Consider the following 914,244-nt stretch of genomic DNA (forward strand, 5'->3'; position numbering starts at 1 on the left):
AGAACGGCTGCGCCTCCTCTTCACTCGAGGCGGTGCCCTTGGTCGCGTAGCGCACGTGCCCCAGTCCGAGGTTGCCGAGGAGGGCGCGCATGTCGCGCGTGCGGAACGCCTCGCGCACCTGCCCCTTCTCTTTGTGCACGTGGAAGACGCCGTTGGTCTCGGCGGTCGCGATGCCCGTCGAATCCTGACCGCGATGCTGCAGCAGGAGGAGTGAGTCGTAGATCTCCTGGTTCACCGCTCCGCGGCCGACCATCCCGACGATTCCGCACATGGGGTGTTACTTCGCTCCGTTGTTCTCGCTGTAGGCGCCGACGAGGCGCACTGCGCCGCCGTCGACCCCCTTCGCACCCTGCTCGAACTCGCCCGCCGGGCGCTCTCCGGTGCGGACGACTCCGACCTGCCAGGTCGCGATGCCTTCGGCGGTGAGGGCGGATGCCGCTGCCCCCGCCTTGTCCGCGGCCACGACCGCCAGGAACCCGATGCCGAGATTCCACGTGCCCTCCGTCGCCTGGAGCTCCAGGTCGCCGAGGTCGGCGAGGACGCGGAACACCGGAGGCGGCGACCACGTCGCGCGGTCGACCTCCACCCAGGTTCCCTGGGGCAGCACGCGGGCGAGGTTCGCCGCGATGCCGCCGCCGGTGACGTGGCTGAGAGCGTGGACCGCGTCGTCGGTCTCGGCGATGAGACGCAGGAGCGGCCGGGTGTACAGGCGCGTCGGCTCGAGCAGCGCCTCGCCCCAGGTGGTGCCGTGCGCGCCGAGGTCCGGTGCACGGTCGCCGTACTGGATGCCGGCACCGGCGACGATGTGTCGGACGAGCGAGTAGCCGTTCGAGTGCAGCCCCGAGCTCGCGAGCGCGAGGACGACGTCCCCGTCGCGCACGCGGTCGGCCCCGAGGAGCCGGTCCGCCTCGACGACGCCGGTGGCGGCGCCCGCGACGTCGTAGTCGTTGATGCCGAGCAGGCCGGGGTGCTCGGCGGTCTCGCCGCCGACGAGGGCGGTTCCGGTCTCGGCCGCGCCCTGCGCGATGCCCCGCACGATATCGGCGATGCGCTCCGGGAAGACCTTGCCGCACGCGATGTAGTCGGTCATGAAGAGCGGCTTCGCGCCGACCACCACGATGTCGTCGACGACCATGCCGACCAGGTCGAGGCCGATCGTGTCGTGCTTGTCGATGGCCTGCGCGATCGCGACCTTGGTGCCCACCCCGTCGGTGCTCGACGCGAGGAGGGGCTTCGCGTAGGCGCGAAGCGCGCTCGCGTCGAAGAGCCCCGCGAACCCGCCGACTCCGCCCAGGACCTCGGGTCCGTGGGTGCGGCGCACGGCCGACTTCATCAGCTCGACGGCGAGATCACCGGCGGCCGTGTCGACGCCCGCTGCGGTGTACGGGTTGACGGCATCGGGGGAAGTGGAGGCCACGACTCCAGCCTACCGGCGGCGCGCCCGCACGGATGCCGCGTGACGGGTGCCGAGCACCCGGCATCCGTCGCCCTTGACTGCTCCCGGTCTCTGCCGCGCTCGTCATCTCAACCGCGATCGTCCCTCCCCGCCGCGATCGCCCGTCACGAGCGGAGGAGATGTGACGAAAGGAGGACGGATGCCGCGCCCGCCGTCCTCCTTTGGTCACATCTCCTCTCTTGATCACCGGCGCGCGAACCGGCCGGCGAACCGGACCGGCGCGCCCGTACGGATGCCGCGTGACGGGTGCGCGGCCCGGCGGGGCGGGGCGGGGCGAGGCGGACCTACAATGTCGGCATGGGCGGCACCGGGGCTCCGGAGTGGCTGATCCGCGAGGACGCGGGTCAGCCGGTTCTGCTCGCCCTCTACCTGCGGCAGGTGCTCGGGATCCGCTCCCCGGAGGAGCTCCCGCAGCTGCGCGGCATCCCTCCGCGGGTCAACGACCGCGACGACGAGACCCAGGCGCTGCTCGAGCGGCAGTGGCGCGAGTACTGGGCCATGACGGTCGAGCCGCAGGCCCATCCGTCACCCGTGCCGCTCGACCTCGTCGAGGGGTTCGACACCATGCTCGCGCTGGCGTCCGAGGGCGCCGAGGTGCTGCGGGCCGCCGCCACGCCGCATGCCGCCGAAGCGCTCGCGTTCGCGCAGTCCGCGCACGCGCGGTACCGGCGTGACGCCAGCCCGGGGACCGGTACGGCCTATCGCGCGTATGCGAGCGCGATCGCGGAGCACGAGCGCCAGGTGGGTCGCCGTGCGCACTCGTTCGAGCTGAACGTGCAGGTGCTGCCGCTCGCGCAGCGGGGCGTGTGGTGGATCGGATCGCTCACGATCGCCGTCACCGACGGATTGCGGGGGGATGTCGCGGCCTTCGACGCCGCGATCCATCCGATCATCGCCGAACTGGCGTAGCGCTAAGGGGTCTCGTCGACCTGGACCGATTCGCGGTCGACCGTCACGCTGTGCGTGTGGCTGCGCGAACGGCGGTCGAGCAGCAGCGCGACGACGGCGGCGAGCGCCAGGCCCACCGGCACGCACACGAGGGCGAGGAACCCGAACACCTGACCCTGCGAGTACACGAGCCCGGTGTTGGGGCTGACGTCCTCGGTGCCGTCGAACGCGAAGGTCAGGATCATCGCGACGAGGATCCCCAGCGCGGCGCCGACCAGCAGGAAGACCGAGAACTTCGGGGCGCGGCGCACGCGCACGGTCTCGATGTGGTCCTCGACGTGCTCGGTCATGCTTCCATTGTCCCACTCCCCGCGGCATCCGTCCCCGCAGGCGCGAGTCGCCAAGACGCGCCGACCCTGCGCACGCGAGAGCGGCGTGTTCTGGCGACTCGGCGCTCCGAGCGGGCACCGGGAAGGGGACGGCGCCCCGCGAAGCCGAGCGGGGCGCCGTCCGAGAACGCCGGGGGTCAGTCGGCGTCGGTGCCTCCGCTGTCGCCGGCCGTCGCACGGCGGCGGGAGGTCACGATCCAGACCGCGACGCCGATCCCGAGCGCCAGGGCGAGACCGCCCACGGCCCAGGGCCACACCGGCGCCGCGTCTTCACCCGACGCGGCTTCGGTGTCGTCGGCGCCGGCCTCGGCGACCGGCACCTCGTCCACGGGCGCGGCGACCGGGGCCGCTCCGCAGTCCGCCGGGACCGGCAGCACGGCCGAGATCGGGTCGAGCGCTTCGCCCGCGGCGTACGTGCCGAACGCTGCCGCGCCGGCGTCGGTGAGCGTTGCCGGGAGCGCGTCGAGCACGAGGCCCTCGTCGGTCAGCTCCAGGTCGGGCAGAGCGAACTCCGCCAGACGGACCCCGGCCTGCTCGACCGCGGCGCCCTCCTGGGTCGTGCCCGACACGTCGAACACGAGGTATCCCACGTCGCCGGCGAGTTCGATCCGCGCGTTCGCGAGAGTCGTGTCGAGCGCGCCGCCGTGACCGGTGAAGCGGATGCTGCCGCCGAACGTCACGAGCCCGGTGCGGGACGCGGCATCCGTCGTGCCGGTACCCGAGCTCCACACGAACTCCGGGTACTCGTACACCACGTCGACGAGCTCCCAGCCACCCGCGGCGATGCCCTCGATGTACGTGCGGAAGCTCTTCTTGAACCCCCAGCGCAGCGTCGCGTCCGCGACGACGCAGCCGTCGGTCTCGGCCGCGGCGCGCGCGAGGGTGAAGCGGATGCCTCGGTCCACGGACCCCTGGAAGGTGAGCGTGTGCTCCCCGTCGGGCAGCGTCGCAGGGAGGGCGCCCGTCCAGGTGGCCGTGCCCGAGGCATCCGCGGTCACTTCGCCCAGCAGCGTGGGCGTCGAATAGACCACGACCGAGATGCCGGACTCGTTCGGCGCGAAGCCCGGCACCGAGACCGTGGCGGTCCTGCCCGATGCGAGCGCGGCGAGAGTGTCGTCGTCGAGCTCGATCCCGGACGTCGCCGGGGGCGTCGACGGGATGCTCGCGACGGGCGCCTTCGGTGCGGCGGTCGCGACGGTGCCGGTGCTGCCCGCGGGAGCGGGCGCGGCGACGCCGATCGTGAAGGTCACCGGGTCGAGGGTCGTGGTGAAGCCCTGGAACACCCGGCTGCGGCCTTCCGCGGTCAATGTCGCGGGGACGCTGCGGTAGGTGACGGCCCCGCTCGCCGTGATGCGGGTCGCCGAGGCGAGGTCGAGGGTCGCGAATGCGACCTGCGATCCGCCGCTGGTCACGGACAGCGTCGCGGACGACGCCGAGGTGATGCGCACCTGCGGGTTCGCGACGGTCACGTCGAGCACGCCACCGTGGCCCGTGAACCGCACCGCGCCCGCGTACGACACGGTGCCGGTGCCGGTCGCGGCACTGTAGGTGGAGGCGGCCGACTGACCGAACTGGAAGAGCCCGTTGGCGCGGGTGGCGCCGCCGGACACCGCGATCGCGCCGTGCGCGATGTCGCCGGTGACGTATGAGGCGAAGCTCGACGAGATCGCCCACTTCAGCGAGCCCGCACCGGCGGGCGCGGTCGGCGGCGCGACCGGCGGCTTCGGGTCGACCGGCGGCTCGGGGTCGACGGGCGGCGTCGTGCCGGGGAAGAGCACCTTCCAGTGATCGGCCGTGAGCGGCACGTCGGCGCGCGCATAGATCGTCGAGGCGCCGGGGGCGGTGTGCCCCTGCCACACGATGACCTCGTACGTCTTGGCCGGGTCGAGGTGGGCGGTCGGCGCGACGAGGGTCTTGGCGAAGCCGCCGCCGACGATGGCTCCTGGCGTCATCCAGTAGCCGAACGCGACGTAACCGCCGCCGGCGTCGACGTGCGCCTCGGTCCCCTTCTCGATGATGGCCGCGTAGGCGCCCGTGACCGATCCGAAGCCCGACCCGACGATGTCGACCGTCGCGCCGGCGGTCTGGGAGACGTCCGACACCGACAGCGTCAGCGCGGGAACGGCCGGCGGGAACACGGCGTTCCACTGCGCGTCGCTGATCGTGACATCGGCACGCGCGTGGATCGTGACGGCGGTCGGGAGCGTGTGCTGCTGCCACGCGATCACCTCGTACTGGGTGGTGCGGTCGAGCTTCGCGGCGGGGGCGACGAGGTCGACGGCGAAGGCGCCGCCCGCGATGCCGCGCACGTACTGCATGGCCGCGTACCCGCCGCCGGCCGTGACGGCTGCCTCGGTGCCCTTCTCGATCAGCGCGACGTACTCGCCCGTGGCGGTGCCGAACTGGCTGCCTGCGACGCGCACGGTGAGACCGGCGTCGGTCGCGGTGACGGCGGTCGCCGAGACCTTCGCGGCCGGCGTGTAGGCGAGGGCGACGCTCTTCTCCTGCGCGGCGTTGCTCACACCGCCGGCGCCGTACGTGTAGATGCCGTACGTGCCGCCCGCGGGCGGGGTCGCGGCATCCTTCAGCGTCAGCCGTGCGGTGAACGTGCCATCGGTCTCGAGCTCGACCCACTGTGCCCGGATCGCGCCCTGGTACTGCGAGGGCACCTGCGCGAGGACGGATGCTGCGAGCGCCCACTGCTGCGCGCCGACCGCCCGCTGCGACGAGGCCGCGCCGGCGGAGGGCTGCCATGCGGCGCCGAAGGATCCGAAGACGACGTACGTGCCCTGGGGCAGGGTGTTCGGGATCGGCACTCCGCGTCCGCCGACGTTGGCTGCCGGGTCGTAGCCCGAGCCCTCGACGACGACGACGTCGCCCGCCTTCACCGCGGTCTGACCGATCGGCGTCACGCCGTCTGCGGCGAACACCTCGAGCGTCGGCGTGAAGGTCGGCTCGGGTTCGGGCTCCGGCTCAGGCTCCGGCTCGGGTTCGGGCTGCGGCTCGGGTTCGGGCTGCGGCTCGGGTTCCGGCTCGGCGGGCGGGAAGACGGCATCCCACTGCGCGGAGCTCACGGTGACGGCGGCCCGGGCGTAGATCGTGGCGGCCGTCGGCAGCGTGTGCTGCTGCCACGCGATGACCTCGTACGACAGGGTGCGGTCGAGGGATGCCGCGGGCGCGGTGAGGTCGACGGAGAACGCCCCGTCGGTCAGCGACCGCACGTACTGCATCGCCGCGAAGCCGCTGCTGGCCGTGACGGTGCCTTCCGCTCCCGCGGGGATGACCGCGACGTAGGCGCCGGGCACCGCGCCGAGCTCGGACGCGCTCGCGCGCACCGTGAGGCCGGGGGCCGCGGCCGCCGTCACCTCTGCGGTGATGGCCGGCCCCGCGGCGAGCGCCGGCGGGGCGGTGACGGCTCCGGCGACGATGAGGAGCAGGGCGAGAACGGTCGCGACGGCGGCTCTGCCACGGTCGAGGACGGGCTGCGTGAACACGTGTGGGTCTCCGGGTGCCCGGGCGCGCGCCGAGGCGCACGGTTCCGGTGCGTCAGTGCGATCGGGTGGGATTTGAGAGGTGAGGTTAGCCTCACCTAAGCTCGTTCGAGACCGTACGGCACATTCTCAGCCGGCGTCAAGTCTAAGGTAAGGCTTACCTATGAAACCCCTTCCTTTCGGCGCTCTGCTCGTCGCGGCTGCCCTCGCTCTGTCGGGCTGCGCCGCGGCATCCGCCGATGCTCCCGAGACATGCGTCGAAGCATCCGTCCCTCTCGCGGAACTCTCCCTCGCCGCCGACGCGCGCACCGCGGAGGGTCCGTCGACCGCGTGCCTGTCGTCCGACGCGATCGAGCCGGTGACGACGGATGCCGCGCCCGCCCTCCCCGTCACGGTGGTCGATGCCGAGGGCCACGAGGTCGAGGTGGCCGATGCGAGTCGCATCCTCCCGGTCGACATCTCGGGCACGATCGCCGCCACCGTGTTCGGACTCGGCCTCGGCGACGACGTCGTCGGCCGCGACTCCTCCACGAGCTTCGCCGGGACCGAAGACCTGCCGGTCGTCACGAAGTCCGGTCACACGCTCAACGCCGAGGCGATCCTCGAGCTCGCCCCCACCGTCATGCTGACCGACACCACGATCGGTCCCAAGGAGGTGCGCCAGCAGCTGCGCGACGCCGGCATCGCCGTGGTGGTGATCTCCAGCGAGCGGCGTGCCGACACCGTCGCCGACCTCGTCACCGAGATCGCAGCGGCGCTCGGCGTGCCCGAGCGCGGCGACGAACTCGCGGATCGGCTGACCGCCGACATCGCCGCGGCCGCCGGCGAGGTCGCCGCGATCGCGCCGAGCGCGGCATCCGATCGTCCGCGCATGCTCTTCCTGTACGTGCGGGGCAGCGCGAACGTCTACTACATCTTCGGACGCGACTCCGGCGCGGATTCGCTGATCGAGGCCGTCGGCGGCGTCGACGTCGCCGGCGAGATCGGCTGGGAGGGCATGAAGCCGATGACGGCGGAGGCGCTGGTCGCGGCTCAGCCCGACGTTCTGGTCATGATGACCGACGGTCTGGCATCGGTCGGAGGCGTCGACGGCCTGATCGAGCGCGTGCCTGCTCTCGCGCAGACCCCCGCCGGCGAGCGCCGCCGCGTGATCGACATGGCCGACGCCGAGATCCTGAGCTTCGGGCCCCGCACGGCGGACGTGATCCGGGCGCTCGCCCGCGCCCTCTACGCCCCGCCGCCCGCACCGACTCCCACCCCTGCGACGTGACCTCCGAGGTCGTCACCCGGGTACCCGCGGCGCACCGGGTCTCGCGGTACGCGGCGATGATCGTGGCGCTGTCGCTCGGTCTGATCGTGGTGGTCGTCGTCTCCCTCGGCCTGGGTCAGTACGCGCTGTCTCCCGCCGACGTCGTCGGCGTGCTGCTGCAATCCGTCGGGATCCCCTCGGCCTGGGCACCGGATGCCACCGCAGCGGCGGGCGTGATCCTCGACATCCGGCTGCCGCGCATCGTGCTCGGCCTGCTCGTCGGAGCCGCGCTCGCCGTGTCGGGTGTGCTCATGCAGGCGATTTTCGGCAACCCGCTCGCCGATGCGGCGGTCGTCGGCGTCTCGTCCGGTGCGGCTCTCGGCGCCGCCGCGAGCCTCACGTTCGGCCTCAGCGTGCTCGGGCTGTGGACGACGCCGGCGTTCGCGTTCGTGGGAGGGCTCGCCGCCGTCTTCGCCGTGTACGGCATCAGCCGTTCCGGCGGACGCACCGAGGTCGTGACGCTGCTGCTCACGGGCATCGCGGTGAACGCGATCGCGGGGGCGGGCCTGGCGTTCCTCGCGTTCGCCGGCACCACGTCGACACGCGAGCAGATCGTGTTCTGGCAGCTCGGCAGTCTCAACGGCGCCCTCTGGCAGAACATCGCGCTCGTCGCACCGCTCGTGATGGTCGGCGTGCTCGCCGCGCTGTTCGTCGCCGGCCGGCTCGATCTCTTCGCCCTCGGCGAGCGCACGGCGCGGCACCTCGGCGTCCGCGTCGAGCTGCTGCGCGTGACCGTGATCGTGATGGTCGCGCTTCTCGTCTGCGCGGCGGTCGCGTTCGCGGGCATCATCGGCTTTGTGGGGCTCGTCGTTCCGCACCTCATGCGGATGGCGATCGGCCCGGCCCACCTGCCGCTCGTCGTGACCAGCGCCCTCGGCGGCGCGCTCCTCATCGCGATCGCCGACCTCGTCGCCCGCACGGCGGTGCCACTGGCGGACCTGCCGATCGGCATGATCACCGCGCTCGTGGGCGGGCCGTTCTTCCTGTGGCTCCTCGTGCGCGCCCGCCGCCAGGCAGGAGGCTGGGGATGACCGCCCGCCTCGTCGCCGAGACGGTGACCGTGACCCCCGACGGCGCGCCCTCGCCGGTGCTGACGGATGCCTCGATCGAGATCCGCGCCGGGGAGCTCCACGCCCTCGTCGGACCGAACGGCGCCGGCAAGTCCACGCTGTTCGCGGTGCTCGCCGGCGACGTCGTGCCGAGCGGGGGCTCGGTGAGCCTCGACGGAAGGCCGCTGGGCGGCATCCCCCCGCGCGAGCTCGCGCGCCTGCGCGCGGTGCTGCTGCAGCAGAACGCCGTCTCGTTCTCCTTCACGGTGGAGCAGGTCGTGCGGATGGGCCGCGCGCCGTGGGCGCGCACTCCGGCCGAGGAGGACGACGATGCCGCCGTCGCGCGCGCGCTGACGCTGACCGACATGACCGGACTCGCGCGTCGTAGGGTGACCTCGTTGTCGGGCGGAGAGCGGGCCCGGGCGGCGCTGGCGCGCGTGCTGGCGCAGGATGCCGGCATCCTGCTGCTCGACGAACCCACGGCAGCCCTCGACCTGAAGCATCAGGAGGACGTGCTGCGCATCGCCCGCGATCAGGCGCGCGAAGGATCCGCCGTCGCGGTGGTGCTGCACGACCTCAACGCCGCGCTCGGCGTCGCCGATCGGGTCACGCTCCTCTCGCGCGGCCGGGTCGTCGCCACCGGCGCCCCGGCCGATGTGCTCACCGCCGCGGCGATCGAGGAGGTGTACGGGCAGCCCGTCGACGTCTTCCCGCACCCTGTCTCCGGCACTCCCGTGGTGACGCCTCGCCGCTGAACCCACCCCGCGCCCCGTCCGTTTGTGCGGGAGAATGCCCGCTCCGCCGGGGCGTCGTGCGCACTTTCGCCCGCACAAACGGAGGAGCCGGAGGGGTCAGGGGCGGAGGGGGAGCAGGTCGGAGATATCGGCGCGAATGCCGGATGCCGCGATGCGGCCCTGTGCGGCGGCATCCGCCCACGTCTCCGTGCCCGTCGCGAGGGCGACCCAAGTCGCCGCGTCGGTCTCGACCACGTTCGGGGGCGTGCCCCGCGTGTGCCGGGGGCCTTCGATCACCTGCACCGCGCCGAACGGCGGAATCCGCACCTCGACGGAGTTGCCGGGCGCCTTCTCGACGAGGAGCTGGAGCAGGTAGCGCACCGCCGTCGCGAGATCGGTACGCGAGGGAAGGGACGCGTCGCCCGCGGCCCGCACCGCTTCGAGGGCCGCGCGGCCTTCGTCGGTGCTGATTCTCCGGGGCATGCTCTCACGCTACGCCGCGCCGGGTGGCCCGGCTCCGTGCGCCCCGGCGCGGCGGCATTCGCCCGGCCCGCCCCCGGCGCAGCCCGCGGCGGCATTCGCCCGGCCCGGCGGCGGGTGCGGCGGCATTCGCCCGGCCCGCCCCCGGCGCAGCCCGCGGCGGGTGCGGCGGCATTCGCCCCGCCCGCCCCCGGCGCAGCCCGCGGCGGGCGCAGCGCGGGGCCGGCGGGGCACGTGCCAACGGCGCCCGGCGCATAACTCCTGCAACTTCGCGCAGACCTGCGTCCTCAGGCCCGAATGCGTCGGCGCATCCCGCAAGGTGCAGGAGTTATGCGCCGGGGATGGGCGCCCACCACCGCGCCCACCACCCGGGACGAGCGCCGAAATGCGCCGGATCACCCTCGGTAGGCTGGTCGGGTGAAGATCCTCGTTCTCGGCTCCGGCGCGCGCGAGCACGCCATCATCCTCGCGCTGCGGTCGGAGGATGCCGCCCACGAGGTCTTCGCGGCACCCGGCAACGCCGGCATCGGGCAGGACGCGACCCTCGTCGACCTCGACGCGAACGACCCCTCTGCGGTCACCGTCTTCGCGAACGAGAACGCGATCGACCTCGTCGTGATCGGCCCCGAGGCCCCGCTCGTCGCGGGCGTCGCCGACGCGCTGCGCGAACGCGGCATCCCGGTGTTCGGACCCGGCAAGGCGGCCGCCCAGCTCGAAGGTTCGAAGGCCTTCGCGAAGCGGATAATGGATGCCGCGGGGGTGCCCACCGGGCGGGCCGTGCGCGCTTCCACCCTCGCCGAGCTCGAGGCCGCGCTCGACGATCTCGGCTCCCCCTACGTCGTCAAGGCCGACGGACTCGCCGCGGGCAAGGGCGTCATCGTCACCGAGGACCGCGCCGACGCGATCGCCCACGCGGCGACGTACCTGCCGTCCGGACCCGTGCTCGTCGAGGAGTTCCTCGCCGGCCCCGAGGTGTCGCTCTTCTTCCTCAGCGACGGCGATCACGTCGTCCCCCTCAGCCCTGCGCAGGATTTCAAGCGCCTCCTCGACGGCGATGCCGGTCCGAACACCGGCGGCATGGGCGCCTACTCGCCGCTGCCCTGGCTGGCCGAGCGCTTCGGCGGCGAGGACGAGTTCGTCGACCTCGTCACCCGCGAGGTCGCCGAGCCGGTGATCCGCCGCCTCGACGCCGAGGGCACGCCCTTCATCGGGCTGCTCTATGCCGGCCTCATCCTCACCGACGCGGGGGTCAAGGTGATCGAGTTCAACGCGCGCTTCGGCGACCCCGAGACGCAGGTGGTGCTGCCCCGGCTCGTGGACCCGCTCTCCGAGCTGCTGCTGGCCGCGGCATCCGGCAATCTCGAATCGCACCCGCGCCCGGCGTTCGCCGACGCGGTCGCCGTCACCGTCGTCATCGCCAGCGAGGGATACCCGCAGGCTCCGGTGACCGGGCGCGCGCTCTCGGGGACGGATGCCGCAGCCGCCGTCGACGGCGTGCACCTCGCCCACGCGGCCACGGCCGAATCCGCCGACGGCCTCGTCGCCACGGGCGGCCGTGTGCTCAGCGTGGTCGGGCTCGGCTCGACCTTCGCCGAGGCCCGGGACCGCGTGTACCGCGCCGTCTCCGAGATCGGCCTCGAGGGCAGCCAGCACCGCACCGACATCGCCGCACGCGTCGTCGAGGCCTGACCACCCTCCCGCCCGCTCGCGCCCCGTCGAGCGATCGAGTCGCCAAAACACGCCGGCCGCCGAGGCGCGGAACCGGCGTGTCTTGGCGACTCGGTGAATCCGGGCTAGACCGCGTCCTCGGCGGCCTGCCACTCGGCGGTCGGCGTGGGAACGGGACGGCGGAGGAACAGCACCGCCACGACGCCGACGAGCATGACGGCTGCGGGCAGCAGGATCGCCTGCGACATCGCCACCGAGAACGGCTCGGCGATCTGCGGCGGCAGTGTGCCGCCCGCGAACCCGCCGGACGCCTCGGACGCGCCGGGGATGTTCGCCTCGAGTCGTGACTGCATGAACACGGCGATCGCGGCCGAGCCCAGCACCGAGCCGATGGTGCGAGTCGTGTTGTAGATGCCGGCACCGGCACCCGCCTGACGCGGCGCCAGGTTGCGCGTCGCCGTCGTGGCGAGCGGGCCCCACATGCCGGCGTTGCCGACGCCCATGATGAACGACGGGATCAGGAACATCCAGATCGGGGTGTCGAGGTTCATGAGGAACGAGTAGAGCACCAGCGAGATCGTCACGAGCAGCAGGCCGGGAACGAGCAGCACCCGGGGGTCGGTGCGGTCGAGCCACCGGCCGGCGAGCGGCGAGAGGACGCCGGCGGCGATCGCCATCGGCACGAGCAGCAGCGCCGACTCGGTCGGGGTCAGTCCGCGACCCAGCTGGATGAAGAACATCAGCGGCAGCGACATGCTCGTGACGGTGAAGCCGACGGTCGCGATGCCGAGGTTCGCGATCGAGAAGTTTCGGTCGCGGAACAGCTCGAGCGGCACGAGCGCCTCGCTCTTCGTCTTCGCCTGCTGCCAGATGAACAGGCCCAGCACGACGACGCCCGTGATGATCAGTCCCCACACGGTGATGGGGCCCCAGATGACGCCCCAGTCGTACGTCTCGCCCTCCTGCAGGCCGAACACGATGAGGAAGAGGGCGATCGCGCTGAGGAACACCCCGACGAGGTCGAACTTGTGCGGGTGCGTCTCGAGCTTGGGGACGAGGATCCACGCGAGCACGAAGCCGACGACTCCGACGGGGAGGTTGATGAAGAAGATCCATTCCCACCCGAAGCCGTCGACGAGCAGACCGCCGAGCAGCGGGCCGACGAGCATCGCGACGCCCGAGGTCGCGCCCCACAGGCCCATGGCCGCTCCGCGCTGGTTCGGCGGGAACGTGCGCGTGATGACGGCCATCGTCTGCGGCGTCATCAGCGCGGCACCGAGGCCCTGCACCGCGCGGAAGGCGATGAGCGCCCCGAGCGTGGGCGACAGGCCGCACGCGAGGGAGGCGAGGGTGAAGACCGCGAGGCCGATCAGGTAGATGTTCTTCGGCCCGAAACGGTCGCCCAGGCGGCCCGTGATGAGCAGCGGCACCGCGTACGCCAGCAGGTAGGCCGAGGTGACCCACACGACGTTGTCGAGGTTGTTCGTCTCGGGGTCGAGCGCGGCCTTGATGGCCGGGTTCGCCACCGAGACGATCGTCGTGTCGACCAGGATCATGAAGAACCCGATCACCAGCGCCCACAGGGCGGGCCACGGGCTGCGGGGCTTGTGTCCGACGGCATAGGCGCCGGTGATGGGGTGCGCGGATGCGCGGGCGGCGGGTCCGGATGCCTCCGCCTGCGTCTTCGGTTCGGTCATAGCCGTGCGGCCTTCCTCTGTGCGAGATAGCGTTCCGAGGGCTCGGGATCGAGCCCCCACGAGAATTCGGGGTCGGCGAGACGGGCGAGCAGCCCGTCGAGCCAGGCGAGGTCTGCGGCGAGCATCGCCTCGTCGCGGTCGACCTCGAGCAGATACTGCTCGGGGACGCCCTTGTGCTGCGCGAAGCGATGCCCGTCCGCGAGCGCCGCCTGCGCCGTCTCGAGCGCGTCGCGCCGCGTCATGAGCAGGGCGACGACCTCGTCGCGCTCGAGGTTGTGCGCCTCGGCGAGAGCCACGCGGAACTCGGCCGGGCGATCGATGCGGGGAAGCTCGCGGCGGACCCATTCGCCGACAGTGCGGGCTCCGGCATCCGTCACCGTGTAGGTGGTGCGCTCGGGGCGGTTGCCCTCGCGGTCGACGCCGACCTCGGCGACGAGACCGGCCCGTTCGAGCCGGCCGACCGTGTGGTAGACCGTGCCGTTGGTGATCGCGACCAGGCGATCGTCGCGGCGCATGCGCATCAGGCGGATCATCTCGTACGGGTGCATGTCGCCTTCGCCGAGCAGCGCGATCACCATCAGCCCGAGGGGCGTGAGGCGGTCGATGGCGTCCTTCATGATCCTCCGTGTCGATTAGTCCACATGGACTATACCTCGCCGGATGACGTATCGGGTTCGTCTGTGCGAAATCGACCTTCGCGGGCATCGCGAACGTCGGTTTCATACAGACGAACCCAGGGGCGGACGCCGGGGGTAGCGTGGGCGCATGACGGATGCCGCGGCCGCCCACGCGATCTTCGACCCGATCGCCGCGGCTTACCTCGAGCGCGACGGCGTCGACATCGGGCCGATGTTCGGAAGCGAGGGCCTGCGCATCCGCGGCAAGGTCTTCGGCTTCGTCGGCTACCGCGGCGCGCTGGTCGTGAAGCTCCCGGCCGAGCGCGTCGACGCCCTCGACGGCACCGACGGCATGGAGCGCATGGTGATGCGCGAGCGGGCGATGAGGGAGTGGATGCTGGTCCCGGCGTCCGCCGGCGACCGCTGGGATCCCCTCCTCGCCGAGGCGTTCGCCTTCGTCGACTCGATCACACCCTGAGCGGCCGGGATAATGGGCGGGTGACGACCCCCCTCGAACTCCCCGGCTGGCGCCATGTCTACTCCGGCAAGGTGCGCGACCTCTACGTGCCCGCCGACACTCCCGAGGGGGGGAGGCCGGCGCGCATGCTGGTCGTCGCCAGCGACAGGGTCAGCGCGTTCGACCATGTGCTCGAGCCCGGCATCACCGACAAGGGCGTGCTGCTGACGACCCTCAGCCTGTGGTGGTTCGACCGGCTCGCCGGCGCGGACGGGGGGCGCAGCATCCCGAACCACCTGGCCGCGTCCCACGTGCTCACCGTCGGCGACGACGGCGAGGCGAACACCGCGGACGACCTGCGGTCGTTGATTCCGGATGCCGTCACCGGCCGGGCGATGGTCGTGAAAAGCCTCGACATGCAGCCGATCGAGTGCGTCGTGCGCGGCTACCTCACCGGGTCGGGCTGGGCCGAGTACCGCGAGAGCGGGACGGTGTGCGCAATCCCGCTCCCCTCCGGTCTGTCCAACGGCGACCGGCTTCCCGAGCCGCTCTACACGCCCGCGTGGAAAGCGCCGATGGGCGAGCACGACGAGAACATCTCGTACGAGCGCACGGTCGAGCTGGTGGGAGCGGAACGCGCGGCCGAGCTGCGCGACCTGTCCCTCGAGATCTACGCGCGCGCGGCGCGCACGGCCGAGAAGCACGGCGTGATCCTCGCCGACACGAAGTTCGAGTTCGGCCTCGACGACGAGGGCGTCATGACGCTGGCCGACGAGGTGCTCACGAGCGACTCGTCGAGGTACTGGGATGCCGCGGCGTGGGCGGCGGGCACCACCCCCGAGGAGCGCATGGCCAGCTTCGACAAGCAGATCGTGCGCGACTGGCTGGCCGCGAACTGGGACAAGCAGGGCGAGCCGCCCGCTCTTCCCGCCGAGATCGTCGAGCGCACCGCCGCGCGCTACCGCGAGCTGCTCGAGCGCCTCTCCGCCGCCTGACCCTCTCCGCCGCCGGACCCCTTCCCCGCGAGGCCCGGCCGGTTCAGGCGTTCTTCATCGCGCGCAGGCGCGCGAGGAGAACCGGCCCGGTGCGGTCGAGCGTGCGGCCGCCCACCGCGATTCCGGCGACGAGGACCGCGGCGCCCATCACGATGCCGATGAGCCCTCCGACCGCGCCGAGCGCGGCATCCTCGGTCACGATCGCGATCGACCCGACGACGATCGCCGGCGACGCCAGCACGAGGGCGCACAGCGAGACGCCGAGGAAGACGAGTCCCTGCACGAACGTCGTGCCGGGAACGCGCTTGAACGGATTGTCGTCGGAGCCCGGGACCGGCACGACGAGCACCGCCGAGGTGACGGCGCAGACGCCGTAGCAGGTCAGCAGGATCCCCACCGACATCCCGAGGATTCCCGGCACCTGGGCGCCGTCACCGGACAGCGCGAGGGGGAGCGCCGCGCCGATGAGGAGCGCCGGGAGCGCGACCGCCCCGGCGGCCAGCGCGCGGCCCGCGCGGTCCGCCCGGCCCGGAGCGCCCGCGGCGAGCTGCAGGCCGAACGCCGTGCCGTCGTACGAGATGTCGGCATACGAGACCATGCCGAGGACGAGGGCGATCAGCGGTGCCGCGAAGCCCAGCGCGACGACGACGTCGCCGTCCCGCGCGTACAGCCACAGCATCACCGCGACCAGGGGCACGACGACGAGCTGGCGCAGATAGCGCGGATCGCGCGTCCAGTACGTGAGCGCCCGCGCGAAGATCGCCCCGGTGGCGTTCGCCGGCACCCGTCCGAACCAGCCGATGCGCCCCGCCGCGAGGCTGCCACCGGTGCGCTGCTTCGGGCGCACGAGCGCTCGACCCAGCGACCACCGCCACAGCGCCCACAGCGCCGCCAGCGTCCCGACGGCGATCGCGAGCTTTCCGAGAGCGCTGAGCCAATCGCCCGCCGCCGCATCTGCGGGCACCGCCCAGGCCGCCCCCAGCGGCGTCCAGCCCAGTGCGCTGACGACGCTGCGCAGCGAGTCCACGTTCAGCGCGAACCCGGCCGTGATCCCGGCGAGGATGGGTCCGGCCAGGATCAGCGGGATGAAGACGAGGATTCCGGATGCTTCGCGCAGCCGCCGCCCGCTGCTCATCCTCGCGGCGAGCGCAGCCATCGCCCGCGATGCGACGACAGCGGTGACCGCGGCCAGCGGCGCGCAGATCAGCCATGCCGGAAGCGCGGCGGGCCAGTGCACCCACGTGGCTACCGTGGCGAGCGCCGTGAGGGAGGTGATGATGCCGGGGACGCCGGTGACTCCCGCGAGGCCGAGCGCGATCATCATGCGCCGCAGCGTCATGGGGAAGACGACGAGCCGCTCCGGGTCCAGCGTGGCGTCCACCCCGAACGCCAGGAGAGGTCCTACGACCCACCCGATGGTGATCAGGCAGCCGATGCCCGTGATCACGACGGCCGCTGTCGGCAGGTCGCCGAACCCGAGCGCCACGAGGCCGATGACCGCGCCGATCAGCAGGGCGACGCCGTACGCCGCGCCCGCGACGAAGCCGACGAGCTGCGCGGGGTGGCGGGCCAGCTGGTTGCCGAGGACGCGGAAGCGCAGCCTCAGGAGGATCGCAACCATGCCGGACCCTCCGAGCGGTGGCGGCCGCCGACGAGGTCGACGAAGCGGTCCTGCAGCGACTGCCCGGCGCGCACGTCGTCGACCGAGCCCGCCACGAGCAGCCTGCCCCCCGACACGATCGCGACGTGGTCGCACATGCGCTGCACGAGGTCCATGGAGTGGCTCGACACGATGACGGTCCCGCCGCCGTCCACGTAGCCCGCGAGGATGTCCTGGATGTTCGCCGACGACACCGGGTCGACGGACTCGAACGGCTCGTCGAGGATGAGCAGTTCCGGAGCGTGGACCAGCGCGCACGCGAGCGCGATCTTCTTGGTCATGCCGGCCGAGTAGTCGATGACCAGCGTGCCCGCGGCATCCGTCATGTCCATCATCGCGAGCAGATCGGCCGTGCGGTGGGCGATCTCGTCGTGGCGCAGACCGAACAGCAGCCCCGTGTAGGTGACGAGCTGCTCGCCCGTCAGCCGGTCGAAGAGCTTGACACCGTCGGCGAGGTTGCCCACTTTCGCCTTCGCGGCGACCGGGTCACGCCACACGTCCGTGCCGTGCACGAAGGCACTCCCCGCGTCGGGCATCAGCAGACCCGTCGCCATCGAGAGCGTCGTCGTCTTGCCCGCGCCGTTGGGTCCGACGAGCCCGTAGAACGATCCGGTCGGAACGGTCAGGCTGATCCCGTCGACGGCGACCTTGTCGCCGAAGCGCTTGTGCAGCTGCCGCAGCTCGAGTGCCGCGGGTGGCGGCTCCGCGGCGGGGGGTCCCACGGGAGGGAGTGGTTCGGTCACACGGGCTCCGTCTGCTCGATCACGTCGATCGCCCGTCGAGACCGAGAGCGCGGGTCCAGCCTCTCCGACAGGGGGCCTCGAGGGCAATCACCGCGCCCAGGCGCGCCGCGGGAATCAAAGGCGGATGCCTCGGGTTGTCTATTCGCATGAATGAGAAACTCGCGGCCGACACGGGCATGGGGCCGGTGACGCTGCTCGTCGGCGATCTGGACGCCATGACGGCGTACTACCGCGACGTCGTCACCCTGCAGGTGCTCGCGGCCGACGGCGACACCGTCACGCTCGGCCGCGCGAACCGGCCGATCGTCGTGCTCCGGCACGAGCCCGCGCTGCGCCATGCGACGCCGGGCTCAGCGGGACTCTTCCACACCGCGATCCTCTTCGAGACGCAGGCCGCCCTCGCCGCCGCCCTCTACAGCGTCGCCCGGAACGCCCCGGGCACGTTCACCGGGTCGGCCGACCACCTCGTCAGTCAGGCGTTCTACTTCACCGATCCCGAGGGCAACGGCATCGAGCTGTACTGGGACCGCGCGCGCACCGAGTGGTCGTGGACGCACGGCAGCATCGAGATGGGAACGCTGTACCTGGACCCGAACGGATTCCTCGGCGAGCACCTCACCGAGGAGGCGGCGCTCGGCGCGACCGCCGGGGAGGCGGCATCCGTCGGTCACGTCCACCTGTCGGTGGGGGATGTCGCGACCGCTCGCGCGTTCTACGTCGACGCCCTCGGATTCGACGAGACGGCGGCGCTCGGCAACCAGGCCGTGTTCGTGAGCGCCGGCGGCTACCACCACCACATGGCGATGAACGTCTGGAACTCACGAGGGGCCGGACCCCGGATGCCGGCACTCGGCCTCGGCCGCGTCGACCTCGCCCTGCCCGACGAGGACGCCCTCGGCTCGCTCACCGAGCGCCTCCGCCATCGCGGCGTCGAGGTGCGCGACGACGGACGCGCCCTGCGATTCGACGACCCCTGGGCGAACGTCCTCCAGGCGACGGCGCCCGGCCGGGCCTGACGCGCGTCAGACCGATTCGCGGACGACGAGCTCGGTCTCGAGGATCGTCACGTGACGCGGATGCCGCCCTGCGAGCAGGTCGAGGAGCACGGTCGCCATGCGCTCACCCTGGGCGAACGACGGCTGCCGCATCGTGGTGAGCAGCGGCTCGACCGACGTCGCGACCGGTGAGTCGTCGAAGCCCATGATCGCGATGTCCTCGGGCACGCGAAGACCGGCGGCGGCGATGACGGTCAGCGCGCCGCGTGCCATGAGGTCGCTCGCGACGAAGACCGCGTCGGGCCGCTCGCCGGCTTCGAGGATGCGGCGCATCGCGTCCGCGCCGCCGTCGGCGGTGAAGTTGCCGTCGGCGATCACGCCCTCGTGCAGGTCCCACGCGCGCAGGGCATCGCGGTAGCCCTGCAGGCGGTCGACGCCGGCGGGCATCGTGAGCGGGCCGGTGATGCTGGCGATGTTCCGGTGCCCGCGCTCGATCAGGTACGTGGTCGCGTCGTGGCCGCCGCGCACGTTGTCGACGTCGACGTAGTAGTCCCGCTCGCGCTCGCGCACCGGGCGGCCGCCGTAGACCACCGGCACGGCGTTCGCGATGCGGTCGATGAAGAGGTCGCTGGTGTGGTGCGACACGATGATCGCGCCGTCGACGGCGCCGCTGCGCACGTAGCTGGTGGTCTTGTCGCCCGGGTCGTCGTTCGCGATGAAGAGGTTGAGCACGTAGTCCGAGCGGCTCAGTCGCGCGTTGATGCCCGACACGATCGCGGCGAAGAAGGGGTCGCCGAAGAATCGGGTGGTGTCCTCGGGCACGACGAGGGCGATCGCGTGCGTCTGCCGGCTTGCGAGCGAGCGCGCCGCCCGGTTCGGCACGTAGTTGAGGTCTGCGATCGCCTTCGTGACCGCTTCGAGCGCCTCGGGGCTGACCGCAGTGGAGCCGTTCACGACACGCGAGACCGTCGACCGCGAGACCCCCGCGGCAGCGGCGACCTCCTCGATCGTGACCGTCCCGCGCAGCGCGTCCGTCGTCATCTCCCCTGCTTCCCTTCCGGATGCTCCGGCACCCTGTGGATGCTACGACCGAACGGCCGCCGTATCCCGCTCGAGCGCCCGCGCGGCGATGATCCGGCTGTACTCGCGGCCACTGTCCTTCACGGTCCGCAACTGCGTGTCGTAGTCGACCCGCACGATCCCGAACCGCTTCTCGTAGCCCCACGCCCACTCGAAGTTGTCGAGCAGCGACCAATAGAAGTATCCCCGCACATCGGCGCCGGCATCCACCGCATCGAGGATCGCGCCGAGATGCGCGGACACGAAGTCCGCACGCTCGGCGTCGTGCACGCGCACCTCGCCGTCCTCGACGACGCGCTCGTCGTCGTAGGCGGCGCCGTTCTCGGTGACGAAGAGCGTCGTGCCGGCGGGCTGGGCGTACTCGTCCCACACCCGGGTCAGCAGGCGGGTGAGCCCCTCGGGCTGCACTTCCCAGTGCATCGGGGTGCGGGGCAGCCCGCGCTCGTGCCAGTGGATGCCCTCGTGCGAGGGGAAGGGCGAGTGGCCGGGTCGGTCGGTGGGGGCGTCGCCGCCGGCCGGGGGGACCGCCGGTGCATGGCCTCCGACGAACTCGCCGTGGTAGTAGTTCACACCGAGGGTGTCGATCGGGGTCGAGATGACCTCGAGGTCGCCCGGTCGCACTGCCGCCTCGAACGCGTCGATCGCGCCGGCGTCGACGGCGCGGATGTCTTCGACCACGTCCGCCGGGTATCCGCCGCGGAAGATCGGGTCGAGGAACCAGCGGTTGAACTGGCCGTCGATGCGGCGGGCCGCGTCGAGGTCGGCGGGATCGTTCTCGTCCACCGGGTCGGCGACCGTGAGGTTCAGCGTGATCCCGAGGTTGAGCGAAGCATCCCGCGCCCGCAGCTCGCGGACCGCCTGACCGTGGCCGAGCATCAGGTGGTGCGCGGCGAGCACGCCTTCGGTCACGCTGTAGTGGCCGGGGGCGTGGAGTCCGGCGGTGTAGCTGAGGAACGACGAGCACCACGGCTCGTTGAGGGTCGTCCACACGTTCACGCGATCGCCGAGGGCGTCGTGCATGTCGAGCGCATACTCGGTGAACAGGTCGGCCGTGTCGCGGTTCGCCCAGCCGCCCTTGTCCTGCAGCGCCTGCGGCAGATCCCAGTGGTACAGCGTGAGCCACGGCAGGATGCCGGCATCCAGCAGCTCGTCCACGAGACGCTTGTAGAAGTCCACGCCCTGGAGGTTGAGCGCACCGCCGTCGGGGCGAACGCGCGACCACGAGGTCGAGAAGCGGTAGGTCTGCAGACCCATCGACTTCATCAGCGCGACGTCATCGCCGTACCGGTGGTAGTGATCGCACGCCACATCGCCGTTGTCGGCGTTGATGACGGCCCCCGGAACCCGGCAGAACGCATCCCAGATCGAGTCGCGGCGTCCGCCTTCGTGTGCGGCGCCCTCGATCTGGAAGGCGGCGGTGGCCGCGCCGAACAGGAAGTTCGACGGGAAGGCGCGCGCGGTGGTCGCGGTCATGCGGACAGCGTCCTCTCTGGGATGGTGGTGTTCGAAAAGCGGTCGGATGCCGCGCTCAGCCCTTGACCGCGCCGGCCATGATCCCGCTCACGAGCTGCTTGCCGGCGAAGGCGAAGAGGATGAGGAGCGGGATCGTCGACAGGAGCACGCCCGCCAGCACGATCGAGTAGTCGACGAAGTAGTTCGACTGCAGCAGCGAGAGCGCGACCGGGAGGGTGGGGCTCTGACGGTCGAGCACGATGAACGGCCAGAAGAAGTTGTTCCACGCGCCGACGAACGTGAACAGGAACAGCATCGCGGCAGCGGGGCGGGCGGCGGTCACGCCGACCACCCAGAACGTGCGCATCATCGACGCGCCGTCGACGCGGGCGGCCTCGATGAGCTCGTCGGGAACGGACTGCTGCAGGTACTGCGTCATCCAGAACACGCCGAACGCGCTGGTGAGCGCCGGGATGATGATGGCGCCGATCTGACCCGTCCAGCCGAGGTCGGCGAACAGGATGTACAGCGGCACGACGCCGAGCTGCATCGGCACGGCCATCGTCGCGACGACGAAGATGAGCAGCGCCTTGCTGCCGCGGAAGCGGAGCTTCGCGAACGCCCACCCGGCCAGGGTCGATGTGACGACGACGGCGGCGGCGATGAGCGTGGAGCTGTAGATCGAGTTCCACAGCGCCGGCCAGAAGTTCACGGCCGGGTCGTTCACGACCGAGAGTGCGTTGGCGATGAAGTTGCCGCCGGGGATCCACGACATGTTCGGGTCGTTGATCGTCGTCGAGTCGCCCGAGCCGATCAGGAACGACCAGTAATAGGGGAACACGGCCGACACGATGACGACGCCGAGTCCGATGTAGACCCAGAAGCCGGCGCGGTGACCGCGGATCTTCGTCGTGCGGTTGCGGCCACGGCCTTCGGCGATGCCTGCGGTGGCGACGGTCTGCTCGACCATCGCGATGGGAGGAGTCGTGCTCATCGGCGGAACCCCTTTCTGCGCGGTGCGGTGACCCCTCTGCCACCCTCGTCCCGGACGAGCCGGCGGGTGACGGCGAGGCTGATCAGGCCGATGACGAGGATGATGAGGAAGAGGATCCAGGCCAGTGCGGCGGCGCGGCCGAAGTTCCACTCGCGCCAGCCGATGTTGTAGAGGAAGAGCGTGATCGTCAGCCACTGCTGCGCGGCCCCGCCCTCACCGGTGTTGTCGTACATGCGCGGCTCGTCGAAGATCTGCAGGCCGCCGATGGTCGACGTGATGATCACGAAGATGAGGGTCGGCCGCAGCGACGGCACGGTGATCGCGGTGAACTGGCGGAACGCGCCGGCGCCGTCGACGGTCGCGGCTTCGTAGTAGTCCCGCGGGATCGCCTGCATCGCGGCGAGGAGGATCAGCGCGTTGTAGCCCGTCCAGCGGAAGTTCACCATGGTCGCGATGGCGACGTGGCTCCAGAACGGGTCCTTGTGCCAGGGGATGGGCTGCAGACCGATGTCGGTGAGGATGTTGTTCACCAGACCGTGGTTGTCGCCGAACATGTTGCTGAAGATCAGCGCGACGGCGACGGGCGCCATCACGTAGGGCAGCAGCACGCCCATTCGCCAGAAGGTCTTGGAGCGGATGTTGCGGTCGAGCATCGCGGCGATGAAGACCGCGAGGATCAGCTGCGGCACCGTCGAGAGCAGGAAGATGCTGAACGTGTTGCGCAGGGCGGTCCAGAACTGCGGGTTCTGGAGGATCCAGATGTACTGGTCGAATCCGACGAATTCGCCGGAGTTGCGCACGAGGTCCCAGTTCTGGAACGAGATCACCGCGGTGTAGGCGATGGGGAAGAGACCCACGATCGCGAAGACGATGAAGAACGGCGAGATGTAGAGGTAGGGCGAGAACTTCAGATCCCACTTGCTCACCCGGTGGGAGAAGGAGATCACGCGCGGCTGGCGTTCGGGAGATGGCCGGTCGGCCGGCCCGGATGCCGCGGGGCGGGTTGCGGTCGAGGTCACCGGTGGCTCCGATTCGGTGTCGAGGTTCGAGGGGGGTGGAGGAGTGTGCGCGGGCGGAAGACCCGCACACACTCCTCCTCTCAGGCCTCGACCGGGCGAGCGGTCGAAGCTGTCACTGCTGGCCTATCAGAAGGCCTGGACCTCCGCGACCCAGGTGTCCCACGAGGTCTGCTCGTCCTCGACACCGTCGAAGACGCGCGTGACCGCGTTCTGGAGCGCGTCGTGGTACTTGAAGTAGCTCGCGTCCTTGTAGGGAGCGACCGTCACGGCCTCAGCGCGCTCGCTGAGGATCTCGCCGGTCGGAGCGTCGTTGAAGTACTCGTTGGTGGCGTCGGTGAGCGTCGGGTCCTCGTACGCCTTCAGCTGGCTCGGGAACGTGCCGGCGTTGGTGAAGGCCTTGACCTGCTGCTCCGGAGCGGTGAGCCAGTCGGCGAGCGCGAGCGCCGCGTCGACGTTGGCGCCGTTCTTGGGGACGGTCAGGTACGACCCGCCCCAGTTGCCGCCGCCGTTCGGGAAGACGTTCGCGATGTCCCAGCCGGTGACGTCGGGCGCGTTGCCCGAGATCACGCCGAGCATCCAGCCCGGGCACAGCATGGTGGCGAACTCGCCGTTGGCCATCGAGGCGAACCAGTCGTCCGACCACTGGCCGGCGTAAGCCGAGTTCGGGACGGCGCGCTCGGTGACGAGCTCGTACGCTGCCTGGATCTCGGGGTTGTCGGTCGCGATGACGGTGCCGTCGGGCTCGGTGTAGGTGTACTCGATCTGGTTCACGATGCCCTGGAGCACCGAGTTGGCCGAGTCGATCATCGGCTTGCCGGTTGCTTCCTTGTACTGGTCCGCGACATCCAGGAAGTTCTCCCAGTCGCCGTTGAACAGATCGGCGACGCCTTCGCGGTCGCTGGGCAGACCCGCGGCCTCGAACAGGTCGGCGCGGTAGCAGATGCCCTGCGGGCCGATGTCGGTTCCGAAGCCGACCAGACGGCCGTCGCCGTCGGTGGCGGCGGCTTCCTTCCAGTCGAGCCAGCGACCCTTGACGCTGTCGGGCGCCTCGGCGAGGAGGTCGGAGTACTGCATCGCCTCGGCGAACCAGTCGATCTCGACTGCTTCGATGTCGGCGAGACCCTCCTTGCCCAGCTTCTGGAAGTAGTTGGCACGCGCGTCGCCGGACTCGGCGGCGCGGTTGTGGACGATGGTCACGTTCGGGTGCTCGTCCATGTACTCCTGAAGGAGCTCGTCGGTGTAGCCGAAGTCGTTGAACGTGGCGATGGTGAGCGTGATGGGCTCGTCGGGGTCGGCCGAAGGCTGACCGCCGCCTCCACCGGCGCAGCCGGCGAGGACGATGGCGGAAGCCGAGAATGCGGCGACCGCTACGGCGCTTCGGCGGAAGGCACGTGAGTTCACTGTCACTCCTTTGTGTTGTCAGATCGATGTGTGTTGCAGGGGGTGTGCGTCCCGGGACGGGTTCCGGGCTGCGGCGCCCGTGGGAGCGTTCCCATCGGACGGAACCCGACGCTATGGGATCGCTCCCACGAAGTCAAGGGAGCGCTCCCATGAGCGGGTCACGGTTTCGTCACGACTGCTGGATGCCGCGTCATGGACACGCGACTTCGCCCAGCGCGCGCGGCCCGTAGACTGGAGGAGACCCCCGCCCGCGGTCGCCTGGAGGACCACACATGCCCACCATCGTCGTCGACGTCATGCCCAAGGCCGAGCTGCTCGACCCGCAGGGGAAGGCCGTGTCCGGCGCACTCGCGCGCCTGGGCCAGGAGGCCTTCACCTCCGTGCGCATCGGAAAGCGCTTCGAGCTCACCGTCGAGGGCCAGGTCACCGACGAGGTGCTCGCCACCGCGCGTCAGGTCGCGGACGAGATCCTCTCCAACTCCGTGATCGAGGACGTCGTCGCCGTCGAGGTGGTGCAGTGACCACCCGCATCGGGGTCATCACGTTCCCCGGCTCGCTGGACGACCGCGACGCGCAGCGCGCCATCGCCGTCGCGGGCGCCGAGCCCGTCGCGCTGTGGCACGGATCGCACGACCTCGAGGGCGTGGACGCCCTCGTGCTGCCCGGAGGGTTCAGCTACGGCGATTACCTGCGCGCCGGCGCGATCGCCGCTCTCGCGCCGATCATGGCGGAGGTGAAGGATGCCGCAGCCCAGGGCATGCCGATCCTCGGCATCTGCAACGGCTTCCAGATGCTCGTCGAGGCGCACCTGCTCCCGGGGGGCCTGATCCGCAACGCCCACCAGCAGTTCATCCGCCGCGACCAGCGCCTGCGCGTGGAGAACAACGACACCGCCTGGACGAGCGACTTCGCCTCCGGCCAGGAGATCGTCATCCCCCTCAAGAACGCGGACGGCGGGTACGTCGCCTCGGAGTCCGAGCTCGACCGTCTCGAGGGCGAGGGCCTCGTGGCGTTCCGCTACCTCGGTGTGAACCCGAACGGGTCGCTGCGCGACATCGCCGGCCTCACCAACGAGCGCGGCAACGTCGTCGGCCTCATGCCGCACCCCGAGCACGCCGTCGAGGCCGGCTTCGGTCCCGACACCTCCGCCGCCATGCGGTCGGGCGTGGACGGTCTGCCGTTCTTCACCTCGGCGATCGCCGCCGTGGTCGCCGCCGCGGCCTGAGACGCGGTATCCGGGCACCGCTCAGACGGTGCCGATGGGGGGCCACACCCCGATGATGATCGCCATGATCACGATCGTCACCAGCTCGTGCGCGATGTTGAGCACCGTCAGCGACGACGGCCGGCCCTCGAAGGCGTCGTGGGTGATGAAGCGCGCCGCGGTGAATCCGGCCCACAGGATCACGCCGGTGCCGACCGCGGCGAGCAGATAGCCGCCGCCGTAGAAATCCCACGCGAGATACGTCGAACCGGCCAGCACCCACGCGGTGATGAAGCTCACCAGCAGTGTGACCAGGATCGGCACCACGGCGCTGCCGCCACGGTCCATGTCGACCCGCGCGAGCTTCGCCCAGCGCTTGCCGAACACCTTCATCGAGTACCAGATCGCGCCGACGGCCATGCTCGACAGGGTCGCGAGCAGCACCGCCCAGTAGTTGATCTCGGGAACCATCCCGCACCTCCTCGTCGGGGCGGCACGGGCACATCGCCGCTCGTCGCGAGCGTATCGCCGGGGTCCGACGCCCGACCGGCACCGCGCCGATAGCGTAGAAGGGTGAGCCGAGGCATCCGGAATCTGATCGTGAGCGTGCCGACCGAGGATCTCGCCGCCGATGTGGGGACTCTCCCCGACGGCGTCGAGCTGGTCGTCTGGCCGATGGACGGACCCGCGCCCCGCGAGCGATTCGACATCGTCGTGCCGCCGTACATGTCGATGGCGCGCGTGCTCGCGCGGCTCGAGGGGGTGGAGGTCGGGCTCGTGCAGGGGCAGTCGATCGGGTACGACGGCGTCGCCGACATCCTTCCCGACGGCCTGGTCTTCGCGAACGCCGCGAGCGTGCACGAGACCTCGACCGCCGAGCTCGCCGTCGGCCTCGCGATCGCGGCACAACGTCGCATCGACGTGTTCGCACGCGACACCGCCGACGGCCGATGGGCTGCGCAGTTCACGCAGAGCCTCGCCGACCGCCGCGTGCTGCTTCTCGGCTACGGAGGCGTCGGCAAGGCCGTGGCGGCGCGGCTGGCCCCGTTCGAGGTGCAGCTGACCGCCGTCGCCCGGCGCCCGCGCGTCGAGGAAGGGATGCCGGTGCACGGCGTCGACGAGCTCCCCGAGCTCCTGGGCGAGGCCGAGATCGTCATCGTGACCCTTCCCGGCGGCGCCGAGACCCGGCACATCGTGGACGACGCGTTCCTGTCGGCCCTTCCCGACGGCGCGCTGCTGGTGAACGTGGGCCGCGGATCGCTCGTCGACACGGACGCGCTCGTCGCGCACGTGCGGCGCGGACGCATCCGCGCGGCGCTCGACGTGACGGAGCCCGAGCCGCTCCCGGCCGGCCACCCGCTGTGGGCGCTCCCCGGCGTGCTCGTGACGCCGCACGTGGGCGGCGACTCGAGCGCGATGGCCCCGCGCATCGCGAAGCTGGTGCGCACGCAGATCGAGCGCATGGCGCGCGGCGAGGCGCCGGTCAACGTCGTGCTCGGCGGCTCCTCGGACTGAGTCGCCAGAACACGCCGAACGCCGCTCACCGCCGCCGGCGTGTCTTGGCGACTGGTGGGTTCAGGCCGTGAAGACCGTGTGCACGTCGCCGACGACGGCGCGGCCGCCGAGGGCCTCGAGCTCCATCAGCACGGCCGTGCCGACCACGGTTCCGCCGAGGGTCTCCACCAGACTGCGGGCGGCCGCGAGCGTGCCTCCGGTGGCGAGCACGTCGTCCACGAGCAGCACGCGGGTGCCGTCCGTGATGTCGTCGTGGGCCTCGATCGTCGCCGTCCCGTACTCGAGGGCGTAGTCGACGGATGCCGCGGGCCGGGGCAGCTTGCCCGCCTTGCGGATCGGCACCAGCCCGGTGCCGGACTCCATCGCGGCCGCCCCCGCCAGCAGGAAGCCGCGCGCCTCGACACCGGCCACGACGTCGAAGTCGCCCTCGAACGGGGCGATCATGGCGTGGATCACCGTGCGGAGGGCCGAAGCATCCGCCAGCAGCGGCGTGATGTCGCGGAACATCACCCCCGCTTCGGGGTAGTCCGGGATGGTGCGGATGAGGGACTCGGCGCGGATCAGGGCTTCGGACGGCACGCGCCCACGATAGTCCGCCGCACCGGCGCCCACGCGCGGAGACGCCGCCGAACCCCCATCGGCGGCGTCTCCCTGCGCAGCGCTCAGGTGATCCCGAGCTGGAACCATCCGGCCCAGCCGCCGGCCGCGTTCCACCACGTGCTGTAGGCGAGATCGTCGGTGCCGGTCACGAAGACGTCGATCTGCTCGGCGACGCGACTGATGGCCGCCACCTGTCCGCCGGGCTTCCCGACGCCGCCCGACACGTTGAACCAGCCCGCCCAGTTGCCGCCCTCGTGCCACCACGTCGAGTACACGCGGTTGTCGGTGCCGATGACGAACAGGTCGAGGTGACCCGAGTACCGCGCGATCGCCGTGACGTCCGAGCCCGGCGAGGCGACGCCGCCCGACACCTGGAACCAGCCCTGAGCCCAGCCTCCGGTCGAGTTCCACCAGGTCGACATGATGCGCCCGCTGCTGTCGGTGGTGAACAGATCCAGCTGATCCGGATGCCGCGCCACGACGGTCACCGTGGAGTCCGGCCGGCACGTGATGCCGTTGATCGGGAACCATCCCGACCACCCCGACCGCTGGTCCCACCACGCCGAGTAGACCCGGTTGTCGGTGCCGACGGTGAAGATGTCGAGGTGGTGCGGACGACGGGCTACGGCCGTCACGGGCGCCCCGTTCGCCGCGACGCCGCCGCCGATGTGCACCCAGTCGTTCGCCCAGCCTCCTCCGCCGTTCCACCAGATCGTCATCGTGCGGCCGTTCTGGTCGGTCGTGAAGAGGTCGATCTGATCGGTGTAGCGGGCGAGGGCGGTGACGACCGACCCGGGGCGGCACCGGATGCTGCCCAGCGGGAACCAGTTCGACCAGCCGGCGGAGGCATCCCACCACGCCGAGTAGACGCGGTTGTCGGTGCCGACCGTGAACAGGTCGAGGTGGCGGTCGTATCGCGAGATCGCCGTGATCGGCGAGCCCGCACCGCCGGGAGCGGCGACGCCGCCCATGAGCGAGAACCATCCCGCCCAGCCGGATCCGGCATCCCACCAGTCCGACACGCAGCGGCCGTCCGGCGCCACCGCGAACACGTCGAGGTGCTCGGGGTAGCGTGCCACGACCGACATGACCGCGCTCGCTCGGACCGGCTGTGTCATGAGCGGTCGGAACCGGTTCCAGATCACGGCCTTGCAGATGGCGCAGAACTCGACGCCGAGGTTGCGCATCTTGCAGTTCCACTCGGGCCGGTATGCGCCGGCGTGGTAGTAGTGCGCGCCCTCGAACGTCCCGACCGTCCCGGCCGGAACCGGGCTCGCCGAATAGTCCTCGACGGCCGGATTCGGGTTGGTCTGCGTGGGGATGGGCGTGTTCGCCGCCACCGCCCAGCGCCACTTGAGCGTGTTGCGGTCGGTGTTGATCGTCACGTTCGGCTCGCCGGGCTCGACGGCGGGATGCTGCTGACGGTCCGCCTCGTTGCCGCCCGCCCAGTAGGGGTACTCGTCCGCCAGTCCGAACGCCGTGTGGACGGCCTCGTGGATCGCGATCTCGGTTGCGCCTCCCGCGAGCGAGTAGGTGCCGATCGCGCCGCCCGCGCCGCCGTAGACGGTCGAGTTCACCACCAGGAGCGCGAGCGTGAACTCGGGGACCTGCGCGGCCGCGGTCGTCAGCACCGTCGTGGTGTCGGCGAGAAGGAGACGACGGATGCCGCCACCGCCGAAGGTCGCATCGAAGAACGTGCGGGCTGTGGCCCCGGTTCCTCCAGGCCCGACCGGATCGTCGGCACCGCTGTCGGTGGAGCGGACGTTCACCCGGAAGACGTTGATGACCGACCGGAGCTGCCCGAACGGGTCCGTCGCGAGCAGCGCGGTGACGAAGTCCGTCGCCGCCGTGTCGAACGCCCCCTGCTGCGCCGCGGTGAACCCGTCGCCGAGCAGGACGATGTTGAACGCCTTGTTCCGCGGGGCGTTCCCGTGGATCTGCGTCGTGCCGATGACGGCACCGTCTGCGGTGGTCATGACTCCACCTCGTCGATCGCGTCATCCGAGAGGACGATCGGACCGGGTGCACGGAACGCCCGCTCGCCGGGCGGGGGTGCGGCATCCGGCGAGAGCGGACGCTGGAGCACCACGCGCGCGGCCGTGCGCGGTGCGGGCACCACGACGGTGAACGCGCCGCGGCGCATCGGATCGGGGACGCGCGAGATCGCCTCGCCCGGTTCGCCGAAGACCTCGACGGAGTCGGGGAGCGCATCCCGCACGCGGACGCGTGAGAGGGCGACGCCTTCGGCATCCCGCACCTCGACGTGGTCGACGCTCGGCGCTTCGTCGAGGTCGAACCCCGGCACCGCGACGTCGACGCGCTGCTGACTGACGAGGCGCACCTCGCCGTCTTCGTACTCGTAGATGAGACGGAGGGCGGCGCCCCGCGTCTCGTCGTCGTCGCCGGGCGAACCCGGCAGGTCGGGAGAGCTCATGGCTGCACCTCGGATCGATGGATGAGTGGCGGATCGGCGGATGAGCGTTCCCGCGGATCGATGCTCCGCGTGACGCCCGCCGATCCGGCGGGACGACAGACCCCGATGCAGGAAGAGAGGCGTGCGGGGTCACCGCTGATACCCGCCCGGCGGCATCCGGTGATCTGCCGGTGTGCGGGCATGGGCCGATGTAAGCGCTTGCAGTACACTGGCCCGATGACTTCCCCGCAGACCGCCGAGCGCGTCGATGCGCCGTCCACCGCAGCCGGCCGCGAGTGGTGGCGCACCGCCGTCATCTACCAGATCTACCCCCGGTCGTTCTCCGACAGCACGGGCGACGGCGTCGGCGACCTGCCCGGCATCACGTCGCGGCTCGACGATCTGCGCGACCTCGGCGTCGACGCACTGTGGCTGAGCCCGTTCCAGCGCTCCCCGCAGAAGGACGCCGGCTACGACGTCGCCGATTACTGCGACGTCGACCCGCTCTTCGGCACGCTCGCCGACTTCGACGAGATGCTCGCGCAGGCGCACGCGCGCAGCATCCGCCTCATCGTCGACCTGGTTCCGAACCACTCGTCCGACCAGCACGTGTGGTTCCAGCAGGCGCTGGCCGCGGCGCCCGGAAGCGTCGAGCGCGCGCGCTACATGTTCCGCGACGGCCGAGGCGTCGAGGGCGAGCTCCCGCCGAACAACTGGGAGTCCGTGTTCGGCGGCCCCGCGTGGACCCGGGTGGTCGAGCCCGACGGCACCGCGGGCCAGTGGTACCTGCACCTGTTCGACTCGTCGCAGCCCGACTTCGACTGGTCCAACGAAGAGGTGCGCGAGGAGTTCCGCCGCATCCTGCGGTTCTGGCTCGACCGCGGTGTCGACGGCTTCCGCGTCGATGTCGCACACGGCCTGGTGAAGGCTGCGGGCCTCCCCGACTACACGCCCGACCCCGAGTCCGGCTCGATGGGCGGCGAAGAGGCGAACGTGCCCTACTGGGGCCAGGACGGCGTGCACGAGGTGTACCGCGACTGGCACAACCTGCTCGCCGAGTACGACGGCGACCGCGCCCTGTGCGCCGAGGCGTGGCTGCCCACGCCTGAGAAGACCGCGCTGTGGGTGCGCCCCGACGAGATGCACCAGGCGTTCAACTTCGCCTACCTCGAGACGACGTGGGAGGCCCCCGCCCTCCGTGCCGTGATCGCCGAGTCGATCGCCGCCTACGCGGCCGTCGGCGCGCCGAGCACGTGGGTGCTCTCGAACCACGACGTCGTGCGCCACGCCTCCCGCCTCGCCCTCACCGCCGAGAACCCGCAGGGTCACGGCATCGGCCCCGACTCCCCCGGCAAGCCGATCCCCGAGGTCGGTCTGCGCCGCGCCCGCGCCGCGACGACGCTCATGCTCGCGCTGCCCGGCTCCGCCTACCTCTACCAGGGCGAGGAGCTCGGCCTTCCCGAGGTCATCGACATCCCCGGCGACGCCCGTCAGGACCCGACCTGGTTCCGCACGAACGGCGAGCGCTACGGCCGTGACGGCTGCCGCGTGCCGATCCCGTGGTCGGCCGACGCGCCCGCGTACGGCTTCAGCCCGAACGGCGCGGCGTGGCTTCCCCAGCCCGCTGAGTGGGCGACGCTCGCCCGCGACGCCCAGGCGGGCGACCCCGGATCGACGCTGTCGCTGTACCGTTCGCTCATCGCAGCGCGCCGCGCGCGCGGTCTCGGTGACGGCACGCTCGAGTGGCTGAAGGGCTTCGGAACGGATGCTGTCGCCTTCCGCAACGGGAACGTGACCGTCGTCGGCAACACCGGTGCCACGCCGATCCCCCTGCCGGACGGTATCGTGATCGCGGCGAGCGGCCCGATCGACGGCGGTGAACTGCCGGCCGACACGACGGTCTGGCTCGCGAACGACTGACAGGCGACCGGCTGCGGGCCGGAGCGAGAGGTGAGGGCGACGTGGTCAGCATCGACGAGGTGGCGCGGCATGCCGGCGTCTCGACGGCGACCGTCTCGCGCGCCCTGAGCGGTCGCGGCCACGTCTCCGATGCGACCAAGGCGCGCGTGGAGGCGGCGGCCAAGAGTCTCGGCTACGTCGTCTCGGCATCCGCATCGAGTCTCGCCTCCGGCCGCACCCGCAACATCGGGGTGCTCGTGCCCTTCCTCGATCGCTGGTTCTTCTCGACCGTGCTCTCGGGCATCGCGTCCGCTCTCATGCGTCGCGGGTACGACATCACCCTGTATGCGCTCACCGCCGACCGCGGCGAGCGCCGAGACGTGTTCGACACGTTCCTGCGCCGTCAGCGGGTGGACGGCGTGATCGCGATCTCGATCGAGCTCGGCGAGGAGGAGACCCGCCAGCTGATCGAGCTCGACCTCCCCGTGATCGCGATCGGCGGACCCAACCCGAGGCTCACGACCCTGACGGTCGACGACGTCGCCGTCGCACGGCTGGCCACCGAGCACCTGCTCGCGCTCGGTCACCGCGAGATCGCGCACATCGGCGCCAGCCCCGAGTTCGACATCGACTTCCACATCCCCACGCATCGCCGGCAGGGCTTCGAGCTCGCACTGGCGGATGCCGGCATCCCGGTGAAGCCGTCGCTGTTCGAGCCCGCCGACTTCACGATCGAGGGCGGGTTCCGCGCCGCGAAGCAGCTCCTCGGCCAGCCGGGCGGACGGCCGACGGCGATCTTCGCGGCATCCGACGAGATGGCCATCGGCGCGCTGCTGGCCGCACGCGAGCTGGGGTACCGCGTGCCCGAGGACCTCTCGGTCGTCGGCATCGACGGTCACGAGCTCGGCGAGTTCTTCCGTCTGACGACGGTCGACCAGTTCCCGCTCGGCCAGGGCGAGCGGGCCGCCGACGCGATCCTCGCCGAGCTGGAGTCGAAGGGTGCCGCGGCCCCGGTGCACCAGCCCGGCGAGCTTCCGTACGAACTGATCGTGCGCGGCTCGACCGCCCGCCTGTCCGGCTGACCGACCGAGTCCGCGGATCCCACGCCCGCGCCGAGACCCGCGCGTACCGAACTCCGCGCGTACCGAACTCCGCGCGTACCGAACTCCGCGCGTACCGAACTCAGGACGAATGGCGCCCCGACGGAGCTGGGCGGCGATGTGCGTGGTCACCGGCCGCCGCCATCCTGAGTTGGGTACATCGGCCCGACTCGCCGGCCGACAGGCCCCGGTTAGGCTCGGACACATGACGATCGACCTCGAGGCCCTGTACATCGACCTGCACCGGCATCCGGAGCTCTCGTTCCAGGAGACCCGCACGGCGGGGGTCGTCGCGAAGCACCTCGAGGAACTCGGCCTCGAGTTCGAGGAGGGAATCGGCAAGACCGGCGTGGCCGCGGTGCTGCGAAACGGCGACGGCCCGGTCGTGTGGCTGCGAGCCGACATGGACGCGCTCCCCGTGCCGGAGCAGACCGGTCTCGAATACGCGAGCACCGCGCGCGGCACGGACCCCGCGGGCACCGACGTCCCCGTCATGCACGCGTGCGGCCACGACATGCACGTCTCGGCGCTGCTCGGCGCCCTCGAGCAGCTCGTCGCGACGAAGGACGAATGGAGCGGCACGATCGTGGCCGTCTTCCAGCCCGCCGAGGAGTACGGCGCCGGGTCTCAGGCGATGATCGCCGACGGCGTGCTCGACCGGTTCCCGAAGCCCGACATCGTGCTCGGGCAGCACGTCACCCCGCTCCCCGCCGGCACGATCGGCGTGCGCAGCGGAACCCAGATGGCGGCATCCGACGGACTCACCGTGACCCTGCTCGGTCGCGGCGGACACGGGTCGCGCCCCCACTCGACCATCGACCCGGTGGTGATGGCGGCCGCGACGGTCATGCGCCTGCAGACCGTCGTGTCGCGCGAGGTCGATCCGCGGGACGTGGCCGTGGTCACGGTCGGCTCGATCCACGCGGGCCTCAAGAACAACATCATCCCGGCGGAGGCGAGGCTCGAGCTGAGCCTGCGCTATCCCGACGACGAGGCGCGAGCCCGCATCCTCGAGAAGGTGGAGCGCGTCGTGCGCGCCGAAGCGCAGGCATCCGGTGCCGAGGAGCCGCCCGTGATCGAGATCGACCACTCCCTGCCGCCGACGATCAACGACGTCGACGCCACCGCGCGCCTGCGCCTCGCGTTCGACAGGGCCTTCGGCGAGGGCACCGTGATCGACCCCGGCATGTTCACGGGCAGCGAGGACGTGTCGTGGTTCGCGCGCGAGTCCGGGGTGCCTCTCGTCTTTTGGTTCTGGGGCGGCGTCGACCCGGCCGCCTACGCGGCGGCGACGGCGGCCGGCACGGTCGAGCGCGACATCCCCACCAATCACTCGCCGTTCTTCGCGCCGGTTCTCCAGCCGACGCTCGACAACGGCGTGCGCAACCTCGTGGTCGCCGCGCGCGAGTTCCTGGGATCTGCCGCCGGCGAGTGAGATCCCGGATGCTTCGGCACGAGGCATCCGCTCGTCATCGCGAGCGCCGCGTCGCGACGACAGTGCGGGGTTCGGACCCCGCACCCCTTCGGAAGCCAGACGAGGTACCGAGACTGGAGCCGCCTCCGGTGCCTCAATCAGCACGGCGCTTGAAGCCCGGTGAGACGGTCCGGATCACTTGACAGACCATCCCACCGATCTCTGTTAGTGGCGGCCTCCTATTCGTCGATGATCATGTCGCTCGCTGGCTGCGTGATCGTCGATCCGTATCCCGCCGTGTAGCCGGTCGATGTGGCCGTGGACTGGGAGCTTCGTGCTGCGGCCGAGCCGGGAGGGCGATTCCCATTTGCGAAGGCGGTGTCAACCCACCACGGGCATGCGTCAGCCTTGTTGGCATTGACACAGTAGGTCGTGAGCACTCCTGGCGACGCGTTGAGGCGGACGTTGTAGTACAGCGACTTCGTAGCGGTTTCGACGACCGTTCTCACCTCGACTTCGGCGGTGATTGTCCACCGCCCGTTGATGACCTGCCATTTTTGCGCCCACGCCTTGTAGAGACGTTGTGTTCCCTGAGCCGTTCCGCCGTCGGGATTGAGAGTGGGAAACTTCACGGTGTTGTACTTCGTAATCGCGTGCTTGCCCTTGATCTTCGCCCAGCCAAAGCCCGCCTTCGTCGAAGTGTTGTATGTCCCCTGGTACAAGACGACGTTTCGACCCTTGGAGTCCTTCCACGCTGACGCCACGGTGTTTCCTGCCGCCACGGCGGCTCCTGCCGGAATCAAAACCACCAAGAGCGTGGCGAGCATCATGGTGAGCAGGCTCTTGCGCGCGAAGGGACGAACTCGTGTCGTCGTGTCCATCTGTGTCATCCAATCTCCCATCGGTCGATGGGGAGTGGTCCATGCCAACCGATTGGCTCATCGGTTCCAGCGAGTTCTTGCGCCCAAGGCCAGGAGTGTCGGCTGCCCGGCCCGGATGGGTCAGTAAGGTCGCCTGCGACGGCGGTGTCGGCGATATCTTCTGGCGAAGAGGGAAAGAACGACCGAATCTGATCCGCAGCTTCATAAACGCGACCAACTAGTGGCGCGCTGGGCCCCTCTTCCCGGTAGATCACCACCGCGTGCGTTCCATCGAACACCGCGCCCGCGACCCAGACGAACGGCAGGACGGTACTCGTCGAGCGGCTCTGCACCTGAGCGAGAAACCGCTTACACCAATCCTCCGTCGCAACTGACCCATCATCCATCCGATTCATCAGCAACCTCGTCCTCCTAGCCGACGACCGTCAAACCTAGCCTCCACGTAAGCAAAACCCTCGAACCACGCCTCCACACAAAGAGACGGCGAGACACCCTCGTTCATGACGTCGTGCTCGTGTCCCATCTTCGGTGGACACGAGCGATCCATCCATGAGTGGGTCGGATGAGCCAGCCTGTCCTCGGGTCCGCCGCCGCCGAGTGAGATTCCGGATGCGTCGGCACGAGGCATCCGCTCGTCATCGCCAGTGCGCAGCCGGGCGGCGCGGCGGCGTGTCGGGGTCGATCGGCTCGCGTGCGTCGACGACGCGCTGCCCCGACACCAGCCCGGGCAGGCCGCGGGCATCGCGGGTCGTGAAGACCAGCACGATCGAGGCCACGGCGTAGAGCCAGCCGATGAGATCCCATGCGCCGGGCAGGGCGAACAGCACCAGGAAGCCGCCGATGCCACCGGCGAAGCGGAGCGTGCGCGCCAGACCCTCGGGGAGGACGCCTCCCTCGTACCGCAGCTGGACGGCGAGATCGCCGACGGTGCGTCCGGTGACGAGGACCACCACGAACCACACCGCGATGCCCGCCGTCGACGCGACCGTCGTGGCGGCGCTGCCGTCACGGACCTCGACGTCGGCGCCGAGCGCCGCCAGAGCGATCTGGAAAGCGACCCCGACCGCGAGCGAGACGAGCCACGCGCCGACGGCGTCGCACACCATCACCAGCAGCCGGCGCGACCGGGTCACGGGACGCGGCAGGTACGCGTCGGGAGACCGGACCATGCCTCGGTGACGACGCGGCACGGCCAGGCCGAGGAGAGAGCCGACCACGGCGCCGATCGTGTTGGTGAGGAGGTCGTCGACGTCGAACACGCGATAGGCGCACGGGTACAGCCCCCACACCCCGGTCAGCTGCGTGAACTCGACGAACCCCGAGACACCGAGGCCGGTGAGGGTGGCGACCACCACGCCACGGCCACCGAGGACCCGGACAAAGAAGCCGAGCGGGACGAACAGCAGCACGTTGAGCAGAAGCTGCAGAGCGGCCGGGTCGGTGAGTGCGGTCGTGGGTCGCGACGCGACACCGCGCAGATCGTCGACGAAGGCGAACAGTTCCGTGTTCGTCCCCGCACACACCATCGCCTGGGGATCGGGGAGGGGGAGGAGCGTGTGCGTCCAGATCGCCATGAAGTACACGAGGGCCGCGGCCCACAGGGTGAACCGGCCGAAGGTGAGACCGCCGCGCCGGCGATAGCTGACGGCGACGAAGGGGACGAAGAGGATCACGCCCGCCGCGAAGCCGAGCGCGATCGCGAACCCTCCCAGCAGGAGCCGATCGTCCACGGTCAGATCCTCCCAAAATTCCGCCCGCATGGATTCCGTGAGGATGGCCGTCTCGATGGATCCTCACGGAATCCATGCGAGTAACATCGCCCGCCGTGACGATCGAAAACCGCGAGCCGACGGAAGAGCCGCCGCGCGCGAAACGCCTGATCCTCGGCGACCCCCTCACCTCCGAGAAGCTCGACGACCAGCTGCTGCCCAAGCGCCGCGCGCTGCCGATCTTCGCATCCGACGCGCTGAGCTCCGTGGCCTACGCCCCGCAGGAGCTGCTCATGATCCTGCTCATCGGCGGGACCGCGTTCCTCGCGTTCGCACCGTGGGTCGCGACGGCGGTCGTCGTGCTCCTCATCGTCGTCGTGCTCAGCTATCGCCAGCTCATCAAGGCGTATCCGTCGGGCGGTGGCGACTACGAGGTCGCCCGCAAGAACCTCGGCGAGAAGTCGGGTGTGGTCGTCGCCGCCGCGCTGCTCGTGGACTACGTGCTCACCGTCGCCGTGTCGGTGGCATCCGGCGTCGACAACATCATCTCAGCGATCCCCGAACTCGATCCGGGGCGCATCGAACTCGCCGTCGGATTCGTCATCCTCATCGTCATCGTGAACCTCCGTGGGGTGCGCGAGGCCTCGTTCGCGTTCGCGATCCCCACATACGTGTTCATCGGCTCCGTCGCGGTGATGATCGTCGTCGGACTCGCCCGCACGGCGCTCGGCGACCCGCCCGTGGCATCCAGCGCGGAGTTCGCCGTCCACGGCGAGGAGCTGACGCAGGCGGCGATGATCCTGCTGGTGCTTCGTGCGTTCTCTTCGGGATGCTCCGCCCTCACCGGCGTCGAGGCGGTGTCGAACGGCGTGCCCGCGTTCCGCCGCCCCAAGGTGGGCAACGCGCAGATGACGCTCGTGCTCATGGGCAGCATCGCGATCGTGCTCTTCGCGGGCCTCACGGCTCTGGGTCTCATCTCGGGCGTGCACTACGCGGAGAATCCCTGTCACCTCATCGGGTTCGACTGCGCGACGCAGGTGCAGCCCAGCCTCATGGCGCAGATCGCCGCCGGAACGTTCGGCATGGGCTCGATCCCGTTCTACGTCATCCAGGCGGCCACGGCGTGCGTGCTGCTTCTCGCCGCGAACACCGCCTTCAACGGGTTCCCGCTGCTCGGGTCGGTGCTCGCCCGCGACGGCTACGCGCCCAAGGCGCTCAACACCCGCGGCGACCGGCTCGTGTACTCGAACGGCATGATCATCCTCGGCATCGCGGCGATCGCGGTGCTCGTGATCTATCAGGCCAACCTGACCACTCTCATCCAGCTGTACATCATCGGCGTCTTCGTGTCGTTCTCGCTCGGACAGATCGGCATGGTGCGGCACTGGCGCAGGTCGCTGCGCGAGCTTGCGGCGCTGCCGCCGGATGCTGCGTCCCAGGAGTCCGCGGCGGCCACGCGCCGTGCCGCGTACACCGGGCTCGTCATCAACGGCATCGGGGCGGCGATGACCATCTCGGTGCTGCTGATCGTGACCATCACCAAGTTCACGCACGGCGCCTGGCTGGTGTTCATCGCGATCCCGATCCTCGCGATCCTCATGGTCGGCGTGAACCGGTACTACCGCGACGTCGAGCACGAGATCGAGGTCGACGACAGCACGCACTTCGGCGCGGAGGGCGACGTCGCGCTCGTCCTCGTGAACAGGCTGCAGAAGCCGGTGATCAAGGCGATCGACTACGCCCTGGCCGCCAAGCACGAGAACACCTTCGCGGTTCACGTGGCCGTGAGCGCCGAGGAGTCGGCCGCGCTGCAGCGGCAGTGGGACGAGCACCGCATCCCGATGAAGCTGGTCATCATCGAGTCGCCGTACCGCTCGTACGCGGCGCCGATCGCGAAGTTCATCAAGAAGTACCGGGAGTCGCACGGCTCGTCGGTGGTCACCGTCTACCTGCCGCAGTACATCGTCGGCCACTGGTGGGAGTCGCTGCTGCACAACCGCCGCTCCCGCCGCATCGCGCAGCAGCTGATGCTGGTGCACGGCGTGAGCATCACGCTCGTGCCGTGGCTGCTCGACTCGTCCGAGCTCATCTACGGCCGCCGCTCGCGCCCGCTGCCCGGCGAGGATCGCGCGGGACGCCCGTCGACACCCGAGATCCATCGTGCCGGCCGGCGGGCGACTCGGCCCGCGGGTCCCCCGCTCCCAGAGAAGGAGCCCGTCTCCGGGGCATGACCGAGGACTGCGGCAGCCCGCGGGCGGGCGGCACGGCGTAGCCTGGAAGGGTGACATCTCCCGCGCCCGTGCTCGACCTCGCGGCCATCCGCGCCGACTTCCCGCTCCTCGGCGAGCGCGTCGGCGACGGCCCCCTCGTGTACCTCGACTCCGCGGCCACGAGCCAGAAGCCGCAGGCCGTCATCGACGCGGAGGTGTCGTTCCTGACCCGCTCCAACGCCGCGGTGCACCGCGGGGCGCACACCCTCGCGGCGGAGGCCACCGAGCTGTTCGAGGACGCCCGGGCGACCGTCGCCGGCTTCGTCGGAGCGCAGCCCGAGCAGCTGGTCTGGACGAGCGGCGCCACGGCCGGACTGAACCTCGTCGCATACGCGATCGGCAATGCGACGCTCGGCCGGGGAGCACCCGCGAGCAGGCGGTTCGCCCTGCGTCCCGGCGACGAGCTCGTCGTCACCGAGAGCGAGCACCACGCCAACCTCATCCCGTGGCAGGAGCTCGCCGCGCGCACCGGCGCGGTGCTTCGTCATATCCCGGTCCGCGACGACGGGACGATCGATACGGATGCCGCGGCATCCGTCATCTCGGACCGCACCCGACTCGTCGCCTTTCCGCACGTCTCGAACGTGCTGGGCATCGTCAACCCGGTGGAGCAGCTCGTCGCGCTCGCCCGCGAGGCCGACGCCCTCACCGTGCTCGACGCGTGCCAGTCGGCCCCGCACCTGCCTCTCGACCTGCCCGCGCTCGGCGTGGATCTCGCGGTGTTCTCGGGTCACAAGATGCTCGGCCCCTACGCGATCGGCGGCCTGTACGGACGCACCGAGGTGCTCGAGGCGCTTCCGCCGTTCCTCACCGGCGGCTCGATGATCACCACCGTGACGCTCGACGAGGCGTCCTACCTGCCGCCGCCGCAGCGGTTCGAGGCCGGCACGCAGCCGGTGTCGCAGGCGATCGGCCTCGCCGCGGCGGTCCGCTACCTCGACGGCGTCGACATGGCGGCCGTCCATGCGCACGAGCGCGCACTCGAAGAGCGCATGGGCGAGGGCCTGCGCGGCATCCCGGGCATCCGCCTGCTCGGCGACGCCGAGGGTGTGGAGCGGGTGGGGCTGTGGGCGTTCGACGTCGACGGCGTGCACGCGCACGACGTGGGCCAGTTCCTCGACTCGCGCGGGATCGCCGTGCGCGTCGGGCACCACTGCGCCCAGCCGCTGCACCGCCGCTTCGGCCTGACCGCCTCGGTGCGCGCGTCGGCGGCGCTGTACAACACCCCCGACGAGGTCGACGTGTTCCTCGACGCCGTCGCGGGCGTGCGCTCGTTCTTCGGAGCGGGCGCATGAGCGGGCTCGAGTCGCTGTACCAGGAGCTCATCCTCGACCACTCGAAGCGCCGCGTCGGCTTCGGACTGGCCGACGAGGAGGGGCGCTCCGCGACCTCGCACCAGCACAACCCGCTGTGCGGCGACGAGATCACGCTCCGGCTGAGGCTCTCCGACGACGGGGAGACGGTGCGCGACGTCACGTGGGAGGGCAACGGCTGCTCGATCTCGCAGGCATCCGCCTCGATGATGACGGAGCTGGTCGAGGGGATGCCGCGGGGCGAGGCATCCGCTCTCATCGACGGCTTCCGCGAGGCCCTGCGCTCCCGCGGCACGATGGAGCTCGACGAGGACGTGTACCTCGACGCCGCCGCGCTGTCGGGCGTCTCGAAGTACGTCGCGCGCGTGAAGTGCGCGATGCTCGCGTGGGTCGCGCTCGAGGACGACCTCGCCCGCGCCTGATCCCCTGAACCGCCGCGGCGCGTGCCGCGAGGATCATCCTTCCGATGGACCCGCATGCGTCCGGGGACGGATGCCGCCGCCCGCGCGACTTCGTAGCGTCGAAGCATGATGCACTCGACCGCGACCACGGCCCTCTCACGCGGTCGGGCGCCGCGGGCGTCCGCAGTAGGCGCGGCACTCCTCGCGATCGCCGGGAATGTGCTGGTCGTCGCGATCCTCGGCCTCGCCGCGCTCGTCACGCTCGCCGCTGCGGTGCTCGTGTTCGGCGGAGGTCTCGCCGACCTGGTCTGACCCCGTTCGCGCGGTCGATTCCGGCATCCGCGTATGTTGCGCGGACACGCGGATGCAGGAACCGTGCGCGCGAGGCGCGAGCGGCGGGCCGAGGCCTCCGCTCGAGACGCGGGATGTCGTAGGCACGGCGTGAGGGCGGCGTGAGCGTCCCGTGAGGGCGGCCTCGACGGCCGCATGGATCCCGTGAGTGCGCACCGGGCGGCATCGGCCCCGGTGTTGCATCGGAGACGTGTCCGCGCCACCGCGGACGACCGTGCGGCCACTGCCGCGCGGGCCGCGTCCCCCTGGAGTCCTCCGTGCTCGATGTCATCTACCTCGTCGCGACGTTCGTGCTCTTCGCACTCGTCGGCCTGATCGCGAAGGGCGCCGAACGGCTCGTCGCCGACGACGGCGCACCCGCGTCGAGATCGGAGGATCGCCCGTGATCGTCTTCTCGCTCGCCGGCGCCGCACTCGGCGTCGCGGCGATCGTCTATCTCGTGATCGCTCTCGTGAAGCCGGAGAAGTTCTGATGGATGCCGCGACAGTGTGGACCGGCATCCTTCAGATCGCCACCGTCCTGCTCGTCCTCGCCCTGATCTATCGCCCGCTCGGCGACTGGATCGCCCGCACCTTCAGCGGCGGCGCGGACTGGCGCGTCGAGCGGGGCATGTACCGCCTCGTCGGCGTGGACTCGGGCTCCGAGCAGACGTGGCAGGCCTACACGCGCGGCGTGCTGGCCTTCTCAGTCGTGGGGGTGCTCTTCGTCTACGCCCTGCAGCGGCTGCAGAGCGTGCTCCCGTACTCGATGGGGCTGCCGGCCGTGCCCGAGGGGCTCGCCTTCAACACCGCGGTGTCGTTCGTCACCAACACGAACTGGCAGTCGTACTCGCCCGAACTCACGCTGGGCTACACCGTCCAGCTCGCCGGCCTCGCGGTGCAGAACTTCGTCTCGGCCGCGGTCGGCATCGCCGTGGCCGTCGCCCTGGTGCGGGCCTTCGCGCGGCGCGGCGCACCGACGATCGGGAACTTCTGGGTCGATCTCACACGCGGACTCACCCGGGTGCTGATCCCCCTCGCCATCGTCTCGGCGGTGGCCCTGATGGTCGCCGGCGTCGTGCAGAACGTCAACGGCTTCGTCGGCGTCGACACGATCAGCGGCGGGACGCAGACGATCCCCGGCGGTCCGATGGCGTCGCAGGAGGCCATCAAGCTGCTCGGCACCAACGGCGGCGGGTTCGCGAACGCGAACTCGGCCCACCCCTTCGAGAACCCCACGCCATGGTCGAACGTCCTCGAGATCCTGCTGCTGCTCGCGATTCCCGTCGCCCTTCCGCGCGCCTTCGGCCGGATGGTCGGCGACAACCGCCAGGGCTACGCGATCCTGGCGGCGATGGCCTCGATCGCGATCGTCTCGATCGCCGCCGTGACGTGGCTCGAGTCGCTCGGGCTCGGCACCGCGCCGCAGCTGGCAGGCTCCGCGATGGAGGGCAAGGAGGTCCGCTACGGCATCTTCGGCTCCACCCTGTTCGCGGGGGCGACCACGCTCACCTCGACCGGTGCGGTCAACTCGATGCACGACTCCTACACCGCGCTCGGCGGCATGATCCCGATGGTCGACATGATGCTCGGCGAGATCGCTCCGGGCGGTGTGGGCTCGGGCCTGTACGGAATGCTCGTGCTCGCCGTCATCGCGGTCTTCGTCGGCGGTCTGCTCGTGGGACGCACGCCCGAGTACCTGGGCAAGAAGATCGGACCCACGCAGATCAAGCTCGCGAGCCTGTACATCCTGGTGACGCCGGCGCTCGTTCTGGCGGGAACTGCGCTGAGCTTCGCGATCCCGGCGATCCGCGCCGACGTCGAATCGACGTCGATCTGGAACCCCGGCGTGCACGGACTCGGCGAGGTGCTCTACGCCTTCACCTCCGCGGCGAACAACAACGGGTCGGCGTTCGCCGGTCTCACCGCGAACACCCCGTGGTTCAACACGGCGCTCGGTGCCGCGATGCTGCTCGGCCGGTTCATCCCGATCGTGCTCGTGCTCGCCCTCGCGGGATCGCTCGCCGCGCAGCAGTCCGTGCCGTCGACCTCGGGCACGCTTCCCACCTATCGCCCGCAGTTCGTCGGCCTGCTCGCCGTCGTCGCAGTCGTCATCACCGCACTCACCTACTTCCCCGTTCTCACGCTGGGTCCCCTGGCGGAAGGGCTCGTCTGACACATGTCCACCTTCACTCTCGTACCGACCGATGGGCCCGTCTCGGGCTCGGCGACGGTCACTCCTGCCCGGTCCTCGTCGCGCGCGTTCAGCGCTGCCCAGCTGTGGGCCGCGCTCCCGGGGGCGCTGCGCAAGCTGAACCCGGCTGCGCTGTGGCGCAATCCCGTGATGTTCCTCGTCTGGGTCGGCGCCGCGCTGACCACCGTCATCGCGATCGCCGAGCCCTTCGTCGGCGGCCCCGAGTCCTCGGGCGGCACCGAGGTGCCGTTCGGATTCACCTGGGGGATAGCGATCTGGCTCTGGCTGACCGTGCTCTTCGCGAACCTCGCGGAGTCGGTGGCCGAGGGCCGCGGCAAGGCGCAGGCGGCGACGCTCCGGGCGACGCGGACCTCCACGATGGCGCGACGGCTCGCCGGATACGACGCGACGGCGGATCCCTCCGCCGAGCTCGCCGAGTCCGTCGACGTCCCCTCGTCCGAGCTCAGGCTCGGGGACGTCGTCGTCGTCACGGCCGGCGAGCTCATCCCCGGCGACGGTGACATCGTCGACGGCATCGCGACCGTCGACGAGTCGGCGATCACGGGTGAGTCCGCGCCGGTGGTGCGCGAATCCGGCGGAGACCGCTCGGCCGTCACCGGCGGGACGCGAGTGCTGTCCGACCGCATCGTCGTCCGCATCACCTCGAAGCCCGGCGAGACGTTCGTCGACCGCATGATCGCGCTCGTCGAGGGGGCGAGCCGGCAGAAGACGCCGAACGAGATCGCGCTGAACATCCTGCTGGCCAGCCTGTCGATCGTGTTCGTGATCGTCGTCCTCACCCTCAACCCCATCGCGTCGTACGCGGCGTCGCCGGTGAGCGTTCCCGTGCTCGTCGCGCTGCTGATCTGCCTCATCCCGACCACGATCGGGGCCCTGCTGTCCGCCATCGGGATCGCGGGAATGGACCGCCTCGTGCAGCGCAACGTGCTGGCGATGTCGGGCCGCGCCGTCGAGGCCGCGGGCGATGTCACCACGCTGCTGCTCGACAAGACCGGGACGATCACCTACGGCAACCGCCGCGCATCGGACTTCGTCACGCTCCCGGGCGCGACCGACGGCGAGCTCGCAACGGCCGCCGCCCTCTCGTCTCTCGCCGACCCGACGCCCGAGGGTGTCTCCGTGGTCGAGCTGGCGGCGATCCGCGGCATCCGTGTGACGGCTCCCGATGGCGCGACGAGCGTGCCCTTCACCGCGCAGACGCGCATGAGCGGCGTCGACCTCGCCGACGGCACGCAGGTGCGCAAGGGCGCCGGATCGGCCGTGCTCGCCTGGCTCGAGGCATCCGGTTCCCCCGTCTCGCCGTCCGCGCGCTCCCTGCTCGTCAGCGAGACGGATGCCATCGCTCAATCCGGCGGCACGCCGCTCGTCGTCGCGACGATCGACGCCACCGGAACCGGACGCCCCCTCGGCGTCGTGCACCTCAAGGACATCGTCAAGGACGGTCTGCGCACGCGGTTCGCGGAGCTGCGTGAGATGGGCATCCGCACGGTCATGATCACCGGCGACAACCCGCTGACGGCCGCCGCGATCGCGAAGGAGGCCGGTGTCGACGACTACCTCGCCGAAGCGACCCCCGAAGACAAGCTGGCGCTCATCCGGCGGGAGCAGGCGGGCGGAAACCTCGTCGCGATGACCGGTGACGGCACGAACGACGCCCCGGCACTCGCGCAGGCGGATGTCGGAGTGGCGATGAACACCGGCACCTCGGCTGCGAAAGAGGCCGGGAACATGGTCGACCTCGACAGCGACCCGACCAAGCTCATCGACATCGTGCGGATCGGGAAGCAGCTGCTCATCACGCGCGGCGCCCTCACGACGTTCTCCCTCGCGAACGACATCGCGAAGTACTTCGCGATCATCCCGGCGATGTTCATGGGGATCTTCCCGGGACTCGCGGCGCTCAACATCATGCAGCTGAGCTCGCCCGCATCGGCGGTGACGAGCGCGATCATCTTCAACGCGGTCGTCATCGTCGCACTCATCCCGCTGGCGCTCCGGGGTGTGAAGTACCGCGCGGCGAGTGCGTCGAGCACGCTCAGCCGCAACCTGCTGATCTACGGACTCGGCGGGATCATCGCCCCCTTCGTCGGCATCAAGCTCATCGACCTCGTCGTGAGCCTCATCCCCGGCTTCTGAGCCCGGATCGGAGACGCACATGTCCACCACCACCCGCACCACCGTCCGCACCGCCGGCGTCGCCGTCCGCGCGATGCTCGTCTTCACCGTCGTGCTCGGCCTCGGCTACGCGCTCCTGATCACGGGCATCGGCCAGTTCGCCCTCCCGTGGCAGGCGAACGGGTCGCTCGTGCGCGACGCCGACGGCGAGACGGTCGGGTCGGCCCTCATCGGCCAGTCCTTCACGGATGCCGACGGGGCTCCGCTCCCCGAGTACTTCCAGTCCCGCCCGTCCGCGGCCGGCGACGGCTACGACGGCGGCGCCTCGAGCGGCTCGAACCTGGGTCCGGAGAACAGCGACCTCGTCACCGCCATCGAGGACCGCCTGGCCGCGATCGCCGAGCTCGAGCGGGTCGACGTGTCGGAGATCCCGGCCGACGCGGTCACGGCCTCGGGCTCCGGCCTCGACCCGCACATCAGCCCCGCGTACGCGCAGCTGCAGGTCCCGCGCATCGCGGCGGAGCGCGGCCTCGATGAGTCCGCCGTGCGCGACCTGGTGGCGCAGCACACCGCGGGCCGCGACCTCGGGTTCCTCGGCGAGCCCCGGGTGAACGTGCTCGCACTGAACCTCGCCCTCGACGGGCTCGTCCGGTGACGCTCGAGCGGGTCGTAGGGTGATCACGTGAAGCGCGGGAAGCTCAGGGTCCTGCTCGGCGCCGCCCCCGGCGTCGGCAAGACCTTCGAGATGCTCGAGGAGGGTCGCAGGCTCTCGGCCGAAGGTCGCGATGTCGTCATCGGCTTCGTCGAGACCCACGGGCGCGCGGCCACCGCCGAGCAGGCCGACGGGCTCGAGCTCGTGCCGCGGGCGCTCGTGTCGCACCGCGGGGTGGAGCTGCCCGAGCTCGACGTCGACGCAGTGGTGACGAGGCATCCGGATGTCGCTCTCGTCGACGAGCTCGCCCACAGCAACGCCCCCGGTTCAGCCCACGCCAAGCGATGGCAGGACGTCGATCGGATCCTCGACGCCGGCATCGACGTGATCACGACCGTCAACGTCCAGCACATCGAGTCCCTGAACGGTGTCGTCGAGCAGATCACCGGCGTCACGCAGCGCGAGACGATACCGGATGCCGTGGTGCGCGGCGCCGATCAGATCGAACTCGTCGACCTCGCCCCTCAGTCGCTGCGCGACCGCCTCTCCGGCGGGCTCGTCTACCCGGCGGAGCGCATCGACGCAGCACTGTCGAACTACTTCCGCCTCGGCAACCTCACCGCTCTGCGCGAACTGGCGCTGCTCTGGCTCGCCGACGAGGTCGACAGCGCCTTGCGGTCCTATCGCGCCGAGCACGGGATCGACGGGACCTGGCAGGCTCGCGAACGGGTCGTCGTCGCCCTCACCGGCGGAGACGAGGGTGAGACCCTCCTCCGGCGCGGGGCACGCATCGCCGCGCGCTCGGCCGGCGGGCAGCTGCTGGCGGTGCACGTGTCGGGGCAGGACGGTCTGCGCCGCGGCGACCCGGGTGCGCTCGCCGAGCAGCGGGCACTCGTCGAGTCGCTCGGCGGCAGCTACCACCAGGTGGTCGGTGACGACATCCCGCGCACGCTCGTGGAGTTCGCCCGCTCGGTCGACGCGACGCAGCTCGTGATGGGAGCCAGCCGCCGCGGCCGGGTCGCCGCCGCCCTCACCGGACCCGGAATCGGCGCGACGGTGATCCGCGAATCGGGCGACATCGACGTGCACATGGTGACCCACGCGGCTGCGGCGCGCAGGTACCTGCTGCCGCGCCTCAGCGGCGGCGCGCTGAGCGTGAAGCGACGCGTGCTCGGCTTCACGGTCGCCCTCGTCGGCGGACCGCTGCTGACCTGGCTCCTCGTGGCGACGCGCACCGAGGAGACGATCACCAGCGACGTCCTCGCCTACCAGCTGCTCGTCGTGATCGTCGCCCTCGTCGGCGGGATCTGGCCGGCGGTGTTCGCCGCCGTCATGTCGGGACTCACGCTCAACTACTTCTTCGTCGAGCCGTTCCACACCGTCTCGATCGCCGATCCGCGCAACGCGTGGGCCCTCGCGCTGTACGTCGTCATCGCCGTGCTCGTGAGCTTCATCGTCGACCGCGCCGCTCGCGCGGCGCGCGCCGCTCGTCGCTCGGCTGCAGAGTCCGAGCTCCTCGCCACCGTCGCGGGCAGCGTGCTGCGCGGCCAGAGCGCCGTGCCGGCGATGGTCAGCCGCACGCGCGAGTCCCTCGGCCTCGCCGGGGTGCGACTCATCGCCGCCGACGGGCGCGTGCTCGCCACCGACGGCGAACCCGTGCGCGACGGGCGCTACGAGGCGGTGCCCGTCGGCTGGCTGAGCGGCGGCGGTCCGCGCGCGACCCTCGAGCTCCACGGAAACACGCTGGACTCGTCGGAGCGGCGACTCGTCGACGCGATCGTCGCGCAGCTCTCCGCGGCGCTCGAGCACTCCGACCTCGCCGAGACGGCCCGCGAAGCGAGCATCCTCGCCGAGACCGATCAGGTGCGCTCGGCCCTCCTCTCCGCGGTCAGTCACGACCTGCGTCGCCCGCTCGCTGCCGCGGTCGCCGCGATCGGCGGCATCCGTGCAGCCGGTCCGGGATTGTCCGTCGCCGACCGGGAAGAGCTGCTGGCGACCGCCGACGAGTCGCTCGGCACGCTGTCGGCCCTCGTGACCGACCTCCTCGACGTGAGCAGGGTGCAGGCGGGAGTGCTCGCGGTGTCCCTCGCCTCGGTCGATACGGCCGAAGTCGTCATGGCCGCGCTGGACGAGCTGGGCGCCGGGCCTGCCAGCGTCGAGCTCGCCCTCGACCCCGCGCTCCCGCCCGTCGACGCCGACCCGGTGCTCCTGCAGCGGGTGTTCGTGAATGTGCTCGCGAACGCGCTCCGCCACTCGCCCCAGGGCGCGCGCGTGCGCGTCGCGACGAGCCAGCTGGGCGGTACCGCCGAGGTTCGCATCGTCGATCACGGTCCGGGCATCGCGGCCGAGCGCCGTGAGGACATGTTCGCTCCGTTCCAGCGCCTCGGCGACGTGGACAACACCACGGGTCTGGGCCTCGGTCTCGCCCTGTCGAGGGGTTTCACCGAAGGCATGGGCGGAGCCCTGACCCCCGAGGACACCCCCGGCGGGGGCCTCACCATGGTGATCGCGCTCCCGGTCGCGGTCGCCGATCGCGAAGGAGTGTCGTGAAGGTCCTGATCGCCGACGACGACCCGCAGCTCGTGCGCGCGCTGCGCATCACGCTCGCCGCCCACGCGTACGACGTCGTCGCCGCCCCGGATGGCCAGGCCGCCATCGCCCTCGCGGCGAAGGAGCACCCCGACATCGTGATGGTGGACCTCGGGATGCCGCGCCTCGACGGGGTGCGCGTGATCGAGGCCCTGCGCGGGTGGACCTCGGTGCCGATCATCGTCGTGTCCGGCCGCACGGGCTCGGCCGACAAGGTGGAGGCTCTGGACGCCGGCGCAGACGACTACGTCACCAAGCCGTTCCAGATCGATGAGCTGCTGGCCCGCCTGCGGGCGCTCTCCCGGCGCACCGCGGCGAGCGCCAACGAGCCCGTGGTGTCGTTCGGCGACGTCCGCGTCGACCTCGCGGCGAAGCTCGTCACCCGCGGCGGGTCGCCCGTGCATCTGACGCCGACCGAGTGGCGCATCCTCGAGTTCCTCGCCCGCAACGCCGGCGCCCTGGTGACGCGCCAGGCTCTGCTGAAGGACATCTGGGGCACCGAGCAGGTCACCGACACGGGTTACCTGCGGCTGTACCTGTCCCAGCTGCGGAAGAAGCTCGAGACCGACCCCGGCCGCCCCCGCCACCTCTTGACGGAGTCGGGCATGGGCTACCGCCTGGTGCTCGACCCCGCCTGATCCCTGCGCAGCGCGGAGCGTCCCGCGCGCGGGTCAGCCGAAGGCGGAGATGCCGGCGGCGAGGCTGACTCCCGCGAGCACCAGCAGGATCGGGGCCGCGAGGATGCCCGACCAGAAGCTCGGCGCGGCGATGCGCTGCGGCAGGAACGCCGCGGCTACGCCGCCCGCCGTCAGCAGGACAGCGGCGATCAGCAGGATCCACTGCGCGAAGACGAATGCGAGCGGCACGAAGTGGAGCCCGACGACGGTGAGCACGAGCGGTGCGATCAGGGCACCTCGCCCGGTCTTCACGAAGTAGATCGAGAAGCCGACGATCGCGACCACCTCGAGCCAGAACACAACGATGTACCAGACGAGGGCGGCGCTGGCGGTGGCCAGGGCGGTGGGGGTCTCCCAGTTCTGCACGGCGATCGGGATGCCGAAGGCCAGGATCGCGAGGCCGATGAGCTGCAGCAGCACGAGGACGATCCGCCACAGGACGCCCTTCGGCGGCCGCTCCTGCGCCCATCCGGCCCACACGAACGCGGCACCACTGAAGATGACGGCGATCATCACGAGATCGCGGCCGTACTCGAGGTTCACGATGGGGACCACCTCCTGACGGTCAGGGTAGCGGCCTGCGTCAGCCCAGGCCCTGGCGCTCCTCGTCGACGGCGGATGCGGCATCCCCCGCCACGGGCTTGCTCGACAGGCCCACCGATCCGCCCGACGCTCCGCCCGAGAGCGCGGCGGAAACCGCGACCGACTCGTCGACGTCGGGGTACTGCGGGCGCAGCTGCACGGCGTGGTGGCGCTTCTGCTCGCGCTTGGCCTTGCGGGCCGAGGCGGCGAGGTTGAGCGCCTCGACGAAGATCGCGAACGCCATCGGCCCGTAGATGAACGCCTTGTCGATCTTGATCTCGAAGCCCTCGGCGACGAGGAAGACACCGATGAGCAGGAGGAACGACAGCGCCAGCATCTTCACCGTGGGGTGCTTGTTCACGAACGCGAAGATGTAGCGCGACGCGAAGAGCATGATGCCGAACGACAGCACGACGACGGTGATGATGACCACGAGGCTCTCGGTCATGCCGACCGCCGTGATGACCGAGTCGAGCGAGAACACCAGGTCGAGCAGCAGGATCTGGATGAGCACCGATCCGAACGTGACCGTCTTGCGCCCGACGCCGCCGTGCTCGTCCTCGGCACCCTCGAGCTTGTGGTGGATCTCGGTGACGGCCTTGTAGACGAGGAACAGACCGCCCGCGATGAGGATCAGGTCCTTCCACGAGAAGCCCATCTCGCCGATGAAGAAGACGTCCTCCTTCAGCGTGATGATCCAACCGGCGAACAGCACCAGGATCACGCGCATCACCATCGCGAGGGTCAGGCCCAGGTTGCGGGCCCTGGCCTGCTGCTCCTTGGGGAGCTTCGACGCGAGGATCGAGATGAAGATCACGTTGTCGACGCCGAGCACCACCTCGAGCACGAAGAGCGTGAGGAAGACGGCGACCAGGTCCGGGGTGAATTCGAGGGAGAAGTCCACGGAGCCATCGTACGGGGACGGATGCCGCACCCCAGCGGAGTCGCATTGTCAAGGGCCTCCGCCTGGGGGTGCGCCCGGAGCATGCTGACGATCACCACCGCATGCCGGTCCGGCCATACTCACCCGCGTAGTGTGAGCCTCAGCGATCGGCATCCGCCTGTGGCTCCGCGTCGACCAGATGTCGGCATCCGAACCAGAGCAGGTGCATCATCGCCACCATCACCGCAGTCGCACCGACCGAAGCCCGTCTCGGCGCCGTGCGCCAGACGTATGCCGGAGCGGAGACGTTCCCGCCCGTCGCCCGTGCGTACACCGAGGTCTCGCAGGTCGTGCGCGAGACGGGGCTGCTGCAGCGGGCCCGCTGGTTCTACGCGCTCGTGGGCGTCGCGCTCATCCTCGCCTTCGGCGGCGCGGTCACCGGATTCATCCTGCTCGGCGACACCTGGTACCAGCTGCTCATTGCCGGCGCCCTCGGCCTGATCTTCACGCAGGTCGCGTTCCTCGCGCACGAGGCCGCGCACCGGCAGATCCTCGTGTCGGGACCCGCGAACGACCGGCTGGGCCGGATCCTCGCCGCCGGCGTCGTCGGCATCAGCCTCTCCTGGTGGAACAACAAGCACAACCGCCACCACGCCAACCCCAACCGGGTGGGCAAGGACCCCGACATCGAGGTCGACACGATCCGATTCCTCGAGGAGGATGCCGCGAAGGTGAGCCGCCTCGGCGCGCTGATCACCCGCAAGCAGGGATGGCTGTTCTTCCCGCTCCTCACGCTCGAGGGTGCGAACCTGCACGCGCTCGGCCTCAAGCACCTCTTCTCCCGCGGCGAGGTGAAGGGCCGCTGGATCGAGCTCGGCCTCATCGCGATGCGGTTCTCGCTCTACCTCACGCCCATCTTCCTGTTCCTGCCCGTCGGCATGGCGTTCGCCTTCCTGGGCGTGCAGCTGGCCGTGTTCGGCGTCTACATGGGGGCGTCGTTCGCGCCGAACCACAAGGGCATGCCGATCATCGCCCCCGACGCCAAGCTCGACTTCTTCTCGAAGCAGGTGCGGACCTCGCGCAACATCCGTGGCGGCTGGTGGGCCACCACGCTCATGGGCGGCCTCAACTACCAGGTCGAGCACCACCTCTTCCCGAGCATGGCGCGCCCGTACCTCGCCAAGACGCGCGAGATCGTGATGGAGCAGTGCCGCACCCGTGGCGTGCCCTACACCGAGACGAGCCTGATCCAGTCGTACGGGATCGTCATCGCCTACCTGAACCGCGTCGGCCTGGCCGCGCGCGACCCGTTCGACTGCCCGATGGTGAACCGCTTCCGCCAGGCCTGACCTCGCAGGCCTCGGCGATCAGCCGAGGACGTCGCGGAGGCGGGCGGCGAAGCCCACCGGATCGCTCGGGTACCCGGGCTGCTCCGTGAAGCCGCCGTGATGGCTCGGGAAGTCGGTCACCCGGACGCCCAGATGCGCGGCGACGGCGCGGGCGCCGCGCGCCGCGAACGTGTCACCCGACTCGACTCCCGCGGCGACGACGAGTCGATCCCCGAGACTGCGCAGGGACTCGACATCGATGGCGTACTCGATGATCGCGGGCATGTTGCGCAGCAGCGGATTCGTCCGCGTGCCGTCGTCGGCAGCCGACATCCCGAACATGGCCGGGTCGGGCGCGGGCTGCTCGAGGTAGTCGTCGGGCACGAGCCCGTCGAGCATCACGAACGGGATGAACTTCGCCATCGCGGCACCATCGCCCTGCTCCGCGTACGTGCGCTTCATGTCGGTGACCACGGCGAGCACCGCGTCGCGATCGGGGAGGCCGGCGGCGAGCGGCGGCTCGTGCACCACCGCGATCCGCACGTCGTCCGGATGGGCCGCGAGCAGGCCGAGCAGGTTGACCGCCCCGCCGCTCGACCCGAAGGCGTCCACCGGCCCGGCGCCGACCGCCTGGATCACCCGGTGCAGATCGTCGGCATGCTGCTCGACGGTGATGTCGCTCGTCCCGAGGGGGTTGCGACCGGCTCCGCGCGGGTCGTAGGTCACGACGGGACGGTCGTCGATCAAGCCGGCCAGCGTCGCGAGCCCCGTCGCATCCATGGGCGCGGCGAACAGGAACAGCGCCGGCCTCTCGGCGGTCGCCGTGGCGGGGTCGCCGTAGACGTCGTAGGTGATCGCGTCGTCGCCTTGGCCCACGACGTGGGTGGTCCGCGTGCGCTCGGCGGTGCTCCCGGTCATGCCGACACCAGCGTCCGCTCGAGCCGCGCGTAGCTGGCTTCCATGCCGTCCGTCATGCCGGTTGCGAGCACCATGTCGCGCGTCTCCTTGTCGGGGTACTCGATGAGAAGCGTGATGAGGGTGGCGCCGTCCTCCTCCTCGAGGTTGAGGTCGTTGAGCGTGGACGGGAAGTCGGTGCCCGTCATGTGCTCGGTCGTCACGGCCCGGCGGGGCGCCTCCGACAGCAGGGTCTCGCCGTCGAATCCGAAGGCCTGGCCCTCCGTGCCGCCGACCGGCTCCCACCGGTAGCGGTAGCGACCGCCCACAGCAGGGTCGACCTCGGCGACGGCGAGACGCCAGCCGTCGGGTCCGAGCAGCCACTTCTTGAGCAGCTCGGGCTCCTGGTGGGCACGCCACACGAGCTCGATCGGTCCCTCCACGAGCCGCGTGATGCGCACGTGCGTGTCGTCGAGGATCTCGGTCTCGGTGCCCTTGCCGGCGGAGTACTCGCGAAGGCCGGCGAGCACGCGGTCGAGCTGGTTGATCGCCATGGTCGAGCCCTCGACCATGCCCATCGCCACGACCTTCTCGAGAGCCTCGGCCGTCTCGAAGTAGGTCGTGTTGACCAGACGCGACCCGGTGGGGGTCTCGTCGAAGGCGAACACCATGCGCGAGGTGGGAAGGTCGGCGACCACTTCGCCGTCCTGGTCGGCGAACGAGTCGAGCGCGCTGAAGCTGCGCGGGCCGTCGATCTCGAGGAACTCCCACACCCCGTGGAACTCCTCGCCCTTCGGGCCGGTCATGTGGTACCTCGCCCGGCCGCCGGCCGTCAGGTCGAACTCGGTGAAGGTCGCGGGGTACCCGGGAGGGCCCCAAAATCGCTCGAGCTGCCGCGGCTCGGTGAAGGCCTGCCACAGGCGCTCCACCGGAGCGGCGAACTCCGCCGTCAGCGTGAAGGTGAGGGCTTCGGGGTCGGTGGCGACGTCGGTGACGGGCATCGTCATTCTCCTTCGTTCGTGGTGCGATCGTTCTTCGGTTCTTCGGTGGTCGGGATGTCGGTGGTTCCGGCGGGCTCGGCGAGGAGCGCGTCGAGGCGGTCGATGCGGGAGCGCCACAGCTCCTCGTAGCGTGCGAGCAGCGCGCGGGCCCGGGCGATCATCGCCGGGTCCGCTCGGACGAGGCGCTCGCGCCCCTCGGCGCGCTTGATGATGAGCCCCGCGGCCTCGAGCACGGCGACGTGCTTCTGCACCGCGGCGAAGGACATCTCGTAGTCGCGGGCCAGTGTCGAGACCGAGTGCTCGTCCTCGATGGCACGGCGCAGGATGTCTCGCCGCGTGGCCGCCGCGAGGGCGTGGAACACGCGATCGATCTGCTCATCGCTCAACTCATTTCGTACAACCATTTGGTTGTACGTTACGCCCGGTCGCGGCATCCGTCAACCCCTTCATTCGAGTCGCGATAGCGGATGCCGCGGCCCAACTAGACTGGGCAGGTCCGGCGTCCCTCGAAATCCTGGAGCTGAGCCGCGTGACCACCCCCTCCCCGAAGGCCCTGGCCGACACCGTCTCGAACGCCGAGGCCACGCCTGAGAAGGAGCAGCCGTACGCGGCGCTCGGACTCAAGCCCGACGAGTACGACCGGATCCGCGAGATCCTCGGCCGCCGCCCCACCTCGGGCGAGCTGGCGATGTACTCCGTCATGTGGTCGGAGCACTGCTCGTACAAGTCGTCGAAGATCTACCTCCGCAAGTTCGGCGAGAAGGTCTCCGACGAGATGAAGGAACGGCTCATGGTCGGCATGGGCCAGAACGCCGGCGTCGTCGACATCGGCGAGGGCTGGGCCGTCACGTTCAAGGTCGAATCCCACAACCACCCCAGCTACATCGAGCCGTTCCAGGGCGCCGCGACCGGCGTCGGCGGCATCGTGCGCGACATCATCTCGATGGGCGCGCGTCCGGTCGCGGTCATGGACCAGCTGCGCTTCGGCGCCATCGACAACCCCGACACCGCCCGCGTCGTGCACGGCGTCGTGAGCGGCATCTCGTTCTACGGCAACTGCCTCGGCCTTCCGAACATCGGCGGCGAGACCGTGTTCGACGCGGTCTACCAGGGCAATCCGCTCGTCAACGCCCTCGCGGTCGGCGTGCTGCGCCACGAGGACCTCAAGCTCGCCAACGCCACCGGCGCCGGCAACAAGGTCGTGCTGTTCGGCGCCCGCACGGGCGGCGACGGCATCGGCGGAGCATCCATCCTCGCGTCCGACACGTTCGCCGACGGCGGCCCGACCAAGCGCCCCGCCGTGCAGGTCGGCGACCCGTTCGCCGAGAAGGTGCTCATCGAGTGCTGCCTCGAGCTCTACCGGGACGAGCTCGTCGAGGCGATCCAGGACCTCGGCGCCGCCGGAATCTCGTGCGCGACCAGCGAGCTCGCCGCGAACGGCGGATCGGGCATGCGCGTCGACCTCGAGAACGTGCTGCTGCGCGACCCCACGCTCACGCCTGAGGAGATCCTCATGAGCGAGAGCCAGGAGCGCATGATGGCGATCGTGGCTCCCGAGAAGCTCGACGCGTTCCTCGCTGTCGTCGGCAAGTGGGATGTCGAGACCAGCGTCCTCGGCGAGGTGACCGGCGACGGCCGCCTGCAGATCTTCTGGCACGGCGAGGAGATCGTGAACGTCGACCCTTCGACGGTCGCCGTCGACGGCCCGGTGTACGAGCGGCCCGTCGCCTACCCGACCTGGATCGACGCGCTCCGCGACGACTCGGCCTCGGCGCTCCCGCGCGAGACCGACCCCGACACGCTGCGCCGCCAGTTCACGCAGCTCGTCGCGAGCCCGAACCTGGCCGACACGTCATGGGTCACGAACCAGTACGACTACTACGTCATGGGCAACACCGCCCTGTCGTTCCCCGACGACGCCGGCATGATCCGCGTCGACGAGCAGTCGGGACTCGGTTTCGCGATCGCCACCGACTGCAACGGCCGCTACTGCCAGCTCGACCCCTACCAGGGCGCCAAGCTCGCCCTCGCCGAGGCCTACCGCAACGTCGCCGTCACCGGCGCGGTGCCGACCGCGGTCACCGACTGCCTCAACTTCGGCTCGCCCGAGAACCCCGAGGTCATGTGGCAGTTCTCGCAGACCGTGGACGGCCTGTCGGACGGATGCCTCGAACTCGGCGTCCCCGTCACCGGCGGCAACGTCTCGTTCTACAACCAGACCGGCGACCAGCCGATCTTCCCGACGCCGGTGGTCGGCGTGCTCGGGATCATCGACGACGTCGCGCGCCGCATCCCTTCCGGGTGGCAGGACGCGGGCGAGAACATCTACCTCCTCGGCGTGACATCGACGGAGCTCAGCGGCTCGCAGTGGGCGGGCACGATCCACGGCCACCTCGGCGGACGCCCGCCGGCGGTCGACCTCGGTCAGGAGCGCAAGCTCGCCGAGCTCATCCATGCCGGTTCGCAGCAGTCGCTCATCTCGTCCGCGCACGATCTCTCCTCGGGCGGCCTCGCGCAGGCCCTCGCCGAGAGCGTCATGCGCTTCGGCGTGGGTGCGCGCGTGTGGCTGAACGAGATCCAGGAGCGTGACGGAGTGGATGCCGCCACGGCCCTGTTCTCGGAGTCCACGGGCCGCGTCATCGTCTCGGTCCCCCGTGAGGACGACGTGAAGTTCCGGGGCCTCTGCGAAGGCCGCGGGTACCCCGTGCTGCGCATCGGTGTGACGGATGTCGCCACCGAGGGCGCCGCGCTCGAGGTGCAGGGCCTGTTCACCCTGCCGCTCACCGAGCTGCGCGACCTGTCGACCTCGACGCTGCCCGCCGCCTTCGGCCCCGTCATCGCCGAGCACACGGCCTAGGATCGAAGCATGGCGGCCGAGGACGACGAGTACAGCGGGATGAACGAGACGCGTCAGAAGCGCATCAAGGTGGTCGCCTGGGTGACCATCGTCGCGCTGATCCTCGTCGGCGGCGGCGCCACCGTCTTCGCCCTCATCTTCGGCTAGGCGTTCGTTGCACGGCGGCGGGCTCCGCTCGTCGTCGCACTCGATCCGGCGGATCTCGATACACGGCGGCGGGCTTCGCTCGTCGTCGCACTCGATCCGGCTGAGCGTTCACCCCGACCTCGTGCCGGCGCCGCGCGCCGCGGCTACCATGACAGGGTGGAGCCGATTCTCCTGATCATCGGGGGCTGGTGGTGGGTCGCTCCGGCCACCGTCGCGGCCGGGGCGGGCGCGTACGGCGCACTGACCACCGGCCGTCGCCGCGCGCGACGACTCGAGCTCGACGCCGCGCGCCACGAGGAGAGTCAGGCGTACCGCGCCCTCGTCACCGCGAAAGCGCAGGTGCGTGCGGCACAGGCGGACGTGCTCGCCGCGCGCGCACGGTCGGGTGTCTCGGCCTCGCCGATCCAGACCAAGCGCGCACTGCACGCGGCCCGCGAGGCCGAGAAGTCGGCGTCGTTCGCACTCCGCGCGAGCCGAGCGCGCGTGAAGGCGTCGTACTCCCAGTACCGCGCGCAGTCGACGGCCGAGCCGCTGCCGATCGAGCGCCTGTACGCGGCGCACGACGCCGTGAACGCCCGGTGGCTGTCGTACGAGACCGACATCGACAAGGCGCTGGCCTATCCCGAAGTGACCGATCCGCGGCATCCGGCGACCGTCGCGTTCCTGCGCGCGCAGCGCGAGGCGCAGTTCGTACGACCCACCGCAGGACGCCGCGTGGCCCCCGCGCAGTTCGTCGCGTACCGCACGGCGGTGGCCGACCTCGACGCGGCGCTGGCCGAGGCCGAACGGCAGGCCGGAGTGCCGGGCGCCCCGCGTACGCCGCAGGGCGGGGTCGCCGGCGTGCTGGGCTCGGTGGCCGACGCGATCGACGCGGCGATCCCGGTGATCGAGGGTCTGCGCACCGCCATCGTCCTGCCGCGCCGGTTCACACCGAAGCCCCCGGATTCCGCCACCCGCTGAGCAGCCCACGCTGACAGCCCGCCGCGAGCCCGACATCGGCTCCCGCGCGACGGTTAGCATGACAGGGTGGAACCGATCTTCACGTTCCTGGGCCAGTACTGGTGGCTGATCTTCCCCCTCCTCGGGGTGATGGGCGCCGCCGGTCGGGCGTGGGAGCAGGGCGCGCGCCGACGTCACAAGCGTCGGCTCGAAGTGCTGCACGCCAAGGCGGAGCTCAAGGCCGCTGCCCGCGGCACGGCGCCGGTGCCGATCGCAGGCAGTGCGACCGGTCAGCAGCCCGCCGTGGCACCGAAGACGGCGCCGGTTCCCACCGGGACGCAGCTCGAGCGCCTGTTCGCCGCGCACGATGCCGTCACCGCGCGCTGGCTCGACTACGAACTCGACGTCGCGAAGATCATCGCGTTCCCCGCGATGAGCGACGGCCGTCAGCCGCTCACCGCCGCGTTCCTGCGGGCGAAGCGCATCGCCGACGGGCTGCGGCCCGCATCGGCGAAGGCCCGTCTGTCGAAGGACCAGCTCGCCGAGTACCGCAACGCGGTCGCCGACTACGAGGTCGCCTTCGACGTCGCCGAGCGCGATGCGCGCCGCATCAAGGACTCGTCGTTCTCCGAGATCGAGCGAAAGCGCCTCGACACCGCGAAGCAGCTGCTGTCCGTCGCGATCGACCAGGCGGCGACGCCCGCTGAGCGCCAGCTCGCCTACCGCCGCGTGCGCCAGGAGCTCGACGGTCTCATCTCGCTCTCCGATGAGGCGATCGAGGTGCTCGAGACGAAGGTCGCCCTCGAGCTCCCGTCGAGCGCTCCCGCTCCCGCTCCTGCCGTGAAGACTCCGGATGCCGCGCCCCCGCGCATCTCCACGACGCCGCCGGCCGCGCCCGCGGCGTCGGGGGCCGATCCCGCCCATCCCGCGCCCGCGCCGTGGCCGATCCCCGCGCGTCCGCAGGCCGACCCCGCGCCGGGCCGCGTCATCCGCCCGAAGTCGCACCCCTGACCGGTAGCCACCTCACAAACCCGACTCGCCAAAACCCGCCGGTGTGACGCGCACGAGAGCGGCGTGTCTTGGCGACTCAGGGCTGAGAGTGCTCGCCGATCCAGGCGTCGATGCGCTCGAACCACGAGAACAGCCAGTCGGCCTGTGCGTCCCGATCCCGGGGGATGCCGTCAGCCGGCACCCGCCAGGCGCGCATGGTGATGCGCTTGTCCATCGGCAGCTCGCGCCAGATGTCGCCGATCGTGATGAGCTGATCGAGCCCGGTGTGCCCGATGAAGACGATGTCGGCGTCAGCGGCCGTCTCCAGCGCCGCGTGCACGCCTCCGGGCTGAGGCGGCATGACGTGCCGCAGCCCCTCGGCGCGCTCGGCGAGGTCCTCACGGCCGACGGCGCGGAAGCGCTCGATGCGCGACTGGCGTCGCCGGGCCGACACCTGTCCGCCCTCCGGGAAGATCACCAGCGCGTCGTCGGAGTCGAGCCCCTCGGCGAGCGCCGCGATGGTCTGCTCGACGCGCGAGCCGCCACCCGCGGCCTTCTTGCCGAACCCGGTCGGGGTGATGAACCTCGTCGGGATGCGGTGCAGGAGCACGTCGATCGCGGGGTCCCACTGCAGGGTGTCCTTGAGCACGATCCGAGGTTCGCGGTGGGTGCTGTTGAGCAGGGTGTGGATGAGGATGAACGAGTCCCCGGGGCCGCCGTGCCGCGACGCCACGACAAGAGGGATGCCGGGGGCCAGCATCCGCTCGAACGATTCGCCCTCGCCGGCGGTCGTGACGATCTCGAGCCGCAGCACCGCGCCGAACACCCAGAACAGGAGGCGCAGCGCATGCGCCCCGACCCGGTAGTGCGCGCGCACGAACGACGGCGTGCGCAGCGCCCACCCGAAGCCCGACGCGAGCCACATCGCGAACAGCACGATGACGAGCGCGGCATCCCACAGCAGGTACACCGTGATCAGCCACAGCACGCGCGGCAGGCGGAACCGGCCGGGCACGAGCGACGTGAGCGCGAGGGCGACCAGCAGCCACAGGGGTGCGAGAGCGAGCATGGCCAGCGCGGCCACGATGACCAGCGGCGCGAGCAGGACCCGGCGCACCCAGGTCGGCGGAAGTCTCACGCGTCGCCTCCGATCCCCCGGTCGCCGAGGAAGGCGGCACTCGCGTCATGCGCCTGCGCGATGCGCGTGCGGACGGTGTCCAGGCGGCGGTACGACCGCAGCGAGTCGTCCCCGGCGAGCGCGCCCCCGCTGGGCAGCACGTGCAGCGCAACGCCCTCGGGAAGAGTCTCGACGTCGCGCGCGAAGCGATGGCGCCGGGCGACCTCGAAGGCGACGCGCGCGGTCTCGACCGCCGTGCGCGGTGCGACGAGCGGCGACTCGATGCGCCCGACCTGCAGCACGAACACCGTGCGGGCACCGGCGGCGATCGCCTGCTCGATCGGGATCGAGTTCACGATGCCGCCGTCGATGTAGTGCTCCCCGTCGATGCGGGTCGGCGGCAGCAGTCCGGGCACCGAGGCCGACGCGAGGATCGCCGGGATGAGCGGACCGGAGTCGAACACCCGCTCAGCGGCGCGCTCGATGCTCGCCGCCACCACGCGCAGCGGCACCGCGAGGTCTTCGAAGCGGGTGTCGGCGCCGAGCGCGCGCTCCAGCACCCGGCGCAGCGGCGCCGGGGAGTTGAGGTGCGTCTTCGTCTTCGCCAGGCGCGTCAGCTGCGCGGCGATCGAGTCGCCGTAGACCTCGTTCGCCTCCGGTGACATCCACGCGTCTTCGAGCGCGGCGATCACACGAGTCGTCGGGTCGTGGGCGACGAGGGCGCCGTTGATGGCGCCGATCGACGTGCCGACGACGAGGTCGGGACGGATGCCGCGCTCCAGCAGCGCCTGCAGCATGCCGATCTCCACGGCACCGCGCACGCCGCCGCCGCCGAGCACGAAGGCGATCGGATGCTCCACCCGCACCTCCTCTCGTCGACTCATCTTCGCGGGGTCGGCGCGCCGCGCACCAGTCTGTTCCGAATCGGGTCTTGCGCGGCATCCGGTTCTATGGTTACTTAGTCAAGTAAGTAACCAAGGAAGCGGGCCGATGTGATCGAAGAAGGCAGGGCGCTGTTCCTCCAGATCGCCGAGAGCGTGGAGGACTCGATCGTCGACGGCAGTCTGGCCGAGGAGAGCCAGGCGCCGTCCACCAATGAGCTCGCCGCCTTCTACCGCATCAACCCCGCCACCGCTGCGAAGGGGGTCGCCATGCTCGTCGACAAGGACGTGCTCTACAAGCGGCGCGGCATCGGCATGTTCGTCGCACCGGGTGCACGCCAGCGGCTGCTCACCGAGCGCCGCGCCGCCTTCGCCGATCGATACATCGACCCCCTCCTGGCCGAGGCGCGCACGCTCGGCCTCGGCGCGGAGGACCTGTCCGAACTCATCCGCGACCGGGCATCGGCCCCCGTCGCGCCCACCACCGAAGGAGACGCCCGATGACCGCCGTGATCGAGGTCCAGGGGCTCACCAAGCGCTACCGCGAGACCGTCGCCGTGGACGATGTGAGCTTCACCATCGAGAAGGACACCATCTACGGACTGCTCGGCCGCAACGGTGCCGGAAAGACGACCGTGATGTCCATCCTCACCGCCCAGAACTTCGCCACCCGCGGCGACGTCCGCGTGTTCGGCGAGCACCCGTACGAGAACGCCAAGGTGCTCGGGCGCATGTGCTTCGTGCGCGAGAGCCAGAAGTACCCCGACGACGCCAAGCCCGGTCACGCCTTCAAGATCGCGCGGCTCTTCTTCCCCCGCTGGGACCAGACGATCGCCGAGCGGCTCATCGCGGACTTCCAGCTGCCGATGAACCGGCGCATCAAGAAGCTCTCGCGCGGCCAGCTCTCGGCGGTCGGCGTGATCATCGGGCTCGCGTCCCGAGCCGAGATCACGTTCTTCGACGAGCCGTACCTCGGCCTGGATGCCGTCGCGCGGCAGATCTTCTACGACCGGCTCCTCGAGGACTACACCGAGCATCCGCGCACGATCATCCTCTCGAGCCACCTGATCGACGAGGTCTCGAACCTCATCGAGCGCGTCCTCGTGATCGACCGCGGCCGCATCATCATGGACGAGGACACCGATGTCGTGCGCGACCGCGCCGCGAACATCGTCGGCGACACCGCCGCTGTCGAGGCCTTCACGGCCGGCCGCGACGTGATCCATCGCGAGAGCCTCGGGCGCGTCTCCTCCGTCACGATCGTCGGGGCCCTCACGCCCGCAGACCGCGAGCAGCTGCGGGAGGCCGGCCTCGAGGCCGGGCCGGTGTCGCTGCAACAGCTCATCGTCCGCACCACCCAGCACGCCGGAGGGGCCTCCGATGCGTCCCCGCTCGAGGAAGGAGCCCTGCGATGAGCCGCACGCTCAACGTCGTCCGCATGCAGCTGGTGAACCGGCAGACCTTCATCTGGATCCCGCTCATCATCCTGGGCGGCGCGTTCCTCGTCACACTGCTGATCTGGGCGATGCTGCCGCCGGGTGCGATCAAGTACAGCGGCGGCTCGCAGGGGCCGCTGTGGTACTTCGTCGCCGTCGGCGTCATGGCCTTCGCCTACACGTTCCCGTTCTCGCAGGCGATGAGCGTCACCCGGCGCGAGTACTTCCTCGGCACACTGCTCACCGCGGCGCTGACGAGCGGCATCCTGGCGGCGATCTTCGTCGTCGGCGGGCTGATCGAACTCGCCACCGACGGGTGGGGGATCAACGGGATGTTCTTCTATCTCCCATGGGTGTGGGATCAGGGCGCGGCCGTCGCCGGACTGAGCTACTTCGTGCTCGCGATGCTGCTGTTCATCCTCGGCATGTGGTGCGCGATCCTGTACAAGCGGTTCGGCACGGTCTGGCTCGTCACCATCCTGGTCGGCCTCGGCGTCCTGCTCGTCGGCGCGATGTGGCTCGTCGGGCGCCTCGACGCATGGGGCGCGGTCGGGGAGTGGATCGACACCAACGGCACCCTCGGGCTCACCCTGTGGGGGGCCGTGGTGGCTGCCGTGCTCGCCGGGATCTCGTACCTCACCCTGCGGCGCACCACGCCCTGAGAAGGCAGGACGGATGCCTCGTCCGGCGCCTCGGCGCGGGGCCGGGGCATTCGGCGTTCCGGTCAGCGGCTGTCGGCGGCCTCGGTGTGATGCCGGATGACCTCGGCGACGACGAAGTTGAACCACTTCTCGGCGAACGCGGGGTCGAGGTCGGCTTCTTCCGCGAGGCGGCGCAGCCGCGCGACCTGCTGCTCCTCGCGAGCGGGGTCGGAGGCCGGCATCCCGTGCTCTGCTTTGAGGTGACCGACCTGCTTGGTGGCCTTGAAGCGCTCCGCGAGGAGGTACACGAGCGACGCGTCGATGTTGTCGATGCTGCTGCGCAGACGGGTCAGCGTCGTGGTCGGGTCCTCGGTCATGGCAACCTCCTCGGCCTCCGACGATACCCGAGCGCCCGCAGGACGCCGCTCGCCCGGGTTATCGCCCGCAACGGGTGAATTCGGCCGCGCGCCCTCGTCGCCGCCGCGGGCGCGGTTCTAGAGTGTGACGCATGACCGACGCCACCACTCCGCAGGGCCCCACCGACTCCGAGGCGGTCGCCTCGCTGGCGGTCGACCCGGTCGCCGGAACGGATGCTGCGCCCGCCCCGCGAGGCGCCGTGCCCGACGAGGTCGCCGCCCTCTCGGGGGAGGCGCCGGCGTCGAAGACCTTCTGGACGAACCTCAATCATCCGTTCACCGTCGGCCTGCTGCTCACGCTCGGCGGATTGGTCGCGCTGCTCCTCGGGATCGCGCTGACCAACATCGCGACGATCCTCGTCTACATCGGACTCGCGGCCTTCGCGGCACTGGGACTCGACCCCGTGATCAAGTGGCTCGGAAAGCACGGCGTCAAGCGCGGCTGGGCGATCGCCATCATCTTCCTCACGGGCGCCATCATCGCCGTCGGCGTCCTGTGGCTGGTCGTCCCGACACTGATCGAGCAGATCGGGCAGTTCGTCAGCGGCATCCCCTCCACGATCGCGAACTTCGAGAAGTCGGACTTCTACCACTGGCTGGAGGGGATCTTCGGAACCGGGCTCACGACGCTGGTCGACGAGATCGAGAAGTTCATCACCAACCCGTCGAACATCGCGGCCATCTCCGGCGGTCTGCTGAAGGTCGGCGCCGGCATCGCCGCCGCCATCTCGGGCGGACTGATCATCGTCGTGCTCACCCTGTACTTCGTGGCGTCGCTGCCCGCCATCAAGGACTCGCTGATGCAGTTCGCACCGGCTCGCAAGCGCCCCAGCGTGCGGGCGATGACCGACCAGATCACCGACTCGGTCGGCGGCTACCTCATGGGGATGGTCGTCCTGGCGTTCTTCAACTCCGTCGTCGCGACGCTCCTGCACGCGGTGCTGCAGCTGCCGTATCCGCTGCTCATGGGCGTGCTCGCGTTCCTCATCACGATCATCCCGCTCGTCGGACCCGTCCTGTACTGGATCACGGCCACCGTGATCGCCCTGTTCACGAGTCCGATCTCGGCGCTGATCTTCGCGATCTGCTACCTGATCTACATCCAGATCGAGGCCTACGTGCTCACCCCGAAGGTGATGAACCGGGCGATCGAGATCCCCGGCTCCCTCGTGGTGATCGGCGCCCTCATCGGCGGCACGCTGCTCGGCTTCATCGGAGCGCTCGTCGCCATCCCGGTGACGGCCTCGATCCTGCTGATCATCAAACAGGTCTTCTTCAAGAAGCAGGACGCGAAGGTCTAGCCGCCCGCTCCCAGCCCCCGGGGGTCCGTTTGTGCGGGCGAATGTGCGCCTGCGCGCCCTCCGTGGCGGCAATTCGCCCGCACAAACGGAAGGGGCGAGGGTCAGCCGGAAGGGGCGAGGGTCAGCTGAGCGGCATGAGGCAGGTCGGTGACGGCGCCGCGGTGCGGTGCCGCACGCGACCGGGCACACCGGTGCGCAGGTCGAGCGTGAGCGAGACGACCTCGTCGGAGCGCTGTCCGGCGACGAGCAGGGTGTCGCGCACCACCACGTGGTGCCGCGGCCAGTCCACGCCGGCGTCGGCGAGGGCGGCGAGGGCGAGGGACTCGCCGGCGCCGCGCACGCGCACGGTGGCGACGGTGTTGCTTCCCCGCACCCCGGCGTAGAGGAACTCGCCGTCCCGCGACGGAGCGAGCTCGGCTGCCGAGTCGCCGGGAAGCGCGCCGAGCGTCGTTCCTCCGACGACCCGCCACGTGCCGTCGGCCGACGCCGCGAGCGCGAAGACCTCGCACGAGTACTCCGTCACGACGTACAGGTGACCGCTCGGGTGCCACACCATGTGACGTGGCCCGCTGCCCTCGGGCAGCGGCACCTGCTGCAGTGCGCGCAGCCCTCCCGGCGCGGCGCGCCAGAACCGCACGACGTCGTGCCCGAGGTCGGTGGTGGCCACGACACCGCCCGGCAGGAACTGCGTCTGATGTGCGCGCGACGGACGGGCGGATGCTTCGCCCGGCCCCTCGTCGACCGGGTCGTGATCGGGCACGAGGTGCGCGTACTCCTCGCCCGCGGCGGCGCGCAGTGCCCGAGCGGCGGCGGCGAGGTCGAGATCGCCGGCGACGGATGCCGCGGCATCCGGTCCGTACGGGTCGGCCGAGGCCGGAGCGATCACCGGCGCAGACGGGCGGCCCGCGGGATCGAGCGACATCCGCACCACTCGGCCATCGCCCCAGCACGCGGCGATGAGCGACCCGCCGTCGGGCGCGACCGCCGCGTGGCAGACCGCCTCACCGGCTTCGACGGCATCGCCGAGCGGGACGAAGGAGGCATCTCCCGTCCGGCCGAACGCCTGCACGGCGCCGCGCTGCTCCAGCGTCGCGTAGACGACGTCGAGGGTCGGATGCCGCGCGATCCACGACGGCGAAGGTGCAGCGGCGACCGTCCCGGCGAACCCGAGCGCGCCTCCTGCCGAACCGTCGTCGGCGGGGCCGGCGTGCAGCATCCCGATCCCGCTCGCGGAGCCCTCCATGTCGGCGGTGTACCCGCCCAGCAGGAAGCGCACGTCAGTCGACGAGGTCGTGCCGCGCGATCACGGCGTCGCGGGATGCGCCCACGCCGATGACCGAGATGCGCGTGCCGCTGATCGCCTCGAGCGCCAGGACGTAGTCCTGGGCCTCGATCGGGAGCTCGTCGAAGGTGCGCGCCGTCGAGATGTCCTGCTTCCAGCCGGGGAAGTACTCGAGGATCGGCTTGGCGTGGTGGAAGTCCGACTGGTTCACCGGCACCTCGTCGAACCGCTCGCCGTCGACGTCGTACGCGACGCACACCGGGATCTGGTCCAGGCCGGTGAGGATGTCGAGCTTGGTCAGCACGAGGTCGGTGATGCCGTTGATGCGCGTGGCGTAGCGCGTGATCGGCGCGTCGTACCAGCCGACGCGACGCGGCCGTCCGGTCGTCGTGCCGAACTCGAAGCCGCGGGAGCGCAGGAACTCGCCATTCTCGTCGAAGAGCTCGGTCGGGAACGGGCCGGATCCGACGCGCGTCGTGTAGGCCTTCACGATGCCGACGATGCGGTCGAGGCGGTTCGGTCCGACGCCGGCGCCGGTCGCGGCGCCGCCGGCCGTCGCCGACGACGACGTCACGAACGGGTAGGTGCCGTGATCGACGTCGAGCATCGTCGCCTGGCCGCCCTCGAAGACGACGACCTCCCCGGCGTCGAGCGCGTTGTTGAGGAGCAGTCCGGTGTCGGCGACCATCGGGCGCAGCCGGTCGGCGTATGAGAGGAGATCCTCGACGATCTCGTCGCACGTGATCGCACGGCGGTTGAACACCTTCACGAGGAGGTGGTTCTTCTGGTCGAGGGCGCCTTCGACCTTCTGACGCAGGATGTTCTCGTCGAAGATGTCCTGCACGCGGATGCCGACGCGGTTGATCTTGTCGGCGTAGGCCGGGCCGATGCCGCGACCGGTGGTGCCGATCATGCGCTTGCCGAGGAAGCGCTCGGTGACCTTGTCGAGCGTGCGGTGGTATTGCGTGATGATGTGCGCGTTGGCGCTGATCTTGAGGCGCGAGGTGTCGACGCCGCGGGCGTGGAGGGCCTCGAGCTCGTAGAAGAGCACCTCGAGATCGACGACCACGCCGTTGCCGATGACCGCGTTGACGCCGGGCGACAGGATGCCGGAGGGCAGCAGGTGCAGCGCGTACTTCTCGTCGCCGATCACGACGGTGTGGCCCGCGTTGTTGCCGCCGTTGAACTTGACGACCCAGTCGGTGCGCTCACCCAGAAGATCGGTGGCCTTGCCCTTGCCCTCGTCTCCCCACTGGACTCCGACGATCACGATGCCTGGCATGGGCTACTCCCCCGTTATCGGCCATGCTCGTACGATTCACACAGCTACGCCCCATTCTATCGACGCGGCGCCCCACACCGCCGATATGGTGGGCCCCATGCAGACGAAGGCATGGGCACGCACCTGGTCGATCATGCGCCTCGCGATGGCGGCGCTCATCGTCGCCGCGATCGTGGCGCAACTGACGGCATCCCTCACTACCGCGGCCGACCTCGGCCGCGACGTGGGAACCACGTTCGTCAACTTCTTCAGCTTCTTCACGATCCTCTCCAACGCGCTGACGGCCGTCGTGCTGGCGTGGGCCGCGCTGTGGTTCTTCACCCGTGGCCGCCACGCCGCTGCCGAACCGCCGGCGCTCGCGCTGTCGCTGGCGTGCGTGACGACCTACATGGTCATCACGGGCATCGTCTACAACGCGCTGCTGCGCGGCATCGAGCTCCCGCAGGGGAGCGAGCCAATCCCGTGGTCGAACGAGACGCTGCACCTCATCGGGCCGCTCTTCCTGCTCGCCGACCTCTTCGTGGGTCCGCTCCGACGGGCGCTCCCGTGGCGCGCGGTGTGGGCGGTCATCGCCTTCCCGATCCTCTGGGTCCTCTACACGATGCTGCGCGGGCCCTTCGTCACGAACCCGATCTCAGGCGACCTGTTCTGGTACCCGTACCCGTTCCTCAACCCGAACAATCCCGGCGGCTGGGGCGCGGTGATCTTCTGGATCGTCGTCATCGCGGTCACGTTCCTCGTGGTCGCCGCGCTCGTCGTGTGGTGGGGCCGCCGGGTCGGTGCCGAGCGCGAGCTCGATCACATCACCGGCGACCACGTCGAGGACGAGTGGGAAGAGGCGCGCGAGGCCGAGGCCGACGAGCGCTGAGACTCAGGCCGGGCGATCGGTCGCCGCCGGCGGCGCCCACGGGGACGGATCGGATGCCTCGGCGCCGGCGTCCTCGGATTCCGGCTCGTCGGCCTGAGCGGCGTCGTCCTCACCCTGAGCAGGCTCGTCGGTCACAGCATCCGTCGCGGGCTCGTCGACCGCAGGGGCATCAGTCTGCGCGGACTCGTCGGGTGCAGCATCCGGAGTCGCCTCCGCCGGCGCGGCGACGTGGTTCTCGGCGCGCAGATCGGTGCGCCGGATGAGGTCGGGCACCTGCCACGAGCCGTCGAGGAACTCGGGGCGCGGACGGTAGAGGCGCACGAGGTAGTTCCAGCCCTCGGGCACGGGGATGCTGTTGGGCAGCGTCGCCTCACCCGCCGGCGTGAAGTGGACCGTGATCGAGCCGTCCTCGTCGCGCACGCCGGTGACGCTGTTGACGGTGTAGCGGTTCTCTGCGTTGGGCTCGAAGTACCCCGCGGCGTTGTACACCGAGACGGACCAGAAGGCGTCGACCGGGACGTCCTTCATGGTGAGGTCGTAGAAGCCGACGGGCTGCTGCGGGTCGACGCCGACGTACGACGCCTCGGTCATCGGCAGTCCTCCCCATCCGGCGGCGGTGCCGATGAGGTGGCGCACCTCGTCGACCTCGTCCGGAGCGCCGAAGGTGCGATCGAAGCCGCGAAGTCCGGCGGCGAGGCCGAGCAGTGCCGTGCGGGTGGCGTCGAGCGACGCGATGTCGTAGTCGGGCATCTCGTACGGGCGAGCGGATGCCGCGTCCAGCGCGAGCAGATCCTGCAGGCGCGCGACCTCGGCGATGTCGTCCGGGTCGGTCGGGTCCACGAGCGTGCGAGCGGCGACCAGGAGGTACCCGGCGCCGGGCGCCAGCGCCGCGAGATCATGGCTTCCGCCGCCGTGGAGCACCGCGCGGACGAAATGCCCCTGGTCGAGGAGCATGACGGAGAGGTAGCGCTCCCCGGCATCGGGAACGACGAGGGTCGCGCCCTCCGAGACGTCCACCACCGCGAAGCTGTAGAGGGTGTCGCGGTTGAGCCGGATCACCGTCTGCGCCTCGATCGCCGCGGGCTCGCGATTGTGGCGGAAGGTGTTCACGCCGCCCGCGTCGCGCTGGATGTCCGCGAACATGCGATCCGTCTCCGCGCGCACGAAGTTGTCGGCGTTCACGTGAATGCTCATGCGTACACTCTGGCCCACGCGCCGCCTCGCGCGCCATTCGGACACGTCACACCCGAACGCGCGGTGGGAGCGCTGAATAGACTGGGAGCATGTCGAAGGTCCTTCAGTCCCTGCCCATCGGCGAGCGCGTCGGCATCGCCTTCTCCGGAGGACTCGACACATCGGTCGCCGTGGCGTGGATGCGCGACAAGGGCGCGGTCCCCTGCACGTACACGGGCGACCTCGGCCAGCCCGACGAAGACGACATCGACGCGATCCCCGACCGCGCCCTGCGGTACGGCGCCGAGATCGCGCGCATCGTCGACTGCAAGCCCGCCCTCGTCGAGGAGGGGTTCGGCGCCCTCGCGTGCGGCGCCTTCCACATCCGCTCGGGCGGCCGCACCTACTTCAACACGACGCCGCTCGGACGTGCGGTCACCGGAACGCTCCTCGTGCGCGCCATGAAGGAGGACGGCGTCGACATCTGGGGCGACGGCTCCACCTACAAGGGCAACGACATCGAGCGGTTCTATCGCTACGGCCTGCTGGCCAACCCCGCCCTGCGCATCTACAAGCCGTGGCTCGACGCCGACTTCGTGACCGAGCTCGGCGGCCGCAAGGAGATGAGCGAGTGGCTCGTCGAGCACGGGTTCCCCTACCGCGACTCGGCCGAGAAGGCGTACTCGACCGACGCGAACATCTGGGGCGCCACGCACGAGGCCAAGACCCTCGAGCACCTGAACGTCTCGCTCGAGACCGTCGAGCCGATCATGGGTGTGCGCTTCTGGGACCCGACGGTCGAGATCGAGGCCGAAGACGTCACCGTCACGTTCGAGGCCGGTCGCCCGGTGGCGCTCAACGGCGTCGAGTTCTCCGACCCGGTCGAGCTGGTCTTCGAGGCGAACCGCATCAGCGGTCGCCACGGCCTGGGCATGAGCGACCAGATCGAGAACCGCATCATCGAGGCCAAGTCGCGCGGCATCTACGAGGCGCCCGGCATGGCGCTCCTCTTCACCGCCTACGAGCGCCTGGTCAACGGCATCCTCAACGAAGACACCCTCGCCACGTACCACGAGCAGGGCCGCCGCCTCGGGCGTCTCATGTACGAGGGCCGCTGGCTCGAGCCGCAGTCGCTCATGCTGCGCGAGTCGATCCAGAAGTGGGTGGGTTCGACGATCACCGGCTCGGTCACCCTGCGCCTGCGTCGCGGCGAGGACTACACGATCCTCGACACGAGCGGCCCCAGCCTGTCGTACCACCCCGAGAAGCTGTCGATGGAGCGCGTCGGCGACGCCGCGTTCGGACCCACCGACCGCATCGGGCAGCTCACGATGCGCAACCTCGACATCGCCGACTCGCGCGCCCGCCTCGAGCACTACGCCGCCGCCGGCATCATCGGCGGGGCCGCCGGCGAGCTCGTCGGCCGGGTGACCGCGGGCGAGTCCGACGAGATCACCGAACGTGCCGTGACACCGGATGCCGCGACCGAGGCCCTCGACGAGGCCATCGAAGCAGCATCCGAATCCGCGATGTACGACGCCGGCACCGACTGAGCCGCACGGGCCCGGCTAGCGAATCCTGCCCGTTCGGGCCCAGACCTCGATGAGGTAGAGCGCGATCGCGCACCCCGCGAAAAGTCCGAGGATCACTGTCGGCTGCGATGGGTTGCCCTGCAGCAGGAAGGCGGAGGCGATCGTCCCGCCGACGAGGAGGAGAAGTATGACTCGGGTCGCGCGTTGTCGAATCGTGTCCCGCCTCCCAGCGGGCTGGCTCATGCTCTGATCGTCTGACATGCCGCCTCCTCCAATCACGGTCCCGTGCACCAGACCTGCCCGGCCCAGGTCCAGTACACCCAGATGCCCCGACCGGCCTGATTGCAAAGCGCGATTGCAGAGCCCACGATGAGTGCCGCGCCCGGCATCCCCAAGTATCCGGCAACCGCGGTTGCGATAAGCGAAACGTTGACACGGCTGGCGGGCCACCATTCTTTCCCGCCCCACCAATACGTGAACTTGGGGTCTGCGACGATCGGGTAAGAGAATTCCCCTGCGTCATGATCCACCACCTGGATCAGGGTGGTTCCGGCCACCTCGTAGTGCGTCGGGACGGCGACACCCCGAGCGTCGACCGCCCACGGAGCGCCCGTCGTAACCAGGGGGTCACCGGCCGCATCGGTGACGATCGCCGACCCGTCGGCTGCGAGCGCGATCGATCCGCCGATCGGCATCTCGATCGGATAGGAGAATGACGTCGACGCGTCGGGTGAGGCGACCGTGGTCAGCATCTGTACGCCATCCGAGAGCGGGACAACTGTGTTCGCTACGCCATTCCGCGACGGGTAGGTGATCGCACCCGAGTCGAGCGTCACCGCCGTGGCGGTGCCATCGAGCGCCGGTAGTCCGATTGAAAGCGACGATCCGTCGAAGTTGAGGTCTACCCCGTCGGCCGGGTCGCGAGGGACACTCGCTGCCGTCTCGCCGGTCACCACCACCGCGGCCGCATCCGCCGTCGCAGACGCGCTGGCCGCCTCCTCGAGAAGATGTGGGCTGACGTCCGCAAGCGCGTTCTCGACTTCGGCCGCGGAGACGTTATCGGTGTCGTCCGCCGCGTAAGCCGGTGCGATTGATGCGACCGACATCAGCATCGCGAGCCCCGAGGCCCCGAGCATGTATCTCGATCTGCTTCTCATTTTCGCTCCCTGATCTCCAGCGCCGTCCGTGGTCATCGCACCCGACACGGGGCGTGGTGAGAAATCAGGCTAGGAATCGGATCACATGAATGACATCCACCTATAGGTGACCAATCGTTAGCCGTTCGGCGAGGTCTCTCGATGCACGGCAGCGCCATCGTGACGGCCCCGACGGATCGAGCGACTGCGCTCAAATCGAATCGTCTTGATGCGCAAAGTCCGTACTGAGCGCTCGGATGACGAGTTGCACGCGATCACGCACACCCCACTTCGACATGGCCCGGCTCAGATGCACTTTCACAGTCGCCGCGGAGACGAACATCTGCCGCGCAATCTCCTGGTTCGACATGCCTTGTACGAGAAGGCCGACGGCATCGCGTTCGCGCTCCGAGAGCTGCTCGTGATCGAGCAGGCGGCGACGCGGCGCCCATGCGTCGGGAAGGACAAGGTGCTCCAGCACGAGCCGCATAGCGGTCCGTGAGGCGAACAGGTTTCCAGCGGAGACTTCACGGACGGCGGTCAAGAGTTCGGCGGGCGCGGCGTCCCGCGCGACGACACCGCGTACACCGGAAGCGAAGAGGTGCACGATCATTTCGGCCGAGCCCGATCCTGCGACGGCAACAACACCGCGCGCGCGTGCCTCCGACCGCAGGACACTGATGGCCGCCTGAGTTGCCGTTGCGTCAGCCCCCACGTCGATGATCACCACCCGTGCGCGGCTGTCTCGGCAGGCGCGAGCGATCCCTGCATCGCTCGCTGGGCAGTGCTCGATGACGTCCAACCCTGGTTCCTCGCTCACAAGCCTCGCCAGCGCAGAACTCACGAGCGCATCGGCGGATACTACAAGGACGACCGGGCCTTGATCCGCGACCGGGTCCGCTGTACGAGGCGTCTCCACGCGCGCTCCCTCATCTGTTTACGTCCCACCACGTCGGACACATTGTTCGACGTCGGACTTCTGCGACGATAGCAGAATGTTAGGAAATATCTGCGCGCTCTTTCCTTTCTGGGAAGAGTGGCGCTCTGGAGGGCTGGTTGAGCTCACCGGGATCGGCTCACGATGCGCAACCTCGACATCGCCGACTCGCGCGCCCGCCTCGAGCACTACGCCGCCGCCGGCATCATCGGCGGGGCCGCCGGCGAGCTCGTCGGCCGGGTGACCGCGGGCGAGTCCGACGAGATCACCGAACGTGCCGTGACACCGGATGCCGCGACCGAGGCCCTCGACGACGCCATCGAAGCAGCATCCGAATCCGCGATGTACGACGCCGGCACCGACTGAGCCGCACGGGCCCGGCTAGCGAATCCTACCCGTTCGGGCCCACACCTCGATGAGGTAGAGCGCGATCGCGCACCCCGCGAAAAGTCCGAGGATCACTGTCGGCTGCGATGGGTTGCTTACCGGATCGAGAGCGGGTGCGGAGCCTGTTGGGAGTCAGACCCCGCACCCTTGCACGGTGACCTCGAGTCACGCGCATAGGCGGCGCCAGCGGATTGGGGATCCGGCGCCACCAATACAAGACGCTCAATCGTCCGGATCGTGACGCATGCGACCCTTTCGAGGGTTCCACCGACGCATCCGGACCCTGTCAGGGCTGGATGCCACCACCTTCGGATCCCGATGACCAGACGATCGCGCCGTAGGTCGCTGCCGGGCCGGGGATGCCGGTCTCCGCGTCGACGTACCGCAGTGTGATCTCGCGCCAGCCGAGCGGGCAGTCCGTGATGTAGTCGTCGGCGCCGGTCCCGTCGAGCGTGATGAGGTGATCGCGGACGACCCCGTCGACGGCGACCTGGACGAGTCCGCCGCTCACGCCTTCGAGCACGGGGAACGTATCGTCCGTCTCCGCGTCGCCGTCCGCGTCGACCTGCTCCAGCCAGATCAGGAGGTGGTCGGTGGTGATGATCGGAACGGGGAAAGTGAGCGGCCCGATCGGGTCGCTCGACTCGACTGCTCCTCCGGAATCTGTGTGCTGTGCGGTGATGCGCATGCCCTGGTGCAGCTGGTCGCCCAGGACCGCGAGCGCGAACGTTCCGTCCTCACCCACCGTCGCCTCCCCCAGGACAGTGCCGAGCTCGTCGAACAGAGTGACGGTGCCGCCGGGGTCTCCCGTGCCAGCGAGGGCCATCCGCGCAGGGTTGCTCGTGTCGGGCGTTCCGACGTCGAACACGAACTCCGGCTCCGGCTCCGGCTCGGGCTGGGGGTCGGGGTCAGCGGGCGGACGCTCCGAGCGCGGCGAGCCCGCCGGTGGCGCGGGGACGGAGGGAGTCGGCTCCTGCACCTCGGGCATCGGCGCGGGCACGACCTCGGGCAGCGGAACCGGGGCTGCCCGCTCCTCTTCCACATCGCGTACGGGATCCACCGACGCGGGCGTCTCGGCTGCGGGGGGCCGAACGGCCTCGACGACGGCACCGGGTGCCGCGATCGGCGCCGCCTCCCAGGGAGCGCTCACCGCGATGATCGCCCCCAAGACCAAGGACAGCCCGCCCACTGTCGCCAGACCGATCCCGACGGCGCTCGGCGGCGCCTTGGCCGAGAGCAACGCGGCGCTGGCACCGGTGCCGCCGTCGAGCGTCGTGAATGCGGCGGCGCCCGCACCGCCGAGCACCAGCGGAAGAAGCACCGCGCGCAGCTTCGATGAGGCGTGGTCGACCTCGCGCGCGACGATCGCGCAGCCGGGACAGCGGCGCAGGTGCTCGTCGAAGCGCGGCCTGTCCGGCCGGCTCACGGGGCGGCGCTTCCGGCGCACGAGCTTCTCGCACACCCAGCGGCAGTCCGCGGGACGACCAGGGTCGGCGATGTGCGCGTCGAGCCACGCGTGCCGGAAGCCGTCGCGCGCGCGCACGGCGAGCGCGGACACGCCGTTCGCGCTCAGGCCCAGCAGCGGGGCGATCTCGCGCGGCTTCATCCCCTCGACCTCGAGGTACCACAGCACCGTCCGGTGGCTATCAGGCAGGGCGCGGAACGCGCTGATGAGCAGCGTCCGGTCCGACAGCTGCTCCTCGTGGTCCGGCCCTTCGTTGGGCAGGTCCTCGATGAAGTCGATCGGGATGTCCTTCTGCCTGCCGCCCCATGTCGCCGCGGCATTGCGGACCGCGGCATACAGGTACGGACGGAACCCGTCGCGGGGTCCGGCACCGTTCCTGATCGCGCTGTACGTGTTCGTGAACGCCTCGCTGACGAGATCGTCAGGGTCGATCGAGCCGGTGATCGCCCGGGCGGCCCGGCGGGCTGCGCCGGAATGGCGCGCCCAGAGCTCGGCATAGGCGCTGTTGTCGCCGGCTCGCGTCGCGTCGACGAGCGCGGCATCCGACAGGTCCGATGCGTGCCCGACTGTGACTGTGGTCATGGTGCTCTCCACGGGCGCCCCCCATGGAACCCCCAGTCCCATCCGCGCCCGGAAAGAGGCTAGACCTGTCCGCTGAACGAAACCAGGGAGCGCATTGCGTCAATGCCTGCCGATGCGTGCCCGTTCGTTACCGCGTCCTCCCCCGCCGACAGCGGTGAGAGCGTTTCCACAGAAGACCGCACGGGGAGTCGCCGCCCGGGCCGGCCCGGGATACGATTCCACTCGGTTGCGCGCGACCCGAAATCGCGGAACCGGGGTCCGTGGTGCACGACACCGCGTTTCACCCCTCGCAGATCCTGAAAGACCTTCGATGCTGAAGACATCCACCGCGCCCGTCGAGACCATCGAGGCGCCCCCGCGCCGCCGATCGGTGGGCAGGAGGATCGGCATCATCCTTTTCAGCGTCGTCGCCGGCGTCGTCGCCCTCGCGCTCGTCGCTGTCGCCCTCGTCGCCTACACGGTGCAGCGCTCGTTCCCCCAGCTCGACGGCGAAGTCGCCGTCGCCGGACTGAGCGAGAAGGTCACCGTGCAGCGCGACGCGCTGGGCATCCCGACGATCACCGCGGCCACGACCGACGACCTCTTCTTCGCGCAGGGATACGTCCACGCGCAGGACCGCTTCTGGGAGATGGACTTCCGCCGGCACGTGACCAGCGGCCGCCTGTCCGAGCTCTTCGGCGAGTCACAGCTGCCGACCGACCGGTTCCTGCGCACGCTCGGCTGGCGTGAGATCGCCGAGCAGGAGGTCGAGGCGCTCGACGACGCCACCCGCTCGTACTACGAGGCGTACGCGGACGGCGTCAACGCGTATCTGGCCGACCACCAGGGCGCCGACGCATCCTTCGAGTACGCGGTGCTCGGGCTTCAGAACAGCGACTACGAGATCGAGCCGTGGAGCCCCGCCGATTCGGTCGCCTGGCTCAAGGCGATGGCCTGGGACCTCCGGTCCAACATCGAGGAGGAGACCGAGCGCGCGGTGATCGCGTCCGACTTCACGCAAGAGCAGATGGACGAGCTCTATCCCGAGTATCCCTACGACCGCAATCCGGTCATCGTGCCGTCGATCTCGACCGTGCCCGCTGTCGGAACGGCAGCCGACCTCATCGGCGACGGTGCGGCGGATGCCGCGACGGCGTCGATCGAGTGGTCCGAGGTCGACGGTGTCGTCGAGGCGGTCAGCGCACTCGTGGGCGGCATCGGCGAGGGCATCGGATCGAATTCCTGGGTCGTGTCGGGACACCTGACCGACACCGGGATGCCGCTGCTTGCCAACGATCCTCACCTCGGCGCCTCGCTGCCCAGCGTGTGGCACCAGGTCGGCCTGAAGTGCCGGGCCGTCACCGAGGCGTGCGCCTTCGACGTCGCGGGCTTCGGCTTCTCGGGTGTTCCCGGCGTCATCATCGGGCACAACGACCGCGTCGCGTGGGGCTTCACGAACCTGACGACGGACGTGACCGATCTGTACCTCGAGAAGATCGAGGGCGACGACTTCTGGCGCGACGGTGAACTCTTCCCGCTCGACATCCGCACCGAGACGTTGAAGGTCGCGGGCGGCGACGACGAGAAGCTCGTGATCCGCTCCACCGTCCACGGCCCGATCATCTCCGGACTGACCGACGACTACACCGCGATCGCGGAAGACCCGTGGACCGGTTCGGGCGGCAGCGTCGAGGAGCCCGCCGATGTCCCCGAGGGCGAGTACGCCGTCAGCCTGAAGTGGACGGCGCTCGCCCCGGCGACGACGGCGACAGCGATCTTCACCCTCAATCTCGCTCGCGACTTCGACGACTTCCGGGAGGCCGCCCAGCAGTTCGCGGTGCCCGCCCAGAACCTCATCTACGCCGACGTGGACGGCAACATCGGGTATCAGACCCCGGGATCGCTGCCCATCCGCGGCGACGGCGACGGATCGATGCCGCAGCCGGGATGGGACTCCGCCTACGACTGGAAGGGATTCATCCCCTTCGAGGAGCTCCCCGTCGTCTACAACCCCGACGAGGGCTACATCGTCACGGCGAACAACGCCATCGTCGGCGAGGACTACCCCTACTTCCTCACGCGGGACTGGGACTACGGCTGGCGCGCCGCGCGCATCGTCGACCTCATCGAGCGCAAGTCCGCGAACGCTCCGCTGACGGCCGCCGACATGCTCGCGATCCAGGCGGACGACGAGTTCTTCCTGGGCATGCGCCTGTCCGCCGCGTACATGGAGCTGCAGACAGGGCATGAGGGGACGGATGCCGCGCTCGACCTGCTGCGCACGTGGGACGCCCAGAGCACCGCCAGCTCATCCGCGGCGGCGTACGCGAACGTGCTGTGGGACGAACTCGCCGACAACCTCTTCGTCGACGGGCGGGAGCATCCGGTGCCGCTGACGGATCAGGCGCGTCTCTTCCTGGTGGTCGACGAGCTGCTGGGCGACCCCGGCTCGGAGTGGTGGACCAACGAGTCGCTCGGGGTGTCGGGGCAGCAGGAGATGCTGGAGCGCTCCGCGACCGACGCCTATGCACGGCTCGCGAAGCTGCAGGGCGAGAACCCCGCCAAGTGGAACTGGGGATCCCTGCACGCTCTTCCGCTCACGAGCGACACGTTCGGCGCGTCGGGCATCGCCCCGATCGAGTGGATGTTCAACCGCGGGCCGTTCGCGACCGGCGGCGGCTCATCCGTGGTGAACGCGACCGGATGGGTGATGGGCGAAGGCTTCTCGACCGTGACCGTGCCGTCGATGCGCATGGTCGTGGACCTCTCCGACTTCGACGCGAGTGGCTGGAATCACCTGACCGGCACCAGCGGCCACGCGTTCCACCCGAACTACATCGACCAGACCGCGACGTGGCAGGCCGTCCGCCTGACGCCGTGGGCATACTCGCGCGGCGCCGTCGACGACGCGACGACCAACACCCTGACCCTCGTCCCCGCGTCCTGACTCCGGGGCGGTTCCTGCGGCTTCAGCGACCCTTCTTCGACCAGGCCGGCGCGAACCGCGACTCGTCGCGTCATAACCGCGGCGGTGGGCGCGTCATGAGAGTGCACGTAAGTGCCGGACGCGGCCCAGAGGAGAGCAATGAGAATCACGCGGAACAAGCTCGTGCGCGGATACCACGCATAGTCAGAAACGGCGATCGATAGCCACGAGCGGGATGGCGTCCATTCGAAGCATCCGGCGTCGGCGCCGCCCGCGCCCCCGGTCCGTGAGAAGACGGGCCATCTGATGCTGCGCGGCTGGTGCATCTTCGTGATGTTCATGGCACTGTCGGGCACGGCCTGGGTGCACGCATTCGGCGAGCTGACGGCCGCCGTGGTCACGATCGCCGGCGGCATCCTGTCGGTGATCCTCTGGATCCTGATCCGCCCGCCGGTGGCGTGGCGGCGTCTGCCGTGGTTCGTCGTCGCGTTCGTCGCGTTGGCGACGCTGTCGCTGCTGTGGTCGGCGTGGCCGCAGACGACGGCCCTGACGCTGCTGCTGCTGTGGATCACCACGACGCAGGCGCTGTTCGTCGGCAGCGTGCTGACCTGGCGCGAACTGGTGCGGGCGGCGGCATCCGCTCTGAAGTGGGTGATCGCGCTGTCGATCCTGTTCGAACTGTGGGTGTCGGTGTTCGTGCAGGCGCCGATCCTCCCCGGGTTCGAGGTCGCACCCGCCGACGATCCGATCGAGTACTGGTCCCGCAACAATCTGTTCGACGGGGGCCGGCTGCAGGGGATCATCATCTTCACCGCGCTCGGACGCAGCGCCGACCTCACCGGACGTGAGGCGATCTGGAAGGCCGTCCTCACCCGCGCCGCCGAGCGCCCGTGGTTCGGCTGGGGCTACGCCACCCCTTGGGTGCCCTGGGACCCGGCCTTCGACGGCTGGATCCCCGACCACGGTCAGACCGTGCTGCAGGCGCACAACATGTGGGTCGACATCCGCATGCAACTCGGCATCGTCGGCGTCGTCATCACCGCACTGGTCTACCTCGCGTTCGTGTGGCGGTCCTGGTTCTTCGCCGTCGACCGCCCCCGGTGGGACCTCCGCGACGACCGCCCCTACTCCGCGATCACCCTGCTCCCCACGCTCGTCGGCGCGATCGTCCTCGTGCAGGGACTGGCCGAATCCACCCCGCTCCTGCTGTGGGGATGGATGTTCGTGGTCATGCTCGGCGCCAAGATCACGCAGTCCCCGCATGTCGGCGAAGGACCCGCCGAACACAGCATCGTCCCCGGCTCCTAGCCGCCGGACGCGGGCGGGGTCCGACGCGACTCGGCGAGGTCGTCGACGAACAGGCCGGTCTCGTCGATGGTGCCGTTTCGGTACGCCTGCCGCCCCACGATGTGCGCGGAGAGCGGCGCCGTCGCCAGCTGCATCAGCACGATCGGCACGAGGAACGCGACGACCGGCCACGACCGCAGCGACAGCGCCACCGCCAGGCAGATCAGGATCACGCCGAGCACCTGGGGCTTGGTCGCGGCGTGGAGGCGCGAGGGCACGTCACGGAAGCGCAGCAGGCCGATCGCCGCCGTGAGGCACAGCAGAGCGCCGATCAGGATCAGGATCAGCACCGCGAGGTCGAGCCACTCGTCGAGGGTCATTGCTCCGTGTTGTCCCTTCGTGCGACGAACCGGGCGATCGAGATCGAGCCGAACACTCCGACGGCGGCGATGATCAGCAGCACCGGCAGCGACCGGGTGTGGTGATTGATCGCCATCTCGGCACCCAGCACGCACATCACCTCGGTGAGGAGCACATCGGATGCCACGGCACGGTCGAGGATCGATGGTCCTCTGATGATGCGGAACACCGTGATGAGCGCCGCAACGCCGAAGACGGCGTAGATCGCGATGAGCAGCGCGTTCACGAGCCACCTCCCGGACGGCGGGCCGCGGCATCCACTCGTACCGCCGCCACCTGCGCGCGCGAGCCGACCGCCATCACGATGCGCCGCTCCCACCGCTGCACGCTCTCGCGCTGACGAACGACGTCGGCCTCCGACCGCACGCCGATGACGTGCAGGTAGAGGATCCGGCGGTCGCGGTCGGTGTCGACGATGAGAGAACCCGGGATGAGGGATGCCGTCACCGCCGTGTGCGTCATGATCAGGTCGTCGTCGGTGACGAGGGGGACCGCGATGATCGCCGTTCCGGGCTGTCGGCGGAAGTCCAGCACCTGCGCCGCGACCGTGAGCGATCCCCACACCAGCGCGGCGAGGAACTCGATCACGAACCCGGCGCCGAACCAGACGTTCACGCGGCCCGAGAGCTCCACGGGCGGCAGCCGGAAGACGCGCGTCACGAACAGCGCGACGACGAGGCCCGTGAGGAACGACATCCAGGTGAACTGGCCCCACAGCATCATCCACAGCGCGATCAGCCACACGAAGAACGGCAGCTGACGCCAGAGCAGCGTGAGGAGCGCCTTCTTCTCACCGCGCGCGGTCCCACCCGATGCGCTGTCGTGGACGGCGGTCACGGCTGCACCTCCTCTTCGAGGTCCGCGGAGTCCGGCTCGCCCTTGACGACGTCCGAACCCAGATCCTCCTGGAGCTGGACGAGCGTCACCGGTTCGAGCAGGGACGCGCCGATGCGCGCGCACACGTCGTAGAGCGGGCCGGCGAAGATCGTCAGCGCGACCGTCACCGCGACCATCCCGGCGGTCGAGGCGGTCATGATCTTCGGGATGACGCGGCGCTCGGTGTCGACCCCGCCCGGCGCGGCGCCGAGGTACGAGATGCGCGCCTCGGTCTCGGCCGAGTCGTCCTCCTCGCGCCAGAACGCGAGGTTCCATGCGCGCATGAGCGCGTACAGGGTGAGGAGGCTCGTCACGATGCCGCCGACGATGAGCACCATCATGATCGGCGTGCCGACCTCGGCGGCAGCGTCGAACAGCGCGAACTTGCCGATGAACCCCGAGAACGGGGGGAGTCCGCCCAGGTTCACGGCCGGGATGAAGTAGAGCACCGCGATCACCGGTGCGGCGCGCATGAGTCCCTTGACCCGCAGGATCGAGGTGCTGCCGGCGCGGCGCTCGACGAGTCCGACGGCGAGGAACAGGGTCGTCTGCACCACGATGTGGTGGACCATGTAATAGATCGTCGCGCCGATCGCCGCCGGAGTCGCGATCGCGAGGCCGAAGATCATGTAGCCGATATGGCTCACCAGCGTGAACGACAGGATGCGTTTGAGCTCCGCCTGCGCGACCGCACCGAGCACGCCGACGATCATCGTCGCCAACGCGACGAGCATCAGGAGGAAGTTGACGTCGTTGTCGATGAACAGCTGCGTCTCGGTGCGGATGATCGCGTACACGCCGACCTTCGTCAGCAGGCCGGCGAACACCGCGGTGACCGGGGCCGGTGCGGTCGGATAGGAGTCGGGCAGCCAGAACGAGAGCGGGAAGACCGCCGCCTTGATGCTGAAGGCGAGCAGCAGCATCAGGTGCAGGACGAGCTGGGTCTCCTGCGGCAGCTCGCCCATGCGCTGCGAGATCTGCACCATGTTGACGGTGCCCAGTGCGCCGTAGATCATCGCGATCGCGGCCAGGAAGAGAATCGACGACACCAACGAGACGACGATGTAGACGACACCGGTGCGGATGCGGGACTCGGTCGAGCCGAGGGTGATGAGCACGTACGACGCGACGAGCAGGATCTCGAAGCCGACGTAGAGGTTGAACAGATCGCCCGCGATGAAGGCGTTGAAGATCCCCGCCGCGAGGATCAGGTACGAGGGGTGGAAGATCGTGACCGGGGTCTCGTCATCGCCGTCGGCAGCACCCTGACCGACCGAGAACAGCAGGACCGCGAGCAGCACGAGGCTCGACACCAGCACGAGCAGGGCCGCCAGCCGGTCGACGTACAGCACGATGCCGAACGGGATCGGCCACCCGCCGACGGACACCGCGATCGCCTGGTCGCCCGTGTCGACCACGTACAGGAGGATCGCCGAGATCACGAGCACGACCGACAGCGTGCTCACCGATACGACCACCTGGGTGCGGCGGTGGCGGCCGGCGATGAGGGCGATCGCGGCGCCGAGCAAGGGGAGCGTCACGAGCAGCGGCACGAGGGCCGGAGCGAACTCGATCATTCGTCGTCACCGCCCTTCCCCGGTCGTTCGGCGGGCGAGTCCGTCGGGGCGTCGTCACGCAGCCGCGCGAAGTCGGCGTTGCGCAGCACGGTGATGGGCGAGGTGTCGAGGCCGACGAAGTCGGTGGTCGCGTCGTCGTCCTCGTCTTCGATCTGGATCTCGTCGTCCATCGTCTCGTCGATGTCGGCGGTGCCCTCGCGGATGGCGCGGTCGGCCTCGTCGTCCTCAACGGTGTCGGCCTGGCCCAGCTGCCACGACCGGTAGATGAGCGCGAGCAGGAACGCCGATACCGCGAAGGTGATGACGATGGCAGTGAGCGTCAGTGCCTGAGGCAGCGGGTCGGACATCTCGTCCGGCGACGCCGCCGCTCCGAAGAACGGCGCGACGCCCGGCTGACCCATCACGATGAGCAGCAGGAGATTGGTCGCGTTGCCCAGCAGCAGGAACCCGATCAGCACCCGGGTGAGGCTGCGCTCGAGCATCGCGTAGACGCCGCACGCGAAGAGCACGGCCATGACGACGATGAGCACGGTCGAAACGGTCACGACACGCTCACCCCCTGCGGGTGGCCCTCTCGGGCCTCCTGTGCCTGCCGGTCGACCTCGGCGCCGAGGCTGCGCAGCACATCGAGCACGAGGCCGATCACCACGAGGTACACGCCGACGTCGAAGAGGGTCGAGGTGACGAACTCGATGTGCCCGATCACGGGCAGCTCCGCCTCGAACCACGTGCTGGTGAGCGGCGGTGCGCCGAAGAAGAGGGGCACGATGGCGCAGGCGACCGCGATCGACATGCCGACGCCGAGCAGTCGTCCCGCGTCGGTCGGCGCGGCGGCGCCGAGCTCGTAGCGACCCCCGGCGACGTAGCGCATGACCAGTGCCATGCCGGCGACCAGTCCGCCCGCGAACCCGCCACCCGGCAGGTTGTGGCCGGCGAACAGCAGGTACAGCGACACGATGATGATCGTGTGGAAGAGGATCCGCACGATCACCTCCAGCATGATCGAGCGGTTCTCGGGCCGCACGCGCTGCCCCCCGACCAGCCAGGCCATGCGCCCCGCGGCCTCGCCGCGCGGCCGCACGCCCTCCGAGGTCTCGACGAGGGGGCGGCGGGTGCGCGCCGCTTCGGCGGGAAGGGGGGCGATGAAGCGCGAGAGCGTGTCGGCGCGATGCGTGACGAACACGAGCGATGCCACGCCCGTCGCCGCGAGGACGAGCACCGACAGCTCGCCCATCGTGTCCCAGCCGCGCAGGTCGACCAGCGCCACATTGACCACGTTCTTGCCGTGTCCGAGGTGATAGGCGAGGTCGAGGAAGCGGTCCGAGATCGGCTGGGTGCTTCGCGCCGACGTGGCGACGAGCGCGACCGCCGCCATCGTCGCGCCGACCGCCGCGCCGAGCACGGCGCGCGCGACCGGCCACACCGACTCGTTGTGCTCGCCCATGCGCGACGGGATGCGCCGCAGCACGAGCGCGAACGCGACGAGGGTCACCGTCTCGACCAGGATCTGGGTGAGGGCGAGATCGGGAGCACCGCTCGTCGCGAACAGCACCACCATGCCGAGACCGGTGACCGACACGAGCACGACGCCGGTGTAGCGCTTGCGGGCGCGGACCGCGATGAGCCCGGCCACGATCATGATCGGCGCGACCACGAGCTGCATCGGCGTCTGGAAGGCGGCGAGCTGGGCCTGCCACTCCGGGGAGGCCAGCAGCGCCGTGCCCTCGGCGGCGACGAAGACCACGAAGATCGTCCCGACGTACACGGGCAGGGAACCGCGCTGGGTGAAGCCCGTCGTGACGACAGACAGCCGCGCGATCACGCGCAGCGTGCCGTTGTATGCGCCGGCGGCCGTGAACGGCAGCAGCCGCTTCGACCAGCCGGCGCGGGCGGTGAGCCAGAAGACCGCGGCGCCGACGACGATCGTCGCGAGCGAGATCCACAGCGCGGGCTCGAGCCCGTGCCACAGCGCGAGGTGCGCCGGATGCTCGGATGCCCCGGGCGGGGCTTCGTCGGCGTATCCGGCGAGCGCGACATCCAACGCCGGCGCCGCGAGACCCGCGACGACGGTGAGCCCAGACAGCAGGACGGGCGCCGCGAGGAACCCGATGGGAGGGTCCGGCCACTCGGTCGCGGGAAGCGGCCGGCGCGCGGCATCCTTCTTCGTCCAGAAGGCACCCCACAGGAACCGGATGCCGTAAGCCGCCGTGAGCACGGACCCCAGCACCACTCCGCCGAACGCGACGAGACCCCACGGGGAACCCGCCGCCGCTTCGTCGAGGAGTGCGGTCAGCGCTCCTTCTTTCGCGACGAAGCCGATCGTCGGGAAGACACCCACCATCGAGGCGACGGCGATGAACGAGAACGTCGCCATGACGGGTGCCTGGCGACCGACCCCGCTGAGCTCGGCGATGTCGCGCGTGGACAGCTGGCGGTCGATGACGCCCACCACGAGGAACAGGGCGGACTTGAACAGCGCATGGCTCAACAGCAGCGCCGCGCCGGCGAGCGCGGCATCGCGCGTGCCGTAGCCGAGCACGACCGCGAGCAGTCCGAGCTGGCTCACCGTGCCGAACGCGAGGATGCGCTTGAGGTCGGTCTCACGAAGAGCCTGGTAGCCGCCGAGCAGCATCGTGAAGACGCCGAGGATCACGATGATCGGACGCCAGGTCGGCGCCGCCGCGAACACGGGCGCGAGGAGGGCGATGAGGTAGATGCCCGCCTTCACCATCGCCGCGGCGTGCAGGTACGCGCTCACCGGGGTGGGCGCCGCCATCGCCCCCGGCAGCCAGAAGTGGAACGGGAAGATGGCGGACTTGCTCAGCGCACCGACGAGCAACAGCACGAGCGCGGCGTCGACGATCGGCCCGGTGGGTGCCGCGGCGAGGATCGTCGAGATGCTCGACGTGCCGGCGTCGACGACGAGCAGCACCACGCCGATGAGCATGACGAGCCCGCCGAGGGTCGTGACGAGCAGCGCCTGGAGCGCCGCGCGCCGGCTCGCAGCACGGCGGTTGTAGTACCCGATCAGCAGGTACGACAGCACGCTCGTGATCTCCCAGAACATCACGAGCACGACGAGGTCGTCGGTGAGCACGAGGCCGTACATCGCTCCGGCGAAGGCGAGCAGCACGGCGGAGAACTGGCCGAGCCCCTCGTTCTTGCCGCGGAAGTACCAGCGGCAGTAGATCATGACGAGCGCGCCGACCCCGGTCACGATCAGCGTCATGAGCCACGACAGCGTGTTCATGCGCATCGAGAGCTCGATGCCGAGCGACGGGATCCAGTCGTAGGACTCGAAGGGGTCATCGCCGGCGAGCACCGCGGGGGTGGCCGCGGCCGCCTGCGCGAACGCGATGATCGGCAGCAGAGCGGCGAGGTAGAACGCGCGCGCGCCGATGCGCCTGACGAGCCACGGCAGCACCAGCGGAACGATTGCGAACGCGCCGAGGAGGACCAGCATTGGCGGCCTCCTCGTGGTCGTCGGCCGGGGGCTCACGCGCGCGGCTCGGGCGATCAGGGTGTCGCGTCCAGTCTACCGGGACGCCCGGCCGCCCGGCCGCGCGCATGCCAGAGTGGAGCCCGTGGCCGCCGATCCCGCCGATCTCCGCACGCCGAGCTGGGCGCGCGAGGTGCTGGGTGCCGTGGCCGCGCTGGCGGTGTCGATCGCGACGCTCGCGGTCGTCGCCTCCACGCCCCGCGCCGAGCTCCTGCTCCGTGACGGCGACTCGCTCGTCACGACCCTCGTCGTGCAGTCGCTCGCCGCCGGGCAGCCGCAGGACTGGGCGATGTCATCGGTGCTGTTCCTGCCGGAGACGGCGGCGCTCGGCATCCTCTCGCTCGGGGGACTCGGCGTCGAGGGCACCCTCCTTCTCGCCGGCGTCGTCAACCTCGTCGCGCTCTACGGCGCGCTGCGCGTCGCAGCGGGAGCACGTCGGCCGGACAGCGCGCCGGTCGCGGCATCCCTGCTCGCCCTCATCGCCTTCGCCCTGCTCGCCGTCACCGAGGCGTCGGCCGATCGCGACGCGCTCGAGCCCGCCTCACTCCTGCTCACGACGACGTACTACAGCGCCACCGTGCTCGCGGCGGTCGTCGCCTTCGGCCTCGCCCGTCGCGGTCTGGATGCGCCGGAGCGGCGCGTGCACGCGTGGGTGCTCGGGGGTGTGGCTGCGGCATCCGTGCTCACCAATCCGCTGTTCGCGGCCTGGGTCACGGTGCCGCTCGCGGTCGTGCTGACCGTCATCGGCCTGCGCGCACGACGAACGACCTTCGCGCCGGCCGGACCGGCGGCGTGGAGCCTCCTGCTCGCCGTGGTGGCCGGCTCGGCCGTGGGGTTCCTCGCGCGCCTTCCGCTCGCGCACCTCATCGCGAACACCGGTGCCGGGTACGCCGCCCCCTCCCGGTGGGCGGAGTCGCTGGCGTACTACGCCGGCCTCGCGGCCGACCGGCTCGCCGAGCCCGGGGGCGCGGTCGCCGGGCTCCTCATCGCCGCGCTGTGGACGTGGTGCGTGGTCGCGATGGTCCTGCTGGCCCGGCGCGCACGCGTCGGCGCCGCCGTCATCGCCGCGTGCGGATGGCTCGTCCCCGTGCTCGTCGTGGTCGGCGCGATCGCGCTGGGCACGCACGCCGCACGGTACGTGCAGCCGCTGGCGTTCGCTCCGATCCTCGGTCTGGTGGTGGTTCCCGATCTCGCGCCGCAGCGCCTGCACCTCGGCCGGCTGGTGCTCGCCGCCGCGTCGGTCGTCGCGCTCGTGCTTGCGGCGGGGTTCGGCATCCCGCGGCTCGTCGCCGCGGCGAGCGCGCCCGATCCCGATCTCGCGTGCGTCGTCGCGTGGACGGACGCGTCGGGACGCACCGGTGCAGGGCAGTTCTGGACGGTGCGGCTGCCCAAGGCGCATGCGGCCGACCAGCGCTCGCTCGTGCAGGTCGACCATGAGCTGCACGGCTATGCGTGGCTCGTGAATCGCGACGACTTCGCGGTGGGGGAGGTGACGTTCCTCGTGCGCGACGACGAGAGCGTGCCTTTCGCGCTCCCGGGCGGAGTGACCGAGGCGGATGCCGCGGCGCTCATCGACTGCGGTCGGTACACGATCGTCGATTTCGGCGATCGCCCCCTGCGGCTGGGTCCGCAGCGGTCCTAGTCGGCGGGGGGCGGGGCGGACGTGTTGCCCTCGCGGAACTCGCACGTGAAGCGGATCGATGCGGCCTCGCCGCCGTCGAGCATCGCCGCGACGGCGTGGCCGGCAGCGCGGCCCTTGTCGGTCGCCGGCTGCACGAGGGTCGTGAGCTCGTAGGGCGCGAGGCCGTCGACGACGATCCCGTCGAAGCCGGTCACGCTGACGTCTTCGGGAACCCGCAGGCCGGCCTCTTCGACCGCGCGGATCACGCCCGCCGCGAGGAGGTCGCTCTGCGCGATGACCGCGGTCGGCCGGGTCGCCGGATCGGCGAGGATGACGCGGCCGGCGGCGAGCCCTTCGTCGATGAAGCTCCCGGCGGCGGCGTAGGCAGGGGCATCCGGATACACCTCGAGCGCACCCGCGAGACGCTCGCGCGTGACGTCGATCGTGATCGCGGTGCCGTCGAGGAGCCAGCCGGCCTCCCACCCGCCGCGCGCGGGAAGGGTGACGACGGCCACGCGACGATGGCCGAGCGCACGCAGGTGGCTCGCGGCCTGACGCTGCGCCTCGCGGTTGTCGAGGCCGATGCGGGGCACGTCCTCGCCCGCGTCGCCCTCGATGACGACCACCGGGATGCCGCGCGCCTTGACGGCGTCGAGCGACTCGCGCAGGTGCCCGCTGCAGCCGACGAGGACGGCGGCGTCCAGCGGCGCGGTCATGAGCGACGCGGCGGTCCCGCTCTCGGTGGGATCGTGGTCGCGCAGCAGGAGGAGACCGGCGCCGAGCGGGGCGACCCCGTCGGTGAGACCGTCCATCATGAGGGTCTTTACCGGGTCGAGGAACGCGGTGCCGAGATGCTCCTCGAAGACGACGCCGACGATTCCCGACCGGCCGCGGCGCAGCGAGGCCGCGCGCGGGTCGGGGCCGGTGTAGCCGAGCGCCGAGGCGGCGTCGAGCACGCGTCGGCGCGTGGCGTCCGAGACCGGGGTCTTGCCGCTGAACACGACGGAAGCCGTCGACGGCGAGACTCCTGCCTCGCGCGCGACGTCGGCGATGGTGGCCCTGCGCGTGCTCATGGGCACGATGCTACCCCGCGGCATCCTCGCCGTCGAATCGATTCGACAGCTCGCGCCCGAAGGGCTACCGTGGTCGGGTGGATACGCCCCTCACCCGCTCTCAGCTCGTCAATTGGCGCACCGCGGTCTTCACGATCTTCTTCGTCACGGGCCTCGGCTTCGCGTCGTGGGCGGCGCGCCTCCCCGCGGTCAAGCGGGACCTCGGGATCAACGACCTGCAGATCGGCATCCTGCTGTTCCTCTCGGGAGCGGCCGCCATCGTCGGCCTCTCGATCGCGAACGTGCTCGTCGTGCGGTGGGGTGCACGCCGGGGCATGCTCGCCACGATCATCACGTTCTCGATCGGCGTGGCCATCGTCGGCCTGGGGGTGCAGTTCCTCGAGTCATACGCCGTGACGGCGATCGGCCTCGCCTTGATGGGCATGGGCATGAGCGCGACGGACGTCATGATGAACGTCGAGGCCGCCGCGGTCGAGCAGGCGTTCGAGAAGACCCTCATGCCTCTGTTCCACGCCTTCTTCAGCCTCGGCACGGTCGGCGGTGCGGGGCTCGGCGTGCTGATGGCGGCCTGGAACGTGGGCGTCGCCTGGCACCTGTGGGCGGTCGCGCTGATCGTCCTCGCCGCCGGGCTCTTCGCACTGCGCGCCGTGCCTGTGCGCGAGACCATGCACGACGATCCGGCGACCCCCTCGAACCGCCGCGAGCGCTTCGCCGAAACCCTTGCGGTGTGGCGCGATCCGCGCACCTACGCGATCGGCGCGATCATGCTCGGCATGGCGTTCGCCGAAGGCAGCGCGAACGACTGGCTCACGATCGCGATGGTCGACGGGCACGACCAGACCGAGGCGGTCGGCGCGATCGCGCTCACCGTGTTCTCGGTGTCGATGACGGTGTTCCGCGTCCTCGGCGGCCCGATCGTCGACCGCATCGGCCGCGTGTGGACCCTCCGCGTGCTCGCGATCGCCGCGGGCGTCGGGCTCATCATGTTCATCCTCGCGCCGAACCTGCCGATCGCCTTCATCGGCATCGCGCTGTGGGGCGCCGGCGCATCGCTCGGCTTCCCGTTGGGAATGTCGGCCGCGGCCGACGACCCGGCGAAAGCCGCGGCATCCGTCTCCGCCGCCGCGACCATCGGGTACCTGGCGTTCCTGTGCGGACCGCCGATCCTGGGCTGGATCAGCCATGAGATCGGCATCCTCCCGACGCTGTGGATCATCGTCGGCCTCATCGCGCTGTCGGGCCTCGCGTCGGGTGCGGCGAAGCCCATCGCCGGCTCGAAGGTCGGCGCCGGACACGCCCACCACTGATGCAGGGCTAGGCTTCTCGGGTGCGTCTCGTCATCGCCCGCTGCTCCGTCGATTACACCGGACGGCTCACCGCGCACCTCCCGCTGGCCACGCGCCTCCTCGTCCACAAGGGCGACGGCAGCCTGCTCGTGCACTCCGACGGCGGCTCTTACAAGCCGCTGAACTGGATGAGCCCGCCGTGCCGCCTGGACGTGGAGGAGCCGGATGCCGAGTCCGCCGCCGCCGGCGCGCTCGAGTACTGGCGGGTGACGCACGCGAAGACGGGCGATGCCCTTCTCGTGCGCATCTATAAGGTGCTCCACGATTCGTCCCACGAGCTCGGGATCGATCCGGGGCTGCAGAAGGACGGCGTGGAGGCCGACCTGCAGCGCCTCCTCGCGGAGCAGGTCGACGTCATCGGCGACGGACTGACCCTTGTGCGGCGCGAGTTCCCCACCGCGATCGGGCCGGTGGACCTGCTGCTGCGCGACCCCGCCGGCGGCACCATCGCGGTCGAGGTCAAGCGGCGCGGAGACATCGACGGCGTCGAGCAGCTGACCCGCTACCTCGAGCTGCTCGGGCGCGACCCGCACCTCGCGCCGGTCACGGGAGTCTTCGCCGCCCAGGAGATCAAGCCGCAGGCGAAGGTGCTGGCCGCCGATCGCGGCATCCGGTGCGTGACGCTCGACTACGAGGGCATGAAGGGCATCGAGTCCGGCGCACCCCGTCTGTTCTGACATCGGGGCGACGCGGTCGCGGCGGCGGCGCCGGCTTGCGGCCGCGGCGTCGGCCGCGTCGGCCCCGTCGGCCCCGTCGGCCCCGTCGGCTGCGTCGGCTGCGTCGGCTGCGTCGGGGCTGTCGTACCTCCCGATCGCGTATGTGAGTTCGTGCTCACGCGCCCGCCGGCACCGCACGGACCCTGTGTGAACCCGAACTCACATGGCCCGAATGCCCCGGCGAACCCGAACGCGTACCCCCGATCGCGTATGTGAGTTCGTGCTCACGCACCCGCCGGCACCGCACGAACCCTGTGTGAACCCGAACTCACATGCCGAATCGAAGACGTACGCTCGCCAGCTCGCCCGCCCGCTCTCTCGCCCGCGCGCCCGCTCGCCCGCCGGCCCGCCCGCTCTCTCGCCCGCTCGCTCGCCAGCCCGCCCGCCCGCGCGTGACGCGATACACCGCAGGAGAGGCCCCCACCATCCCCTCCCCGTAGGCTGGATCCCATGCCGAGACGATCGCCCTGGACCTGCGTGCTGTGGGACGTCGACGGCACCATCGTCGACGCGTCCGACGGCATCCTGCGACGGCTCACGATCACGCTCGACCACTTCGGCAGGCGCCCGCCGACCCGCGCCGAGCTCGTGCACTGGATCGGTCCGCCGATGTACGACTCGTTCCAGGTCAACGTCGGCATGTCGCCGGACGAGGCATCAGAAGCGGTCGCGTTCTACCGCGTGCTCGGCAAGCAGGACGGCTACACGACCGGGGCGCGGCTGTTCGACGGCGTCGGCGAACTGATCCGGGATGTCGCCGCCTCCGGGATCCCGGAGGCGACAGCGAGCTCGAAGCCCGAGATCCAGGTCGCTGCGCTCATGGACCACTTCGACCTCTCGTCGTCGCTCACCGCCATCGTCGGCGCGACGCCCGACGAGAAGACTCTCAGCGCCAAGGCCGACATCGTCGCCGAAGCGCTGCGCCGCCTGCAGGCCGCGGGCGTCGACACGAGCAGACCCGTCCTCGTCGGCGACCGCCACCACGATGTCGAAGGCGGCGCCGCGCACGGCGTGCCGGTGATCTTCGTGCGCTGGGGGTTCAGCTGGCCGCACGAGGCGGACGGCGCGCAGGCCGCGGTCGACGACGTCGACCAGCTCCGCAGGCTCCTGCTGTTCGAGGACACCGATGCCTGAGATCGTCGGCTCGATCCTCGCGTGGCTCGTCCCCGCGGTGATCGTGTTCGGCGTGGCGGCGATCGCGCTCGCCCTCATCGCGTGGGCCGTGCGGCGCGCACGGCGCTCCCCTCGGGCACGCGCTGCGGCAAACCAGGATCGCGTCCGCGCGGGCGCAGCGCTCGTTCGTCTCGACGACGAGGTGGGCGAGCTCGACCTCGAGGTCGGACTGTCCGGCGCCCTCTACGGCGGCGGCGCCCCCACGTCGCTGCGGCGAGCGCGGTTGACCGCTCAGCACGTGCGCGACGAATCGTTCGACGAGTATCGCCGCATCAGCGCGCCCGACGTGCTGCCCGACGACATCCGGCGCTCGGCGACGCGCATCGAGCGCCGCGCGAACGAGGCGCTCCGAGCGATCGCCTCGGCCAGATCGGAGCACTCGGCCTGGGTGCTCGCGAACGTCTCGGCCGCGAGCCAGGTCTCCGCCGCGCAACGCCGTCTCGACCAACTGCGGGAAGGAATGGGCGACCCCGCCGCCCTCGTCGCCGAACTGTCCGCGAGGTTCGCCGAGGACGAGTGGGCGGATGCGTCCCGCGCCGCGCACGACGCCCTCGCCGAGGCGGCGGAAGCGCAGCGCCACCTCGACGCCGCGCAGGCGCTCGCGACGGATCCGTCGCGCAGCGCGCTGGCCGAGCTGGGCGCCGCCGAGCGTGCGCTCCGTCAGGCAGAAGCCGACGCGCGCATCCTCGAAGAGACGCACCGCCTCGTGCTGCAGGCCGCGCAGGCCGTGCCCGGGGAGATCGACGCCGCCCGCACCGCGCTGCGGCAGGCCGGCGTGACCCGGGAGCATCTCGACGCACCCGACGCTGCGCGCCTCGGCGCGGAGCTCCACGCCCTCCACGCGGAGCTCGAGAGCATCGAAGCGGATGCCGCCCGCCGGCCCTCCCGCACGGTCGACCGGATCGCGCGACTGCGCGATCGCCTCGACCTCGCACTCGGCGACGCGCGCACCGCGCAGCAGCGCCTTCGCGGCGCCCGCACCGCACTCCCGGGAACGCTCGCGGCCGCCCGAGCCGCGATCGCGCAGGCCGAGGCATCCGTCGTCCACGCGCGCGCCGGCGCAGACGCGCGGGCGCGCCTCATCTCCTCACAGCGCGAACTCGCCGCCGCGCGGCAGGCGCCCGACCCGGTCGCTGCGCTCGACGCCGCGCGACGCGCGCTGCGCGACGCCGAGGACGCGAAGGCTCTCGCCGACTACGCCCGCACCGGCGGGACGTGACGGGCGGGGCGTCGGTAGGGTGAGCCCATGACCGACGCCGTGCAGCGCTCGCGCCATCCCCTCGTCTCCGTCGTGACGCGGATACCCGCGACGCTCGCGCTCATCGCCGCCCTGCTGGCGATCGGCGTGATCTGGGGCGGGCTGTGGAGTCCGTTCGCCAAGAACCCGCTCTTCGAGTCCGTCGCGTACGGGCTTCCGGCTCTCGTCGAGGGCCGCTGGTGGACGCCGGTGACGGGCACGTTCTTCGTCGACCACCCGATCGTCTACCCGTTCGTGATCGCGAGCTTCGCCGGACTCGCGTACCTCGAGCATCGCCGCGGATCCGTCGTCGCGCTGGCGTATTTCGGCATCGGCCAGCTGTTCGCGATCTTCGCGAGCGCCCTGTTCCTGTGGCTCGCGACGATGCTGCCGTGGCCGTGGGCGCAGGTCGAGGCGACGGTGCTCGACGTCGGACCCTCCGGTGGCACGATGGCCGGCATCGCCGCCGCCGTCGGGCTCCTCGCGTCCCCGTGGCGCGTGCGGGCGTGGCTCATCGTGCTGGGCTTCGCGTTCGTGACGCTCTTCTTCTGGGGCTCGCTCGCCGACCTCGAGCACGCGTTCGCGGTGCTGCTCGTGCTGTTCGTGGACCGGTCGCTGCGCGTACAGCGCACGACCGTGCGCGAGCAGCGGCTGATCGCCTTCATCGCCGCCATCGTGATCCTGGCGGTCGAGCTGCTGACGCTCCTCGTGGCGACCGACGGCCCCTTCGGCCAGACCGAGGCCACGGGCGGCTCCTTCCTCGACGTCGCGGTCGACGTGGTCGTGATCGCGGCTCTCGCGACCGGGCTCCGCCGCGGGCGGCGCTGGGCCTGGATCTGGACCATCGTCCTCGCGACGGTGAACGTGCTCACGGGCGTGCTCCTCGTGGTCCTCGTGGTGATCGTCGGGCCGAGCGCCGTCGACGACCGGATCGGCGACTTCACCGTGCAGCTCGCGCAGGCCGGGATGTGGATGCTGCTGCTCATCTACCTCGTGTGGGTTCGTCGCGCGTTCCGCGCACGTCGGAAGTCGCTCATCGGAGTGGCACCCGTCCCCACCGTGGCCGACGTCAAGGCCGCGCTCCACGCACACGGCGGCGGGACGCTCTCGTGGATGACGACGTGGGACGGCAACGACTACGCCCGCACCGCAGCGGGTGGCATCGTCGCCTACCAGCGCCGCGCGGGCGTGGCCATCGCGCTCGCGGATCCTCTCGGGCCCGAGGCATCCCGTGCCGCCTCCGTCGCCGAGTTCATCGCCTCGGCCGAGCACGCCGGCCTGATCCCGTGCTTCTTCAGCTCGAGCGACGAGACGCGGGCCGCCGTGCCCTCCGGATGGCGCAGCATCGTCGTCGCCGACGACACCATCGTCGACCTGCCCGGTCTGGAGTTCACCGGCAAGCGGTGGAACGCCGTGCGCACGTCGATGAACCGTGCGGGGCGCGAGGAGATGACGTTCCGCATGACGCGGCTCGCCGACGAGCCGTGGGGCGTCAAGCAGCAGCTCCGCGCGATCTCCGAGATGTGGGTCGGCGACAAGGGTCTCCCCGAGATGGGGTTCACCCTCGGCACCCTCGATCAGGCCGAGGATCCCGAGGTGCGGATGGCGTTGGCCGTCTCGCCGTCCGGTGACGTCGACGGCTTCCTGTCGTGGCTGCCCGTCTTCGGCGACGACGGGAAGGTGCGCGGCTGGACCCTCGACCTGATGCGCCGCCGCGACGGCGGGTTCGGACCGGTGATGGAGTTCCTGATCGGATCGTCGGCGCGGCACTTCTCCGACGAGGGCGCCGAGATCCTGTCGCTGTCGGGTGCGCCGCTCGCCCACGAGTATCCGCCGGATGCCGGAGCCATCGCTGCGCTGTCGGATTGGCTCGCCGGCATGCTCGAGCCGGTCTACGGCTTCCAGTCGCTGCATCGCTTCAAGGAGAAGTTCCACCCGCGCTACGAGACGATGTACCTGCTCTTCCGCGACGAGAGCGACCTCACCCGCATCGGCGCGGGGCTCACGCGCGCGTTCCTTCCCGACGCGACGCTGCGGCAGTTCGCCGGCGCCGGACTCGAGCTCGTGCGAGGATCCGGCGACTGAACGGAAAAGCGCCCGGTGCGAGGCACCGGGCGCGACTGGGCCGCGGCGTTCGCTTCCGACTTTGTCGGCGGAAGCGGGTCAGCCGCGGCGCAGCTTTCGCTTGATGGGGCCCGAAGGCCCTCATGGCTTAGATGGGGCGGATGTTCTCCGCCTGCAGGCCCTTGGGGCCCTGGGCGATCTCGAACTCGACCCGCTGGTTCTCCTCGAGGGAGCGGTATCCGCTTGCGGTGATCGCGGTGTAGTGCGCGAAGACGTCTGCGCCGCCCTCATCGGGAGCGATGAAGCCGAAGCCCTTCTCCGAGTTGAACCACTTGACGGTGCCCTGCGTGCTCATTACTTGCCGTTCTTTCTGGGTGCCCGCGCTCATGCCACGAGTCCAGTACAACGTAACGGTTGGAAGGCGATACGGCGAGGGTGGTTTCGGATGGTGACGGAAATGTTGCATTCCGAGCGGATGCCGCGCCCCGGAAACCATCGGACGCCCGGGCTGAGCGAGGCTCGAAGCCCGGGCGTCGACGGATCCCCCCGGATAGGCCACGCGTAAGCGTGACACGCTCATGCTACCGATATATCAGCGGTGCGGCGAGAAGGAGGATCCCCCGTTTCGCGTCGCGGGCGCGCGGCATCCGGACACGAATGTCCGACGAAGATGAGAAAGGTGTATGCGGCTGAATCGGCCGACGTACACTGGTCGCACTCATGACGACCCCCCTCGCTCCCCTCGTCCCCAGCGGTGCGGTGCTCGGCGACGAGGTCTACGCCCGACTGGGCGAGGCGATCCTCGACGGCACCCTCGCCCCGGGCGAACGACTGCGCGATCACGAGCTCGCCGAATGGCTCGGCGTATCGCGCACCCCCGTGCGCGAAGCGCTGCAGCGCCTGGAACGCGTGGGCCTCGTCGAAGTGTCGCCGCATCGCTACACGCGCGTGTCGACGCCGAACGACAAGGCCCAGGCCGACACCCTCGAGTTCGTCGCCTATCTCATGGGCAACGCCGCGCGCATGGCGAGCACGAACGCCACCGATGAGGTGCTCGAGGACGCGATCCGCGAGCTCGACGCGGTGATCGCGGCATCCCGCTTCGACGACTACGCCGAGATGCTGCGCACGAGCCACATCTTCTTCGCGAAGCTCACCCGGGCGACGGGGAACGTGGCGATCCTGCGTTTCATGCGAGAGGCCGAGCTCGCGATCCGCCGCAACATCTCGACGTGGCGTCCGATCATCGAGTGCCCCGTCGGGCGCACCACCGCCTATGAGGGCTTCCGCGAGGCGATGCGCGAGCGCGACGGGGTGCGCGCCGAGGCGCTCCTGCGGCAGCTCCACGGGCTCACCTGACGGGGACCCCTCGTTCGGTGGCGCACGCGCTCGCTACGGTGTTCGTGTGAACCACATCGAGCTGCGCGATCTGGACGACGACGACCTCGACGCGATCTTCGAGATGATGCGCGACCCCGAGGGCGTCGCGATGGCTGCTTTCACCGCCGAGGACCCGGACGACCGTCACGCGTTCGACGCGTGGATCACACGGCAGCGCGGCGACGACGACGTGCTCTACCAGGTGGTGACGGAGAACGGGGGCTTCGCCGGCACGGCCGCCGTCTTCACGATCGACGGGGACCGCGAGGTCAGCTTCTGGATCGCCCGCCACGCCTGGAACCGCGGCGTCGCCACCGCCGCGCTGCGTCTGCTCGTGTCGCGCGAGGCGGTGCGCCCGCTGTTCGCGCGGGCCGCCGAGCACAACCTCGCATCGGTGGCGGTGCTGCGGCACTCCGGGTTCACCGAGGTCTCCCGCAACGTCGCGTACGCCCCGGGCCTCGGCCGCGAGGTCGAAGAAGGAGTCTTCGTGCTGCTTCCCGCGCTCGACGGGGCGTGAAAAGAAGAAGGCCCCCTTCCGGGGGCCTTCTTCCGCGCTGTGCGCGAGGGGGGAGTTGAACCCCCACGCCCTTTCGGGCACTGGCACCTGAAGCCAGCGCGTCTGCCTATTCCGCCACTCGCGCGAGCCGCGGCATCCGAAAACACCGCGAAACTCAACTTGCCGAGGATATCACGCGCCGCGCGAGCACCCGAACGCAGGAGATATCCGGTGCGCAGGACGGATGCCGGCCGAAACCTCCTGCGCACCGGAGATCTCCTGCCGAGCGGACTGTGCCCTCGCGCCGCGCCGCCGTCCGAACCCAGGAGATCGCGGCTTCCACAGGACGAGACCGTGCCGAATTCTCCTGCACAACCCCGGAACTCCTGTGCAACGGGGATGCCGGGCGGCCGACTTCGGAAAGCGGTCCACCGGCATTACAGACTGTGCAATTAGCATGTACCAACCGGCACCCCCCGTCCGAGGAGCCCAGTGGGACTACTTGACAGCTTCGAGAAAGGTCTCGAGCGCGCAGTGAACAGCGCGTTCGCGAAGACCTTCCGCAGCGGCATCCAACCCGTCGAGATCGCCTCCGCCCTGCGCAGCGAGCTCGACAAGAAGGCTGCCGTGGTGAGCCGCGACCGCATCCTCACGCCGAATACGTTCGTCGTGCGCCTGTCGCCTGCCGACGACGAGAAGATGGCCGCGATCGGCGATGCGCTGATCGACGAGCTCGACACGCTGGTGCACAAGCACGCCAAGAAGCAGGGCTACTCGTTCGCCGGGCCGGTCACGATCGCGCTGCAGCGGGACGAGCAGGTTTCGACCGGCACCCTCCGGGTGGACTCCTCGACCGCGCAGGGCGGCCGGGTGTCGTGGCGGGGCGTCGTCGACATCGAGGGCAAGCGGCATCCGCTGGTCAAGGGCCGCACGGTCATCGGCCGCGGCAGCGATGCGGACATCACGATCTCGGATGCCGGCACCAGCCGCCGGCACGTCGAGATCCTGTGGGACGGCGAGCGCGCGATGGTCCGCGACCTGAAGTCGACGAACGGCACGATGCTCGACGGCCGCAAGGTGGGAGAGGCGGTGCTTCCGCCCGACTCCACGGTGACCATCGGCCGCACCGACATCGTGTTCCACGTGGTCGCGCAGGCTGCGACGCCGCCGCGCCCGACGATGTCGGCCCAGGACGCCACGCGAGCCTACGACCTGCGCGACGGAGGTCCTCTGGCATGAGCGAACTCACCCTGCTCCTCCTGCGCATCGGCTTCCTCGTCCTGATGTGGGCGTTCGTGTTCGCCGTCGTCTACTCGTTGCGGGCGGACCTGTTCGGCGTGAAGGTGCGCCGGATGCCGGAGGCCGCACCCGCGGCGGCCGCACCCGCGGCATCCGCGGCGGCCTCACGCGCCGGCGCCACCGCACCCGTCGCACCCGCGGCGGCCCCCGCCCCGGCGGCAGGACCGAAGGGCGGACCGGCCACCGCCGACGCGGTCTCGCGCATCGTGATCACGAGCGGACCGAAGGCCGGCATCGAGCTGCCGCTCGGCACCGAGCCCCTCACGATCGGCCGCTCGAGCGAGTCCGCGCTCGTCATCCGCGACGACTACACCTCGAGCCACCATGCCCGCCTCGTGCTGTGGGGCGACCAGTGGATGATCCAGGACCTCGACTCCACCAACGGCACCTGGCACGACGGCTCCCGTGTGACCGCTCCGGCCCCCGTGACGATCGGTGCCCCGATCAAGGTCGGCGCCACGACCTTCGAGCTGCGGAAGTAGCGGGCGGACCCACCACCTATGGTCTTCCAGGGCTCGAGCGTCGCCATCTCGCACACCGGCAAGGTGCGCTCCAACAACCAGGACTCCGGTTACGCCGGATCGAACCTGTTCGTCGTGGCCGACGGCATGGGCGGCCACGCCGGCGGCGACGTCGCGTCGAGTCTGGCGATCGCCCGACTGCAGAGTCTCGACCGACCGTACGAGTCGACGGCGGCGGCCGAGCGGGAGCTTCGCGACGCGATAGCGGATGCCGCCACCCAACTGATCGACACGGTCGACGACCGCCCGGAGCTGGCGGGCATGGGCACGACCGTGAGCGCGCTGATCATGGTCGACGACTACGCGGTGATCGCCCACATCGGCGACTCGCGCATCTACCTCTTCCGCGACGGCGCCCTCACCCAGATCACGACCGACCACACGTTCGTGCAGCGCCTGGTCGACTCCGGCCGCATCACGCCCGAGGAAGCCAGGTACCACCCGCGCCGGTCCGTGCTGATGCGCGTGCTCGGCGACATGGACCCCGATCCCGAGCTCGACACGTTCATCATGCCGACGCAGCCGGGCGACCGGTGGCTGCTCTGCTCGGACGGGCTCTCCGGGGTCGTCGACGACCCGCACACGGCCAAGGCGCTCGCGCTCGGCCTGGCACCCGGCCGCACCGCCGACATCCTGCTCAAGCAGGCGCTGGACGGCGGCGCCCCCGACAACGTCACGATCGTCCTGGTCGACGTCGGAGGACAGCATCCGATCTTCTCGGGCACGCCCACCGTGGTCGGCTCGGCCTCCAACCCGATCGGAATCGAGGTCCCGGCCGCGCGCCCGGGGCGCACGAGCTGGCTCCACCCCAACCGTCAGGCCGCGAACGAGCCGACGCATTTCGAGCCGGCCGCCGAGTTCCTCGAGGAGCTCATCGAGGAGGACCGCCGCCGTGTGCGTCGCCGCCGCATCGGCTGGATCGCGGGTGTCGTGCTGGTGCTCGCGATCCTCGCCGGTGCGCTGTGGGTCGGGTACCAGTGGACCCAGACCCGCTACTACGTGGGCGCCGACGAAGACACGGTGGTGATCTTCCAGGGCGTGCAGCAGAACATCGGCCCGATCTCGCTCTCGACCCCGTACGAGGACACCGAGATCCCCCTCGACTCGCTGCCCGAGTTCGCGCGGGCGACCGTCGAGGGCACCATCTCTGCAAGCTCCCTCTCAGACGCCCGCCGTATCGTCGCGACCATCGTCGAGACCTCGGGAGGAGGCGGATGAGCGGCCCCACGAGCACGGCGACCGAGCCCGTCTCCACCGACACCGCAGTGCTGCGTGCGCTGCGGCGCATCCGCGTGCCGCAGACGCAGCGCAACCGCGAACTCGGGCTGCTGGTCTTCGCCTTCGCGATCAACGGGTCGGCGGTGGCGCTCGTCCAGCTCGGGGCGCTCGGCGCGATCGACTGGACGTTCCTCGTCTACTGCGGCGGGCTGACCGCCCTGGTGGTCGCCCTTCACATCGTTCTGCGCCTGCGAGCGCGCGACGCCGACCCCTTCGTCGTGCCGATCGCCACGCTGCTGACCGGTCTGGGCCTCGCGATGATCTACCGCATCGACATCGCCCGCGAGCGGCACGGCTGGGAGGCCTTCTCCACCCGGCAGCTCGCCTGGGCGGCGATCGCGCTGGTCCTCGCGATCGCGGTCGTCCTGCTGCTGCGCAACTACCGGGTGCTGTTCCGCTACACGTACATCTTCGGGTTCATCGGCATCGCGCTCCTGGTCCTCCCGATCGTCCCCGGACTGGGGACCGACGCGAATGCCGACGTGTGGGTGTCGCTCGGCTTCTTCAGCTTCCAGCCCGGCGAGCTCGCCAAGATCTCACTCGCGATCTTCTTCGCCGGCTATCTGGTGCGCACGCGGGAGAGCCTCAGCTCCGTCGGCACCCGGTTCCTCGGGGTCACGTGGCCGCGCGCGCGCGAGCTCGGCCCGCTGCTCGTGCTCTGGCTCATCTCGCTCGGCATCATCGTGATGCAACGCGATCTCGGCACCGGCCTGCTCATCTTCGGCATGTTCGTCGCGATGCTCTACGTCGCCACCGGCAAGACGAGCTGGGTGCTCATCGGCGTGACTCTCGCGGCCGCCGGAGCCCTCATCGCGTCGCAGGTGCTGTCGTACGTCAACGGACGGTTCACGAACTGGCTGGATGCCTTCAATCCGGCCGTCATCGACGCCAACGGCGGCAGCTATCAACTCGTGCAGGGCATCTTCGGCCTCGCGCAGGGCGGGCTGATCGGCACCGGCCTCGGCCAAGGCCGTCCGTACCTGACGCCCGTCTCGGAGAGCGACTACATCCTGCCCGCGCTCGGCGAGGAGCTCGGCTTGATCGGCGTCTTCGCGATCCTGTGCCTCTACATGGTCTTCACGAGCCGCGGCATCCGCATCGGCCTCGCCGGCCAGGACGACTTCGGCAAGCTGCTCGCCACCGGCCTCTCGTTCACGATCGCCCTGCAGGTGTTCATCATGGTCGGCGGCGTCACGCGCATCATCCCCCTCACGGGCCTCACGACACCGTTCCTCGCTGCCGGCGGATCGTCGCTGGTCGCGAACTGGATCATCGTCGCTCTGCTGCTGCGGATCTCGGATGCCGTACGCAGCCGCCCCCGGGTGGTGATCGGCTGACATGACGAAGGCCCTCCGATACCGCCGCTGCGCCGCCTGCTCAGGAACCGCCTCACCCGACGCCGTGGGGAGGTGCGCGTCATGACGAAAGAACTCAGGCGCCTCAGCATCCTGATGCTGGTGATGTTCCTCGCGCTGTTCGGCTCGACGAGCTGGATCCAGGTGGTCAACGCCGAGGAGCTCGCGGAGAACCCCCGCAATACGCGAGCGCTCTACGACTCGTTCGAGGTTCAGCGCGGCTCGATCATCGCGAGCGGCACGGCCATCGCCTCATCCGTGCCGTCGAACGACGTCTACAGCTGGCAGCGGGTCTACACCGAGCCCGACATGTGGGCACCCGTGACCGGCTACATCAATCCGGCCCTCGGCCGTGAAGCGGGAACCGGCATCGAGCAGGCGATGAACTCGTACCTCAGCGGCTTCGCCGGGTCGCAGTTCCTGTCGCGCATCGAGCGCATCTTCACGGGCCAGCCTCCGCGAGGCTCCAACGTCGTGCTGACCCTGGATGCCACGGTGCAGCGCGCCGCGTACGAGGCTCTCGGCGACCTGCAGGGCGGGGTGATCGCGATCGAGCCGTCGACCGGCCGCGTGCTCGCGATGGTGACGAGTCCGAGCTACGACACGAACCTGCTCGCCTCGCACAACACCGAAGAGGTGAACGCCGCCTACGACACGCTCGTGGCCGACCCGGGCAAGCCGCTGTCGAACCGCGCCATCGCGGGCGATCTGAACCCGCCCGGCTCGACCTTCAAGCTCGTCGTCGCCTCGGCCGCTCTCGCGTCGGGCGACTACACGCCCGAGTCGACGATCCCGAACCCGGCGAGTTACACGCTCCCCGGCTCCAGCGCGGTCATCTACAACGACACCCGCGGCACGTGCGGCCCCGGTGCGACCGTCACGATCGCCGACGCACTGCGACTGAGCTGCAACATCCCGATGGCTCAGCTCGCCGTGGAGCTGGGCGACACCGCGATCCGCGAGGAGGCGGAGAAGTACGGCTTCAACTCCTCCTTCGAGATGCCGCTGGTCTCGACGCCGTCGAGCTACCCGCGCGCACTCGACGACGCGCAGACCGCTCTGACCGGGTTCGGTCAGGGCCAGGTGATCGCCACGCCCCTGCAGATGGCGATGGTGTCGGCGGGGATCGCGAACGGCGGAGTGGTGATGAGCCCGCGGATGGTCGACCGCGTGATCGGTCCGGACCTGTCGGTGCAGGAGGTCTTCGAGGATGTCGAATTCCGGCGGGCCCTCGACCAGGAACTCGCCGACCAGATGGTCGCGATGATGGTCGCGAATGTCAGTGAGGGCATCGCGACGGGTGCAAGAATAGACGGCGTCGACGTGGCCGGGAAGACCGGTACTGCGGAGAACGGTCCCAACCAGCCGTACACGCTGTGGTTCACCGGGTTCGCGCCCGCGGACAACCCACAGGTCGCCGTCGCCGTCGTCGTGGAGGACGGCGGCGGGCAAGGGCAGTCGGGCAGCAGCAATGTCATCGCTGCTCCCATCGCAAAGAAGGTCATGGAGGCGGTGCTGGGCAGATGAGACCGACGCAGGGTGTGACCTTCGGCGGCCGCTACGAGCTTGATTCGCGGATCGCGATCGGCGGCATGGGCGAGGTGTGGGAAGCGACCGATCACGTCATCGGACGAACGGTCGCGATCAAGATCCTCAAAGACGAGTACATGGGAGACCCCGGGTTCCTGGAGCGCTTCCGCGCAGAGGCCCGGCACGCAGCACTCGTCAACCACGAGGGCATCGCGAGCGTCTTCGACTACGGCGAGGAGAACGGCAGCGCGTTCCTCGTCATGGAGCTCGTGCCCGGCGAGGCGCTCTCAACGATCCTCGAGCGCGACGGTGCTCTGTCGACCGACAAGACCCTCGACATCGTCGCCCAGACCTCGGCCGCCCTCCAGGCGGCGCATGCCGCAGGGCTGGTCCACCGTGACATCAAGCCGGGCAATCTGCTGATCACCCCCGACGGTCGCGTGAAGATCACCGACTTCGGCATCGCGCGCATCGCCGACCAGGTGCCGCTGACGGCAACCGGTCAGGTCATGGGCACCGTGCAGTACCTGTCGCCCGAGCAGGCGTCCGGGCACCCGGCATCCCCCGCGACCGACACCTACTCGCTGGGCATCGTGGCGTACGAATCGCTCGCCGGGAAGCGCCCGTTCACGGGCGAATCGCAGGTCGCGATCGCGATGGCGCAGATCAACGAGCAGCCGCCTCCCCTGCCGCCCACGGTCGCCGTTCCCGTGCAGAACCTCGTCATGGCGATGATCGCGAAGAAGCCCGAGGAGCGCCCGGCCTCTGCCGCCGCGGTCGCGCGGGCGGCGACGGCTCTGCGGCGCGGCGATGTCGCGGCCGCCGCGGCAGCCGTTCCCGCGATCGCCGGCGGTGCCGCCGCCGGCGACGACATGACGCAGCTGCTCACGTCCGGCGCAGACACCTCGGCCGCCACACGCGTGCTGCCCGCAGCCGGCGCTGCCGGCGAGGAGGTCGTCGACGGGGACGGGGCCGAGAAGAAGAAGCGCAGTCCGTGGACGTGGCCGCTCATCGCGCTCATCGTGCTGCTCGTGCTCGTTCTCGGCGGAACGATCTGGGCGCTCATCGCGAATCAGGACGGGGGCGATCCGAAGCCGTCCACCAGCACGACGTCCGCGTCGCCCACGCCGTCGAACACGCCGTCGCCCACCGAGACCACCGAGGAGCGCGTCGACGTCACCGCACTCGGCCTCACCGGAAAGACGTGTGCCGACGCACGCGCGCTCGTCGAGGGCGCCGATCTCGTGGCGAACTGCGTCGCGGGAAACGCGGCCCCGACGGCAGGAGAGCAGGACCTCGTCTACGACGTGAACCCCACCGGCCGTGTTCCCCTCGGAACCACGATCAACCTCACGTACTACGGACCGCAGGTGGCCATGCCCGCACCGACCGCGCCGACCTTCACCGACGCGACCGTGGCACCGGGCGGAACGATCCAGGTCAACTGGGGCACCTACACCTGCCCCGCCGGCGAGGGCTCGGTCAGCGCGTACAACCTGACCGCGACCAACGGCACTTTCGCCAACGGCCAGTCCACCGCCGCGTTCGCGCAGGGCGACCGGTCGGCACAGGTCACGGTGCCGAGCACGGCGACCGGGAATGTCGTCGTGAGCTACACGGTGACCTGCACGGGCGGCCCGTCCGGCGATCGCACGTCCGGCGCATCGCCCGAGGCGACCGTGCCGATCCAGGCGGCCGACGACACCGACGGCTGAACACGGTTCCCGACAGCACGAGCGGGGATGAGTCGGCAGGTTGCCTGTCACTCGTCCCCGCTCGGCTAGTCTGGCAGTTGTTCCATTCCAGGAGAGACTGTGACAGCTGAGCCGCGAGTGCTTTCCGGGCGCTATCGCATCGACGAGCCCATCGGACGCGGCGGCATGGCCAGCGTCTATCGCGGCTACGACCTGACGCTCGGTCGCTCGGTCGCCATCAAGATCCTCGATCGCGAGCTCGCCGGCGACAACGCGTTCCGCACGCGGTTCCGGCTCGAGGCTCAGGCCGCCTCTCGCATGGCGCACCCGACGATCGTGCGGGTCTACGACGCGGGTGAGGACACCTCCACCGACCCCGACGGTCGCGTGCGTCCCGTCCCCTTCATCATCATGGAGCTCGTCACGGGCGCCCTGCTGAAGGACATCATCGCCGAGGGGCCCGTCCCGGTGACCGATGCCGTCCGCTACGTCGACGGCATCCTCGAGGCTCTGGAGTACTCGCACCGCGCCGGCGTCGTCCACCGCGACATCAAGCCGGGCAACGTGATGGTCACCGAGGCGGGCCAGGTCAAGGTGATGGACTTCGGCATCGCACGCGCGGTCTCCGACAGCTCGTCGACGGTGGCCGAGACCACGGCGATCCTGGGCACTGCCGCATACTTCTCTCCCGAGCAGGCCAAAGGCGAGCCGGTCGACGCCCGTGCCGACCTGTACTCGGCCGGTGTCGTGCTCTACGAGCTCCTCGCCGGGCGTCCGCCGTTCCGCGGCGAGTCTCCCGTCGCCGTGGCGTACCAGCATGTGAGCGAGGCGCCGCTCCCGCCGTCCGAGATCAACGAGACCGTGCCGCGCTCTCTCGACGCTGTGGCGCTGCGCGCCCTGGCGAAGGATCCCTTCCAGCGCTACCAGGATGCCGCGAGCTTCCGCGAATCCCTCGATGCGACGATCGACGGCCGCTCGCCGTCCAAGCGTCAGGTGGGCGCGCTCACGAGCGAGCTCTACGGCCCCAATCCGAAGCAGGCTGCCGAGACGGCCCGCTCGCTCCGCCAGCTGAGCACCGACACCACGATGAAGCGCACGCAGGCGGGTCCGCCCGTCGCGTGGATCTGGGCCGGGCTCGGCGTGCTCGCGGTGCTGCTGATCTCGGTGCTGTTCTGGGTGCTCTCGATCAACCCCGAAGACAATGTGCCCTCGAGCGCGCGCATCGTGCCGAACGTGTCGGGCATGACCTACGACCGCGCGAACCAGGAGCTCCTCGACACCGACCTCATCGCCATCCAGGTCGAAGAGGAGAATCCGGATGTCGCGGAGGGCATCGTCATCCGCACCGACCCCGCGGCGGGGGAGTCGGTGAACGTGAACCAGGAGGTCCGCGTCTACGTCTCTCTCGGTCAGTCGATGGCGACGGTGCCCCCGCTGGAGGGGCTCGGGCGGGATGCCGCGGCCGCCGCACTCGACGCCGCCGGGCTCGCGCTCGGAACGGTGACGCAGCGCAACGACGCCGAGCTCGCTGCGGGAACCGTGATCTCCGCAGATCAGACGGAAGGCGCCAGCGTCCCCGAGGGAACGGTCGTCAATCTCGTCGTCGCGTCGGGCAAGGTCACGATCAACGACGTACGCGGCTACACGGTGGAGGCGGCGCAGCGAGAGCTCGAAGAGGTCGGCCTCGAGGTGTCGACGCAGGAGGACTCCTCGTGCGCCGGGTCCTCGCCTCCGACGGTGGCGACGCAGTCGCTCGCTCCGGGCGACGTGCCCATCCACTCGCCGATCGTGCTCGGATACTGCTCGGGGAGCTGATCGCCCGAGTCAGCGGCGCGGACTGAGGTCCGCGCCGAGGGATGCGGCATCCGAGTACCCTGCCGACGCGAGCCAGTTGCCCAGCAGGCGATGGCCGCCCTCGGTCAGCACGCTCTCCGGATGGAACTGCACGCCGCTGATCGGCAGCTCGCGGTGGGCGACGCCCATGATCACGCCCTCGGCGGTGCGGCTGGTGACGACCAGCTCGCCGGGGAGGGTCTCGGGGACGATCGCGAGCGAGTGGTACCGCGTCGCCGTGAACGGATCGGGCAGACCGGCGTAGAGGTCGCTGCCGTCGTGGTGCACGAGCGAGGTCATGCCGTGCATGAGCTCGGGAGCGGTCGCGACCGTCGCGCCGAACGCCTCGCCGATCGCCTGATGTCCGAGACAGACGCCGAGGAGCGGCATCCGCTCGGCCGCGGCTGCGCGCACGACGGCGACGGATGCCCCGGCGTCGCCCGGTGCTCCCGGCCCCGGCGACACGAGCACGGCACGATAGCGCGCAAGCAGTCCACGCGGGTCGTCGACGGCGTCGGCCTCGACCAGATCAGTCGTCGCTCCGAGCTCGTGGAGGTAGCCGACGAGCGTGTGGACGAAGCTGTCGTGGTTGTCGACGACCAGGACGGATGCGGCGCTCACCGTCTCAGGGTCACTCGACGGTGCCGTCGAGCGGGTTGATGATCTCGCTGACCCAGGGGAACACGTAGAAGATGAGTCCGTAGACGACCGCGGCGGCGAGCACCGCGAGGATGAGGGCGCGGACCCACCACGGGCCGGGGAGCACGCGCCAGAGTGCGGCGTACATCAGGCCCCCGCCTCCGTCAGGGATGCCGGAGGCTCGGCTCCTCGCGGGGTGAACGACTCGAACACGCCGTACGCGATGATCCGCTCCCACATCCAGTGGATCGGGCTGCAGCTGGTCAGGGTGATGTACCGCGTGCCCGCGGGCACATCGGGCGCCTGCGGAACGGGCAGGAGCACGTCGACCTGCGAGGGCTCGACGTACTGGAGAGTGCGGAAGCGGTAGGTGTACCAGCCGTCCGCGGTCTCGACGACGATCGGGTCGCCGATGCGGAGGTCGGCGATCTTCCGGAAGGGCTCGCCCCAGGACGTGCGGTGAGCGGCGAGGGCGAAGTTGCCGACCTCGCCGGGCATCTGCGTTCCCATGTAGTGACCGATGCCGATGGGGTTGAGGGTGCGCTCGCGCGTCACGCCTCCGGCCATGGGCATCGCGTAGTCGGCGCCGAACCGAGGGATGTGCATGACGCCGAACTTCTCGCCGTCCGCGGGTTCGGCGCGGACGATCGGCTCGGCGGTGACGGGAGCCTCGCCCCCGTCGTTGGTGGTCCCGTAGGCGCCCGCCCATTCCTGCGAGAGCTCCTGGCCCTGCGCGTTGCGCTCAGCGCCGTAGATCATGTCGCCGATGTAGAGCTGCCACGCGACGTACAGCAGGACGATGACGCCGGCCGTGATCAGGATCTCGCCGAGCACGCCGATCACCGAGGTGCGGGAGCGTCGGGAAGGAGTCGCACCCCCGGCACGAGGCCCCCCATCGGGGCCGGCAAGCGCTTGTTCCACAGCGGAAGTGTAGTCGTCGCACGCTGTGGGGCGGCTGGCAGTTAGACTTCTGTGCATGGCACGACCCGGCAAAGAAGACGACCCGCTCATCGAGCGCGCAGAAGGCGAGGCTGCACCCAACCCGGTGTGGTTCAAGCCGATCATGATCAGCCTCATGCTGATCGGACTCGTCTGGGTCCTGGTGTTCTACCTCAGCGGTATGGCCTACCCGATTCCCGGTATCGCCGGCTGGAACCTGGTGATCGGCTTCGGCATCGCCTTCCTCGGCTTCCTCATGACCACCCGCTGGCGCTGAGCGCAGCATCCGACTCTTCCGAAAGCCCCGGTCCGACCGGGGCTTTCGTGTTATCCGGAGTTGTTAACAGGCCTGTTAACAGGTGTGAATTACACGCGTGTGATTCATCCCCATGTGTGGATGAACCTGTGGATAACTTCAGCGGAGGACGAGCCCCGGCGCCACCGCCGGCACGAAGAGCAACGCGACGAGGACGGCGGCCACCGCGACGAGCAGCGCGATCTGAAGCCCGCGCTGACGGGGTGATCGCGTGCGCGTGAAGATCAGCCCGACGAGCAGGCCGACGACCAGTCCGCCGACATGCGCCTGCCACGAGACGTTGAAGCCGGGGACGAACCCGATCACGAGGTTGATGCCGAGCACAAGGGCGATGCCGCCGATGTTCGCGCCGATGTGGCGTCCGATGACCAGCAGCGCCCCGAAGAGCCCGAAGATCGCCCCGGATGCTCCGACCACCGGGGTCAGGAACGACAGCAGCGCGACGGCGACCGAGCCGCCCAGGGCGCTCAGCACGTACAGCGTGAGGAAGCGCCACCGACCGAGCAGAGGCTCGAGGCTGCGACCGATCATCCACAGCGCGAGCATATTGAGCGCGATGTGCATGGGCCCGCCGTGGACGAGGGCTGCGGTGAAGAGCCGCCACGGTTCGAAGCGACCGGTGAGCTCCGGGTACAGCGTCGGCGCGATGAAAGCCAGGGAGTCCTGGATGCTCGTCCCGATGTCCGGGATCAGCGTGAGCAGGTAGGTGAAGACCGTGATCCCGATGATCGCGTACGTGACGATCGGCCGGGAGTCGGCCACCGTCATCGCCCGCGGCCGTGACCACCGACGCTCGGCCTTGCGCTGAGCGGGCGACGCCGCCTTCTGCTGGTCGCGCAGGCACTCCGGGCAGATCACGCCGACAGCGGCGGGTGTCTGGCACTCGGGGCAGATGGTGCGCAGGCATCGCTGGCAGAGCACGAAGCTCTGCCGGTCCGGATGCCGGTAGCAGAAGTTGTCGCGATTGCGCGCGAGGTCGTCGGCGGTCACGGCGGGCGGAGCGCCTAGGCCGCGACGATGTCGATCGACTGCAGCACGACCGGCTCGATCGGACGGTCGCCCGCAGCCGTCGGGACCTCGCTGATCGCGTCGACGACAGCCTTCGAGGCGTCGTCGGCGACCTCGCCGAAGATGGTGTGCTTGCCCTGCAGCCACTCGGGACCGCGGCCGCCCTGGCCGGGAACCGTGATGAAGAACTGCGAGCCGTTGGTGCCCTCAGCCTGACCGGTGATCGCGTTGCGGCGCAGGCCGGCGTTGGCCATCGCGAGCTTGTAGGGCTCGGTGAAGGTGAGCTCGGGGCTGATCTCGTCGTTGAAGGTGTAGCCCGGACCGCCGACGCCCTGACCGAGCGGGTCGCCGCCCTGGATCATGAAGCCCGAGATGATGCGGTGGAAGACGACGTCCGTGTAGAGCGGCCCTTCGCCCGGCTTGCCGGTGGCGGGGTCGGTCCACGAACCGGTGCCGTCGGCGAGACCGGTGAAGTTCTGGACGGTGCGGGGCGCGTGATCCCCGAAGAGGTTGACGACGATGTCGCCGTGGTTGGTGTGGAATGTGGCGACAGCGGTGTGAATCGGCATTGCTACATTCTTCCAGAGTTCTGTGCAAGCCCTCCCGCCTCGGCGCAGGTCTGGCAAGATGGGTCGAACCAGATCCCGGTTCGATCAGGAGGGCAGATCGTGAGCCTCAGCCGCAAGCGCAAGAAGGAACTCCGCAAGCTCCAGACCCAGGCGAACAGCCTGTGGGAGACGCAGCAGGTCCTCGTGGGCGAGGCTGCGAACGTCGCGCGCGAGGCAGGGCGCCAGTTGGGCCACCTGCACCGCGAAGAGGTTCGCCCGCGTGTCGCGGCGGGCTACGAGACCTACGCCGCCCCGTATGTCGACAAGGGCAAGCGGGTCGTCAACGACACCGTCATCCCCGCGGCAGGCGCCGTCGTCGGCTCCGCGCTCTCGGTATGGGATGCCGCCAACGACACTCGGTCCCGCCTCGCGTCGGGTCGCGGCATCGATCTTCCCGCCAGCTGGCGCAAGGCACAGCCCGCTCCGGTGAAGTCCGGGATCGGTGCCGGCGGGGTCATCGCGATCATCCTCGGCGTCGCGGCCGCGATCGGCGTGCTCTACGCCGCCTGGCAGACGCTTCGCGCCGACGATGAGCTCTGGGTGGCCGACGACCCGCTGCGCGCACCGGACGCCTGACCGTGAGCGACGCCGTCGCCGGACTCGATCGGGTCACGGACGCGGCATCCGCTCGCTCCCTCGCGATCGAGATCCGCGAGCGACCCGTAGCGAACAGCCTCGCGGAAGCCGCCGAGATCCTCGGCATCGCGCCGGCGGGCATCGTGAAGACCCTGGTCGTGAAGCGCAGCGACGACACGTTCCTGTTCGCGCTGGTTCCGGGCGACCGCGCGATCTCGTGGCCCAAGCTGCGGGCGGTCGTCGGGGTGAACAAGCTGCAGCTCCCCGATCCTCAGCGTGCGCTCGAGGCGACCGGCTACGAGCGGGGCACGATCGTCCCCATCGGCAGCTCGACCGACTGGCCCATCTACGCCGATGAGCAGATCGTCGGGCAGCGCATCGCGATGGGGGCGGGCGCCCACGGGTACAGCCTGTTCGTCGAGGCGGACGACCTCATCGCCGCGTACGGTGCGACGGTGGCCGACATCTCGCAGCCGGCCGGGTAGCGGCATCCACTCTAGTTCTTGTTCGCCATCTCGAGCGCGATGTCGACGAGCTTCACGCGCTGCAGCGCGCTGACCTCGTCGAGCGGGAACCACTCCGCCCGGTCCGTGGAGCCGTCCTTCTCGTTGCGGAGCTTCCCGCCGATGATGTGAGCGCGGTACAGGATGCGCAGCGTGTGAAGCGGCTCGGTGACCCCCGGTGTGAGGCGTCGACCCGGGGGGATCACGCGGGAATGAATGCCGAGAAGCTCGTCGATCTCGACCTTGTACCCGGTCTCTTCCCGCACTTCACGCCGCGCGGCACGCTCGGGATCCTCGCCGGGCTCCAGTCCGCCACCGGGCATGGTCCATGCCGCACGGCGGCCCTCGTTCCAGTGGGCGAGAAGGAGGCGATCCTCGGCGTCGATGACGACGGCGTAGGCCGCGACGCGGAGGTCCATGCTTCACCCTAACCGTGCGACGCCGGCGAAGGATGCCTCTGCCGGCTGCGCCGCGCAGCGCGACGGCCCGCCCCCATGAGGGGACGGGCCGACGCGCGTGACGAGCTCAGCCGTGAAGCACCCCTGCTTCGACGACTACCTCGTGACGCATCGCGCGACGCTCCCGATAGCGTCCGATCGCGATGATCCCCGCCCCGATCGCGACGAATGCCGCGAAGATCCCCCCGATGTAGATCAGCACCGAGCCCCAGCCTCCGGCGCCGTGCGGGTCCAGGAACGGATAGGGGTACCACCAGGCCGCCGCCCCCGACGGGTCGACCACGAGCTCGCCGCGGACCATCGTGTACAGCAGCCATGTCAGCGGGTACACCGTGAGCACCGGCAGGCTCCACCACGGCAGTCCTCGCCGCCGCCGGGCGAACAGCAGGTCCACCAGCAGGTACAGCGGGATGATGACGTGCAGCACCTCGACCGCGTAGGTGTCGAGCATCGCGATGCCCGCCGAGTCCGCAGCCGCGACCTCGGACGGCACCCCGCGCAGCAGCACGTTGTAGACGACCCCCAGCAACAGCACCGGCCCGGTCGTGATGGCGAGCGCCAGCGCGACCCCGAGCGGTTCCCGAGTCCGCTCCGGGTGCATCCGCGTCCAGGTGGCCGCGGCCGCGAGCGCCCCGGCGCTGAGCAGCGTCGACACGATCGTGAACATGCTGAAGTAGTTCGCGAGCACGAGCGCGAGACTCTGCCCCTGCCGTGTCGCGCGGTCCACATTCACGATGTAGCCCGCCGCAACCGCCGACACCCCCATGCCGGCAGCTGCGAGTCGCATCCATGACCAGTGCATGATGTTCCTCCCCAGTTGATCAACGACGTTTGCGTTGGTGAGCAAGGTTTATCGCCGCACGGACATCGAAGGCGCGATTCCTGTCACCGCTACAAGAGGAAATCGACCCGGCAAACGCGCTCCTTTGTGTGAGATCTACACACTGTCCCCCACTTGGGGGACGAATTGCACAAACGCTTGCATCCGCGCGGGAAAGCGTCGCTCCGGCCGGAGGACTCACGGCCCGGGATGGATCGTGGGGGCTGGTCCTGACTTCGGTCGATCTCCTGAGAAGCGGAGAGCCGTCGAATCGCAGAACCTTCGTTAACGCGAAGAGCCTAGGAGATTCGAACTCCTGACATCCTGCCTGCAAAGCAGGCGTTTCGGCTCCTGCCAGCGCTACGGCTGCGATTCCGGGACTCTGTCAGCCGTGCGTGCTACATTCGTACCACCACACCCCCCACGCCTCTCGTAGAAGCGCACTTGGGGGGTTTTCTCTGCCCCGGAAGAGCACCGATGCCCCGACAACCTCGCGTTCCTAGGTCTCGCGGCGCACTCCACTACGACAAGCAGGCGTTGAGACTGGACGAGCTGGTCGATCGTCTCGCGGAGCGAGGACTGGTGATCCCGAATCGCGAGCGGGCAACACGGTATCTGAAGCACATCGGCTACTTCCGGCTCTCGCCGTACACGATCCCCTTCCAGCAGGGACAACCCGATCACCTCTTTCGCGAGGACGTGGAGTTCGACGATGTGTTGGGCATCTACGTCTTCGACCGGGCCCTCCGTCTACTCGTCATGGATGCATTGGAGCGCGTCGAGGTCGCGGTGCGCGCAGCGCTGACAGATCACATGTCGACCACATACGAGGACCCTCACTGGTATGTCGATGCATCGCACTTCGTGAATCGCGGCAAGCACACCGGACTGCTGAGGATGATTCAGGAGACTTCGGACACCAGGCTACTTGGGACGGCAGAGCCAGCGGGGCGGACGTTCTCGTCGAATGAGGACGCCGGCGTCGTCTATCGGTCTGCGCTCGAGCACTACCTGATGACGTACGGCTCACCCGAGCTGCCGCCCTCGTGGCTGATGGTTGAGACGCTCACTCTCGGTCAGCTGAACAACGTGGTCGACAACCTGCGGCGCCGCTCCGACAGGACGGCTATAGCTCAGCGCATCGGTCTGAGCGAGCCGGTGCTCATGTCATGGCTGCGCACATACGTGCGCGTTCGGAACGTCTGCGCACACCATGGCCGGCTGTGGAACGTCGGCATCGGCGTGTATCCGGCGATCCCTAGCTCACCCGCGATCTCGTGGTTGAAGGGAGACGCTGCACTGCCACGTCGCTCAGAGAAGCGGCTCTATCCGGTACTCGTGTCACTGCAGTCTGTGCTCGATGTGGTGTCGCCACGCAGCACATGGGCGCGGCGACTTCACGACCTCGTGAGCACCCGCCCACCCATGAACCTGGCTGGCATGGGGATACCCAAGAACTGGGCCGACGACGAGTTCTGGGCACGCCACATTCGGTGACTGAGCCACGGGCGACGGGCGATCGTTGTGGAGCCTAGGAGACTCCGTCGCCTCGTATCGCAGGTCCGGATAACTGAGAAGCGCCGCCCCTTCGGGACGGCGCTTCTCGATTGTGGAGCCTAGGAGATTCGAACTCCTGACATCCTGCTTGCAAAGCAGGCGCTCTACCAACTGAGCTAAGGCCCCTCTTGAGATGACGGTGGGGCTACCAGGACTTGAACCTGGGACCTCTTCATTATCAGTGAAGCGCTCTAACCGCCTGAGCTATAGCCCCGTCTGGACCGGCGTTTTCGAGCCGATCAACCTCCAAGACTTTACCCGACGCCCGCCGTTTTCACGAATCGGAGCGGATGCCGCGTCGCCGGCCGAGGCAGAGCGCGACGCGCCTGACGCCCGCACGCCGGGAGCCGCGATTGACTGTCTCCATGGCGGCGACCTCACACGAAGGCGAACCCCACGGGTCCGGACTGGGCCAGCGACTGAACTGGCTGCGGGCCGGCGTGCTCGGTGCGAACGACGGCATCGTGTCGGTCGCGGCGCTCGTGGTGGGCGTCGCGGGTGCGACCACGGATGCCCCCGCTCTGTTCCTGGCGGGCATCGCCGGTCTCGTCGGCGGTGCGATCTCGATGGCTCTCGGCGAGTACGTCTCCGTCAGCAGCCAACGCGACAGTGAGCGCGCGCTCATCGCGAAGGAGTCGCGCGAGCTGCGCGACATGCCTGCGGAAGAGCTCGAGGAGCTGACTCAGCTCTACCGCGACCGCGGCCTCACGGAAGACACGGCCCGTCGCGTCGCCGAGGAGCTGACCGCCCACGACGCACTGTCGGCGCACCTCGAGGTCGAGCTGCACATCGATCAGCACGACCTCGTCAACCCCTGGCATGCCGCGCTGTCGTCCGCCGTCGCCTTCACACTCGGGGCGCTGCTGCCGCTGCTCGCCATCCTTCTCCCACCACCTGAATGGCGAGTCCCGGTCACGTTCGCCGCGGTGCTCATCGCGCTCGCGATCACCGGCAGCATCTCAGCTCAGCTGGGTGGCTCGTCCAAGGGCCGGGCCGTCCTGCGCCTCGTCCTCGGAGGCGCGCTCGCCCTCGGAGCGACCTGGCTCATCGGCACACTGCTGGGAACAACCGTGGTGTGACGCGCCGGCCGGCAGCCGGCATCCGCGGTCAGTTCGAGGTGAAGCCGACCAGAAGGCCGCCGGTGACCTTGACGGCGAGGTTGTAGATGCCGGCCAGCACCGCGCCGAGGACCGTCACGACCACGAGGTTGAGGATCGCGACGACCGCCGAGAACGCGAGCACCTGCGGCAGGCTGACGAACTGCGACAGCAGGATGGTGCCGTCGGTGAAGTTTCCGAAGAACTCGTCCGCGCGCGCGATGAGGCCCGTGGTCTGCACGACCAGGAAGACGAGGACGAACGACACGACGGTCACCACAGCGAGCGCGATGGCCGCGAGGAACGACAGCTTCACGGCCGACCAGAAGTCGACGTAGACCAGGCGCAGGCGCACCTGCTTGGCGGATGTCTTATGGCTGGACTTCTTGGCGAGCTTGTCGGCTACCGTGCTCATGCGTCAACACTCTCTTCGGGGGTATCGGGAGAAGCCGGGGGGGTGGCCGAATCGGGGTCGGCGGCTTCTGCGGTTTCTGCCAGGCCCCGCTCACCGTTCCGTGCGATCGCGATGATGCGATCCTCGTCGGCGGCGCGGGCGAACACGACACCCATGGTGTCGCGGCCCTTGGCTGGGACCTCGGCCACGGCAGAGCGTACCACCTTGCCGCTGGCAAGAACCACCAAGACCTCGTCGTCCTCGGAGACGATGAGACCGCCCGCGAGATCGCCCCGATCCTCGTTCAGCTTGGCCACCTTGATGCCCAGTCCGCCGCGATTCTGCACGCGGTACTGGTCGACGGCGGTGCGCTTCGCATACCCGCCCTCGGTGACGACGAACACGTACTCATCGTCCTGAGCGACCGACGCCGACAGCAGGCTGTCGTCGGTGCGGAAGTCCATTCCCTTCACGCCCGAGGTCGAACGACCCATCGGCCGCAGCGCCGCGTCGGTCGCCGAGAAGCGCAGCGACATGCCGTGGCGGCTGATGAGCAGGATGTCGTCGCCCTCGTCGACGAGCAGTGCGCTCACGAGCTCGTCGTCGCCCTCGCCCTCAGCGTCGTCTCCCTCGTCGGGCACCTGTCCGCGGAGCTTGATCGCGATGATCCCGCCCTGACGGTTGGTGTCGTACTCGGTGAGTCGGGTCTTCTTGACCAGACCGCCGCGCGTGGCGAGCACCAGGTAGGTGGCGACGCCGTAGTCGCGGATGTCGAGGATCTGCGCGATCTCCTCGCCCGGCTGGAGCGCGAGCAGATTCGCGACGTGCTGACCCTTCGCGTCACGGCCGGCCTCGGGGACCTCGTATGCCTTTGCGCGGTAGACGCGTCCCTTCGTGGTGAAGAAGAGCAGCCAGTGGTGCGTCGTCGTGACGAAGAAGTGCTCGACCACGTCGTCGGCGCGCAGCTGCGCACCCTTGACGCCCTTGCCGCCGCGGTGCTGTGAACGATAGTTGTCGCTCCGCGTGCGCTTGATGTACCCGTCGCGGGTGACCGTGAGGACCATCTCCTCTTCGGGGATCAGGTCTTCGTTCGTCATGCCGCCCTCGTATCCGTGGAGGATCTCGGTGCGGCGGTCGTCGCCGAACTTTGCGACGATCTCGGTCAGCTCGTCGCGGATGATCGTGCGCTGGCGCTCCGGCTTCGCGAGGATGTCGTTGAAGTCGGCGATCTGCGTCTCGAGGTCGGCGGCCTCGTCGATGATCTTCTGACGCTCGAGTGCGGCGAGGCGCCGCAGCTGCATGTCGAGGATCGCCTGCGCCTGGTCGTCGTCGATCTCGAGCAGGGCCTTCAGACCCTCGCGGGCTTCCTCGACCGTGGGCGAGCGGCGAATGAGCGCGATGACATCGTCGAGGGCGTCGAGCGCTTTGAGGTAGCCGCGCAGGATGTGCATGCGGCGCTCGGCCTTCGCGAGCCGGAACCGTGTGCGGCGGACGATCACCTCGATCTGGTGCTCGATCCAGTGCGAGATGAATCCGTCCAGCGGCAGCGTGCGCGGCACACCGTCGACGATCGCGAGCATGTTCGCGCCGAAGTTCTCCTGCAGCTGCGTGTGCTTGTACAGGTTGTTCAGCACGACCTTGGCGACGGCATCCCGCTTCAGCACGATGACCAGGCGCTGACCCGTACGTCCCGAGGACTCGTCGCGGATGTCGGCGATCCCGGTGATCTTGCCCTCGCGGGCGAGGTCGCTGATCTTGACGGCGACGTTGTCGGGGTTGACCTGGTACGGCAGCTCCGTGATCACGAGGCACGTACGGCCCTGGATCTCCTCGACGTTGACGACGGCGCGCATCGTGATCGACCCGCGACCGGTGCGATAGGCGTCCTTGATGCCCTTGGTGCCGAGGATCTGCGCATAGGTCGGGAAGTCCGGGCCGGGAATGCGCTCCATGAGCGCCTCGAGCAGCTCTTCGCGCGTGGCATCCGGGTGCTCCAGTGCCCACAGCGCGCCGTCGGAGACCTCGCGGAGGTTGTGCGGCGGGATGTTGGTCGCCATGCCGACCGCGATGCCGACGGAGCCGTTGACCAGCAGGTTCGGGAAGCGCGCCGGCAGGACGACGGGCTCCTGAGTCTGGCCGTCGTAGTTGTCCTGGAAGTCGACGGTGTCTTCTTCGATGTCGCGCACCATCTCGAGCGCGAGCTGGGCCATCTTCGTCTCGGTGTAGCGCGGCGCGGCGGCGCCCTGGTTGCCGGGCGATCCGAAGTTTCCCTGGCCCTGCGCCAGCGGATACCGCAGCGACCACGGCTGCACGAGGCGCACGAGGGCGTCGTAGATCGGCGCGTCGCCGTGAGGGTGGTAGTGGCCCATCACCTCGCCGACGACGCGGGCGCACTTGGAGAACGACTTGTCGGGACGGAAACCGCCGTCGTACATGCCGTAGATCACGCGGCGATGCACGGGCTTGAGGCCGTCCTCGACGCGTGGGAGTGCGCGACCGACGATCACGCTCATCGCGTAGTCGAGGTAGCTGCGCTGCATCTCGGCCTGCAGGTCGACCTGGTCGATGTGACCGTGGTTGTGCGCGGGAGCCTCAGGGCGTTCTTCGTCAGTCATGTGTTTCCGTATTCTCAGTTCGCTTCGTCGATCAGATGTCGAGGAAGCGGACGTCCTTGGCGTTGCGCTGGATGAATCCGCGGCGGGACTCGACGTCTTCGCCCATGAGGATCGTGAAGATCTCGTCGGCCGAGGCCGCGTCGTCGATCGTCACCTGCCTGAGCGTGCGGGTCTCCGGGTCCATGGTGGTCTCCCAGAGCTCCTTGTCGTTCATCTCGCCCAGACCCTTGTAGCGCTGGATGCCGTTGTCCTTCGGGATGCGCTTGCCCCCGGCGACGCCATCGGTGAGCAGCGCGTCGCGCTCGCGATCGCTGTAGACGTATTCGTGGGGGGAGTTCGACCACTTCAGCCGGTACAGCGGCGGCTGGGCGAGGTACACGAACCCTGCCTCGATGAGTCCGCGCATGTAGCGGAAGAGCAGCGTGAGCAGCAGGGTCGTGATGTGCTGACCATCGACGTCGGCATCGGCCATCAGGACGATCTTGTGGTACCGCGCCTTCTCGATGTCGAAGTCCTCGCCGATGCCCGTGCCGAAGGCCTGGATCATCGCCTGGACCTCTTTGTTGCCCAGGGCACGGTCGAGGCGCGCGCGCTCGACGTTGAGGATCTTGCCGCGCAGCGCCAGGATCGCCTGGGTGTGGGGGTCGCGACCCTGCACCGCCGAGCCGCCGGCCGAGTCGCCCTCGACGAGGAAGATCTCGCTGATCGACGGATCCTTGCTGGTGCAGTCCTTGAGCTTGTCGGGCATCGCCGCGGACTCGAACACGCTCTTGCGCCGTGCGGTCTCGCGCGCCTTGCGTGCGGCGAGGCGCGCGGTCGCGGCATCGATCGCCTTGCGGATCACGTTCTTCGCCTGCACCGGGTTGCGGTCGAACCAGTCGCCGAGCTGATCGCCGACGACCTTCTGCACGAACGCCTTCGCCTCGGTGTTGCCGAGCTTGGTCTTGGTCTGTCCCTCGAACTGCGGTTCGGAGAGCTTCACCGAGATGACGGCGGTGAGCCCTTCACGGATGTCTTCGCCGGTGAGGTTGTCGTCCTTCTCCTTGAGGAGGTTGTTCGCGCGGGCGTATCGGTTGACGAGCGTCGTCAGCGCCGCGCGGAACCCCTCTTCGTGCGTTCCGCCCTCGTGGGTGTTGATCGTGTTCGCATACGTGAAGACGTTCTCGGTGTAGCTCGTCGTCCACTGCATCGCGAGTTCGAGAGCGATCTTGCGCTCGGTGTCCTCGGACTCGAAGTCGATGATCTCGTCGTTGACGACATCCGCGTGGCGCACCTTGTTGAGGTGCTCGACGTAGTCGACGAGTCCACGCTCGTAGAGGAAGCTGTCGTGCCGGGGCATCAGGTCGTCCTCGCCCGGCTCACCGGGCTCGACAAGACCTTCGGGTCGCTCGTCGCGGAGGCTGATCCGCAGGCCCTTGTTGAGGAACGCCATCTGCTGGAAGCGCGTCCGGAGGGTGTCGTAGTCGAAGTCGACGGTGTCGAAGATCGAGTCGTCGGGCCAGAACGTGATGATCGTGCCCGTCTCGCTACTCTCCTCGCCCTGGGCGAGGGGTGCGACCGGCTGACCGCCGTCGCGGTACGACTGCCGCCACACGTGGCCCTGACGCCGGACTTCGACCTCGAGGCGCGTCGAGAGGGCGTTGACCACCGACGAGCCGACGCCGTGCAGTCCGCCCGACACCGCGTAGCCGCCGCCGCCGAACTTTCCTCCGGCGTGCAGCACCGTGAGCACGACCTCGACCGTCGACTTGCCCTCGGTCTTGTGCATGTCGACCGGGATGCCGCGGCCGTTGTCGATCACGCGCACCGCACCGTCCGCGAGGATCGTCACATCGATGGTGTCGCAGTAGCCGGCGAGCGCCTCGTCGACGGAGTTGTCGACGATCTCCTGCACCAGGTGGTGGAGTCCACGGGCGCCGGTGGAGCCGATGTACATGCCGGGGCGCTTGCGCACCGCCTCGAGGCCTTCGAGCACCTGGATTTCGTCGGCCCCGTACTCGTTCGGAACCGTCTCAGCGGATCGGGCTTCGGGTTCCTCGGGAACGTTGTCGGGGTTCACGGACGTCATAAGTCAGGGCGCTCCAGATCGTTCGGCGGGTGCCCTGACAGTCTACCAAGTCTGCCCTTGCTTAGCGGGCTTATACGCCTCTGTGGAGGACGGAAATCGTTCCGGACGATATCTGACGTGGCTCAGCCGTAGGTATCGCGCGGACCACGCCCTGGAATCGTTCTGGGACCCCATTTCCAGGAGGGGACGTCCGGCCCGATGAAACGGATCGCGTCGACACCCGCGTCGGGGAACCGCCGGACGATCTCCGAGAGGATGTGCGCGCGCATGAGCTGGAGCTGCTTCGCCCAGGCCGTCGAGTCGGCCTGCACGGTGAGCGTGCCCTGCGAGAAAGCCACCGGCCGGGTGTGCCCCGCAGTGTCTTCGCCGGCGACATCCGACCACGCACGGACCACGTCTTCGCGGGCGAGATCCTTGTCCCACCCGGCTTCCCGCGTGAGCTGGGCCAGGACGTCGCCCATGCCCCGGGGATCGCGGCCGGCGGTGAAAGGCAGGTTCTCGTCGTCCGCGGTGCGCTTGCGTCGCTTGCGGAACGCTCGCGCGGGCGGCTCCAGCCCGCGCAGCCGCAGGTACGTCGCGACGGTCTCGGGTATGGCCGCGCGGGCGACGCCGGAATCGGATGCCGCGCCCTCTGCCGACGTGCCGGGATCAGGCATCCGTCGCCTCCAGGATCGTGCCGGCCTCGACACGCACGACGCGTGCGCGCAGCGCGGCGGGGACATCCTCCTCCACAGCCGCGGTCACCACCACCTGCTCGTAGTCGCCGGCGAGAAGCGCCAGCCGTGCGCGACGATCGGTGTCGAGCTCGGCGAAGACGTCGTCGAGGATCAGCACGGGGTCGCCCAGCCGAGATTCCGCCCGCAGGAGTTCGGCCGACGCGAGTCGCAGCGCAAGCGCGACCGACCACGATTCACCGTGGGACGCGTATCCCTTGACCGGGAGTCCGCGCACCCGGAGCACGAGGTCGTCGCGGTGCGGGCCGACCAGGGTGAGACCACGATCCAGCTCGGCGTTCCTGCGCTCGGCGAGCGCCTGACGGAAGAGATCCGCGATGGGGAGGCCGGATGCCCCGGCCGAACCCGCCCCGTCAGCCGCGCGGGCCGAGGCGGAATCCCGTCCAGAGGATGCGTCGAGATCGGGGTCGGCTCCTGCGACGGACAGCATCCACTCCGCCTCCGGACGGTGATCGGCCCCGGCGATGGCGGAGTAGGCAGCCGCGAGAGGAGCTGCGAGGTCGGTCGCTAGTTGGAGACGTGCCTCGATGACCTCCGTGCCGAGCGCGACGAGCTTGTCGTCCCACACATCCAGCGTGGTGAGGGCGTCGCCTCGGATGCCGCGCGCCTTCGCGGACTTGAGGAGCGCCGTGCGCTGCTTGAGCACGCGGTCGTAGTCGGCGAGCACACCGGCCATGCGCGGCGCGCGCTGCACGAGCAGCTGGTCGGCGAACCGGCGGCGCGACGACGGATCGCCACGGACGATCTGGAGGTCCTCGGGAGCGAAGAGCACGACCTGGGCGTAGCGCGGCAGCTCCGCCGGCTTGACCGGCGCACCGTTCACCCGCGCCTTGTTGGAACCCTGGCGATTCAGCTGCGCCTCGAGCAGGACGTGCCGCTCACCGTGGGCGAGACGTGCGCGGATGATCGCGGCATCCGCTCCGTCACGGACCATCGGCGCGTCGTTCGACACGCGATGAGACCCGAGGGTCGCGAAGAAGCCGATCGCTTCGGCGAGATTCGTCTTGCCCTGACCGTTGCGGCCGACGAAGACGTTCGGACCGGGACCGAGCGTGACATCGGCGACCGCGTAGTTGCGGAAGTCGACGAGACTCAGCTGCTCCACGATCACCGGACAAGCCTAATGATCGGCGACGACGTCAGCGGAGCAGGAGGTTCGGCTGCAGCAGGTAGCGGAACGAGTCAGCGCCCGCCTTGTCCACCGAGGTCTGCGGGGTGACGAGCACGGGGCTCAGCTTGTTCGCGTTCTCGCTCGAGGTGAACGTGATGCGCACGAACTCGCTCTTGACCGCGCTGAGCGACTCCAGCAGGTACTGCGGGTTGAGGCCGAGCGTGACATCCTCACCGACGAGGTTCGCGTCGACCGACTCGGTCGCACGCGCCTGCTCGGTGCCGGAGGCGTCCATCGACACGCTGTCGGTCGTGAACGTGAACCGCAGCGGGGCGGAGCGGTCGAGCACGAGCGACACCCGGCGAACCGCTTCGACGAGATCGGCGGTGTTGACGACGGCGTGATGCTCGGTGGCCTCGGGGAACAGGCGACGCACCGGCGGGAAGTTGCCCTTGATGAGCAGCGAGGTGACGGTCTTGTTGCCGGCGGTGAAGGCGATGATCTCGCGGTCGCCCGACCCGGAGAAGGCGATCGAGATGTCGCCGCCGTGGGCGAACGTTTTGCCGACCTCGGTGAGCGTGCGAGCCGGCACGAGCGCGGTCGTCGACTCGTCGGATGCGACGCCGCCGCCGTCCCACGGGATCTCGCGGAGTGCGACGCGATAGCGGTCGGTGGCGACGAGGCTGAGCGCGTTCCCGGTGACCTCCAGCTGCACGCCGGTGAGCACGGGGGTGACGTCGTCACGGGATGCGGCGAACGCGACCTGCGCGATGGCGGTGGCGAATTCCTCGGACGGGACGAGACCGGAGTCGCCCGTGACCTCGGGAATGGCCGGGTACTCCTGCACCGGCATCGACGCGAGGGTGAACCGTGCGGAGCCGCACGTGAGAAGGATGCCGCCGTCCTCGTCGACCTCGACCTCGATCGGGGCGTTCGGCAGACGGCTCGCGATCTCGGACAGCAGTCGGCCGTGCACGAGGATCGTGCCCGGGTCGTCGACCGTCGCCTCGATCGTCGTACGAGCGGATGCCTCGTAGTCGAAGGCGGCGAGCGAGAGACCGGCATCGGATGCCTCGATCAGCACGCCCGCGAGGATCGGCTGCGGGTTGCGCTGCGGCAGGAGCTTGACGACGAACGACACTGCTTCGCTGAACACATCGCGATTGACGTGGAACTTCACGAATGCTCCCTCGAGTGCTGGCTGGGGGTTCTCATGCTAGTGCCAGGCCGTACCGATGCTAGTGCCCGGGGCCCGCAGCATCCGTCCACCGTTCTCTCCACCTTCGAGGTGATCGGATCCTTCTTCATCAAATACTTCTTGTCATGGTGTTAACCGCTGTGGAAACTGTGGACAACTCAGCCGATCCCAATCAAGACATGGGAACTACACGCGTGTGAGATGTGGAGCGGCTGCGGAACGTCGTGCGGAGGGAGATTCCGCGCCTCGCGAATCTTCCCCACTCATCCACAGGCTGTGACGCGGCACCCACAGGCTGTCCGCAGTGCCGGCGAGTTATCCACAGGTTTTCCACACTGTGAAGAACGTAAATGATGGCGTTCTCATCTTCGGCTGTCAAGAACTTTTCGCGGTATATCACCGCGACGAGTTTCAACGCCCGTTTCGGCCGAGCTGCGTGGTGATCTCGGTCACCTGGTTGTAGATCGAACGGCGCTCTTTCATGAGGTCGCTGATCTTCTTGTACGCGTACATCACGGTCGTGTGATCGCGATTTCCGAAGAGCTGGCCGATCTTGGGCAGGGACAGGCTGGTGCGCTCGCGACAGAGATACATCGCGATCTGTCGGGCGGTGGCGACGGACTGCGACCGGCTCGAGCCGTAGAGGTCGTCGACCGTCAGCTTGAAGTAGGCAGCGGTCGCCGTGATGATGTCGGTCGGCGAGATGACGTTGGCGTCGTCCTGATCGATGATGTCCCGCAGCACCGTCTGGGCGAGCGAGATGTCGAGGGTCGAGCGGTTCAGGCTCGCGAACGCCGACACTCGGATGAGCGCGCCTTCGAGTTCGCGGATGTTGCTCGAGACGACGGTCGCGATGTACTCCAGCACCTCGTCGGGGATGTGGAGGCGCTCGGACTGCGCCTTCTTGCGGAGGATCGCGATGCGGGTCTCGAGGTCGGGCGCCTGCACATCGGTGATGAGGCCCCACTCGAACCGGCTGCGCATCCGGTCCTCGAAGCCGGTCAGATGCTTCGGCGGAACATCGCTCGTGATCACGACCTGCTTGTCGTGATCGTGCAGCGTGTTGAAGGTGTGGAAGAACGCCTCCTGCGTCTCGGCACGTCCCTGGAGGAACTGGATGTCGTCGATCAGAAGGATGTCGACATCGCGGTAGCGCGCCTGGAACGCCGAACCGCGGTTGTTGGCGATCGAGTTGATGAAGTCGTTGGTGAACTCCTCGCTCGACACGTAGCGGACGCGGATGCCGGAGTACAGGCTCATCGCGTAGTCGCCGATGGCGTGGAGGAGGTGCGTCTTCCCGAGACCCGAGTCGCCGTAGATGAACAGCGGGTTGTAGGCCTTGGCCGGTGCCTCAGCGACAGCGACCGCCGCCGCGTGGGCGAAACGGTTCGACTGGCCGATGACGAAGTTGTCGAAGGTGTACTTCGGGTTCAGGCGGGTGTCGCTGCGCGAGACGGAGGGTGCGGCATCCGGTGCGTCGTCCAGCGGAGAGCGTGCGATCGGCGCCGGCGCCGGGGCCGTGGGGGCACCGGGCTGCAGCGAGGCGGGTGCCGTCAAGTGGGCGTCGGCGAGTTCGGGGTTGACGACGACCCGGAAGGTGCTCGTCGGCTGAGGAGATTCCTGCTCGACGCGACCGAGCGCCTCCATGATCGGAGTGCGCATGCGCTTGGTGAACTGCGCGGCGGTGAGGTCGTTGGGCACATCGAGGTAGAGCGTGCCGCCCATGACGCCCTGCGGCACAGCCAGGTTCAGGAATCCCTGCAGCTGAGGCGTGATGCGGTCGTCGCGCGTGAGCTCGCCGAGCACGCTCGTCCAGACCGGGACATCTGGAATTTCGTGCGGTGACATCGGTCCCCCGGGTTGTTGATCATTCCGCCAGAATCCGCGGAAAGATCACGCGGAGCCTGTGGATAAGTGCCGGAGACACGCTAGGTCAGCGGGCGCCTCATGAGCAAACTCCACTGTAGATCGAGCGGGTGTGTCGTTGCCAGGGCGGATGCCGCGTCCCCGGCATAATGCCGGTCACAGTGTTCTCGGTTTGAGTTCTCAGGCGGCTCGGCGTACCCTAAATCGGTTGACTTCTGCCCATTCGGCAGTCCCTTTGTACGTAGCGTCCCCGGTATCAGAGTCCCGGTGACACCTGATCCGGAAGTGATCCCATGACCAAGCGCACCTTCCAGCCCAACAACCGCCGTCGCGCGAAGAAGCACGGCTTCCGTGCCCGCATGCGCACCCGCGCCGGCCGCGCCATCCTCTCGGCTCGTCGCGGCAAGGGCCGCACCGAGCTCTCGGCCTGACCCCGAGCGGTGCTGGCGAGGCCGAACCGACTCACCCGCGGCGCGGAGTACAAGGCCGTCGTCCGCCGGGGTCGTCGTTGTGCCGGGACGCACACCGTGACCTATGTGAAACCCGCCGTGGCCGAAGGCCCGGCGCGTTTCGGTTTCATCGTCAGCCGCCAGGTCGGCGGCGCTGTCGTTCGCAACACCGTCCGTCGTCGGCTCAAGGCGCTGTGCGCCGAGGCTCTGCCGACCGTCGCCGAGGGCAATGACATCGTGATCCGCGCCCTGCCGAGCGCAGCATCCGTGCCGTTCGGGGAACTGCGCGACGAAGTCGTGCGGTGCCTGGCCCGGAGAGCCACATGAGCGTCCTGCCCGCCTACGCCATCGGAGACGCGGGGCTCGCGGCATCCGATCTCCTGCGCACCGTTCCGCTGGTTCCCCGCAACGCGGTGCTCGCTCTTCTGCACGGATACCGCGCGACGATCTCCCACACGTACGGCGACGTCTGCAAGTACTACCCGTCGTGCTCGGCCTACGCCGTCGGCGCGGTTCAGCAGCACGGCGCCGTCAAGGGCGCGGCACTCACCGCAGCCCGCCTGGCCCGCTGCCACCCCTGGGCCGTCGGCGGCGTCGACGACGTTCCGCCGCACTCGCACTTCCGGCACGCACTGACCCCTCACGGGTTCGTCGTGCCCGCCCCCACTGGAAAGGACTGATCCTCCGCATGGATCTTCTGCTGGCCTCCACCCCCACCCCCGCGCCAACCACGGGCGGTGGCTTCGATCTCATCGGGATCATCCTGTGGCCGCTCAAGTGGGCCGTCGAGGCCGTGCTCGTCGCGTGGCACTGGCTGTTCACCGCGATCGGCCTTCCGCCCGCAGACGGCATCACGTGGGTGCTCTCGATCGTCGGCCTCGTCGTCGTTGTGCGATCGGCTCTGATTCCGCTCTTCGTGCGGCAGATCAAGAGCCAGCGCAAGATGATGGAAATTGCCCCTGAACTGCGAAAAGTTCAGGAGAAGTACAAGGGCAAGCGCGATCAGCTCTCTCGTGAGGCGATGAGCCGCGAGACCATGGCGCTGTACAAGAAGCACGGCACCACGCCGGTGTCGAGCTGTCTTCCGCTCCTGGTGCAGATGCCGATCTTCTTCGCGCTCTTCAGCGTGCTGAACGACGTCACCAAGCACTACAACGCCGGCATCGGCGGTGTCGGTCTGCTGAACGCGGAGCTCACCGCGGAGTTCTACAACGCGAAGCTCTTCGGAGTGGCATCGCTTCACGAGACGCTGATCGACGCCGTCAACACGGGCAACACCGCGGCCATCGCGATCCTGGCGACCCTGGTCGTGCTGATGATCGCGTCGCAGTTCTTCACCCAGCTGCAGATCATCTCGAAGAACCTCTCTCCCGAGGCCAAGACCGGTCAGGCGTACCAGATGCAGAAGATCATGCTCTGGGTGCTCCCCTTCGCCTTCGTCTTCTCGGGCGTCTTCTTCCCGCTCGGCGTCGTTATCTACTGGTTCGTCTCGAACCTGTGGACGATGGGTCAGCAGTTCCTCGTCATCCGAGAGATGCCCACACCGGGCTCGGAGGCGGCAAAGGAGCGCGAGGAGCGCCTCGCTCGCAAGGGCAAGGCGATCGACGCGAACGGCAAGGTCGTTCCGATGGAGAAGTACGTCGCCGAGCAGCAGCGCCTGTACGAAGAGGCTGAGCAGGCCCGGGCGGCCGCGCCGAAGCGCCAGCAGCCGGTGAGTAAGCAGCGCGCCAAGAAGCAGGGTCAGAAGCCCAACCCCAAGCCGGGCGGTGCCGATCAGTCCGGTGCCGGTGGCGGCACGGCATCCTGATCCCTTCACGCAGCGTCGATCGACCCGAGGACACCATGACCAGCACCCCTGAGTACGCCCCTACCGACGTGCGAACCGAGCGCGAGCCGGCGACCGTCGAGCAGCTCGAGCAGGAAGGCGACATCGCCGCCGACTTCCTCGAGGGTCTGCTCGACATCGCCGATATCGACGGTGATCTCGACCTCGACGTGAAGGGCGGGCGCGCCTATGTCTCCGTCGAGGCACCCGAGGGTGGTTCCGTGTCGCTGATCGCGGATCCCGACACGGTGCAGGCCCTTCAGGAGCTGACGCGCATCGCGGTGCAGAACGGCACGGGACGGTTCTCTCGACTCATCCTCGATGTCGGCGGATCGCGCGACACCCGCCAGCAGCAGCTCGCAACGCTCGTGGATCGTGCGATCGACCGGCTCGAGGGCGGTGCATCGCAGGCTTCGCTGCCCGCGATGTCGAGCTATGAGCGCAAGCTCGTGCACGACATCGTGTCGGACCGTGGCTTCGTGTCGGAGTCGTACGGCGAGGGTGCCGATCGGCACACGGTGATCCGTCGCGCGTGACGTGACGTTTCACGTGAAACATCGATGATCGAGATCGAGTCTGAACCGGCTGTCGCAGCCGACGTGTTCGGTGACCGTATCGAGGGCGCCCGCCAGTTCGCGGCCGCGCTGGGCGAGCACGGCGAAGAGCGCGGGCTCATCGGGCCGCTGGAGCCGCCGCGTCTGTGGTCGCGCCACATTCTGAACAGTGCGATCATCGCTCCCCTGTTCTCCCCCGGTCGCGTCGGTGACGTCGGGTCGGGTGCCGGCCTGCCCGGTCTGGTGCTCGCGATCGCTCGGCCCGATGTGCAGTGGGTGCTCATCGAACCGATGGAGCGCCGCGTTGTGTGGCTCAATGAGCAGGTCGAAGCACTCGCGCTGGACAATGTGGAGGTCGTTCGCGCTCGCGCCGAGGAATGGAAGGGCGGGCCGACTCTCGATGCCGTGACCGCCCGAGCGGTGAGCGCCTTGCGCACACTGGTGCCGTTGACCGCTCCCCTCGTGCGTAACGGCGGTGAGCTGATCCTGCTGAAGGGCGCGAGTGCCGCCAACGAGATCGACGCGGCAGACAAGCAGCTCCGCAAGTTCCGTGTGACGAATGCTCGGGTCGAGGTCGTCGGCGAGGGAGTTCTCGCCGAACCTTCCCGTGTGATTCGCGCGACCGTCCGCTAGCCCGGGGTTTTTACCGCGCTTCTCGCCGACCCGTGTGCCCGGCGGCGTCCCTCCCGATCGAGTGGCCCAGTTCATGCCCACCGATCGAGGATCCCCCGCCCGCCCGGTTCCACCGATCGACGAGCACGGCCGCTTCCGCCGATCGAGGAGCCCGGAGGGCGTATCGAGATCCCCCGGGGGTGGTTCCGTGCGGATGTTTCACGTGAAACACATCGCCAACTTCGCGCCCCCGCCTGGTTCCGCCGATCGACGAACCCGGCCGCTTCCGCCGATCGAGGTGCACGCCCGCTTCCGCCGATCGAGTAGCCCGGAGGGCGTATCGAGATCCCCCGGGTTGGTTGAGTGCGGATGTTTCACGTGAAACACATCGCCAACTTCGCGCCCCCGCCTGGTTCCGCCGATCGACGAACCCGGCCGCTTCCGCCGATCGAGTAGCCCGGAGGGCGTATCGAGATCCCTTGGTGATGTCCTCGGATCCTCCACCGCGCGCGCAAGCGCCGTCTCATCCCCAGAGCGTCCGCGTTTGGCAGTACGCGCTGCGTCGATGCGTCACTCTTGCCGGATGCCGTACATGTACATCCTCGAGTGCTCGGATCGGTCCCTCTACGTCGGAAGCACCCGAAGCCTGGAACATCGACTCGCCCAGCACGGTGACGGTGAAGGATCCGCGTACATCCGCACCCGGCTGCCCGTGCGGCTGTTGTACTTCGAGACCTTCGACCCCGTGGATGACGCATACCGCAGAGAGAAGCAGGTACAAGGCTGGAGTCGTGCGAAACGATTGGCGTTGGTGAAGGGCCAGCTTGAGAAGCTCCCTGCGTTGAGCCGGAAGAAGTTCCGGCGCGACGTGGAGTCCGCGAGGACCGAGGCCAGGAGCGAGACGCCCTCCGTGGGCTAGTAGCCGACGCGTTGGTGGGCGAAGAGTCTTGATAAGGCCGCTTCGCGGCGTCCCCGACCGGCGGGATGCCGCACGGGTGCTGCGGTTCGGGGCGGGATGTTTCACGTGAAACGTGCCGCGGACGCAGTGGCGGTGGAGCAGGCGCGTTGGGGTCTCGATACGGCCGCTTCGCGGCGTCCCCGACCGGCGGATGGTGGCGGATGCAGCGCGGGTGGAGCGGGTTCGGCGGGGTTGGGGTCTCGATACGGCCGCTTCGCGGCCTCCCCGACCGGCGGGAGGGCGCAGATCGCGTGCCTGCGTAGCGGGTGGAGCGGGTTCGGCGGCGTTGGGGTCTCGATACGGCTGCTTCGCGGCCTTCGCGGCCTTCGCGGCCTCCGCGGCCTCCGCGGCCTCCGCGGCCGGCGGGAGGGCGCAGATCGAGTGCCCGCGCAGCGGGTTATCAAGATCCGGGGGTCACCTCATCGTCGGATGCGGAAGGGCGTGGGGGCGGGGCGGGATAGAGTAGGGGACGTTGTTGATCGGCTCGCGAAAGGGAGAGTGTTTCACGTGAAACAGCCCGACGAGAGCGGAGCCGCGGCGTCCTTCTCGTTCGACGACACCCCACTCGCGCGTGAACTGGCCGACCTTTCCGCTCGCCGCCGCGCCCTCGAGAGCGCGGATGTCCAGCTTTCCGGGCGTACGCGGGTCCTGACGGTGTCGAACCAGAAGGGCGGCGTTGGCAAGACCACCACCACGGTGAACGTCGCCGCCGCGCTCGCTGCGGTCGGCGCCCGTGTTCTGGTCATCGACCTCGACCCCCAGGGCAACGCCTCGACGGCGCTCGGCGTGCCCCACACCGCCGACATTCCCAGCATCTACGACGTGCTGATCGACGAGTTTCCCATCGCCGACATCGTCCAGACCAGCCCAGAGTCCCCCAACCTCTTCTGCGCGCCGAGCACCATCCATCTCGCCGGCGCCGAGATCGAGCTGGTTTCACAGGTGGCTCGCGAACATCGCCTGCGCACGGCGCTCGATGAGTACCTTGCGAGCGCCGAGCACAAGCTGGACTTCGTCCTGATCGACTGCCCGCCGTCGCTGGGCCTGCTCACGATCAACGCGTTCACTGCGGCGAGCGAGCTGCTCATCCCCATCCAGTGCGAGTACTACGCGCTCGAGGGGCTGAGCCAGCTCCTCGGCACCGTGCGCATGATCCAGAAGCACCTCAACCCGAATCTCACACTCTCGACGATCCTGCTCACCATGTACGACGGGCGCACCCGACTGGCGCAGCAGGTCGCCGACGAGGTCCGCGAGCACTTCCCCCGCGAGGTCCTCGACACGGTCATCCCGCGTTCGGTGCGCGTGTCCGAGGCACCGAGCTTCGGTCAGACCGTGATCGCCTATGACGGGCACTCCGCCGGCGCCGTCGCGTACCGCGAAGCCGCGGTAGAACTCATCCGTCGCGAAACCTCCGTCGCCGCACACGTCGACTCGAACATCGAAGGGAGCGCCTGATGGCCAAGCGCACAGGCCTCGGCCGCGGAATCGGGGCGCTGATCCCCACGACGGAAGCTGCGGAGGACCGCCCGTCCGATGTCTTCTTCCCCCGGTCCGTCGCGACCGCCGATGCGGCGGCCGACGACAGCGCTGCGCAGGCGGTCGAGGCGCTGGTGCAGGTTCCCGGCGCGCGCCTCGCGCACGTCGACCCCCACTCGATCGTCCCGAACCCCCGGCAGCCGCGAACGCACTTCAATCCCGAGGATCTCGCCGAGCTGGTTCACAGCGTCCGTGAGTTCGGCGTGCTGCAGCCCGTCGTCGTGCGCGCCAACGAGGACGGGCAGTACGAGCTCATCATGGGGGAGCGACGCACGCGCGCCGCGCGCGAAGCCGGTCTCACCTCGATCCCCGCCGTCATCCGCGAGACCGCCGACGAGCACCTCCTGCGCGACGCTCTTCTCGAGAACCTTCACCGTTCCGAGCTCAACCCGCTCGAAGAGGCATCCGCGTACCAGCAGCTGCTCGAAGACTTCGGCATCACGCAGGAGGAACTCGCGAGTCGCATCGGACGGTCACGCCCGCAGATCAGCAACACCATCCGCCTGCTCAAGCTGCCCCTTCCCGTGCAGCAGCGCGTCGCCGCCGGGGTCCTCACGGCCGGCCACGCGCGCGCGATCCTGTCGCTCGACACCCCCGAGGCGATGCAGCGTCTCGCCGACAAGATCGTCAACGAGGATCTCTCCGTCCGCGCGGCCGAAGCCGCCGCGAAGGGGCCGGATGCGGCATCCGCCCGATCCCCGAAACCCCAGGCGGGCGCACGACGCGCTCACCTCGACGAGGTCGCCGAGCGCCTCGGCGATCGCCTCAACACGCGGGTGCGCATCTCTCTCACCGCGAGAAAAGGCCAGGTCAGCATTGATTTCGCGAGCATTCAGGATTTGAACCGCATCCTCGAGGAGATCGGCGAGAGCGGCTACGGCTCAGCCTGACCCGAGAGCAGCGGCCCTCCGCCGGAGAAGCGCGCCTTCCGGATCGTTCCCCGGGAGTTCCGCAGCGGCGATGAAGGCCGCCGCGGCGGCATCCCTGTCTCCCAGCCGTTCGAGCAGCTCCGCACGCACCGCGTGGAACGGCCGGAAGTCGGCCAGCTCGGGCCGCAGCGCGTCCACGTCGGCGAGAGCCGTCGCGGGACCGTCCGCCATCGACACGGCAACCGCACGATTGAGTCGCACCACGGACGACGGCGCGAGCTCGTCGAGCGCGTCGTAGAGACGCACGATGCGATTCCAGTCGGTCTCGTCGAAAGCGGGAGCGACCGCATGGCACTCGGCGATCGCCGCCTGCAGACCGTAGTACCCGAGGCCGCGGGGCGCGGCATCCACCCGCTCCATGTGCTCCCGACCGCGAGCGATGGCGGAGCGGTCCCAGCGACGACGATCCTGCTCCGCGAGGGTCCGCGGCAACCCGTCGGCGTCGGCGCGGGTCGCAAAGCGGGAGGACTGGAACTCCATGAGCGCGATGAGCGCGTCGATCTCGGTCTCACGGGGCATCAGGGCCCGCAGCTGACGCGCGAGACGCACCGCTTCGCGTGCGACATCAGGTCGAATCTGCTGCTCCCCCGCCGCCGCGGCGTAGCCCTCCGTGAACAGCAGGTAGATCACCTGCAGCACGCTGGCGAGCCGTGTGGGGCGCTCTGCGCGGCCCGGGACTTCGAAAGGCACGGATGCCTCGGCGAGCAGCTTCTTCGCGCGCACGATCCGCTGCTGGACGGTCGGCACGGACATGAGCAGCGCCCGGCCGATCTGCTCCGTCGTGAGGCCCGCTACGGTCCGCAGGGTCAGGGCGAGCCGCGCCTGCGGCGTGAGGACCGGATGGCACGCGACGAAGACGAGGCGCAGCACGTCGTCGTCGATGCGGTCAGGATCACCGAGCTCCGGAACGTCATCGCTGCGTTCCGCCTCGAGCACGTCCGTTCCAAGCAGCGGCTCCCGCGCGGCGAGGCGTTCGCGTCGCCGCCACCCGTCGATCGCGCGTCGCTTGGCGACGGTGAGCAGCCAGGCACCCGGATTGTCCGGGATGCCGCTCCCCGGCCACTTCGCCAGTGCCTCGAGCAGGGCGTCCTGGGCGAGATCCTCCGCCCACCCGAAGTCGCCCGTGTGCCGCGTGAGTGCCGCGACGATCCGCGCGGACTCCTCGCGCCACACGGCTTCCACCGCGCGGCGGGCGTGGACGTCGACGTCGTTCATGAGGCCAGCGTAGGCGCCGGAACACGGCCGAGTCGGGGCCGGAGGTCGGCGGGTCGTCGTACCCTGGATGAGTGCCGCACGACGACCAGACCCCGCGACGCCGGGCCAGTCTCGAGCTTCTGCGCGCCGAGGCTTCCGACGAGCTGGCGGTGGTCATCGCCGAGCGGCTGCGCGGTGGCGAAGACCCGTGGGAGTTCATGGAAGACCTGCCGACGGTCGACGAGCTGGTCGTGTTCACCCTCCGAGCCGAGAACATCGCCGAGAACGGCGGAGCGCGACCGAATGCGGCACGGCACTACCGCGTCCTTCGCCAGATCGCGCTCGACTACCCGCAGCTCACGCGCGCGGTGTGGCGCCTGCTCGGAGACGCGAACACGCACCGCCGCTGGGATGCGACGGTGCGTGCAGACGCTTCGTGAGGTCATGCGCGACCTATGAACTGGTCGCGCGCCACTCCTGCTCCTTCGAGATCCACTCGTTGTCGGGCATGTCGAAGTCGGACAGCTCGTTGACGCGGCGCACCTCGAGGGCGGTTCCCGGTCCGAGCGGGCACTTGCGGGCCCAGTGCTCGGCCTCTTCACGGCTCGCGACCTCGAGGATCCAGAATCCGGTGAACACCTCGCGCGCCTCGGCGTAGGGGCCGTCGGTGACGACGGGGGGCACCGACGCGAAGTCGACGCGGAAGCCCTCGCTCGCATCCGACAGTCCTTCCGCCGAGAGGAACACGCCCGCCTTCTGGAGCTCTTCGTTGTAAGCGCCCATGGCCGCGATGACGGCCATCATGTCGAGCTCCTCCGCCGCGCGTGCCGCAGCCTCGGGCTCCACCTGCATGATGAGCATGTAACGCATGTCGTTCTCCTCTCGTTCCGAGCCGGTGGCCCGTGGGGCCGATCGGCCGCCTTCACTTCGTGCGTCGAACGAGAACGCCCGAGATCGACATCCTCCCCGAAATTCTTCGGCTCGTCGATCGCATGTCTCCGGGGGCATGCAATAGAAAAACCCCCTGACCTGGTGGAAACCGGGTCAGGGGGTTGTGAAAGTGTACTCAGCCGATGTACGCCGCGAGGTCCTTCTCGAGAGCGAACTTCGGCTTCGCGCCGATGATGGTCGTCTCGACCTCGCCCTTGTTGAAGACCTTCATCGCCGGGATCGACGTGATCTGGTACTTCATGGCGAGATCGGGGTTCTCGTCGACGTTGAGCTTGAGGATCGTGATCTTCCCGGGGTGCTCGGACTGGATCTCGTCGAGCACGGGGGCGACCATGCGGCACGGTCCGCACCATGCTGCCCAGAAGTCCACGAGAACGGGGCCCTCGGCCTGGAGCACGTCCTGCTCCCACGTGGCGGACGTCGTCGCCTTGGCGGTCATCATTTCTCCTTAGCTGGATGCTGTCGTCGTATCGAACGCGGACCGCGGCGGAATCATTCCGCCGCACAGCCCATGCTCAGGCGGCGTCGGCCTCGGGGAGGCCCTCGATCTGATCGCCTGCGGCGTCGGGCGCTCCGGCCTCGCCGAGTGCGGCGAGGTAGTGCTCGACGTCGAGTGCGGCGACTGTGCCACTGCCCGCGGCCGTCACGGCCTGACGGTAGGTGGGGTCGATGACGTCGCCGGCGGCGAAGACACCCGGGATGGAGGTGCGCGACGAGCGGCCGTCGACCCAGATGGTGCCTTCGGGGGTGAGGTCGAGCTTGCCGTGCACGAGGTGCGTGCGGGGGTCGTTGCCGATCGCGACGAACAGGCCGTCGATCGCGAGATCGCTGCGGGTGCCGTCGACCGTGTTCTCGAGCACGAGTCCGGTCACGGCGTCGTCGCCGAGCACGTCGACGACCTCGCTGTTCCACACGAACTCGATCTTCTCGTTCGCGAACGCCCGCTCCTGCATGATCTTCGACGCGCGCAGCTCGTCGCGGCGGTGGATGACGTACACCTTCGACGCGAACTTGGTGAGAAAGGTGGCCTCCTCCATCGCGGAGTCGCCGCCGCCGACGACCGCGATCACGCGCTCGCGGAAGAAGAACCCGTCGCACGTGGCGCAGTACGAGACGCCGCGACCCGACAGCCGCTCCTCGCCCTCGATGCCGATCTTGCGGTGTGCGGAGCCCGTCGCGTAGACGATCGAGCGGGCCTCGTACTCCTTGCCGCTGCCGAGGGTGAGCTTCTTGACGTCGCCCTCGAGCTCGAGGGAGACGACGTCGTCATAGAGCACCTCGGTGCCGAAGCGCTCCGCCTGCTCCTGCATCTTCGTCATCAGGTCAGGACCCTGGATGCCCTCGGGGAAGCCGGGGAAGTTCTCGACGTCGGTGGTGGTCATCAGGTCGCCGCCGGCCTCGACCGAACTCGCGACCACGAGGGGCTCCAGATTGGCACGTGCGGCGTAGATCGCCGCCGTGTACCCCGCCGGGCCCGAACCGATGATGATGACGTGACGCACCTGCGCCCCCTTCTGTTTCGGGGTCGGAAGACCCCGGATATCTCAACACATGGTAGCCGCGCCGCATTCCGTCGGGCGGGTCGGTGTCGGCCTGCCGCGAGGTCTTCGCCGCTCAGCCGCGTCCGGGGAGGAATCGTCGCACGAGCCGCATCGCGGTATCGAGCTCCGGTGCCCGCAGCAGCGCGAGGAAACCCGCGTAGACGACCAGCACGACGACGCCGATGACCGCGGCCCCGAGAGCGCCGAGGAACTTGTCGGAGACGGTCCAGCCGTCGACCCCGCCGAGGAGCTGGAACGTGAGCCAGCCGACACCCGCCGCGGGGATCGCGGCGAGTGCGAACCGCCCGAGCGACAGCATCCACGACCCGTATGCCAGTCCACCGAGGCGTCGCTGCAGCAGCCAGGCCGCCACGATCAGCTGGATGATGCCGGCGAGGGACTGGCCGAGCGCCGTGGCGGCGGCGAGCTGCGAGAGCGGCAGCAGATCCGCGGCCACGGCCCAGGATGCGACGAGTGCGGTGATGACGACGAGCACGCACTGCACCAGGGTGAACGCGAACGGGCGCACGACGTCGTTGTACGCGTAGAAGGTTCGCTGGATGACGAAGAGCAGGGCGAGGGGGATCAACCCGACCAGGAAGCACAGCAGCACGCCTGCCGCGGCGATGGCGTCCTCGGCCGAGTTGGTGAAGATGCGCGATGCGGGCACTGCTGCCACAGCCAGTGCGGCCGCCGCCACGATGATGAACAGGCCGAGGGTGCGGATGCTGCGCCCGATGTCCGCCCGGACGTCGTCGTCGCGGCCCGCGTGGGCGTGGGCGCTGAGCTCGGTGTAATAGGGGGTGCCTATCGAGAGCACGATGATCGAATACGGAAGCATGAAGATCAGCCACGCGTTGGCGATCACCGCGATCGAGGCACCGTCGCCCGAGGCGGCCGAGACGATCTGCGTCTGCACGAGGCCCGCGAGCTGGCCGGCGAGCACCATCAGGAACGTCCACCCCGCCAGGCGGCCGATGTGTCGCAGGCCGATGCCTCGCCAGTGGAAGTCGGGGCGGAGCCGGATGCCGGTGCGCCGCCAGAACGCGAGGAGCACGCCCGACTGCACGATGATGCCCAGCGTGGCGGTGCCGCCGAGCACGGCGATCATCTGCGGCGTCCACTCCTCGACGCCCGTGATGTCTCCGCCGAACAGCGCGATGAAGATCAGGAACCCGGCGATCGAGATCACGTTGTTCACGATCGGAGCCCACGTGTACGGCCCGAAGATGCGACGGGCGTTCTGCGTCTCGCCGACCAGTGCGTACAGGCCGTAGAAGAAGAGCTGCGGAAGGCACCAGTACGCGAAGGCGGTTGCCAGAGCGAGCTGATCGGCCGTGAAGTTCTTCGCGTAGAGCTGCACCAGCCAGGGCGCGGCGACCACCGCGATCGCGGTGGTGACGACCATGACCACGGTGCCCAGGGTGAACAGCTTCGAGATGAAGCGCCGGCCGCCGTCGGGATCGGTGCTCGCCTTGACGATCTGCGGGACGATCACGGCGGTGAGGATGCCGGTCGAGATGATCGCGTAGATGTTGTTCGGCAGCTGGTTGGCGACGGTGAACGCGTCGGCGGCACGGCTGTTCACCGAGCCGATCGCGGTGACCAGCACGACGGTGCGGACGAACCCGGTCAGGCGCGAGACGATCGTCCCCGCGCCGATCAGGACGCTCGCGCGCCCGAGGCTCATGCGTCGCCCTCGGACTCGGTGCCGGTGGCCTCGTCCGCGGGCGCCCCGTCATCCGGGCCGCCGCCGGGGGCGGCATCCTTCCCCCGTCTGCGCGCACGGAACCGCCGCACGGTGCGCACGACGCCGAACAGCAGCAACCCGCCCACCACGACGCCGAGCGCGGCGATGCCGAACGTCTCCCATTCGGCGCGCACGCTCACCTCGACGGACTCGGGTTCGCCGATCGCGACGCTCGCGCGACTGCGCAGCTGGAGGTCGAGGGTCACGTCGCCGTTTCCGACACGCGCCTGGACGGGGACCTCGACGCGCGTATTGCTGCTCGGCTGCGCGATCACGGGGTTGGCGCGCTGCACATCGAGTCGCAGGTCGTCGGGGGTGACGTAGAGCACGAGATTGGCCGGGTAGGGCAGGTCGTTGCGCACCCAGAACCGCAGGCCGACGTTCGAGCCGAAGAGGTTGATCGGAGCGGTGGGAACGAGCCCGACGGAGTCGAGCGTCGTCGCGGTCGCTTCCCGATGCGTGGCCACCGCCTCCGCCCATGCGAGGTCCTCCGGCAGCCAGCCGTTGCCGAGCAGCTGCAGGACCTCGGCACGTTCGGGGCCGGTGAGCAGGCTCGTGTCATCGAGGATCGTCGAGAACCGCGCGAGCTCCCCCTCGGCGGTGAGCAGAGCGGATGCCGCGGCCGCCCGCGCGGGCTGCTCCGGTACGTCCTCGATCTCGATCTCGACGGTTGCGGAGTTGGCGAGCCCGCCGATCGTGAACGGGGTGACCCCGGGGGCGTCGAGCGCGGCGCCGATGGTGGCGGCGAGTCCGACGCGCGAACGGTCGGGGTTTCGTCCGAGCGAGACGAGCAGCGGAGCCCCGTCGGTCTGCGCCGTGGCGAAGGCGAGATACGCGGTCGCCTGCGTGAGCGCCGCACCGCGCAGCGAGTTGTCGTCGAGGGCCGAGGCCTTCTCGAGCGCGGAGGAGATCGCCGAGTCGTACACCAGGGCGGATGCTTCGCCCGCGAGGCCGTGCGCGCGGACCGTCTCCCCGCCCGCCCCTTGCGACGTCGTGGCGGACGGGACGATGGTCTGAGCGGTCTGGTCGTCGACCGCAAGGCCACCCAACTGCTCCACGACGGCGGGTCCCGCGCTGCCCGCGGTCGGCCAGAACACGCCCTCCCGGGTGTTCGGTCCGATCGCCAGCAGCTCCGGCAGGGTCGGCATCACGGGGACGTCCGGGTCCGCTCCCGGTGTGGGCGTCGGCCCGGTGCCGGGTTCGGTCTCGGGCTCGGGAATGAAGTTCGCCGGGTCCATGTACGCCGTGAGCGAGGTCGGCCGCAGCGGTGCCGCGAGGCCCGTCTCGAGCTGCGCGGCGATGTCGGCATCCCCGAACTGCAGCGCGAAGCGCGAGTTCACCAGGGTCTCCAGGCGCGTGAGCCACGCCGTCGCGGTGGCCGGAGCCGACGAGCCGAGCACGCGGATGGCCGCGGGCAGTGCGGGATCCACCGCGAGGATCGCCGGGGTTCCTTCGACGCCGTCGAGCTGCGCCGTCAACGCGCCGTCCGGGGCGGTGAGCGCCGTGAGTTCGTCCGCGGTGAGAAGGCCCTCGGACAGCGGCCCCGCGGTGATGGGCACGATCACCCCGAGTCCGATCTCGCCGGGGTCGGGCTCGGGGACGATGACCGCGCTCGTCGACGAGACTGCTCCCGCCGGCGACTCGTACGTCGCCAGCAGCGGGTAGACCCCGGGGCCGAGCCCCGCCAGCGTCGGATCGTCCGCCTCGACGCGCGCGGCGGTCACGGCCTGCGATCGTGCCGGGACGGACTCCAGGGTTACGGTCGCGACCTCCTCGGTGCGCGCGCCGCTCGTCGTGCCCTCGAGCCACGCGGTGAGCGCGGCCCGATTCGCCAGCGCGGTGCGACCGAGGGACACCGTCGCGACCGCGGGGACGGTCGCGGCATCCGTCTCGTTCTGCAGGATCAGCGAGACCGCGAGCGCCTCACCCGGGGTCACGATCCCGTTCGAGATCGGAGCCAGGGTGAACGCGGTCGTTCCCGCCGGGATCGGCGGCGTGGGCGTCGGGGTCGGCGTCGCCGTGCCGGCGAACGCCGGAACCACCGGGGCCGCGAGCGCCGTCAGGATCGCCAGCACGACCGCGGCGACGCGTGAGGCGCGGCGCCGGGCGGGCTTTCCCGAGGGGATCAGGGTCATACTGTGTGGTTCGCTCCTGTGCGATGTCCGGACCGCACGATCGTCTGCGATTCTACGGTTCGACCCTCCGAGGTTCCGGCACCCCGGCGCCGCGCGGCGACGCACGGTTGAATGGGAGCGTGCTCCCCGAACCCGATCCCTCCCTGTGCCGCGCTCTCGCCGACGACCTGCGCGAGGCAGGATTCACCGCCGAGGCGCTGCGATCCGCGTTCGGAGATGCCGCGGACGACGCGATCGCGCGCGGCCTGCGCGCACCGGCCGATCGTGCGCTGGAGGCACGCACCGACGCGCTCGCCGTGCTGGCCAGACTGCTCGTGCTCGGGATGCCGCAGCCCGAGGAATCCGTCACGCGCGCCCTTCCGCGTGCCGGCGCGACGGGCCTCGCGGCGCTGGGGCTCGCCTCGATCGGCGACCAGGTGCGTCCGCTCGCGGTCGTGCGCCCGCAGTCCTACGCCGACGCGGACGGCACGGGTCAGTGGTGGATCGCCAGCGACCTCGACGAGGCCGCGCTGGGCGGGCCGCTCCCCGAGGACCACGTGCTCGGCGTGGGCGGGGCCTCGCTCACCCTCGCTTCGCTGCAGCTGCCGACGCCGGCAGAGCGGGGACTCGACATCGGCGCGGGATGCGGCATCCAGGCTCTGCGTGCCAGGCGGAGCGTCGCCCGTGTCGTCGCGACCGACATCTCGGCGCGAGCGCTCGCCTTCACCCGGCTCAACGCGCTGCTCAACGGGGTCGACGCCATCGAAGTGCGCCGGGGCAGCCTGTTCGAGCCCGTCGCCGGGGAGGAGTTCGACCGCATCGTGTCGAACCCTCCCTTCGTCATCACGCCGCGGGTGGAGGACGTGCCTGCGTACGAGTACCGCGACGGCGGCATGGAGGGCGACGACGTCGTCGCGGCGTTCGTGCGCGGCGTGGGTGCCCATCTCGCGCCGGGGGGTGTCGCGCAGCTGCTGGGCAACTGGGAGACCCGGGCGGGGATCGACGGCCTCGAACGCGTGCGCGCGTGGGTGGCGGAGTCGCCCGCGCCGCTGGACGCATGGGTCGTCGAGCGCGAGAGCCTCGATCCGCTGTCGTACGCCGAGCTGTGGGTGCGCGACGGAGGCACGCTGCCGGGCACCAGCGGCTTCGCGCGCCTCGTCGACGCCTGGCTCGACGATTTCGCGGCGCGAGAGGTGACGGAGGTCGGCTTCGGCTACCTGCTGCTGCGCCGCCCCGCCGCGGGTGCGCCCACGCTGGCGCGGTTCGAGAAGCTGCATCAGTCGCTGTCCGGCGACAGTCTGGGCACGCACCTCGCCGAGGCGCTCGCCGCCCACGACCGGCTCGTCCGGCTCGACCAGGCCGGGGTGGCGGCATCCGTGTTCGTCGTCGCCCCCGATGTGACCGAGGCGCGCCATCACGTCCCCGGACAGGAGGACCCGACCGTCATCGAGCTGCGGCAGGGCGGCGGCTTCGGTCGCGCGCTGGGGGTCGATCCCGGACTGGCGGCGCTCGTCGGCGCCTGCGACGGCGACCTGCCGGCGGGAGTGCTCATCGACGCGATCGCCCAGCTGATGGGGGTGGATGCCGCGTCCCTCCGCGCCGATCTGCTTCCGCGTGTGCGCGAGCTGGCGTTCACCGGCTTCCTCCGGTTCGCGTGAAAAGCGCGGGGGAAACCGCGGCACACGGCTCCCACCAGGCCCGGACCGCGACGTCTCTCCCGCGATAGCCACCGCCGCCGCTGGAAACACGTGCCCCCACGATCGCTCGGTAGGCTCGATGCATGCTCAACATGGCCGAGGGCATCGTGCGCCTCGGCGCGCTCGCCGAGTCTCCCGTCGTCGACACGCTCGCGCGCGCGTTCGCCGACGCCGGGTTCGATCTGGCGATCGTCGGCGGCCCCGTGCGCGACGCTCTCCTCGGCCGGGCGACCAACGACCTCGACTTCACGACCGACGCGCGGCCCGACGACATCCTGCGGATCGTGAAGCCCATCAGCACCGCCCAGTGGGACATCGGCCGGGCCTTCGGCACCATCGGCGCGAAGGTCGCCGGCGAGTCCCCACGTCCTCTCCCGGGATCGCGTGCGCGATCCCGCGAGCCTCGGGGCGGGGGGGCCCAGGTCGAGATCACGACCTACCGGGCCGACAGCTACGACGGCGTCACCCGCAAGCCCACCGTCGAGTTCGGCGACACGCTCGAGGCCGACCTGGTGCGCCGTGACTTCACCGTCAACGCGATGGCGCTGCGCGTGCCCGGCCGCACGCTCGTCGACCCGACCGGCGGCGTCGAGGACCTCGTCGCCCGTCGCCTGCGCACCCCGGCCGATCCTGCGATCAGCTTCGGCGACGACCCGCTGCGGATGCTGCGCGCCGCCCGCTTCTCGTCCCAGCTCGAATTCGACGTCGACCCGGCCACGGTGGCGGCGATGGCGGAGCTGCGCGCGACGCTGTCGATCGTCAGTCCCGAGCGCATCCAGGGGGAGCTGGTGCGGCTGCTCCAGACCGACGACCCGGTGCGCGGCATCCGTCTGCTCGTCGAGACCGGGCTGATCGACGAGTTCCTCCCGGAGGTGCCGGCGCTGCGCCTCGAGGTCGACGAGCACCACCACCACAAGGACGTGTACGAGCACTCGCTCACCGTGCTCCGGCAGGCGATCGATCTCGAGCAGGCGCGGAATCCGGATGCCGCCCCCGACGTGCCGCTGCGCCTGGCCGCGCTGCTGCACGACATCGGCAAGCCCGCGACCCGCCGGCTGGAGCCCAACGGCGGCGTGACGTTCTACCACCACGACATCAAGGGCGCGAGGCTGGCGCGCAAGCGGCTGCAGGCGCTGCGGTTCGACGTCGACACCATGACGGTGGTGGCGCGCCTGATCGAGCTGCATCTGCGGTTCTTCGGGTACTCCGAAGGGACATGGACGGACTCCGCCGTGCGCCGGTACGTCCGCGATGCCGGCGACGAGCTGGAGCGGCTGCACATCCTCACGCGTGCCGACGTCACCACCCGCAACGCGAAGAAGGCCGGGCGCCTCGCCCGTGCCTACGACGACATCGAGCGGCGCATCAGCGAGCTCGCGGACCAGGAGCAGCTCGACGCGATGCGTCCCGCGCTCGACGGCAACCGCATCCAGGAGGTGCTGGGGATTCCGCCCGGCCGTGAGGTGGGAGAGGCGTACCGGTTCCTCCTCGACCTTCGGCTCGACGAGGGCATCCTGAGCGAGGATGACGCGGAGCGGCGCCTGCGCGAGTGGTGGGCCGCCCGCGGCTGAGACCGCCCGGCGGAGAGCCCGTTCGGGGCTGAGACCCGGGCCCTGCCGAGCGCCTGCCGCGCAGGAGTTCTCGCCTACGCAGGACGCCGGCACCCCGAATCGTCCTGCGCAGCGGATTTCTCCTGCGCAGACGCACCGGCGAGCGGGCGCGGCGCCGGGTTCAGCGTCGAAGGGCCGACCGGTAGTCGGTTCATCGTCCGTTCACGCATGCATCGACGATGCGGCCCTCTCGCATTTCGGCCTCGGCCCGGCCGTTTCACGGGGCACATCGCCCAGCTGAAGGGGCGAGGATGCGGCATCCGGCTTCATGGCGTGCGGGTTTCGGTCTGGTTACGAAACGTTCACTCGATTGCCGTCCGCCGCCTTCGGGGTGAAGATAGCCTGCGGGCCGCGCCTTCTCTGGCGTGGCTGTCTTCACTCAGCAGAGGTAGCACTATGTCACTGCACCACAGCAAGCGCGGCCGTGTCGGCCTCGCGATCGGGGCCTTCGGAGTCTCGGCCATCCTCCTCGCCGGATGCGCGAGCGGCGGCGGGAACGACGACGGCGGCGACGCGTCGGGCGAGCCGATCATCGTCGGCACCACCGACAAGGTCACGACCCTCGACCCCGCCGGTTCGTACGACAACGGATCGCTCGCGGTCCAGACGCAGGTCTTCCCGTACCTCGTCAACACCGACTACAACAGCACCGAGGTCGTTCCCGACCTCGCCGAGTCGGCAGAGTTCACCTCGCCGACCGAGTACACGGTGACCCTTCCGGCCGGCCTCAAGTGGGCCAACGGCAACGACCTCACCTCGGCCGACGTGAAGTTCTCGTTCGACCGCAACATCGCGATCGCCGACCCCAATGGCGCGTCGAGCCTGCTCTACAACCTCGACAGCGTCGAGACGCCTGATGACACCACGGTCGTCTTCAAGCTCAAGACGGCGAACGACCAGGTCTTCCCGTTCATCCTCACGAGCTTCCCCGGCGCCATCGTCGATGACGAGGTCTTCGCCGCCGACGCTCTGACGCCCGACGACGAGATCGTCGACGCGAACGCCTTCGGCGGTCCGTACGCGATCACCGCGTGGGACTTCAACAAGACCGTCGAGTTCACCCCGAACGAGAACTACGAGGGCCTGCTCGACGCTCCGGTCAACGCGGGCGTCATCCTGTCGTACTTCACCGAGTCGTCGAACCTCAAGCTCGCCGTGCAGGAGGGTGAGGTCGACGTGGCCTACCGCAGCCTGTCCGCGACCGATGTCGACGACCTGAGCGGCAACGACAACGTGCAGGTCATCGACGGCCCCGGCGGCGAGATCCGCTACATCGTGTTCAACTTCAACACGCAGCCGTACGGCGCCACCACGCCCGAGGCCGACGAGGCCAAGGCGCTCGCCGTCCGTCAGGCCGTGGCCGACCTCGTCGACCGCGACGAGATCTCGGAGCAGGTCTACAAGGGCACCTACACCCCGCTGTACTCGTACGTTCCCGAGGGCTTCGCCGGCGCCACCGAGGCGCTCAAGGGCCTCTACGGTGACGGCGAGGGCGGTCCGGATGCCGACAAGGCAGCCGCGACCCTCGAGGCCGCCGGTGTCGAGACGCCCGTCGCGCTCAGCCTGCAGTACAGCCCCGACCACTACGGCCCCTCGTCGGGTGACGAGTACGCCCTGGTCAAAACGCAGCTCGAGGAGAGCGGCCTGTTCACCGTCGACCTCAAGTCGACCGAATGGGTGCAGTACTCCGAGGACCGCACGGCCGACGTGTACCCGGCGTACCAGCTCGGCTGGTTCCCGGACTACTCCGACGCCGACAACTACCTGACGCCGTTCTTCCTGGAGAACAACTTCCTCGGGAACCACTACGTCAACGCGGAGGTCAACGACCTCATCCTGAAGCAGGCCGTCGAGCCGGATGCCGCGACCCGCACCGCGGACATCGAGCAGATCCAGGAGCTCGTCGCGGGCGACCTGTCGACCGTGCCGCTCCTCCAGGGCGCGCAGGTCGCCGTGGCCGGAACGGCCGTGGACGGGGTCGTCCTCGACGCGTCGTTCAAGTTCCGCTTCGCGCCGCTGACGAAGTAGCCGATCGAACGGTCGATGGGGCGGTCCGCACACCGGGCCGCCCCATCGGCACGATTCGCCTCGATTCGCCCGTCTTTACAAGTTAGGCTCCCCCAATGGCTGACGCAGGGCTCGCCGCGAGCGCTCCCGGCGGCGGAAAAGATCTGTCGCCCATAGACGAACCGCCGGCGTTCCTCGCCCGGCCCCGTCCGAAGTCGGGCGGCACTCTGGGCCGGTTCATCCTGATCCGGTTCCTCCTCATCTTCCCGACGATCTTCATCCTCGTCTCGGTCGTGTTCTTCCTCATCCGGCTCACGGGCGACCCGATCACCGCCTCGCTCGGCGGCCGCCTCCCGGCCGATCAGCTGCAGGAGCGCATCCACGAGGCAGGGTTCGACCGACCGATCATCGTGCAGTACCTCGAGTACCTCGGGCAGATCGCGACGGGCAACTTCGGAACCACCATCACCGACCGCCAGCCGATCACCGAGATCCTCGTCAACTACGGTCTCGCGACGTTCGAGCTCGTGTTCTACGCGATGATCGTGGCCTTCATCGTCGGAATCCCGCTCGGCCTCATCGCCGCGGCCATGCGCGACCGCGCCCCCGACGCGGTGCTGCGCGTGAGCGCCATCCTCTTCTACGCGACGCCCGTCTTCTTCGCCGGCCTCGTCGCCAAGCTCATCTTCTCGGTCTGGCTCGGATGGTTCCCGGTGAGCGGGCGAGCAAGCGTCCGCACCGAGCTCGCCCTCACGCGCGAGGACGGGGCCACCGGCCTCTATCTCGTCGACGCCATCCGCTCGGGAAATCCCGCGTACGTGCAGGACGTCCTCCAGCACGCGTTCCTGCCGGCGATGGTGCTCGGCCTCGTCACGGCGGGGATCTTCCTGCGTCTGGTGCGCACCAACGTCATCGCGACGCACAACATGCAGTACATCGACGCCGCTCGCTCGCGCGGCGTGAGCGAGTACCGGCTCGTCCGCAGGCACGCGTACAAGCCGGCTCTCATCCCGATCATCACGGTCATCGGACTGCAGATCGCCCTCGCGCTGGGCGGGGCCGTGCTGACCGAGACGACGTTCGAGTGGCAGGGTCTGGGCTTCCAGCTCGTGAAGTACCTGCTCGCCCGCGACTTCGTGGCGATCCAGGGCATCGTCGCCGTCATCGCGATCATCGTCGCCCTGACGAACTTCGCGGTCGACATCATCGCGGCCTTCATCGACCCGAGGGTGAGGTACTGACATGGCCAAGCGCCACATCCTCGACCGCCTGCCCGTCGTCCACCAGCTGCGTCAGAGCGTCGGTCTGCAGCGGGGGATGCTCGTCGGCGGCCTCGTGCTGTCGGCGGCCTTCCTCCTCGTCGCGCTCCTCGCGCCGTGGATCGCGCCGTACGGCTTCAGCCAGCTGCGCGGACCCGACGGCCTGTTCGGCTCGCAGGTGCCGCCGAATCCCGTCAACCTCCTCGGCACCACCGTCGGCGGTTACGACGTGCTCTCGCGAGCCATCTGGGGCGCGCAGACCGCGCTCATGGTGATCGTGGCCGCGATCCTGCTTTCGGTCTTCCTCGGCATCTTCATCGGTCTGGTGTCGGGGTATCTCGGCGGCTGGGTGGACCGCGTCCTCGTCGTGGTCGCCGACGCGATCTACGCGTTCCCGTCGCTGCTGCTGGCGATCGTCGCCGCGATCGCCATCAGCGGCGGTCAGTCCGGTCTCTGGCCGGGCATCATGGCCGCGGCGATCTCGATCACGGTCGTCTTCATCCCCCAGTACTTCCGCGTCGTGCGCGCCGAGGTCGTCCGGGTGAAGTCCGAGGCGTTCATCGAGTCCGCGAAGGTGATCGGCGCCTCGACCCCGCGCATCATGTTCCGTCACGTGTTCCGCAACGCGACCCGCTCCCTTCCCCTGATCGTGACGCTGAACGCGTCGGAGGCGATCGCCACGCTCGCCGCGCTCGGCTTCCTCGGCTTCGGAATCCAGCCGACCGCCGCCGCCGAGTGGGGGTACGACCTCAAGGAGTCGATCGGCGATGTGTCGGCCGGCATCTGGTGGACCGCGATCCCCCCGGGCATCGCGATCCTCCTGACGATCCTCGGCGTGACCCTCATCGGCGAGAGCCTCAACGACCTCGCCGACCCGCGCCTGCGCGCGCGGCGGCGCGCCAGCAAGACGCAGACGCCGGCGGATGCGGTGGCCGCGACCCAGCCGGTGTCGCGCGAGTTCATGGGAGAGGTGGAGTGATGTCGATCCCGACCGAGCCCCTGGCCGTCGAGATCGACGACCTCAACGTCTCGTTCGCGACCGACGGCGGCGACGTGCACGCGGTCCGCGGCGTGACGCTCGACGTCCGCCGCGGCGAGGTGCTCGCGATCGTGGGCGAGTCGGGCAGCGGCAAGACCGTGACCTCCCGCACGATCCTCGGGCTGCTCCCCGAGTCGGCACGCACGGAAGGCACCGTCGTCCTCGACGGCACCGACATCGTGGGGCTGGACAAGAGCGGTCTCCGCGCCATCCGCGGCACCAAGGCCGCCATGATCTTCCAGGAGCCCTCGACCGCCCTCAACCCGGTCTTCACGGTCGGGTGGCAGCTCGCCGAGGGGCTGCGTGCCCACGGCAAGTACTCGAAGGCCGAAGCGAAGGCGAAAGCCGTCGAGATGCTCGGGCGCGTCGGCATCCCCGAGCCGGAGCGGCGCGTCGACGACTACCCGCACCAGTTCTCGGGCGGCCAGAAGCAGCGCGTGGTCATCGCCATGGCGCTCGCCCTCGACCCGACGGTCATCGTCGCCGACGAGCCCACGACCGCGCTCGACGTGACGGTGCAGGCCGAGATCCTCGAACTGCTGCGCCGCCTCCGCGATGAGGACGGCACGGCGATCGTGCTCATCACCCACAACATGGGCGTGGTCGCCGACCTCGCCGATCGCGTGGCCGTGATGTACAACGGCGAGATCGTGGAGACCGCGACGGCGGCCGACCTGTTCGCGGCGCCGAAGCACGAGTACACGCGCAAGCTGCTCGCCGCGGTCCCCCGGCTGGTGATCACCGACCGGCAGTTCGCCGTGCCCGAGACGCCGGTCGCCCCGGTCGTCGAAGCGGACGAGCTCGTCATCGAGTACGCCGGCCGCTTCGGGCGCTCGGCGTTCCGAGCGGTCGACCGCGTGAGCTTCTCGATCGCGCCTGGCGAGGTGCTGGGTCTGGTCGGCGAGAGCGGATCCGGCAAGACGACCATCGGTCGCGCCATCGCCGGACTCACCCCCGTCGCCGGGGGATCGCTGAAGGTTCTCGGCACCGAGATGCTCGGCGTCAAGGAGCGCGAGTTCCGCAAGCGCCGCCACGAGCTCGGCTTCGTCTTCCAGGACCCCGCGACGAGCTTCAACCCGCTCCTCACCATCGCCGACAATGTCGCCGAGCCGCTCATCGTTCACGGAGGGATGCGCAACGCGGCCGAGGCCCGGCCGAAAGTCGACGAGCTGCTCGAGGCGGTCCAGCTTCCGAAGGAGTTCGGCGACCGGTTCCCGCACGAGCTGTCGGGCGGTCAGCGCCAGCGCGCGTCGCTCGCCCGGGCGATCGCGCTCGACCCGAAGCTGCTCATCGCCGACGAGCCGACGAGCGCGCTCGATGTGTCGGTCCAGGCACGCGTGCTCGAGCTCTTCGCCGAACTCCAGGAGCGCTTCGGGTTCGCGACGCTCTTCATCACGCACGATCTCGCCGTGGTGGACCTGCTCGCGCACAAGGTCGTCGTCCTGCATCGCGGCGAGGTGGCCGAGGCGGGTCCGACGGCCGAGGTGCTCGGCAATCCGTCCGACCCGTACACCCGGCGCCTCATCGCATCGCTGCCGGTGCCCGACCCCGTCGAGCAGGCCGCGCGCCGTGCCGCATGGGAAGCGGAGAACCGCGCCGGCTGACACGCCTCGCCCGCTCGCGGCACGCCGGGGGTCAGACGCTGTCGCGGATGTCGCGCGCGAATCCGTGCGCGTGGGTTCGCAGTGACTCGATGCGCCGTTCTCGCGCGGCGGAGACGTCGAAGCCGAGGTAGGCCGGCGGCATCGGCCGGCGCGCGTTGACGGAGCATTCGAAGTTCTCGCACACGAGCGTGCCGACGGTGTCTCCGTTGCGTCCGGCCTTCCCGGCCCGCTTCGCCACGAACATGACGACGTCGTTGGGCAGGGTGACGTCCTCGCACCAGGAGCACTGCGCGCGATGACGCGTGCGCTGCTCGGTCTGGCGCAGCAGGATGCCGACCGGCTGACCGTCGACGGGGACGACGACGAAACCGGCGAGCGGCTGCTTGGGATCGCGCCACCCGAAGTAGTCGAGCTGCTCCCACGCGACGTGGGCCAGGTCGGGGACCACGAGGCTGTTGCGCTCGCGCAGGGACGTGTTGACGAAGGACGCGCGGATGTCCTTCTCGGTGAGTGCGTGCATGATTCTCCTCGGCACAGTTCACGAAGGGTCGTCGCCGGGGCGACGAAGAAGGGAAGCCGCGGACCATGTGGCCCGCGGAGACTCGGCTGCGTCGCGGTGGGCTCACCCGGCGACGCGCGCCGCTACCTCCGCTCGGCGCGAGCGGCGCCGAAGACCCCCTCACGCCGCGCGGGCGTCATGAACGTGGAATGCACGCCCGACAGCCTACGCTCGCGGAGCCCGGGGTCGACCGCCTCAGCGGAAGAACAGCCCGAACACCCCGGTATTGGTGAGGATCCAGAACAGCACGACGCCGCCGACGAGCACGAACGACACCCACGGGATGCCCCTCTGCAATCGCCGGCCGTGCGGCGCCACACCGGGCGGCGGGCGCAGTACGGTGACCGGGACGGCGAAAGGGACCGCGGATGCCGCGCCGACGGCGCTTCCCGTGCCGACGGCGCTCCCCACACTGGCGTGCGCCGCGGCATCCGGATCCGCCATCGCGGTCTCCGCCAGGCGGTCGTCGCGCCACCGCGACCACTGCGCGAACTTGTCGAGCAGTGCGCCGACGACGGAGAAGAGCCACGCCCACGTTGCCGGGTCGACCGTCGAGAAGTCGCGCTTGGCGTAGAGGAACATCCAGTCGTCGACGATCTCGACGTCGAGCGCGGCGGCGTTGTCGATGAACCGCGCCATGATGTCGGGCGTGAAGAGGTAGAGCGCGTCGCGCTCGTAGCCCTCCGGGCAGTACAGCGCGAAATGGCGGTCGAAGTCGCCCTCCAGACTCAGCCGCTGGTCTCGATCGAAGCTCGCCGGCAGGTTCGAGCCGAACAGGGCGTTGTTGCCGGTGGCGTCGAGCACGATGTGGGGCAGGGGCACGTCGAGCTTCACGGCGACGTACCCCCACCGGTGGGTCGACTTGTTCTTGCCGGAGCCCGTCGTGTACCGGTAGTTCGCGAACTCGACGAAACGCGGGCGCTCGCCGCGGACGAGGTCCGTCGCGGCACGCTGATGGCCGAGCCCGAAGATCATGCCCGGCAGACCCGGCGCGGCGAGGGCGGGGAGGTACGACATCCCGTTCGCGCGGGCGAACCGGTCGAGGCGCAGCATCCGCTCGGCACCGGTGCGCTGGGAGGCGCCGACGGCGACGACCACCCCGGCGATGGCGAGTCCGAAGACCACGAACGGGATCAGGGTGAGCGCGACCGCGCCGTCGCCGAAGGAGGAGGCGATGGCGGCGAACACCGTGAGGAACATCGATCCGAACAGGATCACCATGACGACGACGATGATCGCGAAGACCGCGTTCGACCCTGTGAACAGCTGCGGCAGCCGCCCGCTCTGTCGCAGCTGTCGGACGAACGCGCGGGCGGCCCCGGCCTCGAGGGGCTCGACGAGCGGCCGGGCGTCGAAAGGGGTCGTCATGGGGCCACGCTACCGGCGGGCCCGGAGCGCACGACGACGGCGATCCGGGCCATGCCGGGAACGGAACCGGACTCTCCCTCCGGCACGGGGCCGAATCGCCGACAGTGTGCACGCGCGCACGCGGGCAGAATGGCAGGGACGACCCCGAGGAGGCGGCGATGGAGCCCAGGAACCCCGACGACCTCGATGCGCTGCGCGCGGCATCCGATGTCCTGGGCCTCGATGCCCTGCTCACGCCGGAGGAGCGGGCGACGCGAGACCGGGTGCGGGCGTTCGTCGACGCCGAGATCCGGCCGTACATCGCAGACTGGTTCGATCGCGCGCACTTCCCCGCCGAACTCGCGCCGGCGTTCGGCGAGCTCGGGGTGCTCGGCATGACGCTGGAGGGGTACGGGTGCCCCGGCCGCAGCGCCGTCGAGTACGGTCTGGCCGCACTCGAGCTCGAGGCCGGGGACTCCGGCATCCGTACGTTCGTGTCGGTGCAGGGCTCGCTCGCGATGGGGTCGATCCATCGCTGGGGGTCCGAGGAGCAGAAGCAGGAGTGGCTCCCGCGCATGGCCGCGGGCGAGGTCATCGGTGCGTTCGGCCTCACCGAGCCCACGGCGGGCTCCGACCCGTCGAGCATGAAGACCTTCGCGCGGCGCGACGGGACGGACTGGGTGCTGTCGGGCGCGAAGCGCTGGATCGGTCTCGCCTCGATCGCGCAGCTCGTGGTCGTGTGGGCGCAGACCGACGACGGCGTGCGCGGATTCATCGTCCCCACCGGCGCCGACGGCTTCGACGTGCGCGTGCTCGAGCCGAAGGGGTCGATGCGGGCATCCATCCAGACCGAGCTGACGTTCGATGAGGTCCGGCTCCCCGCGGAGGCGGTGCTCGAGGGCGCGCGCGGGCTGCGGGGGCCGTTCTCGGCGCTCAACGAAGCGCGTTACGGCATCGTATGGGGCGCGCTCGGTGCGGGTCGCGACAGCTACGAGGCCGCGCTGCGGCACGCGCTGCGCCGCGAGCAGTTCGGGCAGCCGATCGCCGGGTTCCAGCTGACGCAGCAGAAGCTCGTCGACATGGTCCTCGAGCTGCAGAAGGGCGCGCTGGTCGCCCTCCAGATCGGGCGCGCGAAGGATGCCGGGACCCTGCGCCCCGAGCAGGTGTCGCTGGGCAAGCTCAACAACGTGCGCGAGGCGATCGCGATCGCGCGCGAGGCGCGCACGATCCTCGGCGGGGACGGCGTGCTGCTCGAGAACTCCCCGATCCGCCACTCCGCCAATCTCGAGTCGGTGCGCACCTACGAGGGCACCGACGAGGTGCACACGCTGATCCTCGGCCAGCACCTGACCGGTATCGGGGCCTTCCGTTGATCGGATCCGAGACGGACCCGGATGCCGCGCACGGCCCGCTCGCGGGTCTGGTCGTCGCGGACTTCTCGCGGGTGCTCGCGGGGCCCTACTGCACGATGCTGCTCGCCGATCTCGGTGCGACCGTCATCAAGGTCGAGGGGCCCGCGGGTGATGAGACCCGTCATTGGATGCCGCCCACGCACGACGGCGAGGCCACCTACTACCTGTCGGTGAACCGCGGAAAGCGTGCGATCACGCTCGACTTCGCCGATCCCGAGGACCTCGCGGTCGCCCGTGCGCTCGCTGCCCGCGCCGACGTGGTCATCGAGAACTTCAAGCCGCACGGGCTCGATCGATTCGGGCTCGGCTACGACGCGGTGCGCGAGGCGAACCCGCGCGTGGTCTACGTGTCGATCAGCGGGTTCGGACCCGACGCCGCCCTGCCCGGCTACGACGTGCTCGCCCAGGCGCTGTCCGGACTCATGAGCATCACCGGCGCGCCCGACGGGCCGCCCACCAAGGCGGGAGTCGCGATCGTCGACGTCGTCACCGGACTCCACGCCGGGATCGGAGCCCTCGCCGCACTGCGGCACCGCGACGTCACCGGCGAGGGTCAGCGCATCGCGGTGAACCTCCTGTCGTCGGCGCTCTCCGCACTCGTGAACCAGTCGGGTGCGCACGCGCTCACCGGGGTCGTGCCTACCCGCCTCGGCAACGATCACCCGAGCATCTACCCGTACGGGCCCCTCCCCACCGCCGACGGAGACCTGGTCCTCGCGATCGGGAACGACGCGCAGTTCGCGCGACTGTGCCGGGTGCTCGGCATCGCGGATGCCGCAGCCGACGCCCGCTTCGCCCGCGCGGCCGATCGCAGCACGACGAGGGACGAGCTCCGACCCGTCCTGGAGGCGGCGCTCGCGGGCCGGTCCGCCGAGGAGTGGGAGCTGCTGCTCGCGGAGGCCGGCGTGCCGTGCGGGCCGGTCCTCGACATCGGCGCCGCCTTCGACCGGGCGCGCGCGCTCGGCCTCGACCCCGTCGTCCACGCCGGACCCGAGGGCGTGGCCGGCGTGCGGCATCCGATTTCCCTCGACCGCACGCCGGCCGCGTACCCGTTCGCGCCGCCGTCGCCTGACGCCGATCGCGCGTGGGTGCTCGGCTTCCTCGGCGCATAACTCCTGCAGAACCGGAAGCCTCGGCCGCGACACGCGGCAGGACGCCGGCGCCCGGGCGCAAAGTGCAGGAGTTATGCGCCGGGTCGGGCCTGATTCGGCGGTGGCCGGGGCATCCGGTACCATAGGAGGGTTGTCCGCACGCGCTCGATGCGCATTCAGTCGGATGACGTGCTACACACCCTCCTGCTGCCGGGAAATGCCCGACAGCCGTTCAAGTCCGAAGGAGGTGGGTTAGTGACGCACCAGTACGAACTCATGGTCATCCTGAGCCCCGAGATCGATGAGCGCCAGGTCGCCCCGAACCTCGATAAGTTCCTCAAGGTCATCACCAACGATGGTGGCTCGATTGAGAACATCGACATCTGGGGTCGCCGTCGCCTGTCTTACGAGATCCAGAAGAAGACCGAGGGCATCTACGCCGTCGTCAACTTCACGGCGACCAGTGCGACCACGCAGGAGCTCGACCGCCAGCTGAACCTCAGCGAGCTGGTCATGCGCACCAAGGTGCTCCGCGCCGAAGAGGCGATCGCGATGATCGCCTCCGAGAAGCAGCGTGCCGAGGAGAAGGCTGCCCGCAAGGCCGCCCGCCCCGCGAAGCCCGTCAAGCAGGACGCGTAACGACGATGGCCGGCGAGACGATCATCACCGTCGTGGGCAACCTCACGGCTGATCCCGAACTGCGTTACACGCAGAACGGTCTCCCCGTCGCGAACTTCACGATCGCGTCGACGCCGCGCAACTTCGACCGTGCCACGAGCGAGTGGAAGGACGGCGAAGCGCTGTTCCTCCGCGCGAGCGTGTGGCGCGAGTTCGCCGAGCACGTCGCAGGTTCGCTCACGAAGGGCTCGCGCGTCATCGCGACGGGTCGCCTCAAGCAGCGCTCCTACGAGACGAAGGAAGGCGAGAAGCGCACGTCCATCGAGCTCGAGATCGACGAGATCGGCCCCTCGCTCCGCTACGCGACCGCTCAGGTCACGCGTGCGGCCGGCGGCGGAGGTCAGTCCCGTGGCGGTCAGGCGCAGGTCGCCGACGAGCCGTGGTCGACTCCCGGATCGGCGAACGCGGGCGGCAACGCCGGCAACGCCGGTGGTGGAGACGCGTGGGCCGCCCCCGGCGCCTACGGCGACGACACCCCGTTCTAACGACATCCGGATGCTCCGGCATCCGTTGAATCCCATCTCTCAGTAAGGAAACACCCATGGCTGGAAAGGCAACCGGCGATCGCCGGAAGCCGCGGAAGGGCGCGAAGAACGCAGCCCCCGCGAAGGCGATCCGTGTCGGTCTCATCGACTACAAGGACGTCGCGACGCTTCGCAAGTTCATCTCGGAGCGCGGGAAGATCCGCGCCCGTCGTATCACCGGTGTCTCGGTGCAGGAGCAGCGTCTGATCGCCAAGGCGATCAAGAACGCGCGCGAAATGGCGCTCCTGCCCTACGCCGGCGCTGGCCGCTAAGGAGCACCCGATGGCAAAGCTGATTCTCACGAACGAGGTCGCCGGGCTCGGAAGCGCCGGTGACGTTGTCGAGGTCAAGAACGGGTTCGCCCGCAACTACCTCATCCCTCAGGGCTTCGCGGTCACGTGGACCCGTGGTGGCGAGAAGCAGGTGGCGTCGATTCGCGCCGCCCGCGACGCTCGCGCGATCCACGACCACGAAGAGGCTGTGGCGCTCAAGAACTCCCTCGAGTCCAACAAGGTGCGCCTGACCGTCAAGGCCGGCGCCGAGGGCCGTCTGTTCGGCTCGGTGAAGACCGAGGCCGTGGCCGACGCCGTCAAGGCCGCCGGTCTCGGCGAGCTCGACAAGCGCAAGATCCACATCACCTCGCCGATCAAGTCGGTGGGCGAGCACGAGGCGACGGTCCGTCTTCGCGACGACCTCACCGCCGTGATCACCCTGCAGGTGGTCGCCGCCAAGTAAGGCGCGATGCACAGAACGGATGCCGCGGACCTTCGGGTCCGCGGCATCCGTCTTTTCCGTCCCCGCCGCAGTGCGCGGTCGTCGGGGCGGAGACGGATGCTGCGAGCCCCCCGGGTCGCAGCATCCGCCTTGTCTCATAGCCCACCGTTGCGGGGCGACCGATCCAGGCATGGCGGCCGCCCCACGAACGATGGGCGATGAGTGTGGCGGGAGAGTCCTCTGGGGAGCGACCCTCCCGCCGCGCTCGGTGAGCCGCCGGAGACACTGGGGATGCCTCCGGCCGGAGTGCTACGCCGAGCGCCGCCGCGACATGAGCGTCAGCGCGCCGACGGCGAGCAGCACCATGCTCAGCAGCAGCACGGGGAGTGCGCTCATCCCTCCCGTCGCGGCGAGGGCGATGGCACCGGCCGTGTCACCGGCGACCGCGCCGTTGACCACGTCACCGTCCGAGTCCGATCCGGGCCCGGCCGGCCCGGTAGGCCCGGTGGGGTCGGTCGGGTCCGTGGGGTCGGTCGGGTCGGTCGGGTCCGTCGGGACGACGACCGGCGACTCGGTGGTGGTGTCGCCGACCACCGAGACGGCGTTGCCGCCCACGGTGATCGGCGCGGAGATCGGCGCCAGCACCTGAGTGCCGCCGAGGATCCCGTCGCTGCCGCTGGTGGTGCCGTTGCCGCCGGTGCCGCCGGTGGCGGGCACCGTCGTCGAGCCCGTCGACGCGCTGTCGCCGAGCACCGAGATGGCGTTGCCGGATGCGGTGATCGGCGCCGTCACGGGCGCGATCACCTGGGTGCCGCCGGCGATGGAGTCGGTGCCGTCGGTCGTGCCGCCGGTGATGCCGCCGGTCGAGCCCGCGGTGCCGGGGCCGGTGGTCGCGCCGTCGCTCGTGGAGTCACCGAGCACCGAGATGGCGTTGCCGCCGACGGTGACCGGCGCCTGCACCGGAGCGACCACCTGCGTGCCGCCGGCGATGGAGTCGGTGCCGCCGGTGGTGGCGGTGCCGGTGGAGCCGCCGTTCGTGCCCGGCGCCGTCTGAGCGTTCGAACTCTCGGAGTCGTCGACGACCGAGATGGCGTTGCCGCTCACCGTGATCGGGACGGCGACGGAGACGAGCCCCTGGGTGCCCGAGAGCAGCCCGTCGGAGCCGGAGGTCGATGCCGTGCCGGATGAACCGCTCGCCGGCGCAGGGGCCGCGGTCGCGGCATCCGTCGACGAACTGTCACCGACGACCGACACGGAGTTGCCGGAGACGGCGACCGGAACGGCCACGGTGATCAGGGCCTGCGTGCCGGAGGCCGTGCCGCCCGCTCCGCCGGTCGTGGCGGTCGGCGACGAGGCGGGGGCGGGAGCAGCCGTCGAGGCCTGTCCGCTGTGGGAGTCACCGAGGACCGAGAGCGAGGTGCCGCCGACGGTCACGGGGAGGGTGACGTCGAGGACGGCCTGGGTGCCCGAGAGCAGCCCGTCATCCCCTGTCGTCTCGGCCGCGTTGGCGACCGTTGCGCCGAGCAGCGTGACGCCGCCGGCGAGGAGCGTGCCCAGGAGGGCGCGCGTGATGAAAGTACGCATGATGTTTCCCCTTTGGTCTGACTGATTCATGTCGAAGCGCGGGAGAGCGCGCCGTTGCTCAGCCGCCGGAGAAGGCGGCGATGAGCGGATCAGTCGGGGGAGACGTCGGTGGATCCTGCAGGCGCTGCCGGCGCGTGCTCGTCCTCGGGTCCAGCGCGACGCACCCAGGCACGGAGAGCGACGAGAGGACCGAGGGCGACGAGCGCCCAGGCGCCGGAACCCGCACCACCGGGTCCCGAGGAGGAAGTCGACGGCGGGCAGAGCGCTCCCGTCGGAGTGAGAAGACCGCGTGCGCCCGACGACGCCGTGGACGCAGCTGTGGCGCTCGCGGTGGCCGTGGTGCCCGTCTCGTATGCGTTCGGGTAGGCCGAGAGAGCGGATGCCGCGCCCGGCACGCCCGCGTGCGGGGCGCCGGAGAGCAGGACCACGTCGAGGGCGGGCAGCGGGTGGCCCCCGACGGGAATCGAAGGACCGCCCGGAGAACCCGGAAGTCCGGGCACCGCGATGGGCGGGAGTCCGAGCCCGGCGCCCGTGTCGGTGACGACCACGAGCAGATCGCCCACGGTGTGGTCGACCGTATGTCCGAGATCGGTCACGGCGTCGTCCAGGCCGAGGCCCGACACGAGGTCGCCGACCACGGGAACGTCGGCGACGGCGTCGACGACGGGCCGGGCGACCGATCCGACCACGCCGGCGGAGACGACATCGGTCACCGGCCGGGTCGCCGTCGAGACGACGGAGCCGACGGAGGCGACGACGTCGCGAACCGGCTGCGCCACCGGAGCGGGCGCGACGTCGACGACGGTGTTCACCACTCGGGTGACACTGCCGGTGACGGTCGAAACCGTGTCCGTGACGGTCGACGCGGTCGTGTCGACGAGAGAGGTGACGGCACCCAGCAGGCTGTCATCGTCGGATTCCTCCGCGTGCGCGTCGCCCGAGCCGAGCCCGAGGAGCAGCGAGAGCAGGATCCAGGCGAACGCGGTGAAGGTCCCGACAAGGGCTGATCGCCAAAGCCTCGGCAGCGACTGCGAAGTTGCGATATCCACGTTCACCTCCCACGACGAGTAACGCCACACGATCCGAACGGAACGTGCTGAGGGTGCCTGGACTCCACAGGCTAGACCCGCACCCCGGGCGGTGTCCAGGGGTGTTCCGAATTCTTCGCAACCTGGACATCGGAAGCTCGGCGCGGCGGAATTGTGCACAACCGACCGACTTGCAGACCGAACCTTCAAGGCATACTTCAACCACATCCTCCTCCACAGGTTGTGAATCAGGTAATGCCTGATCAATGTAGATTTTCATTGGGGGGTGATCGCCGAGACCGGGAGTTCTCCACACCCGTTGTTCACAGGTCTTACGGCGTTTCACGCAGACTCTCCACACAGTTATCCACAGGTGCTGTTGCGGACGTGGGATGGCGTCCTTAGCGTGGGGTGCGGCCCAACGGGGCGAGGTGTGACCGGTGTCGCAGCGTGGCGATGTCGGTGGTTCGTGGTCCGCTTGACCATGTCGGCGGTGCTTCAGTCGAAGCATCCGCCATCGAGTCTCGAGCGTGCCCACAGCCCGCCCTGCCCCCGCGTCACCCGAATGCACTCTGGAGGATCCTGCACCTATGTCGATCGCCGACATCTCCGAAGAGCGCATGGGTCCGCCGCGCGAGTTCGAGCGCACGCCCCCGCACGATCTTCTCGCCGAGCAGAGCGCCCTCGGAGGCATGCTGCTGTCGAAGGATGCCGTGGCCGACGTCATCGAGACGCTTCGCGGCGTCGACTTCTACATCCCGAAGCACGAGCTGATCTTCGAGGCGATCCTCACGCTGTACTCCCACGGCGAGCCGACGGATGTCGTCGCGGTCACCGACGAGCTCATCAAGACCGGTGAGCTGCAGCGCGCCGGCGGCGCGGACTACCTGCACACGCTCACCTCGATCGTGCCGACGGCGGCGAACGCCGGCTACTACGCGTCGATCGTGTCGGAGCGTGCGCTGCTGCGCCGCCTCGTCGACGCCGGCACACGCATCGTGCAGATGGGCTACTCCGGTCAGGGCGAGGCGCTGGACCTCGTCAACACGGCGCAGGCGGAGATCTACTCCGTCACCGGCACGGAGGCCGCCGAGGACTACGTGCCCCTCACGGTCGCGGTCGACGCGGCCGTCGAGGAGATCGAGGCCGCCCGCGGGCGCGACGGTCAGATGACCGGCATCCCGACCGGCTTCTCAGGTCTCGACCAGCTCACCAACGGTCTCCACCCCGGTCAGATGATCATCATCGCCGCGCGACCGGCGATGGGTAAGTCGACCCTCGCGCTCGACTTCGCGCGCGTCGCCGCGATCAAGCACGACATGCCGACCATCTTCTTCTCGCTCGAAATGGGCCGCAGCGAGATCGCGATGCGACTCATGAGCGCTGAGGGGTCGATCCCCCTGCAGGCGATGCGCAAGGGCACGCTCGACTCGCGGGACTGGACGACGATCGCCGCCACGCGCGGGCGGATCAACGACGCTCCGCTGTACATCGACGACAGCCCCAACATGACCCTCGTCGAGATCCGCGCGAAGTGCCGTCGGCTCAAGCAGAAGGCGGGCCTCAAGATGGTGGTCATCGACTACCTGCAGCTCATGACGAGCGGCAAGCGCGTCGAGTCGCGCCAGCAGGAGGTCTCGGAGTTCTCGCGTGCGCTCAAGCTCCTCGCTAAGGAGCTCGGCGTTCCCGTCGTCGCGCTGTCGCAGCTGAACCGTGGCGCCGAGCAGCGCTCCGACAAGAAGCCCGCGCTCTCCGATCTGCGCGAGTCGGGCTCGATCGAGCAGGATGCCGACATGGTGGTGCTGCTGCACCGCGAAGCAGCGTACGAGAAGGACAGCCCGCGCGCGGGCGAGGCCGACCTCATCGTCGCCAAGCACCGCAACGGCCCGACCGACACCATCACCGTCGCCTTCCAGGGGCACTTCTCGCGCTTCACCGACATGGCACCCGGCGGAGATTTCCAGTAGGGCGAAGCTCGAGGGAGAGCACCGCGATGAGACCGCTCCGATACTCCATCAACGTCACGCTCGACGGATGCTGCCATCACGAGGCAGGACTCCCACCCGACGAGGAGTCGATGCGCTTCTGGACCGACGAGATGGAACGAGCCGACGCGCTGCTGTTCGGCCGGATGACCTACGAGATGATGGCGTCGGCGTGGCGGCGGCCGGCCACGGGAACGTGGCCGGACTGGATGCGCGAGTGGGAGCTTCCCTTCGCCGAGGCCATCGACGAGACGAGGAAGTACGTCGTGTCGAGCACGCTCGACGGCGTCGACTGGAATGCCGAGCTGGTGCGAGGCGACCTCGGTGAAGCCGTCCGGCGGCTCAAGCAGGAGCCCGGCGAAGGCCTGTGGGTGGGCGGCGTGACCCTTCCGCTGGCGTTGGCGGATCTGGGACTGATCGACGAGTACGAGTTCGTTGTGCAGCCGGTCCTGGCCGGACACGGACCGACCCTGCTCGCCGGTCTGCGCGAGCGCATCCAGCTCGAACTCGTGAATCGGCGAGAGTTTCGGTCCGGTGCGGTCGCCATGAGGTACCGCCCCACGCACACCGCGGGCTGACGGGATCGGTCACAGCTGCGGACGAGGCGCCCGGCTGAAGGTCCGAACGCGGTCGTAGGCCGTGGTGGCCACGAGTCCGCCGGCGATGCCGATCGCGCCGATCACGATGATTCCGATCCAGGCGCCGCCGAGCCCGGCAGCGGGCGCGCCGTCGAAGTAGAACAGCGACCGCGTGCCGTCGATGACGAAGCGGAACGGCGCGAACGCCGAAACCGCTCGGAAGAACGGCGGGGTGGCCTCGAGCGGCACGATCCCTCCGGATGACACCATCGCCAGCGCGACGAAGAACAGCGTGTTGACGAGGGCTCCGATGCCGGGCCCGAGAAGGGCGAAGACAGCGAGCGCACTCGTGCCGATCGCGGCGATCGCGGCCGTGGCGAAGAGCCACAGGCTGAACGGCGCGTCGACCGCGACCCCGGATCCTGCCGCCACGAGCTGCACTACGAGTGCCGCCGGCGGTGCAGCGGCGGTGAGGATGCCGGCCTTCACGACGAACGTGCGGCGGCGCGACACGTGCGTGTAGCGGCTGCGTGCGACGAGTGGTCCGAGTTCGGCCGGAATGAAGCCGAGCGCGCCGTCGACGATCGGACCGATGAGAGAGGCGCCGATGAACGCGATGAGCACGAGGGCGAGAGCGAAGTAGAACGCGCTCGTACCGAGCCCGGAGTGTGAGGGGAGCGGCTCGTATGGCGCCGTCGCGACGTGGAACGGCGCGGAGAGAAGAGCCGCGTTCGCGGCGGGAAGCGCCGGGCCGGCCGTGTCGGTGAGCTCACCGCCGACTGTCGCCGCGACGCCGTGCAGCACCGGCGTGAGGCTGGAGATGACCAGCCCGCTGCTCAGTCCGCCGTCACCGGCGTTGGTTTCGATCCGCACGGTCGGAACGGTGACCCGGTCGGCGCCGGGGAGGAGCGTGGCGAGGGACGCGTCGAAGTCGGCGGGGATCACGACCGCGCCGGCCACACGATCCTCGTGCATCGCGACCTCGAGCTCCTGGGGCGTCATCCGGGTCAGCGCGACCGACTCGTCCACGGCGGACGTGATCGCATCCGCCAGCGTCGCGGCCGGGGATCCGGCTGCCGCCGGACTCTCGACCACCAGACCGACCGGCAGCCCCGACACCGTGCCCGATGGGTCCGAGGTCGCCGAGAGATAGATCGCCGGCAGAGCGGCGGCGACGCCGACGATGAGCGCGACCGGCATGAGCCAGGTGCGGAGGCTGCGCAGCGGATGCCGCGACGGGGCGTCCCCTGTCTCGGCGACGGCCCGATCGACGGTGGGCAGCTGCGTGGTCATGAGATCAGGCCCAGGGCGCGGAGGACCGGCTCGATCACGGGGGTGTCGGCGATGGCGCCGAACTGTCCGGCGGAGCCGATCGACAGGACCGAACCGGCGGAGCCGATGGAGGCGAGCGAGCCGACAGAGCCGATCGACAGGATCGACGCGAAGGAGGCGGTCGATGCGATCGACGCGGCCGATACGGCGCTGAGGATCGAGGACCAGCTGAGCACCGACGCGTACGAGCGCGAAGACAGCGAGGACAGCAGCGACCGGTCGTTCGTCCGGTGCAGATTCAGGGTGTGGGCGGTGGTGTTCATGGCCGTTCCTTTCGAGAGGGCTTGACATTGTCAAGCGGGTGGTTGACTCGATGATGGCGCAGGTACTTGACACTGTCAAGTACCTGTGTCAACATTCTTTCCATCACCACTTGACGCCGTCAAGTCCACCGAAAGGAACATCATGAACACCACCACTCCCACTGCCGTTCTCGTACACGGCGCATTCGCGGATGCGTCGGGCTTCGCCGGCATCATCCGCGAACTCGTCGCGCAGGGGTACGACGTCGTCGCGCCCGCGAACCCGCTCCGCGGAGTCGCGCACGACGCGGCCGCGATTCGCGGAGCGGCCGCCGCCGTCGACGGACCCGTCGTCCTCGTCGGCCACTCGTACGGCGGCGCAGTGATCACCCAGGCGGCCGAGGGCCTCGACAACCTGAAGGGCCTCGTCTACCTGGCCGCCTTCGCCCCCGCCGTCGGCGAGAGCGTGGGCAGCGTGCAGGAGCCGTTCCCGGCCCCGCTTCTCGCAAGCACCGTGCGCCCGACCCCGTACGACGCTGTCGGCGCTGTCGGCGGTCCGGACCTCGTCATCGACCGGGCCCGGTTCCGCGAGACCTTCGCCGCCGACGTGGCCGTCGATCTCGTCGATGTCATGGCGGCATCGCAGCGCCCGCTCGCCGCGGCGGCCGCGGGCGAGCCGCTGACGCACGCCGGCTGGGACGCGCACCCCACCTGGTACCTGGTCTCGAGCCGCGATCGCGCGATCGCCCCCGAGGCGCAGCGGTTCATGGCCGAGCGCATGGGCGCGACCACGCGCGAGATCGACGGCAGCCACACGGCCTTCGTCGCGCGTCCGGCCGAGGTCGCCGCGTTCATCGGCGAGGCGCTCACGGCGCTCGGGAACTAGCGCTCAGCGCTCCGACACCGGAAGGATCAGGCCATGAGAATCGACCTGAGTGGGCGAGTCGCCCTCGTCACCGGATCCAGTGCGGGCATCGGGCGGGCGATCGCGGAATCGCTCGCCCGGGCTGGCGCGGACGTCGTCGTGAACGGGCGCAACTCCGCGCGCGTCGCAGAGGTCGCCGCCGAGCTCGGCGCGCGCGGCATCGCCGCAGACGTCAGCACCGCGGACGGCGCACAGCAGCTGTTCGCGCAGCTGCCCGATGTCGACATCCTGGTGAACAACACCGGCGCCTTCCCGGCGCGGCCGGTCTTCGACATCGAGGATGCCGAATGGCGCGACCTGTTCGAGACCAATGTGCTGTCGGGGGTGCGACTCACGCGCCACTACGGCCCGCGGATGGCGGAGCGCGGACTCGGCCGCATCGTCTTCGTCTCGAGCGAGGCGGGCGTGCAGCCGCCGACGAACATGGTGCACTACGGGATGACGAAGACCGCCCAGCTCGCCGTCTCGCGCGGTTACGCCCAGGCGCTCGCCGGCACGGGCGTCACCGTGAACAGCGTTCTCGCCGGCCCCACCATGAGCGATGGAGTGCTCGCGATGTGGGACGACCTCTACCCCGGCCTCGATCGCGCGGCCCAGGAGGCGCAGTTCATCGCCGACGGGCGGGTCGCCGGGTCGCTCCTCGGGCGCGTCATCCGTCCGGAGGAGATCGCGCACCTCGTCACGTATGTGGCATCCGACTACTCGTCCGCGACGACGGGCCGTGCACTGGGCGTCGACGGAGGCCTGGTGCCGACGATCCTGCCCTGAGTCCCTGACACGCCGATGGCCCCGGTCCGCAGTGGACCGGGGCCATCGAACTCGTCGGGGGACTCAGCTGCTGAAGGCGTCCTTGACGTCGTCGCCGGCCTTCTTCAGGTTGGCCTTGGTCTGGTCGGCCTTGCCCTCGGCTTCGAGGCGCTCGTTGTCGGTCGCGTCGCCGACGGCCTCCTTGGCCTTGCCCTTCATGTCTTCCATGTTGTGCTTGATGTCGTCGCCCATACCCATGGCGATCCCCTTTCCGTTGCGGACTCGTGGTCCGGTGGCCGATCGGGCCGACGTGGTCGGCTCGTGCTTCGACGCTACGACCGCACCCGCGGCGGTCGCACACGGTTGCATTTCACGGATCGGGGGCGTAGCCTCCGCAGCCGCGCGACGGCTGCGCGATGGCTAGGAGACGGCTGCGCGCACCAGTTCGGTGACCCTCTTCTCGACTGCCGGGGTCCAGGCGCGGACGGCGAAGCCGATGGGCCAGAAGTCGCCGTCGTCGAGGTTCGCGCGGTCCTCGAAGCCGATGGTGGCGTACCGCGTCTTGAACTTCTTCGCCGGCTGGAGGAACACGACGATCTTGCCCTCGGCGTTCGCGTAGCCGGGCATCCCGTAGTAGGTCTTCGGCACGAGGTCGGGCGCGACCTCCGTGACGACCTCGTGCAGGCCCTCGGCGAGCGGCTTGTCCTCGGGCTCGAGCTTGGCGATCGCGTCGAGCACGGACTTCAGGCCGGCCTCGCGGCTCTTGCCCGCCTTCTCCTGGGCGCGCAGCTCCTTCGCGCGCTCCTTGACGGCGGCGCGCTCGTCGGCGGACAGTCCCTCGGATGTGGTCTTCTCGGCCATGGTGGTCTCCTTCACGAATCCCGGTCGCTTCGGCGACCCGTGCCGGCCACGCTACGCGGGGTGGGCGAGCCGTGCTTCTCCGATCCTGACCGATGCCTCTCGACCCTCCGAATGGGGACTCGCCAAGACACGCCGTGCGCAGTGTCTTCGCTCCGGCGTGTCTTGGCGACTCGATGGGTCTGCGAGGCTGGAGGGGTGCTGACCGATGCCGCCCTCGAGTTCCTCGCGGAGTACCACCTCGCGACCCTGTCGACCCTCGGACGCCGTGACCGCGTCCACGCGGTGCCGGTGGGCTTCACCTTCGAGGACGGAATCGTGCGGGTGATCGGCACCCGCGGGTCGCAGAAGTTCCTCAACGCCCAGCGCAGCGGGCGCGCCGCCGTGTGCTCGGTGGACCGCGCGCGGTGGATCAGCTTCGAGGGTCCTGCGGTCGTGAAGGATGAGCCGGATGCCGTCGCCCACGCCGTCGCGCTCTACGCCGGCCGCTACCGTCAGCCGCGGGTGAACCCCGACCGGGTCGTCCTCGAGCTGACGGTCGACCGCGTCCTCGGCTCGCCCCAGTTCACGAGCGCGCGCTGACCTCGCGCCAAGAGCGCACGCTGACCTCGACCCCGCGCCGCGGCGCGCTGACCTCGCCCTCGCGCCGCGGCGCGCTGACGGGCGTCGAGTCGCCAGGACACGCCGTCCACGCGGCAGAACTCCGGCGTGTTTTGGTGACTCGCGGAATGGACGGTCGGGTCAGAACCCGATGGCGGCCTTGTAGACGGGCAGCAGGCCGGTGCGCACGCCCGATGCCGAAGGCTTCGGCTGGAACACGCTCGAGTTGTGGTTGCCCTCGATGACGGCGGGGCCGTCGGGGGTGATCGCGATGTCCCATCCGACGTAGCGGATCTGGGGGATGCGGCGCACGATGTCCTCGAGCAGCACGAGCACCTCGTCGTACTCCGGCACCGCGAACCCGACGATCGACGTACCGGTCTTGGGGTGCGTCGCATAGACGTTGCTGTTCTTGTCGACGCCGGGGTAGAGCGCGACGCCGTGCTCGTCGAGAAGCGTGAACATGCCGCCCGAGGCGAAGTTGTCGATCGAGGCGCCGTTGCCGATGCGCAGCACCGCGGCGAGCAGATGCAGGGTGTCGGCATCCGGGTCGTAGTACGTGATCATGCGCAGCGTGTTCACGCTGTCGGGGTAGAGCGACGACATCGCCTCGTGCTGCACGAGCAGCTCCTCGACGAGCGTCTGGTCGGCCTCGATGAGCCGGGCGCGGAAGGCCGCGGCATCCGTCGCCTCACTCGCCGGGTACACCGAGATGCCGGAGCCGCCCTCGGACGCCGCGGGCTTGGCGATGACGCGCCCGTGCTTCGCGACGAACGCGCCGACCTCGTCGTCGGTGGCGGTGCGCGCGTCGATCCACTCGCGGTGGATGACGTCGGCGAACTCGCCGTAGAAGCTGATCTTGTCCTCGAACCGGTGATATGCGGCGGGGTCGTTGTAGAGCTTCGTGATGCTGTTCGACTTCGGGTGGGTCATCCACGTCTTGCGCTCGCGGGCGTTGAGGAGCCGGATGTCCCACACCGCGTAGTCGCGGAACCCCATGTCGTAGCGCACCGAGCACCACAGCATGTCGGCGATGATCACGGGCAGCGGCGCCTTGGAGACCTTCTGCACCTGCCGGCCGAACTCGATCAGGTTGCTCGGGCGCAGTCTGCGCGCGCGGTTGAGCAGATACCCCACCCGGGCACTCCCTGCACTCATGTCGCGAACCTTCCTGCGGGCTTCAGAATCGCATCGCGGCACGATAGCGCGGGAGCAGCCCCCGGCGGATGCCCGACACGGTCGGCTTGGACTGGAACACGCCGCTGTTGTGGTTGCCCTCGATCACGACGGGAGCCTCGGGCGTGATCGCGATGTCCCACCCGATGTAGGGGAGGGCGGGAACGCGGCGGGCGACCCGATCGACCAGCGCGAGGATCTCGTCGTAGAGCGGCACCTGGAACCCGGTGATCTCGACACCGGTGATCGGATGCGTCGCGTACGCGTGCGCCTCCTCGTCGGCGGCGGCGTGGAGGGCGCGACCGTCGTCTCCGAGCATCGTGTACATGCCGCCGCTCGAGAAGTTGTCGATCACCCCGCCGTTGCCGATCTTGAGCACGGAGGCGAGCACGTGGACCTCGCCGTCGGGATCGAGGTAGCTGACGACCCGCAGCGAGTTGACGCTGCCCGGGTAGAGGCGTGCCATCTCGGGATGCTGCGTCAGCAGCTCCTCGATGAGCGTCTCTCCTGACGCGATCAACTCGTCGCGCAGTGCCGCGGGGTCGGTGATGCCGGCGGTCTCGCGCACCGTGATGCCGTTGCCGCCCACACCGCGCGGGTTCTTGGTGATGACGCGATCGTGCCGCCGCAGGAACGCGCCGAGCGCGGCCGCGTCGACCTCCTCGACGTCGAGCCACTCCCGGCCGAGCTCGTCGCCGAAACGGCGTGCGAACTGCAGCTTGTCGTCGAAGATCCCCCGCTGGCTGTCGTCGTTGAAGCGCCGCGACAGGTGGAACGACCGCGGATCGGTCATGTACGTCTTGCGCTCGCGCCCCTTGAGGATGCGGAAGTCCCACTCCGAGTAGTTCTCGAACGTGGTCTCGTAGCGCACCGCGCACCAGGCCATGTCGAGCACGACCCACCAGCGCGGAGCGCGGGTCAGCTTGGCCGACTGCGCGGCGAACTGATTCACCCGATCGAAGTCGAACGAGACCACGCGGCGCACGAAGAAGCGCGCGCGGCGGAAGAGCCGGTCGACCGAGGAGGGCATCCACCCATCCTATGTGGCGGCCCCGCACGTCCCCGGGGCCGCGGGGGCGGCATCCGCTCGGCTTGTCGTCACCGGCCGCGCGGCCTAGCGTGAGGTGTCGACCGACCCGTGGAGCACACATGACCTCGCAGCCCGATCAGATGCACGCCATCTCGGAGGACACCCGTCACACCGTGGACGACGTCCTCGGGTACGCGCGACGCCGCGCGCTGTACGAGGACATCCCCCTCGACAAGCCGATGCGGCCGAACGATCTGGCGCGTCTCGCATCGGGCTCGATCACCGACGAGGGGATCGGCGCGCGCCGCGCCATCGCACTGTTCGAGAACGTGCTCGCGCCGGCGTGCATCTCGACGGACCACCCCGGGTACCTCTCCTTCATCCCCTCCGCGCCGAGCAAGGCCTCGCTCGCGTTCGACGTCGTGGTGTCGGCATCCGCCATCTACGGCGGCTCGTGGATGGAAGGCGCCGGCGCCGTCTTCGCCGAGAACGAGGTGCTGCACTGGCTCGCGCGCGAGTTCGGTCTGCCCGCAACGGCCGGCGGGGTGTTCGTGCAGGGCGGCACGATCGGCAACCTCTCGGCGCTCGTGACGGCACGGGATGCCGCGCGCCGCCGCAACCGCGAGGCCGGCCATACGGATCCCGCCCGGTGGGCGGTCGTGTGCAGCGCCGAGGCGCACTCGTCGATCGCCTCTGCCGCCGCGGTGATGGACGTCGACGTGATCACGGCCGCACCCGATGCGCAGGGGCGCCTGCACGGCGACGCGGTCGCTCGGGTGCTCGACGAGCACGGCGGCGCGGTGTTCGCCGTCGTCGCCACCGGCGGCACCACGAACTTCGGGATCGTCGATGACATCGCCGGCGTCGCGGCCGCCACGAAGGAGCGCGGCGTGTGGCTGCACATCGACGGCGCCTACGGGCTCGCCGCGATGCTCGTGCCCGAGATGCGTCCCGTGTTCGCCGGTGTCGAGCGGGCGGATTCGGTGATCGTCGATCCGCACAAGTGGCTGTTCGCGCCGTTCGACGCCTGCGCGCTGATCTACCGTGAGCCGTCGCTCGCGCTGCAGGCGCACACGCAGAAGGCCGAATATCTCGACACGCTGACCGACTCCCCCGACTGGAACCCGTCCGATCTCGCCGTGCAGCTCACGCGCCGTTCGCGCGGGCTGCCGCTGTGGTTCTCGCTCGCGACCCACGGCACCGATCAGTACCGCGCCACCGTCCAGTACGGTATCGACCTCGCGCGTCGGATCGCCGACGAGATCGAGCGCCGAGACGGCGTCTCGCTCGTGCGCGAACCGCAGCTGTCCGTCGTGGTGTTCCGGCGCGAGGGATGGACGGCCGCCGACTACCAGGCCTGGTCGGACCGCCTTCTCGAGGAGCAGCGCGCCTTCGTCGTGCCGAGCTCGCACGCCGGCGAGCCGGTGCTGCGGTTCGCGATCATCAGCCCGCTGACGACCTACGAGCTGCTCGTCGACATCCTGGACTCGCTCAGCTGACCCGCCCTCAAACCCTGGCGACTCGATCGTGGGCGACTCGGGGTCACCGTGGGTCGATCACCTCACTCGCGATCAGGTCGCCGAGCACCGACTCGCGCTGGAGGCGCATCGCGCCGAGGGGGGATGCCGCGTCGGCCGGCACGATCCTGACCGTCTCGCCCGCCTGCGCGGCGGGGGCGGCGTAGACGGCCTCGGAGGTCGTGTTCCACCGGAACTCGCCTTCGGCGACGGCCGCCCCGTGGCGCACGGCGATGCCCGGGCGTCCCGGCATCCAGCGCACCTCGGCTTGCACCCCTGACGCGACGCCCAGTGGGAGCGTCCAGCCCAGGCTCCCGGCCGCCGAGGCGACCGAGAGCGATGCCGACACGGTCTTCTCCAGACCTGAGGTCGTCATGCTCAGCGACGGACGGTCCCCCGCCATCCGGAGCGCCGTCACGGTGTCGACGGTGCCCGACGCGAGCGCCGACGAGAGCCGCACCAGGCCGCCGCGCGCGACGATCGCATGACGGTACTGCCCACCCCGGCCCCGCAGCGTCACCCGAAGATCGTCGGGGACGGGGCCGCGGAACGCGACGACGTCCGGCCCGCCCACCCTGTCGTCCTCGGCGTGGATGAACGCCGCGTGGGGAAGCGCCCCCACCGTGATGATGGTGTCGAGGTCGATGCTCGGCCGGAGGCGGAGGTCCGTCTCGAGCTGATCCGCCCAGTCGCCCGCCTCGAAGGCGATCGGCCCCCAGGAGTCCTTCGCCGTCGCCCAGCCGGGCAGGACGGCCGCGGACTGCAGTGCGGTGGTGGCGCGCTCGATGTCCAGCGCCTGACCGGACACCAGCCCGGTCAGGAGCGAGGCCTGCGCGGCCAGCCGCTCCTGCCCGCGCAGCACGTCGATCCAGGGGTTCTCGGATGCCGCGGCATCCGGTTCCCGCTTCTCGGCGATGCCCGCCCTCGCGGCCGCGGCGCTGAGCACCGCCTGACCGCGCCACTCGTCGAGCAGCTCGCGGCGCTGGTCGCCGACGAGCTTGCGCCCCCCGCTCTCGACCTGCGAGATCGCGGCGCCGTCGCTCGTCATGATCCCGCCCACGAGACAGGCCAGCTGCGTGACCATGTCGAAGTTGGGTGTGCGCAGGGGCGACATGACGGTCTGCTCGGGGATGTCCATCATGTAGCGCTCGCCGATCGACCCGCGCTCCCAGCGGCCGGCCTCCCAGTCGTCGTACATGCCGTCGGGCTTGATCGTGTACGAGCCGTCCGGGTGGACCTCGAACATCGAGGCGTCGTTCGTGCTGCCCGCCGTCCACGGCACGTTCGAGTCGGCGATGTACATGCGACGGATGCCGTCGGGCTGCTGATCGCAGTGGTACACGAGGACCGCGTGCCCGGCATCCTTCTTCCGGAACGACAGGATGACCGGAAGCCCGCGGTCGGTGCTGCTCTTCACCCGCGACCACACGTTGCGGGGGTCGCAGTAGTCGGCGGAGAGCTTGGCGGCGATCTTCCACAGGACCACGCTCGACGCCTTCTGCGTGCCCTGCGCACGGTTGATCACGCGCCAGACGCCGTCGTCGCGCTGATCGCTGGTCTGCAGAGACAGGGGCTGCGGGATCTGGCCGAGTCCGTTGAACGCCCGCTGCGCCGACACCGAGAAGCCGAAGCAGTTGCCCCCGTCGGCGACGTCCTCGTACTCGGCGTCGTAGTACCAGCTGTCGAACGGGTCGGTGAAGTAGTTCACGTCGTCGCCGTCGATGTCGACGAAGGTCTCCTTGTACATCGTCCAGGGCAGGTGGTCGCGGCCGGCGTTGCGGAACCGCCAGAAGTGCTGCTCGCGCATCCGCGCCTGGTCCTTCGTGCTGGGCAGGGTGATCGCGTACGAGAACTTCACGTCGCCCTGGTCGGCGTTGCTCGGCGTCCACTCGGTCGGCCCCTCCTCGAGGTGCGGTCCGAACGTGTCGGCGAAGCCCCAGAATCCGTCGCCATAGGTCCAGGTGCGGTCGAGGGTGGCCAGGTGGTCGTTCTTGCTGAGGCTGTCGTAGTCGTATGCCTCGATGCGCACGCGGACCGTCGTGTCGGGGCGCAGGGTGAAGGGAGCGGTGGTCCAGTCCAGGTCGACGGCGGTCGTCTGGCGGGGGCTCTGGCGGCTGAGCACCTCGACCCCGTCGACCCACACCCAGCCCTTCACGAAGAGCTCGGCTGTCGTGTCGCTGCGCGGCAGCGGTGTGAACTCGACGCCGTCGTCGATGTTCTGCGCCGACACCCGGGTGATGGATGCCTGGAACTGCTCGAAGATCCCGGTCTGAGGGGTCCTCGCCAGCACGCCGGCGGTGAACGGCTGCCACTCCAGGCCGCGCCCGCCGCCGGACTGCACCTCGCTGGTCGGCATGCCGTACCGTCCGATCCCGCCGTTGGTCGTCCAATGGGCGAGGAAGTCGCCCGAGATGGCCACGGCTCCGATGTCGCCGCGCCAGTAGACGGCCCCGTACTCGAAGAACGACACCCGAGCCCCGGCGTGACCCTGCACGTCGGACTCGTCGCTGGTCGGGAAGCCCCAGGGGGTGGCGCCGGTGGGGAAGTTGCGCAGCGCGCGCTCGAGGATCGCGCCGTGCACCTCGTGCGCGCCCGTGGCGGCCGACCAGTAGATGCGTCCTCCCGCGAACTCGGCGTAGGCGCCGCCGACGATCGAGGTCTGGCTGTAGCGAGGGAGACCGAGGAAGCCGTCCGCTGCTCCGAGGAGCAGCCAATGGGCGAGGATCTCGTCGTAGAGGTCCATGATCCCGCCGCTGCCGCTGCCGGTGTGGAGCAGGAGCCCGTTCTGGAACATCTGCGCGCGCGGTCCGCGGATCGCGTACTTGGCGCCGTCCGAGATCACCTTCACCTCGACGCCGAGCCTGCTCGACTCCTCGACGAGAGCGAGGAAGTCGGGCGCAGCATCCGTCAGCGTCACCGTGTCCCACTCGGCACCGGGGCTCAGCGCGGCCGTGAGTGCGGGAACGTCCAGCAGCGCCGACGGGGCGAGCACGCTCGCCTCGAGCACGCTCATCGTGCCTCCCGCGAGGCCCTCCCTCACCGAGGAGAGGACGCGGTCCTGCACGCCCGCAGCCGCGGCGGCCGCCGCATCCGGCGTCGGCTCGTCGACCGGAATCGGCTCGTCGACCCCGCGCCGCTGCCGGCGAGCGCCCGCTTGGCCGTGCCGCCGGAGCACTCCCGGCAGATCCTCACCCCGTCCGCCGCGCCGCAGGAACACGCCCTCCTGTGCGGCGATGCGCCCGAATGCGCGTCCGCCCGCCGTCTCAATGAACGATTGCGCGTACACCTGATCCAGCTGCGCGCTCAGTGCGGCCGCCTCGGCCGCCGGCGCATCGAGCAGATCGCGCAGCGGCGACGCCGTGCCTTCCGCGGCGGTCGCGACACCGCTCGCACGGAGCACCGCGGCAGCGCGCAGAATGGCCCCCTCGTCCGGCGCCCCTCCCGCGATGGACACGACCGCGCCCGCGTCGGTGCCGGTGAACACGCCGAGGTCGAGTTCGTCGCCCCGACGCCGGAAGGACTCCCACGTGCCCTTCACCCGCGGGCCCGGGCCCGTCGGCTTCGCCGGCGCTTCCCTGGCGTCGAGGACGAGGTCGTCGGCGGAGAGGGCCCCCGCCTTCGTCACGACATCCGAGAGGCGCAGACCGCGGAAGCCCTTCGCGCGCGGGAGGCGCAGGAGCGCCGCGAGCTGGGCCAGCCCGAGCTCGGCGGTGGTCGGCAGGCCGAGCCGCCCGGCGGGGCCGCCGCGGTTGTTGTGCCCGGTGAGGAAGTCGCCTTTGACCGCATGCGCTCCGGTGGCCGCGGACCAATAGACCACGCCGTTCTCGAACGGCCGCCAGCGGAGTCGGCCAGAGACCGTCTCGGCGGCGGTCGGCGCCCCCAGATACCCCTCCGCGCCCGAGAGCACGAGCGAGTCGATCTCGCCCAGCCCCTGCGCGCCGGCGGCGGCGAACGCGGCGTCCTCGTCGGTGGTGAGGCTGTCCCTCAGCCGCACCCCGGCGATCATCGCCGTCCCCGCTGCAGTGCCCCCGCCGATCACCACGTCACCGGCCGGGTCGGCGAGCGATCCGGTGAAGCGGCGCCGGGCGACCGGCATCCCTCCCCAGACGAGGACGACCTCGGAGCCCGCCCCCCACACGGCGGGGACGCAGACCTCGCCCGGCGCCGGCGGCACCACCGGCGCCGACAGCGCCACCGGGCCGCTCGAGGTGGGCACGACGGCGCTCAGCAGCAGGGCCCCGCCCGCGCCCGACGGCGCGAGCGAGAGTGCGGCCGGCGAGCCGGCGCCCTGCAGCCCGAGGGCGGTGGTCGCATCGACGCCGACCAGCACCAGTTCCAGGGCGAACTCGCCGAAGAACGGGGCATCCACCGTCAGCGCGAGGCCGTCGCCGCCGGTCGGAGTCCACCCGTGCGTGAGGGCGGCGTCGAAGCCGGGCGGCTGCACGGGCGACGCGAGCGCCGTGACCGGCACGCCGCTCGGCCGCACCTCGGGTGCAGAAGTGCCGGTCGAGACGGCACCGGCGGATGTGAAGCTCAAGGACAGGAACGCGGTCATGATGGCCTCTCCGGGGCGGCCCGTCGTCGACGGGCGGTCGCCGGCTCCCACGGCCGGCCTCGTCCCCGGGTGAAGGAGGCGCGTCCCACGCGGAAGATACGCCCCTCCGGACGGTCGCGGTAGACCACCGGCGTGCACGGCCCGTGCCCGGCGGCTGCGCCCGGCGCCTGCGCCCGGACCGGTGCCCGGCGGCTGCGCCCGGCGGGCCGAACTAGACTGGGGGCGTCCCTCCCGCTCCGCCAGGAATCCGTCGTGACCTCAGCTTCTTCCGCCCGCACGTTCGACGTGCGCCACGTGCAGCTCGCGCGCGCGGCGTTCGCGGCGCTCGCCGCGATCATGATCACGTTCTCCCCCGACCACTCTGCGGTCGTGGGCATGGCGGTCTTCAGCGGCTTCGCGATCGCGACCGGCCTCGTGCTGCTGCTCGCCGTGTGGATCGTCTACCCGGCCGGCCGGCGATGGCCGTCGGCCGCACTCGGCGGCGTGACGATCGTGGCCGGCATGGTGAGCGGCCTCAACCCCGTGCGCACCGTGAGCGGCTTCTTCGCCGTGGTGATCGCGTGGGCCGTCGTGAGCGGGCTCATCGAGCTTCTGGCCGGGGTGCGCGGGCTGCGCGGCATCCGTGCGCGTCGCGAGATCGCCCCCGGGATCGTCGACGCACGACCTGTCGTGGACCCGGGACCGCGCTCGGACAGCCGTGACGCCGTCGTCGTCGGAGCCGTCGGACTCCTGCTCGGCGTGGGGCTCGCACTCGTACCGGCGGGCTACTCGCTGCAGTACACGATCGAAGAGGCCCACCAGACCCTCACGCTCACCGGCATCACGATCGGCGTCGGCCTGTTCGGCGCCTACGCCGCGATCGTCGCCGTCTACCTCGGGATCGCCGGCTTCTCGCCGCGCAAGGACGCTCCGGTCACGGCCACGGCCGAGGCACCGGCATCCGTTCCCGCCGAACCGAAGGATCCCGCGTGAGCGACGACCGCCCCACCCGCCGCGACCTGATGAAGCCCGTGCAGCTGCTCGGGCTCGCGTTCGGCGCCGCGCTGTTCGCGGGCATCGTGACGCTCGTGTCGATGGGCTTCTTCCAGCAGGGCGGCGACGGCAAGGCGCAGTCGGCGATCGTGCTCGCGCTGATCATCGCCGGCGTGACGTTCATCGCCGTGCTGCTGATCGTGTCGCTGCTGCTGCTGGCGGTCGATCCCGCTCAGGTCACCAAGCAGGTCGACAAGCCCGTGCTGCTCCCCGACGAGGAGCCCGACGAGCCGGATGCCGCCACCGGCGGCGACCCGAAGGCCTGACCCGCGTCGAGCATCCGCGCCGGCCCGCTCAGCCGAGCTCGTCGACCAGCTTCGACGCGAGTCCGTCGTACGTCGCGGGAGTGAGCGCGAGCAGGCGCTCCTTCGCGGCGTCGCCGATGTCGAGGCCCCGCACGAACTCGGCCAGCTCGGCCGCGCCGACGCGGCGGCCGCGCGTGAGGTCCTTGAGCAGGGCGTAGGGGTCGCTGATCTGCGAGCGTCCGGCGGCGATCTCGGCGCGGACCACGGTCTGGATCGCCTCGGCGAGGACCTCCCAGTTCGTGTCGAGATCGGCGAGGAGCACGTCTTCGGCGAGGGAGATCTCCTTGAGCCCGCGCTGCAGGTTGTCGAGCGCCAGGAGCGAGTGCCCGAAGGCGACGCCGATGTTGCGCTGCGTGGTGGAGTCGGTGAGGTCGCGCTGCAGACGGCTCGTGACGAGCGTCTGCGACAGCGTCGCGAGCAGTCCGGCCGAGATCTCGAAGTTCGCCTCGGCGTTCTCGAACCGGATCGGGTTGATCTTGTGCGGCATCGTCGACGAGCCGGTGGCACCGGCGACCGGGATCTGCGTGAAGTAGCCGATGGAGATGTAGGTCCAGATGTCGGTCGCCAGGTTGTGCAGGATGCCGCCGGCATGCCGCACGCGGTCGTACAGCTCGACCTGCCAGTCGTGGGACTCGATCTGCGTGGTCAGCACGTTGAAGTCGAGTCCGAGACCCTCGACGAAGCCGCGGCTGAGCTCGGGCCAGTCGACGTCGGGCTCGGCGGCGAGGTGGGCCGACCACGTGCCGGTCGCGCCCGAGAACTTGGCGAGGTAGTCGCCCGCCTCGATCTGGTCGGCCACGCGCGCCAGACGCCACGCGAAGACGCCGAGCTCCTTGCCCATCGTCGAGGGCGTGGCCGGCTGCCCGTGGGTGCGTGAGAGCATCGCGGCGTCGCGGTGCTCGACGGCCAGCTCGGCGAGCGCGGCGATCACGGACCGCAGCTTCGGCAGCCACACGCGCTCGACCGCGCGGCGCACCGTGAGGGCGTACGAGGTCGAGTTGATGTCCTCGCTCGTGCAGGCGAAGTGGGTGAGCTCGGCGATCGCGTCGAGCCCGAGCGTCGACAGCCGGTCGCGCACGAGGTACTCGACGGCCTTCACGTCGTGGCGTGTGACCGCCTCCTTCTCGGCGAGCCAGTCGATCTCGGCCTGGCCGAACTCGAGGTAGAGGGCGCGCAGGCGGGCCTTGTCGTCGTCGGCGAGCGGCGACGTGCCGACCAGGGAGCGGTCGGTGAGGGCGATCAGCCACTCCACCTCGACCTCGACCCGCGCACGGTTCAGGCCCGCCTCGGAGAGATAGTCGCCCAGGCCCGCGACCGCCGCGCGGTAGCGGCCGTCGAGGGGACTCAGCGGCTGCCACGGTAGTGCGGCGGAGTGGAGAGAAGTCACGGTGCTCCCGTCGGAACGCAAGGCGGACCCGGCGTCATTTCGCCGGGCGGATCGCGGGTTCGAGCTGCCGGAAGAGCGCCCGGCTCGCACTCTCGATCATACCGAGCACCTCGTCGAACATTCCGGGCCCGGCATAGTACGGGTCGGGCACGTCGAGGGAGCGGGCGACGGGGTCGAACGACAGGAGCAGCGCGATCTTGTCGGAATCGGTCTCCGTGCGCGCCCACCCGCGCAGGATGCGCTCATGACTGCGATCGAGCGCGACGACGAGGTCGGAGCGCGCGAAGTCCGCGTGAGTGAACTGGCGCGCCCGGTGGCGGGTGCCGTCGTAGCCCGCGCGCTCGAGGGCATCCAGCGTGCGCTGGTCCGCGCGCTCCCCGACGTGCCAGTCGCCGGTGCCGGCGCTCGTCGAGGCGACGCGGCCACCGAGGCCCGCGGCATCCGCGAATCCACGGAAGACGACGTCTGCCATCGGTGAGCGGCAGATGTTGCCGGTGCAGACGAAGACGACGCGAAAGGGGTCGCCCGTGCTCGCAGCCATGCGCTCCATTCTGGCCCCGGCGGTCGCGCCACCCAAGTGTCGACGCGCACGATCGGACCCTCGTGGTCACCGAACATTAACGAACTCTCCTCGACGGAGCCTCGCGCCGAGGGGAAGCGCTCGCCTAGCCTGGCGCGGAAGGCCCACCCGGCCTTTCTTCATGTCCAGGAGGATCTGTGCGTCGTTCACATCGTGCAACCGTCGCCGTCGTCGCATCCGGTGCCATCGCCCTGACCGGGCTGATCGCACCTTCCGCGATGGCGGCCGAAGTCCCGTCGATCGTCATCAACGAGTTCTCGGCCAGCACGGCCGGCGACGACGTCGAGTACGTCGAGCTGCTCGCCACGCCGGGCACCGGCCTGTCGGGATACCGCGTGCTCGAGATCGAGGGCGACGCCACCACCACGCCCGCGTTCGGCACGGTCGACGAGGTGATCTCGTTCCCCGCGGCCGACGCGTCGGGCCGGAGCCTCGCCTCACTCGCGAACGGCGCGCTCGAGAACGGCTCGCTGAGCCTGCTGCTCGTGACCGGCACGATCCCCGCTCTCGGCAGCGACATCGACGCGAACGATGACGGCGTGATCGACGAGGGCCTCGGGTTCGACGTCGTCGACGCCATCGCGGTCCACGACGGCGGAGCATCCGACCGCACGTACGGCGGCACCACGCTCGGCGTCGCCTACGACGGCCTCGCGTTCGCGCCGGGCGGCGCATCGCGCATCCCCGACGGCACCGACACCGGCGCACCCGCCGACTGGGTGCGCAACGACTTCGACCGCGCCGGCATCACGGGCTTCCCCGGGACTCTGGTGACGGGCGAGGCGGCCAACACGCCCGGCGCGGCGAACTCGCTGACCGTGCCGCCGGTCGGTCCGCCCCCCGGCGAGGCCGGCTGCGACCTCGAGAGCGTCTCGATCGGATCTGTCCAGGGATCGGGGGCGGCCTCGCCGAAGGTGGGCGAGCTCGTGCTGATCGAGGGCACCGTCGTCGGCGACTTCCAGGTCGGCGGCTTCAACGGCTACTTCGTGCAGGATGCCGGTGACGGCGACCCCGCCACATCCGACGGCGTCTTCGTCTACGCCCCGGGCGGCGACCCGGTCTCGGTCGGCGACGTCGTGAGCGTCGCGGGCGAGGTGAAGGAGTTCGAGGACCTCACCGAGATCGATGCCGCCGACGTCGAGGTGTGCGCGACCGGCACGGCGCTGCCCGAGCCCGTGGCATTCACGCTCCCGGCGACACCCGAGCAGCGGGAGGCGCTCGAGGGCATGTACGTCACGCTGCCCCAGGACCTCGCGATCCTCGAGTACTTCGAGTTCGCGCGGTTCGGCACCATCGACGTCGGCGTGACGCGGCAGTCGACCCCGACCGCGCGGTATCTGCCCACCGACCCGGCCGCGACGGCGCTCGCCGCCGCGAACCTCGCCGAGCGCATCACGATCGACGACGGGCGCAGCGCCCAGAATCCCGACCCGGCGATCCACCCCAACGGGGCGGAGTTCACGCTGTCGAACTCCTTCCGCGGCGGCGATCTCGTCACCGACGTCACAGGCATCTTCGACCAGCGCTTCGGCACCTACGCGATCCAGCCGACCGAAGGGGCCGAGTACACCGCGGCCAACCCGCGGCCGGCGGTGCCGGAGGTCGGCGGCGACCTCGTCGTGTCGAGCTTCAACGTCCTGAACTACTTCACGACGCTGGACGACCCGAACACGACCGCCGACGACGACATCGCCCGCGGCGCCAACACTGCCGAGGAGTTCGACCGCCAGGAGGCGAAGATCGTGTCGGCACTCGCCGAGATCGACGCCGATGTGTTCGGCCTCATCGAGATCGAGAACAACGCTGACAGCCAGGCCCTCGCCACGCTGACGGCCGCACTCAACGAGCGGCTCGGCTCCGACGTGTACGACTACCTCGAGACCGGCAAGATCGGCACGGACGTCATCACGACGGCGCTCATGTACAAGCCGGCGTCGGTGACCCCGGTGGGCGACTTCCAGCTCATGGACCAGTCGAAGGACCCCCGCTGGCTCGACAACCGCAACCGCCCGGGTCTCACGCAGACCTTCGAGGATGCCGACGGCGCGACCTTCACCGTGGTCGTCAACCACCTGAAGTCGAAGGGCTCGGCGTGCACGGGCGAGGCGGAGGATCCGCTGCAGGGCAACTGCAACCTCGTCCGCACGAACGCCGCCAACGCGCTCGCGGACTGGCTCGCCACCGACCCCACGGGTCAGGGCACCGTCGGCCGCGAACTCATCATCGGCGACCTCAACGCGTACGACAAGGAGGACCCGATCACCGCGCTGACGGCGAAGGGGTTCATCGACCTCAACCGGAAGTACCAGGGCGAGGATGCCTACAGCTACGTGTTCGACGGCCAGCAGGGGTATCTCGACCACGCGCTCGCGGGCCCCGGGCTTGTCGCGGACGTGCGCGGCGCCTCGCCGTGGAACATCAACGCCGACGAGCCGAGCCTGATCGACTACGACATGTCGTTCAAGCTGCCTGCCCAGGACGCGCTGTTCGCAGCCGACCCCTATCGCTCGAGCGATCACGACCCGGTGCTCGTCGGTCTGGACCTCACCCCGCCCGACACGACCGCGCCGACGATCGAGGCCATCGCGTGGCCCTCTTTCATCCTGATCCCGAACAACAAGGAGCGCACCGTCCGCGTGTACATCGACGCCGACGACGATCGCGGCGAGGTGACGGTCGAGCTCACGAAGGTGCAGACGAACGGCAAGGCGCGCGCGAAGGTCACGCAGATCGACGAGCGCACCTTCTCGGTGACCGCGGTGAACGGCGCGGTCTATCGGTTCACCTATACGGCGACGGATGCCGCGGGCAACACCGCGACGGACACCGCCTACGTCGTGGTCGGCATCAAGGGCCTGCTCGGCCTCTGATCTGCGCGCGACACGGACGCCGCCTCCCCTCGGGAGGCGGCGTCCGCCCGTGGTACGAGTGCCGTCCCGGGTTGATATCGGGCGCTTGATCCCTCGACCTGGAGGTCTTCCCCTACATCAGGTGTGGGAGCAGGTGGTTTCCGTTCATCCTCGCCGGTAGACACTCCCGCGTGTGATGGGTCGCGGCATCCGTTCCTGCACAGCGCCGCCCGCCCAGACGCCGTTGCACAGGAGCGGCGCACCGGCCCTCGTGACGGCGGGAGGGGCCTGAACATGGCTGGATGACCGACCTTCTCACCCACTCCTCGACCGCCTCCCGACTCGAGATCGTCGCGCGCGAACTCGCGACACTGTCCGAGCGGCTGTCCGTCGCTGCGACCGGCGCGCGCGGCCTCGCCGCGGCCACCGACTGGCGAGCGAGGGCCGCTGAGGCCTTCCACCGGCTCGCCACACAGTGGGCCGGAGAGGTTTCCGGGCTCGTCTGCCTTGCAGAGACGGCGCGCGTGAGTGCTGTACGGGCGAGGGATGCCGCGGTGTGGCCGATGGGTGAGGGCTCCTGATGGGGTCCGACCTCGAGATCATCGGTGGCGGTGCGGTCGCCGTCGACACCGTGACCCTCCGTGAGACCGCCGGGCGCTTCCTCGCCGCGGGAAACGAACTCGAAGACGTGCGCCACCGGCTCGGCGCCCTGCAGAACATGCTGTTCGGCGAGCCCGTGGTCGCCGGTGAGGCGGCGAGCGCGGCATCCGTTCTCGGCAACCGCCTCGCTGAGACCTTCGACGGCGCGCAGCGCATCGCGGCCGCACTGCGGGAGGCCGCGGCGATCTACGAGCTCGTCGAGCTCAACGCCGAGCACCGCGCCGCCGTGCTGGCGGGTGACCGCGACGCGGTCTCCCGGATCGACGTCGTCCGCGATGCGCTCATGGCCCGGCATCCCGACGCGTTCGCGGCCGCGGTCGGCACCGAGCTGGAGCGCACCGTGATGTGGCCTTCCGACCTGCAGCGGCAGGCCACCGAGCTCGGGTACGCGGCCGGTGACCTCTTCGGGTTCCCGGCGGCGGTCGTCGGCGGCGTCGCGCTCGGCGGGCTCACGCTCGCCGCGGGCGCGCTCGCCGGGATCGGCGGCCAGGGTCGGCTGGCGCCCGGCGTCCGCCTCACGCATCGGGGGGAGCCGGTGACGCTGAGGCCGGTCGCGTCGGCCGCCACGTCGACGGTGGCGCCGACCGGGTTGCGATCGGTCGCGCAGCGGATGCCGGGAGACGGCGAAGCGCGCGTGCGGGTCGAGCGCTACACGATGCCCGACGGCTCGCGCCAGTTCGCCGTGTACGTCGCGGGCACCCGCTCCTCCGCCGTGGGCGGCGCCGATGCCTGGGACAACCTGTCCAACGCCGAGCTGTACGCCGGACGCGCTTCCGCATCGTACGAGGCGACCGAGGCCGCGCTCGCCGCCGCAGGTGCGCGCCCCGGCGATGTCCTTCACGCGTTCGGCCACTCACAGGGCGCGATGATCACGGCCCACCTGGCGCTCGAAGGCGGATACGACACCCGCACCCTCGTGTCGTTCGGGTCGCCGGTCGAAGCCGACGTCGGCTCCGGCACGCTGAGCGTGGCGGTGCGGCACACCGACGACCCGGTCGTCGCGCTCGCCGGCGGCGGGGACGTCGCCCCGGTCGGCTCTCCGGGCAGTTTCGTGGTCGAGCGGGAGTTCGACCCGGAGTCCGGCGCCCACGACCTCGCGGTCGCCCCGCACCGCATGGCGGCGTACGCCGAGACGGCGGCCCTGGCCGACGCCTCAGGCGACCCGCGCGTCGCGAACGTGCAGGCGGTCTTCGCCGACCTCTCGGGCGCCGTCGAGGTGGACGTCGTCGAGTACGCCGTCGCGCGAGGCGACGGCGGGTGACGTGTCAGTCCTTCGTCTTCGGCCGCAGGATGATGCCGAACACCCAGTTGATCAGCGAGATGATGATCGCCGCGACGAGCCCCAGCCAGAAGTCCTCGACGCGAAGACCCCAGCTCCAGAAGCTCGTGATCCACGCCGTGAACCACAGCAGGAACGCGTTGATCAGCAGGCCGATCAGCCCGAGCGTGAGGATGTACAGGGGAAAGGCGAGCACCTTGATCACGGTGCCGATGAGCGTGTTCACGAGTGCGAAGATCGCCGCGACGATCAGCAGGGTGAGCACGAGCTGGAGCGTTTCGCCCGGGGGGAACGGGACGATCGTGACCTGAAGCGCCGTGATCAGGGTGACCACCCAGATCGCGAACGCGTTGACGACGACGCGGATGAGGAATCCCATGATCCGCAGTCTGGCACGGCCCCGGTGCGGGTGCGAGGACGACGGGGCGTGTGTTCGGACGTCCACGCATCCTCCCGCGCGCCGCCGCCCCGCTCGTAGACTCGGCAGGGTGACCGACGCCTCCGACATCCCCATCCGCGTCCGCCCCGAGATCGCCGCGCTGCCCCCCTACAAGCAGGGCCGCCAGGCGGGGGCAGAGTCCTTCAAGCTGTCGAGCAACGAGAACCCGTTCGATCCGCTGCCCGGAGTGATCGAGGCGGTGCAGGCCGCCACCGCGGTGAACCGGTACCCGGATGCCTCGGCGGCCCGCCTTCGCGCACGGCTGGCCGAGCGCTACGCCGTCGCCGTCGATGACGTCCACGTCGGGGCGGGCAGCGTCTCGATCCTCGCCCAGCTCGTGCAGGCCACGTGCGCGCCCGGCGACGAGGTCATTTACGCGTGGCGGTCGTTCGAGGCGTACCCGTGGCTGGCCGTCGTGGCTGGCGCGACGGCGGTGCAGGTGCCGCTGACCGCCGATGCCCGGCACGACCTCCCGGCGATGGCCGCGGCCGTGACCGACCGCACGCGCGTGGTGATCGTGTGCAGCCCGAACAACCCCACGGGGCCGATCGTCACGCAGGACGAGTTCGACGCCTTCGCCGACACCGTGCCCGCCGACGTGCTCATCGTGCTCGACGAGGCGTACTCGGAGTTCGTCACCGACCCGTCCGCCGTCGACGGCACGCGCGTGCTCTCCGCCGCCCGCCACCCCAACGTCGTCGTGCTGCGCACGTTCTCGAAAGCGTTCGGGCTCGCCGGGCTCCGCGTCGGCTACGCGATCGGCCACTCGCGCATCCTCGACGCCGCACGCAGCACCACGATCCCGCTCTCGGTCACCGCCCAGGCGGAAGAGGCCGCGCTCGCGAGCCTCGACGCCGAGGAGGAGCTCCTCGAGCGCGTGCGGTCCATCGCCGAGCGCCGCGACCGCGTCGTGGCCGGACTCCGCGACGCCGGATGGCGCGTGCCCGATGCCCAGGGCAACTTCGTCTGGCTCCCCGCCCACGACGAGACCGTCGCGATCGCGGAGGCCTTCGACGCGGGCGGGCTCATCGTGCGACCGTTCGCCGGTGACGGCATCCGGATCTCCATCGGCGAGGAGGAGTCCGTCGAGAAGGTGCTCGAGATCGCGGCATCCGTCGCCCGGGGCCTCCCCGCGGGGCATCGCGGCGTCCGCGACGGCGGTGACGCATGACCACGCCCGAGGACGACACGACAGTCCGCTTCCTCGCCGCCGACGGGACGTTCGCGCCCTCTGCCGCGGCCGAGCCCTACCGCGAGCTCGTCGACGGACTCTCCGACGAGACGCTCGAGGAGTTCTACCGCGACATGGCGGTGATCCGCGCGTTCGACGTGCAGGCCACCAACCTGCAGCGGCAGGGACAGCTCGCGCTGTGGCCGCCGAGCTTCGGCCAGGAGGCGGCGCAGGTCGGATCCGCGCGCGCCGCCCGGGCCCAGGACCACCTGTTCCCCTCGTATCGCGAGCACGTCGTCACGCGCATCCGCGGCGTCGACCCGGTGGACATCATCCGCCTCATGCGCGGGCTCACGCACGGTGGCTGGAACCCGTTCGACCCCAAGAACGGCAACACGCACCTCTACACGCTGGTGCTCGGCGCCCAGACGCTGCACGCGACCGGGTTCGGCATGGGGCTCGTCTTCGACGGGCGCTGCGGCACCGGCGACCCGGACCGCGATGAGGCGGTCATCGTCTACTACGGCGACGGCGCCTCGAGCCAGGGCGACGTGCACGAGGCGATGGTGTTCGCAGCGAGCTACCGCACCCCGGAGGTGTTCTTCCTGCAGAACAACCAGTGGGCGATCTCGGTCCCCGTCGCCACGCAGTCCCGTGCGCCCCTGTACAAGCGGGGCGAGGGTTACGGGATGCCGAGCATCGCGGTCGACGGCAACGACGTCGTGGCGAGCTGGGCCGTCACCCGGGTCGCGCTCGACGAAGCCCGCTCGGGGCTCGGGCCCCGCGCGATCGAGGCGATGACGTACCGCATGGGCGCCCACACGACCAGCGACGACCCCACGAAGTACCGCACCTCCGACGAGGAGGAGTCGTGGCGACGCCGCGACCCGATCGCGCGGATGGAGGCGTTCCTGCGCGGCAAGGGCGCGTCGGACGCCTTCTTCGCCGACGTCGAGGCCGAGTCCCGCGCCGTGGCCGACGACGTGCGCACCCGCACGAATGAGCTCGGCGGAATCGGCACCGACCTCATGTTCGACCATGTCTACTCCGAGCAGCATCCGCTCGTCGACGAGCAGCGGCGCTGGCTCGCCGACTACGAGGCATCCTTCGAAGGAGGCGGCGCGTGAGCACCACCACCAGCACGGAAGAGGCGACCGAGGACTCCGCCGTCCCCGTCACGATGCCGATCAGCCGCGCGCTCAACGCCGGGCTGCGCGCCGCGCTCGCCGCGGACGACCACGTGCTGCTGATGGGCGAGGACATCGGCAAGCTCGGCGGTGTGTTCCGCGTGACCGAGGGGCTGCAGGCCGAGTTCGGCGACCGCCGGGTGCTCGACACCCCGCTCGCGGAGTCGGGCATCGTGGGCACCGCCATCGGTCTCGCGATGGCCGGATTCCGGCCCGTCATCGAGATCCAGTTCGACGGCTTCGTCTTCCCGGCGTTCGACCAGATCACGACGCAGCTGGCGAAGATCACGAACCGCCACGAGGGCGCCCTGCAGATGCCGATCGTGATCCGCATCCCGTACGGCGGGCACATCGGTGCGGTCGAGCATCACCAGGAGAGCCCCGAGGCCTATTTCGCCCACACGCCCGGGCTGCGGGTGGTGAGCCCGTCGACCGCGAACGACGCGTACTGGATGATCCAGGACGCGATCGCCTCCGCCGATCCGGTGATCTTCCTCGAACCCAAGGCCAAGTACTGGCAGAAGGGCGAGGTCGACACCTCCGCCCGTGCGCTTCCGCTGCACGCGAGCCGCGTCGTGCGCCGCGGCACCGACATCACCCTCGTCGGGCACGGCGCGATGGTCACGACGCTGCTGCAGGCCGCCGCGCTCGCCGAGTCCGAGGGCACCAGCTGCGAGGTGGTCGACGTGCGCTCGCTGTCCCCGATCGATTACGGGCCGATCCTCGACTCCGTCCGCCGCACCGGCCGCATGGTCTACGCACAGGAGGCGGCGGGCTTCACGAGCGTCGGCAGCGAGGTCGCCGCGACCGTCATGGAGAAAGCGTTCTACGCACTCGAAGCGCCCGTGCTGCGGGTCTCCGGGTTCGACCTGCCCTTCCCTCCGGCGAAGCTCGAGGGCGCATTCCTCCCCGACGCCGACCGCATTCTCGAGGCCGTCGACCGCGCCCTCGCCTACTGACCAAGGAGACCTATGATCACGCAGACGTTCGTCCTGCCCGATGTGGGCGAGGGTCTCACCGAGGCCGAGATCGTGTCGTGGCACGTCGCCCCCGGCGACACCGTCGCCGTCAACGACGTCCTCGTCGAGATCGAGACCGCCAAATCCCTCGTCGAGCTGCCCTCGCCGTTCGCCGGCACCGTGGGCGACCTGCTCGCCGCCGAGGGTGAGACGGTGAACGTCGGCTCGCCGATCATCACGATCGCGTCGGGAGCGGATGCCTCGGGCCCCGCCACCGTCGGACAGACCGAGCACGGCGCGCCCGTCGACGCTCCGGCCGCCGAAGGCGAGGGTGCCGTCCTGGTCGGCTACGGCACGGGAGGTCCGGTGCAGTCCCGCCGCCGCAAGCCCGCCGCGACGCCGCAGGAGCGGGTCGAGGCGTCCGTGGGCGTGATCGCCAAGCCACCGATCCGCAAGCTCGCGCGGGACCTCGGGGTCGACCTGGCGAGCGTCGCACCGAGCGGTCCCGCCGGCGAGGTCACCCGGGACGACGTCGTGAAGCAGGCGTCGCAGGCCAGCGTCTTCCGCAACATCGAGACGCCCGAGTGGGGCGACGTGCGCGAGGAGACGATCCCCGTCGGGGCCGGCGCGGCGGCGGCATCCGTTCCCTCCGCGGCGCCCGTGCCTGACGCGCGCGAGGAGACGATCGCCGTCAAGGGCGTGCGCAAGGCCACGTCGTCGGCGATGGTGCAGTCGGCGTACAGCGCACCGCATGTGACGGTCTGGACCGATGTCGACGCGTCCCGCACGATGGAGCTCGTCAAGCGCCTGAAGGCGTCGCCGGACTTCGCCGACGTCAAGGTGTCGCCGCTGCTGATCATGGCCCGGGCCGTCATCTGGGCAGCCCGGCGCACCCCGATGGTGAACGCCGCGTGGGTGGATGCCGACGGCGGCGCCGAGATCCGCGTGCGCCGCTACGTGAACCTCGGGATCGCGGCGGCGACCCCCCGCGGCCTGCTGGTGCCGAACATCAAGGACGCGCAGGACCTCTCGATGCGGGAGCTCGCCCGTGCGCTCGAGAAGCTCACGCTGACGGCGCGCGAAGGAAAGACGACGCCGGCCGACCAGCTGCACGGCACCATCACCATCACCAACATCGGTGTGTTCGGGATGGATGCCGGCACCCCGATCATCAACCCCGGCGAGGCGGGCATCGTCGCGCTCGGCACGATCCGCCAGAAGCCGTGGGTCGTGGACGGCGAGGTGCGGCCACGCTGGGTGACCACCGTCGCCGGCTCGTTCGATCACCGTGTCGTCGACGGAGACGGGATGTCGCGCTTCATCGCCGACGTCGCATCGATCCTCGAGGAGCCGGCCCTGCTGCTGGACTGAGTTGCGCCTGGCCAGTACTCATCGCCGACAACTCCACAGGATCGTGCACCCAAGCCGCTGGCCGGTCACGACTACCCGCAGTCCGTTGATCCGCGAACGTCCACGAGCCGCTCGGGGCTGTCCGGGAAACCGTGCGCGGCCAATGCCTCCCGCACCTGCTCCCTCACGACCTCCACGGGCGCGAGGCGCTCGAACTCGGCCTCCTTCGCCGAGTCCGGATCGCCGAACTCCGCGACGTACTCTTCGCGAAGCGTCGCCTCCCAGTTCCGCAGGTCCTGTTCTTTGATTGTCGCCCCAGCCAGCGCCTGCTGGGCGACCTCCGTTGCTCGGCCAGCATTTGCCCGAGGTTCCAGCGTCCACTCGACGGTGCACACCGAACCAGATGCGAGAGTCACCTCCTCAACGCGGTCTGGTGGTTGCGAACTGCACGATGCCAAACCGCCTGCCGCTGCCACCAGCAAAGCCAGTGTTGTCGCTTTGCCGAATGTCGACATCCCGCGGTTCTCCCGTCGACCCATGCGGGCTCCTCGTTCCTTTGAAGGCCAGACTGTATGCCTGCCATCGAGCGCCGGCGACCTCGCCATGTGGGCGCATCATGCGGATCCTTTCGCTTGATGATCTCGACCGTGACGCCGCGCGCCATGCACTTACTAAGACGACTGAGACGGTGAATCCTGACGGTTGGGTTCGATACAGCCACAGTTCGCTTCGCGCGACGGTCGCTGCCGGGTACCGGACAGGCCGGGCTGCGGCATCCGTGATCCTGCACGCGTGCGTGATCCGGCGCGCTATGCCCTGTGCACCAGTCGCCGCGCGCGGTCCGCGATTCTGCGCGCCAGCGAACGAGGGTCCGGATGCCGCACCCCGGCGTCCACGACCCGTACGTCGTCCGCCGTGGTGATGGCGAAGCGGGTGCGTACGGGCCCGTCGCCGAGGCTCTCGGAGCTGCCCCGCGCGAGGCGCGTGAAGCGCAGGGGTCCGACGGAACGCATGCGGCTGCGGGTCGCCGCGCCGCGGCCGTCGCGCGCGCGGAGCCGCACCTCCACGGATGCCGAGGCCGCATGCGGCGCGGCGACGATGGCAGTGACCACGTGGCGCCCGCCCAGCCGCCGCACGCGGATTCGGTGGAGCACGGTCTCGCCGTTCGCTGCCTGCTCGTGCCGCGCGCCGGCACGACGCTGCACGTCGCCCCACTGCGCGACCACCGCGGCCCCATCACGCGCCTGCGCCGTGCGATGGGCGTTGCGCCGCATCATGGCGAGGTCGTCGTCGTCGAGCACGCACGCCTCGGCGAGCGCGCGCACGGCCGCTTCGACGTCGCCGTCGGGCACGCGCCAGCCGTTCCGGCGGGTCTGGACGACATCCGTGCCGTAGCGGATGTCGTAGACGATGGGGAGGCATCCGGCGGCCATCGCCTCGAGCAGCACGAGCGATCCGCCCTCGGACCGACTCGTCAGCAGCGTCCAGGCGGCTTCGGCGAAATGCGCCGCGCCGTCGGGGTCGTAGCCGCTGAAGCGCACGGCTTCGCTGATGCCCAGGTCGGCGGCCACGCGTTCCAGGCGCGTCCGCTGCCGGCCGTCGCCGATGATGTCGAGCGTGACCGGGAGGCCCATCGCTCGCACCCCTGCGACCACGCGCAACGCGTGGTCCAGGCGCTTGAGGGCGCTCAATCGCGACACGATCACCCCGCGGAGCCGGTCCGGCGGAAGCCGGCGGATCGCTGCGGGAACGGCGAGCGGGTTCGGCACCACCTCGAGATTGCCGGTGTCTCCGAGCAGGTCGATCACGTCGGTCCGTTGCCGTTCGGTCTGCAGCACGACGGCGTCCCAGCGGTGGAGGTTGTCGAAGACGCCGCGCCGCGTGTCGTCGAGACTCCGCACATCCTGGCCCGCCAGATGCGACCCGTGCACGACGTAGACGAGGGTCACGCGCGGCCGGCGATACCGCTGCATGAGGCGCGCGACCGCCTTGCTGTCGACGATCGCCACGACCGCGTCGCCGGCGATCAGCTCGTCGAGCCAGTCGAAGTACAGAGCGGATGCCGTGTCCCACTGGCCCGTCGGCAAACCGGCCTCATCGAACGCGGTCAGCCGACGCGGGGCATTCGACGCCCGGTCGTCGAGGAGCGCGAGCGTGCCGTCGGAACGCAGATGCTCGACGCGCTCGAGGTCGGAGCCGCGGTGCCAGTGGCGGATCGCGCCGTCGGGACCGACGAGCTCCTCGTCGTGCGGACGCTCCGCGGGAGCAGGGACCACCGCGACGGTCGCCGCCGGCCGATGGACGGTGCGAAGGTCCTCGTACACGTTGCGCAGAGACATCCCGGGAACGAGCTCTCCCCGATCGGCCAGCCGCGCGCGGGTCAGCGAGAACTCGGGCGCGGGGTCGAACGTCACGATCTCCACGTCGGCGCCGGCGACCTCGACAAGTGTGCGCGAACGATGCAGCAGGGCCGCGGTCATGCCGCCGTACTCCTGCGGGATCCCCCACGTGACCGCGAGCTGCCGGCGCGCGGGCAGGCTCGGCGTCGCGGTCGGCGTGGCGGTCAGGGCGGGCAGGAGCATCGAGCGCAACCGTAGGCGCGTGTTCCCGTCCCCGCGCCGGGCTTGACGCACCGCCCTCACACCTGTAGCCGACGGACTTGTCTCGAGCGCTCCGCGATTTGAGAACGATTATCAATAGCGATACGGTTGTCTCATGACCCCGATTCGTCGTTCCCTTCCGCTGCTCGGCCTGGCCGCAGCATCCGCCCTCGTCCTCGCGGGGTGCGCGAGCGGGAGCGCCGCGGGTGACGAGGGAAAGCTCTCGGTGGTCGCGTCCACGAACGTGTACGGGCAGATCGCCGAGGAGATCGGGGGCGGCCTCGTCGAGGTCACGTCGATCGTCACCAACGAATCGCAGGACCCGCACTCGTTCGAGGCGTCGGCCCGCGACCAGCTGACGATCTCGAAGGCCGATCTCATCATCGAGAACGGCGGCGGCTACGACGCGTTCGTCGATGCGCTGATCGAGTCCAGCGGGAGCGAGGCTCCCGTCATCACCGCGGTCGAGCACTCGCACGACTGGCCGGAGAACGACGGCCACGCGGAGGAGTCGGCGGACGACGACACCCACGACGACACCCACGACGACACCAAAGACGACGACGCCCACGAGGACGGCGCCGATCACGATCACGATCACGACCACGTCGAGGGGTTCAACGAGCACGTCTGGTACGACCCGCACACCATCGTGCACGTCGCCGAGGAGATCGCCGAGGAGCTGTCCGAGCTCGACCCCGGCAACGCCGCGACCTACGCCGCCAACGTCGAGACCTTCGCCGCGGGGATCGAGGAGCTCGAGTCGAGCCTGGCCGACGTCGCCGCCGCGCACGGCGGCGCGCAGGCGTTCGCGACGGAGCCCGTGCCGGGGTACCTTCTCGCGGCGGCAGGCCTCGAGGACGTGACGCCCGCGGCGTTCAGCGAGGCCGTCGAGGAGGGCCAGGACGTGCCCCCGGCGACGCTGCTCGAGTCGCTGAAGGTCATCGACAGCGGCGAGGTGCGCGTCGTCATCACGAACGCGCAGACCGCCGGCGCCGAGACCGCGCAGATCGTGGGCGAGGCCGACGGGCGCGGCATCCCGACCGTCGCGTTTTCGGAAACGCTGCCCGAGGACCAGACTTACCTCTCGTGGATGCAGGCGAACATCGAAGCGCTGAAGGACGCGCTCGACGCGTGAGCGCCGCCCCCGCCCTCGAGATCCGCGACGCCTCGCTGCGTCGCGGTGATCTCGAGCTGTGGTCGGGGCTCGACCTCACCGTCAGCCCCGGCGAGCTGGTCGCCGTGCTCGGCCCGAGCGGCTCGGGCAAGACGACGCTGCTGCGCGCGATCCTGGGCCTCGAGCCCCTGAGCGGCGGGTCCATCGAGGTGCTCGGCGAGCCGGTCCGCGCGCGGGGCAATCGCCGGGTGGGCTACCTGCCGCAGTCGCGTCCGCTGCCGCCCGACACGGCCCTGCGGGGCCGCGACCTGGTGACTCTCGGAGTCTCCGGCCACCGCTTCGGCCCGCCGGTCCCGCGCCGGGGCGACGCGGCGCGCGCCGACGCACTGATCGACGCGGTAGGAGCGCGGGGGTTCGCCGACCGGCCGGTGGGAGAGCTGTCGGGCGGGGAGCAGCAAAGGCTGCGCGCGGGCCAGGCGCTGGCTGACGATCCCGGACTGCTGCTGTGCGACGAGCCGCTCACGAGCCTCGACCTCGCGAACCAGCAGGCGGTGATCGGACTCATCGACCGGCATCGACGCGAGAAGGATGCCGCGGTGCTGCTGGTCACCCACGACATCAACCCCGTGCTGGGCAAGGTCGACCGCATCCTCTATCTCGCGAACGGGAAGTTCACGCTCGGCACTCCCGACGAGGTGCTCACCTCGAAGACGCTCACCGACCTCTACGGCGCACCGGTCTTCGTGCTGCGCGCCGGCGATCGGCTCGTGGTCGTGGGGGCACCGGACGCCGAGGCATCCCACCACCACCACCACGACGAGGACCACGCATGAACTGGGACGACGTCGCGGACGCGATGTTCGGCGGCCTGCCCGTCTACGGCGACATCCTCGCGCTCGTCTCGAACTCGGTGTGGGCGGGCGCGGTGCTCGGACTCGTCGGCGGTCTGATCGGCGTGCTCGTGATGCAGCGCGACATGGCGTTCGCGGTGCACGGCATCAGCGAGCTGTCGTTCGCGGGCGCTGCTGCCGCGCTGCTGATCGGGTGGGATGTCGTCACCGGATCCATCGTCGGATCGCTCATCGCCGCCGCGATCATCGGGTGGCTCGGCGCCCGCGCGCGCGATCGCAACTCGATCATCGGCGTGCTCATGCCGTTCGGCCTGGGGCTCGGCATCCTGTTCCTCTCGCTCTACGACGGCCGCAGCGCCAACCGGTTCAGCCTGCTCACGGGGCAGATCGTGTCGGTCCAGTCCGATCAGCTGGGCTGGCTCGTGGTGATCAGCGCGGTCGTGCTTCTCGGGCTGCTCTCGATCTGGCGGCCGCTGCGCTTCGACTCGCTCGACCCGCAGTCCGCCGCCGCGCGAGGCGTGCCGACGACGGCGGTGTCGCTGGCGTTCATGCTCCTGCTCGGCCTGATCGTCGCGGTCGCGGTGCACATCATCGGCGCGCTGCTGGTGATGGCGCTGCTCGTCACTCCTGCCGCCGCGGCCATGCGGATCGCCACCGGACCGCTGTCGGTGCCCGTGCTCGCGGCGGTCTTCGGGTTCGTGTCGGCCGTGGGGGGCATCCTGCTCGCGATCATGGGGACCCTGCCGGTGAGCCCGTACATCACGACGATCTCGTTCGTCATCTACCTGGTGTGCCGCGGCGTCGGCGCGCGCCGCGGCCGGGTCACGCGAGAGCCCGCGCTCGCCCGCGCATGACCGGCGCACAGGCGGCACCGGGGCGACGTCCAGGGGCCGCCGGTAGACTTCCGGGCATGGCCCAGCGCAACACGTGGCAGCGCGAACGCGTGCGCGAGGCGCTCGGCGATGCCGGAGGATTCGTGAGCGCTCAGTCGCTTCACGCGACGCTCCGCGAGGAGAACACGGGCATCGGCCTGGCGACCGTGTACCGCGCGCTGGCCGGTCTCGCCGCACAGGGCGACGCCGATTCGCTGCAGAGCCCCGAGGGCGAAGCGCTCTACCGCGCATGCACCAGCACCGGGCACCACCACCATCTGATCTGCCGCAGCTGCGGACTGACCGTCGAGATCGAGGCGACGGACGTCGAGCAGTGGGCGCGCCGCACGGCCGAGAGCCACGGCTTCCGCGACGCCGAGCACATCGTCGACATCTTCGGGCTGTGTGCGACGTGCGCCCGGGCCCGGGACGAGCGTGACGCGAGCTGACACCCGCCTCGCTGCGGCACCGTCCCGCGCGCCACGCACCCTCGCCGCGCTCGGGATCGGCGCGGCGGTCGTCGCGGCGCTGTTCCTGATCGACGCGTTCGCCCCGGCCTTCTTCCCCGCCTCGCTCCCCACGCGTGCGCAGGACGGTCTGACGCTCGCGATCAGCGTGCTCATCGAGTCCCTGCCGTTCGTGATCCTCGGCGTCGTGCTGTCGATCGTGGTGCAGGTGTGGGTGCCGCCGGGGGTGATCGAACGGTGGATGCCGCGCCGCGCGTGGGCGCGCCGTGCGGTGCTCTCGCTGCTCGGCATGGTGGTGCCGGTGTGCGAGTGCGGCAACGTCCCGTTCGCGCGCGGTCTGCTCATGCGCGGATTCTCGGTGCCCGAGACGATGACGTTCCTGATCGCGGCGCCCATCGTGAACCCGATCGTGATCATCACGACGCATCAGGCGTTCGGCTTCAGCGACGGCATCCTGATCGCGCGTCTGGTGGGCGGATACCTCATCGCCAACCTCATCGGCTGGCTCTACAGCCGCCACCCCTCACCCGACGCGCTGCTCACCGACCGGTTCCGCGACACGTGCGAGCTCGTCGTGAACGAGCCGGGCGGAAAGGGCCGCCGCACGCTCGCGCAGTTCGTGGTCGAGCTGCGCGCGGTGATGCCGGCGCTCGTGATCGGCTCGGCGCTCGCAGGCGCGGTGCAGGTGCTGATCCCGCGCGAGACCCTCGTCGCGATCGGCTCCAACCCGGCGCTCTCGATCGTCGCCATGATGGCGCTGGCGATGGTCGTCGCGATCTGCTCGAACGTCGACGCGTTCTTCGCGCTTTCTTTCGCATCGACCTTCACGCCCGGCGCGATCGTCGCGTTCCTCCTCGTCGGTCCGCTGGTCGACGTCAAGATGCTCGCTCTCATGCGCACGACCTTCACCACGCGGACGATCGCCGGGATCGTGGTCGTGGTGATCGTCAGCGCCTTCTTCATCGGAACGCTGGTGAACCTCCTTGCGTAGGGCGCAGTGGTTCGGAACGCGGTGGCTCGGCGTCGGGCTGGCCGCCGTCCTGGCGGTGGTGACGATCACCCTGGCGCTGACCGGGCGCCTCGCGTTGTACATCAACCCGGATTCGACCTGGTTCGCGGTGTCGATGTCGGTCGTGGCCCTCGTCGGCGCCATCGCCTCCTTCGCCCTCCCGCTGGGCGCCGAGGCGGACCACGGCCACGACCACGGCGATCACGGCGCGCACGACGACCACCACGGCGCGCACGACGACGATGCCGGCCATCACGTCCGTCACCCGGCGTCGGTCGCGGCCACCGTGGTGGGCGGGGTGGCGGCATCCGGCGTCGTCGTCCTCACCCTCGTGCTCCCGCCCGCGTCGCTGTCCGCCGAGCTGGCGATGTCGCGCGACGTCGGCGCGACGCCGCTGTTCGCGGGAGCGGATGCCGTGACCCTCGCCGCCACCGGAGACACATCGTCGTTCGGGGTCGGCGAATGGGCGACGGTGTTCGCGACGGCCACGAATCCCGACGCGTTCGACGGCGATCCGATCGAGCTCACCGGGTTCGTCACACCGGGAGAGGGCGATGCGTTCGACCTGACCCGCCTGGTGATCACGCACTGCGTGATCGATGCGCAGCCTGCCAGCATCCCGGTGGGTGGGCAGGGCATCCCCGAGACGGGGCAGTGGGTCACCGTGACGGGCACCGTGCGCTCGACCTCGGACGGGAGGCTCGAGATCGACGCCGACACCGTCGAGCCCATCGACGAGCCCGAGGATCCGTATGAGTACTGAGCCGGCGACCCGTCGCGCGCAGGGTCGTCGACGGCGCGGCCGCGCCTTCGCGGGCGCCTTCGCGCTCGTGGTCGGCGTGCTGGTGGCGCTGGGGCTGGCCGGAGCGGCGGCGAGCGTCGCCCAGGGCCCCCGTGCGACGGACGTGCAGGTCGATCCGGATGCTGCGGTCGCGGCATCCGGATCGCGCCTCATCGTCACCACGACCCAGTCCCTCGCCGAGGTCGAAGCGTCGCAGGTGACGGTCACGCCCGCGACGCCGTTCGCGGTGGACACCGCCGGACGCAGCGTCGGCGTGCGGTTCGCGCTGCCGCTGTGGGACGACACCGAGTACACGGTCGTCCTCACCGACGTCGAGGGACTCGGCGGCGGCCCGGCGGCCACGATCACCGAGACGTTCCGCACGCCGCCCGTGCAGGTCGAGCTGCTGCAGCGCGGACCCGACGGCGACACGATCTTCCGCACCGACCTGACGGGCGAGAACGCCGTCCCCGTCTACACGCATCCCCACATCGAGGACTTCCGGGCGACCGCCACGCACCTCGTGGTGTCGGTGCGCACCGAGGACGACCGCGCCGGCCTCATCATGACCGATCTCGACGGCTCGAACCCGCACGACCTCCCGCTCCCCGGCGACGGGTACGTGTCGAACCTGCAGAGCGCCGACCGGGGCGACGTCGTGGGCTACACCTTCACGGACGCCGGTCTCGGGGCGGACGGCGGGCGCGAGAGCGAGCTGTTCACGGTGTCGCTGAAGGATCCGGATGCCGCCCCGCAGCCGGTCGCCGTCGACGGCACCGATCCGAGCATCGCCGACTGGCGCTTCGTGCCCGACACCGACACGATCCTGCTCCTCCCGTTCGACGGGTCGCTGCTGCTGACAGGTCCTGCGGGCGAGGGGGCGACGCCCATCGGGACGGCGATCACGATCGAGGGCGTCGCCCGAGGATCGTCCGAGGCCGTCGTGGAGCGGGTCGACGGCATGGCCTCCATCGACCTCACGGATGCGACCGAAGCGCCTCTCGTCGCCGCGGCGGACGACATCGGCCCGGTGACCACCGTCACCCCGCTGCCCGACGGCTCGACGATCCGCTCGGCCGCGGTGCTCGAGCCCGACGGCACGCCGACGGGGCGCACCACCATCGCGCTGGTGGCCGTGGACGGGGAGACCCGCGTGCTCACCGAGGTGCCGGAGACGGATGCCGTGCTCCAGGTGTGCGTGTCGCCGAGCGCGCGGTATGCGGCGGTGCTGGTCGCGCCCGACGCGGTGGCGAACCCCTACGACACGTACCAGCTGCCCCTGCCGGAGCGGCCGGAGACGCGCGTGCTCGAGATCGCAGACGGCACCGAGGTCGTCGCGCTCAGCGGGGCCGCGATCTCGTGGTGTCAGGTGCCGCCGGGCTGAGCCGGCTCCGCTTCGTCCCGCTCGCCCGCCGCCGCGGGCACCGGGATCGTCGCCGGCAGACCTCGTGCGAGGACGATGCCGATCAGCGTGAGCGCGAAGACGAGGAACAGCGCCTGACGCAACGACTGAACCTGGGTGTCCGCATAGGTCTGCGCGATCTCGGTGGCCGCCTCCTGGCTGCCCCCGGCATCGAGCACCGCCTGCTCCGCCTGCTCCTGCGAGACGATCGGCGCTCCGCTGGCGGTGCCTTCGGCGACCTGCTGCTTGACGTCGTCGCTGAGCGTGGTGCTCGCATCGATGGCCGCACCGAAGCCGCCGGTGAGCAGCAGGATGAACACGGATCCGACGATGGCGGTGCCGAACGACGAGCCGAGGTTCTGGAACGTGCCCTGCAGTCCGCCGACCTCGGAGGTGTCCTCCTTCGACACGGCCGACATGTTCACGTTGCCCAGCTGCGATGCCAGGAGGCCGAAGCCCGCGCCGACGACGAACATCCCGGCGCCGAACAGCAGGTCGGTGAGCTCCGGCTGCACGGCCGCGAAGACGAAGAAGAGTCCGATGCCGAGGGTGAACTGGCCGATGCGGGCGATGTTGCGGGCGGAGCGGACCGTGGACATGCGCGATCCGACGACCGAGAACAGGATGAGCCCGACGGACAGCGGCAGGATCTTGAGTCCGGTCTCGAGCGCGTCGTAGCCGAGGATCGTCTGCAGGTAGACGGGGACGACGAAGAACAGCGCGGCGATCGCGAAGTACTGGGCGAGGAACATCGTCAGCCCGCTGCGCAGGGCCGGAATGCGGAGCATGCTCACCTTGAGGAGCGGGATGCGGCCGTCGCGCTCGAGCTGCTGCTGGCGGCGGACGAACCACCACAGCACGAGGAACGCGATCACGATCAGATACGCGACGGGCGAGATGCCGAAGGGGGCGATCGTCACGCCGCCGACCTCCGGCGGGTCGAGGGGCACCAGCCACCCCCACGTCTTGCTCTGCAGCACCGCGAAGACGAGGATCGCCATTCCCGCAGCCGACAGCACGACGCTGAGGAGATCGATCCGGAGCGTGCGGTCGCCGGGGGTGTCCTTGATCCGCCCCGAGACGATCAGCACCAGGATCATGATGATCACCTCGCCGACGAACACGTACCGCCACGAGGCGTACGTCGTCATGAGCCCGCCGATGAGCGGTCCTGCGGCCGCGGCGAATCCCGTGATCGCACCGAGCGCCGAGAACGCGATCACGCGATCGCGACCGGTGTAGTTGATCGCGGCGAGCGCGGCGATGGCGGGGATGACGAGGACCGCGCCGAGGCCCTCGACGAGCGACCAGCCCAGCATCAGGATCTCGAGGTTCGGCGCGAGGGCCGTCGTGAGGGAGCCGAGTCCGTAGACGATGGATCCGATGCGGAAGGCGGCGCTGCGGCCCCATTTGTCGCCGAGCTTTCCGCCCGTGAGCATGAACGCCGCCATCGTGAGCGCATAGAACGTGATCGCCGCCTGCATGCCGCCGATGTCGGTGCCCAGGTCCTCCGCCACGGTCGAGATGGAGACGTTCATGACGGTGCTGTCGAGCACCATGACGAACTGAGAGACGCCCAGGATGATGAGCACGAACCACCGCTTCATGCGCGAATGCTATCGGCGCGACGGGGCGGGGCGGATCGCCTCGCGGGGGTGAGTCTCGCGTGCGTAGACTCCCCGCATGTCCGATGCCGAGCTGAGACCCGCTCGTCGCGAGGACCTGACGGGCCTTCCCGCCGACGTCGCCCCCCGCCTGCTCGGCGCCCACCTGACGACCGTCGTCGACGGCCAGGTCGTCGTCGCGCGACTCACCGAGGTCGAGGCCTATCACGGTCTCGGCACAGGCCCCGTCGCCGACCTCGGATCGCACGCCCGCATGGGCCGCACGGCGCGCAACGCCACCATGTGGGGCGAGCCCGGCCACCTCTACGTCTATCTCAGCCACGGCATCCACTCGTGCGTCAACGTCGTGTGCGGTCCCGAGGGCGTCGCGGGAGGAATCCTGCTGCGCGGCGCCGAGATCGTGGAAGGGGCGGATGCCGCGGCCGCCCGCCGGCCGGCGGCTCGCACCGTCCGCGACCTGGCGCGCGGTCCCGGTCGCCTCGGAGACGCGGTGGGGCTGCGGCATCCGGTCCACGACGGCATCGACGCGATCACCGGCCGGCCGCTCCACGGCGCCGTCGCACGTCTCGACCTGCGCGCCCGGCCGCTGACCGGTGTCGCGACCGGACCCCGGGTGGGGGTCGCGGGCGAGGCCGGCACGGCGCTGTTCCCGTGGCGGTTCTGGGTCGCGGGCGACCCGACGGTCTCGGCGTTCCGGTGGGGTCGAGGCGCCGCGGAGGCCGCGGCCCCGGTCGCCGCCGCTGTCAAGCGCGACACGCCCTCCGTGCTAGACTGACTCTTTGTCTGCGCGCACTCCAGCACGCAGTTCGTATCCCACACCTCTTCCAGGCCGCGAGCGGTCCGGTGAGTCACGGGGTGCAGACAAGGGATCTTGGGTGGGGCCGTCCGGCCTCACGGTACTAAGGAGACATCACTATGGCAGCAGTGTGCCAGGTGACTGGAGCTGTTCCCGGCTTCGGTCACAACATCTCGCACTCGCACCGCCGGACGAAGCGCCGCTTCGACCCGAACGTGCAGAAGAAGACCTACTTCGTTCCGTCGCTGGGTCGCAACATCAAGCTCAACGTTTCGGCGAAGGGCATCAAGGTGATTGACGCACGCGGCATCGAGTCCGTCGTCAAGGACCTCCTCGCGAAGGGTGTGAAGCTCTAATGGCGAAGAAGGCTCAGGACGTCCGTCCGATCATCAAGCTGCGTTCGACCGCCGGCACGGGGTACACCTACGTGACGCGCAAGAACCGTCGCAACAACCCCGACCGCATCGTGCTCAAGAAGTACGACCCGGTCATCCGCAAGCACGTCGAATTCCGAGAGGAGCGTTGATCCATGGCTAAGAAGAGCAAGATCGCGCGCAACGAGCAGCGTCAGGTGATCGTCGATCGCTACGCCGCCAAGCGCGCCGAGCTGAAGAAGGCGCTCGTTTCGCCCGATTCCACCGACGAGCAGCGCGAAGCCGCCCGCGTCGGCCTGCAGAAGCTGCCGAAGAACGCGTCGCCCGTGCGCGTCCGCTCGCGCGACGTCATCGACGGCCGCCCCCGCGGTGTCCTCACGAAGTTCGGCATCTCGCGTGTCCGCTTCCGTGACATGGCGCACCGTGGCGAGCTGCCCGGCGTGACCAAGTCGAGCTGGTAAGCACCCGCTTCCAGAAGGCCCGGAGTTCTACGGAACTCCGGGCCTTCTGCATTCCCGGCGGGAGAGGATGGACGCATGCCGCTCGACCCGTTCTTCGAAGAGCGCCTGCGCGTGCACCGCAAGTACCTGCTCGATCAGGCGATCGGATCGGTGCGCACCAGGCTCGCCGCGCTGTGGCCGCTCGGCCGCGACGGTGCGCCGCCTGCGGCGAAGAGCGCGTCCCGCGCCGCGGGGGATGCGCGCAGTGAGAAGGCGTCGGCGGCCGGTCCCCACGCCCGGGCACGGGTGAAGCACCGGCGGGCGGCTCTCGCATGGGACCGCAGCGAGCTCGAGAGCGTGGGCACGCCGGGTCCGGACGTCCGCATCTCGGAGCACACGGTCGCCGTCGACGGCTATCCCGACGTACGCGTGCGGATCTATCATCCGGCAGCGGAGGCGGGATCGCCCGTGCCCGCCGTGGTGGCGTTCTTCGGGGGCGCGTTCCGCATCGGCGGGATCGACTATCCCACGACGGATGCCGCCTTCCGCCGCCGGGCCGTCGACGCCGACGTCGCGGTGGTCGCCGTGGACTACGCCCTCGCCCCGGAGCACCGCTACCCCGCGCAGGTCGAACAGGGGTACGCCGCGCTCGTGTGGCTCTTCACGCACGCCGCCGAGCTGGGCGTGGATCCCGAGCGGATCGGTCTGCTGGGCACGTCGGCGGGCGGCGGCCTCGCCGCCGCGGTCACGCTCGTCAACCGCGATCGCGCGCGCCTGCCGCTGCGGCTGCAGGTGCTCGAGGTGCCCGTCGTCGACCTCACCGGACGAAGCCTGGACCTCGCGGCGACGCGGGCGCTCGGCATCCCGCGTCCTCTCGTTCTGCGCGAGCTGCGCTCGGTGGCGCGCACCTACCTTCCGAGCCGCCGATCAGCGCGCGAGCCCTACGCGTCCCCGCTGCGCGCGGCGTCCCACGCCGACCTGCCGCCGGCCGTGATCCTGACGGCCGAGTACGACCCGCTCCGCGGTGACGGGGATGCCTACGCGGCGGCGCTGCGGCGCGCAGGCGTCGAGGCGAGCGCCGTGCGCTACCTCGGGGTCACCCACGACACCCCGATCTTCACCGGCGTGCTGCCCGCCGCGCGCCGGTGGCACGACGACGTCGTCGCGGCCCTCCGCCGCCTGCACGCCTGACTGTCCCTGCACGGGTGACTGTCACGGCACGGCTGAGGCCCGGGGATCTTTCGAACCCCGGGCCCCCGTGTCCCACCGCGGACACCGACCGGGAACCACCCGACCGTCGAGGCACCAGGCGGGCTGGTGCTTCGACGGTGGAGTGGTTCCCCGGCGGCGCCGGGGAGGGGCATCCGACTACTTCGCCGCCTCGGTCTCGCGCACCTGGTGGGCGGTCGCCCACTCGAGGGCGTAGTCGGCGATCTCTTCCCAGCCGTCCTGGCTGACCAGGCGGTGCGTGCGGCCGGCGTACTCCTTGTACTCGACGACGGCGGGGCTGCCGGACCGGGTGTACTTCTTCACGATGGCCTTGCCGATGGCCGGCGGCACGACGTGGTCGATCTCGCCGGTGATCACGAGGAACGGAGCGCGATCGGCGCGGCTGTAGTCGACGTGGGTGACGCCGCCCTTCTCGTTGAGCACCGACGTGACGCCCTCGAAGAAGACACGGTTGTACGAGTTGACCGCGTACTCCTCCCACAGCTTGTCGGACTCGCTGCGGGGCAGGTCGTTGCCGAACGTGAAGTGGAAGTGGCGCTTGGACAGCGGCTTGGCGCCGTTCTTGCCGAACGGGTTCGAGAGGATCGGCGTGCCGGTCCAGAGGGTGGAGAGCGGGAGTGCCGTCACGCCGGCGGTCTGCCCGGGTGCGACGCCGACGTACGCGACGCCGAGGCCGCGGTCGGCGAGCATCTGCGTGAGCACTCCGCCGAACGAGTGGCCGATGATGATCGGCTTCACGGGGAGCTCGCGGATGATGCGCTCGTAGTTGTCGGCGATCTGCTTCAGGCCGATCCCCTTGAGGGCGGCGGGGTTGGAGCGGATGTCCTCGACGGTGCGGTCGTCGATGCCGGGCCAGCCGGGGACGATGACCTGGTGACCGGCGGCGCGGAAGCGCTCGGCCCACGTGTCCCAGCTCTTGGGGGTCATCCAGAGGCCGTGGATGAGGACGATGGGGGTCTTGGTCGTGGTGTTCTCGTTCATGTCAATCTCCTGGGTGGTGGTGTGGCGGTGGGTGTTGCGGTGATGAAACCGATAGTAGACCGAACGTTCTATCTACGCAAGACTATTCCCAAAAGAATTTTTCGGATGCCGAGATGGCACGATGGATCCCGGAGGAAACATGAGCACCACCCCCGCGCCGGCCGCGAACACCCGCCCCTCCCCTGCACGCCAGCGGCTGCTCGATGCCGCGACGGATCTCTTCTATCGCGAGGGCATCCACTCCGTCGGCGTCGACAGGATCATCGAGGAGTCCGGGGTGACCCGGGCGACGATGTACAAGCAGTTCGAGGGCAAGGAGGGGCTCGTCCTCGCCTACCTCCAGGGTGAGGACGCGCGCCTCCGCGAGCTCTTCGCACAGGCGGGCTCCGTCTCGGACGACCCCGAGGTGCTGCTCGACCTGGTCATCGCCGGCATCGAGCAGGACGTCCGCGAGCGTCACACGCGCGGGTGCCCGTTCATCAACGCCGCCGCCGAGTATCCCGCCGCCGGGCCTGTGCGCGAGCTCATCTCCGATCACCGCGAGTGGTTCCGGGCGACGCTCGAGCACCTCGCCCGTGCCGCCGGACTCACCGATCCCGCCGACGTCGCCGCGTCGCTCGTGCTGCTGCGCGACGCCGCGCTCGTGGGCGGCTACCTCGACGGACAGGACCGCGTCGGACCCGCGTTCGCACGCACCGCGCGCGGCGTGATCGCCTCGCACCGGACCTGAATGGGACGGTGCGGAAGCGGCTCGATTCCGCTCCGAAAGGCCGTCACAGGCGTCACATGGGCCACATTCGTACCCGACACGCCGTCCAGAACGTCAGAAAACCCCGGAAATACGCGGATGCGGCCGGGATGTCGGGTACATTCAAGGCGGTCGAACCGACCAGCCGGGGGGCGAACTGCCATCCGGTCCGAGCAATGAACGAGCGGCGACTCCGCCGCTCTCGGAGGACAATCCCCATGGCCGACAAGTCCATCACCAAGACCGAACTCGTCGCGAGCATCGCCAGCGCGACCGGACAGAGCCAGTCCGCCGTGTCGGGCGTGCTCGACTCCCTCTTCTCCACCGTCTCCGAGGCGGTCGCCAAGGGCAGCAAGGTCTCGATCCCCGGCTGGATCTCGTTCGAGCGCGTCGAGACCTCGGCTCGCACGGGCCGCAACCCGCAGACCGGTGCGGAGATCAAGATCCCCGCCGGCCAGCGCGTCAAGGTCACCGCCGGCTCGAAGCTGAAGGCCGCCGTCAAGTGACGCGAGGTCGGATCAATGCTGCGGAGCGGCGTTGATGCGACTCGGGTCAGGTTGAGTAGGCCGCGCAGCGACCGTATCGAAACCGGATAACGACCACACAAGGAGGGGGATGCCGCGCGAGCGGCATCCCCCTCCTGCGTGTCGACGTAGGCTTGACCATATGAGTCCCCGCGCCCTGCGGGCCGCAGGGCCCGTCATCCTCGTCGCCTCGGCGCTCGTGGTGCTGGTGTGGGCTCTCGTGTTCGGCGGCGGCGCCGCTCCCCTCGCGATCGGCGATCCGGGACCGGTCGCCCGCTGGGGACTTCCCGTCGTCAAGCTCTTCGTCAACCTCTCTGCGGCGGGCATGGCCGGCGCGCTGGTCGTCGCGCTGTTCGCCCTGAAGTCGGGCGAACGCGAGTTCGACATCGCGCTCGACACGGCATCCGTGTCGGCCGCCGTCTTCACCGTGTCCGCGGCCGCGACCGGGTTCCTCACCTTCATCGACGCGTTCAACCCTGCGATCGACGCCGGTCCGGAGTTCGGCGCGCAGCTCGGGCGATTCCTCGTGGAGACCGAGGTCGGCCGCACGTGGCTCATCACCACGGTCGCCGGTGCCGCGCTGACCGTGCTGACCTTCGCCGTGCGGTCGTGGACGGCGACCTTCTTCGTCGCGATCCTCGCGCTGGCGGCTCTCGTTCCGATGGGCACGCAGGGCCACTCCGGTGAGGAGGCGAACCACCACGAGGCGATGACGGCGCTGATCCTCCACATCATCGCCGCGGCCGTCTGGCTCGGCGGCCTGCTCCTCATGGTGCTCGTGCGTCCGCTCCTCGGCCGCGACCGGCTCGCCACCGTCCTCGCGCGGTACTCGAGCATCGCGCTGGCCGCGTTCATCGTCGTCGCCGTCTCCGGAACGGTGCGCGCGGCGATCGGCCTGCGTGACTGGTCCGCCCTGTTCTCGCCGTACGGTGCGATCCTCATGGTGAAGGTCGTGGCACTGGTGGTGCTCGGCTTCCTCGGAGCCTGGTACCGACTCCGGCTGATCGGACGGCTCCGGGAGGACGCGGCATCCCGCACCTTCTGGACCCTCGTCGTCGGCGAGCTCGTGCTCATGGGCGCGGCCAGCGGTGCGGCGGCGGCGCTCGCCCGCACGCCCCCGCCGGTTCCGTCGGAGCCGCCCGCAGCGCGCACGCCCGCCGAGGTGCTCACCGGCGCTCCGCTCCCGCCCGAGCTGACCACGGATCGCTGGCTGACCGCGTGGAACGTCGACCTGCTGTGGGCGGTGATCGCCGGTTTCGCGGTCTTCTTCTACCTGGCCGGAGTGTGGCGCCTGCGCCGGCGCGGCGACGAGTGGCCGCTGTACCGCACGATCATGTGGGTCGCCGGCATGGCATTGCTGGTGTGGGTGACCGGCGGCGTGATCAACGTCTACCAGGACTACCTGTTCAGCGTGCACATGGTCGGGCACATGCTGCTGACGATGGCGATTCCGGTGCTTCTGGTGGCCGGGGCGCCGGTGACCCTGGCCGCGCGCGCGATCCGCAAGCGCGACGACGACACGCGCGGCGGCCGCGAATGGATCCTGTGGGCGGTGCACTCGCCCGTGTCGCGCGTGCTCACGAACCCGTTCGTCGCGGCGGGACTGTTCATCGGCTCGCTGTGGGTGTTCTACTACACCGACCTGTTCCGGTGGTCGCTCTACGATCACCTCGGTCACGAGTGGATGGTGGCCCACTTCCTGGTGACCGGCTACCTCTTCGCGCTCACCCTGATCGGCATCGACCCGGTGCCGTATCGGCTGCCGTACCCCGGTCGACTTGTGCTGCTCATCGGCGTCATGGCGATGCACGCCTTCTTCGGCATCGCGATCATGATGCAGAGCGGTCTGATGGTGGCCGAGTGGTTCGGATCGATGGGACGGACCTGGGGGATGCTGCCCCTCGACGACCAGTACTTCGGCGGCGGTGTCGCCTGGTCGATCGGCGAGATCCCCACGCTCATCCTCGCGATCGTCGTGGCGATCCAGTGGAGCCGCACGGATGCGCGCGATCAGAAGCGCCGGGATCGCCACGCCGACCGCACCGGCGACGCCGAGCTCGAGGCGTACAACGCGCACCTCGCGGAGCTGGCCGAGCGCGACGCCCGCAGCGCGCGCTGAGGACTACGGCGTCTCGGGTCCGCCGACGGTGATCGACGCGGTCCCGTCGGGCTGGACCTCGATCTCGCCGTCGACGATGAAGGGGACGTCCTCGCTGACGTGCGTGATCGATCCGTCGAACAGGGAGCGGATGTCGACCTCGATGTGCGCGACGGCCTGGCTCGGGACGATCTTCCAGCCCGCGCCGTCGGGCTCGACCCGCACCGTCGGCTGCTGCGCGATCGACCAGGCCGGCAGCGAATCGATGCGGTCCTGGACGTAGTACCCGAACGGGCACGCCGTGGGCTGGAGGACCTCCTGGGTCGCGCACGACGTGAGGAACTCCTCCACCTTGTCCTGCACGACGGCGATGAACTCGTCGGTGGCCTCGGCCTGCACCTCGACGGGGAAGCTGTGGAACGGGCTGTCGGACAGCACGGCGACTCCCGGCGTCGCCGAGATCGCGGTGTCGACCGACACGGCGTACAGTCCGGGCGAGAACACGAGCATCGGCAGCGGCGCGAGCGGGTCGGCCTCCGCCCCGTCGGGCGACACCTGCCGTTTGTCGACCTCGAACCCGTTCACCGAGAACTGCATCGACCCGCGCACCTCGAGGTCCATCACGGCGAGCGGGCTCGTGGCGAACCGCCAGGTCGGCGCGAGACCGATCGAGCCCTCGCGCTCGATGTCGAACGTGGTGGTGCCGCCGTGCCCGCCGGCCTGGTAGTCGACGGTGACGTGGGTCACCGCGCCGTCGACCTGCTCCGACACGACGCGCGCGTCCTTCAGCGGAGCGAGCGCGGCAGCGCGCAGGAGGGCCTCGGACGCGGTCGCCGGGAGCCCTGCCGCCTCGAGTTCGGCGGAGTCGACCGCGACGCCGGGAAGCGCGAGCGCCTCGGCGGCGCGTCCTGCCGCCAGCGTCGACAGGTAGCGCTCGACGAACGCGGCGGGACTGTAGAACTGCTGCTGCACGGCTCCGGCGGCCGCGAGCACGGCGGCGATCAGCAGCACGCCGACGATCGCCAGCACGGTGAGGTCGAAGGCCAGGCCGCGACGGCCACCGCGCTTCACCGCCTCCTCGTCCACGTCCCCAGTCTAGGAACTTGTCGTCTCATGCCCGAACCCGCCGTCACGGATCGTCCACCGATCTGCGGTGCGGGGCCGGGAGGCGGCATCCGCTGGCTACCATGAATCGGTGAACACGCCCCCGTTGTCAGCCGAGCAGGAGGCGCTGTTCCGGCTCATCGAAGACACGCACGAGCACGTGTTCGTGACCGGCCGTGCGGGCACCGGCAAGTCCACGCTCCTCCAGCACCTGGCGTGGAACACGTCGAAGCAGATCGCGGTGTGCGCACCCACCGGCGTGGCCGCTCTCAACGTCGAGGGGCAGACGATCCACTCGCTCTTCCGCCTTCCGATCGGGCTCATCGCGAAGGGTGAGATCGACCAGTCGGATGCCGCGCGCAAGATCCTCAACGCGATCGACACCCTCGTGATCGACGAGATCTCGATGGTCAACGCCGACCTCATGGACGCGATCGATCGGTCGCTCCGACAGGCACGGGGGCGCCGCGCGGAGCCCTTCGGCGGCGTGCAGATCGTGATGTTCGGCGATCCGTATCAGCTGGCGCCGGTGCCGCCGCGGGGCGACGAGCTGCGGTACATCCGCGACCACTACCGGTCGTTCTGGTTCTTCGACGCGAAGGTGTGGGTCGGAGAGGCGGCGGGCGACGGCATCATCGACATCGGCTCGTACGGCGCCGATCTCCACATCCGCGAGCTGGTCGACATCCACCGGCAGTCCGACCCGGCGTTCAAGGCGATGCTCAACGCGGTGCGGTACGGGCGCGTGACCGCCGACATCGCCCAGATCCTCAACGACACCGGTGCGCGCACGCCTCCCGACCCGAACGACGGCGAGCATCCGATCATCACGCTCGCGACGCGCAACGACATCGTCAACAGCATCAACCGCCGCCATCTCACCGAGCTCGTGGGCCGCGAGCAGACCGCGGTCGCCGACATCAGCGGCGATTTCGGGCGGGGGGATGCCGCGTACCCGGCCGATGTCGAACTCAAGCTCAAGGTCGGGGCCCAGGTCATGTTCCTGCGCAACGACACCCAGTCCTACGGCGAGCCGCCGCGGTGGGTGAACGGCACCATCGGCACGGTGACGCGCATCGCGGGCGGCAGTGTGCGGGTCGAGGTCGACGGTCAGGAGTTCGACGTCGAGCCCGCGGTCTGGGAGAGGTTCCGATACGCCTACGACGCGGGGTCGAAGTCGCTGTCCCGCGAGATCGTGGCGGAGTTCACGCAGTTCCCGCTGCGCCTGGCGTGGGCCGTCACGATCCACAAGTCCCAGGGCAAGACGTACGATCGCGCCATCGTCGACCTGGGATCGGGAGCGTTCGCGCCCGGGCAGACCTACGTCGCACTGTCACGACTGACGTCGCTCGACGGGCTCTACCTCTCCCGCCCGCTGCGACCGTCCGACATCCGCGTCGATCCCGACGTGCAGCGGTTCATGGCCGGTGTGCGCGCCGGTCAGGCGGCGCAGGCCTAGGCGCGCGGGTCAGGCGACCTGCGTCGCCTTGGCCGCCGCGAGATCGTCGAACAGCTCCGTGTTGAAACGGTAGGCGAGGAGCACCTCGTCGATGACGCGCTCCTGCTCCGCGGCATCCCACGGGGCGGCATCCAACTGGTCACGGTAGACGTCCTTGAACGCCTTGGGGTCGGCGATGTCGTCGAACAGGTAGAACCCGATCCCGTTGGTCTCGAAGCCGAAGCGGCGCGCCATCAGCCGGCCGATGAACTGCCCGCCGGACAGGTCGCCGAGATAGCGCGTGTAGTGGTGAGCGACGAAGCCGCCCGCCCACGTCGCGCCGACCTCGTTGATGCGGTCGACGTAGCGCCGGGTCGTCGGAAGCGGCGTGATCGTGTCGCGCCACTCGGGCCCGACCAGGAACTCGAGGTCCGCCTCGAGCGCGGGAAGACGGGTGAGCTTGTCGCTGATGAACACGGCCGCGACGGGATCGTTGCGCATCTGGTCGGCCGTGCGCTCGAGCGCCTCGTAGACGAACCAGTGCTGGGCGACGAGGGCGACATAGTCCTCGCGCGTCCCCTCCCCCTTCATGAGGTCGGCCATGAAGCCCGAGTGCTCGCTCGAGGAGTGGGCGCGGCTGGAACGCTCTCGCAGGGCGGTGGAGAACGGGATCGGGTCGCTCATGCGCCCATTGTAGGAGATTTAGGGTGCCCTAACCTACGCGGATCTGCGGGTTACGCGTGCGGTCGCGGCACGACTCCCAGGACGCGGCACGCCTCGTCGTACAGTGCGACGATCTCGCGCCGCACCTCGGGACGCTCGGAGATCGCTCCGCCCGGCCATGCGGCACGCACGTCGAGTTCCCCGCCGTCGGGCAGGGTCGCCACCCAGGTTCCGCCGTCGCCGTCGAACCCCGTCATCCGCGCGGCGACGACGTCGTCACGGCCGAACGCGCGGGCGATGAGGAGGTTGTCGTCGCCGTGGTCGCCGTTCATATGGCCGAGCACGCCGGAACGCGCCGCTTCGTCGAACTGATGGGTCATCCTCCCAGCCTAGGAGGCGGGTGCGGTCGGCGCCGCGCGGGTGTGTTTGAATCTATGCAGATCATCGGGGGGTGAGCATGAGGACCCAACCAAGGACGCGCCGAGCTGTCATGGCGGTGTCTGCCGTGCTCGCCGTCGGTCTCGCGCTCGCCGCGTGCTCGCCCACGCCGGATCTCGAGCTGGAGCTTCCGCCGCAGTCGGCGACCGCGCTGCCCGACGCCACGGTCGAGCAGCTGCAGGCCGCCGTCGAGAACGCGATGGTCTCCGCCGGGGCATCCGGGGCCATCGTCGGGGTGTGGGCACCCTGGAGCGGCAGCTGGGTGGCCGGACTGGGTGCGCAGAGCCCCGCCGACGGAGCCGCCGAGGTCGCCGCCGACATGCAGTTCCGCGCGAGCCGGATCACGCGCCCGATGATCTGCGACGTCCTCTACGCCGCGGTGGCCGAGGGGAAGGTGAAGCTCGACGATCCGGTGTCGGAGTGGGTGGCGAGCGTCCCCGTCCTCGAGGACGTGACTCTCGAGCAGCTGTGCGACAGCACGTCGGGCATCGGAGCGTACGCACCCCACCTCCTGCCGATGTGGCTCTCGAACCCCGAGCGCACGTGGAGTCCGCGCGAGCTCGCGAGCTTCGGACTCGGCGAGGCGCGCACGACGAAGCCGGGGGTCGCCTACCGCGACTCCGACGCCGGCTATGTGCTGCTGGGCCTCGCCCTCGAGAACGCTCTCGATGCGCCGGCCGCCGAGCTCATCGAGGAGTATGTGGCGCAGCCGCTCGGGCTGGAGCAGACGCACCTCGGCGGGCTCACCGGAGACACGGTGCTCGAGGGACTCTTCTCGCCGCCGGTCGAGGGCGGCAAGCGCAACTGCGTCGAGCCGCTGGATGTCACGGACGTCTCCCCGTCGAGCGCCTACACCGACAGCGGCGTCGTGAGCGACATCGATGACCTGGGCCGCTATGCCCAGGCGCTCGCGACGGGGGCACTGCAGCCCGGCGTCGATGACCGGTTCGCCGACCCGGCTCCGGCGGGCGCGAGTGCGCCGTCCTGGAACACGGTGGCCGGCGGGGCCGTGCAAGCGGGGTCGCTCATCGGCCAGTTCGGCGCGGTGCCGGGCTACACGACGGCGGCGTTCTCCGACCCCGGCACCGGGCTGACGATCGCCGTGGTGCTCAACAATTCGGCGGGCGGCGCCGGCTTCGGCGCCTATCTGGCGTGGGAGTTGGCCGCCATCGCGTCGAAGGCCCCGGCCGCCGCGGGTGAGGCCGCCCCCGAGGCCGGACTCCCGTGGACGGCCGAGCAGTACCACGCGGAGATCGTCAAGCGCGCGATCTGCGCTCCCGCGGCGTGAGCGCTCGGGCTCCCTCCGGTATCAGCACTCCGGCGATCCTCCTCGTCGTCGCGGGCCTCGCGTGCCAGGAGGTGGGTGCGGCGATCGCGGTCCTGCTCTTCCCGAGCGTCGGACCCCTCGGCATGGTGATGCTGCGCCTCGTCTTCTCCGCGGTCGTACTGCTTCTCATCGCACGTCCGGCGCTCCGCGGGCACTCGCGTTCGGCGTGGACCAGCGTCGCGCTGTTCGGTCTCGTGCTGGCGACGATGAACGGCCTGTTCTACCTCGCCCTCGAACGACTGCCCCTCGGGGTCACCGTGACGATCGAGGTGCTCGGGCCGCTCGTCCTGTCGATCGTGGCGGCACGTCGCGCGTCCGCGTGGCTGTGGGCGGTCGTCGCGTTCGCGGGGGTGGTGGCGCTCGGCGGCGGCGGGTGGGACCGGCTCGACCCGCTCGGGGTCCTGTACGCACTGGGGGCCGCGGCCAGCTGGGCGTTCTACATCCTCGCCTCCGCGCGCGTCGGGCGCGAGTTCCCCAAGCTCGACGGTCTCGCGCTCGCGATGGCCGTCGGGGCGGTGATCGCACTGCCCTTCGGCATCGCCGACGCCGGATCCGCGCTGCTGCGCTGGGACATCATCGCCCTCGGCGCGGCCGTCGCCGTGCTGTCGTCGACGATCCCGTACGCGTTCGAGCTCATCGCACTGCGGCGGCTGCCCGCGGCGGCTTTCGCGATCCTCATGAGTCTCGCGCCCGCCACGGCGGCGCTCGCCGGCTTCCTGTTCCTCGGCCAGCACCTGTCGTGGCTCGAGATGGTCGGCATCGCCCTGGTGATCGTTGCGAGCATCGGCGCGGTCCGATCGTCGGCCCGGGCAGCTCGCGAGGCGGCCGAGCCGCTGGCCTGAGGCGTGTGCGAACGGAACCGCTCTATGGAGGGGATGACGGGAATCGAACCCGCGCTATCAGCTTGGGAAACTCATGCCCGGCCATATCGAGTGCCGCCCCATGCAGGGGATTCGACCCTCTCACCCGCATCCTTGTTCTAGAGCGCGGCCGCCAGACGTTGCCTGAGAGTGCCTGTTTCCGCTGGCATGTGCACGCATGAGTGCGCATGGACGACTCGCAGAGTGCACGCGGCGGCGGGTGTGACTGCCAGTATTGGCATCGAACGCGAGGCTGATGCCGTGCCGAAAAATCGCGTCCCGGAACGGAGCAGTCATGGTCGAGCAGTCCTCAGCATGGAGACGGTTCTGGAATCGGGGAGGATTCTGGCGGGCGCTGCTGCTCGCCGCGGTCTACCTTGGCGTGTACGAACTGCTCGGGTTCCTGCTCGGACTCGTCGATGAAGACCTGCGCGGCGAGGAGGGCAGCGCGTCGTACGTGTTCTTCGCGACCGCGCTGCCGATCATCATCACCAGCGTCCTGCTGATCGCCTTCGCGGCGTCGGTGGGCTGGCTGCGGGAACTGTTCGCCCGGCAGACGCTGCCCGGCCGCCGGTGGATGTGGATCGCGCTGATCGTCGTGCTGGCCATCAACGTGGCGGCGCTGTTCAGCATCGACTACGAAGAGGCCGGGTTGCAACTCGTGTTCACCTGGCTGCTGGCCGGTCTGTTCGTCGGGTTCGTGGAGGAGCTGGTCACCCGCGGGTTCGTGGTGAACCTGATGCGCAAGGGGGGCCATGGCGAGATCGCGGTCGCTCTCGCCTCCGCCGGGATCTTCGCGGCACTGCACTTCACCAACCTGTTCACCTCCACTCAGGGGCTCGGGGTCACGCTGCTGCAGATCGTCTACACATTCTTCTTCGGCATCTGCATGTACCTGATCCTCCGCGTCACCCGCACCCTGATCGCCCCGATCCTGGTGCACGCCAGCACGGACCCGACGATCTTCCTGCACGGTGAATACCCGTCGAACAGCCTCATCGGCATCCTGCCGACGCTGGGCACGTACCTTGTGATCCTCGCCGGTGCGATTCTGCTGGTCGTTTTCATCGTCAGCGAACGCCGAGGCGCCAAGACCGGGCTGCCTGCCGCGCGGCCAGGAGCGATCTCCTGAGCGGCCGCGCCGGTTACAGTGCGGAGCAGTAGCGGGTCGTCGGCGGGCTGCCAATGCATGCGGCCGCGGTGTGGTCGCCTCCGCCCCGTATAACGCCGTGGGGACAGTCAAGGACATGCTCACCGCCGCGAAACGTGCGATACAGGCGCGAAAGCGACCGGACTTCTCCCGGCGAACGGTGCCGAGGACGTTCGGGCGGGCCCGCTGAGCGGTGCGAGTGGTGGTCATGGTTCAGGTGCTCCAGTCAGGCGACGAGTGCGCAGGAGTGCGCATCGGTGCCGTGAAAGGGTCTGAACTCAACAGTCCGCGGGAAGCAAAAACCCTGATCTATCTGGGGTTTTCTCTTAAGAGGGGATGACGGGAATCGAACCCGCGCTATCAGCTTGGGAAGCTGAAGTTCTGCCATTGAACTACATCCCCGGCAGGCCTTTCGGCGTCTGGCCAGGATAACAGAGCGGATGCCGCGCTCTGCCGCGCTCTGCCGTGCGCTGTCGTCGTGCGCCGCGCCCTGCCGTCCAACCGTCCCGGTCGTGCGTTCGGCTAGAAGGGTGGTGGGTCGGTGCTGACACGGAAACGGACGGCGTTGGGTGGGTGGTCGTGGTGGGTGCGGCCGGTGGGACTGGTCCATTCGAGGGTGCCGTCGGGGTGCTGGGTGAGGGTCCAGTCGGTGTGGTGCTTGAGGGGTGTGGTGCCGGCGGCAGAGGTGGGCGAGGTTGCAGGTGGAGGTGGGTCCGCCGTGGGCGGCGTCGATGGTGTGGTCGATGTCGCAGCGGTGGACGGGCATGCGGCATCCGGGGAAGCGGCAGTGCTCGTCTCGGGCGCGCAGATGCCGGCGTTGATCCTGGCTGGGTCGGTAGCGGTCGACGGTCAGGATGCTGCCCGTGATGGGGTGGGTGAGGAGGCGGTCCCATCCCGGTGCGGTGCCGGCGAGGTGGCGGGCGGTGGCGGTGTCGATGGGGGTGTGGCCGACGAGTTCGGCGGGGTCGGTGGGGGTGGCGCTCTCGCCGAGGAGGGTGAGGGCGGGCACGATCACCTGCACGGTCGCGACGATCGGTTCGGCCGAGCGCGGTGCGGCGGTCGGGTCGGTGGTGAGCAGCAGGTCGGCGAGCACGTCGGCGCGCAGCTGCTCCATGGTGCGCCGGTCGGCCGCCGGCGCCGCACCGGTGGCCGGTTCGGCGTGCGCAGTTCGCTCGGCGCCGGTCGCGGGTTCGGCGGCACCTACGGCGACCGTGTCGGCGCCGGTGGCGGGTTCGGCGGCCGGGTCCGTGTCGGCGCCTGCGGGTGGGTGGGCGTCGATGATGGTGTGCGCGAAGCGGGTGAGGCGATCGCGGATCGCGTGGGCGATCGCAGCAGGGAGGGTGGCGACCAGTTGCGCCATGCCGTCGTCGAGGTCGGTGATCCAGACCCCGCGCTGCTCCACGGCGGTGGCATGGCGGGTGTCGATGGATGCCGGGTCGAGGCGGGCGGCGAGAGTGCGCAGCAGCGGCCGGAGCCGGCCAGGGGTCTCGCGTTGTGCGAGGGCGATCGCGGCGGTCTCGAAGTCGGCGCGGGCGGCGGCATCCGTGATGGCCGCGCCGGTGTCGACGATCACGGTGACGTGGGCGCGGTCGATGATTCCGGCGCCCAGCGCGCGGGTGGTCGCGGGGAAGTCGCGGGTGAGGGCGGCGGCTTCGCTCATCCGCCGTTGCACGGTGCGGTCGCTGATGCGCGTTGCGGCGCCGATCTCGGCCGCGATGGACCGCCGCGGCAGTTCCCGCTCGCGACTGCCGGCCGAGACGAGGCGTGAGGTCTGCTCCTCGGCGAGGGCTTCCGCCGCCGCGAGCAGGGTGACCTCGAGCGCCTGGAACGACGCGATCGCGGCGCGCGTCTCGCCGATGCTGGTCACCAGACCATCGAGCACGGCGAGCTCGCGCTCCTCGATCGACGGTGCGGTGGCCATGCACTCATTCTGCTGACGGCCTCCGACATTCGCGCCGGAAAAGGCCAGGTCAGACTGTGGAAAACTCTCACCTGTGGAGGAACCGCCGCTCGACCTGTGGAGGAACCGCCGCCCGCCCTGTGGAGGAACCGCCGCCCGCCCTGTGGAGGAGGCGCCACCCGGCCCTGTGGAGGAAGCAACCCCCCACCCAACCCCCCCAACCCCGCACCCGACCCCGCACCCGCACCGGGATCGCAAACACCCGCCCCGTCGCTCGCCGGCAGCGCACTCCGCGGCATCCGTCATCTCCAGAGCCGCCCGACACTCCCCCAGTAGGCTGGCCACGTGCTGCTCAGTGATCGCGACATCAGGCTGGAAATCGACGCGGGGCGCATCGGGCTCGACCCCTGGGATCCCGCGATGGTCCAGCCGTCGAGCGTGGATGTGCGGCTCGATCGCTACTTCCGGCTGTTCGACAACCACAAGTACCCGTTCATCGACCCGGCCGAGGACCAGCCCGAGCTGACGCGCCTCATCGAGGTCGACCCGGATGAGCCGTTCATCCTGCATCCGGGGGAGTTCGCGCTCGGGTCGACGTTCGAGCAGATCACTCTCCCCGATGATGTCGCCGCCCGGCTCGAGGGCAAGTCGTCGCTCGGGCGACTCGGTCTGCTCACCCACTCCACCGCCGGCTTCATCGACCCCGGCTTCTCCGGTCACGTGACGCTCGAACTGTCCAATGTCGCGACCTTGCCCATCAAGCTCTGGCCCGGCATGAAGATCGGCCAGGTCTGCTACTTCCGCCTCACGTCGCCCGCCGAGAACCCCTACGGCAGCGGGCCGTACGGCAACCGGTATCAGGGCCAGCGCGGTCCGACCGCGTCGCGTTCGTTCCAGAACTTCCACCGCACGGATGTCGGGTCGACCGAGGCGGGTTCCCTCGGCGGCTGAGCACGGCGAGGTCGCGTTGAAGCCCCGGGGCAGGGTCTCATGGCAGCGCACGGCGGGGATGCGATCGGGGTGGCTTCGCCGAGGTGGCGGAGCCACCCCGATGGCTGCCCCAGCATCATCGGGCGCAAGCCGACCACCGGTCGCGCTTACCCCAGTCCGCGGCCCGTGTCCCCACACGATGCGGCCGCGATCAACCCGATGGCTACTGCATTTTGCAGTATAGGGATCCGCAGGCCCCACGTCGACTATCGTTTTTCGGGACGGAGGATGCTGTGCCACACGCTGAGCTGACGACGCCCGAGCACCTCATTCCGGGGCTGTCGGCGCCCCACGCGGGGGTGTGAGCATGGACGTCCGCGGCGATGAAGAACTCCGCGTGCTCCGTGAGCGCGCGTACGGACCGGATGCCGACATCCACCTCGATCCGGTCGCCCTGGCGCGGCTGCGAGAGCTCGAGTCGGTGGTGACGGCGACGGATGCCGCCCCCTCGGCGCCTCCGGCACTCACGCCGATGCGCGACGACCCTTCCACCGCGAGGCGCGAAGAACCGCTCGACGGACAGCCGTTCGACGCGGACCCTCTCGACGCGGACCCGTTCGACGCCGACGCGTTCGACGCGGACCCGGCGCCGCCGGCACCGGGCTCGGCCGAGGGCACTCCGCCCGCCGCGAGCACAGACCCGCGCGACGACGCTCCCGCTCGCCGCGGAACGCTGTCGCGCCGCACGATCTGGCTGTGGGCGGCATCCGTCGCTCTCGCCCTCGTCGCGGGGGCCGGGATCACGATGACGACATCATCGTCGGGCGGAAACCAGGTGGCGGTCCTCCCCGAGGTCGAGGTCACGGAGTGGCCGACCAGCGTCTTCGGAGATCCCCAGGAGGGCGCGCGCGTCTTCGAGGTGTTCGAGGGCACCCGCGCGCTGGTAGTCCCCAACGCGTGGGGCGGCCCGGGTTCCGAGATCGTCTGCCTGTTCGTCGTGCCCGCGGAGGGGCCGGACGGCGCACCCGCGGTGAACGAGATCCTCACCACGGGGTGCGGCGGCACCGCCTTCGCACCGTCAGCGTCGCTCGACGTCGACGAGGGGTCACCCGAAGCGCTCCGCGACCGCTTCCCCGACGGCACCGGTGTGCGCTTCGCGATCGAGGGCGACGAGGTCCACGTCTACACGCGCACGCCGTAGACCGCTCACACCTCCACGAGGAGCGCGAGCGAGGTGTCGCCGCACGCGAGGACGGCACCCCCGTCGAGGGGGACCGGCTCCACGGTCGCACGGCGGATGGCGTCGACCAGGCCCTCGGTGCGCAGGATCGAGCCGGGTTCGCGGCGCGCGTCCGTCGAGGTGACGACCCGGCCCGACGCGTTCACGAGGGTCGCGGGCGTCGCACCGGTCCGCATCGCGGGGAGCAGCTCGCGCTCCAGCCGGTCCACCAGCGCGTCGGCGCCCACGACGCCGACGATCTCGCCCCGCACCCGCACGGGCGTTGTGACGGTGACGGTGTAGTCGTCGGTGCACAGGTAGTCGACGTAGGGGCCGGTCAGGTGCCGGCCGCCCGTCGTCGTGGGCACGCGCCACCACTCGAGCGCGGTGTAGTCGCGGAACTGATCGTGCGACGGATCGTCGATCGTCGCGAGGCGGCGCAGCGGCCTGCCGGTTCCGCCGAGCCACCACGCGAGGTGCCACTCCGCGTCTGCCAGCACGCCCGGTGCCGCGACGAACCCCGCACCGGTGAGGAGCGTCTCGCCGGACACGGCCGGGACGGCGAATGCCTCGATGAGCGGGTCGATCCGTGCGGCGGTGAGCGCGGCATCCGTCTGCAGCTCTGCTTCGAGATGGTCGCGCCACGCGTCGATCATCGCGAAGATGCCGTCGATCGTCGTGGCGACGTGTGCGGCGACATCCGCATGCGACCGTGTCGTGATCGTGGTCATGGTGCGCCTCCCGCGTCGATCCGTGCTCGTTCGTCGATCAGCCACTCGAAGGCGCTGTCGATGTGCGCGATCGTCGCTGCGCGGGCCGCCTCCGGTGCGACGTCCTGGATGGCGGCGATGACCCGGGTGCGCGCGAGAGCGCTGCGGTCACGGTACTCCTGTTCGCGCAGGCACATCCAGAGGAGCGGTGCCGCCTCGCTCTGCAAGCGCATCTCCTCGTGAACGAGGCGCGGCGACTGGCTGATCGCGGCGACCTCGAGCTGGAAGCGGCTGACGGCGCGCCGCGCTCCGCCGGCGGAATCGAGGTCGGCGCCTGCGGCCAGTCGCGCGAGGCTCTCGACGTCGTCCTCGCTCGCCCGGGTCGCAGCGGTCTCCGCGGCGGCACCGGCGATGGCGGACACGTGGAGGGCGAGGTCCCGCAGTTCGATGCGGCTGGTGTCGAGCAGGCGCCGCGACACCATCAGCGCCGCCGTCTCACGGTCGAACGTGACGAAGCTGCCCCCGTCGCGGCCGCGGCGCGTGCGGACGAATCCCTTGTCGCGCAAGCCCTCGAGGGCCTCGCGCGCGGTGACGAGCGCCACCCCGAGGCTCTTGGACAGGTCGGATTCGTTCGGCAGGCGCTCGCCGTCGTGCAGGACGCCGCTCACGATCGCGTCGGTCAGCCGCTGCTCGACGAGCTCAGCGCGCCCGGTGCCGTCCAGCGCCGCGAAGACGACCGCCCGCGCGGCGTCGACGTGTCCCGTGGCGTGCGGCATCAGGCTCCTCCCGGTGCGGAAAGCCCGTCCTCTCCAACCGTGACATGACCGTAACACGCGCGGTGATCTTTTGACATATGGATCCATATGATTTAGTTGCACCGACATCGAAGGAGAGGTCAATGACCGAGCAGCAGCCCGCCATCCGGCTGACCGGACTCACGAAGGAGTTCGGCGCCGTCACCGCGGTCGATCATGTCGACCTCGAGATCGGCGCGGGTGAGTTCTTCTCGATGCTCGGGCCGTCCGGATCGGGGAAGACCACCGTGCTGCGGCTCATCGCGGGCTTCGAGCAGCCGACGGAAGGCACCATCGAGCTCTTCGGCCAGGACGTCACGAAGAAAGCGCCGTTCGACCGCGACGTCAACACGGTGTTCCAGGACTACGCGCTGTTCCCGCACATGTCGGTGCTCGACAACGTCGCCTACGGCCTGCGCGTCCGCGGCGTCGGACGCACGGAGCGGCGGACGCGCGCGATGAAGGCGCTCGAGGCGGTGCGGCTGGAGCAGATGGCCTCGCGCAAGCCCGCCCAGCTCTCCGGCGGACAGCGGCAGCGGGTGGCGCTCGCCCGCGCCACCGTCGTGCAGCCGAAGGTGCTCCTTCTGGACGAGCCGCTCGGCGCGCTCGACCTCAAGCTGCGCGAGCAGATGCAGGTCGAGTTGAAGCAGATCCAGCGCGACCTCGGCATCACGTTCATCTTCGTCACCCACGATCAAGAGGAGGCGCTGACGCTCTCCGACCGGGTCGCGGTGTTCCACGACGGCCGCATCGAGCAGCTCGGCACGCCGTGGGAGCTGTACGAGCAGCCGGCGTCGCGGTTCGTCGCGGACTTCGTCGGCACGTCGAACCTGTTCGACCACGACCGCTCGGCGTCACTCATTGGGCGCGCCGGCGAGCACTCCATCCGCCCCGAGAAGCTCACCCTGCGCGCAGAGGCCGCGACGGGCGAGGGCGAGCGCTCGGCCCCGGGCACGCTCATCGAGTCGATCTATGTCGGCAGCGGCATCCGTCGCGTCATCGACCTCGATGCCGGGATGCGCGTGACCGTGCTCGAGCCCAACGACCGCTCGCGCACCGTCGACGATCGCGGCGACCGCGTGCACGTGACCTGGCACGACTCCGACGTCGTGTCGCTGATTCCGCCCGGCACGTGAGCCGGCTCAGACCGCGGGCCCTCGCCCCCGGAGAACACAGCAATTCCCGCACACCGAGAGAGGAACACCCATGATGCACTCATCACGCGGCCGCCGCATCGCCGGCACCGCGCTGGCGATCGGAGCGATCGCCGTCCTGGCGGGCTGCGGCACGTCCGGCGGCGGCAGCGCCGCCCCGTCCGAAGCGGCCGACGAGCTCGGCGAGTACGAGGGATCGGTCTCGATCCTGGCGTGGCCCGGCTACGTCGAAGACGGCAGCAACGACCCGGCCGTCGACTGGGTCTCCGGTTTCGAGGAGGAGACCGGCTGCGAGGTCACCTCGAAGACCTACGGCACGTCCGACGAGGCCGTCAACCTCATGAAGACGGGCGACTACGACGTGATCGCCGCGTCGGGTGACGCGACCCTGCGGCTCATCGCCGCCGGCGATGTCGCCCCGGTGAACACCGACCTCATCCCGAGCTACGAGGGGATCTACGACTTCCTCAAGGAGAAGGAGTGGAACTCGGTCGACGGACAGTCGTACGGCGTGCCGCACGGCTACGGCGCCAACCTGCTCCTGTACAACACGGATGTCGTCTCCCCGGCGCCCACGTCGTGGGACATCGTGTTCGACGGTGCGAGCGAGTACACGGGCAAGATCACGGCGTACGACTCGCCGATCTACATCGCGGATGCCGCGGTGTACCTCATGGCGCACCAGCCGGATCTCGGCATCCAGAACCCGTACGCCCTCGACGAGGAGCAGTTCGCGGCGGCCGTCGACCTGCTCAAGGCCCAGCGCGCGCACGTCGGCGAATACTGGTCGGACTACCTCAAGGAGATCCAGGCGTTCGAGACCGGTGACTCGGTCGCCGGCACGACCTGGCAGGTCATCCAGAACGCCCTCGCCGCGGGCGACGCGACCACCGAGGTGGTGCTGCCGGAAGAGGGTGCGACCGGCTGGTCCGACACCTGGATGATCGCGTCCGAGGCGAAGAGCCCGAACTGCGCGTACGCGTGGCTCGACTGGATCGCGAGCCCCGAGACGAACGCCCAGGCGACCGCCTACTTCGGCGAGGCGCCGTCGAGCCAGGAGGCGTGCGACTACCGCGACGACTGCGAGGCCTACCACGCCGGTGACGAGGAGTACGCGTCGCAGATCTGGTACTGGACCACGCCCATCGCGGACTGCGTCGACGGCCGCACCGATGTCGAGTGCGTCGACTACTCGAAGTGGACCGAGGCCTGGACCGAGATCAAGGGCTGACACCCGACCGGCCGGGGGCGGCGATGCGAAGCCGCGTCGCCCCCGGTCCTTCCGCAGACATGAGGAATCCGTGACGACCGACACCCTCCGCAGCGACGCTCCGACGACCGGGACCACGCCGGCACGCCGGATGTCGTCGTTCCTCACCACGCACCCGCGCACGCGCCTGTCGCTGCTTCTGGCGGCCCCGCTGTTCTGGCTCGTGGTGGTCTACATCGTGGCGCTGGTGCTGCTGCTGGTCACGGCGTTCTGGCGCGTCGATCCGTTCACCAACGAGATCGTCATCGAGTGGACGCTCGACAACATCATCACCGTCGTGACGGGCACGCTCTACCAGACGGTGACGCTGCGGACACTGGGCGTGGCGCTCCTCGTCACGCTCATCGACGTCGCCATCGCGCTGCCGATCGCGTTCTACATGGCGAAGGTGGCGTCGCCGCGGATGCAGCGCATCCTGGTGATCGCCGTGCTCATGCCGCTGTGGGCGAGCTATCTCGTGAAGGCGTATGCGTGGCGCTCGGTGCTGTCGCAGGAGGGGATCCTGGAATGGATGCTGGCCCCCTTCGGCCTTCATACGCCCGGCTACGGACTTCCGGCCACGGTGATCACGCTGTCGTATCTGTGGCTCCCCTACGTGATCCTCCCGATCTATGCGGGGCTCGAGCGCGTGCCTGACTCGCTGCTGGAGGCATCCGCGGATCTCGGCGGAAAGACGTGGCGAACGCTCGGGCACGTGGTGCTCCCGATGGCCTTCCCGGCGATCATCGCGGGCACGATCTTCGCGTTCGCGCTGTCGCTGGGCGACTACATCACCGTGAACATCGTGGGCGGCACGAACCAGATGCTCGGCAACCTCATCTACGCGAACATCGGTGCGGCGGGCAACCTGCCGCTCGCGGCGGCGATCGCGCTGATCCCGATCGTCATCATCTTCGGCTACCTGGCTCTCGTGCGGCGCACGGGTGCCCTGAACAACCTCTAGGACGCAGCATGCGACTCTCCACGCCGGCGCGGGCGATCCTCGGGATCGTGACGGGCGTCATCCTGCTCGTCGTCTACCTGCCGCTGTTCGTCGTGCTCGTGAACTCGTTCTCGACATCGACATCGCTAACCTGGCCGCCGCCGGGCTTCACCCTGGAGTGGTGGGGCAAGGCGTTCCAGAGCGCGGGGGCCATCGAGGCGGTGCTCACGAGCGTGCAGGTCGCGATCATCGCGACGGTGATCGCGCTGGTGCTCGGCACGCTGATCTCGTTCGCGCTGCAGCGTTTCGAGTTCTTCGGCCGCGAGTCGATCTCGCTGCTGATCATCCTCCCGATCGCACTGCCGGGCATCATCACGGGCATCGCGCTGAACAACTTCTTCCGCACGATCCTGGGCGTCCCGCTGTCGATCTGGACCGTGGTCATCGCGCACGCGACGTTCTGCATCGTGACGGTCTTCAACAACGTCATCGCGCGGCTTCGTCGCACCGGCACGAACCTCGAGGAGGCCTCCGCCGATCTCGGCGCGGGCGTGTGGACGACGTTCCGCCTGGTGACGTTCCCGCAGCTGCGATCGGCGCTCCTCGCAGGCGGCATGCTGGCCTTCGCGCTGAGCTTCGACGAGATCATCGTCACGACCTTCACCGCCGGCTCGGTGACGACGCTGCCGATTTACATCCTCAACAACATGTTCCGGCCCAACCAGGCGCCCGTGGTGTCGGTGATCGCCGTCGTGCTGGTGCTGATCTCGATCATCCCGATCTATCTCGCGCAGCGCCTGTCGGGCTCGGAGCAGACCAGGCGCTGACCTCCCTTCCGTTTGTGCGGGGAAATGCCCGCTTTCCCGGGCGTGTAGCGTGCATTCGCCCGCACAAACGGAAAGAGACCGCGTCAGTGGGCGGTGCTCACGCCGACGAGGTCCTGGACGAGGACGGCGGCGGCGCGCGCACCCTGGCCGGCCGCGACGATGAGCTGCTGCGGACCGGGCGACGCGGCATCGCCGGCCGCGTAGACCCCCGGCACCGACGTGCGTCCGGACCGGTCGACGACGAGGGTGCCGTCGGCGTCGCGCGCGACGTCGAGGCCGCCCAGGAAGTCGAGCGCCGGCGCCCACTGCGGCCTGACGAACCCGCCGTCGATCTCGATGCGCGTCCCGCCGACGAGGCGGACGGCCGACACGATCCCGCGGTCGCCCTCGAGGTCGTCGATCGCCCGGCGCTCGACGACGATCCCGGATGCCGCGAGCTCGGCCTCCTCGACGGTGTCGACGACGTCGGCGCCGTTCGTGAACACGGTGAGCCGGTCCGTCCAGCGCGCGAGGAGGCGTGCGCGCGCGGCGAGGTCGGGCGTCTCACCGATGAGCGCGAGCCGGCGATCCTGCAGCTCCCACGCATCGCAGGCGGCGCAGCTGAAGATCGTCATGCCGTAGTACGCGCGCAGGCTCGCGACGCGGGGGAGCGTCTCGCGCAGGCCGGTGGCGATGAGGACCGAGCGCGCGGCGACCGCCGGCGGCGTGCGCTCCGCCCTGCCCTGGAGCGGGGCGATGAACCGCATGCCGTTCGCGGCATCCGTCGGAAGCAGGCCGGTGACGACGGCGCGGTCGTACACCGAGACGGCGGGGTAGGCGCCGAGCTCGGCACGCGCGAGCTTGCGCAGCTCGAGCGGCGACACCCCGTCACGGGTGAGGAAGCCGTGGGAGCGAAGGGTCGCGGCGTTGCGCGGCCGTCCCGCGTCGACCACGACGACCGAGGTGCGTGCGCGTCCCAGGTTGAGAGCGGCCGAGAGCCCCGCGGGTCCCCCGCCGATGACCACGACATCGACCTCCACGGAGGGTGCCGGCGGGATGTATGCCGACTCAGTCATGTGCCTCTCCTTGCGGCGGGAGTGCGGCGATGACGGGGTGGTCGAAGTCGATCACACCCACCTTTGCGGCACCGCCGGGCGAGCCCACGTCATCGAAGAACTCGACGTTGGCCTTGTAGTAGTCCTGCCACTCGTCGGGCAAGTCGTCCTCGTAGTAGATGGCTTCCACCGGGCACACCGGCTCGCACGCGCCGCAGTCCACACACTCGTCGGGGTGGATGTACAGCGAGCGCTCGCCCTCGTAGATGCAGTCGACCGGGCACTCGTCGATACAGGCGCGGTCCTTGACGTCCACGCACGGCAGCGCGATGACGTAGGTCACGACCCGATCAGCGCTCCGGACCGCGACACGGCCACCTGCTCGGCGCGGGGCACGACCTTGACGCGCTCGCGCGCGTGGACGTGGCTCTCGCCGAGCTCCCGCTCGTGGGCGTCCAGGGCGAGCCAGCCGTCCCACGTCGTGTAGGCGACGTCGCGATCGTCCAGGAGCTCCAGAACGTCGACGTCGACCGCGGGTGCCCGGAGGACGCCGGCCGCGGCATCCGCCACGAGATGCGCGACGGTCTCCATCGCGTCCGACTTCGTGTGACCGATGAGCCCGACGGGTCCGCGCTTGATCCAGCCGGTGGCGTAGAGCCCGCGGACGACCGGTGCCTCCGGGTCACCCGTGGCCGCGGCATCCACGACGCGTCCTTCGACGTTCGACACGACGCCCGCGCGCGCGTCGAAGGGGGCATCGACCACGGGCGTGCCGTAGTAGCCGACCGCGCGGTACACCTGCTGCACCGCGATCTCGCGGAACTCGCCGGTGCCGCGCACGGTGCCGTCGCCGACGGGTTCGGTGCGCTCGAAGCGCAGGCCCTCGACGCGCCGATCGCCCAGCACCTCGACCGGCGAGTGGTAGAAGTGCAGGTGCAGACGGCGCGAGGCGCCCGTCGACTCCCTCGTGCGCCAGCTGTTCAGGACCCGCAGCATGACCTTGAGCTGGTTGTTCGGCGCGGTAGCCGGGTCGGCGTCGGCGAAGTCCTCGTCGTGCACGACGATGTCGACGTTCGGCACCTCGCCGAGCTCGCGCAGCTCGATCGGCGTGAACTTGATGTCGCCGGGACCGCGACGTCCGAACACGTGCACGTCGGTGACGGCCGAGGATTCGAGGCCGGCGAGGACGTTGTCGGGGATCTCGGTCGGGCGCAGATCGACGGCGTGCTTGGCGAGCACGCGTGCGACATCGAGTGCGACGTTGCCGTTGCCGATCACGGCGACCTCGGCGCCGTCGAGCGGCCACTCGGTCGGGACGTCGGGGTGACCGTCGTACCAGGCGACGAAGTCCGCGGCGCCGAACGATCCGGGCAGGTCGATGCCGGGGATGTCCAGCGCGGCGTCGCGGATCGCGCCCGTCGCGAGGATCACCGCGTCGTAGCGCTCGTGGAGCTCCTCGAGCGCGACATCGCGGCCGATCTCGACGTTGCCGATGAAGCGGATCGTGCCCGCGGCGAGCATCTCGTGCAGCGAGGTGACGATGCCCTTGATGCGCGGGTGGTCGGGCGCGACGCCGTAGCGGATCAGGCCGTACGGCGCGGGCAGCGACTCGAAGAGGTCGATCGCGACGGTGCCGCCGGCCTGCGAGACCGAGTTCGCGAGGATGTTGCCTGCGTAGATTCCGGCGGGCCCTGCGCCGACGATCGCGACGCGCAGGTGGGAGAGGGACGAAGAGGTCACGTGGCGAGAGTCTTTCCGGTCGGGCGCTCGGCGGGGATCGCGAGCGGATCGAAGGTCGTGAGATCGAGGGTGGCGAGCGCCTCGGGCGCATAGGGGCTGAGACGCACGACGTCGCCGACGACGACGACGGCGGGGGAGCGGATGCCGCGCACGGCAGCCTGCTCGGCGATCGTGCCGAGCGTGCCCACGGTGACGCGCTGGCCTTCGCCGAACCCGTCCTCGACGATCGCGACGGGACAGTCGGCTCCGCGCTCGCCGCGCGCGAGGACGAGGGCGGAGTGCGCGAGCGTCCCGACGCCCATCAGCAGCACGACCGTGTGGTCGCGTCCGCCGCCGAGGTCCCGGATCTGGTCGTGGCCGGTCGCGACGGTGAACGCCGTCGCCACGCCGCGGTGGGTGAGGGGGATGCCGGCGATCGCCGGGACCGAGATCGCGCTGGTGATGCCCGAGACGACCTCGACCTCGACGCCCCCGTCGCGGCATGCGACGAGCTCCTCGCCGCCGCGGCCGAAGACGTAGGGGTCGCCGCCCTTGAGGCGCACGACGCTCTTGCCGGCGCGGCCGAGCTGCACGAGCAGCGCGTTGATCGCGTCCTGCGGCACCGCGTGGTGCCCGGGCCGCTTGCCGACGTCGATGACCTCGGCCGTGAGCGCGACCCCGTCGGCGGCGAGCCCGTCGAGCACGGCGCGCGCGCCCAGCCGGTCGGCGACGATCACGTCCGCGCGCTCGAGCGCGCGGAGGCCCCGCACGGTGAGCAGTCCCGGATCGCCGGGACCGGCTCCCACGAGCCACACCTTGCCGGCAGCTCCGTCGTGAGCCCGTCGGCCGGTCATCGCGCACCCCCCGCGTTGAGCAGACCGCGGCGGCGCAGCATCCGCCGCTCCAGAGGCCCGAAGAAGACGAGCTCGATCACGACGCCGATCACGAGGATGACGATGATCGTGCCGAGCACGCCGGCCATGTCGGCGAGCTCGCGGGACTGCTGGAGCATCGAGCCGAGGCCGAAGCCGATGGTGCCGCCCATCGCGATGATCTCGGCGGCCATCAGCGAGCGCCACGAGAACGCCCAGCCCTGCTTGAGTCCGGCGAGGTAGCCGGGGAGCGCGGCGGGGAGGATCACCGCGGTGGCGAGCTGCCAACGGGATGCGCCGAGCACCGTGCCGACGCGCCGCAGCTGCGGTGGCACCTGGTCGATGCCGGCGATGAGCCCGTTCACGATCGACGGGATCGCGCCCATGAGGATCACGAAGTACACCGTCGCGTCGGAGAGGCCGAACCAGATGATGGCGGCCGGCACCCAGGCGACGGACGGCAGCACCTGGAGACCCGAGATGATGGGGCCGACCGCGCGGCGGATCGGCCGCACCTCGGCGAGGAGCAGGCCGATGGGCGTGCCGACGACGATCGCGATGAGGAAGCCCACGATGCCGCGCTCGAGGCTCGTCGCGACGGCCTCCTGCAGGCGTCCGGACTCCCACGCGAGCCCGAGCGCGTTCCACACGTCGACCGGGCTCGGCACGCGGTCGGGGCGCGGCTGCGCGATCACCACGTACAGCTGCCACACGACGATCAGCAGCAGCACGAAGGCGAGCGGCGGCACGACGCTCGACGCGAACCTCCGCCAGCGTCCCGGCGCGTGCGCGGCGTCGGTCTGCAGCCGGTCGAGTCCGGCTTCCAGCGAACGGAGGTCGTCGTGACCGGATGCTGCGCCCGGCGACCGCACGTCTTCGACGGTGCTCTCAGGCGGCATTGCGGCGGATCTCCTTCCGCAGCTGCTCGGTGATCTCCACCGAGAGGGCGGCGACCTCGGGGGACTCGATGCGGCGGCCGCGGGTCTTCGCGATGGTCCACTCCTGCACGATCCGCCCGGGCCGGCTGCCCATGAGCACGACCCGCTGGCCGAGGCGAGCGGCTTCGCGCACGTTGTGGGTGACGAAGACGATGGTGCGGCCGGTGGCGCGCCACACGCGCTCCAGCTCCTCGTGGAGCAGGTCGCGGGTGATGGCGTCCAGCGCGGCGAACGGCTCGTCCATGAGGAGCACCGGCCGGTCCTGGGCGAGGGCGCGCGCGAGCGCGACGCGCTGGCGCATGCCGCCGGAGAGCTCGTGCGGACGCTTCTCCGCGGCATCCGTCAGGTTCACGGCATCCAGCAGCGACAGCGCCTTCTCGCGGCGCTCGCCGCGGGGAACCCCGCGGAGGCGCAGGGCGAGTTCGACGTTGCGCCGCGCGGTGAGCCACGGCATGAGGGCGGATTCCTGGAACATCACCGCGACGCCGGCCGCCGGCGTCTCGATCGTGCCGGACGTGGGGCGGTCGAGGCCCGCGATCAGGTTCAGCAGGGTCGACTTTCCGCAGCCTGACGCCCCCAGCAGGCACACGAACTCGCCGGGCGCGATGTCGAGCGCGACATCGTCGAGCACGACGGGGCCGTCGCCGAAGCGCTTGGACACCCCGTCGATGCGCACGGCGGGGGCGGCGGCGGGGGCCGCCTGCAGCACCGGCGCGACGCCGTCGAAGCTCGGGCCGAGCAGGTTCGGGGCGCCGCGGCCCGGCGCCGCGTCACCCGAGGGTGACACGACGCCGGTCGCGCGGCGGGAGGCCGAGGTCACGATCAGTCCTCTCCGAGCCCTGCTGCCGAGACCGGGTCGGCTCCGGATGCTTCGAGCAGGCCGTTGAGCACGCGCAGGTCGAAGAGCCCGTCGATCGAGCCGTCCTTCTGCGTGCCGGCCTCGAGGCCGTTGGCGACGAGCGTCTCGAACGTGTCGGCGTGCGGGTCGACCGAGAACGTGACGTGCTCGAGCGCGCGCTGGATGACGGCATCCGACAGCGTCTTCCCGGTCTCCGCCTCGAGCGCGGCGTTGATCACTCCGGGCGTCTCGTCGGGGTGGTCGGCGATCCACTGCACGGCGGCGACGTGCCCTTCGAGGAGGTCCTCGACGACGTCGGGATGCTGCTCGAGGAACTCCGCGCGCACGAGGAGCACCGTCGTGGGGAACTCTCCGTCGGGCCACAGGTCGGCCTCGTCGACGAGCACGTGCGCGCCCTCGTCGATCACCAGCCGCGACACCCACGGCTCGGGGACCCACGCGCCGTCGAGCTGGCCGTCCTGGAAGAGCGTCAGGGTCTGCGCGTTCTCGGTCGGGGTGACCGCGACGTCGCCGCCGCCGGAGGTGTCGGTCTCGTAGCCCTGGTCGGCCAGCCACACGCGCAGCGCGACATCCTGCGTGTTGCCCAGCTGCGGCGAGGCGAGCGTGGTGCCGGCGAGGTCGTCGGGGCTGTCGATGCCGTCGGCGACGACGAGGGCCGCACCGCCCGTGGCCGCGCCGGCCACGATGCGTGCGGACGCGCCGCCGGACTGGATGAACGTGTTGATCGACGGGTTCGGGCCGATGTAGGTCGCATCGATCGCTCCGGCCGTCAGCGCCTCGATCGCGGCAGGACCCGCGTTGAAGACCGACGTGGTCACGTCGACATCGCCCAGCGCATCCTCGAACAGCCCCTCCTGGAGGCCGACGAGCGCGGGAGCGTGCGTCACGTTCGCGAAGTAGCCCAGACGCAGCTCGGTCACCGACGGCACGCTGCTCCCGTCGGACCCGTCGCCGGGGTTCGCCGCAGCCGAGGCGCAGCCCGCCATCATGGCAGCCACAAGTCCCAGGGTGGTGATCGTCGTCGCAGTGCGGATGGTGTTCACAGTTCGCCTCCTTCGTTCGGCGGTTCTTCGGATGGTGGAGCGGTGCGCGTCAGTCGCGCGCGATGCCGGCGGCCAGCGTTGCGCCGTCGGACGGATGGATGACGAGGAACGAACCGCCGTGACGGCTCGACTCGTAGGACTCGATCGGCAGATCGGCGGCCAGACGCAGGCGGACCCTGCCGATGTCGTTGGTCTGCAGCGTCTGAGTGGGCTCATGGGTGAGGGTGCCGAGGTCGTAGCGCGACTCGATCTGCGCGACGATCGCCTGGACCGTGGTCGTGCCGTGCTTCACGAGCACGCGGCTGCCGGGGGTGAGCGGGCGCGCGTCGAGCTGGAACAGCTCGGCGGCCACCTCGCGGCGCGCCGCGGGCAGTGTGCCGGCGGCGACCACGAGCGCCCCGCGGGCGGTGTCGATGTCGCCGTCGAACTCCAGCGACACCGACTGCGGCGCGACGGCCTCGTCGACGGGCGAGCCCGCGGAGCGGATGCCGGTGACCGTGGTCTGGATGCCGGACGGGAAGATCTCCACACGATCACCGACGCGCACGGTGCCCGACGAGATGCGCCCGGCGACGGCGCGGTAGTCGCGCAGCCGTTCCGCCGCGGCCGGGTCGGACGCGAGATCCGGAGCGAGGCCGCCCTGCGGCCGCAGCACGAGCTGCACCGGCAGCCGGAGCGGCTCGAGGCTGCTGTCGACCTCGTCGGCGCCGGGCAGCGTCTCGAGCAGCTCGAGCAGCGCCGGGCCGTCGTACCAGGGCGTGCGGTCCGACCGCGCGACGATGTTGTCGCCCTCGAGGGCCGACACCGGGAGCACGTGGAGGTCGCGGATGCCGAGCTCGGCCGCGACGGCGCGGGCCTGGTCGGCGACCGCCGCGAACGCGTCGGCGGAGAACCCGATCAGATCGATCTTGTTGACCGCGACGATGACGTGCGGCACGCGCAGCAGCGCGATGACGGCGAGGTGGCGCCGTGTCTGCTCCAGCACGCCTTTGCGCCCGTCGACGAGGACGACGACGGCATCGGCGGTCGTCGCGCCCGTGACCATGTTGCGCGTGTACTGCACGTGCCCGGGGCAGTCGGCCAGCACGAACGAGCGCGCGCCGGTCGAGAAGTACCGGTAGGCGACGTCGATCGTGATGCCCTGCTCGCGCTCGGCACGGAGTCCGTCGGTCAGCAGGGCGAAGTCGAAGTCTCCGTGCGCGAACCCGCGCTCGGCCGACGTGCGCTGCACCTGCTCGAGCTGGTCGGCGAGGATCGCCTTCGAGTCGTGCAGCAGCCGTCCGACGAGCGTGGACTTGCCGTCGTCGACCGAGCCCGCCGTGGCGAACCGGAACAGCGTCCCCGTCTGTTGCCCCCGCGCTCCGCGGTCAGAAATGGCGGCATTCGGCGCCGCAGATCCGCCGAAAGTGACTGCGGAAGGGTCGTGGGTGAGAGATGCGGATGTCGCGGTCATCAGAAGTACCCGTCCTTCTTGCGGTCCTCCATGGCGGCCTCACTGAGACGGTCGTCGGCGCGCGTGGCGCCGCGCTCCGTGAGGGTCGAGACCGCGACCTCGGCGACGATCGCGGTGAGGTCCGCGGCATCCGATTCCACGGCGCCGGTGCAGCTCATGTCTCCGACGGTGCGGTATCGCACCGTGCGCACCTCGACGGTCTCGCCGGCGCGCGGCGGCGAGAACTCGCCGACCGGACGCCACATGCCGTCGCGGGAATACACCTCCCGCTCGTGTGCGAAGTACAGCGGCGGGAGCGCGATGCCCTCGCGCTCGATGTAGCGCCAGACGTCGAGTTCGGTCCAGTTCGAGATCGGGAAGGCGCGCACGTGCTGGCCGGGGGTGTGACGGCCGTTGTACAGGCTCCACAGCTCGGGTCGCTGGTTGCGCGGGTCCCACTGGCCGAACTCGTCGCGCAGCGAGATGATGCGCTCCTTGGCGCGCGCCTTGTCCTCGTCCCGGCGCGCGCCGCCGAAGACGGCGTCGTGGCGTCCCGCGGCGATCGCGTCGAGCAGCGGCAGCGTCTGCAGCGGGTTGCGCGTGCCGTCGGAGCGCTCGGTGAGCCGGCCGTCGTCGATGTAGTCCTGAACGCGGGCGACCTCGAGGCGGATGCCGAGGCGATCGACCGTCTCGTCGCGGAACGCCAGCACCTCGGGGAAGTTGTGACCCGTGTCGACGTGCAGCACGGGGAAGGGGACTTTGCCGGGCGCGAACGCCTTCGTCGCAAGGTGCAGCACGACGACGGAGTCCTTTCCGCCGGAGAACAGCAGCACGGGGCGCTCGAACTCGGCGACGACCTCGCGGATCACGTGGATCGCCTCCGCCTCGAGCAGGTCGAGGGTCGACAGGATCGTGTCGGTCATTCGTGGAGCCCGCATTCCGTCTTGGCGAGTCCGGCCCAGCGGCCGGATCGGGGGTCTTCGCCGGCGGCCACCGGCTGGGTGCACGGCGCGCATCCGATCGACGGGTACCCGAAGCCGACGAGCAGGTTCACCGGCACCTTGTGCGTGGCCGCGTGGGCGAGGACGTCGTCGAAGCTCCACGCCGCGACCGGGTTCACCTTGACGAGTCCGTTGCGCTCGTCCCAGGTCACCAGCGGCGTGTTCGTGCGGGTGGGCGCCTCGTCCCGGCGCACGCCCGTGAACCACACCTCGTACCCGCCCAGGGCGTCCTGCAGCGGGGCGACCTTGCGCCGGGCGCAGCACAGCGCGGGGTCGCGCTCGTGCAGCCTGGCGCCGAACTCGGCATCCTGCTCGGCGACCGTCTGCTCGGGGAGCACGTCCACGATCCGCACGTCGAGCGCGCGATCGACCTCGTCGCGGGTCGCGTACGTCTCGGTGAAGTGATAGCCCGTGTCGAGGAACAGCACGTCCACGCCGGGCAGCTGCTCCGCCACCAGGTGGGGGAGTGCCGCGTCGGCCATCGAGCACGCCACCGCGGCCGAGCCCATCGAGAAGTTGCGGGCGACCCACGCGACGACGTCGGCAGCGGATGCCTCGTGGTCGGTCAGGCTGCCGAGCTCGGCGTTCCCGCGCTCCGCGAGCGCACGAAGCTCCTCGGCCGAGCGCTTCTCGAGGATGCGGGGGGCGAGGGCGACGCTCACTGCAGGGCCTCCTCGTCGGCGCGATGCGCCCACTGCGCGAAGGTCTCGTCGGCCGCGGCATCCCGATCCTCGAGGAACCGCTTCACGACCCGCTCGGTGTAGTCCGCGATGCCGTCGGCGGCGACCTTGAGTCCGCGCACCGTGCGCCCGAGACCCGGGTCTTCGCGATCGGCGTTCGCGAGGCCGCCGCCGAGGTGCACCTGGTAGCCCGGCACCTGCTCGCCGTCGATCGTGACGAGCTGGCCCTTCAGTCCGATGTCGGCCGTCTGGATGCGCGCGCACGAGTTGGGGCACCCGTTCACGTGGAGCGAGATGGGATGCGGCAGCTCGAACCGGTCGAGACGCTCCTCGAGGTCGAGCACGGCTGCGGTCGCGAAGGCCTTGGTCTCGACGATCGCCAGCTTGCAGAACTCGATGCCCGTGCACGCGATCGTGCCGCGCCGGATGAGGCTCGGCCGCGCCTGGAGCCCGAGCTCGTCGAGGCCGGCGATGAGCGACTCGACACGATCCTCGGGGATGTCGAGGATCACGACCTTCTGGTGCGGGGTCGTGCGCAGCCGCGTGGACCCGTGCGCTTCGATCAGGTCGGCGAGCTTCGCGAGGTTCGGACCCGAGACGCGGCCCACGATCGGCGTCGCGCCGACGTAGAAGCGGCCGTCCTTCTGGCGGTGCACGCCGACGTGGTCGCCCTGCGTCAGCGGCTTCGGCGCGGCCGGGCCGTCGGGCAGCGCGTACCCGAGGTACTCGTCCTGCAGCACCTGCCGGAACTTCTCGGCGCCCCACTCGGCGAGCAGGAACTTCAGGCGCGCCTTGTTGCGCAGCCGCCGGTAGCCGTAGTCGCGGAAGATCTGCGCGACGCCGTGCCAGGCATCCGCCACCCGTTCCGGGGAGACGAAGACGCCGAGCCGCTCTGCGAGACGCGGGGTGGTCGAGAGGCCGCCGCCGACCCACAGGTCGTAGCCGATGCCGAGTTCGGGGTGCTCGACGGCCACGAAGGCGACGTCGTTGATCTCGTGCACGACGTCCTGGCTCGGATGCCCCGTCACGGCCGACTTGAACTTGCGCGGCAGATTCGCGAGCGACTCGTCGCCGATGAATCGCGACGTGATCTCGTCGATCTGCGGCGTCGGGTCGATGAGCTCGTCGGCGGCGATGCCCGCGACGGGCGAGCCGAGCACCACGCGGGGGACGTCGCCGCAGGCCTCGGTCGTCTGCAGGCCGACGGCTTCGAGGCGGCGCCAGATCTCGGGCACGTCCTCGACGCGGATCCAGTGCAGCTGCACGTTCTGCCGGTCGGTGAGGTCGGCGGTGTCACGACCGAACTCGACCGAGATGCCGGCGATCACGCGCAGCTGCTCCGTGGTGAGCTGACCGCCGTCGATGCGCACGCGCAGCATGAAGAACTCGTCCTCGAGCTCGTGGGGTTCGAGGGTCGCCGTGCGTCCGCCGTCGATGCCGGGCTTGCGCTGGGTGTAGAGACCCCATACGCGGAAGCGGCCGTGCAGATCGGTCGGGTCGATCGAGGCGAAGCCGCCCTTCGAGTAGATCTCCTCGATGCGCCCGCGGACGCTCAGGCCGTTGTCGACCTGCTTCCACTCCTCGTTGCCGTTGAGGGGAGCGGTGCCGTCGATCTTCCACTGCCCGTTGGGCTTGGACGACGGTCGCGGGGGGCGCGCGGCGGCACGCGCGGCGGGCGTCGCTGCGGCGCGCGGGTCGGTGTCGCTGATGGTCACGGTGGCCTCCGGATGACCCGGGCGTCCCCGGGGCGGACTCTATCGAGCCCATGCCGCGAGAGTAGGAGCGGTGTCCGCGGCGGCCTATCCGAGCGTCAAGGGGCGTCACCGTGCGTAACGGGGCGTCACAGAGGTTGCAGCGCGCATTTTCGGACCCGGTTCACCAAGTCATGGGCCCGAGTGTCAGAGCGCAGAGCGGTACCGGTCGAGGACGATGTCGACGACGGATGCCGGCGGCTCGTCGTCGTCGAGCAGTGGGCGTGCGACGGGGGAGCCGTCGGCGAGGCGCACGGCGAGGTCGTGGAAGTAGCCGGGCGCGAGAAGGTAGTCCGCGACGACGACGCGGCCCGCGGCGGACTCGCGCGCGGCGGACTCGCGCGCGGTCGCTTCACGGGTGGTCGCGACGGCGGCGCCGAGTCGCGGGTCGGCGGCGGCGAGGAACCCGACGGGGACCTCGCGCCCGAGCCGGTCGCCGAGCATCGCGCCGATCCGCCGGCAGTCCTCGTTCGCGCGGTCGTCGCTCGATCCGGCGACGGCGAGGACGACGGCGTCATGGGGGGTGACCTCGAGCGGCGCGAGTCGCGCGAGCAGCGCGTCGACGAGTCGCGGGTCGGGTCCGAGCGCCGACGCGATCGTCACCCCCGCGCGACCGGCGGTCTGCTCCTTGAGGTCGACGCGCACGTGGTAGCCGGCCGAGAGCAGCAGCGGCACCACGATCACCGGCTGGTCGGCCGGGAGGGCGTCGAGGGATGCCGCGACATCCGGCTGCTGCACATCGACGTGACCGAGGCGCACCGTGACGTCGGGCAGGCGTGCGGCGACCGCGGCGACGAGCGCCGCGACGGCGGCCTGCCCGTCGGGCGAGGCGGTGCCGTGCGAGATCGCGAGGAGCGCGGGCGTGGTCATCGCGTCCATTGTGGCGCGGGTGTGTGACGGGCGTGTGACCTCGCGTCGAGAACCCGGGAGAGATCGGCCCCGCGTCGGTGCGTCGACGGTGGTGGGCTCGATCTCTCCCGAGTTCTTGACAGGATCGCGAGCTGAACGCGGGTCAGGCGGCGGGGTCGGCCGAGGCCTCGGGTCCCGACTGCGCGGCGAACCCGGCCGCGAAGCCGCGTTCGTACGCGCGCTCGGCCTTGCGGGCGCCGTGCCCGCGGTGGCCGTGCTCGTGGTGCCGGTGACCGTGGGGGTGACCCGCGTGGCCGCGGTGCCCGTGCACGCCCTCGTGGGTGAAGTGCCCGTGCCCGTGGTGCCAGTGCTCGTGCATGGCGTGGCCGTGCCATCCTTCACCCGCGTGCGCGTCGTCGCCCCAGGCGTCGCCGGGCTCGGCGTGGCGGGAGCGTCCGGGGCCGAACCCGGGACCGAACCCGGGACCGAAGCCGGGACCGAACCCGGGACCGAACCCGGGACCGAACCCGGGACCGAAGCCGGGACGGAACGGCCGCGGACCGAAGCCGCGTCCGCCGAAGCGCCCGGGGCCGAAGCCGCGTCTGCGGGGGAACGGCTGCGTCTCGTCCCATCCGAGGCCTGCCGCGATGGCCTCGAGCGAGGCGGTCATCGTGGCGTAGTCCTCGGGCGAGACGGCGTCGGCGACGCGCGAGCGGATGCCGCTCACGGCCTCGCCGAGACGGTCCTTGGCCTCGCGGCCGGCGTCGGTGAGCACCCAGGTGCCGTCGCCCTGCTCCTCGGCCCAGCCGAGCTGGCCGAGGCGGCGCAGGCGCTTGCCGCCCTTGCGGGCGAGGCGCTCGGAGAGCCCGGGTGCGTCGACGTCGCCCGAGAGCGCGTTCAGCAGCATCCAGTCCCGGCGGGTGACGCCCTCGCCCTCGAAGGCGGTGGCGAACTCGCGGGAGATGAGCCCGTCGACGAGGCGGAGCCAGTAGCCCAGCGGGCGCTGCGCACCGGTCTGCTCGTCGGGGGCGGAGTCTTCGTGTTCGAAGTCGTTGTTCATGAGAAGTCCTTTCCGGCGACCTGAGGTCGCGAAGTGCATGTCCTCATACATGCATATGTAGTGTGACATGCGTTCGCAATGCATGTCAAGTCGCATGTAAATTGGAAGGATGCCGCAGAAACCGACCGACCCCGCCGACGTCATCGCCGCCGCGCTCGCCCGGCTGCGCGGCCGGCGAGGGCCCCGCCCCCCGTGGGAAGGCGGCCCGGGTCCGCACGGGCACGGACCGATGCACCATGGCCATTCCGCCCAGCAGCAGTGGGGCAGGGGCGGCGGCCACCACGGCCGCGGCGGCGGCCCCGGACCGTGGGGAGGCCCCGGACCGTGGGGCGGCGGCGCCCGCATCGGCGGACCGGCGCGCATGAGGCTCCTCGAGGCGCTGGCCGCGGCATCCCACCCCCTGTCCGTCGGCGAGATCGCCGACGCCGTCGGAGTCGATCAGCCCCGCGCCTCGCGCCTCGTGCAGCAGGCGTTCGAGCTCGATCTGGTCCGGCGCGAGGCCGACCCTGACGACGCGCGCCGCACGCGGGTGGCGCTGACGGATGCCGGAGCCGCCCTCGTGCGCGGGTTCCGCGGCGAGCGGCGCGAGGCCGTCGACACGGCGCTGGCGGACTTCAGCGACGCCGAGCGCGCCGACCTCGCACGGCTGCTGACGAAGCTCGCCGACGCCTGGCCCGGGGCCTGATCCCGGCGCCTGATCCCGGCCGAGTCGCCAAGACACGCCGTGAGCGCGCACGCGGCGCCGGCGTGTTCTGGCGACTCGGCGCTGGGTGTCGGTCGCGCGTCAGGCCCGCTCGACGCGAGGCGGCGCCTTCACGAAGAGAAGCAGCACGAAACCGATCGCCAGGATGAGGGCGATGCCGAGGATGCCGTACAGCGTCTGGTTCCCGGCGAGTGCGATGAACAGTCCCCACAGCAGCGCGGCCATCCAGCTGGCCGCCCGTCCGGTGGTGGCGTAGAGGCCGAAGATCTCGCCCTCCTGTCCGACGGGCGTGACCCGCGCGAGGAAGGATCGCGACGCCGCCTGCGCCGGGCCGACGAGCGCGGCCAGCACGATGCCGGCCGCCCAGAACAGTCCCTTGCCGGCACCCGCTCCGATGAACACCGCGACGCAGCACGCGATGATCCCGCCGATCGCGAACAGGATCACCGCCTTCGGCCCGAAGCGATCGTCGAGGCGCCCAGCGAGGATCGTCGAGATGCCCGCGACCAGGTTGAGGACGATGCCGAAGATGACGAGGTCGGTGAAGCCGAACCCGAACACGCGGGCGGCGATGACGGTGCCGAACGTGAACACGGCCGCGAGCCCGTCGCGGTAGACCGCCGACGCGAGCAGGAACCACAGCGTCGGACGGTGCTCGCGCCACAGCCGCGCCACCGAGCGGAGGAGCTCCACGTACCCCGCGAAGAACCCGACGCGCTTCGCGGAGCTCGACGGCGGCGGCTCGGGCACGTTCCGGAAGATCGGGATGCAGAAGATGATCGTCCACAGCGTCGCCCCGGCCGCGATGAGCTGGAACGTGATCGCCTGGGTGCCGTCGAGCACGCCGCTGAGGATCAGCCCGACGACGATCACGAGCGCGACGATCCCGCCCAAGTAGCCGAAGCCCCAGCCCAGCCCGGACACCCGGCCGACGGTCTTCGGCGTCGAGACCGACACGAGCAGCGCGTTGTAGTTCGCGCCGGCGATCTCGCCGACGACGCTGCCGAACGCGATCATCGCGACGCCGAACCAGAACAGCGTCGGGGTGCCCGTGACGAAGGCCATCGCCAGCTGGCACGCGATCAGCAGCCCCGTGAAGATGCCGAGCATGAGCTTGCGGCGACCGGTGGCGTCGGCGCGCTGACCGAGCACCGGGGCGAGCAGGGCGATAAGGATGCCGGCGACCATGATGCCCCAGCCGAGGTTCGCGTCGAGGGCTCCCAGCGCACGGCAGTACTCGGTGAGGGCGTTCGCGGCGGTGTCGCAGTCGATCTCCTCTCCGTTCACGATCCCGCTCGCGGCGACGGCCTTGTCGAGGAAGAACGGCGACACGAGGAAGCTCGGGACCCACACGAACGTGAGGAGCACGGAGTTGAACGGCTGGGTCGCCCAGTCCCACAGCGCCCACGAGAAGACCCGCTTGCGGGGGATCGGCGCCTCGGACCCGGCGTCCTGGAAGACGTCGGCGAACGGCCGGATCGCGCCCGTGTTGGCCGCGGCGGGCGGCGCCGGGGTGCGGAAGATCGGCTCCTCGGAGGAGTTCTCGGGTCCCATGCTCGTCACGGTAGGGCCCTTCGGTGAACATGCGGTGCAGCGGCGCGGTGCGAGCGCGATTCCGGATGCCGCGGAGCCTCGTCGCCCCGCGCGATCAGGCTACGTGGTGTCATGCCCGCTGGTGGCGTCGAATGTCGCGCGTGAGATCTCGACCGAGTTGCGCCGACTTCAGATGTCCCCCGAAAGTCCTACAGCGCTCCTCGGAAGCCATTCGTATGGTTGAGAAAAAACACCAATGAATTTCCGCTGGAGACCACATGCTTCGCCTTTTCCGCCACCTCACAACACTCAGCAGCGTGGCCGTCGTCATGGCGCTCGTGCCACTCGCAGTGGCTGCGACCCCATCGGCGGCCGTGCCGATGGACGCTCCAGCGAACCTCTCTGCTGCAGACGAGAAAGCAGTTCGAAGCTTCTTCGATAAGTTCGGCGTCGGTCTGACGACCCAGGATCGGCTCATCGCAGAGTTCGAGAGCGGTGGGCAGTGGGACAGCATGAGCCCCACGTCCGTTGCAAGATCTACGACCGTCCGCAACCTGGATGGCGTCAGCTGGAGCGTCAGCACCTATCCGGACGGTTCGGTAAAGGCCGAAGGCATTGGGTCAGACACCGGTTCCGCGCGCGGGATCAGTCAACTCGGTGTCAACGGCTGCAACTACGTCGCAGGGCGGTATGGAAACTTCTCCGGCTGTCACATCTACTACTGGGTCGGAGTCGCGCAGATGGGGTTCTATGCGGACTTCACCATTGCGAAAGGTGCCTACGACAAGATCACCAGCGCCTGGGGAGGCACTCTGTTCGCCGGTGGCGCATGCGGTCAGACGGTTCCCGAAGCGCGCATCGTCAAGAAGTACGAGTCCTCTACGGGAAAGGCAGTCGCAGGATTGACGGCCCAAGCCACGATGTGTGGAACGGGCTTCACGGTGAACTTCCCTTCATACCTTCACGTCGGGGGTAATCGCGCCACCCACAACTACAACTGATCGGGAATTGGCTGGAAGGAAGATGATGGACTCTCTCGTGCTCTGGAATGCGTACATGGTCGTCTCGACTGTCGTGCTGGTGGCGGCAATCGTAGGGCTGGGGGTGTGGCTTCGCGCGCGGAAGAAGCGTGGCCGATCGCACGACGCTTGACCGCATCGAAGGATGCTCTGACCGAGCCGCCCCGAGCACGGGTGATTCGGCTCCCCGACGGGGTGATTCCCGACGGGACCCCTGGATGCCGCGGCATCCGCTGTGCTTCACTTCGCTATGACCGACCCGCAGCCCGCGCCCACCGCGTTCAACGGACGCCTGGCGCTGCTTCTCGCCATGGCGATGTTCGTGCTCGTCGTCGACACGTCGATCATGAACGTGTCGATCTCGGCTGTGGTGCAGGAGCTCGGCACCACCGCGAGCGGCGTGCAGGGCGCGATCGCGCTCGAGGCGCTCGTCTCGGCGGCGTTCATCCTCATCGGCGGCAAGACCGGCGACCTGATCGGCCGCAAACTCGCGTACATCCTGGGACTGATCGGCTACGCGATCGGCGCCGTCGCGATGACGTTCGCGCAGAGTCTGACCGCCGTCATCATCTTCTGGGCGATCATCGGCGGAATCGGCGCCTCCCTCCTGCTGCCGTCGATGCAGTCGCTCATCCACGGCAACTTCGCCGGCGCCCACCAGAAGCGCGTCTACGCGCTGGTCGGCGCGTCGGCGGCGATCGCGGCGGCGGTCGGCCCGCTCCTCGGCGGCTTCATCACCACGTTCTGGTCGTACCGCGTGGCGTTCGCGCTGGAGGCCGTGATCATCGCGGTCGTGCTGCTGGGCGCGGGCCTCGTGAAGGACGTGAAGTACACCGGCGACCGATCGATCGACCTCGTCGGCGCCGGCCTGTCGGTGATCGGCATGGGCGGTGTCGTGCTCGGCATCCTGGTGTGGCAGGAGGGCGGCGGCTACGTCGGCGTCATCATCGGCCTCGGCGTGGTCGCGCTCGGCGGGCTCGCGTGGTGGCTGAACGCGCGCAAGAAGCGGGGCAAGCCGGTGCTCCTCGATCCCGCGCTGTTCGCGTCGAAGCCGTTTCGCACGGGCGTGAGCGGGCAGCTCCTTCAGCAGATCGCGCTCGGCGGCACCATGATCGTGCTTCCGCTGTACCTGCAGATGGTGCTCGAGTACAACGCCCTCCAGGCGGGTCTGTCGATCGCTCCGCTGTCGCTGAGCATGTTCGCCGTCGCCATCTGGGCCGGTCGCCGAGCGAAAGGGCGCCCCGCGAACCTGATCCTGACCGGCTTCGTGCTCGCCTTCGTCGGACTTCTCGCGATCGTGCCGCTCGTGCCGATCGCCGACAGCGGCTGGTACCTCACGCTCCCGCTCATCGTCGCCGGCTCGGGCCTCGGTCTGCTCGTCTCGCAGCTCAACAACTACACGCTGTCGCCGATCTCCGATGAGCGTGTCAGCGAGGCCGCCGGCGTCAACTCGGCCGCCGGCTCGTTCGGCCTCTCCTTCGGCCTGGCCTTCGCCGGAGCGATCATGCTCGCGACGCTCGCCGCCTCGTTCACGTCGCTCGCTGCGTCGAGCGACGTGCTCACCGCCGAGCAGCAGCAGCAGGTGTCGACGGTGCTCGAGGAGGACGCGGAGCTCATGTCCAACACCGGTCTCGAGCAGCTGCTGGCCGACGAGCCGCCGGCGGCGTCCGCCGAGGTGATCCGCATCAACACCGAGGCCCGGCACATCGCCCTTCAGGTCGCGCTGCTCATCCCGATCCTCGCGGCGGCCCTCGGGGCTCTCAACGCGTTCCGGATGCGCCGGCTGCCCGACCCGAAGGCGTCGTCGTCGGAGACGCTGCTCGGCTGAGGCATCCGACCCCGCGGTCATCGATCCCGCGTCTCAGGACTCCGTGGACTCCCGCGGCGGGTTGTGCATGAATTCGATGCGGATGCCGTTGCCGTCCTCGACGAACGAGGCGTAGTACCGCTCGTTGAAGCGCGGGTAGAGCTTCGGGTCGCGCACGACGGTCCAGCCCGCGTCCACGGCGACGGCGTGGAGCCGGTCCACGTCGGCGCGGGAGTCGACCGCGAATGCGAGGTGCTGCCATCCGACGCGACCGTGCCGATGCGGTCCTGATCCCGGCTCCCGCGCGGGCAGGAGGATGAACTCGGTCTCGCCCTCGGTGTGCCACGAGACCGAGCCGTCGGCGTCGTACCGGGTGAATCCGAGGGCGGTGAAGACGGGATCGAATTGCGCGATGGCCGAGGGCACATCGTCGACGCTCACGCCGAGGTGGTCGAAGACGGGCATCTCATGAGTCTGTCGCATCCAAACTTGAGTCGAGACGTATCAACTTCATTTGACACGTCGATGACGCGGGAGTAGCCTTGAGTCATCGCGGCTCAACTCGTTCATCGAGCGGATGCCGCACCTGACTTCCCCCAACAACCACAGGCCGAGGCATCCGTCCCCGGCCACACGAAGGAGAGATACACATGGCACGTGCTGTCGGAATCGATCTCGGTACGACCAACTCGGTCGTCAGCGTCCTCGAGGGCGGCGAGCCCAAGGTCATCGCCAACGCCGAGGGCTTCCGCACGACCCCGTCGGTCGTCGCGTTCACGAAGGACGGCGAGGTGCTCGTCGGCGAGACCGCGAAGCGCCAGGCCGTCACCAACGTCGACCGCACCGTCTCGTCGGTGAAGCGTCACGTCGGCACCGACTGGAGCTTCGACGTCGACGGCAAGAAGTGGACGCCGCAGGAGATCTCGGCCCGCATCCTGCAGAAGCTCAAGCGCGACGCCGAGCAGTACCTGGGCGACACGGTGACGGATGCCGTCATCACGGTTCCCGCGTACTTCAACGACGCCGAGCGTCAGGCGACCAAAGAGGCCGGCGAGATCGCGGGCCTCAACGTCCTGCGCATCATCAACGAGCCCACCGCGGCCGCGCTGGCCTACGGGCTCGACCGCGGCAAGGAGGACGAGCTCATCCTCGTCTTCGACCTCGGTGGCGGCACCTTCGACGTCTCGCTGCTCGAGGTGGGCAAGGACGACGACTTCTCGACCATCCAGGTGCGCTCGACCGCCGGTGACAACCGCCTCGGCGGCGACGACTGGGACCAGCGTCTCGTCGACTACTTCATCAAGCAGTTCAAGGACACCACGGGCGTCGACGTCTCGGGCGACAAGATCGCGCTGCAGCGCCTGAAGGAGGCCGCAGAGCAGGCGAAGAAGGAGCTCTCCTCGTCGACGAGCACGTCGGTGAACCTGCCGTACCTGTCGCTCACCGACTCCGGCCCCGTCTCCCTCTCCGAGACGATCACCCGCGCCAAGTTCGAGGACCTCACCAAGGACCTCCTCGACCGCACCAAGAAGCCGTTCGAGGACGTCATCCGCGAGGCCGGCATCAAGGTCGCCGACATCGACCATGTCGTGCTCGTCGGCGGCTCGACCCGCATGCCCGCCGTGAGCGAGCTCGTGCAGCGCGAGGCCGGCAAGGAGCCCAACAAGGGCGTCAACCCGGATGAGGTCGTCGCCGTCGGCGCCGCCCTCCAGGCCGGTGTCCTCAAGGGCGAGCGCAAGGACGTCCTGCTCATCGACGTGACCCCCCTGAGCCTCGGCATCGAGACCAAGGGCGGCATCATGACGAAGCTCATCGAGCGCAACACCGCCATCCCGACCAAGCGCAGCGAGACCTTCACGACCGCCGACGACAACCAGCCGTCGGTCGCGATCCAGGTCTTCCAGGGCGAGCGCGAGTTCACACGCGACAACAAGCCGCTGGGCACGTTCGAGCTCACCGGCATCGCGCCGGCTCCGCGCGGCATCCCGCAGGTCGAGGTCACCTTCGACATCGACGCGAACGGCATCGTGCACGTCTCGGCGAAGGACAAGGGCACCGGCAAGGAGCAGTCGATGACGATCACCGGCGGCTCGTCGCTGCCCAAGGACGACATCGAGCGCATGGTGCGCGAGGCCGAGGAGCACGCCGCCGACGACAAGAAGCGTCGCGAGGCCGCCGAGGTGCGCAACCAGGCCGAGACCCTGTCGTACTCGATCGAGAAGCTCATCAAGGAGAACGACGACAAGCTCCCCGAGGACGTCAAGTCCGAGGTCCAGGGCGATGTCGACGCGCTCAAGTCGGCGCTGGCGGGCGAGGACGACGACGCCGTGAAGGCCGCGTTCGACAAGCTCAACCAGAGCCAGGGCAAGCTGGGCGAGGCGATCTACGCCTCGAGCCAGGCCGCTCAGCAGGAGGCCGACGCCCCCGCTGACGAGGCTGCCGGCGACAGCGGTGCGACCGACTCCGACGAGGACGTCGTCGACGCCGAGGTCATCGACGACGAGGAAGACAAGAAGTAGCCATGACCGACAAGGACTTCGACAACCCCGAGGTCCCCGGTGGCGAGGACCCGGAAGCGCAGGCTTCCGGGTCCGACCCGCAGGAGGGCCAGGACGCCGCGAACGGCGACGACGAGCTCACGGTCGACGACATCCTGGGCGCGGCTCAGAATCCGGATGCCGCGGCCGAGGACGCCGTCATCGCCGACCTCGAGTCGCAGCTGCTGAACGACCTCAAGCGTCTGCAAGCCGAGTACGCGAACTACCGCCGGCGCACCGAGGAGCAGCGCGAGGTGGAGATCGAGCGCGCCAAGGGCGCGGTGGCCAAGGGCCTCCTCCCCGTGCTCGACGACCTCGACCGTGCCGACAAGCACGGCGACCTCGACGAGGGCACGCCGTTCTGGGCGATCGCCGAGAAGCTCCGTGGCGTCGCCGAGCGCATCGGCCTGGTCACCTACGGCGCGGCCGGCGAGGTCTTCGACCCGCAGCAGCACGAGGCGATCTTCCAGGCGCCGACCCCCGGGGTCGAGACTCCGACGATCCTCGAGGTGGTCGAGACGGGCTACCGCCTGGGCTCGGTCGAGCTCCGCCCGGCGAAGGTCGTCGTCGCGGTGCCGGCCGAGTAGGCCGGGGAGGAGCATCCATGGCCAGTCAGGACTGGTTCGACAAGGACTTCTACAAGATCCTCGGGGTGTCCAAGGACGTCGCCGACGCCGACCTCAAGAAGACCTACCGCAAGCTCGCGCGAAAGTACCACCCCGACTCCAACGCCGGTGACGCGGCCGCGGAGGCGAAGTTCAAGGAGGTCAGCGAGGCGTACTCGGTGCTCTCCGACGCCGAGCAGCGCAAGGAGTACGACCAGATCCGGGCGATGGGCTCAGGCGCTCGCTTCACCTCGGGCGGGCAGGCAGCAGGCGGCGGGTTCGAAGACGTCTTCAGCATGTTCAACCAGGGCCGCGGCGGAAGCACGCGGTACCAGTCGGAAGACTTCGACGACATCTTCGCGATGTTCAACCAGCAGCAGGGCGGCGGGTTCGGCACGGGACGGTTCGGTCAGTCGACCGGCGGGTACCGCGGGTACGGCGGGCCTACGAAGGGCGCGGACGTCACCGCGCGCACGACGATCGACTTCGTCACCGCGACCAAGGGCGAGACGATCTCGCTGCAGGGCGAGGACGGACGTCCCTTCAAGGTGAAGATCCCGGCCGGCGTGTCCGACGGGCAGAAGATCCGGCTCCGTGGCCGCGGCCGGCCGTCGCCGGACGGCGGCGAGACGGGTGACATCGTCGTTCAGGTCACCGTGCGGCCGCACCCGGTCTTCACGCGTGACGGGCTGAACCTGCGCGTCACCGTGCCGGTCACCTTCACCGAGGCCGCACTCGGTGCGACGATCGAGGTGCCCACGCTGGGTGGCGACCCCGTCAAGCTGCGCGTGGCCCCGGGCACTCCGTCCGGCCGCGTGCTGCGGGTGAAGGGTCGTGGCGTCGAGACCGCGAAGGGCACCGGCGACCTCCTCGCCGAGGTGCAGGTGGCGGTGCCGTCGCACCTCGACGACGCCGCCCGTGAGGCGCTCGTGCGCTATCACGAGCTCGAACCCAAGGAGAATCCGCGCGCCGACCTCATGTCGAGGGCGCGGGGCTAGAGGATATGAGCGGCATGGGAGAGCAGCACGACATCGACGACGACGCGCCGATCTTCGCGATCGCCGTCGCCGCCGAGCTCTCCGGCATGCACCCGCAGACGCTGCGCCAGTACGACCGCCTCGGGCTCGTCGTGCCCGCGCGCACACCGGGTGGTTCGCGCCGGTACTCGCTGCGCCACGTCGCGCAGCTGCGTGAAGTGGCCCGCATGTCGGCCGAGGGCATCGGCCTCCCGGCGATCGTGCGCATCCTCGAACTGGAGGACCGCGTGCGCGAGCTCCACGGCCGCGTGCGCGACCTCGAGGACCGCGTGCGGGCCGAGCTCGAACGACGCCCGGGCGCGCGCGTCTTCGCGGCCGGCGCGACCGGCGCCGTCGTGACCCTCCGCAGCGGCACACGCGTGCGCCGGGCGACCGAGCTCGTGGTGTGGCGACCGCGTCACCAGCTCGAACAGGGCGAAGACGACGCGGATGCCGCGCCCGGCGGCGCTCGCGAGCGGTAGCAGCGCAGCATCCGTCGCTCCGTCCGCGCAGGGGTGGCGGATGCCGCGTCGCCGCGCCACGATGAACGCATGGCGACGCTCGACGACGTGAGAGAGCTCGCGCTCGCGCTGCCCGGCGTGCAGGAGCGGGTCGACGGCCACCGCGGCGGAGCGACGTGGCGCACCGACGCCGGGGCATTCGTCTGGGAACGCGGGCCGAGCAAGCCCGACCTCGTCGCCCTCGAGAAGCTCGGCCGGTCGTGGCCGGACGGCGTGGTCATCGGTGTGCGCACCGACGGACCCGACGAGAAGCAGGCCCTCCTCGAGACGTTCCCCGGCACGTTCTTCACGATCCCGCACTTCGACGGCTATCCGGCCGTGCTCGTGCGTCTCGACGAGATCGAGGTCGGACACCTCCGCGAGATCGTCACCGACGCCTGGCTGCTGCGCGCGCCGCGGCGCGTCTCGCGCGCCTGGCTCGACGCGCGCTCCTGACCCGCACGCTTCGAGTCGCCAAGACACGCTGACGACACGTCACGACACGCGGCGTGTTCTGGCGACTCGATGCGTCAGGCCGCGTCGACCCCGCGGTGGCGGCGGAACAGCTGCCAGTCGGCGCGAGACAGGTCGGCGTACGCGTACGACCACTCCAGGATCGCCTCGCCCGCGACGCGGCCGCCCCCGATGTAGCCGGCGACGACCGCCGCGTTGGGCGACTGCCCGTGGGCGCGCGCGAGTGTCGTGGCACAGGCATCCGCGTACCACCGGAACGCCGAGTCCTCGAGCGTGTCCATGTCGAACCCGCCCTTCTTGTCGTGGAACTGCCGCACATAGAAGGAGCGGTCGGCTCCGCCTTCCGCGGGCTGCCCCGTGAGGTGGCCCAGGAAGGGATCGGACACCGCCTGCAGGATGCGCTGCATCGCGACGACGCGGCCACCCTCGCCGTTGCTCGCGATGAAGCGGCTGACGGCCTCCGGCTGCTCGACGCCGCCGTACTCGATGAGCACGCTCTGGCCGGCCTCCTTCGCCTGCAGCAGCAGGGCGTTCTCGTCGCCGTCGGTCAGTGCGATGAGGTAGCACCGCGTTCCCACGCTGCCGACGCCGACCACGCGCCGGGCCATGTCGGAGACGTGATACTTCTGCAGCAGCACGCGGATGTCGATGTTCGCGGACTGCTGGTAGATCGCGACGTACTCGTTGATCCGATCCTCGATGGCCGAGTCGACGTGCGTCATCGTCGGCGCCAGCTCGGTGAACACGAGCCGGCCGGACTCCTCGCGCGTGGTGAGCTTGCGCACCGCGCGGTTCGCCGTGCGCTTCTCGGCATCCTTCACCGCCTGACGCAGCGCCTGGGCCGACTCGTCGTCGAGGGCGTCTTCTGCCGCGGTGGCATCGAAGTGGTCGTAGTACCGCTTGAGGGGGCTGCGCTTCGCCCCGTTCATCAGGGCACGCGCGTACGTGCGGACGGCGCCGAGCGCGGCATCCTTCACCACGCCCTTGTCGCGGTCGGTCGACTGGCCGGCGATCACGATGCTGGTGACGAGGCGCTTGACGTCCCACTCCCACGGCGCCCACGCCGACTCGTCGAAGTCGTTCAGGTCGAACACGAGCGTGCGCTGCGGCGAGGCGAACAGGCCGAAGTTCGACACGTGCGCATCGCCGCACGACCCGACCGTGAGCCCGCTGCCGGGTGACCGCGCGAGGTCGGCGGCCATGAGCGCGGCGGTGCCTCGATAGAAGGCGAAGGCGCTCTCCGCCATGCGCTGCGTGCGGATCGGCACGAGCTCCGGCACACGCACCGCGTCTTGCGCGTCGAGGATGCCCATCGGGTCGCGCTCTCCGTCGGGGAGGATCGCGAGGTCTTCGCGCGGCGCGAACGAACGTGCTGCCCGCCCGTCCTCGAGGTGGTCCTCGAGGCTGGGCGGTGCCGACCAGGAATCCGCCAGCGGGCTGACGTCATTCGTTGACATGGGCCCAGTGTGGCACTGCGCGGCGGCGCGCGGGGGGTGACTTCGGGATGAAATCCGGGGTCGCGGCGTGCGGCGTCGATACCCTGGCGGCGTGACCCGAGCCGTACCGCCGCCCGCACCTCCGGCGCTGTCGCCGAGCCTGCGGACCCTCCTCGCGCTCGCCGCGGCGGTGGTCGTGCTCGCCGGAGTGTTCTTCGCGCGGGAACTGGTGGGCCCGCTCGCGCTGGCGATCGTGCTGGTCGTGATCTGCGAGCCCGTGCGCCGCCCGTTCGAGAGCCGCGGCTGGCCCCGCTGGACCGGGACGACGGCGGTCATCGTGGTCGCCTACCTCGTGCTGGTCGCGATGGGCGCCCTCCTGTGGCTCGCCGGCACGCAGTTCGCGAAGCTGGTCGGGGAGTTCGCCGACCAGCTGCAGGACAGCGTGCAGGGACTGCTCGCGTGGCTGACCTCCGTGGGCCTGGACGATCAGGCAGCGGATGCCGCGGCATCCGTCCTCGATCCTCAGACGCTCCTCGGGCTGGCCTCGAGTCTCGGCGGAACCCTCCTGGGCATCGCCACCGCCCTGTTCTTCGTCTTCGCGTACATCATCTTCATGGCCGCGGACGCCGGGCGGTACCGCGACGCGGGACGGGTCTTCGGCCCGTCGAAGAAGCCCGCGCTGGCCCGCATCCGGCACCTCAACTCGGGAGTCCGTCGCTACTACGTCGTCAACGCGACCTTCGGGGCGATCGTGGCGATCATCGACGGGTTCGCACTGCTGTGGCTCGGCGTGCCCGCACCGCTGGTGTGGGCGATCCTCGCGTTCGTCACGAACTTCGTGCCCAACATCGGGTTCGTGCTCGGCCTGATCCCGCCCGCCGTGCTCGCCTTCGTCGTCGGGGGCTGGCCGATGCTGCTGGCCGTCATCGCGATCTACTGCGTGGTGAACGTGGTGCTCCAGGTTCTCGTGCAGCCGAAGTTCGTCAGCGACGCGGTGGACCTGAGCCTCACGCTGAGCTTCTTCTCGGTCATCTTCTGGACGTTCGTGATCGGGCCGCTGGGCGCGATCCTCTCGATCCCCCTCACGCTCTTCGCGCGCACGCTCGTGCTCGAAGGCGACCCGCACAGCCACTGGCTGCGATGGCTCTCGGGCGATCGCACGGCCGTGCCGCCGCCCGACCCCTCCACCTCGCCTCCCAGGAGACGGCCATGACCCAGACCGCCCACGCCGACACCGGGACGCGCCGTGAGCGCGCCCTCGCCCGCATCTCCGAGGGCGGCAGCGAGCGCTCGCTCGAGACGCTCGCCCTGGGCATCGCCGCCGTCGCCTTCGTGATCGTCGCCCTCGTGGCGCTCATCGCGTTCGGCTTCCAGGCCGCGCCCATCGCCGGTCCGGGATCGGTCGGTCAATTCGCGGCGATCGCCTCGGCGGTCGTCGCCTTCGCCGCCGTTCTCGGCGGCCGCTACCTGCTCCACGAGCGAGGCTCTCAGGGCCGCCTGCGCGTGCTCGACCACTTCGACATCCTCGCGCTCGCGATCGCGCACGCCGTCATCGCGCTCCTCGGATGGACGCTGATGGCCGTCATCCTCGAGCAGGCGTTCATCGGCGCCGAGGTCTTCGCGCTCCCGGTGCTGCTCCTCGCGGGTGCCACGGCCGGCATGACCGCCTACGTCGCGTTCTACTCCGCGACCCATATGGACCTGCAGCTGCTCGCCATGGTGCTGGCGGTGTTCCTCGTGCTCGGCGTGCTCTCGAGCATGCTCACCGCGAGCGACCCGAACTGGTGGAAGGACAACCTGAGCGCCCTCGGCATGACGACGAACGTGTCGGCGCTCGCGTTCAACCTCACACTCATCGTCGCCGGGTTCCTCGTGACGACTCTCGCTCGCTACGCCACGCGCGGCATCCCGACGTCCAACCCCGTCGGGGTCGCCAGGGTGCGCGTGTGCCTGATCGTCGTCGGCGTCTTCCTCGCGCTCGTGGGCGTGTTCCCGGTGAACCTCTTCTTCGCCGTCCACACCGGCGTCGCCTCCGGAATGGTCGTCGCCTACGGCGTGCTCGTCATCGGCCTGCCGAGGTGGATCCCCGGGATGCCGCGCCCCTTCGTTCTTCTCGGGTGGCTGTTCCTCGGGGTCACGCTCGTGCTCGCGGTGTTCTTCCTCATCGGCTACTACACGCTCACGGCGGTCGAGCTCGTCGCCGGCATCCTCGTCTTCACCTGGATCATCCTGTTCATCCGCAACGCGGCCGCCCTGGAACAGGACGCCCGGAGCGCCTGACCGGCACCGCCGCGCCGCTGCGGGATGATGCGCGTGTGGATGAGAACACGTGGCATCGCCATACCCAGGTGCTGCTCATGGTCGCGTCGTTCGTGTACCTCGTCGCCTACTCGTGGCGGGTGATCGGCGGGCTCACCGGGACGGCGTACGTGGTCGCGACACTGGTGATCGGCGCGACGTGGGCGGTCTTCGTGGTCGACTACCTCGTGCGGCTGTCGCTCGCGCGCAATCGCTCGTCATGGTTCCGCTCGCACCTGGGCACGCTCGCCATCGCGGTGATCCCGGTGTTCCGCCTCGTGCTGCTGCTGCAGGCGCTGACGCACCTGCCGGGGATGCGCCCTTCGGCGGGGGCGAAGCTGCGCTCGCAGATCATGGTCTACGGCGCCGGTGCCGGCATCCTGCTCATCTACGTGTCGTCCCTCGCCGTCCTCGAGGTGGAGCGGCAGGCGCCCGACGGCAACATCGAGAACTTCTTCGAGGCCATCTGGTGGGCCTGCGTGACGATCACCACGACGGGGTACGGCGACTTCTACCCGGTGACCGCGCCCGGGCGCCTGATCGGGGTTGGGGTGATGTTCAGCGGTGTCGCCCTCGCGGGCATCATCACCGCGGCGCTCGCGTCGTGGATTCTGGAGCGCGCGTCGCGGAACAACGACGACGCCGAGCCGGCGACCCGCTCCCAGATGCGGCAGCTGATGGCGAAGGTCGACGCACTCGGCGGGAGCCGGCCGCGCGACGCGGACGATCCCCGGGACTGACTCCTCGCCCCCGGGCGTACGAAGAAGGGCCGCGCCCTGAGAGGTGCGGCCCTTCGTCGTGCTGGTCCGTTCAGGACAGGAGCTTGGCCTTCGCGGCCGCGAACTCCTCGTCCGACAGGATGCCCTGCGCGTGCAGGGCGGCCAGCTGCTGGAGCTTGGCCATCATGTCGTCACCGGCAGCGGGCGCGGCCGGCGCCGGAGCGGCGGCCTGGGCGTTCGCGACGGCCTGAGCGGCCGCCGCGTCCATCGCGGCCTGCTGCTGCTGGGCGGCGTACGCGTCCTGCTGGTACTGCTCGTTGGCCTTGTTCTGCTGGTGGCGTGCCACGCTCCCCGACACTGCGGTCGCGGTGCCCGCGACCACGGCCGTGCGTGCCGCCATTCCGACGAGGCCGGGACGGCCCACTCTGCGCATCATGACAGTTCTCCTTACTCGACGTTCTCGGCGAGGAACGCGTTGACGATGGGGGCGGGGATGCCCTCGCGGGCGATCACCGCGCCGCCCGCGTCGAACAGCGCGCCGGCGAAGGCCTTCGCCCACAGCAGCTCGACCACGAGGATCGCGGCGGAGGATCCCGGCGGCACCTCGGCGGCGAGCGCCTCGATGTCTTCGAGGCCGGCGAGGCCGGCGAGGTCGAGCGCCGGCACTCCGGCGTCATCGGTCGTGTCGGAGAGCTCCACCACGGTGAGCTCGCCGTCGGGCGAACGGGTCGCGTAGACCAGGTCGAGCACGTTCACGGTGCCGGCGGCGACGAGGTCGTCGATCGCCTGCAGGACTCCGGGGCCGGGCTTGTCACCGTCGAACGCGATCGCGTAGAACTCGATCGGGCCGTAATCGAAAGTCGTCATGACGTCATCCTCCTCCTGCGGGCCTCAGCCCGCGAGTGCCTTCGCCTTGAGTGAATCGAACTCGGACTGCGAGATCGCTCCGGAGTCGAGCAGCGACTTCGCCTTCGCGATGTCGTCGGCGGCGCTGGAGCCACCGGCGGTCGCGCGGATGTAGGCATCCTGCTGCGAGCGAAGCTCCTGTGCCTGGGCGATCGAGCGCTCCGTCATGCCGCGGCCGCGCGCGATGAGGTAGATCAGCGCGGTCAGGAACGGCACGAAGATCAGGAAGATGATCCAGACGGCCTTCCACCACCCGCTGAGGGTGTGGTCGCGGAAGAGATCGCCAAGGATCGAGAACAGCACCATCAGGTACGCCACGAACACGAAGACCCAGAAGAACCAGAGAACCAGGCTCCAGAGATCCATTTGCACAGCCAATCGTCGATGGGCGAGCCTCGCGCTCGCCGCACTCCGAAAACTACGTTCGCGTGAGGGGTGGGGCGTCACCCGCGCGGGGTGAGAAGTCAGAGCGCTTCGCGTGCCGGGACCGGGTTGACCGAGACGACCTCGATGTGGAGCTGGTCCAGCATCTCGAGCAGGCCGATCAGCCGCGCCTGGTCGGGGATCGTGCCGACGAGGCGCGTGCATCCGTCGGGCGCGTCGACGACGGCGAAATCGTCGAGGGCGGCCACGAGTTCGGGGCCCAGCTTGCCCCGGACGACGATCTCCACCACCTGCGATCCGTGCATCGGGCCTCCTGGTGGACGGGGCGTGAGCCACGGGGTCGTCGTGATGCGTGTCATTGTCCGGTCTGTCCGGTCGCGCCTACGTCACCCGTGTGGGATGATTCCCACGAGCTCACGCGCCCACTCGCCAGGGGAGGCACGCTCGTGAACGAAGTACGTCGAATCCCAGCGCACGCCGTCGATCGGCCTGCACTGCGAAGGCAGCTCGACGCTGGGGTGAATGCGCCGCTGTCTCTCATCGTCGCGCCCGCGGGCGCCGGCAAGACGGTCCTTCTGTCGCAGTGGGCGCACTCGCGCCCAGACGTCGCAGTGGCCTGGTTCGACATCACCGCCGCCGACAACGCGCCCGCCGGTTTCGCGCGCCGTCTCATCGCCGGCGTGACCGCCGTGGTGCCGCGCCTGACCGTTCCGGCTGCGCCGGTCGAGGCATCCGAGGACCGTCTGGGTGAGGCCTTCCTCGAGGATTTCACCGGTTCGCTGGCGGAAGCGGGCGACATCGTGCTCGTCTTCGACGACCTCGATCGGCTCTCGGGCACCGCGGTTCTCGCCGACCTGTGGCGCATGGTCGACCTCCTGCCGCCGAACGCGCACGCCGTCTTCGCCTCACGCGTCGACCTGCAGCTCGGCTGGAGCCGGCATCGGCTGGAGCACGGGCTCGTCGAGATCCGCCAGCGTCAGCTCGCCTTCGATGATGCGACCACGGCCCGCGTGCTCTCGCGCATCGCCGGCAAGCCGGTGTCGGACGAAGCGGTCGCCGCGGTCACCGCGCGCACCGAAGGGTGGGCGGTCGGCGTGCAGATGACGGCGCTCAGCCTGCGGTTCTCCGACGATCCCGACCGAGTGGTCGACGCGCTCGCCGACACCGACCGGCTCGTGGTCGACTACCTCAGCGAAGAGGTGCTCGACGCCATCGAGCCCGCGCGACGCGACGCGCTCATGCGGATCGCCGTCGTCGACGAGGTGAGCGCCGGCCTCGCGCAGGCCCTCGCCGAGGTGGACGGGGCGCGCTTCCTCGCCGATCTCGAACGCGACTCCATGTTCATCGTGCCGGTGGCGGGTCGGGCCGGCTGGTACCGGTTCCACCGGCTCTTCCGCGACCTTCTCCTCTATCGCCTGCGCGCGCAGGACGGAAGCGCCGAGGCCGGACTGCAGGAGGCCGCTGCCGACTGGTATCTCGGCGAGGGCGGCAACGAGGTCGCGATCGAATACCTCCTGCGCGCGCGGCGCTGGGATCGCGTGCTCGACCGGGTGCTCGCCACGGGGCGGGACGTCTTCGAGGACGTCCGCACGGCGACGGTGTCGAGCTGGCTGCGGCGGGTGCCCGCCGACGTCCGCGCCGACCACATCGACGCCGAGCTGCTGTTCGCGATCTCCGAGGGCATGAGCGGGCGCGGGCTCGTCGCGGTCGACGCCATGCGGAGTCTGCTGGCGACCGAGGATCTCACCACCGGTCAGCGCCAGGTCGCTCTCGCCTACCTCGCCGCCGGGGTGCAGTTCCACCCGCACGCCGAGCTCTTCGTCGACGCGGCCCGCGAGGCGCTCGCGCTCCTCGACGGCGACCCCGAGGCTCCGCTTCCCGATCTGCTCGGCCTCACCACGCGGCCGCTCCTCCGGTTCATCGCCCAGGCTTCGCTCGGACGCGCCCACCTGTTCCTGGGCGAGCTCGGACCGGCGCGGCGCACGCTCGAGGACGCCGTCGACACCGTCGGGTACGCCTACGCGCCCTACCGCGTGCACCTGCTCGGCACGCTCGCGCTGGTCAACGCCGTCGAGGGCAACCTCGTCCTGGCGGCGGAGCAGTCCGACGAGGCGCTGGCCACCGCCCGCGAGTTCGGACTGCTGGCCCATCCGGCGCCGGCCGACGCGTACATCGCGCGCGCGATCATCGCGATCCAGCGGGGCGAGCCCGACGTCGGAGCCCTCGCGCTCGCCGAGGGCGGCATCCGCGCGGCCGCCAATCAACGCACACAGCTGATGTGGGTGGCCCACGTCGTGAGCATGCTCATCGACCCGTCCAGCGAGCAGCTGGCGGGAACCGAGCCGCCGGGACCGCCCTCGTCGCTCGTGCGCCAGGTGCTGATCGGCGTGGCGATGCGCCGTGCCCGCATGCAGGGCGTGGCGACGGCTCCGCCGAGCCCGGTTCCGGCGTGGTCGGCCGTCGCGTTCGAGGAGATCGCCGGGCTGCTCGCGGAGGGGCAGTCGGGCGCCGCGCACGGGCGCCTCGCGCAGCTGCGCTTCGAGCCCGACGCGCGGGCTCCGCTCTCGGCCGTCGAGTTCGAGCTGCTGCAGGCGTGGACGCGGGCTCTCGAGGGTCGCCGTCCGCAGGCGCGCGAGCGCCTGTCGGCGGCGATCGCCGTGGCTGAGCGGGAGTGGCTCGTCGACCCGTTCATCCGGGTCGGGCCGCCGGTGGCCGAACTGCTCGAGGAGCTGTTCCCCGCCAAGACCGACTTCCTGCGCACGGTCATCGCGCGTGCGCGCACGATGAGCGGCGGCGGCCGGCGTGCGCTGGCCGATGACCTCACCCCCCGCGAGCTGGAGCTGCTCGCGTTCCTCCCGAGCCGGCTCACGATCGCCGACATCGCCGCGCGCTGCTTCGTGTCGACGAACACGATCAAGACGCACCTCGGGCACATCTACCGCAAGCTCGGGGTGTCGGGACGGGATGCCGCGATCGAGCGCGCCGTCGACCTCGGCCTGATCGACGCCCGTGAGATCGCCCGCGTGGGATGACGACGACGCCGGGGTGCGCCGCCATGATGTGCGCATGGACGCGAACCCCCCGGGCGCGGTCGACCCCGTCGACGAGGCGCATCACCACGACGACCCGGCGCTGATCGACGTGATGGCCGCGCCGGAGCGCCCCAAGCGGTTCGCCGGCGTGCTGGCCGCGCTCGACCGGCCCCTCGTGCTCGGATTCGTCACGACCCTGGGCGTGCTCGGCGCGCTGGTGCTCGGCAGCGCGCTGGGCTCGATCTCGACGATCCTCGTCTACATCGTGCTGGCGATGTTCCTCGCCCTCGGGCTCGACCCGATCGTGCGGATGCTTGAACGGCACCGGGTGAAGCGCGGTGGGGCGATCGCCATCGTCTTCGGCGCCTTCGCCCTCCTGTTCGCCGCGTTCCTCATCTGGGTGCTTCCCCCGGTCGTCGCGCAGATCGGCGAGTTCATCGTCGCGATTCCCGCCACGATCGCCGGTGTGCCGGAGACGGCCTGGTTCCAGTCGCTGGATGGCGACGTGCAGGTGGCGATCCTCGCCGCCCTCGAAGAGCTCGCGCAGTGGGTGTCCAGTCCCTCGACCCTCGGTGCTCTGGGCGGCGGCCTCCTCGCGGTGGGTGTGGCGTTCGTGAGCGGGATCTCGGCGTCGTTCATCGTCGTCGCCCTCACCCTCTACTTCCTGTCGTCGCTCTCGTCGATGAAGAAGGCGTTCTATGCGCTGGCGCCCGCGCGCAACCGCGCGCGCCTCGAGAACCTCACCGAGCGCATCACCGCGTCGGTGGGCGGGGCGCTGATCGGGTCGGTGACGCTCTCGTCGCTCAACGCGGCCGTCGTGTTCCTGCTTCACATCCTCATCGACTTGCCGTTCCCGGCGCTCATGGCCGTCATCGCGTTCGTGATCACGCTCATCCCGCTGTTCGGCTCGGTGATCTTCCTCGTGCTCGGCACCGGTGTGGCGCTCTTCACGAGCCCGACGCAGGCGCTCATCTTCTTCGTCGCGTACCTGGTCTACATCCAGCTCGAGTCGTATGTGATCAGCCCCCGGGTCATGAACAAGGCCATCGCGATCCCGGCGGCGCTCGTGCTGATCGGAGCCATGGTCGGCGGCGCGCTGATGGGCGTGATCGGCGTGCTGGTCGCGCTGCCCGTCATGGCGTCGATCCTGCTCATCATCCGCGAGGTCGTCGTGCCGAAGCAGGACCTCAAGGTCTGACGGCCGGCCGGCGGCCGGGTCGTGTCCTGCTCGGTGCTCGCCCGGCCCCGGCCTGCTCGGGCCCGGCCCCCTCGCGCCCGGCCCACTCGCGCCCGAGGCATGTCACGCGAACGGTGGGTGCATGCGATGCGAAGCCGCCGATCGAGTGACATCGAGTGTGGGCATGTCACGCGAACGGCGGGTGCATGCGATGCGAAGCCGCCGACCGTGTGACATCGCTGCGGGTCGGGGCGGGTTCCTCCACAGCAGCGGTGATGGCACGGCGTTCCACCGAAGACGATTGCGCCGCCCCGCCAGGACGGAGATCGCGGCTCTATCGGTGTGTGAGCAGACCAGAACCACTTCCCCCCGGTCTGGACGATGCGTTCGCCGTTCGTGAAGCCCGCGTCCTGGGAGTCTCGCGCTCGCGACTGCGAGCACTCGATCTTCGGATGCCGACGCACGGCGTCCGTGCGGTCGTGGCTCCGACAGAAGATCCGACCGATCCCCGGCGCGAGGATCGGTGCGGGGCCGAGATGCGGGTGCGGGCGCACGAGACTGCCCCCGCACTACTGCCCTCGCAGTTCTTCAGCCACGAGACGAGCCTCGTCCTCGCCGGGTGTCCTCTTCCTCGATGGCCCTACCAGCCGCGGCTCCACGTGTCGGCTCATCGACCCGCCGGGTCGCCGCGGCGGAAGGAATGGACCGGCCACCGGCTGCAGGCGCGACCGTCGGCGGTGCGGATGGTCGGCGGCGTCCCCGCGGAGAGTCCCGTCCGCGCGTGGCGACAGGCTGCCGCGCACTGGGGGTTGGATGACCTCATCGCCGCCGCGGAGTTCCTCGTTCATCCGCGCCGCGGGCTGGCGACGATCGAGGAACTGGCCGCCGAGGTCGAGGCGATGGGCGACGTCGGCGGCGGCCTGCTCACGCAGAGCCTTGCGCTCGTCAGGGTCGGCTCCGAGTCGCCGGAAGAGACAGCCCTTCGCCTCCTCCTCATCCGCGCAGGGCTTCCCGAACCGGCGATCAACGTCGACCTCCGCGCCTCATCAGGGCGTTTCATCGCGCGACTGGACCTCGCCTACGTCGAGTACCGAGTCGCGATCGAGTACGACGGGAGGATCCACGCGGAGAACGATCGGCAGTTCCGGCGCGACGCGGACCGCTGGGACGACATCCGCGCCGCGGGCTGGCAGCACGTCCGCATCCTGTCCCACCACGTGCGGCCGGATCCTCGGGTAGCGGTGCGAAAGGTCATGACCGCCCTCGGCGCGGCCGGCTGGCCGGGCAGCGGCATCCGCCCGCTGGGTCATGTCACACGGTAGGCGGCTCTCCGACGGGCTGGGCGGCCGTTTGTGTGACACGACAGGGGGCATGTCACAGGATCGGCGGGTCCTCGACCGGTAAGCCGACCGTTCGTGTGACACGGCCCGGTGACACGGCCCGGTGACACGGCCCGGTGATACGACCGGGGTGACACGCCGGGGTTCCCCGGCGGTCAGTTCAGCGCGGAGGTGAGGCGGGCGAGACCGTCGAGGAACGTCGCCTTGCCGGGCTGGTTGTTCCACTCCTCGAGAGTGAGCTCGCGGCCGGCGTCGCGGTACGCCTGCTCGACCTCGCGCATCCCTGCGACGAACGACTCGCCGCGCACCAGGAGGGACACCTCCATGTTGAGGCTGAACGAGCGGATGTCCATGTTGCTCGACCCGATGACGGCGATGTCGTCGTCGATCGAGAAGTGCTTGGAGTGCAGGATGAACGGCGCGGGGTAGAGGAAGATCCGCACACCTGCCTCGAGCAGGGCCGAGTAGTAGGACCGCTGCGCGTGGTACACCAGCCCCTGGTCCCCGATCTCCGACACGAACAGCTGCACCTCGAGACCGCGCTGGCACGCCGTCGTGATGGCGTAGACCATCGCCTCGTCGGGGACGAAGTAGGGGCTGGTCAGGATGACCTTCTCGGTCGCCCCGTAGATGAGCGACAGGAAAAGCCGCAGATTGTTCTCGGTCGCGTATCCGGGCCCGCTCGGCACGACCTGGCACAGCAGCGCGTCGGGGGACGACGATCGCTCCAGAGCCGTCGCGGGCACATGCTCGGTCGCGGTGAGCTCCTCACCGGTCTCGATCAGCCAGTCCGACAGGAACACGACGTTCACCGCCGCGACGACCGGGCCGGTGAGGCGGGTCATGAGCTCCTGCCACTTGAGGCCGCGCTTGAGGTTCTTGGGGGAGTCGTAGCTGCGGTCGATGAGGTTCTGCGATCCCATGAAGCCGATGCGGCCGTCGACGACGACGATCTTGCGGTGGTTGCGCAGGTCGGGCCGCTGGTACTTGCCCTTGAGGGGCATCACGGGCAGCATCCACGCCCACTTCACGCCGATGCGGTCGAGTTCGGCGAGAGTCGCCTTGCAGTTGCCCAGGCGGCGCGTCGCGACGTAGTCGGCGAGCAGACGCACGGTGACGCCCCGGGCGACGGCGCGCTCCATCGCGGCGAAGAATCCGCGCGTGGTGTCGTCCCACGCGACGATGAAGAACTCGACGTGCACGAAGTGCTCCGCGGTGTCGATGGCCTCGGCCATCGCGTCGATCGATCCTTGGTAGTCGGGGTAGAGGGATGCCTCGTTCCCCTCGCTGGCGGGAAGCGCCGTCAGGTTCTCGTTCTGCTCGACCACGCGCTGGAACCAGCGCGGCCAGTCGGGCTCCTCGGTGCTCAGCCGGTCGCGGTCGACGCCGCTGCGGATGAGGCCGTCGATGCGCGTCTGCTCGGCGCGGCGCTTCTCGGGCAGGCGGAAGCTGCCGATGAGGAGGAACAGCAGGATGCCGATGAACGGCAGCAGGAAGATCAGCAGCAGCCACGCCATCGCCGCCGTGGGCTTGCGGCCCCGCGGGATCACCATCAGGGCGATGAGGTCGATGACGATGACGACGACGACCACGATCGGCCATACGGGTCCCGCGTCGAGCATGCTGAACATTCGGTTCCTCTTTCAGGCGGGAGTGACTCGGTTGACGGAGACGACTTCGATGTCGAGGTCGTCCAGGACGCCGAGCAGGCCTCGCAGCTCGGAGCGGTCCTCGAGAAGTCCCGTGATGCTCGTTGTCCCGTCGTCCCGGTCCGCCACATCGTAGCGATCGAGCGCGCAGGCGAGAGTCGGCCCGAGATGGCCGGTGATGACGACTTCGACAACGTGCGAGGACACGGCATCCTTCCTGCGCCACGGAGGGGAATCGGACTCTGCCAGGTTGGGGCAGAGAGCGGCCCGGTGCCGTCACCCGCGGGGGATGATTCCGTTCAGATCCCGTTCACGCGGCGCGCCGCAGTGTGCGACCGGATGCCGCGATGCCCGGTCACTTCGGACCACCGCCGGGCTCGATGCGCAGCACGCCCGGCGCCTCGCCCACGGCGAGGTCGTCGATCACGCGCACGGTGCGGGCGAGGTCGTCGACCGACCGGATGACGGTGCCGAAGCGCTCGCGGTCGGAGCACACCGCCGTCACCGTGACGAAGTGCGTGCCGGTGTCCCACGTGTAGGTGGCGAACGGCGGAGTGCGCTGGTCGGCGGGCAGCGACATCTCGAGCTTCTCTCCCACGCCCAGGTAGGGGCTGCGGAAGCTCTCGGTGTCGTCGTACTCCATCGGCATCATGGCGCGGGCGGCGCGCAGCTGGGTTGTCGCCTCCCGCACCTGCGCCATCACGACCACGAGCTCGGCATCCGCCTTCCACACCCACACCAGCACGCGGCCGGCCGCGCGGCGCATGAGGAACGGTGCGGCCTGGCTCATCGCCCACGCGGCGACCCCGCTGCCGGGCCGCTCGGCGGATCCCATCGCGGTGTTCGCCTGGGAGAGCAGCATCCGGATCGCAGCTTTCCTGTGGCGGCGGCCCGTGAAGCCGAGGGACTCGGTGACCGGCACCCAGAGGGTGGTGTCGGCGTCCGCCTGAAGTCGGGGCATGCCTCCAGCGTACGGGGGTGTCGGAGGGCCCTCGGGTACAGTGGAAGGCGCGCGCACCCATCTCTTCCGCCGCGCGTCCGCCGCACAGACAGGCCCCCGATCCCCGTGACCGAGTCCGCGACGCCCCACGACCATTCCGCCGAGGCGCGGCCCGACGCTCCGAAGGCTCCCCTGAAGATCCTGATCGGCGCGGACACCTTCCTCCCGCACGTGAACGGGGCGGCCCGCTTCGCCGAGCGCCTCGCCGCAGGGCTCGTCGCCCGCGGTCACGAGGTGCACGTGATGGCGCCGAGCGCGACCCACCGCACGCACGGCCGGTTCACCGAAGTGATCGAGGGGCAGCCGATGACGATGCACCGCATCCCGTCATGGCGCTGGTACCCGCACGACTGGCTGACCTTCGTCATGCCGTTCCGGTCCAAGTACTACTCGCGGCGGGTCCTCGCCGAGGTGCAGCCCGACATCGTCCACATCCAGTCGCACATCGTCATCGGACGCGGCCTGTCGCGCATCGCCACGCAGCGCGGCATCCCGATCGTGGCGACCAACCACGTGATGGCCGAGAACGTCCTCGACTTCACCGTGCTGCCTGCCTCGTGGACCCGGTACGCGATCAAGCTCGCGTGGGAGGACGCCAAGCGCACCTTCGACCTGACCCGTGCCGTGACGACGCCGACCCGCAAGGCGGCCGAGTTCCTCGAGCGCACGATCGAGATCGACAACGTGATCCCGGTGAGCTGCGGGATCGAGGCATCCAACTACACGGCCGATCTCACGCCGCGTGACGCGCACCGCCTCGTCTTCGTCGGCCGCCTCACCACCGAGAAGCAGATCGATGTCGTGCTGCGCGCCGTCGCGCGCCTCGATCCCGCGCTCGACGTGCGGTTCGACATCGTCGGCAAGGGCGACCAGCGCCGCAACCTCGAAGAGCTCATGCTCCAGCTCGGGCTGTCGGACCGCGTGCACTTCCACGGCCACACCACCGACGAGGAACTGCGGGCGCTGCTCACGAACGCGTCGCTGTTCGTGATCGCGTCGATCGCCGAGCTGCAGTCGATCGCGACGATGGAGGCGATGGCATCGGGTCTGCCGATCGTCGCCGCCGACGCCGTCGCGCTCCCGCATCTCGTGCACGACGGCGAGAACGGCTACCTCTTCGAGCCCGGGAACGTCGACGACCTCGTCGCGAAGCTCACGACCGTGCTCACCCAGAGCCCCGAGGAGCGCCTGCGCATGCAGCAGGCGTCGCTCGAGGGCGTCAAGGTGCACGACATGAAGCGCACGCTCGACACGTTCGAGGCGCTCTACCGCGACGAACCGCTGCCGGAGTAGCGCACCGTGCACGTCGTGATGTTCGGCGACCAGCACGTCGAGACCCTCGGCGGAGCTCAGGTCTCGATGCGGCTGCAGCGCCGGTTCCTCGAGAAGGCCGGCCACACCGTGACCGTCGTCGCGCCCCGCGTGCACGGGCCGCGGGGGCGGTCGTTCTCTCCGGATGCCGCGTACCTCGACATCCCGTCGATCCCGATCACCCCCGACCGCGAGTACTCGATGTCGTGGCCGGGACGGCGGACGGACAGATGGGTGGATGCCGCGCTCGCCGGCCGGCCGGCCGTCGACGTCGTCCACGTCCAGGCCGACTTCTGGGGCGCGTTCATCGGACACCGCTTCGCCGCCCGCCATCAGCTGCCCGTGGTCCACACGATGCACAATCGCGTCGACGTCGGCATCGAGGCGACCACGCCCTTTCCGAAGACGGTGCTGCGCGTGCTGAACGGCTGGCAGTCGTGGGCGCTCGCACCGCACGGAAAGCGCCGGGACGGGTGGGCGTATCTGCGCGGGCTCGCCGCGAAGTCCGACGCCGTGACGGCGCCGTCGACGCACTTCGCCCGGCGGCTCGAGGAGCACGGGGTCGTGCCCCGCGATGCGGTCCCGCGGGTGGACGTGGTGTGGAACGGCATCGACGACGGCGTGCTCGATTCGGTGCTCGCGTCGGCCGGGTCCGATCGCCGTCCCGGGCCGCCCCGGTTCGTCTGGCTGGGGAGGATGAGTCCCGAGAAGCGCCTGCTGCCCTTCCTCGAGGCGCTCGCCGCGTCGGGCGTGCGCGCCGAGGTCGAGGTGATCGGCGGCGGCGGGCAGCTGCGCGCGGCGCAGCGTCTCGTGGAGAGACTGCGGCCCGCGGCATCCGTCGTCTTCGCGGGCAAGCTCCCGTACGCGCGGGTGCTCGAGCGCATCGCCGACGCGGACGCGGTCGTGCAGACGTCGATCGGCTTCGAGACGCAGGGCATGACGATCTTCGAGGCGGCGTCCCTCGGAACGCCGTCGATCGTCAGCGACCCCGACCTGGCCGCCGAGCTGGGCTCGGGATTCTGGCCGGTCGCCGCCGACGCGACGGCTGCCGCGTCGACGGCCGCGCTCGCAGCGGCTCTGCGGGCGGCAGCTGCCGACATCGAGGCCGGGACGCCCGTGGCGGTCGACCCGACGATCCGCGAGCGGTTCCGTCAGTCGTCCCGCACAGCGGCGATGATCGAGATCTACGAGCGGGTCGTCGGCTCCTGAGCCGTTCCGTTTGTGCGGGCGAATTGCCGTGTGCCCGGTGGGCCAGGCGTCCATTCGCCCGCACAAACGGACGATGAGGGGCTCAGGGGAGCCGGGCGGGATCGGTGGGGAGACGGTGGTAGCCGTCGTTGCGGAGTGCCGTGATCGTCGAGGCGATCGCGACAGCGGACAGTGCTGCGAGAAGAATCACCATGAACATGGCAGTAACGCTACGCTTGCGTCATGACTGCCAACAGTGGCAGGATGGACACACAACGCAGGAAAACTGCCACCCCTCGATGAACTGAGGTACGACATGCACAGCGTCGCCGTGATCGTCCAGGACGGCTTCGCGCCGTTCGAATTCGGAGTCGCCTGCGAGGCGTTCGGCCTCGACCGCACCGACGACGGCATCCCGAACTTCGACTTCCGCATCGTGACGCCCGACCCGGGTGCGGTGACGTCGAAGATGGGCTTCTCCATCAACGTCGATCTCGACCTGTCGTTCGCGTACGAGGCCGACCTCGTCGTCGTCTCGCCGACCCCGCGCCAGTTCTGGGCGCGCAGCGCCTCCGACGAGCGGGTGCTCGACGTGGTCCGCAAAGCCGTCGCGCGCAACGCCTGGGTACTGAGCGTGTGCAGCGGATCGTTCGTGGTCGCGGCATCCGGTGTCCTCGACGGCCGCAAGGCCACCACCCACTGGATGTACGCCGACGAGATGGCCGCGCTGTACCCCGAGGTCGACGTCGATCCGGACGTGCTCTACGTGCAGGACGGCCGCATCATCACGAGCGCCGGCACCGCCGCCGGGCTCGACGCGTGCCTGCACCTGCTGCGCCAGGAGCTCGGCGCCGAGCTGACCAACAAGATCGCGCGCCGCATGGTCGTGCCGCCGCAGCGCGACGGCGGGCAGGCGCAGTTCATCGACAAGCCTCTTCCCGAGGTCGCGTCGCTGTCGCTCGCCCCCGTCACCGACTGGATGCTCGAGAACCTGCGCCTCGACCTCACGGTCGACCAGCTCGCGTCGAAGGCGCACATGTCGCCGCGCACGTTCGCGCGCCGCTTCAAGGCCGACTACGGTGCGACGCCGGCCGCGTGGGTCGCGCGCCAGCGCATCATCCACGCGCAGCGTCTGCTCGAGAAGACCGACCTCGGACTCGACCGCATCGCGTACGAGAGCGGATTCGGCTCGGCGGCCGTGCTGCGCCAGAACTTCGCGCGCGTGCTCGACACGACCCCGACCGCCTACCGCGCCCGGTTCTGCTGCACGCGCGAGGCGCGCGAGGCGGCCGGCGTCGACCGGCCAGTCGAGGCGGCGCTGCTGGAACCCGTCGCGTAACCACCCGCGCCGGGCGAGGCGGCCCGCCGCGCCCGGTCGCTACGGTGTAGCCGTGCGCATCGATCCGAGGCGGTGGTTCTCCCGCAAGACCGTCGGGAAGGATGCCGCGGCGGGCCTGGTGCTCGGGATCGAGGCGGTGCCCGACGGCCTGGCCGCGGGACTGCTCGCGGGCGTGAATCCTCTCGCGGGGCTGTACGCGTACCTGTTCGGCATGGTCGGCGCGGCGCTCGCGACGAGCAGCGCCTTCCTGGCGGTGCAGGCGACGAGCGCGATGGCGCTGGTCGTGTCGGATGCCGGGCTCGGCCAGTTCCCGGATCCCGACCGAGCCCTGTTCACGCTCGCGGTGCTCACCGGCATCGTCATGGCGCTCGCGGGACTGCTGCGCGGCGGCCGTCTGGTGAGCTTCGTCCCGACGGCGGTCATGACCGGGTTCGTGACCGCGATCGGCGTCAACATCGTGCTCGGTCAGCTCTCGAACTTCACCGGCTACCAGGCGCGCGGGCCCAATCGCCTGCTGAAGACCTTCGACGTGCTGCTCCACATCGGGCAGTGGAGCATCGCCTCGGTCGTGGTGGGGACGATCGCGATCCTGATCATCGTGGTGCTGCTGCCCACCCGCCTCGGGAGCATGGGTCTCGTCGTCGCAGTGGTGAGCGGCTCGATCGTCGCGGTGGTGCTCAACCTGTGGGTCGCCGATCCCGTCGTGCTGCTGCGGGACATCGTCGAGGTCCCGCGGGGCCTGCCGGTGCCTGTGCTGCCGAGCGTCGCCGACATGCCCGCGCTGATCATCCCCGCGCTCTCGCTGGCGTTCATCGGTCTGGTGCAGGGCGCGGCGGTGAGCGCCGGCATCCCCACCAAGGACGGTCGCCCCGCCGACCCGAACCGCGACTTCATCGGGCAGGGGATCGGGAATCTGGTGTCTGGCATCTTCCAGGGGATGCCGGTGGGCGGCTCGATGTCGGGCTCGTCACTCATCGTGCAGGCGGGTGCGCGCACGCGCCTGTCGATGTTCGTCGCGGGCGCGGTCATGGCGGTCCTGCTGTTCGTCGCGTCGGACCTCGTGTCGTTCGTGGCGATGCCGGCGCTGGCCGGCCTGCTGATGGTCGTCGGCTGGCGGGCGGTGAAGCCCAGCCGCGTGTACTCGGTGATCAAGACCGGGCCGCTGCCGACCGCGATCATGGCGGTGACCTTCGGCCTCACCCTCCTGATCCCGCTGCAGTTCGCGGTGCTGGTCGGCGTCGGGCTCGGCGTGATCCTGTACGTGGCGGAGCAGTCGAACCGGGTGCGGGTGCGGCGCCTGGAGGTCGTGCCGGACGGCCGCATGCGCGAGACGGATCCGCCCGCCGTCGTTCCCGGCGGCGAGGTCCTGGTGCTGCAGCCCTACGGCAGCCTGTTCTTCGCAAGCGCACCCGTGTTCCAGCGCCAGCTGCCCGAGGTCGAGGCGCACTCGAGCGGATCGGTCGTGATCGTCCGCCTGCGTGGAACCGATCAGATCGGGCTGTCGCTCGTCGACGTGCTGCGCCGCTTCGCCGAGCAGCTGGGCGAGGTCGGCTCATCGCTCAAGGTGGTGGCGACCGAGGAGCGGGTGATCGCGCAGCTCGACGCGGGCGGCCTCACCGCCGACATCGGCGCCCAGAACGTCTACAAGGGCACCGAGTGGATCGGTGAAGCCCTGCGCCGTGCGTACGCCGACGCACAGGACGAGATCGCGCGGGGCTGACAGCCGTCGTCACCGCCTCCGGAAGCCGGTCAGGGCTGCACGATCGGGAACCAGAACGGGAAGTCCTCCATCAGGCCGAAAAGCGCTGACACAGCGGCGGCGTCGCCGGTGACCGCGAGCGACCCGTTCGCGATCGCGTCGTCGATGCTCGATGCGCCGAACGCCGCCGCCGCGAGCGCGGTCTTCGTCGACGACACCGTGGCGCCCGGCTCGTCGAGCGTCTTGCCGGGCGTGTAGATGAGGCATCCGTTGCGCAGTTCGAGGGCGTAGGTGGATGCGGCGTCGTCCGCGGCATCCGTCATCGACCACTGGATCGTCGCGGCCGTCGCCGCGGCGCGCGGCCCGTCGAGCTTGATGCCCATGAAGTCGAAGATCATCTCCGGCGGCATCGCCTCGAGCACGTCGAGCGTGGCGAGGACGATGGAGCCGAGGTCCTTCACGCCGCCGCGCAGCTCCTGCGCGCCCATGAGGTACTCGTTGCGCCACGTCGGGTTCTCGCACTGGTAGCCCAGCTGCTCGAGCGTGTCGGCCTGCAGCAGCACGGCTTCCCGGTTGCCCGGATCGGCGAAGACGAGGTGCGAGAGCAGCTCGGCTGTCCAGCGGTACTCGCCGGCGTCGAACGATGCGCGGGCCTTCGCGATCACGGCGTCCGCTCCTCCCGCCAGGTCGACGTACCGTGCACCGGCTTCGGCCGGCGGCAGGGTGTGCAGGTGCGCCGGGTTCGAGTCGTACCACCCGAGGTACCGCTGGTACACGGCCTTGGCGTTGTGGTTCACCGAGCCGTAGTAGTCGCGGTTGTACCACTGTCCGGCGATCCCGTCGGGGAGTCGCAGCTGCTCGGCGATCTCGAGCATCGTCTCGCCTTTGTTCGCGAGGTGCAGCACCTGATCGTGCAGGTACTTGTAGAGATCGCGCTGGTTCTCGAGGAAGGCGACGATGTCGTCGGTGCCCCAACGCGGCCAGTGGTGCTGGGCGAAGATGACATCGGTGTCGGCGCCGAAGAGCTGGATCGTCTCGTTGAGGGTCTTCCACCACGTCGCGGCGTCGCGCACCTGCGCTCCGCGCAGCGTGTACAGGTTGTGCAGCGTGTGGGTCGCGTCCTCGGCGGCGCACAGCGCGCGGTGCTTCGGGAAGTGGATGAGCATCTCGGCCGGCGCCTCGGTGCCCGGCGCCATCTGGAAGACCATCTCGACGCCGTCGACGGTGCGCGTCTCGCCGGTCTGCGTGATGAGGTCGGTGGGCGCGACGAGCGTCGACTCGCCCAGGTTCGCCATCGTGTTGGCGAGGCCGGCGTTGACGTGTCCGAGCGGCCCTGCCGGGATCATCGGGCCGTACATGTAGATCGCCCGTCGCGACATCGCGGTGCCGGCGTAGATGTTCTCGGCGACCGCCTCGTAGAGGAAGCCCTCCGGAGCGATCACGACCGCCCGGCCGGAGTCGACGTCGTCTCTGCTGACGATCGCCTTCGAGCCGCCGTAGTGGTCGGCGTGGCTGTGCGTGTAGATCAGCGCCTTCACGGGGCGATCCCCGCGGTGCGCACGGTAGAGGGCCAGGCCGGCGGCCGCCGTCTCGCGGTAGATGAGCGGGTCGATGACGATGATCCCCTCGTCGCCTTCGATGATCGTCATGTTGGAGAGGTCGATGCCGCGCAGCTGGTAGATGCCGTCGGTCACCTCGAAGAGGCCGTGGTTCTGATTGACCTGGGCGTGGCGCCAGAGGCTCGGGTGGACGCTCTCGGGCGCCTGGTCCGAGCTCAGGACGAAGTCGTGGCTGGTGATGTCGTTCACCGGGAAGCCGTCGGCACGGCGGATCACCGGGTCGTCGAGGGTGGCGATGAAACCGCGCTTCGCGTCGTCGTAGTCGCGTCGGTCCGACAGGGGGAGCCCGGCCGCGGCGGCCGCGTTGGCCTGTGCGGTGTGAGGGCTCGCCGGCTTCGGGTCGAGGTGTGCGTCAGGGGTCATGGCGGGGGCTCCCAGCGGTCGTCGAGCGGGCGTGACTCCAACCTATCCGCGGTCCTCCGGCACAGACAGCGGTCGCGGCATCCGTTCACTTGCCTGCCACCACGCGCCGATGCTAAACTTGAGTCGTCACGGCTCAACTTTTTGCCGGACCCGCAGATTTCAGGAGACACATGAACGCCACACAGAACCCCGGGCAGGAGGAGTCGCAGAGCGCCCTCGAGCAGTTCGGGATCAACCTCACCGACCGCGCGCGCCAGGGCAAGCTCGACCCCGTCATCGGGCGCGACAGCGAGATCCGCCGCGTCAGCCAGGTGCTGACCCGCCGCACCAAGAACAATCCCGTCCTCATCGGCGAGCCCGGCGTCGGCAAGACCGCCGTCGTCGAGGGCCTCGCGCAGCGCATCGTCGCCGGCGATGTCGCCGAGTCGCTCAAAGACAAGGAGCTCGTCACGCTCGACATCTCGGCGCTGGTGGCCGGTGCGATGTACCGCGGACAGTTCGAGGAGCGCCTCAAGAGCGTCCTGAAGGAGATCACCGAGTCCGACGGGCGCATCATCACGTTCATCGACGAGCTGCACGTGCTCATGGGCGCCGGCGGCGGCGAGGGGTCGGTCGCGGCATCCAACATGCTCAAGCCCATGCTCGCCCGCGGCGAGCTGCGCCTCATCGGGGCGACGACGCTCAACGAGTACCGCGAGTTCATCGAGAAGGATGCCGCGCTCGAGCGCCGCTTCCAGCAGGTCTACGTCGGCGAGCCGACGGTCGAGGACACCGTCGCGATCCTGCGCGGGCTCAAGGAGCGCTACGAGGCCCACCACAAGGTGGCGATCGCGGATGCCGCGCTCGTCGCCGCGGCATCCCTCAGCCACCGCTACATCCCGAGCCGGCAGCTGCCCGACAAGGCCATCGACCTGATCGACGAGGCCGCGTCCCGGCTGCGCATGGAGATCGACTCCGCGCCGCTCGAGATCGACGAGCTGCGCCGGCACGTCGATCGCCTCAAGCTCGAGGAGCTCGCCCTCAAGAAGGAGAAGGACGACGCGTCCAAGGAGCGTCTGGCGACGCTGCGCGAGACGCTCGCCGTCGAGCAGGCCAGGCTCGCCGATCTGCAGGGACGGTGGGAGCGCGAGCGCGCATCGCTGAACCGCGTCGGCGACCTCAAGACCAAGCTCGACGCCGCCCGCATGGACGCCGAGCGCGCGCAGCGCGAGGGCAACCTCGAGAAGGCGTCCCGTCTGCTGTACGCCGAGATCCCCGCGCTCGAGCGGCAGCTCGTGGAGGCCGAACGCGACGAGCCGGCCGGCGACCGCATGGTCAACGACCAGGTCACCGACGAAGACATCGCCGCCGTCATCGCGGCGTGGACGGGCATCCCGGTCGGGCGGCTGCTGCAGGGCGAGACCGAGAAGCTGCTGCACCTCGAGGCCGAGCTCGGCAAGCGGCTCATCGGGCAGAAAGAGGCGGTCAAGGCCGTGTCCGACGCGGTGCGGCGTTCACGCGCGGGCATCAGCGACCCCGGCCGGCCGACGGGCTCGTTCCTGTTCCTCGGCCCGACGGGCGTGGGCAAGACCGAGCTCGCGAAGGCGCTCGCCGCGTTCCTCTTCGACGACGAGCACGCGATGGTGCGCATCGACATGTCGGAGTACGGCGAGAAGCACTCCGTTTCGCGCCTGGTCGGCGCCCCTCCCGGCTACGTCGGCTACGAGCAGGGGGGTCAGCTGACCGAGGCGGTGCGCCGCCGGCCCTACTCGGTCGTGCTGCTCGACGAGGTCGAGAAGGCGCATCCCGAGGTCTTCGACGTGCTCCTGCAGGTGATGGACGACGGACGCCTCACCGACGGCCAGGGCCGCACGGTCGACTTCAAGAACGTGATCCTGATCCTGACGTCGAACCTCGGTTCGCCGATCCTGATCGATCCGACGCTGTCGATCGAGCAGAAGCGCGAGCAGGTGCAGGGCCTCGTCCGCCAGGCCTTCAAGCCCGAGTTCGTGAACCGCCTCGACGACATCGTGATCTTCCAGGCGCTCACGCAGGACGACCTCGCGCAGATCGTCGAGCTCGCCGTCGACGCGCTGCAGCGCCGACTGCGTGATCGTCGGCTCATGCTCGCGGTCACGCCCGAGGCGCGCACGTGGCTCGCCGAGCGCGGCTACGACCCGGCGTTCGGTGCCCGTCCGCTGCGCCGGCTCATCCAGTCCGAGATCCAGGACCGCCTCGCGATGGCGATCCTCGGCGGCGGGGTGCACGACGGCGACGTGGTGAGGGTGGATGTCGCGGTCGACGGATCCGGTCTGTCGCTCGCGAGCGAGGGGCCTTCCGTCGGCTGACGCTCAGGCTCGGACCGGTGCGCGCGGCACGTGAGAACATCGACCGTGCGCATAGTCCGGGCTCTGTGGGGATCGACGCATCCCGGTCCGACCCTCGTCGTCACCGGGCTCGCGCTCGCGCTCGGCGTCGCGGTCGGGCTCGAGCCGTGGCGTCTCGTGCTGCTCGTGCTCGCGGTCTTCGCGGGGCAGCTCTCGATCGGGCTCTCCAACGACGCGATCGACGCGCCGCGCGACCGGGCCGTCGGCCGCACCGACAAGCCCATCGCGCGCGGCGATGTCTCCGAACGGGCGGCGTGGACGGCGGCGATCGGCGCGGTGGCCGTCGCGCTCGTGCTCTCGGCTCCGCTCGGGTTCGGGATGCTGGCCGCCCACGCGATCTTCCTGGCGTCGGCCTGGTCGTACAACGCGGGGCTGAAGTCCACGCCGTTTTCGATCGTGCCGTTCGTCGTCAGCTTCGGCATCTTCCCGTCCCTCGCGACTCTCGCCGCACCCGACCCGCGCCTCGCCGCCCCGTGGGGCTGGGTCGCGGGCGCGGCGCTCGGCGCGGCCGTGCACCTCACCAACGTCCTCCCCGACCTCGAGGACGACCGGGCGACCGGCGTGCGCGGCCTGCCCCACCGGATCGGCGCCCGCGCGTCGGCGATCGTCGCGGCCGTGGGCATCGTCGTAGGCGCCGTCGCGGTGCTCGTCGGGGCCGCCGGGGGCGATCTTGGCGCCGTGGGCGTGCTCGGCTGGGTGTTCTTCGCCGCGGTCGTGACGGTCGCCGCCGTCACCGCGGTGCTCGCCGTCGTGCGGCCGCCGACGCGCACGCTGTTCCGGCTCGTGATGCTGGCTGCGCTGCTCCTGTCGGCGCAGCTCGTCGCGACCGGCGGCGCGATCGCCGCCTGATCCCGGCTCGCCGGGGTAGGGGCGTGCTTCGTCTCGCGCCGCATCATCGTTCGGCTCCGTGAGCGTCCTACTAATGAGAAGAGGCGAACTGGGAAAGACGGCGAGGCTGCCAAACAAGCCGGCGCGGGCTTGCATCGCGCAACGCTAAATGGACGAGGAGTACTCCGCGGTGATGGGAATGAACGTGACTTCGAAGGATTCCCCGAGCTCGTTCTCCACAGCGAGAGCGAGCTTATGAGCCCGTCGATCGAAATCGAGGTACCAGGATGCCTGTGCATCGGCCGGGAGGCTCGCGAGGTCGCGCTGATTGTATTCCCGGCTCACCTCGAAGAGTCGCTGAAGCAACGGTTCGGAGAGCGGCAACTGTTCGCGCAGCTCGAGAGGATCCCGGTCGTCACCGGGGTCGTTCGGCCAGATCGGGAACTCAACGAAGTCCTCGACCAGGAATCGGATTCTCGGCATTGACGCCTCCTCGAGAGTTCCACACAGAGTAACGCCGGGGATAACCCACACCTAGGAGGACGAATGAAACTCGGAAACCATTGTCGGACGGCTGCCGTAGCGGCGATTCTGCTAACAATCCTGGGCGTTCCGCCAGTAGCGGTTGCCGACGAGACGTCGCCTCGCGAAGTGGTGCCGACGTTCAATCCGTCTCCGTCGCCGTCGGCTGCCGGCTCGATCACCGGGTCGCGGCCGGATGTGGAAACCGCTGTTGAGCAGGCTCCCGCGATGGTGCCGTCACCGTCGGCGGGTGGAGCTTCAGGTTCGCCAAACCGCGACGACACTGGTGAGGACGGCGCGACACCCCCGGACCCGTCGGCCACCGCACTTGTTTGGCTCACCGGCGCGCCGGGGTCCCCGAGCAGAGAACCAGTCTCGACCATCGGACCCGCGGTCGCCACAGGCATTCCGAGCGCGGGTTGGCCCGGATGCGGGGTGTTCGACGACAAGTTCAGGGTGATGAAGGACTACACGCGGTTGCGCGCTCGATCGACGATGAGTGGAACCTACGCTCGCCTCTATTGCGGAATCCCCACTACTGAGGGTTCGACGAGCGCATTCGGGTACCGGCACATGAAGCTCGGCCACGAACTGGACTGGAAGAACAAGGCCGCGTACATCAACCGCCATTGGCATGACCTGGCCGCGTGGGCCATCTCGTTCACGGTGAAAGACCCCGATCGCGCGACCGCGCAGACCGCTAGGTACTGCTATCAGCGGAAGTTCTGGCTCGCCGACCAGAACGGGACGATCCGAAGCACGATGATCGTTCAGGTCGCGCTGGGCGAGACCGGCGTCAGAATCATGACTGCGTTCCCTCGAAACACGGGGGGTTGCAGTGGAACTCAGATCTGGTACGCGCGTCCAAGCTGAGTGCCGAACCGCAGGAAGGGAGCGTCACGCGTCGCGGTCGAACCCCATCGAGTACGCGTGGGCCAGCATCCGCTCGCCGGGAGGCAGGAGCGCGAGCCGCAGCCCTTCCCGTCGCACGGCGTTCGCGAACGGGCCGAGCGGCCGGCCGAGCGACGTGTTCACGCTCGCGAGCCGGGCGGCCGTGCGCGCCGAGGCGAGGCGTCGCCGCTCCCAGCGCGCCAGTTCGGCGTCGGGCGCCACGCCGGCGCGCACCCACGCGGCGAGCAGCGGCGCAAGGGTCGCGGCATCCAGCAGCCCGAGATTCATCCCCTGCCCGCCGATCGGACTGACCTCGTGGGCGGTGTCGCCGACCACGAACAGGCGATCGCGGCGCAGCGCGGGCGCGACGGCCCGGCGCACCTCGAACGCGGTCGCGGTCTCGATCCGCTCGGCCGCCGCGTGCTCGCCGCGGTCGTGCAGGGCGGCACGCAGCCGGTCGGCGCGGTCCGCTCCGGGAGCGCCGGCGTCCCACGCCACGTACCGCCGGCGCCCGCCGGTGAGAGGGAAGGACTCGAGCACGCCGTCGCGATCGATGCCGATGACCGCGACATCGCCGCCATCGCCGGCCGCGACATCCGCCATGAGGTACCTGTCCGCGTACGGCCGCACGTGCACGCCGCCGGGGCGATAGACGAGGTCGCGCGCCCGCCAGCCTCCCGCCACGACGACGAGCGGGGCCGTGACGTCGTCCCCGTCTTCGAGCGAGATCCGGATGCCGCGTCCCACCGGTCGCACGCCGGTGACCATCGCGCCACGGCGAGGGGCGGGTGCGCCGTCCGCGAGGGCGGCCTCGGTCTCGTGCTGCGGGAGCGTCGCCACGAACGGGTACCGTCGATCGAGCCGGTCGAAGCGGACGACTCCCAGGGTGCGTCCGCCCGAGCGCGCCTCCCCGCGCGACACGCGCACGGCCCTCGCGAGCAGACGCTCGGTGATGCCGGATGCCTCGAGCGCGGCCAGCACCGGGGAATGGACCCCGATGGCGCGCGACCCCCCACCGGGCTCGGTGCGGCGCTCGAGGACGGTCACGGCCACGCCGCGTCGCGCCAGTTCGGACGACAGCAGGGTGCCGACAGGACCCGCCCCGACGACGACGACGTCAGGCATCGCCGTGCGCCAGCGCCAGCACGCGGAACGGCGACCCGGTCTCGACCCGCCAGCGTGCGCCGAGCGCGCCGCCGAGCTCGTCGGGCAGGTAGCTGCGGCGGATCGAGCGCAGTCCGTCGGTGCGCAGGAAGGTTCCCGGGGCGAAGGGCGTGATCGCCACGGCGTACATTCCATAGGCCGCGGCGCTGCGGCGGATGTCGGAGTGGATCACCGGACCGCGGCTCAGCGCGAGCGAGTCCGCCGCGAACGCGCGCAGCTCGGCGGGGGCGAGATGGTGGATCACGTGGTTCGACACCACGGCGTCGAACGTCTCACCCGCGCGGCGGAGGGCCGCGGCATCCGTCACCCGGAAGTCGATGCCCGCCGACGCGCGCTCTCCGGCGATCTCGAGCGATCGGGGGTCGGGGTCCGCGCCGACCCAGGTCACGTCGAGGCCGTCGCGCCGCGCCAGGGCGGCCAGCCGCACGACGAGATCACCGCCGCCCGAGCCGAGGTCGAGCACACGCGCGGGCCGGCCGAGTGCCGTGAGCGCGGGGCGCAGACGGTCGCGATAGGTGGCGCCCCACCCCGAGAAGAGCCGATTGACCGTCGCGAACCGCCGGAGGGTCGCCTTCAGACGCCGGGGATCGCACGCCGGGTCGTCCATGAGCTCCTCGAGCTCGGCGTCGCGGACGCTCAGGCTCATGCGCCGACGACGGCCTCGACGGGCGCCGCGTCTGCGGCCGACACCGCCTCGGCGGCGGACACCGCGTCGGCGGTCGCGCCCATGGCCCCGCGCTTGACGAGCATCGCCGACTCGACCGTGAGTCCGGGTCCGAACGCGAGCGTGCCCAGCCGCGCCCCATCCGCGAGACGGTCGTCGTCGAGCATCCGCCGCAGAATGAAGAGGATCGTCGCGCTCGACATGTTGCCGTAGTCGCGCAGCACCTCGCGCGAGGTGTCGAGCGCCGCCGGCTCGAGCCCGAGCCCTGCTTCGACGCGATCGAGCACGCTGCGGCCACCCGGATGCACCGCCCACGCGTCGGGCATCGGCTCGCCGGAGAGGAACGCATCCACCGCGCCGCGGATCTCGCGCCCCACGATCCGGGGAACCTCGGCCGACAGGGTCATCTCGAAGCCGTCGTCGCCGATCGTCCAGACCATGTCGGCCTCGCCCTCCGAGGTGAGGGCCGTGGAGAAGCGGTCGAGCTCGAGGCCCCCCGCGCGGCCGACGGATGCGTCGGCGGTCACGATCGCGGCGGCGGCACCATCGGCGAAGACGGACGCGGCGACGATCTGCTGCGGGTCGGCCGAAGGCCGGATGTGCAGCGTGCACAGCTCCAGGCACACGACGAGCACGACCGCGTCGGGCTGGGCCGCGGTGATCCGCGAGGCGAGCCGGAGGCCGGGCATCGCGGCCGCGCAGCCGATGAAGCCGAGGTGGTACCGCTCGACGGTCGCGTCGAGGCCCAGGTCGCGGACGAGGCGGTAGTCCGGCCCGGGCGCGAAGAAGCCGGTGCACGAGACGGTGACGACATGGGTGATGGCGGATGCCGCGATCCCGGCATCCGCGAGCGCGGCGCGCGCCGCGCGGGCGTTGAGCTCGGGGGCTGCGGCGAGGTAGAGGTCGTTGCGCGAGCCGGTGGAGGGGCGCAGCATCCGTCCCTCGTCGTCGGCGAAACGGGCGCGGCCCTCCGGTACGACCTCGCGCGGAGGGAGGTCGTCGCCGAACTCCGTGAGCACCGTGTGCCGGCGCTCGATCGCCGATGCCTCGAAGGCGGCGTGGATGAGCCGCTGGGTGAGCCGGTCGGCTCCGGGCTGGCCGGCGAAGATCGCACGAGCCCGTTCCTGCGGCACGCACGTCGGCGGCACCGCCGTTCCGATCGACACGATGCGCGCGCTCATGCTCACACCTAAGCACGACGGGGGCCGTGATGGGGCCGTCTTGCGCAGTACGGTCGAGACATGCACATCGAGGGCACCGGCCGGTTCGTGTTCTACGCCCAGTGGCCGGTCGCCGTGTTCCTGCCGGTGTTCTTCTTCATCGGCCGTGGCAGCGTGGGCGCCGAGGTCGGATGGCTCGGGTTCTTCGGCCTCGTCTACGGCCTCATCGTGATCGCGGTGCTGCTCGTGCCGCCGGCGCTGACGCTGTTCGACCGCGAGGTGCGGCGCGAGCGCGCGACGCGGCTCTGGTACGACATCGCGTCGGCCGTGCTGTGGCTCGGATTCCTGCTCGGGAGCATGACGGTGCCCGACGCCGGCGACAGCGGATCACTCGACACCGTGTTCATGGCGTGGTTCGGCATCTCGCCCGAGACGTCCGCAGCGATCTTCGCGCTCGCCGCCGGCATGATCGGCCTGTCGTACGTGGCGGCGTTCGTCACCGCGATCATGGGCATCGCCCACTCTCACCGGTCGGCGCGCTGACGCTGCCACGGTCGAGTCGCCAAGACACACGCCGGTGTCGCGTCGGCTGAGCGGCGTGTTCTGGCGACTCGATGTGCGTCAGTCGGCGGAGGATGCCGCGTTGGTGTGCGCGTCGGGAAGCTCGCGCATCGTCCAGAACGGGCCGAGCACGACGAACGCGGCGGAGAACAGCTGCCCGACCGCTGCGATCCACATCGTCGGGACGACGCCGAGCCACGTGCCGAGACCGCCGGCGAGCAGCGCCGAGATCGGCATGACGCCCCACACGACGAACCGCACGGAGGCGTTCATGCGCCCGAGCAGCCGAGGCGGCGTGATGCGCTGCCGGAACGTGACCTGCGTGATGTTGTAGAGCAGCACCGTGAAGCTGCTCACGAAGAACTGCGCGACCATCAGCGGGAACGCGACGGCGGGCACCGCGGCGGCCACCGGCAGCAGCAGCGCGATCACGCTGAAGCCGAGAGCGCTGACGGGGATCGCCCGGGCCTCGCCGATGCGCGCGATGATCCGCGGTGTCGCGATCGCGCCGAGCAGGCCCCCGACGGCGCCGAGCGAGAGGATGACGCCCATCGAGGTGGGCGAGAAGCCCAGTTCGCGCAGGAGGAAGATCGGGATGAGCGTCCACGACATCGTGCTGAAGAAGTTCGAGACGCCGGTCGTTCCGACGATGCGGCGCAGCAGCTTCTCGGTGAAGACGAAGTGCAGACCCTCCCAGATCTCGCGCAGCAGCGGCCCGTGGTCCTCCCGCGGGCGACGCTCCTCGTGATCTCTCGTGAGGGCGAGGGCGATCGCCGAGACGATGTAGGTGCCGGATGTCGCCAGCATCGCGAACGGTGCGCTGAGCACGCCGATGAGCCAGCCGGCGAAACCCGGCCCGGCGATGTTGGCCAGCTCGTACGTCGACTGCAGCTTGCCATTGGCCTCGCCGATCTGCGCCGGCCTCACCAGCGACGGAATGATGCTCTGGTAGGACACGTCGAAGAACACCGTTGCCACGCCGAGCACGAGCGCGACGGCGACGAGGTGCCAGATCTGGAGCACGCCCATCGCCCACAGCACCGGCACCGTCGCGAGCGCGAGCGCGCGTACCGCGTCGGCGGCGATCATCACGTGGCGCTTGCGCATGCGGTCGATCCAGGCGCCGGCGGGGAGACCGACGATCAGGAACGCCGCGACGTTGGCCGCGGTGAGCACCCCGACCTCGAACTCGCTCGCATCGAGCAGCAGCACGGCGAGCACGGGGACCGCGAGCTCGCTGATCTGCGCCCCGAACTGCGCGAGCGTCTGCCCGCCCCACATCGTGAGGAAGTTGCGGTCGCGCCACAGCGACCCCTTCGGCGCCGTCCCCGGTGCGGAGGTGCCGCTGGGCGCGGTACCGGGGCCGGCAGGGGGCTCGTCGGCGACGTCGGCGTCGGCCGCGGCATCCGCTCTCGCCGCGACAGAGACACCGGATGCCTCGGCCCGCGCCTCGGCGAGGTCGTCGGCGTCGACCTCGACGGCGTCGTCGCCGGGAAGTGATTGGGACATGCCAATCAGTCTGAGCGACCGATTGAGAGTTGTCAATCGGTCGTCTAGCCTGAGGCTGTGGAGGACCGCATCGAGCTCACGCCCGGCAATCCGGAGGATGAGGCGCGACTGCGCGCGATCAGCTCACCGCTGCGCCTGCGGGTGCTGAGGCTGTGCGCGTTCGAGTCGCGGACCAACAAGGAGCTGGCAGGGCTCCTCGGGGTCAACCCGGGCACGATGCTGCATCACGTGCGCACGCTCACGCAGACGGGGTTCCTCCGCGCCGAGCCGGCACGTTCGGGAGCGCAGGGAGCGCGCGAGGTGCCCTACCGCGCGACCGGACTGTCGTGGCGGATGCCGCTACCCGACCGCAGCCGCGTGCTCATCGAGGTCTTCCTGCAGCAGATCGAGCGCGTCGACCCGGGCGACCTCGACACATCCTGGCTCGGGCTCAGACTCAACGACGAGCACCGGCGGGAGTTCCAGCGCCGGCTCCATGAGCTCCTCGTGGAGTTCAAGGAGCGGGAGGCGGATGCCGACGGCGAGGCGTACTCGGTGTTCACCGCCTTCCATCCCGACCTCAATCCACGCGGACCAGCCGATACGTAGGCAGGATTCGCACCCGGCTCCGGCGTGGGCGATGTCACGAACGGAGGAGATGTCACGAACGGAGGAGTCGTCGCGACCGTCGGCTCCTCCGCTCGTCACATCTCCTCCTTTCATCGCACCGCCGCCCCGGTGGCGTCCGGTGGCACGATGGATCCAGGAGCGATCGAGGGAGACGCCATGACCGAGGCCTTCGTCTACGACGCCGTGCGCACGCCGCGCGGCCGCGGGAAGGCGACCGGCTCGCTCCACGGCGTCGCCCCGCACGAGCTCGTCGTCGGCCTCATCGACGCGCTGCGCGACCGGCATCCGGGCCTCGACCCCGCCGCCATCGACGACCTCGTGCTCGGGTGCGTCACGCCGATCGGCGATCAGGGCTCGGACATCGCGAAGATCGCGGCGCTCGCCGCGGGCCTTCCCGACACGGTTCCGGGTGTGCAGCTCAACCGCTTCTGCGGGTCGGGGCTCGAGGCGGTCAACCAGGCCGCCGCGCGCGTGCGGTCCGGCTGGGAGGACCTCTTCCTCGCGGGTGGCGTCGAATCGATGAGCCGCGTGCGCATGGGCAGCGACGGCAGCCCGTTCTCGAAGGATGCCGCGGCGGCGGTGGCCCCCGACTCCGTGCCGCAGGGGATCAGCGCCGACCTGATCGCGACGCTCGAGGGATACACGCGCGACGACGTCGACCGATTCGCCGCCGAGTCCCACGCGCGCGCCGCGCGGGCATGGGAGGAGGGGCGCTTCGACCGCTCCGTGGTGCCGGTGACGGATGCCGAGGGCCGCCTGCTGTTGGAGCGCGACGAGACGATCCGGCCGGGAACGACGGTCGAGACCCTGGCCGCACTGCCTCCCGCGTTCGCCGACCTCGGGCGATCCGGCTTCGACGACCTGGCGCTGCGGACCTACCCCGAGGCGGGGGCGATCGACCACGTGCACCACGCGGGAAACTCGTCGGGCATCGTCGACGGCGCGGCGCTCGTGATCGTCGGCAGCGAGGCCGCGGGGGTGCGCCACGGGCTCACGCCGCGTGCCCGCATCCGCTCGGCCGCCGTGGTGAGCACCGAGCCCACCATCATGCTCACGGGCCCCGGCCCCGCCTCACGCCTGGCGATCGAGCGTGCCGGGCTCTCGATCCACGACATCGACCTGATCGAGATCAACGAGGCCTTCGCGTCGGTGGCGCTGCGGCTCATGCGGGATCTCGACGACTTCCCCCACGAGCGCACGAACGTCAACGGCGGCGCCATCGCGATGGGCCACCCGCTCGGCGCGACCGGAGCGATGATCCTCGGCACGCTCATCGACGAGCTCGAGCGCACCGGTGGTCGGTTCGGCCTGGCCACGCTGTGCATCGGCGGCGGAATGGGCGTGGCGACCGTGGTCGAGAGACTCTGACCGCCGCATCCGCCGGACCCCTGGACATGGCGGGATCCAAGGCGGAGGCTGGCGAGAGCCGAGTGCCGGCCACGACCCAGGGAGACACCATGTTCACATCCGAGCGCGCATTCAGCGGATTCGCCGTGAAAGACATCGACGAGGCCAGGGCCTTCTACGGCGACACCCTCGGCATCCCGGTCCAGCTCATGGAGATGGGCATCCTCGAGCTGACCCTGGGCTCCGGGGCGAAGGTGATGGTTTACCCCAAGCCCGACCACGAGCCGGCCGTGTTCACGATCATGAACTTCGACGTCGACGATGTCGAAGCCGCCGTCGACGACCTCAATGCACGCGGCGTGGCGACCAAGATCTACGACGACGCCGACTTCCCGACCGACGACAAGGGGATCTCGCGCGACATGGGCCCGGAGATCGCGTGGTTCCGCGACCCATCCGGCAACGTGCTGTCGGTGCTGAAGGCGAGCTGACCCGAGAACACCGGATGCCCGCCCCGCGTGCGACACGGCGACGGGCATCCGGGATCGACGTCAGCCCGCGAGGGCCTCGGAGAGCTTGACGCGTCCGCCCATGCGCAGCAGCGAGTTCTCGTAGATCCTCGCGCCGATCACGATCGCGGCGACGCAGGTCGCGATCAGGATCGCGAGCGACAGCAGCGGCTCCCACCACTGCGCCTCGCCGAGGAACAGTCGCATCGGCATGCCGACGGGCGCCGAGAACGGCACGTACGACATGATCCCCAGCACGACCGGGTTGTCGAAGAAGAAGATCACCAGGAAGTACGGCGCCATGACGAGCATCGTCAGCGGCGTCGTGGTCGACCCGATGTCCTCCATGCGCGACACCATCGACGCCGCGGCCGCGAACAGCGAAGCGAGCAGGATGAAGCCGAACAGGAAGAACACCGCGAACCAGGCGATGGGTCCGCCCAGGCCCTGCAGCAGCGCCGTCTGGTCGGTGATCGTGAGCCCGACGATGGCGATGGCCGCGAGGATGAGGATCTGCCCCATCGCGAGGATCGTGTTGCCGATGACCTTGCCCGCCAGGAGCGAGCGCACCGGGATGGCCGAGATGAGCAGCTCGACGACGCGCGTCTGCTTCTCCTCCACGACGCTCTGCGCGATCGTGCCGCCGAACATCGACGCGGCGAAGAGGAACACGATGCCGAAGCCGATGGCGACGACGTAGCCGAGCGCGCCGGCGTCCGCATCGGGGTCGAGCAGCACGACCGTCGGGGTCTGCGCGAGCTGCAGCAGGAGCTGGGACGGCGGGCTGGACTCCGCGATCACGGCCAGGCCGACCGGCGACTCCGCGTCGGCGACGATGGCGGCATCCACGTCACCGCTCTTGACGAGCTCCTCCGCCTCCGCGCGGCCGTCGACCTCGGTGACGTCGAGGCCCTCGATCCCGGAGACGGCGGACGAGGCATCCGTCGTCACGGCGACCGGCGTGCCGGTGTCGTTCGAGGCGGCGAACCCGCCCCAGATCACGAGGGCCAGCGCCCCCAGCAGCAGGATCGCCGTCGAGATGACGAAGGCCTTGCTGCGCAGCTTCGAGCCGATCTCGCGCTCGGCGACGAGCCACACACCCTGCGGGGTGCTCAGGCCGCGGCCGGCGGTGGTGCGGGTGGCGGTGCTCACTGGATGACCTCCTTGAAGATCTGGGCGAGGGTCGGATGCTGCGGCGAGAAGCTCGCGACGTCCCCCTGCGCGACGGCCTGGCGCAGCACGCGCTGGGCCGTCTCGTCGCTGTCGACGTCGAACACGGCGTATCCGCCGTCGAAGTCGAGCACCTCGACGCCCGCTTCGGACCTCAGCCAGCCGGCGTCGCCCGCCGAGACCAGCTCGAAACGCCGGGTGGAGTGCGCGGCGCGCAGTTCGTCGCGGGCGCCTGCGGCGCGGATGGTGCCGTTCGCGATGATGACGAGGTCGTCGCACAGGCGCTCGACGACGTCGAGCTGGTGCGACGAGAACAGCACGGCGGCACCGGCCGCGGCGCGCTCCTGCAGGGCGGCCGCCACGACGTCGACCGCGAGCGGGTCGAGGCCCGAGAAGGGCTCGTCGAGGATGAGCACCTGGGGGTCGTGGACGAGGGCGGCGGCGATCTGCGCCCGCTGCTGGTTGCCGAGCGAGAGCGTCTCGACGTTGTCGTTCAGGCGCTCGCCGAGTCCGAGCTGCTCGAGGAGGGCGGTCGCGCGGGCCGCGGCATCCGTCTTCGAGAAGCCGTGCAGGCGCGCGAGGTACGTGATGTGCTCGAGCACCTTCATCTTCGGGTAGAGCCCGCGCTCCTCGGGCATGTAGCCGAAGCGGCGGCGATCGGATGCCGTCACCTCGGTGCCGTCGAGTGTCACGGTGCCACCGTCCTTGGCGAGCACGCCGAGCACGATCCGCATGGTCGTGGTCTTGCCGGCGCCGTTGCCGCCGACGAAGCCGGTCAGTCGTCCCGGGCGGACGTCGAACGAGACGTCGTCGAGCGCTCGTCTCCCCCCGTAGCTCTTGGCGATCCCTGTCAGCTGCAGCATGCGCTCCTCCTCGTCGCGGATTTCCCGTACGCCTCACGCTACGGACCCGGTGCGCGTGCGGCATCCCCCGTCAGGCGGACATCGCGACCCCGCCGAGCGGGGGAGTCGTCATCTCGCGTCACATTCCATGCGCGGGAATAGATCGCTCGAAGGCTTGCTTTCACGTGAATGGAACGTCCACGGTGGTCCCCGCCGGGGACCCCTTTCTGTTAACGGAGGAACATCCCCATGTCCGAGCGGACCATCGGCTACATCGTCGGCAGCATCTCGTCGACCTCGATTAACCGTCGCCTGGCGAAGGCGCTCGAGCGGCTCGCGCCCGCGGGCACGACGCTCGTCGAGATCCCGATCAAGGACCTCCCGTTCTACTCTCCCGACTTCGACGCCGACTACCCGCAGGTGGCGCGTGACTTCAAGCAGGCGATCGACGACGTCGACGGCGTCATCATCGTGACCCCCGAGTACAGCCGCTCGATCCCCGGCGTGCTCAAGAACGCGCTCGACTGGGCCGCGCGCCCGTGGGGCCAGGGCTCGTTCAACGGCAAGCCCACCGCCGTCATCGGCACCTCGGGCGGACCCATCGGCACCGCCGCCGCACAGCAGCACCTCAAGGCCGTGCTCAGTCACTACAACGCGCCGACGCTCGGCCAGCCCGAGGGCTACGTGCAGTCGACGCCGGGCCTGTTCTCCGACTCGGGCGAGGTCGCGAACGACCAGACCGCGGAGTTCCTCGTCGGGTACCTCGAGGCGTTCGGCGCGCTGGTCGACCGCTACGCGCTGGTGCCCGTCGCCGCCTGACCCTCCTGCCTCGAGTCGCCAGGACACGCCGCCCGGCCTTCGCCGGCGCCCGCGTGTCCTGGCGACTCGTGCGTCCCGCGGTCAGGCGAGGCCGTGCCGGTGCGCGTAGACGACGGCGGCGACGCGGTCGCGCGCTCCGAGCTTCTGGAGCACGTTCGACACGTGCGTCTTCACCGTCGCCTCGCCGATGTACAGGCGCTGGGCGATCTCGGCGTTGCTGAGCGCCTGCGCGACGAGCCGCAGCACCTCGTCCTCCCGGTCGGTGAGCTCGATCACGTGCGGCGTGGCGGGCGTGGTGAGCGATGCGGTGGCGGGCGTCGCGGTGGCCGGCGGGACGCCCGGTGGTGCGGCGAGCGCCCCGCCCGGGCCCGGGGTCGCGACGGCGGCGGGGTCGTCCGCGAATCGGGCGATCACGCGCCGGGTGACCTCGGGGGCGAGCAGGGCGTCGCCCGCCGCGGCGACCCGGACGGCGTTCACGAGCTCCTCCGGCCCGGCGTTCTTGAGAAGGAATCCGCTCGCCCCTGCCGAGAGCGACGCGAACAGATAGTCGTCGCGGTCGAACGTCGTCACGATGACGACCGCCGCGGACACCGTCTCGTCGGCGACGATGCGCCGTGTCGCCTCGAGACCGTCCATGTCGGGCATCTGCACGTCCATGCACACGACGTCGGGGTGCAGAGCGGATGCCGCTGCCACGCCGTCGACGCCGTTCGCCGACTCGCCCACCACGACGATGTCGTCGGTCGCCTCGAGGATCATGCGGAACCCCGCGCGCATCACGGCGTGATCGTCGACCAGCAGGACGCGGATCGGTGTGGGGCTCACGCGACGACCCGCTCGTGCCGCGGGACGCGCAGGCGAACGAGGAAGCCGCCGCGGGCCCGGGGCGTCGCCTCGAGCGTGCCTCCCGACGCGGCCGCGCGCTCGCGCATGCCGACGATGCCCAGGCCCGGGCGGACGGGACCGGCGGAGCGTCCGGTGTTGGTGATCTCGAGTTCCACCGCGTCGGTGCCGAAGCGCAGGCGGACGTCGGCCGCGGCATCCGTCCCGCCGTGCCGGCGCGCGTTCGTGAGCGCCTCCTGGGCGACGCGGTAGATGTTGACCTGCGCGACGTCGGACAGAGCGACTTCGTCGCCGATGATCGTGAGGGTCGTGGGCAGGCCGTTCTCGGTGGCGTGCTCGATGAGGGCGGGGAGTCCCGCGAGGCTGACGGTGGAGGCGTTCGGGGCATCGCCGTTCGGGGCGTCGCCGTTCGGTGTGCGCAGGGTCTCGAGCAGGTGGCGCAGCTCGTCGAGGGCGGAGCGTGCGGACTGCTCGACGCCGGTGAGCGCGGCACGGGCCGCGTCGGGGTCGCGGTCCATCACAGCCCGCGCGGCGCCGGCCTGGACGCCCATCGCCGAGACGTGGTGGGCGACGACGTCGTGCAGCTCGCGGGCGATGCGGACGCGGTCGAGAGCGACCGCCTGGGCGGCCGTCACCTCGCGTGCGGCCTCGAGCTCACGCGTGCGGTCCTGGAGCGCCGCGCGCTCGAGCGCCGACGCGTAGGCGCGATCGCCCATGTAGTACGCGCCGCCGAAGAACGCGGCGTTCACGAGGAACTGGATGAGCATGAAGGCGACGAAGGGTGAGAACAGGCCTTCGCGGGAAAGGCCCTCCTCGGTGGGCGCCGTCGCCGACTGGAACGTCGTGACGAGCAGCCACACGAACATGCCGACGATGATCGCGACGCGCACGAAGAACGCACGGCGACGGTCGTCGACCCACGCGCCGACGGTGTAGATCGCGATGAACAGGGCGATGTTCCCGACGTAGATCTCCGGGATGCGGAACGAGACTCCGACGAAGAACACGAGCGCGACGAGCACGGCCACGACCTCGGGGAAGCGGCGGCGGAGCGTCAGCGGCGCGGTCAGCCCGACCGCGTAGAGGAGGCCCCACTGCATGCCCTGCGCGGAGTCCGTGCCGTAGACGCCCGCGACCGAGCCGAGCGCCGAGCTGAGGACGGCGCCGAGGAGCAGCCCGGCGGCGAGCCACACGTCGTTGCGCAGGTCGGCGGCGGTCGCCGGGCTCCGGCGCCGGGCGGACGAGGTGTCGGACATTCCTCCACGGTACGGGGGAGCGTGGGGCGCGGCATCCCCCGCGCGACGGAGACCCGGCAACGACGCGCGGTATCGACTCTCTACTTGCTATTGACAAGTTTGGTTGCTTTTTGCAAGTATCGGTTCCATCGCCGAGGAACTTCGGCGGACGACCGGCAAGGAGCAGGGCAATGACGCACATCTTCGTGAACGTTCCGACGAACGACCTCGAGAAGTCGAAGGCGTTCTACACGGCGCTCGGCGCCGAGATCAATCCGCTGTTCACCGACGAGAACGCGGCGTGCATCGTGTGGGGGGACAACATCCAGATGATGGTCCTCACGACCGAGTACCTCGGCACGTTCACCGACAAGCAGATCATCGACCCACGTACGCACGCGCAGGTGCAGATCGCGTTCAGCCGCGATTCGCGCGAAGAGGTCGACCGCGTGCTCGAGGCGGGGCTCGCCAACGGCGGATCCGAGCCCCGTCCCGCTCAGGACTACGGCTTCATGTACAGCCGCGACCTCGACGACCCGGACGGCAACGGCCTCGCCTTCCTGTTCATGGAGCCCCAGGCTGCCGAGCAGGGTCCCGACGCCTACCTGGCGGAGCAGGCGCAGGCGTAGGTGGCCTCCCGCAGCTACGGGCAGTACTGCGGGGTCACGACGGCTGTCGAGCTGGTCGGGGAGCGGTGGGCGATGCTCATCGTCCGCGATCTGCTCGTCGGCCCGCGTCGATACACCGACCTCAAGCAGGGGCTGCCCAGGATTCCCACCAACATCCTCTCCACGCGGCTCAAGGAGCTGCAGGAGGGTGGGGTGGTGCGTCGTGTGCCGCTCGCGAACTGCGGGCTGGTCTATGAGCTCACCCCCTACGGTCGCGAGCTCGAGCCGATCGTGCTCGCGCTCGGCCGGTGGGGGTTCGCGCAGATGGGCGAACCGGGCCCCGAGGATGTCGTCACCGCCGACTCGCTGACGATGGCGCTGCGGACGGCGTTCCAGCCGGGGATCGCGGCATCCGTACCGGCTGCCGACTACGAAGTGCATGTCGCCGATGTCGCGCTGCGCGTGCAGGTCGACGGTGCCGACCTGCGCATCGCGCAGCTCGCGCCGCCGGCCCCGCCCGTCGCCGGCCGGGCGCCGGGAGGCGAGCCCGAACTCGTGTTCGCGGCGGGTCCGGGCATCCGGCGGCTCATCTCGGGCGAGCTCACGCCCGCCGAGGCGATCGACCTCGACGTGATCGCCGTCGTCTCCGGCGACGCGACACTGCTCGAGCGGTTCGCCGCGGTGTTCTCGATTCACGCGACCACGGTGGTCGCCGCCTGAAAGGACCGGCCATGACCGGACGGATCACGATCGACCTCTTCACCACGCTCGACGGCGTCGCGCAGGCGCCGGGAGGCCCCGACGAGGACCCCTCGAACGGGTTCCCGTACGGCGGCTGGCAGGCGCCGCTGCCGGACGATGTCGTCGGCCGGGCGGTCGGCGACGGGATCGCCGCGATGGACGCGCTCGTGCTCGGTCGGCGCACCTACGACATCTTCGCGTCGTACTGGCCGAAGCACGTGGACAACCCCATCGGCCGGCGGTTCGCCGAGATTCCGAAGTACGTCGCCTCGCGGTCGCCGCTCGAACTCACCTGGGAGGGCACCACGCAGCTGAAGGGGGATGCCGCGGCCGCCGTGGCGGCGCTGCGAGACACGCACGACGACATCCACGTGATCGGCAGCATCGACTTCGTGCAGACCCTCCTCGCGGCCGGTGCGTACGACGAGCTCAAACTCTGGGTGCACCCCGTGGTGCTCGGGCGCGGGAAGAAGGTGTTCCCCGACGGGGCTGCGCCCGCGAACCTGCGGCTGATCGAGCCTCCGCTCACGGGCGGCACAGTCGTGCAGCTGCGTTACGCGCCCGACGGGCTTCCGCGCACCGGCGAGATGGAGCCCCCGTCGGACGACTGAGGCGCTCGGGCGGTGCGGCGGCGACCGGGCCGCCGCGGCAGGCGTGCGGGGCGCCGGTAAGCTGTCGTCGCGCCCGACGTCGAGGTCGGGGCAGACGGACAGGAGCGGCGTGATCACAGCGCAGGATGCCACGCGCCGCGACACGATCGCCGACTACCGCGTGATCGGACTCGCGCCCGAGCCCGACCTCGAGGGGCTCGTCCAGCTCGCGGCGACCGTGTGCGACGTGCCGACCGCGGTGATCAACATCATCGACGACCGCTTCCAGCACCAGATCGCGGCGGTCGGATTCACCGCGGCGGTGTGCGCCCGCGAGGACTCGATGTGCGCACAGGTGTTCCAGGACCCCGGTCATGTGGTCGTGCCCGATGCCCGCGAGGACGAGCGCTTCGCGCGGAATCCCTTCGTCACCGGGGCGGTTGCGAGCGTGCGGTTCTACGCGTCGAGTCCGCTGGTCACGCCGTCGGGGATCGCGATCGGGACCCTCTGCGTCTTCGACGAGGAGGCGGGAGACCTCGACGAGACGCGAAGCCGCGCTCTCGCGCTCCTCGCGCACCAGGTGGTCGACGTCCTCGAGCTGCGGCGCCTCACGCGCGAGCTCGGCGAGTCCAATCGCCGGCTCGAGCACTTCGCGCGGCAGGTCAGCCACGACCTCACCGCGCCGCTCACCGCGCTCACCGCCTACATCGATCTCGCCTCCGTGAGCCCCGAGTTGGAACGGGCTCCCCGTGCCGCGGACGCGCTCGCCCGAGCCGAGTCGGCGGCGCTGCGCATGAGCACGATGATCTCCGACCTGCTCGACTATGCCCGGCTCGGCGGCTCGACGCCCCGGCGCGACGAGGTCGACCTCGCGGACGTCGTACGCGGTGTGCTCGACGACCTTCACCCTCTGATCGACGGGGCGCGAGTCGTTGTCGACGCCGATGTGCGGGTCGTCGGCGACGCGACCCTCCTCGGGGTGCTCGTGCAGAACCTCGTCGCGAACGCGCTGAAGTTCACGCGGGCAACGGGCGCCGTCCCTCGGATCGAGATCAGGGCGATGCGGCTGGCGGGCGCCTGGCGCATCTCGGTCGACGACAACGGGCCCGGCGTGGCATCGGACGAGCGCGAGCGCGTGTTCGAACTGATGGCGCGGAGCGGCTCGGGCGAGGTGCCGGGCCTCGGCATCGGCCTCACGACCTGCCGACGTATCGCCGAGGCGCACCACGCTCGAATCGGCATCGGGGAGTCCCCGCTGGGCGGCGCGAGCGTGTGGGTAGTGCTGCCGCGCGATGTCGGAGACGCGGGCGCGGTGCGCGAGCGCGAGTCGCGTGCCGCGACGGTCACCGCCTGACGGAGCCAGGTCAGAAGATCATCGGGCGGTCGTCGTCGTCGGGACCGTTGAGGTCGAGATCGACGACGACGGGCACGTGATCGCTGGGGGCCTCGCCCTTGCGCTCGTCGCGATGGATACGCGCGCCCGCGACGGCATCGGCGATGGCGTGGGAGCCGAGGATGAAGTCGATGCGCATTCCCTCGTTGCGGGGGAAGCGGAGCTGCTTGTAGTCCCAGTAGGTGAACCCGGTGGGAATGAGCGGGCGTACGACGTCGTGCAGACCGGCCGCCTCGAGGGCCGCGAAGGCCTCGCGTTCGGGCGGGGAGACGTGGGTCGCGAAGCCCTGCACCACCGTGGGGTCGCCGTTGTCGGCATCCGTCGGCGCGATGTTGAAGTCGCCGACGAGCGCGAGCGCCAGGTCGGGATTCGCGACGAGGGAGGTGCGTGTGTACTGCTCGAGCGCGGCGAGCCACTCGAGCTTGTAGAAATAGTGAGGATCGCCGAGCGAACGTCCGTTGGGGACGTAGAGGCTCCACACTTCGACCCCGCCGACGGTCGCTCCGATGGCGCGCGCTTCCTGCGGTGCGTCGGGACCGTTGTGCCCCTTCTCGAACCCGGGCATGCCGGGGAACGCGGCGCGCACATCGCTGAGGGGTTCACGACTGGCGATCGCGACGCCGTTCCACTGCGAGAAGCCGTGCGCTTCGACGTGGAACCCGGCCTCTTCGAAACGGTCGAACGGGAACTGCTCGACCTTGCACTTGATCTCCTGCATGGCGAGCACGTCGATGTGCTCGCGCACCGCGAAGTCGACGATGCGGTCGACCCGCGCACGGATGGAGTTGACGTTCCATGTGGCCAGGCGCATGGTCTCCAGCCTAGGCGGGGGCTCGGACGTCGCGCACCGCTCGAGGGCCCGGGGGCGCTGCTGGTTCTGGGGGCGCGCCCGAACCGGGGTCTCAGGTGGGCGGGTTGGTTTTCGCGGGTGCCTCGGGTGTGTGTTCGAGGGGAGACGCCTGGTTGGCGTGTCCTAGAACGGCGCGTCGGTGTGGCCGGCGTGCCAGGCGCTCTTGGTGGGTTGGAAGGTGGGGGTCGGTCGTTCGGGTGTGACGATGTATTGCCTGCCGGTGGGGGATGTCCATTGAAGGGCGCCGCCGCGGTCGGGGAGGTGCTCGACGATCCAGCCGCCATGGTGTTTGAGGGTGTGGTGGCCGGTGCAGAGGGGAGCGTGGTTGGTGAGGGCGGTGTGGCCGCCGTGTTCCCAGGCGATGTTGTGGTCGATCTCGCAGCGGTGGGCGGGGATGGTGCAGCCGGGGGCCATGCACCGTTCGGCACGCCAGCGGATCAGTCTCCGCAAGGGGGCCGGGGGTCGGTATTGGGTGCGGCCGACGGAGAGCACGATGCCGGTTTCGGGGTGGGTGAGGACCCGCATCCAGGACGGGTCGCCGCCGCACAGGGCTTTTGCGACCGGGAGGGGGACGGGGCCGATGCCTTCGACGGTGGCGGGCGCGTGGCCCTGCGCGTGCCGGTCGCTGTCGTCCTCGGCCAGCAGGGCGAGGGCGGGAACGGTGACGGCCACGGTGGCGCGGATCCGAGACATTTCGGCGGGGTGGGCGGCCATGGCACCCTCGATGAGCAGGTCGCCGAGGATGTCGGCCCGCACCTGATCCAACGTCCGCGACTCGGCCGGCCCGCTGTCCGAAGGCGCACCGAGCGCATCCCCGTCCGCGCCGAGGGTCGCGTCGGTACCGCTGACGCTGTCGCCGTTGGCGGTGGCGTGTCGGCCGGTGATGGTCTTGGCCATTGCGGTGAGCCGGGAGTGGATCGCGTGGGCTTCCACCGCGGGCAGGAAGGCATGCAACCAGGCCATGCCGTCTCCGGCGGGCTCGACCGCGATCCGTCGCTGTGTGAGCGCGTGCTCGTGGCGTTGGGTGAGAGTCGCGGACTGCTCGGTCTCGATCAGGCGTCGCAGCGCCCGCCGGAACGAGCCCACCGGCAGCTCTTCCGCCAGTTCCACCGCACGCGGCACCAGCCGTTCCCGCACCACGGGCGTGGCGGCATCGAGCAGCTCCACCAGCACCTGCGCGTGCCGCTCCGTGATGCCCGCCCGCCCCAACGAGTCCAACGCGGCCGGATATCGGTGCACCAGCGCTTCGGCACGGGCCAGCAGCATCCCAGCAGCGTGCTCGGTGGTCCGCAACGCCGCTGCCAACTCCAACCGCACCGACCGCTCCGCGATCCCGGCCACCCCGTCGCCGTACCGGCCCGCATCAGCGAGCGCAGTGCGACGCAACCCGTCCACCCGGGCGAACTGTTCCGCGGCGAACACCGCCATCATTCCCGCGACCTCGGTCACCAGCTCCACATCATCGGGGACCGGCGGCACCCACCCCGCCAGCTCCGCAGCATCCGGCACACACCCCCACCCCTCCGGATCCGGCGGCGCATCCGGCAGATCGCAGGTCGGGGAGTCGTCTGCGTTCGCTGTCGCCTCGCCATCGCGTGCGCGACGCGGCTGGAGGTCTTCGGACTTCGGCGCCGACCCCTCGACTCGATCAACTCTCATAGCTCGAGACTAGAACATAGATACGAAACTAGAGTGTGATGTGATCCGTGACTGTGGATAACAAAAACGAATGTCCGCCCGACAGAGTAGCGTCGCGGTCAAGCGGCACGGGGCCGCAAGCGGAGGTTCTCATGCTGCAGCAGATCGCGGCCGGCGTCTGGGTCCACGAGAGCGAATTCATCGAGAGCAACACGGTCGTCGTGCAGGGACGCGAGGGGGTGCTCCTCATCGACCCCGGCATCACGACGGGCGAACTGGACGACATCTCCGCAGACCTTCGGCGCATGGGTCAGCGCGTCGTCGCGGGATTCTCGACCCATCCGCACTGGGACCACGTCCTCTGGCACCGGGAGTTCGGCGACGGGCCGCGCTATGGAACGGCCTCCGCCGCCTCGATCATGAGTGCGTTCCTCGCGCAGCCGGATTGGGTCGACGACATCGCCGAGGGACTTCCTCCGGAGCATGCCGATGAGATCCCCATGGAGTTGCTCGGCGGCATCGTGGGCCTGCCTCCGGAAGCGACCGAGATCCCGTGGGACGGACCAAGGGTGATGGTGCTCGAGCATCGGGGTCACTCGGAGGGCCACGCGGCGCTGCTGGTCGAGGACAGTCGTGTGCTCATCGTCGGCGACATGCTGTCCGACATCCTCATGCCGTTCCTCGACCTCCAGGCGCAGCACCCGATCGAGGACTATCTCTCGGCACTCCAGCTTTTCGACAGTGTGGCCGACCGAGCAGATGTGGTGGTCCCCGGCCACGGGGCGGTCGGCGACGCCGCCCAGCTGCGCGCGAGGATCGATCTCGACCTCGCCTACGTGCGAGCACTGCGCGACGGCGATGAGCCGGACGATCCACGCGTGGGTCCGACCGCCCCTCTGGACTGGCTGCCCGACGTGCACCGGTGGCAGGTCGAGAGGCTCAGCGAGCTGCGCGGCGAGCCGGAGTGAGTGAGCGCCGAAGGGAAGACAGCGCGACCAACGGGTTCGTCGCGTTCTTCCGCAACGTCAATCAGGGTCAACGAGGTCACCCCACCACCGCCGACCTGCTCGGCGCCCTCGCTGATGCCGGGTTCACCGAGGCCGTCACCTTTCAGAGCAATGGCACGGTGGTGTTCTCGGATGCCGCGCCGAGCAGTGCCGTCACGCTCGAACGGGCCGCGCGCGATGCCGCAGCCGACCCGGCCGACCCGGCCAACCCGGGCGACCCAGCCGTCTCGAGCGACTCGGCCGGCCTGCGCTACTCGGCCGCCGCGCGCGATGCCGCAGCCGACCCGGCCGACCCGCGTGCTGCGGTCGACCCGCGTGCCGTGTCAGACGTGCGCAACGCGCTGAACGCACGAACGGGCATCGAGCGCGAGGTGTTCGTGATGCTTCTCCAAGAGATCGTCGACATCGTCGCCGCGTACTCGCTCGCCGATGATGCGGCACGACGCGAGCTGACCCTGCACCGCGGCGGTGTCGTCGACATCGGCGACCCGTCGGTCGTCACGGAAGCCGCCCGGCGCCGGTGCCGACTGCTCGCTTGCGGCCCGGGGTGGACGCTCGCGTCGAACGAGCGCGATCGCGAATCGAACGCCACGCCGGTGGTGGAGCACCTCACGGGAGGCCCGGCGACCTCGCGCGGACTGTCGACGCTCGTGCGCCTCGTCGAGCGATTCGCGCGGTAGTCCCACCGCCGGGGTACTTGCCGACCACTCGACTCGGTGCCAGGCTCAGCGACACAACCAGGGAGAGGGGTAGGAACATGCGCCACAAAGCGCTCGCCGCCGTAGCTGCGGCCCTGCTTTTGATCGGACTCAGCTCGTCGCCGGCTCAAGCGATCACGGACGGCGTTCCGGACGGAAACGCTCATCCGAACGTCGGGCTCATGGTGGCTCAGACCGCCGACGGCGATCCGCTGTGGAGATGCAGCGGCACGCTGATCTCACCGACCGTGTACATCACGGCGGGCCATTGCACCTTCGGCGCCGAACACGTGGAGATCTGGTTCCAGAGCAATCTCGAACCCACCCCGGCCGCCTTCGGCTATCCGTTCAGCGGGCAGGTGAGCGGAACGCCGTACACGCATCCGCAGTACGACGACAACGCGTTCTACCTCTACGATCTCGGCGTCGTGGTGCTCGATACGCCGGTGACCGGTGTCGCGTACGCACAGCTGCCAGGGCTGAACCAGCTCGACACCTACGCGAAGAGTGCGAAGAAGTCGGCGTGGTTCACGGCTGTCGGCTACGGCCTGCAGAAGAGCTTCCCCGACGCTGCGGCGTGGAAGGATCAGGCCCTCAAGACCCGCATGGTGTCGACGCCGAAGCTCATCTCGATCAACACCGGGTACACGGGCGACGGCTCGATGATCCTGTCCAACAACGCCCACACCGGCGGCACCTGCTCCGGCGACTCCGGCGGGCCGAACTTCATCGGCTCATCGAATGTCATCGGCGGAGTGACCTCCTTCGGCAAGAACTCGACGTGCGCAGGCACCGGCGGCGTGTATCGCGTCGATCGCGCCGACGACCTCGCCTGGGTGAGCACTTTCCTCGACTGACCACGCGCGCGACGCCGGTGCGACCACGCGGTCGCATCGGCGTCGTCGCGTGCGCGGCATCCGTAGACTCTGACCCATGACCGCCGCCTCCACGCCCGAGCTCGAAGCCGACCGCCAGTACCTCATCGCGCTGATCCAGGACGAGGCGGTCTTCCACGGCGACTTCACGCTGTCGAGCGGCAAGAAGGCGACGTACTACGTCGACATGCGCAAGCTCACCCTCGACCACCGCGCGGCGCCGGCGATCGGCCGCATCATGCTCGATCTCGTGCGCGACGTCGACGGCATCGTCGCGGTCGGCGGACTCACCCTCGGCGCCGACCCGATCGCGAACGCCGTCATGCATGAGTCCGCGCGCACTCCGCGTCCGCTCGACGCCTTCGTCGTCCGCAAGGAGCCCAAGGATCACGGTCGCGGACGGCAGGTCGAAGGAGCGGATGTCGCCGGCAAGCGTGTCGTCGTACTCGAAGACACCTCGACCACCGGCCAGTCCGCGCTCAAGGCCGTCGAGGCACTCCGACGTGAAGGTGCGGAGCCCGTCGCCGTCGCGGTGATCGTCGACCGCAGGACCGGCGCCCAGGCCGCGGTCGAGGCCGAGGGTCTGCAGTGGCTCGCCGCCATCGACCTCGACGACCTCGGCCTCACCCCGCAGTAACGCACCCCGCCGCCGCCGGCTCAGCACGCGGCCGCCGACCGAGCACCCCAAGGCCCCGCGCGCGCGACAACCGCAACGCGCCGGAACCCGAACGCGACAACCGCTCAGTCGTCGTCGCGACGGTTGCGCCGCCATTGCCACACGAACACGATGAGCGTGCCGACGAGCACGATCGCGGTCGCGCCGAACAGCAGGTTCTGCTCGAAGCCGGTCATGCGGGTCGCTTCCCCTCCGCGGCATCCGCCACGATCTTCGCGACGCGCGCCGCACGCGTCTCGGGCCGGCGCGCCATGTCGACGGTCGAGATTCCGAGCTTCTTCGCCGACGGGGGGAAAGTATCCCACGCGATCCGGGCGGCCGGCACGGCGTCGAGCGCCGCCGCGAGGTCGTCGGGCTCGACGCCGGCTTCGGCGTTGTCGAGCACCGTCCACGCGCCGTTGGCCTTGGCGACCTCGACCGCCCGCGTGCCCGCCTCGGTCATCAGTCCCGCCGCTTCGAGCTCGATGAGCCTCGCCTTGTTCGTGGCCGCCCAGCCGCTGGACGGCCGCCGGGGCGCGAACCACAGCCCGCCGCGCGCCTCGTCGAACGTGCGCACCGGACCGTCGATCCAGCCGAAGCACAGCGCGTGCCGGATCGCGTCCTCGTAATCGACGAACGTGAGTCCCGAGTCGCGCCGTGCCCGCACGAGCCACGCGCCCTTCGACGTGCCGTGGTTGGCCTGCAACCAGTCGCGCCAGGCCGCGGCATCCGCTGCCTCTACTCGTTCACCGTCGTCGAGCGCACCCATGCCGCGACCCTACCGGCGACCGCGGACGCATCCTGTCCGCGAATCGGCGCGGCTAGATCCCCTCGGGAAGCTCCGACTCGACCGGATCCCGCGACAGCAGGTCGGCGACCGAGTTCAGCACCTCGTCCGGGCGGAACGGATACCGCTGGATCTCGGCGGGATCGCTGATCCCCGTCAGCACGAGCACGGTGTGCAGTCCCGCCTCGATGCCGGCGACGACATCCGTGTCCATGCGGTCGCCGATCATTCCGGTGTTCTCGGAATGCGCGCCGATGCGGTTGAGCGCCGACCGGAACATCATCGGGTTCGGCTTGCCGACGACGTACGGCTCCATGCCGGTCGCCTTCGTGATGAGCGCCGAGATCGCACCGGTTGCGGGCAGCACGCCTTCGGTCGACGGGCCCGTGGCATCGGGGTTCGTCGCGATGAACCGGGCACCCGCGCCGAGGAAGCGGATCGCCTTCGTGATCGCCTCGAACGAGTAGTTGCGGGTCTCGCCGACGACGACGTAGTCGGGGTCGGTCTCGGTCATGATGAAGCCCGCCTCGTGGAGCGCGGTCGTGAGACCCGCCTCGCCGATCACGAACGCCGATCCGCCCGGCATCTGCGACTTCAGGAAGTCCGCCGTCGCCAGCGCGGAGGTCCAGATCGACTCCTCCGGCACGATGAGCCCCGACGCCCGCAGCCGCGCCGAGAGGTCCCGCGGCGTGAAGATCGAGTTGTTCGTCAGCACGAGGAACGGGGTGCCGGATTCGCGCCACTGCTCGAGCACCTCGGAGGCCCCCGGGATCGGGGTGTTCTCATGGACGAGCACGCCGTCCATGTCGGTCAGCCAGCATTCGATCTCGGCGCGGGTCCGCATGCGCCCAGCCTATGGCCGCGGGGGTTATGGTCGGAGTCGTGGCGTCGACCTGGGATCCCCGCAGCCTCCCCGACCTGTCCGGTCGCGCCTACCTCGTGACGGGGTCGAACAAGGGCCTCGGCTACTTCGCGTCGGAGCAGCTCGTGCGCGCCGGCGCCCGCGTCTACATGACCGGTCGCAACCCGAACCGGCTGTCGGCGGCACGCGCCGCGATCCGCCGCAGGGTTCCGGATGCTGCGCCCGACGCCGCGGAGACGCTCGTCCTCGACACCAGCAACCTGGGATCGGTCCGCTCGGCGGCCGCCAGCGTGCGCGGTCGCGGCGGCCTCGACGGCGTGCTGCTCAACGCGGGGATCGTGCACCCGCCGAAGACGCGCGAGACGACGGTGGATGGCCACGAGGTCGTGTTCGCGACGAACGCGCTCGGCCATTTCGCCCTGGCCGGCGAACTGCTCACCTCGCTCGCCGCCCGCGAGGGCCGCATGGTGTGGCTCGGGAGCATGTCGACCTCGCTCACCCCGTACGATCCGGTCGACCCGCAGCTGACCGAGGGCTACACGGCGTGGCGCGCGTACGTGCAGTCCAAGATCGCGACGACGGCGCTCGGGTTCGAGGCCGACCGCCGCCTGCGCGATGCCGGAGTTCCCGTCGACAGCGTCGTCGCGCACCCCGGCTACTCCACGAGCGGCCGCACACCCGGGATCGCGGGCGTGAATTCCCCGACCCGCGCGAAGCGGTTCCGCGACAACCTCCAGGCCGCCATCGCGCAGTCGAAGGAGAAGGGCGCCTGGTCGCTCGTGCGGGCACTGGTCGATCCCGACATCGAGGGCGGTGAGTTCTGGGGTCCGCGAACGGTCGCCCGCGGCGTGCCGCGCCGCCAGACGGCGTCGAGGATCACGCGCGACGACGAGGTCGCCGTCCGCCTGTGGAAGGCGGCCGAGCACGCGACCGGCGTCCGCTGGCCCTTCGCGAAGGCGGCAGCCGCCAGCCGGCATTGATCATGCCCCCGCACCCCGGCATCGAGCCACGCCGAGTGCTGGCAGACTGCGGGTGGGAGGTCGCATGACGTCGCCGGACGTGTCGCTGTGGTCGCGCTTCCGCACACGCGTGCGGGAGTCGTCGTGGGCGATCGACGCCAACGACGGCATCATCTCGACCGCGGGCGTGCTGCTGGGCTTCGCGGGTGCGGGCGCGGGCGATCGCCTCCTCCTCTTCACCGCGAGCGCGACCCTGCTCGCGGGCGGACTCAGCGCCGGCGGCGCGAAGTGGGCCGAGGTCGCGGCCGAGCGCGAGACGCAGCTGGAGATGGCGCAGCACGAGGCCGACCAGGTGGCGCGCGACCCCGACGGCGAACTCGCGGCTCTCGCTTCCCACTGGCGCGAGCGGGGACTCGACGCTACGACGGCCCAGGCGGTGGCCGAGCAGCTGATGGCCCACGATCCGGTCGCCGCCCAGCTCGACGCGGACTACGGGGTCGAGGAGATCATGTCCCGTTCGGCGCCGTGGTGGGCGGGGGTCGAGGCCGCCCTCGCCTTCATGATCGGCGCGGCCGTGCCGCTGCTCATCACCTACTTCGCGCCGGTCGCGATCGAGAGCTGGGTCATCCTCATCGCCGTCGTCGTCTCGCTCACCCTCACGTCGCTGGTGGCGGCGGGACTGGGCAGGCTCTCCGCGCTCCGGATGCTGCGCCGCAGCCTCATCGTCGGCCTCGGAACGATGACCGTGAGCTACCTCGCCGGCCTCGCGTTCTTCTGACTCTCGGACGGTCCGCCGTCAGGCGCTGAGCCACACGGCGTGGCCCGCGGCGTCCGGGAGCTCGACCTCGACGTCTCCGAGGCGCAGGGTCGCGGCATCCGTCACCGACACGGCCGCCCCCACGGAGACGCCGGCCGCCTCGACGGCGCGGAGCAGCTCGGGGTCGCGGTCGCTCACCCGCAGGACGCGTCCGGCGTGCCCCGCCGACGCCTCCGAGAGCAGCACGAACGGCGCGCGCTCGACATGCCCGGAGGCATCCGGGATCGCATCGCCGTGAGGATCGAACCGGGGCCTTCCGAGCCGTTCGTCGATGCCCTCGAGGAGCCGGTCGCTGATCGCGTGCTCGAGCACCTCGGCCTCGTCGTGCACCTCGTCCCACGCGTACCCGAACTCGCTCACGAGCCACGTCTCGATGAGCCGGTGGCGTCGGATGATCGCCGCCGCCCGCTTCTCGCCGGCGTCGCTGAGCGCGATGGGACCGTAGGGGCGGTGGGTGACGAGGCCCTGCGCCGCGAGCTTCTGCACCATCTCGGTGACGCTCGACGGTGCGAGCCCGAGCTCGGCGGCCAGCTGCGACGGCGTGATGCGCGCGCTCTGCCACTCGGTGTGGTGGTAGATGGTCTTCAGGTAGTCGTCGATCGCGGGCGAGGGCACCGTCCCAGGCTACTCGCGGCGCTCACGAGCCCGTCAGCACCAGCCACAGCAGGATCGCGTTCAGGGCGATGAGGAACACGGATGCCGCGACCCCCGCGACCGTCGTGAGCGCGCGGTTGCGGAACCGGCCGAGCACATCGGCCTTCGCGGTCAGCGCGACGAGCGGGATGAGGGCGAACGGGATGCCGAATGACAGCACCACCTGGCTGAGCACCAGCGCGAGGGTCGGGTCGACGCCGATGCCGAGGATCACGAGCGCCGGGATCAGCGTGACCAGGCGACGGGCGATGAGGGGCACGCGGATGTGCAGCAGTCCGTGCATGATCTCGGCGCCCGCGTACGCGCCGACCGACGTGGATGCCAGGCCGCTCGCGAGCAGTCCCACGGCGAAGAGGGTCGCGACCGCGGGTCCGAGACCCGCGTACAGCGCCGCGTAGGCGCCCTCGAGGGTGTCGGTGCCGGGAACGCCGGCGAGGTTGGCCGCCGCGAGTAGCAGGATGCAGAGGTTCACCGTGCCCGCGATGAGCATCGCGATCGTCACGTCCCATTTCGTCGCTCGCAGCAGCCGGGCGGTCGGGATGCCGCGCAGCTCCTCGAGCGGCGCGGGAACCCGGGCGCCCGGTCCCTCGTCGCCGAACTCCGGCGCCGTCCCGCGCACGGGGCGGTCCGCCGCGGACGCCGCGGCGGGCGCGAAGCGGTCTCGTGCCAGCGCACTGTGCGCATAGATGGCGTGCGGCATGATCGTGGCGCCGAGGATGGATGCCGCGAGCAGCACCGAGCCGGAATCCTCGAAGCGCGGCACCAGACCGCCCACGACGCCGGCCGGGTCGGGCGGCGCGACGAAGACGCCGTACGTGAAGCCGATCGCGATGATCACGACGAGTCCGATGACGACGAACTCGAACGTCTTCGCCCCGCGGCGCGACTGCACGAGCAGGAGGATGATCGACACGGTGCCCGTGATCAGCCCGCCCCACAGCAGCGGCACGCCGAACAGCAGGTTGAGGGCGACCGCCCCTCCGATGACCTCGGCGATGTCGGTCGCCATCGCGACGAGCTCGGCCTGCAGCCAGTACGCGCGGCGGCCCCAGCGATTGCGGATCCGGGTGCCGAGCGTCTCCGGCAGGCTGCGGCCGGTGACGATCCCGAGCTTCGCGGAGAGGTACTGGATCAGCCACGCCATCACGTTGCCGAGCACCACCACCCACACCAGGAGGTAGCCGTACACCGCTCCGGCGGTCATGTTGCTGGCGACGTTGCCCGGGTCGAGGTACGCGACACCCGCGACGAGCGCAGGCCCGATCAGCCACGCCGCACGCGGAACAGAGGTCGAGCGGGCGCTCGCCGCGACGTCGACGGCGGTGGAACTTTTCGGCACACCGAAACTCTACCGAGATTTCGGTCCGCCGAAAAGTCCCGTCGCTGTCGAGGATCCGGGATGAACCGGCTCGGGATAGCCTGAGCCGGTGACCGAGCCGACCCCCGACGAGCCCACGCTGCCCCACGGGGTCGGACCCTGGCCCGGCGGTCCGGATGCCTGGCCCGACGACCCGCGCTACGACCGCGAGCTCCTCGCGCACGGCGACACCCGCAACGTCGTCGACGCCTTCCGCTACTGGACGATGGACGCGATCGTCGCCGACCTCGACGCCCACCGCCACGGGTTCCATGTCGCCATCGAGAACTGGCAGCACGACATGAACATCGGCTCGATCGTGCGCAGCGCCAACGCGTTCCTCGCCGCCGAGGTGCACATCATCGGAAACCGCCGCTGGAACCGCCGCGGCGCGATGGTGACCGACCGGTACCAGCACGTACGCCACCACGAGACCCTCGCCGCATTCCAGGAATGGGCGGATGCCGCGTCCCTCCCCATCCTCGCGATCGACAACGTCGACGGCTCGGTCGCGCTCGACCGCGCCGACCTCCCCGAGCGGTGCGTGCTGCTCTTCGGGCAGGAGGGGCCGGGACTCTCGCCGGAGGCACTGGCCGCAGCATCCGCCGTCATCGAGATCACCCAGTACGGCTCCACCCGCTCCATCAACGCGAGCGCCGCCGGTGCCGTCGTGATGTACGAGTGGTGCCGCCGCTGGGCGTGAGTCGTCAGTCCCGGTCGATGCCGAAGGTGTGGCGCATCAGCGCCTGGACATCGCGATCGAGGTTGTCGAGCTTGTCTTCGAAGCGGCGGAATTCGCTGCGGAACTCGCTGCGCAGACCGCCGATCTCGCTGCGGACGACGTTGATGAAGAGCGTCGAAACGAGGGTCAGGACGCCGAGCATCGCCGCGGCGAAGACGCCGATCAGGGTCCACACCTGGGGCTCGGTCACGGTCAGCACTCCTTCATGATGGCGTCGTCCTCCGACGATGTCACGCACGACCTGATCGCGACGGCCCGGCCCGGGATCTGTGGATGACCGCGGGCGATCGAGGGGTGGGGAGAAGCGGCTAAGCGGGGATGGTCGTCCAGGCCGTGCCGCGCACGCGCCAGCCGAGCGTCGCCAGCCGCGCCAGCATGTAGACGCCGAAGAACGCCACCGCCAGCCAGGCCAGGCCGGCGGCGCCGCTCGGATGGATCGCCGCCACGAGCACGAGCGCGGGAATGTACGGCACGAGGTTGAGCAGGCCCGCGACGGCGAGATACTTGGCGTCTCCCGCGCCGATGAGCACTCCGTCGAGGACGAACACCACTCCGCACAGCGGCTGCGCGATCGCGAGCACGATCAGCGCCGGCTGCACGAGGGCCGCGATCGCCGGATCCCCGGTGAAGAGCAGTCCGATGCCGCCCGAGAACACGCCGATCACGACGCCCACGATCACCCCGAACCACGCGCCCCACGCCAGGGTCCGGCCGAGCACGCGTTTCACGAGCGGCAGGTCGTCGGCGCCGAGGCCCTTGCCGATGAGCGCCTGTGCGGCGATCGCGAGAGCGTCGAGCGCGAAGGCCGCCGTCGAGAAGATGGTGAACGCGACCTGCCAGCCGGCGAGCTCGTCGGTGCCGAGCGCGGTCGCCACGGCCACCGTCGCGAGCAGGGCGACGCGCAGCGACACCGTGCGCAGGAAGAGCCACCCGCCGGAGCGCGCCGAGCCCCGCACGCCGTCCCGATGAGGGCGGACGGATGCCGCGTGCCGGCGCGCGAGGCGACCGATGACGAGCACGTACGCGGCGACCATGCCCCACTGCGCGGCGACGGTGCCGACGGCGGAGCCGGCGATGCCCCAGCCGAACCCGTAGATGAAGAGCCAGTTGAGCAGTGCGTTGGCGCCGAAGCCGATGCCGGCGATCCACAGCGGCGTCACGGTGTCCTGCATGCCGCGCAGGAGCCCCGTCGCGGCGAACACGATCAGCATCGCGGGCAGTCCCCACATCGAGATGCCGAGATAGATCTCGGCCTGGTCCGTCACGACGGGCGTCGCCCCGAACAGGCCGACGAGGAACGGCGTCGCGAACCATCCGACGAGGGCGAGGACGGTGCCCAGCCCCAGCGCGAGCCACAGGCCGTCGATGCCGACCGACACGGCCCGGGTCGGATCGCCCGCGCCGAATCGCCGCGCGACGGCCGGGGTCGTCGAGTACGCGAGGAACACCATGAGCCCGACGATCGTCTGGAGCACGGCGGACGCGATGCCGAGGCCGGCCAGCGGCACGACGCCCAGGTGACCCACGAGGGCCGAGTCCACGATGAGGAACAGCGGCTCCGCGATCAGCGCGCCGAGCGCGGGGACGGCGAGCCGGAGGATGTCGCGGTTCAGCGTCTGCGGGTGGCTCGTCACGGTCCGAGCCTAGGCGGGGGCACCCTCACGGCTTGCCCTCGGGTCGGAGGAGGCACATATCCTGGACCCATGACCGACGCCCCCCGTACCGGTCTCGCGCTCGACGAGCTCAGCGACGAGATCCGCCCGCAGGACGACCTGTTCCGTCACGTCAACGGCGCGTGGCTGGACCGTACCGACATCCCCGACGACAAGGCGAGGTGGGGGTCGTTCCACCTCATCGCCGAGCAGGCCGAGAAGGACGTCCACGCGATCGTCGAGGAGTCGCAGGCCGCCGAGGCGGGCACCGAGGCCCGCAAGATCGGAGACCTCTACACGAGCTTCATGGACACGGCGCGCATCTCCGAGCTGGGCGCCGCGCCGCTGGCCGATCACCTCGCCCGCGTCGACGCCGTGAGCGACATCCCGTCGTTCCTGCGCACGGTCGGCGAGCTCGAGCGCGACGGCGTGGCGGGACTGGTGCACGTCTACATCGAGCCCGACCCCGGCAACCCGCAGCGCTACGTGCCCTTCTTCATCCAGGGCGGGCTGTCGCTCCCCGATGAGAGCTACTACCGTCTCGAGAACTTCGAGGCCACGCGCATCGCGTACCGCGCGCACGTGCAGAAGATGCTCGAGCTGGCGGGCGTGGCCGAGGCCGCGGCATCCGCCGATCGCATCTTCGCGCTCGAGACCGAGCTCGCCACCCACCACTGGGACAACGTGAAGAGCCGCGACGCGGTCGCGACGTACAACCTGAAGCCGTGGTCCGAGGTGCAGGAGCTCGTCGGCGTCGACCTCGGCCCCTGGGTCGCCGGCGTCGCGCCCGAGCACGGCGACGCGTTCGCCGAGGTCAACGTCTACCAGCCGAGCTTCGTCGAGGGCCTCGGGTCGCTGCTCACGGAGGAGCGCCTCGAGGACTGGAAGGCGTGGCTGCGCTGGTCGATCGTCCACGGCGCCGCGGCCTTCCTCTCCGACGACTTCGTCGACGAGAACTTCGCCTTCTACGGCACGCAGCTCACCGGCGTCCCGGTGAACCGCGAGCGGTGGAAGCGGGGCGTCGGCCTCGCCGAGGCCGCGATGGGCGAGGCGATCGGGCGGGTGTACGTCGAGCGCCACTTCCCGCCGGCGGCGAAGGACGCGATGGACGAGCTCGTCGCGAACCTCATCGAGGCGTACCGGCAGTCCATCACCGACCTGGAGTGGATGAGCCCCGAGACCCGCGAGCGCGCGCTCGCCAAGCTCGACGCGTTCACGCCGAAGATCGGCTACCCCGTCCGGTGGAAGGACTACGGCACGCTCGAGGTCGACCCGGCCGACCTGGTCGGCAACGTCCACCGTGCGCACGTGTGGGAGCACGACCGGCAGCTCGCCAAGGTCGGTCAGCCGATCGACCGCGACGAGTGGTACATGACGCCGCAGACGGTCAACGCGTACTACAACCCCCTCATGAACGAGATCGTGTTCCCCGCGGCGATCCTGCAGTACCCCTTCTTCGAGGCCGATCGCGACGCGGCCGCCAACTACGGCGGCATCGGCGCGGTGATCGGGCACGAGATCGGCCACGGATTCGACGACCAGGGGAGCCGCTTCGACGGCGACGGCTCGCTGCGCGACTGGTGGACCGACGACGACCGTGCCGCGTTCGAGGAGCGCACGAAGAACCTCATCGCCCAGTACGACACGCTCACGCCCGAGGGCCTCGGCGAGGACTACAAGGTCAACGGCGCGCTCACGATCGGCGAGAACATCGGCGACCTCGGCGGCCTCGGCATCGCGCTGAAGGCCTACGAGATCTCGCTGGGCGGTGCCGAGGCACCGGTGCTCGATGGCTACACCGGCGTGCAGCGGCTGCTGCTGAGCTGGGGTCAGATCTGGCAGCAGAAGGGCCGGGATGCCGAGACCATCCGTCTGCTGACGATCGACCCGCACTCGCCGAACGAGTTCCGCTGCAACCAGATCGTCCGCAACATCGACGCGTTCTACGACGCGTTCGACGTGTCGGAGTCCGACGCGCTGTGGCTCGACAAGGAGCAGCGCGTCACCATCTGGTGAGCGTCACCCGCACGCGTCCTGGGGATGCGTGCGCTCCCACCCGAATCCACCGGAAGGAAACCGTGGGCACCGAGCCCAGAAAGGATGCCGAGTCGCAGCGGGGGTCGCGGCGAGGCACCAGCAGGCGAGCGCCGAGGCGGGCGGCCGCCGGACGCCGATCGTTCACGTCGACGCTGAAGGCGCTCGACGATCTCGCCGCGTCGGGCACCAGGATCTCGGTGCGCATCACCGACCTGGATCGCGGAAACGCGGTGCTCTCCGGCGACGACTTCGTGACGCTCCCGGTGGCCGGTCTCGGCGTCGTGCCGCTGCTGATCGAGGTCGCCGCGGGCTTCGAGTCCGGCACGCTCGATCCGCTCGAGATCATCGATCGCTCGAGCGTAGAGACGGTCACGGTCGGCGGCGTGTGGCAGCACCTCGTGGCGCCGGCACTGCCGCTGTCGGATCTCGCGGTGCTCACCGCATCGACCGGGGATGCGCTCGCCGCCAATGCGCTGCTGTCGCGCGTCGGTCTCCCCGCGGTGCGCGCACGGATCGAGCAGCTCGGGCTCACGAGGTCGGCGATGCTCGACCGCTTCCGCGACGTCCGCGGCCCCGATGACGCACCGCACTTCGCGCTGGGCTCGGCGCGCGAGCTCGCCGAGGTCTTCGCGGCGCTCGTGAACTCCCAGGTCGTCTCACCCGGCGTGAGTGCGCAGGTCGCGGAGTGGCTGAGCCGCAACCACGACCTGTCGCTCGTCGCCTCGGCGACCGGGCTCGACCCGTTCTCGCACGACAACGACGAGCACGGCATGCTCTTCATCAACAAGACGGGCCGGGATGCCGGCATCCGCGTCGAAGCCGGTGTGCTGGCGGGTCCGCGTGCCGGCGTGTCCTATGCGCTCATCGTGTGCTTCGACGACCTGTCGATCATGCACCGCATGCGCGCGCACGAGGCCTTCCGCACGCTCGGCATGGAGCTCATGGAGTACGTGTTCTAGGCGGCCGACCGTCGCGCGGGGGCGGCGAGGGGCATCCGGAACACCGTGTAGGTGGTGATCGCGAGCACCACGATCCCGATCGACTCCACGATCACGGTCTCGGGGACGAGCATGAAGTCCCACGTCTCGTGGATGCCGAACAGGCCGACCGTCAGAGCCAGCACGAGCGCGAGCAGCGTCGCGATGAGGAACAGCAGGCTCAGCACGGTGGCGAGCTGCAGCATCCTTCCCTTGAGCACGACCATCGCGATCGCCAGCACCAGTCCGGCGACGGCGTTGAGCACGAACATCACGCCCAGGATGCCGCCGACGCCGTTGAAGACGAGGTACAGGTGGATGCCGCCCGCGGCGAGCAGGAACAGTGCGCTGAGGATGCGCAGGGCCCACAGGACCCTCTGGTTGCCGTCGTTCATGTCGTCGACCTCACATTCCTTGGGTGGTCCGCGTGTGCGGGGATGGCCGGGGTGAGCCGGTGGGCGGCGAGCCAGACGACGTCGCGGCCGAACGACTCGAGCAGCAGGGCGAGGGCGAGGAGCGTCACGGCCAGGCTCGCAGGGGAGGGGAGAAGACCGGATGCCGCGGCGATGAGGGCGATGCCCGACACGGCGGTCACGACTTTGCGCCAGTACCTCGGCGGCAGCGTCGCGCGCATCCAGGGCAGCACCCACCCGGCCGCGACGAACGCGTAGCGCAGCAGGCCGATCACCAGCACCCATCCGCCCAGGGTCTGCGCGACATACGCGCTGAGCACGAGCAGCAGGAACGCGTCGACCTCCATGTCGAACCGGGCGCCCAGCTCGCTCTCGGAGTGGGTGCGGCGCGCCAGCCAGCCGTCGACGGCGTCGAGCGCGAGGGCGGTGCTCGCCAGCACGATGAGCAGCGGCACCGGCACGGCGGCGGTGAAGCTCGTCGCGATGAGCGCCGTGACGAGCGCGACGAGGGTCGATCGGGTCGCGGTGGCCGCGTTCGCCGGGCCGAACGACCACATCGCCCGGCGATGCAACCCCCTGGCGAGCAGGGCGTTCGAGGCGAGAAGGTAGGCGAGTCCGGTGGTCCATCCGGCCGCCGACAGCGGGGAGACGAGCGCGACCAGGATCAGGCCGGCGACTCCCGCGAGGAGCGACGCGAGCGGAGCGAGATGAACCTTCGGCATGGGGAGCACCGTTTCTCCGTCATGGATATCACCGGTGACACGGAACCGGGGTGGGGTTCGGTTCAATCGGGCAGGATGCTGCGCTGATGCCCGCGACCGCGTTCTGGGTCGACGGTCCGTCGCAGGGGTCGCTGCGCGAGGTCGCACTGAGCGAGCCCCGATCCGGTGACGCGGTCGTGCGCACCCTCGTGACGGGCATCAGCCGGGGAACCGAATCGATCGTGTTCCGGGGCGAGGTTCCGGCGACGGAGCGCGACCGCATGCGCGCGCCCTTCCAGGCGGGCGACCTCCCCGGCCCGGTCGTCTACGGCTATCTCAATGTCGGGGTCGTGGAGAGCGGGCCGGCCGGGCTCGCCGGCCGCACGGTCTTCACCCTCTTCCCGCACCAGTCGCGGTTCGTCGTGCCGGCATCGGAGGTGTCGGTCGTGCCCGACGCGGTGCCGCCCCGTCGCGCCGTCCTCGCGGGCGCGGTCGAGACGGCGGTGAACATCCTGTGGGATGCCGCGCCGCTCGTGGGCGACCGTGTCAGCGTCGTCGGCGCGGGGATGATCGGCTGTGCGGTCGCGCGCCTGGCTGCCGGCATCCCAGGCGCGGACGTCGTGCTCGTCGACGTCGATCCCGCGAAGGCCGAGGTGGCGGAGGGTCTCGGGGTCGCGTTCGCCCCGCCCGATGGCGCACCGAGCGACCGCGACCTCGTGATCCACACGAGTGGATCCGGTGAGGGTCTGCAGCTCGCGATCGACAGCGTGGCGACCGAGGGCGAGGTGATCGAGGCGAGCTGGTTCGGCGATCGCCCGGTGAGCCTGCACCTCGGCGGTGCGTTCCACTCCCGGCGCCTCACGCTGCGGTCGAGCCAGGTCGGGATGGTGTCGCCGCGACGGCGCGGCACCCGCACGACCCGCGATCGCCTCGCGTTCGCCCTCGAGCTGCTGCGCGATCCCGTCTTCGACCTCCTGCTGACGGGCGAGTCGTCGTGGCGGGAGCTGCCCACGGTGATGGCGGCGATCTCCGACGGCTCCGCCCCGGGGCTGTGCCACACGATCGACTGGAGCGACGCATGACCTACTCCCTGACGGTGCGCGACCACATCATGATCGCCCACAGCCTCACCGGCGAGGCCTTCGGCCCGGCGCAGCGGCTGCACGGAGCGACGTACGTCGTGGACGCGACGTTTCGGACCTCGGCGCTCGGCGACGACGGCGTGGTCGTCGACATCGGGCGGGCGGGCGAGGTGCTGCGCGGCATCCTGTCGCTCCTCTCGTACCGCAACCTCGATGAGGAGCCGGAGTTCGCCGGGGTCAACACGACCACCGAGCGGCTGTGCGGCGCCATCGCCGGCAAGCTCGTCGCCGCGGTGCGGGACGGCGCCCTCGGCGAGGTGCGCCTCACGGGGATCGGCGTCACGCTGCACGAGTCGCACGTCGCGTGGGCGTCGTACGAGGTGGAGCTGTGACCGGACGCCGGCTGTGGTTCGTGGTTCCCGAGGGGATCGACGATCCGGCGCGCGTGAGCGGCGGAAACGTCTTCGATGCCCGGGTCGCAGAGGGACTGCGCCGGCTGGGCTGGGACGTGCGGTGGGTGGTGGCAGGACCGGATGCCGCGTCCCGCGCCGCGCTCGGACGCGTGCCCACCGGCGGTCTGGTGCTGGTCGACGGCCTCGTCGCCCGGGGCGCGGTCGCCGCGCTCGCGGCGGCGGCCGGGCGCCTGCGTCTGGCGGTCCTCGTGCACATGGTGACCGCCGCATTCGACGACGCCGACCCCGCCGAGCTCGAGAACGAGCGGCGGATGCTGGCGAGCGTGAACCTCGTCGTCGCCACGAGCGCATGGACGCGGGACGAGCTCGTCTCTCGCGCGCTCGTGGCACCCGACCGGGTCGTGGTCGCGACTCCGGGATCGGATGCCGCACCGCTGTCGATCGGCACGGCGACGGGCGGGTCGCTGCTGTGCGTGGGCGTCGTCGCCCCGCACAAGGGGCAGGATCTGCTCGTCGACGCGCTCGCCGCGCTCGGACCCGGCTGGACCTGCACGATCGCCGGGTCCGTCGCCGCCGACCCCGGGTTCGTGCGGCGGATCGCGGCGCACGCGGCGGAGGCCGGTCTCGCCGAGCGCATCACGTGGGCGGGGGTCGTGCACGGGCGCGCCCTGGACGCGCTCTACGCGCGAGCCGACCTGCTCGTCGCACCCTCGCGCACCGAGAGCTACGGCATGGCCGTCGGCGATGCGCTGCGGCGCGGCATCCCCGTCGTCGCCACCCGTGTCGGGGGGATCCCGGAGGCCGTCCAGCCGGGCCGGGCCGCGATCCTGGTGCCGCCGGATCGGCCGGCCGCCCTGGGCGATGCCCTCCGGCGGTGGATGGCGGACCCCGCTCTGCGCGCGGACCTCACCGCCCGGGCACGGGACGAGGGTCCGCGCCGCCGCGGCTGGATCGAGACGGCCGGCGCCGTCGACCGAGCGCTGCGGAGCCTGCCGTGAGCGTCGTCATCCCGGTGTCCGCCGATTGGCTCACGCTGCGCGAGCAGGCGGATGCCGCGGCCCGGTCCCGCCCGCTGGCGCGCCGCGCGTCGCGCCTGGTGCACGCGCCGGTGACGGTGCACGACCTCGGCAGCGGCACCGGGTCGATGATGCGCTGGCTCGCGCCTCGCCTCCCCGCGCCTCAGACGTGGGTGCTGCACGACTGGAACGCCGCACTCCTCGAGCACGCGGCCGCCGCACCGCCGGAGCCCGTGACCGCGGTGCAACCGCGCGTGGGACACCTGGAGCATCTGCGGGCGGAGGACCTGGCCGGGGCCTCGCTGGTCGTGACGTCGGCCCTCCTCGACGTGCTGTCGGCGCCGGAGGTCGAGGCGATCGTCGCGGCCTGCATCGGAGTCGGCGCACCGGGCCTGTTCGCACTCACCGTCGACGGGCGGGTCTCGCTCGACCCGGTCGACCCCGGCGACCGCGTCTTCGCGGCCGCGTTCAACGACCACCAGCGCCGGATCGCCGAGGACCGCCGCCTGCTCGGACCGGACGCGGTCGCACTCGCCGCCGGGCTGTTCCGCGCGGCCGGATGGTCCGTGCGGACGGATGCCTCGCCCTGGCGGCTCGGCGACCGCGAGCCCGCACTCGTGGCCGAGTGGCTGGAGGGCTGGCTCGCCGCCGCCGTCGAGGAGCGTCCGGCGCTCACCGAATGGGCGGGCGAGTACCTGCGCACGCGACGCGCCCAGCTCGCCGCCGGCGCACTCCACGTGGTCGTCCACCACCGCGATCTCCTCGCGTGGCCGTCATGAGCGCCGTTCGCGCCCTCTCGGCGAGCCGCAGCGGGCGGTGGCAGGCCTGGCTGCGCGCGGCGGCCGGTGCGGCGATCCTCGTGGGGATCGTGGCGGTCGCGGGCGCCGAGCCGTTCGTGCGGGGCCTCGCGGCGGTGTCGCCGGCCGCGATCGCCGCGGCCGTCGTGCTCGCCGCGGCGGCGACGTGCGCGGCGGCGTGGCGGTGGCGCACGCTCGCGACGCGGATGGGTCTGCGCCTGGGCTGGGGCGAGTCGGTGGCCGCGTACTACCGATCGCAGTTCCTCAACACGGTGCTGCCGGGCGGCGTCGTCGGCGACGTCCACCGTGCCGTGTCGCACGGCCGCAGCGTCGACCAGGTCGCGCAGGCCACGCGCGCAGTGGCGGCCGAGCGCGCCGCAGGACAGGCGGTGCAGCTCTGCCTCGCTCTCGTCGTCCTCGCGATCGTCGGTGCGGCGGCGGCCGCGTCGGCCGTGGCCGTGCTCCTCGTCGTCGTCGCGATGGTCGCCGTGCTCGCGATCGTCGCCGCGGCGAGCCGGCGCGTCCGGGCCTTCTTCGCGCACGAAGGAGCGGTGCTGCGGTCGGCCTTCGCGTCGGCCGGGACGGTGGTGCGCGTCGTGGCGGCATCCGTCGTCGTCCTCGGCGCGCACGTCGCGACGTTCCTCGTCGCGTGCGTCGCCGTCGGAGTGGATGCCTCGCCGGAACGCGTCGCGGCGGCGGCGCTCGTGGCGGTGCTGGCCTCGTCGATCCCGCTCAGCCTGGGCGGGTGGGGTCCGCGCGAGGGGGCGGCGGCCTGGGCGTTCGGCGTCGCGGGGCTCGGTGCCGCCGCGGGCATCGCCGCCTCCACCGCGTACGGCGTGCTCGCCATGATCGCCGTCGCTCCGGGAGCGGCCGTGGTCGCGGCATCCGCCATCCGCCGTCGCAGCGGGAGGGCCCGCGCATGACCCGGCCGTACATCACGCTGAGCTGCGCGATGTCGCTCGACGGGTACCTCGACACCGAGGCGCCCCGCCGGCTGGCGATGTCCAACGCCGAGGACTTCGACCGCGTCGACCAGCTGCGCGCCGACAGCGACGCGATCATGGTCGGCGCCTCGACGGTGCGACGCGACAACCCGCGCCTGCTCGTGCGCAGTGAACGGCGGCGGATGCTGCGCCGCGCCGCTGGTCGCGCGGAGACCCCCGTGAAGGTCACGGTCACGGCGAGCGGCGACCTGTCGCCCGAATCCGCCTTCTTCACGCAGGGCGACGTCGAGAAGATCGTGTACTGCCCTCGCGGCGATTCCGCGAGGATCAGCCGCGCGCTCGGGTCGGTCGCCACCGTCACCGCCCTCGGCGACCAGGTCACGATGGCGGCCGTCGCCGACGATCTCGCTGAGCGCGGCATCCGCCGCCTCATGGTCGAAGGCGGCGGGCGCATGCACACGCAGTTCCTCGTGGAGGACGTCGCCGACGAGCTGCAGCTCGTGATCGCCCCGTTCTTCGTGGGGGAGTCGCAGGCACCGCGCTTCGTCGGCGAGGGTCGCTTCCCGTGGAACGCGTCGAGGCGCGCACGGCTCACCGAGACGCGGCCCATCGCCGACGTCGTGCTGTTGCGGTACGCGCTCTCGCACCGCTTCGATGCGGAACGCGGTCCGGGCGACGAGCCGCAAGGACCCCCCGACGGTGAACGGCCGGTCTGACCCCGGGTTCGCGGGCGCGCGCGGCTCGCGTCGGGCGGCCGTGCTCACCGCGCTGGCGGTCGCGACGCTGGTGCTGGTCCCCCTCGTGCCCGGTGTGCTCGGCGGCGAGGGCGCTGCGGCGCTCGCGGGGATCCCGGGGGAGTCGATCGTCGTGGTGCTCGTGCTCCTCCTCGCCGTCCGCAGGCCGCTGCGGATCGCGGTGGCGCTCGGATTCGGCGTGGTGGTGGTCCTCGCGATCCTGATCGCGGCGCTCGACCTCGCCTTCCGGCTGACGATCGACCGGCCCTTCAACCCGGTCGACGGCGGCAAGGCGATCGCCGACGGGTACGGTGTCGTCGCCGACGCGATGGGACAGGTCGGCGCGGCCTCGGCCGTCGTCGCCGTCGCGCTGGTGGCCGTCGCCGTCGTCGCGGGCGTCTCGATGGCGGCGATGAGGGTCGGCGGTGCGGTCGGCGGCGGGCCACGCGGACGGATGCTGGTCGCCGGCATCGCGGCGGGGTGGATCGTGCTCGCGCTCGCCGGCGCCCGGATCACGCCCGACGTGCCGGTGGCGGCATCCCGCTCCGCTGACGAGCTCGTCACGACGACCGAGCGGGCCGTCACGAGCGTGCAGGAGCTGCAGGCGTTCGACCGGGCGATCGCGGTCGATCCGCTCGCCGCGAAGCCCGCCGACGAGCTGTTCACGGCGCTGCGCGGCAAGGACGTCCTCATGGTGTTCGTCGAGGCCTACGGACGCGTCGCGCTCGAGCCGGCCTCGTTCACGGCCCCGGTCGAGCGCGCGCTCTCGGACGGTGGTGACGCCCTTGCGGGCGCCGGGTTCTCCGCCCGGAGTGCGTTCCTCACCTCGCCGACGTTCGGAGGGGTCAGCTGGCTCGCGCACTCCACGCTGCAGAGCGGCGCGTGGGCCGACTCGCCCCTGAAGTACACGCGTCTTCTCGACAGCGACCGCCGCAGCCTCAGCGAGCTGTTCGGTACGGCGGGGTGGCACACGATGTCGGTCGTTCCGTCGAACGAGCGCCCCTGGGAGGCCGGCCGGGACTTCTACGGTTTCGACACCATGCTCGACGAGCGGAACATGGGCTATCGGGGCCCGCACTTCGGCTACGCGCACATGCCCGACCAGTTCACGTGGAGCGTGTTCCGCTCCCGTCGCTCCGACATCGACGGCCCGATGATGGCGGAGGTCGACCTGGTGTCGTCGCACACGCCGTGGACGCCGCTGCCCCAGCTCGTCCCCTGGTCGCAGCTGGGCGACGGACGCGTGTTCGCGGGGCAGGCGGCATCCGGGGAGTCCGCGTCCGACGTGTGGGGCGACCGCGAACGGGTGCAGAAGCTGTACGGCGAGTCGGTGGCCTATACGCTCGGCGCGACGTTCTCGTACCTCGAGACGTTCGCCCAGCCCGACCTGGTGCTCGTGCTCGTCGGCGACCACCAGCCGTGGCAGATCGTGAGCGGGGAGGATGCCGGGCACGACGTTCCCGTCACGATCATCGCCCAGGACCCCGCGGTCTTCGACGCGATCGCCTCCTGGGGCTGGGAGGACGGCGTGCATCCGTCACCCGCCGCCCCGGTGTGGCGCATGGACGCCTTCCGCGACCGCTTCGTCGCCGCCTTCAGCGACTGACGCCGGTATTGGTCGTGCGGCACCGCTCGGCCAGTGCTCGGTCAGTGCTCGGTCAGTGCTCGAGTCGCCAAGACACGCCGGCCGCGAGTACGCCCATGCGGCGTGTCTTGGCGACTCGATTTCAGGGGGCGGGCCGCGCGTCAGAACACGATCGTGTGGTTGCCGTGGCGGATGACGCGGTCCTGCGCGTGCCACAGCACCGCGCGGGAGAGCACCTGACGCTCGACGTCCGAGCCGCGGCGTACGAGCTCCTCGACACTGTCGCCGTGGGTCACGCGCACGGTGTCCTGCTCGATGATCGGGCCCTCGTCGAGATCGTCGGTGACGTAGTGCGAGGTCGCGCCGATGAGCTTCACACCCCGCTCCTTCGCCTTCTTGTACGGCTCGGCGCCGATGAAGGCGGGCAGGAACGAGTGGTGGATGTTGATGACGGGCACCCCCACCTGCTCGAGGAAGTCCGCCGAGAGGATCTGCATGTAGCGCGCGAGCACGATGAAGTCGACGTTGCCGGCGAGGAGCTTCACGATCTCGGCTTCGGACGCGGACTTGTCCGGCCCCGCGACCGACGGCACGTGGAAGAACGGCACCCCGAACGAGCGCACGTCGTCGGCCGCGGTGGTGTGGTTCGAGATCACCATCGGGATCGTGACCGGCAGGTCGCCGCGGCGGTGACGCCACAGCAGGTCGAGCAGACAGTGGTCCTGCTTCGACGCCAGGATCGCCATGCGCTTCGGCACGGACTGGTCCGTGATCGACCACTGCAGATCGAAACCGTCGCCGAGCGTGCGGGCGAGGTCGGCCTCGATCTCGGGGAGCGCCGCCGTCAGGCCCGCACGATGGAACACGACACGCTGGAAGTACGCGCCGCCGATCGGATCGTCGGAGTACTGGTCGAACGCCACGATGTTGCCGTCGTTGCGCGTGATGAGGGCCGACACCGCCGCCACGATCCCGGGCCGGTCGCTGCCGTGGACGATCAGGCAGGCGTGGTCGGCGGAGAGGTGCGGGGAAGCGGCCATGCGTCGATTCTGCCCTGTCCGCGGCATCCGCCCGCTACCGCACCCCGCGCATGAGCTTCAGTACCGGCTTCACGAACAGCAGCATCGCCGCACCCACGGCGATCGCGATGAGGCCCAGAGAGAGGAAGTAGGGGACCTCGCCCTGCGGGTCGTTCTCGGGGTCGTAGAACCCGGCGAGCCAGCCCGCGATCGACGTGCCGAGCGCGACCGAAAGGAAGAACAGCGCCACCATCTGCGTGTGGAATCGCGCCGGCGCGAGCTTCGTCGTCACCGACAGTCCGATCGGCGACAGGAGCAGCTCGGCGATCGTGAAGACGAAAAGGATGCCGACGATCGCGATGAAGGGCGTCGAGTTGGGCGCTCCGCCTGCGAACGGGAGGAAGAGCAGGAAGGCGATGCCCATGATGATCGACGCGAGACCGAACTTCACCGGCGTCGACGGCTGCCGGGTGCCGAGCTTCGTCCACAGGGCCGCGAACACGCCCGACAGGATGATGATGAAGACCGGGTTGATCGACTGCACCACCGGAATGGGGAGCTCCAACCCGAAGACGTGGCGGTCCAGCTGCTTGTCGGAGTAGATCGTCAGCACGGTGAACTGCTGCTGGTAGAGCGACCAGAAGGCGACGCTCACGAGGAACAGCGGGATGAACCCGAACACCCGTGACCGCTCGACGGCGGTGATCGCGCGAGAGGTCAGGATGATGACGAAGTAGCCCACCGCCGCGAGCACGGTGATGACGATGACGACCTGGGCGAGGTTGTCGGCCCGGATCACCTGGACCAGCACCAGGACCGCGAGCACGACGACCGCTCCGACGGCGATTCCGATCCACAGCCCGTACCGGTTCCGGGGCAGCGGATTGGCGATCACGCGAGCCTCGGCGGGGAGCCCGCGCCGCCCGAACGAATACTGCACGAGACCGATCGCCATGCCGATGGCGGCGAGAAGGAACCCGGCGTGGAACCCCCACGTCGCCTGCGCCCACCCGGTCAGGATCGGCCCGAGGAACGCACCCAGGTTGATGCCGAGATAGAAGAGCGAGAAGCCCGCGTCACGCCGCACATCCTCCGGCGCGTAGAGGGTTCCGACGACGGCCGTCGCGTTCGCCTTGAGCCCGCCCGACCCGAAGGCGACGAGGATGAGACCGAACCCGAGGCCCCAGTATCCCGGCAGCAGCGCGAGCGCGATGTGGCCGGCCATGATGACGATCGCGCTGTAGAACAGCACCCGCTCGGATCCGAGCACGCGGTCCGCGAGCCATGCGCCGACGATCGTCGAGAGGTAGACGGTGCCCCCGTAGGCGCCGACGATGCCGGCGGCCACGGCCTCCGGCATCCCGAGACCGCCCTGCGTGACGGAGAAGTACATGTAGAGCAGCAGGATCCCCTGCATGCCGTAGAAGCTGAACCGCTCCCACATCTCGACGAAGAAGACATGAGCGAGCGCCCACGGCTGCCCGAAGAACCTGGTGTCGTGGTCGCCGCCTTCACTGGATGCGGCGGTCGCGGCGGCATCCGATCCGCTCGCCTCGGCGGCCGTGGCCGCCCTGCCGCCCCGGCGGGTCGTGGCATCGGCTGCCGCGGTGGCACCGTCGGGCGGGCCGACCGGAATCTGCTCGGCCTCGTGATCGTCGCGCTGATCCATGCCCGCTCCCGTCGCCGCCGTGGATGAGGTCAGGCTAGCGATGGGGATGCTGCACGCGGTAGCCCCGGCCCGCGAGACGGGCGTCTCACTCCGGAAGTGACGGATGCCGCTCCTCGGCCGAGTGCCGACGGGGGATGAACAGCGCCACGACGAGGGCCACGACGGCGGCGGCACCGCCGAGCACGAACGACAGCTGGAACGCGGTGGACGTCGGCACCGGCATCCCTCCGGCGTCGATCGTGTAGGTCGCGAGGACGGCGCCGATCACGGCGGCCGCGGTGCTCGTGCCGAGGGAGCGGAAGAGGGCGTTGAGGCCGTTCGAGGCGCCCGTCTCGGACTGCGGCACGGAGCGCATGATGAGCATCGGCATGGCGGCGTAGCCGAACCCGATGCCGGCGCCGATGAGGAAGTTCGCCACGACGAGCTGCCACACCTCGCTCGAGAACAACAGCGTGAACCCATACGCGAAGATCAGCGAGATCGCACCCATCACGAGCAGCAGCTTCGGCCCGAAGGCGCGGGCGAGCCGCCCCGAGAACGGGGACAGCACCATCATCACGACGCCCGCCGGCATGACCACGAAGCTGGCCGCCAGTAGCGAGAGCCCGAAGCCTCCCGTCGCGACCGGCAGCTCGAGCATCTGCGGATACACGACGTTCGACGCGAAGAGGGAGAACCCCATCGCGATCGAGGCGATGTTCGTGAGCAGCACCGGCCGCCGCGCCGCGACGCGCAGGTCGAGCAGGGGCTCGGCGATCCGCAGCTCGTACCAGCCCCACACCAGCAACACCACGACGCCGCCGACCCCCAGCGCCAGCGTGGGCGGAGCGGTCCAGCCCCACGCGTTGCCGCGCGAGACCGCGAGCAGGATGCCGAGCAGGCCGACGCTCAGCCCCGCCGCTCCGACGTAGTCGAATCGGCCGGCGGTGCGCAGCACGCTCACCGGCACGATCCACAGCACGAGCCCGAAGACCACGACCCCGAGCCCCGCGGCCACCCAGAAGAGCAGGTGCCAGTCGGCGCGCTCGGTGATCAGCGCGCTGATCGGCAGGCCGAGTGCGCCGCCCACGCCCAGCGTCGCGCTGATGAGCGCGATGGCGGTGTCGACCCGGTTCTCGTGCAGCACGTCGCGCAGGATCGAGATCCCGAGCGGCACCACGCCCACCACGGCACCCTGGAGCGTGCGTCCGACGATGATCCCCACGATGCCGGGGGACAGCGCCGCGATGACCGACCCCAGCACCAGCACGGCGAGCAGCACGAGCACGATGCGCCGCTTGCCGTACATGTCGCCGAGGCGTCCCGAGATCGGCGTGACGATGGCCGCGGCGAGCAGGGTCGAGGTCACGACCCACGCGGTGTCCTCGCGGCTCGCGTCGAGGAGCTCGGGCAGCTTCGACTGGATCGGGACGACCAGCGTGAACATGAACGACGACGCCAGGCCCGCGATCGCCAGCACCGCGACGATCGCGCCCTGACGGGGCATCCGGGTGAGTCGTCTTCTCGCGTCCTCGTCCGGTCTGCCCATCGGACAAGGCTATCCGCGTGCGGGGCGACGGGCTCCGCGTCCGCCCGTGCCGAGTGCCACACTGGACGCATGGCCGAGACCGAAACGCCGCCGGGCATCGACATCCGCCCGCTCGACACCGTCGAGGAGGTCCACCGGGCCTCGCGAGTCCTCGCCGACGTGTGGGGCGGCGACACCGGAGGCATGCCGCCGAACCTGCTGCGCGCCCTGGCGCACTCCGGCAACTACGCGGTCGGCCTGTATGACGGGGATCGCATGGTGGGAGCATCCGTCGCGTTCTTCTCTGCCCCTGCGGCGCGCTCGATGCACAGCCACATCACCGGGGTGCTGCCCGATCTGCAGAGCCGGGGCCTCGGACGCGTGCTCAAGCAGCACCAGCGTGAATGGGCGCTCGCGCGCGACGTCGGGCACATCACGTGGACCTTCGACCCGCTCGTCGCCCGCAACGCCCACTTCAACCTGCGCACACTCGGAACGCGCGTCACCGAATACCTCGTCAACCATTACGGCCCGATGGACGACGGCATCAACCGCGGCGACGAGACCGACCGCATCATGGTGTCGTGGGCGCTCGCCGCGCCCCCCGTGCCCACTCCCGGCGCGGAGCAGGTGGTGGCGTCGGTCGCGGTGCCCCACGACATCGAGACCCTGCGCCGGGAGACCCCGGTGGATGCCGCGGTCTGGCGTGCGCGCGTGCGCGACGACATCCTCGCCCGGCTTGCCGAGGGCCTCGTCATCGGGGGCTTCGACGACGAGCGCGGCTACCTCTTCGTGCGCCCGGCCTGAGCCTCGTCCCCGTCGCGAAGGGAGGAGATGTCGCGAAAGGAGGACCGTTCCGGCAGGAATCCTCCTCCGCTCGTCACTTCTCCTCCGCTCATCGCGGGCCGGACATCCCTAGGCTCGCGTCATGCCCGACTACCGCGCCCACTTCGACTTCGACATCCGCTTCGCCAACGGCGGAGACCTCTCCGGCACCGGCTTCCGCCTCGACCTGCCTGGCCGCGATCTGCCGGAGGCCGAGATCGGCCGGCTGCTCGTGCAGCACCTCGGGCTCGCGCTGGTCGACGAGGTCGATCTGCGCGGGCTGCGGATCGTCGAGGAGCCGCACCGCGGCAGCCGCGGGGTGGCGGCCGCGCCCGGCGTCGCCGCGAGCACCCGCATCGTCGACCTCAGCCATCCGATCCGCGCCGGGCTCGTGACCTACCCCGGGCTGCCCGTGCCGAGCATCGCACCGCACCTGACGCGCGAGGACTCGCGGGCCAAGTACGCGCCGGGCACCGAGTTCGCGATGGACATCCTCACGATGATCGGCAACACCGGCACCTACCTCGACAGCCCGTTCCACCGCTACGCGGAAGGCTCCGACCTCGCCGGCCTGGAGCTGTCGTCGCTGGTCGGTCTGCGCGCCGAGGTGTTCCATCTCGAGGATGCCTGGACGCCGGAACGTCGCGGCATCCGTCCCGAGACCCTCGCCGATCGCGACGTGCGGGGCGCGGCGGTGCTGCTCCACACCGGCTGGGACCGGTGGTTCGGCCGGCCGGAGTACGGCTCCGGCGCGCCGTTCCTCACCGGCGAGGGAGCGCAGTGGCTCATCGACGCCGGTGCGACGCTCGTCGGCATCGACTCGCTCAACATCGACGACACCGAATCAGGGGGTGAGCGCCCGGCGCACACCCTGCTGCTCGGCGCGGGCGTGCACGTCGTCGAGCACCTGACGAACCTGGGCGAGCTGCCGCCGCGCGGCGCCCGGTTCACGGCCGCTCCTCCGGCCGTCGAGGGGTTCGGGACCTTCCCGGTGCGCGCGTTCGCCGAAGTCCTCGACTGAGCCGGCCGCGCGGCGCATAACTCCTGCAGATCTCCATCGCTCGCGGGTCGCGTGCCCGGAATCACGGCATTCTCGCCCGCCGCGCTCGCCGAAGTGCAGGAGTTATGCGCCCGGGGGACTGAAGCCGACGGCTCGAGGTATCTGGCGCGGGCCGCGGTGCTCCTCTCTTGCAACACGCACGCGAGGGGACGACCATGCACGAGCACATCGAGATCCTGATGGCCGCACTGGCCGGCGCGCTGCACCGCGACCGCCGCCGGCCGGGGCGCACGCACGGACCGCGACGGTCCCGCGGCACGTACGTGCCGGTCCTGCCGGAGCTTCGGGCGGCGCGGCCGCTGCCCGTCCTGCGCGTGGCCCACTGACGCCCGCGTCCGCGCCGCGGGCGGGCGTAATCTGAGCGCATGCCCATCGCCTCTGCCGCGGCATCCGTCGCCCTCGAGGGGTTCGAGCTGAGGGTGCTGCACCTTCCGCTGGTCTCCCCGTTCACCACGTCGTTCGGTACCGAGACGGTGCGCGAGGTGATCGTCGTACGCGCGCTGACCTCCGACGGCGACGGCTGGGGAGAGATCGTCACGATGGCGGCGCCGCTGTACTCGAGCGAGTACACGCAGAGCGCGTGGGATGTCGCGCTCCGCTGGCTCGCACCGGCGCTGCTCGATCGGGGGCGCCTGGCCCCCGAGGAGGTCGCGACCGTGCTGGCGCCGTTCGTCGGCCACCGGATGGTGAAGGCCGGTCTCGAGCTCGCCGTGCTCGACGCGGCGCTGCGCAGCGAGGGCCGTGCGCTGGGCGAGTACCTCGGCGCGGTGCGCGATCGCGTGCCGAGCGGGGTGTCGGTCGGCATCCAGCGCGACCCTGCCGCGCTCGTCGACGCGGTCGGCGGCTACCTCGACGAGGGCTACGCGCGCATCAAGATCAAGATCAAGCCCGGCCGCGACATCGCCGACACGGCCGCCGTGCGCGACGCGTTCGGCGGGATCACGCTGCAGGTCGACGCGAACTCGGCCTACACGCTCGCCGACGTCGACACCCTCGCCGAGCTCGACCGCTTCGACCTCCTGCTCATCGAACAGCCGCTGCAGGAGGACGACCTCGTCGATCATGCGACGCTCGCCCGGCGCCTGCGCACGCCGGTGTGCCTGGACGAGTCGATCGTGTCGGCCAAGGCCGCCGCCGACGCGCTGGCGCTGGGGGCGGCATCCGTCATCAACATCAAGGCGGGCCGGGTCGGCGGCTACCTGGAGGCCGTCGCGATCCACGACCTGTGCCGGGATGCCGCGATCCCGGTGTGGTGCGGAGGCATGCTCGAGACCGGGATCGGCCGCGCCGCCAACGCCGCGCTGGCGGCGATGCCGGGCTTCACGCTGCCCGGCGACGTCTCGGCGTCGAGCCGGTTCTACACGCGCGACATCGTCACCGAGCCCGCCGTGCTCGAGGACGGTCACGTGCGCGTGCCGACCGGGCACGGACTGGGGGTCGAGATCGATCCGATCGCGCTCGAGGATTTCACCGTGGCCCGAGAGACGCTCACGCGGTGACCGCGTCGCGCCGGGGCAGGGCTCTCCGCGCCGCCGTGATCTCGGCGGCGCTGTTCGGGCTGGCCGCGTGCGCACCGGCCGGATCGCCCGCGCCGAGCGCGTCCGCGGGCCTTCCCGCCGGCGTCACCGTCGAGCTGCAGCAGCTGCGGTCCGACGTGGCTGCGCGCCAGGCGCAGGTCGTCGTCACCAACGACACCGACGAGGAGCTCGTGGTCGGCGATGTCGCGATCGACGACCCGCGGTTCGACGGCGCGATCGCACGCGTCGCCGCGCGCGACAGCACCATCGCGCCGGGCCGGAGCGTCGGCATCCGCGTGCAGCTGCCTCCGGTCGCGTGCGATGACATCCCCGAGGCCGTCACCGCCACGGTCGACCTCACCTACACGCTCGGCGACAGCGGCGGAGAGGCGTCGGTCCCGATCGACGATCCGCTCGACTTTGTCGCGCCGCTGCACGAGCGCGAGTGCCGGGTCGTGCTGCTCTCGGCCGCGGCCGACGTCGCCTTCACGGCGTTCGAGCCGTCGCCGGCCGGCGAGCCGGCGGTGCTCGAGCTCACCGTGACGCCCACGGGGGCGGGCGGTGCCGGCATCCGCTCGATCCAGACGACCAACCTGCTCACGTTCGCCGCGCCCGCCGGCGACACCGCCGACGCGCACGCGATCGACGTCGAGCTCGAACCCGGCGCGACCGAGCCCGTGGTCCTGCCCCTGCCGCTCGTGCCGCTGCGGTGCGACCCGCACGCGGTGCAGGAGGACAAACGCGGCACGATCTTCGACCTCCAGGTCGAGATCGACGGCGAGCCCGGCGAGATCGAGCTCGCCGCGTCGGAGGACATGCGCGGGGAGATCCTCACGTGGGTCGCGAACTGGTGCGGGTTCGGCTCCTAGGCCGGGCGCGAGCGCGGGCGGATGCCGCTTGTCAAGACCCTGCAACGCGAGCCGGGTCGTCGCCAGAGTGGTGACATGACCTCTCTCGCAGTCATCCTCCTCATCGTCGGCGTCGTGCTGCTGCTCCTCGGTGTCTTCATCGAGGCCGCGAAGTTCCTGCTGTGGATCGGCCTTGTGATCATCATCATCGCCGTGATCGCGTGGCTCATGCGCTTCATCCGCCGCCAGACCTGATCCGACCTGGCTGCTGCCATGCCCCCGCCTAAAGTGGGGGCATGGTCAGCAGCGTCGCTCCCAACGATCCCGCAGCAGCGCGCGGCATCTCCCGCCGCACCCAGTCGGAGATCTACCGCGCGGGCATCAGCGGCACTCGTCCGCGGGTGCCGGTCGATCAGGCAGAACTCGAGCGAGCTGCGCGCAAAGCGCTGAGCGCCGAGGCGTTCGCCTACATCGCGGGCGGTGCCGGGGCCGAGCGGACGATGCGCGCCAACGCCACCGCGTTCGAGCGCTGGCAGGTGTGGCCGCGGCCCCTGCGGGACGTGTCGACGCGCGACCTCTCCGTCGAGTTCCTCGGACGGCGGCGCCCGACGCCGCTGCTTCTCGCGCCGCTCGGCGTGATGGAGATGGCGCACGACGACGCCGACCTCGCGGTGGCGCGGGCCGCGGCATCCCTCGGCGTGCCGTACACGCTGTCCAACCAGGCGTCCTTCCCGATGGAGGAGGTGGCGGATGCAGCGCCGGGCGGCTCGCGGCTGTTCCAGCTCTACTGGTCGGCCGACGACGACCTCAACGCCTCGCTGCTGCGGCGGGCCGAAGCATCCGGCTGCGATGCCATCGTCGTGACGCTCGACACCCACCTGCTCGGCTGGCGCACGCGCGATCTCGACCTCGCGTACCTGCCGTTCACGCGGGGGATGGGGATCGCGCAGTACACGAGCGATCCCGTGTTCCAGCAGCTCGTGCGCGAGCGTGTGAGGAAGGGACCGGATGCCGCGGCCCCGGCCGCTCCGGCCGTGCGGATGACGCCGAAGACCGTGGCGGCGGGAGTGAAGATCGCGCGCAAGGGCGCCGCGCTCACCGGCGCCGGACTGCGCGAGAACCTGCGCTCGCCCCTGCCGCGCGCGGCCGTGGAGACCTTCCTGGACGTGTTCTCGACGCCCGCGCTCACGTGGGGCGACCTCGCGAAGGCCCGCGAGTGGACCAGCCTGCCGATCCTGCTCAAGGGCATCGTGCATCCCGACGACGCGGCGCGCGCCCTCGATGCGGGCGTCGACGGGGTCTGGGTGTCCAATCACGGCGGTCGGCAGATCGACCAGTCCGTCCCGACCCTCGAGGCCCTGCCCGCTGTCGTCGATCGGGTCGGCGGACGCGTGCCCGTCGTCTTCGACTCCGGCGTGCGGCAGGGATCGGATGCCTTCATCGCCCTCGCCCTCGGTGCGACGGTCGTCGCTCTCGGCCGGCCGTACGCGTACGGGCTCGGCATCGCGGGCGAGGAGGGCGTGCGCGAGGTGGTGCGCAACGTGCTCGCCGAGCTCGACATCACGCTGGGACTGTCCGGCCGCACCGCGATCGGCGAAGTCGGCCGCGACGCGCTGCGCGAGGCCTGAGCCGGAGTCAGCGCGGGCGGCCGTCCCGGGTGAAGCCGAAGACGGGCGCATCGTCGGGCTGCTCGACGAGGGGCAGAGGCTCGTGCACGGAGAGGCGGTCGGGGTAGCCCGGGTAGAGCAGCGCCTTCAGCTCCTCCGCGTCCCCCTCGAAACAGCCCGAGGTCGCGCCGACGCCGATCGCGTCGGCCGTGCCCTCGCCGTCGTGCACCTCGATGACGAGTGCCGCGATCGATCGAGAGGGATCGGATGCCTCGACCACCGCGCCGCCGCCGCCGACCGTCGGCGCGCTCGTGGTCCAGCCGCGCGCGGCGAGCCACGCCGCGGCCTCCTCCACGGTGGTGAGGGCGTCGGTGCGCAGCATCCACCCTTCGTACGTCGTGCGGTGCAGCGAGAACCCGTACCCGTCCGCGCAGTCGAGGGGTGAGTCCCCGTACTCCTGCACCTGCCAGGACGCGTTCGAGAGGTGGCGGAGGACGCCGGCGACCGTCCCCTTGAACTGCAGGTTCGCCTCGCGCGCGGAACGATAGAGCTCGTCGCCGTGGGGCGACGGGCTCGCGCACCCCGCGAGGACGGCGGCGCTCAGCAGCGTCGCGACGAATGACGTGCGCAGGTGGCGTCCCGCCCCGCGCTCGACCATGAGAGCCTCCGATCCGGCATCCCCAGGGTAGCTCCGCGCGATTCCGGGGGACTGCCCCCGTGCGTTCGTGCCCGACGGCTCCGTAGAGTGGCGGGGTGACCTACCCTCCCCCCTCACCCCAGGCGCCGTACGGCTACGCCCAGCCGCCGCAGCCGATGAGCCCGTCCGACGAGAAGACGTGGGCGACGCTCGTGCACCTCGGGTCGCTCTTCTTCAGCTTCCTCGTGCCGCTCATCGGGTTCCTCATCCTCAAGGACCGGGGGCCGTTCGTCCGCTCCCACACGGCCGCCGCCCTGAACTTCCAGCTGAGCCTGCTGATCTATTCGATCGTCGGCGGAGTGCTCACCATCGTGCTCGTCGGGTTCGTGATCCTCTTCGCCGTCGCGGTGCTGAACATCGTGTGCTCGATCGTCGCGGCCGTGAAGGCCGGCCGCGGCGAGTGGTACCAGTACCCGCTCGCGATCCGCTTCGTCTCGTGAGCTGAGCTCCGGGCCGGGTTCGAGCGCCGCGAAGCCGCGCGGGCCGGGCGACTAGAATCGACGGATGCCGCGCTCTGCGGCGCAGCGACTCCGCACTCCCCTCTCCCGACCATTGGAGCCACCGTGGCCGAGCAGTCCCGCCTCGACAAAGTCATCGCCCTCGCCCGCCACCGCGGGTTCGTGTTCCAAGCGGGTGAGATCTACGGCGGATCCCGGTCGGCGTGGGATTACGGCCCCCTCGGCACGGAGCTCAAGGAGAACATCCGCCGCCAGTGGTGGCAGACGTTCGTGCGCGGACGCGGCGACATGGTCGGCCTCGATTCGTCGATCATCCTGCCCAAGCGCGTGTGGGAGGCATCCGGTCACGTCGCCACCTTCACCGACCCGCTGGTCGAGTGCCTGCAGTGCCACAAGCGGTTCCGCGCCGACAACCTGATCGAGGACTTCGAGGCGCGCAAGGGCCGCAAGGCCGAGAACGGGCTCGCCGACGTGCCGTGCCCGAACTGCGGCACCAAGGGCCAGTACACCGAGCCCAAGGCGTTCTCGGGCCTCGTGAAGACCTACCTCGGCGTCGTCGACGACGAGTCCGGCCTGCACTTCCTGCGCCCCGAGACGGCGCAGGGCATCTTCGTGAACTTCTCGAACGTGCTCACCGCGAGCCGCAAGAAGCCGCCGTTCGGCATCGGCCAGGTGGGCAAGGCGTTCCGCAACGAGATCACGCCCGGAAACTTCATCTTCCGCACGCGCGAGTTCGAGCAGATGGAGATCGAGTTCTTCACCCCGCCCGCCGAGGCCGGCGAGTGGTTCGACCACTGGGTCGAGGCGTGCTGGAACTGGTTCGTCGACCTCGGCATCGACCCCGAGAACATGCGGCAGTTCGACGTGCCAGCAGACGACCGCGCGCACTACTCGGCCGGCACCATCGACGTCGAGTACCGCTTCGGCTTCGCCGGCAAGGAGTGGGGCGAGCTCATGGGCGTCGCGAACCGCACCGACTACGACCTCAGCAGCCACACCGAGGCGTCGGGGCAGTCGCTGACCTACTTCGACCAGGCTTCGGGCGAGAAGTACACGCCGTACGTGATCGAGCCCTCGTTCGGACTCACTCGCGCGATGATGGCGTTCCTCGTCGACGCGTACCACGAGGAGGAGGCGCCGAACGCGAAGGGCGGCACCGACACCCGCACGGTGCTCAAGCTCGACCCGCGCCTGGCGCCGGTGAAGGCGGCCATCCTGCCGCTGTCGCGCAACGAGCAGCTCTCGCCGATCGCGCGCGAGGTGGCCGAGGACCTCCGCGGCGAGTGGAACGTCGACTTCGACGACGCCGGCGCGATCGGCCGCCGGTACCGCCGGCAGGACGAGATCGGCACGCCCTTCTGCGTCACGGTCGACTTCGACTCGCTCGAGGACCGCGCCGTCACCGTGCGCGACCGCGACACGATGAGCCAGGAGCGCGTGCCCCTCGAGACCCTCCACGCCTATCTGGCGGAGCGCCTCCGCGGCGCCTGACCCGACGACACCGGATGCCCCGACCCCGCCGGGTCGGGGCATCCGTCATTCTCCCGGCCCGGGCCGCGGTCTCCGCTTCGTCGTCTACGGTGCGCAGGAGAAATCTGTGCTGCAGGATGCTTCGGGGCCGAATCGGCCTGTGCAGCGGATATCTCCTGCCGCACGGATGGCGCGCGTGGAACCGGATGGTGCGCGTGGAACCGGATGGCGCGGCGGGAACCGGATGGTGCGGCCCCGCCGGGTCGGGGCATCCGTCGTTCTCCTGGCCCGGGGCGCGGTCTCCGGTTCGTCGTCTACGGTGCGCAGGAGAAATCTGTGCTGCAGGATGTTTCGGGGCCGAATCGGCCTGTGCAGCGGATATCTCCTGCCGCACGGATGGCGCGCGTGGAACCGGATGGTGCGCGTGGAACCGGATGGTGCGCGTGGAACCGGATGGCGCGCGTGGAACCGGATGGTGCGGCGGGTGCGGTGGCGCGGTGGGGTGCGATGGCGCGGTGCGGGCGCTCGGCTGTCACGGGATCGGCGGGTACTGGAGCCGTGGACCCGCACGTCGTGCGACATGGCCGCAACCCCCTCCGTCACGGTCTCGCCCGCGTCTAGCGTTGCAGGATGACCAGAGACCACCGCGGTACGACCGCACTCATCACCGGCGCGAGCGCGGGGATCGGCGCCGAGTTCGCGGCCCAGCTCGCGAGCCGCGGTGCCGACCTCGTGCTCGTCGCCCGCCGCGAGGACCGGCTGCGCGAACTGGCCGACCGGCTCGCCCGCGAGCACGGGATCACCGCCACCCCGATCGCGCTCGATGTGTCCCGAGCGGATGCCGCGGCCACCCTCCGCCGCGAGATCGACGAGCGCGGCATCCGGATCCACACCCTCATCGGGAACGCCGGCTTCGGCATGAAGGGCGACTTCGCCGTCGCCGGTACCGACCGCATCGACGAGATGGTGCGGGTCAACGTGGGCGCGCTGGTGTCGATCACTCGGGAGTTCCTGCCCGGGATGCTGGCCGACGGCCGCGGAGTGCTGGTGAACGTCGCGAGCACCGGCGCGTACCAGCCGTGCCCGAACATGGCCGTGTACGGGGCGACGAAGGCGTTCGTCCTCAGCTTCACCGAGGCGCTCGCCTACGAGACGAAGGGCTCGGGACTCGGGGTGCTCGCCCTCAGCCCCGGCGCGACCCGCACGGAATTCTTCGAGGTCGTCGGAACGCCCGACGCGGCGGTGGGTCGTTTCAAGACCCCGGCGCGGGTGGTGGCGCGCGCGCTCGGCGAGCTCGACAGGCGTCGCCCGCGTGCCAGTGTCGTCGTCGGTCGCACGAATGCCGTCACGGCGTGGGCCTCACGCGTGATGCCGCGTCGGCTCACGCTCGAGCTGACCGGCCGCGTGCTGCAGTAGCACCGGCCGCCGGGCTTCGCGGCGGGGCGGGTGCCGCGGCGAGGCGGGGTGCCGCGGCGAGGCGGGTGCCGCGGCGAGGCGGGGCGTAGGGCCGGCCGCCGGGCTTCGCGGCGAGGCGGGGCGCAGCATCCGTCCCCGTTGCTGTCGCCTGAGCGACGCTCAGCCGACGAAGAGTCGGACATGCACCAGAGCGAGCAGCCCGAATCGACCAAGAAGGGGCGACGGGCGAGCTCAGTCGGTGACCGTGAACTCCGCTGAGCCGGTCTCGCCGGCGAGGAGGCGCCGGTAGTCCTCGGCGATGATCCCGCGCAGCACGTCGGCATCGACCTGCTCGAGGTCCTTCATGTACAGGCATCCGACACCGACGTCGTGGGGGCCCAGCCGCGCGAGCTCGTCGGGATACTCGGCCGTGCTGAGCAGGTACACCGTCGTCGCCTGCTTGCGGGGGGCGAACGCCGCGAGGGGAACGTCGCCCTCGGTACGCGTCGGGTAGCGGTAGTGGCACGCACCGAAGCCGACGATCGTGCCCCACAGCTCGGGCTCGCGCCCGGTCACCTCCTCCAGGAGCGCGACCATCGTCTCGGCGTCGCGCCGGCGCTTCGCAGGGGTGACCCCGGCGATGAACGCGGCGACGCTGCCGCCGGTCTTCTTCATCAGACGCCTCCGCCGCCGCTCTTGGCCGCGGCCTTCATCGCGCGCTTGTGCTCGCGCACCTTGGTCAGTGAGTCCGCCGAGACGATGTCGGCCACGCTGCGGAAGCTGCCGTCCTCACCGTAGGGGGCGGATGCTTCGCGCCAGCCGGTCCCGTTGTAGCCGTACTGTTTGCCGAGCAGGGCGAGGAAGATCTTCGCCTTCTGCTCGCCGAACCCCGGCAGTCGCTTCAGTCGCGCCAGGACCGCGGCGCCGTCAGGATCGCCCTGGGTCCAGATCGCCGACGCATTCCCGCCCCAGTCCTGCTCGACCGCCGCGCACAGCGACTGCACGCGCGCGGCCATCGACCCGGGGAAGCGGTGGACGGCGGGCGTCGCCTTGAAGAGGTCGGTGAAGGCTTCCGGATCGAAGGTCGCGAGGGCCGCGGCATCCAGGGTCCCTGCGCGCTCCGCGATCTTGAGCGGGCCCGCGAAGGCGGTCTCCATCGCGACCTGCTGGTCGAGCAGCATGCCGATCAGCAGAGCGAGCGGGTCGTCGGTGAGCAGACGGTCGGCGGTCTCGTCCCCCGTGATGTGGAGCGTCATGACGCCAGTCTCGCACTGGTCCCGCAGCCGGTGCGACCAGGTTCACGATGCGTCCGGATGCGAGGATGGCACCATGCCCGCTGCCCCCGAACCGTTCGACGAGCTCATGCACCACGCGCGCGAGACACGGGTGGTGGTCGTCGGCGGCGGCATCGCCGGGCTGCTCGCCGCGTGGGAATGCGCCAAGGTCGGGATGCCGGTGACCGTGCTCGAGGCATCGGACGCGTTCGGCGGCACGATCTCGTCTGCCGAGGTCGACGGGATCCGCATCGACACCGGGGCCTCGTGCTGGACGGCAGGCGGGGTCGTGCGCGAGCTCGTCGAGGAGCTCGGGCTGGGCGACCTCGTCGTGACGCCGGCCGACGATCGGACGTGGATCGCCGGCCTGCCGAAGGGTGCGGCGGCGCCGGTTCCGCAGGAGTCGGTTCTCGGCATCCCGGCGAACCCGTGGGACGAGTCGGTCCGGAGGTTCATCGGCTGGGGCGGTGTGTGGCGTGCGTACCTCGACCGCCTGCGTCCGCCCCTCACGATCGGCAAGGAGCGCAGTCTCGCCCGCCTCGTGCGCACACGCATGGGCGAGGCCGTGCTCGACCGGATGGTCGCGCCGCTGAGCGTGGGGCGCTTCGGGATCACCCCCGACCGGGTCGACGTCGCGTCGGCGGCCCCCGGCCTCAGTTCGGCGCTCACGCGCACCGGGTCGCTCGGCGGCGCCGTGGCCGATCTGCTGGTGGGGCGCGACGGTCCGGCGGTCGAGTCGCTGGACGGGGGCCTCGCCCCGCTGGTCGACGCCCTCGTCGCCCGCCTGCGCGGCCTCGGCGCCGAGCTCGTCACCGGCGTCCGCATCGACGCGATCGAGCGCACCCCCGACGACCGCTGGCGTGTGATCCCCGACCTCGAGGGTGGCGGAGAGTTCGAGGGTGAGATCGTCGTCGTCGCGGCGGGGCCGCAGGGCGCCGCGGGGCTGCTCGCGCCGCACGCGGGGTCCGCGGTGCGGCAGATGACGACAGCCGCGTCCCGCCGCGAGATCGTGACGCTCGTCGTCGACGCGCCCCGCCTCGACGGGGCGCCGCGCGGCGGGCAGGTCTACGCCGTGCCAGGCTCGGGTCGCGCCTCGGGCGTCGTCCACGCGACGGCCCGCTGGGGCTGGCTGGCCGAGGCCTCCGGGCCGGGAGTGCACGTGCTCCAGGTCGCGTTCGACCGGCCGGCCGGCGATTCGAGCGGCATAGCACCGACCGACACCGCGCCTACCGAAGCCGCGCTGCCCGACGCCGAAGCCGTCGCGACGGCCCGGGCGGAGGCATCCGCTCTCCTGGGCGTGCCCCTCGACGCCGACGTCGTGCGCGACTGGAGACGCACCGGATTCGCTCTGCCGCTGCCCGCCTCGGCGCTCGGTCACGACGATCACGCGGCGGCCGTGCGGGAGGCCGTGGCGGCGCTCCCCGGCCTCGCGGCCGTGGGCGCGTGGCTCGCGGGGAGCGGTCTGGCGCAGGTCGTCGCGGACGCCCGGAACGAGGCCGAGCGCGTGCGTCGCGCGGCGCTGTGGGCGTCTCCGGCGTCCGATTGAAGACGTCGTGACGGCCGTTGTCAAGGGTGGATGCCGGAATCGGCATACAGGGCTACCCTGGGATGGTCATCAGCGCACTACCGAGCGTGAGGAGACCCCATGAGGGGCAAAGCAGGACTCGTCGTCGGACTTGCCGTGGGCTACGTGCTCGGCACCCGAGCGGGACGAGAGCGCTACGAGCAGATCAAGACCCAGTGGCTCAAGGTCTGGCACCTCGACCCGGTGCAGGAGCAGGTCGGCAAGGTGAAGGACTTCGCCAAGTCCAGCGCCATGGCTCTCCCCAGCACGCTGTGGGACTCGGCCGTCAAGGTCACGAAGGCGGCGACGACGAAGGGCACGCCCGGCGAGCGCCTCGACGCCGCGCTGCAGACCGGCAAGGACCAGGCCGACGACGTGGAGCGCGCCGCGAAGAGTTCGGCCAAGGCCGCGAAGACCACGGCCAAGGCCGCGAAGGATGCCGTCGAAGACCTGATCGACGAGAAGACCGACGACACCCCGGCCGCCGGGCGCGGCGGAGCGTGACATGAGTTCGCCGCGTGGCTTCCGCGACCGCGCCGACGACAGCCTCCTGACGCTGCTCGGCGATGTCCCCGAGCTCGTCCGCAACCTCGTCACCGCCGAGATCGAGGCGGCGAAGAAGTGGGCCGCGCGCACCGCGAAGGAGGGCGGGTGGGGAGCGCTGTGGATGTTCGCCGCGCTCTTCGTGCTGTTCTGGTCGGTGCCCGTGCTCGGCACGTTCGTGATCGCCGGACTGTCGTCGTGGTGGCCGGTGTGGCTGTCGGCACTCGTCGTCTTCTTCGCGATGCTGATCGTGACGGCGATCCTGGCGCTGCTCGGCATCCTGCGATTCCGCAGGATCGGCGCGAGCCAGAACCCCGTGCAGTCGATCGCCCAGGATGTGAAGGAGGTGCGCGATGAGTTCTGACGCGCCCGTGCCCGTGCCCATGCCACGCACCGCCGTCCCGCTCGGCATCACCGATCCGGTGGAGAAGGCCCGCGCCGAGCTCAAGGCGGCACTGGCGGCCATCGAGGTGAAGGGCAACCTTCCGAGGCGCCTCGCGGTCAGGATCGACGACTCGGTCGACAAGGCGCAGAAGTTCTCGAAGCGCAATCCGGTCCTCGCGGCGGCGGCCGTCGTCGCGGCGGCGGCGGCGATCGGTGCCGGGGTCTGGGCTTTCGCCCGTTCGTACAGCCGCTGACACCCGTCACGCCCCCACCGGGACCCGGCAGGCCGCGGGATGCGGGCGGAGGGGTATGCTCGGGATGAGGCAGTGCAATGGTGCGGATGCTGCCGACGCGCGAGCCCGATTCGATTCGCGCATCGGCCGCTCGACGTCTGGGGCGGCCGGCTGAAGCACCACGAGAGTCGACCCCCATGAACACAGCGTCCCAGCACGTACCCGCCAAGCCCCTCGCGGGATGGCGCGTCCTCGTGCCCCGCGGCGGCCCCTGGGGCGACGGAGTAGCGGCGAGCCTGCGACGCCAGGGCGCCACCCCCGTGATCGCTCCGCTCATCAACTTCGCGCCGACGAACGACCAGGCGGCACTCGAGCGCTCGCTCGCCGATCTCGCCGCCGGCGCCTTCGACTGGCTCACGGTCACGAGCGCGACCACCGTCGACGTGCTCTACGCCTACCGTGCGATCGTGCCGGCCTCCACGAAGATCGCGGCCGTCGGCGAGACGACGGCGGCTGCGCTCCTCGCCGTCGGCTACCGCGTCGATCTCGTCCCCGACGACGACAACTCCGCCGCCGGCATGGCCGAGCAGCTCATCGGGCTCGAACCGGAGCCGCGCGACATCCTCACCCTCCGCAGCGAGATCGCGAAGCCGGTGCTCACCAACATGCTGTCCGAGGCCGGGCATCGCGTTCGCAGTGTCGTCGCGTACCGCACCGTCGGCGTTCCGGTGACGGATCGCATCGCCGAGGACGTGCGCTCGGGCCGCATCAACGCGATCCTCGTCACGAGCGGATCGGTCGCCGAGCAGGTCCACGCGCAGTTCCCGCACGTCCCCTCCACCACCCTGATCGCCGCGATCGGACCCCGCACGGCGAAGGACGCCCGCCGCGCCGGGCTCCCGGTCGACGTCGTCGCCGAAACGCAGACCGTCGACGCGCTCATCGACGCGGTGGCGCGTTTCTCGCTCCCGCATGCCGCCGACGAGTTCGCCCCGCGCACGGGAGCTCTCCCGCTTCCGCACCAGGACTGACCCGGTGGTGCGCGTCTCGCCCCGCGTCGTCGTGCTCGCGGGCGGTGTCGGAGGATCCAAGTTCGTGCTCGGCGTGCGCGAAGCGCTGCGGCGGCGGGGCATGGACGACACCGCGGCCGCCCTCACCGTCGTCGTCAACACGGGCGACGACATCTGGCTCTCCGGCGTGCGGCTGCAGCCCGACGTCGACTCGATCACCTACGCCCTCGCCGGCGTCAACGACACCGCGCGCGGCTGGGGTCGTGACGGCGATTCCGAGCGCGTGAACCACGAGCTCCAGGAGTGGGGCGCCGGCTGGCCGTGGTTCACGCTCGGCGACCTCGACCTGGGCACGCACCTCGCGCGCACCGGGTGGCTGCGCGACGGCCTCTCGCCGACGCAGGTGCTCGAGCGGATGTCGCAGCGCTGGCCGCTCGGTGCGCGCCTCCTGCCGATGACCGACGCCGAGGTCGACACAGTCGTCGTGCTCGAAGACGGCTCGCGCCTCCACTTCCAGGAGTGGTGGACCCGCCACCGCGCCGCCCTCGCTCCGGCCCGGTTCGAGAATCCGGGCATCGAGGTCGCCGCACCCGCACCAGGCGTCGTCGAGGCCATCGCGTCGGCGGACGTCGTGCTGATCGCCCCCTCGAACCCGGTCGTCTCGATCGGCCCGGTCCTCGCCGTGCCCGTCATCCGCGACGTCGTCGCCACCACCGCCGCGCCGGTCGTGGGGATCTCGCCGATCATCGGCGGGAAGGTCGTGCGCGGCATGGCGGACGTGTGCCTCACCGCGATCGGCGTGGAGACATCCGCGGCGGCGGTCGCGGCGCACTACGGCTCGCGCGAGACGGGCGGCGTGCTCGACGCGTGGCTTCTCGCCGAGGAGGACGACGCCCTCGCACCAGAGGTGGCGGGGGGCGGCATCCGCTCTCTCGTCACGCCGCTGTGGATGACGGATGCCGCTGCCTCCGCCGCGATCGCCGAGACGGCGCTCGTCGCGGCGGGAGTGTGACGTGCCCGAACTCGCCTGGTTCGGCTGGAGCCTGCTCGCCGTCGCGGCCGTGATCGTCGGGCTGTCGAAGACCGCGATCCCCGGCGCCGGAACGATCGCGGTCGCGATCTTCGCGGCGGTGCTGCCGGCGAAGCAGTCCACCGGCGCGCTGCTCCTGCTGCTGATCGTCGCCGACGTGTTCGCGGTGCTGATGTACCGGCGGCACGCGAACTGGCGTGAGCTGTGGCGCCTCATGCCCGCCGTCGTCGCCGGCGTGGCGCTCGGCGTCGTGTTCCTCGCGTTCGCCGACGACGCGTGGGTCAAGCGCACGATCGGGGTGATCCTGCTCGTGGTGGTCGCGATCACCCTGTTCCGGCGGCGGATGACCGCGACCGTCGACGCCCGACGACCGCACACCGCCGCCGCCGTCACGTACGGCACGCTCGCCGGCTTCACGACGATGGTCGCGAACGCCGCGGGCCCGGTCATGTCGATGTACTTCCTCGCTCGCCGGTTCCCGGTGAAGGAGTTCCTCGGCACGGCGGCCTGGTTCTTCGCGATCATCAACGTGTTCAAGGTGCCGTTCTCGATCGGCATCGGCATCATCACGCCGTCCAGCCTGGTGCTGGACCTGGTCCTGGTCCCCGCCGTCGTCGTGGGTGCGATCTGCGGTCGGTGGATCGCCTCGCGCATCGATCAGAGCGTGTTCGAGCGCCTGGTGATCGTCTTCACGATCGTCGGAGCGGTGTACCTCCTCGTCGCCTGACCCGGGCAGGAGATCACCCCTTGTGCAGGAAGATGCCGCACGGAATGGTCCTGCGCGATGCGAGATCTCCTGCAGAAGGGGACGACGCGTCAGGTCGAGGGGACGACGCGTCAGGCCCAGGGTGCGGCGCGGTCGTTGTCGCGCGTACTGTCGTCGGGGAAATGGGGGAGTTCGGAACCGCCCGCGCGGATGCAGAGCCAGCGCAGCTGCTCGGGGGAGTCCGGCCGGGCGCGCCACGTGCGCCACACGCCCTGACCCACGCGCACGACGGTGCCGGGCTCCACGTCGACCACGTCGTCGTCGAGCCCCATCTGGCCGCTGCCGCCGAGGAACACGTAGAGCTCCTCGATGCGCGCGTGCGCGTGCCAGTAGCCGGCCTCCTCGCCGGGCTCGAGCGCGTTCGCCGTCATGCCGATGTACTGCATCGTGAGGTCGTGGTCGACCACTCGGCGGCCGTCGCGCGAACTCTCCGGACGGAAGCCGCCGTAGTGCTCCCGCCACTCGTCGAGGCCGCCGATCTCCAGCACCTGGTAGTCGCTCATGGGGTCAGGCTACCGTCGGCCGTTCGCCGGAGAGGTGGTGCGCGGATGCCTCAGCCGAGCAGTGCGGACGTGCGGGGACCGAGCCCGAGCATGCGCGCGGACTCGAGCTGCGCGGCGGTGTCGACGTCGCGGCGCAGGGACGTGGCATCCGGAATCGGAAGAACGGCGCACCCGAGCGCGACGTGCCTCGCGAGCGAGTCCTCGCCGAAGGACGTCACCCACCCCACGCCGGCGTTCGCCGTGACGAGCGTCGATCCGGCGTCCTCGGCGTCGGGCACCACGCCGCGGTCGACGGATGCCGCAGCCCGCAGCGCGGCGGACAGGTCGGCGGGTCGCAGCGCGGGGAGGTCGCCGAGCAGGGCGGCGCGCGGCATCCGTCCCCCCGGATCGACCGCCGCCACGCCCGCGGCGACGGCGGCGTCGAGACCGGACGCGTCGCCCTCGGGCACGAACCGCAGCGCGGGGATCGTCGCGGCGTCGCGGGCGAGCGCGGCGTCGTCGGTCACCACGACGACCTGCGCGACGAGGTCGCACGCGGTCGCCGCGGCGAGGGTGTCGAGCGCGATGGCCCGGGCGAGCTCGGCGCGGCCGACACCGTCGACGTCGAGCCGCGACTTCGCCCGGGCGGAGGGCTTGACCGGCACGACGACGACCCAGCGCGCGCTGCGCGTACCGATCTCAGGGTCAGCGGTGCTCGCTGGCGCCGGCACGCCGGCTTCCGATCGTGCCCGGCCCGGTTCGTCCTGAGTTACGGCACGCATGGGCTGCGCGCGCCGCGCGCGGCGTCGCCCGAACAGCGGGCTCACACGCCGTACTTCGCCCGCAGGCGCGGCAGGATCTCGTCGCCATAGCGGCGCAGGAAGGCCTCCTGGTCGTGCCCCGGGTCGTGGAACACCAGGTGGCGGAAGCCGAGGTCGATGTACCAGGAGATGCGCTCGACGTGCTCGTCGGGGTCGTCCGACACGATGAACCGCGACGCGGCCCGCTCGATCGGCAGCTCCTCCCCGAGGCGCTGCATCTCGATCGGATCGTCGACGCCCATCTTCTCGTCGGGGGTGAGGGCAAGGGGGGCCCAGAACCGCGTCTTCTCCTTCGCGGCTTCGATCGACGTGTCGAGCGAGACCTTGATCTCCATGAGAGTGTCGATCGCGTCGGGCGCGCGTCCGGCCTTCTCGAGTCCCTCCTGCAGCGCGGGCAGCAGGGTGTCGGTGTAGAGCTCGCGCTTCTTGCCGCTCGTGGTGATGAAGCCGTCCGCGATGCGGCCCGCGAGGCGGGTGGCGGCGGGGCCGGCCGCGCCGATGTAGATCGGCACCGGTTCGGGGAGCTTGTCGTAGATCGTGATGTTGCGGGCGGAGTAGTACGTGCCGTCGAAGTTCACGCGGTCCTCGGACCACAGGCGGCGGATGAGGCCGATCGCCTCCTTCAGCCGCTGGAATCGCTCGGGCGGGTCGGGCCACGCGATCCCGAGGTTCGCCTCGTTGAGGGCCTCGCCGGTGCCGACCCCGAGGATCACGCGTCCCGGGTACATCACGCCGAGCGTCGCGAAGTCCTGCGCGACGACGGTGGGGTTGTACCGGAACGTGGGCGTGAGCACCGACGTGCCGATGAGCACGCGGGACGTCTTCGCACCGAGCGCACCGAGCCACGGAACGGATGCCGGGGCGTGGCCGCCCTCGTGCAGCCACGGCTGCAGGTGGTCGGAGACGAACACCGAGTCGAAGCCGACCTCCTCGGCGAGCACCGCGTAGTCGAGCAGCTCGTTGGGGCCGAACTGCTCGGCCGAGGCCTTGTAGCCGAAGCGCAGGGGGAGTGTCATGCGGTGCTCCCTTCGAGAGCAGGTTCGGAGGACGGGAGGAACTCGGATCCGTCGGCGCGGGCGAGCCGCGCGCGGAAGGCGTCGACGGTACCGGGCCACAGCAGCGTCAGCCGCCCCGAGCGCTCGTCGACGTACCAGTTGCGGCATCCGCCCGTCATCCATCGGGTGGATGCCGCGGCCTGCGCGATCTCGTCGGTGTACGCGCGTTCGGCCCCGGGATCGACGCGGAGGGTGCGGCCGGCGCGGTCGTCGAGGGTGCGCGCCACATAGCCGGCCTGCTCCTCGATCATGAGCACCGACGAGGAGTGGCCGAGCGACGCATTCGGGCCGTTGAGCACGAACAGGTTCGGGAAGCCCGATACGACCGTCGACGCGAACGCCGTCATCCCGCCGGACCAGTGCTCGGCGAGCGATCGGCCCTGCTCTCCGACGACGAGCTCGGCATACGGCTGACGCGTCGACGCGAAGCCGGTCGCGAGCACGAGCGCATCCACGTCGTGGCGCGAGCCGTCGGACGCGACGAGCGTCGAGCCCTCGACCGCACTGAGTGCGGCGGACACGAGCGACACCGCGCCGGACGCCACGGCCGGGTAGAAGTCATCCGACAGCAGCACTCGCTTGCACCCGAACGCGTAGTCCGGCGTGAGCGCCGCGCGCAGCGCGGGGTCGGCGACCTGGCGCTCGAGGTGAGCGCGCGCGACCGCCTCCGCGGCGGCCGCGGCGGCGGAGTCGCCCGAGCGGGAGGCGAAGCGCTCCTCGCCCTCGGCGTACAGGTCGGCACGGAGGGCTTCGAGCGATGCGGGATCCGCGGCGAAGCGCGTGCGGTCGTCGTCGGAGTACGCCTCCCCGCCGCGGGGCACGATCCACGCCGGTGTGCGCTGGAACAGGGTCACCTGTGCCGCCGTACGAGCCAGTTGGGGAACGATCTGCACCGCGCTCGCCCCGGTGCCCACCACGCCGACGCGGGCGCCGGCGAGGTCGGCGGAGTGATCCCAGCGCGCCGAGTGGAACACCGGCCCGGGGAAGTGCTCCAGTCCCGGCAGCCGCGGGATCGCCGGCTCGGTGAGCCGCCCGCACGCCAGGACGAGCACGTCGGCCTCGATCACGTCGCCCGCGTCGCCCTCCTCGCCCGCCGAGCCCTGCGAGCCCCGCGAGGAGCCGGCCTCGATGCGCCAGACCTCGCGCGCGGCATCCCAGGCGGCGGTGTGCATGCGGGTGTTCAGCCGCAGGCGGTCGCGCAGGCCCTCCGCATCGACGACGCGGTCGAGGTACCCGTGGATCTCGGCGCCGGTCGCGAACGTGCCCGACCACGCCGGGTTCGGATGGGTCGCGAAGCCGTACAGGTGCGCAGGCACATCGCACGCGATGCCGGGGTAGGTGTTGTCGCGCCACGTGCCCCCGACCGAGCCCCCGCGCTCGAGCAGGACGATGTCGTGGCGTCCGGCTCGCTGCAGCGCGATGGCGACGCCGATGCCGGCGAATCCGGCCCCGACGATCGCGACCTCGACCCGCGTCACGGTGCCGCCCCCGCGGGGCTGGTCCGCAGCGTGCGGTAGTCGGTCGTCCGGAGCCGGAAGGGGCGGAACAGGCGTGCGGCGATGGCCGCGGCATCCGCCACGGGAAGCTCCAGCCCGTGCTCGATGCCCGCCTCGGGCTTCACGCGGCCATCGAGCAGGGTGCCGCCGAGGTCGTCGCCTCCGGACTGCAGCAGGACAGCGGATGCCGCGCGCCCGACGCGCGTCCACGGGATCTGCACGTGCGGGATGCTGCCCGACAGCGCCAGCCGCGACACGGCGACCATCGCGCGGTGCTCGTCCAGCGGCGAGCGTCCGGGCACCAGCGGCACTCCTCCGACCGGACCGGGGAGGGGGATCGGCACGAACTCGGTGAATCCGCGCGTCTCGTCCTGGATCGCGCGCAGCGCGCGAAGATGCACGATGCGCTCGGCGGCCGTCTCGACGTGTCCGTAGAAGATCACGCTCGTCGACCGGAAGCCGGCACGATGCGCGGCCGTGATGCCCTCCACCCACCGGTCGACGGCGAGGTCGCCGGGCGCGACGAGCGCGCGCACGCGCTCGCTGAGGACCTTCACGCCGGTGCCGGGCACGGTGTCGACGCCGGCATCCCGCATCGCCGCGAGCGCTCCGTCGAGGCCGAGGCCGCTGCGATCGGCCAGGTCGCGCACGTCCTGCGGGCGATAGGCGTGGAGGTGGACACCCGGCGTCGCGGACTTCACGACGCGCGCGAGGTCGAGGTAGCCGGACGGGTCCTCCGACGCCGGGAGCAGCCCCTGCACGCACACCTCGGTCGCGCCGAGATCGGCGGCGTCGAGGGCGATGGCCGCGGCATCGTCGAGCGTGAAGGCGGCCGGGTCGTCCGTGGCGGTGCGGCGCAGGCCCGACGAGGTCAGGTTCCGGTTCACGACGAGGCTGACGGCCTCGCCGACGGTGTAGCGGCGCACGTCGTCCGCGGTCGCTGTGAGCGCGTCGAGGTCGGCGCCGGTGGCCTCGAGCAGCGACACCCATTCGGCATCGTCGAGGGCGAGGGGGTCGGATGCCGCGGTCTCGGCGATCCGCCGGATGCCGCTCGCCGAGCCGCTCGGCGAAGAACTCGGGAGAAACGTGTCCGCGAGTCGGTCGGGGCTGCTGCCGACCCCGGTCTCTCCCGCGTTGCTCACGGCGTCCCTCGTCGCCAGCCCGGTCACGGGATCCGCGAGCGCGGCGATCGGACCCCGCATGGCGGGGTCGAGCCACGTCTCGGGATCGCGCACGAACTCGGGGTGCGCGGTGAGGCGCTCCCGCAGCTCGTAGCCGAGTTCGGCGGTGCGGGCGGCGAGGTCGTCGAGGTGCGGCCACGGGCGCTCGGGGTTGACGTGGTCGGCGGTGAGGGGCGAGACGCCGCCCCAGTCGTCGGCGCCCGCGCGCACGAGCAGGTCGAACTCGGCGGTGTCGGAGAGGTTCGGCGGCACCTGGATGCGCATCCTCGGACCCATCACCAGCCGCGCGACCGCGACGGCGGCGACGTACTCGATCAGCTCGGCATCGGGCGCGCCCTGCATCGCGGTGCGGGGCTTCGCGCGGAAGTTCTGCACGATCACCTCCTGCACGTGCCCCTGCCGGCCGGTGGGGCCGTCGACCATGTGCCGCTCGTGCGCGTCGCGGATCGCGATGATCGACTCCGCGCGGTCGTGCAGCGTCTCGCCGATCCCCACCAGGATGCCGGTGGTGAACGGGATCCGCTCGCGACCGGCGTCCTCGATGACGGTCAGGCGCAGGGCGGGGTCCTTGTCGGGCGACCCGTAGTGCACCTGCCCCGGCTCCTCGAACAGCCGGCGGGACGTCGTCTCGAGCATCATCCCCATCGAGGGGGCGGTGGGGCGCAGCATCCGCAGCTCCTCCGCCGACATGACGCCGGGGTTGAGGTGCGCGAGCATGCCGGTCTCCGCGGTGACGAGCCGGGCGATGTGACCGACGTAGTCGAGAGTGGACGCGAAGCCGTGCTCGTCGAGCCAGGCGCGCGCCTCGGGCCAGCGGTCCTCCGGACGGTCGCCGAGTGTGAGCAGGACTTCCTTGCAGCCCATCGCCCGCCCCTGCCGCACGACGGCGAGCACCTGCTCGGGCGACATGAACGCCGGCTTGTTCTTCTTCAGCAGCTGTCCCGGCGTGTCGACGAACACGCAGTAGTGGCAGCGATCGCGGCAGAGCGTGGTGAGCGGGACGAACACCTTGCGCGAGTACGTGATGACGCCAGGACGACCGGATGCCGCGAGCCCGGCGTCCCGCGCAGCACCGGCCAGGTGGAGCAGCCGTTCGAACTCGGCGCCGGTCGCGCCCAGCAGTGCCGCCGCGTCTGCGGCGTCGAGGCGCTCGCCGGCGGCCGCGCGGTCGAGCGCGAGGACGGTCTCCGGAGGCGAGACGACGGGGGAGGCCACGAAGGTCACCGGTCAAGTCTTGCACCGTGCGCGGCGCACCGGGTCTTCCGATCGTTGCCCTCCTGTGAGCAAATGTCCCGGCGGGCGGACGGGGCCGCTGGCAGACTAGACACATGGTGACGCTGCTCCTCGACTCGACGCGGCTCGAGGTCGTGCTGTCGGGAGCCGAGCGAGCGATGGCATTCCGCAAGGGGAATGTGGCCGTCGAGCGGTGGACCATCGCCAAGGTCCAGCTCACCGATGACACGTGGACGTGGCTCCGCGGGGTTCCGAGCCCCGGCACGCACCTGCGCGGCATCGTCGCGATCGGCACGTGGAAGTCCGCGGGCGGCGACGACTTCGCCGTGATCCGCCGGCACCGGCCGGGAGTGGTCATCGATCTCGAGGGCGACCCCGAGTACCAGCGACTGATCCTGACGACCCGGCATGGGCTCGCCCTCGTGCAGGCCCTTCGGGTCGAGGTCGCAGAGGAGCCCACCGACGTCGTCGACATCGCCGCCGAGACCGGGGCGATGCCCGTCGTCCCCCGCAAGCCGCGCACCCGCAAGGCGCCGGCGCCGTCGCCCGCCGTCTAGCCCCCGGCTCGCGCGCCCTGTCCTCCGGCGTGCATGCTCGACGACGTCAGCTCACGTCGCGGCGCCAGCTGAGCAGGTGGCCCAGCAGGACGAGCACGACCGCGTAACCGAGCAGCACGGCTCCGCCCGCCCACCATTCGAGCGACGTGGGCGCCTCGGCGCCGGGCACGCTCATGGCGAAGACGCTCGCGCCGACGAGCGCGTCGCTCGCCGCGCCGGGCAGGTACTGCGTGTAGTCGGCGAGCCCGTCGACGAACGATGCCGCAGCGCGTCCGACCGGTTCGAGGAACTGCGTGAACACGAGCACGCCGACGATCGCGCCGACCTGGTTGCGCACGAGCGCGCCGACCCCGATGCCGATGAGCACCCAGAGCACGTAGGCGAGCAGCATCCGTCCGAATTGCGCCCAGATGTCGGGCGCGGTCAGTTCGGTGTCGAGGTCGTAGCCGGCGAGGAAACCCGCGGAGGCGCCGACGGATGCCGCGATCCCGACCACGCCGTAGAGAACGCCCAGCAGCACGCCGACGAACACCTTCGCCCACAGCACGAGGCCACGCCTCGGGGTGGCGAGGAAGGTCGGGGTCAGCGTCTTGTGGCGGAACTCCGAGGTGACCATCAGGGTGCCGATGAGCAGCGGGAAGACGTAGCCGACCGACGTCGCCGTGCTGTAGAGCGTCGAGGCCAGCCCGTCCTCGGGGAGCGGCGGCGCGTCACCCGGGAGCGAACCGGTCGCGGCCGCCGCGAAGACGAAGCCGAGCACGGCGGCGGTGAAGGCGACGTACACGGCCAGCACGAGCGCGAGGATCCACCACATCGCGGTGGTGAACTGCTTGGTCGCCTCGGAGCGGGTCGCTGCGGTGAGGCTCATCGGTGCTCACCCCCGTCGTGGTCGTGGTGCTCGCCTTCGTCGGATGGTGGGGGCGATTCCTCCTGGTCGTCGAGGACGTCGGATGCCGCGACCTCGGCGCTCTCGCTCGCGCCCGGCTCGCCCTCGGCATCGAATGCGGCGAAGAAGCGGTCGGCCTGCTCGTCGGCATCGGTCCTGACGTACTCATCCCACGCCCGGTCGGCGTCGTCGGGGCGCTCCTCGTCGGCCGCGTCGTCCGTCGGCCCGTCGTCCTCGAGCGGCCCGGTCTCGTCAGCCTCGGCCGGCTCGGCCTCCTCGGCCTCCTCGGCCTCGTCGTCCTCGGACGACTCGGGCTCATCGTCCGCTCGGGCCGGCTCGGACTCCGCGGCCTCCTCAGGCTCGGCGGGCGCGGCATCCGGGTCCTCGACGGTGATGACGTCGATGACGCCCGTGCTCGCAACGGCGAACGAGGCGGTGCGCGTGCTCGGCTCGTGGGGCGTCGCGGCCTCGTCCGGCTCGTCGGCCTCGGCCTCCACCGCCTCGCCGGCCTCCGCCGCCTCGTCGTCCGTCTCGTCCTCGTCGGCGTGCGCCCACGCCATGCCCGCGGCGGCGCTCATCGCGGCGGCCGGCGCAGCGCCCATGCCGGCGGCGTCGAGCTCCTCGGCGACGGACTCGACATCCGCGGGTGCGGCTTCGGGCAGCTCATCGGACTCGACCTCGTCGACCGGCGCCTCGGTCTCGATCGCGGACTCGTCGACGTCGTCAGCGGCTTCGGGCGCGGCATCCGGCCCCTCGTCCGCGGTCTCCACGAGCGGGATCGCGCCCGACTCGATCGCGGGGATCACGTCGTCCGGCAGCGTGCCCGACGCGCTCGCGTGCACGCGCGTGCCGTTGACCAGGTCGAGGAAGACCTCCTCGAGCGCCGGTCCGCGCTTGTGCAGCGACGACAGCGGCACGCCGGCGGCGGCTGCCGCGAGACCCACCGACACCGGCTCGATGCCCCGCACGGTCAGGCCCGACCGGAGCACCTCGAACGGGATGCCGGCCGCGCGCAGCGCGTCGGCGAGCGCCGCGCGGTCGGCCGAGTCGACGATCGTGGCCTGCTCGGCCGGGTCGGAGAGCTCGTCGAGCCCGCCCTGGAACACCAGGCGCCCGGCGGAGATGATGAGGAGCGCGTCCACGGTCTGCTGCACCTCGGTGAGCAGGTGCGACGAGACCAGCACGGTCCGCCCCTCGCGGGCGAGCTGACGCAGGAACCCGCGGATCCACCGGATGCCTTCGGGATCGAGCCCGTTGGTCGGCTCGTCGAGGACGAGCACGCCCGGATCGCCCAGCAGCGCATACGCCAGGCCGAGGCGCTGCCGCATGCCGAGCGAGTATCCGCCGACCTTGCGGCCTGCGGCATCCGCGAGTCCGACCAGGCCCAGCACCTCGTCGACGCGGGACGTGGGGATGCGCGCCGCGTTCGCGTAGACGGTGAGGTGCCCGGCGCCGGTGCGTCCGGGATGGAAGCTGGATGCCTCGAGCACGGCGCCGACGGTCTGCAGCGGATGCTTCAGCTTCGCGTACCGCACGCCGTCGATCGTGACGGTGCCGGCGGTCGGCCGGACCAGCCCGAGGAGCATGCGCAGCGAGGTCGTCTTGCCGGCGCCGTTCGGGCCGAGGAATCCGGTCACGACCCCGGGTTCGACGCGTGCTGTGAAATCCGAGACCGCGGTGACGGCGCCGAAGCGTTTCGTCGCGCCTGAGAATTCCAGCAGCTGTCCTTCGGGCATGCCGAACCTCTCGTCGTCGGGAGCTATTCCCCATATCTTTGCGGAAACTGCACCTCGACGTGAGGAATAATCCACCGGCGCGTCCCGGTGGCCGGGCATGCGAGCCTGATGCGACGACCGCCGCGAGTAACGTGGCGGACGTGACCGACGACTCCGCGCCCACCGTCCTCGCCCGCACCGCCGGGGGACTCGGGAGACTCACTCTCAACCGGCCGCGCGCGATCAACGCGCTGGATCTCGGCATGATCCACCAGCTGCATGCGGCCCTCGATGCGTGGGAGCACGACAGCGAGGTCGATGTGGTCCTGCTGGACGGCGCCGGCGATCGCGGCCTGTGCGCCGGTGGTGACGTGCGCGGGCTCGCGGAGCGGGTCACCGGCGGGCAGGCCGCCGAGACCGCGCACTTCTTCCGCGACGAGTACGCCCTGAACGCGCGCATCGCCGAATACCCCAAGACCTTCGTCGCGCTCGCCGACGGCGTGACGATGGGGGGCGGCATCGGCGTCGCGGGCCATGCGGCCGTGCGCATCGTCACCGAGCGCTCGCAGCTCGCAATGCCGGAGACGCGCATCGGCTTCACACCCGACGTCGGCGGCACGTGGCTGCTCGCGCACGCCCCCGGGCGTCTCGGCGAGTACCTCGGGCTCACCGGCGCGGTGATGGATGCCTCCGACGCGATCTATGCGGGATTCGCCGACCACTTCGTGCCGGCCGATCGCCTCGACGGTCTGCGCGACGCGCTCGAGACGCGGGCCGACCCGTCCAGCCCGACGGAGCTCGTGCTGCTGTTCGACGAGACGCCCGACGGATCGAAGCTCGAGCGGGCGCGCGAGTGGGTCGACGACGCCTTCGCCGCCGACACGGTGGCCGAGATCATCGAGCGCCTCCGCGCGCGACCGGAGGCGAAGGCATCCGCCACGGCCGACCTGCTCGAGGAGCTCTCGCCCACCGGGCTCGCCGTGACGCTCGAATCGGTCCGTCGATCGCGGGAGCTTCCCGGCCTGCGAGATGCACTCGAGCAGGAGTACGGGCTCGTGATGTGGTTCGCGACCACGCAGTCCGATCTTCCCGAAGGCATCCGAGCGCAGGTGATCGACAAGGACCGCTCGCCGCGGTGGCAGCCGGCGACCCTGGCCGACCTGCCGGCCGGGACGGCGGCATCCGCTCTCGCCTTCGAGCCCGAGATACCGCTCTGGGGATGACATGACCGGGCGGAGAAGCTACTCGATCGGCATCGCGATCGACTGGTTCTTCTTCGTGTTCGCGGGGCTCGCCGCGATCTGGCTCGCCTATCTCAGCTTCACGGAGACGTTCCGCGTGGGGTGGTGGGGGATCCCGTTCGCGGTTCTCTTCTGGGTGCTCCTGGCCTACCTCGTGCTGCCGCGCCTTCACCGCATCCTGACCACGGTCTACGTGCCCGACTACTTCATCGGCCGCACGCGGACGAGCGACGGACTGCTGGGCGACCCGGTGAACCTCGCCTTCCTCGGCGACGGTCCGCAGATCGAGCGCGCGCTGCGGGCCGCGGGCTGGACGAAGGCGGATCCGGTGACCTTCGCCTCCTCGTGGCGCATCATCGTCTCGACCCTCACGCGGCGCAGCTATCACGACGCCCCGGTGAGCCCGCTGTTCCTGTTCGGCCGCCAGCAGGACTTCGCGTACCAGCAGGAGGTCGACGGCAACCCCGCCCAGCGGCACCACGTGCGGTGCTGGCGCTGCCCCGAGGACTGGCTCCTGCCCGGTGGGCGTCGCGTCGACTGGCTCGCGGCCGGCACTTTCGACACGAGTGTCGGGCTCTCGCTGTTCACGCTCCAGGTGACCCACCGCATCGACGCCGAGACCGACATCGAGCGGGACCACATCGTCGCGACGCTGCGGGATGCCGAGCCGCGCGTGTCCGTCGACGTGATCGTCGACTTCGCCACCGGGTATCACGCGCGCAACGGCGGCGGCGACAGCATCACCACGGACGGCGACCTGCCGATCGTGGACGTGCGCGCACTCGCGGAGGTGGACGGATGACAGCATCCGGCGCACCGGCGCCCCGCCCCGGCAAGCGCCCGGCCTTCGAGCCCGCCGCGCGGCTTCTCACTCCGACCGGGTACGACCCGGACATGCGGCGACCCGCGTCGATCGTCGCGGGGACGGCGCTGGTGCTGCTGAGCGTGCTCGCCGGATGCCTCGTGCTCGTCGGCGTGGCGCTGACGTGGGACACCCTCGTCGCCGGCCCCGACGTGGACCTCGAGGGGTTCGAGGCGACCCCGGACGGACGGACGACCGGCCTCATCGTGGTGCTGGCGGTCGCCGGAGCCACGCTGGTCTTCGACCTCGTGCTCGCGGTGTTCGTGTACCTCGGCCGCAACTGGGCCCGGGTGATCGTGATGCTCTTCGCCGTTCTGCGGATCAGCACCACCTTCGTCGCCTGGTGGGCCCAGGGCCAGGAGATCACGCTCGGCACGACCTTCATCTCGCTCGCGGTCGACATCCTTCTCCTCCTGGCACTGTCGAGTCGCAGCGCCGCCGCGTACGCCCGGCGCAATGAACGGCCTCGCGTCTCCTGACTGCTGGGTGGCATACCCTGAGATCCGCCGCAGCCGCGGCCGGGGGAGGGTGCGTGTTCGACAGTCCGCTGTCCGCCTCGGCGTATGAGGTTCTCGGGGTCGACCCCGAAGTCGACGACGAGGAGCTGCGACGCGCCTACCGCCTGCGCCTGCGGCAGACCCATCCCGACACCGGCGGAGACGCGGCCGTGTTCATCCAGGTGCAGCGCGCGTGGGAGCTCGTCGGCACCGCCGACGCGCGCGCCGCCTACGATCGCGGGCACGGCTTCGGCGAGGCGGCAGCGCCGGAATGGTCGGGATGGCGTGCGCCGGCCGCCCGCACCGACACCCGCCCGCGCGCTCGCTCCTACGGGCACCCCGGCGGCTGGCGGCGCGAGCGCTACCTCACGCTGATCCGAGAGTGGGCAGGGCGCGGCGTCGTGCTCGACGACCCCTACGACCCCGCCCTCGTGCGCTCCGCCCCGCAGCAGCTGCGCCGGCTGCTCGCCGACGCGCTCGCCGAGGAGCAGACGGCGCGCACCGTCGCCGACCTCGGGATGGGCTACACGGTCTGGCACGACGTCGACGCGTCGGGGCGCGATGCCGATCCCGACGCGAAGATCGATCACATCGTGCTCGGCCCGAGCGGGCTGTACGGCATCCTGTCGGAGGACTTCGGCGGTCCGGTCCGGATGCGCCGCGGCGAGCTCATCGGCGACGGCGTGACGGGCGCTCCGGTCGGCACCCTCATCGCGCGCATGCGCGGGCTGGCGCGCGCGGCGGGCGTGCGCTTCAGCGGCGCGATCGTCGTGCTGCCCGACGACGACGTCATGCAGGTCATCGACGAGATCGGCAAGGTGCGCGGCACCCCGGTGGCGATCGTCGCGCGCAGCGCGCTGTCGACGGTGCTGCGACGAGGCATCACGGGTGTGCGCCCGATCGGCGGCAACGAGGTGTTCGACGTGCGCACGCGCCTGCAGCACGCCGTGCGCTTCGCCTAGGACGCCGCCTCGGACCACACCGCCAGCTCGTTGCCCGCCGGGTCGGCGAAATGGAATCGTCGCCCTCCCGGGAACCCGTAGATCTCGTGCACGATGGTGCCGCCGGATGCCGCGACCGCGGCGCGCGCCGCGTCGAGGTCGGCGACGTAGATCACGGTCAGCGGCATCCTCTGCTGGCGTTCGTCGGCGATGCCGTTGATGCCGGCGACGACGCCGCTGTCGGCCGTGTCGTAGTACTCGCCGTAGTCGGTGAAGCTCCAGCCGAAGGCGTCTTCGTAGAAGGCGCGAGCCGCCGCGAGGGTTGCGGGATCGGCCGCCGGGAACTCGATGAGGTCGATGTGGTTGTGCGTGGGCATGCGCCCGGTCTACCACCGGCCGCGGACACCCGCGAGGAGGGTCAGTCGGCCAGGCCGAACAGCTCGAGCGGGTGGGTCAGGCGCCACCAGATGCTCGGGCCCTCGATGTCTTCGGCGAGGCGCAGGTCGACGGTCGTGGAATCGAGCGGACCCGTGACCGTGAGGGAGCCGACGACGTCGCCCTCCTCGCGGTGGTCGCCCAGCGCGTAGGCGGTGGTCGCCGTCGGCGCACCGGAGTTCCACAGCACGACCGCCGCATCGTCGCCGGCGACGACCGAGACATCCTCGCCCCACGCCGTCTCGACCGACCCGGCGAGGGTGCCTGCCGTCACCGACGGGGTCAACTGCAGCTCCTTCTCGAGCTGCGCGTACAGCGCGCGCGAGGCGGCGAGGCGCGCGGCGTCGTCGGGCTGGCCGAGCACCGAGGCGAACATGCGCACCGTGGTGTCGCCGATCACGACGTCCTTGGCCGACAGCAGATTCGAGGAGTCGAGCGTGCCCGTCTTGATGCCGACGACGCCCGGGTCGGCGAGCAGGCCGTTGGTGCTCTCCACCAGGCCGGCGCCGGGCAGCTCCACAGACTTCTTGGCGACGATCTCCGCGATGACGGGGTGCGTCATGGCCTTCTGCGCGAGCGTGATCAGGGCCTCCGGCGACGCGCTGTTGCCGGCATCCATCCCGGTCGGCTCGACGATCGTGACGCCGGGCACTCCGTGCGTCTGCAGCCACGACATCGCCGCGCTCGCGAACACCGCGTCGGAGGGGAAGAGGTTGTCGGCGAGGCGGTCGGCGTAGTTGTTGGCCGAGCCGATGAGCATGCCCTCGAGCATCTGGTACTCGGTCAGCGAGCCGCCCGCGGGCACGTCCAGCGCCGACTCGCCCGCTGCCCGGTAGTCCCAGTACGCCGCCGAATCCCAGTATCCGAAGCGGAACTCCGGTCCCTGCTCGCCGACGGACAGCGGCATCTGATCGAGCACGACGAGGGCGGTCACGATCTTCGTGATGCTCGCGATGGAGTCGGGATCGGTGCCGGATGCCAGGGTCCCGGCGATTCCGCCGACCGACACCGCCGCGCTTCCCGTCGCCGGCCAGGCGGGTGCTGCCGCCGGGGCAGCGGCCGGCTGGACGGCGACCGCCGTGATCGTCGGGGTGACGGCGTGCAGCGGCCAGGCGATCGTCGTCGCCGCGTACGCGCCCAGGACACCCGCGATCGCGAGCGTCGGAATCACGACCCCGGAGCGCAGGGGCGAGCGCCGGGGCGGATCGGCGAGGAGGTCTGCTCCGACGGGGATGTACGCGGCGGACGCGCCGTCGAGACCGATCGGCGCCGAGCGTCGCGAGAGGGCGCTCTCGTCGACCCATGCGAGCGCGATGCGGCGCTCGCCCTTCTCCTTGGCTGCGGTCGTCGAGCGCGGGCTCAGGCCGACGGGAGTCGTCGACGCGACGTCGGTGGCGACCGTCGCGGGCGCCGCGACGGAACCGCGCGATGCCCCCGCGCGTGCGACGTCCGCGTCGAGGGTCAGCACGCCCTCGGGAGTCTCCGGGCCGGTGGGCGTGACGGGGGGCTCGCCGGTCGCCGCACGGCGCGCACGGCGCGTCGTGGTCAGGGCGTCATCGGGAGTCACCCGCTCAAGATACAACGGGTCGCGGCGTATACTCGTTCGCACAACCACGGGAGTCCGGTGAGCCGGGCTGAGAGGAAGCGACCCACGCTTCGACCGTCGAACCTGATCCGGATCATGCCGGCGCAGGGAGGAGTTCACATGCACGCATCCGCGTCCGCCCCCACATCCACCGAGGCGGCCCCCTCGGCGGCACCGAGCCCATACCGCTGGCGGGTCGTCGACATCGTCGTCGCCAGCGTCATCGGTGTGGCATCCGGCCTCGTCTTCCTGCTGTGGAACGTCGCGTACCGGGGCCCGAGCGCCCTGCTCGAGCCCCTGCTGCCGGGCCTGCAGGGCCTGCTCGACGGCCCCTGGCTCTTCGCCGGCGTGCTGGGCGCCCTCATCATCCGCAAGCCGGGGGCGGCGGTGTTCACCGAAGTCGTCGCCGCCGGCGTCTCCGCGCTCACCTTGATCGGCAACACGTGGGGCGCCTTCCTCACGCTCGAGGCCGGACTCATCCAGGGTCTCGGCGCCGAGCTGGTCTTCCTGCTGTTCTTCTACCGCCGCTGGTCGCTGCCCGTCGCGATCCTCGCGGGCATCGGCGCAGCGCTCGCAGGAGGCGTGAACAACCTCCTCCTCTGGTACGCGGGCGCGGACCTGTCATTCGTGCTCGTCTACCTCGTGAGCACCTCGATCTCGGGCGCGATCGTCGCGGGACTCCTCTCGTGGCTCCTCGCGCGCGGCCTCGCCGCGACGGGAGCGCTCGACCGCTTCGCCTCGGGCCGCGAGGCCCGCGCCCGCGTCTAGTCGCGTGACCGGCGACCTGCCCCGGCCCGCCGCCGTCGAGGCGCGCGGGTGGGGCTGGCGTCACGCGTCCCGCAACGCGTGGGCGGTGTCGGATGCCTCGTTCCGCATCGAGCCCGGCGAGCGCGTGCTGCTGCTCGGCGCCTCGGGAGCCGGCAAGTCGACACTGCTGCACGGTCTCGCGGGGGTGCTCGGCGGGGACGAGGAGGGCGAGCAGACCGGCGAGCTCCTCATCGACGGCGCTCCGGCCGCACGGGTGCGCGGGCGCGCGGGTCTGGTGCTGCAGGACCCGGACGCGCAGGTCATCCTCGCCCGCGTCGGCGACGACGTGGCCTTCGGCTGCGAGAACCTCGGAGTCCCGCGCGACGAGATCTGGCCGCGGGTCCGGTCCGCGCTCGACGCCGTGGGGCTCGACGTGCCCCTCGACCGCCCCACCAAGGCGCTGTCGGGCGGCCAGAAGCAGCGGCTCGCGCTCGCGGGTCTGCTCGCGATGCGTCCCGGCCTCGTGCTGCTCGACGAGCCGACCGCCAACCTCGACCCCCACGGCGTCGGGGAGGTGCGGGATGCTGTCACGCGCCTGCTCGATGCGCACGCCGCGACACTCGTCGTCGTCGAGCACCGCGTCGAGGTGTGGCTGCCGGTCGTCGACCGTGTGATCGTGCTCGGCGACGGCGGCGTCCTCGCCGACGGCGCACCCGGCGACGTGCTCGGTGCGCAGGGGCCCGCGCTCGCGGCGCGCGGCGTGTGGGTCCCCGGCATCCCGCCGGCGCATCCGCCGGCTCCGGCGCACGCACCCGGTCCCGTGATGCTGTCGGCCTCGGCGCTCGCCGTTCAGCGCGTCGAGGGGCACCCCGTGGCGTCCGGCATCGAGCTCGACGTGCGCGCGGGTGCCGCGCTCGCCGTGACCGGACCCAACGGCGCCGGCAAGTCGACGCTCGGCCTGACGCTCGCGGGCCTGCTGGCACCGGCATCCGGCTCCCTCGTCGCAGACGGAGCGCTCGCCGCGGGCGCTTCGGCGACGCCCATCCGATGGACGTCGCGCCAGCTGCTCACCCGGATCGGCACCGTGTTCCAGGACCCCGAGCACCAGCTCCTCGCCAAGACGGTGAGGGAGGAGCTCGAGGTGGGTCCGCGTGCGCTCGGCCTCGCCGAGGCCGAGATCGCGTCGCGCGTGGAGGAGCTGCTCGAGCGGCTCCGGCTGGCCCCGCTCGCCCGTGCGAATCCGTTCACGCTCTCGGGCGGGGAGAAGCGCCGGCTCACCGTCGCCGCGGCGCTCGCGACCGCGCCGCGCGTGCTCGTCCTCGACGAGCCGACCTTCGGGCAGGACGCACGCACGTGGGCCGAACTCGTCGCACTGCTCGCCCGCCTGCGCGATGACGGGTCGGCGATCGTCGCCGTCACCCACGATCTCGACGTCGTCGCCGCGCTCCACGCGGAGCGATATGAACTGGGGGGCGCGTCGTGACCCTCCTCGACGCCCACGCGCGCACGAGCCGGATGTCGCGGGTCAACCCCGTCGCGAAGCTCGGCGCGGCGGCCGCCATCACGATCCCGCTGGTGCTCACGCTCGATGTGGTGTCGGCATCCGTGGCCCTGGTGCTCGAACTGCTGCTGATGCCGCTCGCCGGACTGGGCTGGCGCGAGTTCTGGGCGCGCACGTGGATCGTGTGGGCCCTCGCACCGCTCACGGGTCTCACGATCGCGCTGTACGGCCGCACGAGCGGCGAGGTCTACGTCGACTGGCTGTTCGTCACCGTCAGCGAGGGGTCGCTCGTGCTGGCGCTGGCGACGACGATCCGGGTGCTCGCGATCGCGCTGCCCTCGGTCGTGCTGTTCGCGAGCGTCGACCCCACCGACCTCGCCGACGGTCTCGGGCAGGTGCTGAGACTTCCCGCGCGGTTCGTGCTGGGTGCGCTCGCGGGACTGCGCATGGTGGGACTGTTCCTCGACGACTGGCGCTCGCTCGAACTCGCCCGCCGCGCGCGCGGCGTCGCCGATCGCGGACGCCTGCGCCGGTTCCTCGGCATGGCGTTCGCGCTGCTCGTGCTGTCGCTGCGGCGCGGGGCGAAGCTTGCGACCGCGATGGAGGCACGCGCGTTCGGCGCACCCGGCCGCCGCACGTGGGCGCGCGCCTCCCGGTTCGGGGCGGCGGAATGGGCGCTCATCGGCGTGGGTCTCGCGATCGCCCTCATCGCGACCGCCGCGGCGCTCGCCGCCGGCACGTGGAACTTCATCCTCGGCCCCGGCGTCTGACGCGGCGCGGGCCGGTCGCCGCGCTTGCGCGGCAGTTTCCGGCATCCGCGCCCGTCGGAAGAGGCTGCGCGTGCCGGAAACGGGCGCGCGGACCGGTCGCCGCGCGCGCTGGCTCAGCCCGCGACGAGGCGCTGGTAGGCCGGCTGCATCGCGGGGAAGTATGCGCTCCACGGCACGGTCGCGGCATCCCGTCCCTTGTGCACGGCCATGAGGCGATCGAGGTAGTACTCCCAGCCCGGTCCGATGGAGCCGACTTCGTCCTCGGGGTTGAGGCGCTGGCCGAACACGAGCAGCGTCGACTCGCCCTTCTCGATGAGCTCGAACCACAGGTGCCACGAGCCGGTCCCCGCCGACGTGTCGCCCGCGAAGCGGCGGGGCGGGTCGCATTCGAGGATCGTGTACTCCTCGGGCGGCGCGTCCTCGTCTTCGGCGGTCATGAAGAAGGCGACGTGGCCGGTGGACGGATCACCTTCCCATCGGCCGATCCAGCGCTCGAGCCGCGCGGACTCGGTCAGCTCGCGCCACACTTCGCGCGCGCGTGCCGCGAACGTGCGGGTGAGCACGAGGTTCGGGTGCCCGTCGATGTCGGTCACGGTGCCGGTGATGTCGGTGCGGTCGGTCATGTCGCGCCTCTCGTTCGTGCCATCGTCCCACCCGGTCGTGATCATCGCCACGCGCGTCGAGGGCCGTTCCCGAAGAATCTCCCGACGGCGTCGACAACGCGGGAGAAACCGGAACCCGGTACCCGCGGGTCGCCTGGCGTGGCGATTCTCCCGCGGTGTTGACGCGCGAGTCCCGTCAGGCCTCGAGCACGTCGAGGAGGACCACGGCGTGATTGCGCTCCGGATCCTGCGCGCCGTACAGAAGGGTCGAGACCGGATGCCGCGCCAGCTCGTCTCGCAGTGCGCCGACCGCGGGGTTCTCGGCGAGCTCGGCGCGGTACGAGGCCTCGAACTCGTCCCACGGCAGGCCGTCGCGGTGGAACGCCTGGCGCAGCGCGGTCGAGGGGGCGGCATCCTTCGCCCACAGTCCGAGGGCCGCGCGCTCTTTCGTGAGCCCGCGGGGCCACAGCCGGTCCACGAGCACGCGGAACCCATCGTCGGGCGCGGGATCGTCGTAGACCCGCTTCAGCCTCACCGCCATGCCTCCATGATGCCCCGCCGACTACGCTGGGCGTGGCATCCGGTTCCGACGTGAGACTCAGTCCCGCGTACAGTGGGATGCAATGTCTCGGCAGTTCGAAGGAGAACGCATGGACCTCACCGGTTCCTCCGCCCTCGTCACCGGGGGTGCGAGCGGGCTCGGCCTGGCGACCGCCCGGCGCCTCGCCGCTGCGGGCTCGAGGGTCACGATCGTCGACCTGCCCGGCTCGGCCGGCGCCGAGGTCGCCGCCGAACTCGGCGGCTCGTTCGCGCCCGCCGATGTGACCGACGCGGCCCAGGTCGCGACCGCCGTCGAGGTCGCCGCGGACGCAGGCGCGCTGCGCGTGGTCGTGAACTGCGCCGGGATCGCACCGCCCGCGAAGGTCCTCGACCGTGACGGCGCCCCCACGCCGCTCGACGCCTTCGAGCGCATCGTGCGCGTCAACCTCATCGGCACCTACAACGTGCTGTCGCAGGCGGCGGCCGCGATGGCGCGGACCGAGCCCACCGCCGGCGGCGACCGCGGCGTCATCGTCAACACCGCGAGCGTGGCGGCCTTCGACGGGCAGATCGGGCAGCCGGCGTACGCCGCGAGCAAGGGCGGGGTGCACGCCATGACCCTCCCCGTCGCGCGCGAGCTCGCCCGGTACGCGATCCGCGTGGTGACGATCGCCCCCGGCATCATGGAGACGCCGATGCTGATGGGTCTGCCCGAGGCGGCGCAGGAGTCGCTCGGCCAGCAGGTGCCGTACCCGCCGCGCCTCGGCAAGCCCGACGAATACGCCGGGCTGGTGATGGCGATCGTCGACAACGGCTATCTCAACGGCGAGACCATCCGCCTTGACGGCGCCATCCGCATGGCCCCGAAGTAAGGAGCACCCATGAGCGACTCGATCCTCCTCCACGTCGAAGACGGCCTCGCGCGCGTCACCTTCAACCGTCCCGCATTCCTCAACGCGATGGACTTCGAGATGGGCGGCCGGTGGCGCGACATCGCTCACGCGGTGACGACCGATCCCGCGGTGGGCGCGGTCATCCTGGATGCCGCCGGCCCGGCCTTCTGCGCGGGCGGCGACGTCGTCGCGATGGCGACCTCGCGCGCTGCCGGGTCGGACGTCACCGCGGCGGCGCACGTCATCCATGACGGCATCCGCACTTTCGCGCTCTCCGACAAGCCGATCGTCGCGGCCGTGCAGGGCGCCGTGGCGGGTGGGGGCCTCGGGCTCATGCTGAGCGCCGACTACATCGTCGCCGCCGACTCCGCCCGGTTCGTCAGCAAGTACGCCAACATCGGCCTCACCCCCGACCTCGGGGTCTCGACGCTGCTCCCGGCGGCGATCGGCCAGCGCCGGGCGCTGCAGCTGCTGCTCCAGGACACGACGATCGACGCCGCGACCGCCTTGGACTGGGGACTCGTGGCCGAGGTCCTGCCCCGCGACGAGGTCGCCGCCCGCGTCGAGGCGATCGCGCAGTTCTGGCTCGCCGGCGCCACCACCGCCTTCGGTCAGGCCAAGCGCCTCGTCCGCGTGGGCGCCGACCGCCCCTTCACCGAGAACCTCGACGACGAGGCCCGTTCGATCGGCGCCCGCTTCGAGACGGACGAGTCGCGCGCCCGCGTCGCCGCGTTCGCCGCGGCATCCGCCAAGTCCGCCGCATCCCGATCCTGACCCGCCCCGCCCCCATGTCCCGCTTTCCGTCGCCCGGCGGCCGCTCGGCCGACCGAAAGCGGGACATGCACCAAGGAGAGACCAGACATGAGTGAGAACACCCTCGCCGGCAAGACGATCCTGATGTCGGGCGGCAGCCGCGGCATCGGCCTCGCGATCGCGCTGAGGGCTGCGCGCGACGGGGCGAACATCGCCCTGCTGGCCAAGACCGACACGCCACATCCGAAGCTCGAGGGCACGGTCCACTCGGCGGCGGAGCAGATCCGCGCGGCCGGCGGTCAGGCACTGCCGATCGTCGGCGACGTGCGCAACGACGACGACGTCACCGAGGCCGTGCTCAAGACGCAGGGCGAGTTCGGCGGCATCGACATCGTCGTCAACAACGCATCGGTGATCGACCTCTCGCGCTCGCTCGACCTCGCGGCCAAGAAGTACGACCTCATGCAGGACGTCAACGTGCGCGGCACGTTCATGCTCAGCCGCGCGGCCGTGCCGATCCTGAAGGATGCCGCGAACCCGCACATCCTGTCGCTCTCGCCGCCGCTCAACCTGGCGCCGAAGTGGCTGGGCGCGCACACCGGGTACACGCTCGCGAAGTACGGGATGACGATGACGACCCTCGGCCTGGCGGCGGAGTTCGCGAAGGCCGGCATCGCCGCCAACACGCTGTGGCCGGCGACCACGATCGCGACCGCGGCGGTGCAGTTCGCCCTCGGCGGCGACGCGATGATGAAGGTGAGCCGCACGCCGGAGATCTACGCGGATGCCGCGTACGAGGTCTTCCTGAAGCCCGCCGCCGAGTACACCGGCCAGACGCTCATCGTCGAAGACGTGCTTCGGGAGTCCGGCGTCACGGACTTCTCCGGCTACGCGGCGGTGCCGGGCACGCCCGACGACCAGCTCTTCCCCGACATCTTCCTCTGACCCGACCCCACCCCCCACCCGCCCCCGCCCCACCCCTCCCGCCCCACCCCTCCCCTTCCGTTTGTGCGGGCGAATGTGCGCCTGGGCGCCAGGCTGGGCGCACATTCGCCCGCACAAACGGATCGGTTCACGGCGTAAGGTGGCGCGGCCGCGCTCGGAATCGGCCGCGATGCCCAGGCTCCGCCCTGGGGCGAGCGCGTCGCGCAGGTGCGCGATCCGGACGGGAATCTCGTGAACCTCGGGGCCGAGGCATCCACAGCCGCGCACTGAGCGGGGCGCGAACGCTGCAGTTCGCTGCGAATGCTGCGTCGCGCCGCGCAGCGGTTGCCGGAAAGTGCAGCGCTCGGCGCGCCTAGTGCCAGGACGGCGGGGTCAGTGCTCCGCGCCGGTGAACAGCAGGATGCCGCCGAGCCCGATCATGAGACCGCCCCCGGTCGCGGAGAGGCGCGCGATGCGCTTCGGCGACTTGCCGAACCAGGACCTCGCGCCGGCGGCGGCGAGCGCCCATGCGCCGTCCGAGAGCAGCGCGATGACGAAGAAGACCAGGCCGAGCTGGACCATCTGCAGCGGCACCGATCCCGCCGAGAGGTCGACGAACTGCGGCAGCACCGCGACGAAGAACGCGATGGTCTTGGGGTTCGTGATGCCCACGACGAAGCCTTCGCCCAGCTGACGCCAGGCCGAGCGCGGGGGGAGTGCGCCGCTGGCCTGCTCGGCGGCGCGGTAGCGATGGCGGATCGCCTGCACGCCGAGGTACATGAGATACGCGGCGCCCGCGACCTTGACGATCGTGAACAGCACGATCGACTGGGCGACGATGCCGCCGACGCCGAGCGCGACGAGGCCGATCACCGGCAGCAGGCCGAGCGCGTTGCCGAGGACGCTCAGCAGTCCGCCGATGCGGCCGAGTGCGAGCGCCCGGCCGATCGTGAAGAGCACGCTCGGCCCGGGGATCACGATGAGCACCAGCGCGGCGAGCGTGAAGGCGAGAAGGTTCTCGGGAGGGACCACGAGGAAACGATAGTCCCGGTCAGGGATCGTCGCCGAGCATCACCGTGACCGCGCGGTCGTGGTTCCACCAGAAGCCGAGGCGCTCGTCCGGTCTCATGCCGACGGGACGGTCCTCCGGGGTGATCGACGCGTACGCGACCGAGACGAGGAGCGCGCTCTGCTGCCGAAGGGCAGCTGGCACGCAGCGCACGCGGGACTCGCCGTTGCGCTCGATCGCGATGCAGTGCTCACGCTGCAGACCGGTGCCGTCGACGGAGGCGCCGGCGATCCAGACATCCCAGCCGAAATAGGTGCCCAGCGGATAGGCCCACTCGACCGTCCCGGTGCTGGGGAAGTCCGGCACCGCCGTCGCGGACGGCAGGTCGATGTAGCGCCCGAACGACCCGTCGAGCGGGATGTGCAGCAGGGGCACGGCGTCGCCGTCCCACGCGAAGGAGTATGCGGCGCGTGCGTCGCGCACGGCCGGTGCGAGCAGCGCCCGGGTGAGCGGCTCGGGCTCGGGCGGAAGCAGGGCGCGCACCAGCACGGTGCCGCCGATCGCCAGGATCGCGGCGCAGCCGATCGCCGCGAGCGTGATCGCCGCCCGGCGGGACAGCGCCGGGGGACGCGGCGCGTGCGTCGCGTCGACGCGGGTGGCGGCATCCATGACGTCCACGAGCACCACGGTAGTCCCGATCCGGGCATCGTTCAGGTGCGTCCCCTACCCTCGGAGCATGACCGACCAGCCCCCCGTGCGCACCACCAAGCCCCGTCAGGTGCGTCCCGCCACCGAGGGCTGGACCCAGCAGAAGGATGCCGAGGGGCGTCCTCTCCTGCAGTTCGCATCGCCGAAGCGGGGCAAGCCCCCGGTGCACCTGGCCGATCTGACGCCCGAGCAGCGCGTCGAGAAGGTCAAGGAGCTCGGACTCCCCGGATTCCGCGCCAGGCAGCTCGAGAAGCACTACTTCCAGCACTGGACCCACGATCCCGCCGCCATGACGGATCTTCCCGCCGCCGGCCGCGAGGAGTTCGTGCACGGGATGCTGCCCCCGCTCCTCACCGAAGTGCGCCGTCTCGAGACCGACCGCGGCGACACGATCAAGTTCCTCTGGAAGCTCCACGACGGCGCGCTCGTCGAGTCCGTGCTCATGCGCTATCCCGGCCGCATCACGCTGTGCGTCTCGAGCCAGGCGGGCTGCGGAATGAACTGCCCCTTCTGCGCGACCGGCCAGGCGGGGCTCACCCGCAACATGTCGGCGGCGGAGATCGTGGAGCAGATCGTGCGCGCCAACCGCCTGATCGCCGATGGCGGCCTCGGCGGGAAGAAGCGCGACGACCATTCCGCGGAGCGTGTCTCGAACATCGTCTTCATGGGCATGGGGGAGCCGCTCGCCAACTACGCCCGCGTGATGCAGGCTGTGCGCGTCATGACCGACAAGGACCACGGTCTCGGCATGAGCGCCCGCGGGATCACCGTGTCGACGGTGGGGCTCGTGCCCGCGATCACCAAGCTCGCGAACGAGGACATCCCGGTGACGTTCGCCCTGTCGCTCCACGCGCCCGACGACCGCCTGCGCGACGAGCTCATCCCGGTGAACTCCCGGTGGAAGGTCGACGAGGCGCTGGATGCCGCGCGCGACTACTTCGACAAGACGGGTCGCCGCGTGTCGATCGAGTACGCCCTCATCAAGGACATGAACGACCACGCGTGGCGCGCCGACCTGCTGGCCGAGAAGCTCAACGCCCGCGGCCGCGGCTGGGTGCACGTGAACCCGATCCCGCTCAACCCGACCCCGGGTTCGATCTGGACCGCGTCCGAGGTCCCCGTTCAGAACGAGTTCGTGCGCCGTCTCAACGAAGCCGGTGTTCCGACGACCCTTCGCGACACGCGTGGCAAGGAGATCGACGGGGCCTGCGGTCAGCTGGTCGCCACGGAGGACGACGAGGCCGTCGCCGCCGTCACCCCGCTCGAGGCCTGAGGGCCGCCGGTACGCGCGCGGGTTTCCTGCAGACGCGCCTGTCGAGGCGGACCGCGCTCGCCGTAAACGGCGCGCAAGCCCGGGAACGCGTCACCTCCAAAGCGCGATATATCGTGTTAGGGTGAACGCCGGATGCCGCAGCCCGGCGTCCGATCCTTCCCTCTCAGCCCCTGTGGACGACCGCGCTGCCATGTCGGCGGGTCGTGGCAGGGTGGGGGCATCTCATCCTTCGGACGCCGGCCGCGGCATCCGTCAGAGTCCTGGAGATCTCCGTGCTCGCAAAACTCCTCGTCCGCTATTTGAAGCCGTACGGCTGGCTCATGCTCGGCGTACTGGTGTTCCAGTTCGCGTCGGCACTCGGCTCGCTGTACCTGCCGAGCCTCAATGCCGACATCATCGACAACGGCGTCTCGAAGGGCGACACCGAGTACATCTGGCGCACCGGCCTCGTGATGCTCACCGTCTCACTCGCGCAGATCGTCGCCGCGATCATCGCGACGTACTTCGCCGCCAAGGCCGCCATGAGAATGGGGCGCGATCTGCGCGACGGGATCTTCGAGCGCGTCTCGAGCTTCTCCGAGCGCGAGGTGAGCGGGTTCAGCGCGGGGTCGCTCATCACCCGCAACACCAATGACGTGCAGCAGGTGCAGATGCTCGCGATGATGGGCGCGACGTTCCTGGTGTCGGCGCCCCTGCTCGCGATCGGCGGCGTGCTGCTCGCGATCGAGCAGGCCCCCAGCCTCGCGTGGATCATCGCGGTCTCCGTGCCCGTGCTCCTCGTGGTCGCCGGACTGCTGATCGTCCGCATGGTGCCGCTGTTCCGCAGCTACCAGGGCAAGCTCGACGGGGTGAACCGGGTGATGCGCGAGCAGCTCACCGGCATCCGGGTGATCCGCGCGTTCGTGCGGGAGCCGATCGAGGAGGAGCGCTTCCGTGAGGCCAACACCGACATCATGGTCGTCGGCCGCAAGGTGGGATCGCTCTTCGTCCTCCTCTTCCCCGCGGTGATGCTCATCCTCAACGTGACCGTGATCGGCGTGATCTGGTTCGGCGGGATGCAGGTGGACGCCGGCGACATCCAGATCGGCACCCTTTTCGCCTTCATGCAGTACATCATGATCATCCTCTCGGGGGTCATGATGGCGAGCTTCATGGCGCTCATGATCCCTCGCGCGGCCGTGTCGGCCGAGCGCATCGGCGAAGTTCTGGCGACGAAGTCCACCCTGACGCGATCGGCCGATGCCGAGCCGCTGCTCCCGACGCCCGGCGTCGTGTCGTTCGACGACGTCACCTACACCTACCCGGGCGCCGAGCATCCGATTCTGTCCGGCATCAGCTTCCGCGCAGAGCCGGGGGAGACGGTCGCGATCGTCGGATCGACCGGCGCCGGCAAGAGCACGCTGATCTCGCTGCTGCCCCGCCTGTTCGACGTCACCGACGGCGCGGTGCGGGTCGGGGGAGTCGATGTGCGCGAGGCGGATCTCGATGCGCTCTGGGCCGCGATCGGCCTCGTCCCGCAGCGCCCCTTCCTCTTCACCGGAACCATTGCCTCGAACCTCCGGTTCGGCAAAGAAGACGCCACGGATGCCGAACTGTGGCGGGCGCTCGAGATCGCGCAGGCGAGCGACTTCGTGAGTCAGATGCCCGAAGGACTCGACTCCCCGATCGCGCAGGGCGGCACGAACGTGTCGGGCGGCCAGCGACAGCGTCTCGCGATCGCACGGGCCATCGTCCACGCGCCGCAGATCCTGGTGTTCGACGACTCGTTCTCGGCCCTCGACCTCACGACCGACGCGCGGCTGCGCCAAGCGCTCTGGAGAGAGCTGCCGGAAGTGACCAAGATCGTCGTCGCGCAGCGCATCTCGACGATCACCGACGCGGACCGCATCGTGGTGCTCGACGACGGCGGGATCGTCGGACTCGGCACACACGCGGAATTGCTGGAGACCAGTCAGACCTACCGCGAGATCGTCGAATCCCAGCTCGGAGCGGAGGTCGCGCGATGAGCGACGAGAAGCGTACCCGCGCGCGTTCGCGCAAGCCCGTCGAGCAGGTGCTCTCCGCCGAGGAGAAGCTCGAGATCGAGATGGGCGAGCAGGCGCGCATCGCCGCCGACGACTGGTCCGGTGCTGTCGCGCCGGGCAAGGCGGCCCGATTCGGCCCGTCGTTCCGCCGCCTGCTCGGCCTGCTCAAGCCCAGCGCCGTGCCGTTCGCCTTCGCCTCCCTCCTCGGGGCGATCGGCGTCGTGCTCGCGGTGCTCTCGCCCAAGGTGCTCGGCGAGGCCACCAACATCCTCTTCGAAGGCGTCATCTCCGGCATGGCCCCGGCCGGTGCCACCCAGGCGCAGGTCGTCGCCGCCCTCGAGGCGCAGGGTCAGCAGGACCTCGCCAACATCGTCGGCGCCATGCGGCACTTCGTCCCGGGCGCGGGTGTCGACTTCATCGCCTTGAGCCGCGTCCTCCTGATCGTGCTGGCGCTGTACTTCGCGTCCTCGCTGCTGATGTGGCTCCAGGGCTACGTCATCAACGTGATCATGGTGCGCACGATGTGGCGCCTGCGCGAGGACGTCGAGGCGAAGATCAACCGTCTGCCGCTGCGCTACTTCGATCGCGTGCAGCGTGGCGAGCTCATCTCCCGCGTCACCAACGACATCGACAACATCACGCAGATGATGCAGCAGTCGCTGTCCTCGGCGCTGACCGCCGTGCTCACGGTCGTCGGCGTGCTCATCATGATGCTGTCGATCTCGTGGCAGCTGACGCTCGTCGTGCTGATCAGCTTCCCGCTCATGGGCGTGCTGTTCGGCGTCATCGGACCCCGTTCGCAGAAGGCGTTCGGGGTGCAGTGGCGCAAGGTCGGACGCCTCAACGCGCGCGTCGAGGAGTCCTTCTCGGGTCACGCGCTCGTCAAGGTCTTCGGCCGTGAGGAGGCGTCGCGCGAGGCGTTCCGCGTCGAGAACGAAGAGCTCTACCGGGCATCGTTCACCGCGCAGTTCCTCTCGAACATCATGATGCCCGCGATGATGTTCATCGGGAACCTCACCTACGTCGGCATCGCCGTCTTCGGCGCGCTCATGGTTGCGGGCGGCCAGCTGCGGCTCGGCGACGTGCAGGCGTTCATCCAGTACTCGCAGCAGTTCACCCAGCCGTTGTCCGAGCTCGGCGGCATGGCCGCCGTGGTGCAGTCGGGCACGGCATCCGCGGAGCGGGTCTTCGAACTGCTCGACGAGACCGAGGAGGAGCCCGACGCCGCCGACGCGCCTGCGCCGGTGGACGGCGACGGCACGATCGAGTTCCAGGACGTCACGTTCTCGTACTCGGCCGATCGTCCGCTCATCCACGATCTGTCCTTCCGGGTCGAGCCCGGCCAGACGGTCGCCATCGTCGGTCCGACCGGCGCGGGCAAGACGACCCTGGTCAACCTCATCATGCGGTTCTACGAGCTGGAGGGCGGGCGCATCCTGCTCAACGGCCAGAGCATCGCCGAACTGACGCGTCGCGACATCCGGGCCAAGACCGGCATGGTGCTGCAGGATCCGTGGCTGTTCGCCGGCACGATCCGAGACAACATCCGGTACGGGCGGGCCGACGCGACCGACGCCGACATCCTCGAAGCCGCGCGCGCGACCTACGTCGACCGATTCGTGCACTCCCTCCCCGACGGGTACGACACCGTCCTCGACGAGGAGGCGTCGAACATCTCGGCCGGCGAGAAGCAGCTCATCACCATCGCCCGGGCGTTCGTCGCCCAGCCGTCGGTGCTCATCCTCGACGAGGCGACCAGCTCGGTCGACACGCGCACCGAGCTGCTGCTGCAGCACGCGATGGCCGCGCTCCGCAAGGGACGCACGTCGTTCGTCATCGCGCACCGCCTGTCGACGATCCGCGACGCCGACCTGATCCTGGTGATGGAGAACGGCGGCATCGCCGAGCAGGGCAGCCACGACGAGCTCATCGCTGCGAAGGGGGCGTACTTCCGCCTCTACAACTCGCAGTTCGAGCAGGCCGCGACCGATCCCGACGACGTCCTCGGGGCCCTCGAGCGCGCCGCCGAGCTCGACGAGCTCGACGAGATGGAGGAGGAGGGCTCGCCGGTACGGTGAGCCCGGGTCACTCGTCGGCGCCGCGGGCCGTGGTCACGTTGCCCGCGTCGTCGACGACCTGCAGAATCCACCGGTAGTCGGCGCCGAACTCGGCCGGAATCTCGGCCGACCAGGCGTCGCCGTCCTCCGCCCGCAATTCGACGGCGCGCCATGTCTGGAGAGCATCGCCGGAATCGGTCGTGGCGACGAGGAGCAGTGCGCGCGCCACGCTCCCGGATGCCGACGGATCGACCGCGACGGCCCGGAAGGTCGAACCCGCGGCGGTCGTCGTGATCACCGGGGCGACCGCATCGTCGGCGTCGCCGTAGACCACCTCGAGCTCCACGGCGGGGAAGCCTTCGTAGCGCGAGCCGCCGCCGGCGTCCGCCGACAGCCGGGCGGCGGTCGCGACCACGACCGTGACCGATCCGTCGGGACCGACCTGGTGCGTCAACGTCGCGAGGACCGTCGCCGATGACGGCGGCGTGCGAGCGGCATCCGATCGCGAGGTCCTCGACCGAGGGTCGGCGACCGCGGGCTCGACCGGGTCACGCCATTGAGAGCTGAGCCCGGTGACGAGCACACCGCGAGCCACCGCGCCGTCGTCGTCGGTCGAGGGTACGGCCCGCGTGACGACCGGGACCAGCGCCTGCCCGGTCACGCTCAGCGGATTCTGCCCGTCCGCGGTGAGGAACACCTTCGCCGCGCCGTCCGCGTCGGTGAGGGTGACCGTCGCCAACGAGGGGCTGAGCCGGAGCGTCCCCGTGCCGTCGTCCGCGAGCGCCGCCGCCTCCGGGAGCGGCGGCGGCTTGGTCGAATCGCGGAACGTGTAGAGGGGGATGCCGTAGAAGATCGTCTGCTCGAGAGAGAGCTCATCGTCCTCGCCGTACTGCGCGGCCGCCGCGAGGGCGGACTGCTTCGCGAACGCGAGCGCCGATCCCGCCGAGACCGGGCCTTTCTCGCCGCTGACGCCGATCCACGCGGCGTAGAGCGCGAGCAGGCGCTCACTCGGCCCGAACCCGGTCTCGTCTGCGAGACCGCATCCGGTGCTCCCGACGAACGCCCCCGCCGCGGTGAACGTGCGGGCCCAGTGCGGCTCGTCGCCGTAGACCGACTCCGGCAGGTGAACCCCCGAGTGGCATCCGAGCGACAGCGCGAGCGCTCCCTGGAGGTCTTCCGCCGGGGCATCCGGATCGAAGGTCTCGTCGGCAGCGGGAGGCGGCGATGGACGGTGGTCCTCCGCCTCGAGGGCGGCATCCTCCTGCGTCGCATCCGCGGCATCCGAGATCATGCGCCACTCGTCGCCGACGGCGTTGAGCGAGATGATCCCGGGAGCGGCGCTCTCCGCTGACGGGGACAGCGCGGATTCGGCATCCGCCGTCGTCCACCCGGCCTCGAGGATCACGTCGCTCCCGCCGGTCCGCCAGCTCAATGCCGCGCTCAGCGCCTCGGGGAGATCGGACCATGGACCGTACCCGGCGGCGAGGAGGGAATCGGCCTCGAGCACTCCCTTGGCCCAGCGGAAGCGATCCAGCTGGGCGCGGATCTCGTCGGGTGTGTCGATCAGCCGACCGATCCCGACCGTCGGCACGTAGAGCACGTCGCCGCGCGAGGGGTAGGCGTCCGCGAGGGCGTAGGGGTCGTCGCTGAGAAGGAACCCGCCTGCCGCGGCAGCGGATTGCGGTGTCGCGCACGGGTCGATCTCTCCCGTCGAGACAGCAGGGCACGGCGTGCCGGCGCTCGCGGTCAGGCGCAGCGCGCCCGCGTGTCCCGTCTCGGTGACCGTCTCGCTGCCCTGGGCGAGCGGGGCGTGCGGGATGACGTCGTCGCCTCCGACGATGACGATCGCCGTGATGTGCGCCCGCTGCGAGCCGGTCGCGGCGGCGACGTAGCGGTTGATCTCCCTCACGACGGCCTGGCGCGCCGTCATCGAGCACGGATCCGCGTCGAGCACGGCTCTCGCGGCGGCGACGCCCGGGTCGCCGTCGACGGTGAGGACCGCGCCCTTCACCGTCCCGTCGCCGACCTCGCCGATCCCGTCGAGCGCGCGGATCGACGCGAGCACCTCGTCGACCCCGCTCTGGCCGTGCAGGTCCCGCATCCGGCGGAAGTCGGTGACGAAGACGGCGTTCGTCGCGCCGGTCACCGTGTCGCTGGCGGGCAGCACCGGCGCGACGAGCGCGCCGTCGGGATCGAGCGGATCGACAGAGCCGTACGGATCCACCGATCCGTACGGGTCGACGTACCCGTACGGGTCGTCGGGGTCGAGCGGGGCGAAGGGATCGAACGGATCGAGCGCACCCGACCCGTCCGCCTCTCCCGGCGTGGTTACCGGCGGTGCGATCCACGGAGTGCAGCGCGGAAGCGGGTCCTCGGCGGCGTAACCGACGTGGATGCTGTAGTACCCCGCCTCGGCCGCGTCACCGGATGCCGTCACCCGGACGAGCCACGGTGCGGCGCCGTCCACCGCGGTCCAGCGGGCGCCGACGGCGGCGCTTCCGCCCGCGTCCGACCGGGCGACATCGACGACGTCGTAGCCGTCGACGGTCGTCCCGAAGCCCGAGCCGATGGCCAGTCCCGGGTCGCCCGGGATCGCGCGGGACGGCGCGTCTCGCCGCATCGGGAGCCCGAGAGGCGTGGTGTCGGCGGACGGCTCCAGCAGCGTCACATCGAGCCCCAGGTCGGCGGAGCCCGCGGCCACGACGACACGCTGGCCGGCCCGCGGCGGTGCGACCCGGTACCACTGCTCGCTCGCGACCGTGCCGCTCGCCCCCACGACGCCGTAGCGCACCGTGGACTCCGCGAGATTCGGCGCGGCGCCGGGACCGGCGGACGCGGAGCCGGCCCCGAGCGCTTCGGCTGCGGCATCCGCCGTCGACTCCCGGGGTTGGACGGTGTCACGCGCGACGAGGCCGGCGGAGGACAGTGCGGCGCTCGTGACCCACTCGCCGAGGCCGCGGCTCGCCGTGTAGGCGACGGAGACCGAGCGGGTCGTTCCGCCCACCCCGTCGCCCAGGGGCAGCTGGACGAGGGGGCCGTCGACTCGCACCGTGCCGCGGTACGGCTGCTCGGCGGTCACCGACACCGGCCCGCTCTCGCCGAGCAGGATCGCGGCGGGTGCGGTGGCGGCGGGCAGACGGACGGATGCCACGGCCTCGGCGAACCGCGTCGATTCGCCCGGTCCGGGGTCGAACGTGAACCGGAAGCTCGCGCGGCCGCCGCACGCCGCTCCGGCACAGTCGTCGGGGCCGGAGACCTCGGTCGGGGCATCGGACGGGAGGGCGGCCGGGTCGAAGGCCTGCCACGGGTAGTCGCCGGGCGCGACGAGCGAGAAGAGGGCCTCGCCGACCGTGGTGCCGGGTTCGGGGGGAGCGCTCGACGAGGGGACGTCCTCGAGCGCCACGTCCTCGAGGCCGATCGCCCCCAGGTCGAGGCCCGCCGCGTCCGCCTCGGCGAGCACGGTCTCGCCGGTGACCTCGAGGTCGACGCGCTGCGCACGGACGGCTGCGCGCCACACGTCGAGCGGGGCACCCGATCCCTCGATGGCGAGTTCGGCGAGCGGCACGTCACCCAGGAGGAGCGTCGCCGCCGACAGCTCGCCGGCGGGCGTGCCCGGGCGAGCGAGATCGCCGAGCCGGATGCTGCGGACCGCGGCTGCCGCGTCCGCCTGCGCGCCCGACGTCGATCCGTCGGGGCCTTCAGCCCATTCGACGATCGACTGCAGCGTGACGTGTTCGGCGACATCGTCGGCGAACGGGGTGTCCGGCAGCAGGGCGTGCCAGCCGCCGGGAAGGTCCGGGAGATCCAGCGGCAGATCGGCCAGGACGGTCGCGCCCAGTCCGAGGCGCTCCAGCGGCAGCGCGCCCACCTCGGGCCCGAGACCGGTCGGCCGATCCTGCATGCTCCCGAGCTCGAGCCGTGCGAGCGCATCCGCCTGGTCGAGAAGGGCGGAGCCCGGGACCGCAGCGATCTCGGCCGCGGTCACATAGCGGGCGACGGCGCCGCGTCGCATCGTGTCGGTCACCGCGAGCCCGTCGTGGGTGTGCAGGTCGACCGCGGTGACCGAGCGATCCGCCGTGCTCATGTCGCCTGCCCCCGCCAGCACGACCGTCCGTCCCGAGGCCGAGAGGGCAGGGGTCTGGCCGGGGCCGACCACGATCACGTCGGCAGCGTCGCGCGCGCATCCCGACCCCACTGCGACGGCTTCCGGCCAGCGCGGGGTCGCCACCCGCACGACCGGCCCGTCGGTGTCGGTCGATGCGGGCTGACCCGCGAACGCGACGGTGGCGCCGTCCGCCGAGACGACGGGTGCGGGCTCGTCCGCGGCACCGGACGACGCGCCGACGCCGATGACGTACCACCGGCCCTCCTCGAGCACGGCGGCGACGACCGCCGGCGCTCCGGCGCAGTCCTCCGCCCGCGCGGCGATCACCGTGCCGGTGGCATCGATCGCGCCGGCGCTCGCGCCGGGCAGGACCTGCTCCGAGACCCCGGTGCGCCGGTGGATCCGGAAGAGACCGTCGTCCGTCATGGCGCCCGGCGCGGCCGCGGCGGGATCGCCGACCGAAGCGGTGACCACGATCCACTCGCCGTCGCCGCTGATCGCCGGACGGCGGAGTCCGCCCGGCACGCTGCGGCCGGCCAGCACGCGGGTCACGGCGACGTCTCCCCGCTCGCCGTCGCCGTTCGCGTCGAGGTCGGCGACGAACGCATCCGTCGCGTCGTTGACGTCGCCAGGCGTGAGGTTCGCGGCATCCGATTCGAACACGACGTAGCGTCCGTCGTCGCTGATGTCCGGCCGCACCGACGGGCCATCGGGGGTCACGCCGCCGTCGAGGCGGATCGTGGTGCGGTCGACCGTGTCGCGCACGAAGATGCTCGCGGGATCACCGGCCCGGGTGCCGGCGGCGAGGTTGCCGGCGAGACTCACGAAGGCGACGTACCTGCCGTCCGCGCTGACGACGGGATCGACGCTCAGGTTGTCCGCCGGCCCCTGGACGAGGGAGCGGTCGGGACGGCTCACGAGCAGCGGGCGGCCCGAGAACGGGTCGCTCGACCCCTGCGAGGCGGTCGCGAGGAAGATGTTCGGCAGATCCGGCCGGGTGCCGTCCGCGAGGTCGTCCGCCGTCGACGCGTACGCGACGCGCTGGCCGTCGGGGGTGACCGACGGATCCCCCGACTCGCCCCGGTCGGTGCGCGAGACGAGGTAGACGTCGGCTCCGTCGGGGTACTCCACGCCCGGGACACCGGATGCCTCCGCCCGGGCGGCGGGCGCCGGGAGCGCGATGATCCCGGCCGCCATCACGCCGACGATCAGCGCCTGCGCGAGGGTCGCGCGTGCACGCCGAGGTGCGGGCCGCCCGGCACCCCCGGCCGGTCCGCGGCCCACGAAGCTCGCGGTGGCGCGCGTTCCCATGTGCTGGTTCTCTGTGAGTCGCCATCGGCCGGATTCGACGGTCTCGACGGCTGTGCAGCAACTATGACACCGCGCACACGGCCGCGCCATGCCTCGACCGGGAGCCGCGGCATCCGCTCGCACCGAGCACGACGTCGGCGATCCGGCCTAGCCTCGTACCGCGGGATCGCGGAGCGGCTCGCTGAAGGAGGACTCCATGCCGGTGCACAGTGCGGGCCTGCTCCTGTATCGGGTGACGGATGCCGCGGCCGAGGTGTTCATCGCGCACATGGGTGGCCCATACTGGGCCGCCAAGGACGACGCGGCGTGGTCGGTGCCCAAGGGCGAATACGACCCCGACACCGAGTCGGCGCTCGACGCCGCGCGGCGGGAGTTCGAGGAGGAGCTCGGCGTCGCCCCGCCGCCCGAGCCCTACGCCGAGCTCGGCACGTGGGCGTATTCGTCGGGCAAGCGCATCACGGTCTTCATCGTCGACGGGGCGGTCTTCGACCCGGGGGACTTCGCGTTCGGCGAGTTCGAGCTCGAATGGCCGCCGCGGTCCGGGAAGACGGCGTCGTTCCCGGAGGTGGACCGGGCGGAGTGGATGCCGCTCCCCGCCGCGCGCGACAAGCTCGTGAAGGGTCAGCGCCCCGCCCTCGACGCCCTCGAACAGCGCCTTGCCGAGGCCGAGGCCGACGCCGAGGCCGACGCGGGTTAGCGGCCGTTCTTCGGCGCGGCCGAGACGTCGATGGGGTCGTGCGAGCCGAGGGACGACCAGGCGCTCTCGACGCCCTTGGCCGCGTGCTCCGACGCGCGCACCGCCCGCTCGTCGGCCCACGCGTTGAGCACGTGGCCGGAGTGGCCGCGCACGTGCTCGAGCACGACATCCGGCAGCCCGACCGCGCGCCGCGCATCGCGGGCCGCGATCAGCTGCTCGAGGATGTCGACGTTCTTCGTCGGGGCGCCGGTCGAGGTCTTCCAGCCCCGGCGCCGATGCCCGTCCATCCACTTCGTGTACGTGTCGATGGCGTACTTCGAATCTGCCTGGACGATGAGGTGCTCGACGTCCGGGTGGTCCTCGATGGCCTTGAGCAGCCCCAGCAGCTCGCCGATGTTGTTCGTGCCGGAGGGCACGGACCCCGCCGCCCAGTGCCCGTCCTCGCCGACCCACGCCCAGCCCGCCGGTCCGGGATTGCCCTTGCAGGCGCCGTCGGTGGCCACGGTGTAGCGGGAGGCGTCAGTCACTCGGGCAAGGCTACCCGCGGTCGGCGTCGCGTTCGGAACGCCACTCGTCGGCGAGGCGCGGCATCCGCTCGGCGAGGTACCGAAGGAAGTCGGCCACATCTCGCGCGCGGGACACGGATGCCGGGGCATCCGTGTTCTCGTCCGCGATCTCGTCCATCGCCGCGGCCAGCGCCCCGTACATCGGGGCGTTCGCGGTGATCACACCCGCCCACGCGTCATCGACGAGGTCGTACCGATCTCGGCGCTCGCCGGGTGTCGAGACCCGCTGGATCATGCGCAGCGAGACGAGGTAGCGCACGGCGCCCGAGACGGCGGCGGGCGAGACGCCGAGGCGTTCGGCGAGCTCGGAGGCGGTGTACCCGTCGTCGGGGGAGCCGACCAGCGCCATCATCACCCGCGCCGGCATGCGCGCCATGCCCGCTGCCGTGAGCATGGCCGCGGCCTGCTCGGCCGGTCCGGTGCCGGGGTGAGCAGCCATCGCCGCGCCTACCCCGCCGCCGCGAGTTCGCGCCGGCGCATGAGGGTGAGGGATGCCGCGGCCCCGGCGCCGACCGCGAGCAGGAGCCACCACAGGCCGCGGAGGTCGACGTCGGTCCCGTCGACCGTCGGCGTGACGGCGATGGGCGAGAGGTCCACGAGCCAGTCGGGGAATTGGAACAGCGGCCCGAACAGCCCCAGCACCATCGCGACGAGCACGAGCGTCCAGCCGAGCGGGATCGTGAGGCGCGGGGCGAGCACGAAGGCGAGTGCCGTGACGACGAGGAAGACGGATGCCGCGGCGACCTGCCCGGCGCCGGTGACCAGCACGGTGGTCATGAGGTCCCATTCGCCGTCCTGTCCGGCGATGCCGATCGCGGCGCCGCCGATGGCCGCGGCGATCACGAGCACGATGCCGACGAGCCCGACGACGAGGTAGTCGGCGAGCCAGCGCACGCGTCCGACCGGTGCGGCCAGCAGCGGTTCGGCCGTGCCGTGCGCCTCCTCCTGCCGCGCGCGGCACACGATCTGCACGGCGCAGCACGCGGCGAGCACACCGAGCATGGTGAAGAAGGTCGTCACGGTGCCCTGCTCGATGCTGCCCTCGCCCGAGATCTGCTTCAGGATCTCCTCGACGGCGGGATTCTCCGCGCCCACGTCCTGCACGATCGACGCGAGCGAGGTCGACAGCACGCCGGTGAGCAGTCCGCCGACGGCCCAGCCGATCACCGCCCCGCGAGTCAGACGCCACACGAGTGCCATCGGTGTCGAGAGAGCAGCGGATGCCGCGCCCCGCCCAAGACGCTCCGCGAGGAAGCTGCCGCCGAGGTCGCGCACCGAGGCGAGCGCGATCGACGTCGCCGCGAGCGCGATGCCCACCCCGAGGCACAGGAGCGCGGGCCACCACAGATTCTCGTCGAACGCACGCGTGTTCTCGCCCCAGCCGAAGGGCGACAGCCACGCGAGCCACGAGCTCTCCATGCTGGTGAGGTCGTCCGACGGCGTGCCGATCGCGTTGCCGATGCCGGCGAGCACGAACGTCACCATGACGGTCCACACCGCGAGGCTGTTCGCTCCGCGCGATGTGCGCAGGAGCTGCGCCGCGAGGAGTCCGACGCCGAGGAACACGACGCCGACAGCGCCCGCCGCCGAGCCCGCCAGCAGCGAGCCCTCCGCATCGAGGCCGACCGCGAGGAACGCGCCGGCGGTCAGCGCAGCGAGCAGCAGGTTCGCGAGCACCCCGTGCACGGCCGTCGCGATGATCGGCAGGCTGCGCGCGGCGGGCGTGGCGGCGATGAGCTCCGCGCGCCCGGCCTCTTCGTCGCCGCGCGTATGCCGGACGGCGAGGAACGTGCTCATGAAGGCGGCGAGGATCGCGAGCCACGGGAAGATGAGGAACACCATGAAGGCGCCCTCGTCCGCGCCCGACGGCAGGCCGCGGAAGAGCAGGATCACCGGGTTCGCGAGCGCGGCCGCGAGCAGTGACGTGCGGTCCTGCTCGCTGCCGTACGTGTCGGCGACGCCGATGTACGACGAGTACGCCAGCAGCGCGGTGCCGACGGTCCAGAGTGCGACCTGCAGCCAGTCGCGGCGCAGCCGCTGCCCGAGCAGGGCGAGGAAGCGACTCATCGCCCGTTCCCCGGTTCCTGAGACTGTCGAGGGGCCATGGCGGCGAGGTCGTCGCCGTAGTGGCGCAGGAACAGCTCCTCGAGCGAGGGCGGTGCGATGCGCAGACCGGCGACGTTGCGGCGGGAGAGTTCGGGCAGGATGCCGGCCACGGCATCGCTGTCGACGGTGAACCGCACTCGCCCTTCTTCGACCGCCGCGTCGTGGGCGCCGTCGATACCGGCCGCGGCTGCGGCATCCGCCCCCTCGAACGAGATCTCGGTGCGCGTGAGGTGCCGCAGCTCGGCCAGCGTGCCCGACTCGACGACGCGGCCCGCGCGGATGATCGACACCCGGTCGCACAGCTGTTCGACCTCGGAGAGGATGTGGCTCGACAGCAGCACGGTCGCCCCGGCCTCGCGAACGCGGGCGATCTCGTGGCGGAACGTCACCTCCATGAGGGGGTCGAGCCCGCTCGTCGGCTCGTCGAGGATGTACAGGTCGGCGGGGACGGCGAAGGCGGCGATGAGCGCGACCTTCTGCCGGTTGCCCTTCGAGTAGGCGCGGCCCTTCTTACGCGGGTCGAACTGGAACTCCTCCGACAGGCGCTCCCGCTCGGCCCGGTAGGCGTCGCCGTGCCGGGAGGCGCCGCGCAGCCGCGCCATCAGGTCGATCGCCTCGCCGCCCGTGAGGTTCGGCCACACGCTCACATCGCCGGGAACGTACGCGATGCGCCGGTGCAAGGCGACGGCATCGCGCCACGGGTCACTGCCGAACACGGATGCCTCGCCCCCGGTCTTGCGGGCGAGGCCCAGCAGCACACGGATCGTGGTGGACTTGCCGGCGCCGTTCGGCCCGAGGAATCCGTGGATCTGGCCCTGCTCGACGTCGAGGTCGAGTCCGTCCAGCGCGTGGACGCGGCCGTAGTTCTTGGTGAGGCCGTTCGTGCGGATGACTGCGGTCATGCCCCGGACGCTACGCCGATTTCACGTTTTCCTGAAGAATCCGAACGAAATCCTCACGCTGTCTGCTCGCACGGAGCCCCTATGTATACGAATGGAACCCTTGAAGGCCTCCAAGTGCCGTTGCTTCCCCTTTGTGTATACAATGGCCAGGGTCCGGAACGAGGAGGTGCTGACGTGCGAGCAAGCGATCGCGCCTACGCGACCCTCCTCGACGAGATCCAGGACGGCGCGCTCCCACCGGGCGCCGTGCTCGGCGAGGTCGAGCAGGCCGCGCGCCTCGGAGTGAGCCGCACCCCGCTGCGCGAAGCACTCGGCAGGCTCGCCGCCGACGGGCTCGTCGCGCAGCAGTCGCCCCGCGTGACCGTCGTCACGCCGATCGACGCCGACGACATCCGCGAGATCTTCGAGGTGCGCCGCGCGCTCGAGGAGTCCGCCGCGCGGCTCGCGGCGGAGCGGGGGGATGCCGCGGCCTTCGCCGAACTCGAGCGCGAGTTCGCGACGGCCGACCTCGTCGGCACCGCCGGCCTCGACGCCTACTACGGGCTCATCGCGCGGTTCGACCGCGAGCTCGACGGCTCCGTCTCCAACGACTACCTCACGTCTGCGCTGCGCACCGTCCGCACCCACCTCGTGCGCGTGCGCCGGCTCGCGCGCGACAACCCCGACCGGCTCGCGGCATCCGTCGCCGAGCACCGCCTCATCGCGTCGGCCATCGCCGCGCGCGACGCCGATCTGGCGGCGCACGCCACGCACGTGCACCTCCACAACGCGCTCTCGAACATCCTCGAATCACTGAGTTAGGACGATCATGACCGTCACCCACCACCTCCGCGTCCACCGCAGCGACGAGAACCTCGCGCGCGAGGGCCAGCTCGCCTGGCACATCGCCGAAGTCGCGGCCGACCCGGTTGAGGTCGACGCCGACGTCGTCGACATGATCATCAACCGCGTCATCGACAACGCGGCGGTGGCCGCAGCATCCCTCACCCGGGCCCCCGTGAGCGCCGCCCGCCAGCAGGCCCTCGACCACGCCGTCTCCGTCGGCGGCGCCGGGGCCACGGTGTTCGGCTGCGCCCTCGACCGCCGCACCTCGCCGGAATGGGCGGCGTGGGCGAACGGGGTCGCGGTGCGCGAGCTCGACTACCACGACACGTTCCTCGCCGCCGACTACTCGCACCCCGGCGACAACATCCCGCCGATCCTCGCCGTCGCTCAGCACGTCGGATCCGACGGCGCCGCACTCGTGCGCGGACTCGCGACCGGCTACGAGATCCAGATCGACCTGGTGCGCGCGATCTGCCTCCACAAGCACAAGATCGACCACGTCGCCCACCTCGGCCCGTCGGCGGCCGCCGGCATCGGCACGCTCCTCGGCCTTCCCGTCGAGACGATCTACCAGGCCGTCGGCCAGGCGCTGCACACCACGACCGCGACCCGTCAGTCCCGCAAGGGCGAGATCTCCACGTGGAAGGCGCACGCTCCGGCCTTCGCCGGCAAGATGGCCGTCGAGGCGGTCGACCGCGCGATGCGCGGCGAGACCTCGCCGAGCCCCATCTACGAGGGCGAGGACGGCGTGGTCGCGTGGATGCTCGACGGACCGGATGCCGCGTACGACGTGCCGCTGCCGGCTGCCGGCGAGGCCAAGCGCGGCATCCTGGACTCCTACACGAAGGAGCACTCGGCCGAGTACCAGGCGCAGGCGTGGATCGACCTCGCCCGCAAGCTCCACGGCGAGCACCCCGAGCTCGTCGACCCGGCGAACGTCGAGTCGATCGTGCTGCACACGTCGCACCACACCCACTACGTGATCGGCTCCGGTGCGAACGATCCGCAGAAGTACGACCCGACCGCCTCGCGCGAGACGCTCGACCACTCGATCCCGTACATCTTCGCGGTGGCGCTGCAGGACGGCGGGTGGCACCACGTCGACTCGTACGCCCCCGCGCGTGCCGGCCGTCAGGACACCGTCGCGCTGTGGCACAAGATCACCACGGCCGAGGATGCCGAGTGGACGCGCCGCTACCACTCGGAGGACCCCAACGAGAAGGCGTTCGGCGGGCGCGTGGTCATCCGTCTCGCGAACGGCGAGACCGTCGAGGACGAGATCGCCGTCGCCGACGCCCACCCGCTGGGCGCGCGGCCTTTCGCCCGCGAGGATTACGTGCGCAAGTTCCGCCTCCTGGCCGAGCCGGTGCTGTCGCCGGAGGAGATCGACCGTTTCCTCGACCTCGCCGAGCGGCTTCCGGAGCTCACTCCCGAAGAGGTGCAGCAGCTGACGATCGTGGCCGAGTTCGGCGTCCTCGCCGCCGCTCCCGCCCCGAAGGGCCTGTTCTGATGCTGTACTCGACAGTGCCGGCGCACGAGAAGCGGCGGCTGTTCCGCGAGCGGCTCGCCTCGGGTGAGCTGCTGCGGTTCCCCGGCGCGTTCAACCCGCTCTCGGCGCGGCTGATCGAGCGCAAGGGCTTCGAGGGCGTCTACATCTCGGGCGCGGTCCTATCGGCCGACCTGGGTCTGCCCGACATCGGCCTCACCACGCTCACCGAGGTCGCCGCGCGCGGGCAGCAGATCGCGCGCATGACCGACCTGCCGGCGATCATCGACGCCGACACCGGGTTCGGCGAGCCGATGAACGTGGCCCGCACGATCCAGACCCTCGAGGACGCGGGCCTGGCCGGCACGCACATCGAGGACCAGATCAACCCCAAGCGCTGCGGCCACCTCGACGGCAAGTCCGTCGTCGACGAGGACACCGCGATCAAGCGCATCCGTGCGGCCGCCGACGCGCGCCGCGACCCGAACTTCCTGATCATGGCGCGCACCGACATCCGGGCCGTCGAGGGGATGGAGGCCGCGGTCGACCGGGCGAAGGCGCTGGTGGATGCCGGAGCCGACGCGATCTTCCCCGAGGCGATGCGCACGCTCGAGGAGTTCGCGGCGATCCGCGCGGCCGTGGACGTGCCGATCCTCGCGAACATGACGGAGTTCGGGAAGTCCGACCTCTTCAGCGTCGAGCAGCTGCGCAGCGTGGGCGTCAACATCGTGATCTGGCCGGTCTCGCTGCTGCGGATCGCGATGGGGGCGGCATCCCGCGCCCTCGACACCCTGACCGAGGACGGCCACCTCACCTCGAAACTCGGCGAGATGCAGCATCGCGCCGACCTCTACGATCTGATCGACTACGAGCAGTACAACCACTTCGACCAGGACGTCTTCAACTTCCAGATCCAGCGCTGACGCGAAGGAGCAGTCATGACCGAACCCGACATCAAGAAGGGCCTCGCCGGCGTCGTCGTCGATTACACGGCGGTCTCGAAGGTCAACCCCGAGACGAACTCCCTGCTCTACCGGGGCTATCCGGTGCAGGAGCTCGCGGCGACGCAGCCGTTCGAATCGGTGGCGTACCTGCTGTGGCACGGCGAACTGCCGACCGATGTGCAGCTCGCCCACCTGCGCGCGACCGAGCGCGCGTACCGCCACCTGCCCGCCGACGTCCGCGCCGCGATCGACCTCGTCCCGGTCGACGCGCACCCGATGGACGAGGTGCGCACCGCCGTGAGCCTCATCGGCGCGCGCGACCTCGCCGGTTCCGGGTCGGTGCTGGACGCCAGCGGCAGCGCCGAGGAGAACCTGGCGCGCAGCATCCGCCTCTTCGCCGTCCTGCCTGCGATCGTGGCGTACGGCCAGCGCCGCCGCCGGGGGCAGCAGCCGATCGCGCCCCGCGACGACCTGGACTACTCGGCCAACTTCCTGTGGATGACGTTCGGCGAGGAGGCCGACGACGTGGTCGTCGACGCCTTCAACCGCTCGATGATCCTGTACGCCGAGCACTCGTTCAACGCCTCGACGTTCACCGCACGCGTCATCACGTCGACCCTCAGCGACCTGTACTCGGCCGTCGTCGGCGCGATCGGCGCCCTCAAGGGACCGCTGCACGGCGGTGCCAACGAGGCCGTCCTGCACATCTTCGACGAGATCGGCACGGCTGAGAACGTCGGCCCGTGGCTCGACGAGGCGCTCGCCTCGAAGCGCAAGATCATGGGCTTCGGCCATCGCGTCTACAAGCGCGGCGACTCGCGCGTTCCTACGATGAAGGCTGCGCTCGACACGCTCGTCGAGCACTACGACCGGCCGGATGTCGCGGCGCTCTACGACGCGCTCGAGTCGCAGTTCGTCGAGCGCAAGGGGATCTACCCGAACCTGGACTACCCGTCCGGCCCGGCGTACAACCTCATCGGATTCGACACGCTCACCTTCACGCCGCTGTTCGTCGCCGCGCGGGTCACGGGCTGGACCGCGCACGTCATGGAGCAGCTGGCCTCGAACGCGCTGATCCGCCCGCTGTCGGAGTACAACGGCCCCGACGAGCGCCACATCGCGGGCTACGTGCCCGACGCGGCCGTCGTCGAGGCATCCGAGCGTGCGGAGGAGGCCGCGGAGTGAGCGTCTGGTTCGGCGACGTCTCCGACATCGCGCTCAACGCGATGTCGGAGTCCACGCTGATCGCGAACCTCGGCATCGAGGTGACCGAGCTGCGCGATGACGCGTTGGTCGGACGGATGCCCGTCGATGAGCGGACCGTGCAGCCGGCGGGCGTGCTCCACGGCGGAGCATCCGTCGCCCTCGCAGAGACCCTCGCGTCGTGGGCCGGTTACCTCGCGGTGGACCGCGAGAAGTTCCACGTGGTCGGGCAGGAGATCAACGCCAACCACATCCGTCCCGTGTCGTCGGGCTGGGTCACCGCCACCGTCACCCCCGCCGCGCTCGGCCGGCGCTCGCACGTGTGGGAGATCCGCATCACCGACGAGGCCGGCCGCCTGGTGTGCATCTCGCGGTGCACCCTCGCCGTGATCGAGCAGCGCTCGACCTACGCGACCGCCGGGGAGCGCGGCTGACCGTCCGTCCGTTTGTGCGGGCGAATGTGCGTCTCAGCAGAGTGCCGGGCGGCAATTCTCCCGCACAAACGGAATGGGAGCGGGCCTGCAAGCGGTTGCGGGAGACGAGAGGGTAAGCGGATGCCGCGGCCGGCGGCATCCGAAAATGAGGGCACTCTCATCATGTAAGCGCTTGCAGGATTGCCCCGTCTCGCGCTAGCGTCGGCAGCACACTGCACCCCGGCACGTCGTCGTGCCATTCCTCCCCAGGAGTCCCCTTGTCGAAGCCGACAGCCGCACGTGTCCGCCGTTCCGCCGCCATCCTCACCGCCGCGGCCGTCGTCCTCGCCGGGGGTGTGATCGTCGTCGCTCCCGCCGCCGCGGCCGACCGCACCTTCGCGTTGGTCGGCAGTCTGCAGTCCGAGCTGGGCTGCTCCGCGGACTGGCAGCCGGAGTGCGCCGCCACCGAACTCGCCGCGACCGGCACCGCCGGGGTGTACGAGAAGGAGTTCACCGTGCCCGCCGGCTCGTACGAGTACAAGGTCGCGGTGGACGACGCGTGGACCGAGTCGTACGGACTCAACGGCGGCGGCGACAACATCCCGCTGACGATCGCGGGCCCCGCGAAGCTGCGGTTCGTGTTCGACGACAACACCAAGCGCGTGGGGATCACCGACGTGCCGATCGACGGCGACTACACGGCGGCCGATGACGCCCTCGTGGCCGACCCCGTGCGCCAGGCCGGCAGCGACGAGCAGTTCTACTTCGTCATGACCGACCGCTTCGCCAACGGCGACACGTCCAACGACACCGCCGGGATCGCGGGCGACCGGCTCGCGCACGGCTTCGACCCGACCGACAAGGGCTTCTACCAGGGCGGCGACCTCGCCGGACTCCGGTCGAAGCTCGACTACATCGAGGGTCTCGGCACGACGGCGATCTGGCTGACGCCGAGCTTCAAGAACCGTCCCGTGCAGGGCACCGGGGCGAACGCGAGCGCCGGATACCACGGGTACTGGATCACCGACTTCACCCAGATCGACCCGCACCTCGGCACGAACGCCGAGCTCGAGGCGCTCATCGCCGACGCGCACGACCGTGACATCAAGGTCTACTTCGACATCATCACGAACCACACGGCCGACGTGATCTCCTACGACGGCGGGCAGTACGCCTACGTCGATCAGGAGACCCGGCCCTACACGGATGCCGCGGGCGAGGAGTTCGACCCCGCCACCTACGCCGGCACCGACACCTTCCCGGCCCTCGACCCCGCGACGAGCTTCCCGTACGCGCCGCTCATCGCCGCGGCCGACGAGGACGTCAAGGTGCCGGCGTGGCTGAACGACCCGACGCTGTACCACAACCGCGGCGACTCGACCTGGGCGGGTGAGTCGGTGACCTTCGGCGACTTCGTGGGTCTGGACGACCTCATGACGGAGCATCCGACCGTCGTCGACGGCTTTGTCGACGTGTACCAGGACTGGGTCGACCTGGGGATCGACGGATTCCGCATCGACACCGCCAAGCACGTCAACTTCGAGTTCTGGGAGAAGTGGTCGACCGAGGTGCTCGACTACGCCCACGCGCAGGGCAAGGACGACTTCTTCATGTTCGGCGAGGTCTACGACGCCGACCCGGCGAAGCTGTCGCCGTACGTGCGCAACTCCGACATGAGCTCGGTGCTCGACTTCACGTTCCAGAGCGCGGCGACCGCATACGCGAAGGGCACCGGCACGTCGGCGAAGCCCAGCGGCCTGCGCACGCTGTTCGCGGGCGACGACATGTACACGACGCCGGACTCGTCGGCCACCGCCCTGCCGACCTTCCTCGGCAACCACGACATGGGACGCATCGGCTACTTCCTCGCCGGTGCCGACGCGCAGCAGCGCGACGAGCTCGCCCACGAGCTGATGTACCTGACGCGCGGCCAGCCGGTCGTCTACTACGGCGACGAGCAGGGATTCGCGGGCACCGGCGGCGACAAGGATGCCCGCCAGACCCTGTTCGCGACGCAGACGGCGGACTACGCGAACCAGCCGCTCGTCACCGGCGGCCAGCTCGGCCAGATCGATCGCTACGACACCGCGGCGCCGCTGTACGGGCACATCGCGGCCCTCGCCGAGCTGCGCTCGAGCCACCCCGCGCTGGCGACCGGTGCGCAGATCGAGCGCTTCGTGGAGGATGCCGCCGCCGGCGTCTACGCCTTCAGCCGCGTCGATCGCGTCGACCAGGTCGAGTATCTCGTCGCGACGAACAACGCGACGTCGGCCCGCACCGTCTCGATCCCGACCCTCACGAACGGCGCCTCGTTCGCGCCGCTCTACGGGGGCGGTCAGGCCTTCACGACCGACGCCGCCGGTGTCGGCTCGGTGACGGTCCCGGCCCTGTCGGCCGTCGTGTTCACCGCTGACAAGAAGGTCAGTGCGCCCGCTGAGGCCGGAGACCTCACGGTCACCGTGCCCGAGGCCGGAGCCGGCGTGACCGGCGTCGCGCCGGTCGGTGCCGACGTCGCGGACGACGCGTGGTCGGAGACGAGCTTCGCGTGGCGCGTGGTCGGCGACGACGAGTGGCAGGCGCTCGGCACCGCCGAGGACACCACTCCGCGGGTCTTCCACGACGTCACCGGTCTCGCGGCAGGAACGCTCGTCGAGTACCGGGCCGTGACGACGGATGCCGCGGGCCACCGCTCGGCCGGATCGACCTACGCCTCGGTCGGCAACGGGGTGAACACCACCGTGCCGGAGGAGCCGGAGGAGCCGTCCGAGCCCGAACCGCAGGAGCCGACGGAGTACGAGTTCGTGAGCGTTCCGGGCAGCTTCAACAGCGAGGCCGGGTGCCCCGGCGACTGGCAGCCCGACTGCGCGAACGTGCAGATGGAGCTCGTGGACAGCACCATCTGGCGCCTCAAGATCGCCGATCTCGCCGCGGGCGACTACGCGTACAAGGTCGCCGTCGAGAAGTCGTGGGACGAGAACTACGGCGCCGGCGGCGCGCCGGGAGGTTCCGACATCGTGCTCAATCATGACGGCGGAGCGATCACGTTCTACTTCGACCCGCGCACGAAGAACATCTGGTCGACGGCCGACGGTCCCGTGATCACCCTGCCCGGTTCGCTCCAGAGCGAGCTCGGCTGCGCCGGGGACTGGGCACCGGAATGCCTGGCGACGATGATGTTCGACAAGAACCGCGACGGCGTCTTCCAGTTCACCACCGACGACCTGCCGACCGGTTCGTACGACGTCAAGGTCGCGCACAACCTGTCGTGGGACGAGAACTACGGTGCGGGCGGCGCCCCGGGCGGCGCCAACATCACCTTCAGCGCCAGCGCGGGCAAGGTCACCACGTTCCGGTACGACCTGGAGACGCACGTGCTCACGGTCACGGCCACCGACCCGCCCCTCGCGGGCACCGGCGAGCTCCGCGCGCACTGGATCGACGCCGAGACGATCGCATGGCCGAAGGACCTGGGATCGACCGCCGCTGACGCGACGTGGCAGCTGCACGCCTCCGACGACGCATCCCTCGTTCAGGCCGACGGCGAGGTGACCGGCGGCGACGCGTACGATCTGGCCCGCATCGACGGCGGGCTCACCGACGCGCAGAAGGCACGGTTCCCGGCGCTCGCCGGCTTCACCGCGCTGCGGGTCGAGGGGGTGGATGCCGCGGCCCTGCTGAAGGGCCAGCTGAAGGTGTCGCAGCGCGATGCCGCGGGATCCCTCCGCGCCTTCACCGGCGTGCAGGTCCCCGGCGTTCTCGACGACCTGTATGCCGATGAGGTGGAGGATGCCGCGCTCGGCGTGGCCTTCGCGAAGAAGAAGCCGACGTTCCGCCTGTGGGCGCCGACCGCGCAGTCCGCGACGCTTCTCACGTGGGAGGCCGGCGCCGCCGGCGACCCGCAGCGCCATGAGGCGACGTGGGATGCGGCATCCGGAATCTGGACGGTCAAGGGGGCGACCTCGCTCAAGGGCGACGAGTACCTGTGGGAGGTCGTCGTGTACGCGCCGTCCACGGGCGAGATCGAGACGAACCTCGTGACCGACCCGTACTCGGTCGCGCTGACGACGAACTCCGAGCGCTCGGTCGCGATCGACCTCGACGACAAGGCGTGGGCGCCGAAGCAGTGGGAGAAGACCAAGGCCCCGATCGTGAAGCGTTCGGTGGACCGCGCGATCTACGAGCTGCACGTCCGCGACTTCTCGATCACCGACGAGAGCGTCCCCGTGGCCGAGCGCGGCACCTACCGCGCGTTCACGCGCAACAGCGCCGGCACGAAGCAGCTGCGCCAGCTGGCGGACGCGGGCATCAACACCGTGCACCTGCTGCCGACGTTCGACATCGCCTCGATCGAGGAGGACCGCACGAAGCAGAAGACGCCCGACTGCGACCTCGCCTCGTACGGACCCGGAGCCACCGAGCAGCAGGCCTGCATCGAAGCGATCGCCGACGAGGACGGCTTCAACTGGGGCTACGACCCGTACCACTACTCGGCTCCCGAGGGCTCCTACGCCGTCGACCCCGAGGGCGGCGCGCGGGTGCACGAGTTCCGCGAGATGGTCGGCGCCCTGCACGGGCTCGGACTCCAGGTCGTGCTCGACGAGGTCTACAACCACACCGCTCAGTCGGGGCAGGGTGACAAGTCGGTGCTCGACCAGGTCGTGCCCGGGTACTACCACCGCCTCAACCTGGCCGGGAACGTCGAGACCTCGACGTGCTGCCAGAACGTGGCGACCGAGCACGAGGTCGCACAGAAGCTCATGGTCGACTCGGTCGTCCTCTGGGCGAGCGAGTACAAGGTCGACGGCTTCCGCTTCGACCTCATGGGGCACCACTCGAAGCAGAACATGCTCGAGATCCGGGCGGCGCTCGACGAGCTGACCCTCAAGAAGGACGGCGTGAACGGCAAGGCGATCTATCTCTACGGCGAGGGCTGGAACTTCGGCGAGGTCGCGAACAACTCCCTCTTCGAGCAGGCCACCCAGGGACAGCTCGGCGGCACCGGCATCGGCACGTTCAGCGACCGGCTGCGCGACGCCGTGCACGGCGGCAGCCCGGTCGACGGCTCGTCGATCTTCTACCAGGGCTTCGGCACCGGGCTCTTCACCGATCCGAACGACCGGCCGGGCGTGCCGGGCGATGCGGCCGGCGACCTCGCGCGCAAGACCGACCTGGTCAAGCTCGGCCTCGCCGGGAACCTGCGCGACTTCACGATGACGGCAGCGGACGGCACCGTGAAGGCCGGTGACGAGTTCGACTACAACGGCGCATCGGCCGGCTATGCAGACCAGCCGGACGAGATCATCACGTACGTCGACGCCCACGACAACGAGACGCTGTACGACCACCAGGTCTTCAAGCTCCCGGTCGACACCTCGATGGCGGACCGGGTGCGCATGAACACGCTGTCGCTCGCGACGACGACGTTCTCGCAGACCCCGTCGTTCTGGCACGCCGGCACCGAGCTGCTGCGCTCCAAGTCGCTGGACCGCAACAGCTACAACTCCGGCGACTGGTTCAACCGCATCGACTGGACCGGAAAGGAGTCGACCTTCGGGTCGGGTCTGCCGCGCGAGTCGGACAACGCCGACAAGTGGTCGTTCATGAAGCCGCTTCTCGAGAACCCGGCGCTCAAGCCCGGCGCCTCCGACATCGCGAAGGCCGAGGCATCCGCTCTGGATCTGCTCCGCGTCCGCGAGGAGGTGGGCCTGCTGCAGCTGGGGTCGGCGAAGCTCATCGAGCAGAAGGTCACCTTCCCGAACAGCGGACCGGATGCCGCGCCCGGCGTGATCGTGATGCTCATCGATGACAAGGTCGGCCCGAACGTCGACCCGGCGCTCGCCGGTGCGCTCGTGGTGTTCAACGCCTCGCCGAATGCCACGACGCAGACCGTGCCGAAGCTGGCCGGCCGCAGCTTCGTGCTCACGCCCGCACAGGCGAAGGGCTCGGACCCCGTGGTCAAGAAGACCACGTGGGCCACGTCGTCGGGCACCATCTCGGTGCCGGCGCGGTCGGTCGTGGTGCTCGTCGAGAAGCAGGGCAAGCCGCAGCCGCCGCGCTGCTGGGCGCACTGAGCCGGATGAACGGAGGAGGGGCCGCGGCGTTCGCCGCGGCCCCTCCGTCGTGTGAACCGCTCAGGCGACCAGGGTCGCGATCTTGCGCTCGGCGGGGAGGTCGTCGAAGTCGACGACGAGCCCGCTCGAGGAGGACGCGCGGTGGGCCATGTCCTGCAGCGCTTCAGGGTCGAGCTGCTCGGCTTCGGCGGAGTCGAAGACGAAACGCAGCGGGATGGATTCCTGCAGCCACAGCGACGAGCGGCCGGACGAAGTGCCGTCTTCGTGTCGCCAGGTGAGCGTGAAGCTCTCGGCGCGGCGCAGCTTGGTCGTGATGACGACCTTCAAGTGAGCGAGCAGGCGGTCGGGGATGTCGATCGGCTCCGCGGTGTCGCCGTAGTAGAGCTGTCCCATGCGTCCCTCCTTCAAGGTTGCGTCGTGAGCCCCACTGTACCGGTATTTCACTCATTTAGGTAAACAATCTAATCATTCACTCATCTAGTTATCGGGTATGCTATCCCTGTTCGCGTCTGAGCAGAGGGGGTCCGCATGCGCTCCGGTCCTTCCCGTGTCCGCGCCGCTCTGCAGGTCTACGTTCAGGCGCGCGCCGACGCCATGGGCGCTGCGCGGCGCGAGCTCGGCCTCGGGGATGGCGACGCCAAGGCCCTCCTGCACATCGCCGCGTATCCCGGCATCCGTCCGACGCAGCTTCGCGACCACCTCGGGATCACCTCCGCGGGGATCACCGCGCTCATCGACCGGCTGGTCGAACGAGGAATCGTGCGGCGCGACGTCGACCCCGACGACCGCCGCGTGAACCGCATCTCGGTCACCGTCGACCTCGACGAGGACCCGTGGTCGCAGCTGTCGCGATTCGACAACGACTTCGACCTCGGTGTCGATGAGATCGAAGAGAGCGAGACGGACACCTTCACCGCGCTGCTCGAGTCGCTGACCTCGGCGACCGTCGAGCGCGGCCGCCGCTGACGGCGCGCCCGCGGGATCAGACCGAATCGCGCTCGAGGTAGCCGGCGGACTTCGCCTGCAGGAACGCGCACAGCGCCGAGATCATCGCGAGCTCGCCGGCGAGGTTCATCAGTCCGCCCGAGTCGAGCACCACCGGCTCCTCGCGGGACTCCATGGTGACGACCCACCTCGGGGAGTAGGGCGCCTCCGGCTGGAGGTAGGTCACCGTCGCCGCGTTCGCGAGGCGCACGCCCACGAGCCCCGTGTCGGCGCCGGGGTCGGCGTCCTGCTGCATCACTTTGAGCGAACCGGCGATCGGATACCCGAGCGTGCGGAACTCCGCCAGCCACTCCTCCAGAGTCTCCAGACTGCGAAACGGCATCTGGTCTCCCCTCGTGCGAGCCGTCGTCCTCGATCGCAAACGTACGGCACTTGCCCGCCGAGGGCCATGCTCGGTCCGCTGGAGGCGTGTCGTTATCCCGAATCGCGCCGCCGCGCAACCGTCCTGCGTACAGGGGTATCACCCGCGTAGCGTGCCGTGCATGCCGTATCTGCTCCGGGACGGACCGAGGGATGGACAGCTCGTCGACGACCTTCCGCGGGGCTATCGTGCCGTCGGCTCGGGACCACCGCCGGGCGCACCCGACCTCGGCGACATCCTGCTCGACGGGGCGGTCTGGGCCGGAGATGACGCCGAGCCCGACGAATCCTGATCCCCTGCGGGGGACGATTGCTCCGAACCCCTCGCAGATACATGGAAGTCCATGTAAAATCAGCAACGTGCTGAAGAAGGCACGGTGACTTTCATCAGGATGCCTCACGAGGGTGTCGTGGTGAGGCTGAAGGAGCAACGATGTCCATGACGATCACCACCCCGGTCCCGGCGCTGTCCGACGACGAGCGCGCCGCGATCCTCGAGGCCGTGCGCGACTTCGCGCAGACCGAGCTCGCGCCTCACGCGCTCGAGTGGGACGAGACCAAGACCTTCCCCGCCGACACCCTCCACCGCGCGGGCGAGCTGGGCCTCGGCGGCATCTACGTCCGCGAGGACGTCGGCGGCACCGGCCTCTCGCGCTCCGACGCCGTCGCCATCTTCGAGGAGCTCGCCGCCGGCGACCCCTCGATCGCGGCCTACATCACGATCCACAACATGGTCGCGTGGATGATCGACACCTACGGCAGCGAGGTGCAGCGTCACGAATGGCTGCCGATCCTCGCCTCGATGCAGGGCTTCGGCAGCTACTGCCTCACCGAGCCGGGCGCCGGATCCGACGCCGCGGCGATCACCACCACCGCGATCCGCGACGGCGACGACTTCGTGCTGACCGGCGTCAAGCAGTTCATCTCCGGTGCGGGCTCGTCCTCCGTCTACATCGTCATGGCGCGCACGGGCGAGCCCGGCGCGCGCGGCATCACGGCCTTCCTGGTGCCCGCCGACACCGCGGGCCTGTCCTTCGGCGCGAACGAGAAGAAGATGGGCTGGAACGCGCAGCCCACGCGCCAGGTCATCCTCGACGAGGTGCGCGTGCCCGCGACGAGCATGCTCGGCAGCGAGGGGCAGGGCTTCAAGATCGCGATGTCCGCCCTCGACGGCGGGCGCATCAACATCGCCGCATGTTCGCTCGGCGGCGCCCAGTGGGCCCTCGACCGTGCGCTGCGGTACGTGCAGGAGCGCTTCACGTTCGGCGAGGCGCTCGCCGAGAAGCAGTCCGTCGTCTTCACCCTGGCCGACATGGCGACCGAGCTGCGCGCAGCGCGCGCCCTCGTGAGGGATGCCGCGGCAGCCCTCGATGCGAAGGCTCCCGACGTCTCGATGCAATGCGCGATGGCCAAGCGCTTCGCCACCGACGCGGGGTTCCGGGTCGCGAACGAGGCCCTTCAGCTGCACGGTGGATACGGCTACCTGCACGAGTACGGCATCGAGAAGGTGGTGCGCGACCTTCGCGTGCACCAGATCCTCGAGGGCACGAACGAGATCATGCGCGTCATCATCGGCCGCCAGCTGCTGGGGGCCTGACATGCGCATCGCCTTCCTCGGCCTGGGCCACATGGGGCTCCCGATGGCCCGCAACCTCGCCGCCGCGGGCCACGACGTCGTCGGGTTCGACGTCTTCTCCGGAGCGACGGATGCCGCGGCCGCCGCCGGTCTGCGCGTCCAGCCCTCCGGCGCCGAGGCGGTGCGCGCGGCATCCGCTGACGTCGTGATCACGATGTTCCAGTCGGGCACGCAGGTGCTCGACGCGTACCGAGGGGCGGACGGGGGAGAGGGACTGCTCGCCGCGGCGGCTCCCGGCACGCTGTTCATCGACTCGTCGACCATCGCCGTCGACGAGGCGCGCGCAGCGCACGAACTCGCCGAAGCAGCGGGTCACCGCTCGCTCGATGCGCCCGTCTCGGGCGGGGTCGTCGGCGCCGAGAACGCGACGCTCGCGTTCATGGTCGGCGGCTCGGACGACGACTTCGAGGCCGCGCGCCCGATCCTCGAGGCGATGGGTCGCCGCGTCGTGCACTGCGGCGGAGCCGGGCTGGGGCAGGCCGCCAAGGTCTGCAACAACATGATCCTCGCGGTGTCGCAGATCGCCGTCGCGGAGGCGTTCGTCCTCGGCGAGCGGCTCGGCCTCTCGCACCAGGCGCTCTTCGACGTCGCCTCGAACGCGTCGGGGCAGTGCTGGGCGCTGACCACGAACTGCCCGGTCCCGGGGCCGGTGCCGACGAGCCCGGCGAACCGCGACTACCAGCCGGGCTTCGCCGGCGCGCTCATGAACAAGGACCTCGGGCTCGCCGAGCACGCGATCGTGTCGACCGGCGTCGAGGCGCGCATGGGGATGCTCGCGCGAGAGATCTACCGCGACTACGCGGACGGCGACGGAGCGGGGCAGGACTTCTCGGGCATCATCAAAACGATCCGCGACGAGAGCGCCTGACCCGGAGCGTCACACCTCGACGTCGTAGCGCGCGGCGATCCAGTCGCCGGGTACCAGCCGTTTGACGGTCTTCGCGGGGAGCACGCGCCGCGAGGCGATCTCAGCGGCCGCGGCCGCATACGCCTCGGCCAGTTCGTCGCGCGTCTCCGGAGAGACGTCCTCGAGGACGGCGGCGGCCTCGTCGCGCGCGTCCTCGGATGCACTGAGGGCCTCGTTGCGCTGCCGGCCCCGCACGGTCCCTTTGGGGCGCTGGATCCACTTGCCGCCGGCCGCGCTCGCCTTGGCCAGACGCCACGCTCCGACCGCCAGCAGCAGGGTGACGATCGCACCCAGAACTGCCACGGCGGTCGCCGCGATCGCGGCGGGGAACACGTCGTCGGTGAAGAGGCGGACGATCATCGCGATCAGGCAGATCACTGCGAAGAGGGCGCTCGTACCCAAGACCGTCTCGCGCGTCACGGCTCGCGAGTCCTCGTACTCCGCGAGGAGCGCATCGCGTTCTCGTCGGACGAAGACGACGCCCACGGCGAAGAGCACGAAAGCAACCGCGTAGCTCACGATGACGGTCGGCGCGACGACGGGGAGGCTGTTCATCTCGGTTCCTCCGGTCAGCCGCCCCATTCCGGCCGCCGAGGCCATCGCGCCGGCGACGGCGAGCGAGCCCAGAAAGTCGGGCCACGGGGTCACCATCCGCGGCGCGCGCGGCGCCTTGTCCGCGCCCGACTCCCAGACCGCGACGCGGGCAGCGAAGCGGCGGTCGACTGTGGCCAGGCGATCCCGGATGCCGAGCTCGAGGCTCGTCAGGAGCGACTCCTGCAGGCCGCGCGCGACGGCGCGGGGGGCAGCATCGGGCGTGAGGGGAAGCGTCTGCGCGGTCGCTACAGCACAGTCCCGCAGCTCGGTCACTCGTCCTCCATCCGCACGGACAGGACGAGCCGATCGGCGTAGGGCTGCATGACCGTGGCGTACGGAATGGTGTCGGCGAAGGCGGTGGCCACCAGCAGGGAGTTCCCACGGCGGAAGGCGTAGTTGAATCGCCCGCCCTGTGCGTCCTCGCGCGATGATCCCGTGACGACGGCGGCGCGGCGTCCGGTGCCCCAGTACTCGTCGTCGATCGTCTCGACGTTCGGAAGCAGCACGGCCGCCGGGTCGTCCTTTACCGCGGCGTCGAGCTCGGTTTCGGCATCCTCGAGCACCTGAATGCCGATGAACCCGATCGCCGGCGCAAGGGACACCGGGCAGAACACGAGGAGATGGCCGGTGAGCTCGGTGCGCATCCGGAGAGCGGTCTCGCCTACCCGGCGCAGTGCGCCCTCGAGCGCCGGAGTGAGGCTGCCGAGCTCGGCGGCGTAGTGGTCGACGACCGCTTCAGGCCATCCGTCGCCATCGTCGGCGGGGACGGGGACCCAGGCGGCGGCGTCGTAGTCGAGGTGGTAAGGGATCATGCCGCTGGGGACTCCCACGTGAAGGTGCTGATGAGCAGGTCGCTGAGGTGGACCAGCCCGTCCACGACGGGCTGCACGTCGACGTCGACCCCGACCGGCACGGGGATCGTCGTCGTGAACTGCAGCGCCCGGCGGCGCTGCGTGCCCGGCACCGGGATCAGATAGTCGACGACGTGGGCCCCGGCGCCCTCGACCTCCTTGCGCGCAGCCACGTCGGCCTCCCAGCGCAGGATCGACCGGTCATCGGTGAGGAACTCCGCACCCTTGTCGCGGAACAGCTGCGCGACCTGGCGATCGAGCGTGCCGCCCAGCTGGCCCTCGACGACGGACGCGACGATCGACATCGGTAGGGGGGACTCGACGGCGGCCGTCTGCAGGTAGAGCGCGAACGCGTTCGCCTGCAGCATCTTGCGGTAGGCGACCTCGAGCATGGTGCGCATCTCGACGTCGAGCTCGGGGCGGTGCTGCTCCCGGAAGACGGCCGACGTCCGCCGGATCAGCTCATCGACGCCCGCTCGGTCGGCGGGCAGCTGCTCCCAGCCGTCGGGGAGCAGAAGCCGATAGTCGGGGACAGGTCTGGTGAGCTCGGCCATCTCCATCAGGCTAGCGCGACAGCTGCTCGCGCCACGTGTCGATGTCCGCCGGCAGCTCGAACGGGTTCAGCATCTCCTGAACGTTCCCCACGACTTCCCCGGTGTCGCGCCCGAACGACCATGCCTTCACTCCGAAGTCGCCGTAGTTCAGCAGACGCTGCGGGAGGTCGAGGACCTCGGTGCCGCGCGAGACGAGGTCCGCGGCATCCGACACCGCGTTGACCGCGGACTGGTGGTGGGCCGAGTAGCTCGCGAACTCCTCCGCGATGTTCACGGTCCAGGCGCCGCCGCCCCGGTTGATGTTGGCCCACAGTGTGCCGCGCCCGATGTCGCCCCAGCGGAGGCCTGAGAAGGTGTCGGCGATCCGCGAGGCGAGCCCGGCGCGGGCGGCACTGCCCAGGCCGTGGCCCGAGCCCATCGCCTCGACGGCGGTCCGGATGCCGCGCAGCCGGCGCAGGTCGCTGACGGCGTCGCCGATCTCGAAGACCGGCCCTGCGAAGAACTTGAGCGCCTGCAGACGCGAGCCCGCCTTGAAGAGCGATCCGAGGCGGCCGAAGGGAAGGACGCCGACGATCGCCCACGCGAGGTCGCCGCCGTCGGCGCGTCCCGCGTCGTAGAGGATCAGCGTTCCCAGCAGCACGACCACCGCGAGTGCGACGGCGATGAGCGCGAGGATCGGGCCGCCGATGATCAGCGCCGCGATCGTGACGACCAGCCCGATCACCGTGACCACGTCGACGATGATCTGCACGATGTCGGCGATGTTGTCGGTCCAGGAGTCGCTGACGTTGCCGTCGGTGGCGTCCTCGATCGCGTTGAGCGCGGCGTCGTACGCCTCGTCCCATGCGTTCCACTGGCCGTCGAAATCGTCGAGCAGCCCGTCGAGGTAGATCTTGGCGTTGCCGGCGGCGATGCCCGCCTCGCGCGCCTGCCAGCGGTCAGCGTCGTGGGCGCCCTGCGCCGTGGAGTCGGTGGGGTCGTAGTCGGAGGAGCCCTCGGCCGTCTCCTGCGCGTCTTCCGCCGCCGCCTTCTTCGCCTCGAGCTGGCGCTTGGCCTGCTCGATCTCGAGCACGAGCGGGCGCAGCTTGCTCTGCACGCTGTCGAGGGCGTGCCCGTAGGTCGTCATCGCCGTGCCGGTGGGCTTGTAGCGCTCACCTGCGAGCGCGAGTTCCTCGTGCGCGTCGCCGACTTCCTCCTTGATGCGCTCGATCGAGCGCCCCTTCTCCTCGCCTGCTCCGTCGGCGATCGCGCTGAGCACGCCGGCGGCGCCGATCATCTGCCGTCCGAGACGGGAGATCTCCCGCCCGCGGTCGATGATGCCCTGCGCGTCGCCCTCGATCACGTGGACGCGGTGCTGCCTGTTGGTGTAGATCGTCGTCATCGGTCGTTCCTGCTCAGCGCACGGGGAGGTTGTCGGCGTCGGACTCGCGCAGCGAGAGGTCGCGCGAGAGCTCGAGGTCGAACTCCTGCCACCCTTCGCACGTCGATTCGACCGCCGCCTGGATGTTGGACAGCTTCTGGAGAAGCTGCTTGCGCCGGTCGTTCCAGCCGCCCTCGAACTCGTGCGTGCGCTTGTGCAGCCCGCCGCGGCCGTCCGGCCGGCCGATGAGTTCCTGGAGGTCGTCGGTGCGCTCCTCGGCATCCTCGAACTCGACGATGATCTGCTTGAGCGACCCGTTCAGCCGGTTCAAGTGGTCGACCTTGATGTACACGTCGGCCATGGCACTCCCCCTCTAGAGGACGGTGGGAAGAGGACGTCCGTCCCCCTCCCACCGCACGTCGTCAGTTGCCGGCGAGTGCCTGGTCGGTGTCCTTGATCGCCTGCTGCATCTTGCGCAGCGATTCGCCCATGTCGGAGATGCCCTCGATGGCCTTCTCCAGACCGGTGGTCAGCTCGGTGTAGCCCTCACCGAACTTGCCCGACGCGTGCTGCGTCTTGAAGTCGTCGCCGAGCAGGCGATCCACGTCGCTCTTGAGACGGCGCAGGATGTCGCCGATCTCCTCGCGGCCGTTCTCGAGCTTGCCCGACATCGCTTCCATCTCACCGTATGAAGCCTTGAAATCCGCCATGATCCATCCCCTTCGAAACGTTGCGGGCCGTTCTCCGGCGCCGAGTTCACGCTAATCGAATCCTCGCGAACGGCACATGGGGAGGATTACCCATGTGCGATCGACGGCCGCGAGCGGCATCCGCCGCCTACGATCGAGGTGCTGCGATGACGCCGAAACGCCGGGAGAGGCCATGACCGAATACGAGACGATCCTCGTCGAGACGCGGGGCCGCGTCGGATGGATCACCCTCAACCGTCCCGAAGCGCTCAACGCGCTCAACACGCAGACCATGAAGGACGTCGTGGCCGCGGCATCCGCCTTCGACACCGATGAGGGCATCGGCGCGATCGTGCTCACGGGATCGGCGCGCGCCTTCGCCGCGGGGGCCGACATCAAGGAGATGGAGTCGAAGTCGGGCCTCGAGATGCTGATGGCCGACCACTTCGGCGGCTGGGCGCAGTTCGCCGGGGTGCGCACGCCGGTGATCGCCGCCGTCTCGGGCTACGCGCTCGGCGGTGGCTGCGAGCTGGCGATGATGTGCGACATCATCCTCGCCGCCGACACCGCGACCTTCGGACAGCCCGAGATCAACCTCGGCGTCATCCCAGGGATGGGCGGTTCGCAGCGGCTCATCCGCGCGGTCGGCTACTACAAGGCCGCCGATCTGATCCTGTCGGGTCGGATGATGGATGCCGCGGAGGCCGAACGCTCCGGGCTCGTCTCGCGCGTCGTGCCCGCCGCAGACCTGCTCGACGAGGCGGCGAAGCTCGCGGACGCCATCGCGGCGAAGTCGCTGCCGTCGGCCTACGCGGCGAAGGCCGTGCTGGACGCCGCGCTGGAGGTGCCGCTCGCCGAGGGATTGCGGCTCGAGCGCCACGTGTTCGCGAGCCTGTTCGACACGGCGGACCAGAAGGAGGGCATGGCCGCCTTCCGCGAGAAGCGGCGCCCCGACTTCACGAACCGCTGACGCCCCGCCGCCGGGTCGGCGGGATCCGCCGCCGCGACGGGTCTCAGAGCGGGTCGGGCTGCGGCCGCGGGTCGGTGAAGTCGCCGGAGTCCTTGCGGAAGCGCGCGATGATCCGCACCAGCTCCGCCGTGTCTTCGTCGGTCAGGCCGACCTGCTCGAAGACCTCGGTGTTGAGCGCCGCGGTGGCGTCCTCGACCAGGTGGACGCCGTCCGGCGTGATCACGAGCATCGCCGCGCGCCCGTCGATGGGATGCGGCTCGCGAGAGACGAGCCCGTCCCGGGCGAGACGGTCGACCGTGTTGGTGACGCTCGTCGGATGCACCTGGAGCCGTGCGATGGCGCTGGCCATCGGCATCCGTCCCGCTCGGGTGAAGGCGAGCAGTCGCAGCATCTCGTAGCGCGCGAACGACAGGCCGAAGGGCTTCAGGGTCGCGTCGATGCGGGCGAACATGAGCTGCTGTGCACGGATGATCGAGGTGACGGCGGTCATGCCGGCGGCGGCGGGCTCCCAGCCGTGGTCGACCCACTGGCGCTTCGCCTCGGCGATCGGGTCGACCGGGAGTCGTCGGCTGGTGGACACGGGCACCTCCTGGTCCCACCGTAGCGTCTGGCGCGCGACCGACCGGGGTGCGAGACGGTGTGTGGAGTGGCGTTGTGGGGTGCCTCCTATCGATTGGGTGCACACCTGACCGCGCTCTAGACTCGTGCGCAGCGTGAGGAGATGGCTATGAAGATCGTCGTCCTGGTCAAGGAAGTCCCGGATACGTACGGAGATCGCAAGCTCAGTCTCGAGACGGGTCTGGCGGACCGTGCGGCGAGCGAGTCCGTGCTGGATGAGATCGGCGAGCGGGCGCTGGAGGTGGCGCTGTCGTACGCAGACAAGAACGCCGGCACCGAGGTCGTGGTGCTGTCGGTGGCTCCGGAGTCGGCGTCGGCGACGGTGCGCAAGGGCCTCGCGATGGGGGCGGCATCTGCGGTGCAGGTCGTGGATGAGGCGCTGCTCGGCGCCGATCTGGGGCTCACGGCGGAGGTGCTCGCGGCGGCGGTGAAGCGGGTCGGCTTCGATCTGGTGATCGCCGGGAATCAGTCCACTGACGGTTCGGGCGGCGTGCTCGGATCGATGGTCGCAGAGTTGCTGGATGTGCCCGCCGCGACGTATCTGAACTCGGTGGAGATCGGCGAGGGTCAGGTGTCGGGGGTGCGCGGCTCGGATGGCGCGAGCGTGGCGGTGTCGGCGGAGCTGCCCGCGGTGATCTCGATCACCGAGGCGCTGCCGGATGCGCGGTTCCCGAACTTCAAGGGGATCATGGCGGCGAAGAAGAAGCCGTTCGAGACGTTGTCGCTCGCTGATCTGGACGTCGATGCGCATCGGGCGGATGTGTCGCGGTCGATCGTGATCGGGTTGAGTGAGAAGCCGCCGCGTGAGGCGGGCGTGAAGATCGTCGACGAGGGTGACGCGGGGCAGAAGCTCGCGGAGTTCCTCATTCAGAACCGGCTGGCGTAAGGGGTCTGTGGTGGTTGATTTCGCTGATGATTCGATCCTCGTCCTGCTGGACGTGACCCCGTCGGGCACGCTCGCGAAGTCCGCCGCGGGCCTGCTGGGTGCGGCCGCGCAGGTCGGCACCCCGGTCGCGTTGATCGTGGGTGACGCTGCGCTGGCGGCGGATGCCGCGGCCCTCGGTGCGGCGGTGGTGCTGGTCGCCGCTCCCGGTGAGGGGCTGGTGGTTCCGGTCGCGGATGCGCTGGTGGCGGCATCCGATCTGGTGCGTCCGGATGCGGTGCTGGTGTCCCACTCGATCGAGGGCCGTGAGGCGGCGGGCCGGTTCGCGGCGCGCACCGGGTCGGGTCTGTGCGTGGATGCGGTCGGCGTCTCGCGCGATGCGGAGGGTGTGGTCGCGCAGCACTCGGTGTACGGCGGTGCGTACAACGTCGATTCCGCGGTGACGTGGGGTGCGCCGGTGATCACGATCCGGCAGGGCGCGGTCGACGCGCGCGCTGAGGCGGTCGCCTCGCCGGTGGTCGAGACGCTCGCGGTGACGGCGTCGGGCCGCAAGGCCGCGACGGTCGTGTCGGTCGAGGAGGCGGTCGTGTCGTCGTCGCGTCCGGAGCTGCGCGGTGCCGCGAAGGTCGTCTCGGGTGGCCGCGGACTCGGGTCGGGGGAGAAGTTCGCGCTCGTGGACGAGCTCGCCGACGTGCTCGGTGCCGCTGTGGGTGCGTCGCGTGCGGCGGTGGATGCCGGGTATGTGCCGCAGTCGTACCAGGTCGGGCAGACCGGGGTGTCGGTGTCGCCGCAGCTGTACGTCGCGCTCGGGATCTCCGGCGCGATCCAGCACAAGGCCGGCATGCAGACCGCGAAGACGATCGTCGCGATCAACAAGGACGCGGATGCTCCGATCTTCGACATCGCCGATTACGGCGTGGTCGGCGACCTGTTCACCGTGGTGCCGCAGCTGATCGCGGCGCTGCAGGCGAAGAAGGCGTAACCGGCTCGTGGCGACCTTCGGACCGGCGATCCGCCGCGGGCTGCCCCGCCAGCCCGGCGGCGAGCCCTGGCCCCCCGCGCCGGAGACGCTTGATGCTCCGCAGCCAGTTTCTGTGGGCGAATCGCGCGAATCGGCGCCGGATGTGACTGCGGAGCATCGATCGGGCCGGAGCATTCGGCGTGGGCTTCCCCGCGTGCCGGGCGGGGAGGCGTGGCCGCCCGCCGCGGCGGCCGGCCTGGGCGCGGGGGTCGCGGCGACCGCGCCGTCCCCGTCGCCGCGCCGGGAGAGCCCGCTGCCCGCTCCGACGCACGTTCCCCCGCCCGGGGCGGTGGGGGCTGGCGCGCCGAGTGCGACCGACCGGCCGGCCGGCCCGCCCGGTCAGGTCGGAACCGCGCCCCATCCCTCGGATGCCGAGGCGCGGCAGTTGCGCCGCGGGCTGCCCCGCGTCGCGGGAGGCGAACCCTGGCCCCCGCCAGGCCTGTTCGCCGCGCCGGCCACGTCTGCCGCATCCGAAACCGCCGTGGCCGCAGCATCCGATGGTCCGTCAGTCGACGCACCGGTCGAGGGCTCCGCGACGACCTCCGTCTTTGCGCCCGCGGCCGTCGGCGAGCCCGAGACCTCGGTCGAGCAGTCCGCGCCCGTCGTGGCCGCGGACTACTCGACCCCGTTGCCGTTCACGCGGACGGTGTGGGCGGGGCAGGCGGCGCGGACGCGTCCGGCGCCGAAGCCCGAGCCGCAGCGGATCGGTCCGTTCACCCGGCTGCAGTGGGCCGGTGCCGTGATCGTCGGCGGTGGCGGTCTGCTCTACGCCGGCCTGATGGCGGTGTTCGCGGTGCGGTGGCTGCTCAGCACCCAGTGGGGTGTGGACTTCCTCGCCGCCTACCCGGGCGAGTACCACCTGCCCGAGGGGGCGCCGGTCGGGTTCCCGGCGTGGCTGGGGTGGCAACACTTCTTCAACGTGTTCCTGATGGTGCTGATCATCCGGTCCGGATTGCAGGTGCGCACCGAGAAGCGCCCGTCGGTGTTCTGGACGCGTCGCGGTGGTGACGGCAAGCGCAAGATCAGCCTGAACCTGTGGTTCCACCAGTCGCTCGACATCCTGTGGCTGGTCAACGGCGTCATCTTCGTGGTGCTGCTGTTCGTCACGGGGCAGTGGATGCGGATCGTCCCCACCTCGTGGGAGGTGTTCCCCAACGCGATCTCCGCCGCACTGCAGTACGTGTCGCTGGACTGGCCCACCGAGAACGGCTGGGTCAACTACAACGCGCTGCAGCAGCTGGCCTACTTCACGACCGTCTTCATCGCCGCTCCGCTCGCGATCGTCACCGGCGTGCGGATGAGCGGGGTCTGGCCCAAGAACGCCCCCGGCCTCAACAAGGGCTACCCGGTGGAATGGGCCCGCGCGGTGCACTTCCCGGTGATGCTCTACTTCGTGCTGTTCATCTTCGTGCACGTCGTGCTCGTCTTCGCCACCGGCGCCCTGCGCAACCTCAACCACATGTATGCAGCGCAGGGCTCGGTCGACCCCGACGCCTACAGCATGAACTGGACCGGCTTCTGGATCTTCTCGGTCTCGATGCTCGTCATCGTCGCCGCCTGGATCGCCGCCCGCCCCCTCATCCTCGCCCCCATCGCCCGCCTCTTCGGCAAAGTCAGCGGCCGCTGACCCCCACCCGCGTCCGTTTGTGCGGGCGAATGCACGCTTGCCTGCGTCCTCAGGCGCACTTTCTCCCGCACAAACGGAAGGCGAAGACGGGTCAGGAGGACGGGGGAGCGGATGCCGCGCCCGCGGCGAAACCCTCGGCGTAGGCCTCGTCGGCACCGAGGCGGAACATGTCGCGCTCGAGCGGGCGCACGATCGAGCGCGCGCCAGGCAGGTCGAGGGATCCGACGAGGTCGGCGCGGCCCCGGACGACCGCGACCGGCAGGCGCGACGCCTTGCCCTTGACGAGATCGGCCGCCGCGGCAAGCTCGTCGGCGACGCACGGCATCGTGACGACCAGGGGCCGGCCCTCGGCATCCGTCCCCCCGCGCAGGTCCTCGAAGACATGCACGCCCGCGGCGCCGATGGCGTGATCGGTCTGGCCGTCGCGCCACGCGCGGCCGAGCGTGTCGGACACGAGCACGCCGACCTCGACCCCGAGCCGCTCGCGCAGTGCGGCGGCGAGGGCGCGAGCGGAGGCATCCGGATCCACCGGCAGCAGCAGGATCGTGCCCTCGGGGGTGTTCGAGGCGTCGACGCCGGCGGCGGCCGACACCATTCCGAGCCGGTTCTGGACGATGCGGGTGACCTGGCCGCTCGGCGACGCGCGGGTCGCGACGACCCGGACGGTCTCGGCGGTGATCGCGTCCTCGCGGTCGGCGGCGGTCACGAAGCGCCCCTCGGCCTTCGACACGATCTTCGACGTCACGACGAGGATGTCGCCGTCGGCGAGGGTGCCGGCCGCGGCATCCGCGATCATCGTCGCCAGATCGGTGCCCGCCGTGATCTCGGGGATCCCGGCGAGGGGCCAGACGGTCAGCGGGCGCGTCGAGGAGTGCACCCCTTCAGCATCGCGCACCGGACGAGCGCCCGGGTCAGCGGACGAATCGCACCTCGGTGAGGGTCTCGCCCAGGAAGGGCTCGGTGTGGGTCGCGCCGTCGAGCGCGAAGCCGTTGCGCGTGTAGAAGCGGTGCGCGCGCGGGTTGTCGTCGGCGACCCACAGGTACACCGGCTCGTCGCCGGTCACGACGGCGTCGAACAGGCGCTGGCCGATGCCGGTGCCGTGGTACGCGTCGAGCAGGTAGATGAAGTACAGCTCGCGGAAGCGGGGGGCGTCCTTGTCGCGCGCCGGACCCGAACCGGCGAACCCGACGATCTCGCCGCCGGCGAGGGCCGCGAACATCTTGAACTCGGGGCCCTGCACGGCCCAGTGGGTCCACAGCTCGGCGAGGCGCTTGGGAGAGACGGCTTCGAGCGCGGCCTTGCTGATCAGGTGGTCGTACGTCTCGTGCCAGCAGGTGGCGTGGACACGACCCAGGGCCTCGGCGTCGACGTCTCGCACCGGACGGACGACGATGTCGGTCTGGAGTTCGGCTTCCATGGCCAGACTCTACGCCGGGGTGTGCACGACACGAAATCGACCGGACCACACGGTGGAGGGGGGACGGATGCCGCATCCCCTGCTGTCGGAAACCCACAACCGAATGCGGGTCCGGCCGCATGATCGCTACGATCGCTCCTCGTGAACGTGATCTGGCGCACCATTCTCGTGATGCTGACGGCGCGCCGGCGCGTGCGCCGCGAAGGGCGGCTCGGCCCGGCCGGGATCAGCCGCATCCGGCTCACCACGATGCCGACCGACATCGACCTGCTGATGCACATGAACAACGGCCGGTACCTGTCGCTGTTCGACCTCGGGCGGTGGGACCTGCTCGTGCGCACCGGGCTGTGGGACGTCATGAAGACCCGCGGCTGGTACGCGGTCGTCTCGAGCGAGACGGTCACGTTCCGCAAGTCGCTCGAACTCTGGCAGCGGTTCGACATCGAGTCGCGCATGGTCGGCCACGACGACAAGGCGGTCTACCTCGAGCACCGGGCCGTCGTCGCCGGCGAGGTCTACGCCCGCGTCATCGTGCGCGCCCGGATGATGAAGCGCAGCGGCGGCACGCTCTCGCACGAGGAGTTGTTCGGCGCGATCGGCTATCCCGAAGGGATCCCCGAGGTCGACCCGTGGGTGCACGAGTGGGCCGCGGCATCCGCTCTCCCGCCCACGCGCGCCGAGGCGCCGAGCGTCTGGAACTGACGCATAGGCACATCCCGCTCTGGCATCACGACTGAGCGCCCGAGGGGCCGGCCAATGTCGCGCCGCCGCAGCGCGTCAACACATAACGACGCATGAGCCCGAACATGCCTCGAGCGCGATCTCGCCTCTTCGATCGCGGAGCGTCATAACTCAACAAGTCCACCGTCTTAGAAGTGAAACGGCTCCGACAGCTCGAAGAGCCACTCGCGACAGAGACGAGAACGCTCGTGCACACATTTCGATCACTTCCCGTGACGACCAGCTTCGCAGCATTAGTGGTGGCGGTGACCATGAGCCTTGCTGGCACGACCGGAGCCTCCGGCGCCGAGACGGGCAGCGAGGAGCAAATCGTGGACGCCACCGTCGAAGCCATGGCGGATCACTACGAAGGAAGCGCCGTCGCACCCGAACCGATTCAAGGTCCAGAAGCAGAGATTGCGATCACACCGGAGTTGGGGGTGGACACGGGCCAGTCATTCACAGTGACCGCACCCGAATCAGGACTGGCTGAAGGCGATCGTGGCGATCTCGAGCTAAGCGATGACAGCCTGCCGGCGACGTTCTTGGACACGGCATCGGGCGAGACTCGGATCATCACGACCGTGCGCGATCGGGACGCAGCGGCTGACTTTGAGTACGTGATCAACGGTGTTGTCGATCCCTACCTTGTCGAGCTCGAGGACGGCACATTCAAAGTACTTGACCACAACGATCGGTATGTGGTCGATCTCGCAGCTCCCTGGGCGGTCGATGCTGCAGGCCGCTATCTCGAGACGTCGTACTCGCTCGAGGATTCGAAGCTCACTCAAACGATCGATTACACGGGCGCAGTCTTCCCAGTGGTGGCAGACCCGTCCTGGGGGTACAGCGTGGATCACGGCGTCTTCCAGTTGGTCACCGGAAAAGAGAAAGCCACGCCGGCGCGGGTGTTGAAAGAGCTTCGCCGTTGCTTCAATTGCAGCTTCCCTGTCCAGGGGGCACCGAGAGCCTTCCCCGCTGTCGGTCAAGATATTCGACTCAATGCGAGTCCGTTCACCTGCATCAACGTCGGATACATCAACGCCACGGTCGAAATGCGGTACGTGACTTCAACGAGCTTTGCGTTCACGGCTCTCAAGGGTCACTTTGACGGCGCCGGATCGACCATTTCATTCACGTTCTACAACGACCGATCAGGTTTCCTTCACTTGAGCGTCCGCGCCCACATCATGAGGGATGGCGGAGCGGCCAACGCAGTCAATCAGCGGATTGCGAGTGAAACGTGGAACACGTTTCTTGCGAATCTCATTCGCCAAAAGACCCTGTAGCCAAGGCGTAGGGTCAGAACGTGATCTCGGTAAGGCCCCCGCTGCGTTTGCTCACCGCCATCGCAGTCGGCGCTGCGGCCGGGGTCGCCGCAGCGGCAGTGATTGTCGCGAATTGGAGCACCGGTGATACTCCGTGGGGTCTCATGCTCTACGGCGCGCCCGCGGGCGGGCTGACCGGGGCGTTGGTCGGCGTCGCGGTCTGGGGTGGGACACGGCTGATCGTAAAGATCGCGAGTCGTGTCTCGACGCCAAGGGTCGGCGTTGTCATTGCGGCTGTGTTGAGCGCCATCGGGTGCGGGGTGCTCGGCTACGGTGCCATCGAGTCGGGAGCTCCTGTACTGGCTATGGCGGTAGGGGGCGTCGCCGGACTGCTGGGCTTGCTCGGCTCACTCGCGGAGTCGACGGCGATGAGGCGCGACCTCGACATTGAGATGCACGGCAACAACGGGGGGTCAGCTCCACGCAAGCAGCTGCCGCCCCGCGCACGCTAGCAAACGCGCGCCGAGGCGCCGAGCGTCTGGAACTGACCGCTAGCGCTGCGGTGCCGCGGGCTCGTCGGGCTCGTCGACCATCGAGAGGCCGGCGGGGGAGTTGGCGGACTTGGTGAGCGCCTCGATCCATGCCGGGTTCAGACGGGGCTGACGGCCGCCGAAGTACTCGAACACGAGCGGCTGGTGGGGACTGAGCCATACCGACGTGCGTCCCATCCCGTTGCGGGTCGGGTCGGTCCAGGTGAAGGGGAAGTGCTCGCCGCGCCGCAGCTTCGCCCAGATCACGACCTGCAGGTGCGCGAGGATGCGATCGTCGATCGAAACGGTGACCCGCGAGTCGTAGGTGAGCGTGCCCATCCCGCCAGAATATCCGCGCCGGACGCCCTCGCCGTCCCCCGTGGCGACGGGTGGGCGCGGAGTATACGCTTTTCGGCCAGCTTTGTCGGGTGTTGCGGTGAATCGTCCGCTTGGAGAGGCTGACCCCGTGACGACTTCGGCATCTTTGGTGGACGACCTCCGTGAGGCAGTGGCCTCGGGCGGGCTGTCGATCGCCTATCAGCCGCAGTACGCGCTCGGCCCGGACGGCGTCTCGCGCGCCCCGATCGCCGTCGAAGGCCTATGCCGCTGGACGCGGGGCGCCGACGGCGAAGTGCCTCCGTCGACCTTCATCCCCCTGGCGGAGAACTCGCACATGGTCGAGGAGATCGACGTGCTGATGCTCGAGCGCGGCGCCGCTCAGGTGGCCGCGTGGCAGGCGGAGGGGCATCCGGTCGGACTCGCGACCAACGCCTCGCCCTCGCACATCACCTTCGACTACGCCGACGCGGTCATCGCGCGGCTGGACGACCTCTCGATCGACCCGGCCAGCGTCACCATCGAGATCACCGAGTCGCCGTCGCCGCAGCTGCTGCCGATCATGGACGGTCCGCTGCAGCGTCTGCGCGCGCTGGGCCTGGCGATCTCGATCGACGACTTCGGCTCGCGCGACACCACCATCGAGATGGTGGAGGCACTGCCCGTCGACGAGATCAAGATCGATCGGTCGCTGACCCAGAGAGCGGATGCCGCGGCCACGGACTTCGTCGCGGACGTGGTCGACCGTGGCGCCCGCCACGGCTGGCGCGTCCTCGCGGAGGGCATCGAGACCGTCGCCGATCTGGACCGCGCGATCGCCCGGGGATGCCACCGTGGGCAGGGCTATCTGCTCGGTGCGCCGATGGACGTCGCGGAGCTCGAGCGCCTGCTCTCGGCGAGGGAGCTCTAGAGGAACTCGTCCTCGGTCTCGCCTGCGTCGTCGGATGCCGGATCGCCGACGTCGATCTGCGACCACGTGACGGGCATGCCGGGGGAGAAGAGGATGTCGATGCCGGGCCCTCCGCGCAGCGGCGGGATGTTGACGTACCCGCCGCCGGACTTGATGGCCTCGAGGATCGCGCTCTTCAGCTCCGTCACCGGCTCGGGGAGGAAGTAGTCGCGCCCATCCACGGTCAGCCGGTTCACGATAGCCATGCGCCCCACCCTAGCGGCCCCGAGAGTGGCCGGGCCCGCCGTAGGATCGGAGGATGGGCACTCTCCACTACGGCGCGCCGTCGATCGGCCTCCCACTCGACGACCGGGTGCTCGCGCATCTGGAGCTGGTCATCACGGCGAAGCTGCGCCGACAGGAGAGCTTCGCGTTCGCCGTCGTCGACGAGAAGACCGACGTGCGTCAGTCCGTGTGGATCTCGCCCGTGACGTCGCTGCGGTTCGAGTACGAGGCGCCGATGCCCGAGATCAATCGCCAGTGGCTGCAGGAGCTCGTCGACACGGCCAACTCTTCCGGCGGTCTCCGGGTGGTTCCCGAGCCCGCGCGGCCCGCCGCGAGCTGACACCCCGCCGCGGCCTCAGACCGAGGCGCGATCCCCGCCGGCGCGCTTGGACCGGTACATCGCGGCATCCGCTGCGGCCAGCAGCCCCGCGGCCGTCGTGGTGCCGTTCGCGACGACGACTCCGGCGCTCATCGTGATGCGGAGCACGGCATCGTCGACGGCGATCGGCTGCGAGACCGCGGCGACCGCCCGCGTGGCGACGTGATGCGCGTCGACCTCGTTCGCCCCCACGCACACGATCACGAACTCGTCGCCGCCGAGCCGGACGACCATGTCAGAGACCCGCGCCACTCCCGCCAGCCGCGTGCCGACGGCAGCGAGCACGGCATCGCCGACGTCGTGGCCCCGCGTGTCGTTGATCGACTTGAAGTCGTCGAGGTCGAAGAAGATCACGGCGAGGCTCGGATGCGCGCCGGCGAGAAGGGCGTCGAGCCGATCGTCGAGGAAGCGCCGGTTGTGCAGGCCGGTGAGAGAGTCGCGCAGTGCGAGTTCGGCGAGTTCCGCCTGACCGCGGGCGACGAGGGCGGCGCGGATCTCCTCGCCGAGCGCGAGGGCGTCCTGCGCGTGGTCGCCCCAGGGAAGACTGCGGCCGGTGACGCTCTCACGCCACGACGAGAAGGAGCGGCGCGGCGAGAGGGTGTGGTCGCGGTTGCCCGGTCCCTGATCGCCCAGCCAGTCGATGTCGCGCGAGACCTCTCCCCGTACGAACACGAGACGGTCGCCGTCGGGGCCGAGCGGCACGATCAGGATTCCGGCAACCCCCGGGATCTCGACGGCCAGTTCGGGACGCTCGATCGGCAATCCCTCCCATGCGAGGCGGCCGGCGTCGAGCTCCTCGACCACGTCGAGCAGTGCGATCGGCGACGGGACGGTGCCCGCCGTGTGCACGCCGCCGCCGTACTGCAGCAGCACTCCGTCGGCGGGCACCACGTCGAGCACCGTGCGCTCGCCGGAGAGCAGCGCGGACGCGATGTCGGTGCGGCCGTAGAGCGGTGCGACGATCGCGACGCGACGCTCGCGCGCCTCGAGCCGGCGTCGCAGCTCGCGGATCTGCTGCGCGGCCGAAAGCTGCGCGCCGACCTGCGCGCTGAGCACCTCGAGTGCGCGGCGCAGCAGCACGGGAAGCCGTCGGGGTGAGCGGTGGGCGCACGTGAACATGCCGACCATCCGGTCGTCCACGACGATCGCGAACGAGACGGTCGAGACCTGCCCCATGTTGCGCATGAACTGCAGGTGGTGCGGTGAGACCGCGCGCAGCTCCGCCTCGGTGAGGTCGAGCGGGGCGGCCTCGGGCAGCAGAGTGGTGAGAGCGAGTCCGGGGTCCTCGGTGTGCGCGATCACGCGCGAGCGCTTGCGCAGGTAGAGCGCGCGCGCCTGCGACGGAATGTCGGATGCCGGGAAGTGCAGCCCGAGGTAGGGCTCCATGTCGGGTTCTCGCTCGTCGGCGACGATCTGGCCGTGACCGTCGTCGTGGAACTCGTAGCACATCACCCGGTCGAAGCCGGTGATGGCCTTGATGGATGCCGCCGCCTGCGTGCGCAGCTCGTCCGGATCGGTGAGGGACGCGAGGTGCTGGATCGCCCCGACGACACCGGTGCGGGCGTAGTCGAGCTCGGTGACCACCGGCTCGAGCTCGACGACGACCGGATCGACGTCGCGGTGCACGATCACGTCGTACGCCGTACCCTCGAACTCCGCGCGCACCGGGTCGATCGCGGCGGCGTGCGAGACGGCCCACGTCAGACTCTCGCTGCCGGCCTCGTCGAGGCGGCGGCCGAGCCAGCGCGCGACATCCTCGCTCGCGATCACGACCACGCCGGTTCGTGCGTCCACGGCGAGCAGCGTGCCGTGGGACTGGATGCGTCCGATCGCGCGCAGCGGCTCGGCCGCGCACTCCTGGAGTCGCAGCGCCTCCGCCGCTTCGCGGGACCGCTCGTCTTCGTGCGGCCGGGCAAGGGGGTGGGTCAACGCGCCTCCTCAGGCGGGGAGACTCGGTCCGGGCGGGGGTTCCGGGGTGCGAGAAGGTTCAAGCCTATGCGGCGGCTGTGCGGCGGCAAGTGGGGTGGCGCGATCTGGACCGGTGCTTCGCGCCGCGTCCTCCGTCGCGGGCGCCGGCATCCGTCAGCGCACGCGCGAGGGGCGCAGCGCTGCGCTGCCGGCACCGACCGCGTCCGACAGGGTCGCTCAGGTCCGGCGGCGCCGCAGCAGCGCGTCGCCGAGGAGCAGCATTCCGCCGGTCACCAGCGCGAGACCCGCGGCATAGGGAAGCCAGCCGACGCCGGGCCCGCCCGTCGCCGGCAGGTCGGGCTCGTCCGGCGAGATCGTCGGGGTGATCGTCGGGGTGATCGTCGGGGTCGGCGTCGGCGTGGGGGTCAGAGTCGGCGTGGGGGTCGGCGTCGGCGTCACGGTGGGCGTCGGCGTCGGCGTGCCGCCCTCGACGCAGGTGATCTCGGCGGAGAACGGGAAGTCGTGCACCTCGCGAGGCGTGCCCACGGGCTCCACGACGGGGATGCCGTGGATGAACTCCGCCGCGATCACGTTGCCCTCGATGTTCTGCGTGACCCGCCAGTTGAGCACGGCGTTCGGTGCGTAGAGGGTGCCCTCGAGGGAGTCGCCGCCGGTCACCACGATCGACGTCGCGTCGACGAAGTTCCAGAGGATGTACGGTGCCTGCGACCCGCCGATGCCCGCCGTGTTGGGGATCGACCCGTCGAACGATGCTCCGTGGACGTTGACGAGCAGCGGCGTGCTCACGGACGGCGCTGCCCCGGCGAAGGTGATCTCGGCGAGGTTCTCGAGGTCCTCGGTCGTGATGTCGAGGACGTTCGTCCGACCCGCCACGAGCTCCACTCGACCGGCCCCGCCGACGGGGGCCGGGGAGGGGAGGGGCGGGTACGGCGCGTCGCGCGAGGTCAGTGCGAGCGTCGGCGCGCACGATCCGAGCAGCGCCGAGGTCGGCCGGTAGAGCTCGAACGCGGCCGCGATGTCGATGAAGTCGTCGGGCACGGGCGCGGCGATCGACGCGGGGGTCTGCGGCTCGGTGCCCTCGATGTGCGGGTTCGTCTCGTAGTTCCCGCCCGGCGGCACGATGCGGAAGTCGCGCAGCGCACCGTTCTGATCGGTGTTGAGTGCCAGGTAGGTGCTGGTGTCGGCCACCTTGGCGTAGCCGTCCTGCAGCACCTTGAGCACGTACGGCTGGGCGGGCCATTGGATGCCGCCCCCGACGTAGAGGAAGACCGGACGGTCATCGCCCGGAGCGACGAACGTGCTGCGCGAGCTGAAGACGTTGTACGACGAGTTGAACGCGAGGTCGCCGCCCAGGGCGATCGTGCCCTCGGACTCGTCGGCGTTGAGCTGCACGTCCCCTTCGACGAACACCAGGAACTCGCTGTTGGCCGCGTGCCCGTCGATCAGCTGTCCCAGGGGCCGGGTCACGGGGTTGAACGGTCCGATCGTGTCGCCCGGTGCGGCGATCGCCGGCGCCGACAGTGCGATCACGCCGATGCCGAGCGCGAGCACTCCTGCACCCGCGATCCAGCGCGTGCGGTTCGCCGGGGTCGCTCGCATTCACCCAGACTCTCATACGAGTGCGCCAACCGGACAGGCGCGCAGAGCTTAGGCTGGTCGCATGGTGACCGACCCTTACCAGGGGGACACCGACCTCACGGCATCCGGCGATGACCTCGCCACGCGCGCCGTGGTGCTTGCGCAGCGGTGGATCACCGAGAGCGCAGAGGTCGACGTGGACCCCGCCGCCGAGCGACTGGCCGGCGTTCTCAAAGACCCCAACGGACTCCCCTTCACGATCGGCTTCGTCGACGGTGTGATGCGGCCCGAGAGCCTCACGGCCGCGGCATCCAATCTGAGCCGCGTCGCCCCGCTCGTACCGGAGTTCCTTCCCTGGTACCTGCGCGGTGCCGTCCGCGTCGGCGGCGCCGTCGCGCCGGTGCTGCCCTCACCGGTCGTGCCGATCGCCCGCCGCGTGCTGCGCGAGATGGTCGGGCACCTCGTGGTGGACGCGCGGCCCGACAAGCTCGGGCCGGCGATCGCCGCGATCCGCGAATCGGGGGCGCGACTGAACCTCAACCTCCTCGGCGAGGCCGTGCTCGGAGAGCAGGAGGCGCTGCGCCGCCTCGACGGCATCCATGACCTGATCCGGCGACCCGACGTCGACTACGTGTCGGTCAAGGTCTCCGCGATCGCCAGCCACATCTCCATGTGGGCGTTCGACGAGGTCGTCGACAAGGTCGTCGACCGCCTCATGCCGCTCTATCTGACGGCGGCATCCGATCCTTCGGCGGGCCCAGGGCGAGCAGGCTCGCCCACCTTCATCAACCTCGACATGGAGGAGTACCGCGACCTCGACCTCACGATCGCGGTCTTCACGCGCATCCTCGACGACGCGCGGCTGCGTGACCTCGAGGCGGGCATCGTGCTCCAGGCGTATCTGCCCGACGCCCTCGCGGCGCTCGAACGGCTCACGGAGTGGGCGCAGGGCCGCGTCGCCGCGGGCGGGGCGCGCATCAAGGTGCGGCTCGTCAAGGGGGCCAACCTCGCGATGGAGCGCGTCGACGCGGTCATGCACGACTGGTCGCTGGCCACCTACGGCACCAAGGTCGACTCCGACGCCAACTACGTGCGCTGCCTGGAGGCGGCGCTCCGGCCCGAGAACACCGCGGCCGTGCGCATCGGCGTCGCGGGGCACAACCTGTTCGACATCGCCTACGCGTGGCTGCTCGCCGCCGAGACCGGCGTGCGGGCGGACCTCGAGTTCGAGATGCTGCTCGGCATGGCGCAGGGCCAGGTCGCCGCTGTGGCGCGGGAGGTCGGCCACGTGCTCCTCTACGTGCCCGTCGTGCGTCCCGACGAGTTCGACGTCGCGATCAGCTACCTCGTCCGTCGGCTCGAAGAGAACGCGTCGAGCGACAACTTCCTCTCCGCCGCCTTCGAGCTCGCCGACGAGCCCGCGATGTTCGAACGCGAGCGCGATCGCTTCCTCGCATCGCTCGACCGCGCCGCCGACCCGTCCCTCGCGACCGGTCCGAACCGCGGGCAGAACCGGGACGCCGCCCCTGAGGAGCCGCCGGTCACTCGCGCGCACCTGCGCGGCACCGGGCCGATCGCAGGCGACGCCGGACTCACGCAGGCCGTGATCGGCATCGCACGATCGGCCGCCGTGGATCCCGCCGAGACCGCTCCGCTCGCCCCCTCGGTCGAAGAGCAGCGCTTCGCCGGGGCCGCCTTCGTCGAGACCGCGATCTACGCGCCGCGCGAGACCTCCGGTTCCGCCGCCGGCGCCCCCGGCTTCCGCAACGCGGCCGACACCGACCCCGCACTCCCCGCCAACCGGGAGTGGGCCCGCCGCATCCTCGGACGCATCGACACCTCGCGCGCCGGCGACGACACCATCGCCGCCGCGCGCATCGACGACGCCGAGACGCTCGAAGCGGTCGTGAAGACGGTGACGGATGCCGCGGCCCGGTGGGGTGCGCTGCCCGCCGCCGAGCGCGGCGCCGTGCTCGCCGCCGCCGGCCGTGCGCTGGAAGCGCGCCGCGGCGAGCTCATCGAGGTCGCGGCATCCGAGACCGGCAAGATCTTCGCCGAGGCCGACGTCGAGGTCAGTGAGGCGGTCGACTTCGCCAACTACTACGCCGCCACCGCGCGGGAGCTCGACCGGGTCAGCGGGGCGGTCTTCGAGCCGGCCCGACTCACCCTCGTCACCCCGCCGTGGAACTTCCCGGTCGCGATCCCGGCGGGCGGCGTGCTCGCCGCTCTCGCCGCCGGCTCGGGCGTCGTCTTCAAGCCCGCGCCCCAGGCGCGTCGCTGCGCGGCCGTCCTCACGGAAGCACTGTGGGAGGCCGGAGTCCCGCGCGACGTGCTCGCCCTCGTCGACATCGACGAAGGGGGACTCGGCCAGGCCCTCATCTCCCACCCCGCCGTCGACCGCGTGATCCTCACCGGCGCGTTCGAGACCGCCGCGCTGTTCCGCTCCTGGCGCCCCGAGCTGCCGCTCCTGGCCGAGACGAGCGGCAAGAACGCGATGATCGTGATGCCGTCGGCGGACCTCGATCTCGCGGCATCCGATCTCATCAAGAGCGCGTTCGGGCACGCCGGGCAGAAGTGCTCCGCGGCGTCGCTGGCGATCCTCGTCGGACCCGTCGGCCACTCGAAGCGGTTCGCGCGCCAGCTCGTCGACGCGGCGACATCGCTGCGCGTGGGTTCGCCGTCCGACCCGCTGTCGGAGGTCGGCCCGGTCGTCGAGCCGCCGCGCGGCAAGCTCGAGTGGGCACTCACCACCCTCGACGACGACGAGCACTGGCTCGTCGAGCCGAAGCCGGTCGACGCCGGACCGGAGTTCGCGGGTCGCATGTGGACCCCCGGCATCCGCACCGGTTGCGGCCCGGGTCGCGGTTCCACCACGAGGAGTTCTTCGGGCCCGTGCTCGGGGTCATGCACGCGAACTCGCTCGCGCACGCGATCGAGCTGCAGAACGCCGTCGCGTACGGCCTCACGGCCGGGCTCTACACCCAGAACCCCGACGATCTCGCGGTATGGCTGGATCGCGTCGAGGCGGGCAACCTCTACGTCAACCGGGGCATCACCGGCGCGATCGTGCAGCGGCAGCCGTTCGGCGGCTGGAAGCGCTCGTCCGTCGGCGCCGGCACGAAGGCCGGCGGCCCGAACTACCTCATCGGGCTGGGCTCGTGGCGCTCGTCATCGGGCAGCGCCGCCTCCGCGACGCTGCACCTCCGCGGTCTCGACTCGCGCATCACCACGATCATCGAGGCCGCCCAGCCCTCGCTCGACTACGAGGCGTTCGAGTGGCTGCGCCGCGGCGCGCTGTCGGACGCCATCGCGTGGGATCGGGAGTTCGGTCAGGTCAGGGACGTGTCGGGGCTGGGCGTGGAGCGCAACCTCTTCCGCTACCGGCCGGTGCCGGCCGTCGCCCTGCGCGCCACGGCCGATGCGACCTGGCAGGCCGTGCTGCGCGTGGTGATCGCCGGGATCCGCGCGGGTGCTCCGCTCACGCTGAGCGCGCCCACCGGGCTTCCCGCCGCGGTCCGCCGCTCGCTGAGCGATCAGGGAGTGGCCGTGTTCGTCGAGACCGACGACGAGTGGCTGCAGCGCATCGCCTCGCCGACCGAGGACTTCGTCGCCGCGGCGGCGGATGAGGCATCCGCTCCTCGTCCTTCCCGCGTGCGGCTCATCGGGCCGCGCGAGTCGGTGGCCGAGGCGCATCGCGCGCTCGCGGTCGCGTCCGGGGGTGACCCCGACCTCGCGGTCTACGACAACGAGGTGACGACGGCGGGCCGGATCGAGCTGCTGCCCTTCCTGCGCGAACAGTCGATCACGATCACCGCGCACCGGTTCGGCAACCCCGACCGCACCTTTGAGCATGTGATCTGAGGCCAGTGGTCATGCTTATTCGGACACGCTCGCCGCGCCGAGCGCCAGACGTCAGCGGGAGTCTGAGCGTTTGAATTCCTGGACGAAGCGGGGACCGTCAGGGTCGCCAACGATCATCTCAATCGTGTTGCCGACGATCGCTGATTTGTAGACGATCATCGGGAAGAGTTCTGGACCAGGGCCTGCCGGATCGGGGCGGACCTGCAAGTTGTAGCCGTGCAGGCTCCACGTCCCGTCGGCGCTGAGGTTGTCAGCGATCTTCTCCTTGGGGTCCGCCCAGGTGTCGAATGCAGTCAGATGCTCTAGGCGCGCAGTTCCGTCTGCATTCAAGATGAGGGTGCCGGGTGCCTCATCACTTGTGCTGACCCACACTCCCGAGAGCCCCTCCATCGTGGCGTTTTCATCGGGGCTGACCGCCAGGAGTGCGAACAGCGAAATGACGGCGGCGATGGCGAGGGAAACCCCGATCACCCACAGCGCACCCGCGCGCCGCCTCGCGACAGGCGGAGACTCGACGTTCACGGACATGTCGCAACTCTAGACGGAAGATTCACCCAGTCCAGGGTGAGCCATCGCGGAGAAATAGACACCGAATGACGCTTCACAGCCCAAACTTTTCGGAAACCCCGACCGGTGGTCGGAGGACGTGATCTAAGGGCCCGACCTGCCCCCGCCCCCGCCCCGCCGCCCTGCCGCCTCGAAGGGCGTCGGACCGCCAGCGGGGTGCCATGTAAAAGATTCTTGACATGGATGCCGGGGGCGGCGTAGCCTCGGGATGTCAAAGATTCTAGACATCGGAGGGCATCGTGGTCTACGAGGAACGCAACATCTGGTCGAGTCTCATCGTGAGCCTGATCGGCATGACGATCTACACGATCCTCGTGCTGCAGCGGGCGGCGGGCGGCCCGATCGAAGACGTGGACTGGGTGCCGCTGATGCTCTGGACGATCGGCGCCAGCATCGTCGCCGCGATCGTGGTGAGCATCGTGTGGGGCATGCTCGCGGGCATGCGCGACCCCGACGGCGTCGGGAAGTCCGATCAGCGCGACCGCGACATCAGTCACATGAGCACGCGCGTCGGCCAGGCATTCCTGGTCATCGCGGGACTCGGCGTCATCGTCGAATGCGCCTTCCAGGTCGACTGGTTCTGGATCGCGAACACGATGTTCTACGGCTTCGCCCTGTCATCGATCGTCGGAGGCATCGCCAGCGTCATCGCCTACCGCTGGGGACTCGTCTGATGGTCAAGCCCACCCGCGTGACGAACTCGATCCGTGCCCTGCGCGAAGCGGCCGGCCTCACGCAGGCAGACCTCGCCCGGCAGATCGGCGTGACGCGCCAGACGCTCATCGCGATCGAGCAGGGGAAGTACTCGCCCACGCTCGAGCTCGCCTTCCAGATCTCCCGCGTGTTCGGCGTGGGGCTCGACGGCGTCTTCCAGTACCCGGAGGCCTGACATGACCGCTGCACTCCCCGCGACGATGCCCGCATGGCGGCAGGACCGATACGGCGGTCCCGAGACCGTCGCCCTCGCCACCTCGGACGTTCCGGCGCCGCGTCGCGGACACGTGCTCCTGCGCCTTCGTGTCACCGGCCTCAACAACGGCGACGTCCGCGTGATGCGCGGCGAGCCGCTCCTGGTGCGGACGGCCTTCGGCCTGCGACGCCCGAAGCAGCCCGTGCGGGGAATGGATGCCGCGGCCACGGTGGTCGCGACGGGCGACGACGTGACCGGATTCGCCGTGGGCGACGAAGTCGTGTGCGAGCTGCCGGGCGGCGGAGGGCTCGCGGCCTACGCGCTCGCTCCGGCGGCGCGGCTTGCGAAGCGGCCCGCAGACCTCGATCCGGTCTCGGCCGCCGCGCTGCCCGTGGCGGCGGGAACGGCGTGGCAGGCGCTCGATCGCGCCGGCGTCGCCGACGGTCACCGCGTGCTGGTGATCGGGGCGTCCGGCGGCGTCGGAACGTTCGCGGTGCAGCTCGCCGCGCAGCGGGGCGCGACGGTGTGGGCGCTGTGCGGTCAGCACAGCCGCGCCGTCGTCGAAGAACTCGGCGCGGTGCGCACCTTCGACTACCGGTCGGTGCAGCCTGGCGCCGACGAGCTCGGCGGGGAGTTCGACGCTGTCATCGACATCGCGGGCACGGCCCCGCTGCGCACGCTGCGGGGCATAGTGCGCGACGGCGGCGCCGTCGCACTCGTCTCAGGCGAGGGCGGGCGCGTCCTGGGTCCGATCGGGCGGATCCTCGCGGCATCCGTCCTCTCCGTCGGCTCGAAGCGGGGGCTGCGCCCCGTCGCCGCCGTCGCCAGGGCCGACATCCTGACCGAGCTCTTGTCGCTCGCAGCGGCGGGCACGATCCGCCCGCTGATCGAGCGCAGCTACCCGTTCGCCGAAGCCCGCGATGCCCTGGCCCGGGTGGACGACGGCCACGTCGTCGGCAAGGTGGTCGTCACGGCATCCTGATCCTGCCTCGTCCTGCCGAACGTGCACGCTCGGCGAGGCGAGTGAGAGAATGAACCCGGCGTGCCCGAGTCGCCGGCTTCCCCAGCTCCGCCGGGCCCCTGGACAGCGTCCGCCGCCCCTTCGCAAGGAGCAAGATGTCCACGCAGCACACCGCAGTCGCGGCCGGCGCCGCCGCCGCGACGACCCGCATCCGGCAGCACCGCAGCTACCTGATGTGCCGTCCCGAGCACTTCACCGTCAGCTACACGATCAACCCGTGGATGGAGCCCGCCAAGCCGACCGACACCGCCAAGGCGGTCGCGCAGTGGCAGGTCCTGTACGACACCTACGTCGCGCTCGGTCACGACGTCCGGCTGATCGACCCCATCGAGGGTCTGCCCGACATGGTCTACACCGCCAACGGCGGGTTCGTGATCGACGGCGTCGCGTACGGCGCGAAGTTCCGCTTCGCCGAGCGGGCGCCCGAAGGGCCGGCGTTCATGGACTGGTTCCGGGAGAACGGCTTCGAGGTCGTCGAGCCGGTCGAGGTCAACGAGGGCGAGGGCGACTTCCTGCTCGTCGGCGACACGATGCTCGCCGGCACCGGATTCCGCTCCACCGGAGACAGCCACCGCGAGCTCGGCGACGTGTTCGGCAAGGAGGTCGTGAGCCTCACGCTCATCGACCCGCGGTTCTACCACCTCGACACGGCGATCTCGGTGCTCGACCCCGTCGAAGGACCCGGGGGTGTCGACAGGGCCAACATCGCCTACCTGCCCACCGCGTTCGACGACGTGAGCCGCGGCATCCTCGAGGACCGCTTCCCCGACGCGATCCGCGTGACCGACGAGGACGGCGCCGTCTTCGGCCTCAACTCCGCGAGCGACGGCCTCAACGTCCTCATCTCGCCGCGCGCCACCGGCTTCGAGGCGCAGCTGCGCGAGCGCGGCTACAACCCCGTGCTGATCGACCTCTCCGAGCTGCTGCTCGGCGGCGGCGGCATCAAGTGCTGCACGCTCGAACTGCGGCACGGTCAGGAGACGAGTCGATGACCTCCACCTCGCCCGACCTCGACACCGCGATGGCGCGCATCATCGCCGACGAGAACGATCACGTCGCCCACAACTACCACCCGCTGCCCGTCGTGATCTCGCGCGGCGAGGGCGCGTGGGTGACGGATGTCGAGGGCAAGCGCTACCTCGACCTGCTCTCGGCGTACTCCGCCCTGAACTTCGGGCACGGGCATCCCGCGCTCCTCGCCGCCGCCCAGGAGCAGCTCAACCGCCTCACCCTCACCAGCCGCGCTTACCACAACGACCGGCTCGGGCCCTTCGCCGAGGCGCTGGCGGAGCTGTGCGGGAAGGATCTCGTCCTGCCGATGAACACCGGCGCGGAGGCCGTCGAGACCGGCATCAAGGTGGCGCGCGCGTGGGGCTACCGGGTGAAGGGCATTGCTCCGGATGCCGCCACCGTCGTGGTCGCGAACGGGAACTTCCACGGCCGCACGACGACGATCGTCGGGTTCAGCGACGATCCGCAGGCTCGCGACGGCTTCGGGCCGTTCACGCCCGGGTTCGTGCACGTGCCGTTCGGCGACGCGGCGGCGATCGAAGCCGCGATCGACGAGAACACCGCCGCGGTGCTCATCGAGCCCATCCAGGGCGAGGCGGGCGTCGTGATCCCCCCGGCGGGCTACCTGGGTGCGGTGCGGGATCTGTGCACGAGGAACAACGTCCTGTTCATCGCCGACGAGATCCAGTCGGGCCTCGGCCGCGTGGGCGAGACGTTCGCGTGCGATCGCGAAGGCGTGGTCCCCGATGTGTACCTGCTCGGCAAGGCGCTGGGCGGCGGCATCCTGCCTCTGTCCGCCGTCGCGGCTGACGACGAAGTGCTCGGAGTGATCCGTCCTGGCGAGCACGGGTCGACGTTCGGCGGCAATCCGCTGGCGGCTGCCGTCGGACTGCGGGTGGTCGAGATGCTGAAGACGGGCGAGTTCCAGACGCGGGCCAAGGCGCTCGGCGAGCACCTCGAGACGCGGCTGGCCGCGCTCGTGGGGCACGGTGTCACCGCGGTGCGGACCGCCGGCCTGTGGGCAGGGGTCGACATCGATCCGGCCGTCGGCACGGGGCGCGAGGTCGCCGAACGCCTCATCGCGCGCGGCGTGCTCGTCAAGGACACCCACGGCCAGACGATCCGGATCGCACCGCCGCTCGTGGTGCGGGCGACCGAGCTGGACTGGGCCGTGGAGCAGCTGCGGTTCGTCCTCGCGCGCTGAGGCGCTCGCGCGCCTGCCGCGCGCCTGCCGCGCGCTGCGCTCACGCGAAGACGCTGACGAACCGCTCGTGCCAGCCGGACGCACCGTCGGGTGCGGGGTGGGCGCGGTCCGAGGTCTGCACCTCGCCCGTCGCGCTGATCGCACGGCAGCGGATGAGGTGGTCGCCTTCGACCGCCGTCCACGGCAGGTGCCACTGCACCCATGTGTCGGTCGAGATCGCTGCCGCGAGCGTCGCGGGCTGCCACGGGCCCTCGTCGATCTGCACCTCGACGCCCGCGACGCCGACGTGCTGCTGCCAGGCGACGCCCGCGATGACCGTGTCGCCCGCGGTGAGTCCCTGGCTCTTCCGCGGCACGTCGATGCGGGACTGCAGCTTGATCGGCCCGCGCTCCGACCAGCCGCGGTCGGTCCAGTAGGCGCGCGCCCTGTCGAAGCGGGTCACCTCGAGCTCCTTCACCCACTTCGTCGCCGAGACGTATCCGTACAGACCCGGCACCACGAGGCGCGCCGGGAACCCGTGCTCCGGCGGCAGCGGCTCGCCGTTCATCCCGATGGCCAGCAGCGCGTCGCGATCGTCGGTGAGCACGTCGAGCGGAGTGGATGCCGTGAACCCGTCCCGCGACCGCGACAGCACCATGTCGGCCTCGGCTGTCGGCCGCGCCCGCGCGAGCAGGTCGCGGATCGGATAGCCGAGCCACAGAGCATTGCCGATGAGGGTGCCGCCGACCTCGTTCGACACGCACGCGAGCGTGGTGTGCGCCTCGACGAGGGGAAGTTCGAGCAGCTCGTCCCAGGTCAGCTTCACCTCCTCCTCGACCATGCCGAAGATGTGCAGGTTCCAGTCCGCGGGGTCGATGGTGGGCACGATGAGGGCGGTGTCGATGCGGTAGAACCGGTCGTTCGGGGTCACGACACGGGCGAGCCCCGGGATGTCGAGCTCAGCCGCCGCCGGCACGGGAGGCGCCGCGACCGCCGGCGCCGGGAGCACGACGGCCTTGATGGCGGCGAGGGCGCTGCTTCCCGCGCGCATCGCGGTCCCCGCCGCCGCGGCGACGACCCCCGCCACGACGGCCGCCCCGGACCAGACGAGGAACGAACGGCGCGACGGTGCCGCCGTGCCGGGAAGCGCTTCCTTCGACGAAGGATCGTCGGCGTCCGGGGTGACAGCGGAGCGGGATGCCCGGTCGGGCGAGCTGGCAACGGGTTTGGCGGGAGCCCGCCCGGAGGGCGCGCGAGGGAATGTCTCGCCCGACCGGGCATCCCGCGCAGCGGCGCCGGGCGCCAGCATCCGCACCAACCACCACAGGGCGAATGCGCCGACGATGCCCGCGACCACGGCGGGCAGCCAGGCGAGGGCGCCGGCGTTCGCGCGGGTGACGGCGGCGATCGCGCCGACCGCCCCGAAGGCGACCACCACCGCGCGCCCCCACGGGGGCCGCCGCAGCTCGAGCCAGCCGGCGAGTGCCGCGAGCACGAGCACGACGAGGCCGATCCCGATGAGGAGCGCGATCTTGTCGGCGGTTCCGAAGAGGGCGATCGCGGCATCCTTCGCCCACGGCGGCGCGGCGTCGATCAGTGCGCCGCCGACGACGACGAACGGTCCCGACGTCGGCGCGACGACCGCGCCGACGAGTTCGCCCAGGCCGGCTCCGAGCGCGACGGCGCCCACCCCGGCCGCCCATCCGTAGGGCGCCGCGATGCCGCGGTCCACGCGCGACGTCGTCACCAGGACAGCGTACGTCCGCGCGCGGGGGGCGGGGTCGGTCGAGGCCGCGGGAGACACGCCGCGAAGCGACGCGCGAGCGGTGCCGGAGGCGGCCTTTCTCCCGCGTTCGTCACGCACCATGCGTCCGCCTTCCCCCCGCGGCGGCGAAACACTCCCGCAACACGGCCCCGACTAGGCTTCGTGCATGGGTGATCTGTTCGACGGCTACGGCTCCACTCTGGCGCCGCGCAAGACGGCATCCGGAGTTCCCGCGTACGACGAGATGTTCGGCAGTCCGGCGCATCCGGGCGATCTCGCCGAGTCCCGTCACGCCTATCGGGAGCTCTACCAGGCGCTCGCCCAGATGACGCAGGAAGAGCTGCGCGGGCGCACCGATTCGCTCGCGAGCTCGTACCTCGCGCAGGGCGTCACGTTCGACTTCGCGGGCGAGGAGCGCCCGTTCCCCCTCGACGCCGTGCCGCGCGTCATCACGTACGACGAATGGTCGCGCGTGGAGGCCGGGGTCAAGCAGCGGGTCAAGGCGCTCGAGGCCTTCCTCGACGACGCCTACGGTCGCCAGCACTGCGTGCGCGACGAGGTGCTCCCCGCCGGGCTGATCGCGTCGTCGCAGTACTTCTACCGGCAGGCTGCCGGCATCCACTCCGCCAACGGCGTGCGCATCCAGGTCTCCGGCATCGACCTCATCCGCGACGAGCACGGTGAGATGCGTGTGCTCGAAGACAACGTGCGCGTGCCGTCGGGCGTCTCGTACGTGATCTCGAACCGGCGGGTCATGGCGCAGACGCTGCCCGAGCTGTTCGTCTCGATGCGCGTGCGCCCGGTGGGCGATTACCCCAACAAGCTGCTGGCGGCGCTGCGCGCCTCAGCGCCGGCCGGCATCGATGACCCGAACGTCGTCGTGCTCACGCCCGGCGTGTACAACTCCGCGTACTTCGAGCACACGCTGCTCGCCCGGCTGATGGGCGTCGAGCTCGTCGAGGGACGCGACCTGCTCTGCGTGGGCGGCAAGGTCTTCATGCGCACCACGCGCGGCCCCAAGAGGGTCGACGTCATCTACCGCCGAGTCGATGACGAGTTCCTCGATCCGCTGCAGTTCCGCGCCGATTCCATGCTCGGCGCCCCCGGACTCATGCTCGCCGCGCGCCTGGGCAACGTCACGATCGCGAACGCCGTCGGCAACGGCGTGGCCGACGACAAGCTGCTCTACACCTACGTGCCCGACCTCATCCGCTACTACCTCGCGGAGGAGCCGATCCTCAAGAACGTCGACACGTGGCGGCTCGAGGACCCGAATGCTCTCGAAGAGGTGCTCGATCGCCTCGACGAGCTCGTGGTGAAGCCCGTCGACGGGTCGGGCGGCAAGGGCCTCGTGGTGGGACCGGATGCCTCGCCCGCCGAGCTCGAGAAGCTCCGGCAGCGACTCCTGGCCGATCCGCGTGGCTGGATCGCGCAGCCGGTGGTGATGCTGTCGACCATCCCGACCCTGGTCGAGGACGGCATGCGTCCCCGCCATGCCGACCTGCGTCCGTTCGCGGTCAACGACGGCGAGGACGTCTGGGTGCTGCCCGGCGGACTCACGCGCGTCGCGCTCCCGGAGGGCCAGCTCGTCGTGAACTCCAGCCAGGGCGGAGGATCGAAGGACACGTGGGTGATCGGCGGCTCCGCACCGTCGCACGTGGAGTACGGCCAGGGCAACGGCGTCTCGGGACTGGTCGCCGACCAGGCGGCCACCGTGACGGCATCCATCCCGATCATCTACGACGGCCAGCCCGAGCCCGCGCACTCGCCCCGTGATCCCGCCGGCAGCAGCCGCCGCGACCAGCACGAGCAGCAGCAGCAGGAGCACGCGAGTGGGATGCCCCACGCGTCGCAGTCGGAGCAGCAGCAACAGCAACAGCAACAGCAGGCGGCTCCCCCCTTGATCGTGTCCCAGAATCCGACGTCTGATCGGCCCGCAGCCGACGAAGAGTGGGACACGGCACACGGGGGTGATCGGACATGCTGAGCCGCATCGCCGAGTCGCTGTTCTGGATCGGGCGCTACATCGAGCGCAGCGACGGCACCGCCCGCATCCTCGACGTGCACCTCCAGCTGCTGCTCGAGGACCCGTGGATCGACGAGGACACCGCGTGCCGATCGCTGCTGAGCGTCATGGGGTCGCTTCCGCCCGAAGGAGTGCAGCACGTGCGCCGCGAAGATGTGCTCGCGCGCCTCGCGGTCGACCGCATGAACCCGTCGAGCATCGCGTACGCCCTGACGGCATCTCGCGAGAACGCCCGTCGTGCCCGCGAGATCGTCTCGACCGAGCTGTGGGAGACCCTCAACACCACGAACACCCGGATGCCGCGGCGCCTCCAGGCCGACCGCGTGCACGAGTTCTTCCAATGGGTGCGCGAGCGCGCCGCGCTCGCCGTCGGCATCGTCGACTCGTCCACGAGCCGCGACGAGGCCTGGCAGTTCTTCACCCTGGGGCGCAGCATCGAGCGCACCGACATGACGGCGCGGCTCCTCGCGACGAGGTCGCTGACCCAGGCATCCGGTCCGTCCTGGACCACCATCCTGCGTTCGTGCGGCGCCTACGAGGCGTACCTGCGCACCTACCGCGGCATGCCGAGCGCACGCAATGCGGCCGAGTTCCTGCTGTTGGACCGCCTGTTCCCCCGGTCGATCATCTACTCGATCCAACGGGCCGAGGAGTGCATGAGCGCGATCGACCCCCGCGCGGACCGCGTGGGCCACTCCAACACCGTGCTGCGGGCGCTGGGTCAGATCCGCAATGACCTCGAGTACCGGCCGGTCGGCGAGATCCTCAGCGAACTGCCCCAGCACATGGACCGCGTGCAGAAGGTCACGCGCGAGGCATCCGAAGCCATCCGAAGCCGCTTCTTCCCGACGCAGGCCGAACCCAGCTGGATCGGGGAGATCTCATGATGTTTCGACGGGCCCAACAACCGGCCGCGCCTCGGCGCGCTGCGAAGCGGTCGGGGCGGCGCTCATGAAGAGACTGAGGATCGAACACCAGACCGGGTTCAGCTACCAGGGCGACGTGTCGGCGTCGTACAACGAAGCACGGATGCTGCCCGGCTCGACGGACAGCCAGTTCGTGCTGAATTCGTCGCTCGACATCGAGCCGTCGACGTCGGTCAACCAGTACGTCGACTACTTCGGCACTCGCGTGGCCGCGTTCGACGTGCTCTCGCCGCACGCCGCGCTCACGATCACCGCGAAGTCGCTCGTCGAGGTGCGTCCCCGACCCCTCGAGCACGTCGATGTGACGTGGCACGGGCTCGCCCGCGAGGCGGGCCGTTCGATCGAGACCGTCGAGCAGCTGACGCAGACCGGCCGCACGCGACCGCATCCCGAGGTCGCCGAGCTCGCCCGCTCCATCGCGGCCCAGCACGATCACCCCGGCCGCGCCGCACACGCGATCTCGACCGGCATCGGTGACGCCGTCGAGTACATGCACGGCATCACCGGCGTGCACTCGACCGCGCAGGAGGCATGGGAGGCGCGCAAGGGCGTGTGCCAGGACATCGCGCACATCACGCTCGGCGCCCTGCGCGAGGTCGGGATCCCGGCACGGTACGTCTCGGGATACCTGCACCCGCGCCCCACGGCCGACGTCGGCGTGGCCGTCACGGGGGAGTCGCACGCGTGGGTCGAGTGGTTCGCCGGCGAATGGCAGGGCTTCGACCCCACGAACAACATCGAGATCGGAGACCGGCACGTGCTGGTCGGCCGCGGCCGCGACTACGGCGACGTCCCCCCGCTCCGGGGTGTCTATGCCGGCCCGTTCAAGTCCCACCTGCACGTGAAGGTCACGATCACACGCGAAGCGTGAGACCGCGACTCGAGCCCTCAGCCGTCAGGCGGGCGCGGCGTCGGGGTCGAGGGTCTTGAGGGTCTCTTCCTCGGCCGGGTTGTCGGCCTGGAGCTGATTCTCGGTGGTCTCGTCGCCGCCGATCGGGTGGTCCTGCTCGACGGGCTCGTCCTCGGGTCTCTGTGCGTTCATGCGCACACGGTAGGCCGGGGCGGCCGCGCGACGACAGGGCTTGACGAACGGCGAAGCGGATGCCGCGGCATCCGCTTCTCGAGAACGGCCGTGCTCGGCCGGGCCGGCGTCAGCCCCGCGGGTCGTACCTCACCGGCGGGAAGGCGGCGGCGACGGCCTCGCGGAGGGTCTCGAGCGAGGCATCCGGTCCGAACCATCCGTGCGCACGCGCCTGCACGAGCACATTGCCGAGCGCGGTCGCCTCGACCGGTCCGGCGAGAACGGGGAGCCCCGAGCGGTCGGCGGTCGCCTGGCACAGCGGGCGGTTGAGGGCCCCGCCGCCGACCACGTGGATCACGTCGACCTCGCGGTCGGTGAGCCGGCCGGCGGTGCCGACGGCGGTCGCGAACGCCTGCGCGATGCTCTCGACGATCGAGCGCGCGAAGGCCGCGCGCGAGGTCGGCACGGCCGCGCCGTCCTCGTCGAGCACTGCGGCGATGCGCGCCGGCATGTCGCCCGGGGCCGACAGCCGCGGGTCGTTCGCGTCGAAGAGGGCGACGTCGCCGTCGACGGATGCCGCGGCATCCAGCAGTCCCGGAAGGTCGATCGGAGCGCCGTCCTCGGCCTCCCACGCGCGCACCGACTCGCTCAGCAGCCACAGACCGGTGACGTTGTGCAGGAAGCGCACGCGGCCGTCCACTCCGCCCTCGTTCGTGAAGTTCGCCTCGCGCGCGGCGTCGCTCACGACGGGATCATCGAGCTCGACGCCCACGAGCCCCCACGTGCCGCAGGAGATGTACGCCGCGTTCGGCGAACTGAGCGGAACGGCCACGACGGCCGACGCGGTGTCGTGCGAGCCGACGGCGACCACCTCGACGGGGGTGCCCACGCGCTCGCGCGCCGCGCCCTGCAGGGCGCCGAGGGGCTCGCCCGGGTCGACGAGGCGAGGGAGCACGGATGCCGGGATCCCGAGCCGCTCGGCGAGCTCGAGATCCCACTGCCCGGAGCGCACGTCGACGAGCCCCGTCGTCGAGGCGTTCGTGCGCTCGGCGACGCGCGCGCCGGTGAGGAGGTACGCGACGAGATCGGGGATGAGGAGCGCGACATCGGCGTCGGCCAGGCTGCGCTCGGTGACGTACTGGTACAGCGTGTTGAAGGGCAGGAACTGCAGGCCGTTGCGGCGGTACAGGTCGGCGAACGGCACCACCGCGTGCACCTGCTCGACGCCGCGCGCGGCGCGCTCGTCGCGGTAGTGGAACGGCTCGCCGAGCACCTCGCCGCCCTCGACGAGTCCGTAGTCCACCGCCCACGAGTCGATGCCGGCGCTGGCCAGTCCGGGCTCGCGGGCGACCGCTTCGCGAAGCCCCTCGAGGATGTGCCGGTACAGCGCGGTGAAGTCCCAGTGCAGCCCGTCGGGACCGGGCACCGGCCCGTTCGGGAACCGTGACACGGCCTCGAGGCGCAGCATCCCGTCGTCCACGTAGCCGAGCATGACGCGGCCGCTGGTCGCCCCGAGGTCGACGGCCGCGACCACCCCGCCGTGCGGCTCGGTCATCGGGACCGCTCCGTGCAGCCTTCGCCCCGCGCTGTCGGATCCTGCGTTCGCGCACGTTCGGTGCTCGCGCGGATGCCGGATTCGGCCGCGCGAGTAGTGCCCGGATCCGTGCTCATCGCAGGAAGGCGGCGGCGACGCCGGAGTCGACGGGGATGTGCAGGCCCGTCGTGCGGCTCAGCTCGGGGCCGGTCAGCACGTAGACGGCGTCCGCGACGTTCTCGGGCACGACCTCGCGCTTGAGGATCGTGCGGTTGGCGTAGTACTGCCCGAGGTCCTCTTCCTTGACGCCGTAGGTCGCGGCGCGGTTGGCGCCCCAGCCGGCGGCGAAGATGCCGGAGCCGCGCACGACGCCGTCGGGGTTGATGCCGTTGACGCGCACGCCGTGCTCGCCGAGCTCGACCGCGAGGAGGCGCACCTGGTGCGCCTGGTCGGCCTTGGTGGCCGAGTACGCGATGTTGTTCGGGCCGGCGAAGACGGAGTTCTTCGACGAGATGTAGATGACGTCGCCGCCCAGCTTCTGCTCGATGAGCGCCTTCGCGGCCGCCTTCGACACGAGGAACGAACCCTTGGCCATGACGTCGTGCTGCAGATCCCAGTCCTTCTCGGTGGTCTCGAGCAGCGGCTTCGACAGCGACAGGCCGGCGTTGTTCACGACCAGGTCGATGCCGCCGAACGCGAGGAGCGTCGCATCGATCGCGGCCTGCACGCCCGCGGCATCCGCCACGTTCGCCGCGACGCCGATGGCGACATCCGTGCTCCCGAGTTCGGCGGCAGCGGCCTGCGCCTTCTCGAGGTCGAGGTCGGCCACGACGACGCACGCGCCCTCGGCGGCGAGGCGGGTCGCGATGGCCTTGCCGATACCGGATGCCGCGCCCGTCACGAACGCGATGCGCCCCTGGTGCGTCTTTGGCTTGGGCATGCGCTGCAGCTTGGCCTCTTCGAGCGCCCAGTACTCGATGCGGAACTTCTCGGCATCCGAGATCGGGGAGTAGGTCGACAGCGACTCGGCGCCGCGCATGACGTTGATCGCGTTGACGTAGAACTCGCCCGCGACGCGCGCGGTCTGCTTGTTCGCGCCGTACGAGAACATGCCCACGCCCGGGATCAGCACGATGAGCGGATCGGCGCCGCGGATCGCGGGCGACTCGGCGGTCGCGTGGGCGTCGTAGTACGCTTGGTAGTCGGCGCGGTAGGCCTCGTGCAGTTCCTGCAGACGGGCGACGGATGCCTCGACCGATGCGTCCGCCGGAAGGTCGAGGATCAGCGGCTTGACCTTGGTGCGCAGGAAGTGGTCGGGGCAGCTCGTGCCCAGCGCGGCCAGAGCGGGGGCCTTCTCGGACGCGAGGAAGTCGGTGACGACCGCGGCGTCGGTGAAGTGGCCCACCATCGGCTTGTCCGTCGACGCGAGGCCGCGGATCGTCGCGGCCAGCGCGGCGGCCTTGGCCCGGCGCTCGGCCTCGGGGAGGGCCTCGAAGCCGGAGCGGACGCCGCCGAACGGGTCGGCCTTGCCGTGCTCGGCGATGTAGGCGGCGGCGGTCTCGATGATCCAGAGCGAGTTCGCCTCGGCCTCCGCCGACGTGTCACCCCACGCGGTGATGCCGTGGCCGCCGAGGATGCACCCGATGGCCTGGGGGTTCTGCTCCTTGATGGCCGCGATGTCGAGGCCCAGCTGGAACCCGGGGCGCCGCCACGGCACCCACACGACCCTGTCGCCGAAGATCTTCGCGGTCAGCGCCTCGCCGTCCGCGGCGGTCGCGATGGCGATGCCCGAGTCGGGGTGCAGGTGGTCGACGTGCGCGGCATCCACCAGCCCGTGCATCGCCGTGTCGATCGACGGCGCCGCGCCGCCCTTGCCGTGCAGGCAGTAATCGAACGCGGCGACCATCTCGTCCTCGCGATCAACCCCCGGATACACGTCGACCAGCGCGCGCATCCGGTCCAGCCGCAGCACCGCGAGACCCGCCTCGGTGAGCGTGCCCAGGTCGCCGCCCGAGCCCTTCACCCACAGCAGCTCGACCGGCTCGCCCGTGACGGGGTCGGTCTCGGTGCCCTTCGCCGACGTGTTGCCGCCGGCGTAGTTCGTGTTCCTCGGGTCGGCGCCGAGGCGGTTGGACCGCTCGATCAGCTCCTGAGCTGTCTCATTCGTCATGTGTCTGTTCCTTCTCGGCCAGCTGCGCAGTCAGTTCCTGCGTGTTCAGGTGGCAATCGGCCGCAGTTCCTGACTGCGGAACGGGGAGGTGGTGCGGGTCAGGCGCCCCAGCCGGCTTGGGTGCCGCCGACGCGGTCGGCCGCGATCTGCTGCTGGTAGCCGGATGCCGCGTACGCGGCCATCGGATCGGCGGGGAGGCCGCGGCTCTCACGCCACTGCGCGAGCGCGGGGCGCACGTCGGTGTAGAAGGCGTCCATGAGCACGGCCTGCGCACCGAGGACGTCGTTCGCGTTCTGCGCGGCGGCGAGGGCGTCGCGATCGACGAGCAGCGCGCGGGCGGTCATCTCCTGCACGTTCAGCACGGACCGGATCTGACCGGGGATCTTGTCCTCGATGTTGTGGCACTGGTCGAGCATGAACGCGACGTCGGGGTTGTTGAGGCCCCCGCCGCGGATGACCTCGAAGAGGATCCGGAACAGCTGGAACGGGTCGGCCGCGCCGACGATCAGGTCGTCGTCGGCGTAGAAGCGCGAATTGAAGTCGAACGAGCCGAGCTTCCCGAGGCGCAGCAGCTGCATCACGATGAACTCGATGTTCGTGCCCGGAGCGTGGTGCCCGGTGTCGAGGCACACCATCGCCCGGTCGCCGAGGGCGGCCACCTGGGCGTAGGAGGTGCCCCAGTCCGGAACGTCCGTGTGGTAGAACGCCGGCTCGAAGAACTTGTACTCCAGCACGAGGCGCTGCTCCTCGCCGAGGCGCGCGTAGATCTGCTGCAGCGAGTCCTGGAGGCGGTCCTGACGGGCGCGCATGTCGTTCTGGCCGGGGTAGTTCGAGCCCTCGGCGAGCCAGATCTTGAGGTCGCGCGAACCGGTCGCGTGCATGATGTCGATGCACTCGAAGTGGTGGTCGATGGCCTTCTGGCGGATGCGGTCGTCGGCGTGCGTCAGGGCGCCGAACTTGTAGTCCTCGTCCTGGAACGTGTTCGAGTTGATCGTGCCGAGCTCGACGCCGAGGCCCTGCGCGTGGCGGCGGAGTTCGTCGTACGAGTCGACCTTGTCCCACGGGATGTGCAGCGCGACGCTCGGGGCGAGCGCCGTGAACTCGTTGACCTTCGCGGCATCCGAAATCTTCTCGAACGGGTCGCGGGGAGTGCCGGCGGTCGTGAACACGCGGAACCGTGTACCCGAGTTGCCGAATGCCCACGAGGGCAGCTCGATGCCCTGGCGTTCGAGCTGCGCGAGGATGTCGGGGGAGAGAGTGGTCACGATGCGTCGCTTTCCGCTCCGGATGCCGCGGCATCCGTGAGCTGGTCGTGCAGGTTGAAGATCTCGGTCAGTGCGGTGGCGGCCTGGTCGGGACGACCGGCGAGGCCGACGAAGTAGGGGGCCATCTCCGCCTCCCAGCGGGAGGCGATCTCGGAGTCGGCGAGGTAGGCCTGGGCGGCCGCGTCGTCGTCGGTCTCGTAGTAGCCGATGAGGCGTCCGCCCTCGGCGAGGAAGAGGGAGTAGTTGCGGCGGCCGGATGCCGCGATCTCGGCCAGCATCTCGGCCCGTACGGGGCTGTGGCGGGCGACGTACTCGTCGAGCAGTTCGGGCTTGACGTGAAGCTCGAAGCAGACGCGCGTCGTCGCGGCGGTGCTCGTCATCGAGGTGCTCCTTGTCCGGCGCTCAACGCACCGATGAATCGTTTCAACGAACGATAACCGACGACGGCCCGCGCGTCAAGATGGCGCATGGTGCGCGTCAGCGGTCGAGCGTCCGAAGCTGCTCGAACAGGTCGTCCGCGCCCACCTGACCTCCCTTCAGCGCCACCTCCAGCCCGTCGACGGCCGCGTCCGCGGCGTGCGTGCGGAGGAGCACGACGTTGTCCCAGGGGTTGGCGGCGATCGACAGCGACTCCACGCCGAGCAGACGGATCACGCGGCTCGAGGTGTCCCCGCCGCACACGACGATCCGCGTCGCCGCCCCCGCCGACGCCGCGGCCCGCACGTGCGCCGCCGCGCTCGCCGCGACGGCGGCGAGCACGTCGGCGCCGGCATCGGCCGCGACGTCGTCGGAGGTCAGCGCGACGCTCCGCCCTGAGGCCAGCGCACGCAGCGCGTCGTCGACGGATGCCGCGACCGCGGCCGGTTCGAGCGCGAGAGGCATGACCGCCCAGCCGGCGCGGGCCGCGGCATCCGCCTGCCGTCGGGTCTGCGGCGACCGGCTTCCCGACACGACGAGGACCGGACCGCGCGCCGCCGTGGCGTGCGGGAGGTCTGCGGCGGGCCGGTCCGATGCCAGGGCGGTGCTGAGCCCGCCGGAGCCGATCGCGAACACCGGACGCGGCAGCCGGCCGAGCGCGGCGCCGATCAGCCGCAGATGCGCGTCGTCGAGGGCGTCGAGCACGACGGCCGCATCGGGCGAGGAGGAGATCCGGGCCGCGAGTGCGCCGGCGTCGGTGTACGCCGTGAACGGGATCGCGCCGATCGGCAGCGCGGTCTGCCGTGCGAGGTGCCGCGCGAGGTCGGACTCGGTCATCGGAGTGGACGGATGGGTCGACATCGTCGGCTGTCGGTCGAGACGGTGCACGACGCCGCCCTCGGCGGCGAAGTGGTGGCCGAAGGCCGTATAGCGACCGAACCCCGGCTGCGCGAAGAGCAGCGGCACGGGTCCGGCGCCGACGATGTCTCGTCCGATCTCGAGCACGCGGCCGAGGCTGCCGATGCGGGGCGACGAGTCCACCGTGGAGCAGGCCTTGTACTGCACGACCGCGGGCTCCAGCGCCGCGAGCGCCGTGAGCGCGGGGCGCACCTCGGCGTCGAGGTCGTCCGTGTCCAGCGAGCGCGCGATGCCGGCGATCCCCACGACGGCGCACTCCGATGCGGCATGTCGCAACGCCGCGTCGGCGGGCATGCCGATGAACAGGCGCCCGTTCAGGCCGTGACGGGCGAACTGCAGCAGGGCGTCCACGCTGCCGGTGACGTCGTCGCCGTAGAAGGCGCAGCGCAGGTCACTCACGGACGGCTCCGAAGATCTCGGTCGCGCGGCGAAGGGCCTCGGAACTGCGCAGCGCGTCGTGCACGGACTCGCCGCGTTCGGCCGATGCCCACGCGTCGCGCATGCTCGCGACACCGGCTGCGGCTCCGCCGGGGTGGCCGTGGATGCCGCCGCCGGCCAGCACGAGGAGGTCGGTCGTGCCCACGGCGGCGTAGGTGGCGTGCGCGAGCCCCGCCCACTGCCCCGAGGAGAGCACCGGCACGGTCGGAGTCAGGTCCAGCAGCGGCGCCCGCACCGCGGCGATCGAGTCGAGCACCTCGGCGTCGGACTCGTAGAACTTGTTCGAGATGCCGTTGGTGTGCAGGTGATCGGCCCCGCCGAGGCGCGCGAGCTGCTGCCAGGCCCGGAAGGCGATGCCCACCTGCGGGGACCGGCTGATCGCGCCGAACCCGGCCCGATGTCCGTGGATCGGGACGCGCGCGAAGCGGTTGACCGCAGCCAGCCCGGCGAGGCCGACGCCGTTGATGCACACCATCACGCACGTCCCACCCGCGTTCACGACCAGGTCGTGGTTGGCTTCGAGCCGGTCGAGGTCGTCGGTGATGTTGAACGCGTACATCGGCTTGACGCCGGTGCGGTCCGCGTGGCGCTCGAGCACGGGCATCACCGCAGCCACGCGTGCGGCCAGCGGGGCGTGGGGTCCGTTTCCCTGCAGCTCGTCGTCCTTGATGAAGTCGACGCCCGCCGCCGCGAGGTCGCCGACGAGGGCGGCGAGGTCGTCGGGCGAGAGGCCGATCGACGGCTTCACGATCGTGCCGATCATCGCCCCCGACGCACGGCCGGTGAGCTCCCGCGTGCCCGCGACGCCGAACGAAGGCCCCCGATACCGCTCGGCGAAGGGGGCGGGCAGCTCGAGGTCGACGAGCTTCACCGCCGCGAGCTCCTTGATCTCGAAGAGGTTGCCGGCGACGGCGGCGAGCAGATTCGGGATCGACGGGCCGAAGTTGTCGAGCGGGAACCTCAGCCGCACCGCCGCTCGCCGCCGCTGCGACGGATCACCCACGGTGCCGGGGAGAGCGGATGCCGCGCCCACCGGCATCTCGATCAGCTCGTCGACCTGCGCCGCGAAGCGCGCGCGCAGATCGTCGGTCTCGCGTTCGACGCGCACGAAGGTGCCGGTCGACTGCTCTCCCGCGAGCACCTCCGCCGCACGAGCGAGCGGCAGCGACGTCTCGATCTCGTACGTCGCGATCACGTGTTCGGTCATGTCGCCTTCACACCCTCCGGTCGTCACCAGATCAGGGGCAGCCACACCGACATCTCGGAGGGCCCGCGGTTCCCCCACGCGAAGTAGGGGATCAGCCGTGCGGTCGCCGTCACGAGGGGTGCGTCCTCGAGGTCGCCGTAGAGCTCGTCGCCCCCGCCGCCGGGGAGCACCACGAGCTCGGTCTCGAGGGCGACGAGCCGCTCGCCGGCGAGTTCGACCTCGACGGGCGCGAAGGCGCCGCCGCGTCGCAGCGCCGCCTGCTCGAGGCGCACGCCCGCGGGCAGGTCCGGGCTCTCGACGGCGTACACGACCGGGCCGCGCTGCACGGCGACCTGGTTGACGAGGTCCTCGGCCAGCCGGTGTCCGCGCAGCACCCGCACCGGCATCGGCAGGTCGAGCACCACGGACTCGCCGCCGCGCCACTCGCGGTCGATCGCGGTGTAGGTGCCGGGCGCCGACACCGCCACGGCCTCGCCGTCGACGGTGAGCGCGGCATCCGTCGCCCATCCCGGGATGCGCAGGTGCAGCGGGATGCCGCCGCCCGCCGCCTCCTCGACGATGAACTTGATGCGACCCTGCCAGGGGTAGTCGCTGTGCTCCCGCAGGGCGAGCACGCGTCCGTCCGCCGTGGTGTGCCGCAGTGCGCTGCCGCCGTACTGGTGCACGAAGAGGCCCTCGGCGGATGCGGAGGCCGCCCGCTCGTGGAACCGGGCGAGCGTGCGGGCCGTGTTCGGCGGGCAGCAGAAGCAGCTCAGATACGACTCGCGCAGGCGCTCGTCGGACGGGGGCGGGTCCGGGACGGGATGCAGTCCGGTGTCGCCCGCGCGGCGGAGTGCGAAGGGCAGCTCCCGCACCTGGCGCAGCGGGTTGGTGTAGAAGTACTCCGAGCCGGAGAGGCTGATGCCGGCCAGCAGGGCGTTGAACGCGATGCGCTCGATGACATCGGCGTACCGCGCGTCTCCCGTGAGGGCCAGCATCCGCTCGCTCCACAGGATCATGCCGATGTTCGCGCACGATTCGCCGTGCGCCGTCGTGTGCGGCAGCTGGTACGCGCGACCGTAGGCCTGGTGCACGCGGCTGATCTGCTCCTGCCACGGCGACCCGTCCGGAGACGCCCCGTCGTAGAGGGCGCCGCAGCCGCCGGTGACGTACAGCTTCGTGTCGACCACGTCGCGCCACAGGCCCTCGAGGACCCCGGTGAGCTCGTCGTCGCCCGTCTCGGCGACGAGATCGGCGAGGCCCGCGTAGAGGTAGTTCGCGCGGACGGCGTGGCCGGCGACCACGGTCTGCTCGCGCACCGGGACGCGGTCCTGGTTGTCGTCGCCGCCCTCGAAGTCGTCCCGCACCCGCAGGAACGACTCGGCGAGCCGCAGGTACTGCGCCTCGCCGGTCGCACGGTAGAGCTCGATCACGGCCATGTAGTGCGACGGGCAGATGGCGCTGCGGGCGAGCTCGAGCGGTTTGTTCGTGGCCAGGTCTTCGAGGAAGGATGCCGCGCCCCGCGCGACGTCGAGCAGCGTCGTGTCGCCGGTGACCTCGAAGTGCCGCACGCCGGCGGTGATGAGGTGGCCGAGGTTGTAGGTCTCGAAGTGGAACCGATCCGCGAGCGCGGTCGCATCGGACCGGTGGCGCTGCGCGATGAGCGTCGGCGTGTGAAGGTACCCGTCCTCGCGCTGCACGGAGGCGATGAGGTGCGCGACCGCATCGACGGTGGCGGCCAGCTCTGGATCGGGGTCGGTCTCGAGCCGGGCGATCGCCGCTTCGAGCCACTTGTAGAAGTCGCCGTCCATGAACGGCGGACCGGTGTGCTCGCCGTCCTCGAGCCCTGCGGCGACCTCGAAGTTGCGCAGGCCGGGGCTGATGTCGGGATCGCTCAGCGATGCCCACATGCGCGGCACCGTGGTGTCGCCGGTGCGTCGGTGGATGCCGCCCCAGAACCCGCTGTCCCAGCGCGCCTCCGCGGCCGTGAGCGGCCGCATGACGGTGGTCATCGCCCGGCTCCGCCGACGGTGGCGGCGAGCCGCTCGATGCCCGGCGCGATGCTCGTGAGCACGGGAACGCCGACGGACACGCGCTCCGCCGCCGTCGCCATCGACGCCTGGGCGAGGACGACGACGTCGGAGTGCGCGGCGGCCCGCTCGATGGCGTCGGCGACGAGCCGGTCGTGGGTGTCGCGGTCGCCCGAGGCCACCGCCGCGAACGCGCCGTCGATGACGTGGGCGACGATCTCCGGATCCCGCCCCGCGAGCGCTGCCCGCTCGCGCAGCAGCCCGACGGTCGGCGTGCACGTGGTGGCGAGCGTCGCGAGCACGGTGATCCGGGAACCGGCGGCGGTCGCGGCATCCGCCATCGCCTCGTCGATGCGCAGCACCGGGATGCCGACCTTCGCCGCCGTCGGAGCGGCCAGGTGCGAGATCGAGGAGCACGTGAGCATGACCACGTCGGCGCCGGCGCTCTGGGCCGCCCGCACGAGATCCTCCACGCGGTCGGGGACGGATGCCGCGAGCCCGGCGTCGCCCAGATCGGCGACGATCCGGTCGTCGAGGTAGTTGACGAAGGTGGCATCGGGCAGGGCCGCGCGGGCGCGGTCGGCGACCGGGCCGATCACGACCGCGCCGGTGTGGACGAAGGCGACGCGGGTCATGCCGTCTCCAGCTCCGCCGCGAGGGCGACGACGCGCTCGTGGACCCCGTGCCCGACCTGTTCGGGTTCGCGCCCGTCGAGATCGATCACCCCCGTCGCGCCGACCGGGACGACGACACGCACGCGCAGCTCTCCTTGGTCGAGGCTCCACCGGATCGACGCCTCGCCGTAGGGCGTGATGTGGCGAGCGGATGCCTCGGTCAGTCCGCCGCCGGGACGCGGGGCGAACCGCACCCGGCGGTAGCCGGGCGCGTCGGGAGCGAGACCGGCCACGACGCGATGCATCCAGTCCGCCACCGCGCCGAGAGCGTAGTGGTTGAACGAGGTCATCGTGCCGTCGTTGACGGTGCCGTCGGGCAGGAGCGCGTCCCACCGCTCCCAGATCGTCGTCGCGCCCATGCCCACCTGGTACAGCCACGACGGGCACTCCTCCTCCAGGAGCAGGTCGTACGCGGCGTCGAGGTGACCGTTCGCGCTGAGGGCATCGGTGACGAGAGGTGTTCCGACGAACCCGGTCGCGATGCGATTGCCTTCGGCGCGCACGAGCTCGGCCAGGCGCGCCGCGGCGGCTCCGCGCAGGTCGTCCGGCAGCAGGTCGAACCGGAGCGCCAGCGCATACGCGGTCTGGGCGTCGGAGGCCATCCGGCCGTCCGCGCCGACGTAGCGCCCGACGAAGGCGACACGCGCTTCGTCGGCCAGCGCCGCGTACGCGGACTCCGCCGCGGCGTCGCCGAGCACGGCGGCCATTCGCGCGACGAGGCGCGCGGAGTGCGCGAAGTAGGCGCTCGCGACGAGGTAGCGGTCGGTGCGTGCGTCGGCCGGGTCCTGCGGCGGCGCGGCCGGATCGAGCCAGTCGCCGAGCTGGAACCCGGAGTCCCACAGGCGTGACGGACCGGCGATCTCGGCCTGCAGGTCGACCCAGCGGCGTGCGCTCTCGAACTGCGCCCGCAGCACCCCTTCGTCGCCGAAGCGCTCGTAGAGGGTCCACGGCACCACGGTCGCGGCGTCGCCCCACGCGGCCCCCGGCCGCTGCGGCGTCCACATCGTGTCGGCCGGGATCACGGGCACGTACCAGGGCACGGTGCCGTCGGGGAGCTGCTCCGCCTCGAGGTCGCGCAGCCAGCCGGCCAGCATTCCCGAGCAGTCGTAGAGGTAGGACGCCGTCGGTGCGAACACCTGGATGTCGCCCGTCCAGCCCAGGCGCTCGTCGCGCTGCGGGCAGTCGGTGGGCACGTCCACGAAGTTGCCGCGCATGCCCCACACCACGTTCTCGTGCAGACGGTCGAGCGCAGGATCGGAGGAGGCGAACCATCCCGTGCGCTCCATGTCGGTGTGGATCACGCGCGCCACGAGGGCGCCGGACGCGGCATCCGCCTCGAGGTCGCCGTGCCAGCCGTCGACCTCGACGTAGCGGAACCCGTGGAACGTGAACCGCGGCTCCCACTCCTCGCCGTCGGGACGGCCCGCGAAGATGTACGCGTCGGTCGAGCGCGCGTCGCGCAGCGGCCGCGTGTACAGCTCGCCGCTCTGGAGCACCTCGGCCGTGCGGAGGGTGACGGTGGTGCCGGCGGGTGCGGTGGCGCGCAGGCGCACGAACCCGACGAGATTCTGGCCGAAGTCGAGGATGCGGCGTCCGCTCGGCGTGGTCAGCACCGCCACCGCGGCGACGTCCTCGACCACGCGCACGGGCGGCGCGGTCGGGGCGACCAGCGTGGCGGGGTCGCGGCGGCGCAACTGGACCCGGCCCCATCCGGAATCGTCGAATCCGGGCGCCGACCATCCGGCCCACTCCTCGCGGGCGTCGTACACCTCGCCGTCGTAGAGGCTCGCGGAGATGATCGGGCTGGGCGCGGCCTTCCACGACGTGTCGGTCGCGACGGTCTCGCGCGTGCCGTCGTCGTACTCGAGCTCGAGCTGCCCGACGAACGACAGGTCGTCGCCGAAGAGGTTGCGGAAGCCGCCCCGCCAGCCGAGCCGGCCGCGGTACCAGCCGTCGCCGAGCCACGCGCCGACGGCGTTAGCGCCTTCGCGCACGATCCCCGTGACGTCGTAGGTGTAGTAGCGGAGGCGTTCGCGGTAGACGGTCCAGCCCGGCGAGAGCACGTCGTCGCCGACGCGGACGCCGTTGAGCTCCGCCTGGTACACGCCGTGCGCGGTGGCGTACAGGCGGGCACGAACGAGGCCCGGCCGCACCGCGAACTCCCGGCGCACGAGAGAGGGGCGCCGGGTGTCGGTCGTCGGATTCTCGTTCCACACGGCGCCGACCGGCCCGGCGGACCAGTCCGACGCGTCGAGCAGGCCGGCCTCGACGTGCGCCCAGGGTCCTGCCGCGCTCCAGGTGCCGTCCTGGCCGCGTACGGCGACGCGCACGGCCGCGCGCTCCCGCGAGACGAGCGGCTCGGCCGGCCACTCCACCAGCACCTGGTCATCCGACGTCACCTCGAACGACGACGTCGCGCCGCGCGAGGCGACCTCGACGCGATAGGCGGACTGCTGCCACTGCTCGGGGGCCGATTCGACGACCCACGACAGGCGCGGGCGCGACTCGCCGATACCGAGGGCCTCGCGATGGTGCTCGAAGCGAGGGGCGGACACCGTGACCGTCATTGGACACTCCAGGTTACTCGAAACGTTTCAGAACCGAATCTTCTGTTCATTGGGGACATGCGGGGAATAGGATTGTGACGTTTCAAACGATAGCGCACCGACGCGCGGGCCCGAGTGCCCGAGGCGGTGCCACACTGGACCCCGGAGGGACCGCCATGTACATCGCCGTCACCGGAAGCAGCGGCACGCTGGGCCGCGCGACCGTCGAACGACTCCTCGCCGACGGGCATGACGTCATCGGATTCGACCTGTCCGGCATCCCAGGACCAGGCTTCACGCGTGTGGATCTCGGCGACTACGGCCAGACCCTCGACGCGTTCCTGGGTGTGACCGCCCGTCACGGCGGCCTCGATGCGATCGTGCATCTCGCTGCGGTGCCCGTGAACGGCCTGATCCCCGACGTCACGACGTTCGAGAACAACCTCGCCGCGTCGTACCACGTGCTCTTCGCCGCGCATCGCGCCGGCATCCGCACCGTCGTCCTCGCGTCGAGCATCACCGCGATGGGATTCCCGTTCGACGATGCGCCGCCGTCGCTGCCCGTCGGCGAGGACTACACGAGGGCCAACAACACCTATGGCCTCGGCAAGGTCGTCGAGGAGGCCCTCGCCGCGCAGCTCGTGGGGTGGCATCCGGATGCCTCGATCACCGCACTCCGCTTCACCAACGTGGTCGCCCCCGACGCGTACGCCACCTTCGAGCGGGCCGGCGATCCCGAGTACCGCCGCGACCTCATCGGCTCGTGGGTCGACGCCCGCGACGGCGCGGAGGCCGTCGCGCTCGCGCTCGCCGCGGCGCGTCCGGGCTTCGAGATCTACAACGTCGCCGCGCCGACGTCGGGATCGTCGATCCCGTCGCGCGAGCTCGCGGAGCGCTGGTTCCCCGGCACTCCCGTCGCGGACGATCTCGGCGAGTTCGAGTCGCTGATGTCCACGCGCAGGATCCAGGAGCACCTCGGCTTCCGCGCCCGCCACGACTGGCGCTGAGCGATGCCGGCGGGTGCCGTCCTCGCAACCCGCCGGCATCGGTCTCATCCCTTCACCGCGCCGGCCGCGAGGCCTTTCATGATGCGCTGGTTGAGGAAGAGGTAGAGCACCAGGATTCCGAACACGGTGATGCAGATCGCCGCGAACAGCGGACCGTAGTTGATCGCGCCGTACTCGCCCGAGAAGTTCAGCAGGCCCACCTGGATCGTGTTGAGGCTCTTCTTGCCGCCGAAGATCAGCGCGATCAGCAGGTCGTTCCAGATGAGGAAGAACTGCACGATCGCCACCGTCAGGATCGCGTTGCGCATCATCGGGAAGCCGATCGAGAAGAAAGCCCGCGTCATCGAGGCGCCGTCGATCGTGGCGGCCTCGAAGATCTCTCGGGGGATCGCCCGGAAGTACGTCGCCATCATGAACACCGTGAGCGGCAGGCCGCCGGCGGTGTAGATGAGGATCATCGGCCAGTAGGTTCCGTTCAGCCCGCTCTGGAAGAAGGCGTTGAACAGCGGCAGGATCACCATCTGGCCGGGGATCATGATGCCCGCGAGGAACAGGAGCAGGATCGTGCCGCGCCCCTTGAAGACGAGCACCTCGAGGGCGAACCCGGCGGCGGTGCCCAGCAGCACGATGAACACGAGCGACGGCACCGTCACGATGAGGGAGTTCGTGATCGTGGTGGCGAGGTTTCCCGTCTCCCACGCGATGGCGTAGTTCTCCCAGTGCCATTCGTCGGGCATCGCGTACGACGGGTTCGACAGGAAGTCGGCGTTGGACTTGAACGAGTTGATGACCATCCAGAACAGCGGATACGCGGTCACGATGATGAGGAACGTGATCGTCAGCCACGTGGGGATGCGGCGCAGCACGTGCAGTGCGACCGCGCCGGGCGTGCGGCGGTGCGGTTCGAAGGCGCGCGGAGTGTGGACGGCGGTCGTATCGAGAGTCGCGGTCATGGTCGTGGCTCCGTTCAGACCGTGTTGTCGCGTCGCGACGACTTGAAGATGAACAGGGTGACGATGAGGCACATGACCGTCAGCAGCAGCGCGATGGTCGAGCCGTACCCGAAGTCGCTGAACTGGAACGCGGTGCGGTACATGTACAGCGTCAGCGGAGTGGTCGAGTTGCCCGGCCCGCCGCCGGTCAGCGCGAAGACCGAGTCGAAGACCTTGATCGTGCCGTTGATGCTGAAGATGAACGACGCGAACAGGATGGGCAGCGACATGGGCAGCACGATGTAGCGGAAGAGGCTGAAGGTCTTGGCGCCGTCGATGCGGGCGGACTCGATGATGTCCTCGGGGATGTCGAGGAGACCCGAGAAGATCAGCACGCCGTAGAAGCCGACCGAGCGCCAGACGTCCATGATGACGATGACGATGAACGCGGTGTCACCGGCGCCGAGCCAGTCCACCGACGAGAGGCCGACGTTCACCAGCAGCTCGTTGACGAGGCCGTCGGTCGGCGCCGACTGGAACAGCTTCTGGTACAGGATCGCGATCGCGACGGTCGGCAGCACGACGGGGAAGAAGACCAGTGTGCGCACGATGACGGACGACCGGCGCAGCACGAACTGGTAGAGCATCGCGAGGCCGTATCCGAGGACGACCTGGAAGAGCGTCACGATGACGGCGTACTTGAGGGTGAACCAGAACGCGTCGTGGACGTAGGGGTCCGTGAGCAGGCGAGTGAAGTTCTCGATGCCGTTGAACTCGAACCCGGTGAGGACGTTGCCCGTGAAGAAGGTGAGGCCGAAGGACCACAGCACGGGGATGAGGATGATCAGCGTGTAGACGAGCAGTGCCGGCGTGAGCAGCAGCATGATCGCCTTGCGGTCGCCGAGGACGGACTTCATTGTGGCGGCCTTTCGGGTGTGGAGGGATGCCCTGAGAAGGATGACGCCCCGGCGCGTCCGACGTGGACGGACGCACCGGGGCGGGTCTGATCAGCCTTCGTCGAGCGCGTCCTGCACGAGGGTCATGAACTCCTCGGGCGTGATCTGCCCCGTGACGAGCAGGGCGGCGTTGGTGGACGAGATGTTGCTCGCCTTGGCGTTGAAGAGCGCCTCGAACCACAGCACGCTGTCGGTCGCCGTGGCGATCTCGTCGGCGATGGTCTGCGAGATCGGAGGCAGGTCGACCGGCTCATCGGCGATGAAGCCGGTGATCTGGCCCTGCTTGAGCGCCTCGTTGCCGTAGTTGGCGGTGATGCACTTGAGCCACTCGCCGACACCCTCGGTGTAGGTCTTCGCGCCGAAGGTGGCGGGCAGGCCCACGTTGGAGGGGTACTCGTCGATCGAGCCGGCACCACCGTCGACGGCCGGGAACTTGAAGAACCCGACGTTGTCGGCGCCGATCTGGTTTCCGTCGCCGTTGATGTTGCCGAGCAGCCAGCTGCCCATGTAGATCATCGCGGCCTTGCCGGTGAGGAACTCGTTCGACGCGGCGTCGTAGTCGAGCGACGCGACGTTCGAGCCGAAGTAGCCCTTCTCGCCGAGGTCGGCGATCGCGGCCGCAGCCTCGACGTACTCGGGGTCGGTCAGCTTGGCGTCACCGTCGGCGACCTTCTGCAGCGCGTCGGGCCCGAGCGAGCGGAAGAGGTAGCCGCTCACCAGACGCGTGAGGGGCCAGCCCTGCTCGCCCGAAGCGGCGAAGGGCGTGAGTCCGGCATCCTGAGCCTCGGCGGCGACGGTGAGCAGGTCATCCCACGTCTCCGGCACCTCCCAGCCGTTCTCCTCGAAGACGGTCTTGTTGTAGAAGATGCCCTCGATGTTGTACTGGAACGGCAGGAAGTTGAAAGCGCCGCCGTAGAGCTTCTCGATGGTCGACACCGCACCCTCGGCGACCTTGTCGCGCACGCCGAGCTCGGTGAGGGCCTCGTCGAAGTCGAGGAGGTATCCGGCCTCCCAGAGCTTCGCGCCTTCGGCAGGGTTGCCGCCGGCCGAGAACATCGGGGGAAGGCCGTCCTGCGTGGCGAGCAGCTGCACCTGGGCATCGAGCTCTGCCTGCGGGATCGAGTTGACCTCGAGGGGCATGGCCTCGTTCTGGGTCTCGCACGCCCCGGCCGCGAGCGCGTCGAGCACGGGCTGGGTGGTGGTGTTCTCGGCGTTCTTCAGGAACTCGAGAGTCGCGGGATCTTCGCCGCCGCCGCCGTTGTTCCCGCCGCCGCCGCCGGAGCAACCGGCGAGGACGAGGACACCAGCGCTGACGAGTGCCGCAGCGCCGAGAAGCGGCTTGCGAAGACGCCGACGTTCTGCTGTGAACACATTTCCTCCTTGAAAGTGGCATCTCGCTTTTGAGACGTTTCAAAAGGGATGCTACGTCGCTCGGGAACGGAGTGTCAAGACCTGTGAAGGCATTTTTCCGGCGTTCGCAACAAAAGCCTTGCCGCGAGGACGGGGCGTGCCGTCATGATGAGTGCATGGAACTTGAAACGTCACAAGTTGATAACGACGTCGCAGGGCTGATGGCGCGGCTGTCGCTCGAGGAGAAGGTCGCACAGCTCGTCGGACTCTGGGCGGGGGCGCGCCGCGGTGACAACGCCGCGCCCATGCAGGACCAGCTCGTGTCCGATGCGCTCCACGTCGACGAGGTCGCAGCCCGCGGGCTCGGCCAGTTCACGCGGCACTGGGGGACCACGCCGCTGCCCGTCGCCGAGGGCCTGGCGGAGCTCGCCCGGCGTCAGCGCGCACTGACGGACCGCACCGGCATCGGGGCCGTCGTCCACGAGGAGTGCCTCACCGGCGTGCTCGCGTGGGGGGCGACGACGTACCCCACCCCGCTGGCGTGGGGCGCGACGTTCGAACCCGCGTACGCGGAGCGGCTCGGCCGCCGGATCGGCGCCGACCTGCGCGCGCTGGGCGTGCACCAGGGGCTCGGCCCCGTGCTCGACGTCGTGCGCGACGCGCGGTGGGGTCGCGTCGAGGAGTGCATCGCCGAGGATCCGCTCCTCGTCGGCCTGGTCGGCGCGTCCTACGTGCGCGGGCTCGAGGCGGAGGGACGCGTCGCGACGCTGAAGCACTTCGCGGGGTACTCCGGTTCGCGTGCGGGACGCAACCACGCTCCGGTCTCCGTCGGCCCGCGCGAGCTCGCGGACGTGTACCTGCCGCCGTTCGAGCGCGCGGTGCGTGCCGGAGCACGCTCTGTCATGAACTCGTACGCCGACGTCGACGGGGTGCCGGCCGCGGCATCCGTCTCGCTGCTCACCGAGGTGCTGCGCGATGAGTGGGGCTTCGAGGGCACGGTGGTGGCCGACTACTTCGCCATCGCCTTCCTCGAGAAGACGCACGGGATCGCGGCATCCGCCGGCGAAGCCGCCGTCCTCGCGCTGGCGGCGGGCATCGACGTCGAACTGCCCACCGGCTCCGCCTATCTCGAACCGCTGGTCGAGGCCGTTCGCGACGGGCGCGTGGACGAGGCACTGGTGGACCGCGCCCTCGAGCGGGTGCTGCGCCAGAAGGCCGAGCTCGGGCTCCTCGGCGATGCCGGGGAGAGTGACGGCGATGCCACGGTCGACCTCGATTCGAAGGGCAATCGCGCCCTCGCCCGCGAGATCGCGACGGCATCGGTCGTGCTGCTGCAGAACGACGGCATCCTGCCGCTGTCGGCAGAGCGGATGCCGCGCCTGGCCGTCGTCGGCCCGAATGCCGATCGCTTCGACGCCATGTTCGGCTGCTACTCGTACGTCAAGCACGTCCTCCCGCACCACGCGGGCACCGCGCCCCTGATCCAGGCGCCGACGGTGGCCGAGGCGCTCGGCGCCGTCTGGCCCGGGAGCGTGCGCACCGCACCCGGATGCCCGGTCACGGGGGAGGACCGGTCGGGATTCGCGGACGCGGTCGCCGCGGCGGCCGAGGCGGATGCCGCGGTGGTCGTGCTGGGCGACGACTCCGGCATGTTCGGCCGGGGCACCTCCGGCGAGGGGTGCGACCGGGCGGACCTCTCGCTTCCCGGGGTGCAGGCCGAGCTGCTCGCCGCGGTGCTCGAGACCGACACCCCCGTCGTTCTCGTCCTGATCACGGGCCGGCCGTACGAGCTCGGCGTCGAGGCCGACCGCTGCGCGGCGGTCGTGCAGACCTTCTTCCCCGGGCAGGAGGGCGGGCCCGCGATCGCCGACGTCCTGGTCGGGGCGGCCGATCCCGGCGGCCGGCTGCCGGTGCAGCTGCCGCGGCCGGGCACGCCGCAGCCGTCGGGATACCTGCATGCGCGGCTCGGCGGACCGACCGACATGAGCAGCGCGGACCCCACGCCGCGGCATCCGTTCGGCTTCGGGCTCGCGTACACGACGTTCGCCCGTGGACCGCTCACGGTCGCCGACGCCGACGTCCCCGTCGACGGGTTCGTCGAGCTCGAGCTGTCGGTGCGCAACACCGGCGACCGCGACGGGACCGACGTGCTGCAGGTGTACGCCGGCGACCCGGTCGCTCAGGTGGTGCGTCCGGTTCGGCAGCTCGTCGCCTTCCGTCGGGTCAGGGTGGCCGCGGGCGAGGATCAGCGATGGTCGGTGCGGATCCCCGCCGCGGCGCTCGCGTTCACCGGCGTCGCGGGGCGGCGGATCGTGGAACCCGGACGCGCGGACTTCACCTTCGCCGCGGATGCCGCCGATCCCGGCTCCACCGTGGCCGTCGAGTTCACGGGGCGCACGACCCCCGTGGACCGCATCGCCGACGAGCCGGAGTGGACGCGCGTCGGCTGAGCCGGACGGTCGCGTGGTTTGAAACGTTTTCATGCGTAACGGCGGGGATGCTTCGCTCGGGTACAGTGGCGTTCAATCCAGACGAGGGAGTCGCATGGCCAGGGTGGGCATTCGAGAGGTCGCCGTGCTCGCCGGCGTGGCGGTGGGGACCGTGTCGAACTACCTCAACCACCCCGACCGCGTCTCGGACGACAAAGCGCAGCGCATCCGCTACGCGATCGACTCGCTGGGCTTCGTGCCCAGCAACGCCGGACGTCAGCTGCGCCTCGGCGTCAGCCGCGTCATCGGCTACATCGCCCCGGACGTCAGCAACCCGTACTTCGCGGAGATCGCCGAGAGCGTCGAGCGCCGGGCCGACGAGCGCGGCGTGACGGTCTTCCTCGCGAACTCCCATCGCGATCGCGCGCGCGAGGACTCGTACCTCCAGGTGTTCGAGCAGCATCAGGTGCAGGGCCTTCTGGTGTCGTCGCACACGCAGATCGAGGATCGCCTGGAGCAGGTGCGCAAACGCGGCACCCCGTCGGTCCTGGTCGGTCAGCGTGCCCGCAGCCTGGCGCAGCCTTCGGTGTCGCTGGACGACGTGTCGGGCGGGCGGCAGGCGATGCAGCATCTGATCGAGGTCGGATGCCGCCGCATGGCGTTCGTGGGAGGCCCGCTCGGCATCTCCCAGGTCGCCGACCGGCTCACCGGGGCGAGCGAGGCCGTTCGCGCGTTCGGCGCCGCGACGCTCGAGGTGATCGACCAGACGGACCGCACCGTGCGCGGCGGGCACGAGGTCGGCGAGGCGCTCCTCGCACGTCCGGCCGACATGCGACCCGAGGGCATCTTCGCCGTCAACGATCTGCTCGCGCTCGGCATCATGCAGGCGCTCGTGCTCGGCGGAGTCTCGGTGCCCCGCGACGTGGCGATCGCGGGGTACGACGACAACGAGTTCGCCGAGGCATCCCTCATTCCCCTGACCAGCGTGCAGGGCCGCCACGACGGCTACGGCGCTGCCGTGGTCGACCTGCTGTTCGACGAGATCGAGGGCAACACGATCGACGAGCCGCACCGCATGTTCGAGCCCTCCCTCGTCGCGCGGGCCAGCACCTCGGGATTCGGGCGCGCATGAGCGCCAGCATCCGCGACGTCGCCGAGAGGGCCGGGGTGTCGGTCGGCACGGTGTCGAACGTGCTCAACCATCGTGAACGCGTCGCCCCCGAGTCGGTGCGCCGCGTCAACGAGGCCATCGCGGCACTCGGATACGTGCGCAACGACGCCGCACGCCAGCTTCGGGCGGGCCGGAGCACCACGGTGGGGCTCGTCGTGCTCGACGTGCGCAACCCCTTCTTCACCGAGATCGCCCGCGGGGCCGAGCGAGAGGCCGACAAGCACGGTCTCTCGGTCATCCTCGCCAACAGCGACGAGGACGTCGCCCGCGAGGCGCGCTACCTCGACCTGTTCGAGCAGCAGCGGGTGCGCGGCATCCTGATCTCGCCGTACCAGCAGGTCGGATCGCGCCTGCGCGAGCTGCGGGACCGGGGGATGCCGGCCGTGCTCGTCGACCGCCGCAGCGAGGACGACCGGTTCAGCTCCGTCTCGGTCGATGACGAGCGCGGCGGCTACCTCGCGGCGCGCCACCTGCTCGACAGCGGGCGCCGTCGCCTGCTCTACACCGGCGGACCGCTCGACATGCGCCAGATCGACGACCGACGGCAGGGGGCGCGCCGCGCCGTCGACGAGACCGAGGGCGCCTCCCTCGAGATCCTCCCCGCGACCGCGTCCCAGGTCGCCGAGGGCCGCGTCGCCGGCGACGAGATCGCCTCGCGGCCCGCCGCGCATCGGCCCGACGCCGTGTTCTGCGCGAACGACCTGGTCGCACTCGGCGTGCTCCAATCGCTCGCCGCGCACGGCATCCGCGTTCCCGACGACATCGCGCTCGTCGGCTTCGACGACATCGACTTCGCGGCCGCGGCCGTCGTGCCGCTGACGTCGGTGCGCCAGCCGAGCCTCGTGATGGGCGAGACGGCGCTGCGCATCCTCGTCGACGAGAGCGACGACCGCTCCCGTCCGGCGGAGCAGGTGGTGTTCGAGCCCGAACTCGTCGTCCGCGCCTCCACCGGCGGCTGAGCCGGGCTGACGGGCCGCGGGCGGGGCGAGCCCCGCCCGGGCCGTGTGCGCCGTGTGCGCTGCGCCTGTGTGCGCTGCGCCGTGTACCCAACTCAGGATGAGCGGCCTCGCGCACACCGCCCCAGCCGCGAGCTGGCGCATCTCGACGCAGCCGATCCTGAGTTCGGTACACCGGGGGAGCGCCGCGGCGTCCGGCGTCAGTCGCGGAACTCGACGAACGAACCGGCCGGCACGGCGGCGGTCCACGCCGCGCCGGCGGCCACGACCTCGACATCCGCATCGGTGCGGCCGAGGTTCGCCACCAGCACGGTCGTGCGCCCGTCGCGCCGTGCGCCCAGGGCCCAGAGCTCCCCGTCGGGGCTGTCGCCGGTCAGCAGCTCGCCGCCGGCCAGCCGGCTGAGCGCCTCGATCGCATGGGCGACGGGGTACGGTTCGCCGTCGGACGAGCGGATGCCGCGTGCCCCCCACTCTTCGAACCACGTCACCGACGCCACCCCGGGAACGGCGAGGGCGGCGGCGCTCGCGACCGTCCACGCGGCCAGCTCGGGGGCGGACTGGCGGGGGTCGTCGGAGCCGGTGAACTCGGCTCCGTACCCGTCGGCGAGATCGTCGCGAACCGGTCCCGGCTGCGGCTCGGCCGCGACGTCGTTGTAGCGCGGCCGGAGCGAGATCGGCCCGATGTGCACCGGAAGGGCTCCGGCGAATCCGACCGTCTGCGCGGCGACCAGCCGCTGCATCGCGATCGACTCGACCAGCTGCTCGGTGCCGAGCGCGTGGAAGAGGGGGGTGAGCGTCACCGCGACGCCGTCGAGGTCGTCCGGCAGCCGGTGGCGCTCGCGGTTGAGCTCGGTGAAGTGGGCACGGGAGCCGCCCACGACCGGGACGTCGATGCCGGCACGGGCGAGCGCGCCGCGAAGCGCGGTGACGGCCGCGGCATCCGACACATGGCGTGCCTCGCCGATCTGGTGGAAGACTCCGACACGCGCCGGGCGCACGGGAGCGAGCGCCGCGACCGCGTCGTCCAGCGCCTCGGGCCGCTCGGCGTCCAGGAGCAGGCGCACGTCGAGGGGCAGCCCGGCCGCACCGGCCCGCGCGAGCGCGGCGCGCCAGTTCGGACTCGCGAGGTCGAGCTCGACGAGCACCGAGCCGCCCACCGCCGGAACCTCCGGCGCGGGATCGGGTCCGGTCGCGGCGCCCAGCCCGATCGCGGGGAACGTGCCGCCCGGCGAGAGCGAGATCGTCGCGAGCGCGGCATCCGCCTCTCGCTCGCGGCTCGTTCGCGAGGCCCGCAGCGTCACCGCCTGCCGTACGCGTCCGCGCGCGGCGACCGTGTACGGGAAGGGGAGCGAGAGGGGTCGGCTGTAGGTCTTGAACGAGGCGTCGGTCCAGTTGCGCTGGTCCTCCATCTCGAACACGTCGCCGTCGAAGGCGGCCGAGACGGCGAGGCCGTCATGCTCCCACTCCAGGCCTGCGATCCCGCGTACGGGCTGGTGCGGGCTGATCGCAGCGGGGAACGCGGTGGCCTCCGACGCCCCGTCGGGATGCGTGACCCGCAGCCGGGATCCGGCGACGGACGGCGGGTGCAGCACGACCAGGCCGGTGCGGTTCGTGGCGAACGCGGCGTCGGACTCGAGGTCGGTGAACACGACGAGACGCCCCGGCCGGGCCTCCGCGCGCACGACGCCGCGGAAGCTCGAGCCCAGCCCGATCGATCGCACATGAAGGGTGAGGGTCGCATCGGATTCGACGACCCGGTCGACGGCGAGCGGCGCGGTGCCCCAGTCCCGGTCCCGCACGACGGAGCGGATGCTGCGGAGCACCACCCGGCCGTCGAACCTGAGGTCGGCGAGCTCGTCGTCGCGGAGCTCCAGTGACCAGGGGCCACTCTCCCACCGCCGGGGCTCCGCGAACCAGGTCATGCGTTCCTTCAGCGTTCGATGTGGTCGAGGTGCAGCATCCGTGCGAGGTTCTTGTCGAGCTCGTCGTCGCGGAAGATCTTCTTCCAGTCGTCCTTGATGATGCTGTCCCGGCCGTACTGCATGGCGATGAGGCAGGCGTCCGAGAAGGGGTTGTCGCCGCGCAGGCCGTTGGCGAGCGCCACCTGGGTGTGACCGTACAGGATGCTCCGCGCGGCCGCCTCGGGGACGCCCATCGTGTGCACCGTCTCGTGGAGGGCCTCGTTGAGGAGGTCGCCGATCATGCACGCCACCGTCTCGACGAGCGTGGGCTCGAGCTGGGCGAGCTGCTTGATGGTGACCCAGTGCACGTCGATGACGGGCGCGTAGATCGAGCGGACGGTCGCCTCGACGATCGCCCGGTGCGTGGGGTCGTCGGACTCGACGGCGGCGATCGCGTCCTGGGGGGCGGCGATGCCGCCGAACGTGTCGGCCCACTCCTCCGGGGTCTGGCGCTGCAGGAAGATCGACGGGTGGCACGGGTGGGCGACGGCCTGGACGACGTCCTCGCGCGTGGTGAGCAGCCCGGCGTAGGCGGCGGCCGGGTCGAGCGTGAGCACGATCGCGCCGGGACGCAGCTGCGGCACGAGCTCCGCGGTGACGGGGCCGAGCGCCAGGTCGGGGACGGCGAGGACGACGATCTCGGCCTCGGCGACGGCGGCGGCCGCGTCGGTGAGCTCGCGGCCGGCGTCGAGGGTGCGCTGCTGTCCGGCGGGGGAGTTCTCGACGTACCAGACGGTGTGGCCGGTCTTCACGAGGTTGTCGGACACGCGCATGCCCATCTTGCCTCCGGCGCCGATGACGGCGATCTTGTACGCGACTGTGGTGGTGGTGCTCATGTCGTGCTCCTCAGATATTCGACGGTGCGGCGGGTCCATTCCCGCTCGGTTCGGATGGTGGTCTCGGCGTCTCCCTGCCAGGAGAGCCAGTGCTCGACGATCTCGTTCACGCCGCGCTCGCGCGGGCGGACGGCGGCGAGCAGGTGGGGGTAGTCGTGCAGTCCCTCGCCCATCGGGGCCCCGCCGTAGGTGAAGCCGACCCAGCCGTCCTGGCGGGCGAAGGCGAAGTCCTTCACGTGCACGTTCCTCACGTGCCCGGCGGTCGCGTCGACGCAGTCCCGCGGCAGCTCGAGGCGGGCGACGACGTTCGCGGGGTCGAGGCAGATCCCGAGGCTGCGGCTGTCGATGCGGGCGACGAGATCGACCAGCTGGGCCGTCGAGATCTGCTCGTACGTCTCGAGGGCGAGGACGACCCCGGATGCCTCGTACCCGGGCAGTGCGGCCCGGAGCCACGTCTCGGCCTGCGGGAGCGTCGGTCGCGAATCGGGGGAGTACAGCATGCTGCGCACGAGGCCGGCGTCGAACGCGCCCGCCAAGTCGAGGAACCGTGCGAGCCGGTCGGGCTCGAGGCCCTTGGTGCCGAGCTCGATCGCGATGCCCAGATCGCGGGCCGCGGCCGCGGCATCCGCCACCTCCGCGTCGTCCATCGACTCGAGCGGTGCGTAGTCGCAGATCTGGAACAGGTCCACCCCCTGCGCCTTCGTGGCCTCGAACGCGCCGACCAGTGACAGCGGCTCGGTCCCACGGCCCGCGTGCTGCCAGAAGAACGCGTACGTGCCGAGCCCGATCATGCGCCCGCCCCGGCTCGAGAGGCAGCGAGGGCGGATGCCTCGTCGAGCACCGCGACGAGGGCGTCGGGGTCGTGGGCGAACCGGCCGAGGAAGAGTCCGTCGACGCTGCCGCCGAGCGCGGTGAGCAGGCCGGGCCCGGCCGAGCCGCCGTAGATCACGACGCTGCCCGTGCGGGCGGGATCGGCGGCGAGGGACGCCGTGAGCGCGGTCGTCACCGCGGAGATGTGGTCGGCGGGCGCCGGCTCGGGGGCCCCGATCGCCCACACCGGCTCGTAGGCCACGATGATCGGGCCTGCGGGGGCGCCGGTGAGGCAGGCGCCGAGCTGTGCGACGGTGGCGGATGCGGCATCCGTCCGGTCCCGTCGCTCGGTCTCGCCGACGCACAGCACCGGGGTGATCCCGTACTGCAGGGCCGCGGCGGCCTTTGCAGCGGTGATCGCGTCGGTCTCGCCGAAGAGGCGGCGGCGTTCGGCGTGGCCGATCTCGGCGAGGCTCGCGCCCACCTCGGCGAGCTCCGCCGCGCTCACCTCGCCGGTGTACGGGCCGAGGTCGTACGGCGAGACGTCCTGCGCCCCGACCTGCACCGGCGTGCCGCGGAAGGCGTCGACGGCAGGACCGATCTGCAGGTAGGTGGGGATGACGAACAGGCGCACGGCGCCCGAGGTGACGGCGGTGTGCGTCCGCACCCGGTCGGCCATCCGCGCGCACCAGTCGACGGCCTCATGATGACCGAAGTACATCTTGAGGCTCACGCCGACGGTGACCTGTGCGGGCATCAGCAGGCTCCGGTGGCCTCGTACTCGCCGATGACGGCGACCTTCTCAGCGGATGCCGAGGTGGGGTCGAAGCGGTAGTCGAGCCACTCGCGCACGAGGCGGCGGGCGAGCTCGATGCCGATGACGCGCTGACCCATGGTGAGCACCTGGGCGTCGTTGGAGAGCACGCCGCGCTCGACGGAGAAGCTGTCGTGGGCGGTGACGGCGCGGATGCCGGGCACCTTGTTCGCCGCGATCGCGACACCGAGGCCGGTGCCGCAGATGAGCAGCGCGCGGTCGGCGTCGCCCGCGGCGACCTGCTGGGCGGCCTCGATCGCGACCTTCGGGTACGGCGTGTGGCCGTCGGCGTCCACGCCCACGTCGACCACCGAGGCGACGCCGGGGTGGTTCTCGAGGTCCTTCTTGAGGATCTCCTTGTAGTCGAATCCGGCGTCGTCGGCTCCGATCACGATGCGCAGGGGCTCAGCCATGTGCGTGCTCCTTCCGGGCCGCGAGCGTCTCGCCCACGGCGGTCACGATGAGGGCGAGCGAGTGCGCGCCCGGGTCGGGGGTCCCCACGCTGTTCTGACCGTGCGTTCGGGCACGGCCCATGCGGGGGAGAAGATCGGCGGTGGCGGCGGCCGCGCGGGTGGCGGCATCCGCTGCCGTGCGCCAGGCGTCTCCGAGCGAGGCGCCGGCGTCGACGGCGCCGGCGAGGGTGGAGCTGAACGGGACGAGCGCGTCGACGAGGGTCTTGTCGCCCACCTCGGCCTTGCCGTAGGCCATGACGCCCTGGGCTCCGGCGGCGACGCCGGCCGCGACGGCGGGGGCGCCGGGGTCGCCCTCGTCGCCGAGCTTCGCGGCGACCGCGTGGAGGATGACGCCCCACAGCGCGCCCGAGGTGCCGCCGGCCCGGTCGGCCCAGGCATCGGCGGCGCGGGCGAGGACGGTGCCGGCTCCGGCGCCGGCTTCGGCCGCGGTCGTCGCCGCGGCGAGGGCCGCGTGCGATCCGCGCTGCATGCCGATGCCGTGATCGCCGTCGCCGGCGATCGCGTCCATGCGGCCGAGCTCGTCCACGTGCGTGTCGACGGTGTCCGCGATCGTGCGCACCGCGGCGAGCACGGTCTCGGCTGCGGCTCGGGATGCCGCGTCCGCCGGGGGAATGGCGTCCTCCGCCGCTGCGGCGTCGGCCCCGGCATCCGTCCGCTCCGCCCGCGTCACCGATCCGCGACGGTACGCGGGGGTGTCGACGGGTGTGTCCCACAGCCCGGCGAGTTCGTCGTCGAGCCAGAACAGGGTGAGCGAGGTGCCGGCCATGTCGAAGCTGGTGCAGTACTCCCCGACGTGCGGGTCGACGACGTCGAGCCCGGCCTCCTCGAGCAGCTGGGCGATGCGCCGGTAGACGACGAACATCTCCTCGTACTTGAGCGACCCGAGGCCGTTGAGGATCGGCACGACGCGGCCGTCCGCGCCGGCGGGGCGCTCGTCGAGGAGCTTCGCGACGAGCAGCTCGGCGAGCTCGTCGGCGGTCGGGATGCCGGTCTCGTCGATGCCCGGCTCGCCGTGGATGCCGAGGCCGATCGCCATCCGCCCCTCGGGCACGCTGAACAGCGCGTGGTCGGCGCCGGGCAGCGTGCAGCCCGTGAACGCCACCCCGAAGGACCGGGTGCGATCGTTTGCCAGGCGGGCGACGCGCGTGACACCGCCGAGGTCGTAGCCGGCTTCGGCAGCGGCCGCCGCGATGCGGAACACCGTGAGATCGCCCGCGATGCCGCGCCGCTTGTGCGCCTCGTCACGGCCGGCGCTGAAGATGTCGTCGGTGACCGCGACCGTCTCGCACGCGATGCCGTCGGCGCGCAGGCGTTCCTGCGCCGCGTCGAAGTTGAGCACGTCGCCGGCGTAGTTGCCGTAGCTGAAGAACACGCCGCCACCGTTGTCGGCGGCCTTCGCGACCGCGAGCACCTGCTGCGTCGACGGGGACGCGAACAGGTTGCCCATCGCCGCCCCGTGCGCGAGACCCTGCCCGACGAGCCCGCCGAACGCGGGGTAGTGGCCCGACCCGCCGCCCACGACGACCGCGACCTGCCCGGCGGGGCTGACGGTGCTGCGCACCACCCCGCCGGTCACCCGCCGCACGTAGCGGCCGTTGGCCGCCACGAAGCCGTCGATCATCTCGTCCGCGAAGGCGGCAGGGTCGTTCCACAGGCGGGTCATCGCCGCGAGCCCTCCTCGTCCACGACGGCCTGGTCGGCCGCCTCGTCACCGGATGCCTCGCCCACCGTCACCGGGTTGATGCGGTTGCTGCGGGCGAGCAGGATCATGAGCACGGCGGAGACGAGCATCACGAAGCCGACGATGAACATCGGGATCTCGTAGCCGCCAGTCAAGTCGTGCACGGCGCCGGTGATGAACGGCGCCGAGAATCCGGCCAGGTTTCCGATGGTGTTGATCAGTGCGACACCCGCCGCCGCGGCGGCTCCCGTGAGGAAGCGCGTGGGGAGCGTCCAGAAGTTCGGCAGCGCCGCGAAGATCGCGGAGGCCGTGATCGTGATGACGGCGATGGTCGCGACGGGCGAGCCGGCGAACAGCGCGAGCGGGATGCTGACCGCACCGGCCAGGGCCGGGATCGCGATGTGCCATGTCTTGAGGCCGCGCTTGGAGGCATCCCGCGACCACAGGAACATGATGATCGCGGCGGGCAGGTACGGGACAGCCGTGATCAGTCCCTTCTGGAAGACGTCGAAGGTCTGCCCGGTCTGGGCCTGGAAGCCCTCGATGATCGTGGGCAGGAAGAACGCCAGCGCGTAGAGGCCGTAGATGAAGCCGAAGTAGATGAAGGACAGCACCCACACGCGCCCGCTCTTGAAGGCGTACTTCGCCGAGACGTGCCCGTTCTCCTTCTTCTGCGTGGCCGCGGTCTCCTTCTGGAGGGCGTCGGTGAGCCACAGCTGCTCGTCCTTGGTGAGCCACCCGGCGTCGGTCGGCTTGTCCTTGAGGTAGAACCAGGCGATGACGCCGACGATGATCGCGGGGATCGCGACGCCGAAGAACATGAAGCGCCAGCCCTCGAGGCCGAAGAACACCTCGTGCTGCTGGATGAGCCAGCCGGCGAGCGGTGCGCCGATGACGGTGGTGAGCGGCTGCGCCAGGTAGAAGAGCATGAGGATGCGACCGCGGTACTGAGCGGGGACCCACAGGCTCAGGAAGAGGATCGCGCCCGGGAAGAACCCGGCCTCGGCGACGCCGAGGAGGAACCGCAGCACGACGAGCTGCTCGAAGTTCTGCACCCACGTGAACAGCAGCGCGACGATGCCCCAGGAGACCATGATGCGCGACAGCCAGCGACGGGCGCCGAACTTGTGCAGGGCCAGGTTGGAGGGCACTTCGAGAAGGATGTAGCCGATGAAGAACACACCCGAGGCGAAGCCGAACTGGGCCGCGCTGAGGCCGAGGTCGTCGTTCATGCCGTTGGGTGCGGCGAAGCCGATCGCGGTGCGATCGAGGTAGTTGATGAAGAACATCAGGGCGACGAAGGGCACGAGTCGCCAGGCGACCTTCTTGATCGTGCGCCGCGCGACGTCTGTGTCGGGAGGGGTCTGGTCCACGTTGACTCCTGGGTGATGCGATCTGGGAACACTGTTGTCCCCGACCGATAGTGTGGCAAACCGGTTGACCAATTGCAAGGGGTCGGCGCAACAATCACGCGTTATGGTGTTCGCATGCCCGCCTACCCGGACGACCGATCGGCCGAGATCACCGCCGCCCTCGGCGCTCTCCCCACCGGCACGCCCGTCTCGGAGGTCGCCCGTCGGCTCATGGACCTCTTCACGGGCGGATCCCTCGCGCCCGGCACCCGGCTGCCTCCCGAGCGCCAGCTCGCCGCGACCCTCGGCGTCGGCCGCTCGGCGGTGCGCGAAGCGCTCGCCGCACTCGAGATCCTCGGCATCGTCGACGTGCGACCCGGGTCAGGGACCTACCTGCGCGGAACGGCCAGCGAGCTGCTGCCGCAGACCCTCCGGTGGGGACTGCTCATCGGCGAGCGCAACACGACCGAGCTCCTCGAACTGCGCTCGGGCCTCGAGATCTACGTCGCGCGCCTCGCCGCCGGACGCGGCGACCCCTCCGACCTCGACGCCGTCGGCCGGCACCTCGAGCGCATGCGCGCCGCCCTCGAGCGGGGTGCCCTCGGCGACTTCGCCAAGGCCGACCTGGAGTTCCACCACGCGCTCGGCCGCGCCGCCGGCAACACGATGCTGGTCGACCTCCTCCACGTCGTGCGGTCGCTGCTGCAGGTCTACGCCGACCGCGCGGTCCACGACGAGGTCGAAGCGCGCGTCGCCCTCGACGAGCACGACGCCGTCTACCGGGCGCTGCGAGCCGGGGGAGAGGATGACGCGGCATCCGCCATGGCGATCCACATGGCCACCGCCACCCAGCGACTCTCGGCCGAGGCATCCGTCGGCTGATGACACGCAACTGGGCCGGGTCGTACGAGTACACCGCACCGGAGATCGAGATCGCGGCCACGGTCGACGACGTGCGCCGGCTCGTCGCCCGCCCCGGCCGGGTGCATGCCCTCGGCACCCGGCACTCCTTCACCGACCTGCCCGACACCACGGGAACCCTCATCGACGTGTCGAAGCTGGCCGGGGCGGTCGCGATCGACGCGGACGCCCGCTCGGTGACGGTCGCCGCGGGCACGCGCTACGGCGTGCTCGCGTCGGCGCTCCACGCGAGCGGCTTCGCGCTGCACAACATGGGGTCGCTGCCCCACATCTCCGTCGCGGGGGCCGCCGCCACGGGAACCCACGGGTCGGGCGACGCGAACCCCGTGCTGTCCACGGCCGTCCGTGCGCTCCGCTACGTCGGCGCCGACGCCGAGGTGCACGAGGTGCGCCGCGGCGATCCCGACTTCCCGGCGCTCGTCGTCGGCCTCGGCGCGTTCGGGATCATCGTCGAGGTGGAGCTCGACATCCAGCCGTCGTTCCGGGCGCGGCAGGACATCTACGACCGGCTCACGTGGGACGCGTTCCTCGACGACGTCGACGCGGTGACCGCCGCGGCGTACAGCGTGTCCGTCTTCACGAGGTGGGAGGGTGACGAGGTCGGATTCGTCTGGGCCAAGACCCGCCTGCGCACCGACGACGACGCCGTCGCCGACAGCATCCTCGACGGTCACCTCACCCTCGACCGCTCGCCGCTCGGCTCGGGGGAGAACATCACGGAACTCGGCACTCCCGGGCCCTGGATGCTGCGGCTCCCGCACTTCCGCCTCGACCGCGAGCCCTCGTTCGGCGCCGAGATCCAGACGGAGTACTTCGTCGATCGCGCGGATGCGCCGGCCGCGCTCGCCGCCGTCCGCGAGCTGGCGCCGGTCGTGGCGCCGCATCTCGCGGTGAGTGAGCTGCGCACGGCGGCGCGCGACGAGCTGTGGCTGAGCCCGGCGTACGAGCGGGACGTGCTGGCCATCCACTTCACGTGGCTGCCGCACCCCGGCGACGTCGCGCGGCTGCTGCCGCAGCTCGAGGGGGCGCTCGCGCCGTTCCGCGCCCGCCCCCACTGGGGAAAGGCGCACGCCTTCGACGCCGTCGCGATCTCGCGGGTGCATCCGCGGATCGCCGACGCGCGGGCCGTGTTCGAGCGGCTCGATCCCGACGGCCGCTTCTCGAACTCCCACCTCGAGCGCGTCGGGGTGCGCGCGGCGCGCTGAGCCGGACCGAGAACCGGCCGCGGCTCAGAACTCCCAGCTGACGGGGCGGCCCTCCAGGTACGCGATCATGTTCAGCACGAGGAAGTTCCAGTTCTGGAACCCGTGCGTGATGATCGGCTCGCCGCTGTCGGGGTGGTAGTACTCGTGCAGCGAGCCGTTGGCCTCGAGGTCGGCGCCGAACAGACGCACGGTCTTCTCCGCGAGGTCGCGCGCGTCATCCACGTAGCCGTACTTGAGCAGTCCCCGGAACATCAGGTAGTTGCTGATCCCCCAGATCGGCCCGAGCCAGTTCGACGGGTTGTTCGACGCGCGCAGGTCGTACATCTTCTCGAGGCGCGACAGGGTGCGGATGCCGTACGCCGAGTGGAACGTGCGCTCATCGCGGTAGCGCTCGACCATGCGCGCGGCCTGCTCGGCCGACGCGAAGCCCGCCCACAGCGGGAGGAAGCTCGACCAGTTGTCGATGCGCATGATCATCGACGACCACCGCCGGGGGGCGCCCTTGTGCAGCCAGTCCTCGGGGTCGATGTCGCGCAGGGCGAGATCGACGCTGTAGAACGTGCCGTCGCGTTCATCCCACGCGTGGCGGTTGAGCGCGTCCGCGAGATCCTGCGAGCGGCCGCGCCACGTGTTGGCGGCGACCAGATCGCCGAGCTGCTCCCACAGGTAGCCGAGCGCGAGGAACTCGCGGTACAGCAGGCTGTTGAGGTAGATCGCGGCGGTGCTGCGGTCGGGCCGGTAATAGACCGAGGGATCGTTGTCGACGCCGACCGCGAAGTCGGTCTGCCAGTAGGCGAGCCCGGTCTCGGCGTGGAGGTGGCTGTCGACGTACCGCTGCGCGAACCGGTCGACCACCGGCATGTGGGGCCGGAGCCACTCGACGTCGCCGCGGCGACGGGAGAGCAGCGCCGCCTGCTGAGCGAGGACCGGCTTGTGCATGTTCTGCGAGAAGCCGCCGGCGCGGCCGGGGTCGCCGTGGAGCAGGCTCCCGGCCGGGCTGAGCTGGATCGGCATCACGCCGTCCTCGTCGGTGTGATCGAGGAAGTTCAGGATGCTGCCGAGCTCGTAGTCCCCGAACCGGCCCGCCCGATCGGTGTCGAGTTCGACCTGACCCAGCGCGATGCTGATGGTCCACGAGTCCCAGTCCCAGAGCGCCTTCGAGTAGTACGGCGAGTCCGGGCTGCTCGGCACCGTGTAGCGGTGGGCGAGGATGCCTTCCGGCTCCCGCGTCATCTGCTCGGCGCTCTCGTGGATGTACTCCGTGAGCAGTCCCGTCCAACGTTCCAGCATCGTCGCTCCCTGTTCGGCGTGGCTCCGATGATACTGATCGATGCGGTGATTGAGGAACCGGTTGACCTATCGACCGGCCCGGACGCGGCATCCGCTGCAGTTTCCTCCGGATGCGGCGTCGCCCGGCGCCGCGCGTACAGGAAACTGCAGCGCGCACGGCGCAGGGGTCCGACGCCTCAGCTGGCGTGACGCGCCGGCATCGCCTTCTCGGGGAGCCGCACGGGCGTGGTGGAGGCAACCTCGTCGCTGAACTCCTCGGGGGCGGGCTGCACGACCGACAGCGGTCGGGTCTCGTCGATCGTGAGCAGGAACCGCTTCTCGTCGCTGCGGTGCAGCCGGCCCGACACGATCAGCCACGTGGCGCCGATCGCGAAGGCGATGAGCGCGGCGCCGGCGCCGAGCAGGATGGCCATGCGCGGTCCGTACTCGGACGCGACCCATCCGACGATCGGCGCGCCGATCGGCGTCCCGCCCATCAGGATCGCCATGTACAGCGCCAGCACCCGGCCGCGCAGGGCGGGATCGGTCGTGGTCTGCACGTAGCCGTTGGCCGTCGTCAGCATCGTCACGACGGCGAATCCCGTGAACATGAGCGTGACGGCATATGCCCAGTACGATGGCATCATCGCCGAGACCGTTGCCGCCGCCGCGAACAGGAGCGTGCCGCCGATCACCACGCGGATGCGGGCTCGGTCACGCCGCGCGGCGAGGAGCGCGCCGGCGAGGGACCCGATCGCGAGGATCGAGCTGAGGAGGCCGTAGCCGTCGGCCTCCTGCCCGAACTCGAGCGCCATCGTCGAGGCGAAGATCGGGAAGTTCATGCCGAACGCGCCGACGATGAAGACCATCGCGAAGGTCACCATGAGGTCGGGGCGCCGGCCGACGTAGCGGAAGCCGTCGGCCAGACGAGACGCGCCGGGGGCCTTCACGCGGGGGATGAGCTCGGACGTGCGGATGAGCAGCAGCGCGACGATCATGCCCAGGAACGTGACCCCGTTGACGAGGAACACCCAGCCGGTGCCGACGGCCACGATGACGATGCCGGCGACCGCCGGTCCGATCATGCGGGCGCCGTTGAACGAGGCCGCATTGAGGGCGACGGCGTTGGACGCGATCTCTCGCGACACGAGGTCGGACACGAACGCCTGCCGCGCGGGGTTGTCGAACGCGGCGATCACCCCGAGCGCGAGCGCGAACGTGTACATGAGAGGCAGCGTCATGACGTCCAGGAGCAGCAGCACGCCGATCGCGACGCCGAGGACGAGCAGCAGGCTCTGCGTGACCACGAGGAGGTGGCGGCGGTCGAAGCGGTCGGCCACCCAGCCGGTGACCCCGACGAGGAGGAGGGGGGGCGCGAACTGCAGCGCCATCGTGATGCCCATGGCGGCGGCGTCGTTGTCGGTGAGCTCGGTGAGCACGACCCAGCTGAGCGCCGTCGCCTGCATCCAGGCGCCGACGTTCGAGACGAGGGCGCCGATGAACCACACGCGGTAGTTGAAGATCGAGAACGACCGGAACATCGCCGATCCTCCGCCCCGGCTCATCGGGCGGCCATCCGCTCCATGATCTCGGCGGCTCGGTCCAGGGCATCGCGCTCGGCGGCGGTGAGCTCGTCGAGCGCGGACTCGACCCACGCATCCCGGCGCCTCGCGGTCTCGGTGACGACCGTCTGTCCTTCGTCGGTCAGCGAGATCACCACCTTGCGGCCGTCGTTCTCATCGGCCGATCGGCTGACGTACCCCGATTCCTGCAGGCAGTTGACCGTGCGGTTCATCGACGGGGCGGACACGCGCTCGCGCTCGGCGAGATCGCCGAGCGCGTGAGGGCCGTGGACCCAGAGGGCCGCGAGCACCGCGAACTGGCCGTCGCTCATGGAGTCGACGGCGCGCTGCGTGCGCATGCGGCGGGCCAGCCGGAAGGTGGCGATGCGCAGCCGGGAGGCGGCGGCGGAGTGGTCGTCGTGTGCGTCGGCGGGCGTCTGCGTCGGTTTCGTATCGGTGCTCATTCGAATCCTTAGCATAGCTCATTAGTCATGCTAAAGGAATCGGATGCCGCCTCCCGCCCCTCCCATAGACTCAGCGCATGCCCGAGTTCATCGATGCGCACGGCATCGCGATCGTCTACGACGTCCATCCCGCGAAGGCCGAGCCTCGAGGGGTCGTCCAGCTGCTCCACGGCGTGGGCGAGCACGCTGGGCGCTACACCGCCGTGATCGACGCGCTCACCGCGGACGGCTTCATCGTCTACGCGGACGACCGCCGCGGCCACGGCCGCACCGGGATGGGTCACCACGGCGGCGATGCCGAGAAGCTGGGCCGGCTCGGCCCCGGCGGGCTCCGCGCCGCGATCGCGGGATGCTGGCAGTTCACCGAGCTCATCCGGGAGGAGAACCCCGGTCTGCCGCTCGTGATCCTCGGCCACTCGTGGGGGTCGTTCCTCGCGCAGATCCTCGTCGACGACCACCCCGAGGCCTACGACGCGGTCGTGCTCAGCGGCACAGCGCTGCGCTGGCCCGGGTCGCTCAACTCCGGCGACCTGAACAAGCCGTGGAAGGCGCCCGACGCGATGGGCACCGAGTGGCTGGCATCCGACCTCAGCGTGGGCCGCGCGTTCCTCGACGACCCGCTCACCACCGACGAGCCGCTCGCGAAGCTCTTCGGCCCCGTCGACACCCTGCGGCTCATCGGCAAGCCGCGCAAGAACCTCGGGTTCGACATCCCGGTCCTCCTCATGGTCGGCCGCGACGACACAGTCGGCGGACCGCGGAGCGTGCACCGCCTCGCCGACGCGTACCGCACGCGGTCCGGCCTCACCGATGTCACGACCCTCGTCTACCCCGACGTGCGCCACGAGATCTTCAACGACGTCAGCCAGGCCGAGGTGCGCGCCGACCTGCTGGCATGGCTCGACAAGCGGTTCCCGCCTCGAAGCTGACCTGATCGGCCTCGTCTCATCCGTTTGTGCGGGCGAATGTGCGCTCGCCGGATGGCTCGCCCGCACATTCGCCCGCACAAACGGACGCCGGGTTGGTTGACGGGCGCGGGCGAGGTGGGCCATCCTGGGCCCAGCGTGCATCGTGGGAGCGCTCCCACGCCGGCACGGTGCAGCTCCCCGGGCGATGACGCCCGGTGGTCGACGAAGACCAGGAGAACCCCCATGATCCAGGACTCCCCCCGTCCCGACCGCGCAGCGCCCTCGCGGCGCAGAACGCTGGCGCTCGCGGCCGCCGCCGCGCTGGCGGTCGGCCTGGCCGTGCCGATCGCGGCGGCACCGGCATCCGCCGACGACCCGGGCCTCGTCGGCTCGGAGCTGTACCTCAACCCGTGGAGCACGACCCTCGAGGCCGCGCAGTCCCTGAGTGGCCAGGCCCGCGCCGATGCCCAGCTGCTCGGCTCCATCCCCTCCGCGGACTGGTTCGCGAAGGGCACCCCGGCCGAGGTGGAGGCTGCGGTCGACGAGGTCGTCTCCGCCGCCGACGCGAAGGGCCGGATGCCGATCCTCGTGGCGTACAACCTGCCCTTCCGCGACTGCGCGCAGTACTCGGCCGGCGGCGCGCTGGACACCGCCGCCTACCGGGCATGGATCGACGGCTTCGCCGCGGGGATCGGCGACCGTGCCGCGACGGTGATCCTCGAGCCCGACGGTCTCGGCATCATCCCTCACTACAAGACCCTCGACGGATCGACCGAGTGGTGTCAGCCGGCCGAGGTGCCGGCCGCGACCGCGGCGGCCGATCGGTACACCCAGGTGAACTACGCCGTGGACGCGCTCGGCGCCCTCGCGTCGACCTCGGTCTATCTGGACGGCACGGGCGCGAGCTGGCTCAACGTCGGCGAGATCTCCGACCGCCTCATCAAGGGCGGCGTGGAGCGGGCCGACGGGTTCTTCCTCAACGCCTCGAACTACCAGTTCACGGCGAACTCGACGTCCTTCGGCACGTGGGTGTCGTCGTGCATCGCGTACGTCACGAAGGTCAATCCCGGCGACTTCGGATCGTGCGGCAACCAGTACTGGAACGGCGGCCCCGCGACGAACTGGAACGGGACGGCGATGTCGCAGTACGGCGAGTGGACGCCCGGCAACGCGGACCTCGCGCTGAACACCGACGGCGTCGACTCGCGCTATGCGTCGATCCTCGGCGCCGTGGAGCCGACCACGCGGTTCGTGATCGACACGAGCCGCAACGGCCTCGGACCGTGGGACTACCCCGACGGGGTCTACACGGCGCACGAGGACTGGTGCAACCCGCCCGACCGCGGCCTCGGACTCCGCCCGTCGACCGAGACCGGTGTCGCGCTCGTGGACGCGTACCTCTGGATCAAGGTCCCCGGCGAGTCGGACGGCAAGTGCTACCGCGGAACCGCCGGACCGCTCGACCCCGAGCGCGGCATCGAGGATCCGGCAGCCGGGCAGTGGTTCGTCGAGCAGGCGCGCGAGCTCATCGCACTCGCCGACCCGCCGCTCGCACCGCTCGACTGCCGTGTCAAGGTCGTCGGCACCAAGATCGGCAAGGGCTTCCTCGCTGCACTGACCGTCCGCAACGGCGGCACGACCACGCTCAGCCCGTGGACGCTGTCGTGGACGTTCGACGGCGACCAGAAGGTGGTCAAGGTCGTCGGCGGCACGTTCGCGCAGGACGGAGCCACGGTCACCGTGACGGCCCCGAAGGTGCTCAAGGCGCTGCGACCGGGCAAGACGACGGCGCTCGTCGTCACGGGCGTCGGACCAGCGGTCGAGCCGTGGCAGTTCCACCTCAACGGAAGGGCCTGCACGTCGTGAGACCGGCGGCGGCGCCGGATGCCCCCACCCGGCGCCGCCGCCCCCCGCCCCGCCCCGCCCCCACCCCGCCCCGCACCCCACCCCGCCCCGCCCCACCCCGCAGGTTCCGTTTGTGCGGGCGAACGCACGCCTAGCCCGGGCGTGTTGCGCGCATTTGCCCGCACAAACGGAGAGCGGATGCCGGATGCTGCGGCGGAACGGGGCCAATAGGCTGGGGCCATGCACGGCGAATACAAGGTGCCCGGTGGGAAGCTCGTCGTCGTCGACCTCGAGGAGCGGGACGGGCGCATCGCCGACTTCCACCTCGCGGGCGACTTCTTCCTCGAGCCCGACTCGGCCCTCGACGACATCGACGCCGCGGTGAACGGCCTCCCCATCGAAGCCGACGTCACCGCGATCGCCGCGGCCGTGCGCGCGGCCCTCCCCGAGGGCGCCCAGCTGCTCGGCTTCACACCCGAGGCCGTCGGCACCGCCGTGCGACGCGCACTCGTGACCGCCCCGGGATGGCGCGACTTCGACTGGGAGATCGTGCACGAGCGGCCGGTCTCGCCGCGCATGAACCTCGCTCTCGACGAGGTCCTCACGGCACGCGTCGGCGACGGCCGCCGCCGCCCGACGCTCCGACTGTGGGAGTGGGACCAGTCCGCCGTCGTGATCGGCTCGTTCCAGTCGCTGCGCAACGAGGTCGACCCCGAGGGCGCCGAGCGCCACGGCTTCGACGTCGTGCGCCGCATCTCCGGCGGTGGCGCGATGCTCATGGCCGCGAACTCGATCGTCACCTACTCGCTGTACGTCCCGGCATCCCTCGTCGCGGGCCTCACGTTCGCCGACTCGTACGCCTTCCTCGACGACTGGGTGCTGCAGGCGCTGCGGTCGCTCGGCATCGAGGCGACCTACCAGCCGCTCAACGACATCGCCTCGCCGCAGGGCAAGATCGGCGGCGCCGCGCAGAAGCGCCTGGCCAACGGCGGCGTGCTGCACCACGCGACGCTCAGCTACGACATGGACGGTCAGATGATGACCGAGGTGCTGCGCATCGGGCGCGAGAAGCTGAGCGACAAGGGCACCACGTCCGCCGCCAAGCGCGTCGACCCGCTCCGCCGTCAGACGGGGCTGCCACGCGAGGCGATCATCGAGAAGTTCAAGGACACCTTCGCCGCGCTCTACGGCGCTGTTCCCGGGCATATCGCCGAAGAGGAATACGCCGAGGCCGAGGCGCTCGTCGAATCGAAGTTCGCCACCGACGCGTGGCTGCGCCGGGTTCCGTGAACGCGCCGGCGGACGGTGGCCCGCCGGCGGACGGTGGCCGGGCCACGGACGGCGGCCGGGCCGCGGCATCCGGTTCCGTCGAGATCCACGAGGGCGACAATCTCGACGTGATCCGCGGGTTCGCCGACGGATCCTTCACGCTCATCTATCTCGACCCCCCGTTCAACACCGGACGCACGCAGGAGCGCGCGCTCGAGACCGCCCGTGCGCCGGGCGACGAGCGCGCCGGCGACGCGATCGTGCGCCGGGGATTCCACGGACGCGAGTACGAGCGGCTGCGCGGCGACCTGCGCGCCTACGGCGACCGGTTCGACGACTACTGGGGCTTCCTCGAACCGCGCCTGCTCGAGGCCTGGCGCCTGCTCGCAGACGACGGCACCCTCTACCTGCACCTCGACTACCGCGAAGCGCACTACGCGAAGGTGCTGCTCGATGCCCTCGTCGGACGCGACCGGTTCCTCAACGAACTCATCTGGGCGTACGACTACGGCGCGAAGACCCGTCGGCGCTGGCCCACCAAGCACGACACGATCCTCGTGTACGTGAAGGACCCCGACCGGTACTGGTTCGACTCCGAGGCCGTCGACCGCGAACCGTACATGGCGCCGGGGCTGGTCACGCCCGAGAAGGCCGCGCGCGGCAAGCTCCCGACCGACGTCTGGTGGCACACGATCGTGCCGACCACCGGTCGCGAGAAGACGGGGTACCCGACGCAGAAGCCCGAGGGCATCCTGCGCCGCATCGTGCAGGCCTCCTCACGCCCCGGCGACCGCGTGCTCGACTTCTTCGCCGGCAGCGGCACGACCGGCGCGGTCGCATCCGCGCTCGGACGCGACGCGGTGCTCGTCGACGCCAACCCCGAGGCCATCGCGGTGATGACGGAGCGGATGCCGCATGCCACCGTCGTCGGCTCCGGCATCCGTCATCGCTCCTAGGCTGGGGGGTATGCGTTTCGGAACCTTCATCCCCCAAGGCTGGCGATTCGACCTCGTGGACATCGAGCCCGAGGACCACTGGCGGGTGATGGCGACCCTCGCCCAGCAGGCCGACGACGGACCGTGGGAGTCGCTGTGGGTGTACGACCACTTCCACACCACTCCTGTCGCGTCCGAGGAGGCGACGCACGAGGCCTGGACGCTCATGGCCGCGTTCGCCGCGTCCACCTCGCGTGTGCGGCTCGGGCAGATGTGCACCTGCATGGGCTACCGCAACCCGGCGTACCTCGCGAAGGTCGCCGCGACGATCGACGCCGTCTCGGCCGGCCGCGTCGAGATGGGCATCGGCGGCGGCTGGTACGAGCACGAGTGGCGCGCGTACGGGTACGGATTCCCCGAGGTGCGCGACCGGCTCGCGATGCTCCGCGAGGGCGTCGAGATCATGCACCAGGCGTGGACCACCGGCTCGGCCACGCTGGACGGCACGCACTACCAGGTCGACGGCGCGATCGTCCGGCCGCTGCCGCTGCAGGACGGCGGCATCCCGCTGTGGGTGGCCGGAGGAGGCGAGAAGGTGACGCTGAAGATCGCCGCGACCTACGCCGCGTACACGAACTTCGCCGGATCCCTCGAGGAGTTCGACCACAAGAGCGCCGTGCTGCGGGGGCACTGCGACAGCCTCGGCCGGGACTTCTCGACCATCACCCGGTCGTCGAACTTCAACACCATCGTCGGGGAGACCGAGGCGGAGGCATCCGATCGCCTGGCCGCCGTCAAGGCGCGCCTGCTGCCGCACGTCGGGCAGGAGCGCGCCGACACGATCGAGCGCGACTACCTCGCCTCGCCCGGATTCGGCACCACCGAGCAGGTGGCCGAGCGCCTCGCCGAGCGCGAGCGCCACGGCCTCGGCTATGCGATCCACTACTTCCCCGAGGCCGCCTACGACCGATCGGGCGTGCAGCTCTTCGAGCGCGAAGTCGTCGCCGCGCTCGGCTGAGCCCGGCGCGCGGGCGGGGCGGACCGGCTCAGTCCCGCCGCCCGGACAGTCGCGCCGCCCGGCTCAGTCGCGCCGGCGCCGCGCTCGCGCGCCCGTTTCCTGCATCCGCCGCCGGTTTCGCGGGCAGCGGATGCAGGAAGGGACCGCGCGAAGCGAGATGCCCGAGCAGGGTCAGAGCAGCGCGCGGACCTCGGCGAAGCCGTCGGGGTCGACGTCGGGGCGGGATGCTGCGCCACCGAAGATCCGGGTGGTTCCGGGGGTCGCGGTCCAGGTCGGCCAGCCGGGGTCGCCGGTGCGGATGAAGCCCGCCGCGGCGCCGTGGAGCGCATCGGCGAGGCGCCGCGGCGGGGCGTCCCCGGCGACGGCGTCCACGGCCGGTGCCTCCAGGCGGTCGAACCAGAACGGCACGTCCAGGCAGTGGAGCGCCCAGCCGCGCGTCGGTGAGACCCACGCGAACCGGTACACCCACGTACCCGCCCCTCCCGAGCCGGAGCCCGAGCCCGAGCCCCCGCCCGAGCCGGAGCCCGAGCCGGAGCCCGAGCCCGAGCCGGCGCCCGGGCCTGCGCCGACCGCCGCCCTGCGCGCGTCGGCGACCTTCACGACGGTCGAGCGGAACACGACGTCGGTCACGTAGCGGCCGAGCACGGCCGCGGTTCCCTTGCGACGCTGCGCGGCGTTGTCGGCGAGGTACGCGCGGCGCTGCTCGCGGGGCAGCCGCAGCCGGCCGAGCGCGAACGCGGCAGGCACGAGCCGGAGCTTGCCCTTCGCGTCATCCGTCACCATCGTGAACTCGTCGTCGTTCGCGCCGAGCACGAGCGGCTTGTCGGCCCCGACGCCCGACCGCAGCGAGGCGAGTGTCGGCTGCACGATCAGGTCGCCGTCGACCGCAGGCCCCCATGAGAGGCCCTCCTGAAACAGCACCATGAGCCCGGCGAGAGGGTCCCGGCCGTCCGGCGTGGAGGCCTTCTCCTGCAGCGCGTGCAGCGCTGCCTCGGGCACCGATGCGAAGCCGTCGCGGGTCGGCGCGACTCCGGCGAGGTTCGCCAGCTTGGCCGACAGCGTCCGCGCCCGTTCCGCCGAGACGTCGGCGAGCGCCGACGAGAGCGCCCAGGCCGAGTGGAACAGGTGCTGCGCGGACGGCATCCCGAGCAGCGTCAGCACCGCCCCGCCACCGGCCGACTGCCCGGCGATCGTCACCCGCGCGGGGTCTCCGCCGAACGCGGCGATGTTGTCACGCACCCACTCCAGCGCCGCCAGCCAGTCCCGCACGCCGCGGTTGGACGGGGCGCCGGGGATGTGTCCGAACCCGTCGAATCCGAGGCGGTACGAGATCGTGACGGTGACGACGCCGTCGCGGTTGAACGACTGGCCGTCGTACCAGGGGCTCGCGGGGGAGCCGCTGATGAACCCGCCGCCGTGGATCCACACGAGCACGGGGAGGGCGGCATCCCGGTCTCCAGGCACAGGGGTGAAGACGTTCACGTTCAGGGTCGCGTCGCCGGGGATCGACGGCTCCGGGATCAGCGTGATGCCGGGGTCGCCGCGCTGGGCGGTGGCGCCGTACTCCACGGCGTCGCGCACGCCCTTCCACGGCTCGGGCGGCACCGGGGCGGCGAAGCGCAGGTCGCCGACGGGCGCCTGCGCGAACGGGATGCCGAGGAAGGCCGCCGACGCATCGCGCGTCCCGGGCGTTCCCCGCCAGAATCCGCGCACCTTGCCGGGTGCGATCGTCACGACGGGGGGTTCAGGATGCTGCGCCACGGCCGCTCTCCTCATTCGGGTCGGTCCGAGGGTCGAGCGCGATGAACAGCGCCTCGGTGATCGCCGCCATGTCGATGTCGGGCTCCAGCATCCACTGCACCTGGAGTCCGTCGGCGACGGCCTGGAAGATGCGGGCGAGGGCGGCCGGGTCGATGCCCGGGGCGAGCCCGCCCGAGGCCTGCCGTTCGGTGATCGAGTCGGTGAACACCTCGCGCAGGGTGCGGCCGCGCTCGACGAAGAAGTCGTGGGCGGCGTGCTCGGGGTCGGCGGCGTCGACCGACAGCCGCGCGAACAGCTGCACGAGCCCGGGAACGTCGGCGTTGTGCCGGATCACCCCGAGGTACCCGGCCTGCAGGTCGCCGTGCGCGATCGAGCCGTCGGGCGCGTAGAGCCCGAACCCGATCGAGTCGACTTCGTCGCGCTTGCGGAGGATCGCCGTGAAGAGCTCCTCCTTGCTGTCGAAGTAGTGCAGGAGGCCCGCCTGGCTCAGCCCCACGGCCTCGGCGAGCTCCTTGACCGACGCTCCCCGGTAGCCCTCGCGCGCGATCACCTCGAGGGCGCGTTCGAGGATCTCCTCGCGCTTGGCGACGCCCTTGGCGTAGGAACCTCGGCGTTCCGTGCGGCTCTGTGCCATGAGGCCAGTAAACCGAATGACGCTTGATTTCTCAAAACCAAATGACATATGGTTTTGCCCATCGCTCGATGATGAGCGACTCCCACCCGATTGGACCGCATCATGACGACGTCGTCTGACCCCGCGCTCGCACCCGAATCCGCACCGCTCGCCTCCCCGATGACCGAGAACACGTTCGTCGCCACGGCCGCCGGAAACGACGATCCGCCGCCGCCCGTGAAGGGCCTGCGCCGCCTCCTCGGCTGGATCATCCCTGCGAACCTCGGTATCTACCTCATCTGGGGAGCCGTGCCCGGCATCCTCCTCCCGCAGCAGATCACCGTGCTGTTCGGCGAGGCCGACAAGGTCGCCAACCTGACGATCGTCGCGACGATCGGCGCCTTCGCCGCGATGATCGCGCAGCCCATCGCCGGGCAGATCTCCGACCGCACCCGATCGCGCTTCGGGCGCCGTGCGCCGTGGATGATCCTCGGCGCGCTCGCCGGCGGCCTCGCTCTGGTGGGCCTCGCGTTCGCCGACTCGCTCGTCGGGGTGGTCATCGCCTGGACGCTCGTGCAGATCTGCTACAACTTCGCGCAGGGACCGCTCTCTGCGGTGATGCCCGACAGGGTGCCGCTGTCTCGGCGCGGGCTCTTCGCCGCGCTGTCGGGTATCGGGCTGATGGTCGGCGCGATCGGCGGCCAGGTCGTCGGATCGCTCTTCTTCAACAGCCTGACCGCTGGTTACGTCACCTTCGCGGTGGTCGCGCTCGCGATGATGACCCTGTTCAACCTCTTCAACCCCGACTACTCCAGCAAGCGACTGCAGCCCGAGCCGTTCAAGCTCGGCGACTTCCTGCGCACGTTCTGGGTCAACCCGATCAAGCACCCCGACTTCTTCTGGGCCTTCACCGGGCGCCTGCTCCTCTACACCGGCTACTTCGCGGTGACGGGATACCAGCTCTTCCTCCTGACCGACTACTTCGGCGTTGAGAATCCCGAGACCGTGATCCCGCTCCTCGGACTCATCAGCCTCGCCGGCATCCTGATCTCCACTGTGATCTCCGGCCCGCTGTCGGACCGCTTCGGCCGCCGCAAGCCGTTCGTGTTCGCCTCGGCCGCGCTCACCGGGCTCGCGCTCGTGCTGCCGTGGGTCTGGCCGGACCTCACGGCGTGGATGATCATGACCTTCCTCGCAGGACTGGGCTTCGGCATGTTCCAGGCTGTCGACACGGCGCTGATCAGCGAGGTGCTCCCGTCGGCGAAGTCGTTCGCGAAGGACCTCGGCGTCGTCAACATCGCCGCGACGCTCCCGCAGACGCTGGCACCCGGAGTCGCCGGAGCGATCGTGCTCGCCTTCGGCTACGCGGGCCTCTTCCCCGTCGGGATCGCGCTCAGCATCCTCGGCGCGTGCGCCGTGTGGCCCATCCGCTCGACCCGATGAGCCGAAATCTTTCCACCCCGACCAGAAAGCTGCTGAGATGACCGACGTGAACACCACCCCCGAGCACACGACCATCCCCGACGTCAGCGCGCTGACCCTCGAGGAGAAGGCCTCGCTCACCAGCGGAGCCAGCTTCTGGTACACCAAGCCGATCGACCGTGTCGGCGTGCCCGCCATCATGGTGACCGACGGACCGCACGGGCTGCGAAAGCAGCGCGAGGGCGGCGATCACCTCGGCATCGGCGACAGCGTCCCGGCGACGTGCTTCCCGCCCGCTGTGGGCCTCGGGTCGTCGTGGGATGTCGAGCTGGTCCACCGCGTCGGTGAGGCGCTCGGCGCCGAGACCTCGATCGAGAGGGTCGCCGTGCTGCTCGGACCGGGCATCAACATCAAGCGCTCGCCGCTGTGCGGCCGCAACTTCGAGTACCTGTCCGAGGATCCCGTCGTGTCGGGCGTGCTCGGCGCGGCGATCGTGCGCGGCATCCAGTCCCAGGGCGTGGGCACCTCGCTGAAGCACTTCGCGGCGAACAACCAGGAGGACGACCGGATGCGGTCGAGCTCCGACATCGATCCGCGGCCGCTGCGGGAGATCTACCTGCGCGGATTCCAGCGCGTGGTCGAGGACGCCCAGCCCTGGACGGTCATGTGCTCCTACAACCGCATCAACGGCGTCTACGCGTCCGAGGATCCGTGGCTGCTCACGCAGGTGCTGCGCGACGAGTGGGGCTTCGACGGTCTCGTGGTCTCGGACTGGGGCGCCGTCAACGAGCGCGTCCCGGGGCTCGCCGCCGGCATGGACCTCGAGATGCCGTCGTCGAACGGCGCCACCGACGCGCAGATCGTCGCCGCCGTGCAGGACGGGTCGCTCGACGAGTCGGTTCTCGATACGGCCGCCGGCCGCGTGCTCGACCTCGTGCGCAAGGCGACGGACGGCGGCGGCGCGGTCGCCGGCCCGCTCGACGTCGACGCCCACCATGCCCTCGCCCGCGAGGCGGCGGGACGGTCGATGGTGCTCCTGAAGAACGAGGGCGGACTGCTGCCGCTGCGGACGCAGCAGTCGGTCGCGCTCATCGGCGCCTTCGTCGACAAGCCGCGGTTCCAGGGAGCTGGGTCGTCCATGATCAACCCGACCCGCGTCGACGACCTGCCGCTCGAGATCGTCGCGCAGGCGGGAGAGGACTTCGTCTTCCAGGCCCAGGGCTTCTCGATCGCCGTCGCCCCCGACCCCGCCGAGGTGGAGCGGCTGCGCGCGGATGCGGTGGCGCTCGCCGCGAAGAACGACGTGGCGGTGCTGTTCCTGGGCCTCCCCGCCCGTCTGGAGTCGGAGGGCTACGACCGCGAGGACATCGACCTTCCGGCCGACCAGCTCGCGCTGGTGGACGCCGTGCTCGAGGTCAACCCGAACACGGTGGTCGTGCTCTCGAACGGAGGCGTCGTCGCGCTGCCGTTCGCCGACCGCGTTCCGGCGATCCTCGAGGGCTGGCTGCTCGGCCAGGCGGGCGGCGGCGCGATCGCCGACGTGCTCTACGGCCAGGTGAACCCCTCGGGCAAGCTCACCGAGACCATCCCCGTGCGGCTGGAGGACACCCCGGCCTACCTCGACTTCCCGGGCGAGTTCTCGCACGTGCGCTACGGCGAGGGTCTCTTCGTCGGGTACCGCTGGTACGACGCGCGCCGCACCGAGGTGGCCTTCCCGTTCGGTCACGGCCTGTCGTACACGACGTTCTCGTACGCGGATGCCGCGGCCGTCGTCGATGCGGACGGCGACGTCGAGGTGACCGTCGCGGTGACCAACACCGGCGACCGCGCGGGCCGCGAGGTCGTGCAGGTGTACACGTCGCTCCCCGGCGGTGCGGTGCAGCGTCCGGTGCGCGAGCTCAAGGCGTTCGCGTCCGTGGCGCTCGAGCCCGGCGAGACGCGGGCCGTGACGCTCACGGTGCGCCGCAAGGACCTCGCGTACTGGGACATCCGGCTGGACGCGTGGGTCGTCGAGGGCGGCGAGTACGTCGTCGACGTCGCGGCGTCGAGCCGCGACATCCGCTCCACCGTCCCGGTGACCGTGGACGGCGACCCGATCGTGCTGCCGCTGTCGCGCACGTCGTCGATCGGCGAGGTGATGGCGCACCCGGTCGTGGGGCCCATGGTGCAGGCCGCGATCGCTCAGATGATGGGCACGATGGACGGCGTCGCCGACATCATGCCCGAGGGCGTCGACGCCTCGAAGATGATGGAGTCGTTCCCGATCGGGCGCGCCGGAATGTTCGCGATGGGCGACTCGAACGGCGCGATCAACCCCGAGATGATCGACGGCCTGATCGCGATGGCGAACGCGCCCCAGGACTGACCCGTCCCCCCTCCCCCCTCCCTCCCTCCCTCCGTCCGTTTGTGCGGGCAAATGTACGTCTGAGCACGGCTTCAGGCGCACAATCGCCCGCACAAACGGATCGTGGGGAGGGCGCCGGCCGGTCGCGTGGCGGACAGGGGAGGGACAGGCGCCGTTCACCTCGGCGTTGCCGGGAGTCAGGACGCTGGGTCGCAACCCCGACCCTCGTCCCGAAGGTGCCCACCCGATGCGTTCTCGCATGCCCTCCCGCGCGCGCTCCCGTGCGTCCGTCGCCGCTGTCGCGGCCCTGACCGTGGTGCTCGTCCCCGCCCTCGCGGCCGCACCGGCGTCGGCCGCCGCCCTCGCGGCCGCACCCCTCGCGGCCGCCCCGGCGTCGGCCGCACCCCTCGAGGCCGCCCCGGCCGCCGCCGCACCCGCCCTCGTGATCAACGAGGTCAACTCGAATCCCGACGACTGGTTCGAACTGGCCAACCCGACGTCCGGCGACATCGACCTGAGCGGGCTCTGGTACGTCGACAGCGGCACCGAGGATGCGACGCACTGGGTCGCGCTCTCCGGAACCGTGCCGGCCGGCGGCGTGCTCGCGGTCGACTCGACGGTCGGCCTGGGCAAGGGCGACAGCGTCTCGATCCACCAGGGCGACAAGGCGGCGTTCGACGCCGGCACCGCGGTGCTCGTCGACACCGTGACCTGGCCCGACGGCGTGCACGCCACCTCGATGGGACTGTGCACTCCCGCGAGCACCGCCCTCGTCGCGATGACGCCCACGAAGGGCGCGGCGAACGAGTGCGCCGCCGTCGCGGTCGAGGACATCCGCATCAACGAGGTCTTCTCTGCGGGCGCGGACTTCGTCGAGCTGGTGAACATCGGCGACGCGCCGGTCGACATCGCGGGCTGGACCGCCGTCGACGGCGACCCCACGCACACGCCGCTCACCCTGGCGACCGCATCGACGGTGATCGAGCCGGGGGGCTACTACGTCTTCCATCCCGATGACGCGACCGAGTTCCCGGCCGGCGGCTTCGGGCTCGGCAAGGGCGACTCGGTCACGATCGCGCTGCCCGACGGCACCGAGGTCGACACGACCACCTGGCCGGCCGACGCGCACGCGACGCCGTCGTGGGGCCGCTGCCCCGAGGGCGAGGGTCCGTTCGTCACGACGAACGCCGCCACGCCGGGCGTCGCGAACGACTGCCCGGCGGTCCCGGGCGCCGACGTGATCCGCATCAACGAGGTCAGCTCGGACCCGCAGGACTGGGTCGAGCTCGTCAACACCGGCACCGCCGCGGTCGACGTCTCGGGCTGGTTGCTCTCCGACAACGCGCGCCTCTCCGACCCCACCCACCTGCAGCCCCTCGCCGCGGGCACCTCGATCGCCGCGGGCGGATTCCTCAGGGTCGACTACACCGCCGCCGGACTCGGCAAGGGCGACGAGGCCAACCTCTACCTGCCCGATGACGCGACGCGCGTCGACACCACGACGTGGCCGGCCGACACGCACGCGACGACGTGGGGCCGCTGCCCCGACGGGAGCGGCGCCTTCCAGTCGACGACTCCGACCCCGGGCGCAGCGAACGTCTGCACCGTGACGCCCCCGCCGGCGCTCGACCCGAACTGGGACGACATCGAGATCAACGAGATCGCCTCGCTCAATGCCGGCGACCCGGGCAGCCCCGGCTTCGGCGACGCCGTGGAGCTCGCCAACACGGGTGCTTACGACGTCAGCATCCAGGGCTGGTACCAGACCGACAGCGGTGCGGCCACGGGTGCATCGCCTCTGACGCTCGCCGACCTGAAGGTGTGGGACGGCGACTCGCTGGAGCCCGCCACCTCGTGGATCGTCCCCGCCGGCGGCTACGTCGCGTTCTCGTCCAAGAAGGGCCTCTCCGGCGAGGGCGACGCCGTCAAGATCTACGGTCCGGGACCGGATGCCGCCTCCCGGCAGCTGATCGACGAGCAGGCCTACGGCGACGGTGACGCGGGCGTGTCCGACTCGTACGAGTCCGACGCGCGGGCTTCGGCGGCCTGCCCCGACGGCTCGGACGAGTTCTGGCGGGTCACCGTGAACAGCTTCGGCCGCGACAACTCCGAGGCTTGCGAGACGAAGTCGCGCCGCCTCGACACGACGGTCCTCCTCAACGAGGTCTCGAACGTTGGCGGCAAGGCCGAGCTGCTCAACGCGGGCACGTCGCCCGTCGACATCGCGGGCTGGGAGCTCGTCGACTCGGATGGCGACGTCCTGCACACCGTTCCGGTGCTCACGACCCTCGCGGCCGGCGCCTTCTACGTCGCCGAGAACCTCACCGGGCTCGAGAGCATCGACTCCCTCACCATCCGCTCGACGACCGGAGCCTCCGTCGTGGGTCACACCTGGTACGAGGACGGCATCGCGTCGTACAGCCGCTGCGAGGTGTTCGGCTCGGTGACCTACATCGAGACGCCGACCGCCACGTGGGGTGCCGCGAACGCGTGCCCGGCGCTCCAGACCGAGACCTGGCCGGGCGCGAGCGCGGTGAAGGTCGTGGACGCGGTCGACGCGTTCACAGACCTCGACGCCAACGACGAGGGCGACGTCTCGGGTGTCGCATTCGACCCGAACGACCCGACCGTCCTGTGGGTCGCGATGAACAAGGGCCGCCTCTTCAAGATGCACCTCGTGGACGGCCTCTACACGACCTTCCCCGAGTGGGACGGCGGCATCCCGGTGCGCTTCGCCGATGGCGGCGGCGAGCTCGACGCCGAGGGCGTGACGGTGGGTCCCGACGGTGCGGTGTACCTCACCTCCGAGCGCGACAACCTGCGCGCCAAGAGCACGTCGTACAACAAGGTCGCGCGCTACGACGTGAGCGCCGTGACGGCCGCCACGACAGAGCTCGTCGCCACCCACGAGTGGGATGTGAACGGGTTCGTGCAGACGGGCACGAACCTGGGTCTCGAGGGGATCACCTACGTTCCCGACGCCTTCCTCGTGAAGTCCGGCTGGAAGGTCGGCGGTGCCGCGTACACGGCGGCCGCGTACCCCACGCCGGGCCTGTTCGTGACGGCGGTCGAGGGCACGGGTGCACTCCACTTCTTCTCGCTCCCCGTGGGCGGCGCCCCGGTCGAGGTGAAGGTCGAGGCCTCGGGCTTCCCGTGGTCGATGGATGTCGCGTACGACGCGGACCGCGGATCTCTGTGGGCGCTGTGCGACGACGGCTGTGGCGGTGTGTACAACGAACTCAAGGTCGTGGGCGGCGACTTCGCCGTCGTGCACTCCTACGCGCGTCCTGCCGGGATGCCGAACCTCAACAACGAGGGCATGGCGATCGCGCCCGCCTCGACGTGCGCGGGCGGCATCCAGGAGGTCGTGTGGGCGGACGACGGCGACACCGACGGCTTCTCGCTGCGCTCGGGCACGCTTCCGTGCCCGACCACGGGAGGCCCGACCGACCCCGGCACCGACCCCGGCACCGACCCCGGCACGGACCCGGGTACCGACCCGGGTACCGACCCGGGCACGGACCCCGCGGCGGACCCCGCGACCGACGGCCAGCTCACCGACGCCACCCGCGGTGACGTGGCCGCGCCGGACTCCGCCGAGGCCGGCCAGACCATCACCGTCTACGTCGGCACGACCTACGCGGGCGACACCGTGTGGGTGTGGCTGCACTCGACGCCGATCCTGCTGGGCGCGTACGTGGTGGCCGCCGACGGCACCGTCACGGTGACGCTCCCCGCCGGGATCGACGCGGGAACGCACCGGATCGTCGTGCTCGACGCGGACGGCAACGTGCTCGGCTGGACCGAGGTCGCCGTGACCGAGGCGCTCGCCGCCACCGGTTCCACGCCGGGTCAGCTCGCCGGTTCGGCGGGGCTCGCGGCCGCCCTCCTCATCGCAGGAGTGGCGACCATGATCGTGCGCCGCCGCCGCGCACGCGCCTAGAAACGGACGGATGCCGCGCCCCCGCCGACGCGCGGGGGCGCGGCATCCGCTCGACCGACGATCTCGGGACATGCGCGAGAGGCACCCGGACATGCGAATGGCCGCTCCCCAGAAGCGGCCATTCTCACGAGTGGGACGGATCCCGCCGCCCCCAGCGACAGGATCGTCCGACCGTCCCCACGGCCCTCGTCCCTCGCGGTGCCGGGGCCCTTCCCCGAGTCCGGCATCGCTTGGTGATATCGATCCTGCCGGGCGAAGCGCAAGGCGAGCGCAAGACGAGTGCAACGGTTCCCGAAAACACCTCCGACGTGCGCACGACCGAGCCAGATCACGCCAGTCGCCAAGCCACGCCGGTCAGCGTCACCCCCGAACGGCGTGTCTTGGCGACTCGAGGGGAAGACCGGGGCTCAGGTGCGGAGGAAGGCCAGCAGCGCCTCATTGACCTCGGCGCCGTGGGTCCAGAGCAGGCCGTGCGGAGCCCCCTCGATCTCGACGTAGGTCGCGTCCGGCAGGAGCGTGCGGAACCGGCGTGCCGTCGCGTCGATCGGCAGGATGTTGTCGGCCGTCCCGTGCAGGATGAGCGCCGGCACGTCGATCGAGCCGATGTCGCCGCGGAAGTCGGTCGGCCACGTCAGCGGAGCGGCCGAGATGCCCGCATTGCCCGCCGTGTTCGCGACCTGCACGCTGGCGTCGACGGCCTCCTGCGAGATGCGCGAGCCGAGGTTGTCGTCGAGGTTGTAGAAGTCCTTGAAGAAGCCCCCGATGAAGGCGTAGCGGTCGTCGCGCACGGACTGGGCGATGCCGTCGAAGAAGTCCTGCGGTCCCGCGCCGTCGGGGTTGTCGTCGGTCTTGAGCAGGTACGGCTCGAGCGAGCCGAGGAATGCCGCCTTCGCCACGCGCGCGCTGCCGTACCGCGACAGGTACCGTGCGATCTCGCCGGTGCCCATCGAGAATCCCACGAGGATCGCGTCCTTCAGGTCGAGGTCCTCGACGAGGGCGTGCAGGTCGGCGGCGAAGGTGTCGTAGTCGTACCCCGAGCCGGCCTTCGACGACGCCCCGAAGCCGCGGCGGTCGTACGCGATCACGCGGTATCCCGCATCGAGCAGCGCCGCCTGCTGCTTGCCCCACGATTCGCCGTTGAGGGGGAACCCGTGGATCAGCACGACCGGCTGACCGTCTCCCTGGTCGGTGTAATAGAGCTCGATGTCTGCCGAGTTCTCGGTTCCGACGGTGATGTACGCCACGATCACTTCCTTCCGGGCCGGGCGAGCGGATGCCGCAGCCCACGTTCGACGCTAGGCGGCGGCATCCGTCGGGTCCAGGGGTTGACGAGCGCGCGCGGGTGAACACGCGGTGTCACGCGTCGCGCGCGGCTCCCGAGGACGGAGTGACGGTGAAGATCGTGGGCGCGGAGAACCCGGATGCCGCGAACGCCGAGGTGACGGCATCCGTCAGCTCCTCGACCCGCTCACGGGCGACGAGCGCGATCGCCGCGCCGCCGAATCCGCCGCCGGTCATGCGCGCGCCGACGGCGCCCGCCGCGAGCGACGCCTCGACGGCGGTGTCGAGCTCGGGCACGGAGATCTCGAAGTCGTCGCGCATCGACGCGTGCGAGGCCACGAGAAGGTCGCCGATGGCGGTCGGGCCGTCCTCGCGAAGCGCGCGCACGGTGTCGAGCACGCGCTGGTTCTCGGTGACGATGTGACGGACCCGGCGGAAGGTGACATCGTCCATCAGCGCGTGCGCCCGGGGAAGGTCGGCGGGGGTCACGTCGCGCAGCGCGGGAACGCCCAGGAGGGCGGCACCGCGCTCGCACGAGGCGCGGCGCTCGCCGTAGCCTCCGGTGGCGTGCGAATGCTTCACGCCGGTGTCGATCACGACGAGCTCCAGTCCCGCCGGCGCGAAGCCCAGCTCGACGACCTCGGTGCGGAGCGTGCGGCAGTCCAGGAAGATCGCGGCGTCGGCGCGACCGAGCATCGACGCCATCTGGTCCATGATCCCGGTGGGGGCGCCGACGGCTTCGTTCTCGGCGGTGCGTCCCGCGCGGGCCAGGTCGACCCGATCGACGTCGAGCGCCCAGGTCTCGGCGAGGGCAGCCGCGGTCGCACCCTCGATCGCGGCGGACGACGACAGCCCGGCTCCGACCGGGACGTCGGACGCGAACGCGAGATCGACGCCGGCGAGATCCGTCCGGCCGGTGAGTCGCTGCAGCGCCCAGGCCACGCCGAGGGGGTACCGCGCCCACTCGACGACCTCGTCGCGCCGCGCCGGGAAGGTCGGGTCGAGCGCGCTCAGGGGCAGTTCGACGACGCCGTCGTCGAACGTCGAGGCGACGCGGATCACGCCGTCCTCGCGCGGCGCCAGCGCGACGTGCGTGCGGTGCTCGATGGCGAACGGCAGTACGAAGCCGTCGTTGTAGTCCGTGTGCTCGCCGATGAGGTTCGCCCGGCCGGGAGCCGACCACGTGCCGACCGGCTCCCTGCCGAAGCGCTCGCCGAACAGCGCGCGGGCCGCGGCGGCCGCGGTCACAGGGTCACCTCGGGGATCGCGGCGACCGCCTCCCGCAGGCGGGTTGCGGCGGACTCCGGCGGGACGTCGCCGATCCAGGCGCCCATCGCCGCCTCGGAGCCGGCGAGGAACTTGAGCTTGTCAGCGGCGCGGCGCGGCGAGGTCAGCTGCAGGTTCAGACGCACGGTGTCGCGTCCGCGGTGGACCGGAGCCTGATGCCACGCGGCGATGTACGGGGTCTCGGACTCGTACAGGGCGTCCACGCCGCGAAGCAGGCGCAGGTAGAGCGGAGCGAGCTCGTTCCGCTCGGCATCCGTCGTCTCGGCGATGTCGGCGACGTGACGGTGCGGGAGCACGTGCACCTCGAGCGGCCAGCGCGCTGCGAAGGGCACGAATGCGGTCCAGTGCTCGCCGGAGAGGATGACGCGGTCCGACGCGAGTTCGAACTCGAGGATCCGCTCGAACAGGTCGGCGCCCTCGCGCTCGATCGAGGCCAGCAGGCCGGCCGTGCGCGGCGTGATGTAGGGGTAGGCGTAGATCTGCCCGTGCGGGTGGGGGAGCGTCACGCCGATGGCCTCGCCGCGATTCTCGAACGGGAACACCTGCTCGACGCCGGGAAGTGCCGAGAGCGCGGCGGTGCGGTCGGCCCACGCCTCGATCACGGTGCGGGCGCGGGTGGCGGTCTGCGTGCCGAACGAGCCGGAGTGCTCGGGGCTGAAGCACACGACCTCGCAGCGTCCGACGGAGGTGCGCGTGCGGCCGAGGCCGGGGGTGTCGAGATCGGCGAGATCGCGGGGAGCGTCGAGTCCGGCCGGAACGCCGTCGTGCGCGGCGGCGAGAGCGGGACCGAACGATGGCGACTTGTTCTCGAACACGGCGACGTCGTAGCGCGAGGGGATCTCGGACGGGTTCGTCGCCGTCTGCGGCGCGAGCGGGTCGAGGTGGGCCGGGGGGAGGAAGGCGCGGTTCTGCCGCGCGGCGGCGATCGACACCCAGTCGCCGGTGAGCACGTCGCGGCGCATCGTCGCGGTGTCCGGGCGCGGGGCGAACTCGCGCGCGTCGACGGCGCGCTCGGCGCCGAGGGTCGTGCCGGGGTCGTCGTAGTAGATCAACTCGCGGCCGTCGGCCAGGCGAGTGGGGCGCTTGACCACGCCGGCGCCGAGGATCTGGGACCGCAACTCCTGCATGTTCACGTCAACACGGTAGCAAGGCGACCGTGGTAACGTCAACATCCGGCGGCCTGCAGGAGTTATGCGCCGCCGGGGCGAGGAGGCGAGATGGAGCGACGGGTCTCGATGGCCGACGTGGCCCGCATCGCGGGCGTCTCGGGCCAGACCGTCTCGCGGGTCGTGAACGACAGCCCGCGGGTCGACCCCGCCACCCGCACGCGCGTCGAGTCCGCGATGGCTCAGCTCGGCTACCGGCCGCATCGCGCCGCCCGCGCGTTGCGCACCGGCCGCACCCAGACGATCGGCCTGGTCGTGTCGACGCTCGCCACGGTGGGCAACTCCCGAATGCTGCAGGCGGTGGCGGATGCCGCGGCCGCCCGCGGCTACGCGCTCACCGTCGTGACGCTCGGCGCCGCGCCCGACGTCGCCTCGGCCTTCGAGCGGTTGAGCGAGCAGGGCGTCGACGGCGCGGTCGTGCTCAACGAGGCGACGGCCGCCGCGCGCGGCATCGCGGCCCCACGCGGACTGCGTCTCGTCGTCGTGGACGCCCCGTCGGGCACCCCGGGAGTCGGCGTGGTGCAGTCCGACCACGCCGCGGGCGCCCGCGCGGCCACCGCCCACCTGCTGAGCCTCGGCCACGGCACCGTCCACCACATCGCGGGACCGGTCGGATCGTTCGCGGCAGGCGAGCGCGAGCGGGGCTGGCGCGAAGCGCTCGGCGCCGCCGGGCGCGACGCCCCGCCCGTCCTGCGCGGAGACTGGACCGCGGCATCCGGTCACTCGGCGGGCACGGCGCTCGCGGCCGACCCCGCCGTCACGGCGGTGTTCGCCGCGAACGACCAGACCGCGCTCGGCGCGATCCGCGCCTTCGCCGACGCGGGCCGCTCGGTGCCGGGCGCCGTGTCGGTGGTGGGGTTCGACGACATCGCGGATGCCGCGGACTACCGCCCGCCGCTCACGACCGTGCGCCAGGACTTCGACCGTCTCGGCGAGCTCGCCGTCACCGCGCTCGTCGAAGCCATCGAGGGCGGCGCGACCGCCTTCCACACCGTGCCGACCGCCCTCACCGTGCGAGCCAGCACGGCCGCGCCCCGCCCTGCGCGCTGACCCTCACGCGCGCGGCGGGGTGCTGCCGCGCACGATGACCTCCACGGGGAGCGGCGGGGACGCGGCATCCCATTCCGGCTCGACGACCGCGCGCACCGCCCGGTAGCCGAGCTCGTCGAGCGGGACCCGCACCGTGGTCAGGCCGGGCGCGGCATCCTGCGCCGACGCGATGTCGTCGAACCCGGCGACCGCGACGTCCGGACCGACCTCGCGCCCCGCCTCGCGCAGCGCCGACATGATGCCGATCGCCACGACATCGCGGATGCCGACCACGACCGTGCCCGCAGCGACGCCCGTCTCGATCAGGCCCTGCGCGCTCGCGTAGCCCGCATCCCGCGTGAACCCCGCGCGGCGCACCTCGAGGATCGCACCGCCCTGCCGCGTGAAGCCCTCGGTGAAGCCGGTCACGCGGTCGTCGAACGTGCGGATGCCCTCGTCGGCGGCGACGATCACGGCCTCGCGGTAGCCGAGGCTCGCGAGCGTGGCGCCCAGCTCCGCTGCGCCGGCACGCTCGTCGGTGCCGACGGTCCGCAGGCCGGGACTTCGGCGACCCAGCACCACGACCCGCCCCCCGGTGCCCGAGAGGGCCTCGAGTTCGGTCTGCAGGTCGGCGGCATCCGGCCCCTCGGTGCGGGAGGCGCCGAGGATCAGCCCGCGGGGGCGCTGACCCCGCAGAGCCCGCACCACGGCCACTTCGCGCTGCGGATCACGCCCGGTCACGGCGATCGTCACGACCAGGCCCGCCTCCTCCGCGCCGCGCGCGACGCCTGCCGCCAGCTGACCGAACGCGGGATCGGCGATGTCTGCGACGACGAGACCGACGACCGCGGAGGTTCCGCGCGCCGTCGCCTGGGCGGAGAGGTTGGCGGTGTAGCCGAGGATCTCGGCCGCGGCCTCGACCCGCTCGCGGTAGCTCTCAGCCACCTTGCGGGTCGAACCGTTGAGCACGCGGGAGGCGGTCGCCAGCGACACACCGGCCTCGCGTGCGACGTCATGCAATGTTGCTGCGCCTCGGGCAGGCGCGTGCATCTCGCTCACGGCCAGATTCTAGGCCTCGAATCGCCGCCCGGTCAGGGGTGTCCGCGACGGGGGGCCGCGCTCAGCCGCCGAGCGCCGCCGAGACGACCGCGCGCGCCTCTTCCTGCACCTCGGCAAGGTGGTCGGGACCCTTGAGGGACTCGGCGTAGAGCTTGTAGACGTCCTCGGTGCCCGACGGGCGCGCGGCGAACCACGCGTGCTCGGTCTGCACCTTGAGTCCGCCGATCGCCGCGCCGTTGCCGGGCGCGTGCGACAGCTTCGCCGTGATCGGCTCGCCGGCGAGTTCGGTGGCGGTGACGGCCTCGGGGGCGAGCTTGCCGAGCGTGGCCTTCTGCGCGGGAGTGGCCGGCGCATCCACCCGCTGATAGGCCGACGAGCCGAACTCGGCCTCGAGCTCGGCGTACCGCTGCGACGGCGTCTTGCCCGTCACCGCCAGGATCTCGGCCGCGAGCAGGCACAGCAGGATGCCGTCCTTGTCGGTCGTCCACACGGTGCCGTCCGTGCGGAGGAACGACGCACCCGCGGACTCCTCGCCGCCGAACGCGACCGAGCCGTCGAGCAGACCCGGAACGAACCACTTGAACCCGACCGGCACCTCGAGCAGGGAGCGACCGAGCGACGCGGCGACCCGGTCGATGATCATCGACGAGACGAGGGTCTTCCCGACCGCGGCATCCGTGGGCCAGTTCGGCCGGTGCGCGTAAAGGTAGTCGATCGCGACCGCGAGGTAGTGGTTCGGGTTCATGAGCCCGGCGTCGGGGGTGACGATGCCGTGGCGGTCGGCGTCGGCGTCGTTTCCGGTGAGGATGTCGTAGTCGTGGCGGCGCGCGACCAGGCTGGCCATGGCCGACGGCGACGAGGGATCCATGCGGATCTTCTCGTCCCAGTCGAGGGTCATGAACCGCCAGGTCGGGTCGACGTCGGGGTTCACGACGGTCAGGTCGAGACCGTGCACCTCGGCGATGAGCGCCCAGTACTCCACGGACGCACCGCCCAGCGGGTCGGCGCCGATGCGCACCCCGGCGTTGCGGATGGCCTCGACGTCGATGATGTTCGCGAGGTCGCGCACGTAGGCGTCGCGGAAGTCGTAGTCGCCCAGCGCGTCGCCGTCGATGTCCTTGAACGGCGTCCTCGCGATGCCCGCGAGGCCTCCGGCGATGAGCTCGTTCGCCCGATCGGCGATCCACCCGGTCGCGTCGGTGTCGGCGGGTCCGCCGTTCGGCGGGTTGTACTTGAACCCGCCGTCTCGGGGCGGGTTGTGGCTGGGAGTCACGACGATGCCGTCGGCGCGGCCCGGATCCGCGGCATCCCGTCCCCGGTTGTAGGCGAGGATCGCGTGGCTGAGGGCCGGCGTCGGCACCCACGAGTCGCGGGAGTCCACCCGCACGTCGATGCCGTTCGCGACCAGCACCTCGATCGCGCTGCGCTCGGCGGGCAGCGACAGGCCGTGGGTGTCCCGGCCGAGGAAGAGCGGACCCTCGATGCCCTGCGACCGGCGGTAGTCGACGATCGCCTGGGTCGTGGCGAGGATGTGGTTCTCGTTGAAGCTCGCGGAGAGCGACGAGCCGCGGTGGCCGCTCGTGCCGAACGCGACGCGCTGCTCGGGCACCTCGGGATCGGGGGCGACGTCGTAGTAGGCGGAGATCAGCTCATCGATGTCGATGAGGTCGGATGCTTCGGCGGGCTGTCCTGCGCGACTCATGGGTCCAGTCTGCCCGGTCGCGGGGGTCCTGTCGCGGCCTTGACGCCGGAAGTCCGCGGGGCGCGGCCCGATGGCGCCCCACCGCGGCGCCGGATGGCGCCCGATCGCGGCGCATAACTCCTGCACCTCGCCGGCGCGGGAACAGGGGATGCCCGCATTTCTGCGGGACTCGGGGCGCTCGGATGCCGAAGTGCAGGAGTTATGCGCCGCACTAGGCTGGCACCCGTGACTTCCGAGGCGCCCGAGACCGAGGCATCCGTCCCCACACGACGCAGCTACAGCTACCTCGGCCCCGCCGGGACGTTCACCGAGGCGGCGCTCGCGCAGGTGCCCGAGGCGCGCGGCCAGGAGTGGCGGCCGGTGCGCAACGTCGGCGAGGCGCTCGCGGACGTGCTCGAAGGGCGGTCGGATGCCGCGATGATCGCGATCGAGAACTCCGTCGACGGCGGCGTGTCGACGGCTCAGGACGCGCTCGCGACGGTGCCGGGTCTGCGGATCGTCGGCGAGTACCTCGTGCCCGTCGAGTTCGTGCTCGTCGGACGCCCGGGCGCGAAGATCGAGGACGTCTCGCTCATCGCGGCGCACCCCGTCGCCTACGCGCAGTGCCTGCAGTGGCTGTCGAAGAACCTTCCCGCGCACGCCCATGTTCCCGCCGCGAGCAACGTCGCCAGCGCGATGGGTCTCATCGACGGGTCCAGTGACGCGGATGCCGCGATCGCCCCGCCCGGGATCCTCGTGCACCACGAGCTCGAACTCCTCGCCTCCGCCATCGGCGACAACGCGAACGCCGTCACGCGATTCGTGCTGGTGAGCCGCACCGTCGCGCCCCCGCCCCCGACCGGCGCCGACAAGACCTCGCTCATCGCCGAGCTGCCCGATGACCATCCCGGTGCGCTGCTCGAGATGCTCGAGCAGTTCGCGACCCGCGGCATCAACCTCTCGCTGCTGGCGTCGCGTCCGATCGGCGACGCGCTGGGCCGGTACCGGTTCGTCATCGACGCGGACGGCCACATCTCGGACGAGCGCATGGCCGACGCCCTGCTGGGCCTGCGGCGCTTCAGTCCGCAGGTCGTGTTCCTCGGGTCGTATCCCCGCGCCGATCGGGCGGTCGTGCGCTACCCGGAGCGATACTCCGACGACGTGTTCGTCGAAGCCCGCGACTGGCTGCGCGGTCTCCTCAGCGGAGAGCCCGACGAGGCATGACCGAGCCTTTCGTCTTCGACCCGTCGAACGAGGTGCACGCGCGCACGCTCGCGCGCCTCGAAGGCGAGCAGGTCGCCTGGATCGGCACGACCGGCCGCGACGGCTATCCGCACGCGGTGCCGGTCTGGTTCCTGTGGCTCGGCGATCGCGCCCTCGTGCTGAGCGAGCCGCGCACCGCGAAGGTCCGCAACCTCGAGGCGGACCCGAAGGTGCTGCTGCACCTCGAAGCCGGCGCGGACGGCGAGCAGCTCGCCGTGCTCCGCGGCCTCGCGACCCTCTCGCCCGGTGCGGGCCCCGAGTGGGCGGAGCGCATCGGCGCCGCCTACGGCGCCAAGTACGACGAGTGGATGCTGCGCCTCGGCCTCACCACCGAGACGATGTTCGCCCGCTACAGCACCGTCATCGAGATCACCCCCGTCTCGCTCATCGCCTGGTAGCCGCTCGCCGGGGCCTCGCCACGAGGCGGTGAGGCTCGTACCCTCTTGGGTGCGGGCGCGTCGCGTGTCCGCCACCTCGCGAACGGGGGTTCCCGATGTCCACCTCGCCCTCCCTCTCCGCCGGCCCCACCGCCGACGCGTTCGCCGAGCGGATGCTGACCTCCGCCCTCGGCTGGATCGACGTCATGTCGGCGTACCTCGGCGATCGTCTCGGCTGGTATCGAAGCCTCGCGGACGCCGGCCCGTCCACGCCGGACGAGCTGGCCGACCGCACGGGCACATCCCCGAGGTACGCACGCGAATGGCTCGAGCAGCAGGCCGTGAGCGGCATCCTCACCCTCGATGACTCCGGCCGGTACACCCTGCCGCCCGGGCCCGCCGAAGTGCTGACGGATGCCGCGAGCCTCGCCTATCTCGCACCGCTGTCCCGTCTCTTCGCGGCGACCGGCGCGCAGACCGCGGCGCTCCTCGAGGCGTACCGCACCGGCGGCGGGGTGAGCTGGGAGCAGTTCGGACCCGACGCCCGTGAGGCCCAGGCCGATCTGAACCGGCCGTGGTTCGGCGAACTCGCCGGGGCGTTCGCCACGGTGCCCGAGTTGCACGCCGTGCTGTCGCGGCCGGGAGCGCGGATCGCCGACATCGGCATGGGCGGCGGGTGGTCGTCGATCGAGTTGGCGAAGGCGCACCCCGGACTCCGCGTCGACGGTTTCGACGTCGACGAGCCGTCGATCGCCCTCGCCCGCGAGAATGCCGAAGCGGCGGGCGTGGCCGATCGCGTGGAGTTCCACAACGCCGACGGCGACGGTCTCGCGCACGACGGCCCGTTCGACGCCGCCTTCGCGTTCGAGTGCATCCACGACATGCCGCGGCCGGTCGAGGTCCTCGAGGCCATGCGGCTGGCCGTGCGCGACGGCGGCCCGGTGATCGTGATGGATGAGGCGGTGGCCGACCGGCTCGTCGCGCCGGGCGACGAGCTGGAGAGGATCATGTACGGATTCAGCCTCTTCTGCTGCCTTCCCGACGGGCTGTCGCACCAGCCGAGCGTGGGCACCGGCACGGTCATGCGCCCCGGCATCCTCCGGCGCTACGCCCAGGAGGCCGGCTTCGCCGATCTGGAGATCCTCCCGATCGAGGACTTCAGCTTCTTCCGCTTCTACTCGCTCACGCGCTGACCCCCGCCCCCGGCCCCCGGCCCGGCCACCCTTCCGTTTGTGCGGGCGAATGTCCGCCCGGGGGCCGGGTGACACGCACATTCGCCCGCACAAACGGAAACCGGCGGGTCGGGTCAGGCGAGGCCGAGCTCGGCGGCGAGGAGGTCGAGCGTCTGCAGGCGGCCGGGGGAGGCATCCATCGGCTCGCCGTCGTAGCTGCCCGCGATGGGCGAGACCATGATCTCGTCGACGCCGTGCGTCGACGCGAACTCCCGCAGCCGGGTCGCGACCGCGTCGGGGGTTCCCACGAACCAGTTCGCACGGGCCGAGTCCATGAAGGAGTCGCCGAGCCCTTCGAAGTCGGCGGCGCCGGCGAGCGACTGCTCGACCGTCTCGAGCGGGATGAGCGGGCGGTTCGTCCGCAGCCGCGCGGTCATCCGCAGGTTCGGCAGCACGCGCTCCTCGGCCTCGGCGTCGGTCGGGGCGGCGAGCACGTTCGCGGTGAGGAACGTGCGCGGCTCGGGGTGGGCCTCGCTCGGCCGATAGGCCGAGCGGTACAGGTCGAGCGCGCGCTCGAGTCCCTGGCCCGAGAAGTGGTTCGCGAACACGTACGGCAGCCCGACCGATGCGGCCAGCTGCGCCGAGTAGTCGCTCGAGCCCAGCAGCCACACCTCGGGGACCGTCGCTGCGGCGGGGGTCGCGTGCACGTCGTAGGTGCCGCCCGAGGTGAAGCGCACGCTGGCACCCTCGGGTGAGACGAGCGACACGATGTCGCGCACGTGGTCGGGGAAGCGGTCGACGTCGCTCGTCGTGCCGCTCTGGCGCAGCAGCTGCGTGATGACCGGATCCGAGCCGGGCGCGCGGCCCAGCCCGAGGTCGATGCGTCCCGGCGCGAGCGCCTCGAGCGCCGCGAACTGCTCCGCGACGACGAGCGGCGAGTGGTTGGGCAGCATCACGCCGCCCGATCCGAGCCGGATGCGCGACGTGCGTGCGGCGGACGCCGCCGCGAGCACCGGCGGCGTCGTCGAGGCGACGGCCGGCATATTGTGGTGCTCGGCGAACCAGTACCTCCGGAAGCCGAGCTCGTCGGCGCGGGTCACGAGGGCGAGGGATGCCGCGACCGCCTGCGCGCTCGTCTGCCCGGCACGCACCGGCACGAGGTCGAGGACGGACAGGGCCGGGGTCGCAGTGCTCATCCCCGGTACCAACCCGCGGCCCGCGCTCGGCATTCCACGGCCGGTCAGGCCGAGCCGCGCCAGACGACGGGGCACTCGAGGACGCGGCCTTCTGTGCCGGGGTCTTCGCCGCGCAGCTGGCGGAGCACCGACTCCGCCGCGGCCCGGCCGAGCTCGGTGGCGGGCTGGTGCACGGTCGAGAGCGGGGGATCGGTGCGCAGCGCCCACGAGCTGTCGTCGAAGCCGACGACGCCGACATCGTCGGGGATGCGGCGACCCGCCGCCTGGAGGACGTCCATCGCGCCGGCGGCGACGGCGTCGCTGGAGGCGAAGACGCCGTCGATGTCTGGCGCGCGCTCGAGGAGGGCCCGCATGCCGGCCTGCCCATCCGAGTAGGAGTACAGCGGGATCCGCTCGACGAGCTGGGGGTCGAAGCGGTTGCCCAGGGCATCCACGAAGCCGGCGAGGCGGTCGGAGCCGGAGTCGCGGTCGAGCGCCGGCGCGATCATGCCGATCCGCTTCCTGCCGGTCGCGACCAGGCGGGAAGTGATCTCGCGGGCTGCGCCTCGGTTGTCGATCGCGACGTAGGCGGCGTCGCCGATGTCGCGCGGGTGGCCCACGAAGGCGGCGGGCAGAGCGAGGTCGGCGATCGCCCGCGTGATCGGGTCTCCCACGCGGGCTGAGACGATGATGACGCCGTCGATCAGTCCACCGCTGAGATAGCGGGCGAGGCGATCGATGTCACGGGTGGAGTCGGCGATGAGGAAGGACAGCTGGTAGTCGGCCTCCGACAGCGCCGCGTTCGCGCCGAGGAGGATCGACCCGATGTTCGGGTCCTCCACGAAGAGCGAGTGGGGCTCGTGGACGATCAGCCCGATCGCCTGCGAGCTCTGCATGACGAGGCTGCGGGCGGCGCGGTTGGGGATGAAGCCCACCTTGGCGATGGCGGCGTCGATCGCCGCGCGGGCCTCGTCGGAGACGTAGGGCTGACCGTTCAGGACCCGACTCACGGTGCCGCGGGAGACTCCGGCCTCCGTGGCGACGTCCTTGACCGTTGCGCGTCGTCGGCGTCCGTTCGTCTCCACCGCCCCATCGTATGTGCACGCGCACAACTTATGCGCGTGATGTTGACAGCGAACTCGGTCGTGCATACTCTGTACACGTTCACAGAACCTCAGCGCAGAGGAACGGCGCTCGGAACTGTGCACGTTCACAGATCTGAGGAGCGCATGACCACCCCCGCCCGGCCCTTCGAGCACGACGGCATCGCGTTCGGTTGCGACTACAACCCCGAACAGTGGACGCCCGACGTGTGGGACGAGGACATCGCCCTGATGGGCGAAGCGGGCGTCGACCTCGTCGCGATCAACATCTTCGGCTGGTCCCACATCGAGCCCCGCCCGGGGGAGTACCGCTTCGACGCGCTCGACGACGTCCTCGGCCGCCTCCACGCCGCGGGCATCCGCGTGAACCTCGGCACCGGCACCGCGTCCCCTCCGGCATGGCTCGCCACCGCGCACCCCGAGATCCTGCCCATGGCCGAGGACGGCACGCGTCGTTACCCGGGCGGACGTCAGGCGTTCTGCCCGAGCTCGCCGGTGTTCCGGGATGCCGCGATGCGACTGGCCGGCACCGTGGCGCGCCGCTACGCCGACCACCCCGCGGTCGAGCTGTGGCACGTCTCGAACGAACTCGGCTGCCACAACGCCCTCTGCTACTGCGACGAGAGCGCCGCGGCCTTCCGCCGCTGGCTCCGCGCCAGGTACGGCACGCTCGACGCGCTGAACGCCGCATGGGGCACCGCCTTCTGGAGCCAGACGTACGGCGACTGGGACGAGATCCTCCCGCCGCGCACGACGCTCTCGGCCCGCAATCCCGGCCAGGCGCTGGACTTCCACCGCTTCAGCTCCGACGAGCTGCTCTCGTACTACCGGGCGGAGGCCGAGGTCATCCGCGCGGTGAGCGCCGTGCCCATCACGACCAACTTCATGGTCACCGCGCACATCGAGAACCTCGACTACTGGTCGTGGGCGGCCGACATGGACATCATCGCCAACGACCACTACCTCGACAACCGTCTCGCCGATCCTCGCGCGGAGCTCGCCTTCGCTGCCGACCTCTCGCGCGGACTGGGCCGTGGGGCGCCCTGGATCCTCATGGAGCACTCGACCGGCGCCGTCAACTGGCAGCCCCTCAACAAGCCGAAGGCGGCCGGCGAGATCATCCGCAACTCGCTCACCCACGTCGCCCGCGGCGCTGACGGCGTGTGCTTCTTCCAATGGCGCGCCTCCGTGCAGGGGAGCGAGAAGTTCCACTCCGCGATGCTCCCCCACGCCGGCACCGACACGGCCGTGTGGAGAGAGGTCGTCGAGCTCGGCGGCATCGTCGAGCGCATCGGCGAGGTGGCGGGCTCGCGCGTCGAGACCGACGTCGCCCTCGTCTTCTCGTGGGAATCGTGGTGGGCGACCCAGACCGACTCGCGTCCGAGCCAGGCCCTCGGCTACCTCGACCAGGTGCACGCCGCGTACGGCGCGCTCCACGCGCTCGGCCTGACCGTCGACATCGTCGCACCCGGCGCCGACCTCTCGGCGTACCGGCTGGTCGTCGTGCCCGGACTGCACCTGGTGCGCCAGGAGGAGGCATCCGTCATCACCGACTGGATCGCCGCCGGCGGCACCGCGCTCATCACCTTCTACAGCGGCACCGTCGACCAGGAAGACCGCGTCTGGACGGGCGGCTACACCGGCCCGTTCCGCGACGCGCTCGGCATCCGCATCGAGGAGTTCGCGCCGGTCGCCGCCGGCAGCACCCTGACCCTCACCGACGGCACCACGTCGACGCTGTGGTCGGAGCGGTCGCACGTCACGACGGCGCAGGTCGAGGCATCCTTCGCGGACGGACCCTCGGCCGGCCACCCGGCCGTCACCCGCAACGCGTGGGGCGACGGCACGGCCTGGTACCTCGCGACGCTCCCCACCCCGGAGGCGTACCGCGCACTGGTCTCCCGTCTCGCGGACGACGCGGGCGTGCGCGCTGCGGCGGAGGTCCGCGGCGCGAGCGACGCCCTCGAGATCGTCAGGCGGAAGGGGACGGATGCCTCGTACCTCTTCGTCGTCAACCACGGCGAGACGCCGGCCGTCGTGACGGCCGCGGGCGTCGAGCTGGTCACCGGGATGCCGGTCGCCGCGGACGTCGCGGTCCCCGGCGGCGCGGTGCGCATCATCAGAGAGGAGGCGGCCGCATGACCGCCACCGAAGTCCTCGTCACACGAGGAGCACGAGGAGCACGGAAAGGGCGGCGGCCGTCCGACACGGTACGGCGCAAGACCCCGCACAAGGGCGCGATCGCGATCTTCACAGGTCCGTTCAGCGTGCTGTTCCTGCTGTTCTACCTGATCCCCATCGGCTACGCGGTGTGGCAGTCGCTCCTCGTCGTCGAGCGCGACGGGCTCTACGGCGAGCCGACCGAGGTCTTCGGCGGGCTCACCCAGTACCTCCTCGTCTTCCAGAACGCGCCGTTCTGGGAGTCGGTCGGACGGGTGCTCCTGTTCGGCGTCGTGCAGGTGCCGATCATGCTGGGCCTGGCGCTCCTGTTCGCGCTGCTGCTGGATTCGCCGGTGCTCAAGGGCAAGAAGTTCTTCCGCCTCGCGTTCTTCGCGCCGTACGCGGTGCCCGGCGTCATCGCGGCGATCATGTGGGGCTTCCTCTACTCGCCGAACCTGTCGCCCTTCACGCAGGTGACGCAGAACGTCGACTTCCTGTCGCCGCAGCTGGTGCTCTGGTCGATCGCGAACGTCGTGACGTGGGTGTTCGTCGGCTACAACATGCTGATCATCTACTCGGCGCTCCTCGCGATCCCCGCCGAGGTGTACGAGGCCGCGCGCCTCGACGGCGCCGGTCAGGTCCGCATCGCGTGGTCGATCAAGATCCCGATGATCGCCCCGGCGCTCATCCTGACGGCGGTCTTCTCGATCATCGGCACGCTGCAGCTGCTCGCCGAGCCCCAGGTGTTCCGCTCGTTCAGCGCCGCGGTGTCGAGCACCTACACGCCGAACATGACCATCTACGCGACCAGCGCGATCCCGAACACGCACCTGGCGGCCGCCTTCTCGGTCGTCCTCGCCCTGGCGACGTTCGTGCTCTCGTTCGTGTTCCTCAAGGTCACCCAGCGGAAGGCCGAGCAATGAGCCTCCTCACCCGTACCGCCGGCGCGACCGCCGACGACCTGAAGCCCTCCTCGCGCGGGCCGAAGGAGAGCATCCTCTCGCGCGGAGCCGCGCTCATCGTGATGGGGGTCTTCACCCTCTACTTCCTCGTGCCGATCTGGTGGCTGTTCATCGCCTCCACCAAGGACCGCGGCGACCTGCTCACGACGAACGCCCTGTGGTTCGCGGACTGGAACTTCTTCGCCAACGTCGGCGACCTGCTGACCTACAACGACGGCATCTACGTGCGGTGGCTCCTCAACAGCCTCGGCTACGCGGGCGTCGGCGCGCTGCTGGCGACCGTGTTCGCGGGCATGTGCGGCTACGCCCTGGCGAAGTACCGGTTCCGCGGGCGTGAGGCGTACTTCAACACGGTCCTCGGCGGTGTTCTCGTCCCGGCCACGGCACTCGCGCTCCCGCTGTTCCTGCTGTTCAGCCAGGTCAACATGACCAACACGTTCTGGGCCGTGCTGCTGCCGAGCATCGTGAGCCCGTTCGGCGTGTACCTCAGCCGCATCTACGCGTCGGCGAGCGTGCCCGACGAGCTCATCGAGGCCGGCCGCATCGACGGCGCGAGCGAGGTGCGCACGTACTTCACGATCTCGATGCGCCTGATGATGCCCGCCCTCATCACGGTGTTCCTCTTCCAGTTCGTGTCGATCTGGAACAACTTCTTCCTGCCGCTGATCATGCTGCGCAGCCAGGAGCTGTTCCCGGTCACCTACGGCCTCTACTCGTGGAACACGCAGCTCAACCAGATCCCCGAGCTGCGCACGTACGTCCTGGTCGGGTCGTTCCTCTCGATCGTCCCGCTCATCATCGCCTTCCTCCTCCTTCAGCGCTTCTGGCGCAACGGCCTGGGCACCGGGTCCGTGAAGTGAGTCCCCGCCGAGGGGCCAGCCCCCGGCATCCGTTGTAATCACCCACCAAGTAAGGAATGACATGCAGCACAACAAGAGGGCAGTCGTCACCGGCGTCGCACTGCTCAGCGCGCTCGCGCTGGCCGGATGCTCCGGCGGAGGCTCCGGAACGGACAACGGCGGCGGCGGGGATGCCGCAGCCTGCGCGCCGTCGGACGGAGACGTGACGCTCGAGTTCACCTCGTGGATCCCCGGCATCGAGGACGTCGCCGCGCTCTGGAACGAGGAGAACCCCGATATCCAGGTGGAGGTGCAGACCGGCCCGAACGGCAACGGCGGCACCTACCAGAGCTTCTTCAGCCAGCTCGAGGCGGGCAACGCGCCCGACCTCGGCCAGATCGAGTACGACGCGCTCGCGAGCTTCCGCGTGCAGGACGGACTCGAGGACCTCTCGGTGTGCGAGGACGTCGTCGCCGCCGAGGCCGAGTTCATCCCGTGGACCTGGGGCCAGGTCACCCTCGGCACCGACGGCGTCTACGGCGTGCCGCAGGACTCGGGCCCCATGGCGCTGTTCTACCGCTCCGACCTGTTCGAGCAGAACGGCATCGCGGTCCCGACGACGTGGGAGGAGTACAAGGAGGCCGCCAAGGCCGTGCGCGCCGCCGGCGGGTACATCACGAACTTCTCCACCGCCGACATCAACCAGTTCGCGGGCTTCGTGTGGCAGGGCAACGGCGACTGGTTCTCCAACAACGGCGAGGAGTGGACGGTCGACCTGACCGGCGAGCAGTCGACGACGGTCGCCGAGTACTGGCAGGAGCTCCTCGACGAGGACCTCGTCGCCACCTACCCGGCTTGGACCGAGGAGTGGAACAACGCCTACAACTCGGGTGAGGTCTGGACCTGGAACTCCGCCGTGTGGGGCGCGAACTCCATCTCGTCCGGCGCTCCCGACACCGCCGGCAAGTGGTCGGTCGCTCCGTCCCCGCAGTGGGAGGCCGGCGACGCCAGCTCCGGCAACTGGGGCGGCTCGTCGATCGCGGTCTTCAAGGGCACCGATCACCTCTACGAGGCGACCAAGTTCGCGCTGTGGCTCAACACCTCGGACGAGGCGCTGACCGCGCTCAACAAGTCGGCGAACATCTACCCCGCCACGACGGCCGGCCTCGAGCTGCCGTCGCTGCAGGAGGGCGTCGAGTTCTACGGCGGCCAGAAGATCTACGACGTGTTCGCCGAGGCGGCCGCGCAGGTCAACCCCGACTTCGTGTGGGGTCCGACCATGACGCAGACCTACGCCGACGTGTCGGACGGCTTCCAGAAGGCCGTGACGGGTCAGGGCACGCTGCTCGAGGCCCTCGCCGCGGCGCAGGAGTCGACCATCGCGACCCTGAAGGCGCAGTCCATCCCGGTTGCGGAGTAGTCTCCCCGCGTGATCCATCACCTCCGTGCCGCGGGAGTCAGCCTCGTGCTCGACTCCCGCGGCTCGGGCGTTCCCGCGATCGTCCACTGGGGACGAGACCTCGGGGCGCTCGCCGAATCAGACCTCGTCCTGCTCGCCGACGCGACGGTCCCCGCGGTGGCGCCGAGCTCGATCGACGCCCCGCTGCGGCTCACGCTGCTGCCCGCACTGGCCGACGGCTGGTCGGGCCTTCCCGCGGTCTCCGTCGAGGGCACCCGCGCGGCGCCGCGGCAGCTCGGCACGGTGCGCGACGGCGACGTCATCGTCACCGAGTGCGCGTGGGCGGATGCCGTCATCACGACCCGTCTGGAGCTCACCCCGCAGGGCGTGCTGCTCGCCGCCCAGGCCGTGCGCAACGACGGGATCGCTCCGGTCGTGCTCACGGCAGCGGGCGTCGCCCTCCCGGTGCCGGACCGCGCGCGCGAGACGCTCGACTTCTCGGGACGCTGGGCGGGAGAGCGCCGCCCGCAGCGGGCGACCCCCGGTCAGGGCGTGTGGCTGCGCGAGTCCCGGCACGGCCGCGGCGGCCACGACGAGCCGTTCCTGATGGTCGCGGGAACGCCGGGCTTCGGCTTCGGCGCGGGCGAGGTGTGGGCGACGCACCTGGCGTGGAGCGGCGACACCCGGCTCTGGTTCGAGCGCACCGACCTCGGGCCGGCCGTGCTCGGCGCCGGCGAGCGGCTCGGCGCTCTCACGCTGCCGCCCGGCGAGGCGTATGAGGGTCCGACGGTGGTCGCGACATGGTCGGCCACCGGACTCGACGGCCTGTCGGACCGCCTGCACCCGTGGGTGCGCTCGTGGTCGACGCTCGACCGGCCGCGGCCGGTCACCCTCAACACGTGGGAGGCGGTGTACTTCGAGCACTCGATCGACCGGCTCGCGCCCCTCATCGACCGCGCCGCCGAGGTGGGCGTCGAACGGTTCGTGCTCGACGACGGCTGGTTCCTGGGGCGCACCGACGACCGCCGAGCGCTCGGCGACTGGACGGTCGATCCGGTGCGGTGGCCCGGGGGGCTGGGCCCGCTCATCGAGCGCGTGCACGCCCGGGGGATGGAGTTCGGCCTGTGGGTCGAGCCCGAGATGGTCAGCCTCGACTCGGACCTCGCGCGGCAGCATCCGCAGTGGCTCCTGACCGACCCCGAATCGGTCACGTGGCGCTGGCAGCACGCCCTGGACCTCTCGCTCCCCGAGGTCGAGCACCACCTGTTCGAGCGCCTCGACGCACTGCTGGCCGAGTACCCGATCGCGTACCTCAAGTGGGATCACAACCGCGACCTGCTGGTGGCGGACTCGGGCGCCCAGGTGCACGCGCTGTACCGGCTGATCGACCGCCTCCGCGCGGCGCATCCCGATGTCGAGATCGAGTCCTGCGCTTCCGGCGGCGGACGGATCGACCTCGGCATCCTGCGTCGTGTCGACCGCGTGTGGACGAGTGACACCAACGACCCTCTCGTGCGGCAGGCCATCCAGCGGTGGACGGGAATCGTGATCCCGCCCGAATACCTCGGCTCGCACGTCGGCGATGCGCGCGCCCACACGACCGGACGCGTCAGCGCGCTCGGATTCCGCCTCGCGACGGCGCCGTTCGGCCACGCCGGCATCGAGTCCGACCTCACCCGCGTCTCGCCCGGCGACCTCGACGCCGTGCGCACGTGGGCGGGGGTGCACCGGCGGTTCCGCGGCCTCCTGCACTCCGGCCGGGTCGTGCGAGCGGATGCCGCCTCCGACGCCGTCGTGGTGCACGGGGTGGTCGCGCACGACCGGGGCGAGGCGCTGTTCTCGTACGCGGTGCTCGACGCGACCGATGCCGCCCTTCCCGAGCCGCTGCGGCTGGTCGGCCTCGACCCGGAGCTGCGGTATCGCGTCGAGGCGGTCGATCTCGGTGCCGCGCCCGCGGTGCTGCAGGACGCGGCGCCGCCCTGGTTCGCGGCCGGTGTCGTGCTTCCCGGCCGGGTTCTCGCCGAGACCGGCCTGGCGATGCCGCTCCTTCTTCCCGGCAACGCCGTCGTGCTGCACGTCGCCGCGGTCTGACCTCGTTGCTCGCTGTGTACCGGACTCAGGATGAAGGCGCCCGGAACGCACCTGCCGACGGCGTCTCGGGGGTGTGCGAGACGGGTCGTCCTGAGTCGGGTACAGCGCGGTGGGGCGCCGGGTCCGGCCGGTCGGCCGGACAGCACAGCCGGCTCAGCCGCGGGGCGCCCGCTTGACGACGTCGTACGCCGCGAGGGCGGCCTTGCGCGTCTCGCCGAGGTCGACGATCGGCTCGGGCGGCTCGTCCGACAGATGCTCGGGCGCCCACCGCCGCACGTAGTGCCCGTCAGCGTCGAACTTCTTCGCCTGCAGGTCGGGGTTGAAGATCCGGAAGTACGGTGCCGCGTCGGCGCCGGAACCCGCCACCCACTGCCAGTTGAACGGGTTGTTCGCGGCATCCGCGTCGACCAGCGTGTCCCAGAACCACTGCTCCCCGCGTCGCCAGTCGACGAGCAGGTTCTTGACGAGGAAGGATGCCGCCACCATGCGCACCCGGTTGTGCATGTAGCCGGTCTCCCACAGCTCGTGCATGCCGGCGTCGACCAGGGCGACCCCGGTGCGTCCGCGCTGCCACGCGTCGAGCTGCGCGGGATTCAGCCGCGGCCACGGGAACGCGTCGAACTCGCGCCGCAGGTTCGTCGTCGCGAGGTCGGGCGAGTGGAAGAGCGTGTGCCACGCGAACTCGCGCCATCCGAGCTCCGAGAGGAACCGCGCCCCGCGCCCCTGCTCGACGGCTTCATGCCACACGGTGAAGGGGCTCACCTCGCCCCATCGCAGCCGCGGCGACAGCAGCGACGTCGCCCCGGCCGAGGGCTCGTCGCGCGCCCGGCCGTATCCGTCGAGGTCGTGCGCGAGGAACTCCCGCAGCCGCCGCCGCCCCGCAGGCTCGCCCGGCTCCCATGCCTCGCGAAGTCCGCCCGCCCAGTCCGGGTCCGTCGGCAGCAGCCCCCAGTCCGCGAGTTCGTCGGAGGGGATCGGATGCCGCACCCCCGCGATCTCGCGAGGCTCAGGAAGGGGTGCGCGCGGCGCGGGAAGGCCGAGGCAGGCGCGCCAGAACGGCGTGAACACCGAGAAGTGCGTACCGGCGCCGGTCTTCACGGTCCACGGTTCGAACAGCACCGACCCGGCGAAGGACGACACCTCGACGCCGTCCTCGCGCAGTGCGGCCTTGAGCGCGGCGTCGACCTCGCGCTCGGGGCCGCCGTACCGCCGATTCCAGAAGACGGCGCCGGCCGCGGCATCCGTCACCGTCTCCTTCACGACGCGATCGGCCGGACCGCGCCGCAGCACCAGGCGTGCGCCCCGCTCGGCCAGCCGCTCGCCGAGCGAGGTCAGCGAGTGGTGCAGCCACCACCGTGCGGCGCCGCCGAGGGGCCGGATGCCCGGCGACTCCTCGTCGAGCACGTAGAGCACGATCACCGGCTCGTCGCGGTCGATCGCCGCGCGCAGGGCCGGATTGTCGGCGAGGCGCAGGTCATCGCGCAGCCACACGATCGACGGGCTCGACATGGGTCCATCCTGCCGCGCCTCGCGCGGAGCGATGCGGGCTTGACAGGCCCGGCGCGCTACTGCCGCACGAAGGGAACGGACGCGTTGTACCCCTCGGTGCCGAGGTGCAGCACGAGATCGTCGTCGGCGCAGGTGTAGGACGACGCCGACACGGGCCACTCGGCGAGGGTCTCCGCCGTCTCGGACGCGAAGATCGCGCTCGCCCTGCCGTCGTCGGTCGGGACGACGATCAGGTCGTTTTCCTGGGCGGTGAGCGCGAGCGCGTCGCCGTCCGTCTCGTAGTCTCCGGTCATCGTGCCCCCGAGGGCCACCGACGCGGTGTGCCCGAGCCACGTGACCGAGGTCGGCACGCTCTGGGTGAACGCGAACGTGCCGTCGGTCGCGAATGAGATGGTGGCGGATGCCGCGGGATCGATGACCGCGTCGGGGTACTCGAGACCGCCCGGCAGGGCGTCGTAGATCGGCTGGAGCTGCTCGGCGCCGACAGACCACGTGCCGACGATGCACTCGGGTGTGGGCGTCTGGGTGGGTGTGTCGGTGGCGCGCGGTGTCTCGGCATCGGTCGTCGTCGCCGTGCACCCGGCCGAGACGGCCGCGATCACCGCGAGGAGGGCCAGCGTGCGTGTCGCTCTCAGCAGCATCCGTCCATCATCGGGGTTGCGGGGCCGCGATGCGACACGTGCGGTCCCTGCTCGGCGCTTGCGTGATCCTGCAAGTTCTTGCGTACACTGACGGCATGTCGAAGCGTCTCGCCGAAGTGGCGCGCAAGGTCGGTGTCAGTGAGGCCACGGTCAGCCGCGTGCTCAACGACAAGCCGGGAGTGTCCGACGCGACGCGCCAGGCCGTGCTCACCGCGCTCGACGTGCTCGGCTACGAGCGCCCCACCAAGCTCCGCGGGGAGCGCGCCCGCCTCGTCGGGCTCGTGCTGCCGGAACTGCAGAACCCGATCTTCCCCGCGCTGGCCGAGATCATCGGCGGCGGGCTGACCCAGAACGGCTACACGCCGCTGCTGTGCACGCAGAACGCGGGCGGCATCACCGAGTCGGACTACGTCGAGCTGCTCCTCCAGCAGCAGGTGTCGGGCGTCATCTTCCTCGGCGGCAACTACAGCCAGGCGGATGCCGCGCACGACCACTACGACAGGCTTCGACAGGTCAACCTCCCGACGGTGCTGGTCAACGCGCGCATCCCGAAGCTCGACTTCGCGACCGTCTCGACCGACGACGGCGCGGCGGCCGAGCAGGCGATCCAGCACCTGCACCAGCTCGGCCATCGCCGGATCGGGATGCTGCTCGGCCCCCTCGACCACATCCCGTCGCAGCGCAAGCTCGCGGCGGCGCGACCGCTGCTCGAGCGGCTGGGTTCGCCGCTCGACGACGCCCTCGTGGTGCGGGGCCTGTACTCGCTCGAGTCCGGCCAGGCGGGAGCATCCCGCCTCTTCGCCGCCGGCGCGACCGCCGTCGTCTGCGCGAGCGACCCGCTCGCCCTCGGAGCCGTGCGCGCCGCGCGCCGTGCGGGACTGCGCGTGCCCGACGACGTCAGTGTCGTCGGATTCGACGACTCGTTCCTGATGAGCTGCACCGAACCGCCGCTCACGACCGTGCGTCAGCCGATCGAGTCGATGGGCCGCACCGTGATCGACCTGCTGCTGTCGCAGATCGCCGGCACGACCGAGCCCGGTGACGAGCTGCTCTTCGAGCCCGAGCTCGTCCTGCGGGCGTCAACGGGCCCCGCCGCCTGACCCCCTCCTCCGCTCCCTCCCCTCCCTCCGGTCCGTTTGTGCGGGCGAATGTGCGCTCGCTGGGTGGCTCGCACGCACATTCGCCCGCACAAACGGACGCCGCGGCTGGTTGACGCGCGCGAGACGGGATGACTCGCCGTCATAAGATCGTGATCTTGCGTGAATCTGTTCAAGACTTGCAAAAGAAGCGAACCCGGAATACATTCTTCGCATCGAGTCCTTCCCCCCGACGACGAGGAGATCCGTGGACAGCGACGTCCTCACCCGAGCCGATCAGGCGCCAGCCGCGCCGGCGCCGCCGACCACCGACCCGCTGTGGTGGCGCTCCGCCGTCATCTACCAGGTCTACGTGCGCAGCTTCGCCGACGGGAACGGCGACGGCACGGGCGACCTCGCGGGGGTGCGGGCCCGGCTCGGCTACCTGAAGGACCTCGGCGTCGACGCGATCTGGTTCAACCCCTGGTACCCGAGCCCGCTCGCCGACGGCGGCTACGACGTGCAGGACTACCGCGACATCGACCCCCGCTTCGGCACGCTCGCCGAGGCGGAGGCGCTCATCGCGGAGGCGCTGGAGCTCGGCATCCGCACCATCATCGACGTGGTGCCGAACCACATCTCGGACCAGCATCCGTGGTTCCAGGAGGCGCTGGCAGCCGAGCCCGGGAGCCCGGCGCGCGAGCGGTTCTGGTTCCATCCGGGCAAGGGCGAGAACGGCGACGAGATCCCGACGCACTGGGTCTCGAGCTTCCAGGGCGAGACGTGGACCCGCACCACGAACCCCGACGGCACGCCGGGGGAGTGGTACCTCCACATGTTCACGCCCGAGCAGCCCGACCTGAACTGGAACCACCCCGACGTGCGCCGCGAGCACGAGGACATCCTGCGCTTCTGGTTCGACCGAGGCGTCGCGGGCGTGCGCATCGACTCGGCCGCGCTCCTCATCAAAGACGCCGACCTGCCCGAGGTGGGCGAGAAGCCCGACCACCCCACCGAGGACCGCGACGAGCTCCACGACGTGTACCGGTCGTGGCGAGCGATCGCCGACTCCTACCCCGGAACGCGCGTGCTCGTCGGCGAGATCTGGGTGCCCGACATCGACCGGTTCACCGCCTACCTGCGTCCCGACGAGATGCACACCGCGTTCAACTTCGATTTCCTGGCGCGCCCGTGGGGGGCGGCATCCTTCCGCGAGTCCATCTCGGCGACCCTCGCCGCGCACGCGCCGGTCGGCGCTCCGAGCACGTGGGTCCTCTCCAACCACGACGTCACGCGCCCCGTCACGCGGTACGGCCGCGAGGACACGGCGTTCGCGTTCCTCAAGAAGCGCTTCGGCGTGCCGACCGATCCGCAGCTCGGCCTGCACCGCGCCCGCGCCGCCGCCCTGCTCGTCGCCGCGCTCCCGGGAAGCCTGTACATCTATCAGGGCGACGAGCTCGGCCTCCCCGAGGTGGAGGACCTCCCGCTCGACCTCATCGAGGATCCGATGCACTTCCGCTCGGGCGGCACGGACCCGGGAAGGGACGGATGCCGCGTCCCGCTGCCGTGGACCGGATCCTCGGCCCCGTTCGGCTTCGGACCGGACGGCTCGGCGCCGTGGCTCCCGCAGCCGGCGGGGTGGGACGGCCTGACGGTCGAGGCCCAGCTGGCCGACCCGGACTCCACGCTCACCCTCTACCGCGAGGCGCTGCGCCTGCGGCGCGCACTCCCCGCCCTGGGCGACGGCCCGCTCGCGTGGTGGGACGACGCCTTCCCCGCGGCAGACGCCGTCCCCGCGGCATCCGCCGTCCCCGCGGCATCCGCCGGGCCTGCGGCATCCGACGTGCTCGCCTTCCGCCGCGGCGACGACTTCGCGTGCGTCGTGAACACCGGCGACGACCCCGTGCCGCTCCCCGCGGGCACGGACCTCCTGCTCTCGAGCTCGCCGCTCGAGCACGGCGCCCTTCCGGGCAACGCCACCGCGTGGCTGCGCATCGGCGCAGCGACGGATCCCCACCCCACCGCACACACCACGGAGGCTCCCGCGCCGAGAGGCTGACGCGGGATCCGCCATACGAAAGGAAAGACGATGAAGTCACCAGCAAGGGTCCTGCTCGCCGGTGTCGCCGCCGCGGCGACCGTCGGCGCGCTCGTCGGCTGCTCCACGGCCGGAGGCGACGACAGCAGCGGAAAGACCGAGCTGCGCGTCGCGACGTTCCCTCCGGGAGCGGATGCCGCAGCCTACGAGGCCTTCGCGGCCCAGGAGAAGCAGTTCGAGGACGAGCATCCCGACATCGACATCATCGGTGTCGAGTACGAGTGGGAGGGCCCGACCTTCGCCGTGCAGCTCGCCGGCGGCAGCCTTCCCGACGTGTTCACGGTGCCGTTCACCGACGCGAAGACGCTGCTCGAGAATGATCAGCTGATGGATGTCACCGACGAGATGGATGAGCTCGGCTACACCGACAGCTTCAACCCGATCATCCTCGAGGGCGTCACCGGCGACGACGGGAAGATCTACGGCTTCCCGCGCCAGGCGTACGCCAACGCGCTGTCGTACAACCGCGAGCTGTTCGAGGCGGCGGGGCTCGACCCCGACAGCCCGCCGACGACGTGGGACGAGGTGCGCGAGTACGCGAAGAAGATCACGGATGCCACGGGCAAGGCCGGCTACTCGCAGATGGCGATCAACAACACGGGCGGCTGGCAGCTGACGGTGGGCACCGTCGCCCGCGGCGGTCGCACGCAGACCGACAACGGCGACGGCACCGCGCAGTCCACGATCGACAACGACGCCACACGCGGCGTGCTGCAGTTCCTGCACGACGTCAAGTGGGAGGACGGCTCGTTCGGCTCGAAGGTCGACCTCGACTGGGGCACGATCAACCAGGAGTTCGCCGCCGGCAACATCGGCATGTACACGACCGGCTCCGACATCTACACGGCGCTGGTGCGCGACTTCGGTCTCGACTCCGACGTGTACGGGCTGACCGTCATCCCGCTCGAGGGCGACGACCCGGGCACGCTCGGCGGCGGCGACATCGCCGTCATGAGCCCGACGATCGACGACGAGACCAAGGCCGCCGGCGTCGAGTGGATCGACTGGTACTACATGCAGAAGCTGCTGAACGAGGATGCCGCGGTGCAGGACGCCAAGACCCTCAACGAGTCGGGTCAGGCCGTGGGCACGCCGCTGCTGCCGGTGCTGAGCCGTGAGCTCTACGAGGAGTCGCTCGTCTGGATCGAGCCGTACATCAACGTGCCGCGCGAGCAGATGGCGCCGTTCACCGACGCGATCTGGGAGCAGACGCCCGTCGGCGAGGCCAAGGTCAAGACGCAGGAGGTCTACGCTCTCCTCGACACCGTGGTCCAGACCGTCCTCACCGATGAGAACGCCGACATCGACGCCCTCCTCGCGCAGGCCCAGACGGACGCACAGGCTCTGCTCGACTCGTAACCCCCGGATGCCGCGCCCGGCCTCGCCGCCGGGCGCGGCATCCATCCGCCCCCCTGTGTCCGTTTGTGCGGGCGAATGTCCGCTTCGCACCTCGCCCAGCCGACCATTTGCCCGCACAAACGGACCGACACCAGCAGAGGCACCCGATGACGATGACCACTGAGGAACGGCCGGCCGCGGCATCCGCGCCTCCTGCCCTGCCGCCCGCGCGGCGGAAGATCCGGCGCTCGCCGGCTACGTGGTATCGCGGGGGCGGGCTCGCGAACCTGCTGTTCGTGCTGCCGATGCTGTTCGTGTTCTTCTTCTTCTCGTGGTCGCCGATCGTGCAATCGGTGATCATGAGCCTGCAGAAGACGAACATGATCGTCTCGGAGTGGGTCGGTCTCGACAACTACCTCGCTGTGATGAGCGATCCCGAGCTCGGCCGCGCCGTCGTCAACACGGTGTACTTCGCTCTGCTGGCGCTGCTGTTCGGGTTCCCGCTTCCGCTGTTCGTCGCCGTGCTCATGAGCGAGGTGCGCCGCGGCAAGGGCCTGTACTCGGCGCTCGCGTATCTACCCGTCGTCATCCCGCCCGTGGTCGCTGTGCTGCTGTGGAAGTTCTTCTACAGCGCCGACCCGTCGGGCGTCTTCAACACCGTGCTCGGATGGTTCGGCATCCCGCCGCAGCCGTGGATCCAGTCGGCCGTGCAGGCGATGCCGTCCCTCGTGATCGAGGCGACGTGGGCGGCGGCGGGCGGATCGATCATCATCTACCTCGCCGCACTGCTCTCGGTGCCGCCGGAGCTGTACGACGCCGCCGAGGTCGACGGCGCGGGCATCTGGCGCAAGGTGTGGCACGTCACGCTGCCGCAGCTGCGCGGCATCCTCTTCATCATGCTGATCCTGCAGGTCATCGCGACCGCGCAGGTGTTCCTCGAGCCGTTCCTGTTCACCGGCGGCGGGCCCGCGGGGGCGACCAAGACGATCCTGCTCTACATCTACGACAAGGCGTTCCGCAACAGCCTGGGCGGCGACTACGGCGAGGCGACCGCGGTGTCGGTGCTGCTCGCGATCGTGCTCGCCGTGCTGTCCTGGCTGTATTTCAAGCTCACGAACCGCTGGAGCACCTCATGACCACGTCGATCTCCACCGCCGAGGGGCGCGAGGGGCTGCGGGGCTGGCTCGGCCGCCGCGGCGCCGGCGGCGGACGCAAGCGCGAGTCGCTCGACGACCTCGCCGAGCGCACGATCGTGTCGTCGAGCGAGCGCGGTCGTCCCGGCACGCGGATCGGGATGTCGCTGACCCACGCGTTCCTCTTCGTCACCCTCGTGATCGCCGGCCTCGGGCCGATCCTGTGGCTGGCGAAGTCGGCAGTGACCCCGACGCAGGACACGCTGCAGCAGCCGTTCGCCCTCTGGCCGAACGGGATCGACTGGGCCAACCTGTCGACGGCGTGGAACGACATCCACATCGACCTCTACTTCTGGAACACGATCGTGATCGCGCTGGGCGCGTGGTTCACGCAGCTGTTCATCGCGACGACCGCCGGCTACGCGCTGTCGGTGCTGCGGCCGAAGTACGCGCCGGTGCTGTCGGCGCTGGTGCTCGCGACGCTGTTCATCCCCGGCATCGTGCTGCTGGTGCCGCTGTACCTGACGATCGTCAACCCGCCGCTGCTCGGGGACGTCAGCCTGCTCAACAACTACCTCGCCGTGTGGCTGCCGATGGGGGCGAACGCGTTCAACATCCTGCTCGTGAAGCGCTTCTTCGACAATCTGCCGCGCGAGGTGTTCGAAGCCGCGAAGACCGATGGCGCCGGACCCTTCCGGCTGTTCTGGTCGATCGTGCTGCCGATGTCGAAGCCGATCCTCGGCGTGGTGTCGGTCTTCGCGATCATCGCGGCCTGGAAGGACTACCTCTGGCCCATGCTCGTGCTGCCCGACCCCGCGGTGCAGCCCCTGTCGGTACGGCTGCCGGCGGTGCAGTCCCAGACCGAGCTGGACGTGTTCCTCGCGGCCCTCGCGATCGCGACCCTGATCCCGATCGCGATGTTCCTCCTCTTCCAGTCCGTCTTCCTGCGTTCGGCGGGCCTCGGCGGCGCCGTGAAGGGCTGAGCCCCTCGCCGATGTTCGTTGCTCGTTCCGTTTGTGCGGCCGAATGTGCGCCTGCACGCGGCGACGGACGCACATTCGCCCGCACAAACGGACAGCGGCCGGGGGTCACGGACGCCAGCCTCGAGCCAGGAGCGCGGCGCGGACTCGACGGGTGACCGCGGTGGGGTCGGACATCTGCCCCTTGACGACCTGCACGACGAGCCAGCCCGCCGCGACGATGCGTTCGAGCTGCTCGGTGTCGAGGCGGAACTGTGCGTCATCCGTGCGGTGCTGCTCGCCGTTGTACTCCACCAGGACCCGGTGACGCGGATACGCGAGGTCGCCGTGGCGGACGAAGTCCCCTCGAACGTCGAACAGCGGATGGTTCACGATCGGCTCGGGCAGGAGCCCGTCGACCAGCATGAGCCGCAGTTCGGTCTCCTTCGGCGAGTCGGTGCGGGGGCGCACCAGTTCGAGCGCCGTGCGCAGCTTCTTCGCGCCGTGGCGTCCGGCGGACCTCTGCACCGCACTGCGCAACTCGGCCGTTGCGGCCGGTGGGTCGATGCGCCGCACGAGGTCGTCCCCGACGGCGACGAGTTCGCCGAGCCGCAGCAGCGGCGCGAGAGCGCACCAGGTCTGCACCGGACTGGTCACACGTCGACCGTCGACGACGACGGCCGAGCGGATGTCGCGAGGCGCCAAGTGCGACCGGATGCCCGCGACCTGCGGGCGCTTCTCCCGCTTCGCGACGGATACGTGCACCGACAGGTCCCGCCGGAGCCGCAGCGGCAGGGGGAGATGCTGCAGCCGTGCCGCGGTGGTGTGGCTGAGCACGGCGTGCGGTCCGAGGAGGGGGAGCGCGGCATCCACTCGTGCGAGTGCGACCGCCTCCAGCAGTCGCCAGTACTCGTCGGCCTCGCGGAGGTCCGCCTCGTCATGCCGGGCCAGGGAGGTGGACGCAACCCGAACGCCGTGGAAGGGCTTGAAGAGGTCGCTGCGGCGCAGTCGCCCGGCCGACGCGCCGAGCTGCCGGGCCGTGCTCGATCGAAACGGTCCGGGCGATAGCCCATCGGGGAGTGGTGCGGGTCGCGGCATCCGTCGACACTGCCCCCGATCGCCCCCGGTGCCGACCGGATCCCCCGACTGTGCCCGCACTCCCCGCACGGCCCGACCTGGGGAGGAACCCCCTGCGTCCGTTTGTGCGGGAGATTGTGCGCCTGAGTGCGGTGCCAGGCGCACATTTGCCCGCACAAACGGAAGCGTGCGGGGGGAGGGGGAGGGGGGCTACAGGCCGGTGGTGTCGTGGCCCCTGGGGACCGTGATCAGCAGCGCGCCGGCATCCACGCGCGTGCGCACGTGCACGGCCTCGCCGAATTCGTCACCGTCGAGCTGCACCGGCGTCGCGTTGGTCGTCGCGATCTCGATGCCCGCGCCGCGGGAGTACCTCACGGAGTTGTCCTTCGTGCGCAGGGCGAGCACCCGGCGGCCGGCGCGGAACCGCCGCAGCACACTGTTGTCCCACGCGACGCGCCGCCACACGAAGATCCACCCGAGCGCGCCCTTGGGCTGGAAGATCACGATGTCGAGGGCGCCGTCGGCGACGGATGCCTCGGGGATGAGCTCGAGGCCCGCGGGAAGGGATCCGCAATTGGCGAAGAGCACGCTCTGCACGCGCGCGGAGTGCAGCCGCGAGCCGTCGAGCTGGTACATGACGCGGAACGGCTTGGCCGAGGCGAGCGAGCGGGCCGCGCCGTCGACGTACGCCACCCAGCCGACGGTCTTCTTCAGCTGCGGACTGGTGTTCGCGATCATGGCGGCGTCGAGCCCCATGCCGCCCATCACCACGAAGGCGTGCTCGGCGGTGGTGCCGTCGGGGCGCCGCAGCGCGGCCCATCCGACATCCATCGGCAGGCGATCGCCGTCGAACGTCGCCCGCACCATCGCGTCGCCGCCGTCCAGCGGCAGCCGCAGATTGCGCGCGAGCAGGTTCCCGGTCCCGCTGGGCACGATGGTGAGGGGCACGCCGCTTCCGGTCATCGCCTCCGACACCGCGCGGACCGTGCCGTCGCCGCCCGCGACGAGCACCGCGTCGACGCCCGCCTCGAGCGCCTGGCGGGTCACGTCGTCACCGAGGTCGTCGACCGTCGTCTCGTAGAAGAGAGGCTCCGACCAGCCGGCCTCGCCTGCGAGCCGCTCGACCGTCGCCCGGAGCGCGCGGGCGTCGACCTTGATCGGGTTGTAGACGAGAGCGACCTTCGACGAGGGGCGCTCGCCGGCGTCCTCGATCGGCCGAGGGCCGCCTTCGGAACCGACCCGGCCCGCTTCGCCGCCGTCGCCTTCGGCCGTGTCGTCGTCGCGCGCGGGTTCGTCGTTCGATCCGGATGCCGCGGCCATGCGTCCCACCCTAGGGCTGGACGCCGCCGCACGGCGTCCTCGGCGCCCGGCGACTAGGCTTGCAGGGTGATCGATCCTGCCCTCCTCCGCGAGAATCCCGAGCTGGTCAAGCGCTCGCAGGAGGCCCGTGGCGAGTCTCCCGACACGGTCGACGCGGCGCTCGCCGCCGATCGCGATCGCCGTGCAGCCATCACCTCCTTCGAAGAGCTCCGCGCGGCGCAGAACGCGCACGGCAAGAAGGTCGCGCAGGCGCCGAAGGAGGAGAAGGCGGCCCTCGTGGCCGAGGCCAAGCAGCTCAGCGAGCGGGTCAAGCAGGCCCAGCACGCGGTCACGGCCGCGGAGGAGGCATCCGACCTCGCCCTCTCGAAGATCGAGAACATCGTCATCGACGGCGTACCGGCCGGCGGCGAGGACGACTTCGTCACGCTCCGCACGCACGGCGAGACGCCCGCGTTCGACTTCGAGCCGCGCGACCACCTGGCGCTCGGCGAGCTGCTCGATGCGATCGACATGGAGCGCGGCACCAAGGTCTCGGGCAGCCGCTTCTACTTCCTCAAGGGCATCGGTGCGCGCCTCGAGCTCGCGCTCATGAGCCTCGCGCTCGATCGTGCGCTGCAGGAGGGTTTCATCCCGCTGATCCCCCCGACGCTCGTGCGTCCCGAGGTCATGCGCGGCACCGGGTTCCTCGGCCAGCACGCCGCCGAGGTCTACCACCTCGAAGACGACGACCTGTACCTCGTCGGCACGAGCGAGGTGCCGCTCGCCGGCTACCACATGGACGAGATCCTCGACCTCGGCAAGGGCCCCAAGCGCTACGCCGGCTGGTCCACCTGCTACCGGCGCGAGGCGGGCTCATACGGCAAGGACACCCGCGGGATCATCCGCGTGCACCAGTTCAACAAGCTCGAGATGTTCGTCTACACGACCCGCGAAGACGCCGAGGCCGAGCACCTGCGGCTGGTCGGACTGCAGGAGCGGATGCTGCAGGACCTCGGCCTGAGCTACCGCGTGATCGACGTCGCCGCCGGCGACCTCGGCTCGAGCGCGGCGCGCAAGTACGACGTCGAGGCGTGGGTTCCCACGCAGGGCGCCTACCGCGAGCTCACATCGACGTCGAACTGCACGACGTATCAGGCGCGCCGGCTCGACATCCGTCACCGGCTGCCCGCCGACCGCGGGGGCAAGACCGAGCACGTCGCGACGCTCAACGGCACGCTCGCCACCACGCGGTGGATCGTCGCGATGCTCGAGACGCACCAGCGCGAGGACGGCTCGGTCGTCGTGCCCGAGGTGCTCCGCCCGTACCTCGGGGGACTCGAGGTCATGGAGCCCGTCGCGTGACCGAAGCGCATCTGCCTCCGACCGGGTCCGTCAAGGTCGTGAAGCCCAAGAAGGCCGCGAAGCTCGTCGAGCGGGTCGCGCGCGACACCGAGGACGAGACGGTCGCCACCGAGCGGCTCCTCATCGCGCTCGACATCGACGGCACAGTGATCCTCGAAGACGAGTCGCTCAGCCCCGGAGTGGTCGATGCCGTCGCGCACGCGCAGCGCGCCGGGCACGAGGTGATGATCGCGACCGGCCGCAGCTGGGAGGGAACGCAGGGCATCCTGCGCATGCTCGGGATCGCGCCGGAGTACGTCGTGTGCTCGAACGGCGCCGTGGTGCTCAAGCGCGTCGATGCCGACGAGCTGCACTACGAACGCGACCACGTCGAGACGTTCGACCCCGCCGAGGTGCTGACGCAGCTGCGTGAGCACCTTCCCGACGCGCGCTACCTCGTCGAGCTGCCCGACGGACGACGGCTGTACACGGAGTACCTCGATGACTGGAACCTCGTGCACGCCCAGCGCGTGACCTTCGAGGAGCTCGCCGCGCAGCCCGTGTGCCGCATCGTCGTGGTCGCCCCCGACCAGCGCGAGCAGGACTTCACCGACCTGGTCGAGCGCATCGGTCTCCACCAGGTCTCGTACGCCGTGGGCTGGACCGCGTGGCTCGACATCGCCCCGCAGGGCGTCGACAAGAGCACCGGCCTCGAGCTCGTGCGCACCGAGCTGGGCATCGATCCGGCGCATGTCCTCGTGATCGGCGACGGCCGTAACGATGTCGGCATGTTCGGGTGGGCGCTCGAGAACGGCGGCCGCGCGGTGGCGATGGAGCAGGGGCCCCAAGAGGTTCGGGATGCCGCGGGCGAGACGACGACGTCGGTGTCGGCCGGCGGAGTGGCCGAGGTGCTGCGCCGCCTCTGACGCCAGAGGCGGGATGGCGGCATCCGGTGCGCCTTTCAGAGCTTGCACAGGCGTGCCTGGAAGAATGTCTCGACAGTGCTGTCGGCTAGACTCGACGCCTGTTCGACGGTTGCCTCCACCCGGGGTTGTTCGTCGGGAGGGTTGTCCGAGCGGCCGATGGACCTGGTCTTGAAAACCAGTGGGCAGCAATGTCCCGTGGGTTCGAATCCCACACCCTCCGCAGAAGGTTGGTCGGGGGGCGAACCGTGAGCGAGCACCCCGAGAGGAACCGAGTGGCTGAGACGACCAAGCCCGCCAAGCGCGGCCGTCGCACCGTCGCACGCCACGGTGAACTCACGTCGCCGCACCCGTTCTCGCTGATCATGAAGGTGCTCGGCGTGATGGTGGCCGTCGTCCTCGTCTCGGGTGCCGGTGTCGCCGCATATGCCGCGATCGACATCACCACGAGCATCGCCGAGAACTCCGTCGAACTCGAGGGGCAGGCTCCGGTTCCGCCCGACATCGGCGCGATCGAGGGCGGCGTGAACGTGCTGCTGGTCGGCACCGATGAGTGCGAGCCCGAGTACGCGAGCATCTTCGGTGATCGCTGCACCGGGGCCGACTCGGGCGGCCAGCTCAACGACGTCAACATGCTGCTGCACATCTCCGACAATCCGCGTCGTGTGACGGTGGTCTCGTTCCCGCGCGACCTGATGGCTCCTATCCCCTCGTGCACGCGCGAAGACGGCTCGGTCAGCTCGGCGATGTCGAAGCAGCAGCTGAACTCGGCGTGGTCCTACGGCGGGCTGTCGTGCGTCACGAAGACGATCTCCGAGCTGAGCGGAATGAACATCCCGTTCGCAGCGAAGGTCAGCTTCGGCAACGTGATCAACATCACCGACGCGATCGGCGGCGTCGATGTCTGCATCGGCAACGGCGGTATCCGCGACTACTACACGGCCATCGACTGGCCGGCCGGAAACCGCAACGTCAAGGGCGTCGAGGCCCTCCAGTTCCTGCGCACCCGTCACGGGCTCCAGAACGGCAGCGACCTCGCCCGCATCAGCAACCAGCAGCAGTACATGTCGAGCCTGGCCCGCAAGCTCACGAGTGAAGACGTCCTGTCGAACCCCGCGACGCTGTACAAGCTCGCAACGACGGCCGTCGACAACATCACGCCGAGCCAGTCGCTGGCCAACCCGACGACGATCGTGCAGATCGCGCTCGCGGTGAAGGACGTGCCGCTCGACGAGATCGTGTTCCTGCAGTACCCGGTCAACACCGATCCCGACGACATCAACCGCGTCGTCCCGAACTACGGTGCCGCCGACACGCTCTGGCAGCTGCTCGCCGAGAACAAGGCGATCAACGTGACGAACAACCCGGATGCCGGCGGCGGCGTCATCGCCGTCGACCCCGATCCGGCACAGACTCCCGCAGCGACGCCCGAGCCGACCGCCTCGGGCACGCCGGCGGCGACCGAGGCCGCGGTCGATCTTCCGAGCTCGATCTCGGGAACCTCAGGCGCTGACCAGACCTGCTCGGCGGGCAATCTGCGGGCGAACGGCTGATGGCGGCGGACACCCGACCCTCCCGTGGGGGCCGCGCTCCGATGGCGCGCCACGCGGTTCATCGGGAGCGGCATCCGCTCCTCAGGTTCATTGCGATGGCCGCCGTGGCGCTCGGGGTCGTCGGTGCCAGCGCCGTGGGTCTCGTGGCCTTCAATGTGTGGGATGCCGCGAACTCCCTCGCCGCGAACGCCGTCGTCATCGGCAAGGACAAGCCCCTGCCGCCGTCCCTCGGGGCGATCGAGGGCGGTGTGAACCTCCTCGTGGTCGGGACCGACTCGTGCGAGGGTGCGAATGCGTCGCTGTCGGGTGCATGCCAGAACGGTGACACCGCGGGGGAGCGCAACGACGTCACGATGCTCGTCCACATCTCGGACGAGCCCCGTCGGGTGACGGTCGTGTCGTTCCCGCGCGACATGGTCGTGCCCATTCCGTCGTGCCCGACCGAGGACGGCTCGGGCAGCTACTCGGCGATGAGCGCGCAGATGCTGAACGCGTCGTACCAGTACGGCGGGCTGGCGTGCACGGTGCTCACGATCGAGGAGCTCATCGGCGACGACATCGACTTCGCCGCAGCGATCCGCTGGACGGGCGTCATCAACATGTCGGACGCCATCGGCGGCGTCGATGTGTGCGTCGCCGGCGACGTCAACGATCCGCACACCGGCCTGTCGCTCACTGCCGGCACGCACACCCTCCAGGGTGTCGAGGCGCTGCAGTTCCTGCGCATGCGCCACGGCATCGGCGACGGCTCCGATCTCGGGCGCATCTCGAACCAGCAGCAGTTCATGTCGTCGCTCGTACGCAAGCTGCAGTCCGACTCCGTGCTCGCCAACCCGACCGTGCTGCTGAACCTCGCGACCACCGCGATCAGCCAGGTGCAGAAGCAGCAGCTGGTCCTGAGCCAGTCGCTCGCGAACCCGACGCTCATGGTGCAGATCGCGATGGCGGTCAAGGACGTCCCCTACGAGGACATCGTCTTCGTGCAGTACCCGACGGCGTACTCCTCCGGGTACAGCAGGGTCGTGCCCGTCACTGAGGCTGCCGACGTGCTGTTCACCGCGCTGCGCGAGAACAAGCCCCTCGCCCTCACCGGCGAGGCGAGCCAGGGCTACGGCGTCGAGGTCACAGGCGAGGCCGCGAAGCCGACCCCGTCGGCGACCGCCACCCCCGACCCGACCGGCTCGGCCGCCCCGGGCGAGACGCCGGTCGCCGAGGAGCGGGTCGACCTGCCGTCCGACATCGCCGGCCAGACCGCGGCGCAGACCACCTGCACCGTCCCCCAGCGCTGACGGTTCGAATCGGCCGCGGTGAGCGGTTATGATTGCTGGGCGCGTCCGTGCCTTTTCGAAGCCGGATGCCTGGAGACGTCGCATAGTTCGGCCTAGTGCACCACCCTGCTAAGGTGGAGTCCCCTCACGGGGACCGAGGGTTCAAATCCCTCCGTCTCCGCCATGAATAGCCCCGATCAGGGGCTATTTCTGTTTCCGCGTGAGAACGATGTGAGAAGAGTATGCGCATGTTTCGTGCGCCCGCGCGCGATGTTGTCCGGTTCGGGCGGCGTTCGGTTCACTTCACGAACCGCGGAATCACGCGGATCTCGACGCCCTCACCTCGGCATCGACGGCGGCCGACGAAGGAGACGCGGGGATCGATTCCCTCCGTCTCCGCATGGACCGGATCGCGCGTGTGCGATGCCATTCACGGCAGCTCGCGGACTGAGGCTACTGAGTGGGAACACGCTGGGAACGGGACGGGGAACAGCCGTCGCGAGATCATCGCGCGGGCTTTTCTCATCTGGTTTGCCGGATGGTTTGTTCTCGAGCGCATGGGCCGAGGGGTGGTCTGTCCACGGTAGGCGGGCGAGATCGCGTCACAGTCACCCGAACCTACAGGCAGCCCCGCACGGAACGGATGCTCGTATCCTGATGAAATGCCGCGTTCCGTCGTTGCCGATCCCGCCGCACCGAGGCCAGTCGGGCCGTACTCGCACGCCGCGTCCGGCCCAGGCGATGTGCTGTACCTTTCCGGCCAGACCCCGATCGATCCGGATACGGCAGCGCTGAGTGATGGAGGGATCCGGGAGCAGACTGAGCGGGTGTTCGCGAATCTCGCGTCGGTTCTGGCGGCCGCCGATCGGAGCTTCGACGACGTGGTGAAAGTGAACGTCTATCTGATCGATATGGCCGATTTCGATGCGATGAACACCGTCTATGCCGGCGTGTTCTCGCCGCCGTACCCGGCACGCACCACCGTTGCTGTGGCAGGGCTTCCTCTTGGCGCACGAGTCGAGATCGAACTCGTCGCAACCTCACCCGTTCCCCCCAGTTAGTCGCGCGCACCGCCGCGCGCGGGCGAACCGCAACTCACCATCACAGCCTGACGTCTGTTGATGCTGTGTGCAGTGCCGCGGTCGCGGCGGCGACGATGGGACTTGTCTCGCTTCCGGCCCTGATAGAGAGGTCGATCGTGCGCGCGGCGCCGAGAGGCACAAGACGCACGCCCTCGAGATCGCGCACACTCAGGTTCGGGAGGAATCCCGCGGCGAGGCCGTGCGCCACGATCTCGGCGTGAAGATAGACGTCGGCTGACTCGTAGGCCACGCGGGGCACGAATCCCGCGTCGCGGCAGACGCTGTCGGTCCAGTGACGCACGCTGCTGCCGACGTGCTCCACGACCCATGGGTTCTCGACAAGATCGGAGAGTGATCGCGCGCGCTGCCGCTCGCGTCGGCCAATCGGACGCAAAGGGTTCACCTGTCATGGCGAGCGAGGACTTCGGGCTATACGCCGACCACGTTCCGGCCAACTTCACCTTCATCGGCAACGGACTCGCCGGCCAGCGCGGGGGCGTCCCGCTGCACAGTCACGACTACGACTTCAACGACGCCATATTGCCCGTGGGGATCCGGTACTACAGCGCTCTCGCCGCCCGAACGACTCTCGAGTGATAGATCGCCATTCTCGCTCCTCGGCGTGGAACCCCCAGGATCCGCTCCAAGGGCCATGTGTAGTCTGCGGACATGGAGGCGATCCGAGTGGGGATTGTGGCCGACCCGGCCTCACCCACGAAAGCCGCGCGCCGGATGACCGATCTCGCTCCGCCGGATGGCGTCGGTCGCCGGGGCTGGAGCATCCAGCTCGTGAGCGAGCCCTTCACCCTCGGGTCCGAGGACGTCGACACCGCACTCGCACGACTGCGGTCGCAGAGTGTCGAACAGCAATGGGACCTGGTGATCGGGGTTACCGAGCTTCCGATTCGCGACGACGATGGTCGCTACCTACTGGCAGCGATCGACCCGCAGCGACGGTCGGCTGTGCTCTCGCTGCCTGCACTCGGCGGGTTCCGTGTCAACACCCGCGCCCGTGACGCCGTGCGAGTGCTCGTGAGCGGGATGGCCGAACCCGCCTCGCCCGAGGAGAAGCGCCTGCCTCTCCCCGGTCGCGGTGCGCGTGCACGGGTGCTCTTGGGCATGGTGCTGGCCAACCGTCCGTGGCTGCTCGCCGCGGGACTCAAGTCCGCGCTCGTGGCGGCCTTGGCGACCGGCGCGGTGGCGACGATCCAACCGACCGTGTGGACGCTTGCCGCATCCCTATCGGGATGGCGCCTCTGGGTGGCGACCGTCGCCTCGATCATGATCGTGGTCGCCTGGATCGTGATCGACGGTGAACTCTGGGACCGCCCCGAGAACGGCACCGTCCAGGCCCGGGAGCGGTCCCGGCTCTACAACACCTCGACGCTGCTGACTCTGACGATCGGAGTCATCATCTGCTATCTGGTCCTGTACCTCGTGAACCTGACCTGGGCACTGTTCGTTCTGGATCCAGACGTCATCGGAGAGTGGCTTGGTGAGTCGGCCGGGTACGGTGATCTGTTCGTGCTCACCTGGTTCGTCGCGTCGGTGGCGACGCTCGGCGGTGCGCTCGGCACGGGCCTGGAGTCGGACGACGCCATCCGCGCGGCCGCCTATTCGAAGCGCGAAGAGGATCGCCGCGCCCGACTGGCGGAGGAGCGGACCTAGCGGGCGCCGGAGATCAGCTCCGCGGAGCCCCCGTTGACCGCCACCCCGGCCGCGCCTAGGGTCAGGACTATGGGGCTACAAGAGCAGGGCCCCCCATGACCGACCTGCTCATGGGAATCCCAGGTGTGGGAGCGGTCTACCCCGGGATCCATGTCTGCGCCCTCTTCTCCGGACCGATCGAGAGAGACCGGCTGCTGGTGCAGTTCCTGCAGGAGGGCCTGCGCCACGGCGATCAATGCGTCTGCCTCATGGACGAACTCGAGCCGGAGAACATGCGGCAGAGGGCGTATGGACCTGCGGAGCTCGGGGACACCAGCCGACCCGGTCACCTCAGCCTGCACTCAGCGCCCGACGCTTACCTTCGGGACGGCGAACTCACGCCACAGCAGACGATCTCGCAGCTCGTTCCCGTCCCGGCTTCGACCATCGAGCAGGGGATCCCCTTGCTGCGAGCGGCGGGGCAGATGTCGCAAGCACCATTCGGGCCCGGTGCGAAGGAATTCTCCGCCTACGAGTCCGCAGTCATCCTCATACTCGCCGAATTGCCCACTGTCTTCCTCTGCCTGTATGACATGCGGCGTTTCGGGGCCGGAATGCTCGCTGACGTGCTGAAGGTGCACTCCAGGATCCTGCTCGATGGCACCGTGCTGTACAACCCGCATTCCGTGGCCCCGCCCGCTGGCCCCGATCCCGCACGCGCTGCGGTCCTTCCTGCGCTGGCGGGACTTCGCAGCGACCGCGGACCCGGCGACGACCAGTGGCCTTCCCTGACCGGCGCAGAGGTTCGCATCGCAGGGTTCATCGGCATCGGGATGACCAATCGTGAGACGGCCCACGAGTTGATCGTGTCCCCGCACACGGTGGACGCGCACCTCAAGCACATCTACCAGAAGCTGGGTATCCACTCGCGTGCCGAGCTCGCCGTTCTCTCATTCCGCCACGGCTCCCCGTCCGACTGACGTCGCCTCACGGGGTCGGTTCGCCGAGACATCCGCGGCGCAGATATACCCATTCACGGGATGCCGTGAAGCACGCTGCTCCGAAGCATGGAGGAGTAGGCGTCGAGCGAACGGAGCGTGTCATGGGTAGATGTGTGGGTATCGACCTGGGAACGACCAATTCGGTGATCGGGGCGATGGAGGGCAGCCAGCCTCAGATCATCCCCAATGCCGAAGGAAACAGGACCACACCGTCGGTCGTCGCGTTCCTTGAAAGCGGCGAACGACTCGTGGGACAGATGGCCCGTCGACAGGCGATCCTGAACCCCAAGGGGACGATCTACTCGGCCAAGCGCTTCGTGGGGCGGAAGTACGACGAGGTGCAGAGCGAAGTCCACACTGTCTCGTACGACGTCACAGCAGGACCTGACGGCGCCGTCCGATTCTCGGTCAACGGCAAGCTGTACGCACCGGAGGAGATCTCGGCGCAGGTTCTGCGCAAACTGGCGGACGACGCAGGCAAAGCACTCGGCGAACGGGTGACGGAAGCAGTGATCACGGTGCCGGCGCATTTCAACGACGCCCAGCGGCAGGCAACCAAGGACGCGGGCAAGATCGCAGGGCTCGATGTGCTCCGCATCATCAATGAGCCCACTGCGGCCGCCCTCGCATACGGGATGGAGAAGCTCGAGAACGAGACCATTCTGGTCTTCGACCTCGGAGGCGGCACCTTCGATGTCAGCCTTCTCACCGTGGGGGAGGGCGTCGTCGAGGTCCGGTCGACCGCAGGCGACACTCACCTCGGAGGTGACGACTTCGATCGACGCATCGTGGATTACCTCGCGGACGAGTTCAAGAAGGACGTCGGCATCGACCTGCGGCAGGACCCGCAAGCCCTGCAGCGGCTGTTCGAAGCCGCCGAGAAGGCAAAGGTGGAACTGTCGTCCGTCACCCAGACCGCGGTGAACCTCCCCTTCGTGACGGCGGATGCCTCGGGCCCGAAGCATCTGAACGTCAACCTGATGCGGTCGACGTTCGACCAGCTCACCGCGGACCTCGTCGAGCGCTGCATGGATCCCGTGAAGCAGGCGCTGGGGGACGCGAAGGTCACCGCGAATGACATCGACGAGGTCATTCTCGTCGGCGGCTCCACGCGCATTCCCGCCGTTCAGAGCTTGGTTCGCCGAATGACCGGTGGCAAAGAGCCCAACATGACCGTCAACCCGGACGAGGTCGTCGCGCTCGGCGCGGCCGTCCAGGCCGCGATCATCAAGGGCGATGTCAAGGACGTTCTGCTGCTGGATGTCACACCGCTCTCGCTGGGCTTGGAGACCCAGGGCGGGGTGATGACCAAGGTCATCGAGCGCAACACCACCATCCCGGCGCGTCGAACCGAGGTCTTCAGCACCGCCGAAGACAACCAGCCGGCCGTGGACGTCGTCGTCCTCCAGGGCGAGCGCGAGCGAGCCAGCGACAATCGGGCGCTGGCAAGATTCCGACTGGAGGACATCCGTCCGGCGCCGCGCGGCGAGCCTCAGGTCGAGGTCACGTTCGACATCGATGCCAACGGCATCCTCCATGTGTCGGCAAAGGACAAGGACACCGGCGGCGAGCAGGAGGTCACCATCAGCGAGACCTCGACCCTCGACCCGGCGGAGATCGAGCGGATGGTCTCGGACGCGGAGGCGCACCGCAGCGAGGATGCTCAGCTCCGTGAGTTCGTCGACGCCCGCAACGCACTCGACTCCGTGGCCTACCAGGTCCAACGCCAGCTGGAAGCGGCCGGCGAGGCGGTTCCCGCGCACGACCGTGCCCGGGCGGAGATGCTGGTGAGCGACGCGCGAAAAGCCCTCGACGAGCAGACGCCGATCGACCGTCTCCGCTCCCTCACCGGAGAGCTGCACCAGATGGCTCAGGCGCTGAGCATGTCCGGCTCCGGCCAGGCCCAGCCCGACGCCGCCGGCGGATCGTCTGGATCCGGCGGGTCTGACCTCGGCGACGACGCGGACGATGTGATCGACGCCGAGTTCACGGCGCACTGAGCCACATCATGTCCGGACAGGAGACGCCCCCACCCGAATCCGGCGACGACGGCGCTGCGGACGGCGTGGCCGATGCCGCCAAGCAGATCGCCGAACTCGAGGACCTGTGGCGCCGCACCGCCGCGGAGCTGGAGAACTTCCGCAAGCGGTGCGCGAAAGATGTGACCCGGGCGCGTGTGCAGGAGCGTGCCGCCGTGGCATCCCGCTGGTTGCCCGTCCTCGACAACCTCGAGCGTGCCCTCGAGCACGCCGCCTCCAACCCGGAACTGATCGTCGAGGGAGTGGATGCTGTGCGCCAGCAGGCGCTCAGTGTCCTCACCGACCTGGGGTACCCGCGGCGTGAAGACGAGACCGGCAAACCGTTCGACCCCGCACGCCACGAAGCCGTCAGCACCATCGCTGACACGAACCTCGTGCCGGGTACGGTCGCGCACGTAATCCGACCCGGCTACGGGCCTGACGAAGAGATCCTCCGGCCGGCGTCCGTGATAGTAGCGACCAGGAGCGAGTAATGGCTCGGGACGCCTACCAGGTCCTCGGCGTATCCCGCGATGCCGACCAGTCGGAGATCCAGCGGGCCTATCGCAGGCTCGCCCGCAAGCTCCACCCCGACGTGAACAAGGATCCCGGCGCGGAAGACAAGTTCAAGGAGCTCTCCGAGGCATACGACGTCCTCTCCGATCCCGACCAGCGCGAACGCTACGACACGTTCGGACCCGATTTCCGGCGTGTCGCTGCAGACGTGGACCCCGGCGCCTTTCGCCGGTCGCGAGCGTATGCGGGGGCGGACGCCGGTGGCGGAAGGTCGAGCGATCGGAGCGGCGCTCCTGCGGGCGACTTCGGGTACTCCGGCTCCGGCGACGTGGATCTGGAGGACCTGCTCGGCGGCATCTTCGGTGCACGCGGACGCGGCCGGGGCGGATGGGGACCGGTCGCCGGCTCCGACCAGGAGACAGAAGTGGAGGTGACCGTCGAAGAGGCATACAGCGGGACCCGGCGAACCCTCTCCATCAGCGACATGGGCGGCCCGCGCACGCTCGACGTCGTCATTCCCGCGGGTGTCGTTGACGGCCAGAGGATCCGGCTGCGTGGCCAGGGCGGCCGTGGATCGGGCGGCGGCGCGGCGGGCGACCTGTATCTCATCGTGCGCATCGCGCCGCATGCGCGCTACCGGGTGGATGGCCGGGATCTGCATGTGATGCTGCCCCTCGCTCCCTGGGAAGCGGTGCTCGGCTCGTCGCTGCCCGTCGAGACTCCCGGAGGCCAGGCCACCGTCAAGGTTCCCGCCGGCACCTCCAGTCACCGCCGGCTGCGGCTGAAGGGCCGCGGGCTCCCGAACAAGCGGGGCAAGCCGGGCGACCTGTTCGCGGAGGCCCAGATCAAAGTGCCCGCCTCGCCGTCGGCGGAGGAACACGAGCTCTTCGAGCAGCTGCGCAGGTCATCGACCTTCGACCCGAGGAGTTCACCATGATCGAGACGACGACGGGGACGAGATGGCCCCCGGCGCGCCCTTACCGCCTGAGCCTGGACACCTACGCCCGGATCACCGGCGTGCACCCCGAGCTGATTCGGCGCCTGGTCACGCTCGGGCTGCTCGACATCACCCGGGACGCCGAGGGTCGCCTCTGGTTCGACCCATCCCAGGTTCGCGAGATGGCCACGATACAGCGCCTGCACCTCCGGCTGAACCTCACGTACTCGTCGCTCGGCCTCGTGATGGACCTGCTCGACCGCATCTCCGAGCTCGAGAGAACACAACAGCGCTCGCGCTCAGATAGGGAACTCCGATGGACCTGAACAGACTCACGCAGAAATCGCAGGAAGCGCTCCACGACGCACAGACCAAGGCGCTCCGCTTCGGCCACCAAGAGGTGGACGGCGAGCACCTGCTTCTCGCGCTGCTGGACCAGAGCGAGGGGCTGGTGCAGCCGCTCCTCGCCCGATCGGGTGCGGACGTGGACCGGCTCAGGGAAGATCTCGAAGCAGAGCTCGAGAAGCGCCCGCGCGTGACAGGGTCCGGCGCGGAGCCGGGGAAGGTGTATGTCACCCAGAGGCTGAATCGCGTCCTCGATGCGGCGGATCGAGAGGCCCGCAGGCTCAAGGATGACTACGTCTCTGTGGAGCACCTGGTCGTCGCTCTCCTCGACGAGGGAGCGGGCTCGGCATCCGGACGCGTCCTTGCGCAGCACGGCGTGACCCGCGACTCGTTCCTCGAGACGCTGACCGCTGTCAGAGGGTCCCAGCGGGTCACCTCCGCCACACCCGAGGGGACCTATGAGGCCCTCGCCAAGTACGGTCGCGACCTCGTCGCCGACGCAGCCGCAGGGCGGCTCGAGCCGGTGATCGGCAGAGACTCGGAGATCCGTCGCACCGTCCAGATCCTGTCCCGCAAGAGCAAGAACAACCCGGTGCTGATCGGGGAGCCCGGCGTCGGGAAGACAGCCATCGTGGAAGGACTCGCCCAGCGGATCCACAACGGCGACGTCCCCGAGGGACTGCGCGACAAGACCGTCTTCGCCCTGGACATGGCCTCCCTGGTCGCCGGCGCGAAGTACCGCGGCGAGTTCGAGGAGCGGCTGAAGGCTGTGCTCAACGAGGTGCTGGCCGCCGAAGGCGGGATCCTGCTGTTCGTCGACGAACTGCACACCGTCGTGGGAGCCGGGGCGGCGGAAGGCGCGATGGACGCGGGGCAGATGCTTAAGCCGATGCTGGCGCGCGGCGAACTGCACATGATCGGGGCCACCACGCTCGACGAGTACCGCACCCACATCGAGAAGGATGCGGCCCTCGAACGGCGGTTCCAGCCGGTCGTGGTCGACGAGCCGAGCGTCGAGGACGCGCTATCGATCCTCCGGGGTCTGCGTGAGCGGTTCGAGGTCTTCCACGGCGTCAAGATCTACGACGGCGCCCTCGTGGCGGCCGTCAGCCTGAGTCACCGCTACATCTCCGAGCGATTCCTTCCCGACAAGGCCATCGACCTGGTCGACGAGGCCTGCGCGATGCTGCGCACCGAGATCGACTCGATGCCCGCAGAGCTGGACGAGCTCACCCGGCGCGTCACCCGCCTGGAGATCGAAGATGCCGCCGTCGCGCAGGAGACGGATCCGTCCAGCCAGCGTCGGCTCCAGGAGCTGCGCAAGGAACTGGCCGACCTGAAGGCGCAGGCCGACGCCATGCGTGCTCAGTGGGAAGCGGAGCGCCAGGCGCTCCGCGAGGTCCAGGCCCTGCGACGGGAGATAGAGCAGGTGCGCTTGGAGAGCGAACGAGCTGAGCGGGAGTACGACCTGAACAGAGCGGCGAGCCTGCGGCACGGAAAACTGCCGGAACTGGAACGCCGGCTCGCGGCCGGCGAGGAACGACTCGAAGCGAAGCAGGGCGTCAGGCGCCTCCTCCGGGAGATCGTCACCGCTGAAGAGATCGCGTCGATCGTGGCCCAGTGGACCGGCATCCCGGTGAGCCGACTCCAGGAGGGCGAACGAGCAAAGATCCTCCGCCTCGACGAGGTGCTCCACGAGAGGGTAATCGGCCAGGAGGAGGCGGTGCAGCTGGTCACCGACGCCGTCGTCCGCGCGCGGTCCGGCATCAAGAACCCGACTCGTCCGATCGGCTCCTTCGTCTTCCTCGGCCCGACCGGGGTCGGCAAGACCGAGCTCGCCAGGGCGCTCGCCGAATCCCTTTTCGACAGCGAGGACAACATCATCCGCCTCGACATGAGCGAGTACCAGGAGCGGCACACCGTGAGCCGCCTCGTAGGCGCGCCGCCCGGATACGTCGGATTCGAGGAAGGCGGTCAGCTGACCGAGGCGGTCCGGCGCAAGCACTACGCGGTGGTCCTGCTCGACGAGATCGAGAAGGCTCACGTCGACGTCTTCAACACCCTCCTCCAAGTGCTCGACGACGGCCGCCTCACCGACTCGCACGGCCGCACGGTCGATTTTCGCAACACCGTCATCATCATGACGTCCAACCTCGGGTCGGAGTATCTGCTGGAGGGAGTCACGTCGGACGGCGAGGTGGAGCCGGAGGCGCGGAACCTGGTGATGAGCTCCCTGCGATCCCATTTCCGGCCCGAGTTCCTGAACCGGATCGATGAGATCGTCCTGTTCAAGCCGCTGACGTTCGGCGAGATCGAGCGCATCGTCGACCTCCAGCTCGACGAGCTCCGGGAGCGGCTCGCGGAGCAGCGGATCACCGTCGACGTCACCGAGCGGGCTCAGCGATTCATCGCGGAGGAGGGGTTCGACCCGGCATACGGCGCTCGTCCGCTGCGCCGCTTCATCTCCCGCGAGGTGGAGACGCGCGTGGCTCGCGCGCTCCTGCGCGGGGACCTGCCCGAGGACTCCACCATTGTGATCGACCTCACCGACGGCGAACTCACGGTCGTGCCGAGGGCTCCTGCAAGCGAGAAGGCCGCCGCATGAGCGTCACGGTGAGCGATCCCGCCAAGGTCGTGGTCTGTTCGAACTGCGGCACGAAGAACCGCGTGCCCGCCTCCGCCGACGGAGCTCCCCGCTGCGGGAGCTGCCGGAACCCGCTCCCTTGGATCGTCGACACGTCCGACGCGGGGTTCTCCACGGTTGCCGACGCGTCGACCGTTCCCGTGCTCGTCGACATATGGGCGCCGTGGTGCGGACCCTGTCGCATGGTCAGCCCGGTGCTGGAACAGCTGGCCGGAGAGCTCGCGGGACGGCTCAAGCTGGTCAAGGTCAATGCGGATGAGGCTCCCGAGGTGAGCCGTCGTTTCGACGTGAAGGCGATCCCGACGCTGGTCCTCATGCATCACAGCCAGGTGATCGACAGACAGATCGGCGCCGCGCCCGCGGCTGCTCTGCGCGCCTGGCTCATCTCACACCTGCCCCAGGACGAGGCAGCGTCCACCACGCCGGAGCACGCGGCACCCGGGGAGGGTCGGCAATGACCCCGGGCGGGGATCAAGCGGCTCAAGACCCGCACCTCCTTCTGGTGCGGCCGGTGGGTCCACCCAGAGCGAGGGGCTGCGAGGAGTGCCTGCGACTGGGCACGCCGTGGGTGCATCTGCGGCAGTGCCTCACGTGCGGTCGGATCGGATGCTGCGATTCCTCCCCGATGCGCCATGCGCGCGCTCATGCCGCCACGACCGGGCACGTCATCGTCCGCTCGATCGAGCCGGGGGAGACCTGGAGATGGTGCTATGCGGACGAGCAGTTCGTCTGAACCCGAGTTCCGGGACCTGCCGGAGACCCCCGACACGAACGGCGCCTATCCTCGACTCTCCGACGAGCAGATCATGCTGCTCTCCCAGTACGGGGAGCGCAAGCGCCTGCCCCGCGGTTCCGAGCTGTTCTGCGCGGGGGACCGCGACTGCGGTCTCTTCGTCGTGCTGGACGGGCAGGTTCGGGTCGTGCAGGACGACGACCAGGGGCGCGGCCCGAGGCTGATCGCGGTCCACGAGCGGGGTCGCTTCGTCGGCGACCTGTCGATGCTGACCGGGCAGGCCGTCTATGTCACCGCGGTCGCCCAGGCCGACGTCGAAGTCCTCGAGATCCCGTATGACCGGCTCAAGGAGGCGGTCACCGGGTCTCCGGCGCTGGGGGATCTGATCCTGCGGGCGTTCATCCTGCGTCGGAGCATCCACGCCGATCTCGGGATCGGCCTCCGGATCATCGGGTCGCGCTACTCGGCCGACACTCGCCGCCTGCGGGATTTCGCCAGCCGCAATCGCGTTCCCTATCACTGGGAAGACCTCGAGGAGGATGCCGCGGCCGAGAGCACCCTCCAGGCGTTCGACATCTCACCCGACGAGACGCCGCTCGTCATCTGGAAGGGGCGCACGGTCCTGCGCAACCCCAGCAACGCAGAGGTCGCCGAGCTCTTGGGTCTTCGGGAGGACGCGGCGCCACGCGAGGCGTCCGACATCCTGGTGGTCGGCGCTGGTCCGGCCGGGCTCGCCGCGGCGGTGGCCGCGGCATCCGAAGGGCTTTCCACGGTCGTCCTCGACGCCATCGCGACGGGGGGCCAGGCAGGGACGTCGTCTCAGATAGAGAACTACCTCGGCTTCCCGGCCGGTATCTCGGGGGCCGAGCTCGCCGACCGGGCGGTGGTCCAGGCCCGCAAGTTCGGCGCCCTCTTCATGATCCCGGGCGAAGCTCGATCCCTCGATCGCATCGACGGCCACTTCGTCGTAGCACTGACCGACGGGGCTCACGTGGAGGCGCACACCGTGGTGCTCGCGACCGGTGTCCGATTCCGCCGCCTCAGCGTCCCCGGCGTGGACCGGCTGGAAGGCCCCAGCATCTATTACGCCGCCACCGAGCACGAGGCTCGCCTGTGCAGCGGCGACCCGGTCCTCATCGTCGGCGGTGGCAATTCCGCCGGGCAGGCGGCCATGTTCCTGGCTCGCACCGCCGCCGAGGTCAACCTCATGATCCGCCATGACGATCTGAACCGAGACATGTCCCGCTACCTGGTGGAGCGGATCACCTCGACGCCCCAGGTGCACGTCTGGCGCAACTGCGAAGTCTCCGAGGTGCGCGGCGAGCTGCATCTCGAAGAGGTCGTCGTCCGGGACGTGAGGACCCATGAACGTCGGACGATCAGAGCCACCGCACTCTTCGTCCTGATCGGATCCGAGCCGCACACGCGTTGGCTCACGGATGGGATCGAGCTCGACGAACGAGGCTACGTCAAGACCGGTGCCGGCCCCGGAGGTGCGATGTTCGAGACTTCGAGTCCCGGTGTCTTCGCGATCGGCGACGTGCGCAGTGGTTCCGTGAAGCGGGTGGCGTCGGCTGTGGGCGAAGGCGCCATCGCCGTGCGACTCGTCTACGAGCATCTCGTTCAAGCCGGCCGACGGTGACGGCGCCGGCGTGCGCGACGGACGGGTCAGGTGAGGGGGGCCGTCGCCGACCTCATCGTGTCGGACGGGAGCTCCGAGTACTCGCTGCGGTACACGGCCGCGAACCTCCCGAGATGGGTGAAGCCCCAGCGAGCGGCCACTTCGGTCACGGTGACGGTGCCTGGCGCTGCCGACACCAGCTCCCTGCGCACCTCTTCAAGTCTGAGACGCCGCAGGTAAGCCATCGGGGTGGTGTTCAGAGACCGGCGGAAGCCCTCCTGCAGACTGCGCACACTCAGCGAGACCTCTGCCGCCAGTTCCGCGACGGTCCATGGATACGCGGGGTCGCTGCGCAAGAGCTCTATCACGTGGGAGACGGGCCGCACACCGGAATCCGGCGAGGGGCTCGCAAGAGCGGCCGAGTGATTGTGCGGCTGCGCGAAGAGGAGGCTGTGCATCAGAATCTGCTCCAGGCGCTGCGTCGCCAACGGGTGCGCGAGCAGTCCGCCCTCGTGGCGCGAACCCTGGTCGATCATGCGCAGGGCCTGCATCATCGTCTGCGCGCCCGGGGTCAGGAGATCGATCTCCCCACTGAACTCGAGGGGACGGGAGAGCTCATGGCCGAGCAGATTCTCGACTTCGAGCTGCAATCGGGCGCGCGAGATCATCAGCGAGAGCTGCGCGAAACCTTCATCGCTTTCGATCGCGACCGGCCGCCCCGGCATGAAGATGCCCGCCGTGTCCTGTGTGCCGTGGATCGGGGGGCCGAGGCCGGCTCGCATCATGGCCCGCCCGCCCGTCGGAATGTCGATGTGGAAGTTCTCGGCCTCGGCGGTCTCGATGCGCACAGCCTCACCGAAGCGCATGTAGCCGCAGGTGAGCTGTCCGACGGTGAGCGCGTTGAGATGCATCTCGAAGGTGCGGGAAGTGCGCGGCGGTGAGAAGTCCACGGGGAGGAAGACCTCGCTCAGCGCCTGCCGGGCGTGGTCGACATCGCGGCTCGACGCGACGCGGTGTCCCGCGAACATTTCGCCCGCACCGGATCGCATTCACCGAGTTTACGCGCCGTGATCGGCGGGCCGGGCCGCCGATCACGGCGCGAATCGGATGATCTTCCGCGCCGCTCGGATATTGGGCCGGCTCGCCGGCGCCTACCGTTGGCCGCGCCGAGGCTCTTCCCTCGCCCGGCAACCATCCGAAAGGTGACGGCGATGAGTTCCCACGAGGACACCGATCGATCACTGAGCGACCTCACCGGTGGTCGAGGCTCGAGCAGGCGACCCAAGGCTCCGAAGTCCGCGTCCGGTCTGACTCGGCTGAGGCACAATCCGCAACTGATGCTCGGACCCCTCTTCTGGTGGTGGTTCAAGGCGACGACGCACGAGGAACGCACCTGGCAGTATCCCGCCGGACCCTCCGTGGTCAAGGTCGACGGCATCGACCCGGTGCGGGTCCTCGTCGTCGGCGACGGGCCTGCGGCGGGGTGCGGTGTGCTGATCCATGAGCTGGGTCTCGCCGGGTATCTCGCCCGCCACCTGGCGGAACAGCTCGCGCGAGGTGTCGAGGTCACGGTGAGCGCAGAGCCGACAGCATCCGCTCGGTCCACCCTCATGCGAATCGGAGCAATGGACCTCGACCGCTTCGATTCCATCGTCCTCATGCTCGCCACGACGGACGCCTTCTGCCTCACCCCGCGGCGCAGCTGGCAGCACAGCATGACCGCGCTCATTCAGGCGCTGAGGGCGGCCGATACGAGTTCCGTGTTCGTCACGAGCACCGCCAGCATGCACTTGACGAAGTCGCTCTCTCCCTTCGCCCGCCGTCTCACAGGCAGTCACGCACGAAAGCTCAACATCGAGACCAGTCTGATCTGCGCGCACTCCCGCACGCCGATGATCGCGCTCGATGACGTCAACGATCTCACTCCCTTCACATACGAGATGTGGGGTCGCCGCATCGGGGAGCGCATCTCCCGGGTGCTGATACGCGAGGCGCCGATCGGGACGCGCCGAGGTGCTCGTGTCGACCTGTGACTCTGGCGAGCCCACGACTGTCCTCTGCTCGCAGGCGTTGCGCAAGGGGGTGGGGTACGCGCACGATCAGGGTCACTCTGTGGTCATCGATACACCCGAGTGAGGAAACATGTCTTACAGAGTCGGATACTTCGTCGGGAGCCTCTCCTCGACATCCATCAACCGGATCCTCGCCCGCGCGCTCATCCGCATCTCGCCGGACGATCTCGAGTTCAGTGAGATCCCGATCCGGGATCTCCCGCTGTACAGCCAGGATTACGACGCGGACTATCCGCCCGAGGCGCTCGCGCTCAAGGACTCGATCCGCGGCGCGCAGGCCGTCCTCTTCGTCACCCCGGAATACAACCGCTCGATCCCGGGAGGACTGAAGAACGCCATCGACTGGGCGTCGCGTCCGTGGGGACAGAACTCGTTCGACCACATTCCGGCTGCCGTGATCGGAGCATCCATCGGCTCCATCGGAACCGCCGTCGCCCAGCAGAGCCTCCGCGGTGTGCTGAGCTTCTGCAACGCCCGTCAGATGACGGCGCCCGAAGCGTACATCCACTTCTCTCACGACGACTTCGCCGAGGACGGAACGGTGTCCGACCCGCGGACCGCGGAATTCCTCCGCAGCTATATGGCGGAATTCCGCGACCACATACAGCGCGTGCTGACGGTGCTGCCTCGAGATGAGCCGTCGATCTCGTAGGCGCGGGCCAGAGTGCGTTGGAATCCCCCAGGGGTGCTCGTGCGGCTACCGGTGCCACTGCAGTTTCAATTCCTTCGTCTCGGGGTGGGAGCATCAGCGGGAACAAACGCAGTGAATCGAGCGTGACTCGGTGCAGTGCTGGAGAACTCCGAGCGCTGATTTCATGCGGTTCTGAGACCTGGTGTGATTCCTGTGACCTGATCCCGTATGCGTTCAAATTCCACCGTCACTGCAGAAGCGCGAGATCCGTTGTAAACACTGAGATCGCGGGCTTCTCTCATTGGCCCGCGAGGCGAAGTGAGTGCGTATTAAGAACATTCGCTGTTCTCAGCTGACTCGCGAAGCACTGTGATGTCTCAAGGCATAGTGACGCTTCTTCGGTCTGCATCTAGATCTCAGTTAGGCCGTCTAGCGCACTCGAGCTACACCGTAGCTCGCTGGGGTCGAATAGTGCTCAGCCAGTCGCGCCGAGCTTCGAGGCCTTGGAGGTCGCGTCGGCACCCTTCCCGATCATGTCCACGATCTGGTTCAGTTGCTCATTGGTCGGTCCCGCGTGCTTCGCCGCGTCGCGACTGCTGAAGCGAGAGAGAGTGTTCCTGATGAACACCGTGTCCCCGAGAACACGGCGCACCTCGGTCCGCTCGTCGTCCTCGGCGCCCGCGTAGAACGGCTCCAGGGCGGCGAGGGCGAGCTTCACGTCCTCCGCGCTGTCGGCCTCGCGGAAGTGCCGGCGAGATTCGATGGTGAGGAACGAGCCGACGCCGGCGAGAGCGAGGACGAGGGCACCGCGAAGAATGCCATCTCCGATCGTGAGCGTGAGGTCCTTATCGATCGCGATCCACAGAATCCAAGCGCCGACGACGACCGCGAGCGCGAAGAACACGAATGATGCCCAACGGAGGCCGTGAGCGTTCCAGCGCTCCCGCTTCGCCCGCCCGGCCCAGTCCGCGGCGGTGAGGTGGCCGGCGGCCTGCTCGACGAGTCTGCGACCCGTGAGTGCCGCAGTTGAGAGCAAGCTGATGTGAGCCGTCATGTCGGCGTCGAGCTCGTTGTCGCGCTTCTCGCGGTCCTGCTTCCACGTCGCCAGATCGGCCTCCCACTCTCTCCGCAACTGCTCGTCAGCGGTGCTCACGACCTGGCTGATGGTCGCGGCATCAGCGGTGAGCTTCTCGTGTTGAGCATCGACCTTCTTCGTGAGCGCGGCGAGCTCCGCCGTCTTAGCGACGACCTCGTCGTTCAGCGTCGATGCCGATGCCTTGAGCTGCTCCAGCTCCTTCTGTCGAGCCGCGACTGCGGTATCGAGCGCGGCAACATACGCCTCGTTGACCTGACGGGGTGGAGGACCAGGCAGATCGCGCACCCGCGCGCGAAGGTCATTCATGTAGGACTGCTGCGACCAGGACCTGAAGGACTGCTCGTCCGTCGCGAGCTGGTTAAGGATGTCGCGGATGATGTCGAGAATGTCGTCGTACAGCGTCGGTTGGGGGTTGGACTTCGACCGGGCAGCCGACTCCAGCACGTTGATGACTTCGACGCGGTTCTGTTCGGCGGGCTGCTGGGAGTACTTGACCGTTTCGAGCGCACCGCGCTTGAGCTCGATGAGCCCCCACACCTCGTGCTGTCGATACCGCTCGATAGGAGTCTGGGTCATGAGTGGAATGTAGCGGGAGGCGCCGACGCCGGATCGCCGACGTGCGGAGAGATCGTCACGCGACGGCACCTTAAGCGACGCACACGGCACCGCGTCCCACTCCGTTCAGAGCATGTCCCTGACTAGCCATGTCAATGCCACGGCCTCACCGGTGCGACAGTTCATCTTCGCGAGCGGGCATTGCTTCGCGACAGCTAGCACGCGGGGCTCAGCAGGGGCGGCCAGCTAGCAACGCAGTCCGACTTCCACGAGCTCACCGCGCTCGAGACTCGACTCCCGATCCTGGCGAGGTCAAGCCCTCGCCGCGGAAGAGTCACGGGATCGCGGCGCTAATCGCTTCCGACTACCGCATCCGAATGAATCTGTCGGGCTTTGACGTCGCGTGGGTGCGAACGGAACGTCGTCGGCTGACGAGGTGTGCTCGGCTCTGGACGCGGCAACTGAGGCGGCTCAGTGACGACCTCTCGACACTAGGCCTTCAACTCGGGCAGGTCCGCGCTCGACTGTGAGGACTGCGGCGTTCTTGCATCGGCGCAGTCGATGCGGACGGCGCGCCCCAGCCGATATATTCAGCGAGATCTGACCCAGACCGCAGGTCGACGGGCGCATAAACATTCGGAGGGGAATCTGGCTAAGAAGATTGGCCCGAAGATGGGTTCTGAGTCTCCGCAACTCGATCCGGGTTTCTGGCGCCGGTTACGGTCTGCCGTCCAGCGGATCGACACCAATCTCGCCGAACTTGTCTCGCGAGGGCGCACTGATCGAGGCGCCCACAAACGGTTGCCAGTGCTAGATATCACCGCTCTGGTAGTGGCGGTGGCTGCCACCGTGCTCGCTGTTGTCGGCGTCGCACAGGGGTCAACGGCGATCAACCAGAACTCGACCGCCCTCGATGGGTTGAACGATTCGCTGCAACGAGCCGACATCGCAGCCGTCTACGAGGTGGGGATGTCATGGTGCGGGGACCCTGATCGGGACATTGTCACGTCGACGATCGCGACCGCAATCCTCACAAACGTTGGAAGGCTGCCAATCACCGTCATGCATGTGGGGGATGGATCTCGGGAGGTGAACGACTTTGCATCAGCACCAGTCGGTGACGCGCAAAGCGGGGCAAAGAAGGGGCCATTCCTTCTCGAAGTAGGGCGAGCTATGTACGTCGCTTACGGTTCGAATCGTGTCGACTCGGTAAGCAGCGAAGTCGTACTGCGGTTGAGTGACGGCACAACTGCGAGGACACGTTCGGCCGGCGGCGAAGCGCGATGGCTCACGTCGGTGATGCCGAGCATCGCGCCCGATGACGTGCTCTGCCCGAGTGGCGTGCTGATGTCGGTTCCGCTTGCGGACCTTGGTTCCTCGAGTCCTGATTTCGTTGTCGCCACGCCGTCGCCTTCACCCTCGCCCTAACGTCATTCCGTGAACGCTGGCGAGAACAATCTGGCGAGATCCGACTCAATCCCGGTGATTCGGAGCAGCGTAGATCGGCGGATTTCGGCGGCCAGTGATCCGGTGCGATCCCTGTGTAGCCCTGCGTAACGGTTCAAATCTCGCCGACAAGGGACTCACGACTTCTCCGTGTGACTGCTGGACTCGCCTTCTTGCAGCCGGAGCTTGCCGCAGTGCTCGGAGAGGACGCGCATGGTCGATGAGGAGGGGAGTCGGATGACTCACCGGACCATCGAAACGCTCCGCATGTGGGTAGCGGAGCTTGAGAGGCGCAGGCCTTCGGCTGCGAGCACGATCCGGGTGATCCCTCAGGACAGAGAATCAGGCCAACACTGGTCCAGTGGCTGTGCGGCTTTTGAACTCTCCGACCGAGATATACATCGAGCCGCCGATACGGAGGCGGGAGCAATGGATGACTACGGTTGAGCCGCGCACTCCGTACGTGAGACTTGGGTCAGCCAACGTCCAACTCATGGCTGCCGCGGTGTCGACGCTTGCGCAACTGTGCGCGTTCTTCCAGCCCAAACTGACGGTTAAGCACGGGGCAGCGTCACTGGCCTGTCGACGAAACACGTCCGGATAGGGAGTGAGAACGGTTTGAGAAGAGTTGAGACGGATTCGGCACAGCGAGGCTCACTAACGAAAGACCGATTGCGGCGGAATGATGCGCTTGCACACCGAACCTCACCTGCGAAATGTCTAGGGGTGGGAGTTCAAATCCCTCCGTCTCCGCCACGAATAGCCCCGATCAGGGGCTATCTCTATTCTACGTGAGAACGATTTGGGAAGAGGTTGCGCGCGTTCCCTGCGGCCGCGCCAGACATTGGCCGGTTCGGCAGCGTTCGTCTAGCCGGGCGAGCCGCGGAATCACGCGGGTCTCGACGTCATCGCCTCCGGGTCGAGGAACGGCTTTCGAGGGGACGCGGGGATCGACTCCTCCGCCTCCCTCGCGCGCCTTCGTTCGTGACCTGATAGTCGACTTGGCGGCGGTGGTAACCCGCGGTCTCATCGACTGATCCGCACCTGTCGGTAGGTTTTCCACGCGCGTGGCGCGCGCCTGATCCACTCCGCCCTCACTCAGCCGTGACGGCGAAGACCGCGTAGTCGCCCGTGCCCGCGTAGTCGCGCACCGAGACGTCGAGTGCGAGCTCAGTGCCCGGCTCCACCGTCTCGATGAGGTACTCGAGGTTCTCGATGTCTGCCCAGATGCCGACGTCGCCGGTGCGCTCGTAGACCCATTCCCCGTCGGCCGTCGACACGAGGGCGACCGGGAAGAGCAGACCATCGGGGTCGGGCTCGAACGCCCCGAGGGTGCCGCTCGCGTCGCGCGCGAACAGGTCCTCTTCCACAATCGTGCCGTCGTCATCGAGGACGATGGACAGGAGGGCGTCCTCGAACTCGGCCGGGTCGTCGCCGGGCGCGACGTAGTCCAGGGGGATGTCGATCACCGTGTGGCCGGTGCCGGGGTCGATGCCGATGCTCTGGTACACCAGGTGCTCGTCCTCGCCGTCGCCGATGAGCATGTAGGTGAGGTCGTATTCGGCCTGGATGCCGGACTGCCCGTCCTGATCCACGAGGTCGGCGGGCATCTCGAGCACGTAGACCGAGTCGCCGTCGCGCTCGAATCCGACGGCGACGGATGCCTCGACCAGCGAATCGCCGGTGTCTCCCTCGAGGGGCACGAACACGCTGAGGCCGTCCTCCCCGAAGCTCGCCTCGAGCGTGGCCTCATCGTCGAAGACGGCGCGCGAGGCCTCATCCAGCAGCGCCCCGCTCGTGAAGAACTCCGCGAGCGTCGCCGGCCAGGTCGGCACCCCCTCGAGGCCGAGGTAGTCGTCGTAGAAGTAGCTCTGCAGCGGCGGGAAGTAGATCGACAGTCCGGTCGACGCGGATGTCGCGGGGCCCGCGACATGCTCGATCACCATCGCATCGAGGGCCTCGATCGCTGCAGCCGCGCGAGTGGCCAGCTCGCCGTCGCCGCTCTCGACGAGATTGCCGAGGAAGCCCCCGAGGTCGATCTGGTACATGCTGGAGGCCGGGTCCGGGTCGCGACCGAACTCGAGGACGTCCTGCTGGGCGAACGCCAGCTCCGGGGTGTACGCGCCCGGATCGTCGATGTACGCCTCGGCCACGTCGCTCATCGCGGCCTGCAGGTCGTCGACGCCGGCGAGGTCGAGGATGCCGAGCGTGATGTCGGACTCTGTCCCTTCTTCGACCGCCTGCTCCGAGTACCCCTCGAGCATCGCGGAGGCGAGGGCGGGAGCATCCGTCTCGGGGTCGTCCTGGATGACGGCGAGCTGCTGGTAGTTCCAGCCGTGGCCGGGCTCGACCTCTTCGGACGCCACCATGTAGTCGGCGTAGGGGGCGAGCGTGCTCACGACCTCGTACGTCGCCATGAGGCACGCGTCGAAGCCGATCATGTCGAGCTTGTCGACGCCGGTCGCGGCCAGCCCAGCATCGATGCCCGCGGCGATCTCGTCGAGTTCGAGCGGATCCTCGCCGTCGGTCTCGTCGGCGCCCATCCCCAGCCATCCGCCGCCGTGGTCCCACAGCAGCAGCGCGTAGTTCTCGGCCGGATACTCGCTGACGGCCGTCTCGACGAAGCTCGCGAGGGTCGCGGGGTCACCGGTGTTGAGCTCGCCGAGGTCGGCGAGCTCGACGAACTCGTCCTGCTGCACCTCGAAGAGCTTGGTGTCCTCCCAGTCGTCGAGGTTGAGCACGCCGTCCGACGAGTAGTCGGGACTGCGGTCCACCATCGCGACGACGTTGAGATCGTCGCTCGACCCGACCGAGGCCATCTCGGTGAGGTCATCGAGGGCGTACGGCTCGAGGTTCGTGTCGCCCATCATGTAGACGAGGAAGGTCCAGGATGCCTCCCCCTCGGCGTCGTCGTCCGGCTCGGCCGCGCCCGTCTGAGCGAGGAACAGAGCGGTCAGGGCGGCGATCGCGATCAGCGGGATCACGACGAGCCACATGAATCGTTCCGGCTTCATTCCTCTTCCTCCCGCGCGGCGGCCACGTCACTTCGTGTAGGCGACGTGGAACCGGTCGATCGTTCCCTCGAAGGCGAACGGCATCCGGTCGGCGTACGCACGCGACACCGGGCCCCCGTACGCACGGCCGACGTCGAGGCAGTCGTTCGCCGAGAACAGCAGCGGCGCGCTCACCGGAACGACGCCCGTGGCGGCATCCGTCCCGTCGACGCGCAGCGCCACGTTGAGCGGGCCGCCCGGTCGCGGCTCGACGTACGACGTGACCACTTCGATGGTGTGCGTCCCTGCCGGCAGGGGAGCCGAGGCGGCGACGGTCGTGCGCTGGACGAGGAAAAGGTTGTACTCGTAGGTGAGTACGCCGTCCACGAGGAACAGTGTCAGGCCGCCCCCGGCGCCGCCGAGCTTGTACAGCACGCCGTTGGCGGCCTCGCCGACCTCGACCTCGATCGTCACCGTGTTCGGCTTGTTGCCGAGTGCCGGGGCGCAGAATTCGGGCACACGGGTCGTGTCGCCGGTGAAGTCCCACTCGGTGTAGGGCGTGCTGATGCGGAGCTCGGGGTGGTACACCGGCACCCATAGTCCGGCGCCGACCGGCAGGACCTTGTTCTTGGCAGCCTCGATCGCGAAGAGCTCTTTGAGCGCGGCGAGCTTGTCGGGGTGCTCCGCGGCGAGGTCGCGGGCCTGGCTCCAGTCCTCGTCGAGGTTGTAGAGCTCCCACCTGTCCTCGTCGGGCGTCCACGTCGCGATCCCGGGAGGGGCACCGGGAACCCACGGCAGGCGCGGACCGGTCGTGGAGGCGATCCAGCCGTCCTCGTAGATCGAGCGGCTCGCCATGACCTCGAAGTACTGCACCCGGTGGCGATCGTCTGCGGACTTGTCGTCGATCGAGTACGCGAAGCTCGTGCCGTCGATCGGATCCTGATGAATGCCGTTGACGTTCTCGGGAGCCGCGATGCCGAGGATCTCGTAGATCGTCGGGGCGAGGTCGATGACGTGGTGGAACTGCGTGCGCGGCACCGGGTCGTGCTCGATGCGGCCCGGCCACTGGATGAACATCGGGTTGCGCGTGCCCCCGAGGTGCGACGCCATGAGCTTCATGCCCTGGTACGGCGTCGAGCCCGCCCACGCCCACGCGGCGTGGTACTGGTTGTCGGTCGCGGGGGTTCCGAGGGCATCGAGTCCACCGAGCTCGTCGAGCGCGGCGATGTGCTGGTCGATCGTGGTGGGGATCATGTTCTGCGCGAGCAGCTCGCTGATCGTGCCGTTCTGGCCCTCGCCCGAGGACCCGTTGTCGCCCCAGATGTAGACGATGATCGTGTTGTCGCCATACCCCAGGCGCTCCAGCTCGTCCACCACGCGTCCTGACTGCACGTCGGCGTGCTCGCCGAATCCGGCGCACACCTCCATGAGGCGGGCCTGGAACGGCTTCTGATGGTCGGGGATCTCGTCCCACCCCTGGAGGGACTCCGGACGTGGCGTGAGCTCGGCATCCTCCGGCACCCAGCCTGCGGCCTTCGCGCCGGCCAAGGCCTCCTCCCGGTAGACGTCCCAGCCGTCGTCGAACGCGCCGGCGTACTTGTCGGCCCACTCCTTCATGATGTGGTGCGGGCCGTGGATGGCGCCGGTGGCCCAGTACATGAAGAACGGCTTGTCGGGGGAGAGGGCCTTGTGGTCGCGCAGCCACGCGATCGCGTCGTCGGCGATGTCTTCGCTGAGGTGATATCCCTCTTCCGGAGACTTCGGCGGCAGCACGCTCGTGGTGTTGCGCACGAGGTTCGGTTCGTATTGGGATGCTTCGCCCGCGAGGAATCCGTAGAAGTACTCGAACCCGTTCCCGGTGGGCCAGTTGTCGTACGGTCCCGCTTTCGTCGTCTCCTCGGCGGGCGTGTTGTGCCATTTGCCCCACGCGGCGGTGGAGTAGCCGTAGTTGCGCAGGACCTCCGCCATCGTGGCGCTGCTCTTCGGGATGTGGCCGGAGTACCCGTCCCAGTCGTTCGCGAGTTCGGCGATCTGCCCCGCCCCGACGCGGTGGTGGTTGCGGCCCGTCAGCAGGGACGCCCGGGTCGGCGAGCACATCGACGTCGTGTGGAAGCGGTTGTACCCGATGCCGGCCGACCGGATCCGCTCCAGCGTCGGAGTCTCGATCTTTCCGCCCAGCGGTGCCGGAAGCGCGGGGCCTGCGTCGTCGATGAGGATGACCAGAACGTTGGGGGCGTCCTCCGCGAGGTGCGGTTCGGTCGGGAGCGGCGAATAAGTCGACTCGGCCAGGGTACGGCCGGCGAAGCTGCCGGACGGCTTCGGTGGGAACGGAAGGGTTCGAGCAGGGGGCAGGGGGGTTCCGATCACCGATCGCGCAGCATCCGTCATCTTCGTCTCCTCACTCGTGAGCACTCCTTCGGGGCTCCGCGATCCACGCTACGGTCGGCGGTCCGGGCGACCATCACACCATCGGGGTGATCTGCAGGCGGGACTCCTGAGTCAGGCCCCAGTAGCTCGATCCGGTATCGGTTCACCCCCCACGAGACGCGACGTCACCTCGACCCCGTCGATCCAGCGCCTCACCCGGCCGTCGTCGCCGACGATCATCCCGGTCGACTGCCCGGCGCGGCCGATCCAGCTCAGATCCTCGAAGCCGGAGACGACCGCCGCGGTCGCCCACACGTCGGCCCGCGCAAGGCCGGCGGCGATCAGGGTCGCAGAGATGACGCCCGATGCAGGGAGTGCAGTTCGCGGGTCGATGACGTGAGCGCCCCGCTCTGCCGGACCGGACGTCGCCACCGCGCCATTGCGCACGGGCACGGTCGCGAGCACTCGCGATCGATCGACGGGATCGACGATTCCGACGTCCCATGTCCACGAGGCGCCGGAAGAAGTGAACAGCTGCAGGTCGCCGCCGGCGTTGATGCCCACCGCCATCACCCCGGACAAGTCGAGCAGAGGAGCCAGGTGTCTCCGCGCAGCCCGCTCGACCGACCAGCCCTTCACGTATCCGGTCGGATCGTACGACCCCGAGAACCGCGCGCTGAACAGGCCGCCGGTGTCGAGTTCGGCCTGGGCGCACGCCGCCGCGACGAGCGAGAGGTCGGTCGACGCATCCGCTGCCGCGAGTTCGCCCGCGGCCACCCGCCGCAGGTCCGAGTCAGGTCGATACATCGAGAACACCCGGTCGGCCTCACACAGTTCGTCGAAGCAGGCCTCGATCGCGGCATCGACGACGGGATCGTCGGCACGACCGATCACGTGCACGCTCACGGCGGTGCCCATGATGTGGGACACCTCGACGCGCCGCCCGGGCGCGTTCATCCGCCGGCCTGGTCGAGCGCGCTCTGCAGCGACTGCAGGTAACCGTCGCTCGTGTAGGTCGCGCCCGACACCATCTGAATGTCGGCGGTCTGCGCCGACATGGTCTCGGAGACCAGCACGGGTAGCGCCCGCTCGTTGATCTGTCGGTCCTTCGGATTGCTCGACGGGTACTCGGGCACCTGGACGTCGGCGATCTCACCGCCGGAGATGGTCACCTGCACCTGCACCGGGCCGAACCGGGTCTGCGCAGCGGCGCCGGTATAGGTGCCGTCCGTGAGACCGGTCGAGGCCGAGGCATCCGGTTGCTGGGTCGTCGACGAGTCGGGTACCGCGCCCGACGACTCCGACGCGCTGTCGGATGCCGCGCCCGACGTCTCGCTGGCATCGGACGACGTCTCGCTCGACGTGCCGCTCGAGGACGCGGCAGAGCTGTCGAGGGCGAGCGGCGTCGCCGCCTCGATGTGCGACGTGCGGTAGCTGAAGAGCAGCACGAGCCCGCTGACGGTGGCCAGGATCGCGTAGATGATCCTCTTCATGGCGTCTCCTCTCAGATGGTGAACGATTCGGTGTGGAGGCGCCCCTTGGACAGCCCGGCGAGCTCGAGGTCGCGGACGACCGCGCGCATCCATTCGGGCGGCCCGCACACGAAGGCGTCGTAATCCTCGAGATCCGGAGCGAGGTGCCGCAGCGCGGCTGCGCCTCCCCATGCAGCATGCGTGTGCGGGAGCCACGGCGCACCGCCCTGCGCGCGCGGTCCGGGCAGAGGGTAGTGACGAAGCCCTCGCTCGTGGACGAGATGGGCGATCGCGTCGCTGCGCAGGGCCGCTCCCGCGAGCGTGTCGCGCGTGATCAGCGTCGCCTCGCCGGGACGCCACGGCTCCGCCTCCAGCAGCGACACGAGCGGTGCGACGCCCGCGCCGGCGCCGATGAGCAGGAGCTTGCGCCCCGTGCGGGCGGCACCCGTCAGATGCCCGTACGGACCCTCGAGGAGCACGCGGGTGCCGGGCCGCAGGTGCGTGAGCCGCTCGGTGCCGTCGCCGACGATCCGCGCCGACATCGTGAGCCGGTCGCCGACCGGCGCGGAGGAGAGCGAGAACGGGTGACCGCGCGTCCATCCCGGCCCGTCGAGGAAGCGCCAGACGAAGAACTGCCCGCCGCGGGCCCGCATGCCGGCCGCATGCGCCCCTCGCACCGTGACTGTCACGCCGGCGGTGCCGTCGGGCTCGGCCGAGACCACCCGCAGCCCTCCGCGCAGAGACCGGATCAGCGGGATCGCGATGCGGTAGGCGAGCACGGCGGCTGCGGCTGCCGCCCACAGCGTCCACCAGTACACGGTGGCGGCGGGCGATGCGGTGAAGTCGGCCCCCGCCCACAGCTGATGCGGCACCGCGAGGCCGACGCCGAGGTACGCGTAGAGGTGGATCAGATGCCACGACTCGTAGCGCAGACGGCGTCGCGCGCGACGGATCGAGGTGACGGTGACCGCGACGAGAAGGCTGGTTCCGGCGGTCGCGAGGAGCATGCCCGGGTAGTCCCACACGAACTCCCACAGCTGGACGAGCGGATTGATCCCCGCGGCGAGGGCGTAGCCGAACATCAGCAGCACGATGTGGGCGAGCATGAGCCAGAACGACCAGAACCCCGTCAGCCGGTGGGTGCGCGTGAGCGCGTCGCGGCCGAAGCCCCGTTCGAACACCGGGATGCGGGCCATCAGCAGAACCTGAAGGAGCAGCAGATTCGAAGCGATGAGGCCGGTGAGCCGGCCGACCGAGCTGAGCGCTCCCGACCCGCCCGCGAGCACCGCGTCGACTCCTCCGCCCGACACCCATAGCGCCAGGACGAACAGACTCGTGGCCCACACGACGGCGACCGCCGCGGCGTGCCAGGCCCCGGCGCGTGGGCGTCGGGTATGAGCGGGATCGCGCAGCTGGCGGGTGTTCACCGCCGTGGGAGCGAGCGTGGCCATCGTCATCTCCTGATCGTCGTGTGCGGCTCAGGAGCCGCCGTCGCTGTCGCCGGACTGTCCGTCGTCGGAGTCGTCGTCGAACTGCCCGTCGTCGTCGCCGTGGCGGCCGAAGGGGCCACCGCGATCGTCGTCGCCGGGACCGCCGAAGCCGTCGCCTCGATCCGGTCCGCCGCGGTCGAACGAGACCAGTGACGTGGCGGATGCTGCCGCCCAGCCGGCGCTGAACCCGAGCCCCAGCAGGAGCACCGCCGACACTGCCGCGACGACGGCCACGACCCAGCCCGGCCGCCGCGCGGTTGCGGGCGCTGCAGCAGGGGAGGCAACCGGCGTGGCAGGAAGGGAGGCCCCGGCCGACGCGCCGTCGGGAGCGGGCGGGATCGGTTCCGTCGCCGCGGTCGGCGTCGCCGCGAGCGGAGTCGCCGGAGCGGCAGGAGGGGTCTCGGGCTCGCCGGGCGCCGCTGCGCGGGAGCCGTCGTCTGAATTCTCGGTCATGTCGCTACGGTCGCGCGGCCACTCCAAGATGAGGCAAAGAATGCGCCCTCCTGGGCGGATTCATAGACTCTGCGTGCCGAAGGCCCAGTCAGCGGTGCGACGGCAGCACCAGCAGAAAGGTGGTGCCCTCCGGTCCCGAGCGCTCCACGGCGATGGAGCCGCCGAAGCGCATCGCGACGTCGCGGACGAGCGCGAGCCCGAGTCCGAAGCCGCGCGGCGCGCCGGGGCGGACGGATACGTCGGTGCGCGCGAACCGGTCGAACATTCGCGACGGGTCGATGCCGCTGATCCCGGGTCCGGCATCGGTCACGCGGATCGCGACGTCTCCGCCCGCCACCACCGCCGTCACCGTCACCTGGCTGCCCGGCGGCGCATACCTCACGGCGTTGTCGAGCAGAGCGGTCAGCGCCCGAAGCACCGGCACGCGGGATGCCGCCGCCCGCAGCTGATCGGGCGCGTCGACCACGATGGTCACACCGGCCGCCGCGGCGCGAGGCTGCAGCACGGCGGCGGCCTCGCGCGCGACCTCGGCGACGGCGACGACCGCGTCGGCATCCACGGCCGATGCGCCCGCGGACTCGGCCGAGACGAGCAGATCGGTGAGCACGGCATCCATCACCGCGGCATCCCCGCGCATGTCGTGCAGCACGTCGTCGACGTCTTCGCCGCGACGCACTCGATGCTCGGCGAGCTGGATCCTGCTGGTGAGCGTCGTGAGCGGTGTGCGCAGTTCGTGACTCGCATCCGCCACGAAGTTCCGCTGCACCTCGAGCGCCTCCGCGAGCGGCTGCGCCGCGCGGCGGGTGAGGTACCACGCCACGAAGCCCAGGGCGACGACGCCGATCACGCCCAGGAGCACCGTGATGGGGATCGCGTCGTCGAGATCGATGATCCGGTCCCCGCGCGGTCCGTGCTCGTCGCGAGGCGGGTGCTCTTCGCTGCGCGACGAGGCCACCAGCACGGCGATGGTGGTGGTCGTCAGCAGCACCACGACAGCCGCGGCGGCGAGACCGACCCACAGCCCCGTGCGCATGGCCGAGCGCTGCACCCGCGCGCGGTCGGCCTGGATCGCGGCATCCCTCCGGTCCGTCATCTCGGCACCCCGCTCCGGTATCCGCGCGACCGCACGGTGTCGATGATCTCCGGGGTCGTCTTGCGCCGGAGATAGTGCACGTAGGTGTCGACGGTCGCGGGCGACCCGCCCGGAAAGACACTGTCGAGGATCTCTTCGCGCGTGAAGACATGCTCCGGACTGGAGCTCAGCAGTTCGAGCAGATCGTTCTCGGATGCTGTCAGCGCCACGCGCGTCTCCGTCGGCGAGTAGAGCGCCTGAGTGGCGGGAGTGAACAGCCAGTCGCCGATCATCCGGCGGTCACCGGCTCCGCGACCGCGTCGTAGCGCGCGCAACCGCGCGCGCAACTCCGCGAAATCGAAGGGCTTCACGAGATAGTCGTCGGCTCCGGCATCCAGACCCGACACCCGGTCGTCGATCGCCCCCAGTGCCGTCAGCATGATCACGGGTGTCGAGATGCGCGCAGTGCGGATCGCGGCGACCAGCTCGGCGCCGTTCATCCCCGGGAGCCGGCGGTCCACGATCATCACGTCGTACCGGCGCGAGAGAGCGGACCGCAGGGCATCTTCGGCGGTCGCGGCGTGATCGACGTCGTACTCGTCGGAGAGGACCTCGCGGCCGATCGCAGCGATCTCGACCTCGTCCTCGACATACAGCAGTCGCGGCTTGGTGTGCGCGCTGTCGGGACTGGTGGACACGACACCAGTATCCGCCCGCTCGCTGTGGCGGCGTGCGTCGCGGTCGGACACTCCATGCTTGACGCACCGTGGAGAAAGGGTGGTGGCAGAACGTGCTCGGGGTCGTCGGGCTGATCGCGGTTCTGGCGCTCTCGGTGCGGCTCGTCACCAGCCTTCTCGGCGTCGCCTGAACGGGGCGACCACGTGGAGGGCGCCCCGTGGGGCGCCCTCCACTGATCTATGGGCCGATCGCTGACGCGGCGGCTCGGAAGTCAGGTGTCGATGGAGACCATGTTCGCTTCGTCGTGGCGTTCGCCCGCGGCAGGCTCGAGGGTCGTCAGCCGGGTGATCTGGTCGGCGGTGAGCTCGATGGCGTCGGCGGCGGTGTTCTCCTCGACGCGGACGACGCGACGCGTGCCGGGGATGGGCGCGATGTCGTCGCCTCGGGTCAGGATCCAGGCGAGCGCGGTCTGCGCGGGGGTCGCTCCGATCTCGTCGCCGATCGCGCGGCCTTCGTCGACGAGGCGCAGGTTCCGTGCGAAGTTCTCACCCACGAAGCGGGGGTTGGTCTTGCGCCAGTCGTCGTCGGGGATATCGGCTGCGGAGCGAATCTGCCCGGTGAGCAGGCCGTGGCCGAGCGGCGAGTACGGCACGAAGCCGATGCCGAGCTCGCGCAGGACAGGGAGGATGTCGGTCTCGACGTCCCTGGTCCACAGCGAGTACTCGGTCTGCAGGGCCGTCACCGGCTGCACGGCATGCGCGCGGCGAATGGTCTGCGCGGATGCCTCGGAGAGGCCGAAGTGCAGGACCTTGCCTTCTGCGATCAGCTCAGCGACGGCCCCGGCGGTCTCCTCGATCGGAGTGTCCGGGTCGACACGGTGCTGGTAGTAGAGGTCGATGTGGTCGGTCCCGAGGCGCCGCAGCGAACCCTCGACGGCTGCCTTCACGTTGGCGGGGCTGCTGTCGATGACGCCGGGGCCGCCGCCCGAATGCGAGACGAGCCCGAACTTCGTCGCGATCTTCAACTGGTCCCGGCGCCCTCGGATCGCCTGACCGACGATCTCCTCGCTGAGGTAGGGGCCGTAGATCTCGGCGGTGTCGATGTGGGTGACCCCGAGCTCGAGTGCGCGGTGGATCGTGCGGATGGACTCGTCGTTGTCGAGGGCGCCGCCGGTCGTGTAGGTGCCGGCCATGGTCATCGCGCCGAGGCCGATGCGAGAGACCTCGAGCCCTCCAAGATGTGCGTTCTTCATGTGTTCCTCGTGTCTGGTGGTGTCGGATCCGGTTGGGGGAAGCGGATGCCTGGAGCCGGTGTGTTCGCGGCGGATGCTTCGAGTCAACGCTCGTTCGTCGGAGTTAGCGTGGCCCCACCTATGGGTGCACCGGCAGGGACCCTCTCCGCGCTGGGAACGGGCGTAGCTTCGATGACATGGAATCCCCTTCCGCGATCACCGAGTTCCTCACGACGAGGCGCGCGAAACTGACGCCGGCGCAGGTCGGCCTGCCCGACTTCGGGGGGCGTCGGCGGGTGCCTGGACTGCGCCGGGAGGAGGTAGCGCTGGTGGCGGGGATGAGCGCGGAGTACTACAAACGCCTCGAGCGCGGCATCGCCACCGGGGTGTCCGAAGCCGTCATCGACGGCGTCAGCCGGGCACTTCAGCTCGACGACGCAGAGCACGCACACCTGAACGACCTGATCCGTGCCGCGAACGCCGGCGCTCACCCGCAGCAGCGCCGCACCCCCGCCCGCAAGCCACACGTCTCCGAGGGACTGCGGCAGACCATCGACGCGATGTCGACCGTGCCGGTCTATGTGCAGAACGGTCGCCTCGACGCGGTGGCCACCAACCGACTCGGCCGCGCATTGTTCTCCGAGATGCTCGACGACTCCACGCAGCCCGCGAACGCGGCTCGGTTCATCTTCCTCGAGCCGCGCGCACAGACCTTCTACCGGGCATGGGAGACGCAGGCCCGCCAGATCGTCGCCGTCCTCCGCGCCGAGGCGGGCCGTTCGCCCTATGACCGGCAGCTCAGCGACCTCGTCGGCGAGCTCTCCACCCGCAGCGACCTGTTCCGAAAGCTCTGGGGCGCCCACGATGTGCGCGAGCATCGCGCCGGTCTCAAAGCCGTCCACCACCCCGTGGTCGGCGACCTCGACCTCACCTTCCAAGCCATGGATCTGGCATCCGATCGCGGCCTGCAGATGATCGTCTTCTCGGCCGAGCCCGGATCGGCGAGTCACGAGCGGATGCAGCTGCTGGCGAACTGGGCAGAAACCAACGCTCCCATCCGTCAGTGACTGGCAGGGCGGCGACTTCTCGCCGCGCGCCCGCGGATTCGTCACGCGTGGCAGTTTCAACGGTGATTCCGCTGCGGGAGTCGGACGCGGGGGTCGATTCCCTCCGTCTCACGCAGCGCGACCGTTGTGGCATCAGGAGCGCGGGCCGTTGTCAACCCGGGTCCCGCGCGACCGCTCCATCCCTAAGTTGTGGACGGGACCATCACACACCCGGAACCGAGGGCGACATGAGCGAAACCAATGCGATTCAGAACAGGGCGGACTGATGGCGAAGGAGAAGACCGCCGGTCCGTCGTCCGTCGCCCGCGTGAAGAAGCGCCTCTACCGGGCCGAGCTGGAGAGGCTGCAGTCCGAGCTCGTCGACATGCAGCAGTGGCTCATCGCCAACAAGGCCCGCGTGCTGGTGATCTTCGAAGGGCGGGACGCCGCCGGCAAGGGCGGCGCGATCAAGCGGGTGATGCAGTATCTGAACCCGCGGCACGCCCGCGTCGTCGCGCTCCCGAAGCCCTCGAAGAAGGAGCGCGGTCAGTGGTACTTCCAGCGGTACATCGAGCGCCTGCCCACATCGGGCGAGATCGTGCTGATGGATCGCTCCTGGTACAACCGTGCCGGCGTGGAACGGGTGATGGGGTACACCTCCGAGAAGAAGTACCGTCTCTTCCTCGAGCAGGTGCCGGTGGTGGAGCGTCTGCTCATCGATGACGGGATCATCCTCATCAAGTACTGGTTCTCCGTGTCGGACGAAGAGCAGCAGTCCCGCTTCTCGTCGCGCCTGGAGGACCCCCTGCGCCGCTGGAAGCTGTCGCCGATGGACCTGGAGTCCATCCTGCGCTGGGAGGAGTACTCCCGCGCGAAGGACGACATGTTCGCAGCGACGCACACCGCGGAGTCGCCCTGGTGGACCATCGAGAGCGACGACAAGCGCGCGGCACGCCTGAATGCGATCAGTCATCTGCTCGACAGCATCCCGTACAAGCGACTCAAGCCGGAGAAGGTCACCATCCCCGACCGTCCCGCTGCCGGTGACTACGAGCGCCCCCCTCGCGACGACGACACCTTCGTCCCGGATGTCGCCGCCGACCTCGCTCGTTAGGTCGTTGCTGGGGGCACGTGGGTGCGTCGGCGCGACTGCCGCCGACTGGGCGTCGAGGTCTCACCGACCTGCGTGAGAGACCTCAGACATACCATTCACCCTGGTTCATGCCCTGGCGGTGGTGCATCGTTCCTCCGTCGAGCGGGGCGGTTTCGTGGCCGGCCAGATCGTGCACCCACGGCGGCTGGTGGTCCATCGTCACCGAGCCGGCACCGACTCTGAAGTAGTCGACGATGGGGCGGCTCCGGACGAACTCCGCTGCGATGATGTGGGCACTCTCGATGCGTGCCAGAGCGCTCCGCCAATGGAGGTCGCGCATGTTCACGGCGAACGACTCCGGGTCGATGTCGTCCGTCGCTTCTGTCGGGGCGGGCAGCTGCGAGCGCAGCTCGTCGAGGACCGTGCGCCGCTGTGGCTCAGAGAGCTGCGCGAAGGCAGCCGCGAACGCCTTGTCGGCGACGCTCGCCGGCACGTTGCCCAGGACGTGCGCATACCGCGCCAGCTGCTCGTCGTCGCTGATCGGGCGCGGAGCTCGTTGCTTCTTCACATCTCCTCCCGGACTGATGAGCGTCAGGGTACGCCCGCCGACAGGCGTCGTCGATGGGCGAAGCCGTCGCGGCACGCTCCTGCCGGGGCGGCGGAGGGCCACGTCCCACGCGCGGACGCGTGTCTCGACGAGCGTGACGGCGTACCGAGCCGTCGCTACGCGGAGTCCCTCAGGGGCTCGAGAGCGGAGAGGACGAGGTCGAGGCCGAAGGCGAACTCCTCTGTCGGGTCGTAGCCGGCGGCGACGAGCGCCGCGGCGGACTCGTTGAGGTAGGGGAACTCCTCCGGCGGAAGCTGAGGAAGGTAGACGTCTTCGGTCATGTCCGCGAGCTCGTCGGCGGTGTCGAACGGAAGGGTGGCTGCCTGCAGCGCGTAACCGTAGACATAGCTGTTGAGCAGCCAGTTGGCGTGCGTCGCGGTGAGGACCGAGAACCCGGCCTTTCGCAGACAGGCGGTGACGGCCTCGCGGTGGCGGAGGTTGGCGGGCCCCGGCGTTGTCCGAGACTCCATCAGGCCGATCGCCCACGGGTGGCGTGCGAGTACCTGTCGGGTGGATGCCGCCTCCCGGCGCATCGCGGACTGCCAGTCGATGCCTTCGGGCGGGAGTTCGATCTCGTCGAACACGATGTCGATCATGGCGTCGAGCAGCTCGTCCTTGCTCGCCACGTAGTGGTAGAGCGACATCGCGCCTGCGCCGAGCGTGCCGGCGAGCCGGCGCATGCTCAGACCATCGACCCCCTCGCGGTCGGCGAGCCGAACCGCCTCGGCGACCACCCGCTGCTTGCTCAGCCCCGCGTCTGACGCGTCTTGGCGTGGTTCCCTCGCGGACACGACTCTCCTCGCTCGCTCGAACGGCTTGACAATCGTACAGCGTACGGCCATAGTACAGCGTACGACGTACAGTGTACGAACGGTCGATCACGGCTCAGCATGGGGAGGCTTCAGTGGGAATCGAACAGCGAACGGATGCCGGGGGACCGGGGCCCGGGGCGCGTCAGGCGCGCGCGGCGACGATGCGGGCGGTCGTCCATCACCGCTACGGCCCGCCCTCGGTCCTCGAGTCCTGCCAGGTCGGGATCCCCCTGCCCGGCCGCGGTGAGGTGCTCGTCCAGGTGAGCGCGGCTTCGGTGCATCCTGGCGACTACTTCGTCATGACCGGCGTGCCGTACATGGTGCGTCTGGTGTTCGGGCTGCGCCGGCCGCGGCACGGCATCCCGGGCAGAGATCTCGCCGGCGTGGTGGCGGCAGTCGGCGCGGATGTCACCGCCGTGCACCCCGGCGACGAGGTGTTCGGGTGGAGCACAGAGGGAACGCTCGCCGAGTACGCCTGCGTTCCGGCGGACCACCTCGCACCGGTGCCCGCGGAGGTGTCGGTCGTGGATGCGGCCGCGGTGCCCACGTCCGCCCTGACGGCGTTGCAGGCGCTGGACAGGATCGCGAACGTCCAACCCGGGCAGACGGTGCTAGTCGTCGGCGCGTCGGGCGGAGTGGGCTCGTTCGCGGTGCAGATCGCCAAGGCGCTCGGCGCCGAGGTGACGGGGGTCTGCAGCACCCGCAACATCGAGCTGGTCCGCTCGCTCGGTGCCGACCACGTCGTCGACTACACGAGGACGGACTTCACCCGCGCCGAGAAGCGCTACGACGTCATCCTCGACAACGTCGAAGCCCAGCCGCTGGCGGCCGTCCGCCGGGCGGTGACGCCCACCGGCATCCTGATCCCCAACAGCGGACGCGGAGGTCGCTGGGTCGGCCCGCTCGGCCGGATCATCGCGGCGCGCGTGCTGTCGGTGTTCAGCCGACAGCGGCTGAGGCCCTTCGCGTCGGTCGAGAGGCACCAGGACCTCCTCACCCTGGTCGACCTGCTCGCGACCGGGAAGGTCGCGCCCGCCATCGATCGCACCTACCCGCTCGATGACGCAGCCGACGCGCTGCGGTACATCGCCGCCGGCCACACCCGCGGAAAGGTCGTGGTCACCATCTGACGACAGGACCGGACGAACGACTCAACCCCTGCGCATGCGCACCCAGACCTGCCGCCAGCCGGCGGACGGACCGCTCGACTCGAAGGACGAACCGATGACCATCCGAACGAAGACCTCGAACCCGCTCGACACCACGCCTGCCCCCGTGCAGGCACGGCTCGCCGCCGCCTGGACCAGCTTCATGTTCCTCTACATCTACGTCGACTTCTTCAATCTCTACAAGCCGGGCGTCGTCGACGGCATCCTGAACGGCCTCGTCTGGCGGTTCGAGGTGAGCTCGACGCTGTTGACCGTCATGCTCGCGTCCGTGGCGATCCCCGCTTTGATGGTGATGCTCTCGATGACCCTGCCCGCCCGGGCGAATCGCGCAGCGAACCTCGTCATCGCATCGCTCTACATCCCCTACTCGCTGTTCAACGCGGCAGGGGCGACCGCGGAATGGACCTTCTTCTACGGCCTCTCCATCGGAATCGAGGTGCTGCTCCTGGCCTTCATCCTGCGCTCCGCCTGGACGTGGCCACGCACCGTCGCCGTCCCGGCCGGTGCCCTGGCGACCGCCGGTCGACAGGACCTTCGTCCGTAGACGGCACGCTGCCCACGAGCGTGCATCCGCTCTTGGGGGAATCATCTCCCTCGGGTGAGACGCGGGTCAGGTCGGCGGGGTTACGCTCGGCAGATCCGCCACCTGCAACACGGGTGCGCGGCGATCCCGGGGGGTTTCATGTCTGCTTCCGCCACGCCCGATGTGCAGCGATCTGTGTTGCCCATTCCCGAGCGGCTCCACACCGGTCTGACGACGTACGACGCGAAGGATCCGGATACCGCGTTCGCGCCGATCACGCCGCTGCGTCCGCCGGCCGGTGCCCCGAACGTGCTGATCGTTCTCATCGACGATGCCGGGTTCGGGTCTGCGAGTGCATTCGGTGGTCCGTGCCAGACGCCGACATTCGACCGCTTGGCGACGGAGGGGCTGAAGTTCAACCGGTTCCACACCACGGCCCTGTGCTCGCCGTCCCGCCAGGCGCTCTTGACCGGGCGCAACCACCACGCGGTGGGGATGGGCGGCATCACGGATGTCGCGACCTCCGCGCCCGGCTACAGTTCGGTCCGTCCGGGCACGGCGGCGCCGCTGGCCGAGACGCTCAGACTGAACGGATACAGCACTGCGCAGATCGGCAAGTGTCACGAAGTGCCGGTGTGGGAGACGAGCCCGATGGGGCCGTTCGACCGCTGGCCGACCGGCAGCGGCTTCGAGTACTTCTACGGCTTCGTCGCCCCGGAAACGAACCAGTACTATCCCGCGCTGTACGACGGAACGACCGCGATCGACCCGCCGAAGAGTCCCGAAGAGGGCTATCACCTGACGGAGGATCTCGCCGACAAGGCGATCACCTGGATCGGTCAGCAGAAGTCGCTGATGCCCGACAAGCCGTTCTTCATGTACTTCGCACCCGGCGCGACCCATGCTCCTCACCACGCCCCCAAGGACTTCATCGACAAGTACAAGGGTCAGTTCGATCAGGGCTGGGATGCGGTTCGCGAGGAGTCGCTCGGCCGCCAGAAGAAGCTCGGCGTGATCCCGCCGGACGCTGAGCTCACCGCCCGGCATGACGAGATCCAGGCCTGGGCGGACGTGCCGGACGACCTCAAGCCGGTTCTCGCACGCCAGATGGAGGTGTACGCGGCGTTCATGGAGCACACGGACTTCCAGGTCGGTCGCGTCATCGACGCTCTGGAGGACCAGGGGATCCTCGACGAAACCCTCGTCTTCGTGATGATCGGCGACAACGGCGCGAGCGCCGAGGGCACGCCCAACGGCACGTTCAACGAGATGATCTCGCTCAACGGCGCCGCTGCGATGGAGACGACGGAGTTCATGGCGGAGCGGATCGACGGCTTCGGCACACCCGCCGCGTACAACCACTACGCGGTCGGCTGGGCACACGCCATGGATGCACCGTTCCAATGGACCAAGCAGGTCGCCTCGCACTTCGGCGGCACCCGCAACGGAACGATCGTGCGCTGGCCCGAAGGCATCAAGGCCAAGGGCGAGGTGCGCCAGCAGTTCCATCACATCATCGACGTGGCCGCGACGGTGCTGGATGTCGCCGGCCTTCCGGAGCCCGCTTTCGTCAACGGCATCCAGCAGATGCCGCTGCACGGGGTCAGCATGGCGTACTCGTTCGATGATGCGGGGGCGCCTGAAGCGCGTGAGACGCAGTACTTCGAGATGTTCTGCAACCGGGGGATCTACCACAAGGGCTGGACGGCGGTCACCCGCCACAGCAACCCGTGGGCGTTCAACGCCACCCAGCCCGCACTCGACGACGACGTATGGGAGCTGTATGACACCAGCACCGACTGGACCCAGGCGCACGATCTCGCCGCGGAAATGCCCGAGAAGCTGGCGGAGCTGCAACGACTGTGGCTGATCGAAGCCGTCAAGTACAACGTGCTGCCCCTGGATGACCGGCGCATCGAAAGATTCAACTCCGACCTCGCCGGGCGCCCAGTGCTGATCAAGGGCAACACGCAGATGCTGTACGGCGGGATGCACCGACTCAGCGAGAACTCCGTGCTCAACCTGAAGAACAAGTCCCACGCGGTCACCGCCGAGGTCGTGATTCCGGACGGAGGAGCCGAGGGCGTCATCGTGGCACAGGGCGGAGAGTTCGCCGGCTGGTCGCTCTACCTTCACGAAGGCAAGCTCAAGTACTGTCACAACTTCGCCGGACTCCAGCACTTCTACGCGACCGCGGAGTCGGCGGTCCCGTCGGGCACGCATCAGGTGCGGATGGAGTTCACCTATGACGGCGGCGGACTCGGCAAGGGCGGACTGAGCGAGCTGTACGTCGACGGCACCAAGGTCGGCGAGGGACGGGTCGAGGCGACCGTCCCGATGCTGTTCTCGGGTGACGAGACCTGCGACGTCGGCTACGACTCCGGCACAGCGGTGAGCGAGGACCACACCAGCGCCACCAGTCGCTTCACCGGCAAGGTCACCTGGGTGCAGCTCGACGCCGGCGTCGACGACCACGACCACCTCGTCTCGCCCGACGAACGCTGGCGAGTGGCGATGGCCCTGCAGTAGGGCCAGGAGCACGTCGAGCGATATGGCGCTGCCGAGTTGGAACGACGGTCCGGCGAGACAGGACACGGTCCACGGCAGGGTGGATGGCGCGTGAGTGCGCGGGACGTCATCGACGACGTTCCGCATCTGCCTTGACGGGCCGGCAGCTTCCAACGGCGATGGCTCCGCGAGCTGGTGCGCGCGGAGCCATCGCGGTCTCGTGACTGCCGTCGCCAGGCGGCAGCACGCGGACGTGACCTACGAGGCGAGCGCCTTCGCCTTGAGGGCGTCGTACTCCGCCTGCGTGATGGCGCCGGAGTCGAGGAGCTTCTTGGCCGACTCGATCTCGCTGGACGGTGAGGAGCTTCCGGCGACGCTGCGGATGTAGCTGTCGGCCTCGCTCTGCGCCTGGCCCCTGCGCTCCAGCTCGCGCTGGGTCATGCCGCGACCACGGGCGATCAGATAGATCAGCGCGGCCAGGAACGGCAGGACGACCAGGAAGATCACCCAGAGGGCCTTGCCCCAACCGTTCAGCGTGTGGTCGCGGAACAGGTCCACGATGATCGTGATGAAGATCCAGATGCAGGCGAACAGGACGTAGAACCAGAAGATCCACAGGAGGAAGTCCCAAATGCTGCCGGTCATGGTCTGCACCGTCTTTCGTTCGGTCGGTGTGACGGTCACACACGACGTGGGTGTACTGCGTCGAACCCCAAGATAGGGCTGCCGCGATTTCCCGTCCTCATACCGTGCGGGTGAGTTCGTTCCGGGCGTGCGGTCGCGCTGGTGCTTGAGGCCCCGCGCAAGATCCGTTGTCAACCCGTTTGCCGCCCACCACCCGCGAGTGTGCACTGGGGAGATGGAGTCCCACCCCCGGCATCATCGAATCCTCATCATCGGCGGCGGCAACGGCGGTCTGTCGATCGCCGGGCGCCTCCGCCGGGGCGGCGTGACGGACATCGCGGTCGTCGAGCCGCGCGATGACCACGTCTTCGCGCCCTTCCAGTCCCACATCGCCGGGGGTCTGGTGCGCGCGTCTCAGGCGGTGCGACGACAGGCGGACGTCACACCCCGGGGTGTCGCCTGGATTCGTGACCGCGTCGTCGAGGTCGACCCAGCGGCTCAGACGGTCGTGCTCGGGTCCGGTGAGGCGGTCGAGTACGAGCATCTCGTTGTCGCCGTCGGACTCGAGACCAGATACGACTCGGTGCCCGGGCTGGCAGAGGCGATGCAGCGTCCGGACGGAGTGTCGAGCTACACATTCGAGCTGGCCGCGAAAGCATCGCCCGCACTGCGGGATCTGCGGACGGGCACGGTGATCTTCGTCCAGCAGCCCGAACCCGCCTCCGCGGCGGGCGTCGCGCAGAAGCCGATGTATCTGGCCTGCGACTGGTGGAGGCGGATCGGCCGTCTCAGCGACATCCGGGTCGTCTTCGTCACTCCCGAGCCCTCGGCGTTCCCCGTCCCCGCGATCAGCGACGAACTCCAGCGAAAGCTCGACGAGTACGGAGTCGAGACCCGTTTCGGCGCCGACCTGCGTGAAGTCCGTCCCGAGCGGAACGAGATCGTGGTCGAGCGCGGCGCGGAGACCGAGGTGATCGCGTACGACCTGCTGCACGCGGCGCCACCGCAGTCGCCGCCCGACTGGATCGCGGCCTCGGGGCTCGCCGACGACGACGACCCGCACGGGTTCGTCGCGGTCGATCCGAGCACTCTGCGGTCGCAGAGCTTCGCGAACGTCTGGGCGCTGGGGGATGCTGCCTCCGTCGACACGCTGCGCTCGGGCGGCGCGATCCGCACCCAGGCGAAGATCCTCACCCGCAACCTCCTCGCCGTCCTCGCAGGCGACCAGCCGGCCGCGCGGTACGACGGGTACACGGTGTGCCCCATCACCGTCAGCCGTCACACCGTGGTGTTCGCCGAGTTCGATCGCGACCTGCGCCTCGCGCCGACCGTTCCCGGCTGGAAGACCCTCTACCGCGAGCGGCGGTTCTCGTTCGTGCTCGATCGGTACGTGCTCCCGTGGGTGTACTGGCATCTGATCCTGCAGGGTCGCGCATAGAGCGGCGACGTCGCGGCCGGCATCCCCGCGCCCGCCGATGGTGCTGAAGCGGATCGGGTCGCATACCATTCGAGGAGCCCCCGGCCCGAGATGGGAACCCATGACTGGCGTCGCGACATCCGACGTTCTGCAGCGCAACAATGTGCGCGTCTCTGGCGACCCCGCGGGGCGCGTGATCATGTTCGCCCACGGGTTCGGATGCAGCCAGGAGACGTGGGGGCTCGTCGCGCCCGAGTTCGAGCGCGACCATCGCGTCGTCCTGTTCGACTACATCGGCGCAGGCGGCTCCGACCGCGGCGCATACCGCCGCGGCAAGTACGCCTCGCTCGACGGCTACGCGACCGACGTGCTCGAGATCCTGGATGCGCTGGACGCGACCGACGTCGTGTTCGTCGGGCACTCGGTGAGCGCGATGATCGGCGTGCTGGCCTCGAACCGTGAACCGGCGCGCTTCGGCGCGCTGATCCTGGTCGGGCCGTCGCCGCGGTACACGAACGACGGAGGCTACGGCGGCGGGTTCGAGCGTGCCGACATCGATGCGCTCCTGGACTCGCTCGACGCGAACTTCGCCGCGTGGGCTCACGCGACGGCGCCGATGATCATGGGCACGCCCGACCGTCCCGAGCTCGGTGAGCAGCTCGCCGAGAGCTTCTGCCGGTTCGACCCGGAGATCGCGCGCGACTTCGCGCGCGTCACCTTCCTCTCGGACAATCGCGACGACCTCGGAGCGGTGACAGTGCCCACGCTCATCCTGCAGTGCACTGCGGACGCGATCGCCCCCGCGGAGGTCGGGCGATTCGTCCATGAGGCGATTCCGGGCAGTCGCCTGCGACTGCTCCAGGCGACGGGGCACGTGCCGATCCTGTCCGCCGCAGACGAGGTCATCACGGAGATCCGGCAGTTCCTCACGTGAGCGGTGAAGCGGTGGGGGACTGGTTCGACGGCGCCCCCTGCGGGCTGGTGGCGACCTCCTTCGACGGCGTGGTCGTCGCGGCGAACGAGACCTTCCTCTCGTGGACCGGCTTCACACTCGAAGAGCTTGAAGGGCGTGTCTTCGCCTCCCTGCTGGATCCGGGCAGCCGGCTGTTCTTCGACACCCGCCATACTCAGGTGCTGCACCTGCGCGGGGCGGTGGACGAAGTCGCCCTCGTACTCCAGAAGGCCGACGGCGGGCGGATGCCGGTCCTCATCAACTCCGTGCGTGACACCTCCACGGGGATCGACCGCATCGCGGTGTTCAACGCCACCGAGCGCGCGCGCCATGAGCGCGACCTGCTGGAGGCGAAGCGCCTCGCGGAGTCCTCCGAGCAGCGCGTCCGCATCCTGCAGGATGTCTCGAGCGCATTCGGGGTCACCGCGACGGACCAGGAGGTCGCACAGTCGTTCGCCGCGGTCGCCGGCGATGCGTTCGCGGCCCGCGAGACGGCCGTGCTTCTCTGGCAGGAGGACGGGGAGCTCATGCTCATGGGCGGAACCAATCCGCTCGCCGGGAAGATCAGCCCGGTTCCCTCCCTGCGGTACACCGCCGAGGTGACGGTCGTGCACGCCGAGGATGATCAGCAGGAGTTTCCCGAGCTGGCGGCCGCGATGCGCGACACGCGCCTGGCCTCGCTCAGCGTCACGCCCCTGATCGCGGACGGTGAGCGTCTCGGCGTGCTGGTGTGCTTCTTCGCCCGACGCGCCGACTTCGACGAGCACTACCTCGAGCTCCAGCAGGCGCTCGGCCGGCAGGCATCCCAGACTCTCGTTCGCGTGCGGCTGCAACGCCGGCTCGCCTTTCTCGCCGTCCACGATCAGCTCACCGGCGTCGGCAATCGTCAGCTGCTCCAGTCGACGATCGACGAGGTGGTCAAGACATCTGCCGCGTCTGCGCAGCCGCTGTCGGTGCTCTTCCTCGACATCGACGACTTCAAGAGCATCAACGACGCGTTCGGGCATGCCGTCGGCGACCTCGTCCTCGTCGAGCTGGCCACGAGATTGCGCGACAGTCTTCGCGTCACCGATGTCGTCGGCCGGATGGGCGGAGACGAGTTCGTCGCCATCTGTCCGAACACCGACATCGAAGCCGCAGAGCACGTCGCCGAACGCGTGCTCGAGACCTGCCGCACGCCGATCACGGCGCCCGACGGCATCATCTCGGCATCGGTGAGCGTCGGAGTCACCGTCTACCGCCCCGGGACCGACCCCATCCCGAGTGCCCCGCAGCTGCTCACCAGCGCCGACGCCGCGATGTACGACTCGAAGCGCAGCGGCAAGAACCGCTTCACGGTGACCACGCCGTAGCCGCATGACCCCGTTCGCACGCGCGGGCTCCCGTCAACCCCTCGTTTCGTCGCCCCGGGCGTGGGATCATCGATTGATGTCGGGCGGGTCTCCCGCCCGAAGAGAATGACAACGGCCGAGAATCGGCTGCAGCCCCCAGGACCCCGGTGCTGATCCCGTTCGAGAGGATCCATCGTGGGGAAGTTCATCTACGACTCGACCGTCAAGGTCGACTTCGACGACCGCCTGCTTGCGCACCTTCAGATCGTGATCGGAGCCAAGGTGCGCCGCGGCGAGGGGTTCCACTTCACCTGGAAGGACGAGGCCAGCATCGGCAACGGACGCACCATGGTGTGGGTGCACCCGCGCGTCTCCCTGGTCTACAAGTTCTACGGCAGCAGGCATCCGGAGATCAATCGCGCGTGGGTCGAAGCGCTGATGTACACCGCCAACGCGCCCACCGGGCTCTACCCCGTTGCGGAGCCTCCCGAGGGGGTGACCGCGATCACCGCTCGGCAGGATGCCCGGGTCGGCGAGAGGACGCATTGAGCTCCGGCTAGAGCAGATCCGGAAAGTCGTAGTCCGAGGCCGGCCAGGGCTCCTCGGGCTGAGCGCTCGCGGGCCGGGAGATCGCGTCGATGCGCTCCTGCATCTCCTGCGTGGCGGCGCGATTGTCGGGCGCCACGACGTCGGAGTTGGTCGACTCGATCAAGAGCACGGTGTTGGCGTTCAAGAGGAACGACGCGTCGACGGTGTTGCCGTCGGAGCTGATCGACTTCAGCGTCACCGAATCCGCCCCGTGGGTGTCCGCGATCAGACGCGCATACTCCAGCAGCGCTTCCGCAGCGGCGTCACCCATCAGGAGGGACTTGTCTGCGAAGGTGACATGTTTCATGGGAGGACCGTACGTCCACCTCCGCCGAAACACCCACCCTCTTGACATTCGATGATCGGCGACGCGGGGCGCCGCGAGGGTGCGTCAGCGGACCCGGATCGCCGAAGGCTGAATCGACACGGTGAACGTTCGGGTGAGACCCAGCTCCTCGCCGTCGATCTCGAATGCCCTCGCCTCGGGGAGGGACACCTCGAGCGTCTTGGCGCGGCCGTGGCCGACCGCGTCAGTGCTCGTGAGGTCATCCTTGTCGGTGATCAGCCGCTTCAGACCGTTGTCCCAGATCATCGTCTTCAGGGTTCCTGCCCATTGCGCCACGCCTTCCGCGCTGAGCACGAGGTAGTCCAGCTCGCCGTCCGAGGGATCCGCGTCGGGCAACAGGGTGAGACCTCCCTGGAGCGTGCCGCAGTTCGCGACGAGAAGGGTGTGGCCCTCCTCGTCCCGCGCCGGCTGACCGTCGCTCGTGATGCGGAAGGGAACGATCTCGCTCGCAGCGAGGGCGCGGCCGAGCGACTCGACGTACGCGAGCCAGCCCGCCTTGTCCTTCAGCGCATCATCCGTCTCGGCGATCATGTGCGCGTCGATTCCGAAGCCGACCATGACGACGAAGCCGTGGCGCTCGAGCCCCCGATCGAGATCGACCTCGACCCAGCCGACGTCGATGGCCCGCGGATCGCCCTCGAGCGCCCGTGCGATGGCCGCAGGGATGTCGCCGAGCGGAACGTCGAGGTTCCGGGCGAGCAGATTGCCGGTGCCCAGCGGCACGATCGCGAGCTCGGCATCGGACGGGTTGTCGGCGAGATGCTCGGCGACCGCGCGGACGGTGCCGTCTCCGCCCGCGACGATGATGAGGTCCGCGCCGGAGGCCAGCGCATCCTTCGCAGCGCCCTGACCGGGGTCGTCGGCGGTGGTCTCCCACCAGGTGACTTGCGGACCGCCGCCCTCACCCAGCGCGTCCGTCAGCCCGGACTGCAGACTCTCCCTGTCCGTCTTCGTCGGATTCCAGATGATTGCGATCTTCGACGTCATCGATGTCTCCCTCGATCGGTACGGATCAAGGATGCGGGTCGACGAGGGTATGCGTCCTGCCCTTGACAGGAGACGGGATCCGTTGTGCATCGGATGCCGCGGACCGAAAGCGCGGGGTGGCGCTCCCGAGTGGGCTGCCCACGTCGAGCGGGCCCCACCGAGGTGAGGCCCGCCCGAAGACACCGATACGTCAGCTCTCCGAGATGTTCTCTCGTGCGTGCTGGGCCTGGTCCTTGACCTCGCCCGCGGCGGAATGCGCCTGATCGGTCACCGCGGTCACGGATTCCTGGGCCGATTCCTTCACCGACGCGAACGCCGCCTGGGCGGGTTCCTTCAGGTGCTCGCCGACCTCTTTCGCCACGTCGGAGACCTGATCGACCAACGGCTGCGCGTGATCCTTCACGCTCTCGGCCAGGTCCTTCTCCTTCGTCGATGCGGGGATGAGCGAGGCGAGCAGCAGCCCGGTACCGAAGGCGATCAGCCCGACGGCGAGGGGATTGCCCTCCGCCTTGGCGACGGCCCGGTCCTTGACGTCGCCGACGTGGGACCCGGCGTCGGCGAGCGATGACTCCGCATCGTCGACCGCGCCCATGACCCGCTCGCGCACGGAGCCGAAGGCACCGCGCACTTTGTTCATCTGGCGGTCGACGACCTTCGAGGGGGAGACCTTGTCGGCGAGGGCGTCGACGTCCATTCCCAGGTCCCGCCTCGTGCGCTCGATATCGGCGCGGATCTCATCGGGTGAGTCGCTCATCGGTTCTCCTCGTTTCTCTTCAGCGTTTCCGGAATCTCTCCGAGGGTCTCCACCGTCTGCGGAGCGCCCTTTACCTTCTCGAACTGGCCGCGGCCGGCGACGTACAGGATCGCCGCGACGATCCCCCAGATCACAGCGACCACGACGCCCGCCCAGCCGCCGCCCATCAGCGTGCCCAGGGCCCACCAGAGGCCGAGCGACAGAAAGAACAGCACCATCAGAGCGCCGTACACGGCGCCGCCCACGAGCCCCGACCCCTTCGCGGCCTTGCTCGCGGAGTCCTTCACCTCGGCCTTGGCGAGAGCGACCTCCTGCCGCATCAGCGTCGAGATGTCACGCGACACCTCCCCCAGCAGATCGCCCAGCGACGTCGAGGCGGCCTTGGCTTCAGACGGTGTGGTGTCGGTCATCGTGGCCGTCCTCTCCGTGATGGCCTGCCGTGCTGGAGGCCGTCTGCGCGTAGAGAGGCGCATCCTCTCCGTTGCTCGGCGAGGAGACCGGCATGACCGTCGCCGGGGGACTCGTCCGGAGCTCCGGCGCGGGGGCCGGCGACGTCGGACGCGCTTCTGTCGACGCCCTGTCGTCGGCGGCGTTCGCGGCCAGGGCCCGGGTCAGTCTGCCGACCACGATCCCGGTGACAGCCGCTGCCAGGATGAACGTGCCGGGCTTCCGGCGAGCGAAGCGCTTGACCTCGGTGAGCACCGCGGCCGGATCGCGGTCGCCCAACCAGGATGCCGCGGCGGACAGACGCGTCGACGCCTGCTGGACGAGGTCGCCGGCGACTCCTCTGCCATCGGAAGCCCTGGCCATTTCGCCGAGCTCGTCACCGACCGAACGCAGTCCGCCCGCGAGGCGCTTCTGCTGCGTGTCTGCCTGCTCCTTCAGCTCGCGCTGCGTCTGCGCGAGAAGATCCTTCCCCTGCGACTTCGCCTCTCCGACGACCGTCGCAGCTTCTTCTTTCGCCGTTCCGAGGACATCCTTCGCCTGCGCCTCGGCGGTGTCCTTCAGGTCGGAGGCTTCCTGCTTCACCGCCTCCACCTTGCCCGATGTGTCGGCCGGGAGAGTTCCCGAGCCGTTCGAGCTCGTCTCATAGCTGTTCGACATGAATGCTCCTTTCCGCGATTCCGATCCTGCGATCGGTGGGGTCTCATTAAGCGCCCGCGCGGATGCATCGCCTCCCCCCTTGCCTCGATGCCATTCGCGGTGTACTCGTAACCGCGTCGCTCTGGGTCCGCGGCGCTGACTGCATCCGGCGGCGGCCTTTCGCCGGAACAACTCTGCGACGGGTCGAGACGACCCGCCCGGGCGGTGCGCGCGGTACCGTGGTCGCGATCGCGATCCCGGTCACGTGTGCCGGCACCGAAGCCGGAGAACGCGGAGCGAAACAGCGTGGACGACGACGAAGAGCGGGCACTGTGCGCGAGGTTCCGCGCCGGCGACGAGCACGCCCTCGAGCAGCTCTACCGCCGCTGGTCGCCGATCGTGTTCACCCTCTCGCTTCGGGTGCTGGGAGACCGCGGAGACGCGGAGGATGTGACCCAGAAGACGTTCGTCTCGGCGTGGACCTCGAGAGCGGCATACGATCCCGCGAAGGGAAGGATGTCCACGTGGCTGGTGGCGATCGCGCGGCGTCGCATCGCCGACACGTTCGAGGCGCGGAGGCGCGTGCGCGAGCTCCAGGAGAAGCTGCAGGCGTACACGCTCAGCGAGGATCCTCCCTCCGAGATCGACCTCGGCGATCGCCTGCTCCTCGCCGACGAGATCGACCAGCTCGAGCCCGATGCGCAGCGCGTGGTGCGGCTGGCGTTCTACGACGACCTCACCCACCAGCAGATCGCGACGCGCCTCGACATGCCCCTCGGTACCGTGAAGAGCCACATCCGCCGAAGTCTCATCCGCCTGCGCAGCCGATTGGAGGCGTCTCATGTCGCATCTTGATCCTGAACGTCTCGCGCTGATCGCCGTCGAGGGAACGACGACGGATGCCGAGCGCACCCATCTCGCCACGTGCGACGCATGCTCGGTCGAGCTCGCCGAGCTCGAGCAGACCGTCGCGGTCGGGAGGTCCACGCTCGCGATCGGCGACCTCGAGGCGCCCCCGGAGCGCGTGTGGCAGCGCATCCTCGACGATGTGCGGAGCATCCCCGCGGCCGACGCGGCAGCGGAGCCGGTCGCGCCTTCCGCCGACGCCCGGCCGAAGCGCCGCCGGGGGACGCGCGTGCTGTGGACCCTCGCGGCGAGCGTCGCCGCGGTGCTGGCGGTTGTCGGGGTGTGGAACCTCGTCCGGCCGGCGGCATCCGTCGAGATCGCCGCCGCGACGCTGGCGGCGTTCCCCGGCCACGCCGGCGCGGCGGGGGAGGCCGTCGTGACGGAGTCGTCCGACGGGGAGCGCACCGTCACCGTGACCCTCGACGCCGACGCCGATGCGGACGGGTTCCGCGAGGTCTGGCTGATCACAGCGGATGCCTCGGCCCTCGTCAGCCTCGGGGAGCTCGACGGATCCGAGGGCACCTTCGTCGTGCCGGCCGACATCGACCTGCGCGACTACGTGCTCGTCGACATCTCGCAGGAGCCGCGGGATGCCGACCCCGCGCACTCCGGGGACTCGATCGTGCGCGGTGAACTCGACTTCACCTGACGCCGCTGCATCCAACACGTCCGCTCCGCACGAATACCAGGGTGACGCCGTCCGCCCGGACGCGCCGCATCCCATCGAAGGAGATCGGAACCATGAAGAAGTCACGTCTGGCCATCGCGGCGGTCGCCGCGCTCGCCCTCGTCTTCTCAGCCACGCCCGCTCAGGCGCACGGCGGCACGCCACCCGGCACGATCGTCGACGTCGCGGTCGCGACATCGGGCGGCGGCACGCCGGACAGGAACCCGTGGGACTACGACATCCTCGTGCAGGCGGTGCTCGCCACCGGGCTCGACGGCGCCCTCTCCGACACGTCGACGAAGTACACGGTGTTCGCGCCGAACGACCGCGCATTCCTTCGGCTCGTCACCGACCTCACGGGCACGGCGCCGGCGAGCGAGGCGGACGCCCTGACGACGATCACCTCCGCCTTCACGGTCGACCAGATCGCCGACATCCTGCTGTACCACGTGGTCGCCGGAAAGCGGCTCGGACCCCTGAAGGTGCTCACCGCCCGGTCGCTGACGATGGCCGACGGCGGCATCGTGAAGCCCCGCGGCATCACCCTCCGTGATGAGACCCCCGCGCTGCGCGACCCGCGTCTCGTGCTGTGGGCGATCAACATCCCCGCATCGAACGGGGTCATCCACACGATCGACCGGGTGCTCGTCCCGGCCATGTGACGACTCGGCCGCCGCCTCCGCCGGGTGACCCCCCAGCATCCGGCGTCGAGGCGACGGCCGACTCACCGAGCCCGCGCATCGTCCACGCCGGCCCGGTGGACGATGCCGAGCGTGATGTCCGAGTCGGTTCCCTCCCCGGCGGCCTGCTCCGAGTAGCGCTCGAGCGCCCCTGCTGGGCCAGCCGCGCCCGTACCTCGAGGAGCTCGGTTTCCTCCCAGTCGTCCAGGTCGAGCAGGCCTTCGCTCGAGTAGTCGGGGCTCCGGTCGGCCATTGCGACGACGTTCAGCGCGCCGATTGATCCCACCGCCGCCATCTCGGTGAGGTCGTCGAGCAACGCCCTGAGCGGGCGAGCGCAGTTCTGAGAACAACGTCGAATCGGCTCTTGATGCAAGTCGCTATAGCGAGTAGCGTGTGGCGAACATCGAGAGGAGAAACAATGCAAGACATGAAGAAACGTCGTGGAGCAATGGCGCTCGCCGTTGCCTCAGCGCTCGCGCTGAGCTTGTCCGCCTGTGCCTCGACACCAGGCGGAGAAAGCACCCCAGGTGGCCCGACAACCGAACCAGGCGCCGTGGATCAGGAGCTCGTCGCGCTCCTCCCAGAGGACGTCCGTGATCGCGGAAGTCTGATCATCGGCGCTTCGCTCGACTACCCGCCGGACAACTTCATGGAGGACGATGGGACGACTCCCACGGGCTACATGGTCGACATCCTCCAGGCCGTGGGCGATCGCGTCGGGCTCGAGATCGACTACCAGCGGGTGGACTTCGCGAGCGTCCTCACCGGCATCGAGGCGGGCCGCTACGACGGAGGCATCAGCTTCTTGGACTCCCGCGAGCGACAGGAAGTCGTCAACGTGGTCGGCGTCTACGGCGCGGCGCAGTCGTTCCTCGTCATGGACGGCAACGAGATCGACATCCCGCCCTGCGGGCTGAAGGTCGGGGTCGGCGCCGGCTCGATCGAGGAGACCTACCTCGGCCGGATGTCGGACGACGAGTGTGTGGCCGAGGGACTGGATCCCATCCAGATCCTCACTTCGCCGAGCAACCCACAGGCCCAGACGGCCATGGCGTCGGGACGTGTTGACGCTGTCTTCGGGTCCACCGCCGCGGCGGCCTGGGCGGTCGAGGAGTCCGATGGCGCGTTCGCGATCGCTGGCGAACCGTTCAAGCTCACCGACAGCCCGCTGACCGGAATCGCGGTGAACAAGGATCGCACGGACATCGCCGAGGCGCTGCAGGCGATCGTGCAGTCGTTGATCGACGACGGAACGTACGACCAGATTCTCGATGAGTGGGGCGTGGCCGGCATCGCAGTCGACACCGCGACGTTGAACGGGGCGACCGAGTGATCGCAGCCGAGGTCCGCCCCCACATCGCGGTCATCACCGGACCCACCGCGACCATTGTGAACACCACGCAGATCGTGCCGGGATCGGGCGCGCTCGTGCCTCAACGCGTCGCACGGACGATCGAGGTGGAGGTGGACCTCGGCAGTTCGCACCCGCAGATTCGCGACCAGGAAGGGATCACGGCGCGGACGCTACCGGCGGGCTCGCTGGTGCCACTCCCTGTCGGCGCCGACGCCACCCCCGACCAGACCTTCTTTCCGAGCGCAGAGCGCCTCTACCAAGAGATCGATGAACTCGAGGTCGATGACGACGGACACCCGTTCGTGCTCGCTCGGCAGGCGGACTTCACTCACCATCGCGCGGGCGCGCCGGGCGCGGTCCCAGGCGAGCGGGCGGGCGTCGACTACTTCGCCTACGGTGACGGCCCGCATCGAAGTGAGCCGGACTTCTCCGCGCTGATGCGCATCACCAACACGGTGCAGGATGTCGCGGACGCGCCGTGCACCGGCATCCAATGGCTGGAGGGCACTCCCGTCATCGAGGAGACGCTTTACTGGCTCGGCCTGCTCATCGACACGCGCAAGCCGATCGTCGGGCAGGTTGCACAGCGGCTGCACAGGAGCATGAGTCACGACGGTCCGCGCAACATCGTCGATGGCGTGCGCTTCATCGTCTCGCGCGCCTGGGACACGCGAATGCCGATCGGACCCGTGCTCGTCACCGACGGACTGGTATACAGCGGACGCGACGTCATCAAGGCAGCCGCGCGCCCGGGCGGCTACAGCGCCGGCCTCTACGGTCCGCTCGCGGCCGTCGACGGGATCGAGCGACTGGGTCTCCATCACCTCCCGACCCGGCGAGCGCTCGCCGCATCCGAAGTGAACATCTCCCGCCTGCCTCGACGGGTAGCGGGTCTGCGCGGCGACGTCCAGGTCACCACGGGGGACCCGTCACGCGTCGTCGAATCACTGCGCGTCGCCGTCGACATCGTCAAGTACGGCCGGTACGAGCTCTCGGCCGCCCTCGATCCCGGCTCCATCGAGCACCGCGTCGAGCAGCTCGCTCGGGTCGCGGACTTCGGCGGATTCGTTCTCGAGGGTCTGGCGCAGAACGGCTGGGCGACGATCGAGATCGAGCGCACGCTTCGCGCCGCGCATTTCGCGGGGATGCCGGTGGTGTGGACAGGGCGCGGACAGCCGGCAGGACCCGCCCTCAGCCCGCCCGAGCCTTTCATCGCCGCCTCAGGGCTGCCCGCCCAGAAGGCGCGCATCCTGCTGATGGCGGCCCTCCTTCGGTGCGGAGCGGCCCCCCGTGCGGCAGACCCCAACGCACCGACCGACGCCGAGCGCGCCGCAACCGCCGAACATACCGCCAAGCTGCAGCACATCTTCGATACCCACTGAAAGCAGGAGAGGCCGTGAGATCGACAACCACGTGCAACACGCTGAGCCTGAGCCCGCCGCCGAGCAAAGCGGATCAGTCATGATGGCAAGCGCGCGACAGCTCATGGAGAGCTCCGTGGCCGCGCCCCCGCAGGTGTACCCTGCGCGGCACCGCTGGCGCTGGATCGCCGTGGTCGTGGCGGCATTGATCATCGCGCAGATCCTCATCTCCATGGTGACCAACGAGGCGTTCCGCTGGGGCACCTTCCTCGAGTACCTGTTCAACCCGCAGATCATCGACGGGCTCTTCGTCACCCTCATGCTGACCGCCGTCAGCATGGTGCTCGGCGTCGTGCTCGGGACCGTCGTCGCCGTGTGGCGCATGTCGTCGAACCGCGTCCTCAGCGGATTCGCATGGTTCTTCGCGTGGCTCTTCCGCGGGGTCCCGACCCTCGTGCAGCTCGTGTTCTTCTACAACCTCGCCGCGCTCTACCCTACGATCTCGATCGGAGTGCCCTTCCTCGAGCCCTGGGTCTCGTGGGACACCAACACCGTGATCACGCCCATGCTCGCAGCCATCCTTGGGCTCGGTCTCAACGAGGCCGCGTACATGAGCGAGATCATCCGCGGCGGTCTGATGTCCGTCCCGCGTGGACAGGTGGAAGCGGCTCGGGGACTGGGGATGTCGCCCTGGCAGACGTTCAGCCGCATCGTCATGCCGCAGGCCACCCGGGTGATCATTCCCGCGACGTTCGGCCAGATGATCGGCATGCTCAAGTACACGTCGCTCGTCAGCGTGCTGTCGATCGGCGACCTGCTCTACAACGCCGAGCAGATCTTCTCGCGCAATTTCCAGCCCATCCCGCTGCTCGTTGTCGCGTCCGTCTGGTACCTGATCTGCACGTCCGTCCTGATGCTCGCGCAGTATTTCGTCGAGCGCCGCATCAATCGCGCCCATCGACCGGTCACGAATGCACGAAGCCGAGCGGAGGAGAAGTGATGAGCCTTGTCGAGATCAAGGATGTCCGCAAGAGATTCGGCAACCTGGAAGTGCTCAAGGGCGTCTCGCTCCCGGTCGAGGAGGGCGAGGTCGTGTCTCTCATCGGCCGTTCGGGCTCGGGGAAGACGACGCTGCTCCGATGCATCAATCATCTCGAGTCGATCGACGCGGGATCGATCCGAGTGGCCGGCACGCCCATCGGGTATCGCGAGCAGCGAGACGGCTTCCACGAACTCCCCGAACGATTGGTCGCGAAGAATCGCCGCCGGATCGGTATCGTCTTCCAGCACTTCAACCTGTTTCCCCACATGTCGGTGCTCGAGAACGTGACCGAGGCGCCGATGAGGGTGCTCAACGTGCCCAAGCAGGAGGTTCGACAGTCGGCCATGGCGCTGCTCGATCGTGTCGGGCTCGCCGACAAGGCGGCCCAGTACCCCCTCTCTTTGAGCGGCGGCCAGCAGCAACGTGTCGCGATCGCCCGGGCGCTCGCGATGAAGCCGCAGCTGATGCTCTTCGACGAGCCCACTTCGGCGCTCGATCCCGAGCTCGTCGGCGAAGTGCTCGACGTCGTTCGCGATCTGGCACGTGACGGCATGACGATGATCATCGTCACGCACGAGCTCCGGTTCGCGAGCGAGGTGAGCGACCGGATCGTCTTCATGCACGAAGGAGCCATCGCCGCCAGCGGAGCACCCGACGATCTGTTCACGAACCCCACCTGCGAACCGCTGCGCGCCTTCCTGGCCCGCTCGGCCTTCGCGAGCTGATTGGAGACCGAGCAATGCAACCGAGTGCGACAACGTACGACGCCCTCATCGTCGGTGGCGGTCACAACGGGCTGGTCGCGTCCTTCTACCTCGCCCGCGCGGGGCTGAAAGTCCTGGTCGTCGAGCAGCGGGAGCTGGTCGGCGGGCTGGTCGCGCCGATCGAGTTCTTCCCGGGCTTCCGGGGAGCCATGACCAACACGCCGAGTGCGCTCGAGCCCATCGTCGCGGCCGACATGCGTCTCGAGGAGTTCGGCCTGGCGTATGAGCGACCCGACCCGACCATGGTCTTCCCGCTCGCCGATGGCGATGCGCTGCTGGCGTGGCGCGATCGAGGGAAGGTGCGCGACGAGATCGCCCGAATCGCGCCGAACGACGTCGACGCCTACTTCGAGGTCCTGGCGTTCTTCGACGACTTCGCCCAGGCGATCGGCGTCTCGGTGCGCGAAGCTCCGCCGACCCTGGCCGAGGTCGCCTCGCGACTCAACACTCCCGAACTAGAGCACGCGTTCAATCAGATCTTCTTCGGCTCGATCGAGAGCCTGCTGACACAGAGGATCCAGAGTCCGCACCTTCTCGCGCTGCTCTCGAGTCTCGCGATGTCGGCGGGCAACGTCGCGCCGTCCACCCCCGGCTCTCCGCTGGGACTTCTCCGGCGCCCGCTTTCGGCGGTCGGAGCGGGGCAGACCGCGCACGACCCTCGACGGGCGCCGCTGCGCGGTTCCACGGGTCTTCCTCACGGCGGCATGGGCTCGATCGTGGAGGCGATGGAGCGGTCGATCAGAGCGCTGGGCGTGGAGATCCTCACCGGCGCGAAGGTGGATCGCATCGTGACAGCTGGTGACGCCGTGACCGGAATTCTGACGAGCGAGGGCGTCGAGATCCACGCGCCCCTCGTGTTGTCGAACCTTCACCCGCGGACGACCCTGCTCGAACTCGTGGAGGAGGCCGCGGTTCCGCATTCGGTGAGGAACGAACTTGGCGCGGCGAGTACCGCGGGGGGTGCGTACAAGCTGATCCTCGCAATGGACGGAGTCCCGACCCATCGCTCGGCGACCAGCAAGGACGACGCCATTCAGCGCGCCTCCTGCCAGTACCGCTATTCGCCGTCGGTGGAGTATCTCGAGAACGCCTATCAGGACTTCGCCGCGGGCCGGGTCTCAGCCCGCCCCAAGATGCTGGGACTCATCCCGTCCCTCTCCGACGACTCGCTCACTCCCGAGGGGCGCCACCTCATGACTGTCAGCGTCTGGTTCGCACCGTACGATCTCGCAGAGGGCTCGTGGGACCAGTCCATGAAGGACAAGTTCGACGAGATCTGCCTCGATGCGATCGAGGAGTTCATGCCGGACATCCGCAGCGTCGTCACGGACCGCGTCAGCTACAGCCCGGTCGATCTCGAGAATGAGTACGGGCTGGTGGGCGGCAACCAGCAGCACGGGGACATGACGCCGCTCGGGTTCTTCGCTCGTCCGACGCCATCGCTGCGGAAATATCGCACGCCGATCCGCGGACTGTATCTGTGCGGGTCGGGGGCGTGGCCCGGGGGCACCGTCACCGGGCTCCCCGGTCACAACAGCGCTCACGCGGTGCTGAGCGATATCGCCGGGCCGCGCGCCGATGACGCCGAGACGGTGCCCTCATGATCTCGACAGCGACGGACGTCATCAACCTGGGGGTGGGTGCGCCCGACATCGACACCCCGGCCATTGCGGCCCAGGCGGCGATGGACGCGATCGTGGCAGGGCACACGAAGTATGCCGGATCGCGAGGCATCCTGCCCTTGCGTGAGCGGATCGCCGAGCGGTTCGCCGTCGATAAGGGCTTCACGGTGTCGCCGGACGACGTGCTCGTCTCCGCGGGAGCGAAGCTGACGCTGTTCTGCATCCTGTCTGCGCTCGCAGAGCCCGGCGGGAACGTCGTCTTCGCCACGCCTCACTATGGCGGGTATCCGCACATCATCCGCCGTGCGGGGCTCGAGGGCCGACCGGTGCAGACCTTCGCAGCGGATCAGTACACGCTGAACCCGGCCCGCATCGAGGCGGCTCTCGATAAGAATACGGTCGCCGTCATCATCAACACGCCGGCCAACCCGACCGGCGCGATGTATGACGCGGACCTGCTGCAGGCGATCGTCGACACGATCACGACGAGGAGCCGTGCGGTGATCGTCAGCGATGAGATCTACTCGGCGTTCGCCTACGACGGGGACGCGCCGTCCCTCGGGGCGATCGCGCCGCCGGATCGGGTCATCGTCACCGACGGCGTTTCGAAGGCCTACGGGATGTCGGGTTGGCGGATCGGCTACGCCGCCGGTCCTCGCTCCGTGATCGAGGCGGCCGGCGCCGTCAACAGTCAGCTGACGAACTGCGCGAGCTCGATCAGCCAGCACGCCGCGACCGCCGCGCTCACACTCTCGCCTGTCGACACAGCCGACGTGCCCCGGCACCGGCGCCTTCGTGATGAGGCGTATGCCCAAGCGTCCGCGTTGCCGGGCGTGCGGGCGGTCCGGCCACGGGGTGGTATCTACCAGAGCATCCAGCTCAGCCAGGCGCAGATCGGGACCCTCCGCTCCGCCGGGTTCACGGTAGCCGGCGAGCTACTTCGTCGCGGGGGAGTCAAGCTCCCGCAGGACTCCACCTTCGGGACACCCGGCCTCCTGCGCGTCACGTTCTCGGTCCCGATCCCCACCTTGCACGAGGGGATGTCGCGCCTGGCGCGCGTCCTCGACGAAATCTCCTGAAAACTCGCCACGAAAGGGCTCAATCACAGATGTACTTCTCCGAAGACGAATACGCCGGCCGCCTGAGTCAGGTGCGGGCGTCGATGTCCGCATTGGATCTCGACGCGCTGCTCGTGACGGGTCCCGAGAACATCACGTACCTGACCGGGTACACGACGCCCGGGTACCACATCTTCCAATGCGTCATCGTCCCCATCGATGGACCGCTGACCTTCGTGGTGCGCAACACGGAACGCACCAACATCCCGGACCTTCCGTGGATCGGCGAGAGCGTGCCGATCGGCGTCGCGAACCTCTCGGATCCTGCCCCGATCCTGCTTTCGACGATTCGCATCACCCTGGGAGGTGCCCGGCGCATCGGTTTCGACTCGGCTGCGCTCTTCCTTCCGCCGAAGGTGTACCTGGCGCTCGCCACGGAGCTCGCCGACCGCCTCGTCGAGGCGCCCGGTGTGGTCGAACGGGCGCGCAGGCTGAAGTCTCCACAGGAGATCGAATTGATCGAACGAGCGACGCGTCTCGCAGAGGCCGGGATCGTTGCGGGCCTCGGCGCGTTCGGGCATACGACTACGGACAGCGAGGTCGCATCTGCGGCACTCGCCCGCGTCGCCGAGCTCGGCGGCGAGTACACCGGCTCGCCCGCCTACATCGTCCCCGGGGTGTCCTCGCTCGTCTCGCACACGACGCACGCACGCCGGACCGTCCGCGATGATGAGCCGCTTCGGCTCGAGGTCTGCGCATCGATCGGCCGCTATCACGGCGTGCTGACGCGGACGGTGACCAGGCGGGAGCCGACCGAGGAGCTGCAGCGCTACTTCGAGCTGTCTGCAGCGGCAGGAGAGGCGATGCGGCTGGCTGCACGTCCCGGCACGACGATCGGGGAGGTCGATCGAGCGGGCCGGTCGCTCGTCGAGGCCGAAGTGCCGCCTGAGTACTGGCCGAACCGCGGCGGGTACAGCATGGGGATCGCCTACCCGCCCGGGCTCGGCGAGGGGGACGTCCTCGATATCAGGGCTGGCGACGAGCGGCCGATCGAGGTGGGGATGGTGTTCCACATCCTCCCGACGCTGCGTGTGCCCGGCCTGGCGGCCGTCGGTTGCACCGATACCTTCGCTGTCGAAGCGGACGAGACCCGCTTCCTGTCGACCCTGCCCCGTCGAGTGCTCACTTCCGCTGACGCACCTGCACTCGATACAACAGTCCCAAGCGTTTAGCCCTAGCAATCGAGGTTCTCATGTCTGTAGACGGCTTGATCGACATCCAGCCCATTGGGCGGGTGGAGAGCCTTGCTTCGCGCGCCGCCACGACGCTCCGCGAGGCGATCGTCAGCGGGGCGATTCCGACGGGTACGGACATCTCCGTCCCGCGACTGGCGCGACTGTGCGGTGTGAGCGTCACACCCGTGCGAGAAGCCGTGATCCACCTTCAGGAGGCGGGTCTCGTCACCGTCCACGACCGCGGTGTGCGCGTCACCGCTCCGACACGGGAGGCGCTCATCGCCGCGTTCGAGGTGCGTGAAGCGATCGAGGGAATGACGGCCCGTCTGGCAGCGCAACGCTCGACAGGGCACTTCGCCGACGAGGTGCGAGCACTCGCTCAGCGCACGGTGGACGCTGCCCAGGGTGACGACGTCGCAGCGTTCCGTGCGCTCGACTCGCAGTTCCACGAGTCCGTCATCCGGCTGTCCGGATCGCCTCAGCTCGCGAGGTACGCACGCAACGCGCTCGATCTCTCGCAGACGCTGCGCAACATCCGTCCCGCGCCGCGGGTCTTTCAGGCCGATTCGGCGCATCGTCACATCGAGGTGGCCGATGCCATCGCTCGTGGCGATGGCGACGAAGCAGAGAACTACATGCGGGTCCACGTCCGCGAGGTTCTCACGCACATGCTTGCGACCATGGACGAAGTGGATGCCGAGTGAGCGATGATGCACTGGCGTTCGCGCTCACGGAGTATCACGGCCGACTGCGTCGCGTGCGTGAGGAGATGGCGCGCGCTCGCGTCGACGTCCTCGTCGTGACGGCGCCCGAGAACATCTGCTACCTCACGGGGTTCGCGACCACCGGCTATCACGTGTTCCAGGCCCTCGTCGTGCCGGTGGCGAATGAGCCCTGGCTGGTCCTGCGCAACATCGAGGTCTCGAACGCGCATCAGCACTCCTGGATCACCGACGTCGCGGTCATCTCCGACCTCGACAGCGCGCACGACACTCTGCTCGACACACTGGCACGCGTGGCACCGGATTCGACGGTCGGCTACGACCACCTCACGACGTGGCTGCCGCCGCTGGCCGTCGAGTCGCTTCGCGCGCAGTTCGGCGCAGCGCGCGTCATCCCGGCCGGGGGCCTCGTGGAAGCCGCACGTGCGATCAAGTCGCCGGCGGAACTCGAACTCATCGCTCAGGCTGCATCCATCGCCGATGCGGCGTTCGCCGCCGGGGCGCGCGCCGTGCGCGACGCCGCCACCGACAGCGACGTTGCCGCCGCGGTGCACGCGGAGCTCGCTCGGCAGGGAAGCGGCTACACCGGCTCACCGGCGTATGTCGTCGGCGGCGCCGCATCGGCCTCGTCTCACGCCACCCACGACCGTCGACCCATCGACGCGGGCTCGCCGGTGTGGATGGAAATCCCGGCATCGGTGCAGCGCTATCACGCCTGTGTCAGCCGCACGGTGGCGCAGGAGGGCGTGGCGCAGGAACTCGCCCGTGCCTTCGAGGCAGCATCGCGGGCGGTCGGGGCGATGGTCGACGCCGCCCGGGACGGTGTGACGACAGGTGAACTCGACGCGATCGGACGCGCGGTCGTCGATGACCACGGATGGGGATCGCGGTGGACGAATCGATCCGCGTACTCGCTCGGGCTATCCTTCCCGCCCGGCCTGGGCGAGGGGCACATCATCGATCTCAAGCCCGGGGACCGGCGGATCGTGCGCGAGAACATGGTCTTCCACGTCATCCCCATTCTGAAGCTTCCCGGGCTCGGCGCGGCAGGGTGCACCGAGACCGTGGTCGTCGGGAAGGACGGTGGGCGGTCGCTGACGTCGCTCCCGCGCTCCACGGACGCGCGCGCTTACGGGAGGGCGTCATGAACAGCACCACGGAAACCATCGGCGCGGCCCACTTCATCGGCGGCGAGTGGATGGTCGGCGAGCGGACGGAGCAGCGGTTCAACCCCGCGCAGCCCGCGGAACTCGTCTCGCTCGCGCCGGACGCGGACGAGAGCGTCATGTCCCTCGCCATCGAACAGGCCCAGGCAGCGCAAGCGGCGTGGGCCGCCATGCCCGCTCAGGGCCGCGGCGAGATCCTCGCTGCTGCGGGGAGGGTGCTCGCTGGACGGGCGCCCGAGGTGGCGACCCTGCTGGCTCGCGAGGAGGGCAAGACGCTCGCCGAGGCAGAGGGAGAGGTCGATCGTGCCGTGCGGATGCTCACCTTCTACGCCGCGCAGGGCTGGCAGGCGCTCGGGGCGACGCTGCCCTCGTCCGATGATCGGACGCACCTGTACACGACGCGCGAACCGGTGGGGACCGTGGGGGTCATCACTCCGTGGAACTTCCCGCTGGCTATTCCCGTGTGGAAGGCCGGGCCGGCGCTCGTGGCGGGCAATACCATCGTGCTCAAGCCGTCGTCGTTCGTGCCCGCCACCACGCAGGCGCTGCTGGAGTGCTTCATCGAGGCCGGTATCCCGCGCGGTGTGCTGAACGTGGTGCACGGCTCCGGGTCGCGGGCCGGCCAGGCACTCGTCGACGACCCGCGGGTCGCTGCCGTGAGCTTCACCGGGTCGACCGCAGTCGGCCGGGGCATCAACCTCGCGGCCGCAGCGCGCATGGCGCGGGTGCAGCTCGAGATGGGTGGGAAGAACGCAGTCGTGGTCCTCCCCGACGCCGACGCGGAGCGGGCCGCGGACATCTGCGTTCGCGGAGCGTTCGGGTTGACGGGGCAAGCGTGCACGGCGACCAGCCGGGTGATCGTCACCCGAGCGGACGAGCACCGGATGCTGAATGCACTCGCTGCCCGCGCCGCGGCGATCGTCACGGGCGATCCACTTGATCCTCGGACGTCGATGGGTCCCGTCGTCACCGACCAGCAGCTGTCGACAGACCTCGGATACATCGAGCGTGCTCTGACGGACGGTGCCGACGTGGTGACGGGCGGGACGGCGTCGGGGCGCTTCCTCGAGCCGACCATCCTCCGCAACGTCGACCCGGACAGTGCCCTCGCGCGCCAAGAGGTGTTCGGGCCCGTGCTGAGCGTCCTTGTCGCCGATTCGCCGGACGATGCCCTTCATCTGCTGAATGACACGGAGTACGGACTCTCCGCCGGGATCGTGACCGATGACCTCTCGGCTGCGATGAACTTCGCGGGCCGCGCCGATGCAGGCGTCATCAAGATCAACCGGCAGACGACCGGGACAGACGTGAACGCGCCTTTCGGCGGGAACAGGTCTTCATCCAACGGGCTCTTCCGCGAACAGGGATTCACGGCGACGGACTTCTTCACTCGCGTCAAGACCGTGTACCTCGGCTACTGAAGCGACCGATCTAGCAAGGGAAAAGGAATCCAATGATCGAAATCGATGCATACACCGCCCGACTCTCGAGTGTGAAAGCGCGGCGACTCGTGGTGACGGTGGACGACGTCCTCGTGGAGGGCGGCGTCGCCGCTGCACAGCCGCTTCGTCGCGCCGTCGTGGCTGCGGTCATCCGCAACCCTTGGGCGGGAATGGGATACGTCGATGACCTCTGGGACGAGATGAATCGCGTCGGAAACCTCCTCAGCGAGATTCTGGCCGGGCGAATGCTGGAGGTGTTCGGTGGTCAGGATGCCATCCATGGGTTCGGCAAGGGCGCGATCGTCGGCCTCGACGGGGAGATCGAGCATGCATCCGGAATCCTCCACGGTCCGGCTTTCGGACCGAACTTCCGCCTCCTGGTCGGGGGAACCGCAGGAATCAGCGCCGCAGAGCGTCGTGGCTCGGCGGGCACTTCCCTCGCCATCCCCACGAATCACAAGACCGAGCGCGCGATCCGGAACTACTATCAGTCGGTCGATCTCGCAATCGCCGATGCCCCGCACGCGGACGAGATGGTGATCGCCTTCGCAGCTACGGGCGGTCCGCGAGTGCATGCGCGCGTCGGCGATCTCACTACCGATCACATTCGGGCGCGATCGACCGCAGGGGATGCGAAGGTGCCGGAGGGCGCGTGAGCAACTCGATCCGCGACGGCTTCGACAGGATGTGGGCGGAGCTCGAACCTATTGGACGCGACGCCCAGTCTCGGGGATATCGACGCTACGCCTGGAGCGACGCCGACATGGATTGTCGTGCGTGGTTTCAGGTGAACGCGCGACGCAGAGGGCTCGACGTCGAGACCGACGGAAACGGCAATCTGTGGGCTTGGTGGGGAGATCCTGACGCCGGCGATGCGCTCGCCGTCGGGTCGCATCTCGATTCGGTGCCCGACGGCGGTGGCTTTGACGGTCCGCTCGGCGTGGTTTCCGCGTTCAGCGCGATCGACGCGCTCCAGGCGAGCGGAGTTACGCCCGCTCGCCCGGTCGCGGTCGTCGCCTTCGCTGACGAAGAGGGGGCACGGTTCGGAGTCGCGTGCGCCGGATCTCGGCTGCTCACCGGACAGCTCTCCCGTGAACGTGCGTTGTCGCTCACCGATGTCCACGGCGTGTCGATGGAGCAGGCGATGCGGTCGGTCGGTCACGACCCTTCGCGGGTCGGCTCGGACCCTGCGCGCGTCGCTCGTCTCGGCGCCTTCATCGAGCTGCATGTGGAGCAGGGCCGGGTGCCGATCGCTGCCCCCGACGGATCAGTCGTGCACGGCCTGCACGGTTGCGGTGCTCCGATCGGGATCGGCACGTCGATTCAGCCGCACGGGCGCTGGCGATTCGACCTGTCCGGAAGGGCGGATCACGCGGGTACGACAGCGCTCGTCGATCGGGACGATCCGACGCTTCGGCTCGCTGACCTCGTGCTGGCCGCGCGCGAGTCGGCCGCTGCTGCGGGCGCCGTCGCGACTGTCGGCCGCATCGAGGTCGTGCCGAACGGCGTCAATGCGATCCCGTCGCTCGTGCGCGCGTGGCTCGACGTGCGAGCGGAAGATGATGAGCGCGTGCGCCAGGTGGTGTCCGACGCAGAAGCGGCCACTGGAACGTCTGCCCAGGAGGAGTCGTGGACGCCTGGAATCTCGTTCGAGAAGGACCTCACCGACAGGCTCTCCGCGGCGCTCGCACCTCGGTTCGGTGACCTACCGCTGCTGACGACGGCCGCCGGTCATGACGCCGGAATCCTCTCCAACGCCGGGGTGCCGACAGCGATGGTGTTCGTGCGCAATCAGACGGGTACCTCGCATTCGCCGCTCGAGTTCGTCGATCGTCGTGACCGCCATGCGGGCGTGTTCGCTCTGGCCGACGTCCTCAGCGAGCTCTGCTGACATCCGTCACTCGTAGCGGAGCGACTCCACCGGGTCGGCGCGGGCGGCCCGTGCCGCCGGCAGGGTTCCCGCGAGGAACGCGATCAGCATGACGACGATGATGATGCCGGCGATGGAGACCGGGTCGAACGCGATGAGCGTCAGTCCGGGGAGGTCCGCCAGCAGCGATGTCGAGAGCGCGGAGCTCAGCGCGCTGCCCGCGAGCATGGCGACGGCCACCCCGATCGCGCTGCCGAGGAAGCCGATGAAGGCGGCCTCGAGGCTGAACAGGCTGAACACGCGCCCGTTGCCCATCCCCATCGCCTTCATGAGCCCGATCTCGCGGGTGCGCTCCTGCACCGACATGTACAGCGTGTTCACGATACCGAAGCTGGCTGCGAGGAGGGCGATGATCGCGAACGCGTTGAGGACGAGCACGATCCCGTCGATCACGGTCTTGAAGAGTCCGAGCTGGTCGGCGACCGTCGATCCGGTGTAGCCGGCGTCGGCCAGACGGTCCTTCAGCGCCTGAACCTCCTCGGCCGTGGAAGCCGGGTCGAAGAAGACGCTCGCCTGCGCGTACCGTTCCACGTCGTCCGCGGGCAGGCCGATGCTCTGGGCGTCGAAGAGCTCGTCGCTGAGGGCCGCGTTCGGCACGATGGCGGCACCGCTCGGTGAGGCGAGGCCCTCTTCTGCGACGCCGACGATGGTCGCGTCGACGACGTGCTGGGTGCGCTCGGCGTCCGTGAGCGCGATCGACACGGTCTGTCCGATGGCGCTCTCGGGGTCGCCGAGGCCCATCGGCTCGACGAACGCGACCGGCAGCACGAGCTGCAGCTCGGTGGCGCTGTCGTCGGGTTCGGCTCCCGCCTCGAGCGGAATGGTCTGCCCCGCGATGAGGCTCCCGACGCCGATCACGTACTGGGTGCCGTCGCCGGCCTGGATGTAGTCCGGCCGGATCGAGCGTGTGGGCACGACGTCGGTGACGCCCTCGATCCCGGCGATCGTGTCGAGGTCTTCGGGGGTGAGGGCGACCACGGTCGTCCCGGGAGGGCCGGGCTGGCCGCTGGCGATGGCATCCGGGTTGTACTCGACGGGGTCGGTGGCATCGACCCCGGTCGCCCCGTCGGGGGTCGTCGTGACCGTCATCACGTCGGACGCGCCGATCGACGTGACGGTGTCGTCGATGAAGGCGTTGATCCCGGTGCCGAGCCCGCTCGTGAGAGTGAGGGTGAAGGCGCCGACGAAGATCGCGAGGATCGTCAGGATCGTGCGGGTCTTGGAGCGGAAGGTGTTCGCGATGGCGGAGCCGATCAGGTCGATGGTCCTCACGCGGGCACCGCCGCGGAGTCCTCGACCAGCAGGCCGTCGCGGATGAACAGGCGTCGATCGCACCGGCTCGCGAGGTCTTCGTCGTGCGTGACGACGATGAGCGTGATCCCGTTCTCGCGGTTCAGCCCGAACAGGATGTCTTCGACGATCGCGCCGGTGGCGGTGTCGAGGTTGCCCGTCGGCTCGTCGGCGAAGATGATCCGCGGATTGTTCACGAGGGCACGCGCGATGACCGTGCGCTGCTTCTGTCCTCCGGAGAGGTTGACCGCCTTGTTCTTGGCCTTGTCGTCGAGCTCGAGCTGCTCGAGCGCGGCGTGGCCGCGGCGGAGGCGCTCCGCGCGCCCCACGCCGGCGATCTTCAGCGGCAGGATCACGTTCTCGAGCACGGACGAGTTGCCCGTGAGGAAGAACTGCTGGAAGACGAACCCGAAGGTCTTGTTGCGGGTCCGGTTCAGCCGCCCGCCGCGCAGGGTGGAGGTGTCGACCCCTTCGAGTTCGACGGTGCCCGACGACGGGGCATCCAGGAGTGCCAGCACGTGCATGAGCGTGGATTTGCCCGAGCCGCTCTTGCCGACGATCGCGATGCTCTCGCCCTCGTGGATGTCGAAGCTCACGCCGCGGAGGGCGTCGAAGCGGTTCTGGCCACGGCCATAGGACTTGTGCACGTCCCTGACCGAGATGATCGGCATGTTCATGGCTCTCCTGATCGCTTCTCACCATCCTGCCCGAGTCGGAGACCCTCGAGATCACCGCACCGGACCGCCGCGGTCCACCAGGTGCGTGGGCTGCACGATCACGCCGGGATCGGTCGTGTCGCCGCCGATCCGCGCGAAGAGCCGCTCGGCCGCGGCGATGCCGAGCCGCGGCGTGTCGTAGTCGACGAGGCGCACGCGAAAGGGAAGGAGTCGCGACGCCTCGAAGTCGTCGAAGCCCGCGACGGGGATCTGACTGCCCGCGGCGACGAGGGCCTCGACCGCGCCGATCGTCGCCCGGTTGTTCGCGCAGAACACCGCCGTTGGCGGGTCAGGGGCAGCGAGTAGCGCCTCGAGGGCAGAGCGTGCGAGCTCGGGAGTGTGGAGATCGGTCGCGAGCAGGCGCGGATCGATCTCGTGACCGGCATCCGTCAGCGCCGCCTTCACACCCTCGAGCCGCTCGCTCATCGTGAAGATGGCCAGTGAGTCGAACAGCAGCGCGATGCGCCGATGCCCCTCTGCCACGAGCTCGCGCACGGCCCGCTCGGCGCCGCCCCTGTTGTCGATGAGCACGGCGTCGCCGGTGGCGCCGACGGCGGGACGGTCGAGGAACACGACGGGCGTCCCCATCCGGATCTCGTGCTGCAGGTAGCCCTGGTCATGGCCCGACGGAACCAGGATGAGGCCGCTCACCCGGCGCTGGCACAGGTCCAGCGCGAGCGCCCGCTCGGCGGCCGGATCCTCGTCCGTGCTCGCCATGATCACCTGGTATCCCTGCCGCACGGCCACCGCCGAGACCGCGGCGGCGAGAGAGGTGTAGAACGAGTTCGCGAGATCCGCGGTGACGAGGCCGATGGTGTCCGACGCGCCCGACCGCAGATTGGCGGCCATGACGTTGCGGCGGAAGCCGAGCTTCTCGATGGATGCCGTCACCTTCTCGACGAGCACGGCATCGACCGTCGCGACGCCGTTGATCACGCGGGAGACGGTCTTCAGGCTCACGCCGGCGTCCGCGGCCACGTCGATCATCGTCGGTCGGTCGCGCTTCGGCACGTGCTCACCTCACCCTCGCGGGTCCGGCGGACGGCAGATCAGGACGGTGCCCTCCCCGTCGAACCGCACTCGGCCGGACGCGTGGGCGACGGCTGCGGTCTCGCCGCGGCGCAGGGGCACCGCCGGGCCGGTCTCGGGCGTCACGACGACCGCGCCCTCCTCCACCACGACGATCGCGAAGCCCGGCTCCAGCGAGACGCCCGCGGGGTCGGTCCACCGGGCCAGACGGAAGAACGGATGCGACGCCACGGGCAGCACGCTGGAGCCCTGACCGGCCGGCATGACGAGCGCGTCGAGCTCCGCCGGTGTCGTGGCCAGCGTGCGGACCGCGTCGAGCGCTCGCTCGAAGCCGATCCCGAGGTGGCCGTCCGCCTCGCCGTCCAGCTCGAACCCCGACCACTCGAGCAGGATGGACAGGTCTTCCGGCTGCTGGAGTTCGAGCAGGAACACGCCCTCCCCGATGGCGTGCAGCTCTCCCTGAGGCACGAAGACGACGTCGCCGGGCGCCACCGAACGCGTGTGCAGCAGGTCGAGGAGCGCCCGGGTGTCCTGCTCGCGCACGAGCTGCGCGAGGCTCTCCCGCGAGACCGACTGCGCGAGCCCGAGATGCACGTCGCCGCCCTCGAGGATGTACCAGGCCTCGGCCTTGCCGACCGGGCGATGAAGTACGGCGCGGCTGAAGGCGTCGTCGGGGTGCGCGTGCACCGGAAGACGCTGGCCGGCGTCGAGGAGCTTCACGAGCAGCATCGTCGCGCTTCCGAACGCAGCGACGTGCGCGGCCCCGAGCCACGAGAGCGGGTCGGACTCCACGGCATCCGACAGCAGGCGCCCGTCGGGCAGCACCGAGAGCCCGAGGCGATCCTGGCCCGCGAGCGCAGTCGCCGACCCGATCCAGTCCTCCGGCCGCCGGTCGGGACCGACGGGCGACCCGCGGAAGGCGTCGATGCGCGCGCCGCCGCGGTAGAACCGATCGGCGGGCTGGTTCGCACCCAGGACCACGATCGTCACGGGGTCGCACCCCCGTCGTCGGCATTGAAGGCGATGGCGTCGGCGGCGGATCGCGCCGCGGACTCCAGCGCCTGAGCGGGTGTGCGCCTGCCGACCACGGCGGCGAGAAGGCCGGCTGTCGCGGCATCGCCGGCGCCGTTGGTCGAGATGATGCGGGTCGGCGGCGCCGCCGGAGTCGAGATGCCCGCGCCCGCCCAGCCGCGCAGGCGGGCCACGGCGCCGCCCGCCCGACCCAGACGTTCCTCGTCCGCCACGGCCAGGTTCAGGCCGTCCGCGCCGGCCGAGACCATCGCGACCGCGGCGCCCCGCCGCACGAGATCGCGGGCGAGCTCGTCGGCACGCGCGTCGATCCAGCCGGGGTCGACCATCGAGGCGAGGGAGCGCAGATCGTCGACGCTCGGCGACACGATGCTCGTGAGCGGGAGCACCTCGTCGAGGAGGGCGCCCCAGTCGGTCCCATCCCGGCTCGCTGCATCGACCACGGCGAGGTCGAGGGATGTCGCCGTCCCGGCGTCGGCGGCTCGGCGGAAGAGCCCGCGCAGCGCCGCACCGTCGGCCGCGCGCATGCTCGCGAGGAGTGAGGGATACCCGAGGTGGAGGATGTCGGTGCCGTCGACGACGATGTCGTCTCCGATGAAGAGGTCGTTGGCGCCCGCGTGATGCCAGAAGGACCGGTCGACGCCGGGCGACTCGATCACGATGCTGTACGACGTCGAGGCGTCTCCGCGCGAGACGAGTCCGTCGGCGGCGAACCCCTCCGACCGTGCGAGATCGCGTACCAGGGAAGCGAGCGCGTCGGTGCCGACATCCGCCCGCAGCGTCGTCTGGAGCCCCGCCCTCATGAGCGCCCGGCCCGTGTTCGCGACGCACCCGCCGAGTCGCGCCCGCAGCGGTCCGACGTCGTGCAGCCGGCCCGGCTCCGCGACGAATGCCCCCCTGAGCGACGGCGTGAGGTCGACGCAGAGGTGGCCGGCGACCGTGATGCTCATGCGCGGAAGGCCCTTCGATGGACAACGTTGTCAGCGACGATAGCGCCGCGAGCGCGCCAGCGCGAGGACCATAGACAACGTTGTCTCGCCCTCTTAGGATCGCCCTGGGTCCACCACCCGGAAAGCGATGCGACATGTCCCTCTACCGGCTCAACCGGCTCTTCGACGCGGGCTCGGAACGCGCCCTCGATGTCGCGGTCGACCACGGCTTCTTCGGGGAGCCGTCGTTCCTCACGGGCATCGAGAACATGCAGTCCGTCGTCGACACGCTCGTCGAGGCGGGCCCCGACGCCATCCAGCTCACGCTCGGTCAGGCGCGCCTCCTGCAGTCGAAGCCGGGGAAGTCCAAGCCCGCCCTGGTCCTGCGGACGGACGTCGCGAACGTCTACGGTCGGCCGCTCGACCCGCACATCTTCAGCCACCACGTTCCGCATGCCATCGAGGAGGCCGTGCGCCTCGACGCGGCCGCCGTGTGCGTCAACCTCATGCAGCTGCCGGGGCGCCCCGAGATCCGCGAGGCGTGCATCGTCTCGATCATGGCGCTGCGCCGCGAGGCGACGCGGTACGGGATGCCGCTGATGATCGAGCCCCTCGTGATGAGGGGAGCGGATGCCGAGGGCTACTCCGTCGACGGTGACACGTCGAAGATCATGACCCTCGTCCGGCAGGCGCGGGAGCTCGGCGCCGACCTGATCAAGGCCGACCCGACCGACGACATCGAGGATTATCACCGCGTGATCGAGGTGGCCGGCGACACCCCCGTGCTCGTCCGGGGCGGCGGCCGCGTCGACGATCGCGTCCTGCTCGAAAGGACCGCCGCCGTCCTCGCCCAGGGCGCGCGCGGCATCGTCTACGGGCGCAACGTCATCCAGCATCCGGACCCCGCCGGAATCACGCGCGCGCTCATGGATGTGCTGCACCGCGGAGCGACCCCCGCCGAGGCCCTCGATCGGCTGCAGGGAGACCGCGCATGACGTCTCCCGAGACGGTGAACGTCGCGATCATCGGCGGCGGCCTCATGGGGCGCGAGATCGCCGCGGCCCTCCAGCGGTGGCCGGCTCTCATCGATCATCCGGTGCGTCCGCGGCTCACCGCGGTGTGCGATCTCAACCCGGAAGCCCTGGAGTGGTTCCGCCGGATCGACAGCGTGACGACCCTGGTCACGGACTATCACGACCTCCTCGCGGACCCGTCGATCGACGTCGTCTACATCGCCGTGCGGCACGATCTGCACGAGCAGCTCTACATCGACACCGTCGCGGCGGGCAAGGATCTGCTCGCCGAGAAGCCGTTCGGCATCGACTCGGCGGCGGCCACCCGGGTGATCGAGGCCATCGACGCGGCATCCGCCTTCGTCCGCGTCTCGAGCGAGATGCCGTTCTTCCCCGGCGCGCAGTGGGCGATCGACTACGTGCGCTCGGGGGCGGCGGGCCGGCTCATCTCGGTGCGCTCCGGGTTCCTGCACTCGAGCGACCTCGACGTCCGCAAGCCGATCAACTGGAAGCGCCAGGCGCAGTTCTGCGGGGCGTCGGGTGTCATGAACGACCTCGGCATGCACGCCTGGCACGTGCCGCTCCGCCTGGGGTGGCATCCGTCGCGACTGTCCGCGCAGCTCCAGGACCTCGTGCCCGCCCGTCCCGGCCCCGACGGCGAGCCGGTCGTGTGCGACACGTGGGAGAACGCGGCGATCCACGCGGATGTCGATTCCCCCGCCGGCGCATTCCTCCTCGACGTGCGCACCGACCGGGTCGCCCCGGGGAACAAGAACACCTGGTACCTCGAGGTCGTCGGCATGGACGGCGGTGTGCGGTTCTCCACCGCGCAGCCGGCACGTGTGGAGGTCTTCGCGACGGTCGACGTGCCGGGGATCGGTCGCGAGCAGTCGTGGCAGATCATCGAGACCGGGAGCCAGTCGGTGTGGCCCACCGTCACCGGCGGGATCTTCGAGACCGGATTCTCGGACGCGATCCTCCAGATGTGGGCGGCTTTCCTCGCCGAGCGCGCCGGAGCGCTCGGAACCCGCTTCGGCTGTGCGACGCCGGACGAGGCGCTCGCCGGCCACCGCATGGCGGAGGCGGCGGCGCTGTCGCACGAGTCCGGCCGGCGGGTGACGGTCGCGCCCGCCTGAGGCGACGGCCGAGGTGCTCGCGCCTACGCGTGCTCGGCCAGGGCGCGGCCCAGCCAGTACTGCGCGCGCTCGATGAGTGCCTGCGCGACAGGGGTGTCCTTCCCCCAGTTCTCGAAGCCGTGGACGGCACCCGTGACGATGTCGGTGGCGACCGGGACGCCGGCACGGTGGAGCGCGTCGGCGTAGGCGGCATCCTCCTCGGCGAACAGCTCGATGTCGGTCCACGTGAGGAAGGCGGGCGGAAGACCGGTGAGCTCGGTGCGGCGCCCGGGCGACGCGTATGCGGGCACGCTCTCCGCGCCCGGCTCTCCGCCGAGGTAGCCGGACCAGCCCTCGCGATTGGCCGCGTTGTTCCACACGAAGTGGTCGAGGGCGTCGAGCTCGCGCCGCGCGGCGACGCGGTCGTCGAGCATCGGTGCGAAGAGCCACTGCGCGCGCGGCTGCGCGCCCCCGTCGTCGTGAATCCGCTGCACCAGTCCGGCGGCGAGCCCGCCCCCGGCGCTCTCGCCCCCGATCGCGATCCGGTCCGCATCGACGCCGAGGCGGGCGGCGTGATCGACGAACCAGGTCCACGCCTGCCGGACGTCGTCGTGGGCGGCGGGGAACGGATGCTCCGGCGCGACGCGGTAGTTCGCCGAGACGATGACCATCCCGAGGCGCTCGGCCGTCGACAGGCAGAGCGACTCGTCCTGCTTGGCGTCGCCGAACAGCAGGCCGCCGCCGTGGATCCACAGCATCCCGGCGCCGCTGCGCGCACCTCGGGGAGTGTAGACGCGCAGGCGGACCGAGCCCGCACGTGCCTTCGTCACAGCGACGGCATCCGACTTCGGCACGGGCATCACCCGTACGGCCGCCCGCACGAGCCACCGCGGGGCGGAGGCCTGAGTGCGCTTCATCGGCTCGCGCAGCTCGGGAAGAACCTGTTCGACGTCCATCGCACCTCCTCGTGCGGATACACCCTAGCGGCATCCGGACTTGCATGTCCGGTTTGGACGGCGGCGCCCGGCGGCGTCGCGTTCGGCGGCTTGTCGAACTGCGGACGAGCTCTGGTGCCGACGAGCTCGAGGCCGACGATCTCTGCGCCACGATCTCGGCGTCACGATCTCTGCGCCACGATCTGCGCCAACGATCCGTGCGCCGACCTCTCTATGCCGCCGACCTCCACACCGCCGACCTCCACACCGCCGACCTCCACACCGCCGACCTCCACACCGTCGATCTCCGTCGCGACGGCCTTCACGCTAGAACGGGGCGTCGGATGCGCCGGGCGGTCCCGACGGTCGGAAGACCGGGACGGGTCGCTCGGGTTTCACGAGGTACCGGCGTCCGGCGGGCGAGGTCCACAGCAGCGCACCGGCCTGTTCGGGGAGGTGCTCAACCGACCACCCGCCGTGGTGCTTGACGGTGTGGTGCCCGGTGCACAGGGGCGCATGGTTGTCGAGGCTGGTGTGGCCTCCGTGTTCCCACGCGACGTTATGGTCGATCTCGCACCGCGAAGCGGGAATCCCGCAACCGGGGGCCATACAGCGGTCGGCCCGCCATCTGATGAGTTTGCGCAGGGCGGGCGGCGGCCGATACTGGGTCCGGCTCACCGACAGCACCATCCCGGTCTCGGGGTGGGTGAGGACCCGCATCCATCCGGCGTCCCCGCCGCACAGCTCCCGCGCCCGGTCCAGCGGAATCGGGCCGATGCCCTCCACGGTGGCCGGCGCGAGACCCTGCGCATGGCGGTGCTCGTCATCGTCCGCCAGTAACGCCAGCACGGGCACGGTGACCGCGACCGTCGCACGGATCCCTCGTGCCTCGGCCGGGTGCGCATCCGTACGTCCGTCGATCAGCAGGTCGGCGAGGACGTCTGCGCGGGTCTGATCCAGCGTGCGAGTCTCGTCGGGCACGGCGTTGATCGTCTTCGCCATCCTGGTGACCCGGTCGTGGATCGCGTGCGCTTCGACGGCGGGCAGGTAGGCGTGTAGCCAGGCCATGCCTTCTGCGGCCGGCTCGACCACGACCCGTCGCTGGGAGAGTTCGCGCTCATGACGCTCGGTCAGTGAGGCCGACTCCTCGCGTTCGATGAGCCGGCGCAGCTGTCGCCGGAACGACCCGACCGGCAGCTCCTCTGCGAGAGCGACAGCCCGCTCTGAGAGTCGCCCGCGCACCTCGGGTGACGCGGCATCCAACAGGTCCACCAGAGTCCGCGCGTGACGCTCCGTCATTCCCGCCCGACCGAGCGACGCGAGTGCGCCCGGATACCGCGAGACCATCGCCTCCGCCTGCGCGAGCAGAATGCCGGCCGCGGCCTCGGTGATGCGCAGCGCCGCCGCGAGCTCTAGCCGCACGGACCGCTCGACGATCTCTGCCGCGCCGCCGCCATATCGGCCGCCATCGGCGAGAGCCCGTCGACGGAGCGCATCGATCCGCACCAACTGCTCGGCGGCGAATACCGACAGCATGACGGCGACCTCTGTCACCAGCTCCACGTCGTCGGGAACCGGTGGCGCCCACCCCGGCGCAGGGTCGTCGGGAAGCAGCCCCGGGTCATCTGCGAGGAATGTCATGCTCCCGACGTTAGAACATACGTACGACATTCATTCTTCCCGGCCTTCGCCGCCGCCCGCGCGCAGGCAATACCCTGGCGTCATGGCGAGGAAGCCCCCGACAACCGACATCGACGAGTCGCGCGTGCACGTGTCGCGGCCCAAGAAGGTCGCCGTCGGAGTGCCCGCCGTGCTGCATGCCCTGCAGATCGCCAACGAGCAGATGGGCGTCACGCGATCCGTGCAGACGCTGATGCGGGTGAATCAGAAGGACGGCTTCGACTGCCCCGGCTGCGCGTGGCCGGAGGAGGAAAGGCGCCATCTGGCGGAGTTCTGCGAGAACGGTGCGAAGGCGGTCGCCGAGGAGGCGACCGTTCGCCGCGTCGGTCCGGAGTTCTTCGCGGCCCATTCGCTGGCGGACCTGCGCACTCACGACGACTGGTGGCTCGGGCAACAGGGGCGGCTCACGCATCCGATGGTGCTCGACGAGGGCGCGACGCACTATCGCCCCATCTCGTGGGACGAGGCGCTGAGACTGGTCGCCGACGAGATCCGTGTGCTCGACGATCCCGACCAGGCGGTGTTCTACACCTCCGGACGCACCTCCAACGAGGCCGCCTTCCTCTACCAGCTGCTGGTGCGCGGGGTCGGCACCAACAATCTGCCGGACTGCTCGAACATGTGCCACGAGTCGTCGGGCTCCGCGCTGACCGAGACGATCGGCATCGGCAAGGGCACGGTGTCGATCGAGGACATCCACGATGCCGACCTGCTGATCGTGGCAGGGCAGAACCCGGGCACGAACCACCCGCGCATGCTGTCGGCGCTCGAGAAGGCGAAGCAGCGCGGCGCGCGGGTCATCGCCGTGAACCCCCTTCCCGAGGCGGGGCTGATGCGATTCGAGAACCCGCAGACGGTGCGCGGGGTCGCATTCGGCGGCACGAAGATCGCAGACCGGTTCGTGCAGATCCGTCTCGGCGGCGACCAGGCGCTGTTCCAGGCGATCGGCAAGCATCTGCTCGAGGCCGACCCTTCGACGGGCTCAGGGACCGGGGATGCGGTGCTCGACCACGAGTTCATCGCCGCGCACACCAGTGGCTTCGCGGCGTACGCGCAGGCGATGGCGGATGTCTCGTGGCGCGACCTCGTGACGGCGAGCGGCCTTCCCGAGAAGACGCTCCGCGCGATCGGCGACGAGGTGCGCACCTCCCGATCGACGATCGTGTGCTGGGCGATGGGGCTGACGCAGCACAAGCACTCCGTCGCGACGCTTCGCGACGTGGTCGACGTGCTCCTGCTGCAGGGCAACATCGGTCGGCGGGGCGCGGGCGTCTGCCCGGTGCGCGGACACTCCAACGTGCAGGGCGACCGCACGGTCGGCATCTACGAGAAGCCGGCCGAGGAGTTCCTCGCGGCGCTCGACCGGGAGTTCTCGTTCCGCGCCCCGCGCGCACACGGGTTCGACACGGTCGAGGCGATCCGCGCCATGCGCGACGGCCGCGTGCGATTCTTCCTCGGCATGGGCGGCAACTTCGTGTCGGCCACGCCCGACACCGCCGTCGTCGGGGCCGGCATGGCGCGCGTGGGACTCACCGTGCACGTGTCGACGAAGCTCAACCGCTCGCACGTCGTGACCGGTCGGCGAGCGCTGATCCTGCCGACGCTCGGCCGCACCGATCGCGACCGCCGCGGCGGCGCCGAGCAGCGCGTCACCGTCGAGGACTCGATGGGCGCCGTCCATGCCTCGCGCGGCCGGCTCGCCCCGCCGTCGGAGGAGCTGCTCAGCGAGGTCGCCATCGTCGCGCGGCTGTGTGCGCTCGTGTTCACAGATCCGGATGCCGCGCCCACGGCGTCACGAGCGGAGGAGATGTCACGAGCGGAGGATGAATCCGCGGCATCCGGTCCTCCTTTCGTCACATCTCCTCCTTTCGTCACCGACGGAGCGGGCACCGGCGGAGCCGGCACCGCGGCGGGCGATGCCGGGCTGCCGGAGCACGGGGCGATCGAGGCCGAGCTGCCCGAACTCGCGGGGGTGCGGCATCCGCTCAACGTCCCGCAGGCCGACTGGGCGGCGCTCGAGGGGGACTACGCGCTCATCCGGGCGCACATCGAACGCACCATCCCCGGCTTCGAGGACTTCGAGACCCGCATCGAGAAGGGCCGCACGTTCTTCCTCCCCAACGGCCCCCGCGATGCGCGCCGGTTCGCGACCGTCGACGGCAAGGCCCGGTTCACCGTCAACGCGCTGGAGTACCCGCACATCCCGCGCGGCCGTCTCCTGCTGCAGACGCTGCGCTCGCACGACCAGTACAACACCACGATCTACGGCAAGGACGACCGGTATCGCGGCATCCGCGACGGCCGACGCGTCGTGCTGGTGAACCGGTCCGACATCCAGCGCCTCGGGTTCGCGGAGGACGAGGTCGTCGACCTCGTCTCGGAATGGACCGGCCCCGACGGAGACCGCGAGGAGCGCCGCGCCGAGGAGTTCCGCCTCGTCGCGTATGACACGCCGAAGGGCAACGCCGCGGCGTACTATCCGGAGACCAACGTGCTCGTGCCGCTCGATTCGGTCGCCGACGTGTCGGGCACGCCCACCTCCAAGGCGGTCATCGTCCGGCTCGAGCGACGGGGCTGAGGGCGCTCGATCCCACCCTCGGCGATCGGCACCGCGGTACCGCCCCGGCGGTGAATCTCCTCCCACGGGTGGACGCGGGGAGACCGGGTGCGCTCATAGCGTGAGCACATGATCGTTGCAGAACAGCTCACCAAGCGCTTCGGGGACAAGACCGCCGTGTCTCAGGTCTCCTTCACCGTGCAGCCGGGGAAGGTCACGGGATTCCTCGGACCGAACGGCGCCGGAAAGTCCACGACGATGCGGATGATCGTCGGACTCGACCGGCCGTCCGCGGGCACCGTCACCGTGAACGGAAAGCGGTACGCCGACCTGCGCGCCCCGCTCGCCGAGGTCGGCGTCCTCCTGGACGCGAAGGCCGTGCACACCGGCCGATCGGCCCGCAACCACCTGCGGGCGATGGCGGCGACCCACGGGATCGGTCGCGCGCGGGTCGACGAGGTCATCGAGCTGACCGGACTGGGCACCGTCGCGGGAAAGCGCGCCGGCAAGTTCTCGCTGGGCATGGGCCAGCGGCTGGGCATCGCCGCGGCGCTCCTCGGCGACCCGCACACCGTCATCCTCGACGAGCCGGTCAACGGCCTCGACCCCGAGGGCGTGCGGTGGGTGCGCCAGTTCGTGCGCTACCTCGCCTCCGAGGGGCGCACCGTGCTGCTCTCGAGCCACCTCATGAGCGAGATGGCCCTCACCGCCGACCACGTGATCGTGCTGGGCCGCGGCGAGGTGCTCGCGGACGCCGAGCTGTCCGAGCTCGTGCGGGCGTGGACGAGCAACACCGTCCAGGTCCGCTCCCCGCGTCTGAGCGAGCTCGTGGCCGCCGTCGCCGGACCCGACGTCACCGTCACGACCACCGAACCGGGTCTCGCCGACATCGCCGGCGTGACGGCCGCGTCGATCGGCGACCTCGCGGCCTCGCTCGGCATTCCCGTCCACGAACTCACCTCGCGCACCGGCTCGCTGGAAGACGCCTATCTCGCGCTCACCGGCGACGCCGTCGAGTACAAGTCCAAGGAGATCTCATGACCACCCTCACCACCGAGCCCGCGCTGCGTTCGGATGCGGCATCCGCTCCCGCCCACCGTCTGACCTTCCCGCGCGTCCTGCGCAGCGAGTGGATCAAGATCACGACCCTTCGCTCGACGTGGTGGTCGCTCGCCGTGGCTGCCGTGCTGTCGGTCGGCATCTCGATGATGATCGCCGGTGCCTCGCAGAGCTTCGGAGGCGGATTCCCGGCTGTGAGCGCGATCCTCTCGCCGATGCAGTTCACGATGCTGGTCGCCGGCATCCTCGGGGCGATCGTCATCACCGGCGAGTACTCCACCGGCATGATCCGGTCGACGCTCACGGCCGAGCCGCGTCGCGGCGTCATCGTCGTCGCGAAGGCCGTGGTGGTGTCGGCGATCATGGCGGTCACGACGGTGCTCATCTACGCCGTCGCGATCGCGGCGACCGCCCCGATCCTCGCGGACGGCATCGACTGGTCGGAGCCCACGCAGTCCCTCGTCCCGCTCGCGTACGGCGTGCTCTCGATGGTCTCGTTCACCCTCATCGGTCTCGGGTTCGGGTTCATGATCCGCAACGGCGCCGGCGCGATCGCCGCGACCGTCGGCGTGCTGTTCGTGCTCCCGATCGTGTTCAGCCTGTTCACGATGGCGGGGGAGGGCTGGCGCTGGATCGTCGACCTGTCGGAGTACCTGCCGATGAACGCCGCCTCGATGCTGGCCGCTCCCGGCAACGAGGATGTGCTGCCGTCGCTCCTCGCGCTCCTCGGCTGGACGGTCGTTCCACTGCTCCTGGGCTGGGTCGTCCTGCGCACGCGCGATGCGTGACGCGTAGAGTCGACCGGATGTCGCGAGCAGACAGCACGCCCGTCGTCGGCACCGATCCCGGTGCGGACGACGGGCTGCTGCTGCCGAGGCCTCCCGGGGTCCTGCGCCGGTTCTGGTCGCGGCATCCGCGCCTCGCCGACGTGCTCATCGCCGGCGCCGCACTCCTCCTCTCGCTGCCGAGCGCACTCTTCCGCTCCGGGTTCCCGACGCAGCCCACCGCGGCGGAGACCGCGCTGGCGAGCGTGCTCGTGATCGCTGCGTGCGTGGCGCTGGTGTTCCGCCGCCGGTGGCCTCTGCTCGTGTTCGCCCTGTGCGTGCTCCCTTCGGTCGTGCTCGCCCCGAGCCTCGTCCCGGCGACGCAGATCCTGCCCGCCTTCGCGCTCTACGCCGTCGCGGTCTACCGCTCCGCCCGCGCCGCGTGGTCCTGCTTCGGCATCGCGTGCGCGGCGCTCACGCTGGCCACCGCGATCGCGGCGATCCGGGTGCCGTCGGAGCTGTCGCTGGTCGCCACCACCCTCGTGTCGGGCGTCGTCGTCATGCTCATCGGCGGACTCCTCGGAACCAACGTCGGCAACCGTCGCCGCTACCTGGAGGCCCTCATCGACCGGTCCCGCCAGTTGCTCGTCGAGCGCGACCAGCAGGCGCAGCTGGCCGCCGCGGCCGAGCGCACCCGCATCGCGCGCGAGATGCACGACATCGTGTCGCACAACCTCACCGTCGTGGTCGCGCTCGCCGAGGGGGCCACGGCGACCGCCGACCCGGAGCGCGCACGCACGGCCACCGAGCAGATCGCGGCCACCGCGCGCGGCGCCCTCACCGAGATGCGAGCGATGCTCGGTGTGCTCCGTGAGCCCGAGGCGACGCCCGGCGCGCTTCTTCCGCTCGAGTCGGCGAGCTTTGCGGATGCCGTCGAAGCGGCACAGCGGGCCGGGTTCCCCGTCGTGCTGCACACCGAGGGCAGCCTCGACGGCCTGCCCGCCGACATCCGCCTCGCCACCTTCCGCGTCGTGCAGGAGTCGCTCACCAACGCGATGCGGCACGCGCCACGCGCCACGCTGATCGACGTGCAGGTCGTCGTCGACGAGGCGGCCGTCGACGTCGTCGTCGTCAACAACGGCGTCCCGTCGGTCCTCGCCGCGATCTCGCCCGGGGTGCGCGGAGGGTACGGGATCCCCGGGCTCCGCGAGCGCGCGGCGCACGTGGGCGGCAGCTTCACCGCCGGCCCCGGCGACGACGGTCGCTGGCTCGTCCGCGCCCGGATCCCCCTGCCGACCGCACCACGTGAGGAGCGCCGTGAGTGACAGCATCCGAGTCCTCCTGGTCGACGACCAGGAGCTGATCCGCGTCGGGTTCCGCCTCGTGCTCGAGGCCGAGGACGACATCGAGGTGGTCGGCGAGGCCGCCGATGGCGACGAGGCCGTGCGAGCCGTCGCATCCTGGGGGCCGGACGTGGTGCTCATGGACATCCGGATGCCGCGCACCGACGGGATCGCAGCGACGCGTGCGATCGTCGCCGCCCACCCGGCCACCCGCGTGCTCGTGCTCACCACCTTCGACCTCGACGAGTACGCGTTCGGGGCGCTCGACGCCGGCGCGAGCGGGTTCCTCCTGAAGGATGCGCAGCGCGCCGAGCTGACCGCGGCGATCCGCGCCGTCCACCGCGGCGATGCGGTGCTCGCACCGGCGGTGACCCGCCGCGTGATCGAGCGGGCGCGCCACGGTGGCGCCCCCTCGCCGATCGTCGAGTCGGAGCGCGACCGGCTGGCGGAGCTGACCGACCGGGAGCGGGACGTGTTCCTCGCCATCGCGGCCGGACTGACCAATGCCGAGATCGCTCAGCGCCTGTTCCTGAGCGAGTCGACCGTGAAGACGCACGTCGGGCGCGTGCTGGCGAAGACGGGAGCGCGCGACCGTGTGCAGGCCGTGATCCTGGCCCACCGCCTCGGGGTGGTGCCGCCGGGCTCATGAACGGTGTGCGCGGCCGGCCCGCTCTCGGAGAGGAGGGATGCCGTCGCGCGGGTCACAGCGGGTAGCACTTCCTCCTGGCCCGGTGCCCCTCTGCGCAGCCAGGTCAAAGGTGGTGTGCGCGGCGGGATACGTCGAGGCATACGTCGGATGCCGCTTCCGCTTCCCGGCAACCGCTGGTCGGTGCCGGTCCGGGCGGGGGAGCGGACGGTGCGCCGCAGCGACGGCTGAGCATCCGATCGAGCTCGCGTTCTCCCGCGTGCTCGGAACGGCGTCATTTTCGAGCGCTTCTCGTGTCTTGAGGTAGGACGTCCGGCACCCGCCGGTGTGTTCCCCTGCCTCGAGACGGAGACGCGCGTGACAGACCTCGCAGCCATCGAACGATATGCGATCGCCCTTCCGCTGCGGATCGCAGCGGAGATCCTGACGACGAATCCGACCGCGCTCCGGCGGCGGCTGTCCCGGGGAACGCTCGGCGGCGTGAAGCTCGGGGACCAGTGGTTCCTGCGGCAGACGGACATCAGCGCGTTCGCCGAGGCGCGCAGGCGCGAGGCCGGGGGCCAGGCCCCGGACTTCCTCCGCCGGTGGACGCCCGTCGACACCCGCGCTCTTCCCGCCGTGCTGGATCTGGCCGAGGTCGAGCTCCTCCTGGCGGAGCGGCGCATCCTGCTCTACCGCCTGCTGATGGACGGATCCCTGAAGGGGGTTCGCGGGCGAGAGGGGTGGATGGTTCCGCGCGACGCCCTCCTCACGGCGTTGGCGCTCCCTCCGGCGCAGCCTCCGGCCGAGGTCGCGCACGAGCACGTGCTCGTCCGCTGAACGGTCATCCGGTCGCGGCGGCGCCGACCTGGATGCGGCGGGCGTTCACGGCGGTCAGCACCAGCATGATCGCGATGACCGCGACGGATGCCGCGACCACCCCCTCCGCGTGCACCGCCGCCGACAGCGGCACCAGGAGCCACGGCAGGATCACACCCGCCGGCCCCCACAGTGCGATGTCGCGCCACGGCGCTCCGTAGCGCAGCGACACTCCCGTGCTGGACGCGAAGAACAGCGACACCCCCGCCGCCATGCAGACGGTCGCGCCCGCAGCCAGTTCGTGCCCGGCATCCGCCACGGCCGTTCCCACGCCCGCGGCGAAGAGGGTGATTCCGGCGACGAGCAGGAACGGCAGGTACATGACGACATCGCGCAGTCCTGAGATGCTGCCGCGCGCCTGCAGGCGACGGGCTCCGCGCGACACGGCGTCGGGCGCGTAGCCGAAGAACGTCCACGCCAGCATCGCCACGGCGACGAAGCCGAGCCCGGCGGTGACACCGGGCAGCGCGGTCCAGTGCGCGTCGAGCTCGGCGATGATCGACAGGATCGATTCGCCGAAGACGATCACGATGAGGAGGAAGACCCGCTCGATGATGTGCTCGACGTCGAGGTTCGCGCGCAACCAGGCCGACTGCGCGCCGACGGTCACGAGGAGCACGACCTCGATGGCGATGGCGACCACCCACAGCAGGTACTGCGCCGGCGCGGGAACCCAGATCGAGATCACCCACAGGCCCGCGGGCACGATCGAGTAGAGCAGCGGGCGCCACCACGGCGTGCCCGTCATCCGGCGCTTCATGATCCACGGCACCGCCCACACGAGGCGGATGATCGCGTTCCCGATGGCGAACGCGGCGGCGCGCTCTCCGAAGGCCTCGGGGACGGATGCCGCCATCAGCCCGATCGCGAGCATGGCCACGGTCACCGAGACCCAGATCATCGGCGTCACACGCGCGCCGAACAGGTTCATCGTGAGACTGGCGTTGACCCAGGCCCACCACGCTGCGGCGAGCAGCGCGAAGAACGCGCCGGCCTGCAGCCAGCCCGGGTCGCCGTGCATCGTGTGGGCGATCTGCCCGATGTACGCGACCATCACGAGATCGAAGAACAGCTCGAGCCAGTGCACCCGTCTGCCCGTCTCCGTGGCAGCAACCGTCGTACTCACCGGGTCAGCATAGGCCAGGGCCCGGTCTCGATTCGAGGGGGATCGTGGCGCGTCGCGCGGGGTCGAGAGGGCGGCCCGAGAATCGCATCGACCCGCGTAAGGAAACGCGCACCACGGAGTCTTGAACTGTGGAATCCGGCCTTTCGAGCCGTGCCCGCAGGCCGCTTCCCCCGTGACCCGAGGAGTACCCGTGACCATTCGCAAGTCTGCGCATCCGCGGGTGGATGCCGCGATCCCCGGCAGTGGCGGGCGCGGCATCCGGACCGAATCCACCGCGCTCCGCCGTGATCTGCGCGCGGCGCGTCGAGTGGACCGGCTGCGGGTGCTGGCACCGGCGTTCGCCGCAGCGGTCCTGGTCGCGGGGGTGCTCGCCGCGCTGGCCTGGTACGTCCTCCCCCTTCTCGCGTCGTGAGCGCCGAGACCTCCGGCGAGGCCACCGGTCCGATCGACCTCCGCGAGTTCCTCCGCGCCGCGCACGGCGGGTCCGCACCGGCGCGGACCGCGCCGGTGTGGCCCGAGGGTCAGCGCACGCACGCACCCCGCTGGGCCCGTGTGTGCGCTGCGCTGATCGCCGGCGCGATCCTGCTGAACGCCGTGCCCTCCCCGTCCGCGTCGTCGGTCGAACCCGCCCGCGACGACCCCGCCGTCGCCGGCGTCGTCGTCGCCCCCGCGGGCAGTCCCCTCCATCCGCTTCCGGCGGGGACGCCGGTCAGCACCACCCGCTGGGAGGTGACGCTGGGGGAGGTCGAGTGGTCGGCGGACCAGCTGGTCGCGCAGGCCACCTACATCCCGCTGTCGCCGCCGGAGGGGTGGCACTGGGCGCTGCTGCGCATGCAGGTGCGCAATCTGACCGCGAGCACCGCCGACGCGGGCCTCATCAGCGCCGCCATCGTGAGCCGAGGGTACGAGATCTCGGATCGCCGGGCGGGCGATCACCAGCCGGCGCAGACCATTCCCGGAGCCCTCGACCGCATCGCGATCGCCGGCGGCGAGCTGCGCGCCGGGAACCTGGGGTTCCTTCTCCCGGCCGGTGCGGGCGAGGACTGCCTCATACGACTCACCATCGCCGACCGCCCGGGAGACGACGGTCGCCCGTTCTGGTTCGCCTGCGGGTGAGCGCCCGCTCGCTCGTGGGTGCGGTCGGTCAGTACAGCGGAGACCAGTCGGCGCCGGCCGTCTCGGTCGCGCTCGGGTGTGCAGGCCCGGCATCCTCGTCGAACCGATTCACGGAGACGATGCGCACATTGACCGCATCGAGCACGTCGAGCAGCCCGAGAAGCGCGGTCTGATCGGGAATGTCGGCCACGAGCCGGGTGTGCCCGTCGACGGCCGTCATCTCCGCGAAGTACGCCATGAGCGCACTCGACAGCGCAGGACCGAATCGACCGCGCACCACGATCACCGTCCTGCCGGGTTCGGAGGCGGACTGTCCTGTCACTTCGGCGGACCCCCTGGGTGTCGAGATGCCTCACGGCGCAGTGATGCGCCGGCTGGGGCATCCTCATCACTTCAGACTCACGGCGACGCCGATCATGACGTCGCGGTGAGCGGCGGCGCCGTACGGCCGGATGGTCGCCGCGAATTCGTCGCACCCGCGTCATGAACCGGCCTCGTCATCGTCTTCATATCCGTGGACCTTCAGCACTCGACCCGACGACGCCTTCGCTCGCCGTTCGTCACCGTGGGCGCGGCGGCGCGACTCGCCGGGGTGTCGCCCACCGTTCTCGCGTCGCGGCTGGAGTCGCACTCGCTCCCCGGCTACCAGCTCGGGCGGCGCTGGTTCATCCCCGAGGCGGAACTGCGACGGGCGATGACCTCACGGGTGTCCGCGCCGCTCGCCGACGGCCCCGCCGCCGCCGTGCACGAGCTCACCGGCCATCTCCCGCGAGTGCTCGACGCCGACACGCTCGCGGCCTTCTTCGGGATCCGGCGCGTACTCCTGGGCGACGTGCTCGGCATCCCCCGTCTGGCGTTCGTCACGCGATCGGAACGCGTGACGACCGTCGGCGTCCTCGGTTCGACGCTGCTCGCCGGCCGGAACGACAGCCGCTACTTCCCGGAGCACACCCGCTCTGCAGCGTTGCGCGTCGCCTGATCGGGCGGCTCTCAGCAGATGTGCAGGATGAGATTCCTCGCGAGCCCATCATGATTCGCGTTCCGGGGAGTCCTGTTCTAGTGCGAGCAGGAATTCCGACGCTCCATATCGACGTACAGCAACACCCGCACCACCGACCTGGAGCGATCCGGGCAAGCGAGAAAGAGAACGCGTGAATACTCCGAAGAAATGGCGTGGCTCCCGCGCCGCGGCGGCGGTCCTGGCGGCCGGCATCGCCGCATTGACCCTTGCGGCGCCCGCCCACGCGGCCGGCAACCTCGTCGATCCGAACGCCGAGGGCTCGCTGACGATCCACAAGTACGAGGCCCCCGAGACGCCCACCGGACTGCCCAACGACGGCACGGAGCAGTCGGTCTCGCTCGACCCGCTCGAGGGAGTGGGCTTCACCGTCTACAAGGTCGACCCGATCGACCTGACGACCAACGCCGGGTGGGTCGATGCCTCCGAGCTCGCCGACCTCGCCCCCGACAGCATCGCCGACATCGCCGCGGCCGGGTACACCGCGACGGCGGTGGGCGGTCAGCAGCTGACCGACGCGAACGGCGAGATCACCCTCTCGAGCCTCGACCTCGGGCTGTACTTCGTGCTCGAGACCGCTCCGCTCCCCGGCTCCACGGCGGTTGCGCCGTTCCTCGTCACCGTGCCGCTGACCGATCCCGGCACGAACGACGCATGGCTCTACGACGTCCACGTGTACCCGAAGAACGCGCTCACCGCCGCGACCAAGACGGTCGATGACGCAGGCAGCGTCAAGCTCGGCGATGAGATCGAGTTCACGATCACGACCGACATCCCCAACGTCCAGGTCATCGACGGCTACAAGATCGTGGACGATCTGGACCCGAAGCTCGACTACGTGAGCGCAGAGCTCGCTCTCAGCGACGGCACCCCGCTGGTCGCCGGCACCCACTACACGGTGACCCCTGCGGCTGCCACGGCGGGCGGACCGCTCGTCGAGGTGATCTTCACCGCCGCCGGTCGCGACCTCCTCGAGGCCCACACCGACCTGCAGGTCGTCATGAATCTCACCGCCACGGCCAACGCGGTCGGCGAGATCGCCAACACGGCGCTCCTCTACCCGAACGACGCGTCGTTCGCCGTTCAGCCGGGTGAGCCCGGCGGTCCGATCGTCACCCCGCCCGTGGTCACCAAGTGGGGAGGCATCACCGTCGAGAAGGTCGACGAGGCCGGTACGGCCCTCGCCGGAGCCGTCTTCTCGGTGTACCGGACCGAGGCCGACGCAGCCGCGGGAACCGACCCGATCGTCCTCGGCGGCGCGACGGAGTTCACCGTCGCGGCCGACGGCACCGTGACGATCTCGGGTCTGCGCTACTCCGACTGGGCCGACGGCGTCGCCGTCGCCGAGGGCGACGACGGGTACCAGACCTACTGGCTCGCCGAGATCGTCGCCCCCGAGGGCTTCGAGCTGCTGGCCGCTCCCATCGAGTTCACGGTCGACGCGGCGACCACCGCGGTCGGCATCGACCTCGAGGTGGTGAACGTCCCGTCCAACGGCGGGTTCGAGCTGCCCCTGACGGGTGGCGCGGGCACCACGCTGTTCTGGCTCGGCGGCGGGATGCTGCTCGCCGGAGCAGTGTTCCTCGCGGTGTACGCGCGTCGCAAGGCGAAGACCGACGCGTAGCACCGGAAAGACCGGTCGTGCGGGGGAGGTGTGGCGAGCTCCTTCCCCCGCACGGCCCATCCGCGGCGAGCTGTCCGCTCCTCGCCCCTCGGTCCGAACCCGAACTGGACTTCCATGACACTGCTCGAGACACCCGTTCCGGCGGCCGCGCCCGCGCGACCGACCTCGCCATCTGCGCGCGACGCCCGCTGGGGCTGGGCGCAGAGCATGGTCATGCTCATCGCCGTGATCGGCGTCGGCATCCTGGTCTATCCGATGGCGGCGTCCTGGTCTGCCGCCCTCAAGCACGACACCGACGTCGACGGCTACACGCGCACCATCGACAGCATCCCGTCCGAGGAGCTCGATGAACGCGTCGCCGAGGCGCGCGAGTACAACGCGAGCCTTCCGTCCGATCTGCTTCGCGATCCGTACGCGCTCGGCGCCGACGGCCAGCAGACGGCCGTGGGCGAGGGCAGTGACGCCTACTTCGCTCAGCTCACGGTGCCGGGCACCGACGCGATGGGGCGCGTGCGCATCCCCGCGATCGATCTCGACCTCCCCATCTTCCACGGCACCGACGAGGCGACTCTCGCGCGAGGCGTCGGACACCTCTACGGCTCGGCGCTTCCCGTCGGCGGCGTCGGCACCCACTCCGTCCTGGCCGGGCACAACGGGTACGTTCAGGCGACCCTGTTCGATGACATCGACGAGCTCCAGGAGGGCGACTCCATCGTCGTCAGCACGATGGGAGAGGACCTCTACTACGAGGTCGATCAGACGCAGATCGTGCTCCCCGACCAGAGCGACGCGCTCCGTCCGGAGCCGGGCCATGACTACCTCACCCTGGTCACCTGCACCCCGACCGGCGTCAACACGCACCGGCTGCTGGTCCGCGCGGAGCGCGTCGCGGCGCCGACCGGCGAGCAGACCCGCTCCGTGATCGCCGACGATGCAGACGCGGCGGGGTTCCCCTGGTGGGCGATCATCCTCGTCGGCGTTCCGACCGTCGCCTTCTTCGCAGTCACGCCGCGGCGGCGCCGAGCCGTGCCGAGCCAGTCATGACGGTCGTCGCCGAGGTGCGGCCTGCGACGGATGCCACGGCGGACGCGACCGGCGGCAGGGGGGCGCCGGCGGTGGCCGAGCACGTGCCGGCGGCACCGGCGCCTCGTCGCAGGCGATTCGTCCTGCTGATCCTCAGTCTCGTCTTCGTCGCCGTCGGACTCGTGCTGTTCTGCGCTTCGCTCCTTGCGCCTCAGCTGGTGGACAAGGTCACGGGCGAGGCGAAGGTGGCGATCCAGACGCAGGTGCAAGAGGTCGTCACACCCGGCGCGCTTCCCGAGATCCGCCTCGGCGGGGAGGGTGGAGTGCGCGATCTCGATCGGTGCGACGGCACGTTCACCGAGATGATCGGCTATCGGGTCGATGAGGTGCTGCCGCTCTACGCGGCGCACAACTTCTGCGGCGGAGACGTCATCCTCGGCTGGGAACTCGGCCAGCGGGTGCGCGTGGTCGGCACAGACACCGTCTACGAGGTGGTGGAGGAGCGCCAGACGCCCAAGTGGTCGCACGTGGAGAAACTGCGGGGAATGGCCGGCGAGTTCATGTTGCAGACCTGCTTCTACGGCGAGAACAGGATGCGATTCCTCGCCCTGGCGCCGGTGGCCGAGGAGCCCTCGGCGGGCGGGTGACCCCATGCCGTGGGGCGCCGCGATCGCGGCATCCGTTCCGGCGTCCGCACCGATTGCCGCGTGGTTCGTCATGATCGTGCGTCCTTCTGCGTCTTGAAAGTGTGCCCGGTCCATAGGCCGCGGCCGGGCAACCCTTTCAGGAGCCAGCTGTGACAATCACGAATCGATCCGAGCGAGACCGCGAGGAGTCCGACGAGAGCTCCGACGAGCAGCTGGTCGACGCCGCCCGTGCGGGAGACACCGCGGCGTACGCGACGCTGTGGGAGCGGCACGAGGGGGCGGCGCGGCGCGCGGCACGCGCGATCACCTCCGCCTTCGACCCCGACGACGTGGTCAGTGAGGCGTTCGCATCCGTCCTGAGCGCCATTCAGCGCGGCGGCGGACCCACCGACGCCTTTCGCCCGTACCTGTTCGCGACCATCCGCAACGTGGCGGCGATGTGGGGACGCAAAGGTCGCCCGCTCGCGCTCGATACGCTTCCCGACCACGTCCTGGCCGACGGCGCCGGTGATCCCTTCGAGTCGATGTCGGAGCGCTCGACGATCGCCCACGTCTTCAAGTCCCTTCCCGCCAGGCACCGCACGCTGCTGTGGTACCTCGAGGTCGAGGGCATGAAGCCGCGCGAGATCGCCCCGCTGATGGGCCTGACTCCGAACGCCGTGTCCGCGCTGTCCTATCGGGCGCGGGAGGGGTTCCGGCAGGCCTGGTTGGAGTCGCACATCGCGGAGCCCGGTCGGCCCGAGGAATGCCGGTGGTTCTGCGAGCGCGTGGTCGTCCAGGGAAAGCGCACCCTGGCCCGGTCCGACATCGCGCGGTTCAACGCCCATCTGCGCACATGCCGCGGCTGCCAGATCGTCGCCGCCGACATCGAGAACGTGTCTCGGCGACTCCGCGCCATCGTTCTCCCCCTCATCCTCGGGGGCACCGCCGCGACCGCGTACCTCGCAGACGCGGGCAGCGTGCCCGCCTCGGCGGCGTCGTGGACGATGACCGACCCGGGCGGCGATTCCGGCATCCCCGTCGTGACCCACAGGGCGAACGAGGGAACCACGATTCTCGGCGGCACGACGGCGCCGGTGGTCGAGACGGGGAAGCACGTCGGCGCCGGCGTCGCCGTTGCCGCGACGCTGACGACCGCGGCCGTCGTCGCCGCGGGCGCCCTTCTCATCACCGTCACCTCCGCGTTCTCGGTCATTCCACCGGTCGAGGCGTCCATGCCGTCCAGCGCCGCTCAGGCCGCGGCGGCGCCGTCCGCGACGCCGACCGCTCCCTCGGCGACCGCTCCCTCGACGACCGACGGAACCCCCACCACGACGTCGCCGGGTGGGCGGCGGACGGAGGAGCCCATCGCGCCTTCCGTCGCCGACGCCGTGCATGAGCCTTCGCCGCCCGCGAGTGCACCGGCACCCGGACCGAGGCCGACGCCGAAGCCGACGCCGACCACGACGCCGCCCGCCGAGCCGCCTTTCCGGTTCACCCAGAGCATCGTCTCGGGCGCGACGGTGCCGGATGTCGTGAAGGGTTCGGGCATTCCCGGAGCGTGGGTGAGCATCCGCGATGAGGACGACGTCGTGCTCTTCGAGACGACCATCGCCGAGGACGGAACCTTCGTCGCCGATGTGTCGGGAACTCTGCTGCACCAGGGGATGAGCATTCACGCGTTCCAGACCGTGGCGGCGACCGGTCGCGTCCAGGCCGCTCTGGTGATGGGGCCTTTGACCTTCGCCGAGCCCGTGCTGTCGCCGGGAGCGCACGCGGCGGAGTTCGAGTACGAGAGCGTCTACGACGACTCCGAAGAAAGGTGGTCGTGCGGCAGGATCCCCATCACCGTGACGGGTGAACCGGGCGCATGGGTGGAGATCGTCGTCGACGACCACGACATCCAGATCGTCCAGCTCGAGGACGGTGTTCACGAGGGGTTCGTCTCTGCGGCTCACCGACCCGACCATCGCGTGTCGCTTCGCTACGTGGACCCGATCACGGGGCGTTCCGGACTCTCGGTCGATCACGAGATCGTTCTTTCCGACAGCGGCTCGTTCGGTGAGTCCGCCCCCGAGGCCCCCGCGCCGCCGACCGGGCTGCCGCCGGCCGGGCTGTCGTCGACCGAGCAGCCTCCGAGCCAGCAGCAGTCGGCCGGTCAGGAGTCGGCCGGTCTGGAGCCGGCCGCGCAGGAGGCGACCGGTCCGGAGCCGGCCGCGCCGCCCGCCGCGCAGCCCACCGAGCCGCCGCCCGCCGCGCAGCCTGCCGAGCAGCCCGCGGTCGACGCAGACGTCGACACCGCCCCTAGCACTCCCACGGCGGCGCCCTAGGCCCCTCACGCCCTTCGCCGCACAACACCGCTGAGGCTTCGACGGCCGCGTACGTCACGTTCGGCCCTGCTGGCGCATCTGAGAGAGATCAGTGATGCGCCGCGGTGCACGCGCGCGGGCCAGCGAGTCGACTCATGCCGCCACGCGACGCCGGATGCATCCGGTAGGGAGGCCGGTCATGACGAGTGGAATCCGCCGTTGCGAACGCGGCCACGATTTCTCGTGGCCCCCGCGTCATATTCCTGCAGTCGCGTCGTCCTGCATTACGAGGTCGTTTCCCATGACGACCTGCCGGCAATCGCCGGCAGTACTCCGGGGGGAGTACTGATGCCGTCCCACCGGCATCACGAGGGGCGGGCTCTGGGGTGCCCGCCCCTCACGCGTACCCCGGCCGTTCGGCGCTTCGGCACACGACGGCGCGGGGCGCCGGACGAAGAGGGGCTGGTCGGTGCGGTGGGAGACAGCACCGACCAGCCGGAATCGTGGCGTGGGAGATCACGCTCATCGATTCGAGGACCGTTCGCCGCGCATGGGGAGTGCGGCGAAGCGCCTCACAGGTACAGACATCGTGAGCCGTCGAATATGACGGCGCGCGCAGGTTTCACCTGTCCGAGCGGTGAGATTCCCGGCGACCCCGTGCGCGATCGGATGCCGCTTTCCTCCCAGCTTGGCGTCACGCGTCATACCCGGCGCCTTTGTGGAGTCCTTCGAATGTGCCCGTGTGCTGTTCGACGGGTCAAGGGGGACGTTTATTGACTGAATTCGTTAGCGACGACCGTGGTGCAAGGGCGGGAGATCTCGAAAGAACGGATGCTGAGCTCATTGAGGCGACGCGTGGGGGGGATCGCGACGCGTTCGCCTCGTTGTGGCGTCGCCACCTCGACGGCGCTCTCAAAGTGGCGCGGTCGGTCACGCGCCGGTTCGACCCCGACGACCTCGCGTCGGAGGCATTTGCGAGGGTCTATCGTGCGCTCCGGGCCGGCAACGGTCCCGATGAGTCGCTCATGCCCTACTTGGCGGCGACGATCCGCAACACCGCGGCGACCTGGGGCTCCCGGACGAAGGAGATCGCGGTCGAGGATCCGACGGCGTACCAGGACAGCGAAGAGGCGGTCCAGTCAGCTGCGGAACGCGATTCCCTGGTGACGACCGCGTTCCTCGCGCTTCCCGAGCGATGGCGCGAGGCGCTGTGGTACTCCGAGGTCGAGGGGTACACGGCGGCGGAGATCGGGGACGCCCTCGATCTCTCCGCGAATGCCGCGGCCGCGCTCACCTATCGGGCGCGTGAGGGACTGCGGACCGCGTGGGTGCAGGCTCACCTCGACGTCGACGCCATCCACCCGGAATGCCGGTTCGTCGGAAGGAACCTCGGCGCCTACGCGCGTGGTGCGGTGACCGCGCCCGTGCGCAAACGGATCGAGCGACACCTGCGACAGCGCCACGACTGCACCGAACTCGCGCGCGAGGCGGCCGATGTCGCCCGCCGGCTGGAGATGACCCCCCTCATGGGGAGCATTGTCGCGGGCACCTTCCGGGAAGTCTGAAAGATTCCTCTATCGCGTCATGATCGCGCTGATCGGCGGTCTCTTATGTATCGCCCTAACGGGAGCGCGCGTTCTCGCGCGTAACAGAGCGAGAATCTGCCATCCTCGCGTCACGATGGGCGAGTTTCGTCGTCCTTTATCTATGAAGCGTCATGCGAGGTGGCGCTCCCCGCGGCAGCGTTTCGGGTGTGCTGCCGCAGAGCGCGCCGGGTGACGGTCACCCCCAGGACCTCCCCGGCGCGCTCACTCCTCGTACCCCGTCCTGCGGCTCGGAGCGATTCTCGCGAGCGGGAAGGGCGGGGAGGCGGTGCAACCCCAGGCCGCCGCCTCCCCGCGACCGAGCGTGAATCCCACATTCGCGCTCGGCTCGGGAGAGCCCATGAGGCGCCGGACTGCGGAATCCGGCGCACCTCCCATAGGCAGGACTCCGCGCCGCCTCGAACATGACGCGCGGCCGGCGTATCGGTGCGATCAGTGGGAGGCGTTCTCGGTGAAGGCCGCGTAGACGCCGTAGACCGCGAGGCCCGCCACGTGCCATTCGTCGGGACCTTCGGGCCCGAGTGATACGACACGCGGCCGGTCGACACCGGCGGGATCGATGCGGCGGTGATCGCTCATGCCGTCGATGACGGCCATGACGGCCACCGCGAGGTCCTTCTCGGTGAGACCCTGAACCATGCGGATCCCGAGTGCGTCGTTGAGCCGTCCGTAGACCGCGGCCATCCGCTCGATGTAGCGCTCCTCGAGCTCTCCGAGAAGCGCCCGGATCCCGTCGCCTCCGGGCACGGCGTCACCGCTCGTCAGCGCGGCCGACAGCGTGCGATAGGTCCGCCAGGTCAGCGACTCCTCGACGGCCACGATGTTGTGTGCGGCCGTGTGGCGGATGACCGTGCGCAGCGCGGCCTGGCGTGCGGCCTCGCGCGCGTCGTCGGTGTCGGCGGTGGAGCCGGAGATCGCGTGCTCCAGGAGTGCGAGCGTCTCGCCGTCGAAGCCGGCCTCGAAGCCGGGATCCGCGTCGAACAGAGCACGCACGAGATCGGCGATGAAGGCGCCGCGATCCGGCCAGATGCGGAACACCGTCGATCGGGGAACGCCCGCTGCGCGGATGAGGTCTTCGAGTTCGAGATTGGCGTAGTCGAGGTGGAGTCCCTCGGCCGTGACGCGGTCGATCGCGGTCGCGAGCATGAGCGCGCGTGTCTCGCCTGCGGGTCTCCGCATGCGCGGTTCGAGGTTGGACACGGTCTGATTATCGCTTGCTCAGGACCTCGCCGGGCGCACACCGCAGGTCGATCGCGGTGCCGGGTCCCCACAACCCGGCACCGGCACGGTCCGTGCGGCTGCGCATTCCTCGTCGGACCGCCGTGCCCTCACCCCCCGGCGAGCACTCTGACACTCTAGAGACTGCAAGTCTCATGTTTCAAATCTCAGTTGCGGATACTGACATCCACGCGCGACGGAACCCCCGGCGCGCGCGCGAACCGAGCAGAATGGGCCTCCACGGCTGCGACGGGCAGCGGCATCCGGAGGGGGCGACGCGTGGCTGACATCGATGGAACGTGGGCGGTGGAGGTCGCGACGCTCGCGGGATCCCGACGGTTCGACCTCACGCTGACGACGGAGGGCACGACACTCACCGGAACGGCGGTGGGCTCGACGGGGCCGGTGCCGATCCGCAGCGGCACCGCCGTCGGCGATACGGCGGAGTTCGTCCTCGAGCTCGCCGCCCCGCTGCCGATGTCGCTCGTCTTCGAGCTCCGCGTCATCGGCGACCGGGTCACCGGCACCGCGCAGTCCGGACCGTTCCCGCCCTCGAGCGTGCTGGGCACGCGCACCGGCTGAGTCCCGGCCAGTATCGTCGAGCCGTGCGATCTCCAGATCCCGGCCTCGTCGTGGCGGACGTCCGCCGATCCCCGGAGGCGCAGCATGACTGATTCCGATCCGCGCGACCCGCGAGGCCTTGCCCCCGACGCTCCGCTGTTCGCCGCCTGGCTCCGGTACACCGCGGATTCGCGTGCCGGCAGAATGCGACCCTTCAGCATCCCCGGACACAAGCATCGCCACGATCTCGTGGGCGACCTGGTGCAGGGTGACGTGCCGATGCTGGCCGGACTCGACACGATGAAGGAGAGCCTCGGTCTGCTGGCCGCCGCGGAGTCGCGTGCGGCCGAGGCGTGGGGAACGGACTGGGCGCGCCTCTCGGTCGGCGGCTCGACCCACGCCAACCAGGCGTCGGTGCTCGCGCTCGGCCGGCCGGGGCAGTCGGTCGTCGTCTCGCGCACGCTGCACCGCTCGGTGCTGCTGGGCATCGTGCTCGCCGGGCTCCGGCCGATCTGGGTCAATCCCGAGATCGACCCCGTGACCGGTCTTCCGGGTGCTCTCCCCGCAAGGGATGTCGCGACCGCCCTGGGCGAGAACCCGGACGCGTGCGGTGTGCTGGTCGGCGATCCGTCGTACGTCGGCACGCTGTCCGATATCGAGGCGCTCGCCGCCGCGGCGCATGACGCCGGCGTGCCGCTCGTGGTGGATGCCGCGTGGGCGGCCTACTTCGGATTCTCGTCCCGCGTCCCGGCGAACGCGCTCGCCCGAGGGGCCGATGCCCTGATCACCAGCGCCCACAAGTCGCTGCCCGCGTGGAGCCAGGCCGCTCTGCTCCTTGCGCGCACCACGCGCTCGGGCGGGCTGCTCGACCCCGATCGCCTCGAGCGGGGGTTCGACGCATCCGCCACCACCAGCGCCGCCGGCGCGATCCTCGCCAGCGCCGACGCGTCGCGAGCGCTGCTGCAGCGCGACGGCGAGGAGCTCGTGGGGCGGCTGGTCGACCTCGTGGCCCGTGCGCGGACGGCGCTGTCGGCGATCGACGGCGTCGAGGTGCTCTCGGACCGTCCCGGAGACGGACTGGCCGTCGATCCGGCGAAGCTCGTCGTGCTGCTCGCCGGAACCGGCGCGCACGGCCATGCCATCGAGGACGATCTCCTCACGCACGGCATCACGGTCGAGATGGCCGACCGCGACGTGCTGGTGCCGCTGATCACGCTCGCCGACGATGAGGCCGGCGTCGATGCCCTCGTCGAGACGCTGACCGACGTGATCGCGCGTCACCGGGGCCGGCCGCGCTCCATCCGCCCGTCGGCCGCGTGGAGCGTGCGGGCCGAGACCGTCGTCGATCCGCGGGAGGCCTTCTTCGCGCCGCACGAGACGGTGGCGGTGGATGCTGCGACCGGCCGCGTCTGCGCCGAGCTCATCGCCCCCTACCCGCCCGGTGTGCCCGTGCTCGCACCGGGCGAGGCGATCTCCGCCGAGGCGCTCGCGGCGCTGCACGAGACCCGCGCCGACGGCGGGCGCATCGCCTACGCCGCCGATCCCTCCCTCGCGACGATCCAGGTCGTCGCCTAGAGGTCCACACCCGGCGCGAGGACGGCGTCACGTCAGCAGCACGAGCTCCTGCGTGGCCCGGGTCATCGAGACGTACCGGTCGACGGCGCCCTCGATGCCCGGCCCCAGCCGCTCGGGACCCACCAGGACCACGAGGTCGAATTCGAGGCCCTTCGCGGTCTGCGGGGTGAGCGAGCGCACCCGGGGGAGCTCCCGGAACGCTGCGTCGCCGATGACGCACGCCACGCCCTCCGGGTGCCGGGCCAGCCAGTCGGCGAGCATCTCGTCGCGAGCGGATGCCGCGCCCTGCCGCACCGGAACCCCGGTGCTGCGGATCGACTCCGGCACGTTCGCGTCGGGGAGCGCCGCACGGATCACCGGCTCGGCGGCCGCCATGACCTCGGCCGGAGTGCGGTAGTTCACCGTGAGCGAGGCGATCTCGATGCGCGAGAGCCCGGCGCGCTCGAGGCGCTCGGTCCACGTCTCGGCGAACCCGTGGCGCGCCTGGGCGCGGTCCCCGACGACGGTGAAGCTGCGCGACGGGCACCGGGTCAGCAGCATCCGCCATTCCGCGTCCGTCAGCTCCTGCGCCTCGTCGACGACGATGTGGCCGAACGGGCCGGTGAGGCGGTCCGGCCGCGCGGTGTCGTCCGCTCCGTCGAGGGAGTTCCGCGCGTCCTGTCCTCGGAGGATCGACATCACGGCCATCTCCGAATCGTCGGCGGCGATGAGGTCGTCGCGCACGCGTTCGCGCACCTCGCGCTCGGCTTCCTGCTCGGCTTCCCGGCGCCGCCGCCGCGCTGCGGCGCCGGGGTCGCCGATGCGCAGCCGCGCCGCATCGAGCAGCGGGAGGTCGGCGTCGGTCCAGGCGTGGCCGTCGGCGCGCTGCAGCGCTGCGACCTCCGCGTCGTCGAGCCACGGCGCGCAGTGCCGCAGGTAGGAGGGGACGGTCCACAGGTCCGCGATCACGTTCGCCGGATCGAGCACGGGCCAGGCGCGGGCGATCGCGCGCATCAGCTCCTCGTGCTGCAGCAGCGCCCGGCGCAGCAGGTGCCTCGGCACCTCCTCGCCGTGCTGGTCGGCGATGATCTCGAGCACGGCCTCGCGGACCTCCTCGCGCGCATCGTTGTGCGGGGTGCCCGGCTCGGGCGCGGCGAAGGCCTCGGCCCAATCCGCCGGGTCGAGGACGGCATCCGCCCACGGCGTCTCGACGATCATCGACGCACGGGGAGCCTGCTGATGGTGCGCGACGGCCGTCTCGACGGCATCCACCATCGCCGCGGTCGCCTTGAGCGCGACGACCGCCGGATCGGCTTCGACGGATGCCGCGGAGCCCTCGGGCACGAGGTCGCGCAGCGTGCACAGCTCGACGCCGTCCTCGCCGAGTCCCGGAAGCACGTCCGAGACATAGGCGAGGTAGGGCCGATGCGGACCGACGACGAGCACACCGCCCCTGCCGCGGCTCAGTCGAGGATCCGAATACAGCAGGTAGGCCGCGCGATGCAGGGCGACCACGGTCTTGCCGGTGCCGGGGCCGCCGTCCACGACGAGCGCGCCCCGGGAGCCGGCGCGGATGATCGCGTCCTGATCCGCCTGGATGGTAGCGAGCACGTCGCGCATGCGCGGCGAGCGACTGGCGCCGAGGCTGGCGATGAACGCCGACTGGTCGTCGAGCGCAGCGCGGTCCTCGAGCCCGTCCGGAGTGAAGACCTCGTCCCAGTAGTCCGTGATGCGCCCACCCGTCCACCGGTACCGCCGACGCCGGGCGAGACCCATCGGATCGCCGTGGGTCGCGCCGAAGAAGGGCTCGGCCGCGGGGGAGCGCCAGTCGACCAGCAGACGGCGACCGTCGCGATCGGTCAGACCCAGACGCCCGATGTACACTGCCTCCTGTCCTTCCTCGACGATGTGCCCGAGGCAGATGTCGAGCCCGAACCGGCGCAGCGCCCGAAGGCGCGCGGTGAGCTGGTGCACCTCGAGATCGCGGTCGAGGGCGTCCTGGCCGCCGCCGATCGGACGCCGGCGCACGTCGTCGAGACGCTGTGACGCGTCGGCGATCGACTCGCGCAGGCAGCGGTCGATCGCGGCGAAGCGCCGCTGGTCGGCGGCGATCAGCCGAGGTTCAGCCTTGGCGGACAGACGGTCGGGCAGGTCGAAGACGTCGGTGGCGACGGTGTTCACGAGGAGGGCTCCGTTCCGGCGGGCGCGTGGTCGGCGGGGCGCGCGGGCGACCACGGCCGACCAGTATGCGCCCCGAGGGGGGCCTTGCGGCAAGGCCCCCTGCCGCCGTTATCCTGGAAATGCGGGAGTGATCCGCGCCGACCGCGTCGACCACGCGCCCGCCGCTCGAGCCCGTCGCGTGCGTCCGCCGCGCCGGGACGTCGACCCCCGCACTGAGAGTCCCCGCGAGTCGCCAAGACACGCCGTACCTCGTGTCGCGGCGTCGGCGTGTCTTGGCGACTCGCGCATCCTGGGCCCGGACACGTCGAAGCCCGGGCGCACCTCGCCTGTGCGGCCCGGGCCTCGAACGGTCGTGCGGGTCAGTGGTGGAAGGTTCCGGCTTCCTCCTCCGTCATGGAGTTGACGATCGGGTGGGCGTCGAAGTGCGCGATCGCCGCACGGTAGTCGTCCATCAGGAGGGATGCCGCGTCACGGTCGAAGCCCTGACGGACGAGGATGCGCTGCACGGCGAGGTCTTCGCGGTCCTTCGGCATCGTGTACGCCGGCACCTGCCAGCCGCGCGTGCGGAGCCGGTCGGCGAGGTCGAACAGGTTGAACGGATGCTCGACGCCCTCCTTGAGCTTCCAGGAGACGGCCGGGATCCCGTTCGGGGCGCTGCCGTCGGCGATGATGTCGAAGTGCCCGAGCTTGGAGATCTCCTCGGCGAGGTACATCGCGGTGTCGTGGCACGACATCTGCACCTTGCGGTACCCCTCGCGGCCGAGGCGCACGAAGTTGTAGTACTGCGCGACGATCTGCCCGCCGGGGCGTGAGAAGTTCAGCGCGAACGTCGGCATGTTGCCGCCGAGGTAGTTCACGTTGAAGATCAGGTCCTCGGGCAGGTCCGCGGCATCCCGCCACACCACCCAGCCGACGCCCAGGGGCGCCAGGCCGAACTTGTGACCGGAGGTGTTGATCGACTTCACACGCGGCAGCCGGAAGTCCCACACCAGCTCCGGCACGGTGAACGGGGCGAGGAAGCCGCCGCTCGCGCCGTCGACGTGGATCGGGATGTCGAGCCCGGTCTCCTCCTGCAGCTTGTCGAGCGCATCGCTCACCTCGTGCACCGGCTCGTACTGGCCCGTGAAGGTGACGCCGAGGGTCGGCACGACGCCGATGGTGTTCTCGTCGACGCGCTTGATCACCTCGTCGGCGGTCATGATCAGGCGGTCGCCCTCCATGGGGATCTCGCGCAGCTCGACATCCCAGTACCGGGCGAACTTGTGCCAGCACACCTGGACGGGTCCGGTGATCAGGTTCGGCTTGTCGGTCGGCTTGCCCGCCTCCCGCTGACGGGCGCGCCAGTTCCACAGCAGCGCCATGCCGCCGAGCATCGCGGCCTCGCTCGAGCCCGTCGTCGACGTGCCGAGCGTGTTCGCGGCATCCGGCGAGTTCCACAGGTCGGCCAGGATGTGCACGCAGCGCGCCTCGATCTCGGCCGTCTGCGGGTACTCGTCCTTGTCGATCATGTTCTTGTCGAGGGTCTCGGCCATGATCGAGCGCACCTCGGGCTCGAGCCAGGTCTGGCAGAACGTCGCCAGGTTCTGGCGCGAGTTCCCGTCGAGCATCAGCTCATCGATCACGACCTGGTAGGCGTGGCGAGCCAGGTGCTCGTTCTGCGGCATCCGGTACTTCGGCAGGCTGACCGACAGGTCGGTCGAGGCGAAGACCTCGTCGAGCAGCTCGTCGCGGACATCATCCTTCTTATGCAGCATTTTCGTGTTCCTCCAGTGTCAGTTCGCGGTCTTCGGCTCGGGGGCGGCGTCGGTGGCGCCGGCCTCTTCATCGCTGTGCGTGTGGTCTTCGTCGGGATAGACCTTCCAGCTCTCCTTGCGGAACTTGTAGATGATGAACGGCCAGATGCCGAGGACGACGATGCCGCCCACGAGGATCAGCGTGTACGTCAGCTGGTCGATGCCGTTGCCCTCCGGCGCGACGAAGCCGATGAAGAACGCCAGCAGGCTCGCGAGGAACCCCACCCAGCCGATGAACGTCATGGCAGGAGTCCGGAACCCGCGCTTGACCTCGGGGTGCGAGCGCCGCAGCTTGAGCGCGGCGAGGAACATCATCATGTACATGATCAGGTAGAGCTGCACCGCCATCGCCGAGAAGATCCAGAAGACGCTCTGCACCGAGGGAACGACGGCGAACAGCACCGCGAGGATCGTGACGAGGATTCCCTGGATCACCATGATCGGCACCTGCATGCCGTTCTTGTTCGTCTCCTGCAGCTTGGGAGGCAGGTAGCCCTGGCGACCGACCAGCAGGAGACCCTTGCTCGGGCCGGGGATCCAGGTGACCACCGATGCCAGGATGCCGAACACGATCAGCAGCGCCATGACGGTCGTCATCCACGAAATGCCGAGCTGGCCGAAGAACACGTCGAACGCCTGCAGCACGCCCTGGGTCAGGTTGACGCTGGACGGCGAGACGCCGACGGAGATCGCGAGCGTCGGGAAGACGAAGACGATCAGGATGATGATCGACGCGAGCAGGATGGCCTTCGGGAACTGCTTGCCCGGCTTGTCCATCTCGTTGACGTGCACGGCGTTCATCTCCATGCCCGCGTACGAGAGGAAGTTGCTCACGATGAGCACGATGCTCGCGATGCCGGTCCACGTCGGGAGCCACTGCGCCTCGGACACCGGCGGCAGCTCGGACTTGCCGCCTGAACTCAGGAACAGCAGCGCGAACACCACGAGGCCGAGCGACGGCACGATCGTGCCGGCGATGAAACCCCACTTGCTGACGCCGGCGAAGGACTTCACGCCGCCGAAGGCGATGAACGTCGACAGCCAGTAGACGACCAGGATGACGAGCCCGGTGAACAGGCCGTTGGACGCCAGGGCCGGGTTGAAGACGTACGCCAGCGCCGACGCGAAGAACGCCAGCTGTGCGGGGTACCACACGACGTTCTGCATCCACTGCTGCCAGATCGCGCTGAAGCCGATCCGATCGCCGAAGGCCTCTCTGACCCAGACGAACACGCCGCCCTTCCAGCCGCTCGCGAGCTCCGCCGCGACGAGCGCGACGGGGACCATGAACACGATGGCGGGCAGGACGTACAGGAAGATCGATGCCCAGCCGTACCCGGCCATCGCCGGCAGGCCGCGCACGCTGGCGACCGCGGTGGCGATGAGGATCGCCATCGTGAACCAGCTCATACCGCTCGTCTTCGCGTGGATGGAAGTCGCCGGTCGTTTGACGTCGCTCATACACATCTCCGTCCCTCGAGCCCTTTCGGGCACTGCCAGACACGCCGTGTCCGGGCAGCCAGGAGGGACGTCGGCGAGGTTTGGAGGCCAGACTCTCGCGCCCGTCGCGGAGTGTCAACCCTCATCCCGGGTGATCCCGGGGGTGAGGGCACGGAGGACGGATGCCGCGATCAGACGTACCCGAAGAGCGGCGGGAAGACCACCACGACGACCGTCGACCAGCCGAGGTAGACGGGTACGAAGCCGGTCTGCCAGCGCTCGAGGCGATCCCATCGGGTGCGCCCGAGCAGGAACCGCAGCTGAAGCCAGGCCGCCCCGGCGAGGTTCGCGAGCAGAATCAGGTTGAGGCCGAGCGAGGCGAGCTTGTTGGGGCTCGCGCCGTACTCGGCGATGCGTCCGATCATCGCGATCAGCACCAGCAGGTCGACGAGGATCGCGGCCACCACCATCACGAGCTGGAGCCGGTCGAACCACGACGGCGGAGCCAGCGGGTCGCGTGCGGACATCGCATACAGCAGCAGACCCAGCACCACGACGAGGACCACGTCGAAGACGATGAGCAGATCGCGCTGCCCGAACATCTCCGGTGCGCCGTCGACCGGCTCGACGAGGCTGCCCTGCAGCAGCCCGGCGACGACGAACGCCAGGAGGAGCAGCGTGAAGAGCGGGGTGAACAGCTTCGTCAGCACGGGCGCGATGTTCTCGATGACGCTCTGCTTGGCCTCGACGAGCCATCCCGCGATGACCACCGCGCCGGCCAGCCCGCACGGGATCGCCCACTCCTCCACGAAGGCACTCGCGTCGAGGCCGATCGCCCCGAAGACCGCCATCGTCAGCCCGACGAGCACCCCTCCGCCCAGCGCGATGAGCACGAGGTAGACGAACCATTCGCCGGTGAACCGCACGAAGTCCATACGAGCGCTGCTCGAGCGCACATCGCCGTTCACGTACGCGATGCCCACCACGATCCACAGCGCGACGACGGCGTGGATCGCCGCGAGGGCGAGGGTGGCGGCATCCGTCCCGAAGGGATACAGGTTGAGCACGAGTGCGGCGGCGGCGAAGGGCGCGGCGACGGCGATCACCGTCGCCGTACGCGCGCGGCTGCGCACCAGGAAGTACGCGGCGAGGAACGGAAGGATGAGGAGCGAGAGGTTGCGCACGGAGAACTCGCCGCCGCCCGCGAAGCCGACGCCGAAGAGTGCCGGGATCTTCACGGCCACGGCGGCCGCGACGGCGAGACCGACGGCGAGCGGGAGCGCCCGCGAACGGGACGACTCGGCGGCCGGCTCGTCGATCATGAGCTGCTTCCACAGGCGCTCGGAGTGCTCGCGCGCGAACTCGCGGGAGAGCTCGTCGATGCCGCCCATGCGCTTGACGGCGACGAGGAACGCTTCGTCGGGCGCGAGACCGGATGCCGCGAGCCGCTCGATCTGGTCGCGCAGGTGGTCCTCGAGCTCATCGACGTCGCGCCCGGCGATCGCATCGCGGCGGCCGACGTAGCCGCGCCAGGCGGCGATCTGCTCCTCGAGCTGGGGGTCGAGCTCGGCGCTCATGCCGGCACCCCTCCGAGCGTGAAGGGGCTCCGCCCGCCGTCGCGGTCCGCCCACACCTGCTGCAGCGCAGCGCTCACGACCGTCCACTGCCGGTGCTGTTCCGCGAAGGCGGCAGCGCCGTCGGCGCTGAGCCGGTAGTGCTTGCGTGGGCGACCGGTGGGCGAGGCGCCCCACGTCGCTTCGACGTGTCCGAGCCTTTCCAGCCGGTGGAGGAGGGGGTACAGCATCCCGTCGCTCCATTCGAGCTCTCCGTCGGAGAGCTCGCTCACGCGCTGCAGGATCGCGTAGCCGTACGACTCGCCGTCGGCGAGGATGCCGAGCACCATCGGGGTCGCGGCCGCCGCCACCAGGTCTTTGCCGATCTTCACGCCGTCACTCTATACCTAGAACAGCAAGGTACATAGAGCTGCAATGTACGTACGGTTCTGCGGAGATCCGCCGTTCGACGGACGCGCTGGAACAGTGCGGTCCTGAGAAGCCGCGATCTCCGCCGAACTGCGGAGGTCAGCGCGACAGCGTGGAGGCGCGGACAACGAGCTCGGGCTGGAAGACGGTCTGGCGCGCGATGCTCTCGGGATCTGCGGCCTCTTCGAGCACGATGCGCAGCGCGGTGCGGCCGATCATGCGACTCGGCTGGCGGATCGACGACAGCGGAACGGCGGCCGCCGCTGCGAACGGGATGTCGTCGAACCCGATGATCGCGATGTCCTGGGGCACCAGCATCCTGCCGTCCACCACCAGGGACTGCAGCAGCCCCAGCGCGAGCAGATCGTTCGCGGCGAACAGCGCATCCGGCCACTCCCGGCGCGGTCGCGCGAGGATGCGGGCACCGGCGGCCACTCCGTCCTCGACGGTCATCGCGGAGGTCGCGACCACCTCGAGATCCGCGCCGGCGTTCTCGGCCGCGACGCGCGCGCCGGCCAGGCGGTCGTTCACCTGCCGGATGTCGAACGGCCCGCCCACGAACGCGATGCGGCGCCGCCCGCCGGCGATGAGGTGCTCCACGGCCATGCGACCGCCGATGACGCTGTCGACCGAGACGGAGGAGAAGCGGCCGTCGCCGCTGAATCGATCCACCAGAACGGCGGCGATTCCGCGTGCGCGCAGCCGCTGAAGGCGCGCGGTCACGTCGCCGTAGGGGGCGATCAGGAGCCCTCGCACCTGCTGCTCCTCGAACAGGTCGAGGTAGAGCTTCTCCCGCGCGAGATCCTCGTCGGTGTTGCCGTAGAGGATCGCGATGCCGTGCTTGGTCGCCTCGTCCTCGGCACCGCGCACGACGTCGTTGTAGAAGGGGTTCTGGCCGTCGAGCACGACGAACCCGACCGTCGTGCTCACGCCGGCGCGCAGCTTTCGCGCGGCATCGTTGCGCACGTAGCCGAGTTCTTCGATGGCTCGGCTCACGCGGTCGACCGAGTCGGCGGAGACCTCTCCGGGTCGATTGAGGACGTTCGAGACCGTGCCGACCGAAACGCCCGCGCGCAGCGCGACATCACGGATGCTGACCGGCACGGCGCCCCCACTTCTTCGTCGGATCACGATTCGGTCACTGTCACCGAGTGACTTGACCGAAAACGTCGGTGTACATACAGTAGCCTGAAACCCGCCTGAATCGATTCACCCATTTCACCTCAACGAGGAGGCCGCCGTGGCAGCAGATGTCGCCCCCGCCGCGCCGCACCCCGCCCTGGAGCTGCGACGGGTGGTGAAGTCCTTCGGTCCGGTGGTCGCCCTCCGTTCCGGAAGCCTCACCCTCGAGCGCGGCTCGATCCACGCCCTCATCGGCGAGAACGGCGCCGGCAAGTCGACGCTCGTGAAGATCGTCGCGGGGCTCTACCGCCGTGACGCGGGGGATCTCCTCCTCGACGGCGAGTCGGTCGACTTCACCAGCACGGCGCAGTCCAAGGCCGCCGGGATCGCGGTGATCTACCAGGAGCCGACGCTCTTCCCCGACCTGTCCGTGACGGAGAACATCTTCATGGGCCGGCAGCCCACGAACCGGTTCGGACGCATCGACCGCAAGGCGATGCGCGCGGAGGCCGTCGAGATCTTCCAGCGCCTGGGCGTCGCCCTCGACCCCGACCGTGTGACAGAGGGCCTCTCGATCGCCGATCAGCAGATCATCGAGATCGCGAAGGCCATCTCGCTCGATGCCCGCGTGCTCATCATGGACGAGCCGACGGCGGCGCTGTCGGGCGTGGAGGTCGAGCGGCTCTTCGCGGTCGCGCGCAGCCTGCGCGATGAGGACCGCGCCCTGCTGTTCATCTCGCACCGCTTCGACGAGGTGTTCGCCCTGTGCGACACCGTCACCGTCATGCGCGACGGCTCGTACATCGACACCACCGCGATCGCCGACACCACCGTCGACGACCTCGTGCGCCAGATGGTCGGCCGCGACGTCACCGAGCTGTTCCCGAAGCTGCCGTCCGAGGTCGGCGACGTGGTGCTCGAGGTCGAAGGACTCACGCGCAAAGGCGTGTTCCGCGACATCACGTTCACGCTCCGCGCCGGCGAGATCGTCGGCCTCGCGGGCCTGGTCGGCGCCGGCCGCAGCGAGGTCGCCCGCGCCGTGTTCGGCGTGGACCCCTACGAGGCGGGATCGGTCCGCCTCGAGGGCCGCGCGCTCCCGAAGGGCAACCCGCGCCTCGCCACGACACGCGGCATCGCGCTCGTGCCGGAGGACCGCCGCAAGCAGGGCCTCGTGCTCGATGACGGGGTCTCGCGCAACATCACCCTCGCGATCCGCTCGAAGCTCGCCAGATGGGGTCTTCTGTGGTCCGGCCTCGAGAACCGCGCCGCGCAGGTGTGGGCGAGCCGGCTCGAGGTGAAGACGGCCGCGCTCGACGCCGAGGCCGGAACGCTCTCGGGGGGCAACCAGCAGAAGGTCGTGCTCGGGAAATGGCTCGCGACCGAGCCGAAGGTGCTCATCGTGGACGAGCCCACGCGCGGCATCGACGTGGGCACGAAGGCCGAGGTGCATCGCCTCCTGTCTCAGCTGGCCCAGCAGGGACTGGCGATCCTCATGATCTCGTCCGAGCTCCCGGAGGTGCTGGGAATGGCCGACCGCGTCCTCGTCATGCGGGAGGGACGCCTCACCGGCGAGTTCACCCGCGAGGAGGCGACGCCCGAAGCGGTCATGTTCGCCGCGACGGCAGACGCGGAGGTGGCACGATGACCACGACGGCCACCCCCACGGTCCAGCCGGGATCGAGCGCGGCATCCAAGCTGGTGCGCCGCATCGGAACGGCTCGCGAGACCGGCATCCTCGTCGCCCTGCTCCTCGTCGTGCTCTTCGCGACGATCAGCAACCCGACGTTCCTGTTCTCGGGCGACGGCTTCCGCGATCTCCTCCTCACGCCGTCGCTGCTGCTGCTGGTCGCCGTGGGCTCGGCGATCGTCATCATCTCGCGCAACGTCGACCTGTCCGTCGGATCGATCGTGGGCCTCACCGCGTATCTCACCGGCCGGCTCTTCATCGACATCCCCGGCATCCCGCTCATCGGCGTCTTCGTCGGCGGCGTGGTCATGGGCGGACTGCTCGGGCTCATCAACGGCTCGCTCGTCGCCTTCGCCCGCGTGCCCGCGCTGGTCATCACGCTCGGCACGATGTACATCTACCGCGGCCTCAACGTCGCGTGGACCGGCAGCGACCGCATCAACGCCTCCGACCTTCCGGCCGACTTCCGCGCGCTCGGCACCGACCGCATCCTCGGCATCCCGATCCTCACGATCATCGCCGTCGTCGTGCTCGTCGTGGCCGCGTGGTACCTGCGCAACCTCCGCAGCGGCCGTGAGCTGTACGCCATCGGATCCGATCCGGCGGCCGCGCACCTCTACGGACTGCGCGTCACCCGGCGCATCATCGGGGCGTTCGTCACCAGCGGCGCCCTCGCCGGCCTCGCCGGCGTGCTGTACGCGGCGCGCTACGGCACGGTCTCCTCCGGGGCAGGCTTCGGATGGGAGCTGCAGGCCATCGGCGCGGCCGTCATCGGCGGCGTCGCGATCTCGGGCGGCGTCGGCACGGTGTGGGGCGCGGCGATCGGCGCGTTCCTGCTGCTGACCATCAACCGGGCCCTGCCGATCCTGGGCATCGACGACTTCTGGCAGCGCGCCGTCGTCGGCGCACTGATCCTGGGCGCGATCGTGCTCGACCGGGTGCTCGCCGTCCGCCAGCACCGACGACTCATCGCACAGCGGGAGGAGACACGATGACCGCCCTGACGGATGCCGCGCCCGCCCGCGTCTACAAGGCCCACGCAAAGCCCGCCTGGCGCCGCGTGCTGCTCACACGCGAGTCCGCGATCATCGCGATCCTGCTGCTCGTGATCGTCGTGGCGCTCGCGACGGTGCGCAATTTCGACAGCCCGCTCACGGTCACCTACCTGCTCCGCGACGTCGCGCCGATCCTGCTGATCGCACTGCCGATGACGCTCATCATCATCACCGAGGAGATCGACCTCTCGGTGGCGAGCATCGTGGGCCTCTCGTCGGTGATGACCGGCATCCTGACCCAGGCGGGTCTGCCCTTCCCGCTCGCGGCTGTCGTCGCGATCGTGGTGGGCACGATCGCCGGTGCCTTCAACGGCTTCCTCATCACGGTGGTCGGGCTCCCGTCGCTCGCGGTGACGATCGGCACGCTCGCGCTGTTCCGCGGGATCGCGGTGGGTCTGCTCGGGACGACGGCGATCACCGACTTCCCCGAGGAGTGGACCGATCTCGCCAAGGCGAACATCCCGGGCACCCCCATCCCGGTGATCATGATCCCGTTCGTCGTCCTCGCGATCGTGTTCGCGGTCGTGCTGCACTTCACGCCGTTCGGGCGCTCGCTGTACGCGATCGGCCTCAGCAAGGAGGCCGCCGCCTTCTCGGGCATCGACGTCGGGCGCACGAAGTTCCTGCTCTTCGTGCTCAGCGGCGCCGTCTCGGGATTCGCGGGCGTCTACTTCACGCTCCTGTACTCCAACGCCCGCGGAGACAACGCGATGGGCATGGAGCTGCAGGTGATCGCGGCGGTCCTGCTCGGCGGCGTCTCGATCTTCGGCGGCCGGGGTGCGCTGCACGGCGTCATCGCGGGCGTCCTGCTCATCGGCACGCTCGGCAGCGCCCTGCGCCTCGCCGGCGTCACCAGCGACATCATCAACGTCATCACCGGACTGCTGCTCATCGCATCGGTGGTGTCGTCCAGCCTGCTCGCATGGCTGCAGGTCCGCAGGACCGCCGCCATCGGGAAGAGGAAGGGGCGAGCCGGCGCATCGGACGCGCCGTGACCGCCCCAGAGCACCACACACCACAACCGCAGCAAAGCACTCGCACACTGCACCACGGAAGGAAACAATGATGTTCGGAATGAAGCGCACACGGCGAGCCGGCGTGGTCGCCGCGATCGCCGTCGGTGTCTCGCTCGTCGCCGCCGGCTGTGCCGGTGGCGGTTCGGGCGGGGACCCGTCGGACGGCGGCGACGGCGGCGACGCCAACCTGTCGATCACGATGCTGCCCAAGAACCTGGGCAACGCGTACTTCGACACGTCGACCGGCGGCGCCGAGGAGGCGACCGCGGAGTTCGGCGGCACGTTCGAGGAGGTCGGCCCGTCGGAGGCGTCGCCCACCTCGCAGGTGCAGTACATCCAGACCGCGGCGCAGCAGGGCGCGGGCGGCCTGATCGTCTCGGCCAACGACCCGGAGGCTCTCTGCGACGCGCTCGACGAGGCGCGCTCGGCCGGTGTCAAGGTCGTCACGTTCGACTCGGACACCAACCCCGAGTGCCGTGACCTGTTCATCAACCAAGCGACCGCCGAGGGCATCGCGAAGATCCAGGTCGACCTGATCGCGGAGCAGATCGGCGACGCCGGCCAGATCGCGATCCTGTCGGCTTCGGCCAACGCGACCAACCAGAACGCCTGGATCGAGATGATGGAGGAGGAGCTCGCCGCGAACCACCCCGACATCGAGCTCGTCGAGGTCGTCTACGGCGACGACGACGACCAGACCTCGTTCGACAAGACGGCGGCTCTGCTCCAGACCTACCCGGAGCTCAAGGGCATCGTCTCGCCGACCACGGTCGGCATCTCGGCCGCGGCGCGCTACCTGTCGACCTCGGAGTACAAGGGCAAGGTCGCGCTGACCGGCCTCGGCACCCCGAACCAGATGCGCGAGTACGTCGAGGACGGCACCGTCACCGCGTTCGCGCTGTGGAACCCGGCCGACCTCGGCTACCTGGCCGCGTACGCGACCCAGGCGCTCATCACCGGTGAGATCACCGGCGAAGAGGGCGACACGTTCGAGGCCGGCAAGCTCGGCTCGTTCGAGGTCGGCCCCGACGCCGGCGTGCTCCTCGGCGACCCGTACGTGTTCGACGCGGACAACATCGGCGACTTCGACTTCTGAGCCGACACCGGCGCCCGGCCCGCATCGCGCGGGCCGGGCGTCGCGCTGTCCGGACTCCGCAGTCACTTCGTGCCGCGGTTCGCCCGCGGCTTCGGCGTGTCCTGACTGCGGAGCGGCGGGTTATGACTGCGGAGCGGCGGGTTAGCCTGGGCGCAGCATCCGTCCGCGCATCATCCGAGGAGACCGCCGTGCCGATCGTCGTGATGGGGGTGTCGGGCTCGGGGAAGTCCACGGTGGCGGCGGCGCTGGCGGGGCGCGTCGGCGGCGTCTACCTCGATGCCGACGACTTCCACCCGCCCGCGAACGTCGCCAAGATGACGGCGGGGATCCCGCTCACGGACGAGGACCGGATGCCGTGGCTCGCCCTGGTGGCGGAGGCGATGGTGTCCGCGGAGCGGCGTGACGGCACTGCGGTCGTGGCGTGCTCGGCGCTGCGCCGGACGTATCGCGACGCGCTGCGTGCGGTGGCGGGCGACGTCTTCTTCGTGCAGCTCGACGGGTCGCCAGAGCTCCTCGCCGCCCGTATCGGCGCGCGCGCCGACCACTTCATGCCGTCCTCGCTGCTCGCGTCGCAGCTCGCGCTGCTCGAACCGCTCGAGTCCGACGAGCGGGGGGCCGTCGTGTCGATCGACGCGGTGCCCGCCGACGTGGTCGCATCCGCCCATGAGCGCTGGGCGGATGCCGCGGACTCTGACAGGCTGTAGCCAGCCCGGAACCCCGGGGGCGCGTCAGGAGAGCACATGGCCGGCAGGTACGACCTCGAGACCACGACCCTCGGCGAGCTCCTCGACGACCCGGAGGCGCGCGGCATCATCGTCGAACTCGTGCCGGAGCTCCCCGACCACCCGATGATCGGGTTCGCGAAGGGCATGCCGGCGGCCGCCGTGCTCAAGATGGCCGGCGGTCAGCTTCCCCCCGACACCCTCGAGCAGCTGACGACTCGCATCGCCGCGCTCTGACGCGCCGGATCAGCCCCGCGGAGCGCGGGACCGGACGCGGGACAGCGGAGCGTTCACGACTCCCGCCGCGAGCACGACGGCCGCTGCGACGATCGGCGCGATGAGCGCCGTCTGCGCGCCGGCGGCTTCGGCGATGAGGCCGGTGATGGCGGATGCCGCGGACTGCCCGACCACGACGGCCGAGCCGAGCATCGTCATGACGGTGGCCGAGCGCCCGAGCGGGCTGCGCCCGGCGGCGAGGCTGTACTGCGTGACGAGGGTCGGCCCGATGCCGATGCCGATCACGAGGAGGCACACGGTGATGGCGCCGACGCTGCCGGCGAACGGCAGCGCGAGGGTTCCCGCGACGAGGACCACGGCGAACACGAGCCAGCGGGCGGTGAGCGTGAACCGTGCGGGGAACAGCGCGACGCCCAGTGCGAGGGCGGCGGAGCCGATGCCCATCGCACCGTAGACGAGGCCCGCCTGCTCGGGGACGCCGCGCTCGGCCATGAAGGCCGTCAGCGAGGTGAGCATTGCGCCGAAGAACAGACCCATGCCGAGCGTGCCGACCACCGTCGTGAGCAGCGCCGGCCGCGCGAGCTCGCGGACGGATGCCTGTGCCGGCTTCTCACCGTGCGCGGGTGCCGCGACGGCGGCGGTGGGGTGCAGTGCGAACGCGCTCACGAACACGAGCGCCAGCAGGGCGGCGCCGATGACCGGCGCGGCAGGGCTCATCGTGGTGGCGAGGAGGCCGACGATCACCGGCCCGAAGACGAAGACGATCTCGTCCGCCGCCGACTCGTAGGCCATCGTGCCGCCGACGGCCGCATCGCGACGGTCCTTCGAGAAGGTGCGGCCGATGATGCCGACGAGGCGGCTGCGCGACAGCGGTGCGACCTGGGGCATGGACGCGCCGATGAGGAAGGCGACGATGAGCAGCGCGGCATCCGGAACGGAGGCGAACGCGAGCCACGCGATCGCGACCAGGAGGAGGCTGTTGAGGGTGCCGGAGATCAAGAGCACGCGGCGCTGGCCGAAGCGGTCGGCGGCGGCGCCGAGCAGCGGCCCGAACAGCGCGGTGCCGAGGCCGGTCATCGCGGACGTGAGACCGCCGAGGGCGAGCGAGTCGCGCGCCGACACGACGAGGGTCAGGATTCCGACCACCATCATCGCGAACGGCAGACGCGCGATCAGCGCGATGGGGAAGTAGCCGAAGCCCGCCTCGCGGACGAGGCTGGCGCGGCGGGGCGCCGCCAGAGTGGTGTGCATCGTGGTTCCTGTGCAAGTCCGCCGCGGGACGCGGCACGTCGTGCCGCCTTGGTCCGGGCAGGACCAGGTAGATACACATCGAGGATGGTGACCCCAGTCTACCGGGTGGGGCCTGGTCGCCGCCTGGACGCGTCAGCGGGCGAGCGGGATCCACACCCTCATCGTCGACGGACCGCGCTCGGCCCACTCGTGATACGGCACCAGGGCGACCTCGGCGGTCGCGGCATCCGGATCCTCGACGGCCATGCCGTAGGGCCACGGTGCGTCCTCCGCCGGCACGCGGCGGACGGTCACCCATACCCGGCCGTCGCGCTCGACCGGGGCCGTGCCGGGCACCAGGGCGACGAGGCCGACGTCATCGACGCCCACCGGGCCGAGGTCCGTGGACTCGAGCGCCAGCACTTCGGGGCCGCGTTCGATCGCGACCGACCCGCGCACCGCGTCGATGCGCGGATCGGGGCTCGAGATCCGCGGAGCCATCGGCAGGTCGAGCTGGACGACGTCGCCGGCGCGGAACGCGTGGCGGATCTCGACCATGCCCGGCTCGACGGTGCGGGTCTGCACGAAGTCGGCCGTCACGGTGCGCAGCGTCGCTCCGGTCGCCCAGGCCGGGATGCGGACGCTGAGCGTCCACGGCTCCGCGGCGTCCGACCGGTGCGTGATCGTCACGCGCCCGTCGGCGGGGTACTCCGTCGCGACGTCGAAGGCCACGATGCGTCCGTCGTCGAGCGTGGTCAGGACGGCCGACGGTGCGTACTGGTGCAGCTGGATGCCGTCGGAGTCCGCCGTCGCGACATAGGCGTCGAGGCTCGCGAGGGTACGAGCGACGTTCGGCGGGCAGCACGACACCTCGAACCACGGCGCGCGCAGCGACGACGACGCCCGCGGGGACGTCTCATGCGGATCGGCGGGAACGCCGGGCACCCGCTGGTGGAGCGTGTTCGCGTAGTAGAACGCGCGGCCGTCGGGCGCCGGGGAGGTCGCCACGACGTTGTACAGCGTGCGCTCGATGAGATCCGCGTGCCGTGGGTCGGCGCCGGCCAGCAGCAGGCGCCACGTGAACATGATCGAGCCGATGCTCGCGCAGGTCTCGGAGTACGCCCGGTCCGGCGGAAGCTCGAAGTCGTCGCCGAAGGCCTCGTCCTGGTGATGCGATCCCTGGCCGCCGGTGATGTACGTGCGACGCGCGATCGTACGCTCCCACTGCCGGCGCAGCGCCTTCTGGAGCTGGTTGTCGCCAGTCTCGACGGCGACGTCCATCGCGCCGGCAGACAGGTAGTTCGCGCGCACCGCGTGGCCGCGCAGCACGGTGGCCTCGCGCACCGGGGTGTCGTCCTGGAAGTACTTGCGGCCCCACTCGATGTCGCGGAGGGTTCCCCGGCCGTGACGCTCGACGAACAGGCGGGCCTGCGCCAGGTAGCGCCCGTCGCCGGTCGCGCGTGACAGCTCGGCCAGTCCCACCTCGATCTCGGCGTGGCCGCAGATCGTGTCGCGCCCGTCCGCACCGAACTCGTCGCACACCAGATCGGCCGCGCGCCGAGCGACGCCGAGCAGCCCGTCGTCCGCTCCCGGCCGCGTGCGCTCGCGGGCGACCGCCGCCTGGAACAGATGCCCGAGGCAGTACAGCTCGTGACCCCACTCGAGGTCGGTCCACCGCGCTCCCTGGCCGGGACGGCCGAACATCGTGTTGAGGTAGCCGTCCTCCTCCTGGGCGGCGGCGACGCGGGCGACGACCTCGCGGAACCGCTCGTCGAGGACCTCGTCGTCGGTGCGACCGATCTCCCACGCGAGGCCCTCGAGGTACTTGTACACCTCCGAGTCCGAGAACTCCCGTCCGCGACGACCGGCGGGCAGCCCGCCGGTGCGGGCGAGATCGAAGTTGGGCAGCCACCCCTCGGACTCGAGGCGCGAGCCGATGTGGTCGAGCGTGTGAAGCCCGTTGACGGCCTGCCGGTCGCCCCAGAACCCGCCCGTGATGCGGACGTCGCCGAGCCCGAGCGGCCGCAGCTTCCCACGGCTCGGCACGGCGGGCGCCTGCGGCGCCGGCGTGATGGTGTGCATGGTCATCCCTTGAACGCTCCCGACATGAATCCGCGGACGTAGTGACGCTGCAGCACCAGGAAGAGCACGATGCAGGGCAGCGCCAGCACGACGACGCCCGCCTCGGTGGCGCCGTAGTCGATCACACCCATCACCTGACCGCGGAGGTTCGCGACCGCCAGGGGCAGCGTCATCCGGTTCGTGTCGTTGATGAGGATGGGCGGCGCGATGAAGTCGTTCCAGGCGGTGAGGAACGCGAACAGTCCGACGGTGATGAGGCCGGGCTTGACCGCCGGCAGCAGCACGCGCCACAGCGCGCTGAAGCTGTTGCAGCCGTCGACGAGGGCGGCCTCGTCGAGCTCGCGAGGGATCGACTCGAACGAGATGCGCATCATGAACATCGAGAACGGGAGCTGGAACATGGTGAGCACCAGCGCGACGCCCAGGAGCGAGTTCTGCAGACCGACCGCGTTGAGGATCACGTACAGCGGGATGAGCAGGGTCGCGTACGGCACCATGAGGATCGCCAGGACCAGCAGGAAGAGCAGGTTCTTGCCCGGGAAGTGGAAGCGCGCGAACGCATAGCCGCCGAGGAACGAGATCACCAGCGTGAGGGCGACGGTGACGAGCGACACGAACAGCGAGTTGCCCAGGTACACCCAGATGCCGGCCTGGAAGTTCGCCAGCGACACGTAGTTCCCGAAACCCCAGCCGTCGGTCTGCGCCGACCCCGCCTGCGGGCTGAACGACGACACCGTCGTCCACACGAGCGGGTAGAGGAAGATGATCGCGAGCGCGGCGGTGAACACCCCGTACGGGATGCCCCACACGAGCCGGGTCGCGCGCCGCGACATCCGGGGCGTGCCCTTCAGTCGCGGCGCGACGATGGTGCGCGTCGAGGTGGTGTCGGTGTCGGTGAGCGCCATGGTCACGCCTCCTCGGGACGGTTGAACGCGCGCAGCTGCACGACGTTGATGACGATCAGGGCCAGCAGGACGATGACCGACAGCGCGGCGGCGATCCCGAGATTGTTCTGGCCCTGGAAGGCGATGTTGTAGATGAGCTGCACGATCGTCATGGTGCTGTTGTCGGGGCCGCCCTTGGTCAGGATGTAGAACTGGTCGAACGCGAGCAGCGACCCGGTGACGCACAGCACGATCGTGAGTGCGAAGGTCGGCCGCAGCAGCGGCAGCGTGATGTCGCGGAACGTCTGCCAGCGCGAGGCGCCGTCGATGCGCGCGGCCTCGAAGACGTCCTCGGGGATCCCCTGCAGCCCGACGAGCATCAGCAGCATGTAGAAGCCGGCATACCGCCACACGATGAGGAACACCGTCGACCAGAGGGCGCCCTCGGGAGTGCCGAGGAACGTGAACCCCCACGTCTGCATCAGGTCGGCGAAAGGTCCGGCGAACGGGGAGTACAGGACGTAGAAGAGGAGGGATGCCGAGGCCAGGCCGAGGGCGCTCGGGATGAGGAACGATGTCCGCAGGAATCCCTTCCACATGGTCGACTCCTGCACGAGGAGGGCGAGGCCCAGGCCCAGCCCGACGAGCAGGACCGTCGTGATCACCGTGTACTTCAGCGTGAACCAGATCGAGTCCCAGAAGAGGCGGTGGTTCACGGCCTCGACGTAGTTGTCGGGGAAGTTCCACCCCAGGTTGCCGCGCAGCAGCGGCCAGTCCGATCCCGACATCTGGAGCACCAGGAGCAGGGGGATCAGGAACAGGGCGACGACGAACAGGGCCGTCGGGGCCGCGTACAGCCAGCCTTGGACGGGCCCGCCCAGCGGGCTGCGTGCCCGCGCTCTGCGGGCGGTTCGTGCGGTGGTGGTGAAGGCCACGTCGTCGCTCCTTGGGAAGGCGCCGGCGGGGTGCGCTGCCGGACAGCGCACCCCGCCGGCGGAGGGGGTTACTGGCTGAGGACCGCGGTGATCTCGTCGTTGTCGGCGTCGACCGTCGCGCCGTCGCCGAGCACGGCATTGCGCACCAGGGTGATCCACGGGCTTCCCGGCGCGTTGTACGCCTGCTGGAAGTTGAGGGCCACCGGGGTGTCGCCCTGTGCGGCGACCTCGTTGATCTTCACCAGACGCGGGTCCGTCGCCGCGTACTCGTTGTCGGCGAGGTCGGACCGCGAGACGGCGTTGCCGTCCTTGGCGAGCACGTCGACCTGGGCGTCCTCCGACATCATCCAGGCCAGGAAGTTCCACGCCTGCGCGGAGAGCTCCGAGTCCTTCGAGATGCCGATGCCGTCACCGCCGACGAAGGTCGACTCGCCGCCGTCGACGCCGGGGATGCCGGCGACGCCCGCGTCGAACTCGAGCGCCGACAGGAGCGTGGCCGGGTACGGCATGATGCCGACGTTGCCCTCCTGGAAGCCGGCCACCCAGGTGGCGCCGGTCTCTTCGGCCGATCCGGGCGCGACGGCGCCGTATTCCTCGAGGTCCTGCCAGGTCGAGTAGACCTCCTTGGCGGTCTCGCTCGCGAGCAGCGCTTCGTTCCCCTCGGGGTTCATCACCGGGTCGCCCGATGCCCAGATCGACGGGAACCACGTGAAGACGAGGCATCCGCCGCAGTTCAGGCCCGTGGAGGTTCCCGAGACGCCGTCCTTGCCGAGGTCCTGGATGGCCTTGGCCGCGTCAGCGAACTCGGCGAGCGTCGCCGGCGCCTTCTCGGGGTCGAGGCCGGCTTCGGCGAAGAGGTCCTTGTTCCACATCAGCATCGACAGGTCGAGCACGAAGGGGAGCACGTGCTCCGCGCCGTCGTAGGTGCCGGCGTTGAGGTGGCCCTTGTTGATCTCGTCCTTGTAGTCGAGACCGTCGATCTGCTCGCTGATGTCGGCGAACAGGCCCTGCTGGACCCAGTTCGGCACGTAGACGATGTCGGCGGCGAACAGATCCGGCAGACCGCTCGAGCCGGCCGCGGCGCCGACCTTCGCGACGTAGTCGTCGTTCGGGACGACGGTCAGCTCGACCTGATTCTCGTGGCTGGCGTTGTACGCCTCGACGAGCAGCTTCGCCTGGCGCTCCATCGGCGCGCGGGTCCACAGCGTGAGCGTCGAGCCGTCATCCACGCCATCGGCGGGGATGGACTCGGCGGGGGCGGGGGTGCCGCTGGTTCCGGCGCACGCGGTGAGGCCGCCGACAAGGGCGCCCGCCGCGACGATGGCCGTCGCCGCACGCAGTGCGACTCGGCGTCGGGTGGTGAACATGCAGTTGTCTCCTCTAGCTCTTCTTCGAGCGGATGACGCCGGCCCCAAGCCGGCACCGCTGCGGTGGTGCGGGGTGAGGATTCGAAATCTACGAAATCCCTTTCGGCAAGTTATCGTGTGTATCGCCGGGTGGTCAAGTAGCCTCTCCGATAACCTTTCCGCAGCAAGGAGGTGAACGTGACGACGAACGAGACGAGTTCGCGAACCGCGACGCTCAGTGACGTGGCCAAGCGCGCCGGCGTGTCCATCGCCACGGCGTCGAAGGCGCTCAACAATCGGGACGACGTCGCCGTGGCAACGCGCCAGCGCGTGCTGCGGGCTGCCGACGAGCTCTCGTTCACACCGAACGCGATGGCGAAGGGGCTGCTCGCCGGGCGGACCGGGACCGTCGGCCTCCTCACGAGCGACCTCGAGGGCCGGTTCATGATCCCGATCCTGATGGGCGCAGAAGACGCCTTCGGGGCCGGGCAGATCAACGTCTTCCTGTGCGATGCGCGCGGCGACGCCATCCGCGAGCAGCACCACCTCAAGGCGCTGCTGAGCCGACGCGTCGACGGCATCATCGTCGTCGGCCGCCAGACCGACCCGCGCCCGTCGCTCGGCCAGGACCTCCCCGTCCCCGTCGTCTACGCCTACGCGCCCTCGGACGATCCTCGCGACCTGTCGCTCACGCCCGACAACTACTCCGGCGGGCGGCTCGCCGTCGACCACCTGCTCGCCTGCGGACGCACGCGCATCGCGCACATCACGGGCGATCCCGCCTACGCCGCGGCGCAGGACCGACTCGCGGGTGCGCGTGCAGGGCTCGAAGCGGCGGGGCTCTCGCTGGTGGGCGAGCCGATGTTCTCGGAGTGGACCGAGCACTGGGGACGCGATGCCGCGGCCATGCTGCTCGAGCGGCACCCCGACGTGGACGCGATCTTCTGCGGCTCCGACCAGATCGCGCGCGGCGCGCTCGACACGGCCCGCGATCTCGGGCGCCGCGTGCCCGACGACCTCGCGATCATCGGGTACGACAACTGGGAGGTGCTGTCGACGAACTCGCGGCCCGAGCTGACGAGCATCGACGCCAACCTCCAGATGCTGGGTCGCCAGGCGGCGCAGCGCGTGTTCGACGCGATCGACGGCGTCGACATCGGAAGCGGCGAGCATCACCTTCCGGTGCGGCTCGTGATCCGCGGCTCGACGATTCCGCGGCGGTGAGGGCGCGGAGGTGACGGTGCCGGGCTATAGGATCCGTGCATGTCCTTCCAGGCCTATCTCGACGCGGTCGAGACCAAGACGGGGCTGACCCCGCGACAGCTGATCGACCTCGCCCACGAGAAGGGCTTCGACGAGAACACGAAGGCGACACCGATCGTCGAGTGGCTCGCCGCCGACTACGGCCTGGGGCGCGGCCACGCGATGGCGATCGTGCACGTCATCACGAAGGGTCCGCAGATCAGCGACAAGCACGTCGACTCCGGCGGCACCCATTCCGACCCGTCGAACATGCTGTGGCTCGACGGCAAGGCCACCAACCCCGCCGGCTGACGCTCAGTCCGAGCAGCGCCGTCGTCGTCCGCCCGTCACGAGGTTCGGCTCAGCCGACGTGGGTGCGCCACGTGTGCTGCGGGTCGTAGCCGAGCAGGCGGCGCGCCTTGTCGATCGACAGCAGCGTGTCGTGGTCGCCGAACTCCCGCGCGACCGGGACGCCCGGGAACACCTCCGCGAGCAGCTCGGCGTTGGCGCGGGACATGACGGTGTCGGATGCCGCGATCAGGAAGTTGTCGAAACCGGCCGGTGCGACCTCGAGCGCGCGCTGCACGGCCTGCGCGCCGTCGCGCGCGTCGATGTAGCCCCAGAGGTTCCATTTGCGCAGGCGCGCGTCGGCGTCGAACGAGGGGAACTCCGCGTAGTCCTCCGGCACCATGACGTTCGAGAACCGCAGGGCGGTGATCGAGAGATCCGGATGCCACCGCACGAGCTCCGTCGCGAGCTGCTCCTCGAGCGTCTTGACGAGTGAGTACACCGACTCCGGGCGTGGTGCGTAGCCTTCATCGACGGGCACATACGGCGGCGGGGCATCGAAGGGGAGACCCTGCACCGTCTCGCTCGAGGCGTAGACGATTCGGCGGATGCCGAGGCGCACCGCCGCCCAGAACACGTTGAATGTCGCGGCCATGTTGTTGTGGAAGGTGGCCACGTCGCTGCGGATGCCGGGGGCCGGGATCGCTCCGAGGTGCACGACCGCATCGATGCCGTCGTGACGGTCCCCGACCGCCCCGAACGCGTCGATCACCTGGCCGTAGTCGGTGAGGTCGACCTGCACGAACGAGGGGCCTCGGGTGCCGACGACGTCCATGCCGATCACGTCGTATCCGGCATCCCGGAGTTCGCGGCCGACGACCGTTCCGAGCTTTCCGGTCGAGCCGGTGAGAGCGATGCGCATGAGACCAGCCTGTCACGGCTGCGGCATCCGCGGACAGAAAACCGTTTCGCAAACCGGGGATTGTTTCCGCTAACTGTTAGCGCTACCGTTAAGCTCGCGCGGCCGAAACGCCTTTCGCCGTGCGACGAACGTCGTGTACGAGGAGGTCACGATCATGACGAGCCGCGCGGGCTGAACGCTCGTCCGGCAGCCGCCGCGCCGGACGCTCCCTCCGAGGGCGCCGTCCGTTCCACCGAGGCAACAGCCTCCTGACCACCCGCCCTCGCAGCGGGTCTCTTCGGCGTGCCCCGGCACGCGTCATCCTCGCCTGTCCCCAGAAAGGAATCACGATGACACCCGAAACCGAAACAGGTATCTCGCGTCGCAACATCGTCGTCGGAGGGGGGATCGCGCTCGCCGGCATGGCCGCCGCCGTCGCACTCCTCGACCCGACCCAGGCACGCGCCGCCGCACCCCGGCAGAGCGCCGCCGCCTTCCGCGCGGCCGGTCCGGCCCGCTCGGCCCAGGTCGTGCGCGCCGGGCAGACCCTCGTCTATCCCGACGCCTGGACCGTCCGCCCCTTCCCGCTCACCTCGGTGAAGCTCGGACAGAGCGTCTTCACCCGAGCCCTCGACCAGCATCTCGTGCTCTACCGGGCGTACTCGGTCGACAAGATCCTCGCGGTGTTCCGCCGCAATGCGGGGCTGCCGACGAACGGCGCGACCCCGCCCGGCGGCTGGGAGGAGTACGGCCCCAACCCCGACGCGCAGCGCTGGGGCCCGCGCGAATACGTCCGGGGCCAGAACGCGGCTGGCGCCGGCGGATGCCTTCGCGGGCACTACGGCGGCCACTTCCTCAGCGGACTCTCGATGGCGTACGCCGCAACGGGCGAGCTCGCCCTGCTCAACAAGGTCAACGCGATCGTCGACGGACTCGAGGAGTGCCGGGCCGCGCTCGCCGCACAGCAGTTCGACGGCGCGCCGCGCTACTCGCACCCGGGCTTCCTCTCGGCCTACGGCGAGTGGCAGTTCTCCGCGCTCGAGGAGTTCGCGCCGTACGGCGAGATCTGGGCGCCGTACTACACGCTGCACAAGATCCTGGCGGGCCTGCTCGACGCCCACGCGCTCGCGGGCAGCGACAAGGCGCTCCAGCTGGCCGAGGGCATCGGCCACTGGGTGCACAGCCGCCTGTCGACCTGCACCCCCGCGCAGCTCGCACGGATGTGGGGCTCGTACATCGCGGGCGAGTACGGCGGCATGAACGAGGTGCTCGTCGAGCTGTACTGGCGTTCGGCCGATCCGCAGAAGAGCGATTTCCTCGACGCCGCGCACCTGTTCACGCTGCACACGCTCGTCGACGCATGCGCCGCGGGCACCGACACGCTCAACGGGAAGCACGCCAATCAGCACATCCCGCAGTTCCCTGGCTATGTGAAGCTCGCCGCCGAGACCGGCGACGACCACTATCTCGATGCGACGAAGGGCTTCTACGACATGGTCGTCCCGGGTCGGGTCTATGCGCACGGCGGCACCGGCGAGGGCGAGCTCTGGGGTCCGGCGAACACGGTCGCGGGGGACATCGGCCCGCGCAACGCCGAGTCGTGCGCGGCCTACAACATGCTCAAGGTGGCCAGCTACCTGTTCTTCAACGAGCAGGACCCGAAGTACATGGACTACTACGAGCGCACCGTGCTCAACCACATCCTCGGCGGACGCCGCAACCAGGAGTCGACGAGCGGGCCGGAGAACCTGTACATGTTCCCGGTGCAGCCGGGCGCACGCAAGGAGTACGGCAACGGCAACATCGGCACGTGCTGCGGAGGCACCGGGCTGGAGAGCCATGTGAAGTATCAGGAGGGCATCTACTTCCGCTCCGCCGATCAGTCGGAGCTGTACGTCAACCTCTACATCGCCTCCACGCTGACGTGGGAGGAGACGGGTCTCGAGCTGGAGCAGGTCTCGTCGTTCCCCGAGTCCGACACGTCCACGCTCACCGTCCAGGCCGCGCCGTCGGGCCCGCTGAAGGTGCACCTGCGCATCCCGGACTGGTCGCGAGACGCGGTCGTCGAGGTCAACGGCGCACCGGCCGCCGTGGCCGTCGACGCGGGCGCCTACGCCACTCTCGATCGCACCTGGGTGGCGGGTGACACGATCACCGTGCGCCTCCCGCTCGCCGTCCGCGTCGAGGCTGCCGTCGACCGCCCCGACATCCAGACGCTCATGTACGGCCCCGTCGTACTGACCGCCACGAGCTCGGCGACGAGCTACCTGAAGGTGTCGCTGGCCGATCGGCTCGACCTGAGCGGCAATGTCACCCGCGGGATCTCCAAGACCGCGGCGAACGTGTTCACGATCGGCGGCCTCAGCTACGAGCCGGCGTACAACGGGCGGGATGTCGCGTACCACATGTACTTCCAGCGCAACGAGCCGACCGTCACCTTCGCCGGGCAGGACTCGGGGGTGGCAAACCCGCGGCGCGCGGGCCGCACGCTGCTCGATGAGGTGTGGGAGCGGGCGCCGTTCTCGAGTCGCGCCGCCTTCCTCGCCGCCGTCGGGGAAGTCTCTGCGGACTACGTGGCGGCGGGAGTCCTGACCGCGCGCAACCGTCAGAAGGTGCTCCTCGCCGCCGGGCGCGCCCCGATCGATGCGGCGAACTGACATGTCGACGAACACGGAGAGCACATCCATGCACACCATGCGACCGGGCAGAGCCGGACTGAAGAGGATCGCCGTCGCGGTGGCCGCCGCCGTCGCACTGATCGCCGCGGGCGCTGTCGCGATCCCGGCCACGGCGGCCGACGAGCCGATCAACGTCGCGCTCGCCTCCGGCGACAACGCGCCCACGGTCGAGGTGAGCTACGTGCCGAGCTGGAACTCGGCTGCCGCCCTCAACAACGGCGCGGCCGCGCCGACCAACACGCTCTCCGCGATGTGGGGCACGTGGGGCGCGCCGGGCAACCCGACGCAGGACATCGCCACGTACACCTGGGAGCGTCCCGTCACGGTGAGCTCGTCGAAGCTCTTCCTGTGGCAGAACCACCTCACCCCCAGCGGCGACTCGGGCGTGATGATCCCCGCCGCCTGGAAGGTCGAGTACCGCAGCCCTGCGGGCGAGTGGCTTCCCGTCACCGGCGCCGGCCTGAGCTACCCGCTCCCGGTGCTCGACACCGCGGCGCCGGTGACCTCGCAGCCGGTCGTGCAGGCGAACTGGGACGCCGTCACCACGACCGCGGTCCGACTCGTGCTCGACCGCGTCGTGTTCCAGAGCCAGCGCAAGGCGACGAGCGTCATCGAGTGGGAGGTGTGGGGCGTGAATGCGCCGGTCGTCGAGCCCGAGCCCGAGGACCCGAACGCGTTCATCGACTCCGAGGCGGTCGCGGTGCGCACCGTCACCGGAACGGCGCCGGAGCTCCCCGAGCGCGTGTGGGTCATCGGCGAGAACGGTCCCCTGCGATACGTCGATGTCGAATGGGCGCCGGTCGCGGCATCCGCCTACGCCTCGGCCGGGACGTTCGACGTGGTCGGCGATCCCGACGGTTACGACGGGCAGTCGGTGACGGCGACCGTGTTCGTGGCCGCGACGCTGTCGGACGAGATCGACGCCGTCGACTACACGGCGACGATCACGACGCCCGGCGTCGCACCCGTGCTGCCCGGCTCCGTCCGCGCGACGTACGCCGACGGCACCGCGAGCAGCGACGTCGAGGTGGACTGGGCGCCGATCGAAGCCGCGCAGTACGCCGAGGCCGACGCGATCTTCGACGTCGAAGGCGCCGTCGACGGCTACGAGCCGGGCGCGGTCGCAACCGTGTTCGTCGTCGAGCCGCTGAGCCAGGCCGAGCCGATCGTCGCGATCGAGTTCGACTCCGCCGCGCAGGGATCGGGCTGGTACACGACCGCTCCGACCGTCACGATCACGGCGGAGGAGACGGCGAGCCCCGTCGCGCGCATCGAGTACAGCCTCGACGGCGAGACATGGCAGGCGTACGACGAGCCGTTCTCGGTCGACGCGCAGGGCGAGGTGACCGTGAGCGCACGCGCGACGAGCGAGGACGACGCGGTGGGCGAGGCATCCGAAACCGTGAAGATCGACACGATCGCGCCGACGACCGGCATCGACTGGATCGTCGTCGACGGCACGTCGGCGACCGTCACCCTCACGCCGTCGGACGACGAGCCGGGCTCGGGAGTCACGCGCACGGTGTGGTCGGACGGTCCGGACCCGTCCCCGACGGGCGAGACGAACAACATGTACGCGACGTACGAGGAGCCCTTCTCGGTGCAGCTCACCGAGGAGCCTCGGTACGTGCACGTGCAGGCTCAGGATGCCGCGGGCAACGTGGAGCAGCATGCCACCGTCGAGCTGCCCTCCCTCACCGGGGACAGTCTCGACCTGGTGCCCGCGGTCGTGCAGCGCTGCGTCTCGGGCAAGGTGCTGATCGCGGTGACGGTGCGCAACGCGGATGACGTCGCGGCCGACATCACGGTGGAGTCCGCGTTCGGGTCGAAGACCTTCGCCGCGGTCAAGGCCGGCGGCACGGTGTCGACGACGTTCTCGACCCGCACCCTCGGTGTGTCCGGTGGCGAGGTCGCGGTCAGCGGGACCGGCACCGACGACACCGCGTACCACGGCAGTGCGCAGTACGGCGCCTTCACCTGCGGCTGATCCCCCCTCGCGAACGGCCCGCGGTCTCCCCACCGCGGGCCGTTCCCGCGTTCGCCGTCGCGATTCCGTGACTCGCCAAGACACGCCGAAGGAGTGAGGCAGTGTCCGGCGTGTTCTGGCGACTCGATCGGCTGGGTGGCTGGGTGGCTGGGTGGCTGGGGGCGGGGACGGATGCTGCGGGTCAGGCGGCATCCGGTCGCTCGAGGCGGCGCAGCCGCCGGCGCGCGAAGTCCTGCGAACGGGGGCCGGCGTTCAGGGCGCGCTCGGTCACTGCGAGCACCGCGCGCGTGGCGGTGACCACGGGGAGGGGCGAGCGGCGCAGTCCGAGGAGCCGGCGGTACCGGCGGGGGATCGTGGCGACGGCGCTCGCGAACAGCACGCGGTACGCGAGCGACATCGAGCGCGACTCGCGAAACGGCGGGCGGCGGAGGAATCGCACCACGTCGTCCACGCGCTCGTCGCGGCGCAGGATCCCGCGCTCGAGGTAGCCGTCCAGCATCCCGCGCAGCTGCGCCTCGGTGCGCGGCGGCCCGGCCACCAGCATCAGCGTCCCGGCGGTCGCCCACTCGTCGACGTAGCGGTCGGCGCCGCCGGGGATCGCGCGTCCCCACCGCTGGTGGCACGACAGGAACGAATCCGTGAAGGCGAGGTGCACCCACTCGACCAGTTCGGGATCGGCGGCCGAGTACGTGCGCTCGCCCCCGTCGGCGGACCGGTACGTGCCGGTGACCCGCTGGTGGAACCGGCCCACACGCGCCGTCTCGCGCTGAGCCTGCGCCGTCGATCCGTAGGTGAGGCAGATCACCCAGCGCACGGTCCCCGTCAGGCGGCCGACCGGATCTTCGCGGTACCGGGACCAGTCGTGCACGCCCGCGAGCGCGCCGGGATGCAGCGCCTGCATCAGCAGCGCCCGGATGCCCGCGACCATCGTGCCGACCCCGGCGTGCACGGCCCACGCGGCGCCGTCCTCCGGGAAGTAGCCGATGTCGTCGCCTTCGGCGAGCTCCCTCACCCACGCCGGGGTTCCGTCCGGGTCGCCTGACAGCGCCGTCAGCAGCCGGGCCCGGACGCCGGCGATCACGCCGCGTCGACGCTCGCGGGATTCGCCAGAGGTGCCGGTCACGTCTCCAGCGTGCCACGCGCCGCACGACCGAAGCCCCGACGAGGTCGCCGGGGCTTCGGCTTCGGTGGGGGGCGCGGCTCAGGGCCGCGGCATCCGTTCGATCAACCGCAGGATGCCGCGGGGTACGCGAACTCCTGGTCCACAGTCACCGGCTGTCCGTTCACGGTCGCGGTCGCCTTCAGCGCCACGTTCGACGCCGGGACGGATGCCTGACGCGTGGTGAACGACGCGGACGCGCTCTTGCCCGCAGCGACCGATCCGAACGCCTTCGTGCCGTAGGCGGTCGTCGCGGTGAGAGTCACGGGGAAGCCCTCCCCGTTGGTGACGGTCACCAGCTGCACGACCTTGCCGGACACGCAGCGGGTGGTGACCGCGGCCGACACCTCGAGCTCGGGCCCGACGACCGTGACGGTCAGCGACACCGTGCGGTTGGCGGGTGCCACCTCCTCCTCGCGGGTCTGGTTCAGCACCGCGGAGCCGTCGGCGGCGAAGTGCACCGTCTTGACGCGCGCATGCCGGCTGGGGTCGTTCAGGCCGCCGTCGGCGCCCGGGATCCACTCCGAGATGGGCGGCCGCGCGTGGTAGACGATCACCGGGTTCCCGTCGGCGTCGAGCGTGAACGAGTTGTGGCCCGGTCCGTTCTGCTGGCCGCCGAAGTCGTCGGAGGTGAGCAGCGGGTAGCCGGTCTTGGTCCACGTCGACTGCTTCAGGAGATCGCCCCCGAGCGGTGCGCGCAGCATGCCGACCGAGTAGGTCTCGTTCACCTCGGAGGCCGAGAAGAACACGAACACCTCGTCCTCGCTCTTGATGACCGCCGGACCCTCGTTGATGACCTGGCTCGCGGTCCGCTCCCACGCGTAGTTCGGCGTGGAGAGCAGGATCGACGGGGTGATCAGCTGGCTCGGGTTCGTCGGGTCGATCTCGGCCATGCGCAGGTCGGAGCTGCCGGGCTTCTCGGCCCACACCATGTAGTGCTTGCCGTTCGCCTCGAAATACGTCATGTCGAGCGAGAAGCTCGTGAACGCCGAGGTGTCGCCGGGGGCCGCCTTGATGTAGCCGAGCTCCTCCCAGTTCGAGGCGACCATCGGGTCGCTGTTCCCGGGGGCGCGCATGATCGCGGGCCGGATGTTCCACACGTCGGTGCTTCGGCTCGACGTGAACAGGATGTACCAGTCCCCGTTGATCTTGTGCAGCTCGGGCGCCCAGAAGTACCGGTAGGCGCCCGTGGCGACCTTCGAGCCGTTCGACGTGTTCGGGGACGCGGCGTTGCGCGACCACAGCAGCACCTGCTCCTGCGCGGTCGTGAGCCCGTTGATCGAGCCCGCACGCCGCAGCACGATGCGGTCGTACCCGACGCCGGGGTTGGCCTGCGTGGTCGGGTAGGAGCCGGTGAGGTAGTACTCCGTCTCGCCGGTGCGCTCGTCGTCGCGGAACACCCACGGGTCGGCCCGCTCGGGCACGAGGATGCCCTTGCTGTCGCCGTACACCGGCTGGTTGACCGTGCCCGTGACGGTGTACTCGCCCGGGGTGTCGAGGTCGACGGTCGACGTGTCCCAGTTCACCCCGAGCTGCTTGGTCGAGCCGTCGGAGTAGCCCAGCTGCGCCTTCTCGGGCAGATCGAGCTCGCCGCCGACGGCGACCTCGACGTCGTCACCGGCGTCGACGGTCGTGTTGACGATCCGGCCCAGCGACTTCTGCAGGAGGGCGAGCTCCGCCGTGGTGACGGGCAGAGCGGATGCCTCGATCGCGCCGGTCGGGAGACCCGACACCGTCGGCGCCGCGGCCGCGGTGATCGACACCGGAGCGCTGAACGTCACGAAGTCGGTCGTCGTGACCTCGTACGCCGCGCCCGCGGAGGTGCGCAGCACGACACGATAGGCGCGGATGCCGTTGTCGTAGGCGACGTCGGCGCGGGAGACGGTGATGCCCTGGGTGTTGGTCAGAGCCCACTTCTGACCGCTGAAGGTCACGAGATCCTTCGACGTGTAGACGAAGATGCGGCCGTTCGCGGCGTTGTCGGTCGCCACGACGCCGTAGCCCCCGTCGGGGGTGCGGAACAGCGTCGGGTTCGCGAACTGCGACGTGCCGGTGCCGAACGTCGGGTAGAGGATGCCCTTGTTGTTGTTCAGCGCGATCAGCGGGTCGCCGTCCGCGGCCACGGCGAGGTGCAGCACCTCGGTCTTCGCGGTGCCGCCGGTGCGGACGTAGGCCACGACGCGAGCGGTGTCCTGGGCCTTGACCGTCACCGTGTAGGAGCGCTCGGCCGTGTTCTCGCCGCGCGTGAAGGTGGCGGTGAGCTCGACCTCGGTGTCAGCCGCCGGCCGGGCGACCTCGCCCGATTCGGACACGACGCCGGGATTCGACGATTCCCACGTCACGTCGACGCCGTCGACCTCGTCGCGCAGGACGATGTCGGCCGTCACGACCTCGATGCCGAGGTCGAAGGCGTCCGCGGTGCGGTCGAGGTCGCGCTGCGGGTCGATCGCGGGAACCGTGATCTCGTAGGTGCGAGTGAGCGTCTCGCCGCCGAGGGCGAACGTGCCGCTGAGCGTGACGACCGCGTCCTGCTGACCGGCCGCGGGCCGTGTGACGGAGCCGTCCGCGCCGATCACGCCGTCGGCCGAGGAGGCCCACGTGATGCGGGACCGGCTCGCGCCCGCCGTCGGGAGGGTGACGTCCGAGATGGCTTCGGAGGGGAGCGAGACGGCATCGGCGTCAGCCGCGAGTGCGGCCTGCGTCTGTGCGGGCGTGGTGCGGTCGCTGAGGTGGTAGATCTCGGCGACCTGGCCGGCGCTGTAGGCGGCGGTCGACACGATCACATCATCGACGGACCCCTTGAAGAACGGGTCCGCATAGGTCGAGCGGCCGATGTAGCCGACGAGTCCGGTGCCGAACTGCGAGACCGTGCGCGAGGTGGCGACGGTCCCGACGAGGGCGCCGTTGTAGTAGCCGGTGATCGATGTGGGGGTGATCACCGTCGTGTACATGGCCCACGCGGTGCCGGTCGTCGGACCGGCGACGCCCTGTGCCGCGTTGGTGGGGGAGATGCCATACTCGGTGCCCCACGGCGCCGAGGGCACGTTGCCGTTGGTGACGACCGTCTTGAAGCGACTCTGCGGGTTGCGCGGGTTGAGCAGCCAGTACTGCGCGGGGGTCGTGCCGGTGCCCGAGCCGAAGAACATCGCGGCGTAGTTGCCGGCGGCCGTGTCGTTGCGCAGCCAGGTCGAGACGGTCAGGGTGTCTTTGCCGTCGAAGAGATTCGCCGGGAAGCGCACGTAGCCGGCGCCGCTGTTCGACGCGCCGCCCGGCAGGGTGAGCACGCCGTCGGCGACGGTCGCCCCGGTGCCGAGGATCGTGCCGTTGTTGCCGTGGCCCGAGGCATCCGTCACCGCCCCTGCGGTGCTGAAGTCGTAGTGGAGGATCAGGTTCGGGTCGTCCGGAACCGGATCCGCGTGTGCTGCCGGCGGTGCGAGCACGCCGATGGCCAGCGCTGCGATCGCAGCTCCTGCCACTCCGACACGTCGCCATGACTTCGTCGCCATGTCAAACCTCTCCATCGCGGTCTGTGGCCCGCGCGAGATCGCGGGCATTGTCGGCCACAGTAACGCGTTAGCGCTCACATTTCCAGCCTCGATCGACCGGATCCGATGACGTGGTTTTGGGTCATAACGCGAAGAACGGGTGGCGATCTTCGTTTGGTTACCGCTAACGTGAGCGATAACAGCCGTTTCGACGATGTCCGGCCTCACTTGATGGAGAGTGGAATGAGAGCGTCCTCCCGCACCCGGAAGACCACCACCGCGCTTGCCGTGATCGGCGCGATGATCCTCGGACTCGGGGTGACCGGCGCGCACGCCGCGGTCCCCGAAGACGGGCTCGTCGCCGAGTACGTCTTCGACGCGGCATCCGGATCGACCGTCGCCAACTCGGCACCGGGATCCGCGTTCGGCGCCGCCACGGTGCGCAACGTCCAGGCCGCCGATTGGACCGGGTCATCCCTCACCCTGCGCGGGGGCGCGAAGACGTCCACGGGCAACTGGGTCGAGCTGCCCGACGACCTGCTCGCCGGGAAGCAGTCGGCGACGATCACCGCCGAGGTCAAGGCGTCGAGCGCGATGCTCTCCGGCTTCCACTTCCTGTGGAACATCGGCAACGAGTCGTCGGCGACCGAGTACTTCTTCGCATCGCTCAACTGCGGCTCGGGCCGCGCGCCGCTCGTCGGCCTCAAGGCGGGCGGCGTCGAGCGGCTCGTGCAGTCCGGATCCTGCGGGCTGACCGCGAACACCTGGGTGAACGTCACCACGGTCGTCGACGGCGCAGCAGGCACGGCCTCCCTCTTCATCGACGGCGTCCGCACGGCGCACGGGGCGATCGGCGCGACTCCGGGTGCCGTCGTGGACCAATCGCTCAACACGATCGGCCGCGCGCCGTGGCCGGACCCGCTCTTCCAGGGCTCGATCTCGGCGTTCCGGGTGTACGACCGCGCGCTGTCCTCGGCCGAGGTCGCCCAGGTCTCGGCCGACGACGCGGCAGCGCACTCCGCGGAGCTGCGCGCGCAGGCGCAGGCGATCATCGACGGGCTCGCCCTCGTCGACCGTGAGACGAGCACCGACATCGACCTGCCGACCGCGTCGGGTCGCGTGACGTGGACCTCGAGCAACGCCGACGTGGTCGCCGTGGACGGCACGGTGAGCCCGCCGCTGGCCGGCGAGGCAGCCGTCCCGGTCGAGCTCACCGCCACCGCGTCCGTGCGCGGCGCGACGGCGAGCCGCACGATCACCGTCACGGTCCTGCCGTCGAGCGAGACCGCCGCCCAGCGCGCCGAGCGTCTCGCCGGTCAGTTCGTGATCCCGTCGGTCGTCGAGTCGGGCGCCCTGATCCCCGCGGCGCCCGCCGGCACGTCCGTCGAGGTCGTGTCGGTCGACGGCGAGGTCGAGGTGGGCGAGGCGATCGTCTCGACCGTCGAGACCGAGACGGATGCCGCGATCGAAGTCCGCGTCACCGACACCGCGACGTCGGCCACCGCCACCCGGGCGTTCTCGGTGCGCGTGCTCCCGAGCGCCTCGACCTCCGAGCTCCTCGCCTATAGCCGCACCGCGACGAGCGTCGCCGAGGCGAACAACGCCGACGTCGCCTTCAGCATGCACCTCGCGCTCGAGGGCGGCGACGGCTGGAACCCGCTCAACGAGAACTACGGCATCTGGTTCGCCAAGACCTCGGCCCCGCCGCCCGCGAACGGCACCACCGAGAGCATCATCCGCAGCCTGCGCGACCCCCATGTGTTCTATCTGGCCGACGGCTCGTTCGGCGTCGTCGCCACGCGCGTCGCCCGGGGCGGAGCATCCGACGGCACGCAGTCCTCCCGCATGCTGTTCGCCCGCAGTGCCGACCTGCGCAGCTACCAGGAGGCCGGTCTCGTCGACCTCGGCGTGACGAGCGGGGTGAACGGCCCGGCCGTCGTGTTCGACTCGGCATCCGACCGCTACGTCGTGTCCTGGACGTCCGATGCGGGCGCCGCGATGTACACCACCTTCGGCGACCTGACCGACGCCGCGACGCGCGGCCCGGTGCTGCGGGGATCGGTCGCAGCGACCGCCGGCACGGCGGCTGCGGGCGTGCCGAACTACGCCACGGGCAATGCCCTGCCGATCGCGGGCGATGTCGTCGACGCCCTCCGGGTGCGGTTCGGCCGCGTCGCGAACACCGGCATCGAGCCGCTCGACGAGGTCACCGTCGAGACCGGCGAGGAGCTCGCCGCGGGCGACCTGCCGGAGAGGGCGGCGCTCTCGTACGACGACGGCTCGTCGGCCACACGGGCGATCGAGTGGGATGCCGCATCCCTGGCCGCCGTCGACACGTCGACGCCCGGCACCTACGAGGTGACGGGCTCGGTCAAGCAGCCCGAGTTCGCGACGCCGTTCGCCGACGAGCGTGCGGACCCGTCGATCTTCCGGTTCGACTGGAACGGCGCGGAGAAGTTCCTGTTGATCGCGACCGAGGACCTCAACCTCAACCCGATCGATCCGGCCAACGGGGCGCACATGCCGATCCGCGTCGCCGACCGCATCGACGACCTCTCCGACCACGCGCTCGCCGACGGCAGGAACGTCGAGGTGGACCTGCTGCGCGCGGGTGACACCGACGCCGACGGCGCCGTCATGACCGGATGCTTCTGGGCGCCCGAGTTCCACGTCATCGCCGACCGGCTGTCGATCCTGTTCATGCCCTGCTACAACGGCTCGAACGGGCGTCCCGACATGTGGACGGGTCGCGCGAGCATCATCCAGCTGAAGCAGGACGCGCAGGGCAACGACCTCGACCCCGCGGTGCCGGCGAACTGGACCAAGGCGCAGAAGGTCGTGCGCGCGGACGGGTCCATCCTCAACCCGGTGCAGAGCATCTCGCTCGACATGACCTACTTCACCGACTCCGGTCAGTCCTACTACTCGTGGCAGATGCTGGGCTCGATCTTCATCGCGAAGATGGACCCGGCCGACCCGACGCGCCTGACCTCGGCGCCGGTGCGGATCCTCGCACCGGAGTACGCGTGGGACAACACGATCGCCGAGGGACCCAACGTGCACGTGCACGACGGCGTGCTGAACCTGATCTACTCGGGTTCGACCGTCGGCGACTCGTACACGACCGGTCTCACGACGGCGACCGCGGGCGCCGGAGTCGACCTCACCAACCCGGCCGCCTGGACGAAGCTGAACTATCCGATCCAGAAGTCGGGCATCTTCAACGGGGAGTGGCAGCTGGGAACCGGCCACGGCATGTGGTCGCACGACGAGGACGACAACCTCCTCTACGTCTTCCACGCCCGCACCGACAACAACGGCAAGACGGGTCGCGACACGTTCGTCCGTCGGGTGCACTGGGCCTCCGACGGCCTTCCGATCTTCGACATGGAGTCGGAGGAGGAGGTCGCCCCCGGCAACCGCGCGGTATCGACGACCGTCACGGTGATCGGCGATGCCGCGCCGGCGCTGGACGTCTCGGGGACGGTCACCGCGCGCTGCGTCGCCGGCAAGGTCGTGCAGGTCCTCACCGTGACGAACGCGGAGGACTTCCCCGTCGCGGTCTCGGCGACCGGCGCATACGGCTCGAAGGCCTTCGGCGCCGTCGCTCCCGGCAAGAGCTCCTCGACCTCGTTCACGACACGGCAGCCGTCGGTCGCGATCGGCGCGGTCGCGCTCACCGCGACCGCCACCGTCGAGGGCGCACCGGTGACGGCCACGATCGACATCGCCTACCCCGCCGTGGCCTGCGGCTGACCCGCGCACCCATCGCTGTGAGAAAGGAACACCCTGTGGATCGAACGGACGTGACCCCTGCGCGCGCACGCGACAGCCGGAGGACGCGGAGGACGCGGAGGACGAGAATCCTCTCCGGTGTGCTGGGGACCGCTCTGGTGGTCGGTGCGATCGGCGCCACCGGACCCGTGGCGGCGCACGCTGCGGAACCGGCGTCGCTGCTCGCGTCGTACGACTTCTCGGAGACCGGCGGCACCGTGCTGCACGACGTCTCCGGGGCCGGCCGAGACGGCGCCGTCGTCGGCGGCGCGGCGTGGCGCGGCGGCTCCATGCAGTTCACCGGCGCGAACCACGTCCAGCTTCCGAACAACCTGCTCGCCGGGCAGACTGCCGCCACCGTCGTGATCGAGACGAGTCCCACCGCGCTGAGCGGAGCGAAGTTCCTGTGGAACATCGGCGGGTCGGGGGATGCCGCGACCGGTCAGTTCTTCATCCAGCCCGTCGCGCCGCGCCTGGCGATCTCGACGTCGAACTGGTCGGGCGAGCAGTCGGTCACGTCCGCGACCAAGCTCGTCGAGGGCCGGTGGCAGTCGGTCGCGGCGACGATCGCGAAGAACGCCGGCGGAACGACCTCGACGCTCACGCTGTACATCGACGGAGTCCGGGTCGCGCAGAAGACCGACTCCACCGTCGCGCTCAGCGACCTGACGACCCACACGCTGAACTACATCGGCAAGAGCGCATACAACGGCGATTCGCTGTACCAGGGAGGCGTGTCCGCGTTCCGGGTGTACGGTGAGGCGCTGTCGGCGACCGACATCGCGACCGCCTCGACGACGGATGCCGCGGCCGCCGCCGCCGAGGTGGTGGGCGGCATCGACCTCGACGCCGTCAACGTTCAGGACCTCACGCAGGTCGAGTCCGATCTCGTGCTGCCGACGGCCGGGGGAGTGACCTGGACGGCGCAGCCCGCGGGGATCGTGGCCCCGAACGGACAGGTCTCGCGACCCGCTGCCGACACCGTCGTGACGCTGACCGCGACCGCGACGGTGCGGGGCCAGACCGCGAACCGGACCCTCGACGTGACCGTGCTGAAGGCGCCCACCGCCGCGGAGCAGGCCACGCGCGCCGCCGAAACCCTCACCGTGCCGTCGGTGCTCGAGCGCGGGTACGTTCTCCCCGCGAGCGCGCTCGGTCTGCCGGTCGCCTGGACGCACGTGTCGGGCGCGGGATCCGTCGTCGACGGGGTGGTCGCCAGCGGTCCCGCTTCGGGACTGGCCGCAGCGACCCTGGAGGCCGTCGTGGGAACGGGGACGGATGCCGCCACGACACGGCTCGACGTGCGCATCGCCGAGACCGGCGCGTCCCGTGTGGCCGCTTACACGACGTCCAAGAACACCCGCGGCGGCGACGACCCCGAGGTCACCCGCAGCGGGCATCTCGCGCTCAGCGCGAACGGCACCTCTTTCACGGCGCTCAACTCGGGAGCCGGCGTCGTGTTCCCGACGGTCAGCGGCATGACCGAGACGAACAACGGCACCAAGCGCTACCTCGCCCGGCCCTACGCGTTCCGCCTCTCCGGCGATGAGGGCTTCGGCCTGATCGCGCGGCGCACGTCCGACACGGGCACGGCAGACGCCGCCGGTGCGATCGTCTTCACCTCGCCCGACCTGGTGGACTGGACCGAGGTCGGATTCCTTCCGCTCCCCGGCCAGGGCACGACCGGCGCCGTCTCCGCGGAATGGGATTCGCGCGTGGACGCGTACCGCATCGCGTGGACCAGCACGAGCGGATCCACGCTGACCGGCACCACGGCGGACTTCGCTGCCGTCGGAGCCGTGAAGCTCGGCCAGCAGCCCGGCGGACGCACTGGCACGATCGACGTGCCCTACGCCGAGACCGCCTCGATCGTTCCGGTCACCGCCTCGGAGGCGCGCGTGGCGGAGCAGCTGCTCGGCCGCGTGCGCAACACGGGTGTGCAGACGCCCGAGGAGGTGACGATCACCGCCGGCGGCGAGGTAGAGCTGCCCGAGACCGTCACGGCGGACTACTCGGACGGGGGAACGCACGACTTCCGGGTGGACTGGGACACGACCGACGTCGACACCTCGACGCCGGGCGACTACACCGTGACCGGCACGCTCCAGCGCACCGACACGATCTTCCCGCTGCTGCCCAACCGCGCGGACCCGCACGTCCTGCGCTACACGCTCGCGAACGGCCAGAAGACCTGGCTCTACATCGCGACGGACGACAACGGCCAGGACGAGTTCTTCATCCGTCAGGCCGACACGATCGCCGGGCTCGGGACGGCGGCGGACAACCGCATCCTCGGATACGGACTGTCGGGCACGAGCACCAACGCACAGCTGTGGGCACCCGAGCTGCACGTGGTGAACGGCGATCTCTACATCCTGTTCGCGGCGAACGCCAACAGCGCGAACTCGTGGACCGGCGTGCAGTCCTACACGATGCGACTGAAGTCCGGCGGGAACCCTCTCGTGCGCGCCGACTGGGATGCCCCCCAGCGCGTCGTCGACGCCGCCGGTCAGCCGCTCACCACCTACGGCACCGGGATCACACTCGACATGACGCACTTCACCGATGGGGGCACGGACTACGTGGTGTGGTCGGAGCGCGTCGTCGCGCCGGCGACCGGGCCCGCGGTGCTGAAGATCGCGAAGGTCACCCCGTCGACGACGGGACCCTGGCGTCTGTCGAGTCAGCGCTCGACGATCGTGTATCCCGACCGGGGATGGTCGACGAACACGTCCGCCGTCGCGGAGGGGCCGTTCGTCATCCAGCGCGACGGGAGGATCATGATCACGTTCTCCGGTTCGAACATCGACTGGACGTACGCGGTGGGCCTCGCCACGGCATCCTCCGGGGATGACCTGCTCGACCCGGGCGCGTGGGATGTGCGAGGCGACGCGATCTGGAGCTACGAGGGCGCCTTCTCCAACAACTGGGGTCCGGGACACAACTCCTACACGTACGACGATGACGGCAACCTGATCAACGTCTTCCATGCCAAGGCGACGCAGAACGGCACCCGCGACTCCGGCACGAGGATGGTGTACTTCCGCCAGGACGGCAGCCCGATCCTCGACATGACGAACGACGAGTGGCTCGCCGCGGCGAACCGCACGGTCACGGCCACGGTGACGGTGACGGCATCCGGTCTCGACGTCGACGCGGCGGTCACCTCGCGCTGCGTGAGCGGCAAGGTCGTGCAGGTTCTCACCGTGACCAACGGCGAGGACGTGCCCGTCACGATCGCCGTCTCGGGCACTTACGGGACGAAGACGTTCACCGCGCTCGCCGCGGGCAGGAGCGCGTCGGCCACGTTCACCACGCGGCTCGCGGCCGTCCCGGCGGGCACGATCACGCTCGCCGCATCCGCGACGATCGACGGCTCGCCCGTGACCGACACGGCGGAGGTGAGCGCCGCGCCCGCCTCGTGCGGGTGATCAGACTCGGCCGCTGAGCGGTCGATGCGACGCGCGTCGCGGGTGGGTGCTGCCCCCGCGGCGCGCTGTCGCGCGCGGCGCGGCGCGGCGGAGCGGAGGTCAGCCGCGACCGGCCGCGGTGAGGGAGGCGCGTGCGGCGGGGCGCCCGATGAAGAGCCACGCGAGCGGACCCAGGACCGGCACGAAGATCGCGACCAGCGTCCACACCAGTGCCTGGGCGGAGGTCAGCGCCTTCGCGGATCGAGCGAGCGAGACCAGCGCCACCACCAGCAGTGCGAGCAGCGCCAGTGCCACGCCGGACCACGCGATGTCGTAAGCGGCGGGAACGAGCGGGTTGAGGGAGGCGATCACCCCTTCAACCTAACGGGACTCGCCGGACCGCGTGCGCCCTGGGCGACTCGACGCGGGGTTCCCCACGAAGACGCCCCGCCGACCCGGGGCCGGCGGGGCGTTCGCGCTCGACGCCTAGCCGCAGCTGGCGGCCGTGAAAGCGCCGGATGCCGCGGCGCTGGTGCCGCCCGAGGTCACCGTCACCGCGACGGAGCCCGTCGTGATCGAAGACTGCCGGGTGGTGAACGCTGCCGAGGCGCTCTTGCCGGCGGCGACGGCCGCGACGGACTTCGACCCGTACGGCGTCGAGATGCCCAGCGCCACGGGCGCCGCCCCGTCGTTCGTGACCCGGACGGTGAGCGTGACCTTGCCTGAGACGCAGCGCGTGTCGGCGACGACCGTGACCGGCAGCACCGGTGCGGCGACCACGACCTCGGCCGTGACCGTCACGGCCGTCGAGCTGTACAGCTGCCGGCCCGGCGCGTTCCACGCCGTCGAGCCGCCTGCGCCGACCCACTGGTTCAGGTTCGCGCCGATCGTGCGAACCGTGCCGGTCACCTCGTAAGAGCCGGGCTCGGACGTGTCGATGCCCGCGAGATCCCACGTCACCGGCTGCGACGCCGTTCCGCGCCCGTACGCCAGCACGACGTCGGCCTCGGCCGGCAGCGCGGCCCGCACGGCGGACTCGGACGCGGCGGCCTCGACCTCGACGGAGCCGAGGTCGGCGGTGACGGCGGTCGCGGCATCCGCTGCTCGGATCTCGTCGTACTGCGCCTTCGTGAGTCCCACGATGCCGCCGTGCTTGGTGCTCGGAGCCATGAAGAAGCTGCTGCTCACGAGCTGCGTGAAGCCGGCATCCAGGTCGTTCGTCTGCATCGGCCGGTAGCCGGTCGAGGGGATGACGTCGACGTAGAGGTACCAGGACTCCTCGCCGTGACGCTGGAACACCGCCGGACCCTCGACACCGCCCGCGTTGCCCCCTGCCCACACGGCGCCGATGCGCGTCTGCAGCTGCGTCCAGGTCGCGGCGGGCTTCCACCACTGGGCGGCCGTGGTCGATTCGAGGTAGATGCCCTTGCCCGCGGAGTTGTCCTTCGTGATGCGGTACGTCGTGCCCTCGTTCTGGATGATCGTCGTGTCGATCGTGTTGCCGCCCGCGTCGATGAACGTGCCGCCGTACTCGTAGGTCTCCTGCGTGAAGTCGGGCGTCGCGCCCCACAGGATGCGGGAGTAGCTCGAGCCGGTGTGCTCGGCGTTCGCGTACACGTTCGATGACCAGTACAGGACGAACGCGCCCTCGCCGGCCCCGTAGTAGTCGGGCACCCAGGTCGCCTCGGGCGCCCACGCCATGCCGAACTCGCCGACCTTCGCACCGTCCGACAGGGCGACGTCGAACTGGCGCAGGTCGCTCCAGCTCACGAGGTCCTTCGACTCCCAGACGTTCAGCGTGGTGTTGCCCTTCGAGCTCCAGTAGCACCACTCGGTGCAGCCGCTGACGCCGCGGTCACCGCCGAACACCCGCAGGTCGGTGGCGATGATGTAGTACGTGCCGGTCTCGGGGTTGTACGTGAGGTACGGGTCGCGGATGCCGGTGGTGCCGAGGTCGGATGCGAGGATCGGCTTTCCCGCGTTGAGCGGGTCCCACTGCTCGGGGTTGTCGCCGCGGGACACGTCGAGGTAGATCTTCTCGGCATAGCCGGCGGAGTCCTCGATGAAGTGCACCATCGCGTACCCGAATGCGTCGTCCGCGCCCGCCTGCGGCTTCACCGTCACCGGCACCGCACGGGTGGCCGTCGCGCCGCGCACGGTGGCCGTCGCGGTCAGGGTGGTCTCGACCGGCGCCTGGCCGGTGGCCGGCTGGTCCGCGGTCGCCGTGACGCCGTCCGCGCCGATCTCGATCGCCGGGTCGCTCGAGGACCACGACACGCGTCCGCCGTAGGTCGGCAGGGTGGTCGTGGCCTCGTCGAAGGTCACCGCGGCGACGCTGTCGGCGACGGTCTGCGCGGCCTGCTGGAACGACGAGGCATGGATCGCGGCATCCGCCGTCGACACGTCTGCGACCTCGGCCGCCGTGAGCGCACGGTCGTACACGCGGAACGTCGACACCTCGCCCTTGTACATCGGGTCGGGATACGGCGCCCGGCCGATCGCATTGAGGGTCTGACCGATGGATGCCGGGGTCAGGGCCGTGTTCGTACGGGCGACCTGGACGCCGTCGACGTAGAACGTGATGTGGCCGGCGGCGCCGTCGATCACCGAGGTCAGGCTGTACCAGCGGTTCGCGTCGAGCGCGGAGCCGGAGCGGGCGTTGACTTCGCCGCCACCGCCGGTCGCCGTGATCGAGGTACGCGGGTTGTCGCGCACCGACGCGAAGTAGTACTGCGTCGTGGAGTCGCTGCCGATGTTCCAGAGGAAGTGCCAGCTGTTCTTCATCGTCGCGTCGAGCTTGGTCTCGATCGTGACCGTCGCCGACGTCCTGCCGGCGAGGATGTCGTCGGGAAGGCGCACCCAGTTCGCGCTCGCGCTGGTCTTGGCGCCGCCGGCGAAGACGAGGGACGAGCCGGTCCACTGACTGTCGGTCCCGTTGACGACGGTCGCCGCCGCACCGCCGCTGACGCGGTTCGGGATGCTGGAACCCGCAGTCTGATCGAACAGGTACTCGGCGAGGAGGCCGGTGGTCGGTGCGGCCGGCGCTGCGCCGACCGCGGCGGCCGCGCCCACCGGCACGAGCGCCGTGGCGACGAAGGCGGCGCCGACGAGTGAGGCGAGGAGCCGGCGTGGCCCTCGAGAGCGGTCGGTGCGGGCGGCAGATCGAGGAAGGGGAATCACTCCAGCTCCTTTGCTGTGCGCGACGTGTCGATGGGGCGCGGGAGCGCCTGCGGTGCGCGCTTGGGAATGTTAGCGCTCACGTCGCGCCGCTGGCAAGGATTGCTTTGTGATGACGAACCCTTGACATCCCGGGCGAGTTCGCGCTAACAAGGAACCACAGAACGCGTGATACCGCTAACAGCATGGGCGCATCGCTCACCTGCATGGACACGCGTCGACCAGGACGAGGGAGCCCTGAGCAATGGCGAAGATGCCGACAGACAGATTCCGCCGCGTGATCGCGTTCGCGACCGCGACGACGCTCGCCGCCGGCCTGCTCGCGGTCGCGACGCCGGTCGCGGCATCCGCTGCGCCGCTCTCGATCGAATCGGCGAAGGTGCTCGACCTGGCATTCGAGGGGAACCTCGCCGACGCCGGCCCGAACGCGGCGACCGTCACGATGCAGAAGGGCGCCGCGGCCTACGCCACCGGCATAGACGGACAGGCGTTCAACCTCAACGGCTCCAACGCGATCCGCCTCGGCACCGACGCGTACCTGCAGCCCGCCGACCTCACGGTGTCGTTCTGGTACAAGCCGAACGCCGTGATGTCCGGCGAGCAGGTCTTCGCGTGGAGCAAGCTCGCCTACAACTCGCCCGGGTGGTACCTCACCAGCGAGAGCAACACCTCGGCGCTCGCGCTGTCGGTGGGACCGGCGACCGGCCAGCCTTTCAAGGTCGCCGTCGACACGGCCCGCGCCGGCTTCTTCCCGGCCGGACAGTGGACCCACGTCGTCGTCACCTACGACAAGGCCACCAAGGACGTCCGCTTCTACCGCAACGGCGTGCGCCAGATCTCGACCGTGAAGTACGCGGCCACCGGAACCGCCACCGGCGCGATCGTCGGGGAGAGCACCACGGTCAAGACGCTCGGCTACAACGGTCCGCAGTACAACGGCGCCCACGCCAACGGCCTCATCGACGACTACACCCTCTACAACGGCGTCGCGACGGTCTCGGACGTCGTCTCGCTCACACAGTCCAACGACCCGACCTTCGACCCCGCTGCCGTCGCGCAGGGTGCGCTCGACGCGCTCTCGGTCCCCACCTCGGTCGCGGCGGACGTCGGCGTGCCGACCGAAGCGGCGAACGGCACGACGATCGCGTGGTCTTCGTCGAACACGGGCATCATCTCCCTCGACGGCGGCGCCGCGACGGTGACCCGCCCGGCCGCGTCGCCCGCGACCGTCACGCTCACCGCGTCGGCCAGCTACGGCGGCAGCGCCCCGGTGACCAGGACGTTCGAGGTGCAGGTGCCGCAGGAAGGGGCATCCACCTCCATCTACCTCGAGGACACCGACCTCGGCGAGGTGCTGCTCGAGGACCCGTACCTCGTCAACGGCAACGAGAAGATGATCGACTACCTGATCAGCCTCGAGCCCGAGCGGTTCCTCACCGCCTTCTACACGCAGGCGGGTCTTCCCACGACGGCTCAGCCGTACGGAGGGTGGGAGCGCACGAGCGGCACGCGATTCCAGGGCCACTTCTTCGGCCACTACATCTCCGCGCTGTCGCAGGCGTACGCGACGACGACCGAGCCCGCGACGAAGGCCGCCCTCCTGGCGAAGCTCACCACCGCCGTCGACGGTCTCAAGAACGCGCAGACGGCCTACGCGGCGATCGATCCGACGAACGCCGGCTACGTCTCGCCGTTCTCGACGAGCGTGCTGCCCAGCGGCGGCGGAGGACTCCTCGTTCCCTTCTACAACCTGCACAAGGTGCTCGCCGGTCTCCTGGACGCGCACGAATACGCTCCCGCAGCGGTCTCGGCCAAGGCGCTCTCGGTCGCGAGCGGATTCGGCACGTGGGTGCGTGACTGGGCGGGGCGGCAGGCCAACCCGGCGACGCTCCTGAACACCGAGTACGGCGGCATGAACGAGGCGCTCTACGAGCTGTACTCGATCACCGAGAACCCCGCGCACAAGCGCGCAGCGGAGTATTTCGACGAGGTCGCGCTGTTCCAGCAGCTGGCGGCGGGCCAGGACGTCCTCGACGGCAAGCACGCCAACACCACGATCCCCAAGCTGATCGGCGCACTCAAGCGCTACACCGTGTTCACCGACAACCCGCATCTGTACGCGCAGCTCAGCGCGACCGAGAAGAGCAACCTCGGGATGTATCGTGCCGCCGCCGAGAACTTCTGGCAGATCGTGGTCGACGACCACACCTACGCCAACGGCGGCAACAGCCAGTCCGAGCACTTCCACGGCGCCGACGAGCTCCACGAGCACGCCACCAACGGCACCACCTCGGGATACGGCGAGAACTCCACGTCCGAGATCTGCAACGAGTACAACATGCTCAAGCTGACCAAGGCTCTGTTCCAGGTAGGCCCGGACGTCAAGTACGCGGACTTCTACGAGCACACCTACATCAACGCGATCCTTGCGCAGCAGAACCCCGAGACGGGCATGATGACGTACTTCCAGCCGATGCAGGCGGGGTACGCCAAGGTCTTCGGTCGCCCGTACGACGAGTTCTGGTGCGATCACGGCACCGCGACCGAGAGCTTCACGAAGCTCGGCGACTCGATCTACTTCCGCAAGGGCGAGTCGGTCTTCGTCAACATGTTCCGCTCGACGGTGTACACCGACGAGACGCACAACATGCGCCTCACCCAGACGGCAGACGTGCCCGCCGACGAGACCGTGACCTTCTCGGTGGAGGCGATCGACGGCGGCGCGCTGCCCGAGGGCACGACCCTCCGCCTGCGCGTGCCCGGGTGGGCGGCCGCGACGCCGACCCTCTCCGTGAACGGACAGACCCAGGATGTCGCAGCGCTCACCGAGGACGGATACGTCGTCGTCGAGGTGGCCGCCGGCGACGAGCTCACCTACGAGCTGCCCGCCGAGGTGCGCGTCATCGACGACACCGAGAACCCGAACTGGGTGGCCTTCGCGTACGGGCCGGTGCTGCTCGCGACCGAGCTCAACCGCACCAACGTCGACGCGACCTACGTCGCCGGCGTGCTGGTGCGCATGAGCACGGCCGACAAGTCCGTCAGCAACGACGTCGTGGTCGGCGATGCGGATGCGTTCAAGGCCGGCATCGCCGACAACCTCGTGCGCATCGAGGACGGCGACAACGCCAACGGCATCGAGACGATGCGCTTCAAGATGCAGAATGCGGATGCTGCGACCGAGGCACTCACCTTCGAGCCCTGGTACTCGCTCTACGGCGCCCGCTACGCGATCTACATGGACCTCATCGAGCCCGACTCGCCCCAGGCGCAGGCGCTGATCCTCAAAGACAAGCAGCAGCAGCGGATCGACGAGACCACGATCGACGCGCTGACGTCCTTCGACAACAACAACAGCGAGGCCGACAAGAACTACCGGTTCAACAAGTCCGGCGTGGGCGTCTGGCTCGGCGAGGGCTACCGCGACGGGCAGATCGCGACCGACGCGTACTTCCAGTACGACATGGTCGTCGACCCCTCGCTGCCGGCCAACTACCTCGGCGTGCGCTACTTCGGCGGCGACAACGGGCGCACCTTCGACGTCTACCTCAACGACGTGCTGCTCAAGCACGAGCGCGTCACCAACGCCGCGGGGGCGAACACGTTCTACGTGCAGTACGACGAGATCCCGGCATCCGTCCTCTCGGGCATCGCCGCGAGGGACAGCTACAAGCGCGACCAGAACGGGCAGTACGTGCTCGATGCGCAGGGCCAGAAGATCCCGGTGGTGACGGTGCGCTTCCAGGGCAACGGCACGAGCTACGTCGGCGGCGTCTTCGGTGTCTACACGGCGTCGAAGACGACGTACGCAACGGCCGCCGACCTCAGCGCGCTGTCGTTCGAGGACGGTGAGCTCGCTCCGACGCTGACCGGCGGGGTCTACTCGTACACGGTGACCGTGCCCGCCGATGCGACCACCGCCACTTTCGACGCCGATCCGGCGGCGCCCAGCGGGCTCGTGCGCCTCGGCGGCATCCTGATCGACGACACGCTTCCGCGCACGCTGCCGCTCGCCGCCGACGGGCCGACGGTGCTGACGCTGACGGCGACGGCGCAGGACCACGTCACGACCTCGACCTATCGGATCGAGATCGTGCGGGCCCCCGTGCAGCCGCCGCTCGATGTCACCGCCGTGGCCGCCGTGCGATGCGCGGCGGGCAAGCCGATGCTCACCGTGCAGGTGCGCAACGGTGCCGGCGTGCCGGTGGCGCTCGCCATCGAGACGGTCGCGGGGACGAAGCAGATCGCGACGCTCGCGGCGGGGAAGACCGCGTCTGCGGCCTTCACCTCGCGCGCAGCGCAGCTGCCGGCGGGTCAGGCGACGGTGACGGCGTCGGCTGTCGTCGACGGCCGAACCGTGTCGGTGTCCGTTCCCGTGGCCTACCCGGCGACGACGTGCGGATGACGATTTCGAAAACCATTTCGGTACTTGTTTCCGCTAACTGTTGCCGGTAACATTCACGTGAGCCAGTCGATCCATCGTCGGATCCGAGAGCAAAGGTGCGAACATGCTCAGTCCCTTCCCGAGCCACACGGCGCTGACCGCGATGCCCGCGGCCGCGCGCGCGGCCGCGACGGGCTCCGGGCGTCGAGCGACCACGGCCGCGCGGTGCGCGTCGGCCATGACCCCAGTGAGACGGGAGCGATCGGCTGCGGCTGAGGCTTCCAGCGAGTCCCGACGGCCGGATGGTCCGGTCGCTCGCAACTTCGGCTCGGCAGGGGTGCCGACCGGGAATTGGAGAGATAGATGAACAAGCGAGGACTGATCGTCCGCACCGCCGTCGGAGCAGTCGGCGGGATGCTGCTGATCGGCGTAGCCGGCGCGGCCATCGCCGACGAGGTCGGCAGCGACGAGGTCGACGTCAACGTCACGATCGAGGCGCTCGAGCCTGTCGGCGCGCTCACCCTGAGCGTGGCGGCCGACTCGACGACGCTCACCGAGGTCGACTCGGGCGATGCCGCCGTGCGCCAGTTCGACGGCGTCCTGCCGACGGTCACGGTGACCGACGACCGCGCCGAGGTCCCGGCCGACACCTTCTGGTACGTCAACGGGCAGTCGTCCGCCTTCTCGGCAGCCGGCGTGCCGGACATCGGCCCCGAGTACCTGGGCTGGACGCCGGCGCTCACGAGCGACGACAGCAACGGCGAGGTCTCCGCGGGCGAGCAGGTCGACACGATCCTCGACGACGGCCCCGACGCGGTGGGTCTGGCCGGTGAGGAGCTTCTCGCGATCGCGCCGAACTTCGGCGAGCTGCCGAGCGGCTCGTGGACGGCGAACGCGAACCTGTTCCTGAAGACGCCTGTCGACGTCGCACCGGGCAGCTACTCGGCGACGATCACGCTCACGCTGTGGGAAGACGGAATCTGATCCGTCCTGCAGCGGACTCGTGTTGAATCGGGTCGGGGCCGTGCTGCGCGGCCCCGACCCTGACGTCTGGATCCACCCATCGTGACCCACCTTCCTCAGCGACCCGCGATGATTGCGCGGGCGCTGCTCGCCGTCGTGATGTCGCTCGTGCTCCTCGCCACGGCGAGCCCGGCGGCAGCCGCCGGCGACACCGACGACGCGCCCGAGATCCGCTGGTCGGTCGTTCCCGCCGACGCCTCGGGACCGGACGGACGCACCGCCGTCGAGAACGATCTCGACCCGGGCGAGAGCGTGTCCGATCGCTTCGCGGTCCGCAACGTCAGCGATGTCGAGGTCACGTTCCGCCTGACCGCCGCCGACGGGTTCTACACCCGCAACGGCCGGTTCGACATCCTCCCCGCCGACCAGGAGTCCGTGGACTCCGGCACATGGATCTCCCTCCCCGACGAGGTGACCATCCCCGCGGGTGAGACCGCGATCGTGCCGTTCGAGATCGCCGTTCCCGACAACGCCGAACCCGGCGATCACGCGGCCGGGATCACGGCATCCGTGCTCTCGGTGCAGACGGGCGACGACGGCGCGAACGTCGGCGTGGAGAGCCGCGTCGGATTCCGCGTCACCACGCGCGTCACCGGCGAGCTGTCGCCCGAGCCCGCCATCACCAGCGTCGTCGCGGACTACGCACTGTCGTGGAATCCGCTGCGTCCTGGTCAGGTCACCGTCGCCTTCGAGGTCGAGAACGCCGGCAACACCATCCTCCTCGTCGAGGGCGCTTTCAACGCGGGTGGACAGAGCACCGCCTTCCCCGCCGACGGCGAGAAGCCTCAGGAGCTCCTTCCCGGCGACAGCCGCAGCTTCACCGTCGTCGTGGACGACGTCTGGCCGCTGTTCGCCGTGCCGGTCGAGGTCGTCGTCGCCCCGACGATGCTCACGATGACGGGGGAGACCGCCGAGGTGACCCCGGTCACGTCGACCACGACGCTCTGGGCGATGCCGTGGCCGCAGCTGATCATCCTTCTCGGCCTCGGGCTGCTGATCTGGGCGCTGATCCAGGGACGCGTGCGATCGCGGCGCCGGCTCGATTCGATGCTCGCCGACGCACGCGAAGCAGGACGCCGCGAGGCATCCGAGACGGAAGACACCCGGTGACGAGCGGCGCTCGCGCCGCCGGTGCGCTCGCCGGTCTTGCTCTCGCGCTCGCGGTCGTGGCTGTCCCCGCCTCGCTCGCGGCAGCGCAGGAGTCCGAGCCGGACCCCGGTCGCGTCACCGTCACTGTCGAGATCTCGCCGCTTGCGTGCCCCTCCCCGCCGGGGAACCCCTGGGGGCCGGGGAAGCCGGGCAAGCCTCCCCACGCGGGGAACCCGAACCACCCCTGTCATCCGGGCAACCCCGGCGGTCCGGGCAACCCCGGTCATCCGGGTGGACCGGGCGCTCCCGGGTACCACGCCAACCCCGGCCGCCCCGGGAACGCGGGGGAGGGCGCCGCAGGTGCCCCGAGGCCGACGCCGTCGCCGACGCCGTCGGCCGCACCCGCCGCGCCGGGAGGACCCGGGAAGGGCGACGGAAACGGCGACGGCGGCGACGGATCCGAAGCGACGCCGCGCGCGGAGACGACTCCCGCGGGCTGGCTCGTCGCGGGAGGGGTCACGGCAGCGGTCGGCATCGGCGGTCTCACGTGGCTGGTTCTCGGTCGGCGCGCTGCGGCTGCCGCGGCGGCGGCAGCCCCCTACGATGTGGTCAGCAAGAAAGCACGGTGAACCGCAGTGTCCGAAGCGACAAAGGGCTGGCAGCGCCCGAGCATCTACGACGTTGCCAAGCAGGCGGGCGTCTCGCACATGACGGTCTCACGCGTGCTCAACGGGCATCCGAACATCCGCGAGTCCACCCGTGAGCGCGTGCTCCAGGCGATCGATGAGATGAACTACACCCGCAGCTCGATCGCGCGGGCGCTGGCGACACGACGGGCGATGCGCATCGGCGTGATCGTCGACAGCCCCGTGCAGTGGGGCCCGAACAGCACGCTGCGCGCGATCGAGAGTGCCGCACGCGATGCCGGGTACGCGATCAGCGCGTTCTCCATCTCCGATGACGAGGAATCGCAGATCGACGCCGGGGTCGTCGAGCTCCTGACGCAGGGCGTGGACGCTCTGTGCGTCATCGCGCCGCGGGCCTCATCGCTCGACACCCTCCGTCAGCAGAGCACCGGGCTGCCGACCCTCGTCATCAAGGCGGAGTCCGACCCCGAGATGCATACGGCGGCCGTCGATCAGCGGGCGGGCGCCATGGCGGCCGTGATGCACCTGATCGAGCTCGGGCACCGCTCGATCGCCCATCTCTCGGGCCCCCTCGACTGGTACGACGCGCGTGCGCGCGAGCAGGGGTGGCGCGACGCGCTCGCCGACGCGGGTCTGCCGATCGCCCCGCCGGTCGTCGGCGACTGGACGTCGGACTACGGCTACACGTTCGGCAAGACGTACGACTTCGCGGACGCCACCGCGGTTTTCGCCGCCAACGACCAGATGGCGCTCGGCCTGGTCCATGGCCTGTCCGACCGCGGTCTCCGGGTGCCGGACGACATCAGTGTGGTCGGCTTCGACGATCTTCCCGATGCGCGGCACTTCCTGCCCCCGCTCACCACCGTGCGTCAGGATTTCGCCGCGCTCGGCGCGCTCGCCCTGCAGATCATCATCGCCGCGATCGAAGGCGGAGAGGTCGACGGCCACGACATCATCGAGCCGCGCCTGATCGTGCGCGGCTCGTCGGCCGCGCCGCGTCTCTGACCTCGCACCCGCGTACGCTCGCCGCTCGCTCCTCACGCTCGTGTCCCGGGCGGCGCGGGCTCGATCGCGGCCGCTGCGAGGGGATCGATCGCGCCGGCGGCGCGGGCTCGATCGCGTCCGCTGCGCAGGAGAGATCCGCTGGGCAGGACGACCAACCGCCGGTTCGGCCTGCGGCACGGATTTCTCCTGCAGGAGAGATGTGGCGGTCTCGCGACTGTGGGATGTTCCCGCTCACGGAATCGTGTTAATGTTCGCGGTAACGGTGAAGTAACGAATTCCAGAATTGTTGTTGCGCAAAGCGTTGTTAGCGCGCACAATGGACTCGCACACACCCGAGAGTGTCCCGAATGGGGCACGGGACTTTCTTCCCGACCGAGAGCGTCGGGGAGTCTCAAGGAGGAGAAGAAATGGTCAGCAAGAAGCGGATGCTCGGACTTGTCGGCTTCGTCGGTGCCGGAGCGCTCGCGCTCGGCCTCGCCGGCTGCGCGGGCAGCGGAGACAACGGCGACAGCGGCTCGGACGGCGGCAGCGGTGACGACCTCACCACGGTCGGCTTCGTCGCGGTCGGCCCCGAGGGCGGCTGGCGCAACGCCAACGAGCAGGCGATCAAGGACGCGTTCTCGGAGGAGGCCGGCTTCGACCTGAAGTACGCCCCCGCAGCGAGCCCGACCGACCAGAAGTCGCAGATCGACGCGTTCGCGACGTTCGTCAACGACGAGGTCGACGTGATCCTCCTCACCGCGACCGAGGCATCCGGCTGGGACGACTCGCTCGCCCTCGCCCAGGAGGCCGAGATCCCCGTCATCCTGCTCGACCGCGGTGTCGACTCCAGCGATGACCTCTACGTCACCCGCATCGCCCCCGACAACGTGAACGTCGCCGCCACCGTCGGCGACTGGGCCGTCGAGGCCTTCCCGGACGGCGCGAGCTACTTCACGCTCGAAGGCGTCCCCGGACTCTCCGTGGTCAACGAGCGCAACGAGGGCTTCGAAGCCGTGATCGAGAACGCCGACGGCTGGAACAAGATCGGCGCGCAGACCGCGAACTGGACCGCTGACGAAGGCAAGTCGGTCATCGAGACCGTGCTGAAGGAGAACCCCGACCTCCAGTTCATCTTCGCGCAGAACGACGAGATGGGCATCGGCGCAGCCGCCGCAGTGACGGCCGCCGGACTCACCCCGGGCACCGACGTCAAGATCGCCACGATCGACGGCACCACCCCGGCCCTCGAGGCGCTCGCCGCGGGCGAGCTGAGCTTCGTCGCTCAGTACAACCCCTTCTTCGGCGACCTCGCCGTCGACGCGGTCAACGCCGCACTCGCGGGTGACAGCGTCGAGAAGGTCATCATCGTCCCGGGTGAGACCTTCGACTCGCCCGAGGCCGGCCAGGCCGCGATCGATGACGGCAAGGGCTTCTGATTCGATCCAGCTTCGGCTAGACGAGAAGTGATGCGAGCGGGGGCTGCCGTTCCGGTGGCCCCCGCTCGTGCTCGTCCACACCCCGAAAGCCCGCTCAGCAGCAACAAGGAACCACGCAGCCATGATTGAACCGATCGCGATCGTCGAAGTCCGAAACGCATCCATCACCTTCCCCGGGGTGAAGGCGCTCGATGACGTCAGCTTCCGGCTGCTTCCCGGCGAGGTCCACACCCTCATGGGTGAGAACGGCGCCGGCAAGTCCACCCTCATCAAGGCGCTCACCGGCGTCTACCAGATCGACTCCGGCGAGATCGTCGTCGCGGGGCAGGTGCGGCACTTCACCGGCACGGCCTCTGCCCAGGCCGCCGGCATCTCCACCGTGTACCAGGAGGTCAACCTGTGCACGAACCTCACCATCGGTGAGAACGTGATGCTCGGGCACGAGGTGCGCGACTGGACCGGCATCAATTGGCGCAAGACCTACGCCCGCGCCCGTGAGGCCCTCGCCCGCATGGGGCTCGGCGACCTCGACCCCCGCGCGCCCCTGTCGTCGATCTCCATCGCGATCCAGCAGCTCGTCGCCATCAGCCGCGCGATGGTCACCGACTCCAAGGTGCTCATCCTCGACGAGCCGACCTCGAGCCTCGACGCGAACGAGGTCGAGGTGCTCTTCGACGTCATCCGCCGCCTTCGCGACCAGGGCGTCGCGATCCTCTTCGTCTCGCACTTCCTCGACCAGGTCTATGCGATCAGCGACCGGATCACGGTCCTGCGCAACGGCACCTTCGTCGGGGAGTACCTCAAGCGCGACCTCGATCGCACTCAGCTCATCTCGAAGATGATCGGCAAGGACTTCGAGACGCTGCGCGCCCTCGGCTCCAATCGGCAGACCCAGCAGCGCGACCGCAGCGTCACCCCGCTCTTCGCGGCCGAGAGCCTCGGCCGCAAGGGGGCGATCGAGCCCACGGATCTCGAGATCCACGCGGGCGAGGTCGTCGGGTTCGCCGGCCTGCTCGGCGCCGGCCGCACCGAACTCGCGCGCCTCATCGCCGGCGCGGACAAGCCCGACTCCGGGACGATCCAGCTCCGCGGCAAGAAGACGTCGCTGAACTCGCCCGTCGCCGCGCTCTCGCAGGGCATCGCCTACTCGACGGAGAGCCGGCGCGATGACGGCATCGTCGGCGATCTCAGCGTCCGCGAGAACATCATGCTCGCCGTCCAGGCACGTCGCGGCTGGCTCCGCCGCGTTCCCGCGCGCGAGGTCGATCAGCTCGTCAACACCTACATGGAGCGCTTCAGCGTCAGGCCCAACGACCCCGACCGGCCGATCCGGCTGCTCTCGGGCGGCAACCAGCAGAAGGTGCTGCTCGGCCGGTGGCTCGCCACCAACCCCGATCTGCTCCTCCTCGATGAGCCTACGCGAGGCATCGACGTCGGCGCCAAGGCCGACATCCAGGAGACCGTGGCCGAACTCGCCGAGGGCGGGATGAGCGTCGTGTTCATCTCCTCCGAACTGGAGGAGGTCGTGCGGCTCTCCGAGCGGATCGTCATCCTCAAGGACCACCAGAAGGTGGGCGAGGTCGTCAACGGACCGGAAGTCACCGCAGAGAGCATCGTCTCCGTCATCGCCACCGAGTCGGGCGACGAGGCCGAGAAGTCCGCCGACGCCCTCGCGGAAGAGGTCGCTGCCGGAGAAGCGGCGACCGACAACGAAGGGAGCGCGTCATGAACCGCGTCAAGACCGCGCTGCGCACGCCCTGGTTCTGGGCCATCGTCGGCATCGCGCTGCTGCTGCTGATCAACTCGATCAAGAACCCCGCCTACCTCGCCGTCAGCGTCAACCCGACCACGGGCATGCTCACGGGCAACGTGCTCGACATCCTGCGTGTGTCGGCGCCGATCATCATGATCGCGCTCGGCATGACCTTCGTCATCGCCACGGGGGGCATCGACCTCTCCGTCGGCTCGATGATGGCGGTCGGCGGCGCCGTCGCCATGGAGACGCTGTCGAACCTCGAGGGCTCCTCGCCGGTCGGCGCGATGCTGACGGCGATCGGCCTGGCGCTCGCGCTGGCGATCGTCCTCGGCGCGATCAACGGATTCCTGGTCTCGGTGGTCGGCCTGCAGCCCTTCATCACGACCCTGATCATGATGCTCGCGGCGCGCGGCATCGCCCGCGTCATCACCGGCGGGCAGAACACCAACGCCACCAACGAGCCGTTCCGCCTTCTCGCGAACGGGCAGATCCTCGGCATCCCGACGAGCTTCGTGCTGGCCATCGCGATCGTGGTCCTCATCGCGCTGGCGATGCGCCGGACGGCGCTCGGGCTCATGATCGAGTCGATCGGCATCAACCCTCACGCGAGCCGGCTGGCCGGCATCCGTCCCAAGCCCATCCTGCTCGGTGTCTACGTCCTCTCCGCCGCCCTCGCGGCGGTGGGTGGACTGTTCAGCGTCTCGGAAGTGATGACGGTGAGCGTGGGCGGCACCGGCAACCTGATGGAGCTCGACGCGATCCTCGCCGTGGTCATCGGCGGCACGTCGCTCGCCGGCGGGAAGTTCTCGATCGTGGGATCCACCGTGGGCGCCCTCCTCATCGCGACCCTGAACAAGACCGTGCTGTTCCTCGGCATCCCCGCCGCGGCGACGCCCGCCTTCAAGGCTCTGGTCATCATCGTGCTCGTGCTCCTCCAGTCCGAGCGCGTGCGTTCGTGGTTCGTCAGCCGCGCGAAGTCTCCGCGCCTGCCCAGCCCGCCGCCGACGCCATCGGCGGAACAGGGCACGTCCGTCACCAAGGAGGTCGTCGCATGAGCTCCTCGCGCACGCTCACCGAAGCAGTTCCCCCCGTCCCCAACCTGCCGGAGAGCCGGAACACGCCCGGCGCCGCCCGCCTGGCCCGGCTGTGGGAGCGCAATCAGACCCTCATCCCGACGCTCGCGGCGCTCGTTCTCCTGTTCGGCATGCTCATCTACGCCGAGGTGGCGTACGGCAGGGTCTTCCACGCGGGAACGATGTCGAGCCTGCTGATCAGCTTCGCGCCGACGATCATCCTCGCCGTCGGCATGACCATCGTGATCGTCTCGGGCGGCATCGACCTCTCCGTCGGCGCGGTCGTCGCGTTCACCTCGGTCGCCGGTGTGATGCTCATGAACATCGGCATCAACGGCTGGGTGTCGATGGCCCTCATGATCCTGTTCGGCGCGCTCTTCGGCGCGATCGCGGGGGTCATGATCCAGTACTTCAACGTGCAGCCGTTCATCGCGACGCTCGCGATGATGTTCCTGGCGCGAGGCCTCGCGTCGATGCTCTCGACCACGCCCGTCCAGGCCGCCGACGACTCGCCGATCCATCTGCTCGCGACGGACTGGAAGATCATCGACGGTCCCAAGGTCAACGACCTGACGATCACCCCCGGCCTCATCATCGCCGTGCTCGTCGTGCTGGGCGGGATGTTCTTCCTGCACCGCAGTCGCAGCGGCCGCACGGTCTACGCCATCGGCGGAAACGAGTCGTCCGCAGGGCTCATGGGCCTTCCGGTCGCACGGACGCGCGTCGGGATCTACATCATCTCGGGTGCGCTGGCGGGCCTGGCGGCGATCGTCTACACCGCGGAAGTCGGCGGCAAGGCGCAGAACGTCACCGGCATCGGCTGGGAGCTCGACGCGATCGCGGCCGTCGTCATCGGCGGAACGCTGCTCACGGGCGGCTACGGCTACATCCTCGGATCGGTGGTCGGCGTGTTCGTGCTCGCGGCCCTGCGCCTGATCATCACGAAGGACGGGACGATCAACCCCGAATACCTGACGATCATCACCGGCGCGGTCCTGCTCGTGTTCGTGCTGCTGCAGCGGGTGCTCACGCGGCGAAGGGCGAGCTGATGGCGAGCGCCGATCTTCAGGCATCCATCGATGCCGTGCGCGCGGATGTCGCGAGGCTCCACGGCGAGCTCGTCCGCTACGGCCTGATCGTGTGGACGGGCGGGAACGTCTCGGGCCGTGTGCCCGGCGCCGACCTGTTCGTGATCAAGCCATCGGGGGTGTCGTACGACGACCTGACGGCCGAGAACATGATCCTGTGCGACCTGGACGGCACCGTCGTGCCGGGCACGCCGGGGAGCGAGCGCAGTCCGTCGAGCGACACCGCGGCGCACGCGTACGTGTACCGGAATATGCCGGAGGTCGGGGGAGTGGTGCACACCCACTCGACGTTCGCGGTGGCGTGGGCGGCGCGCGGCGAGGAGATCCCGTGCGTGATCACGGCGATGGCGGACGAGTTCGGTGGTCCGATCCCGGTCGGGCCTTTCGCGATCATCGGCGACGACTCGATCGGCCGAGGCATCGTCGAGACCCTCACCGGTCACCGCTCCCGGGCGGTGCTGATGCAGAACCACGGCCCGTTCACCATCGGCGTCTCGGCCAAAGACGCGGTCAAGGCCGCCGTCATGGTCGAGGATGTCGCGCGCACCGTCCACTATGCGCGGGAGGCCGGTCCGCTGATCCCGATCCCGCAGGCGGCGATCGACAGCCTCTACGACCGGTACCAGAACGTCTACGGCCAGTCCGCCGACGAGCGTCGCGACGCCGAGGAGCAGGCATGATGGCGGCGGCTGCCGCGCAGGCGATCCGCGACGGCCGCGCGGTCCTCGGCATCGAGCTGGGGTCGACGCGCATCAAGGCGTGCCTCGTGCTGGCCGATGACCCGTCGACGGTGCTCGCGGTCGGCTCTCACGCATGGGAGAACCGGTTCGTCGACCGGCTCTGGACCTACGCGATCGACGACGTGTGGACGGGGCTGCAGGCGGCGTACGCCGATCTCGTGGCGGACGTGCGCGGCCGCTACGGCGTCGGAATCGAGTCGCTCGCCGCGATCGGCGTCTCGGCCATGATGCACGGCTACCTCGCGTTCGGCGCGGACGGCGAGCTGCTCACCGGCTTCCGCACGTGGCGCAACACCAACACCGATCGCTCGGCTGCCGTGCTGTCGGAGCTGTTCGGTGTCAACATCCCGCTGCGCTGGTCGATCGCCCACCTGTACCAGGCCGTCCTCGACGAGGAGCCGCACGTCGGCGACGTCGCCTTCTTCACCACCCTCGCCGGATATGTGCACTGGAAGCTCACCGGGCGCAAGGTGCTCGGCGTCGGCGACGCCTCGGGAATGTTCCCGATCGACTCGTCGACGCACGACTACGACGGCGTGCTCCTCGAGAAGTTCGACCGGCTCGTGTCGGAGCGGGCGCACGGACTCGCCGTGGCGGAGCTGCTGCCGGAGGTCCTGGTCGCGGGCGAGTCCGCGGGCGAGCTGACGGCCGAGGGCGCCTCCCTCCTCGACACGAGCGGAGCACTTCGACCGGGCGTGCCGTTGTGCCCGCCCGAGGGCGATGCCGGCACGGGGATGGTCGCGACGTGCTCCGTCGCCCCCCGCACCGGCAACGTCAGCGCGGGAACCAGCATCTTCGCCATGGTCGTGCTCGAACGACCGCTGTCACGCGTGCACCACGAGCTCGACCTGGTCACGACCCCGGCCGGTGACGCGGTGGCGATGGTCCACTGCAACAACGGCGCCAGCGAGCTGGCGGCGTGGGTCGGCCTCTTCGACCGGTTCGCCTCGGTCTCGGGCAGCGGACTCAGCTCCGACGACGTGTTCGAGACGCTGTTCCGCGAGGCGCTGGACGGGGATCCGGATGCCGGTGGCCTGCTCGCCTACAACCACCTCGCAGGCGAGCCGATCGCAGGGCTCACGGAGGGCCGTCCGCTGTTCGTGCGCACGCCCGACAGCCGCTTCACGCTCGCGAACTTCATGCGCGCGCAGCTGTACGGGGTGTTCGGCACTCTCGCGCTGGGCATGCGCGTCCTCGACGACGAGGGCGTGACCCTCGACCGGATGTTCGCCCACGGTGGCGTGTTCCGCACGGCGGGCGTCGCCCAGCGATTCCTCGCCGGCGCGCTGGACGCGCCCGTCGCGGTGGGGGAGACCGCGTCCGAGGGCGGCGCGTGGGGCATCGCCGTCCTCGCCGCCTACCTCTCCGCGGCCCCCGGATCGGACCTCGACCAGTACCTCCGTGAGCGCGTCTTCGGCGCGGCATCCTTCCACACCGTCGATCCCGACCCCGAGGACGCGCCCGGCTTCGCGGCCTACCTCGGCCGCTACCGCGCCGGTCTCGCCGTCGAGTCCGCCGCCGTCTCCGCACTCTGAATCACCTCTCCTGGAAACCCCGAAGGACCCTTCATGACCCGTCAGCCTCTCGCCACTTCGCTCGATCAGTTCGAGGTGTGGTTCGTCACCGGCAGCCAGAACCTCTACGGCGAGGAGACGCTGCGTCAGGTGGCCGAGCAGTCGCAGGCAGTCGCGGAAGGCCTCGCGGGTCTGCCGGTGAAGGTGGTGTGGAAGCCGGTGCTGAAGGACTCCGACTCGATCCGCCGTCTCGCGCTCGAGGTGAATGCCCGCGACGACGTCATCGGCGTGATCGCCTGGATGCACACGTTCAGCCCGGCGAAGATGTGGATCTCGGGGCTGGACGCGCTTCAGAAGCCCCTCCTGCACCTGCACACGCAGGCCAACATCGAGCTGCCGTGGGCCGACATCGACTTCGACTTCATGAACCTGAACCAGGCCGCGCACGGCGACCGCGAGTTCGGGTACATCCAGACCCGGCTCGGGGTGGCGCGCAAGACGGTCGTCGGTCACGTGTCGAACCCGGTCGTCGTGCAGCAGATCGACGACTGGCAGCGCGCGGCCGCCGGTTGGGCGGCGGTGCGCACCCTGAAGCTCGCCCGGTTCGGCGACAACATGCGCTTCGTGGCGGTCACCGAGGGCGACAAGACCGAGGCGGAGATCCGCTTCGGCGTGCAGGTGAACACCTGGGGCGTGAACGAACTGGTCGAGGCGGTGGATGCCGCGACGGATGCCGACATCGACGCGCTCGTGGAGGTCTACCTCGCCGAGTACGACGTCGCCGACGACCTGCTCCCCGGCGCCGAGCGGCACCAGTCGCTGCGCGACGGCGCCGCGATCGAGCTGGGCCTGCGCTCGTTCCTGGAGGAGGGCGGCTTCGGCGCGTTCACCACCTCGTTCGAGGACCTCGGCACGCTCAAGCAGCTCCCCGGTCTCGCCGTGCAGCGGCTGATGGCCGAGGGGTACGGGTTCGGCGCCGAGGGTGACTGGAAGACAGCGATCCTGGTCCGCGTGGCCAACGTGATGGGCGCCGGGCTTCCCGGCGGCGCGTCGCTCATGGAGGACTACACCTACGACCTCGTCCCCGGCAAGGAGCGCATCCTCGGCGCCCACATGCTCGAGGTCTCCCCGTCACTGACCTCGACCACGCCGCGCCTGGAGGCGCACGAGCTCGGCATCGGCGGCAAGGACGACCCGGTGCGGCTGGTCTTCACCGCCGACCCCGGCCCCGCCGTCGTCGTCGCGATGAGCGACATGCGCGACCGGTTCCGCCTCGTCGCGAACGTCGTCGAGAACGTCGACGCCCCCGACCTGCCCAACCTCCCGGTCGGCCGCGCCGTCTGGGAACCCGCACCGGACTTCGCGACGTCGACCGCGTGCTGGCTCGCCGCCGGCGCCGCCCACCACACCGTCATGTCCACCGCCGTGGGCATCGAGGTGTTCCGCGACTTCGCCGACATCGCCAAGACCGAGCTCCTCGTCATCGACGAGGACACCACCGTTCGCGGCTTCCAGCGCGAACTGCGCTGGAACCAGGCCTACTACCGACTCGCCCAGGGCCTCTGAACGAGGCCGGACAACCCACCCGCACCGACACCCTGAGGGGCTCTCACCGATGAGAACGCAACCGTACCCGTCCCCCCGACGACCGCGCCGACGCGCCACGCGCCGGGCTGTCGCGGCATCCGTCTCCGCAGCCCTCGTTCTCTCGGTCATGGGGCTCACAGCGCCCCTCGCGGCGAACGCCGCGGTCGTGCCCGCACCGAGCGCGCACTACGACATGTCGCATGCCGGTTCGACGCTGCTCGACGTGTCGGGCAACGGGCGCAACGCGACACTCACGGGACTGACGGACGCCTCGTTCGCGACGGCCGGGACGGACGACGTCCTGCGCTTCCGCGCCGACGGCTACGCCGCGCTCCCGCAGGGCCTGGTGACCGGTGCCGACAACAGCTTCACGGTCGAGTACACCGTGTCGACGCAGACGTCGGCGAACCACTTCGGGTGGGTCATCGGCGATGGCGTCGGTCCGTGGAACACCACCCAGCTCGGCAACCACATCTTCCTCAGCCCGCGCTCCTCGCAGGGCGGCTACGTCAACCAGGTGCTCGCGGCGATCCGCGTGAAGTCCGGCACGGACAACGGCGAGTCCCGTCTGCCCGCCGGCGGCGGCCTGAACCCGGGCTTCACGACCCTCACGATGGTCGGGTCGGGCAACACGCTCACGGTCTACCGCGACGGCGCCGTGATCTCCACGCTGACGCACACACGCGCGCTCAGCTCGATCATCCCGACCGGCGGTGTGCTCGGATATCTCGGCCGCTCGCTGTACCAGGGCGATCCGCTGCTGCGGGCGGATGTCTCGGACGTGAAGTTCTGGGATGTCGCGCTCACCGCCGAGGAGGTCTCGACGAGCATGCCGACGGCCGCCCAGAAGACGGCCGCCACCTCCGCGCTGCTGCGCGGCGACGTGCTCGCGAACATGCTCGGCGCGAACGCGTCGCTCGACAGCGTCACGACCAACCTCACGCTCCCGGCGACCGTGAACGGCGTCACACTCACATGGGCGTCGTCGGCACCGTCGGTGATCTCGACCACGGGCGTCGTCTCCCGCGCGATCACCGAGAACGCCGCCGTCACCCTCACCGCCACCACGTCGCTCGGCTCGACGCTCACGTTCGACGCGACGGTGCTCGCCCCGAGCGTCGGCGCCGACCTCGACGCGATCGTGCTCGCCGAGCGCACCACCGAGAACCTGCCCCTCGCCACGACGGGCTCCGTCAACGGCGCGGCCATCACGTGGACCTCGTCCGACCCTGGGCTCGTGACGGCGACGGATGCCGCGTACACGGCGCCCGCCGTCGGTGCGGCCGATCCGTTCCGCGGCGGCGGGCTCGTCACGCGTCCCGCCTACGGCGCGGGCGACAGCGAGGTCACGCTCACGGCCCACGCGACGCTCAACGGCCAGACGGCGCAGCGCACGTTCGAGGTGACCGTGGCCGAGCTGGGGCGCTGGGCGCCCGACGCCGGCTACGCCGCCGCGTACTTCAAATCGGACGGCGACGAGAAGATCTACCAGGCGGCGACGTCGGGCAACGACTTCTTCACCTTCTCGCCGGTCAACGGCGGCAACGCGGTGATCACGTCGACCGCCGACACGAAGGGTCTGCGCGACCCCTACATCCTGCGCTCGAAGGACGGCGACAAGTACTACATGGTCGCCACCGACCTGTGCATCAGCTGCGGTACCGGCTGGGGCCCTGCGCAGTCGAACGGCAGCCTGAAGATCGAGGTCTGGGAGTCGACCGACCTCGTGCAGTGGGAGCGGACGAACGGCGAGAACACCGGCATCACGATCAACCAGCCGGCTGCCGGCATGACCTGGGCGCCCGAGGCGTACTGGGACGACGACCTGCAGTCGTACGTGGTGTTCTTCGCGTCGCGTCTCTACTCGGATGCGTCGCACACGAACTCCGACAAGCTGTACGCCCGCATGTTCGCAGTGCTGACGCGCGACTTCCGCACGTTCACCTCCCCGCCCGCCACGTGGCAGGACACCGGGTACGCGCGTATCGACTCCACGGTGACGAAGATCGGCGACTACTACTACCGCTTCACGAAGAACGAGGAGAGCGGCGCCGCCGGCACCCTCGAGGCCGGCAAGGACATCTTCCTCGAGCGATCGAAGGTGCTCACCGCCCCGACGACCTCGTCGAGCTGGTCGGCCGACCCCGAGACGACGTGGCAGCTCACGGATACGCGGATGACGAGCCTCGAGACCGGCCAGTCCGGTGAGGGACCCGAGATCATCAAGCTGAACGAGGGGGACCCGAACAACACGGGCGACGGCTATGTGTTCCTCGTCGACAACTACAGCGCGGGCGGCTACCGTGCCTTCGTCACGAGCGGCGCGGCGATCGCGTCGAGCCAGCAGTCGAACCGCCTCTCGCAGCGTGCCGAGTGGAACGTGCGTCCCGTCGGCGGGCTGCCCGCGAGTCCGCGCCACGGCGCGTTCGTGAGCGTCACGAAGACGGTGCTCGACGCCATGCGCGGCTGGACCGAGGTCGCGGCCGTCGCGTCGACGACCACGCTCACCGCGGAGGGCCGCGACGTCACCGCAGAGGTGGTCGCGGCCGACGGCGGAGACGTCGTGGGCTCCGTCACCTTCTCGGGAGGCTCGTGGAGCAAGACCGTCGACCTGACGGACGGCGCGGCGAGCGCCGCAGTGCCCGCGGGCGTCTCGTCCGTCACGGCGCACTACGACGGCTACACGGACGGTCTCGTGAGCGCGTCCACGTCGTCCTCGGTCGCCCTGGGTCTCGAACTCGCCGCCACCGGAGCGACCCGCTGCGTGTCGGGCAAGATCACCGAGATCGTGAGCGTCACGAACACCGACGACGTCACCGCGACGGTCACCATCGCGGGCCGCTACGGCAGCAAGACGGTGTCGATCGCCCCCGGCAAGACGACGTCGGCCAGCTTCACGACGCGCGCGATCGCGATCACCGCCGATGAGGTGGTGCTCACCGCGACGGCGTCGGACGGTCGCACGCACTCGTCGACGGTCGTCGTGGCCGCGGCATCCTGCCAGTAGTCCTTCGACGCGCGGCCCCGCGACCTCGGTCGCGGGGCCTGCGCCGATCGCGGGATACTGGACGCTTCCACCCAACGAATCCAGGGAACTCCTCCATGCCTCGAATCCCGATGTCCGGCACCCAGCACGCGCTGCGCGCGGGCGACTACGAGGCGGTCATCGCCAGCATCGGCGCGACAGTCCGCTCGCTGACCTATCGGGGTCGTGACCTGGTCGTGCCGTTCGACGCCGACGAGGTGCGCCCCTCCTACCGCGGTGCGACGCTCGCGCCGTGGCCGAACCGGGTCGTCGACGGCCGCTACACGTTCGGCGGCGTGGAGCATCAGCTCGCCCTCACCGAGCCCGCGCGATCGCACGCGCTGCACGGCCTCGCGGGATGGCTCGACTTCGAGGCCGTCGACAAGGGTCCCGATCACGTCACGCTCGCCGCGGTCGTGCAGCCGCAGAGTTCGTACCCGTGGCGGGTGCTCGTCGTGACGCGCTTCTCGCTCGGCCCCGACGGGCTCACGCAATCGGTGACGGCCCGGAACGAGAGTGCGGATGCCGCGCCCTGGGGCACCGGACCCCACCCGTATCTCGTCGCGGGCGAGGGCCACGTCGACGACTGGACGCTCGAGCTCCCGGCCGCGCAGGTGCTCGCGGTGACCGACGACCGGCTCATCCCGACCGACCTCGTGCCGGTCGATTCCGACGACCCCGAGCGGTTCGACTTCCGGGCGCCCCGCCGCCTCGGCGCCGTCGAGATCGACCACGCCTATGCGGGTCTCGCACGCGACGGCGACGGCATCGCGACCGTGCGCGTGACCGATCCCGCCGGCTCCGGCGTGCAGATGTCGTGGGATGCCGCGTGCCCGTGGGTCCAGGTCCACACGGCCGACAAGTCCGAGCCCGCGCTCAGCCGACTCGGCCTCGCGGTCGAGCCGATGACCTGCGCACCCGACGCCTTCAACGACGCGGACTACCCCTTCGACACGGGGCTGATCTCGCTCGAGCCCGGCGCCGAATCGACCGCATCCTGGCGGATCGCCGCGATCGACTGATCACGGGTCGGGCCGCGGTCAGTGGTGGCCGGGTTCGATGAGCTGATGCCCGCCGTGCCCGGTCGCGTTGCGCCCGGCTTCCGTGGCGCCCAGCGCCGGCGTGACGAGCGCGGCGACGATGATCGCGGCGACGAGCAGCGCCCAGACAGGAGGGGGTGCGGCATCCGTCGCCCCGCGGGAGCGGGCGCGCAGCACGGCGGCGCATGCCAGGGCGATCGTGACGAGCAGCGCCATCGCGGCGGCGGTCGCGAGGATGCTCGTGCGGACCGGATCCGCCGCGAACGCGACGGTGACACCGGCGATGCCGGCCAAGGCGCCGACGACGCCCGTCCGCGGGACGACGATGCGTCCGCGGGCGAGCGTCGCAGCTCCCCATACGAGTGCGCCGGCGCCGAGCGCGAGCAGGACGGCGCCGGCCCCCCGGGCGGCTCCGTCCTGCGTCAGCACCCCTGCACCGAGCGCGAGCTCGATCAGGCCCGCGCCCCACGCCGCGACGGCCGCCCAGGCGACGGCAGTACCGCGGAGGCCGGCCCCAGCCGGCCCTGCGGACGCGTCGGGGGCGGACGTCTGCGTGGTGGTCGCGGTGGTCATGTGCGGATCCGTCAGGCCACGCGGCCGGAGGTGTCCGCGCGCACCGAGCGCTCTGCGCCCAGTCCGACACCGAGCAGAACCAGGGCGCTGGCAAGGTGCAGGAAGTGGTCGAACGTGTTCAGCGCGAGGATGTTGAGCGCCGTGCCGACGAGGAAGAACCCGACGACTCCGAGCAGCAGGTAGACCGCGCCGACGACGACGTTGACGGTCTTGGCCGCGCGGGCGTTGCTCAGCCCGGCGATCAGCAGCGCCGCGCCGATCAGCAGATGGGCGATGTTGTGGAGCGGGTTGACCTCGAAGATCCCGAGGAGCAGTCCGCCGTCCGTGGCGATGAATCCGACGCCGCCCGTGACAGCGAACCCGAGGGCGCCGACGACGAGGTACACGGCGCCGAAGATGGTGGCGACGAGGCGATTAGGTGACGATCGCATGAGCGTTCCTCCTGTTTGTGGCGGCGGATGCCGCGTCTGGCATGTTCTTCGGATCGCTGGCCCGATCGGTTTGGAACCCGTTCGAGGGTGCGACCCCACGCTTGAAGCTAGGGCCGGGCGCGCGGGGGAGGAGAGGGCTTGCGCGACCGCTCGCGCGTTGGTATTCGCGCGTTCGCAAGACGGGTGCTGCGCCGCCCCTATGCTGAGCGCATGACTCTCGCCAACACTGTCACCGACACCGCCGATCTGACCTCCCTGTGGGGGCCCACCAGCATCGTCGGCTTGATCTGGTACGTCCTCGTCGTGGTCGCCCTCTGGAAGGTCTTCAGCAAGGCCGGGTATCCCGGCATCCTGGCGATCATCCCGATCGTGAACGTCGTCATCCTCGTGAAGATCGCCGGTTACTCCGCCTGGCTGACGTTGCTCTACCTGATCCCGATCGTGAACCTCGTGTTCTCGATCATCGTTGCGGTGCGCGTCGGAAAGGGGTTCGGCAAGGGCGGCGCGTGGTCGTTCTTCCTGCTCTGGCTCTTCGCCTTCATCGGCTACTTCATCCTCGGCTTCGGCAAGGCCACCTACACCAAGCCCGCCTGAGCGTTCAGCCGATCGGCGTCGTGGTGTCGATCGCCTCGCGCAGGGGGCGCCGCATCGGCGCCCAGTAGCGCGTGGGCGTGAGGCGCGTCAGCACATCGACCAGGCGCGCCTCGCGTCCCACCATCGTCCTGGGCCGACGTCGCACCGTCGCCTCGACGATCCGCTCCGCGGCATCCGCCGGCTCGGTGTGGTACATCGCCGCCTGCGCGGCGGCGGCGCGCTCGGCGACGGCCGGGTCGATCGCCGCGGCGAAGCGCCCGCGCCCGATGATGCCCGTCTTCACCCCGGCGGGATAGATCGCGCCGACCGTGACGTTCGTGCGTTCGAGCTCGTGCCTCAGCGACTCGGTGAAACCGCGCACCGCGAACTTGCTCATCGCGTAGGGGATGCGGCCGGCGGGCGCGGCGAGACCGTAGATGCTCACGAGGTGGGTGATGTGCGCGGCGGGCTCGCGGCGCATCGCGGGAAGCAGCGCCTTCGTGACGTTGACGGTGCCCCACAGGTTCACCTCCATGAGCCAGCGCATCTCGGCCATCGTCAGCTGATCGATGTCGCCGAGCATCGACGATCCTGCGCACGTGATCAGCGCCTGGACGTGAGGGTGGGATGCCTCGACCTGGCTCGCCAGCGCGACGACGGCGTCGTCGTCGGTCAGGTCGACGACGTGGCTCGTGTGGCCGGAGCCGACGAGCTCGGCAGCGAGCGCGTCGAGGCCCTCGGCGTTGCGGTCGACCAGGGCGAGGCGGGCGCCGCGGCGGTCGAGTTCCCGCGCGACCTCCGCGCCCATCCCGCTGGCGGCTCCGGTGATCACCGTCGTCCTCCCGCGGACGTCGAGCCGCTGCATCCTCGACATGGTGATCCTTTCGTCGTCATCGATCGATCCTCCGATTCTCGCTGACTCCGGAGGCGTGCGCGGACGCTAGCCTCGATACCGAGGAGGAGGTGCGATGGGCAAGACGGCTGAGGCGATCGCCGAGGGTGTGTCCATCGCGTCCGCGGCGGCACGGCTCGCGGTGCGCAACCACATCCTCGTCGAGACGATCGCGCACGACACCCCGTTCGACGTCGCCACGACCGCACCCTTCGCACACGACACGCTCATCGCGCTCGCCGAGGAGCAGGAGGCCGCCGCGGCCCTCGCCAAACGTCAGCGCAAGAAGGCCTGGGGGAAGTTCACCGACCCGGACGGCACGCACGACTACCGCGATCGCGACATGCGCAATCTGCGCAAGCGCCACCGCCAGTACGTCGGTGTCGCGAAAGAGCTTCGTCGCATCGCGGAGGACCCGCACGCCGTGCGCACGCTGGTGGAGCAGTCGAGGGATGCCGCATGGGGCGATGTCGAGGCGAACCTGCAGCGCCGCCTGCGCGTGGAGGGCATGCGCCCCGACCTCGACCCCGACTACGAGAAGATGCGGAAGGCGCGGATGCAGTCGCTGCGTCTGGTCGATCTGCCCCGTCTCGCCGCGCACCGCCGCCACCTCGCGGACGACGCGGAGCCGGCGGAGGCCGTGAACGGGCCGCCGAGCCCGCGGGCATCCGGGATCGACCTGAGCGAACTCGACGCCTGAGCAGGACACGCCCGGGTCGCGGCATCCGCTTCGCTCGATTCGCGCGCGTGCGGGGCGTGCGGTATTCTGGACGACGTTGTGCGCGAGAGCGGGCAACATGCGCCCGTAGCTCAATGGATAGAGCATCTGACTACGGATCAGAAGGTTGGGAGTTCGAGTCTCTTCGGGCGCACACTGTGTTGAGACAGTCATGAAGAAGGCCCCTCGAGGGCCTTCTTCTGTTTCTACGGTCGGTTCACGCCGCAACTCTGGCGCGGCGAACCGCTATCGACAGGACCGCCGCGATCGCGCAGAGCGCTGCGCCTCCCCACCAGGCATAGGTATATGTGCCGAAGGTGTCGCGGATGAGGCCGGCTCCGAGGGCAGCGGCCGCCGCGCCGATCTGGTGGGCGGCGAAGACCCAGCCGAAGACGATCGTGCCGCGATCGCCGAAGATCTCGCGGCACAGTGCCGAGGTCGGGGGGACGGTCGCCACCCAGTCGAGCCCGTAGATGACGATGAAGAGCACCATGCTCGGGTGCACGATGTCGGAGAGCAGCCACGGGAGCAGGAACAGTCCCACTCCGCGGAACCCGTAGTACGCGACGAGGAGGATGCGCGGGTCGAACTTGTCGGTCAGCCAGCCCGAGGCGACAGTGCCCAGGATGTCGAAGACGCCGACCACCGCGAGCAGTCCGGCTGCCGTGGTCGTGGCCATGCCGTGATCGTGCGCCGACGGGATGAAGTGGATGCCGATGAGCCCGTTGGTCGTCGCGCCGCAGATCGCGAAGGCGATGGCGAGTGCCCAGAACGACGGCTTCCTCGACGCGAAGGCGAGGCCTTCGATCGCCCGTCTCGCGGCGTTGCCCGTCGCGCGGACGGGTGCCGTGTGGGTGGCCGGGTCGCCGCCGAAGGGCAGCACTCCGCGGTCCTCGGGGTAGTCGCGCAGGACCACCCACACGACCGGCACCACCGCGAGCGCCGCGGCGGCCACGACCAAGGACGCCGCGCGCCAGCCGGCCGTCTCAGCCAGTTCTGCCAGCACCGGCAGGAAGATGAGCTGTCCTGTGGCCGACCCGGCGGTGAGGATGCCCATCACGAGCCCTCGCCGTCGGACGAACCACCGGTTCGCGATCGTCGCCGCGAAGACGAGCGCCATCGAGCCGGTGCCGAGGCCGATGAGGACTCCCCAGAAGACGAGGAGCTGCCAGGATGCCGTCATCAGCACGCTGCCGGCCGCGCCGAGGGCCACGAGGGTGAGGGCGGTGGCGACCACCTGCCGCACCCCGAAACGGTCCATGAGCGCGGCGGCGAACGGCGCCGTCAGGCCGTAGAGGAGGAGGTTGACGCTCACGGCCAGTGACATCACCGTCGTCGACCAGCCGAACTCCTCGTTCAGCGGGATCATGAGCGCCCCGGGTGCCGCGCGGAATCCTGCCGCGGCGAGCAGGGCCAGGAACGCGACCGCCGCCACCCACCACGCGGGGTGGATGCGGGAGCGCCGTCCGGATCCGCCGGGTTCGGGAAGCGGGCCGGGCTGCGGCATCCCTTCGTCGACCTGTCGGGTCATCCGCTGGTCTCCGGCGCCGCAGCGGCCAGATAGGCGACGGCATCGATCTCGATGTCGAATTCGCCCGACCAGCTCGCGACGGGGACGAAGACCCGCGTCGGCGCGGCGTCGGGGAAGTGGCGCGCGTAGACGTCGTTGATCGTGCGGTAGTGGCCGGCGTTCGCGGCGTAGACGCGCACATTGACGACGTCGTCGAGCGAGGCCCCCGCCGCGGCGAGGCAGGCGGTCAGCGCCCTCAGGCACGTGTCGGTCTGCGTGGCGATGTCGCCGCGCACGAGCTCACCCGTCTCGGGATCGTAGGGCGGCAGGCCCGAGACGTAGACCATCGGGCCGGCGGTGTTGACGAGCGTGAGCGGGACTCCCAGGCGCGCGAACGCCTCGGACAGCACCGGGACGGTGACGATGGATCGCATGATGACCTCGGCTCTCGCTCGCTAACTTTCCTGAAGAAAGCTACACTAGCGGCATCCGGGACCGCTACCCGGGGGAGGAGACGCGAGATGCCGCTGAGATCCGATTGGTCGAACGAGTTCTGCCCGATCCGTCGCTCGCTCGACGTCCTGGGCGACCCGTGGGTTCTGCTGATCGTGCGCGACGTGCTCCATGGGCGCGGCCGGTTCGACGCCCTCCGCGAAAACCTCGGCATCGCCGATGCCGTCCTCAGCCGTCGCCTGAGCGCGATGGTCGACGCCGGCCTGCTCACGCGGGTCGATTACCGAGACGGCGGTCGCGTGCGGCAGGGCTACGCGGCCACGGATGCCGCAGCCGAGCTCCTTCCGATCCTCCAGCAGCTCGCGGTCTGGGGTGAGCGGCACACCAACACCCCGCCGGGTGGCGGCCACATGGCGATGATCCACGAAGCCTGCGGCCACGAGACCACGCAGGGCGAGATCTGCAGCGCGTGCGGGCAGGCGCTCGCCGCCGCGGACATGACGTGGGTCAAGCCGTGGAAGAACGCGCGCGACCGGCTGCAGCCGGCCGGCGTCCTGGTGTGATCAGTGTTCCCACCCGCGCTCGTGTGATCAGTGTTCCCACCCGCGCTGCGGCTTCGTGGGTCAGGAGCCGCTGCGGCGCCGGCGGACGACGATGGCGATGACGATCAGCACGACGCCGACGACCAGCACGATCGGCCCGATCGTCGCCCAGAGGGAGGAGCCGCTCATCGCGGATCCGCCCAGGACGTTCAGGCCCTGGAGGGTCCAGACGAGCCCGATGGCGATCAGGACGACACCGCCGAGGACCAGAGGCCAGACGCGTTTCATGCTGCGACCCTAGTTCTCGCTCGCGGGCTCCGACAGGGGTGCGCGTGTCATGACAGGTAGGGGTCGACGAGCAGCGGACCGCGGATGTCGCGCAGCGCGTCGATGAGGCGGTCGAGGCCTTTGCGGTTCCACGCCGACAGCTGAAGGTCGTAGGGGCCCAGCGGTTCGAGTCGCCCCGTCCGGATGCGCACCACCTCCCACTTCGCCGCGCGCAGCGCCCGGTCCTTGCGGCGGTCGGCGTCGGCCCGCTTTCCCACGTGCTCCAGACCGTGGCGCCCCGTGCTGTCGTACTCGACGGCGATGCGCAGCTCGGGGAGCAGGATGTCGGGCCACACCTCGACGTGCTCGAAGAACGGCCGCGCGACCCGGACGGCGTTGAGGCCGGGTGTCACCGAGAGCCGTGCGAACAGGTCTGCGCGCAGGCGCGCCTCGACCGCGGATGCGGGCTTGGGCGCGCACTCCGAGAGGAACGGCTCGCCCACGGGCAGGTCGGGCGTCTTCGGGCAGAGCTGCTGCGGGCGGCGCGGCTTCTTCGCGCGGAGCACCGCGCGTCCGATCGGGCTCGCGACGGCGGCGGGCACCGTTGAGCCGGGCGGGACCACGACATCTCGCATGGGCAGCGCCCGGGGCGGGCGGGCGAGGTCGGCGCACTCCGGGCACCAGGCCGATCGGCGGCGCTCGCGGCCCGGGCGGTGGCGCTGCTCGTCCGGCGTGGCGGCGAAGGAGTGGCCCGCCTCGCACTGCCACAGCAGGAGCACGTCGGCGGCGGGCGGAACTTGACTCAGGACGATGCCGGCGTTGAGTTCGGGGTGGTACTGCCGGATGAGCGCCGGAAACGAGGCCCACGCCTCGCGATAGGACCCCACGGGGTACGGAATCTCCGCACCCTTCGAGAACTGGCGGCGTGCCCACCACAGTTCGACGCGCTCCGCCATGCGAGCAGGCTAAGCGCGGCCGCCGACATCCGTCGTGGCACTCCTGCGTCTCAACGACGCGGATACCTAGACTGGGCGAATGACTGCAGCGTCCGTCGACGAGTCCGCATCGCGCCTCCTTCTGCTTCGTAAGCTGCAGTTCGTTTTCATCGCTGTGGGGGCGGTCATCATTCCTGTGGCGATCGTGTCGGTTGCGCTTGTCTGCGCGCCGACCGATCAGTCCGTCGCCGCCGCTCGCGCAACGGCCGGCGGCATCCTCGCCGCAGGGTTCGGGTCAGCGTCTCTCGCCATGATGGCGGCCATCAGCTACACGGTGGGCCAGCGGCGAAGCGGCGCATCTTGCGCGATACTCGCCCTGGCGTATCTCGCAGTCGGAATGAGTATCGGGGCGACTCTGGCCTGACCGTCGCTCTCGGTGACGTTCATCCTTCGAGCAGTCAGCGCCGGTTCCGTATGATCTGAGCGGTCCGACCAGATGCGACGGCGACCGTGACTGCTCCTGCCGCGACACTTGCCAGGGCGGAGGCGAGAAGCAATTGCGCGCCACCGATCTCCGCCAGCGTGGAGAGAGACTCCTGCGGCAACTGCGCGATGTAGGCACCGACGCACAGGGAGGCGATCCCAATGCCGCAGGCGGACATCATCGCGGTCTCCAACATCGCGATGAGGGACGTCGCGGCACGCGAAAGACCGAGCAGGCGGTAGAGCGCATACTCGTGACGCCTGGCGGCGACGAGAAGTCCGCAAGAGAGCGCTGCGCTCACGCCCCCAGCCGCCCAAGCCCACTGTGTCCAGCGGCGATCCCATGCCTCTGTCGCGGCGTCGCTTAGCACTCGATCCCGAAGCGTCGTCACGTTCAACTGCCCGGCATCTCCGAGGGCGGCGACCAGCGTGGATCGGACCGCAGAGAGCGCGCCCCGCTCCGTCTCCACCCAGCACTGCTGCACGCGAGCGAGGGTAGGAGCGAGCACCGTCAGCCATCGGCCGCGCTCCTCGGCTCTGATCGAGGGAGCGGCCTTGGAAACCGTGACCTGACTACCATCCGACAGGTCGATCACCGCCTCGGGGGCTACACCCAGTTCCGCCTGCACGTCCGCGCCGATCGAACCGATGCGCCCCGGGAGCGCCGACAGCGGAAGGTCGAGGATGTCGAAATATCCCTCTGTGGCATAGACGCGGCGGACATCGATGACGGGTGGTGAGCCGATCGAGACCACGTCCGGATTCGTGACACCGCCAGCGGCGACGACGCCATCCTGATGGTCGAGCCTGAGGCAGTCTCGACTATCCAGAGTGCCCGAATCGTTCTCGATCACGAGGACGCTCGCGCCGCGCAGCTGCTCTTCCGAGATGGTCGCCATTGCGGTGTAGCCGACGTGTAGCTCTGCCGCGACGCTCCCCGTGAGGGCCGCAGCGACGAGAGTCGATCCCGCGAAGAAACGCCAGGGGTGGGTGACCGATGTACGCCAGGCCTCATTGATCACGGTCGCGAGGTCAACCATCGCGACTCGCGGAAGGCCGAAGGCTCAACGATGAGTCGCACGCCTCGACCACATCTCCGTCGTGCGTAGCCACCACGACGAGCTTTCCTGCTCGAGAGGCCGCTTTGAGACCCGCGGTGACGAGTCGCGCGTTCTTCGCGTCCAGATTCCCGGTGGGCTCATCCGCGAGGATGAGCATCGACGGCGAGCAGAGACACCTGGCGATGGTGACTCGTTGTTGCTCCCCGCCTGACAGATCGTTCACGACGGACGTCAGTCGGGAACTCAGGCCCAGGTACTCGATCGCGTCGACCGCGGCGTTTCGCGCCGATGACGGCTTCATTCCTCGAGCTGTTGCTCCGATCAGCACGTTGTCGAGCACCGGTCGCCCGCTCAGGACCAGATTGTTCTGCAGGATCCAGGCCGATGCAGCCCGTCGATCGAGCACTTGGGAGGCGCCATCGCGGTGGTCTCGGAGAACAACTCTCCCCGATGTCGGTTGACGCATTCCTCCGAGAAGGTCGAGCAGTGTGGACTTGCCACATCCTGACGGCCCCTCGACGGCATTGAAGCTCCCCAGGTTCCATTCCAGAGAAATGCCAGAGAACAGGACGTCTGCACCCGGTCCGTATCGAAAGCCGACGTCCTCGAGCACTAGCGACACCGGGTGTCCCCCACCACATCACCGGGATTGACGAGGACACGCACGTCGGGCTCTAAAGCGCCGACGACTCGAACCTCTCCGACAGTCCCACCGTTCGCCACCACGTCTATCGCGACCCACTCGCCGTCCTGACCGGGACGAAAGACGCAGACCTCGCCAGCCTCGTCCACGAAGACCGCACTCGACGGCACTTGCCACCCGGTGACCGGTTGCGCGCGGCGTACGCTACCGCTGATGTGTTCGGGTCGGGCAGCAGCGAACCTCTTCGACACCTCGCCCAAACGGTCTGGCCGGGCGATGCGCGCGCTCTCGTAGGGCATGGTGAGATCGTCTATCGCGATCTCCCACTCCGCGCTCGGGTCGGGGAGCGGCGCGTCATCGGCGCTGACCACGTTCAGGGCGCTGATCCGAGGGACGCCAGCGATGACCTTCTCACCCATCGGCGGCGCTGCCCGGCCCGGAGCGACCAGAACCTCGCTGACGATGAGCTCATCGGACGGGAGCCAGAGGACCCACCCGGGGTCGAACGTCGCGACGGCGTACGCGTCAGGTACGCCGAGGCTCGCGGCCAATCGTCGAAGCCCGAGTGTCGTATCCCAGGTCCAAAGGTCCCCGCCATTGGCGTATCCGAGGCTGTCCAGGAGCATGTTGAGAGCTCGGGTTTCCTCCTTCCCGCTCTCTGGGGAGACGGGTCGGAAGAACGGGGCGGATGAACGTGCTGCCAGCCGCCACACGCCGTCGATGCGCAGCACTTTCGCGCCATGGGAGATCTTCGCGCCCGGCGCGACCGCGACGTTCGTGACCATCCCGTTCCAGGCCGGAGCCACGAGAGCATCACCGTCCCCCCACGTCAAGCTGATCGTCGCCCGCTGCTCGTCCAAGAAGTTCTCCTCAGCGATCGGCATGGTGAGAGGTTGGACCGGTTCATCGATCGCCGTGGGTTCCTGCAACACCCACAGACCGAAAGCCAATGCTGCGCACGGGACGACGAACGCTGCCGCGATAAGGGACCCCGCGAGTGTGTTCGAGAGGGTGCGGGTAGACATCACCATGACGTCGATCAGTGCTCAGCGTGATCGTTCGACCAGGTGGAGAAGAACGCCACGTTGCTGTTGATGCATGCTTGTTCTTCTTCCGAGACCTCGCCGTCTTCCCGAATGGCGGAGACGACCGTTTCCAGATCGGCGTCGTCAGGGAGCTTGGTCAGGCCCGTCTTCGCAAGACAAGCGAGCACTTTCGGTCTGGCGTGATCGCGTTCCGCCGGCGTGAGGAGTTGCTGGTATGCCCAGAGCAGCCCCACCTGCTCGAAATACTCAGGCCTGCACTTCTCTGCGCGAGTCTCGATTTCGATCCTGGCGTCGTCGTTCGCGGCGAACACCTCGTAATCGAACGTCAGCTCCCCGTTGCCGATCTCGTAGATTTCGCCAGGCACGGCTCCCGCGTCGGCGACGCAGTCGCTGTGCGCCAACAGCGCGCGCTCGTATTCGGCGGCCGTGACGTCCCCGTCGGTCAAGATGTCCCTCTGGAACTCGCTGGAGTCATCGAGAAGTTGCGTGAGATCGAGTTTGTCGTGGGTGGCGACGGGCTGCGTGCTGCAGGCTGTGAGCAGGCCCGCGGCAAGTACGGTGATCGCGAAACCAGGGGCTGATCGGATCTTCATGTGTTCCTAAACGTTGATTCCCACGGGAGCACGCGCGTCGCTGCCCTCCGTGAAGCGGCCAGTGAGACGTGAGCCGGCCTTGAAGTAGATGTTCGGAGTCGTCGAGCTCGAACCCACGAGAGCAACGCAGCCGGAGTTCGCTCCGAACGTGCTGCTGTAGGACGTTCCGTTCGAGCGAGTTCCCGACGCCTTGGCCTTGAAGTTGCAGACGGGCGCGCTGTGGATGTGTTGAACCATGATCTTCGTGTTGTAGGTAGTCCCGTCCTTCCAGTAGGTGTAGATGTGCGACTGCGTCCAGTCGTGGTCCATCACCCAGCTGTTGTTCTGGTAAGCGGATGCCGGCAGGGCTGAGCCGAGCACCAGAGCCGTCGCCGCGAGCACGGCCGCGATTAGTCTCGACAGGTGCCTCCGAGCGCGAGTCTGCGTATCGGTGCGCGTTGATTCGGCGATGTCCAATGTCATGTTGCTGGTCCTTTCGTGAATGGCAGGCGCGACGTAACCACCTCCGACCGCCTTCGGGACAGGTTCCCGACGCTATCGAGAGGAGGGGCTGTCATCGGTTACGGCTTGGACAACTCGCGTCACGCAGTGGAGGCTGCGACATCCACTCGGTCACTCGTGCTCGGGCAGCAGCGGCGTGGACCATCCCGGATCGCGCCCCAGCTGCGTGGCGCGGGCGACGGATGCCGAGCCGAATCGGTCCCGCACGGCATCCAGCACTGTGTCGAGCCGGGCGCCGTCGTCCCAGTCGATCGGAAGCTCGGGCTGGATGCTGTCGACCCGGCCGAGTCCCGACAGGGAGATGCCGATGAGCGTGATGCCGCGCTCCTCGATCGTCGGGAGCGCCGCTGCGAGAAGTGCCCGCGCGACCGTGAGCAGCACGGCCGTCCGATCCGTCGGATGCCGCACGCTGTGGGAGCGGGTGGCCCTGGCGTAGTCGCCGTACCGAAGGCGGAGCACCACCGTCCGGCACACGCGGTCCTTCTCGCGCAGGCGGCGGCCGAGCCGGTCGACGATCTGCGTGAGGAACACGTCGAGCTCATCGGCCGAGCGCGGCCGGTTGCCGAGCGCGCGCTGCGAACCGATGGAGCCCCGTCGCTTCGTCGTGTCGACCGGTCGCGGGTCGCGCAGCCGGGCCAGCGCGTGCAGGTGCGCGCCGGCGGCCCGGCCCAGCAGACGCTCGGCCGTCGCGGCCTCGAGCTCGGCCAGCTGGCCGACCGTGCGGATGCCGAGCCCGTGCAGCTTCTCGGCGGTGACCGCGCCCACGCCCCACAGTCGCTCCACGGGCAGGGGGAGCAGGAACTCCTCCTCGCGCTCGGGCTCGACCACGAGCAGCCCGTCGGGCTTGCTCACCGCGCTCGCGACCTTGGCCAGGAACTTGGTCCGGGCGACGCCCACCGAGATCGCGAGTCCGACCTCCGTCCGCACGCGGGCGCGCAGCCGGGCCGCGATCTCTTCGGGAGCGCCCGCGATGCGGCGAAGCCCGCCGACCTCGAGGAACGCCTCGTCGATCGAGATGCCCTCGACGAGGGGAGTCGTGTCGCGGAAGATCGCGAACACCGCCTTGCTCGCCTCGGAATACGCCTCCATCCGCGGCGGCACGATGACAGCATCCGGGCACACCTCCCGCGCCTGCCTGCCCCCCATCGCGGTGCGCACGCCGCGGGCCTTCGCCTCGTAGCTCGCGGCCAGCACCACACCCCCGCCGACGATGACCGGCCGCCCGCGCAGCGCGGGATCGTCGCGCTGCTCGACCGACGCGTAGAAGGCGTCGAGGTCCGCGTGCAGCACCGTCGCCTCGCCTCGCATGCGCGCGCCTCCCTGGGGTGATCCGTCGGGCGGATCGTCCCACGCACCGACGACACCGGCCGTGTATCGGCCCCAGGGCGCATAACTCCTGCACCTTCGTCACCTCCGCGCGGGCGAGCGACGAAACCGCGCGGGCGACGGCGCGTCGGGGCTGCAAAGTGCAGGAGTTATGCGCCGGGCCTGCCGGCTCACTCGCACCGGGCCGGCCAGCTCACTCGCACCGGGACCCGCAAGCCGCCGGGGAGCCGTCCTCACTCGCGGCGGTGATACCCCGCGTCGCGGTGCTGCGTCATGACGGGCACCGCGACCGCCGCCGCGATGCACAGCACCCCCGCGATGAACACGAGGGCCGGCGCGATGGGCGACGCGAACGAGGCGCCGACGAGGTACATGCCACCCAGCAGCAGGATGGCGTAGAGCGCGAAGAGCATGACCACCTCCGGGAATCGATCCTCAGGACCGTCATACTCCGCCGCGCCGCCGAGCGCGAGAGGGGTGACGTCGACGCGGAGCGTCATCGCCGGTGGCGCCCGCGGCGGCTTCGCGTGAGAATGTGCCCCATGAGACTCGTGCAGATCGCGCAGCGCGCGGAGGACCTCCAGCGGGCCGCGGACTTCTACACCGTGCTCCTCGAGACCGCACCCGTGGCCACCTTCGATCCCCCCGGACTCCTCTTCTTCGACCTCGACGGCGTGCGGCTGCTGCTCGATCGCAAGGCGCCGTCGTCGGTGATCTACCTGCACGTCGACAACGTGCACGAGACTCTGGAACGCCTCGAGGGCCTCGCCGACGTCGTGAGCCACCCGCACGTGATCTTCACCCACGAGGACGACGCCCTCGGCCCCGAGGGGCACGAGGAGTGGCAGGCTTTCATCCGCGACTCCGAGGGCAACACGGTCGGCCTGATCGCCTTCCAGCGCCCGTAGCGCGTCCGGTGTCCTCCAACGAGGAGAATGGGCGGGTGGATGCCGCGTTCCCTGCCCTGACCGAGATGCCCGCGCCGCAGTTCGTGATGTCGGCGGAGGGTCATCGCATCGCGACGTACGTGTGGGGCGATGCCGATGCCCCGACCGTGCTGTGCGTTCACGGATTCGCCTCCAGCTGCCGCGACAACTGGGTCAACACCGGATGGGTGCGCGATCTCACTCGTGCGGGATTCCGCGTGCTCGGCGTCGACCAGCGGGGGCACGGCGCCAGCGACAAGCCGCACGAGCCCGAGGCGTACGGGATGGATGCTCTGACGTCCGACCTCGTCGCCGTGCTCGACACGTACCTGCTCGACTCGGTGCTCTACGCGGGCTACTCGCTGGGCGCGCGCGTCGGCTGGCAGCTCGCGGTGAACGCGCCCGAGCACGTCGAGCGCGCCGTGCTCGGCGGCATCCCCGACGGCCGTCCGCTCGCGCGGCTGCAGATCGAGCAGGCGCGCGCGTACGCCGAGCACGGCACGCCGGTCGAGGACCAGGTGACGCGCAACTACGTGACCCTCGCGGAGCGCGTGCCCGGCAACGATCTGCGCGCGCTCGTCGCACTCGCCGAAGGCATGCGCCTCGGCGATGCCGATCCGGATCCCGCGCGACCGCCGCAGCAGCGCGTGCTCTTCGCCACGGGCAGCGAGGACGCGATCCTCGAGCGCTCGCGGGCACTCGCGGCGGTGACTCCTCACGGCGACTTCACCGAGCTTCCCGGGCGGCACCACTTCAACGCCCCGGGCTCGCGCGACTTCCGCCGGGTGGCGCGGGAGTTCTTCGAGGCCGGGAACTGACCCGCGGTGAGCGACGCCAGACTGCCTCGCCTGCGCGGCGGGGGAGCGGCATCCTGCTCCTCTCGATGTGATCACGGTGCGCAATCTGAGCGACCGACCGCGTAGCCTGGGAGCGTGAGCGCCTACGTCTCGGCGTTCGAGCTGTTCTCCATCGGCGTAGGACCCTCGAGCTCCCACACGGTCGGTCCCATGCGGGCCGCCCTCGACTTCGTCAACCGTCTGCGCGCCGAGGGTCTCCTCGATCGCGTCGGTCGCGTGACCTGCACTCTCTTCGGCTCGCTCGGTGCGACCGGCATCGGGCACGGCACCCCCGACGCCGTCGTCGCCGGACTGATGGGCCTCGAGCCCGAGACCGTCGATCCCGACGCGGTCCGCGCGGCGTGGACGGCGTGGCCCGCGGGCCGTGCCCTGCCCCTCGGCGGAACGCGCCCGATCGAGTTCGCGAGGGACGACATCGCCTTCGAGCCGCGCACACGCCTGCCCGGCCACCCCAATGCGATGACGCTCGAGGCCTGGGTGACGCCCGACTCCGGTCGACCACGCGGGGCTGTGACGACGGCCGCCGCCGGCCAGGTCCGCGAGACCGGCGTGACCCTTCCGGTCGTGAGCGCGCCGGCGATCGCGGACGACACCGGGCTGCTCCTGCGCGAGACCTACTACTCCGTCGGCGGCGGCTTCATCCGCCGGGACGGCGAGCCCCCGCGCGTGCAGTCACGCGGGTACCGGTTCGACTTCGGCAGCGCCGAGGAGCTCCTCGCCCTGTGCGACGAACACGGCCTGACGATCGCCGAACTCGCCCGCATGAACGAGGAGGCGCTGCGCGACGACGAACAGATCGCCGCCGGCCTCGACGCGATCTGGGACGCGATGGCCGCCTGCGTCGATGCCGGCCTCCACGCCGATGGGGTGCTCCCCGGGATGCTGCAGGTCAAGCGCCGTGCGGGGTCGATCAGGTCCCAGCTCGACGAGGCGGAGGCGGACGGGCGCCGCGAGCTGCCCGGCGAGTGGCTGGGGGCGTTCGCGCTCGCCGTGAACGAGGAGAACGCCGCGGGCGGACGGGTCGTGACCGCGCCCACGAACGGTGCGGCCGGCATCCTCCCCGCCGTCGCGATGTACTGGTGGCGGTTCCTCGCCGATTCCGGGCTCGGCGCGGGGAACGCCGTGACCCCGTACGGCGAGCTCGTCGGCAGCGCGCTCCTCGGCTACGACGGACATGCGGCGCCGGCCGACGAACGCACGGCGTGGGACGAGGCATCCGTCGCCGAGGCGAACCGCAGGCGCGGCATCCGGCGCTTCCTGCTCACGGCGACTGCGCTCGGCTCGCTGTTCAAGGCCAACGCGTCGATCTCGGGCGCTGAGGGCGGATGCCAGGCCGAGGTCGGATCCGCGTGCGCGATGGCGGCCGGCGGCCTCACCGCGGTGATGGGCGGCACGAACCGGCAGATCGAGAACGCCGCCGAGATCGCGATGGAGCACCATCTCGGACTCACGTGCGACCCCGTGGGCGGTCTCGTGCAGATCCCGTGCATCGAGCGCAACGCGATCGCCGCCTCGACCGCCGTGACCGCTGCGCGCCTCGCGCTGCGCGGTGACGGCAGCCACTACGTGAGCCTCGACACCGTGGTCGAGACGATGCGCCAGACCGGCATCGACATGTCGCACAAGTACAAGGAGACCAGCGAGGGCGGCCTCGCGGTCAACGTCATCGAGTGCTGACCGGCGAGGCAGGGTCCGCTGCCGGGGTCGTAGGCTGTGCGCGTGGCGGAGTACGTGGTCCCCGCGCCCAAGCGGCGCCGCGGCCGGCCGCGCGCGGGGGAGTCCGACGCGCGGGATCGCATCATGGCCGCGGCCGTGGAGGAGTTCGGCGAGGCCGGGTACGACGGCGCGACCATCCGCGGGATCGCGGCGCGCGCGGGGGTCGACTCCGCGCTGGTGCACCACCACTTCGGCACGAAGGCCGACCTGTTCGGCGAGGCGATCGGGGCGCCCATGCGCCCCGATCTGGCCCTGCCTGAGATCCTGGCGGGACCGCGCGAGCTGGTCGGAGAAAGCATCGTCCGCTACATCCTCGAGACGTGGGAGCAGCCCGAAGTCCGGCGCCGCGGCGTGATGCTGCTGCGTTCGGCGATCGGCAACAAGCTGACCACGCCGCTCCTCTCCGGGTTCCTCTCGCGCGAGCTCCTCTCGCCGATCGCCCGCGTGCTCGACGCACCCGACGCGGACCTTCGCGCCACGCTCGCGGCCTCGCAGATCGCCGGGCTCCTCGTCGCGCGGTATGTCCTGCGGCTGCCGGCGCTGGCCGAGGCATCCGTCGATGATCTCGTCTCCCGGGTCGCGCCGACGGTGCAGCGCTACCTGTTCGGCTGATCCGGCTCTTGACCGCGCGGCCTCCGAGGCGAATAATTCATCATGTGATGAATAAATCGCCGTCGAGCGCCGTGGAGGTCCGCGGCCTGCACGTGAAGCGGGGCACGACCGAGGTGTTCACGAGCCTCGACTTCGACATCCCGCGCGGGCAGATCACCGGGCTGATGGGTCCCTCCGGGTGCGGCAAGACGACCCTCATGCGGTCGATCGTCGGCGTGCAGAAGGTGGACGGCGGCACGGTCACCGTGCTCGGCGACCCGGCGGGCACGGCAGTGCAGCGTCGGCGCGTCGCCTACGACACGCAGGCCGCGTCCGTCTACGGCGACCTGACGATCGAGCAGAATCTCCGCTACTTCGCGCGGATCATCGGGGCACCCCGCTCCGACGTCGACCGCGTCATCGAGCGCGTCGGGCTCAGCGGCCAGGCGCGTCAGACCGTCGAGTCGCTGAGCGGCGGGCAGGAGGGCCGCGTGTCGCTCGCGGTCGCCCTGCTGGGCAGCCCCGAGCTGATCGTTCTCGACGAGCCCACGGTCGGACTCGACCCGGTGCTGCGGGCCGAGCTGTGGGACCTCTTCCGCGGACTCTCGTCCGACGGCGCGACGATCGTCGTCAGCAGTCATGTCATGGACGAGGCGCTTCGCTGCGATCGGCTCATCCTCATGCGGGCGGGCAGGATCGTCGCCGACACGACCCCCGCCGGCCTGCTCGCCGACACCGGTCAGACGGATCCGGATGCCGCCTTCCTCACCCTCATCGAGCGTGACGTCGCCGACGCGGAGCACAAGCCGGCCTCCCGGCGCGAGGCACGCGAGGAGGCCCCCGAATGAACGGCACCCGCACCCTCGCGACCGCCGCACGCATCCTGCGCCAGCTGAGCCACGATCCGCGCTCGATCGCACTCATGCTCGTCGCGCCGAGCCTTCTCGTCGGCCTGTTCGCGTGGCTCTTCAGCGAACAGGACGGGGTCTTCGACATCTACGGGCCGCCGATCCTGGCGCTCTTCCCCTTCATCATCATGTTCCTCATCACCTCGATCACGACGCTCCGCGAGCGCCGCTCGGGAACCCTCGAGCGGCTCATGACGACGCCGCTCGGCAAGGCCGACTTCATCGTCGGCTACGCGATCGCGTTCGGGCTCATGGCGATGCTGCAGGCGGTCGTCACGGTGTCGTTCGCCGTCTGGGTGTGCGGCCTCGAGACCGAGGGCCCGGTGTGGCAGCTCGGCCTGGTCGCCGTGACGGATGCCGTCCTCGGCATGGCGCTCGGCCTGCTCGCGAGCGCGTTCGCGCGCACCGAGTTCCAGGCCGTGCAGTTCATGCCGCTCATCGTCTTCCCGCAGATCCTGCTCGGCGGCCTCTTCATGCCGCGTGACGAGATGCCCGCCGCGCTCGAGGTGATCAGCGACTTCCTTCCGCTGAGCTACGCGATCGACGCGATCAACGCCGTCACGGCGGGCGATGAGGGGTGGGACGTGTACGGCCCGCTCTTGATCGTGGCGGCGTTCCTGCTGGGATCCCTGATCCTCGCCGCGCTCACCCTTCGCCGCCGCACTCCCTGACCGCGCCCTCGACTCCGCGCCGTCGACGCCGCGCCGTCGACTCCGCAGTCACTTCTTGTCGTGGTTCGTCCCGGAGCGCGGCGTGTCCTGACTGCGGAGCAGCGGGCGGAGCGGCGGGCGGAGCAGCGGGCGGAGCAGCGGGCGGAGCAGCGGGCGGAGCAGCGGGCGGGGCAGCGGGCGGGGCAGGGTGCGGGGTCAGCAGCCGGGCTGCTTGTTGCGCAGCTTCGCGGTGAGATCGCGCAGCTGGGTGAGTTCGTCGTCGCTGAGCAGCGACATGCGCGCCGCGATCGCTCGTCCGTGCGCACTCGCCAGCCGACGGAAGAGGGCGGCTCCGGCATCCGTCGCCCGCACGAGTGAGCCGCGCCCGTCATCGGGATCCGCGCACTTGGCGATCAGACCGCGGACCGCCATGCGATCGACGAGGCGTGAGACGCTCGGCTGGCTGATGAGCATGTTGGCGGTGACGTCGCGCAGGCGCGCGGTCATGCCTTCGCCGCGCGTCACCGTGAGGAGCACGTCGTACTCGGCCTGGCTGAGCGTGTCTTCGTCGAAGTCGTCGTTGATGTCGTCGAAGACCTCGTGCTGCGCGCGGAACAGGCTTTCCCACGCGTCGATGGCGAGGCGTCGATCCGTCATAGCGACAAGAGTAGGGCCAAAGGCGACCCTTTAGGCTGGGCGCATGGGGACAGTCTCGTCCGTTGCCGCGCGCGCCCGCACGCTCACGGTGATCGCCTTCGCGGTGATGCTGGCGCTCGGGTCGGTGCTGTGGGGAGGGATGCCGCGCGCCCTCGCCGATGTGAACGACTTCGAGTTCGAGAGCCTCGACGTCGTGTACGAACTCGGGCGAGCGGACGACGGCACCAGCACGCTCACCGTGATCGAGACGTTCGTCGCCGTCTTCCCGGAGTTCGATCAGAACCGCGGCATGCAGCGACGGATCCCCGACTCGTACCTCGGCGCTCCGCTGCGCCCGCACCTGGTGTCGATCACCGACGGGGACGGGAACCCCCGCGAGGCGGAGACCGAGTCGGACGACGACTACTACATCATGACCTCACGCGCGGGCGACTTCGTCCACGGCCGGCAGACGTACGTGTTCACCTACACGCTCGAGAACGTCGTGCGCCATTTCGAGGACACCGGCGTCGACGAGTTCTACTGGAACGTCAACGGCACCGAGTGGCAGCAGCCGTTCGGTCGCGTCACCGCGCGCGTGACGATGGCGCCCGAGGTCGCCGACGGTCTCACCGGTGCACAGGCGTGCTACGTCGGATACGAGGGCTCGACCGACACGTGCGCCATCGCGACCGTCGGCGCCGCCGTCGAGGCATCCGCGGGTCCCGTGCTCCCGTACCAGACGATGACGCTCGCGATCGGGTTCGATCCCGCGACCTTCGAGGAGTTCGACGCGTCGTACCTCGCGTCGCCGTGGGGGTGGCTGCAGTCGCTGTCGGCGCTGGGCATGGTCGGCGCGTTCGTGTGGGCGCTCGTCGTGCGCAGGCGCCACCTGCGAGACGAACCGGGCCGCCCCGTGATCATCGCCGAGTACACGCCGCCGCGCATGGTCGATGCGCTCGAGGGCGCCGTCATGCTCGGGCTCACGACCAAGGCCATCCCCGCCGAGGTGCTCGAACAGGCGGTCGTCGGGAGCCTGCGCATCGTCGAAGGCGAGCACAAGTTCTGGGGCGGGGTGAAGCTGAAGGCGCAGCTCGTCGATCCGTCGAAGGCCGACGGTGACGGGCGGATGCTGCTCGAAGGCCTGTTCCCGGACGGCGTGCCGGGCGAAGAGTTCGAGTTCGGTCGCACCGATACGCGCTTCTCGTCGGCGGCGCAGTCGATCCTGAAGGCCGCGAACCAGGAGCTGGTGAACCGGCGCCTGCGCCGCGAGGTGCCGGCACGCGTGCGAGTGCTGCCGCTGCTCGCGGCGATCGGCGCCGCCGTGCTGATCTTCCTGACCGGTTTCGCGGCCCTCGACGGCATGGTGAATCCGCTCGTGCCGATCCTGCTGATCGTGGGTGCGGTGCCGGCCACGATCGTGATCGGCGGACTCGTGGCACGCAAGCCGCTGACCGCACTCGGCGCAGAGACGCGTGACCACCTGCTGGGGCTCAAGGAGTTCATCGAGTGGGCCGAGGCGGACCGCATCCGCATGCTCCAGTCGCCGCAGGGTGCGGAGCGCGTGCAGATCGACACCACCGACCGCGGCTCGGTGCTGCGCCTCTACGAGACGCTGCTGCCGTACGCCGTGGTGTTCGGGCAGGAGAAGGACTGGGCGAGGGAGCTCGCGGTGCTCTACGGTCCGGGCGCGTCACCGGTCTGGTACGCCGGGTCGGGCGGATTCGATGCGTCGTCGTTCTCGTCGGGGATCTCGACGCTGTCGGCGAGCACCGCGTCATCCTCGTCGACGTCGGGCGGCTCGGGCGGCGGCGGATCCGCCGGCGGTGGTGGTGGCGGAGGCGGTGGCGGCGGGGTGTGATTCCGCGTGCGTCCGCGATCCGCGCAGAACGACGGCAAGAGTAAGGGCCGGTCGGAGAGGCTCCCGACCGGCCCTTGTCCCTTGCACCAAGAGTGTCCTGCAATCACATTCCGGTAGCTGCCACAGCAAAACAACTACCGTGCAAGCACTCTATAACGGAGAGATAACGACGACAAGGGTGTGGCGTTATCTTTTTGTGATTTCTTCGCAGCGGCACCGCTGAGGCCGCTTCACACCCCCGACTCGACCCTCTGAACACCAGAAAAACCCCCGTTCCCCCGGCCGCAACCAGCCGTCCAAAGGCGGAACTGAGCCGGCACAGTGCCCAATCCTGCGGTTCGTCGGAGCCTCGTGGATTCCTTGCGGAAACGTTGCGCATCCCCCGTGAGAACCGCAAGTTCGGTCTTCCAGGCTGTTCTCATCAGGCAAAGCACACCGCAGAGCCGACAGACCAGCGGGCCCCAGACCCGCCAACTGATAGGGGAAAGTCATGAAGAAGTCCATGAAGGGCACGATCGCCATCGCAGCCGGTATCGCACTGCTCCTCGGCGGCGGCGGATCGATGGCCTACTGGCAGGGCACCGCGTCGACGAGCTCCGCTGTCGTCCAGACCGGCGAGCTCGGCATCACCGTCGGCTCGAACCCGACCTGGCAGGTCAAGCGCGGCACCACCACGACGCCGATCGCGAACATCAGCACCTTCAAGATGGTCCCCGGCGACCAGGTCATCTACACGGTTCCGTTCCAGACCGTCGCCGCCGGCACCAACCTCACTGCGAGCGGCTCGATCGCGTGGGGCGGCTTCTCCAGCGTTCCCGCTCACCTGACCGCGGCCACCACGGGCAGCACCTACAACAGCGTGGCCATCTCGGGCACGACGTTCACCGTCGCCCAGGGCACCGCCAACGGCTCGCTCGTGTTCACGCTGACCTGGCCCTTCGGCGCCAACGCCACCAACGACACCGCTGCCGCGACGATGAACCAGAACTGGAACCTCGGCGCCACCACCGTCACCGTCACGCAGACCGCCAACGGCGCGACCCCCTGACGCTGGCCCTCTGACTGAAGGAGCCGGGTGGAACCCGATCCACCCGGCTCCTTCACCCACCCGCACTCGAACCACCACTCGAAAGAGGCAGACGGATGTCGCGCAAGAAGACGGGAGCTCCCCTCGGAGTCGCCGGACTGATCGCCGGCATCGTCGCCATCGCCGTGGTGCTCGCACCGGGCACCCTGAGCTACTTCGTCTCGAGCAAGCAGACCCAGGCGGTCTCGGTCTCGACCGGACAGGCCGCCCTCACCATCTCGGGAACCGGCGGCTCGAACTCCGGGGTGTACCCCGGCGGACCCGCGCAGCTCATCGCGTCGCGGTCCATCACGAACGGCGGCGATGTCGCCCTCACGCTGACCTCCGGCTTCACCGCCACCGGCAACCTCGCCTCGAGCGTCGTGCTCACCACGAGCGTCCAGACCGGTGCCTGCGCCGCGACCCCGCCCGGAACCTGGCCCACCGACTCCGGCCGGTGGCAGGGCACCACGGCCGGCCTCACGACCTCCGTCCCGACCACGATCGCGATCGGCGCGACCCGCACGCTGTGCGTGTGGCAGAGTCTGGGCGTGAACACTCCGAACGGCACCCAGGGTCAGTCGGCCGCCGTGAGCATCACGGTCACCGGCACCCAGGTCGCCCCCTGACCGTCCCGATACCTCCCGATTCCCCGCAGCGAGACGAAAGCACATCATGACGAAGCGAGCCAAGATCATCACAGCGCTGGTCGCTGCGGTGGCGCTCGTCGTCGTCACGCCGCTCGCCGCCGTCGCGTACTGGGTGGTCTCGACCCAGCTCGCGGTCACGGCGCAGGCGAGCACGTTCTCGATCGCTCCGTACGCGGTGGCTCCGTCATCGGCGAGCTTCACCGGCTGGGAGGGCACGCAGTACTACGCCGCACCCCTGACCAACAACGGCGCGACTCCGTGGAGCGGGCAGACCGTGTCGCTGGCGGCATCCTCCGGATTCGGCGCCGCAGCCGTCGCCACCGCGCAGGTCGCGTTCAACTCGGCCTCCAGCGCCTGCCAGAACGACGCGACCTACACGTCGGTCACGCCGCAGAGCGCCCTCGGCGCCTCGTCGTGGTCGTCGACCGCCACCGTCGCGCCGGCCGCCACGATCTACGCGTGCGTGAAGGTCGACATCACCGACACCGACACCCAGACGCCCTCGGGCCAGCCCGCCCCGGCGCCCAGCCTCACCCTGACGACCACGGCGACGGCGGCGCAGCGCAACTGGACCGATGCGGAGTCGGCGGCGCTGACGGTCGCAAGCACCGGCTGGGCTGCATGCACCAACAGCGGCAGCAACGCCACCCTCACGCTCCCGGCTCAGGTGCCGGCCGGCACGTACACCGTCGTGCGCAACGACACCGGCGCGACGTTCACCGGCACGGTCGCCGCCAACGCGCGCACGACCTTGACGCTCACCAATCCCGCCACGTCGGGTACGGAGACCGCGGAGACGTACGTCACCGTCAAGAACTCGTCGGGCGCGGTGGTCGCGGTCGCGAACCTGACGTTCCGCTCCTCGTACGTCCTGTGGATCTTCTTCACCAAGAGCCTGATCTGCGCATGACCGGGGGAGTGGTGGACGGCTACGCTCAGCCGCAGGAGAGAATCGTCGACGAAGAGGACACCGCGATGACGGATGCCGAGACCCCGGCGTCTCGTGCCGATGCCCGTCGCGACGGCGACGAGGACCGCGTCTCGATCCCCCGCATGATCTTCCGGGCGGTGTCGTGGGTGCTCCTCGTGGCGGTCACGCTGCTGGCCCTGGTCGTGGTCGTGGTGCCGCTCGTCACGGGCGCGAAGCCCTACACGATCCTGACCGGGTCGATGGCTCCGCAGTACCCGCCGGGCACGCTCGTCGTCGTCAAGCCGGTCGATGCCTCCGAGATCAACCTCGGCGACGTGATCACGTATCAGCTCGAGTCGGGCAAGCCCGAGGTCGTGACGCATCGCGTCGTGGCCGTGGGGACGGATGCCGAGGGCGGCCGGATCTTCACGACCCGCGGCGACGCCAACGACGGCGACGATCCCGAGCCGGTACGGTCCGTGCAGATCGTGGGCAAGCTCTGGTACTCGGTGCCCTACATCGGCTGGATCAACAACGTGGTCACCGGTCAGGCGCGCGCGCTGGCCCTGCCCATCGTGGTCGGAGGGCTCTTCGTCTACGGCATCGTCACCATCTCCCTGGGATTCCGCGACCGCCGGCGTGCGAAGGCTGCGCTCGCTCGGGACGCCCAGGACTCGGCGAACCCGGCACCGGAAGACGACTCCGCCGCGAAGGACTGAGGCCCGACGACCGGACGGGCCGGGGCGCGGCATCCGCTGGTCGTCCTTCTCTGCGGTTACGCTCGCGGCATGCCGCTCAGCAACACCCGCCGAGCGCGCGCCGGCCGTCGACGCGCTCGACGCGTCGCCGCCGCCGACAACGACCTGACCCTCGATGAGTGGGAGTCGATCGTCGAGGCCTGGGGGGCGTGCGCGTACTGCGGCTCGATCGCCGGACCGCTGCAGAAGGACTGCGTGCTGCCGATCTCGCGCGGCGGTCGATACACCTTCGACAACGTCGTGCCCGCCTGCCGGTCGTGCAACGCGAGCAAGAGCAACGACGAGGTCACCGCGTGGCTGCGGCGCAAGCGACTCGACGAGCGGGCCTTCCTGCTGCGGCACGTCGAGATCCTGGGAGCCTGGCGGTCGACGGGAGGCCCCGCGTGACCATCACCGTTCGCCCGTACGAGTCCCGCGATTGGGACGACATCCGGCGCATCCACGACGCCGCCCGCCTCGACGAGCTCGGCGGCGCCGGGCTGCTCGAGGCGTACCTCGATCTCGAGGCGACGTACGAGAACGAGGGTCTCTTCGACGATGAGGTGTGGGTCGCCGAGGTCGACGGACGCGTCTCGGGCTTCATCGCCGGGTCGTCCGAGGAGATCACATGGGCGTACGTCGACCCGGCGCTCTACCGTCGGGGCGTGGGCCGCGCGCTCGTCCAGCACGTGCTGGATCGCGCGACCGGACCCGTCGAGCTCGAGGTGCTGGAGGGCAACAGCGCCCGCGCTTTCTATGAGGCCGTCGGCTTCGCGTGGGAATCCACGACGACAGGCAAGCTCGCCGGGAACGAGTCGTTCCAAGCCACCGGTCACACGCTCGTCTGGCGTCCCGCGCCGGCTGCGGACTGACCGCGACGGCGCACGTCAGCGGGCCGTGAGCAGACCGATACCCTCGAGCACCGCGGCGTGCGTCCTGGGAGAGGCGAGCACGCGGAAATGACCGGGCGCGGGGACCACGACGTTGGTGGCGCCGTCGAGCGCACTGCCCTCCGGAATATGGGGGTCGTAGGGTCCGAACACCGACACGATCCGTCCGTTGACCGACGTCTCGCGACCGAGCATGACGATCGTCTCGTTCCCGGGGAGGAAGGCCCGGATGCTGGGCACGAAGAACAGCCGAGCGCGGCGCGCGCCGCCGAACGGCGTGGCCACGGCGACGAGCCCGAGCAGGCCGAGCGGCGGGCGCCCGGCGTCGGGAGCCGCGGCCGCGGCGGCCGCGGCCGGGTCTCCGCCGACCGAGGCCTCCGCCGCGGCGGCGGTCGCCGCGCCCGTCGTGACCAGCACGTGCTTGCCGATGAGCCCGCCCTTGCTGTGGGCGACGAGCACGCGCCCGGCCGGGGCGGACGGGAGATCTGCGAGGACACGCGTGAGTCGATCGGCGGTCTCGGCGATCGCTCGGCGATTGACGCCCAGGCCGTGCACGACGCGCACGCGGTGTCCCGCCGCCGCGAGCGAGTCGCCCAGCGGCTTGAGAAAGGTCCAGTGCTCGTACACGCCGGGGAGCAGCACGACCTCGGGAAGACCGTCGGTGCCCGTCCGCCACCTCGGCGGTGTCGGGCGGCGGCGTCCGACGGCCCAGGGCAGGCCCAGGATCGCGAGCTGACGCCGGGCGGCGTAGATGTAGTCGGTGGTCCACCACAGTGCGCGCTTCAGGCTCCACGGCCTGCCGCCGTCGGGTTCGGGGCCGGCGAGGGTCATGGCGGAGAGTCTATGGCGCGACCGCACGAGACCGGCTCGCCGGACGACGCCGGCCTCAGCCCGTCGTCGTTACAGCGGGGACCCGGAACCGGCGGCGGTAGGCCGCGGGACTCAGTCCCGTCACGCGCTTGAAGAGCCGGCGGAAGAAGGCCGGATCCTCGTAGCCGACGGACCAGCCCACCGCCTCGACCGAGTCCTCGGTGCGCTCGAGGCGGCGCTTGGCCTCCTCGACCCGCACGCGCTGCACGTAGGCCAGCGGGCTGACACCGGTCGCCTCGGTGAACCGGCGCTTGAACGTGCGCCCGGCCAGCCCCGACCGCGCGACGAGCTGCTCGACCGGTGTCGCCACCGAGTAATGCGCCCGCAGCCAGTCCTGCGCGTCGTCGACGACCGCGTCGCCGTGTCCGGTGCGGCCCTCGAAGACCATGTACGGCGCGAGACCGTCCTGGTGCCATTGGAGCGCGAACATGCGTGCGGCCTCCTGCGCCACTGCTGCGCCTGCGAACCGACCGGTCAGGTACAGCACGAGGTCGTGCCAGGTCGTGGACGCGCCGGATGTGATGAGCTCGTCCCGCGTGCCGGTGACCATCAGCGCGCGCTCGGGATGCACCCGCACCGCGGGACTGGAGGCTTCGAGGTGGCGGGCGTAGTCGTAGTGGACGGTGACGTCGCGGTCGTCGAAGAGCCCGGTCTCGGCCAGCAGGAAGATGCCCGAGCAGGCTGAGCACAGCAGGGCGCCCTGATCATGCATCCGCGCCGCCCATTCGACGAGCTCCGGGTAACGGCCGCGCTTCCACCCCGCGGGGCCGAGCACGATCGAGGGCACGATCACGATGTCGGTCGCCGGGATGTCGGCGATGCTCCGCGCCACCGGCACGGGCACGCCGCTGACGCCCATCAGCGGCCCCTCCCGCTCTCCGACGATCTGCGCGCGGAACGGAGCCGGTCCCTCGCCGATCCGCATGAGCTCGAATGAGTTCAGCACGTCCAGCACACCGAACATCGTGGCCACACCCGTATCGGGCAGGGCGACCACGCTCACCGTCAGCGGCCTCTGTGCGGCCATCACATCCTCCTGAGAGCACATCGTGGCACGAATGGACCGAACGAGGGTCCGGATGCCTCTGAACGGCCGGGCGCGGCATCCGGAGCATGGAATCACAACGAACGAATGGACAAGGAAGGACCGGACATGAGAACGACAACCGTGGACGAGACGGCGCTGCAGGCGTTCGTCCTGAAGGCCGTGGACGACCTGGGCGCGGGGTACCTCGGCGTCATGGTGAGCCTGGGAGCCAGGCTCGGCTTCTACCGGGTGCTGGCCGACGACGGACCGCTGACCTCGACCCAGCTCGCGGCGCGTACGGATTGCGCCGAGCGCTACGTGCGGGACTGGGCGGCATCGCAGGCCGCCGCCGGGTACCTCGCGTACGAGGCCTCGACGCGGACCTTCGCGCTGACGCCCGAGCAGGAGCTCGTGCTGGCGAACGAGGAGAGCCCCGTGTACCTGCCCCCGGCATGGAACGTGCCCGCGGCGATGTGGTCGGACGAGTCCAAGGCGCTGCACGCCTTCCGCACCGGCGAGGGAATCGCGTGGGGCGACCACGACCCGCGACTGGCTCACGGAACCGCCGCGTTCTACCGCAACGGCTACCGCGCCGCCCTGACGTCGCAGTGGCTGCCGGCGCTCGAGGGCGTGGTCGAGTCGCTCGATCGCGGCATCGCCGTCGCCGACATCGGAGCAGGACACGGGCACACCACCGTGATGATGGCCGAGGCCTTCCCGCAGTCCCGCTTCTACGGGTTCGACAGCCACGGGCCCTCGGTCTCGGAGGCCCGGCGGAACGCCCGCACGGCCGGCGTCGAAGAGAGGGTGGTGTTCGAGCAGGCCCGCGCAGACGAGTACGAGCCCGCCGGCTTCGGCCTGATCTGCTTCTTCGACGCACTGCACGACATGGGCGACCCTCTCGGCGCCCTGCGGCACGCGGCGCGATCGCTCACCCCCGACGGCTCTCTCCTGCTCGTCGAGCCGAACGCGGCGGACCGCCTCGAGGACAACCTCACGATGATCGCGCAGACGTACTACGCCGCGTCGAGCATGATCTGCACCGCCCACGCGCTGGCGGACGGCGGCGAGCTCGTGCTCGGCGCGCAGGCCGGCCCTGCCCGACTCACCGAAGTGCTCCACGCCGCCGGGTTCGGCCGCGTGCGGGTCGTCGCCGAGACCCCGTTCAATCTCATCATCGAGGCCCGGCGCTGAGCAGCCGGTCGGCCCCGGCAGCGGTCGTGCGTGCGCGCGACTGCCGCCGGGGCCCTGGCGGGTCTACTGTCGGATCGTGCCCGAGGGACTCGAAACCCCGGTCGTCGTCGACTTTCCGCTGCGCGGGGAGAACTGGGTGGCGGTGACCACGCCGGTCGCCCGCGTGCCCAGCCACGGGGTCGACATCCTCGGGCAGCGCTACGCGTACGACTTCGTGAAGGTCGACGAGCGCCCCGGCGTGCACGTGCACCCCGCATCGGCATGGGTGACGTCGACGATCGGCGGGCGGACGGCGGACTGCTACGCCTGGGGTGCGGAGATCTGCGCGCCGTTCGATGCCGAGGTCGTGACCGCTGTCGACGGCATCGCGGAGCGCGGGTGGGTCAACCCGTTCCGTGAGGCCGCGCGCGGCATCTGGAACGGGCTCACGTTCCGTCCTGGCAAGATCGCGGCCATCCTGGGCAACCACGTGATCCTCCGCGCCGGCGGCGTCTACGCGGGGTTCGCGCACCTCGCCCCGGGCACGGTCGCCGTGCAGCCGGGCGAGCGGATGCCGGTGGGCGGCGTCCTCGGTCGAGTCGGCCACACAGGCAATTCGACCTCGCCCCATCTCCACTTCCAGCTCATGGACAGCGCCGACCTGATGGCCGCGAAGGGGATCGCGTGCGCGTTCCGCGCGTACGACGTGCGGGCAGACGGCGGGTGGAGTCGCGTCGAGTCGGGATTCCCCGGCCCCCGCGAGCGCCTCCGCTCCGTCGACGACGCCTGAGCGTCGCGGCGGAGGCCGCCCGTGCGCGCGCGGAGAGGGCCAGGATGGAAGCATGACCTCGATCCCCACCGTGACCCTCAACGACGGCACCTCGTTCCCCGAACTCGGCCTCGGGACCTACAACCTGCGCGGGGAGGACGGCATCGCCGCGATCGTCAGCGCGATCGAGACCGGATACCGGCTGCTCGACACAGCGGTGAACTACGAGAACGAGCGCGAGGTGGGCGAGGCCGTGCGACGCAGTGGTCTCGAGCGCGACGAGCTCATCGTCACCTCGAAGATCCCGGGCCGCCATCACGGGTACGAGCAGGCCATCGACAGCATCCAGGGATCGCTGGGGATGCTGGGGCTCGACAGGATCGACCTGCAGCTCATCCACTGGCCGAACCCGAGCGTGGGAAAGTACGTCGACACCTGGCGCGGCATGATCGAGGCGCGCGAGCGCGGCCTCGTCCGATCGATCGGGGTCTCGAACTTCACTGAGGCGATGCTCGCCGAACTGATCGACGAGACCGGTGTCGTGCCCGCGGTCAACCAGGTCGAGCTGCACCCGTACTTCCCGCAGACCGCCCTCCGTGCGTTCCACGCCGAGCGCGGCATCCGCACCGAGAGCTGGAGTCCGCTCGCCCGCCGCAGCGAGCTGCTCACCGAGCAGCTGCTGCAGGAGCTCGCGGTCGTGCACGACGTGACGCCGACGCAGCTCGTGCTGCGATGGCAGGTGCAGGTCGGCAGCACGCCGATCCCGAAGTCGGCCGATCCCGATCGTCAGCGAGAGAACGCCGACGTCTTCGGGTTCCGCCTGACCGACGAGCAGGTCGCGGCGATCTCCGGGCTCGAGCGCGGCCGCCTGTGGGACGGCGACCCCGACACCCACGAGGAGATGTAGCCGCCAGTCGCCAAGACACGCCGTGCGTGGTGCCGCCCTGTCGGCGTGTCTTGGCGGCTCGACGGACGGGGCGCGGTCATTGCGACGCGAGCCAGCCGGCGAACGTCTCGCTGCCGAGCGTCGCCTCGCCCGACGGCAGGGCCAGGCCCGCGCGCATGCCCTTCATCTGCGGCCCGGGCAGGCTGATCGACGGCATCCAGCCCCTGTGACCGGTGTGCCGGGCGAACGCACGGACCATCTCGTCGAGGCGCTCCTCGCGGGGTCCGGTGAGATCGCGCGCGCGGCCCTGCGCCGGTCCGGCGACGATCGCCGCGAGGTGCTCGCCCACCTCGCGCGCCGCGATCGGCTGAACCCGCGCCCGGGGCGCGACGTGCAGCGGTCCGACCTTGGCCTGGGCGTACACCTGCCCGGCGAACTCGTGGAACTGCGTCGCCCGCAGGATCGTCCAGGGAACAGCGGATGCCTCGACCACCTGCTCCTGCGCCAGCTTGCCGGCGTAGTAGTCGTACGGCATCCGGTCGATGCCGACGATCGAGAGCAGCACGACGTGGCGCACACCCGCCCGGCGGGACGCCTCGACGAGGTTCCCGGTGGCCGTGGTGAAGAACTCCGTCGCCGTCACGGCTTTGAGCGTCGAGACGTTGGCGGTGTCGATCACCGCGTCCACTCCCTCGAGCGCCGCGTCGAGTCCCTTCCCGGTGAGGAGGTCGATCCCCTCGCTGCGCGTGAGCACGACGGGCTCGTGCCCCGCGGCGCGCACGGCGTCGACCGTGGGGCGGCCGACCGTGCCGGTTCCGCCGGCGATCGCGATCTTCATGGAGCGTCCTTTCGCGGGCGGTCCCTCCGCCCCTCGAATCTCCGACGACGCAGCGCGCCAGAATGTGAGGGATCGTCTCACATTCACCGGCGCCGCATCGTCGAACCTGCAGGAGGTGGCAATGGACGACGTCGAGCTGCTCGCGCGCGAGCGGCGGAACCTGCTCGCGCTCGCGTACCGGATGCTCGGAACGGTGGCCGACGCCGAGGACGCCGTGCAGGAGACGTATGTGCGCTGGTACCGGCTCACGGAGGCGGAGCGCTCCGAGATCCGCAACCCGGCCGCGTGGCTCACCCGCGTCGCCGGCCGCGTCTGCCTCGACCTGCTCGGCTCGGCACGCGCGCGGCGGGAGCGCTACGTCGGCGAGTGGCTCCCCGAGCCCGTGCCGGGGGAGTCGCCGATCGCGGCATCCGTCCCCCTCGGCCCGCTCGATCAGGTCACCCTCGACGACTCGGTCTCGACGGCCCTGCTGGTCGTGCTGGAGTCGCTCACACCGGCGGAGCGCGTGGCGTTCGTGCTGCACGACGTGTTCGGCGTGCCCTTCGCCGAGATCGCCGAAACGGTGGGGCGGACACCGGATGCTGCGCGCCAGCTCGCCTCGCAGGCTCGGCGTCGCGTGCGCGAGCGCCGCGCGGGCGCGGCTTCCCGCGAGGAGCACGATGCCGTCGCGCAGGCGTTCGCGACGGCCACCGCGACCGGAGACCTCGCGGCGCTCGTGGCCGTGCTCGACCCCGACGTGGTGCTGCGCGCCGACGGCGGCGGCCACGTCTCTGCGGCGCGACGCCCGGTGTTCGGAGCGGACCGTGTCGCGCGCTTCCTGCTCGGACTCCCGCACCTGCTGCCGGAGGCTCGAGTCGAGCCGACCGTCACCGCGGACGGCCTGGGGTTCCTCGTGACCGTCGACGGCAGAGCGGACGCCGTGCTCTCGCTCTCCGTCTCGGGGCAGCGCGTCACCGACGTCTACATCGTGCGCAATCCCGACAAGCTCACGCTGTGGCGGGAGTGAGCCGACGCCCCTCTTCAGGTCTCGTGCCGGATCTCGCAGTCGCTCCCCGGCGACAGAATCGCCTCGTGGCCGTCGTCGTACCGCACGACGAGCAGGGGAGCGTCCTCGTCACCTCGCACCTCGATGACCTCGCCGGCGCGCTCGGCCGATCCGACGATGCGCCCGTGGATGATCACGCGGTCGCCGACGCTGGCTCGCATTCGGATCACCTCCTGGCGCTCACGATACGACTCGCGGGCGAGGGGCGGAAGACGGATGCTGCTACAGCTGTGCGCCGTCGTCGTCGCGGTTGTCGATGCCGACGCTGCGACCGCGCCAGGACTCGTAGGCGATGAGCCATCCGATCGACACGGCGAAGGCGAGAAAGATGCCGACGAGGGGCTGGCCCCAGATCATTCCGAACACGATGCCCAGTGTGAAGATGAGCACGGTGCCGACCGCCCAGCCCGAGTGGCCGCGCGTCCAGCGTTTGCGAGGTGTGGTCATGGGGACAGCCTAGAGCCGGACCTGTCGGCCGCCGCGCCCCGGCGCTGTCACTCCGGAGTCGCGTTGAGCGCCAGCATCCAATCGATGCCGAAGCGGTCGGTGAGCATGCCGAAACGGCCGCCCCACGGTGGGGTGTCGAACGGCATCACCGTGGTGCCGCCGTCGGAGAGGGCGTCCCACCAGCCCTGCAGCGCGGCCTCGTCGTCGCCGCTGACCGACACCGAGATGCCCGCCGGCCGGCGGTACTCCATGCCCGTCGGTGTGTCGGCGCCCATCAGCACGAACCCGTCGGGGGTCGTGAGCTGCGCGTGCATCACGAGATCGTTCTCTGCCGGGTCCTGCACCATGCCCTCGAACTGCCCGAAGGTCGAGACGTCGAGCTCGCCGCCGAACACCGACTGATAGAACGTCATCGCCTCGCGAGCCTGGTTCTGGAACGAGAGGTAGGGGTTGAGGCTGGGCATGTGGTTCTCCTGGAGACGAGGACAGCGGATGCCGCGCCCGGCCGCGTGGCGGGATCCAGTGTGCTCCCCGCCTCCGACATCCGCCAGTGCCGGCGATCAGTCCTCGCGCGGCCCCTCCGCCGCCCAGGCGACGGCGTCGTCGACGGCGTCCACGCCGAAGATGCGCAGCTCGCACGGGAACAGGAAGGAGACGCCGTGGATGATCTCCGCGATGACGGAATGGTCCGTCACGAGGGCGATCCGGCCCCATATGTGCGCCGGCTTGCCCTCGAGCTCGGCGTCCTTCCACAGCGCGCCGAGCGAGTAGCGCTCGAACTCCTCGCCGAGCACGAACACGAGATTCACCTTCTGCCCGGCATCGACGGCGGCGTCGATCGCCGGGTCGAGCACGCTCTCGTAGTCGGCGGCGTCGACGGCGCCCACCGCGCGGAACCCGAGGACGCCGTCGGGCAGGCCGTGCATCGTCTCGATCATGCGCTCATCCTGGCGTGCCGTGTGAGGGCCGCCCGCGCGGCACGCCGATCGGGGCAGGCGGATTCGCGGGCGCGCGGCATCCGTCCGATGACGGGAATCGCCGCGTCGCGCGGACTCCGCGGGGTGCGCGATAAGGCGACCTTCGCGCACCGACGCGGGTGCGGGAACCCGCGACGTGCGCGATACGGCGACCTTCGCGCACCGACGCGGGTCAGCGGTCGCGGTGGTCCTCGGGGTGCAGTCGCGGAGCGCGGCGGGGCTCGTGCACGCCGCTGGCGTAGATCAGCCGGATCACCCGCTGCCGCTGGCCCGCCCACGGCGCGAGGAGTCGCAGCATGTCGTCGTCCTCGACGCGCGCGCCGGTGAGCGCGTAGCCCACCTCGTGCGCGAGGTGGAAGTCGCCGACGCTCACGGCATCGGGGTCTCCCAGGGCGCGGATGCGCGTCTCGGCCGAGGTCCACGCGCCGACGCCCGGCTGGCTCACCAGCACGCGGTCGACCGCTTCACCGTCGTCCGCCGCGAGAACGGCCCGCGCGATCGCGTCGCCGCGACGCGCGGCGCGCACGACGGTCTTCGACTGCGGAGGCTCGAGGCCCGCGCGATGCCACCCCCACGACGGCACGCGCTGCCAGCCGTCGATCGTCGGCGGTGCGAACATCGGGCGCGGGGTCGGGCCGGGTGCGCGCTCGCCGTACCACGTGAGGATCCGGCGCCACGCGGCGAAGGCCTGCAGGCCGGTGATCTTCTGCTCGAAGATCGCCGAGGCGAGTGCGTCGAAGACGAGGCCGGTGGCGCCGAGCCGAAGACCGGGGTTCCGGCGATGGGCCGCGGCGATGAGCGGATGCCGCGCCGCATCGAACTCGGACGGGTCGTCGCCGGCCCCGCACAGCGCCGGGAGCTGATCGAGCGCCCACTCGCGGCCCGGCCCCCACGCGGCGCCGCGCACGACACCGGGCTGCGTCTCGCGGACTGCGAGGGTCGCGATGCCCTCCGGCGTGCGACTGGTACGCCAGATCACCGACCCGGCGACGGTCATCGACGGGTCGTTCGCGCCGCGCCGCTGCACGAGGACGGTCCGTGCCAGATCGAGCGGATGCCGCGGCCGGTACTCGGTCTCGAGCGGTCGCTCGTGCGCCGGCCGGGTGTCGCGCACGGCGCCGATGGTGCGGCGGGCCGGCGCGACGAAGGTCATGCCACGACGATACGCCCCCGCCTCCGACATCCGGCGTGGACCGAGTCGGAAGCCGTCCGGGCGCATAACTCCTGCACATGGTGCAGGAGCACGACCCCGAGCCGCGCCCTGGCGCGCCTCCGGCACGCCACGGCGACGGAAGTGCAGGAGTTATGCGCCGCTCGAAGCGGAGGAGACCGACGCGGCGGGTCAGAAGCGGTCGGGCGAGGGGGTGCCGTGGCCGTAGCGGATGACGACGTCGGCGTGACGGTCGAAGCGGTAGCCGACCCCGCGCACGGTGCGGACGATGTCCTCGTAGCGGCCGAGCTTCGCGCGCAGGCGGCGCACGTGCACGTCGATCGTGCGCTCGCCCGGTGCCTCCTCCTCGGTGGCGCCCTGCCACAGCGACGTCACCAGCTCGGTGCGCTCGATCGTGCGGCCCTCGCGCAGCACCAGGTACTGGAGCAGCTCGAACTCCTTGAAGGTGAACGCGGCGGAGTCCCCGTCGATGAGCACGCGCTTGCGCGAGATGTCGACGACCACGCCGCCGCCGGCGCGGTCCTCGTCTTCGGGCTCCTCCTGCTTGGTGCGGGCGATGGCCGAGGGCTCGTGCAGCGCGAGGCGCACGACGTCGACGTCGCGACCGCCGGATCCGACGGGGGCGAGGGCGACGGTGGCATACGTCTCCGCACCGGGTGCGAGCTCGCCGAGCGTGCGGCGCAGGGCGTCGACGAGCACGCCGAGGCTGACGCCGGATGCCGCGGCCTTCGCCTCGTCGATCCCGACGTAGAGGGCGAAGCCGCGCGGTGCGGTGCCGGCCGGCAGGTGGCGCTGCGCGGCGGGCGCCTGCGCGGCGGGCGCCTGCGCGGCGGGCGCCTGCGCGGCGGGCGCCGGGGCGGCGACGGCCGGAGCGGGGCTGATGACGGCGCGGAGGTGGCGCACGGGGGAGTCGGTGGTGGTGGTGGTGGTGGTGGGACGCTCGAGGAGGGCGGTGGTCGACATGATGATGGTCCTAGCGGGAGGGAGCCCGGGCCGAGGGACGGCAGGAAGGGACTCGGATGTGCGTGTGCCCGGTGAGGGCTGTGCCCGTCGTCGGGCGTTGAGCGAGGCATCCGGTCGCGCGTGATCGACGCGTGGTTCCGGTGCTTCGGGGGACTCGCCAGGCCGTTGTTTCAGAAGCGGCGTGCGGGTCCGGCGGGGGTCACCGTGCTAGTGGCACATTCGACAACACATGGCAACGCGGCCGGCCATCATCATGCCGGCAGCTCCGTTCGCCTCCCAGGCGGACAGGTAGCGTGCGTTGTCAGTCATGTGGCCGATTATGACCGAGTGGGTCCCAATGCGTCAAATCGCACGGATACCGCGTTCCTTTCATGACGGAATGTGACACTTTGCTCAATCGGCGGGCGTGAGCGCGAGATGAGATTTGTTGGCTAATTCCACAAATGTCTTGCGTCGGCGATCGCGATGTGCCTAACATTCGAGTCGAAGCGTTTCCGCGAAGCGCTTCGACAGCGAATTTCCCCCAGACGATGAGGTCGACATGGCGAATATCAACGAGGTGGCCGAGGTCGCCGGCGTGTCGATCAGCACCGTGTCGTACGCACTCAGCGGAAAGCGCCCGGTCGCCGAAGACACCCGTCGCCGCATCGAGGCCGCGGTGCTCGAGCTCGGCTACAGCCCCAACGCGGGCGCCCGCATGCTGGCAGGGTCGCGCACCCAGATCTTCGCGCTGACCGAGCCGCTGCGAACCGATACGCACGCGCCGACCCACATGGCCTTCGTGCTCGCGACCGCGGTTGCCGCGCGCCGGAACGACTACGACATCCTCCTCCTCACGGACGAGCAGGCCCAGGCGGGTATGAGCCGGGTCGCCGCGAACGGCCTGGTCGATGCGATCCTCGTGCTGGACGTGGCCCCCGACGATGCGCGGGTCGCGCTCGCGCGGCAGATCACGACGCCCACCGTGTTCATCGGGATCCCCGACGACAACGACGGTCTGATCTGCGTCGACCTCGACTTCGAGGCCGCCGCGGCGCAGGCGGTCGACCTGCTCGCCGATGCCGGCCACCGTTCGATCGGACTCGTGGGGCAGACCGAGACGGCTTACGTGAAGTCGAACTTCCCGCCCCGCGTCCGCGCGAGCGTGCTCGGGCGGAGCGCCGAGCGCGGCGCCCGGGCCGCGTACGGCACGACCGGATCCAAGCACGCCAACCGCCAGGCGACCCGTCGCACGGTGGCCGAACTGCTGGACGGCGGCGCGACGGCCCTCATCCTCCACTGTGCGGACGACGCTCATGCGGCCGCGCTCGCCGAGCTCGACGCGCGCGGACTCCGGATTCCCGAGGATGTCTCGGTCGTGTCGGTCGGCGCATCGTTCGACCTGACCGCGCTGCCCGTCGCGCTCGACTCCCTGCCCCTCGTGCCCGAGAGGTCGTGCGACCTCGCCGTCGACCTCGCGCTGCAGGCGCTCGGCTCCGACCGTCCCGAGCCCGGTGTCCGGCTCATCCCTCCGACCTACACCGCCCGCGGCTCCATCGCCGCGCCCAGATCGTCGGAGGCCACGGCGGACTGACCGCCGCGGCATCCGATCCGCGTTTCGCTGCCCGCTATCGAAGCGCTTCGACAACTCAATCACACACCATCGCGACCAACGTTGGTCACCAAGAAAGGAGTGCCACCGATGGCACGAATCACACGCAAGAACGCCCGACGCGGCCTCGCCGCCGTGGGCGCCCTGACCGTCGGCGCGCTCGCGCTCGCCGGCTGCGCCGGTGGCGGCAGCGGCAGTGAAGGCGACGGCGACACGCTGAAGCTCTGGCACTACGAGGGCGAAGACAGCGCGATGGCGAAGGCCTGGAACGAAGCCATCAAGGTGTTCGAAGAGGAGACCGGCGCGACGGTCGAGTTCGAGCAGAAGTCGTTCGAGCAGATCCAGAAGACCGCGAGCCAGGTGCTCGACTCGGATGCCGCGCCCGACCTCATGGAGTTCAACAAGGGCAACGCGACGGCCGGGTTCCTCGCCTCGACCGGCCTGATCGCCGACATCTCCGACGCCGTCGACGAGTACGGCTGGGCGGACAAGCTCGCTCCGTCGCTGCAGACCACCGCCAAGTACACCGAGGACGGGGTCATGGGCGGCGACACCTGGTACGGCATCCCCAACTACGGCGAGTTCGTCGGCGTGTACTACAACGAGGAGGCCTTCGCGGCGGCGGGCCTCGAGATCCCCACCACCTACGACGAGTTCGTGGACGTGCTCGACGCGTTCGTCGCTCAGGGCATCACCCCGCTCGCCGAGGCCGGTGCGGAGTACCCGCTGGGTCAGCTGTGGTACCAGCTCGCGCTGACGCAGGCCGACCGGCAGTTCGTCAACGACTACCAGCTCTACGAGAACCCGGTCGACTGGCAGGGCGAAGAGCTCACCTACGCCACCGAGACCCTCCAGGAGTACGTCGACAAGGGGTACATCGCCTCGGACGTCTCGTCCGTCAAGGCCGAGGACGCGGGTGTCTCGTTCATCAACGGCACGGCCCCGATCTTCGTGTCGGGTTCGTGGTGGTACGGACGCTTCGTCGAGGAGGCCGGCTTCGACTGGACGCTGCAGGCGTTCCCCGACACGCAGCTCTCGCTCGGGTCGTCGGGCAACCTGTGGGTCGTGCCTGAGAACGCGGCCAACAAGGAGCTCGCGTACGAGTTCATCGACATCACGATGCGTCCCGAGATCCAGGCGATCATCGGCAACAACGGCGGCGTCCCCGTCGCCGCGGAACCCGCCGACATCACCGACGAGAAGAGCGCCGAGCTCATCGCGACGTTCAACGGGATCCTCGACAACGACGGACTGTCGTTCTACCCCGACTGGCCCGCCGCCGGCTTCTACGACGTCATCGTCCGTGAGCTGCAGGGTCTCGTGACCGGCACACAGGATGCCGAGACGACGAACGCCAACCTCGGCGCCGAGTACGAAGAAGGCACAGCGGACTTCCGCTGATCGATCGGCGGTGGGTGGCGGCGACGCCACCCACCGCCCTCAGAAGGAGTCGCACATGTCCGTCATCACCCGCGCCGAACGCGGCGCGCGCACGAAGCTCCCCCCCGAGCAGCCCTCGATCCCGCAGCGCAAGGGCGGCACCGCCGGGTATTGGCTCTACCTCCTCCCGGGGTTCGTGCTCCTCCTCGTCATCGTCATCATCCCGCTCATCTTCAACGTCTATCTGACGTTCACCAAGTGGCGCGGCGTCCGCACCCCCGAGTTCATCGGACTCGAGAACTGGGTCAAGATCTTCACAGACGAAGACTTCTGGACCTCCTTCACGAACTCCGTCTGGATGGTCCTCGCGATGGTCGTGATCCCCACGACGATCGGCCTCATCGTCGCGGCGCTCCTCTTCGACGTCGTCGGCCGCAAGTTCGGCGGCAAGGTCGGCAGCTTCCTGCGGGCCACCTACTACCTTCCCCAGATCCTCCCGATCGCCGTCGCCGGCATCGTGATCGGCTGGATGTTCCGCCCGGGCGCGACGGGGTCGGTGAATCAGATACTCGCCGTGTTCGGCATCCCCGCCTATGACTGGCTGGGGCAGATGCCGTCCGCGCTGCTCGTGCTCATGGGCGTCCTCGTCTGGGTCCAGCTCGGCTATCCGATCGTCGTGTTCATGGCTGCGCTCCAGCGCGTCGACCCCGAGCTCTACGAGGCGGCGGAGCTCGACGGTGCGAACTGGTTCCAGCGATTCTCGGCGATCACCATGAGCATCATCAGGCCCGAGATCTTCGTCGTGACGCTCACATGCACGATCGCCGCGCTCAAGGTGTTCGGGCCGGTGTACATCATCACGCAGGGCGGTCCTGCCGGCGCGACGCTCGTGCCCGCCTACTACGCGTACACCGAGTTCTTCACGAAGCGGAACATCGGCTACGGCGCGACCATCGCAACGGTCCTCACGATCCTCGTCGTGGTGGTCTCCATCATCTTCATCCGGGTGCAGAACTCGATGGAGCGCAAGGAAAGGGCGGGGCTCTGATGGCTGCCACGACCGCAATCATCACGCAGGGCAAGACCCGCGTGCGCCCACGCGGCGGCATGACGAAGAAGCGTGCGATCGACTGGCTGCTGTTCGTCGCGGTCATCCTCGGCGCCCTCGTCGTGATGGTGCCCTTCTACCTGATCCTCGTCAACGCCTTCAAGACGCCCGTCGACTACGCGACGTCCGGTCCGTTCGCGCTGCCGCAGGCGATCGACTTCACCGGCATCCAGGCTTTCTGGGAGCGCGTGAACTTCCCGCAGAAGGTGTGGAACTCGATCTTCATCTCGGGCGTCGTCGCGGTGCTCGCGGTGGTGATCTCGCTGCTCAACGCCTTCGCGATCGGCATCGGACGCGTCCGCGGACGCTCCTGGATCGTGCTGCTGTTCCTCATGGCGAACCTGCTGCCCCAGGAGGCGCTGCTCTACCCCCTGTACTACATGTTCAAGTCGGTGGGTCTCTACGACAGCGTGTGGTCGGTCATCATCGTCTTCACGGTGATCCAGGCGGCGTTCGGCACCTACCTCCTCGCGTCGGTGCTCGGCACCTTCCCCAAGGAGGTGCTCGAGGCCGCATCGATCGACGGCGCCACCCGCTGGCAGATCCTGTGGCGGGTCGTCTACCCGATCACGCGACCGACGCTCTCGGTGCTGCTCATCTTCTTCTTCATCTGGACCTGGAACGAGTTCCTCATTCCGCTCACGTTCCTGCCGTCGAACGCGAGCCAGACCGTTCCCGTCGCGGTCAGCGTCCTGACCGGAGACCGGCTCATGGATGTCACCACGACGGCCGGAGCGGCGCTGCTGAGCATCATCCCGACGATCATCTTCTTCCTCATCTTCCAGCGCACGCTCACACGCGGCATCACGGCAGGAGCAGTCAAGTAATGAAGTTCACCGACGGGTTCTGGCAGCTTCGACCCGGAGTCACCGCCCTCTACGCCCAGGAGGCGTACGACGTGTGGGAATCGGCCGCCACGGCCGACGGCCCCGGACTGGTCATCACCGCTCCCACCGCGGTCATCGCCAAGCGCGGCGACACGCTCAACCGTCCCGTGCTGACCGTGACGCTGTCGTCGCCTCTCGAAGGGGTGGTGCGCGTGCGCGTCGCCCATCACGAGGGCGGCGCATGGCACGGCGGGTTCGCGCTCCCCGGAGCTGTCGAGGGCGGAGCGGGCGCGGCATCCGTCACTCCCGGCGGCGGGGAGCTGGTCACCGGCCGACTCACGGCGCGCGTCTCGCAGGGTGCGCCGTGGGCGCTGTCGTTCGAGCACGACGGTCGCGTGCTGACGTCGAGCGGTCACAAAGCCGAGGGGTACGTGCGGCTCGCCGCCGACGCGCAGGTGGAGACCGGCGTCGTCGGCAATGCGCGCGGCGCATCGCCCGCCCCCGAGGAGCGGGTGTTCGTGCACGAGCAGCTCGACCTCGGCGTCGGCGAGGTCGTCTACGGCCTCGGCGAGCGGTTCGGCCCGGTCGCGAAGAACGGCCAGACCGTCGACGTCTGGAACGCCGACGGCGGCACCTCGAGCGAGCAGGCGTACAAGAGCATCCCGTTCTACCTGTCCAGTCGCGGATACGGGGTGCTCGTCAACGACCCCGGCCACGTGTCGTTCGAGGTCGGCTCGGAGGCGGTCGAGCGCGTGCAGTTCTCGGTGCCGGGCGAGGTGCTCGAGTACTTCGTGATCGACGGTCCGACGCCCAAGGACGTGCTCGAGCGCTATACCGCGCTCACGGGTCGCCCGCCGATCGTGCCCGCCTGGTCCTATGGCCTCTGGCTCTCGACGTCGTTCACGACCGACTACGACGAGGCGACCGTCACCTCGTTCATCGACGAGATGGCCGCGCGCGAGCTGCCGATCTCGGTCTTCCACTTCGACTGCTTCTGGATGCGCGAGTTCAACTGGTGCGACTTCGAATGGGACCCGCGCACCTTCCCCGACCCCGACGGCATGCTCGCGCGACTGCACGAGAAGGACCTCCGCGTCTGCGTGTGGATCAATCCGTACATCGGGCAGCGCTCGCCGCTGTTCCGCGAGGCCGCCGACCGCGGCTTCCTCGTGAAGCGCGCCGACGGCTCGGTCTGGCAGTGGGATCTGTGGCAGGCCGGCATGGGGCTCGTCGACTTCACGAACCCCGACGCGACGGCGTGGTACCAGGGCCACCTGCGGCGGCTGATCGACCAGGGCGTCGACTGCTTCAAGACCGACTTCGGCGAGCGGATCCCCGTCGACGTCGAGTGGGCGGACGGCTCCGACCCGCTGCGCATGCACAACCTCTACACGCAGCTCTACAACGAGGCCGTTCACGCGGTGCTCGTCGAAGCGCGCGGCGAGGGCGACGCCGTGCTCTTCGCGCGGTCGGCCACCGCCGGTGGCCAGACGATGCCCGTGCACTGGGGCGGCGACTCCACGTCGACCTTCGCGTCGATGGCCGAGACCCTCCGCGGCGGACTCTCGCTCGCCTACAGCGGCTTCGCGCACTGGAGCCACGACATCGGCGGCTTCGAGGGCACGCCGGATGCCGCGGTCTTCAAGCGGTGGACCGCGTTCGGCCTGCTCGGCTCGCACTCCCGCTTCCACGGCTCCGGCTCGTACCGCGTGCCGTGGGCGTTCGACGAGGAGGCCGTCGAGGTCACGCGGCGCTTCACGCACCTCAAGATGCACCTCATGCCGTATCTGTTCCAGGCGGGAGCGGATGCCGCGGCATCCGGCATCCCGATCCTCCGGCCGATGCTCCTCGAGTTCCCCGACGACCCGGCGGTGCTGCACCTCGATCGGCAGTACATGCTCGGCGGCGACATCCTGGTCGCGCCGGTGTTCTCGGCCGAGGGCGAGGTCGACTTCTACCTGCCCGACGGCGAGTGGACGAGCCTGCTCACGGGGGAGACCGTGACCGGCGGCCGGTGGCGACGGGAGACGCACGGGTTCGACAGTCTGCCGCTGTACGTGCGTCCCGGCGCCGTCCTCCCGTGGGGCGCCCGGTCCGACCGCCCGGACTACGACTACCTCGACGGTCTCCAGCTGCGGGTGTTCCCGGGCGGATCGGGCACGCGCACGATCACCGTGACGACGCCCGACGGACGCACGCAACAATTCACGGCCGACCTCTCCGCGGTGACACGATGACATCCGTGACTTCTCCTACCGTCGTGCAGGGGAGCCCCGACTACCGGGACTCCGGCCTCGTCTTCCCGCCCGGCTTCACCTTCGGCTCGGCGACCGCGTCGTATCAGGTGGAGGGCGCGGCGAACGAGGACGGCCGCGGCCCGTCGATCTGGGACACCTTCAGCAAGACGCCCGGCAAGGTGTGGAACGGCGACACCGGCGACGTCGCGTGCGATCACTACCACCGGCTCGACGACGACCTCGACCTGATGAAGAGGCTGGGCCTCGGCGCCTACCGCTTCTCGATCGCGTGGCCGCGCATCATGCCCACCGGGACCGGCGCGGTGAATCAGGCGGGCATCGACTTCTACTCGCGCCTCGTCGACGGCCTGCTCGAGCGCGGCATCCGTCCGGTTGCGACGCTCTACCACTGGGACCTGCCGCAGGCGCTGGAGGATGCCGGCGGCTGGCCGGTGCGGGCGACCGCCGACGCGTTCGAGCGCTACGCCGAAGTGATGGGCGCCGCGCTGGGCGACCGCGTCCACACCTGGACGACGCTCAACGAGCCGTGGTGCTCGGCCTACCTCGGCTACGGACAGGGCGGCCACGCTCCCGGACGCCACGAGCCGGCATCCGCACTCGCCGCCGTGCACCACCTCAATCTCGCGCACGGTCGTGCCGTCCAGGCGCTGCGCGCGACCTCGACGGGCGACCCCGACTACTCGATCACGCTGAACTTCCACGTCCTGCGCGGCGTCGGTGACGGCGCGGCCGAGGCGATGCGCCGCATCGACGGGCTCGCCAACCGCGTCTTCACCCACCCTCTGCTGAAGGGCGAGTACCCGGCGGACGTGGTCGAGGACACCGCATCCGTCACCGACTGGGCGTTCGTGCAGGACGGCGACCTCGACGCGATCCACCAGCCGATCGACGTCCTGGGCGTCAATTACTACTCGACCGCGACCGTGCAGCTGTGGGACGGCGTCTCGCCCAAGCAGATGAACGACGGGCACAAGGGCGCCGCGGGCGGCACGGCGTGGCCGGGCAGCGACCAGGCGGTCGAGTTCGTCGAGCAGCCGGGCCCGTACACCGAGATGGGCTGGAACATCGCCCCCGAGGGACTGGAGGAGCTGCTGCTCGCGCTGAAGGCGGAGTTCCCCGATCAGCCCCTCATGGTCACCGAGAACGGCGCGGCCTTCGCTGACGCGGTGGCCGAGGACGGCTCGGTGCCGGACCCGGAGCGCCTCGACTACCTGCGCCGGCACTTCACCGCGGCCCACCGGGCGATCGAGCAGGGCGTCGACCTGCGCGGCTACTTCGTGTGGTCGCTGCTGGACAACTTCGAGTGGGGCTACGGATACGCCAAGCGATTCGGCATCGTCCGCGTCGACTTCGACACGCTCGAACGCACCGTGAAGGACAGCGGCCTCTGGTACTCGCGCCTCGCGACGACCGGAGTGCTCCCCGACTGAGCGCGACCCGGGATGTCGCTGTGCGAAGGCCGCGACATCCCGGGTGCGCGCGTCCGCACGTCTCCGGCCGGGCTTACGCTGTGCGGGTGACCGAGATGCGCTTCACGCACGAACCGGATGCCTCGCGCTACACGCTCCACCGCGGCGACGACCTCGTGAGCGTGCTGGACTACCGCGACGACGGGAGCACGGTCGCGATGACCCGCGCATACACCGTGCCGACCTTTCGCGGGCACGGCTACGCGGGTGAGCTCGTGGACCGCGCGGTCGCCGAGCTCGAGCGCACGGGCGGCCGCCGGGTGATTCCGGTCTGCTGGTATGTCGCCGACTGGTTCACCGCGAACCCGGGGCGCGGCGAGATCCTGGCCGACCGCCGCTCGGCGTAACCCGCGCGGCGCAGCCCGCTCGGCGCAGCCCGCGCGGCCCTATGCTGGCCGCGTGCACATGGAAGAGGTCTTCACCGCCGTGGCCGTCGGCTTCGAGGCGGTCGGCGCGGCCGCGATGATCGTCGGCTTCGTCATCGCGATCGTCCTGGGCGCCCGCTCCCTCGCCCGGCACGAGGGCGGCACCGCCGCGTTCACGATCCTGCGCACGACCCTCGGCGCCGCGATCCTGCTCGGACTCGAGGTGCTCGTCGCCGCCGACCTCATCCGCACGATCACGTCCAAGCCTTCGCTCGAGGATGCGGCGATCCTCGGCATCATCGTGCTCATCCGCACCCTCCTGTCGATGTCGATCCAGATCGAGATCGAGGGCACCCTCCCGTGGCGTCGCGCGCTGCTGCGCAGCGGCGGCCAGATGGTCGGGGATGCGGTCGCACGCGACCGCGCCGCGCAGGCCGCCGTCCCTGCCGACCACCCCTGACACCCCCTTCCGTTTGTGCGGGCGAAAGTACGCCTGGCGCGGCGTGCAGGCGCACTTTCTCCCGCACAAACGGACGTAGGTCAAGCCCCTCTTGCGCAACGGGCTCGCGCGTCAGGCTGGAGTCGGACGAGAGGAGAGACATGGACCGCGACCTGCCCGATGGCGTCATCGACGCCGATCCGCCCGGTGGCTGGGACGAAGTGGGGGACGAGGAGGCGGAGGAGCGAAACTCCGACGCCGACCAACTCCTGACGGATGCCGCGCTCCGCCCCGACGATCCCGTCGAGGGTGAACACGCACGACAGGGTGCCGACCCCGATCTCGCGGCCGGCGCCGACCGAGGTGACGAGGAGCCGTGATGACGACGCACGAGAAGAACGAGAACGAGACCGCCCCGCCGGACCCGCCGGCGCCCGAGGTCGCGGCCACCGGGTCCGACGAGCCACAGGCCACCGAGGCGCCTGCGGGTGATCTACCCGCGCGCGACGAGGCGAGCCATCAGGCGGTCGGCATCGGCGTCGTCGAATCGGGCGACGGGGCCGACCACTACGGCCAGGATGAGGGGCGCGAGACGCTCACGGCTGGCCAGGCGCAGCGCCAACCCGGCGCGCTCGGCACCGAGCAGGAGCAGCGCCTTCCGGCGATGTCGCAGAACGACGCATCCGCCGTGGAGAAGGTGTCGGGAATCGTGGCACAGACGCGGCAGGATGTCGGGACCGAGTCCGTCGAGCGGATCGCCCAGGTCCTCGCGCAGCGGCTCGACCAGTCAGGGGTCTCCTTGCCTGACGCGGAAGTGCACGAGCTCGCGCAGCAGATCTCGACCGGCGACGCGTCAGCACCCGACCAGTCGTGACCGGCCGATCCTGACGGCGCCACCGCGGCGCGATTCGCGCCGCCCACCCCCCGGAACGGGCGGGCGGCGCGAAGCGTCAGGCAGCAGCGCAGGCGGCCGTGCACACCTCGGCGGGCGCGAGACGCACCCCGATCGGGCGAGCCCAGGCGGCGCGTCGGAGACGCGGCCGCGGCGGGACGGCCGCCGCCTCGGCGGCGCGTCGCTCGCGGATCGAGACGAGGAGCGCGAGTTCGCGATCGCGGGCCCAGGTGTCGTGGCGGTACTGCTGTTCGGCGGCGGTGACGAGCGAGAGCATGGTTTCCTCCGTGTGTTCCGATGACTCGAACGTACGCCGGGGGTCCGACATTGCCGGTTCCCGTGGAGGTGGCAGGAATCCGCGCGAGAGCGGCAGTTCTCAGTCGTCGCCGACGAAGGCGCGGATGAGCGCGGCGGCGGGTCCGGCATCCCGGATCATCGTCTCGTGACCGTGGCCGGAGACCTCGGCGAGCCGCCCGTCGGGGAGGGCGGCGACGATGCGCTCGCACCATCCGCGCGGCGCGACGAGGTCGTTCTCGCCGCGCAGCACCAGGGTCGGCGCGGCCACGCGGGGGAGGACGTCCTCGGGGCGGTGCGCGAGCATCGCGCGGAACTTCCTGCTCAAGCGAGGTCCCGCCCGGACGTACTCCCGCGCTCCGACCGCGATCACCTTCGGGCTCTCCACCGCGAGGTCGCGCAGCAGCCGGCCGATCTGACGCGGCGCGGTGCGGGCGGTCGGGTCGACCGTCGGGCCGACGAGCACCAGCTTCGCCACGGCATGCGGATGCCGCGCCGCGACCTCGAGCGCGACCTGCGAGCCCATCGAGTGGCCGATCACCACGGCCGGTCCGTGGACGGCCGAGTCCAGGTAGGCGGCGACGAGGTCGGCGGTGCGCTCCATCGTCAGCACCCGCGCCGGTTCCGGAGCCTCGCCGTACCCGGGGAGGTCCACCATCACGACCTCGCGGGCATCGTCGAGGTGCGTCGCCAGATCGGCGAAGACGCTGCGCCCCATGCCGATGCCGTGGATCAGCACGTACGGCGGATGCCCGAACCCCCGCCGCTCCACGACCAGGGTCGCTCCGGCGAACGCGAATCGTCGAGCAGAGGCCATCGCAGAAGCCTAGGCGACGCTCATGCCGCGCCGGGCTGGTCGCGCAGGCCCACGCGATCGGGGATGTCGAACTGGACCCGGCGCAGCCAGTCGGGCTCGGGCCACGGTCGCGATGCCGGCAGGGCGCGAAGCCGCGCCCGCACCGCGGAGTCGGCGGCCTCGACCGGCAGCACGCGTGACGGGGCGCGCAGCGCGAGGGCGCCCAGCCACCAGTGCCGCCACGTGCCCTCGATGGACTCCGGACCCGCCACGACGTAGTAGTCGGGCATCACGGCGTCCCCGGCCCGGAACAGACCGAGCAGCGTCTCGACTTCGACCTCGAGCGTGCCGAGCGTCGCCTTCTCCTCGTAGAGCTCGACCCACGCCGCGGCGACGTGCTCGAGCGGATCGGCGTCGTGGACCACGTACGGGCTGGATGCCGCGGCGACCGCCCGCGTCGCGTCCGCCGGCTCCGCCTCGCGCAGCGCGAGCGCCGCGATCGCGGGGAAGCGCGCGAGCCCGCAGAGGAGCTCATCGCTCCCGGTCCCCACGAGGGCGACGACGGTGGAGCGAGGTGCGGAATCCGGTGAGGGCGCCATGATCCACGATACGTCCGGCGCGGGCTCCGGGCGCCGAGGCAGCGCCGCGGCATCCGCTCTTTTCGCCCGGAGCACCACCGTCGCCAGGTCGGATCCGAAGGTGTACCGTGCCGCCGCGCACGCTCGCCGTCGGCCCCGCCCGGCCAGCCTCGGCCGCGATGTCGGAGCGCGAACGTACGGTGTGATCATGCGGATCCTGCATACCTCGGACTGGCACATCGGGCGGTCGTTCCACGGCCACGCCACGCTCGATGCGCTCCGCGGCGTGCTCGCCGCGCTCGTGGCCCAGGTGCGCGAACGCGAGGTCGACGTCGTGATCGTGGCCGGCGACGTCTTCGACTCCGCAGCGCCCGCCGCCGCGTGCTACGGACTGCTGACCGACACCCTCCGCGGCCTGTCCGATACCGGAGCGACGGTCATCGTCACGAGCGGCAACCACGACTCCGCCGCCCGGCTCGGGTTCCAGTCCGCGCTGCTGCGCGACGGCATCCACGTGGTGACCGATCCGCTGTCGATCGGCACGCCGATCACCGTCTCCGACGACGCCGGTCCCGTCCACTTCTACGGCATCCCCTTCCTCGAGCCGGCCCTGGTGCGCCACCTGTGGCCCGAGGCCGAGCTGCGCTCGCAGCGGTCGGCGGTCGAGCACGCGATGGACCTCGTGCGCGCCGATGCGCTCGCGCGCGGCGGCAGGTCGGTCGCCGTCGCCCACTGCTTCGCCGCGGGGGTGGATGCCACGCCCGGCGTCGAGCGCGAGATCCGCCAGGGCAGCCTCGACGTCGTGCCGCTCTCCGCGTTCGACGGACCCGACTACGTCGCGCTCGGACACATCCACGGCCGGCAGCAGCTCTCCGAGACCGTGAGGTACGCCGGTGCTCCGCTGCACTACAGCTTCGGCGAGGGCGACAAGCCGCGCGGGTCCTGGCTGGTCGAGCTCGACGCCGACGGATTCGCCTCGGCCGAGTGGCTCGACCTTCCCGTGCCGAGACGACTCCGCACGCTCCGGGGCACACTCGACGAGCTGCTGTCCGACGCCCGATTCGTCGACGCCGAGGACGACTGGGTCTGCGCGCAGTACACCGATGCGACGCCGCAGCCCGATCCCATGCGACGGCTGCAGACACGGTTCCCGTTCTGCGCGACGGTCGTCCACCTGCCCGAAGGCGTGCGCGAAGACGACGGACTGAGCTACTCGCGCCGAGTGCGGCAGGCGCGCTCCGACGCCGAACTGGTCGATGCCTTCCTCGTGCACGTCCGCGAGGGCGAGGGAGCGTCGGCCCGCGAGGCCGAGGTCGTACGCGACGTGATCGACGAGCGAACCCTGATCGAGGCGACCGCGTGAGGCTGCATCGACTCGAACTCGCCGGCTTCGGGCCCTTTCGCGAGACCCAGGTCGTCGACTTCGACGCGTTCGCCGGCGATGGCATCTTCCTCATCGCCGGGCGCACCGGCGCGGGCAAGTCGAGCGTGCTCGACGGCGTCACGTTCGCGCTCTACGGCGGGGTGCCCCGCTACGACGGATCGGAGCGACGTCTGCGCAGCGATCACTGCGCGCCCGACGACCCCACACGAGTGACGGTGGAGTTCACCGCCGCCGATCGTCGGTGGCGCGTCACGCGCTCGCCCGAGTACGAGCGGCCGAAGCAGCGCGGCTCGGGAATGACGACCGAGCCCCACCGCGCGCAGCTCGACGAACTCGTCGAGGGCGAATGGATCGGCCGCGCCGCCCGGCCGGTCGACGTCGCCCGCGAGCTCGACGAGATCCTGGGACTCAGCCAGCAGCAGTTCCTCCAGGTGATCCTGCTCGCGCAGAACAGGTTCGCGGAGTTCCTGCTCGCGAAGAACGACGAGCGTCAGCGTCTGCTGCGTCGCCTGTTCGGCACGCGCACGTACGAGGGGTACCAGGCCTCGCTCGAGCAGCGCCGCAAAGACACCGAGCACGCCGTCGCGTCCGCCGGAGACGGCGTCGAGCTCCTCGTGGGTGAAGCCGAGCGCGTGCTCATCGCCGACGACCTCGCCGGCGGCGATGAGCCGCCCACGAGTCTCGCCGCACGGCTCGAGTCCGCCGGGGTCGGCGTACAGCGCGCGGTCTATCGCGCCGACACGCTCGCACGCGAGCGCGACGCCGCCGACGAGGGGCATCGCCGCGCCGAGTCCGCGCACGCCGCCGCGAAGACGCTCCGCGACAGGCAGGAGCGGCGTACGCGGTCGCGCGAGGCGCTCGTGCGGCTCGAGGAGGCGGAACCGACCGTCGGCGCGGACCGCCTCGCGCTCGCGCACGCGCTCGCGGCCGAAAGCCTGCGAGCGTACCTCGACGCAGCGGCCGCCGCCGCCGTGGCGGCATCCACGGCCGATGCGGCGGTGAGCCGGCTGCGATCCGAGTGGCAGACGACGGATGCCGCGGCTCACGCCGAGACGGTCGAAGAGCTCGCCGCGCTGGTCGACGGGCTGACGGGCGATCTCGCCGTCTGGGCGGCGGCCGAGACCTCCGAGCGCGAGCTCGACAAAGCCGTGACGCGGCTTGCCGAGGCTCGGTCGACGGCCGTCGAGTTCGAGCGTGCCCAAGACGCGCTCGATCAGGCGCGCGCCGCGTTCCCCGCGCGGATCGCCGAGATCGACGCGGCGCTGCCCGCGGCCCATGCGGCCGCATCCGCGCTCGATGCCGTCGTGCTTCAGCGGACTGAACTCGCCGCGCGCCTCGACGCAGGGCGCGAGGCCGAGCGATTGAGCGGCGCTGCGCGCCAGGCCGAAGCCGCGTATCTCGCGGCGAGCGGTCACCACGACACTGCTCGCGCCCTCGTCACGACGCTGCTGCGACGGCGCCTCGCCGGTCACGCGGCCGAACTCGCCGGCGGCCTCGTCGACGGCGAGCCCTGCGTGGTGTGCGGCGCGACCGCGCACCCGGCCCCGGCGCCGGCATCCGACGACCCCGTCTCGGACGACGAGATCGCCGCCGCCGAGGCGGAACGGGATGCCGCGGCGCTCGCCGAGACGGCGGCCGCGGACGCGGCGCGCGTCTCGCGCGACGCACTCGCCGCGGCGGCCGCCCGCGCGGGCGGTGACGGAACCGACGTCCTTGCCGCGTCGCTGGCCCGCGTCGAGGCCGAGGTCATCGCCGCCGAAGCCGCCGTCGTCGAGCGCGATCGGCTCGCCGCCGAACGCCTCGCACTCGGCTCGGCCGAGGCGGAGGCCCGTTCTGAGCGCGAGACCCTGGCCGCCGAGCTCGCCCGCGTTCGTGAGCGGATCGCCGTGCTGGCGAGCGAGACCGACTCGATCCGAAAGCTTGTGGACGAGGCACGCGCCGACTTCGCGTCGGTCGCCGAGCGCATCGCGCACGCGCGCGCGCTGAGAACACTGGCGGCGTCGCTCGTCGAAGCGATCGGCGGCGCCGTGAGCGCCCGTGCGGCGGCGCGTCGCGCCGACGCGGAGGTCGCCGCCCGGATCAAGGCATCCGTGTTCGCCGACGTCGACACCGCGGCCGCCGCGCTGCGCACCGCCGCCGAGCGGTCGGCGCTCGACGATCGGGTTCGCGAGCACGAGGTCGCGCTGCGCACCGAGCGCGAGCGGCTGCGCGAACTCGAACTCGAGCTCGCCGGTGAACCCGACGAGCCGGTGGACATCACCGCGACCGCCGACGCTCTCGCGGCCGCACGCGAGCGGTGGAGTGCGGCCGTCGACCGTGCGGCGCACGCCGCCCAGACCTCGGAGCGCGTCGGCGACCTCGTAGCGCGCGCGACGGCCGCCCACGCGGCCATCGCGGGGCTCGCCGAGGAGCACGCCGTCGTCGCCCGGCTGGCGAACACGCTCAACGGGCGCGCCCCGAACACGCACCGCATGACACTCGAATCCTTCGTGCTCGCGGCCGAACTCGAAGAGATCGTCGAGGCCGCGAACCTGCGCCTGTCCGACATGTCGTCCGGTCGCTACCGCCTGCAGCACAGCGATGCCCTCGCCGCCCGCGGCGCGGCGTCCGGTCTGGGTCTCGAGATCATGGACGCCCACACCGGGCTGTCCCGGCCCGCGCAGTCGCTCTCCGGCGGCGAGACGTTCCTCGCCTCCCTGGCCCTCGCGCTCGGCCTCGCCGAAGTGGTCACCGCGCGGGCGGGCGGAGTCCGCCTCGACACCCTGTTCATCGACGAGGGATTCGGTTCGCTCGACGACGACACGCTCGAACTCGCGATGCGCACGCTCGACGAGCTCCGCCAGGGCGGTCGCACCGTCGGACTCATCAGCCACGTCGCGGCGATGAAAGAGCAGATCCCTGCGCAACTCGCGGTGGTGGCCGCACCGCACGGACCCAGCACCATCTCGCAGGCCGAGTTCGCCGTCGCCTGAGGGGCCATTGCCCCCTCCGATACACGGGTGTATGGTCGCGCCAGATCGGTCTGGGGCCGGTCGTGCCCCACCGCCGGCGCGTCCGGCCGCGGCAGTTCGCCGCGCCTACTCCGTCCACGACGTCGTAATGGAGTTCTTCAATGCGCATGTCAGCCAGGGCGCGCCGCGCCCTCGCGTCCCTCGCGGCCGCGGCCATCGTCCTCTCGGGAACCCTGTTCTCCGCTTCCGCCGCTCACGCGGCGCCGATTCCGCCCGACAACGTCGGCGTCATGGCCGCCCTGGGCGACTCCATCACGCAGGCGTCGATGACCTGCAGCGCTCTGACGAGCTGCCCCGCGAACAGCTGGTCCACGGGCACGACCACATCCGTGAACTCCCATCTGCTGCGACTCCGCGTAACGGCCGCGCCCGACAACCTCACCGGTTTCAACAACGCGGTCGCGGGAGCCGCGTCGAGCGCACTCAACGGACAGGCGCAGAAGGCGGTGACCCAGGGCGCGCAGTACGTGACGATCGAGATCGGGGCGAACGACGCATGTACGAGAACCGTCGGCGCGATGACACCCACGGCGACCTTCACGGCCAACGTGCAAGCGGCGATGGCCACGCTGTCGGCGAGTCCGAGCTCTCCGCAGATCTTCCTCGCCAGCATCCCGAACCTCCAGCGTATGTACGACCTCAGCAAGTCGAGCATCAGCGCACGGCTGGTCTGGGGACTTCTGGGCATCTGCCAGTCGATGCTCGCGAGCCCCAGCAGCACCAAGGTCGCCGACGTGCAGCGCCGGGCAGCGGTGCAGCAGCGGGTGAACGAGTACAACGCGGCGCTCGCCCAGGTGTGCGCCGCCTATCCCACGTGCCGCTGGGACGGTGGCGCCGTCGCCGGCTACGCCTTCACGAAGTCCGACATCTCGACGCGCGACTACTTCCACCCGTCGCTGTCGGGGCAGGCGAGCCTCGCGGCCCTGACCTGGGCCAAGACGCAGTGGGCTTCGTGAGACGCTGACCGCACGAAAGAGGGGCGACGACTCGATGAGTCGCCGCCCCTCGGGGTCTGTGTCGGATTACTCCTCGACGAGGTACTGCTCTGCGGCGCTGCGGATCGTCTCGTAGAAGCGGGTCGCCTGCTCCGCGGTGAACATGCCCTCCGAGCCCTCGACGAGCTGGTCGACGATCGCGTCGCCGCCGAGGTCGCCCATGGAGACGATCGTGGTTCCGACGGTGATCAGCACGTCATCGGTGTAGAACTCGTCGACGAGCTCCTGCGTGATGGTGGGCTCGATCTCCTGCATGATCGCGAGGATCTCGGGGCGCACGGCGGCCAGGTACGCCTCCTCGTCGTAGGTGCCGGTCGGCGCCTCGCCCTCGGTCGACTCCCCGTCGCCGGGGGTGGCCTCTTCGCTCACCGAGATCTCGGGGTCCGAGCTGCCGCTCGATGAGCCGGCGACGGCGAGGCCGATCCAGAGGAGCGACGCGGTGAGCGCGAAGATCCAGAGCAGCCCACCGAGCACCGAGACGGCGATCGCGGCGATGCCCAGGCCCTTGGCGCCCTGCTTCTTGCTCGCGAGGGTCACGATGCCGAGCACGAGCGCGACGAGAAGCAGGAGACCGCCGAGGAGCACGAGCACGAGCGACACCCAGGCGAGCGGGATGAAGGCCGCGCCGACGAGCACGAGACCGCCGATCGCGAGTCCGAGCGAGGCCCACCCGAGACCGCGCGGGCGGTCGGCCACCGACACGGCGGCGGGGTCGGCCACCGGAGCGCCGTACGCGGGCTGACCGTACGCGGCTGTCGCCGCGGGCTGGCCGTAGGCGGCCGGGTCGCCCGGCTGGCCGTAGGTCGGCTGCCCCGCGGGCGGGTACGCCTCGGTGGGCTGGACGTCGGCGGGCGGGTAGGCCTCGGTGGGCTGGACGTCCGCGGGCGGGTATGCCTCGGTCGGCTGCGCGTCGGTGGGCTGCGCATCGGCGGGCTGCGGAGGAGTGGGCTCCGTGGGGTTGGTCATCGGGTTCCTTGCTGCGGAAGTGTGCGGACGCGCGGAAGACAGGTCGCACCCCCGCGGCTCACCAGACTATCTAGGCTGGAGGCGTGAAGAAGACCAGTGTGTGGACCATCGTCGGAGTCATCGTCGCGATCATCATCGCGTGGGTGCTCGTCGACGTGCTGTTCTCGCTGCTGTGGTTCATCGGCAAGCTCGTCGTGGTCGCAGTCGTCGCCGCGATCGTGTTCTTCGTGCTCCGAGCGCTGTTCTCCCGATCGAGCGCCGAATGACCCGCTACACGCCGTAGTCGGTGCGGATGCGATCGCGCAGCTGGTGGCTGCACGCCGTGACGGTCGCGCGCCAGTCGGTGATCGCGTTGTCCTGAGCGCGGTCCGAGACGGCCTTGAGCACCCGGATCGGCACGCCGAACTGCTCGGCGACCCACACGTAGGCGTACGTCTCCATGTCGACGAGCCCCGCGCCGAGCGGACGGATGACCGAGACGGCCTCGGCGTCGTCGACGAAGTGGTCGCCGGTGGCGATCGTCACGCCCTCGCGTCCGAGCTCGACACGGGTCGGCAGCGACACGTGCTGACCGACGATGCCGTCGATGTCGGTCACGTCGTGCTGGATGGCGGCATCGACGTCGTACACGTCGGCATCGAGTCGCGCATCGATCGCACCCGCGGTTCCGACGACGACGATCTCGTCGTAGTCACCCGCATCCAGCGCCCGTGTGAGGGCGTAGGTGGCCTGCAGTTTGCCCGGACCGGTGACGAGCCGGTCGAAGCCGGGGAGGTCGGTCGGGAAGGCGACGAGTTCGGCTTCGAGGGCCGCGACGAGGAGCTTCACCCCTCCATTCTCCCCGCCGGCGGCTGAACGCGGGCCCCACGCCGCCTCAGCGGAGCGAAAGCGGCCCGAGCACCTCACGGCGCCGGTCCCGGATCCACCGGTCGTGCGTGCGGCGGAACTCGGCGCGGGTGCTGAAGCGGTAGCGGTAGGCGACAGCGCGAACCCACCGCGGCCGCGTGCCCTCGAACGGATCCCGTGCGAGCAGGCGCAGGGTCGCGGCATCCGCCTGCAGCAGCCGCACCAGGAAGACGGTGAACCAGTCATCGAGGGAGCGTCCGAGGGGGAGGAACCACATCAGCCAGTCCAGGCGGAGGTGGTACGGCGCGAACTGCCGGGGGATGCTGCGCACCTGGCCCGGTTTGCCCTTGAAGTCGTACTCGCGCCAGGTGGCGGCATCCGGATCCTCGTCCGTCGTGCCCTCGACGACGATCTCGATGCGCTCCTTCGTCACCGTGCCGAACGCGCCGTACGCGTTGGCGAGCTGCCAGCGGTTGAAGCTCGCGTTCATGAGCTGTCGATGGGCGAAGAGGTTCCGCAGCGGCGCCCAGCTCAGCACCACGTACAGCGCGGCGACGGCGCACGTGGCGACGAGCCAGGGCAGCGGCATCCCGTCGACGACCGACGGCAGGTGGCTCGCCGGCTCGCTCGACGGGGACCTGACGCCGGGGAGCCCGACCGCCGAGAACGCGAGCACGACCGTCGCCCAGTTGAGCCACGCGAAGTTGCCCGTCACGATGAGCCACAGCTGCGTCGCGATCACCACCGCCGCGGCTGCCGCTCCCACGATCGCCGGCCAGGGTCCCGGGACGAAAAGGCCGAGCAGGGGTGCGAACAGGAACCACGGCACCACGAGCTGCGCGAAGTGGTTGGCGAGCACCTCGCCCCGATGGAACCAGCGCGGGAGCAGGTGCGCCTGCCGGCTGAGCGGACCCGGCATCGGCTGCGTCTCGTGGTGGTAGGTGAGGGCGGTGAGGTCTCTCCACTCGCGGCCACCCCGGATCTTGATCATTCCCGCGCCGAACTCGAGCCGGAACACGAGCCACCAGAACAGCACGATCACGGCGGTGGCTGGGGGCTCGGCATCCGAACCGAGGAACGCGGCGAGGAAGCCCGCCTCCAGCAGCAGCATCTCCCACCCGAACGCGTAGAACGTCTGGCCGATGCTCACGATCGACATGTAGCCCAGCCACAGCGCGAGGAAGCACGCCATCGGCACCCAGGGGGACAGGAGCTGCGGGATGCCGCACACCAGCGTCGCCGCGAGCACGATGCCCGCCACGCACAGCCCGATGAGGCGCCGGTCGGAGTACCGGACATGGCGGAAGAGGGTGGGACGGAGCATCCGGCGTCCGCGCGGGGAGGTGCGCACCCACTCGAGCAGCTCGGGTGCGGGGAGCAGGCCGCGCTCGCCGAGGAGGGGGCGGAACTGGTTCAGCGTCGACGCGAAGGCGACGACGTACAGCAGGGCGATCCCGCGCTGCAGCACCTGCCGCGCGAACTCGAAGTCGACCGCTGCGAAGCCGTCCACGCGCTCATCCTCGCACCGCGCTCGGCGCCGGGACTACCGGGTTGCGCCGCGGGTGCGCCGCGGGCAGCCCCGGCGCATAACTCCTGCAACATCGGCGCCGGCGGGTTCGGAGTGGCCGAGAATCCGCGAAACCCCCGGCGATCGAGCCCGAACTGCAGGAGTTATGCGCCCGGACTAACGGGTTGCCTCGAGGGTGCGCCGCGGGTGCGCCGCGGGCAGCCCCGGCGCATAACTCCTGCAGAATCGGCGCCGGCGCGTTCGGAGTGGCCGAGAATCCGCGAAACCCCCGGCGAACGAGCCCGAACTGCAGGAGTTATGCGCCCGGCGCCGGCGGAGCGGGCGTGGCGGACTTCCGCACCGTGCCCCGCCCCGGCAGGATGAGAGCGCGGAGTGGCCGCAGGAAGAGGTGCACCATGCAATCCGTTCTGCTCGACACCCCCTCGGGGATCACCGCTCGGCTCGGCTGGGATCCGAAGATGCCGGAGCACGATCGCAAGCGCGCGCTCGCCCGCGAGATCGTGGCGTCCCAGCTCGGGGTCGAGGAGAAGGCCGTGCGCATCGAGCGCGAGGCGCCGGGGCAGTTCGGCTTCCACACTCAGCTCATCGCCGAGGTCGACGGGCAGGAGGTGCCGCTCGGCATCCGCAACGCCAACTTCCGCGCGGCGACCGTGGTCGCGGTGGCCGACCCCGCGGTTCCGCTCGGGCTGGACCTGCGTGACGCCCACCCCGACGAGCCGACCCTGCACCAGATGAAGCGGCACTCCCATCTGCTCGAAGAGGCCGACCTCGGCAAGCTCGTCGCGCACTGGACGCGCGTGCAGGCCGTCCGCGATGCGGATGGGCGAGGCGCGCGGGTCGCGGCCGATCACGTGCGCCTCGACAGCCCGCTGACGAAGGGCTGGATTCCCGACCGCCGCGTGTACTACCAGCTCGCCGATCTCTCGCGCGACAGCTGGGTGATCACGCTCGCGTACGGCGCCGCGCCCGCGTGAGCCGGGCGCCGCGGGGCATCACTCCTCGACGAGCTCGGGAAGTGCGGCCTTGAGCTCTGCGATCCACGCATTCACGTTGCCGTCGGAGGGTGCCCGCCAGTCTCCGCGCGGAGACAATGAGCCGGTCGGCGACACCTTCGGTCCGTTGGGGATCGCGGATCGCTTGAACTGCGCGAAGGCGAAGTAGCGCCGCAGGAACACCTGCAGCCACTTCACGACGGTCGGCAGGTCGTAGGCGTAGCGATCCTCGTCGGGGAATCCGGGAGGCCACGCACCGGCATCCTTGTCGCCCCAGGCCTTCGCCGCGAGGAAGGCGATCTTCGAGGGCCGGAACCCGTACCGCAGGATGTGGTGCAGCGCGAAGTCGTGCAGCGCGTAGGGGCCGATGCGGTCCTCGGTCGACTGCAGCTTGCCGTCCTGTCCGGCGGGTACGAGCTCAGGGCTGATCTCGGTGTCGAGCACCGACTGCAGCACGGCCGCCTCGCTGTCGTCGACGCCCTCGCGGTTCGCGATGACCCACCGGATCACGTGCTGGATGAGCGTCTTCGGCACGCCCGCGTTGACGGCGTAGTGACTCATCTGGTCGCCGACGCCGTACGTCGCCCAGCCGAGTGCGAGCTCCGACAGATCGGACGTGCCGATGACCATGCCGCCGTGCTGGTTGGCGAGGCGGAACAGGAAATCGGTGCGGATGCCGGCCTGCACGTTCTCGAAGGTGATGTCGTGCACCGGCTCGCCGTCGGCGAAGGGATGCCCGATGCCCTCGAGGATCTCGGTGGCAGCCGGCCGGATGTCGATCGTCTCGATCGACGCGCCGACCGACTCCGCCAGGGCGATCGCGTTCGACTTCGTGTGGTCGCTCGTCGCGAACCCGGGCATCGTGTACGCCAGGATGTCGGCACGCGGCCGGCCCATGCGGTCCATCGCCCGCGCGATGACGAGCAGGGCGTGCGTCGAGTCGAGTCCGCCGCTGACGCCGATGACGGGCTTCGGCCGGCCGATCGCCTCCATGCGCTGGACGAGTCCGGAGACCTGGATGTTGAAGGCCTCGTAGCAGTCCTGCGCGAGGCGCGCGGGGTCGTCCGGCACGAACGGGAACCGGTCGAGCGTGCGTCGCAAGCCGATGTCGGCGGCGGGCGGGTCGAGCTCGAAATGCACCACCCGGAAGCGCGGATCGTACGTGCGGCGGTTGTCGTCGAACGTGCCCTGGCGCAGGCGGTCCTGCCGGAGACGGTCGAGGTCGACGTCGGCCACCGATCGGCGCGGGCCGTCGGGGAAGCGCTCCGTCTCGGCGAGCAGCGCGCCGCCCTCGTAGATCATGGTCTGCCCGTCCCACGACAGGTCGTTCGTCGACTCGCCCATTCCGGCAGCGGCATAAGCGTATGCGGCGAGGCAGCGGAGCGATTGGGACTGGCAGAGATCCTTGCGGTCCTCGGCCCGGGCGATCGTGATCGGGCTGCCGCTGAGGTTGAGCAGGACCGTGGCTCCGGCGAGAGCGGCTCCCGCCGAGGGCGGGATCGGCACCCATACGTCTTCGCACACCTCGGCGTGCACGACGAGGCCGGGGACGTCGAGGGCCTCGAACAGCAGGTCGGGACCGAACGGCGCCTCGAGCTCGCCGACGCGGATGTCCTCGCCCACCTGGTCGTCACCCGGTGCGTACCAGCGCCGCTCGTAGAACTCGCGATAGGTCGGCAGGTAGGACTTGGGTGCGACGCCGAGCAGCTCGCCGCGGTGGATGACGACGGCGCAGTTGTAGAGGCGGTTGCGGTGTCGCAGCGGCGCGCCGATCACGATCACGGGGAACAGATCGGCGGATGCTGCGACCAGCCGCTCGACCGCACCTTCGACGGCGTCGAGCACGGCATCCTGCATCACCAGGTCCTCGATGGAGTACCCGGTGAGGCAGAGTTCGGGGAAGAGCGCGATCGCGACCGAGTCGGCGTCGCACTCGCGCACCGTCGCGAGGACCGCGTCGGCGTTCGCGGCGGGATCGGCGATCGCGACCGGGATGGTGCAGGCCGCGATGCGGGCGAACCCGTGCCGGTACGCGCTCTCGAAGGGGAGGCTCATGCGCCCAGTCTGGCAGGAGCGGCGGATCGGGGGCGAGCGCGCCGTGAGCCCGCCCCGACCGGGAGAGGCAGGGGCGGGCTGCGCATCTGGAGCCTCGTGTCACGTGCCACCCGTATGCCAGCTCAGAGGACTCGTTCGGTCACCCTCGCCAGCGCACCCGTACGTCACGTGCCGCCAGCACGACACCGATGACCCACACGACGCTCGAGTTCTCTTCGCAGACGGGGTGTACGGCGGTGTCGGATGCCGCGGTTAGTGTCGTGGGGACCGTGCTCGCAGCCAGGTCCTGCGGAGCCGCACACGATCCGCGAACCTGGCTGAGGAGCAGCCGGGCTAGCGGTGGGTATGCGCGAACGCGCGTTCCAGCGCCCGGGAGTACGACACCTCAACCAGATAGCTGGCTGTCACGAAGAGCAGCATGACCGCGCCCGTGACAGCACCGAGCACTGCAGTGTCGTTCCAAAACAAGACTGTCGCTACGAGAAGCAGCGCTAGTCCCACGGTGCGGATGACGAACATGCTCCGCCTCTTCCGAGCCAACGGCGTTCGTTTTGATGAGTTCCTCATGGGTTCACCTCTTTCCGCTACGGTCCTGTGCACCAGACGTGGCCAGCCCACGTCCAGTAGATCCAAATGCCTCTGCCTGCTTGGTTGCAGATACCCAAGCCTGCCGAGACGATGGCGGCAGGCGGCACGGCGATGAACCCGGCCAACATCACGGCGACCTGCTGCACGCTCACCGCTTTGGCGGGAACCCAGGTCTTGCCGCCCCACCAATACGTGTAAGTGGGATCGGCGACGATCGGGTACTCGTAATCACCAGTCGTGTGGTCTACGACCTGAACAAGTTCTGTTCCCTTCACTTCGTAGTGAGTGGGCACCGCGGACCCGGCTGCATCGACCGCCCACGGTGCGGTCGTGATGATCAGTGGGACTCCGGCTGCATCCTGGACCATTGCTGAACCGTCCGAGCCCAACGAGACAGATCCGCCGCCGGGGATGCTCAGCGGGTAAGCGAACGACGTCGATGCATCCTCGGATGCGATCGTCGTGAGGATTTGAACTCCGTCATTGAGCGGTACGACCGTGGTGGCGGCGGCGTCCCGACTTGGGTAGGCGACGACACCGGACTCCAGGGTTACAGCAGGCGATGCTGCTCCAGCCGCGGGCAATCCGATCGAGATTGACGTCGAACCCATCATGAGCCGGACATCGTCCTCGGGTTCGCGCGGGATGCTTGTCTGGGTTCCAGCGCCGGTGACTACGGCGGCGGATGCCGACGTCGTGGACGACTCTGCGGCACTCTCGACGAGACTCGCCTCCACGTTCGACAGAGCTTCTGCGACCTCCGTGGCCGAGACCGTGTCTGCCTCCGTCGCGTGGGCTGGACCGGTCGACGTGAATGTCAGCAGCGCGGAGATCGCGAGTGCGCCGACGAGTAGCTTCGATTTCATCTTCATCCCTCTCCATTCTCATCAGTCACGGCAATAGCCGCCATATCTTTCCTTCATCTATAGAGACTCGCTAGCGCGGCATTTATGTCGCGGGCTTTGTCCCCTCTTCGGCGGACAACACCCCGTCAGGCGGTGTCGGATGCCGCGGTTAGTGTCATGGGGAAGGAAGGCGGGCATGCGATACATCGAAGACGAGGGCCGGATCGTCTGGAGCGCCAGTGACCTCAAGGCCGCGGCCGAGTGCGAGTTCGCGTGGCTGCGCGCCATCGACGCCCGGCTCGGGCGGGTGGAAGCCGTCGAAGAGCCCGAAGACCTCACGCTCGAGCGCGCCGGCCGGCTCGGCACCGCGCACGAGCTGCGCGTGCTCGCCGACTACATCGAGCGATTCGGCGACGGGGTCGTCGAGATTCCCGAGACGCGGTCGTCGGATGCCGCCGCCCTCGCCGATGCGGTGGCATTGACGAACGCCGCCCTGGCGTCCGACGCCGACGTCGTCTACCAGGCCGCGTTCGCGACATCCGACTTCGTGGGCTTCGCCGACTTCCTGGTGCGCGACGACGCGGGCCGGTGGGTGGTCCAAGACACCAAGCTGGCGCGTCGCGCGCGCGTCACGGCCCTCATGCAGCTCGCGGCATACGTCGCCCAGCTCGACCGCCTCGGCGTCCCGCGCGCCGACCGGGTGGAGCTGCTGCTCGGTGACGGCACCGTCAGCGAGCACGACGTCGACGACCTGCTCCCCGTCTTCTCCCTCCGTCGCGAGCGCCTCGCGGCGCTCATCGCCGACCGCCGGCTCGACCTCGGTGGTGACGGTGCCCCGATCGCGTGGGGGGACCCCCGCGGCGATCTCGACGTCGTGGCATGCGGCCGCTGCGCGACGTGCGACGCCGAGGTCGTGGCATCCCGCGACCTGCTGCTCGTGGCGGGCATGCGTCCCGTGCAGCGCGAGCGACTGCGAACCGCCGGGCTGCGCACGATCGACGACCTCGCCACCGCCCTCGACGGGCCCGCCGGCATGAACCCCGACACGTTCGGGATGCTGCGCACGCAGGCGCTCCTTCAGCTCGAGAGCCCGGCAGGCACACCGCCGCTCGTCGCCGCGAAGCCCGACACCGCGGCTTCGCCGCCGGTGCCGACGTTCCGCGTCGTGGCGCCGACCGCGCTGGGCGCGCTGCCGCGGCCCGACCACGGCGACCTGTTCTTCGATTTCGAAGGAGATCCGCTCCACACCGAGCCGAATCCGCCCGGACGCGAGAGCGAGCCGGTGCAGTGGGGGATCGACTACCTGTTCGGGTGGGTCGACGACCGCGAGGACTACACCGCGCTGTGGGCGCACACGTTCGCCGAAGAGAAGCGCGCACTCGAGACCTTCCTCGACATCGTCAACCTGCGTCGGTTCCAGTTCCCGGCCATGCACATCTACCACTACGCCCCGTACGAGCCCACGCACCTACTGGCCATGGCAGCGCGGCACGGCGTGCGCGAGGCCGACGTCGACCGCCTGCTGCGCGACGGCGTCTTCGTCGACCTCTACCCGATCGTCCGACGCGCCCTGCGCGTGGGCTCGCGGTCGTACTCGATCAAGAAGCTCGAACCCCTGTACATGGGCGAAGAGGTGCGTACGAGCGACGTCCAGAAGGGCGACGACTCGATCGTCCGCTACGTCGAAGCGCGCGCGCTGATCGCCGACGGAGCGGATGCCGAGGGCTCGGCCGTGCTCGACGACCTGGCCGACTACAACCGCTACGACTGCGTGTCGACGCGTCGCCTGCGGGACTGGCTCGTCGACCGGGCACGCGAGACGGGCATGCGGCCCTCGCCGAACCCCGAGCCCGACGAACGGACGTACGAGCCGTCACCGCGGGCCCTCGCACTCGACCGGCTGGCCGCGCAGCATCCGCCCGACTCGGCCGAAGCGCAGTCGCTCCGGCTCGGCGCGGCCGCGATCGACTACTACCCCCGCGAGGCGAAGTCGTTCTGGGCGACGCACTTCCTCCGGCTGCGCGAACCCGTCTCGCTGTGGGAGGAGACGCGCGATGTGGTCGTGATCGATCCCGCGCGCAGCCGGGTCATCGAGGACTGGCACTTCGCCGAGAGCGGCCGCGGAGGCGAGCGGCGCACGGTCGAGCTCCGCGGCGAGCTCGCCCCCGGCACCCGGCTCAGCACGGGCGCCAACCCGTTCGCGCTCTACGAGCTGCCCGCGCCGTACCCGTTCGAGGCGACCGTGCGCTGGATCCACTCGTACCGCACCCTGACCGTGCTCGAAGTGCTCGACGACGGCGCCATCGTCGAAGAGACCGCGGTCGACGGCGTCACGTGGGAACGGCTCCCGATCGCGCTGACCCCCGCGGCCCCGCCGTCCGCGGGCAACCAGCAGTCGGCGATCGACGAGTGGGCCGATGCCGTCCTCGATGCGGCGCCGGAGTTCCCCGCCGGCCCCGCGACCGACATCCTGCGACGCCGGCCGCCGCGCACGCGCACCGCCGCGCTCCCCGCTTCGGCAGGCGACGACGTCGACGCGATCGTTCGCGCGGTGCTCGACCTCGACCGCAGCTACCTCGCCGTGCAGGGGCCTCCCGGCACCGGCAAGACCTATGTCGGTTCGCACGTCATCGCCCGGCTCGTGCGCGATCACGCCTTCAAGATCGGCGTGGTCGCCCAAGGGCACGCCACCGTCGAGCAACTGCTCGAACGCGCCATCGCCGCCGGAGTCCCGCCGCAGGCCGTGGCGAAGGCGCCGAAGGATGCCGCGGCCGACCACGGGTTCACGGTGATCCCCAAGAACGGCGTCGCGGCGTTCACGGCCGAGCAGGCGGCGACCGGGTACGTCATCGGCGGCACCGCGTGGGACTTCAGTCACCAGGGTCGCATCCCTCGCGGCAGCCTCGACCTCCTCGTCATCGACGAAGCGGGACAGTTCTCCCTCGCGTCGACCGTCGCGGTGTCCGTCGCCGCACCCCGGCTCCTGCTCCTCGGCGACCCGCAGCAGCTGCCGCAGGTGAGCCAGGGCACACATCCGGAACCCGTCGACACCTCGGCGCTGGGGTGGGTGATGGACGGTGCCGACGTCATCCCGTCCGAGTACGGCTACTTCCTCGCGCGCACCCGTCGGATGCATCCCGCTGTGGCCGAGCCGGTGTCGCACCTGTCCTACCGCGGCGAGCTCGAAGCGCACCCGTCGACGGCCCTGCGCCGCATCGACGGCGTGACGGCGGGGGTGATCCCCGTGCCCGTCCGCCATCGCGGCAACGCCACACGCTCGGTCGAAGAGGCCGATCAGGTGGTGGCGATCGTACGGGACCTCGTCGGTCGCCCGTGGACCGACATCGCCGTCGATGACGCCGACGCGGCCACGGTGCAGCAGGTCCGTCCGCTCGCGCAGAGCGACATCATCGTCGTCACGCCGTACAACGCGCAGCAGGTCGCCGTCGAAGAGGCACTCGCCGCGGCAGGCTTCGCCGACATTCCCGTCGGAACGGTCGACAAGTTCCAGGGGCAGGAGGCTGCCGTCGCGATCGTGTCGCTCGCGGCATCCTCCGGTCGCGATGCCCCACGCGGGCTCGAATTTCTCCTGCTGCGCAACCGGCTCAACGTCGCGATCTCCCGCGCGAAGCACACCGCCTACCTCGTGCACTCGCCGGCGCTCTTGGACGATCTGCCGTACACGCCCGAAGGAGTCGCGCGACTGAGCGGCTTCGCCAGGCTCGTCGGGCGCGGCTGATGCGCGCGTAGACTCGCGCTCACCCGCGACGAGGAGTCACCCATGGCCGAAGAGGCACCCCGCCAGTTCGAGATCGACCTGCCCCCGGAGCACATCGGCGGCGCGTACGCCGACTTCGCGAACGTCTGGCACACGCCGACCGTCTTCGTCATGGACTTCCTCACCCTCGCGCAGCCGCCGCGCGAGCAGGTCGACGCAGAAACCGGAGAACGACAGACGATCGTGCCTGCCCGCGTCGTGAGCCGCATCCGCATTCCTCCCGAGCAGGTGTTCGAACTCGCGAAGGCGCTCACGCAGCAGCTCGAGTTCTGGGAGCAGGAGACCGGCCGGCGCAACCCGCAGGGTCCCCTCCTCGACGACTGAGACGCGGCCACTAAGCGGAGCGGACGGGCCTGTCAAGCCCGTTCGTGCGATCGGATCCGTCGCCTACCGTGGGATTCGCGTCGGATAGACGCGGGTGCGGCATTCGTTCGGCGAGGGGCGGGTGCCGCACCGTCCTTCCGTATCACGCGCCCCCTCCTTTCCTCTGTCACGGGGAAGGGAGCGCGAAATGAGCCTGATCGTCACCGGAACCGTCAGCGAGTCGGCGCAGGACGTCGCCGTCGCGCCTCGCCCCCGCCGCCGGGGAATCGTCTTCTGGATCACGCGCTACCTTCCTGCGGAGATCGTCGGCACCTCGGCGATGGTCCTCGCCGGGCTGGGCGTGACGCTGTGGACGGATGCCCCCGCCGCGATCGCGCTGGCGGCGCTCGTGGGCGAGACGCTGGGGTTCTACGCCGTCCTCGCCGTCACGATCTACCTCGAGCAGCGGACAGTCGCCTCGTCGCGTCGCCGGACGGCCGCCCGCACCGGCATGCTGCTGGTCGCCGAGTTCGGCGCAGCCGAACTGCTCGACACCTTCCTCATCCGCCCCGCTGCGCTCGTGGCCGGCGTCCTGCTGTTCGCCGACCCCATGTGGGGACTGCTGGCGGGCAAGCTCGTCGCCGACATCGCCTTCTACGCGATCGCCGCCGGCGCGTTCACGATCACGGCACGCATCGGGCTGCGCGACCGCGCCTGAGTCGCCGAAACACGCTGATCAGCGCACCACGGCATCGGCGCGTCTTGGCGACTCGCCTTGGCGCGACGCGCGGCGCTCAGACCGTGCCGTAGAGACGGTCGCCCGCGTCGCCGAGCCCGGGGACGATGTAGCCCTTCTCGTTGAGGCGCTCATCCATCGCGCCCAGCACGAGGGTGACGTCGCGTCCGGCGACCTGCTTCTCGATGGCGGCGACGCCTTCGGGAGCGCCCAGCAGACAGATCGCCGTGACGTCCTGCGCGCCGCGCGCGAAGAGGAACTCGATGGCGGCGCCGAGTGATCCACCGGTCGCGAGCATCGGGTCGAGCACGAAGCACTGACGGTCGCTGAGGTCGTCGGGGAGCCGCTCGGCGTAGGTCGACGGCTCGAGGGTCTCCTCGTTGCGCACCATGCCGAGGAACCCGACCTCAGCGGTCGGGATGAGCTTCACCATGCCCTCGAGCATGCCGAGGCCCGCGCGGAGGATCGGGACCACGAGGGGGCGCGGCTCGCTGATCTTCACGCCCATCGTCGTGGTGACGGGGGTCTGGATCTCGATCGGCGAGACCCGCACGTTGCGCGTCGCCTCGTACGCCAGGAGCGTCACGAGCTCCTCTGTGAGCTGGCGGAACACCGGCGACGGTGTGCCCTGGTCGCGCAGGACCGTGAGCTTGTGGGTGACGAGAGGATGATCGGCGACGTGCAGGCGCATACGCCCAGGGTAGTGCGTGGCGCGGCCCGCCCGAGAGTGTTCGCGCGCCGGCCGCGCGGGCCTACGCTCGTGCTGTGACCTTCGAGCCCGCCGACCTCGCCGCGATGGAGCGCGCGCTGGCGCTCGCCGCGTCGGCGGCCGCGTCCGGCGACGTGCCGGTGGGCGCTGTGGTGACGGATGCCGCGGGCGCCGTGATCGGCGAGGGACGCAATCTCCGCGAGGCGACCCACGACCCGACCGCGCACGCCGAGGTCGTGGCGCTCCGTCAGGCGGCGGCATCCCTCGGCTCGTGGAACCTGGAAGGGTGCACGCTCGTGGTCACCCTCGAGCCCTGTGTGATGTGCGCGGGGGCGGTGCTGCAATCCCGCGTCTCGCGCCTCGTCTTCGGGGCGTGGGACGAGAAGGCGGGCGCGGCCGGCTCGATGTACGACGTCGTGCGCGACCGGCGACTGCCGTACCGCGCCGAGGTCGTGGCGGGCGTGCGCGAGGACGAGGCATCCGCGCTGCTCCGCGCCTTCTTCGACGCGCGACGCTGATCCGCCCAGCCGCGTCGGCGCCGACTTCGAAAGAGTTCGCTGGATCGCCGTCATGAAACGGCCGCCGCACGGTCTTGCAAGGTGAGCACGTAGACAGAGTTCGACGTGCGCCGACATCGCGTCGCAGCGGCGGGAATCCTGTTCCGCCGTGCCCTGCCGCGCGCACGAGGGGGAACGTTGAAGGCTCTGGAAGAAGCGCGCATCGCGCCATCGCGAAACGGCGACCGCCGTGGGCGAGTACGCCGCGGGATCGCCATGCTGGCGGCTTCGCTGGTGGCGGCCGTCGTGCTGGTTCCGGTGGCAGCCGCTCCGGCGAACGCGGCGCCCGGCGATCCGTTCGACGCGAACACGCCGGCGGTGTTCGTGGCGCAGGACACGCCCACCCAGTTGTACCGGGCGGTGCACGGCACGGGTGCGATCACCTTCGCGGCGGAGGGCGCTGCGGCATCGGTGAGCTACAACGCGATGAGTTACAACACGACCAACAACTACCTCTACGCCATACGGCGTGATGCCGGATCCCGCACCACTCTGCTGCGCATCGGGCAAGGCGGTGTCGTCACGTCGCTGGGCGCCGTCGCAGGTCTGGCCAATCCGGGCGCCGAGGCATACAACCAGGGAGCATTCGGCTCCGGCGCGACCGCGAACATCCTGTACGTCCGCGCCTCGGGCGCCACCACGTCGACGATGTACGCCGTCAACATCACGACGCGCACCGCCACGCTCGTGACGCTCTCGGCGCCGGTGCCGAACGTGTCGGATCTGGTCTGGAAAGACGGATTCCTCTGGGGACTGCAGAGCGACGACGTCATGTACCGGATCAATCCGTCGACCGGCCAGGTCTCGTCCTGGCCGACCGGACTGGGACTCTCGCGCACCTTCGGCGCGCAGTGGGTCTACGGCAACGGAAACCTCGGTCTGTCGAGCAACGTCGATGGGAACATCTATCAGGTCGCCATCGGCAATCCGGCCGGAGCCGCACCCACCTTCACGCTGATCGCCCAGACCACCGGACCGACCTCGGCGAACAACGACGGCGCCGCCAACCCCGGCCTCAACGCCGACCTCGGCATCGTCAAGACCGGACCGGCCACCTACACACCCGGCGGCTCGATCACCTACTCCCTCGCGGTCACCAACCACGGACCCGGGGTGTCGTCGGGCAGTCAGCTCACCGACGCGCTGCCTGCGGGATTCACCCTGACCTCGACCTCGATCTCCGGCTGCGCGGTGACCGCCGGCGTGCTGCGATGCGCACTGCCCGGCATGAACGTCGGCGCCACCCAGACGCTCACGATCACGGGGACGCTCTCGACCTCGCTCACCGGAGCCCTCTCCAACACGGCCCGGGTGATCGGCAACGAGCTCGACCCGAACCCGGCGAACGATCAATCATCGACGAGCGCGACGCAGCCGCCGTTCCGGTGTGCGGCGACCACGATCTACGGCCTGAACACGAGTGGCGCGATCCTCGCGATCGATCGCACGACGGGGGCGTCTGTGCAGGAGGGGTTCTTCCCGGCAGGAGGGGCGACCTCGCTGAACGGCCTTGCAATCACCTCGGATGGCCGGTTCGCCTATGCGACGACGCAGGCCGGGACCAAGACGGTGTACCGGTATGACACCACGACGGGAATCGTGTCGACCTTGGGCACGATCCCCGGGGTGTCGGTGAATCTGTTCATGGGGGCACTGAACCCGACGAACGGGCTGTACTACGTCGGCGGCAGGAACGGGTCGGAGTACGTCTTCTACGCATTCGACCCCGCCACGGGCTCATCCTCGGGGCTGCAGTTCCGGGTGGCGGCGCCGGCCGGCGCGACAGGGGGGAACGGGGACCTGGTGTTCGACAGTCAGGGGCGGGCGTACATCGTGACATCCACCCCGACCCCGGGGACGAACGTCAACGAGTTGGTCGTCGTCGATGCTCCGCCCAGCGATGGCAGCCTCTCGGCGGCTCGGCTGCTCGCCCATCCTGCGCCGACGAGCGTGCCGTTCCAGGGCATCGCGTTCGGCAGCGACGGCTACCTCTACACGCAGCACAGCGGCGCGACGAAGGTGCTCTCCCGCGTGGACCCGAACTCGGGTGCACAGATCTCCAGCGTGACGATCCGCAATCCCGACGGCAGCGACAACACCGCGGTCAGCGACCTCAGCTCGTGCACCCTGAACAGCACGTTGACGCTGCGCAAGAACATCGTCGGCCGGTACGCGGCATCCGATCAGTTCACCGTCACCATCACCGGCAACGGGATCGCGTCGGGGAACACCGGCACCACGTCGGGCTCATCGACGGGACTGCAGACCGCGGCCTCGGCGACCGCGGGTGCGCTGGTCGGCGTCCCTGGCCGCACGTACACGATCACCGAGACCCCGGCCGGTGGCGCATCGCTCGCCAACTATCGGTCGACATGGGAGTGTCGTGACACGAGCAGCAGCAACGCACTCCTGGCCAGCGGGACCGGTGCGTCCGGAACGGTGACGATGCCGCTGGGCTCGAACACCGGCTCGCACGTCGTGTGCGTGTTCACGAACACGCCGATCCCGAGTTGGACGCTCTCGAAGCAGGCGCTCCGCGGCACCGATGTGCTCCCCGCCGGCGCCGCCGTCCAACCGGGCGAGGTCATCACCTACCGTGTCACCGCGACCAACACCTCGCTGGCTGCTGTCGACGCCGTCCGCCTGACGGACGACCTCACGCAGGTCCTGGACGATGCGACGTTCGTCCCGGGGTCGGCGCAGCTGGTGATCGCCGGCGGATCACCCAGCGCGGTGCCGAACCCCGTCGGTGGCCAGCTCGTGGCGGGCCCCTTCACACTGCCGGGCTCGGCCACGGCTGAGCTGACGTACCGCGTGCGGGTCGACGACGACGCCTGGTCGGCGAGGCTGACGAACGTCGTGACCGGCGCCGGAGGGACGCCTGGAGACCCTCTGCCGCCGCAGTCGTGCACGACCGCGTGCACGACGACGCAGATCACGCCGTCTCCGGTGCAGATCCAGAAGGTCGGCGAGGCATCCAGCGGCGACGTCGTCCCCATGGACGGCTCCCGATGGGCCATCTGGGACGCCGCCGTCGGCGGCACCGCGCTGGTCGACCCGGTCCCGGCCGCTACCACCGGGGGTAACCCGGTGACCGGTCTGTTCCGCGCCACCACCCTGACCGCCGGCACCTACTGGCTCGAAGAGACCCGCGCTCTCGACGGGTTCGCGCTGCTCCCCGAACGGGTCCCGTTCACCATCGCCGCGGACGGCTCGATCACCCTCGGCGCCGGCGTGTCGGCCAGCATCGAGATCGTCACCGTCGGCGGTGTCGCCACCATCCGAGTCGAGGACATGCCCGCCTTCGACCTGCCGGCCGCAGGTGGTCCGGGAGCGACCGCGATCTCGTTGGTCGGGCTCGCTCTCCTTCTCTGCAGCTTCGCAGTCGCGGGCTTCATCCGCGTGCGGCAGCGGCGATCTCCGGCTCTGCTGCGCGGGTCAGGAGAGTAGGCCGGCGCAGAGCGACCGCGCACCCCGCTCGCCCGGATGCGGGGTGCGCGGGGCGGCCCTGCGCGAGATGGATCGGCCCGCTCGGCGTGGGCCGAGATCGGGGGGTTCACGCGATGCCCGTTGGGGGGTCTGCCCCCTGCCTCCGATCGCGCGGGCGGGCCTACCGTGACGGGCGTGACACGTCTCATCGAACCCGTACGCACCGCTCCCGCCACAGGTCGCCCCGGCCGTCGGGTCGGAGCCCGCATCGCCTGGATCTTCGTCCTGCTCACGGCCCTCGCCGTCGTGGCGTACTCGGCGGTGCCTTACTTCACCGCATCCCTGCGTGAGCTCGCCGGCGATGAGGTCGGACTCGCGCCGACGTACGCGGAGGCATCCGTGTTCGTCCAAGGCGCCCTCTATGTGCACATCGTCGGCGGCGCGACGGCCCTCGTCGCGGGCGCGCTGCAGTTCTGGCGCGGGCTGCGCGAGCGGGCGCCGCGCGTGCACCGCTGGATCGGCCGGGTCTACCTCGTGGGCGTGGCGATCGGCGGCGTCGCCGGTCTTGTGATCGCGCCCTCGAGCCCGGCCGGCTACGTCGGCTTCTTCGGGTTCGGCGCGCTCGCGGTGCTGTGGCTGGTGACGGGATGGCGGGCGTATCGCGCGATCCGCCGCCGCGACGTGCCCAGTCACCAGGCGTGGATGATCCGCAACTACGCCCTCACCTATGCGGGAGTCACGCTGCGCCTGTGGCTGCCGCTCCTGCTGCTCGCACCGCTCCTGCTCGGGCAGCCATGGGAGTTCGACAGCGCGTTCGCAAACGCCTACGCGGCCGTGCCGTTCCTGTGCTGGCTGCCCAACCTCGTCGTCGCGGAGTGGCTGATCCGCCGGCGCGGGCTTCCCTCCTACCGCCTGCCGGTCACACGCGGCTGACCCCTCCGTGCCGGAGCCGCGAGTGCTCGGTCAGCGCGGAAGGTGCGGCAGCACGTCAGAGCCGAGATAGTCGACCTGCTCGACGTCCTGCAGGTCGAGGAGCTGCAGGTAGATCCGGTCGGCGCCGAGTGCGGCGAGGCGCTCGGCCTTGTCGGCGATCTCGTCGCGGCCACCCACGATGTTCACACCGTCGCGCATGTCGTCGACGGTGTCGCCGAGGTTCGCCGCCCGGCGCGCGAGTTCGGCGTCGTTCGCCCCCGCCAGAGTCGTCAGCGCGACCGAGAGCTTCAGCGTGGCCGGGTCGCGGCCGATGCGCTCGCAGGCCGCGCGCACGCCCGCGAACTTCTCGGCGATCTCGTGCTCCGGGCGGAAGCCGATGTTGAACTCCGTCGCGAACCGCGCCGCGAGCTCAGGGGTGCGCCTCGGGCCGCCGCCGCCGACGATCACCGGCACCCGGGACTGCACCGGACGGGGGAGCGGGGGCGCATCCGTCAGGCGGTAGTGCGCGCCGTCGAACCCGAACGTCTCGCCGGCGGGGGTGCCCCACAGGCCGGTGACGATGGCGAGCTGCTCCTCGAGCAGATCGAACCGCTTCGCGGGGAACGGGATGCCGTAGGCCTGGTGCTCCCGCTCGAACCAGCCGGTTCCGAGCCCGAGTTCGACGCGCCCGCCCGACATCGCGTCGACCTGTGCCACCTGGATCGCAAGGACCCCCGGCTGGCGGTACGTCACCGACGAGACGAGGGTGCCGAGGCGGATGCGCGACGTCTCGCGCGCGAGACCCGCCAGCGTGGTCCACGCATCGGTCGGACCGGGGAGCGGATCGCCCGGGCCCATCCGCAAGTAGTGGTCGGAGCGGAAGAAGCCGTCGAACCCGACCCGCTCGGCGGTCTGGGCGAACACGAGCTGGTCGTCGTAGCCGGCACCCTGCTGAGGCTCGGTGAAGACGCAGTACTCCATGCCCGCGTCAGTCCGCCGACCTGATGACGAACTCCTCCGTCGGAGGGGCCGGGTCATCGCCGGGCCGGTAGATGTCGGGTTCGAGGTAGATGACGCGAGCGGCCGGCACGGCCTCGCGCACACGCGTCTCTATGCGGTCGATGTCGGCCGCGACATCCGCCAGCGGCCGATCCGAGGCGAAGCCGAGCTTCGCCGCGACGAGCAGCTCGTCCGGGCCGAGGTAGAGGGTCTTCATGTGGATCAGCTTCTCGATCTCGTGCCCCGTGGTGATCGCCGTGACGATGCTGTCGTGGTCGGCATCCGTGGCTCCTTCGCCGACGAGCAGGCTCTTCGTCTCGATGCCGAGCGCGATCGCGACCAGGATCAGGAGCGTGCCGATCATGAGCGTGCCGATGGCGTCGAAGAGCGGGTTGTGCGTGAGCCAGGTCATGCCGACGCCGAACAGCGCGAAGACGAGCCCCACGAGGGCGGCGATGTCCTCGAGCAGCACGACGGGCAGCTCGGGAGCCTTCGCGTGCCGCACGAACGACACCCACGACTGCCCGCGCCCGCGGACGTGGTTGCTCTCCTTCACGGCCGTGCGCAGCGAGAACGACTCGAGCACGATCGCGATGAGGAGCACCGCGATCGGGATCCAGTAGTTGGTGAGCTCATGCGGGTGGGTGAGCTTCTCGATGCCCTCGTAGATCGAGAACAGGCCACCGACGGAGAACAGGATGATCGACACGACGAACGCGTACACGTACCGCTCGCGACCGTAGCCGAACGGATGCTCGCGGTCGGCGCGCTTCTTCGCCTTGCGTCCGCCGAGCATGAGCAGCAGCTGGTTGCCCGAATCGGCGACGGAGTGGATCGCTTCGGCGAGCATCGAGGCGGATCCCGAGAGGAACCATGCGATGAACTTCGCGAGGGCGATGCCCATGTTCGCCAGGAACGCCGCGAGGATCGCCTTGCCACCGCCGGAAGCACTCATGCGTTGAGTCTACGGATGCCGCGACCCCGCCCGTGCGGCTGTGACGGCGGTCAGTCGGCGGAGCGGATGATGATCGCCTCGGTCGGCGGGGCGGGGTGCGCGGAAGGCCCCACATAGCCGATCACCGTCAGCAGCGCTTGGCGGAACTCGGCGGGCCGCTCGAGATGCGCGGAATGACCGACCCCCTCCAGGGCGAGCTCGGTGACCTGGCCTCCGCCGTCGGCGTAGCGCGCCAGGACATCGCGGGTCTGCGACACCATCTCCTGCGGGGGAGCGGCCTCTTCGCCGGGCCAGCCCGGAACGATTCCGAGCTTGCCGAGAGTGGCGAGGTCGTAGACCGACGAGTCCGAGACGATCGGGTCGAGGACGCCATGCACCCACAGGATCGGGGGCTTGTCGGCGAGGTCGACGACCCCCGACACGTTGAAGTGCTTGGGCGCGAGGGTGTTGAGCACACCGAGGGTACCCGCCGCGAATCCCGGCCAGTTGTCGCTCGCGACGGAGTCTCCGGGGTAGTTTCCCGTCGCGGTCGAGGTCGTGAGCATAGAGGCGACCCAGATGTCCTCGTGGTCCCTGCGGAACTCGGGGCCGACGTAGTGCGCGCGGAACACGCTGCGCGGTGAGGTCGGCGCCTCGTCGGTCTCGTCGTGGTCGATGAGCCGCTGGACGAAATCGGGGTTGGCGCCGCCGCCCCCGCTGCCGGCGTCGTCGTCGGTGACACGGGTCCCGTCGCGGCGCGTGCCCCCGAAGCCGTACGGCGACACGGGGGATTCCAGCGTCAGGCTGAGCACCGGATGGTCCAGCGCGTACTGCAGGACGACGCCGCCTCCCATCGACCAGCCCACCAGGTGCGCCTTCCGGATGCCGAGGGTCTCCAGCGTCGCGTGGACGTCGTCGCTGAAGTCGCGCACGCCCCGCGTCGCATCGACGGGCGCGTGCTCGGTGCCGCCGAAACCGCGCAGGTCGATCGCGATCACGCGCAGATCGCTCGGGAGGTCCTCCATGAGCTCCTGCCAGAACAGCGACGACGAGACGTTGCCGTGGATCAGGACGACGGTGCGCTCCGCGGGCGTCGACGGGCTGTCGCCCGTGCGCTCCAGGATGTTGACGTTCAGACGCGGCGTCTCGATGACGCGTGCGGCGATGCCGTCGAAGAGGGTCATGTCCAAGGCCTCCCGGAGTCCACGCCGGAGGCGCCCGCGCCCCCGATGTCTCGATGATATCCCCGGGGCATCGCGCCAGTCGCCCTCGTGCGACTCGGCCCTTCAGTCGCCCGCAGGAGCCTGGCCGGTGTAGAACGCGAACGTCTGGTCGGCCGCGCGCGCGGCGGTGGCGGCATCCGCTCCGAAGGCGGCGTGCGCCGCGCCCCAGCCGTCGGCCGCACCCCGGTAGAAGGCGATGCCCTCGTCGGTCGTCGCCCAGGCCTCCGCTTCGGCCGGGCTCGGTCCGTCGCCGGCGCCCGAGAGGTGCAGCGCCAGGCCCAGCAGGCCGCCGTCCCAGCCGACACCGGTAGCGCCGGGTCCGAAGGTGTCCCAGAACCCGGGCGGGATGTCGCCGACCCGCGCCGTGTGCTTCAGCTCGAAGCGGGTCGCGTCTTCGCCGTCCGCGGTGAGGGTCACCGTGAGCCAGGTCACGCCGCCGCCGTACTCCCACGTCGCGGTGTAGTGCGCCGAACCGGCCGACGGCGGGGCGCACTCCAGGATCTCGCCGCCGGCGTTGCCCTCGATCTGGTATCTGCCACCCAGGCGCAGGTCGCCGGAGACCGGCTGGAACCACCGCGCGATGCGCTCGCCGCTGGTGGCGGCATCCCACACGTCCTCGATCGGGGACGGATACGTCTGCGCGAGCGTCTGCACGTGCGATGGCGCGCCGTCGATCTCGCGCGCCACGACCTCGCGGGTCACCGCGTCGAGCTGTCGCTGTACGTCGACCATGTCATTCCTCCAGGGGTTCGGTGCTGTCTGTGTCGTCGGTCTTCTCGGCGTCGGTCTTCTCGGTGCCGGCTGTCACGGGTTCCTCCGCAAGGTTCGCGAGCCGCCGCGTGCGGCGCCCGCGCGCCAGCTCGGTGCCGAGCGCGTCGAGGTGCGGCTGCCAGAAGCGGCGGAACGGATCGAACCACGCTGCTGCCGCCGCCAGCGGGTCGGGCTCGAGCGCATACAGGCGGCGCGTTCCGTCGGGGCGCACGTTCGCGAAGCCGGACTCCCGCAGCACCCGCAGGTGCTGCGACACCGCGGGCTGCGAGATGCCGAACTCGCGTTGCACGACCTCGCCGATGTCGCCGGCGCTGCGCTCGCCATCCGCGAGGAGTTCGAGGATGCGCCGCCGTACCGGGTCTCCGAGGATATCGAGCGCGTGCACGACCCAATGATTGCGTCTTAGCTTATATAAGTCAAGATGCAATCAATCTGCCGATCGTAGACTGGCGCCATGACCGACACCCGTGCACTCCCGCCCATCGCCATCCTCGGAGCCGGGTCCATGGGCGGCGCGATCCTCCACGGCCTCGTGCGGTCCGGGCTCGCGGAGGGCGGCGTGACGGTCACCAACCGCACCGCCGAGAAGGCCGCCGCGCTCGCCGCGCTGGAGGGTGTGACCAGCATCGCCCTCGAAGAGCGTCCTGCGGGGAACACGGATGCCGCATCCTCGGCCGACGTCGTGCTCATCGGCGTGAAGCCCGCGATGGTGCCCGACCTGCTGCGCGAGATCTCACCCGTCCTGCGACCGGGCACCGTCGTCGTGAGCGTCGCGGCCGGCGTGACGATCGCGACGTTCGAGTCGATCCTCGGCGACGACGTCGCGGTCCTGCGGTCGATGCCCAATACCCCGTCGCTGGTCGGCAAGGGCGTGACCGGACTCGCTGCCGGGACCCACGCCGATGCCGAGGCGACCGCCGTCGTGCGGCGGCTCTTCGAGACCGTCGGCACGGTGATCGAGGTGCCGGAGGCGCAGATCGACCCCCTGTCGACGATCTCCGGCTCGGGCCCCGCCTACTTCTTCCTCGTGGTCGAGGAGTTCACGAAGGCGGCGATCGGCCAGGGCTTCAGCGAGGCCGACGCCCGACTCATGGCGGAGCAGACGTTCATCGGCGCTGCGGCGCTGCTCGCGGCATCCGAGGACGATCCCGCGGAGCTGCGTCGCCGCGTCACGAGCCCCAAGGGCACGACCGAGCGTGCCGTCGCCGTGCTGCAGGAGGCCCGCCTCGACGAGACGTTCGCCGCCGCGACCGCCGCCGCCCTCGCCCGGGCGAAGGAGCTGGCCGCTGGCGCGTAGGCGCCGCCGGCGAGCGACGGACATCGAGTGCGTGCGGATCTCGCATGTTGCCGATCGACTATGTGACTTCGCGCTCACACGGCCCGATGTGACTTCGCGTTCACATGACCCGATGTGACTTCGCGTTCACCCACGCGGGTTTGTGAGCATGAACTCACATACGCGAATGGGAAGGTGTGGCTCTTCGGCCGTGAACCATTCGCTCGGCGCGGGACCAGCGGTCGAGCGCCGCGAAGCGCTCACACGGCCCGATGTGACTTCGCGCTCACCCACGCGGGTTTGTGAGCATCAACTCACATACGCGAATGGGAAGGTGTGGCTCTTCGGCCGTAAACCATTCGCTCGGCGCGGGATCAGCGGTCGAGCGCCGCGAAGCGCTCGATGTCGGAGTTCGTGCCTGAGACGATGATGAGGTCGTGGTTCGTCACGACGGTGTTCGCCTCGGCGTAGCGGAACGGCTTGCCGGGGCTCTTCACGCCGACGACCGTCACGTTGTACTTCGTGCGCACGCCGGATTCGTTGAGGCCGACGCCGCGGATGAACTTCGGCGGGTACAGCTTCGCGAGCGCGAAGTCGTCGTCGAAGCGGATGAAGTCCAGCATCCGTCCGCTCACGAGGTGCGCGACGCGCTCGCCGGCCTCGCGCTCCGGGTAGATGACGTGGTTCGCGCCGACGCGGGCGAGGATCTTGCCGTGCGACTGCGAGACCGCCTTCGCCCAGATCTGCGGCACCTTGAGGTCGACGAGGTTGGCGGTGATGAGGACGGATGCCTCGATGGACGACCCGACCGCCACGACGGCGACCTGGAAGTCCTGCGCGCCGATCTGCTTGAGCGCGTCGATGTTCTTCGCATCGGCCTGCACGGTGTGGGTCACGCGCTCCGACCACTTCTGCACGAGCTCGAGGCTCTCGTCGATCGCGAGCACTTCGCGGTCGAGTCGGTCCAGCTCGCCGGCGCACGCGGCGCCGAAGCGCCCGAGTCCGATCACGAGGACGGGAGCGTCGCTGCGGATCCGTTCAACCAACGATCGGCCTTTCCACGGGCAGCGAGTAGAGCTGCGATCGGGATGACGCGGCCACGGCCGCGGCGAGAGTCACTGTACCAACGCGACCCATGACGATCGTGATGGCGAGCACGTAGATGCCGCTGTCGGGCAGCTCGGCGGTGAGTCCGGTGGAGAGGCCGACGGTCGCGAAGCCCGAGATCACGTCGAAGAGCACATCGCCGAGTTCGGCCTTCGTGATCTGCGTGAGGGTGATCGTCGAGATCGCGACGATGGTCGCCCCCCACGCGACGACGGACAGTGCGACGCGCAGCACATCGCTCGGGATGCGGCGGCCGAACACCTGGTTCGCGGCACGCCCCTTCGCCTCGGACCACACCGCGAGGCCGATGATCGCGAGGGTGGTCACCTTGATGCCGCCCGCCGTCGAGGCGGACCCGCCGCCGACGAACATGAGCATGCAGCCCACGAGGAGGCTCGACTGGTTGAGTTCGCCGATGTCGAGCAGGGAGAAGCCGCCGGATCGGGTCATCGCCGAGAGGAAGAAGGCCTGGAACGTGGTGTCCCACGCGTCCTGACGTCCGAGAGTGAGGAGGTTGTCGTACTCCAGGATGAGGAACGCGACGCCGCCGGCGAAGAACAGGGCGATCGTCGTGATGAGCGTCAGCTTGGTGTGCAGCGACCACCGCCGCACGTGCCACAGATGCTTGCGCAGCGTGTAGATCACCGGGAAGCCGATCGATCCGAGGAACACGCCGAACATCAGCACGGTGAGGAAGAAGTAGTCCTGGGCGAAGGGTTCCAGACCCTCGGCGTTGGGCGTGAACCCGGTGTTCGTGAACGCCATCGCGGCGTAGAACGGGGCTTCCCACAGCGCGACATCCCACGGCACGCCCGCGACGATGAGCCCCGGATAAAGGAGGATCGCCACGATCGCCTCGATCGCGAGCGTGGAGAGGGCGACCGTTGCCAGCAGCGCACCGATCTGACCGAGCTGCACGGTCTGCCCCTCGTTGACCGGGCCGCCGTGGGTGCGCAGCGGATTCGAATCGCTCGCGGCGATCAGCTTGGCGCGCAGGCCGAGCCGCCGCGAGATCACGAGCCCGAGGATCGAGGCGAGCGTCAGCACACCGAGGGCGCCGATCTGCACGCCCACGAATACCAGCACATGGCCGAACGGCGACCAGTGCGTCGCCATGTCGACCGTGGACAGGCCCGTCACGCAGATCGTCGACACCGCGGTGAAGAACGCATCCGCGAACGGGGTGACCTGTCCGTCCGCCGCGGCGATGGGCAGGGAGAAGAGTCCGGTGAAGACGAGGATCAGCGACAGGAAGATGATGATCGCGAATCGGGCGGGCGATCGCTGGGTGAGATCGCGGAAGAACTCCACCACCCCATGACCGAGAGCGCGGAGGCGTCCGACGCCGAAGACGCGCGGGCCATCCGACATGCGGGGTCCTCCCTATGCGACGGTCCGGCGGTCGTCCTCATGGTACTCCGCGGGCCGCATGACTAATCTGAGCACATGGCGGACATCTTCGACGTGATCGCGGACGGAACGCGTCGCGACATCCTGCGGCTCCTTCTCGATCGCGCCACCGCCGGCGAACGGGGGACGAGCGTCTCGCACATCGTCAGCGAACTCGGCGCGAGCCAGCCCACCGTATCGAAGCACCTCAAGGTGCTCAGGGAGGCCCACCTCGTCTCGGTGCGCGAGGAGGGGCAGCACCGCTACTACAGCCTCTCGGCCGCGCCCCTCGACGAGGTCGACGACTGGCTCGTCCCCTTCCTGGGCGACGACGACGACTTCGCGAGTGCGAACGGCTCGACCCTGCCGGACTCGGCGGCGCACGCTGCCGAGGTGGTCGGCCGGGCGGCCGCATCCGCCAAGCACGCCGTCGCCACGGCCCTGAAGAAGCTCCCCGGGCGCTGAGCTCAGCGGCGCCCCGCCTTCCTCCGGAACAGCCACGCGCCCCACACGACCGCGAACACGAGGATCGCAAGGCACCAGCCGACGCCCCACCAGGCCTGGCCCTCGTCCATCGGCGTGCCCATCAGCATCCCGCGGATCGTCTCGATGACCGGCGTCACCGGCTGATTGTCGGCGACCCACTGCAGCCACTCGGGCATGGTATCGACCGGCACGAACGCGCTCGAGAGATAGGGCAGGAACAGGATGATGAACCCGTAGGCGTTGGCGCCCTCCGGACTCCCCGACGCGAGCCCCAGCGCTGCGAACAGGTAGGTGATCGTGAGGATCCAGACCACGATCATGCCGAGCGCACCGAGCCAGCCCCACAGATCGGCGGTCGGGCGGAAGCCCACCAGCAGCGCGACGCCGACGACGAGTCCGGTGGCCACGAGGTTGCGGAGCAGGCTCGCGATGACGTGCCCGGTGAGGACGGCGCTCGCCCGCACCGGCATGGTGCGGAAGCGGTCGATGATGCCCGCCTTCATGTCGCTCGCCACATAGACCGCCGTGCTGGATGCTCCGAACCCGGCACACAGCAGGATGATCCCGGGCACGACGTAGTCGACGTATCCGCCGGAGGGATCGATCGCGCCGCCGAACACGTAGGTGAACAGCAGCATGATGATGACGGGCAGCATCACTGCCATGAGGGCGGACTCCCCGTCGCGCAGCGAGTGCCGCAGGCTCCGTCCGAGGAACACGGACTCGGCGGTGAGCCCGCCGATGCGGGGCCGGAGGGCGGGCGCGTCGGGGGCCAGGGCGGTCATGCGATCACCTTCACGGATGCCGCGGTGCGGCTCGAATCGGATGCGGTCAGTGTCAGGAACACGTCGTCGAGGCTCGGGCGCCTGAGCGAGACGACTCCTTCGGCACCCGACTCGTCGAGCACGTCGAGGGCAGCGCGGAGACCCGACACGGTGCCGTCGGTGGCCACCTCGCGCAGCAGGTCGCCGTGGTCGTCGTGGAGTTCGACGGTGTCTCCGCCGACCCGCGCCTTGAGTTGCGCGGCCGTGCCGGTCGCGACGATCCGGCCGCCGTCGAGCACCGCGATGCGGTCGGCGAGCTGGTCGGCCTCCTCGAGGTACTGCGTGGTGAGGAACACGGTCGTGCCGGCCTCCGCGAGGGAGCGGATGACGTCCCACAGCTCGCGGCGACTGCGCGTGTCGAGGCCCGTCGTGGGCTCGTCGAGGAAGAGCACCTCGGGCGTGACCACGAAGCTCAGCGCGAGGTCGAGTCGACGGCGCATGCCGCCGGAGTAGGCGCTCACCCGCTTGGTCGCGGCATCCGCCAGGTCGAATCGCTCGAGAAGGTCGGTCGCTCGGCGCCGGGCAGCACGCGTGGAGAGCCCCGAGAGACGCCCGAGCATCTCGAGGTTCTCCGCACCGGTGAGCACGTCGTCCACGGCGGCGGACTGTCCCGTGAGGCTGATGCGGCGCTTCACGCCCTCGGGGTTGCGCGCGACATCCACGCCCGCGACCTCGGCGGTGCCGGCGTCGGGGCGGGCGAGGGTCGTCAGCACGTTGATGGTGGTCGTCTTCCCGGCGCCGTTGGGGCCGAGGAGTGCGAAGACCTCGCCGCGCCGGACGGTGAGATCGAGTTCGTCGAGCACGGTCTGCCCGCCGAATGACTTCCGCAGCCCGCGGACCTCGATCGCGGACGGGTGGTGGTGGTCGGTCGCCATGATGTGTCCCTTCGTGGTCGTGGGCATACTGTGTATGCCGCAAACTGTTTATGACGGTAACACACTGTTTACGTCGTAAACAGTCCTAGACTGACGAACATGACCGAGGCCGAAGAACCCGAGCTCCCGCGCGGCATCGCGCTGGCGTGGGGCGTCGCGGCGAACCCGCAGCGCGGACCCAAACGCGAGATGAGCGTCGAGCGCATCGTCGAGGCGGCGATGGAGATCGCGGATGCCGAGGGCCTCGGCGCGGTCTCGATGGCCGCCGTCGCCGCGCGACTGGGCTACACGCCGATGTCGCTCTATCGCTACGTGAGCGCGAAAGAGGACCTCGTCCTGCTCATGCAGGAGGAGGCGACCGGGCTGCCGACGGAGGAGAGCCGCACCGCGGGGGACTGGCGCGCCCAGCTGGAGGCGCTCTACCGCGAGCAGGTGCAGGCCTATCTGCGGCATCCGTGGGTCCTCGACGTGCCCATCCGCGGCATCCCCTCCACCCCCAACAGCGCCGCGTGGATGGATGCCGGACTCCGCGCCCTGTCCGAGACGCCGCTGACCTACGACGAGCGGCTCGCCGTGCTGCTGATCGTGACCGGATCGGCGCGCTGGACCGGGATCGTGCTGGCCGGCTACGTGCACCTGGAGCGGGAGCGCGGGGTGGCCGGTGACGAGCTCACGCGCTACGAGGACGCGCTGTTCCGCTCGCTCATCAGCGCCGACGCGTATCCGGCGCTGCGGGAGGCGATCGATGCCGGGGCGTTCCTCGACGAATCGGACCCGTTCACCTTCGGTCTCGAGCGCAGCCTCGACGGCGTCGCGCGGTACCTCGACGCGGTGGCGGCGGGGGATCGGCCGGCCCGCGCACCGTGGCACGGACTGGACGACGCGGAGATCGCCGACGACAAGCGCTATCGCGAGGCGCGGAAGGCCGTGCGAGAGGCGGAGAAGGGCCTGCGGGACGCCCGTCGGATGCTGCGCCAGTCCGCCCGCGAAGCCCGTGACCGTCGCTCGCGGCAGAGGACGGACGGCTGACTCGTTCGAGTCCCAGAGTTCTCACTGGTCACACAGGTTTACATGCGTCCCTCCCACGCTCTAGAGTGTGGCAAGCACTTCTGGGGAAAGGGATCACATGACGGAGCTGCCTGACGTGCGCTTCCTCACCGTCGCCGAGGTCGCGGAGCTGATGCGCGTCTCGAAGATGACGGTCTATCGACTCGTCCACTCGGGCGAACTGCCCGCCGTCCGCTTCGGCCGGAGCTATCGCGTGCCCGAGTCGGCGGTCACGGCTGCCCTGCAACGGCCTATCGCCGACGTCGGCTAGACTGTCACGAGGCATTTTTCGATCTGCCCGTTCCCGGGCGCGCGAGATTCGCGCCCAGACCCCGACATTGTGAGGTTTTCCGTGGGTTCAGTCATCAAGAAGCGCCGCAAGCGCATGGCGAAGAAGAAGCACCGCAAGCTGCTTCGCAAGACGCGCCACCAGCGCCGCAACAAGAAGTAAGCGGCATCGACACCAAGCGCCTGTCTTCGGACGGGCGCTTCGTGTATCCGCCGTTCGCCCGCAGAAGGAGACGCCATGCCGTCGATCACCGTCCAACAGCTTCGTGAGCAGCCCGACATTCCCGTCATCGATGTGCGCGAGACGTGGGAGTTCGAGTCCGGTCGCGTTCCCGGCGCCGTGAACCTGCCGATGTCGACGATCGGCGAGCACCTCGATGCGCTGCCCGACGGCGCGTTCGCCGTCATCTGCAAGGTCGGCGGCCGCTCGGGTCGCGTGGTCGAGGCTCTGCTGGCCCGCGGCTACGACGCGACGAACGTCGACGGCGGCACCGACGAATGGATCGCGGCCGGGTATCCGGTCGAGCAGTGAGCCGGACGTGACGACCCTCACCCTCATCGGCAAGCCCGACTGCCACCTGTGCGACGTCGCCCGCGAGGTCGTCGAGACCGTCGTCGCCGAGCTGCCCGAGGACGCCGTCGAGATCGAGGAGCTCTCGATCGCCGACGATCCCGCGCTCTACGCGCAGTGGTGGGAGAAGATTCCGGTCGTGCTCATCGACGGCACGCTCCACGGTCACTGGCGCGTGTCGCCCGACCGCCTGCGCTCTGCGCTCGAGGCCGCCGGCTCCTGAGACGCGGTCCGATGCCGCCAGGCATGACGAAGGGGCCCGCATGGCGGGCCCCTTCGCTTTCTGCTTGCGGTCAGTCGCGCTCGACGACTTCGGCGTCGGCCGCGTGCTTCTTGACCGATTCGATGCCGTTGAGTGCGCCGGACTTGGACGAATAGCCTTCGCTGGATGCGATGACCTCGCCGTTGGACGCCTTCAGGTTGAAGCGCCACTGGCCACCTTTGTCGGTGAACAGCTCGAATTTGCCCGCCATTGGGAACACCCTTCGATCGTGCGAGACGTCGGTCCCACCGCCGACGCCGGCGTGTCACGCCACGCTCAAACTATCGGCGGGGGTGCGACGCGCGGTAGGGGAGCTCAGGCGATGAGGCGCGCGCGCAGTGCGGCGAGTTCGAGCTCGGTGAGGCCGCCCGACCGCAGGTAGTCGGCCGATCCGCCCTGGTCGTCGATCCAGGCGAGCGCCTGCTCGATGGCCTCGGGCGGCGTGCCCGTCACGAGTTCGTCGATGGCGGGCGTGAGGGGCACGCCCATGCCCGTGATCATCGCCCGCATGCGGTCGGCCCACGGTCCGGCGAGGTTGCCCGCCGACGAGCTGTAGTCGGCGACCACGGCCGCACGGTCGGCGCCCACGGCATCGAGCAGCAGCGCGACCGATACTCCGGTGCGGTCCTTGCCCGCGGTGCAGTGCACGAGCACCGCGGTCGGGGCGTCGTCGTTCGAGGCGGCCACGAGCCGGGCGAGTTCGGCGAAGGATGCCGCGCCGCCGCCGAGCATCGAGATGTAGAGGTCGCCGAGCGAGGGCAGCTGCGCGAGAGCCGCGGCGATCGCCGCCTGTGCCGTCGCGGGATCCGATGCCGTCACGGCGCTCTGCGCGAGCCCCGTCATCGCGCCCTCGAGCAAGGGCAGCTCGACGACGTCGAACGGGCGGTCGGAAGGCAGCACGTCGGGCGCCATCGAGCGCTCCATGTCGGTGCGGAAGTCGGCGATCACGCCGATGGGGGACGCCGCCAGCGCGTCGAGCGCCTCGGCGGAGAGCCCCGTCAGGGCCTCGGAGCGGAAGAGCACGCGTTCCCGCGTTACGCCGCCGTCGCGCAGCGGAGTGCCACCGGTGTCGCGGAAGTTCTGCAGCCCGGGGATCACGGGGCGAGACGTGTCGGGCCGCGGAACAGGTAGGTGACCTCGCGGATCGAGTCCTGGCCGAGCAGCAGCATCATCACGCGGGCCAGACCCATGCCGAACCCGCCGTGGGGCGGGGCGCCGTAGCGGAAGAAGTCGAAGTAGAAGTCGAGGTGCTCCGGCAGGAGACCCTTCTCCGCCGCCTGCTCGATGAGCACGTCGACGCGGTGCTCGCGCTGCGCTCCCGTCGTGATCTCGACGCCGTTGAAGAGCAGGTCGTAGCTCTTGGTGAGCCCGGTCTCCTCGTTGCGCATGTGGTAAAACGCGCGGATCTCGGGGTGGTAGTCCGTGATGAAGACGAACTGGTGTCCGTACGTCTCCGCGACGTGCGCCGCGATCTGGCGCTCGCCCTCGGGGTCGAGGTCGCCGTCGGTGCGGGGGATGTCGTAGCCGCGCGCCTTCACGATCTCGCGGGCCTCGGCCAGCGGGATGCGGGGGAACGGGATGCTGGGCACCTGCACCTCGAGACCGAAGAGCTCCTCGATCTCGGCGCCGTGCTTGTCCTTCACCGCCTGGATGCCCGTCTGCAGGAGCTCCTCCTGCATCGCGGCGACATCCTCGTGCGAGTCGATCCAGCTGATCTCGGCGTCCACCGACGTGAACTCCGTCGCGTGTCGCGACGTGAACGAGGGGTCGGCGCGGAACGCGGGGGCGATCTCGAAGATCTTGCCGAAGCCGGCGACCTGCGCCATCTGCTTGAAGAACTGCGGCGACTGGGCGAGGTAGGCGGTCTTCTCCTCGAAGTACGGCACCTCGAACAGCTCGGCGTTGGACTCGGATGCCGATGCCATGAGCTTCGGCGAGTGGACCTCGATGTAGTCGCGCTCGATCCAGTACGAGCGGAACGCGTGCTCGAGCGTGGTCTGCACGCGGAAGATCAGGTTGTTGCGGCGCTGACGCAGGTCGAGGAAGCGCCAGTCCATGCGCTTGTCGAGTCCGCTGTCGGCGGCGATCGGCGTCTCGGGGAGCGCCGTGGCGGCGATGTCGAGCGCGCCGATCTTGATCTCGACGCCGCCGAGCTTGACGCGCTCGTCGTGCTTGAGTTCGCCCGTCACCGTCAGGAACGACCCGGTCGACAGGTTCGAGATGAGGTCGGTGAGCGCCAGTGCAGCGGCATCCTGGGGTTCCGCGGGCTCCACCGCCACGGAGGGGTCCACCGGGCGGGTGGCGGGATTGACCAGCTGGACCGCGCCGGTCTCGTCGCGCAGGATGACGAACTGGACCTTCTTCTGATCGCGGACGGTCTCGACCCATCCGGAGACGGAGACCTGACCGTCGGGGAGGCCCTGCAGCTGCTTGACGAGGACGCGTTCACTCATGAGAAGCCAGTCTACTGGGGCCATATGATGGCGCCGTGACGTCTCCCGCCCTCCGAAGCCCCGCCGGGCGCAAGCCGGTGCGGGTGTGGGACGTCGTCGTCTCGTCGATCCTGCTCGTGGGCCTGGCGGCCCTTGCGGCGCTGATGTCGTTCTTCGGCTTCTTCCTCGCGATGGCGTCCGACCCGTGCGGTGTGCGGGACTGCAACTCGGAGCTCATCGGCACCGGCCTGATCACCGCCGTCGCCTTGCCGTGGGTGCTGCTGCTCGCAGCATCCGTCGCCACGATCCTCATGCTGGCCTTCCGCAGGCTCGCGTTCTGGGTCCCGCTCGCCGCGGTTCCGTTCATCATCGGGTCGTGGTTCCTCGGCGCATTCATCGCGTCCGCCGGCGTCCCGTCCGGCTGAGGGCCGGGGACATACGGGGGTCTGCACCCAGGCTCCGTTCATCTGCGCCGCCTAGCGTGGAGGTGACCGTGCGGCCGTGGCCGCGGCATCCGATCACCGAAGGCGAAGCCCCCGATGACCGAAACCTCCCCCGACACGTCCTGGCTGTCCGCGCTGCTGGACTGGTCCGTCTCGCTGATGGACGTCATCGGCCCCGCCGGCGCCGGAATCGCGATCGCGCTCGAGAACGTGTTCCCTCCGCTGCCGAGCGAGGTCGTGCTGCCGATGGCGGGACTCGCCGCCAGCCGGGGCTCGTTCACGCTGTTCGAAGCTCTCGCGTGGACCACCGCAGGCTCGATCGTGGGGGCGTTCCTGCTCTACGGGCTCGGGGCATGGCTCGGCGTGGACCGCCTGCGCCGCGTCGCCGCGAAGGTGCCGCTGCTGCACCCGGAAGACATCGACCGCACTGTCGGGTGGTTCCACCGCCACGGCTCGGTCGCGGTGTTCTTCGGTCGCATGATCCCGATCTTCCGCAGCCTCATCTCGATCCCCGCGGGGGTGACGCGCATGCCCCTGTGGCGATTCGGCCTGCTCACCGCCGCCGGAAGCCTCATCTGGAACACGATCTTCGTGCTGTCGGGCTTCCTGCTCGGCGAGTCGTGGCACGTCGTCGAGCAGTACGTCGACGTCGTGCAGTACGTCGTGATCGTCGTCGTCGCGCTCGCCGTGGTGTGGTTCCTCTTCGTGCGCACGGGCGCAGTGATCGCGGCATCCCGCACCGGCTCGGCCGAGACGGACGGGCCCGAGCGCGAGCGCGTCCCCGCCGGCTGACACTCAGCCGACTCAGAGAACCGGCCACCGTAGACTGGACCCGTGCCCGCAGACCGCCTCCATCTCGTGCGCCACGGGGAGGTCCACAACCCCCAGCGCGTGCTCTACGGGCGACTCCCCGGATACGGACTCAGCGTGGACGGCCGCCGCATGGCACGTCAGGCCGCCGAGTACGTGCACGCGCTCGACCGGCCGGTGACGGCCCTGGTGTGCTCGCCGCTGCAGCGCACTCAGGAGTCGTCCGAGCCCTTCACCGAGATCTTCGGCCTCGAGCCGCGCACCGACGAGCGCGTGATCGAGCCCACGAACGTGTTCGAGGGCCGGCGGATGCTGCGCGCCCTGGTGAACCCGTGGAACTGGCGTCACCTGCGCAAGCCCGCGCTGCCCAGCTGGGGCGAGCCGTACGCCGACGTGATCGCGCGCATGAACGAGGCGATGACCGAGGCGTGGCAGGCCGCGGACTCCGGTGACGTCGTCATCGTGTCGCACCAGCTGCCGATCTGGATCACCCACCTCGCCGTCGCCGGACTCCCCTCGCGCCACGACCCCCGCGAGCGGCGGTGCGCGCTGTCGAGCGTGACGAGCTTCGAGATGGACGAGGACGGAAAATGGACCGAGATCGCCTACGCGGAACCGGCATCCCTGTCGGGGTCGGTCGACGTGGGGGCGGTGTGATGGGCAGGGTCTCCCGACGCGCGCGGGGCGCAGGTGCCGCTCTCCTCGCCCTCGTGCTGGTCGCGGGTCTCGCCGCGTGCACGAACGATCCGCTCGCCGAGCAGTACCGCGCGGGCGACGGCAAGGGTTTCATCGCGGCCGACGGCTTCGAGGTCGTGCCGATTCCGGTGGAGGACCGCACCGCGCCGGTGGACTTCGAAGGCGTGCTCGACACCGGAGAGTCCACGACCAGCGACGACTACCGCGGCGAGGTCCTCGTCGTGAACTTCTGGTACGCGGCGTGCGCCCCCTGCCGGGTCGAGGCTCCGCTGCTCGAAGAGGTCAACCAGGAGTTCGCCGCCGACGACGTGGCCTTTCTCGGCGTGAACCTCTACGACGGCGCCGACACCGCGCAGGCGTTCGCCGAGACGCACGGCGTCGACTACCCCAGCGCGCTCGCGAGCGTCGACGGCTCCATCAAGCTCGCCTTCGCGGGGCAGACGCCGCTCAACGCCGTGCCGGTCACGCTCGTGCTCGATCGCGAGGGGCGGGTCGCGGCGCGTGTGATCGGTCAGCTGACCGAGACGTCGATCCTGCGGACGCTGGTGCGCGAAGCGCTGGAGGAGTCGTGAATCCGGGCGACCTCGTCGCCGACGGCTCGCTGCTCGTCGCGATCCCGATCGCAGTGCTCGCCGGGCTGCTCTCCTTCCTCTCGCCGTGCGTGCTCCCGCTCGTGCCGGGATACCTCGGCTTCATCGGCGGGGCCGTCTCGCCACGCGAACCTCGGACAGCGTCGATTTCGCGGGGGAATTCCGCCTCGGACGCCCCTGCGGGCGCCCCCGCGGGCGCCGGCCGTGCCGAATCTCCCGCGATCGTGACGTCCGCGGCCGTCGACACCCCGCCGCGCGGGAGGCTGCTCCTGGGCGTCGTGCTCTTCATCGCCGGCTTCACGGTGGTGTTCGTCAGCATCGCGATGCTCGGCGGAACGGTCGGGCTGTTCCTCCTCCAGTACGCCGACCTCATCACGCGCATCCTCGGCGTCGTCATCATCGCGATGGGGCTCGTCTTCATCGGCGTCTTCGGCCTGGCCCAGCGCATCGCCCGCCCGCAGGTGCGCGGCAACCTCGGACTCGTCGGCGCCCCCCTGCTCGGCATCGCCCTCGGCATCGGCTGGGCACCGTGCATCGGGCCCACGCTCGCCGTGATCCTCACGATGGCCTTCGACTCCGGCTCGGCCGGCCGGGCGGCCCTGCTGGGCGTCGCGTACTCGCTGGGGCTCGGCATCCCGTTCCTGCTCCTCACGCTCGGGTTCGGCTGGGCGACCCGCTCGGTCGCCTTCGTGCGCCGCCACATCCGAGCGATCAACATCGCCGGGGGAGTGCTGCTCATCGTGCTCGGCCTGCTCATGGTGACCGGAATCTGGACCCAGATCATGGCGCAGCTCCAGGGGGTGTTCCGCAGTGTCCCGCTCCCGCTCTGACCTCGACGGCACCGAGCCGCTGCGGCCGGCCGATCACGCCGATTCCGACAGCGAGGTCATCCAGCCCGCGTTGGGCATCGTGGGATGGCTGCGCTGGGGCTGGCGCCAGCTCACCTCGATGCGCACCGCGCTGGTGCTGCTGCTGCTACTCGCGATCGCCGCGGTTCCCGGATCGCTGGTGCCGCAGCGCAGCGCCGACCCCAACGGTGTGACGCAGTACTTCGCCGACAATCCCGACCTGGCGCCGATCCTCGACAACCTGAGCATGTTCGACGTGTACACGTCGCCCTGGTTCTCGGCGATCTACATCCTGCTGTTCGTGTCGCTCATCGGCTGCGTGATCCCGCGCACGAAGCACCACTGGAAGGCGCTGCGCGCGAAGCCTCCACGCACCCCCGCGCGTCTGTCGCGGCTGGACGCGCACCGCTCCGAGGTGGTCGAGCTCACGCCGGGGACGGATGCCGCGGCCGCGGCCTCGTCGGCGATCGAACTCGCCCAGCAGCAGCTGAAGAAGGCCGGCTACCGGGTCGAGCGCTACGACGCGGGCGCGACCCTGTCGGTGTCGGCGGAACGCGGATACGTGCGCGAGACCGGCAACCTGGTCTTCCACGCCGCGCTCATCGGGGTGCTCCTGGCGGTCGGTCTCGGCGGCGGTTTCACCTACACCGGGCAGACCGTCATCATCGAGGGTCGCTCGTTCGTGAACACCATGCTCGACTACACGTCGTTCAACCCCGGCCGGTTCGTCGACGAGAACGCGCTCGCGCCGTATTCGCTCACCCTCGACCGCTTCGACGTCACCTATCAGCCGTACGGCGAGCAGGGGTCGGGGCAGGCGGGCGACTTCGTCGCGAACCTCACCACGCAGCGCGCCGGCGAGCAGCCGCAGCCGGGGGAGGTGCGGGTCAACCACCCGCTCGACATGGGCGGCGACCGCATCTACCTCATGGGCAACGGCTACGCGCCGACCATCACGATCCGCGACCCCGACGGCGAGGTCGTGTACTCGGAGTCGGTGCCGTTCCTGCCGCAGGACACCAACATGACCTCGCTCGGGGTCGTGAAGGTCGCGGACGGGCTCTCCGAGCAGATGGGCCTTGTCGGCTTCTTCTATCCGACGCAGGCACCGCTGTCGACGGGAGCGTTCGCGTCGGCGTACCCCGACCTCGTGCTGCCGGTGCTGTCGCTCGACGTCTACGTCGGCGATCTCGGCATCGACGACGGCACGCCCCGCTCGGTGTACACGCTCGATCCGAGCGGCATGGAGAAGCTCGCGGGTCGCGGGGCGGACGTCGCCGCGATCGAGCTCGCGCCGGGCGAGACGGCCGAGCTGCCCGGCGGCTACGGCACGATCACGTTCGAGAACGAGGCATCCGATTCCGCCCACGGGTACGAGGGCTCGGTCAAGCGCTACGTGTCGCTGTCGATCCACCGGGATGCCGGGGCCACCTGGGTGCTCCTGTTCGCCGTGCTCGCCACCGCCGGGCTCCTGGCCGCGCTGTTCGTGCCGCGTCGTCGCATGTGGGTGAAGGTCTCGCCGGATGCCGGCACCCTGCGGATCGAGTACGCGGCGCTCGCACGCGGCGAGGATCCGACGCTCGATTCGGCCGTGGAGCAGTTCGCGCAGAAGCACGGCGACAGCATCCAGGGGCCCTCCAGCCCGCGCGTAGACTGAGGACATGCCCGAAACCGCCGCCCTCTCGCTCGACGATGTCTCGGTGCTCCTGGTCTGGACGGCGATCGCCGTCTACGCGCTCGCGTTCATCGCGTACGCGGTCGACCTCGCTCGCCGTGGTGCGGTCGCGGTCGACGCGAAGGACGCCGAGGTGCGCGAGCTCGTCGGCGCCGGCCGCGTCGGCATCGCCGAGATGCGCGCGCAGGAGAAGGCGGCCGAGGCGGCGCTGAACGCCCCGATCTCGCAGCGTCCGCGACTGGTGTGGGCACGCATCGGAACGTCGCTCACGGTGCTGGCGTTCCTGTTCCACCTCGGGGCCGACGTGACGCGCGGCATCGCCGCGGGGCGCGTGCCGTGGTCGAACATGTACGAGTTCGCCCTCACCGGCACGCTGCTGATCGTCGCCGTGTACATCGGCGTGCTGTTCCGCTACGACCTGCGGTTCCTCGGCACCTTCATCACGGGCCTCGTCGTGGTGCTCCTGGGCGGCACGGCGATCTGGTTCTACACCGACATCGTGCCGCTGATGGACCCGCTGAAGTCGATCTGGCTCGTGATCCACGTGTTCGTCGCCTCGCTCGCGACCGCGCTCTTCGCGCTCGCCTTCGGGCTCTCGGTGCTGCAGCTCATGCAGGCACGGCGGGAGCGTCGGGCGCTTGCGGCTGCCGAGCTCGCGGAAGGCGCTCCGGCGAAGTCGGGCCCGGGCTTCCTGCGCACGCTGCCCAGCGCCGAGGCGCTGGAGTCGCTGGCGTACCGCTTCGCGATCCTCGGCTTCATCTTCTGGACGTTCACCCTCATCGCCGGATCGATCTGGGCCAACGACGCGTGGGGCCGCTACTGGGGCTTCGACACGAAGGAAGTCTGGACCTTCGTGATCTGGGTGCTCTACGCCGGCTACATCCACGCGCGCGCGACGCGCGGCTGGCGCGGGAGCCGGTCGGCCTGGCTGTCGATCATCGGCTTCACCGCCGTGATCTTCAACTTCACGATCGTGAACATGTTCTTCAAGGGCCTCCACGCCTACTCCGGCCTGAGCTGAGCCCCGGGCCCGGCCCGGGCCGCGGCATCCGTCCTGGTCGCGCGTGCGCGGGATCGCCCGCCGCCCGCCCGCCGTCCGGGGCGTGACCGGCCCACCCGCCCGCTCGGGGCGTGACCGGCCGACCCGCCCGCCGTCCGCCGGCCCACCCGCCCGCCGGCCCGCCGGCCCGCCCGCCGGCCCGCCCGCCGTCCGGCGCATAACTCCTGCAGTTCGGCGGGGGGCTGGCGGGGTTCCGCCGAATGTCGCGGTGTCCGCGATAGGTCAGCGCGAAGGTGCAGGAGTTATGCGCCGGTGGGCGAGACGGTCGCCCGGCCGGAGCTCAGGATCGGCCCTGGGGCGGTGTCCCACTTCCGCCCGCCCGCCGCCCGGCGCATAACTCCTGCAGTTCGGCGGGGTGGCTGGCGGGGTTCCGCGGAATGTCGCGGTGTCCGCGATAGGTCAGCGCGAAGGTGCAGGAGTTATGCGCCGGTGGGCGAGTCGGCTGCGGTGCCCCCATCCGATAGAGACCGGGACGTGGCGGGGGTGAGGCGGGCGAGCCGGATGCCGCATCCCGACGACTCCGCACGGAAACGAAGAACGGCCCGCCCCGAGGCGCCGGGCCGTCTCCGCGAGGAGCGGGTCAGGGGGAGCGGGTCACGCCGGCGAGGGGGCGGCGTGGAGCACGGCGCGGGCCGACGTGGTCCGGCGGCGGGCGACCGCGAGGATCGTCGCACCGAACGCCAGCACGGCCCAGATCATGAGTCCGGCGATCGCTGCGCCGACACCATTGGTCTCGGTGAGCGCGGCGAGCATGCCGTTGTAGGCGGGGGACGTCGGCATGAGGGCCGCGATCCCCGACAGCACGCCGGGCACGGTCGACACGACGCCGGTCGCGACGGCGAGGACGCCGATCAGCGCCGAGATCCACCGGCCCGCGCCGCCGAACACCGCGACGAGCGCCTGGTTCACGGCGGCGAAGGCGATGCCCGCGACGACGCTCACGCCCGCGAAGACCCACCACTGACCCCAGTCGTACGACGAGGCGAGCTGCACGACGCCCGCGACGAGCAGGCCCTGTGCGGCGCCGAGCGCGGCGGCGGGAGCGAACCCGCGCAGCGCGAGGAGCGCCGAGGGCTCCCGGGCGGTGAGGGCGCGGCGCGAGACGGCCTGCAGCGCGATGAACGTCGCGAGCCCCCCGAACCACAGCGCCAGGGTCGACAGCAGCGGGATCGCCGACGCGCCGAACAGGGACGACCCCACGCCGTCCGCGCCGACCGGGTTCGCGACGACCTCGGCGAGGCTCGTCGCCTCCGAGTCCGTGTACGACGGGACGGCTTCGGATGCCTGGCCCAGCCCGTCCGCGAGCGTCGACGTGCCGTCGGCCAGCTGGGCGACGCCGTCGGCGAGCGAGGTCGCCCCCGTGCCCGCCTGCCCGATTCCGTTCGCCAGCTGCGAGGCACCGGAGGAGAGCTGCCCCGCGCCCGCGGCGGACTGCGACGTGCCGGAGGCCAGCTGGTCGAGGCCGCCCGCGAGCTTCGTGGCACCGGCACCGATGGAGCGGAACTGCTTCGCGAACTCCGCGGTGACGCCGGCGTTGAGGTCGACGATCCCGTTGGCCGTGTACGTCGTCAGCGCCGCGGCGCCGGGGTTCTGCTGCGTGCCGTTGCCGTTCAGGATCGTCGATGCCATGCCCGCCGATGTGACGGCGGCGGCGAGGTCGGTGCAGAAGCCGGCCGGATTCACGGCCGGATCGCACGCCGCGGCGAGGGCCTGCAGCTGCGCGAGGGTCGTCTTCGCGTAGCCGGCCGCCGCTCCGGTCGCCGTCTCGGCGCCGTCGGCCACCGTCGTGAGGCCGTCCGGGACGATCCCCGTCTGCTCGAGCTTCGCCGCGCCGTCGTTCACTCCGTCGGCGAGGTCGCGCGCGCCGTCCGCCGCGCCGCCGATCCCTCCGGCGATCTGCCCGAGCCCGCCCTGCAGGTCGCCCGCGCCGGTGGCCAGGCCGCTCGCGCCGGAGGCGAGCTGCGGCATCCCGTCGGCGAGCTGGGTCGCGCCGTCGGCGGCCTGCGTCGCGCCGTCGGCCAGCGCCTGCGCACCGGTCGCGGCCTCGCCGAGCTGGTCGCCGAGCGTGGTGAACCCGAGGAACACGTTCTCGAGGTACACCTGCGAGAGCTGCTCGCCCATGATGGATGCCGCCGCCGACGTCACCTGCGCGGTGATGGCGTCGTCGACGATCAGGCTGTCGGGCGGCGTCGTCACCTCGATCGTGGCGCGCTCGGGAGTCTCACCGGGACGCGTGGAGGTCGCGGCCGCCGAGAAGTTCTCGGGGATCGTGATGACCGCGGCGTACGTGCCGTCGGCCAGGCCGGAGGCTGCGTCGTCGGCGTTGGAGATCGTCCACGTGAGGTTGCTCGGCTGATCGTCCGAGCCCTCGACGAGCCCGGCGGTGAGCTGGCGCCCGAGCGGCACGAGCTGGTCGTCGATCGTGACCGCCTCGTCCTCGTTCACGATGGCGGCGTTGAGCGAGTCGAGCCGCTCCGTCGGGTTGTAGAGCGCCGCCACGAGGATGCCGCCGATGACGACGGGCAGCAGCAGCACCCCGATGAGCGTCAGCCACGTGACGGGGCGGCGCGATCGGGCGCGTTCGATGTGGAGGGTCATGCGTTCACCTCGGCGATGGAAGAAGCGGATGCCGCGCCCGCCCGCAGCGCGAGCGAACTCACGCCGGGGCGTCGGGCGTCGGAGAAGAGGGAGATCGCGGGGCCGTCGGCCTTCGCGGTGGCGACGACGGTGAGGTGCGCCCCGGTGCCGTCGTCGGAGCGGGCCCGCAGTGCGGCCTGAGCGTCCCGCAGCAGCGCGGCCGCCTGGTCGCGTTCGGCGTGGTCGAGCGCGTCGACGCCGTCGATCACGACGAGGCTCGTGCGTCCGCCGAGCGCGCGGCGCAGTTCGCGCACGGGGTCGTCGGCGTCGGCGAGGAGCGCCACGCCGACGTGCGCACGCACCCAGGCCGCGCGCTCCGGGAGCAGATGGCCGGCGACGCGCAGGCGTCCGTCGCTCGGGGCGAGGCGTCCGGCGACGGCCAGTCCGAAGGCGCGGACCGCCCGCGGATCGCCCGTCACGAGGAGCGTGCCGCCCGGCTCGACCCGGAAGCTCGCACCGTCGAAGAGCACGACGTCTCCCGCGGCCCCGCCGTCGGCGCGGACGGCGACGTCCTCGCCGACGACGACGGCGGTCGTCCCGGGCTCGGGCCATTGCGCGAGCGAGAGCTCGCGTTCCACCGCCTCGCCTTCGATGTCGAAGTGGGGGAGCACCCGTTCGAGCCAGCGCGGCATCCACCAGGCCTTGTCGCCCAGCAGAGCCATGACCGCGGGGACCAGCGTCATGCGCACGAGGAACGCGTCGACTGCGATGCCGACGGCGAGACCCAGCGCGATGGGCTTGATGGAGGCGTCGCCCTCGGGGACGAAGGCCGCGAAGACGGCGAACATGATGATCGCGGCGGCGGTGACCACGCGGGCCGATGCGGTGAAGCCCGAGCGCACCGCGCCGAGCGCGATGTCGCGGTCGGCGCGCGTCGGGTGCGCGCCGCGGCGGGCGTGAACGTAGTCCTCGCGCATGCGGCTGACGAGGAACACCTCGTAGTCCATCGCGAGCCCGAACAGCACGCCCATGAGGATGATCGGCATGAAGCTGATCACCGGGCCCTCGCGGGTGACGTGCAGCAGCTCCGCACCCCAGCCCCACTCGAAGACGGCGGCGACGACGCCGAAGGCGGCGAGCACCGACAGCAGGTAGCCGAGCGCCGCCTTGATCGGCACCCAGATCGACCGGAACACGATCATCAGGAGCACGAGCGAGAGGCCGACGACGAACACGCCGAACGGCAGCAGCGCGGCGCCGAGGCGGTCGGAGATGTCGATGCCGACGGCGGTGAAGCCGGTCACCTTGAGGTCGACGCCGTACTCCTCCTCGAGCTCCGGAGCCAGCGCGCGCAGGTCGCGGACGAGCTGCGCGGTGGCGGGATCGTCGGGCGCGGTCTCGGGCACGATCTGGATCAGCCCGGTGTCGGCGGTCTCGTTCGGCGTGGCGAGCGCGATCTCCTTGACCCCGGGGACCTTCTCGATCTCGTCGGCGAGGTCGGCCATGAGGCCGAGCGGGTCCGTCGAGGTCACGATCGTGCCGGTCATGATGAGCGGGCCGTTCGAGCCGGGGCCGAAGTGCTCCGCGGTGAGGTCGTACGCCTGGCGTGCCTGGCTGGTCTCGGGCTGCTGCCCGGCGTTCGGCAGCGCGAGCCCCAGGCTCGCAGCGGGGATCGCCATGACTCCGAGAGTGAGCACGACGGCGACGGTGGTGATGATCGGATGCCGCGTCACGAGCATGACCCAGCGGTTCGTCTTCTTCGCCGGGGCGTGCGCGACGGGCGCCGGCTTGGCGGCGGGTTCGACGTCCGCGGCCTCGTCGGGCGCAGCATCCGCTTCCGATGTGCCACGACGGCGCACCGGGAGCGCGACCCCGCGCTGCTTCCGGCCGTGACCCCATCCCGCGACGCGGCCCTTCGAGAAGCCGAGGAGCGCGGGCGTCAGCGTGATGGCCACGACGACGGCGATCGCGACGGCGACGGCAGCGGCGATGCCCATCGTGGTGAGGAACGGAATGCCGGCGAAGCCGAGGCCGATGAGCGCGATGAGCACCGTGACCCCGGCGAACACGACGGCGGATCCGGCGGTGCCGGTGGCGCGCGCGGCGGACTCCTCGGGCTCGACGCCGGCACGCACCTGGTCCTGATGTCGCGCGACGATGAACAGGGCGTAGTCGATCCCGACCGCGAGGCCCAGCATGATGGCGAGCATCGGCGTGGTCGACGAGACCGACGCGAACGCCGTGGACACGTAGATGAGCGCGATCGCGAGGCCGACGCCGATGAGGGCCGATACGAGCGGGAACCATGCGACCGCGAACGAGCGGAACGTGACGATCAGCACGAAGAGGGCGATGAGCACGCCGACGCCCTCGATGAGCGAGAGCGCCGGGACCGAGGTGGCGAACACATCGCCGCCCATCGCGACCTGGGAGCCTTCGGGGAGCGTCTCGCGGAGGTCGTCGCCGACCTGCTCGAGGGTCTCTTTCGTCTCGTCCGAGATGTCGGTGGCCTGGCCGTCGAACTGCAGGCGGATGATCGCCGCCGACTCGTCGTCCGAGACGAGTCCGGTGACCATCTCGTTGAACGGGTCGGTCACCGCGATGACGCCGTCGAGGTCTTCGAGCTGCGCGATGGTCTCGTCGATCGCGCCGGCGTAGGGATCGTCGGCGACGGACTCCCCTTCCTCCGCGACGATCACGAGCTGCGCGCTCGTGCCGCTCGCCTGGGGGAAGCTGCGGTCGAGCAGCGCGATTCCCTCCTGGGCCTCGGTGCCGGGGATCGAGAAGGCGTTGTCGGTGCCCTTCATGAACACCGCGGCGCTGCCGCCGGCGATGCCGAGGAGGAGGATCCAGGCCACGAGCACCCGCCACGGGTGACGGTAGGACCAGCGACCGAGGGCATACAGCAGGGTGGACACAGCGCCTCCGCGTTCCGGATGATCAGGATCTTTCGATACAGCGCTGTATCGGATACATGAGTGTATCGTAGAACCGGAGCGCGACTCGAACCTGTGTAGTCCGTGTGTGTTTCGATGGACTGACGAGAGCCGTGAGGGGAGGCCGCATGACCGACACCGTCGCCGTGACCTCGCGCAGACGCGAGGCCACCAGGCAGAAGCTCCTGGATGCCGCAGCCGAGGTCTTCGCCGAAGTGGGGCTGGATGCGGCATCCGTCGAGGCCATCTGCGACCGCGCCGGCTTCACCCGCGGCGCCTTCTACTCGAACTTCGAGACGAAGGACGAGCTGTTCCTCGAGCTCGCCGGCAACGTGGCGCGCGAGCGCGTGGCCGCCGTCCGGCGCCGGGTTGGCGACCTCGAGCGCGCCGGAGCCTTCGAGGACGCCCCTAACGACGCGTTCGCGATCATCCAGCAGGTCCTCGACGTGTCGGCGGACGACCGGCTGGGCGTGCTGCTCATGAACGAGATCCGCATCCACGCGCTGCGCCACTCCGATCTCGCGTCGGCCTACCTCGCGCAGGACGAGGAGATGCGCGAGAGCGTCGCGCAGATCATCGACGACATCGGGCGCGCGAACGTGCTCCGCTTCCGTCTTCCGCCCGACGCCGCCGCGCGCCTCATGCTCACCGTGTGGGAGAGCGCAGCGGTGCGCTCGGTCATGGCCGGTCTCGACTACGACGAGATGTGCCGTCGCACCAACGAGGAGCTCGCCCGCGTCGCGCAGCTGATCATCGAGCCGCCGCAGGGCTGACCGGGGGTCAGCGCGCCGCGAGCACCGCGTGGCACCGCGCGATCCGGTCGAGCCACCAGTCGCGTCGATCGGCGGATGCCGCGTTCCCCGCGAGCAGAGCGGGATCAGGCGTCACACGTCCGACCGGAAGGACGCCGCCGCGAGGAGCGAGCGCCGGGTCGGCGACATCCGTGGTGAACAGCGAAGCGGTGCCGAGCCCGCAGTCGTAGTCGAGCTCGGGGAGGGCGGCGGCCAGCGCGACCCCCATCGAGAGCCCGATCGACGTGTCCAGCGCACTCGACACGACCGCCGGAAGACCGGCTTCGGCCACGATCTCGAGCGCTCGCCGCACGCCGCCCAGCGGCTGCGCCTTCACCACGATCAGGTCGGCTGCGCCCGCGCGGGCGACGGCGAGCGGGTCGGCCGCCTTGCGCACGCTCTCGTCGGCGGCGATCGGGATGTCCATGTACTTCACACGGCGCCGCAGCTCGGCGAGCTCTTCGACCGTCTCGCACGGCTGTTCGGCGTACTCCAGGTCGAACTCGGCGAGTGCGTGCAGCGCGCGCTCGGCCTCGTCGACGTTCCAGGCCCCGTTCGCGTCGATCCGCACCCGGCCCTCCGGACCCATCGCCGCGCGAACGGCCGCCACGCGGGCGATGTCGTCGGCGAGGCGCTGCCCGGGCTCGGCCACCTTGACCTTCGCGGTGCGGCAGCCGTCGAAGCGCGCCAGGACCGAGGGGACGGATGCCGCGTCAACGGCCGGCACCGTGGCGTTGACCGGCACCCGATCCCGAACGGGGGCGGGCTGCGGCATCCATCCGAAGTCGATCGCCGCGGCGAGCCAGCTCGAGGCCTCGCGATCGTCGTACTCGACGAACGGGGAGAACTCGGTCCATCCCTCGGGGCCCTCGAACACGACCGCCTCGCGCACCTCCACGCCGCGGAACCTCGCAGCGAGGGGGAGTGCGACCACGTGCGCCGAGGCGAGGAGCTCGGCGAGCGGGGGAGGGATGGTGCTCACGCTCTGATCATGCCCCACGCACTGCGGAGATGTGCACGATGACGGACGGGGCCACCGTGATCCACCCGCAATCCTCCACATCGCCGTCGATCTGCCTCGCATGCCCGCGATACTGCGCGACGGGGTGCAATGTGTGATTGACGATAGTGTGTCGCACACAGTATCGTGTGAGGCATGAGCGAAACCGAGATCCTCGAGACGCACCTGCAGGAGATGCGGCGCGGCACCATCGTGCTGGCCTGTCTTCGCCTGCTCGAGGCGCCCGGCTACGGGTACGGCCTGCTCGAGGAGCTGGGGCAGCGCGGCTTCCCCACCGACGCGAACACGCTGTATCCCCTGCTGCGGCGACTCGAGAAGCAGGGCTTTCTCACGAGCGAGTGGAACACAGACGAGGCCCGGCCACGCAAGTTCTACCGCACCAGCGCCGCCGGCACCCGCCTGGCGAACTCCCTCACCGACGAATTCCGCGCCATCGCGACCGCGATCGGCGCCCTCCCCGAGGAGCACTGACATGACCTCCACCGCCACCCTCACCGATCGTTACGTCGACGCCGCGATGCGCTCCGTCCCCGAGGCGCAGCGTGCCGATCTCGCCGCGGAGCTGCGTGCGTCGATCGCCGACCAGATCGAGGCGCGCGTCGAGTCCGGCGAGTCGCACGAAGCCGCCGAGCGCGCCGTGCTCACCGACCTGGGCGACCCCGACAAGCTCGCCGCCGGCTACACGGACCGGCCGCTGTGGCTCGTCGGCCCGCGCTACTTCCTGCAGTGGTGGCGCCTGCTCAAGCTGCTGCTGTGGATCGTCATCCCCTGTGCCGTGTTCGGCGTCTCGCTCGCCCTGGTGCTCGACGGCGCGACGTTCGGCGAGATCATGGGCGCGATCTGGCCGCTCGCGCTCACCGTCGGCGTGCACGTGGCGTTCTGGACGACGCTCGCCTTCGTCATCGTGGAGCGCACCGAGGGTCGCGAGAAGTCCCTGCCCTTCGAGGAGTGGACCGTCGATCAGCTTCCCGAGCCCCGCCCCCGCGGTGCCGGCCTGAGCGATCTCGTCGCCTCGCTGGTGTTCCTCGTGGTCGCTGCGGGCGCGATCCTGTGGGATCTCTTCATCGGCTTCGTGCCGACCGAGCCCGGCCTGTCCTTCCTCGCGCCGGGGCTCTGGCCGGGGTGGATCCTGGGCCTGTTCGCCCTCATGGCGCTCGAGGCCGGACTCGCCGTCACGGTCTACGCGGTCGGGCGCTGGACGGCGTGGCTCGCCGTGGTGAACGGCATCCTCAACGCGGCGATCGCCATCCCCGCGATCTGGCTGCTGATGCAGGGCGAGCTCATCAATCCCGCGTACTTCCCCGCGATCATCGGCGAGGACGGCGCCGAAGTCGGTGGAATCGTCACGGTGGTCGTCGGATTCGTGATCGCCGGCATCGCCGTCTGGGACACGATCGACGGCGGTCTCAAGGCCTATCGCGCCCGCAAGCCCTGAACCCCATTCCGTTTGTGCGGGCGAATGACCGCGTGGTGTCGTTGGGATCCGGCCATTCGCCCGCACAAACGGCCCCGGCGGCGGGGGAGCGGAAATAGGCTGAAACCATGCCTCTTCTCGATACTCCGGTGCGCCTCGGCGTGCAGCTCCAGCCCCAGCACGCCCCCTATCCCGCCTTCCGTGACGCGGTGCTGCGGCTCGAGGAGATGGGGGTCGACATCCTCTTCAACTGGGACCACTTCTTCCCGCTGTCGGGGGATCCCGACGGGCTGCACTTCGAGTCCTGGACGATGCTGGCGGCCTGGGCGGAGCAGACCGAGCGCGTCGAGTTCGGCGCCCTCGTCAACTGCAACAGCTACCGCAACCCCGACCTGCAGGCCGACATGGCCCGCACGATCGACCACATCTCGGCCAAGAACGGCACAGGGCGGTTCATCTTCGCGACCGGTTCGGGCTGGTTCGAGCGCGACTACGCGGAGTACGGCTACGAGTTCGGCACGCCCGGATCACGGCTGAACGACCTGGCCGACGGGCTCGCCCGCATCGAGGCGCGCTGGGCGAAGCTCAACCCCGCCCCGACCCGCGACATCCCGGTGATGATCGGGGGCAAGGGCGAGCAGAAGACCCTGCGCCTGGTCGCCCGTCACGCCGACATCTGGCACAGCTTCGTGCGTCCGGACGACCTGCCGCACAAGCTCGAGGTGATCGAGCGCTGGGCGGAGCGCGAAGAGCGCGACACCTCGGACCTCGTCGTCTCGAACGAGCTGGACCGCCGCGACGAGAGCGACGCCGATGCGCTCTACGACGCGGGCGTGCGTCTCTTCACGCTCGCGTTCCACGGACCCGACTGGGACTACGACCTCGTGCGCGCTTGGCTGCGCTGGCGCGACGCGAAGAACGCGGGCTGAGCCGCGGCATCCGGCCCGAATATGCTGGCAGCCATGGTCTCGGACATCTTCGACGCGGACGAGTGGATGCCGGCGCCCGGCGCCGAGCGGTACACCGACATCACCTCGCACGTGTCGAAGGACGGGCGAATCGCCCGTGTCGCCTTCGACCGTCCCGAGGTGCGCAACGCGTTCCGCCCGCACACGGTGGACGAGCTGTACCAGGCGCTCGACCAGGCGCGGCAGGATCCGCGCATCGGCGTTGTGCTCCTGACCGGCAACGGTCCCAGCCCGAAGGACGGCGGCTGGGCCTTCTGCTCGGGCGGTGACCAGCGCATCCGCGGGCGCGACGGCTACCAGTACTCCGAGACGGATGCCGGTCCTGACGCCGGACCTGCGGGGGCGGCGACCGGACGCCTGCACATCCTGGAGGTGCAGCGGCTGATCCGGTTCATGCCGAAGGTCGTCATCGCGGTGATCCCCGGGTGGGCCGCCGGCGGCGGTCACTCACTCCACGTCGTGTGCGACCTGTCGATCGCCTCGGCGGAGCACGGGCGCTTCAAGCAGACGGATGCCGACGTGGGGTCGTTCGACGCCGGCTACGGCTCGGCGTACTTCGCGCGGCAGATCGGCCAGAAATTCGCGCGCGAGGTCTTCTTCCTCGCCGAGGAGTACTCGGCGCAGCGCGCGTACGAGATGGGCGCCGTCAACAAGGTCGTGCCGCACGCCGACCTCGAGCGCGAGGCCGTCGTCATGGCGCGCACGATCCTCACCAAGTCGCCGACGGCGATCCGCATGCTCAAGTTCGCCTTCAACGCCGTCGACGACGGCATGGTCGGCCAGCAGGTGTTCGCCGGCGAGGCCACGCGTCTGGCGTACGGCACCGACGAAGCCGTCGAGGGGCGCGACGCATTCCTCGAGAAGCGCGACCCCGACTGGTCGCCGTACCCCTGGCACTTCTGACGCGATGAGCGGCCGCGAAACTCCATGGATCCGCTCGGGTCGGTCGGCAGCATCGCCCGAGCGCCGGTCTTCGAGCACGCATCCGTGGCGTTCTGCAGACCGATGAAGCTCGAGCCCGTCGTCGGCGACGATCCCCGGGAGATCCTGCGAGGACTGCGGGGTGCTCTGCACGGCGCCGGACCGGCACTGGGCCTCGGTCTCGTCAGCGGTCTCCCCGGCGAGGTGCGCGCGGGAACCGCCGTGGTCGTGACCACGTCGGGGTCGACCGGCGTGCCCAAGAGCGTCGTGCTCAGTCGTGACGCCCTTACGGCGAGTGCGATGGCGACGGCCGACCGGCTCGGCGAGGGCGCATGGCTGCTCGCGCTCCCGGCGACCTACGTCGCCGGTCTCCAGGTGCTGGTTCGCTCGATCGTCGCCGACCGCGAGCCGGCGGTCATGGCGGGAGCCTTCACGCCGCAGGCGTTCGCAGCGACCGCGCTGATGATGGCCTCGAGCGAGGGCGGCCGCCGCATCCCGACCTTCACGTCACTGGTGCCCGCGCAGCTGGCGAAGCTGCTCGACGCAGCCGAGCACGACTCTCCGGTCCTGACCGCGCTGCGGTCCTTCGAGGCGATCCTCGTGGGCGGGCAGGCTCTCCCGTCGGCGACGCTCGAGCGCGCGCAGACGGCGGGTGTGCACGTCGTGCGCACCTACGGTTCGACCGAGACCTCGGGTGGATGCGTCTACGACGGCGTTCCGCTCCGCGGCGTCGGCGTGCGCATCGCCGACGGCGAGGTGCAGGTGTCCGGCCCGACCCTGGCCGACGGCTACCTGGAGGCGGAGGAGCAGACGACGGCCTCGTTCCTGCGTGACCCGGACGGCACACGCTGGTATCGCACGGGAGACGCGGGACTCTTCGACGGTGGCGTGCTCCGCGTCCGCGGGCGGATCGACAACGTGATCGTGTCGGGTGGGGTCAACGTGTCGCTGGATCGGGTGGAGGCCATCGTGCGATCGGTTCCCGGCCTCGCCTCGGCCGTGGTGGTCGGGGTTCCCGACGAGCGGTGGGGCGAGGCATCCGTCATCGTCGCGACGCGCGGCGAGGTGCTGCGGCGCAGCGAGTCGGTCCAGCTGGACGAGGCGCGCGCGGCGGTGCGAGACGGCATCGGGCCGCACGCGCGGCCGTCCCGGCTCGTCCTCGTCGATGAGCTCGACACGCTGCCGTCGGGCAAGCCCGACCGCGAGGCGATCCGCCGCGCCGTCGCCGCGCTGCACTGAAGAGCTGCCCCGATTCACCGGGTGAATCGTCCGCCGGCCGTCACGCCGCGCTGAACGGCCCCGTGTCCACGACGCAGAAGCGGTTGCCCTCGGTGTCTTCGAGCACGATCCAGTCGGCGTCGGCGGGGTAGTCGTCCCAGTCGACCTTCCGCGCGCCGATCGTGAGCAGGCGCGCCACCTCGGCCGACTGGTCTTCGGCGTACAGGTCGAGGTGGATGCGCGGCGGATAGTGCTGCGGGTATCCCGTGACGGACAGCGCCAGGCTCGCCCCCGGCGCGGCCCACGTCGCCTTGCCGGGCGGGTCGAGGATGAGCCAGTCGTCGCTCGGCTCGCCGCGGTTCACGTACCCCAGCGCCTCACGCCAGAAGGCGGCGGCGCGCTCGATGTCCTCGACGGTCAGCACGATCGATCCGATGCTCAGCATGGCGTCCATCCTGCGCCCCGCCCGCGTCCCCCGCCAGGCCCACCGGCCCTTCCGTTTGTGCGGGCGTTTGGACGCACACGCCGGGCGTGTTGCGCACATTTTCCCGCACAAACGGACGGCGTCTAGGATGACGAACCGTGGCAGGCACTCCCAGCAAGAAGCGCAAGCATCCCGGTCCGAAGAAGCAGCCGGCGCGCGGCAATCCGCAGAAGCCGCACCAGGCGCGCGATCCGCGCGCGGTGCAGCCCGCGACGACGAGCGACTGGATCGCCGCCGCGCGCCTGCGCACCCTGCCGCTCGCCGTGACGCCGATCCTCATCGGCACGGGCGCGGCGATGCTCGTCGTGGACCAGTTCCACTGGGTGATCGCGCTGTTCTGCCTCATCGTGTCGGTAGCCCTGCAGATCGGCGTGAACTACGCGAACGACTACAGCGACGGCATCCGAGGCACCGACGACCGCCGCGTGGGTCCTGCGCGGCTCACCGCGTCGCGCAAGGCGTCGCCGCGCGCGGTGCTCTCCGCCGCGCTGCTGTTCTTCGGCATCGCCGCTGTGGCGGGGCTCGCGATCACGATCCGCACGCAGCAGTGGTGGCTCATCGCCGTCGGCGTCGTGTGCATCGTGGCGGCCTGGTTCTACACCGGCGGCAAGCGGCCCTACGGCTATTACGGCCTCGGCGAGGTCATGGTGTTCGTGTTCTTCGGCCTGGTCGCCACGCTCGGCACCACGTGGGTGCAGGCGCTCTCGCTGCCCCAGGAGGCCTGGTTCGGCGCGGTCGCCGCGGGTCTCCTCGCGTGCGCCGTGCTGCTGGCGAACAACCTCCGCGACATCGACCAGGACCGCGCGGCCGGCAAGCGCACGCTCACGGTGCTCATCGGCCGCACGGCCACGCGCTGGCTGTTCAGCATCTTCGTGCTGGCGCCGTTCGGCATCGCGATCTTCCTCGCGCTGTTCTACCCGATCGCGTGGCTCACGCTTCTCGTGCTGCTGGCGGCTCTTCCGGCCATCCTGATCGTGTGGACGTACCGCGACCCGCGCGAGCTGGTCGTCGCCCTCGGACTCACGTCGCTCACGTCGGTCGCGTACGGCGCGTTCCTGCTCTGGGCGTTCATCGGCTGATCCGCCTGGCCGCGGCCGTCGCCGCTGCCCTGGCCGTGTCCGTGGCCGCGGCGACGACCGCGAACTCAGTCGGCAGTGCGGTCGGATGCTTCGCCCGGCGCCGGACCGTCGGCTGAACGGTCCGCTGTCGGAGCGGAATCGCCCGACATCGCGGCATCCTCGGCCTCTTCGTCGCTCACGGCCCGGCGGTCGCGCTCGCGGCGCTCCGCCATGCCGGAGGTCATCTCATCGAGCGGGCGGCGCAGGAACAGCATCGACAGGCTCAGGCCGATGAGGGCCGCGAAGATCGCTGCGAGCCAGTAGTACTGCCGCATGATCGGGAAGAGCATGAGGATCGCGAACGGCACGAGGAACGCGAGGAGCCGCAGCACCGAGTACACCAGGGCGGAGCGAGCTTTCACCCGTCCATCGTAATCGCCGTGCGCTGGTCGGCTGGAGCGTGCCGAGAGTGCACGGATCACCGAGCGCGGCGCCGATCGGCGGTCGATTGCGCCCGCTCGGCAAAGAGGGTGAGGCGACGGTTCGGTCACGGGGCGGCCCGGGTGCTCCCGGCTCGCCTAGGATGGGGGCATGACGCGGGCCCTGCTGATCCTGGCCCTGGTGGCGACGGCTTTCTGGGTCTACACCATCGTGGACTGCGTCGTGCAGCCTCCGACCCGCCACCGCGGTGTGAACAAGCCGGTCTGGATCCTCATCGTCGTGCTGATCCCCGTGCTGGGCGGCCTCCTGTGGCTCGTGGTCGGTCGCACACGGCGCGCCGCGCTCGCCGCGCGACGTGCGCCCGACGACGACCCCGAGTTCCTGGGCAGCCTCGGGGCGATCTCCGATCAGGACGAGCGCATCCGTCGCCTCGAGGAGGAGCTCGCCCAGCTCGACGCCGAGGGTGACGACCCCCGCTGGTCCACCGATCCGCCGGCCGCCGCGTCGGACGCCGCGGGAACCGCCGCGCCCGCCGCTCCTTCCTCGGCCGCGCCGGATGCGCCGGCCGACCCGCCCGTCCGCCCCAACGAGGGCGACGACGAGCGCGGGCAGCGCGGAGCCGTCGGCTGACCGTGTCAGGCGCCGAGCGCGGACTCGCCTCCGCTGCCACCGACGCCGCCGCCGCCCTGCTGAGCCGCCTGGTCGAGCTCGGCGTCTCGCACGTGGTGCTGAGTCCCGGATCGCGCTCGCAGGCTCTCGCCCTCGTCGCGGCCGAACTCGAGCGCCGCGGCGCGATCCGCCTGCATGTGCGCGTCGACGAGCGCGTCGCCGGCTTCACCGCGCTCGGCATCGGACGGGAGACGCGGATGCCGGCGGTCGTCGTCTGCACGTCGGGCACCGCCGTCGCCAACCTGCTGCCCGCCGCGCTCGAGGCGCACCACGCGGGGGTGCCGCTGCTGCTGCTCACGGCCGATCGGCCTCCCGAGCTCCGCGGGGTCGGAGCGAACCAGACCACTCGCCAGCCCGGCATGTTCGCCCCGACCGTGCGCTACGAGGCAGACCTGCCCGTGCCCGAGCAGTGCGACCCGACCGGTGACCTCGAGCAGAGTGCGATGCTGCGTGGTGTGGCCGACGAGGCCGTGGCCGCCGCGCTCGGCGCGGGCCTGCGGTCCGCCGGACCGGTGCACCTCAACCTCCCGTTCCGCGAGCCGCTCGCCGGCGACCTGCCCGCGTGGTTCGGTGTGCCGAGTCCCGAGCTCGCCGTCGCGCCCGACGCCCACCCCGACGGCCCGCCCGCGGCGGAGGAGGTCGAGGACGAGGCATCCGGCGCCCTCTACCAAGGCGGGGGAGGGATCGGCGAGGCGGACGTGCCCGACGACCCGGACGATCACCCGTTCGTGCTCGTGGCCGGGCCGCGCACCGTGGTCGTCGCCGGGGCCGACGCGGGTCCCGATGCCGAGGTGCTCGCGCACGCCGGTTCGTGGCCGCTCATCGCCGAGATCGTGAGCGGCGCGCGCTTCGGCCGCCACCTCGTGCACGGGTATCGCGGTCTGCTGCGCGACCCGGAGCTGGGCGGGCGCATCGAGCGCGTGGTCGTGCTCGGGCATCCGACCCTCAGCCGTGAGGTCGCGGCGCTGCTGTCCGATCCCGAGGTCGAGGTCATCGCCGTGCGCGGTCCGGGCGAGCCGCTCAATCTCAACGGCGCGACGACGGCCGTCGACGCGATCGCCGTGGCGAACGGCGACCCCGATCGCGCATGGCTCGGCGCGTGGCTCCATGCCTCGCGGGAGGCATCCGTCGACCTCGCGCCGCCCGCACCCGACGCGGACGCGCTGTCGTCCGCGGTGCCGCAGGAGCGCCTCGGTGCGATCGCGGCCGAGCTCGCCGCCGTGCGGGCGCCTCTCGACCGCGCGGCGCTGGTCGATGCCGTGTGGCGCGCGACGTGGCCGCACGATCGGCTCGTCTTCGGCTCGTCGCGTCTCGTGCGCGTCGCCGACGAGGTGCTCGGGGGCAAGAAGGTGCCCGTGCACGCCAATCGCGGGCTGGCGGGCATCGACGGCACCGTCGCGACGGCGACCGGCATCGCACTGGCCAGTCAAGGCGACGGTCGGCCCGGGGTCACGCGCGTGCTGCTCGGCGACCTCGCCCTGCTGCACGACGTCGGCGCTCTGCTGCTTCCTCCCGCCGAGGAAGAGCCGCGCCTTCAGGTGATCGTCGGCAACGACGGCGGCGGCACCATCTTCGACGGACTCGAGGTCGCCGACGTCGCGGGTTCCGACGCGATGGATCGCGTGCTGCTCACCCCGCACACGGTGCGGCTCGAGCACCTCGCCCTCGCGTACGGCTGGGAGTACCGGCGCGTCACCACGCGCTCCGCGCTCGATCAGGCGCTCACGTCGCCCGTCGGCGGTCGGCAGCTCATCGAGGTTCCGCTCGAGCGGTAGCGGTGCTGGCCGGGGCGCGGCATCCGTCCTCGCGTTCGCGGCGTCCGGCCCGCCATGATGGGCACATGACTGCCAAGAGCCAGAAGCACTGGACCGGGGATGTCGCCGAACTCCTGCGCGTGGGCGAGGGGTTCGTGCTCGCCGACGTCGATCCGTCGGCGAACCCCGGCTACGAGAAGGACAAGGTGCAGGCGGCCGAGGACCTGGCGTCGGGCGCGCAGCAGCTCGACGAGTATCAGGAGCGCCTGTTCGCACGGAGTCGCGTCGACGCGACGCACGCCTCGGTCCTGCTGGTGCTTCAGGCGATGGACTCGGCGGGCAAGGGTGGCATCGTGCGGCATGTGGTCGGATCGGTCGATCCGCAGGGCGTGTCGATCACGGCGTTCAAGAAGCCGACGCCCGACGAGCTCGAGCACGACTTCCTGTGGCGTATCGCGAAGCGGGTGCCCGAGCCCGGCGTCATCGGCGTCTTCGACCGCTCGCACTACGAGGATGTGCTGATCGGGCGGGTGCGCGAGCTCGCCCCGCACGACGAGATCGAGCGCCGCTACGGGGCGATCAACACGTTCGAGAAGCAGCTGACGGATGCCGGCACCCGCGTGGTCAAGGTGATGCTGCACATCTCGTCCGACGAGCAGAAGGAGCGGCTCGGCGAGCGGCTCGACCGCCCCGACAAGCACTGGAAGTACAACCCGGGCGACGTCGACGAGCGGCAGCTCTGGCCGACCTACATGGATGCCTACCAGCAGGTGTTCGACCGAACGTCGACCGACTACGCGCCCTGGCACGTCGTGCCGGCGAACCGCAAGTGGTACGCGCGACTGGCCGTCCAGCACCTGCTGCTCGAGGCTCTCGAGGAGATCGACCCGCAGTGGCCCGCTGCGACGTTCGACGTCGAGGCCGAGAAGAAGCGCCTCGCGGCGACCTGAGGCGGGGCGCCGCTTCCCGGCGCGGCACGTCAGGCCGGCACGACTCCGCGTGCCGCCCAGGCCGTGGCTGCGATGGTGAACGGGCCGGACGGCAGCAGCTCGCGGCAGCGGGCGCGGACCCGTTCGCGGTCGGAGGGGCTCAGCGCCGCGAGCTGCCGACCCGCGGGGGCGACGCCGAGCGTGTACGGGCCCCACCACTCGTCGAAGTCGGCGTAGTCGACGCAGACGCGCAGCTCGTCCTCCGCGACGTCCGCGCAGCCCGCCTGCTCGAGGAGCGACACCAGGTGGCCTCGGCGGGCACCCGCTCGCCCGGTCTCGTCGTCGATTCCCGGCGCGACGGACGCCAGCGCCTCGAAGAACGTGCTCTGCGGAGCGCGGCGGCCGGCGAAGTCCCAGACGGAGGCGGCGATCGTCCCGCCGGGTCGCGTGACGCGCACCATCTCCGCGATGCCGGCGGCGGCATCCGTCATGAAATGCACGACGAGCTGGGCGAGCGCGGCGTCGAAGTCGTCGTCGTCGAAGGGGATGGCCTCGGCTGATCCGTGACGCAGGTCCGCCCACGGGAAGCGGGCGCGCGCGGCGGTGAGGAAGCTCTCGGACGGATCGATGCCGGCGAGCTGGTCGGGAGGGGTCCGCGAGGCGAGGGCGGCGAGCAGCGCGCCGGGTCCGCAGCCCACATCGAGCACCCGCGCGCCCTGCGCGATCGGGACCCAGCCGGCGAACTCGACGGCGAGCGGCTGTGAGAAGCGGCCCATGAACCGGTCGTACGCCTCGGCGGCGACGTCGAACGACATGGCGCGAGTCTAGGCGTCGAGACACTCATGCGATATAGATGCTTGCGTCGTCGAGTACTTGATGTGATACAGTACTCGACATGACAAAGGACGACGCCTTCGCAGCCGACCTGCTGCGCGGCCATACCGACACCATCGTGCTCGGTGTGCTGCGGCGCGGCGACCGGTACGGCTTCGAGATCTACAAGACGATCCGCGACGCGACCGGCGGCGACCACGAGATCAAAGAAGCGACGCTCTACGCGACCTACCGCCGCCTCGAGAAGGACGGCCTCGTCGAGTCCTACTGGGGCGACGAGACGCAGGGCGGCCGCCGCAAGTACTACCGCATCACCGACGCCGGACGCGCGGTCTTCCGCAGCAACGTCACCGCCTGGACGGCGACCCGGCGCATCATCGACGCGCTCCTCGACGTGAAGGATCTGGACAAATGACTGAGAACACCGACATCCACCGCCTCCTCGACGAGGCCTTCCGAGGCGTCGACATGACGCCCGACGCTCAGGACCTGAAGGAAGAGGTGCGCGCCAACCTTGTGGCCCGCGCCGCCGAGCTCGAGGCCGGCGGACGCACGCCGGCCGACGCAGCCCGCACCGCCGTCGCCGAGCTGGGCGACGTGCGCGAGCTGCTGGACGAGGGGACGGATGCCGCGGCATCCGGTCCTTCCGGATACGCGGCGCTGCAGCAGCGGTACCACGTGAAGCCCAAGGCCGGATTCGTGGTGCGCGCGGTCGTGTGGTCGCTCGCCGCAGTCGTCGGGATCGTGCTCGGAGTCCTGGGAGCGACGGGGATCCTGCCGGTCGTCGTCGGTCCCGTGATCGGATTCTTCGGCATGGCGTCGACGGCGCTCGGACTGCTCGTGGGGGACTCGCTCCACCAGGAGACGACGACCAACCACCCCATGCCCGAGAACCGCGCCGGCGGGTTCGCGGCCGCCACGTTCCTCGCGGCCTATGGGGTCGCGTTCGGATTCCTCGTGGTGGTCGGCGCGCTCCCCGTGTGGTGCGTCGTCTTCGCCGCCCTCGGGGTGATCGCCTCGATCATCCTGTTCGCCTTCCTCGGAGCTACCCAGACCAACCGCCACAAGGCGTGGACGCGTCGCGCCCATGCCGAGGAGCCCGCGAACCGGTTCGAGCGCGAGCCGGAGACCGCCGCGCGGTTCGGCATCTACACCGCCGCGATCTGGATCGTGACGTTCTGCGTGATCGCCGTGCTCGTCTTCACGGTCGGCTGGTGGTGGACGCCCGTCGCCTTCGCCGCGGGCTTCGCGCTCATGATGCTCGTGCTCGCACGCATGCTCTTCGCCCCCGAGAAGAAGTCGTAGCGCTCCGCAGCTCGTCGCCTCATCTGTACGAAATCGACCTCGCGCGGGGTCGTGAAGGTCGATTCCGTACAAATCAACCCATCGAATGAAGGAAGGGATGCTTCGCCATGCCTGAAAACACCGAATCGGCGATCGTCGCCGAAGACCTCGTGAAGGTCTACCCCGGACGCTCGCGCAAGCCGGCGGTGCGGGCGCTCGACGGTCTCAGCTTCACAGTCCCGGCCGGACGCGTCTTCGGGCTCCTCGGCCCGAACGGGGCGGGCAAGTCGACCACGACCAAGATCCTCACGACGCTCTCCCGCCCGACGTCGGGCACGGCGCGGGTCGGAGGGCTCGACGTCGCACGCCAGGCCGACGAGGTCCGCGGGGCGATCGGCTACGTCTCGCAGGGGTCGAGCACCGATCCGCTGCTGACCGCGGAGGAGAACCTCGTGATCGCCGCGAGGCTGCGCGGCGTGAACGCCGTCGACGCCCGTGCGGGAGCGAAGCGGCTGCTCGACGAGTTCGGGCTGGCCGAGGCATCCCGTCGGCCCGTCGGGTCCTTCTCCGGAGGCATGCGCCGCCGCCTCGACGTCGCCGCCGCGCTCGTCCACCGGCCGCGCGTGCTGTTCCTCGACGAGCCGACGACGGGTCTCGACCCCGAGGCCCGGGCGGCGATGTGGGCCGAGATCCGGCGGCTGTCCGCCGAGGAGGCGCTCACTGTGGTGCTCACGACGCACTACATGGAGGAGGCCGACCGGCTCGCCGACGAGCTGCTGCTCGTCAACCGCGGCCGTGCGGTCGTGCAGGGCACGCCGGGGGAGCTCAAGGCGGCCCTCCACGGTGACTCCGTGCGCGTGTCGCTCATCGAGCCGGATGTCGCCGTCGTCCGCCGCGCGGTCGCCGGAGTCCCCGGCCTGCGCGACGTCGTGGTCGAAGCATCCGGAGTCGACGGCGTACTCGCTGCGCGCACCGACGACGCCTCGGCTGCGGTGGGTGCGGTCATCGCCGCGCTCGACGCCGCCCGCGTGCGGTTCGGGCAGGTCGCGGCATCCCACCCCACCCTCGACGACGTGTACCTGCACTTCGTCGGCCACACCTTCGGCGACGCTGCGGCGGACGCCGTGACGGAAGGAGCAGCAGCATGACCACCCTCGCCCTTCCCGGTGCGCGCCCCGCGCGTGCCGGATGGCTCACGCAGACCGGCCAGGTGCTGCGGCGCTGGCTCATCGCTCAGGCGCGACAGGCCTGGGGCCCGGTCATGTCGCTCATCCAGCCGATCATCTGGATCGGACTCTTCGGCGCGGTGTTCTCCTCGCTCGGCGAGCTGCCCCAGTTCGGCTCGGCCGGCTACATCGACTACCTCGTGCCCGGCATCCTGATGATGACGGTGCTGTACTCCGGGGCGTGGGCGGGCACCGGATTCATCGATGACATCAACTCCGGTGTCATGGACCAGTACCTGACCTCGCCGATCTCGCGGTCGGCGATCGTGACCGGGCAGCTGCTCCAGCAGCTCGTGGTCAACGTCGCCCAGTCGCTCGTCGTGCTGGGGATCGGCTGGCTCGCCGGCGCGCGCTACCCCGGGGGCGTGCTCGGGATCGCTGCGGCGCTGGGTGTCGCGACGCTCCTGGCGACGATCTTCTGCTGCGCCTCGACCGCGGTGGCGCTGACGACGCGCAACCAGATCGCGCTCATCAGCCTCTCGCAGCTCGTGGTGCTGCCGGCGACCTTCCTGTCGACCACGATGATGCCGGCGTCGCTGCTGCCCGAGTGGGTGCAGACGGTCGCCCGCTGGAACCCCATGAACTGGGCGGTCGAACTCGGGCGCGGCGCGCTGGGCGGTGCCTACCCCGCGGAGGGCTGGTGGCAGCTCGCGGGGCTCGCGGTTCTCGCCGCGCTCTCGTTCACCTGGGCGGTGCGCTCGATCCGGGCCTACCAGCGCTCGGTCTGAGCCGGCCGCGGCGCATAACTCCTGCACGACGGTGATGTATGGCGCCGATCGGGCCCGATCGGAGGGGTGGGGCGCGAACCTGCAGGAGTTATGCGCCGCGCGCGCGGCGGGCGGGGCCTCCGGGGCTCAGGCCAGCGCGTCGACGATCGGGCGGAACTTCACGCGGGTCTCGAGCAGCTCGGTCTCGGGGTCGCTCCCGGCCACGATCCCGGCGCCGGCATGCGCGACGACGGGGATCGTGTCGCTGAACTCGGCGAACCCCCGCACCGGGTCGGCGCCGATCTGCGCGCAGCGCAGGGCGATCGCCCACTCGCCGTCGCCCTGGGCGTCGACCCACCCGACCGGGCCGGCGTAGCGTCGGCGGTCGAACGGTTCGATGCGCCGGATGACCTCCATCGCGGCATCCGTCGGCGTCCCCGCCACCGCCGCCGTCGGGTGGAGCGCCGCGACGAGGTCGAGGGCGGACGCGTGGTCGGCGATCTCGCCCGCCACGTCGGTCGCTAGGTGCCACAGGTTCGGGAGCTCGAGGGCGAACGGCTCGTCGTCCGCGCGCACCGAGCTCACGTGGGGGGCGAGGGCCTCGAGCACGCTCTGCACGGCGTACTGGTGCTCGTCGAGGTCCTTGTCGCTGTGTGCGAGGCGGAAGGATGCCGCGGCATCGCCTTCGCCGTCGGCTCCGCGCGGGATCGTGCCGGCCAGGACGCGGGCGGTCACCTCACCGCCCGACACGGTCACGAGCGTCTCGGGACTCGCGCCGACGAGCCCGTCGACCGCGAACGTCCACGTGTCGAGGTATCCGGTGGAGAGGGCGCGGACCAGCCGGCGCAGATCGGCGCCCGCCGGCACGGTGCCGACGAGGTCGCGGGCCAGCACGACTTTGCGCACCTCGCCCGTGGCGATCGCGTCGAGGGCCTTCCGCACGGCAGCCTGGTATCCCTCGGGGTCGAGAGCGCCCGGGCCCAGGGTGGCGGACCAGTACGGGCCGTAGGGGATCGGTGCGATCGACGGCGCCGGCGCCGTCGACGCCACGGACCGGACCGTCGTGATCCATGCGCGCCCGTCGCGGTGACCCACGATCGCCTGCGGCACGATCAGACGGCTCGACGCCTGCGAGCTGCGATCGAACACCAGCGTGCCGAACGCGACCAGGCCGGTGCCGTGGATGCCGACCGGGTCGTCGATCTCGGCGGTCGCGGCGATCGCCCGCCAGGCGTCGGCCGGCGACGGCAGCGCATCCGGATCGAACCCCTCGACGCCCGTCTCGTACCCGGTGACCATGTGCCCCACGCCCACGATGCCCTCGCCGCGGCGCAGCCACGCCAGCGGCGATCGGGGATCGGCGAACGCGAGAAGATCCTCGACGGGATCGATCTCGCGGGTCTGCACCACCAGCTGCGGCGGGGGGTGCGAAGCGGTCACACGTCAAGCCTAGACTCGCTGGGTGACCGACGACGCCGTCTCCGACCGCCCTGTGCCGGGCACCCGGCTGCTCTTCCGCTGGCGCAAATGGGACGGCGGCCCGCACTGGATCCACGAGTGCGTGTACCTCGGCAGCGACCGATGGGGCGAGTGGTTCGGCCAGCTCCCCGGGTGGGACAGCTCGCGCCCGGGCCGCACGTTCGCGCCGCAGCATCCGAATGTCACCCTCGTGCCGCCGAGCGGCGACTGGGTGTTCACCCGCAATGCCGCGCCGCACCGCACCCGCACGTACATCGACCTCGCGTGGGACGTGCGGTGGGACGGCGACGAGCCCACCGGCATCGACATGGATCTCGACGTCGTCGACCGCGAAGACCTCGGCGTCTACATCGACGACCGGGACGAATGGGATGAGCACCGCGTCGCGTACGGCTATCCGCTCGACGTCGTCGAACGGCTCGAAGCGCTCGCCGTCGACCTCGAGCGCCGCGTGATCGCCGGCGAGGCGCCGTTCGACGATGCGACGCCGGGGGAGTGGCTCGCGCGCCTGGCCGCCCTCGACCTCGGGTGAGCGCCGAGCGCGCCTAGACTCGTCGCGTGGCATCCCACCCCTCCGAGCACGAGCCGAACCGCGCCGACCTGCACAAGGACCCCTCGCGTGTGAGCGGCATGTTCGACCAGGTGGCTCCCGCCTACGACCGCACCAACACCGTGCTGAGCATGGGCAACGATCGCTTCTGGCGCGCCGCGACGACCCGTGCCGTGGCGCCTCGTCCCGGCCAGCGCATCCTCGACCTCGCGGCCGGCACCGGTGCGTCGAGCGTCGCGCTCGCCCGCAGCGGCGCGACCGTCGTGGCGGCGGACTTCTCGCCGGGCATGATCGCCGAAGGGCGGCGCCGGCACAGCGGCATCCGCAATCTCTCGTTCGTCCAGGCGGACGCGACCGACCTGCCGTTCGACGACGCGGAGTTCGACACCGTCACGATGTCGTTCGGCCTGCGCAACGTGAACGAGCCCAAGAAGGCGCTCACCGAGCTGCTGCGGGTCACGCGTCCGGGCGGGCGCCTCGTGGTGTGCGAGTTCTCGCACCCGCCGTCGCCGGTCTTCAACGGGCTCTACCGCTTCTACAACGATCGCGTGCTGCCCGTCGTCGCCAGGGCCATGAGCTCGAACGCCGAGGCGTACGACTATCTCAACGAGTCGATCCGCGACTGGCCGGATCAGCGCACCCTCTCGGCGTGGATCCGCGAGCAGGGCTGGACGGATGTCGCGCACCGCGACCTCTCGATGGGCATCGTCGCCCTGCACCGCGCGACGAAGCCGGCCTGAGCGGCCCTCGTCGCACGAGTAGCCAAGACACGCCGCACCCGCGACGCCGCGTCGGCGTGTCTTGGCGACTCAGGCCCGGGCAGCCGGACGACTGGTCCCTGAGAGCCCCGGTAGGCTGGGCATGTGACTCCCTCAGCGCCGGGCTCGCGCATCGCGGGCAAGCTGGGCCTCACCGACCGCATCTTCGCCGGGACCAGGTCCCGCAAGCTGCTCTCCGCGGTCGAGGCCGGCCTGAAGCGCGTCGACGCCGCGCTCGAGCACGAGCTGCGCAGCTCCGACGCGCTCGCCGACACGACGAGCCGCTACCTGTACGACGCGGGCGGCAAGCGCATCCGCCCGGTGCTGGCACTCCTCACGGCGCAGCTCGGCGACGGCGCGACCGACCGGGTGATCGACGGCGCGACCGCCCTCGAGATGACCCATCTCGGCTCGCTGTACCACGACGACGTGATGGATGCCGCTGACAAGCGCCGCGGTGTGCCCAGCGCCCACGCGGTGTGGGGCAACAGCGTCGCGATCCTCACCGGCGACCTCCTCTTCTCGCGCGCGAGCCAGATCATGGCGCGCCACGGCGATCGCGCCATCCAGCTTCAGGCCGACACCTTCGAGCGCCTCGTGCTCGGTCAGATGCACGAGACCGTCGGCCCGCAGGAGGGCGACGACCGCGTCGCGTTCTACCTGCAGGTGCTCTCCGACAAGACCGGATCGCTGATCGCCGCCGCCGCGCAGGCCGGCGTGATCTTCTCGAACGGCCCCGAGGAGTTCCAGCAGCCGATGGTGACGTTCGGCGAGAAGGCCGGCGTCGCGTTCCAGCTGCTCGACGACGTCATCGACCTGTCGGCCGATCCCGACGAGACCGGGAAGGTGCCCGGCACCGATCTGCGCGCGGGCGTGCCGACCATGCCGTACCTCGTGCTCTCGGAGCGGACGGATGCCGCCTCCCGCGCGCTCCGCGACCGTATCGACGACGGCGTCGCACGCATCGCCGACGGCGCCGATCCCGGCATCCTCGACGATGCGCTCGCCGAGCTGCGCGACCACGAGGCCACGCAGGCCACGCTCGACCTCGCGAGCGCGTGGTCGAACGAGGCGGTCGCCGCGCTGGCCCCGCTGCCCGACGGTCCGGTCCGAGAGGCCCTGACCCGTTTCGCCCAGGCCGTCGCCGACCGTTCCAGCTGACGATCGAGTCCGGGCGCAGCAGCGCCTCGAGACACACGAAAGGACCTTCCATGACCAAGCTCCGACTGGCGATCGTCGGCGCGGGCCCGGCAGGCATCTACGCGGCCGACATCCTGCTCAAGGCCGAGCGCAAGTTCGATGTCTCGATCGATCTCTTCGAGCAGCTGCCCGCCCCGTACGGACTCGTGCGCTACGGCGTCGCCCCCGATCACCCGCGCATCAAGGGGATCATCACGGCTCTCCGCGAGGTGCTCGACCGTGGCGACATCCGCATCTTCGGCAACGTGCGCTTCGGCGAGGACATCACGCTCGAAGACCTCAAGAACCATTACCACGCTGTGATCTTCGCGACCGGCGCCATCCGCGACACCTCCCTCGACATCCCCGGCATCGACGCCGTCGGCTCGTACGGCGCCGCCGACTTCGTGAGCTGGTTCGACGGCCACCCCGACGTGCCGCGCGAGTGGCCGCTCGATGCGGAGTCGGTCGCGGTCATCGGCAACGGCAATGTCGCGCTCGACGTGGCGCGCATGCTCGCCAAGCACGCCGAGGACCTTCTCCCCACAGAGATCCCCGACAACGTCCACGCGGGCCTCGTCGCCTCGAACGTCACCGACGTGCACGTCTTCGGCCGGCGCGGCCCCGCTCAGGTGAAGTTCACACCGCTCGAACTGCGCGAACTCGGCGAGCTGCGCGACGTCGATCTGGTCGTCTACGACGAGGACTTCGACTACGACGAGGCGTCGAAGGCCGCCATCGCGAGCAACAAGCAGGTGCTCGTGATCGACCGCGTGCTGCAGTCGTGGCGTCAGCGGGAGTCGGTCAACAACGCCGGCGGATCGGCGTCGCGCCGTCTCCACCTGCACTTCTACGCCAAGCCGCTGGAGGTCGTGAAGGATGCCGAGGGCCGGGTGTCGTCGTTCCGCTACGAGCGCACGCGTCCCGACGGCGAGGGCGGCGTCGTCGGCACCGGCGAGACGCGCGAGCTGCCGATCCAGGCGATCTACCGCGCGGTCGGCTACTTCGGGTCGCCGCTGCCGGGCGTGCCGTTCGACAAGCGCCACGGCGTGATTCCCAACCACGAGGGTCAGGCGCTCCACAAGGACTCCAACGAGCGGGTGTCGGGCGTGTACGCGACCGGCTGGATCAAGCGCGGGCCGGTCGGCCTCATCGGTCACACCAAGTCCGACGCGATGGAGACGGTCCGTCACCTGATCAACGACCAGGGCTCGTGGTGGACGCCCGAGGACCCGTCGGAGGACGCCATCCCGGCACTCCTCGCCGAGCGCGGAGTCATCTGGACCGACCTCGACGGCTGGCACCGCCTCGACGAGCACGAGGTGGCGCTCGGCGCGCCGCACGGCCGCGCCCGCATCAAGGTCGTGCCGCGCGACGAGATGGTCTCGATCTCGCGCGACTGAGCGCGCTTAGGCTGAGCCCATGGCTGCCGAGTGGATCCCCGACGTCCTCGGGAAGCCGTTCGAGCAGCTCACGCTCGACCTCGGCATCGAGGGCGAGACCGGGCCCCTCGTCGCGACGCTCGTGCGCAGCATCCCGAGCCCTCTCGCGTCGTGGTGGCAGCCGCTGCGCGATGTCGACGTCCTCTACGTGCACGGCTGGTCGGACTACTTCTTCCAGGTCGAGCTCGCCCGGTTCTGGAACGGCCTCGGTGCCCGCTTCTTCGCCCTCGACCTGCGTCGGTACGGACGCAGCCTTCGACCCGGCCAAGCGCCCGGCTACGTCGACGCGCTCGACGACTACGACGCCGACATCGAGGCGGCGCTCTCCGAGATGGGGCACGGAGCGGATGCCGCATCTCCGCGTCGCCTCGTGCTGCTGGGTCACTCCACGGGCGGGCTGACGCTGACACTGTGGGCGGCGCGCCATCGGGGCCGGGCGACCGCGCTGGTGCTCAACAGTCCGTGGCTCGAGCTGCAGCTGGGCGCGATCGGTCGCCAGGCCATCGCCCCGCTGGTCCACGCGCGCGCCCGCTTCGATCCGCGCGGCAGCCAGCCGCCCGTCGATCTCGGCTTCTACACGCGCGCCCAGACCGAGATCGGAGTGCTGCCGCTCGGGATCGACAAGCCCGAGTGGCGCCCCGAGCGCGGCTTCATCACGCGTCCGGGCTGGCTCGCCGCGGTCCTGGACGGGCATCGTCGCGTGGCTGCGGGAATCGACGTCGGCTGTCCCGCGCTGGTGCTGCTGTCGACGCGGTCGGCGCCGCCGGTCGCGTGGGACGAGGCGATGACGTCGGCCGACTCGGTCCTCGTGGTGGACGACATCGCGCGCAGCGCGACGCGGATCGGCTCCCTCGTGACCGTTGCGCGCATCGACGGCGCGATCCACGACGTGTTCCTCTCCCGCACCGAACCGCGGGCCGAGGCCTACCGGCTGCTCGAGCAGTGGACGAGCGGATGCCTCGTGCCGCGGCATCCGCTTCCGGTCAGGCCCGCGCGACCTTGATCGTGGCGCCGGCGATGAGGAAGACGATCGCCCCGGCGGCCTGAGCGGCGATCCACACCGGACCCGAGAACGGCAACGGGAAGATCGGGTTCCACACCACGGCGATCGCGGCGAAGACCGGGATCCACCACCACTGCCGAGCCTGGCCGGCGAACCACGCGACGATGAGCGCCAGGATCGACACCACGAACCGCACGAACAGGAACCAGTCGGTCTCCATCAGGAGCGGAGCCAGGAACAGCGCGATCGCGGCCAGGATGCCCGGGGCGAGCGCGTTGCGCTGATACGTGACGGGGGTGGCCACCGTCAGCGGTAGTTGACGTACTGGAGGTCGACGTCGAGGTCGGCGGCCTTCAGGAGGCGCTGAACCTCCTGCAGGTCGTCGCGCGACTTCGACTGCACGCGCAGCTCGTCTCCCTGGATCTGCGACTTGACCGACTTGGGGCCTTCGTCGCGGATGATCTTGGAGATCTTCTTCGCGTTCTCGGACGAGATGCCGTCCTTGATCGTGGAGACGATCCGGAACTCCTTGCCGCTGGCGAAGGGCTCGCCCGACTCGAGGCTCTTCAGCGAGATGCCGCGCTTGATGAGCTTCGACTGGAACACATCGAGAACGGCCTTCGCGCGCTCCTCGGTGCTCGCCTTGATGAGCACGGACTCGCCGCTCCACTCGACGGACGCACCGGTGCCCTTGAAGTCGTAGCGCTGCTCGATCTCTTTGCGTGCTTGGTTGAGCGCGTTCTCCGCCTCCTGGTGATCGACCTTGCTGACGATGTCGAAAGAAGAATCAGCCATGGCGGCATTCTATCCGGGCCCCGAAAGGCGACGAAGCATCCGTCCAGCTTGGAAGCGTTTGCAGAACTGGGCGTTTCGCGGGGGATCCGCGATATTCGCAGATCACGAACGCGTATCGAATCCCTCAATCGTGGCTTGATTTTCCGCGCCGTCGTGGTAACAATGTAAGCGCTTGCAGTTTCTGCGAGCTGAAGAACGGCCTTCATGGTGCTCCCGCGCCGGTTGAGGCCGGTTCGGATCCCACCAGCACTTCAGAGAGGCACACACCGATGAAGGTGAACAAGAAGAGCGCACTCGCGATCAGCGCGCTCATCGCGGGCAGCGCGCTCGTTCTCTCCGGCTGCGCGAGCGGCGGCGGAGACAACGGCGACAACGGCGGCGACAACGAGGACACGACCCCCATCACTGTCTGGGTCGACATCGAGCGCAAGCCCGCGCTCGAGCCGATCTCCAAGCAGTTCACGGAGGAGACCGGCATCGAGGTCAAGCTCGTGACCAAGGACTTCGCCACGGTCGACCAGGACTTCATCAGCCAGGTCCCCACCGGCAAGGGCCCCGACGTGATCGTCAGCCCCCACGACAAGCTCGGCGCCTATTACGCCGCAGGTGTGGTCGCGCCGCTCGAGCTCGGTGACGTCGCCGACGGCTTCAGCGAGGCATCCCTCGCCGCCGTCACGTACGACGGCAAGGTCTACGGCGTGCCGTACTCGGTCGAGAACGTCGCGCTGGTGCGCAACGTCGACCTGGTCGCCGACCCGGCCGAGACGTACGACGAGGTCATCGCGAACGGCAAGGCTGCCGGCACGACCTACCCGTTCCTCGTCGGCCTGTCGCCGGAGCAGGGCGACCCGTACCACCTGTACCCCTTCCAGACGTCGTTCGGCTCGGCGGTCTTCGCCCAGAACGCCGACGGCAGCTACGACTCGTCGCAGCTCGTCCTCGGTGACGAGGCCGGCCAGGAGTTCGCCACGTGGCTCGGCACCCAGGGTGCCGCGGGCACCGGTGTCTTCAACGCGAACATCGACGGCGACAAGGCACGCGAGTTCTTCCTCGCGGGCGAGTCGCCGTACTACCTCACCGGACCGTGGAACATCCCCGCGATCGCCGAGGCCGGCATCAACTACGCCATCGACCCGCTCCCGAGCGCCGGTGGCGAGGAGGCCAAGCCCTTCGTCGGTGTCAACGCGTTCTTCCTCTCGAGCAAGTCGACCAACGCGCTCGCGGCGACGAACTACATCGTCAACTATCTCAGCACCGAAGAGGCTCAGCTGAGCCTGTTCGAGGTCGGCGGACGCCCGCCGGCACTCATCTCGGCGTACGAGGCTGCTTCGGCTGACGACCCCGACGTCGCGGCGTTCGGTGCGATCGGCCAGACCGGCGCCCCGATGCCCGCCATCCCCGAGATGGGTTCGGTGTGGTCCGACTGGGGCAACGCCGAGCTGCAGATCATCAAGGGCGAAGGCGGCGAGCCCGCCGAGATCTGGACCAAGGCTGCGGCCAACGTCCAGGCGAGCATCGACGGCTGAGTCGAGTCGTCCAAAAAGATGGGCGGGACTCTTCCGGGAGTCCCGCCCATCCTCATAACCTGACCCTGACACTGCGATGAGGGAGCGTCCATGGCCGACGTGAAGACAGAGGCACCGCCCGCGAACACCCCGCCGAAGAGGCCCCGAGGCGGAGCGCCCGAGTTCGGACCGCAGCGCAAGCTGACCAGCGGCGGCATCCTCGCCCTCGTCATCAAGGTGGTGCTGCTCGGCATCATCGACGCCCTCGCGATCTTCGGACTGTACGTCCTCATCGGCAAGGGCGACTGGGTCGCCGCGGCACTGCTCCTCGCCGTCGTGGGCCTGGTCAACTACATCTACCTGAAGCCCGGCGTGCTGCCGGCCAAGTACCTCACCCCCGGCCTCTTCTTCCTCGCGATCTTCCAGGTCTTCGTCATCTTCTATACGGGCTACATCTCGTTCACGAACTACGGCGACGCGCACAACAGCACCAAGGAAGATGCCATCGCGCAGATCGTGCGCACGTCGCAGGAGCGCGTTCCCGACTCTCCCGCCTACGCGGTCGAGGTCTACAAGCAGGCCGATCAGTTCGGCATGCTCGTCGCCGAGCCCGGCGGCGGCACCGCCTTCGGCACCAACGAGCAGCCGCTCGAGGACGCCTCGAGCGCGCCCGACGGCTGGGACAAGCTCAACCTCAACCAGGTGCTGCGCTTCCAGGACGAAGTCCTCGCGCTCAACGTCCCGGTGTCGGACGACATCAACGACGGCACCCTCCGCACGCCCGACGGGACGACCGCGTTCGTCTTCACCTCGACCCTCGAGTACGACGAGGCGGCCGACGCCTTCACGAACACCGAGACCGGTGTCGTCTATGCCGACGACGGCGAGGGCAACTTCCGGGCGGAGGACGGCCAGGCCCTGACACCCGGTTGGCGGGTCGTGATCGGCTGGGACAACTACGCGTACGCCTTCACGAACGAGCAGATCCGCGATCCCCTGATCCGGGTCACCATCTGGACGTTCGCCTTCGCCTTCCTCTCGACGATCCTCTGCTTCGCGCTCGGCCTCTTCCTCGCCATCGTCTTCAACCACCCGACGCTGCGCGGAAAGAAGATCTACCGCATCTTGGTGATCCTCCCGTACGCGTTCCCGACCTACCTCACCGGTCTGGTCTGGGCGGGCATGCTCAATCAGGAGTTCGGCTTCATCAACGAGGTGCTCCTGGGCGGTGCGAACATCCCGTGGCTGAGCGATCCGTGGCTGGCGCGCTTGAGCGTGCTGCTGGTGAACATGTGGCTCGGCTACGCCTACATGTTCCTGGTGTGCACGGGTGCGCTGCAGTCGCTGCCCGACGATGTCATCGAGGCCGCCAAGATGGACGGCGCGGGTGCCTGGCGTATCTTCCGCTCCATCAAGCTGCCGCTGCTGTTCGTCGCGGTCGCTCCGCTGCTGATCGCCACCTTCGCGTTCAACTTCAACAACTTCGCGGTGATCTTCATGCTCACCGGCGGCAATCCGAGGTTCCCCGATACGACGCTGCCCATCGGCGCGACCGACATCATGATCACGATGGTCTACAAGATCGCGTTCGGAAGCGGCGGCGGTCGTGACTACGGCCTGGCGAGCGCCCTGTCGATCCTGATCTTCATCGTCGTCGCGATCATCGCCGCCATCTCCTTCCGATCGACGAAGTCACTGGAGGATCTGCACTGATGTCCGACTCCATCGACCGCCAGATCAAAGAGGATCAGCTCCTCGAGAACCGCATGGGTCGCGCCGACGGCGTGACCACCATGGCCGGCATCGCCGACCTCGCGGCGAAGCCCCCCAAGCCGCCTAAGCACGTCAAGGGCGAGCGGCGTCAGCCGTTCGGCAGGTGGTTCGTCGACAAGGGATGGCGCCATCTCGTCGGGATCGCGGCGATCGTCTTCGCCCTGCTGCCGCTGGCCTACGTACTCTCGGCGTCGCTGAACCCGATCGGCACCCTGACCGGCTCGAATCAGCTGTTCCGCGCGTTCTCGCTCGACAACTACATCGAGATCCTCACGCGCGACGAGGGCATCTACCTCACCTGGTACTGGAACGCGCTGGTCATCTCGGTCCTCTCGAGCCTCGCGACCGTGCTGCTGTGCGCCATGGGCGCGTATGCGTTCTCGCGCATGCGCTTCCGTGGCCGGCGCACGGGACTGCTGTCGCTGCTGATCCTGCAGATGTTCCCCCAGCTCCTCATGATCGTCGCGATCTTCCTCACGATGATCTGGATCACCGACGTCTTCCCGGCGATCGGCCTCGGCACCCACGCCGGCCTGATCATGGTGTACCTCGGCGGCGCCCTCGGCGTGAACATCTTCCTGATGTACGGGTTCTTCAACACGATCCCGACCGCGATCGACGAGGCGGCGAAGATCGACGGCGCCGGGCACGCCCGCGTGTTCTTCACGATCATGCTCCCGCTGATCACGCCGATCCTCGCCGTCATCGGCCTGCTGAGCTTCATCGGCTTCATCGGCGAGTTCGCGATCGCGAGCGTGCTGCTGACCGATCCGAAGGACCAGACCCTCGCGATCGGGCTCTTCCAGCTGATCTCGGGCTTCCAGTCGCAGAACTGGGGCATCTTCGCGGCCGGTGCGGTGCTCGCCGCCCTGCCGGTGATGATCCTGTTCCTCCTGCTCCAGCGCTACATCGCCGGCGGTCTGATCGCGGGCAGCGTCAAGTAGACGGATGCCGCGGCTCGCGGCATCCTGGATCCAACACAATTCGAGGGCTCTGTCATGGCCACGGCCGTGCAACCACGTCGCACACTCGGCGGCGCGCGCTGCCGATCGTCCTTGAAAGGCCTGCCATGCCCCTCGCCCCGCACCACGACGGATCGGCGCTGCACGTCTCCGAGCTCGCCCCCGCCCTCGGAGACGTCGTGCACGTGCGCCTGCGCGTGCCCGCCGGATACGGCCCGCTGAGCGCCGTCCGCACGCGTTCGAACCCCGATCACGAACCCGAGTGGACCGATGCCACGCGCATCGGCGCGGCGAACGGATGGGACTGGTGGGAGGCGCCGCTCACCGTGCGGAACCCGCGACACGGCTACCGGTGGATGCTGCGGCACGAGGACGGCCGCGTCGAGTGGCTGAATCAGACCGGCGTGCACCGCATCGAGACGCTCGACGCCGAGGACTTCGCCCTCGTGGCCTACCCGGCGCCGCCCGCGTGGCTGAACGAGGCCGTGCTGTACCAGGTGTTCCCCGACCGCTTCGCCCGCTCGGCGCAGGCCGACACCCACCCGACGCCGGACTGGGCGATCCCCGCGCAGTGGTCCGACCCGGTCGACCCCGTGATGCCGGCCCGCTCGCAGCAGTTCTACGGCGGCGACCTGGACGGCGTCATCGAGAAGCTCGACCATCTCGTGTCCCTCGGCGTGAACCTCCTCTACCTCACGCCGGTCTTCCCGGCCGAGTCGAATCACCGCTACGACGCGGGCAGCTTCGAGCGCATCGACCCGCTGCTCGGCGGCGACGAGGCGTACGTGCGCCTCGTCGAGGCGGCGCACGCCCGCGGCATCCGCGTCATCGGCGACCTCACCAGCAACCACTCGGGTGACAGTCACGAGTGGTTCCGCAGCGCGTTCGGCACCCCGGGCGCCCCCGAGGAGGAGTTCTACTACTTCACCGACGAAGGCAACACCGAGTACGTGTCATGGCTCGGCTATGCGAGCCTGCCGAAGTTCGACTGGTCGTCGGAGGAGCTGCGTCGCCGGTTCGTCTCGGGCGACGATTCGGTCGTGGCGAAGTGGCTCAAGCCGCCGTACAACGCCGACGGGTGGCGCATCGACGTGGCGAACATGACCGGACGCCTCGGCGACGTCGACCTCAACGCCGAGGTTCGTCAGCTGCTGCGCGAGACGATGCTGCGCATCAACCCCGACGCGATCCTGCTGGGGGAGTCGACCAACGACGCCGCGAGCGACCTGCAGGGCGACGGCTGGCACGGTGCGATGACGTATCCGTCGTTCACCCGTCCGGTGTGGGGCTGGCTGAGCGAGCCGACCGGCGTGCCCTACCTCGATGCGGACGGGGCCGAGCTCACCGAGTCGTGGTTCTTCGGCCAGCCGATCGGCGGCATCCCGCGCTACACGGCGGGCGAGTTCGCCGACGCCGTGACGCGGTTCACCGCCGGCATCCCGTGGCGCGTGCGCCTGGGCAACATGCAGCCGCTCGACACGCACGACACGGCACGGTTCGCGACCAACGCCGCGCCGGGCGCGATCCCGGTGGCGGTCGGCCTGTCGCTCACCATGCCGGGTCTGCCGGTCGTGTTCGCCGGCGACGAGTTCGGGCTCATCGGCGCCGACGGCGAGGAGAGCCGCACCCCGATGCCGTGGGGCACCGAGAGTGAGCCGGCCGCGGCGGAGCGCATCGCCCTGTATCGCGACCTGATCGCCCTGCGCCGCGCTCATCCCGCCCTGCAGTCGGGCGGGTTCCGGTGGGTGCACACCGACGACGAGACCGTGGTCTTCGTGCGCGAGTCCGCGGACGAGACGCTGCTCGTGCTCGCCAGCCGAGGAGATGCGGATGCCGCGCTCGACGCCGGCGCGGTGCCAGGCGCCGCCGCCGCGACCGCGCTCTTCGGCGACGCGACGCTCGCGGTGGCCGACGACGGCGCCGTGCTGCTGTCGGCCGACGGCCCCGCCTTCGCCGTGTGGGCGCTGCCGGGGGTCGCGGCTCCCGCGCCGGTCCAGCCCGTCGAGACCGCCGAGGTGTCGCGCGGTGTCGTCGACGGCGACGAGACGACTCCGGCCGAGGAGGTCAGGGAGGGCTGAGGTTCTCCACATCGCGTGACACGGGGTCGCGGCATCCGGCACACTGAGTGCCATGTCAGCGTTGACCACCATCGGCCTTCCCGTGGCCCTCGGGATCATCATGTTCGGGCTCGGACTGAGCCTCACTCTCGGAGACTTCGCGCGAGTCCTCAAGCAGCCGAAGGCGGTGATCGTGGCACTGCTGTGCCAGCTGATCCTCCTGCCCGCCATCTGCTTCGGGCTCGTGCTGGCCTTCCAGCTTCCCCCGGTGCTCGCCGTGGGCATGATGATGCTCGCGGCGTCGCCCGGAGGAACCACCGCCAATCTCTACAGCCACCTGTTCCGCGGCGATGTCGCCCTGAACATCTCCCTCACCGCCGTGAACTCGGTGATCTCGGTCATCACCCTTCCGCTCATCACCAACTTCGCGATCGCGTACTTCGACCCGTTCGACGACGAGCTCGGGATGCAGTGGGCGAAGGTGCTCGAGGTGTTCGCGATCGTCCTCGTCCCGGTGGCGATCGGCATGGTGGTGCGACGTTTGTGGCCGGCGTTCGCGAAGGCGATGGACAAGCCGGTGCGCATCGCGTCGGTCGTCATCCTGGTCGTCGTGATCGCGGGGGCGGTCGCGTCGAACTGGACGCTCCTCGTCGAGAACTTCGCGCGCCTGTCGCTCATCACGATCGTGTTCTGCCTCATCAGCCTCACCGTCGGATACCTGGTTCCCCGCCTGCTGAAGGTCGGCAAGCGTCAGGCCATCGCGGCGTCGTTCGAGATCGGCATCCACAACGCGACCCTGGCGATCGTCATCGCGCAGACGGTGCTCATGTCGACGGAGCTCAGCCTCCCCGCCGCGGTCTACGGGGTGCTGATGTTCTTCGTCGCCTTCGGTTTCGGGTTCCTCATCCGCGAGCGCGGGGCGAGCGCCGGTGACGAGGCGCTCGAGCGCGACGACGCCGTGGAGCCGGCAGCGTCGGCCTGACACGGTGACGGATGCCGCGTCCCGCGCCTCGCGGCGGGACGCGGCATCCGTTCCGTCCGGCCAGGGGTACCGGGATCGGCCGTCGTTCGTAGACTGGGGTCGCGAGGAGGTGCCATGCGCCCACTGACCGAAGACGACGTGCGTTCATCGTTTGTGAACGCCTCACCGGACGAACTGCGGATCGTCGCCCTGCCGACCGATTTCATGCTCACCGACTGGGATCACCTCGACTTCTTCGCGTGGCGCGATCCGCGCACGCGCGGACGCGGCTACGTGATCACCGAGGTGGACGGCGAACCGCGCGGCGTCGTGCTGCGCGCGGCCGAGGGCCGGTCCGGCGCGCGGTCGGCGATGTGCAATCTGTGCCACACGATGCAGCCGGCCGATCAGGTCGCGCTCTTCACTGCACGGCGCGCGGGCGTCGCGGGGGAGCACGGCGACAGCATCGGCACCTACATCTGCACCGACCTGTCGTGCCATGAGAACGTGCGGCTCGCCCCGCCGCTCGCTCCCAGCGAGATCCGCGCGAGCGTCGATCTGCGCATCGACGGCACCCGCCGGCGCGCCGAGGCATTCGTCGGTCGGGTGCTCGAGAACGCGGAGGTCCGCCGATGACCCGCGTCGTCGTGGTGGGCGATGCGCTCATCGACGAGCTGCGCGACGACCACGGCGTGCGGGAGTTCGTCGGCGGCGCCGCGCTCAACGTCGCGGTCGGACTCACGCGGCTCGGAGTTCCCGCCACGCTCATCGCGATGGTCGGCGACGACGAGCCCGGCTCGCACATCCGCTCCTACCTCGCCGACTACGGTGTGGAGCTGATCGAGACGCCGTCGCCACTGGGCACGGCCCGCGCTGTGAGCACGCGCACCGGCGGCGGAGAGCCTGAGTACGTCTTCAACGACGCATCGCAGCAGCGCCGTATCCGCTTCGGCGAACGCGAGCGGGCGGCGATGGCGGATGCCGCGCTCGTCGTCGTGAGCTGCTTCGCGTTCGACGACACCGCGCAGACGGATGAGCTGGCCGAGGCGATCTCGGCAGCGGGGGCCGCCCTCGCGATCGACCCGAACCCGCGGTCGGGGATGATGCGCGATTCCGAGGAGTTCGTGCGGGGATTCGAGCGGCTCGCGGCGGGCGCGGCGCTCGTGAAGATCGGCGAGGACGACGCGGAACTCCTGTACGGAGAGACCCTCGACGCGCTGCGGGCACGGCTCGTCGACCTCGGTGTCGGTGCGGTCCTCGCGACGCAGGGCGCGTCGGGTGCGACGGTCGAGGCGGGAGAGGTCGTCGTCACGCACCCGATCTCGAACCTGCCCGGGCGCATCGTCGACACGATGGGTGCGGGCGACGCGGCGTTCGCCGCAGCGGTCGCCGCGCTCGCCGAGAGCGCGCCGTCGAGCGAGGAGGAGTGGGCCGCGGTACTGGCCTCGGCGATGGATGTCGCGGCCGCCACGTGCCGGTTCGAGGGGGCGCTCCTGCGCACGGCGGCCTCGCTCGAGTCGCTGGATCTGGACCGCATCGGCACCTGATCCTGACGGTCGCTCTTTCGATTTCGAGCACTGCCTCGCACAGCGTATGATTGTGGATCGCGCCTCCGGTCGTCTGCGAAAGTCGGACGGGTGCGCCTGGCGAGTTACCCAAGCGGCCAAAGGGATCTGACTGTAAATCAGACTGCTCAGCATTCGGGGGTTCGAATCCCTCACTCGCCACAAAGAAGAAGGGCGCCCCCGAAAGGGGCGCCCTTCTTCTTTGTGACGAATGGGGATTCGGGGAGGCGCGAGCGCAGCGAAGCCCCGGAGTCCCTCACTCGCCACCGAACGACCGAAGGGCCCTGCGAAGCGGGGCCCTTCGGTCGTTCATCGGGCACTGGGGGATTCGGTGAGGAGCCCGCCGCAGGCGAGGCCATTGCGGGATCCGGGGACGGAAACCACAATGACCTGTGAAGGTGGTTTCCCGGCAGGGGGTCCGTCATGACGCTCGTCAACCCATTCTCCGAGTTCGACATCCCTCAGGGGTGGCTCGAGGGCTCCCATGGTCTGCCCGGCGGCGGTCCCGCGATCGACTATGCGATTCCCTTCGGAACTGTGCTCCGGTCTCCCGCGGGCGGTCGGGTGTCGCTCTCCACTGACGACGCCGCCGGCCTTCGGGTCGCCGTGATCCTCGACGACGGCCGACAGATCGTCCTCTGCCACAACTCGAAGTTCATCGCGGCGCACGGTGACAACGTCGAGGCGCTCGACGAGCTGTGCGAGTCGGGCAACTCGGGTCACGTGGACCCCGCACCGACGGCAGCGAACCCGCATGCCGGAGCGCACCTGCACACTTTCGGACTGAACGCGGACGGTTCCCGATGGAACTGGACTCTCGACGTCGCCGGCACGGCCAGCTCTTTCGCCGCATCACTCGAACCGAAGGAGGACGAGATGATCCTCATCACCGCCCCGGGGGTCCACCCCGCCCTCATCGAACTGGGAGCGTTCACCGAGGTGAACAACGCCGAGAAGCTCGCGGTCGCGAGAAAGATCGCGGTGCGCCGTGTCGACCTCGCTTCCAAACGCGAGTATCAGGTGGCTCGCGCGCTCGCGCTGCATGCGCGGACCGCCGCGGCGATGGTGTCGATGACGTCGATCCAGCTCACCGACATCACCAACGCCGCGAGACTCGGCGGGGAGGACGCCGTCGAGGACCTCGACTTCGTCGTCCGGATCGAGGACGCCGTCGTGGACCCGGACGTCATCTTCCCGATCGACCCCACCCTCTGATCGGGCCGTCTCAGTCGCGTCGACGCGGCGGGATCGTCGGGAGGTGCGTGCTGTCGAGCTCGATCTCTTCGAGAGGTGCGACGAAGGTCCGCCGGCGAACCAGCAGAGGCTGGTTCGGCGGCGTGACCTGGGGCACGGCCATCGGCCGGTCGACGGCGGTCGCGCGCGCTGGTCGGTAGATCCGTGCCCGCTTCTTCTGATCCGCCCGCTGCGTGTCGACGATCAGCTCGTCTTCCGCACGGCACCTCTCGCACTCGTCGTTGGAGACGGTCCGCCGATAGTTCGGCGACCATCCGCACGTGTGCTCGGGGGGTGCCGGATCGCGGAACATACGTCGAGGCTAACCGCGGTGCGACCGCGAGTGCATCGACAGCCGCCGGATCGATACAGTCCTCCGTATGAGGGTGCTGTTTCTCAGCGCGAACCTGGGTGGCAACGTGCCGCCGACGATGGCGATCGTCCGCGAGCTGTGCCGTCGCGGGGTCGAGGTCGATGTCGCCGGAATCCTCCTCCCGGATGCCGCGCAGGGTTCGGGTGAACCGGCCTCCGACGCCGCGGTGACGCCCACCGAGGTCGATGCCCCGTGGGCGCAGCAGCGCGACGAGTCGGGCGGACCCCAGCCGCTCGGGCCGACTCTCGCTCGCATCTTCCTCAGCTCGCGTCTCACCCGTGACGCGGAGGCGCTCATCCGGGAACGCCGGCCGGACGTGGTCGTGGTCGACTGCATGGCGCTCGCGCTGATCAAGGGCGCGAACCGCAGTGGGGTCCCGGTCGTCGTGCTCCTGCACACGTTCGCCGAGTACTGGCGCCGCAGCTTCCTCCGGGGTCCGGTCGCGGCGATCGTCGGTGCGCTCGGCTTCTCGCCGCGCGCCCTGTGGAGCGCGGCGACGCAGCGCCTTCTGCTGACGGATCCGGTGCTCGATCCCGCGCGGGACGCCCCGGGGTTCGAGAGCTACTTCTGGACGGGAACCACCGAGACGGGCGCGGCCGGCGAACAGCATCCGGCCGGCGGCACCCCGCGCGTGATCGTCTCGTTCTCGACCACGCCACTGCCCGGGATGCGGCGGGCGTACCGCGATGTCATCGAGGCGCTGAGCGGTCTTCCCGTCGACGCGGTCGTCACGACCGGCGGGTATGACCTGCGAGCAGCATCCGTCGCGCCGAATGTGCAGGTTCGCGGATACGTGCCGCACTCCGAGGTGCTTCCCGGGGCGGCGCCCCTGATCGGACACGGCGGACACTCGACGACGATGAAGGCGCTCAGCCACGGCATCCCGCTTCTCGTGCTGCCCCTCAACCCCACAGCCGACCAGGCGCTCATCGGCGACGTCATCGGCGAAGCGGGTCTGGGGCGGCCGATCTCGGCGCGGAGCGGTCCGGAGAGGATCCGGCGAGAGGTCGCTCAACTGCTGCAGGACTCCGCCGTTCAGCAGCGCGCGCGGGCGACGGGCGCTCGCTTGCGCTCGCTTCCGCCCGGCGCGGCGATCGCCGCCGATCTGATCCTCGACGCAGCTCGCAGCTGACCGCACCGTCGCGCTGAGGCATCCGGTCACCCCGAGCCTTCGCGACGCAGGAGAAATCCGCCACGCAGGACGAAGTGGCAACGTATCGTCCTGCGCAGCGGATTTCTCCTGCAGCACTAGCGCTGCGCGGACGGATGCTGCGACCGAGGTCCCGGTGAGGGAAACGGATGCCGCACCCGGCGTGCCGGGAGGGCGCGAATCACGGCCGAAACGGCCGCAGACCGGTCGTTCGTGCTCTCTCGGCAAGCAATGCCGGTGCGTGCGAGGATGGGCGTGCGGGTGAGCCCCGCGATGAGAGGAACGTCATGACCGCGCCTGAGCCCTACGCACCCGCACCGCAGCCTGCGGCCGACGACGGTCCTACGTCGCTCGTGCGGGCGGCGATCTGGGTCGCGATCGGCGCGCTCATCGCCGCGGCCCTGGTCTGCGTCGTCTGGGTGCTGATCGGCGGGCAGAACGGCATCGTGGGTCGAGCGTTCCTGACGATCCTGCTGCTGGTCGGGTTCGCCGGCGCGACGATCCTCGACGCCCACCTCGCACCCCGTCGGCCCGCCTGGTTCGCCCTGGCGAGCATGGGCGTCTGGATCGCCACGCTGCTGATCGGCGCCGTCATGATCTGGCTGCCGGAACGCTACTCGTGGGGTGGCTTCTCGCGCTTCGTGCAGTTCCTCTTCATCGTGCTGATCCTGCAGCTGGTGCTGCTCCACGTGCGCCTCTATCTGAAGGCGTTCCAGCGCTACGACACCACCTTCACCCGCGCGGTCGCCATCGTCACGATCATCCTGGTGGTCGCGCTCGCCGCCCTCCTGATCGTGCCGCTGATGCTCGGCGAGTACCTGTGGTTCCCCGACATCTACTGGCGGGTGACCGTCGCCGTTGCGATCCTCGCTGCCGTCGGCACGGCGATCATTCCGCTGGTGAACGTTCTCTTCGCCCCGAAGAAGCCGCGCGCCGCCGCCCCCTACCCCACGCCGTACGCGGTCGCACCCGTCGCCCCGCAGCTCGCCGCGCCTTCGGCTCCGGTCGCGGACCCGGCATCCGTCGCCGCACCGCAGGAGCTGCTGCCCTGGCCGACATACGTCGACGGTGCCACGCCGCTGCCGATGCTTCCCGACGGATCGCCCGACTGGGGCGCCTACTACACCGGCTATCCGACGCCGGGTGCGCACGTGTTCGGCGCTCCCGAGCCCACAGCGCCGCAGACGGATGCCGCGCACCCCGCGTCGAGCGGATACGAGGGCTTCCCGCCGCCGCCTCCGCTTCCGCCGCGCCCGTAGCCCAGCTTCCGCCGCGCCCGTGAGCGGATCTCGCCGGCTGGGACCGGGCGTCCCGCGCGCCTCGCGGGCCGGCGTCAGCCGACCAGTTCGCGGTGTCAGCCGAGGAGTTCGAGCGCGGCCATCGCGGCGTTGTGGCCGCCGAGACCGCTGACCGCGCCGCCGCGGTGCGCACCCGAGCCGCACAACAGCACGCGGTCGTGTGCGGTTTCGACGCCCCAGCGCTGCGCGGGCGTCTCCAGCGGCGCGTCGTCGTCGGCCCACGGCCACGACAGCGGACCGTGGAAGATGTCGCCCGCGATCATCCCGAGAGAGTTCTCGAGGTCGGCCGTCGTGCGGGCCTCGACGCACGGCGTGCCGTCGGGCGCGTCGAACACCACGTCGGCGATCGGCTCGGCCAGCACCGAGTCGAGTGAGCGCTGCGCTGCCGCGAGGAGTTCCGAGCGTGCGGCATCCGGATCCTTGCCCTCGACGAGGCGGTGCGGCACGTGCAGACCGAACAGGGTCAGCGTCTGCGCACCCGATGCGCGCAGCTCGGCGCCGAGAATCGACGGGTCCGTGAGGGAGTGGCAATAGATCTCGGCGGGCAGAGGGCTCGGGATGCTGCCGCCCACCGCGGCGTCGTAGGCGGCTTCGAGCTGGGTCATGGTCTCGTTGATGTGGAAGGTGCCGGCGAACGCCGCCTCGGGCGCGACGGTCGAATCGCGCAGGCGGGGGAGCCGGCGCAGGAGCATGTTGACCTTCACCTGCGCGCCCTCGGGGGCAGCGGATGCCGCGACGGAATCGCCCATCAGTCGTGCGAGCACGCTCGGTCCGACCCCGCTCAGCACCGCGCGCGCACGCACGGTCGCTGAGCCTCCAGCGCCCTCGAACGCGACCTCTCCGTCGGGCGAGATCGAGGTCACCTCGCTGTGCGTGCGCAGTTCGGCCCCCGCGTCGCGCGCTGCCCGCTCGAGCTCGCCGCTCACCTGTCCCATGCCGCCCACCGGGACGTCCCAGTCGCCGGTCCCGCCGCCGATGACGTGGTAGAGGAAGCAGCGGTTCTGTCGCAGGGTCTCATCGTCGGCCGACGCAAACGTGCCGATGAGGGCATCCGTCAGCGCGATCCCCCGGGCGATGTCGCTGTCGAGGGCGCCGCGCAGCATCGAGCCGAGGGGTCGCTCGAACAGGTCGTCCCACAGCTCGGCGTCGCCCAGCGCATCGCGCACGGCGCTCCGGCGCTGCAGCGGCGCGGTCACGGTCGGGAACAGCTGCCGTGCGACGGGGGAGATGCGGTCGTAGAACGCGGCGAACCGCTCGGCCTCGGTCGTGGTGCCGGTCACCCGCGCGAACGAATCGGCCGTCGCCGCGGCATCCGCTGTGTCGACCAGGATCCCTCGCGAGGGATCGCTCGGATCCGGCGTGTAGGAGGAGTACCGCCGGCGCTTGAGGTCGATGCGCAGGCCGAGGTCGTCGATGACGCGCCGGGGGAGCAGGCTCACCAGGTACGAGTAGCGGGAGAGGCGCGCGTCGACGCCGGCCCACGGGCGCTCCGAGACGGCGGCGCCGCCGACGTGGTCGAGGCGTTCGAGCACGACGACGGACTTTCCTGCGCGGGCGAGGTACGCGGCAGCGACGAGAGCGTTGTGCCCGCCGCCGACGATCACGACGTCATGGGTTGCGGAGTGGACTGCTGCGGCCATCTCTCCACGCTATCCGGGCCGGGCGGACCGTGGTCGATGGTCTGTGGACGAACGGATGCCGCCCCTCCGCGGCTAGCGTGGAGACATGAGTCTTGCGCGCGACCTCGAAGCCCTCGCGATCGACATCGCACAGGATGCCGGAGCGCTCGCCAGGATGCGGAGGCAGGAGGGCGTCGCGATCGCGGCGACGAAGTCGGCGCTCGCCGACATCGTGACGCTCGCCGACCGGGAGGTCGAGGCGCTGATCCGTGCCCGGCTCGCCGAGGCTCGCCCCGAGGACGGCTTCCTGGGCGAGGAGACCGGCGCCGAGCGCGGCACCTCCGACGTGACCTGGGTCGTGGACCCGATCGACGGGACGGTCAACTACGCCTACGGCATGCCGCAGTACGCGGTCAGCATCGCTGCGGTGATCGGCGAACCCGTGGCGGGGCAGTGGGAGGCCATTTCGGCGGCCGTGTACGCCCCCGCGCTCGGGGAGGTCTTCCACGCGGCGCGCGGTGCCGGCGCGTGGCTCGGCGATCAGCAGCTGGCGGTCAACGCCGAGGTGACGCCCGCAGGCGGACTGCTCGCGACGGGATTCGGGTATGACCCGGCGACCCACGCCGGCGACCTCGCCCGCGTCGCGCGGGTCATGCCGATGGCCCGCGATCTCCGTCGCGGCGGGTCTGCCGCATTGGACCTGGCGTACGTCGCGGCCGGGCGGCTCGACGGCTATTTCGAGCGAGGACTCGCCCCGTGGGATCACGCGGCGGGGGCGCTGCTGGTGGCCGAAGCAGGCGGCGAATGCACGTTCATCGCCGGTGACGACACGAATCCGCGGCCGCTCATCGTCGCATCGTCGCCGTCGATCTTCGAGCGCCTGCTGCAGCTCTCCCTCGACGACTGACCCTGGATGTTTCATCAGAATGAATGGAAATCTGGCGACTTTCCACAGCCCCACATGGCATTCCCAGGCCACCCGAGGTAGTGTTTACCCGATCGTTACTTTCGCCCCCCGAATAGCGGAATAGATCACTGCCCGACGCCCGAACCGTTGCCTCCCCCAGCGACACGACCGAGAGCTTCCGCTTGCCTCTTGACGCCCCGATGGCTGAACCTGCGCCCACGCGCCGTTCCAGCCGCATCCCGACGCCGCCTGCACAGGCATCGTCGGAGACCCTCGGAGCATCACGCGCGGAGCTGCGTCGCCGGGCGGCCGCGTCTGCGACCGAGCGGCCCACGGTCGTTCTGGGCACTCCCGTCGATGAGAAGCGGAAGGATGCCGCGGCCGACGCACCGGTCGCCGTTCAGCCGCTGACCGATCTTCCGGCCGCGCCCGCACCCGCAGCGATCGAGCTTCCCGCTCCGGTCGAACCGCTGGTCGCGCCGCTCAGCCGCCGCGCTCGACGCGCCCCCGCGCCGATGATCGAATCGGTGCTGACCCCCGCTGAGCCCTTCGAGCTGCTCGAGCCCGTCGTCGCCCCCGAGGCATCCGACGAGGTCGTCGTGCTCGAGACCGTCGAGCTGGTCGCCGAGCGTCCGGTCCGCCGTCAGCGCGCGCCCCGCCGGCCGATCGACCAGGCTCCCGCCGACGAGGCTCCCGTCGAGGTCGAGCCCGCCGCCGCTTCGTTCGACGAGGCCGTCCGTCCGTCGCAGGCGGAGGATGCAGCATCCGCCGTCGATGAGTTCGAAGCCGCCGCCCGTCTCTTCTCCTTCACCGGCGAGTTCGCCGTGCAGTCCGACGCAGAGACCGCCGAGGCAGCCGTCGAAGACGAGATCCTCGAGGCCGAGACCGGCGACGAGAAGCGCGCGGCGGCCCACCAGGCTCCGCGCAAGCGCCGCACCAGCCGTGGCACCGCCTTCAAGCGGGTCACGGCTGCATCGTTCTCGGTCGGTGTCATGGGCATCGTCGGACTCATGACCGTCAGCATGACGACCCCCGCCGAGGCCGTCGCCGCCGCGAATGGAGCGGACGCATCGGTGATGTCGGTCGTGGCTCCCGGCGACACGACGAGCATCGACCTCAGCCCCGACGAGATCCAGGCCTACGTCGCTCCCGCGACCGTCCAGGCCGAGACCCTCGACCGCACCGGCAGCTACGACACCACCACGGTCGCTGAGCTCGCGGGGCAGGCCGGCATCCGCAACTTCTCGTCCCTGTTCCACAACGACCCGAACGCCCCCATCCAGTGGCCGTTCGTCGTCGGCGTCACCATGTCGTACGGCTTCGGCATGCGCGACGGCAAGCTGCACAAGGGAATCGACTTCACGCCCGGCGCGGGTTCGCCCATCCAGGCCATCGCCGACGGCACCGTGCGTGTCGCCTCCGAGGCCGGCGGCGACTACGGCGTGCACGTCATCATCGACCACATCATCGACGGTCAGCTGATCTCGAGCCACTACGCGCACATGCAGTACGGCTCGCTTCAGGTGGTCGCCGGACAGAAGGTCACCGTCGGCACCGTGCTCGGCCACACCGGCAACACCGGACGCTCGTACGGCGCCCACACGCACTTCGAACTGCTGCAGAACGGCACTGTTCCGATCGACCCGATGCCCTGGCTGCGGGAGCACGCCGGAGGCTGACGCCGATTAAGAGAGCGCCCGTTGCTCTGGTATTCTCTTCTAGTTGCCCGCTTGCGGGCAGCACGCCCCGATAGCTCAGTGGCAGAGCACTTCCATGGTAAGGAAGGGGTCGTCAGTTCAATCCTGACTCGGGGCTCGCAAGACACCTTTCGGTGAATCGCGGCAGGGTAGCTCAGTTGGTGAGAGCGCACGACTCATAATCGTGAGGTCGCGGGTTCAAGCCCCGCTCCTGCTACAGATCGAAACCCCCGGATTTCCGGGGGTTTTGTCGTGTTTGACCCGTGTGTGCCGCGCTCTCACCCCCTCGAAAAGTGACCTCACGATTTGCACCGTTGACCGCGTCGCGGACTGCCAGCGCAGCTTCGGTTCCGGAGATGTGCGTGTAGCGCTCCGTGGTCGTGATCGACGCATGGCCCGCCACCTTCTGAATGTGCGCGGGAGCGACGCCCTGGCGCGCCAGGCGCGAGAGAAACGTGTGTCGCAGATCGTGAAAGCGCAGCGGCTGCCCGTCGGCGAAGGTCGCGATCTGGTCGCGGACCGCGGGCCAGCGCAACGCACGCGACAGGTTGGTGCTGTCGAAAGGTCCGCCGAGCTTGCCGGTGAAGATGTGTTCACGACCGAGTGAGCGCGCGGCATCGAGCCACGGGGTGAGCTCTTCGAGGATCGGGACCTGCCGCGACTTGCCGCTCTTGGTGGGTCGCTCTTCGAGTCGCCCGTGACCGTCCGGTGAGAACGTCCGCCGCACGGTGAAGTAGTGCTGATGTTCGTTGAGGTCTTCCCAGCGCAGTCCGACAAGCTCGCCAAGTCGAAGGCCGGTGAATGCGAGGCCAGCAAGCGCACGTTGGCCGGATGGGTGAAAGCTCGTGAGCGAAAGCATGCGTTGTACCTGGAGGTCGTCGAGTGCGCGTGACGTCCATTCCGATTCGCGCGCTTTGCCACGACTGTGGGGGAGCGAACGGCACGGGTTCGCGGGGAGTAGTCCATCCATCACGGCGAGTTCGAGGATCTTCGACAGGAGCGCGACCGCATCACCTTTGGTTGACTCCGCACCAGTCCAGAGCGCCCTGGCCTTCGCGATGGTCAATGGTCGCAATTCAGCGAGGGGAAGAGCGCCAAGCGTCGGCTCGACGCGAATAGTCCACGCCCGCGCGTAAGCCTGGACCGCGTTTGACGTGAGGCCGTCTTCGACCAGCGCGCGGAACTCGCCGAAGAACTCGGCGAGGGTCGTCGCGGCAGAGTCTAGTCTCACATTTGAGACTCTAAGGGTAAGGGGCGTGGAGTGTCAACTATGAGACTACGTCGGGATTCTCCGTTTCGACGTCGTCGTCACCCACGCTGGAGGTCCGCTTCGCGAACCTAGTCATGAAGTCTTGGAGGAACGCTTCTACGTCCACCTCGATGCCCGGGAACTCACAGACGTCTGGGTGCTCGCCGAACACCGCGCGGAAAGCTGAAATGCGCCTGTAGATCGTCGAGCGACTCATCCCAAGGTTCTTCTGCAAGCCCTCGAACCCCCCAAAGAGTCGCCAGATGAGCCAGAAGCCGAAAAGGTCGACCGCTGCAGAGGCGGCTTGCCCGCGAAGTGCCTGGCGAAGCCAGGGAAAGGCGGAGTACAGAGGCTTGTTGATCGCCTTGTTCGCTGAGTGATACGCGTCCCATGCGTCTTCAAGCGCACTCTTCGCGCGACCTTCGCCCTCTGGGGAAGCCATGCGCTCTGCTCGAAAGTCCGCCATGAGGGCTCCCTTGAAGTCTCAGTTTCTGGGACTACAGCCTAGTCGTACGCACCGACGCCCTCACCGCCTGGTCGCGGGGCGAAGCGATGGTGGCCTAGCGGAGAGACGGTAGCTGGATGCCGAAGGTCGCGAGTACGGCGTGCAGTAGGCCGACGCCAACTACTGTCCAGCCCATGATCCGAAGGATCTTCGCAACCTCGTCGACGGTGCTACCCCGCCAATACGTGGTGCGGTATACGCGGCGAGCGAGCCATAGCGCGCGCCAGCGGAGAAGCGCGCCGAGCCGGGCGATAGCGAGGCCGATCGCAACAGTGCCGATCTGCCACGTTTCCACGGCCACAACTCTAGGCCGGGCAGAGCGCCACCCAGCACTCCCGAATTCTTCTACACAAGATCAAGACGTGTGGCGACGGCTCGGACACCGGGTGAGAACGAAATCATTCACGCCCACACCTCGGTCGCGGTGTCGCCCAGAAGCGCGCTTGATCGCAGGCGCTGACGCTTAGTTGAGCGAGGTAAGAGTTACCCACACCACATCGACGACGCAGAGTCCATCATCCGTCTGCCTGAAAAACACATCCCCGGGCATCTCCATCCCCTCGAACTGTCGCTCGCTGGGGACATAGACATTGATGCTCCAGGCAGGATCGAGCGCCGCCTGGTTGGGCCAATACTCCGGAACGAATCGCTCCGGCTCCTCCGCGGAAACTCCCGCCCAGTCTGCCGGTTCTCCAAGGCGAGGTTGCTGTCCTACGCAGACGTAGGAGGAGGCATCGCCTTCGGCCGCAGCTTGTGCGAATTGGTTCGTCGTGTCGATCACCTGGGCACCATCCGCACCCCAGATCAAGGTGTCGAGCGTGCAGCCCGAAAGCACGATCGTCAGCGATGCGATCGCTATCGCGCATCCAGCTGCTCGCGCGCCCCTCGGTCGCGATCTCCGTAGTGCTTCCACAGGATCAATTATGACGCCCGCCAACGCGCGGGCTGCCGCCCTCCGCGCTTCGCGCTCCGGTTGCCCTCGGCAACCCGTCCCCGACTCGTGTGCGGCGTGCGTCAGCGATCCGGACCGGGCGCGCGCGTGCCGCACGCGGCATCGCTTCGCGCCCGATCCGTCCCGCTCACGCCCATTCGTACATCGACCACGGGGGCGCGATCTCCGACCGCACCGCCACCAGCGGATACGCCGCCAGTTCTGGCCAGAACGACAGGAAGGCGTCGAGCGCAGCTTCGGGTGTGTGGACGAGGCCCGTGACACCGCCGACGGGTTCGCCGGGTCGACCGAACACGTCGCGCAGGTGAATCTCCCAGTCCGGGAGCGGCTCGCCCTCGGTGTGGTTGTCGTTGATGCACATCATGGTTGTTCCTTTCATGGCGCGGACCAGCCCCGCGCGATCAGTTCGCGCCGCGACCGCGCCGCAAGGTCTTCCAGCGGCGCCGGCACGACAGGCGGCACAGGTTCGCCGGCCTCATCCCGCAACCGCGATTCCCACCACTCGCGCCGTAGCCGGCGCTGCACGGTTCGCGTCAGGCCGGGGAAGGACCAACCGGTGCGGTTCTTGGTACGACGCGATGCGCTGACGACCTGAGAGCGTGAGCCGAACCGCTTGTGCACGAGGTTCACGCAGTCCTGCGGCTCGCAGTCGCGCGAGCAGCGCATCTGCCGCGCGGCGTCGCCGAGGGCGACCTGATGCCGCCACACGTCAACCGGAGCATCGTCGGACGCCATCGCGACGTCTTTGAGCACGTAGTTCAGTGCTTTGGAGAGGTACCAGATGGTCTTGGCTCCGTCGCCGTCCGCGCGGAAAGCGTCGCAGCGCGCTTGTGTGCCCCACTCGACGACCACCCCGGCATCCACGCGCGACACCGCCGTCGCAGTTCGAGCGGCGTCCCGCAGCACGTCGGCAGGGGGAGCCTCGAAGCGAGCAACGCGGATGATCGCGTGCACGTGCAGGACGCCGCGGTCCTGCCACTCGCGGACGATGAAGTACTCGAGCGAGTCCCACCGATCCCGCATCCGTCGCCGTGTGCGATCCCACAGCACCCCAGCATCCCGGTTCCAGGCGACCTGGCCCGCGTAGTCGTACGCGCCGCCGTCGAGGGGCACACCGCGCAGCCCGGCATCCGTTGCGGAGTGCTCGACGCCGCAGCCGCACACCCCGACCCGCTGCCCGGCGTCACGCGGCACACGGTGCACCCGCCCGAACGACGGGGCAGTGAGCGTCAGCAGATAGAAGCGAAACTCCGCGACCGGCCCGTCAAAGACACCGGAGCGGGCGATAGCGGCCCAGTCGCCGCGGTAGAGCTCAGCGCAAGACTCGCACTTGGACTTGATCCGCGAGCCGCAGCGAACCCATACGCCGGTCGCGGTGCGGATGGGGGAGGAGCACCCGCGAGCGACCACCGCAGCGCGGGCGGTCGCGTCCTCTTCGGTAGTAGCTCGCATAGCAAGCGGCTACGGGTACACGCCTCATAATCGTGAGGTCGCGGGTTCAAGCCCCGCTCCTGCTACAGATGAAGGCCCCGGTTCGCCGGGGTTTTTCTGTTGCCCGGCCCGGGCTGTCGGTGCGAGGGTCTACCGTTCGAGAATGGTCGCCGCCTCTGCCAAGCCCGAGCTGCACGTTGACACCGTCGAGGAATGGGAGCGCTGGCTGGAGGCCGATCCCGATCCCGACGGAGTGAGACTGCGCGTCCGCAAGGTGGCGTCGAACAAGCCGGGCATCACCTACGCCGATGCGTTGGACGTCGCGCTGTGCTTCGGCTGGATCGACGGGCAGAAGCTGTCGTTGGATGGCGACTACTTCCTGCAGGTCTTCACGCCGCGGCGGCCTCGCGGGGTGTGGTCGAAGGTCAACGTCGAGCACGCCGCCCGTCTGATCGAGGCGGGCAGGATGCGGCCGGCCGGTCACCGCGAGATCGAACGAGCGAAGGAAGACGGGCGGTGGGATGCCGCCTACCGTCAGCGTGATGGCGAGGTGCCGCCGGAGCTTCAGGCGGCTCTCGACGCCGACCCTGCGATCGCCGCTGCGTTCGCCGCGCAGTCGGCGCAGAACCGGTTCGCGATGGCGTTTCGCGTGAGCAGTCTCAAACGGCAGGAGTCCCGTACGGCCCGCGTCGCTCAGTACGTCGCCATGCTCGCACGGGGCGAGACGATCCACTGAGTCGCGCGGTGAAAGGAGGGCGCCGAGATTCCCCGCCTACGACGAGAGCAGCTCACGTCGCACCACAGCGGCGCTCCACCGTCCCAGCACGGCGCCTGCGACGACGTCCGAGATGTGGTGTTGGCCACGGTAGACCCGCGAGAAGGCGATCGCTGCGGGAATCCCGTACCGCAGGAGCGGGCCGAGGAGCCGCGCGCCGGGGGCGCCGTGGCGATCCAGCAGGTCGGCCAGCGTGCCGTGGAGCGCGAAGGCTGCTGCCGTGTGTCCGGAAGGGAACGACGATGTCGCGTGCGGCTGCTCCGGGCGCCACACCGACTCGGGTCGAGGCCGTCCCACGAGTGCCGCGGATGCGACGAAGCAGGCGGTCTCGAGGGCGAGCACCGCAGCAGGGGCGACCGCTGAATGGCGGCGGCGCGTCAGCATCCACGTGACACCGCACCAGATCGCACCGTTCGCGATGGTCTGCGGCACGCCGGAGTACCACGACAGCGGCTGGGTGACCCTGTCGATCGGCTCGCGTGACTCCGTCGGGCTGGCGGGGTGAGTCACGACAGCGACAGCGGCGTCGCCGTCGTCCGTCCGGTGGCCGAACGCGTCCTGGAGTGTTCGCACCGCCCGGTCTTCGCGTGGGTCGTCGCCGCCGAACAGCCGCAACGCCCGCCCAGCCACGGCGAGAGCGATGATCGCTCCGAGCCCCGGCAGGACGACGGCACGCAGTATCGGCATGCCCGGAGCCTAGTTGCGCGGCGTGGATGCCGACAGGAATGACGAAGCCCCCGCGCGACAGCGTCGTGCGGGGGCTCGTTTAGGTATCTCAGCTATCGCGGCTCATAGTCTGTGTCCTTCCCTCGGGATAGCGAATATAGCCACCACAGCGGGCTTTGACAACGGGGGTCTATTGCAAGGAGCTTCGGCGGCGCTTTCGCTCCTCTACGAGCGCATCGCGCAGAGCCCACACGTTGGCGACAGGTCCGAGGTGCTCGAGCTTGTCCGGGTTGACGATCGTGCGCACGGTCTGGATTCGCCCGTCGAGGACGTCGAGGCCGATGATCGCGGCGATCTTGCCGTCGGGTGCGCGGTAGATCGCGCCGGGTTGGCCGTTCACGTCGTGCAGTTCCGCGATCACGCCCGACCCGACGAGGAGAGGCGAGAATCCGCTGATCATCCGAGCGACGTTGTCGGCGCCGATGATGGGTCGCGTGAACGCGGGGCCCTTGCCTCCGCCGTCCGCGACCGCCTGCACGTCGGCCGCGAGAAGCTCTTTGAGGCCGTCGACGTCGCCCGCTCGGAAGGCGTCGAAGAAGCGCGCGGCCAGCTCTTCTCGCTCACGGCGGTCCGCGTCGAACCTCGGCCGCCCGGCCTCCATGTGCCGACGGGACCGTACCGCGAGCTGCCGGCACGCCGCCTCCGAACGGCCCACGGCCGACGCGATCTCTTCGTACTCGAAGCCGAACACCTCGCGCAGCACGAACACCGCACGCTCGAGCGGGCTCAGCCGCTCGAGCAGCAGCAGAGCCGCCATCGAGACCGAGTCCGCGAGCTCCGTCGCGCGCTCCGGGTCCTCGTAGGGATCGGTCACAAGGGGCTCAGGAAACCATGGCCCGACGTACGACTCGCGTCGCACGCGAGCGGAGCGGAGCACATCGATCGAGATCCGCGTCACCACAGCCGAGAGGTACGACTTCACCGACGCGGGTGAGGTACCGGATGCTTCGTACCGGAGCCACGTCTCCTGCACAGCATCCTCTGCCTCGGTCACGCTGCCGAGGATCCGATACGCGATCGCGAACAGCAGCGACCGCAGTTCCTGGAACTCGTCTGCACGGGACATCCGAATCACCTCACCCTGGCGTCGCTCACGGTGTCAGCCTGCCACTGGTGTCGCCGCTTCCGCCGGGACGCGGTGGCTGTGCGGCCACCGCACCAGTCCGGGCATGCGCCTCTCCGAGGCGATCGCCGGCAGCATGGCGCCGAGCTGGATCCGCTTCATCATCACCGCGGTGCGGCCCGTGAGTGCGCGGCCCGTCGCGAGGTCGTCGTGGTCGGTCATCTGGAGCACCGCGGCGCGGCTGCCCAGGCTCAGGCATCGCGCGACGAAACCGAGGTCGAACGGCCTGTCGCCGTCGCCGCCGAGGATGTCGTCCCGGATGAGATCGGCGGCGTGCGCGCCGGAGGGCAGCGCGAACTGGCACGACATGCTGTACCGATCGCCGCCCGGACCCGCGGTGTGTCCGGCGTCGCCGACGGCGATCACCGTGGGGTGCGAGATCGAGCGGAGCGCGGCATCCGTGATCACCGCTCCGTGCTCGTCGACGGCGATCCCGGCGTCGCGAGCGAGGGTTCGGGGGGCGAAGCCGCCGCACCAGACGGTCAGGTCGGCCGGCACCTCGGCTCCGTCGCCGAGCACCACCGTTCCCGGGCGCAGTTCGCGCACCTCAGCACGGGCGACGGCCTCGACGCTGAGCCGGTCGAGCGTCTCGCGAACATGACTTCGTGCTCGAGGGCCGAACCAGCCGGCGACGTCTCCCGACTGCACGAGCTGCACCCGCACGTCCGGACGCACCTCGGCGAATTCCGTCACGGTCTCGAGGCCGGTGAACCCTCCGCCGACGACCACGACCTCGGCGCCCGCCGGCAACGCGGCGAAGGCGACGCGGAGTCTGCGGGCCGAGTCGAGGTCTCCGACGCCGAACGCCAGTTCGCCGCCGGGGATCGGTGCCGGTGCGGCACCGCTTCCCGTCGCGAGGATGACTCGATCGAAGTCGATCGTGCGCATGCCTTCCGAGGCGGATGCCTCGGCGCGACCCGCGTCCGCATCGAGGGCGACGACGGTTCCCTCCACGAGCCGCACATCCGTGCCCAGAAGGTCGCCGAGGTCACGCGAGGGGACGTCGCGCCCGGCGGCGAAATGGTGCATCCGCAGTCGATGGACGAAACCCGGTCGCGGGTTGACGACCGTGACGTCGACGCGGCCGCGGGCGCGACCCGCGAGCCGAACCGCCGCGACCGCGCCGGCGTACCCCGCGCCGACGACAAGGACCTGCATTCTGCCGTTCTTCGAAGTGCTCATATCCACGTGACGAGGCAGCCGCTCCGCGTGTGACACGTCGGATGACAGCGCGCCGCGACGCCTGACGCTGTCTTCTCCGTTTGTGCGGGCGAATGTGCGCCTGCCTGCCTGCGCAGGCGCACATTCGCCCGCACAAACGGACAAGGGGTCGGGCGGCGATCGCCCACCGTGCTTCGCACTGCCAACTTCCGAGCTCTCTCTGCCGCTCTTCGCACGCGGGGCCGCGATCGGCGTCGGGCAGCCTTCTCATCGACAAGACTCGTGAGAGCCCCAATTGCAGAGGACCCTCGATGATCACCGTTCATCTTCGCTATGAGATCGATCCTGAGAAGCTCGACGACTTCACCGAGTACGGCCGTGCGTGGATCCATCTCGTCAACAAGCTCGGCGGAACCCACCACGGCTACTTCATGCCCAGCGAGGGCGACAGCGACGAGGCGTTCGCGCTGTTCACCTTTCCGTCGCTGGCCGACTATGAGGTCTACCGCGCCGCGTCGATGACGGACCCGGGGTGTCAGGAGGCATTCGAACTCGCGCGACGTACCCGGTGTATCCGCCGATACGAGCGTCGGTTCCTCTCGCCGGTGTTCGCCTAGGGGTCCTCCCATGATGCGTGTCTCGATCCCGACCGGCTGAGCGCCGCGTCAGACCCCGGACCCGGGGATGATCGAGTCATGAGACGTCACTGGACACCGCTCGGCTTCGCCTACCTTGGGCTCGCGATCGCCGGCCTCGTCGGCACCTGGTACTTCAACGTCCTCGCGATCATCCAGATGCGGGACTACGTCGGCGACCTGACGACCAGCGGGCCCGCCGTGTCGTCGTTCGGGATCGACCTGCTCGTCGTAGCTGTCGCGGGGAGCATCTTCATCATCGTCGAGGCTCGGCGCCTGCGTATGCGATTCGGCTGGCTGTATGTGGTGGGGGCGGCGCTTACCGCGTTCGCGTTCACCTTCCCGCTGTTCCTCGCCATGCGGCAGCGACGCACCACGGAGCTCGCGCGTGCCGAGGAGTGATGCCGCTTGCTACCGCGGGCGATGCGAGGCCGCCACTGTGGACTGTGGGTTCGCAAGCCGCTCGTCAGTCGAGCATGCACCTCTGGGTCGACGGTCGACTCGGAACAGGATGTCGCTGGCAAATGCACTATCGGCCACCAATTCGGTGGCCGGGGGAAGCCGGTCGCGGCCGAGGTACAGTGCAGGCCATGGAACAGCACCAGCCCATGCGCAGAGTGATCCGCATGTTTCCGGATTACGGGCGCGACTACCCGCTGTGGGAGAACTCGACGCCGACCTGGGACGTCGGCTACACCACCACTCCGGCGGACTACGGGCTGAGTGAGGAGCTCGGCGCAGAACTAGGCGCCTGGCAGGCGTTCTGGGAAGAGCATGCCAACAGTTCGGAGGAATGGGACACGGACGACAATCTGCGTGCGTGGCTGCGTCGGGGCGAGGCGCTGGCTCGTCGAGTGCAGACCGAGGTCAGCGAGTTCGCCGATGTGCAGATCGAGTTTGGACCACGGCCTCGCAGGTTGTGATCAGTTCGAGGGCGTCGTCCATCGCTCGCACGAGGGTCCTCAGTCGGGAGGAGAGGACGTGACTAGTCGCCGTACTGGGTCTCCTTATGCGGAGCGCCTGCGCGGTCGTAGGTGGTCCAGGTTCCGATCTGCCGGCCGCGAGCGAACGAGCCGCTGCGCATGATCGTGCCGTCGAGTCGAAACCATTCCCAGTAGCCATGCATCTCGTCATCGAGCATCTGGCCACGACCGCGAAGGCTGCCGTCTCGGTGGAGAACCTCGCGGTGTTCGGGCTGCGTCATTCCGCCATGCTCCCAGACAGGATCCATGCGGGTCATGCCCACTTTCGTCTGCGCAGATGTCGATCTGTTGTGCAGATGTCGATCTGTCAGCGAGCGGTAACTGCCCTCGTTCGCGGTGGTGTGGGCCATGCTGGAAGTCATGGCTGGTACACCGAGTGGGTTCGTGTTCGCGGTGCGGGGCGACCGCGTTGAGATACGCCACGATGGTCGGTTGGCGGCGACGTTGCGAGGGTCGGCGGCGTCCAAGTTCCTTGACGATGTCGAACGGCGTGACCCACAGCAGCTGATGGCTCGAGTGACGGGGAACTACAAGCGCGGCAACGAACGCAACGAAAGCCGCCGGATCTGACTCGCACACCCCACCTATTCATCGACGTCGGGGCGAGCCCGGTCGAGGCGAGCCGGGGCGCCTTACTTGCCGATCGTGGAGACCAGCACGCCGCCCTCAGCGGGAAGCACGCGCCAGACGCTGCCTTCGCCCTCGACCCGCAGCCCGCCGTCGCCCACGATGAGGGCCGTGCGCTCGTCGATGCCGAGCGCCCCCGCGATCAGCCCGGATTCGACGGCGGCGACGAGTCGGGACAGCACGCCGCGCTGAGCCACGTGCACCTCGATGGCCACGTCGACCAGGCCGATGCCGGATTCGACCTCCAGCTCGTATCCCTCACCGGGATCCTCGGGTGAGACCACCACATCGCCGATACGCGAGCCGCCCCCGAGCGAGCCTTCCGCCGCGATCATCGCGCCGGCGGAGATACCGAGGTAGGGCACACCGCGAGCAACCAGCCGACGCAGCTCGCTGAACACCGGCTCGAGCCCGGCGCGCACCTCCTCGACGACCCCGCCGCCCACGGCGATCCCGTCGACGTCGGCGATCGCGCCGAGTCCGATCGGCTGGCCCGGCCGCCCCGTGGTCAGGTGCACCTCGATCGCGGTCTCTCCTGCGGCCGCGGCCAGAAGCTCGCCGAGCGCCGCCGCCTTCTCCTCGGCTTCGGGGTGGAGCGAGATCACGGCGATGCGGGGCCGCTCGCGGCCGGCATGGCCTGCTCGCGCCGCCGCTTCAGCGACGAACGGCGCGTGGAGCGCGGCATCCGCAATCGTGGTCGCACCGCCGCCGATGAGGTGCACGCTCACGCGACATCACCCCCAGCGGTGAGGGCAGGCGATGGGGCCGCAGCGGCGATCCGGTCCCGAAGGGGCATCTCGCGGCGGGCTTCGTCGATGCCAGTGCCCGCATCGTTCGAGTCGAAGATCATCCGAGGAGCCTACGCTGGACCGCGGACCTGCGTGGGGGCATCCAGGCTGTCCGCTTCGGGGATGAGCATGCTCGCCATACTCCGCCGATGTCTCCTGTGCACGAGGGCGTGGCTGGGTCGCCGAGTGTCCGGATCGGGGCAAACGGACGCCGCGCAGGGCGGACAGTTGTTTCGGACTCCGACGTTCGGTTCTCGACACATCTTGACATCTCGCCTCCGGAGGCGGATGCTTCGTCCCAAAGAGGTGGGAGCCATGCTCGGCATGGTGGGGTGCGGTGGCCTCGCGGAGAGGCACCGGGCGGATCAGCGCGATTCTGGGGAGAAAGGGTGCTGAAGCCCTCGACGCCTTCACGCCGCAACCGGTCCACTTCGCGATTCCGGCCGATCTGAGCCGGTCGCAACGGGTTCGCGCTGGTCCTGGGCAGGTTCAGCGCGAACCCGAACTCCCGGGTGACGTCGCGCGCCGCGCGCACTACCTTCGAGTTGAAGAGCCATGCACGCTTCGTCGGAAGGGGATCCGATGTCGACGACACTCACCTCGGAGCCGAGCACCGCGCCGGACGGCCCGAACAGAGATCGACCACGCTCCCGTGTGCGTCGTGTCTGGCTTTCGGTGCTCGTCCTCGCCATCGTGGGCGCCGTGATCGGTGGCTCGGTTGTGTTCGCATGGATGGTCAACGAGGTCCGGTTCGACCGTCCGAGCGCGGAGTTCGACGAGTTCGCAGCCCAGGTCGAGGGGCTTCCCGGGGTGCAGAGCGTCGAGAGCGAGAGATGGGTCGAAGCGCCGGCGTTCTTCGACCCGACATCCTCGCTGTTCGTGACGGTGGACCGGTCAGGGTTCCCTGGAGTCATCGATGCCGCCTGCGCGACCGACTACCCGGAGACGGTCTCATGGTCGTTTCGCGTGGAGACCCCCGCGGATTCCACCGTGATGCTGCACTCCACATCGGTTCCGGATGCCGTCGCCGGCGTCAGCCGATGCCCCGATTTCGGCTTCGAGGCCGGACCTCTCGTGGATGAGCTCGACCTTGTCGCACCGGGCCTGGTGATCCAGCCGATCATGTGGAACGCCGACAAGCTCGCGCTGGTCGCGATCGAGGAGGAGCTGCCTGCGGGGTACACGCAGCTGCTGCCGCTCGTCCAGCACGCCGACGACGTGGTCGCTGCCTCCGGAGTCGACCCCGCCGAGGACGTGGAGATCAACGCGGCGAGCCTCGGCCTCGTGTTCGTGCCGAGGTATGGCGACGCGTACGCCAGGCTCCTCACTGAACTGGCGGAGGATTTCGGCGTCACCAGCTTCTGGGCCAGTGGCGGCGACGACATGATCGACGGCGAGCCGCTCGTGCAGATCGCCGCTCCACCTCGGTTCCATGCGGCGATCGAGGACGCGATCCTGTCGTCGGGACTGCCGATCGCGGGTGATCCGATCCGGTTCCTCGAGCAGTAGGTCTCTGCCGGCGTTAGGGGCGTGCGGACGGGACCGTGATGCGCATCACGGTCTTGCTCTTGCCGATGTGACGTTCGAAGGTGAAGCCCGCCTTCTCGAACATCGCCCTCGTGCCGTTGTGAAGGAAGGAGGATGACGTCTTCTTTCCGGGGACGAGTTCGTTGGGGAACGAGACCACTTCGCCGCCGCCGGCCTGCGCGATCAGGTCGAGCGCGCCGTCGAGCGCTTCGCGCGCGACTCCGGATCGCCGGTGGTCGCGGTCGACGAAGAAGCACGTGATTCGCCACGGGGCCGGATGGGATTCTCCGGCGTCGTACTGCTTGCGGTGGTAGATGCCCGGCAGCTCTGTCGGGCTGCCGTACTCGCACCACGCGATGGCGTCCTCGCCGTCGAAGACGAGCGCGGCGTGGGCGACCCCCTCATCGACGAGGCGCCGTTTGAACGTTGCTCGGTCGTAGTCGTCCTTGACGGTGTGCTCGGTGTCTCCGTGAAAGTACGAGCAGTAGCATCCGCCCCAGACGCCGTTGTGCTTCTGCGCGAGCGCCAGCCAGGCGGGGAAGGTCTCAGGGGTGAGCGGTCGCACGACGTGCGCGCTGCGCGCGGCGTCGTCGACTGGCGTCTCCTCGTCGGGCATGGCGGGCTCCTCGAATGGGGGTGCCGCTAGTCTGCCGACCACCGCCGACATCGGAAAGAGTCAGCGCCCGCGACGGCGGCGACTCGCCTGGGCGATGGCAAGCACCGCCCACGTCGCAAGCGCGATGAAGACGAGGGCCACCGCCGCGACGACGACGAGGTTCACCCAACTGGAGAGCGACTGATCCATCACTCGCGCGCAGGCGGTGGATCTGCGGGTCGGTCAGCCACGCCGGGAGCCGGCGTCTGCTTCCGGCGACTGCGGTCCCACGAAATCGCGAAGATCAGTGCCGCGAGAACGACGACGAGACTGATGCCGAACACCGCCAGATTGAGAACTAGTGCATCGCCGAGCATGGCGACTCCTTTCGGATGGGCCGGTCGCAGGGGCGACCGTGGAGGAGTTGACGTCGAGCAGACGGCCGGTGCGGGTGGCGACGCACGGTGGAGCGCGCCGCCACCTGCACCTCACTCCGTCGCGACGGACGGTGTGTTCATGTGTCGGCGCCGCCGTCAGCACCTTCGCGGTTCCGCTTGAGAGCTCTCATCATCGCCACATACCAGACCGTGGCCGGGATCACGGCGATCACGAAGAACAGCCAGGTCCACTGAGGAAAACTCACGGACAAGACGACCGCGGCGAGGATGATCGCGTTGATCGTCACCGTGCCGAGAAGGTGACTCATCGGGTGGGAGATCGTCCAGAACCACCCGTGCGGCGCCTCGCTCATCGGCAGGGACCTCCGCGATACGTGTCGACCCACCAGATCAGCCCGGGGGTCAGGTACGGGTACGTCGCCGTGATCTGCACGCAGCGCTTCGGGCTCGAGTTCTGGGCGTTGCTCGCGTTCCACCAGAGCACGCTTCCAGCGAGGACGCAGACGGGCAGCATGGGTCCGCACCCGATGGAGGCGATAACGCCGGCGCCGCCACTCGCGATCGTCGCCGTCTCGGCCCTGTTGAACCTCACCCGGTACTGGAAGAAGTTCGGTCGGTCGAACGTCGGGTCCGCCGTCACCGGGTAGGCGTGCATGCCCTTCGCATGTGAGACCACCTGGGTCAGCACGGACCCCGACGCGACGTACCGCGTCGGAACGTCGACGCCGTTGGCGTCCTTGGCCCAGGGAGCCTCGACGTCGGCGACGATCTTCTCGGCGGTGACGGTCTCACCGGTCTCAGGATCGGTGACCTGCTCCACCACGTAGGCGATCGCGCCGCCGTCCTCCTGGATCTCGACCGTTGCTCCGGCGCCGAAGTCGTAGGAGAACCGCTGAGCCTGAGCGGGGCTGTCGATCACGGTCGTGACGCGGAGCGCATCCTCGGCGGCGACGACATTCACCGACGGGGTCTTCGCGTCGCCGAGATAGGTCACGGACCCATCCTCGGCGACGACGGCGTCGTCGAGTCGACCCGCGGCGGGAAGTGTGAACGAGAGCACGTCCGTCCCGTCTGCGGAGACGACCTCGATTCCGTCGCTCGGGTCGGTGGCGACATGGGTCTGGCCGCCGCCGTCCAGCGTGGCGGCGACGCCCGAGGACACCGGTGCGAGATCAGCGGCGACGATCTCCGACGGTGCCACCTCGGAGATCGTCTGGGCGACAGCATCCGCCGCACTGTCGGGCTCGGACGCCGCGTGTGCGGCGGTCGCCGGAAGGAGCAGCGCGAATGCCGCGACCCCCGCGAGCAGGGCGGTGAAGGGAGGGTGTTTCATTGAGTCTCCTCATCTGACTGGGGGGATGCTGCTGGTGCTCCGCGCGGCGATCGCTCGGAGCTCTGTCAGGGGGTGTCGTCGGCCTTCGGGGCGGATGTCCGCTCGGTCGACTGCTCGATGAGCGCGTCGGAGAGCACCGATGCCACGAATCCGAGCCACGCATCGCTGGGATTCGCCTTGCCTGATTCGACGCGGGACAGGTAGGACTCGGAGACGCGCGCCCTGCGGGCGACTTCGCGCGCGGTGAGCCCGGTGCGCTCTCGCAGCGCCCGGAGGACCGTTCCCGACTTCTCGCTCATGTCGGAAAGAGGCTATGGCTTTTTCCGACCCCGGAACAACCGTTCTGAGGAACTTGTGGAGAACTCTTTCCTTGAGGTGTGCGTGAAAGGGAAAGAGTGCTACGGTTGCGGCCATGGCAACCACTGACGAGCGGAAAGACCTGCCACTCACGCGGTACGCGATCGAGAGGGCCTCCCAGCACGATCGACAGTCGTACGCCGTCGTGCTCTCGGAGCTGATCGCCCGCAGCGACCTCCAGCAGAAGGAGCTCGCGGAGGCCGCGGGAGTCACCGCCCGCACCATCCGGAACATCGTCCAGGGCAAGAACATCCCTCAGGCCGACAAGATCCTCGCCCTCATGCGTGCGCTGGGGGTCGACATCGACGGCGGCGACGACCTCGACGTCCGGCCGTACACGAAGATGCTCGCGCCCGTGATCCGGCGCATCGATCCCGACCATCGGGCCGCCGCGGTCTCCGACGCGATCGGCATCCTGTCCGATGCCGCCGTCGCGCATCCCGACCGCACGCGCCTCGCGCAGGTCACCGATATCGCGCGTCGCGATGTCGGCGGTCCGGGTGAGGATCTCCACACCGTGCAGCTCGACGGTGCGAAGCTGGCGGCATCCACAGACGACAGCGCCGTGGATCCCGCCCGGGGCGAGAGCTAGGCGACGGCGAAGTGAGGCAACGCAGATGTACGGGGTGAGCGACTTCGAGGACCGCCCTTCCGTCGAGGACTACGACCCGTGGGAACACGCCGCGATGCTCGGACTCCCGATCGTCTTCCGCGACGACCTTCCCGATGCCCGCATGGTCGCCTGCTACTCGGAGGAGCACACGGCCGTCTTCGTCCGTCCCCGTCTCCACGGCGCTGTCGAGCGGTGTGCGATCGCGCACGAGATCGTCCACTTCGAGCACGGCGACGTGGGCATCGCTCCGGCGCAGGAGCAGCGCGCCGACCGCATCGCCGCGCGGCGGCTCCTGCGGCCACGTCGTCTCGATGAGCTCGCCGGCGTCACCGAGGATCCCGCGGTCGTCGCCCTCGAGCTGCGCGTGACCGAGAGGGTCATGCGCACCCACCTGCGGATGCTGCGCCACGGCGTGGCGGAGCACCGTGGCTGACTCGCCGTCGAGCGCTCCCGTCGCCGACGGCGCCACCGACGAGACACCGGCAGAGGTCGACGCGCGGCGCGCGGTGGCACTGGTCGTCGGCGTCGCCGCGACGGTCGCTTTCGTGGTGCTGCGCATGATCGTCGCGCTCGGCGGGCACGAGCCGCTGCCGATCGATCTGTGGTGGCACGACCTCATGGTGGCCACGCTCTCCGACCCCGTGGTCGTCATCGCGTGGGTTCCCGCGATCGTCGGCGGCACGCTCGGCATGATCGTGATCGGTCTGGTGATCGTCGCGCTGTTCCTGTGGAGGAGAAGACGGTGGGATGCCGTCACCGTCGCGATCGCGCTCGTCGTCGTGGTCGCGATCGGCGCTCCGATGGCGGCGGTCATCGCGAGGCTCAGACCCGAGGATTCGCTGGCCGAGCAGGTCGCGACATCCTTCCCCTCCGGGCATACGGCTGTGGCGACGACGCTCGCCGTCACGCTGGGGCTGCTCCTGCGGCGCTGGTACGTGTGGGTGTGCGGCGTGATCTGGGTGATCGTGATGATGTGGAGCAGGTGCTACCTGCACGCGCACTGGCTCAGCGACGTCGTCGCCGGGATGCTGGAGGGCATCGCCGTCGCGACGCTGGTGTGGACGGCGGTCGAGGCGTTCCGCGATCGACGGGCGGTCGCCGCCGACGCCGGGCGCTGAGTCCGAAGCGCATTCGCGCGCGAAATCAAGCCCCCTCGCTGCGGTCGTCTGCGTCGATAGTCTGCGCGCATGACCAATGCGAAATCCGCCGCACGCGCCGTGCAGGATTCCACCGTGTTCCGCACGATCGCCCGGATCGGCTACGTGGTCCTCGGCATCGTCCACATCGTCATCGGCGTGCTCGCCATCTCGATCACCAGCGGGGGCGGCCAGAACGCCGACCAGGGCGGTGCGATGGAGCAGATCCGCCAGGCGCCCCTCGGCGTCCTCGTGCTGTGGGTGATCGCCCTCGGGCTCGCCGCGCTCGCCGTCTGGCAGATCGCCGAAGCCGTCGTCGAACGGGACCCCGACGCCAAGAAGAAGTGGGGGCACCGCGTCAAGTACCTCGGCACTGCCGTCGCCTACATCGCGATCGCGGTCACCGCGGTCGTCTACGCGATGGGTGGCCAGTCCGACTCGTCGTCCTCGAGCACCTCGTTCAGTGCGCAGCTGATGGCGACGCCCGGGGGAGTGGCGCTCCTCGTGGGAGTCGGGCTCCTCGTGCTCGCCATCGGAATCGCCTTCATCGTGCGAGGCTTCACGCGCGCGTTCGAGAAGCACCTCGACCTGCCCGCGGGGGCGGCACGCCAGGGCATCGTCGCCTTCGGCGTCGTCGGGTACGTCGCAAAAGGCATCGCCGTGGCGGTCACCGGCGTGCTGTTCGTCGTCGCGGCGCTCACGCACGATGCCGGGACCGCCGGCGGACTCGACGCCGCGCTGCACTCGCTCGCCGCGCTCCCGTTCGGCCCGCTGATCCTCTGGGTCGTCGGCGGCGGGCTCATCGTCTACGGCGTGTTCTGCTTCGCTCGCGCGCGATACGCCCGCATGTGAGGCAGTCGAGGGACGGATGCCGCGGCCGAGGCATCCGGACGCCCCGCGTTCAGCCGTCGAGACGTGGGGTGCGCGGCGGTGCCGAGCGGCGGGTGCCCGTCGCTTCGAAGCCAGCCGCGAGCTCGAGCAGACGCGTGTCGTCGTAGGCCCGGCCGATGAAGGTGAGCCCGACGGGCATGCCGATGTCGGCCATCACCCCCATCGGCACGGTGACCGACGGGATGCCGAGGTGGCGCATCGGGAGGTTGCCGTTCGCGATCCACACGCCGTTGCGCCAGCCGAGATCGGCGGACGCCGGGTTCACATCCATATCGGCGGGGCCGACGTCCGCGACCGCGGGGAACGCGACCGCGTCGAGTCCGAGCCCGTCCATCCACTGCTCGAGGTCGACACGGCGCGTCCGCTCGAGCCCGTGCAGGCCGGCCTCGAGCTCGGGGATCTCGGTCACGCTCGACACCGGGTGCCGTCGCACATGATCCGGGTATTCGGCGATGTCGTCGTCGAAGCCGGTGTACCGGTCGGGCAGCGCCCCGTCGGGGTGCGGGAAGATGCGGGCGCCGTCGACGTCCGCGAGCGTGGAGAGTGAGGGGTCGCCGTTGGCGCGGAGGAAGTCGTCCCACCCCCACGCCGAGAGGTCGACGATCTCGCGATGCAGGAACTCGGGCGTGACGAACCCGCGCGAGGCGATCGTCGGGGCGCCGGGTCGGTCGCCCTCGTAGTTCGAGACGACGGGGAAGTCCACCTCGACGACTGTCGCGCCGTGAGCCTCGAGGTCGCGGCGCGCCGCCTCCCACAGGGCGATCACCGACGGGCGCGTGTCGATGCGCTGCCCCGTCGGCCCACCGATGCCGGGCTCCTCCGCTGTGCCGGCGAGCGGGTCGGCGTTGATGTACATGCGGGGCACGCCGATCCGACGTCCGTCGAGCGTCGCGCTCGGCTCGGTGGCGGCGAGCTCCCGATACGAGGCCGGTCGAACGGCAGAGCTCGCGGGGAGCTCGATCCACGGCTGCGCGCGCCAGAAGTCGCCGCGCGTCTCGGGGTCGTCGGCCACCACGATGTCGAGCACCTCGAGCAGGTCGGCCATTGTGCGCGCGTGCGGCACCACGACGTCCATCGTCGGAACGAGCGGCCAGTTGCCTCTCACCGAGATCACGCCGCGCGACGGCGTGTACGCGCATAGGCCGTTGTTCGACGCCGGCCCGCGTCCGCTCGACCAGGTCTCCTCGCCGAGCCCGAAGGCGGCGAAGCTCGCCGCCGTCGCGGTGCCCGAGCCGTTCGACGAGCCCGATGCGAAGGGAGCAGTGAGCCACTCGGCGTTGTATGGGCTCTCGGCTCGCCCGTAGAGTCCGCGCTGCATACCGCCGTTGGCCATGGGCGGCATGTTCGTCAGGCCGAGGCAGATCGCGCCGGCGGCGCGCAGTCGCTCGATGGTGAAGGCGTCGCGCTGAGCGATCAGGTCGGCGAAGGCGGGGCTTCCCGATGCCGCCGTCAGCCCGCGCACGAGGTAGCTGTCCTTGGCGGTGTACGGGATCCCGTCGAGCGGTCCGCGCACGGAGCCCGCGGTGCGACGGGCATCGGATGCCTCGGCCTCGGCGACCGCGCCGGGATTGGCGACGACGACGGCGTTCAGCGCTGTCGGCGTTTCGGGACCGTCGAACGCCGCGATGCGCGCGAGGTACGCCTGAACGAGTCCGACCGCGGTCGTCTCGCCCGACTCGAGCGCCGCCCGCAGCTCCGCGATGGTCGCTTCTACAACGTCAAACATCGGGACTCCAGACAGGCCGAGTCGAGGCGGTTCCTGAGTAGGCCGCGGAGCGACCGTGTCGAAGGGCGACGACATCACACATGGGACGCCGCCGTCGGCTGCTGCTGCGTGATGCAGTGGATGCCGCCGCCCCGCGCGAAGATGGGCCGGGCGTCGACAGTCACCACGCGGCGCCCGGGATACGCCTCCGACAGGATGCTGCGCGCCGCGGCATCCGCTTGTTCCTCGCCGAAGCCGCAGGCGATGACGCCCTCGTTCACGACGAGGTGGTTGATGTAGCTCCAGTCGACGAAGCCCTCGTGGTCGCGGAGGGTGGCGGGCGCCGGCACGTCGATGATCTCGAAGGAGCGTCCGGCGGCATCGACTTCGTTCTCGAGGAGCGCACGCAGTTCGCGGGTCACCTCGTGGTCGGGGTGTGCGGCATCGGGCTGGTGGTGCAGCAGGAGGCGACCGGGCGAGGCGATGGTGGCGACGATGTCGACGTGCCCGTTGGTGCCGAAGTCGTCGTAGTCGCGTGTGAGACCGCGGGGCAGCCAGATCGTCTTGGTGGTGCCGATGGTGCGCGCGAGCTCGGCCTCGACGCGGGCGCGGTCGGCGTACGGGTTGCGCCGGGGGTCGAGCTGCACGGTCTCGGTGACGAGCACGGTGCCCTCGCCGTCGACGTGGATGCCGCCGCCTTCGTTGACGAGGACCGAGCTGATGAACTCGGCACCGGTCTCGGCGGCGACGAAGCGGGCGATCTCAGCGGACTCGCGCCACTCGGCCCATGCCGGCGCGCCCCAGCCGTTGAAGATCCAGTCGACGGCTCCGAGCACGCCCGGGCGCTCGTCGTCGAGCACGAAGGTCGGACCGAAGTCGCGCATCCAGAATTCGTCGAGCGGTGCTTCGACGATCTCGACGTCGCCCGAGAGCATGCGGCGCGCGCGGTCGATCTCGGTGGGGTCCACCACCATCGTCACGGGTTCGAACTCGGCGATCGCGTGGGCGGTCGCCGTCCAGGCCGCGTAGCACTCCTCCTGCTCGGTCGGCTCCTCGCCGAGTGTCTGGCCGGCGCGGGGGAAGGCCATCCACGTGCGGTCGTGGGGCGCGGTCTCGGAAGGCATCCGCCAGACCATGAGGTGTCCTCTCCTCGTTGTTGATCACTTGATCAATTCGAGATCACGGTACAGAATCGACCGTGATGCCGTCAACAGCCACTCGCAGATCCGCCGCCGAGCGCGTCGCCCAGATCTCGGCCGCCGCCCAGTCCCTCGCACGCGAGGCGGGCCTCAGCGCCGTCACGCTGCGCGCCGTCGCGACCGAGGTCGGCGTCGCGCCTGCACTGGTCGCGCACTACGCGCCGAGCATGGACGCCCTCGTGGGCGACAGCTTCGCCGCGATCGTGGGGGATGAGCTGCGCGAGATCGAGGAGCTGGCCCGCAGTCGCGCGTCCGCGTCCGACGCGCTCACCGCCGTGCTCGCGAGCCTCCTCGACGAGGGGCGGGCCGAGGTCACGCTCATCTGGGTGCAGAGCTGGTCGCTGGGTGGGCGGAACGAGACCCTCGCGAGCCGTGTCCGCGAGCAGATGGATGCCTGGCGCACGTTCCTCGCCGGCGTCATCGACGCGGGCCGGGGCGTGGGCGAGTTCCATTGCGACGATCCGGTGGCGATCGCCGGCCAGATCCTCGGGATGGTCGACGGCCTCAACGCGCACTCGCTCGTCGCCTGGCAGGACGCCTCGGAACGCACGCGCCTGCTGCTGCGCTCGGTCGAAGCGATGCTCGACCTCGCGCCCGATGCGCTCGTGGCGCAGCTGTCCGACTGACCGGACCGCCCGGGTCTACGGTGGAGTCCGGACACCCCCCGAGCTCCAGGAGGAGACGCATGTCCCAGACCCTCGTCATCATCGACATCCAGCGGGACTACTTTCCGGGCGGTGCATATCCCCTCGTCGGGGCGGACGCCGCCGCCGAGCGGGCGGCGACTCTGCTCGCCCACCAGCGTGAGAGCGGTGGACGCGTGATCCACGTGCAGCACGAGAGTCGCGAAGAAGGCGCCGACATGCTCGTCCCGGGCACGCCCGGAGGCGAGATCGACCCGCGCGTGGCCCCGCGGGACGGCGAGACCGTGGTGCGCAAGACGTTCCCGAACGCGTTCCTCGAGACCGGGCTGCACGAGCTGCTCGGCGGGGGAGCGGCATCCGATCTCCTCGTCGTCGGGATGATGAGCAGCATGTGCGTCGATGCGACCGTGCGCGCCGCGGTCGACCTCGGCTACGACGTGACGGTGGCCGCCGACGCATGCGCCGCGCCCGACCTGGAGTTCGACGGCAGGACGATCGGCGGTGCCGACGTGCACGCGGCGTTCATGGCCGCGCTCGCCTCGGCCTACGCGCGCGTCGAGACGGTCGCCGACCTCGTGGGCTGACGCCGTTCCCCCGGGCGCGGGCCCGACACTAGATTCGTCTCGAACGTCCCCGGCAGGTGGGGCGGGACTCGGGGGTCCGATGAACACCGTGTCGCACATGCGCGATGCCGTCTTCTTCGAGGGAGACGAGGCGCCTCGACGCTTCAGCAGGTTCTGGCTGCTGCTCGTCCTGTCCAGCGTCATCGCGGCCGCCGGCGTCGTCGCGGACTCGGATGCCACCGTGATCGGTGCGATGATCGTCGCTCCGCTGATGACGCCGATCCTCGGGATCGTGCTCGCGACGGTGCTCGGCGATCGTGCGAACCTGCTGCGCTCGTGGGGGCTCGTGTTCGCCGGGGCGGCGACCGCGATCGCGATCGGCTACGGGGTCGGCCTGCTGGTGGCGGCGCCGGTCATCGCCTCGACGGATCCGCAGGTCGCGCAGCGCGTCGCCCCCGACCTCATCGACCTCCTCGCCGCGCTGGCGACGGGCGCCGTCGGCGTCATCGCACTCGTCCGGTCGGACATCTCCGACACTCTGCCCGGCGTCGCCATCGCGATCTCGCTCGTGCCTCCGCTCACCGTCGTCGGCCTCACGCTCGAGTCGCAGGCGTGGGATCAGGCGCTGGGCGCTCTGCTCCTCTTCGCGACGAACGTCGCTGCGATCCTGGCATCGGGAGTCGTCGTGCTGGCCGTGTACCGCATCCGTGCGAGAGCGGATGCCGCGGCCGCTCGCCCGGTCGGCGAGAAGCAGCCCTCGCCTCGTCGATCGATCGTGTTCATCGCCGCGACGCTGCTCATCATCGCCGTTCCGCTCACCGTGACGTCGCTCCAGGCGACACAGCAGACCGCGCTCGAGTCCGAGGTGCGCGCCGTCGTCGCTCCGTGGGCCGAGGATCACGAGTGGGAGCTCGCCGCCGTGACGACGGACGGCGACACCGCGCAGGTGACGCTGACCGGTTCCGTGGCCCAGCCCGACACCGCGAGCCTCTCGGCAGCGCTCGAGGACGCCGGGGTCGACCCGGCGAAGGTGACCGCGCAATTCGTCCCGGCCCACATCGTTCAGCTCGGCCCGCCGGGCTGAACTCAGCAGTGCGTCATTCTTGCGCCCGGGTCACGCGACCCGCGGCCGGTGCCCTCGCTCGCTGAAGGGAGGACGGTGAGGGATCTCGTCCGGGCGGCGCAGGCGAAGGCCGGCGTTGCGATGACGGACCAGATCCTCGAGGACCTCCGTTGGCGATCGATAGAGCACGGGCAGGGTCGTTCCCTGCAGCCAGACGACCTCGACGAGATCGTCCTCGGTTTCCGAAAGACATGCCACGAGGCAGCGCGAGTCATCCATCGGGTACTGGAGGTCGTAGACGACCCACTCGTGTGAAGCGACGCGGCGCAGTTCCAGCGCCGCCGCATTCGTGGATTCCATCGGCACCTCCTCGAGCGACGTCTCCAGCATGCGCCTCACGCCCGCGTACGGCATCCCCTTGACATCCCGAAGAGCGGGAGTTACCTCTTCGCGAATCGTCCCGACTGTGTGGGAGACCGGACCGTGCGCCTCCGTCAAGCCCCTTCCGGCTCGGCGGCACGGGTTTCTACGGTCGAGGAAGACCGGAGGGAACCACATGACCGACACGCAGGCCGACCCGCGCGACAAGCATCCCCAGGGAGGCTTCCCGCCCCAGGAGCAGGAGCAGCCGGGCTTGACCGACAAAACGCAACCCGAGCCGGACCATGGCGAGAAGTCGTACGTCGGTGCAGGCCGACTGGCCGGCCGGCGCGCGCTCATCACCGGCGGCGACTCCGGCATCGGCCGCGCCGTCGCCATCGCGTTCGCGCGGGAGGGCGCGCACGTCGCGATCGCGCACATGCCCGAGGAGCAAGCCGACGCCGATGACACCATCGCAGAAGTGACGGATGCCGGCGCCACCGGAGTCTCGTTCGCCGGCGACCTCCGGGATGAGGGGTTCGCCACGTCGATCGTCGACGATACGGTCGAAGCGCTCGGGGGGCTCGACATCGTCGTGCTCAACGCGGCATACCAGAAGGACCGGGAATCGCTGGAAACCCTGGAGACCGAGGAGTTCGACCGCGTCTTCAAGACGAACCTCTACGGCCTGCTGTACACGGCGCGCCAGGCCGTGCCGCACCTGCAGCCGGGAAGCTCGATCATCGTGACGTCGTCGGTGCAAGCCTTCAATCCGTCGCCCGGTCTCATCGACTACGCGATGACGAAGGCGGCGCAAGTGGCCTTCGTGAAGGCGCTCGCCGAACAGCTCGGACCGAAGGGCGTCCGCGTGAACGCCGTCGCGCCCGGGCCCATCTGGACTCCACTCATCCCGGCGACGGGATGGGACGCCGAGCGCATCGCGACGTTCGGGACCGATACGCCCCTGGGGCGACCGGGGCAGCCCGCCGAGCTTGCGGGCGCGTACGTGTACCTCGCATCCGAGGCGGCGTCGTACGTGTCGGGTGCGGTGCTCCCGGTGACGGGGGGCAAGGCCCTGTGACCCGGCCCCGCCCGCGAGGCCCGAGCCGGAAGCCGGCCGGATCCTCGCGAGCGGTAGGCGCGTCGGCGATCGCTGCGCTGACGATCGCGCTCGCCGGGTGCGGCATCCAGATCCCGGCAGACCCGGACGGCTCGCTCGAGCGCATCACCGGCGGCGAGCTCCGGGTGGGCGCGTCACCGAGCGGAGACCTCGTCGTCGTCGACGGCGATGAAGCGGAGGGCCCATTGGCCGAGGTGATCGAGGGCTTCGCGGCAGAGCGGGGCGCGACGGTCGTCTGGACCATCGACAGCGAGGAGGACCTGGTCGATGACCTGGTGCGCGGCCGCCTCGACCTCGCCATCGGGGGCATGACCGCATCCACGCCGTGGACGACGCAGGTCTCGGCGACCCGGGGGTACCCCGGCCTCCCCGGGTCGAAGGGTGCCGATGTCACGGTGCTGCTCCCCCTCGGCGAGAACGCCCTGCAGGCCGCGCTGGAGACCTACCTCGACGAGGAGGTGGCGCGGTGAAGTCGATGGGACGCACCGACCTGCCTCCCGGGCAGCAGGAGGCGCTGCGCAAGGCCGTGCGGTGGGAGTGGTTCACGATCGGTTACACGTGCGTCACGATCGCGCTGATCGCGCTGGTGGTGAGCGGCTCGCAGGCGATGAAGACCGCGTGGATCGAGGACATGCTGTCGCTCATCCCGCAGATCTCGTTCCTCCTCGCGCTCCTCGTGATCCGGCATCCGCCTACCCGGAAGTTCCCCTACGGTCTGCACCGTGCGATGGCCGCCGGACATCTCGTCGCCGGCGTCGCGCTGCTCATCGTCGGCGGCAACCTCGCCGTCGAGGCGGTTCTCGGACTCGTACGCGCGGAGCATCCCGCGATCGGCACGGTGCAGGTGTTCGGGCAGACCGTGTGGCTCGGCTGGTTCATGGTGGGGGTCATGGCGCTCGTGACGATCGGTCCGTTCATCTACGGCCCGGCCAAGGCGAAGCTCGCGCCTGTCCTGCACAACAAGGTGCTGTACACCGACGCCGACATGGCCAAGGCCGACTGGACGACCACGGTCGCCTCGATCGTCGGCGTGCTCGGGATCGGGATCGGCTGGTGGTGGCTCGACAGCGCGGCCGCACTGTTCATCTCGGTCGGCATCGTGTGGGACGGCTACCGCAACTCGCGCTCGGCGGTGCTCGATCTGATCGACCAGCGGGCCCGCACATACGACGACCAGGAACGGCACCCTCTGCACGGTCGCATCATCGCCGCGCTGGACGCTCAGCCGTGGGTCGAGGCCTCGGCGGTGCGCATCCGCGACATGGGCCAGGTCTTCCACATCGAGGCGTTCGTCGTGCCGCGCCACGGCAAGGTGTCGCTCGATCATCTCGAGGCGGCCAGGCGGGCACTCGCCGAAATGGACTGGAAAATGCAGGATGTCGTCGTCGTACCGGTGGCGGAGCTGCCCGACGAGGCCTCCCGCGGCGACCGCGGCGAGGCGAAGGTGCAGCCCGCGCCCTCGGCTAGGCCGAGACGAGGGATGTGAGCGTCTCCGGGGACAGCGCGTGCTCGATCGCGAGCATGCTGGCACCCAGCACCGCAGCGTTGTGCGCGGCGGCGGACTGGACGATCGCGAGATGCTCGGTGGCGAGCGGGATCGAGCGGGTGTAGACGACCTCGCGCACGCCCGCGATCAGGTGCTCGCCGACGCGGGCCATGGAGCCCCCGATCGCGATGACCGACGGGTTCACCAGGCTCACGCAGGTGGTGAGCACCTCGCCGATGTCACGGCCGGCCTGGCGCACCGCCTGGATCGCGTCGATGTTCCCGCGCTTGACGAGGTCGACGACGTCGTTGCCGTTCTCGGCGTCGACGCCTTGGGCGCGGAGCGCGCGGGCGATGGCCGGTCCGGAGGCGAGCGCCTCGAGGCAGCCCTGGTTGCCGCAGTGGCAGGGGACCCCGGCGCCGCGTGCGACGCGGACGTGGCCGATGTCTCCTGCGATGCCCTGGGCACCGCGCTGAAGGGTGCCGCCCGAGATGACTCCCGCGCCGATGCCGGTGGCCACCTTCACGAACATGAGGTGCTCGACGCCGGGGTACGCGGCGGCGCGCTCGCCGAGCGCCATGATGTTCACGTCGTTGTCGACGAGCACGGGCACGTCGAGGTGCTGCTGCACCCAGCCGGGCACGTCGAAGCGGTCCCATCCGGGCATGATCGGCGGGTTCACCGGCTGCCCGGTCGAGTGCTCGACGGGCCCGGGAATGCCCATGCCGATCGCCGCCAGGTCGCTCGTGGAGCGTCCGATCCGATCGAGCAGCGCGACCGCGTTCTCGACGAGCCACGTGAGCACCGGCTCGGGCCCGAGTGTGACGTCGAGCGGCTCGCTGTGCTGCGCCACGATGCTGCCGGAGAGATCGGTCACGGCGAGGGTGGCGTGCGAGGCGCCGATGTCGGCCGCGAGGACCAGTCGAGCGCTCGGATTGAGGGCGAACTGCGACGGCGGGCGGCCGCCGGTCGAGACGGTCTCGGCGATGGGGGTGATCAGGCCCATGCGCATGAGCTCGTCGACCCGCGCCGCGATCGTCGAACGGGCGAGTCCCGTGGACTTCGCGAGCTCGGCGCGCGTGCGCGGCACGCCATCACGCAGAAGCTGGAAGAGCTGATTCACTCCCGACACGTTCGTCGTCGTCTCAACGGCCATTTTCGCCACATTTCACTTTATCGGCGCGAGGAGGGCGCCGAAGTCCCAGGACTTCTGACGGGATGCCGCGGCCCGGCGCCGGTGACCCTTCAATAGTCGGTCGGCGCCGGGTGGCGGCATCCGATCAGGTAGCTCGCCCGGTGGGCCGGGCGAAGCGCTGCTGCAGCAGCACGGCGACCACGATGATGACGCCCTTCACGACGTTCTGCACGGACGAGTTCAGGTTGTTCTGAACGAACACGTTGGTGAGGGTTGTGAAGATCAGCACGCCGAACACCGTGCCGGTGACGGTGCCGCGTCCGCCGATCAGCAGCGTGCCGCCGACGACGACGGCGGCGATCGCGTCGAGCTCGAGGAGCGTGCCGTGCGTCGAGGTTCCGGCCGTGGTGCGTCCGAGGTACATTACCGCGGCGATGCCCGCGCACAGCCCGGAGATCGCGTAGAGCCACATGGTGTGGCGCTTCACGTTGATGCCGGCGAGGCGGGCCGCTTCGCGGTTGCCGCCGATCGCGACCGTGCGGCGGCCGAAGGTGGTGCGGTTGAGGACGATCCAGCCCGCCACCGCGACGATGGCGAAGATCCAGATGAGGAGGTCGACGCCGATGATGTCGAGGTTCATGAACTCGATGAAGCCGCGGTCCTTGACCTGCAGCGTGCGGCGCTCGGCGAGCACCTCTGCGAGGCCTCGCGCGGCGATCAGCATGGCGAGCGTCGCCATGAAGGCGACGACCTTGCCGTACGCGATCACGATGCCGTTGATCAGTCCGGCCGCGACGCCGACGAGCAGCGCCATCACGATCATGACGATCCAGTGCATCTGATCAGCGAGGTCCTGGATCGCGGCGAGCGTCGCGACGACCGACGCGAGGCCGAGCACCGAGCCGACCGAGAGGTCGATGCCGCCGGCCGTGATCACGAGCGTCATGCCGATCGCGACGACGCCGAGGATCGACGCCTGACGCAGGATCGTGAGCGTGTTGCTGACGCTCAGGAAGGTGTCGGGCGCGGTGACCGCGCCGACGATGACGAGAAGCAGCAGCGCGACCACGAGGCCGAGGTTGCGGCCCACCGAGCCGGACATGAATCGCCGGACGCCGGACGCCTGAGCCGTGTCCATCGTGCCAGTGGGCGGCGGCGCCTCGCTGGCTGTGGGGACGCCTGCGGTCCCGGGGTTCTGCTCGCTCACGCGGCGGTTCCTTTCATGACGAGATCGAGCACACCGTGCTCGTCGATCTGTGAGGCGGGAAGGGTTTCGAGAACTCGACCGTCGGCGATGACGAGGACGGTGTCGGCGAGGCCGAGCACCTCTTCGATCTCGCTCGACACGACGACGATGGCGTTGCCCGCGGCGGCGAGCTCACGGATGAGGGAGTAGATCTCGGCTCTGGCGCCGACGTCGACGCCGCGGGTGGGCTCGTCGAGCAGCAGCACGCGGGTGCCGTGGACCAGCCATCGCGCGAGCAGGATCTTCTGCTGGTTGCCGCCCGACAGGGTGATGGTCGGGCGGTCCGGGTCGGCGGGTCGCAGTTCGAGAGCCTCGATCTGCGCGCGTGCCGCCGCGCGGGCGCCGCGCTCGTCGAGGAACCCGGCTTTCGCGAACCGCTTCAGCGAGGCGAGAGTGACGTTGAAGTAGACCGGCTCGTCGAGGACCAGACCCTGGCTCTTGCGTTCCTCGGGGGACAGCCCGATGCCCGCGCGGACCGCGTGGACGACCGATCCGCGTCGCAGCTTCTCTCCGGCGACGGTGACCGTGCCCGCCGTGGCGCGGCGCGCGCCGTAGACGGTCTCGAGGATCTCGGAGCGCCCCGATCCCACGAGTCCGGCAAGGCCGACGACCTCGCCGGCGCGCACCGTGAAGGAGACGTTCTCGAACAGGCCGCTGACGCCGAGCTCCTCCACCGCGAGAACGGTGGGTGCGTCGCTGGGCACGGGAACCGCGGGAGGGAACACATTGGCGATCTCGCGACCCGTCATCAGGCGGATGAGCTCGGCCGTGGGCGTGTCGGCCACGGGCAGGCCGACCGCGGTGGTGCGGCCGTCCTTGAGCACGGTGATGCGATCCCCGATCTGGCGGATCTCCTCGAGACGGTGGGTGATGTAGACGACGGCGATGCCCTCGGAGGTGAGCTCCTTCACCACGTGGAAGAGGTTCTTGACCTCTTCGGTGTCGAGCACGGCGGACGGCTCGTCCATGATGATCAGCTTGATGTCGTGCGAGAGGGCGCGCGCCATCGACACGATCTGTTTGTTCGCCGCACTCAGTGTGCCCACCTCGGTGTGTGGAGACAGGCCCGGGTGCCCGAGCCGCCGAAGCAGCTCCTTGGTCTGCTTCGCCGCCTCCGAGCGCCGGGTGAAGCCGCCACGCGCGATCTCGTGACCGAGGAAGATGTTCTCGGCGACCGTGAGGCCGTCGACGACGTCGAGCTCCTGGTACATGGTCGCGATGCCGAGTTCGATCGCCGCTTCGGGGTTCGGGATCACGACGGACTCGCCGAGCCAGGTGATCTCGCCCTCGTCGGGTCGGTGCACGCCCGCGAGCGTCTTGATGAGCGTCGATTTGCCCGCGCCGTTCTGGCCGAGGATGCAATGCACCTCGCCGGGAGCCACCTGGAGGTCCACTCCGCGCAGTGCCTTGACGCCCGCAAAGGACTTCGTCACGCCTCGGACGTCGAGTAATGCCGATTGATGGTCAACTTTGATCACCCGCTGAACATAACACGACTGCACACCGCTTGCCGAGCCCCATTCCTGCGACGTGCGCTCGCGCTATCGATGCCAGTAGGGCCGGAAAGCCCCGGAATCTCCGAGGTCCGTGGCCGAATCGTTACTTCTGACGAATGGAAAACAAAAGATGTCGATTGCGCGCACACTTCTGCTACGGTGATCCTCGTCAGCGTGGATTCCCCGAGTGCGGGCAGCTTCCCCCTCGTCGCCACGCTGTGAAGCTGCATCACATTCAAGGAGGAAACAATGCGCTCACACCTGAAGGCGCGCACCCGACTGGTTCTCACGGGAACAGCGGTCGTGGCGGCCATCGGACTTCTCGCCGGCTGCACCGGCGGCGGTGCGGACGAGGGAACCGTCGTCGACCAGGGCACCACGACGGAGGAGAACGCGGAGTCGGGCGACACGGTCGTCATCGGCTTCTCAGGCCCCGCTGCCGACCACGGCTGGCTCGGTGCGATCAACTCAGGCGCCCAGGCGGCCGCCGACAGCTTCGACGACGTCGAGCTGCGCGTGGCAGAAGGCACCAACGACCCGATCGCCCAGATCGCCGCGGTCGAGACGTTCGTGAACGACGGCGTCGACGCGATCGTGCTGCTGCCGACCGATGGCGCAGCTCTCACCGAAGCCGCGATGGCCGCGATGGAGGCGGGCATCCCCGTCATCAACGTCGACCGCGAGTTCTCGAGCCCCTTCGCCGCGCGCGCCACGATCCTCGGCGACAACTACGGCATGGGCGTCAGCGCCGGCACCTACATCTGCGAGCAGCTCGATGGCGAAGGCTTCGTCGCCGAGATCGCCGGCATCGATTCGCTGCCGCTGACGCAGGACCGCTCGCAGGGCTTCGCCGACGCGCTCGAGGACTGCGGCCTGCAGGTCGACGCCCGCGTGGCCGCCGACTTCACGGTCGCGGGCGGTGAGGCAGCCGCCTCGCAGCTGCTCGCAGCGAACCCGCAGATCGACGCGATCTGGAACCACGACGACGACCAGGGCATCGGCGTCCTCGCGGCGATCGACGCCGCGGGCCGCGACGAGTTCTTCATGATGGGCGGCGCCGGAAGCAAGTCCGCCATGGAGGCCATCAAGGCCGACGACACGGTGCTCAAGGCGACGGTCATCTACCCGTCGACGCAGGCTGCCGACGGCGTCGCGCTGGCTCGTCTGATCGCGCAGCAGAAGACGATGGGCGACCTGATCACCCCGTCGGTCCCGAACCGCATCGTGCTCGACGCTCCCGTCGTCACGAAGGACAACGTCGACCAGTACATCGACCTCTCCTTCGAGTAAGCCAGACGACACTCGCGGGGCGCCCGTCTGACGGCGGGCGCCCCGCGCCAACCTCCCGAGAGAGGGGAGATCGCGTTGACCGAGACGCTCCGCATCGCCATGATCGGCCACGGCTTCATGGGCGCCGCACACTCGCAGGGCTGGCGCGTCGCGCCCCGGTTCTTCGACCTTCCACTCGAGCCCGAGATGACCGTGCTCGTGGGCCGCAACCGCGACGCGACCGAGGCGGCCGCCCGCAAATGGGGCTGGCACGAGACCTCTACCGACTGGCACGATGTCATCGCGCGCGATGACATCGACGTCGTCGACATCGTCACCCCGGGCGACACCCACGCCGAGATCGCGATCGCCGCGCTCGAGGCCGGCAAGCACGTGCTGTGCGAGAAGCCGCTCGCGAACACCGTCGCCGAGGCCGAGCTCATGTCCGCCGCCGCCGAGCGGGCGGCCGGGCGCGGCATCCGCTCGATGGTCGGCTTCACCTACCGGCGCGTGCCGGCCACGACCTTCGCCCGCGACCTCGTCGCCGCGGGCCGCATCGGTGACATCCGTCAGGTGCGCGCCGAGTACCTGCAGGACTGGCTGATGGACGCCGAGGCGCCGCTCACGTGGCGCATGCAGAAGGAGCGCGCCGGTTCGGGTGCGCTCGGCGACATCGGCGCCCACGCGGTCGACCTGACCGAGTACATCACCGGACAGCGCGTCACGACCGTCTCGGGGATCATCGAGACGATCGTGGGCGAGCGCCCCCTGCTCGGCGAGGGGTCCGGCCTGTCGGGCACCGCGACGAACGAGCGCGGCGCGGTCACGGTCGACGACATCGCCTTGTTCACCGGCCGTCTGGAGTCCGGCGCCCTCGCCTCGTTCGAGGCCACGCGGTTCCGGACCGGCCGCAAGAACGCGCTGCGCATCGAGATCTCAGGGTCGAAGGGCGCCCTGGCGTTCGACCTCGAACGACTCAACGAGCTCGAGTTCTACGACGCGACACTGCCCGCCACGGGGCAGGGGTTCCAGCGCATCCTGGTCACCGAGAGCGACCACCCCTACGTCGGCTCTTGGTGGCCCACCGGTCATATGCTCGGCTACGAGCACGGCTTCAGCCACCAGGTTCTCGACTTCGTCACGGCGATCGACGCGGGCGAGCAGCCACGGCCCTCGTTCGAGGACGGACTGCATGTGCAGCGCGTTCTCGAAGCGGTCGAGCGCAGCTCCGGCAGCGGCAGCGCCTGGATTCCGACTGTCGACTGACACCACCCTCACGGAAGGATGACGCGATGACGCGCCCGATCACTTTGTTCACCGGCCAGTGGGCTGATCTGCCGTTCGAGGAGGTGGCGCGGCTGGCGGGTGAGTGGGGGTATGACGGTTTGGAGATCGCCTGCTGGGGCGATCATCTGGATGTCTCGCGGTGGGACGACGCCGAGTATGTGCAGTCGCGGCGGGACATTCTGGAGCGCAACGGCCTCAAGGTGTGGGCGATCTCGAATCATCTGACCGGGCAGGCGGTGTGCGATGACCCGATCGATGCGCGTCACCGGGACATCCTCTCGGATCGGGTGTGGGGCGACGGTGATCCGGAGGGGGTGCGGCAGCGCGCCGCGCAGGACATGAAGGACACCGCCCGGTTCGCGGCGAAGCTCGGGGTGACGCAGGTGAACGGGTTCACCGGGTCGTCGATCTGGAAGGCGGTGGCGATGTTCCCGCCGGCGTCGGATGAGTGGATCGATGCCGGGTATCAGGACTTCGCCGACCGGTGGCATCCGATCCTCGACGTGTTCGAGGAGGTCGGGGTCCGGTTCGGGCTGGAGGTGCACCCGTCCGAGATCGCGTACGACTACTGGACCGCGAAGCGCACGCTGGAGGCGATCGGGCATCGGGAGTCGTTCGGGTTGAACTTCGACCCGTCGCATTTCATGTGGCAGCAGCTGGATCCGGTCGCGTTCGTGCTGGACTTCGCCGACCACATCCTCCACGTGCATGTGAAGGAGTCGATCACGAACCTCGACGGCCGCAACGGGGTGCTCGGCTCGCACTTGCCGTGGGCGAACCCGCGCCGCGGCTGGACGTTCGTGTCCACCGGGCACGGCGCCGTGCCGTGGGAGCCGCTGTTCCGCGCGCTCAACGCGATCGGCTACACCGGACCCACCTCGGTCGAGTGGGAGGACGCCGGCATGGACCGCCTCGCCGGCGCCCCCGAAGCCCTCGCGTTCGTGCGAAAGCTCAACGCCATCACCCCACCCGGCGCCGCCTTCGACGCCGCCTTCTCGACGCGCTGAACGTGGACAGAGCCGGATGCCTCGGCCGAGGCATCCGGCTCTTTCCTGTGAACTCCGTTCCGCGGGGCGGGGCTAAGGTTTGAGCATGGCGACGACACCTCCCGGCTGGTACGACGACGGACACGGTGCTCTGCGCTGGTGGGACGGCGCGCAATGGACCGAGCACGTCGCCACGCCCGACCCCGAGACCGAGGGCGAGACGGCTCCGACCGAGGCCGACATCGTCGCCGCGAACGAAGCTGCCGCAGACTCCGGCTCCGCTTCCGCGCCCGACGAGGCGACCAGCGCGCAGGAGGCCGCAGCGGCGCAGGAGGCCGCCGAGGTCGATGCGGCGACGGCGCTCGGCTTCGGAGTCCCCCCTGCTGCGGGCACGCCCGTGTACCCGCCCGCCGTGACGGATCACCCGCAGGGCGCCTACCCCGGGGGCTACCCCGGAGCGGATGCCTCGGCCGGCGCCTTCGTCGCGGCGACCGAGCCGCGCAAGTCCAAGCTGTGGATCCTGTGGGTCGTGCTCGGTGTGTTCCTGCTCGGCATCGTCATCGCGGCGGCGATCATCATCCCGCTGCTCTTCCTCAACCTCGCGGCCGGCGGCGGATCCTCCGAGGCCTCGCCGTCCGGACCTGACGAGGAGGCCGCCGTGGCCGCCGTCGAGCTGTACGACGACGCGTGGCAGAACGTCGACTGCGAGGCGTACATGGCCTCGACGTCGGAGAGCTTCCGCACCGACTTCGGGTACGCGGACTGCGAGTCATTCGAGAGCGACGCCTCGGACTTCGCGGCCGGCGTGCAGGACTACGTCGTCACGGTGACGGCCATCGAAGCCGGGGAGGGCGAGATCGTCGTCACGACGACCGAGACCGGCAACGCCCTGTTCGGCGAGGAGGGCGAGCTCGAGCAGCCCGAGCCGCAGGAGTGGGAGTACGAGTACACCGTGGTCGACGTCGGCGGCGAGTGGGTCATCGACGAACTCGACGACCTCAACGACTGAGGCCGTGCCGGAGTCGGTGCCGCGCGAGCGAGACGCGCGCTTCTTCCTCGCCTGCGTAGGGATCGGCCTGCTCGCGGGCCTGCTGTCGGGCCTGTTCGGCGTCGGCGGCGGAACGGTCATCGTGCCGCTCCTCGTGCTCGCCCTGGCGTTCGATCAGCGCCTCGCCGCCGGCACCTCGCTCGCCGCGATCGTGCCGACCGCGACCGTCGGCGTGGTGTCGTACGCGCTCCACGACGCGGTGGCGTGGATCCCGGCGCTGCTGCTCGCAGCGGGTGCCGTGGCGGGAGCGCAGTTCGGAACCTGGCTGCTGCCGCGCCTGTCGATCACGTTCCTGCGATGGGCGTTCGTCGGATTCCTCGTCCTCGTGATCGTCAGCCTCTTCCTCGTGATCCCGTCGCGCGACGCCATGCTCGAGCTCACGCTGCTCAGCGGCCTCGGTCTGGTCGTGCTGGGTGTCATCACCGGAACCGTCGCCGGGCTCATCGGCGTCGGCGGCGGCATCATCGTGGTCCCGGCCCTGGTTGTGCTCTTCGGCACGAGTGACCTGGTGGCGAAGGGCACGTCGCTGCTCATGATGATCCCCACCGCGATCTCGGGCACGATCGGGAATCTGCGCCGCGGCAACGTCGATCTGGTCTCGGCGGCGGCAGTGGGCATCGCGGCATGCACGACGACGGCACTCGGGGCGTGGATCGCGACGCTCGTCGATCCGTTCCTGGGCAACATGCTCTTCGCGGTGTTCCTGGTCTTCATCGCGACGCAGATGGCGATCAAGGCGATCCGCGGTCGCGCGCGCTAGAAGGTGCCGACCGGGAGTGCGGGTCGCCCCGTCGGTAGGATGGCACGGTGCCAGTGAACCCCGAGCTCGTCGGCCGGGAATTCCCCCCGACGCCCCCCTACCTCGTGGGCCGCGAGAAGGTGCGCGAGTTCTCGCGCGCCGTGTTCGCGACCGACGCCCAGCACACCGACCCGGCCGCCGCGCAGGCTCTCGGCTACGCCGACGTCGTCGCGCCACCCACCTTCGCGATGGTCGTGCAGGACCTCACCCTCCAGCAGCTGCTGGGCGAGCCGGATTCGGGCATCGTGCTGCAGAACGTGCTCCACGCCGAGCAGAGGTTCCGCTACACGCGGCCGATCGTCGCCGGCGACGAGCTGAGCGCACGGCTGACCGTGACCGGCATCCGCACGCTCGGCGGCAATGCGATGGTCACGAGCGACGCCGAGATCACGGATGCCGCAGGAGACCACGTCGTGACGGCGACATCCGTCCTGCTCGTCGGGGAGGGCGAGAAGTGAGCGCCCTCGAGAACCTCGCCGTGGGCGACGTCGTCGCCGAGCGCACCGTGCACCTCACCCGTGAGTCTCTCGTGCGGTACGCCGGGGCCTCGGGCGACTTCAATCCCATCCACTACCGTGACGACGTCGCCGCCGAGGTCGGCCTGCCCGGCGTGCTCGCACACGGCATGCTCACGATGGGCCTGGCCGTCGAGACGATCGTGTCGTGGCTCGGCGATTCCGGTCGCATCCTCGAGTACGGCGTCCGGTTCACCCGTCCCGTCGTCGTCGATCCCGCCTCGGGCGCCGAGGTCTCGATCGTCGCGAAGGTCGGAGTCGTCGAAGATGGCGCGGCTCGCATCGATCTGACCGTCTCCAGTGCCGAGACCACGGTGCTCGGCAAGGCGCAGGTGCGCGTCCGGACCGCATGACCGAGGTCGCACCGGTCGCGCTCTCGCGCCTGACGACCCTCCGCACCGGCGGCGCCCCGGAGCGCCTGTTCGAGGCGACGACGACCGCGGAACTCATCGCCACGCTCCGCGACGTGTGGTCGAGCGGTGACCCCTGGTTCGTCCTCGGTGGCGGGTCGAACCTCTTCGTCGGCGACGAGCCGTTCGACGGCACGGTGGTCCGCATCCTCACCGAGGGGATCGAGCGGATGCCGTCGCCCCGGCCCGGGTTCGCGCGGCTCAAAGTCGAGGCCGGCCACGACTGGGACGCCCTCGTCGCCTACTCGGTCGCAGAGGGGCTGGCCGGCATCGAGGCCATGTCGGGCATCCCCGGGACGGTCGGCGCGGCACCGGTGCAGAACGTCGGCGCGTACGGTCAGGAGATCGTGCAGACCCTCGTCGAGGTCGACCTCATCGACGAAGCGACGGGTGAGGTGTCGACGGTCCCCGCCGCCGAACTCGGGCTCGGATTCCGCACCTCTGCGCTGAAGCACCACTACGGCTCGGTGCCGGCGCGCCGCGCGGTGATCCTGTCGGTCACCCTCGAGCTGGCCGAAGTCGGGCACGAGCAGCGCACCATCGCCGGAGACCAGCTGCGCTCCGCGCTCGGTCTCGGCGTCGACGACACGGTCTCGGTCGCCTGGGTGCGCGAGCACGTGCTCGCCACCCGCGCGCGCAAGGGCATGGTGCTCGACGCCGACGATCCCGACACCTACAGCGCGGGGTCGTTCTTCCAGAATGCCGTGGTGTCGGCATCCTTCGCACGGACGCTCCCCGCGGCCTGCCCGCGGTGGCCGGTGGCGCCGGACCTCGACCCGATCCTCGTGATCCCGCTCTCGGCGTTCGACGGCTACGTGCCGCCGCCCGCCGCCGTCGAGTCCGATGTGAAGGTGAGCGCCGCCTGGCTCATCGAGCACGCCGGGGTGAGCAAGGGGTTCAAGCTCCCGCGCTCCCGCGCGGCACTCTCGTCGAAGCACGCGCTGGCGCTCACCAATCGCGGCGAGGCGACCGCCGCCGAGCTCGCCCAGCTCGCCCGCTACATCCAGGGCCGGGTGCAGGCGGAATTCGGCCTCGTGCTTCAGCCCGAGCCCGTTCTGGTCAACGTCGAGCTCTAGTCCGTGTCGATCTTCTCGCACGACTCGTCGTCGATCGCGTCGACCAGGCCCTGGCGGTGCGTCGGAGCGAGGTTCGCCAGTGCGGCGACCACCTCTGCCAGCGTGATGGGTCCCATGAGATCCCCTTCCGTCTCGTCTTGTGAAGGACGTCGAACGGGAGGCGACGATGTCGACGAAACGCGGTGCCCTGTGCGTCGTTGCGATCGAGTCGCCAAGACACGCCGCTGCGGCCGCATGAGGAGCGGCGTGTTTTGGCGAGTGAACGCGCGTGAACGCGCGACTCGATGACCTCGACGTCGGCGGGCGGTGTCGTTCCGGGCGGGCTAGGACGCGAAGAGCTGCTGGAGGCGCTGCACTCCCTCGAGAAGCGCGTCGTCGCCGAGCGCGTACGAGAGGCGAAGGTATCCGGAAGGGCCGAACGCCTCGCCGGGAACGACGGCCACCTCGGCCTCCTCCAGGATGAGGTCGGCCAGCTCGAGCGTCGTGGTCGGCGTCTTGCCGCGCCACTCGCGACCCAGCAGGCCGCGGACGTCGGGGTAGGCGTAGAACGCGCCGAGCGGGTTCGGCACCGCGACGCCGTCGATCTTCGACAGCTCCGACACGATCAGGCGACGACGGCGGTCGAAGGCCAGGCGCATCTGCTCCGCCTCGTCCTGCGGGCCCGACAGCGCCGCGAGGGCGGCGCGCTGGGCGACGTTGTTCACGTTCGAGCACAGGTGCGATTGCAGGTTGGCGGCGACCTTGATGGCGTCCTTGGGCCCGACCATCCAGCCCACGCGCCATCCCGTCATGGCGTAGGTCTTCGCGACGCCGTTGACGAGGATCGTCTGCCCGGCGGCATCCGGTACAGCCTCGACGATCGAGACGGCGCGCACGCCCTCGTAGACGAGGTTCTGGTAGATCTCGTCCGAGATGATCCAGATGCCGTGCTCGACGGCCCACTCGCCGATCGCCCGTGTCTCTTCGGGCGTGTAGACAGCGCCGGTCGGGTTGGAGGGCGACACGAAGACGAGCGCCGTGGTGCGGTCGGTGCGCGCGGCCTCGAGCTGCTCGACGGTGACCTTGTAGTCCTGGTCGGCACCGGCGAACACCTCGACCGGCACGCCGTCGGCGAGCGCGATCGCCTCGGGGTAGGTCGTCCAGTACGGGGCGGGAAGGAGCACCTCGTCGCCGGGGTTCACGACCGCCTGGAACGCCTGGTACACCGACTGCTTGCCGCCGTTGGTCACGATGACCTGCGACGGGTCGACCTCGAGCCCGGAGTCGCGCAGTGTCTTGGCCGCGATCGCCTCGCGCAGCACGGGCAGGCCGACCGCGGGGGTGTAGCGGAAGTTCGACGGGTCGGTGAGCGCCGCCGCCGCCGCGTCGACGATGAACTGCGGCGTCGGGAAGTCGGGCTCGCCGGCGGCGTAGGAGATCACCGGGCGACCATCGGCCTGAAGGGCCTTCGCCTTGGCGTCGACCTTGAGCGTCGCGGACTCGGCGATGGCGGAGAGCTTGCGGGAGAGCGGGGCGCGTTCTGTCACGACTTCGAGCGTAGTCCGCGAGTGCCCGGGGGAGTGTCCGGAATACCGATCGGCGCCGGACGGCGGAGCCGAGGCATCCACCGAATGGAGGATGCCTGCCCGACGACTGGAGGCTGCTCCCGCGCTCGCCGCCGAGGGACGGTGGAGTCATGGACGAGAACGTGGTGCGGGTGCGGAACCTGCGCAAGGAGTATTCGGGTCGGGCGGTCGTCAGCGACGTGTCGTTCGACATCGCCCGAGGGGAGACCTTCGCGCTCCTCGGGCCCAACGGGGCGGGCAAATCGACGACCGTCGAGGTGCTCGAGGGCTTCCGTCGGCGAACGTCCGGCGACGTCGCGGTGCTGGGCCAAGACCCAGGTCGCGCGGGCCTCGCCTGGAAAGCCCGCATCGGAGTCGTGCTGCAGACGGCCGGCAGCCTCGGCGCCCTCACCGTGCGGGAGTATGTGCAGCAGTTCGCACGGTTCTTCCCGGCGCCGCGCGACACCGACGAGGTGATCGAAGCGGTCGGCCTCACCTCTCAGGCGGGCATGCGCGTGGCGAAGCTCTCGGGCGGGCAGCAGCGGCGCGTCGATGTGGCACTGGGGATCGTCGGAGATCCCGAGCTGCTCTTCCTCGACGAGCCGACCACCGGCTTCGACCCGCAGGCGCGGCGCGACTTCTGGGCCATGATCCGCGGGCTGTCGGCCCAGGGGACGACGATCCTGCTGACGACGCACTACCTCGAGGAGGCCGAGCACCTCGCCGACCGCGTCGGCATCCTGGTGGGCGGCACGCTGAAGGCGATCGGGCCGGTCGCGTCGATCGGGGGGACGGATGCTCGCACCCCCCTGGTGCGCTGGCGCGACGTCGGCGGCATGCACGAGCACCGCACCGCCGAACCCGGACGGTTCGTCGCCGGCCTTGTGGAGTACCTGGACGACGAGCCCGCGGACGTGCAGATCGTGCGTCCCTCGCTCGAGGACGTCTACCTCGGCCTCGTCGCCGAGGACACGCAGCAGGAGACCGGCGTCATCGAGCCGGCGATTCAGAAGGAGACGGCGCGATGAGCACTCTCACCCGCACGACCGAAGCCCGCGGCATCCGATCCCCCGGTCTGGTCACCCTGGGGGCGTGGCGAACCCGCTTCGAGCTGATGCAGTACTTCCGCTCGTTCGACACGCTGGTGTTCACCTTCCTCTTCCCGCTGGTCATGCTGGGCCTGTTCAGCGTGGCCTTCGGCGGGAACGGTGACATGCAGCCCGCCCCCGGGCTGCCCCCGATCCCGGTCGCTCAGGCGTACCTGCCCGCGATGCTCGCCGCGGGGCTGCTGCTCTCCGGGTTCCAGAACCTCGCGATCGACATCGCGATCGAGCGCTCCGAGGGGGTGCTCAAGAGGCTCGGATCGACTCCGCTCTCGCCGGTGAGCTACTTCTTCGGCAAGATCGGCCAGGTCGCCGTCACCGGCGTGGCGCAGGCGGCGCTGATCCTGACCTTCGCGGCGGTCGTGCTGCGCGTGCCGCTGCCGACCGAGCCCGAGAAGTGGGCGACCTTCGCGTGGGTGTTCGTGCTCGGCATCGTGTCGTCGGCCCTGCTGGGCGTGGCGATCTCGTCGGTTCCGCGGACGGCGCGCAGCGCGACGGCGGTGGTCATCCCGATCGTGCTCGTCGTGCAGTTCGTGTCGGGGGTGTACCTCTTCTTCTACATGCTGCCGGAGTGGCTCCAGACCGCGGCGAGCTTCTTGCCCGTGAAGTGGATGGCGCAGGGCATGCGCTACGTCTTCCTGCCCGACGACTACGCGGCGCTGGAGATGAACGGCGAGTGGAACCTCGCCGGCGTCGCGATCGCGCTCGCCATCTGGCTCGTGGTCGGACTGGTCCTGGCGCGCGTCACCTTCCGGTGGATCCGGCGCGACGCGTAGCCTGAGGCCGGTGGCGAGATGCTGAACAGGCGGTGGTGGGACGCGGCGGTGATCGCCGCGTCCCTCGTGACGGCGCTCGCGATGTCCGTCGGTCTCACCGACGCTGCGGCCAGGGAGATCGCGGTGGCCATCGGGGCGATCCTGCTCTTCGCCGTCGCGTATGCGTTCGTCGCGCGCCCCGGGCTGGCCGATCGGCGCCCGTGGCGGCTTCCGGTCTTCGCGGGCCTCGCCGCCGTGGCGCTGGCGACGGGATGCTCCGTCCAGCCCTTCTTCGCGATCTTCCAGGCGATCGCCTACCCCCTGGTGTGGGTGCTCGCGGCGCGACGGCGTCCCGCGATCATCGGATCGGCCGTGGTCGCGCTCGGTGTCTTCGTGGGCGTGTCGCTCTTCGCCGGCATCCTCGCCGGTGGTGACGGAGTCCTGGGCGCCGTCGGCGCGGCCGTCGCATCAGCGGCTTTCGGATTCGCGTTCGCGGTCGCGTTCGGACTGTGGATATCGAGCATCGTGGAATACGGCGAGGAGCGTGCGCGGCTGGTCGCCGAGCTCACGACCGCGCAGGGCGAGGTCGAGTCGCTCAGCCGGGATCGGGGCGCCGCGGCCGAACGTGAGCGGCTCTCGCGCGACGTGCACGACACGCTCGCGCAGACGCTCGCGGGCCTCGCGATCCTCGCAGAGCGCGCCGGCCGGCAGCTGGCCGACGAGCGGACGGACGCCGCAGCCGACACGATCGCCACGGTCGAGCGCCTCTCGCGCGACGCCCTCGAGGAGGCGCGGGCGATCGTCTCGCGAACCGCCGCCGTGCCGTCGGATGCCGCGCTCGGCGATGCCGTGGACCGACTGCTGAGCCGCTTCCGGGCCGAGACCGGACTCACGATCGACCTCGAACTGCGCCTCGACTCGGACGGTGTGCTCGGGAGAGAGTCGCAGCTCGTGATGCTGCGATGCCTGCAGGAGTCGCTCGCCAACGTGCGCAAGCACGCCGCGGCCACCCGCGTGCGGGTGCTGGTCTCAGCCGGCCCCTCGGGGGGAGCGGTCCTGGAGGTGGTCGACGACGGCGGCGGCTTCGATCCGGCCGCGCGACGCGACGGTTTCGGCCTGGAGGGGATGGCGGAGCGTGTGGCGCTCGCCGGCGGGGAGTTCGAGATCTCGTCGAGGCCCGGAGTCGGAACCACGCTCGTCGTCCGGCTGCCCGGCACGACGTCGACCAGCGAGGTGACCGGATGATCCGCCTCGTGATCGCCGACGACCACCCCGTCGTGCGGGCGGGCCTGGTCGGCATGCTGTCGGACGAACCCGGCTTCGAGGTCGTGGGCGAGGCATCCGACGGCGACCAGGCCGCGCGCATCACGGCCGCGACGTCACCCGACGTCGTGCTGATGGACCTGCGCATGCCCGGTGTGGACGGCGTCGCGGCGACCGCCCGCATCACGGCCCAGGGCGACGCCAAGGTCCTCATCCTGACCACCTACGAGTCCGATGATCAGATCCTCGCGGCGATCGAGGCCGGGGCATCGGGGTATCTGCTGAAGGCCGCACCCCGGGCCGAGATCGTCGCGGGCATCCGCTCTGTCGCCGCCGGGCAGACCGCGCTCTCGCCGCAGGTGGCGGTGCGGCTGGTCGAGCGGATGCGCGCACCCGCGGTCGAGACGGTGCTCACCGCGCGCGAGACCGAGGTGCTGCGACTCGTCGCCGCCGGCCACAGCAACAAGCAGATCGCCGCCGCGCTCGGCATCGGCGAGTCGACCGTCAAGACGCACCTGCTCAAGGTCTTCGAGAAGCTCGGCGTCGCCGACCGCACACGCGCGGTCACGCTCGCGATGGAGCGGGGCCTCCTGCCCCGGTGACAGAGGGCGCGGGCCCTCGCGGACCCGCGCCCTCGTGCGTCACAGGTCGAGAGGCCAGAGCTCCCGCAGTTCCAGCACGCCGTGCGTGGCCATCGGATGCCGCGTCGCGACCTCGACCGCGTGATCCATGTCGCGGCACTCGAGGATGTCGAATCCCGCGATGACCTCGCGGGTCTCGGCGAACGGGCCGTCCGTGACGAAGACCTTGCCGCCGCGGCGGCGAACGGTCTTGGCGCGCTGCGGCGGCTGCAGCCGGTCGCCGTCGAGGTTGACCCCGCTCTCGGATGTCTCCTTCGACCACTCCTCGATCGTCAGGACGGGTTCTTCGGTCGTACCCACCTCGGGGTCGGCCACCACCAGCATCAGAAATCGCATCGCTTGTCCTTTCTCTTCGAGCGACGTTACGTCCAGGACGTCGAACGAGCGGGCAGGCGATCGACAAAACGATCGAACGAGTTGCCAAGACACGCCGCCCGCGGGGTCGCCGCGTCGGCGTGTCTTGGCGACTGAGTGGTTCGGAACCGGGAACAGCGGATGCCTCGGCACCGCGCACAGGGCAGTGCCGAGGCATCCTCAGCTCAGCTGAACTGGTTCATCGTGTTGTGGTGGCCGCCCGCCTTGAGGGCGGCGTCGCCGGCGAAGTACTCCTTGTGGTTGTCGCCCAGGTCGCTGCCCGCCATGTTCTGGTGCTTGACCGTGGCGATGCCCTCACGGATCTCGCGCCGCTGGACGCCCCTCACGTAGGCGAGCATGCCTTCGTCGCCGAAGTATCCCTTCGCGAGGTCATCGGTCGACAGTGCGGCCGTGTGGTAGGTCGGCAGCGTGATGAGGTGGTGGAAGATCCCCGCGCGTGCGGAGCCGTCACGCTGGAACGTGCGGATCTTCTCGTCGGCCAGCTGCGCCAGCGGGGACCCGTCGTACTCGACGTTCATGAGGTCGCCCCGGTCGTATCCGGAGACGTCCTCGCCCTGCTCGGCGAGCAGGTCGTACGCCTGCTGGCGGAAGTTGAGCGTCCAGTTGAACGACGGGCTGTTGTTGTAGACGAGCTTCGCGTTCGGGACCTCCGCACGGATCGCGTCGACCATGCCGGCGATCTGCTCGATGTGGGGCTTCTCGGTCTCGATCCACAGCAGGTCGGCGCCGTTGCGCAGCGACGTGATGCAGTCGAGCACCACCCGCTCCTCCCCGGTGCCCGGACGGAACTGGTACAGGTTGCTCGGCAGTCGGCGCGGACGCAGGAGCTTGCCGTCGCGCGTGATGACGACATCCCCGTTGCCCAGGTCGGAACCCGAGATCTCCTCGACGTCGAGGAACGCGTTGTACTGGTCGCCGAGGTCGCCCGGCTCGTGGGTGACGGCGAGCTTCTGCGTGAGGCCGGCGCCCAGCGAGTCCGTGCGGGCGACGATGATGCCGTTCTCGATGCCGAGCTCCAGGAACGCGTACCGCACCGCGTTGATCTTCGCGAGGAAGTCCTCGTGCGGAACGGTGACCTTGCCGTCCTGGTGGCCGCACTGCTTCTCGTCGGAGACCTGGTTCTCGATCTGGATGGCGCACGCGCCCGCCTCGATCATCTTCTTCGCCAGGAGATACGTCGCCTCGGGGTTGCCGAAGCCGGCGTCGATGTCGGCGATGATCGGCACCACGTGGGTCTCGTAGGTGTCGATCTGCGCCTGGACGAACTCGACCGCGGTCTCGTCGCCGGCGGCGCGCGCCTGGTCGAGCTGCGTGAAGAGCAGGTCCAGCTCGCGGGCGTCGGCCTGTCGCAGGAAGGTGTACAGCTCCTCGATCAGCGCGGGCACCGCCGTCTTCTCGTGCATCGACTGGTCGGGGAGAGGCCCGAACTCCGAGCGCAGCGCGGCGACCATCCACCCCGAGAGGTAGAGGTAGCGCTTGTCGGTGCTCTTGAGGTGCTTCTTGATCGAGATCAGCTTCTGCTGCCCGATGAAGCCGTGCCACACGCCGAGGGACTGCGTGTAGACCGACGAGTCGGTGTCGTACTCCTCCATGTCTCGGCGCATGATGTCGGCCGTGTACTGGGCGATCTGGAGGCCCGTGCGGAACCGGTTCTGCGCCCGCATGCGAGCGACCGACTCGGGGTCGATGGCGTCCCACGTGGAGCCGATCCGCTCTTTGAGGCCGCGGATGGCGTCGATGTCGTCCTGGTAGGCGGTCATGGTGGTCTCCTTCAGCGGGTTTCGATGAGGTAGCGGGAGTAGGCGGGCAGGGTGAGGAAGGCAGGGAACTCCTGGCCCAGTGCGACCTCGCGGAAGATCTCGGCGGCGTCGTCGTAGCGGTCGCCCTCGCGGCGGTCGACCTCGCCGAGCACCTGCGCGATCAGCTCCTCGACGTACTCGCGCGTGATCGGTGTGCCGTCCTCGGTGGCGCGGTCCTGGTGGATCCACTGCCACACCTGGCTCCGGCTGATCTCGGCGGTCGCGGCATCCTCCATCAGGTTGTCGATCGCCACGGCGCCGAGCCCGCGCAGCCAGGCCTCGAGGTACCGGATCGCCACGGACACGTTGGCGTGGACGCCCGCCGCGGTGATCGGTCGCCCGATGTGCACGTCGATCAGCTGCGACGCCTGCACCTCGACCTCGGGACGCTGGCGGCCGAGCTGGTTCGGCCGGTCGCCCAGCACCGCGTCGAACTCGGCCATCGCCACCGGGATGAGGTCGGGGTGGGCCACCCACGTGCCGTCGAAGCCGTCGCCGGCCTCGCGGTTCTTGTCGGCGGCGACCTTCTCGAACGCCAGCCGGGTCACCTCACGGTCGCGCCGGTTCGGGATGAAGGCGCTCATGCCGCCGATCGCGAAGGCGCCGCGCTTGTGGCACGTCTTCACGAGCAGGTCGGTGTAGGCCCGCATGAACGGGACCGTCATCGTCACCTCGCTGCGGTCGGGCAGCACGAAGCGCGCGCCGCGACCGCGGTAGTTCTTGATGATCGAGAAGATGTAGTCCCAGCGGCCGGCGTTGAGGCCCGCGCAGTGGTCGCGCAGCTCGAAGAGGATCTCCTCCATCTCGAAGGCCGCCGGCAGCGTCTCGATGAGCACCGTCGCGCGGATCGTGCCGTGCGGGATGCCGAGTCGCTGCTCGCTGAAGGTGAAGACGTCGTCCCACAGCTTCGCCTCCTCGCTCGACTCGAGCTTGGCGATGTAGAAGTACGGCCCTCGTCCGTTCGCGATCAGCTGCTGCGCGTTGTGGAAGAAGTAGAGGCCGAAGTCCACCAGAGAGCCGGATGCTGCCATCGTGCGGCCGGTGCGGTCGGTGAAGCGGATGTGCTCCTCGACGAGGTGCCAGCCGCGCGGGCGCATCACGATCGTCGGCGTGCGCTCGGCGGTGACCCGGTACTCCTTGCCTTCGGGGCTCGTGAACGACAGCTGCCCGCGGATCGCGTCGCGCAGCGACAGCTGACCCTCGACGACGTTCTTCCAGGTGGGGCTGGTGGCGTCCTCCTGATCGGCGAGCCACACGCGGGCGCCGGAGTTGAGGGCGTTGATCGTCATCTTCGGGTCGGTCGGACCCGTGATCTCGACGCGGCGGTCCTCGAGGCCGGGACCGGCGCCGGCGACCTGCCACTCGGCGTCCTCGCGGATGTGCCGGGTGTCGTCACGGAACTGCGGATCGTGACCGTTGCCGATCTCGAAGCGGCGGCGCAGGCGGTCGGCGAGTCGGTCGTGGCGTCGTGCGGAGAAGCGCTGGTGCAGCTCGGCGAGGAATGCGATCGCCTCGGGGGTGAGGATCTCGTCGTAGCGGGGGCCGAGGCGGCCCGCGACCTCGATCGCGGGCTCGTGGGTCTGGGTCGGGATGGCGCCGGTGCGCGTGCGCATCGGGGTGGCGGTCGCAGGTGTCATGTTCCTGCCTTCCTGGTGGAGTGCGATGTGAGGAGGGATGCCGTGGCCCGGCGTGTGTGCCGATGTCGAGCGATCCCGTGATCCGCGTTCTCGGTCCGATCGGCGGTGGTCGTGTGTCCACTGTGGGGTGAACTTCGGTGGTGTCTCCGACAGATCCGGGTGTGAACTTTCGGGATATTTCTGCTTTCGTGAGAGAATCGGGTCATGACGACGTCGTTCACCCGCGAATCGCACGCAGAAGTCGCCGACGATGAGGATGTGGATTCCCTCACCATCGGCCGCCGCATCCGGCAGCTGCGCACCGAACGCGGCATGACGCTCGAAGAGCTCGCGGCCGCCGTCGACCGTGCGCCGAGCCAGCTCTCGATGATCGAGAACGGCCGGCGTGAGCCGAAGCTCACCCTGCTGCAGGCGATCGCACGCGCGCTCGGCTCCTCGCTCGACGCGATCCTCGAGTCCGAGCCGCTCGACGAGCGGGCGACTCTCGAGATCGCGCTCGAGCGGGCGATGCGGGGGCAGACGTTCCAGGCCCTCGGGATCCCGCCGTTCCGCATCGGCAAGAACGTCCCGAACGAGGCGCTCACGGCGATGCTGTCGCTGCAGGCCGAGATCGAACGGCTCCGCGACGAGCGCGCGGCGACGCCCGAGGAGGCGCGCCGGGCGAACGTCGCGCTGCGGCGGCTCATGCGCACGCAGAACAACTACTTCGCGGAGCTGGAGGGGCACGCCCACGCGATCCTCGAGGCCGTCGATCACCCGGGCGGCCCGCTCACGCAGCGCACGGCATCCGACATCGCGGCGCATCTCGGGTTCACGCTGCACTACGTGCCCGACCTTCCGAACACGACCCGCAGCGTCGCCGACATCAAGAACGGGCGGCTGTACCTGTCGAGTCGGCTGACGGTCAAGGGCGACCCGCGGACCGCGGTGCTCCAAGCCCTGTCGAGCCGCATCCTCGGCCATCGCGAGCCGACGTCGTACGCGGAGTTCCTTCGCCAGCGCGTCGAGACGAACTACCTCACCGGCGCCCTGCTGATCCCCGAGGCGCACGTCGTGCCGTTCCTGCAGGAGGCCAAGAAGGATCGGGCCATCTCGATCGAGGATCTGCGCGACGCCTATTCGGTGTCGTACGAGACCGCGGCGCACCGCTTCACCAATCTCGCGACCGTGCATCTCGGCATCCCGGTGCACTTTCTGAAGGTGCACGAATCAGGAACGATCACGAAGGCGTACGAGAACGACGACGTGAACTTCCCGACCGACCGCCTGGGGTCGATCGAGGGCCAGATGTGCTGCCGCAAGTGGACCTCGCGCGTCGTCTTCGACGTCGACGACCACTTCAATCCGTACTACCAGTACACCGACACCGGCAACGGCACCTACTGGTGCACGGCGCGCGTGGAGCAGTCCAGCGAGGGCGCGCATTCGGTGAGCGTCGGCGTCCGTTTCGACGACACGAAGTGGTTCCTCGGTCGCGACACCCCGAACCGAGGGGTCTCGAAGCATTCGGTCGAGGCGTGCTGCCGTCGCGCTCCGGCCGAGCTGGAGGCATCCTGGCGCGAGAATGCGTGGCCGAACGTGCGCACGCCGCGCACCCTGCTCGCCACGCTGCCGACCGGGGCGTTCCCCGGGGTCGACTCGACCGACGTGTACGAGTTCCTCGAGGCGCACGCGCCGCGCTGATCGCGTGCCCCTCGGGAGGAGTGGGCGCGTGAGAGACCCGTGAGAGATCGGATGCCGGGGTTCTGCTAAAACCTTACAGGTGTTAGGTTTTCTGAACCGACGGTTCCGCCCGACGGAGCCGCTTTCGATGAGGAGAGCGCGATGAAGCGATGGCTGAGCACGATCACGGCGGCGGGAATCGTCGCCGCCGGACTCGGGATGGCCGCTCCGGCGGCTGTCGCGGGGGAGCGGGGCAAGGGCGGCGCCGACGACCTCAAGAGGTGGGCGCAGGACACGTGGGCCTCGCTCGACGCGATGACCGACGAGTCCACCGGGCTGCCGTCCGACAACGTGACCGGCGACCTCGCGACCGTCGGGGCGTACACCTCGCCGACCAATATCGGCGGCTACCTGTGGTCGACCGTCACCGCGCGCGATCTGGGCATCATCGACGCCGCCGAGGCTCACGAGCGCCTGGCGACGACGCTCGACACCCTGGAGGGTCTCGAGCGGAACGACGCCAGCGGCATGTACTACAACTGGTACGACCCGGCGACGGGCGCGAAGCTCACCACCTGGCCGGACTCCGGCGATCCCGTCGACCCGTTCCTGAGCACGGTCGACAACGGGTGGCTGGCGGCATCCCTCCGCATCGTCCGCGAAGCGGACCGGGCGCTCGCCGCGCAGGCCGACGCGCTCTACGACTCGATGGACTTCGCGGCGTACTTCAACCCCGAGGGTGCCCCCGGTCTCCCCGCCGGGACGAACCGCGGCGGATTCTGGGAGGTCGCCCCTCCCGGCTGCAGCGTCGAGGCGCCGATGTACAACGGCTCCGGCGAGACCGCGTTCTACACGTGCCACCACTACGACACGACCGTGAGCGAGAGTCGCATCGCGACCTACCTCGGCATCGCGAACGGCGAGATCCCGGCGACGGCGCTCTACGGGACCCACCGCACGATGCCTCCCGGCTGCGACTGGGCCTGGCAGGAGCAGCTGCCCACCGGCACCTACCGCACCTACCGGGGCGTGAAGGTCTGGGAGGGCGTCTACACGTACGCCGGAAAGTCGTTCGTCCCCAGCTGGGGCGGCAGCATGTTCGAGGCGCTCATGCCCGACCTGCTCGTGCCCGAGACGACCTGGGGTGCCCGCTCGTGGCGGATCAACCACCCGGTCACCGTCGCGGTGCAGAAGCACCACGGTCTCGACGAGGCGGGCTACGGTGCCTGGGGCTTCTCGCCCGCGAGCAACCCGTTCGGCGGCTACGCCGAATACGGGGTCGACCTCGCAGGCATGCGGTCGGACGGCTACACGTCCGATGCCGAGAAGACCGATGTCGACATCGATCGCCCCGGCTGCACGACGGGCACGAACCCCGACCCCGAGTTCGGCGACGGCGTGGTGACGCCGCACGCGAGCTTCCTCGCGCTGCCCTACGACCGCAAGGCCGTGCTCGCGAATCTGCGCCACCTCGAGGACGACCTCGGCGCCTACGGACCCGGCGGGTTCTACGACGCCGTCGCCGTCGGCAGCGGCACGGTCGCGGAGCGCTACCTGTCGCTCGACCAGTCGATGATCATGGCGGCGATCGGCAACGAGCTCACCGGCGATACGCTGAAGCGTTATTTCGTCGACAAGGAGATGGAGAAGCGCCTGCGCCCGGCGATGGCCGCGCAGGTCTTCAGCTCCCAGTGGAAAGCGCGCAAGTGACCCGAGAGCCGTCAGGCAGCGAGGCCGGGGCGTCCGAAACGGATGCCCCGGCCCGCGCCGCGCGCGCGCCCCGCGGCAGCTACGCCAAGGGGCAGGCGCGCCGGCAGCAGATCGTCGACGAAGCGCTGGTCGTCTTCGCCCGGGGCGGGTTCCACAGCGGCTCGCTGCGCGAGATCGCCAAGCGCGTCGGCCTGACACCGACCGGTCTCATGCACCACTTCGCCAACAAGGAGGAGCTCTTCACCGAGGTCCTCCGCCAGCGCGACGAGAAGATCCGGGCGGCGGCGGGCGACCCCGCCGAGCACACCCTCATCCAGCAGGCCACGAAAGTCGTCGCCTACAACCAGGAGTCGCGCGGCCTCACGTCGCTCTACGCGACGGTGTCGGTGGAGGCGACCGACTCCGAGCACCCCGCGCACGAGGAGTTCTCGCGCCGATACCGGCAGAGCGCCGAGGCCGCGACGCCGATTCTGCGCGCGGCGCAGGCGGACGGTGAGATCCGCGACGACATCGACCCCGCGCTCGCCGCACGTCTCGTGAGCGCCGTCATGGACGGCATCCAGCTGCAGTGGCTGCTCGACGACAGCGTCGACATGAACGCGCTCTTCGCCGAGTTCGTGCGCGGCTACCTGCTCCCGCCCGAGCGCTGATCCGCGCGCGACCCGCCGCGTCGCCGCATCCGTTCGTGGCGCGGCATCCGTTCGCACCCCACCCCGAGTCGCCAACACACGCCGCAGGGAGCGGGCCCGTGGCGGCGTGTTTTGGCGACTCAGCGCGTTCGAGGGCGCGGCGCGGCTCAGGGGGAGGGGGCTCAGCGCAGGGCGTTGGCGCGAGCGACCTCGCCGAGCCAGCCGAGGCTGGGCTTCGGGCTGCGCTCGAACGTGTCGCGATCCCAGGCGATGAGTCCGAACGTCGGCCGGTAGCTGCCCCACTCGTAGTTGTCGAGCAGGCTCCAGTGCAGGTATCCCCGCACGTCGGCGCCGTCGGCGATGCACGCGTGCACCGCCTCGAGGGCGCCGCGCGTGTAGTCGATGCGGCGGGCGTCGTCGGCGGTGGCCATGCCGTTCTCGGTCACGTACACCGGGACGCCCGCGCGGGACCACGCATTGCGGATGCCGTCACCCACCGCCGGCGGGAAGTACTCCCACCCCGTGAGGGTGCGCTCGGCATCGTCCGGGATCGGCAGCGGCCCCTCCGGCCCGATCTTCGTCCGCGTGTAGGCCTGCACGCCGATCCAGTCGTCGCCGCGAGCCGCGTCGAGGAACACGTCCTCCCGCGAGGCGCCGTAGGCGGCCGCGACCTGCTCGGCACCGTCGATCGGCTGATACGCCTGCGTCGCCACCGACCAGCCGGCGAGGCATCCGTCTCCTCGCACGATGTCGACGGCGCGCTTGTGCGCGTCGATCAGGCGATCGGTCACCGCGGGGACGCCGGGCGGAAGCCCGATGGAGGGGAATCCGACCTCGGGATCGGCGAGCACCGACACCATGTTGGGCTCGTTGATCGTGCAGACCAGATCGACGGCTTCGAGCACCGGCATGGCGGCTTCGACGTACCGGGCGAACCGGTCGGCCGCGGCATCCGAATGCCACCCGCCCTCCCGCGCGAACCAGATCGGATTCGTGAAGTGATGGAGCGTGATCATGGGACGCAGGCCGAGACCGATCGCCGTGTCGACCATGCGGCGGTAGTGGTCGATCGCGGCGTGGGAGATCCACCCGTCCTCGGGCTCGATCCGGGCCCACTCGATGCTGAACCGGTAGGTGTCGAGCCCGGCGTCGGCCAGCAGCGCCATGTCCTCGCCGTAGCGGTGGTAGCTGTCGGCCGCGTCGCCGGACGGCGTCTCGACGACCGCGCCGGGGACCCGTCCCCACTCGCGCTCCCACCAGTCGGAGTGGACGTTGCCGCCCTCGATCTGATGCGCCGCCGTCGACGCACCCCACAGAAAGCCGTTCGGGAAGTCCATCGGTTCGATGGTCCTTTCGTTCGAGCGGGCGGATGCCGCAACCCCGGGGTCGCAGCATCCGCCCGCATCACTTGATGCCGGTGAGCGCGATGCCCTGCACGAAGTAGCGCTGCAGGAACACGAACACGAGGAGGATCGGCAGCACCACGACGACCGCGCCGGCCATCATGAGTCCGTACTTCGCCGCGTTCTGGCTCACCGAGTAGAGGGCGAGCGCGACCGGGAGCGTGTACATGTCCTCCTTCGTCGCGACGACGAGCGGCCACAGGAAGTTGTTCCAGCTGCCGAGGAACGTGAGGATCGTCAGCGTGGCCACCGCGGGGCCGCACATGGGCATGATCACGCGCAGGAAGATGCGCCACTCGCTCGCGCCGTCGATGCGCGCCGCCTCGATGAGCTCGTCGGGGAGGCTCAGCATGAACTGCCGCATCAGGAAGACGCCGAGCGGCGAGATCAGGAACGGCAGGATGAGGCCCGGATAGCTGTTGACCAGTCCGAGGTTCGCCGTCAGCACGAACAGCGGCACGAAGGTCACGACGCCGGGCACCATGAGCGTCCCCAGGACGAGGCCGAACAGCAGCTTCTTGCCGCGGAACTGCAGCTTCGCCAGCGCGTAGCCGATCATCGAGCAGAACACGATGTTGCCGAGCGTCACGAAGACGGCCACCACCAGGCTGTTCACGAAGAACGTCGTGAAGTCCAGGCGGCCGAAGAGCGTCTCGTAGTTCTCCACGGTGGGATCCTGCGGCAGGAAGCCGGTGGGGTTCTGGCGGATCTCGGCATCCGACTTGAACGAGCCGAGGATCATCCACACGAACGGCATGATCATCGCGATCAGTCCCAGCGTGAGCACGATGTAGAGCCACCAGCGAGGACGCTCGCGACGGCGTCTGCGGCCGGCGGGATGGAGCTCGGGCTCCACGACGTCGGTGTCGGTCACCGATGCGGAGGCGAGGACCGGTCCCAGCCGTTCGGCCTCGGCGGGGGAGGCGGGCGTGGTCGTCATGTCAGTCCTTCCTTGAAATGAGGCGGAACTGGATCAGCGAGAGCACCACGATCGCGAGGAACAGCACGTAGCTGGCTGCCGACGCGTAGGCGTAGTTGCCGAACCCGAACTGGTCGTACGTGTACATGGCGGTGGAGAGGGTCGCATCGAGCGGCCCGCCTTGCGTCATCACGTACGGCTCCTCGAAGAACTGCAGGAATCCGATTCCCGTGATGACCGTCGAGAAGAGGATCGCCGGCCGCATCGCCGGGATCGTGATGTTCCAGAACCGCTGCCACGCGTTGGCGCCGTCGACCATCGCGGCCTCGTGGTGCTCTCGCGGAACCCCTTGGAGGGCTGCGAGGAAGATCACCATGATCGTCCCGATGTTGCGCCAGACGGCCATCATGATCAGGGAGGGCAGCGCCCAGCTCGGCGACTGAAGCCAGTCGGGACCCTGGATGCCGAAGACGGCCAGGAAGCCGTTGAGCAGGCCGTCCGGCTGCAGGATGAACCGCCACACGATGGCGATGGCGACGATGCTCGTGACCACCGGCGCGTAGTAGCCGACGCGGTACACGGTGCGGAAGCGGCGGATGCCCTTGTCGAGGGCGAGCGCCACGGCGAGGGCGAGTCCGATCGTGAGCGGCACCGCCACGACGACGAACGTGAAGGTGTTGAGCAGCGATCGCAGGAACCTCGGGTCCTGGAACAGGCGGACGTAGTTGTCGAAGCCGACGATGTTCACCTGGAACGGCGTCTGCAGGTCGCGCGTGGTCATGTCGGTGAAGCTCATGAGGAACGATCCGACGATCGGTCCGGCCATGAACACCAGGAACAGGATCACGAACGGCGCGGCGAACAGCCACGCGGTGCGGGTCATGCGGCGTTCCCGCCGCGACGACCGCACACGGGGTGCGGGTCGCCGCGGCGGTGCCGCAGGTGAGGCAAGGGCGGTCATCGGGTGCCTACTTGCCGGTCCCGATGGACGTCGCCTGCTGCTGGATGGCTGCGATCGCGTCCGCGGGCGTCGTGTCGCCGCGCGTGGCCTTCTCGAGCTCCTGGTCGATCACGGCCGACACCTGGGCCCACGTGGCGATCGCCGGCGGGGCCTTCGAGTCCTGAAGCTGCTCGCCGAACACGCTGAGGTAGGGGTCCTCGGCGAACGTCGGGTCGTCCCACGCCGCCTGGACGCTGGGCAGGTCGGTCGAGATGTCGTACCACGCGAGCTGGGTCTCGGGCTCGCTCAGCCAGCGCACGAACTTCCACGACGCGTCGCGGTTCTCGGTGTCCTCGAACACGGCCAGGTTGCCACCGCCGGTGAAGCTCGTGCGGCTGTCGGCGCCGGGCACCATCGCCACGCCGAACTTGTCGGCGAAGTCCTCGCCGCCCTGCTCGAGCAGGAGTCCGACGTGGAACGGGCCGCTGTAGAACGCGCCCACCTCGCCGTTGATGAAGGCGGACTCGATCTCGCCGCCCTCCAGGCGACGCGGCTCGGAGATGCCGTCCTCGAAGAAGCTCGTGTAGAAGGCGAACGCCTCCTCCCACTCCGGGGTGTCGAAGGTGAATTCGGTGCCGTCCTCGTTGAGGATGTCGCCACCCTGCTGCCAGGCGAGCGGCGTCACGTACTGCCAGGAGTCGAAGCCGCCCGGGGGCAGCGAGACACCCCACTCGGCACCGGCTTCCTGCAGGCCCTTCGTGAAGGCCGTGTACTCCTCCCACGTCGTCGGCGGCTCGAGGCCGGCCTTCTCGGCGAGGTCGGTGCGGTAGTACAGCACGCGCGTGTCGACGTACCAGGGCACGCCGTAGGCCACCTCGTCGACGACAGCGGTGTCCCACGAGCCCTCGAAGAACGACGACTCGTCGACCAATCCGTCGGGGGTCGGCTCGAAGGCACCGGTCGCGGCGAACTCGCCGACCCACGTCGTGCCGAGCATGGAGATGTCGGGGGTCTCGCCACCGGCGATGGCGGTCGCGATGCGGTCGTGGGCGCTCTCCCACGGAACGGCGGTGACCTCGATCGTGACGTCGGGGTTCTCCTCCTCGAACTGTGCGGCGAGCTCGTCGAGGACTTCGCCCTCGTTGCCCATCGCCCACACCTCGACGGTTCCGGTCGCGGGGGAGTCGTCGATCGCGTCGCCCCCTCCTTCGCCGCCGCCGGTCGGCGAGTCGGTGCGCCCGCAGCCGGCGAGGAGAAGTGCTCCCACGAGCGTCACGGCGCCTGCGGCCGCCAGGCGAGAGGTTCTGCGTGTGATTGTTCTGGTCATCGGTCTGACGCCTCCATCGGTCGTCGCCGCCCTCGGCGGCCCTGCCTCGGCTGTGTGATCGGCGCACGTCGCGCCGTTCGCCGACTGTACGCCAAAAACCTTACACATGAAAGGTATTAGCGATGAGAATCGCCTCATGCACGGCAGGATGCCGCGTCCCGCGCCTCGCAGCGACGGCCTGGCGCAGCATCCGCCGACGTGCTATCCCCCGCCCCCACCGGTCCGTTTGTGCGGGCAAATGCACGCAACACGCCCCGGGGATACGTGCATTCGCCCGCACAAACGGACCCCGATGGGGAGAGGGGAGGACGCGGGTCAGTGGCGACCGGCGACGAAGTCGGCGACGTGGGCGGGCCACGCGGTGCCGGAGCCGGATCCGGATGCCTCGAACCGGTCCGCCGTGCGATACGCGGCGTAGATCGCGTTCACGGCGAGCCAGCGCAGCGGCTCGGGCTCCCACTTCTTCGCGCGGTGCCCGACCCACGGCAGGCGCACCAGGTCGGTGTCGCGCTCCAGCACCAGATCCGCGAGTGTGCGGCCGGCGAGGTTCGTCGCGGTGACGCCGGTCCCGACGTAGCCGCCGGCCCAGCCGAGACCGGACGCGCGGTCGTGTCCGACCGAGGCCGCCCAGTCGCGCGGCACGCCGAGCACGCCCGCCCATCCGTGCGCGATCGGCACGGAGGCGGCATCCGGGAAGAAGTCCCGCAGCAGGCGCGTGAGCGATGCGATCGTGCGTTCCTGCGTGGTGCCGTCCTCGTCGACGTGCGAGCCGTAGCGGTAGGGCACTCCGCGTCCGCCGAACGCGATGCGGTCGTCGGCCGTGCGCTGGGCGTACATGTACACGTGCGCGAAATCGCCGAGGGTCTCGCGGCCCGCCCATCCGATCGTGTCCCACATGGCCGCCGGGAGCGGTTCGGTGACGATCATGGACGAGTTCATCGGCAGCCAGGTGCGGTGCTCGCCGCGCAGATCCGCTGTGAAGCCCTCGGTCGCGCGCAGCACGTGCGACGCGGTCACGACCCCGCGGTCGGTGACCGCGCTGCCCTGCGCGATCTCGGTGACCCGGGTCTGCTCGTAGATCGGCACGCCCAGGCGCTCGACGGCGGAGGCGAGCCCGGAGGCCAGCTTCGCCGGGTGCAGCCGTGCGCAGTGCGGATGCCACACCCCGCCGAGCACCCCGTCCACCGCGATGCGGGAGGCGGCGGACGCGGCATCCAGCTCCTCCACATCGGTGTGCGCCCACTGCTGCTCGGCTCGCACGGCGGCGCGGAGTCTGGCGAGCTGAGACGGAGTGCGTGCCACGCCGAACTCACCGCCCTTGACGATGTCGGCGTCGATTCCTTCGCGCGCGGCGACGGCGATGACCTCGTCGACCGTCTCGTTGAGCGCGCGCTGCTGTGCGACCGCCGCGTCGCGCCCGTGGGACTCCGCATACCGCTCGCGCCCGCCCGTGACGGTGTTGGTGAGCCAGCCGCCGTTGCGACCGGATGCCCCGAACCCGGCGAACCGCTGCTCGAGGACGACCACGCGCAGATCGGGTTGCAGCGTCTTGAGGTAGTACGCGGCCCACAGTCCGGTGTAGCCGCCGCCGACGATGGCGACATCGACGTCGATCGGACCGGGCAGCGGCGCACGCGGAGTCGGCGTCCCGCCGAGCTGCCGCCACCACCACGAGACGTCTCCATTGGGCACGCGGGGCTCGGTCATGGCTCCATCCTGTCGGGTGCTGCCCGGCGGGCGGTCGGGCGATCCGTCCGGAGGTGAGGCCCCCGCGAGCGGATGCGTTCGCGTGTTCGCGCGCCCGCGCGTTCGCACTGCGGCGCTGCCGCGCTGCCGCGCTGCCGCGCGACCGCGCCGCCGACTCGCCAAGACACGCCGGTTCCGTGTCCCGCGACGCGGCGTGTTCTGGCGACTCGATGTCACGAGGTCGGGGGTCGGGACGGGGGTCAAGCCTCGAGGGCGCGGAGCGCGGCCCAGAGCTCGGCGCGGGCGGCGAACGAGGTCAGGTCGGCGCCCAGCACGCGTTCGATGAGGGCGAGGCGGGTGCGCACGGTGTGCCGGTGCACCCCGAGTGCGCGCGCGGATGCCTCGTGCGAGCAGTCGTTGTCGAGCCAGGCCCGCAGGGTCTGGACGAGGTGCGTGCCTTCTGCGGCGTCGTGCTCCCGCAGCGGGGCGAGCTCCGCACGCGCGAGCGCGCGCGCCTCGTCCGACAGCGCCGACAGCACGCCGGACCGCGCCACCTCGGCGAAGGGCGAGACGCCGTCGCCGCCGCGGTCGCGTGCGACCCTCGCCTGCGCGATCGCGGCGGCGAACGCGTCGTACCCGGCCGGATCCGAAAGGCCGATCCGCACGCCGAACCGCTCGGCGACCTCCTCCACCGGGCCGCGCTCTCCCGCGGGCACGACGATCACGAGCCCGTCATCGCCGCGTCCGAAGAACAGCGACCCGCGCTTCTCGTCGACGCGGAGCTCGAGCAGCTCGGCGATCGCGTCGATGCGGGATGCCGCGGCATCCGTCACCGCCACCTCGACGGGCGCCGCCGGCAGCGGTCCCCACAGCTCGCGCGTGATGCGCCGCGCGAGGGCCGGGTCGTCGGCGAGGAGCGTCTGCACGAGACCGGCGCGCAGGGCGCCGCGTGCGCGGCTGAGGCCCTGCTGCTGCTCGAGAGCGAGCCCCGCCATGGCGATCACCGCCGTCACGACTCCGCGGCCCTCCTGGTCGAGGTCGCCCGCGGCGATGGCGATGACGCCGCGGAGGTGTCCGCCGCGTCCGAGCGTCTGGAGACGGAACGGCGTAGCGCCGATGCGCAGCGACGACCCGGCTCGCGCGCCCCGGTTGAGCACGCCGGTGACCTCGAGCCGAAGCTCGTCGGCGGTCGCCGGATCGAGTCCCCCCACCGGATGCTCTCGTGCAAGCTCGCCCGCGGCGTCGAACATGCCGACCCAGGTGTCGAGCTGCCGCGCGAGTTCTGCGACCGTGGCCCCGAGCCCGTCCGGGCGCAGTGCGGCGAGGGCGATGGCGCGCTGCGCCGCGAGCGCCCAGCTGCGGCGCGCGTACGCCTGCGCGGCGATCGCCTCGGCGTTCGCGCGGGCGACGGCGATGAACGGCGTCCGGTAGGGCACCTCGAACAGCGGCATCCGCTCTTCGCGGCAGGCATCGACGAGCGCGGGCGGGATGCCGTCGCGCACGACCTCGGTGCCGAAGCCCAGGCCCACGACGCCGCGCGCGGCGAGCCGGTGCACGTACGCCCGGACGGCGCCGGTCTCGTCGGGCGAGTCCGGGAACTGCGTGCCCGTCGTGAGCAGCACGAGCCCCTCCGAGAGGAACGGCGTGGGGTCGACGAGGTCGGTGCTGTGCACCCAGCGCACGGCGCGGTCGAGCGTGCCGGGTTCGAGGTGATCCTCGCCGGAGAGGACCAGCCGCAGGTCGGCGCGCGTGAGCAGTGCGCGCAGCGTGGGAATGTCGGCGACGGCGGGCATGATCCTCCGAAATATACGGCCTGTACAGCGGGCTAAGGAGAATGTACAGCGAGGAAGGTGCGGGTGCCTCGGGCTCGGTCATACGCTCGCCCCCATGAGCGCTGTCGACACCCTCACTGAAACGCCCATCGGCGGACCGAGCCTCCCGCAGGAGCGTCGCCTCGTGACCAGCATCCCGGGTCCGCGTTCGCAGGAGCTCATCGACCGCAAGTCCGTCGCGGTCGCCGCCGGCGTGGGCCACACGGCACCCGTTCACGCGGTCGCAGCCGGCGGTGGCGTGATCGTCGACGCCGATGGCAACTCGCTCATCGACCTCGGATCCGGCATCGCCGTGACCACGATCGGCAACGCGCATCCCAAGGTCGTCAAGGCCGTTCAGGACCAGGTCGCGCAGTTCACCCACACGTGCTTCATGATCGCTCCGTACGACTCGTACGTGTCCGTCGCCGAGGCCCTCAACCGCATCACTCCCGGCGATCACGAGAAGAAGAGCGCCCTGTTCAACTCCGGCGCCGAAGCCGTCGAGAACGCCGTGAAGATCGCCCGCAAGCACACCGGCCGGCCCGCCGTCGTCGCCTTCGACCACGGATACCACGGCCGCACCAACCTCACGATGGCACTCACGGCCAAGTCGATGCCCTACAAGAGCGGCTTCGGCCCCTTCGCCTCCGAGGTCTACCGCGCACCGCTCTCGTACCCGTTCCGCGACGGACTGAGCGGAGCGGATGCCGCGAAGCGGGCCATCTCGGTCATCGAGAAGCAGGTCGGCGCCGACAACCTCGCCGCTGTCATCATCGAGCCGATCCAGGGCGAGGGCGGCTTCATCGTCCCCGCCGACGGCTTCCTCCCCGCTCTCGTCGAGTGGTGCCGCGCCAACGGCGTGGTGTTCATCGCCGATGAGATCCAGACCGGCTTCGCTCGCACTGGGGAGATGTTCGCGAGTGATGTGTTCGGCATCGTGCCGGACCTGATCACGACCGCCAAGGGCATCGCGGGGGGCCTGCCCTTGGCGGCCGTGACCGGACGGGCCGAGATCATGGACGCGTCCCACGCGGGCGGACTCGGCGGCACGTACGGCGGCAACCCCGTCGCGTGCGCCGCTGCGCTCGCCGCGATCGACGTGTTCGAGAACGACGGGATGATCGAGCGCGCCCGCGAGATCGGCGCGATCCTCACCGAGCGCCTCGGCGCGCTTCGGGCATCCGACCCCCGGGTCGGTGACGTGCGCGGCCACGGTGCGATGATCGCCGCCGAGTTCGTCGACCCGGCGACCGGCGAGCCGGATGCTGCGCTCACCGCTGCGGTCGCTAAGGCGTGCATCGCCGAAGGCGTGATCGTGCTCACCTGCGGCACCTACGGGAACGTGATCCGTTTCCTTCCGCCGCTCTCCATCGGCGACGACCTGCTCCACGAGGGCATCGACGTCGTCGCCGCCGCGCTCGCGGCATCCTGAATCACCGGCATGTCCCGGCAGCAGCCGGGGCATGTCCCGAAAGACGTCGCCCGTTGCGAACGCGGGCGACGAGAAGTGGGACACGGCGGGACGCCGGGTCGCACAGCGCGCGAGACCATCGCGCACCGGACAGAGGAGTCTCATGCAACAGCTGACGCGTGACGTCGTGATCGTCGGGGCTGGTGCCGCCGGCCTCACCGCGGCGAACGAACTGAGGAAGGCCGGACTCTCCGTCGTGGTGCTCGAGGCGCGCGACCGGGTGGGCGGGCGACTGTGGACCGACGTGATCGACGGCGCGATGCTGGAGATCGGCGGGCAGTGGGTCTCGCCCGACCAGGAGGCGCTCAAGGAGACCATCGCGGAGCTCGGCCTGGAGACCTACAGCCGCTACCGCGAGGGGGACTCGGTCTACATCGGCCGCGACGGCGCCGTGCGCCGGTTCACGGGGGAGATCTTCCCCGTCGCGCCCGAGACCGAGAAGGAGATCGTCCGGCTGATCGAGAAGCTCGACGACATGGTCGCGCAGATCGACCCCGACAAGCCGTGGGAGCACCCCGACGCCGATGCGCTGGACCGCATCTCGTTCGAGGCGTGGCTCGAGGAGCAGACGCCCGACCAGGAGGCGCGCGACAACATCGCCCTCTTCATCGCGGGCGCGATGCTCACCAAGCCCGCCTACGCGTTCTCGGCACTGCAGGCGCTGCTCATGGCGGCGAGCGCGGGCAGCTTCACGCACCTGGTCGATGCCGACTACATCCTCGACGAGCGCGTCGTCGGCGGTCTCCAGCAGGTGCCGCTGCTCCTCGCGGAGCGCCTCGGCGACGACGTGATGCTCGGTCAGCCCGTGAACGAGGTGCACTGGCAGGCGGACGGCGTGCGCGTCGTGACCGACGCGGGCCTCGAGGTGCGCGCGCGGTTCGTCATCCTGGCGCACGCCCCGATCCTCTACCCGTGGATCGAGTTCCAGCCCGCCCTGCCCCGGCTCAAGCAGCAGATGCACCAGCACATCTCGATGGGCTTCGTCATCAAGGTGCATGCCGTGTACGACCGCCCGTTCTGGCGCGACAAGGGTCTGTCGGGCACGGCGTTCAGCCCGTACGAGCTTTCGCACGAGGCCTACGACAACACCAACCACGGCGACGAGCGCGGAACCCTCGTCGGCTTCGTGTCCGACCGCAACGCCGACGACCTCTTCCGCGCCTCTGCCGAGGATCGCAAGGCGCGCATCCTCGAGTCGCTGTCGCACTACTACGGTCCCGAGGCGCTCGAGCCGCTCGTGTACTTCGAGAGCGACTGGGGCGCCGAGGAGTGGACGCGCGGCGCCTACGCGGCGAGCTTCGACCTCGGCGGTCTCACCCGCTACGGTGCGGACCTGCGCACGCCGGTCGGACCCATCCACTTCGCGTGCAGCGACATGGCGGGCGCCGGATACCAGCACGTCGACGGCGCCATCCGCATGGGGCGGCTCGTCGCGTCCAACATCGTGGGCGGGGCACGCGCGTGAGCGCCCGCATCGTCGTCGGGTACACCGCGACGGATGCCGGAGCCGACGCCCTGGCCCTCGGGGCACGGCTGGCCCTGGCATCCGATTCCTCTCTCCACCTCGTCGTCGTCCTTCCGGGCGAGGAGCGCAGCGTCGTCACCCCGCCCGACGCGGGCTACGACCGGCACATCCGTGCGCAGGCCGAGAGCTGGCTGGGCGACGCCGCGGCGACGGTGCCGGACACCGTGCGCGTCCGGACGCACGTCCGCTTCGGTGAGTCGTTCGCGTCGGGCCTGATCGATTCCGCGCACGACCTGGGCGCCTCGCACATCGTGGTCGGCGCGGCCAACGGCGGGATGCGCGGACGACACCGGCTCGGCACGGTCGCCGGCGAGCTCCTCCACTCGGCCGATGTCCCGGTCGTCCTCGCGCCCGAAGGCACACGTCGGATCGATCCGGCGAGCGGAATCTCGCGGGTGACCGTGGCGATCGGCCTGCGTCCCGGCGCCGACGTGCTCCTCGAGGAGAGCCTCGCCCTCGCCGCCGCGACCGGCGCGGAGCTTCGCCTGGTGTCTCTCGTCGCGGTCGACCTTCCCGCGGGCATCAGCGCCAACGAGTCCGCGGCGATGCATGCGGACGAGGTCTTCGTGCACGCCCGCAAGGCCCTGCCCAAGGGCGTCGAGGCCGAAGCGGTCGTCGGACTCGGCGACAGCATCGAAGAGGCGGTGTCGCACCTGAGCTGGGAGCCGGGCGAGATCGCCGTCGTCGGATCGAGCCGCCTCGCGCGGCCCCGGCGCCTGTTCCTGGGATCGACGGCGGCGAAGATGCTGCACGAGCTTCCCGTCCCGATGATCGTCGTGCCACGCACGCGCAAGAAGAAGGGAGCGAGCTCGTGAGCGAACACCGCGGCACAGAATCGATCACCGGCGAGCCGCTGACGGGCGCGCTGTCCAAGAAGGGTCTGAGCGCCGGCACCATCGGCCTCATCGGCGCCGTCGTCATCGGCATCTCGTGTATCGCCCCGGCGTACACCTTCACGGCAGCGATCGGTCCGACCGCCTCGGTGGTGGGGGCGCAGATTCCCGCCATCATCCTCATCGGCTTCATCCCGATGCTGCTCGTCGCGTTCGGCTATCGCGAGCTCAATCGCTCGATGCCCGACGCGGGCACATCGTTCACGTGGGCGGCGCGAGCCTTCGGCCCGTGGGTCGGCTGGATGGCAGGCTGGGGGCTCATCGTCGCGACGATCCTGGTGCTCTCCAACCTTGCGGGAGTCGCCGTCGACTTCCTGTTCCTGCTGATCGCGCAGATCACGGGCAACGACGCCATCGCCGACCTTGCGTTGGAGACCTGGATCAACATCGCCGTGTGCCTGCTGTTCATGCTGGGGGCCACCTACGTGTCGTACCGCGACATGCAGACGACTCAGAAGCTGCAGTACGTGCTCGTCACGTTCCAGGTCGCCGTCCTCCTGTTCTTCGCGATCTCGGCGATCGTCCAGGCGGTCAACGGAAACGCGTTCGACTTCACGCCGTTCGACTGGAGCTGGTTCAACCCGTTCGCGGTCTCATCCTTCGGCGCGGTCGCCGCAGGGCTGTCGCTCTCGATCTTCATCTTCTGGGGCTGGGACGTCACGCTCACGATGAACGAGGAGACGAAGGACCCCGAGCGCACCCCTGGGCGCGCCGCGACGCTCACGGTCATCACGATCGTCTCGCTCTACCTTCTCCTCGCCGTCGCGATGATCATGTTCGCCGGGATCGGGACGGGGGAGCTGGGTCTGGGCAATGAGGACATCCAGAGCAACGCGTTCTTCTTCCTCTCGGGGCCGATTCTGGGGCCGCTCGCGTTCCTCGTCTCACTCGCCGTTCTGACGTCGTCGGCGTCGTCGCTGCAGTCGACGTTCGTCGGCCCGGCCCGCACGCTCCTGTCGATGGGACACTACGGCGCTCTCCCGGAGAAGTTCGCGAAGGTCAGCCCGCGCTTCTTCACGCCGGGCTACGCGACGATCGTCTCGGCCGTCGTGGCATCCGCGTTCTACGTCGTCATGCGCATCGTGAGCGAGGACACGCTGTGGGACACGATCCTGACGCTCGGCATGATGATCTGCTTCTACTACGGGATCACGGCGTTCGCGTGCGTGTGGTACTTCCGCAAGCAGTGGTTCGACTCCGTGCGCAACGTGTTCTTCACGTTCCTCTTCCCGCTCGTGGGCGGCGTGATCCTCGCGGTGCTGTTCTTCACGACACTCATCGATTCGATGGACCCGGCCTACGGCAGCGGGTCGAACATCGGCGGCGTCGGCATCGTGTTCATCCTCGGCATCCTCATCATCGGCCTCGGCATCGTGGTCATGATCTGGCAGGCGATCAAGCGTCCGGCGTTCTTCCGCGGCGAGACACTCGGTATGGATGCGCCCGCAAGCCTTCGACGTAACCGCCGCTGAGCGGCAGACTGTGACCCAACCACCCGATCGGAGAGAACACCCATGAGTGAGTACGCCGTCGTCAACCCCGCCACGGGCGAGACCCTGGCCACCTACCCGACGATCACGGACGACGCCCTCGAGACGGTCGTCGCCGGAGCGGATGCCGCTTACCGCACGTGGCGCAACGTGCCCGTGTCCGAGCGCGCGGCGCGGATCCGCAAGGCTGCGGACCTGCACCGCGAGCGTCGCGACGAGCTGGCCGCCATCATCGTGCGCGAGATGGGCAAGCCGCTCGAGGCCGCCCTCGGCGAGGTCGACTTCGCCGCCGACATCACCGAGTACTACGCCGACCACGCCGATAAGATCACGGGCGACCAGCCGATCGACATCGACGGCGAGGGCACCGCGGTGATCCGCCGCACCGCGCTCGGCCCGCTCCTCGGCATCATGCCGTGGAACTTCCCGTACTACCAGGTGGCCCGCTTCGCGGCGCCGAACATCGTCATCGGCAACACGATCATCCTCAAGCACGCCGGCCAGTGCCCCGAGTCCGCTGCGGCGATCGAGAAGATCTACGCGGATGCCGGGCTCGGCGACGGGATCTACACCAACGTGTACGCGTCGAACGAGCAGGCGGCGTGGATCATCGCCGACCGGCGCGTGCAGGGCGTCTCGGTCACCGGGTCGGAGCGCGCGGGGGCCGCTGTCGCCGAGGTCGCGGGTCGCAACCTCAAGAAGGTGGCGCTCGAGCTCGGCGGTTCCGACCCGTTCATCCTGCTGTCGACCGACGACCTCGACGGCGCCGTACAGGCGGCGGTCGACGCGCGCCTCGACAACACCGGCCAGTCGTGCAACGCCGCGAAGCGCTTCATCGTGATCGATGGCCTGTACGACGAGTTCCTCGCGAAGTTCACCGAGAAGATGAGCGGCGCCAAGGTGGGCGACCCGTTCGCCGAGGACACCGTCCTCGGCCCGCTGTCGTCGCTCGTCGCCGCGGAGCGCCTCGCCGAGCAGGTCGACAAGGCGGTCGCGCAGGGTGCGACGCTGGCGACCGGCGGCACGCGCGACGGCGCCTTCTACCCGGGCACCGTGCTCACCGGGGTCACCAGCGACATGGACGCGTACAGCGAGGAGTTCTTCGGCCCCGTCGGCGTCGTCTACAAGGTGGCGAACGAGGACGAGGCGGTGAAGATCGCCAACGACACCAGCTTCGGTCTGGGCTCGTACGTGTTCACCACCGACGAGGAGCAGGCAGCTCGCATCGCCGACAAGATCGACGCCGGCATGGTCTACGTCAACCTCGTCCTCGCCGATGAGCCCGGCCTGCCCTTCGGCGGCGTCAAGCGCTCCGGCACCTCGCGTGAGATGGGACTTCTCGCCGCTGACGAGTTCGTCAACAAGAAGCTCATCCGCGTCGGCGCCTGACCGAACCATCGAGTCGCCAAGACACGCCGCGCCGCGCCGCACCGCGACGGCGTGTCCTGGCGACTCGTGCGTCTACAGGGCGGCGCGGGCCTCGGCGACCGCCTCGGCGGCCCACTCGACCTGCTGCGGCGTGCCCCAGCGGGCGGCGGCATCCTGAGCCTTCTCGAACTCCGTGAGCGCCTCGTGCGGGCGGCCGGCGTCGAGGTGCGCCCACCCGGCGTTGTTGTGCAGCGACACCAGCCAGCGCAGCGTGCGGGCATCGGTGGTGGGGTCGAGCACTTCGAGCGCCCGGTCGGTCCATTCCGGCGCGTGGTCGGGGTCGGCGATCGCGAGCATGTGGAGCGCGTCCACCCACAGGAACGTGAGCTGGGCGGATGCCGCGTCCTCGGCGGCGCGCTCGAACAGCGGGAGCGCGGCCGCGGCGTCGCCGGCGGAGTTGCGCAGGCGCCCGCGCTCCAGGGCGACGCGCACGGCCACGGCGGTCGAGGTCACCGGGATCGTGCTGAGCACGTCGTCGGCCTCGACGAACCGCTCCTGGAGGCCGAGCGCCCGCGCGACCTGGGTCTCGAGTTCGGCGCGGGTCGCGGCATCCGCCTCCGCCTCCACGGCGGCGCGCAGACGCGCTTCGGATGCCTCGGGGTCGCCGAAATCCCAGAGCTGATCGAGGAGCGCCTGAGACAGTGTCATGGCGGCATGTTAGCCCTGCGCCGGATTCGCGGGGCCTCGGGGCATGCCGTACACTGGAGCGTGCAGTTGAAGTCTGCATTCTTTCGCCGTGCCCGTCATCAGGGCAGGCTCCTCTCGTTCAGGCGTCGGGGGAAGAACGCGGGCTTCCGGGGCCTCCGGGCCTCTAGGGCGGTAGCTCAATTGGCAGAGCAGCGGTCTCCAAAACCGCAGGTTGCAGGTTCGATTCCTGTCCGCCCTGCGCGTCAGCGCAAACGTCGGCACCACGCGTCCGGCGGTTGACAACACAGTGCGAAGGCGAATGCCGGCGCACGGAAGGTAATCAGGTGGCATCGATGGTTCAGGACGAGCCGACGGGCGAGGTCGTCCCCGCGGGCGGCGTACCTCGCGAGAAGAAGCCGAACGTCTTCTCGCGGATCGCCATGTTCATTCGTCAGGTCTTCGCCGAGCTCCGCAAGGTCGTCACTCCGACGCGCCAGGAGCTGCTGAAGTACACCGCGGTCGTGCTCGGCTTCGTCGTGATCATGATGGCGATCGTCTACGGCCTCGACGTGCTCTTCGTGTGGATCACGGCGTACGTCTTCGGAGTGCCGGCCTCCTGAGCCGCCTGAACGGCCCCGACTTCACGGGGCGCGCGAGCGGGATCGGATCCCGCTGCGAACAGAACGGAAGAGAATTCAGTGTCTGAAAGATTCATCGACGACGCCGACTGGGCGACGGCGGCGGAGCAGTCCTCCGAGGATGACGAGGCCCAGGAGGGCAACATCCTCGCCGAGGAGGACCGCGCGAACACGGCGGCCGAGCACGCGGCGATCCACATCGTGGACGACGCGGACGAGGATGACGCCGACCTGGACGACATCGACATCGACGACCCGGAGGCCGACGCCATCGTGAACGACGCTCTCAACCTCGACGAGGCGGCAGAGACCGAGGCCGCCGCCGAGGTCATCAACGACTCCATCGCCGAAGAGGTGGCCGAGCTCGAGGCCGAGGCCGCCGAAGAGGTCGCCCCCTACGACGGTCCCGACGTGAACGGCGACGAGGACGCTCCCGTGCTCGACGAGGAGTTCGTGGCCGAGGTCGACGCCGCAGCATCCGTCGTCGACGAGGTCGAGTCCGATGAGGACGCGTCCGACGAAGAGTCAGACGAAGAGTCCGACGAAGACCCCTACGAGTCGTTCCGCACCGAGCTTCGCTCGCTCCCGGGCAAGTGGTACGTCATCCACTCCTACGCCGGGTTCGAGCGCAAGGTGAAGGCCAACATCGAGCAGCGCAAGTCGACGCTCGAGGTCGAGGACGACATCTTCCAGATCGAGGTCCCGATGGAGGACGTCGTCGAGATCAAGAACGGTCAGCGCAAGATGGTCACGCGCGTCCGGATCCCCGGCTACGTGCTCGTGCGCATGGAGCTCACCGAAGACACCTGGTCGGTCGTGCGCCACACGCCCGGTGTGACCGGGTTCGTGGGCAACGCGCACAACCCGACGCCGCTGCGCTTCGAAGAGGCCTTCAACATGCTGAAGAGCCTCGTCGAGATCAAGGAGACCGCGCCCGCGAAGGCCGGTGCCGCCAAGAAGGGCGCCACCGCCGCATCGCGCGTCATCCCCGCCGAGGTCGACTTCGAGGTCGGCGAGACGATCACGATCAAGGAGGGCTCTTTCGCGGGCCTTCCCGGCACGATCAGCGAGATCAAGCCCGAGAGCGGCAAGCTCACGGTCCTCGTCTCGCTGTTCGAGCGCGAGACCCCCGTCGAGCTCAGCTTCGACCAGGTCACCAAGCTGTAAGAGACCGATTTCGTACGAAGCGCCCCGTCCTCGGATGGGGCGCTTCGTCGTTTCCCGCGAAGGCTTCGTGGCCGCGGCATCCGGCATCTCTCATCCGCTTCGCGCGGTCGTTTCCTGCTCGCGCGCACGACGAATGCGATAGCGGATGCCGGGAGCGGCAGCGCGAGCTGCAGCCGGGGCGCCGCGCGGGCTGAGCCGCAGGGCGGATCAGGTAGACTAGAGCGGTTGCGCCCATGGCGTGACGAAACCCCACCACATCCAGGGTCCGCCTGGCTCGTGGAAGCGCGCCCGCGAGGGCGCTCGAAACGAAGGAACACAATGGCACCGAAGAAGAAGGTGACCGGCCTGATCAAGCTTCAGATCAACGCCGGTGCAGCCAACCCGGCGCCGCCGATCGGGCCCGCGCTCGGTCAGCATGGCGTCAACATCATGGAGTTCTGCAAGGCGTACAACGCCGCGACCGAGTCGCAGCGCGGCAACGTCATCCCCGTCGAGATCACCGTCTACGAGGACCGCAGCTTCACGTTCGTTCTGAAGACCCCGCCGGCCGCTGAGCTCATCAAGAAGGCCGCCGGTCTGCAGAAGGGCTCGTCGACTCCGCACACGACCAAGGTGGGCAAGCTCACCAAGGAGCAGGTGCGTCAGATCGCAGAGACGAAGCAGCCCGACCTGAACGCGAACGACATCGAGGCCGCCTCGAAGATCATCGCCGGCACCGCCCGTTCCATGGGCATCACGGTCGAGGACTGAGGGGGATAGGAAACATGGGTACCAAGTCCAAGGCCTTCCAGGCCGCTGCCGCCAAGATCGAGGCGGACAAGTTCTACACGCCGACCGAAGCCGTCGCGCTCGCGAAGCAGACCGGCTCGGCCAAGTTCGACTCGACCGTCGAGGTCGCGCTGAAGCTCGCCGTCGACCCGCGCAAGGCGGACCAGATGGTGCGCGGCACCGTCATCCTCCCGCACGGCACCGGCAAGACCGCCCGCGTCATCGTGTTCGCGACGGGTCCGGCCGCCGAGGCCGCGATCGCCGCGGGTGCGGATGAGGTCGGCGGCGCCGAGCTCATCGAGAAGGTCGCCGCAGGCTGGACCGCGTTCGACGCGGCCGTCTCGACGCCCGAGCTCATGGGTCAGGTCGGTCGTCTGGGTAAGGTGCTGGGTCCTCGTGGCCTCATGCCCAACCCCAAGACCGGCACCGTGACCCCCAACACGGCCAAGGCCGTGGAGGAGATCAAGGGCGGCAAGATCGAGTTCCGCGTCGACAAGCACGCCAACGTGCACTTCGTCGTCGGCAAGGCGTCGTTCTCCGCTGAGCAGCTCGACGAGAACCTCGCCGCAGCGCTCGAGGAGATCATCCGCCTCAAGCCCTCCAGCTCGAAGGGCCGTTACATCCAGAAGGGCGCCGTGTCGACCACGTTCGGCCCCGGCATCCCGCTGGACGTCAACTCCCTCTGATCCGCGGATCAGGAACGCACGGGGCCTCACCTTCGGGTGGGGCCCCGTCGTCGTTGCACGCGAGTAGCGTCGGACCCGTGAAGAACGCACTCGTGCAGCTGCTCGGCATCGACCGGCCCATCGTGCTGGGGCCGTTCGGGGGACTCTCCTCGATCGAGCTCACGGCGGCGGTGAGCGAGTTCGGCGGTCTCGGTTCGTACGGGCTCTACGGGTACACGCCCGAGCGCATCCACGACACGGTCGCGGCTCTGCGCGCTGCCACCGCCCGCCCCTTCGCCGTGAACCTGTGGCTGCCCGTCGGCGACGAAGTCGTCCCCGCCGACGTCGACCTCGGCCCGTCGCTCGCCGCGATGGCGCCGCTCTACGCCGCGGCGGGCGTCGAGGCGCCGGCGTCGCCGGAACTCTTCCTTCCCGACGTGGAGGCACAGCTCGAGGCGGTCCTCGATGCGGCGCCCGCCGTGCTCAGCGTGGTGTTCGGTGTGCCGAGTGCCGAGGTGGTCGAGCGGGCGCGGGGTCGTGGCATCCGCATCGTCGGCACGGCGACCAGCGTCGCTGAGGCGCGCGCGCTCGCCGAGGGAGGGGTGGATGCCGTCGTGGCGACGGGCTTCGAGGCGGGGGGCCATCGCGTGTCGTTCCTGCGCAGGGCCGAGGACTCGCTCGTCGGAAACCTCGCTCTGGTGCCGCAGGTCGTGGATGCCGTCGACGTGCCCGTGATCGCCGCCGGCGGCATCGCCGATCGGCGCGGCGTCGCCGCCGCGTTCGCGCTCGGCGCCTCCGGCGTGCAGGTCGGCACGGCGTTCCTGCGCACGACGGAATCGGCGGCAACGGCCGGGCACCGCGCCGCGATCGCGGCGGCCGGCGAGACCGACACCGTGCTCACCCGCGCCATGAGCGGGCGGCTGGCCCGCGGCATCCCGAACCGCGCCATGCGGGCGCTCGAGACCGCCGGGATCATCGCCCCGTTCCCGGCGCAGAACTGGGCGACGGGGGTGTTCCGCGCGGCGGCGACCGCGCGCGGAGACGCCGACCTCGTCTCACTGTGGGCGGGCCAGGCGGCGGGGCTCTCCACCAGGGAACGTGCTGCCGACGTGTTCGCCGAGCTGGCCGCGGGAGTGCCGCAGGAGGGCAACGATACGTAACGCGATGGAATGGAATCCATCACGGCATGTTCTACTTAAGAGGCCCTGGACGCACGACGTCCTTCTGAGGGCATCTCCCAACACCCCCACAGGAACATCGCTATGTCACGCCGCAGTATCACCGCCATCGTCCTCGCCGCCACCGCCGCGCTCGCCCTCTCGGCCTGCAGCTCCGCGTCGCCCGAGCCCGCCGACTCCGCTGCCGCGGGCAGCGACTACGGGCTCGTCACCGAGGGAACCCTGACGGTCGCGACCGAGGGCACCTACCGCCCGTTCAGCTACCACGACGAGAGCGGCGAGCTGGTCGGCTTCGACGTCGAGATCGCCGAGGCCGTCGCCGACAAGCTCGGGCTCGAGGTCGTCTTCCAGGAGACGCAGTGGGACGCGATCTTCGCGGGCCTGGATGCCGGTCGCTTCGACGTCATCGGCAACCAGGTCTCGATCAACCCCGAGCGCGAGGAGAAGTACCTCTTCAGCGAGCCGTACACCGTGTCTCCCGGTGTGATCGTCGTGAAGGAGGACGACGACTCGATCTCGAGCTTCGACGACCTCGCCGGCAAGACGACCGCGCAGTCGCTGAGCAGCAACTGGTACGAGCTGGCCGAGTCCAGCGGGGCCACCGTCGAGTCGGTCGAGGGCTGGGCGCAGGCCGTCGCGCTCCTCGAGCAGGGCCGCGTGGACGCCACCGTCAACGACAGCCTCACCTTCCTGGACTACGAGAAGACGAATGGCCCGACCGGCCTGAAGATCGCGGCCGAGACGGACGACCCGGGCCTGAGCGCTTTCGCGTTCACCCAGGACAAGGACGCTCTCGTCGAGGCGATCGACGCCGCGCTCGCCGAGCTCCGCGAAGAGGGCATGCTCGCAGAGATCAGCGAGAAGTACTTCGGCGCCGACGTCACCCAGTAGAACTCAGACCGCCGCTCGCCTACCGTAGGCGGGCGGCGGTCTCGTCTGCCCGGAAGGGAGGAACGCCGATGGACGGCAGTACCTGGCAGTTGCTGGTGGACTCGTTCTGGCCCCTGCTGCTGGCCGCGATCACCGGCACCATCCCGCTCGCACTCGCGTCGTTCGCGCTCGGACTCGTGATCGCGATCGGTGTCGCGCTGCTGCGGCTGTCGGGCAATCCCGTGCTGTCGGGGATCGCCCGGTTCTACGTCTCGGTGATCCGCGGCACACCGCTGCTCGTGCAGCTTTTCGTGATCTTCTTCGGCCTCGGCTCGGTCGGCATCGTGATCGACCCGTGGCCGGCGGCCATCGTCGCCCTGTCGCTGAACGTCGGCGGCTACGCGGCCGAGATCGTGCGGGCGGCGATCCTGTCGGTGCCGAAGGGGCAGTGGGAAGCCGGGCACACGGTCGGCTTCTCGCGATCCAAGACGCTCACCCGCATCGTGCTGCCCCAGGCCGCCCGGGTCTCCGTGCCGCCGCTGTCGAACACCTTCATCTCGCTGGTGAAGGACACCTCGCTCGCATCGACGATCCTCGTGACCGAGCTCTTCCGCAAGGCGATGCAGATCGCGGCGTTCACGTACGAGTTCATGGCCATCTACCTCGAGGCCGCCCTCATCTACTGGCTGATCTGCCTCATCCTGTCGTCGGGGCAGAGCGCCATCGAACGGAGGCTCGACCGCTATGTCGCCCACTGATCCCACCGGCGACGCGCTCGCGCCGCCGGCGCCGGCCGATGACGCCGCGCTGCTCACCGTCTCGGGTCTGACGAAGAGCTTCGGCGCGAACCGCGTCCTCGACGGCGTCGACCTGGAGGTGCGCCGCGGTGAGGTCGTCGTGCTGATCGGGCCGAGCGGCTCGGGCAAGACGACGGTGCTGCGCTCGCTCAACGGTCTCGAGACGCCCGAGTCCGGCGTGGTCGCGTTCTCGGACGGGCCGCGCGTCGACTTCTCGGCACCGCTCTCCAAGTCGGACCGGATCGCCCTGCGCGACCGCTCGGCGATGGTGTTCCAGCATCACAATCTCTTCCCGCACCGCACCGTGCTGCAGAACGTGACCGAGGGGCCGATCCACGCGCACGGGGTGCCCAAGGATGAGGCCGTCGAGCGCGCAGAGGCGCTGCTCGAGCGCGTGGGCCTGAGTGAGAAGCGCGACGCGTATCCGTTCGAGCTCTCGGGCGGCCAGCAGCAGCGCGTCGGGATCGTGCGCGCGCTCGCGCTCCAGCCGTCGCTGCTCCTCTTCGACGAGCCGACGAGCGCGCTCGACTCCGAGCTGGTGGGCGAGGTGCTCCTCGTGCTCAAGGAGCTCGCCGACGAGGGCTGGACGATGCTCATCGTCACGCACGAGCTCGCCTTCGCCCGGCAGGTCGCCGACGAGGTGCTCTTCTTCGACCAGGGCGTCATCGTCGAGCGCGGCGCGCCGAAGGAGCTCTTCACGAACCCCAGGAACGACCGCACCCGCCGCTTCGTCGACCGCCTCCTCCGCCCGTTCGAGGGCTGATCAGGACGGGCGGCTGACGCTCGGCCGACGCTCGCGCGGCCGTTTCCTGCGTCCGCTGTCGGCCGATGCGGCCGCGGATGCAGGAAACGGCCGCGCGAGCAGCGCCGCGTCCACGCGCCGCGGTCAGGCCGAGGCGATGACGTCGAACCCGGTCTCGCCGGTGGGCGCGGCATCCGTCACCGTCGCGGCGGTGACCCTCGAGCCGGGCGGGCCGCCGGCCATCCACGCGAGCACCTCGTCGACCTGCGCCTCGGTGCCCTCGACCTCTGCCTCGACGGTCCCGTCGCGTCGGTTGCGCACCCAGCCGGCCGCGCCGGCCTCGCGCGCGACCATGCGCAGCGTGTAGCGGTAGCCGACCCCCTGCACCTCGCCGCTCACGAGGACGTGCACGCGTCTCATGCCCTCCATCGTGCCCTGTGCGGGTGTCGCGCGGGCCCGTCCGATGTCAGGATGCCTTCATGGGCACCGTCGACGATCTCCTCGCAGGCCTCGATCCCGCCGACCGCGGTCCCGTCGAGCGCATCTACGCCGTCGCGCGCGAGGTCGTCCCGGAGGCCGAGCAGGGACTGGGCTACGGGATGCCCGCGCTCGTCTACCGCGGAAAGCCGCTGATCTCGGTGATGCGGGCGAAGAAGCACATCGGCGTGTATCCGTTCAGCCCCGATGCCGTGAGCGCCGTCGCGGACTCGCTGGCCGACTACCCGGGGATCGGGCTCGACAAGGGGACGATCCGGTTCCAGCCGGAGCATCCGCTGCCCGACGATGCCGTGCGGGCCCTCGTGCTCGCGCGCAGGGCGCAGATCGACGGCTGAGGTCAGTGGGGGAGCACCAGGCTCACCCCGAGGGCGATCATGACCACGGCGATGACGGCGTCGAGGATCCGCCACGCCCGCGGCGTCGAGAGCCAGCGGCCGAGGTAGCGCGCGCCGAACGCGAGCCCGAAGAACCAGATCACGCTCGCGGCCATCGCGCCGGCGGCGAAGAGCCAGCGCTCGTCGCCGTGCGTGTTGGCGACGGTGCCGAGCAGGAAGACCGTGTCGAGGTAGACGTGCGGGTTCAGCCAGGTGAGGGCGAGGCACGTGAGCACCACCGGCAGCAGGCGCGAGCGGGTCGCCGTGGCGCTCCCTGTCGACCCCGAAACGCCCGAGGGCAGTCCTTCCCCCGGCGCGCCCTCGTCGACCGCCAGCGCCCTATCGGACGGCCGCCATGCGCGTCGCGCGGCGAGCACGCCGTACGTCACGAGGAATGCCGCACCCGCCCACCGCACCGCGTCGACGAGCCACGGCACCGCCTGCAGCACGAACCCGACGCCGGACACGCCCAGGGCGATGAGAAGGGCATCGGATGCCGCGCAGATCGCCGCGACCACGAAGACGTGTTCGCGTCGCAGTCCCTGGCGCAGCACGAACAGGTTCTGGGCGCCGATCGCGATGATGAGCGAGAAGCCGAGGCCGAGACCGGCGAGGACAGGGGTGAGCACTCTTCGACGCTAGGTTCTGTCGCTGCTTCAGTCCAGCTCATGATTCTTCATGTGCATTAGCCTGGCTTACTATGAGGATCCCGTTCGAACTCGCCGAGACGGTCGCCGCGGTCGTGGACGAGGGAACCCTCGACGCCGCTGCACGCCGGCTCCGCATCACGCCGTCCGCGGTGAGCCAGCGCATCAAGGTCCTCGAGGAGCAGCTCGGCCGGGTGGTGCTCGTGCGCTCCAAGCCGGCTCGAGCCACCGAGGCGGGGGTCGCGATCGTGCGGCTCGCGCGGCAGGCGGCGCTCCTCGAGCACGACACGGTGGCTGCGCTCGGCGCGGACGCCGACGAGGGCGCGCGCACGACCGTGCCGCTCGCGGTCAACGCCGACTCGCTGGGCACGTGGTTCCTCGCACCGCTCGCGCGGCTCTCGCAGCGGCATCCGGTGGTCTTCGACCTGCATCGCGACGACCAGGACTTCACCGCCGGCCTTCTCGAGTCGGGGACCGTCATGGGCGCGGTGACCTCGCGGGCGACGCCGGTGGCCGGATGCCGGGTGAGCACCCTCGGCGCGATGCGCTACGAAGCCGTCGCGACGCCGGAGTTCGCGGCGCGCTGGGTTCCGGACGGCGCCACCCCCGATGCGCTCAGCGCTGCGCCGGTGGTCGACTTCGACCGGCGCGACGACCTGCAGAACGAGTGGCTCCAGGCGATGGGGGTCATGGGCCGCCCGCCGCGCCACTTCGTGCCGGCATCGAACGACTTCGCGACCGCGGTGCGCCTCGGCCTCGGCTGGGCGCTGCTGCCGACGTTCCAGTCGGAGGATCCGCTCGCCCGCGGCGAGCTCGTGCGGCTCGGCGGTCCGCCGGTCGACGTTCCCCTGCACTGGCAGCAGTGGAACCTGCGCTCTCCGCTGCTCGATGCCATCGCCGACGAGATCGTCGCCGAGGGCCGCCGCGTGCTGTCCCCGACCTGACTCTCGCCGAGTGTGCGCACCCGCGAGCCGCCGAGCCGCGAGCCGGGTCAGTCGTCGCTCACGCGGAGCACGAGCTTGCCGCGCGTGTGGCCCTCCTCGAGGTGGCGGTGGGCCGCGGCGGCGTCCGCGAGGTCGAAGACGCGGTCGACGTAGACCTGCACCGCGCCGGAGTCCAGGAGGCGCCCGATCGTGGCCAGTGCGCTGCCGTCGGGGATCACCTTGTAGCTCGTCTTGCGCACGCCGGCGTCGTCGGCGGCCTCGGCGTAGCCCGGCCACGAGCCGGTCGGCACGATGATGTAGAGCCCGCCGGGACGGAGCACCCGCAGTGATCGGGTGCCGACGTCTCCGCCGACGTTGCCGACCAGGTCGATCACGACATCCACCTCGGCGATCACCTCGTCGAAGCGCGTGGTCGTGTAGTCGATCACGACCGCCGCGCCGAGCTCGCGCAGCCACGAGGCGTTGCGTCCGGATGCCGTCGCGGTGACGTGGGCGCCGAAGTAGGCCGCGAACTGCACCGCGAAGTGACCGACTCCACCGCTTCCGGCGTGGATGAGGATCCGCTGCCCCTCGTGCGCGTGCGCGGTCTCGACGACGAGCCCCCACGCCGTCAGTGCGGCCAGCGGCACGCCGGCGGCCTCGACGTGCGACAGCGACGCCGGTTTGCGCGCGACCGACAGCGTCGGCACGACGGCGTACTCGGCGTAGGTCCCGCCCGAGCGGGGGAACGCGGCCATGCCGAACACCGGCGTGCCCGCGGGGAAGGGGTGCGACTCGTACGGGCTCTTGACGACGATCCCGCTGAAGTCGAACCCGAGCGTCGATGGGTACCCGGGGATCTGCCCCGACACGCCCGCGCCCGACCGGGTCTTCGCGTCGATCGGGTTCACCCCGGCCGCCACGACCCGCACGAGGAGCTCGCTGATCACCGGGGAGGGGACGGGGACGGATGCCGCGCGCAGCGCGTCCGCATCGCCGGGGCCGTCGAACACGACCGCCGCCATCGCAGCGGGAGGATCCGCGACGGCGACGCGGTCGGCGTCGGAGGAGGGGGCTGATCGCAGCGGCCGGAATCTCATCGGGCGCTCCTTCCGCGTGCACGTCGTCGTCGGCGGCATCCACCGCCTGAGGCCAGTCAATCGCGGATATGTCTCACCCGTGTTACGCGGGTGCTACCAGGTCGAGAAGCCCGGTCAGGCGGTCGGCGACTCGCCCGCCGTGAGTGCGTGCAGCAGGCGCGAGAGGTTGCGGATGTCGTCGATCGGCCAGTCTTCGAGGGCATCGACGAGCGTGCGCTCCTGCGGGGCGCGGGCCTGCGCCAGGCGCTCGAGCCCGGCCGGAGTCGCCGAGAGCATGCTGGAGCGCCCGTCGTCCGGGTCGGGGGTGCGTTCGATGAGCCCGAGCTGCTCGAGCTCGCGCACGGCGCGGCTGATCTGTCCTTTGTCGGCCATGAGGGTCTCGGCGAGTGCCGAGAGGGTGATCGATTCCCGACGCACGATGGTCGTGAACACCTTGTACGCGCCGGGCAGCATCCCCGGGCTCACCCGGTTGGCGTTCTCGGAGATGACGCGTCGGAAGCGGTTGATCAGCTCACCGAACTCGGCCTCGAGGGCGCGCACCGCTTCGGTGCGCGCCTCTCGGGTGTCGTCGGTGGTCATCGTGATCGACATTAGCGGCGGGCGGATGCCTCGTCCGCCGCCACGTCGTCGTGCGAGATCGCCGGGGAGGCGGCATCCACTGTCCGTACGGCGCCGGTCGCCTGAAGCGCCGCCATGCCCTCGGCGGTCGAGACGGTCGCGAGGTCGGCTTCGATCGCCTCGGCGCGCTCGGTCGTGGTCATGCGGGTGAGCGGCTTGTTGGGCAGGAAGATGATCGCGATGAGGCTGATCACGGCGAGCGGGACGGCGATCAGGAACGAGTGGGCGATCGCCTGGGCGTAGATGTCCTCGACGATCACGCGGATCGACTCGGGCAGCGCCGAGACCTGCGGGATCGTGCCCGACTGGAGCTGTTCGCCGATGGCGGCGCCCTTCTCGCCGAGCTTCATCAGCGCGGCGCCGATGTCGTCCTTGCGATCCGTGAAGAGGTTCGTCGCCGAGGTCGCCAGCGCGGCGCCCATGACCGAGACGCCGATCGTGCCGCCGAGGCTGCGGAAGAACGTGACGCCGGAGCTCGCGACCCCGATCTCGCTGGGGTTCGCGGTGTTCTGCACGATGAGCACGAGGTTCTGCATCGTCATTCCGACGCCGGCGCCGAGCAGGAACATGTAGAGCGAGACGAGCACGAAGTTCGTGTCGTAGTGGATCGTCGACAGCAGGTACGACCCAGCGATCAGGAGCACGCCGCCCACGATGAGGAAGGGCTTCCAGTGTCCGGTGCGCGTCACCAGGCCGCCGATCACGATCGACGCGATCAGGAGTCCGCCGATCATCGGGATCGTCATGAGCCCCGCCTCGGTCGGCGTCGCGCCGCGGGCGAGCTGCATGTACTGGCTCAGGAAGACCGACGTGCCGAACATGGCGATGCCGATCGAGATGGACGCGATCACCGACAGGGTGAAGGTGCGGTTGCGGAACATCGTGAGGGGGACGAGCGGCTCCTTCGAGCGCAGCTCGACGATCACGAAGACCACGGCCGCGAGGAGCGCGCCGCCGGCCATGAGGACCGTCTCGGTGCTCCACCAGTCGTAGTCCTTGCCGGCGCCGGTGATCCAGATGAGCAGCAGCGAGACGGCGGTCGACAGCAGCACGATGCCGAAGTAGTCGATGCGCGCCTTCACCTTCGGGCGGGCGGGGAGGTGCAGGGTGCGCTGCATGATGATGAGCGCGGCGACCGCGAACGGCAGGGCGATGAAGAAGTTCCAGCGCCAGTCGATGGTGTCGGTGATGAATCCGCCCAGCAGCGGGCCGCCGACCGTCGCGACGGCCATGACGGCGCCGAACAGGCCCATGTACCGGCCGCGCTCGCGGGGGCTGATGATGTCGGCCATGATCACCTGACTGAGTGCGGCGAGGCCGCCGGCGCCGATGCCCTGCACAGCGCGGAACGCGATGAGGGTGCCGGTGTCCTGCGAGAACCCGGCCGCGGCAGTGGCGAGCACGAAGATCACGATGGCGATCTGGATGAGCGCCTTGCGGTTGTACAGGTCGGCGAGCTTTCCCCAGATGGGGGTGGAGATCGCGGTCGTGAGGAGCGTCGCGGTGACGACCCAGGTGAACGCCGCCTGGTCGCCGCCCAGGTCGTGGACGATGACGGGGAGCGACGTCGAGACGACCGTCGAGGCGAGCATCGACACGAACATGCCGAGCAGCAGGCCGGAGAGTGCCTGCAGAACGCGCCGGTGCCGGCGCTTCTCGTCGTCTGCCTGTGCGGTGTCGGCGACCGAGCCGGTCGCAGTGATGGGGGATGCCATGGGGATCCTTCGTGAGGAGTGTCGAGGTGTGGCGCGGCGACGGTGGCGCGAGATGTTTGACATGAGTCAACAGTTGAATTGCGTCAACTATATCCTCAATCGTTGACGCACGTCAACTATTCCCTCTCGCGGGGGATTCAGGAGCGCGGACGGGTCAGTCGGCGAGGGCGAGTGCGCGGAAGGGCTGCCGGGGCGGCGTGCTGGGCTGCGGCATCCGCTCGACCGGCTCCCGGTTCTTCGTCGTGCGGTGATAGAGCTCGTCGATCAGCGCCGTGGCGAGCCGGACGAGCTTCGCGATCTCGGCGTCGTCGCGATCGACCCACGCGCAGCGCGGCTCGTCGCCCACGGGCACGAAGCCGTCGTGCTGCTCCCACGCCACGAGCGTGCGCTCGGCGCCGAGCACGTGCTGCTGCCACCACACCTGCCGCAGATAGGACCGCGGGATGCTGCGCCACGACTTGTTCGTCGTCTTGATCTCGGCGAGCGTGACGCGCCCGGCCGCGTCGACGCCGATGCCGTCGGGGGTCGCGAGATGACGGCGCTCGACGACGGCGTGGAAGAGCGCGGAGGACGGCTGGATGCCATGGGTCGCCGCGACCCACGCCGCGATCTCGGGTTCGCGCGCCCGGCCGTGCGCCGTGAACGCGTTGCCGGAGAAGCCCGAGCCCATGAGCTTGGCGTCGGCTGCTCGCGCGATAGCCCGGTCGGAGGTCAGTGCGGCGACATCCGTCGCCGTGATCCCGCGGGAGCGTGCCCGCACCCAGGCCACCCGGTCGCGGGAGTCCGCGACGATGCGAGCGGCGAGTTCGGGGGTCACCCTTCGAGGCTACGCCGCCGCCGCGACATCCGCCGCCGCGACCCGCGCGTCAGACGTGCCGATCGAGGAACGCGTACACCTCGTTGTCGTCGACGCCGGGGAACGCGCCGCGGGGGAGCGGCGAGAACATCTGCATGTGCACGCGCGCGCTGGGCCATGCCTTGCCCGACCAGCGTGAGGTCACTTCGGCGGGCGCCCGGCGGCAGCACGACTCGTCCGGGCACGTCGAGGTCGCCCGCTTCTGCGACTCGCGCCCGCGGAACCATCGCGCATCGTCGAACGGCACGCCCACGGTGATGGAGAACTCGCCTTCGCTCGTCGAGCCGGTCTGGGTGGAGCACCAGAACGTCCCGGCCGGGGTGTCGGTGTACTGGTAGTGCTCGGTCGTGCGGTTCTGCTCGCCGAAGGCCGCGCGCGCCGAGAACTTGCGGCACGCGATCTGCCCGTCGACGGCGCCGGTGACATCCATCGGCAGGGGCAGGTCGTCGTTCTCGAAGACGCGCGTGATGGCGCCCGAACCGTCCACGCGGAGGAAATGCAGTCGGATGCCGAGATGCCGCGTGGCGAGGTTGGTCAGGCGCATGCCCGCAGCCTCGTGTGTCACGCCGAAAGCGTCACGGAAGTCCTCGACCGCGAGGTTGCGGTCCTTCTTCGCCTGCTGCAGGAAGGCCGCCGACGCGGTCTCGGGCATCAGGCAGCAGGCGGCGTAGTAGTTGATCTCGAGCCGCTGCTGCAGGAAGTCGGCGTAGTCCGTCGGACGCCGGTGGCCGAGCAGGCGATGCGCCATGGCCTGCAGTGCCATGGAGCGGAGGCCGTGCCCTCCGGGGATCGAGGCCGGCGGCAAGTAGATGCGGCCGTTCTCGAGGTCGGTGACCGATCGGGTGGAGTGGGGGAGGTCGTTCACGTAGAGCAGCTCGAAGCCGAGCTTCTCGGCCATGATGCTCACGGTGCGGTGGGTGAGCGCGCCCGACACGTGCCCGGCCGCCTTGAGCTGCTTCTCGGCGAGCGTCTCGATGTCGGGGAGGTAGTTGTCGAGCTCGCGCATCTTCAGCCGCAGCTCGGTGTTCGCGCGGCGCGCCTCCTCGGGGGTGGCGATGGCCTCCCGCTCGCGACGCTGGAGCTCGCGGTGCAGGCCGAGCAGAGACTCGAGCGTGTCGTCGGTCATCCCCTTGGTCACCTTGATGGGTGCGATGCCCAGCTGGCGGAACACCGAGCCGGACTGCGACCGCTCCAGCTCGATCTCGAGCGCGGCGCGCCGGTTCGGCGGCTCGGCGGACAGCAGGTCGGCCACCTCGACCCCCGTCGCGTTCGCGATCGCCTGCAGCAGCGAGAGCTTCGGCTCCCGCTTGCCGTTCTCGATGAGGCTGAGCTGGCTTCCGGCGACGCCGACGCGCTCGCCGAGCTCGTCCAGCGTGAATCCGTGCGAGATGCGCTGATGGCGAATGCGGTGACCCAGGGTGGACAGTTCCAGCGACGTCGACGGCATTCCTTGAGCATAACGAAAGAATTGCAACTCTTGACGGCGACATTGGTGGGAAGAGGCATCCGAATAGCGAGAAAGTGGATCAGGACCACAGATCTGAACGTCGAATCGAAGGGGAGCGACTCATGGCTCTTGCCGACATCTTCACCCGCCCCGAAGGCTCCACCACCGCGCGGCCGGCGGTCACGCGCACGTATGGCGACCTTCCCGCAGTGCAGGGCGCGGGCATGTCCGAGCTGCTGGCGTGGGTGGACGAGATCGTGGCGCTGACCAAGCCCGCCCGGGTCCACTGGGTGGATGGCTCCCGCGCGGAGAACGACGCGCTGCTGCGCGAGATGGTCGACGAGGGCAAGCTCATCAAGCTGAACCCGGAGTGGCGTCCCGGCTCGTACCTGGCCCGCTCACACCCGAGCGACGTCGCCCGCACCGAGGCGCGCACCTTCATCGCCTCGGAGCGCGAGGAGGATGCCGGCCCCACGAACAACTGGGCCGCGCCCGACGAGATCCGCGCCACCATCACTCCGCTGTTCGAGGGCTCGATGGCAGGCCGCACGATGTACGTCGTGCCGTTCTCGATGGGCGCGGTGGGCGGTCCGCTGTCGCACATCGGCGTGCAGGTGACCGACAGCGCCTACGCGGTCGCGTCGATGGAGATCATGACGCGCGTGGGCACCGAGGTGCTGCGCGAGATCGCAGGCGGTGCTGCGTGGGTCAAGACGGTCCACTCCGTCGGCGCCCCTCTCCAGCCGGGCCAGGAGGATGTCGCGTGGCCGTGCAACGACGAGAAGTACATCGTGCACTTCCCCGACACGCTCGAGGTGTGGTCATTCGGCTCCGGGTACGGCGGCAACGCGATCCTCGCGAAGAAGTGCTTCGCGCTGCGCATCGCCTCGGTGATCGGCCGCAACGAGGGCTGGCTCGCCGAGCACATGCTCCTCATCCGCGTGATCGACCCCGCCGGCCGCGCTTACCACCTGGCGGCGGCGTTCCCGTCGGCGTGCGGCAAGACGAACCTCGCGATGCTGCGGCCCACGATCCCGGGCTGGCGCGTCGAGACCCTCGGCGACGACATCGCCTGGCTGCGTCCCGGCGATGACGGGCGACTGTGGGCGATCAACCCCGAGGCCGGATTCTTCGGCGTCGCACCGGGCACCGGCGAGTCCACGAACGTCACGGCCGTCGAGACGCTGTGGGGCAACACCATCTTCACGAACGTCGCGCTGCGCCCCGACGGCGATGTGTGGTGGGAGGGCCTCACCGACGAGCCGCCGGCAGAGCTCACAGACTGGGAGGGCAACGCGTGGACGCCGGCATCCGGTCGTCCCGCTGCCCACCCGAACTCGCGCTTCACCGTGCGGGCCGATCAGTGCCCGCAGATCGCCGAGGACTGGGATGCCCCGCAGGGCGTGCCGCTGGACGCGATCCTGTTCGGCGGACGCCGTGCCACGAACATCCCGCTCGTCGTCGAGGCCACCGACTGGACCCACGGCGTCTTCATGGGCTCGAACATCTCGTCGGAGCGCACCGCCGCCGCCGAGGGAACCGTCGGCGAACTGCGCCGCGACCCGTTCGCGATGCTCCCCTTCTGCGGCTACAACATGGCGGACTACTTCGGTCACTGGCTCAAGGTCGGCCAGAAGCTGCGCTTCGACCGCGCCCCCCGCGTGTTCCAGGTGAACTGGTTCCGCAAGGGCGCCGACGGCCGCTTCCTGTGGCCGGGCTTCGGCGACAACGCCCGCGTCATCGACTGGATCATCCGCCGGCTCGACGGCGAGGTCGGCGCGATCGAGAGCCCCATCGGACGCCTGCCGCACACCGATGACCTCGACCTCGACGGCATCGACGTGCCCCAGTCGGACCTCGACGAGCTGTTCGCTGTCGACCCCGCGCTGTGGCTGCAGGAGGCCGACCTCACCGAGGAGTTCTACCGCACGTTCGACGGACGCATCCCCGCCCCGCTGTGGGCCGAGCTCGCCGCGCTGCGGTACCGACTGCAGCGCGCCTGACCCGCGCCTCGGGGGGATGCCCCGGTCCTCCGCACCGCGGCGGGCCGGGGCATCCGATCGTCAGAACTGCGGGTCGGAAGGTCCCGAGTCGCCAAAACACGCCGGACAGCACGTCGAGCGAGCGGCGTGTCTTGGCGGACGCGTCCGTCTGCCCGCGGAGGCCGAGCGGTCAGACCAGGAGCTGGTGCTTCGCGAGGTCGCGGTAGAGCGGGGTCGAGGCGACGAGCTCGGAGTGCGTGCCCTGCCCGACGACCCGGCCGTGGTCCATCACGACGATGTGGTCGCTGTCGACGACGGTCGACAGGCGATGCGCGATGACGATCAGGGTGCGGCCGGAGGCGACGGCGTCGATGGCCTCGCGCATGCGCTGCTCGTTGAGCCCGTCGAGGGACGACGTCGACTCGTCGAGCAGCAGGATCGGCGGCGCCGCCAGGAGTGCACGGGCGATCGCGAGGCGCTGGCGCTCGCCTCCCGACAGCATGACGCCGCCCTCGCCGACGGGTGCCTCGAGGCCGAGTTCGCTCCGGTCGAGCACCTCGCCGAGGTTGACGGCGCGCAACACGGCCTCGCACTCGGCATCCGTCGCATCGGGCGACGCGAGCCGCAGATTGTCGCCGATGGTTCCCGCGAGGGTCGGGGCATCCTGCTCGACGTAGCCGAGCTGCGCGCGCAGCGCGGCACGGTCGAGGGACCGCACGTCGACGCCGTCCACCAGGATCGCGCCGCCGCTCGGGTCGTAGAACCGCTCGATCAGGGCCAGTGTCGTGCTCTTGCCGGCGCCCGACGGTCCGACGAGCGCCACGCGGGCCCCCCGGGGCACCGAGAACGAGACGCCTCGGAGAACATCGGAGGCGGCATCCGACGTCTGTGAGAACTCGAGGGATGCCTCGTCCCGCGTGATCGCGGAGGCGTCGACGTGGGCGTTCTCGAGCACCGCGATCGCCTCGGTCTCGGCCTTGCGGCGGGCGGCGACGACGGCCTCGGGGTAGTGGAAGCGCACGTCGCGGAACTCCACCGCGGCCGTCGAGGTGCCGGCGCCGTCGCCGACATCTGCGCTCTCCGTCGCAGCGGCGATGGCGGCGTCGTCCTGGGACTCGGTCGGCAGATCCAGCACCTCCTGGATGCGGCCGAGCGCGCCGAGTGCCTGGTTGACCGACGTGATCGCGCCGAAGAACGAGCCGAGCGGCGCGATGAGCATGAACAGGAACATGATGAACGTCACGAGGCTTGCAATGCCGATCGCGCCGCTCGCGACACGGTAGCCGCCGAGCCCGATCACCACGAGCAGCGAGACCTGCATCGCGATCCCCGCGATCGGCACGACGAGCGCGGAGACCTTGGCGATCCGCACGCCGACGGCGTAAGCATCGGTGGCACGCTCGGTGACGGACTCGACCTCGCGCTCGGTGGCGCCAGAGGCGCGCACGGTGCGGATGGAGCCGACGGCCCGCTCGACGCCGGACGCCAGCTCGCCGACCTTCTCCTGCTGCTCCGTCGAGGCGGTGCGGATGCGTCCGCTCAGCGCGACGACACCCAGAACCGAGACGCCGATCACGATCACGATGATGCCCAGCAGCACCGGATCGATCAGCGCCATCGCCACGAGCGCGCCGACGAACAGCAGGCCGTTGCCGATCGCGTCGGCGAGGCCCTGCGTGAGCACGGCATAGAGCAGCGTGGTGTCACTTCCCACGCGCGAGACGAGGTCGCCGGTGCGGCGGGCGTCGAACTCGCTGATCGGCAGGTGGAAGATGCGCGAGATGAGCTTGCGGCGGCTCGAGTAGACGACGGCCGTCCCGGTGCGCTGCAGCAGGTAGTGCTGCCAGCCCGAGATGAGGGATGCCGCGATCACGAATCCCACGAGCGCCCACAGCAGCATGCCCAGGTCGAGACCCTCCTGCACGCGCACGATGACCTGGCCCACGAGGAGCGGCTGCACCAGCATCGTGACGGCGCTCAGGATGCTGAGCACGGCGACGATGACGAGGGTGCGCTTGTGCTCGAAGAGGAAGGGCAGCAGCTGGCCGAAGGTGGCGCGCGGGCCGTCGTCGGGCTTGCCTTTCGAGCGCCTGCCGCGGCGGGGCTCGTCGACGGGAGCGGCGGCGTCGACGGGGGCGTCGGCGATGTCGGCGGAGGGCATGGGTCTACCTCGTTCGTTGGGCTTACCTTCGACCGTACTTCTTGTGCACGGCCTGCTTCGTCACACCCAGGGCGGAGGCGATCGCCTGCCACGAGAAGCCGAGGTTGCGGGCGCGCCGGACGGCGACCTCCTCGGCCCGTGACAGCTCTCGCCGAGCGTCGGAGAGCCGGTGCAGCTCGGCCAGCGGCTCGCGCTCCGGCGCGGAGCCGATGAGGGTGCGCAGATCGTCGCCGCTCATGGTGCTCCTTCGGGTGCGGATGCCTCGTTCGCGGCATCCGCGTCAACCTTAGTTGACTCGCTCTCGACCGTCAACTCAGGTTGACGCTCGAGCATGTCCCAGCCGGGGGTTAGGGTTGTCCGGTGCCAGCGCCCGTGATCGATGCGAAGAACCTCGTCAAGTCCTACAAGGTCAAGGGGAAGCCCGACTTCCTGGCCGTCGACGGGCTGTCCTTCGAGGTCGCGCCCGGCGAGTCGTTCGGCCTCCTCGGCCCGAACGGTGCCGGCAAGTCCACGACGATGAAGATGATCGGCGCCGTGTCCACGCGCACGGCCGGCGAGCTTTCGATCCTGGGTCTCGACCCCGATCGATACGGTCCCGAGATCCGGTCGCGACTCGGCGTGGTCCCGCAGCAGGACAATCTCGACGGCGAGCTCAACGCACGCGAGAACCTCTACATCTACGGCCGCTACTTCGGCCTGCCGGGCAAGGTGTGCGCGCAGAAGGCCGACGAGCTCCTGGCGTTCGCCGCGCTCGAAGACAAGGCCAAGAGCAAGGTCGACGCGCTGTCCGGAGGGATGAAGCGCCGCCTCACGATCGCCCGCGGGCTCATCAACGACCCGCGGATCCTTCTGCTCGACGAGCCCACGACGGGCCTCGACCCGCAGGCGCGTCACGTGCTGTGGGACCGCCTGTTCCGCCTCAAGGAGCGCGGCACGACCCTGGTTCTCACCACCCACTACATGGACGAGGCAGAGCAGCTGTGCGATCGCCTCATCGTGGTCGACAAGGGCCGCATCATGGCCGAGGGCACCCCGGCATCGCTCATCCGCGAGCACTCCAGTCGCGAGGTGCTCGAGGTGCGGTTCGGCTCCGACCGCAATGAGCAGGTCGCGCCGCAGCTGCAGGGCATCGGCGACCGCGTCGACGTGCTGCCCGACCGCGTCCTCGTCTATGCGGGCGACGGCGAGGCCGCGCTCGAACAGGTCATCGCGCGCGGACTCCACCCGGTCACGAGCCTCGTGCGCCGATCGAGCCTCGAGGACGTGTTCCTGCGCCTCACCGGAAGGTCGCTGATCGAATGAGCGACGAGCTGTCCGGGGGAGGAGAGCGGATGCCGCGGCCGGCCGCCGTCACCGATGAGGCCACGCTCGACGAGCTGCGCGCCGAGGCGATGGAGTGGGGTCGCAAGGCGCGCGGGCTCGGCTCGCTCTACGTCACCGAGCACATGGTGCGGGCGATGCGCGCCTACGGCTGGACGATCATCGTCGGCGCCCTCGGTCAGCCCGTGCTGTACCTGCTCGGCCTCGCCGTCGGGCTTGCTGCGCTCATCGACGCGCCCATCGACGTGGGCGGGCAGCAGGTCCCGTACCTGGTGTTCGTCGCCCCGGCGCTTCTGATGACGTCGGCGGTCGCGGTGGCGTCGGAGGAGTTCACGTACCCCGTGATGTCCGGCTTCAAGTGGCGGCGCTACTTCTACGGATTCAACGCGTCACCGCTCTCGTCGGGCCAGATCGCGAACGGCGTCGTGGCGGGCGCTGCAGCACGCATGGTGGTCACGGTCGTGCTCTACTTCGCCTTCATCCTGATCTTCTTCGCGTGGCTGCAGCCCGATGCGACGCGCCTCGAAACGGCCTGGATGGCCCCGTTCATCGCGCTCCTCTGCGGCCTGTCGTTCGGCATTCCGCTCATGGCATACGCCGCCTCGATCGAAGACGACAAGGGCCAGTTCGCGCTCGTGCAGCGCTTCATCTTCATGCCGATGTTCCTCTTCTCGGGCACCTTCTACCCCCTGAGCGCCCTGCCGGATTGGCTGGAGTGGATCGGCTGGATCTCGCCGCTGTGGCACGCGACCGAGCTCGGCCGCGTGGTCACCTACGGTCAGCCGACGCCGCCGATCATGATCGTCGGCAGCACCGTCTACCTGCTCGTCCTCGCGGTCGGGGGCCTCGTCGTCGCCCGCCGCCTCTTCGAGAGGAGGCTCGCGAAGTGAGTGCTGCCACGATGACGGATGCCGCCCCCCGCCGCGGCGGCGTGCGCGCCCTGTGGGCCGGCAACCCGCAGTCCGTGGTGCAGCGCGGCCTGATCGCGGCGCGCTCGTCGAGCTGGATCGTGGTGCTCTCCGGCTTCTTCGAGCCGGTGTTCTATCTCGCGTCGATGGGCATCGGGCTCGGCTCGATCATCGGCGACGTCGAGACGTCGGGTGGTGTCGAGGTGTCGTACGCCGCGTTCATCGCGCCGGCGCTGCTGGCCGTGTCGGCGATGAACGGCGCGATCTACGACTCCACGTGGAACGTCTTCTTCAAGCTCAACTACGGCAAGCTCTACGAGGGCATGCTCGCCACCTCGCTCGGACCGCTCGACGTGGCACTGGGTGAGATCCTCTACGCGCTGCTGCGCGGACTGCTCTACGCGACCGGGTTCATGATCATCATGCAGGCGCTCGGGCTGAACCTCGCGTGGACCGCGATCCTCGCGATCCCGGCCGTGCTGCTCATCGCGTTCGGCTTCGCGAGCGTGGGCATGGCGATCACCAGCTACATGAAGACCTTCCAGCACATGGACTGGATCAACTTCGCGCTTTTGCCAATGTTCCTCTTCTCGGCCACGCTGTACCCGATCACGGTCTACCCGGAGTGGATCCAGCACATCATCATGGCCTTCCCGCTGTGGCACGGCGTCGAGCTCGTGCGTGGCCTGACGACCGGCATCCTGTCGCCCGACATGTGGTGGCACGTGCTCTACTTCGTGGTGATGATCGCCATCGGCCTGGTCTTCACGACCAAGCGCCTGCGTGCGCTCTTCCTCGACTGATCCGGTGCCGCGGCAGCCGTAGGTCCGAGCAGCCGAACCGGCCCTCGTCGGGCAGAGCCGCACGGATCGCGCTCGCGTCGAACGGCGCGCGGGGGCGGAGGTCGTCGGGCAGGTCTGACGCCGGGCCCGTCGCCTCCGTGACGCCCTCGGCGAGCATCCGCATCTGCGCGTTCGCGACCAGCGGCACCGTCATCGTCCACTCGCACACCTGCGCGAAGACGCGATGGAAGGCAAGGGGTGCGGGGAACACGACCATTCGCCGGCCGACGACGTCCCCTACACGGCGGACGGCGTCGCTGAGAAGCAGCGTCTCCCCGCCGGTCACCGCGACAGTCTGGCGGGACATCCGGCCCTCGGCGGCGGCGACGATGACGTCGACCATCTCGGCGATCGGCACGGGGCTGATCGCCCGTTCGCGCATGCCGACGGTCGCGGCGAACGGGATCGTCCGTGCGAGTCGACTGAGGTGATCGATCATGTGGTCGCCGCGGCCGTAGATCATCCCGGCCTTGAGGATCGTGTAGTCGAGGCCCGACGACCGGATGATCTGCTCGGCCTCCCACTTCGTCTCGTGATAGGCCGACCCGCAGTCGGGGCGTGCGCGCAGGAAGCTCAGCATCACGATCTTCCCGACTCCGGCCCCACGAGCGGCTTCGACGACGGCGGTCGTGCCACGCATGTGCACGCGCTCGAAGGTCTGGTCGCGCAGTTCGCGATTGATACCGGCGCAGTGGACCACCACGTCGCATCGCTGGAAGGCCGCGGTGAGTCTCTCGACATCGTCGATCGGCGCGCCGGTTCGTCGCGACACGATGACCGCCCTCGCATCCCCGAGCCGCGCTGCGACGTGCCGGCCGACGAAACCGGTCCCGCCGGTGATGGCGATGCGCGGTGCTCGCTCGTTCTCACACTTGAACATGTTCAGATCCTGCACTAACGTTCTGAACATGTCCAGTTCTGATCTCGCACCGACCACGAAGAGCGAGCGCACGCGAGCTCTCATCCGCGACGTCGCCCTGCGGTCATTCCGCGAGCGCGGGTACGACCAGACGACGATCCGGCTGATCGCCCAGGAGGCCGGGGTGTCCGTGGGGACGACGAATTACCACTTCGCGTCCAAGAACGATCTGGTGCAGGAGCTGTACCTCGATGTCCAGCGGTCCCATCGCGCGGCGGCCGAACCGCTGCTCCGGGGGACTGACGATCTCATCGAGCGTCTGGGCACCGTCTTTCGCACCGGCCTCGCCGAGCTGGAGCCCTACCATCGCTTCGCGCCGGAGTTCCTCTCGGCTGCGGTGTCGCCGCGATCGTCGATCAACCCTCTTTCCGGGGAGTCGGCGGAATCGCGCGACATCGTGGTCGGGCTCTTCCGCGAAGCCGTGGCCGGTGCCTCCGACAGGCTTCCTGCCGAGTTCGACGAGGATCTGCCGTCGGCGCTCATGCTCGGGCACCTCCTGCTCGCCCTGTTCTGGGTGTACGACACGTCGCCGGAACGCGAGCGCACCCGCCGGCTCCTCGACCGCGGGCTGCGCCTGCTCAAACTGTCGCTGCCGCTCGTGCGTCTGCGGGTGCTCCGCAAGCCGCTGCGCGAGCTGCTCGACCTGATCGCCGAGGTGCAGGCATGAGCGTGGAGGTGGCGCACGCTCGCGACTCCGCTCCCGCGGTGTCGCCGACGAAGGACGTCGGGCTGTGGCGGGAATCGTGGTTCCGAGTCCTCACGATCACGAACGTCTCGCTGCTCGTCGGCTCGGCACTCACCGGGCTCGGCCTGATTCTCGGCGCACCCGCGGAGTCCCTCTCGTGGCTCCTCTTCGCGATGCCGGTCGTGCCGGTCACGGTGTTCGCACCGGTGGTCTCGCTGGTCATCGTCCTGGCCGCTGCCGCGCTGTCCACTCTGAACATGATCGGCGAGACGCAGAAGGGCGTGCGCTTCGTCCGCGCGATGACGGTGTGGGGAACGATCGTCCTGAGCACCCCGCTTCTGTTCGCGGCGCTCGTCGGCGTGATCGGGGCGGTCAGTGCCCTGGTCGCGGTGATCGGGGATCTGTGGTGACCGGCACGACCGCTCGCAGGCGACGCCCCGTCTTCGTGAGCATCCGCATCCACGCCCCGGTCGATCGAGTGTGGGAGCTCACCCAGGAGCCCGCTCTCCACGCCCGGTGGGACGCGAGGTTCAGCCGGATCACGCCGACAGAGCCGCTTCCCGGCGGAGGCATCCGCTTCGTCTACGAGCGACGAATCTCGGGCGCCCGCCTCTCCGGAACGGGCACGACGATCGGCGAGCGCGACCGGCGCGACGGCACGCGGACATCGGCGCTCCGCTTCGACGCCGATAGTCGCCTCTCACCGCTCGGGCGGGGTCGCGGCTATTGGCGGTACCGCCCGGACGGCGACCATGTGGTGTTCACCACCGGCTACGACTACGAGCCGAATTGGGGACGCTCGGCCGACCTGATCGTCCGCCCGCTGATCGGCTGGCTGACTGCCTGGAGCTTCGACCGGCTGCGCCTCTGGGCGGAGACGGGCACTCCGCCCGAGCGGTGGCCGCTGCGGTGCGCCCTGGCCATGTGGCGAAGGGATCGTCCTCACGCGGCGCGGTGCGATCGTCGCCCGTCGAGTCGCCGGATCATGGACGCGGCGCCCCGGACCCTGAGCGGGCTGGTACATCCGTGACCGCAGCCACGTCCACCGTCACCTCGGTGTTCGCCCGTGCGATGGGCGAGGACTTTGCGCGCATGCACCCGATGCTCCAGCGCCGATTCGGCGTCGGCCTCGCGGCCGGGTACGCGTGCGTCGGGCGCGGCACGATGACCCGCATCCGGCGCGGGCCATGGTGGACGGTCCCGTTCCTTCAGCTCGGGCGGTTCCGCAGCATCCTCGTTCCCGAGACGGGCACGGACGTGCCGTTCACGATCGAGAACCATCCGTATCTCGACCCCTTCGGCCGCGAGACGGTCACCTTCGTGCGCCACTTCCGGATGCCTCGCGCGGTGCGCCGGTTCGACGCCACCATGATCCTCGGCGCCGACGGCCGCCTCGTCGACTACCTCGGCAGCCACCAGCACCTCGCGGTCGATCTCGAGCTGACCGCCGAGCCGGACGGCAGCCTCCTGCTCCGTTCGGGCGCCCAGCGGTTCTACGAGGGACCCCTGGCGTTCCGGTTCCCGATGCTCTTCAGCGGACGGGCGGAGCTGCGCGAGAGCTTCGACGACGACGCTCAGGTGTTCCGGATCCGCCTCGAGGTGCACAATCGTGCCTTCGGGTTCCTGTTCGGGTACGAGGGCGAGTTCCGCTGCGAGTTCCCCTCGCCCGAAGCGGTCCCGGCGCACCTCCTCCCCGTGCGCCACGAACGCCGCGAGTAGCCCGGACCGCGCCGGAGAACGACGAAGCGGATGCCGCGACCCGGCCGGGCCGCGGCATCCGCTTCGCAATTCTTGCCTGCGTCAGCGCCAGAGCACGGCGATCGCGGCGTTCGCGAACGTCAGCACACCGATCGACCAGAAGATCGGCGGCGGGACCTTGCCGGACTTGCGCTGGCGTCCGGCGCCGATGCCGAGCAGTGCGCCGATGACGAGGAGGATCGCGAGCTTGACGCCGATCTTCACGTAGTTCAGCTCGTAGTCGATGGCCCACGGCGCCGCGAGGATGATGCCGGCGATGCCCGCGATCGCGAGGCCCCAGTTCATGAGCCGCGTGATGCCGCGGTGGCCGTTGACGAGCTCGACGACCCAGGCTCCGAAAAGGATCGCGAACCCGACGAGGTGGATAAGCAGGACGAGGTGGCGAAGGAACTCCATGCTCGTGAGGCTAGGCCTGTCGGCGCGGCCGCGCCAGCAAGGCGGGCCTCACTCGCCGCGCAGCTCCCGAAGCACGAGAGCCGTGCGCACCGCGGCGTCGGCCGCCTCGTAGCCCTTGTCCTCCATAGACCCGGGGAGTCCCGCGCGGGCGATGCCCTGCGCCTCGTCGTCCAGCGTCAGCACGCCGAATCCGACCGGTTTGCCGGTGTCGAGGGCGACGCGGGTGAGGCCGTCGGTCGCCGCCGACGACACGAACTCGAAGTGCGGCGTGCCGCCGCGGATGATCACGCCGAGCGCGACCACCGCATCGGCGCCCGCTTCGAGCGCCGTCTTCGCCGCGACCGGCAGCTCGAAGGAGCCCGGCACGCGCACCAGACGCCACGTCGCCCCGGCCGCGTCGAGCGCGCGCTGGGACCCCGCGATGAGGCCATCGGAGATCTCGTCATGCCACGTGCCCGCGATCACGACGACCTCGAGGCCGGTCGCATCGACCGGAGCTCCTGCCTGGGGTGCGCCCTTGCCGCTCAACGCTCCGCTCCTTCGTGCATCTGCGCGAGGGCGTCGGCGAGGTCATCCTCGTCGATGATGTGCCCCATCCGGTCGCGCTTGGTGGCGAGGTACTGGTGGTTGTTCGGGCCGACGCCCACGAGCAGCGGAACCTGCTCGACGATGTCGAGACCGAAGTCGCGGAGCTGCTTCACCTTGTCGGAGTTGTTCGTCAGCAGGCGCACCTTGTCGATGCCGAGGTCGGCGAGGATCCCCGCCGCCGCGGCGTAGTCGCGCGCGTCGGCCGGCAGACCGAGCGCGAGGTTGGCGTCCACGGTGTCGAGGCCGCGCTCCTGCAGCGAGTACGCGCGCAGCTTGTTGATGAGGCCGATGCCGCGACCCTCGTGCCCGCGCATGTAGATCACGACTCCGCCGTCCTGCTCGATGGCATCGAGCGCCGCGTCGAGCTGCGGCCCGCACTCGCACTTGAGCGAGTCGAACGCCTCGCCCGTGAGGCACTCGGAGTGCACGCGCACCAGCGGTGCCTCATCGATCTCTCCCGAGATCACCGCGAGGTGGTCGGTGCCGGTGACGCGGTCCTTGTAGGCGAGGAAGCGGAACTCGCCGTGCGCCGTCGGCACGAGCGCCTCGGCTCGCAGGCTCACGCGGCGCTTGTGCGCCGAGTGGGCGGGCGCCTGCACGGGCTCGTGCTCGTTCAGGTACGCGATCAGCTGCTCGATCGTGATGACCGGCACGTCGTCGCGCCCACCCAGTTCGATGAGGCCGGGAAGTCGCATCATCGAGCCGTCCTCGGCGACCACCTCGGCGATCGCGCCGACGGGGTGCACCCCCGCGAGACGCATGAGCTCGACGGCGGCCTCGGTGTGGCCGCTGCGCTCGCGCACCCCGCCGTCGACGGCCCGCAGCGGCAGGATGTGACCCGGGCGGATGACGCTGGTCGGCACCGAGTCGGGATCGGCCAGAACGTTGAGGGTGTGGGCGCGGTCGGAGGCGCTGATGCCCGTCGATGCGCGGTCCGCGGCGTCGACGCTCACCGTGTACGCCGTGGAGCGAGCATCCTGGTTCACCTCGACCATCGGTGGCAGATCGAGGCGGTCGGCCCACTCGGAGGGCATCGGCGCGCAGATGAAGCCGCTCGACCAGCGCACGGTCCAGGCGATCCATTCGGGCGTCGCAAGCTGTGCCGAGAGCACCACGTCGCCTTCGTTCTCGCGGTTCTCATCGTCGGCGACGATGACGGGCCGCCCGGCGCGGATCGCCTCGAGGGCCTCGGGGATGGTGGAAAGGCTCATGCGGAGCCTCCTTCCGTCGGTGCGGCCGCAGCCGCGGTGAGTTCGGGGTGTGCGGCCGGTGCCGCGAAAGAAAACAGCCGCTGGACGTGACGGGCGAGGATGTCGGTCTCGAGGTTGACGCGCTCACCGGCGACGCGGGATCCGAGCGTGGTGGCGGTGAGGGTCTCCGGGATGAGCGAGACCTCGAACCAGTGCACGCCGTCAGCCGGTGCGGCCGGGCTCGCGTCGCTCACCGTGAGCGAGACGCCGTCCACGGCGATCGAGCCCTTGTCGACCACGAGCGGTGCGAGGTCGGCGGGCAGCGCGATGCGCAGCACACGCCACTGCGCGCCCGGACGCACCTCGAGCACCTCGCCGGTGCCGTCGATGTGGCCCTGCACGATGTGGCCGCCGAGACGTCCGTGAGCGACGGTGGCCCGCTCGAGGTTGACGACGCGACCGGCTGCGACGCCGTCGAGCGTCGACATGTCGAGCGTCTGGAGCATGACGTCGGCCGTGAACCAGTCCGGCCCCTGGTCGACGACCGTGAGGCACACGCCGCTGACCGAGATGGAGTCGCCGTGCGCGGCATCCGATACCGCCTTCGGTGCGCGCACGGTGAGCCGTACGCCGTCACCCGAGGGCTCGACCGCGGTGATTTCGCCGATCTCCTCGACGATTCCGGTGAACATCAGCTGTCTCCTTCGGTGGCGGGGAGGGCGACGAGAAGCAGGTCGTCGCCGAGTCGCTCGACGTCGGTGAGCGTGAGGCGCACGGCCTCTCCGATCGTGGTCACGCCGATGTCGCGCAGCGCGAGCAGGTCGCCGCCCAGCAGGGCCGGCGCGATGTAGACGAGGAATTCGTCGGCGACGCCGTCGCGCACGAACGAGGCGGCGACCGCGGGGCCGCCCTCGACGAACACGCGGTGAACCCCGCGGTCACGAAGGTCGGCGAGCGCCGTGCCGAGGTCGCCCGAGTACTGGACGAAGGCGAGCGGATGCCTCCGCACGGCCGCGTCGGCCGGCACGGCGCGCTCGCCCAGCACGACCGGAAGGGGCTGCGACGGGAAGAGTGCGCCGTCCTCGGTGCGGGCGGTCAGGGCCGGGTCGTCCGCGAGCAGCGTGCCGGTGCCGACGACGATCGCGTCGGCCTGCGCTCGGCGACGGTGCACGTCGGCGCGCGCCGCGGGCCCGGTGATCCACTGGCTCGTGCCGTCGGATGCCGCTGCGCGGCCGTCGAGGCTCTGCGCCCACTTGACGGTGACGTGAGGGCGGCCGAGGCGCTGCACGGTCAGCCAGGAATCCAGAAGTTCGTGGGCCTCGTCGGCGAGGAGGCCGGACTCGACGTCGACGCCCGCATCACGCAGGCGTTCGCCGCCGCCACTGGACCCCGGGTTCGGGTCGTCGATCGCGTAGAGGACGCGCGACACCCCCGCTTCGAGGAGCGCCTCCGCGCACGGGCCGGTGCGGCCGTGGTGGTTGCAGGGCTCGAGGGTGACGATCGCGGTCGCGCCGCGAGCCTCACCCGGCTGGAGCTGCGAGAGCGCGGCGACCTCGGCGTGCGGGGTGCCCGCACCGCGATGCCAGCCCTCGGCGATGATCTCGCCGGCGGGGGAGAGGAGCACGGCGCCGACCTGCGGGTTCACGCCCCGCGGGCCGCGCAGCGCCAGCGCGAGCGCGCGACGCATCGCGTCATGCTCTGCCGTGGTCGCCGTCATCCGTGTCCTCCGTCTTCACCTCGCGGTGTACCGGGGCACGGGAAGCCGACGGCGCGCGTGGCGCCGCCCGTGCTGCCTCCCATCCGGACTAGCGACGATCTCTCGTCGCATCACCGTCGGTTCCGGATTTCCACCGGATCGGCCGCGGCGGCATCCGATCGGATGCTGATGCCTTGGCTCGCGGACTGTCACCGCCGGTTCGGATTCTCACCGACCCCGGAGCACGTTGATGCTCTCGATTGTAGTCAACGCCCACGACGCGGGTTCATTCCATGTCGGCGAATGAACCGGAGCGTCAGTCGGTGAGGGCGCGGGCGACCGCCTCGTCCACCACGAGGTCTGTCGCGAGCCCTGCGGCCAGGGCGCCGCGCAGGCTGTCGACCTTCGAGACGCCGGACACGACGCACAGCCGCCGCGGGACCCGGCGCAGCACGTCGAACTGGGGACCGGTCGCGCGCTCGTTGAGCGGGATGCGGTCGCTCGTGCCGTCGGCGCGGAAGAACACCGTCGCGACGTCGCCGACCACCCCCGCCGCCTCGAGTGCGGCGAGCTCCTGCGCTTCGAGGTAGCCGCCGGAGTAGACGTGGCTCGGCACGCGCGACCCGGCAGAGCCGGTGCTGAACACCACGAGGTCCATCGCCGCGTGCATCTCGAGGATGCGGCGTGTGCTGCGCTCCCGCCACATCGCGTGCTTGGTCCGCGGATCGTCGAAGAACGCCGGCACGGGGAACTGCTGGGCGCTGCCGCCGTACGCGCCGGCGAAGCGGCTCAGGATCTCGCTGGCGTAGAGGAGGCCCGTGGTGTGGGTGTTGCCCGAACCGTTGAGCTGCACGAACGTCGCTCCGTGAACGGGCTTGGGCACGAGGCGCCGGCTCACCGCCGCCGTCGTCGAGCCCCACGCGACGCCGATCGTCATGTCGGCCTGCACGAGCTCGTTCAGCAGATGCGCGGCTGCCACGGAGACCCGTTCGAGTCGCTCCACCTCGCTCGCGTCGTCGGGCACCGGCACCACCTGCGCCGTCACGCCGAACCGCTCCGCGAGGTGCTCCTCGAGCAGTTGCGGGGCGCCGAAGGGGGAGCGGATGCGTATGTCGACGATCCCCGTCGCCCGCGCGTGGGTGAGCAGCCTCGACACGGTCGAACGCGAGGTCCTGAGTTCTTGCGCGATGGCCTCCATCGTGCGGTCCTGCACGTAGTACAGGTGGGCGGCGGTGAGCGCGCGCTGCACGGTCCGAGGGTCGGCGGTGTCCTCCACGCGGGCCATCCTTGCACATATGTGCACTGAGCGTGCAAGAACGGCCAGGAGTGACATCATGGAGGCACTTGCGAGCACACCACCACGGGGGAATCGATGGCCGAGGGCACGACACGAGGATTCGACGCACTGAAGCGGCGCCCGTATGCGGACGTGCTCATCGTCGGCGGAGGGATCAACGGCCTGGCCACCTTCCGCGACCTCGCGATGCAGGGCGTCGACGTGGCGCTGGTCGAGCGCGACGACTTCATCAGCGGGGCATCCGCCGCCTCTTCGCACATGATCCACGGCGGCATCCGCTACCTCGAGAACGGCGAGTTCCGGCTCGTCCACGAGGCGGTCACCGAGCGCAACGGCCTCCTGCGGATCGCCCCGCACTACGTGCGCCCGCTCCAGACGACCATTCCGATCTTCTCCACCTTCTCGGGTGTGCTCAGCGCGCCGCTGCGCTTCCTGCGCCACGGCGGCGGGAAGCACACCGAACGCGGCGCTGCGCTCATCAAGATCGGCCTCGTCATCTACGACTCGTTCTCCCGCGGAGGCGGGCGCGTCCCGCGCCACACCTTCCGTGGCCGAAAGCGCTCGCTGCACGATCTCCCCGAGCTCAACCCCGGCGTGAAATACACCGCCACGTACTGGGATGCCTCGCTCCACGACCCCGAGCGGCTCGCGATCGACGTGCTCCGCGACGGGCGCGCGGCCGGCGGCGACCAGGCCCGAGCCGCGAACTACACCGCCGCCGCAGGCACGCAGGACGGCAAGGTGGTGCTGCGCGACCTCCTCACCGGCGAAGAGCTGCCGTTCGCGGCATCCGTCGTCATCAACGCCTCAGGACCCTGGACCGACCTCACGAACTTCGCCCTCGGTGACCCGACGCGCTACATGGGCGGCACCAAGGGCTCGCACATCGTGCTCGACCACCCCGAGCTGCTGGCCGCGACCGGCGGGCGAGAGCTGTTCTTCGAGAACGCCGACGGCCGCATCGTGCTCATCTACCCCCTCAAGGGGCGCGTGCTGGTGGGTACCACGGACCTCGAGCACGACATGAGCGACCCGATCGTGTGCACCGAGCCCGAGGTCGACTACTTCATCGACCTCATCGGCCAGGTCCTCCCGCGCATCACCGTGGACCGCTCGCAGATCGTGTACCGGTTCTCGGGGGTGCGGCCCCTTCCAGGACACGGAGACGTGGCGCCCGGCTTCGTCTCGCGCGACTACCGCGTCGAGTCCGCGCCGCTCGTGGGCGGCGACACCACCGTGCTCACGCTCGTCGGGGGCAAGTGGACAACATTCCGGGCGTCGGCCGAGCACCTCGCCGATCGCGCGCTGGAACTGCTGGCCCGCCCGCGCCGCCGCTCCACCAAGGGCGTCGCGATCGGCGGCGGCAAGGGATTCCCGACGACGGAGCGCGCGCGGCAGCAGTGGATCGCCGGTCATTCGGAGGGCCTGCCGGCGGCGCGCGTCGCCACGCTCCTCGACCGCTACGGGACGGTAGCGATCACGGTGATCTCCGCGATCGCCGCGGACCCGTCCGACGCGGAGCTCGCGCACCTGCCCGGATACAGCACCGCTGAGCTGCGCCACCTCGCGGTGACGGAGGACGTCGTGCACCTCGCCGACCTGCTGATGCGGCGTACGAGCATCGCGTTCGTCGGGTCGGCCTCCGAGGCCGCAGTGGCCGAGATCGCCTCCGCGGTGGCACCCGTCCTCGGCTGGGACGCCGCTCGTGTCGCCGTCGAGGTCGAGCGAGGACTCGACCGCGTGCACGCCGCCGATCCGACGTGGGCCGCGGCATCCGCCGCCTCGCGATAACCTGACCGCAGCCCGGGGCGACGACCCCCGGGCACCGTGCGGGCGGCGATGCCCGCGAGGAAGGAGCCGGCGTTGGCCGATCACGTTCTGGCGATCGATCAGGGGACCACGTCGACCCGGGCGATCGTCTTCGATCCCGCCGGCGCGGTCGTGTCGGTCTCGCAGCGCGAGCACGAGCAGATCTTCCCCAAGGCGGGCTGGGTCGAGCACGATCCGGTCGAGATCTGGACGAACACCGAGTGGGTGATCGCGTCGTGCCTGTCGCGGGCCGGGGTCGCGGCATCCGACATCGCCGCGGTCGGGGTGACGAATCAACGCGAGACCGCCGTGGTGTGGGACCGCCGCACCGGCCGGCCCGTGCACAACGCGATCGTGTGGCAGGACACCCGCACCCAGCCGCGGATCGACGAGCTCGCCGCGGACGGCGGCACAGGGCGGTTCGCCGAATCGACGGGTCTGCCGCTGGCGACCTACTTCTCGGCGTCGAAGGTCGCCTGGATCCTCGACAACGTGCCGGGGGCGAGGGATGCCGCGCAGGCCGGAGATCTCGTGTTCGGCACCACCGACACGTGGGTGATCTGGAACCTCACCGGCGGCGCCCGTGGCGGCATCCACGTCACCGACGTCACCAACGCCTCCCGCACGCTGCTGATGGACCTGCGCACCCTCGACTGGTCCGACGAGCTGCTGGCCGTGTGGGGGATCCCGCGATCGATGATGCCCGCGATCCGGTCGTCGTCCGAGGTCGTCGGCACGACGCAGCTGCCGGATGTGCTGCACGGCACGCCCATCGCCGGCATCCTCGGCGACCAGCAGGCGGCCACCTTCGGCCAGGCGGCGTTCGAGGCCGGCGAGTCGAAGAACACGTACGGCACCGGCAACTTCCTGCTCGTCAACACCGGCACCGACATCGTGCGCTCCGACAGCGGGCTCATCACGACCGTCGCCTACCGCTGCGGCGACGAGCCCGCGCGCTATGCCCTCGAGGGCTCGATCGCCGTCACGGGGTCGCTCGTGCAGTGGCTGCGTGACAACCTCGGGATCATCCAGCGATCCGAAGACGTCGAGACCCTCGCCGCCACCGTCGACGACAACGGCGGCGCCTACTTCGTCCCCGCGTTCTCGGGCCTCTACGCGCCGTACTGGCGTCCTGACGCGCGTGGCGCGCTCGTCGGGATGACCAGGTACGTGAACAAGGCGCACATCGCGCGCGCGGCGCTCGAGTCGACGGCCTTCCAGACCCGCGACGTGATCGAGGCGGTCGTCGCCGACACCGGCCGCGACCTCGACGAGCTGCGCGTCGACGGCGGCATGACCCGCAATGACACCCTCATGCAGTTCCAGGCCGACATCCTCGGCATCCCCGTCGTGCGACCGAAGGTGGTCGAGACCACCGCGCTCGGTGCCGCCTACGCGGCAGGCCTCGCCACCGGCGTGTGGACCGGCCGCGAGACGCTGCGCGCGCACTGGCAGGAGGACGTGCGGTTCGAGCCGCGCATGCCCGAGGATGAGCGCGAACGCCGGTACCGCCTGTGGCAGAAGGCCGTGTCGAAGTCGCTCGACTGGGTGGACGACGACGCCCGCACGCTCATGGGCACGACCGGCCGGTAGCTCTACTTCAGCAGGCGCGACAGCCGGCGGTCCGCGAGGATCTTGCCGCCGGTCTGGCACGTCGGGCAGTACTCGAGCGAGTTGTCGGCGAAGAACACGCTGCGCACTTCGTCGCCGCACACCGGGCATGTCTGGCCGCGTCGGCCGTGGACCTTCATTCCCCGCCGTTTGGCGTCCTTGAGTTCTGCAGGAGGCTTGCCGGATGCCTCGGCCACGGCCTCGGTCAGCGTCTCGGTCATCGCCTGGAACAGCCGGTCGATGTCGGCATCGTCGAGCGTGGACGCGAGGGCGTAGGGCGACATCTTCGCGGCGTGCAGGATCTCGTCGGAGTAGGCGTTGCCGACCCCGGCGATCGTGGCCTGGTCTCGCAGGACGCCCTTGATCTGCGTGCGTCGCCCCGCCAGCAGGCCGGCGAGGGTGTCGCGCGTGAAGGCGGCATCGAGCGGATCCGGACCGAGCCGTGCGATGCCGGGGACATCGGCCGAGTCGCGCACGACGTAGACAGCGAGCGACTTCTTCGTGCCCGCCTCGGTGAGGTCGAATCCCGAGCCGTCCGACAGCGCGACCCGCAGGGCGATCGGCGTCTTGCCCGGCCGGATCAGGGTCGTGGGCAGCTGATCGTAGAACCGGAGCCAGCCGGCCTTCGCCAGGTGGAACACCAGGTGAGCGTCACCCGCCGGCCCGGTCGTCGCGAGGTCGACGAACTTGCCGTGGCGTGCCACCGCATCGATGCGCGCACCCTTCAGCGCGTCGACCGGTGGATCGTACGTCTTGAGCGCGGCGATGTTCGCAACCATGACGCGAGTCACCTCGAGGCCGATGACACGTCCGCGGAGGAACTCGACCAGTCCCTGCACCTCGGGCATCTCGGGCATGCGGCCCATCCTGCCACGCGGTGCGGACGCGAGGTCAGATTTCGAGGACCGGCCAGGGCTGCGGCATCCGGTCGTCGTCCTTCAGCAGCGCGGCGATCCAGCCGTCGTCGCGGTACTTCGCGTTCGCGAGCGCCATGCGCAGCAGACCCTCGTAGCGGAAGCCCAGCGCGCTCGCGACGCGCGCCGAGGCGACGTTCCCCACCACCGCGCGCCACTCGATGCGCGAGAGCGCGGGACCGTCGGCCGAGAAGCCCCAGTCGATCACCGCGTTCGCGGCCTCGCGCAGCCGGCCGCCGCCGCGGGAGTCCGGTGCCATCCAGAAGCCGATCTCGCCGTTGCCGTCGCCGTCCATGCGGTAGAGGCCGATCGTGCCGATGAGCCGGTCGTGCTCCCGGATGCCCCACGTCACGTGACGACCCTCGTCCCAATCCTTCGGGACACGTTCGACGAACTGCTCGGCATGGGTGCGCTCGTAGGGGAAGGGGACCGGGGTGTAGCGCTGGATGCCGGCATCCTGGCACGCCGCGAAGATCGCATCGACGTCCTCTTCGCGCGGGAGTGCGAGTTCGAGCCGGGGCGTGCGGAGGACGACAGGCTGCATCGGGCCAGGCTATCCCGGGCGGCGGGAGGGGAGGAGCTGGCTGCCGCAGCCGCCGCGTACCCAACTCAGGATCGGCCGAAGCAGGCCGGTCGTCGTGCCGGTGATTCACGGGCTGCCCGCAGCAGCGGACGCCGCCTCCTCCTGAGCACGGTACGGCGACTCCTCCCCTGTCCTCGAGGTGCGTGAGCTTTCCACGGCCAGGCACGGTGCCGCGATGCGCCGGGAGCACGATCCGGGACCCTACCCGGATGCGCTTCGACGTGTTCAGCCGTGCCGATCTCTTCCGAGAGGGGCATACTCGCAGGTCGATCCAGTCCGCGGTGCGTCGCGGCCTCTTGATCCATGCTCGCCGGGATCGCTATCTTCCCGCCGACGCTCCCGAGGCCCTGGTGCGTGCGGTTCGCGTCGGTGGTCGCCTCACATGCCTCTCGCTCCTGGCGTTGCTCGGCGTGTTCGTCCTCGAGAACCGCAGACTGCATGTCCATCTCGCCTACACCTCGAGCCGGCTCAGCTCACCGCACCATCGCGGGAGCCCTCTCGGCGGCGCCGCTCGACGCGGGCTCCGGCTCCACTGGATGTCGCTCGTCGACGAGTGTGCCGGCGGTGCTGTCGGTCTCGTGGACGCCCTCATCCACGCCGTTCTCTGCCAACCCCCTCGGGCCGCCGTCGCAACGCTCGACAGCGCGCTGAACCGAGGGCTGATCGACATCGCACAACTCGCGATGGTGTTCGCGGGACTCCCCGCGCGGTACTCGGCGCTCGCGCCACTCGTCGACGGGCGTGCGGAATCCGGGCCCGAAACCCTCGTGCGGCTCATGGCGCGAGCGCTCGGATGCCATGTTGAGCTCCAAGTGACGTTCGAGGGGATCGGTCGTGTGGACCTCGTGCTCGACGGCTGGTTGGTCGTCGAGTGCGACAGCAAGCAGTTTCATGCGAGTTGGGCGGCGCAGGCCAGGGATCGTGAGCGGGATGCTGCGCTCGCAGCTCTCGGCTACTCGACGTTGCGGCTCTCGGCAGCGATGGTCATGTACCGGCCCGAGTCGGTGCTCGCGGCTCTCCGCGGCCTGATCGGCGCGCAGCGGATGTCCTGAGACACCAGTCGTCGCCCAGCCACCCGGGCGCCCCTACCGTACTCAGGATAGAAACCGTGCACGTCCGGGCACGAAGCGGTCCGCTCGCATTTCGGCGCGCTCATCCTGAGTACGGTACGCGGAGGCCGGGCGGAGGACCCGGCGGGCGGAGGACCCGGCGGGGCGGAGGGGCTCAGACCGGGCGGAGGATCAGGCCGGGCGGAGGATCAGGCCGGGCGGGCTCAGACCCGGCGGAGGAGACCGACCTTGTCGTAGACGTCGGCGAGGGTCGCGTCGGCGACGGCATCGGCCTTGGCGGCGTTCGCCGCGAGCACGCGGTCGAGTTCGGCGGGGTCGGCGAGCAGGTCGAGGGCGCGCTGGCGCACGGGACCGAATTCCTCCACCACGACCTCGGCGAGGCCCTTCTTGAAGTCGCCGTACCCCCGGCCGGCGTACTCGTCCTCGATCGCCGGGATCTGGCGACCGGTGAGGGCGGCGTAGATCACGAGCAGGTTCGAGACGCCGGGCTTCGCGTCGCGGTCGTAGCGCACCGTGCCGTCGCTGTCGGTGACCGCGCGCATGATCTTCTTCGCGCTCGCCGCCGGGTCGTCGAGGAGCCACAGCACGCCCGCATCGGACTCGGCCGACTTCGACATCTTCGCCCCCGGGTTCTGGAGGTCGTAGATGCGCGCCGTCTCCTTCTGGATCACGGGCATCGGCACCGTGAACGTCGTGCCGTAGCGGCTGTTGAAGCGCTCGGCGAGGTCGCGCGTCAGCTCGACGTGCTGCTTCTGGTCATCGCCGACGGGCACGATGTCGGTCTGATAGAGCAGGATGTCGGCAGCCATCAGCACCGGGTAGGTGAACAGTCCGACCGACGCCGCGTCGGCGCCGTAGCGCTGCGACTTGTCCTTGAACTGCGTCATCCGTCCGGCCTCGCCGAAGCCGGTGATCGTCGAGAGGATCCACGCCAGCTCGGCGTGCGCGCGCACGTGCGACTGCACGTACAGCGTGGATTTGGAGGGCTCGATCCCCGCAGCGATGTACTGCGCGGCGGTGCGGCGGGTCTTCTCGCGCAGCTCGGCCGGATCGTTCGGCTGCGTCAGCGCGTGCAGGTCGACGACCGAGAAGAACGCGTCGTACGACTCCTGCAGGTCGCGCCACTGCAGGAGCGCCCCGATGTAGTTGCCGATCTGCAGGGAGTCGGCGGAAGGCTGCATTCCGGAGTACAGGCGCGGTTTGCTCACCCGACAATCCTAGGGTCGCGCCGCACCCACCCGAACCGCGCACCTACCGGGGAGAGGGAACGAGCGGATGCCGCGCCCGGCGACGCAGGTTCAGTCGCCGATCGCGTAGTCGGCCACGACGGGGGAGTGGTCGCTCCACCGGGTGTCCCACGACGGCGCACGCACCACCCGGTAGTTCGACACGCGCTCCGCGAGGGCGGGAGTGGCGAGGTGGTAGTCGATGCGCCAGCCGCTGTCGTTGTCGAACGCCCTGCCGCGCATGGACCACCACGTGTACGGGCCGTCGACCTCGCCGTGCGCGGCCCGGCCGACGTCGACCCAGCCGAGGCCCGTTCCCGTCGATCCGTCGACGCCCGCGACCTGCTCGCCGGCGGCGCCGAGGAAGCGATCGAAGTACGCGCGTTCGCGGGGGAGGAACCCGGCCTTCTTGACGTTGCCCTTCCAGTTGCGGATGTCGAGCTCGCGGTGGCCGACATTGAGGTCGCCCATCACGACGGCGAGCGGGGAGGACTGCTCGAGCTGCGGCATCCGCTTCTCCATGGCGTCGAGGAACGCCCATTTGGCATCCTGCCGAGGGGTGTCGGCCTCGCCGGTGTGGACGTAGGCGCTCACGACCGTGAGGCGCTCGCCGTCGATGTCGAGGTCGGCTTCGATCCAGCGGCCCGCGGAGTCGAGCGGTTCGGGTCCGAGCACGCGGCGCACGTCGACGGCGGGCAGGCGCGTGGCGATCGCGACGCCGGCGCGGCCCTTGGCGAGCGCCTCGTCGTTCACGAGCTCCCAGCCCGGGAGTGCGGTCTGCAGCTCCTCGAGCGTCGCGCGCACCTCTTGCAGGGCCATGACGTCGACGTCGGCCTCGTCGAGCCACTCGATCATGCCCTTGCGGGTTGCGGCGCGGATGCCGTTGACGTTGACGGAGGCGATGCGGACTCGGCGTGACACGCTCGCCAGCCTAACCGGGCCCACCGACACCCTCGTTCCCCGCGGCGGCCGTCGTCAGTGCTTCGCTCGGGCGCCTCGGGCGGACTCCGTCGCGGATACCGCGGCCGCGGTCGCGGGGTCTGCCTTGGCCGGATCGACGTGCTTGGGAAGCGTGACGCCCGGCACCGTCTTGGCGCGAGGATCGGGCGGTGCGACCTCCTGCACCTGGCGCAGCTCCACCTCGGCCTCGTGCACGGCCCGGTCGGCGAGAGGCACGCGCCACCATTTCGCCTGCGCACGGGCGTCCTTCGCGGTGCGCAGGCGCACCTTCGCGGCGAGGACGAGGGCGGCATGCTCGGCGGCGAGCCGCTCCGCCTCGGTCTGGGGCAGGAGCACGACGTCGCGATCGCGCGCGGCGACGGCGACCCAGGATGCCGCGGTCAGCAGGACGATGCCCATCATGCGGAACCACAGCAGCATCCCGATGAAGAACGCGAACCCCGCGAGGAGGGGGTTCGACGGCGTGTAGCTCAGCAGCAGCCCCGCGGCCAGCTGAAGGACGGTCAGGCCGGCACCGCCGATCATCGCTCCGGGCCAGATGCGGCGCCAGGGGAGCTTCGTGCCCGTCAGGAAGCGAAACAGGCCGACCAGGGCGGTCGACGTGACGGCGAAGCCGATGAAAAGCGAGCCGAGCTTCACGGAGACGTCGACGAGACCGCTCGCCTGCCCCCGGCCCAGGAGCGAGAAGAGCCACTCCATGGTGAGGCTGCCGACCGTGCTCAGCGCGCCGCCGAGGATCAGGGCGGCGCCGAAGATGATGGCGGCGAGCAGGTCGCGCGCCTTGAGCAGGAAGTAGCTGCGGCGGTCGGGCGGGATCGCGAACAGCTCGCGCACTGCGCGGCGGGTGTAGGTCACCCAGTCGATGGCTGTCCAGATCAGGGCGCCGAGCGCGATGACACCCGTCCACCCCAGGACGCCGGCGTTCGTCGACGCGATCTGCTGCACCTCCTCGGGGGTCGCGAAGTTGCTCTCGTCCGAGATGAGGTTGGGGATGTAGCTGTTGATGAGGTCGATCAGATGATCGACCGCCTCGGTGCTGCCCCCGAGCCACAGCCCCGCGATCGCGAACACGAGGTAGATCGCCGCGAAGCACGCGAAGAGTGCGACGTAGCTCACGCCCGCCGACAGCAGGAACCCGTTCTCGACGAGGAAGTTGCGCCATACCCGCACCGGGAACCACTCCATGGTGGCCTGGGTGAGCCGCGTCGCCCGGCTGATGGGTGCGTCGAAGCGCTGCCGGAGGCTGTGCTCCGTCTGCTCCCACCGCTCACGCAGAGACTCCTCCTCGCGCTGCGCGGCGTCCGCCGCCGCGCGGGCGTCCGGCGGGGGCGTCTGCGTCACGGTGTCAGATTACCGACTGCGGGTGTCGTCCGACGCCGCCACGGCGACCGTCGCTCGCGGCACCGTCCGGAAGCGCGGCACGGCGAGCAGGATCGCGGCCAGCGCGACGGCAGGCAGTAGGAACGCGATGCCGAGGCCCGGTCCCTCAGCGAGCAGGCCGACGACGACGGCGCCGAGGATCGCGCCGGCGTAGTTGAAGAGGTTCACCCGCGCGATGACCTGGTCGCTGTGCTCCGGCGCGAGCTCACCTGCGGCGCCGAAGGTCACCGGGATGAGCACGCCCGCGCTGACGCCGGCGAGCGCGAAGCCGATGATCGCGGCGACCGGGAACGGCAGCAGGGCGATGATCACGCAGCCGACGGCGGAGACGGATGCCGCGATCGCGACGAGTCGCCCGCGGCCGAGCACGGGCACCAGGCGATCGGTGGCCAGTCGTGTGATGAGCACGACGGCCTGGTACACGGCGTAGCCGAGCGGTGCGATCCAGGCGAGCGCCGCGAGATCGTCCTGCAGGTAGACCGTGCTCCACGTGCTCACGGCGGAGTCGGCGACGAAGACCGCGAGGATGACGAGCCCGAAAGCCCAGATGCCCGCGCGGGGCAGCTTGGCGCGCTCTGCCTTCGGCAGGGCCTCGTCGATCGGCACCTCCCGCGCGAAGAACCGGAGACCGCCGAGGGCGACGGCCAGCGCGATGACGGCGGCGCACGTCAGCGCGACACCGGCGCCGACTGCGGACAGCGCGACCCACGACACGAGCAGCGCTCCGGCGATGGCGGCGGCTGTCGCGGCGGCGAAGAAGCCGCCCAGCAGGTGACGTCCGTAGGCCCGCTGCACGGCGACACCCTGCATGGCCGCTGCGGCATCGACGCAGCCGAGGCCGATGCCGAAAACGGCGAACGCGCCGGCGAAGACGGGAAACTCGGTCGGCAGGGCGATCACGGGCAGAGCGACAGCCTGCACGATGAGGCCGAACGCGAGCGCAGTCCTGCTGCCCCATCGCACGGCGACCGCGTTCGCGATCACCGAGCCGAGGGCTGCGGTCAGCGCCACGCCGAGCACGAGGATCGTGACGATGTCGTCGCCGACGCCCTGGCGCTCCTTGAGAGCGGGCAGGGACGTCACGATGACGGCATAGCCGAGACCCTGCGCCGCGTAGGCGGCGGTCACCGCGATGCGGGCCGAGCGGAGGGTAGGAGGAACGGACGGGGCGAGGGGCGCGTCGTTGCGCTGCGACTGTGTCACGCAGGGAAGCTTAGGGCCGGCCGCGCAGAACCGCCTGCTTCACCTCGGCGATCGCCTTGGTGACCTCGATGCCACGGGGGCACGCCTCGGTGCAGTTGAAGGTCGTGCGGCAGCGCCACACGCCCTCCTTGTCGTTGAGGATGTCGAGGCGCACGTCGCCGGCGTCGTCGCGCGAGTCGAAGATGAAGCGGTGCGCGTTCACGATCGCGGCGGGGCCGAAGTACTGCCCGTCGGTCCAGAAGACCGGGCACGACGACGTGCACGCGGCGCACAGGATGCACTTCGTGGTGTCGTCGAAGACCTCGCGGTCGACGATCGACTGGATGCGCTCCTTGCCCGCCTCGGGCTTCGAGTTCGCGATGAGGAACGGCTGCACCTCGCGGTAGGAGGCGAAGAACGGCTCCATGTCGACGACGAGGTCCTTCTCGAGCGGCAGACCCTTGATCGCCTCGACGTAGATCGGCTGCGAGATGTCGAGATCCTTGATCAGCGTCTTGCAGGCCAGGCGGTTGCGGCCGTTGATGCGCATCGCGTCGGAGCCGCAGATGCCGTGCGCGCACGAGCGGCGGAACGTCAGCGACCCGTCGACCTCCCACTTGATCTTGTGGAGCGCGTCGAGGACGCGGTCGGTGGAGTACAGCTCCACGTCGTAGTCGACCCAGCGCGGCTCCTCGTCGACCTCTGGATCGAACCGGCGGATGATGAACGTCACGAGGAACGACTGGATGCCGGTATCGGCCGGGGTCTCCACGTCGGTGGTCGCCTCCGAGGGCGCGTCGACTGCGACGAGGCTCGCCATCAGTACTTCCTCTCCATCGGCGGGTAGTTCAACTCGCCCTTCTCGTTCTTCGTGAAGACGACGGGCTTCCAGCCGAGGCGGATGTGGTCCTCTGAGTGCGAGGAACCCGCGTCGCCCGACAGGTACGCCATCGTGTGCTGCATGAAGTTCTCGTCGTCGCGCTTCGGGAAGTCGTCGCGCATGTGACCGCCGCGGCTCTCCTTGCGGTTGCGGGCCGTGACGACGACGACCTCGGCGATGTCGAGCAGGAAGCCCAGCTCGACGGCCTCGAGCAGGTCGGTGTTGAACCGCTTGCCCTTGTCGTCGACGTGGACGTTCTTGAAGCGCTCGCGCAGTTCCTCGATGACGTCGAGCACCTCGCCGAGGGACTCGTCGGTGCGGAACACCTGGGCCTTGCGGTCCATCTCGTCCTGCAGCCTCTTGCGCAGCACGGCGATCCGCTCGGTGCCCTGGTTGTTGCGCAGCCCCTCGATGAGGCCGCGCACCTCGGCGGCGGGGTCTTCGGGGAGCGCCACGAACTCGGCGGTCTTGACGTACTCGACGGCGTTGCGCCCCGCGCGCTTGCCGAAGACGTTGATGTCGAGGAGCGAGTTGGTTCCCAGGCGGTTCGACCCGTGCACCGACACGCACGCGCACTCGCCGGCGGCGTAGAGGCCCGGCACGACGGTGGTGTTGTCGGCGAGCACCTGGGCGTCGTTGTTGGTCGGGATGCCGCCCATCGCGTAGTGCGCGGTGGGCATGACCGGCACCGGCTCGACCACCGGGTCGACGCCCAGATAGGTGCGCGCGAACTCGGTGATGTCGGGGAGCTTCGTCTCGAGCACCTCGGCGCCGAGGTGGGTGCAGTCCAGGAGCACGTAGTCGCGGTGCGGGCCCGCGCCGCGGCCCTCGGCAACCTCCTGGACCATGCAGCGGCTCACGATGTCGCGCGGCGCCAGGTCCTTGATGGTCGGGGCGTAGCGCTCCATGAAGCGCTCGCCCGACACGTTGCGCAGGATCGCGCCCTCACCGCGGGCACCTTCGGTGAGCAGGATGCCGAGCCCGGCCAGGCCGGTCGGGTGGAACTGGAAGAACTCCATGTCCTCCAGCGGCAGGCCCTTGCGCCAGATGATTCCGACGCCGTCGCCGGTGAGGGTGTGGGCGTTGGAGGTCGTCTTGAAGATCTTTCCGAAGCCGCCCGTGGCGAAGATCACGGCCTTCGACTGGAAGACGTGCAGGTCGCCGGTGGCCAGCTCGTACGCGACGACGCCCGCGATCTCGGTCTTGCCGGCGGCATCCTTCACCGTGATCAGATCGAGCACGTAGAACTCGTTGAAGAAGTTGATGCCGAGCTTGACGCAGTTCTGGAACAGCGTCTGCAGGATCATGTGGCCGGTGCGGTCGGCGGCATAGCACGCGCGGCGCACGGGGGTCTTGCCGTGATCGGCGGTGTGCCCGCCGAAGCGGCGCTGGTCGATCTTGCCCTCGGGGGTGCGGTTGAACGGCAGACCCATGTTCTCGAGGTCGATGACCGCGTCGATCGCCTCTTTCGCGAGGATCTCGGCCGCGTCCTGGTCGACGAGGTAGTCGCCGCCCTTGACGGTGTCGAAGGTGTGCCACTCCCACGAGTCCTCTTCGACGTTCGCGAGTGCCGCGGCCATGCCGCCCTGCGCCGCGCCCGTGTGCGAGCGGGTGGGGTAGAGCTTCGAGATGACGGCGGTCCTGGCGCCGGGGCCGGCCTCGATCGCCGCTCGCATGCCGGCGCCGCCGGCGCCCACGATGACGATGTCGAACTGGTGGTAGTGGACGCCGTCCTTGACGTAGGAGTCGGTGGTCTCAGTGCTCACAGAAGTGCTTTCGGTGGTCGGGGATGCCGCTACGAGCAGATCGCGATCATGGAGTCGGTCGCGGTGTCGATGTCGAAGCCGATGCAGGGGTCGAACGTGAACACCACGAGCGTGCCGAGGAGAATGAGGAAGGCGGCCGACAGCCACAGCGCCCACACGAGCACCTTGCGGGTGCCGTCGTGGGTGACGTAGTCGTTGACGACGGTGCGCATGCCGTTCGCGCCGTGGATCAGGGCGAGCCACAGCATGAGGACGTCCCACCACTGCCAGAAGGGCGTGGCGAACTTTCCGGCGACGAATGCGAAGTCGATCTGGTGGATGCCGGTGTTCGTCATGAGGTTGACGAACAGATGCCCGAAGATCAGCACCAGCAGCAGCACGCCCGAGACGCGCATGTAGATCCAGCCCCACTTCTCGAGGTTCGGACCCTTGCGGCGGACGGTGGTGCGGGGAGCGCGGGGCTCGGCGATGGTCGCCATCAGTGGCCCCCCTGCCCGAGCTCGGAGAAGACGTTGATGAGGTGGCGCGGCACGAAGCCGAGCATCGTCACCACCCACAGGCCCAGTACGCCCCACCAGAGCTGGCGCTGCATGCGCGTGGCCCACGAGAACATGTCCACGAGGATGATGCGCAGGCCGTTGTAGGCGTGGTACGCGACCGCCCCGACCAGCGCGACCTCACCGAGGCCCATGATCGGGTTCTTGTAGGTGCCGATGACGGCGTTGTACGCGTCGGGTGAGACGCGGATCAGCGCGGTGTCGAGCACGTGGACCAGCAGGAAGAAGAAGATCGCGATGCCGGTGATGCGGTGCAGCACCCACGACCACATGCCTTCGTTCCCGCGGTACAGGGTGCCGCGGGGGACTCGGGACGTGGTCTCGGATACCGACGGTGTGACGCGTGCTGGTGCAGACACGGCCGTCCTCCCTGGATCGAACATGATGGGGCGGAAACGATGCCCCTGGGGTGACCCGGCACTGTCGGCTCGGGCCATCGGCGTCACGCGGGCGCTCCCTCCATCCTATGGCGGCTTCACGGGAAGCGGCGACGTAGGCGTGCCTTAGTCCCCCTCCATCCGGGGGGACCTTCACGACTGGAAAGAACACGTGATCTTTCCGGATGCCTCGGCCTGCGGCATCCGCCCGCCGTGGCGATCAGGGTCCCCGGATACTCTTGTGAACATGTCAGAGCCGATCGACGACTTCTACGCAGTGATCCCCGCGGGCGGGATCGGGAGCCGCCTGTGGCCGCTCTCACGTGCCGATGCGCCCAAGTTCCTGCACGACCTGACCGGGTCCGGTCAGACCCTGCTGCGCGACACCTGGGACAGGCTCGAACCGCTGGCCGGCCCCGATCGCATCGCGGTGGTCACAGGGCGAGCACATCGCGCGGCGGTCGAGGAGGAGCTGCTCGGTATCCCCGACATGAACGTGTTCCTCGAGTCCGAGCCGCGCGACTCGACGGCCGCGATCGGGCTCGCCGCGGCCGTGCTCTCGCGCCGCGAGCCCGACGTCATCATCGGCTCCTTCGCGGCAGACCATGTGATCCGGGTGTCGCACCTGTTCGACTGGGCGGTCCGCCAGGCGGTCGCCACGGCGCGCGAGGGATACATCTGCACGATCGGCATCTCACCGTCGGAGCCGTCCGTCGGATTCGGGTACATCCGCAAGGGCTCCGAGCTCGTGATCGACGGCGCGCCCGAGGCGGCACTCGTGGACAGTTTCGTCGAGAAACCCGGCTTGGAGACGGCGAAGGAGTACTTCGCGGACCGGTCCTACATGTGGAACGCCGGAATGTTCATCAGTCGTGCGGATGTGCTGCTCGGCGAGATCGCCGAGAACGAGCCGGAGCTGCACGCCGGGCTGATGGAGCTCGCCGAGGCGTGGGACGACCGCGAGCTGCGCGGACCGGTCGTGGACCGGGTGTGGCCCACGCTGAAGAAGATCGCGATCGACTACTCCGTCGCCGAGCCGGCCGCCGCGCGCGGTCGCCTCGCCGTGATCCCGGGGCACTTCGACTGGGATGACGTGGGCGACTTCGCCAGCCTCGCCAAGCTGAACTCCGGCGGCCGAAAGAACGATCTCGCCATCCTCGGCGAGAACGCGAGGGTCCTGTCGGATGCCGCGAGCGGCATCGTCGTGAGTCAGACCTCGCGCGTGATCAGCCTGATCGGCGTCCGCGACATCGTGGTCGTCGACACCGAGGACGCGCTGCTGGTGACGACGAGCGAGCACGCGCAGCGGGTGAAGGGCGTCGTCGACGCGCTCAAGCTCAACGGGCGCGGCGACGTGCTGTAAGCCGGGCGGCTGTGCCGCGACGATCTCGTCGCACTCGTGTCGAGCGCCGCCGATGCCCGTCTTCGGGCCCCCTCGGGTGTCGGCGGTGTATCGAGACATTGCGTCTTTGTAACCATTCGGCCTACGAGCCTCGCCGCGACTGCAACCCCCGCGTCACAGTGGGTAACTTTGTGCAGTCCCCGTGATGGACGCGGGGCCGTACAACTGGAGGCTGAGTTGACCATCTCACGCACCAAGAAGCTCGCCGGTGTCGTTGCCGCCGCGGGCCTTCTCGTCGCCCTCGCGGGCTGCGGCGCCGCACCCGAAGCCGCGCCGACCTCGAGCGAGTCCGCCCCTTCGGTCGTGGAGGGCTTCAAGCCCTGCCTCGTCTCGGACGACGGCGGCTTCAACGACAAGTCGTTCAACCAGTCCGCACTGACGGGCATGGAGACGGCCGCCGAGGAGCTGGATGTCGAGTTCATCCAGGTCGAGTCGTCGTCGGCCAACGACTACGCGCCGAACCTCGAGAACCTGGTGGCCGAAGGCTGCACGTTCATCGTCGCCGTCGGCTTCAAGCTCTCGGCCGACACGATCGCCTCGGCGACCGCGAACCCCGAGATCGACTACGCGATCATCGACGACTCGGCCGACACCGACTTCAACGGTGAGACCGACGCGCCCAACATCAAGCCCCTCCTGTTCGACACGGTGCAGGCCGCCTACCTCGGTGGCTACGCCGCTGCGGCATGGTCCGACGCTGCCGGCGTCAACAAGGTCGGCACCTTCGGCGGCATCCAGATCCCGCCGGTGACGATCTTCATGGACGGCTTCGTCGACGGCGTCGCCAAGTTCAACGAGGACAAGGGCACCGACGTCCAGACCGTGGGCTGGGACGTCGAGACTCAGGAGGGCTCGTTCACCGGTGGCTTCGCCGCGAACGACACCGCCAAGCAGACCGCCCAGGGCATCCTCGACCAGGGTGTCGACGTGGTCCTGCCCGTCGGCGGCCCGATCTACCAGAGCGCTGCGGCGGCGATCACCGATGCCGACTCGGACGCGCTGCTGATCGGCGTCGACTCCGACCTCGCCGTCGTCGACCCGTCGGTCGCCGACCTGGTGCTCTTCTCGATCATGAAGCGCATCGACGTGGCCGTCCACGACGCGACCATGCAGGCAGCGACCGGCGACTTCGACGTCACGCCGTACGTCGGCACGCTCGAGAACGAGGGCGTCGGCCTGTCCGGCTTCGGCGCTTTCGAGTCCGAGCTGCCCGACGGCCTGGTCGACGAGCTGACCGCCCTGCAGGAGGCGATCATCTCCGGCGAGCTCGAGGTGACCTCGCCCAGCTCGCCCGCGCAGTGACCTCGACGTAGTCGAACCGACTGCTGACCGCGGCCGGGTGGATCAGTCCACCCGGCCGCGGTTCTTCCAGCCCGATGGAGACACTGGATAAGGTGCAGATATGAAGCTCGAGCTCCGTGGGATCACGAAGCGCTTCGGATCACTCGTCGCGAACGACCACATCGATCTCGTGGTCCAGCCCGGAGAGATCCACGCCCTGCTGGGCGAGAATGGCGCAGGCAAGTCCACGCTGATGAACGTCCTCTACGGCCTGTATCAGGCCGACGAGGGGGAGATCCTCCTCGACGACGTCGTACAGCATTTCCGCGGCCCTGGCGATGCCATGGCCGCAGGGATCGGCATGGTGCACCAGCACTTCATGCTCATCCCGGTGTTCACCGTCGCCGAGAACGTCATGCTCGGCCACGAGAGCACGAAGGCGCTGGGCGCCCTCGACCTGAACAAGGCCCGGCAGCATGTGCGCGATGTGGCGCAGCGCTTCGGCTTCGAGGTCGACCCCGACGCGATCGTCGGCGACCTGCCGGTCGGTGTGCAGCAGCGCGTCGAGATCATCAAGGCCCTGTCGCGCGACGCGAAGGTGCTCGTGTTCGACGAGCCCACCGCGGTGCTGACGCCGCAGGAGACCGACGAGCTGATGGCGATCATGCGTCAGCTCCGCGACGAGGGCACGTCCATCGTCTTCATCACGCACAAGCTGCGCGAGGTTCGGGCGGTGGCGGACCGCATCACCGTCATCCGCCTCGGCAAGGTCGTCGGCGAGGCATCGCCCACCGCGACCAACGCCGAGCTCGCCTCGCTCATGGTGGGCCGCGCCGTCGAGCTCACGGTCCACAAGGACGCACCCAGGATCGGCGAAGGCGGCCTCTCCGTCACCGGCCTGCAGGTGCTCACCCCGACCGGAGCCGTCGTCGTCGACAACGTCAGCTTCGACGTCCGTCCCGGGGAAGTCGTCGCGCTCGCAGGTGTGCAGGGCAACGGGCAGACCGAGCTCGTCGAGGCCATCGTCGGCCTCGCCGACCGGGTGTCCGGGTCGATCACGCTCGGCGGGGTCGAACTCGTCGGCAGGAGCGTGCGCGGCATCCTCGACGAAGGCGTCGGGTTCGTGCCCGAGGATC

857 protein-coding genes, 11 tRNA genes, 2 pseudogenes and 1 riboswitch (2 of these 871 only partly in view) are annotated in these 914,244 nt (G+C 70.1%); of the genes and pseudogenes, 495 read left to right on the forward strand and 375 right to left on the reverse strand.

All coding sequences use genetic code 11. The features are described from left to right. Positions 1-271, reverse strand: partial view of an amidophosphoribosyltransferase gene (gene purF / locus OL358_RS05715; RefSeq protein ID WP_264708976.1) — the beginning only. The gene continues 1,190 nt to the left of window position 1, outside the view; the window shows 271 of its 1,461 coding nt (coding positions 1-271); it begins with the start codon at positions 269-271; its stop codon lies beyond the left edge, outside the window. A gap of 6 nt (positions 272-277) precedes the next feature. Beyond that, positions 278-1,417 carry a phosphoribosylformylglycinamidine cyclo-ligase gene (gene purM / locus OL358_RS05720; RefSeq protein WP_264708977.1) on the reverse strand — a complete coding sequence of 380 codons (1,140 nt, stop codon included), beginning with the start codon at positions 1,415-1,417 and terminating at the stop codon, positions 278-280. A gap of 336 nt (positions 1,418-1,753) precedes the next feature. Between purM and OL358_RS05725 the strand changes: the two genes are divergently transcribed. Then, a complete protein-coding gene (locus OL358_RS05725) occupies positions 1,754-2,365 on the forward strand; it encodes a zinc-binding alcohol dehydrogenase (RefSeq protein ID WP_264708978.1) in 612 nt (203 codons plus the stop codon). A 2-nt stretch (positions 2,366-2,367) separates the two neighbouring features. Here the strand turns inward: OL358_RS05725 and OL358_RS05730 are convergent, their stop codons facing one another. After that, complete coding sequence (locus OL358_RS05730; protein WP_264708979.1) at positions 2,368-2,694, reverse strand: potassium transporter Trk; 327 nt, start codon at positions 2,692-2,694, stop codon at positions 2,368-2,370. 176 nt (positions 2,695-2,870) lie between these two features. Then, a complete protein-coding gene (locus tag OL358_RS05735) occupies positions 2,871-6,227 on the reverse strand; it encodes an HtaA domain-containing protein (protein ID WP_264708980.1) in 3,357 nt (1,118 codons plus the stop codon). 160 nt (positions 6,228-6,387) lie between these two features. On the opposite strand from OL358_RS05735, the gene OL358_RS05740 reads away from it, so the two are divergent. The 3 genes from OL358_RS05740 to OL358_RS05750 are packed head-to-tail and all read left to right on the forward strand — an operon-like array spanning position 6,388 to position 9,337. Next, positions 6,388-7,494 (forward strand): heme/hemin ABC transporter substrate-binding protein, encoded by a 1,107-nt coding sequence (locus OL358_RS05740; RefSeq protein ID WP_264708981.1) that lies wholly within the window; start codon positions 6,388-6,390, stop codon positions 7,492-7,494. Next, positions 7,491-8,564 carry a FecCD family ABC transporter permease gene (locus tag OL358_RS05745; RefSeq protein WP_264708982.1) on the forward strand — a complete coding sequence of 358 codons (1,074 nt, stop codon included), beginning with the start codon at positions 7,491-7,493 and terminating at the stop codon, positions 8,562-8,564. The genes OL358_RS05740 and OL358_RS05745 overlap by 4 nt, the downstream gene beginning before the upstream one ends. After that, a complete protein-coding gene (locus OL358_RS05750; RefSeq protein ID WP_264708983.1) occupies positions 8,561-9,337 on the forward strand; it encodes a heme ABC transporter ATP-binding protein in 777 nt (258 codons plus the stop codon). The genes OL358_RS05745 and OL358_RS05750 overlap by 4 nt, the downstream gene beginning before the upstream one ends. Positions 9,338-9,433: 96 nt before the next feature. On the opposite strand, the gene OL358_RS05755 is transcribed toward OL358_RS05750, so the two are convergent. Beyond that, positions 9,434-9,799, reverse strand: coding sequence for a sterol carrier family protein (locus OL358_RS05755; RefSeq protein ID WP_264708984.1), 366 nt, complete (start codon positions 9,797-9,799; stop codon positions 9,434-9,436). A gap of 414 nt (positions 9,800-10,213) precedes the next feature. Here OL358_RS05755 and purD point away from each other — a divergent pair, with 414 nt between their 5' ends. Beyond that, a complete protein-coding gene (purD, locus tag OL358_RS05760; RefSeq protein WP_264708985.1) occupies positions 10,214-11,485 on the forward strand; it encodes a phosphoribosylamine--glycine ligase in 1,272 nt (423 codons plus the stop codon). Positions 11,486-11,589: 104 nt separating this feature from the next. Here the strand turns inward: purD and OL358_RS05765 are convergent, their stop codons facing one another. Together OL358_RS05765 and OL358_RS05770 are read right to left on the reverse strand one after the other, a co-directional pair. Next, on the reverse strand, positions 11,590-13,020 hold the full coding sequence (locus tag OL358_RS05765) for a DHA2 family efflux MFS transporter permease subunit (RefSeq protein WP_413631495.1): 1,431 nt from the start codon (positions 13,018-13,020) through the stop codon (positions 11,590-11,592). Positions 13,021-13,157: 137 nt separating this feature from the next. Next, entirely contained in the window at positions 13,158-13,778 is a 621-nt protein-coding gene (locus OL358_RS05770; RefSeq protein WP_264708987.1) for a PadR family transcriptional regulator, read from the reverse strand. Positions 13,779-13,926: 148 nt separating this feature from the next. On the opposite strand from OL358_RS05770, the gene OL358_RS05775 reads away from it, so the two are divergent. Then, a complete protein-coding gene (locus OL358_RS05775) occupies positions 13,927-14,256 on the forward strand; it encodes a hypothetical protein (RefSeq protein ID WP_264708988.1) in 330 nt (109 codons plus the stop codon). A 20-nt stretch (positions 14,257-14,276) separates the two neighbouring features. Continuing rightward, complete coding sequence (locus tag OL358_RS05780) at positions 14,277-15,230, forward strand: phosphoribosylaminoimidazolesuccinocarboxamide synthase (RefSeq protein ID WP_264708989.1); 954 nt, start codon at positions 14,277-14,279, stop codon at positions 15,228-15,230. Positions 15,231-15,273: 43 nt separating this feature from the next. On the opposite strand, the gene OL358_RS05785 is transcribed toward OL358_RS05780, so the two are convergent. Both OL358_RS05785 and OL358_RS05790 read right to left on the reverse strand, forming a co-directional pair. Beyond that, positions 15,274-16,851 (reverse strand): hypothetical protein, encoded by a 1,578-nt coding sequence (locus tag OL358_RS05785; RefSeq protein ID WP_264708991.1) that lies wholly within the window; start codon positions 16,849-16,851, stop codon positions 15,274-15,276. Further along, on the reverse strand, positions 16,833-17,612 hold the full coding sequence (locus OL358_RS05790; protein ID WP_319805433.1) for an ABC transporter ATP-binding protein: 780 nt from the start codon (positions 17,610-17,612) through the stop codon (positions 16,833-16,835). Before OL358_RS05790 ends, OL358_RS05785 begins: the two co-directional genes overlap by 19 nt. Before the next feature lie 167 nt (positions 17,613-17,779). On the opposite strand from OL358_RS05790, the gene OL358_RS05795 reads away from it, so the two are divergent. Continuing rightward, entirely contained in the window at positions 17,780-18,649 is an 870-nt protein-coding gene (locus OL358_RS05795; protein WP_264708993.1) for a VOC family protein, read from the forward strand. A gap of 6 nt (positions 18,650-18,655) precedes the next feature. Here OL358_RS05795 and OL358_RS05800 read toward each other — a convergent pair whose 3' ends face one another. The 5 genes from OL358_RS05800 to OL358_RS05820 all read right to left on the reverse strand — a co-directional run bounded on the left by OL358_RS05800 (position 18,656) and on the right by OL358_RS05820 (position 24,574). Further along, on the reverse strand, positions 18,656-19,669 hold the full coding sequence (locus OL358_RS05800; RefSeq protein WP_264708994.1) for a LacI family DNA-binding transcriptional regulator: 1,014 nt from the start codon (positions 19,667-19,669) through the stop codon (positions 18,656-18,658). Positions 19,670-19,711: 42 nt separating this feature from the next. After that, positions 19,712-21,181 (reverse strand): glycoside hydrolase family 1 protein, encoded by a 1,470-nt coding sequence (locus tag OL358_RS05805; protein ID WP_264708995.1) that lies wholly within the window; start codon positions 21,179-21,181, stop codon positions 19,712-19,714. Between the two features lie 55 nt (positions 21,182-21,236). Continuing rightward, positions 21,237-22,154 (reverse strand): carbohydrate ABC transporter permease, encoded by a 918-nt coding sequence (locus OL358_RS05810; protein WP_264708996.1) that lies wholly within the window; start codon positions 22,152-22,154, stop codon positions 21,237-21,239. Continuing rightward, positions 22,151-23,173 (reverse strand): carbohydrate ABC transporter permease, encoded by a 1,023-nt coding sequence (locus OL358_RS05815; protein WP_264708997.1) that lies wholly within the window; start codon positions 23,171-23,173, stop codon positions 22,151-22,153. Before OL358_RS05815 ends, OL358_RS05810 begins: the two co-directional genes overlap by 4 nt. Before the next feature lie 126 nt (positions 23,174-23,299). Then, positions 23,300-24,574: an extracellular solute-binding protein gene (locus OL358_RS05820; protein WP_264708998.1), complete on the reverse strand. Its 1,275-nt coding sequence runs from the start codon at positions 24,572-24,574 to the stop codon at positions 23,300-23,302. Between the two features lie 272 nt (positions 24,575-24,846). Between OL358_RS05820 and purS the strand changes: the two genes are divergently transcribed. Together purS and purQ are read left to right on the forward strand one after the other, a co-directional pair. Then, complete coding sequence (gene purS / locus OL358_RS05825; protein ID WP_264708999.1) at positions 24,847-25,095, forward strand: phosphoribosylformylglycinamidine synthase subunit PurS; 249 nt, start codon at positions 24,847-24,849, stop codon at positions 25,093-25,095. Then, on the forward strand, positions 25,092-25,799 hold the full coding sequence (gene purQ / locus OL358_RS05830) for a phosphoribosylformylglycinamidine synthase subunit PurQ (RefSeq protein ID WP_264709000.1): 708 nt from the start codon (positions 25,092-25,094) through the stop codon (positions 25,797-25,799). Before purS ends, purQ begins: the two co-directional genes overlap by 4 nt. A 21-nt stretch (positions 25,800-25,820) precedes the next feature. Here the strand turns inward: purQ and OL358_RS05835 are convergent, their stop codons facing one another. Then, positions 25,821-26,249, reverse strand: coding sequence for a DUF1761 domain-containing protein (locus tag OL358_RS05835; protein ID WP_264709001.1), 429 nt, complete (start codon positions 26,247-26,249; stop codon positions 25,821-25,823). Positions 26,250-26,351: 102 nt separating this feature from the next. On the opposite strand from OL358_RS05835, the gene OL358_RS05840 reads away from it, so the two are divergent. Then, a complete protein-coding gene (locus OL358_RS05840; protein WP_264709002.1) occupies positions 26,352-27,293 on the forward strand; it encodes a 2-hydroxyacid dehydrogenase in 942 nt (313 codons plus the stop codon). 60 nt (positions 27,294-27,353) lie between these two features. On the opposite strand, the gene OL358_RS05845 is transcribed toward OL358_RS05840, so the two are convergent. From OL358_RS05845 to OL358_RS05855, 3 genes are all read right to left on the reverse strand, one after another. Continuing rightward, positions 27,354-27,872, reverse strand: a complete 519-nt coding sequence (locus OL358_RS05845) for an adenine phosphoribosyltransferase (RefSeq protein WP_264709003.1) — start codon at positions 27,870-27,872, stop codon at positions 27,354-27,356. An 83-nt stretch (positions 27,873-27,955) separates the two neighbouring features. Next, entirely contained in the window at positions 27,956-29,869 is a 1,914-nt protein-coding gene (locus OL358_RS05850; protein ID WP_264709004.1) for a M64 family metallopeptidase, read from the reverse strand. Beyond that, positions 29,866-30,327, reverse strand: coding sequence for a hypothetical protein (locus OL358_RS05855; protein WP_264709005.1), 462 nt, complete (start codon positions 30,325-30,327; stop codon positions 29,866-29,868). The genes OL358_RS05850 and OL358_RS05855 overlap by 4 nt, the downstream gene beginning before the upstream one ends. A 216-nt stretch (positions 30,328-30,543) precedes the next feature. On the opposite strand from OL358_RS05855, the gene OL358_RS05860 reads away from it, so the two are divergent. The 3 genes from OL358_RS05860 to OL358_RS05870 all read left to right on the forward strand — a co-directional run bounded on the left by OL358_RS05860 (position 30,544) and on the right by OL358_RS05870 (position 34,740). Continuing rightward, positions 30,544-32,226 (forward strand): glycoside hydrolase family 13 protein, encoded by a 1,683-nt coding sequence (locus OL358_RS05860; RefSeq protein WP_264709006.1) that lies wholly within the window; start codon positions 30,544-30,546, stop codon positions 32,224-32,226. 41 nt (positions 32,227-32,267) lie between these two features. Then, on the forward strand, positions 32,268-33,287 hold the full coding sequence (locus OL358_RS05865; protein ID WP_264709007.1) for a LacI family DNA-binding transcriptional regulator: 1,020 nt from the start codon (positions 32,268-32,270) through the stop codon (positions 33,285-33,287). 223 nt (positions 33,288-33,510) lie between these two features. Next, positions 33,511-34,740: an amidohydrolase gene (locus OL358_RS05870; RefSeq protein ID WP_264709008.1), complete on the forward strand. Its 1,230-nt coding sequence runs from the start codon at positions 33,511-33,513 to the stop codon at positions 34,738-34,740. A 218-nt stretch (positions 34,741-34,958) separates the two neighbouring features. Here the strand turns inward: OL358_RS05870 and OL358_RS05875 are convergent, their stop codons facing one another. Further along, on the reverse strand, positions 34,959-35,600 hold the full coding sequence (locus OL358_RS05875) for a hypothetical protein (RefSeq protein ID WP_264709009.1): 642 nt from the start codon (positions 35,598-35,600) through the stop codon (positions 34,959-34,961). A gap of 635 nt (positions 35,601-36,235) precedes the next feature. Next, positions 36,236-37,330, reverse strand: a complete 1,095-nt coding sequence (locus OL358_RS05880) for a VanZ family protein (protein ID WP_264709010.1) — start codon at positions 37,328-37,330, stop codon at positions 36,236-36,238. Between the two features lie 74 nt (positions 37,331-37,404). Between OL358_RS05880 and OL358_RS05885 the strand changes: the two genes are divergently transcribed. From OL358_RS05885 to OL358_RS05935, 11 genes are all read left to right on the forward strand, one after another. Continuing rightward, entirely contained in the window at positions 37,405-39,540 is a 2,136-nt protein-coding gene (locus OL358_RS05885) for an APC family permease (RefSeq protein WP_264709012.1), read from the forward strand. Between the two features lie 50 nt (positions 39,541-39,590). After that, complete coding sequence (locus OL358_RS05890) at positions 39,591-40,874, forward strand: aminotransferase class V-fold PLP-dependent enzyme (protein ID WP_264709013.1); 1,284 nt, start codon at positions 39,591-39,593, stop codon at positions 40,872-40,874. Further along, complete coding sequence (gene sufU, locus OL358_RS05895) at positions 40,871-41,314, forward strand: Fe-S cluster assembly sulfur transfer protein SufU (protein WP_264709014.1); 444 nt, start codon at positions 40,871-40,873, stop codon at positions 41,312-41,314. The genes OL358_RS05890 and sufU overlap by 4 nt, the downstream gene beginning before the upstream one ends. Before the next feature lie 105 nt (positions 41,315-41,419). Continuing rightward, positions 41,420-41,605, forward strand: a complete 186-nt coding sequence (locus OL358_RS05900) for a hypothetical protein (RefSeq protein WP_264709015.1) — start codon at positions 41,420-41,422, stop codon at positions 41,603-41,605. Positions 41,606-41,901: 296 nt separating this feature from the next. Next, positions 41,902-42,030 (forward strand): hypothetical protein, encoded by a 129-nt coding sequence (locus OL358_RS05905; RefSeq protein WP_264709016.1) that lies wholly within the window; start codon positions 41,902-41,904, stop codon positions 42,028-42,030. Continuing rightward, the gene (locus OL358_RS05910) at positions 42,027-42,116 is read left to right on the forward strand and encodes a potassium-transporting ATPase subunit F (RefSeq protein ID WP_264709017.1); all 90 of its coding nucleotides are present in this window, start codon (positions 42,027-42,029) and stop codon (positions 42,114-42,116) included. The genes OL358_RS05905 and OL358_RS05910 overlap by 4 nt, the downstream gene beginning before the upstream one ends. Beyond that, complete coding sequence (gene kdpA / locus OL358_RS05915) at positions 42,116-43,798, forward strand: potassium-transporting ATPase subunit KdpA (protein WP_264709019.1); 1,683 nt, start codon at positions 42,116-42,118, stop codon at positions 43,796-43,798. The genes OL358_RS05910 and kdpA overlap by 1 nt, the downstream gene beginning before the upstream one ends. Positions 43,799-43,801: 3 nt before the next feature. Beyond that, entirely contained in the window at positions 43,802-45,973 is a 2,172-nt protein-coding gene (kdpB, locus tag OL358_RS05920) for a potassium-transporting ATPase subunit KdpB (RefSeq protein ID WP_264709020.1), read from the forward strand. 19 nt (positions 45,974-45,992) lie between these two features. Next, positions 45,993-46,607, forward strand: a complete 615-nt coding sequence (gene kdpC, locus OL358_RS05925) for a potassium-transporting ATPase subunit KdpC (RefSeq protein WP_264709021.1) — start codon at positions 45,993-45,995, stop codon at positions 46,605-46,607. A gap of 27 nt (positions 46,608-46,634) precedes the next feature. Beyond that, complete coding sequence (locus OL358_RS05930; protein ID WP_264709022.1) at positions 46,635-49,154, forward strand: DUF4118 domain-containing protein; 2,520 nt, start codon at positions 46,635-46,637, stop codon at positions 49,152-49,154. Beyond that, positions 49,151-49,831, forward strand: coding sequence for a response regulator (locus OL358_RS05935; protein ID WP_264709023.1), 681 nt, complete (start codon positions 49,151-49,153; stop codon positions 49,829-49,831). Before OL358_RS05930 ends, OL358_RS05935 begins: the two co-directional genes overlap by 4 nt. Positions 49,832-49,864: 33 nt before the next feature. Here the strand turns inward: OL358_RS05935 and OL358_RS05940 are convergent, their stop codons facing one another. Next, positions 49,865-50,425, reverse strand: a complete 561-nt coding sequence (locus OL358_RS05940) for a hypothetical protein (protein WP_264709024.1) — start codon at positions 50,423-50,425, stop codon at positions 49,865-49,867. A gap of 28 nt (positions 50,426-50,453) precedes the next feature. Beyond that, entirely contained in the window at positions 50,454-51,356 is a 903-nt protein-coding gene (locus OL358_RS05945) for a TerC family protein (RefSeq protein WP_264709025.1), read from the reverse strand. A gap of 257 nt (positions 51,357-51,613) precedes the next feature. Between OL358_RS05945 and OL358_RS05950 the strand changes: the two genes are divergently transcribed. After that, on the forward strand, positions 51,614-52,684 hold the full coding sequence (locus OL358_RS05950; RefSeq protein ID WP_413631340.1) for a fatty acid desaturase family protein: 1,071 nt from the start codon (positions 51,614-51,616) through the stop codon (positions 52,682-52,684). Positions 52,685-52,702: 18 nt separating this feature from the next. Here OL358_RS05950 and OL358_RS05955 read toward each other — a convergent pair whose 3' ends face one another. The 3 genes from OL358_RS05955 to OL358_RS05965 are packed head-to-tail and all read right to left on the reverse strand — an operon-like array spanning position 52,703 to position 54,962. Further along, positions 52,703-53,581 carry an alpha/beta fold hydrolase gene (locus tag OL358_RS05955; protein WP_264709026.1) on the reverse strand — a complete coding sequence of 293 codons (879 nt, stop codon included), beginning with the start codon at positions 53,579-53,581 and terminating at the stop codon, positions 52,703-52,705. Continuing rightward, positions 53,578-54,558, reverse strand: a complete 981-nt coding sequence (locus OL358_RS05960) for an SRPBCC family protein (RefSeq protein WP_264709027.1) — start codon at positions 54,556-54,558, stop codon at positions 53,578-53,580. Before OL358_RS05960 ends, OL358_RS05955 begins: the two co-directional genes overlap by 4 nt. A 2-nt stretch (positions 54,559-54,560) precedes the next feature. After that, positions 54,561-54,962, reverse strand: coding sequence for an ArsR/SmtB family transcription factor (locus tag OL358_RS05965; RefSeq protein WP_264709028.1), 402 nt, complete (start codon positions 54,960-54,962; stop codon positions 54,561-54,563). 125 nt (positions 54,963-55,087) lie between these two features. On the opposite strand from OL358_RS05965, the gene purL reads away from it, so the two are divergent. The 4 genes from purL to OL358_RS05985 all read left to right on the forward strand — a co-directional run bounded on the left by purL (position 55,088) and on the right by OL358_RS05985 (position 59,512). Continuing rightward, on the forward strand, positions 55,088-57,415 hold the full coding sequence (gene purL / locus OL358_RS05970) for a phosphoribosylformylglycinamidine synthase subunit PurL (RefSeq protein WP_264709029.1): 2,328 nt from the start codon (positions 55,088-55,090) through the stop codon (positions 57,413-57,415). Between the two features lie 9 nt (positions 57,416-57,424). Next, complete coding sequence (locus OL358_RS05975) at positions 57,425-57,562, forward strand: hypothetical protein (RefSeq protein WP_264709030.1); 138 nt, start codon at positions 57,425-57,427, stop codon at positions 57,560-57,562. Positions 57,563-57,718: 156 nt separating this feature from the next. Then, complete coding sequence (locus OL358_RS05980; RefSeq protein WP_264709031.1) at positions 57,719-58,522, forward strand: hypothetical protein; 804 nt, start codon at positions 57,719-57,721, stop codon at positions 58,520-58,522. A gap of 66 nt (positions 58,523-58,588) precedes the next feature. After that, positions 58,589-59,512 (forward strand): hypothetical protein, encoded by a 924-nt coding sequence (locus OL358_RS05985; RefSeq protein ID WP_319805434.1) that lies wholly within the window; start codon positions 58,589-58,591, stop codon positions 59,510-59,512. Between the two features lie 76 nt (positions 59,513-59,588). On the opposite strand, the gene OL358_RS05990 is transcribed toward OL358_RS05985, so the two are convergent. Beyond that, on the reverse strand, positions 59,589-60,629 hold the full coding sequence (locus OL358_RS05990) for a 1-acyl-sn-glycerol-3-phosphate acyltransferase (RefSeq protein WP_264709032.1): 1,041 nt from the start codon (positions 60,627-60,629) through the stop codon (positions 59,589-59,591). Continuing rightward, positions 60,626-61,468, reverse strand: a complete 843-nt coding sequence (locus OL358_RS05995; protein ID WP_264709033.1) for a patatin-like phospholipase family protein — start codon at positions 61,466-61,468, stop codon at positions 60,626-60,628. Before OL358_RS05995 ends, OL358_RS05990 begins: the two co-directional genes overlap by 4 nt. Positions 61,469-61,600: 132 nt before the next feature. Between OL358_RS05995 and OL358_RS06000 the strand changes: the two genes are divergently transcribed. Genes OL358_RS06000 through OL358_RS06010 form a run of 3 tightly spaced genes read left to right on the forward strand, consistent with a single transcriptional unit; the run spans position 61,601 to position 63,587 of the window. Then, positions 61,601-61,993: a GntR family transcriptional regulator gene (locus OL358_RS06000; RefSeq protein ID WP_264709034.1), complete on the forward strand. Its 393-nt coding sequence runs from the start codon at positions 61,601-61,603 to the stop codon at positions 61,991-61,993. Continuing rightward, positions 61,990-62,904 carry an ABC transporter ATP-binding protein gene (locus OL358_RS06005; RefSeq protein WP_264709035.1) on the forward strand — a complete coding sequence of 305 codons (915 nt, stop codon included), beginning with the start codon at positions 61,990-61,992 and terminating at the stop codon, positions 62,902-62,904. The genes OL358_RS06000 and OL358_RS06005 overlap by 4 nt, the downstream gene beginning before the upstream one ends. After that, on the forward strand, positions 62,901-63,587 hold the full coding sequence (locus tag OL358_RS06010) for a hypothetical protein (RefSeq protein WP_264709036.1): 687 nt from the start codon (positions 62,901-62,903) through the stop codon (positions 63,585-63,587). Before OL358_RS06005 ends, OL358_RS06010 begins: the two co-directional genes overlap by 4 nt. Before the next feature lie 62 nt (positions 63,588-63,649). On the opposite strand, the gene OL358_RS06015 is transcribed toward OL358_RS06010, so the two are convergent. Then, positions 63,650-63,943, reverse strand: a complete 294-nt coding sequence (locus tag OL358_RS06015) for a chorismate mutase (RefSeq protein WP_264709037.1) — start codon at positions 63,941-63,943, stop codon at positions 63,650-63,652. 131 nt (positions 63,944-64,074) lie between these two features. Here OL358_RS06015 and OL358_RS06020 point away from each other — a divergent pair, with 131 nt between their 5' ends. Next, the gene (locus tag OL358_RS06020) at positions 64,075-65,283 is read left to right on the forward strand and encodes an AI-2E family transporter (protein WP_264709038.1); all 1,209 of its coding nucleotides are present in this window, start codon (positions 64,075-64,077) and stop codon (positions 65,281-65,283) included. A gap of 121 nt (positions 65,284-65,404) precedes the next feature. Here the strand turns inward: OL358_RS06020 and OL358_RS06025 are convergent, their stop codons facing one another. Both OL358_RS06025 and OL358_RS06030 read right to left on the reverse strand, forming a co-directional pair. Further along, positions 65,405-66,559: a lactonase family protein gene (locus OL358_RS06025; protein WP_264709039.1), complete on the reverse strand. Its 1,155-nt coding sequence runs from the start codon at positions 66,557-66,559 to the stop codon at positions 65,405-65,407. Between the two features lies 1 nt (position 66,560). Next, positions 66,561-67,847, reverse strand: coding sequence for an adenylosuccinate synthase (locus tag OL358_RS06030; protein ID WP_264709040.1), 1,287 nt, complete (start codon positions 67,845-67,847; stop codon positions 66,561-66,563). 97 nt (positions 67,848-67,944) lie between these two features. On the opposite strand from OL358_RS06030, the gene OL358_RS06035 reads away from it, so the two are divergent. Then, the gene (locus OL358_RS06035; protein ID WP_264709041.1) at positions 67,945-68,715 is read left to right on the forward strand and encodes a Pr6Pr family membrane protein; all 771 of its coding nucleotides are present in this window, start codon (positions 67,945-67,947) and stop codon (positions 68,713-68,715) included. A gap of 3 nt (positions 68,716-68,718) precedes the next feature. Here the strand turns inward: OL358_RS06035 and OL358_RS06040 are convergent, their stop codons facing one another. Beyond that, positions 68,719-69,909, reverse strand: a complete 1,191-nt coding sequence (locus OL358_RS06040) for a DUF1214 domain-containing protein (RefSeq protein ID WP_264709042.1) — start codon at positions 69,907-69,909, stop codon at positions 68,719-68,721. Between the two features lie 89 nt (positions 69,910-69,998). Here OL358_RS06040 and argG point away from each other — a divergent pair, with 89 nt between their 5' ends. Continuing rightward, positions 69,999-71,441 carry an argininosuccinate synthase gene (argG, locus tag OL358_RS06045; RefSeq protein ID WP_264709043.1) on the forward strand — a complete coding sequence of 481 codons (1,443 nt, stop codon included), beginning with the start codon at positions 69,999-70,001 and terminating at the stop codon, positions 71,439-71,441. A gap of 15 nt (positions 71,442-71,456) precedes the next feature. Here the strand turns inward: argG and OL358_RS06050 are convergent, their stop codons facing one another. The 3 genes from OL358_RS06050 to OL358_RS06060 form a co-directional block, all read right to left on the reverse strand. Beyond that, positions 71,457-71,663, reverse strand: a complete 207-nt coding sequence (locus OL358_RS06050; protein ID WP_264709044.1) for a hypothetical protein — start codon at positions 71,661-71,663, stop codon at positions 71,457-71,459. A gap of 32 nt (positions 71,664-71,695) precedes the next feature. Beyond that, positions 71,696-72,532: a hypothetical protein gene (locus OL358_RS06055; protein WP_264709045.1), complete on the reverse strand. Its 837-nt coding sequence runs from the start codon at positions 72,530-72,532 to the stop codon at positions 71,696-71,698. Between the two features lie 235 nt (positions 72,533-72,767). Further along, positions 72,768-73,358: a response regulator transcription factor gene (locus tag OL358_RS06060; RefSeq protein ID WP_264709046.1), complete on the reverse strand. Its 591-nt coding sequence runs from the start codon at positions 73,356-73,358 to the stop codon at positions 72,768-72,770. A 279-nt stretch (positions 73,359-73,637) separates the two neighbouring features. Between OL358_RS06060 and OL358_RS06065 the strand changes: the two genes are divergently transcribed. Continuing rightward, on the forward strand, positions 73,638-73,859 hold the full coding sequence (locus OL358_RS06065; protein ID WP_264709047.1) for a hypothetical protein: 222 nt from the start codon (positions 73,638-73,640) through the stop codon (positions 73,857-73,859). A gap of 307 nt (positions 73,860-74,166) precedes the next feature. Here the strand turns inward: OL358_RS06065 and OL358_RS06070 are convergent, their stop codons facing one another. Beyond that, on the reverse strand, positions 74,167-75,927 hold the full coding sequence (locus OL358_RS06070; protein WP_264709048.1) for a sigma-70 family RNA polymerase sigma factor: 1,761 nt from the start codon (positions 75,925-75,927) through the stop codon (positions 74,167-74,169). Positions 75,928-76,237: 310 nt separating this feature from the next. On the opposite strand from OL358_RS06070, the gene OL358_RS06075 reads away from it, so the two are divergent. After that, a complete protein-coding gene (locus OL358_RS06075; RefSeq protein ID WP_264709049.1) occupies positions 76,238-78,853 on the forward strand; it encodes a penicillin acylase family protein in 2,616 nt (871 codons plus the stop codon). Between the two features lie 285 nt (positions 78,854-79,138). Further along, the gene (locus tag OL358_RS06080) at positions 79,139-80,140 is read left to right on the forward strand and encodes an O-antigen ligase family protein (RefSeq protein ID WP_264709051.1); all 1,002 of its coding nucleotides are present in this window, start codon (positions 79,139-79,141) and stop codon (positions 80,138-80,140) included. Here the strand turns inward: OL358_RS06080 and mnhG are convergent. The 6 genes from mnhG to OL358_RS06110 are packed head-to-tail and all read right to left on the reverse strand — an operon-like array spanning position 80,137 to position 86,455. Beyond that, positions 80,137-80,499: a monovalent cation/H(+) antiporter subunit G gene (gene mnhG, locus OL358_RS06085; protein ID WP_264709052.1), complete on the reverse strand. Its 363-nt coding sequence runs from the start codon at positions 80,497-80,499 to the stop codon at positions 80,137-80,139. The genes OL358_RS06080 and mnhG overlap by 4 nt on opposite strands. Then, entirely contained in the window at positions 80,496-80,765 is a 270-nt protein-coding gene (locus OL358_RS06090) for a monovalent cation/H+ antiporter complex subunit F (protein ID WP_264709053.1), read from the reverse strand. Before OL358_RS06090 ends, mnhG begins: the two co-directional genes overlap by 4 nt. Then, the gene (locus OL358_RS06095) at positions 80,762-81,376 is read right to left on the reverse strand and encodes a Na+/H+ antiporter subunit E (RefSeq protein ID WP_413631341.1); all 615 of its coding nucleotides are present in this window, start codon (positions 81,374-81,376) and stop codon (positions 80,762-80,764) included. Before OL358_RS06095 ends, OL358_RS06090 begins: the two co-directional genes overlap by 4 nt. After that, positions 81,373-82,992 (reverse strand): Na+/H+ antiporter subunit D, encoded by a 1,620-nt coding sequence (locus OL358_RS06100; RefSeq protein WP_264709054.1) that lies wholly within the window; start codon positions 82,990-82,992, stop codon positions 81,373-81,375. Before OL358_RS06100 ends, OL358_RS06095 begins: the two co-directional genes overlap by 4 nt. Then, positions 82,989-83,537, reverse strand: a complete 549-nt coding sequence (locus tag OL358_RS06105; RefSeq protein ID WP_264709055.1) for a Na(+)/H(+) antiporter subunit C — start codon at positions 83,535-83,537, stop codon at positions 82,989-82,991. The genes OL358_RS06100 and OL358_RS06105 overlap by 4 nt, the downstream gene beginning before the upstream one ends. Beyond that, positions 83,534-86,455 (reverse strand): Na+/H+ antiporter subunit A, encoded by a 2,922-nt coding sequence (locus tag OL358_RS06110; RefSeq protein ID WP_264709056.1) that lies wholly within the window; start codon positions 86,453-86,455, stop codon positions 83,534-83,536. The genes OL358_RS06105 and OL358_RS06110 overlap by 4 nt, the downstream gene beginning before the upstream one ends. A 121-nt stretch (positions 86,456-86,576) precedes the next feature. On the opposite strand from OL358_RS06110, the gene OL358_RS06115 reads away from it, so the two are divergent. Further along, entirely contained in the window at positions 86,577-88,133 is a 1,557-nt protein-coding gene (locus OL358_RS06115) for a hypothetical protein (protein ID WP_264709057.1), read from the forward strand. On the opposite strand, the gene OL358_RS06120 is transcribed toward OL358_RS06115, so the two are convergent. Next, positions 88,130-89,185, reverse strand: coding sequence for a LacI family DNA-binding transcriptional regulator (locus OL358_RS06120; RefSeq protein WP_264709058.1), 1,056 nt, complete (start codon positions 89,183-89,185; stop codon positions 88,130-88,132). The two genes, OL358_RS06115 and OL358_RS06120, sit on opposite strands and share 4 nt — an antisense overlap. Before the next feature lie 77 nt (positions 89,186-89,262). Here OL358_RS06120 and OL358_RS06125 point away from each other — a divergent pair, with 77 nt between their 5' ends. The 5 genes from OL358_RS06125 (at position 89,263) to OL358_RS06145 (ending at position 95,742) form a co-directional block, all read left to right on the forward strand. Then, complete coding sequence (locus OL358_RS06125) at positions 89,263-90,492, forward strand: MFS transporter (protein WP_264709059.1); 1,230 nt, start codon at positions 89,263-89,265, stop codon at positions 90,490-90,492. Between the two features lie 20 nt (positions 90,493-90,512). Next, entirely contained in the window at positions 90,513-91,208 is a 696-nt protein-coding gene (nucS, locus tag OL358_RS06130; protein WP_264709061.1) for an endonuclease NucS, read from the forward strand. Positions 91,209-91,697: 489 nt separating this feature from the next. Beyond that, a complete protein-coding gene (locus OL358_RS06135) occupies positions 91,698-92,381 on the forward strand; it encodes an HAD hydrolase-like protein (RefSeq protein ID WP_264709063.1) in 684 nt (227 codons plus the stop codon). Then, the gene (locus OL358_RS06140) at positions 92,374-93,639 is read left to right on the forward strand and encodes a hypothetical protein (RefSeq protein WP_264709065.1); all 1,266 of its coding nucleotides are present in this window, start codon (positions 92,374-92,376) and stop codon (positions 93,637-93,639) included. The genes OL358_RS06135 and OL358_RS06140 overlap by 8 nt, the downstream gene beginning before the upstream one ends. 27 nt (positions 93,640-93,666) lie before the next feature. After that, a complete protein-coding gene (locus tag OL358_RS06145) occupies positions 93,667-95,742 on the forward strand; it encodes a bifunctional lysylphosphatidylglycerol flippase/synthetase MprF (RefSeq protein ID WP_264709066.1) in 2,076 nt (691 codons plus the stop codon). Positions 95,743-95,869: 127 nt separating this feature from the next. Here OL358_RS06145 and OL358_RS06150 read toward each other — a convergent pair whose 3' ends face one another. Beyond that, the gene (locus OL358_RS06150; RefSeq protein WP_056123580.1) at positions 95,870-96,076 is read right to left on the reverse strand and encodes a cold-shock protein; all 207 of its coding nucleotides are present in this window, start codon (positions 96,074-96,076) and stop codon (positions 95,870-95,872) included. Positions 96,077-96,441: 365 nt separating this feature from the next. Between OL358_RS06150 and OL358_RS06155 the strand changes: the two genes are divergently transcribed. Together OL358_RS06155 and OL358_RS06160 are read left to right on the forward strand one after the other, a co-directional pair. Continuing rightward, the gene (locus OL358_RS06155; protein WP_264709067.1) at positions 96,442-97,080 is read left to right on the forward strand and encodes a GntR family transcriptional regulator; all 639 of its coding nucleotides are present in this window, start codon (positions 96,442-96,444) and stop codon (positions 97,078-97,080) included. A gap of 46 nt (positions 97,081-97,126) precedes the next feature. After that, positions 97,127-97,618, forward strand: a complete 492-nt coding sequence (locus tag OL358_RS06160) for a GNAT family N-acetyltransferase (protein ID WP_264709068.1) — start codon at positions 97,127-97,129, stop codon at positions 97,616-97,618. A gap of 40 nt (positions 97,619-97,658) precedes the next feature. On the opposite strand, the gene OL358_RS06165 is transcribed toward OL358_RS06160, so the two are convergent. Beyond that, positions 97,659-97,742 (reverse strand) — tRNA-Leu (locus tag OL358_RS06165). A gap of 347 nt (positions 97,743-98,089) precedes the next feature. On the opposite strand from OL358_RS06165, the gene OL358_RS06170 reads away from it, so the two are divergent. From OL358_RS06170 to pknB, 7 genes are all read left to right on the forward strand, one after another. Next, positions 98,090-98,836 carry an FhaA domain-containing protein gene (locus OL358_RS06170; RefSeq protein WP_264709069.1) on the forward strand — a complete coding sequence of 249 codons (747 nt, stop codon included), beginning with the start codon at positions 98,090-98,092 and terminating at the stop codon, positions 98,834-98,836. Continuing rightward, positions 98,833-99,378, forward strand: a complete 546-nt coding sequence (locus tag OL358_RS06175) for an FHA domain-containing protein (protein WP_264709070.1) — start codon at positions 98,833-98,835, stop codon at positions 99,376-99,378. Before OL358_RS06170 ends, OL358_RS06175 begins: the two co-directional genes overlap by 4 nt. An 18-nt stretch (positions 99,379-99,396) precedes the next feature. Then, a complete protein-coding gene (locus OL358_RS06180) occupies positions 99,397-100,635 on the forward strand; it encodes a PP2C family protein-serine/threonine phosphatase (RefSeq protein ID WP_264709071.1) in 1,239 nt (412 codons plus the stop codon). Then, positions 100,632-102,032: an FtsW/RodA/SpoVE family cell cycle protein gene (locus OL358_RS06185; RefSeq protein WP_264709072.1), complete on the forward strand. Its 1,401-nt coding sequence runs from the start codon at positions 100,632-100,634 to the stop codon at positions 102,030-102,032. Before OL358_RS06180 ends, OL358_RS06185 begins: the two co-directional genes overlap by 4 nt. 81 nt (positions 102,033-102,113) lie before the next feature. After that, positions 102,114-103,577: a peptidoglycan D,D-transpeptidase FtsI family protein gene (locus tag OL358_RS06190; RefSeq protein ID WP_264709073.1), complete on the forward strand. Its 1,464-nt coding sequence runs from the start codon at positions 102,114-102,116 to the stop codon at positions 103,575-103,577. After that, complete coding sequence (locus tag OL358_RS06195; RefSeq protein ID WP_264709074.1) at positions 103,574-105,295, forward strand: serine/threonine-protein kinase; 1,722 nt, start codon at positions 103,574-103,576, stop codon at positions 105,293-105,295. The genes OL358_RS06190 and OL358_RS06195 overlap by 4 nt, the downstream gene beginning before the upstream one ends. A gap of 99 nt (positions 105,296-105,394) precedes the next feature. Further along, positions 105,395-107,089, forward strand: coding sequence for a Stk1 family PASTA domain-containing Ser/Thr kinase (gene pknB / locus OL358_RS06200; RefSeq protein ID WP_264709075.1), 1,695 nt, complete (start codon positions 105,395-105,397; stop codon positions 107,087-107,089). Between the two features lie 9 nt (positions 107,090-107,098). Here the strand turns inward: pknB and OL358_RS06205 are convergent, their stop codons facing one another. Genes OL358_RS06205 through OL358_RS06215 form a run of 3 tightly spaced genes read right to left on the reverse strand, consistent with a single transcriptional unit; the run spans position 107,099 to position 108,667 of the window. Beyond that, the gene (locus OL358_RS06205) at positions 107,099-107,728 is read right to left on the reverse strand and encodes an anthranilate synthase component II (protein WP_264709076.1); all 630 of its coding nucleotides are present in this window, start codon (positions 107,726-107,728) and stop codon (positions 107,099-107,101) included. A gap of 10 nt (positions 107,729-107,738) precedes the next feature. After that, the gene (locus tag OL358_RS06210; protein ID WP_264709077.1) at positions 107,739-107,894 is read right to left on the reverse strand and encodes a hypothetical protein; all 156 of its coding nucleotides are present in this window, start codon (positions 107,892-107,894) and stop codon (positions 107,739-107,741) included. Continuing rightward, entirely contained in the window at positions 107,894-108,667 is a 774-nt protein-coding gene (locus tag OL358_RS06215) for a class E sortase (protein WP_264709078.1), read from the reverse strand. Before OL358_RS06215 ends, OL358_RS06210 begins: the two co-directional genes overlap by 1 nt. Positions 108,668-108,722: 55 nt before the next feature. Between OL358_RS06215 and OL358_RS06220 the strand changes: the two genes are divergently transcribed. Further along, the gene (locus OL358_RS06220) at positions 108,723-108,962 is read left to right on the forward strand and encodes a cell division protein CrgA (RefSeq protein ID WP_264709079.1); all 240 of its coding nucleotides are present in this window, start codon (positions 108,723-108,725) and stop codon (positions 108,960-108,962) included. 138 nt (positions 108,963-109,100) lie between these two features. Here the strand turns inward: OL358_RS06220 and OL358_RS06225 are convergent, their stop codons facing one another. Beyond that, positions 109,101-109,991, reverse strand: a complete 891-nt coding sequence (locus tag OL358_RS06225; RefSeq protein ID WP_264709080.1) for a rhomboid family intramembrane serine protease — start codon at positions 109,989-109,991, stop codon at positions 109,101-109,103. A 14-nt stretch (positions 109,992-110,005) separates the two neighbouring features. Further along, positions 110,006-110,578 (reverse strand): peptidylprolyl isomerase, encoded by a 573-nt coding sequence (locus OL358_RS06230; protein WP_264709081.1) that lies wholly within the window; start codon positions 110,576-110,578, stop codon positions 110,006-110,008. A 99-nt stretch (positions 110,579-110,677) separates the two neighbouring features. Here OL358_RS06230 and OL358_RS06235 point away from each other — a divergent pair, with 99 nt between their 5' ends. Both OL358_RS06235 and OL358_RS06240 read left to right on the forward strand, forming a co-directional pair. Then, positions 110,678-111,193 carry a DNA helicase gene (locus OL358_RS06235; protein WP_264709082.1) on the forward strand — a complete coding sequence of 172 codons (516 nt, stop codon included), beginning with the start codon at positions 110,678-110,680 and terminating at the stop codon, positions 111,191-111,193. Between the two features lie 2 nt (positions 111,194-111,195). After that, complete coding sequence (locus OL358_RS06240; RefSeq protein WP_264709083.1) at positions 111,196-111,678, forward strand: YbaK/EbsC family protein; 483 nt, start codon at positions 111,196-111,198, stop codon at positions 111,676-111,678. Positions 111,679-111,689: 11 nt separating this feature from the next. Here OL358_RS06240 and OL358_RS06245 read toward each other — a convergent pair whose 3' ends face one another. Both OL358_RS06245 and OL358_RS06250 read right to left on the reverse strand, forming a co-directional pair. After that, on the reverse strand, positions 111,690-112,115 hold the full coding sequence (locus OL358_RS06245) for an NUDIX hydrolase (RefSeq protein WP_264709084.1): 426 nt from the start codon (positions 112,113-112,115) through the stop codon (positions 111,690-111,692). 106 nt (positions 112,116-112,221) lie between these two features. After that, positions 112,222-112,941 carry a Pr6Pr family membrane protein gene (locus tag OL358_RS06250; protein ID WP_264709085.1) on the reverse strand — a complete coding sequence of 240 codons (720 nt, stop codon included), beginning with the start codon at positions 112,939-112,941 and terminating at the stop codon, positions 112,222-112,224. Positions 112,942-113,511: 570 nt separating this feature from the next. On the opposite strand from OL358_RS06250, the gene OL358_RS06255 reads away from it, so the two are divergent. Further along, positions 113,512-114,471: an Abi family protein gene (locus tag OL358_RS06255; protein WP_264709086.1), complete on the forward strand. Its 960-nt coding sequence runs from the start codon at positions 113,512-113,514 to the stop codon at positions 114,469-114,471. Between the two features lie 113 nt (positions 114,472-114,584). Here the strand turns inward: OL358_RS06255 and OL358_RS06260 are convergent. Beyond that, positions 114,585-114,657 (reverse strand) — tRNA-Ala (locus OL358_RS06260). Between the two features lie 14 nt (positions 114,658-114,671). Beyond that, positions 114,672-114,745: transfer RNA gene (locus OL358_RS06265), tRNA-Ile, on the reverse strand. 151 nt (positions 114,746-114,896) lie between these two features. On the opposite strand from OL358_RS06265, the gene OL358_RS06270 reads away from it, so the two are divergent. Beyond that, the gene (locus tag OL358_RS06270; protein WP_264709087.1) at positions 114,897-115,610 is read left to right on the forward strand and encodes a VIT family protein; all 714 of its coding nucleotides are present in this window, start codon (positions 114,897-114,899) and stop codon (positions 115,608-115,610) included. A 28-nt stretch (positions 115,611-115,638) separates the two neighbouring features. Here the strand turns inward: OL358_RS06270 and OL358_RS06275 are convergent, their stop codons facing one another. From OL358_RS06275 to dnaA, 7 genes are all read right to left on the reverse strand, one after another. Beyond that, on the reverse strand, positions 115,639-116,043 hold the full coding sequence (locus OL358_RS06275) for a DUF3566 domain-containing protein (protein WP_056123523.1): 405 nt from the start codon (positions 116,041-116,043) through the stop codon (positions 115,639-115,641). After that, positions 116,040-118,637: a DNA gyrase subunit A gene (gyrA, locus tag OL358_RS06280; RefSeq protein ID WP_264709090.1), complete on the reverse strand. Its 2,598-nt coding sequence runs from the start codon at positions 118,635-118,637 to the stop codon at positions 116,040-116,042. Before gyrA ends, OL358_RS06275 begins: the two co-directional genes overlap by 4 nt. A gap of 31 nt (positions 118,638-118,668) precedes the next feature. Further along, entirely contained in the window at positions 118,669-120,705 is a 2,037-nt protein-coding gene (gene gyrB / locus OL358_RS06285) for a DNA topoisomerase (ATP-hydrolyzing) subunit B (RefSeq protein WP_264709093.1), read from the reverse strand. A 122-nt stretch (positions 120,706-120,827) separates the two neighbouring features. After that, positions 120,828-121,361, reverse strand: coding sequence for a DUF721 domain-containing protein (locus OL358_RS06290; protein ID WP_264709095.1), 534 nt, complete (start codon positions 121,359-121,361; stop codon positions 120,828-120,830). Continuing rightward, positions 121,354-122,550: a DNA replication/repair protein RecF gene (gene recF, locus OL358_RS06295; RefSeq protein WP_264709096.1), complete on the reverse strand. Its 1,197-nt coding sequence runs from the start codon at positions 122,548-122,550 to the stop codon at positions 121,354-121,356. Before recF ends, OL358_RS06290 begins: the two co-directional genes overlap by 8 nt. Positions 122,551-122,578: 28 nt before the next feature. Continuing rightward, positions 122,579-123,730, reverse strand: a complete 1,152-nt coding sequence (dnaN, locus tag OL358_RS06300) for a DNA polymerase III subunit beta (protein ID WP_264709097.1) — start codon at positions 123,728-123,730, stop codon at positions 122,579-122,581. Positions 123,731-124,159: 429 nt separating this feature from the next. Further along, a complete protein-coding gene (dnaA, locus tag OL358_RS06305; protein WP_264709099.1) occupies positions 124,160-125,596 on the reverse strand; it encodes a chromosomal replication initiator protein DnaA in 1,437 nt (478 codons plus the stop codon). A gap of 311 nt (positions 125,597-125,907) precedes the next feature. Here dnaA and rpmH point away from each other — a divergent pair, with 311 nt between their 5' ends. The 9 genes from rpmH (at position 125,908) to OL358_RS06350 (ending at position 132,441) form a co-directional block, all read left to right on the forward strand. Then, entirely contained in the window at positions 125,908-126,045 is a 138-nt protein-coding gene (gene rpmH / locus OL358_RS06310; protein WP_056123502.1) for a 50S ribosomal protein L34, read from the forward strand. 9 nt (positions 126,046-126,054) lie between these two features. Next, positions 126,055-126,390: a ribonuclease P protein component gene (gene rnpA / locus OL358_RS06315; protein WP_264709100.1), complete on the forward strand. Its 336-nt coding sequence runs from the start codon at positions 126,055-126,057 to the stop codon at positions 126,388-126,390. Then, on the forward strand, positions 126,387-126,743 hold the full coding sequence (gene yidD, locus OL358_RS06320; RefSeq protein WP_264709101.1) for a membrane protein insertion efficiency factor YidD: 357 nt from the start codon (positions 126,387-126,389) through the stop codon (positions 126,741-126,743). Before rnpA ends, yidD begins: the two co-directional genes overlap by 4 nt. Positions 126,744-126,751: 8 nt before the next feature. Next, positions 126,752-127,870 (forward strand): membrane protein insertase YidC, encoded by a 1,119-nt coding sequence (yidC, locus tag OL358_RS06325; RefSeq protein ID WP_264709103.1) that lies wholly within the window; start codon positions 126,752-126,754, stop codon positions 127,868-127,870. Positions 127,871-127,905: 35 nt separating this feature from the next. After that, positions 127,906-128,424, forward strand: coding sequence for a protein jag (locus OL358_RS06330; RefSeq protein WP_264709104.1), 519 nt, complete (start codon positions 127,906-127,908; stop codon positions 128,422-128,424). 24 nt (positions 128,425-128,448) lie between these two features. Further along, positions 128,449-129,075 carry a 16S rRNA (guanine(527)-N(7))-methyltransferase RsmG gene (gene rsmG, locus OL358_RS06335; RefSeq protein ID WP_264709105.1) on the forward strand — a complete coding sequence of 209 codons (627 nt, stop codon included), beginning with the start codon at positions 128,449-128,451 and terminating at the stop codon, positions 129,073-129,075. Positions 129,076-129,637: 562 nt separating this feature from the next. After that, on the forward strand, positions 129,638-129,973 hold the full coding sequence (locus tag OL358_RS06340) for a GIY-YIG nuclease family protein (RefSeq protein WP_264709106.1): 336 nt from the start codon (positions 129,638-129,640) through the stop codon (positions 129,971-129,973). A 546-nt stretch (positions 129,974-130,519) separates the two neighbouring features. Continuing rightward, positions 130,520-131,470 carry a ParA family protein gene (locus tag OL358_RS06345; RefSeq protein WP_319805435.1) on the forward strand — a complete coding sequence of 317 codons (951 nt, stop codon included), beginning with the start codon at positions 130,520-130,522 and terminating at the stop codon, positions 131,468-131,470. After that, entirely contained in the window at positions 131,470-132,441 is a 972-nt protein-coding gene (locus tag OL358_RS06350; RefSeq protein ID WP_264709107.1) for a ParB/RepB/Spo0J family partition protein, read from the forward strand. The genes OL358_RS06345 and OL358_RS06350 overlap by 1 nt, the downstream gene beginning before the upstream one ends. Here OL358_RS06350 and OL358_RS06355 read toward each other — a convergent pair. After that, complete coding sequence (locus OL358_RS06355) at positions 132,433-133,695, reverse strand: RNA polymerase sigma factor (RefSeq protein ID WP_264709108.1); 1,263 nt, start codon at positions 133,693-133,695, stop codon at positions 132,433-132,435. The genes OL358_RS06350 and OL358_RS06355 overlap by 9 nt on opposite strands. A 71-nt stretch (positions 133,696-133,766) precedes the next feature. Here OL358_RS06355 and OL358_RS06360 point away from each other — a divergent pair, with 71 nt between their 5' ends. Next, on the forward strand, positions 133,767-134,114 hold the full coding sequence (locus tag OL358_RS06360) for a tryptophan synthase subunit alpha (RefSeq protein WP_264709109.1): 348 nt from the start codon (positions 133,767-133,769) through the stop codon (positions 134,112-134,114). A 13-nt stretch (positions 134,115-134,127) separates the two neighbouring features. On the opposite strand, the gene OL358_RS06365 is transcribed toward OL358_RS06360, so the two are convergent. The 5 genes from OL358_RS06365 to OL358_RS06385 all read right to left on the reverse strand — a co-directional run bounded on the left by OL358_RS06365 (position 134,128) and on the right by OL358_RS06385 (position 140,051). After that, positions 134,128-134,544, reverse strand: coding sequence for a YciI family protein (locus OL358_RS06365; protein ID WP_264709110.1), 417 nt, complete (start codon positions 134,542-134,544; stop codon positions 134,128-134,130). Positions 134,545-134,740: 196 nt separating this feature from the next. After that, on the reverse strand, positions 134,741-135,064 hold the full coding sequence (gene trxA, locus OL358_RS06370) for a thioredoxin (RefSeq protein WP_264709111.1): 324 nt from the start codon (positions 135,062-135,064) through the stop codon (positions 134,741-134,743). A 76-nt stretch (positions 135,065-135,140) separates the two neighbouring features. Continuing rightward, the gene (gene trxB, locus OL358_RS06375) at positions 135,141-136,127 is read right to left on the reverse strand and encodes a thioredoxin-disulfide reductase (protein WP_264709112.1); all 987 of its coding nucleotides are present in this window, start codon (positions 136,125-136,127) and stop codon (positions 135,141-135,143) included. A gap of 112 nt (positions 136,128-136,239) precedes the next feature. Further along, on the reverse strand, positions 136,240-137,856 hold the full coding sequence (gene murJ / locus OL358_RS06380; protein WP_264709113.1) for a murein biosynthesis integral membrane protein MurJ: 1,617 nt from the start codon (positions 137,854-137,856) through the stop codon (positions 136,240-136,242). Next, complete coding sequence (locus OL358_RS06385; RefSeq protein ID WP_264709114.1) at positions 137,853-140,051, reverse strand: DUF6049 family protein; 2,199 nt, start codon at positions 140,049-140,051, stop codon at positions 137,853-137,855. Before OL358_RS06385 ends, murJ begins: the two co-directional genes overlap by 4 nt. Positions 140,052-140,170: 119 nt before the next feature. On the opposite strand from OL358_RS06385, the gene OL358_RS06390 reads away from it, so the two are divergent. From OL358_RS06390 to OL358_RS06415, 6 genes are all read left to right on the forward strand, one after another. Continuing rightward, positions 140,171-141,688 carry a methyltransferase gene (locus OL358_RS06390; protein ID WP_264709115.1) on the forward strand — a complete coding sequence of 506 codons (1,518 nt, stop codon included), beginning with the start codon at positions 140,171-140,173 and terminating at the stop codon, positions 141,686-141,688. 122 nt (positions 141,689-141,810) lie between these two features. After that, positions 141,811-143,298, forward strand: coding sequence for a CCA tRNA nucleotidyltransferase (locus OL358_RS06395; protein WP_264709116.1), 1,488 nt, complete (start codon positions 141,811-141,813; stop codon positions 143,296-143,298). A gap of 435 nt (positions 143,299-143,733) precedes the next feature. After that, positions 143,734-145,365, forward strand: a complete 1,632-nt coding sequence (locus tag OL358_RS06400; RefSeq protein WP_264709117.1) for an ABC transporter substrate-binding protein — start codon at positions 143,734-143,736, stop codon at positions 145,363-145,365. A 95-nt stretch (positions 145,366-145,460) separates the two neighbouring features. Beyond that, positions 145,461-146,585, forward strand: coding sequence for an ABC transporter permease (locus OL358_RS06405; RefSeq protein ID WP_264709118.1), 1,125 nt, complete (start codon positions 145,461-145,463; stop codon positions 146,583-146,585). Position 146,586: 1 nt separating this feature from the next. Next, positions 146,587-147,582, forward strand: a complete 996-nt coding sequence (locus OL358_RS06410) for an ABC transporter permease (RefSeq protein WP_264709119.1) — start codon at positions 146,587-146,589, stop codon at positions 147,580-147,582. After that, complete coding sequence (locus OL358_RS06415) at positions 147,582-149,246, forward strand: ABC transporter ATP-binding protein (protein ID WP_264709120.1); 1,665 nt, start codon at positions 147,582-147,584, stop codon at positions 149,244-149,246. Before OL358_RS06410 ends, OL358_RS06415 begins: the two co-directional genes overlap by 1 nt. A 31-nt stretch (positions 149,247-149,277) precedes the next feature. Here OL358_RS06415 and OL358_RS06420 read toward each other — a convergent pair whose 3' ends face one another. Together OL358_RS06420 and OL358_RS06425 are read right to left on the reverse strand one after the other, a co-directional pair. Beyond that, a complete protein-coding gene (locus OL358_RS06420) occupies positions 149,278-149,766 on the reverse strand; it encodes an FBP domain-containing protein (RefSeq protein ID WP_264709121.1) in 489 nt (162 codons plus the stop codon). A 234-nt stretch (positions 149,767-150,000) separates the two neighbouring features. Further along, positions 150,001-151,173, reverse strand: coding sequence for a hypothetical protein (locus OL358_RS06425; protein ID WP_264709122.1), 1,173 nt, complete (start codon positions 151,171-151,173; stop codon positions 150,001-150,003). A 158-nt stretch (positions 151,174-151,331) separates the two neighbouring features. Between OL358_RS06425 and OL358_RS06430 the strand changes: the two genes are divergently transcribed. The 6 genes from OL358_RS06430 to rplI all read left to right on the forward strand — a co-directional run bounded on the left by OL358_RS06430 (position 151,332) and on the right by rplI (position 155,592). Further along, complete coding sequence (locus tag OL358_RS06430) at positions 151,332-152,525, forward strand: acyl-CoA dehydrogenase family protein (protein WP_264709123.1); 1,194 nt, start codon at positions 151,332-151,334, stop codon at positions 152,523-152,525. Continuing rightward, positions 152,522-153,676 carry a CaiB/BaiF CoA transferase family protein gene (locus OL358_RS06435; RefSeq protein WP_264709124.1) on the forward strand — a complete coding sequence of 385 codons (1,155 nt, stop codon included), beginning with the start codon at positions 152,522-152,524 and terminating at the stop codon, positions 153,674-153,676. The genes OL358_RS06430 and OL358_RS06435 overlap by 4 nt, the downstream gene beginning before the upstream one ends. A gap of 234 nt (positions 153,677-153,910) precedes the next feature. Beyond that, on the forward strand, positions 153,911-154,294 hold the full coding sequence (gene rpsF / locus OL358_RS06440) for a 30S ribosomal protein S6 (RefSeq protein WP_056123427.1): 384 nt from the start codon (positions 153,911-153,913) through the stop codon (positions 154,292-154,294). A 5-nt stretch (positions 154,295-154,299) separates the two neighbouring features. Next, a complete protein-coding gene (locus tag OL358_RS06445; protein ID WP_056123424.1) occupies positions 154,300-154,818 on the forward strand; it encodes a single-stranded DNA-binding protein in 519 nt (172 codons plus the stop codon). Positions 154,819-154,874: 56 nt separating this feature from the next. Then, a complete protein-coding gene (gene rpsR / locus OL358_RS06450) occupies positions 154,875-155,129 on the forward strand; it encodes a 30S ribosomal protein S18 (protein ID WP_045301896.1) in 255 nt (84 codons plus the stop codon). A 10-nt stretch (positions 155,130-155,139) separates the two neighbouring features. Further along, entirely contained in the window at positions 155,140-155,592 is a 453-nt protein-coding gene (gene rplI / locus OL358_RS06455) for a 50S ribosomal protein L9 (RefSeq protein WP_264709125.1), read from the forward strand. 288 nt (positions 155,593-155,880) lie between these two features. On the opposite strand, the gene OL358_RS06460 is transcribed toward rplI, so the two are convergent. Both OL358_RS06460 and OL358_RS06465 read right to left on the reverse strand, forming a co-directional pair. After that, positions 155,881-157,155, reverse strand: coding sequence for a chaplin family protein (locus OL358_RS06460; RefSeq protein ID WP_264709126.1), 1,275 nt, complete (start codon positions 157,153-157,155; stop codon positions 155,881-155,883). Positions 157,156-157,244: 89 nt separating this feature from the next. Then, positions 157,245-158,204, reverse strand: coding sequence for a hypothetical protein (locus OL358_RS06465; protein ID WP_264709127.1), 960 nt, complete (start codon positions 158,202-158,204; stop codon positions 157,245-157,247). A 569-nt stretch (positions 158,205-158,773) separates the two neighbouring features. Here OL358_RS06465 and dnaB point away from each other — a divergent pair. Both dnaB and OL358_RS06475 read left to right on the forward strand, forming a co-directional pair. Next, entirely contained in the window at positions 158,774-160,150 is a 1,377-nt protein-coding gene (gene dnaB / locus OL358_RS06470; RefSeq protein ID WP_264709128.1) for a replicative DNA helicase, read from the forward strand. A gap of 26 nt (positions 160,151-160,176) precedes the next feature. Continuing rightward, entirely contained in the window at positions 160,177-160,746 is a 570-nt protein-coding gene (locus OL358_RS06475) for a dihydrofolate reductase family protein (RefSeq protein WP_264709129.1), read from the forward strand. 9 nt (positions 160,747-160,755) lie between these two features. Here OL358_RS06475 and OL358_RS06480 read toward each other — a convergent pair whose 3' ends face one another. Both OL358_RS06480 and OL358_RS06485 read right to left on the reverse strand, forming a co-directional pair. Beyond that, the gene (locus OL358_RS06480) at positions 160,756-162,039 is read right to left on the reverse strand and encodes a YhgE/Pip domain-containing protein (RefSeq protein ID WP_264709130.1); all 1,284 of its coding nucleotides are present in this window, start codon (positions 162,037-162,039) and stop codon (positions 160,756-160,758) included. Next, positions 162,036-162,341, reverse strand: coding sequence for a hypothetical protein (locus OL358_RS06485; protein WP_264709131.1), 306 nt, complete (start codon positions 162,339-162,341; stop codon positions 162,036-162,038). The genes OL358_RS06480 and OL358_RS06485 overlap by 4 nt, the downstream gene beginning before the upstream one ends. A gap of 142 nt (positions 162,342-162,483) precedes the next feature. Here OL358_RS06485 and OL358_RS06490 point away from each other — a divergent pair, with 142 nt between their 5' ends. Continuing rightward, on the forward strand, positions 162,484-163,206 hold the full coding sequence (locus OL358_RS06490; protein ID WP_264709132.1) for an alpha/beta fold hydrolase: 723 nt from the start codon (positions 162,484-162,486) through the stop codon (positions 163,204-163,206). A 33-nt stretch (positions 163,207-163,239) separates the two neighbouring features. Continuing rightward, positions 163,240-164,013, forward strand: a complete 774-nt coding sequence (locus OL358_RS06495) for an SDR family NAD(P)-dependent oxidoreductase (RefSeq protein ID WP_264709133.1) — start codon at positions 163,240-163,242, stop codon at positions 164,011-164,013. A gap of 63 nt (positions 164,014-164,076) precedes the next feature. Here the strand turns inward: OL358_RS06495 and OL358_RS06500 are convergent, their stop codons facing one another. Beyond that, positions 164,077-164,250 carry a CsbD family protein gene (locus OL358_RS06500; RefSeq protein ID WP_264709134.1) on the reverse strand — a complete coding sequence of 58 codons (174 nt, stop codon included), beginning with the start codon at positions 164,248-164,250 and terminating at the stop codon, positions 164,077-164,079. Positions 164,251-164,412: 162 nt separating this feature from the next. Further along, positions 164,413-164,853, reverse strand: coding sequence for an iron chaperone (locus OL358_RS06505; protein WP_264709135.1), 441 nt, complete (start codon positions 164,851-164,853; stop codon positions 164,413-164,415). 195 nt (positions 164,854-165,048) lie between these two features. Between OL358_RS06505 and OL358_RS06510 the strand changes: the two genes are divergently transcribed. After that, positions 165,049-165,432 carry a pyridoxamine 5'-phosphate oxidase family protein gene (locus OL358_RS06510; RefSeq protein WP_264709136.1) on the forward strand — a complete coding sequence of 128 codons (384 nt, stop codon included), beginning with the start codon at positions 165,049-165,051 and terminating at the stop codon, positions 165,430-165,432. 159 nt (positions 165,433-165,591) lie between these two features. Here the strand turns inward: OL358_RS06510 and OL358_RS06515 are convergent, their stop codons facing one another. Continuing rightward, positions 165,592-166,608 carry a sugar-transfer associated ATP-grasp domain-containing protein gene (locus tag OL358_RS06515; RefSeq protein WP_264709137.1) on the reverse strand — a complete coding sequence of 339 codons (1,017 nt, stop codon included), beginning with the start codon at positions 166,606-166,608 and terminating at the stop codon, positions 165,592-165,594. Between the two features lie 22 nt (positions 166,609-166,630). After that, on the reverse strand, positions 166,631-167,656 hold the full coding sequence (locus tag OL358_RS06520) for a sugar-transfer associated ATP-grasp domain-containing protein (RefSeq protein WP_264709138.1): 1,026 nt from the start codon (positions 167,654-167,656) through the stop codon (positions 166,631-166,633). Positions 167,657-167,775: 119 nt separating this feature from the next. Between OL358_RS06520 and OL358_RS06525 the strand changes: the two genes are divergently transcribed. Continuing rightward, positions 167,776-169,155 carry a pyridoxal phosphate-dependent decarboxylase family protein gene (locus OL358_RS06525; protein ID WP_264709139.1) on the forward strand — a complete coding sequence of 460 codons (1,380 nt, stop codon included), beginning with the start codon at positions 167,776-167,778 and terminating at the stop codon, positions 169,153-169,155. Between the two features lie 43 nt (positions 169,156-169,198). On the opposite strand, the gene OL358_RS06530 is transcribed toward OL358_RS06525, so the two are convergent. Next, entirely contained in the window at positions 169,199-173,728 is a 4,530-nt protein-coding gene (locus tag OL358_RS06530; RefSeq protein ID WP_264709140.1) for a hypothetical protein, read from the reverse strand. 252 nt (positions 173,729-173,980) lie between these two features. Between OL358_RS06530 and OL358_RS06535 the strand changes: the two genes are divergently transcribed. Together OL358_RS06535 and OL358_RS06540 are read left to right on the forward strand one after the other, a co-directional pair. Beyond that, the gene (locus OL358_RS06535; protein WP_264709141.1) at positions 173,981-174,700 is read left to right on the forward strand and encodes an acyl-CoA synthetase; all 720 of its coding nucleotides are present in this window, start codon (positions 173,981-173,983) and stop codon (positions 174,698-174,700) included. Continuing rightward, a complete protein-coding gene (locus tag OL358_RS06540; protein ID WP_264709142.1) occupies positions 174,697-175,026 on the forward strand; it encodes an amino acid transporter in 330 nt (109 codons plus the stop codon). The genes OL358_RS06535 and OL358_RS06540 overlap by 4 nt, the downstream gene beginning before the upstream one ends. A 28-nt stretch (positions 175,027-175,054) precedes the next feature. On the opposite strand, the gene purB is transcribed toward OL358_RS06540, so the two are convergent. After that, positions 175,055-176,452: an adenylosuccinate lyase gene (gene purB / locus OL358_RS06545; RefSeq protein ID WP_264709143.1), complete on the reverse strand. Its 1,398-nt coding sequence runs from the start codon at positions 176,450-176,452 to the stop codon at positions 175,055-175,057. A 34-nt stretch (positions 176,453-176,486) separates the two neighbouring features. Next, positions 176,487-176,993 (reverse strand): low molecular weight protein-tyrosine-phosphatase, encoded by a 507-nt coding sequence (locus tag OL358_RS06550; protein ID WP_264709144.1) that lies wholly within the window; start codon positions 176,991-176,993, stop codon positions 176,487-176,489. Between the two features lie 176 nt (positions 176,994-177,169). Between OL358_RS06550 and OL358_RS06555 the strand changes: the two genes are divergently transcribed. The 3 genes from OL358_RS06555 to OL358_RS06565 all read left to right on the forward strand — a co-directional run bounded on the left by OL358_RS06555 (position 177,170) and on the right by OL358_RS06565 (position 181,802). Then, positions 177,170-179,902 carry an ExeM/NucH family extracellular endonuclease gene (locus OL358_RS06555; protein WP_264709145.1) on the forward strand — a complete coding sequence of 911 codons (2,733 nt, stop codon included), beginning with the start codon at positions 177,170-177,172 and terminating at the stop codon, positions 179,900-179,902. Between the two features lie 281 nt (positions 179,903-180,183). Continuing rightward, positions 180,184-180,462, forward strand: a complete 279-nt coding sequence (locus OL358_RS06560) for a hypothetical protein (protein ID WP_264709146.1) — start codon at positions 180,184-180,186, stop codon at positions 180,460-180,462. Then, entirely contained in the window at positions 180,462-181,802 is a 1,341-nt protein-coding gene (locus OL358_RS06565) for a hypothetical protein (protein ID WP_264709147.1), read from the forward strand. The genes OL358_RS06560 and OL358_RS06565 overlap by 1 nt, the downstream gene beginning before the upstream one ends. Before the next feature lie 4 nt (positions 181,803-181,806). On the opposite strand, the gene OL358_RS06570 is transcribed toward OL358_RS06565, so the two are convergent. Beyond that, complete coding sequence (locus tag OL358_RS06570; RefSeq protein ID WP_264709148.1) at positions 181,807-182,199, reverse strand: phage holin family protein; 393 nt, start codon at positions 182,197-182,199, stop codon at positions 181,807-181,809. Between the two features lie 109 nt (positions 182,200-182,308). On the opposite strand from OL358_RS06570, the gene hisC reads away from it, so the two are divergent. The 4 genes from hisC to OL358_RS06590 are packed head-to-tail and all read left to right on the forward strand — an operon-like array spanning position 182,309 to position 186,947. Then, positions 182,309-183,430 carry a histidinol-phosphate transaminase gene (hisC, locus tag OL358_RS06575; RefSeq protein ID WP_264709149.1) on the forward strand — a complete coding sequence of 374 codons (1,122 nt, stop codon included), beginning with the start codon at positions 182,309-182,311 and terminating at the stop codon, positions 183,428-183,430. Further along, positions 183,427-184,557 (forward strand): thiamine pyrophosphate-dependent dehydrogenase E1 component subunit alpha, encoded by a 1,131-nt coding sequence (locus OL358_RS06580; RefSeq protein WP_264709150.1) that lies wholly within the window; start codon positions 183,427-183,429, stop codon positions 184,555-184,557. Before hisC ends, OL358_RS06580 begins: the two co-directional genes overlap by 4 nt. 53 nt (positions 184,558-184,610) lie before the next feature. Further along, complete coding sequence (locus OL358_RS06585; RefSeq protein ID WP_264710246.1) at positions 184,611-185,576, forward strand: alpha-ketoacid dehydrogenase subunit beta; 966 nt, start codon at positions 184,611-184,613, stop codon at positions 185,574-185,576. 12 nt (positions 185,577-185,588) lie between these two features. Further along, positions 185,589-186,947 (forward strand): dihydrolipoamide acetyltransferase family protein, encoded by a 1,359-nt coding sequence (locus tag OL358_RS06590; protein ID WP_264709151.1) that lies wholly within the window; start codon positions 185,589-185,591, stop codon positions 186,945-186,947. A gap of 71 nt (positions 186,948-187,018) precedes the next feature. Here the strand turns inward: OL358_RS06590 and OL358_RS06595 are convergent, their stop codons facing one another. After that, positions 187,019-187,441: a hypothetical protein gene (locus OL358_RS06595; protein ID WP_264709152.1), complete on the reverse strand. Its 423-nt coding sequence runs from the start codon at positions 187,439-187,441 to the stop codon at positions 187,019-187,021. Between the two features lie 294 nt (positions 187,442-187,735). Next, entirely contained in the window at positions 187,736-189,508 is a 1,773-nt protein-coding gene (locus tag OL358_RS06600) for a glycosyltransferase (RefSeq protein WP_264709153.1), read from the reverse strand. Between the two features lie 133 nt (positions 189,509-189,641). Here OL358_RS06600 and OL358_RS06605 point away from each other — a divergent pair, with 133 nt between their 5' ends. Genes OL358_RS06605 through OL358_RS06635 form a run of 7 tightly spaced genes read left to right on the forward strand, consistent with a single transcriptional unit; the run spans position 189,642 to position 196,007 of the window. Next, entirely contained in the window at positions 189,642-190,664 is a 1,023-nt protein-coding gene (locus OL358_RS06605; protein WP_264709154.1) for a metal ABC transporter solute-binding protein, Zn/Mn family, read from the forward strand. Then, positions 190,661-191,476: a metal ABC transporter ATP-binding protein gene (locus OL358_RS06610; protein ID WP_264709155.1), complete on the forward strand. Its 816-nt coding sequence runs from the start codon at positions 190,661-190,663 to the stop codon at positions 191,474-191,476. Before OL358_RS06605 ends, OL358_RS06610 begins: the two co-directional genes overlap by 4 nt. Beyond that, on the forward strand, positions 191,473-192,348 hold the full coding sequence (locus OL358_RS06615; RefSeq protein ID WP_264709156.1) for a metal ABC transporter permease: 876 nt from the start codon (positions 191,473-191,475) through the stop codon (positions 192,346-192,348). The genes OL358_RS06610 and OL358_RS06615 overlap by 4 nt, the downstream gene beginning before the upstream one ends. Before the next feature lie 56 nt (positions 192,349-192,404). Beyond that, entirely contained in the window at positions 192,405-192,815 is a 411-nt protein-coding gene (locus OL358_RS06620; RefSeq protein WP_264709157.1) for a Fur family transcriptional regulator, read from the forward strand. Beyond that, positions 192,802-193,824, forward strand: a complete 1,023-nt coding sequence (locus OL358_RS06625) for a permease (RefSeq protein WP_413631342.1) — start codon at positions 192,802-192,804, stop codon at positions 193,822-193,824. The genes OL358_RS06620 and OL358_RS06625 overlap by 14 nt, the downstream gene beginning before the upstream one ends. Beyond that, entirely contained in the window at positions 193,817-194,605 is a 789-nt protein-coding gene (locus OL358_RS06630; RefSeq protein WP_264709158.1) for a TIGR03943 family putative permease subunit, read from the forward strand. Before OL358_RS06625 ends, OL358_RS06630 begins: the two co-directional genes overlap by 8 nt. Continuing rightward, on the forward strand, positions 194,595-196,007 hold the full coding sequence (locus OL358_RS06635; protein ID WP_264709159.1) for a hypothetical protein: 1,413 nt from the start codon (positions 194,595-194,597) through the stop codon (positions 196,005-196,007). Before OL358_RS06630 ends, OL358_RS06635 begins: the two co-directional genes overlap by 11 nt. On the opposite strand, the gene OL358_RS06640 is transcribed toward OL358_RS06635, so the two are convergent. Continuing rightward, a complete protein-coding gene (locus tag OL358_RS06640) occupies positions 195,989-197,632 on the reverse strand; it encodes an MFS transporter (protein WP_264709160.1) in 1,644 nt (547 codons plus the stop codon). The genes OL358_RS06635 and OL358_RS06640 overlap by 19 nt on opposite strands. Positions 197,633-197,708: 76 nt before the next feature. Between OL358_RS06640 and OL358_RS06645 the strand changes: the two genes are divergently transcribed. The 5 genes from OL358_RS06645 (at position 197,709) to OL358_RS06665 (ending at position 200,451) form a co-directional block, all read left to right on the forward strand. Continuing rightward, positions 197,709-198,425, forward strand: coding sequence for a DNA-3-methyladenine glycosylase (locus tag OL358_RS06645; RefSeq protein ID WP_264709161.1), 717 nt, complete (start codon positions 197,709-197,711; stop codon positions 198,423-198,425). A gap of 140 nt (positions 198,426-198,565) precedes the next feature. Then, a complete protein-coding gene (gene rpmB / locus OL358_RS06650) occupies positions 198,566-198,802 on the forward strand; it encodes a 50S ribosomal protein L28 (RefSeq protein ID WP_019180468.1) in 237 nt (78 codons plus the stop codon). Continuing rightward, on the forward strand, positions 198,802-198,972 hold the full coding sequence (gene rpmG / locus OL358_RS06655; protein WP_005051772.1) for a 50S ribosomal protein L33: 171 nt from the start codon (positions 198,802-198,804) through the stop codon (positions 198,970-198,972). Before rpmB ends, rpmG begins: the two co-directional genes overlap by 1 nt. A 3-nt stretch (positions 198,973-198,975) precedes the next feature. Then, positions 198,976-199,281: a 30S ribosomal protein S14 gene (gene rpsN, locus OL358_RS06660; protein ID WP_264709166.1), complete on the forward strand. Its 306-nt coding sequence runs from the start codon at positions 198,976-198,978 to the stop codon at positions 199,279-199,281. A 75-nt stretch (positions 199,282-199,356) separates the two neighbouring features. Then, positions 199,357-200,451 (forward strand): alpha/beta hydrolase, encoded by a 1,095-nt coding sequence (locus OL358_RS06665; RefSeq protein WP_264709167.1) that lies wholly within the window; start codon positions 199,357-199,359, stop codon positions 200,449-200,451. A gap of 177 nt (positions 200,452-200,628) precedes the next feature. On the opposite strand, the gene OL358_RS06670 is transcribed toward OL358_RS06665, so the two are convergent. Continuing rightward, the gene (locus OL358_RS06670) at positions 200,629-201,471 is read right to left on the reverse strand and encodes an alpha/beta hydrolase (RefSeq protein ID WP_264709168.1); all 843 of its coding nucleotides are present in this window, start codon (positions 201,469-201,471) and stop codon (positions 200,629-200,631) included. A gap of 139 nt (positions 201,472-201,610) precedes the next feature. Between OL358_RS06670 and OL358_RS06675 the strand changes: the two genes are divergently transcribed. The 3 genes from OL358_RS06675 (at position 201,611) to OL358_RS06685 (ending at position 204,862) form a co-directional block, all read left to right on the forward strand. Next, positions 201,611-202,201: a TetR/AcrR family transcriptional regulator gene (locus tag OL358_RS06675; protein WP_264709169.1), complete on the forward strand. Its 591-nt coding sequence runs from the start codon at positions 201,611-201,613 to the stop codon at positions 202,199-202,201. Positions 202,202-202,437: 236 nt separating this feature from the next. Then, the gene (locus tag OL358_RS06680; protein WP_056123266.1) at positions 202,438-202,725 is read left to right on the forward strand and encodes an HU family DNA-binding protein; all 288 of its coding nucleotides are present in this window, start codon (positions 202,438-202,440) and stop codon (positions 202,723-202,725) included. 160 nt (positions 202,726-202,885) lie between these two features. Then, on the forward strand, positions 202,886-204,862 hold the full coding sequence (locus OL358_RS06685; protein WP_264709170.1) for a bifunctional copper resistance protein CopD/cytochrome c oxidase assembly protein: 1,977 nt from the start codon (positions 202,886-202,888) through the stop codon (positions 204,860-204,862). A gap of 3 nt (positions 204,863-204,865) precedes the next feature. Here OL358_RS06685 and OL358_RS06690 read toward each other — a convergent pair whose 3' ends face one another. Then, positions 204,866-205,927 (reverse strand): hypothetical protein, encoded by a 1,062-nt coding sequence (locus tag OL358_RS06690; RefSeq protein ID WP_264709171.1) that lies wholly within the window; start codon positions 205,925-205,927, stop codon positions 204,866-204,868. 109 nt (positions 205,928-206,036) lie between these two features. Between OL358_RS06690 and OL358_RS06695 the strand changes: the two genes are divergently transcribed. Continuing rightward, a complete protein-coding gene (locus OL358_RS06695) occupies positions 206,037-207,404 on the forward strand; it encodes an ATP-dependent DNA helicase (RefSeq protein ID WP_264709172.1) in 1,368 nt (455 codons plus the stop codon). 9 nt (positions 207,405-207,413) lie between these two features. Here the strand turns inward: OL358_RS06695 and OL358_RS06700 are convergent, their stop codons facing one another. Next, positions 207,414-208,067 carry a heme oxygenase (biliverdin-producing) gene (locus OL358_RS06700; RefSeq protein WP_264709174.1) on the reverse strand — a complete coding sequence of 218 codons (654 nt, stop codon included), beginning with the start codon at positions 208,065-208,067 and terminating at the stop codon, positions 207,414-207,416. Positions 208,068-208,117: 50 nt separating this feature from the next. Beyond that, positions 208,118-208,426, reverse strand: coding sequence for a DUF2470 domain-containing protein (locus OL358_RS06705; protein WP_264709176.1), 309 nt, complete (start codon positions 208,424-208,426; stop codon positions 208,118-208,120). Positions 208,427-208,536: 110 nt separating this feature from the next. On the opposite strand from OL358_RS06705, the gene OL358_RS06710 reads away from it, so the two are divergent. The 3 genes from OL358_RS06710 to OL358_RS06720 all read left to right on the forward strand — a co-directional run bounded on the left by OL358_RS06710 (position 208,537) and on the right by OL358_RS06720 (position 211,803). Then, positions 208,537-209,772, forward strand: a complete 1,236-nt coding sequence (locus OL358_RS06710) for a serine hydrolase domain-containing protein (protein WP_264709178.1) — start codon at positions 208,537-208,539, stop codon at positions 209,770-209,772. Beyond that, positions 209,769-210,653 (forward strand): EamA family transporter, encoded by an 885-nt coding sequence (locus OL358_RS06715; protein ID WP_264709180.1) that lies wholly within the window; start codon positions 209,769-209,771, stop codon positions 210,651-210,653. Before OL358_RS06710 ends, OL358_RS06715 begins: the two co-directional genes overlap by 4 nt. A 313-nt stretch (positions 210,654-210,966) precedes the next feature. Further along, positions 210,967-211,803, forward strand: a complete 837-nt coding sequence (locus tag OL358_RS06720) for a CPBP family intramembrane glutamic endopeptidase (RefSeq protein ID WP_264709182.1) — start codon at positions 210,967-210,969, stop codon at positions 211,801-211,803. A gap of 349 nt (positions 211,804-212,152) precedes the next feature. Here the strand turns inward: OL358_RS06720 and OL358_RS06725 are convergent. Together OL358_RS06725 and OL358_RS06730 are read right to left on the reverse strand one after the other, a co-directional pair. Next, positions 212,153-212,223: transfer RNA gene (locus tag OL358_RS06725), tRNA-Gly, on the reverse strand. A gap of 451 nt (positions 212,224-212,674) precedes the next feature. Further along, positions 212,675-214,027 (reverse strand): annotated as a pseudogene (locus OL358_RS06730) (DUF222 domain-containing protein); the annotation flags it as partial. A gap of 39 nt (positions 214,028-214,066) precedes the next feature. On the opposite strand from OL358_RS06730, the gene dcd reads away from it, so the two are divergent. Both dcd and OL358_RS06740 read left to right on the forward strand, forming a co-directional pair. After that, positions 214,067-214,672, forward strand: coding sequence for a dCTP deaminase (gene dcd / locus OL358_RS06735; RefSeq protein WP_264709183.1), 606 nt, complete (start codon positions 214,067-214,069; stop codon positions 214,670-214,672). A gap of 346 nt (positions 214,673-215,018) precedes the next feature. Next, the gene (locus OL358_RS06740; protein ID WP_264709184.1) at positions 215,019-215,852 is read left to right on the forward strand and encodes a hypothetical protein; all 834 of its coding nucleotides are present in this window, start codon (positions 215,019-215,021) and stop codon (positions 215,850-215,852) included. Between the two features lie 5 nt (positions 215,853-215,857). Here OL358_RS06740 and OL358_RS06745 read toward each other — a convergent pair whose 3' ends face one another. Then, complete coding sequence (locus OL358_RS06745) at positions 215,858-216,601, reverse strand: hypothetical protein (RefSeq protein WP_264709185.1); 744 nt, start codon at positions 216,599-216,601, stop codon at positions 215,858-215,860. Continuing rightward, a complete protein-coding gene (locus tag OL358_RS06750; protein WP_264709186.1) occupies positions 216,598-217,356 on the reverse strand; it encodes a FadR/GntR family transcriptional regulator in 759 nt (252 codons plus the stop codon). Before OL358_RS06750 ends, OL358_RS06745 begins: the two co-directional genes overlap by 4 nt. 122 nt (positions 217,357-217,478) lie before the next feature. Here OL358_RS06750 and OL358_RS06755 point away from each other — a divergent pair, with 122 nt between their 5' ends. The 4 genes from OL358_RS06755 (at position 217,479) to OL358_RS06770 (ending at position 221,547) form a co-directional block, all read left to right on the forward strand. Then, positions 217,479-218,510 (forward strand): ABC transporter ATP-binding protein, encoded by a 1,032-nt coding sequence (locus tag OL358_RS06755; RefSeq protein ID WP_264709187.1) that lies wholly within the window; start codon positions 217,479-217,481, stop codon positions 218,508-218,510. 70 nt (positions 218,511-218,580) lie between these two features. Beyond that, a complete protein-coding gene (locus tag OL358_RS06760) occupies positions 218,581-219,759 on the forward strand; it encodes an ABC transporter substrate-binding protein (protein ID WP_264709188.1) in 1,179 nt (392 codons plus the stop codon). A 70-nt stretch (positions 219,760-219,829) separates the two neighbouring features. Next, a complete protein-coding gene (locus OL358_RS06765) occupies positions 219,830-220,741 on the forward strand; it encodes an ABC transporter permease (RefSeq protein WP_264709189.1) in 912 nt (303 codons plus the stop codon). A gap of 8 nt (positions 220,742-220,749) precedes the next feature. Further along, complete coding sequence (locus tag OL358_RS06770) at positions 220,750-221,547, forward strand: ABC transporter permease (RefSeq protein WP_264709190.1); 798 nt, start codon at positions 220,750-220,752, stop codon at positions 221,545-221,547. 83 nt (positions 221,548-221,630) lie between these two features. Here OL358_RS06770 and OL358_RS06775 read toward each other — a convergent pair whose 3' ends face one another. From OL358_RS06775 to OL358_RS06835, 13 genes are all read right to left on the reverse strand, one after another. Then, positions 221,631-222,602 carry an NAD(P)/FAD-dependent oxidoreductase gene (locus tag OL358_RS06775; RefSeq protein WP_264709191.1) on the reverse strand — a complete coding sequence of 324 codons (972 nt, stop codon included), beginning with the start codon at positions 222,600-222,602 and terminating at the stop codon, positions 221,631-221,633. Beyond that, entirely contained in the window at positions 222,595-222,924 is a 330-nt protein-coding gene (gene fdxA, locus OL358_RS06780; RefSeq protein WP_264709192.1) for a ferredoxin, read from the reverse strand. The genes OL358_RS06775 and fdxA overlap by 8 nt, the downstream gene beginning before the upstream one ends. Further along, positions 222,921-224,321: an FAD-dependent oxidoreductase gene (locus tag OL358_RS06785; protein ID WP_264709193.1), complete on the reverse strand. Its 1,401-nt coding sequence runs from the start codon at positions 224,319-224,321 to the stop codon at positions 222,921-222,923. The genes fdxA and OL358_RS06785 overlap by 4 nt, the downstream gene beginning before the upstream one ends. Then, positions 224,318-225,154, reverse strand: coding sequence for a uroporphyrinogen-III C-methyltransferase (gene cobA, locus OL358_RS06790; protein ID WP_264709194.1), 837 nt, complete (start codon positions 225,152-225,154; stop codon positions 224,318-224,320). Before cobA ends, OL358_RS06785 begins: the two co-directional genes overlap by 4 nt. Further along, positions 225,151-226,071 carry an ABC transporter permease gene (locus tag OL358_RS06795; protein ID WP_264709195.1) on the reverse strand — a complete coding sequence of 307 codons (921 nt, stop codon included), beginning with the start codon at positions 226,069-226,071 and terminating at the stop codon, positions 225,151-225,153. The genes cobA and OL358_RS06795 overlap by 4 nt, the downstream gene beginning before the upstream one ends. Continuing rightward, complete coding sequence (locus OL358_RS06800) at positions 226,061-226,786, reverse strand: ABC transporter ATP-binding protein (protein WP_413631497.1); 726 nt, start codon at positions 226,784-226,786, stop codon at positions 226,061-226,063. Before OL358_RS06800 ends, OL358_RS06795 begins: the two co-directional genes overlap by 11 nt. Before the next feature lie 146 nt (positions 226,787-226,932). After that, entirely contained in the window at positions 226,933-228,012 is a 1,080-nt protein-coding gene (locus OL358_RS06805; protein ID WP_264709196.1) for an ABC transporter substrate-binding protein, read from the reverse strand. A gap of 49 nt (positions 228,013-228,061) precedes the next feature. Next, entirely contained in the window at positions 228,062-229,465 is a 1,404-nt protein-coding gene (locus tag OL358_RS06810; RefSeq protein ID WP_264709197.1) for a sulfate adenylyltransferase subunit 1, read from the reverse strand. After that, positions 229,465-230,367, reverse strand: coding sequence for a sulfate adenylyltransferase subunit CysD (cysD, locus tag OL358_RS06815; protein ID WP_264709198.1), 903 nt, complete (start codon positions 230,365-230,367; stop codon positions 229,465-229,467). The genes OL358_RS06810 and cysD overlap by 1 nt, the downstream gene beginning before the upstream one ends. Beyond that, on the reverse strand, positions 230,364-231,107 hold the full coding sequence (locus OL358_RS06820) for a phosphoadenylyl-sulfate reductase (RefSeq protein WP_264709199.1): 744 nt from the start codon (positions 231,105-231,107) through the stop codon (positions 230,364-230,366). Before OL358_RS06820 ends, cysD begins: the two co-directional genes overlap by 4 nt. Next, positions 231,104-232,840 carry a nitrite/sulfite reductase gene (locus OL358_RS06825; RefSeq protein ID WP_264709200.1) on the reverse strand — a complete coding sequence of 579 codons (1,737 nt, stop codon included), beginning with the start codon at positions 232,838-232,840 and terminating at the stop codon, positions 231,104-231,106. Before OL358_RS06825 ends, OL358_RS06820 begins: the two co-directional genes overlap by 4 nt. A gap of 183 nt (positions 232,841-233,023) precedes the next feature. After that, the gene (locus OL358_RS06830; protein WP_264709202.1) at positions 233,024-233,746 is read right to left on the reverse strand and encodes a sirohydrochlorin chelatase; all 723 of its coding nucleotides are present in this window, start codon (positions 233,744-233,746) and stop codon (positions 233,024-233,026) included. A 142-nt stretch (positions 233,747-233,888) separates the two neighbouring features. Then, positions 233,889-234,785 (reverse strand): MarR family winged helix-turn-helix transcriptional regulator, encoded by an 897-nt coding sequence (locus OL358_RS06835; RefSeq protein ID WP_264709203.1) that lies wholly within the window; start codon positions 234,783-234,785, stop codon positions 233,889-233,891. Between the two features lie 109 nt (positions 234,786-234,894). On the opposite strand from OL358_RS06835, the gene OL358_RS06840 reads away from it, so the two are divergent. After that, positions 234,895-235,470 (forward strand): MarR family winged helix-turn-helix transcriptional regulator, encoded by a 576-nt coding sequence (locus OL358_RS06840; protein WP_264709204.1) that lies wholly within the window; start codon positions 234,895-234,897, stop codon positions 235,468-235,470. Between the two features lie 99 nt (positions 235,471-235,569). Here OL358_RS06840 and OL358_RS06845 read toward each other — a convergent pair whose 3' ends face one another. Further along, positions 235,570-237,042 (reverse strand): MFS transporter, encoded by a 1,473-nt coding sequence (locus OL358_RS06845; RefSeq protein WP_264709205.1) that lies wholly within the window; start codon positions 237,040-237,042, stop codon positions 235,570-235,572. A gap of 296 nt (positions 237,043-237,338) precedes the next feature. Here OL358_RS06845 and OL358_RS06850 point away from each other — a divergent pair, with 296 nt between their 5' ends. Both OL358_RS06850 and OL358_RS06855 read left to right on the forward strand, forming a co-directional pair. Continuing rightward, positions 237,339-238,022, forward strand: coding sequence for a hypothetical protein (locus OL358_RS06850; RefSeq protein ID WP_264709206.1), 684 nt, complete (start codon positions 237,339-237,341; stop codon positions 238,020-238,022). A gap of 268 nt (positions 238,023-238,290) precedes the next feature. After that, positions 238,291-239,868, forward strand: coding sequence for an MFS transporter (locus tag OL358_RS06855; RefSeq protein WP_264709207.1), 1,578 nt, complete (start codon positions 238,291-238,293; stop codon positions 239,866-239,868). 33 nt (positions 239,869-239,901) lie between these two features. Here the strand turns inward: OL358_RS06855 and OL358_RS06860 are convergent, their stop codons facing one another. After that, a complete protein-coding gene (locus OL358_RS06860; protein WP_264709208.1) occupies positions 239,902-240,312 on the reverse strand; it encodes a VOC family protein in 411 nt (136 codons plus the stop codon). A gap of 185 nt (positions 240,313-240,497) precedes the next feature. Here OL358_RS06860 and dnaK (OL358_RS06865) point away from each other — a divergent pair, with 185 nt between their 5' ends. The 5 genes from dnaK (OL358_RS06865) to OL358_RS06885 all read left to right on the forward strand — a co-directional run bounded on the left by dnaK (OL358_RS06865) (position 240,498) and on the right by OL358_RS06885 (position 244,961). Beyond that, on the forward strand, positions 240,498-242,366 hold the full coding sequence (gene dnaK / locus OL358_RS06865; RefSeq protein WP_264709209.1) for a molecular chaperone DnaK: 1,869 nt from the start codon (positions 240,498-240,500) through the stop codon (positions 242,364-242,366). A gap of 2 nt (positions 242,367-242,368) precedes the next feature. Further along, entirely contained in the window at positions 242,369-242,971 is a 603-nt protein-coding gene (locus OL358_RS06870) for a nucleotide exchange factor GrpE (RefSeq protein WP_264709211.1), read from the forward strand. 17 nt (positions 242,972-242,988) lie between these two features. Beyond that, a complete protein-coding gene (locus tag OL358_RS06875; protein WP_264709212.1) occupies positions 242,989-243,987 on the forward strand; it encodes a DnaJ C-terminal domain-containing protein in 999 nt (332 codons plus the stop codon). 14 nt (positions 243,988-244,001) lie between these two features. Then, positions 244,002-244,487, forward strand: coding sequence for a heat shock protein transcriptional repressor HspR (locus OL358_RS06880; RefSeq protein ID WP_264709213.1), 486 nt, complete (start codon positions 244,002-244,004; stop codon positions 244,485-244,487). Between the two features lie 69 nt (positions 244,488-244,556). After that, positions 244,557-244,961, forward strand: coding sequence for an MmcQ/YjbR family DNA-binding protein (locus tag OL358_RS06885; RefSeq protein WP_264709214.1), 405 nt, complete (start codon positions 244,557-244,559; stop codon positions 244,959-244,961). Positions 244,962-245,035: 74 nt separating this feature from the next. On the opposite strand, the gene OL358_RS06890 is transcribed toward OL358_RS06885, so the two are convergent. Further along, on the reverse strand, positions 245,036-246,436 hold the full coding sequence (locus OL358_RS06890) for a DUF2252 domain-containing protein (RefSeq protein WP_264709215.1): 1,401 nt from the start codon (positions 246,434-246,436) through the stop codon (positions 245,036-245,038). Between the two features lie 91 nt (positions 246,437-246,527). Between OL358_RS06890 and OL358_RS06895 the strand changes: the two genes are divergently transcribed. The 3 genes from OL358_RS06895 to OL358_RS06905 are packed head-to-tail and all read left to right on the forward strand — an operon-like array spanning position 246,528 to position 249,453. Beyond that, positions 246,528-247,628: an AI-2E family transporter gene (locus OL358_RS06895; RefSeq protein ID WP_264709216.1), complete on the forward strand. Its 1,101-nt coding sequence runs from the start codon at positions 246,528-246,530 to the stop codon at positions 247,626-247,628. Continuing rightward, a complete protein-coding gene (locus tag OL358_RS06900; RefSeq protein WP_264709217.1) occupies positions 247,625-248,695 on the forward strand; it encodes a DUF998 domain-containing protein in 1,071 nt (356 codons plus the stop codon). Before OL358_RS06895 ends, OL358_RS06900 begins: the two co-directional genes overlap by 4 nt. 35 nt (positions 248,696-248,730) lie before the next feature. Then, positions 248,731-249,453 (forward strand): potassium channel family protein, encoded by a 723-nt coding sequence (locus OL358_RS06905; protein ID WP_264709218.1) that lies wholly within the window; start codon positions 248,731-248,733, stop codon positions 249,451-249,453. Between the two features lie 70 nt (positions 249,454-249,523). On the opposite strand, the gene OL358_RS06910 is transcribed toward OL358_RS06905, so the two are convergent. The 4 genes from OL358_RS06910 to OL358_RS06925 form a co-directional block, all read right to left on the reverse strand. Then, positions 249,524-249,868 (reverse strand): SHOCT domain-containing protein, encoded by a 345-nt coding sequence (locus tag OL358_RS06910; protein ID WP_264709219.1) that lies wholly within the window; start codon positions 249,866-249,868, stop codon positions 249,524-249,526. A gap of 11 nt (positions 249,869-249,879) precedes the next feature. Continuing rightward, the gene (locus OL358_RS06915) at positions 249,880-250,299 is read right to left on the reverse strand and encodes a DUF6325 family protein (RefSeq protein WP_264709220.1); all 420 of its coding nucleotides are present in this window, start codon (positions 250,297-250,299) and stop codon (positions 249,880-249,882) included. Between the two features lie 24 nt (positions 250,300-250,323). Further along, on the reverse strand, positions 250,324-250,704 hold the full coding sequence (locus OL358_RS06920; RefSeq protein WP_264709221.1) for an SHOCT domain-containing protein: 381 nt from the start codon (positions 250,702-250,704) through the stop codon (positions 250,324-250,326). A 98-nt stretch (positions 250,705-250,802) separates the two neighbouring features. Next, positions 250,803-251,027, reverse strand: a complete 225-nt coding sequence (locus tag OL358_RS06925; RefSeq protein ID WP_264709222.1) for a hypothetical protein — start codon at positions 251,025-251,027, stop codon at positions 250,803-250,805. 213 nt (positions 251,028-251,240) lie between these two features. Here OL358_RS06925 and OL358_RS06930 point away from each other — a divergent pair, with 213 nt between their 5' ends. The 3 genes from OL358_RS06930 (at position 251,241) to OL358_RS06940 (ending at position 256,253) form a co-directional block, all read left to right on the forward strand. Then, positions 251,241-253,754: a LuxR C-terminal-related transcriptional regulator gene (locus OL358_RS06930; protein ID WP_264709223.1), complete on the forward strand. Its 2,514-nt coding sequence runs from the start codon at positions 251,241-251,243 to the stop codon at positions 253,752-253,754. A 34-nt stretch (positions 253,755-253,788) separates the two neighbouring features. Next, entirely contained in the window at positions 253,789-254,952 is a 1,164-nt protein-coding gene (locus tag OL358_RS06935) for an AI-2E family transporter (protein WP_264709224.1), read from the forward strand. Positions 254,953-255,674: 722 nt separating this feature from the next. Further along, on the forward strand, positions 255,675-256,253 hold the full coding sequence (locus tag OL358_RS06940; RefSeq protein ID WP_264709225.1) for an endonuclease domain-containing protein: 579 nt from the start codon (positions 255,675-255,677) through the stop codon (positions 256,251-256,253). 173 nt (positions 256,254-256,426) lie between these two features. On the opposite strand, the gene cls is transcribed toward OL358_RS06940, so the two are convergent. The 3 genes from cls to OL358_RS06955 all read right to left on the reverse strand — a co-directional run bounded on the left by cls (position 256,427) and on the right by OL358_RS06955 (position 258,881). Next, positions 256,427-257,893: a cardiolipin synthase gene (gene cls, locus OL358_RS06945; RefSeq protein ID WP_413631498.1), complete on the reverse strand. Its 1,467-nt coding sequence runs from the start codon at positions 257,891-257,893 to the stop codon at positions 256,427-256,429. Positions 257,894-257,914: 21 nt separating this feature from the next. Further along, positions 257,915-258,127: a hypothetical protein gene (locus OL358_RS06950; protein ID WP_264709227.1), complete on the reverse strand. Its 213-nt coding sequence runs from the start codon at positions 258,125-258,127 to the stop codon at positions 257,915-257,917. Positions 258,128-258,275: 148 nt separating this feature from the next. After that, complete coding sequence (locus tag OL358_RS06955) at positions 258,276-258,881, reverse strand: hypothetical protein (RefSeq protein ID WP_264709228.1); 606 nt, start codon at positions 258,879-258,881, stop codon at positions 258,276-258,278. A gap of 105 nt (positions 258,882-258,986) precedes the next feature. Here OL358_RS06955 and OL358_RS06960 point away from each other — a divergent pair, with 105 nt between their 5' ends. The 4 genes from OL358_RS06960 (at position 258,987) to OL358_RS06975 (ending at position 264,478) form a co-directional block, all read left to right on the forward strand. Continuing rightward, entirely contained in the window at positions 258,987-260,213 is a 1,227-nt protein-coding gene (locus OL358_RS06960; protein ID WP_413631343.1) for a glycosyltransferase, read from the forward strand. 6 nt (positions 260,214-260,219) lie between these two features. Further along, the gene (locus OL358_RS06965) at positions 260,220-261,440 is read left to right on the forward strand and encodes a glycosyltransferase (RefSeq protein WP_264709229.1); all 1,221 of its coding nucleotides are present in this window, start codon (positions 260,220-260,222) and stop codon (positions 261,438-261,440) included. A 295-nt stretch (positions 261,441-261,735) separates the two neighbouring features. Further along, positions 261,736-262,758 carry a GlxA family transcriptional regulator gene (locus OL358_RS06970; RefSeq protein WP_264709230.1) on the forward strand — a complete coding sequence of 341 codons (1,023 nt, stop codon included), beginning with the start codon at positions 261,736-261,738 and terminating at the stop codon, positions 262,756-262,758. 52 nt (positions 262,759-262,810) lie between these two features. After that, the gene (locus OL358_RS06975) at positions 262,811-264,478 is read left to right on the forward strand and encodes a SulP family inorganic anion transporter (RefSeq protein ID WP_264709231.1); all 1,668 of its coding nucleotides are present in this window, start codon (positions 262,811-262,813) and stop codon (positions 264,476-264,478) included. 29 nt (positions 264,479-264,507) lie between these two features. On the opposite strand, the gene OL358_RS06980 is transcribed toward OL358_RS06975, so the two are convergent. After that, positions 264,508-266,439, reverse strand: a complete 1,932-nt coding sequence (locus tag OL358_RS06980; RefSeq protein ID WP_264709232.1) for an alkyl/aryl-sulfatase — start codon at positions 266,437-266,439, stop codon at positions 264,508-264,510. A 170-nt stretch (positions 266,440-266,609) separates the two neighbouring features. On the opposite strand from OL358_RS06980, the gene OL358_RS06985 reads away from it, so the two are divergent. Beyond that, on the forward strand, positions 266,610-268,766 hold the full coding sequence (locus tag OL358_RS06985; protein ID WP_264709233.1) for an ATP-dependent Clp protease ATP-binding subunit: 2,157 nt from the start codon (positions 266,610-266,612) through the stop codon (positions 268,764-268,766). Positions 268,767-268,811: 45 nt separating this feature from the next. Next, positions 268,812-269,654, forward strand: coding sequence for a UbiA family prenyltransferase (locus tag OL358_RS06990; RefSeq protein WP_413631499.1), 843 nt, complete (start codon positions 268,812-268,814; stop codon positions 269,652-269,654). Positions 269,655-269,798: 144 nt separating this feature from the next. Here the strand turns inward: OL358_RS06990 and OL358_RS06995 are convergent, their stop codons facing one another. After that, on the reverse strand, positions 269,799-270,116 hold the full coding sequence (locus tag OL358_RS06995) for a hypothetical protein (protein WP_264709235.1): 318 nt from the start codon (positions 270,114-270,116) through the stop codon (positions 269,799-269,801). Between the two features lie 63 nt (positions 270,117-270,179). Here OL358_RS06995 and OL358_RS07000 point away from each other — a divergent pair, with 63 nt between their 5' ends. Further along, positions 270,180-271,028, forward strand: a complete 849-nt coding sequence (locus OL358_RS07000) for a hypothetical protein (protein WP_264709236.1) — start codon at positions 270,180-270,182, stop codon at positions 271,026-271,028. A gap of 24 nt (positions 271,029-271,052) precedes the next feature. Here OL358_RS07000 and OL358_RS07005 read toward each other — a convergent pair whose 3' ends face one another. Genes OL358_RS07005 through OL358_RS07015 form a run of 3 tightly spaced genes read right to left on the reverse strand, consistent with a single transcriptional unit; the run spans position 271,053 to position 274,055 of the window. Beyond that, positions 271,053-272,171, reverse strand: a complete 1,119-nt coding sequence (locus OL358_RS07005; RefSeq protein WP_264709237.1) for an FAD-dependent oxidoreductase — start codon at positions 272,169-272,171, stop codon at positions 271,053-271,055. Then, positions 272,164-272,856: a methyltransferase domain-containing protein gene (locus tag OL358_RS07010; RefSeq protein WP_264709239.1), complete on the reverse strand. Its 693-nt coding sequence runs from the start codon at positions 272,854-272,856 to the stop codon at positions 272,164-272,166. The genes OL358_RS07005 and OL358_RS07010 overlap by 8 nt, the downstream gene beginning before the upstream one ends. Continuing rightward, positions 272,853-274,055: a type III polyketide synthase gene (locus OL358_RS07015; protein WP_264709240.1), complete on the reverse strand. Its 1,203-nt coding sequence runs from the start codon at positions 274,053-274,055 to the stop codon at positions 272,853-272,855. Before OL358_RS07015 ends, OL358_RS07010 begins: the two co-directional genes overlap by 4 nt. 60 nt (positions 274,056-274,115) lie before the next feature. On the opposite strand from OL358_RS07015, the gene OL358_RS07020 reads away from it, so the two are divergent. Then, on the forward strand, positions 274,116-274,577 hold the full coding sequence (locus OL358_RS07020; RefSeq protein ID WP_264709241.1) for a hypothetical protein: 462 nt from the start codon (positions 274,116-274,118) through the stop codon (positions 274,575-274,577). A gap of 78 nt (positions 274,578-274,655) precedes the next feature. Here the strand turns inward: OL358_RS07020 and OL358_RS07025 are convergent, their stop codons facing one another. Continuing rightward, on the reverse strand, positions 274,656-276,104 hold the full coding sequence (locus OL358_RS07025) for an MFS transporter (RefSeq protein ID WP_264709242.1): 1,449 nt from the start codon (positions 276,102-276,104) through the stop codon (positions 274,656-274,658). A gap of 57 nt (positions 276,105-276,161) precedes the next feature. On the opposite strand from OL358_RS07025, the gene OL358_RS07030 reads away from it, so the two are divergent. From OL358_RS07030 to OL358_RS07040, 3 genes are all read left to right on the forward strand, one after another. Then, a complete protein-coding gene (locus OL358_RS07030) occupies positions 276,162-276,692 on the forward strand; it encodes an ArsR/SmtB family transcription factor (RefSeq protein ID WP_264709243.1) in 531 nt (176 codons plus the stop codon). A gap of 177 nt (positions 276,693-276,869) precedes the next feature. Then, positions 276,870-278,081 carry an acetyl-CoA C-acetyltransferase gene (locus tag OL358_RS07035; protein ID WP_264709244.1) on the forward strand — a complete coding sequence of 404 codons (1,212 nt, stop codon included), beginning with the start codon at positions 276,870-276,872 and terminating at the stop codon, positions 278,079-278,081. Positions 278,082-278,170: 89 nt separating this feature from the next. Beyond that, positions 278,171-278,551, forward strand: coding sequence for a VOC family protein (locus OL358_RS07040; protein WP_264709245.1), 381 nt, complete (start codon positions 278,171-278,173; stop codon positions 278,549-278,551). Positions 278,552-278,611: 60 nt separating this feature from the next. Here the strand turns inward: OL358_RS07040 and OL358_RS07045 are convergent, their stop codons facing one another. After that, entirely contained in the window at positions 278,612-279,721 is a 1,110-nt protein-coding gene (locus OL358_RS07045) for an ABC transporter permease (RefSeq protein WP_264709246.1), read from the reverse strand. Then, the gene (locus tag OL358_RS07050) at positions 279,718-280,602 is read right to left on the reverse strand and encodes an ABC transporter ATP-binding protein (RefSeq protein ID WP_264709247.1); all 885 of its coding nucleotides are present in this window, start codon (positions 280,600-280,602) and stop codon (positions 279,718-279,720) included. The genes OL358_RS07045 and OL358_RS07050 overlap by 4 nt, the downstream gene beginning before the upstream one ends. Before the next feature lie 228 nt (positions 280,603-280,830). Between OL358_RS07050 and OL358_RS07055 the strand changes: the two genes are divergently transcribed. Beyond that, positions 280,831-281,400, forward strand: coding sequence for an NADPH-dependent FMN reductase (locus OL358_RS07055; protein ID WP_264709248.1), 570 nt, complete (start codon positions 280,831-280,833; stop codon positions 281,398-281,400). Positions 281,401-281,481: 81 nt separating this feature from the next. Here the strand turns inward: OL358_RS07055 and OL358_RS07060 are convergent, their stop codons facing one another. Both OL358_RS07060 and OL358_RS07065 read right to left on the reverse strand, forming a co-directional pair. Continuing rightward, positions 281,482-282,177 (reverse strand): response regulator, encoded by a 696-nt coding sequence (locus OL358_RS07060; RefSeq protein ID WP_413631501.1) that lies wholly within the window; start codon positions 282,175-282,177, stop codon positions 281,482-281,484. A 44-nt stretch (positions 282,178-282,221) separates the two neighbouring features. Beyond that, positions 282,222-283,499 (reverse strand): sensor histidine kinase, encoded by a 1,278-nt coding sequence (locus tag OL358_RS07065; RefSeq protein WP_264709250.1) that lies wholly within the window; start codon positions 283,497-283,499, stop codon positions 282,222-282,224. 170 nt (positions 283,500-283,669) lie between these two features. On the opposite strand from OL358_RS07065, the gene OL358_RS07070 reads away from it, so the two are divergent. From OL358_RS07070 to OL358_RS07085, 4 genes are all read left to right on the forward strand, one after another. Continuing rightward, positions 283,670-284,107: a VOC family protein gene (locus tag OL358_RS07070; RefSeq protein WP_264709251.1), complete on the forward strand. Its 438-nt coding sequence runs from the start codon at positions 283,670-283,672 to the stop codon at positions 284,105-284,107. Beyond that, the gene (locus OL358_RS07075) at positions 284,108-284,806 is read left to right on the forward strand and encodes a winged helix-turn-helix transcriptional regulator (protein WP_264709252.1); all 699 of its coding nucleotides are present in this window, start codon (positions 284,108-284,110) and stop codon (positions 284,804-284,806) included. Positions 284,807-284,817: 11 nt separating this feature from the next. Beyond that, complete coding sequence (locus tag OL358_RS07080) at positions 284,818-285,438, forward strand: dihydrofolate reductase family protein (protein WP_264709253.1); 621 nt, start codon at positions 284,818-284,820, stop codon at positions 285,436-285,438. A 109-nt stretch (positions 285,439-285,547) separates the two neighbouring features. Further along, a complete protein-coding gene (locus OL358_RS07085) occupies positions 285,548-286,771 on the forward strand; it encodes a sensor histidine kinase (protein WP_264709254.1) in 1,224 nt (407 codons plus the stop codon). Between the two features lie 10 nt (positions 286,772-286,781). Here the strand turns inward: OL358_RS07085 and OL358_RS07090 are convergent, their stop codons facing one another. Together OL358_RS07090 and OL358_RS07095 are read right to left on the reverse strand one after the other, a co-directional pair. After that, positions 286,782-287,621 carry an exodeoxyribonuclease III gene (locus OL358_RS07090; RefSeq protein WP_264709255.1) on the reverse strand — a complete coding sequence of 280 codons (840 nt, stop codon included), beginning with the start codon at positions 287,619-287,621 and terminating at the stop codon, positions 286,782-286,784. 162 nt (positions 287,622-287,783) lie between these two features. Continuing rightward, entirely contained in the window at positions 287,784-289,319 is a 1,536-nt protein-coding gene (locus OL358_RS07095) for an HNH endonuclease signature motif containing protein (protein ID WP_264709256.1), read from the reverse strand. Positions 289,320-289,450: 131 nt separating this feature from the next. On the opposite strand from OL358_RS07095, the gene OL358_RS07100 reads away from it, so the two are divergent. The 4 genes from OL358_RS07100 to pyrE all read left to right on the forward strand — a co-directional run bounded on the left by OL358_RS07100 (position 289,451) and on the right by pyrE (position 292,515). Then, positions 289,451-290,266 carry an MBL fold metallo-hydrolase gene (locus OL358_RS07100; RefSeq protein WP_264709257.1) on the forward strand — a complete coding sequence of 272 codons (816 nt, stop codon included), beginning with the start codon at positions 289,451-289,453 and terminating at the stop codon, positions 290,264-290,266. After that, positions 290,263-290,985 carry a DUF1697 domain-containing protein gene (locus tag OL358_RS07105; protein ID WP_264709258.1) on the forward strand — a complete coding sequence of 241 codons (723 nt, stop codon included), beginning with the start codon at positions 290,263-290,265 and terminating at the stop codon, positions 290,983-290,985. Before OL358_RS07100 ends, OL358_RS07105 begins: the two co-directional genes overlap by 4 nt. A 200-nt stretch (positions 290,986-291,185) precedes the next feature. Beyond that, positions 291,186-291,860: a trypsin-like serine protease gene (locus OL358_RS07110; protein ID WP_264709259.1), complete on the forward strand. Its 675-nt coding sequence runs from the start codon at positions 291,186-291,188 to the stop codon at positions 291,858-291,860. A gap of 76 nt (positions 291,861-291,936) precedes the next feature. Then, on the forward strand, positions 291,937-292,515 hold the full coding sequence (gene pyrE, locus OL358_RS07115) for an orotate phosphoribosyltransferase (protein ID WP_264709260.1): 579 nt from the start codon (positions 291,937-291,939) through the stop codon (positions 292,513-292,515). A 211-nt stretch (positions 292,516-292,726) separates the two neighbouring features. Here pyrE and OL358_RS07120 read toward each other — a convergent pair whose 3' ends face one another. After that, positions 292,727-293,302 (reverse strand): YdeI/OmpD-associated family protein, encoded by a 576-nt coding sequence (locus OL358_RS07120; protein WP_264709261.1) that lies wholly within the window; start codon positions 293,300-293,302, stop codon positions 292,727-292,729. Between the two features lie 52 nt (positions 293,303-293,354). Next, the gene (locus OL358_RS07125) at positions 293,355-294,164 is read right to left on the reverse strand and encodes an HAD-IIA family hydrolase (protein WP_264709262.1); all 810 of its coding nucleotides are present in this window, start codon (positions 294,162-294,164) and stop codon (positions 293,355-293,357) included. A gap of 38 nt (positions 294,165-294,202) precedes the next feature. On the opposite strand from OL358_RS07125, the gene OL358_RS07130 reads away from it, so the two are divergent. After that, on the forward strand, positions 294,203-295,162 hold the full coding sequence (locus OL358_RS07130; RefSeq protein WP_264709263.1) for an SDR family NAD(P)-dependent oxidoreductase: 960 nt from the start codon (positions 294,203-294,205) through the stop codon (positions 295,160-295,162). 64 nt (positions 295,163-295,226) lie between these two features. After that, a complete protein-coding gene (locus OL358_RS07135) occupies positions 295,227-295,919 on the forward strand; it encodes a VIT1/CCC1 transporter family protein (protein ID WP_264709265.1) in 693 nt (230 codons plus the stop codon). A gap of 18 nt (positions 295,920-295,937) precedes the next feature. On the opposite strand, the gene OL358_RS07140 is transcribed toward OL358_RS07135, so the two are convergent. Next, positions 295,938-296,573 carry a metal-dependent transcriptional regulator gene (locus tag OL358_RS07140; protein ID WP_264709266.1) on the reverse strand — a complete coding sequence of 212 codons (636 nt, stop codon included), beginning with the start codon at positions 296,571-296,573 and terminating at the stop codon, positions 295,938-295,940. A gap of 22 nt (positions 296,574-296,595) precedes the next feature. Then, on the reverse strand, positions 296,596-297,951 hold the full coding sequence (locus OL358_RS07145; protein WP_264709267.1) for an Nramp family divalent metal transporter: 1,356 nt from the start codon (positions 297,949-297,951) through the stop codon (positions 296,596-296,598). An 88-nt stretch (positions 297,952-298,039) separates the two neighbouring features. Between OL358_RS07145 and OL358_RS07150 the strand changes: the two genes are divergently transcribed. After that, complete coding sequence (locus OL358_RS07150) at positions 298,040-298,672, forward strand: TrmH family RNA methyltransferase (RefSeq protein WP_264709269.1); 633 nt, start codon at positions 298,040-298,042, stop codon at positions 298,670-298,672. Positions 298,673-298,676: 4 nt separating this feature from the next. Here the strand turns inward: OL358_RS07150 and OL358_RS07155 are convergent, their stop codons facing one another. After that, on the reverse strand, positions 298,677-298,901 hold the full coding sequence (locus OL358_RS07155) for a hypothetical protein (protein WP_264709270.1): 225 nt from the start codon (positions 298,899-298,901) through the stop codon (positions 298,677-298,679). Positions 298,902-299,019: 118 nt separating this feature from the next. Beyond that, a complete protein-coding gene (locus OL358_RS07160) occupies positions 299,020-300,345 on the reverse strand; it encodes an MATE family efflux transporter (protein ID WP_264709272.1) in 1,326 nt (441 codons plus the stop codon). 69 nt (positions 300,346-300,414) lie between these two features. Between OL358_RS07160 and OL358_RS07165 the strand changes: the two genes are divergently transcribed. Together OL358_RS07165 and OL358_RS07170 are read left to right on the forward strand one after the other, a co-directional pair. Continuing rightward, positions 300,415-302,379: a M13 family metallopeptidase gene (locus OL358_RS07165; RefSeq protein WP_264709273.1), complete on the forward strand. Its 1,965-nt coding sequence runs from the start codon at positions 300,415-300,417 to the stop codon at positions 302,377-302,379. A gap of 62 nt (positions 302,380-302,441) precedes the next feature. Beyond that, on the forward strand, positions 302,442-303,359 hold the full coding sequence (locus tag OL358_RS07170; RefSeq protein ID WP_264709274.1) for a serine hydrolase: 918 nt from the start codon (positions 302,442-302,444) through the stop codon (positions 303,357-303,359). Here the strand turns inward: OL358_RS07170 and OL358_RS07175 are convergent. Both OL358_RS07175 and OL358_RS07180 read right to left on the reverse strand, forming a co-directional pair. Next, entirely contained in the window at positions 303,356-303,772 is a 417-nt protein-coding gene (locus tag OL358_RS07175; RefSeq protein WP_264709275.1) for a hypothetical protein, read from the reverse strand. The two genes, OL358_RS07170 and OL358_RS07175, sit on opposite strands and share 4 nt — an antisense overlap. After that, positions 303,769-304,512 carry a CDP-alcohol phosphatidyltransferase family protein gene (locus OL358_RS07180; RefSeq protein ID WP_264709276.1) on the reverse strand — a complete coding sequence of 248 codons (744 nt, stop codon included), beginning with the start codon at positions 304,510-304,512 and terminating at the stop codon, positions 303,769-303,771. Before OL358_RS07180 ends, OL358_RS07175 begins: the two co-directional genes overlap by 4 nt. Before the next feature lie 86 nt (positions 304,513-304,598). On the opposite strand from OL358_RS07180, the gene OL358_RS07185 reads away from it, so the two are divergent. Genes OL358_RS07185 through OL358_RS07215 form a run of 7 tightly spaced genes read left to right on the forward strand, consistent with a single transcriptional unit; the run spans position 304,599 to position 311,083 of the window. Continuing rightward, the gene (locus OL358_RS07185; protein WP_264709277.1) at positions 304,599-305,573 is read left to right on the forward strand and encodes a zinc-dependent alcohol dehydrogenase; all 975 of its coding nucleotides are present in this window, start codon (positions 304,599-304,601) and stop codon (positions 305,571-305,573) included. Continuing rightward, entirely contained in the window at positions 305,570-305,965 is a 396-nt protein-coding gene (locus OL358_RS07190) for a 6-pyruvoyl trahydropterin synthase family protein (protein ID WP_264709278.1), read from the forward strand. Before OL358_RS07185 ends, OL358_RS07190 begins: the two co-directional genes overlap by 4 nt. Beyond that, positions 305,962-306,984 (forward strand): glycosyltransferase family 4 protein, encoded by a 1,023-nt coding sequence (locus OL358_RS07195; protein ID WP_264709279.1) that lies wholly within the window; start codon positions 305,962-305,964, stop codon positions 306,982-306,984. Before OL358_RS07190 ends, OL358_RS07195 begins: the two co-directional genes overlap by 4 nt. After that, positions 306,981-307,781, forward strand: a complete 801-nt coding sequence (locus tag OL358_RS07200; protein ID WP_264709280.1) for a methyltransferase domain-containing protein — start codon at positions 306,981-306,983, stop codon at positions 307,779-307,781. The genes OL358_RS07195 and OL358_RS07200 overlap by 4 nt, the downstream gene beginning before the upstream one ends. After that, on the forward strand, positions 307,778-308,722 hold the full coding sequence (locus OL358_RS07205) for a flippase-like domain-containing protein (protein ID WP_264709281.1): 945 nt from the start codon (positions 307,778-307,780) through the stop codon (positions 308,720-308,722). The genes OL358_RS07200 and OL358_RS07205 overlap by 4 nt, the downstream gene beginning before the upstream one ends. Continuing rightward, complete coding sequence (locus tag OL358_RS07210) at positions 308,719-309,459, forward strand: RibD family protein (RefSeq protein WP_264709282.1); 741 nt, start codon at positions 308,719-308,721, stop codon at positions 309,457-309,459. The genes OL358_RS07205 and OL358_RS07210 overlap by 4 nt, the downstream gene beginning before the upstream one ends. Next, complete coding sequence (locus OL358_RS07215) at positions 309,443-311,083, forward strand: CDP-alcohol phosphatidyltransferase (RefSeq protein ID WP_264709283.1); 1,641 nt, start codon at positions 309,443-309,445, stop codon at positions 311,081-311,083. Before OL358_RS07210 ends, OL358_RS07215 begins: the two co-directional genes overlap by 17 nt. 140 nt (positions 311,084-311,223) lie before the next feature. On the opposite strand, the gene purU is transcribed toward OL358_RS07215, so the two are convergent. The 3 genes from purU to OL358_RS07230 all read right to left on the reverse strand — a co-directional run bounded on the left by purU (position 311,224) and on the right by OL358_RS07230 (position 315,236). Continuing rightward, positions 311,224-312,102: a formyltetrahydrofolate deformylase gene (purU, locus tag OL358_RS07220; protein ID WP_264709284.1), complete on the reverse strand. Its 879-nt coding sequence runs from the start codon at positions 312,100-312,102 to the stop codon at positions 311,224-311,226. A gap of 34 nt (positions 312,103-312,136) precedes the next feature. Beyond that, positions 312,137-313,750, reverse strand: coding sequence for a peptide MFS transporter (locus OL358_RS07225; protein ID WP_264709285.1), 1,614 nt, complete (start codon positions 313,748-313,750; stop codon positions 312,137-312,139). 85 nt (positions 313,751-313,835) lie between these two features. Next, positions 313,836-315,236: an MFS transporter gene (locus OL358_RS07230; RefSeq protein WP_264710250.1), complete on the reverse strand. Its 1,401-nt coding sequence runs from the start codon at positions 315,234-315,236 to the stop codon at positions 313,836-313,838. Between the two features lie 111 nt (positions 315,237-315,347). On the opposite strand from OL358_RS07230, the gene OL358_RS07235 reads away from it, so the two are divergent. From OL358_RS07235 to OL358_RS07265, 7 genes are all read left to right on the forward strand, one after another. Then, complete coding sequence (locus OL358_RS07235; protein WP_264709286.1) at positions 315,348-316,064, forward strand: GNAT family N-acetyltransferase; 717 nt, start codon at positions 315,348-315,350, stop codon at positions 316,062-316,064. A gap of 121 nt (positions 316,065-316,185) precedes the next feature. Further along, a complete protein-coding gene (locus OL358_RS07240) occupies positions 316,186-317,103 on the forward strand; it encodes a cyclase family protein (RefSeq protein WP_264709287.1) in 918 nt (305 codons plus the stop codon). Between the two features lie 194 nt (positions 317,104-317,297). Further along, positions 317,298-317,468 carry a hypothetical protein gene (locus tag OL358_RS07245; protein WP_264709288.1) on the forward strand — a complete coding sequence of 57 codons (171 nt, stop codon included), beginning with the start codon at positions 317,298-317,300 and terminating at the stop codon, positions 317,466-317,468. Between the two features lie 39 nt (positions 317,469-317,507). Then, positions 317,508-318,641 (forward strand): o-succinylbenzoate synthase, encoded by a 1,134-nt coding sequence (menC, locus tag OL358_RS07250; RefSeq protein ID WP_264709289.1) that lies wholly within the window; start codon positions 317,508-317,510, stop codon positions 318,639-318,641. After that, a complete protein-coding gene (locus OL358_RS07255) occupies positions 318,638-319,528 on the forward strand; it encodes a hypothetical protein (protein ID WP_264709290.1) in 891 nt (296 codons plus the stop codon). The genes menC and OL358_RS07255 overlap by 4 nt, the downstream gene beginning before the upstream one ends. A 75-nt stretch (positions 319,529-319,603) precedes the next feature. After that, positions 319,604-319,762 carry a hypothetical protein gene (locus tag OL358_RS07260; RefSeq protein WP_200950676.1) on the forward strand — a complete coding sequence of 53 codons (159 nt, stop codon included), beginning with the start codon at positions 319,604-319,606 and terminating at the stop codon, positions 319,760-319,762. Positions 319,763-319,803: 41 nt separating this feature from the next. Continuing rightward, entirely contained in the window at positions 319,804-321,135 is a 1,332-nt protein-coding gene (locus OL358_RS07265) for an alpha-hydroxy-acid oxidizing protein (protein ID WP_264709292.1), read from the forward strand. 7 nt (positions 321,136-321,142) lie between these two features. Here the strand turns inward: OL358_RS07265 and OL358_RS07270 are convergent, their stop codons facing one another. After that, a complete protein-coding gene (locus OL358_RS07270) occupies positions 321,143-321,772 on the reverse strand; it encodes a hypothetical protein (RefSeq protein WP_264709293.1) in 630 nt (209 codons plus the stop codon). A gap of 95 nt (positions 321,773-321,867) precedes the next feature. Between OL358_RS07270 and OL358_RS07275 the strand changes: the two genes are divergently transcribed. From OL358_RS07275 to OL358_RS07285, 3 genes are all read left to right on the forward strand, one after another. Continuing rightward, the gene (locus OL358_RS07275; protein ID WP_319805436.1) at positions 321,868-322,251 is read left to right on the forward strand and encodes a DUF4870 domain-containing protein; all 384 of its coding nucleotides are present in this window, start codon (positions 321,868-321,870) and stop codon (positions 322,249-322,251) included. A 123-nt stretch (positions 322,252-322,374) separates the two neighbouring features. Beyond that, positions 322,375-323,760: a glycine--tRNA ligase gene (locus OL358_RS07280; RefSeq protein WP_264709294.1), complete on the forward strand. Its 1,386-nt coding sequence runs from the start codon at positions 322,375-322,377 to the stop codon at positions 323,758-323,760. A 609-nt stretch (positions 323,761-324,369) separates the two neighbouring features. Then, positions 324,370-325,155: an SDR family NAD(P)-dependent oxidoreductase gene (locus OL358_RS07285; RefSeq protein ID WP_264709295.1), complete on the forward strand. Its 786-nt coding sequence runs from the start codon at positions 324,370-324,372 to the stop codon at positions 325,153-325,155. A gap of 231 nt (positions 325,156-325,386) precedes the next feature. Here OL358_RS07285 and OL358_RS07290 read toward each other — a convergent pair whose 3' ends face one another. Together OL358_RS07290 and OL358_RS07295 are read right to left on the reverse strand one after the other, a co-directional pair. Next, positions 325,387-325,809 carry a DUF1801 domain-containing protein gene (locus OL358_RS07290; RefSeq protein ID WP_264709296.1) on the reverse strand — a complete coding sequence of 141 codons (423 nt, stop codon included), beginning with the start codon at positions 325,807-325,809 and terminating at the stop codon, positions 325,387-325,389. Next, positions 325,809-326,390, reverse strand: coding sequence for an HhH-GPD-type base excision DNA repair protein (locus OL358_RS07295; RefSeq protein WP_264709297.1), 582 nt, complete (start codon positions 326,388-326,390; stop codon positions 325,809-325,811). The genes OL358_RS07290 and OL358_RS07295 overlap by 1 nt, the downstream gene beginning before the upstream one ends. Positions 326,391-326,463: 73 nt before the next feature. Here OL358_RS07295 and OL358_RS07300 point away from each other — a divergent pair, with 73 nt between their 5' ends. The 7 genes from OL358_RS07300 (at position 326,464) to OL358_RS07330 (ending at position 331,899) form a co-directional block, all read left to right on the forward strand. Next, a complete protein-coding gene (locus OL358_RS07300; RefSeq protein ID WP_264709298.1) occupies positions 326,464-327,954 on the forward strand; it encodes a protoporphyrinogen/coproporphyrinogen oxidase in 1,491 nt (496 codons plus the stop codon). Between the two features lie 99 nt (positions 327,955-328,053). Then, on the forward strand, positions 328,054-328,476 hold the full coding sequence (locus tag OL358_RS07305; RefSeq protein ID WP_264709300.1) for a hypothetical protein: 423 nt from the start codon (positions 328,054-328,056) through the stop codon (positions 328,474-328,476). Position 328,477: 1 nt separating this feature from the next. Next, the gene (locus OL358_RS07310) at positions 328,478-328,879 is read left to right on the forward strand and encodes a phage holin family protein (RefSeq protein ID WP_264709302.1); all 402 of its coding nucleotides are present in this window, start codon (positions 328,478-328,480) and stop codon (positions 328,877-328,879) included. Then, positions 328,869-329,153 (forward strand): hypothetical protein, encoded by a 285-nt coding sequence (locus tag OL358_RS07315; protein ID WP_264709303.1) that lies wholly within the window; start codon positions 328,869-328,871, stop codon positions 329,151-329,153. Before OL358_RS07310 ends, OL358_RS07315 begins: the two co-directional genes overlap by 11 nt. 176 nt (positions 329,154-329,329) lie before the next feature. Then, entirely contained in the window at positions 329,330-330,163 is an 834-nt protein-coding gene (locus OL358_RS07320) for a uroporphyrinogen-III synthase (RefSeq protein WP_264709305.1), read from the forward strand. Between the two features lie 4 nt (positions 330,164-330,167). Then, positions 330,168-331,154, forward strand: coding sequence for a 2-phospho-L-lactate transferase (gene cofD, locus OL358_RS07325; RefSeq protein ID WP_413631344.1), 987 nt, complete (start codon positions 330,168-330,170; stop codon positions 331,152-331,154). Position 331,155: 1 nt separating this feature from the next. Beyond that, positions 331,156-331,899: a sulfite exporter TauE/SafE family protein gene (locus tag OL358_RS07330; protein WP_264709306.1), complete on the forward strand. Its 744-nt coding sequence runs from the start codon at positions 331,156-331,158 to the stop codon at positions 331,897-331,899. Between the two features lie 110 nt (positions 331,900-332,009). Here OL358_RS07330 and OL358_RS07335 read toward each other — a convergent pair whose 3' ends face one another. From OL358_RS07335 to cofG, 5 genes are all read right to left on the reverse strand, one after another. Beyond that, on the reverse strand, positions 332,010-332,441 hold the full coding sequence (locus OL358_RS07335) for a cupin domain-containing protein (RefSeq protein WP_264709307.1): 432 nt from the start codon (positions 332,439-332,441) through the stop codon (positions 332,010-332,012). Positions 332,442-332,491: 50 nt separating this feature from the next. Then, positions 332,492-333,151 carry a 2-phospho-L-lactate guanylyltransferase gene (gene cofC, locus OL358_RS07340; RefSeq protein WP_264709308.1) on the reverse strand — a complete coding sequence of 220 codons (660 nt, stop codon included), beginning with the start codon at positions 333,149-333,151 and terminating at the stop codon, positions 332,492-332,494. Between the two features lie 92 nt (positions 333,152-333,243). Beyond that, positions 333,244-334,257, reverse strand: coding sequence for a glucose-6-phosphate dehydrogenase (coenzyme-F420) (gene fgd / locus OL358_RS07345; RefSeq protein WP_264709310.1), 1,014 nt, complete (start codon positions 334,255-334,257; stop codon positions 333,244-333,246). After that, positions 334,254-335,774, reverse strand: coding sequence for a flavin-containing monooxygenase (locus OL358_RS07350; RefSeq protein ID WP_264709311.1), 1,521 nt, complete (start codon positions 335,772-335,774; stop codon positions 334,254-334,256). Before OL358_RS07350 ends, fgd begins: the two co-directional genes overlap by 4 nt. After that, the gene (gene cofG, locus OL358_RS07355) at positions 335,771-338,197 is read right to left on the reverse strand and encodes a 7,8-didemethyl-8-hydroxy-5-deazariboflavin synthase CofG (RefSeq protein WP_264709313.1); all 2,427 of its coding nucleotides are present in this window, start codon (positions 338,195-338,197) and stop codon (positions 335,771-335,773) included. Before cofG ends, OL358_RS07350 begins: the two co-directional genes overlap by 4 nt. A gap of 104 nt (positions 338,198-338,301) precedes the next feature. Here cofG and OL358_RS07360 point away from each other — a divergent pair, with 104 nt between their 5' ends. Further along, positions 338,302-338,763 carry a hypothetical protein gene (locus OL358_RS07360; RefSeq protein WP_264709314.1) on the forward strand — a complete coding sequence of 154 codons (462 nt, stop codon included), beginning with the start codon at positions 338,302-338,304 and terminating at the stop codon, positions 338,761-338,763. A 46-nt stretch (positions 338,764-338,809) separates the two neighbouring features. On the opposite strand, the gene OL358_RS07365 is transcribed toward OL358_RS07360, so the two are convergent. Both OL358_RS07365 and OL358_RS07370 read right to left on the reverse strand, forming a co-directional pair. Next, complete coding sequence (locus OL358_RS07365; protein ID WP_264709316.1) at positions 338,810-339,631, reverse strand: ABC transporter permease; 822 nt, start codon at positions 339,629-339,631, stop codon at positions 338,810-338,812. Next, positions 339,628-341,385, reverse strand: a complete 1,758-nt coding sequence (locus tag OL358_RS07370) for an ABC transporter ATP-binding protein (protein WP_264709317.1) — start codon at positions 341,383-341,385, stop codon at positions 339,628-339,630. Before OL358_RS07370 ends, OL358_RS07365 begins: the two co-directional genes overlap by 4 nt. A gap of 140 nt (positions 341,386-341,525) precedes the next feature. Here OL358_RS07370 and OL358_RS07375 point away from each other — a divergent pair, with 140 nt between their 5' ends. The 4 genes from OL358_RS07375 to OL358_RS07390 are packed head-to-tail and all read left to right on the forward strand — an operon-like array spanning position 341,526 to position 344,926. Continuing rightward, positions 341,526-342,587 carry an enoyl-CoA hydratase/isomerase family protein gene (locus OL358_RS07375; RefSeq protein ID WP_264709318.1) on the forward strand — a complete coding sequence of 354 codons (1,062 nt, stop codon included), beginning with the start codon at positions 341,526-341,528 and terminating at the stop codon, positions 342,585-342,587. A 1-nt stretch (position 342,588) separates the two neighbouring features. Continuing rightward, positions 342,589-343,407 carry an LssY C-terminal domain-containing protein gene (locus OL358_RS07380; RefSeq protein WP_264709319.1) on the forward strand — a complete coding sequence of 273 codons (819 nt, stop codon included), beginning with the start codon at positions 342,589-342,591 and terminating at the stop codon, positions 343,405-343,407. Continuing rightward, positions 343,404-343,946 (forward strand): hypothetical protein, encoded by a 543-nt coding sequence (locus OL358_RS07385; protein WP_264709320.1) that lies wholly within the window; start codon positions 343,404-343,406, stop codon positions 343,944-343,946. The genes OL358_RS07380 and OL358_RS07385 overlap by 4 nt, the downstream gene beginning before the upstream one ends. A gap of 53 nt (positions 343,947-343,999) precedes the next feature. After that, a complete protein-coding gene (locus tag OL358_RS07390; protein WP_264709321.1) occupies positions 344,000-344,926 on the forward strand; it encodes a J domain-containing protein in 927 nt (308 codons plus the stop codon). Here the strand turns inward: OL358_RS07390 and OL358_RS07395 are convergent. Beyond that, positions 344,923-345,282 carry a VOC family protein gene (locus OL358_RS07395; RefSeq protein ID WP_264709322.1) on the reverse strand — a complete coding sequence of 120 codons (360 nt, stop codon included), beginning with the start codon at positions 345,280-345,282 and terminating at the stop codon, positions 344,923-344,925. The two genes, OL358_RS07390 and OL358_RS07395, sit on opposite strands and share 4 nt — an antisense overlap. Positions 345,283-345,323: 41 nt before the next feature. Beyond that, the gene (locus tag OL358_RS07400; RefSeq protein WP_264709323.1) at positions 345,324-346,907 is read right to left on the reverse strand and encodes a D-alanyl-D-alanine carboxypeptidase family protein; all 1,584 of its coding nucleotides are present in this window, start codon (positions 346,905-346,907) and stop codon (positions 345,324-345,326) included. 36 nt (positions 346,908-346,943) lie between these two features. Then, positions 346,944-347,055: riboswitch (TPP riboswitch) on the forward strand. On the opposite strand from OL358_RS07400, the gene OL358_RS07405 reads away from it, so the two are divergent. From OL358_RS07405 to OL358_RS07415, 3 genes are all read left to right on the forward strand, one after another. Beyond that, positions 347,046-347,693, forward strand: a complete 648-nt coding sequence (locus OL358_RS07405) for an ECF transporter S component (RefSeq protein WP_264709324.1) — start codon at positions 347,046-347,048, stop codon at positions 347,691-347,693. (Overlaps the previous riboswitch by 10 nt.) Positions 347,694-347,697: 4 nt before the next feature. Beyond that, positions 347,698-349,155 carry an ABC transporter ATP-binding protein gene (locus OL358_RS07410; protein WP_264709325.1) on the forward strand — a complete coding sequence of 486 codons (1,458 nt, stop codon included), beginning with the start codon at positions 347,698-347,700 and terminating at the stop codon, positions 349,153-349,155. Continuing rightward, positions 349,152-349,943 carry an energy-coupling factor transporter transmembrane component T family protein gene (locus OL358_RS07415; protein WP_264709326.1) on the forward strand — a complete coding sequence of 264 codons (792 nt, stop codon included), beginning with the start codon at positions 349,152-349,154 and terminating at the stop codon, positions 349,941-349,943. Before OL358_RS07410 ends, OL358_RS07415 begins: the two co-directional genes overlap by 4 nt. 113 nt (positions 349,944-350,056) lie before the next feature. On the opposite strand, the gene OL358_RS07420 is transcribed toward OL358_RS07415, so the two are convergent. Together OL358_RS07420 and OL358_RS07425 are read right to left on the reverse strand one after the other, a co-directional pair. Further along, positions 350,057-350,566 carry an SRPBCC domain-containing protein gene (locus OL358_RS07420; protein WP_264709328.1) on the reverse strand — a complete coding sequence of 170 codons (510 nt, stop codon included), beginning with the start codon at positions 350,564-350,566 and terminating at the stop codon, positions 350,057-350,059. Between the two features lie 175 nt (positions 350,567-350,741). After that, positions 350,742-351,086 (reverse strand): DUF488 domain-containing protein, encoded by a 345-nt coding sequence (locus OL358_RS07425; RefSeq protein WP_264709330.1) that lies wholly within the window; start codon positions 351,084-351,086, stop codon positions 350,742-350,744. A gap of 109 nt (positions 351,087-351,195) precedes the next feature. Between OL358_RS07425 and OL358_RS07430 the strand changes: the two genes are divergently transcribed. The 3 genes from OL358_RS07430 (at position 351,196) to OL358_RS07440 (ending at position 353,676) form a co-directional block, all read left to right on the forward strand. Beyond that, complete coding sequence (locus tag OL358_RS07430) at positions 351,196-351,957, forward strand: SDR family NAD(P)-dependent oxidoreductase (RefSeq protein WP_264709331.1); 762 nt, start codon at positions 351,196-351,198, stop codon at positions 351,955-351,957. Between the two features lie 9 nt (positions 351,958-351,966). Then, on the forward strand, positions 351,967-352,752 hold the full coding sequence (locus tag OL358_RS07435; protein WP_264709332.1) for an enoyl-CoA hydratase/isomerase family protein: 786 nt from the start codon (positions 351,967-351,969) through the stop codon (positions 352,750-352,752). An 87-nt stretch (positions 352,753-352,839) separates the two neighbouring features. After that, complete coding sequence (locus OL358_RS07440; RefSeq protein ID WP_264709333.1) at positions 352,840-353,676, forward strand: SDR family oxidoreductase; 837 nt, start codon at positions 352,840-352,842, stop codon at positions 353,674-353,676. Positions 353,677-354,048: 372 nt separating this feature from the next. Here OL358_RS07440 and OL358_RS07445 read toward each other — a convergent pair whose 3' ends face one another. Both OL358_RS07445 and OL358_RS07450 read right to left on the reverse strand, forming a co-directional pair. Then, positions 354,049-354,687 (reverse strand): LysE family translocator, encoded by a 639-nt coding sequence (locus OL358_RS07445; RefSeq protein ID WP_264709334.1) that lies wholly within the window; start codon positions 354,685-354,687, stop codon positions 354,049-354,051. A 19-nt stretch (positions 354,688-354,706) separates the two neighbouring features. Continuing rightward, entirely contained in the window at positions 354,707-355,342 is a 636-nt protein-coding gene (locus OL358_RS07450; protein WP_264709335.1) for a hypothetical protein, read from the reverse strand. A 58-nt stretch (positions 355,343-355,400) separates the two neighbouring features. Here OL358_RS07450 and rlmN point away from each other — a divergent pair, with 58 nt between their 5' ends. From rlmN to OL358_RS07465, 3 genes are all read left to right on the forward strand, one after another. After that, positions 355,401-356,645: a 23S rRNA (adenine(2503)-C(2))-methyltransferase RlmN gene (gene rlmN, locus OL358_RS07455; RefSeq protein ID WP_264709336.1), complete on the forward strand. Its 1,245-nt coding sequence runs from the start codon at positions 355,401-355,403 to the stop codon at positions 356,643-356,645. A 272-nt stretch (positions 356,646-356,917) separates the two neighbouring features. Beyond that, positions 356,918-358,651: an ABC transporter ATP-binding protein gene (locus tag OL358_RS07460; protein WP_264709337.1), complete on the forward strand. Its 1,734-nt coding sequence runs from the start codon at positions 356,918-356,920 to the stop codon at positions 358,649-358,651. Beyond that, positions 358,648-360,747 (forward strand): ABC transporter ATP-binding protein, encoded by a 2,100-nt coding sequence (locus tag OL358_RS07465; protein WP_264709338.1) that lies wholly within the window; start codon positions 358,648-358,650, stop codon positions 360,745-360,747. The genes OL358_RS07460 and OL358_RS07465 overlap by 4 nt, the downstream gene beginning before the upstream one ends. A 7-nt stretch (positions 360,748-360,754) precedes the next feature. Here the strand turns inward: OL358_RS07465 and OL358_RS07470 are convergent, their stop codons facing one another. After that, the gene (locus OL358_RS07470) at positions 360,755-366,142 is read right to left on the reverse strand and encodes a hypothetical protein (RefSeq protein ID WP_264709340.1); all 5,388 of its coding nucleotides are present in this window, start codon (positions 366,140-366,142) and stop codon (positions 360,755-360,757) included. A 196-nt stretch (positions 366,143-366,338) separates the two neighbouring features. Between OL358_RS07470 and OL358_RS07475 the strand changes: the two genes are divergently transcribed. After that, positions 366,339-366,839, forward strand: coding sequence for an NUDIX domain-containing protein (locus OL358_RS07475; protein WP_264709341.1), 501 nt, complete (start codon positions 366,339-366,341; stop codon positions 366,837-366,839). Here OL358_RS07475 and OL358_RS07480 read toward each other — a convergent pair. From OL358_RS07480 to OL358_RS07495, 4 genes are read right to left on the reverse strand one after another with little or no spacing between them, the layout of a single operon-like run. Continuing rightward, the gene (locus tag OL358_RS07480; RefSeq protein ID WP_264709342.1) at positions 366,836-367,366 is read right to left on the reverse strand and encodes a ribonuclease H family protein; all 531 of its coding nucleotides are present in this window, start codon (positions 367,364-367,366) and stop codon (positions 366,836-366,838) included. The two genes, OL358_RS07475 and OL358_RS07480, sit on opposite strands and share 4 nt — an antisense overlap. Positions 367,367-367,376: 10 nt before the next feature. Then, the gene (locus OL358_RS07485) at positions 367,377-367,844 is read right to left on the reverse strand and encodes a GbsR/MarR family transcriptional regulator (RefSeq protein ID WP_264709343.1); all 468 of its coding nucleotides are present in this window, start codon (positions 367,842-367,844) and stop codon (positions 367,377-367,379) included. 8 nt (positions 367,845-367,852) lie between these two features. Next, positions 367,853-369,472 (reverse strand): ABC transporter permease, encoded by a 1,620-nt coding sequence (locus tag OL358_RS07490; protein WP_264709344.1) that lies wholly within the window; start codon positions 369,470-369,472, stop codon positions 367,853-367,855. Beyond that, complete coding sequence (locus tag OL358_RS07495; protein ID WP_264709345.1) at positions 369,469-370,413, reverse strand: ATP-binding cassette domain-containing protein; 945 nt, start codon at positions 370,411-370,413, stop codon at positions 369,469-369,471. Before OL358_RS07495 ends, OL358_RS07490 begins: the two co-directional genes overlap by 4 nt. Before the next feature lie 174 nt (positions 370,414-370,587). Here OL358_RS07495 and OL358_RS07500 point away from each other — a divergent pair, with 174 nt between their 5' ends. From OL358_RS07500 to pulA, 6 genes are all read left to right on the forward strand, one after another. Further along, a complete protein-coding gene (locus tag OL358_RS07500) occupies positions 370,588-371,214 on the forward strand; it encodes a GntR family transcriptional regulator (protein WP_264709346.1) in 627 nt (208 codons plus the stop codon). 7 nt (positions 371,215-371,221) lie between these two features. Then, positions 371,222-372,748, forward strand: a complete 1,527-nt coding sequence (locus OL358_RS07505; protein ID WP_264709347.1) for an MmgE/PrpD family protein — start codon at positions 371,222-371,224, stop codon at positions 372,746-372,748. Further along, the gene (gene prpB / locus OL358_RS07510; RefSeq protein WP_264709348.1) at positions 372,748-373,647 is read left to right on the forward strand and encodes a methylisocitrate lyase; all 900 of its coding nucleotides are present in this window, start codon (positions 372,748-372,750) and stop codon (positions 373,645-373,647) included. Before OL358_RS07505 ends, prpB begins: the two co-directional genes overlap by 1 nt. A gap of 15 nt (positions 373,648-373,662) precedes the next feature. Beyond that, positions 373,663-374,853: a bifunctional 2-methylcitrate synthase/citrate synthase gene (locus tag OL358_RS07515; protein ID WP_264709349.1), complete on the forward strand. Its 1,191-nt coding sequence runs from the start codon at positions 373,663-373,665 to the stop codon at positions 374,851-374,853. After that, on the forward strand, positions 374,850-375,305 hold the full coding sequence (locus tag OL358_RS07520) for a hotdog fold thioesterase (protein ID WP_264709350.1): 456 nt from the start codon (positions 374,850-374,852) through the stop codon (positions 375,303-375,305). Before OL358_RS07515 ends, OL358_RS07520 begins: the two co-directional genes overlap by 4 nt. Before the next feature lie 257 nt (positions 375,306-375,562). Beyond that, positions 375,563-381,355 (forward strand): pullulanase-type alpha-1,6-glucosidase, encoded by a 5,793-nt coding sequence (gene pulA / locus OL358_RS07525; RefSeq protein WP_264709351.1) that lies wholly within the window; start codon positions 375,563-375,565, stop codon positions 381,353-381,355. Positions 381,356-381,415: 60 nt separating this feature from the next. Here pulA and OL358_RS07530 read toward each other — a convergent pair whose 3' ends face one another. Then, positions 381,416-381,748 (reverse strand): hypothetical protein, encoded by a 333-nt coding sequence (locus OL358_RS07530; RefSeq protein WP_264709352.1) that lies wholly within the window; start codon positions 381,746-381,748, stop codon positions 381,416-381,418. A 135-nt stretch (positions 381,749-381,883) separates the two neighbouring features. On the opposite strand from OL358_RS07530, the gene OL358_RS07535 reads away from it, so the two are divergent. Next, on the forward strand, positions 381,884-382,321 hold the full coding sequence (locus OL358_RS07535; RefSeq protein ID WP_264709353.1) for a MarR family transcriptional regulator: 438 nt from the start codon (positions 381,884-381,886) through the stop codon (positions 382,319-382,321). A 16-nt stretch (positions 382,322-382,337) separates the two neighbouring features. Here the strand turns inward: OL358_RS07535 and OL358_RS07540 are convergent, their stop codons facing one another. After that, entirely contained in the window at positions 382,338-382,682 is a 345-nt protein-coding gene (locus OL358_RS07540; protein ID WP_264709354.1) for a hypothetical protein, read from the reverse strand. Positions 382,683-382,842: 160 nt separating this feature from the next. On the opposite strand from OL358_RS07540, the gene OL358_RS07545 reads away from it, so the two are divergent. The 3 genes from OL358_RS07545 (at position 382,843) to mmsB (ending at position 385,224) form a co-directional block, all read left to right on the forward strand. Next, positions 382,843-383,013 (forward strand): hypothetical protein, encoded by a 171-nt coding sequence (locus OL358_RS07545; RefSeq protein ID WP_264709355.1) that lies wholly within the window; start codon positions 382,843-382,845, stop codon positions 383,011-383,013. 140 nt (positions 383,014-383,153) lie between these two features. Beyond that, positions 383,154-384,317 (forward strand): acyl-CoA dehydrogenase family protein, encoded by a 1,164-nt coding sequence (locus OL358_RS07550; RefSeq protein WP_264709356.1) that lies wholly within the window; start codon positions 383,154-383,156, stop codon positions 384,315-384,317. A gap of 1 nt (position 384,318) precedes the next feature. Continuing rightward, positions 384,319-385,224, forward strand: coding sequence for a 3-hydroxyisobutyrate dehydrogenase (gene mmsB, locus OL358_RS07555; RefSeq protein WP_264709357.1), 906 nt, complete (start codon positions 384,319-384,321; stop codon positions 385,222-385,224). A 9-nt stretch (positions 385,225-385,233) separates the two neighbouring features. On the opposite strand, the gene OL358_RS07560 is transcribed toward mmsB, so the two are convergent. The 6 genes from OL358_RS07560 to OL358_RS07585 all read right to left on the reverse strand — a co-directional run bounded on the left by OL358_RS07560 (position 385,234) and on the right by OL358_RS07585 (position 389,332). Further along, a complete protein-coding gene (locus OL358_RS07560) occupies positions 385,234-386,130 on the reverse strand; it encodes a hypothetical protein (protein ID WP_264709358.1) in 897 nt (298 codons plus the stop codon). Continuing rightward, a complete protein-coding gene (locus OL358_RS07565; RefSeq protein ID WP_264709359.1) occupies positions 386,127-386,669 on the reverse strand; it encodes a hypothetical protein in 543 nt (180 codons plus the stop codon). Before OL358_RS07565 ends, OL358_RS07560 begins: the two co-directional genes overlap by 4 nt. Next, complete coding sequence (locus OL358_RS07570; RefSeq protein WP_264709360.1) at positions 386,666-387,262, reverse strand: hypothetical protein; 597 nt, start codon at positions 387,260-387,262, stop codon at positions 386,666-386,668. Before OL358_RS07570 ends, OL358_RS07565 begins: the two co-directional genes overlap by 4 nt. A 10-nt stretch (positions 387,263-387,272) precedes the next feature. Next, on the reverse strand, positions 387,273-388,643 hold the full coding sequence (locus tag OL358_RS07575) for a hypothetical protein (protein ID WP_264709361.1): 1,371 nt from the start codon (positions 388,641-388,643) through the stop codon (positions 387,273-387,275). 13 nt (positions 388,644-388,656) lie between these two features. Further along, positions 388,657-388,983 (reverse strand): hypothetical protein, encoded by a 327-nt coding sequence (locus OL358_RS07580; RefSeq protein ID WP_264709362.1) that lies wholly within the window; start codon positions 388,981-388,983, stop codon positions 388,657-388,659. A 61-nt stretch (positions 388,984-389,044) separates the two neighbouring features. Continuing rightward, on the reverse strand, positions 389,045-389,332 hold the full coding sequence (locus tag OL358_RS07585; RefSeq protein WP_264708497.1) for a WXG100 family type VII secretion target: 288 nt from the start codon (positions 389,330-389,332) through the stop codon (positions 389,045-389,047). A 172-nt stretch (positions 389,333-389,504) separates the two neighbouring features. On the opposite strand from OL358_RS07585, the gene OL358_RS07590 reads away from it, so the two are divergent. Beyond that, positions 389,505-390,281 carry an enoyl-CoA hydratase gene (locus OL358_RS07590; RefSeq protein ID WP_264709363.1) on the forward strand — a complete coding sequence of 259 codons (777 nt, stop codon included), beginning with the start codon at positions 389,505-389,507 and terminating at the stop codon, positions 390,279-390,281. A 43-nt stretch (positions 390,282-390,324) separates the two neighbouring features. On the opposite strand, the gene OL358_RS07595 is transcribed toward OL358_RS07590, so the two are convergent. Continuing rightward, positions 390,325-390,861, reverse strand: coding sequence for a MarR family winged helix-turn-helix transcriptional regulator (locus tag OL358_RS07595; RefSeq protein WP_264709364.1), 537 nt, complete (start codon positions 390,859-390,861; stop codon positions 390,325-390,327). Between the two features lie 147 nt (positions 390,862-391,008). Between OL358_RS07595 and OL358_RS07600 the strand changes: the two genes are divergently transcribed. The 3 genes from OL358_RS07600 to OL358_RS07610 all read left to right on the forward strand — a co-directional run bounded on the left by OL358_RS07600 (position 391,009) and on the right by OL358_RS07610 (position 394,430). Then, positions 391,009-391,785, forward strand: a complete 777-nt coding sequence (locus OL358_RS07600) for an electron transfer flavoprotein subunit beta/FixA family protein (protein ID WP_264709365.1) — start codon at positions 391,009-391,011, stop codon at positions 391,783-391,785. Positions 391,786-391,795: 10 nt separating this feature from the next. Beyond that, on the forward strand, positions 391,796-392,764 hold the full coding sequence (locus OL358_RS07605) for an electron transfer flavoprotein subunit alpha/FixB family protein (RefSeq protein WP_264709366.1): 969 nt from the start codon (positions 391,796-391,798) through the stop codon (positions 392,762-392,764). 520 nt (positions 392,765-393,284) lie between these two features. Then, on the forward strand, positions 393,285-394,430 hold the full coding sequence (locus OL358_RS07610) for a cytochrome b/b6 domain-containing protein (RefSeq protein WP_264709367.1): 1,146 nt from the start codon (positions 393,285-393,287) through the stop codon (positions 394,428-394,430). A 91-nt stretch (positions 394,431-394,521) separates the two neighbouring features. Here the strand turns inward: OL358_RS07610 and OL358_RS07615 are convergent, their stop codons facing one another. Both OL358_RS07615 and OL358_RS07620 read right to left on the reverse strand, forming a co-directional pair. Next, positions 394,522-395,307, reverse strand: coding sequence for a coenzyme F420-0:L-glutamate ligase (locus tag OL358_RS07615; protein ID WP_264709368.1), 786 nt, complete (start codon positions 395,305-395,307; stop codon positions 394,522-394,524). Positions 395,308-395,341: 34 nt separating this feature from the next. After that, a complete protein-coding gene (locus tag OL358_RS07620; RefSeq protein WP_056122644.1) occupies positions 395,342-395,848 on the reverse strand; it encodes a GNAT family N-acetyltransferase in 507 nt (168 codons plus the stop codon). Between the two features lie 141 nt (positions 395,849-395,989). On the opposite strand from OL358_RS07620, the gene OL358_RS07625 reads away from it, so the two are divergent. Both OL358_RS07625 and OL358_RS07630 read left to right on the forward strand, forming a co-directional pair. Continuing rightward, positions 395,990-396,550 carry an acyl-CoA thioesterase gene (locus tag OL358_RS07625; protein ID WP_264709370.1) on the forward strand — a complete coding sequence of 187 codons (561 nt, stop codon included), beginning with the start codon at positions 395,990-395,992 and terminating at the stop codon, positions 396,548-396,550. A gap of 251 nt (positions 396,551-396,801) precedes the next feature. Next, positions 396,802-397,857: a hypothetical protein gene (locus OL358_RS07630; RefSeq protein WP_264709371.1), complete on the forward strand. Its 1,056-nt coding sequence runs from the start codon at positions 396,802-396,804 to the stop codon at positions 397,855-397,857. A gap of 530 nt (positions 397,858-398,387) precedes the next feature. On the opposite strand, the gene OL358_RS07635 is transcribed toward OL358_RS07630, so the two are convergent. Further along, entirely contained in the window at positions 398,388-398,705 is a 318-nt protein-coding gene (locus tag OL358_RS07635) for an ATP-dependent DNA ligase (RefSeq protein WP_264709372.1), read from the reverse strand. A gap of 127 nt (positions 398,706-398,832) precedes the next feature. On the opposite strand from OL358_RS07635, the gene OL358_RS07640 reads away from it, so the two are divergent. Further along, entirely contained in the window at positions 398,833-399,612 is a 780-nt protein-coding gene (locus OL358_RS07640) for an EAL domain-containing protein (protein ID WP_264709373.1), read from the forward strand. On the opposite strand, the gene OL358_RS07645 is transcribed toward OL358_RS07640, so the two are convergent. Continuing rightward, positions 399,609-399,857: a hypothetical protein gene (locus OL358_RS07645; RefSeq protein WP_264709374.1), complete on the reverse strand. Its 249-nt coding sequence runs from the start codon at positions 399,855-399,857 to the stop codon at positions 399,609-399,611. The two genes, OL358_RS07640 and OL358_RS07645, sit on opposite strands and share 4 nt — an antisense overlap. 53 nt (positions 399,858-399,910) lie before the next feature. Between OL358_RS07645 and OL358_RS07650 the strand changes: the two genes are divergently transcribed. Then, a complete protein-coding gene (locus tag OL358_RS07650; protein ID WP_264709375.1) occupies positions 399,911-400,216 on the forward strand; it encodes a hypothetical protein in 306 nt (101 codons plus the stop codon). Positions 400,217-400,231: 15 nt separating this feature from the next. Here the strand turns inward: OL358_RS07650 and OL358_RS07655 are convergent, their stop codons facing one another. Further along, positions 400,232-402,184: a sensor domain-containing diguanylate cyclase gene (locus OL358_RS07655; protein WP_264709376.1), complete on the reverse strand. Its 1,953-nt coding sequence runs from the start codon at positions 402,182-402,184 to the stop codon at positions 400,232-400,234. Positions 402,185-402,400: 216 nt separating this feature from the next. Next, positions 402,401-403,783: a collagen-binding domain-containing protein gene (locus tag OL358_RS07660; RefSeq protein ID WP_264709377.1), complete on the reverse strand. Its 1,383-nt coding sequence runs from the start codon at positions 403,781-403,783 to the stop codon at positions 402,401-402,403. A gap of 61 nt (positions 403,784-403,844) precedes the next feature. Here OL358_RS07660 and OL358_RS07665 point away from each other — a divergent pair. Further along, a pseudogene (locus OL358_RS07665) lies at positions 403,845-407,623 on the forward strand (proline dehydrogenase family protein). A 51-nt stretch (positions 407,624-407,674) separates the two neighbouring features. Here the strand turns inward: OL358_RS07665 and OL358_RS07670 are convergent. Continuing rightward, the gene (locus OL358_RS07670) at positions 407,675-408,151 is read right to left on the reverse strand and encodes a hypothetical protein (RefSeq protein ID WP_264709379.1); all 477 of its coding nucleotides are present in this window, start codon (positions 408,149-408,151) and stop codon (positions 407,675-407,677) included. Positions 408,152-408,429: 278 nt separating this feature from the next. On the opposite strand from OL358_RS07670, the gene OL358_RS07675 reads away from it, so the two are divergent. The 5 genes from OL358_RS07675 to rocD all read left to right on the forward strand — a co-directional run bounded on the left by OL358_RS07675 (position 408,430) and on the right by rocD (position 412,336). Beyond that, the gene (locus OL358_RS07675) at positions 408,430-408,864 is read left to right on the forward strand and encodes a hypothetical protein (protein ID WP_264709380.1); all 435 of its coding nucleotides are present in this window, start codon (positions 408,430-408,432) and stop codon (positions 408,862-408,864) included. Beyond that, positions 408,864-409,079, forward strand: coding sequence for a helix-turn-helix transcriptional regulator (locus OL358_RS07680; protein WP_264709382.1), 216 nt, complete (start codon positions 408,864-408,866; stop codon positions 409,077-409,079). Before OL358_RS07675 ends, OL358_RS07680 begins: the two co-directional genes overlap by 1 nt. 1 nt (position 409,080) lies before the next feature. After that, positions 409,081-410,082 carry an NAD(P)-dependent alcohol dehydrogenase gene (locus tag OL358_RS07685; RefSeq protein ID WP_264709383.1) on the forward strand — a complete coding sequence of 334 codons (1,002 nt, stop codon included), beginning with the start codon at positions 409,081-409,083 and terminating at the stop codon, positions 410,080-410,082. A 134-nt stretch (positions 410,083-410,216) separates the two neighbouring features. After that, complete coding sequence (gene ddaH / locus OL358_RS07690) at positions 410,217-411,113, forward strand: dimethylargininase (protein WP_413631345.1); 897 nt, start codon at positions 410,217-410,219, stop codon at positions 411,111-411,113. Continuing rightward, a complete protein-coding gene (gene rocD / locus OL358_RS07695) occupies positions 411,110-412,336 on the forward strand; it encodes an ornithine--oxo-acid transaminase (protein WP_319805437.1) in 1,227 nt (408 codons plus the stop codon). Before ddaH ends, rocD begins: the two co-directional genes overlap by 4 nt. A gap of 40 nt (positions 412,337-412,376) precedes the next feature. Here the strand turns inward: rocD and OL358_RS07700 are convergent, their stop codons facing one another. After that, positions 412,377-414,062, reverse strand: coding sequence for a molybdopterin-dependent oxidoreductase (locus tag OL358_RS07700; protein ID WP_264709384.1), 1,686 nt, complete (start codon positions 414,060-414,062; stop codon positions 412,377-412,379). Positions 414,063-414,246: 184 nt separating this feature from the next. Between OL358_RS07700 and OL358_RS07705 the strand changes: the two genes are divergently transcribed. From OL358_RS07705 to OL358_RS07715, 3 genes are all read left to right on the forward strand, one after another. After that, positions 414,247-416,067, forward strand: coding sequence for a circularly permuted type 2 ATP-grasp protein (locus OL358_RS07705; RefSeq protein ID WP_264709385.1), 1,821 nt, complete (start codon positions 414,247-414,249; stop codon positions 416,065-416,067). Then, entirely contained in the window at positions 416,061-416,993 is a 933-nt protein-coding gene (locus OL358_RS07710; RefSeq protein WP_264709386.1) for an alpha-E domain-containing protein, read from the forward strand. The genes OL358_RS07705 and OL358_RS07710 overlap by 7 nt, the downstream gene beginning before the upstream one ends. A 64-nt stretch (positions 416,994-417,057) precedes the next feature. Then, on the forward strand, positions 417,058-417,903 hold the full coding sequence (locus OL358_RS07715; RefSeq protein ID WP_264709387.1) for a transglutaminase family protein: 846 nt from the start codon (positions 417,058-417,060) through the stop codon (positions 417,901-417,903). 24 nt (positions 417,904-417,927) lie between these two features. Here OL358_RS07715 and OL358_RS07720 read toward each other — a convergent pair whose 3' ends face one another. From OL358_RS07720 to OL358_RS07765, 10 genes are all read right to left on the reverse strand, one after another. Beyond that, positions 417,928-418,074, reverse strand: a complete 147-nt coding sequence (locus OL358_RS07720; RefSeq protein WP_264709388.1) for a hypothetical protein — start codon at positions 418,072-418,074, stop codon at positions 417,928-417,930. Between the two features lie 109 nt (positions 418,075-418,183). Beyond that, complete coding sequence (locus OL358_RS07725) at positions 418,184-419,608, reverse strand: rhamnulokinase (protein WP_264709389.1); 1,425 nt, start codon at positions 419,606-419,608, stop codon at positions 418,184-418,186. A 112-nt stretch (positions 419,609-419,720) separates the two neighbouring features. Continuing rightward, positions 419,721-421,757, reverse strand: coding sequence for a bifunctional aldolase/short-chain dehydrogenase (locus OL358_RS07730; protein WP_264709390.1), 2,037 nt, complete (start codon positions 421,755-421,757; stop codon positions 419,721-419,723). A 98-nt stretch (positions 421,758-421,855) separates the two neighbouring features. Continuing rightward, entirely contained in the window at positions 421,856-423,022 is a 1,167-nt protein-coding gene (gene rhaI, locus OL358_RS07735; RefSeq protein WP_264709392.1) for an L-rhamnose isomerase, read from the reverse strand. After that, positions 423,019-423,402 (reverse strand): L-rhamnose mutarotase, encoded by a 384-nt coding sequence (locus tag OL358_RS07740; protein WP_264709393.1) that lies wholly within the window; start codon positions 423,400-423,402, stop codon positions 423,019-423,021. The genes rhaI and OL358_RS07740 overlap by 4 nt, the downstream gene beginning before the upstream one ends. A 97-nt stretch (positions 423,403-423,499) precedes the next feature. Beyond that, positions 423,500-424,756 (reverse strand): four-carbon acid sugar kinase family protein, encoded by a 1,257-nt coding sequence (locus OL358_RS07745; protein ID WP_264709394.1) that lies wholly within the window; start codon positions 424,754-424,756, stop codon positions 423,500-423,502. After that, positions 424,749-426,002 carry a RuBisCO large subunit C-terminal-like domain-containing protein gene (locus OL358_RS07750; RefSeq protein WP_264709395.1) on the reverse strand — a complete coding sequence of 418 codons (1,254 nt, stop codon included), beginning with the start codon at positions 426,000-426,002 and terminating at the stop codon, positions 424,749-424,751. Before OL358_RS07750 ends, OL358_RS07745 begins: the two co-directional genes overlap by 8 nt. 23 nt (positions 426,003-426,025) lie before the next feature. Then, positions 426,026-427,993 carry a glycoside hydrolase family 127 protein gene (locus tag OL358_RS07755; RefSeq protein WP_264709396.1) on the reverse strand — a complete coding sequence of 656 codons (1,968 nt, stop codon included), beginning with the start codon at positions 427,991-427,993 and terminating at the stop codon, positions 426,026-426,028. Next, on the reverse strand, positions 427,990-428,646 hold the full coding sequence (locus OL358_RS07760; protein ID WP_264709398.1) for an aspartate/glutamate racemase family protein: 657 nt from the start codon (positions 428,644-428,646) through the stop codon (positions 427,990-427,992). Before OL358_RS07760 ends, OL358_RS07755 begins: the two co-directional genes overlap by 4 nt. Next, positions 428,643-431,252 carry an alpha-L-rhamnosidase gene (locus OL358_RS07765; RefSeq protein WP_264709400.1) on the reverse strand — a complete coding sequence of 870 codons (2,610 nt, stop codon included), beginning with the start codon at positions 431,250-431,252 and terminating at the stop codon, positions 428,643-428,645. Before OL358_RS07765 ends, OL358_RS07760 begins: the two co-directional genes overlap by 4 nt. 155 nt (positions 431,253-431,407) lie before the next feature. Between OL358_RS07765 and OL358_RS07770 the strand changes: the two genes are divergently transcribed. Continuing rightward, positions 431,408-432,238, forward strand: coding sequence for an NAD-dependent epimerase/dehydratase family protein (locus OL358_RS07770; protein ID WP_264709402.1), 831 nt, complete (start codon positions 431,408-431,410; stop codon positions 432,236-432,238). Positions 432,239-432,282: 44 nt separating this feature from the next. On the opposite strand, the gene OL358_RS07775 is transcribed toward OL358_RS07770, so the two are convergent. The 3 genes from OL358_RS07775 to OL358_RS07785 form a co-directional block, all read right to left on the reverse strand. Then, positions 432,283-433,191, reverse strand: a complete 909-nt coding sequence (locus OL358_RS07775) for a carbohydrate ABC transporter permease (protein WP_264709403.1) — start codon at positions 433,189-433,191, stop codon at positions 432,283-432,285. 14 nt (positions 433,192-433,205) lie between these two features. Further along, positions 433,206-434,087, reverse strand: a complete 882-nt coding sequence (locus OL358_RS07780; RefSeq protein WP_264709404.1) for a carbohydrate ABC transporter permease — start codon at positions 434,085-434,087, stop codon at positions 433,206-433,208. Positions 434,088-434,177: 90 nt separating this feature from the next. Further along, entirely contained in the window at positions 434,178-435,497 is a 1,320-nt protein-coding gene (locus OL358_RS07785) for an ABC transporter substrate-binding protein (protein ID WP_264709405.1), read from the reverse strand. Between the two features lie 155 nt (positions 435,498-435,652). Here OL358_RS07785 and OL358_RS07790 point away from each other — a divergent pair, with 155 nt between their 5' ends. The 3 genes from OL358_RS07790 (at position 435,653) to OL358_RS07800 (ending at position 440,035) form a co-directional block, all read left to right on the forward strand. Continuing rightward, entirely contained in the window at positions 435,653-437,926 is a 2,274-nt protein-coding gene (locus OL358_RS07790) for a beta-glucosidase (RefSeq protein WP_264709406.1), read from the forward strand. A gap of 94 nt (positions 437,927-438,020) precedes the next feature. Next, the gene (locus OL358_RS07795) at positions 438,021-439,037 is read left to right on the forward strand and encodes a LacI family DNA-binding transcriptional regulator (protein WP_264709407.1); all 1,017 of its coding nucleotides are present in this window, start codon (positions 438,021-438,023) and stop codon (positions 439,035-439,037) included. Beyond that, positions 439,034-440,035, forward strand: a complete 1,002-nt coding sequence (locus tag OL358_RS07800) for a LacI family DNA-binding transcriptional regulator (protein ID WP_264709408.1) — start codon at positions 439,034-439,036, stop codon at positions 440,033-440,035. The genes OL358_RS07795 and OL358_RS07800 overlap by 4 nt, the downstream gene beginning before the upstream one ends. 197 nt (positions 440,036-440,232) lie before the next feature. Here OL358_RS07800 and OL358_RS07805 read toward each other — a convergent pair whose 3' ends face one another. The 7 genes from OL358_RS07805 to OL358_RS07835 are packed head-to-tail and all read right to left on the reverse strand — an operon-like array spanning position 440,233 to position 447,896. Continuing rightward, on the reverse strand, positions 440,233-441,954 hold the full coding sequence (locus OL358_RS07805) for a hypothetical protein (protein ID WP_264709409.1): 1,722 nt from the start codon (positions 441,952-441,954) through the stop codon (positions 440,233-440,235). A gap of 8 nt (positions 441,955-441,962) precedes the next feature. Continuing rightward, the gene (locus tag OL358_RS07810) at positions 441,963-442,829 is read right to left on the reverse strand and encodes a phosphogluconate dehydrogenase C-terminal domain-containing protein (RefSeq protein WP_264709410.1); all 867 of its coding nucleotides are present in this window, start codon (positions 442,827-442,829) and stop codon (positions 441,963-441,965) included. Beyond that, on the reverse strand, positions 442,826-443,620 hold the full coding sequence (locus OL358_RS07815) for a sugar phosphate isomerase/epimerase family protein (RefSeq protein ID WP_264709411.1): 795 nt from the start codon (positions 443,618-443,620) through the stop codon (positions 442,826-442,828). The genes OL358_RS07810 and OL358_RS07815 overlap by 4 nt, the downstream gene beginning before the upstream one ends. Continuing rightward, positions 443,617-444,396 (reverse strand): triose-phosphate isomerase family protein, encoded by a 780-nt coding sequence (locus OL358_RS07820; protein ID WP_264709412.1) that lies wholly within the window; start codon positions 444,394-444,396, stop codon positions 443,617-443,619. The genes OL358_RS07815 and OL358_RS07820 overlap by 4 nt, the downstream gene beginning before the upstream one ends. Further along, entirely contained in the window at positions 444,396-444,866 is a 471-nt protein-coding gene (locus OL358_RS07825) for a ribose-5-phosphate isomerase (protein WP_264709413.1), read from the reverse strand. The genes OL358_RS07820 and OL358_RS07825 overlap by 1 nt, the downstream gene beginning before the upstream one ends. Next, on the reverse strand, positions 444,859-446,589 hold the full coding sequence (locus OL358_RS07830; protein ID WP_264709414.1) for a dihydroxyacetone kinase family protein: 1,731 nt from the start codon (positions 446,587-446,589) through the stop codon (positions 444,859-444,861). The genes OL358_RS07825 and OL358_RS07830 overlap by 8 nt, the downstream gene beginning before the upstream one ends. Then, on the reverse strand, positions 446,586-447,896 hold the full coding sequence (locus OL358_RS07835; protein WP_264710256.1) for an MFS transporter: 1,311 nt from the start codon (positions 447,894-447,896) through the stop codon (positions 446,586-446,588). The genes OL358_RS07830 and OL358_RS07835 overlap by 4 nt, the downstream gene beginning before the upstream one ends. Before the next feature lie 198 nt (positions 447,897-448,094). Between OL358_RS07835 and OL358_RS07840 the strand changes: the two genes are divergently transcribed. Together OL358_RS07840 and OL358_RS07845 are read left to right on the forward strand one after the other, a co-directional pair. Beyond that, on the forward strand, positions 448,095-448,841 hold the full coding sequence (locus tag OL358_RS07840; protein WP_264709415.1) for a FadR/GntR family transcriptional regulator: 747 nt from the start codon (positions 448,095-448,097) through the stop codon (positions 448,839-448,841). Next, complete coding sequence (locus tag OL358_RS07845; RefSeq protein ID WP_264709416.1) at positions 448,841-450,085, forward strand: D-arabinono-1,4-lactone oxidase; 1,245 nt, start codon at positions 448,841-448,843, stop codon at positions 450,083-450,085. Before OL358_RS07840 ends, OL358_RS07845 begins: the two co-directional genes overlap by 1 nt. 24 nt (positions 450,086-450,109) lie before the next feature. Here OL358_RS07845 and OL358_RS07850 read toward each other — a convergent pair whose 3' ends face one another. The 3 genes from OL358_RS07850 to OL358_RS07860 form a co-directional block, all read right to left on the reverse strand. Next, a complete protein-coding gene (locus OL358_RS07850; RefSeq protein ID WP_264709417.1) occupies positions 450,110-451,375 on the reverse strand; it encodes an MGH1-like glycoside hydrolase domain-containing protein in 1,266 nt (421 codons plus the stop codon). Between the two features lie 176 nt (positions 451,376-451,551). After that, positions 451,552-452,895 (reverse strand): MFS transporter, encoded by a 1,344-nt coding sequence (locus OL358_RS07855; RefSeq protein ID WP_264709418.1) that lies wholly within the window; start codon positions 452,893-452,895, stop codon positions 451,552-451,554. Between the two features lie 20 nt (positions 452,896-452,915). After that, a complete protein-coding gene (locus OL358_RS07860) occupies positions 452,916-453,380 on the reverse strand; it encodes a MarR family winged helix-turn-helix transcriptional regulator (RefSeq protein ID WP_264709419.1) in 465 nt (154 codons plus the stop codon). A gap of 77 nt (positions 453,381-453,457) precedes the next feature. On the opposite strand from OL358_RS07860, the gene OL358_RS07865 reads away from it, so the two are divergent. The 5 genes from OL358_RS07865 (at position 453,458) to OL358_RS07885 (ending at position 459,355) form a co-directional block, all read left to right on the forward strand. Beyond that, positions 453,458-454,309 carry a lysophospholipase gene (locus OL358_RS07865; protein WP_264709420.1) on the forward strand — a complete coding sequence of 284 codons (852 nt, stop codon included), beginning with the start codon at positions 453,458-453,460 and terminating at the stop codon, positions 454,307-454,309. 222 nt (positions 454,310-454,531) lie between these two features. Continuing rightward, positions 454,532-456,154, forward strand: coding sequence for a glycoside hydrolase family 6 protein (locus OL358_RS07870; protein ID WP_264709421.1), 1,623 nt, complete (start codon positions 454,532-454,534; stop codon positions 456,152-456,154). 219 nt (positions 456,155-456,373) lie between these two features. Then, positions 456,374-457,423 carry a biotin/lipoate A/B protein ligase family protein gene (locus tag OL358_RS07875; RefSeq protein ID WP_264709422.1) on the forward strand — a complete coding sequence of 350 codons (1,050 nt, stop codon included), beginning with the start codon at positions 456,374-456,376 and terminating at the stop codon, positions 457,421-457,423. An 83-nt stretch (positions 457,424-457,506) separates the two neighbouring features. Beyond that, complete coding sequence (locus tag OL358_RS07880) at positions 457,507-458,358, forward strand: DNA-methyltransferase (protein ID WP_264710257.1); 852 nt, start codon at positions 457,507-457,509, stop codon at positions 458,356-458,358. 10 nt (positions 458,359-458,368) lie between these two features. Then, a complete protein-coding gene (locus OL358_RS07885; protein ID WP_264709423.1) occupies positions 458,369-459,355 on the forward strand; it encodes an LLM class F420-dependent oxidoreductase in 987 nt (328 codons plus the stop codon). Between the two features lie 171 nt (positions 459,356-459,526). On the opposite strand, the gene OL358_RS07890 is transcribed toward OL358_RS07885, so the two are convergent. Beyond that, positions 459,527-461,116 (reverse strand): carboxylesterase/lipase family protein, encoded by a 1,590-nt coding sequence (locus OL358_RS07890; protein WP_264709424.1) that lies wholly within the window; start codon positions 461,114-461,116, stop codon positions 459,527-459,529. Beyond that, positions 461,100-461,750 carry a TetR/AcrR family transcriptional regulator gene (locus tag OL358_RS07895; RefSeq protein WP_264709425.1) on the reverse strand — a complete coding sequence of 217 codons (651 nt, stop codon included), beginning with the start codon at positions 461,748-461,750 and terminating at the stop codon, positions 461,100-461,102. Before OL358_RS07895 ends, OL358_RS07890 begins: the two co-directional genes overlap by 17 nt. A gap of 102 nt (positions 461,751-461,852) precedes the next feature. Here OL358_RS07895 and OL358_RS07900 point away from each other — a divergent pair, with 102 nt between their 5' ends. The 3 genes from OL358_RS07900 (at position 461,853) to OL358_RS07910 (ending at position 469,438) form a co-directional block, all read left to right on the forward strand. Beyond that, entirely contained in the window at positions 461,853-463,172 is a 1,320-nt protein-coding gene (locus OL358_RS07900) for an MFS transporter (RefSeq protein ID WP_264709426.1), read from the forward strand. Positions 463,173-463,209: 37 nt separating this feature from the next. Continuing rightward, on the forward strand, positions 463,210-465,516 hold the full coding sequence (locus tag OL358_RS07905; RefSeq protein WP_264709427.1) for a glycoside hydrolase family 3 C-terminal domain-containing protein: 2,307 nt from the start codon (positions 463,210-463,212) through the stop codon (positions 465,514-465,516). A 238-nt stretch (positions 465,517-465,754) separates the two neighbouring features. Further along, positions 465,755-469,438, forward strand: a complete 3,684-nt coding sequence (locus OL358_RS07910; RefSeq protein WP_264709428.1) for a lamin tail domain-containing protein — start codon at positions 465,755-465,757, stop codon at positions 469,436-469,438. Positions 469,439-469,845: 407 nt separating this feature from the next. On the opposite strand, the gene OL358_RS07915 is transcribed toward OL358_RS07910, so the two are convergent. The 3 genes from OL358_RS07915 to galT all read right to left on the reverse strand — a co-directional run bounded on the left by OL358_RS07915 (position 469,846) and on the right by galT (position 473,133). Continuing rightward, positions 469,846-470,682 carry an alpha/beta fold hydrolase gene (locus OL358_RS07915; protein ID WP_264709429.1) on the reverse strand — a complete coding sequence of 279 codons (837 nt, stop codon included), beginning with the start codon at positions 470,680-470,682 and terminating at the stop codon, positions 469,846-469,848. Positions 470,683-470,794: 112 nt separating this feature from the next. Next, the gene (gene galK / locus OL358_RS07920) at positions 470,795-471,967 is read right to left on the reverse strand and encodes a galactokinase (protein ID WP_264709430.1); all 1,173 of its coding nucleotides are present in this window, start codon (positions 471,965-471,967) and stop codon (positions 470,795-470,797) included. Next, complete coding sequence (galT, locus tag OL358_RS07925) at positions 471,964-473,133, reverse strand: galactose-1-phosphate uridylyltransferase (RefSeq protein WP_264710258.1); 1,170 nt, start codon at positions 473,131-473,133, stop codon at positions 471,964-471,966. The genes galK and galT overlap by 4 nt, the downstream gene beginning before the upstream one ends. Before the next feature lie 108 nt (positions 473,134-473,241). On the opposite strand from galT, the gene OL358_RS07930 reads away from it, so the two are divergent. After that, positions 473,242-474,222, forward strand: a complete 981-nt coding sequence (locus OL358_RS07930; protein WP_264710259.1) for a LacI family DNA-binding transcriptional regulator — start codon at positions 473,242-473,244, stop codon at positions 474,220-474,222. Between the two features lie 3 nt (positions 474,223-474,225). Here OL358_RS07930 and OL358_RS07935 read toward each other — a convergent pair whose 3' ends face one another. After that, the gene (locus OL358_RS07935; RefSeq protein WP_264710260.1) at positions 474,226-475,251 is read right to left on the reverse strand and encodes a LacI family DNA-binding transcriptional regulator; all 1,026 of its coding nucleotides are present in this window, start codon (positions 475,249-475,251) and stop codon (positions 474,226-474,228) included. A 70-nt stretch (positions 475,252-475,321) separates the two neighbouring features. Beyond that, positions 475,322-476,962 carry a phosphoglucomutase (alpha-D-glucose-1,6-bisphosphate-dependent) gene (gene pgm / locus OL358_RS07940; protein WP_264709432.1) on the reverse strand — a complete coding sequence of 547 codons (1,641 nt, stop codon included), beginning with the start codon at positions 476,960-476,962 and terminating at the stop codon, positions 475,322-475,324. 225 nt (positions 476,963-477,187) lie between these two features. Here pgm and pheA point away from each other — a divergent pair, with 225 nt between their 5' ends. From pheA to OL358_RS07955, 3 genes are all read left to right on the forward strand, one after another. Further along, complete coding sequence (gene pheA / locus OL358_RS07945; protein WP_264709433.1) at positions 477,188-478,165, forward strand: prephenate dehydratase; 978 nt, start codon at positions 477,188-477,190, stop codon at positions 478,163-478,165. Then, entirely contained in the window at positions 478,162-478,602 is a 441-nt protein-coding gene (locus OL358_RS07950; RefSeq protein WP_264709434.1) for a pyridoxamine 5'-phosphate oxidase family protein, read from the forward strand. The genes pheA and OL358_RS07950 overlap by 4 nt, the downstream gene beginning before the upstream one ends. A 95-nt stretch (positions 478,603-478,697) precedes the next feature. Beyond that, entirely contained in the window at positions 478,698-479,774 is a 1,077-nt protein-coding gene (locus OL358_RS07955) for a class I SAM-dependent methyltransferase (RefSeq protein ID WP_264709435.1), read from the forward strand. Between the two features lie 113 nt (positions 479,775-479,887). On the opposite strand, the gene OL358_RS07960 is transcribed toward OL358_RS07955, so the two are convergent. After that, positions 479,888-480,949 carry an LLM class flavin-dependent oxidoreductase gene (locus OL358_RS07960; RefSeq protein WP_264709436.1) on the reverse strand — a complete coding sequence of 354 codons (1,062 nt, stop codon included), beginning with the start codon at positions 480,947-480,949 and terminating at the stop codon, positions 479,888-479,890. A gap of 44 nt (positions 480,950-480,993) precedes the next feature. Beyond that, complete coding sequence (locus tag OL358_RS07965) at positions 480,994-482,013, reverse strand: LacI family DNA-binding transcriptional regulator (RefSeq protein ID WP_264709437.1); 1,020 nt, start codon at positions 482,011-482,013, stop codon at positions 480,994-480,996. A gap of 144 nt (positions 482,014-482,157) precedes the next feature. On the opposite strand from OL358_RS07965, the gene OL358_RS07970 reads away from it, so the two are divergent. The 5 genes from OL358_RS07970 to OL358_RS07990 all read left to right on the forward strand — a co-directional run bounded on the left by OL358_RS07970 (position 482,158) and on the right by OL358_RS07990 (position 489,482). After that, positions 482,158-484,173 (forward strand): beta-galactosidase, encoded by a 2,016-nt coding sequence (locus OL358_RS07970; RefSeq protein WP_264709438.1) that lies wholly within the window; start codon positions 482,158-482,160, stop codon positions 484,171-484,173. After that, entirely contained in the window at positions 484,170-485,114 is a 945-nt protein-coding gene (locus tag OL358_RS07975; RefSeq protein ID WP_264709439.1) for a carbohydrate ABC transporter permease, read from the forward strand. Before OL358_RS07970 ends, OL358_RS07975 begins: the two co-directional genes overlap by 4 nt. Beyond that, on the forward strand, positions 485,111-486,013 hold the full coding sequence (locus OL358_RS07980) for a carbohydrate ABC transporter permease (RefSeq protein WP_264709440.1): 903 nt from the start codon (positions 485,111-485,113) through the stop codon (positions 486,011-486,013). The genes OL358_RS07975 and OL358_RS07980 overlap by 4 nt, the downstream gene beginning before the upstream one ends. A gap of 61 nt (positions 486,014-486,074) precedes the next feature. Beyond that, positions 486,075-487,412, forward strand: coding sequence for an ABC transporter substrate-binding protein (locus OL358_RS07985; protein WP_264709441.1), 1,338 nt, complete (start codon positions 486,075-486,077; stop codon positions 487,410-487,412). A 9-nt stretch (positions 487,413-487,421) separates the two neighbouring features. Then, positions 487,422-489,482 carry an alpha-galactosidase gene (locus tag OL358_RS07990; RefSeq protein WP_264709442.1) on the forward strand — a complete coding sequence of 687 codons (2,061 nt, stop codon included), beginning with the start codon at positions 487,422-487,424 and terminating at the stop codon, positions 489,480-489,482. A 153-nt stretch (positions 489,483-489,635) separates the two neighbouring features. On the opposite strand, the gene OL358_RS07995 is transcribed toward OL358_RS07990, so the two are convergent. Further along, positions 489,636-490,991: a cryptochrome/photolyase family protein gene (locus OL358_RS07995; RefSeq protein WP_264709443.1), complete on the reverse strand. Its 1,356-nt coding sequence runs from the start codon at positions 490,989-490,991 to the stop codon at positions 489,636-489,638. A gap of 56 nt (positions 490,992-491,047) precedes the next feature. Continuing rightward, a complete protein-coding gene (locus OL358_RS08000; RefSeq protein WP_264709444.1) occupies positions 491,048-491,632 on the reverse strand; it encodes a hypothetical protein in 585 nt (194 codons plus the stop codon). A 95-nt stretch (positions 491,633-491,727) separates the two neighbouring features. On the opposite strand from OL358_RS08000, the gene OL358_RS08005 reads away from it, so the two are divergent. The 5 genes from OL358_RS08005 (at position 491,728) to OL358_RS08025 (ending at position 498,260) form a co-directional block, all read left to right on the forward strand. Beyond that, positions 491,728-492,732, forward strand: a complete 1,005-nt coding sequence (locus OL358_RS08005) for a LacI family DNA-binding transcriptional regulator (RefSeq protein WP_264709445.1) — start codon at positions 491,728-491,730, stop codon at positions 492,730-492,732. A 244-nt stretch (positions 492,733-492,976) separates the two neighbouring features. After that, positions 492,977-494,767: a glycoside hydrolase family 13 protein gene (locus tag OL358_RS08010; protein ID WP_264709446.1), complete on the forward strand. Its 1,791-nt coding sequence runs from the start codon at positions 492,977-492,979 to the stop codon at positions 494,765-494,767. Between the two features lie 30 nt (positions 494,768-494,797). Further along, positions 494,798-496,165, forward strand: a complete 1,368-nt coding sequence (locus tag OL358_RS08015) for an extracellular solute-binding protein (RefSeq protein ID WP_264709447.1) — start codon at positions 494,798-494,800, stop codon at positions 496,163-496,165. A 146-nt stretch (positions 496,166-496,311) separates the two neighbouring features. After that, on the forward strand, positions 496,312-497,280 hold the full coding sequence (locus OL358_RS08020) for a carbohydrate ABC transporter permease (protein ID WP_264709448.1): 969 nt from the start codon (positions 496,312-496,314) through the stop codon (positions 497,278-497,280). Next, the gene (locus OL358_RS08025; protein WP_264709449.1) at positions 497,277-498,260 is read left to right on the forward strand and encodes a carbohydrate ABC transporter permease; all 984 of its coding nucleotides are present in this window, start codon (positions 497,277-497,279) and stop codon (positions 498,258-498,260) included. The genes OL358_RS08020 and OL358_RS08025 overlap by 4 nt, the downstream gene beginning before the upstream one ends. A gap of 105 nt (positions 498,261-498,365) precedes the next feature. Here the strand turns inward: OL358_RS08025 and OL358_RS08030 are convergent, their stop codons facing one another. Both OL358_RS08030 and OL358_RS08035 read right to left on the reverse strand, forming a co-directional pair. Further along, entirely contained in the window at positions 498,366-499,334 is a 969-nt protein-coding gene (locus OL358_RS08030) for a hypothetical protein (RefSeq protein WP_264709450.1), read from the reverse strand. Between the two features lie 189 nt (positions 499,335-499,523). After that, positions 499,524-500,633 carry a diacylglycerol/lipid kinase family protein gene (locus OL358_RS08035; RefSeq protein WP_264709451.1) on the reverse strand — a complete coding sequence of 370 codons (1,110 nt, stop codon included), beginning with the start codon at positions 500,631-500,633 and terminating at the stop codon, positions 499,524-499,526. Positions 500,634-500,699: 66 nt separating this feature from the next. On the opposite strand from OL358_RS08035, the gene serS reads away from it, so the two are divergent. The 7 genes from serS to OL358_RS08070 all read left to right on the forward strand — a co-directional run bounded on the left by serS (position 500,700) and on the right by OL358_RS08070 (position 506,758). After that, positions 500,700-501,974, forward strand: a complete 1,275-nt coding sequence (gene serS, locus OL358_RS08040; RefSeq protein WP_264709452.1) for a serine--tRNA ligase — start codon at positions 500,700-500,702, stop codon at positions 501,972-501,974. Then, on the forward strand, positions 501,971-502,879 hold the full coding sequence (locus tag OL358_RS08045) for an HAD family hydrolase (protein WP_264709453.1): 909 nt from the start codon (positions 501,971-501,973) through the stop codon (positions 502,877-502,879). The genes serS and OL358_RS08045 overlap by 4 nt, the downstream gene beginning before the upstream one ends. 135 nt (positions 502,880-503,014) lie before the next feature. After that, positions 503,015-503,099, forward strand: a tRNA-Ser gene (locus OL358_RS08050). A 52-nt stretch (positions 503,100-503,151) separates the two neighbouring features. Next, positions 503,152-504,429 (forward strand): LCP family protein, encoded by a 1,278-nt coding sequence (locus OL358_RS08055; RefSeq protein WP_264709454.1) that lies wholly within the window; start codon positions 503,152-503,154, stop codon positions 504,427-504,429. Between the two features lie 95 nt (positions 504,430-504,524). Next, entirely contained in the window at positions 504,525-505,718 is a 1,194-nt protein-coding gene (locus tag OL358_RS08060; protein ID WP_264709455.1) for an LCP family protein, read from the forward strand. Between the two features lie 71 nt (positions 505,719-505,789). After that, positions 505,790-505,881, forward strand: a tRNA-Ser gene (locus tag OL358_RS08065). Positions 505,882-506,359: 478 nt separating this feature from the next. Beyond that, a complete protein-coding gene (locus OL358_RS08070) occupies positions 506,360-506,758 on the forward strand; it encodes a RidA family protein (protein ID WP_264709456.1) in 399 nt (132 codons plus the stop codon). Between the two features lie 40 nt (positions 506,759-506,798). On the opposite strand, the gene OL358_RS08075 is transcribed toward OL358_RS08070, so the two are convergent. Then, entirely contained in the window at positions 506,799-507,182 is a 384-nt protein-coding gene (locus tag OL358_RS08075) for a LysR substrate-binding domain-containing protein (protein ID WP_264709457.1), read from the reverse strand. Here OL358_RS08075 and OL358_RS08080 point away from each other — a divergent pair. The 11 genes from OL358_RS08080 (at position 507,107) to OL358_RS08130 (ending at position 518,262) form a co-directional block, all read left to right on the forward strand. Then, on the forward strand, positions 507,107-507,376 hold the full coding sequence (locus OL358_RS08080; protein WP_413631346.1) for a M20/M25/M40 family metallo-hydrolase: 270 nt from the start codon (positions 507,107-507,109) through the stop codon (positions 507,374-507,376). The genes OL358_RS08075 and OL358_RS08080 overlap by 76 nt on opposite strands. Positions 507,377-507,448: 72 nt before the next feature. After that, positions 507,449-508,447, forward strand: coding sequence for a hypothetical protein (locus OL358_RS08085; RefSeq protein ID WP_264709459.1), 999 nt, complete (start codon positions 507,449-507,451; stop codon positions 508,445-508,447). 95 nt (positions 508,448-508,542) lie between these two features. Continuing rightward, positions 508,543-509,406 (forward strand): MEDS domain-containing protein, encoded by an 864-nt coding sequence (locus OL358_RS08090; protein ID WP_264709460.1) that lies wholly within the window; start codon positions 508,543-508,545, stop codon positions 509,404-509,406. Between the two features lie 122 nt (positions 509,407-509,528). Continuing rightward, entirely contained in the window at positions 509,529-511,427 is a 1,899-nt protein-coding gene (gene dnaK / locus OL358_RS08095; protein WP_264709461.1) for a molecular chaperone DnaK, read from the forward strand. Between the two features lie 8 nt (positions 511,428-511,435). Beyond that, positions 511,436-511,939 (forward strand): nucleotide exchange factor GrpE, encoded by a 504-nt coding sequence (locus tag OL358_RS08100; RefSeq protein ID WP_264709462.1) that lies wholly within the window; start codon positions 511,436-511,438, stop codon positions 511,937-511,939. Next, complete coding sequence (locus OL358_RS08105) at positions 511,939-512,898, forward strand: DnaJ C-terminal domain-containing protein (RefSeq protein WP_264709463.1); 960 nt, start codon at positions 511,939-511,941, stop codon at positions 512,896-512,898. The genes OL358_RS08100 and OL358_RS08105 overlap by 1 nt, the downstream gene beginning before the upstream one ends. Further along, positions 512,895-513,224, forward strand: coding sequence for a chaperone modulator CbpM (locus OL358_RS08110; RefSeq protein WP_264709464.1), 330 nt, complete (start codon positions 512,895-512,897; stop codon positions 513,222-513,224). Before OL358_RS08105 ends, OL358_RS08110 begins: the two co-directional genes overlap by 4 nt. After that, complete coding sequence (clpB, locus tag OL358_RS08115; protein WP_264709465.1) at positions 513,215-515,848, forward strand: ATP-dependent chaperone ClpB; 2,634 nt, start codon at positions 513,215-513,217, stop codon at positions 515,846-515,848. The genes OL358_RS08110 and clpB overlap by 10 nt, the downstream gene beginning before the upstream one ends. Beyond that, on the forward strand, positions 515,845-516,345 hold the full coding sequence (gene trxA, locus OL358_RS08120) for a thioredoxin (RefSeq protein WP_264709466.1): 501 nt from the start codon (positions 515,845-515,847) through the stop codon (positions 516,343-516,345). Before clpB ends, trxA (OL358_RS08120) begins: the two co-directional genes overlap by 4 nt. Then, a complete protein-coding gene (locus OL358_RS08125; RefSeq protein ID WP_264709467.1) occupies positions 516,342-516,620 on the forward strand; it encodes a UBP-type zinc finger domain-containing protein in 279 nt (92 codons plus the stop codon). Before trxA (OL358_RS08120) ends, OL358_RS08125 begins: the two co-directional genes overlap by 4 nt. Before the next feature lie 73 nt (positions 516,621-516,693). Then, a complete protein-coding gene (locus tag OL358_RS08130; protein ID WP_264709468.1) occupies positions 516,694-518,262 on the forward strand; it encodes an FAD-dependent oxidoreductase in 1,569 nt (522 codons plus the stop codon). A gap of 26 nt (positions 518,263-518,288) precedes the next feature. Here OL358_RS08130 and OL358_RS08135 read toward each other — a convergent pair whose 3' ends face one another. Then, on the reverse strand, positions 518,289-519,290 hold the full coding sequence (locus OL358_RS08135) for an AraC family transcriptional regulator (RefSeq protein WP_264709469.1): 1,002 nt from the start codon (positions 519,288-519,290) through the stop codon (positions 518,289-518,291). Between the two features lie 288 nt (positions 519,291-519,578). Between OL358_RS08135 and OL358_RS08140 the strand changes: the two genes are divergently transcribed. Continuing rightward, a complete protein-coding gene (locus tag OL358_RS08140) occupies positions 519,579-520,274 on the forward strand; it encodes a hypothetical protein (protein WP_264709470.1) in 696 nt (231 codons plus the stop codon). A gap of 109 nt (positions 520,275-520,383) precedes the next feature. Then, entirely contained in the window at positions 520,384-520,965 is a 582-nt protein-coding gene (locus OL358_RS08145) for an NADPH-dependent FMN reductase (protein WP_264709471.1), read from the forward strand. Positions 520,966-521,419: 454 nt separating this feature from the next. Here the strand turns inward: OL358_RS08145 and OL358_RS08150 are convergent, their stop codons facing one another. Beyond that, the gene (locus OL358_RS08150; protein ID WP_264709472.1) at positions 521,420-522,616 is read right to left on the reverse strand and encodes a hypothetical protein; all 1,197 of its coding nucleotides are present in this window, start codon (positions 522,614-522,616) and stop codon (positions 521,420-521,422) included. Positions 522,617-523,432: 816 nt separating this feature from the next. On the opposite strand from OL358_RS08150, the gene OL358_RS08155 reads away from it, so the two are divergent. Next, entirely contained in the window at positions 523,433-524,023 is a 591-nt protein-coding gene (locus OL358_RS08155) for a hypothetical protein (protein ID WP_264709473.1), read from the forward strand. A 1,112-nt stretch (positions 524,024-525,135) separates the two neighbouring features. Here OL358_RS08155 and OL358_RS08160 read toward each other — a convergent pair. The 9 genes from OL358_RS08160 to OL358_RS08200 form a co-directional block, all read right to left on the reverse strand. Next, positions 525,136-527,055, reverse strand: coding sequence for a clostripain-related cysteine peptidase (locus tag OL358_RS08160; protein WP_264709474.1), 1,920 nt, complete (start codon positions 527,053-527,055; stop codon positions 525,136-525,138). Between the two features lie 27 nt (positions 527,056-527,082). Next, on the reverse strand, positions 527,083-529,422 hold the full coding sequence (locus tag OL358_RS08165) for an arylsulfatase (protein ID WP_264709475.1): 2,340 nt from the start codon (positions 529,420-529,422) through the stop codon (positions 527,083-527,085). A 111-nt stretch (positions 529,423-529,533) separates the two neighbouring features. Next, on the reverse strand, positions 529,534-530,358 hold the full coding sequence (locus OL358_RS08170) for an FAD:protein FMN transferase (protein WP_264709476.1): 825 nt from the start codon (positions 530,356-530,358) through the stop codon (positions 529,534-529,536). Further along, positions 530,355-530,894, reverse strand: a complete 540-nt coding sequence (locus OL358_RS08175; protein ID WP_264709477.1) for an FMN-binding protein — start codon at positions 530,892-530,894, stop codon at positions 530,355-530,357. The genes OL358_RS08170 and OL358_RS08175 overlap by 4 nt, the downstream gene beginning before the upstream one ends. A gap of 11 nt (positions 530,895-530,905) precedes the next feature. Then, positions 530,906-532,330 (reverse strand): ferredoxin reductase family protein, encoded by a 1,425-nt coding sequence (locus OL358_RS08180; protein WP_264709478.1) that lies wholly within the window; start codon positions 532,328-532,330, stop codon positions 530,906-530,908. Between the two features lie 21 nt (positions 532,331-532,351). Next, complete coding sequence (locus OL358_RS08185; protein WP_264709479.1) at positions 532,352-532,816, reverse strand: hypothetical protein; 465 nt, start codon at positions 532,814-532,816, stop codon at positions 532,352-532,354. An 88-nt stretch (positions 532,817-532,904) separates the two neighbouring features. Further along, positions 532,905-533,909 (reverse strand): sensor histidine kinase, encoded by a 1,005-nt coding sequence (locus OL358_RS08190; protein ID WP_264709480.1) that lies wholly within the window; start codon positions 533,907-533,909, stop codon positions 532,905-532,907. Continuing rightward, positions 533,906-534,586: a response regulator transcription factor gene (locus tag OL358_RS08195; RefSeq protein ID WP_264709481.1), complete on the reverse strand. Its 681-nt coding sequence runs from the start codon at positions 534,584-534,586 to the stop codon at positions 533,906-533,908. The genes OL358_RS08190 and OL358_RS08195 overlap by 4 nt, the downstream gene beginning before the upstream one ends. A 251-nt stretch (positions 534,587-534,837) precedes the next feature. Continuing rightward, positions 534,838-535,818, reverse strand: a complete 981-nt coding sequence (locus OL358_RS08200; protein ID WP_264709482.1) for an aldo/keto reductase — start codon at positions 535,816-535,818, stop codon at positions 534,838-534,840. Positions 535,819-535,994: 176 nt separating this feature from the next. Here OL358_RS08200 and OL358_RS08205 point away from each other — a divergent pair, with 176 nt between their 5' ends. Both OL358_RS08205 and ppk2 read left to right on the forward strand, forming a co-directional pair. Further along, positions 535,995-536,864, forward strand: a complete 870-nt coding sequence (locus tag OL358_RS08205) for a helix-turn-helix transcriptional regulator (protein ID WP_264709483.1) — start codon at positions 535,995-535,997, stop codon at positions 536,862-536,864. Between the two features lie 265 nt (positions 536,865-537,129). Continuing rightward, positions 537,130-537,957, forward strand: coding sequence for a polyphosphate kinase 2 (gene ppk2, locus OL358_RS08210; protein ID WP_264709484.1), 828 nt, complete (start codon positions 537,130-537,132; stop codon positions 537,955-537,957). An 82-nt stretch (positions 537,958-538,039) separates the two neighbouring features. On the opposite strand, the gene OL358_RS08215 is transcribed toward ppk2, so the two are convergent. Then, the gene (locus OL358_RS08215; protein WP_264709485.1) at positions 538,040-538,504 is read right to left on the reverse strand and encodes a hypothetical protein; all 465 of its coding nucleotides are present in this window, start codon (positions 538,502-538,504) and stop codon (positions 538,040-538,042) included. Positions 538,505-538,659: 155 nt separating this feature from the next. After that, positions 538,660-539,334 carry a TetR/AcrR family transcriptional regulator gene (locus tag OL358_RS08220; RefSeq protein ID WP_264709486.1) on the reverse strand — a complete coding sequence of 225 codons (675 nt, stop codon included), beginning with the start codon at positions 539,332-539,334 and terminating at the stop codon, positions 538,660-538,662. 113 nt (positions 539,335-539,447) lie between these two features. Between OL358_RS08220 and OL358_RS08225 the strand changes: the two genes are divergently transcribed. The 3 genes from OL358_RS08225 to OL358_RS08235 all read left to right on the forward strand — a co-directional run bounded on the left by OL358_RS08225 (position 539,448) and on the right by OL358_RS08235 (position 543,576). Next, a complete protein-coding gene (locus tag OL358_RS08225; protein ID WP_264709487.1) occupies positions 539,448-540,485 on the forward strand; it encodes an NAD(P)-dependent alcohol dehydrogenase in 1,038 nt (345 codons plus the stop codon). A gap of 94 nt (positions 540,486-540,579) precedes the next feature. After that, on the forward strand, positions 540,580-541,068 hold the full coding sequence (locus tag OL358_RS08230) for a DUF6326 family protein (protein ID WP_264709488.1): 489 nt from the start codon (positions 540,580-540,582) through the stop codon (positions 541,066-541,068). A gap of 138 nt (positions 541,069-541,206) precedes the next feature. After that, positions 541,207-543,576 carry an arylsulfatase gene (locus OL358_RS08235; protein WP_264709489.1) on the forward strand — a complete coding sequence of 790 codons (2,370 nt, stop codon included), beginning with the start codon at positions 541,207-541,209 and terminating at the stop codon, positions 543,574-543,576. Between the two features lie 237 nt (positions 543,577-543,813). Here the strand turns inward: OL358_RS08235 and OL358_RS08240 are convergent, their stop codons facing one another. Beyond that, positions 543,814-544,200, reverse strand: a complete 387-nt coding sequence (locus tag OL358_RS08240) for an SHOCT domain-containing protein (RefSeq protein WP_264709490.1) — start codon at positions 544,198-544,200, stop codon at positions 543,814-543,816. Between the two features lie 214 nt (positions 544,201-544,414). Here OL358_RS08240 and OL358_RS08245 point away from each other — a divergent pair, with 214 nt between their 5' ends. The 4 genes from OL358_RS08245 (at position 544,415) to OL358_RS08260 (ending at position 548,428) form a co-directional block, all read left to right on the forward strand. Further along, a complete protein-coding gene (locus tag OL358_RS08245) occupies positions 544,415-545,617 on the forward strand; it encodes an NAD(P)/FAD-dependent oxidoreductase (protein ID WP_264709491.1) in 1,203 nt (400 codons plus the stop codon). Positions 545,618-545,717: 100 nt separating this feature from the next. Next, positions 545,718-546,530 carry an alpha/beta fold hydrolase gene (locus OL358_RS08250; RefSeq protein WP_264709492.1) on the forward strand — a complete coding sequence of 271 codons (813 nt, stop codon included), beginning with the start codon at positions 545,718-545,720 and terminating at the stop codon, positions 546,528-546,530. Beyond that, entirely contained in the window at positions 546,527-547,900 is a 1,374-nt protein-coding gene (locus OL358_RS08255; protein ID WP_264709493.1) for a diguanylate cyclase, read from the forward strand. Before OL358_RS08250 ends, OL358_RS08255 begins: the two co-directional genes overlap by 4 nt. Positions 547,901-548,074: 174 nt before the next feature. Continuing rightward, on the forward strand, positions 548,075-548,428 hold the full coding sequence (locus OL358_RS08260) for an ATP-dependent DNA ligase (RefSeq protein ID WP_264709494.1): 354 nt from the start codon (positions 548,075-548,077) through the stop codon (positions 548,426-548,428). Between the two features lie 7 nt (positions 548,429-548,435). Here the strand turns inward: OL358_RS08260 and OL358_RS08265 are convergent, their stop codons facing one another. The 5 genes from OL358_RS08265 to OL358_RS08285 form a co-directional block, all read right to left on the reverse strand. After that, positions 548,436-548,774: a hypothetical protein gene (locus tag OL358_RS08265; protein WP_264709495.1), complete on the reverse strand. Its 339-nt coding sequence runs from the start codon at positions 548,772-548,774 to the stop codon at positions 548,436-548,438. 84 nt (positions 548,775-548,858) lie between these two features. Beyond that, the gene (locus OL358_RS08270) at positions 548,859-549,800 is read right to left on the reverse strand and encodes a diacylglycerol/lipid kinase family protein (protein ID WP_264709496.1); all 942 of its coding nucleotides are present in this window, start codon (positions 549,798-549,800) and stop codon (positions 548,859-548,861) included. Between the two features lie 190 nt (positions 549,801-549,990). Continuing rightward, positions 549,991-550,554, reverse strand: coding sequence for a DUF3618 domain-containing protein (locus OL358_RS08275; RefSeq protein WP_264709497.1), 564 nt, complete (start codon positions 550,552-550,554; stop codon positions 549,991-549,993). Beyond that, complete coding sequence (locus OL358_RS08280; protein WP_264709498.1) at positions 550,551-550,964, reverse strand: phage holin family protein; 414 nt, start codon at positions 550,962-550,964, stop codon at positions 550,551-550,553. The genes OL358_RS08275 and OL358_RS08280 overlap by 4 nt, the downstream gene beginning before the upstream one ends. After that, positions 550,942-551,658, reverse strand: coding sequence for a hypothetical protein (locus tag OL358_RS08285; protein WP_264709499.1), 717 nt, complete (start codon positions 551,656-551,658; stop codon positions 550,942-550,944). Before OL358_RS08285 ends, OL358_RS08280 begins: the two co-directional genes overlap by 23 nt. 285 nt (positions 551,659-551,943) lie before the next feature. Between OL358_RS08285 and OL358_RS08290 the strand changes: the two genes are divergently transcribed. The 15 genes from OL358_RS08290 to OL358_RS08360 all read left to right on the forward strand — a co-directional run bounded on the left by OL358_RS08290 (position 551,944) and on the right by OL358_RS08360 (position 567,547). Further along, positions 551,944-552,492, forward strand: a complete 549-nt coding sequence (locus tag OL358_RS08290; protein ID WP_264709500.1) for an RNA polymerase sigma factor — start codon at positions 551,944-551,946, stop codon at positions 552,490-552,492. After that, entirely contained in the window at positions 552,479-553,192 is a 714-nt protein-coding gene (locus OL358_RS08295; RefSeq protein WP_264709501.1) for an anti-sigma factor, read from the forward strand. The genes OL358_RS08290 and OL358_RS08295 overlap by 14 nt, the downstream gene beginning before the upstream one ends. 92 nt (positions 553,193-553,284) lie before the next feature. Then, a complete protein-coding gene (locus tag OL358_RS08300) occupies positions 553,285-553,872 on the forward strand; it encodes a fasciclin domain-containing protein (RefSeq protein WP_264709502.1) in 588 nt (195 codons plus the stop codon). Positions 553,873-554,338: 466 nt separating this feature from the next. Continuing rightward, positions 554,339-555,223 carry an ABC transporter substrate-binding protein gene (locus tag OL358_RS08305; RefSeq protein WP_264709503.1) on the forward strand — a complete coding sequence of 295 codons (885 nt, stop codon included), beginning with the start codon at positions 554,339-554,341 and terminating at the stop codon, positions 555,221-555,223. Then, positions 555,220-556,626, forward strand: coding sequence for an asparaginase domain-containing protein (locus tag OL358_RS08310; RefSeq protein ID WP_264709504.1), 1,407 nt, complete (start codon positions 555,220-555,222; stop codon positions 556,624-556,626). Before OL358_RS08305 ends, OL358_RS08310 begins: the two co-directional genes overlap by 4 nt. 115 nt (positions 556,627-556,741) lie before the next feature. Then, a complete protein-coding gene (locus OL358_RS08315) occupies positions 556,742-557,605 on the forward strand; it encodes an amino acid ABC transporter permease (protein WP_264709505.1) in 864 nt (287 codons plus the stop codon). Next, positions 557,605-558,372 carry an amino acid ABC transporter ATP-binding protein gene (locus tag OL358_RS08320; protein WP_264709506.1) on the forward strand — a complete coding sequence of 256 codons (768 nt, stop codon included), beginning with the start codon at positions 557,605-557,607 and terminating at the stop codon, positions 558,370-558,372. Before OL358_RS08315 ends, OL358_RS08320 begins: the two co-directional genes overlap by 1 nt. A 14-nt stretch (positions 558,373-558,386) precedes the next feature. Continuing rightward, positions 558,387-560,015 carry a phytoene desaturase family protein gene (locus OL358_RS08325; RefSeq protein ID WP_264709507.1) on the forward strand — a complete coding sequence of 543 codons (1,629 nt, stop codon included), beginning with the start codon at positions 558,387-558,389 and terminating at the stop codon, positions 560,013-560,015. Next, the gene (locus OL358_RS08330; RefSeq protein WP_264709508.1) at positions 560,012-561,112 is read left to right on the forward strand and encodes a pyridoxal phosphate-dependent aminotransferase; all 1,101 of its coding nucleotides are present in this window, start codon (positions 560,012-560,014) and stop codon (positions 561,110-561,112) included. The genes OL358_RS08325 and OL358_RS08330 overlap by 4 nt, the downstream gene beginning before the upstream one ends. 29 nt (positions 561,113-561,141) lie before the next feature. Next, the gene (locus OL358_RS08335) at positions 561,142-562,323 is read left to right on the forward strand and encodes a M24 family metallopeptidase (protein ID WP_264709509.1); all 1,182 of its coding nucleotides are present in this window, start codon (positions 561,142-561,144) and stop codon (positions 562,321-562,323) included. A 20-nt stretch (positions 562,324-562,343) separates the two neighbouring features. Continuing rightward, positions 562,344-563,030: a GntR family transcriptional regulator gene (locus tag OL358_RS08340; protein ID WP_264709510.1), complete on the forward strand. Its 687-nt coding sequence runs from the start codon at positions 562,344-562,346 to the stop codon at positions 563,028-563,030. Beyond that, a complete protein-coding gene (locus OL358_RS08345) occupies positions 563,027-564,196 on the forward strand; it encodes a M24 family metallopeptidase (protein ID WP_264709511.1) in 1,170 nt (389 codons plus the stop codon). Before OL358_RS08340 ends, OL358_RS08345 begins: the two co-directional genes overlap by 4 nt. Then, positions 564,193-565,635 carry an aldehyde dehydrogenase family protein gene (locus OL358_RS08350; protein ID WP_264709512.1) on the forward strand — a complete coding sequence of 481 codons (1,443 nt, stop codon included), beginning with the start codon at positions 564,193-564,195 and terminating at the stop codon, positions 565,633-565,635. The genes OL358_RS08345 and OL358_RS08350 overlap by 4 nt, the downstream gene beginning before the upstream one ends. A gap of 32 nt (positions 565,636-565,667) precedes the next feature. Next, positions 565,668-566,312 (forward strand): amino acid synthesis family protein, encoded by a 645-nt coding sequence (locus tag OL358_RS08355; RefSeq protein WP_264709513.1) that lies wholly within the window; start codon positions 565,668-565,670, stop codon positions 566,310-566,312. Next, positions 566,309-567,547: an allantoate amidohydrolase gene (locus tag OL358_RS08360; RefSeq protein ID WP_264709515.1), complete on the forward strand. Its 1,239-nt coding sequence runs from the start codon at positions 566,309-566,311 to the stop codon at positions 567,545-567,547. Before OL358_RS08355 ends, OL358_RS08360 begins: the two co-directional genes overlap by 4 nt. 6 nt (positions 567,548-567,553) lie before the next feature. On the opposite strand, the gene OL358_RS08365 is transcribed toward OL358_RS08360, so the two are convergent. The 5 genes from OL358_RS08365 to OL358_RS08385 are packed head-to-tail and all read right to left on the reverse strand — an operon-like array spanning position 567,554 to position 572,600. Beyond that, positions 567,554-568,858, reverse strand: coding sequence for an ABC transporter permease (locus tag OL358_RS08365; RefSeq protein WP_264709517.1), 1,305 nt, complete (start codon positions 568,856-568,858; stop codon positions 567,554-567,556). Beyond that, positions 568,855-569,553, reverse strand: coding sequence for an ABC transporter ATP-binding protein (locus OL358_RS08370; protein WP_264709518.1), 699 nt, complete (start codon positions 569,551-569,553; stop codon positions 568,855-568,857). Before OL358_RS08370 ends, OL358_RS08365 begins: the two co-directional genes overlap by 4 nt. 51 nt (positions 569,554-569,604) lie before the next feature. Further along, positions 569,605-570,603 (reverse strand): LacI family DNA-binding transcriptional regulator, encoded by a 999-nt coding sequence (locus tag OL358_RS08375; protein WP_264709519.1) that lies wholly within the window; start codon positions 570,601-570,603, stop codon positions 569,605-569,607. A 9-nt stretch (positions 570,604-570,612) separates the two neighbouring features. Next, positions 570,613-571,611, reverse strand: a complete 999-nt coding sequence (locus tag OL358_RS08380) for a class I mannose-6-phosphate isomerase (RefSeq protein WP_264709520.1) — start codon at positions 571,609-571,611, stop codon at positions 570,613-570,615. Then, entirely contained in the window at positions 571,608-572,600 is a 993-nt protein-coding gene (locus OL358_RS08385; protein WP_264709521.1) for a carbohydrate kinase family protein, read from the reverse strand. Before OL358_RS08385 ends, OL358_RS08380 begins: the two co-directional genes overlap by 4 nt. 134 nt (positions 572,601-572,734) lie before the next feature. Between OL358_RS08385 and OL358_RS08390 the strand changes: the two genes are divergently transcribed. Next, positions 572,735-573,574, forward strand: a complete 840-nt coding sequence (locus OL358_RS08390) for a class I fructose-bisphosphate aldolase (RefSeq protein WP_264709522.1) — start codon at positions 572,735-572,737, stop codon at positions 573,572-573,574. Further along, positions 573,571-574,728, forward strand: coding sequence for a Gfo/Idh/MocA family protein (locus OL358_RS08395; protein WP_264709523.1), 1,158 nt, complete (start codon positions 573,571-573,573; stop codon positions 574,726-574,728). The genes OL358_RS08390 and OL358_RS08395 overlap by 4 nt, the downstream gene beginning before the upstream one ends. A gap of 23 nt (positions 574,729-574,751) precedes the next feature. Here OL358_RS08395 and OL358_RS08400 read toward each other — a convergent pair whose 3' ends face one another. Next, positions 574,752-575,663 carry an alpha/beta hydrolase gene (locus tag OL358_RS08400; protein WP_264709524.1) on the reverse strand — a complete coding sequence of 304 codons (912 nt, stop codon included), beginning with the start codon at positions 575,661-575,663 and terminating at the stop codon, positions 574,752-574,754. A 306-nt stretch (positions 575,664-575,969) separates the two neighbouring features. Next, the gene (locus tag OL358_RS08405) at positions 575,970-577,283 is read right to left on the reverse strand and encodes an HNH endonuclease (protein ID WP_264709525.1); all 1,314 of its coding nucleotides are present in this window, start codon (positions 577,281-577,283) and stop codon (positions 575,970-575,972) included. Positions 577,284-577,365: 82 nt separating this feature from the next. Between OL358_RS08405 and OL358_RS08410 the strand changes: the two genes are divergently transcribed. The 6 genes from OL358_RS08410 (at position 577,366) to OL358_RS08435 (ending at position 584,510) form a co-directional block, all read left to right on the forward strand. Then, positions 577,366-579,900 carry an FdhF/YdeP family oxidoreductase gene (locus OL358_RS08410; protein ID WP_264709526.1) on the forward strand — a complete coding sequence of 845 codons (2,535 nt, stop codon included), beginning with the start codon at positions 577,366-577,368 and terminating at the stop codon, positions 579,898-579,900. Between the two features lie 108 nt (positions 579,901-580,008). Further along, entirely contained in the window at positions 580,009-580,920 is a 912-nt protein-coding gene (locus OL358_RS08415) for an ABC transporter ATP-binding protein (RefSeq protein ID WP_264709527.1), read from the forward strand. After that, the gene (locus OL358_RS08420) at positions 580,917-581,726 is read left to right on the forward strand and encodes an ABC transporter permease subunit (protein ID WP_264709528.1); all 810 of its coding nucleotides are present in this window, start codon (positions 580,917-580,919) and stop codon (positions 581,724-581,726) included. The genes OL358_RS08415 and OL358_RS08420 overlap by 4 nt, the downstream gene beginning before the upstream one ends. Before the next feature lie 17 nt (positions 581,727-581,743). Continuing rightward, positions 581,744-583,027, forward strand: coding sequence for a sensor histidine kinase (locus tag OL358_RS08425; protein ID WP_264709529.1), 1,284 nt, complete (start codon positions 581,744-581,746; stop codon positions 583,025-583,027). Beyond that, on the forward strand, positions 583,020-583,694 hold the full coding sequence (locus OL358_RS08430; RefSeq protein WP_264709530.1) for a response regulator: 675 nt from the start codon (positions 583,020-583,022) through the stop codon (positions 583,692-583,694). The genes OL358_RS08425 and OL358_RS08430 overlap by 8 nt, the downstream gene beginning before the upstream one ends. Before the next feature lie 354 nt (positions 583,695-584,048). Continuing rightward, the gene (locus OL358_RS08435) at positions 584,049-584,510 is read left to right on the forward strand and encodes a helix-turn-helix domain-containing protein (RefSeq protein WP_264709531.1); all 462 of its coding nucleotides are present in this window, start codon (positions 584,049-584,051) and stop codon (positions 584,508-584,510) included. A 4-nt stretch (positions 584,511-584,514) separates the two neighbouring features. On the opposite strand, the gene OL358_RS08440 is transcribed toward OL358_RS08435, so the two are convergent. Continuing rightward, positions 584,515-585,675 carry a low temperature requirement protein A gene (locus OL358_RS08440; protein WP_264709532.1) on the reverse strand — a complete coding sequence of 387 codons (1,161 nt, stop codon included), beginning with the start codon at positions 585,673-585,675 and terminating at the stop codon, positions 584,515-584,517. 190 nt (positions 585,676-585,865) lie between these two features. Between OL358_RS08440 and OL358_RS08445 the strand changes: the two genes are divergently transcribed. Both OL358_RS08445 and OL358_RS08450 read left to right on the forward strand, forming a co-directional pair. Beyond that, the gene (locus OL358_RS08445) at positions 585,866-586,087 is read left to right on the forward strand and encodes a hypothetical protein (RefSeq protein ID WP_264709533.1); all 222 of its coding nucleotides are present in this window, start codon (positions 585,866-585,868) and stop codon (positions 586,085-586,087) included. Beyond that, positions 586,084-586,791 (forward strand): hypothetical protein, encoded by a 708-nt coding sequence (locus OL358_RS08450; RefSeq protein WP_264709534.1) that lies wholly within the window; start codon positions 586,084-586,086, stop codon positions 586,789-586,791. Before OL358_RS08445 ends, OL358_RS08450 begins: the two co-directional genes overlap by 4 nt. 28 nt (positions 586,792-586,819) lie before the next feature. Here the strand turns inward: OL358_RS08450 and OL358_RS08455 are convergent, their stop codons facing one another. Continuing rightward, the gene (locus tag OL358_RS08455; RefSeq protein ID WP_264709535.1) at positions 586,820-587,113 is read right to left on the reverse strand and encodes a hypothetical protein; all 294 of its coding nucleotides are present in this window, start codon (positions 587,111-587,113) and stop codon (positions 586,820-586,822) included. Between the two features lie 192 nt (positions 587,114-587,305). Between OL358_RS08455 and OL358_RS08460 the strand changes: the two genes are divergently transcribed. From OL358_RS08460 to OL358_RS08485, 6 genes are all read left to right on the forward strand, one after another. Continuing rightward, positions 587,306-587,770 carry a helix-turn-helix domain-containing protein gene (locus tag OL358_RS08460; RefSeq protein ID WP_264709536.1) on the forward strand — a complete coding sequence of 155 codons (465 nt, stop codon included), beginning with the start codon at positions 587,306-587,308 and terminating at the stop codon, positions 587,768-587,770. A gap of 172 nt (positions 587,771-587,942) precedes the next feature. After that, positions 587,943-589,433, forward strand: a complete 1,491-nt coding sequence (locus OL358_RS08465; protein ID WP_264709537.1) for a SpaH/EbpB family LPXTG-anchored major pilin — start codon at positions 587,943-587,945, stop codon at positions 589,431-589,433. 114 nt (positions 589,434-589,547) lie between these two features. Next, positions 589,548-590,477 carry a class C sortase gene (locus tag OL358_RS08470; RefSeq protein WP_264709538.1) on the forward strand — a complete coding sequence of 310 codons (930 nt, stop codon included), beginning with the start codon at positions 589,548-589,550 and terminating at the stop codon, positions 590,475-590,477. Then, positions 590,474-591,103, forward strand: a complete 630-nt coding sequence (locus OL358_RS08475; RefSeq protein WP_264709539.1) for a hypothetical protein — start codon at positions 590,474-590,476, stop codon at positions 591,101-591,103. The genes OL358_RS08470 and OL358_RS08475 overlap by 4 nt, the downstream gene beginning before the upstream one ends. A gap of 149 nt (positions 591,104-591,252) precedes the next feature. Then, positions 591,253-593,412, forward strand: coding sequence for an RNA polymerase sigma factor (locus OL358_RS08480; RefSeq protein WP_264709540.1), 2,160 nt, complete (start codon positions 591,253-591,255; stop codon positions 593,410-593,412). Between the two features lie 719 nt (positions 593,413-594,131). Next, positions 594,132-594,956, forward strand: coding sequence for an RNA polymerase sigma factor (locus OL358_RS08485; RefSeq protein ID WP_264709541.1), 825 nt, complete (start codon positions 594,132-594,134; stop codon positions 594,954-594,956). A 471-nt stretch (positions 594,957-595,427) separates the two neighbouring features. Here the strand turns inward: OL358_RS08485 and OL358_RS08490 are convergent, their stop codons facing one another. Then, entirely contained in the window at positions 595,428-596,195 is a 768-nt protein-coding gene (locus OL358_RS08490) for a hypothetical protein (protein WP_264709542.1), read from the reverse strand. Positions 596,196-596,492: 297 nt separating this feature from the next. On the opposite strand from OL358_RS08490, the gene OL358_RS08495 reads away from it, so the two are divergent. Beyond that, positions 596,493-596,795 carry a hypothetical protein gene (locus tag OL358_RS08495; protein WP_264709544.1) on the forward strand — a complete coding sequence of 101 codons (303 nt, stop codon included), beginning with the start codon at positions 596,493-596,495 and terminating at the stop codon, positions 596,793-596,795. An 84-nt stretch (positions 596,796-596,879) separates the two neighbouring features. Next, a complete protein-coding gene (locus OL358_RS08500; protein ID WP_264709545.1) occupies positions 596,880-598,349 on the forward strand; it encodes an aminotransferase class I/II-fold pyridoxal phosphate-dependent enzyme in 1,470 nt (489 codons plus the stop codon). A 27-nt stretch (positions 598,350-598,376) separates the two neighbouring features. On the opposite strand, the gene helR is transcribed toward OL358_RS08500, so the two are convergent. The 6 genes from helR to OL358_RS08530 form a co-directional block, all read right to left on the reverse strand. Continuing rightward, positions 598,377-600,509 carry an RNA polymerase recycling motor ATPase HelR gene (helR, locus tag OL358_RS08505; protein WP_264709546.1) on the reverse strand — a complete coding sequence of 711 codons (2,133 nt, stop codon included), beginning with the start codon at positions 600,507-600,509 and terminating at the stop codon, positions 598,377-598,379. A gap of 359 nt (positions 600,510-600,868) precedes the next feature. Continuing rightward, positions 600,869-602,263, reverse strand: coding sequence for a glutamate decarboxylase (locus tag OL358_RS08510; protein WP_264709547.1), 1,395 nt, complete (start codon positions 602,261-602,263; stop codon positions 600,869-600,871). 18 nt (positions 602,264-602,281) lie between these two features. Continuing rightward, entirely contained in the window at positions 602,282-603,763 is a 1,482-nt protein-coding gene (locus OL358_RS08515; RefSeq protein ID WP_264709548.1) for an amino acid permease, read from the reverse strand. Positions 603,764-603,933: 170 nt separating this feature from the next. After that, complete coding sequence (locus OL358_RS08520; protein WP_264709549.1) at positions 603,934-605,319, reverse strand: permease prefix domain 1-containing protein; 1,386 nt, start codon at positions 605,317-605,319, stop codon at positions 603,934-603,936. Beyond that, the gene (locus OL358_RS08525; RefSeq protein ID WP_264709550.1) at positions 605,316-605,687 is read right to left on the reverse strand and encodes a PadR family transcriptional regulator; all 372 of its coding nucleotides are present in this window, start codon (positions 605,685-605,687) and stop codon (positions 605,316-605,318) included. Before OL358_RS08525 ends, OL358_RS08520 begins: the two co-directional genes overlap by 4 nt. 136 nt (positions 605,688-605,823) lie before the next feature. Beyond that, positions 605,824-606,828, reverse strand: a complete 1,005-nt coding sequence (locus tag OL358_RS08530) for a LacI family DNA-binding transcriptional regulator (protein WP_264709551.1) — start codon at positions 606,826-606,828, stop codon at positions 605,824-605,826. Positions 606,829-606,964: 136 nt separating this feature from the next. Between OL358_RS08530 and OL358_RS08535 the strand changes: the two genes are divergently transcribed. The 6 genes from OL358_RS08535 (at position 606,965) to OL358_RS08560 (ending at position 612,659) form a co-directional block, all read left to right on the forward strand. Then, positions 606,965-608,491, forward strand: a complete 1,527-nt coding sequence (locus OL358_RS08535; protein ID WP_264709552.1) for a sugar ABC transporter ATP-binding protein — start codon at positions 606,965-606,967, stop codon at positions 608,489-608,491. Next, positions 608,488-609,528, forward strand: a complete 1,041-nt coding sequence (locus tag OL358_RS08540) for an ABC transporter permease (RefSeq protein WP_264709553.1) — start codon at positions 608,488-608,490, stop codon at positions 609,526-609,528. The genes OL358_RS08535 and OL358_RS08540 overlap by 4 nt, the downstream gene beginning before the upstream one ends. After that, the gene (locus OL358_RS08545) at positions 609,525-610,583 is read left to right on the forward strand and encodes an ABC transporter permease (RefSeq protein ID WP_264709554.1); all 1,059 of its coding nucleotides are present in this window, start codon (positions 609,525-609,527) and stop codon (positions 610,581-610,583) included. Before OL358_RS08540 ends, OL358_RS08545 begins: the two co-directional genes overlap by 4 nt. A gap of 70 nt (positions 610,584-610,653) precedes the next feature. Continuing rightward, the gene (rhaS, locus tag OL358_RS08550; RefSeq protein WP_264709555.1) at positions 610,654-611,700 is read left to right on the forward strand and encodes a rhamnose ABC transporter substrate-binding protein; all 1,047 of its coding nucleotides are present in this window, start codon (positions 610,654-610,656) and stop codon (positions 611,698-611,700) included. Between the two features lie 188 nt (positions 611,701-611,888). Further along, positions 611,889-612,404 carry a gluconokinase gene (locus OL358_RS08555; RefSeq protein WP_264709556.1) on the forward strand — a complete coding sequence of 172 codons (516 nt, stop codon included), beginning with the start codon at positions 611,889-611,891 and terminating at the stop codon, positions 612,402-612,404. 36 nt (positions 612,405-612,440) lie between these two features. After that, the gene (locus tag OL358_RS08560; protein WP_264709557.1) at positions 612,441-612,659 is read left to right on the forward strand and encodes a hypothetical protein; all 219 of its coding nucleotides are present in this window, start codon (positions 612,441-612,443) and stop codon (positions 612,657-612,659) included. A 9-nt stretch (positions 612,660-612,668) separates the two neighbouring features. Here OL358_RS08560 and OL358_RS08565 read toward each other — a convergent pair whose 3' ends face one another. The 5 genes from OL358_RS08565 to OL358_RS08585 form a co-directional block, all read right to left on the reverse strand. Continuing rightward, the gene (locus tag OL358_RS08565; RefSeq protein ID WP_264709558.1) at positions 612,669-613,910 is read right to left on the reverse strand and encodes an MFS transporter; all 1,242 of its coding nucleotides are present in this window, start codon (positions 613,908-613,910) and stop codon (positions 612,669-612,671) included. A 132-nt stretch (positions 613,911-614,042) separates the two neighbouring features. Beyond that, positions 614,043-615,977: a glycoside hydrolase family 127 protein gene (locus tag OL358_RS08570; RefSeq protein ID WP_264709559.1), complete on the reverse strand. Its 1,935-nt coding sequence runs from the start codon at positions 615,975-615,977 to the stop codon at positions 614,043-614,045. Continuing rightward, a complete protein-coding gene (locus OL358_RS08575) occupies positions 615,974-616,876 on the reverse strand; it encodes a carbohydrate ABC transporter permease (RefSeq protein WP_264709560.1) in 903 nt (300 codons plus the stop codon). The genes OL358_RS08570 and OL358_RS08575 overlap by 4 nt, the downstream gene beginning before the upstream one ends. 2 nt (positions 616,877-616,878) lie before the next feature. After that, entirely contained in the window at positions 616,879-617,790 is a 912-nt protein-coding gene (locus tag OL358_RS08580) for a carbohydrate ABC transporter permease (RefSeq protein ID WP_264709561.1), read from the reverse strand. Positions 617,791-617,858: 68 nt separating this feature from the next. Further along, the gene (locus OL358_RS08585) at positions 617,859-619,157 is read right to left on the reverse strand and encodes an ABC transporter substrate-binding protein (protein ID WP_264709562.1); all 1,299 of its coding nucleotides are present in this window, start codon (positions 619,155-619,157) and stop codon (positions 617,859-617,861) included. Between the two features lie 171 nt (positions 619,158-619,328). Between OL358_RS08585 and OL358_RS08590 the strand changes: the two genes are divergently transcribed. Further along, positions 619,329-620,360: a LacI family DNA-binding transcriptional regulator gene (locus OL358_RS08590; protein ID WP_413631347.1), complete on the forward strand. Its 1,032-nt coding sequence runs from the start codon at positions 619,329-619,331 to the stop codon at positions 620,358-620,360. Between the two features lie 39 nt (positions 620,361-620,399). Beyond that, positions 620,400-620,690 carry a DUF4287 domain-containing protein gene (locus tag OL358_RS08595; RefSeq protein WP_264709564.1) on the forward strand — a complete coding sequence of 97 codons (291 nt, stop codon included), beginning with the start codon at positions 620,400-620,402 and terminating at the stop codon, positions 620,688-620,690. A gap of 49 nt (positions 620,691-620,739) precedes the next feature. Here OL358_RS08595 and OL358_RS08600 read toward each other — a convergent pair whose 3' ends face one another. Then, positions 620,740-621,588 (reverse strand): NAD-dependent epimerase/dehydratase family protein, encoded by an 849-nt coding sequence (locus OL358_RS08600; protein ID WP_264709565.1) that lies wholly within the window; start codon positions 621,586-621,588, stop codon positions 620,740-620,742. Positions 621,589-621,917: 329 nt separating this feature from the next. Here OL358_RS08600 and OL358_RS08605 point away from each other — a divergent pair, with 329 nt between their 5' ends. Together OL358_RS08605 and OL358_RS08610 are read left to right on the forward strand one after the other, a co-directional pair. After that, complete coding sequence (locus OL358_RS08605) at positions 621,918-624,224, forward strand: glycoside hydrolase family 127 protein (protein WP_264709566.1); 2,307 nt, start codon at positions 621,918-621,920, stop codon at positions 624,222-624,224. A 28-nt stretch (positions 624,225-624,252) separates the two neighbouring features. Further along, positions 624,253-626,232, forward strand: a complete 1,980-nt coding sequence (locus OL358_RS08610) for an OmpL47-type beta-barrel domain-containing protein (protein ID WP_264709567.1) — start codon at positions 624,253-624,255, stop codon at positions 626,230-626,232. A gap of 181 nt (positions 626,233-626,413) precedes the next feature. On the opposite strand, the gene OL358_RS08615 is transcribed toward OL358_RS08610, so the two are convergent. Beyond that, entirely contained in the window at positions 626,414-627,355 is a 942-nt protein-coding gene (locus OL358_RS08615) for an oxygenase MpaB family protein (RefSeq protein ID WP_264709568.1), read from the reverse strand. Between the two features lie 101 nt (positions 627,356-627,456). Next, entirely contained in the window at positions 627,457-630,897 is a 3,441-nt protein-coding gene (locus OL358_RS08620) for a family 43 glycosylhydrolase (protein WP_264709569.1), read from the reverse strand. 222 nt (positions 630,898-631,119) lie between these two features. Here OL358_RS08620 and OL358_RS08625 point away from each other — a divergent pair, with 222 nt between their 5' ends. Beyond that, positions 631,120-634,632, forward strand: coding sequence for a family 43 glycosylhydrolase (locus OL358_RS08625; protein WP_264709570.1), 3,513 nt, complete (start codon positions 631,120-631,122; stop codon positions 634,630-634,632). 119 nt (positions 634,633-634,751) lie between these two features. Beyond that, positions 634,752-638,081: a family 43 glycosylhydrolase gene (locus OL358_RS08630; protein WP_264709571.1), complete on the forward strand. Its 3,330-nt coding sequence runs from the start codon at positions 634,752-634,754 to the stop codon at positions 638,079-638,081. A 99-nt stretch (positions 638,082-638,180) separates the two neighbouring features. Here OL358_RS08630 and OL358_RS08635 read toward each other — a convergent pair whose 3' ends face one another. Next, positions 638,181-638,432: a PLD nuclease N-terminal domain-containing protein gene (locus OL358_RS08635; protein ID WP_264709572.1), complete on the reverse strand. Its 252-nt coding sequence runs from the start codon at positions 638,430-638,432 to the stop codon at positions 638,181-638,183. Positions 638,433-638,546: 114 nt separating this feature from the next. Beyond that, a complete protein-coding gene (locus tag OL358_RS08640) occupies positions 638,547-641,240 on the reverse strand; it encodes a LamG-like jellyroll fold domain-containing protein (protein ID WP_264709573.1) in 2,694 nt (897 codons plus the stop codon). A 250-nt stretch (positions 641,241-641,490) separates the two neighbouring features. On the opposite strand from OL358_RS08640, the gene OL358_RS08645 reads away from it, so the two are divergent. The 14 genes from OL358_RS08645 (at position 641,491) to OL358_RS08710 (ending at position 662,608) form a co-directional block, all read left to right on the forward strand. Further along, positions 641,491-645,642, forward strand: a complete 4,152-nt coding sequence (locus OL358_RS08645) for a beta-L-arabinofuranosidase domain-containing protein (RefSeq protein ID WP_264709574.1) — start codon at positions 641,491-641,493, stop codon at positions 645,640-645,642. A 342-nt stretch (positions 645,643-645,984) separates the two neighbouring features. Next, positions 645,985-646,605: a hypothetical protein gene (locus OL358_RS08650; protein ID WP_264709575.1), complete on the forward strand. Its 621-nt coding sequence runs from the start codon at positions 645,985-645,987 to the stop codon at positions 646,603-646,605. Positions 646,606-646,686: 81 nt separating this feature from the next. Beyond that, positions 646,687-647,754, forward strand: a complete 1,068-nt coding sequence (locus tag OL358_RS08655; protein ID WP_264709576.1) for a DUF916 domain-containing protein — start codon at positions 646,687-646,689, stop codon at positions 647,752-647,754. Then, positions 647,751-648,362 (forward strand): hypothetical protein, encoded by a 612-nt coding sequence (locus OL358_RS08660; protein WP_264709577.1) that lies wholly within the window; start codon positions 647,751-647,753, stop codon positions 648,360-648,362. Before OL358_RS08655 ends, OL358_RS08660 begins: the two co-directional genes overlap by 4 nt. 6 nt (positions 648,363-648,368) lie before the next feature. Beyond that, positions 648,369-649,385 (forward strand): LacI family DNA-binding transcriptional regulator, encoded by a 1,017-nt coding sequence (locus tag OL358_RS08665; protein ID WP_264709578.1) that lies wholly within the window; start codon positions 648,369-648,371, stop codon positions 649,383-649,385. Between the two features lie 407 nt (positions 649,386-649,792). Next, complete coding sequence (locus tag OL358_RS08670) at positions 649,793-650,803, forward strand: substrate-binding domain-containing protein (RefSeq protein WP_264709579.1); 1,011 nt, start codon at positions 649,793-649,795, stop codon at positions 650,801-650,803. 121 nt (positions 650,804-650,924) lie between these two features. Further along, positions 650,925-652,532 carry a sugar ABC transporter ATP-binding protein gene (locus OL358_RS08675; RefSeq protein WP_264709580.1) on the forward strand — a complete coding sequence of 536 codons (1,608 nt, stop codon included), beginning with the start codon at positions 650,925-650,927 and terminating at the stop codon, positions 652,530-652,532. After that, positions 652,529-653,614, forward strand: coding sequence for an ABC transporter permease (locus tag OL358_RS08680; protein WP_264709581.1), 1,086 nt, complete (start codon positions 652,529-652,531; stop codon positions 653,612-653,614). Before OL358_RS08675 ends, OL358_RS08680 begins: the two co-directional genes overlap by 4 nt. After that, positions 653,611-654,681 (forward strand): ABC transporter permease, encoded by a 1,071-nt coding sequence (locus OL358_RS08685; RefSeq protein ID WP_264709582.1) that lies wholly within the window; start codon positions 653,611-653,613, stop codon positions 654,679-654,681. Before OL358_RS08680 ends, OL358_RS08685 begins: the two co-directional genes overlap by 4 nt. Then, positions 654,681-655,400 carry an L-ribulose-5-phosphate 4-epimerase gene (locus OL358_RS08690; RefSeq protein WP_264709583.1) on the forward strand — a complete coding sequence of 240 codons (720 nt, stop codon included), beginning with the start codon at positions 654,681-654,683 and terminating at the stop codon, positions 655,398-655,400. The genes OL358_RS08685 and OL358_RS08690 overlap by 1 nt, the downstream gene beginning before the upstream one ends. Then, on the forward strand, positions 655,400-656,995 hold the full coding sequence (locus OL358_RS08695; RefSeq protein ID WP_264710261.1) for a xylulokinase: 1,596 nt from the start codon (positions 655,400-655,402) through the stop codon (positions 656,993-656,995). The genes OL358_RS08690 and OL358_RS08695 overlap by 1 nt, the downstream gene beginning before the upstream one ends. A gap of 33 nt (positions 656,996-657,028) precedes the next feature. Further along, positions 657,029-658,540 (forward strand): L-arabinose isomerase, encoded by a 1,512-nt coding sequence (araA, locus tag OL358_RS08700; protein WP_264709584.1) that lies wholly within the window; start codon positions 657,029-657,031, stop codon positions 658,538-658,540. A gap of 49 nt (positions 658,541-658,589) precedes the next feature. After that, entirely contained in the window at positions 658,590-661,568 is a 2,979-nt protein-coding gene (locus tag OL358_RS08705) for an immunoglobulin-like domain-containing protein (protein WP_264709585.1), read from the forward strand. A 95-nt stretch (positions 661,569-661,663) separates the two neighbouring features. Beyond that, positions 661,664-662,608 carry an aldose 1-epimerase family protein gene (locus OL358_RS08710; RefSeq protein ID WP_264709586.1) on the forward strand — a complete coding sequence of 315 codons (945 nt, stop codon included), beginning with the start codon at positions 661,664-661,666 and terminating at the stop codon, positions 662,606-662,608. An 18-nt stretch (positions 662,609-662,626) separates the two neighbouring features. Here the strand turns inward: OL358_RS08710 and OL358_RS08715 are convergent, their stop codons facing one another. Further along, positions 662,627-663,199, reverse strand: coding sequence for a hypothetical protein (locus tag OL358_RS08715; protein WP_264709587.1), 573 nt, complete (start codon positions 663,197-663,199; stop codon positions 662,627-662,629). Between the two features lie 11 nt (positions 663,200-663,210). Next, on the reverse strand, positions 663,211-663,630 hold the full coding sequence (locus OL358_RS08720) for a DUF4383 domain-containing protein (protein ID WP_264709588.1): 420 nt from the start codon (positions 663,628-663,630) through the stop codon (positions 663,211-663,213). Positions 663,631-663,840: 210 nt separating this feature from the next. Between OL358_RS08720 and OL358_RS08725 the strand changes: the two genes are divergently transcribed. Next, positions 663,841-664,224: a DUF5684 domain-containing protein gene (locus OL358_RS08725; RefSeq protein WP_264709589.1), complete on the forward strand. Its 384-nt coding sequence runs from the start codon at positions 663,841-663,843 to the stop codon at positions 664,222-664,224. A 4-nt stretch (positions 664,225-664,228) separates the two neighbouring features. Here OL358_RS08725 and OL358_RS08730 read toward each other — a convergent pair whose 3' ends face one another. Further along, positions 664,229-665,077, reverse strand: a complete 849-nt coding sequence (locus OL358_RS08730; protein ID WP_264709590.1) for an SDR family NAD(P)-dependent oxidoreductase — start codon at positions 665,075-665,077, stop codon at positions 664,229-664,231. Between the two features lie 94 nt (positions 665,078-665,171). Between OL358_RS08730 and OL358_RS08735 the strand changes: the two genes are divergently transcribed. Together OL358_RS08735 and OL358_RS08740 are read left to right on the forward strand one after the other, a co-directional pair. Continuing rightward, on the forward strand, positions 665,172-665,795 hold the full coding sequence (locus OL358_RS08735; RefSeq protein WP_264709591.1) for an asparagine synthase: 624 nt from the start codon (positions 665,172-665,174) through the stop codon (positions 665,793-665,795). A 99-nt stretch (positions 665,796-665,894) separates the two neighbouring features. Then, a tRNA-Arg gene (locus tag OL358_RS08740) sits at positions 665,895-665,967 on the forward strand. Between the two features lie 63 nt (positions 665,968-666,030). On the opposite strand, the gene OL358_RS08745 is transcribed toward OL358_RS08740, so the two are convergent. Next, the gene (locus OL358_RS08745; RefSeq protein ID WP_413631348.1) at positions 666,031-667,344 is read right to left on the reverse strand and encodes an MFS transporter; all 1,314 of its coding nucleotides are present in this window, start codon (positions 667,342-667,344) and stop codon (positions 666,031-666,033) included. Continuing rightward, positions 667,341-667,757, reverse strand: coding sequence for a RidA family protein (locus OL358_RS08750; RefSeq protein ID WP_264709592.1), 417 nt, complete (start codon positions 667,755-667,757; stop codon positions 667,341-667,343). The genes OL358_RS08745 and OL358_RS08750 overlap by 4 nt, the downstream gene beginning before the upstream one ends. Before the next feature lie 87 nt (positions 667,758-667,844). Here OL358_RS08750 and OL358_RS08755 point away from each other — a divergent pair, with 87 nt between their 5' ends. Further along, a complete protein-coding gene (locus OL358_RS08755) occupies positions 667,845-668,339 on the forward strand; it encodes a winged helix-turn-helix transcriptional regulator (RefSeq protein WP_264709593.1) in 495 nt (164 codons plus the stop codon). Positions 668,340-668,399: 60 nt separating this feature from the next. Here the strand turns inward: OL358_RS08755 and OL358_RS08760 are convergent, their stop codons facing one another. Continuing rightward, the gene (locus tag OL358_RS08760; RefSeq protein WP_264709594.1) at positions 668,400-668,606 is read right to left on the reverse strand and encodes a hypothetical protein; all 207 of its coding nucleotides are present in this window, start codon (positions 668,604-668,606) and stop codon (positions 668,400-668,402) included. Between the two features lie 47 nt (positions 668,607-668,653). Further along, positions 668,654-669,541, reverse strand: a complete 888-nt coding sequence (locus OL358_RS08765) for a zinc-ribbon domain-containing protein (protein WP_264709595.1) — start codon at positions 669,539-669,541, stop codon at positions 668,654-668,656. Positions 669,542-669,620: 79 nt separating this feature from the next. On the opposite strand from OL358_RS08765, the gene OL358_RS08770 reads away from it, so the two are divergent. Next, complete coding sequence (locus tag OL358_RS08770) at positions 669,621-669,944, forward strand: hypothetical protein (RefSeq protein WP_264709596.1); 324 nt, start codon at positions 669,621-669,623, stop codon at positions 669,942-669,944. Positions 669,945-669,978: 34 nt separating this feature from the next. Here OL358_RS08770 and OL358_RS08775 read toward each other — a convergent pair whose 3' ends face one another. The 7 genes from OL358_RS08775 to OL358_RS08805 all read right to left on the reverse strand — a co-directional run bounded on the left by OL358_RS08775 (position 669,979) and on the right by OL358_RS08805 (position 675,673). Further along, positions 669,979-671,043 (reverse strand): FtsX-like permease family protein, encoded by a 1,065-nt coding sequence (locus OL358_RS08775; protein ID WP_264709597.1) that lies wholly within the window; start codon positions 671,041-671,043, stop codon positions 669,979-669,981. Next, complete coding sequence (locus OL358_RS08780) at positions 671,036-671,677, reverse strand: ATP-binding cassette domain-containing protein (RefSeq protein ID WP_264709598.1); 642 nt, start codon at positions 671,675-671,677, stop codon at positions 671,036-671,038. The genes OL358_RS08775 and OL358_RS08780 overlap by 8 nt, the downstream gene beginning before the upstream one ends. Beyond that, complete coding sequence (locus tag OL358_RS08785) at positions 671,677-672,591, reverse strand: hypothetical protein (RefSeq protein ID WP_264709599.1); 915 nt, start codon at positions 672,589-672,591, stop codon at positions 671,677-671,679. The genes OL358_RS08780 and OL358_RS08785 overlap by 1 nt, the downstream gene beginning before the upstream one ends. Positions 672,592-672,746: 155 nt before the next feature. Beyond that, positions 672,747-673,346 carry a hypothetical protein gene (locus OL358_RS08790; protein WP_264709601.1) on the reverse strand — a complete coding sequence of 200 codons (600 nt, stop codon included), beginning with the start codon at positions 673,344-673,346 and terminating at the stop codon, positions 672,747-672,749. A gap of 6 nt (positions 673,347-673,352) precedes the next feature. Further along, positions 673,353-673,808 (reverse strand): hypothetical protein, encoded by a 456-nt coding sequence (locus OL358_RS08795; RefSeq protein ID WP_264709602.1) that lies wholly within the window; start codon positions 673,806-673,808, stop codon positions 673,353-673,355. Positions 673,809-673,958: 150 nt separating this feature from the next. Further along, positions 673,959-675,155: a DNA polymerase IV gene (gene dinB / locus OL358_RS08800; protein WP_264709603.1), complete on the reverse strand. Its 1,197-nt coding sequence runs from the start codon at positions 675,153-675,155 to the stop codon at positions 673,959-673,961. A 251-nt stretch (positions 675,156-675,406) separates the two neighbouring features. Beyond that, entirely contained in the window at positions 675,407-675,673 is a 267-nt protein-coding gene (locus OL358_RS08805; protein WP_264709604.1) for a hypothetical protein, read from the reverse strand. Between the two features lie 42 nt (positions 675,674-675,715). On the opposite strand from OL358_RS08805, the gene OL358_RS08810 reads away from it, so the two are divergent. The 6 genes from OL358_RS08810 to OL358_RS08835 all read left to right on the forward strand — a co-directional run bounded on the left by OL358_RS08810 (position 675,716) and on the right by OL358_RS08835 (position 680,842). Beyond that, positions 675,716-676,081, forward strand: a complete 366-nt coding sequence (locus tag OL358_RS08810) for a VOC family protein (protein ID WP_264709605.1) — start codon at positions 675,716-675,718, stop codon at positions 676,079-676,081. Between the two features lie 35 nt (positions 676,082-676,116). Continuing rightward, positions 676,117-676,917 (forward strand): alpha/beta fold hydrolase, encoded by an 801-nt coding sequence (locus OL358_RS08815; protein WP_264709606.1) that lies wholly within the window; start codon positions 676,117-676,119, stop codon positions 676,915-676,917. Positions 676,918-677,031: 114 nt separating this feature from the next. Next, on the forward strand, positions 677,032-678,633 hold the full coding sequence (locus OL358_RS08820; RefSeq protein ID WP_264709607.1) for an L-serine ammonia-lyase, iron-sulfur-dependent, subunit alpha: 1,602 nt from the start codon (positions 677,032-677,034) through the stop codon (positions 678,631-678,633). Between the two features lie 42 nt (positions 678,634-678,675). After that, positions 678,676-679,284, forward strand: coding sequence for a TetR family transcriptional regulator (locus tag OL358_RS08825; RefSeq protein ID WP_264709608.1), 609 nt, complete (start codon positions 678,676-678,678; stop codon positions 679,282-679,284). A 47-nt stretch (positions 679,285-679,331) separates the two neighbouring features. Then, positions 679,332-680,111, forward strand: coding sequence for an ABC transporter ATP-binding protein (locus tag OL358_RS08830; protein WP_264709609.1), 780 nt, complete (start codon positions 679,332-679,334; stop codon positions 680,109-680,111). Then, complete coding sequence (locus tag OL358_RS08835; protein WP_264709610.1) at positions 680,108-680,842, forward strand: ABC transporter permease; 735 nt, start codon at positions 680,108-680,110, stop codon at positions 680,840-680,842. The genes OL358_RS08830 and OL358_RS08835 overlap by 4 nt, the downstream gene beginning before the upstream one ends. A gap of 195 nt (positions 680,843-681,037) precedes the next feature. On the opposite strand, the gene OL358_RS08840 is transcribed toward OL358_RS08835, so the two are convergent. Then, positions 681,038-681,478 (reverse strand): MarR family winged helix-turn-helix transcriptional regulator, encoded by a 441-nt coding sequence (locus tag OL358_RS08840; RefSeq protein ID WP_264709611.1) that lies wholly within the window; start codon positions 681,476-681,478, stop codon positions 681,038-681,040. Between the two features lie 43 nt (positions 681,479-681,521). Between OL358_RS08840 and OL358_RS08845 the strand changes: the two genes are divergently transcribed. From OL358_RS08845 to OL358_RS08875, 7 genes are all read left to right on the forward strand, one after another. Further along, positions 681,522-683,318, forward strand: coding sequence for a DUF2207 domain-containing protein (locus OL358_RS08845; protein ID WP_264709612.1), 1,797 nt, complete (start codon positions 681,522-681,524; stop codon positions 683,316-683,318). Between the two features lie 490 nt (positions 683,319-683,808). After that, a complete protein-coding gene (locus OL358_RS08850) occupies positions 683,809-684,366 on the forward strand; it encodes an alternate-type signal peptide domain-containing protein (RefSeq protein ID WP_264709613.1) in 558 nt (185 codons plus the stop codon). A gap of 95 nt (positions 684,367-684,461) precedes the next feature. Next, the gene (locus OL358_RS08855) at positions 684,462-685,013 is read left to right on the forward strand and encodes a hypothetical protein (protein WP_264709614.1); all 552 of its coding nucleotides are present in this window, start codon (positions 684,462-684,464) and stop codon (positions 685,011-685,013) included. Positions 685,014-685,059: 46 nt separating this feature from the next. Then, the gene (locus OL358_RS08860; protein ID WP_264709615.1) at positions 685,060-685,944 is read left to right on the forward strand and encodes a hypothetical protein; all 885 of its coding nucleotides are present in this window, start codon (positions 685,060-685,062) and stop codon (positions 685,942-685,944) included. Further along, positions 685,941-686,663 carry a signal peptidase I gene (locus OL358_RS08865; protein ID WP_264709616.1) on the forward strand — a complete coding sequence of 241 codons (723 nt, stop codon included), beginning with the start codon at positions 685,941-685,943 and terminating at the stop codon, positions 686,661-686,663. Before OL358_RS08860 ends, OL358_RS08865 begins: the two co-directional genes overlap by 4 nt. Positions 686,664-686,732: 69 nt before the next feature. Continuing rightward, on the forward strand, positions 686,733-687,089 hold the full coding sequence (locus OL358_RS08870) for an HNH endonuclease (protein WP_264709617.1): 357 nt from the start codon (positions 686,733-686,735) through the stop codon (positions 687,087-687,089). Next, a complete protein-coding gene (locus OL358_RS08875; RefSeq protein ID WP_264709618.1) occupies positions 687,086-687,553 on the forward strand; it encodes a GNAT family N-acetyltransferase in 468 nt (155 codons plus the stop codon). Before OL358_RS08870 ends, OL358_RS08875 begins: the two co-directional genes overlap by 4 nt. A 15-nt stretch (positions 687,554-687,568) precedes the next feature. Here OL358_RS08875 and OL358_RS08880 read toward each other — a convergent pair whose 3' ends face one another. Both OL358_RS08880 and OL358_RS08885 read right to left on the reverse strand, forming a co-directional pair. Beyond that, positions 687,569-688,402 (reverse strand): esterase/lipase family protein, encoded by an 834-nt coding sequence (locus OL358_RS08880; protein WP_264709619.1) that lies wholly within the window; start codon positions 688,400-688,402, stop codon positions 687,569-687,571. Between the two features lie 55 nt (positions 688,403-688,457). Continuing rightward, the gene (locus tag OL358_RS08885) at positions 688,458-689,468 is read right to left on the reverse strand and encodes a GlxA family transcriptional regulator (protein ID WP_264709620.1); all 1,011 of its coding nucleotides are present in this window, start codon (positions 689,466-689,468) and stop codon (positions 688,458-688,460) included. Between the two features lie 126 nt (positions 689,469-689,594). Here OL358_RS08885 and OL358_RS08890 point away from each other — a divergent pair, with 126 nt between their 5' ends. From OL358_RS08890 to OL358_RS08900, 3 genes are all read left to right on the forward strand, one after another. Continuing rightward, a complete protein-coding gene (locus tag OL358_RS08890) occupies positions 689,595-690,662 on the forward strand; it encodes a class I SAM-dependent methyltransferase (protein ID WP_264709621.1) in 1,068 nt (355 codons plus the stop codon). A gap of 76 nt (positions 690,663-690,738) precedes the next feature. Further along, complete coding sequence (locus OL358_RS08895; RefSeq protein ID WP_264709622.1) at positions 690,739-691,431, forward strand: M23 family metallopeptidase; 693 nt, start codon at positions 690,739-690,741, stop codon at positions 691,429-691,431. A gap of 52 nt (positions 691,432-691,483) precedes the next feature. Further along, positions 691,484-692,317, forward strand: coding sequence for an aldo/keto reductase (locus OL358_RS08900; RefSeq protein WP_264709623.1), 834 nt, complete (start codon positions 691,484-691,486; stop codon positions 692,315-692,317). A gap of 76 nt (positions 692,318-692,393) precedes the next feature. Here OL358_RS08900 and OL358_RS08905 read toward each other — a convergent pair whose 3' ends face one another. Beyond that, the gene (locus OL358_RS08905; protein ID WP_264709624.1) at positions 692,394-693,134 is read right to left on the reverse strand and encodes an SDR family oxidoreductase; all 741 of its coding nucleotides are present in this window, start codon (positions 693,132-693,134) and stop codon (positions 692,394-692,396) included. 121 nt (positions 693,135-693,255) lie between these two features. On the opposite strand from OL358_RS08905, the gene sigJ reads away from it, so the two are divergent. Then, a complete protein-coding gene (gene sigJ, locus OL358_RS08910; protein WP_264709625.1) occupies positions 693,256-694,140 on the forward strand; it encodes an RNA polymerase sigma factor SigJ in 885 nt (294 codons plus the stop codon). A gap of 14 nt (positions 694,141-694,154) precedes the next feature. Here the strand turns inward: sigJ and OL358_RS08915 are convergent, their stop codons facing one another. The 6 genes from OL358_RS08915 to OL358_RS08940 all read right to left on the reverse strand — a co-directional run bounded on the left by OL358_RS08915 (position 694,155) and on the right by OL358_RS08940 (position 697,737). Next, the gene (locus tag OL358_RS08915) at positions 694,155-694,340 is read right to left on the reverse strand and encodes a DUF1918 domain-containing protein (RefSeq protein ID WP_264709626.1); all 186 of its coding nucleotides are present in this window, start codon (positions 694,338-694,340) and stop codon (positions 694,155-694,157) included. A gap of 61 nt (positions 694,341-694,401) precedes the next feature. After that, the gene (locus tag OL358_RS08920) at positions 694,402-694,626 is read right to left on the reverse strand and encodes a hypothetical protein (RefSeq protein WP_264709627.1); all 225 of its coding nucleotides are present in this window, start codon (positions 694,624-694,626) and stop codon (positions 694,402-694,404) included. Between the two features lie 47 nt (positions 694,627-694,673). Beyond that, positions 694,674-695,090 carry a VOC family protein gene (locus OL358_RS08925; RefSeq protein ID WP_264709628.1) on the reverse strand — a complete coding sequence of 139 codons (417 nt, stop codon included), beginning with the start codon at positions 695,088-695,090 and terminating at the stop codon, positions 694,674-694,676. A gap of 96 nt (positions 695,091-695,186) precedes the next feature. After that, complete coding sequence (locus OL358_RS08930) at positions 695,187-695,564, reverse strand: STAS/SEC14 domain-containing protein (protein WP_264709629.1); 378 nt, start codon at positions 695,562-695,564, stop codon at positions 695,187-695,189. A 211-nt stretch (positions 695,565-695,775) separates the two neighbouring features. After that, on the reverse strand, positions 695,776-696,756 hold the full coding sequence (locus OL358_RS08935) for a DNA-3-methyladenine glycosylase family protein (RefSeq protein WP_264709630.1): 981 nt from the start codon (positions 696,754-696,756) through the stop codon (positions 695,776-695,778). A gap of 189 nt (positions 696,757-696,945) precedes the next feature. Further along, on the reverse strand, positions 696,946-697,737 hold the full coding sequence (locus OL358_RS08940; protein ID WP_264709631.1) for a winged helix-turn-helix domain-containing protein: 792 nt from the start codon (positions 697,735-697,737) through the stop codon (positions 696,946-696,948). A 541-nt stretch (positions 697,738-698,278) separates the two neighbouring features. Between OL358_RS08940 and OL358_RS08945 the strand changes: the two genes are divergently transcribed. The 10 genes from OL358_RS08945 to OL358_RS08990 all read left to right on the forward strand — a co-directional run bounded on the left by OL358_RS08945 (position 698,279) and on the right by OL358_RS08990 (position 708,048). Next, positions 698,279-699,310 carry a LacI family DNA-binding transcriptional regulator gene (locus OL358_RS08945; RefSeq protein ID WP_264709632.1) on the forward strand — a complete coding sequence of 344 codons (1,032 nt, stop codon included), beginning with the start codon at positions 698,279-698,281 and terminating at the stop codon, positions 699,308-699,310. A 108-nt stretch (positions 699,311-699,418) separates the two neighbouring features. Next, complete coding sequence (locus OL358_RS08950; protein ID WP_264709633.1) at positions 699,419-700,729, forward strand: extracellular solute-binding protein; 1,311 nt, start codon at positions 699,419-699,421, stop codon at positions 700,727-700,729. A 55-nt stretch (positions 700,730-700,784) separates the two neighbouring features. Beyond that, positions 700,785-701,756 carry a carbohydrate ABC transporter permease gene (locus tag OL358_RS08955; RefSeq protein WP_264709634.1) on the forward strand — a complete coding sequence of 324 codons (972 nt, stop codon included), beginning with the start codon at positions 700,785-700,787 and terminating at the stop codon, positions 701,754-701,756. Further along, complete coding sequence (locus OL358_RS08960; RefSeq protein ID WP_264709635.1) at positions 701,756-702,643, forward strand: carbohydrate ABC transporter permease; 888 nt, start codon at positions 701,756-701,758, stop codon at positions 702,641-702,643. Before OL358_RS08955 ends, OL358_RS08960 begins: the two co-directional genes overlap by 1 nt. Continuing rightward, the gene (gene yicI / locus OL358_RS08965) at positions 702,643-704,880 is read left to right on the forward strand and encodes an alpha-xylosidase (protein WP_264709636.1); all 2,238 of its coding nucleotides are present in this window, start codon (positions 702,643-702,645) and stop codon (positions 704,878-704,880) included. Before OL358_RS08960 ends, yicI begins: the two co-directional genes overlap by 1 nt. Next, on the forward strand, positions 704,877-706,331 hold the full coding sequence (locus OL358_RS08970) for a glycoside hydrolase family 1 protein (protein WP_264709637.1): 1,455 nt from the start codon (positions 704,877-704,879) through the stop codon (positions 706,329-706,331). Before yicI ends, OL358_RS08970 begins: the two co-directional genes overlap by 4 nt. Before the next feature lie 95 nt (positions 706,332-706,426). Further along, entirely contained in the window at positions 706,427-706,717 is a 291-nt protein-coding gene (locus OL358_RS08975) for a GNAT family N-acetyltransferase (RefSeq protein ID WP_264710263.1), read from the forward strand. Positions 706,718-706,775: 58 nt separating this feature from the next. Further along, positions 706,776-707,195: a DUF1622 domain-containing protein gene (locus OL358_RS08980; protein WP_264710264.1), complete on the forward strand. Its 420-nt coding sequence runs from the start codon at positions 706,776-706,778 to the stop codon at positions 707,193-707,195. Positions 707,196-707,335: 140 nt separating this feature from the next. After that, on the forward strand, positions 707,336-707,554 hold the full coding sequence (locus tag OL358_RS08985; RefSeq protein ID WP_264709638.1) for a hypothetical protein: 219 nt from the start codon (positions 707,336-707,338) through the stop codon (positions 707,552-707,554). Beyond that, positions 707,554-708,048, forward strand: coding sequence for a hypothetical protein (locus OL358_RS08990; protein ID WP_264709639.1), 495 nt, complete (start codon positions 707,554-707,556; stop codon positions 708,046-708,048). The genes OL358_RS08985 and OL358_RS08990 overlap by 1 nt, the downstream gene beginning before the upstream one ends. 76 nt (positions 708,049-708,124) lie before the next feature. Here the strand turns inward: OL358_RS08990 and OL358_RS08995 are convergent, their stop codons facing one another. The 3 genes from OL358_RS08995 to OL358_RS09005 all read right to left on the reverse strand — a co-directional run bounded on the left by OL358_RS08995 (position 708,125) and on the right by OL358_RS09005 (position 709,755). Continuing rightward, positions 708,125-708,343 (reverse strand): hypothetical protein, encoded by a 219-nt coding sequence (locus tag OL358_RS08995; protein WP_264709640.1) that lies wholly within the window; start codon positions 708,341-708,343, stop codon positions 708,125-708,127. Positions 708,344-708,442: 99 nt separating this feature from the next. Beyond that, the gene (locus OL358_RS09000; protein ID WP_264709641.1) at positions 708,443-709,177 is read right to left on the reverse strand and encodes an alpha/beta fold hydrolase; all 735 of its coding nucleotides are present in this window, start codon (positions 709,175-709,177) and stop codon (positions 708,443-708,445) included. 20 nt (positions 709,178-709,197) lie between these two features. Continuing rightward, positions 709,198-709,755 (reverse strand): hypothetical protein, encoded by a 558-nt coding sequence (locus OL358_RS09005; protein ID WP_264709642.1) that lies wholly within the window; start codon positions 709,753-709,755, stop codon positions 709,198-709,200. A 187-nt stretch (positions 709,756-709,942) separates the two neighbouring features. Here OL358_RS09005 and OL358_RS09010 point away from each other — a divergent pair, with 187 nt between their 5' ends. From OL358_RS09010 to OL358_RS09020, 3 genes are all read left to right on the forward strand, one after another. Then, a complete protein-coding gene (locus tag OL358_RS09010; protein WP_264709643.1) occupies positions 709,943-711,097 on the forward strand; it encodes an exonuclease SbcCD subunit D in 1,155 nt (384 codons plus the stop codon). Further along, positions 711,094-714,090: an AAA family ATPase gene (locus tag OL358_RS09015; protein ID WP_264709644.1), complete on the forward strand. Its 2,997-nt coding sequence runs from the start codon at positions 711,094-711,096 to the stop codon at positions 714,088-714,090. Before OL358_RS09010 ends, OL358_RS09015 begins: the two co-directional genes overlap by 4 nt. A gap of 140 nt (positions 714,091-714,230) precedes the next feature. Then, positions 714,231-715,085 (forward strand): GDSL-type esterase/lipase family protein, encoded by an 855-nt coding sequence (locus tag OL358_RS09020; RefSeq protein ID WP_264709645.1) that lies wholly within the window; start codon positions 714,231-714,233, stop codon positions 715,083-715,085. A gap of 66 nt (positions 715,086-715,151) precedes the next feature. Here the strand turns inward: OL358_RS09020 and OL358_RS09025 are convergent, their stop codons facing one another. Next, complete coding sequence (locus OL358_RS09025; protein ID WP_264709646.1) at positions 715,152-716,090, reverse strand: hypothetical protein; 939 nt, start codon at positions 716,088-716,090, stop codon at positions 715,152-715,154. 83 nt (positions 716,091-716,173) lie between these two features. Here OL358_RS09025 and OL358_RS09030 point away from each other — a divergent pair, with 83 nt between their 5' ends. Continuing rightward, complete coding sequence (locus OL358_RS09030) at positions 716,174-716,356, forward strand: hypothetical protein (RefSeq protein WP_264709647.1); 183 nt, start codon at positions 716,174-716,176, stop codon at positions 716,354-716,356. A 4-nt stretch (positions 716,357-716,360) separates the two neighbouring features. Here OL358_RS09030 and OL358_RS09035 read toward each other — a convergent pair whose 3' ends face one another. Both OL358_RS09035 and OL358_RS09040 read right to left on the reverse strand, forming a co-directional pair. Continuing rightward, the gene (locus OL358_RS09035) at positions 716,361-716,918 is read right to left on the reverse strand and encodes a nucleoside phosphorylase (protein ID WP_264709648.1); all 558 of its coding nucleotides are present in this window, start codon (positions 716,916-716,918) and stop codon (positions 716,361-716,363) included. Between the two features lie 46 nt (positions 716,919-716,964). Continuing rightward, positions 716,965-718,446: a lipase maturation factor family protein gene (locus OL358_RS09040; RefSeq protein ID WP_264709649.1), complete on the reverse strand. Its 1,482-nt coding sequence runs from the start codon at positions 718,444-718,446 to the stop codon at positions 716,965-716,967. A gap of 413 nt (positions 718,447-718,859) precedes the next feature. On the opposite strand from OL358_RS09040, the gene OL358_RS09045 reads away from it, so the two are divergent. After that, positions 718,860-719,438 (forward strand): hypothetical protein, encoded by a 579-nt coding sequence (locus OL358_RS09045; protein ID WP_264709650.1) that lies wholly within the window; start codon positions 718,860-718,862, stop codon positions 719,436-719,438. A gap of 18 nt (positions 719,439-719,456) precedes the next feature. On the opposite strand, the gene OL358_RS09050 is transcribed toward OL358_RS09045, so the two are convergent. The 3 genes from OL358_RS09050 to OL358_RS09060 all read right to left on the reverse strand — a co-directional run bounded on the left by OL358_RS09050 (position 719,457) and on the right by OL358_RS09060 (position 722,971). After that, a complete protein-coding gene (locus OL358_RS09050; protein ID WP_264709651.1) occupies positions 719,457-721,511 on the reverse strand; it encodes an NAD(+) synthase in 2,055 nt (684 codons plus the stop codon). Between the two features lie 333 nt (positions 721,512-721,844). Beyond that, positions 721,845-722,030, reverse strand: coding sequence for a hypothetical protein (locus OL358_RS09055; protein WP_264709652.1), 186 nt, complete (start codon positions 722,028-722,030; stop codon positions 721,845-721,847). Between the two features lie 65 nt (positions 722,031-722,095). Beyond that, on the reverse strand, positions 722,096-722,971 hold the full coding sequence (locus tag OL358_RS09060; protein ID WP_264709653.1) for a hypothetical protein: 876 nt from the start codon (positions 722,969-722,971) through the stop codon (positions 722,096-722,098). Positions 722,972-723,140: 169 nt separating this feature from the next. Between OL358_RS09060 and OL358_RS09065 the strand changes: the two genes are divergently transcribed. The 3 genes from OL358_RS09065 (at position 723,141) to OL358_RS09075 (ending at position 727,743) form a co-directional block, all read left to right on the forward strand. After that, the gene (locus OL358_RS09065) at positions 723,141-726,683 is read left to right on the forward strand and encodes a TM0106 family RecB-like putative nuclease (RefSeq protein WP_264709654.1); all 3,543 of its coding nucleotides are present in this window, start codon (positions 723,141-723,143) and stop codon (positions 726,681-726,683) included. A 42-nt stretch (positions 726,684-726,725) separates the two neighbouring features. Next, positions 726,726-727,046 carry a DUF3467 domain-containing protein gene (locus OL358_RS09070; RefSeq protein ID WP_264709655.1) on the forward strand — a complete coding sequence of 107 codons (321 nt, stop codon included), beginning with the start codon at positions 726,726-726,728 and terminating at the stop codon, positions 727,044-727,046. A 187-nt stretch (positions 727,047-727,233) separates the two neighbouring features. Further along, positions 727,234-727,743, forward strand: a complete 510-nt coding sequence (locus OL358_RS09075) for a hypothetical protein (RefSeq protein WP_264709656.1) — start codon at positions 727,234-727,236, stop codon at positions 727,741-727,743. A gap of 76 nt (positions 727,744-727,819) precedes the next feature. On the opposite strand, the gene upp is transcribed toward OL358_RS09075, so the two are convergent. Then, a complete protein-coding gene (upp, locus tag OL358_RS09080) occupies positions 727,820-728,452 on the reverse strand; it encodes a uracil phosphoribosyltransferase (protein WP_264709657.1) in 633 nt (210 codons plus the stop codon). 104 nt (positions 728,453-728,556) lie between these two features. On the opposite strand from upp, the gene tadA reads away from it, so the two are divergent. From tadA to OL358_RS09095, 3 genes are all read left to right on the forward strand, one after another. Continuing rightward, complete coding sequence (gene tadA / locus OL358_RS09085; RefSeq protein ID WP_264710265.1) at positions 728,557-728,988, forward strand: tRNA adenosine(34) deaminase TadA; 432 nt, start codon at positions 728,557-728,559, stop codon at positions 728,986-728,988. A 255-nt stretch (positions 728,989-729,243) separates the two neighbouring features. Continuing rightward, positions 729,244-732,477 (forward strand): DUF6923 family protein, encoded by a 3,234-nt coding sequence (locus OL358_RS09090; RefSeq protein WP_264709658.1) that lies wholly within the window; start codon positions 729,244-729,246, stop codon positions 732,475-732,477. A 174-nt stretch (positions 732,478-732,651) separates the two neighbouring features. Then, entirely contained in the window at positions 732,652-733,389 is a 738-nt protein-coding gene (locus OL358_RS09095) for a DUF2306 domain-containing protein (RefSeq protein WP_264709659.1), read from the forward strand. 30 nt (positions 733,390-733,419) lie between these two features. Here OL358_RS09095 and OL358_RS09100 read toward each other — a convergent pair whose 3' ends face one another. From OL358_RS09100 to OL358_RS09120, 5 genes are all read right to left on the reverse strand, one after another. Then, on the reverse strand, positions 733,420-734,349 hold the full coding sequence (locus OL358_RS09100) for an LLM class F420-dependent oxidoreductase (protein WP_264709660.1): 930 nt from the start codon (positions 734,347-734,349) through the stop codon (positions 733,420-733,422). Positions 734,350-734,356: 7 nt separating this feature from the next. Then, positions 734,357-735,322, reverse strand: a complete 966-nt coding sequence (locus OL358_RS09105) for a cation diffusion facilitator family transporter (protein ID WP_264709661.1) — start codon at positions 735,320-735,322, stop codon at positions 734,357-734,359. Positions 735,323-735,372: 50 nt separating this feature from the next. Then, entirely contained in the window at positions 735,373-736,485 is a 1,113-nt protein-coding gene (locus OL358_RS09110) for an alpha/beta hydrolase (protein WP_264709662.1), read from the reverse strand. A 102-nt stretch (positions 736,486-736,587) separates the two neighbouring features. Next, positions 736,588-737,256 carry an SRPBCC domain-containing protein gene (locus OL358_RS09115; protein WP_264709663.1) on the reverse strand — a complete coding sequence of 223 codons (669 nt, stop codon included), beginning with the start codon at positions 737,254-737,256 and terminating at the stop codon, positions 736,588-736,590. Between the two features lies 1 nt (position 737,257). Continuing rightward, on the reverse strand, positions 737,258-737,680 hold the full coding sequence (locus OL358_RS09120; RefSeq protein ID WP_264709664.1) for an ArsR/SmtB family transcription factor: 423 nt from the start codon (positions 737,678-737,680) through the stop codon (positions 737,258-737,260). Between the two features lie 69 nt (positions 737,681-737,749). Between OL358_RS09120 and proC the strand changes: the two genes are divergently transcribed. Next, positions 737,750-738,592 (forward strand): pyrroline-5-carboxylate reductase, encoded by an 843-nt coding sequence (proC, locus tag OL358_RS09125; protein WP_264709665.1) that lies wholly within the window; start codon positions 737,750-737,752, stop codon positions 738,590-738,592. A gap of 353 nt (positions 738,593-738,945) precedes the next feature. Here proC and OL358_RS09130 read toward each other — a convergent pair whose 3' ends face one another. Together OL358_RS09130 and OL358_RS09135 are read right to left on the reverse strand one after the other, a co-directional pair. Next, positions 738,946-739,617 (reverse strand): potassium channel family protein, encoded by a 672-nt coding sequence (locus OL358_RS09130; RefSeq protein ID WP_056121958.1) that lies wholly within the window; start codon positions 739,615-739,617, stop codon positions 738,946-738,948. Then, on the reverse strand, positions 739,610-741,049 hold the full coding sequence (locus OL358_RS09135) for a TrkH family potassium uptake protein (protein ID WP_264709666.1): 1,440 nt from the start codon (positions 741,047-741,049) through the stop codon (positions 739,610-739,612). Before OL358_RS09135 ends, OL358_RS09130 begins: the two co-directional genes overlap by 8 nt. Before the next feature lie 75 nt (positions 741,050-741,124). Between OL358_RS09135 and OL358_RS09140 the strand changes: the two genes are divergently transcribed. After that, positions 741,125-741,532, forward strand: coding sequence for an ArsR/SmtB family transcription factor (locus tag OL358_RS09140; protein ID WP_264709667.1), 408 nt, complete (start codon positions 741,125-741,127; stop codon positions 741,530-741,532). 2 nt (positions 741,533-741,534) lie between these two features. Here OL358_RS09140 and OL358_RS09145 read toward each other — a convergent pair whose 3' ends face one another. Then, positions 741,535-742,338: an ABC transporter permease gene (locus tag OL358_RS09145; RefSeq protein ID WP_264709668.1), complete on the reverse strand. Its 804-nt coding sequence runs from the start codon at positions 742,336-742,338 to the stop codon at positions 741,535-741,537. Further along, positions 742,335-743,252 (reverse strand): ATP-binding cassette domain-containing protein, encoded by a 918-nt coding sequence (locus tag OL358_RS09150; protein WP_264709669.1) that lies wholly within the window; start codon positions 743,250-743,252, stop codon positions 742,335-742,337. Before OL358_RS09150 ends, OL358_RS09145 begins: the two co-directional genes overlap by 4 nt. A 99-nt stretch (positions 743,253-743,351) precedes the next feature. Here OL358_RS09150 and OL358_RS09155 point away from each other — a divergent pair, with 99 nt between their 5' ends. From OL358_RS09155 to OL358_RS09175, 5 genes are all read left to right on the forward strand, one after another. Next, complete coding sequence (locus OL358_RS09155) at positions 743,352-744,281, forward strand: TetR/AcrR family transcriptional regulator (RefSeq protein ID WP_264709670.1); 930 nt, start codon at positions 743,352-743,354, stop codon at positions 744,279-744,281. A 97-nt stretch (positions 744,282-744,378) separates the two neighbouring features. Then, entirely contained in the window at positions 744,379-744,570 is a 192-nt protein-coding gene (locus tag OL358_RS09160; protein WP_056121947.1) for a helix-turn-helix domain-containing protein, read from the forward strand. A gap of 81 nt (positions 744,571-744,651) precedes the next feature. Further along, the gene (locus OL358_RS09165) at positions 744,652-744,750 is read left to right on the forward strand and encodes a 30S ribosomal protein bS22 (protein ID WP_003792170.1); all 99 of its coding nucleotides are present in this window, start codon (positions 744,652-744,654) and stop codon (positions 744,748-744,750) included. Between the two features lie 75 nt (positions 744,751-744,825). Beyond that, the gene (locus tag OL358_RS09170) at positions 744,826-745,119 is read left to right on the forward strand and encodes a rhodanese-like domain-containing protein (RefSeq protein ID WP_264709671.1); all 294 of its coding nucleotides are present in this window, start codon (positions 744,826-744,828) and stop codon (positions 745,117-745,119) included. A 7-nt stretch (positions 745,120-745,126) separates the two neighbouring features. Continuing rightward, on the forward strand, positions 745,127-745,381 hold the full coding sequence (locus OL358_RS09175; RefSeq protein WP_264709672.1) for a glutaredoxin family protein: 255 nt from the start codon (positions 745,127-745,129) through the stop codon (positions 745,379-745,381). A gap of 70 nt (positions 745,382-745,451) precedes the next feature. On the opposite strand, the gene OL358_RS09180 is transcribed toward OL358_RS09175, so the two are convergent. The 3 genes from OL358_RS09180 to aspS all read right to left on the reverse strand — a co-directional run bounded on the left by OL358_RS09180 (position 745,452) and on the right by aspS (position 747,873). After that, positions 745,452-745,631: a YegP family protein gene (locus tag OL358_RS09180; protein ID WP_264709673.1), complete on the reverse strand. Its 180-nt coding sequence runs from the start codon at positions 745,629-745,631 to the stop codon at positions 745,452-745,454. A gap of 104 nt (positions 745,632-745,735) precedes the next feature. Further along, positions 745,736-746,518 (reverse strand): tyrosine-protein phosphatase, encoded by a 783-nt coding sequence (locus OL358_RS09185; protein ID WP_264709674.1) that lies wholly within the window; start codon positions 746,516-746,518, stop codon positions 745,736-745,738. Further along, on the reverse strand, positions 746,515-747,873 hold the full coding sequence (gene aspS / locus OL358_RS09190; protein WP_264709675.1) for an aspartate--tRNA(Asn) ligase: 1,359 nt from the start codon (positions 747,871-747,873) through the stop codon (positions 746,515-746,517). The genes OL358_RS09185 and aspS overlap by 4 nt, the downstream gene beginning before the upstream one ends. Positions 747,874-747,908: 35 nt before the next feature. Here aspS and OL358_RS09195 point away from each other — a divergent pair, with 35 nt between their 5' ends. From OL358_RS09195 to ccsB, 7 genes are all read left to right on the forward strand, one after another. Next, positions 747,909-748,277 carry a hypothetical protein gene (locus tag OL358_RS09195; protein ID WP_264709676.1) on the forward strand — a complete coding sequence of 123 codons (369 nt, stop codon included), beginning with the start codon at positions 747,909-747,911 and terminating at the stop codon, positions 748,275-748,277. Positions 748,278-748,391: 114 nt separating this feature from the next. Beyond that, positions 748,392-749,087: a DedA family protein gene (locus OL358_RS09200; protein ID WP_264709677.1), complete on the forward strand. Its 696-nt coding sequence runs from the start codon at positions 748,392-748,394 to the stop codon at positions 749,085-749,087. Between the two features lie 42 nt (positions 749,088-749,129). Next, on the forward strand, positions 749,130-749,762 hold the full coding sequence (locus tag OL358_RS09205) for a histidine phosphatase family protein (RefSeq protein ID WP_264709678.1): 633 nt from the start codon (positions 749,130-749,132) through the stop codon (positions 749,760-749,762). Continuing rightward, complete coding sequence (locus OL358_RS09210) at positions 749,762-750,373, forward strand: TlpA family protein disulfide reductase (protein ID WP_264709679.1); 612 nt, start codon at positions 749,762-749,764, stop codon at positions 750,371-750,373. The genes OL358_RS09205 and OL358_RS09210 overlap by 1 nt, the downstream gene beginning before the upstream one ends. Beyond that, positions 750,370-751,221: a cytochrome c biogenesis CcdA family protein gene (locus tag OL358_RS09215; protein ID WP_319805438.1), complete on the forward strand. Its 852-nt coding sequence runs from the start codon at positions 750,370-750,372 to the stop codon at positions 751,219-751,221. Before OL358_RS09210 ends, OL358_RS09215 begins: the two co-directional genes overlap by 4 nt. Continuing rightward, on the forward strand, positions 751,202-752,896 hold the full coding sequence (locus OL358_RS09220; RefSeq protein WP_264709680.1) for a cytochrome c biogenesis protein ResB: 1,695 nt from the start codon (positions 751,202-751,204) through the stop codon (positions 752,894-752,896). Before OL358_RS09215 ends, OL358_RS09220 begins: the two co-directional genes overlap by 20 nt. A gap of 4 nt (positions 752,897-752,900) precedes the next feature. Next, positions 752,901-753,935, forward strand: coding sequence for a c-type cytochrome biogenesis protein CcsB (gene ccsB, locus OL358_RS09225; RefSeq protein ID WP_264709681.1), 1,035 nt, complete (start codon positions 752,901-752,903; stop codon positions 753,933-753,935). Positions 753,936-754,568: 633 nt separating this feature from the next. Here ccsB and OL358_RS09230 read toward each other — a convergent pair. Beyond that, positions 754,569-756,572 (reverse strand): YhgE/Pip family protein, encoded by a 2,004-nt coding sequence (locus OL358_RS09230; protein ID WP_264709682.1) that lies wholly within the window; start codon positions 756,570-756,572, stop codon positions 754,569-754,571. Next, positions 756,569-759,469, reverse strand: a complete 2,901-nt coding sequence (locus OL358_RS09235; RefSeq protein WP_264709683.1) for an MMPL family transporter — start codon at positions 759,467-759,469, stop codon at positions 756,569-756,571. The genes OL358_RS09230 and OL358_RS09235 overlap by 4 nt, the downstream gene beginning before the upstream one ends. A 146-nt stretch (positions 759,470-759,615) precedes the next feature. On the opposite strand from OL358_RS09235, the gene OL358_RS09240 reads away from it, so the two are divergent. Further along, positions 759,616-760,260 carry a TetR/AcrR family transcriptional regulator gene (locus tag OL358_RS09240; RefSeq protein WP_264709684.1) on the forward strand — a complete coding sequence of 215 codons (645 nt, stop codon included), beginning with the start codon at positions 759,616-759,618 and terminating at the stop codon, positions 760,258-760,260. A 7-nt stretch (positions 760,261-760,267) separates the two neighbouring features. Here the strand turns inward: OL358_RS09240 and OL358_RS09245 are convergent, their stop codons facing one another. Beyond that, positions 760,268-761,251: an o-succinylbenzoate synthase gene (locus OL358_RS09245; protein ID WP_264710267.1), complete on the reverse strand. Its 984-nt coding sequence runs from the start codon at positions 761,249-761,251 to the stop codon at positions 760,268-760,270. 183 nt (positions 761,252-761,434) lie between these two features. Between OL358_RS09245 and OL358_RS09250 the strand changes: the two genes are divergently transcribed. From OL358_RS09250 to OL358_RS09270, 5 genes are all read left to right on the forward strand, one after another. After that, positions 761,435-761,770, forward strand: a complete 336-nt coding sequence (locus tag OL358_RS09250) for a PadR family transcriptional regulator (protein WP_264709685.1) — start codon at positions 761,435-761,437, stop codon at positions 761,768-761,770. A gap of 1 nt (position 761,771) precedes the next feature. After that, entirely contained in the window at positions 761,772-762,734 is a 963-nt protein-coding gene (locus tag OL358_RS09255; protein WP_264709686.1) for a permease prefix domain 1-containing protein, read from the forward strand. A 107-nt stretch (positions 762,735-762,841) separates the two neighbouring features. Continuing rightward, on the forward strand, positions 762,842-763,642 hold the full coding sequence (locus OL358_RS09260) for an LLM class F420-dependent oxidoreductase (protein WP_264709687.1): 801 nt from the start codon (positions 762,842-762,844) through the stop codon (positions 763,640-763,642). A gap of 33 nt (positions 763,643-763,675) precedes the next feature. Further along, a complete protein-coding gene (locus tag OL358_RS09265; RefSeq protein ID WP_413631352.1) occupies positions 763,676-764,584 on the forward strand; it encodes a 1,4-dihydroxy-2-naphthoyl-CoA synthase in 909 nt (302 codons plus the stop codon). Positions 764,585-764,686: 102 nt separating this feature from the next. Next, the gene (locus OL358_RS09270) at positions 764,687-765,841 is read left to right on the forward strand and encodes an AMP-binding protein (RefSeq protein ID WP_264710268.1); all 1,155 of its coding nucleotides are present in this window, start codon (positions 764,687-764,689) and stop codon (positions 765,839-765,841) included. Positions 765,842-765,881: 40 nt separating this feature from the next. Here OL358_RS09270 and OL358_RS09275 read toward each other — a convergent pair whose 3' ends face one another. Then, positions 765,882-766,265, reverse strand: a complete 384-nt coding sequence (locus tag OL358_RS09275) for a VOC family protein (RefSeq protein ID WP_264709689.1) — start codon at positions 766,263-766,265, stop codon at positions 765,882-765,884. A 137-nt stretch (positions 766,266-766,402) separates the two neighbouring features. Between OL358_RS09275 and OL358_RS09280 the strand changes: the two genes are divergently transcribed. Next, complete coding sequence (locus tag OL358_RS09280; RefSeq protein WP_264709690.1) at positions 766,403-767,383, forward strand: 1,4-dihydroxy-2-naphthoate polyprenyltransferase; 981 nt, start codon at positions 766,403-766,405, stop codon at positions 767,381-767,383. 65 nt (positions 767,384-767,448) lie between these two features. Here OL358_RS09280 and OL358_RS09285 read toward each other — a convergent pair whose 3' ends face one another. Then, positions 767,449-767,784: a DUF4229 domain-containing protein gene (locus tag OL358_RS09285; protein WP_264709691.1), complete on the reverse strand. Its 336-nt coding sequence runs from the start codon at positions 767,782-767,784 to the stop codon at positions 767,449-767,451. A gap of 169 nt (positions 767,785-767,953) precedes the next feature. On the opposite strand from OL358_RS09285, the gene OL358_RS09290 reads away from it, so the two are divergent. The 3 genes from OL358_RS09290 (at position 767,954) to OL358_RS09300 (ending at position 771,176) form a co-directional block, all read left to right on the forward strand. Then, positions 767,954-768,433, forward strand: coding sequence for a PLD nuclease N-terminal domain-containing protein (locus OL358_RS09290; RefSeq protein ID WP_264709692.1), 480 nt, complete (start codon positions 767,954-767,956; stop codon positions 768,431-768,433). A gap of 2 nt (positions 768,434-768,435) precedes the next feature. Continuing rightward, entirely contained in the window at positions 768,436-770,247 is a 1,812-nt protein-coding gene (menD, locus tag OL358_RS09295) for a 2-succinyl-5-enolpyruvyl-6-hydroxy-3-cyclohexene-1-carboxylic-acid synthase (RefSeq protein WP_264709693.1), read from the forward strand. A 65-nt stretch (positions 770,248-770,312) separates the two neighbouring features. Next, positions 770,313-771,176 carry a PPK2 family polyphosphate kinase gene (locus OL358_RS09300; protein WP_264709694.1) on the forward strand — a complete coding sequence of 288 codons (864 nt, stop codon included), beginning with the start codon at positions 770,313-770,315 and terminating at the stop codon, positions 771,174-771,176. Positions 771,177-771,205: 29 nt separating this feature from the next. Here OL358_RS09300 and OL358_RS09305 read toward each other — a convergent pair whose 3' ends face one another. After that, a complete protein-coding gene (locus OL358_RS09305; protein WP_264709695.1) occupies positions 771,206-771,970 on the reverse strand; it encodes a class I SAM-dependent methyltransferase in 765 nt (254 codons plus the stop codon). A gap of 80 nt (positions 771,971-772,050) precedes the next feature. Here OL358_RS09305 and OL358_RS09310 point away from each other — a divergent pair, with 80 nt between their 5' ends. The 4 genes from OL358_RS09310 (at position 772,051) to OL358_RS09325 (ending at position 775,227) form a co-directional block, all read left to right on the forward strand. Beyond that, positions 772,051-772,404, forward strand: a complete 354-nt coding sequence (locus OL358_RS09310; RefSeq protein WP_264709696.1) for a PadR family transcriptional regulator — start codon at positions 772,051-772,053, stop codon at positions 772,402-772,404. After that, the gene (locus tag OL358_RS09315; RefSeq protein WP_264709697.1) at positions 772,401-773,294 is read left to right on the forward strand and encodes a permease prefix domain 1-containing protein; all 894 of its coding nucleotides are present in this window, start codon (positions 772,401-772,403) and stop codon (positions 773,292-773,294) included. Before OL358_RS09310 ends, OL358_RS09315 begins: the two co-directional genes overlap by 4 nt. 107 nt (positions 773,295-773,401) lie before the next feature. Next, positions 773,402-774,421: an ABC transporter ATP-binding protein gene (locus tag OL358_RS09320; protein WP_264709698.1), complete on the forward strand. Its 1,020-nt coding sequence runs from the start codon at positions 773,402-773,404 to the stop codon at positions 774,419-774,421. After that, the gene (locus OL358_RS09325) at positions 774,418-775,227 is read left to right on the forward strand and encodes an ABC transporter permease (RefSeq protein WP_264709699.1); all 810 of its coding nucleotides are present in this window, start codon (positions 774,418-774,420) and stop codon (positions 775,225-775,227) included. Before OL358_RS09320 ends, OL358_RS09325 begins: the two co-directional genes overlap by 4 nt. A 126-nt stretch (positions 775,228-775,353) precedes the next feature. Here the strand turns inward: OL358_RS09325 and OL358_RS09330 are convergent, their stop codons facing one another. Continuing rightward, on the reverse strand, positions 775,354-776,646 hold the full coding sequence (locus OL358_RS09330; RefSeq protein ID WP_264709700.1) for an isochorismate synthase MenF: 1,293 nt from the start codon (positions 776,644-776,646) through the stop codon (positions 775,354-775,356). A gap of 22 nt (positions 776,647-776,668) precedes the next feature. Here OL358_RS09330 and OL358_RS09335 point away from each other — a divergent pair, with 22 nt between their 5' ends. From OL358_RS09335 to OL358_RS09355, 5 genes are all read left to right on the forward strand, one after another. Beyond that, on the forward strand, positions 776,669-777,217 hold the full coding sequence (locus OL358_RS09335) for a DUF402 domain-containing protein (protein ID WP_264709701.1): 549 nt from the start codon (positions 776,669-776,671) through the stop codon (positions 777,215-777,217). Between the two features lie 26 nt (positions 777,218-777,243). Continuing rightward, positions 777,244-777,975 carry a bifunctional demethylmenaquinone methyltransferase/2-methoxy-6-polyprenyl-1,4-benzoquinol methylase UbiE gene (gene ubiE, locus OL358_RS09340; protein ID WP_264709702.1) on the forward strand — a complete coding sequence of 244 codons (732 nt, stop codon included), beginning with the start codon at positions 777,244-777,246 and terminating at the stop codon, positions 777,973-777,975. 123 nt (positions 777,976-778,098) lie between these two features. Beyond that, on the forward strand, positions 778,099-779,154 hold the full coding sequence (locus OL358_RS09345) for a polyprenyl synthetase family protein (RefSeq protein ID WP_264709703.1): 1,056 nt from the start codon (positions 778,099-778,101) through the stop codon (positions 779,152-779,154). A gap of 50 nt (positions 779,155-779,204) precedes the next feature. Beyond that, positions 779,205-780,575: an FAD-dependent oxidoreductase gene (locus OL358_RS09350; RefSeq protein WP_264709704.1), complete on the forward strand. Its 1,371-nt coding sequence runs from the start codon at positions 779,205-779,207 to the stop codon at positions 780,573-780,575. A 19-nt stretch (positions 780,576-780,594) separates the two neighbouring features. Next, complete coding sequence (locus OL358_RS09355) at positions 780,595-781,617, forward strand: alpha/beta hydrolase (RefSeq protein WP_264709705.1); 1,023 nt, start codon at positions 780,595-780,597, stop codon at positions 781,615-781,617. On the opposite strand, the gene OL358_RS09360 is transcribed toward OL358_RS09355, so the two are convergent. Both OL358_RS09360 and OL358_RS09365 read right to left on the reverse strand, forming a co-directional pair. Then, positions 781,598-781,927 carry a DUF6804 family protein gene (locus OL358_RS09360; protein ID WP_413631505.1) on the reverse strand — a complete coding sequence of 110 codons (330 nt, stop codon included), beginning with the start codon at positions 781,925-781,927 and terminating at the stop codon, positions 781,598-781,600. The two genes, OL358_RS09355 and OL358_RS09360, sit on opposite strands and share 20 nt — an antisense overlap. After that, entirely contained in the window at positions 781,924-782,412 is a 489-nt protein-coding gene (locus tag OL358_RS09365; RefSeq protein WP_264709707.1) for a YajQ family cyclic di-GMP-binding protein, read from the reverse strand. Before OL358_RS09365 ends, OL358_RS09360 begins: the two co-directional genes overlap by 4 nt. Before the next feature lie 269 nt (positions 782,413-782,681). On the opposite strand from OL358_RS09365, the gene OL358_RS09370 reads away from it, so the two are divergent. From OL358_RS09370 to OL358_RS09410, 9 genes are all read left to right on the forward strand, one after another. Next, positions 782,682-783,938: a maltose ABC transporter substrate-binding protein gene (locus OL358_RS09370; protein ID WP_264709708.1), complete on the forward strand. Its 1,257-nt coding sequence runs from the start codon at positions 782,682-782,684 to the stop codon at positions 783,936-783,938. A gap of 90 nt (positions 783,939-784,028) precedes the next feature. Next, positions 784,029-785,630, forward strand: coding sequence for an ABC transporter permease subunit (locus OL358_RS09375; protein ID WP_264709709.1), 1,602 nt, complete (start codon positions 784,029-784,031; stop codon positions 785,628-785,630). Beyond that, complete coding sequence (locus OL358_RS09380) at positions 785,630-786,634, forward strand: sugar ABC transporter permease (RefSeq protein WP_264709710.1); 1,005 nt, start codon at positions 785,630-785,632, stop codon at positions 786,632-786,634. The genes OL358_RS09375 and OL358_RS09380 overlap by 1 nt, the downstream gene beginning before the upstream one ends. A gap of 125 nt (positions 786,635-786,759) precedes the next feature. Then, complete coding sequence (locus OL358_RS09385) at positions 786,760-788,730, forward strand: glycoside hydrolase family 13 protein (RefSeq protein WP_264709711.1); 1,971 nt, start codon at positions 786,760-786,762, stop codon at positions 788,728-788,730. A gap of 52 nt (positions 788,731-788,782) precedes the next feature. Further along, positions 788,783-789,691, forward strand: coding sequence for a bile acid:sodium symporter family protein (locus OL358_RS09390; protein ID WP_264709712.1), 909 nt, complete (start codon positions 788,783-788,785; stop codon positions 789,689-789,691). Between the two features lie 114 nt (positions 789,692-789,805). Next, positions 789,806-790,306: an FBP domain-containing protein gene (locus tag OL358_RS09395; protein ID WP_264709713.1), complete on the forward strand. Its 501-nt coding sequence runs from the start codon at positions 789,806-789,808 to the stop codon at positions 790,304-790,306. Next, the gene (locus tag OL358_RS09400) at positions 790,303-791,217 is read left to right on the forward strand and encodes a PfkB family carbohydrate kinase (RefSeq protein WP_264709714.1); all 915 of its coding nucleotides are present in this window, start codon (positions 790,303-790,305) and stop codon (positions 791,215-791,217) included. Before OL358_RS09395 ends, OL358_RS09400 begins: the two co-directional genes overlap by 4 nt. 98 nt (positions 791,218-791,315) lie before the next feature. Next, positions 791,316-791,397: transfer RNA gene (locus OL358_RS09405), tRNA-Tyr, on the forward strand. 261 nt (positions 791,398-791,658) lie between these two features. Further along, on the forward strand, positions 791,659-792,450 hold the full coding sequence (locus tag OL358_RS09410; RefSeq protein ID WP_264709715.1) for a M23 family metallopeptidase: 792 nt from the start codon (positions 791,659-791,661) through the stop codon (positions 792,448-792,450). A 10-nt stretch (positions 792,451-792,460) separates the two neighbouring features. Here the strand turns inward: OL358_RS09410 and OL358_RS09415 are convergent, their stop codons facing one another. Next, entirely contained in the window at positions 792,461-792,781 is a 321-nt protein-coding gene (locus tag OL358_RS09415; RefSeq protein ID WP_264709716.1) for a hypothetical protein, read from the reverse strand. A 67-nt stretch (positions 792,782-792,848) separates the two neighbouring features. Between OL358_RS09415 and OL358_RS09420 the strand changes: the two genes are divergently transcribed. Beyond that, the gene (locus OL358_RS09420) at positions 792,849-793,973 is read left to right on the forward strand and encodes a glycosyltransferase (RefSeq protein ID WP_264709717.1); all 1,125 of its coding nucleotides are present in this window, start codon (positions 792,849-792,851) and stop codon (positions 793,971-793,973) included. Between the two features lie 305 nt (positions 793,974-794,278). Then, positions 794,279-795,250 (forward strand): hypothetical protein, encoded by a 972-nt coding sequence (locus OL358_RS09425; RefSeq protein ID WP_264709718.1) that lies wholly within the window; start codon positions 794,279-794,281, stop codon positions 795,248-795,250. Positions 795,251-795,345: 95 nt separating this feature from the next. Here OL358_RS09425 and OL358_RS09430 read toward each other — a convergent pair whose 3' ends face one another. After that, positions 795,346-796,929 carry a phytoene desaturase family protein gene (locus OL358_RS09430; protein ID WP_264709719.1) on the reverse strand — a complete coding sequence of 528 codons (1,584 nt, stop codon included), beginning with the start codon at positions 796,927-796,929 and terminating at the stop codon, positions 795,346-795,348. An 85-nt stretch (positions 796,930-797,014) separates the two neighbouring features. On the opposite strand from OL358_RS09430, the gene OL358_RS09435 reads away from it, so the two are divergent. From OL358_RS09435 to OL358_RS09450, 4 genes are all read left to right on the forward strand, one after another. Then, complete coding sequence (locus tag OL358_RS09435; RefSeq protein WP_264709720.1) at positions 797,015-797,815, forward strand: inositol monophosphatase family protein; 801 nt, start codon at positions 797,015-797,017, stop codon at positions 797,813-797,815. 200 nt (positions 797,816-798,015) lie between these two features. Continuing rightward, positions 798,016-799,494 carry a M23 family metallopeptidase gene (locus OL358_RS09440; protein WP_264709721.1) on the forward strand — a complete coding sequence of 493 codons (1,479 nt, stop codon included), beginning with the start codon at positions 798,016-798,018 and terminating at the stop codon, positions 799,492-799,494. 64 nt (positions 799,495-799,558) lie between these two features. Then, positions 799,559-799,630, forward strand: a tRNA-Thr gene (locus OL358_RS09445). 25 nt (positions 799,631-799,655) lie between these two features. Next, positions 799,656-799,729 (forward strand) — tRNA-Met (locus OL358_RS09450). On the opposite strand, the gene OL358_RS09455 is transcribed toward OL358_RS09450, so the two are convergent. The 6 genes from OL358_RS09455 to OL358_RS09480 form a co-directional block, all read right to left on the reverse strand. Next, positions 799,727-800,743, reverse strand: a complete 1,017-nt coding sequence (locus OL358_RS09455) for a tyrosine-type recombinase/integrase (RefSeq protein WP_264709722.1) — start codon at positions 800,741-800,743, stop codon at positions 799,727-799,729. The two genes, OL358_RS09450 and OL358_RS09455, sit on opposite strands and share 3 nt — an antisense overlap. 37 nt (positions 800,744-800,780) lie before the next feature. Next, positions 800,781-801,203, reverse strand: coding sequence for a hypothetical protein (locus OL358_RS09460; protein ID WP_264709723.1), 423 nt, complete (start codon positions 801,201-801,203; stop codon positions 800,781-800,783). Between the two features lie 118 nt (positions 801,204-801,321). Continuing rightward, positions 801,322-801,561: a hypothetical protein gene (locus OL358_RS09465; protein ID WP_264709724.1), complete on the reverse strand. Its 240-nt coding sequence runs from the start codon at positions 801,559-801,561 to the stop codon at positions 801,322-801,324. Between the two features lie 168 nt (positions 801,562-801,729). Beyond that, entirely contained in the window at positions 801,730-802,047 is a 318-nt protein-coding gene (locus OL358_RS09470) for a hypothetical protein (protein ID WP_264709725.1), read from the reverse strand. Between the two features lie 298 nt (positions 802,048-802,345). Next, complete coding sequence (locus OL358_RS09475; RefSeq protein WP_264709726.1) at positions 802,346-802,597, reverse strand: hypothetical protein; 252 nt, start codon at positions 802,595-802,597, stop codon at positions 802,346-802,348. Then, on the reverse strand, positions 802,594-803,670 hold the full coding sequence (locus tag OL358_RS09480; RefSeq protein WP_264709727.1) for a replication initiator: 1,077 nt from the start codon (positions 803,668-803,670) through the stop codon (positions 802,594-802,596). Before OL358_RS09480 ends, OL358_RS09475 begins: the two co-directional genes overlap by 4 nt. A gap of 142 nt (positions 803,671-803,812) precedes the next feature. Here OL358_RS09480 and OL358_RS09485 point away from each other — a divergent pair, with 142 nt between their 5' ends. Then, positions 803,813-804,385, forward strand: coding sequence for a YdeI/OmpD-associated family protein (locus OL358_RS09485; RefSeq protein ID WP_264709728.1), 573 nt, complete (start codon positions 803,813-803,815; stop codon positions 804,383-804,385). 36 nt (positions 804,386-804,421) lie between these two features. On the opposite strand, the gene OL358_RS09490 is transcribed toward OL358_RS09485, so the two are convergent. The 3 genes from OL358_RS09490 to OL358_RS09500 form a co-directional block, all read right to left on the reverse strand. Beyond that, positions 804,422-805,111, reverse strand: a complete 690-nt coding sequence (locus OL358_RS09490) for a phosphatase PAP2 family protein (RefSeq protein ID WP_264709729.1) — start codon at positions 805,109-805,111, stop codon at positions 804,422-804,424. Positions 805,112-805,280: 169 nt separating this feature from the next. Then, the gene (locus tag OL358_RS09495; protein ID WP_264709730.1) at positions 805,281-806,216 is read right to left on the reverse strand and encodes an RNA polymerase sigma-70 factor; all 936 of its coding nucleotides are present in this window, start codon (positions 806,214-806,216) and stop codon (positions 805,281-805,283) included. A 33-nt stretch (positions 806,217-806,249) separates the two neighbouring features. Beyond that, positions 806,250-807,431 (reverse strand): NAD(P)/FAD-dependent oxidoreductase, encoded by a 1,182-nt coding sequence (locus OL358_RS09500; RefSeq protein WP_264709731.1) that lies wholly within the window; start codon positions 807,429-807,431, stop codon positions 806,250-806,252. Positions 807,432-807,745: 314 nt separating this feature from the next. Here OL358_RS09500 and OL358_RS09505 point away from each other — a divergent pair, with 314 nt between their 5' ends. The 3 genes from OL358_RS09505 to OL358_RS09515 all read left to right on the forward strand — a co-directional run bounded on the left by OL358_RS09505 (position 807,746) and on the right by OL358_RS09515 (position 808,992). Further along, the gene (locus OL358_RS09505) at positions 807,746-808,051 is read left to right on the forward strand and encodes an NIPSNAP family protein (RefSeq protein WP_264709732.1); all 306 of its coding nucleotides are present in this window, start codon (positions 807,746-807,748) and stop codon (positions 808,049-808,051) included. 78 nt (positions 808,052-808,129) lie between these two features. Further along, complete coding sequence (locus OL358_RS09510; protein ID WP_264709733.1) at positions 808,130-808,471, forward strand: DUF2834 domain-containing protein; 342 nt, start codon at positions 808,130-808,132, stop codon at positions 808,469-808,471. 188 nt (positions 808,472-808,659) lie between these two features. After that, the gene (locus tag OL358_RS09515) at positions 808,660-808,992 is read left to right on the forward strand and encodes a hypothetical protein (protein ID WP_264709734.1); all 333 of its coding nucleotides are present in this window, start codon (positions 808,660-808,662) and stop codon (positions 808,990-808,992) included. A gap of 62 nt (positions 808,993-809,054) precedes the next feature. Here OL358_RS09515 and OL358_RS09520 read toward each other — a convergent pair whose 3' ends face one another. Continuing rightward, positions 809,055-809,402, reverse strand: coding sequence for a toxin-antitoxin system YwqK family antitoxin (locus OL358_RS09520; protein WP_264709735.1), 348 nt, complete (start codon positions 809,400-809,402; stop codon positions 809,055-809,057). On the opposite strand from OL358_RS09520, the gene OL358_RS09525 reads away from it, so the two are divergent. Beyond that, positions 809,401-809,622 carry a hypothetical protein gene (locus OL358_RS09525; RefSeq protein ID WP_264709736.1) on the forward strand — a complete coding sequence of 74 codons (222 nt, stop codon included), beginning with the start codon at positions 809,401-809,403 and terminating at the stop codon, positions 809,620-809,622. The genes OL358_RS09520 and OL358_RS09525 overlap by 2 nt on opposite strands. A 62-nt stretch (positions 809,623-809,684) precedes the next feature. Here the strand turns inward: OL358_RS09525 and OL358_RS09530 are convergent, their stop codons facing one another. Together OL358_RS09530 and OL358_RS09535 are read right to left on the reverse strand one after the other, a co-directional pair. Further along, on the reverse strand, positions 809,685-810,407 hold the full coding sequence (locus tag OL358_RS09530; RefSeq protein WP_264709737.1) for a Type 1 glutamine amidotransferase-like domain-containing protein: 723 nt from the start codon (positions 810,405-810,407) through the stop codon (positions 809,685-809,687). Further along, positions 810,404-810,529, reverse strand: coding sequence for a hypothetical protein (locus OL358_RS09535; protein ID WP_264709738.1), 126 nt, complete (start codon positions 810,527-810,529; stop codon positions 810,404-810,406). Before OL358_RS09535 ends, OL358_RS09530 begins: the two co-directional genes overlap by 4 nt. A 520-nt stretch (positions 810,530-811,049) precedes the next feature. Here OL358_RS09535 and OL358_RS09540 point away from each other — a divergent pair. Beyond that, positions 811,050-811,976, forward strand: a complete 927-nt coding sequence (locus tag OL358_RS09540; RefSeq protein WP_264709739.1) for a hypothetical protein — start codon at positions 811,050-811,052, stop codon at positions 811,974-811,976. Between the two features lie 13 nt (positions 811,977-811,989). Here the strand turns inward: OL358_RS09540 and OL358_RS09545 are convergent, their stop codons facing one another. The 6 genes from OL358_RS09545 to OL358_RS09570 form a co-directional block, all read right to left on the reverse strand. After that, positions 811,990-812,610 carry a GNAT family N-acetyltransferase gene (locus OL358_RS09545; RefSeq protein WP_264709740.1) on the reverse strand — a complete coding sequence of 207 codons (621 nt, stop codon included), beginning with the start codon at positions 812,608-812,610 and terminating at the stop codon, positions 811,990-811,992. A gap of 60 nt (positions 812,611-812,670) precedes the next feature. Further along, positions 812,671-812,799 carry a hypothetical protein gene (locus OL358_RS09550; RefSeq protein ID WP_264709741.1) on the reverse strand — a complete coding sequence of 43 codons (129 nt, stop codon included), beginning with the start codon at positions 812,797-812,799 and terminating at the stop codon, positions 812,671-812,673. Beyond that, positions 812,799-812,966, reverse strand: coding sequence for a hypothetical protein (locus tag OL358_RS09555; RefSeq protein WP_264709742.1), 168 nt, complete (start codon positions 812,964-812,966; stop codon positions 812,799-812,801). The genes OL358_RS09550 and OL358_RS09555 overlap by 1 nt, the downstream gene beginning before the upstream one ends. A 137-nt stretch (positions 812,967-813,103) precedes the next feature. After that, positions 813,104-813,340: a hypothetical protein gene (locus OL358_RS09560; protein WP_264709743.1), complete on the reverse strand. Its 237-nt coding sequence runs from the start codon at positions 813,338-813,340 to the stop codon at positions 813,104-813,106. Then, a complete protein-coding gene (locus OL358_RS09565) occupies positions 813,337-814,320 on the reverse strand; it encodes a hypothetical protein (protein ID WP_264709744.1) in 984 nt (327 codons plus the stop codon). Before OL358_RS09565 ends, OL358_RS09560 begins: the two co-directional genes overlap by 4 nt. A 65-nt stretch (positions 814,321-814,385) precedes the next feature. Next, the gene (locus OL358_RS09570; protein WP_264709745.1) at positions 814,386-814,619 is read right to left on the reverse strand and encodes a helix-turn-helix domain-containing protein; all 234 of its coding nucleotides are present in this window, start codon (positions 814,617-814,619) and stop codon (positions 814,386-814,388) included. 113 nt (positions 814,620-814,732) lie between these two features. On the opposite strand from OL358_RS09570, the gene OL358_RS09575 reads away from it, so the two are divergent. The 4 genes from OL358_RS09575 (at position 814,733) to OL358_RS09590 (ending at position 817,278) form a co-directional block, all read left to right on the forward strand. Continuing rightward, positions 814,733-815,269: a helix-turn-helix domain-containing protein gene (locus tag OL358_RS09575; RefSeq protein ID WP_264709746.1), complete on the forward strand. Its 537-nt coding sequence runs from the start codon at positions 814,733-814,735 to the stop codon at positions 815,267-815,269. Between the two features lie 25 nt (positions 815,270-815,294). After that, positions 815,295-815,723 carry a hypothetical protein gene (locus OL358_RS09580; RefSeq protein ID WP_264709747.1) on the forward strand — a complete coding sequence of 143 codons (429 nt, stop codon included), beginning with the start codon at positions 815,295-815,297 and terminating at the stop codon, positions 815,721-815,723. Further along, positions 815,716-816,408: a phosphatase PAP2 family protein gene (locus tag OL358_RS09585; protein WP_264709748.1), complete on the forward strand. Its 693-nt coding sequence runs from the start codon at positions 815,716-815,718 to the stop codon at positions 816,406-816,408. Before OL358_RS09580 ends, OL358_RS09585 begins: the two co-directional genes overlap by 8 nt. 69 nt (positions 816,409-816,477) lie before the next feature. After that, entirely contained in the window at positions 816,478-817,278 is an 801-nt protein-coding gene (locus OL358_RS09590) for a DUF1206 domain-containing protein (RefSeq protein ID WP_264709749.1), read from the forward strand. A 49-nt stretch (positions 817,279-817,327) separates the two neighbouring features. On the opposite strand, the gene OL358_RS09595 is transcribed toward OL358_RS09590, so the two are convergent. Further along, entirely contained in the window at positions 817,328-819,043 is a 1,716-nt protein-coding gene (locus OL358_RS09595) for an amidase (protein ID WP_264709750.1), read from the reverse strand. A 74-nt stretch (positions 819,044-819,117) separates the two neighbouring features. After that, on the reverse strand, positions 819,118-820,158 hold the full coding sequence (locus OL358_RS09600) for an agmatine/peptidylarginine deiminase (RefSeq protein WP_264709751.1): 1,041 nt from the start codon (positions 820,156-820,158) through the stop codon (positions 819,118-819,120). Positions 820,159-820,223: 65 nt separating this feature from the next. Between OL358_RS09600 and OL358_RS09605 the strand changes: the two genes are divergently transcribed. The 3 genes from OL358_RS09605 to OL358_RS09615 all read left to right on the forward strand — a co-directional run bounded on the left by OL358_RS09605 (position 820,224) and on the right by OL358_RS09615 (position 822,512). Then, complete coding sequence (locus OL358_RS09605; RefSeq protein WP_264709752.1) at positions 820,224-820,847, forward strand: TetR/AcrR family transcriptional regulator; 624 nt, start codon at positions 820,224-820,226, stop codon at positions 820,845-820,847. Positions 820,848-820,906: 59 nt separating this feature from the next. Then, positions 820,907-821,449, forward strand: coding sequence for a cysteine hydrolase family protein (locus OL358_RS09610; RefSeq protein WP_264709753.1), 543 nt, complete (start codon positions 820,907-820,909; stop codon positions 821,447-821,449). 97 nt (positions 821,450-821,546) lie between these two features. Beyond that, positions 821,547-822,512 carry a DUF389 domain-containing protein gene (locus OL358_RS09615; RefSeq protein ID WP_264709754.1) on the forward strand — a complete coding sequence of 322 codons (966 nt, stop codon included), beginning with the start codon at positions 821,547-821,549 and terminating at the stop codon, positions 822,510-822,512. A gap of 30 nt (positions 822,513-822,542) precedes the next feature. Here the strand turns inward: OL358_RS09615 and OL358_RS09620 are convergent, their stop codons facing one another. Continuing rightward, positions 822,543-822,851: a hypothetical protein gene (locus tag OL358_RS09620; protein WP_264709755.1), complete on the reverse strand. Its 309-nt coding sequence runs from the start codon at positions 822,849-822,851 to the stop codon at positions 822,543-822,545. Between the two features lie 196 nt (positions 822,852-823,047). On the opposite strand from OL358_RS09620, the gene OL358_RS09625 reads away from it, so the two are divergent. The 3 genes from OL358_RS09625 to OL358_RS09635 are packed head-to-tail and all read left to right on the forward strand — an operon-like array spanning position 823,048 to position 825,457. Next, positions 823,048-823,932 (forward strand): SDR family oxidoreductase, encoded by an 885-nt coding sequence (locus OL358_RS09625; protein WP_264709756.1) that lies wholly within the window; start codon positions 823,048-823,050, stop codon positions 823,930-823,932. Next, the gene (locus OL358_RS09630; RefSeq protein ID WP_264709757.1) at positions 823,929-824,441 is read left to right on the forward strand and encodes a hypothetical protein; all 513 of its coding nucleotides are present in this window, start codon (positions 823,929-823,931) and stop codon (positions 824,439-824,441) included. The genes OL358_RS09625 and OL358_RS09630 overlap by 4 nt, the downstream gene beginning before the upstream one ends. Positions 824,442-824,446: 5 nt before the next feature. Then, positions 824,447-825,457, forward strand: coding sequence for a cation diffusion facilitator family transporter (locus OL358_RS09635; protein WP_264710269.1), 1,011 nt, complete (start codon positions 824,447-824,449; stop codon positions 825,455-825,457). Here the strand turns inward: OL358_RS09635 and OL358_RS09640 are convergent. The 3 genes from OL358_RS09640 to OL358_RS09650 all read right to left on the reverse strand — a co-directional run bounded on the left by OL358_RS09640 (position 825,435) and on the right by OL358_RS09650 (position 829,271). Then, positions 825,435-826,613, reverse strand: a complete 1,179-nt coding sequence (locus OL358_RS09640; protein WP_264709758.1) for an ROK family transcriptional regulator — start codon at positions 826,611-826,613, stop codon at positions 825,435-825,437. The genes OL358_RS09635 and OL358_RS09640 overlap by 23 nt on opposite strands. Before the next feature lie 124 nt (positions 826,614-826,737). Continuing rightward, positions 826,738-827,799, reverse strand: coding sequence for an ABC transporter permease (locus tag OL358_RS09645; RefSeq protein ID WP_413631366.1), 1,062 nt, complete (start codon positions 827,797-827,799; stop codon positions 826,738-826,740). Continuing rightward, positions 827,796-829,271 carry a sugar ABC transporter ATP-binding protein gene (locus tag OL358_RS09650; RefSeq protein WP_264709759.1) on the reverse strand — a complete coding sequence of 492 codons (1,476 nt, stop codon included), beginning with the start codon at positions 829,269-829,271 and terminating at the stop codon, positions 827,796-827,798. Before OL358_RS09650 ends, OL358_RS09645 begins: the two co-directional genes overlap by 4 nt. Before the next feature lie 312 nt (positions 829,272-829,583). Here OL358_RS09650 and OL358_RS09655 point away from each other — a divergent pair, with 312 nt between their 5' ends. The 8 genes from OL358_RS09655 to OL358_RS09690 all read left to right on the forward strand — a co-directional run bounded on the left by OL358_RS09655 (position 829,584) and on the right by OL358_RS09690 (position 836,724). Continuing rightward, positions 829,584-830,624 (forward strand): substrate-binding domain-containing protein, encoded by a 1,041-nt coding sequence (locus OL358_RS09655; RefSeq protein ID WP_264709760.1) that lies wholly within the window; start codon positions 829,584-829,586, stop codon positions 830,622-830,624. A 99-nt stretch (positions 830,625-830,723) separates the two neighbouring features. Beyond that, positions 830,724-831,869: a Gfo/Idh/MocA family protein gene (locus tag OL358_RS09660; RefSeq protein WP_264710271.1), complete on the forward strand. Its 1,146-nt coding sequence runs from the start codon at positions 830,724-830,726 to the stop codon at positions 831,867-831,869. A 26-nt stretch (positions 831,870-831,895) separates the two neighbouring features. Continuing rightward, entirely contained in the window at positions 831,896-832,897 is a 1,002-nt protein-coding gene (locus tag OL358_RS09665; protein WP_264709761.1) for a sugar phosphate isomerase/epimerase family protein, read from the forward strand. Positions 832,898-832,982: 85 nt separating this feature from the next. Beyond that, positions 832,983-833,885, forward strand: coding sequence for a DUF2510 domain-containing protein (locus tag OL358_RS09670; RefSeq protein ID WP_264709762.1), 903 nt, complete (start codon positions 832,983-832,985; stop codon positions 833,883-833,885). A gap of 4 nt (positions 833,886-833,889) precedes the next feature. Further along, entirely contained in the window at positions 833,890-834,684 is a 795-nt protein-coding gene (locus OL358_RS09675) for a sulfite exporter TauE/SafE family protein (RefSeq protein ID WP_264709763.1), read from the forward strand. 47 nt (positions 834,685-834,731) lie between these two features. Further along, a complete protein-coding gene (locus tag OL358_RS09680; RefSeq protein WP_264709764.1) occupies positions 834,732-835,181 on the forward strand; it encodes a MaoC family dehydratase N-terminal domain-containing protein in 450 nt (149 codons plus the stop codon). Further along, the gene (locus OL358_RS09685) at positions 835,178-835,591 is read left to right on the forward strand and encodes a MaoC/PaaZ C-terminal domain-containing protein (RefSeq protein WP_264709765.1); all 414 of its coding nucleotides are present in this window, start codon (positions 835,178-835,180) and stop codon (positions 835,589-835,591) included. The genes OL358_RS09680 and OL358_RS09685 overlap by 4 nt, the downstream gene beginning before the upstream one ends. Next, positions 835,588-836,724 (forward strand): UDP-N-acetylmuramate dehydrogenase, encoded by a 1,137-nt coding sequence (locus OL358_RS09690; protein ID WP_264709766.1) that lies wholly within the window; start codon positions 835,588-835,590, stop codon positions 836,722-836,724. The genes OL358_RS09685 and OL358_RS09690 overlap by 4 nt, the downstream gene beginning before the upstream one ends. A 323-nt stretch (positions 836,725-837,047) precedes the next feature. Here the strand turns inward: OL358_RS09690 and OL358_RS09695 are convergent, their stop codons facing one another. Continuing rightward, positions 837,048-838,250 (reverse strand): pyridoxal phosphate-dependent aminotransferase, encoded by a 1,203-nt coding sequence (locus OL358_RS09695; RefSeq protein WP_264709767.1) that lies wholly within the window; start codon positions 838,248-838,250, stop codon positions 837,048-837,050. Between the two features lie 149 nt (positions 838,251-838,399). Between OL358_RS09695 and OL358_RS09700 the strand changes: the two genes are divergently transcribed. Genes OL358_RS09700 through OL358_RS09715 form a run of 4 tightly spaced genes read left to right on the forward strand, consistent with a single transcriptional unit; the run spans position 838,400 to position 841,991 of the window. Next, positions 838,400-839,296 carry an ABC transporter ATP-binding protein gene (locus OL358_RS09700; RefSeq protein ID WP_264709768.1) on the forward strand — a complete coding sequence of 299 codons (897 nt, stop codon included), beginning with the start codon at positions 838,400-838,402 and terminating at the stop codon, positions 839,294-839,296. Next, positions 839,293-840,147: an ABC transporter permease gene (locus OL358_RS09705; protein ID WP_264709769.1), complete on the forward strand. Its 855-nt coding sequence runs from the start codon at positions 839,293-839,295 to the stop codon at positions 840,145-840,147. Before OL358_RS09700 ends, OL358_RS09705 begins: the two co-directional genes overlap by 4 nt. An 18-nt stretch (positions 840,148-840,165) precedes the next feature. Then, entirely contained in the window at positions 840,166-841,371 is a 1,206-nt protein-coding gene (locus OL358_RS09710; protein WP_264709770.1) for a sensor histidine kinase, read from the forward strand. Beyond that, positions 841,368-841,991 (forward strand): response regulator, encoded by a 624-nt coding sequence (locus OL358_RS09715; RefSeq protein ID WP_264709771.1) that lies wholly within the window; start codon positions 841,368-841,370, stop codon positions 841,989-841,991. Before OL358_RS09710 ends, OL358_RS09715 begins: the two co-directional genes overlap by 4 nt. A 39-nt stretch (positions 841,992-842,030) precedes the next feature. Here OL358_RS09715 and OL358_RS09720 read toward each other — a convergent pair whose 3' ends face one another. The 3 genes from OL358_RS09720 to aceB form a co-directional block, all read right to left on the reverse strand. Next, positions 842,031-842,366: a YciI family protein gene (locus OL358_RS09720; protein ID WP_264709772.1), complete on the reverse strand. Its 336-nt coding sequence runs from the start codon at positions 842,364-842,366 to the stop codon at positions 842,031-842,033. Between the two features lie 203 nt (positions 842,367-842,569). Further along, on the reverse strand, positions 842,570-844,165 hold the full coding sequence (locus OL358_RS09725; protein ID WP_264709773.1) for an isocitrate lyase: 1,596 nt from the start codon (positions 844,163-844,165) through the stop codon (positions 842,570-842,572). An 11-nt stretch (positions 844,166-844,176) separates the two neighbouring features. Continuing rightward, on the reverse strand, positions 844,177-845,817 hold the full coding sequence (aceB, locus tag OL358_RS09730) for a malate synthase A (RefSeq protein ID WP_264710272.1): 1,641 nt from the start codon (positions 845,815-845,817) through the stop codon (positions 844,177-844,179). A 228-nt stretch (positions 845,818-846,045) separates the two neighbouring features. Here aceB and OL358_RS09735 point away from each other — a divergent pair, with 228 nt between their 5' ends. The 3 genes from OL358_RS09735 (at position 846,046) to OL358_RS09745 (ending at position 849,863) form a co-directional block, all read left to right on the forward strand. Continuing rightward, on the forward strand, positions 846,046-847,524 hold the full coding sequence (locus tag OL358_RS09735; RefSeq protein ID WP_264709774.1) for an XRE family transcriptional regulator: 1,479 nt from the start codon (positions 846,046-846,048) through the stop codon (positions 847,522-847,524). 141 nt (positions 847,525-847,665) lie between these two features. Further along, positions 847,666-849,213 (forward strand): glucoamylase family protein, encoded by a 1,548-nt coding sequence (locus OL358_RS09740; RefSeq protein ID WP_264709775.1) that lies wholly within the window; start codon positions 847,666-847,668, stop codon positions 849,211-849,213. Next, positions 849,210-849,863: a TetR/AcrR family transcriptional regulator gene (locus OL358_RS09745; protein WP_264709776.1), complete on the forward strand. Its 654-nt coding sequence runs from the start codon at positions 849,210-849,212 to the stop codon at positions 849,861-849,863. Before OL358_RS09740 ends, OL358_RS09745 begins: the two co-directional genes overlap by 4 nt. Positions 849,864-850,024: 161 nt before the next feature. On the opposite strand, the gene OL358_RS09750 is transcribed toward OL358_RS09745, so the two are convergent. The 6 genes from OL358_RS09750 to OL358_RS09775 all read right to left on the reverse strand — a co-directional run bounded on the left by OL358_RS09750 (position 850,025) and on the right by OL358_RS09775 (position 857,910). Next, positions 850,025-851,179, reverse strand: coding sequence for a glycoside hydrolase family 1 protein (locus OL358_RS09750; RefSeq protein ID WP_264709777.1), 1,155 nt, complete (start codon positions 851,177-851,179; stop codon positions 850,025-850,027). Between the two features lie 67 nt (positions 851,180-851,246). Further along, a complete protein-coding gene (locus OL358_RS09755; RefSeq protein WP_264709778.1) occupies positions 851,247-852,185 on the reverse strand; it encodes a carbohydrate ABC transporter permease in 939 nt (312 codons plus the stop codon). A gap of 1 nt (position 852,186) precedes the next feature. Beyond that, a complete protein-coding gene (locus tag OL358_RS09760) occupies positions 852,187-853,125 on the reverse strand; it encodes a carbohydrate ABC transporter permease (RefSeq protein WP_413631373.1) in 939 nt (312 codons plus the stop codon). 7 nt (positions 853,126-853,132) lie between these two features. Further along, positions 853,133-854,431, reverse strand: a complete 1,299-nt coding sequence (locus tag OL358_RS09765) for a sugar ABC transporter substrate-binding protein (RefSeq protein WP_264709780.1) — start codon at positions 854,429-854,431, stop codon at positions 853,133-853,135. Between the two features lie 315 nt (positions 854,432-854,746). Then, positions 854,747-856,138: an NAD(P)/FAD-dependent oxidoreductase gene (locus OL358_RS09770; RefSeq protein ID WP_264709781.1), complete on the reverse strand. Its 1,392-nt coding sequence runs from the start codon at positions 856,136-856,138 to the stop codon at positions 854,747-854,749. Between the two features lie 239 nt (positions 856,139-856,377). Next, entirely contained in the window at positions 856,378-857,910 is a 1,533-nt protein-coding gene (locus OL358_RS09775) for a PucR family transcriptional regulator (protein WP_264709782.1), read from the reverse strand. 94 nt (positions 857,911-858,004) lie between these two features. On the opposite strand from OL358_RS09775, the gene gabT reads away from it, so the two are divergent. The 5 genes from gabT to OL358_RS09800 all read left to right on the forward strand — a co-directional run bounded on the left by gabT (position 858,005) and on the right by OL358_RS09800 (position 864,699). Next, the gene (gabT, locus tag OL358_RS09780) at positions 858,005-859,363 is read left to right on the forward strand and encodes a 4-aminobutyrate--2-oxoglutarate transaminase (protein ID WP_264709783.1); all 1,359 of its coding nucleotides are present in this window, start codon (positions 858,005-858,007) and stop codon (positions 859,361-859,363) included. A 142-nt stretch (positions 859,364-859,505) separates the two neighbouring features. After that, a complete protein-coding gene (locus tag OL358_RS09785) occupies positions 859,506-860,867 on the forward strand; it encodes a flavin monoamine oxidase family protein (protein WP_264709784.1) in 1,362 nt (453 codons plus the stop codon). Then, on the forward strand, positions 860,864-861,742 hold the full coding sequence (locus tag OL358_RS09790; RefSeq protein ID WP_264709785.1) for a universal stress protein: 879 nt from the start codon (positions 860,864-860,866) through the stop codon (positions 861,740-861,742). Before OL358_RS09785 ends, OL358_RS09790 begins: the two co-directional genes overlap by 4 nt. Beyond that, the gene (locus OL358_RS09795; RefSeq protein ID WP_264709786.1) at positions 861,739-863,292 is read left to right on the forward strand and encodes an APC family permease; all 1,554 of its coding nucleotides are present in this window, start codon (positions 861,739-861,741) and stop codon (positions 863,290-863,292) included. The genes OL358_RS09790 and OL358_RS09795 overlap by 4 nt, the downstream gene beginning before the upstream one ends. A gap of 42 nt (positions 863,293-863,334) precedes the next feature. After that, a complete protein-coding gene (locus OL358_RS09800) occupies positions 863,335-864,699 on the forward strand; it encodes an NAD-dependent succinate-semialdehyde dehydrogenase (RefSeq protein WP_264709787.1) in 1,365 nt (454 codons plus the stop codon). Between the two features lie 72 nt (positions 864,700-864,771). Here the strand turns inward: OL358_RS09800 and OL358_RS09805 are convergent, their stop codons facing one another. Continuing rightward, complete coding sequence (locus OL358_RS09805) at positions 864,772-865,386, reverse strand: hypothetical protein (protein ID WP_264709788.1); 615 nt, start codon at positions 865,384-865,386, stop codon at positions 864,772-864,774. 165 nt (positions 865,387-865,551) lie between these two features. Here OL358_RS09805 and OL358_RS09810 point away from each other — a divergent pair. The 9 genes from OL358_RS09810 (at position 865,552) to OL358_RS09850 (ending at position 872,211) form a co-directional block, all read left to right on the forward strand. Then, positions 865,552-865,624: transfer RNA gene (locus OL358_RS09810), tRNA-Trp, on the forward strand. Between the two features lie 94 nt (positions 865,625-865,718). Continuing rightward, complete coding sequence (secE, locus tag OL358_RS09815) at positions 865,719-865,985, forward strand: preprotein translocase subunit SecE (protein ID WP_264710273.1); 267 nt, start codon at positions 865,719-865,721, stop codon at positions 865,983-865,985. A gap of 78 nt (positions 865,986-866,063) precedes the next feature. Continuing rightward, positions 866,064-867,170: a transcription termination/antitermination protein NusG gene (gene nusG, locus OL358_RS09820; protein WP_264709789.1), complete on the forward strand. Its 1,107-nt coding sequence runs from the start codon at positions 866,064-866,066 to the stop codon at positions 867,168-867,170. A gap of 318 nt (positions 867,171-867,488) precedes the next feature. Then, entirely contained in the window at positions 867,489-867,920 is a 432-nt protein-coding gene (gene rplK, locus OL358_RS09825; RefSeq protein WP_169581768.1) for a 50S ribosomal protein L11, read from the forward strand. A 14-nt stretch (positions 867,921-867,934) separates the two neighbouring features. Further along, positions 867,935-868,624, forward strand: coding sequence for a 50S ribosomal protein L1 (gene rplA, locus OL358_RS09830; protein ID WP_264709790.1), 690 nt, complete (start codon positions 867,935-867,937; stop codon positions 868,622-868,624). A 77-nt stretch (positions 868,625-868,701) separates the two neighbouring features. Continuing rightward, positions 868,702-869,763 (forward strand): NAD(P)H-dependent flavin oxidoreductase, encoded by a 1,062-nt coding sequence (locus tag OL358_RS09835; RefSeq protein ID WP_264709791.1) that lies wholly within the window; start codon positions 868,702-868,704, stop codon positions 869,761-869,763. Positions 869,764-869,865: 102 nt separating this feature from the next. Beyond that, positions 869,866-870,672, forward strand: a complete 807-nt coding sequence (locus OL358_RS09840; RefSeq protein ID WP_264709792.1) for an amino acid ABC transporter substrate-binding protein — start codon at positions 869,866-869,868, stop codon at positions 870,670-870,672. Positions 870,673-870,740: 68 nt separating this feature from the next. Beyond that, complete coding sequence (locus tag OL358_RS09845) at positions 870,741-871,409, forward strand: amino acid ABC transporter permease (RefSeq protein ID WP_264709793.1); 669 nt, start codon at positions 870,741-870,743, stop codon at positions 871,407-871,409. Continuing rightward, complete coding sequence (locus OL358_RS09850) at positions 871,396-872,211, forward strand: amino acid ABC transporter ATP-binding protein (protein ID WP_319805439.1); 816 nt, start codon at positions 871,396-871,398, stop codon at positions 872,209-872,211. The genes OL358_RS09845 and OL358_RS09850 overlap by 14 nt, the downstream gene beginning before the upstream one ends. Before the next feature lie 123 nt (positions 872,212-872,334). On the opposite strand, the gene OL358_RS09855 is transcribed toward OL358_RS09850, so the two are convergent. Next, positions 872,335-872,610 carry an acylphosphatase gene (locus OL358_RS09855; RefSeq protein WP_264709794.1) on the reverse strand — a complete coding sequence of 92 codons (276 nt, stop codon included), beginning with the start codon at positions 872,608-872,610 and terminating at the stop codon, positions 872,335-872,337. Positions 872,611-872,669: 59 nt separating this feature from the next. Here OL358_RS09855 and OL358_RS09860 point away from each other — a divergent pair, with 59 nt between their 5' ends. Further along, positions 872,670-873,023 (forward strand): iron chaperone, encoded by a 354-nt coding sequence (locus OL358_RS09860; RefSeq protein ID WP_264709795.1) that lies wholly within the window; start codon positions 872,670-872,672, stop codon positions 873,021-873,023. Positions 873,024-873,025: 2 nt separating this feature from the next. Here OL358_RS09860 and lysE read toward each other — a convergent pair whose 3' ends face one another. Then, entirely contained in the window at positions 873,026-873,691 is a 666-nt protein-coding gene (lysE, locus tag OL358_RS09865) for an L-lysine exporter (RefSeq protein ID WP_264709796.1), read from the reverse strand. Positions 873,692-873,762: 71 nt separating this feature from the next. On the opposite strand from lysE, the gene OL358_RS09870 reads away from it, so the two are divergent. Next, positions 873,763-874,653 (forward strand): LysR family transcriptional regulator ArgP, encoded by an 891-nt coding sequence (locus OL358_RS09870; protein ID WP_264709797.1) that lies wholly within the window; start codon positions 873,763-873,765, stop codon positions 874,651-874,653. A gap of 47 nt (positions 874,654-874,700) precedes the next feature. Here OL358_RS09870 and OL358_RS09875 read toward each other — a convergent pair whose 3' ends face one another. The 5 genes from OL358_RS09875 to OL358_RS09895 form a co-directional block, all read right to left on the reverse strand. Next, positions 874,701-875,732 (reverse strand): NADP-dependent oxidoreductase, encoded by a 1,032-nt coding sequence (locus tag OL358_RS09875; protein WP_264709798.1) that lies wholly within the window; start codon positions 875,730-875,732, stop codon positions 874,701-874,703. Between the two features lie 114 nt (positions 875,733-875,846). After that, on the reverse strand, positions 875,847-876,311 hold the full coding sequence (locus tag OL358_RS09880; protein ID WP_264709799.1) for a MarR family winged helix-turn-helix transcriptional regulator: 465 nt from the start codon (positions 876,309-876,311) through the stop codon (positions 875,847-875,849). 11 nt (positions 876,312-876,322) lie between these two features. Then, positions 876,323-878,065: an MDR family MFS transporter gene (locus OL358_RS09885; protein ID WP_264709800.1), complete on the reverse strand. Its 1,743-nt coding sequence runs from the start codon at positions 878,063-878,065 to the stop codon at positions 876,323-876,325. A gap of 154 nt (positions 878,066-878,219) precedes the next feature. After that, positions 878,220-878,882: a YqaJ viral recombinase family protein gene (locus OL358_RS09890; protein WP_264709801.1), complete on the reverse strand. Its 663-nt coding sequence runs from the start codon at positions 878,880-878,882 to the stop codon at positions 878,220-878,222. Between the two features lie 49 nt (positions 878,883-878,931). Further along, positions 878,932-880,368 carry an XRE family transcriptional regulator gene (locus OL358_RS09895; RefSeq protein ID WP_264709802.1) on the reverse strand — a complete coding sequence of 479 codons (1,437 nt, stop codon included), beginning with the start codon at positions 880,366-880,368 and terminating at the stop codon, positions 878,932-878,934. A gap of 122 nt (positions 880,369-880,490) precedes the next feature. Here OL358_RS09895 and OL358_RS09900 point away from each other — a divergent pair, with 122 nt between their 5' ends. Beyond that, a complete protein-coding gene (locus OL358_RS09900) occupies positions 880,491-882,371 on the forward strand; it encodes a phosphoenolpyruvate carboxykinase (GTP) (protein WP_264709803.1) in 1,881 nt (626 codons plus the stop codon). Positions 882,372-882,540: 169 nt separating this feature from the next. Here the strand turns inward: OL358_RS09900 and OL358_RS09905 are convergent, their stop codons facing one another. Next, positions 882,541-884,511, reverse strand: a complete 1,971-nt coding sequence (locus OL358_RS09905; protein ID WP_264709804.1) for an ABC transporter ATP-binding protein — start codon at positions 884,509-884,511, stop codon at positions 882,541-882,543. A 22-nt stretch (positions 884,512-884,533) separates the two neighbouring features. After that, a complete protein-coding gene (locus tag OL358_RS09910) occupies positions 884,534-884,749 on the reverse strand; it encodes an AsnC family protein (protein ID WP_264709805.1) in 216 nt (71 codons plus the stop codon). A 122-nt stretch (positions 884,750-884,871) separates the two neighbouring features. On the opposite strand from OL358_RS09910, the gene OL358_RS09915 reads away from it, so the two are divergent. From OL358_RS09915 to OL358_RS09925, 3 genes are read left to right on the forward strand one after another with little or no spacing between them, the layout of a single operon-like run. Beyond that, positions 884,872-885,813: an ABC transporter ATP-binding protein gene (locus tag OL358_RS09915; RefSeq protein ID WP_264709806.1), complete on the forward strand. Its 942-nt coding sequence runs from the start codon at positions 884,872-884,874 to the stop codon at positions 885,811-885,813. Continuing rightward, complete coding sequence (locus tag OL358_RS09920; RefSeq protein ID WP_413631379.1) at positions 885,810-886,721, forward strand: ABC transporter permease; 912 nt, start codon at positions 885,810-885,812, stop codon at positions 886,719-886,721. Before OL358_RS09915 ends, OL358_RS09920 begins: the two co-directional genes overlap by 4 nt. A gap of 11 nt (positions 886,722-886,732) precedes the next feature. Then, entirely contained in the window at positions 886,733-887,542 is an 810-nt protein-coding gene (locus OL358_RS09925; RefSeq protein WP_264710276.1) for an ABC transporter permease, read from the forward strand. Here the strand turns inward: OL358_RS09925 and OL358_RS09930 are convergent. After that, positions 887,505-888,461, reverse strand: a complete 957-nt coding sequence (locus OL358_RS09930; RefSeq protein WP_264709807.1) for an NAD(P)H-binding protein — start codon at positions 888,459-888,461, stop codon at positions 887,505-887,507. The two genes, OL358_RS09925 and OL358_RS09930, sit on opposite strands and share 38 nt — an antisense overlap. A gap of 28 nt (positions 888,462-888,489) precedes the next feature. Here OL358_RS09930 and OL358_RS09935 point away from each other — a divergent pair, with 28 nt between their 5' ends. From OL358_RS09935 to OL358_RS09950, 4 genes are read left to right on the forward strand one after another with little or no spacing between them, the layout of a single operon-like run. Further along, positions 888,490-889,167, forward strand: a complete 678-nt coding sequence (locus tag OL358_RS09935) for a TetR/AcrR family transcriptional regulator (protein WP_264709808.1) — start codon at positions 888,490-888,492, stop codon at positions 889,165-889,167. Continuing rightward, a complete protein-coding gene (locus tag OL358_RS09940) occupies positions 889,164-889,595 on the forward strand; it encodes a hypothetical protein (RefSeq protein ID WP_264709809.1) in 432 nt (143 codons plus the stop codon). The genes OL358_RS09935 and OL358_RS09940 overlap by 4 nt, the downstream gene beginning before the upstream one ends. Next, entirely contained in the window at positions 889,592-890,215 is a 624-nt protein-coding gene (locus OL358_RS09945; RefSeq protein ID WP_264709810.1) for an SRPBCC family protein, read from the forward strand. The genes OL358_RS09940 and OL358_RS09945 overlap by 4 nt, the downstream gene beginning before the upstream one ends. Further along, complete coding sequence (locus OL358_RS09950) at positions 890,212-890,904, forward strand: DUF4166 domain-containing protein (RefSeq protein WP_264709811.1); 693 nt, start codon at positions 890,212-890,214, stop codon at positions 890,902-890,904. Before OL358_RS09945 ends, OL358_RS09950 begins: the two co-directional genes overlap by 4 nt. 81 nt (positions 890,905-890,985) lie before the next feature. Here the strand turns inward: OL358_RS09950 and OL358_RS09955 are convergent, their stop codons facing one another. The 6 genes from OL358_RS09955 to OL358_RS09980 all read right to left on the reverse strand — a co-directional run bounded on the left by OL358_RS09955 (position 890,986) and on the right by OL358_RS09980 (position 896,098). Continuing rightward, complete coding sequence (locus OL358_RS09955; protein WP_264709812.1) at positions 890,986-891,339, reverse strand: Fe-S protein; 354 nt, start codon at positions 891,337-891,339, stop codon at positions 890,986-890,988. 48 nt (positions 891,340-891,387) lie between these two features. After that, positions 891,388-891,867 (reverse strand): 6,7-dimethyl-8-ribityllumazine synthase, encoded by a 480-nt coding sequence (ribH, locus tag OL358_RS09960; protein ID WP_264709813.1) that lies wholly within the window; start codon positions 891,865-891,867, stop codon positions 891,388-891,390. After that, on the reverse strand, positions 891,864-893,138 hold the full coding sequence (gene ribA, locus OL358_RS09965) for a GTP cyclohydrolase II (protein ID WP_264709814.1): 1,275 nt from the start codon (positions 893,136-893,138) through the stop codon (positions 891,864-891,866). Before ribA ends, ribH begins: the two co-directional genes overlap by 4 nt. Next, the gene (locus OL358_RS09970; protein ID WP_264709815.1) at positions 893,135-893,809 is read right to left on the reverse strand and encodes a riboflavin synthase; all 675 of its coding nucleotides are present in this window, start codon (positions 893,807-893,809) and stop codon (positions 893,135-893,137) included. The genes ribA and OL358_RS09970 overlap by 4 nt, the downstream gene beginning before the upstream one ends. Then, the gene (gene ribD / locus OL358_RS09975; protein ID WP_264709816.1) at positions 893,809-894,834 is read right to left on the reverse strand and encodes a bifunctional diaminohydroxyphosphoribosylaminopyrimidine deaminase/5-amino-6-(5-phosphoribosylamino)uracil reductase RibD; all 1,026 of its coding nucleotides are present in this window, start codon (positions 894,832-894,834) and stop codon (positions 893,809-893,811) included. Before ribD ends, OL358_RS09970 begins: the two co-directional genes overlap by 1 nt. A 295-nt stretch (positions 894,835-895,129) precedes the next feature. Further along, entirely contained in the window at positions 895,130-896,098 is a 969-nt protein-coding gene (locus OL358_RS09980) for a sugar-binding transcriptional regulator (RefSeq protein ID WP_413631382.1), read from the reverse strand. Between the two features lie 87 nt (positions 896,099-896,185). Between OL358_RS09980 and OL358_RS09985 the strand changes: the two genes are divergently transcribed. Both OL358_RS09985 and glpK read left to right on the forward strand, forming a co-directional pair. Further along, the gene (locus OL358_RS09985) at positions 896,186-897,901 is read left to right on the forward strand and encodes a glycerol-3-phosphate dehydrogenase/oxidase (RefSeq protein ID WP_264709818.1); all 1,716 of its coding nucleotides are present in this window, start codon (positions 896,186-896,188) and stop codon (positions 897,899-897,901) included. A 48-nt stretch (positions 897,902-897,949) separates the two neighbouring features. Next, the gene (gene glpK, locus OL358_RS09990; protein ID WP_413631385.1) at positions 897,950-899,512 is read left to right on the forward strand and encodes a glycerol kinase GlpK; all 1,563 of its coding nucleotides are present in this window, start codon (positions 897,950-897,952) and stop codon (positions 899,510-899,512) included. Positions 899,513-899,514: 2 nt separating this feature from the next. Here the strand turns inward: glpK and OL358_RS09995 are convergent, their stop codons facing one another. After that, complete coding sequence (locus OL358_RS09995) at positions 899,515-900,387, reverse strand: Fpg/Nei family DNA glycosylase (protein ID WP_264709820.1); 873 nt, start codon at positions 900,385-900,387, stop codon at positions 899,515-899,517. A gap of 34 nt (positions 900,388-900,421) precedes the next feature. Continuing rightward, positions 900,422-900,988, reverse strand: a complete 567-nt coding sequence (locus OL358_RS10000) for a GNAT family N-acetyltransferase (RefSeq protein ID WP_264709821.1) — start codon at positions 900,986-900,988, stop codon at positions 900,422-900,424. Between the two features lie 248 nt (positions 900,989-901,236). On the opposite strand from OL358_RS10000, the gene OL358_RS10005 reads away from it, so the two are divergent. After that, the gene (locus OL358_RS10005; RefSeq protein WP_264709822.1) at positions 901,237-902,079 is read left to right on the forward strand and encodes an endonuclease domain-containing protein; all 843 of its coding nucleotides are present in this window, start codon (positions 901,237-901,239) and stop codon (positions 902,077-902,079) included. 221 nt (positions 902,080-902,300) lie between these two features. Here OL358_RS10005 and trpS read toward each other — a convergent pair whose 3' ends face one another. From trpS to sdhC, 8 genes are all read right to left on the reverse strand, one after another. Further along, complete coding sequence (trpS, locus tag OL358_RS10010; protein WP_264709823.1) at positions 902,301-903,305, reverse strand: tryptophan--tRNA ligase; 1,005 nt, start codon at positions 903,303-903,305, stop codon at positions 902,301-902,303. Positions 903,306-903,395: 90 nt separating this feature from the next. After that, positions 903,396-904,244, reverse strand: coding sequence for an exodeoxyribonuclease III (locus tag OL358_RS10015; protein WP_264709824.1), 849 nt, complete (start codon positions 904,242-904,244; stop codon positions 903,396-903,398). A gap of 54 nt (positions 904,245-904,298) precedes the next feature. Beyond that, positions 904,299-905,624 carry a YihY/virulence factor BrkB family protein gene (locus tag OL358_RS10020; protein WP_264709825.1) on the reverse strand — a complete coding sequence of 442 codons (1,326 nt, stop codon included), beginning with the start codon at positions 905,622-905,624 and terminating at the stop codon, positions 904,299-904,301. A gap of 9 nt (positions 905,625-905,633) precedes the next feature. Continuing rightward, complete coding sequence (locus OL358_RS10025) at positions 905,634-906,866, reverse strand: MFS transporter (protein WP_264709826.1); 1,233 nt, start codon at positions 906,864-906,866, stop codon at positions 905,634-905,636. A 10-nt stretch (positions 906,867-906,876) separates the two neighbouring features. Next, the gene (locus OL358_RS10030; protein ID WP_264709827.1) at positions 906,877-907,665 is read right to left on the reverse strand and encodes a succinate dehydrogenase iron-sulfur subunit; all 789 of its coding nucleotides are present in this window, start codon (positions 907,663-907,665) and stop codon (positions 906,877-906,879) included. Next, on the reverse strand, positions 907,665-909,491 hold the full coding sequence (gene sdhA / locus OL358_RS10035; protein ID WP_264709828.1) for a succinate dehydrogenase flavoprotein subunit: 1,827 nt from the start codon (positions 909,489-909,491) through the stop codon (positions 907,665-907,667). The genes OL358_RS10030 and sdhA overlap by 1 nt, the downstream gene beginning before the upstream one ends. Before the next feature lie 29 nt (positions 909,492-909,520). Beyond that, the gene (locus OL358_RS10040; RefSeq protein WP_264709829.1) at positions 909,521-909,970 is read right to left on the reverse strand and encodes a succinate dehydrogenase hydrophobic membrane anchor subunit; all 450 of its coding nucleotides are present in this window, start codon (positions 909,968-909,970) and stop codon (positions 909,521-909,523) included. Further along, positions 909,970-910,407, reverse strand: a complete 438-nt coding sequence (gene sdhC, locus OL358_RS10045; RefSeq protein ID WP_264709830.1) for a succinate dehydrogenase, cytochrome b556 subunit — start codon at positions 910,405-910,407, stop codon at positions 909,970-909,972. The genes OL358_RS10040 and sdhC overlap by 1 nt, the downstream gene beginning before the upstream one ends. A 265-nt stretch (positions 910,408-910,672) precedes the next feature. Between sdhC and OL358_RS10050 the strand changes: the two genes are divergently transcribed. The 3 genes from OL358_RS10050 to OL358_RS10060 form a co-directional block, all read left to right on the forward strand. Further along, positions 910,673-911,788 carry a mannose-1-phosphate guanylyltransferase gene (locus tag OL358_RS10050; protein WP_264709831.1) on the forward strand — a complete coding sequence of 372 codons (1,116 nt, stop codon included), beginning with the start codon at positions 910,673-910,675 and terminating at the stop codon, positions 911,786-911,788. 216 nt (positions 911,789-912,004) lie between these two features. Then, on the forward strand, positions 912,005-913,129 hold the full coding sequence (locus tag OL358_RS10055; RefSeq protein WP_264709832.1) for a BMP family lipoprotein: 1,125 nt from the start codon (positions 912,005-912,007) through the stop codon (positions 913,127-913,129). Positions 913,130-913,229: 100 nt separating this feature from the next. Further along, on the forward strand, positions 913,230-914,244 hold the 5' portion of the coding sequence (locus OL358_RS10060) for an ABC transporter ATP-binding protein (RefSeq protein WP_264709833.1). The gene runs 503 nt beyond the window's last position; the window shows 1,015 of its 1,518 coding nt (coding positions 1-1,015); its start codon is at positions 913,230-913,232; its stop codon lies beyond the right edge, outside the window.

This window comes from Microbacterium sp. SSM24 (assembly GCF_025989145.1).
GTDB lineage: Bacteria > Actinomycetota > Actinomycetes > Actinomycetales > Microbacteriaceae > Microbacterium.

Coding starts and splice junctions, on each gene's coding strand:
- OL358_RS05725 (WP_264708978.1), top strand. CDS start 1,754: ATGGGCGGCACCGGGGCTCCGGAGTGGCTGATCCGCGAGGACGCGGGT.
- OL358_RS05730 (WP_264708979.1), bottom strand. CDS start 2,694: ATGACCGAGCACGTCGAGGACCACATCGAGACCGTGCGCGTGCGCCGC.
- OL358_RS05740 (WP_264708981.1), top strand. CDS start 6,388: ATGAAACCCCTTCCTTTCGGCGCTCTGCTCGTCGCGGCTGCCCTCGCT.
- OL358_RS05750 (WP_264708983.1), top strand. CDS start 8,561: ATGACCGCCCGCCTCGTCGCCGAGACGGTGACCGTGACCCCCGACGGC.
- OL358_RS05755 (WP_264708984.1), bottom strand. CDS start 9,799: ATGCCCCGGAGAATCAGCACCGACGAAGGCCGCGCGGCCCTCGAAGCG.
- OL358_RS05765 (WP_413631495.1), bottom strand. CDS start 13,020: ATGATCCTGGTCGACACGACGATCGTCTCGGTGGCGAACCCGGCCATC.
- OL358_RS05770 (WP_264708987.1), bottom strand. CDS start 13,778: ATGAAGGACGCCATCGACCGCCTCACGCCCCTCGGGCTGATGGTGATC.
- OL358_RS05775 (WP_264708988.1), top strand. CDS start 13,927: ATGACGGATGCCGCGGCCGCCCACGCGATCTTCGACCCGATCGCCGCG.
- OL358_RS05785 (WP_264708991.1), bottom strand. CDS start 16,851: ATGGTTGCGATCCTCCTGAGGCTGCGCTTCCGCGTCCTCGGCAACCAG.
- OL358_RS05795 (WP_264708993.1), top strand. CDS start 17,780: ATGAATGAGAAACTCGCGGCCGACACGGGCATGGGGCCGGTGACGCTG.
- OL358_RS05800 (WP_264708994.1), bottom strand. CDS start 19,669: ATGACGACGGACGCGCTGCGCGGGACGGTCACGATCGAGGAGGTCGCC.
- OL358_RS05805 (WP_264708995.1), bottom strand. CDS start 21,181: ATGACCGCGACCACCGCGCGCGCCTTCCCGTCGAACTTCCTGTTCGGC.
- OL358_RS05810 (WP_264708996.1), bottom strand. CDS start 22,154: ATGAGCACGACTCCTCCCATCGCGATGGTCGAGCAGACCGTCGCCACC.
- purS (WP_264708999.1), top strand. CDS start 24,847: ATGCCCACCATCGTCGTCGACGTCATGCCCAAGGCCGAGCTGCTCGAC.
- OL358_RS05835 (WP_264709001.1), bottom strand. CDS start 26,249: ATGGTTCCCGAGATCAACTACTGGGCGGTGCTGCTCGCGACCCTGTCG.
- OL358_RS05850 (WP_264709004.1), bottom strand. CDS start 29,869: ATGACCACCGCAGACGGTGCCGTCATCGGCACGACGCAGATCCACGGG.
- OL358_RS05855 (WP_264709005.1), bottom strand. CDS start 30,327: ATGAGCTCTCCCGACCTGCCGGGTTCGCCCGGCGACGACGACGAGACG.
- OL358_RS05860 (WP_264709006.1), top strand. CDS start 30,544: ATGACTTCCCCGCAGACCGCCGAGCGCGTCGATGCGCCGTCCACCGCA.
- OL358_RS05870 (WP_264709008.1), top strand. CDS start 33,511: ATGACGATCGACCTCGAGGCCCTGTACATCGACCTGCACCGGCATCCG.
- OL358_RS05875 (WP_264709009.1), bottom strand. CDS start 35,600: ATGGACACGACGACACGAGTTCGTCCCTTCGCGCGCAAGAGCCTGCTC.
- OL358_RS05885 (WP_264709012.1), top strand. CDS start 37,405: ATGCGAGTAACATCGCCCGCCGTGACGATCGAAAACCGCGAGCCGACG.
- sufU (WP_264709014.1), top strand. CDS start 40,871: ATGAGCGGGCTCGAGTCGCTGTACCAGGAGCTCATCCTCGACCACTCG.
- OL358_RS05900 (WP_264709015.1), top strand. CDS start 41,420: ATGATGCACTCGACCGCGACCACGGCCCTCTCACGCGGTCGGGCGCCG.
- kdpA (WP_264709019.1), top strand. CDS start 42,116: ATGGATGCCGCGACAGTGTGGACCGGCATCCTTCAGATCGCCACCGTC.
- kdpB (WP_264709020.1), top strand. CDS start 43,802: ATGTCCACCTTCACTCTCGTACCGACCGATGGGCCCGTCTCGGGCTCG.
- kdpC (WP_264709021.1), top strand. CDS start 45,993: ATGTCCACCACCACCCGCACCACCGTCCGCACCGCCGGCGTCGCCGTC.
- OL358_RS05955 (WP_264709026.1), bottom strand. CDS start 53,581: ATGACCGGGAGCACCGCCGAGCGCACGCGGACCACCCACGTCGTGGGC.
- OL358_RS05960 (WP_264709027.1), bottom strand. CDS start 54,558: ATGCCCGTCACCGACGTCGCCACCGACCCCGAAGCCCTCACCTTCACG.
- OL358_RS05965 (WP_264709028.1), bottom strand. CDS start 54,962: ATGGTTGTACGAAATGAGTTGAGCGATGAGCAGATCGATCGCGTGTTC.
- OL358_RS05975 (WP_264709030.1), top strand. CDS start 57,425: ATGGCGGCCGAGGACGACGAGTACAGCGGGATGAACGAGACGCGTCAG.
- OL358_RS06005 (WP_264709035.1), top strand. CDS start 61,990: ATGACCGCCGTGATCGAGGTCCAGGGGCTCACCAAGCGCTACCGCGAG.
- OL358_RS06010 (WP_264709036.1), top strand. CDS start 62,901: ATGAGCCGCACGCTCAACGTCGTCCGCATGCAGCTGGTGAACCGGCAG.
- OL358_RS06015 (WP_264709037.1), bottom strand. CDS start 63,943: ATGACCGAGGACCCGACCACGACGCTGACCCGTCTGCGCAGCAGCATC.
- OL358_RS06020 (WP_264709038.1), top strand. CDS start 64,075: ATGACCGACGCCACCACTCCGCAGGGCCCCACCGACTCCGAGGCGGTC.
- OL358_RS06030 (WP_264709040.1), bottom strand. CDS start 67,847: ATGCCAGGCATCGTGATCGTCGGAGTCCAGTGGGGAGACGAGGGCAAG.
- OL358_RS06035 (WP_264709041.1), top strand. CDS start 67,945: ATGCAGACGAAGGCATGGGCACGCACCTGGTCGATCATGCGCCTCGCG.
- OL358_RS06040 (WP_264709042.1), bottom strand. CDS start 69,909: ATGAGCATTCACGTGAACGCCGACAACTTCGTGCGCGCGGAGACGGAT.
- argG (WP_264709043.1), top strand. CDS start 69,999: ATGTCGAAGGTCCTTCAGTCCCTGCCCATCGGCGAGCGCGTCGGCATC.
- OL358_RS06050 (WP_264709044.1), bottom strand. CDS start 71,663: ATGAGCCAGCCCGCTGGGAGGCGGGACACGATTCGACAACGCGCGACC.
- OL358_RS06055 (WP_264709045.1), bottom strand. CDS start 72,532: ATGCTGATGTCGGTCGCATCAATCGCACCGGCTTACGCGGCGGACGAC.
- OL358_RS06065 (WP_264709047.1), top strand. CDS start 73,638: ATGCGCAACCTCGACATCGCCGACTCGCGCGCCCGCCTCGAGCACTAC.
- OL358_RS06070 (WP_264709048.1), bottom strand. CDS start 75,927: ATGACCACAGTCACAGTCGGGCACGCATCGGACCTGTCGGATGCCGCG.
- OL358_RS06075 (WP_264709049.1), top strand. CDS start 76,238: ATGCTGAAGACATCCACCGCGCCCGTCGAGACCATCGAGGCGCCCCCG.
- OL358_RS06080 (WP_264709051.1), top strand. CDS start 79,139: ATGCTGCGCGGCTGGTGCATCTTCGTGATGTTCATGGCACTGTCGGGC.
- mnhG (WP_264709052.1), bottom strand. CDS start 80,499: ATGACCCTCGACGAGTGGCTCGACCTCGCGGTGCTGATCCTGATCCTG.
- OL358_RS06100 (WP_264709054.1), bottom strand. CDS start 82,992: ATGATCGAGTTCGCTCCGGCCCTCGTGCCGCTGCTCGTGACGCTCCCC.
- OL358_RS06110 (WP_264709056.1), bottom strand. CDS start 86,455: ATGCTGGTCCTCCTCGGCGCGTTCGCAATCGTTCCGCTGGTGCTGCCG.
- OL358_RS06120 (WP_264709058.1), bottom strand. CDS start 89,185: ATGAGCACGCGCAGGGCCACCATCGCCGACGTCGCGCGCGAGGCAGGA.
- OL358_RS06135 (WP_264709063.1), top strand. CDS start 91,698: ATGCCGAGACGATCGCCCTGGACCTGCGTGCTGTGGGACGTCGACGGC.
- OL358_RS06140 (WP_264709065.1), top strand. CDS start 92,374: ATGCCTGAGATCGTCGGCTCGATCCTCGCGTGGCTCGTCCCCGCGGTG.
- OL358_RS06145 (WP_264709066.1), top strand. CDS start 93,667: ATGACCGACGCCGTGCAGCGCTCGCGCCATCCCCTCGTCTCCGTCGTG.
- OL358_RS06150 (WP_056123580.1), bottom strand. CDS start 96,076: ATGAGCACGCAGGGCACCGTCAAGTGGTTCAACTCGGAGAAGGGCTTC.
- OL358_RS06155 (WP_264709067.1), top strand. CDS start 96,442: ATGACGACCCCCCTCGCTCCCCTCGTCCCCAGCGGTGCGGTGCTCGGC.
- OL358_RS06175 (WP_264709070.1), top strand. CDS start 98,833: ATGAGCGAACTCACCCTGCTCCTCCTGCGCATCGGCTTCCTCGTCCTG.
- OL358_RS06180 (WP_264709071.1), top strand. CDS start 99,397: ATGGTCTTCCAGGGCTCGAGCGTCGCCATCTCGCACACCGGCAAGGTG.
- OL358_RS06185 (WP_264709072.1), top strand. CDS start 100,632: ATGAGCGGCCCCACGAGCACGGCGACCGAGCCCGTCTCCACCGACACC.
- OL358_RS06190 (WP_264709073.1), top strand. CDS start 102,114: ATGACGAAAGAACTCAGGCGCCTCAGCATCCTGATGCTGGTGATGTTC.
- OL358_RS06195 (WP_264709074.1), top strand. CDS start 103,574: ATGAGACCGACGCAGGGTGTGACCTTCGGCGGCCGCTACGAGCTTGAT.
- OL358_RS06210 (WP_264709077.1), bottom strand. CDS start 107,894: ATGTACGCCGCACTCTGGCGCGTGCTCCCCGGCCCGTGGTGGGTCCGC.
- OL358_RS06220 (WP_264709079.1), top strand. CDS start 108,723: ATGGCACGACCCGGCAAAGAAGACGACCCGCTCATCGAGCGCGCAGAA.
- OL358_RS06230 (WP_264709081.1), bottom strand. CDS start 110,578: ATGCCGATTCACACCGCTGTCGCCACATTCCACACCAACCACGGCGAC.
- OL358_RS06245 (WP_264709084.1), bottom strand. CDS start 112,115: ATGGACCTCCGCGTCGCGGCCTACGCCGTCGTCATCGACGCCGAGGAT.
- OL358_RS06250 (WP_264709085.1), bottom strand. CDS start 112,941: ATGCGACTCGCAGCTGCCGGCATGGGGGTGTCGGCGGTTGCGGCGGGC.
- OL358_RS06270 (WP_264709087.1), top strand. CDS start 114,897: ATGGCGGCGACCTCACACGAAGGCGAACCCCACGGGTCCGGACTGGGC.
- OL358_RS06275 (WP_056123523.1), bottom strand. CDS start 116,043: ATGAGCACGGTAGCCGACAAGCTCGCCAAGAAGTCCAGCCATAAGACA.
- gyrA (WP_264709090.1), bottom strand. CDS start 118,637: ATGACTGACGAAGAACGCCCTGAGGCTCCCGCGCACAACCACGGTCAC.
- gyrB (WP_264709093.1), bottom strand. CDS start 120,705: ATGACGTCCGTGAACCCCGACAACGTTCCCGAGGAACCCGAAGCCCGA.
- OL358_RS06290 (WP_264709095.1), bottom strand. CDS start 121,361: ATGCCTGATCCCGGCACGTCGGCAGAGGGCGCGGCATCCGATTCCGGC.
- dnaA (WP_264709099.1), bottom strand. CDS start 125,596: ATGTCACCGCACGAAATTCCAGATGTCCCGGTCTGGACGAGCGTGCTC.
- rpmH (WP_056123502.1), top strand. CDS start 125,908: ATGACCAAGCGCACCTTCCAGCCCAACAACCGCCGTCGCGCGAAGAAG.
- yidD (WP_264709101.1), top strand. CDS start 126,387: ATGAGCGTCCTGCCCGCCTACGCCATCGGAGACGCGGGGCTCGCGGCA.
- yidC (WP_264709103.1), top strand. CDS start 126,752: ATGGATCTTCTGCTGGCCTCCACCCCCACCCCCGCGCCAACCACGGGC.
- OL358_RS06330 (WP_264709104.1), top strand. CDS start 127,906: ATGACCAGCACCCCTGAGTACGCCCCTACCGACGTGCGAACCGAGCGC.
- rsmG (WP_264709105.1), top strand. CDS start 128,449: ATGATCGAGATCGAGTCTGAACCGGCTGTCGCAGCCGACGTGTTCGGT.
- OL358_RS06340 (WP_264709106.1), top strand. CDS start 129,638: ATGCCGTACATGTACATCCTCGAGTGCTCGGATCGGTCCCTCTACGTC.
- OL358_RS06350 (WP_264709107.1), top strand. CDS start 131,470: ATGGCCAAGCGCACAGGCCTCGGCCGCGGAATCGGGGCGCTGATCCCC.
- OL358_RS06355 (WP_264709108.1), bottom strand. CDS start 133,695: ATGAACGACGTCGACGTCCACGCCCGCCGCGCGGTGGAAGCCGTGTGG.
- OL358_RS06365 (WP_264709110.1), bottom strand. CDS start 134,544: ATGCGTTACATGCTCATCATGCAGGTGGAGCCCGAGGCTGCGGCACGC.
- trxA (WP_264709111.1), bottom strand. CDS start 135,064: ATGACCGCCAAGGCGACGACGTCCGCCACGTGGGAGCAGGACGTGCTC.
- murJ (WP_264709113.1), bottom strand. CDS start 137,856: ATGAGCCTCGGGCGCGCGAGCGTCCTGATCGGCGCGGGGACGATCGTC.
- OL358_RS06385 (WP_264709114.1), bottom strand. CDS start 140,051: ATGACCCTGATCCCCTCGGGAAAGCCCGCCCGGCGCCGCGCCTCACGC.
- OL358_RS06395 (WP_264709116.1), top strand. CDS start 141,811: ATGCTCAACATGGCCGAGGGCATCGTGCGCCTCGGCGCGCTCGCCGAG.
- OL358_RS06400 (WP_264709117.1), top strand. CDS start 143,734: ATGTCACTGCACCACAGCAAGCGCGGCCGTGTCGGCCTCGCGATCGGG.
- OL358_RS06405 (WP_264709118.1), top strand. CDS start 145,461: ATGGCTGACGCAGGGCTCGCCGCGAGCGCTCCCGGCGGCGGAAAAGAT.
- OL358_RS06410 (WP_264709119.1), top strand. CDS start 146,587: ATGGCCAAGCGCCACATCCTCGACCGCCTGCCCGTCGTCCACCAGCTG.
- OL358_RS06415 (WP_264709120.1), top strand. CDS start 147,582: ATGTCGATCCCGACCGAGCCCCTGGCCGTCGAGATCGACGACCTCAAC.
- OL358_RS06420 (WP_264709121.1), bottom strand. CDS start 149,766: ATGCACGCACTCACCGAGAAGGACATCCGCGCGTCCTTCGTCAACACG.
- OL358_RS06425 (WP_264709122.1), bottom strand. CDS start 151,173: ATGACGACCCCTTTCGACGCCCGGCCGCTCGTCGAGCCCCTCGAGGCC.
- OL358_RS06430 (WP_264709123.1), top strand. CDS start 151,332: ATGGAGCCCAGGAACCCCGACGACCTCGATGCGCTGCGCGCGGCATCC.
- OL358_RS06445 (WP_056123424.1), top strand. CDS start 154,300: ATGGCCGGCGAGACGATCATCACCGTCGTGGGCAACCTCACGGCTGAT.
- rpsR (WP_045301896.1), top strand. CDS start 154,875: ATGGCTGGAAAGGCAACCGGCGATCGCCGGAAGCCGCGGAAGGGCGCG.
- rplI (WP_264709125.1), top strand. CDS start 155,140: ATGGCAAAGCTGATTCTCACGAACGAGGTCGCCGGGCTCGGAAGCGCC.
- OL358_RS06460 (WP_264709126.1), bottom strand. CDS start 157,155: ATGCGTACTTTCATCACGCGCGCCCTCCTGGGCACGCTCCTCGCCGGC.
- dnaB (WP_264709128.1), top strand. CDS start 158,774: ATGTCGATCGCCGACATCTCCGAAGAGCGCATGGGTCCGCCGCGCGAG.
- OL358_RS06475 (WP_264709129.1), top strand. CDS start 160,177: ATGAGACCGCTCCGATACTCCATCAACGTCACGCTCGACGGATGCTGC.
- OL358_RS06480 (WP_264709130.1), bottom strand. CDS start 162,039: ATGACCACGCAGCTGCCCACCGTCGATCGGGCCGTCGCCGAGACAGGG.
- OL358_RS06485 (WP_264709131.1), bottom strand. CDS start 162,341: ATGAACACCACCGCCCACACCCTGAATCTGCACCGGACGAACGACCGG.
- OL358_RS06490 (WP_264709132.1), top strand. CDS start 162,484: ATGAACACCACCACTCCCACTGCCGTTCTCGTACACGGCGCATTCGCG.
- OL358_RS06495 (WP_264709133.1), top strand. CDS start 163,240: ATGAGAATCGACCTGAGTGGGCGAGTCGCCCTCGTCACCGGATCCAGT.
- OL358_RS06500 (WP_264709134.1), bottom strand. CDS start 164,250: ATGGGTATGGGCGACGACATCAAGCACAACATGGAAGACATGAAGGGC.
- OL358_RS06505 (WP_264709135.1), bottom strand. CDS start 164,853: ATGGCCGAGAAGACCACATCCGAGGGACTGTCCGCCGACGAGCGCGCC.
- OL358_RS06515 (WP_264709137.1), bottom strand. CDS start 166,608: ATGAGTGCAGGGAGTGCCCGGGTGGGGTATCTGCTCAACCGCGCGCGC.
- OL358_RS06520 (WP_264709138.1), bottom strand. CDS start 167,656: ATGCCCTCCTCGGTCGACCGGCTCTTCCGCCGCGCGCGCTTCTTCGTG.
- OL358_RS06525 (WP_264709139.1), top strand. CDS start 167,776: ATGACCTCGCAGCCCGATCAGATGCACGCCATCTCGGAGGACACCCGT.
- OL358_RS06530 (WP_264709140.1), bottom strand. CDS start 173,728: ATGACCGCGTTCCTGTCCTTGAGCTTCACATCCGCCGGTGCCGTCTCG.
- OL358_RS06550 (WP_264709144.1), bottom strand. CDS start 176,993: ATGGCTGCGAGCACGGGCGACCCCTTTCGCGTCGTCTTCGTCTGCACC.
- OL358_RS06560 (WP_264709146.1), top strand. CDS start 180,184: ATGACCGACCTTCTCACCCACTCCTCGACCGCCTCCCGACTCGAGATC.
- OL358_RS06565 (WP_264709147.1), top strand. CDS start 180,462: ATGGGGTCCGACCTCGAGATCATCGGTGGCGGTGCGGTCGCCGTCGAC.
- OL358_RS06570 (WP_264709148.1), bottom strand. CDS start 182,199: ATGGGATTCCTCATCCGCGTCGTCGTCAACGCGTTCGCGATCTGGGTG.
- OL358_RS06580 (WP_264709150.1), top strand. CDS start 183,427: ATGACCACGCCCGAGGACGACACGACAGTCCGCTTCCTCGCCGCCGAC.
- OL358_RS06585 (WP_264710246.1), top strand. CDS start 184,611: ATGCCGATCAGCCGCGCGCTCAACGCCGGGCTGCGCGCCGCGCTCGCC.
- OL358_RS06590 (WP_264709151.1), top strand. CDS start 185,589: ATGATCACGCAGACGTTCGTCCTGCCCGATGTGGGCGAGGGTCTCACC.
- OL358_RS06595 (WP_264709152.1), bottom strand. CDS start 187,441: ATGTCGACATTCGGCAAAGCGACAACACTGGCTTTGCTGGTGGCAGCG.
- OL358_RS06600 (WP_264709153.1), bottom strand. CDS start 189,508: ATGCTCCTGCCCGCCCTGACCGCCACGCCGACCGCGACGCCGAGCCTG.
- OL358_RS06605 (WP_264709154.1), top strand. CDS start 189,642: ATGACCCCGATTCGTCGTTCCCTTCCGCTGCTCGGCCTGGCCGCAGCA.
- OL358_RS06615 (WP_264709156.1), top strand. CDS start 191,473: ATGAACTGGGACGACGTCGCGGACGCGATGTTCGGCGGCCTGCCCGTC.
- OL358_RS06620 (WP_264709157.1), top strand. CDS start 192,405: ATGGCCCAGCGCAACACGTGGCAGCGCGAACGCGTGCGCGAGGCGCTC.
- OL358_RS06635 (WP_264709159.1), top strand. CDS start 194,595: ATGAGTACTGAGCCGGCGACCCGTCGCGCGCAGGGTCGTCGACGGCGC.
- OL358_RS06640 (WP_264709160.1), bottom strand. CDS start 197,632: ATGAAGCGGTGGTTCGTGCTCATCATCCTGGGCGTCTCTCAGTTCGTC.
- OL358_RS06645 (WP_264709161.1), top strand. CDS start 197,709: ATGTCCGATGCCGAGCTGAGACCCGCTCGTCGCGAGGACCTGACGGGC.
- rpmB (WP_019180468.1), top strand. CDS start 198,566: ATGGCAGCAGTGTGCCAGGTGACTGGAGCTGTTCCCGGCTTCGGTCAC.
- rpmG (WP_005051772.1), top strand. CDS start 198,802: ATGGCGAAGAAGGCTCAGGACGTCCGTCCGATCATCAAGCTGCGTTCG.
- rpsN (WP_264709166.1), top strand. CDS start 198,976: ATGGCTAAGAAGAGCAAGATCGCGCGCAACGAGCAGCGTCAGGTGATC.
- OL358_RS06665 (WP_264709167.1), top strand. CDS start 199,357: ATGCCGCTCGACCCGTTCTTCGAAGAGCGCCTGCGCGTGCACCGCAAG.
- OL358_RS06670 (WP_264709168.1), bottom strand. CDS start 201,471: ATGAACGAGAACACCACGACCAAGACCCCCATCGTCCTCATCCACGGC.
- OL358_RS06675 (WP_264709169.1), top strand. CDS start 201,611: ATGAGCACCACCCCCGCGCCGGCCGCGAACACCCGCCCCTCCCCTGCA.
- OL358_RS06680 (WP_056123266.1), top strand. CDS start 202,438: ATGGCCGACAAGTCCATCACCAAGACCGAACTCGTCGCGAGCATCGCC.
- OL358_RS06685 (WP_264709170.1), top strand. CDS start 202,886: ATGAGTCCCCGCGCCCTGCGGGCCGCAGGGCCCGTCATCCTCGTCGCC.
- OL358_RS06700 (WP_264709174.1), bottom strand. CDS start 208,067: ATGAGCGACCCGATCCCGTTCTCCACCGCCCTGCGAGAGCGTTCCAGC.
- OL358_RS06705 (WP_264709176.1), bottom strand. CDS start 208,426: ATGACCCATCAGTTCGACGAAGCGGCGCGTTCCGGCGTGCTCGGCCAT.
- OL358_RS06710 (WP_264709178.1), top strand. CDS start 208,537: ATGGCGGTGTCTGCCGTGCTCGCCGTCGGTCTCGCGCTCGCCGCGTGC.
- OL358_RS06720 (WP_264709182.1), top strand. CDS start 210,967: ATGGTCGAGCAGTCCTCAGCATGGAGACGGTTCTGGAATCGGGGAGGA.
- OL358_RS06740 (WP_264709184.1), top strand. CDS start 215,019: ATGGACGTCCGCGGCGATGAAGAACTCCGCGTGCTCCGTGAGCGCGCG.
- OL358_RS06745 (WP_264709185.1), bottom strand. CDS start 216,601: ATGACCACGATCACGACACGGTCGCATGCGGATGTCGCCGCACACGTC.
- OL358_RS06750 (WP_264709186.1), bottom strand. CDS start 217,356: ATGCCGCACGCCACGGGACACGTCGACGCCGCGCGGGCGGTCGTCTTC.
- OL358_RS06755 (WP_264709187.1), top strand. CDS start 217,479: ATGACCGAGCAGCAGCCCGCCATCCGGCTGACCGGACTCACGAAGGAG.
- OL358_RS06760 (WP_264709188.1), top strand. CDS start 218,581: ATGATGCACTCATCACGCGGCCGCCGCATCGCCGGCACCGCGCTGGCG.
- OL358_RS06770 (WP_264709190.1), top strand. CDS start 220,750: ATGCGACTCTCCACGCCGGCGCGGGCGATCCTCGGGATCGTGACGGGC.
- OL358_RS06775 (WP_264709191.1), bottom strand. CDS start 222,602: ATGACTGAGTCGGCATACATCCCGCCGGCACCCTCCGTGGAGGTCGAT.
- cobA (WP_264709194.1), bottom strand. CDS start 225,154: ATGACCGGCCGACGGGCTCACGACGGAGCTGCCGGCAAGGTGTGGCTC.
- OL358_RS06795 (WP_264709195.1), bottom strand. CDS start 226,071: ATGCCGCCTGAGAGCACCGTCGAAGACGTGCGGTCGCCGGGCGCAGCA.
- OL358_RS06810 (WP_264709197.1), bottom strand. CDS start 229,465: ATGACCGCGACATCCGCATCTCTCACCCACGACCCTTCCGCAGTCACT.
- cysD (WP_264709198.1), bottom strand. CDS start 230,367: ATGACCGACACGATCCTGTCGACCCTCGACCTGCTCGAGGCGGAGGCG.
- OL358_RS06830 (WP_264709202.1), bottom strand. CDS start 233,746: ATGACCACGCCCGCGCTCCTCGCGATCTCGCACGGCACCGCCTCGCCC.
- OL358_RS06835 (WP_264709203.1), bottom strand. CDS start 234,785: ATGAACAACGACTTCGAACACGAAGACTCCGCCCCCGACGAGCAGACC.
- OL358_RS06840 (WP_264709204.1), top strand. CDS start 234,895: ATGCCGCAGAAACCGACCGACCCCGCCGACGTCATCGCCGCCGCGCTC.
- OL358_RS06845 (WP_264709205.1), bottom strand. CDS start 237,042: ATGGGACCCGAGAACTCCTCCGAGGAGCCGATCTTCCGCACCCCGGCG.
- OL358_RS06855 (WP_264709207.1), top strand. CDS start 238,291: ATGACCGACCCGCAGCCCGCGCCCACCGCGTTCAACGGACGCCTGGCG.
- OL358_RS06860 (WP_264709208.1), bottom strand. CDS start 240,312: ATGCCCGTCTTCGACCACCTCGGCGTGAGCGTCGACGATGTGCCCTCG.
- dnaK (WP_264709209.1), top strand. CDS start 240,498: ATGGCACGTGCTGTCGGAATCGATCTCGGTACGACCAACTCGGTCGTC.
- OL358_RS06870 (WP_264709211.1), top strand. CDS start 242,369: ATGACCGACAAGGACTTCGACAACCCCGAGGTCCCCGGTGGCGAGGAC.
- OL358_RS06875 (WP_264709212.1), top strand. CDS start 242,989: ATGGCCAGTCAGGACTGGTTCGACAAGGACTTCTACAAGATCCTCGGG.
- OL358_RS06880 (WP_264709213.1), top strand. CDS start 244,002: ATGGGAGAGCAGCACGACATCGACGACGACGCGCCGATCTTCGCGATC.
- OL358_RS06885 (WP_264709214.1), top strand. CDS start 244,557: ATGGCGACGCTCGACGACGTGAGAGAGCTCGCGCTCGCGCTGCCCGGC.
- OL358_RS06890 (WP_264709215.1), bottom strand. CDS start 246,436: ATGTCAACGAATGACGTCAGCCCGCTGGCGGATTCCTGGTCGGCACCG.
- OL358_RS06900 (WP_264709217.1), top strand. CDS start 247,625: ATGACCCAGACCGCCCACGCCGACACCGGGACGCGCCGTGAGCGCGCC.
- OL358_RS06910 (WP_264709219.1), bottom strand. CDS start 249,868: ATGATGCGCAGAGTGGGCCGTCCCGGCCTCGTCGGAATGGCGGCACGC.
- OL358_RS06915 (WP_264709220.1), bottom strand. CDS start 250,299: ATGACGACTTTCGATTACGGCCCGATCGAGTTCTACGCGATCGCGTTC.
- OL358_RS06920 (WP_264709221.1), bottom strand. CDS start 250,704: ATGGATCTCTGGAGCCTGGTTCTCTGGTTCTTCTGGGTCTTCGTGTTC.
- OL358_RS06925 (WP_264709222.1), bottom strand. CDS start 251,027: ATGCACGGATCGCAGGTGGTGGAGATCGTCGTCCGGGGCAAGCTGGGC.
- OL358_RS06935 (WP_264709224.1), top strand. CDS start 253,789: ATGGACGCGAACCCCCCGGGCGCGGTCGACCCCGTCGACGAGGCGCAT.
- OL358_RS06940 (WP_264709225.1), top strand. CDS start 255,675: ATGGTCGGCGGCGTCCCCGCGGAGAGTCCCGTCCGCGCGTGGCGACAG.
- cls (WP_413631498.1), bottom strand. CDS start 257,893: ATGCTCGACGCGGGACCCGTATGGCCGATCGTGGTCGTCGTCGTCATC.
- OL358_RS06955 (WP_264709228.1), bottom strand. CDS start 258,881: ATGCCCCGACTTCAGGCGGACGCCGACACCACCCTCTGGGTGCCGGTC.
- OL358_RS06970 (WP_264709230.1), top strand. CDS start 261,736: ATGCACAGCGTCGCCGTGATCGTCCAGGACGGCTTCGCGCCGTTCGAA.
- OL358_RS06980 (WP_264709232.1), bottom strand. CDS start 266,439: ATGACCCCTGACGCACACCTCGACCCGAAGCCGGCGAGCCCTCACACC.
- OL358_RS06985 (WP_264709233.1), top strand. CDS start 266,610: ATGAACGCCACACAGAACCCCGGGCAGGAGGAGTCGCAGAGCGCCCTC.
- OL358_RS06995 (WP_264709235.1), bottom strand. CDS start 270,116: ATGCCGAGAATCCGATTCCTGGTCGAGGACTTCGTTGAGTTCCCGATC.
- OL358_RS07000 (WP_264709236.1), top strand. CDS start 270,180: ATGAAACTCGGAAACCATTGTCGGACGGCTGCCGTAGCGGCGATTCTG.
- OL358_RS07005 (WP_264709237.1), bottom strand. CDS start 272,171: ATGCCTGACGTCGTCGTCGTCGGGGCGGGTCCTGTCGGCACCCTGCTG.
- OL358_RS07010 (WP_264709239.1), bottom strand. CDS start 272,856: ATGAGCCTGAGCGTCCGCGACGCCGAGCTCGAGGAGCTCATGGACGAC.
- OL358_RS07015 (WP_264709240.1), bottom strand. CDS start 274,055: ATGAGCGCGCGCATCGTGTCGATCGGAACGGCGGTGCCGCCGACGTGC.
- OL358_RS07020 (WP_264709241.1), top strand. CDS start 274,116: ATGCACATCGAGGGCACCGGCCGGTTCGTGTTCTACGCCCAGTGGCCG.
- OL358_RS07025 (WP_264709242.1), bottom strand. CDS start 276,104: ATGTCCCAATCACTTCCCGGCGACGACGCCGTCGAGGTCGACGCCGAC.
- OL358_RS07035 (WP_264709244.1), top strand. CDS start 276,870: ATGACCGAGGCCTTCGTCTACGACGCCGTGCGCACGCCGCGCGGCCGC.
- OL358_RS07040 (WP_264709245.1), top strand. CDS start 278,171: ATGTTCACATCCGAGCGCGCATTCAGCGGATTCGCCGTGAAAGACATC.
- OL358_RS07050 (WP_264709247.1), bottom strand. CDS start 280,602: ATGCTGCAGCTGACAGGGATCGCCAAGAGCTACGGGGGGAGACGAGCG.
- OL358_RS07055 (WP_264709248.1), top strand. CDS start 280,831: ATGTCCGAGCGGACCATCGGCTACATCGTCGGCAGCATCTCGTCGACC.
- OL358_RS07060 (WP_413631501.1), bottom strand. CDS start 282,177: ATGCGCGCGGGGTTCCGCATGATCCTCGAGGCGACCGACGACATCGTC.
- OL358_RS07065 (WP_264709250.1), bottom strand. CDS start 283,499: ATGTCCGACACCTCGTCCGCCCGGCGCCGGAGCCCGGCGACCGCCGCC.
- OL358_RS07070 (WP_264709251.1), top strand. CDS start 283,670: ATGACGCACATCTTCGTGAACGTTCCGACGAACGACCTCGAGAAGTCG.
- OL358_RS07080 (WP_264709253.1), top strand. CDS start 284,818: ATGACCGGACGGATCACGATCGACCTCTTCACCACGCTCGACGGCGTC.
- OL358_RS07090 (WP_264709255.1), bottom strand. CDS start 287,621: ATGCGCCTGGCCACATGGAACGTCAACTCCATCCGTGCGCGGGTCGAC.
- OL358_RS07095 (WP_264709256.1), bottom strand. CDS start 289,319: ATGAGAGTTGATCGAGTCGAGGGGTCGGCGCCGAAGTCCGAAGACCTC.
- OL358_RS07100 (WP_264709257.1), top strand. CDS start 289,451: ATGCTGCAGCAGATCGCGGCCGGCGTCTGGGTCCACGAGAGCGAATTC.
- OL358_RS07110 (WP_264709259.1), top strand. CDS start 291,186: ATGGTGGCTCAGACCGCCGACGGCGATCCGCTGTGGAGATGCAGCGGC.
- pyrE (WP_264709260.1), top strand. CDS start 291,937: ATGACCGCCGCCTCCACGCCCGAGCTCGAAGCCGACCGCCAGTACCTC.
- OL358_RS07120 (WP_264709261.1), bottom strand. CDS start 293,302: ATGGGTGCGCTCGACGACGGTGAACGAGTAGAGGCAGCGGATGCCGCG.
- OL358_RS07125 (WP_264709262.1), bottom strand. CDS start 294,164: ATGCGGACCCGCGCCGAGATCGAATGCTGGCTGACCGACATGGACGGC.
- OL358_RS07135 (WP_264709265.1), top strand. CDS start 295,227: ATGACGTCGCCGGACGTGTCGCTGTGGTCGCGCTTCCGCACACGCGTG.
- OL358_RS07165 (WP_264709273.1), top strand. CDS start 300,415: ATGACCGACGCCCCCCGTACCGGTCTCGCGCTCGACGAGCTCAGCGAC.
- OL358_RS07175 (WP_264709275.1), bottom strand. CDS start 303,772: ATGAACGACGGCAACCAGAGGGTCCTGTGGGCCCTGCGCATCCTCAGC.
- OL358_RS07180 (WP_264709276.1), bottom strand. CDS start 304,512: ATGCCGAAGGTTCATCTCGCTCCGCTCGCGTCGCTCCTCGCGGGAGTC.
- OL358_RS07185 (WP_264709277.1), top strand. CDS start 304,599: ATGCCCGCGACCGCGTTCTGGGTCGACGGTCCGTCGCAGGGGTCGCTG.
- OL358_RS07190 (WP_264709278.1), top strand. CDS start 305,570: ATGACCTACTCCCTGACGGTGCGCGACCACATCATGATCGCCCACAGC.
- OL358_RS07205 (WP_264709281.1), top strand. CDS start 307,778: ATGAGCGCCGTTCGCGCCCTCTCGGCGAGCCGCAGCGGGCGGTGGCAG.
- OL358_RS07210 (WP_264709282.1), top strand. CDS start 308,719: ATGACCCGGCCGTACATCACGCTGAGCTGCGCGATGTCGCTCGACGGG.
- purU (WP_264709284.1), bottom strand. CDS start 312,102: ATGGCCGCTTCCCCGCACCTCTCCGCCGACCACGCCTGCCTGATCGTC.
- OL358_RS07225 (WP_264709285.1), bottom strand. CDS start 313,750: ATGGATCAGCGCGACGATCACGAGGCCGAGCAGATTCCGGTCGGCCCG.
- OL358_RS07230 (WP_264710250.1), bottom strand. CDS start 315,236: ATGCCCCGTCAGGGCGCGATCGTCGCGGTGCTGGCGATCGCGGGCCTG.
- OL358_RS07235 (WP_264709286.1), top strand. CDS start 315,348: ATGGCCGAGACCGAAACGCCGCCGGGCATCGACATCCGCCCGCTCGAC.
- OL358_RS07240 (WP_264709287.1), top strand. CDS start 316,186: ATGCCCGACTACCGCGCCCACTTCGACTTCGACATCCGCTTCGCCAAC.
- OL358_RS07245 (WP_264709288.1), top strand. CDS start 317,298: ATGCACGAGCACATCGAGATCCTGATGGCCGCACTGGCCGGCGCGCTG.
- menC (WP_264709289.1), top strand. CDS start 317,508: ATGCCCATCGCCTCTGCCGCGGCATCCGTCGCCCTCGAGGGGTTCGAG.
- OL358_RS07260 (WP_200950676.1), top strand. CDS start 319,604: ATGACCTCTCTCGCAGTCATCCTCCTCATCGTCGGCGTCGTGCTGCTG.
- OL358_RS07265 (WP_264709292.1), top strand. CDS start 319,804: ATGGTCAGCAGCGTCGCTCCCAACGATCCCGCAGCAGCGCGCGGCATC.
- OL358_RS07270 (WP_264709293.1), bottom strand. CDS start 321,772: ATGGTCGAGCGCGGGGCGGGACGCCACCTGCGCACGTCATTCGTCGCG.
- OL358_RS07285 (WP_264709295.1), top strand. CDS start 324,370: ATGACCAGAGACCACCGCGGTACGACCGCACTCATCACCGGCGCGAGC.
- OL358_RS07290 (WP_264709296.1), bottom strand. CDS start 325,809: ATGAAGAAGACCGGCGGCAGCGTCGCCGCGTTCATCGCCGGGGTCACC.
- OL358_RS07295 (WP_264709297.1), bottom strand. CDS start 326,390: ATGACGCTCCACATCACGGGGGACGAGACCGCCGACCGTCTGCTCACC.
- OL358_RS07300 (WP_264709298.1), top strand. CDS start 326,464: ATGCCCGCTGCCCCCGAACCGTTCGACGAGCTCATGCACCACGCGCGC.
- OL358_RS07305 (WP_264709300.1), top strand. CDS start 328,054: ATGAGGGGCAAAGCAGGACTCGTCGTCGGACTTGCCGTGGGCTACGTG.
- OL358_RS07310 (WP_264709302.1), top strand. CDS start 328,478: ATGAGTTCGCCGCGTGGCTTCCGCGACCGCGCCGACGACAGCCTCCTG.
- OL358_RS07315 (WP_264709303.1), top strand. CDS start 328,869: ATGAGTTCTGACGCGCCCGTGCCCGTGCCCATGCCACGCACCGCCGTC.
- OL358_RS07320 (WP_264709305.1), top strand. CDS start 329,330: ATGAACACAGCGTCCCAGCACGTACCCGCCAAGCCCCTCGCGGGATGG.
- OL358_RS07335 (WP_264709307.1), bottom strand. CDS start 332,441: ATGAGCGACTACCAGGTGCTGGAGATCGGCGGCCTCGACGAGTGGCGG.
- fgd (WP_264709310.1), bottom strand. CDS start 334,257: ATGACACTCCCCCTGCGCTTCGGCTACAAGGCCTCGGCCGAGCAGTTC.
- OL358_RS07360 (WP_264709314.1), top strand. CDS start 338,302: ATGGTGACGCTGCTCCTCGACTCGACGCGGCTCGAGGTCGTGCTGTCG.
- OL358_RS07365 (WP_264709316.1), bottom strand. CDS start 339,631: ATGAGCCTCACCGCAGCGACCCGCTCCGAGGCGACCAAGCAGTTCACC.
- OL358_RS07370 (WP_264709317.1), bottom strand. CDS start 341,385: ATGCCCGAAGGACAGCTGCTGGAATTCTCAGGCGCGACGAAACGCTTC.
- OL358_RS07380 (WP_264709319.1), top strand. CDS start 342,589: ATGACCGGGCGGAGAAGCTACTCGATCGGCATCGCGATCGACTGGTTC.
- OL358_RS07385 (WP_264709320.1), top strand. CDS start 343,404: ATGACAGCATCCGGCGCACCGGCGCCCCGCCCCGGCAAGCGCCCGGCC.
- OL358_RS07395 (WP_264709322.1), bottom strand. CDS start 345,282: ATGCCCACGCACAACCACATCGACCTCATCGAGTTCCCGGCGGCCGAT.
- OL358_RS07405 (WP_264709324.1), top strand. CDS start 347,046: ATGCACGCATCCGCGTCCGCCCCCACATCCACCGAGGCGGCCCCCTCG.
- OL358_RS07420 (WP_264709328.1), bottom strand. CDS start 350,566: ATGACCGACCGCACCGACATCACCGGCACCGTGACCGACATCGACGGG.
- OL358_RS07425 (WP_264709330.1), bottom strand. CDS start 351,086: ATGGCGGTGAGGCTGAAGCGGGTCTACGACGATCCCGCGCCCGACGAT.
- OL358_RS07430 (WP_264709331.1), top strand. CDS start 351,196: ATGGACCTCACCGGTTCCTCCGCCCTCGTCACCGGGGGTGCGAGCGGG.
- OL358_RS07435 (WP_264709332.1), top strand. CDS start 351,967: ATGAGCGACTCGATCCTCCTCCACGTCGAAGACGGCCTCGCGCGCGTC.
- OL358_RS07440 (WP_264709333.1), top strand. CDS start 352,840: ATGAGTGAGAACACCCTCGCCGGCAAGACGATCCTGATGTCGGGCGGC.
- rlmN (WP_264709336.1), top strand. CDS start 355,401: ATGACCGACCAGCCCCCCGTGCGCACCACCAAGCCCCGTCAGGTGCGT.
- OL358_RS07465 (WP_264709338.1), top strand. CDS start 358,648: ATGAGCGACGAGAAGCGTACCCGCGCGCGTTCGCGCAAGCCCGTCGAG.
- OL358_RS07470 (WP_264709340.1), bottom strand. CDS start 366,142: ATGGGAACGCGCGCCACCGCGAGCTTCGTGGGCCGCGGACCGGCCGGG.
- OL358_RS07475 (WP_264709341.1), top strand. CDS start 366,339: ATGCCGGTGCACAGTGCGGGCCTGCTCCTGTATCGGGTGACGGATGCC.
- OL358_RS07485 (WP_264709343.1), bottom strand. CDS start 367,844: ATGGCTGCTCACCCCGGCACCGGACCGGCCGAGCAGGCCGCGGCCATG.
- OL358_RS07490 (WP_264709344.1), bottom strand. CDS start 369,472: ATGAGTCGCTTCCTCGCCCTGCTCGGGCAGCGGCTGCGCCGCGACTGG.
- OL358_RS07495 (WP_264709345.1), bottom strand. CDS start 370,413: ATGACCGCAGTCATCCGCACGAACGGCCTCACCAAGAACTACGGCCGC.
- OL358_RS07505 (WP_264709347.1), top strand. CDS start 371,222: ATGACCGTCACCCACCACCTCCGCGTCCACCGCAGCGACGAGAACCTC.
- prpB (WP_264709348.1), top strand. CDS start 372,748: ATGCTGTACTCGACAGTGCCGGCGCACGAGAAGCGGCGGCTGTTCCGC.
- OL358_RS07515 (WP_264709349.1), top strand. CDS start 373,663: ATGACCGAACCCGACATCAAGAAGGGCCTCGCCGGCGTCGTCGTCGAT.
- OL358_RS07530 (WP_264709352.1), bottom strand. CDS start 381,748: ATGGGACAGCTCTACTACGGCGACACCGCGGAGCCGATCGACATCCCC.
- OL358_RS07535 (WP_264709353.1), top strand. CDS start 381,884: ATGCGCTCCGGTCCTTCCCGTGTCCGCGCCGCTCTGCAGGTCTACGTT.
- OL358_RS07540 (WP_264709354.1), bottom strand. CDS start 382,682: ATGCCGTTTCGCAGTCTGGAGACTCTGGAGGAGTGGCTGGCGGAGTTC.
- OL358_RS07545 (WP_264709355.1), top strand. CDS start 382,843: ATGCCGTATCTGCTCCGGGACGGACCGAGGGATGGACAGCTCGTCGAC.
- OL358_RS07550 (WP_264709356.1), top strand. CDS start 383,154: ATGTCCATGACGATCACCACCCCGGTCCCGGCGCTGTCCGACGACGAG.
- mmsB (WP_264709357.1), top strand. CDS start 384,319: ATGCGCATCGCCTTCCTCGGCCTGGGCCACATGGGGCTCCCGATGGCC.
- OL358_RS07565 (WP_264709359.1), bottom strand. CDS start 386,669: ATGATCCCTTACCACCTCGACTACGACGCCGCCGCCTGGGTCCCCGTC.
- OL358_RS07570 (WP_264709360.1), bottom strand. CDS start 387,262: ATGGCCGAGCTCACCAGACCTGTCCCCGACTATCGGCTTCTGCTCCCC.
- OL358_RS07575 (WP_264709361.1), bottom strand. CDS start 388,643: ATGACGACGATCTACACCAACAGGCAGCACCGCGTCCACGTGATCGAG.
- OL358_RS07580 (WP_264709362.1), bottom strand. CDS start 388,983: ATGGCCGACGTGTACATCAAGGTCGACCACTTGAACCGGCTGAACGGG.
- OL358_RS07585 (WP_264708497.1), bottom strand. CDS start 389,332: ATGGCGGATTTCAAGGCTTCATACGGTGAGATGGAAGCGATGTCGGGC.
- OL358_RS07590 (WP_264709363.1), top strand. CDS start 389,505: ATGACCGAATACGAGACGATCCTCGTCGAGACGCGGGGCCGCGTCGGA.
- OL358_RS07600 (WP_264709365.1), top strand. CDS start 391,009: ATGAAGATCGTCGTCCTGGTCAAGGAAGTCCCGGATACGTACGGAGAT.
- OL358_RS07620 (WP_056122644.1), bottom strand. CDS start 395,848: ATGGAAGCCGAACTCCAGACCGACATCGTCGTCCGTCCGGTGCGAGAC.
- OL358_RS07635 (WP_264709372.1), bottom strand. CDS start 398,705: ATGGGCACGCTCACCTACGACTCGCGGGTCACCGTTTCGATCGACGAT.
- OL358_RS07645 (WP_264709374.1), bottom strand. CDS start 399,857: ATGGCTATCGTGAACCGGCTGACCGTGGATGGGCGCGACTACTTCCTC.
- OL358_RS07650 (WP_264709375.1), top strand. CDS start 399,911: ATGGGCACTCTCCACTACGGCGCGCCGTCGATCGGCCTCCCACTCGAC.
- OL358_RS07660 (WP_264709377.1), bottom strand. CDS start 403,783: ATGCGAGCGACCCCGGCGAACCGCACGCGCTGGATCGCGGGTGCAGGA.
- OL358_RS07670 (WP_264709379.1), bottom strand. CDS start 408,151: ATGTCCGTGAACGTCGAGTCTCCGCCTGTCGCGAGGCGGCGCGCGGGT.
- OL358_RS07680 (WP_264709382.1), top strand. CDS start 408,864: ATGGTCAAGCCCACCCGCGTGACGAACTCGATCCGTGCCCTGCGCGAA.
- OL358_RS07685 (WP_264709383.1), top strand. CDS start 409,081: ATGACCGCTGCACTCCCCGCGACGATGCCCGCATGGCGGCAGGACCGA.
- ddaH (WP_413631345.1), top strand. CDS start 410,217: ATGTCCACGCAGCACACCGCAGTCGCGGCCGGCGCCGCCGCCGCGACG.
- rocD (WP_319805437.1), top strand. CDS start 411,110: ATGACCTCCACCTCGCCCGACCTCGACACCGCGATGGCGCGCATCATC.
- OL358_RS07705 (WP_264709385.1), top strand. CDS start 414,247: ATGGGTGATCTGTTCGACGGCTACGGCTCCACTCTGGCGCCGCGCAAG.
- OL358_RS07710 (WP_264709386.1), top strand. CDS start 416,061: ATGCTGAGCCGCATCGCCGAGTCGCTGTTCTGGATCGGGCGCTACATC.
- OL358_RS07715 (WP_264709387.1), top strand. CDS start 417,058: ATGAAGAGACTGAGGATCGAACACCAGACCGGGTTCAGCTACCAGGGC.
- OL358_RS07720 (WP_264709388.1), bottom strand. CDS start 418,074: ATGAACGCACAGAGACCCGAGGACGAGCCCGTCGAGCAGGACCACCCG.
- OL358_RS07725 (WP_264709389.1), bottom strand. CDS start 419,608: ATGACCGAGCCGCACGGCGGGGTGGTCGCGGCCGTCGACCTCGGGGCG.
- OL358_RS07730 (WP_264709390.1), bottom strand. CDS start 421,757: ATGACGAATGAGACAGCTCAGGAGCTGATCGAGCGGTCCAACCGCCTC.
- OL358_RS07740 (WP_264709393.1), bottom strand. CDS start 423,402: ATGACGAGCACCGCCGCGACGACGCGCGTCTGCTTCGAGCTTCACGTC.
- OL358_RS07750 (WP_264709395.1), bottom strand. CDS start 426,002: ATGACCGAACACGTGATCGCGACGTACGAGATCGAGACGTCGCTGCCG.
- OL358_RS07755 (WP_264709396.1), bottom strand. CDS start 427,993: ATGACCACCGTCATGCGGCCGCTCACGGCCGCGGAGGCGCGCTGGGAC.
- OL358_RS07760 (WP_264709398.1), bottom strand. CDS start 428,646: ATGACCCGCGTCGCCTTCGTCCACACCGGCGCGGTCGTGATCGGCCCG.
- OL358_RS07765 (WP_264709400.1), bottom strand. CDS start 431,252: ATGACGGTCACGGTGTCCGCCCCTCGCTTCGAGCACCATCGCGAGGCC.
- OL358_RS07770 (WP_264709402.1), top strand. CDS start 431,408: ATGTACATCGCCGTCACCGGAAGCAGCGGCACGCTGGGCCGCGCGACC.
- OL358_RS07775 (WP_264709403.1), bottom strand. CDS start 433,191: ATGACCGCGACTCTCGATACGACCGCCGTCCACACTCCGCGCGCCTTC.
- OL358_RS07780 (WP_264709404.1), bottom strand. CDS start 434,087: ATGAAGTCCGTCCTCGGCGACCGCAAGGCGATCATGCTGCTGCTCACG.
- OL358_RS07790 (WP_264709406.1), top strand. CDS start 435,653: ATGGAACTTGAAACGTCACAAGTTGATAACGACGTCGCAGGGCTGATG.
- OL358_RS07795 (WP_264709407.1), top strand. CDS start 438,021: ATGGCCAGGGTGGGCATTCGAGAGGTCGCCGTGCTCGCCGGCGTGGCG.
- OL358_RS07800 (WP_264709408.1), top strand. CDS start 439,034: ATGAGCGCCAGCATCCGCGACGTCGCCGAGAGGGCCGGGGTGTCGGTC.
- OL358_RS07805 (WP_264709409.1), bottom strand. CDS start 441,954: ATGACCTGGTTCGCGGAGCCCCGGCGGTGGGAGAGTGGCCCCTGGTCA.
- OL358_RS07810 (WP_264709410.1), bottom strand. CDS start 442,829: ATGAGCACCACCACCACAGTCGCGTACAAGATCGCCGTCATCGGCGCC.
- OL358_RS07815 (WP_264709411.1), bottom strand. CDS start 443,620: ATGATCGGGCTCGGCACGTACGCGTTCTTCTGGCAGCACGCGGGCCGT.
- OL358_RS07820 (WP_264709412.1), bottom strand. CDS start 444,396: ATGCCCGCACAGGTCACCGTCGGCGTGAGCCTCAAGATGTACTTCGGT.
- OL358_RS07825 (WP_264709413.1), bottom strand. CDS start 444,866: ATGGCTGAGCCCCTGCGCATCGTGATCGGAGCCGACGACGCCGGATTC.
- OL358_RS07830 (WP_264709414.1), bottom strand. CDS start 446,589: ATGACCCGCCTGTGGAACGACCCTGCCGCCTTCGCGGACGAGATGATC.
- OL358_RS07835 (WP_264710256.1), bottom strand. CDS start 447,896: ATGTTCTTCATCAACTACCTCGATCGCACCGCGATCGGCTTCGCCGCA.
- OL358_RS07840 (WP_264709415.1), top strand. CDS start 448,095: ATGCCCGCCTACCCGGACGACCGATCGGCCGAGATCACCGCCGCCCTC.
- OL358_RS07845 (WP_264709416.1), top strand. CDS start 448,841: ATGACACGCAACTGGGCCGGGTCGTACGAGTACACCGCACCGGAGATC.
- OL358_RS07850 (WP_264709417.1), bottom strand. CDS start 451,375: ATGCTGGAACGTTGGACGGGACTGCTCACGGAGTACATCCACGAGAGC.
- OL358_RS07855 (WP_264709418.1), bottom strand. CDS start 452,895: ATGTTCCGGTCGTTCTCGATCTTCAACTACCGCGTGTGGTTCATCGGC.
- OL358_RS07860 (WP_264709419.1), bottom strand. CDS start 453,380: ATGAGCACCGATACGAAACCGACGCAGACGCCCGCCGACGCACACGAC.
- OL358_RS07865 (WP_264709420.1), top strand. CDS start 453,458: ATGCCCGAGTTCATCGATGCGCACGGCATCGCGATCGTCTACGACGTC.
- OL358_RS07870 (WP_264709421.1), top strand. CDS start 454,532: ATGATCCAGGACTCCCCCCGTCCCGACCGCGCAGCGCCCTCGCGGCGC.
- OL358_RS07875 (WP_264709422.1), top strand. CDS start 456,374: ATGCACGGCGAATACAAGGTGCCCGGTGGGAAGCTCGTCGTCGTCGAC.
- OL358_RS07885 (WP_264709423.1), top strand. CDS start 458,369: ATGCGTTTCGGAACCTTCATCCCCCAAGGCTGGCGATTCGACCTCGTG.
- OL358_RS07895 (WP_264709425.1), bottom strand. CDS start 461,750: ATGGCACAGAGCCGCACGGAACGCCGAGGTTCCTACGCCAAGGGCGTC.
- OL358_RS07900 (WP_264709426.1), top strand. CDS start 461,853: ATGACGACGTCGTCTGACCCCGCGCTCGCACCCGAATCCGCACCGCTC.
- OL358_RS07905 (WP_264709427.1), top strand. CDS start 463,210: ATGACCGACGTGAACACCACCCCCGAGCACACGACCATCCCCGACGTC.
- OL358_RS07910 (WP_264709428.1), top strand. CDS start 465,755: ATGCCCTCCCGCGCGCGCTCCCGTGCGTCCGTCGCCGCTGTCGCGGCC.
- galT (WP_264710258.1), bottom strand. CDS start 473,133: ATGCAGGAGTTGCGGTCCCAGATCCTCGGCGCCGGCGTGGTCAAGCGC.
- OL358_RS07930 (WP_264710259.1), top strand. CDS start 473,242: ATGGCCGACGTGGCCCGCATCGCGGGCGTCTCGGGCCAGACCGTCTCG.
- OL358_RS07935 (WP_264710260.1), bottom strand. CDS start 475,251: ATGCACGCGCCTGCCCGAGGCGCAGCAACATTGCATGACGTCGCACGC.
- pgm (WP_264709432.1), bottom strand. CDS start 476,962: ATGAGTCGCGCAGGACAGCCCGCCGAAGCATCCGACCTCATCGACATC.
- OL358_RS07950 (WP_264709434.1), top strand. CDS start 478,162: ATGACCGAGCCTTTCGTCTTCGACCCGTCGAACGAGGTGCACGCGCGC.
- OL358_RS07955 (WP_264709435.1), top strand. CDS start 478,698: ATGTCCACCTCGCCCTCCCTCTCCGCCGGCCCCACCGCCGACGCGTTC.
- OL358_RS07960 (WP_264709436.1), bottom strand. CDS start 480,949: ATGAGCACTGCGACCCCGGCCCTGTCCGTCCTCGACCTCGTGCCGGTG.
- OL358_RS07970 (WP_264709438.1), top strand. CDS start 482,158: ATGACCACCCCCGCCCGGCCCTTCGAGCACGACGGCATCGCGTTCGGT.
- OL358_RS07975 (WP_264709439.1), top strand. CDS start 484,170: ATGACCGCCACCGAAGTCCTCGTCACACGAGGAGCACGAGGAGCACGG.
- OL358_RS07980 (WP_264709440.1), top strand. CDS start 485,111: ATGAGCCTCCTCACCCGTACCGCCGGCGCGACCGCCGACGACCTGAAG.
- OL358_RS07985 (WP_264709441.1), top strand. CDS start 486,075: ATGCAGCACAACAAGAGGGCAGTCGTCACCGGCGTCGCACTGCTCAGC.
- OL358_RS07995 (WP_264709443.1), bottom strand. CDS start 490,991: ATGTCGAGCCCGTCGATCGTGTGGCTGCGCGATGACCTGCGCCTCGCC.
- OL358_RS08000 (WP_264709444.1), bottom strand. CDS start 491,632: ATGCTGCTGAGAGCGACACGCACGCTGGCCCTCCTCGCGGTGATCGCG.
- OL358_RS08005 (WP_264709445.1), top strand. CDS start 491,728: ATGTCGAAGCGTCTCGCCGAAGTGGCGCGCAAGGTCGGTGTCAGTGAG.
- OL358_RS08015 (WP_264709447.1), top strand. CDS start 494,798: ATGAAGTCACCAGCAAGGGTCCTGCTCGCCGGTGTCGCCGCCGCGGCG.
- OL358_RS08020 (WP_264709448.1), top strand. CDS start 496,312: ATGACGATGACCACTGAGGAACGGCCGGCCGCGGCATCCGCGCCTCCT.
- OL358_RS08025 (WP_264709449.1), top strand. CDS start 497,277: ATGACCACGTCGATCTCCACCGCCGAGGGGCGCGAGGGGCTGCGGGGC.
- OL358_RS08030 (WP_264709450.1), bottom strand. CDS start 499,334: ATGCCGCGACCCGCACCACTCCCCGATGGGCTATCGCCCGGACCGTTT.
- OL358_RS08035 (WP_264709451.1), bottom strand. CDS start 500,633: ATGGCCGCGGCATCCGGATCGAACGACGAACCCGCGCGCGACGACGAC.
- OL358_RS08060 (WP_264709455.1), top strand. CDS start 504,525: ATGGCCGCCGTGGCGCTCGGGGTCGTCGGTGCCAGCGCCGTGGGTCTC.
- OL358_RS08070 (WP_264709456.1), top strand. CDS start 506,360: ATGCCGCGTTCCGTCGTTGCCGATCCCGCCGCACCGAGGCCAGTCGGG.
- OL358_RS08080 (WP_413631346.1), top strand. CDS start 507,107: ATGGGTTCTCGACAAGATCGGAGAGTGATCGCGCGCGCTGCCGCTCGC.
- OL358_RS08085 (WP_264709459.1), top strand. CDS start 507,449: ATGGAGGCGATCCGAGTGGGGATTGTGGCCGACCCGGCCTCACCCACG.
- OL358_RS08090 (WP_264709460.1), top strand. CDS start 508,543: ATGACCGACCTGCTCATGGGAATCCCAGGTGTGGGAGCGGTCTACCCC.
- dnaK (WP_264709461.1), top strand. CDS start 509,529: ATGGGTAGATGTGTGGGTATCGACCTGGGAACGACCAATTCGGTGATC.
- OL358_RS08100 (WP_264709462.1), top strand. CDS start 511,436: ATGTCCGGACAGGAGACGCCCCCACCCGAATCCGGCGACGACGGCGCT.
- OL358_RS08105 (WP_264709463.1), top strand. CDS start 511,939: ATGGCTCGGGACGCCTACCAGGTCCTCGGCGTATCCCGCGATGCCGAC.
- OL358_RS08110 (WP_264709464.1), top strand. CDS start 512,895: ATGATCGAGACGACGACGGGGACGAGATGGCCCCCGGCGCGCCCTTAC.
- clpB (WP_264709465.1), top strand. CDS start 513,215: ATGGACCTGAACAGACTCACGCAGAAATCGCAGGAAGCGCTCCACGAC.
- trxA (WP_264709466.1), top strand. CDS start 515,845: ATGAGCGTCACGGTGAGCGATCCCGCCAAGGTCGTGGTCTGTTCGAAC.
- OL358_RS08125 (WP_264709467.1), top strand. CDS start 516,342: ATGACCCCGGGCGGGGATCAAGCGGCTCAAGACCCGCACCTCCTTCTG.
- OL358_RS08130 (WP_264709468.1), top strand. CDS start 516,694: ATGCTGCTCTCCCAGTACGGGGAGCGCAAGCGCCTGCCCCGCGGTTCC.
- OL358_RS08135 (WP_264709469.1), bottom strand. CDS start 519,290: ATGCGATCCGGTGCGGGCGAAATGTTCGCGGGACACCGCGTCGCGTCG.
- OL358_RS08140 (WP_264709470.1), top strand. CDS start 519,579: ATGCTCGGACCCCTCTTCTGGTGGTGGTTCAAGGCGACGACGCACGAG.
- OL358_RS08145 (WP_264709471.1), top strand. CDS start 520,384: ATGTCTTACAGAGTCGGATACTTCGTCGGGAGCCTCTCCTCGACATCC.
- OL358_RS08150 (WP_264709472.1), bottom strand. CDS start 522,616: ATGACCCAGACTCCTATCGAGCGGTATCGACAGCACGAGGTGTGGGGG.
- OL358_RS08160 (WP_264709474.1), bottom strand. CDS start 527,055: ATGAAGCCGGAACGATTCATGTGGCTCGTCGTGATCCCGCTGATCGCG.
- OL358_RS08165 (WP_264709475.1), bottom strand. CDS start 529,422: ATGACGGATGCTGCGCGATCGGTGATCGGAACCCCCCTGCCCCCTGCT.
- OL358_RS08170 (WP_264709476.1), bottom strand. CDS start 530,358: ATGAACGCGCCCGGGCGGCGCGTCGAGGTGTCCCACATCATGGGCACC.
- OL358_RS08175 (WP_264709477.1), bottom strand. CDS start 530,894: ATGAAGAGGATCATCTACGCGATCCTGGCCACCGTCAGCGGGCTCGTG.
- OL358_RS08180 (WP_264709478.1), bottom strand. CDS start 532,330: ATGACGATGGCCACGCTCGCTCCCACGGCGGTGAACACCCGCCAGCTG.
- OL358_RS08185 (WP_264709479.1), bottom strand. CDS start 532,816: ATGACCGAGAATTCAGACGACGGCTCCCGCGCAGCGGCGCCCGGCGAG.
- OL358_RS08190 (WP_264709480.1), bottom strand. CDS start 533,909: ATGACGGACCGGAGGGATGCCGCGATCCAGGCCGACCGCGCGCGGGTG.
- OL358_RS08200 (WP_264709482.1), bottom strand. CDS start 535,818: ATGAAGAACGCACATCTTGGAGGGCTCGAGGTCTCTCGCATCGGCCTC.
- OL358_RS08205 (WP_264709483.1), top strand. CDS start 535,995: ATGGAATCCCCTTCCGCGATCACCGAGTTCCTCACGACGAGGCGCGCG.
- ppk2 (WP_264709484.1), top strand. CDS start 537,130: ATGGCGAAGGAGAAGACCGCCGGTCCGTCGTCCGTCGCCCGCGTGAAG.
- OL358_RS08230 (WP_264709488.1), top strand. CDS start 540,580: ATGACCATCCGAACGAAGACCTCGAACCCGCTCGACACCACGCCTGCC.
- OL358_RS08235 (WP_264709489.1), top strand. CDS start 541,207: ATGTCTGCTTCCGCCACGCCCGATGTGCAGCGATCTGTGTTGCCCATT.
- OL358_RS08240 (WP_264709490.1), bottom strand. CDS start 544,200: ATGACCGGCAGCATTTGGGACTTCCTCCTGTGGATCTTCTGGTTCTAC.
- OL358_RS08245 (WP_264709491.1), top strand. CDS start 544,415: ATGGAGTCCCACCCCCGGCATCATCGAATCCTCATCATCGGCGGCGGC.
- OL358_RS08250 (WP_264709492.1), top strand. CDS start 545,718: ATGACTGGCGTCGCGACATCCGACGTTCTGCAGCGCAACAATGTGCGC.
- OL358_RS08265 (WP_264709495.1), bottom strand. CDS start 548,774: ATGAAACATGTCACCTTCGCAGACAAGTCCCTCCTGATGGGTGACGCC.
- OL358_RS08270 (WP_264709496.1), bottom strand. CDS start 549,800: ATGACGTCGAAGATCGCAATCATCTGGAATCCGACGAAGACGGACAGG.
- OL358_RS08275 (WP_264709497.1), bottom strand. CDS start 550,554: ATGAGCGACTCACCCGATGAGATCCGCGCCGATATCGAGCGCACGAGG.
- OL358_RS08280 (WP_264709498.1), bottom strand. CDS start 550,964: ATGACCGACACCACACCGTCTGAAGCCAAGGCCGCCTCGACGTCGCTG.
- OL358_RS08285 (WP_264709499.1), bottom strand. CDS start 551,658: ATGTCGAACAGCTATGAGACGAGCTCGAACGGCTCGGGAACTCTCCCG.
- OL358_RS08295 (WP_264709501.1), top strand. CDS start 552,479: ATGTCGCATCTTGATCCTGAACGTCTCGCGCTGATCGCCGTCGAGGGA.
- OL358_RS08300 (WP_264709502.1), top strand. CDS start 553,285: ATGAAGAAGTCACGTCTGGCCATCGCGGCGGTCGCCGCGCTCGCCCTC.
- OL358_RS08305 (WP_264709503.1), top strand. CDS start 554,339: ATGGCGCTCGCCGTTGCCTCAGCGCTCGCGCTGAGCTTGTCCGCCTGT.
- OL358_RS08320 (WP_264709506.1), top strand. CDS start 557,605: ATGAGCCTTGTCGAGATCAAGGATGTCCGCAAGAGATTCGGCAACCTG.
- OL358_RS08325 (WP_264709507.1), top strand. CDS start 558,387: ATGCAACCGAGTGCGACAACGTACGACGCCCTCATCGTCGGTGGCGGT.
- OL358_RS08330 (WP_264709508.1), top strand. CDS start 560,012: ATGATCTCGACAGCGACGGACGTCATCAACCTGGGGGTGGGTGCGCCC.
- OL358_RS08335 (WP_264709509.1), top strand. CDS start 561,142: ATGTACTTCTCCGAAGACGAATACGCCGGCCGCCTGAGTCAGGTGCGG.
- OL358_RS08340 (WP_264709510.1), top strand. CDS start 562,344: ATGTCTGTAGACGGCTTGATCGACATCCAGCCCATTGGGCGGGTGGAG.
- OL358_RS08350 (WP_264709512.1), top strand. CDS start 564,193: ATGAACAGCACCACGGAAACCATCGGCGCGGCCCACTTCATCGGCGGC.
- OL358_RS08355 (WP_264709513.1), top strand. CDS start 565,668: ATGATCGAAATCGATGCATACACCGCCCGACTCTCGAGTGTGAAAGCG.
- OL358_RS08370 (WP_264709518.1), bottom strand. CDS start 569,553: ATGAACATGCCGATCATCTCGGTCAGGGACGTGCACAAGTCCTATGGC.
- OL358_RS08385 (WP_264709521.1), bottom strand. CDS start 572,600: ATGAGCATCACGGTCGCCGGCCACCTCTGCGTCGACCTCACGCCGTCG.
- OL358_RS08390 (WP_264709522.1), top strand. CDS start 572,735: ATGTCCCTCTACCGGCTCAACCGGCTCTTCGACGCGGGCTCGGAACGC.
- OL358_RS08395 (WP_264709523.1), top strand. CDS start 573,571: ATGACGTCTCCCGAGACGGTGAACGTCGCGATCATCGGCGGCGGCCTC.
- OL358_RS08400 (WP_264709524.1), bottom strand. CDS start 575,663: ATGGACGTCGAACAGGTTCTTCCCGAGCTGCGCGAGCCGATGAAGCGC.
- OL358_RS08405 (WP_264709525.1), bottom strand. CDS start 577,283: ATGACATTCCTCGCAGATGACCCGGGGCTGCTTCCCGACGACCCTGCG.
- OL358_RS08410 (WP_264709526.1), top strand. CDS start 577,366: ATGGCGAGGAAGCCCCCGACAACCGACATCGACGAGTCGCGCGTGCAC.
- OL358_RS08415 (WP_264709527.1), top strand. CDS start 580,009: ATGATCGTTGCAGAACAGCTCACCAAGCGCTTCGGGGACAAGACCGCC.
- OL358_RS08420 (WP_264709528.1), top strand. CDS start 580,917: ATGACCACCCTCACCACCGAGCCCGCGCTGCGTTCGGATGCGGCATCC.
- OL358_RS08425 (WP_264709529.1), top strand. CDS start 581,744: ATGTCGCGAGCAGACAGCACGCCCGTCGTCGGCACCGATCCCGGTGCG.
- OL358_RS08470 (WP_264709538.1), top strand. CDS start 589,548: ATGACACTGCTCGAGACACCCGTTCCGGCGGCCGCGCCCGCGCGACCG.
- OL358_RS08475 (WP_264709539.1), top strand. CDS start 590,474: ATGACGGTCGTCGCCGAGGTGCGGCCTGCGACGGATGCCACGGCGGAC.
- OL358_RS08500 (WP_264709545.1), top strand. CDS start 596,880: ATGACTGATTCCGATCCGCGCGACCCGCGAGGCCTTGCCCCCGACGCT.
- OL358_RS08510 (WP_264709547.1), bottom strand. CDS start 602,263: ATGCTGCATAAGAAGGATGATGTCCGCGACGAGCTGCTCGACGAGGTC.
- OL358_RS08515 (WP_264709548.1), bottom strand. CDS start 603,763: ATGAGCGACGTCAAACGACCGGCGACTTCCATCCACGCGAAGACGAGC.
- OL358_RS08520 (WP_264709549.1), bottom strand. CDS start 605,319: ATGAGCGCCGAGCTCGACCCCCAGCTCGAGGAGCAGATCGCCGCCTGG.
- OL358_RS08540 (WP_264709553.1), top strand. CDS start 608,488: ATGACCACGACGGCCACCCCCACGGTCCAGCCGGGATCGAGCGCGGCA.
- OL358_RS08545 (WP_264709554.1), top strand. CDS start 609,525: ATGACCGCCCTGACGGATGCCGCGCCCGCCCGCGTCTACAAGGCCCAC.
- rhaS (WP_264709555.1), top strand. CDS start 610,654: ATGTTCGGAATGAAGCGCACACGGCGAGCCGGCGTGGTCGCCGCGATC.
- OL358_RS08560 (WP_264709557.1), top strand. CDS start 612,441: ATGGCCGGCAGGTACGACCTCGAGACCACGACCCTCGGCGAGCTCCTC.
- OL358_RS08565 (WP_264709558.1), bottom strand. CDS start 613,910: ATGCACACCACTCTGGCGGCGCCCCGCCGCGCCAGCCTCGTCCGCGAG.
- OL358_RS08570 (WP_264709559.1), bottom strand. CDS start 615,977: ATGACCATGCACACCATCACGCCGGCGCCGCAGGCGCCCGCCGTGCCG.
- OL358_RS08575 (WP_264709560.1), bottom strand. CDS start 616,876: ATGGCGCTCACCGACACCGACACCACCTCGACGCGCACCATCGTCGCG.
- OL358_RS08585 (WP_264709562.1), bottom strand. CDS start 619,157: ATGTTCACCACCCGACGCCGAGTCGCACTGCGTGCGGCGACGGCCATC.
- OL358_RS08595 (WP_264709564.1), top strand. CDS start 620,400: ATGTCCTTCCAGGCCTATCTCGACGCGGTCGAGACCAAGACGGGGCTG.
- OL358_RS08600 (WP_264709565.1), bottom strand. CDS start 621,588: ATGCGCATCGCTCTCACCGGCTCGACCGGAAAGCTCGGAACGGTCGTC.
- OL358_RS08605 (WP_264709566.1), top strand. CDS start 621,918: ATGACACCCGAAACCGAAACAGGTATCTCGCGTCGCAACATCGTCGTC.
- OL358_RS08610 (WP_264709567.1), top strand. CDS start 624,253: ATGCACACCATGCGACCGGGCAGAGCCGGACTGAAGAGGATCGCCGTC.
- OL358_RS08620 (WP_264709569.1), bottom strand. CDS start 630,897: ATGGCGACGAAGTCATGGCGACGTGTCGGAGTGGCAGGAGCTGCGATC.
- OL358_RS08625 (WP_264709570.1), top strand. CDS start 631,120: ATGAGAGCGTCCTCCCGCACCCGGAAGACCACCACCGCGCTTGCCGTG.
- OL358_RS08645 (WP_264709574.1), top strand. CDS start 641,491: ATGCCGACAGACAGATTCCGCCGCGTGATCGCGTTCGCGACCGCGACG.
- OL358_RS08650 (WP_264709575.1), top strand. CDS start 645,985: ATGAACAAGCGAGGACTGATCGTCCGCACCGCCGTCGGAGCAGTCGGC.
- OL358_RS08670 (WP_264709579.1), top strand. CDS start 649,793: ATGGTCAGCAAGAAGCGGATGCTCGGACTTGTCGGCTTCGTCGGTGCC.
- OL358_RS08675 (WP_264709580.1), top strand. CDS start 650,925: ATGATTGAACCGATCGCGATCGTCGAAGTCCGAAACGCATCCATCACC.
- OL358_RS08680 (WP_264709581.1), top strand. CDS start 652,529: ATGAACCGCGTCAAGACCGCGCTGCGCACGCCCTGGTTCTGGGCCATC.
- OL358_RS08685 (WP_264709582.1), top strand. CDS start 653,611: ATGAGCTCCTCGCGCACGCTCACCGAAGCAGTTCCCCCCGTCCCCAAC.
- OL358_RS08690 (WP_264709583.1), top strand. CDS start 654,681: ATGGCGAGCGCCGATCTTCAGGCATCCATCGATGCCGTGCGCGCGGAT.
- OL358_RS08695 (WP_264710261.1), top strand. CDS start 655,400: ATGGCGGCGGCTGCCGCGCAGGCGATCCGCGACGGCCGCGCGGTCCTC.
- araA (WP_264709584.1), top strand. CDS start 657,029: ATGACCCGTCAGCCTCTCGCCACTTCGCTCGATCAGTTCGAGGTGTGG.
- OL358_RS08705 (WP_264709585.1), top strand. CDS start 658,590: ATGAGAACGCAACCGTACCCGTCCCCCCGACGACCGCGCCGACGCGCC.
- OL358_RS08710 (WP_264709586.1), top strand. CDS start 661,664: ATGCCTCGAATCCCGATGTCCGGCACCCAGCACGCGCTGCGCGCGGGC.
- OL358_RS08715 (WP_264709587.1), bottom strand. CDS start 663,199: ATGACCACCGCGACCACCACGCAGACGTCCGCCCCCGACGCGTCCGCA.
- OL358_RS08720 (WP_264709588.1), bottom strand. CDS start 663,630: ATGCGATCGTCACCTAATCGCCTCGTCGCCACCATCTTCGGCGCCGTG.
- OL358_RS08725 (WP_264709589.1), top strand. CDS start 663,841: ATGACTCTCGCCAACACTGTCACCGACACCGCCGATCTGACCTCCCTG.
- OL358_RS08730 (WP_264709590.1), bottom strand. CDS start 665,077: ATGTCGAGGATGCAGCGGCTCGACGTCCGCGGGAGGACGACGGTGATC.
- OL358_RS08735 (WP_264709591.1), top strand. CDS start 665,172: ATGGGCAAGACGGCTGAGGCGATCGCCGAGGGTGTGTCCATCGCGTCC.
- OL358_RS08745 (WP_413631348.1), bottom strand. CDS start 667,344: ATGACCCGACAGGTCGACGAAGGGATGCCGCAGCCCGGCCCGCTTCCC.
- OL358_RS08750 (WP_264709592.1), bottom strand. CDS start 667,757: ATGCGATCCATCGTCACCGTCCCGGTGCTGTCCGAGGCGTTCGCGCGC.
- OL358_RS08755 (WP_264709593.1), top strand. CDS start 667,845: ATGCCGCTGAGATCCGATTGGTCGAACGAGTTCTGCCCGATCCGTCGC.
- OL358_RS08760 (WP_264709594.1), bottom strand. CDS start 668,606: ATGAAACGCGTCTGGCCTCTGGTCCTCGGCGGTGTCGTCCTGATCGCC.
- OL358_RS08765 (WP_264709595.1), bottom strand. CDS start 669,541: ATGGCGGAGCGCGTCGAACTGTGGTGGGCACGCCGCCAGTTCTCGAAG.
- OL358_RS08770 (WP_264709596.1), top strand. CDS start 669,621: ATGACTGCAGCGTCCGTCGACGAGTCCGCATCGCGCCTCCTTCTGCTT.
- OL358_RS08775 (WP_264709597.1), bottom strand. CDS start 671,043: ATGGTTGACCTCGCGACCGTGATCAATGAGGCCTGGCGTACATCGGTC.
- OL358_RS08785 (WP_264709599.1), bottom strand. CDS start 672,591: ATGCCGATCGCTGAGGAGAACTTCTTGGACGAGCAGCGGGCGACGATC.
- OL358_RS08790 (WP_264709601.1), bottom strand. CDS start 673,346: ATGAAGATCCGATCAGCCCCTGGTTTCGCGATCACCGTACTTGCCGCG.
- OL358_RS08795 (WP_264709602.1), bottom strand. CDS start 673,808: ATGACATTGGACATCGCCGAATCAACGCGCACCGATACGCAGACTCGC.
- dinB (WP_264709603.1), bottom strand. CDS start 675,155: ATGCGAGGCGAGGCGACGGTGCTGCACGCGGACCTCGACGCCTTCTAC.
- OL358_RS08805 (WP_264709604.1), bottom strand. CDS start 675,673: ATGACGCTCCGCGTCGACGTCACCCCTCTCGCGCTCGGCGGCGCGGCG.
- OL358_RS08810 (WP_264709605.1), top strand. CDS start 675,716: ATGAGACTCGTGCAGATCGCGCAGCGCGCGGAGGACCTCCAGCGGGCC.
- OL358_RS08830 (WP_264709609.1), top strand. CDS start 679,332: ATGAATAAATCGCCGTCGAGCGCCGTGGAGGTCCGCGGCCTGCACGTG.
- OL358_RS08835 (WP_264709610.1), top strand. CDS start 680,108: ATGAACGGCACCCGCACCCTCGCGACCGCCGCACGCATCCTGCGCCAG.
- OL358_RS08840 (WP_264709611.1), bottom strand. CDS start 681,478: ATGACGGATCGACGCCTCGCCATCGACGCGTGGGAAAGCCTGTTCCGC.
- OL358_RS08845 (WP_264709612.1), top strand. CDS start 681,522: ATGGGGACAGTCTCGTCCGTTGCCGCGCGCGCCCGCACGCTCACGGTG.
- OL358_RS08850 (WP_264709613.1), top strand. CDS start 683,809: ATGAAGAAGTCCATGAAGGGCACGATCGCCATCGCAGCCGGTATCGCA.
- OL358_RS08855 (WP_264709614.1), top strand. CDS start 684,462: ATGTCGCGCAAGAAGACGGGAGCTCCCCTCGGAGTCGCCGGACTGATC.
- OL358_RS08860 (WP_264709615.1), top strand. CDS start 685,060: ATGACGAAGCGAGCCAAGATCATCACAGCGCTGGTCGCTGCGGTGGCG.
- OL358_RS08865 (WP_264709616.1), top strand. CDS start 685,941: ATGACCGGGGGAGTGGTGGACGGCTACGCTCAGCCGCAGGAGAGAATC.
- OL358_RS08870 (WP_264709617.1), top strand. CDS start 686,733: ATGCCGCTCAGCAACACCCGCCGAGCGCGCGCCGGCCGTCGACGCGCT.
- OL358_RS08880 (WP_264709619.1), bottom strand. CDS start 688,402: ATGACCCTCGCCGGCCCCGAACCCGACGGCGGCAGGCCGTGGAGCCTG.
- OL358_RS08885 (WP_264709620.1), bottom strand. CDS start 689,468: ATGGCCGCACAGAGGCCGCTGACGGTGAGCGTGGTCGCCCTGCCCGAT.
- OL358_RS08890 (WP_264709621.1), top strand. CDS start 689,595: ATGAGAACGACAACCGTGGACGAGACGGCGCTGCAGGCGTTCGTCCTG.
- OL358_RS08900 (WP_264709623.1), top strand. CDS start 691,484: ATGACCTCGATCCCCACCGTGACCCTCAACGACGGCACCTCGTTCCCC.
- OL358_RS08905 (WP_264709624.1), bottom strand. CDS start 693,134: ATGAAGATCGCGATCGCCGGCGGAACCGGCACGGTCGGCCGCCCCACG.
- sigJ (WP_264709625.1), top strand. CDS start 693,256: ATGGACGACGTCGAGCTGCTCGCGCGCGAGCGGCGGAACCTGCTCGCG.
- OL358_RS08915 (WP_264709626.1), bottom strand. CDS start 694,340: ATGCGAGCCAGCGTCGGCGACCGCGTGATCATCCACGGGCGCATCGTC.
- OL358_RS08920 (WP_264709627.1), bottom strand. CDS start 694,626: ATGACCACACCTCGCAAACGCTGGACGCGCGGCCACTCGGGCTGGGCG.
- OL358_RS08925 (WP_264709628.1), bottom strand. CDS start 695,090: ATGCCCAGCCTCAACCCCTACCTCTCGTTCCAGAACCAGGCTCGCGAG.
- OL358_RS08930 (WP_264709629.1), bottom strand. CDS start 695,564: ATGATCGAGACGATGCACGGCCTGCCCGACGGCGTCCTCGGGTTCCGC.
- OL358_RS08935 (WP_264709630.1), bottom strand. CDS start 696,756: ATGACCTTCGTCGCGCCGGCCCGCCGCACCATCGGCGCCGTGCGCGAC.
- OL358_RS08940 (WP_264709631.1), bottom strand. CDS start 697,737: ATGTCGACCACCGCCCTCCTCGAGCGTCCCACCACCACCACCACCACC.
- OL358_RS08945 (WP_264709632.1), top strand. CDS start 698,279: ATGGCGAATATCAACGAGGTGGCCGAGGTCGCCGGCGTGTCGATCAGC.
- OL358_RS08950 (WP_264709633.1), top strand. CDS start 699,419: ATGGCACGAATCACACGCAAGAACGCCCGACGCGGCCTCGCCGCCGTG.
- OL358_RS08955 (WP_264709634.1), top strand. CDS start 700,785: ATGTCCGTCATCACCCGCGCCGAACGCGGCGCGCGCACGAAGCTCCCC.
- OL358_RS08960 (WP_264709635.1), top strand. CDS start 701,756: ATGGCTGCCACGACCGCAATCATCACGCAGGGCAAGACCCGCGTGCGC.
- yicI (WP_264709636.1), top strand. CDS start 702,643: ATGAAGTTCACCGACGGGTTCTGGCAGCTTCGACCCGGAGTCACCGCC.
- OL358_RS08970 (WP_264709637.1), top strand. CDS start 704,877: ATGACATCCGTGACTTCTCCTACCGTCGTGCAGGGGAGCCCCGACTAC.
- OL358_RS08975 (WP_264710263.1), top strand. CDS start 706,427: ATGCGCTTCACGCACGAACCGGATGCCTCGCGCTACACGCTCCACCGC.
- OL358_RS08980 (WP_264710264.1), top strand. CDS start 706,776: ATGGAAGAGGTCTTCACCGCCGTGGCCGTCGGCTTCGAGGCGGTCGGC.
- OL358_RS08985 (WP_264709638.1), top strand. CDS start 707,336: ATGGACCGCGACCTGCCCGATGGCGTCATCGACGCCGATCCGCCCGGT.
- OL358_RS08990 (WP_264709639.1), top strand. CDS start 707,554: ATGACGACGCACGAGAAGAACGAGAACGAGACCGCCCCGCCGGACCCG.
- OL358_RS08995 (WP_264709640.1), bottom strand. CDS start 708,343: ATGCTCTCGCTCGTCACCGCCGCCGAACAGCAGTACCGCCACGACACC.
- OL358_RS09000 (WP_264709641.1), bottom strand. CDS start 709,177: ATGGCCTCTGCTCGACGATTCGCGTTCGCCGGAGCGACCCTGGTCGTG.
- OL358_RS09005 (WP_264709642.1), bottom strand. CDS start 709,755: ATGGCGCCCTCACCGGATTCCGCACCTCGCTCCACCGTCGTCGCCCTC.
- OL358_RS09010 (WP_264709643.1), top strand. CDS start 709,943: ATGCGGATCCTGCATACCTCGGACTGGCACATCGGGCGGTCGTTCCAC.
- OL358_RS09020 (WP_264709645.1), top strand. CDS start 714,231: ATGCGCATGTCAGCCAGGGCGCGCCGCGCCCTCGCGTCCCTCGCGGCC.
- OL358_RS09025 (WP_264709646.1), bottom strand. CDS start 716,090: ATGACCAACCCCACGGAGCCCACTCCTCCGCAGCCCGCCGATGCGCAG.
- OL358_RS09045 (WP_264709650.1), top strand. CDS start 718,860: ATGCAATCCGTTCTGCTCGACACCCCCTCGGGGATCACCGCTCGGCTC.
- OL358_RS09050 (WP_264709651.1), bottom strand. CDS start 721,511: ATGAGCCTCCCCTTCGAGAGCGCGTACCGGCACGGGTTCGCCCGCATC.
- OL358_RS09055 (WP_264709652.1), bottom strand. CDS start 722,030: ATGTTCGTCATCCGCACCGTGGGACTAGCGCTGCTTCTCGTAGCGACA.
- OL358_RS09060 (WP_264709653.1), bottom strand. CDS start 722,971: ATGAAGATGAAATCGAAGCTACTCGTCGGCGCACTCGCGATCTCCGCG.
- OL358_RS09065 (WP_264709654.1), top strand. CDS start 723,141: ATGCGATACATCGAAGACGAGGGCCGGATCGTCTGGAGCGCCAGTGAC.
- OL358_RS09070 (WP_264709655.1), top strand. CDS start 726,726: ATGGCCGAAGAGGCACCCCGCCAGTTCGAGATCGACCTGCCCCCGGAG.
- OL358_RS09075 (WP_264709656.1), top strand. CDS start 727,234: ATGAGCCTGATCGTCACCGGAACCGTCAGCGAGTCGGCGCAGGACGTC.
- upp (WP_264709657.1), bottom strand. CDS start 728,452: ATGCGCCTGCACGTCGCCGATCATCCTCTCGTCACCCACAAGCTCACG.
- tadA (WP_264710265.1), top strand. CDS start 728,557: ATGGAGCGCGCGCTGGCGCTCGCCGCGTCGGCGGCCGCGTCCGGCGAC.
- OL358_RS09090 (WP_264709658.1), top strand. CDS start 729,244: ATGCTGGCGGCTTCGCTGGTGGCGGCCGTCGTGCTGGTTCCGGTGGCA.
- OL358_RS09100 (WP_264709660.1), bottom strand. CDS start 734,349: ATGGAGTACTGCGTCTTCACCGAGCCTCAGCAGGGTGCCGGCTACGAC.
- OL358_RS09105 (WP_264709661.1), bottom strand. CDS start 735,322: ATGAGTGCTTCCGGCGGTGGCAAGGCGATCCTCGCGGCGTTCCTGGCG.
- OL358_RS09110 (WP_264709662.1), bottom strand. CDS start 736,485: ATGACCCTCTTCGACGGCATCGCCGCACGCGTCATCGAGACGCCGCGT.
- OL358_RS09115 (WP_264709663.1), bottom strand. CDS start 737,256: ATGGTCGACGTACAGCGACAGCTCGACGCGGTGACCCGCGAGGTCGTG.
- proC (WP_264709665.1), top strand. CDS start 737,750: ATGACCGACACCCGTGCACTCCCGCCCATCGCCATCCTCGGAGCCGGG.
- OL358_RS09135 (WP_264709666.1), bottom strand. CDS start 741,049: ATGTCGGATGGCCCGCGCGTCTTCGGCGTCGGACGCCTCCGCGCTCTC.
- OL358_RS09140 (WP_264709667.1), top strand. CDS start 741,125: ATGGCGGACATCTTCGACGTGATCGCGGACGGAACGCGTCGCGACATC.
- OL358_RS09145 (WP_264709668.1), bottom strand. CDS start 742,338: ATGACCGCCCTGGCCCCCGACGCGCCCGCCCTCCGGCCCCGCATCGGC.
- OL358_RS09150 (WP_264709669.1), bottom strand. CDS start 743,252: ATGGCGACCGACCACCACCACCCGTCCGCGATCGAGGTCCGCGGGCTG.
- OL358_RS09155 (WP_264709670.1), top strand. CDS start 743,352: ATGACCGAGGCCGAAGAACCCGAGCTCCCGCGCGGCATCGCGCTGGCG.
- OL358_RS09160 (WP_056121947.1), top strand. CDS start 744,379: ATGACGGAGCTGCCTGACGTGCGCTTCCTCACCGTCGCCGAGGTCGCG.
- OL358_RS09170 (WP_264709671.1), top strand. CDS start 744,826: ATGCCGTCGATCACCGTCCAACAGCTTCGTGAGCAGCCCGACATTCCC.
- OL358_RS09180 (WP_264709673.1), bottom strand. CDS start 745,631: ATGGCGGGCAAATTCGAGCTGTTCACCGACAAAGGTGGCCAGTGGCGC.
- aspS (WP_264709675.1), bottom strand. CDS start 747,873: ATGAGTGAACGCGTCCTCGTCAAGCAGCTGCAGGGCCTCCCCGACGGT.
- OL358_RS09200 (WP_264709677.1), top strand. CDS start 748,392: ATGACCGAAACCTCCCCCGACACGTCCTGGCTGTCCGCGCTGCTGGAC.
- OL358_RS09210 (WP_264709679.1), top strand. CDS start 749,762: ATGGGCAGGGTCTCCCGACGCGCGCGGGGCGCAGGTGCCGCTCTCCTC.
- ccsB (WP_264709681.1), top strand. CDS start 752,901: ATGCCCGAAACCGCCGCCCTCTCGCTCGACGATGTCTCGGTGCTCCTG.
- OL358_RS09230 (WP_264709682.1), bottom strand. CDS start 756,572: ATGACCCTCCACATCGAACGCGCCCGATCGCGCCGCCCCGTCACGTGG.
- OL358_RS09240 (WP_264709684.1), top strand. CDS start 759,616: ATGACCGACACCGTCGCCGTGACCTCGCGCAGACGCGAGGCCACCAGG.
- OL358_RS09250 (WP_264709685.1), top strand. CDS start 761,435: ATGAGCGAAACCGAGATCCTCGAGACGCACCTGCAGGAGATGCGGCGC.
- OL358_RS09255 (WP_264709686.1), top strand. CDS start 761,772: ATGACCTCCACCGCCACCCTCACCGATCGTTACGTCGACGCCGCGATG.
- OL358_RS09260 (WP_264709687.1), top strand. CDS start 762,842: ATGCCTCTTCTCGATACTCCGGTGCGCCTCGGCGTGCAGCTCCAGCCC.
- OL358_RS09265 (WP_413631352.1), top strand. CDS start 763,676: ATGGTCTCGGACATCTTCGACGCGGACGAGTGGATGCCGGCGCCCGGC.
- OL358_RS09270 (WP_264710268.1), top strand. CDS start 764,687: ATGAAGCTCGAGCCCGTCGTCGGCGACGATCCCCGGGAGATCCTGCGA.
- OL358_RS09275 (WP_264709689.1), bottom strand. CDS start 766,265: ATGCTGAGCATCGGATCGATCGTGCTGACCGTCGAGGACATCGAGCGC.
- OL358_RS09290 (WP_264709692.1), top strand. CDS start 767,954: ATGACGCGGGCCCTGCTGATCCTGGCCCTGGTGGCGACGGCTTTCTGG.
- OL358_RS09300 (WP_264709694.1), top strand. CDS start 770,313: ATGACTGCCAAGAGCCAGAAGCACTGGACCGGGGATGTCGCCGAACTC.
- OL358_RS09305 (WP_264709695.1), bottom strand. CDS start 771,970: ATGTCGTTCGACGTCGCCGCCGAGGCGTACGACCGGTTCATGGGCCGC.
- OL358_RS09310 (WP_264709696.1), top strand. CDS start 772,051: ATGACAAAGGACGACGCCTTCGCAGCCGACCTGCTGCGCGGCCATACC.
- OL358_RS09315 (WP_264709697.1), top strand. CDS start 772,401: ATGACTGAGAACACCGACATCCACCGCCTCCTCGACGAGGCCTTCCGA.
- OL358_RS09320 (WP_264709698.1), top strand. CDS start 773,402: ATGCCTGAAAACACCGAATCGGCGATCGTCGCCGAAGACCTCGTGAAG.
- OL358_RS09325 (WP_264709699.1), top strand. CDS start 774,418: ATGACCACCCTCGCCCTTCCCGGTGCGCGCCCCGCGCGTGCCGGATGG.
- OL358_RS09350 (WP_264709704.1), top strand. CDS start 779,205: ATGACCAAGCTCCGACTGGCGATCGTCGGCGCGGGCCCGGCAGGCATC.
- OL358_RS09355 (WP_264709705.1), top strand. CDS start 780,595: ATGGCTGCCGAGTGGATCCCCGACGTCCTCGGGAAGCCGTTCGAGCAG.
- OL358_RS09365 (WP_264709707.1), bottom strand. CDS start 782,412: ATGGCTGATTCTTCTTTCGACATCGTCAGCAAGGTCGATCACCAGGAG.
- OL358_RS09370 (WP_264709708.1), top strand. CDS start 782,682: ATGAAGGTGAACAAGAAGAGCGCACTCGCGATCAGCGCGCTCATCGCG.
- OL358_RS09375 (WP_264709709.1), top strand. CDS start 784,029: ATGGCCGACGTGAAGACAGAGGCACCGCCCGCGAACACCCCGCCGAAG.
- OL358_RS09380 (WP_264709710.1), top strand. CDS start 785,630: ATGTCCGACTCCATCGACCGCCAGATCAAAGAGGATCAGCTCCTCGAG.
- OL358_RS09385 (WP_264709711.1), top strand. CDS start 786,760: ATGCCCCTCGCCCCGCACCACGACGGATCGGCGCTGCACGTCTCCGAG.
- OL358_RS09390 (WP_264709712.1), top strand. CDS start 788,783: ATGTCAGCGTTGACCACCATCGGCCTTCCCGTGGCCCTCGGGATCATC.
- OL358_RS09395 (WP_264709713.1), top strand. CDS start 789,806: ATGCGCCCACTGACCGAAGACGACGTGCGTTCATCGTTTGTGAACGCC.
- OL358_RS09400 (WP_264709714.1), top strand. CDS start 790,303: ATGACCCGCGTCGTCGTGGTGGGCGATGCGCTCATCGACGAGCTGCGC.
- OL358_RS09410 (WP_264709715.1), top strand. CDS start 791,659: ATGACGCTCGTCAACCCATTCTCCGAGTTCGACATCCCTCAGGGGTGG.
- OL358_RS09415 (WP_264709716.1), bottom strand. CDS start 792,781: ATGTTCCGCGATCCGGCACCCCCCGAGCACACGTGCGGATGGTCGCCG.
- OL358_RS09420 (WP_264709717.1), top strand. CDS start 792,849: ATGAGGGTGCTGTTTCTCAGCGCGAACCTGGGTGGCAACGTGCCGCCG.
- OL358_RS09425 (WP_264709718.1), top strand. CDS start 794,279: ATGACCGCGCCTGAGCCCTACGCACCCGCACCGCAGCCTGCGGCCGAC.
- OL358_RS09430 (WP_264709719.1), bottom strand. CDS start 796,929: ATGGCCGCAGCAGTCCACTCCGCAACCCATGACGTCGTGATCGTCGGC.
- OL358_RS09435 (WP_264709720.1), top strand. CDS start 797,015: ATGAGTCTTGCGCGCGACCTCGAAGCCCTCGCGATCGACATCGCACAG.
- OL358_RS09440 (WP_264709721.1), top strand. CDS start 798,016: ATGGCTGAACCTGCGCCCACGCGCCGTTCCAGCCGCATCCCGACGCCG.
- OL358_RS09460 (WP_264709723.1), bottom strand. CDS start 801,203: ATGGCTTCCCCAGAGGGCGAAGGTCGCGCGAAGAGTGCGCTTGAAGAC.
- OL358_RS09475 (WP_264709726.1), bottom strand. CDS start 802,597: ATGAAAGGAACAACCATGATGTGCATCAACGACAACCACACCGAGGGC.
- OL358_RS09480 (WP_264709727.1), bottom strand. CDS start 803,670: ATGCGAGCTACTACCGAAGAGGACGCGACCGCCCGCGCTGCGGTGGTC.
- OL358_RS09485 (WP_264709728.1), top strand. CDS start 803,813: ATGGTCGCCGCCTCTGCCAAGCCCGAGCTGCACGTTGACACCGTCGAG.
- OL358_RS09490 (WP_264709729.1), bottom strand. CDS start 805,111: ATGCCGATACTGCGTGCCGTCGTCCTGCCGGGGCTCGGAGCGATCATC.
- OL358_RS09495 (WP_264709730.1), bottom strand. CDS start 806,216: ATGTCCCGTGCAGACGAGTTCCAGGAACTGCGGTCGCTGCTGTTCGCG.
- OL358_RS09500 (WP_264709731.1), bottom strand. CDS start 807,431: ATGCAGGTCCTTGTCGTCGGCGCGGGGTACGCCGGCGCGGTCGCGGCG.
- OL358_RS09505 (WP_264709732.1), top strand. CDS start 807,746: ATGATCACCGTTCATCTTCGCTATGAGATCGATCCTGAGAAGCTCGAC.
- OL358_RS09510 (WP_264709733.1), top strand. CDS start 808,130: ATGAGACGTCACTGGACACCGCTCGGCTTCGCCTACCTTGGGCTCGCG.
- OL358_RS09515 (WP_264709734.1), top strand. CDS start 808,660: ATGGAACAGCACCAGCCCATGCGCAGAGTGATCCGCATGTTTCCGGAT.
- OL358_RS09525 (WP_264709736.1), top strand. CDS start 809,401: ATGCTGGAAGTCATGGCTGGTACACCGAGTGGGTTCGTGTTCGCGGTG.
- OL358_RS09520 (WP_264709735.1), bottom strand. CDS start 809,402: ATGGCCCACACCACCGCGAACGAGGGCAGTTACCGCTCGCTGACAGAT.
- OL358_RS09535 (WP_264709738.1), bottom strand. CDS start 810,529: ATGATCTTCGACTCGAACGATGCGGGCACTGGCATCGACGAAGCCCGC.
- OL358_RS09540 (WP_264709739.1), top strand. CDS start 811,050: ATGTCGACGACACTCACCTCGGAGCCGAGCACCGCGCCGGACGGCCCG.
- OL358_RS09545 (WP_264709740.1), bottom strand. CDS start 812,610: ATGCCCGACGAGGAGACGCCAGTCGACGACGCCGCGCGCAGCGCGCAC.
- OL358_RS09550 (WP_264709741.1), bottom strand. CDS start 812,799: ATGGATCAGTCGCTCTCCAGTTGGGTGAACCTCGTCGTCGTCGCGGCG.
- OL358_RS09555 (WP_264709742.1), bottom strand. CDS start 812,966: ATGCTCGGCGATGCACTAGTTCTCAATCTGGCGGTGTTCGGCATCAGT.
- OL358_RS09560 (WP_264709743.1), bottom strand. CDS start 813,340: ATGAGCGAGGCGCCGCACGGGTGGTTCTGGACGATCTCCCACCCGATG.
- OL358_RS09565 (WP_264709744.1), bottom strand. CDS start 814,320: ATGAAACACCCTCCCTTCACCGCCCTGCTCGCGGGGGTCGCGGCATTC.
- OL358_RS09570 (WP_264709745.1), bottom strand. CDS start 814,619: ATGAGCGAGAAGTCGGGAACGGTCCTCCGGGCGCTGCGAGAGCGCACC.
- OL358_RS09575 (WP_264709746.1), top strand. CDS start 814,733: ATGGCAACCACTGACGAGCGGAAAGACCTGCCACTCACGCGGTACGCG.
- OL358_RS09580 (WP_264709747.1), top strand. CDS start 815,295: ATGTACGGGGTGAGCGACTTCGAGGACCGCCCTTCCGTCGAGGACTAC.
- OL358_RS09590 (WP_264709749.1), top strand. CDS start 816,478: ATGACCAATGCGAAATCCGCCGCACGCGCCGTGCAGGATTCCACCGTG.
- OL358_RS09595 (WP_264709750.1), bottom strand. CDS start 819,043: ATGTTTGACGTTGTAGAAGCGACCATCGCGGAGCTGCGGGCGGCGCTC.
- OL358_RS09600 (WP_264709751.1), bottom strand. CDS start 820,158: ATGGTCTGGCGGATGCCTTCCGAGACCGCGCCCCACGACCGCACGTGG.
- OL358_RS09605 (WP_264709752.1), top strand. CDS start 820,224: ATGCCGTCAACAGCCACTCGCAGATCCGCCGCCGAGCGCGTCGCCCAG.
- OL358_RS09610 (WP_264709753.1), top strand. CDS start 820,907: ATGTCCCAGACCCTCGTCATCATCGACATCCAGCGGGACTACTTTCCG.
- OL358_RS09615 (WP_264709754.1), top strand. CDS start 821,547: ATGCGCGATGCCGTCTTCTTCGAGGGAGACGAGGCGCCTCGACGCTTC.
- OL358_RS09620 (WP_264709755.1), bottom strand. CDS start 822,851: ATGGAATCCACGAATGCGGCGGCGCTGGAACTGCGCCGCGTCGCTTCA.
- OL358_RS09625 (WP_264709756.1), top strand. CDS start 823,048: ATGACCGACACGCAGGCCGACCCGCGCGACAAGCATCCCCAGGGAGGC.
- OL358_RS09635 (WP_264710269.1), top strand. CDS start 824,447: ATGGGACGCACCGACCTGCCTCCCGGGCAGCAGGAGGCGCTGCGCAAG.
- OL358_RS09640 (WP_264709758.1), bottom strand. CDS start 826,613: ATGGCCGTTGAGACGACGACGAACGTGTCGGGAGTGAATCAGCTCTTC.
- OL358_RS09655 (WP_264709760.1), top strand. CDS start 829,584: ATGCGCTCACACCTGAAGGCGCGCACCCGACTGGTTCTCACGGGAACA.
- OL358_RS09660 (WP_264710271.1), top strand. CDS start 830,724: ATGATCGGCCACGGCTTCATGGGCGCCGCACACTCGCAGGGCTGGCGC.
- OL358_RS09665 (WP_264709761.1), top strand. CDS start 831,896: ATGACGCGCCCGATCACTTTGTTCACCGGCCAGTGGGCTGATCTGCCG.
- OL358_RS09670 (WP_264709762.1), top strand. CDS start 832,983: ATGGCGACGACACCTCCCGGCTGGTACGACGACGGACACGGTGCTCTG.
- OL358_RS09690 (WP_264709766.1), top strand. CDS start 835,588: ATGACCGAGGTCGCACCGGTCGCGCTCTCGCGCCTGACGACCCTCCGC.
- OL358_RS09700 (WP_264709768.1), top strand. CDS start 838,400: ATGGACGAGAACGTGGTGCGGGTGCGGAACCTGCGCAAGGAGTATTCG.
- OL358_RS09705 (WP_264709769.1), top strand. CDS start 839,293: ATGAGCACTCTCACCCGCACGACCGAAGCCCGCGGCATCCGATCCCCC.
- OL358_RS09710 (WP_264709770.1), top strand. CDS start 840,166: ATGCTGAACAGGCGGTGGTGGGACGCGGCGGTGATCGCCGCGTCCCTC.
- OL358_RS09715 (WP_264709771.1), top strand. CDS start 841,368: ATGATCCGCCTCGTGATCGCCGACGACCACCCCGTCGTGCGGGCGGGC.
- OL358_RS09720 (WP_264709772.1), bottom strand. CDS start 842,366: ATGCGATTTCTGATGCTGGTGGTGGCCGACCCCGAGGTGGGTACGACC.
- OL358_RS09725 (WP_264709773.1), bottom strand. CDS start 844,165: ATGACCGCCTACCAGGACGACATCGACGCCATCCGCGGCCTCAAAGAG.
- aceB (WP_264710272.1), bottom strand. CDS start 845,817: ATGCGCACGCGCACCGGCGCCATCCCGACCCAGACCCACGAGCCCGCG.
- OL358_RS09735 (WP_264709774.1), top strand. CDS start 846,046: ATGACGACGTCGTTCACCCGCGAATCGCACGCAGAAGTCGCCGACGAT.
- OL358_RS09740 (WP_264709775.1), top strand. CDS start 847,666: ATGAAGCGATGGCTGAGCACGATCACGGCGGCGGGAATCGTCGCCGCC.
- OL358_RS09750 (WP_264709777.1), bottom strand. CDS start 851,179: ATGGACTTCCCGAACGGCTTTCTGTGGGGTGCGTCGACGGCGGCGCAT.
- OL358_RS09755 (WP_264709778.1), bottom strand. CDS start 852,185: ATGACGACCACGCCCGCCTCCCCCGCCGAGGCCGAACGGCTGGGACCG.
- OL358_RS09760 (WP_413631373.1), bottom strand. CDS start 853,125: ATGACCGCCCTTGCCTCACCTGCGGCACCGCCGCGGCGACCCGCACCC.
- OL358_RS09765 (WP_264709780.1), bottom strand. CDS start 854,431: ATGACCAGAACAATCACACGCAGAACCTCTCGCCTGGCGGCCGCAGGC.
- OL358_RS09770 (WP_264709781.1), bottom strand. CDS start 856,138: ATGACCGAGCCCCGCGTGCCCAATGGAGACGTCTCGTGGTGGTGGCGG.
- OL358_RS09775 (WP_264709782.1), bottom strand. CDS start 857,910: ATGCCCGCCGTCGCCGACATTCCCACGCTGCGCGCACTGCTCACGCGC.
- gabT (WP_264709783.1), top strand. CDS start 858,005: ATGAGCGCTGTCGACACCCTCACTGAAACGCCCATCGGCGGACCGAGC.
- OL358_RS09785 (WP_264709784.1), top strand. CDS start 859,506: ATGCAACAGCTGACGCGTGACGTCGTGATCGTCGGGGCTGGTGCCGCC.
- OL358_RS09800 (WP_264709787.1), top strand. CDS start 863,335: ATGAGTGAGTACGCCGTCGTCAACCCCGCCACGGGCGAGACCCTGGCC.
- OL358_RS09805 (WP_264709788.1), bottom strand. CDS start 865,386: ATGACACTGTCTCAGGCGCTCCTCGATCAGCTCTGGGATTTCGGCGAC.
- secE (WP_264710273.1), top strand. CDS start 865,719: ATGGTTCAGGACGAGCCGACGGGCGAGGTCGTCCCCGCGGGCGGCGTA.
- rplK (WP_169581768.1), top strand. CDS start 867,489: ATGGCACCGAAGAAGAAGGTGACCGGCCTGATCAAGCTTCAGATCAAC.
- rplA (WP_264709790.1), top strand. CDS start 867,935: ATGGGTACCAAGTCCAAGGCCTTCCAGGCCGCTGCCGCCAAGATCGAG.
- OL358_RS09840 (WP_264709792.1), top strand. CDS start 869,866: ATGTCACGCCGCAGTATCACCGCCATCGTCCTCGCCGCCACCGCCGCG.
- OL358_RS09845 (WP_264709793.1), top strand. CDS start 870,741: ATGGACGGCAGTACCTGGCAGTTGCTGGTGGACTCGTTCTGGCCCCTG.
- OL358_RS09850 (WP_319805439.1), top strand. CDS start 871,396: ATGTCGCCCACTGATCCCACCGGCGACGCGCTCGCGCCGCCGGCGCCG.
- OL358_RS09855 (WP_264709794.1), bottom strand. CDS start 872,610: ATGAGACGCGTGCACGTCCTCGTGAGCGGCGAGGTGCAGGGGGTCGGC.
- OL358_RS09860 (WP_264709795.1), top strand. CDS start 872,670: ATGGGCACCGTCGACGATCTCCTCGCAGGCCTCGATCCCGCCGACCGC.
- OL358_RS09870 (WP_264709797.1), top strand. CDS start 873,763: ATGAGGATCCCGTTCGAACTCGCCGAGACGGTCGCCGCGGTCGTGGAC.
- OL358_RS09875 (WP_264709798.1), bottom strand. CDS start 875,732: ATGAGATTCCGGCCGCTGCGATCAGCCCCCTCCTCCGACGCCGACCGC.
- OL358_RS09880 (WP_264709799.1), bottom strand. CDS start 876,311: ATGACCACCGACGACACCCGAGAGGCGCGCACCGAAGCGGTGCGCGCC.
- OL358_RS09885 (WP_264709800.1), bottom strand. CDS start 878,065: ATGGCATCCCCCATCACTGCGACCGGCTCGGTCGCCGACACCGCACAG.
- OL358_RS09895 (WP_264709802.1), bottom strand. CDS start 880,368: ATGCCGTCGACGTCGCTGGAACTGTCCACCCTGGGTCACCGCATTCGC.
- OL358_RS09900 (WP_264709803.1), top strand. CDS start 880,491: ATGGCTCTTGCCGACATCTTCACCCGCCCCGAAGGCTCCACCACCGCG.
- OL358_RS09905 (WP_264709804.1), bottom strand. CDS start 884,511: ATGCCCTCCGCCGACATCGCCGACGCCCCCGTCGACGCCGCCGCTCCC.
- OL358_RS09910 (WP_264709805.1), bottom strand. CDS start 884,749: ATGAGCGGCGACGATCTGCGCACCCTCATCGGCTCCGCGCCGGAGCGC.
- OL358_RS09920 (WP_413631379.1), top strand. CDS start 885,810: ATGAGCGACGAGCTGTCCGGGGGAGGAGAGCGGATGCCGCGGCCGGCC.
- OL358_RS09925 (WP_264710276.1), top strand. CDS start 886,733: ATGACGGATGCCGCCCCCCGCCGCGGCGGCGTGCGCGCCCTGTGGGCC.
- OL358_RS09930 (WP_264709807.1), bottom strand. CDS start 888,461: ATGTTCAAGTGTGAGAACGAGCGAGCACCGCGCATCGCCATCACCGGC.
- OL358_RS09935 (WP_264709808.1), top strand. CDS start 888,490: ATGTCCAGTTCTGATCTCGCACCGACCACGAAGAGCGAGCGCACGCGA.
- OL358_RS09940 (WP_264709809.1), top strand. CDS start 889,164: ATGAGCGTGGAGGTGGCGCACGCTCGCGACTCCGCTCCCGCGGTGTCG.
- OL358_RS09955 (WP_264709812.1), bottom strand. CDS start 891,339: ATGGAGTTCCTTCGCCACCTCGTCCTGCTTATCCACCTCGTCGGGTTC.
- ribA (WP_264709814.1), bottom strand. CDS start 893,138: ATGAGCCTTTCCACCATCCCCGAGGCCCTCGAGGCGATCCGCGCCGGG.
- OL358_RS09970 (WP_264709815.1), bottom strand. CDS start 893,809: ATGTTCACCGGAATCGTCGAGGAGATCGGCGAAATCACCGCGGTCGAG.
- ribD (WP_264709816.1), bottom strand. CDS start 894,834: ATGACGGCGACCACGGCAGAGCATGACGCGATGCGTCGCGCGCTCGCG.
- OL358_RS09980 (WP_413631382.1), bottom strand. CDS start 896,098: ATGGCCCGCGTGGAGGACACCGCCGACCCTCGGACCGTGCAGCGCGCG.
- OL358_RS09985 (WP_264709818.1), top strand. CDS start 896,186: ATGGCCGAGGGCACGACACGAGGATTCGACGCACTGAAGCGGCGCCCG.
- glpK (WP_413631385.1), top strand. CDS start 897,950: ATGCCCGCGAGGAAGGAGCCGGCGTTGGCCGATCACGTTCTGGCGATC.
- OL358_RS09995 (WP_264709820.1), bottom strand. CDS start 900,387: ATGCCCGAGATGCCCGAGGTGCAGGGACTGGTCGAGTTCCTCCGCGGA.
- OL358_RS10000 (WP_264709821.1), bottom strand. CDS start 900,988: ATGCAGCCTGTCGTCCTCCGCACGCCCCGGCTCGAACTCGCACTCCCG.
- OL358_RS10005 (WP_264709822.1), top strand. CDS start 901,237: ATGCGCTTCGACGTGTTCAGCCGTGCCGATCTCTTCCGAGAGGGGCAT.
- OL358_RS10030 (WP_264709827.1), bottom strand. CDS start 907,665: ATGGCGAGCCTCGTCGCAGTCGACGCGCCCTCGGAGGCGACCACCGAC.
- OL358_RS10040 (WP_264709829.1), bottom strand. CDS start 909,970: ATGGCGACCATCGCCGAGCCCCGCGCTCCCCGCACCACCGTCCGCCGC.
- OL358_RS10050 (WP_264709831.1), top strand. CDS start 910,673: ATGTCAGAGCCGATCGACGACTTCTACGCAGTGATCCCCGCGGGCGGG.